The sequence below is a fragment of the Amycolatopsis japonica genome (assembly GCF_000732925.1).
Lineage (GTDB): Bacteria > Actinomycetota > Actinomycetes > Mycobacteriales > Pseudonocardiaceae > Amycolatopsis > Amycolatopsis japonica.
This window is the reverse complement of the sequence record NZ_CP008953.1, coordinates 5,573,135-6,473,092: the sequence shown is the minus strand read 5'-3', so window position 1 is coordinate 6,473,092 and position 899,958 is coordinate 5,573,135. Positions and strand designations below refer to the sequence as shown.

The following is an 899,958-nucleotide window of genomic DNA, read 5'->3' as shown; positions in this document are numbered from 1 at the left end:
GAAGAACTCCGCTCCCTGTATCCCGTGACGCTCGTCTTCACCGCCGGTCAGGCCGCGCAACTGGACCTCGGACGGCATTTCGTCGGCGCGCTCCCGCTGTCGGAGCACCCGGAACTGCTGGCGAAACCACCGTCCGCGCGCAAACCCGTCGACCCGGAACGCTTCGCCGGGCTGACCGCCCTCGACACCCGGGCCGTGGTCGCCGGGATGAGGCGGCGCGTGATCCTCACGCATTCGGAGACCCTGCACAACGCGCAGGCCCGCGCGTTCGGCGAGGAATTGGGCACCGCGACGCGCGAACTCGCCGGCCTCGACGCCGCGCTGGCCTCGGGCACGTACCGGGGCGACCGCGGCCAGGTGAACGCCGAAATCGCCCGGATCACCCGCGGCCGCCGCGTCGAACGGGTGCTCTCACCGGCACTGACCGGGACGAGGCCGGGGGAGATCCGGCTGACCTGGAAGGTCGACGACGCCGCGGTGTCGCGGTTGCACGACGAGTTCTTCGGCAAGCAGGTGCTGGTCACCGACCACGACTGGCCGGTGGCCGAGGTCGTCACCGCGTACCGCGCCCGCACCCACCTCGACTCGACGTTCCGCTGGCTGACCGGCCCCGCCGTCACCGGCCCGGCCCCGCGCTGGGAGTGGACGCCGCACCGGATCGCCGTGCACACGCTGGTCACGGTGCTCGCGTCCACGGTCACCCACCTCATGCGGCGCGAGGCCGACCGCGCGGGGATGAACCTGTCGGTCCGCGAACTGATGGACAGCCTCGCGGGGATAGGGGAGACGGTGCTGCGGTATCCGTCCACCGGCGGCCGACCGCGGACGCGGCGCCTGCTGACCGAGCGGAACCCGGAACAGCAGGCGCTCTTCGACCTCTTCGGTCTCAGCTCTCTCGGTGAATATGGAGCGCGGAGAAGCTCTGCACCACCGGCATCAACTCGATGACGTTGATGTTCACGTGCTCCGGCTGCGAAGCCGCCCAGAAGACGGACTCGGCCACGTCGGCGGCCGTCAGCGGCGTCGTGCCCTTGTAGACGTTGTCCGCCTTGCCCTGGTCGCCCTCGAACCGGACGACGGAGAACTCGGTGCCGCCGACCAGGCCCGGCTCGACGTTGGTCACCCGGACGCCGGTGCCCTGCAGGTCCGCGCGCAGGTTCAGGCTGAACTGGTGCACGAAAGCCTTGGTCGCGCCGTACGCGTTGCCGCCGGGGTACGGGTAACTGCCCGCGACCGAGCCGATGTTGATCACGTGCCCGCGGCCGCGCTCGACCATGCCGGGCAGCAGGGCGCGGGTGAGGTGCGCGAGCCCCTTGATGTTCGTGTCGATCATCTGGTCCCAGTCGTCGAGCTTCGCCCGGTGGGCGGGCTCGAGCCCCTTCGCGAGGCCGGCGTTGTTGACCAGCAGGTCGACTTCGGCGAACTCGGCGGGCAGCGTGCCGGGGAGGGCGGCCACCGCGTCGGCGTCCCGGACGTCGAGCTCGAAGGGGAGGACGTTCTCGCCCAGCTCGCCGGCCAGCTTGTCGAGCCGGTCCTTGCTGCGCGCGGCCGCGACGACCTTGGCGCTGTCGGCGGCGAACCGGCGGACGATCTCGACGCCGAACCCGGCGCTGGCACCGGTCACGAAAACGGTCTTCTGGGGCATCAGTCAATCTCTTTCAAGAATCGTGCGAACACGTCGTTGAACTCGGCCTCGCGCTCCAGGTTAGGCATGTGCGCGGCGCCCTCGATCACCGCCAGGGTGGAGCCGGGGATGAGGTCGTGCATGAGCTCGGCGTCCGCGACCGGCGTGAACTCGTCCTCGGTCCCGACCACGACCAGGGCCGGTACTTCCACGCGGGTGAGGCTCTCCCGGTAGTCCGGACGCTCGGCGCGGCCCCTGAGCGCGGCCGCCGCTCCTTCCTTGGGCGTCGTGCGCATCATCCCGAGGACGTGCGCCGCCACGTCCGGCATCGTGCGGACGTTCTCCGGGGAGACCATCTTCGTCAGCACTTCCTCCGCGTAGGGGTTCAGTCCTTCCGCGAGGACGCGGTCCGCCATCTCGTTGCGGACGCGCTTGCCCTCCTCTGTCTCTTGTTGGGGAGAGGTGTCGGCGAGCAGAAGGCCGGCGACGCGCTCGGGGTAGGTGCGGTGGAACTCCATGACGATCTGCCCGCCCATGGAGAGGCCGCCCAGTACGAAGCGCCCGAGACCGAGGCGATCCGCGAGACGGCAGATGTCCTTGGCGAAGACGTCGAGTCCGGTCTTCGTGCTCTCCGGCGGCATGGTCGTCTCGCCGTACCCGCGGAGGTCCGCGGTGATGACCCGGTAGCCCTCCCGGCTGAACCGTTCGGCCTGGGGCCGCCACATCGAACGATTGAAGGGGTGGCCGTGGACGAGGACGACGGGCAACCCGGTGCCGAGGTCGTCGTAAGCGACGGTGATGCCGTCGAGTTCCGCAGTACTCATGAGCCCGACGCTAATCGGAGCAATCGCCGGGATCAATACGGTGCAATGTACTCGGAGCAATGTTCTTGCCCGGGAGTTCACCTGCGGTCTCCTGGGGCGATCACCGCGTGATCGCCGGGTTCGGGCCCGTTTATGGCCTCTGACCTGCGCGAATGTCGTTAAGGTACCCCCCCTGTTTTCGGGGGTTTCCGGCCATGTAAAGTTCTCTTCGTCGCCAGGGAAACCGAGCGGCCGACCGGGACACGAACCAAGCTCTCGCTCAGTGCGATTGAGTGGGTGTCCCACCAAAAACTGCTAGGAATGACTGCTTCGGATAAGGCCGCTGTGATGGTGGTGCGATTCGGGGTGTGTTGCTTGAGAACTCAACAGTGTGCTAGTGAACTAAGCCAGTAGAGCTTATATTTGAACCTCGTTTGAGGTTCCTTTGAGAGCATTAAATTGCCTCGATCAAATTTGACATTGTTGGAGAGTTTGATCCTGGCTCAGGACGAACGCTGGCGGCGTGCTTAACACATGCAAGTCGAACGATGAAGCCTTTCGGGGTGGATTAGTGGCGAACGGGTGAGTAACACGTGGGCAATCTGCCCTGTACTTTGGGATAAGCCTGGGAAACTGGGTCTAATACCGGATACGACTTTTGCGGGCATCCGTGGAAGTGGAAAGCTCCGGCGGTACGGGATGAGCCCGCGGCCTATCAGCTTGTTGGTGGGGTAATGGCCTACCAAGGCGACGACGGGTAGCCGGCCTGAGAGGGTGACCGGCCACACTGGGACTGAGACACGGCCCAGACTCCTACGGGAGGCAGCAGTGGGGAATATTGCACAATGGGCGCAAGCCTGATGCAGCGACGCCGCGTGAGGGATGACGGCCTTCGGGTTGTAAACCTCTTTCGCCAGGGACGAAGCGCAAGTGACGGTACCTGGATAAGAAGCACCGGCTAACTACGTGCCAGCAGCCGCGGTAATACGTAGGGTGCGAGCGTTGTCCGGAATTATTGGGCGTAAAGAGCTCGTAGGCGGTTTGTCGCGTCGTTCGTGAAAACTCCACGCTTAACGTGGAGCGTGCGGGCGATACGGGCAGACTTGAGTTCGGTAGGGGAGACTGGAATTCCTGGTGTAGCGGTGAAATGCGCAGATATCAGGAGGAACACCGGTGGCGAAGGCGGGTCTCTGGGCCGATACTGACGCTGAGGAGCGAAAGCGTGGGGAGCGAACAGGATTAGATACCCTGGTAGTCCACGCTGTAAACGTTGGGCGCTAGGTGTGGGCGACATCCACGTTGTCCGTGCCGTAGCTAACGCATTAAGCGCCCCGCCTGGGGAGTACGGCCGCAAGGCTAAAACTCAAAGGAATTGACGGGGGCCCGCACAAGCGGCGGAGCATGTGGATTAATTCGATGCAACGCGAAGAACCTTACCTGGGCTTGACATGCGCCAGACATCCCTAGAGATAGGGCTTCCCTTGTGGTTGGTGTACAGGTGGTGCATGGCTGTCGTCAGCTCGTGTCGTGAGATGTTGGGTTAAGTCCCGCAACGAGCGCAACCCTTATCCTACGTTGCCAGCGCGTTATGGCGGGGACTCGTGGGAGACTGCCGGGGTCAACTCGGAGGAAGGTGGGGATGACGTCAAGTCATCATGCCCCTTATGTCCAGGGCTTCACACATGCTACAATGGCTGGTACAGAGGGCTGCGATACCGCGAGGTGGAGCGAATCCCTTAAAGCCGGTCTCAGTTCGGATCGCAGTCTGCAACTCGACTGCGTGAAGTCGGAGTCGCTAGTAATCGCAGATCAGCAACGCTGCGGTGAATACGTTCCCGGGCCTTGTACACACCGCCCGTCACGTCATGAAAGTCGGTAACACCCGAAGCCCATGGCCCAACCCGCAAGGGGGGGAGTGGTCGAAGGTGGGACTGGCGATTGGGACGAAGTCGTAACAAGGTAGCCGTACCGGAAGGTGCGGCTGGATCACCTCCTTTCTAAGGAGCAACACATCCACCCCGCCGGGATACCCGGACCAACGGTTGGTGGAGTGGCCGGCACTCAACACCCGAACGTGGTGTTGTGCTGGTTGCTCAAGGAATTGTGGAACTACTGGTTAGGGTTCGCGACCGGGTTGCCGGCGAGGGCGAGTACTGCTCCGCAAGGAGCGTGGAAAGTGTTCCGCCGGGTCTGGTCAAGAATTGTTCACTGGCACGCTGTTGGGTCCTGAGGCAACACGCCAAGGGGCTGGACACAGTCCCGGGGACGTTTGTTTCTGGTGTGGTGTTTGAGAACTGTAGAGTGGATGCGAGCATCTTTGTGGTCAAGTTGTTAAGGGCACATGGTGGATGTCTTGGCTTCAGGAGCCGATGAAGGACGTGGGAGGCTGCGATATGCCTCGGGGAGCTGTCAACCGAGCTGTGATCCGAGGATTTCCGAATGGGGAAACCCAGCACCAGTTATGTGGTGTTACCCGCATCTGAATATATAGGGTGTGTGGAGGGAACGCGGGGAAGTGAAACATCTCAGTACCCGTAGGAAGAGAAAACAACCGTGATTCCGTGAGTAGTGGCGAGCGAAAGCGGAAGAGGCTAAACCATGCACATGTCAAGCTGTCAGGCGTTGTGTGTGTGGTGTTGTGGGACCCAGCGTCGAGGATCTGACAGTCCTCGGAATGATCGCGCGTGTTAGTGGAACGCCTTGGGATGGGCGACCGGAGTGGGTGAGAGTCCCGTACGCGAAAACACGTTGTGGATTGTTTGTTTGGTGTTCCCGAGTAGCAGCGAGCTCGTGGAATTTGCTGTGAATCTGCCGGGACCACCCGGTAAGCCTAAATACTTCCTGAAGACCGATAGCGGACTAGTACCGTGAGGGAAAGATGAAAAGTACCCCGGGAGGGGAGTGAAAGAGTACCTGAAACCGTGTGCCTACAAGCCGTCAGAGCCCGAGCACATCCTTGTGATGTTGAGGTGATGGCGTGCCTTTTGAAGAATGAGCCTGCGAGTTAGTGCTGCGTGGCGAGGTTAACCCGTGTGGGGTAGCCGTAGCGAAAGCGAGTCTGAATAGGGCGATTGAGTCGCGTGGTCTAGACCCGAAGCGGAGTGATCTACCCATGGCCAGGCTGAAGCGTCGGTAAGACGACGTGGAGGGCCGAACCCACTTAGGTTGAAAACTGAGGGGATGAGCTGTGGGTAGGGGTGAAAGGCCAATCAAACTCCGTGATAGCTGGTTCTCCCCGAAATGCATTTAGGTGCAGCGTCACATGTTTCACCACGGGGGTAGAGCTACTGGATGGTCTAGGGGCCTTACCGGGTTACCGAAATCAACCAAACTCCGAATACCGTGGTGTGAGAGTGTGGCAGTGAGACGGCGGGGGATAAGCTTCGTCGTCGAGAGGGAAACAGCCCAGAACACCAGCTAAGGCCCCTAAGTGTGTGCTCAGTGGGAAAGGATGTGGGATTGCCCAGACAACCAGGAGGTTGGCTTAGAAGCAGCCACCCTTGAAAGAGTGCGTAATAGCTCACTGGTCAAGTGGTCCTGCGCCGACAATGTAGCGGGGCTTAAGCACACCGCCGAAGCTGTGTCATTGACACATATAGATCGGCGTTCTCCTTGCGGGGACGTCTAGTCGTGTTGATGGGTAGGGGAGCGTCCTGCATCCAGGGAAGCGGCGGCGGAAGCCAGTCGTGGAGGGTGTGGGAGTGAGAATGCAGGCATGAGTAGCGAATGCAGAGTGAGAAACTCTGCCGCCGGATGACCAAGGGTTCCTGGGCCAGGCTAATCCGCCCAGGGTAAGTCGGGACCTAAGGCGAGGCCGACAGGCGTAGTCGATGGATAACGGGTTGATATTCCCGTACCCGAGCACGTGCGCCCAGGATGAGGCGGTTGATACTAACCACCCAAAGCCAGTTACCGATGTCTTCGGACGGAGGTTTCTGTGTGGAGCGTGGGATCTGATTCCGTAGTAGTCGAGTGATGGGGTGACGCAGGAAGGTAGCTCCGCCAGTGAGTGGTAGTACTGGTGTAAGCGTGTAGACCGAATGGTAGGCAAATCCGCCATTCATATAGGTTGAGACGTGATGCGTAGCCGATTGAGGTGAAGTAGAGTGATCCTATGCTGCCGAGAAAAGCCTCTAGCGAGTGCGTGCACGGCCCGTACCCCAAACCAACACAGGTGGTCAGGTAGAGAATACTAAGGCGATCGGGTGAACTGTGGTTAAGGAACTCGGCAAAATGCCCCCGTAACTTCGGGAGAAGGGGGGCCAAACACTCTGAAGCCCTTCGCGGGCTAGGGGTGGGTGGCCGCAGAGACCAGCGGAAAGCGACTGTTTACTAAAAACACAGGTCCATGCGAAGTCGCAAGACGATGTATATGGACTGACGCCTGCCCGGTGCTGGAACGTTAAGAGGACCGGTTAACCCTTCGGGGTGAAGCTGAGAATTTAAGCGCCAGTAAACGGCGGTGGTAACTATAACCATCCTAAGGTAGCGAAATTCCTTGTCGGGTAAGTTCCGACCTGCACGAATGGCGTAACGACTTTCCGGCTGTCTCAACCACAGGCCCGGCGAAATTGCACTACGAGTAAAGATGCTCGTTACGCGCGGCAGGACGGAAAGACCCCGGGACCTTTACTATAGTTTGGTATTGGTTTTCGGTTCGGCTTGTGTAGGATAGGTGGGAGACTGTGAAGCTGGCACGCTAGTGTTGGTGGAGTCGTTGTTGAAATACCACTCTGGTCGGATTGGGAATCTGAACCTCGGACCATGATCTGGTTCAGGGACAGTGCCTGATGGGTAGTTTAACTGGGGCGGTTGCCTCCTAAAGAGTAACGGAGGCGCCCAAAGGTTCCCTCAGCCTGGTTGGCAATCAGGTGTTGAGTGCAAGTGCACAAGGGAGCTTGACTGTGAGACAGACATGTCGAGCAGGGACGAAAGTCGGGACTAGTGATCCGGCACCACCTGGTGGAAGGGGTGTCGCTCAACGGATAAAAGGTACCCCGGGGATAACAGGCTGATCTTGCCCAAGAGTCCATATCGACGGCATGGTTTGGCACCTCGATGTCGGCTCGTCGCATCCTGGGGCCGGAGTAGGTCCCAAGGGTTGGGCTGTTCGCCCATTAAAGCGGCACGCGAGCTGGGTTTAGAACGTCGTGAGACAGTTCGGTCCCTATCCGCCGCGCGCGTAGGATACTTGAGGAAGGCTGTCCCTAGTACGAGAGGACCGGGACGGACGAACCTCTGGTATGCCAGTTGTCACGCCAGTGGCATGGCTGGTTGGCCACGTTCGGAAGGGATAACCGCTGAAGGCATCTAAGCGGGAAGCCTGTTCCAAGATGAGGTATCCCACCCCTTGTGGGTTAAGGCCCCCAACAGACCATTGGGTTGATAGGCCAGAAATGGAAGCACAGTAATGTGTTGTCGAGTTGACTGGTACTAATAGGCCGAGGACTTGCCCACAAAGATGTTACGCATCCACTCTACAGCTCTGAAACACCACACAACCCCCTCTTCTGTGAGGTTGTGGGGGAGTGTTTCACAGTGTTTCGGTGGTTATAGCGTCAGGGAAACGCCCGGTCCCATTCCGAACCCGGAAGCTAAGCCTGACAGCGCCGATGGTACTGCAACCGAAGGGTTGTGGGAGAGTAGGACACCGCCGGACTAACATTAGAAAAGAAGGGCTTGGGCCCCGGTCGAGAACCACGAGTTCTCCCGGGGCCCAAGCCCTTTTTTCATACCCGAAACCCCGTCACACCCGTGATCAGACACCGATCACCCGTGATTGAAGGCGGAACACGCGAGATCCCTCCCCAAACACGCGAGATCCGCCTTCAAGCACGCGAGTCACGGCCTCGATCACGCGAATGACGGAATGAGGCACGTGGAGGTGGGGCGGAGCCCCCGCATTTAGAGGACTAAATGCGAGAAGGGGCCCGGCCCGTGGCGGCCGCATTTAGAGGACTAAATGCGGGAGGGGGCGGGGCGGCGCAGGTGGTAGATGTCCATGATCCAGCCCTTACGGGAGCGGGCGGAGGCGCGGACGGTGCGGATCTCCTCGGCGAGGGCCGCGGTCAGCGGGCCGGAGAGCAGGAGCTCGTCGGGCGTGCCGAGGTACGCGCCCCAGTAGATCTCCAGGCCGGTATCGACGAACTGCGAGAACGTGCACCCCGCGTCCAGCATGACGAAGACGTCGTCCACGTCCTCGGGCCAGCCGGCCTCGAGGCGGCGGCCGGTGGTGACCAGGACCGGGCGGCCGATCTGGTTCATCGTGGTCCGGTGCCGTGACGTCAGCGCGGCCACGCTGCTCACCCCGGGGATGACGTCGTACTCGAACTCGACGTTCCCGCGGTCGCGCACCGCGTCCAGCAGGGTCAGGGTCGAGTCGTAGAGCGCCGGGTCGCCCCAGACGAGGAACGCGCCCCGCTCGTCGGGACCCAGGGAAGCGATCATGGTCTCGTAGACGTCGGTGCGGAGCCGGTGCCAGTCGGCGACGGCCTTCCGGTAGTCATCAGGAGTACGGTCGCGTTCGGGGTCCGGTGCCCGAACGACGCGGTAGCCGGGCTGCTCGACGAAGCGGTCGAGGATCTCCTGGCGCAGAGCCACCAGGTCCTGCTTTTCCGAGCCCTTGTCGAGCACGAAGAACACATCGGTCTCGTTGAGCCGCCGGATGGCCTGGACGGTCAGGTGGTCCGGGTCGCCGGCGCCGATGCCGATGGCGGAGATCTTCCTCATTTCCGCAGTGTCCCCGCACCCTCTGTGCACACCCCTACCCCCACGGGGTATAAAGGAAGTGATCGCTCCACCTGTCCTGTAGAGGAGTTCGCACCGATGGCCGAAACCACCTACATCGTCAAGGGCATGTCCTGCGGGCACTGCGCCGCCTCCGTCACCGAGGAGGTCAGCGAGATCGCGGGCGTCAGCGCCGTGAACGTGGACGTCGCCAGCGGCAAGGTCACCGTCACCAGCGACGCGCCGCTGGACGTCCAAGCCGTCGACGCGGCCGTCAGCGAGGCCGGTTACCAGCTCGTCTCGTGAGCACCGCCGTCAAGGTGTCGGCGTTCGCCGCGGCTCTGGTCGCGGTGTTCGCCGTCGCCTGGGCGATCGGCTCCGCCGTCGGGCCGCTGGACGAGGAGCCGCCGCCCCCGCCGGCACCGACCAGCGAGCATCATGGGCACCACCCGGGAGGCGCGCCGTGACATCCCAGCGGGTCGAACTGGCCATCGGCGGGATGACCTGCGCGTCCTGTGCCGCGCGGGTCGAACGCAAACTGAACAAGGTCGACGGCGTCTCCGCCACGGTCAATTACGCCACTGAGAAGGCGCAGGTCGACTTCCCCGCCGCGGTCTCGGTCGAAGACCTCGTCGGCGTCGTCGAGTCCGCCGGCTACACCGCCCAGCCGCCCACCCCCGACGAGGACGAGGACCAGACCGGCTCCCTGCGAACCCGTCTCGTGGTCTCCGCCGTCCTCGCGGTGCCCGTGATCGTGCTGGCGATGGTCCCGGCCTGGCAGTTCACCTACTGGCAGTGGGTCTCGCTGGCCTTGGCCGCACCGGTCGTCACCTGGGGTGCGTGGCCGTTCCACCGCCCGGCCTGGACGAACCTCCGCCATGGCGCCGCCACCATGGACACCCTGATCTCACTAGGCGTCGTCGCCGCCACGCTCTGGTCGCTGTACGCGTTGCTGTTCGGCACCGCCGGGACACCCGGCATGCGGCACGGTTTCGAGCTGACCATGGAGCGCGGGCACGGCGCGGGCAACGTCTACCTCGAGGTCGCCGCCGGGGTGACCACCTTCCTCCTCGCGGGCCGCTACTTCGAGGCCCGGTCCAAGCGCCGCTCCGGCGCCGCGCTGCGGGCACTGCTCGAACTCGGCGCGAAGGACGTCGCGCTCCTGAAGGACGGCACCGAGAGCCGCGTCCCGATCGGCGAGCTGAAAACGGGCGACGAGTTCGTCGTGCGGCCGGGGGAGAAGATCGCCACCGACGGCGTGGTGACCGACGGTGGATCGGCCGTCGACCTGAGCATGCTGACGGGGGAAGCCGTCCCGGTCGAGGTGGTGGCCGGGGACGCCGTCGTCGGCGGGACGGTCAACGCGAGCGGCAGGCTCGTCGTCCGCGCCACCCGGATCGGTGCCGACACGCAGCTAGCGCAGATGGCGCGGCTGGTCGAGGACGCGCAGAACGGCAAGGCGCGGGTCCAGCGCCTCGCCGACCGGGTGTCGGCGGTGTTCGTCCCGGTGGTGATCGCCCTCGCGGTCGGCACACTCGGCTTCTGGCTCGGCGCGGGCAGCGGAGCCGACGCCGCCTTCACCGCCGCCGTCGCGGTCCTGATCATCGCCTGTCCGTGCGCGCTCGGCCTGGCCACGCCGACGGCGCTGCTGGTCGGCACCGGCCGCGGCGCGCAGCTGGGCATCCTCATCAAGGGCCCGGAGGTGCTCGAGTCCACTCGCGCCGTCGACACCGTCGTGCTGGACAAGACCGGCACGGTGACCGCCGGGAAGATGAGCCTCACCGACCTGTTCGGCGACGACGAGACCGAGGTCCTGCGCCTGGCCGGGGCGGTCGAACACGGCTCCGAGCATCCGATCGCCCGCGCGATCGTCACGGCCGCCGAGGAGCGGCTGGGTGAGCTGCCGCCGGTCCGCGGGTTCCGCAACGTCGAGGGCCTGGGTGTCGTCGGCGAGGTCGAAGGCAAGACCGTCCTGGCCGGGCGGCCTGCCCTCCTCGACCGGCACGGCATCGCCGTCGGCGACGAGTTCACCCAGGCCAAGAAGGTCGCCGAGGAACGCGGCGCGACCGCGGTCGTCGTCGCCTGGGACGGCGAGGCACGCGGTGTGGTCGTCGTCGCCGACACGGTCAAGCCGACTTCCGCCGAGGCCGTGGCCGGTTTGAAGGCGCTCGGCCTCCGGCCGGTGCTGCTGACCGGGGACAACGCCGGTTCCGCGGAGGCCGTCGCCGCCGAAGTCGGGATCGACGAGGTCGTCGCGGAGGTTCTGCCCGCGGAGAAGGTCGACGTCGTCAAGCGCCTTCAAGCGCGAGGCAACGTGGTCGCCATGGTCGGCGACGGCGTCAACGACGCGGCCGCGCTCGCGCAGGCCGACCTTGGCCTCTCGATGGGGACCGGGACCGACGCCGCGATCGAAGCGGGCGACCTCACCCTGGTGCGCGGCGACCTGCGCGCGGCCGTGGACGCCATCCGGCTCGCGCGCCGCACGCTCGGCACGATCAAGGGCAATCTGTTCTGGGCGTTCGCCTACAACGTCGCCGCCCTGCCGCTGGCCGCGCTCGGCCTGCTCAACCCCATGATCGCCGGGGCCGCGATGGCGTTCTCGTCGGTTTTCGTCGTCACCAACAGCCTGCGGTTGCGACGCTTCAGGACCGGACCAGCCGGGCGATGGCGTCGGACGCCTCCCGGACCTTGAGGTCGGCCTCTTCACCGCCCGCGGCGGCCGCGTGGACCACGCAGGTGGCGAGGTGCTCGTCCAGCAGTTCGAGGGAGAACGACTGCAGCGCCTTCGTGGCCGCGGACACCTGGGTCAGGATGTCGATGCAGTACTTGTCCTCTTCCACCATCCGCTGCAAACCGCGGATCTGCCCCTCGATCCGGCGCAGGCGCTTGAGGTAGGCCTCCCGCTCGGTGCCGTAGCCCGTCATTCCCGCACCCGTTCTCTCGTCGTTCCCTGTCGTCTTCCCACTATACCCTCCCCACGTATGCGGTCGGAGAGCGGAAAAAAGTGGGTGTCAGGATGTCGAGAACGATCCGGCCGTTCCGACTCCTGCGTGAGTGGCCGGGCACCGGCCGCACGACCAGGAGGAACACCGATGAAGTACATGATCATGATCACGATGAACCCCACCGCCTGGGACGCCCTCCCCGAAGAGGAGCGCAACGAGGTGGTCGCCCGCATCGACCCTTTCATGAAGAAGCTCACCGAGAGCGGCGAACTGCTCGGGACGCAGGCGCTGGCGGAGCCGAAGGACAGCACGGTGGTCCGGGTGCGTGACGGCGTCCCGGTGGTCACCGACGGCCCGTTCGCGGAGTCGAAGGAGTACCTGGCCGGCTTCTACCTGGTCGAATGCGACAGTAAGGAGCGGGCGATCGAGATCGCGGGCCAGATCCCGGACGCGCACATCAACGCGATGGAGATCCGGCCGGTGGTCTTCTCGTCCGGTGTGTGATTCGACCAGCCGGGCGCAGCCTGTCCGTTGAGGGTGGTGGTGGGGCGGGGTCCGGGTTAAGTGGCGGCCGCTTCGGTGCCGGTGCGGGCTTCGGGCCTGCTCCGGCGCTGAACGGGCACTTCCGGTTTCGGTGAGTCCGGTACGGCCAGCACCACGCCGGCTTCGGTGAGCAGCTCGCGGCAGCCGACCAGCTGTTTCAGCACGTCGTCGCGCAGGCGGAGGGCCACATCGACCTTCTGCCGCGCCTCGGCGACCAGGCGCTCGCCCTCTTCGGCGGCGTCGTCGAGCAGTTTCCGCGCCTTCGCCTGCGCGGCTTCGTCCCGTGCGGCGAGCGCGCGCATCGCCTCCGCGCGGCGCAGCGTCATGGCGCGCTCGAAGTCTTCGGCGATCCGCTTTCGTTCCGCCTCGGCCTTGGCGGCCTCTTCGGCGGCCCGCGCGGTGATGTCGTCGGCTTCCTCGCGCGTGAGTTCGAGCATCCGGCGCGAGCGTTCCTGCAACGCGTCCGGTGCGATCGGCACGCGGCTGATCCGGTCGACGCTGGCCTTCAGTTCGCGATTTTCCTCTTGTGTGGCGGCGAGCTCGCCGGCGAGAGCTTGCCCACGGCGGATCGCTTCGTCGCGTTCGGCTTCCACTCGTCGTAGTTCGGCTTCCACCTCGCGGACGAATTCCCGGACCTGGGCGCGATGGAAACCACGCCACGCCAGATCGAAGCCGGGCATCTCCATTGGTCACCTCCACAGTGGTCGATGTGTCACCGTTGGGCGCTTTTCTTTGCCACACGGGGCTTTCAACGACCAGTGTGCCTGAAGCCGCGACGACACGCGCCACGGGTGGGTGGTCTTTGCGGTGAACGGTCCGCCGCAAGCGGGAAGAAGGGTGAAGTCTCCCGGCGGTGGGAGAATGGACGGCCATCGCATATCCGACGGGAGGTGGCCGCGTGACGAGCAGCCGAATTCGGGTCCCTGGCTGGAATACGGCGACAGCGGCCGAAGGATATCGGCAGGTCAGGGAGAACATCGCGATCTTGGTCGCCGATCACGCGGGGGCGGGCGAGCGGGCCGTCCCGGCCTGTCCACAGTGGACCGTGCGCGACCTGATCGCGCATCTGACCGAGATCTGCGATCGGGTGATCACCCGGTTCGGTGGCGAGGCCTGCCCGATCCCGGAATCCGCGTCGGCCGTCGAATTGCTGAAACTCTGGCTCGAACGCGGTCCCGAGGCCGACACCCTCCTCGCCGCCGACGGTGGCGGGAAGAGCCGCGGCGACATCATGGTGATGGACGCCTTCACCCACGAACTCGACATTCGGTACGCGCTCGGCGCTCCGCCGCCCGAAGCGCACGCGGCCTGGCTGAGGGGATTCGAAGTGCTCGTCAGCGGGCTCGGCGCCTCGCTGGGCAGGCACGGGCTGCCGGGGATGCGGCTCGAGACCGAGGGCGCGACCTGGATCGCGGGCACCGAGCCGGTCGCGGCCGTGCTCTCGGGGGCGCCCGCGGACCTGTACCGGACGCTCGCCGGACGCCGGAGCCCGGCCCAGATCGCCGCCATGGACTGGCTGGGCGATCCCGAGCCGTGGCTCCGCGCCTTCACCTGGGGACCGTTCACCCCGCCGGAAGCGGAGATCGAGCGGTGATCAGCCGGTCGGGGACATCGACGACAACGCCGCGGCCAGCGCGAGCACCACGGCCACGATCAGCACCTCGACGCCGACGCTGACCCGCAGTTTCCGCAGGTCGGCGGTCACCACGCCGGTGCCGCCCCGGCCGGAGATCCCGCGGCGCACCGCCGTGCGGCTCAGGTTCGCCACCAGCAGCAGCGCGGCGAACCCGGTCAGCTTCAGCACGAAGACGATGCCGTAGGCCGACGTCCAGAGCGCCTCCACCGACGGGACGAGCCGGAAGCCCAGGTAGGCGCCGCTGACCACCATGATCACGATCGACCGGGTGGCGATCGGATGGAACCGCGCCAGGGCTGGCTCGGCCTCCGACGCCGAGTACTTGCCGCGCAGGAGCACGGCCAGCTGGATCAGCCCGCCCACCCAGACGGCCATCGCACCGAAATGCGCCAGGTCGGCGCTGACCGAGAGGAACATGATCTTGTCGGCCACCGCGTGCCCGGTCGCGGAGAAGCTCAGCATCACGATGAACCCGGCCGCGATGCCGAGGTTCTCGTGGCGCGACCGCAGCCGGTCCGGCAGGTCGCCCGCCAGCAGCCGCCGCACGATGACGGCGAGCGCGACGATCGCGGCCAGGCGCAGCAGCAGGAGCTTCCCGTACGCCACCCGCAAGGTCGCCTCGATCAGCGCCCCGTCGAAGATCGCGCCGACGCCGCGGCCCGCGACGTACGGGCCTTGCAGCAGGAACCCGGCCACGGCCGTGACACCCGAGAGCCACAGGCCCGCGGTGATCAGCTTCCGTGCCGCCGGGTCGGCCCGGCCGCCCGGACGGCAGACCAGCAGGAACACGAGCCCGCCGAGCAGCGCGACCCCGCCGAAGGACCCCCAGCGGAAAGTGGTGAAGAGCGCGTCGGTCACCGGGTCGGTCCCGGTGGAGGCGGACACCGCGCCCGCCGACGTGATCAGGGGACCGGTGCCGATCACGAAGGCGATCGTGCCGCGCACCGGATGCGAGTCGGTCGAGACGAAGGCGTACTCGACGAGATAGCTGCCGTCGGGAAGGTCGGGTTCGAGTGCGACGGCGACCTCTTCGGCGACTTCGCCGGGTTGGAACACCGGACCGGACACCACGTCGGTGCCCTGTTGGTCGACGACCTTGATCGAGTTCGGCTGGATGCCGATGTTCTCCGACAGGGTGACCGAGACCCGCGCCGGCGCCGAGGTGAGCCGGGCGCCGTCGGCGGGGTTCGAGGAGAGGAGTTCGACATGGGCCGAGGCCGGGGCCGCGGCGAGTACCGCGACCCCGAACCACGCCGCCACGAGGGCCAGGAGCGCGAAGAGTCTCCCGGTCACGATGCCGCGGTCGCCAGCTCACGCCGGCTGACGGGCGAGCACGTGCAGCCGGTCAGCTCCCGTTCGGCGGCGGGCGCCTTCCGGTGCACGAGCATCGCGATGATCATCGGGATGGTGACGACCGTGTTGTAGAACAGGTGCAGTTCCACGCGCGGGATGAACAGCTGGATGATGCTGCTCGGCGCGGTGCCGCCGCCGAGCCGCCAGCCGGTCTGCGCCTGGATCAGCAGGAGCAGATGCTCGATGTGGTGCCAGAACTGCAGGCCGAGCGCCAGGTTCCACCACTGCCGCGAGCGGCCGGCGAAACCCTTGCGCAGGGCGAACAGGAAGATCAGCATGACGATGGCGTAGCCGTAGTGCAGCCATTCGGAGCTGATCAGCTTGGGGAACGGGATCCCGAGCACGCCGCGGGCGTCCGGGGTCTTCCAGCCGAGCGCGTAGATCTGGAACGCCTGCACGAGGTGTTCCGCCCAGTGGGCCACGACGACCACCGCGAAGGTGAGGAGCGCCGCGCGGTGGTATTTCCCGTTGAGCGAGGCGAGCAGACCCGGGCGAGGCGAATCGAGTGCGGCCATGAAGGGGCTCCTTGTGGCGAAAGACCGACCGGTGACGGATGTCGACGATATCCCGCGCTTCGAGGATTTCCGTTACTCCGGATTGCCTGATCCGACCTGCGGTATTACGCCGGATGGCTCAGCGGACGACGATTCCGTCCGGCATTTTCGGAGCGGCGGGAATATGGAACAGGTCCGTGAACAGTTCCAGATATTCGAAGGCACCCTCGATGCGGATCTTCCCGGTCCGCGTCGCGTCGGCGGCGGTGAGATCCCCGCTCAGCAGATCCTTGATGAACGGGCCCAGCGGTTCGATGACCGCGTCGGCGCCGGGGTGTGCGCCCTCCGCGACCTTGAGCGCGCCGTCCTCGACGATCGCGTGCACGACCATGTCGCCCGGGTACCGCAGCTCGTAGGTGACCTGGACGCCCTTGGCCTTTTCACTCCGGAAGGTCGTGTACAGCGACAGGATCGCCGAATCCAGGGTGAAGACGTCCTCGGCCGCCGGCCGCCCGAGCGAACGCGCGCCCCAGAGCCCGAGGTCCAGCACGATCTGGTCGAGTTCGCTGCCGTACTCGGTGAGCTCGTAGACCACCGCGGCGTCGAGCTGGGGGAGCAGACGGCGGCGGAGCACACCGGACTGCTCGAGTTCGTTGAGCCGCGCGGACAGCGTGCTCGCCGGGATCTTGGGCAGACCCGCCTGCAGTTCGGTGAACCGCTTCGGGCCGAGGACGAGGTCACGGACGATCAGCAGCGACCAGCGTTCGCCGATGATCTCCAGCGCGCGGGCCAGACCGCAGAACTGTCCATAGGTACGACTGCTCATCCGTCGATCCTCACTTTCGTTTCCGTGGCGGGAGCGGGGTTCACGCGGGTTCACCTTCGGAAAGCAGGTCGTGGTGCAGGACCTGCAGTTCGTCACAGGGTTCCACGCCCAGTTCGTGGTTGAGCCTCGCCCGCACCTGACGGTACGTGGCGAGCGCGTCGGAGCGCCGCCCGCTGCGGCCGAGCACGCGGATCAGCTGCCCGTGCAGCGCCTCGTCGAGCGGGTTCGCGGTGACCAGGGAACGCAGTTCGCCGATCAGCTCGTGCCGCATCCCGGCCGCGATGTCCGCCTCGATCCGCAGGTGCAGCGTGCTGCGCCGCTGCTCGACGAGGTCGATCGCGTACGCCGACAACACCGGTCCACAGTGGACGTTCGCGAGCGGCGGCCCGGACCACAGGTCGAGTGCCGACCGGAAGGCCTTCGCCGCTTCGGTGTGCTCGCCGCGCAGATGGAGCTCGCGGCCTTTGTGCTGCAGCTCCTGGAACTCGAAGACGTCGACCTGCTCCGGCGCGATCCGGAACACGTATCCCGGCGGTTTCGTCGCCAGCATGGTCTCGCCGTACGGGGCCAGTTCGTTCTCGTCGATGCACTTGCGCAGCTGGTAGACGTAGGTGTGCATGGTGGTGCGGACGCTGCGCGGCGGGTCGTTGGCCCACAGTTCCTGCACGATCGTGTCGATGTGCACGATCTTCCCCGGGCTCATGACCAGCATGGCGAGCACCTGCAGCAGCTTCGGCGTCGTCGGCGCGTAGTCGATCCCGTCCCGCACGAGTTCGAGCGGGCCCAGGAGGCTGAAACGGACGGGGCTTGCGGGCGAGGCCGGAATCGGGTTGGGTGCCGAGCCGTGGTGCTTGTCCGCTACTCGTGATCCGGTGTACATCGCAAGCGCCCTCCAGCTCGATACGCGTCGTGCCTTCGACAGTGACAGAGCGGCCGGTCACCGGGCCAGTGAGCCGTCCACCAGGGCCCGCATGCGTGTCTCCCGGAAGGACATGGGTTTTTCACGTCCGACGCATGAATCGCACACTGGCCGCTACCCGGCCCCGCGCAGCAAGATTCGAGAATCGAACCGACCTACTGGGGGTCATCATGCGCGAGGCATCGTCCACGCCCACCTCGTTCGGCGGACTGGGATTCAAACGGCATCTGCGTGCGGAGATCAGTGAGGGCAACGGTGCCTACCTGTTCTCCGAACAGGGGGTGATCGCGATCCGCGGCGCGCAGGTCGCGTCGGTGGCCGCCCTGCTCGACGGCACCCGTGACCTCGACGGGCTCCTGTCCGCCTGCCCGGAGGGGATGAACCCCGAACAGGTCACCGGTGTGGTGGCCCGGCTGGTCGAGGCCGGACTGGTCACCGTCCACGTCCCGGACGAGTTCAGCGGGGACGAGCGCGCGCTCGCGTACTGGGACGCGTGCGGTCTCGACGCGTCCGCGGTGGCCTGCCGTCCGAAGCCGGCGACGGCGAGCCTGACCGCGATCGGCCGCGGCGTCGACACCTCGCAGGTGGCGAACGCGCTGGCCGCGAGCGGCATCGAAGTGGTCGAGACGGCTTCCGAGCTGGCCATCGTGCTGTGCGACGACTACCTCGACCCGAGGCTGGCCGAGATCGACGCCGAGCACCGGCGCACCGGACGGCCCTGGCTGCTGGCCCGGCCGTCGGGTTCGCAGGTGTGGATCGGCCCGGTCATGCAGCCCGGCCGGTCCGGTTGCTGGCACTGCCTGACGAACCGGTTGTGGGGGCACCGGCACGCCGAGGCCTGTGTGCAGGAGGTACTCGGGCACGACGGTCCCGCGTCGTTCCCGATGCCCGCCGTGCCGCCGCTGACCGCGGCCGCGTCGCAGCTGATCTCCCTCGAAGCGTCCAAATGGCTGGCGGGGCACCGCTATCCGGGGCAGCAGGCCGTGTGGATCCTCGACACCCTCGACCTGCAGGGGCGGCTGCACGAACTGCGGCGCCGCCCGCAATGCCCCGAATGCGGGGACGAAAGCATCGTCGCCACACGGACGGCCGAGCCGGTCGTGTTGCGGGAGGCCAAGAAGGCGACGTCGGGTGGTGGCGGGCACCGGACGCTCACCCCGGTCGAGGTGCTCGACCGCTACGGCCACCTGGTCAGTCCGGTCACCGGCATCGTCAAGGAGATCGCCCGCGACCCGAGGGCGCCCGCGTTCGTGAACGCGTACCGTTCCGGGCTGAACGTCGCGCGCCGGGTGCGCGGTGAGGCGGGGCTGCAGGCCGGGTTGCGCGGGGACAACGGCGGCAAGGGCGCGAGCCCGATCGACGCCGAGGTCGGCGCGCTGTGCGAGGCGATCGAACGGTTCTCGGCGAACTACCAGGGCGACGAACTGCGGATCCACGACACCTTCCGCGCGCTCGGTGACGACGCCGTCCACCCGAACTCGTGCATGCTCTTCGACGAACGCCAGTACGAAACGCGCGTCGAGTGGAACGCCAGGCACGCGAACTTCCAGCACGTCCCCGACCGGTTCGACACCGAGGCGGCCGTCGACTGGACACCGCTGTGGTCGCTCTCGCAGCAGCGGCGGAAGCTGATGCCGACGGCGTACCTCTACTACGGGGTGCCGCCGGAGTGCGGTCTCACCGGGATGCGCGCGGACTCCAACGGCTGCGCGGCCGGAAGCAGCGTCGAGGACGCGATCCTGCAGGGCCTGCTCGAACTCGTCGAACGCGACGCCGTCGCGATGTGGTGGTACAACCGGCTTCCCGTGCCCGGCGTCGACATCGCGTCGTTCGACGACCCGTGGGCCGAGGAGATGGTCGGCCAGTACGCGCGGGCGGGCCGGGAGCTGTGGGTGCTCGACCTGACCGCGGACCTCGGTGTGCCGGTGATGGTCGCGCTGTCCAGGAGTATCGCCGGGCCGCGCGAGAACGTCATGATGGGCTTCGGCGCCCACCTGGATCCCCGGACGGCGTTGCGGCGGGCGGTCAGCGAGCTCAACCAGATGATCCCCGCGGTGCTCGCGAACGACGTCGAACTCGACGATCCCGACGCGTCGGCGTGGCTCAAGTACGCGACCGTCGGGAACCAGCCGTATCTGCTGCCGGCACCGGGGCGGTCGGCGAAACGCGCCGCGGACTTCAAGTTCGTCCGGCGGCCCGATGTCCGTGACGACGTGGAGTGCTTGGTACGGAAGCTTTCCGCGCTGGGAATGGAGACGCTCGTGCTCGACCAGACCAGACCCGACATCGACCTCCCGGTGGTCCGGGTGGTCGTTCCGGGGCTGCGCCCGTTCTGGAGCCGCTTCGCCCCCGGGCGGCTGTTCGACGTGCCGGTGCGGCTGGGCAGGCTCGCCGAGCCGACCCCTTACGACCGGCTGAACCCCTTCCCCATGTTCTTGTAGATCAAGCTGGAGCGACCGTTGACGACAGATCCCCCCGGCGGCATGGCCGAAACGATCCCCTTGTGGTCGCTCACCGACGACAGCCTCGTCGAGATCGGTGAGGACGGCTCGCTGGTGGTCGTCACCCGCTGGGGGGAGTACGAGTTCGTCAACGCGGAACCGCTGGTGCTGGAATCGTTGCGGCGGATGGCCTTGGGGCCGGTCTCGCTGGCGAACGTGACGTCTTCGTGGGAGCCCGTCGAGCGCGAGCCCGATCTCGAAGGCGAGCTGAGCTGGACGGCCGAAGGCGCCGACGCGCTGCGGCAGGCGCTCAAGGAACTCGGCGGTTCCGTGGTGCGCTCGCTGGGGCTCGCCGACGGCAGGGGACCGCTGCTGTCGGTGATCCCGGTCGTGCTCGCCCCGGTGTTCGCGCCGGTGGAGATCCCGCCCACGCGCCCGATCCGGTTGTCCCGCTTCAGTTCCCTGCGGTCCGACGCCGACGGGATGGGGCTGGAGTCGCCGTCCGCGCGCTATCGCGTCGTGCTGTCCCAGCCGTGGGCGGTGCATGTCGCGGCGACACTGGCGACGGCGAAATCGGTCGGGGACATCGTGTCCACCACCGGGATCGACGCCTCGGTGGTCGGCGCGATCGTGTCGTATCTGGTCGCCGCGGGTGTCGTGCAGGTGGCCGGGGAACACGGCCGGTTCGCCGAGGACGACGACCCCGAACTGGGTCTGTGGTCCCCGGACGAACTTTCGTTCCACACCACCAGCCGCACTTGGCGGCCCGGCGGCCCGGCGGACCTGCCCGGCCTCGGGAAACCGCCGGTGGTCAAGGCTTCCGCCGGCGACGGGCCGGTCCATGCGCTGTACCGGCCCGATCTGGCCGACCGCGCGGAGACCGATCCGACGCTGACGGCGTTGCTGGAGCACGATCACACCTGCCCCGAATTCACCGAGGGCGTGCTGTCCGCCGAGCAGATCGGCGAATTCCTGTTCCGCGGCGCGAGGATCCGGTCGATCGGGCCCGCGCACCTGCCGAACGGGCCCGCCCACAGTGCTTCGCAGCGGCCGTATTTCAGCGTCGCCTGCCTGTACGAACTCGAGTTGTACGTCTCGGTCAACCGGTGCTCGGGGCTGGACCGCGGGATCTACCACTACGACCCGCTGGAGCACCGGCTCGGCCTCGTCAACGCCGACGAGGCCGACCTCGACGCGATGCTCGACATGGCGATGATCGGCGGCGGCAACCATCGACGGCCGTCGGCGTTGATCACCGTGACCGCACGGATGCCGCGGATGGCGTCCGTCCTCGGTGGCGGCGCGTACGCCACCACGCTGGCGCATGTCGGTGCGCTGCAACAGACGCTGTACCTCGTCGCCCGCGCCATGGGGCTGGCCGCGCACGCCGTCCCGGTGGACGCCGGCGACCGCGTCGACCGCGCGCTCAAGCTCGACTGGCCCGCCGAGGTCAGCGTCGGCGAGTGCGTCCTCGACCTCCTCGTCTGAGTGGCTTGCGTCTCGATCGCTCGTCGAGCACACCGAAATCGGCACCGCGTTTGCTGGCGTACAGAGGAAAAGCGACAGCGAATCCGAGGTTGGTCTGATGCAGCTACGAACAGTCGCCATGGCGGCGAACGAGAAAGGCGTCACCGAACCCGGTCGGCCCCCCGAGCCGGCGCCCCCCTTGCAACCTGCGGTGCTGCAGGCCATCTCATCGATGCACGCGAGGTACTTCGACCCGATCACCTTGGGCGACCTGGCATCGGAAGTCTTCGTCAGCCCGTTCCACTTCTCGCGGATCTTCACCAAGGCGACCGGGGTCACCCCCGGCCGGTACCTCACCGCGATCCGGCTCTTCGAAGCGAAACGACTGCTGCTGACGACATCGCTGACGGTGTCGGACATCGTGTGCAGCGTCGGCTACAGCAGTGTCGGCACGTTCACCAGCCGCTTCACCCGTGCGGTCGGGATGACCCCGACCCAGTACCGCGACCCCGAGGTCGGCGAACTGCTCGTCGCGCTGGCCCCGCATTTCCAGCGCCTCCCGACCCTGGAAGCGTTGCACAGCGCCGGAATGGGCAGCGCCACCATGCGCAGCGGCACCGGCACGCTCAGCGTGCGGGTCGAGACCCCGCGCGGGGCTGGCCCGGCGAGTGTCCTCATCGGACTGTTCGCCGAGTCGATCCCGCAGTGTGGTCCCGTGGCCTTCGGCGGCAGGGCGAACGTCCTGTCCGCGGACATCGAGATCCAGAACGTTCCTGAGGGGCGCTGGACCGTCATCGGGGTGGCCGAGCACGCCGCCGGGACCGCGGCCTCCACGTTCTCCATGGGCACGCTGCCGGGCCGCGTCGACATGACCCGGTACGGCAGGGTTCACCTGCGGATGCCCATGCGCGCCCCGCGCCCGACCGACGCGCCGATGGCGATCACCCTCGCCGGCGGTCCGAGCTCGGCCGGGAACCGGATGACCATGCCCGCTTCCGAGTACCTCCGCGCGGTGGCCTGAGGCGAGGTTATTCCCGCGGTCTCCCGATTTCGCAAACCGGGAGAACCGCGGGCGCAACCGTGGAGTGGTCGCGTCATCATCACGCATGTGAGCCTTGAGGAAATCCGGAATTCGAATCCACCCGTTAGGGGGAGAGTGCGTTGGGCAATGGTTGGCGCACGATCAGACGTCGCATGATCACGCCGGACGTCTCCGAGACGTCACTGGACAAGCGCGGTTTCCACAAGAAGAGCCCGGCCGCTCAGGAATTGCTGGAGACCGTCGGTGAGAAGTTCCTGCTCGGCTACGCGCACGCGGTCGAAGCACGGTCCGTTGATCAGGCGGAAGAATGGCTCGAACGCATTCCGGTGAAATACCGTGGCTTCGCCTACGAGGGCGCGGGAATGGGGTACGGAATGCTGGACGGGCTGCCGGGCGGCGGCCGCCGTCACATCGAGGAATTCCTCGACGGCCCCGGCGAGAAGCACGACTACATCATCTACGTCGGCGTCGGCTGGGCGATGGCGCGCCTGCCGCGCTTCCGCTGGCCGTCCGCCGAGGACTTCGACCCGTTGCTGCGCTGGCTGGTGCTCGACGGCTACGGCTTCCACCAGGCCTACTTCAAGACGGCGAAGTACGTCGACGGGCAGTTCCAGGACCCGGACTTCTCGTGGCCGCCCGGAAACGGCGGCTACGCGCTGCGGGCGATCGACCAGGGCATCGGGCGGGCGCTGTGGTTCATCTGCGGTACCGACGTCGATCTGGTCGCCGACACGGTCGCGCGATTCCCCGAGCATCGGCACGGAGACCTCTACGCCGGTATCGGGCTCGCCTCGACCTACGCGTGCGGTGTCACCGGTGACGAACTGCTGAAACTGGCCGAATTCGCCGGCGAGCACCGCGGGAACCTCGCCCAGGGCAGCGCTTTCGCCGCCGAAGCCCGCGTCCGCGCCGGGCTGCTGATCCCCGAGACCGAGGTCGCCACTCAGGCGATCTGCGGGCTGCCGGCCGAGCGGGCCGCGGCCATCACCCAGGAGGTGCGCCCGGCGACCGTGGTCGACGGCGAACTCCCGGCATTCGAAACCTGGCGACAGCGCATCGCCGCTGAGGTTCTCAACTCTGGAGGTGCAGGGAAATGACCGCGACCTTGGGCTGGCTCCGCAAGCAGCTTGCGGGCATCGTGGCGCTGGTGCTGATGGCGGGACTGTTCGTGGTGGCGCAGCTGCCCACCGTCTCGACCGCCGAGGCCGACACCATGGCTTCGAAGTACGCGTTCGAGCCGTTGACGATCGCCTTGCCGGAGGCGGCGAAGAGCCAGTCGATCCGGACGGTGAACAAGGAGTACGAGCACATCCGCGCCTGGATCTCCTCGGTCGGCGCGGCGATCGCGGTCAACGACCTCGACGGCGACAAGCTCGCGAACGACCTTTGCTTCGTGGACCCGCGCAGCGACCAGCTGGTGATCACCCCGACGCCGGGCAAGGGCGGGGACCGGTACGCGCCGTTCGCGCTCGACGCGGCGCCGCTGCCGATGGGCAAGTACATCGCGCCCATGGGCTGCGTTCCCGCGGACTACAACGAGGACGGCCGGGTCGACCTGCTGGCCTACTACTGGGGCCGCACGCCGATCCTGTTCCTCGCGAAGCCGGGTGCCACGAAGCTGGAGCCGAAGGCCTACGAGCCGGTGGAACTGGTGCCGGGCAACAACTCCAAGAACGGCGAGTACTCCGGTCCACTGTGGAACACGAACGCCGCTTCGGTCGGTGACTTCGACGGCGACGGCCACCAGGACATCTTCATCGGCAACTACTTCCCCGACAGCGCGGTGCTGGACGACCGCGTCTCCGGCGGGGTCGAGATGAACAAGTCGATGTCGCACGCCGACAACGCCGGCGGCAAGTACATCTTCCGGTTCACCGGCGCCACCCAGGGCGCCAAGCCGACGGCCACGTTCGTCTGCGACGACAAGGCGATCCCGGCCGACTCCCAGGGTGGCTGGTCGCTGGCGGCCAGCGCCACCGACGTCGACGGGGACAACCTGCCCGAGCTCTACATCGGCAACGACTTCGGCCACGACCGCCTGCTGTACAACAAGTCCCGCCCCGGTCACGTCGAATTCGCCGAGGTGAAGGGCATTCGCGGGCCCAACGAGCCGAAGTCCAAGGTGATCGGCAACGACTCCTTCAAGGGCATGGGCGTCGACTTCGCCGACCTCGACCATGACGGTCTCTACGACCTGTACGTCAGCAACATCACGACGTCCTGGGGTATCGAGGAAAGCCACTTCCAGTTCATGAACACCGCCAAGGACACCGCGGATCTGCGTGGCCGTCTGCAGGGCGGCGAGGCGCCGTGGGTGGACCGCAGCGCACAGGCGGGCACCGCCTGGTCCGGCTGGGGCTGGGACGTCAAGATCGCCGACTACAACAACAGCGGCGAATCGGTGATCACCCAGGCGACCGGCTTCGTCAAGGGCGACGTCAACCGCTGGCCGCAGCTGCAGGAGCTGGCGACGTCGAACGACGAACTGCTGAAGCACCCGTACTTCTGGCCGAACATGGTCGCCGGTGACGACGTCGGTGGCGATCACACCCTGCACTTCTGGGCCAAGAGCTCCGACGGCCGCTACACCGACCTGGCCCCGCGCCTCGGTCTCGCGGTCCCGGTGCCCACCCGCGGTATCGCCACCGGTGACGCCGACGGCGACGGCAAGCTCGACTTCGCCGTGGCCCGCCAGTGGGAGCAGCCGATCTTCTACCACAACGTCAGCCCCGACACCGGGTCGTACCTGAACCTGAAGCTGGTGCACGACAAGGCTTCGGCGGACAGCCCGCTCAAGGCGGCGGGGACCGCGGCGATCGGCGCGCAGGTCACCGTCGTCACCCCCGACGGCAAGAAGTACATGGACCGCGTCGACGGCGGCAGCGGCCACTCCGGCAAGCGCAGCCACGAGATCCAGATCGGGCTGGGCAAGGTGACCGGGCCGGTGAAGGTCCACCTGCAGTGGCGGGACCTGACCGGGCAGATCCGCACGCAGGAAGTCCAGCTGACCCCGGGCGACCACACGTTCCAGCTCGGCGCTCAGGCTAAGGAGAAATGACCGTCATGGCTGAGCAGACACTCACGGCACCGAAGAGCAACAAGACGATCACGGCCCTTCGCCGGTTCGCGATCTCGATCACCATCTTCAACATCATCGGCTACACCGTGCTCGGTTTCGAGCAGCCCTACACCTATCCGTTCATCGCGCTGGCCACGGCGTACACCACGGAAATCCTGCTGGAGATCATCGGGGCCCGCGTCCAGGGACGCGACGTCCGCTTCCGGGGCAACGGTTTCAAGGGACTGGTGGAATTCCTCTTCCCCGCGCATATCACCGGTCTCGCGCTGAACATGCTCACCTACGTCAACGACCAGGTACTGGTCATGATGTTCGGCGTCGTGGTCGCCGTCGGGGCCAAATGGGTCCTGCAGGCCCCGGTGCGCGGCAGGCTCCGCCACTACATGAACCCGTCGAACTTCGGCATCACGATCATCCTGCTGGTGTTCCCATGGGCGAGCATCGCGCCGCCGTATCACTTCACCGAGCAGGTCGACTCGTGGGTCGGCTGGCTGATCGTCGGCATCATCATGATCTCGGGCACCGTGCTCAACGCGCTGCTGACCCAGCGCATGTGGCTCATCGGCGCCTGGCTGATCACCTTCGCGCTGCAGGCGATCATCCGTGGTCTGGTGTTCGACACCGCGATCCCGGGCGCGCTCGGGATGATGACCGGGGTGGCGTTCGTGCTCTACACGAACTACATGGTCACCGACCCGGGGACGACCCCGTCCAAGCCCGCGTCGCAGATCCTGTTCGGTTCGGGTGTGGCGCTGGCGTACGGGTTCTTCATGGTCGTGCACGTGTCCTACGGCCTGTTCCTCGCCACCGCGCTGGTCTGCCTCGTCCGCGGGATGTTCCTCTGGGGCCTGCACTTCTCCAAGAAGGCCACCGAGAAGTGGGAGGCCGAGCAGGCGAAGGCGGCCGAGGTCACGTCCCTGCCCAAGCCGGCCGAGAAGCCGGAGACGGAAACCGGGGCCGTGGCGGCATGACCCCCGGTGCGGAAAGCAGCCGGGCGGCGCGTCTCGTGCCGCCCGGCCCGCCGCGCCGAGCGACCTTCGGTCTGCTGAAGAAGCTCTTCACCGACCGGCTGGCGCTCATGTCGGACTCGGCGGAGGCACACGGGGACGTCGTCCGGATCGCGATCGGTCCCAAGACGATGTACCTGGTGAACCACCCCGACCTGGCGAAACACGTGCTCGCGGACAACGCGGCCAACTATCACAAGGGAATCGGCCTCCAGGAGGCCAGGCGGGCGCTCGGCGACGGGTTGCTCACCAGCGACGGCGACGTCTGGAAGAAGCAGCGCCGGACCATCCAGCCGGTGTTCCAGCCCAAGCGGATCGCGCGGCAGGCCTCGGTCGTCGCTAACGAGGTCGAAGGACTCGTGAAACGCTTGCGGGACACCGAAGGACCGGTGGAGATCCTGCACGAGATGACCGGGCTGACCCTCGGGGTGCTCGGCAAGACCTTGCTCGACGCGGATCTCGGCGGGTTCACCTCGCTGGGGCACTCGTTCGAGGCCGTGCAGGACCAGGCGATGTTCGAAGCGGTGACACTGAGCATGGTCCCGCAATGGGCGCCGCTGAAGAAACAGCTGCGGTTCCGGGAATCGCGGGCCGACCTCCGCCGCATCGCCGAAGAGCTCGTCGAGCAGCGGCTGGCCAACCCGGTCGAGAACGGCGAGGACGTGCTTTCACGCCTCATCGCCACCGACGGGACCCGCGAGCAGATGCGGGACGAGCTGATCACGCTGCTGCTGGCCGGGCACGAGACGACGGCGAGCACGCTGGGCTGGGCGTTCCATCTGCTCGACGAGCATCCGGAGATCGCGGCGAAACTGCGTGCCGAGGCCGACGCGGTGCTGGGCGACCAATCGCCGACGCACGAGGACCTGCACCGGTTGCCGTACACGGCGAGGGTCGTCGAAGAGGTCATGCGCCTGTACCCGCCGGTGTGGCTGCTGCCGCGGGTGGCGCAGGCCGACGACGAGATCGGCGGCTATCACATCCCCGCCGGATCCGACGTCGTCGTCGTGCCCTTCACCCTGCACCGGCATCCGGCGTTCTGGCCGGAGCCGGAGAAGTTCGACCCGGACCGGTTCGATCCGGACCGGCCGAGCGGGCGGCCCCGCTACGCCTACATCCCGTTCGGCGCCGGGCCGCGGTTCTGCATCGGCAACAGCCTCGGCGTGATGGAGGCCGTTTTCGTGCTGACGATGGTCCTGCGCGATCTCGAACTCAGAAAGCTCCCGGGCTACGACGTGGTTCCCGAGGCGATGCTGTCGCTCCGGGTGCGCGGCGGGCTGCCGATGACCGTGCACACCAGGAACAGGAGGTAGGTTCCGTGGATTCGGACGAACAGGTCGAGGTGTCCACTTTGGAGGCCTACGCGGACACGATCGTGCCGGGGGAGAAGCGTTTTCCCGATGACCACGCCATCGCCGGCGCTTCGCCGGGGCCGGGCGCGGTCGTGGCGGGCGCGCTCGAACTGCTGCACACCGAGGCGACCGGGGTGACCGTCGGGCTGCCGTATCTGGCGCAGTCCCTCAACGAGCACGCGAAGGTCTACGCCAAGGAGAACGCCGTCACGCTGGACGAGTCGCTTCCGCCGTTCGTCGCACTGTCCTTCGCGGACAGGACGGCACTCGTGCGGTCGCTGACCGCGCCGGGACATCCGGAGAAGGACGGCTGGGTCAGTCTCGCCTTGTTCTGCAACATGTCCTTCGACAGCGCGGCGCACAAGCACACCGCCGAAGCCATCGCCGAGGGCCACCCCGGTCTGCTGGCGATGGGGTACACCGCGCCGGACGAAGACGGTCTGTGGCGGTTCCCGAAGTTCTCCTACCGCCGCGAGCTGGCCCGAGTCCACCCCGACACCACGCCTTCCGGGAGTCCCGCATGACCGCCTACGACAAGACCGACGTCGTCATCGTCGGCAGCGGGTTCGGTGGCTCCATCCCCGCCTACCACCTGGCCGCGGGCGGAGCGAAGGTCACCGTGCTGGAACGCGGGCCGTGGCTGGAGACGAAGGAGTTCGAGCACGACTATCTGCTCGGCTCGTCCTACACCCGGGCTTTCGATTTCGTCGTCGGCGACGGGATGAGCGTGCTCGGCGGGAACTGTGTCGGCGGCGGCAGCGTGGTGTACTTCGCCGCGATGCCCCGCGCGCCGAAGTTCGTGTTCGAGCGCCATGGCAGCATCGGCCGTCGCATGTGGCCGTCGGCGCTGACGCGCGACTCGCTGGAGCCTTGGTACGACAGGGTTTCGGAGTCGCTCCCGGTGTCCACACAGGACTGGAACGACGTCTCGTACGCGGGCGGGCTGTGGGCCGCGTTCTGCAACCACTCCGGCCGCACCGCCAACCCCGCGCCGGTCGCGGTGGACAACGACCGGTGTGTGAACTGCAACTTCATGATGGCGGGCTGCCGGTTCGACGCGAAACGCTCGCTGCTGACCAACTACCTGCCCGCGGCGCTCGCCCACGGCGCGAAGATTCGGCCGCTGCACGAGGTGCAGCGGATCGAGCGGATCGACGACGGCGACTATCGCGTGCATTTCACCATCGTGGACGACGAGGACTACCGGCTCCAGTCCGGCAGCGGGACGATCGACGCGAAGGTCGTCATCATCGCAGCGGGCGCCGGCGCGACGCCGGTGATCCTGCAGCGTTCGGAGGCGGCGCTGGGCACCATGCCGCACGCCGTCGGCCGGTATTTCTCGGGTAACGGGGAGCGGCTCAACACCGCGATCATCAACGAGGAGCGCGTCCGCGAGGTGCTCGGACTGTCCCGTGAGGATGGGAAGGTCTACGAGGCCAACCACATCGGCAAGGGCCCGACCGTCGCGAACTGGGACAAGCTCGACGGTTCGCTGCCGGAGTACGAGCGGTATTCGCTGGAGCAGCTGTACTTCCCGCCCGGGCTTGGCACGATCCTCGCCCAGGTGCCGGACGGTGACGAACCACGCTGGTTCGGCGTGCAGAAGAAGGAGATCCTCAAGAAGTGGGCCTCCTGGCTGACCATCTTCCTGATGACCGAGGACGACAACGAGGGCGTCTTCGGCGCGCCGCCGCCCACCGGCAACGCCTACCGCATCTCGCAGCAGATGCTCGGCCGCGGCCCGCTGAAGTACGACCCGACGCCGAACACCCGGCACGGCTGGGCGCTGGCCGACGCGGAGTGCAAGGAGATCCTCGAGAAGGACGGCCTGGCGAAGGTGGCGCCGTGGACCAACGACGTCGTCGGCGCGTACACCGTGCACCCGCTGGCTTCGTGCCGGATCGGTGACGACCCGGCGACCTCGGCGCTGCACCCGAACCACGAACTCCGCGACCACCCCGGGATCTTCGTGACCGACAGCGCCTCCGTGCCGGGCGCGCTGACGGTGAACCCGGCGATGACGATCGCGGCACTGGCCGAGCGTTCGGTGCCGGGGATCGTGCGGGCGTTGCAGGCACGCGGTGTCGACGTCACCTATGGCGCCCCCGCTCCGGACGGCTCCATCACCGGGCGGCGGGCGGTCGGCAAGCTGTCGCTGGTGGCCGGGAGCTGAGCATGGCACCCGTGCTGGTGAGGCTCGCGCTGCGGCGCGCGGTGCGTGACGCCCGGTACGTCCGGCCGGTTCCCTTCGGCCGGGCGACCGGGCTCGTGCGTGACGTCTACGTCCGGCTGGAACGCGACTTCGGTATGCTGGCCCCGCCGGTCGCGGTGCATTCGCCGTCACCGGCGGTGCTCGCGGCGACCTGGGTGATGCTGCGGGAATCCCTGGTGGCGGCGGGGGAGACGAGCCGGGCGGACCGGGAGATCGTCGCGACACTGGTGTCGCGAGGGAACTCGTGTCCGTACTGCGTCGAGGTCCACGGGATGGCGCTGGACTCGCTCGGGCGCTCCGCGGAGGCCGCGGCGATCGTCGAGGGCCGTCCCGTGGCGGATCCTCTCGCGGGGACTCTTTCGGCGGGGGCCCGCGCGGAGCTGACCGCGGTCGCGTTCGCGTTCCACTACCTGAACCGGGTGGTGAGCGTTTTCCTCGGGCCGTCACCGCTGCCGCCGACCGTGCCGGATTCGGCGCGCGCGAAGGCGAAGGCCGTCTTGGGGCGATTTCTTCGACCGGTGACAGGGGCTTCGCCGGGAGACTCGCTGGAGCTCTTGCCGGTGGGCTCCCGGGATTTCGCGTGGGCCGCGGGCAATCCTGTGGTCGAGGACGCGTTCTCGCGTGCTTCGTCGGTGTTCGCCGCGTTGCCGGTGCCTTCGTCCGTGCGGGATGTCGTGGAACGGGAGCTGTCCACTTGGGACGGTGCGCCGCCCGGGTTGAGCCGGTCCTGGGTGGACGCCTTCGACGATCCCGCGGTGCGCTTGGCCTTGGTGGTCGCGAAGGCGCCTTATCAGGTGGACGACGCTTTGGTGGCGGCCGCGGGGCTGGGGGATCGGGAGCTGGTCGAGTTGGTGGGGTGGGCGAGTTTCACGGCCGCGGCCCGTGCCGTTTCGGTCGCCCCGCTTCGTGGCTAGTGCGGCGTACTGCCGGTCTTGTGACGCGAAAGCCACTTTCGCAACGTTCAACGTTGCGAAAGTGGCTTTCGCGTCGTCGTAGGTCCGGGTCAGTCGGCCAGATGACCGATTCCGTTCAACAACATGAGAGAAGACTCCGAGTCCGCCTCCGGTTCATGCTTGACCGGACTGCGCGAACGGACGGCGGCCGCGTATCTGGGGACAGAGCCGGCGCTGGGACCGGATTCCGTGAACTTGAGTGGTTGAGAGCTAGGGGAGTGCGGTGGCATGAGCGTTGAGCGGATTTCGATTGTCGGTATCGGTCTCCGATACCCGGACGCCGGTTCCCCGGAAGAGCTGTGGGAGAACGTCCTCGCCGGCCGCCGGGCGTTCCGGAGCCTGCCCGACGAGCGGATGAACCGCGAGGACTACTACTCGCCCGACCCGAAGGCGCCGGACCGTTTCTACGCCAACAAGGCCGCGGTCCTCCGCGACTACGAGTTCGACCGGATCAAGTACAAGGTCGCGGGCAGCACGTTCCGCTCGACCGACACCACGCATTGGCTGGCCCTCGACGTCGCCGCGCAGGCGCTGGCGGACGCGGGCTTCCCCGAGGGCGACGGGCTGCCGAGGCCCGCCACCGGCGTGGTCATCGGCAACAGCCTCACCGGCGAGTTCTCGCGCGCCAACATCATGCGGCTGCGCTGGCCGTACGTGCGCCGCACGGTCGCGGCGGCACTGGCCGAGCGCGGCTGGGCCGACGGCGACACCGCCGAGTTCCTCCACGATCTCGAGGCGCAGTACAAGGCCCCCTTCCCGGAGATCGACGAGGACACGCTCGCGGGCGGGCTGGCGAACACGATCGCCGGCCGGGTCTGCAACTTCTTCGACTTCGGCGGCGGCGGGTTCACTGTGGACGGTGCCTGTTCGTCGTCGCTGCTTTCCGTGGTCACGGCGGCGAACGCGCTTTCGGAAGGCGACCTCGACGTCGCCATCGCGGGCGGTGTCGACTTGTCGATCGACCCGTTCGAGGTGATCGGTTTCGCCAAGACCGGCGCGCTCGCCAAACGCGAGATGAAGGTCTACGACGCCGATTCCAACGGGTTCTGGCCCGGCGAGGGTTCCGGAATGCTCGTGCTGATGCGCGAGGAGGACGCGATCGCGCAGGGCAAACGGATCTACGCCAACATCGGCGGCTGGGGTGTCTCGTCCGACGGCAAGGGCGGAATCACCCGCCCCGAGGCCTCGGGTCATCGACTCGCGCTCAAGCGGGCGTACGACAAGGCTGGTTACGGCGTCGAGACCGTTTCCTACTTCGAGGGCCACGGCACCGGGACCGCACTGGGCGACGCCACCGAGATCGAGGCGCTCTCCACCGCCCGCCGCGACGCCGACCCGCTCGCCGAGCGGGCCGCGCTGAGCACGATCAAGGCCAACATCGGCCACACCAAGGCCGCGGCCGGGGTCGCCGGGCTGATCAAGGCGACCTTGGCGGTCTACCACCAGGTCATCCCGCCCGCGACCGGCCACTACGAACCGCACGAGTCGCTGGTCGGCGACTCCGCGCGGATGTACGTGCCCGCCGAGGCCGGGCTGTGGCCCTCGGACCAGCCGGTCCGCGCCGGTGTCTCCGCGATGGGGTTCGGCGGCATCAACTCGCACGTCACCGTCACCGAAGCGCCTGGCGCGGCCCGGCGCAAGGAACTCGACGAGCGGACCAGGTCGCTCGTCGCCGGACGGCAGGACAGCGAACTGCTGCTCCTCGACGCCGACGACGCCGCGTCGCTGCGCGGCCGGGTGACCGGTCTGCTGGAGATCGTGCCGAAGCTGTCGTTCGCCGAGCTCGCGGACCTCGCGGGCACGCTTTCGGCGGAACTGTCCGGGAAACCGGTCCGTGCGGCGATCGTCGCGGCCGGCCCGGACGACGCCGAGCGCAAACTGGCCAAACTCCTCGACCTCCTCGGTGAAGGGGAGCCGGAAGTCTTCTCCGCCAACGAAGGCATCTTCGCCGGTTCCCGTTCCCAGTCCCCGAAGATCGGTTTCCTGTTCCCCGGCCAGGGTTCCGGGCAGGGCAGGGTCGGCGCGGTGCGCAAACGCTTCGCGCACGTCGACGACATCTACCGCGCCGCGAAGCTGTCCACCGGCGCCGACCAGGTCGCCACCGACGTCGCGCAGCCGCGCATCGTCACCGGTTCGCTGGCCGGGCTGCGGGTGCTGAAGAGCCTCGGCATCGAGGCGGGCACGGTCGCGGGCCACAGCCTCGGCGAGCTCACCGCCCTGCACTGGGGTGGCGCGCTCACCGAACGCGAAGTGCTCAAGCTGGCCAAGATCCGCGGCAGGGTGATGGCGACCGCCAGCGACGGAGACGGCGCCATGGCCGCGATCGCGGACACGCCGAGCGTCGCCGAGAGGCTCGCCGAGGGCGAAGAGGTCGTCATCGCGGGCTACAACGCGCCCGAGCAGACCGTCCTTTCCGGACCCGCGGAGGCGATCGACCGTGTGGTCGCCCGTGCTCGCGCGGAAGGGGTCAACGCCGCCCGCATCAACGTCTCGCACGCCTTCCACTCGCCCGCGGTCGTCCCGGCCGCCGAGGCGATGACCGAGGAACTCGCCGCGTTCGACTTCGCCCGGCTCGACCGGCCGGTCGTCTCCACGGTGACCGGTGACGTCCTGCACGCCGCCGAAGACCTGCGCGATCTGCTGCGCGACCAGGTGGTCCTGCCGGTCCGCTTCCGTGAGGCGGCCGCGAAGGTCGCCGAGCGCAGCGACCTGGTGATCGAGGTCGGCCCCGGCCGGGTGCTCACCGGACTGCTGGACACGATCGCGCCCGGCACCCCGGCGCTTTCGATCGACACCGACAGCCTGACGCTCGCTCCGGTGCTGAAGGTCGCCGGTGCCGCGTTCGCGTTCGGCGCGCCGCTGGAGACGTCCGCGCTGTTCGACGGCCGCGTCGTGCGGGCCCTGCCCTCGGACGGCGAGTTCTCGTTCCTCGCCAGCCCGTGTGAGGCCGCGCCGTCGATCGGCGCCGTCCTGACCCGCGACCGGGTCGCCGAGGCGGGCGAGGCGGCCGCCGGAACGGCATCGGAAAGCAGCGGCAGCAGCACTCTCGATCTGCTGCGCAAGCTCGCGTCCGAGCGGGTCGAGCTGCCGCTCGAAGCGGTCACCGCCGACACACATCCCCTCGACGACCTGCACCTTTCCTCGATCACGGTCGGCCAGCTGGTCAACGACGTGACCAGGGCGCTCGGCCGTCCGGCGCTGGAGGGCATGCCGAACTTCGCGACCGTCTGCCTCGGCGAACTCGCCGAGATGATCGACGAACTCGCGCAGACCGCCAAACCCGCCGACAGCAACCAGGCCGAGGTCGCCGGCGTCGGACCGTGGGTCCGGCCGTTCGCGGTGGAGTACGTCGTCGCGCCGAAGCCGTCGCCCGATCTCGCGACGGGCATCTCCACCGCCGAATGGACGGCGTTCGCCCCGGCCGGTCATCCGCTGGCGGAGCCGCTGCGCGCGGCGCTGGCCACGGCGGGCGTCGGCGACGGTGTCCTCCTCTGCCTGAACGCGGACAGTGGTTCCGGCGACGTCGGCCTGTTCCTGGACGCGGGCCGCGCGGTGCTGGCCGCGCCCAACGGCACGCGCTTCGTCGTGGTGCAGCACGGTCTCGGCGCCTCCGGTCTGGCGAAGACGCTCCGGCTGGAGGACCCCTCGGCCCGCACCACGATCGTCGACCTCGCCGATCTCGACCCCGTCGACCCCGAAGCCCTCCACGCCGCGGTGTCCACTGTGGTCACCGAGGTGGCGGCGACGACCGACTTCAGCGAAGTCCGCTACGACACCGCCGGAGTCCGCACGGTGCCGAAGCTCGCGGCGCTCACCCCGGCCGAGGCCGAAGGCACCCCGCTCGGCTCCGGCGACGTCCTGCTCGTCACGGGCGGCGGTAAGGGCATCACCGCCGAGAGCGCGTTGGCGCTGGCCAAGGATTCCGGCGCGAAACTGGCGCTGCTCGGCCGGAGTGATCCGGCCGACGACGCCGAACTGTCGGAGAACCTCGGCCGGATGGCGGCGGCGGGTATCACCTACCGCTACGAGCGTGCCGACGTCACCGACGGAAGGCAGGTCGCCGACGCGATCGGCCGGGTGCAGGCCGAATTCGGTCCTGTCACCGCGGTGCTGCACGGCGCGGGCCGCAACGAGCCCGCCGCGCTGTTCTCCTTGACCGAGGAGAGCTTCCGCAAGACGCTGGCCCCGAAGATCGGCGGTCTCAACGCCGTCCTCGACGCCGTCGACCAGGACAAGATCAAGCTGCTGGTGACCTTCGGCAGCATCATCGGCCGGGCCGGTCTGCGTGGTGAGGCGCACTACGCGACGGCCAACGACTGGATGACCGAACTGACCGTGCGCTTCGGCCGGGAACACCCGCGGGCCAAGGCGATCGCGCTCGAATGGTCGGTCTGGTCCGGGACGGGGATGGGTGAAAAGCTCGGTGTGGTCAGCGCTTTGATGCGCGACGGCATCACCCCCATCCCGACCGAGGAGGGCATCGAGATCCTCCGCCAGGTCGTCGGCGATCCGGCCGCCCCGTCGGTGCTGGTCGTCTGCGGCCGGACCGCCGGGCTGGCGACCCTGCCGGTGGAGAAGCGCGAACTGCCGCTGACCCGCTTCGTCGACCGCGCCGTCGTGCACTATCCGGGGGTCGAGCTGATCACCGAGGCCGACCTGTCCGCGGGCAGCGACCCGTATCTGGCCGACCACCTGCTCGACGGTCAGCTGCTGTTCCCGGCGGTGATCGGCATGGAGGCGATGACCCAGGTCGCCAAGGCCGCGCTGGGCGCGGAAACCCTGCCGGCGCCGGTGTTCTCCGACGTCGAGTTCCTGCGCCCGATCATCGTCTCGCCGGGCGGGGCGACCACGATCCGGCTCGCCGCGCTGGCCAGGGACGCCGAAACGGTGGACGTGGTGCTGCGCAGCGGGGAGACCGGCTTCAGCGCCGACCACTTCCGGGCCCGGCTGAGCTTCTCCCGGCCGGATCCGCTCGGTGACACCGTCGCCCGCGACGTCGCGCTGCCGCCGGTCCCGGTCGATCCGACGACCGAGCTCTACGGCACGGTCCTGTTCCAGGGCAAGCGATTCCAGCGGGTCACCGGATACCGGCGGGCCAGCGCGCGGCACGCGGTCGCGGAGATCGCGACCGGCGCCGAGGTCGACTGGTTCGCCCCGTTCCTCCCGCAGGAACGGCTTCTGGCCGACCCGGGCACCCGCGACGCGATGATGCACGCGATCCAGTGCTGTGTCCCGGACGCGACCCTGCTGCCGCAGGGGATCGAGCGGCTGTACCTCGCCGAACCCGGCGAGCAGCACCCGGAGTACGTGCTCCTCGACGCCCGCGAGCGGTCGCAGGACGGCGACAGCTACGTCTACGACCTCGACGTCCGCAACCCCGACGGGAAGCTGGTCGAGCGGTGGGAGGGGCTGAAGCTGCGCGCGGTGCGTAAGCGCGATGGTGAAGGACCCTGGGTCCCGTCGATGCTCGGGTCCTATTTGGAGCGTTCCGTCGAACGGCTGCTCGGCTCGTCCCGCGCGATCGTCGTCGAGCCGGATCCGGTGGGCGTTTCGGTGGAGACCACGCCGGAGCGGCGGGCGCAGACGGCGTTGGCCGCCGGCCGCGCCGTCGACGCGCCGCTGGAGATCCGCTACCGCCCGGACGGGAAACCGGAGGCCGACGGGGTCGAGGTGAGCGCGTCGCACAGCGCCGACCTCACCCTGGCGATCGCGGGCGGCGGCCGGATCGCGTGCGACGTCGAAACGGCGATCGAACGGACACCGGAGGACTGGGCAGGCCTGCTCGGCGAGGATCTGCTCGCGGTGGGCGAGCTGCTGGCCGCGGACGCCCGCGAGCCGCTTTCGGTGGCGCACACCAGGGTCTGGAGCGCGCTGGAATGCGTGCGCAAGACCGGCGACATGACACAGGCGCTCACCGTGCACCGGGTCGATCCGGACGGCTGGGCGGTGCTTTCCCACGGTGTCGCCCGCATCGCCACCTGGGTGACGACCGTCAACGACCGGACCGATCCCGTCGTCTTCGCGGTGCTCCAGGGAGAGGAGAGCTGACATGGCCGACTACTACGAGATCCTCCACACGGTCGGATTCGAAGAGACCAACCTGGTGGGCAACGTCTACTACGTGAACTACGTGCGCTGGCAGGGCCGGTGCCGCGAGATGTTCCTGAAGGAGAAGGCGCCCGCGGTGCTCGAAGAGGTCCGCCACGACCTCAAGCTGTTCACGCTCAAGGTGGACTGCGAGTTCTACGCGGAGATCACCGCGTTCGACGAGCTGTCCATCCGGCTGCGGCTGGAAGAGCTGACCCAGACCCAGATCCAGTTCACCTTCGACTACGTCCACCTCACCGGGGAAGGCGAGCGGCTGGTGGCCCGCGGACGGCAGCGGATCGCGTGCATGCGCGGCCCCAACACGGCCACGGTGCCCAGCCGCGTGCCCGAACAGCTGCGTGAGGCGCTGGCCCCGTACGCGGTCGACGGCAAGGGGGAATGACGTGGGCACGCTGGAGGAACCGTCGCGGCCGGTGCTGAAACGGCTGCCGACGCCCGTCGCCCGGCGCCGGTTGTCCGCGCAGGCGGGCCTGCGGGAGGTGATGGGCCAGTTCGCCACCGGCGTCACCGTGCTGACCGCCGGCGGCGAACGGGCACACGGGATGACGGCCAACGCCGTCACCTCCGTCTCGCTGGAGCCGCCGATGGTGCTGTGCTGCGTTTCCCGCGCGGCGCGGATGCACGAGGCGATCGTGACGGCGGGCTCGTACGCGGTCACGGTGCTGGCGTCGGACCAGAAGGAACTGGCGAAGTACTTCGCGGACTGGCGGCGCCCGGCCGGGCTCGCGCAGTTCGACACGGTGGACTGGACGGCAGGCCCGCAGACCGGCGCCCCGCTGCTCGACGGCGCGCTGGCGTGGCTGGAATGCGAGCTGGCGGAGGTCTACGAGGGCGGTGACCACTCGATCTTCCTCGGCAGGGTGGTCGCCTCCAGCCGCGGCACCGCGCAGGACTCGCTCGTCTTCTACAGCGGCGGCTACCACCAGGTCGACGGCCGGATACGGGCATCGGCCTGAGTGGTCACCAAGGGAGAGGAAATGTCATGACCGTCAACGAATCCACCACCCCCGCCCCGGCGCCCATCGCCGAACGGCCGCCCGTGGTGACCACGATGCCCCGGCTCGGGCGGGGGGTGTGCTGGCGCGACATCGTGCGCGAAATCGAACTCGACGAGCTCGACCGGGAGGCCCGCTTGAGGGAGGCGGCGTGACCCTGCAGGGCGATCCGGGCGCTCAGCGCGCGGAGGACTCCGAGGTGGTGCCGCTGCCGGAAGACCGGCTGCGGCGCCCTCGGGGCCCGGGTCCGACCGACGGGCAGGTGATCCCGCTCGCCCGCGGCGCCGAACCGGTGCACCCACCGGAACCGACGATGCCGTTGCTGCGCACCCAGCGCGACGAATTGCGCGAGCATATCGTCGACGGACGGCTCGACGGCGTCCGCCGGCAGCACTCGCTCGGCAAGCACACCGCGCGCGAACGGCTGGATCTGTTGCTGGACCCCGATTCCTTCACCGAGGTCGAGCTGTACCGGCGGCATCAGGCGAGCGGGCTCGGGCTGGCGGAGAACCGGCCGTACACCGACGGCGTCATCGCGGGCTCGGGCACCATCGACGGACGGCGCGTGTTCGTCTACGCCCAGGACTTCACCGTCTTCGGCGGTTCGCTCGGCGAAGCGCACGCGGCGAAGATCCAGAAGGTGATGGATCTGGCGATCGCCACCGGCTCGCCGCTGATCGGGCTCAACGACAGCGGGGGAGCGCGGATCCAGGAAGGCGTCATGGCGCTCGACGGCTACGGCGGCATCTTCCGCCGCCAGGTCGAGGCGTCCGGTGTCATCCCGCAGATCAGCGTGGTGCTGGGACCGTGCGCGGGCGGGGCGGCCTATTCGCCCGCGCTCGCGGATTTCGTCTTCATGGTGCGCGACACCGCCCGCATGTACTTGACCGGGCCGGATGTCGTCGAGACCGTGACCGGGGAACGGGTCAGTCACGACGAACTGGGCGGCGCGGACGTGCACGGCACGTCGTCCGGCGTGGCGACCGTGGTGCACGACGACGAGGAGAGCTGCCTCGCCGACGTCCGGTACCTGGTGTCGCTGCTGCCGTCGAACTACCTGGAGCCCGCGCCCCGTGAGCCGTCGCGGGACGCGGGCAAGGACCGGCGGCCGCGATTCGCCGAACTCGTCCCGGTGGAGCCGAACAGGCCCTACGACATGCGTGACGTGTTCTCGGAACTGGCCGACGACGGCGAGTTCTTCGAGCTGCATGAGTCGTGGGCGCGGAACGTGCTGTGCGCGCTCGCGCGGATAGACGGGCGAGTGGTCGGCCTGGTCGGCAACCAGCCGGTGGTGTTCGCCGGCGTGCTCGACGGGCCGGCATCGCAGAAGGCGGCGCGGTTCGTGCGGTTCTGCGACGCGTTCAGCATCCCGCTGGTGACGCTCGTGGACGTCCCCGGCTTCCTGCCGGGCGTCGAGCAGGAGCATTCCGGGATCATCCGGCACGGGGCGCAGCTGCTGCACGCCTACTGCGAGGCGACCGTGCCGCGTGTCCAGGTGATCCTGCGCAAGGCCTACGGCGGCGCGTACATCGTGATGGACTCGCGGTCCATCGGGACCGACCTCTCCCTGGCGTGGCCGACCAACCAGATCGCCGTGATGGGCGCCGAGGGCGCGGTGAACGTGTTGTTCCGCAAGGATCTCGCCGTCGCACCCGATCCGGACGCGTTGCGCGCCCGCCTGGTCGCCGAGTACACGGAGGAGTTCATGAACCCGCAGTACTCGGCCGAACGCGGCCTGGTCGACGACATCATCGACCCGGCGGACACCCGGTCCGCCATCGCCAGAGCGCTGGACATGCTGCAGGACAAGCGAAAGGCCGCGCCTCAGCGCAAGCACGGCAACCACCCCATCTGAACGGGGGAGCCCATGTCATCGTCCGGAATGGACACTGCGCCCGTCTTCCGGATCCTGCGGGGGAACCCGGAGGACGCCGAACTGGCGGCGCTCGTCGCCGTCCTCACCGCCGCGGCTTCGGCCGCGCCCCCGGCCGTGACGCCTGCCCGGCCGGCCTGGTCGCCGCTCGCCGCGCCGACCTGGCGTACGTCGACGCTGCGCTGAGCGCGCGCGAAAGCCACTTTCGAGACGCCTGACGTCCCGAAAGTGGCTTTCGCGACGCGTCCTCACGCGAGCCGTCGCGCTCATTCCCGGTCCCGCTGCCCTGGGACCTCGGGGTCGGGCCACGACAGGCCCAGCAAATCGACGTCGAGCTCGTCTTCGGCGTAGAGCTCATACGGGTCGAGACGTTCGGTCATGGCGCGCTCCTTGGGTTTCGGGGTACCACAAGGGCACTACCGGCACCCCGTCAGCGGCGACTTTTCCTTTGCTCATCGCGCGCGACGGCGTCCTCGATCGCGTCACGACCGGCCCCCGATCGGAGGGGTCCATCCTTGTTGTCAAGTGAGTCGTTCATCGAAGGTCAGGAGAACCCCATGGCGGCACAGGTGCGAATTTGGGTCCTGACCGATGATCTCGACCCGCGCGGGGCCGTCGAGGCCGGCACGACGGCGTTCGTCCCGGAGCCGAGGAAGGCCGCCGAAAACGATTTCCCGGCCGAGCACATCGTCCTCGGTTACAACTAGCTCACCCCCGTACGACAGCACGGACAAAGAAGACCACCCGGTATCGCGCGCGCGAGAATGGTGAAGATCGCCCGCGAACCCGGCCAGACCACGAGGAGGCCTCCGGATGGCTATGCGCCTCCAGCTCACGTCCGGTTTGCAGGTGTTGGAAGAATGGGCGATCAATGCTCCGCAGGCCGATCGCAATGTTATCTACGAAGCGCTCTTCGCGGTAGCCGACGGATCCGCCTTTCTCATCTACGACATTTTCGGAGATCGTCGTGATCCGCAGCAGTTCATCATTCTGGTGAAACACGATCTCGTCATTCGGATCGGGCTCAAGCGGACCGATTCCTCGTTCGAGATCGTCTACATCGGCGCGCTGGAGCACGGGACACCCGCCGCGGCATGGGCCGAAGACCTCGACGGCTCTTGATCCGGTACCGCTGAACGGCCCAGTCCGCGCAGCGGTACCGGCGGCCTTTCGTACCAGTGGATCATGCGTTCCTCATCTTGACATCGTCCAGTTCGGCGTGAAATTCTGCGAGTGTTTGCGGATGGGGAAATCTGCCGGTCTGGAATTGTGCTCGTCGAGATCTGGAGGCGTGAAAGATGTCATCTCCTGAATTCCCGGGATTGGATGTTTCCACACGGGTGCGCGCACGTGACATCCAGATGGCCGGGGTCGCCGACGTCCGCCGAAGGGTGCTGATGATCTCCGGGGCGATCGACACCACCGAGCACGACATCTCGGTCAGCGTCAACCTTCCCGAACCCGGCCGCTGGCAGGTGATCAAGTCCGAGACCAACCTGACCGACAAGACCTGGGTCGCGATGCAGGTCGTCACCGACGAGGACTCGACCTTCGTCAACGACGCCGACACCCTCGTGCTTTCCCGCCAGTTCTCGAAATCCTTCATGACGCCGGATCAGCGCCGCCTCACCTTCTACGACGGCGAGGTCCGGCCGGGCGAGGCCGTGCTGAAGGTGTACTCGCTGGACGCCGGCGGGCGGAAGCCGACCTATTCCTACTCCCGCTACAGCCCGATCGCCACCGACACCGCCGAGCAGTCACAGCAGACTCTGGACGACCTGATCGGCAACGGGATGAAGCAGCGCCCCGTGATCGAACTGATCGTCCCGGTGACCGTGATCGGCTGAGCACGCCGGTGATCACCTTCGTCCCCGAGCCCCATCTGCTCGCATCGCCGCGTGGGCGGGAGTGGCCGGTCGTCCCCGGCGTCCGCACGGCGGTCACCCCCGAACCGCCGTCCTCCGCCGACGTCGTCATCGTCGGGGCGGGTCCGGCCGGGCTCGCCGTCGCTTCGGCCCTGTGGCACCACGGCGTCCGCGACCTCGTCGTCGTCGACCGCGACGGCCGACCCTGCGGCCGGTTCTTCGACCGCGTCGACCTGCTCGGCCAACGCGTGCTGCGGTCGCCGTACGAACACCACCCCGGCGTCGAGGGCTACCGCGACTGCGAGCTGCTGGACTTCGCGCGGCTGCACTGGTCGGTGCTGACACCGGTGGAGCGCCGGGAGATCCGCATGGCGCAGGCCGGACATCGTTCGGTCGTCCCGGTCGACGTCTTCGAGGCCTATTGCCGTCATCTGGCCGCGAGCCACCACGTCACCGAACGGACCTGGCGCGGCTCGGTCCGCGAGGTGCTGCCGACTTCGGACGCGGTCACCGTACGCGCCGACCGGTTCTCCGTCACCGCGCGCCACGTCGTGCTCTGCCTCGGCGAGGAACGCCGGTCCGCCCCGGACACCTGGTGGGGCGGCGGCCATCCGCCGCGCGGCGTGACCTATTGGGACGAACCCGTTCCCGGTGCGGGGAAACGCCTCGCCGTCGTCGGCGCCGGCCTCACCGCCGCGCACCTGATCTCCAACGGGCTCGCCCAAGGGCGCGAGGTGCACTGGGTGGTGCGCGAAGCGGGCGAACGCTATCAGTGCGCCGACGTCAACTCGTCGTTCTTCCGTCCCGAAGGCCGTGCCCGCTTCGACGGGGTGAGCTGGTCCGAGCGGCTCGAACTGATGGGCCGGTTCCGGCGCGCGTCGATCATGTTCGAGTTCCGGCCGACGCTCGAGGCGGCCGAAGCCGAAGGGCGGCTGATCGTGCATCGGGGCAAGGCCATCACGAGAGTGACGCCGGGCGTGGGGCTCCACCTCGAAGACGGTTCGCGGATCGCCGTGGACCACGCCGTACTGGCACTCGGCACCACGCCGTCGATCGGTGACGGTCTGATGCCCGACGACGCCGTACTCGATCGCGGCGGCTGGCCGCGGCTGGACGAACGCACTTTCGCGTACGCCGGCGCGCCCCGCGTCTTCGCGGTCGGCGCGGCCGCGGGGATGGCGCTGGGCCCGGCCGCCCGCAACATCGACGGCCACCGGGTCGCCACCGCCCGGGTCGCGGCGGCCGTCGCCGGTAACCTGCGCCGGGACACCCCGCTGCGGACGGCCACGAAGGACGTCGCCCGTGTCTGAACCCTACGACTCCCGTTTCACCCTGCCGTCGATCGACGACGCGCCCTCGACCGAGTCGGGGGTGATCCTGCTGGGCCTGGACGCCGAACGCCTGCTCGCCGGGGTCGGGCTGGCCCGGCTCGCCGACGAACCCGCGCTGGTCGCGCTCGCCGTCGATCAGGCCCGGCACGAGGCGCTCGACCTCGGCCTCGACGCGCTCGTCGAGGCCGGGATCGTTCGCTGGCGCGCGGTCCGGCCGGTGATCGAAGCAGGTCCGGAGATGACGGCGGCGGGTTCCCTGCGCCGAGAATGGGAACACGCCACCGCGCGGGTCACCGCCACGGTGACCGGGCTGGGACCGGCATCGGTGGCGTGCCTCGCGGCCTGCTGGCTGCGTCGCGACGACGTCGAGGAGTTCGCCGCACGCCGGCGGACGCCGGAAAACGGGAGCGATACACAGGATGTCCTATCTCGGGTCTTTGCCGACTGACGCCACACTGCTGCAGGTCTTCCGGAAGTTCCCCGCGCCCGCGGCGAAACTGCTGGACCTCCACGAACTTCTCATGCGGGCGCCGTCGGCGTTCGGCGCCGGGGAGCGGGAGCTGATCGCGGCCTACGTCTCCGGTGTCAACGATTGCGGGTACTGCCACGGGGTCCACACCGTCACCGCGGAGGCTTTCGGTGTGCCGGAAGGACTTCTGACGGCCGCACTGGCCGATCTCGACTCCTCGCCCGTGGACGACCGGATGAAGCCCGTGCTGGCCTACGTGGGCAAGCTGACGCGTACTCCCGCCCGGATGACCGACGCGGACGCCGAAGCGGTGTACGCGGCGGGCTGGGACGAGGCCGCGCTGCACGACGCCGTCCTCGTCTGCGCCCTGTTCAACTTCATGAACCGGATGGTGGAAGGGCTCGGGATCCGCGCCGACGCCGCCTACGCGAAGGTCTCGGGTGTGCGGCTGAAGGAAGGCGGCTACGCCGGCCTCGCGACGCTGCTCGAAGAGGATTCCCCCTGACTGGTCCATCCGGGTGAGGGGTGACCACGAGCGGTCACCGTCTCGCGCTGCGTTCGGCCTGCCACTTTCCGTCGTCGAAACCGGTGCACATTACTCCGTCCGGTGCTCATGATCGCGGAAACGGAGCAGTCGGAGGGAACCTTCCGGCATAGGCGAAAAGCACATCCCCGCGATGATGCATGGCACTGGCCGCGTACCCGCCCTGAGCTGCACGATTTCCTCATCGAAGGAACACCACCGACCAGCCTGGGAGCCATCGATGAGGAACACGGCCACCGACAACGTCCGCTCGCTCTTCGCCGTCCGGGGGATCGACACCGGCTCCGCCGGGAACCAGGTCGAGCTCGTGATCGACCGGTTCGACCATTGGACCAATCAGCACCGCGGCGAGGCGTTCAACTGTTTCACCGGCGCCTGCTGCACCGCCCCGCCGCTGGCCGAAGCGAGCTGAGTGGCCCTCTCCGGCCGTCACTCGTACCCCGAAGACGAGTGGCGGCCGGTGTCGTGTGCGGAGGACGTCCCGCCGGAACGACGGAAAGTAGCCGACCTGCCGAGTAACCCGTCAACGGGTGACCTCTTCCGCCAGGGTGCCTGCGCCGACTCACCACCCGAACGGTGGAACGCGTTCCGTGCGGGCGTGTTTATGTTTGGGGCCATGGGGGTGTGCGTGAGGGGGCGGCGCCATGGTGATCAGAGTTCTCGTGGCCGAAGACATGCACATCGTCAGAGGGGCGCTCGTGGCGCTGCTGCGGCTGGAACCGGATATCGAAGTGGTGTCCGAAGTCGCGTCGGGTGACGAAATCCTCCCCGCCGCGCGGATCTCCGGCACCCAGGTCGCGATCATCGACATCGACCTCCCCGGCAAGGACGGCCTCACCGCGGCCACCGAACTCCACGAGCAGCTCCCGGAGGTCAGGACCCTGATCCTGACCAGCCTCGGCCGACCCGGCACGCTCCGGCGGGCCTTGGCGGCCAAAGTGAACGGCTTCCTGTTGAAGGACGCCCCCGCGGAGAAACTCGCCAACGCCGTACGCGGGGTGGCGGCCGGACGGCGGATGGTCGACGGCGACCTCGCCCTCGCCGCCTGGGACACCGTGGAATGCCCGCTGACGCCGCGGGAGATCGACGTCCTGCGGCTGACCGCCGAAGGCCGGGACACCCTGGAGGTCGCGGCGAAGGCCTTCCTCTCCACCGGAACCGTGCGCAACTACCTGACCACGATCGTGTCGAAGCTCAACGCGCGCAACCGGGTCGACGCGATCCGCATCGCCAAGGAATCCGGCTGGATCTAAACCGGCACCACGGCACGCAACCGGAACCGCCCGTCGGCCTCGACCCCGGCGGTCAGTTCCCCGCCCAGCCCGGCGACGCGATCGGACATGTTCGTGATGCCGCTGCCCGGGGCCTCCACCCGTACCGGCTGCTCCGGCTTCGGCGGCCGTCCGTTCACCACACCGTCGTTGACGATGTCGAGCGCGACGCCGTCGCCGATCCGCCGCACGGCGATCTCGCAGCGTTCGACCTTGCTGTGCCGCAACACGTTCGTCACGCCCTCGCGCAGCACCACGGCCAGTACGGTCCGCACCGTCGTCGGCAGGTCCTCGTGCTCGATCTCCAGCCGCACCTGGACGTCGGCGGCCACCAGAACCGCCTGCGCCGACCGCGACTCCTGATCCAGCGACAGTTCGCGGTAACCGCTCGCCACCGACCGGACGTCGCTCAGCGCCTGCCGTGTCAGCCCGAGGATCTCCAGCAGTTCGTCGGAGGCGCGATCGGTGTCGATGTCCATGATCCGGCTGGTCAGTTCGCTCTTCAGCGCGATCGCCGACAGGCTCATCCCCAGCAGGTCGTGCAGATCGCGGGCGAACCGCAGCCGCTCCTCCGCGACCGCAACCTCGGCGAGGCGTTTCCTGGTCTCGCCCAGTTCGGTCACCAGCCGGATCAGCCAGATGAGACCGAACACCATCAGCCCGGTGTTCAGGATGGACGCGAAGGTGTAGAAGCCGCCGAGGAAGTCGGTGCCGTAGCTGATCCGGATCATCAGCACACCGGCGGCGGTCACCGCGAACGCCGTCCATCCGGCCAGCGGCGGCAGCACCAGCAGCGCGGTGCCGGCGAACAGGCTCGGCAGGCTCACCCACGCGCTCCCGAGCGGGATCAACGGCAGGAAGATCAGGCAGGCCTGGACGAACAGCAGCGCGTAGCTCTGCCGCGAGCGCAGCCGGACGTTCGGGCGGGCGAAATAGGACAGCTGCAGCGTGGTCAGCGCGGTGAGGTAGCCGGCGATGAGCGCGAGCGACCAGCCGTCGTCGGTCAGCATGACCGCACGGGCCATCGCGGAGAGGCTGAAGACGATGAAGACCACCGTCATCGTCCACTGGACGTTCCTGGCGTCGATCCGGGACCAGCGCCCGGACCCCTCGGCCAGCGCCGTCTCGGTGGGCTCGGCCTGTTCGGGCACCGGGAGTTCGGCGTGCAGCCGCCACCGGCCCGCCGCGTCGGGACCCGCGCTCAGCTTCCCGCCGTGCCCGGCGACCTCCGCGGTCACCTCGCGCAGGCTCTCGGCCGTCTCCTCGGGGACGTCCTCGTGCGCCGTTCCGTCGTGGACGATCTCCAGCGCGACCCGGCCGCCGTTCTCGCGCACGGTGATCTCGCAGTGCTCGACGCCGGTGTAGCGGAGCACGTTCGTGACCCCTTCGCGGAGCACCTTCGCCAGCAGGGTGCGCAGCTTGACCGGGAGGTCGACCTGCTGGAGGTCGACCCGCACCGCGACGTTCGACGCCGAGAGCAGCGACACCGCGGTCCGCGATTCCTTGTCGAGCGACAGCTCCCGGTAACCCCTGGCCACCGACCGCACGTCCGACAGCGTCCGCTGGGCGATGCCGGTGATCTCGGCGAGCTCCTCACGGGCCCGGTCCAGTGACTTCCGCAGCAGGCGGTGCACCAGTTCGCCCTTGAGCGCGATCGCGGACAGGCTGAGGCCGAGCAGGTCGTGCAGGTCCCTCGCGAAGGCCAGCCGCTGTTCGGCCACGGCCCGCCTCGCCAGCTCGGTCCTGGCCTGGTGCAGTTCGGTCACCAGCCGCGCGAGCCAGGTCAGCAGGTACACGACCAGGGCGTAGAAGACCGCGGTGACACTGTCGAACACCGCGCCGAGCCAGCTTTCGTCGTTGGCCCACAGGATCCAGATCGTGCCGGCCAGGAACGCGATGCACACCGTCCAGCCCGTCCGCGGCCGGAACAGCAGCGGCGCGCTACCCGCCGCGAGGGTGATCAGTGAGCTCAGCGCCGCGTCGAAGTGCAGGGTCGACAGGAACGCCAGGCACGCCTGCACCGCCAGCATGGCCTTCGCGAGCCTGGTGTCGAGCCGGACCGCCGGACGGCTGAAGAAGAAGAGCTGGATCGCCAGCACGGGCCCGACGTACAGCACGGCCAGCAGGCCCTGCCAGAAGTCCACCCCGGGCTGGAGCAGGACGCCGAGGAGACCGAACAGGCAGGAGTTGACGAAGACGACGGTGATGATCAGCCCGGCGAGGAACAGCGCCCGCCGCGGGCGCCGGTCCACCCCGGCGGTACCCAGAGGTTCGGCGGTCACCGCGAGCTGTTCCGGCACAGGCACCCCAGTGGTAACAGAAGAAGTCTTGATCCTTGGTCGTGCAGCCCCCTTGCGACGGCCGAGGCCGTCGCACGACCCCCATCGCGGTGTGATTCGGATCCTAACCCATCTTCGTTACCCCGGTTCCCGTTTCCGACGACGGGAGGAGGATGATCAAGGAGTCGTTTTCCCGGCCCGGTACTGGGAAAATCCCCGCGGTCACCCGCGCGGGTGTGGGACGTTCGGACCACGCCGCCGATCGCGGAACACGCCACGATGGAAGACGTGGGTTCCATTTTGTACGCCGCCCGGGGTGCGCCACGCGGGGCGGGCGCTCGCGGCGGCGGGGCGCCCGTGGCCCTAAGCTCTGCGCATGGCCAGGTATTTCGACGTACATCCGGAGAATCCGCAACGACGCGCGATCGGACAGGTCGTCGACATCCTGCGCGAGGACGGGCTCATCGCGTACCCGACGGACTCCTGTTTCGCCCTCGGCTGTCAGCTCGGGAACAAACAGGGCATCGACCGCATCCGGAGCATCCGCAAGCTCGACGACCGCCACCACTTCACCCTGGTGTGCCAGGACTTCGCCCAGCTGGGCCAGTTCGTGCACGTGGACAACGCGGTCTTCCGCGCGGTCAAGGCGTCCACACCGGGCAGTTACACGTTCATCCTCCCGGCCACCAAGGAGGTTCCGCGCCGTCTGCTGCACGCCAAGAAGAAGACGGTCGGCGTGCGCATCCCGGACCACGTGGTCACCCAGGCCCTGCTCGGCGAACTCGGCGAGCCGCTCCTGTCGAGCACGCTGCTGCTGCCCGACCAGGAGGAGCCGATGACCCAGGGCTGGGACATCAAGGAGCATCTGGAGCACGTGGTGGACGCGGTGATCGACTCCGGCGACTGCGGGGTCGAACCCACCACGGTCATCGACTTCTCGTCGGGCGAGCCGGAGATCGTGCGCCGGGGCGCCGGCGACACCTCGCGCTTCGAGTGACCGTGGCGGGGACCGGTGTCCGGTCCCCGCCACCGGGCCTTCTTCAGTGGGTGACGAGCCCGTCGGCCTTCGACGGGGCCGACGGGATGTGGAAGAGCCTGGTGAACAGCTCCAGCATCGCCGGTTCGCCCTTGATGGCCACCGCGCCGCAGGTGAGCGCGCTGGCGGCGTCCATCTCGCCGTTCAGCAGCTTCAGCACGACCGGGCCACGCGGCTCGATGATGACGTCGGGGTTCGGGTGCGGGCCCTCCCCGGCCGTGATGGCGCCGTCCTCGATCACCGCGTGCACGATGATCTGATCGCCGTAGTGCAGCTCGAACGCGCATTCGATGCCGCGGGCCGCGTCGGGCTGGAACGTCGTGTACAGCGACAGGATGGCCGCGTCGAGGGTGAACAGGTCGTCGGCGGCCGGGTCGGTGAGCGAACGGGCGCCCCACAGGCCCAGCTGCAGCAGGATCTGGTCGAGGTCGTTGCCGTAGTCGGTCAGCTCGTAGACCACCCCGGCGTCGAGCTGCGAGAGCACCCGGCGCTGGACGACCCCGTGCCGTTCGAGTTCGTTGAGCCGGGTCGACAGGATGCTCGTCGGGATCTTCGGCAGGCCGTGCTGCAGTTCGTCGAACCGCTTCGGCCCGAGCACGAGATCGCGGATCACGAGCAGGGACCAGCGTTCCCCGATGATCTCGAGCGCGCGGGCGAGGCCGCAGAACTGGCCGTAGGTGCGAGCGGTCATGCTTGACTCCTCAGTTTTCTCGGTCTGGTGGCGGGCGGTGCTCGTTCAGCGGATCGGATGTCCCTCGGAGAGCAGTTCGCGGTGCAGCTCTCGCAGTTCGGCGCAGGGTGTCACCCCCAGTTCGTCCTCGAGCCTGGTGCGCAGCCACTCGTAGGACGCCAGCGCGTCGCTGCGCCGTCCGCTGAGCCCCAGCGCGCGGATCAGCTGGGCGTGCAGGGTCTCGTCGAACGGGTCGGCGGTGGTCAGCGACCGCAGCACGCCGAGCATCTCCCGGTGCCTGCCCGCGCGGATCTCGGCCTCGATCCACAGGTCGCGGGCGTTGCGCCGGTGCTCCAGCAGATAGACGGTGTAGGCGGCCAGGGTCGGTCCACAGTGGATGTTCGCCAGCGGGGGACCGGACCACAGGTCCAGTGCGGTACGGAACGCGTGTGCGGCCGCCGCGTTGTCGCCTTCGTCCAGCAGGTCGCGGCCGAGGCGGTGCAGCCGGTGGAACTCCGACACGTCGACCACGCCGGCGTCGATCTCGAGCCGGTACCCGGGCGGACTGGTGACCAGCACGCCGCCGTTGCCTTCGGGGTCGAGATGACGGCGGAGATGGTGGACGTAGGTGTGCAGGGTCCGGCGGGCACTGCGCGGCGGCGCGTCGTTCCACAGCTCGTGGACGAGGGAGTCGACATGGACCGTCTTGCCGGGACGGATGAGCAGCATCGCCAGCAGTTGCAGGAGTTTCGGCGTGCTCGGCGCGCGATCGGCCCCGCCGATGTGCAGCTCGAGTGGCCCCAGCACCCTGGCCGTGTCACCCGGTTCGATGGTCATCGCGTGCATCCCCTGCCCCTCCGGCGGACTCCCCCTCGATGACGGTGACAGAGGCGGAACCTTCGGAACAGTGCCGGAAACACCCGGTGGACCATGATTTTTTCGTTGTGCCGTATGCGATCGTCACGACTTGGAGCGATGAACCGGTTGTGGCAAAAGAGAAGACGCGGAAAACGTCAGAGCCAGTCCGACTCGGTGGCGATGCGAATGGCGTCCACCCTGTTGCGGGCGTTGAGTTTCGTGACCACGGTGGCCAGATAGTTCCGCACGGTCCCCGGCGACAGGAACAGCTCCGCCGCGATGTCGGCGACCGTGCGCCCGTTCGCGGCGAGGCGGAGGATCTCGGCTTCCCGCGGGGTCAGCGGGCTGTCTTCCGTTTCCCAGGCGGACAACGCGAGTTCGCTGTCGATGACCCGGCGGCCGATGGCGACCGAACGGACGGCGTTGGCGAGTTTGTCGGCGGGCGCGTCCTTGAGCAGGAAGCCGTTGACCTTCGCGTCGAGCGCGCGGCGCACGGTGCCCGGGCGGCCGAGCGAGGTGAGGATCAGCGTGCGGACACTCGGAAGTTGCTGGCAGAGCTCGGAAGCGGCCGCGAGCCCGTCCTTGGCAGGCAGATCGATGTCGATGATCGCGACGTCCGGGAGATACTCCGCGGCCATCGGGAGGATCTTGTCGCCCGAACAGACCTCGGCGACGACCTCGATGTCCTGCTCGAGGTTCAGCAGGGCGACCAACGCGCCACGGACCATGTGCATATCCTCGGCCAATAGGACTCGGATCACTCCGACCTCCTCTTCCCCAGAAACGCGCTAACTCTCAGTGTACATAGTGAACCCGGAAGAGTGAATCGAAATCGCACGATCCAAGGTTGCGCCTTTCCTTGTGGCCTGCGTTTGCTGATCAACGTGGCGGTGAGCTGCGACGATGGCGCGGCTTCGAGGGTACTGAAACTGCGAGCGATCGATTACTCGCTGTCAGGAAAGAAGAAGGTAAAATTGCTACCTCGAGTGGTTTTCATTCCCTGTCGAGTACGTTCCATTCCGGTGAATCAGTCCGGCGAACGGGTGAATTCCCTCCTTTCGGAGGCGGCGATGGACTGTTCGGCGGTACCGGCGCCAGGCTCGATCGGACGTCGATCGCGGCATGGTCTCCTCGGCATGAGCCGGTTCGCGCGAAGCCACCACTATCCACAAAGGACGTAAGATGAGCTCATTGCTGGGTGCCCTGCGCAAGGTCATGTTCGCGCCTTCGCTGGCTTCGGTCGGCTTCGAGGGGCGCGGGTTCGGAGTGCCGAGGACGCCGTCGACCGCGCGGCTGGAGTCGATCCCGCAGGCGGTCGTGTGCGGCTTCGAGTGGGGGATCGACGCGCCGGAGCTGTGGGAGGCCGAACGGCGGCTGGACATGGTCGAGCCGGAGATGCGCGGGTTCGCCTACGAGGGCGCGGCGATGGCGTTCACCATCCTCGACGTCATGCCCGGCGGCCGGAAGGACCGCACGGCCGAACTGATGAGCGGGCCAGGGCTCCCGCACGTGTTCCTGACCTACATCGGCATCGGGTTCGCGATGGCCCGCCTGCCCCGGCCGCTGTGGAAGAAGGTGCTGCCGGATCTGGACGGCGTGCCGTTCCATCCGACGATGAGCTGGCTGGCCGTCGACGGGTACGCCTTCGACCGCGCCTACTTCGACACAAGGCGGTGGGTCGACGAGCAGTTCGTCCCCAAGCCGTACCCGTGGGCGGGCGCCCCCGCGTACTTCCCGCGCGCCTGCGATCAGGGCATCGGGCGGGCACTGTGGTTCATCAACGGCGGCGATCCGGTGAAGGTCGCCGAGGCGGTGAACCGCTTCCCGGCAGGGCGCCGTCCGGACCTGTGGAGCGGGGTCGGGCTGGCCGCGACCTTCGCGGGCGGCTGCGACCGGTCAGGGCTGGTGAGGCTCCGCGAGGCGTCGGGGGAGCACCAGGACCACCTCGGGCTCGGCGTCGTGTTCGCGGTGAAGGCGAGGACGTTCTCGTCGTTCGTCCCGCCGCACACCCGCCGCGCCGCCCGTGCGCTGGCCGGGCTGAGCATCGAGGAGGCCGTCGAGCTGGCGGACTCGACCGAGGTCACCGAGGACGCCGCGGACGGGACGCCCGCCTACGAGCTGTGGCGGCGGAACATCCGGGACGGTCTGGCCCCTTCGGTGGGCAGGCTGTCCGCCTGAGGCGCCGTGGACGTCAGGAAAGGGTCGTTCAAGACGTTTTCCGTCTTGAACGACCCTTTCCTGACATCCGGGCGAAGCTCAGGCCGCGCGCTTGAACGGCTCCGGCCGGTGCCGCAGGTCGGGCAGCGCCAGCAGGACCGGCGGGTCGAACAGGCGCTTGGGGCGCACCCGCAGGTCCGCGAGCCGCGCGGTGACCCCCGGCTCGACGGTGATCGGGCCATGGTGCCCGGTGTACCCGGTGCCGCGGCGCGTGAGCGGGCCGGTCACGCAGTGCGCGACGAGGTGCCACTCGCCCTCCGGGACCTCGGTCAGCTGATAGGCGCCGGGGGCGTCGATGACCGTGTACCGCACGGGCGCGCCCTCGGGGATCCGCGTCGGGAAGAGACCGACGAAGACGAGGCCGGGCGAGATCTCCGGCGGCGCCGACACGAAACCGCGGACGGTCGCCCGCTTCGGGCCGGGACGGGGCTCGCCGGCCAGGCCGCGCTGGAAGCCGCCTTGCCGCCGGTACGCGGACGGGGACAGGCCGACGCGGCTGCTGAACCGCGTGCTGAAGGTGCCGACGCTGTTGTAGCCCACGCGGTGGCTGATGTCGGCGACCGTGATCGACGTGGTCAGCAGCAGGCGCTTGGCCTCGTCGAGCCGCAGCGCGGACAGGAACCGGCCGGGCGAGACCCCGGTGGCCTGCTGGAACACCCTGGTGAAATGGAATTTGCTGAAGGTCGCGGCGCGGGCGATGTCGTCGATAGTGAGCTCTTCGCCCAGTTTCTCGTTCATGGCCCCAATGGCTCGCTCCACGGCTCGCCGGACAGTCTCATCCATTGTGCCGTCCTTTCGCTCGAGGAATTCTGGCGTGCTTTGTGGTTTCCGACAGTAGTGTTCGTCACGGCTTCTCCTGAAGTGCTTGATTCATCGCCGGATATGGATTCATGTGTGCGCCGACGTGAAAATTTCACGCGGCGAGGAGCATGCGAAAACCATGGCGCGCCGGTGGTGCGCGCACTGGATCCCGGTGGCCGGTGGCCGGATAATTCCTGGTAGCGCATTCACGCCGGAACCTCCCCGGCCGTGTTGGCGCGGTCCGAAGAACGTATTCCCGCGGCAACACAGAACCGGCCCTTGACCGCGTCCCCCCACGGCGGTCAAGGGCCGGTTTCCATTTCGCGGAACGAGTGTGTGAGGATAGTATCGTCGGCTCGTGGGGCGAGACGCAGGCGAAAGGCAGATGGGGTCGATGATCAAGGTCCTGGTGGCCGAGGACATGCACATTGTCCGGGGGGCCCTGGTCGCGCTGCTCGGTTTGGAACCCGACATCGAAGTCGTCGCCGAATGCGCCAGTGGCGACGAGATCCTGCCGCTCGCCCAGTCCGCGCGCCCCGACATCGCGCTGATCGACATCGACCTGCCGGGCAAGGACGGGCTCACCGCCGCCGCCGAGCTGCACGAGCAGCTGCCCGGCGTACGCACGCTGATCCTCACCTCGCTCGGCAGCCCCGGCACCCTGCGGCGGGCGCTGGCCGCGAAGGTCAACGGTTTCCTGCGCAAGGACGCGCCCGCCGACCGGCTCGCCAACGCGGTCCGCGGGGTCGCCGCCGGACGGCGCGTCGTCGACGGCGACCTGGCACTCGCCGCCTGGGACAGCGAGGACTGCCCGCTCACCGCCCGCGAGATCGAGGTGCTCCGGCTGGCGTCGGTCGGCTCCGACCCGACCGAGATCGCCGCCGAACTGTTCCTGTCCGCCGGCACCGTGCGGAACTACCTGACGACGATCGTTTCGAAGCTCAGCGCCCGCAACCGGGTCGACGCCGTGCGGATCGCGCGCGAGTCCGGCTGGCTGTGACGCCGGCTCGCCTACCGGGCCGGGACGTTCATCGTCGCGTGGGCGAGATCCGCGGCGAACTCGCCGGGAGAAGCCGCCTCCGCGAGCAACCGGCGTTGCCGGGTCGCGCCGGTCCCGTGTTCGAACAGTGAGTCCAATCCCCGGTCGACGTCGTCCGCGTCGCCCGCGGCCGTGAGCGCCGGCCGGATGAAGTCGACGAGTTCGCCGAGCAGTTCGCGCTGATCGGTCTCCCGGCCGGTGAAGACGTCGATACCCGGCCCGTCGAGACCGCGGCGCGCGGCGGCCGTCAAGGCGGCGTCGATCCGGGCGCCGCGGACTCGCGGCGCACTCGCCGTCCCGGCGCAGGTCGCGACCAGCCCGCGTACCAGAGCCGCGAGGAGCACCGCGTCGTCGACGGCCAGGCAGACGTCGGCGATCCGTACCTCGACCGTGGGATGCCGCGGGGAAAGGCGCGCGTAGAAGTACACGCCCGCCGCGTCGAGGGCGGCGCCGCGGCGCAAGGCCTCCCCGATGCTCCGGTCGTACGCGGCCGCGCCGGACCATTCGTCGGGCGGTTTCGCCGTCGGCCAGCGGTCCCAGATCGGGAAGCGTCGGCTCGACCAGCCGGAATCGGCGCCGTTCTGCACCGGGGAGTTGGCGCTGAGGGCGAGTAAGGGGGCGAGCCACGGCCGTAGCCCGGCGAGGACGCGGGCGCCGAGATCCCGTGACGGCATGCCGACGTGCACATGACAGGCGCACGTCCCGGCTTCGCCGATCAGCTCCGGGAACGCCTGCGCCATCCGCCGGTACCGCGGCTCGGGCGTGAGCGTGTCTCCCCGCAGGCCGCCGGGCGGGATCCCCGCAGCCACCATCAGGCAGCCGTCGGCTTCCGCCGCCGTCGCGACGAGGTGCCGCAGCCGGGTCAGCTCCGAGCGCACCTCGTCCAGGCCGCGGCAGACCCCGGTCGCGGTCTCGATCTGGAACCGCATCAGCTCACCGGTGACGTCCGGTCCGGGGGCGAGGCTTTCGAGAAGCTCGGGCGCGCGCAACGCGACCGAGCCGTCCATCGGGTCGAGCAGGACGAACTCCTCTTCCACCCCGAGGGTGTAGTTCATGCCGTCGACGGCCATGGTTCCCCGTTCGTGGGTTTTCTCCGGTGAAGTTCTGAATCTGCCCCTTTCCGCGCGGCGAGGAAAGGGCCGGTGTGCTGAACTTCGTTGCGGCGAAAGTGTTTCGGGGCCTCACTGACGGTCTAGTCTCGGTTCATGATCGAGCTGTACCCGCCCGCCGAGCCGTACGACAAGGGACTGCTCGATGTAGGTGACGGCAACGTCCTCTATTGGGAGACCTGCGGGAATCCGGCAGGGAAGCCCGCGGTCATGCTGCACGGCGGCCCCGGGCAGGGCTGTACGCCGGGGATGCGGCGGATGTTCGACCCGGCCCGCTATCGCGCGGTGCTGTTCGATCAGCGCGGCTGCGGCCGCAGCACCCCGCACGCGAGCGATCCGGCGACCGACATGCGGCACAACACGACGGACCACCTCGTCGCCGACATGGAACGCCTGCGAGAACACCTGGGGATCGAACGCTGGCTCGTCACCGGAGGTTCATGGGGCACGACACTCGCGCTCGCCTACGCCGAACGATTCCCGGAGCGGGTCACCGAGATCGTCGTCAGCTCCATCAGCACGACACGGCCGTCCGAGATCGACTGGCTGTATCACGGCGCGGGCCGGTTCTTTCCCGAGGAATGGGCCCGCTTTCGCGGTGATATCCCGGGTGATCTGGTCGCCGCCTACGCACGGCTCATGGAGGATCCCGACCCGCGGGTCCGGATCGAGGCCGCCCGTTCCTGGTGCCGTTGGGAGGATACCGTGCTGTCACTGGAACCCGGCGCGACCGTCCACAATGGTCCGACCGGCGAGTGGGAACTCGCCTTCGCGCGCATCGTCACGCACTACTACTCCCACGCCGCCTGGCTGGAAGCCGGCGCGCTGATCCGCGACGCGGGCCTGTTGCGGGACATTCCCGGCGTGCTGATCCACGGACGCCGGGACCTGAGCTGCCCAGTGGACACGGCCTGGGAACTCGCCCGCGCCTGGCCCGGCGCGGAGTTGCTGATCGACGACGATTCGGGACACCATTCGAGTGACGTGAAACGGGCCTGGAAGCTCGCGGCGCTGGACCGGTTCGCTGGGTCTTAGGAGAGCAGACGATCCCTTACCTGGCTTAGCTGAGTCCTGGTGGCTCCTCCCTTCGTCAGGTAGTCATATGCGCCCCCGTGGCGGGTTTCCAGATGGGCCAAGGTGCGGAGAATCGTGTCGCCGCTGCATCCTTCCGTGCGCGCGTAGTCCTCGGCGATCGCCGAGGCCGGCACACCCGCGACGCTCAGCGCGAGCGCGACGAGCACTCCCGTCCGGTCGCGCCCGGCACTGCAGTGCACCGCGAGCGGTCCGGGCGGAGCGTCACTCAGCTGAACGAAGACGCCGGTGATCTGACGTCGATTGTCGTCGAGCATCGTGCGATACGCGTCCGGCATGGTCGTGCCCTGCTCGGCCAGCTCGGCGATCAAGGGCGCGTTGCGGTACACGGGATCGTCCGCGAACGGGCTCGGCTCCCGCGCGGTTTCCCGCGCCCACCGGAGGTCGAGTATCCGGCCGATCCCCGCCGCGCGCACCGCGGCTATTCCCTCGGCGGTCAGCCGATTGTGGCTGTCGGACCGGAGAAGCGCGCCGAACCGGATCCGCCGTCCATCGGCCGACAGTAATCCGCCTACGTCGCGGCTGTTGAGGCAGCCGGCCCAGTCGAGCTTCATCGAGCGACTCCTAGATGAGGTTGTCGGCGTGGTTCGAGCTTATCGAGGAGTAAGGCAAAGGCGACGCGTTTGTCAGTGGGCCGAAGGGAGCTTTCGCTGCGTCTGATGCGGCGATAGGCCCCTTCGCGCCTTGCTGGTTGCGGCCGGGTTCGCTTTACGCCCCCAGGTCGGCGAGTTGAGTGCGCCTAATGTGGCATGGGAGACGGTGAGCGTCCCCAATGCCACATTGGGCGCATCGGGGCGTCGGAGCGCAGCCACCTTCGCCGTACGGGTTGCTAGGCGGACGCGACATGAGCAGTCGCGGTCCGGCCTATGTCCTGAGGTGCATGGTGTTCCTCCTTGGTGTTCCGGTCGGGTCGAGGTAAGCGGGCGGGGTGAATTCGGGTAGGCCGTCTTGGGCGATCTGGACTTTCCATTCGCTGCGGTGGATGAGTCGGTGGTGTTTGGTGCAGAGGAGTACGAGGTTGTCGATTTTGGTTTCGCCGTGGTGTCGCCAGAAAACAATGTGGTGGGCGGTGCAGCGGGGGACGGGCATGTCGCAGCCGGGGAACGCGCAGCCTCCGTCCCGGAGGGTGAGCGCGTATTTCTGGGCCAGTGACACGGTGCGTTTGGAGCGGCCGATGTCGAGTGGTTCGCCTGCGGTGCCGAGGACGCCGGGTCTGACGCGGGCATCGCTGGCAAGGATCCGGGCGTCGGTCGCACTGATCGGGCCGACCAGATCCAGGTGGGCTTCACCGATGTCGCGGATCAGGTCGTCGTAGGACATGGTGATGAGGATGTGGGTGGCTTCCCCGGCCTGGCCGGGGAGGTTCCGGCTGGTGGTCTTCAGGCGGACGTAGTCGGTGAAGGCGTCCCCGTAACGTTCGTCCTGAGTCCGGGGATCCCGGACTCCGTCGATGGCCTTGTGCGGCTTGGCCATCGGATCCAGGTCAGACTTCAACCGGGCGTAGGTTTCCAGATCAAGCCGGGCCTTGAGGCCGAGAGTGCCGTCGCGGTGCTTGACGAACCGTAGCTCCGGCCGGGTCTCCTTCGGGTCGTCGTTGCGGGGTTCTTTGCCGTCGGGGTCGAGTTCGTCCAGGAGACGGCGTCCGGCGCGGGCGATCTGGCGTGGTCCCGCATGTCTGGCTAGCTCGACGAGGATCTTCTCCCCAGCCCGCACGTCCTCATCCGGAACACTCGACGGGACCCGGGCGAGGGTCTTGATGATCGCGTCGATCTGACTCCCACCGATCGCGCCCTCCGCAGCAGCCTCAGCCGTCAGTGGAGCCAGCGGCGGTTCAGGGTCGCCAACGATCGACAGACCGGGATGCAGGGCCAGTACCCGATCCGCGCGGGCGGCGGCTTCCTTCTCCGACACCAGGAAGTCTTCGAGTATCAGCCCGGCCAGCGTCGAATGACCGCTGCAGCCACGGATCCCGCGGGAGTTGATTTCGGCGAGGATGGCGTTCTGCTCGGCATCCAGTTGGCGTTTCAACACTTCGAGTTCTTGTTTACGCGCATGCAGCGTCGCCGTGTCGACGCGCCACCACTCGGCGGGCGTCGTCTCGGGTCTGCTGTCGTTGGACACAAGATCAACGCTACGCCGATTCGAACACCTGTGCTATAGCGTATTCAGACTATATCGAAAGGTATAGGGCGCCTAAAGGCAATGCGGAGGGCGTGAGTGGCCGCATTTAGTCGACTAACTGCGGCCACCCGCCCCACCCCGCCCGCCGGAATCACGCGGCGCGGTGAATGACGATGTCGTCCAGCCGCGTGCGGGCGTAGACCTTGACCCCGGCCTCGCTGTCGGTCGCGACGGAGTTGCGCACGGATCCCTTGGTGCTCTTGGCATCCACCGACGCGGTGTCCCCGTCGACGCCGACCTCGATACCGCCGGACGCGTTCACCAGTTCGGCCTCGCCGCGCGACAGCCGTCCGATGCGGATCGGGCAGTTGGCCGCCTTCGCGACGATGTCGCCGTCGGCGCGGTCGATGTCGAAACTTCCGCTGGCACCGGAAAGTTCGACGTCGGACCGGGCGTGCCCGATCCAGACCTTCCCGGTCGCGCCCGAGTACTTGACGGTGCCTTCGACCTCGCCGATCCGGACGCCGGCCGAGCCGCCGTCGAGGTCGACGGTCCCGGAGATGTGCCCGATCGCGACGTCGCCGGCCGCGAGGTTGCCCCGCACCGCCGCGACGCGCTCGATCCGGGCCTGTCCCGACGACATCTCCAGCACGCAATCGCCGAACCGGCCGTCGGCCTCGACGTCCGACCAGGCCGTGTTCAGGACCAGCTCGGAACCGGTGGGCACCTCGATCGTGATGGCGACCGAGCCGTTCTTGCCGCCGGCCTTCTTCGTCTCGATCGACAGCTTTCCGCCGTCGAAGCCGACCTTGGTGTTCTCGGCGACCTTCACGTCCGACTTGCTCGTGGCGTCGATCGGCTCGACCAGCACCACCGTGTCGGTGCGGTCGCTCGCGGTGAGGCGAACCCGGGCGCCGGCGACGGTCAGCGTGGCGGCGATCGGCTGCGGGGTGGGGAAGACGGACATCTCGAACTCCTTGGTGGTGGTGATCTCTCGTTGTTGAGGCAACGATCGCCGACCCGCCTGACACCGGACCGCCACGGCGCTGACACGCCGGAGACACCGGGCCCCTCGCGAGAACACGAGGGGCCCAGGGCTCACCGGAAGATCACTCCGCGTACGGCTGATCAGTGCCCTTCGCGCTGTAGCCGATGCTCCAGATGTAGCCGTCCAGGTCCGCGAAGGTGCCGCCGTACCCGCCCCACGGCAGAGCACCCGCGGGCTTCAGGATCGTGGCGCCCGCCTTCTCGGCCTCCGCGACGACCTCGTCGACGCGTGCCTCGCTGCGGACGACGTAGGTGAGGACGAGCCCGCTGAAGCCACTGCCTTCCGGGCTCGTGCCCACCTGGCCCGCGAGGCCTTCGCGGCCGTAGAAGCCGACCCGCGAGCCGCCGTCCGGTTCGAAGAACACCGAGACGCCGTAGTCGTCCTTGATCTTCCAGCCGAGCCCCTCGGTGTAGAACGCCCTGGACGTGGCCAGGTCCTTGACGCCGAGCAGGATCGAGCTGACGTGCGCTTTCATGATGGTCTCCTGGGGATTCGAAACGGGTGGTCGGACCGGCGATGTCACATCGGGACGGGTTCGCCGGTCATTCGATGTGACAGACCCGGACGGAGGAATGTGACAGATGGCCGAGCAGGATTGGGTGAGCGAGCGGTTCGCCGAGCATCAAGGTCGCTTGCGGGCGGTGGCCTACCGGATACTCGGTTCGCCAGGGGAGGCCGAGGACGCGGTGCAGGAGGCGTGGCTGCGGGTCAGCCGCGCGGACACCGACGACATCGAGAATCCGGCGGGCTGGCTGACCACGGTCGTCGCCAGGGTCTGCCTGAACATGCTGGAATCGCGCCGCGCCAGACGGGAGGAGTCCGCGGGGGCGATGCCGCCCGAGCCCGGCGTGCCGGATGTCGCCAAGGAAGACCCGGAGGACGAGGCGCTGCTGGCCGATTCGGTCGGGGTCGCGCTGATGGTGGTGCTGGACAAGCTGAACCCCGCCGAGCGGCTCGCGTTCGTCCTGCATGACGTGTTCGCCGTGTCGTTCGGCGAGATCGGCACCGTCCTCGGCCGTTCGCCGGCGGCCGCTCGGCAGCTCGCGAGCCGGGCCAGGCGCCGGGTGCAGACCGCTTCCGACGAGACGGACGCCGCGCGATCCCCGAAGCGGGAGGTCATCGCCGCCTTTCTGGCCGCAGCTCGAAACGGTGATTTCGAAGCCCTGCTCGAAGTGCTCGACCCGGACGCCGTGGTCGGCGAGGTCCGCGGCGGCCACGCGGTCGCGGCCTTCTTCTCCGGACGCGCGGAGGCGGCCCGGCTGGCCCTGGTCGGCGGGGATCCATCGGCCGTCTGGTCGCATCGCGGCGAGGCGAAGGCCGTCTTCACGTTCAGCGTTCACGACGGGAAGATCACCAGGATCGACATCGACACCGACCCGGAACGCCTCCGCGGTCTCGAAATCGCCTTCCTCAGCGCCAAATGATCCGGTTCTTCTCGTGCACGCTCGCCGTCCACGATCTCGGCAGCGCGCTCGGCTTCTATCGTGACGTGCTCGGTTTCACCGTGTGGGGTGACGGACCGGTGAGCGTCGGACCGCCTTCGCAGCCGGACGTGCGGATCGTCCTCGAACCACCCGACGCGGACCGCGGTGCCTCAACAGCCGACCGGTCCGCGATCGAGGATCTGATGTCCAAGGCCTTACTGAACCGGCTCGTCTTCGCGACCGACGACTGCGACGGCACCTTTGAGCGCATCGAGGCCGCGGGCGTCGAAGTGATGCAGGAACCGATCGACCGGCCAGGAGGTGTACGCGATTGCGCCTTCCTCGACCCCTCCGGCAATCTGCTGCGCTTCATCCAGAGGACGGAAGCTTGACGTCCTCAGGCGTCTTGTCCGCCCGCAAACCCCGCCACGTCGTATGCCGCAGACGGCCGTCCGGTGTCCAGTTCCGGTGCACGACCTCACCGACGAGTTCCGGCTTCACCCAGTGCACCCGCCGCGCCCGATCGCGCGGGACCTCCGAGGCGAAGGGCGGCTTCTTCCGCTCCAGCGGAGTGAGCCGGGCATGCAGGTCTTCGAGGACCTTGTCGCTGAACCCGGTCCCGACGTCGCCGATGTACCGCAGGTCGCCGGCGTCGTCATGGGCGCCGAGCAGCAGCGCGCCGAGCGTTCCCGAGCGCCGTCCGTCGCCGGGACGCCAGCCGCCGACCACGACCTCTTGGGTGTGCCACAGCGCCCGTTTGATCCATTGCCGTGTCCGCTTGCCGGGGTAGTAGCGGCTGTCGAGCTTCTTCGCGATCAAGCCTTCGAGCCCGTGCTGCCGGACGACGTCGAGCAGCTGATCGGGTGAGATGTCGTCGTCGGTGTACCCCGGTGGGATGGCGATGCGGCCGCCGGCACCCAAGGACGTCAGCACCTCGCGCCGGGCCTCGTACGGCTCGTCGAGCAGGACGTCGCCGTCGAGAAACAGCACGTCGAAGGCGAAGAAGTGCACCGGGCTGCGTTCCAGCAGCGACGCGTCCGGCGTGCGCAGGTGCCGGGTCTGCAGCAGCGGGAAGCTGGGCCTGCCCTGCTCGTCGAGCACGACGATCTCGCCGTCGAGGACGGCTTCGCGACCATCGAGCGCTTCGCCGGTGACGTCCGGGTACGTCGTCGTGATGTCGAGCCCGCGGCGGCTGGTCAGCCGCGTCTCGCCGTCGCGCGCGACACGCAGGCAGCAGCGGTAGCCGTCCCATTTGTATTCGTATCCCCACCCGCCGGTGGGCAGGTCGCCGTCGGTCGCCAGCATCGGGGCGATCGCGTCCGGCACGGTGCTCATGCCTCACGGTACCCCGGAAACCCCGTCGGTGATCTATCGTCGAAGGGTGCCTGAGGAGCGGATAACGGTCGAGGTCGAGGGTCGGCGGCTGGGGCTGTCCAATCTGGACAAGGTGCTCTATCCCGCGCACGGTTTCACCAAACGCGAGGTCCTCGACTACTACCGCCGGATAGCCCCGGTGATGCTCCCGCATCTGCGCGACCGCGCCGCCACCTTCCGCCGGTTCCCCGACGGTGTCGACGGCGAACCGTTCTACGAGAAGAACGTTTCCCGTCACGCGCCCGACTGGGTGCGCACCGCGCGGCTCACCAACCGCGGCCGCCGGGGCGGGGAGGAGACGCTCGACTACCCGGTCGTCGGCGACCTCCCGACGCTGATGTGGGCGGCCAATCTCGCCGCGCTGGAACTGCACATTCCACAGTGGACCGTCGGCCCGCGCGGCGCCCGGAAATCACCCGATCTGCTGGTGTTCGACCTCGATCCCGGGCCGCCCGCGGACGTCGTCGACTGCTGCCGGGTGGCCGAGACGCTCAGCGACCTGCTCATCGGAGACGGTCTCACGGTGTACGCGAAGACCAGCGGCAACAAGGGAATGCAGTTGTACTGCCCGGTGCGCACGCGCTCCGGCGAACGCACCTCCGAGTACGCCAAGGCCGTCGCGGAGGAGCTCGCGCGCCGGTCACCGGAGACCATCGTCGCCAAGATGACGAAGGCCATCCGCCCTGGCCGCGTGTTCATCGACTGGAGCCAGAACAACACCGCCAAGACCACCATCGCGCCGTACTCATTGCGCGGCCGCGCCGTCCCGACCGTCTCCACGCCGGTGACCTGGGAGGAGGTCGAAGCCTGCCGCAAGGCCGCCGACCTGCTGTTCACCGCCGAGCAGGTGCTCGAACGCGTCGAGGAGATGGGTGACCTGTTCGGCGACATCGCCGAGCATCGCGCGGCCGTGCCCCAACGGTGACCCGAGTCATGTTTGAACCGCGTCCGCCGGGAAAACCTCAGGTCAGAGGAGTGACCCCGAATGACCGAAAACACCAAAGACCCCGAAGGCTGGTCAGCGCGAGCCCTGGCCATGCTGCGAGCCGTGGCACAGGGCAGGGCCGAGATCACCGTCAGCCTGGAGCCCGATCTCTACGTCGACGGCCTGCCGTGCAGTGACCAGAGCACGGCCCACCGCCTCGCCCACGCCGGCCTGATCCGGCTGCCGGACGGTGGCGTTCCCGGCAGCCGGGTACCCGCGGAATTGTCCGAAACAGGACAGGTTCTGCTGGAGCCCTTGGCGTCCGCCGCTTAGCGAAGAGCAACCCGGAAAGACCACTGTGGACTCCCGCCCGTTCCGCATACGATCTGCGGAGCGGGTGCGCGGGGGTGCGCGCCCACCGGGCTGGTGCCTCCGGGGCCGGTGAGGATGTGGCTGTTGACCGGGTATCACACGCTGGCCGAGACCGAGAACGCCGTCCGGGCCAAACTGGGCGGTATCCCGCTGCTGTGGGAGCGGATGGAGGCGGTGGCCAATCTCCACCGCGCCGCGATCGCGGTCCGGCTGCATTTCGAGAACTCGGTACTGCGCACCGCGGGCCTCACCTGGACCGCGTTCGTGGTGCTCTGGGTGGTGTGGATCTTCGGCGAAAAGGAGACCAGGCACGTCGCCGCGGAATCCGGGATCACCAAGGGGACGCTGACCGGGGTCATGAAGACCCTGGAGGCGCACGGCCTGGTCACCCGGCGCAAACACCCCGTCGATGGGCGGCTGGTGCTGCTCGCGCTGACGCCGGAAGGGGAGCGGCTGATGCGGGAGCTCTTCCCGGAGTTCAACCAGGAGGAAGCGTTCGTCACCGAACGGCTCAGCTCCGAGAAGTGCACCGAGCTGGCCGCTTCGCTGCGGGAGATCGTCCGGCAACTGGAGGAGAAGGGCGAAGAGCGGCGGGCCCGGTAGAACCGGCCCCTACCGAAGACGGTTGCGCGGGACCTCCGGCGACTCCTACGTTTTTTGGAGCCGAACGAAGCGAAGGGCGCCCTTGATGGACTTCCGGTACTGGCTCGGTCAGGCGTTGACGTCGAACGAGGCGTGGGCGGAGACGTTCACCCCCGTCCGGCCGCATCCGTCGCTGGAGATCTCCGACGGGCGGTTCGAGACCGCGTTCGAGGAGCTCACCGAGCGCCTGAAGGACAACTACCCGTTCTTCCACCCGTCCTACGCCGGCCAGATGCTCAAACCGCCGCATCCGGCCGCCGTGGTCGGCTACCTGACCGCGATGCTGGTCAACCCCAACAACCACGCGCTCGACGGCGGTCCCGCGACGGCCGAGATGGAACGCGAGGTCGTCCATGCACTGGCCACGATGTTCGGCTACCGGGAGCATCTGGGGCATCTGACCACCAGCGGCACGATCGCGAACCTCGAGGCGCTGTTCGTCGCGCGGGAAACGCATCCGGGCAAGGGGATCGCGTACAGCGCCGAGGCGCACTACACGCACGGACGGATGTGCGGCGTCCTCGGTGTCGAGGGGCATACGGTTCCCGTCGACGCGCGCGGCGCGATGGACCTCGACGCGCTCGAAGATCTGCTGCGCACCGGGAAGGTCGGCACCGTCGTCCTCACCGCCGGGACGACCGCGCTGGGCACCGTGGAGCCGATCCACGAAGCGCTGGCGCTGCGCGAGCGCTACGGCGTCCGGGTGCACGTCGACGCAGCCTACGGGGGATTCTTCCGGCTTCTGTCCGGTTTGGACGGTCCCGAGGGGCTGCCCGAAGCCCCGTGGCTGGCCATCGCCGAGGCCGACTCGATCGTCATCGATCCGCACAAGCACGGCCTCCAGCCCTACGGTTGCGGCGCGGTGCTGTTCAAGGACCCCGGCGTGGGCCGGTTCTTCCTGCACGATTCGCCGTACACCTACTTCACCTCGGAAGACCTGCATCTCGGCGAGATCAGCCTCGAATGCTCCCGGGCGGGCGCGGCCGCCGCCGCGTTGTGGCTCACCTTCCGCGTCCTGCCACCCACCCCCGACGGGCTGGGCCGGGTGCTCGCGGCCGGGCGCCGCGCGGCGTTGCGGTGGGCGAAGCTGCTGGAGGACTCCGAGCGGTTCGACCTGTACCAGCCACCGGAACTCGACATCGTCACCTACTTCCCCCGGACGGATCCGCTTTCGCTGTCGAGGATCGACGAGGAGAGCGCGCGGATCCTGCGTACCGGCATGGCCGCGGCCAGGGAGCCGGTGTTCCTCAGCACGCTGCGGATCGGCGAGGCGCAGTTCGGTCTGCGTCACACCGGGGTCGACGCGGATGCGGACGGCGCGAGGATCCTGCGTAGCGTGCTGATGAAGCCCGAAAGCGAGGACCACGTCGACCGGCTGCACGAACGGCTGGAAGAGTTGTCCCGCGGTTGAGCTCGCCAGTACCGCAGACGAATGGATCCGCCATGCCCGCACCAGGTCCCGCCGAACCCGTGACCGCGATCGAGACGAAATCGCTCGGCACCGGGTTCCGGCGGCGGCACGTCACCATGCTGGCCATCAGTGGGGCGATCGGCGCCGGGCTGTTCGTCGGCACCGGCGCGGGGATCAAGACCGCGGGCCCCGGCATCCTGCTGTCCTATGTGGTCGCGGGCCTGCTCATGGTGCTCGTGATGCGCATGCTGGGCGAGATGGCCGCCGCCGAGCCGAGCAGTGGCTCGTTCTCGGTGTACGCGGAGAAGGCGCTCGGCCGCTGGGCCGGATTCACCGTCGGCTGGCTGTACTGGTCGCTGCTGGTGGTCGTGGTCGCCGCCGAGGCGACCGCGGCGGCCGGGATCGCGAACGGGTTGCTGCCCGAGGTTCCCCAATGGACCTGGGTGCTGCTGTTCATGGCGGTGCTGACCGTGGTGAACCTGTTCGCCGTGCGCTCGTTCGGGGAGTTCGAGTTCTGGTTCGGCGCGATCAAGGTGACCGCCGTGGTCGCCTTCCTCGTGCTCGGCACGCTGGCGGTGTTCGGGATCCTGCCGGGGACGACGCCGGTCGGGCTGAGCAATCTCACCGGGCACGGCGGTTTCCTGCCCAACGGCCTGCAAGGCGTGCTGACCGGTCTGCTCGCGGTCGCGTTCTCCTTCGGCGGCATGGAACTGGTGACCATCGCGGCCGCCGAGTCCGACGATCCGGCGGGTTCGATCCGCCGCACCACGCGCACGGTCATCGTGCGGCTGCTGCTGTTCTACATCGGTTCCGTGGCGCTGATGGTGCTGTTGCTGCCGTGGGAGTCCGCTTCGGCCAACACCAGCCCCTTCGTCACCATTCTGGAGAAGATCGGGGTGCCGTCGGCGGCGCTGCTGATGAGTTTCGTCGTGCTGACGTCGTTGCTCTCGGCGCTCAACGCGAACCTCTACGGCGCGTCGCGGATGGTGTTCTCCTTGGCCGAACGCGGTGAAGCGCCGCGCGCGATGCTGAAACTGTCCGGCGCGGGCGTCCCGCGGACGGCGGTCCTCGCGTCGGTGGCCTTCGGTTTCGTGGCCGTATTGCTGAACTTCCTCGCCCCCGAACACGTGCTTCCGTTCCTGCTCAACGCCATCGGGGCGAACATCCTGCTGGTCTGGATCTTCGTCGCCGTCTCCCAGCTGCGGCTGCGGAAGGCTGCGGAACGCGACGGCACGGCCGCCGACCTGCCGGTGCGGATGTGGGGTTTCCCGTGGCTCAGCTGGGTCGCGCTGCTCGCGATGGCGGGCGTCCTCGTTCTCATGTGGACGGACGCCGACGCGCGGACGCAGCTGTTCACCAGTGGTGCGGTGGCCGTGCTGATCGTGGCGATCAGCCTGCTCAGGCGACGTCCGCGACGCTGAACAGTTCGCGCTCCACCCGGCTCAGCGCCAGCCGGACCGCGCCGAGCGCGACCGCGTCTTCGCCGAGCGCCGACGTCTCGACGCGCACCGGGAACAGCGCCAGGCGGGCCAGTTCGGCGCGCAGCCTCGCCGTCAACTCCTCGTCCGAGCCGCCGATCACCACGAGCTCGGGGTCGACGGCGAGGACCGTGGCGGCTACGAGCTCGGCGAACCCGTCCGCCTGCCGCAGGGCGCCGATCTCGCCCGCCGCGCCGTGGTGGCCCGCGTGCGGTTTCCCGCCGAGCAGCAGGCCCAGCGAGACGGTGGCCCCGGCCCGCACGTAGACGACGTCGTCGAGGCCGTGCGCGGCGCCGCACCAGTGCTCGGCCAACGTCGCGAGGTCGGTGTCGTTCCCGGCCAGCACCGGGCAGCCGCCGCCGAACTCCGCGGGCAGGTCGACGCCGGTCCAGCCGGGAAGCCGGTAGTTGTGGACGACCTTGCCGCCGGACACCACACCGGCGGTGCCGATGCCGAGCATCCGCACGTTGGCGTGGCCTTCGACGGCCGTGCCGAGCACCCGGTGCGCGGCGCCGAGCCGGTCCGCGGCGGCCGTTTCCGGGGTGAGCGCGGCCCTCGCCCGTCCGACGACGTCGCCCCGCAGGTCGGCGACCAGGCACAACGCCTGATGCGGGCCGATCTCGAGGCCGGCGACGTGCCCGGACTCCTGGCGGAACCGGTACCGCTTGGCGGGTCTGCCCCGCGGCCGCGGCGCGCCGGGGGAGAGCGGGACCTCCTCGACCAGGCCCTCTTCGCCGAGGTCCGCGGCGATCTCCTCGACGGTCGGCCGGGAGACCTCGCTCGCCTTGACCAGTTCCGCGAGGGTGAGTTCCTCGGCCGCGTACAGCGCGCGCAGGACGGCGATGGCGTTGAGCCGCCGCAGCAGTGATGGATCCCCTCCGGACAGCCTGGCCATGCGACTCCTAGGCGGTGACGCGTTTGTCGTACTGGGCGCGCGCGAGGGCGATTTCGCTCTGGTGGTCCTCGGTCCAGGTGACCAGCGACTGGATGGTCTGGTGCAGCGTCATGCCCAGCGGCGTCAGCGCGTACTCGACCCGGGGCGGCACCACCGGATAGACGGTCCGGTTCACGAGCCCGTCGCGTTCCAGATGGCGCAGCGTGGTGGTGAGCATGCGCTGGCTGATGCCGTCGATCTTGTACTTGAGCTCGGTGAACCGCAGGGTGTTGCGGTCCAGCAGCGCGATCACCAGTAGCGACCACTTGTCCGCCACCCGGTCCAGGATCTGGCGGACCTCGCAGTCCTCGCGCGTGTCCCACTGGAAGGCCTCGTAGTCCTCCTCGGTGAGTTCACAACGACTAGGTGAGTTCAAAGTGCCTTCTTCCATGGTCATCGATGGTGACGGAAGATCCCCTTGGTTACAAGAGGGAACCGACCGGCCGATGAGTAACCGTCGGTTCCCGTTCACTGAGGGAGATCCGATCTTGAGCAACTCGCAAACGCTTCCGCGCGCCGACCGGATGGGCGGGCGGGCCTGGGGCGTGCTCCTGGTGCTGTGCGGCGCCATCTTCCTGGAGGGCATCGACGTCGCGATGCTGAACGTGGCGCTGCCGTCCATCCGGGCCGAACTCGGCCTGTCGACCGCGACGCTGAGCGGTGTGGTGAGCGCCTACGTGCTCGGCTACGGCGGATTCATGCTGCTGGGTGGGCGCGCCGCCGACCTGTACGGCCGTCGCCGCATGTTCGTCGGCTGGCTGGTGGTGTTCCTCGTCTTCTCCGGGCTGGGCGGTTTCGCCACGGAAGGCTGGATGCTGCTGCTCGCCCGGTTCGTCACCGGCGTCGCCGCGGCCTTCATGACCCCGGCGGGCCTGTCCATCATCACCACGAGCTTCGAAGAGGGCCCGAAACGCAACAAGGCCCTGTTGTTCTACGCCGGCACCGGGGCGGGCGGCTTCTCGCTCGGCCTCGTCATCGGCGGCCTGCTGGCCAGGATCGACTGGCGCTGGGTGTTCTTCACGCCGGTGATCCTGTCCGCGGTCATCCTGCTCGCCGCGCTCTGGCTGATCAAGGAACCCGCTCGTGACGAACGCGGCCCGCGTCGCCTGGACTTCGCCGGAGCGGTCACCGTCACGATGGCGATGCTGCTGATCGCCTACGCCGTGGTCCGGCTGGAACACCCAGGGCAGGGCTGGGGCTGGACCGTCGCCTCGTTCGCCGGGGGAGTGGCCGCGCTGATGGCCTTCGTGTCCGTCGAACGCCGCTCTCCCGCGCCGCTCGTGCGTCTGGGCATCCTGAAGTCGGGGCCGCTGGTGCGGGCGAACGTCAGCGCCCTGCTGTTCGCGGGCTCGTTCTTCGGGTTCCAGTTCCTGGTCACGCTGTACCTGCAGGAACTCCGGGGCTGGTCGACGCTGGAGACGAGCCTGGCGCTGCTCGCGGTCGGGATCGACGCGATCCTCGCGCCGACGCTCACCCCGCGGCTGGTGGCGAGGTTCGGCAACACGCGGCTGATCTTCGGCGGGTTCGTGCTCGCGGCCGTGTCGTACGCGCTCTTCCTGCCGCTGGGCATGGACTGGACGTACGCGGCGATGTTCCCGTCGATGATCATCCTGGGTCTGGGCTTCGCGCTCGCCTACGGTCCGCTGACGATCGTCGCCACCGACGGGATCGCCGAGGACGAACAGGGACTCGCGGGCGGTCTGCTGTACACGGCGTTCCAGTTCGGCGCGGCGCTCGGGCTGTCCGCGGTGACCGCCGTCAACGTCGCCGCCCTCGGCGCGGGCGGTTCGCCCGAGGCGGCCCTCGGCGGTTACCGGGCGGCGCTCGTCGTGCCGCTGGTGATGGCCGTGCTCGCCGCGATCATCATCGCGTCCGGTCGTCAGCGCGTCTCGGCGAAGGAAGCCAGATTGGCCAGCGAGGAGGCGATCCCGGCCTCGTGATCGGCCTGGCCGATGCCGGACGGCACGTCCGTCGCGGTGACGGTCACCTCGGTGCCGTCACCCGCGGCGGCCAGCTCCCAGGTCATCGTCATGGTGCCCGCGAACGCCGGGTCTTCGGATTCGAAGACGGCCTTCTGCACCACGCGTTCCGCGGGCACCAGATCGGCGAACCCGACCTCGACGACGTCCGTCGCGTCCGACGACTTGCCGGGCGCGGCGGACGCGTCGAGGTAGGTGAGGGTCATCCGGAAACCGCCGCCGGGCCGCGGATCCCAGTGCTCGATCCGGCCGCGCATACCTTCGGGCGGAAGCCAGGCTTCGAGGGACTCCCGGTCGAGGAGTGCCTGGTAGACGGTCTCGGGCGAGGCGGCGATCGTCCGGCTGCCGCTGTCGATCCTGTCCATGGGCCGAGTCTAGGGCCCATCACGCCTCGTCAGGGATGCCGAGGAGTGATGGTGTCGCGGGTGATCGACTCCACCTTCTCCTGCGCCTTCTTGGCGTCGGTGACCCAGAGCTTGTAGAAGTCGAACGGGCAGTCCGCCACCCCCTTGTCGCCTTCGTCCGCGTCCTGCACGCCGGTGTAACCGCGGTGCAGCAGCTTGAAGATGTGGTTCTGCGACTGGTCGTAGGTCCGCGCGTCACGGATCGCCGAAACCGAAAGCTGCGCGTACTGGATCCCGTATTCCTCCTCGCCGGTCTCGCCGAGCGTGCGCCCGTCGAAGCCGATGATCGCGGAATGGCCGAAGTACGAGTACACGCCGTCGAAACCGGCGGCGTTCGCCACGGCCACGTAACAGTTGTTGGCCCACGCCATCGCCTTGGCGATCAGGATCTGCTGTTCCTTGGCCGGGTACATGTAGCCCTGGCAGCGCACGATCAGTTCGGCGCCCTTCATCGCGCAGTCGCGCCAGATCTCCGGGTAGTTCCCGTCGTCGCAGATGATCAGCGAGATCTTCATGCCCTTGGGGCCGTCGCTGACGTAGGTGTCCTCGCCGGGATACCAGCCTTCGATCGGGCACCACGGCAGGATCTTCCGGTATTTCTGGACGATCTCGCCGCGGTCGTTGATGAGCACGAGCGTGTTGTACGGCGGTTTGTTCGGATGGTCCTCGTGCCGCTCTCCGGTGATCGAGAAGACGCCCCACGTCTGGGCCTCACGGCACGCGGCGGCGAAGATCTCGGTCTCCTCGCCGGGAATGCTCGCCGCGGTCTCGTACATTTCCTTCGGGTCGTACATGATGCCCTGCGTCGAGTACTCGGGGAACACCACGAGGTCCATGCCGGGAAGGCCGGATTTCATGCCCACCACCATTTCGGCGATCTTGCGGGCGTTGGCGAGGACTTCGGCCTTGGTGTGCAGCCGCGGCATCTTGTAGTTGACCACCGCGACGCCGACCGTGTCCGGGCTGGCGGAAATGTCACCGTGTCGCATGAAGACTCCTTTTCTCCGAACGGTTTTCAGGACGGGTAAACGCCGGTGAGGCCGAGGAAGGCGGGCACCGTGCACGTCGGCTGGCTGAGCAGCAGGGCGGTCCAGCCGGTGAACCGCGTCAGCTGTTCTTTTCCGAGGCCGAGAACCAGGAAGAACAAGGTCCACAACAGCGCCCAGGACAGCCAGATGACACCGAACACGGGGTCGTCGTCGTGCCAGAAGGCGATGCCCGCGTACACCACGGCCGCACCCGCCACGAAGAGCGAGAACCAGCCGATGCCTTCGGGCGCCAGGTCCGCGAGGTTCGCGATGCCGACGTACAGATAGGTGAAACCGAACAGGTACAGGCCGGACGCGGCGAGGATCGCGTCCTGGTCGCCGCCCGCCTGCACGATCAGCACGGTCGGGGTGACGCATTGGAGCGCGCCGACGAACAGGTTCAGCACCGCCGCCGACCGCGGCGGTATCCGGCCGAGCAGCATCAGGCCGTTGATCATCAGAGCGGCGCCGACGTAGAGCAGGCCCACGTTGCCCACGCTCACCTCCGCGTAATCGACGTCACATGGAATAATTTCAAATGAAAGTATGTGGTGTGCCGGGGCGAGTCAAGGGGGCGGATTTCAGAGCCTGGTGAGGACTTCGAAGTCGTACCCGTCGGCGACCGCGAGATGGACGTGCTGATCGGCCTGCTGTCCGCGGAATTCGATCGTGCCGCGAGGGCCGTGATAGGCGACGCCGTCGATCGCCGCGTTGAGCGCGGGAAGCTCCGACGTCCCCGCCCGGCGGACGAGTTCCGCGAGCGTGTGCAGCCCCTCGTAACAGGATTCGGCGGCGTTGTTCAATGCTGGGGCGCCGGGGCCGTTGCGGTCGACGTAGCGGCCGAGCAGGTCCATCGCGTCGGCGGTGACCATGGACCGGAAGTAGGCGGCGGAGACGTAGAGATTGCCGGTGGCGTTCGCGCCGCTCGCCAGGAGCATGTTCTCCTCCATCAACGGGCTGAACCGGACCAGTCGATCGCTGAGCCCGTGCGCGGCGAAGGCACGGTTGAAGCGCACCGCGTCCTGCCCGACCAGCAACATGAGCACACCGTCGCTTGTGGACTGTTCGATCTTGCGGACCACTGTGGACATATCGCCCGCACCGAGCCCGACGAACGCCTCACCGGTGATGCGCAGATCGAGATCTTTGGCGTACTGCCGGATCGCGCGGGTCGACCGGTGCGGCCAGACGTAGTCGTCGCCGACGACGAACCAGCGCCGGGCGCCGAGATGATCGCGCAGCCAGCGCAACGCCGGCTCGATCTGGCAGCGTGGAGTCTCGCCCGTGCAGAAGATGCCCGAGCGGCGCTCGCCGCCTTCGTAGAGCGACGTGTACACGTACGGGATCCGGTCGGCCACGACCGGCGCGAGTGCGTGCCGGATCGACGAGATGTGCCAGCCGCTCACCGCGTCGATTCGTCCTGTGTCGACCAGCCGCCGCAAGTCGCCGGCTACTTCAGCAGGGGTGCCACCGCCGTCGACCACTTCGGCTTCGACCTGTCTGCCGAGGATGCCGCCGGATTCGTTGAGCTCGTGGACGGCCAGTTCCGTGATCGCCTCGCACGACGGGCCGAACAGCCCGGCGGGCCCCTGCAACGGGACCACCATGGCCACACGCCAGGTGTCGTCGCGGGGCCGGGTGGCGAGGCGTAGGGGCATGGCGCTCCGTGCGGTGGCCCGGTAAGGTCAAAGTGCTTTCACCTGGAAGTATTGCGAGGGTGTCCGGTTTTGGCAAGGGGACGGGATATGGGGACACGCGGCGTCACGACCGCCGGAACGTCGCTCACCGGCTCGCTCACCCGCGCCGCCCGGGCCGTCGCCGCCAGGGTCGAGCAGGTGCTCGCCAAGGAAGGCCTCACCCTGGACCAGTGGCTGGTGCTGGACGCGCTGAGCGGCAAGGGCGGTCTCGCCATGGCCGACCTCGCCGACCGGACGCTCGCCACCGCCCCGACGCTGACCAGGGTGGTCGACAAGCTGGTCACCACCGCGCAGGCCTACCGCGAGGTCGACGCCGCCGACAGACGTCGCGTGCTCGTCCACCTCAGCGCCCGTGGCCGCGCGACGTACCGCCGCGTGGCCACGAAGGTGTCGGAAGTGGAAGCCGGTCTCGCCGTGCCGGACGACGTGCTAGTGGCGTTGCGGGGTCTCGGAGACTGAAGGTCCGGCGTACGGCAGCGGTTTCGGCTTGGCCAGCGCGACGATGCCGAGGATCCCGGCGACCACGAGCGCGACGAACACGAACAGCGCGGCCACGATGAAGACCACCCGGAACCCGGTGGCGTCCGACAGCAGACCACCGAGGACCGGCGCGATCACCAAGGCGAGCACACCGAGACCGGCCATCACCCCGGCCGCGACGCCGCGACCGGCCTGAAGCCGGCGGATCAGCGCGACCGTCACGCCGAGGACGGCGCCCGCACCGAGCCCGTTCAGCACCCGGCCGACCAGGAGCAGGCCGCTGCTGGGCATGAAGGCGACCAGCACCACGCCCAGCAGCATGAAGACGAGCGCGGGCACGGTCACCGACGTCGGGAAGCGCCCGCCGAGCAGCAGACCGGCCGGAAAGGCGAGCGCGGCCGCGACGACGTACGCGACGACACCGTTCAGCAGCAGGGACTGGCTGGATATGCCCAGGTCGATCTGCAGTGGCGACTCGCCGTCGAAGCGGTAGATCACGGTGAGCAGGAACAAACCGATGAGCGCGGCGAACCCGGGGCCGATGAGCAGCCACCAGGGCCCTGTGGTCGGCTGAGAGGCGCGCTGCGTCGGCGTCGGCACGTACATGCGCACAACCTATAGCGCCTGGCGCCGGGGTTGGGTCACTTCACGGGAAAGCCGTGGGCTCACCGCCCGCAGCCCCAGGCGTTCTTTTGGCTCGGACGTGATGTTTCCGACAGACGGAAACACCGGTGTGTCGGGGAAAGTTGACGAACTGCCCAGTCGAGCGGTGAACGAGCGGCGAACCGGACTCGATGGCATCCGGCCCGAGTTTCGAAGTCCTGCCGCGAAGCGCGTTCTGCGCCTCGCGGCAGGACCGTCTGCGACGTGCCCCCGGCAGGACTTGAACCTGCGACCTAGAGATTAGAAGGCTCTTGCTCTATCCAGCTGAGCTACGAGGGCCGACGTCGGCGACGTTGGGTGTCGCCCAGCATCGGCAGCTTAGCCGTCGCCAACCTGTCGATCGTTCGACACCGCCAGATCGTTTCAGGTCGAGCCCACCGTTTTTTGGAACACCCGTGAGCGCGTCACGACGCGGGGTGACGCGCTCACGGGCCGGGGCCGCTTCGGGGGAGCGGCCCCTGGGTTCGTGCAGGTCGCGAGTCGACTCTTCCGCGAGCGACCGGCACGAACCGCCGGGGTGGTCAGTCCCAGATCTTGAGGGCGCGGATCACGAACGGTCCCTGGGGTACGTAGGTGCCGCCACCCGGATAGGTGATGAAATCTCCCTCCGTCGTGCATTCCTCGCTCTGGTAAATCGTCACGTCACGGCTCAGCCGGTTGATGAACGAATGCCCGTCGAAGCCTTCGGGCAGGGGAATGCATTCCTCGGGATTGGAGGTGCGCAGGTCGAATTTGTGCACCGCGCCGCCGTACGATTCCGCGCCCCATACGCAGAACTCGCCCTTCTGGCAGTCGGGCTGGGGCGGCGCGGTGGCGGCACCGGCGACTCCGGCGCTGGTCAGCAAGCCCGCCAGGGCGAGCAGGAGCACGTGCGGGAGGCGGGCGCGCAGGTTCGTCAAACGTCGTTGCATGGCTGGGTTCTCCCCCGTGAATCGGCGGCTGGATCGCCGTCGGTGAATGTGTGATTCCACGATGGCGCGCGGGGAAGGCTTTGTCTGCCCGCATTTCTACTTCTGTGGATAAGTAGTTGTGCGCCGCTCGATCGGGGCGAGTTGTCCACATATCGCCGGGAGCGCCTTGTGTTCGCCGAAATCGGCTGCTACGCGGGCGCGGTGGAGTCCCTGACGACCAGTTCGGCGGGTATCTCGGCGGGGGCGGGGGCCTTCTCCCCGCGCAGCAGGCCGAGCACCAGTTCGCCGGCCGCCCGGCCCTTGGCGGCGAGATCCTGCCGGACGGTCGTCAGCGGTGGTTCGGACCACCGGGCGGGCGGGACGTCGTCGAAGCCCACGACCGAAAGATCACCCGGCACCGACAGGCCGAGATGCCTGGCCGCCGAGATCGCCGCCAGCGCCAGCAGATCCGACATGCACAGCAGCGCCGTCGGCCGCGGGTGCCGGTCGAGCAGGCCGAACGCACTCGGCAGCGCGCCCTCGACCGAGAGCCCGGACGCCTCCCAGATCGGCACGCCCGCCGCCGGGATTCCAGCCTCGGCCAGCGTCTCCAGGTAGCCGGCCATCCGCTCGCGGTTGTCGTGGAACCGGCTGTTCCCGGCCTCGGCCACGCTCAATTCCCCGCCACGGGGCGCCGAGAGGCACTGCGCCGAGAAGATCCCGATCCGCCGGTGCCCGAGTTCCACCAGATGCCGGGCCGCGGCGGCCGCGCCTGCCCGGTCCGCGACGCCGATCCTGGCCGAACCGCGGATATGCGGCTGGTCGATCACCACCAGCGGCATCCCCCGGTCGCGGACCGCGTTCAGCGCAGGCGCGCCGTCTGCCAGCGAATACGCCACCGCGATGTCGGCCTGCGCGGTCAGGATCCGCTCCGCACGCGGGCCGCCGCTCTCGCCGTCGCCGGGGAGCAGCAGGAGGGCGTGGCCCTCGGGGTCGACGACGGTCGAGAGCGCGTCGAGGGTGAGCGACAACGCGGGATCCGAGAACGCCGTCGAAAGGTTCGTGTCGAGCAGGACGGCGATCGCCCCGGTGCGGCTGGTCGCGAGACTGCGCGCGGTCGGGTTCGGCCCCGCGTACCCGATCTTCTTGGCCGCGCGAAGCACCTCTTCCCGCAGTTGGGCGGACAGCTGATCGGGCCGGTTGTAGGCGTTGGACACGGTCGCCCGCGACACCCCGACGGCGTCGGCGACATCGTCCAACGTCGGCCTTCGCCGTCGCGTGCTGGTCACCGGCGCAGTGTAGTCCCGGCCTTCGCCGGTGGACTTTCTGAAGCGCTTAAGTCATTCTGTGGGAAGAGGAATCGGAAGGAGACTGGGGTCTATGCGTGACCGTACGGCCGTTTTCGTCGTGTTCGCGCTCAACGGGGCCGCGCTCGGCTCCTGGGCGCCGCGGACTCCGGCGTTGTCGGAAAGGGTGAACGCCTCACCGGGCGTTTTCGGGCTGGCCCTGCTGGGCGCCAGCGTCGGCATGCTGATCGCGGCGTCGGTTTCGGGGCGGCTGATCGAACGCCACGGTGCCCGCGCGGTGGTCGCGGGCAGCACGATCATCGCCTGCGCCGCGTTGCCGATGATCGGCTTCTCGACGTCGGTCGCCCTGCTCGCCGGGGCGTTGTTCGTCCTCGGCGCGAGCGTCGGCGCGCTGGACGTGGCGATGAACGTCGCGGGAGTCGAGGTGGAACGCCGATCCGGGCGGGCCTTCATGCCGATCCTGCACGCCGGATTCAGCTTCGGCGCACTGGCGGGATCCGTCGCCGCCGGATTCGCCGCGTCGCATCAATGGTCGCCGGGACGGCATCTCACGGTCGCCGCGCTGTCCGCGCTGGTCGTGCTGGCCTTCGTCATCACGGCCGTGCCCGGCGCGCGGCCCGTGCACACCGAGCCCGTCGAGAAACCGCGCGTGCCACCGATCAAACGTCCCGTCCTCTGGCTGCTGGCCGCCATCGCGTTGTTCTCGGCCATCGCGGAGGGCGCGAGTTCGGACTGGTCCGCCCTGCTGATGACGTCCGTGCACGGGGTCGGCGACGGCGCCGCGGCCTTCGCCTACTCCGGGTTCGCCCTGGCCATGGCGCTCGCCCGGCTCGCGGGTGCCTGGCTGCAGAACCGTTTCGGCGCGACGCGGGCGCTGGCGGTCGGCGCCGGGATCGCGGCGGCGGGTCTGGTGCTCGCCGCGGTGGCGAGCCTGCCGGTGTTCGGGTTCATCGGCTTCGCCCTGGCGGGTGCCGGGCTGGCCGCCGCCTTCCCGATCGCCTTGAGCCTCGCGGGAGCGTCCGGGAAACGCGCCGACGGCACCGGAGGTGAGCGGGAGCTGGCGTTCGTCACGGCGATCGCCTACACCGGCTTCCTCGCTGGCCCGCCGCTGATCGGCGGGATCGCGCAGGTGACGTCACTTTCCGTGTCGTTCCTGTTCGTCGGCTTGACCGCCGCGCTGATCGTGCCGTCCGCGGTGGCCGCGGCGCGGGCGCGGAAACGGGAAGAGGCCGCCGAACCCGTCGCCCGTTGACATCCTCGCCGGGGCCCGGGCAAGCTGATTGCTCGGTAAACTGAAATGAATGCGACTTTGTCGTCATTTCAGGAAGGCTGATCCGGGGGAGGAGCGGCGTGAGGGTGCTGATGCTCGGAGGGGGCGCCGGGATTCCGGCGCGGCTGGTGCAGACCACGTTGCCCTGGCTCATCCTGGTCCCGGTGGCGTTCCGGCTGGTGATGCTGGCGCAGGCGCTGTGGACGGCGGGCACCGGTGGTTCGGTGCTGTGGATGTTCGTGCTGCTGCACCTGGTGCCGAACGTCGCCGAAGCCGTCTGGGTCTTCCGCCGTCCTCCGGCCGGGACGCGGCTGGTTCCCGTGGTGGACGCGGGCTTCGCCACGCTGTTCGTCCTGACAGCCGCGCCGTTCACGCAGGACGGCGCGATCACGTCGATCACCTGGACCCACCTGATGGGCACGGTGATGATCTGCGCCCTGCTGCGTGGCACGCTCGCGGGGGCGTCGGCCATCGGGGGAGCGGTGCTGCTGAACGTCGTGTTGCACCTCGGCTCGCCGCTCGGTCTCCTGCTCACCCTCGCGACCGCGCTGGCGGCGTCGCTCGCGATCGTCGGCGTGGTCGGCGCTTCGATGCGGTTCGCGCTCGGCTTCGGGGAGCAGCAGGGCCGGGCGGCGGAACGCGAACGGCATCGCCGCGACGTCCACGACACCGTCCTGCAGGTGATGGAGTCGTTCGCGATCCCCGCGCCCGCCGACGAACTCGACCCGGCGGCCAGTCTCGACCGCGTCCGCCGGATGGCTCGCGCCCAGGCGATGCGCATCCGGATCAGCCTCGAACACGAACCCGCCGAAGGGATCGGACTGCATCAGCGGCTGCGGCTGCTGGCCGCCGAAATGGCCGCGGAGGGGCTGCGCGCCGAGGTCGTCATCCAGGACGACTGCGCTCCGGAACTCGCGGAGGAAGCGGCCGTGGCACTGCACGATTCGGTCAGGGAGGCCTTGCGGAACACGTTGAAGCATTCCGGGACCAGGCGGGCCGTGGTCAGCGTGGAGGAGATCGGCGGCGGGGTTTCCCTGACCGTGCGTGATCACGGCGCCGGATTCGACGTCGGTGACCGGCGGCGTGGCTTCGGCCTCGAGAACTCGATCATCGCGCGGATGGCGGAGATCGGCGGTTTCGCGCGGATCGAATCCAGCCCGGGACTCGGAACGAGAGTGGTGCTCCTCGCTCCCTCAGTCCTGCGTCTCCCCGTCGGGTGAGTCCCGCCACTGACGGAACGGGCGGTCCAGCGTCCATTTGTCGCCCACTCGCTCCGCGACCCGGTACTCGCAGGTCGTCGGGTTGGACAGGGACTCGAACAGCTCGATGCTCCAGCCGAACAAACGGCGGCACAACAGCCGGATGGTCAGCCCGTGTGAGACGACCAGCACGGTTTCGGGGTGATCTTCGCCGCAGGCCGCCAGTTCGCTGAGGAACGCGGCGACCCGGTCGTCCACGTCCGCGCCGGACTCGCCGAACGGCAGCCGGTAGAAGAAGTGCCCGAACTCGTGGCGCCGTTGTTTCTGGACCTCCTGCTCACGCGGATCCTGGAGATTGCCCCAGTCCTGTTCCCGCAGTCTCGGCTCCGGCACGATCCGCTCGCAGGAGTCACGGATGTCCATCAGCCGCAACGTTTCCCGCGTCCGCAGGTACGGGCTGACGTAGACCGCCGGACGCTGCCCCTCGAGGAGATCCTCGATCTCCGGGCCCGCCAGCCTGGCCTGCTCGCGGCCGGCTTCGGTGAGCGGCAGGGCGTGGTCGGGGATCCGGGTGTAGGCGAGCTCGTCGACGTTGCCGAGCGACTCGGCGTGCCTCAGCAGGATGATCCGCACGCCGCCATCTTGCCGGTTGCGCGTCCGGCATACCCTCGTGACGTGCCTTCAGACCCCGAGACGAAACCGGCCCCATCCGCGCGGAAGGCCGGTGTCCTGCCGCTGGTGTCGATCGGGGCGCTCCTGGCCGCGGTGGTGGCCGTCGGCCTGGTCGCGCTGACCGGTGGCGCCGGTTACGTCATCGCCGGACTCCCGGACCCGGGCCTGGTGACGCGCTACGGCATCACCGTCGTGCGCGTGCTGGCCGAGGCGGCTTCGGTGCTGTGCGTGGGTTCGCTGCTGCTCGCCGCGTTCCTCGTCCCGCCGCAGAAATCCGGCACGCTCGCGGCCGACGGTTACGCGGCCATCCGCGTCGCGGGTGCCGCCGCGTGGGTCTGGTTCTTCGCGGCCGCCGCGTCGATCTTCTTCTCAGCGGCCGACGGCGCGGGGCGTCCCTTCACCGAGGTGCTGTCGCCGCAGGTGCTGATCGACCTCGTGGACGCCATCGAGCAGCCCAAGGCCTGGCTGTTCACCGCGTTGATCGCGCTGCTGGTCGCGCTCGGCTGCCGTCTCGCGCTCACCTGGGGCTGGACGACGGTCGTGTTCTTCCTGTCCGTCGGTGGTCTCGTGCCGGTCGCGGTCACGGGGCATTCCGCGAGCGGCGGCTCGCACGACATGGCGACCAACAGCCTGCTGTACCACCTGGTCGCCGCCGCGTTGTGGGTCGGCGGGCTCGTGGCGCTGCTCGCGCTCGGCTGGCGGCGCGGCGAGAACCTCAAGCTCGCCGCGACCCGGTTCTCCAAGCTGGCACTGGTCTGCTGGATCGTGATGGCGGTCTCCGGCATCGTCAACGCGCTGGTGCGGATCAGGATCGCCGACCTGTTCACCACGGACTACGGCCTGCTGGTGGTCGCGAAGATCGTCGCGTTGCTGCTGCTCGGTGTCTTCGGGCATCAGCAGCGGCAGAAGGGCGTCGCCGGGCTGGTGAACGGCGCCGGCGGCGGTCAGCTGCTGCGGCTCGCCGCGGTCGAGGTGCTGATCATGTTCATCACGATCGGCATCGCCACCGGGCTCGCGAAGACCCCTCCGCCGCAGGAATCGCTCACCCAGCCGTCGACCACGGAACTGTTGATCGGTTACGACCTCTACGGTCCGCCGACCGTGTTCCGGCTGCTCACGGATTGGCGATTCGACCTCGTCTACGGCACCCTCGCGATCGTTCTCGCCGGGCTGTACCTCGCCGGGGTCCGGCGGCTGCGTCGGCGCGGTGACACCTGGGCCACCGGCCGGATCGTCGCGTGGCTCGCGGGCTGTTTCGTGCTGCTGATCGCGACGTCGTCCGGCATCGGGCGGTACGCGCCCGCGATGTTCAGCGTGCACATGGGCAACCACATGTTGCTGTCCATGGTGGCGCCGGTGCTGTTCGTGCTCGGCGGACCCGTGACGCTCGCCCTGCGCGCGTTGCCCACGGCGGGCAAGGACGCCCCGCCCGGGCCGCGTGAATGGCTGCTCGCGTTCGTGCACTCGCCGCTTTCGCGGTTCCTGACGCATCCGATCGTCGCGCTGCTGCTGTTCGTCGGTTCCTTCTACGGTCTGTACTTCTCGGGCCTGTTCGACGCCGCGCTGAACTACCACTGGGCGCATCTGGCGATGAACGCGCACTTCCTGCTCGCCGGTTATGTCTTCTACTGGCCGGTGATCGGGGTCGACCCGGCACCGCGCCGGCTCCCGCATTTGGGGCGGCTGGGGATGATGTTCGCCGCCATGCCGTTCCACGCGTTCTTCGGGATCGCGCTGATGAGCATGCAGACCGTGCTCGGGCAGGACTTCTACCGCGGGCTGAAGCTGCCGTGGGTCACCGACCTGCTGACCGACCAGCGGCTCGGCGGCGGGATCGCGTGGGCGTCCGGTGAGTTGCCGGTGCTGCTGGTGCTCGTCGCACTGCTGGTGCAGTGGGCGCGTCAGGACGAGCGAGAGGCACGGCGCAGGGATCGCCGCGAGGAGGCCTCGGGCGACGCGGATCTGAACGCCTACAACGCGATGCTGAAGAAACTCGCCGATCAGGGGCGGGGGCCGGGGTCCGGCTCCTAGCACACCCCGCCCACAAAGCTCGGCGCTCCGCCCCGAGTTGTCCACAACGCCCGGAGTTGTCCACAGATCCGGTTCGCGTCCCTTTTCCACCCTTGATCCGCGGCAATCTGTGCTCAAGGGAAACGCCGGGAAGGTCCCGGGGCCGAGGAGAAGGGCGAGTGTGATGGCGATGGGCGAAACGTGGGTGACGATGATCGGCAACCTGACCAGCGAACCGGTCCACCATCCGGAGCGGGTGCACGGGCACGACGTCGTGTCGTTCGGGCTGCGGAGTGTCGAACGCCGGTACGACAAGGAAAGAGGCGAGTGGGGCGAGGGGCGGCAACTCGCGGTCAAGGTCACCTGCTGGCGCAAGCTGGCGATGGCGGCGTTCTCCTGCCTGAGCAAAGGCGACCCGGTGATCGTGGCGGGGCGGCTGCGCGGCGCCGAGACGGCGGAGGAGATCCCGGCACCTCTGGGTCTACCTGAGCTTGAGGCCTTCTCCATCGGCCCCAACCTCGCACGGTGTTCGGCCGAGATCCACCGGCTGGGACGGGATCGGCCCAGGGCGATCCCGTCGGCCCCGCCGCCCGCGGGGAATCCCATGGTCATCGCGCTGGAGGACGCACCTGTGGCGTGAGGTGCCGGTGCTCACTCAGTGATATCGGGCTGACTGTCGGTAGCTCGGTGGTGACCGCCGTCAAGGCCGCGATCGGCTCGCTCTACGATCGCTTGTATGGCCGAGTTCATCTACACCATGAAGAAGGTGCGCAAGACCGTCGGGGACAAGGTCATCCTCGACGACGTCAGCACCGCGTTCTACCCCGGCGCCAAGATCGGCGTGGTGGGGCCGAACGGCGCGGGTAAGTCCACCGTTCTGAAGATCATGGCGGGGATCGAGCAGGCCAGTAACGGCGAAGCCTTCCTCCAGCCTGGCGCCAGCGTCGGCATCCTCATGCAGGAGCCGGAGCTCAACGAGGAAAAGACCGTCCGCGAGAACGTCGAAGAGGGCCTTGGCGACATCAAGGTCAAGCTCAACCGCTTCAACGAGGTCGCCGAGCTCATGGCGACCGACTACAGCGACGAGCTGATGGAGGAGATGGGCAAGCTCCAGGAGGAGCTCGACCACGCCGACGCGTGGGAGATCGACTCCACGGTCGAGCAGGCGATGGACGCCCTGCGCTGCCCGCCGCCGGACGAGCCGGTCACCCACCTCTCCGGTGGTGAGCGCCGCCGGGTCGCGCTGTGCAAGCTGCTCCTGTCCGCGCCCGACCTGCTGCTCCTCGACGAGCCCACCAACCACCTGGACGCCGAAAGCGTGCTGTGGCTGGAACAGTTCCTGGCGAACTACGCCGGCGCCGTCCTCGCCGTCACGCACGACCGGTACTTCCTGGACAACGTCGCGCAGTGGATCATGGAGCTCGACCGCGGCCGCGTCGTCGGCTACGAGGGCAACTACTCGACGTACCTGGAGAAGAAGCGCGAGCGCCTCGAGGTCCAGGGCAAGAAGGACGCCAAGCTCGCGAAGCGCCTGAAGTCCGAGCTCGAATGGGTCCGGTCCAACGCCAAGGCGCGTCAGACCAAGTCGCGGTCCCGGCTCGACCGCTACGAGGAGATGGCCGCGGAGGCGGACAAGCACCGCAAGCTCGACTTCGAAGAGATCCAGATCCCGCCGGGGCCCCGGCTGGGCAGCGTGGTCGTCGAGGTCGAGAAGCTGCGCAAGGGTTTCGACGACCGCGTGCTGATCGACGGACTGTCGTTCGACCTGCCGCGCAACGGCATCGTCGGCGTGATCGGGCCGAACGGTGTCGGCAAGACGACCCTGTTCAAGACGATCGTCGGGCTCGAGGAGCCGGACGACGGCCGGGTCAAGATCGGCGAGACGGTCAAACTGTCCTATGTGGACCAGAACCGCGGCGGGATCGACCCGAAGAAGACGGTATGGGAGGTGGTTTCGGACAAGCTGGACTACATCCACGTCGGGCAGACCGAAATGCCCTCGCGTGCCTACGTCAGCGCGTTCGGTTTCAAGGGCCCGGACCAGCAGAAGCCGGCGGGCGTGCTCTCCGGTGGTGAGCGCAACCGGCTGAACCTGGCGCTGACCCTCAAGCAGGGCGGGAACCTGATCCTGCTCGACGAGCCGACGAACGACCTGGACGTCGAGACCCTGGGCTCGCTGGAGAACGCTCTCGAGCAGTTCCCCGGCTGCGCCGTGGTCATCTCGCACGACCGGTGGTTCCTCGACCGGGTCGCGACGCACATCCTCGCCTGGGAAGGCACGGACGAGAACCCCTCGCAATGGTTCTGGTTCGAAGGTAACTTCGAGGGCTACGAGAAGAACAAGGTCGAGCGTCTCGGTGCCGAGGCGGCTCGTCCGCACCGCGTCACCCATCGCAAGCTGACCCGCGACTGAGGGCCGGGGGTTCCCCGTGGAAGCCAGCAAGCGCCAACGGCCGGGCTCGCCCACCACCATGGTGGGTGGGCGGACGGCTGCCACCGGGGGAACCCTGTCCGCTGTCGGCAGGTTGATCGAACGCGCGGACGCCCTGCACCTGAGGGCGCCCGAGCTCGCCCTGGTCCTCGGGGAGCGCGCGGCCGCGCTCGCCGAGGCCGCCGGAGCCGACGAACAGTGGATCCGCGCGGAGAGCCTCGTGGTGAGCGCCCGGGTGCGGCTCGGTGGCCGTCCCCGGACGGTCGGCCGCGCCGTGGCCGCCCTGCGCGCCGCGGAACACGCGGGCTACGGCGACATCGCCGCCCGGCTGAGGATCGACCTGGCGGTCTGCGCGCGCAGCGTCGGCATCCCGTTGACGGGGCTGGCCGCGTTGCGTCCGTTGCTGGCGGATCCGGCGGTTTCGCCGTCGCACCGGGCCGAGGCGTTGTGCCACCTCGTCGGCTGCCTGGCGCAGTTCGGCCGGAAGGCGGAACTGGACCGGGTGCTCGCCGAAGCGGACAAGCTCGTGCTCGGCGACGGCTCGATGACGGCGGACTCGCAGTTGCTGATCCGCGCGATGCTGCGGGTCGGGGTGTCGGCGCACCGCCGTCGGCACGGAGACCTGACGGCGGCCGCCGATGCCGCGCGGACCGGGCTGGGCATGCTCGAAAAGCTCGGAAACCCGGACGACGACGGCGGTCTCGTCCGGATCAGGCTGATCCTGCAACTCGTCTGCACGTTGCTGGACCGGGGCGACACGGAGATGGCGCTGGAGGTCGCGCAGCCGATCCTCGACGCCCCCGTCCGGGCCGCGGGGATCGCGCCTGCCGCCTGGCTGCGGCTGGCGGTGGCCACCCGCGTCCTGCTGCCCGCGGGATCCGGCGAGGCCGCCGGAATGCTCGTCCGTGAGGCGGTCGCCGGGACCGGCGACCACAACCTGCACGCCGTCACGGCACGGCTGTGGCTGGAGCTCGCGCAGATCGAGGAACGGCTGGGCCGGGCCGAAGAGGCCATCGGTTGCCTGCACCGTTCGCGGGCCGCCGAGCATCTGCACGCCCGCGCGCGCAGGCAGGCGTGCAACGTCCTGGTCGGCGAGTTCGGCTCGGCCGAGAACGCCGCTGTCGACCTCGACGACGTCTTGCGGGCCGTCGCCGCGCGGTCGGCCGCGGCGGCGTCCACGCCGGCGGCCGTTCCGGCGCCGGAACCGGCCGAGGTGACCGCGGTGATCCCGCCGATCGACGTAGCACCGCCAAAGCGGGCTGCGGCCGAGCCGCCGGTTCGTCGTGAGCCGCAGCCCGTGCGGCAGAGCAGGCAGCCGGAGCCCGCGCCGGTGCGGCAGGCGCCGGTCGAGCCTGCGCGCGCGGCTGTGTCTTCGCGTCCCGCGGAGCCTGTGCGTCCCGCCGAGCCTGCGCCTCCTGCCGAGCCACCGCGTCCGGCGGAGCGGCCCGCGGCGCCGGTCGCCGAAAAGAGCGAAGCACCGGTGTTGAAGCCGCCGTCCCGTCCGGAGCCCACACGAGATGTGGCGGAGTCCGACAGCGACTGGCGTCGTCGGGTGCCGAAGAAGGCCAAGCCGTCGATCAGGTTCGAGCCCAAGGCCGAACCCGCCGCGCCGAAACTGATGCCGCCGCCGAAACCGGAACCCGCGCCGGTGTCGCGTCCCGAGCCGGAGCCTGGGCGCCGTCGTCGTCCGGAAACACCCGCGGCGCGTGAGACCGTTGCCGAACCCGTGGTCGCTCGACCCGAAACCCCGGCTCCGGCCGCACGGTGGCGGGCCGAAGCCGAAGCGCCCGCCCGGACCGAGGAGCCGGTGCCCGTGGTGGCCTCGGAACCCGTGGTCCCGGAACTGCTTCTCGCACCCGAGCCCGCCGCCGAGCCCCGGCCGCGGATGGCGGCGGAGGCCACGCCGCCGCGTCCGCCCGGCACCGCCGCCCCGTTGTGGGAGAGCGACGAATGGGCGGCCGAAGAGCGGGCCCGCCGGTCGTCGGCGCCCGTCTCGCGCAAGACCCGGCACGACGCCGAACACGGTTCCGTGGCGGCGAAATCGGTGCTGGACCGGCTCGGGATCTCGAGCGCCGGTGGACACGGCGGCGGACGTCGTCGTGCGGACGCCGCCGCGGATCCCGTGCACCCCGAACCCGTCGCCGAAGAACGCGCCGAGACCCGCCGGGAACAGCCTCCGGTCGAGTACCGCGAGCCCGCCGTCCCGCTCGCCCCGCCACCGCGGGAAGATCCCGCGCCTTCGCAGACTCAGGAAAGCGCTCGTCCGGCCGCCAAGGAAGAGGTCGCGGATCCGTGGCTGCCGCGGTTGCGGATGCCGCCCGCGCTGGACCCGCTGACCGACACCGGTTCCTGGCGGCCGATCACGCCGTTCCCGGAGAGCTACGCCCGCGCGATCGCGGAGGAGGAACCGCCGCCGGACGCCGGTCTCGCCGACCTGCTCGCCCGCGCGCTCGCCGAGCACCAGGCGGGCACCGCCAGCGCTGCCGCGCTCGTGAAGCAGCTCGGTTCCCAGGACTCGGGAAAGCGTCCGGTCAACGGTCACGACCGGCACCGCGCCAACGGGAGCGACTGACCCGCGGTAGCAAAGGTCCCTTGCTCCCTCGGTGGGAGCCGCGCTCGGCTTGAACGATTCAGCTGACCCGCTCAGGTCGCCCGTCGGGGCATCGCGCGGCAATGGGTGCTGGTCACCCCGGTGCGGCGAGGCGTGGGAGGGTCCGGACAGACCGCCGATGTGACCGGCGAGTAGCTGAACCGATCACGGCGATTCCGGTATCTGAGCAGGGAAATCTTCGACGGGCGCGAAGGACCCGGCCTTGTGGAGCCGACTGTCCGGAGCTGTAGGTTGGGTCTGGGCCTGTACAGAGTCGTGCCGGTCGCGGTGTCAATCTCGCTACAGTGGAGAGTTGCCTCAAATGAGCTCGACGGGAGTCTCGTCCCTGCCCGGAAAAGATGTCGGCACCGAGGATGGCGCCCGGCGCCGGTCGGCGAACCCGGAGCAGATCCGGGACGACCTGATCGACGCCGCCGCGGCGTACGCCCCGGAGATCGGCGACCTGATCCGCCTTTACTACCGGCACATCCCGGCCGAAGAGATTCTCGGTGACGACCCGGTCGACCTCGTCGGCGCCGTCCGCTCGCATCTGCAGCTCGCGAAGGACCGGATGCCCGGCCGTCCCGCGGTGCGGTTGCTGAACCCGACGGGCCCCGAAGACGGCTGGACGCGTGAGGCCACCGTTGTGCAGGTCGTCACGGACGACATGCCGTACCTGGTGGATTCCGTCGCGGCCGAGTTCGCGCGGGACGGGGTGCAGGTGCAGCGCATCGTGCACCCGATCGTCGTGGTGAGCCGGGATCTGACCGGCGAGCTGCTGGAGGTCCACCCGGACGCCGACCCGGCTGAGCCGCCGGCGAATTCGGCGGCCGAGTCGTGGATGTACATCGAGATCGACCTGGTCACGGACCCGAACCGGGCCCGCGAGCTGGACAACCGGCTGTCGTCGGTGCTGGGTGACGTCCGCGAGGTCGTCGAGGACACCGACAAGATGACGGAGACGGCGCGCCGTCTCGCCGACGAGCTGGACGGGAACCCGCCGCGGCTGCCCGGGCACGAGGTCGCGGAAGGCGCCCGGCTGCTGCGCTGGCTGGCCGAGGGCCACTTCACCTTCCTGGGCTACCGCCGTTACGAGCTGATCGACAACCCGCACCCGGACAGCGACGAGCCCGCCCTGCGCGCGGTCCTCGCCACCGGCCTGGGCGTGCTGCGCCAGGACAGCCTGGCCGCGCGCAGCCTCACCGCCGGGCCGGACACCGCGGCCTCCGCGCTCGCGCCGACGCTGCTGGTGCTGACCCAGGCGAGCGCGCCGTCCACCGTGCACCGCCCGGTGTATCCGTACTACGTCGGCGTGAAAACGTTCGACGACAACGGGAACGTCACCGGCGAGCACCGGTTCCTCGGCATGTTCACCACCACCGCGCTGCACGAGAACGTGCTCGACATCCCGGTGGTCTGCAACCGCGTCCGCGAGGTCATCCACCGCGCGGGCTTCCCGATGGAATCCTTTTCCGGCCAGCGGATGCTCGAAGTCCTGCAGAACTGGCCGCGCGCGGACCTGTTCTCGGCCGACACCGACTCGCTGTACTCGACGACGACGGGCGCGATCACGCTTTCGGATCGCAGACGGCTGCGCCTGTTCCTGCGCCGCGACCCGTACGGCCGTTTCTACTCGTGCCTCGTGTACCTCCCGCGCGACCGCTACACGACCCGTTCGCGGCTCGCGATGCAGGAGGTCCTGCTCGAAGAACTCGAAGGCACGCAACTGGAATACAGCGCGCGCATCGGCGAGACCGTGCTCGCGCAGGTGCACTTCATCGTGCACACCGATCCGTCGCAGCGCTCCGAGCCGGACACCCTGCGCATCCAGGAACGGCTCAACGAAGCCGTTCGCAGCTGGGACGACCGGATGGTCGAGGCGATCCTCGCCGAGCGCCGCGAGCGCGCCGGGGACAGTGGCGTCGCGATCGGCCTGCTGGTCGAGGAGTCCGCGGGCGAACAGGGGCAGCGGTTCGCCGCGGTGTTCCCCGAGGGCTACAAGGAGGACTTCACCGCGCTCGAAGCGCTGGCGGACCTCCGCGCCCTGGAGTCGCTGACCGACGAGGGCGACCTGTCGATGTCGTTCTACCTGCCGGCCGACGCCGAGGCGGGGGAGCGGCGCTTCAAGCTGTACCTGCGCGGAGAGGGCGTCACCCTGTCCCAGGTGCTCCCGGTCCTGCAGCGGATGGGTGTCGAGGTCGTCGACGAGCGGCCGTACGAACTGCGCCGCGAGGACGGCGGCCGGTCCTGGATCTACGACTTCGGCCTGCGGATCGACCCGCAGGTCCTCGACCACGCGGACAGCGATCTCCGCACCCGCTTCCAGGACGCCTTCCACGCCGCCTGGCGCGGCGACTGCGAGGTCGACGGCTTCAACGGTCTCGTCCTGCGCGCCGGGCTCACCTGGCGCCAGGCGGCCATCCTGCGGGCCTATTCGCGGTACCTGCGCCAGACGAAGATCCCGTTCTCGCAGGAGTACATCGAGAACACCGTCCTCGCGCACACCGACATCGCGACCGCGCTGGTGCGGCTGTTCGAGACCCGCTTCGACCTCGCGCTCGGCGACGAGGCCCGCGCGTCGCAGGCCGATCAGCTCACCACCGAGATCGGCAAACTGGTCGACGAGGTGACGAGCCTCGACGAGGACCGGATCCTGCGACGGCTGATGTCGGTCATCCTCGCCACGCTGCGGACGAACTACCACGTCACCGACGGGGACGGGAACTCCCGCCAGTACCTGGCGCTCAAGCTCGACCCGAGCGCGGTGCCCGAGCTGCCCGAGCCGCGGCCGAAATACGAGATCTTCGTGTATTCGCCCCGGATCGAGGGTGTGCACCTGCGCTTCGGCGACGTCGCGCGCGGTGGCCTGCGGTGGTCCGACCGCCGGGAGGACTTCCGCACGGAGATCCTCGGCCTGGTCAAGGCGCAGGCGGTCAAGAACGCGGTCATCGTGCCTGTCGGCGCGAAGGGCGGCTTCGTCGTGAAGCGTCCGCCGACGGCCACGGGCGACCCCGGCCTGGACCGCGACGCCCAGCTGAACGAGGGCATCGCCTGCTACCGGATGTTCATCTCCGGCCTGCTCGACGTGACCGACAACCGCGTCGAGGGCAAGACCGTCCCGGCGCCGCGCGTGGTCCGCCACGACGGCGACGACAGCTACCTCGTGGTCGCCGCGGACAAGGGCACCGCGAAATTCTCCGACATCGCGAACGAGGTCTCGGCGAACTACGGTTTCTGGCTCGGCGACGCCTTCGCGTCCGGTGGCTCGGTCGGCTACGACCACAAGGCCATGGGCATCACCGCGAAGGGCGCTTGGGAGAGCGTCAAACGCAACTTCCGCGAGCTGGGCAAGGACACCCAAACCGAGGACTTCACCGTCGTGGGCATCGGCGACATGATGGGTGACGTCTTCGGCAACGGGATGCTGCTCTCGAAGCACATCCGCCTCGTGGCCGCCTTCAACCACATGCACATCTTCCTCGACCCGAACCCGGATTCGGCGACGTCGTTCGCCGAACGGCGTCGGCTGTTCGATCTGCCGCGCTCGTCGTGGGAGGACTACGACCGCTCGCTGATCAGCGAGGGCGGCGGGATCTACTCGCGGTCGGCGAAGACGATCCCGGTCAGCCCGCAGGTCCGCGAGGCGCTCGGCCTCGGCGAGGACGTCACGAAGCTGGCGCCCAACGACCTGATGCAGGCGATCCTGCTGGCGCCGGTCGAGCTGCTGTGGAACGGCGGCATCGGCACCTACGTCAAGGCCGAGAACGAGACCCACGCGGACGCGGGCGACAAGGCCAACGACGCCCTGCGCGTCAACGGCAACCAGCTTCGCGTCAAGGTCGTCGGCGAGGGCGGGAACCTGGGCCTGACCCAGCTCGGCCGGATCGAGTTCGCCCGCACGGGCGGCAAGATCAACACCGACGCGCTCGACAACTCGGCGGGCGTGGACTGCTCCGACCACGAGGTCAACATCAAGATCCTGCTGGATCACCTGGTCTCGACCGGATCGCTGGACGCCGAGCAGCGCAACGAACTGCTGGAGCAGATGACCGACGAGGTCGGCGAGCTGGTGCTGGCCGACAACTATCGGCAGAACGCGGTGCTCGGGGTCAGCCGGGCACACGCCGGCCCGATGGTCTCGGTGCACCAGCGGCTCGTCGCGGCGCTGGTCGCGAAGGGCGCCTTCGACCGCAAGCTCGAAGCGCTGCCGAGTTCGGCGGAGTTCCGCGCGCTGGAGAAGGCGGGCGAGGGCCTCACCTCGCCGGAGCTGGCGACGCTGCTCGCGCACGTCAAGCTCGACCTCAAGGACGAACTGCTCGCCAGCGAACTGCCGGACTCCGAGGTGTTCTCGCGCCGCCTGCCCGAGTACTTCCCGAAGCCGCTTCGGGAGCGCTTCGGCGACGCGATCTTCCAGCACCCGCTGAAGCGCGAGATCATCACGACGATGGTGGCCAACGAGGTCGTCGACGGCGCCGGGATCTCGTACGTCTTCCGCCTGATGGAGGAGATGAACGCGACCGCGACCGACGCCGTCCGCGCGTACGCCGTGGTCACCCACGTGTACGACCTGCCCTCGCTGTGGGCGCAGATCGACGCGCTGGACAACGTCGTGCCGACCGAGGTCGCCGACGAGATGATGCTGGAGACCCGCAGGCTGCTCGACCGGGCCGCCCGCTGGTTCCTCACCAACCGGCCGCAGCCGCTGGCCCCGCTCGCCGAGATCAACCGGTTCGGCCGGGTCGTCGGCGAGCTGGCCCCGAGGGCACACGAGCTGCTTCGCGGTGTCGAGTGCGCTTCGGTGGACGCGAACACCGAGCGGCTGATCGGGAAGGGCGTCCCGGCGGAACTCGCCGGACGGGTGGCGCTGCTGCTGCACACCTACGGCCTGCTCGACGTCACCGACGTCGCGGAGCTGGCCGAGCAGCAGGCGGGGATCGACGCGGTGCACACCCCGACGGAGACGGCGGGCCTGTACTACGCGCTTTCCGACCACCTCGGCATCGACAAGATGCTGACGTCGATCAGCGGTCTCGAACGCGGCAACCGCTGGCACGCGCTCGCGCGGCTGGCGCTGCGGGACGACGTCTACGGTTCCCTGCGGACGATCACGCTGGACGCCTTGCGGCACAGCGATTCGGGCACCGACCCGGACGAGAAGATCGCCCACTGGGAGAAGACGAACGCCTCGAGGCTGCAGCGGGCCCGGGTCGCGCTGGACGAGATCAGCCAGTTCGGCAAGCTCGACCTGGCGACGCTGTCGGTGGCGGCGAGGCAGATCCGGAGCACGGTGAGGTAGTGAGCTACATTTCCCTGATCCGGCCGCGCTGGTCGGATATGGACGTCTACGGGCACGTCAACCACGCGAACATGGTGACCCTGCTCGAAGAGGCGCGGATCCCGCTGTTGTTCGGGGACGCAGTCCGCGCCGGGCTCACCGAACTGCCCAAGGGCATCGTGGTGGTGAAGCTGGCCGTCCATTACCGTTCGCCGATCGTGGTGTCCGATCAGGACATCCGGGTGGAGATCTCGTTGAAGGACTTGAAGCACGCCAGCTTCACCCTCGGCTACCGGGTGCATTCCGGGCCCGCCGAGGCCGACAAGGTCGCGGTCACCGCCGAGACGGTGCTCGCGCCGTTCGACACCGCGTCCGAGCGGCCCCGCCGGCTGACCGAGGACGAACGTGCCTTCCTGGAGAAGGGGTTCGCGGATGCCTGAGCTCGTCATCCCGGACGCGGGCGACCGCGAAACGCTCGGCGCGTTCGTGGCCAGGGCGGTCCGGCTCGACCAGAACACGCTGGTGCGGTTGCGGCAGCGCGGTGACGGTGTCGTCGAGGCGTGGTGCGCGACGCCGTTCGAGGTCCTGGCCACCAGGGCCGTCGCCGGTGACATCACGCCGTCGGACATCACCGTGTCCGGGAACGAGCTGCTCGCCGCGCTGACCGTCGCCGGTGGCGAGCGGATGGATCCGGGCCCCGCCCGCGACCTGATGTGGCATTCCGAGCTGCCCGCTCCGGGCCGCTGGCAGCTGGTGGACGAACTGCCGGCGACGGTGATCTCGGAGCTGGCCGATCGCGGGGTCACCCTCGCGCGCGACAACGTGGGCCCGCACGGCACGCCGCCGGCGTCGCTGATGGACCAGGCGGTGCTCACCGTTTCGGGCAACGAGCTGGAGATCAAGGTCCAGATGCGGTGCCTGTTCGCGTTGTCGGGGATGGGCTTCGTGGACTCGTCGATCGACGGCGACGTCGTCCGGGTGACCGCGACGGATTCGTGGATGCGCATCGACGCGCGGTACGGCGCCGTCCTCAAGCGCCGCCACGCGCTCCTGCCGCTGCTGTTCTGACGGGTTTCTTACCGCATGACGCCGCGGGTGGCTTCCGGCCGCCCGCGGCGTCATGCTGTCTCCATGAACGACAAGGACGGGGACGACCCCACCGCGGACTTCCTCGCCGAGGTCCGGCCGGAGGAGACGCCGTGGCGGACCGAGCGCCCGCCGGGTGAGGAGGCGCCCGAACGCGCCGAACGCCCGGAGAAGTGGGGCCGCGCCAAGAGCGCCGGGCGGGCCGCGGCGAAGGCGGCGCCCTACGTCCAGGCCGCCGCGCTGGCGACCTGGATCGTCTCGGGCACCCTCGATGACGACTCCGGCGACTCCGGTTTCGGCGACATGGGCTCGGGCGAGGCTTAGAGCTTTCCCCGCATCGCTTTCATGCGCTCGATCTCGGCGGTCTGGCCAGTGATGACCTCCTGCGCCATCTCCTGCGCCTTGATCTCCACGCCCTTGCCGAGCTGGGCTTCGGCCATGGTCAGCGCGCCCTGGTGGTGCGCGATCATCAGGTCGAGGAACAGCTTTTCGAACGCCGCCCCGTTCGCCGCGCGCAGATCCGCCAGCTGGGCCTCGGTCGCCATCCCTGGCATGAGCGCGTGATCGTGCCCGCCCCCGTGGCCCGCGTGCCCTTCGCCCGGCACCGGCTTGCCGCGATCGGCCAGCCAGGTCTTCATCATCGTGATCTCGCCGTCCTGCGCGACCGAGATCCGCCCGGCGATCGCCCGGATCTGCTCGTTGGCCGTCTTGCCCGGCACCAGGTCGGTCATCACCTTCGCCTGCTGGTGATGGGGGATCATCATCGTCATGTACTCGACGTCGGCCTCGTTGGGCTGATCGCGGTTCACCGGACCGCGGGAGCCGGTGCTCGCCTGTTCGCCGGGTTTGCCGGGGGCGATCACCGGCGCGCTCTGGGCCGGTGCGGCGGGCTCCGCGTCACCGGTGCAGCCCGAGACGAGGAAAGCGGCGGCGACCAGCGCCGATGTCAAACTTTTTCGCATCCCGGGAGTTCCTCCGTTGGTCGGTATCTGCTGAGCCTAAATAAGGAATAAGGTGCGCGTAAAGCTGGGTGGAAGGAGAGCCATATCGTGCTGCAGCCTGGGCTGAAACGTCGCTTGACCAGGGTCTTCGTGTCGGCGGCCGCGGTCGCCGCCCTCGGGGCCTCCAGCGCGCTCGCCGCGCCGGCCGTCGTCGCCGAACCGTCGGCGACCGCGATCCCGGGTGTGGACGAGATCGTCCACAGCCCGAATCTCCGGTCGATCGCGAACGTCCCGCAGCAGGGACCGTTCACCAAGGACTCGACCGGCACCGACATCGCGTTCACCAAGGGCCACGCGATCATCGGTACCTACGACGGGTTCAACGTCTTCGACGTCCGCAACCCGTACCGCCCGAAGATCGTCAGCCAGGTCCTGTGCCCCGGCGGGCAGAACGACGTGTCGATCTCCGGGGACCTGCTCTTCCTGTCGACCGACTCGTCGCGCAGCGACAACTCGTGCAACAGCGTCTCGAAGCCCGCGTCGGACAAGTCGGCGTGGGAGGGCATCAAGATCTTCGACATCTCGAATCTCGCGGCGCCAAAGTACGTCGCGGCGATCGAGACCGACTGCGGTTCGCACACCAACACCCTGGTGCCGGACAAGCGCGGCAAGGACGTCTACATCTACGTCTCGTCGTACGCGCCGGCGGCGAACCTGCCCGACTGCCAGCCGCCGCACGACAAGCTGTCCATCATCAAGGTCCCGGTGAAGGACCCGGCGAAGGCCTCGCTGGTCGCGACGCCGGTGCTGTTCCCGGACGGCGGCAACGAAGGCGGCGCCAACCCCGACGGCACCCGCCGTTCGGCGACCACCGGTTGCCACGACCTCACGGCGCTGCCGGAGAAGGACCTGATGGCCGGTGCCTGCATGGGTGACGGCGTCCTGCTCGACATCTCCGACCGGCTCAAGCCGCGGGTCATCAACCGGGTCCAGGACAACGTGAACTTCGCGTTCTGGCACAGCGCCACCTTCAACAACGACGCCACCAAGATCGTCTTCACCGACGAACTCGGCGGCGGCGGGATGGCGACCTGCCTGGAGAAGTTCGGCTCCACCCGCGGGGCCAACGGCATCTACCAGATCACCGGTCGCGGCGACGACCGCAAGCTGGAGTTCGTCAGCTACTACAAGATCCCGCGGCTGCAGTCCGAGACCGAGAACTGCGTGGCGCACAACGGTTCGCTGATCCCGGTGCCGGGCAAGGACATCATGGTCCAGTCCTGGTACCAGGGCGGTGTCTCGGTGTGGGACTTCACCGACGCGAAGAACCCGAAGGAGATCGCGTTCTGGGAGCGGGGCCCGCTCTCGAACGAGAAGCTCGTCGGCGGTGGGACGTGGTCGACGTACTGGTACAACGGCTACATCTTCTCGTCCGACATCGTGAAGGGCCTGGACGTCCTGGACCTCAACGACTGGCGGACCTTCCCGGCGAAGCTCGTCCGGCAGAACCAGTTCAACGCCCAGACGCAGTACAAGCTGCACCCGGGCTTCAACAACAACTGACCCGGTAACGCGCCATGAAAGGTCCTTTCCTTGCAAATTTTGCAAGGAAAGGACCTTTCATGGCGCGCGGGGAGGGGCTCAGACGAGCCAGGCGGCCGCGTCCGGCGGCAGTTTCCCGTTCACCAACGGCACACTGGACAGCAGCACCTCGCCCGGCGGCAACGCGATCGGGCTCGCCGACGTGTTCAGCGCGCAGACCAACCCGCCACCGCGCCGCCGGAACGCGAAACAGCCGGCCGGGGCGCCGTACCACTCCAGCTCGTCCCCGCGGAACGCCTGGTGCGACTTGCGGATCTCGATCGCCCGCCGGTACAGCGACAGCGTCGACGCCGGAGCCTCCAGCTGCGCTTCGACGGTCACCGACGCCCACGAGGCGGGCATCGGCAGCCACGTCCTCGGGTTGCGCGAGAAACCGAACGGCGGCAGGTCGCCTTCCCACGGCAGCGGCACGCGTGACGCGTCCCGGCCGAACTCGGCACCGGAGATCTTGGCGCGCGGATCCGCGACCGCGTCGGGCGGGATGTCGACGTTGCCGAGCCCCAGTTCCTCGCCGTTGTACAGATAAACCGCTCCGGGCAGCGCCAGTTCGACGAGCGCCATCGCCCTGGCGCGCCGGACGCCGCGTTCGCCGCCGCCGTACCGGCTGACCTGGCGCCAGACGTCGTGGTTGCTCAACGTCCAGGTGGCGGGGGCCCCGGCGGCCTTCGGCACCGCCAGGGACCGCTCGATGGCCGTCCGCAGCGCGTCCGCGTCGAAATGCGTGAGCACGAGCCGGAAGTTGAACGCCAGGTGCAGTTCGTCCGGCCGCAGATAGCGGGCGAGGCGTTCCTCGTCGGTCACCCAGATCTCGCCGACGGCCATGGTGCCCGGGTATTCGTCGAGCACCTTGCGGATCATCTGGTGGATCTCGTGGACGCGGTCGTTGTCGAAGCGCGGATCGTAGAACTCGCTCGGCCCCAGCGGGTTCACCCGCGGGTCCATGTCCGGCAGGCCCGGCGGTTTCGCCATACCGTGCGCGACGTCGACGCGGAAACCGTCCACACCGTGGTCCAGCCAGAACCGCAGGGTCCGCTCCAGATCGGCGGCGACCTCGTGGTTGGCCCAGTTCAGATCCGGCTGCTGCGGCGAGAACAGGTGCAGGTACCACTGGCCGTCCGGCACCCGCGTCCACGCCGGGCCGCCGAACGAGCTGACCCAGTTGTTCGGCGGCTGGTCGCCGCGCGGGCCGAGCCCGTCACGGAAGATGTAGCGATCCCGCTCCGGGCTGCCCGGCGGCGCCGCCATCGCCGATTTGAACCAGGCGTGGGTGTTGCTGGTGTGGTTGGGGACGACGTCGACGGTGACCTTGATGCCGCGTTTGTGCGCTTCGGTCAGGAGCACGTCGAAATCGCCGAGGGTGCCGAACATCGGGTCGACGTCGCGCGGGTCGGCGATGTCGTAGCCGTGGTCGGCCATGGGGGAGCGGTAGAACGGCGTCAGCCACAGCGCGTCGACCCCGAGCAGCTCCAGGTACCCGAGCTTGCCGCGGATGCCTTCGAGGTCACCGACGCCGTCCCCGTCCGAATCGGCGAACGAGCGCACGTAGACCTGGTAGAAGACCGCCTGGGCCCACCAAGCCACGTCGCGTTCCATCACACGAAACTGTTCATCATGCTGTTGGCGGCCATCTCCAGGTACGCCCACAGCTGCCCGCGGTAGGGCTCCTCGATGTTCTCCTCGTCGACCGCGATCTTGATGCAGCGCAACCAGGCGTCGCGTTCGATCGGGCCGATCTTGAACGGGGCGTGCCGCATCCTCAGCCGCGGGTGACCGCGCTGGTCGGAGTAGGTGTGCGGGCCGCCCCAGTACTGCATGAGGAACAGCCGGAAACGCTCCTCGGCCGGGCCGAGGTCCTCCTCCGGGTACAGCGGGCGAAGCACCTCGTCGACCGCCACTTCGGCGTAGAACCGCGCGACGATCCGGGTGAACACCGGTTCACCGCCGATGGCTTCGTACAAGGTGGTGGGATCAGGTTCGGTCACGGACACAGCTCCATTCTGCCCTTGTCCTACTGCGAGGCCGGGCCGGACGACATAAAGCGCCCCAGAGGTGGCTCGAAGCCTGCTTCGTCGAGCGCGGCGAGCAGGTGCGCCCGCAGCGCGCGCTGCACGGACCACTGCTTGCCCGGCCGGACCTTCACCGTCAGCCGGAGCTTGATGCCTTCGGGCGTGACGGTCTCCACACCGAGCATCTCCGGCGGTTCCAGCACGTTCGGCGAGAGGCTTTCGCTCTCCAGGAGCGTCTTCGCCTTCTCGGCCATCAGTTCGGTGGCCTTCTCGACGTCGGCGGAGTAGCTGAGCGGGACGTCGACGACGGCCACCGCGAAGCCCTGGCTCGAGTTGCCGACCCGCAGCACCTCGCCGTTGCGGACGTACCAGACGGTGCCGTTGATGTCACGCAGGGTGGTGATCCGGAGGCCGACGGCCTCGACGGTGCCGGACGCCTCACCGACGTCGACGACGTCACCGACGCCGTACTGGTCCTCGATCATCATGAACATGCCGGACAGGAAGTCCTTGACCAGGTTCTGCGCGCCGAACCCGAGCGCCACGCCGACGATGCCCGCCGAAGCGATGATCGGCGCGAGGTCGATGCCCAGTTCGCCCAGCACCAGGATGAACGCGAGGCCGTAGATCAGGAACGTGGCCATCGACTTGAGCACCGAGCCGATGGTGGCGGCGCGCTGACGGCGCCGTTCCATCACCGCCGACCCGAGCACCTCGGGAGCCCTCTCCCGCAGCGGTCTCAACAGCGCGGGCAGCTTCGAGGAGCCGCCGCCGGGCATCCGCGTCACGCGGTTGATCAGACGCCGCACCAGGTACCGCAGCAGGAACGCCACGGCGACGATCATCAGGATCCTGAGCGGCTTCGTCAGCAGCCAGCCTGCCGACGCGGAGAGCCATTCGTTCTTTGTGACCTGGAACACCTGGTAGCACAGGCTGCCGGCTTCGCGCGTGCAGGCCGGGGGTTCGGTGGGCAGCAGGTTCACGGAGAGGAAATGTCCTTTCGTACTCGGCGGGGATCGGTCACGCCACACGCCCCGGCGGATGCGAAACACCCAACTTCATGTGGCCGCCGGGTCGCGCGCATGTGACACGTCCAGTAACACACGTGCACTTTGGGGCTGATCTGTGGTCGACTATGCCTGCACCGGTGGAGGTGGTCGAGTGCCAGACCGACAACCCATCCCCCTCGGCGTCCCGAGCCAAGCCGTGGCCGGACAGGCGCCGGAGGTCGTGTTGCGCGCCCATCCGGGAGGTGCCCCCTCGCACGGGGCTCCACCGGGCGGGCCGGGAACGCGGCCAGGGGGTGTTGCCCGCCCGCCCGGACAGCGTAGAGGGCGGGATCCGTCGACTACGGCGGCACCCACTACGACGTCGTGGGGCCGCAGACGGGTATTGCTGTTGAACGCCACGTTCGAACCGCTCACGGCGCTGCCGTTGCGGCGCGCGGTGGTCCTCGTGATGTGCGGCAAGGCCGAGGTGGTGCACGGAGACCCGGCGGGGCTCGAACTGCACGCCGCCACGGTCTCGCTGCCCGTGCCTTCGGTGATCCGGCTGAGCACCTACGTGCGCGTGCCCTACCGCGCGCAGGTGCCGCTGACCCGGGCCGGGCTGATGCACCGCGACCGGTACCGCTGCGCCTACTGCGGAGGGCGGGCCGAGACCATCGACCATGTCGTCCCGCGCAGTCGCGGAGGTCCCCACAGCTGGACGAACTGCGTGGCGTGCTGCGCCAAGTGCAACCACCGGAAGGCGGACAAGCTGCTTTCCGAGATCGGCTGGCGCCTGCGCGTCGTGCCGAGGGCCCCGCACGGGCCGCACTGGCGGCTGCTCGCGCATTCGAAGGAGGCCGACCCGTTGTGGCGGCCGTACCTGGGAACCGCGGCCTGACCCGGTCCTGAACACGTCGGCGCCCCGGCTGCCTTTCGGCGGCCGGGGCGGGCCGATGACGCCGTGGTGAAGCTCGCTACGAGTACGCCGTCCCCTACGAACCGGTCGTGCTCGGACTCAGGCGGCGAGAGAGAAGTCGCTCTGGCAGGTGACGCGGGTGCCACGGGTGACCCGGGTGCCGCGAGTGACACGCGTGCCGCAGGTGACGCGGGTGCCGGCCGTCACGCGGGTGCCTCGGGTGACTCGCGTGCCACGGGTGACGCGGGTTCCGGCGGTGACGCGGGTGCCACGCGTGACGCGGGTTCCGCGGGTGACCCGGGTGCCGGCGGTGACCCGCGTACCGCGAGTGACACGAGTACCGCGCGTAACCCGTGTGCCCGCCGTCACACGCGTACCGGGGACGAATCCAATTTCGAAGAGTGACGAAATGTCGTCGATGATCGCCTGGCCGGGTGTCTGGGTGCTCTGCATGACATATCCTCCTGCGACCGGTGCGTTACCTGCTGGGGTGGGGGAGCTGGGCGCAAGGCCCGTACAGGTGAAAAAGCTACGAGGATTTCAAGGCCGCGACAAGACGACAGCGCCGGGTGCGGCCGCCCGTACGTTGAGTTGCAACCTTTCGGCCTTGAGGGCTTCGCCCCAACGTGGGAGCGCTTTCGCGGCAAGCGGCGGACGGCCCCCTCCGGACGACGAGCGGTAGGTACCGAGGCGCAAGGCCGTGCGAGCGGGTGCGGTCCCACGCCATCGGATACGCTCACGCGCGTGAACCTTGTCGAGACGATCCTGGTCTTCGCGGTGATCCCCTTGGCCATCTACGCGCTGTGCGGGGTGGCCACGCTGCGGTCGAAGGGCGCGGGCGTCGCCCGGTACCGGCCGGGGCAGCCGTGGGAGTACCCGGCCATGTGGTGGAGCGCCAACCCCGACGGTGTCGGCGCGAGGCATTCGCACGCGAACGAGGGCGGCGCGACCGCCGTCGTCGCCGCGGACGGAGCGACGGTGACGGGAGGCGCTCGTGGCAACTGGTGAACTGACCCATTCGTCCACCGCTGTTGACGAAGAGCCCGGTTACGGCGCCGCCGTTACCTCGAGCGGCCGGATTTCCGCCGCCAAGATGTACGAACCGGCTGGGCCGATCAGCCCATTCACGACCCAGCAGCTCGCCCGGCTGGACGAGGCGCTGACGCTCGCCAGCCGCGAGACCGGCCTGGACTTCAGTGTGTACCTGGGTGACCTCGGCGAGGACACCCGCGCCACCGCCGAAGGTCTGCTGGCCTCGACGGACAACGCGGCCGACGGTGTCGTCATCGCCGTGTCGCCCGGCCAGCGGGCGATCGAGGTCGTGACGGGCTCGCAGGCCCGGCACCGTCTGCCCGACCGCGGCGCGAAGCTCGCCGTGGCCAGCATGGTGGCCTCGTTCAAGGAAGGCGACCTCGTCGGTGGCCTCGTGAACGCCCTCCGCATGCTGAGCGACCAGGCGGGCGCTCCGCAGCACTGACGCTCTTCAACCCGCTTCAAGTGCAATGAAAGGTCCTTTCCTCGCAAAATTTGCGAGGAAAGGACCTTTCATTGCGTTACGGGACTAGTTGCCGGCCTGCGAGTCGAACTCACGGGCGGCCAGCGCCCGCACGATCCCGGCCCGGCCTTCCGACACGAGACGGCGCAGCGCCGCCGGGTGCTCCCCGGCCAGCCACTCGTCCGACGCCGTGACCGTCGCCGGCTCGACGGCCCACGACGGGTACAGCCCGACCACGGTCGGCTGCGCCCGCTCGCTGGAGCGCCGCTGCCACACCTCGTCGATGACCTCGAAGTAGCGCGTCACGTAGTCGCCTAGCAGGTGCTTCTGGCCCGGGTGGGAGAAGCCGGTGATGAGCGAGTCGCTGACCGCGTTGGGCAGCTCGTCGTCGTACACCGCCCGCTGCCACGCGTCGGCCTTCGCCTCGGCGGTCGGCCGCAGCGCCCGTGAGCGCTCCGCCTGGCGCCGTCCGGCGGCGGTGTCGTCCTTGCCGAGCTCGGCGTCGATCTCGGGGTTCTCGGCCTTGCCGTGCGCGACCAGCGCGTGCAGCAGCCGCCAGCGCAGGTCGGTGTCGACGGTCAGGCCCTCCAGCGGCGCCGTGCCGTCGAGCCAGCCCGCGATGATCGCCAGCGTCTTGTCGTCGAGCACGCAACCGGCGAGCGAGTTCACGAACGCGAGCTGGTGGTCCGAACCGGCCTCGGCGCCCTGCGCCAGCTCCAGCAGCCGCGCGGAGAACTCCGGCCAGCCCTTGTCCGCCGCCCATTCCGGCTTCGCGTACGAGTTCAGCGCCGTCTGCGCCTGCAGCAGCAGCCGCTGCACCACGCCGACCTCGGTCTCGGTGTGCACGCCACGCTGCACCAGCGTGACGAAGTCGCGGGCCTTGAGCTCGGCCTCGCGCGTCATCTCCCACGCCGCCGACCAGCACAGCGTGCGGGGCAGCGGTTCGGTGATGTCGGCGATGCGGTCGATCAGCGTGGTCAGCGACGCCGGGTCGAGCCGCATCGTGCAGTAGGTCAGGTCGTCGTCGTTGACCAGCACGAGCTTGCCCGCCGGGAGACCGACCAGCCCCGGCACCTCGGTGCGCTCGCCGTCCACGTCGAGCTCGACGCGGTGCTTGCGGACGATCTTGCCGTTCTCGTCCTCGTCGTAGACGCCGACCGCGACGCGGTGCGTGCGCAGCTCACCGGCACCCGGCTTGGCGCCGGTCTGGGTGACGGCGAACGCGGAGTACGTGCCGTCGGCGCCGATCTCGTAGCGCGGGCTCAGCGAGTTGAGACCGGTGGTCTCCAGCCACTGCGCGCTCCACCACGACAGGTCGCGGCCCGAGGCCTCTTCCAGCGCGCCCAGCAGGTCCGCCAGGGTCGCGTTGCCCCAGGCGTGCTTGCCGAAGTAGACCTTCAGGCCTTCGAGGAAGTGCTCCAGCCCGACATAGGCGACGAGCTGCTTGAGGACGCTCGCGCCCTTGGCGTAGGTGATGCCGTCGAAGTTCACCTCGACCGCGTGCAGGTCGACGATGTCCGCGGCGATCGGGTGCGTCGAGGGCAGCTGATCCTGCCGGTACGCCCACGACTTCTCGATGTTCGCGAAGCTGGTCCACGCGTTCTTGTACTCGGTGGCCTCGGCCTGGGCCAGCACGCTCGCGAAGGTCGCGAACGACTCGTTCAGCCACAGGTCGTCCCACCAGCGCATGGTGACCAGGTCGCCGAACCACATGTGCGCCATCTCGTGCAGCAGCGTCTCGGCGCGGCGCTCGTAGGCGTAGCGGGTGACGCGGCTGCGGAAGACGTAGTCCTCCAGGAAGGTGACCGCGCCGGCGTTCTCCATCGCGCCCGCGTTGAACTCCGGCACGAACAGCTGGTCGTACTTGGAGAACGGGTACGGGGTCGCGAACTTCTCGTGGTAGAAGGCGAAACCCTGCTTGGTCTCGGTGAACAGCTTGTCCGCGTCCATGTGCTCGGCGAGCGAGGCGCGGCAGTAGATGCCCAGCGGGATCGTGCGGTGGGAGTCGGAGAATTCGTCGCGCCACTCGCTGTACGGGCCCGCGATCAGCGCGACCAGGTAGGTCGAGATCCGCTCGGACACCTTGAACACGGTGCGGACGGCCCCTTCCGGGGTCTCCTCCGTGGATTCGATCAGCGCGTTCGAGATGACCTTCCAGTCCTTCGGCGCGATCACGGTGAGCCGGTAGACCGACTTGAGGTCGGGCTGGTCGAAGCAGGCGAACATGCGCTTCGCGTCCGCGGTCTCGAACTGCGTGTAGAGGTAGACGCCGTCGTCGACCGGGTCGACGAACCGGTGCAGGCCCTCGCCGGTGTTCATGTACCGGCAGACCGCGTCCACGACGAGCTCGTTCGACTCGGCGAGCCCGGGCAGCTCGACGCCCTTGTCCTCGACGTACCCGCTGACGTCGAGTTCCGTCCCGTTGAGGACGGCCGACTCGATCCCCTCGGCGACGATGTCGACCCACGACGCTTCGCCGCTTCTGGCGCTCGCGAACTTGATCGTCGTCTTCGACGTGAAGGTCTTCTCACCGGGACCGCCACGGCCGTCGGTCAGATCCAGCTCGATGTCGTAGGACTCGACGTCGAGCAGTTCCGCGCGCAGCTTGGCTTGGTCTCGGGTCAGGTTGGGGGCGGGCACTGGCACCTCTGGTCATCGGTATCGGTTTTGGTTTCCAACTACAGGCATCCAATCATGTCGGAGCCCGTGCTGACGACGGGAACAACGCCGACGGCGGCGATGTTGGCCGCTGTGTAGCACTGTGTGTGTACCGGACCACCCCAAGACGATGGCACTGGGAGAACCTGATGACCGCCCCGTCCGAGAAGACCAAGGTCGACTTCTACTTCGACCCGATCTGCCCCTTCGCCTGGATCAGCTCGCGTTGGATCCTCGAAGTGGAGAAGCACCGCGACCTCGACCTGAGGTTCCGGATCATGAGCCTGTCCGAGCTCAACAGCGGCCGTGAGGACCTGCCTGAGCAGTACAAGGAGCTGCTGGAGCGTGGCTGGGGCCCCGTCCGCGTCGCCACCGCGCTGGCGCAGAAGAACGGCGAAGAGGCTCTGCGCGACTTCTACACGGAGTTCGGCACGCGCCACCACAACCAGGGCGACAAGGACATCCCGAAGGTCATCAAGGAGACCCTCGAGGCCATCGGTGCCCCGGCCGAGCTGGCCGAGGCCGCCGAGTCGACCGAGTACGACGAAGCGCTCAAAAAGAGTCACTACGAAGGTATGAATCCGGTCGGAATGGACGTCGGCACCCCGACCATCCACATCGACGGTGTCGCGTTCTTCGGCCCGGTGCTCAGCTCGATCCCGCGGGGCGAGGACGCCGTCAAGGTGTTCGACGGCGCCCGCGCGCTGGCGAGCTACCCGGACTTCTTCGAGCTGAAGCGCACCCGGTCCGGTGAGCTGAACTTCGACTAAGGGGTTTCCAGGGCGCCCCTGGTGACATCTTCGGGGTAGGAGGACCTCGCGACGGCTTCGTCCGTCGTGAGGTCTCCCGCCGCGATCCCGCTCTTGAGCGCGACGAGTTCGCGCAGGCCGTCGCGGTGCTTCTCGATGAACGCGGTGTCGACGGGGTCTCCGTGCCCGGCGACGATGATCTTCGGCTCCAGTGCGAGGATCGCGTCCATCACGCCCGGCCATTCGGCCAGGAAGCTGCCGTCGTTGAAGGAGAACGCGCTGAAGCCGGCTTCGGCGTTCTCGACGGCGTCGCCCGCGTAGATCACGCCCGCGTCGGGCACGTGCACGAACAGGTCGTGATCCGTGTGGGCCCGGCCGAGGAAGCGCAGCACGACGGTACGGCCACCGAGGTCGATCTCGGCGGTGTCGACGACGGGTTTGTCCGGCAGGGTGATTTCGGTGCGCTCCAGCGCCTCCGCCATCTCCGGGCGCTTCTCGCCGAGGTAGTGCTGAATCCATTTGAGCCGTGCGCCGTCGCCGTAGGTGGTCAGCTCGGTCAGGCACCCTTCGTGCGCCCAGACGTCGCACGGCAGGAACGCCGTCGTGCCGAAGGCGTGATCGAAATGCGCGTGGGTGTAGACGACCGACCACGGCAGCGGCGTGATCTCCCGCACCGCCGCGGCCAGTTCGGCACCCTGGTCGACGTCACCGCGCACGTCGACGACCAGGCAGCGTTCACCGCCCACGACGAGGCCGACGGTCAGGTCCAGCTCCTCGTAACGGCGGGCGTACACGCCGTCCGCGAGTTCGAGCCAAGTCACGAATCCTCCAGAATTCCGTTGCGCAGCACGGGAACCGTGCCGCTCGTGTCGAGCTCGGCGGCGAGGGCCACGTCGTTCGCGTGCCCGGCCGCGGCGAGCTCGCGCCCTGAAGAACACTCTGTCAGTGCTTCGGCGATGTCGATCGCTTTTGCCGCGACGGCGGCGAGACGGGCTTCGGCGGACAGGCGGCCGTAGCCGTCCAGCGCCGCGACGATCGCGCCCGCGCCGAGCTGGTCCTCGACGCACGGCCTGAGCGGCCCGAAAGTCTTGGCCTCGGTGCGCAGGTCGATGCCCCAGCGTTCCCCGGCCGGGATGACACCGATCGGTCGTCCGTCCGCGAGGTGAGCCGCGCGAGCGGCGACGGCGGACGCGTTGCGCAGACAGCCCGCCAGAACTTGGGCACCGGTCGTGGCGGCGGCGTCGCAGAGCGTGGCGCCGTTGGGCGATGGCAGCGCCAGGAGCGTGCCGGAAGGGATTTCCGTCACAGACGAAGGTCGCAAAGTCCATTCGCTTTCACCCGCGAGGATGGCGCCCCGCGCTTTCGCGGCCTCCTCGCCGCGGTGATCGCGCCAGCGGACGGGCAGCACGCGGCCGCCGTTGCCCAGCACGAGATCCGTTGTGGTGCAGAAGGAAAGCACGTCGACCACGACGAGCACGGCGCAGTCCGCGCCCAAGGCGGCGACACCCTCGGGTCCCCATTCGAGCCTGATGTCCACCCCCACAGCATGCCCGCGCCGGAACGTGATGGCAGACTCCGCGCTGTGCGTGTTTACCTTGGCTCCGACCATGCCGGTTTCGAACTGAAGAACCACCTCGTGGCCCACCTCAAGGAGCAGGGCCACGACGTCGAGGACGTCGGCCCCTTCGTCTACGACGCGGCCGACGACTACCCGGCGTTCTGCATCGAGGCGGCCCGCCGCGTCGTCGCGGACGAGGGCAGCCTCGGCATCGTCGTCGGCGGCTCCGGCAACGGCGAGCAGATCGCGGCCAACAAGGTGAAGGGCGCTCGCGCCGGCCTCGCGTGGAGCGTCGAGACCGCGAAGCTCACCCGCGAGCACAACCACGCCCAGCTGATCGGCGTCGGCGCGCGGATGCACACCACCGAAGAGGCCACGGAGATCGTCGAGGCGTTCCTCGCGACCCCGCCGAGCCCGGACGAGCGCCACGGCCGCCGCGTCCAGCAGATCCTGGACTACGAGAACACCGGCTGGCCGCCGCCGCTTCCCGAGCACTGACATGCCCGAGGGGCATACGCTCCATCGCTTGGCACGTCTGCACAAACGCCGCTTCGCCGGTCACCCGGTCGAAGTGTCCAGCCCGCAGGGGCGGTTCGCCGCCGAAGCGTCCCGTTTGGACGGCCGGGTGCTGGTGAAGGCCGAGGCGTACGGAAAACACCTGTTCCACGACTACGGTCCACTCGGGACGGTGCACGTCCACCTCGGCCTCTACGGCGCGTTCTCCGACGAGCCGCTGCCCGCTCCCGAGCCCGTCGGGCAGGTGCGGATGCGGCTGGCCGGCCCGACGCATTTCGCCGACCTGCGCGGCCCGACCCGGTGTGAACTACTCGACACGCCGCAGGTCGACGCCATCAAAGCGCGGTTGGGCCCGGATCCGCTGCGGCGTGACGCCAAGCCGGACAAGGCGTGGGAGCGGATCTCGCGGTCGAAGACGTCGATCGCGGCCTTGCTGATGGACCAGTCGGTGCTCGCGGGCGTCGGCAACGTGTATCGCGCCGAAGTGCTGTTCCGGCACGGTGTCGCCCCGCTCGTGCCGGGCCGCGCGCTCGATCGCGGGCTGTGGGACGACCTGTGGGCGGATCTCGTGACGCTCATGCGGCACGGTGTCCGGGTGGGACGGATCGACACGGTCGCGCCGGAGCATCTGCCCGAGGTCACCGGCCGCGCGCCGCGGCAGGACCGGCACGGCGGCGAGGTCTACGTCTACCGCCGCGAGGGGATGCCGTGTCTCGTATGCGGGACGGCGGTGCTGCGGAGCGATCTCGCGGCGCGGAACCTCTTTTGGTGCCCGACCTGCCAGCCCGCCTGAGGGGCTTCCCGGATGCCATGAAAGGTCCTTTCCTTGCGAAATTTGCAAGGAAAGGACCTTTCATGGCGTTTGCGGGGCGGGGCGCGGGCTAGAAGTCGAAGCCTCCGCCGTCGAAACCGCCGCCGTCGAAACCGCCACCGTCGAACCCACCGGCGTCCCCGCCCATGTCGCCTCCGGCGTCGCCCGCGTCACCGCCGGCACCCGCGTCCTCCTGGCCCGCGTCGTAACCCGACTCCCAGGCCGACGCGCTCGCGATCCCCGCCATCCCGGAGAACATCGCGCTGAACAGCAGCATCGAGCCGAGACCCCAGGCACCGGCGACGAGCGCGGGCTTCCACCACGGCTCGCTGTACCAGCCCTGCGGCACCGGACGGCCCGCCACGCGGCCACCGGGGTAGTAGTGCGGCGTGCGCTGGCTCGGGTCCGGCGAAGCCTCGTAGTGCTCGCCCTCGACGTCCACCGAGCGGTACTCGGTGACCTTGCCCGCCCGATCGCGCTCTTCGCTGCCGGGCAGTTCCGGACCGGGGTCCATGCCCATCGCGAGCCGCGCCGCGCGGACGTAATAGAGCCCCTCGATGGCGGTCTCGCGCACCAGCCGGGCCTGCTCGACGGTCTGCGCCTGCTCCATCTGGGAGCCGGCGGCGGTGAAACGTTCGGACGCGTCCGCCATCGCCTGCTGGGAGGCGGTGTCCGTGCCGGTGAGGTTCATGACCTGACCGCCCAGTCGTTCGACGAGGCGCCGTGCGTCCGCCTTCGCGTCGTCCAGCTGGCGCTTCTTGGCCGCCGCCTGGGATTTCGCGAAGTAGATGCCGCCGCCGACCACGACGACGAGGAGCACGATCAGGAAGATCGCGGTGCCCATGGGTTCAACTCCAGGAATCGTTCGGCCTTTGACCGGATCAACGCGGCGGACCCGCCGGGGGTTCCCGCGCGCACTGGCGGGCGAAACTAGAACACGTTATAGTTCGGCTCCATGAAGTTCACCCTGTCGATCGCGATGAATCCGCTCGATCAGCTGGGCGAGCTCGCCCGGGCCGCCGAAGAGGCGGGTTTCTCCTCGATCGCGCTCCCGGATTCCCTGTTCTATTCCGAAACGGTCTCGGCCGACTATCCGTACACGCCCGACGGCAGCCGCTTCTGGACCGAGGAGACGCCCTGGGCCGATCCGCTGGTCGCGGCCGCCTCGATGGGCGCGGTCACCGAACGGCTCACCTTCTACACCTCCGTGCTCAAACTCGGCTCCCGCAACCCGGTCCTGCTCGCCCGCCAGGTCAACTCGGTCGCGGCGCTGACCGGCGGCCGTTTCGGGCTCGGGCTCGGCGTCGGCTGGTCGCCGGAGGAGTTCCGCTGGTGCGGCGCACCGTACGAGAAGCGTGGCAAGCGCGTCGACGAGGCCATCGAGGTGCTGCGCCTGATCCTCGACGGCGGGATGGTCGAGTTCCACGGCGAGTTCTTCGACTTCGACAAGCTCCGCATGAGCCCGACACCGCCGTCGCGGGTGCCGTTCTACATCGGCGGTCACACCGACGTCGCGCTGCGCCGGGCCGCCCGCGTCGCCGACGGCTGGTCTTCGGCGATGATGAAGTTCGACGACCTGGCCGACACGATCGCCAAGCTGCGCGGGCTGCTGGCCGACCAGGGCCGCGCCGAAGAACCCTTCGAGTACCAGGCCGTCTGCATCGACAAGTTCGGTCTCGACGGCTATCGCGAGCAGGGCGACATCGGCGTCACCGACATCATCACCATGCCGTGGGTGTTCGACGGCCTCGGTTTCGACGCCGAGGTTGGCCCGAAGCTCGATTCCATCAAGAAGTTCGGCGACGAGATCATCGCGAAGATCGGAGACTGAACCATGGGTGTCGACGTCTGCTGGGATCCGGCCACCGAGCAGCCGCCCGCGCGGCAGGCCGCGTTCCGCTCGATGACCGCCGCCACCGCCGGGGACAAGGCCGCCTGGCTCGCCTTGTTCGCCGGGGACGCCGTCGTCGAAGACCCCGTCGGCCCGTCGATGTTCGACGAGGAGGGCAAGGGACATCACGGCCAGGACGGGATCAGCGCCTTCTGGGACAAGACGATCGCCAACGTCGAACGCTTCCAGTTCACCATCCGCGATTCCCACGCGGCCGGGGACGAGGTCGCGAACGTCGGCACGATCACGACGTATCTGCCCGGCGGCTACCGCGTCGACACCGACGGCGTGTTCGTCTACCGGGTGCGCGAGGACGGGCTGATCGTGTCGATGCGCGCGTTCTGGGAGACCGAGCGTGCCATGGCCACGGCCCGCAAGGCCGAAGACTAGGAGAGCCGCTCCGCGCGCCGGGTCAGGTACTGCCGCTCGGGTTCGCTGGCCGTCTTCCCGGCGGCCCGGAGGTAGGCCTCGCGCGCGGCGCCGGTGTCCCCGGCCAGTTCCAGCAGGTGCCCGCGGACGGAATCGAGCCGGTGCGTCTGGCTCATCCGGCTGTCGTCGTCGAGCGTGGCCAACAGTTCCAGGCCCGCTTCGGGCCCGTTGACCTCGGCGACCGCGACGGCGCGGTTGAGCGTGACGACGGGCCCGGGCGAGACCTTTTCGAGGACGTCGTAGAGCGCGAGGATCTGGGGCCAGTCCGTGTCGGCCGCGGTGGCCGCCTCGGAATGGACGGCGGCGATCGCGGCCTGCACCTGGTACGGCCCGACCGGGCCCGCCTCCAGAGCCTCGCTCACCAGCGAAACCCCTTCCGCGATCGTTTCCGCGTTCCAGCGCGTGCGGTCCTGTTCGGCGAGCGGGACGAGCGAGCCGTCGTCGCCGGCGCGGGCGGCCCGGCGGGCGTCGGTCAGGAGCATGAGCGCGAGCAGCCCGGTGACCTCGTCCTCGTCGGGCATGAGCCGCCGGAGCAGCCGGGTCAGCCGGATCGCCTCCGCGGTCAGGTCGGCGCGGTGCAGGTCGGGGCCGCCGCTGGTCGTGTAGCCCTCGTTGAAGATCAGGTACAGCACCTGGAGGACGACGCGGAGCCGTTCGCCGAGTTCCGCGGACGGCGGCAGGACGAACTCGGCGCCCGCCTTCTTGATGGTCTGTTTCGCGCGGCTGATCCGCTGGGCGAGGGTCGATTCCGGGACCAGGAACGCGTTCGCGATCTCACCCGTGGTCAGCCCGCCGACGGCGCGCAGGGTGAGCGCGAGTTGCGACGGCGCGGACAAAGACGGGTGACAGCACAGGAAAAGGACGGTGAGCGTGTCGTCCGAATCGGACACAGTGGCCGGAGTCGGGTCCATCAGCGCGTCGTTCTCTTCGCGCCGCCTTCGTGCGCTTTCGCTGCGCCATTCGTCGACCAGCCGCCGTGACGCGACCGTCGCGAGCCAGGACTTCGGGCTGTCCGGGACGCCCTGCTCCGGCCATTGCTGCGCGGCCGAGAGCAGGGCTTCCTGGACGGCGTCCTCGCAGGCGTCGAACTGCCCGTGCTTGCGCACCAGCAGCCCGATGACCTGCGGGGCCAGCTCCCTCAGGAGCGCTTCCACCTGACGATCGGTCTTCACGACGCCAGTCTTACCGCATTCAGGGAGTCAGGCGACGGGGGAGTAGTGCGAAGCGTCGCCTTCGAGGGATTCGCTCGGCACCCCGTCGATGCCCACCGGAACGTCGCCCGCCACGGTGACGCGGTTCAGGCGGCGAGGCAGGTCGTCGTAGTTGTCGACGGCGTAGTGCTGGGTGATGCGGTTGTCGAACAGCACCAGCTGGTTCGGCTCCCAGCTCACCCGGACGACGTTCTCCGGCCGGGTCACGTAGGACTGCAGCAGCCGCAGGATGTCCCGCGACTCGCCCTTCGACAGCCCGATGATCCGCTGCGCGAACCCGCCGATGTACAGCCCGCGTTCCCCGGTGACCGGATGCACTCGCACCACCGGGTGAACCGTGCGGAACTTCTGCGAGACGAACACCTCGCGGCGTTCCCGCTCCGCGTCGTCGAGGGTCTCGGGCGCCTTCGCGTAGTCGTAGTCGTTGGTGTGCTCGGCGCGCAGCGTGTCGGCGAACGCCCGGAGCGGCTCCGGCAGATCCCGGTACGCGGCGGCCGAGTTGGCGATCAGCGTCTCGCCACCGTACGGAGGGACGACCAGGCTGCGCAGCGTGCTGGCCTTCGGCGGGTTGAGCACGAAGGTGACGTCGGTGTGCCACTGGTTCGCGCGGCCCTGTTCGCTGTCGACCGGCAGGATCGCGGGCTCGCCGTCGACCGACGGGACGGTCGGGTGCGCCTTGGTCAGTCCGCCGAAATGCCCGGCGAACCGCTGCTGGCCCGCGTCGTCGAGGTTGACATCGCGGAAGACGAGCGCCTTGTGCTCGTGGAGGGCCTCGGTGACGAACGCGACGGTCGCGGCGTCGAGTTCCTTGGCCGGGTCGACGCCGAGGACCTGCGCGCCGATCCTGCCGGTGATCTTGCGGACCTCGACCTGGGTGTTGAGGGCGGTCATGCGGCGTGCTCCTTCACTGGGGTGCGGTGGGCTGGGCGGGCGAGGCCGTAGTGGCCGCGCAAGGTCGTGGCGGTGTACTCGGTGCGGAACAGGCCGCGTCGCTGGAGTTCCGGGACGACGAGGTCGACGAAGTCCTCGAGGCCGCCCGGCAGCGTGGGCGGCATGACGTTGAAGCCGTCCGCGGCGCCTTCGGTGAACCAGTGCTCCAATTGGTCGGCTACTTGCGTGGCGGTTCCGGCGAAGACGCGGTGTCCCCGGCCGCCCGCCAGTCGCTCGATCAGCTGACGGATGGTGAGGTTCTCGCGCCGCGCCAGGCCCGTGACCAGCTCGAACCGGCTCTGGGCGCCCTCGGTGAACGTGCCGACGTCGGGCAGCGGACCGTCGAGCGGGTACGGCGTCAGGTCGTGGTCGAGCATGTTCGACAGCTGCCGCACGCCGTACGCGGGCGTGATGAGGGCGTTGAGTTCGGCCTCGCGTTCCTTCGCTTCGGCCTCGGTGCGCCCCAGGATCGGGCTGATCCCCGGCAGGATCTTGATCTCCTCCGGCGAGCGGCCGTACTTCGCGAGCCTTCCCTTGACGTCGTCGTAGAAAGCCTTGCCCTCGGCGAAGGTCTGCTGCGCGGTGAACACCGCCTCGGCGAACCGGGCCGCGTACTCCTTGCCCGTCTCCGACGAACCAGCCTGGACGAGCAACGGATGTCCCTGCACCGGACGCGGGATGTTGAGCGGGCCTCGGACCTGGAAATGCGGGCCGTTGTGGTCGATCGGGTGGATGCGGTCGGTGTCGGCGTAGACACCGCTCGCCTTGTCGATCACCGCCGCGTCGTCGTCCCAGCTGTCCCAGAGTTTCCTGGCCACTTCGACGAATTCGGTGGCGCGTTCGTAGCGCAACGCGTGCGCCGGCCGGGCGTCGCGATTGAAGTTGCGCGCCTCGTCCTCGCCCGCCGACGTCACGATGTTCCAGCCCGCGCGCCCGCCGCTGAGGTGATCGAGCGACGCGAACTTCCGCGCCAGGTGGTACGGCTCGTTGTAGGTCGTCGACGCGGTCGCGATCAGCCCGATGTGCTCGGTCGCCCCGGCCAGCGCGGAAAGCAACGTCAGCGGCTCGAACAGGGTGTGGGAGTTGTAGCGGACGTTGCCCCACAAGGCGACACCGTCGGCGAGGAACAGCGAATCCAGCTTGCCGCGCTCCGCCGTGCGGGCGATGTCGACGTAGTGCTTCAGCGTCGCGGCGCGGTGCGGATCCGTGCTCGGATGCCGCCACGCCGCCTCGTGATGGCCGTTCGGCATCACGAACGCGTTGAGGTGTAAGTGCTTCACGCCTTCTCCTTGACACGCCAGGTGGAGAACCGCCGCTCCAGTGCGACGAAGCCCGCGTTGATGGCCAGGCCCAGCACCGACACCGTGATGATCGCGGCGTACATCTGCTGGATCTGGAAGTTGACCTGCGAGTTGTTGATCAGATAGCCGAGCCCGGCTTTGGCGCCGACCATTTCGGCGGCGATGAGGATGAGGATCGAGTACGCCGCCGCCATCCGGATGCCGGTGAAGATGGTCGGCACCGCCGACGGCAGGATCACCTTCCGGAACAGGCTCGGGCTCGACAGCCCGAGCGAGCGCGCGGCCTTGACCAGCAACGGATCCACGGTGTTCACTCCGGCGATCGTGTTGAGCAGCACCGGCCAGACGCAGGCGTAGACGATCAGCGCGATCTTGGACACCTCGCCGATGCCGAGCAGGAGCGTGAACACCGGCAGCAGGGCCAGTGCGGCGGTGTTGCGGGCCAGTTCCAGCAACGGGTTCAGGAACTCGGCGAGCGGCCGGTACCAGGCGATCAGCAGGCCGAGCGGCACCGAGACGCCCACCGCGATGACGAATCCGGCGGCGGACCGGCCGAGGCTCGCCAGCAGATGGTCCGCCAGCTGCCCGTTGAGGATCAGCTCCCAGAGCGCGACGAGGTCTTCCGACAGCGGCGGGAGGAAGGTCCTCGTGCCTTCGTCGAGCAGGTACTGGGGAGCGAGCTCCCAGAGGGCGAGGAAGAGCAGGATCGCCGCCGAACTACGGAAAGCCTTGCGTAACGGGTTCTTCTTCCTGCGGGGTTTCTCGGCGGCCTTCAGTCCAGTGTGGACTTTCGGCGCTTCGAGGGTGGCGGTCATCAGGCGGCCCTCCGGATCTCGTCGTGCAGCAGTTCCCACAGCCGATGGCGATGGGCCACGAAGGCGGGCGCCGAGCGCAGGTCGTCGTTCGAGCGGTCACCGAGGTCGATGTCGACGACGTCCTTGAGCCTGCCCGGACGGGACGTGAGCACCGCGACCTTCTGTCCTAAATAGACGGCTTCCTCGATGCTGTGGGTGATGAAGACGATGGTCTTGCCGGTGCGTTTCCAGATCCGGCGCAGCTCCTCTTGCAGGAGTTCGCGGGTCTGGGAGTCCAGTGCGGCGTACGGCTCGTCCATCAGCAGCACGTCCGGGTCGTACGCGAGGCTCCTCGCGATCGCGACACGTTGTTTCATGCCACCGGAAAGCTGATGGGGGAGGTGGTCTTCGAAGCCGGAAAGCCCGACCAGGTCGAGGAATTCCCGCGCTCGCTCGGAACGCTGTCGTTTGTTCAGGGTGCCGCCTTCGAGGCCGAACTCGACGTTGGCCCGCGCGGTGCGCCACGGGAACAGCGCGTACTGCTGGAACACGACCCCGCGATCCAGCCCCGGCCCGGTGACGGGTTTCCCGTCGATCAGAACCTCGCCGGAGGTGGGTTTCGCGAGCCCGCCGAGCAGATCGAGCAGCGTGGACTTGCCGGAACCGCTCGGCCCGACGAGGGAGAGGAACGTGCCGTCCTCGATGTCGAGGGAGACGTCGTCGAGTGCGGTCAACGCGCCGAAGGTCTTGGTGACCGAGCGCAGGCTGATCTTGGCGGTCATGCGCCACCGCCTTCGCGGTACGGGTTGAACTCGTTGGTGTAGATCTTCTTGAGGTCGAGCTGGTCGTTCTTGATGAACCCGGACTGCTTGAGCCAGTCCGTCCAGAGCGTGTAGTCGTTGTCGGAGATCAGCCCGCCCTTGGTGACGCCGGTGCTCTTCCAGTACTTGAGCGTTTCGGTGTTCTCGTTGCGGCCGCGGTTCTGGATGATCTTGGTGAACCGGGCGATCACCTCCTCGCGCGGAGTGGTACGCGCCCACTCGATCGCCTTGGCCACACCGGTGACGAAGGTTTTCGTGGTCTCCGGGTACTTCTTGATGAAGTCGGTCCGCAGCACGTACGGCCCGCCGTTGTACGGTCCGAACGCCTCGACGTCCTTCACGATCGGCCGCACGCCGCCTCCCGCGAGAGCACGGTCCTGCAGGACGCCGTTGAGCGCGGCGACGTCGATCTGGCCGTTGCGCAGGGCCTGTTCCGTGTTGATCGGGGGCAGGACGACGAGCTGTACCTGGTCGATCTCGGCGTCGGTGAGGCCGTTGCGCTTGAGCCAGGTGTCGAGGGCGGCCTCCAGGTTCGCGCCGACGGTGTTGACGCCGACTTTCTTGCCGATGAGGTCACGCGCGGTGCGGATCGGGCTGTCCTCCTTGACGTAGAAGCCCAAGAAGGTCTTGTCGTCGGAGCCGTAGTAGTTGACGACGGCCTTGATCGGGGCGCCGGCGTCGACGAGTTTGGCGACCGCGCCGGTGAAGGCGCCGCCGAAGTCGGTCTGGTCGGTCGCGGCGGACTGGATGTCCTGTGGTCCGCTGATCGTGTTGCCGACCCATTTGAGTTTGACCGGGCCGAAGTAGCCGAGGTCTTCGGCGAGTTCGGGGAAGGTGACGTTGTTCGCCGACCCCTGGTAGCGGAGTTCGAGTTTCTCCGGCTGCCCGGCCACGCCCGCCGGGGTCGCGGAGGCGCCGCAGCCCGACAGCGCCAATCCGGCGAGGAGCGCGGCGATCAAGGGCACTGGTTTCTTCACGGTGGGCTCTTTCGTTCGGGTTCGCGTCGTTGAGAAGATTCTTCGCAGGCCCGGCGGAGAGCGTCAATTTTGCGATTTAGTGAAGTAACTCAGGATGCGTTGGCGAGGTTCGTGAAAAGCGGATCTTCGTAGAGGGCGTTCAGCATGACCGCCGCGCCGGCCGTCGCCAGTTCGGTGCCCGGAAAGCTCGACGCCACAACGTTTTTCTCCGCGTCCTGGCAGATCCAGGAGCGCTGGGCGACCTCGTCCCGGATCGTGGAAAGGCAGCCGTCGACGTCGCGTACACTCTGGTCGAGCACGATGAGGATTTCCGGATTGAGGACGTCGAACAGCAAGGCTGCGGCCTGTCCGATGATTCTCGCGCGTTCCCGGAAAAGGGCGATGGCGCCTTTGTTTCCCGATGCCGCCAAATGGAGCACATCGGTGAAATCCGGTTCTTCGATGATGTGCGCTTCGACGGCCTTACGGGCGATCGTGCGCTCGGACACCGTCGCTTCGAGACAGCCGGATCGCCCGCAACGGCAGGGTTCCTCGCTGTCGTCGACCCGCAAATGCGCGACGGCGCCCGCCGCCGACCTCGGTCCATGATGGACGGTGTCCCCGGTCGCGAAGGCGGCGTCGACCACGTTGCCGGTGAACAACTGCACGACACTGCTCCGCGCTCGCGGTTGCCCCAGCAGGCGTTCGGCGTGGATGAGCGCCCGCGAATGCCCGTCGACGCGGACGTCGAGACCGGTGACCTCCGTGAGCAGTTCGCGCAACGGGACCCCGCGCCAGCCGAGCAACCCGTGCTCCACCACCGTTCCCGAGGCCTCGTCGACCCACCCGCCGGTCGCCACCCCCAGCCCGAGCGGCGTCCGCTCCGGCGCGTGTCCGACGAGGAGGTCGTCGAGCAGCTCCGCGATCTGCGCGGCCTGCACCGCGGGCTCGGCGCCGTGATGCGGGGCTTCCAGCTGTGCCAACACTTTCCCGCGCAGATCGAGCAGCCCGACGGTGAGATGGTCGACCGCGACATGCGCTCCGCACACCACGAACCGCTCCGTGTCGAGCTCCAGCGGCACAAACGGCCTGCCGACCGCGCCCGCGACCTCGGGCAGCTCGATGAGGAACCCGCGGCGCATCAGCTCCGCGACATGCCCCGTGACGGCCGCGGCACTCAGCCCGGTGCGGCGCGCGATGGTGCTGCGCGCTATCGCCCCTTCGTCCAGCACCACGCGGAGCACCGCGCTGGCACTGGCGCTCCGCCTGCCGGTCACGGTGCCGATGTTCGCAAGCGGGTGGCGGTGGGCCTAGGGCTCTCAGCATCCGGGAGCTGGTCAGGCGGTCAGGTCGCGGAAGAACTTGGCGCTGCGTTCACAACGGTCCTCGTACCCCCGTGCCCGGTAGAAGGCGTGCGCGCCGGTCCTGCGGCGGGAACTGCTGACCTCCATCGCGCCGCAGCCCCACCGCAGCGCCTGCTCCTCGGCGGCGGTGATCAGTGCGCGTCCGACGCCGGTACCACGTCGGGTCTCGTCCACCACCAGGGCCACGATCCGTCCCACGGCGCCTTCCCGCTCGAGAAGCGGGATCGCGACCACCGCGATGACCCCGACCACGGTGCCGTCGGACTCGGCGACGAACGCGGCGCCTTCGGGATGGCGGGCCCAGCGTTCGAGCCGGCCGCGTACGTCGGTCTCGTTGTTGTCGGGGTAGCCGAGCTCGGCGAGGAGGGTGGTCACGGCGGGGGCGTCGGTGGCACGGGCGTGGCGGATCTCCATGATCGCCATTAAAGCGGAGGGTCACGGAGGGCCGGCCCGAGTGGATTCGGCGTGACTCGTGTGTCCAGGCCCGGTACACGCGTGATTGGAGGCGGAACACGCCGGAGCCGCGTCCGCGGCGTGTCTTCCGGCTTCGGACACGCGAGATCCGGCTGGAAACACGCGAGATCCGGGTGCCGGGCCCACACAAGTGAACTCGCAGGTCAAGGACCTTGAGTCGGGATGACAGGATTTGAACCTGCGACCCTCCGCTCCCAAAGCGGATGCGCTACCAAGCTGCGCCACATCCCGTGACTTCCCCGATCTCCCGGGGGGTGTGCGCACAGCCTAGCGGGTCACGCTAAGCTGTTTTCGCACCCGGTACTTCGGGGGCACGCGGGTGTAGCTCAATGGTAGAGCCCTAGTCTTCCAAACTAGCTACGCGGGTTCGATTCCCGTCACCCGCTCCACAGCTCCACATCCGAACCCGCAGGCGCCTTGCCTGCGGGTTCTTTCGTTTCCGCTTCGGTCAGGCGGGGTCGGCGGGCTTGTTCTGCAGGCGGGTCCAGAGGTCGTTGATCGGCTTGGTTCCGGCGCCTACGACCAGGCCGGTCACCAGGAGGTCGAGCCAGAAGGCGATCTGGGTCCCTTGCGGATCGATGATGGCGCGGAGCAGGGTGATGTTGGCCCCGGCGGCCAGCAGGCAGGCGAGCCCAGTGGCGAAGCCCCAGGTCACGATGGCTGTCCTGCTTCGCGCCTCGGCCAGCTTGGTCTCGGCCTTGGCGACGTCAATGCCGGTTCCCGTCGAACGAGCGTTCCTGAGCTCGTTCTTCGCGTCGGCGGTGTTGGGGCCGAGAATCGGGGAGAAGGGCTGTACCAGCCGCTCGATCGCCAGCGCCAGCACAAAGAGCAAGGCGAACGCGTTGAAGTCGGCCGTGATCTGCGGCGGTTCGGTATCGCCCCAGATCTGATGCACCTTGTCCAAGGCGACGTAGTAGCCGCCGAGCAAGAGTCCGAAACCGGTCAGGAGGGTCCGGGGATTCGGCATGGTCGACTCCTTTGTCGAAGTTGCGCAGGAGTCGCGTCGAAGAATCTAGATGTTACGGAGCGTGTAACTATCCGGGTCTTGCCGTTACATATGGCCACAATTGGCAGATTCGCGTGCACACTCGATGTCGCGAAAGCCACTTTCAGGACATCTGACGTCCTGAAAGTGGCTTTCGCGACCCGCGGCCCACCAGGGGCCCCCGACCAACGCCTCAGTCGGACTCGGCGGGTGTCACGGCCTGCGAGAGGCCGCTGGAGGCGGCATCCGCCTCCAAATGGGCCGCGATCAGATCCAGCAGCTTGTCGGTGTCCACAGGCTTGGTCACGTAGTCGTCGGCGCCCGAAGCGAGCGTCCGCGCCTTGTCCTCCGCGGTCGCCTTCGCGGTGACGGCGATCACGGGCAGGTCTTCGTGCGCTGCCTCGGCGCGGATCGCGGTGATCGTGGCGTTGCCGTCCAGTTCGGGCATCATCACGTCCATCAGGACGAGCGCGGTGTCCTCGTGCCGTTCCAGCGCCCGGATGCCCGCGACGCCGGTCTCGGCGTAGATGACCTCCAGGCCGTTGCGTTCCAGTACGGCGGCCAGCGCGAAGACGTTGCGCAGGTCGTCGTCGACGATCAGGATCTTCTCGCCGTGGAACCGCTGCGACGGCGTCACCGGGATCACCTGCGGCACGGCCATGATCAGCGGGACCCCGCTCGCCGCGGCGGAGGTCGGGACCACCAGGTTCGACGCGCTCACCGGCAAATACAGGGTGAACGTGCTGCCCTTGCCGGGATCGCTGCGGACCCGCAGTTCGCCGCCGAGCAGTTCCGTCAGCTGCTGGCTGATCGACAGGCCCAGCCCGGTGCCGCCGTACTTGCGGCTCGTGGTGCCGTCGGCCTGGCGGAACGCGTCGAAGATGATCGCGAGTTTGTCCGGCGCGATCCCGATCCCGGTGTCCTCCACGGCGAACGCGAGGACGCCGGGGGCGTTGCGCAGCGAGTCGGCTTCGACCTCGCCCGGGTCGGCCATCCGGATGTGCAGGCGCACGCCGCCCTCGTCGGTGAACTTCGCCGCGTTGGACAGCAGGTTCCGCAGCACCTGCTGCACGCGGTGTTCGTCGGTGTGGATCGACGACGGCACCGGCGGGTCGATGAGGACGGCGAACTCCAGGCCCTTGTCCGACGTGAGCGGACGGCAGATCGATTCGACGTACTCGACCAGTTCGGGCAGCGTGACGTCGGACATCTGCAGATCCAGGTGCCCGGCCTCGACCTTGGCCATGTCGAGGATGTCGTTGATCAGCTGCTGCAGGTCGCTGCCCGCGGAGTAGATCGTCCGCGCGAACTGGATCTGCTTCTCCGACAGGTTCCCGTCCGGGTTCTCCGAGAGCAGTTTCGCGAGGATCAGCGCGCTGTTGAGCGGCGTCCGCAGTTCGTGCGACATGTTCGCCATGAACTCGGATTTGTACTGCGACGCCATGGTCAGCTGCCCGGCACGCTCTTCGAGCTCCTGACGCGCCTGCTCGATCTCGCTGTTCTTGACCTCGATGTCGCGGTTCTGCTGCGCCAGCAGCGCCGCCTTCTCCGCCAGATCCGTGTTGGACCGCCGCAGTTCCCGTTGCTGCGCCTGCAACTGCTCGGACCGCGCGCGCAGTTCCTGTGCCAGGCGCTGGGATTCGGTCAGCAGGGCCTCGGTGCGCGAGTTGGACTGGATGGTGCTGACGTTGACCGCGATGGTCTCCTTCAGCTGTTCCAGCAGGTCGATGTGCACGGTGCTGAAGGCGTTGATGGTCGCCAGTTCCAGCACGCCCAGCACCTCGCCCTGGAACAGCACCGGCAGCACGATCACGTTGACCGGCGCGGCCGAACCCAGTCCCGACGAGATGAGCGCGTACTCCGGCGGCGCTTCGTGGACCAGTATCGTGCGCCGGTCGACGGCGGCCTGCCCGATGAGCGATTCGCCGGGGGAGAACCGCAGGCCGTTCTGGGATTTCGCCAGCCCGTAGGTGGCGATGCTCTCCAGGACCACTTCTTCCTGCTCGTCTTCGCGGGCCAGGAAGAACGCGCCCTGCTGCGCGGACACCAGCGGCGTCAGCTCGGACAGGATCAGCGTCGCCACCGACGCGAGATCGCGGTGCCCCTGCATGAGCGCGGACAGCCGCGCGAGGTTGGTCTTGAGCCAGTCCTGCTCGCGGTTCGCCCGGGTGGTCTCCTTCAGGTTCGCGATCATCTGGTTGATGTTGTCCTTGAGTTCGGCCACCTCCCCGGACGCGTCGACGGTGATGTGCCGGGTCAGATCGCCGGCGGTCACCGCGGTGGCCACCTGCGCGATCGCGCGCACCTGGGTGGTCAGGTTCCCGGCCAGCTGGTTCACGCTTTCGGTCAGCCGCGACCACGTGCCCGCGACGCCGGGCACCTCCGCCTGACCGCCGAGCGTGCCGTCCGTGCCGACTTCGCGGGCGACACGGGTGACTTCGGAGGCGAAGGCCGAGAGCTGGTCGACCATCGTGTTGATGGTCGTCTTGAGTTCGAGGATCTCACCGCGCGCGTCGATGTCGATCTTCTTCGACAGATCGCCCTGCGCCACCGCGGTGGTCACCGTCGCGATGCTGCGGACCTGGCCGGTCAGGTTGTCGGCCATGACGTTCACGTTGTCCGTCAACGCCTTCCACGTGCCCGCCACGTTCGGCACGCGGGCCTGGCCGCCGAGGATGCCTTCCGTACCCACCTCGCGGGCGACGCGGGTGACCTCGTCGGCGAACGCGCGCAGCGTCTCGACCATGCTGTTGATCGTCTCGGCGAGGACGGCGACCTCGCCCTGCGCGTCGATCGAGATCTTCTTCGACAGGTCGCCGTTCGCCACCGCGGTGGTCACCGTCGCGATGCTCCGCACCTGGTCGGTGAGGTTGGTGGCCATGACGTTGACGTTGTCGGTGAGGTCCTTCCAGGTCCCGGCGACGCCGCGCACCTGCGCCTGGCCGCCGAGCTTGCCTTCGGTACCGACCTCGCGCGATACCCGGGTGACTTCGTCGGCGAACGCCGAAAGCTGGTCGACCATGATGTTGACGGTGTTCTTGAGCTCCAGGATCTCGCCGCGCGCGTCGACGATGATCTTCTGCGTCAGGTCGCCCTTCGCGACGGCGGTGGTGACCTGGGCGATGTTCCGGACCTGGTCGGTCAGGTTGTTCGCCATGAAGTTGACGTTGTCGGTGAGGTCCTTCCACGTCCCGGCCACGCCGGGCACCTGCGCCTGACCGCCGAGCCTTCCGTCGCTGCCGACCTCGCGGGCGACGCGGGTGACCTCGTCGGCGAACGCCGACAGCTGATCCACCATCGTGTTCAGCGTGTTCTTCAGTTCGAGGATCTCGCCCTTGGCGTCGACGGCGATCTTCTGCGACAGGTCGCCCTTCGCCACCGCGGTCGCCACCTGGGCGATGTTGCGCACCTGCGCGGTGAGGTTGTTCGCCATGAAGTTGACCGACCCGGTGAGGTCGCGCCACGTCCCGGCGACCCCCGGCACCTGCGCCTGGCCGCCCAGCTGACCTTCCGTGCCGACCTCGCGGGCGACGCGGGTGACCTCGTCGGCGAACGACGAGAGCTGATCCACCATCGTGTTGACGGTCGTCTTCAGTTCGAGGATCTCGCCGCGCGCGTCGACCGTGATCTTCTGGGTCAGGTCGCCCTTCGCCACCGCCGTGGTGACCTGGGCGATGTTGCGGACCTGGTCGGTCAGGTTGTCGGCCATCTGGTTCACCGAATCGGTGAGCCCGCGCCACGTCCCGGCCACGCCCGGCACGGTCGCCTGGCCGCCGAGACGGCCTTCGCTGCCGACCTCGCGCGCCACCCGCGTGACCTCGTCGGCGAACGACGACAGCTGGTCGACCATCGTGTTCAGCGTGTTCTTGAGTTCGAGGATCTCGCCCTTGGCGTCGACGTTGATCTTCTGCGAGAGGTCGCCCTTCGCCACCGCCGTGGCCACCTGGGCGATGTTGCGGACCTGGTCGGTCAGGTTGTCCGCCATCAGGTTCACCGAGTCGGTGAGGTCGCGCCACGTGCCCGCCGCGCCGGGGACCTGCGCCTGACCGCCGAGACGGCCTTCGCTACCCACCTCGCGCGACACCCGGGTCACTTCGTCGGCGAACGACGAGAGCTGGTCGACCATGATGTTGACGGTGTTCTTGAGCTCCAGGATCTCGCCGCGCGCGTCGACGTTGATCTTCTGGGTCAGATCGCCCCGCGCCACCGCGGTGGTCACCTGGGCGATGTTGCGCACCTGGTCGGTCAGGTTGCTGGCCATCACGTTGACGTTGTCGGTGAGATCACGCCAGGTGCCCGCCACCCCCGGGACCTCGGCCTGACCGCCGAGCCGTCCTTCGGTGGCGATCTCGCGGGCGACTCTGGTGACCTCGGTCGCGAACCGCGAAAGCTGCTTGATCAGCCCGTTGACCGTCTTCGCGACTTCGGCGAACTGGCCCTGCAGCGGCCGGCCGCCGACTTCCAAGGGCATCGGCTCGGACAGATCGCCCTCGGCGACCGCGCCGAGGACGCGGTTGAGCTCGGCCGTGGGCCTGCTCACGTCTTCGATCAGCCCGTTGACGACGTCGACCGCGGTGGCCCAGCCGCCGGGACCGATCTCGGCCGCGACGCGCTCGGTCAGCCTGCCTTCCTTGCCGACCGCCTCGCGGACGCGCAGGAGTTCGGTCACCAGTCGCTGGTTCCGTTCGGCGATGTCGTTGAAGGCGCCCGCGAGCTGGGCCGCGAGCCCGTCGCCGTGCGCCACGAGCCGCCGCCGGAAGTTGCCGTCCCCGAGGTCACGAGCCGCCGCGAGCAGGCGTTCCAGGGTCGCTTCGTCCACCTGGCCGCCACCACCTTCCACGGGGATCCGGTCCCTTTGGGAGTGCTGTGTCATCTGTGTCGACCCTCTCCACCACGCATGCCAAGCCATGGTCGTCGCATCAGCGTGCCATGATTCGACCTACACTTCGAGCCAGTCCGCCCGCTCACACTGCGCTACCCGCCAGGCAGGAGGAGGTCCGGGAATGGTGTCACGGCCGGCCCCGGCCTCGACGTCGCTCCCCTCGGAGTCGTCGACGGCGACCAGCGAGGGCGCTCTGCCCGAATCCGGGCGGTTCTGGCGTGAGCTGCTGGAAGACGTCCGTGACGCGGTGCTCGTGCAGGACGTCGGCGGCGCGTTGCGCTGGTCGAATCCCGCCGCCCGCGAGCTGTTCGGCGGCGGCCGCCCGATACTGACCGCCGAAGGTCCCGACGTCGGGCATGTCGAGCACACCGGCCGCCGGTTCCCGGCCCGGATCCGGACGCTGCCCGGCGGCTGGCACGCGTGGACGGTGACCTCCGCGGTCGCGGCCGACGGTCCCCGCGTGGACGGTTTCCTCGCCGCTTCGGCACCCAGGCTCGCCTCCGCGCGAGGGCGGCACGGCACGGCGAAGGTGATCGCCGAGGTCGCCGCCGCCGAACTCGCCGACTGCGTGTTCGTGCTGCTGCCGACCACCCGTGGCCGGTGGGAATGGTGGAGCTGCGATCACCGCACCAATCACGGGCACGGCCGGATCCGCCGGGTGCCGGCCCAGCTCGCGCCGGTGCTCGCCGGCACCTTCGCCTCCACCGAGGAACTCGAAGCCAAAGCGGTGCCGGAGGAGGAGATCGCGACGCTGCCCGCGATCGTCGCGGAACGGCTCGCCGTCCATCCGTCCGTGACCGTGGTCTCACTGGGGTTCGACGGCGGCGCCGGGGTCACCGGGGCGGTGGTGCTCGGCAGGCGCGGCGCGCCCGCGTTCGGCGAGGACCACCCGCGCGCGGTGACCGAGTTCGCCCGCGCGGCAGGGACGGCGCTGGCGAACGCGCATCGCTACGCCCGCCAGGAAGAGGCCACCCGCGGCCTGGAGACCACGCTGCGCCCGACCCCGCCGCCGGACGTCCACGGCGTCAAGTTCGACGTCTGGTACGAGCCGTCGGGCGGTCTGCTCGACGTCGGCGGCGATTTCTACGACGTCCTGCCGCGCGAAGGCGGCGGTGCGATGTTCGTCCTCGGCGACGTCTGCGGGAAGGGCGCCGAGGCGGCCGCGCTCACCGGCCGGGTCCGGCAGACCCTCGCCGCGCTCGACCTCGTCGAGCACGACAACACCACGTTGCTGAGCCTGCTCAACTCCCTGCTCATCACCGGCGGCAGCGGCCGGTTCGCCACGCTGGTGCTCGGTTCGGTGCTGGCGAACGAAGACGGTCTCGGCGTCACCTTGGCCTCAGGGGGCCATCCCGCGCCGCTGGTGGTGCGCCGTCGTGGCGGCGTCGACGAGATCACCTTGCCCGGCACACTGGTCGGGATCTCGCCGCAGGCGCGGTTCGCCGAGACGGCCATCCGGCTGGGCGAGGGCGACGTCTGCCTGCTCTACACCGACGGCATCACCGAAGCGCGTCACCATGAGCGTCCGTCGGACCTGTTCGGCGACGAGCGGTTGCGGGAACTGCTGGTCGGCTGCCAGGGGATGTCCGGCCGCGAGGTGGTAGCCCGGGTCCGCTCCGCGGTGCGGGAATGGCTCGGCAGCGGGACGCACGACGACATCGCCGTCCTGGCCATCGAGGCCTCACGACCCGTTCAGTAGCCGCACCACCGCACGCTCCACGATGTCGCGGGCCTCGTCGGGATCGGAGATCTTCTCCGCCCGTCGCGTCGCACGCGCGATCGTCCGGTCCCGGCGGTAGGCGGTGATCACGCGAGGGTCCACATAGGACCGTCGCGCCACGGCCGGCGTGTTGCCCAGTCCTTCGGCGACTTCGGCCATCACGGCCTTCTCGACCCGCTTCAATCCTCTTTCACTGGAAGGCTTTTCGGTCTCCGCGAAGGCGGAAGCGGCGAGGACGGTGGCGTTCCAGGTGCGCAGGTCCTTGGCCGTGAAGTCGTCGCCCGTGAGTTCCTTGAACCGCTCGTTGAGGTCTTCGGCCCGGATCTCCTGCCACCCGCGACCGTTCCGGTAGGCGAGCAGGCGCACCTCGTCACCGCGGGCACGCCTGAGCGAGCGGATCAGCCGGACGAGGCCCTCGTCCCGCAGCCGGACCTTCCGCTGGATCCCGCCTTTCGCCGGATAGTCGCAAAGCAGGCAGCCTTCCCGGATCGAAACGTGCTCGCACAGCAGGGTCGCCACCCCGTGCGTGCCGTTCTCGTCGGCGTAGCTTTCGCCACCGGTCCTGAACACGCCGAGGTCGAGCATGCGGAGCGCGCCGGCCAGGACCCGTTCGCGGGTGAGGCCGCGGGAAGCGAGATCCTCCCGGATGGTCCGGCGCAGCCGGGGGAGGCGCCGCGCCAGCGTGAGGACGCGCTCGTGCTTCTCCTCGTCGCGGGCCCGTCGCCATTCTCCGTGGTACAGGTACTGCTTCCGGCCCGCGTCGTCGACTCCGACGGCCTGGATGTGGGCGTTCTCGTGCGGCGCGATCCATACGCGCCGCCACGCGGGCGGGATCGCCAGCGCCTCGATGCGCTCGATCGTCTCCTCGTCCTTCAGCGGTTCGCCGTCCGGCGTCAGGTAGCCGAAACCCCGGCCTCTTCGCCGCCTCCCGATACCGGTGGAGCCCAGATCCGCTCGCCGCAATCGCATGCGCGGCGAATACCCCCGGTGATCGCGGTTCATGCCCATGGTTCGGCGAGGCCGCCGCGGGGTAGCCGGGGGCGAACACGACTTCAGGAGGGAACCGATGACGACATCGCTCAACGGACGCCGCGTGGCCATCCTCGTCGCGGACGGCGTGGAACAGGTCGAACTGGTCGAACCCCGCAAGGCGGTCACGGACGCCGGGGCCACCGCCGAGATCGTCTCGCTGGAACCCGGCGAGATCCAGGCCATGAACGGCGACATCGACAAGGCGGACAAGTTCACCGTCGACCGGGTCGTCAAGGACGTCACGGTCGACGACTTCGACGCGCTCGTCCTGCCCGGCGGCACGATGAATCCGGACAATCTGCGCGTGGACGAGAACGCGGTCCGCTTCGTGCGCGACTTCGTGAACAGCGGAAAGCCCGTCGGGGTGATCTGTCACGGGCCGTGGACGCTGGTCGAGGCCGACGTGGTCCGCGGCCGCACGCTCACGTCGTACCCGAGTGTGCGCACCGACATCCGCAACGCCGGCGGCACCGTCGTCGACCAGGAGGTGGTCGACGACAACGGCCTGATCTCCAGCCGGAACCCCGGCGACCTGCCCGCGTTCTGCGCCGCGATCGTGGCCCGATTCGCCGGATAAACGAGTGGCGCACGTCACAATGATGGGGGATCGTGGTGGGCAGAGGAGGAGGTGCCGCGATGACCGTGCACGCCAGACGCTACGGCCGTTGGTGCCGTGAGCACTTCGAGACCGAACACGAGCCGGAGCAGCCGTCGGCCGAGACCGAGGCCGCCCCGGAGGTCACCGACGTCCAGGCCGAGCAGGCCCAGGCCGGTGACGCTCCGGAAGCGAGACCGGGTTCGCTCAACTGAGCGGTCGGCGGTACCAGACCCGCTTCGGGCCGGGCAGGCCGATCCGCGACACCAGATCGGTCACCACCCCGCCGATGATCAGCCACAGCAGGGCGGCGAGGCCGTCGTTGAACAGCGTCCGGGGTTTGAGCCCTTCCGGGGTGAACAGGTTCCGCAGCCCGAGCGAGACCGCTCGCGACCACTGGTCGATCAGCTGCGCGAACCCGTTCCCCGGATTGGCTTCGCCGAACACCAGCAGGATGTGCACGATCAGCACCAGCGCGAAGATCCAGCAGATCGCGTGGACGAGGGCGTTGACGATCCGCACGACACGGATCCTGGCGGGCGTCTGTTCGACGATCTCTTCCGGTGGCTCACGCGGGTCGTTGATGTAGGTCATCGCCGTCTCCCATCATCGTCCACTGTGGACACCCGGCCGGGCGGTCGCTCAGCCGGGAGGGCCTGGCTTGCTCTTCGTCGGCGGGCTCGGCCGGGTCTTGCTCGGCTTGCCCGAGGTGGTCTGCCGCTCGCTGGCGGCGGTCGTGTCCCTCGGGGTCGAGGTGGCGTCGATGCTTTCGGTGGCACCGGACGGATCCGAGGAGGCGGGCACGTCTTCGGTCACCACGACGGTGGCGTTGCTCGCCTTCGGGCCGCGGGTGGCCACCTCGGCCGCCTCCGACGACCGCGGCCCCTGGCCCGCCACCGGGGCGGACGAGCCGGTCGCCGCAGGGGGTATCAGGCCGCCAGGCTGAACCGGCTGATCCGCCGGGGCCTGGTTCATCGCGAGCAACACCCCGATGGTGATCGCGGCGGCGGGCGCGCTGATGGCGGCGACCACGGCCGCCCGTTTGCGGGTGGCGGGCGCGAGATGGGCGACCTTCGTACCGGTGGAATCCTCCAGCAGGATCCGGGAGATCGCCGCGGCCGTCGGGCGCTGCGACGGTTTCCGCGCCGTCATCCCGCGCAACAGCGTCGTCATGGTGGCCGACAGTCCGGAGGGGATCCGCGGCGGCCGGTGCAGCCGTCCGACCGCGGCCTCGACCGGGGTCCCGGTGTACTCCCGTTCCCCGGACAGGCATTCGAGCAGGACCAGGCCGAGCGAATAGACGTCGGCGGGCGGGCCGACGTTCTCGCCGCGGACCTGTTCGGGCGCCATGTACGCCGCCGTGCCGACGACACCGCCGGTCTCGGTCACCCTGGTCGCGTCGAAGGCGTGCGCCACCCCGAAGTCGCCGATCAGCGGGCCGTCGTCGGCGATCAGGATGTTCGCCGGTTTGAGGTCACGGTGGGTGATGCCGTGCGCGTGGACGTGCGCGAGCGCGTCGGCCAGCCGGGCGGTCAGCTCGACGACCTCGTCCTGGGGAAGCGGGCCGGAGCGCAGCCGCTGGGCCAGGTTCGGCCCGTCGACCAGGCGCATCGTGAGGTAGGTGTAGCCGTCGTCGGTGCCCGCGTCGTACAGCGGGACGAGTCCGGGGTGGCGGACCGCGCTGAGCGTCTGGATCTCCTGCTGGCGGCGGCGCTCGTCCCGGGTCATCGTGTCGGCGTGGAACAGCTTCAGTGCCACTTCACGCTGTTCGAGCAGGTCGCGGGCGCGGAAGACGCGTGCGGTCGCGCCGCGTCCGAGCAGCTCGCCGACCTCGTAGCGGCCGGCGAGTTTGCGCGGGAGATGGTCCGGGTCGTGGACGTTCAGGCTGAACCGGCGTTGAGTGGTCCCGGCATCGGGTTCCTCCTCCTCGTCACCGCCAGCACGCGAACCCGCGTCGTCCATCGGTGCTACCTCCGTCTCACCGGCCGAACGCCGTATACCCGGTCCGGCCCCGGGCGAAACAAGGGTGGGGAGCCTACCGGAGAAGATCCGCGGGTTCACCCCGAACGGCGGGCAACCCCGGCGCGGGCCGTACGTCTCGTGGTCATGAAGCCGAACCGGTGGGCCGCGCTCGCCGCCGCCGCACTGACCGCCCTCGCCGTCTTCACCCCGCCCGCCGTCGCCGATCCGCTGGTGCCCAAGGGTTTCGCCCCAGCGTCGACGAGCTGGACCGGGCCGTCGCGCGGATTCGTCCTCGGGTTCTCGCCGTGCGGGAAACCGGGATGGTGCGCGTCCCTGCTGTCGACGACCGACGGCGGGAAGCGGTGGCGGCGCGCGGGCGAACCGCCGATCTCGTTGCCGGACAACCACAATCAGGTCAAGCTCACGGTGATCGACGAGCGCGACGTCTTCCTTTCCGACGGCACCAGGCTGCTCGCCAGCCACGACGGTGGCGGCAACTGGTCCGAGGTCAGGCTCGCCGGGGTTCGGGAACCCTTCTATATTTCGAAGATCACCGAAGCGGGCCCTCGGGTGTTCGCGATGGTCACCGGTTTCGGCAGCCCGTCGACGACGACGTTGTACGCCGGGATCTCCGGCACGCGGCTTCTCCTGCCGGTCCCGGGATTCACCGTCACCGGCGCCACGACCTACGGCGACATCGCCACGAGCGGCGGGGTCCAGGTGTCCATGGGGGCGGATTACCGCGTCCAGAAGTACTGGACTTCTTCGGACGGCTTGACCTTCGCGACCGCGCCGCCGCCCTGCCCGGCGGACAGTTCGGCTTCGCTGAGCGGAGTACGGCGGGGACAGGTGCTCGCGCTGTGCAGCGGGGGACCGGGGACACCGCAGCCGGGCGCGACCGTCCGGCGGCTGTGGCGCGCGCCGAAGCTCGGCGGGCATTTCATCGGGACGGCGCAGGCGCCGACCCTCGGCATCAACCAGAGCTTCAGCGCCGCCTCACCCACGGCGGCGACCGTCGCGGCGGAAGGCGGCGGCACCGGCTTCCTGCACAGCACCGCCGACGGCGGCACGACCTGGACGACGACCGTGCTCAGCGGCCGCGGGGTCTGCCTCAACGATCTGGACTTCCCGGACGAACGGGTCGGCGTGGTCGTGGACGGTCTGCCGGACGCCGATGGCGGGTCCGCCGTGTACCGCACGACCGACGGTGGACGCACCTGGCGCGAACTCGGCTTCGGGTGATCGTCGCAGGTAGCCAAGGCCCTTGGGGAGGTTCACGGGGGTGCACGCCATGTCGTAATCTGTGTACGGTCCGTCGATGTCGAGGGAGCCGTGGGCACGTTCGCGTGGCCTGTGCGCGGCTGAAGGGTGGAACGTGTCCATGACTTCGGACGAGGTCCGGTCTGTGCCGAGGCGCCCGCTCCCCCTCGACTACAGCAAGCCCAATCTCGCCCGGATGAAGGACGTCCTGCTCGGCGGGCACGACCACTACGAGGTCGACAGGCAGGCCGTCGTGGACCTGCTCGCCCTCGCCCCCGACGCCGCCGCGATGGCCAAGGAGTTCCGCGCCTGGGCGAACCGGGTGGTCCGCTTCCTCGCCGACGCCCGCGGTATCGACCAGTTCCTCGATCTCGGCTCCGGGCTGCCCACCGCGGAGAACACCCATCAGGCGGCGCAGCGGTACAACCCGGACGCGCTGGTCGTGTACGTCGACCACGACCCGGTGGTCCAGGCGCACGGCCTGGCGCTGCTGGAGGACCACCTCGTCCACGTGAGCGGCGCGGATCTGACCGATCCCGCGCGGACCCTCGCCGATCCGGTGGTCGCCGAGCACATCGAACTCGACCGCCCGGTCGCGGTGATCCTGAACTCGGTGCTGCACCACATCGAAGACCTCGGCAAGGCGCGGGCCGTCGTGCGCGCCTATGTCGACGCGATCGCGCCGGGGTCCTATGTGCTGATCACGCACGACTTCACACCCGGCGAGGGCTCGCGTGGCGCACTCGCCCGGAAGCTCGACGATCTGATGGCCGGCACCGGGCACCGCACGGTCCATCGCGGGCGAGATGAGATCGAGTCGCTGTTCGACGGGCTGGAGATCCTCGAACCCGGCGTGGTGCACCTGCACGAGTGGTGGCCGGAGGGGCCGCGTCTCGCTCCGCTGACGGAGCTGAACCACCTGAGCCTCGGTGGTGTGGGGATCAAGCCTTAACGGGTCGCCCGACCGCCGGCGGCATGCCGCGAAAGCCACTTTCGGGACATCAGACGTCGCGAAAGTGGCTTTCGCGACGTCGGGAACGCGCGCGGCGTCAGGCTTTCAACGAGCCGAAGAACGCCGTCAGTTCGTCGTGAGCGGCGCCGAAATCCTCGGTGTTGCCGGTGATCGCCAGTTCCAGGGTCTCGCCGTCGGACAGTTCCAGTGTCAGGTACGTGGTCAGCTTCCGGCGCGGGAAACCGCCCGCGACGATGTCCGACAACGGGATCCGCCGGGCGCCCGGTTCGGCGCGCAGATCGTCGAGGCCGCGCTCCCGCAGCTTCCGGATCCGCTTGCGGTCGGACACCCCGCGCGCCCCGATCAGGCCGGCGAGGCCGCGGCGGATCAGCACCGAACGCGCCATCGGCAGCAGCACCACTTCGGTGTCGCAGACGATCAGGTCGTAGAGCTTCCGTTTGGCCTTCAACGCGGTGAACAGCCCGAGCATGCGGGCTTCGGCGGGATCCGGCTCCGGTTGGGGTTCCTGTTTGCAGAAGTAGGCGGCGGGCACGCTCAGCAGCTGCAGGTTGTGGACCAGTTCGTCGACCGCGCGCGGGCTGCGCACCGCCGCGCCGACCAGTTCGGCGACGTCGAACGGCTCGCCGTCGCCGAGGCACAGTTCCCAGCCGCCGCCCCAGTTCAGGCGGTGCGCGGCGACACCGTTGTCGATCATCGCGGCGGTGACGGTGTCGGCGAACAGTTCGGTCAGCAGTTCCAGGCCCTCTTCGCGCGACGGGGCCCGCAGGGGTTTCGCGAGCGCGTCGGCGTCGCCGTCACGCAGGACCCGCACGACCTCGCCGATCGTGCCGCGCGGCGCCAGCCTGCTCTCGATCCCGGCCGCGGTCAGCAGCCGCGCGCCCTCCGCCACCGACGCACGGCCCGCGCGTTTGACGACCTCGTCCCAGTCCGCGCGCGGCCCGACGTCGCGGATCAGCACGTCCAGCTCCGCCTCCGGCACGTCGACCTTCGGCGCGCCCAGCAGCGACCAGCCCGGTCGCGCGTCCGGCTTCACCGGGTTGTCCGGGACGCCCGCCAGAGCGGCGATACGCCGTTTCGTGGGCGGGTGGCTGTCGTACTTCGAGAGCTCTTCGCCGTCGATGACGTCTTCGGCGTACTCGGCCACCCAGTCCCGCTGGACGGGGTGGTTGAGGTACGAGCGGAACCCCAGCAGCACCGGGGGAGTACGCCGCGCCGCCGCGCCGAGCGAGAGATAGCGCTCGGCGTAGTCCTTCCACAGCGGGCTCAGCGTCGCGGCCTTCCGCAGTGCCGCTGCCGCCGTGCGGCTGCCCGCGGCGAGCACGGACGCCTCGTCGGCCTGCAGTTCCTGCCGCCGGTTCGCCGACCGCGCGACCAGCAGGTACAGCTTCGAGTAGGCGGAGAGCAAGGCCCTGGCAGGGCCGCCGTCCAGCCTGTCGACGGTGAAGGCGAGTGTCTGGGTGCCGCGGTAGGTCAGCGCGAGCAGGCGGGTGTGGCCGCCGCTGTAGTGGCCGAGTTCGTGCGCGAGGACCGACCGCAGCTCGCTGACGCTCATCGCCGCCAGCAGCGGCAGCCCGATCAGCATCGTGCGGCGGCCCGGCCGCAGACCGAGGAACCGGGCGTCCTCGCTGACCGCCGCGTTGATCTCGCCGATCAGCACGATCTCGTCCGGCGGCCGCGTCTTCACCTGCGCGGCGAGGTCGTCGATCATCTCCCACAACGCGGGATGGGCGTCGCGGTCCAGCCGCGGCCCCTCGATCGGGGGACGCCGCGCCCGCAACGCGCTCAGCAGCCCGAAGGCGAGCGCGACCATGATCGCCAGCCCGCCGAACATGACGTAGGTGCCGATCTTGCCCTGGATCCGCAGGCCCGCAAGCACACTGGCGACACCCACCGCGACGACCACCACCGGGAACGCCACGAGCAGAAGTGTCGCGAGGACGGCGCGTCCTCGGGCCTGCATCGTCGGTTACCTCTTTTCGCACAAGTGCCGTCTGTGCGGCCGAATAGTAACCGGCTACGCAGCGGGCTCGTGCGAGAACAAAGCGCTACGCCCGCTACCTGCGAAAGTCCGTGAAGGCCTCCTTGAGGGACCCTGGGTCCCTCAAGGAGGCCTTCACGGACTTGTGCCTACGCGACGTTGAAGGTGTCGGGATCCGGCCCGGTCCGCTCGCCCCGGTCCAGCACGGTCAGCGAAGCGATGTCCTCCTCCGACAGCGTGAACCCGAAGACGTCGAGGTTCTCCTTGATCCGCGACGGGGTCACGGACTTCGGGATCACGACGTTGCCCAGCTGCAGATGCCACCGCAGCACGATCTGCGCCGGCGTGCGGCCGTGCTTCGACGCCAGCGCCTTCACCGCGTCCTCGCCGAGCAGGTCGCCGCCCTTGGCCAGCGGGCTCCACGCCTCGGTAGCGATGCCGTGCTTCGCGTCGTATTCGCGCACCTCGGCCTGCTGCAGGTACGGGTGCACCTCGACCTGGTTGACCGCCGGGGTCACGGAACCGGCGTCGGCCAGCCGGTCGAGATGCGCGGGCTGGAAGTTGGACACGCCGATCGCGCGCACCCGGCCGTCGGCGTAGAGCTTCTCGAAGGCCTTCCACGTGTCGCGGTAGAGATCGCGCTCAGGCGTCGGCCAGTGGATGAGGTAGAGGTCCAGGTGCTCCAGGCCCAGTTTGGCCAGGCTGGCGTCGAACGCCTTCAGCGTGGCGTCGTAGCCCTGTTCGCTGTTCCACAGCTTGGTGGTGATGAACAGCTCGTCGCGGGCGATCCCGGACTCGGCGAGTGCCTTGCCGACGCCCGCTTCGTTGCCGTAGATGGCGGCGGTGTCGATGCTGCGGTAGCCCGCGTCCAGCGCGGCCTTGACCGCGGCGGTGGTCTCCTCGTCCGGCACCTGGAAGACGCCGAACCCGAGCTGCGGCATCTCCACCCCGTTGTTGAGCTTGACGGTGGGAATGTCGGTCACTTGCGTTCCTTTCATGGGTGTTTCCGGTTCAGGCGGCGGGGGCCAGTTCGGCGCGACGAGCCTTTCGCCGCCCGTGATCGAGCATGCCTGAGATGACCGCGACCAGCAGTCCGGCGAGCGCGAGCGCGGCGCCGATCCAGTTGGGCGCGGTGTAGCCGAGACCGGCGTCGATGGCCTTGCCGCCGAGCCACGCGCCCCCGGCGTTGCCGAGGTTGAACGCGGCGATGTTGGCCGCCGAAGCCAGCGCGGGCGCGCCTTCGGCCTTGTTCATGACGCGGGCCTGCAGCGGTGCGACGGTCGCGAAACCGGCGGCGCCGAAGACCGCGATGGTGATCGCGGCGGGGAGCTGGGCGTGCGCGGTGAAGACGAACACGACCAGGACGGCCGCGAGCACGGCGAGGATGACGTACAGGCTGGGCATCAGCGACCGGTCGGCCGCCTTGCCGCCGAGCAGGTTGCCGACGAACAGGCCGCCGCCGAACAGCACCAGCAGCCAGGTCACCGCGCCGGGGGAGAAGCCCGCGACCTCGGTCATCATCGGGGCGATGTAGGTGAAGGACGCGAACACCCCGGCGAAGCCGAGCGCGGTCATCGCCAACGCGAGCCATACCTGCGGGCGCCGGAACACGGCCAGTTCGCTGCGCAGCCCGGCGCTCTGCGTCGTCGCCTGCACGGGGACCAGCGCGAGGATCCCGATCAGGCCGATCACGCCGAGCGCGCTGACCGCCCAGAACGTCGAGCGCCAGCCCAGCGCCTGGCCGAGCGCGGTCCCGGCGGGCACGCCGAGCACGTTGGCGACGGTCAGGCCGGTGAACATCATCGCGATGGCGCCCGCCTGTTTGGTCGGCGCGACCAGGGAGGCGGCGACGACCGCGCCGACGCCGAAGAACGCGCCGTGCGACAGCGCGGCGACCACGCGGCCGGTCATCAGCAAGCCGTAGGTGGGGGCCAGCGCGGACACGACGTTGCCGGCGATGAACAGGACCATCAGGCCGACCAGGACCGTCTTGCGCGGCACCCGCGACGCGAGCGCGGTCAGCAGCGGCGCGCCGACCACGACGCCGAGCGCGTAGCCGGAGATCAGCAGCCCGGCGGAGGGGATCGAGACGCCGAAGTCGCCCGCGACCTCGGGCAGCAGCCCCATGATCACGAACTCGGTGGTGCCGATACCGAAGGCACTGATCGCCAGTGCGAGCAGAGCGGCAGGCATTGGAGGCTCACTTCTTCCCGTAGAGTGGTGTTGGCTGGCGTTGGCAACTACGGGCGTCTGAAATAGTTGCACGCGCCGTATATTGCACACGCTTGATGATGCATGACGCAACGAAGCTCGGGCAACCGGGGAAGAGGTGAACCGTGTCACTGGCCGACGACGCCGTGGAGGCACGCGCGCAGGGCTGGCGGACCCTCGCCGCGCTGCACGCGCGGATCGAGGACGCGCTCGAGCGCGCGCTGGCGCAGCAGCACTCGCTGTCCGTGAGCGAGTACACCGTGCTGGACGTGCTCGCCCGTCAGGACGGTTTCCACCTGCGGATGAACCAGCTGTCGAACGCCGTCGTGCTCAGCCAGTCGGCGACGACGAGGCTGGTCTCGCGGCTGGAGGACCGGGGGCTGCTGCAGCGGTACCTGTGCGCGGACGACCGGCGGGGGATCTACACGGAGGTCACGCCGTCGGGGCAGGAGCTGCTCGCGGCCGCGCGGCCGACGCACGACACCGTCCTCTCCGACGCGCTCGCCGCCGCCGAGGAACTCCCCGAACTCGCGCCTTTGGTCGCCGCGCTCGGAAAGCTCACCTTCGCCCGCTCCTGACCCCCCGCATTTCGTCCTCTGAATGCGATCGTTGCGCGCGCAAGGACCGCATTCAGAGGACTAAACGCGGGCGGGCTGGCAAGGTGAGGGCGTGGACGATCTTCTGTTGCGCCGGGTCCGGGTCGGCCTGGCGGGTTCCCTGTCGGACGTGCGGATCGAGGGCGGCCGGGTCGCGGCCATCGCGGGCCCGGGGCAGGCGGGTGAAGCGTCGGAGATCCTGGACGGGCACGGCGGCACCTTGCTGCCCGGTCTGGTCGACACGCATGTGCACACCGCTCAGTGGTCGGCCGCGCGCCGCCGGATCCCGTTGGGGGAGGCGACCTCCGCCGCGCACACGGTCGAGCTCGTGCTCGCCCATCTCCTGGCGAATCCGGCACCACCCGGCGAACTCGTGCTCGGCGCCGGGTTCCGCGACGGTCTCTGGCCCGACGCCCCGCACAAGGATCTGCTGCAGAAGGCGCTGCCAGGGCATCCGGTCGCGCTCTTCAGCGCCGACCTCCACACGCTGTGGCTCAGCCCCGCCGCGCTGAAGCTCATCGGCCGCGAGCATCCCACCGGGGTGCTGCTGGAAAACGACTGCATGAGCGCGACGGCCGAACTCCCGGTCGCCCCCGACGACGTCATCGACGGCTGGGTCGCCGACGCCCTCGACGCGGCGGCCGCCCGCGGTGTCACCAAGATCGTTGACTACGAGTACGCCGACACCGTCACCGACTGGCGGCGACGGCTGGCGCGGAAACCGCTGCCGGTCCGGGTTTCCTGCGTGATCGCGAAGTACCTGCTCGACACGGCCATCGAACGCGGCCACCGCTCCGGTGACGTCCTGGAGGGCAGCGGCGGGCTGCTCACCGTGGGCCCGTTCAAGCTGTTCGTCGACGGTTCGCTGAACACGCGCACCGCGTACTGCGTGGGCCACTACGCCGGAACCGAGTCCCACGGGCTGCTCGAACTGCCGCCCGAGGAACTGGAACCGTTGATGCGCAAGGCTTCCGAGCACGGTCTCTCACCCGCGGTGCACGCGATCGGCGACCACGCCAACAAGATCGCGCTCGACGCGTTCGCGAACGTCGGCTGCGCGGGCCGGATCGAGCACGCGCAACTGCTGCGTTCCGAGGACGTCGCCCGCTTCGCCGAGCTGGGGGTCGTGGCGAGTGTGCAGCCCGCCCATCAGCCGGACGACCGCGACGTCGCCGACCGGCACTGGCACGGCTGGACCGATCGGGCGTTCCCGTACGGCGCGCTGCACCGCTCCGGGGTACGCCTGGAGTTCGGCTCGGACGCGCCGGTCGCGCCGCTGGACCCGTGGGACGCGATCGCGTCGGCGGTCAGCCGCACCGACGACGACCGTCCGGCGTGGCATCCCGAGCAGGCCATGCCGCTGGAGGCCGCGCTCGCGGCGTCGTCCGGCGGCCGGACCGGGGTGGCCGTGGGCGACGTCGCGGATCTGGTCGTCACCGCGGTGGATCCGGTGCGCCTGTCCCCGGCCGGACTGCGGGACATCCCCGTCACCGCCACCGTCATGAACGGCCGGGTCACCTACGCGTCGTGACCCTTTCCTTGCCGGGGCGCAACGCCTTAATGGAAGGGCATGGATCACCGCCTTCTCGACCGGCTCCGGGATCTCCACGGCTCCCTGGGTACCGACATCACCTTCGTCACCCGGATGGTCGAGGACGACGCGCCGCGCGCCGACGTCCTTCGTGATCTCGGGGAGCGGCTGACCGACCTCGGCACGGCGCTGCTCGCCCGTTCGGACGACGTCGACGCGGACGTGCTCGCGAAGCTGCCCGACGACGGCTGGCTGCCGGAAGCGGGCGAGCGCCATCGCGCGCTGATCGTGGCCCATCACGTCGGCGAGCGGCCGCTGCGGTGCGGGCGGATCTATCTCGCCGTCTGCGGGGCGCCGTGCTTCCCGTTCTACGGCAGGGACCCGTCCGGCCGGACCGCCCGGCACGAACGGTGCCCGACCTGCCGGGACCGCCTGTTCCGGTGACGGTGGCTGCGGGCGGCGGCCCGGTGCGGCAGGGTGAAGTGACATGAGCACCGAGAAGCTGTTCCGGATCGCCATCGCCCTGAAGGGACTCGACGGCGCGTTGCAGCTGGTGGGCGGGCTGGTCCTGATGATCGTGCCGGCGACGGTCATCTCCGGTTTCGCGCACGCCGTGGTCACCCGTGACCTGCTCGGCGACCCCGAAGGGACGCTGGCCCGGCACCTCGAACTCGCCGCCGGCCACTTCGCCGAGGGCCGGACGTTCGCCGTCGTGTATCTCGTCGCGCACGGCCTCATCAAGCTCGGCCTGGTGTGGGCGCTCGCGAAGAAGGTGATGCGGGCCTACCCCGTTGCCGCCGTGGTGCTCTCGGCGTTCGTGGTCTACGAGATCTTCCGCGCGATCCACACGCACTCGCTCGCGCTGCCGTTCTTCGCCGCGCTCGACGTCCTGATCGTCGTGCTGGTGCTGCGTGAATACCGTCAGCTGAAGAGGGATCGCGTCGCGGCCTGACCGCCCGGTTCAGGCCGCGACGCGAAACTTTTCCGTGGTGACCTCCGCGCCGGGCGGATCCACCACGATCGCGGTGGCGTTGTCGGAGCCACCGAGCGAGATCGCCGTCCGCACCAGCTCCGCGGCCGCCCCGTCCGGCATCCCGAGGATGTCGAGCATGGCCGGACCGCTGAGCGTCTTGTGCACACCGTCGCTGGTGAGCAGAAGCCCGCCGGTCGTGACGGTGGCGGTGCCGATCTCGTGCGCACCGGCCGTGCGGACGCTGGTGGTGACGACGTGTTCCATCCGCGGTGTCACGGGTTGGTCGTGGTCGCGGAAGTACTGCGCGAGCGTATGGTCCTTCGTCACCTGCCGCACGGTGTAACCGTCCCAAGCGTACGCCCGCGCGTCCCCGACCCACGCGATGCCATACCCTTCGCCGGTCCGGACGGCCACGACGAGGACGCAGTCACCGGCCTCGCCGAGGGCGAGCACGGCCCGCTGAGCAGCGAGAACGGCCCCGACCGCCCCCTGATCGACCGGTGTCCTCGCCGCCGCCGATGCCGCCGTGCGCGCCGCGTGTGCGGCATTCGGGTGATCTCCGACTCCATCGGCCAGCGCGAACACGATCCCGCGGCCGCCCGCCGCCGCGTACGCCGCGACGGCGTCCGCGTTGTACTCGCGCGGTCCCCGCGCGCTCGCCGTGTGCCAGTGCGGAAGCTCCCTCATCGTCTACTCCTCACCCCTGGGTGATGCCCTGCTTCCAGGATCCGCCTGAATCCTGTGGGTGACCTGAGGGGTAGGTGAAAGGCAGCTGTCGGTCAGCGCAACCGCGTGATCGGAGACGCGACTCGCGTGATCACACCCGTAACTCGCGTGATTGGAGGCGGAACTCGCGAGTTACGCCTCCAGTCACGTGAGTTCCGCCTTCAATCACGCGAGATCGGTGCTTGATCACGCGAGTCGCGAGGCCGCGGTCAGCGCAGACGGGTGATCAGCGTCCGCAGCCAGCTCTCCGCCATCGCCGGTTCCTTCCGCAGATGCCGCACGAGCAGGCCCCGCCCCGCCTTCGAACGTCCTGCCTCGACGATCGCGACCGCCTCGGCGAGCCCCCGCAGCCGCTTCTCCGAATGCTCCGGCGCCCGGCCGTTCTCGTCCGACCAGCGCGGCCTCGGGAACGACGCCGTCAGCTTGGCCTGGGTGTTCCCGAAGTAGAGCCAGACCGGCTCGTCGAGCGAGATGTTCCGGACGCCGTTCGCGGGCAGGTCGGCGGGCCAGCCGAAATGCTGCTGCCAGCGGAACGCCGACGGCGTGGTGTCCTCGCGGATGGTGATCCCGAGGAACCGGAGCCGTCCGCGGATGATGCTCCACGCCTCGCGCTCGTCGTCGATCCACTGCCGCAGCAGCCCGTACAGGTCGGTGAACGTCTGTCCTGTGTAGACGAGGTCGACGAACACCTTCGGCCGTCCGCGCGCCAGGTCGTGCGGGCTCAGGCCCGCCGAGGCGAGGTAGCCGCGAAGAGTGTCCACATCGGACTCGGCCAGTCCGGACCGGGTCCCCGCGAACGACAGCGGCAACTGGTGGATCCGTTCCCGCCAAGGGGTTCCGCTCAGCAGATCGTGCACGCTGTCCGCGGAGCGGCCGACGAAGTAGAGGTCCGCGTCTCCCGCCCGGGCGATCACCTTCGCGGCGCATTCGATCAATTCGTCCAGGAACCACAACGACGGTTCTTCGGCGCGCTCCAGTAGCGTCCCGAGCTGGTCGGGGCGCACGAGATCCCAGCGGTACGGCCGATTCACGCCGTCCAGGATTCCCGTGCGCCCCAAGGTTTGTCGACGCAATTTCAGGAGAGCAGGTGGTACACCGTCTGTTCGCCGACCGTGGTGGCGGGGAAGTTCTCGGCGACCCATTCGGAGATCTCGTTCGAACCGCCGCCCGGCCCGCCGCCGCGGCCGCCTTCGACGTAATAGGTGATGTCGCCGTTCGCCACGTATTGCTGGAACTCGGCCAGGGTGGGTGCGGGGTCCCCGCCGCTCCAACCGCCGATGCCGATCACCGACTTCCCACTCGCGAGCTCCAGGTTCGCCGCCGACTGCGAACTCGACGTCGCGGCCGCCCACTTCGTCGTGGTCGCCGCGAGCACGGCCCCGATCTCCGCCGAGGACCCCTCTTCCATGCCCATGCCCATTCCGCGCTCGCCCCCGGTGGACGGGCCGGAGATCGGGATCGAGCCGGAGTGCGACTGCGAAGCGGTCTCGATGCCGTACGCGGTGGTCCCGAGGCCGATCGCCAGCACGGAGACCGTCGCGACGACGGCGACGAGTTTGCGCAGCGGCGGGACACCCACCAGCACGACGGTCGCGGTCAGCAGGCCGAGGCAGACGATGATCCAGCGCAACGCGGGCAGCCAGTCCGCGTCACGGTCCAAGAGGATGTACGCCCACACGGCGCTGGCCGCGATCATCAGCGACAGGAACATCCGGGGCGCGAAATGCGCCCGGCCGCGCCATAGCGAGGTCCCGGAGATCGCCACCACCGCGGCGATCGACGGCGCCAGCGCGACGGCGTAGTACGGGTGCACGATCCCGCTCATGAAGCTGAACACCAGCGAGGTGACCAGCATCCAGCCGCCCCACACGATCAACGCGGCCCTCGTCCGGTCGGTCCCGGCCGCCCGCCGGGTGAACCACAGCCCCGCGACCAGCCCGATCAGTGCGGCGGGCAGCAGCCACGACACCTCACTGCCGAAGCTGGCGCCGAACATCCGGGTCAGGCCGCTCTCGCCGCCGAAGCCGACGTTCCCGCCGCCGGAGCTGACGGAACCGCCGGGACCACCGACCATCACGCCGCCGCCCATGCCGAAGATCCGGCCGAGACCGTTGTAGCCCAAGGCCAGTTCGAGCAGGCTGTCCCCGTCCGAGCCGCCGATGTACGGCCGTGAATCGGTCGGCCACAGATCGACCAGCGCGATGAACCAGCCCGCCGAGACGACCACCGCGACCACTGCGCCGAACAGGTGCAGCAGGCGTTTGCCGAGTGACGTCGGCGCCGCGATCAGGTACGCGAGCCCGAACGCGGGCAGCACCAGGAACGCCTGCATCATTTTGGTCAGGAAGCCGAATCCGATGGCGACCCCGGCCAGCGCCAGCCAGCGCGGGCTCGCCTTTTCGATCGCGCGGATCGTGCAGTACCCACCGGCGATCAGCAGCAGCGTCAGCAACGCGTCCGGGTTGTTGAACTTGAACATCAGCGCGGCGACCGGCGTGACGGCGAGCGCCGCCCCGGCGAACAGGCCGGCGACCGGTCCGGAGGTCCGCTTGACCGTCAGGTACAGAAGGCCGACCGAAGCCACGCCCATCAGCGCTTGCGGTGCCAGCACGGTGAAACTGGAGAAACCGAAGATCCGGGCGAACGCCGTCGTCACCCAGAGTGCGGCCGGGGGTTTGTCGACCGTCAGGACGTTCCCCGCGTCGAGTGAGCCGAACAGCCACGCCTTCCAGTCCTGGGTGCCCGACTGCACGGCCGCCGCGTAGAACGAGTTGCCGTAGCCGGAGGCGGTCAGGTTCCAGAAGTACAGCAGCGCGGTGGCGGCGAGCAGCCCGAACACGGCGGGCCGGACCCATCGGCCGGGTGGTTTCGTGGCGGTTTCCCCGGCGTGGCCGGGTTCGGCCCGGGAAGCGAGTGCGGTGGTCATCGATCAGCTCTCCATCTCGGTGGCGGGGCGGCGGCGGAACACCCAGCCCCGCAGCAGCAGGAAACGCAGGACGGTGGCCGCGAGGTTCGCGAGCACGAGCGCGGTGATCTCCAGCGTCAGCCCCGGCGCGGTCATCGTGTGCAGCAGCGCCAGCGCGCCACTGGTGAGTGCGAGCCCGAGCCCGAACACGATGAGTCCCTGGAACTGGTGCAGCCCGGCGCCTTGCTTGCCGCGGATGCCGAAGGTCAGGCGCCGGTTGAGCGCGGTGTTGCCGATCGCCGTCACCAGCAGCGCGACGAGGTTCGCCGCCTGCGCGCCGGTGAACGTCCGCAACAACAGGAAAAGCACGAGGTAGGCGACGGTGCTGGCGACACCGACGGCGGCGAACCGCACCAGCTGCCGCACCAGGCTCGGCGCCACCCCCGGCGCCTGTACCTGGATCGGCGCGCGGCCGAGTTGCTCGCGCAGGCCGCTGATCGGGATCCGGCCGGTCATCGTGGCCTTGGTCAGCCGTGCGATGCCTTTGAGGTCGGCGGTGGCGGTGGCGATGATGTTCACCGACGAATCCGGGTCGTCCACCCAGTCGACCGGGACCTCGTGGATCCGCAGCCCGGCCTTCTGCGCCAGCACGAGCAGTTCGGTGTCGAAGAACCAGCCGGTGTCCTGGATGTGGGGGAGCAGCCGTTCGGCGACGTCGGCACGGATCGCCTTGAAACCGCATTGCGCGTCGCTGAACCTCGCCGCCAGCGTGCCGCGCAGGATCAGGTTGTAGCACCGGGAAATGAACTCCCGCTTCGGCCCGCGCACCACCCGCGCGCCACGGGCGAGCCTGCTGCCGATGGCGAGGTCGGAGTGGCCGGACAGCAGTGGCGCGATCAGCGGCCCGAGCGCGGCCAGATCGGTCGAGAGGTCGACGTCCATGTACGCGAGCACCGGAGCGTCCGAAGTGGACCAAACGGCACGCAACGCGCGGCCGCGGCCTTTTTCTTCGAGGTGCCGGACTTCGACGGACTCGAACTCGCGGCTCAGCCGTTCCGCGACGTGCAGTGTGCCGTCGGTGCTGGCGTTGTCGGCGACGGTGATCCGGAACGGGTACGGGAACTGCTCCACGAGGTGCGCGTGCAGCCTCCGGATGCACGGTTCGAGGTCGGTCTCCTCGTTGTAGACCGGGATGACGACGTCGAGCACGGGGGAGCCGTCCGGGGCGATGGCGGGGCGGCGGCCGGTTTCGGCGCCGGAGAGGATCGCGGTTGTCATGACGTCAATCTCGGCCATCGCGCTGAGGTCGCCTTGTGCCCGAGCTGTGCTGTCGCTGTGTCCTGTCACGGGATTCACCGGCTCAGGTCGTAGACGGTGACACCGTCCACAGTGGTCGGTTCGTAGGTGTCCGCGACCCAGGCGGCGATCCGCTCGGCGGCGTCGCTGCCGGTCTCCCCGCGCATCATCATGCCTTCGCCGAGGAAGTAGTGTATCCGTCCTTTTCGGACATGTTCCTGGAACTGTTCGAGTGTGGGGGCCGGATCCGTGCCGTTGAACCCGCCGACGGCCATCACCGGCGCGCCGCTGCCGAGCTGATAACCCGCGGCGTTGTTGGAGCCGACGGTCGCCGCCGCCCAGGTGTAGTTCGCGCTGTCCCGCCGGATCAGCGCGGCCAGTTCGTCGCCGGGCAGGCTCGTCCCGAGCAACCCGCCGCCGCCCATCCGCATGCCCCGGCCCGTATCCGGTCCGGCGGAGGGGAGCGCGCCGGAATGCGGGGTGGCCGCGGTCGCGACCGTGTACACGCCGGTGCCTGCGAGAACCGTGACCAGTGCGCCGAGGGCGACCAGACGCCTTGCCACGTCAGGCAAACGCGAGGCGAAGAACACCAGGAAGGCGCACAGGAGTCCGGCCACGAGGACCGCGATCGCGAACCCGGGAAGCCGGTCGGATTGCCGTGCCAGCAGGAGATACGCCGTCAGCGCGGTCAGCCCGATCCCCGCGCTCAACGTGCCCGCGGCGGCCGGATTCCCCCGTGCGCGCCACAATTGCGTGCCCGCGATCCCGACGAGCGCGGCCACCGCCGGGGCGAGCGCGATCGTGTAGTACGCGTGGATGATGCCGCCCATGTAGCTGAACACGACGGCGGTCACCACGAACCAGCCGCCCCAGAGGATCAGCGCAGCCCGGCCGCCGTCGGTGCGCGGGGCACGGCGCGTGAACCACAGCCCGGCGGCCAGCGCGACGGCGGCGGCGGGCAGGAGCCAGGCGATCCCGCCCGCCATCTCGTTCCCGAACAACCGGTCCCAGCCCGTGCCTCCCCAGCCGCCGTTGGGACTCCCGCCGACACTGCCGACCTCGTCGCCGGTGATGCGGCCGAGGCCGTTGTAGCCGAAAGCGAGCTCCCACAGGCTGTTCTCCTGCGAGCCGCCGATGTAGGGCCGGTCGGCGGCGGGCCACAGCGCGACGACGGCGAGATACCAGCCCGCGGAGATGAGGGTCGCGCCCAAAGCGCCGAGTAGGTGCAGCAGGCGTTTGCCCAGCGACGTCGGCGCGGCGATCAGATAGGCGATCCCGAACGCGGGCAGCACCAGGAACGCTTGCAGCATCTTCGCGAGGAAGCCGAAACCGACGGCGACCCCGGCCAGCGCCAGCCAGCGCGGGCTCGCTTTCTCCAGGGCGCGGACGACGCAGTACGCGCCCGCGGTCAGGAGCAGGACGAGCAACGCGTCGGGGTTGTTGAAGCGGAACATCAGCGCGGCGGCCGGGGTGAGCGCGAGGACGGTGCCCGCCAGCAGCCCCGCGGCCGGGCCGGACGTCCGGCGCACCGCGGCGTACAGCACCGCGACCGAGCCGACGCCCATCAACGCCTGCGGCACCAGGACACTCCAGGCGTTGACCCCGAACAGGCGCGCGGAAAGGCTCATCACCCACAACGCGGCCGGTGTCTTGTCGACCGTGATCGCGTTCGCGGCGTCGCTGGAACCGAAGAACAACGCCTTCCAGCTCAGCGATCCCGCCTGCGCGGCCGCCGAGTAGAAGGCGTTGGCCCAGCCGGATTCCCCGAGGTTCCACAGGTACAGGACGGCGGTCGCGAGCAGAAGCGCGGCCAGCGACGGCCGGACCCAGCGCGGATCGGCCGGCGTGCCTCGGGCGGGGGGAGCGGTTCGATCGGCTTCGTCGCGGGAGGCGAGGAGGGTCATGGCCTCAGCGTCGGGGGCCGACCTGGGGGGTGGTTGTGCCGAAGCTGTGCACCCGCTGTGAGGATCCGATCACCGGAAGATGGACGGCGAATTCGGTGCGGCCCGGACGGCTGTGCACCTCGATCGTGCCGTGATGGGCAACGACGATCGCCGACGCGATCGCCATCCCGAGCCCGGTACTGCCCGCGGCACGTGAGCGGGAGGAATCACCGCGGGCGAAGCGTTCGAACACGCTCGGCAGGAGTTCCGGGGCGATCCCGGGGCCGTCGTCGGTGACGGTGAGCACCGCGGCCCCGCCGTGCGAGCGGGTCAGCGCGGTGATCACCGTGGTGCCCGGCGGGGTGTGCGTGCGCGCGTTGGACAGCAGATTCGCCAGCACCTGGTGCAGGCGCTGGACGTCGCCGCGGACGAGGACGGGAACCGGCGGGAGCCGGAGTTCCCAGCGATGGTCCGGGCCCGCGACGTGCGCGTCGCCGACGGCGTCCGCGGCCAGCCGGGTGAGGTCGACCTCGCCCGCTTCGAGCGGGCGACCGGCGTCGAGTCTCGCGAGCAGGAGGAGATCCTCGACCAGTGTCGTCATCCGGGCCGCCTCGGACTGGATCCGCGACATCGAACGCGCGACCTCCGGCGGCGCCAGCGCGCTGCCGCGGCCGGCGAGTTCGGCGTACCCGCGGATCGCCGCGAGCGGAGTGCGGAGTTCGTGACTCGCGTCGGCGACGAACCGGCGGACCCGGGTCTCGCTGGCCTGCCGGGCTTCCAGCGCCCGCGCGATATGCCCGAGCATGAGGTTCAGCGCCGAACCGACCTGGCCGACCTCGGTCCGCGGATCGGTGTCGATCTCGGGCACCCGCACGGAAAGCGCGACCTGCCCGCGGTCGAGCCGCATCGCCGACACCCGGCCCGCGGTCGCCGCGACCCGGTCGAGCGGCCGCAACGTGCGCCGGACGGCGAACGCGCCGAGGAATCCGGCGCCGGTGACGCCCGCCGCCGCGACCCCGAACAGGATCCACCCGACGGTGGCCAGCGTGTCCTGCATCGGCCCGAGCGGGAGCCCGGTGACGACCACGCCACCGGGGATCGAGGCGGCCTGCACGCGATAGTCGCCCAGCCCGCCGATCGTCAGCGTCATCGGCGGCCGGTCCGCCGGGATCGAGAACAGCCCGGCCTCCTGCTCGGCCGACAATCCTTGCGGAAGCCCTTGCACGGTAAGGACTCCGGCGTAGAGCACGCGGTCTCCGGAGACCCGCACGCTGAGCGTCCCGGAGGCCTGGCCCGGCGCGTTGAGCGGATTGGGACCGAGCCCGTCCTCCGGCGGCCGGTTCGCGAAGTCGTGGGCGCGGGACGACGCGGCCGAGAGCTGGTCGTCGATCTGGCGGGTGAGGAACGACCGCAGCGCGATCTCGCTGGCGACGCCGATCACCAGGCAGACGAACGTGAGCAGCAGCACCATCGAGCCGGTCAGCTTGGCGCGCAGGGAAAGCCGCCCGGGCCGGGTCCACCGGCGCGGGCCGGCGGTCGGTCCGGATGCCATGACCCGAGCGTGCGCCGCCGTCGTATGCGCGCGTTGTGTCCCACCTGTGAGCCCGCTGTGTGCCGCGATGCCGCACTCGCGTTATCGGACGACACGGGTGATCAGACGGACGACACGCGTGATGCGATGGACGACACGCGTGTCCAGCCGGACGCCTCGCGGCAGGACCGGGTCGCGTCCGAGTGTCCTAATTCCTGCATCGTCGAGGGGTTGCTCGGGTCGAGGAGCTTGATCAACGGAAGATCGGGGACGTTGAATGTCCCGAATCCTCCGTTGATCAAGGTCATGCCGAGCGGGGAAGATTCCGGACACTGGACGTCCCCGATCCTCCCCACTCGCCGACATCGGCTCCGCCACGGCAGCAGGACGGCGTCAAGCCGAGTGGGTGATCAAATACAGGTTCACCAGAACACGAGTCGCCACTCACGACCCCATCGACCGTTGTGGCCGGGCCGGGGTCAGCGGTCGTAGTCGACGGCGAGTTCGGGCGACGTCGCCACCGCCCGGCAGGTCAGGATCCGGCCCGCGGCGACCTCGTCGTCCCCGAGCGCGTAATGGACGTCCATCCGCGCGCTGCCCCGCACCACGGTCGCCCGGCACGTGCCGCACGCGCCGCCGACGCACGCGTACGGCGCGTCGACGCCGTGCCGGAGCGCGGCGCTGAGCACGGTTTCGCCCACGGTCGCGGGGATTTCGACGGTCTTCCCGCCCGCGGTGACCGTCAGCGTCGGGCCGGGGCGCCGCGAGGGGCGGACCGGGAGCGCGCCCTGGAACAGTTCGAAGTGGACGTTCTCCTCCGGGACGTCCCGCTCGGCGAGCGTCCGGCGGGCCATGTCGACGAGGTCGCGCGGGCCGCACAGGAACCAGTCGTCCACCTTCGCCGGGTGCAGCCGTGCCTGCAGCAGCGCGCGGAGGCGGGTGCCGTCGAGACGGCCGCGCTGGTAGCGCTCGTGCGAGATGGCCAGCGCCTCGCCGACGATGTCGAACGGCTTCTCGACCCGTTGCGTGCGCAGGTCCGGGTCGCGTTCGTCGGTGCGGTAGTGCACGACGTGCAGCCGTCCGCCCAGCCGGGTGGCGAGCGCGCCGAGCTCGTCGGCGAACATCGTGCTGGCGCCGGAGGTGTTGATGTACAGCAAGGTCGCCTTGCTGTTCGGCTCGTTCCGCAGGGTCGCGGTCAGGATCGACAGGATCGGTGTGATCCCGCTGCCCGCGGCGAGCGCGACGTAACGACCGGCGCGACCGCGCTCCGGGGTCAGCGTGAACTCGCCGTCCGGCGGCAGGACGTCCAGGACGTCGCCCGCCGCGAGTTCCGTGGTGGCGAACGTCGAGAACGCGCCGCCGAGCTGGTGCTTGATCGCGATCCGCAGCTCACCGGAGTCCGGCGTCGAGCAGATCGAGTAGGCGCGCCGCACCTCTTCCCCGTCGACCTCCGCGCGGATGACGAGGTGCTGGCCGGGGGTGAACAGGAAGGTCTCGCGCAGCCGTTCCGGCACCTCGAACGTCACGGTGACGGCGCCCTCGCACAGCGGCCGGACCTCGGCGACCCGCAGCGAGTGGAACCGGCTCGGCCGCAGCGGCTGCGGCGCGGGCGGCTCCTCGTCGAACGAGCCGGTGAGCCGCCGCCATTCGCGGTACTCCGCCGCCGTCAGCTCGCGGCCCCACGGGGTCGCGATCGGGACGTCCCTGGCGAGGTAGGCGTCGCGGTTGTCCCGCCACGTGCGCAGATACCGGTAGAACGGGATCGCCGGGTGGAGATGGTGCACCAGGTGGTAGTTCTGGCACAGCATGATCGGCGTCATCAGCCATTCGAGCCCGACGCGGACGCGGGTGGCGCCGAACCGGTTCTGCCGCTGCGCGCCGAGGTCGTGATGCGGCAGCCAGTCGAACCACCAGGCCAGGACGGCCAGCCCGACGCGTTGCGGGATCAGGTAGACCATCAGCAGTTCCCAGCCGTGGCCGCTCACGGTCAGCCAGGCGAACGCGGCGAGGCTCAGCGCGACGACGGCCGCGGTCTCGATCCGCTCCGACGGCGGCCGCGTGCGCTGCCGGGCCACGTAGAAGCGGGCGTACCAGAAGTCGATGGTCAGCCAGCGCAGCGGCAACTGCCACCAGGGGCCGTGCGCGGTCCAGGCGTCGGGGTCGGTGTGGGCGTCCTCGTTGGTGTTGCGGTGGTGCTCCAGATGGATGTAGCGCACCAGGGGGAAGGAGCCGTAGGCCGCCACGAACGGCATCGCGAGCCTGCCGAGCAGTTCGTTGACCCAGGTGAGCCGCCCAGCCGCGTGATGCGTCGACTCGTGCAGCACGGTGAACATGGTGAAGGTGACGAGCGCGTGCAGGGGAATGGTCACCCAGAGCGGCGCGGCCTCGTTGACGACCAGCCAGGTGGCGCCCGTCCAGACCATGGCGCCGCCGGTGAACAGCAGCACGGTCGGCACCGAGACCAGCGGCAGCGGCAGCCGCGGATTGGGCACACCGCGTCTCGGTCTTCTCTCGGGTGATTCCCCCGTGTCCTCGGACCGGGTTACGGCGACGGTCATCGATCGTTCCCCTCGGTCGATGGCTACCGGGACAAGCTCGCATACCGTAGACAATTAGTACTGGTTTGTAAACTTCATCCGATCGCCGAAACGCCTCGTCACGGCGTCCGATGGTGAAGCGTGGCACGCATCCGTGTCCAGGAAAGGGCCGGTTCGTAACAGAGAAGAACCGAAAACTGGTCCGATCGGGTGGTCGGGGGCCTGATGGTCCGACGTGGTTCGAAACCTGTGACCGGCGGGCGAGGGCGGGCTGATGGCCCCGGGACCGGGCCGGGAAGGGACACGGCCTAGACTCGGACGGCCCGGTCTGCAAGGTGACCAGGGCACATCCGCCGTCGAAGACATGCGGATGCCCCAACACATCGTTTACCGCTCGAGGAGAATACGTTGAAGAGCACCGTCGAGCAGCTCAGCCCGACGCGAGTCAAGATCAATGTCGAGGTGCCGTTCGACGAGCTCAAGCCGAACTTCGACCGCGCCTACCGCAAGATCGCCCAGCAGGTGCGCATCCCCGGCTTCCGCCCGGGCAAGGCGCCGGCTCGCGTGCTGGAAAGCCGGATCGGGCGAGCCCCGGTGCTCGACGAGGTCGTCAACGAGGTCATTCCGGCCAAGTACATGGAAGCCGTGCGCGCGGGCGAGGTCCGCACGCTGGGCCAGCCCGAGTTCGAGGTGACCAAGCTGGAGGACCGCGAGGTCCTCGAGTTCACCGCCGAAGTCGACATCCGCCCGGAGATCTCGCTGCCCGACCTCGAGGGCTTCGCGGTCAGCGTCGACGACGTCGAACTGACCGACGCCGAGGTCGACGAGCAGCTCGACGAGCTGCGCGCCCGCTTCGGCACCCTGACCGGTGTCGACCGCCCGGCCGAGAACGGCGACTTCGTCTCGATCGACCTCGCGGCCACCGTCGACGGCCAGGAGGTCGAGGAGGCCTCGACCACCGGCCTGTCCTACGAGATCGGCTCCGGCCAGCTCGTCGACGGTATCGACGAGGCGATCATCGGCGCGAACGCCGGCGAGACCAAGACCTTCACCACGAAGCTGGTCGCCGGCGAGCACACCGGCAAGGACGCCGACGTCACCGTCACCGTGCAGACCATCAAGCAGCGCGAGCTGCCCGAGGCGGACGACGAGTTCGCCCAGATGGCGAGCGAGTTCGACACGATCGACGAGCTGAAGGGCGACCTTCGCGAGCGCCTCGGCCGCGTCAAGAAGATGCAGCAGGGCGTCCAGGCCCGCGACAAGGTCCTCGAGGAGCTCCTCGAGCGCACCGAGGTCGCGATCCCGGAGAAGGTCCTCGAGGCCGAGATCGAGAACCGCAAGCACGACGCGATCCACCCCTTCGACCACGACGAGGCGCAGTTCGCGAAGGCGCTGGAGGCCGAAGGCCGCACGATCGAAGAGTTCGACACCGAGGTCCGCGAGGAGTCGGAGAAGGCGGTCCGCACGCAGCTGCTGCTGGACAGCATCGCCGACGCCGAGCAGACGTCGGTCAACGACGGCGAGCTCACCGAGCGGATCATCTACCAGGCGCAGCGCTTCGGCGTCAGCCCGGACGAGTACGTCCAGCGGGCGCAGCAGTCCGGTCAGCTGACCGCGATCTACGCCGACGTGCGCCGCGGCAAGGCGCTGGCCTCGGTGGTCCGCAAGACCACCGTGACCGACGCCTCCGGCGCCACGGTCGACCTCGAAGAGCTCTTCGGCCCCGCAGCCGAGGAGACGCAGGTCACCGAGGAGACCGCGAAGACTGCGGCCGAGTAGGGAATATCCGGTCCGGTCGAAACGGACCGTAAAGCTGTAAGCGAACTTGGGCGGTGTCAGGCATTCTGCACCGCCCAAGTTCGTTAGGGTCGGTTGCAAGATCCTCAAGCATCTGGACATACGCGGCGGCGAACGTTCCACCCGCCGCCGTCGGCGAAAAGGCAGGCATGACGTGACGCAGCACACGCCCCAGGCGCGGACCGGTACCGCAGGGCTCAACCTCACCGACTCGGTCTTCGAGCGGTTGCTCCAGGAGCGCATCGTCGTCCTCGGCTCCGAGGTCAACGACGAGGTCGCGAACCGGATCACCGCCCAGTTGTTGCTGCTCGACGCAGACGACTCCGAGTCGGACATCCGCTTCTACATCAACTCGCCCGGTGGCTCGGTCACCGCGGGTTTCGCGATCTACGACACCATGCAGCTGATCCGCCCGGACGTCGCGACCTACGCGATGGGCCTGGCCGCGTCGATGGGGCAGTTCCTGCTCTCCTCCGGCACGCCCGGCAAGCGGTACGCGCTGCAGCACGCGCGCATCCTCATGCACCAGCCCTCGGCGGGTGTCGGCGGCACGGCCTCCGACATCGCCATCCAGGCCGAGGTGTTCGGCAAGTGGAAGCAGGAGCTGGCCCGGATCACCGCCGAGCAGACCGGCCAGACGGTCGAGCAGATCGTCAAGGACGGTGACCGCGACCGCTGGTTCACCGCGCAGGAGGCGAAGGACTACGGCTTCGTGGACCAGGTCCTCACTCGTGAGAACCCGCTTCCCAACAGCTGATCCGCGCCCGGCACACAGGAGAATTCAATGAGCAACTTCCAGCTTCCGATCGGGTCGCAGGCGCCCGGGATGCAGTCGCGGCTCCAGCTGCCGCAGTCGCGGTACGTCCTGCCCTCGTACGTCGAGCGCACGAGCTACGGCATCAAGGAATCGAACCCGTACAACAAGCTGTACGAAGAGCGTCAGATCATGCTCGGCGTGCAGATCGACGACGCGTCGGCCAACGACGTGATGGTCCAGCTGCTGCACCTCGAGCACGAGGACCCGGACCGCGACATCATGATCCTGATCAACTCGCCCGGTGGCTCGTTCACCGCGCTGATGGCGATCTACGACACCATGCAGTACGTCCGTCCGGACATCGTCACCATGTGCATCGGCCAGGCCGCCTCGGCCGCCGCGGTGCTGCTGGCCGCCGGTACCCCCGGCAAGCGGTTCACGCTGCCGAACTCGCGCGTGCTGATCCACCAGCCCGCCACCGAGGGCACGTACGGCCAGGTGTCGGACCTGGAGATCCAGGCCAACGAGATCCAGCGGGTGCGGCGCCAGATGGAGGTCATCCTGGCGAAGCACACGAACAAGGACGCCGACGAGGTCAAGAAGGACATCGAGCGCGACAAGATCCTGACGGCCGACGAGGCCAAGGCGTACGGGATCGTCGACGAGGTGCTCGAGTACCGCAAGGCTTCGAGCAGCTGATCGGGCGAGGGGACCGGTGCGTGTCGGGAGACGACACGCACCGGACCCCTGGTCTATGGTCAGCTTCTGGCGTGCTCAGATGTGACGTTGGTTCTCCCGTCGGCGGCATCGGACGGGTACCGTCAGTGGCAGTGTGTGAGGCTCCGAGAGGTCATCCGTGACCGGGGCGGTAAGACAGTCAGGCGCGTATCGCGCCGGAGGGGACGAGGTCAACGGCCATGGCACGGATCGGTGACGGCGGCGACCTGCTGAAATGTTCTTTCTGCGGCAAGAGCCAGAAGCAGGTGAAGAAGCTCATTGCCGGCCCCGGGGTCTACATCTGCGATGAGTGCATCGATCTCTGCAACGAGATCATCGAAGAGGAACTGGCCGAGGCCGGTGAGGTCAAGCTCGACGAGCTGCCCAAACCCGCCGAGATCCACGAGTTCCTCGAGCAGTACATCATCGGCCAGGACGACGCGAAGCGTTCGCTGGCCGTGGCGGTGTACAACCACTACAAGCGTGTGCAGTCCGACGACAAGGCCGGGCCGAAGGATTCCAAGGACGAGACCGTCGAGCTGGCGAAGTCCAACATCCTGATGCTGGGGCCGACGGGCTGCGGCAAGACCTATCTGGCCCAGACCCTGGCGAAGATGCTGAACGTCCCGTTCGCGATCGCGGACGCCACGGCGCTCACCGAAGCCGGGTACGTGGGCGAGGACGTCGAGAACATCCTGCTCAAGCTGATCCAGGCGGCGGATTACGACGTCAAGCGCGCCGAGACGGGCATCATCTACATCGACGAGGTCGACAAGATCGCCCGCAAGTCGGAGAACCCGTCGATCACCCGCGACGTGTCCGGCGAGGGCGTGCAGCAGGCGCTGCTGAAGATCCTCGAGGGCACCACCGCCTCGGTGCCGCCGCAGGGCGGTCGCAAGCACCCGCACCAGGAGTTCATCCAGATCGACACGACGAACGTGCTGTTCATCGTGGCCGGCGCGTTCGCCGGGCTGGAGAAGATCATCAACGAGCGGGTCGGCAAGCGCGGCCTCGGGTTCGGCGCGGAGATCCGCACCAAGGCCGAGATCGACGAGAGCGACATCTTCTCCGACACCATGCCGGAAGACCTGATCAAGTTCGGGCTCATCCCGGAGTTCATCGGGCGTCTCCCGGTCGTGGCGACGGTGACCCACCTCGACAAGGACTCGCTGGTCAGCATCCTGACCACGCCGCGCAACGCGCTGGTGAAGCAGTACAAGAAGCTCTTCGAGATGGACAACGTCGAGCTGGAGTTCACCAAGACCGCGCTCGAGGCCATCGCCGACCAGGCCGTGCTCCGCGGCACCGGCGCCCGTGGCCTGCGCGCGATCATGGAAGAGGTCCTGCAGCCGGTCATGTACGACATCCCCAGCCGCGACGACGTCGCGAAGGTCGTCATCACCGAGCAGACCGTCCGCGAGAACGTGAACCCGACGATCGTGGCGCGTCAGCCGTCACGCCGTCGCAGCAGCGAGCGCGGCGAGAAGTCCGCCTGACGGAGCTGTTTCGTCACCGATGCCCCGGCCGGATCCTTCCAGCCGGGGCATCGCTTTCTCCGGCCCGGTCCGGCCGGTGACCGGACCGGGATAGGATGCGAAGGTGCCGCTGACTCCCACGAAGGACGAGAACGAGGCTCCCGAGCTGGCAGCCGCGAGTCCACGCGAGGTCAGGGGACTCGTCGAACTCACCGAACGCATCGTCGTCGGGGCCTACCGCGGGCATCCGTGGATCCCGCGCGCGCTGACGATCGCACTGGGCGTGCTGGTGGCGACCTGCCTGGTGGCCGGGGTCGTCCGCTTGTCGCCGCTGCCGCTGATCCCGCTGCCGTTCTTCGCCGTTTCGGCGTACGCGCTCGTCCGGCTCAAGGCGGCGAAAAGCGCGGAGGCCAACCGATCGCTCGTCGCCTGGACCGGGCTGTTCACCGGTGCGACGCTCGCCGGATTCTGGTTGATCTCGATGGCGGGACGCTGGCTCGGCTGATCGGCCCGGCACCGTTTCCGGGATTTCCCTCCGTTAGCAGGGTTTCAGAATCGTCTCCACGGGGTAAGACGACACCGTGACAGTCACCGCGGGCCTCTTCTCCCATGTGGGCCTGCTCTACTCCGGTGACGCCGAGTACCTGAACGGTACGGTTCCGTACATCCGGGAGGGCCTGAAGCTCGGCGAGCCCGTCGCCGTGGCCGTCCCAGGCCGGAATCTGGCGCTGATCGAAGCCGCTTTGGGCGATTCCGCGGCCGAGATCGAGTTCATCGACATGACCGAGGCGGGCCGCAATCCCGGCCGCATCCTCCCTGGGGTGCTGCTCGCGTTCGCGGACAACCGCCCGGGTCCGGTGCGGATCATCGGCGAGCCGATCTGGGCGGGCCGGTCGGCCCTCGAGTACCCGGCGTGCGCGCAGCACGAGGCACTGATCAACTTCGCCTTCGGGGACCGCGAGCTGAGCATCCTTTGCCCGTACGACCGCAACCGGCTCGAAGACGACGTCCTCGCCGACGCCGAGCGGACCCATCCGACGCTGTCCGGCGCCGGGGGAGATCGCCCGAGCGCGGGATACGCGCCCGACGCGGTCGTCGAGAAGTACAACCTGCCGCTGCCCGAACCGCGGGCCGCCGACGCGTTCCGCTTCGACCTCGCCCGGCTCGGCGCGGTGCGGAGTTTCGCGCAGGACCGGGCCGAGGAGTACGGGCTCGCGTTGGAGCGGGTGGAAGATCTCGTGCTCGCCGTGGCCGAGCTGTCCGCCAACAGCGTGCTGCACGGTTCGGGTCACGGCGTCGTCCGCGTCTGGCGCGAAGAGGACTACGTGCTCTGCGAGGTCATCGACGAAGGCACGCTGAGCGATCCGCTGGCGGGCCGCCGTCCCGCGTCGCCGGGACAGATCGGCGGACGTGGCCTGGTGCTGGTGAACCAGGTCGCCGACCTGGTCCGGCAGTACCTGAGACCGGGGTCGACCGTGACCAGGATCTACTTCCGCGTCTGAGCGGCTCAGGCGTTCTTCGGGACGTGTTTGCCGAGGAACGCGATCAGGCTCGGTACGACCGTGCGATTGAAGGCGTCGCCGTGCTTGCCGCGTGCCGTGTGCGCGACCATGGGCCGCGCCTCGGAGATGAACTTCCGCACCCCGCCGATGAACGGGTCTTCGGTCCCGCACCAGATCCCGGTCGGCACCTTCTTGGTGACGTCGATGTGCCGCAGCGGGTCCAGCGAGCCCCAGTCGGCGGCGTCGCGGAACGCACGCCGTTTGCTCATCTCGGCCCACGACGTGATGAGCGCGGGCGCGAGGGCCGCGACCGCGGCGGGCGGGCGACGGCGTTCCAGACGGCGCCGGGTGTACAGCAGCGCGCCGAAGCCGCCCATCGAAAGCCCGGTGGCGGCGAACGGCTGCCCGTCGCGGCCGCCGAGGCCGCGGGCGGCGAGCCAGCGGGGGACCTCTTCGAGCAGCATCGCCATCGGGTTGTCGCCCGGCTTGTTCTCGTGCCAGTAGTGGTCTCCGCCGTCGACGGCGACGAATCCGAACGGGGGCACCGCCTTGCGGGCGACCTCGCTGCCGAGCTGTTTCAGCAGTCCTGTCGGGGCCGCGTGCCGCGCGGTGCCGTGGAGGCCGTGCAGCATCAGCGACATCGGCAGGCCCTTGGGCGGTGCCTTGGTCGGCAGCATGAGCACGAGATCGACCTCGCGGCCGCGGGCTTCGGAGTAGACGCGTTCGACACGCGGGCTGCCCAGCTGGGTGGCCGGGGTCGGCGACGCGACACCGAGCGCCCGCTGGAGCGCTTCGCTGAACGGCAGGGCTCCGGTGGCCGTCCCGGCGGCGAGACCGGCGACGCCGAGGCCGGAGGCGCCCGCGATCAGCACGGAACGACGGCTCAGCCACCGGCGGGCGCCGTCCACCCCCGGCAGCGTCGTGTGCCCCTGGTCGTCCTCGTTCACCGATCCCCGATCCCCCTGTTGAGCTTCCACCAGGTCAGACGCGCGTTTCCGCTCGAAGGTTGCACGATTCACCGACCTGTGACCGAGGTATCGCCGGATCAGGTGCCGATGTTTCCCTCTTTCGCGCGCCAGGCCTCGATCGAGAGGCGGGCGGACCGCGTCGCGGCCTCGTAAGTGTCGCCCAGGCCCACGCCGAGGGCGGTGGCCAGGGGAATCAGGATGTGGTCCACACCATTCTCGCCGTCGCCGAAATGACCGGCGACCTCCAGTGTGATGTAGCCGTGCACGGCGCTCCAGAGCTGCGCGGCGACCTCGAACTCCGGGGCGGGGCGGAACCGGCCGGCGTCGATCACCCGCTTCGCGGCGCGGACCAGGTAGCCGAAGGCCTCGATGCCCTCTTCGCTGGCGTTCCGGCGGGTCTCCTCGTTGGTCATGTCGCCGAGGGTCGCCTTCTGCCCGCTGGGCTGGCTTTGGCCGAAGGTCACCGCGTAGAGGTGCGGGTCGTCCACGACGGTCCGACGGTAGGCCAGCGCCAGGGTGAGGATGTCGGCCGCCGGGTCGTCGGTCTCCTCGACCCGGCCCAGATTCGCCGACAGGCGCCGGAATCCCTCGCGCGCGACCTCGTCCACGAGCGCGCCCATCCCGCCGAAGTGGGTGTACACGGCCATGGTGGACGCGCCGATCTCGGCCGCCAGCTTGCGCGCCTGGAGCGCCTCCGGGCCGCCGTGCGCGAGCAGCCGGATCGCCGCCTCGATCAGCTTGCCCTTGACCTCGGCGGCGGAGGGTTTCGGTGCCATGCTTGCCAGTGTCTCATAACCCTGTTATAAATGAGAACATAACATCGTTATTCCAGGGTAGGGGTCTGTGATGGGCAACAAGTTCCTCGAGGGCAACTTCGCCCCGGTCAACCGTGAGCACACGATCACCGGACTCAGCGTCACCGGGCACATCCCGGAGTACCTGGACGGGCGCTATCTGCGGAACGGGCCGAACCCGCTGTCCGAAGTGGACCCCGCGACCTACCACTGGTTCATGGGCGACGGCATGGTGCACGGCGTCCGGCTGCGGGACGGCCGCGCCGAGTGGTACCGCAACCGCTGGGTGCGCAATCCCCGGCTCGCGCGGGAGCTCGGTGAACGCTGGGAAGGCGGCGCGGCCGCCGGCCTGGGGGCCAACACGAACGTGATCGGCCACGCGGGCAAGACCCTCGCCCTGATCGAGGGCGGTGCCACGAGTTTCGAACTGACCGACGAACTCGACACCGTGGGTGCCTGCGATTTCGACGGCACCCTGCCCGGCGGCTACACCGCGCACCCCAAGCGGGACCCGGAGACCGGTGAGCTGCACGCCGTCTCGTACTTCTTCGGCTCGGGGAACAAGGTGCAGTACTCGGTGATCGACGCGCAGGGGCGCGCGCGGCGCACGGTCGACGTCGAGGTCACCGGCTCGCCGATGATGCACGACTTCTCCCTGACCGAGAAGCACGTCGTCTTCTACGACCTCCCCGTCGCCTTCGATTCGGAGCAGGCGGTCGCCGCGTCCGTCCCGACGGCGCTGCGCACCCCCGCGCGGCTCGTGATGTCCGCGCTGGTGGGCAAGGTGAAGGTGCCGGATCCCTTCGGGGCGAAGCTGCGTCAGCGGATCTCGGGCAACGCCGGCCTGCCGTACCGCTGGAACCCGAAGTATCCGGCGCGAATCGGCGTCATGCCGCGCGAGGGTGGCAACGGCGACGTCCGCTGGTTCGACGTCGAGCCGTGCTACGTGTTCCACCCGATGAACGCCTACGACGACGGCGACACCATCGTGCTGGACGTCGTCCGGCATCCGAAGATGTTCGACACCGAGCTGCTCGGACCGGCCGAGGGGCCGCCGACCCTGGACCGCTGGACCGTCGACCTGGCCGCGGGCAAGGTCGTCGAGGAACGTCTCGACGACCAGGGCCAGGAGTTCCCGCGCGTCGACGAGCGACTGGTCGGGCGGCCGCACCGGTTCGGCTACTCGGTGTCCACAAAGGATGGTTCGGCGTCGTCGGGCTCCCTGCTGAAGCACGATCTGTGGAACCGGTCGGTCCGGTCACGGGAATTCGGCGACGGCGCGCAGGTGGGGGAGTTCGTGTTCGTCCCGTCCTCGGTGGACGCGGGCGAGGACGAGGGTGTGCTGATGGGGTTCGTCTACGATCCCGCGACGCAGAAGAGCGATCTGACCATTTTGGACGCGGGGACGCTGGAGACCGTGGGCGCCGTGCACCTGCCGGACCGGGTGCCGAACGGTTTCCACGGCAACTGGGTGGGCAACCAGGGCTGACCCGGCTCAGCCGAGGCCGAGCACCCGCTGTTCGCCGCTGTAGAGGTTCATGCTGTCGCCGCGCAGGAAACCGATGAGGGTCATGCCGTTCTCCTCGGCCAGTTCCGCGGCCAGCGACGACGGCGCGGAGACGGCCGCCAGCAGCCCGATCCCGGCCATGGCGGCCTTCTGCACCAGTTCGAACGAGGCGCGGCCGGACACCAGCAACCCGGTGTCCGTCGCGGGGATCCGGCCCTCCTGCAGCGCCCAGCCCAGCACCTTGTCGACGGCGTTGTGCCTGCCGACGTCCTCGCGGACGACGGCGAGGTTCCCGTCGCCGTCGAACAGGGCGGCCGCGTGCAGGCCGCCGGTGCTGGAGAACACCTTCTGGTGGGCGCGGAGCGTGTCCGGGAGCTTCGCCAGCACGTCGGTGCTCACCGCGAATTCGGACTTCTCCGGGGAAAACCGGCTTTTCAGTTTCACCGCGTCGAGCGCGGCCTTGCCGCAGACCCCGCACGAGGACGTGGTGTAGAAGTTCCGCTCGACGCCGGTCTCCGGCGGGGCGACCCCTTCGGCCAGTGCGAGGTCCAGGACGTTGTAGGTGTTGCGGCCCTGGTCGTCGACGCCGTCGCAGTACCGCGCGACCGCGACGTCCTCACGCGAGGCGAGTACGCCTTCGGACAACAGGAACCCGTGCGCGAGTTCGACGTCGTTGCCGGGTGTCCGCATGGTGACCGCGAGTGCCTTGCCGCCGACGCGGATCTCCAGCGGTTCCTCGGCCGCGAGCGCGTCGGGCCGCCGCACGTCCTTGGTCGCGGAGATCTTCCGCACCGGACGTCGCACCGTCACCCTGCCCACGTGTGGTCCACCCTTCTGGCCGGTTTGTTCGACGCCGAAACATTCAACACCTGGATACTGCAACGTCGGGAATTAAGTAATACATTCCCAGTGCACATCCTCAGAGTACGGAGGCGCCGGATGGCTGTCGGCTTCCTGGACCGTTCCCGCATCGTCGCATCACCGGGCTGGAGCCGCTGGCTGGTGCCGCCCGCCGCGCTGGCCGTCCACCTGTCGATCGGGCAGGCGTACGCGTGGAGCGTCTTCAAACCGCCGTTGGAGAAGACCCTCGGCCTCACCGGGACCGAGAGCGCGCTGCCGTTCCAGCTCGGCATCGTGATGCTCGGGCTGTCGGCGGCCTTCGGCGGGACGCTGGTCGAACGCAACGGGCCGCGCTGGGCGATGTTCGTCTCGATGGTCTGCTTCAGCTCGGGCTTCCTGCTCTCCGCGCTCGGTGTGGCGACGTCGCAGTACTGGCTCGTCGTCCTCGGCTGGGGCGGGATCGGCGGCATCGGGCTCGGGATCGGCTACATCTCGCCGGTGTCGACGCTGATCAAATGGTTCCCGGACCGGCCGGGCATGGCCACCGGCATCGCGATCATGGGCTTCGGCGGCGGCGCGCTGATCGCCTCCCCGTGGTCTTCGCAGATGCTGGGAACGGCGCCGTGGTCCATCGGGACGGTCGCGACGGCCTTCCTCGTGCACGGCCTGGTCTACGCGGTCTTCATGACCCTCGGCATCCTGCTGGTGCGGGTGCCCGCCGACGACTGGAAGCCGAAGGGCTGGGAACCGAAGACCGACCACGGCAACGCGATGATCACCACCGCGAACGTGTCGGCGCGCAACGCCATCAGGACGCCGCAGTTCTGGCTCCTCTGGGTGGTCCTGTGCTTCAACGTGACCGCGGGGATCGGCATCCTGGAGAAGGCCTCGCCGATGATCGCGGACTTCTTCCGCGAGACCTCCACGCCGGTCGGCACCGCCGCCGCGGCCGGGTTCGTCGCGTTGCTTTCGCTGACCAACATGCTCGGCCGGTTCGTCTGGTCGTCCACTTCGGACCTGGTGGGGCGCAAGAACATCTACCGGCTCTACCTCGGCGTCGGCGCCCTGCTGTATCTGGTGATCGCGCTGACCACGAACGCCTCCAAGCTCGTGTTCGTCCTGTGCGCGATGCTGATCCTGTCCTTCTACGGCGGCGGGTTCGCGACCGTGCCGGCGTATCTGAAGGACCTCTTCGGCACCTACCAGGTGGGCGCGATTCACGGCAGGCTGCTGACCGCGTGGTCGATGGCCGGCGTGCTCGGGCCGCTGATCGTCAACGCCATCGCCGACAGCCAGAAGTCTGCGGGCAAGGTCGGCCCGGATCTGTACTCGACGTCACTGTTCATCATGATCGGCCTGCTGGTCGTCGGTTTCGTCGCGAACGAGCTGGTGCGCCCCGTCAACCCGAAGTACCACGAGCCGGCGTCGTCCGGTGAGCCCGCGAGGAGTGAGGCCCGATGACCGAACAGGCTCCCGAACGCCGCCGCACCGGGCTGATGGTCTTCGCGTGGCTGTGGGTCGCGCTCCCGTTCGCGTACGGCGTCTACGAACTGTTCCGCAAGGTGGTCCAGCTCTTCGGCGGCTGAAGTAGGGTCGGCTCCGTGGGAGTTCTGGTCACCGGGGCGTCGCGCGGCATCGGCCGCGCGATCGCCCGCGCCTTCGCGGAAAAGGGCGACCGTGTCGCCGTCCACTACGCCTCGAAGCGGGAGGAAGCCGAGCGGACGCTCGGCGAGCTGCCCGGTTCCGGGCACGGCCTGATCCAAGGTGACCTTTCGGAACCCGAAGTGGCACAACGGGTCGCCGACGAGGCAGAGGCACTGGTGGGCGGGGTGGACGTCCTCGTGAACAACGCCGCCTTCGCGCCCTCCGCGGGTGCGGCCCATCCCGTCGCCGAAGTGTCCTATGAGGACTGGCAGCGGGTCTGGCGGCGGATGCTCGACGTCAACGTGCTCGGCACCGCGAACGTGACCTACTGCGTGGCGCGGCACATGATCGACCGCGGCGCGCCCGGCCGCGTGGTCAACATCGGCTCGCGGGGAGCCTTCAAGGGTGAGCCCGAGTTCCCGGCGTATGGCGCGAGCAAGGCGGCGCTGCACTCGCTGGGGCAGTCGCTCGCCGTCGCCCTCGCCCCGCACGGGATCGCCGTGACCTCGGTCGCGCCCGGTTTCACCGCGACGGACCGGGTCGCGGCGAAGGTCGAAGGCGCGCGGGGCGAGAGTCCGTTCGGCCGGGTCGGCACGCCGGAGGAGGTCGCGGCCGCGGTGCTCTACCTGGCTTCCGGCGAGGCCGCGTGGGCGTCCGGGGCGATCCTCGACCTGAACGGCGCGTCGTATCTCAGGATGTGAACTGGATCACTGATGCAGCGCTGACGGCCTCCCGCGCGTCTATGGGACGTGCACAAGCTGGGGAAGGTCCTGGTCGCCGCGCTCGCGGTGGCGGTGTTCGGCGGGACCGCGTACGGATACACGACGCTGGAGTCGCTCGACGGCATCACCCGCGAGGACGTGATCGAGGCGCCGGATCCGGGGGAACAGCCCGCCGACGGTTCGCTGGACATCCTGCTGGTCGGGCGCGACGCGCGCACCGACAATCAGGACCGGCCGCTGCCGCCGGAGATCCTGCGGGAACTGCGGGCCGGGGCGAACGGCGACGACCTGACCGACACGCTCATCGTGCTCCGCATCCCCAACGGCCAGCAGACGGTGAAGGCGTTCTCGATCCCGCGTGACTCGTGGGTCGCGCAGCCGGGCACGAAGGACAAGAGCAAGATCAACGAGATCTTCGGCCGGACCAAGTTCGCCTCGGGGAACGAGCAGCGCGCGGCGGGCAAGACCGACAAGGCCGAGATCAACAAGCAGGCGATCACCGCGGCGCGGAAGGCGACCCTCAAGGCCGTCGAGGAGCTCAGTGGCGTCAAGATCGACCACTTCGCCGAGGTCAACCTGCTGAGCTTCTACGAGATCAGCAAGGCCGTCGGCGGCGTCGAGGTCTGTCTGAAGAAGGCCACCAAGGACCGTGATTCGGGCGCGGACTTCCCCGCCGGGCGGCAGACGATCGCGGGCGCCGACGCGCTCGCCTTCGTCCGGCAGCGCAAGAACCTGCCCCGCAGCGACCTCGACCGCGTCCGCCGCCAGCAGGTGTTCCTCGCGGGACTGGCGAAGCAGGTGCTCTCCGGCGGGACCCTCGCCAACCCTGCGCGCGTGTCCGACCTGATCGACGCGGTGAAGCGTTCGGTCGTGCTCGACGGTTCGTGGAACCTGCTCGACTTCGTGCGGCAGATGCGCGGGGTGTCCGGCGGCGGGATCGCGTTCGAGACCATCCCGGTGGTCAACCCCGACTACCGCTACGACCCCCGGCATCCGACCTGGACCGCCGTGCAGGTCGATCCCGCCCAGGTGCGCGCGTTCGCCGCCTCCCTGATCGGGGTCCAGCCCACCACCCCGCAGGCGCCCGCCGGACCCAAGGTCGACGTCGTCAACGCGAGCGGCAAGGACGGTCTCGCCGCCCGCGTCTCGGATCTCTTGGCGGAGAAGGGTTTCGGCAAGGGCGACACGAAGGCCGAGGCCGGACGGCGGACGTCGGTCGTCCGGTTCAGCGACGCGGCCGGGCCCGCCGCGGAGATCGCGAAACTGCTCGGCGGACTGGACGTCCAGAAAGCCGATTCGGTCGCGGCGGGCAAGATCGAGGTCGTCCTCGGCCAGGTCTACAAAGGACCGGGCGTCTCCGCGGGCGGGGGCGCGATCGGTGCGCTGGCGGAGCCGCCGATCACGGCCGATGGCGCCGACTGCATCGACTGAGCCGAGTCACTCCCTTGGCGGGATCTTCCCGTTCTTCGCCACCGGAAGGCCGAGCTGAACCGGCTCGGTGATGACGGCCGCTTCGCCGGGAAGGTGGGACAGCACCGGGTTCAGGTGGGTCAGCTTCAGCGTGAGCGGTCCGACGACGCTCGGCGCGGTGCTGACGTCCGCCTTCGCCAGATCCAGCCACTGGACGGTGCCGAGCACCTCCGGCGGGATCTCGTCAGCGCGTTTCGCCACCGGGACGCACAATTGCCGCGCGTTGCCGACCTTCACGTCCACCTTCGGCCGATCGGCCAGAACCGGGTTGAGATGGCCCAGCGTCAGCGGGAACGGGATGGTCGGAATGCCGAGGACACGCAGGGCATAGCACTCGAGATCGATGTGCCGCACGAACGACAGGATCTCCGGCGGCGGCAGTTTCCCGTTCTTCGCGACCGGGACGCACAACTGCTCCGGCGACAACAGGGTCACGTGCGAATCCTGGATGCCGAGTTTCTGCACGACGGGATTCAGATGGCTCAGCGTCAGCGGGAAGTCCACCGAGCGGCCTTCGATCCGGTAGCACGACAGATCCACCCAGCGGACGTAGTCGACGATCCCCGGCGGCGGGATCACGCCGTTCTTAGCGACCGGCACGCACAGCTGCAGGCGTTCACCGAGCTTGACCGTCTCCAGCGGCAGTTTCCCGAGTACCGGGTTGAGGTGCTTGAGGGTGAGCTCGGTCGGCGGTGGTTTGTAGCCTTCGGTCTTGTAGCAGGACAGGTCGAGCTGGGAGACGAACGGCAGCGGCGGCGGTGCGCCCGGAGCGGCGGTGGCCGCGCCGGGCAGCACCGCGACGAGCAGGAGCGAGGCCAGGGCGGCGAAGCAACGCGAGGTCGATCTTCGTGACATGGCAAGGCCTTTCCGCGAAAGGGTTTGGCCCTTCCACGGTGGACCCCGTCCGGCGCCGCGCGGCACCGCCAAGCGGGCAGCCTAAGGTGCGGCCACCGGCTCCAGCCGCACCACGACCGCCTTCGACACCGGGGTGTTCGACTTGTCCGCGACCGCGTCCAGCGGCACCAAGGCGTTCGCCTCGGGGAAGTACGCCGCCGCGCAGCCTTTCGCCGTCGGATAGGAGACCACCCGGAACCGCGGGGCCCGACGGTCGCAGTCCCGCCATTCCGAGACCAGGTCGACCATCGCGCCGTCGGCCAGCCCGAGCTCGGTCAGGTCGTCGGGGTTGACCAGCACCACGCGCCGCGCGTCCTCGATGCCGCGGTAACGGTCGGAAAGGCCGTAGATGGTGGTGTTGTACTGGTCGTGGCTGCGCATCGTCTGCAGCAGCAGCCTGCCTTCGGGCACCTGCGGATATTCGAGATCGGAGACGGTGAAGTTCGCCTTGCCGTTCGCGGTTCCGTTGAACTGCCGGGAATCGCGCGGCGCGTGCGGCAGGACGAACCCGTCGGGCTCGCGCACCCGGGCGTTGTAGTCGTGGCAGCCGGGGACGACGCGCGCGATCCGGTCGCGGATGAGGTCGTAGTCGGCGTGGAAGTCCCGCCACGGCACGGCGTGCCCGGCACCGAGCAGGGCTTCCGCGAGATGGCAGATGATCGCGACTTCGGACAGCAGATGCTCGCTGGCCGGGGCCAGCCTGCCGCGTGAGGTGTGCACCTGCGACATCGAGTCCTCGACGGTGACGAACTGCTCGCCGCCGGCCTGGAGGTCGCGTTCCGTCCGGCCCAGGGTGGGCAGGATCAGCGCCGTCTTACCGGGTACGACGTGCGAGCGGTTGAGCTTCGTCGACACGTGCGCGGTCAGGGAGCACGACTTGAGCGCCTTCTCCGTGAGCTCCGTGTCCGGTGTGGCGGAAGCGAAATTGCCGCCGACGGCGAAGAAGACCTTGCCGTGCCCGTCCCGCATCGCGCGGATCGCGGCGACGGTGTCGTGACCGTGGTCTCGCGGCACCTTGATGCCGAACTCCGCGTCGAGGCTGTCCATGAACGACTCCGGCATCTTCTCCCAGATGCCCATCGTCCGGTCGCCCTGGACGTTGGAGTGCCCGCGCACCGGGCACAGGCCCGCGCCCGGCTCGCCGATCATGCCGCGTACCAGCGCCAGGTTCGCGATCTCGGAGATGGTCTGCACCGCGTGCTTGTGCTGCGTCAGCCCCATCGCCCAGCAGTAGATGGTGCGCTTCGACGTCGCGATCATCCGCGCCAGCCGCTCGATCTGCTCACGAGGCAGGCCGGTCGCGACGCCGACCTCGTCCCAGTCGATCTCCCGCAGATGCTTCGCGTAGTCCTCGAACCCCTCGGAGGACGACTCGATGAACGCGTGGTCGACGATCGTGCCGGGGGTCTCCTGCTCCCACTGCAGCAGGAGATGACCGATCGCCTGGAACAGCGCGAGGTCGCCGCCGAGCCGGATCTGCGCGAACTCGTCGGCCAGCGGGGTGCCCTTGCCGACCACGCCGCGGACGTTCTGCGGGTTCTTGAACCGCATCAGACCGGCTTCGGGCAGCGGGTTGACCGCCATGATCTTCGCGCCGTTGCCCTTGGCCTCCTCCAGCGCCGACAGCATGCGCGGGTGGTTCGTGCCCGGGTTCTGGCCGACCACCACGATGAGGTCCGCCTTGTGGATGTCGGCGAGCGACACCGAGCCCTTGCCGATCCCGGTCGTGGCCGCGAGCGCCGCGCCGGAGGACTCGTGGCACATGTTGGAGCAGTCCGGCAGGTTGTTGGTGCCGTAGGAGCGCACGAGCAGCTGATAGAGGAACGCGGCCTCGTTGCTGGTGCGGCCGGAGGTGTAGAAGATCGCCTCGTTCGGGTCGCTCAGTGCCCGCAGTTCGTCGGCGACCAGCGTGAACGCGTCGTCCCAGGAGATCGGTTCGTAGTGCGAAGCCCCTTCGCGCAGCACGAACGGCTCCGTGATGCGGCCCTGCTGGCCGAGCCAGTAGTCCGTCTTGTCCGCCAGCTCGTGGATGGAGTGCTGGGCGAAGAACTCACGGCCGACCCGGCGTTTCGTCGCCTCCTCGGCGACGGCCTTCGCCCCGTTCTCACAGAACTCGGCGAGCTTGCGGTGCTCGCCGTCGACCTCGCGCGGCTCCGGCCAGGCGCAACCGGGACAGTCGAAACCGTCGCGCTGGTTCAGCAGGCGCAGCGTCTTCACGGTGCGTGCGGCGCCCATCTGCTCCATGCCGCGCATCAGGGAGACGGCGACACCGGGGATCCCGGCCGCCCAGCTCTTCGGTTTCCCGACCTCGAGCTGTGTCTCGTCAACGTCGTTCGCGGGTGCTTCGCGGGTCATGACCCCATCGTGCGCCTTGCCGTCTTCGCGCGCGACCGAGGGGTCAGGCGTTGGTGACGATCCGGCTGATCTGCGCCTCGTCGAGCGGGAACCAAGGTGTCTCGTTGACGCCGCGTTCCTGCACCGCGTTCACCGTCACCGCGGCCACGACCAGCACGATCAAGCCGACGAGCGCCGCGATGCCCGGCCACCGGCTCGTCCCTGGCGCGGAGTAGCCGCCCCCGGAGGCCGCGGCGGCCTTCTGCTGCTTACGACGCTTCTTCTTGAGTTCCTTCTTCGCACCCAGCCAGGCGTCGCGTTCGGCGTGTTTCTGCCAGTCCGGATTCATCAGATCCGGATGGGTCTCGATCCGCCGGTCCTCTTCGTCCATCTCGGTCCTCTTCCCCAGGATTTCGGCCGACTACCGGCAGGTGTCCCTCGACGGGAGGGGTTTCGTCGGGTCGTAGGTGCTGGTCTCGTCGACGGGAGGTGTGCCGGCGACGGTGCTGTCCTTGTCAGCGTACTGGGGCGCGAGGATGCCGGTCTTGATCGCGTCGCAGGCCATGCGGGAGCGGTAGCCCCTGCCTTCCCCGAAGGAGAGCCCGGCGTCGGCCTTCGCGAACGGCGGTGCCTTGCGGATCACGTAGTCCTGTTCTTCGCGGAGGAACGGGACGATGTCTTCCGGGGACCTGGCCTCGCCAGGACGTGCTTCGAAGGCGTACGCGGTCGTGTAGCTCGCGTGAATGGTCAGTTCGCCGTTCTCCCCGGCCTTGGTGGTGAGAGACCCGGTCATGCGCGGACTTACCGGAAGCAGCCGGTTCGTTCCGATGAGGATCAGGTACTGGCTCCTGTCGATGGTCGCTGCGCTCGTGAGCTTCGGTTCGAGCCGGGTGCGCTCGTTCGGGGCCAGCAGCGCGAGCAGCTCCGAACCGTCGTGGTCCCGCAGCGCCCGGGACCCGAGCCGCGCGGCCGCGATGGCCTCCGTCACCTTCCGGTACGCGGCGTCGACCTCCTGCGCGCTGAAGCCGCCGACGGCCTGCCCCGGCGGCACGGTGATCCCGGCCGTCCCTTCGCGCCAGTTCGCGGCGGGAGTGCAGTCGAAAGGCCGGTCGAGGTCGACGCCGGTGAGCACCGGGGCCGCCTTCGGAGGCTGCGGCCCCGGACCCGAGCTGCCCCGCATCTGGTGCATGACGACCGCCGCGGCCCCGAGCAATGCCACGGTCCCGATCACGAACAGGCCGACGACGACCCTGCGGGTCATCCGGAACCGGCGGCGCGGCCGCTGCTTCCGCCGCCGTTTCAGATCCTTCTTCGCGCCGTGCCGAGCCTCGCGTTCGGCTCGTTCGCGCCATTCCGGATCCATCAGATCCGGATGCGTCTCCAACCGCGCGTCCTCCACGAACCCGCCCCTCCCCAGTGCGTCACGACATCCCCTCATCGGCTGGGAACGGCGGGCGTTACGGCCGGTGAGGAAGTCGCTAGAGGGGGTTCGTAGACTTGTCAACTGTGACCGAGAACGCCCAGCCGCAGCAGACCGACCTTCCGGGTACCTGGAACCCGGCCGACGAAGAAGCCTCGCTCTACCAGCGTTGGGTAGACGCCGGCTACTTCACGGCCGACCCCACGTCGGACAAGCCGCCGTTCACGGTAGTCATCCCGCCCCCGAACGTGACCGGTTCGCTGCACATCGGGCACGCGTTCGAGCACACCCTGATCGACGCCATCACCCGCTACCACCGCATGCTCGGCGACGAGACGCTGTACCTGCCGGGGATGGACCACGCGAGCATCGCGGTCCACGCGCTGGTCGAGAAGCAGCTCCGCGCCGAAGGCACCAGCCGCCGCGAGCTCGGCCGCGAGGCCTTCGTGGAGCGCGTCTGGCAGTGGAAGAACGAGCACGGCGGCAAGATCCTCGCCCAGATGAAGCGCCTCGGCGAGGGCGTCGACTGGACCCGTGAGCGGTTCACCATGGACGACGGCCTGTCCAAGGCCGTCAACACGATCTTCAAGAAGCTCTTCGACGACGGCCTCATCTACCGCGCCGAGCGCCTGGTCAACTGGTCGCCGGAGCTGCGGTCGGTGCTGTCCGACGCCGAGGTGAAGCACGAAGAGGTCGAGGGCGAGCTCGTCTCGATGCGCTACGGCGACGGCGAGAACGCGATCGTCGTGGCCACCACCCGGATGGAGACGATGCTCGGCGACACCGCCGTCGCGGTCCACCCGGACGACGAGCGTTACACCCACCTCATCGGCACCGAGGTCGAGCTGCCGCTGACCGGGCGCAAGATCCCGATCGTCGCGGACAAGCACGTCGACCCGGAGTTCGGCACCGGCGCGGTCAAGGTGACCCCCGCGCACGACCCGAACGACTTCGAGATCGGCCAGCGGCACGACCTGCCGATGATCACGATCATGGACGAGCAGGGCCGCATCGACGGCACCGGCACCGAGTTCGACGGCATGGACCGCTTCGAGGCCCGCGTCGCGGTGCGGGAGAAGCTGCGCGAGCAGGGCCGCATCGTCGCTGAGAAGCGTCCGTACCTGCACAGCGTCGGGCACTCCGAGCGCTCGAAGGAGCCGATCGAGCCGCGGCTTTCGCTGCAGTGGTTCGTCAAGGTCGGCCCGCTCGCGAAGGCCGCCGGCGACGCGGTGCGCGACGGCCGGGTGAACGTCCACCCGCCGGAGATGGAGAAGCGCTACTTCGATTGGGTCGACAACCTGCACGACTGGTGCATCTCGCGTCAGCTGTGGTGGGGCCACCGCATCCCGGTCTGGTACGGCCCGAACGACGAGGTCGTCTGCGTCGGACCGGACGAGGAGCCGCCCTCGGGCGAGGGCTGGACCCAGGACCCGGACGTCCTCGACACCTGGTTCTCCTCGGGCCTGTGGCCGTTCTCCACCCTCGGCTGGCCGGAGAAGACCCCGGACCTGAACAAGTTCTATCCGACGTCGGTGCTGGTCACCGGCTACGACATCCTGTTCTTCTGGGTCGTGCGGATGATGATGTTCGGCCTCTACGCCACCGGCGAGGCGCCGTTCAAGACCATCGCGCTGCACGGCATGGTCCGCGACCAGTTCGGCAAGAAGATGTCGAAGACCGCGGGCAACGGCGTCGACCCCATCGAGTGGATGGACAAATACGGCACCGACGCGCTGCGCTTCACCCTCACGCGGGGCGCGAACCCGGGCACCGACGTGCCGATCGGCGAGGAGTGGGTCGCCGGCTCCCGGAACTTCACCACGAAGCTCTGGAACGCCACCAAGTTCGCGATGATGAACGGCGCGGACGCGAACGCCCCGCTGCCCCCGGCCGCCGAACTCACCGAGGCCGACCGCTGGATCCTCGGCAGGCTCGGCAACGTCGTCGAAGAGGTCACCGGATACCTCGCGGACTACCAGTTCGCGAAGGCCACCGACACGCTGTACCAGTTCACCTGGACCGAGCTGTGCGACTGGTACCTGGAGCTGTCGAAGGTCCAGGTCTTCCAGGGTGACGAGGCCCGCGTGACGGCGACGCGCGCGGTGCTGGGGCACGTGTTCGACACCGTGCTGAAGCTGCTGCACCCGTTCATCCCGTTCATCACCGAGAAGCTGTGGACGGCGCTGACCGGCCGCGAGTCGCTGGTGATCGCCCCGTGGCCGGTGGCCGACGCCTCGTACGCCGACGCCGTGGCGGACAAGCGGATCGCGGACGTGCAGAAGCTGGTCACCGAGGTGCGCCGGTTCCGCGCGGACCAGGGCCTCAAGCCCAGCCAGAAGGTGGCCGCGCGGCTGTCCGGCGATGGATTCGCCGAGCTCACCGGGCACGACGAGCCGATCCGCTCGCTGGTCCGGCTCACCCAGCCCGAAGAGGGCTTCGCGCCGAGCGCGTCGCTCGAGGTCGGGCTGTCGGCCGGTGTGGTGACCGTCGAGCTGGACCTGTCCGGCACGATCGACGTCGCCGCGGAGCGCAAGCGCCTGCAGAAGGACCTCGGCGCGGCGGAGAAGGAACTGGCGCAGGCCGAGGCCAAACTCGGCAACCAGGCCTTCATCGACAAGGCGCCGGAGCCGGTGATCGGCAAGATCCGGGCCCGCAAGGAGACCGCGGTCGCGGACATCGAGCGCATCAACGCCCGGTTGGCCGCCCTTCCCGCTTCCTGACGAACGCTAGGAACGGTCCTTTCCTCGCAAAATTTGCAAGGAAAGGACCGTTCCTTGCATTCAGCGAAGGTGACGGAGGATCACTCCGGTCACGCCCGCCATCCCCGTGCGATACGGGTGGTAAGCCGCCGCGGCGAGCAGCTTCGTGTGCTGCCCGTTGATCCACGCGGCCCCGTTCGGCGCGCAGGCGTCGTGCCCGGCGGACGGTCCGAAGGTGTCGATGAAGGTCGCCTTGCCGTCGGCCGCGACGGCCTTCTCGATCGCCGAGTTCAGCGCCTTCTCGACGTCGTTGAGCCAGGCGTAGTCGCCCTCGGCGAAGGGCAGGATCTTCGGGCAGTAGCCGCGTTCCGGCGCGATCCGCGGGTAGCCGATGACGAGCACCTCGGCCCGCGGAGAGCGGGTATGGACTCCGGCCAGCACCTTTTCGACGTTCTTGCCGGTGTCGGCGATCTTGGCCTTGATGGTGTCGACACCACCGACGGTGAACCGCTCCTGGCACGGGTTCCCGGTGGGATCGCTCGCGCGCAGGGACGGGCAGGTGCCGACGAGCGTGCCGAAGACGCCGTAGTCGTTGCCGCCGATACCGACTGTGACCAGGTCGGTGTTCGCGCGCAGGGCGCTGAACTGGGGCGGGTTGCTGCCGAGCGTCACGCTTTGGCGTTGCGTCATGTTCGTGGTGTCGGCGCCGCCGCAGCTGATGTCGGTGAAGGAGCGGACCCGCAGCGCCGCGGCGAGCATCGACGGGTAGTTCTGCGTCGACTTGCCGCAGAAGAGCGGGTCGAGGCGGGGGAGCGGGATGAGCGGTCCGGAGGTGTAGGAATCACCCAGCGCGACGTAGTTGCGGTAGGACCGCGTGGTGGCGGTGGCCGCCGTGGCGGAGGCGATCAGCAGGACGACGGTCGAGACGGCCGCGAACAGGACGCGTCTGTAGCGCATGAGGACCCCGATCTCCGGACTGGATGGCCTCTCAAAAATGAACCGGATCCGGCCCGGTCGGCGCCGCCGATCGGGTGGTCGAGCGCCGGTTTCACCCGCTTGGGGTGTCACATCGGGTGATCGTCTTCCGGTCGGCGGTAGACCAGCAGATAGCGGTAGAAGAGCAGGTTCCGGACTTTGCTCCCCGGCAGCAGGGCGGCCGCGTCGCGCCGGATCCGGCTCATCGGCGGGAAGGTCTCCACGATCGGCGCCGTCGGCAGCGGGTCGGCGCCGCCGTTCAGCCGCTCACCCGCATAGACGACCACTCTGGCCAGCGCGTTGACCGGTGAGGCCACGAGAGCGCGCGCGTAGTCGGCGACGGTGCTGGGCCTGCCGAGGCCGAGGACGGCGAGCACACCGCCGGGGACCAGCGCGTCACGCAGCCTGGTGACCGTGTCGAACGGCACGTGGTGGAGCATCGCGAGGCAGGAGATGAAGTCGTACGCCTCGTCCGGCAGTTTTTCGGCGACCACGTCGGCCTGCCGGTACGAGATCGTGCCGGGGCCCGGCGAGCCGGCGGCGCGGGCGAGGTCGATCATCGGACCGGACCGGTCGATCGCCTCGACGTGCATCCCGGTGGCCGCGAGCCGCCGCGCGAACCGCCCGCTGCCGCAGCCCACGTCCAGCGCCACGCCGGGGCCGGGAGGCAGCTGGTCGAGCAGCAGCGGGTGATAGTGGTCGTTGTGGTTGAACCCCATGCGTCGAGAGTGCCAGGAAAAGCCGCACGTAGACTCGGCGTGACAGGCAGCAAGGGTAAGAGGAGAGTTCGTGCCGCGAGGTGACGGCCGGGATTCCGAAGATTTCAGGGAATCCCCGGACCTGGCAGATCTGGACAGTTTCGCCGGTGTCGACGAATTGGGGGCCCGCGCCCACGATCCGTCCGACGACACCGACCCGGATCTGGACGCACCCGACGCCGCGTACCAGGCGGGCGGCGGTTCGCGGGGCGGTATCGGCGGGATCGGGCAGCTGGGGGACAACCTCGCGCTCGGCCCCGTGCCGGACCTCGTCGCCCCGGAGGACGTGGAGCTGCACGAACTGGACGACCAGGGTGACGAGTTCGCCCCGTCCGACCCCAACGGGCAGCAGGCGCGCCGCGAGCTGCTCGCCGTCGAGGCCGAGCTGAACCAGCGCTGGCCCGAGACGAAGATCGAGCCGTCCCTCGCCCGGATCGCGGCCCTGGTCAATCTCATGGGTGAACCGCACCGCGGTTACCCGGTGCTGCACGTCGCCGGGACCAACGGCAAGGGCTCGACCACCCGGATGATCGACGCGCTGCTGACCCGTATGGGCCTGCGCGTCGGCCGGTACACCAGCCCGCATCTGCAGCTGGTCACCGAGCGGATCGCGCTCGACGGCGCCCCCATCTCCGCCGCCGCGTACGTCGACCTGTACCGCGACGTCGCGCCGTACGTGACCATGGTGGACAACGCCGGTGGTCAGGACGCGGTGCCGATGAGCAAGTTCGAGGTGCTGACCGGGATGGCGTTCGCGGCCTTCGCCGACGCGCCCGTCGAAGCCGCGGTCATCGAGACCGGGCTCGGCGGCTCCTGGGACGCCACCAACGTCGTGGACGGCGACGTCGCCGTCATCACGCCGATCGGCGTCGACCACGTCGAGTACTTCGGCGGCTCTCCGGCCAAAGCCGCGGTGGAGAAGGCCGGGATCATCAAACCCGGCAGCGTCGTGGTCATCGCCGAGCAGGAGCCCGAAGTCCAGAAGATCCTGCTGGAACGCGCCATCGAGGTCGACGCGAGCGTCGCCCGCGCCGGCAGCGAGTTCGGTGTGCTGGAGCGCGAGGTCGCCGTCGGCGGGCAGATGCTGAAACTGCAGGGCCTCGGCGGTGTCTACGACGAGATCTTCCTGCCGCTGCACGGCGCGCACCAGGCCGCCAACGCCGCTCTGGCGCTGGCCGCCGTCGAAGCGTTCTTCGGCGCGGGCAAGGACAAGCAACTGGTCATCGAGGCCGTCCGCGAGGCCTTCGCCGAGGTCGAGACCCCCGGCAGGCTGGAGCGCGTCCGCGCCGCCCCGACCGTGCTGCTCGACGCCGCCCACAACCCGCACGGCGCCAAGGCGCTCGCGACCACCGTCGCCGAGGAGTTCGCCTTCCGCCGCCTCGCCGCCGTGGTGAGCGTGATGGCGGAGAAGGACGCCCGCGGCATCCTGGACGCGCTCGAACCGGTGGTGTCCGAGATCGTCGTCACCAAGAACTCGTCCCCGCGCGCGATGCCGCTCGACGAACTCAACGACGTCGCCATCTCGATCTTCGGCGAAGACCGCGTCGTGGCCGAGCCCAGCCTCGACGCCGCGATCGAGACCGCCATCGGCCTCGTCGAGCAGAGCGACGACCCCGAGGAACCGCTGGCGGGCGGCGGCGTGCTGGTCACCGGCTCCGTCGTCACCGCGGGCGAGGCCAGGACCCTGTTCGGTAAGGAGCCGGCGTGACCGACGAGACCCCGAAGCCGCCCGCCAAGGACCCGATGAAGTCCTTCCGCGGGGTGATGGCCGGTTCGCTGATCATGGAGGGCATCACCGTCGCGCTCGCGCTGCCGGTGGTGGCGAAACTCGGCGGCGGCGTCGGTTCGCTCACCGGCTGGTCGGTGATCGTGATCGCGGTCGCGCTGATCGTGCTGTGCGGTTTCCTGAAGAAGCCCTGGGCGGTGCCCGCGGTCCTCGTGCTGCAGGTCGCGCTGATCGCGTTCTTCGTCGCGCTGCCCGCCGTGGCGATCCTCGGGGTGATCTTCCTCGGGATCTGGCTGTGGCTGCTGTGGCTGCGGCGGGACGTGGCGCGGCGGATGGCGGCGGGGACGTTGCCGAGTCAGCAGCAGCAACCGCAGTAACGGCGTCGCCATCCAGGCCGACTCGGTGGATGTTCACCGGGACGGGAGCCATGGATGGCCAGGAAAGCGTTGATCGTCGGGAGTTCCCGCTTCACCGATCCCTCGTTCGAGGGGTTGGACGTCACGACCGAGGCCGCGGCAGTGGCCGCGGTGTTCGGGGACGAAGCCATCGGTGGCTTCGAGGTGGCATCGCTTTCCGATCAGTCGAACACCACGGTCTTCAGCGTGATCGACCGCTTCTTCGACGCGGCGGGGCCGGAAGACGTCTTGCTGCTGTATCTCATCGGCGGCGGGGTCCAGGGGCAGGGTGAGTGGTATTTCGCCTCGACCGACACCGATGCGCGGTACGCCGCGACCAGCGCGTTGTCATCGAGGGCGCTCCGCCACTACGTAGAGACCAGCGACTGCCGGAAGTTCGTGCTGATCTTCGACTTCCCTTTCTCCGGAGCCTTCGCCGAGTCGGTCATGTGGGTCGGAGAGGACTTTCCGGGAGAGCGGGCGATCGTGGCCGTGTCCGCCACGAATGCCTTGCGAGAGCATGAAAAGGGGCCTTCCTGGAGCGCCGGTGTCCTCGCTGACGCCCTCGTCGACGGCCTCCGTACCGGCCGGGCCGACGCCGATCGCGACGGTGTGGTGACGGCAGAGGAGTTCGGGGCGTTCCTGGGGCGAGAGGCGGTGACGCCGGTGCAGCAGACGATGTACCACGTGACGCCTGCGGCCGAGCACCTCCGAGTGGCCGGCAGTCCTGCGGTGCACGGCACGACTCCGGGTTCCGACGTCGAGTGGGCCGCCGACGCGACCGCGCGCGAGGACTTCCTGCATCGCGACGAACTCGCTGGAGTGCTCGCCTTCCGGCTGACCGACGCTCGGATGCGCCGACCGGACGTTTCCTTCCTGGTCCACGTCGACGGGGCATGGGGAACGGGAAAGACGACGCTGCTCGGTTTCCTGAGGCGGAGGCTGGGCGGCACTTTCCTGCTCGTCGAGTTCGACGCGTGGCGGCAGGCTCGCCTGGGGCGTCCGTGGTGGACGTTGCTGACCGCGGCCAGGGACGCGATCGCCGCGGATCGAGGTTGGTGGGGGAGGCGATGGCTCCGGTCGGCCGAAGTCTTCGCCAGAGCGCGCCGGACCGGTGCCCCTTATGCCTTCGCGGTCCTGGTCCTGGTACTGCTCGTCGGTGGTCTCGCATTCTGGCTGTGGCCACGACAGGGCACGGCCGGGGGCTGGAGCGAGGCGGCCAAGGTCGTCGGCACCGTGGTGGCCGCGATGATCCCGTTCTGGGCGGGCGCGCTCGTCGTGAGCCGCTTTCTGCTCTGGAACTCGGCTCGTGGCGCGAAACTCTTCGAAGAGTCGGGAACGAACCCGATGGCGGAGGTGTCCGCACACTTCTCCTGGCTGCTGGGCCGTACGCGGAAACCGTTGCTGTTCCTCATCGATGATCTGGACCGGTGTGGGTATGAGGAGGTCGTCGGCCTGCTCGACACCGTCCAGACCGTCTTCCGTAACGCGCCGGGCGCGGCGAGCGCGCCCTTGTTCGTCGTCGCCGCGGACGGAGCTTGGCTTCGCAAGAGCTATGAGTCGAAGTATCCGGTGTTCGAGCATTGTGTCGCCCGTCCCGGTAAGTCACTTGGCTACCTGTTTCTCGAGAAGCTCTTTCAGATAACGGTTCCCATGCCGTCGTTCACGACCGCGCTGCGGCGGCTCTACATCGATCGGCTTCTGCGGATCTCCGAAGGCGGGGACTCGGAAATCGCGAGCGAGGCGGCTTTGCTTCGTGGTCGTCTGCGCGGTGAAGCCGGCAGGGAAAGAGAGATCCTCGACATTCTCGACGAGGCGTCGGCAGCAGCGAAGGCGGAACTGGTCGGTGACGCCACCCGTGCGCTCGCGCAGCCCGTGGTGCGCGAACAAACCGAACACTGGCTGCGGAAGTTCGCGCCGTTGATCAGTGATACGCCACGCGGATTCAATCAGTTTGTCAACACCTACACCGCTCATCGGGCCATCAGGACCTTGGAAGGCAACACGGTCGGAACCGACACGCTGGCCTTGTGGTGTGTCGTCCGTGTCCGCTGGCCGGATCTTTTCGATCACTTGGAGGCGGAGCCGTCTTCGGTCGCCGGGATCCTGGATCCGGCCTTGGTGAGTGATCACTTCCCGGAGCGTCTGCGCGAAGTGGCCGCCTCGGCCTCTGTGCGTGAGGTCGTGGCCTCGACGTTGGGCGGGCCGTTGTATCAGGGCCGGATCGAACAGTGTTGCGGTGTCTTCGAGTCTTGATTTCCGCGCATGCCGAGGGGCCCGTCGCCTGGTGGTCGGCGGGCTTCCTCGGGTTCAGCGGTGGTTGTGGCGGGGTGTTTGGAGCGGGTCGAGGTATTGCGGTGGGATGAATTCGGGTCGTCCGTTGGTGATGTGGACTGTCCAGCCGGATTGGCCGTGGATGACCATGTGGTGGTAGCGGCACAGCAGGCAGAGGTTGTTGAGGTCGGTGTCGCCGAGCTGCCCCCACGGCAAAATGTGGTGGGCTTCGCAGTGCTTCGGCTTTCGCCGGCAGCCAGGAAATGCGCACCCGTGGTCGCGCAGGTTCAAGGCCCGTCGTTGAGCAGGGGTGACACTGCGGGCGGCACGTCCGATGTCGAGGGGTTCGCTTTCGCTGCCGAGGATGGCGGGGATGATTTTGGCGTCGCAGGCCAGCATCCGGGCGTGCCGGGCGGTGATCTGCGCGACCCCGTCCACGCAGGCCGCCCCCAGCCCCGAGGTCAGGGTGTCCAGGGGGATCGTGACCACGATGGTGGTGCGGTCTCCGGAGAGGGTGGGGGCTTTGTCGTTGGTCATCGCGTAGTGGATCGCGTCGAACAACGCGTCCCCATGGCGCTCGCCTGGGGTGCGGGGGTCGCGGTTGCCGTCTTCGTCGACGGGTCTTCGCTGTCCCCAGGTTTCGAACAGGGCGTTGGCGCGGGCCCCGAACTCGGGGTCGAGGAGGCCGTTGAGCCGCCACCACCCGTCGTCACGCTTGTGCAGGTGCACCTCGCGTGACGGGGGTTTCAGGTCCTCGTCCTTGGGCTCGTTCCCATCGGGGTCGAGATGGGCCAAGAGGTCGGCGCCGACGTTGGCGATCTCCTGTGGTCCGGCGTGGCGGGCCAAGGTGACCAGGATCTGTTCGGCGCCGGTCCGGTCGTCGGCCGAGGCGTCGGCCGGGATCTTCTTCAGCACCGCGAGGATCGGATCCAGCTGCTGATGCCCCAGGTCACCTTCCGCGGCGGCGGCTCCGGCGATCGGCGCGAACGCCGGAGCGGGCGTGCCATCCAGATTGCGGCTCTCGTTCACCGCCAACGCGCGAGTGACGGTGTCGCGGGCCTCGTTCGGACTGACCCGCGCCGTCTCAGCGAACCAACCCGCGGTCGAACCATGGCCGAACAGTTCCATCGGACCCCGGGACTCGATCTCGACCAGGAACTGCCCGACCTCCGCCAACGCCTGCCGTGCCACCGACAACCGCTCCACCACACCATGCGCCAGCTCCCGCGCACCAGCACGCCACAACTCCCGCGGCGGCTCGAGGATACGTTGTCCGGACACCCCACAAGAATACCAGGGAATCGAACAAAGATTCGAATCAAAAGTTAGCAAACACGCGAAAATTTGTTCATATTCCTCGGTGGGCTCTTTGTCGCGCGAAGCATTCTTTAACGCGCGAAGCACGCCAAGTCGAATAGAGTCGCGGAAACCGCCGGAACGGCTACCGTCCGTTCGTTCATCACCGCGCAAACCGCCGTTGGCCCACCGGCCGTGGCCGCGGGATAGAACCGCGCCATGACCGCAACCCACCACAACCGCCGCACGCTGCTCAAAGCCGGTCTCACCGGCGCCGGAGCGGTCGCGGGCGGCCTGCTCCTCCCGGGAACCGCGACCGCGAACCCGGTTCCGCTGCTCCATCGCGACCGCCCGGTGCTCACCCACGGTGTCCAGTCCGGCGACGTCACCACCGGTTCCGGCATCGTCTGGTCGCGCGCCGACCGGCCGTCGCGGCTGATCGTGGAGGTCTCCCGGGACCCGTCGTTCCGGCACGCGCGCCGCGTGCGCGGTCCGGTGATGAGCCCGGAGACCGGTGGTACGGGCAAGGTTCGCGTCGCGGGGCTCATGCCCGGGACCGAAGTCCACTACCGCGTGACCGCGGAAGACCTCGACGGCCGCACTCGCAGCGAGGCCCTCACCGGCCGCTTCACCACCGCCCCCGTCGGCCGCTCCGACGTCCGGCTGCTGTGGTCCGGTGACGTCGCCGGGCAGAACTGGGGCATCAACCCCGAACTCGGCGGCATGACGATCTACCGCGCGATGGCCGAGCGCCGTCCGGACCTGTTCCTCCACTGTGGAGACACGGTCTACGCCGACGCGCCGCTCACCGAGACCGTCGCGCTGCCCGGCGGGCGGGTGTGGCGCAACATCGTCACCCCGGAGAAGGCGAAGGTCGCCGAGACGCTCGACGAGTACCGCGGCCAGTTCGCCTACAACATGCTCGACGAGAACCTCAAGCGCTTCACGGCGAACGTGCCCGCCTACGTCCAGTGGGACGACCATGAAGTCGTGAACAATTGGTACCCGGGGGAGATCCTCAACGACCGCCCCGAATACACCGAGAAGCGCGTCGACGTGCTCGCCGCGCGAGCGTTCCAGGCGTTCCACGAATGGCACCCGATCGACCGCCGCCAGGCCGTCGACGGCCGTGTCCACCGCAACTTCCGGCACGGTTCCCGCGCCGAGGTCTTCGTGCTGGACATGCGGACCTACAAGGACGCCAACACCTCGGACCAGACCAAACCGGGCCGCATCCTCGGCGACCGCCAGGCCCGCTGGCTCGTCGACGCGCTCGACCGCAGCACCGCGACCTGGAAGATCATCCAGGCCGACCTGCCGATCGGCCTCACCGTTCCGGACGGCAAGGCCATCGAGGGTGTCGCCAACGGCCTGCCCGGCGCGCCCGGCGGCCGCGAGACCGAGCTCGCCCGGGTGCTGCGGGAGATCTCGCGGCGCCGGGTGCGCAACGTCGTCTGGCTGACCGCCGACGTGCACTACACCGCGGCGCACCACTACTCGCCGGATCGCGCTTCCTTCACCGAGTTCGACCCGTTCTGGGAGTTCGTCTCCGGCCCGCTCAACGCCGGCGCGTTCGGTCCGAACAAGCTCGACCCGACCTTCGGGCCGGAAGCGGTGTTCGTGCACGCCCCGCCCGCCGCGAACACCTCGCCCGTCGATGGTTTCCAGCACTTCGGCGAGGTGAACATCGACGGGCGGAGCGGCGCGCTCACGGTCGACCTGAGGGATGCTACGGGCGCGTCCCTGTGGTCGAAGACCCTGCAACCCCAACGCTGAGCAGTTCCGTCAGCACCGCGATGCTGAGATCGCCGTGCCCGGCCTCGGCGGCCTGCCGCACGAGGTCGTGCATCGGCCGCTGCCAGCCGACGTCGACGCCTTCCTCGGCCAGTCCGAGGTCGGCGGCGGCGCCGGCGTGGAAGATGTTCACCGAGGCCGCCGGATCCGAGTAGTCGCCGCTGTCGATTTCCTTGGCGTACATCGGAAGCACCGAGATGATCATCTCGAACCATTTGGTGGCGTACGGCAGGAGCGTCTCGGCTTCGAGCCCGCGCGACCGCAACGCGGCGGCACCCTGGAAGAACCCGACCAGCGCGGGCAACAGGGTGCCGCCGACGGCCGTTTCGTACAGCGCCGCCAGATCGGTTTCCTCACCGAGATGGACGGTGTCGCCGCCCAGCACCCGCAACGTTTCCCGGTGCTCGTCGAAGACGGTCTTGTCGCCGCCGTAGTACAACAGCGTGTCCGGCGCTCCCACGGCCGACGGCACGTTCTTGATCGCCCCGTCGAGGTAGCGCGCGCCGCGCCCCGTCGCCCATTCGGCCATCCGGCGTGCTTCCACCGGCGAGCCGCTGTTCAACGTGACCAAAGCACGTCCGGTCAGTGAGGCCGCTTCCAAAGCCGCGCGTGTGTCTTCGTATGTCGTCAGGCAGGCGATGGTCAACGGGCTCGCCCGCACCGCGTCGTCGGCCGTCGCGGCCAGACGCGCTCCGCGTGCGACGAGAGGATCGGCCTTCGAGGCCGTTCTGTTCCACAAGGTGGTCGGATGCCCGGCCGCGAGGAAGGCGCCCGCGAGGGCCGAGCCCATCGAGCCGAGGCCCACGACGGTCACCGGTGTCTTCCGCATTTTTCGCTCCAGTCAAAGGAAATCTTCGGGATGACTCCATGCTGGGCGGTCGCGTACATTCGATCAAGTACCTACTATTTTGCCGGGTACCGACAAAAAGGTAAGTGACACGATGACCAAGAACCGCACGTTCACCTGCGGCCTCGACGCCGCGATCGCCGTCATGGGCGGCAAATGGAAAGGGCTCATCCTGTTCGCGCTCCAAGACGGCCCGGTGCGCTTCGGGGAGCTGCGGCGCGCGGTGCCCGGCATCAGCGAACGGGTGCTGATCCTGCAGCTGCGCGAGATGGAGACCACCGGACTGCTGCATCGCGAGGTGTACCACCAGGTTCCGCCGAAGGTGGAGTATTCGCTGACGGAGTTCGGGGATTCCCTCAACACCGCGATGGCCGCGCTCGGGGAGTGGGGCGAGGAGCACCTCGAGCGCATCGAGGCCATTCCCTGGTCCGACGTGAAGTGAGCGGAGAAGCACCCAGTAGGCTCCGGGCGAATAGCACGAATCCCACCCAAGGAGAAATACCGCCGTGACTGAACGCACGCTGGTCCTCGTCAAGCCCGATGGCGTCGCGCGCGGCCTCGTCGGCGAGGTCATCGCTCGCATCGAGCGCAAGGGCCTGAAGCTCGCCGCCCTCGAACTGCGCACCGTCGAGCGCTCGGTCGCCGAGGAGCACTACGCCGAGCACAAGGAGCGCCCGTTCTTCGGCGACCTCCTCGAGTTCATCACCTCGGGCCCGCTGGTCGCGATCGCCGTCGAGGGCCCGCGCGCCATCGCCGCCTTCCGCCAGCTCGCCGGCGGCACCGACCCGGTCGAGAAGGCCACCCCCGGCACCCTGCGCGGTGACTTCGCGCTGGAGACCCAGTACAACCTGGTGCACGGTTCGGACTCCCCGGAGTCGGCCGAGCGCGAGCTCAAGCTCTGGTTCCCCGAGGTCTGACACACTCGTGGGTGGCGCGGGAAGACCGCGTCACCCACGGACCTGGGGGTTGTCGATGACACCGGACGAGTACCTGGCGCGACTGCGGGAACTCACCGCCGGTTTCGCGCGGGTGGCGCGCACCGGGGACCATGCCGCGCCCGTGCCGTGCTGCGGCGACTGGCGCCTGCGTGACCTGGTCGTCCACCTCGGCAACGTCCACCGCTGGGCGGCCGGGATCGTGCGCACCGGCGACCCCGCCCCGCAGATCTTCGAAGCCGATCCGGGCGCGGATCTCGCCGCCTGGTACCGCGAAAGCGCCGAAGAGCTCATCGAGGCACTGCGCGAGGCATCTCCCGGAGACGGCGCCTGGAACTTCACCGCCGCCGCCAAGACCAAAGCCTTCTGGTTCCGCCGCCAGGTCCACGAGACCGCGGTGCACCTGCTCGACGCCCACCGCGCGGCAGGGACCGAATACACCCTCGACCCGTCCATCGCCGCCGACGGCGCGGACGAGGTCCTCCTCGGCATGCTGCCGAAGGTGAAGCGCTGGCACACCCCGCCCGTGGTCACCGTTCCGTTGCTGCTGAAGACATCCGACACCGGACACGCCTGGTTGATCACACCGCCGGGTGAAACCGACGTCCCCGGCTCGCGGCAGGCGGATCCCGCCGAAGCGGCCGGTGCCGTCGTCGAAGGCACCGCGGAAGCGCTGGATCTGCTGCTGTGGCAACGGATCGAGCTCGACGGGGCGGGTATCGAAATCACCGGTGACGCCGCGGCGGCGAAGACCTTCCTCGCCGGGCCTTTCACGCCCTGACCTTCGCGCCCTACGCCGTTCGGTTCACGTTCACCTCGGGGTCTTCTCCTGGCGGTCCGCGTCCGCTGTGCTGAGCGATGCTGCCTATCACTCGATCGTGGGGTAATTCGTGAGAAATTCACGCCTGTTGCTGCTCGCTGCCCTGCTGCCCGGATCGTTCGTCGCCACACCGGCGTACGCCGATCCCTTGGCCGCTCCACTCGGTCCGGTGCCCGTCGAAGCCGCTCCGGCGGCCTCTTCGGCGAAGGAGGGCCCGTCCGCGTACGCCGTGGCCGCGCCCGACGACGGTCTCGTCACCACCAGCGCGACTTCGCGCGTGGCGCCGGGCCTGAGTCTCACCGAGTTCGACCGGTACGACCCGGCGGGCTGGATCCGCGGCGACACCCTCGCCGTCGATCTCACCAGCAAGACGCTCAAGCCGACGTACCTCAGCCCCGGCACGGTTTCCGCGCGGACGCCGCTCTCGCAGCAGGTCGCCAGGGCCGGCGCGGTCGCCGGGGTCAACGGGGACTTCTTCGACATCAACGCCAGCGGGGCGCCGATCGGCGTCGGCGTCGACGCCGGGAAACTCCAGACGGCGCCCGCGCGCGGCCACAACCTGACCGCGTCGATCACCGAAGAAGGCAAGGCGCGGCTCGCGGAGGTGTTCCTCGAAGCGTCCGTGACCCTGCCCGACGGCAAGGTCGTGCCCGCCTCGAACTTCAACAGCCCGGTGCTGAGCGGCGACGCGATCGGCGTCTACACGCCGTTGTGGGGCGCGTCCTCGCGGCGGACCTCGGTCGCGGGCGCCCGGAGCGTCGTCGAGGTCGAGGTCTCCGACGGCGTGGTCACCCAGGTGCGGCCGCAGCCCGCCGACGGTCCGATCGCCGCGGGGGCGACGATCCTGCTCGCCCGTGACGGCGGCGTCGACGCGTTGTCCGGCTTGAAGCCCGGCGACAAGGTGGGCGTCGCGTACGCGCCGAAGAGTGACGCGGGCAAGCTGTCGGTCTCGGTCGGCGGGAACAAGGTCCTGCTGCGTGACGGCGCGGTCCAGCCGGTCGACAACGTCGCCATGCACCCCCGGACCGCGGTCGGGTTCTCCGCCGACGGCATGAAGATGTGGCTGGCCACGGTCGACGGCCGTCAGGCGGACAGTCGCGGCATGACCGAACTCGAACTCGCCCGGCACATGAAATCGCTCGGCGCGGACGACGCCCTCAACCTCGACGGCGGCGGTTCTTCGACGATGCTCGCCCGCGAGGAGGGCGAGAAGTCGCCGCTGGTGCGCAATGCGCCGTCGGACGGCGGGGAACGCTTGGTGCCCAACGGGATCGGCGTCGCCACCGTGCCGGGAAGCGGGCGGCTGACCGGATTCGCGCCCGCTCCCGCGCAGGACACCACGGACGCGTCGCGTGTGCTTTCCGGGCTGACACGGAAGCTCGTCGCGGGGGGCCACGACGAGACCGGTGCCGCCGTCGACGCCCACGTCCAGTGGCTCAGTACCGATCCCTTCCGCGGCACCGTGACCGGTGGCGTGTTCACCGCGCACGCCGACCGGCTCCGGCCCGACGCGCCCGCGAACGTCGACGTCCTGGCGAAACGCGGCGGCGTCCTGGGCAAGACCACACTGAACGTCCTCGGCTCACCCGTCCGGCTGGGCACGAGCACCGAGCAGGTCGCGCTGTCCGGCGAAGGCGCGAAGAGCACGTTCAAGGTCTTCGGCTACGACGCCGACGGTTATGGCACGTGGATCGAGCCCGACGACGTCAAACTCGATTACGACCCCGCCGTGGTGAAGATCGAACCGTCCGGTGACGGGTTCGCGGTCACCGCGCTGAAGGCGTCCGGCGCTTCGGCGATCACCGCCACCGCCGGCGGGAAGGTGACGCATCTGGCGGCTTCGGTCGGCACGGAATCCCGGGTCGCGGCACCGTTGGACGGCCCCGCGGGCTGGAGCGCCAGCGTCTTCCCGGCCGTCGTCGGCGCCGCGCTTTCCGAGGCGCCGGGTCGTGACGGTGGTCGCGGTCTCGCGCTGGACTACCGGCTGAACGGGACCAACGCCACGCGAGCGGCCTACGTCAATTCGGCGTCGCCGCTTCCGCTGCCGCCCGGCACCCAGCGTGTCGGCCTGTGGGTCAACGGCGACGCGAAGGGCGCTTGGCTGCGCGCGGAACTCCGTGACGCCGCCAACGTCCCGTCCGTCGTGGACCTGTCGCTGAGCGTCGACTGGACGGGCTGGCGTTACGTCCGCGCGGCGATCCCGGCCGGGCTCCCCGACGGGCAGCGGCTGACGAAGTTCTACGCCGTCGAGAACGTTCCGGATCAGCAGTACGAAGGACGGCTGGTCTTCGACAACCTCACGTTCGAGGTCGCACCCGCGGCCGCCGTCCCCGCCGACCCGGCACCGCGTGACCCGGCGCTGATCACCGACGGCGTCGCGACCGGCGGTCTGCGGATCGCCGTGGTCAGTGACGCGCAGTTCACCGCCGACCAGCCGAACGGCCCGCTGGTGGCCCAGGCGCGCCGCGCGCTGCGCGAGGCGGTGGCGGCGAAACCCGATCTCGTGCTGATCAACGGCGATTTCGTCGACCGGGGCACGGCCGCCGATTTCGTGCTGGCCCGCTCGATCATCGATGAAGAGCTCGTCGGCAAGGCGCCCTGGTACTACGTTCCGGGCAACCACGAGGCCGACGGCGGGCATGGGCTCGCGGAGTTCCAGGCGGCGTTCGGGGAGACCCATCGCGTCGCCGATGTCGCCGGGATCCGGCTGGTGCTGATGGATTCCTCGCGCGGTTCGCTGCGCGCGGGCGGATTCGACCAGATCCGGATGCTGCGCGAGGCACTGGACGGGGCGAAGGCGGACCGGCGGATCCGCGGCGTGGTCGTCGCGATGCACCATCCGGTGAAGGATCCCAGCCCCGCCGGGAATTCGCAGCTGGCCGACCGCAAGGAAGCCGCCATGCTGACCGGCTGGCTGACCGCGTTCGAACGCGAGTCGGGCAAGCAGGCGGCCGCGATCGCCTCGCACGCGGGCGTTTTCAGCCTGTCGAGGGTCGACGGCGTGCCGTATCTGGTGAACGGCAACTCCGGGAAGTCGCCCGCGGCGGCGCCGGGTGACGGCGGGTTCGTCGGCTGGACGATGGTCCGCTTCGAGCCGGGGGACAAGGCGCAGCCGGTGCGGTTCGAGACGCGGCCGAACGTCGACGCGCTGACGCTGTCCGGGCCCTCGTCGCTGGCGCGCGGGGAGAAGGCGGACGTCCGGGCCGTGGTGACGCAGGGAACGCGTCAGGTTCCGGTCTCGTACCCGGTGAGCGCGGACTGGAAGGGCGGCTGGGGCACGCATGTCGCCGGCGGATTCCTGCCCGCGATGCCGTGGGACGTCGCGTCGTTCGATCCGGCGAGCGGGGTGCTGACCGCGTTGCGGCCGGGGACGGCGAATCTCTCGGTGACCGTCAACGGGGTCACGAAGAGCCTCTCGGTCACCGTCCGCTAGCGCTATGAAAGGTCCTTTCCTTGCAAAATTTGCAAGGAAAGGACCTTTCATAGCACGCGTCAGGCGGCTTCGTGCGCCTCTTCGACCGTACCCGGCAGCGCCGGACCCCGCGGCGGGATCGCGTCGGCGTCGGCCGGGTCCACCGTCCGCACCGAACCGTCGGCCGCGGCCCGCGCGATCGCGAGCATCGAGGCCCGCGCGTCCTGGATCTGCTGCTGTTCCCGCTCCGGGATGAGGCTCAGCTCGATCAGCACGCTGCCGTTGCCGAGCAGCCCGTAACCATTACGCGCGATGCCCTGATACGAGCCGCCGGGGTACTGCGAGACGTAGCCGCCGTTACCGTCGATCGACCGCTGCACCACCACCGCGATCTGCTTCGCGAAGTCCACATCGGACGGTTTCACGCCCGGATTCGTCGGCCACAGCGTGGAAGCCGTGATCTCCTTGCCGCTCGCGTCTTGGTAGCGGCCCTGCATGTGGTAGTCGACCATGATGTCCGGCTTGAACGCCGCGTTCCGCCGCTGGATCAAGCCCGCCTCGGTGGCCGGGTTGTCCTTCGGCGCGACGGCCGGGTCGTGGTAGCGGTTGATGTCGTAGCCCTTGCCCTTCTCGCCGTATTCGGGAGTGGCGTCCGGGTCGTAGTTGTAGCGCCAGTCGCGCTCGTGCCCGTCGGGGTTGGCGCGCACGACGATGTCGACGGTCACCTTCGCGAGCAGTTTCCGCGCCCACGCGCTGTTCCCGACGCCGACCTCGCGCAGGAACTCGAGCGCGGCGGGCGTGCCGAGCGGCTCGTCGCCGTGCTGCTGGGTGACGTACTGGATCCGGGTCTTGCCGTGGCCGACCCTGGCCGCCCACACCGGACGGCCCTCGTTGCTGCGGCCGATCTTGTCCACGCGGATCTTGCCGTGGCTGAGCGCCGCCAGCTTGTGCAGTTCGAAGGCCAGCTTCGCGGTGGACGGCCGCGGGTCCACAGTGGCCGCACGGGTCTCGGCCGCCTGCGCGGCGGGCGCCACCAGGAGCCCGGCGCTGACAAAAACGGACAACAGGGCGATTCTGGGCTTGAGACTCATGGTCGGTGAGTATCGACGAGCGGGCAACGGCCGACAAGGGCCCGGATAAACCGGTCGAATTTTGTCGGTGGCAGGTCCTAGGGTGCCTACCGTGGGTGACTCGGAGCACGAACCGGCGATGGTGCAGGCGAAGGCGTTGGTCAAGCGTTTCGGCGATTTCGAGGCCGTACGCGGGATCGACGTCGAGGTCCGCCCGGGGGAGGCCTTCGGCTTCCTCGGGCCCAACGGCGCGGGCAAGTCCTCCACCATGCGGATGATCGCGAGTGTCTCCCCGCGCACCGACGGTGACCTGCGGGTCCTCGGGATGGATCCGGACGTCGAGGGGCCGAAGATCCGCGCCCGGCTCGGCGTGGTGCCGCAGCAGGACAACCTCGACACCGAGCTCACCGTCCGGCAGAACCTGCAGATCTATGGCCGCTACTTCGGGCTTTCCCGCGCGCACGTGCGGAGCAAGGCCGAGGAGCTGATGGAGTTCGCCCAGCTCACCGACCGGGCGAACGCGGAGGTCGATTCGCTCTCCGGCGGGATGAAGCGGCGGCTGACCATCGCGCGGTCCCTGGTCAACGACCCGGAGCTGCTCCTGCTCGACGAGCCGACCACGGGTCTCGACCCGCAGGCCCGGCACCTGTTGTGGGACAGGCTGTTCCGGCTCAAGGCCGGCGGGACCACGCTGATCATCACCACGCACTACATGGACGAAGCGGAACAGCTCTGCGACAGGCTGGTCGTGATGGACAACGGCCGGATCGCCGCCGAGGGCTCGCCCGCGGACCTGATCAGCCGGTATTCCACCCGCGAGGTCGTGGAGCTGCGCTTCCCGAACGGCGAGCAGGAGGCGGCCGCGAAGCGGATCGAAGGCCTCGCCGAACGCGTCGAGGTGCTGCCGGACCGCGTCCTGCTCTACACGATGACCGGTGAGGCCACCCTCGAACAGGCGCACGCCCGCGGGCTGCGTCCGCTGTCGAGCCTGGTCCGCCGCAGTTCGCTGGAGGACGTCTTCCTCCGCCTCACCGGCCGGACGCTGGTGGACTGATGACCACAGCGCAGACGAAGGCGTCGACGGGCCGCGTGGTCTCGCGCTGGGCGGGAGCCTGGCTGCGGGTCGAGGGCCATTGGATGTGGTACCGCCGGTACTGGGTGTCCACTTTGTACTCGACGGGCCTGCAGCCGGTGCTGTTCCTGGCCGCGATGGGGCTCGGTTTCGGCTCGCAGGTGCAGGCGGGCGCCGCGACGGGCGGCTTCTCGTACCTGGAGTACGTCGCCCCGGCGCTGCTCGTGGCGGGTGCCGCGCAGCTGGCGGTGGGGGAGTCGAGCTATCCGGTGCTGTCGGGTTTCAAATGGCAGCAGGACTACATCGCCGTCACCGCCACCCCGATCACGCCGGGGCAGGTGCTCGGCAGCCAGATCATGTGGGTGAGCCTGCGGCTGACCCTGGCGGGCACGATCTACGCCGTCATCGCTGCGCTCTTCGGTTCGTGGACGAGTTTCGGCGTGCTCGCCGTCATCCTGATCGGCACGCTCACCGGTATCGCGTGCGGCACCCCGGTGATGGCGCTGGCCGCGACCACCTACGACGAGGGCACGCGGTTCGGCCTGGTGTTCCGGTTCATCCTGATCCCGATGACGTTGTTCTCCGGCACGTTCTTCCCCATCTCCGAACTGCCGGCCCCGCTGATGTGGATCGCGTGGATCTCCCCGCTGTGGCACGGCAACGAGGCCGCCAGGGCGGTCAGCCTCGGCACCGTCGGCCCGCTCGCCACGCTGGGCCACCTCGCCTTCCTGGTCGTCCTGGCCGGCGTGGGCTGGGCGCTGGCGCACAAGTACTTCTACCGACGGCTGGTGGTCTGAAATGGCGGTGCTCACCGAAGCCCCGCGTCGCGGGGTGCTGCTGCGGATCCTGCCGTCCGCGCTGTACAGCGGCCGGTCGACGGCGGTACTGGAGCGGACCTTCCTGACGTACTCGCACGCCTGGATGCTGTTCGTGTCCGGCGTCTTCGAGCCGCTGTTCTACCTGATGGCCTTCCAGCTCGGCTTCGGCAAGCTCGTCGGCGAGGTCGTCGGGCCCGGCGGCCAGGCGATGAGTTACGTCGCGTTCGTCGCGCCCGGCCTGCTCGCGGCGTCGGCGATGAACGGCGCGATCCTCGACTCGACGTACAACCTGTTCTTCAAGCTGAAGTACGCCAAGCTGTACGACGCCATGCTTGCCACCCCGATCGGGCCGCTGGACATCGCGCTCGGCGAAGTCGGCTGGTCGGTGCTGCGCGGCGGGATCTACTCGGCGACTTTCCTCGGCGTGATGACCGTGATGGGGCTGCCCGGGTCGTGGTGGGCCCTGCTGATGATCCCGGCGGCGCTGCTGATCGCGATGGCGTTCTCGGCCATCGGCATCGTGCTGGTGACCTTCCTGCGGTCGGTGTCGCAGTTCGACTACATCAACCTCGTGCTGATGCCGCTGTTCCTGTTCTCCACGACGTTCTACCCGCTTTCGGTGTACCCGGCGGGCATCCAGTGGATCGTGCAGATCTTCCCGCTGTACCACGGCATCGAGCTGATGCGCGGGCTCTCGGCAGGCGTCCTGTCGTGGGGCATGGTCGGGAACGTGGCGTACCTGGTGGCGCTGGCGGCGGTCGGGATCTACGCGTCCTCGAAGCGGTTCGGCAAGCTCCTGCTGCGCTGACCCGTCAGCGGGCCGGGTTCGAGCCCGTCCTCCGGGGCGCCACCGCGGCCAGCGCGTCGACCAGGCCGTGCCCGTAGAAGCCGTTGAACCCCGCGTACCCGGTGCAGTAGGCGTCCTGCGAGCCGTCGCCGGTCAGGTCGTAGTCGGCGGGACACGCGATGGGCGTGGCCTGGGCGTCCAGCGTCCGCCGCAGCTGGCGGGCGCTGTAGCCGGGATGCTTCGAAGCGAGCAACGCCGCGACACCGGCGACGTGCGGCGCCGCCATCGACGTCCCGCACAGCGGCGCGTACCCGCCGGGAACGGTCGAAAGCACGCACTGCCCGGCCTCGCCGCCCGGAGCGGTCACGTCGATCACGCCGAGTCCGTACGAGCTGTACCCGGCCTTGACCCGCTCTTCGCTCACGGACGACACCGCGACGACGTCACGCAGACCGGCGGGCAGCGCCTGACAGCCTTCGGCCTGGCGCCGGGCACCCGAACGCGGGGACGGCACCAGCTCGGCGGCTTCGTTGGTCGCCGCCGCGATGTTGAGGGTGCCTGCCGAGGTCGCGTACTCGACGGCGCGGGCCATGACCTCGTTCACGACGCCCCGTTTGTCGTCGTGGGCGCACGAGAGCGACCACGGATCGACGAAGTAGCTGCTGTTCGTCACCGCCATGCCCTGTGAAACGGCCCACATCAGCCCGCAGACGGCGGCTTCGGGGTCGGCGTAGCCACGGTCGTCGATCACCTTCACCGAGGCGATCCGCACGCCGGGCGCCACCCCGGTGACCCCTTTGCCGTCGTCGGCGGCGGCGATGACCCCCGCGACGTGGGTGCCGTGCACCGACGTCGTCGCGGCCCAGTTCCGGTCGGGCGCGCCGGTCAGGCAGCCCGTGGACTTGCCGGGGTCGAGGGCGTTCGCCAGGTCGGGGTGGGTGGGGTCGACGCCGGAGTCGAGGACGCCGACGACGACGTCCGGGCTGCCCGGTTCGATCGCGTGGGCCCGGTCGGCGCCGATCGCGCGCATGTCCCACTGCTCGCCGGTGCGGTCGGCGGAAGGCACCTTCGCCGGATCCGTCGGTTCGAGCTCGGCGCGGGCGGGCGCGGATCTGGCCGGTGACGTGCCGTTGGCCCGCTGCACGGCCAGCCGTTCGGCCTGCGCGCTGAACGCGGCGGCGGGCCGGACCAGCTCGGCGAAATCCCGGTCGGCCGAGGTCGCCACGGCCACGGCGATCTGCGGGTAGTAGACGGTCGTGCTGCCACAGCCCTCGGCGACGGCCGCCCTGGCCTCGGCTTCGGAGGTGCCCTTGTCGAAGGCGACGACGTAACGCAGGGCCCGTCCCTGGGGATGACACGAGGACTCGGCCTCGGCCGTCGCGACAGCGGCGACCGAACCGCAGAGCACCACCAAGGCGCACACGGCCGCTCGCAGGGACCGCCCCAGCAGGGACACCGGACCTCCCACCGGAGAACATCGGACGACGGGGGCACCGCTGCCTACGCGTCAGTACCCCCGAGCGGCACGCTAGCCACCCTCGGCCGGGTCGACAAGCTCTCCCGCGAAGTTCGCTCGGCCGGTGGCCGCGGCGCGCCCGGGAGCCAGCCCTGTGGCACCGAGTACACCGGAGTGGGGCCGGGGTGTGGGATACTCGCGGTGGCCGCTGGCCGACGGGCACACGTGAGAGGTGGCGCTCGCGGTCTCGTGGCCCGGTGGTGTGCTGCACATCCTCCACACGCGTCGCCGCTGTATGCGGCTCGACGACGTGGCGGGCGGCCCGATGTCGCGAACGTGGCCAGCGCTCCGCCGAGCAGACCTTCAGCCGTACGCGGCGCCCGGACAACCCCGGCGCCGTCGCGGTCCGGGCAAGGATTCCCGCTGCTGGTGACCACCACGGCGGAACGAACAGAAAGGGGCCCCTGCGCGGCCGCGTCGAGCCGGTGTGAGCCAGCCGACGCGCCCGGGGGCGGAGGAGATATATGTCGAACGCGGACACACCCGCCGTCACCGGCGGGAATACCGCCACACCCATCGCAGGTCAGCTGGCCGAACTGCCGCCCCGGATCCGGGTGCACGCCTTGGCGAAGCTGCTCGGATCGAACAGCCGTGAACTGATGGCCAAGCTCGGTGAGCTCGGCGAGACCGTCCGCAGCGCGCAGTCCAGCGTCACCCGCGAAGTGGCACTCAAGCTCGCCGAAGCCCTCACAGGTGGAGACGAGCCCGAAACCGCCGAAGAGCCTGTCGCCGAGACCCCCGCGGCTCCCGAGCCCGAGGTCGAAGCCAAGCCCGAGGTCAAGGCCGAGGTCAAGGCACAGCCGGAGCCCGTCGCTCCGCAGGTGGAGGCCCCTTCGCGGCGCGTTCCGCCCGCGCTGGCCGCCCCGGTGACCCCGGAGCCGCCGCAGCCGACCACCAGGCCCGCGAAGGCCGCCGTGCACGTCCCGGTGTTCGCCGCGCCGTCGCCGGTGTTCCTGCCGCCGGAGCCCGTCGCGGCGAAGCCCGCCCGCAAGCCGGAGCCCGCCTTCGCGCCGACCGAGGAACCCGCTTCCGACGAGGACGAGACGCAGGGCGAGCAGGCCGAAGGCCAGGGCGCCGACGAGGACGGTGACGACGCCAACGGCCGTCGCCGCCGTCGTCGCGGACGCCGCGGTCGTGGCCGGGGCAAGGGCGGCGACGAGGGCTCGGCCGAGTCCGAGAACGAGGACGAGCAGCCCGAAGAGGCGCGAGCCCCGCGCGGCCGTCAGCAGCGCGCGAAGGACAAGGACGCCGAAACCGACGAGGCCGGCGCCGAGAGCACCGAAGAAGCGTCCACCGACTCCGATTCGGACAACGACGGCGATTCGGACGGCGGCAGCAAGCGTCGCCGTCGTCGTCGCCGTCGCAAGGGCGGGGACGACGACAACGCCGAGGCCACCAGCGACGACCCGCCCAACACGGTCGTCCACGTGCGCCAGGCCAAGGCCGCCGAGACCGAGCGCCCCGCGCGGGACGAGGTCCGCAGCGTGCGCGGCTCGACCCGGCTCGAAGCCAAGCGCCAGCGTCGCCGGGACGGCCGCGAGGCGGGCCGTCGTCGTGCGCCGATCCTGTCCGAGGCCGAGTTCCTCGCCCGCCGCGAGTCGGTCGAGCGCACCATGGTCGTCGCCGAGAAGGGCGAGTCCACGCAGATCGGCGTGCTCGAGGACGGCGTCCTGTGCGAGCACTTCGTGACGTCGTCGGGCACCGGCTCGATCGTCGGCAACGTGTACCTCGGCCGCGTGCAGAACGTGCTGCCGTCGATGGAGGCCGCCTTCATCGACATCGGCCGCGGCCGCAACGCCGTGCTCTACGCCGGCGAGGTCGACTGGGACGCCGCCGGTCTCGAGGGCAAGGCCCGCAAGATCGAGCAGGCGCTCTCCACCGGCGATTCCGTGCTGGTCCAGGTCACCAAGGACCCGGTCGGGCACAAGGGCGCCCGGCTGACCACGCAGATCTCGCTGCCGGGCCGCTTCCTGGTCTACGTGCCCGCGGGCGGCGCCACCGGTATCTCCCGGAAGCTCCCGGAGAACGAGCGCCGCCGCCTGAAGGACATCCTCAAGCGCATCGTCCCCGAGGACGCCGGTGTGATCATCCGCACCGCGTCCGAGGGCATCAGCGAGGAGGAGCTGGACCGGGACGTCCGCCGCCTGAAGGCGCAGTGGGACGTCATCAAGGAGAAGGCCGAAGCCGGCAACGGCGGCAAGAAGAACAGCGCCCCGGTCATGCTCTACGAAGAGCCGGACCTGCTGGTCAAGGTCGTGCGCGACCTGTTCACCGAGGACTTCGCCAAGCTGGAGATCCAGGGCGACAAGGCCTGGGACACCATCTACAACTACGTGCAGCACGTGGCGCCGGACCTGGCGGATCGCGTCAAGCGGTACACGGGCACCGGTTCGGCCTTCGCCGACCACCGCATCGACGAGCAGATCACCAAGGCGCTGGACCGCAAGGTCTGGCTGCCCTCGGGTGGTTACCTGGTCATCGACCGCACCGAAGCGATGACGGTCATCGACGTCAACACCGGCAAGTTCACCGGATCGGGTGGCAACCTTGAGGAGACGGTGACCAGGAACAACCTGGAGTCGGCGGAGGAGATCGTCCGCCAGCTCCGGCTCCGGGACATCGGCGGCATCATCGTCATCGACTTCATCGACATGGTGCTCGAGTCCAACCGTGAGCTCGTGCTGCGACGGCTGACCGAATGCCTCGGCCGCGACCGCACGCGTCACCAGGTCGCCGAGGTCACCTCGCTCGGCCTGGTGCAGATGACCCGCAAGAAGATCGGCACCGGGCTGCTCGAGGCGTTCTCGACGCCGTGCGAGCACTGCAAGGGCCGCGGCGTGGTCGTCTCGACCGAGCCGCAGCGCACCGGTGGCGGCGGCAACGGTCACAACCACGGCAACGGCGGCGGTGGCGGCAAGGAGCAGGGCTCCCGCCGGTCCCGCGGCCGGGGCAAGGGTGACGACCAGGGACAGAGCCATAACGAGCCCGCCGCGGCCAAGGCCGAGACGCCTCCGCCCGCCCAGCGCGAGTCGGTGGTTTCGGCGGTCCAGGCCGTGGCCAACGCCACGAAGGCGGCCAAGGGTGAGCACCCGCACGAGGTCACCGAGAACGTCGAGGGTGCCGCGCTGAACGGGCACGTCCCGCAGGCTTCGGAGCCCGTTGCCGAAGCGACCGTCGAACAGGCGGCCGAGGCGGCCGCTGAGCCGGTCTCCGAGCCGGTCGCCGAGGCGCCCGCGACGGAACTCGCCGGTGAGCCGGTGACGACTCCGGACGACGAGGCTCCGGCCGTGCGCGAGGAGGAGATCGCCGTCGTCGCGGAATCGGGCCCGGAGCCCGAAGCGCCCGAGGTGCCGGTGACTCCTGAGGCTGTTGTGACAGAAGAGGTTTCCGAGCCCGAGACTCCTTCCGCTCAGGAGGAGACCGAGCCCGAGGTGGACGTTCCGGCCCCGGCCGTGCGCTCCACCACCCGCCGTCGTCCGCGACGGGCGGCCTCGCGGCCGGCCGGTCCGCCGGTCAAGGCGTCGGAAAAGAGCTAGTGAACACCTAGGGGCACCCCGGTGTGATCGCACCGGGGAGCCCCACGTAACCTGTAGAACGGCCCGCCACCTAGAGCGGGCACCTTGCGCAGCATCTGGACCACCGAGACTTTCCTGGTGGGCCGATCACGCAAGCCCCCACCCGTTGTCGAGTAAGCAGGAGACTTCCGTGTCGGCGTACGCGATCGTCAAGACTGGCGGCAAGCAGTACAAGGTGGCCGTCGGCGACGTCGTCGAGGTCGAGAAGCTCGAAGGCGAGCCGGGTACCGAGCACACCTTCCCCGCAGTCCTTTTCGTGGACGGTGGCGACGTCACCACGGACGCCGACGCGCTGGCGAAGGTCTCGGTCACCGGCAAGGTCGTCGAGCAGACCAAGGGTCCGAAGATCCGGATCCACAAGTTCAAGAACAAGACCGGCTACCACAAGCGCCAGGGTCACCGGCAGAAGCTGACCCGCGTCGAGGTCACCGGCATCTCCAAGTAGGACTTTCTCCGGATCTTCGTCAGAAAGAGGATTGAGCCATGGCTCACAAGAAGGGTGCGTCCAGCTCCCGCAACGGTCGCGATTCGAACGCGCAGCGACTGGGCGTCAAGCGCTACGGCGGCCAGGAAGTCAACGCGGGCGAGATCCTGATCCGCCAGCGTGGCACCAAGTTCCACCCCGGCGTGAACGTCGGCCGTGGTGGCGACGACACGCTGTTCGCGCTGGCCGCCGGTGCGGTCCAGTTCGGCGAGAAGCGTGGCCGCAAGACGGTCAACATCGTGCCGTCCGAAGCCTGAATTTCGGCTTCAAGCTAGACCTCTGACGAGGGGTGGGCCGGAATATCCGGGCCCACCCCTCGTTTGTTTTGTATATCCCCCTTTCTTCCGCGAGTGAATAGAGGCAAGTCATGGCGTCCCGGTTCGTGGACCGAGCGGTGATCCATCTGGCCGCCGGTGACGGTGGGAACGGCTGCGCCTCGGTGCACCGCGAGAAGTTCAAGCCCCTCGGCGGCCCGGACGGCGGCAACGGCGGCAACGGCGGCGACGTGCTGCTGATCGTCGATCCGAACGTCCACACGCTGCTCGACTTCCACTTCCGCCCGCACGCCCGCGCCGGCAACGGCAAACTGGGCCAGGGCGGCAACCGCGCCGGTGCGGCGGGGGAGACGCTGGAGATGCGCGTCCCGTCCGGCACCGTCGTGATGACCGAGGACGGCGAGATCCTGGCCGACCTCGTCGGGCCGGGAACCACCTTCGTCGCCGCCCAGGGTGGCCGTGGCGGCCTCGGCAACGCGGCGCTGGCCTCCAAGGCCCGCCGGGCGCCCGGGTTCGCGCTGCTGGGCGAGCCGGGGGAGACCCGCGACCTCGTCCTGGAGCTGCGTTCGGTCGCCGACGTCGGGCTGCTGGGCTTCCCGTCCGCGGGCAAGTCGTCGCTGATTTCGGTGCTGTCCGCGGCCAAGCCGAAGATCGCCGACTACCCGTTCACCACCCTGGTGCCGAACCTGGGCGTGATCACCGCCGGATCGACCGTGTTCACCATGGCCGACGTGCCGGGGCTGATCCCGGGTGCGAGCGAGGGCAAGGGCCTCGGCCTCGACTTCCTGCGTCACATCGAACGCTGCGCCGTACTGGTGCACGTCGTCGACTGCGCCACCTTCGAGCCCGGTCGTGACCCGCTGTCCGACATCGACGCCCTCGAAGAAGAGCTGGCCCGCTACACCCCGAGCCTCGGCGGCGACCTCGCCGACCGGCCGCGTGTGGTGGTGCTGAACAAGATCGACATCCCGGACGCCGCCGAACTCGCCGAGTTCGTGCGCCCGGAACTGGAAGCCCGCGGCCTCAGCGTGTTCGAGATCTCGACCGCGTCGCGGCAGGGGCTGAAGGAACTGACCTACGCGCTCGCCGCCGTCGTCGAGAAGTACCGCGCCGAACAGCCCGCCCCCGAGCCGGCGAAGGTCGTGCTCCGGCCGATGGCCGTCGACGACGCGGGCTTCACCGTCGAACTCGACCCGGAGGAGGAAGGCGCGTTCATCATCCGCGGCTCCCGTCCCGAGCGGTGGATCCGGCAGACCAACTTCGGCAACGACGAAGCCGTGGGTTACCTCGCGGACCGGCTCAACCGGCTGGGTGTCGAGGAAGTACTGGCACGCAAGGGCGCCGTACCCGGCAGCCCCGTCACCATCGGCGACGTCCAGTTCGAGTGGGAGCCTTCGACCCCGGCCGGGGTCGCGGTGCACCTGTCGGGCCGGGGCACGGACGTGCGGCTGGAGAACACCAGCCGGATCGGTGCCGCCGAGCGTAAGGAAGCCCGCCGGATCCGTCGTGACGGTCCGGACGGCGTCGAAGACGAAGACGAGATGGACGACGAGTGAGCTCAACCCGGGTGGCGATCGCCGACGCGAAGCGTGTGGTCGTCAAGGTCGGTTCCTCCGCACTGACCACCGCCGGCGACGGTCTCGACGTGGCCAGGCTGGACGCCTTGGTGGACGCGATCGCCGACCGGGTCTCCCGCGGCACGCAGATCGTGCTCGTGTCCTCTGGTGCGATCGGCGCGGGACTCGCGCCGCTCTCGCTCGGCAAACGACCGCGTGACCTCGCCACCCAGCAGGCCGCGGCCAGCGTCGGGCAGCTCGCGCTGGCCCACGCCTACGCCGAGTCGTTCGGTCGGTTTTCGTTGACGGTGGGCCAGGTTCTGCTGACGTCGGACGACGTCGTGCGCCGTGCGCACTACCGCAACGCGCAGAACACGTTCACCCGGCTGCTGGCCCTCGGCGCCGTGCCCGTGGTCAACGAGAACGACACCGTGGCCACCGAAGAGATCCGCTTCGGCGACAACGACCGGCTTGCCGCGCTGGTGGCCCACCTGATCGGTGCCGACGCGCTCATCCTTTTGTCCGATGTGGACGGTCTGTACGACGGGGACCCCCGTGACGGCGCGACCCGCAAGATCGCCGAAGTCGCCGGGGAGTCCGATGTGGACGGAATCACCGTCGGCATGTCGAGCTCCGGGCTCGGCACCGGCGGCATGGTGTCGAAGCTCGCCGCCGCCCGCACCGCCGCCGGCGCCGGGATCCCGGTCCTGCTCGCCGCCGCTTCCGAGGCCGCCCGCGCCCTGACCACCGCCGAGGTCGGCACGGCGTTCGCCGCCGCGGACTCCCGGCTGTCGGCCCGCAGGTTCTGGCTGGGTTACGCCGCGGGCGCGTCCGGGAAACTGCATCTCGACGACGGCGCGGTCGCGGCCGTCGTCCGCCGCCGTCGCTCCCTGCTGGCCGCCGGGATCACCGGCGTCGACGGCGACTTCCAGGCGGGCGACGTCGTCGATCTGGTCGATCTCCGGCAGCGGACCGTGGCGCGCGGCGTCGTGGCCTTCGACGCGGGCGAACTTCCCGACCTCATCGGCCGCTCCAGTCACGACCTGCCCGCGGAGCAGCGTCGTGAGGTCGTCCACGCGGACGATCTCGTTCCCCTGCGGCGCTAGGGGATCGGCCCGGCGTCAGGGCGAATCGGCGAGGTGGCCGACCAGGCGCGCCAGTTGTTCGCCGTAGGCCTCGGCGAACTCGGCCGACTGGGGGTCCTGGCCCGAGACGGCCCGGACGATCCGAGGCAGCGCCAGCGCGGCACTGGACGCGGCCATGAAGATCACCAGCAGGAACGCCGGGTCGAGGTCGGCGGGGAAATCTCCCGCGGCCTGACGCGCTCGCACGTACTCCACCTGCCGCTGGAGGAATTCGCGCTGCCCCTCGACGCCGATCGCGTCGGGGGCGCCGTCGGTCAGGTTCTCCCAGAGGAACAGCTTGGCGAGGTCGTGGTCCCGGACTCCCGACCTGGCGAAGAACCGGACGACCTCCGCGAACGGTTTCTCATGGTCGGCGACAGCGGCGTAGTCGCCGTACATCGTCGCGGTCAGCGCGTTGTACAGCCCTTCCTTGCCGCCGAAGTAGTACGAGATCAGCTGCTTGTTCACGCCCGCTTTCGCGGCGATCTCGCTGACGCGTGCCGCGGCATAGCCCTTCGCGCCGAACTCGGCCTTCGCCGCCTCCAGAAGCAGGACCTTCGTGCGCTCGGGATCGCGCTGGCGTTCGACGGGGGCGCGGCGAGGGCTGCGCGAGGCGGCTTCGGACATGCGGTTCAGCTTAGCCGCTGACTCCTTCAAACGTTCGGTTGACACTATCATCCGTATGGTTGATAGTTGTCGGCGGAGAGAGGAGAAACCCCATGACCACGAGAATCGCGATCATCGGCGGCGGAACGGGCGGTCTCTGCTTGGCGCAAGGGCTACGCAAGGCGGGAATCGACGTATCCGTTCACGAACGCAGCCGCACCCGGACCGAACGTCTGCAGGGCTATCGCGTGCACATCAACCCGCACGGCGCCGCGGCCCTGCACGAATGCCTGCCGCCCGAGCTCTGGCAGCGGTTCCTGGACACCACCGGCACCACGAGCGGTCCGTTCTCCTTCGTGACCGAGCGGCTGCGGGACCTGATGGTGATCGACGCCGAGCTCACGTCGAGTCCTGATCCCGCGTCGGACCATCATTCGGTCAGCCGGATCAGCCTGCACCAGGTGCTGTCCGACGGGCTCGAAGGAGTTCTGCACCACGGCAAGGAGTTCGTCGGCTACCGCCGCGAAGGCGAGGTGGTCGTCTGCGAGTTCGCCGACGGCAGCACCGTCGAAGCAGACTTGGTCATCGGCGCAGACGGGGCCAATTCCCGCGTGCGCGAACAGTTTCTTCCCGGCGCCGAGCGAGTGGACACGGGGATCATCGCGATCGCGGGCAAGCACCCGCTGACCGAAGAGACCCGCAAGCGTTTGCCCGCCCGGCTCACCGACGGTCCGAGCATGGTGATGCCGCGTACCGGGGCCGGCTTGTTCACCGCGCCGCACGAGCTGGCCGGAGCCTCGTCGGTGAATGACGAAACGGCGGCCCACGACCCAGTTCTGTTCGACAACACCTCGAGTTACGTCATGTGGGCGTACGCGGCGGACGACCGGCGTTACCCGAGCGACCTGTCCTCATTGGACGGTGCCGCGCTGCGCGCTCTGGTGCTGGACCTGATCGACGGCTGGGATCCCGCGTTCAAGGAATTGGTCGCCGGTTCGCCCGAGGAGGCGGTGTCCCGGCTGCCGATCTTCACCTCGAAGCCCGTCGAGCCATGGCCGACGAGCAACGTCACGTTGCTGGGCGACGCCATCCACAGCATGACCCCGTTTCGCGGGATCGGCGCGAACACCGCGCTCCGGGACGCGCAACTGTTGTGCCGCAACCTCGTCGAAGCCCGCAAGACCGGCGGGGTGCGCTCCGCGGTCGCCGACTACGAGCAGAGGATGCGTGACTACGGTTTCGCGGCGGTACGCGACTCGGAGCGCAGCGCCCGCCAGTTCGTGTCGGAGAACCGGGCGGGCCGCACGATGGCACGAGGGATGTTCCGTTTCTTCCAGGCGGTCCCTCCGCTGAAGCGCAAGGTCTTCAGCGACCACGGCGACTCATAGCCTGGCGGGAGTGGAGATGCCCAGCAGGGACAGGCCCAGCGTCAGCGTCTTCGACGTGAGTTCGGCCAGCAGCAGGCGTGAGTCGCGGACGCCGGGGCCTTCGGCGTCCAGCACCGGGCACTGTTCGTAGAACCGCGAGAAGACGACCGCGGTTTCGTACAGATACGTGCACAGTTTGTGGGGGAGATGTCCGGCGGTCGCCGCGCCGACCGCTTCGGGGAAGCGGGTCAGCGCGAGTGCCAAAGCACGCTCCGCGGAGTGGCCGAGCAGGACCCGCGCACCGGCGAGGTCTTGATCCGCTTTCGCCAGCACGGAACGGATCCGCGCGTTGGCGTACTGCAGATAGACCGAGGTGTTCCCGCTCTTGGCGAGCATCCGGTCCCAGGAGAAGACGTAGTCACGTTCGCGATCACCGGAAAGGTCGGCGTACTTGATCGCGCCGATCCCGATCGCCTCGGCGACCTCTTCCCTGATTTCGGGGGAGAGGTCGGCCCGGTCGTCGATGACTTCGGCGGCGTGGGAGATCGCTTCGGTGAGCAGATCGGAAAGCCGGACCGACTCGCCCGCCCGGGTCTTCATGGCGCGGCCGTCCTCGCCGAGTACCGAGCCGAACCCGATGTGCTCGGCTCGGTGCTCCTCGCGGAGCCAGCCGGCGGCCCGGCACACGGCGAACACCATCGCGAAATGCTGTGCTTGCGGCGTGCCGACGACGTAGAGCAGATCGGTGACTTCGCGTTGTTCCGTCCAGTACCGCAGGGTCGCGAGATCGGTGGCCGCGTAGCCGTAACCGCCGTCCCGCTTCCGCACGATGAGGGGCAGCGGATCGCCTTCCCGGTTGCGGAAACCGTCGGGAAAGACGCAGACCGCGCCGTCGCTGATCTCGGTCAGCCCGGCGGTGTCCAGGTCGTCCACGACCGCGGCGAGCAACGGGTTGTAGAAGCTCTCACCGTAGACGTCCTCACTCGTCAGGCCGATCCCGAGAAGGTCGTAGACCTGGGTGAAATGCCGTGTCGACTCGTCGACCAGACGTTGCCACAGCGACAGCGTCTCTTCGTCACCGCTTTGCAGGAGCACCACCCGCTCACGCGAGCGGGTCGCGAAGCCGTCGTCGGTGTCGAACTTCGCCCGGGCGGCTCGATAGAAGCCATTGAGGTCTCTGATCGCGTACGGGCCGGACGGGCGTTCGTCGAGCAGATGCTCGATCAGCATGCCGAACGGAGTGCCCCAATCGCCGAGATGGTTGTGCGGGACGACCTCATGTCCGGCGAAGCGTGACAGCCGGACGATCGCGTCGCCGATGACGGTCGACCGGAGATGCCCGACGTGCATTTCCTTCGCCACGTTCGGGCTGCTGTAGTCGACGGCGATCCGCCGGGGCCGCGGCGTCACCGGGACACCCAGCCGTGGGTCGCCGTTGAGCGCGGTCGTCCGTTCGGCCAGCCACGACGAGCGCAGGGTGAAGTTGAGGAAGCCCGGCCCCGCGACCTCCGGTGGTTCGGCGAGATCGGCGACGTCGAGCCGCGCCGCGATGTCGGCGGCGATCTCCCTCGGCGGCTTGCCGAGGCGTTTGCCCAAGCTCATCGCGAGATCGCATTGATAGTCGACGCCACTCTGCGCGGAGACCCGCACCAGGGCGGACGGCGGTTCGAAGTCGGTGACGTCGCGAAGGGCCTTCACCATGCGTCGCGCCAATTCCTCGCTTACATCGCCGAACAACACGGTGTCCCTCCTTCGCGCTCGTCGTAGGAGCGCGAGGGTAGCCACTACCCGCGTCGTCGGCGACGGAGTTTCAGCGCAGGTCGCTGCCCTTGGTCTCCGGCAGGGTCCGGATGACGAAGAACGCGATCACCGCTCCGGCGGCCACGTACCAGAAGAACAGCGTCGACAGCCCGGCGTCGGACAGCGCCGTGAGCACCAGGGGAGCGGTCCCGCCGAACAACGCGACGGTCAGGTTGTACCAGGCGCCGATGCCCAGGCCGCGCAGTTCGGTGGGGAACAGCTCGCTCATGATCGCGGGCGCGATCGACGTCATCGCCGTGTACAGGCAGAGCCCGACGCAGAACACGACCAGCAGACCCGGCAGGCCCGGCCGGACCAAAGTGGACAGCGGGACGATGAGGATCGCGGTCGCCGCCGCCCAGACGAGCAGCTGTGGCTTGCGGCCGAAGCGATCCGACAGGGCGCCCATCGGGTACTGGAGCGCGACGAACAGCGCCGTCGCGATCGACAACGCGAGGAACACGTCGACGTCGTCGGCCTTGCGGGTCTTGACCGCGAACGAGGTCAGCGCGCTGAAGAACGTGTAGTAGCAAAGGGTCGACAGCATCGAGAAACCCACGAGCTGCACGACGGCCCGCGGGTGCTCGCGGAGGGTGGTGCGCAGCGGTCGCTCGACCCGGCGCGCCGTCGACTTCTTCTCCTCGAAGATCTCGGTCTCGGCGAGACTGCGGCGCAGCCACAGGCCGATGATGCCGAGAACGCCGCCGAGCAGGAACGGGATCCGCCAGCCGTACGCCGTCAGATCCGCCTTCGACATCGTCCTTGCGAGCACGAAGCCGAGGATCGAGGCGATCAGGACGGCGGAACCGGTCGAGATGTAGAAGAAGGCGGAGTACCGCCCGCGGCGGGCGGGTGGCGCGATCTCGCCGAGGTACGCCGACGCGTTGGAGACCTCGCCGCCGAGCGACAGTCCTTGCGCCACTCTCGCGAGCAGCAACAGGATCGGGGCCAGCCAGCCGACCTGGTCGAACGTCGGCAGGAGACCGATGGCCACCGAACCACCCGCCATCAGCACGATGGTCAGGATCATCGCGGGCTTCCGGCCCTTGATGTCGGCGAAACGGCCGAGCAACATCCCGCCGAGCGGCCGAAAGAAGAACGCCAGCGCGTACGTGGCGAAGGTGTTGATCAACGCCAGCGCTTCATTGCCCTTCGGGAAGAACTCGCTGGCGAAGTAGATGCTGAAGGTCGCGTAGATGGTCCAGTCGAACCATTCCAGCGCGTTCCCGACACTGGCGGCGAACAACTTCTTCACCGGGAGCCGATGCCTCAGCCGCTCCGTCGTTGCGTCCGCCATCGGCACCTCCGTACTCGCGCGTGGACGGAACCTTGCCAGAAAGTTCCCGCGCGGGAAAGAACCTGTCGAATGTCGGGATCGGATCCCTGGTTACGAGGTGCTCGCGAGAGCGAACGGCAGAACGGCGCGAGCCCCGGCCTGCCGGAGCAAGCGTGCGGACAAAGTCATCGTCCATCCGGTGTCGATCAGGTCGTCGACCAGCAGGATCGGGCCCTCCGCCGAGGCGACTTCGGCGGCGAGCCCTTCGGAAAGGTCGAGGCGATTCCAGAGGTCGGCCAGTCGCTGCGCGCTGTTCGCCTGACGCGGGGGCGGCCCCGTCGAAGTCATGGCGCCCAGGTAGTTCAGCCGCCCGATGGACGCCAGTTTCGTCGCCAGACTGTGGACCAGCTGAGGCCGGGTGGCGGACGGCACCTCCACCACCGCGACCGGACGCTCGGACCACTGCCAGCCCTTGAGCACCTCGATGCAGGCCTGGAAGACCGGATCGGGGAGTTCGGTGTCCACTGCGGACGGTCCGACGAGCTCGCGCAGCCGCGTGCCCCAGCCGACGTCGGTCACCCGCCCGACGACCTGGCCGGTTTCGGCCTGCTCGCCCGCCGACAGCCGTCCGGAGAGCGGGACCTCCAGCCCCGCCATCCCGGTCGGCCACATCTTCCGCGGCGCCACCTCGACCCCCGGACGACGCAACCGCTGCCGGGTGGCGTCGACGACGTCGTCGGAAATCGTGGTGTCCCAATGCTTACCGGTGCAGTTGTCGCACCGTCCGCAGGGCGTCGCCTCCGGATCGTCCAACTGCTTCCGCAGGTACTCCATCCGGCAGCCGTCGGTTTCGAGGTAGGCCAGCATGGCGTTCTGCTCGTTGGTCCGCGCCGCGCTCACCCGCGCATAGCGTTCCTTGTCGTACCGCCACTCCTCGCCGGTGCCTTCCCAGCCGCCCTTCACCCGGCGGACGGCGCCGTCGACGTCCAGCACCTTGAGGACCATCTCCAGCCGGGACCGGGACAGCTCGACGAACGGTTCGAGCGCGGGTGTCGAGAGTGGACGGTCCGCGTACGCCAGGGCGTTGAGCACCTGGGTCACCCGCAGTTCGTCCGGGAAGGCGAGCGAGCCGAAGTACGCCCAGATGTCCTTGTCCTCGTGGCCCGGCAACAAGATCACTTCGGCGCGATCGACGCCACGTCCGGCGCGGCCGACCTGCTGGTAGTACGCGATGGGGGAGGACGGAGCCCCGAGGTGGACGACGAAGCCCAGATCCGGCTTGTCGAACCCCATGCCCAGCGCCGAAGTGGCCACCAGTGCCTTGACGTTGTTGTTCAACAGATCGTCTTCGGCCGCCTGCCGGTCCGCGGGGTCGGTCTTCCCGGTGTAGGCGGCGACCGGATAGCCGCGTTCGGTCAGCAGGCCCGCCACGTCGTGGGCGGCGGCGACGGTGAGCGTGTAGATGATGCCGGAGCCCGGCAGCTCCTCCAGATGCTCGGCCAGCCAAGCGAGCCGAGCCTGTGACGTGGGCAGCTTGGCCACCGACAGGTGCAGGCTTTCGCGGTCCAGGCTGCCCCGCAGGACGAGGGTGTCGCCCCCGTTGCCGATGCCGAGCTGCTCGGCGACGTCGGTCGCCACGCGGTCGTTCGCGGTCGCGGTGGTGGCGAGCACCGGGACGCCGTCGGGCAGATCCTTCAGCAGCGTCCGCAACCGCCGGTAGTCCGGCCGGAAGTCGTGCCCCCAGTCCGAGATGCAGTGCGCCTCGTCGACCACGAGCAGGCCGGCGCTCGCGGTCAGCTTCGGCAGGACGGTGTCCCGGAAGTCCGGGTTGTTGAGCCGCTCCGGGCTGACCAGCAGGACGTCGACCTCACCGGCCGCGATCGCGGCCTGGACCTGATCCCACTCCTGCGGGTTCGCGGAGTTCATCGTCGCCGCGTGGATGCCCGCCCTCGCCGCCGCGGAGATCTGGTTGCGCATCAGCGCGAGCAGCGGCGAGATGATCACGGTCGGGCCGTTGCCCCGCTCCCGCAGCAACGCGGTGGCCAGGAAGTACACCGCGGACTTGCCCCACCCGGTGCGCTGCACGACGAGCGCGCGACGGCGGTGCGCGACCAGCGCCTCGATGGCCGTCCACTGGTCGTCACGCAGCCGGGCGCCCTCGCCCGCCAACGACTGGAGGAGGGTCTCGGCACGATCCCGGAGAGTCGATGTGTCCACGTCCCCACCTCTACCCCATGCCACCGACGAAGTCGCGACCGGGAAGTCGTGAACGGACCGTTCATCCATGGAACCGACTGTAATGTGATCCAGATCACGCCTGTTCGGTGGGTCCGGCGACCCGAGCGTGGAGCCTCGCGCGCTGTATAGGCTCACGACCCATGTCACCACGCAGGATCGGGGTCATGGGCGGCACGTTCGACCCCATTCACCACGGGCACCTCGTCGCGGCCAGTGAGGTCCAATCGCGGTTCGCGCTCGACGAGGTCATCTTCGTGCCCACCGGTCAGCCGTGGCAGAAGTCCGACCGGGTGGTCACCCGCGCCGAGGACCGCTATCTGATGACGGTGATCGCGACGGCGTCCAACCCCGTCTTCTCGGTCAGCCGCGTCGACATCGACCGCGTCGGGCAGACCTACACCGTCGACACCCTGCGCGACCTGCGCGCGGAATACCCGGACGACCAGCTGTTCTTCATCACCGGCGCGGACGCGCTCGAACAGATCCTCACCTGGCGCAACGCCGACGAGCTGTTCGACCTCGCGCATTTCATCGGCGTCACCAGGCCGGGTTACCGCCTCAACTCGCAGCATCTGCCGAGCGGGAAGGTGAGCCTGGTCGAGGTGACCGCGATGGCGATCTCGTCCACCGCCTGCCGTGAACGAGTCGAAGGCGGGGAGCCCGTCTGGTACCTCGTCCCTGACGGCGTAGTGCGCTACATCGCCAAAAAGGACCTCTATCGCAAAGACCGGGGTTCCCCACCGGGTACCCTCGTCGGGCGCACCCGCGAGTAAAGCCATCTGTTTGAGGAGAACTGTGACAGCCACGTCCGAGGCACGAGAGCTGGCCGTAGCGGCCGCCCATGCGGCGGCGGACAAGAAGGCGAGCGACGTGGTCGTGCTGGACGTGTCCGACCAGCTTGTCATCACCGACGCCTTCGTCATCGCGTCCGCGCCCAACGAACGCCAGGTCGGCGCCATCGTCGACAACGTCGAGGAGCAGCTGCGGCTCGGCGGGCACAAGCCCGTCCGCCGTGAGGGCGCCCGCGAGGGTCGTTGGGTCCTGCTGGACTACGTCGACGTCGTCATCCACGTCCAGCACCAGGAGGAACGCTCCTTCTACGGTCTCGAGCGGCTCTGGAAGGACTGCCCGCGGATCGAGGTCGCCGGTCTGGAGACACCCGCCGAGGAGGACCCCGCCGACGCGCAAGGCGCCTCGTGAGCCCGCGGCGGCTGGTGCTCTGGCGCCACGGCGAGACCGATTACAACGCGGCGGGCCGGATGCAGGGGCATCTGGACTCCGCGCTGACCCAGGTCGGCTGGAACCAGGCCAGGTTCGCCGTTCCCGCGCTCGCCCGGTTCTCCCCGGATCTGGTGATCGCCTCGGATCTGCGCCGCGCGACCGACACGGCCACGGTGCTCACCGAGGCCATCGGCGTCCCATTGCGCATCGACAAACGCCTGCGGGAAACCCATCTGGGTGAATGGCAGGGCTTCACCGGCCAGCAGGTCGACGAGGCGTATCCCGGCGAACGTGCCCGTTGGCGCGTCGACGCGACCTGGGCGCCGCCCGGCGGCGAGTCACGGGTCGACGTCGCCGAACGCGCGCTCGAGGTCGTCGCGGACCTGGATCAGGCCAATTCCGACGCCGGCGACGCGGTACTGCTGGCCACGCACGGCGGCCTGATCATCGCGCTGACCGCGAAACTGCTCGGCCTGCCGGTCGAGTCGTGGCCGTCGCTGGGCGGGATCGCGAACTGCCACTGGGTCGAGCTGACCAGGCGCGACGGCAACTGGCGCCTGGCCGCCTACAACGCGGGAATCACCGGCTGATCCATGGCCCCGCGCCTGCTCGTGTTCGGCGATTCCCTCAGTTTCCACGGCCCGGACGGCCCGCACGCCGCCGACGACGCGCGCCTGTGGCCCAACGTCGCCGCCGAAGCACTCGGTGGTGGTGGCGTGGATCTCGTCGCCGGGTTCGGCTGGACCGCCCGTGACGCCTGGTGGTCGCTGATCGGCGACCCGCGCGTCTGGGCGGACCTCCATCACGTCGACGCCGTCGTCCTGGCCGTCGGGAGCATGGACACGCTGCCCTCGCCGCTGCCCACCTATCTGCGCACCGGACTGCGGTATCTGCGGCCCGACCCGCTGCGGCGAGTGGCGCGCAAGGCGTATCTCGCCGCCCAGCCGCGGCTCGCGATCGCATTTCGAGGACGTCCGGCGGTCCTGCCGTCGAAGCTCACGGTCCAGTACCTCGACACCGCCGTCGGGGCCTTACGGGCGCTGCGACCGGACCTGCCGATCTTCGGCATCCTGCCGTCCGTCCACCGGTCCGACGCCTACGGCCGCGTGCACACCGCCCGCGCCGGTGCCGCCGCCGCGATCGCCGCGTGGGGTCGTCGCGCGGACGTCCCGCTGCTGGATCTCGGAGCCGTCGTCGGCGACCACGTGCTGAGCGGACGGGGCAATCCGGACGGGATGCACTGGGGGTGGGAAGGACATGCCGCCGTCGGCGCGGAAATGGCCCGCCTGATGGCCCCGGTGCTCCGCCCCTCGGCAACGTAGGCTGGCTGCCGTGTCGGTCGCCGTAGTCACGGATTCCACCGCCCACCTGCCGGAAGGCTTCGCCGAACGGAACGGGATCCGGGTGGTCCCGTTGCATGTCCTCGTGGACGGCGTCGTCTTCCTCGACGGCGTCGAGATGGGGCCCGCGGCCCTGGCCGAGGCGCTCGGCAAACGCAGCCTGGTGACGACCTCCCGGCCGACACCCGCCGAGTTCGTCAAGGAGTTCCGGGCGGCGCTGGCCGAGGGCGCGGACGCCGTCGTGTCGGTCCACCTGTCCCGGGAGCTGTCGGGGACCTGGGAGGCGGCGGTACTCGCGGCCCAGGAGGTCGGACCGGACAAGGTGCGCGTGGTCGATTCGCGCAGCACCGCGATGGGGCTCGGGTTCGCCGCGTTGCGCGCGGCGGGCGCCGCCGCGGACGGAGCGGATCCGGCCGAGGTGGAGGCGGCCGCGGTCGACGCGGTGAGCCGCTCGGAGACCCTGTTCGCCGTCGAGACCCTGGAATACCTGCGCCGCGGCGGACGGATCGGCCCCGCGGCCGCCCTGCTCGGCACGGCGCTCGCGGTGAAACCGGTACTCCACATGTCCGAAGGCCGGATCCAGCCTCTGGAAAAGGTGCGGACGATGAATCGCGCGGTGGCGCGGCTGGTCGAACTCGCCGTCAAGGCGGCCGAAGGCGGGCTCGCCGACATCGCCGTCCACCACCTGGCTTCGCCCGAGCGCGCCGTCGAGCTGGCCAACCGGCTCGAGGAGTCGATCGACTGCCCGGAAGGGTGCGTGGTCTCGGAAATCGGCGCCGTCATCGGGGCCCACACCGGACCCGGTGTGCTCGGTGTGGTGATCCAGCGAGCGGGTTAGGGAAACCCGCCAGCGTCCCATACGGTCCCGACGGAAAACGGTGATCCGGCCTCGGCCGCGGCCGAGTTGTCCACAACACCCCACTTGTCCACAGCCTCGGGATTCTCCACTGCCGCCCGCCGTCCCCGCTCCGTAGCGTCGTTCACGTGTTCGACCAAACCGCCCGGTCACCGGGTCCCTCCGTCAACGCCAGGCTGGCGTGGCTGGCCGCGCAGCTGTCGTCGCCCACCCAGGGCCCGCCCGCGGGCAGGCTCGTACGCCGCTGGGTGCCAGCCCGGTTCACGGCGGACGGGATTCCGGTGAACCGGCGGTGGTTCGCCGTGGTGGCCGTGCTGATCGCGGTGGCCGTGATCGTGGCCGGAGCGATCGCCTTGTTCGGACACCGGCCAGGGGCGGAGACCGTGCCGCCCCTGCCGTCGGCGAAGGCCGCCGGAGACGTCCCCGCCGCGGCGGGCAAGGCGCCTCTGGTGGTCAGCGTCGTCGGCCGGGTACTCAGACCCGGCCTGGTCACGATCCCTCCGGGTGCACGGGTCGCCGATGCTCTCACGGCGGCCGGTGGGGCACAGCCCGGAACGGATCTGACCGGAGTGAATCTGGCCCGGCGGCTCACCGACGGTGAGCAGGTGGCCGTCGGTGTCGCCGTTCCGGCCGCGGCCGGAACGGCGGCACCGGCGGGGAAGCTCGACCTGAACACGGCCACGGCCGAGCAACTCGACACGCTGCCCGGGGTCGGCGAGGTGATGGCGAAACGCATCATCGACTGGCGGTCCGGGCACGGCGGGTTCACCACCGTCGAGCAACTCCGTGACGTAGAAGGGATCGGCGAAAGCAAGTATCGAAAATTCCGGGAATTGGTGTCCGTCGGATGAACCCGTCCGCCGATCCGTCCGAAGTGGACACCGCGTCGTGGCGAGGCCAGGACCTGCGGCTGTTACCGGCCGCGGCGACGGCCTGGCTCGGCACTCTTTCCGGACTTCTCGCCGGCTGGTGGATCACGATGCTCTGCGGTGCGGCCGCCGTGGTGCTCGCGATCGTCGCCGGTGTCCGTGCCCGCCGGACGGCGTCCCGGTGGGTGGCGGGCCTGGGTGCCCTGGCGGTCCTCGGCGTGCTCACCGCCGGCCCGGTGGCGCTGCGGATCCGGGCCGCCGAGCACGACGACCTCCGTGCCGCCGCCGCACGGGGGAGCGACGCCACCACGAGGGTGGTGGTCACCGAGCGGCCACGTCCGGTCCGCGGTGCCGGATACGCCGATCGCCGGGCGGGCACCCGCCTGGTGGTCGTCGCCGCGACGGTGGACGCCGCGGTGACGGGTGAGCGGGCGGTGGATTCGGCCGGCCGGATCCTCCTGCTCGCTCCCGCCGAGGGGTGGAAGGACCTGCTGCCCGGGCAGCAGGTCACCGCCTCCGGGCGGCTCGCGCCGGCGAAGGGGGCCGAATTGACTGTCGCGGTCCTCTCGGTGCGAGGCCCGCCGTCGGACGCCGGACCGGCGCCCTGGTGGCAGCGAGCCGCGGAATCGCTGCGCACCGGGCTCCGGGAGCTTTGCGCCGTCCTCCCGGAGGAAGAGGCCGGTCTCGTGCCCGGACTGGTCGTGGGGGACACGAGCACGCTCTCCCCGAGGGTGGAACACGAGTTCACCGACTCCGGCATGTCCCACCTGATGGCCGTGAGCGGTGGGAACGTGGCGATCGTCTGCGGCTCGATCCTCCTGCTGCTGAGAGTGCTCCGGGTCGGGCCGCGGACTTCCGCCACCGCGGCCGCCGTGGGGCTGGCCGGGTTCGTGGTCCTCGCCGGGCCCGCGCCCAGCGTGCTCCGCGCCGGGGTGATGGGGGCGGTCGGGCTGCTGGCGCTGGCACTGGGGCGCAGGGGTTCGGCGCTGCCCGCGCTGGCGTTCGCGGTGGCCGGGCTCGTGGTGGCGGATCCGGCGATGGCCGCCGACTTCGGGTTCGCGCTTTCGGTGCTCGCCACGGCCGGGCTCGTACTGCTGGCGCCGAAATGGGCGGAGTGGCTGGTCGGACGCGGTGTTCCGGCCGGCTACGCCGAGGGCCTGGCCATCCCGCTGGCCGCGTTCGTGATGACGGCGCCGGTCATCGCGGGCATGGCGGGATCGGTCAGTCTCGTCTCGGTGCTGACCAACGTGCTCGCCGCACCGGTGGTCGCCCCGGCCACCGTGTTCGGCGTGCTCGCCACCGCCGTCGGACCGTGGTGGCCGTCGGCGGGCCGGCTGCTGGTCCGGTTGACCGAACCCGAGGCGAGCTGGCTCATCACCGTGGCCCGCCACGGCGCCCGGGCCCCGGGAGCCGTCGTGGACTGGCCGGATGGCTGGTGGGGCGGGCTTTTGGCGGCCGGACTGCTCGCCGTGCTGCTCGTCGTCATCCGGTTGCGGCACGGCCGGATCCTGCTGGCGATCGCGTTGGCCACCGGGCTGGTCGTCTTCGTACCGGTGCGGGTGCTGGCACCGGCGTGGCCACCGCCGGCATGGAACGCCGTCGCCTGTGACGTCGGACAGGGCGATGCCGTCGTCCTCGCCACAGGTGAGCAGGGCAGGGCGGTCCTGGTCGACACCGGGCCGGAACCGGGACCGGTGGACGAATGCCTGAGCAGGCTCGGCGTGGACCGCGTGCCGCTGATCGTGCTGAGTCATCTGCACGCCGACCACATCGGCGGTCTCGGATCCGTCTTCGAGGGCCGGTCGATCGGAGCGGTCGCCGTCGGCCCGGGACGGGCCCCGGCCTGGGCGTGGCAGCAGGTCGCGGACGAGACGGCGCGGCGCGGAATTCCCTTGCTGGAGCTGGAGATCGGACAACGGCTGGAATGGCAGGCGTTGTCACTCGACGTGCTGGGGCCGCGCTATGTCACCCGGCGCTCGGTCCGTGAACAGGATGGCACGGTGATCAACAACGGTTCGGTCGTCCTGCGCGCCGGGACCCCGGCGGGCCGGTTGCTGCTGACAGGCGACATCGAGCTCGCCGCGCAGTCCGACCTGATGGCCGAGGGTGCCGATCTGCGTGCCGAGATCTTGAAGGTCCCGCATCACGGAAGTCGTTACACGGCACCGGATTTCCTCAACGCCGTCGCACCGCGGGCCGCATTGGTGAGCGTCGGTGCCGGAAACACCTACGGTCATCCGAACAAGTCCACTTTGGACAGTCTGGTGGCCGTCGGCGCGGCGGTCGCCAGGACGGACACGGACGGCGACACCGCGGTGGTCGCGGACGGGCGAGGCCTCGCCCTGGTACGCCGGGGTGAGCCCCGCGGCCCGCCTCGTTCCTGAGGCGGGCCGCGCGAAACTCAGATGCCCGAGCTTTTAGATACCCAGAGCTTCGCGGACCGCGTCGGCCGAGGCGCTGACGGTGGCCTTCGGGCCGATCTTGTCCTCGACGGCGTCGAGGGTCTTGAGGCCGTCGCCGGTGATCAGCAGGACGATCTCCTCGTCCGGGTTGAGCTTGCCGGTCTCGATGAGCTTCTTGGCCGTCGCGACGGTCACGCCGCCCGCGGTCTCGGTGAAGATGCCCTCGGTGCGGGCGAGCAGCCGAATGCCCTCGACGACCTCTTCGTCAGTGACGTCTTCGATCGCGCCACCGGTGCGGTTGACCACGTCGAGGACGTAGGGACCGTCTGCGGGGTTCCCGATCGCCAGCGACCGGGCGATCGTGTCCGGCTTGACCGGCTGGACGACGTCGTGCCCGGCGCGGAAGGCCGCCGAGACGGGGGAGCAGCCGGTGGCCTGCGCGCCGAACACCTTGTACGGCGTCTCGTCGACGAGGCCGAGCTGACCGAACTCGCGGAAACCCTTGTCCACCTTGGTGAGCTGGGAACCGGAGGCGATCGGCACCACGATCTGGGAGGGAAGCCGCCAGCCGAGCTGTTCGGCGACCTCGAAGGCCAGCGTCTTGGAACCTTCCGAGTAGTAGGGCCGGACGTTCACATTGACGAACGCCCAGCTCTCCTGCTCGGCGGCGAGCTGGGTGGCGAGCCGGTTCACGTCGTCGTAGTTGCCGTCGACCGCGATCAGGTCACCGTCGTACACGGCGGTGGTGAGGATCTTGGCGCGTTCGAGGGTCTTCGGGATCAGGACGACCGACCGCCAGCCCGCGCGGGCCGCCGCGGCGGCGACGGCGTTGGCCAGGTTGCCGGTCGACGGACAGGCCAGCACGTCGAACCCGAATTCGCGGGCGGCGGCCAGCGCGACGGCGACCACGCGGTCCTTGAACGAGTGGGTGGGGTTCCCGGTGTCGTCCTTGACCCAGACCTTCTTGACGCCCAAGGCTTTCGCGAGCCTGTCGGCCTGGATGAGCCGGGTGGCGCCGGGTTCGGTGTTGGGGATCTCTTCGACGTTCGACGGAACGGGAAGGAGCTTCTTGTAGCGCCAGATGTTCTTCGGCCCGGCTTCGATGTCCTCGCGGCGCACGCGGCCGAAGTCGTAGGCGACCTCGAGCGGCGAGAAGTCCTCGGCGGAAACGAATTCGGGGGCGAGCGGCTGCCGGTGTCCCTCTTCCTTCGACACCAGTTCGACGGCCGGTCCGAGATCCGGGGTCTTGGTGGTGGAGGTCGTGCCGAGGGTTGCGGTCATCGCGAGGTTCCTTTCCTCATCTGCCCCGCCGGTGGCGGGCCGGAATTGGCACCGTGTTCGTCAGCTATCCCGCGATCGCGGGATGACAGGCTGACGCCGGTTGCCGGGGCTTCATCGGGCCGTTCCCTCTGCCCCTCTGGATGAGCGGTATTCGATTGTCGGCACGCGTGTCATCGCGTCGCCTCGCCAACACCGTACGACATGAGCCTCAGGTGGGGCCACCGTGCCCGGAACACATCACCGGACAAAGCACACGAGAGGAGGAGTGGCAGGATCGTCACCGTGACGACGCAAGCTTCCGCCCCATCGCCGCTGGTCCTGGTTCTCGGTGAGGAAGAGCTGCTGATCGAACGTGCGGTCCGCAGTGCTTCGGACGCGGCCAAAGCGGCCGACCCGACGGCGGATCTCACCCGGATCCGGGTGTCGGACCTCACAGTCCCGGCGCTCGCGGAAATGGTCAGCCCCTCGCTGTTCGCCGAGGGCAGGGTGATCGTCCTCGAATCCGCGCACGACATCTCGCAGGAACTCGCCGACGGGGTGATGGCCTACGTCAAGGCGCCCGCCGACGGCATCGTGCTCGTCGTCGTGCACAGCGGAGGCGGCCGGAGCAAGGCCGCGAAAGGGCTTCCAGCCGCCTTGAAGAAGGCGGGCGCGGAGGTAGTCGAGTGCCCGAAGCTGACCAAGGCCGCCGAGCGGGAATCCTTTGTCCGCAACGAGGTCCGCCGGGTCGGCGGGAAGATCGACGGTGCGGCCGTGCTGGCGTTGATCGACGCCGTCGGCTCGGATCTGCGCGAGCTGTCGTCGGCGGCGACCCAGCTCGTCGCGGACGCCGGCGGGGCGGTCGACGAGCAGGCCGTCCGGCGCTACCACCGTGGCCGCGCGGACGTGAACGGTTTCGCCGTCGCCGAGAAGGCCGTCGCCGGTGACAAGGCGGCGGCGCTGGAGTCGCTGCGCTGGGCGATGCAGCTGGGCGTACCGCATGTGCTGGTCGCGGACGCGCTCGCCGACGCCGTCCGCACGATCGCGCGGGTGTCCGGCGCCGGTCGCGGGAACCCGAATCAGATGGCGGGCGAGCTGGGGATGCCGCCATGGAAGGTGCGCAAGGCGCAGGGGCAGGCCCGCGGCTGGGGGCAGGACGGTCTGGCCACCGCGATGAGGGTGGTCGCCAGGCTCAACGCCGAGGTCAAGGGGGTGGCGGCCAATCCGGAGTACGCCTTGGAGCGGGCTGTCCTGGAGGTCGTCGACGCCCACGGCACAAGCCGCTGAGAACGGCGAAGGGCCCCGGCGACGTGAGTCGGCCGGGGCCCTTCGAAAGCCGATCAGAGAGAGTTCGCGCGCTTCGCGAGCGCGGACTTCTTGTTGGCGGCCTGGTTGGCGTGGATGACGCCCTTGGTCACGGCCTTGTCCAGCTTCTTGGCCGCGTCCTTCTGCAGCTCCAGGGCCTTGGCCTTGTCACCGGCGTCGGCGGCCTCGCGGAACTTGCGGATCGCGGTCTTCACCGAGGACCGGATCGCCTGGTTGCGCTGACGCGCCTTCTCGTTGGTGGTGATGCGCTTGATCTGCGACTTGATGTTGGCCACGGGGGCGCTCCTCTTGAATCTCTCGGTGGTTTCACCGCCGCGCTGTGACCGGCCCTGCGTGCTCGTGAGAGCGGCGCGGGTTTCCTCCATGACGGAATGCCACACGACGGTGAAGCGCAAGCTTAACAGCCGTCCCGGCGCGGCTCGCGCCAGCCTCGGGCGGGCTGCTTGCGGTACGGTGAAGATCGTAGTGCCTAGGGTTCCGCCGCCTGCCCGTTCAGCGAAACACACAATCAGGGCAGACGGGACCGGTCCGAGCGGCACCATCGGCGGAGCCGGAAGCACCGCCGTTCATCTGACGGGACAAAAGCCTGGAGGACCGGGTTTTCCGCATGCGCGGAAAACGTGAAAGGTCCGCTGTGAACGCCACCGCTCTGTCCTTCGTCGTCATCGCCGCCGTCATCCACGCGGGCTGGAACCTCGCCGCCAAGCGGATCCGCCGCGGCGGAGCCAGGTTCGTCTGGGCGTACTACAGCCTTTCCGCGATCCTGCTCGTCCCCGTCATGGCGGTCTCGCTGGCCGTGGAACCACAACGTCCACAGTGGACCTGGCTGTTCGCCGCCGTGGTCACCGCGGTGTTCCACGTCACGTACGGCATCGTCCTCCAACGGGGATACGCCGTCGGCGATCTGTCCGTCGTCTATCCCGTCGCCCGCGGTACCGGGCCGCTGATCTCGGTACTCGCCGCCGTCCTGCTGCTCGGCGAGCGGCCCGGAATCCTCGGCCTGGTGGGCGCGTTCCTCGTGGTCGCCGGTGTGCTGGTGATCGGGACCGGGCGGGCGCCGGCCCACGCCGACGCCGCCGACCGTGTCGCTCGCCGCAAAGGCCTGTTCTACGGCCTGCTGACCGGTCTCACGATCGCCGCCTACACGCTGTGGGACGCGCATTCGGTCACCGGTCTCGGTGTCCCGCCGATCGTGTACTTCGGAACCGGCGCGATCGTGCAGAGCCTGCTGATGGCGCCGTACGCGCTGAAGGACCGCGAGGAGATCTCGTGGCTCTGGCGCGAGCACAAGCGTGAGGTCGTCATCGTCGGCGTGTTCTCACCCGTCGCCTACCTCCTGGTGCTCTACGCCCTCCAGGTCGCCCCAGTGAGCCTCGTCGCGCCCGCGAGGGAGCTGAGCATCGTCTTGGGCGGCGTCGCCGCCTGGCTGGTCCTGGGGGAGGCGAACGCCGTCCGCCGGCTGGCCGGGTCGGTGGTGGTGCTGGCGGGTATCGCCGCGATTGCGATGGCCTGAACCCATCCGGTAGGGATTGAGCCATGGACGTGCTGAGCAGCAGGGTGCTGATCCACCCGAAGGACCTCGACGTGTCGACGGCGTTCTATCGGGACACCCTGGGCCTGGCCATCGACAAGGAGTTCCCCGGCGGGACGGTGTTCTTCGCCGGGAACGGGTCGATCGAGATCGTCGGTACCGGAGAGACCGGCCCGACCCCTGACGTCGCCTTGTGGCTCCAGGTCCGGGACCTGGCCGCGGCGCTCCAGGAACTCGCGGAGAAGGGCTTGGAGCCGGTTCGCGGCGCGCGGCGCGAGCCCTGGGGGCTGGACGAGGCGTGGATCGCCGACCCGGACGGCACCAGGATCGTGCTGGTCGAAGTGCCGCGTGAGCACCCGCTGCGCACTGATCCGCGCTAGGCGAGGGGCTTGATCGCGCGCAGCTGAGCGGCGAGGGAGGCGCCGAAGCCCGGGGGGTCCCAGGTCCAGGTCTGCAGATCGACGAAGCCGGCGGCGGCCGCTTCGTCGGCCAGTTCGTGCCGGGACACCGGCAACCACTTCTCGTGCGACGAAAGCAGCAGCCTGCCGCCGGGGCGCAGCACCCGGAACAGTTCGGCGAACCCGGCCGCCCGGTCGTCCCACAGCTGCACGTTGTTGACGCTCAGGACCACGTCGACGCTGCCGTCGGGCTCACCGGTGGCGTCCGCGGTGCCCTGTCGCAGCTCCACCTTGTCGCCGCAGCGGCGGCGAGAGCGGGCGAGCATCTCCTGCGAGGGGTCGACGCCGATCGCCCGGCCCGCGCGTTCGGCCGTGGCCTGCAGGCCGATTCCCGGGCCGGGGCCCACGACCAGGGCGGTCTCGCCGGACTCGATCGACGCCAGCTCGACGACCCGAAGCTCGGTGGCGGCATTGCCGTGCGCCATCGCCCGCCCACCGAACCGGCCGAGCAGTCCGCGGGGATGGCCGAACGTTCGGTCGAGCATTTGGGACAGTGAAGTACTCATACTTCGAGGGCACCACAGCTCATCACGGGCCGCATCGGGGATGACCCCCACTCGCACCCGGAGCGGCATGGGACCATAGAGGTGGCACACCCCGACCTTCGCGAGGAAACCCGTTGACGACGTTCGCCGACACGACCTTCACGCCCCCGGAGCTCATCCGGAACTTCTGCATCATCGCGCACATCGACCACGGCAAGTCGACCCTGGCCGACCGCATGCTGCAGCTCACCGGCGTGGTCGAGGAGCGGGCCATGCGCGCTCAGTACCTCGACCGCATGGACATCGAACGGGAACGCGGGATCACCATCAAGGCGCAGAACGTGCGCCTGCCGTGGAAGGTCGACGGCCAGGACCACGTCCTGCACCTGATCGACACCCCCGGCCACGTGGACTTCACCTACGAGGTCTCCCGGGCCTTGGAGGCCTGTGAAGGGGCGATTCTGCTGGTCGACGCCGCGCAGGGGATCGAGGCGCAGACGCTGGCGAACCTCTACCTGGCGCTCGAGAAGAACCTGCACATCATCCCGGTGCTGAACAAGATCGACCTGCCGTCGGCCGATCCGGACAAGTACGCGGCCGAGCTGGCGCACATCATCGGCTGCGAGCCTTCGGACGTGCTCCGCGTGTCGGCGAAGACCGGCATGGGCGTGACCGAGCTGCTGGACGAATGCGTCAAACAGGTGCCACCGCCGGTCGGTGACGCGGACGCGCCCGCTCGCGCGATGATCTTCGACTCGGTCTACGACACCTACCGGGGCGTCGTGACCTACATCAGGGTCGTCGACGGCAAGATCACGCCGCGCGAGCGGATCAAGATGATGTCCACCGGCGCCACCCACGAACTCCTCGAGGTCGGGATCATCTCGCCGGAGCCCAAGGCGAGCAAGGGGCTCGGGGTCGGCGAGGTGGGATACCTCATCACCGGGGTGAAGGACGTCCGTCAGTCGAAGGTCGGCGACACCGTCACCTCCGAGCGCAAGGGCGCCGAGCAGCCGCTCGCGGGCTACCGCGAGCCGAAGCCCATGGTCTACTCCGGCCTCTACCCGGTCGACGGCTCGGACTACCCCGAACTGCGCGAGGCACTGGACAAGCTTCAGCTCAACGACGCCGCGCTCGCCTACGAGCCGGAGACCTCCGTGGCGCTCGGGTTCGGGTTCCGCTGCGGCTTCCTCGGCCTGCTGCACCTGGAGATCACGCGAGACCGGCTCGAGCGCGAATTCGGCCTCGACCTGATCTCGACCGCGCCGAACGTCATCTACAACGTCGTGCTCGAGGACAAGAGCGAGGTCGTGGTGACGAACCCCTCGGACTGGCCGTCCGGGATGAAGATCTCCGAGGTCCACGAGCCGGTTTCCAAGGTGAGCATCCTGGCGCCGTCGGAGTTCGTCGGCACGATCATGGAGCTGTGCCAGGCCAAACGCGGCACGCTGCTGGGGATGGACTACCTCTCCGAGGACCGCGTCGAGCTGCGGTACAACATCCCGCTCGCGGAGATCATCTTCGACTTCTTCGACACGCTGAAGTCGCGTACGCGCGGCTACGCGTCGCTCGACTACGAAGAGGGCGGCGACCAGGTCGCGGATCTGGTCAAGGTCGACATCCTGCTGCAGGGGGAGACCGTCGACGCCTTCTCGGCGATCGTGCACAAGGACGCCGCGTACGGCTACGGAAACCGGATGGCGACGCGGCTGCGCGAGCTGATCCCGCGGCAGCAGTTCGAAGTGCCGATCCAGGCGGCCGTCGGGTCGCGGATCATCGCCCGCGAGACCATCCGCGCGATCCGCAAGGACGTGCTCGCGAAGTGTTACGGCGGTGACATCTCGCGTAAGCGCAAGCTGCTGGAAAAGCAGAAGGAAGGCAAGAAGCGGATGAAGACCGTCGGCAGGGTCGAGGTCCCGCAGGAGGCCTTCGTCGCGGCTCTGTCCACCGAGGACGCCGGCAGCAAGAAGAAGTAACCGATACTCGCGAAAGGCCGCCCGGATCACCGTCCGGGCGGCTTTTTCGTATCAACGGTTTCCGGAGACCCGGTTCGCGGTGACGAAGACGGCGACACGGCGTTCGGCGGCCATCACACGGTCGTACTCGTCCCAATCGTCGTGGGTCCCCGTCGCCGCGATGAAAACCTCGCGCAGCAGCTTGGGGAGACCGGTGGGGTCGAAGTCCGGGTCCGGGTCGTCCGGGCCGATGAGATGAGTGCTTCCCTGGACCGCCGCCCACTCCCAGCCATGCCGGAAGGTGATCGTGGCGTGGCCCGCCCGGCGGAACAGGTCGAGTTTCTTCACCCCGCCCATCGCCACGAAGGCGACTCCCGGTGCCTTGGTGACCGGGTCTTCGAAGACCCCGGCGTTCACCACCGAGGAGTGGACGGTGCCGTCCGCCCGGACCGTTGAGACGGTAGCGAGTCCGTTTTCACGCAAGGAAAGAGTGCGGACGAGTTCGAGGTCTGCGGCCATGGGACCACCGTAGTCCCGCTCGGTCGGTGAAGGGGCCGAGCGGGACTACGGGGCGGGGTCAGCAGGTGCCGTTGTCGCGCCAGACACCCCATTGGCCGGTCGTTCCGGGTTCTTCGCCTTGCGTCCACCACTGGGCCGTCCACTTGTGGCCGTTGTGGGAGACGGTCGCTCCACCGGTGTAGACCGAAGCACGGTCCCACGCGGGCAGCGTGCAGGTGCCGGGGTTGCCGGATCCGGTTTCCCAAGGCACCTGGCTCGACTTGTAGTAGTCGAGGCCCTGCGCCTGCCAGCGTGGCGCCTGCGCGCCGAGGCGCACCCGGAAGGTGTTCCAGTCGTGCGTCGACCACGGCGACCAGCCGAGTTCGGCGTGCGCCGGGAGCCGGGGGAAGGCGAGGTAGTCGATGTTCGCCGGGGTCACCACGGTTTCGGTCCACAGCGGGGATTCGACGCCGCGGACGGCGGATTCGGGCACACCGGAGAGGTACGCGCCCGGGTTCCAGTTGTAGGCGTCCTGGACCTCGATGTAGCCCGCCCACGAGAGCCCGATCGGCGTGCTGGAGTTGTACTTCATGTCCAGGTACGCCTTGTTCGCCGGAGACAGGATCACCTTGCTGCCGCGGGCGACGGCGTTGGAGACCTCCGTGCTGGACGTCGTCGTGCCCCAGAACTGCGGGGTCGCGGTGGCCGGCAGGGTGGCTTTGCCGATCTCGTGCCAGCCGACGACCTGCTTGCCCGCGGTGGCCACCATCGGCAGCACCCGGTTCATGAACGTGCGGTAGTCCGCGTCGCTGGTGGCCTGGGCCTCGTCTCCGCCGAGGTGGAAGTACGGTCCGGGCGTCAGCGCGGCGACCTCACGGATGACGTCGTTGACGAAGGTGTACGTGATGTCCTTCGAGATGCAGAGCGAGCTGTAGCCGACGGCGGTGTCGGTGCGCAGGGGAGGGGCGGTGTTGTTGCAGTTCAGCTCGGCGTACGACGCCAAGGCGGCGTTGGTGTGGCCCGGCATGTCGATCTCCGGGATGACCGTGATGAACCGCGAGGCCGCGTAGTTCACGATCTCCGTGTACTGCGCCTTGGTGTAGTAGCCGCCGGCGCCGCCACCGACCTGGGTGCTGCCGCCGTAGGTGGTCAGCCGCGGCCAGCTGTCGATTTGGATGCGCCAGCCCTGGTCGTCGGCGAGGTGCAGGTGCAGGTTGTTGATCTTGTACTGGGCCAGCTGGTCGATGTACCGCTTGACCGTGGCGACCGGGTGGAAGTGCCGGGCGACGTCGAGCATCGCGCCCCGGTAGCCGAAGCGGGGGTAGTCCAGGATGTTCGCGCCCGGGATCGTCCAAGGACCTTGCTGCACCGTGGGGCTTTCGATCTTGCCGGGCAGCAGCTGGCGCAGCGTCTGGACGCCGCCGAAGAGGCCTTGTGCCGTCGTCGCGCGCAGGATGACCGACGCGGACGTGGAGTTCAGCTGGTAGCCCTGGTCGCCGACGCGAGTGTCCGCACCGGACAGGAGGAGCGAGATGCCGTCGGCCGGTGTGCCCGACGGAGCGTCGGCGATGGGCAGGGGGAAGCCGGTGGACGTGCGGAAGATCCCGGCGAGGTACTCGCCGACGGCCTTGGCCTGCGCCGACCCGGCCTGGGTGTAGATCTTGGTGTTCGCGGTCAAGGCGTGGTCGGCGCCGGTGACCGCTTGGGCCGAGACCGGGACCGGGACGATCGCCTGCAGCGGCGGGGTGGCCGCGTCGGCGACCGGGGCGGCAGCGGTGGTGGCGCCGGCGAGCAGCGCCACCCCCACGAAGGCGCGACCGAGCCGCGCTCTCAAGGTCTTCACCGGGGCCTCCAAGGGGGACGAGGGCGTGACGCGCGTCACGGCCGTCCGATCGTCGCATTTTCGCCGTTAAAGGTCTAGACCACCACGAGCGAACCTTGGAGTGACTTGAACGTCACAATGCGTGTCACCACGAGGGGACTATCGTCGGAAACGTGTTCGAAGACCTGCGTTTCCCCCTGATCGCGGCCCCGATGGCGGGCGGGCCGACCACTCCCGAGCTCGTGGCCGCGGTGACCGCGGCGGGTGGATTCGGCTTCCTGGCCGGGGGCTATCTGAGCGCCGACGCCCTCTCGGACCGGATCGCCAAGACGGCCGAGCTGACCGCTGAACCGTTCGGCGTGAACCTCTTCGTATCGGGTGGCTCCGCCGCCGACGTGGAACTCGGTGCGCACATCGAGCGCTGGCGCGCGGAGGCCGAGCGCCTCGGCGTCGAGCCCGGCGAGCCGCGCTGGGACGACGACGCCTATGCCGCGAAGCTCGAGGTCGTCTTGGCGCGGAAGGTGCCGGTCGTTTCCTTCACCTTCGGCACGCCTTCGGCCGAGGACGTCGAACGCTTGCACGCCAACGGGAGCAAGGTGGCCGTTACGGTCACCAGCCCGGCGGAGGCCGATCGGGCCGTGGCCGTCGGCGCGGACGCGCTCGTGGTCCAGGGATTCGAGGCCGGAGCGCATCGAGGGCTTTTCGCCGACGAGCCCGGAGCCGAAGGCGGGGGTGCGCAGTATGGGGTCCTGAGCCTGCTCAGGCTGGTCTCGGCGCGGACGGATCTGCCGCTCGTCGCGACCGGCGGGCTTGTGCACGGCGCCGACATCGCGGCGGTGCTGGCGGCGGGGGCCGTCGCGGCACAGCTGGGCACCGCGTTCCTGCGGGCGGACGAGGCCGGGACCCAGCCCGCGCATCGTCAGGCGCTGGCGGACGGGGGCAGGCCGACGGCGTTCACCCGGGCGTTCAGCGGACGTCCCGCCCGGTCACTGGTCAATCGCGCGGTCGCGGATTTCTCGGCCACCGCGCCGTCGGCGTATCCGGAGGTCAACAACCTGACCAAGCCGATCCGGGCGGCGGCGGGCAAGGCGGGCGACCCCGAGATCATGTCCCTCTACGCGGGGCAGACCTATGAACTCGCGGGCTCCGGCCCGGCGGCGTCGATAGTCGAACGCCTCCAGACCGAAGCCCGCGAAGCCGCTACGCGGTTGAGTCGTCTCCGCTGACCTGCTTCGCGTCGCCGTTGTTCGCGTTCATCACCGAGTGACGGCGGCTGTAGGCGAAGTAGATGATCAGGCCGATGCCGAACCAGACCGCGAACCGCAGCCAGGTCTCCGGGTTCAGGAACGTGATCAGCCAGATCGAGAAGACGACACCGATGATCGGCACGATCGGCATGCCCGGCGTCTTGAACGTGCGCGGCAGGTCCGGCTGCTTGTAGCGCAGCACGATCACCGCGATGCAGACGACGACGAACGCGAGCAGGATGCCGATGTTCGTCAGTTCCGCGGCCTCACCGATGGGCAGCAGACCGGCGATGACCGCCGACGCGATACCGAGCACCCAGGTCATCCGGCTCGGCACCTTGCGCACCGGGTGGGTCTTGCCGAACCACTTGGGCAGCAGGCCGTCGCGGCTCATCGAGTAGCCGACGCGGCTCGCGCCCATGAGGAAGGTGAACAGCACCGTGGTGATACCGATGATCGCGCCCACGGCGATGATCAGGCCGAGCCACTTCATCCCGAGGCCCGCGAAGGCGCTGGAGAAGGCGGCCTCGCTGTCGATGTCCTTGTAGTTGACCATGCCGGTCAGGACCAGGCAGGCCAGCACGTAGAGCACCATCGAGATGGCGAGCGAGTAGATGATCGCCTTCGGCATGTGCTTCTGGGAGTCGGTCGATTCCTCGGCCGCGGTGGACATGGCGTCGTATCCGAAGACCGCGAAGAACACCGTCGCCGCTCCGGTGAACGCGCCGCTGAGGCCGAACGGGAAGAAGTTCGAGTAGTTGTCGGTGTTGATGTGGAAGACACCGACGACGATCACCAGCAGGACCAGGCCGACCTTCAGGTAGACCAGCAGCGTTTCGAACCGGGCCGCGTTCTTCATGCCCTGGTTGAGGATGAAGGCGATCAGCAGGCACAGCAGCACGGCGAACAGGTTGATCTTGTAGGAGCCCGGTTCGACACCGGCTTTTTCGGTGCCCGGAGCACCCAGCATCCAGGTCGGCAGCTCGATGTTCAGGTAACCCAGTAGCTCGTTGAAGTAACCGGAGATGCCGATCGCGACCACCGCCACGATCGCGGTGTACTCCAGCAGGAGGTCCCAGCCGATGAACCAGCCGACGATCTCGCCCAGCACGGTGTAGCCGTAGGTGTAGGCCGACCCGGCGCGGGGGATCAGCCCGGCGAACTCGGCGTAGGAGAACGCGGCGGCGGCGCTGGCGATACCCGCGATGAGGAACGAGATGAGCACGGCCGGGCCCGCCGTCTTGTTCGCGACCGCGCCGGCCAGCGAGAAGATCCCCGCGCCGATGATGCCGCCGACGCCGATCGCGGTCAGCTGCCGCAGGCCCAGCGTGCGTTGGAGCCCTCCGCCTCCACTGAGTTCTTGGATCTGATCGATCGGTTTGCGGCGGAATATCCCGGATCCCGAGCCCAGGCTGCGCGGTGCGGACATCGTCGTCTCCCAACAGGTTGTGCCCTTCGGACTGGGTCACAGTCCGAAGGGCACCGTAGCGGGAGTCGGGACTTCGCACCTATCCGGCGACGGTGTCCTCGCTCACTTCGGCGGCCACGCGAGCGGCGATCTTCGACGGCCTGGAGGCGCCGGCGGAGAAGTAGGTGAGCAGCTCCGAGATCTCGACGGGGTCGTCCAGCTGCGGGCAATGGCCCCAGTCCTCGCGCACCATCAGCCTGCTGTGCGGGACCAGCGCGTGCAACTGCCGTCCGGAGGCGGCGCTGACCAGCTTGTCCTTGCCGCAGACGACCACCAGGAGCGGGACACGGATTTCTTCGAGGCGGTACGCGTTCGCCAGCTCTTCGACGAGCTGCCTCGCCTGTTCGAGCCTGGTGGTGGTGGAGCGGTAGTCCGGGAAAAGCGAGGTGAACCGGCGTACCTGGTCGGCGTCGGCGGCGGCCGAGTCGGCGTACAGGAGCCGGGGGACGACCTGCTCGGCGACGGCACGCACGAGGAAGCCGGGGATCGGCAGCGGCAGGGCCGAGTACATCCGCAGCGGCAGCGGGTACCGGGCCACGGTGCGGATGAGCCAGCTGTCCACGAAACCGGGCGCGGCGATCGACACCACGCCGGCGACCGGCAGCCGGTGGTTCTCCGCGGCACGCAGGCTCATCGTGCCGCCGAGCGAGTTGCCGGCGAGGACCACCGTGCCGAGTACGGCCTGCTCCTTGACCACGGCCGCGGTGAACGCGTCCAGCTGCGGCAGCATCGGGCCCGGCCGCAGTGGCTGAGCGTCACCGAATCCGGGCAGATCGACCGCGACCGCCGGAACACCGGCGGCCGCGAGCAGCTCCAGAACCGGGCGCCAGGTGTCGGCGCTGTCGCAGTAGCCGTGCAGCAGCACCAGCCTCGGCGCGGTCGGCTTGACCTGCCCGCGCGCCGTGGCCCGTTTGCCGAGCATCCGCCGAGGGGTGCGGTCGGTGGATTCCACCGGCTGCGGCCCGACTTCGAGCACTCTGGTGCGGACACCGGCGTAGCGCCGGAACGAGACGCGGATCGGGTCGGTGTCGGTGGTGGTCCGGCCCCCCGGGTCCGCCGGTTCGGGCCGCTGCGATGCGGTCATGGTTCCAGGCTAACCGCGAGAGGTCGGATTTTGGTCGAACTTTGGTCGTAAGAAGCTCGCCAAGTCATAACGTTCTTGACACTTGACAAGACCGCGAAATGGCTGTTTGACCTGCGCGGAACGCGCGGACGTGCGCTTGTGTGCGCGCTTGATCACGACGAGGGGGCGAACCCACCCCTCCGATCAATGCGTGAAGACCACCTTGCCGGAGGTTTCCCCGTCGAGCATGTTCTTAAACCCGGTTTCGGCTTCCGCGAACGGCAGTTCGGCACCGATCTGCGGGCGGACCCCGGTGAGCTCCAGGTAGGCGAGGAGATCGTTCAGTTCGTCCCTGGTCCCCATGGTCGAACCCGCGATGCGTAGTTGCAGAAAGAACACGCGCTGCAACTCCGCGTGAGCGTCGGGGCCGCTGGTCGAACCCGAGACGACGATGATGCCGCCCGGCTTCAGCGACTTCACCGAATGGGACCAGGTCGCCTTGCCGACGGTTTCGAAGACCGCGTCGACCCGCTCCGGCAGCCGCGCGCCGGACTCAAAGGTCTGATGTGCGCCCAGATTCTCGGCGAGCGCACGCTTCTCTTCGCTACGCCCGGTGACCCAGACCCGGAATCCGGCCGCACGCCCGAGCTGGATCAGCGCGGTCGAGACGCCGCCGGAGGCGCCCTGGACGAGCATCGTCTGTCCAGGCCGCAGCCCGGACTTCACGAACAGCATCCGGTACGCGGTCAGCCATGCCGTGCCCATCGTCGCGGCTTCCGCGAAGCTCAGGCTCGACGGCTTCGGAACGACATTGCGTGCGGGGACCACGACCTGCTCGGCGAAGGTGCCCTGGTGCTTCTCGGTGAGCAGGGTGCGCTTGGGGTCGAGGGTGTCGTCGCCCTGCCAGCCCGGGGCGTTGATCACCGAATGGACGACGACCTCGGTGCCGTCGTCGAGGGTGCCCGCGCCGTCACAGCCCAGGATCATCGGGAACTGCTCGGGTTTGATGCCGACGCCGCGCAACGTCCACAGGTCGTGCATGTTGAGGCTGGCGGCCTTGACGTTGACCCGCACCCAGCCTTCGGGGACCTCGGGTTCGGGCCGCTCGCCGATCACCAGCGAGTCCAGCGGCTTTTCGGCGTTGGGTTCGGAAGCGTAAACGGCGAACATGGCAGCAACTTACATGGCCTGACGGGTGACGGCACTGGATGCGAGCGTAGGCTCACACTGTGTTCAACGGGCTTGCGGACTGGTGGGACGGCGTCGAACTGTGGCTCGCGCAGGCCCCGTTCCCCGTGCAGTTCGTGCTGGTCATGGCGGTCGTGGTGCCGCTGTGCCTGGTCGCGGCCTGGGTGCTCGACACGGTCTTCGGAAAGGTCGCCCGGCGCTTCGGCACCGCCCGCGATGCGAACGACTCCGACCGGCCGTCCTAAGCTGGCACACCATGTTCAACCGTAGGCGGATCACCGCCGCCCTGATCGGCCTGATCGTGCTGGTGCTCGCAGGCTGGTTCGTCAAGGACGGCATCAGCGGTGACGACACGAAGAGCGCTCCGGCGAGTTCGTCCGCTTCGGCCGCGCCGTCGGGCGACGCCGCGGCGAAGGGCAAGGTCGCGGGTGAGGATTCGGGTCTCCCGGTCAAGCCGCTGACGAAGCTTCCTTCGCAGGCGTCCGACACCTGGAAGCTCATCCAAGCGGGCGGGCCGTACCCGTACCCGCGCAATGACGACGTCACTTTCCAGAACCGGGAGAAGGTCTTGCCCGCCAAGGGTTCCGGCTACTACCGGGAGTACACGGTGAAGACGCCGGGCAGCCAGGATCGCGGGGCGAGGCGGCTCGTGACCGGGAGCGGCAAGGAGCTGTACTACACCGAGGACCACTACAAGTCCTTCGTCGTAGTGGACCCCAGCCGATGAGCGCGGGCAAGGACGCGGCGGACAAGGCGTTCGCCCGCGGCGCGTATCCGCACCTGATCGACGGCGCGCGGACGGTCGACAAGGACTCGGCGCTCGACGCGATCGCGGAGGCGCTGTCGTTCCCGGACTACTTCGGGAAGAACCTCGACGCGCTCTACGACTGCCTCACCGACCTGTCCTGGCTCCCGCCCGGCGAGCACGTCCTGATCTGGGCCGGTTCCTCGGGGCTCCGGGAGCGTGATCCGAAGGCGTACCTGGCCGTCCGCAGCGTGCTTTCCGACGCGCAGCGGGCGCTGGGGCCGTCCGGCGATCGGACGGACTCCCGGCGCCTCACCGTCGTCCTGCCGGACTAGGACACGGCCTATGCCTCCGGCACCCAGTTCGGCTTGCGCTTCTGCGCGAAGGCCGTGATGCCCTCCTGGCCTTCTTCGCTCGCGAAGAACCCGGCGGACAGCTTGTTCATGGCTTCGAAGCCTTCGGCGGGTGTCGCCGGGCGCGGCTTGCTGAGCAGTTCCTTCGTCGCCGCGAGCGCCTTCGGGCCGCCGAGCGCGAGCGCCTTGACGTAGCGGGCGACCTCGTCGTCGAGTTCGTCGGCGGGGACGGCCGAGTTCAGCAGGCCGATCTCGACGGCGCGCTTCGCGTCGAAGGTGTCACCGGTCAGGAACAGCTCGTGCGCGGCGCGGGCGTTGAGCCGCGGCAGCACGGTGAGCGAGATGACGGCGGGGACGACGCCGATCCGCACCTCGGAGAAGGCGAAGGTCGCTTCGGGTACGGCGACGGCGATGTCGGTCGCTGCGACCATGCCGATCCCGCCGGCCCGTGCGGGGCCCGCGAGCCTCGCCACGACGGGCTTGGGACTGGTCCACAGCTGCTCGAGGATCTTCGGGAACTCGTTCACGCCCTGGGCGCCCGCACCGGCGCCGCGGGCCTCCTTGAGATCCATACCCGCGCAGAACACCGGACCGGTGTGGGTGAGCACGATGACCCGCACCGCGTCGTCCGCCTGTGCCTTGTCCAGCGATTCGCTCAGTTCACGCCGCAGCTGGGCGGAGAGCGCGTTGCGGTTGTGCGGGGAGTCCAAGGTGATCGTGGCGGTGCCGCCCACCACGTCGTAGTGCACCAGTTCGTCAGCCATGCCCCACCTTCGCACGGGCGAAGTCGGGCCGGGCAGTGGCCTGCGCCACCATCGTCACGACGGTGGCGCAGGCACGGGTCAGCCGATCGTCGTCGTGGTGAACGTCGGGCTCGGGTTCGGGAAACACGCCGTCGGGGCGGAGACGTCGAAACCGGCGCTGACCACGGCGGTGAACGTCAGACCCGGGTCGCTGTAGCTGGAACCGCCCAGTTTCGTCTCGATGGTGCCGGACGAGCCCGCGGTGAGATGCGCGGTCACGGTCGGCAGTTCGAACGTCGAGCCACCCGCGATCGGGCCGGGGAAGCTCAGCGTCGCGACGCTGCCGGACACGGTGATCTTCGGCGGGGTCGAGCCGATGCCGGAGCCGCCGGCGAGGTCGGCGCTCACCCAGGTCGAGTTCGCCGGGATCGGGATCTTCAGGGAGAAGTCCTTGATGTTCTTGACCTGGTAGCCGCTGACCTCGGCCGGGACGGTGTTGGGCGCCGGGTCGATGACGATGTCGAGCGCGGCACCGGGGGCGACCGTGGCCGGGGCGGTGACGTCCGCGTCCTGGTTCAGCTTGAGGTACTTGTTGCCGACGAGCGGCGGCTTCGCCTCGCAGTCGAAGACGACGGTGGTCGCCGCGGAAGCCGGCGCGGCCAGACCGGCGATCGGGACGAGTACGGCCGAAGCGCAGACGAGGGCACGGATGGCAGCCTTCATGTTCCACCTACCTGGGGGTTCGATGGGGAGAAAGGGAGCTGCGCAGCGTTTAGAGAGTTACCGGCAAGTTAAGTAACTCGTCAAGAAATCTCCGTTCCCATACGCGGGGCGTCACGGAACTGGGAACGGAACCCACCGAAAATCGGCATCAAGCGCCCGTACGGGACGGGTCGTGCTACTCAGGCGGCGAGCCGGGCGGCGGCGACGTCGTAGCGGTCCAGGACGAGCCCGGCGATCCGCGGATCCGGTCCCAGCGGCCCGGCGACGATCACCGACGGGTCGGCTTCGCGGGCCAGGCGCGCGATCCGGTCCGGCAGCAGCCCCGGCGCGAGGAACCAGCCCGCGACCGCGAGCCGCTGTGCGCCGTTGAGCCGCAACCGCGCGATGGCGGCCGGCACGTCCGGCTGCGCGGCACTGGCGAAGGCGGGTGTCGCGAGCAGTCCGCGCCGCAGATGCCAGCGGGTGGTGATCCCGGCGACGGCGTCGTTCGCCGCCACGTTCGACGAGCCGACACCGGCCAGCAGGACACCGAGGCCCGGGTCGTCCAGATCGGCGCCCGCGTCGGTGAGCCTATCCAGCGCGACCGTCTCGATGAGCGGGTCGATGCCCAGTACCCCGGAAACCCGCACGTCGAGGCCCGGGCAGTCCGCGGTCGCCTCGGCGACGAGCGCGGGCAGATCGACCCGGGCGTGGTAGGCCACGCCGAGCAGGAGGGGCACCACGACGACCTCGCGGTGCCCCTCGGCGTACAGGCCGCGAAGGGCATCGGTGAGCAGCGGCTCCGAAAGATCCAAAAAGGACTCGCGGATGTCGAGGCCCGGTGCCAGCCCGCGGGAGACGTCGAGCAGGGCGCGGATGGTCGCGGCGGACCGCGGATCGCGGCTGCCGTGGGCGACGGCGAGAAGGGGTGGCGTCATGCGAACCTTTCGCCGACGAGTCCGGCGGCGAGGGTGTCGCCGTCCTTCGGGTCGATGACCAGGAACGCGCCCGTCCGCGGGCTGACGCCGTAGTCGTCCACGCCGATCTCTTCGGCCAGGCGCAACGTCACCCGGCCGATGTCGTTGAGCTCCAAGGTCGCCGGATCGTCCACACTGGACAACGTCTGCTCGTCGAAACGGGCGTGGAGTTCGCCGACCAGGGCCTGCACCGTCCGCGTTCCGTGCTTCACCAGCACCCGTGCGCCCGGTTTGAGCGCCTTGGCCGAGAGCCAGCACAGGGTCGCGGTGATCTCGTCGGTCACCGTCGGCTGCCGGTCGGCGGCGGCGATCAGGTCACCGCGCGAGATGTCGACGTCGTCGGCGAGCAACAGGGTCACCGAGGTGCCCGCGCCGGCTTCGGCGAGCGGCCCGTCGGCGGTGTCGATGGCCTCGACCCGGCTGCGGATCCCTTGCGGGAGCACGACGATCTCGTCACCCGGCCGCACGGTGCCCGCCGCGATCTGCCCGGCGTACCCGCGGTAGTCGGGATGGTCCGCCGTGCGCGGCCGGATCACGTACTGCACCGGGAAGCGGAACGCCGAATCGTGCGGATCCGGCGCCACCGGAACGGTTTCCAGATGCTCCAGCAGGGTCGGGCCGGAGTACCACGGTGTCTTGTCCGACTTCTCGGCCACGTTGTCGCCCACCAGCGCCGAAACCGGCACCGCGAGCACGGAACCCCGTTCGTAGCCCAGGGACGCGGCGTGCTCGGCGAACTCTTCGGCGATCACGGTGAACGTCGCTTCGTCGTAGCCGACGAGGTCGATCTTGTTCACCGCCAGCACCAGGTTCGGCACGCCCAGCAGCGCGAGCACCGCGGCGTGGCGGCGGGTCTGCTCGATGACGCCCTTGCGCGCGTCGACCAGCAGTACGGCCAGCTGCGCGGTGGACGCCCCGGTCACCGTGTTCCGCGTGTACTGCACGTGGCCCGGCGTGTCCGCGAGCACGAAACTGCGCTTCGGCGTCGCGAAGTACCGGTACGCCACGTCGATCGTGATGCCCTGCTCGCGTTCCGAGCGCAGGCCGTCCACGAGCAGCGAGAGGTCCGGAGTGGACAGTCCTTTGTCGACACTGGCGCGGGTGACCGCGTCCAGCTGGTCGGCGAGGACGGATTTGGTGTCGTACAGGAGCCGCCCGACCAGGGTCGACTTCCCGTCGTCCACACTGCCCGCGGTCGCGAGCCTGAGGAGGCTGGACATCAGAAGTACCCTTCCCGCTTGCGGTCTTCCATCGCCGCCTCCGACATCCGGTCGTCGGCACGGGTGGCGCCGCGTTCGGTGAGCCGGGAGGCCGAGACCTCGGCGATGACCTCGTCCACCGTGGCGGCGGTCGATTCGATGGCGCCCGTGCACGAACCGTCGCCGACGGTCCGGTAGCGCACGGTCAGTTCCCGGACGACCTCGTCCGGCCGCGGCCCGCCCCACGGACCTTCGGCCAGCCACATGCCGTCGCGCTGGTAGACCTCGCGCCGGTGCGCGTAGTAGATCGACGGCATTTCGACCTTCTCCCGCGCGATGTAGTTCCAGACGTCCGCCTCGGTCCAGTTGGACAGCGGGAAGACGCGGACCTGCTCGCCAGGGCGGTGACGGCCGTTGTAGAGGTTCCACAGTTCCGGTCGCTGCCGACGTGGCTCCCACTGGCCGAAAGCGTTGCGCAGGCTGAAGATCCGCTCCTTGGCGCGGGCGCGTTCCTCGTCGCGGCGCCCGCCGCCGAAGACCGCGTCGAACTTGTTCTCGGCGATCGTGTCGAGCAGCGGCGTGGTCTGCAGCGGGTTGCGCATCCCGTCGGCGCGCTCTTCGAGCCTGCCGTCGTCGATCCAGTCCTGGACCTTCGCCACGACCAGCCGGAGCCCGTGCTGCTCGACCACGCGGTCGCGGAAGTCGATGACCTCGTCGAAGTTGTGCCCGGTGTCGACGTGCAGCAACGGGAACGGCACCGGGGCCGGCCAGAAGGCCTTGATCGCCAGGTGCAGCAGGAGCGTGGAGTCCTTGCCGCCGGAGAAGAGGATCACCGGCCGGTCGAACTCACCCGCCACCTCGCGGAAGATGTGGATGGCCTCGGATTCCAGCGCCGCCAGATTGTCCTGGGCGGCGTCAGCGGCCGGTTCGAGCGTGGTCATTTCGTCCCTTCTCACCCGTGCAGGCCGCATTCGGTCTTGCCCTGCCCGGCCCAGCGGCCGCTGCGCGGGTCCTGGCCCGGAGCGACCTTCGCGGTGCACGGCGCGCAGCCGATCGACAGATAACCGATGGACACCAACGGGTTCTCGAGGATCCCGTGTTCGCTGATGTAGCCGTTGAACTCGTCGTCGGACCACGGCGCGATCGGGTTGATCTTCACCAGCCCGTTGCGGTCGTCCCAGGTGACGATGGGGGTGTTCGCGCGGGTCGGCGCGTCGACGCGGCGGACGCCGGTCACCCACGCCGAGTACTTCGCGAGCGTGTTCCGCAGTGGCACGACCTTGCGGAGGTGGCAGCACTGGTTCGGGTCGCGTTCGTGCAGTTTCGGGCCGTAGTCCGCGTCCTGTTCGGCGACGCTCTGTTCGGCTTCGGCGTTGACGATCCGCACGCCCGGGTACACCGCCTGCACCGCGTCGCGGGTGCCGATGGTCTCCGGGAAGTGGTAGCCGGTCTGCAGGAACAGCACGTCGACGTCGGGTTTGACCTGGGTGGCCAGATCGATCAGGACGGCGTCCTGCATGTTCGACGCGACGATGAAGTCGTCGCCGAAGGTCTCCGCGGTCCAGCGCAGGGCCTCGGTCGCGGTCGCCTCCGCGAGCTCCTTCGAGGCTCGTTCGGCGAGTGTCTTGTAGTCGGCAGTGGCGGTCATCCTTGCGACACCTCCGGAAAGGACAGTCCGAGGAACTTCACGGTGAAGACCCGGCGGCAGCCCGAGCACAGCCATGAGCCGCCTTCCTCCGGCCGGAGGTCTTCATCGCCACAGAAAGGGCAGTAGTACGGGGTCGCGCGTTCGGTCATTGCAAGACGCCTTCGTCGGCCCGCAGGACCCACTGGGCGAACCGCTCGCCGGGTTCGCGGCCGGCGATGTACGCCCGCACGACCCGCTCGACGTACGCGGTCAGGTCCGAGGCGGTCACCTTGTGGCCGCGCAGTTTCCGGCCGAACCCGGCGTCCAGGCCGAGCCCGCCGCCGAGGTGCACCTGGAAGCCCTCGACCTGCTTGCCGTCCTCGTCGGTGACGATCTGGCCCTTGAGCCCGATGTCGGCGGTCTGGACCCGGGCGCAGGAGTTGGGGCAGCCATTGAGGTGCACGGTCACCGGGTTCTCGATCTCGGCCTGGATGTCGGCGAGACGTTTCTCCAGGTCGGTGACCAGTTCTATCGCGCGGGCCTTCGTCTCGACGATGGCGAGTTTGCAGAACTCCAGGCCGGTGCAGGCCATGATCCCGCGCCGCCACGGCGAAGGCTCGGTCTGCAGGCCGAGCTCGGCCAGTTCGGTTTTCAGCCCGTTCACCTCGGCCTCGGGGACGTCGAGGACCACGAGCTTCTGGTGCGGGGTGAGGCGGACGCGGTTCGACCCGGCCCGCTCGGCGGCCTTGGCGACCGCCAGCAGGGTGGCACCGGAGACGCGGCCCGCGACCGGCGCGGCGCCGACGTAGAACTTGCCGTCGATCTGCGGGTGCACGCCGACGTGGTCGATCTGGGTGGCGGGCACCTCGGGAGCCGGGCCGTCGGTCAGCTTGCGCTTGAGGTACTCGTCTTCCAGCACCTGACGGAACTTCGCGGCGCCCCAGTCCTTCACCAGGAACTTGATCCGCGCACGGGCGCGCAGCCGCCGGTAGCCGTAGTCGCGGAAGACGCTGATCACGCCTTCCCAGACGTCCGGGACCTCGTCGAGCGAGACCCACGCGCCGAGGCGCTGCCCGATCATCGGGTTGGTGGACAGGCCGCCGCCGACCCAGACGTCGAAGCCCGGGCCGTGTTCGGGGTGGTTCACGCCGACGAAGGCGACGTCGTTGATCTCGTGCGCGACGTCCTGCTGCCCGGAGACCGCGGTCTTGAACTTGCGCGGCAGGTTCGAGTAGCGGGGGTCGCCGATGTAGCGGCGTTTGATCTCGTCGATGGCGGGGGTGCCGTCGATGATCTCGTCGGCGGCGATACCGGCGACGGGGGAGCCCAGGATGACGCGCGGGCTGTCGCCGCACGCCTCCATCGTGGTCATCCCGGCGTTCTCGAGCTTCGACCAGATCGTGGGGACGTCCTCGATCTGGATCCAGTGGTACTGGATGTTCTGCCGGTCGGTGATGTCGGCGGTGTCGCGGGCGTGGGTCTGCGAGATCTCGGCGAGCACGGCCAGCTGCTCGGTGGTCAGCGCGCCGCCGTCGAGCCGCACCCGCAGCATGAAGTAGCGGTCGTCGAGCTCTTCGGGCTCCAGCGTCGCGGTACGGCCGCCGTCGATCCCCGGCTTGCGCTGGGTGTAGAGACCGAACCAGCGGAACCGGCCGCGGAGGTCACCCGGGTCGATCGAATCGAAACCGCCGCGGGCGTAGATGTTCTCGATCCGCGCCCGGACGTTGAGCGGGTTGTCGTCCTTCTTGGACCGCTCGTTGGGGTTCAACGGCTCGCGATACCCCAGTGCCCACTGTCCCTCACCCCGTTTCTGTTTGACCCGGGGCGTACGGGCAGGGGTCTCGCGCGTGGGCGACGACATGGGAATCCTCCGGCTGATCGTGGTGGTGGCGGGGAGTCAGCGGTTCGTCGCACAGAGCGCGCTCGCCACACGACGGAGGTCCACGTGGCGGCGTGCCACGAGGCTGATTCCGGCGCGGGTCATTCATTCAGCGTGCCACGCGCCCACTATGTGGTCTAGGCCGGTCCGAATACTGGGAACAGTGTCCGAAGGCGACTGTTTTCCCTGGTCAAGGGCATGCTTCGCGGGTCAATCCCGGGTTCGCGGCCCGGCATTGTGACGCAGAACGCGCGCGGCTCACGAGGGCAGTACGCGGTCCACGATGATCCGGATGACCTCCTCGTCGGTGACGTCCGCGAGCACCTCCGGAAGGGTGAGCCGTTCGACGGTGAGCCCGGTCAGCGCGAGGTACATCAGCAGCACTTCGGCCCGCCCGCCCGGCATTCCCGCCGCAACGTGCCAGTCGACGCTCATGTCGATGCCTTCACGGACGGTCTTGGTCAGTGCGGCCGAGAGATCCGGGCGCCGGGTGGCTTCGAGCCGGAGCTCGAGCAAGGCGAGGTAGGGCTCCCGATGGCCGGTCAGCCGTCCCATGAGCTCGCCGAGCAGGACCCCGACCCGGTCGTGGGACGGCGACTCGGCCTGCGGATTCGCCATCACCTCGGCCGGCGCCGACAGCCGCTCCTGTACCCGGACGCCGACCTCGCCGAGCAGCTGGTCCCGATTGCGGAAGTAGTTCGACGTCGTTCCCGGCGGCACGTCCGCCTCGACGTCCACGGCGCGGTAGGTGAGGCCGCGTGCGCCCTCGCGGGCGAGGACGGTGATGGCGGCGTCGGTGAGCGCGGTCCGGCGCTCCGGGTTCTGTCGCATCGGGACATTCTCCTTGCCTCAGTCAAACCACTATGTCTATAGTACTACGCATCAAGTGGTTCGAACTGGGAGGAACACCGGATGCAACTCAACGGTTTCGGCGCCTGTGTGGTCGTCGAGGACATCGCCGAGACCACCGCCTGGTGGAAGCGGCACCTGCAATTGACGGTGACGATCGAGCTGGACTGGTTCTCCAGCCTCAACGCCGGAGTGCCGGGTTACGAGATGAGCTTCGTGAAGCGCGGTCACAAGGCCACGCCGGCGCCGTGGCGGGCGCAGGAAGCCGCCGGATCGATGGTCGGGTTCATGGTCGAAGACGCCGCGGGCGAGTACGAGCGCCTGCGCGTGGAGGGGGTCAAGATCGTGACGGAACTCGTGGACGAGGAATTCGGCCAGCGGCACTTCTACGTCGAGGACCTGAACGGCTTCCTGATCGACATCATCGAGGCCATCCCGCCGTCCGCGGAGTGGCTGGCCGCTAACGGGCTGGCTTAATACCGCTTCGGGTGAGTGGGGCCGCGCGGGGCCGCCGTCGCCGCTAGCTTCGGTCTCCGATCCACAGAGGACGGAGGAGTTGCGCATGCGCCGATGGGTGGTCGCCGCGATGGTGCTGGCGTCCCTGCTGATCCCGGGTACCGCTTCCGGGGCTCAGCAGGGCTGCAGGCTGGTCTCGCCCGAGGAAGGGGCAGTGCTGCACAAGGGCGACTCGTACCGGTTCGAGGCGGTCGGCTGTTCGCCGGGCGCCCGGGGACACCTGTCCCATACGGTGCTGGTCGAGGTCGCCATGAGCCGCGACGCCGTCGCGGACGAGCACGGCGACTGGTCGGTCGACCACGTGGTCAACGACTACTCGCTGAACATGGAGACCCTCGTCTGGGTGCGGTTCGACGACGGCACCCGGTCGACCTCGGTCAAGGTGCGCATCGCCGACCGATGACGCGTTCCGTGAAGGCCTCTTTCCCCCGGGAAGGAGGCCTTCACGGCGTGGGGGACACTGGGGTGTGCCCGCGTTGCTGCCCGAAACCACCACGCCCGTCGAATCCGCGCTTCCCGAGAGCGCGCTGGAGGGGCTCGGCACGCGACCGTTCGGCGTCTACGTGCACGTCCCGTTCTGCGCGACCCGGTGCGGCTACTGCGACTTCAACACCTACACCGCCGGAGAGCTGGACAGCGATTCGTCGCCGCAGTCGTGGCTCGAAGGCCTCAAGCGCGAGTTCGACCTGGCCGCGCGTGTGCTGAAGGCGCCGCCCGCGGTCGACACCGTCTTCGTCGGCGGCGGCACTCCGTCTCTTCTCGGCGCAGACGGGCTCCGAAGCGTTCTCGACGCCGTTCGCGACACCTTCGGGCTCGCGCCGGACGCGGAGGTGACGACCGAGTCCAATCCGGAGTCCACCTCGCCCGAGTTCTTCGCGGGCATCCGTGACGCCGGATACAACCGGATCTCCCTCGGGATGCAGTCGGCCGCGCGGCATGTGCTGAAGATCCTCGACCGCGTGCACACCGCCGGCCGTCCGGTCGCGGCAGCCGAGGAGGCGCGCGCCGCCGGATTCGACCACGTCAACCTCGACGTCATCTACGGCACGCCGGGGGAGCGGACCGAAGATCTCCAGGCTTCACTGGACGCGGTGCTGGCCGCCGGTGTCGACCACGTCTCGGCGTACGCGCTGATCGTCGAAGAAGGCACCGCGCTCGCCCGCCGCATCCGCCGCGGCGAACTGCCCGCGCCGGACGACGACGTCCTGGCCGCCGATTACGAGATGATCGACCGCGTCCTCGCCTCGGCGGGGTTGCGCTGGTACGAGGTGTCCAACTGGTCGACTTCGGAGGAAGCCCGCTGCCGGCACAACATCGGGTACTGGCGCGGCGGCGACTGGTGGGGCGCCGGGCCGGGCGCGCACAGCCACGTCGGCGGCGTCCGCTGGTGGAACGTCAAGCATCCGGCCCGCTACGCCGCGTCCCTCGCGGCCGGTAAATCACCGGCCGCGGGCCGTGAATTGCTCACCGACGAAGACCGGCATCTGGAACGCGTGATGCTGGAACTCCGGTTGTCCGAAGGGCTCCCGCTCGACGCGCTCGACGACGACGGCCGGGCCGAAGCCCGTGCCGCCGCCGCCGAGGGATTGCTGGATCAGTCCGCTTTGGACGGTCAGGGCCGTGCGGTGCTGACCGACCGCGGGCGGTTGCTGGCCGACGGTCTGGTGCGCCGGCTCACCTGAGCCCCAGGGCTCGGTCGGCCTGGAGTGGGAGAGTGCGTTGCGAAAGCCACTTTCGCAACGTTGAAGGTTGCGAAAGTGGCTTTCGCGACACGTGCCGGCCGACTTAGGGGTCGTAACAGAATGATCTTGGGGTGTGGTTTGATGCCGTGTCTCGGTGATCGTCTGTGAGGGGTGGGCTGGTGGGACAGCGGCGTCCGTGGGAGGTCGATGACGGTCTGTGGGAACGGATCGAGCCGTTGTTGCCGAAGGTGGAGCGTCGGTTCAGGCATCCGGGGCGTAAGCGGTTGGACGACCGCAAGGCGTTGTGCGGGATCATGTTCGTGCTCTATACCGCGATCCCGTGGGAGTTCCTGCCCCAAGAGCTGGGTTATGGGTCGGGTATGACGTGCTGGCGTCGGTTGCGGGATTGGACCGAGGCCGGGGTGTGGCAGCGGTTGCACGAGCTGCTGCTGGCGGAGCTGCACGCGGCGGGCCAGCTGGACTGGTCACGGGCAGCCGTTGATGGATCGCATGTGCGGGCGTTAAAAGGGGGCCGAAAACCGGCCCCAGCCCGGTCGATCGAGCCCGTGTCGGGTCGAAACACCATGTGATCACCGACGGAACCGGTATTCCTTTGGCGGCCACCCTGACCGGCGGGAACCGGCACGACGTCACCCAGCTGATGCCGCTGATCCACGCGATCCCAGCCGTGCGGGGCCGCCGTGGACGGCCCCGCCGGCGGCCACAACGGCTCTACGCCGACCGCGCCTACGACCACGACAAGTACCGCAAGCTTGTCCGCGCCGCGGGAATCACACCTCTCATCGCCCGCCGAGGCCAGGAACACGGCTCCGGCCTCGGCGTCCACCGCTGGGTCGTCGAGGGCGCCTTCGCCCTGCTGCACTGGTTCCGGCGGCTACGCATCCGCTGGGAGATCCGCGACGACATCCACGAAGCCTTCCTCACCCTCGGCTGCGCCATCATCTGCTGGCGCAGACTCAAAGCCCACTCAATCTGTTAGGACCCCTTATGCCTCGCGCGAGGGGGAAGCGAGCCCCAGCGCCCGGTCGACCCATCGGCCCACCGGCAGCGCCACCACGACCGCCGCCAGCGCCAGATGCACCAGCATGAACAGCACCGCGACCGGGACACTCGGCGGCCCGCCGAGGAACACGATCATATGCGAGGCCCATTTGAGCTCGGTCGGTTTCGTCCCGGCGGACCAGACGTCGTTGAGCGCCCAGAACGTCAGGTCGTTCGCGCCCGAGATCACCACGAGGATCGACGCGACACCGGCCTTGAGCACGTTCGCCGTCCGCCCGCCGCCCAGCCGGTACGCCATCAGTCCGAACAGGACGATGAACGTCACGATGAACAGCTCGAACTGGTACACCGGCTGGAAGGCGTCCTCGTCGGTGGCTGCGTTCCTGGCGAACGCCTGGATCCGCATGATCAGCTCGGTGTCCAAATAGGACATGTAGACGAATACCGCGAGCACGATCAGCGCCGGACCCCCTTTGGTGCGGGGGAAGAGCGCCACCGTGACGACCGCGAAGACGAACGGGCACAGCTTGAACGCCCAGTCCGCGACGTTGTCCAGTGTCTGGTCCGGCGGCAGGATCACCATGATCAGCAGTGCGGTCACCACGGCCGGGACGGCGGCCACCAGCCACAGCCATTTGCGCCGCCGGTAGAGCGCGGGGATCCAGCCGTCGGTTTCGGGCAGGGTGGCGGTCACAGGTCGTCCTTCTCTGCCCAGAACGGCCCGAGGGCGAGGGCGTCGACGTCGGTCTTCAGGTAGCAGGCCACCGCGTCGGCCGGGCTGGCGACGATCGGTTCGTTGTTGTCGTTGAACGAGGTGTTGACCACCATCGGCACGCCGGTGAGCTTCTCGAACTCGCTGATCATCCGGTAGTACAACGGGTTGTCCGTTTCGGTCACCGTCTGCACGCGGGCCGTGCCGTCGACGTGCGTGATGGCCGGGACCTCGTCGCGTTTGTCCGGCAGGACGTCGAACACCAGCAGCATGACCGGCGACGGGTAGTCGCTGACGAACCAGTCGCCCGCGCGTTCCGCCAGGCACGACGGCGCGAACGGCCGGAAAGCCTCGCGGTGCTTGACCTTCTCGTTCATCCGCGTCTTCGAGTCGGGGTCGCGCGGGTCGGCCACCAGCGAACGGTTGCCGAGCGCGCGCGGCCCGCATTCCATCCGGCCCTGCACCCAGCCGATGATCTTGCCCTCGGAGATCTTCTTCGCCGTGTGCGCGGCGATGTCGTCGACCTTGGTGTAGCGGACCCCGGCGTCCTGCAGCGCGAGCTCCATCTCCGCCTCGGTGTAGTCGGGGCCGGTGTAGGTGTAGCCGTCGCGAGGACGGGGCTTGCCGTACTTGCCGACCGACACCTCCAGCGCCGAACCGAGCGCGCAGCCGTCGTCGGCCGCCGCGGGCTGGGCGAAGAAGTCCTCGAACGGGGTTTCCAGCAGGATCCGCCCGTTCATCACGCTGTTCAGCGCGACGCCGCCCGCGACGGACAGCCGCCGCGACCCGGTCTCCCGCTGCAGCCAGCGCGCGATGTGCAGCCCGGCCTCTTCCAGGGTGACCTGCAGCGCGTAGGCGATGTCGCAGTAGTGCTGCGGCACCGGGTTCTCCGCGGTGACCCGGGTCTTGGGCCGCGCCGGACCGAACAGGTCGGTGAACTTCTTCGCCATCACGTGCTTGCCGGTGCGGTGGTGCCCGAAGAAGCTCAGATCGAGCTCGTACCCGCCGTCGTCGTCGAGGTGGATCAGCTGCTTGAACGCGTCGACGTAGGTGTCGTTGCCGAGCGGGGCCAGCCCCATGATCTTGCCTTCGTCACGGGTGGGGTAGAAGCCCAGATAGCCGGTGACGCCCGCGTACATCGCGCCGAGCGAATGCGGGAACTTGATCCGCCGGATGTCGATGATCCGGTTTCCCTTGCCGTGCCCCAGATAGGTCGCGGTGCCGTCGCTGCCGATGCCGTCGAAGGTGAGCACCGCCGACTCTTCCCACGGCGAGATGAAGTAGCCGCTGGCGGCGTGCGCCTTGTGGTGGTCGACCAGATGCGTCTTGAACTTCGTCGGGCCGGTCCAGCCCACGGCCTCCTTCACGTCGCGTTCGAGGGTGAAGGACCGCTTGATGTGCGCGAGCACGGCGCCGCCGACGTGGTAGTCGTCGACCCCTTTGCCGCCACCGGTTTTGAACGTCTCCACCATGCCCGCCGACGAGCCGCCCTCGTCGCCGTTCTGGTTGCGGAACACCTCCAGCGTGGCCGGGAAGTACTTCGCGAACACCTTCGCCGCGTGGATGCCCTCACGCCAGCGCTGCCAGTAGTAGGCGACGTGGTCGACGTCGGCGAGGGTGATCCCGCCGCGCTCCAGGCAGAACTTGATCGCCTCCGCGGGGAAGTCCCCGTCGTGCTTCTTGCGGGTGAAGCGTTCCTCTTCGGCGAAAGCGATGATCTCGCCGTCGCGCACGAGCGCGGCCGCCGAGTCGTGGACCCTGCTGATTCCCAGTACGTACATGTTCCTTCTCCAGTGCGACGTTCAGAGTTCGGGGTGGTGGCGGCGCAGCAGCCGACGGAGGACGGTCGCCCGGACACCGATGGCGAAGACGAGGGCGGCGAATCCGCCGACCGGTCCCATCGCCGGGACGAGCGCGGCGGCGGCCAATGGGGTGGCGACCAGCCCGGCGATCGAGGCCGACGCTGTGAGCGTGAGGACCTTGCTGTTGGTGTTTTCGATCAGGAAGCCCGCGTAGAGCCGGACGGCGAACAGCACCGTTTCGACCAGGACGAAGACGCCGAGGACCACGTACGCGCCGACGGTGTCTTCGGCGGTCAGCACCGCGCGGGCCGCCGGGATCGCGAGGGCGATCCCCACCAGGACGAGGAACGCGAGCGCGCCCCGTTCGACCAGTTTCAGCAGTTCGACCGCACGGGACCGGCCCGCCGCCGCCCCGCCACCGCGCAGCCGCGCCGAAATCGCCGGCTGGTGCACGCGAAGCTGATAGAACAGCAGCGAGCAGAACGCGCTGCTGGCCAGCAAGGCGACGTAGAACGGTCCACTGTCGACGGTCCGCCCGGCCAGCGCCAGCACGCCGAACACCGTCGACGTCGCGAGGACGTCCAGCACCTCGGTCAGCCCGAGCAGCACGGTGGTCCGGCCGAAGGCGGGCAGGAGCCGGTGCCCGTCGACCCTCTCCACCCGCAGCCATTTCTTCGGCAGCAGCGCCGCGGAGACGCCGAGGATGAGCAGGATCCCGCCGAGCAACAGGCCGAGATGCGTCAACGGCGACCAGCGGACGAACCAGGTCCCCGTCGTCACCGCACCGACCACCAGCGCGCCCGCGGTGAACGCCAGAGCGTCCAAAGTGGACTTTCCAGTGAACCGATGCAGGCCCGACACGGTCATCAACAGGCCGCCGGAGATCGACCAGCCCGCGGCCGTCAGGTACAGCGCGGCGTCCGAATCCGGCGCGACGATCAGCGCGACCGCCATCGCCGCCAGTACCACCAGCACCGGGACGACGGCGACGCGGACGGCCAGCGCCGCGACCGCGTCCCGCGTCATCCGCAGGCGCGGCAGGCATTTCAACGCCGACTTCTCCGCCGCCGACGGCACGAAGTTGAGCCACGTCATCAGCCCGAGCGCGGTGGCGAACCGGCCGTAGTCGTGCGCGCCCCACGCGGTGACCAGCACCAGGCCCATCGCCTGGATCGCCAGCCGGAACACGCCCCGCCCGGCGAGCAGGCGAAGGACCATCGACGGCTTCGGCGCCGCGATGGACGCGGTGCCGGCGCCGGTGAGCGAAGTGCCGGTCAAGGGAGCGGTACCGCCGCACCCTGCTCGTCGAGCAGGAACTTCAGCGTGCCGCGCAGTTCGTCCTCCGCCGCGAGCACGTCGGGCACGGTCGGCGCCGAAAGCACGGCGTACCCCATCTTGTAGCCGGCCTGCTCGTACGGTTTGACGTAGGAGTCCTCCTCCGCGAACAGTTCCAGGTTGTGCACCGCGGGCATGGCGCGGACCTCGTCGACGCCCTCGATGCGCACGATCCGGCCGCCGCGGTCGGAGGCGAGGATGTGGATGAGCGTCGGCCGCGGGTCGCGCGGGGAGAGCACGACCTCGCCGCCGGTCGCGGCGGCGATCCCCGCGGCGATCAGGTCGACGCCGGTGCTGTGCTCGATCGCCTCGGCCAGGCCGTTCCCGCCCATCCGGGCGCCCATCTCGATGAGATAGAACTTCCCGTCCCGGCCCAGGACGGCGTCGAGGGTGAGCGGTCCGGTGCGGTAACCGAGTTCGGCGCACAACGCGGCCAGCATCACCGGCAACGCGCGGTCGAGGGCCGGCGGCAGTCCGGCGGGCAGCAGGTGCGACGCCGTCACGAAGAACGGCGGCGGTGTCAACGTGCGCCGGGTGACCGCGTGGAACACGATCCGGCCGTCGACCGCGAGTGCTTCGATCGTGTAGTGCGAGCCGTCGAGGTGTTCCTCGACGACCAGCTTGCCGGACGGTGAGAACGCGAGGGAGTCGGAGAACGCGGTGGTGAGGCCGCCGGGGCTCGCGCAGGAGACGACACCGCGGCTGCCGGAGGAGTCGACCGGTTTCACCAGCGTCGGGAACCGCAGTTGCTGCGCGGCGAGCGCGAGGTCCGGGCCGGGCTTCCCGCCGACGCTGCGGTAGGTCGGCAGACGCAGCCGGTCGCAGAGTTCGCGGAAGACGGACTTGTCGACGGACGCGGCGACGGCGGCTTCGGGCAACGGGTCGGGCAGGTTCCAGTGCCGGGTGAGCCAGGCGAGCGCGGGCAGCCCGACGTCGCTGGCCGGGCAGAGCACCCCGGCGATGTCGTCCCGTCCCTCGAGCGCCGCCGCGATCTGCTCCGGCGCGCGGACGCTGACCTGGACGAACTCGTCGGCCAGCGCCACCGCGGGCGCGCTCGCGCGGACGTCCACGCAGATGGTGCGGAAACCGAGCTCCCGCGCCCGGTGATACGTGCTGACCGAACCGTCGGCGCCGCCCAGGATCACCAGGCTCCGTACCGCCGCCGTGTCTTCGGTGTTCTTCACTCCCGCTTGCCTTTCCCCAGGATGGATCTCGGCCATGGCCGAGGCGTAGAGCCGGTCGTCCTCGTCGACCGGGAAATTGGCTTCCCTGATGTAGAACTGCCGTGGCCGCGCCTGCCCCGCGCCGACCACGACCAGGTAGCGGACGGACAACGCGAGCACGGTCAGCAGCACGGAGAACATGACGAACGTCAGCGTCGACGCGGCGGTGAGCCCGAGCAGCCCGGTGGCGGCCGCGATCCCGGCGAGCACCGAGAGCCCGGCGGTCAGCACCGCCGTGGTCGAGGCCATCGTCGTCAGCCGCCGGGTGAAGCCGACGAACAACTCGATGGCGTGCGAGGAAAGGAAGCCGAAGCCCACTTTGGACTCACCGCGTTCGCGGGCCCGGTGTGCCACCTGGACGGTGGTGTAGCGGCTGGTCAGCCTCGGCACGGTGGCGAGGAAGTACGGGGTGCCCAGCCGGAGATCGACGATCTTGCGCGCGAGCTCCGTGCGCACCAGGCGGAACGCCGTCGCGCCGGGCGGGATTTCGATGCGCAGGACGCGGCGGCCGACGAAATGGAACGCGGCGGTTCCCCACCGTCTTAGTAAGGGATCTTGCCTATTGGTGCGTACACCGAAAACAGCGTCGTTGCCCGCCTCGGCGGCCATGATCAATTTCTCGACCTCGGAGGCCGGGAACTGTTGATCGGCGTCCATGTGCAGGAGCCACGGTTTCCCGGCGTACCGATAACCGGCGGAAAAGGCCGCTTCGAACCCGAAGTTCCGGGTGAAGGACAGGTAGCGCACCCGGGGGTCGGTGTGCGCGAGCGCCCGGATGACGTCCAGGGTCCCGTCCGTGCTCCCATCGTCCACATAGAGCAGTTCGAGGGGGAGATTTCCCAACTCGGCGACGATCTCCCGGTAGGAGGGCTCGACGTTGTCGACTTCGTTGAAGCACGGGACGACTACGGTGAGTCCACTTTCCACCGGTCCGGGGGTCGACCGGTTCATCTGTCGAATCCCTGCGGTGAGTGCGCTATTGTGTTCGTAGCGTCACGCGTTGTGTTTTCACGGTTCATGAGTCCCCTTGGCCCCAGGCGTCCGGCAGGTCGTGCCGGCTCGAAAGTTCCCGTGTTATAGGCAGACTCGCTTTGCTGCCGCTAGCGGAATCCGCAAGTTCGTCCTTTCAGCTCAGTCGAAAAGGTGGGAAGTCGGGCGAAAACCGGATGAATCCGACGCGGGGTATTCCCAAACCGCCGGCGATGACGCAGGCTTGCGCGCCATGTGGACTGTGGGGGTGAATGCTGCCTGGCGGGCCGCCTATCGGCGGTCGGTGCGGTCGGCCTTCGCGACGGTGCCGTTCTACCGGGAACGCTGGGCTCTGGACGGCAGAACGGATCCCGTGCTGGTGCCCGGTCGCACCGGGACGGATTCGGGTGCGGCGCCACTGGCCGACGCGGTGCACAAGATCGTCGATCTGGTACCGCTCGCCGGTGGGGCGCAACGGATCGAGCCGAGCCGGGGCCTGGGCCCCGTGCTGCGTAAGGCACGTTCGGTGAGCGGGGACGCGCTGGTCGTCGTGCTCGGCGGGGACGGGACGCGGCCGCCGTCGGACCTGCCGCGCGGAGTTCGTTGCTGTGTGGTGGATCCCGACGTCCCGGCGCCGAGCGTGCTGGCGGAAGTGTCCTCCGCGCTTCGCCGCGGCCGTCGCGTGCTCGCGGTCGGCGACGACAAGCAGCTGGCCGTCTTCACTGCCGCCTTGCCTGAAGACCGTGCGTACCGGGTCGAATCCGTACCGCGACGGGAACTGGACACAATGGACACCGGCCCGTACGGGGTGCTCCACGATCCGGCGCTGGGGTATCTGGGCGCGATCGAGGAATGCGGCCGCTGGCACCTCGACTGGCAGCGTGTCTACGCGCGCCCGACGACCGGCGGACTCGCGTTCACGCTGCTGCGCCAGGATTCCCCGCGGTTCGTGGACGTGCTCCCGGCAGGCGGCGTCCGTGGTGAGATCGCGCCGTGCCCGCGACACGGGACGCCGGTCGTGCTCACGTGAAGACGGGTTTCCACGATCCCCGCACCGATCCCGTTCCCGTCGGCTGGCCGGAGTTCTTCCGCGCCGCCCGCCTGCATCCGGTGTGGGACTACGACCTGATGGGGCTCGACGCCTGGACCGCGCGGAACCCGCCGGTGCTCGCCACCGTCTCGGACGGTGCCAAGATCCTCGCGGCGTTTTCGGTGCTGGTGTGCCGTCCACGGCTGCGATACCGCTTCGCGCCGACACCGGGACACCGGTTGCTGCGCCCGTTCTGGGCCGAGGTGTGCCAGCCCTGGCTTAGCGGCTACCCGGGGCTCGCGTTCGCGCCGGAGGTCGCCGCCGCCGATCGTCGTCCGCTGATCCGGGACTTCGAACGGTCCCTGCGCCGGAGGTTCGGCCCCGGCCTGCTCGGAGTGCTGTACCGGGCGTTGGGGCAGGATTTCGCGCAGGACCTCCAGGGCCGTGGGCGGCTGGTGAAGGCCGTCGATTCCGTGGCGGTGCTGGAAAACCGTTTCGCTTCGGAAGACGAATGGATCGCCTCGCTGCCCAAGTCGCGGCGGGGCGGGCTGCGACGGCAGCGGCGCCGGATCGCCGACGATCCGGGTGTGGTAGTCGTCGGTGGTGCCGGCCGGGAGGACCTCGACAGCGCCGAGGTCGCGACCCTCATCCAGGGGCATCGCGACCGGCACGGCAAGCTCCCGCTCGACACCAGGACGCCGCCTTCCGCCGCGTTCCTGCACCGGTTCCTCCGGCGGCCGGACGTGCACACGCTGACCTACACCGGCGCGGACGGCAGGCTGCTCGCGGTGAACACGTTGCTCGATCATCCGGACAGCCCGGCGAAACAGCATTGGGGCACCCTGCCGGTGGACGAAGGCGGGCGGCAGGGACTGCTGTTCGACTCCTACATCCACGCCATGCGGTACGCGACGCGGCGCGGGGTCAAGGAGCTCACCGCCGGGCGCGGGCTGCCCGAACTCAAGGCCACGCTGGGTTTCCGGGCGCGCCCCGTGTACGCCGCGGCCGTGCCGAGACCGGTACTGGGATGGTGACGATGAAGGTGGCGGCGAGGAACACCGTGTTCGAGGCCGAGGTGCTCGATCCGAGGACCGCGGCCGAACCCGAGGGCTGGAGCGGCTTCCAGCGGCGGGCGAAGCTGTGGCCGGTCTGGGAGTACGACGTCCTGCGCCGGGAAGCCTGGATGGCGAAGAACCCCGCGGTGCTCGCGGTGCTGCGCCGGAACGGGACGATCGTCGGCGCGTTCACCGTGATGGTGTGCCGGAGCTGGCGCGCGGGCGACTTCGCACCGTTGTCCGTCCTCGGTGGACGGTTCCGCCCGCGCTGGGCCGAGGCCTACCTCTGGCAGCTCAGCGGCTATCCCGCCGGGGTGCTCGACGAGCGGCTCGACGAGGCCGAGCGGCGGGAGGTGGTGCGCCGGTTCGAACGGGCTTTATGCGCCCACCTCGGTCCGGGACTGCTGGGCTTGATCTATCGGGCGATGAACCCGGAGCTCCTCCCGGCGCTGGAAGGCCGGGGCCGGATGTCCCGGGAGATCGACCCGGCCGCCGTGCTGATCAACGAGTACTCCACTGTGGACGATTGGGAACGGGTGCTCGGCGACGAGCCCCGGAAGACACTGCACGAGCTGCGGGAAGACGGGGACCTGCGCACCGAGGCGGCCACCGCCCGCCGGGACCTGGACTGCCACGAACTCGCCGTCCTGCTCAACGCCCACCGGAGCAGGCAGGACGACCGGGCCTGGGCGGGCGGGCAGCGGTCGCGGTTCGGCGGGCTGCACATGGACACCCGGAGCCCGATCGCACCGTCCTATCTGGACGCGTTGATCCGTCGCCCGGACGTCGTCACCCGTACCTACCGTGACGGATCCGGACGGCTGCTGGGTTTCGGCACGCTGTTCGACGCCGACGACGGATGCGCGCTGCACCAGTGGGCCGCGCTGCCGAGCGCGGCAGGCGGACGGAAAGGGCTCTATGTCGACTTCTACGCCAGGGGAGTGGAACACATGATCACGCATCGGCGCCCCGAACTGACCGCAGGCCGGGCGATGCTGGAGAACAAGACCCCGCTCGGCTTCGGCACCAGGTCCCTGGTGTCGGTCGCCGTACCGAGACCGGTGCTGGGCCGATGACCTGGGACGTGCGGGTGCTCGACCCGCGGACCGATCCGGAACCCGAGGGCTGGTCCGGATTCCTCGACGCGCAGCAGGCCCCGGTCCCGTGGGACTACGGTTTGCTGCGGGTGGAATCCCGGTTTTCGCCCAGCCCCACCGCGCTCACCGTGATCAGCGACGGCGGCGAGATCGTCGCCGCGGTGCTGGCGATGCTGTGCGCCCCGATCTCCCCGTCAGGTCCCGGTGCCGTGCGCGGTATGGCGCGGCTGGGTCCGCGCTGGGTCGAGGTGCAGCACGCGTGGCTTTCCGGATACCCGCCGTGGTTGTTCGCCGACGGCCTCGACGCGGCCGACCGGCGGGAGATCATGCGCCGGTTCGAGCGGGCCGTCGGCCGCTTCACCGGGCCGGGCTGCCTCGGCGTCGTCTACCGCACCGTCCCGCCGGAGTCGCTCGACATGCTGGCCGGACGGGGCAGGCCCGTTCGCGACACGATGCCGACGTCGGTGCTGGAGAACCGGTTCGTCGACGTCGACGGCTGGCTGGCGTCCCTGCGCCGCAGCAGGCGGCTGAGCCTGCGCGGCCAGTCGAAGAAGATCGCCGCCGACCCGGATGTCGTGGTCCGCACCGAAGCCGGCCGCACCGACCTCGACGCGCTGGAACTGGCCACCATGCTGCGGGAGCACCGCGAGCGGATGGGGCCGGTGAAATTCGACCGGCGCGGTCCGGTCACCGCCGAATACCTCGGTGAACTCGTGCGCAGGCCGGATGTCATCACTTCGACCTACCACGACGGCGAAGGCAGGCTGCTCGCGTTCACCAACGTGCTCGACCACCCCGTCGCGCCGCTGCACCAGCATTGGGCCGCGCTCGCCCCGGAGGAGGGACGCCCGAAGCACCTCTACTTCGAGGCGGTCGTCCGTAACGTGCGCTACATGATCGAGGGCAACCGGAAATCCCTGTCGATGGGCCGGGGCCTGACCGACCTCAAGGCGACGCTCGGTTTCCAGCCGGTCCCGCTGCTCGGGGTCATCGTGCCGAGACCGGTGACGCGATGGTGATCGAGGTGCTGGACCCCCGCCGTGACCCGGAGCCCGTGTACTGGAAGTCGTTGCGGGGCAAGGCGGGACTGCGCGCGGACTGGAGCTGGGAGGTGCTCACCGCCCAGGCGTGGGCAGCGCGCACCGAACAGCCGGTCACGGTCCTGCTCGAAGACGGCGAACCGCGTGGCGTGGTCAGTTCCGCGTGGGTCACCGGGCTCACCCGGCGGCACCGGTTCGCCCGCACGGCGGGGCGGGGGCGGCTCGGCGGGCTCGACGTCCGCTCCCCGGGCTCGGGAGCGTTGCCGGGCTGGTGGTTCGACGGCGAGGACGACGACGGCGGCGTCGGCAGGCTGCTGGACACCTTCGTCCCCGCCATGCGCGAGGAACTCGGGTTCGGCCTGCGCGCGCTGCTGGTGCGCCAGGTCGGCGAGTCCGGAGTGGACAGTGTCCGCGGCGGGCCGAAGATGGTGCGCCGCACGGAGGACGTCGCCGTCCTCGACGTCACGCCGTTCTCGAGCCGGGACGACTGGATGCACTCGCTGGCCAGGAAACGCAAACAGAACCTGCGCAAGATCTTCCGCACCTTCGACGCCGATCCGTCGCTCGAGGTGCGCGTGCGCCCGGGCGCCGAGGCCGATTCCGTCGAGATCGCGGAACTGCTGCGGTACAACGAAACCAAACATCACGACGTGCCGATCGTGCCGCTGCCGGCGTTCGTGGGCTATCTCGGCAGGCTGCTGCGGCAACCGGACGTGCAGGTCATCGAGTACCGCGAGACCGCCACCGGCCGGGCGGTCGCTGTCGCGACCCTGCTCGACCACCCGACGCTGCCGGTCGCCCGGCACTGGGCGGCGCTGCCGCGGGAACTCGGCGGACGGCCCGATCTCTACTTCCACTTCTATGGCGAAGCCGTGCGCTGGGCGCTCGAAGCCGGGCGGCCGCAGGTGGTGTTCGGCAAGAAGATGTCCGAGATGAAGGCCTCGCTGGGGGCGCGTCTGGTGCCGCAGTACGCGGCCGCGGTCGCGCTGCTCTGAGCCTCACGCGGCGGCGGAGGCCAAGCCGCGCAGGAAGAGGTCGATCGCGAACTCGAACCGCTCCTGCGCGGTCTCCGCGGTGAAGTACTCGCCCGCGCCCAGCAGGTTCGGGAAGGCACCGGGCGGGAACGACGTCATGTACTCGACCATCCGCCTGCCGCGCTGTTCCTGCTCGGCGAGGTCGATGTCGCCGTGTTGCCAGCCGGCGCCTTCGTAGGCGAAAGCCTTGGCGTAGAGCCATAAAGCGTCGGCGGCGAACAGGGCCCGCTTGAGATCGAGGCCGCCCGCGCGCAGGACCGCGAGCATCGCTTCGGCCTGCTGCAGGGCGTTCGCGCCGACCGGGACGGGGATGGCCCAGGCGATCTTGGCGATCCCCGGGACCGACGTCAGCGCGCGCACGTTGTCGCGCAGCAGATCCTTCGCCTGTTCGACCCAGCGATCGGGGTCGGGCTCGGGGAACGGGCCGAAGGCGAGGACGTGGTCGACCATCAGCTCGTGGAGCTCCTCCTTGTTCGCCACATGGGCGTAGAGCGACGCCGGACCGGTCTCCAGCGCCTTGGCCACACACCGCATGCTCACCGCCTCCAGCCCTTCGCGGGCGAGGAGGTCCAGTGCCGTCTTCACCACGAGCTCCTGGGACAGCACGGGTTTCTCGGCGCGACGCCGGGGCCTGCTCACTTCGTTCGCCTCCTGATCCGGGGTTCGCCGGGAACTCTACTTGACGCGAACGCCGTTCGTCTGTAGAACAGTGTTCGTCAAACGAACGGTGTTCGTCTAACTGGAGGAAGCCATGACCGAACGACAGAACGAAGTACTGGCCGTGCTGGGCGAGCTCGCCGACGCGTGGAACGCGGGCGACGCGGCCGCGTACGCCTCGCACTTCACCGAAGACGCCGACTACGTGACCTTCTTCGGGATGAACATGCCGGGCCGCGCCATCATCGAAAGCGCGCACCGTGCCCTGTTCGAGGGACCGCTCCGAGGATCGAAACTGGTCTCGGGCGGCGGGGAGCCGAAGGTCCGGTTCGTCCGGCCGGACGTCGCGATCGTCGTGTCCGGCGGCGGATCGTCGCTCTCGGGCGGGGCACCCGAGCCGGGCCGGGAATCGACGCTGACGTACGTCCTCGTCGAGGAGCCCGGCGGCTGGCGGGTCGCGTCCTTCCAGAACACCCGGGTCAGCGATCCGGCCGCGGGCGCCCCGGCGGGCGGGGAGAGGCGTACGCTCGGTTAGGTTCACCTAAGTCACAAAAAGGGAGTGTGGATGGCCGAGGCGCGGAGAGCGGTGTCGACGACCCGGTTGCGGGTGCTGCGCACCGAGCGGATCACCCCGCACATGGTCAGGATCGTCGCCGGGGGCGAAGGGGTCGCGTCGTTCCAGCCCAACGACTTCACCGACGCCTACGTCAAGGTGCACTTCCGGGTGCCCGGCGTCACCTATCCCGAGCCGTTCGACCTGGCGCGGATCCGCGAAGAGCTGCCGCGTGAGCAGTGGCCGCGGATGCGCTCCTACACCGTCCGGGCGTTCGACCCGAATCTCGGCGAACTGGTGCTCGACTTCGTCCACCACGGTGACGAGGGTGTCGCCGGACCGTGGGCCGCCGCCGCGCAACCCGGCGACGAGCTGCTGATCTCCGGACCCGGCGGGGCGTACGCGCCGGGCGAGGAGGCGGACTGGCATCTGCTCGCCGGTGACGAGAGCGCCCTGCCGGCGATCGCCGCCTCCCTCGAGGCGATGCCGGCGGGTGTTCCCGTGCACGCGTTGATCCTCGTGGAGGACTCGGCCGAAGAGCAGTCGCTGACCACCAAGGGCGACGCGCGGATCACCTGGCTGCACCGGAGCCGGGGCGACGACCTCGCGGCCGCCGTCCGCGCGCTCGACTGGCGCGATGGTGTCGTGCAGGCGTTCGTCCACGGCGAGGCCGGGTTCGTCCGGGATCTGCGGCGCCATCTGCTGGACGACCGGGGGATGCGGCGCGACCTGCTGTCGATCTCCGGATACTGGCGGATCGGGAAGACCGACGAGGCGTGGCGGCTGGAGAAACAAGCCGAACGGAACGCGTAGCCTCGGTCGCATGATCGAGCTGAAGGTGGACGTCGACCCGGCCGAGGTGGGTTTCGACGCGGAGCGGCTGCGCCGGATCGACAAGCACTTCGACGGATACCTGGAGCGAAACCGGCTTCCCGGGTATCTGGCCGTGGTGACCAGGAACGGGAAGGTCGCGCATCTCGCGGCGAACGGGCAGCGCGACATCGAGGCCGGGCTGCCGGTCGAGACCGACACGATCTGGCGTATCTACTCGATGACCAAGCCGGTCACGTCGGTCGCCGCGATGATGCTCGTCGAAGCGGGACTGATCGACCTCAAGGATCCGATCTCCCGCTGGCTGCCGGAGTTCTCGGAGCCGCGCGTCTTCGCCGGAGGCTCGTCGGTGAAGCAGGCGACCGTGCCCGCCACCGAACCGATCCGCCTCTGGCATCTGCTCACCCACACCGCGGGGCTCACCTACGGGTTCCACCGCACGCATCCGGTCGACGCGGCCTACCGCGACGCCGGCTTCGACTTCGGCACCGCGCCAGGGCTCGACCTGGCCGGTGTCTCCGAGGCGATCGCGCGGCTGCCGCTGCTGTTCCAGCCGGGTTCGGAATGGAACTATTCGGTCGCGACGGACATCCTCGGCAGGCTGATCGAGGTCGTCTCCGGTCAGCCGCTCGACGTCTTCTTCGCCGAGCGGATCTTCACGCCGCTCGGCATGCACGAGACGGGGTTCCAGTCCGCCACCGGCGATCTCGACCGGCTGGCCGCGCTCTACGTGCCGCATCCGGTCACCAAGGAGCCGTTCCGTCACGACGAGATGGGCGCCCTCGGCCGAGTCGCGCCCACGTGTTTCTCAGGAGGCGGAGGGCTGGTCTCCACGGCGGGCGACTTCCACCGGTTCGCCCAGATGCTGGTGCGTGGCGGCGAACTCGACGGCGTCCGCCTGCTCGGCCCGCGCACGCTCCGGCTCATGGCGACCAACCATCTGCCCGGCGGCGTGGATCTGGAGACCTGCGGACGGACCGGGTTCTCCGAGGCGCCGTACGACGGTTTCGGCTTCGGGCTCGGTTTCTCCGTCCTCGACGACCCGGTGAAGGCCAAGACCCTCGCCAGTGCGGGCGAGTTCGCCTGGGGCGGCGCGGCGAGCACCGCGTTCTGGGTCGATCCGGACGAGGACATCACTGTCCTGTTCTTCACCCAATTGCTGCCGTCGTCGACCTACCCGATCCGCGTCGAATTGAGGAACCTGGTGTATCAGGCCTTGATCGACTGAGGGGAAGCCCGCCTACCTGGCGTCGAAAGGCGCGTGATCCGGGGCGCAGACGGTGCCGCGTGCCGGTAGGCGTCCGTGGGTCAGGTAGGCATCGACGGCCGCGTCGACACAGGCACTGCGGTTCAACGCGCCGTGTCCCCAGGCGTCCAGCGTCAGGAGCCGGGCGTTGCCGAGGATGCGTTCGGTGCGTTTCGCCCCGGCGTACGGCGTTTCCGGATCGCCTTTGCCGTTGGCCAGCAACAGGATCGGCGCGGTCGACCGGTTCCACGGACCCGTGTACCGCGCGTTGTCGGTAGCGGGCCAGAAGGCGCACGGCAGGGAGAGATACGTGTCGTACGAACCGAAACCGCGGCCTTCCCGGTCGGCCGCGCGGGCGGCACGGGGCCAGGCGGCCGGGTCACGCGGATTCGCGGTGTCCGCGCAGATCGTCCCGCCGCCACCCATCGCGGAATCGAACGGTGTCGGGACGGCCTTCGCCGCGACGGGTTTCGTCGCGGACTGGAGGAATGCCGCCAGCGCTGGGGAGTTGGCCTCGTCGGTCAGGGCGTTGTGGGTACGCCGGACGACCTCCTGGTAGCTGATCGGTCCCGGTGTGGCTTCGAGCCGGTCGAGGAGCGCGTCGTACTTGGCCCGCAGATCCGCCCCCGGTTCGCGGAACGCGCACCGGACGTCGGCCGCGCACGTGTCGAGGAAGGCCTGCAGAGCGCGGTCCGCGTCCCGGAAACCGCCGAGCCTGGTGCTGAACGGGACGTTCGCGTCCTCCGGGCGGTGCCCGGTGGACCAGGCGATCGGATCGTCGACGGCGTCCAGTGCCAACGCGCCGACCCGATGCGGGAACAGGTTGGCGTACACCTCGCCGACGTAGGTGCCGTAGGAAAGCCCGTAGTAACGCAGACGCGGCTCGCCGACGGCTTGGCGCATCCTGTCCAGGTCCCTGGCGACGTTCGCCGTCGACAGGTGGTTCAGCAGCGGCCCGGCGTTGCGGCCGCAGGAGGCGGTGACCTCGCGGGCGTCGGCGAAATGCCGGGTCTCCTGCTCGGCGGTGATCGGGAAGGTGCCCAGGATTCGTTTGAGGGGAGCGGTTTCCGCGTCGCTGGTGAAGCACCGGACCGGTGTGCTGGCGCCGACGCCGCGCGGGTCGAAGCCGACGATGTCGAATTGCCGGTGCAGGGACGGGGTCTGGAACTTGCTGAAGCGGCCGTGGTTCCCGGGGCCGCCGGGGTTGGTGAAGAGGGTGCCGCGTTTGTGCTTCCGGTCCGTCGCCGGGAGACGGCCGAGCGCGAGGGTGATCCGCGGTCCGTCAGGGTCCTGATAGGACAACGGGACCTCGATCTCGGCGCAGTCGTAGCCCGGTGGCGAGCCGGACGGACAGGCGCCCCAGGCGAGACCTCTCGGCGCGGCCGAAACCGCGGGCGTGATCGTGAGGGCGGCGAGTGCGGAAAGAGTGAGTGCGGCGGCGATGCGGATTCTCGTCACCGGGCCAGCGTCTCGCCTCGCGGGCGCGCGAACCCTGGTGCTCGTACCCGGAAAGATGGTGGGGTACGCCCCTCCATGTTCAACATATAGCGCACCGGGGGGCTTGCGGCAAGACCCCGGTGGTACCGCAGAATCCTCGGCCGTAGCCAGAACAGGCCGAACAGGAGTGAAGATTTGACGGACGTCGACGTGATCATCGTGGGTGCCGGCCCGACCGGTCTGATGCTGGCCGCCGAACTGCGGCTGGCCGGTGCGCGCCCGCTGGTCCTGGAACGGCGGCCGGAACAGGGGAAGACTCCGAAGGCCCACGGCCTCAGCGGGCAGATCCTGGACCTGCTGCACCATCGCGGCCTGCTGGAGCAGGTGCGGGGGCTCGTCACCGACCCCGTGCCGCCGCACCGCTTTCCCTTCGGCGGGGTCCACGTCGACCTCACCCGGTTCGACGAGCCGCCGCTGAAGGCGCTTTCGGTCCGGCAGCAGTCGCTGGAGCGGCTGCTGGAGGAGCACGCCACAGGACTCGGCGCGGAAGTGCGCCGCGGGCACGAGGTCGTCGGACTGCGTCAGGACGACGTGTCGGTGACCGCCGAGGTGCGCGGCCCGGACGGGACGTACGAGATCACCGCCCCGTATCTGGTGGGGTGCGACGGCGGGCGCAGTCCCGTCCGGTCGATGGCGGGGATCGGCTTCCCCGGCACCACCTATCCCGAGGTGAACCGGATCGGGCAGGTCAAGATCCCCGAGGGACTGACCGTGCACGACAACGGCGACATCGAGACGCCGGAGCTGGGCCGGATCAAGGCGGGCTTCACCCGCACCGACACCGGCGTGTTCGCGCTCGGATCGCTGACGCCGGGGATCGTGTTCATCCAGACCACGGAGGACGATCCCGGCGAGATCGACGACGACGTGCCGATGACCCTGGCCGAACTCGGGGACAGCATCCGCCGGGTGCTCGGCGGGGACGTCCCGCTGGGCGAGCCGGTCCGCCTCTCGCGCTACCAGTTCTCCGCCCGCCAGGCGGAGCGCTACCGCGAAGGCCGGATCCTGCTGGCGGGCGACGCGGCCCACCTGCTGCCCTCCACCGGCACGGCGATCAACGTCGGCATGTCCGACTCGGTCAACCTCGCCTGGAAGCTGGCCGCCGAGATCCAGGGCCGGGCACCGGAGGGGCTGCTGGACACCTATCACGCGGAACGGCACGCCGCCGGTGCGCGTGCGCTGCTGCAGTCCCGGGCGCAGGTGGGGTTGCGGCGTGGACACGACGAAGCCGCCGAAGCGCTCCGCGCGGTCTTCCAGGAACTGCTGGACGACGAGCAGGCCGCGCGACGGCTGGCCTCCCACGTCGCCGGGACCGACACGCGCTACCCGATGCCGGGTTCCCCGCACGCGCTCGCCGGCATGTTCGTCCCGGATCTCGCGCTGCAGACCGACGACGGCGCGACCAGCGTCGCCGAGCTGCTGCGTGGAGCGCGGCCGGTGCTGCTCGACCTCGCGGGCAGGCCCGATCTGCGTGAACTCGCGCAAGGCCGCGCCGACGTCCACACCGCGAAGGCCGAGGACAGGCCCGCCGACGTCCTCCTGATCCGCCCGGACGGCTACGTCGCCTGGGCGGGCGACGACGCCGAGGGCCTGCGTGAGTCCCTCGCCACCTGGTTCGGCGCCTGACCCCACGCATTTCGTCCTCTGAATGCGGAAGAACGCATTCAGAGGACGAAATGCGGGTGTCAGCGGTTGATGACCTCCGAGCCGTACCGCTTCAGGGTTTCCTCGCGCTGGTCGTGCATGAGGTACAGCGAGAACTGGTCGACACCGAGCGAAGCCAGCTCCTCCAGCCGTTCGACGTGCGCCGACGACGGCCCGAGCAGGCAGAACCGGTCCACGATCTCGTCCGGGACGAAGTCGGTCGACGGATTCCCCGCCCGCCCGTGGTGCGAGTAGTCGTAGCCCTGCCGCTCACGGATGTAGTCGGTGAGCTCGTGCGGAACCGGCCCGGAATCGCCGTACCGCGCCACGAGATCCGCGACGTGGTTGCCGACCATCCCGCCGAACCAGCGCAGCTGCTCGCGCTGATGCGCCAGATCGTCGCCGACATACGCCGGGGCCGCGAGGCAGATCGTGATCCCGGCCGGATCCCGTCCCGCCGCGCGTGCGGCCTCGCGGACGGAACCGATGGTCCACCGGGCGATCGCGGGATCGGCGCACTGCAGGATGAAGCCGTCAGCGTGTTCACCGACGGTCTTCAGCGCCTTCGGCCCGTATCCCGCCATCCACATCTCAAGCCTGCCGTTGCGGATCCACGGGATCTGCACCGGCTTGTCCCGCAGCAGGACCTCACGTCCTTCGGCCAGTTCCTTGACCACGTGCATGCACTCGCGCACGGTGGCCAAAGTGGACGGTGGCATGCCGACCACCCGGTGCGCCGAGTCGCCGCGGCCGATCCCGCACACCGTCCGGTTGCCGTACATGTCGTTGAGCGTGGCGAAGGTCGACGCCATCACCGACCAGTCCCGCGTGGCCGGGCTGGTCACCATCGGGCCCACGATCATCGACGACGTCGCCGCGAGGATCTGCGAGTAGATGACGAACGGTTCCTGCCACAGCACGCACGAGTCGAACGTCCAGCCGTAGCGGAAACCCTGGTCCTCTGCCGCCTTCATCAGCCGCACGAGGTCGCGCGCGGGCGGATCGGTCTGGAGAACTATCCCGAAGTCCATGGCCACCGCCTCAGTTCAGGTACTGGTTCAGGTCGCGCGAGAGGAATTTCCCGTGCGTCGTGCTGCCCGAGAAACCGGACGGCGACACCACCACGCGCCCTCGCGAGAGCACGGTGTCGACCTTACCGGTGATCTCCATGCCCTCGTAGGCCGAGTAGTCCACGTTCATGTGATGCGTCTCGACCGACAGGGTCTGCTTCGCCGCCGGGTCGTAGACGACGATGTCCGCGTCCGAACCCGCCGCGATCACCCCCTTGCGCGGGTACAGCCCGAACATGCGCGCCGGGGTGGTCGAACAGGTCTCGACCCAGCGTCCGAGCGTGAGCTCGCCCGCCACGACCCCTTGGTGCAGCAGGTCCATCCGGTGCTCGACGCCGGGGATCCCGTTGGGGATAGCGCGGAAGTCGCCGCGGCCGAGTTCCTTCTGGTCCTTGAAACAGAAGGGACAATGGTCCGTCGACACCACTGAAAGATCGTTGGTCCGCAGCCCTCGCCACAGATCCGCCTGATGCGACTTCTCGCGCAGCGGGGGAGAGGCGACGTACTTCGAGCCCTCGAAATCGGGTTTCGCCAAGTCCTCGATGGACAGATACAGATACTGAGGACACGTCTCCGCGAAGACGTTCTGCCCCTCGTTCCGTGCTTCCGCGACCGCCGCCAGCGCCTGCGACGCCGAGAGATGCACGATGTACAGCGGCGCCCCGGTCACCTTGGCCAGCTGGATCGCGCGCGAGGTCGCCTCGCCCTCCAGCTCCGGCGGCCGGGTGAGCCCGTGCTGCACCGGGTCGATCTTCCCGGCCGCGAACGCCTGCGCGGCCAGCTGGTCGATCGCGATGCCGTTCTCCGCGTGCATCATGATCGTCGCGCCGATCTCGCGCGCCTTCTGCATGGCCAGCAGGATCTCGCCGTCCGTGGAGTAGAACACCCCCGGATACGCCATGAACATCTTGAAGCTGCCGACCCCGCCATCGACGCAGGACTGCATCTCCTTCAACGACGAGTCGTTGACGTCGGAGACGATCATGTGGAAGCCGTAGTCGATGGCGCAGTTGCCGTCGGCCTTCTCGTGCCATTTGTCCATAGTGGACAGCAGTGAGGTGCCCTTGGCCTGGACGGCGAAGTCGATGATCGTGGTCGTCCCGCCCCACGCCGCCGCCGTCGTCCCGGTGCCGAAGGTGTCGACGGAATGCGTCCCGCCGAACGGCATCTCCATATGGGTGTGCGCGTCGATCCCGCCGGGCATGACGTACTTCCCGGTGGCGTCGATCACCGAGTCGGCGGGCCCGAGCGTGCCGGGGGCGCCGACGGCCGAGATCGTCTCGCCGTCGACGAGGACGTCCGCCGCCGAGGCGCCCGCCGTGGACAGCACCCGCCCGCCGCTGATGAGGGTGGTCATCACGCCTCCGCGAGGGGTCCGTAGCTGTCGGGACGCCGGTCCCGGTAGAAGGCCCACAGATCCCGTACTTCGGCGAGCTTGCCCATGTCGAGATCGCGGACGACGATCTCCTCCTCGGTATCGGACGCGGCTTCGCCGACGAGCTGGCCGCGCGGGTCGGCGAAATACGACTGGCCGTAGAAGTCGTTGTCGCCCAAGGGTTCCACCCCGACGCGGTTGATCGTGCCGACGTAGTACTCGTTCGCGACGGCGGCCGCGGGCTGCTCCAGCCGCCACAGGTACTCCGAAAGACCCCGGCTGGTCGCCGACGGGTTGAACACGATCTTCGCCCCGGCCAGGCCCAGCGCGCGCCAGCCCTCCGGGAAATGCCGCTCGTAACAGATGTAGACGCCGATGCGGCCGACGGCGGTGTCGAACACCGGGTAGCCCATGTTCCCGGGCCGGAAGTAGAACTTCTCCCAGAAGCCCTTCACCTGCGGGATGTGGTTCTTGCGGTGCTTGCCGAGGTAGGTGCCGTCGGCGTCGATCACCGCGGCGGTGTTGTAGTACACGCCGGGCTGCTCGACCTCGTACATCGGCACGACCAGCACGACACCGTGCCGTTCGGCGACCTCCTGCATGAGCTTCGTCGTCGGCCCGTCGGGGATGCCTTCGGTGTAGGAGTAGTAGTCGGTGTCCTGCACCTGGCAGAAGTACGGGCCGTAGAACAATTCCTGCAGGCAGACGACCTGCGCGCCCTGCGAAGCGGCCTTGCCGATGGCTTCGACCGCGTTCGCGATCATGGACTCCTTGTCACCCGTCCACCGCTGCTGGATCAATCCGGCTCGGACCACGTCGCTCACTTGCATCCTCCTCGATATCGGTGGTGCGCTTGCGTTCGGGCAGGGACAGCAGCAGGTAGACGACGAAGGCGCCCGCCAGGCCGACGACCCAGTTGTAGTCGTAGAGGGGTTTCAGGAACGGGATCAGCCCGTCGGCGGGGAACGGCCCGCCGTACGCGCCGCCGACCGCGAGCACGGCGCCGGCCAGCGTCGCGACGAGCGCGCGCCAGTTCCAGCCGCCGTTGAACCAGTAGATGCCGCGTTCGGTGTACAGATCCCGCAGGCGCAGCTTGGTGCGGTTGACCACCCAGTACCCGGCGACCAGCACCCCGGCGACGGCGCCGAGCAGGCCACCGTAGAAGCCGAGCCACGCGAAGATGTAGATGTTCGGGTCGGAGTAGAGCCGCCACGGCTGGATGACGATGCCGATGATGCCCGTGATCAGCCCGCCGACCGCGAAGGTGATCTTCTTCGGGAAGGCGTTGGAGAAGTCGTAGGACGGGCTGACCACGTTGGCCGCGAGGTTCGCCGACACGGTCGCCAGCACCAGCGCGACCAGCGCGACCACCACGACGACCGGGGAGTCGAACCGGTCGGCCAGTTTCGCCGGATCCCAGATCTGCTCGCCGTAGAGGACGCTGCCGCCCGAGGTGGTCAGGATGGCCACGATCGCGATGAACGTCATCGTGGTCGGCAGGCCGAGGATCTGGCCGCGGACCTGCTTGCCCTGGCTGCCGCCGAACCGGGTGAAGTCGGGCATGTTCAGCGAAAGCGTCGACCAGAACGCGATCATCGCCATCAGCGACGGGGCGAACACCTTCCAGAAGTCCGGCCCCCAGCCGAGTTTGCCGGGTTCGGACAGGATCGGGCCGAGCCCGCCCGCCTTGACCAGCACGTAGCCCAGCAGGATCAGGAAGCCGACCGACACCAGCGGAGCGGTCCAGTTCTCGAATCGGCGGACCGCCTCCATCCCGCGCCAGATGATGAGCATCTGGAACAGCCAGAAGAGGCCGAACGAAAGCCACAGTGTCCAGTGCTGGCCGAGGACGACGGCGGAGTCCTTCCAGCCGGAACCGGCCAGCCGCCCGACGATGATGTAGATCGCCTCGCCGCCGACCCAGGTCTGGATGCCGAACCAGCCGCACGCGATGAACGCCCGCAGCAACGCCGCAAGATTCGCGCCGCGCATCCCGAAGAAGGCGCGGGCGAACACCGGGAACGGGATGCCGTACTTCGTCCCGGCGTGGCTGTTGAGCAGCATCGGGATCAACACGATCAGGTTGCCGATGGTGATGGTGAGCAGCGCCTGCACCCAGTCCATGCCGAGCGCGATCAGCGAGGCCGCGAGCGCGTAGGACGGGATGTTGTGCGCCATGCCCATCCACAGCGCGAAGTAGGTGTACGTGGTCCAGGTCCGCTTTTCGACCGGGACCGGGGCGAGTTCTTCGTTGTAGAAGCGGCTGTCCTTCAAGGACTCGACCTCGCCGAGTTCCACCCGGCCATCAGGATGCACGTGCTGCGTACCGCGTGCCGTCGGCTCCATTGCGGAATCGTGCTCGCCCGCGCCGCGCGGGTGGGACTGGCAGACTGTTCACTGTTGAGGGTGTCGGAACGCAGACTGTCGATTGCGTTCGAAGGCCACTGGTGCATGACCTGCGTCACACACACGGACGTAGTGATCCGGCAAACCGGCCGAAACATCTCCACAGGATCTCCACAGCTCACCCGGATGGTCTCCACGGCCGATGCCTACAGTCATCCCCATGGAACTGGGAGGACGCCGGGTGCTGGTCGTCGAGGACGACGTGACCATCGCGGAGAGCATCGCCGCGCGTTTGCGGGCCGAGGGATTCTCGGTCGACCTGGCGCACGACGGCCCTTCCGGTGTCGAGGCGGACGCCGAGCGGGAGCCGGACCTGGTGGTGCTCGACGTGATGCTGCCGGGCTTCGACGGGCTGGAGGTCTGCCGCCGGATCCAGGCCCGCCGCCCGGTCCCGGTGCTCATGCTGACCGCCCGCTCGGACGAGACGGACATGCTGATCGGCCTCGGCGTCGGCGCGGACGACTACCTCACCAAACCGTTCTCGATGCGGGTGCTCTCGGCGCGGGTGCACGCGCTCCTGCGCCGCGTCGAACGGTCCGCACGGGCCGAAGGCGAGGACGCGGGCACGAAGATCGTGCTCGGCGACCTCGAAATCGACGTCGACCAGCGGCGGGTCACGCGGGCGGGCACCCAGGCCCAGCTGACGCCGATCGAGTTCGACCTCCTCGTCCACTTCGCGAAACGCCCGAGGGCGGTGCAGCCGAGGGAACGGCTGCTCAGCGAGGTCTGGGACTGGGACGTCGCGGGTACCGGTTCGGGCACCCGCGCCGTCGACAGCCACATCAAGGCGCTGCGCCGCAAACTGGGCGCCGACCTCATCCGCACCGTGCACGGCGTCGGGTACGCCCTGGAGGTGGGATCGTGAAGCTCCGCCCGCTGCTCGGCCGCGTGGTCGACGCGCTCCCGAGACCGCTCGACCCGGTCCGCTCCATCAAGCTCAAGCTCGCGATCCTGCTGGTGTCGTCGGGCGGGATCGCGTTCGCCTTCTTCAACTGGCAGATCGGCTGGCTGCCGCCGCGGACCACGATCGCCGCCATGGTGCTGGCCGTGGTCACCTCGCAGATCCTGGCGCACGGGATGACCAGGCCGCTGCGGGAGATGACCGCCGCGGCCCGCGCGATGGCCAAGGGCGACTACACCCGGCGGGTCCGCGCGACCGCCCGCGACGAGGTCGGCGAGCTGTCGCACGCCTTCAACCAGATGGCCGCCGATCTGGACGCCTCGGATCAGCGCCGCCGCGAGCTGATCGCGAACGTCTCCCACGAGCTCCGCACCCCGATCACCGCGCTGAACGGGGTACTGGAGAACCTGGTCGACGGGGTCGCCGAACCCGATCCGGCGACGCTGAAGACCGCGCTGCAGCAGACCGAACGGCTCGGCAGGCTGGTCTCGGAACTGCTGGACCTCTCCCGGATCGACGCGGGCGCCTTTCCGTTGCAGCTGGAGGAGTTCGATCTCGAACTGCTGCTGGAGGAGGTCGCCACCGAAGCCGGGGTCACCGGCCGCGGCGTGCGGTTCTCCGTCGACGTCCAGCCGCCCGGCGCGACCGCCGTCGCCGACCGCGGCCGGCTCTACCAAGTCGTGGTCAACCTGCTCGACAACGCCGTCCGGCACGGACCCGCCGGGGGAGAGGTCCGGGTGCGGGCGGAGGCCCGCGAGGCCGACGTCGTCATCGAGGTCGAGGACGAAGGCCCCGGGATCCCGCTTGGGGAACGGGACAGCGTGTTCGAGCGGTTCACCCGCGGTGAGCGGGCCGGTGGCGGGGGCACCGGCCTCGGGCTCGCGATCGCGCGGTGGGTGGTGGACCTGCACGACGGCAGCATCGCCGTCGTCACCCCCGAAGGACGGCCGGGCTGTGTCATCCGCGTCGTGATCCCCGTTCCCTAGTTCCCCGGTCGCTGCTTTCGGGCGGCCGCGCACGGCCAACGTGATGTGCTTTCGCAAACTGGAGGATTCGATGAGCGAAGAGCAAGAGGAGAAGCAGGCGCACGCGTCGCCGCCCTCGGCGACGACCACCCTGCCGCCCGCCCCGCCGGTGTCGCAGGTGCCGATACTGATGCGGCCGCGGGTACCGCCGAAGTCGGCGATCGTCCCGCTGCCCGCCTCCGTGCTGCCCGCGGCGGTCGCGGCCGGGCTGGTCGCCGCCTTCGTCATGCCGGACGACCCCGGCGCGGGCTGGTTCGTGGCGGGGCTCGCCTTCGCGGCCGCCGTCTACTTCGCCGACAAGCGCGCCCGCGGCGACGCCGAACCGCATTTCGGGCTGGTCAACGCGGTCTGGGCGGCGGCCGCCCTCGGACTGCTCGCGGTCGGCATGTTCCGCGCGTCGGTGTGGCTGAACGTGCTGTGCGTGCTGGCGGCCTTCGTCGCGGGATCCCTCGCGGTGGTCGGGAAACGCACCGTGAACACGATCGTCTACGACGTCTTCGCGGTCCCCATCGAAGCGCTGCTTTCGATCCCGTGGGTCGGGCGCGGGCTCACGAAGCTCGGCAAGAAACAGGAAGGCCGGACACGGCCGAGGTTCCTCGTGCCCGTGCTGGCGAGTGCCTTGCTGCTGCTGGTGTTCGTCCCGCTGTTGCGGGGCGCGGACGCCGCGTTCGCGGGCGTCGTCGACGCGGTGATCCCCGAACTGAACCCGGGAACGTTCGTGCGCTGGGGTTTCCTGTTCGTGGTGGCCGCGTTCGCCGTCACCGGGGCGTGTTACCTGCTGGCGGCGCCCCCGCTGCCCGCCGCCGACGACGCACCGCGCAAACGGCTCGCGCACCGGCTCGAATGGACGTTGCCGCTGGGTGTGCTGGTACTGCTGTTCACGAGTTTCGTCGTGGTCCGCCTGGTCGTGTTGTTCGGCGGCACCGAATACCTGCTGGCCACGAGCGGCCTGACGGCGGCCGAGTACGCCAGGAGCGGGTTCTGGCAGCTGTCCGCCATCACCGTGCTGACGCTGCTGCTGGTCGCCGCCGCGCTGCGCTGGGCGCCGAAGACCTCGGTGGCCGATCGCGCCTGGCAGCGCGGACTGCTCGGCGCGTTGAGCGTGCTCAGCCTGGTGCTGGTCGCGTCGGCGTTGAGTCGCATGTGGACATACCAGCAGGCGTACGGGTTCACCGTGCTGCGGCTGCTGGTCGAGGTCTGCGAGCTCTGGATCGGCCTGATCTTCGTGCTGGTGCTCGCGTCCCTGATCCCGCTGCGGTCGGCCTGGCTGCCGCGCGCGGCCATCGGAGCGGCCGTCGCGGCACTGCTGGGGTTGGCCGTGCTGGATCCGGAACGGTTCATCGCCGATCGCAACATCGACCGGCTCGCGCACGGCAAGACACTCGACACCACTTACCTGTCACGGTTTTCCGCCGACGTGGTGCCGTCGGCCGACCGGCTCCCCGAGCCGCTGCGGTCCTGTGTGCTCGGGCCGGTCGTGCGGGAAATCCCGGAAGATGATTGGCGCGAATGGAACCTGAGCCGGTCCCTCGCGCGTCAGACCCCCGTCACCGCGAAGGACGGGACCGGCTGCCGGTACGTGATCCGTCCTTGAGCCGTGACCCACGGCCTTGATCGCCCTCTTTGGGGGTGAGGGCGATCAAGGCGGCGGTGAACGGCGCCGCCGGGCCACCGAGGGGGAGGTCCGGCGGTCACCTCGACGGAAGTGCCTCGGTCAGAAGGTGAAGACGCCGGCCGACTCGGCGTCGGCGACGCACCGGTTGGCGTACGAGGTGCGGAAGGTGACCGGTTCGCCGCGCCACTTGCCGACCGCGGAGACGTCCACCGGCGAGTATTCGAGGGTGCAGGCCCGAGGTTCGGGGCGGAGCCTGTCGAACTTTCCGTCCACTTCGGACAGTTTGCCGCAGGCGTTCCCGCGCGAGGGGTGGGAACCCCCGGTGGGCCCGCAGGTGAGCGAGACGGTGCCGATCCGGCCCCTGGTGTCGTGGCTGGTCAGCTGAAACGTGGATTCGGCGGGTTGCGCCGGGGCCATACAGGCCAACGCGAGCACGCAGGCGCCGATCGGTTCGAAGAAAGCCATATCAACCCTATCGGCTGACGTGGCCCGATCACTGTGTTCCACGCTCGGGTGAGATTTACTCACCCGGACGTGTGGTCGTCCGCTTTTCGAATGTCGTGGGCGAGCAAAGCGACATAAAGCGAGAGCATCGACTCCGGATCTTCGAGCCGCACGCCCAGGACCTGCTCGATCCGGGCCAGCTGCTGGTAGTACGCGGTGCGGGAGGTGTGCGCGGCGGCGGCCGCCGCGGACTTGTTGCCGCCGTGCTCGCAGTAATGCCTCAACGCCTGAACGAGTCTGCTGCCCTGCGCGGCGTCCCGGCTCAGCAGCGGGCCGAGCTCCCGCGCGGCGAACGCGGTGATCCGTTCGTCGCCGGCCAGCAGATGCAGCAGTCCGCGCAACCGGACGTCGTCGAGCCGGTGGAGCACCCGTTCGACGTTCTCGGCGAGCGCCGCGGCGGCGACCTGCGCGGCTTCGACGAGCGTCCGCCGTGCTTCGGCGGGCCCGCTGCCCGTGGTCCCGACCGCGACCACGGCGGGCGCGCCGGCACGGGCCTCGTGGACGTCGGTGGCCAGCCGTCGCAGGACCGCGTCGACCCCCGCCTCCGGCGAGAGCGCGATCAGTGCGCGCACCTGCGTGTCGTCGGTGGCCACCAGCGCGGACACCTTGGCGTGCCGCGCGGCGAGCACCGTCGCCTCGGCGAGTTCCCGCAGCAGTACCGGAGTGGACTGCGCGGTCTTGGCGGTCACGGTGATCCGGGGCCGCACGGCGACCCCGACCAGCAGCCGCCCGGTGAGCGGGACACCCAGCGCGGAGGCCCGCGCGGTCAGTTCGGCGGGCGGCACCGGGTTCGCCAGCAGTTCGGTCAGGATCGCGCGGTGCGCCTGGCGTTCGAGGCTGTCGGTGTCCTTCGCGACCAGCCGGTGCACCGCGAGCGCGGACGCCGCCCGCTCGGCGACCACGACGTGCCGGTGCGGCGGCTGATCCCCGCAGACGACGACCAGCCGTCCCCAGTCGTGCCCGCGCGCGCCGACCACGGTGATCAGCCAGCCCGCGCCCTGGTGGTAGCCGGTCCGCTCGCCGACCTGCACCGGGCGCGACCGGGACGGCCAGCCGGGCAGCAGTTCGCCGGGATCGGTCCCCGCCGTGTCGTAGGCGAGGACCTCGTGCGACAGCGTCTCCAGCACGACGGGATGCTCGGTGAGCCTCGCGACCTCCCGCAGGATTTCGCCCGGTTCGGCGCCGGCGATCGTGAGCGCGGTGAAGGTCTCGTGGACCCGCTCGGCCGCGCGCAGTTCGTCGACCTGGGCGTCGACGATCAGCCCGTTCACCGCCTCGGTGACCGACACGAAACGCGTCTCGCGCGAAAGGGTGATCAGCGGGACACCGTGGCGGTCCGCGGCGTCGACCAGCGCGGGCGGCAGCTTCTCGCTCCAATGCCGGACCAGCTCCACGACGATCCCGGCGACCCCGATCCCCGCCAGATCACCGACGTACCTGGCCAGCGCGGCGCCGTCGTCGGGCAGCGCGACCCCGGTGGTGAGCACGAGCTCCCCGCCCCGCAGCAACGGGGCGATGTCCGCGACCTCGGCGACGTGCGCCCAGCGGACCGGCGCGTCCAGCCCCGCCGCCCCTGCCACCACATGGGGCCTGCCCTGACGCAGCACCGGCAGCGCGAGCACCTCGGCGACGGTCGGGTACATCGGCCTCCCACCCGGTTCGACAACGCTGGAGACAGACTGTACGGGCGGGACCGGGAGTCCGTACACGTTGACGATGGCGTCGGTGTGGCGCGCGCACCCAGACTCGACCGGGAGCAGGTATCAGGACCAGGAAGGCGGAACCCGTGACCGACCGCATCAACCACTGGATCGACGGCAAACCGTGCGAAGGCGTGAGCGAACGATCGGGTGACGTGTTCGATCCGGCCACTGGCCAGGTGCGGGCGAAGGTCGCCTTCGCGGCGCAGGACGACGTCGACGCCGCAGTCGCGGCCGCGTCCCGGGCGCTGCCGGGCTGGCGCGGCACGTCGCTGGCGGGGCGGACCCGGGTGCTGTTCGCCTTCCGTGAGCTGCTTTCGGCGCGGCGTCACGAACTGGCGAAGATCGTCACCAGCGAACACGGCAAGGTCGAATCCGACGCCGCCGGCGAAGTCGCCCGCGCGATCGAGAACGTCGAGTACGCCTGTGGCGCGGCGCAGATGCTCAAGGGCGGATTCAGCGAGAACGCCTCGACCGGTGTCGACGTGTACTCGATCTCGCAGCCGCTGGGCGTGGTCGGCGTGATCTCGCCGTTCAACTTCCCGGCGATGGTCCCGCTGTGGTTCGTGCCGAACGCGCTCGCGTGCGGCAACACCGTCGTGCTCAAGCCGAGTGAGAAGGACCCGTCCGCGGCCGTGTTCATCGCGGAACTGTTCGCCGAGGCGGGCCTGCCCGACGGCGTCCTCAATGTCTTGCACGGCGACAAGGTGGCCGTTGACGGCCTGCTGGAACACCGTGACGTCAAGGCGATCTCGTTCGTCGGGTCGACGCCGATCGCGAAGTACGTCTACGAAACCGGGACCAGGCAAGGGAAACGCGTGCAGGCGCTCGGCGGCGCGAAGAACCACATGGTCGTCCTCCCGGACGCGGACCTCGACCTCGCCGCCGACGCGGCCGTCTCGGCGGGCTTCGGCTCGGCGGGGGAGCGGTGCATGGCGGTGTCGGTCGTGGTCGCGGTCGACCCGGTCGGCGACGAACTGGTCGCGAAGATCGCCGACCGGATCAAGCGGCTGCGCGTCGGCGACGGGATGCGGCCCACCTCGGAGATGGGGCCGCTCGTCACCGCTGCCCACCACGAACGCGTCGAGTCCTATGTGGAGGCCGGGGTCGAAGCGGGCGCCCGGCTCGTCGTCGACGGCCGCGGCATCGAGGTCGACGGCGAGGACGGCGGGTTCTGGCTCGGCCCGACACTGTTCGACCAGGTCACCCCGGACATGTCCGTGTACACCGACGAGATCTTCGGTCCGGTGCTGGCGGTCGCGCGGGCCGAGGGCTACGACGCGGCGCTGGAGCTGATCAACGCCAACCCCTACGGCAACGGCACCGCGATCTTCACCAACGACGGGCGGGCCGCGCGGCGGTTCCAGAACGAGGTCGAGGTCGGGATGGTCGGCGTGAACGTGCCGATCCCGGTGCCGGTCGGCTACTACTCGTTCGGCGGGTGGAAGGACTCGCTGTTCGGGGACAGCCACGCCTACGGGCCGGAAGGGTTCCACTTCTTCACGCGGACGAAGGTCGTCACCTCGCGGTGGCCCGATCCTTCGCAGGGCGGGGTGAACCTCGGGTTCCCGCGCAACAGCTGACGCCGCCTCGCTCCCGAAGTACATGAAGGCCCCCTTCCTTGCGCCAGGCGCAAGGAAGGGGGCCTTCATGTACTTCGGCGCGGGTCAGAACCGGCCGCAGTTGCCGCTGCCCGCTTGGCCGTTGAACGCGCCCTTCAGCCACTCGGCGGCGTCGGTCGACGCGGTCGTCATGCCCAGCGCGTGGGAGAAGAACGGCGTGAACGTCGGCAGGTCCTTCCACTGGACGTTGGCGCCCTTGCCGCACCAGTCCTTCGCCATCTGCTTGCCGACGGCCGCCGGGATGACGTCGTCCATCGGGCTGTGTTCGACCAGCACCGGCATCGCGGGCTTGACGGTGCCGATCCGGTTCTCCGCCACGATCGTGTCGAACGGCGGCTGGGACAGGTAGGCGGACACCGGCTTGCCCTCCTTCGTCAGCGAGCTGGTCTGCTTGTACATGAACTGGAAGACCGCGTTCAGCGTGCAGGTCTGTCGGGCCTTCAGGAACAGATCGGCCCCGGCCGGGTTGGCCAGGTCCATCAACCTGGCCTCGGGATAGGCCTGGTTGATGCCGATCAGCGCGTAACCGAGGAACCCGGCGTACATCCCGCCGTCGAGCGACTTGGACAGCGCGGCCTTGTCCGCGGGCGCCGCGCCGGAGTAGACGCCCTTGACGTTCAGTTCGGGCGCGTAGGTGGCGGCGAGTTCGGCGGCGGCCGCGGCGGCACTGCCGCCCTCGGAGTAGCCGGCGATACCGACCGGGCCGTCGGCGGGCAGACCCGTTCCGGGCAGGCGCTGCGCGGCGCGGATGACGTCGAGCACGGTGTGCGCCTCGGACAGCCGGACGACGTACGGGTGGTCGCCGCTGCCTTCCACCCACGGTCCGATGTAGTCGGTCTGCGCCACGGCGAATCCGGCGCCCAGCAACGCGTTGACGAAACCGCCTTGGAAACCGGAGACCAGATCCGAGGAGCCCTCACCCGCGAGGGTTTTCGAGGGAGCGCAGTCCGGGCCCATGCCGAAGGTGAACGGCGCGTAGGCCACGATCGGCCGTTCACCGGGACCCTTCCACGGATTGTTCGGCACCAGGACGGTACCGCTCACGGCCACCTGCTTGTCCTTGTTGTCCCGGGAAAGATATTGGATCCGGGTCGATTTCGCCCCGTTGTAGGTCGAGGGCTGCGATTTGAGCACGTCACCGTTCTCGCCGGCGGGAAGCGGTGAAGAGGAAACGTATACCGAATCGGAGTCCGCGCTCGCGGCCGGCGCGCCCACCGCGACCAAAGTCACGGTCATGGCGGCGATCAGGACATGACGGAAGGAAGAAGTCATAGTGCGCTCCACGCTGAGTCGGAACTTCCGCAAGTGAGCTAGATGGAAGACCTTCCGGTACCGGTCGGTCAATGGCCGGTCGTCGAATTGTCATTCCCGTCAGGGTGGCGAAACCGATTTCACTCATGGCTTTCCGTGCGGCGGTCGTGCGCTTTCCGGAATTCGCCGATCACGGTTATCGTCGCCGTCATGTCAGAACCGAAGCGGTCGGCGATGCGGGTGGCCGATTCCGATCGTGAGAACGTCGCGCAGCTGCTGTACGAAGCCATGGGCGCGGGGCGGATCACCGCCGGTGAACTGGAAACGAGACTGGACGCGGTCTACGCGGCCAAGACCTTCGCGGAATTCGAACCCGTCGTCGCGGATCTGTCGCCCGGCGGGGCGCTCGCCCTGTCCCATACCGGCGATGAGGAGCAAGGCGGACGACGCTCGTTCGCCGTCATGTCCGGCACCACGCGACGGTTCGACGGACCGCTCCCGTCCCGTCACGTCAGCCGCGCGTTCTGGGGCAGTGTGCGCCTCGATCTGCGGCGGGCCCGGATCGCCGCCGGCTCCTGCACGATCAGGGCGGTGGCGGTGATGGGCGGTGTCAAGATCGTCGTGCCCGAGGACTTCGCCCTCGACGTCCGGGGACTCGGCCTGATGGGCGGATTCGGCACCGGCCGCGGGACCGGGCGACGGCGTCCGGAGCCGGGCGCGCCGGTGCTGCGCGTCACGGGTTTCGCCTGGTGGGGTTCGGTGAAGGTGATCCGGAGGCCCTTGGAGCCGCGGCGGCGCTCCTTCCGGGGGCGCGGCTGAGGGGCCCGAAGAAGTCCGGTGGCTCACCGGGCACTCCACCTTCCGTAAACTCGTTGTGAGGACGAGCGAGGGAGGTGCAGGTGGCCAACGCGGAAGAGCGCCGCTTCGAAGTGCTGCGCGCGATCGTCGCCGATTACGTGTCCAACCAGGAGCCCGTCGGCTCCAAGGCGATCGTCGACCGGCACAACCTCGGTGTGTCCAGCGCCACCGTGCGCAACGACATGGCGGCGCTGGAAGAAGACGGCTACATCACACAGCCCCACACCAGTGCGGGCCGGATCCCCACCGACAAGGGGTACCGGCTGTTCGTCGACCGGATCGCCGAGGTCAAACCGCTCAGCGCGGCCGAGCGCCGGGCCATCACCGCGTTCCTCGACAGCGGTACCGACGTCGACGACGTCCTGCGCCGGTCCGTCCGGCTGCTCGCGCAGCTGACCAGGCAGGTCGCGGTCATCCAGTACCCGATGATGACCAACTCGGCCGTCCGTCACCTGGAAGTGGTGCCGCTCACCCCGGCCCGGCTGATGCTCGTGCTGATCACCGATTCCGGCCGCGTCGACCAGCGCACCGTCGACCTCGGGGACGTCATCACCGAGGAGAACGTGAGCAGGCTGCGCACGGTGCTCAACGGGGCACTGGCCGGCCGTCGTCTCTCCGAGGCCGCGGCGGCGGTCGCCGAACTGCCCGAGAAGTCGCCGGGCGAACTGCGCGACAACCTCACCCGCGTGTGCACCGTGCTGGTGGAATCGCTGGTCGAGCACCCCGAGGAGCGGCTCGTGCTCGGCGGCACCGCCAACCTCACCCGCAACGTCTCGGACTTCCCCGGATCACTGCGGCAGGTGCTGGAAGCGCTCGAGGAGCAGGTCATCGTCCTCAAGCTGCTCGCGGCCGCCCGCAACCCCGGTGCGATCACGGTGCGCATCGGTGAGGAAAATGAGGACGAGCAGATGCGCAGCACCTCGGTGGTGTCCATCGGCTACGGAATGGACGACCTGCTGCTGGGCGGGATGGGCGTCGTCGGGCCGACCAGGATGGACTACCCGAACACCATCGCCGCGGTGCGCGCGGTGGCGAACTACGTGGGGCAGATCCTCTCCGGTCGCTGAACGCGACGGTGAGGTCGAAGTCAGAAGGAGAAGGCGAAGACGGTGGCGAGGGACTATTACGGCATTCTCGGGGTGGCGAAGAACGCGACGGATCAGGAGATCAAGCGCGCGTACCGCAAACTGGCCCGTGAACTGCACCCCGACGTCAACCCGTCGGAGGACGCCCAGCACCGTTTCGGCGAGGTGACCACCGCGTACGAGGTGCTGTCGGATCCGCAGAAGCGCAAGGTCGTCGACCTCGGCGGAGACCCGATGGACGGCGGCGCCCGCGGTGGCGGCGGAGACCCGTTCTCGGGCTTCGGCGGCCTCGGCGACATCATGGACGCGTTCTTCGGTGCCGCCGGTGGTGGCGGCGGCCGCGGTCGTGGCCCGCGCAGCCGCGTGCAGCCCGGTTCCGACGCGCTCATCCGCCTCGGCCTGACCCTCGAGGAGTGCGCCACCGGCGTCGACCGCGAGATCACCGTCGACACCGCCATCGTCTGCGACCTGTGCCGCGGCGCCGGCGCGGCCGAAGGCACCGGCACCAAGACCTGCGACACCTGCGGCGGCGCGGGCGAGGTCCAGTCCGTGCAGCGGTCGTTCCTCGGCCAGGTCGTCACCGCCCGCCCCTGCCCGGTCTGCCGCGGCTTCGGCGAGGTCATCCCGGACCCCTGCCGCCAGTGCGGCGGCGACGGCCGGGTCCGCGCCCGCCGCAACGTCACCGCCAAGATCCCGCCGGGCGTCGGCGACGGTATGCGCATCCGCCTCTCCGGCCAGGGCGAGGTCGGCCCCGGCGGCGGTCCCGCCGGCGACCTCTACGTCGAGATCGACGAGGCGCCGCACGAGGTGTTCGTCCGGCAGGGCAACGACCTGCACTGCAACTTCCGCATCCCGATGACCACCGCCGCGCTCGGCGCCACGGTGCCCATCGAGACCCTCGTCGACGGCGACTACGAACTCGACATCGAGCCGGGCACCCAGCCCGCCACGGAACTCGTGCTGACCGCCAAGGGCATGCCGCGGCTGCGGTCCTCCGGCCGCGTCGACGGCCGCGGCGACCTGCACGTCCACATCGACGTCGTCGTGCCGACCAAACTCGACGACGCGCAGCGCGACCTCCTCGTCGAACTCGCCCAGCAGCGCGGCGAAGACGTGCCTTCGCTGTCCTCGAACGGCTCCAAGCCCGGCGGGCTGTTCTCCAAGCTGCGCACCAAGAACCACCGGTAACCCGTGCCCGAGACGACACTGCCGGTCTTCCTCACCGCCGCGCTGCCCGGCTCCGGGCGCACCACCCTCGACGGCGAGGAAGCCCGGCACGCCGCCACCGTCCGCCGCCTGCGCGTCGGCGAACGTCTCGTGCTCTCCGACGGCGAAGGCGGCATGGCGCGCTGCGTCGTCGAAGCCGTCCAGGCGGGCAGGGACGCGGCGCTCACGTTGGCCATCGAGGAGCACTGGACTGAGGACCCGCCCGCGCTGCGCGTCATCGTCGCCCAGGCCCTCGCGAAAGGCGACCGCGGCGAACTCGCCGTCGAACTCGCCACCGAAGCCGGCGCCGACGCCATCGTCCCCTGGCGCGCCGCCCGCAGCGTCGCCCGCTGGGAAGAAGGCACCCGCGGCGACAAGGCCCTCACCCGCTGGCGCACCACCGCCCGCGCCGCCGCCAAACAAGCCCGCCGCGCCCACGTCCCCGAAGTCGCCGAACCCGCCACCACGAGCGAACTCGCCGAACTCGCGCAGACCGTTTCCCGCGCACTCGTCCTCGAATCCGGCATCACCACCCGCCTCACCGAGATCGAACTCCCGGCACAAGGCGACATCCTTCTCGTCGTCGGCCCCGAAGGCGGCATCACCGACGAAGAACTGAACACCCTCACCGACGCCGGCGCCACCGCCATCCGGTTGGGCCCCACCGTTTTGCGCACCTCCACCGCCGCCGCCGTGGCACTCGGCGCACTGGGGGTTCTCACCGACCGCTGGAAGTGAAAAAACACCCCACTAATTTGCGGCGAGTTATGGCGCGATCACGCAAACAGCCGTTACTCTCGTTAACTGACGCGCAACACACGGTTTCGGCGCGCCACTGGGGATGAAGCCCGGTCGCGCGCGTGAATCCCCGCCGGGCACCTCCCCCCTCGGTCCGGCGGAGCCGCGGCGGCGGTGGGCCGACCCCCAGGGCCCACCGCGCCGCGGCATCTTCATTTCCGGCCCTTCGCAAGACGCTTCGCTCCTTGCCGCGCCCCGAGATCCGCGCCGCCGCGTGTTGAATCGGGGCCGAGCCTCCACGGTGAGGTCGGCGGCGGGGGTGGTCGTGAGTGGCGTTTCGGGTTGGGGCGAAGGGTGCCTTCAGTACCTACTGGACTTTGGCTGCGGCTCATCGCGGGACCGGGGTCCGTGAAGGCCTCCTTGAGGGACTCTGGGTCCCTCAAGGAGGCCTTCACGGACTTGGGAACACAGGGCGCGGCGTGAGTGAAGGCGTGACTCGCGTGATCAGGGACGTGACTCGCGTGATTGGAGGCCGCACTCGGGGTGTTCCGCCGCGGATCACGCGAGTTCCGGCTTCGATCACGTGAGTGCGGGTGCCACTCACGACCACCCCGGCCACCCCGCCCGGGATGCGTGGACGCGAAGGGGACTTTCCTCGCATGCGACGCGGCGAAAGTTCCCTTCGCCCCGTCCGCGTGGGGCTCTCGTGGGCGATAGGGTGGGGGGATGAGTGACGCGGAGACGTTGTTCGAGCGGATCATCGCGGGGGAGATCCCGTCCGACAAGGTGTACGAGGACGCGACGACGTATGCGTTCCGGGACATAGCGCCGCAGGCTCGCGTGCATGTTCTCGTGGTGCCGAAGAAGCGGTACCGGAACGTCGGTGAAATGGCCGCCGCCGACCCGCAGTTGCTCGCGGACGTCGCGTCGACGGCTCGCAAGGTCGCGGAGATCGAGGGGATCGCGGAGTCCGGTTACCGGGTGGTCTTCAACACCGACGGTGACGCCGGGCAGACCGTCTTCCACGTGCACGCGCACGTGCTCGGCGGCGAGCAGCTGGGGCATTTCGGGCGCTGAGGCGCGCGGCCTGCGGAAACCGGACTGCGTGCCGCCACCCGCAACCAGTAACATCGAACTCGTCACTGTCGTTGAAAATCGCAGCGTAAGCGCAGGAAGTAGGCCCGAGGCCACGTGGCCGGAACCGTACCGGGTGAAGCCGCCCGACCCGACGTTCCCGCGGACGTCACCCCGACGAAGGCTGATGAAGCCGCCATCACCGAAGCGGCCCAGTCCCGATTCCCCATCCCCGACGCCGCCGCGCTCAGCCTGCTCGGCTCAAGGGACGAAAACCTCCGCGTCGCCGAAGAGCTCCTCGCCGCCGACGTCCACGTCCGGGGCAACGAGGTCACCCTGACCGGCGCCCCCGCCGACGTCGCCTTCGCCGAACGTGTCTTCGCCGAACTCGTGACCCTCGCCGGCCGCGGCCAGCAGGTCGACCCCGCCACCGTCCGCCGCACCGTCGGCATGCTCTCCACCGGTGACCACGAGTCACCGGCCGAAGTGCTGAGCATGAACATCATCTCCCGGCGCGGCAAGACGATCCGGCCCAAGACGCTCAACCAGAAGCGCTACGTCGACGCCATCGACAAGCACACGATCGTCTTCGGCATCGGCCCCGCCGGTACCGGCAAGACGTACCTCGCCATGGCCAAGGCCGTCCAGGCGCTGCAGGCGAAGCAGGTCACCCGCATCGTGCTGACCCGCCCCGCGGTCGAAGCCGGTGAGCGACTCGGCTACCTGCCGGGCACGCTCAACGAGAAGATCGACCCGTACCTGCGCCCGCTGTACGACGCGCTGCACGACATGGTCGAGCCCGAGTCGATCCCGCGGCTGATGCAGGCGGGCACCATCGAGATCGCGCCGCTGGCGTACATGCGCGGCCGCACCCTCAACGACGCCTTCATCATCCTCGACGAAGCGCAGAACACCACGCCGGAACAGATGAAGATGTTCCTCACCCGGCTCGGCTTCGGCGCCAAGATCGTCGTCACCGGCGACGTCACGCAGGTCGACCTCCCCAACGGCCAGAAGAGCGGCCTCCGGGTGGTCCGCGACATCCTCGAAGGTGTCGAGGATCTGCACTTCGCCCAGCTCACCAGCCAGGACGTGGTGCGGCACAAGCTCGTCGGCGACATCGTCGACGCGTACGAGAAGTGGCAGGCGCTGCAGGACAGCAAGGACCAGGGCAGCGGTTGGAAGGGTCAGCGCCGTTCATGAGCATCGAAATCGCCAATGAATCGGGCGTGAACGTCGACGAGACCTCGATCGTGTCGGCCGCCCGCTTCGCGCTCGACAAGATGGAGGTCAGCCCGCTCGCCGAGCTGTCCATCCTGCTCGTCACCCTCGAGGTGATGGAGGACCTGCACGAGCGGTGGATGGACCTGCCCGGTCCCACCGACGTGATGGCCTTCCCGATGGACGAGCTCGACTCGTCGCGCCGCCCCGACGCGCCCGACGCCTCGCCCGCGCTGCTCGGCGACATCGTGCTGTGCCCGGCGTTCGCGAAGGACCAGGCCAAGACGGCCGGGCACGCGCTGATGGACGAGCTGCACCTGCTCACCACGCACGGTGTGCTGCACCTGCTCGGCTACGACCACGCCGAACCCGCCGAGGAACGCGAGATGTTCGGTCTGCAGAAGCGGATCCTCGGCGAGTTCCAGGCCGCGGTGGCCGCGCACAACAAGCGCGACGCGCAGCGCTCCGCGGACGACAGGCTCCTCGGCACCGCCGGCCTCGACGCCGCCGCGCCCGCCGAAGAGCCCCCCGCCTAGGCGGTTCGCGGACATGGGTAGTCCCACGGCCCTGCTGGTCATCGCGATCGCGCTGATCCTGCTCGCCGGGGTGTTCGCGGCCGCCGACGCCGCCGTCAGCACGGTCTCCAAGGCCCGTGCCGACGGTCTCGTCCGGCTCGGCCGCCCCGGTGCGCGTCAGCTGTCGCTGGTCATCGCCGAACGCCGCCGCCACATCAACCTGATCCTGCTGCTGCGGATGACCTGCGAGCTGACCGCCACCGTGCTGGTCACCGTCGACGTCCTCGGCTGGATCCGGCCGCTGTGGCTCGCCATCGTGGTCGCGGCGGGGGTGATGGTCGTGGTGAGCTACGTGCTCATCGGTGTCGGCCCGCGCACCCTCGGCCGCCAGCATCCGTACCGGATCGGGCTCGTCGTCGCGGGTCCCGTCCGCGTGCTCGGGTCGATCCTCGGCCCGCTCAGCAGGCTGCTGATCGTCCTCGGTAACGCCATCACCCCGGGCCGCGGCTTCCGCGAAGGCCCGTTCACCTCCGAAGTCGAACTGCGTGAACTGGTCGACCTCGCCCAGGAGCGCGGCGTCGTCGAGGAATCCGAGCGCGAGATGATCCACTCGGTGTTCGAACTCGGCGACACCGTCGCGCGCGAGGTCATGGTGCCGCGCACGGAGATCGTCTGGATCGAGCACGACAAGACCGTGCGCCAGGCGCTCGCGCTGGCCCTGCGCACCGGGTTCACCCGGCTGCCGGTGATCGGCGACTCCGTCGACGACGTGGTGGGCGTGGTCAACATCAAGGACCTCATGCCCGCGTACATGGCCGAGGGCGGCTCGCAGCGGCAGGTCGAGGAGCTGATGAACCCGGCGAGTTTCGTGCCGGACTCCAAACGGCTCGACGATCTGCTCAAGGAGATGCAGGTCTCGCACAACCACATGGCGATCGCCGTCGACGAGTACGGCGGCACCGCCGGCCTGCTCACCATCGAGGACATCCTCGAGGAGATCGTCGGCGAGATCACCGACGAATCCGACGCCGACGAACGCCCCGAGGTCGAAGAACTCGAAAACGGCGCGGTCCGCGTCTCGTCCCGGCTCTCGATCGACGACCTGGGTGAACTGTTCGGGATCGACCTCGAAGACCACGACGTGGAGACCGTGGGCGGGCTGCTCGCCGAGCGACTGGGTAGGGTCCCGCTGCCGGGGGCCGAAGCCGAGGTCGCCGGACTTCGGCTGTTCGCCGAAGGCGGTAAGGACCGGCGCGGGCGGATGCGGATCACCACGGTGGTCGTCCACCCCGCCGACGCGGACGCGGTGACCGACGCAGCCCAGGGCAGGCGCCGGACCCGGGTCCCGCAGCCCGATGAAAGTGACAGGAGTGTCGAACATGCCTGAGCTGGACGCCGAGGACGAGAAGCTGGTGACCCTGGCCAGGTCCGCGCGAGCCCGCACCCAGGCCGCCGAAGGCGCCGCGCTCCGCGACACCGACGGCCGCACGTACGCGGCGAGCACGGTCGACCAGCCGTCGTTCAAGCTCACCGCGCTGCAGGCCGCCGTCGCCGCCGCCGTTTCGAGCGGAGCCGAAGGAATCGAGGCCGCCGTCGTGGTCACCGCCGAAGGTCTGCTCAAGGAAGCGTCCGTGCACGCGGTCCGTGACATCGCCGAAAAGGCCCCGATCTACCTGGCCGACCCCAGTGGCAAGGTGCTGAACTGATGGCCGAGCCGCATCGTTCCGGTTTCGCCTGCTTCGTCGGGCGGCCCAACGCGGGCAAGTCGACGCTGACCAACGCGCTCGTCGGCAGCAAGGTCGCGATCACCTCCAGCAAACCGCAGACCACCCGGCACGCCATCCGCGGCATCGTCCACCGCGACGACGCGCAGCTGGTGATCATCGACACACCGGGCCTGCACCGGCCGAGGACCCTGCTCGGCGAGCGGCTGAACGACATCGTCCACTCGACATGGTCCGAAGTGGACGTTGTCGGCTTGTGCGTGCCCGCCAACGAAAAGGTCGGCCCCGGCGACCGGTTCATCGCCGCCGAACTCAAGAAGATCGCCAAGCGCACCCCGGTGATCGGCGTCGTCACCAAGACGGATCTCGTGAAACCCGAGCAGGTCGCCGAGCAGCTGCTCGCCTTGCAGGAGGTCATGGAGTTCGCGGAGCTGATCCCGGTGTCCGCTGTGGACGGTTTCCAGGTCGGCGCGCTCTCGGATCTGTTGGTGCGGCACCTTCCCGAGGGGCCGCAGCTGTATCCGGGCGGCGAACTCACCGACGAGCCGGAGCAGACCCTGGTCGCCGAGCTGATCCGCGAGGCGGCGCTGGAGGGCGTCCGGGACGAACTCCCGCACTCGATCGCCGTCACCGTCGAAGAGATGCTGCCCCACGAGGGCAGGGACGACATGATCGACGTGCACGCGTTCCTTTATGTGGAACGTCCGAGCCAGAAGGGCATCATCCTCGGGCACAAGGGTGAGCGGCTCAAGGACGTCGGCGCGCGCGCCCGGCAGCAGATCGAAGGGCTCCTCGGTTCGAAGGTCTACCTCGATCTGCACATCAAGGTCGCCAAAGAGTGGCAGCGCGACCCCCGTCAGTTGCGACGGCTGGGCTTCTGACTGAACGGAATGTCTCGATTCGGTCGCGGAGACCGGTTGATGATGTGGAACCGGACGGGTGACCTTAGAGTCTCAACCCTTGACTCCGGGGATCGCTGATCGGGCGGCGCGCCCGGGTCGGAGTTCGACATCTCATTCGTGAAGGGAAAGCGGTAAATGACCGACAACCAGGGCCTGCCCAACTACTCCGGCGACCCTCAGGGCGGTGGCGGCTTCAACAACCCCGGCCCGCCGCCCAACAACAACCTGGTGTGGGCCATCCTCACCACCATCCTGTGCTGCCTGCCCTTCGGCATCGTCGCCATCGTCAAGGCGAACCAGGTGAACACCCTCTGGGCGCAGGGCCAGCCCGCCGCCGCGCAGGAAGCGGCCGACGCCGCCAAGAAGTGGTCGATCATCGCGGCGATCGTCGGTGGCGTCATCATCGTTCTGTACGTTGTCCTCGTCGTCGTCCTGGGCGTCTTCGCGGCCTCGGTGGACGTGAACAACTACCGCTGATCCCGGCGCTCGAGGGGGAGACCTCATGACCGACCAGTACCCGAACTACCCGCCTCCGGGCGGGCCACCGCCGCAGCAGCCGTATTACGGCGGCGTGCCGAACTACGGTCCCCCGCCGGACAACAACCTGGTGTGGGCCATTCTCTGCACGGTGTTGTGCTGCCTGCCGCTGGGTATCGTCGCGATCGTGAAGTCGAGCCAGGTGCAGACGTTGTGGGCGCAGGGTTTCCACGCCGAAGCCCAGAAGGCCGCCGACGACGCGAAGAAGTGGTCCATGTGGGGTGCGATCGCCACCGGCGGTCTTTTCCTGCTGTACATCATCTTCATCGTGGTGATGATCATCATCGGCGCGTCGGCGGGAAGCTTCACGCCGTGACGACGTCCGTCTACACGGGATTCCCGGCGCGCGGGTTCAAAGCCAAGGCCCGCGCGCTGGGGCCGCCCCTGGCCATCGCAGCCGGGGCCGGCCTCGGCTGTGTCGTCCTCTGGCTGGGTGATCCCACCACTCCGGGCGGGCCGCTTCCGGTCTGTCCCACCAAGGCCCTGCTGGGCATCGCCTGTCCCGGCTGCGGCGGTATGCGCATGGTCTACAGCGCGCTGCACGGGGACATCCCCGCCGCACTGCACTACAACGCGGTGTCCTTTGTGGTCGTTCTGCTGCTCATCTGGAGCACCGTCGCCTGGGCGGTCGGCAGGCTCCGCGGCCGCGCGGTGGACAGCTGGCTGCACTGGCGCTGGACGCCGCTCGCGTTCGGTGTCGTGTTCGTCGTCTGGTTCGTCATCCGTAACCTGCCCTTCGCCCCGTTCACCTCGCTTTACGTGTGAGTGCCGGGCCGAGGCCCGGATCGTCGGTGGTACCGAGTACGCTCCCGCGCACCGGTCTGCTCGGTGTGTACCCATGCCGTACATTCAGCCCGGGTCGCCGCAGAGGCCCGTGCGCCAGGGGCGAGGAACCAGCGAGGGGATTTCGATGACCACTCCCTACGGCCAGCAGCCGCCGGGACAGCAGCCGCCGCCCGGATCCGGGGATGGGCAGCAGCAGTCACCGCGGCCGCAGTCGCCGTTCGGGCAGCAGCCGTCGGGAGAACAGCCCTCGCCGTTCGGGCAGCAGCCGCAATCGCCTTTCGGCCAGCAGCCGTCGTCTCCGTTCGGCCAGCAGCAGCCGCAGTCTCCCTTCGGGCAGCAGGGTCAGGCCTCGCCGTTCGACCAGGCTTCCCAGTTCGGTCCGCGGACCGACTACGCCCACTGGGGCCTGCGCGCGGGCGCGACGCTCATCGACTTCGGCCCGATCGTCGTGCTGCCGATCATCGGCATGATCATCTCGGCGGTGGGGCCTGACACGGTCGGCCTGTTCATCGCCGGTCTCGGTTATCTGGCCGGGTTCGCCTGGACCGTCTACAACCGGTGGCTCAAGATGGGCACCACCGGCCAGTCGCTCGGCAAGAAGATCCTGAAGATCAAGCTCGTCCGCGAGAGCGACGGCCAGCCGATCGGCCCGCTGATGGCGTTCGTCCGGGACCTTTGCCACAACCTGGACGGCTGGGTCTGCGGTCTCGGCTACCTCTGGCCGCTGTGGGACGAGAAGAAGCAGACGTTCGCGGACAAGATCCTCAGCACCGTCGTCGTGCCGGGCGAAGCGGCCGCGTCGGCACCGTTCGGCCAGACCCCGGGATTCCCGGCGCCGCCGTCGTCTTCGCCGTCCTTCCCCGCGCCGCCCGCCCCGTTCGGCCAGCCGCAACAACAGCCGCAGCAGCCGTTCGGCGCGCCGCAGCAGCAGTCCCCGTTCGGTCAGCAGCCCCAGCAGCCGCAGCCGTTCGGGCAGCAGCCTTCCCAGCCCTTCGGGCAGCCGCCGCAGGGAACCGCGGCGCCGTCACCGGAGTCCCAGCCTGAGCCGGCTCTGGGCGAGGCCGAGCCGACCCAGGTCCTCCGCCCGGGGCAGCAGCCTCAGCAGGCACCGTCAGGGTTCGACGAAGCCGAGCCGACGCAGAAGATCACCCCGGAGCAGCTGAGGCAGCAGTTGCCCGGAGCGGATGGGCCGAACGGGCCCGGAACACCGCAACAGTAAGGAAAAACCGGCGGGATCCACCCGTCGGCAAATGCGACAAAAGTGGGGAACCCCGATGACGAACCCGTACGGCCAGCAGCCCGGCCCCGGCCAGCAGCAGCCCTATGGCCAGCAGCCTCAGCCCGGATACGGACCCCCGTCCGGCGCCACGCCCGCGCCGTACGGCCAGCCCTCCGGCCCGAACCCGATGCCGTACGGCCAGCCGGCGCCTTACGGCCAGCCCGCGCCGTACGGTCAGCCCGCGCCCTACGGCGCGCCGGGCGGCATGCCCGGTGGCGGCGGTGACATCAACTCGATCCCGGACTACAAGGGCTGGGCGATCGGCTGCATCTTCCTCTGCTGGATCATCGCGATCTTCGCGATCATGAAGTCCAACGAGGTCAACACGTACAAGATGCAGGGCAACTACGCCGCCGCCGCGGACGCGTCGAAGTCGACGAAGACCATGTGCATGATCGCCTCGATCATCGGCGGTGTCGGCTGCCTGTTCTCCATTCTCTGGATCATCCTGGTCGCCGCGAGCATCTAGCCCGACCCGTAGCCGAAAGAACAACGAGGACCACTTTCATGACCAACCCCTACGGCCAGCAGCAGCCCTACGGACAGCAGCCTGGCTACGGGCCGCCGTCCGGTGGCATGCCCGCCCCCTACGGCCAGCCTGCTCCGTACGGCCAGCCTTCCCCTTACGGCGCGCCGGGCGGCATGCCCGGCGGCGGTGGCGACATCAACGCCATCAAGGACTACAAGGGCTGGGCGATCGGCTGCATCTTCCTCTGCTGGATCATCGCGATCTTCGCGATCATGAAGTCCAACGAGGTCAACACGTACAAGATGCAGGGCAACTACGCCGCCGCCGCGGACGCGTCGAGGTCCACGCGGACCATGTGCATGATCGCGTCGATCATCGGTGGCCTCGGCTGCCTGTTCGCCATCGTGATGATCATCATCTCGATCGTCGCGGCCGCGTCGGTGCCGAGCTGCTACGGCCGCTACTGCTGATTCCGGGGCGCACCACCCCGATGTCGGTCCCAGGTGGGACGATGTCGGGGTGGTGAACCTCTATCGCGACACCGGAGTGGTGTTGCGGACGCACAAGCTGGGTGAGGCCGACCGGATCGTCACCCTGCTCACGCGGCGGCACGGCAAGGTCCGTGCGGTCGCGAAGGGCGTGCGTCGGACGTCATCGCGCTTCGGGGCGCGCCTGGAGCCGTTCGGGCACGTCGACGTCCAGTTCTACACCGGCCGCTCCCTCGACGTGATCACCCAGGTCGAGACGGTCGACGCCTTCGCGCTGCCGCTGGTCGCCGACTATCAGCGCTACACCGCCGCGAGCGCCATCGCCGAGACCGCGGACCGGCTGTCCGCCGAAGAAGGCGAGCCGGTGCTCAAGCTCTACATGCTCGTCGTCGGAGCGCTGCGGGCGCTGGCGGGCGGCGAACGGGACAGTTCCCTCATCCTCGACGCCTTCTTCCTGCGGGCCATGGCCTACGCCGGCTGGGCGCCCGCGATCACCGAATGCGCCCGCTGCGGCCTGCCCGGCCCGCACAAGGCGTTCAGCGTGTCCGCCGGGGGTTCGATGTGCCCGGATTGCCGGGTTCCGGGCTGTGTCCACCCCTCCCAGGAGGTACTGACGCTGCTCGCGGCGCTCCTGCACGGCGAGTGGCCGGTGGCCGAGGCGTCGCTGCCGGTGCCGCGGCGGGACGCGTCCGGCCTGGTCGCGGCGCATCTGCAGTGGCATCTGGAGCGCCAGTTGCGGTCGCTGCCGCTGGTGGAGAGGCGTGCGCGGGAGACCACGACTCCGGCGCAGTAGGGTCGCAGGCACAGGTTCACTCGTTCAGGAGGCTCGAAGGTGCTGCGCAGGGGACGCGAGAACAAGGCGTCACAATTCGAACTTCGCGCGCCGGAGCCGCATCCGTCCGGTGCCCGGCCGCCGGAGATCCCCAAGGAACTCCTCCCGAAGCATGTGGCGCTGGTGATGGACGGCAACGGCCGCTGGGCCAACCAGCGGGGCCTGCCGCGGATCGAGGGCCACAAACGCGGTGAAGCGGTGATGATCGACGTCGCCAGCGGCGCCGTGGAGCTCGGCGTCAAATGGCTTTCGGTGTACGCGTTCTCCACCGAGAACTGGAAGCGGAGCCCGGAGGAGGTCCGTTTCCTGATGGGCTTCAACCGCGACACCATCCGCCGCCAGGTCGACTACCTCGGTTCGATCGGCGTCCGCATCCGCTGGGCGGGCCGCCGCCCCAAGCTGTGGGCGAGCGTCATCAAGGAACTCCAGGTCGCCGAGGAGAAGACCAAGCACAACACGGCGCTGAACATGACGATGTGCGTCAACTACGGCGGCCGTGCGGAACTGGGTGACGCCATGCGCCGGATCGCGCAGGACGTCGCCGACGGGAAGCTGAACCCGGACAAGGTCACCGAGAAGACCATCGGCAAGTACCTGTACCAGCCCGACATGCCGGACGTGGACCTGTTCCTGCGGCCGTCGGGGGAGCAGCGGACGTCGAACTTCCTGCTCTGGCAGTCGGCCTACGCCGAGATGGTCTACCAGGACACGCTCTTCCCCGACTTCGACCGCACCCACCTGTGGCGGGCGTGCCTCGAATTCGCGAAACGGGACCGCCGCTTCGGCGGGGCCGTCGACAAGGCTTCGGAAGGAACTCCATGACCCCCGCCGACGTACTTTTTCCCGCGGAGGCGGCATGAATACCGAGGCGGCGGACACAGCGGCCCTGCTCACCTCCGCGCGGGAAGCGCTCGAACGCTATCTCGAAGTCCACGTCGACGACGACGGCGCGCTGACCTTCTCGCACGCAGACGTCCCGTGCGTCATCCAGGCGACCCGGCTGGCCGAAGGGCTGACCGTGCTGAGCCTGACCTGCGTGGTGGCCTGGGATCTGCCGGACGACCCGGCGATCGCGGCCTCGGCGGCGGAACGCGCCGGACAGGGCCTGTTCGGGACGCTCGGGGTCGTGCGTTCGGAGAAGGGCATCGACATCACGCTGAGGTACGCGTTCCCGGCCGAGGGCATGGATCCCTCGCCGCTCGGAACGCTGCTCATGCTGGTCGTCTCGACCGCGTCGCAGCTGCGTTCGGACCTGCTGGGCACCGCTGGAGGGGAGTGACCGCCGGAACGCACGGTCACCTGGCATCATCGCGCGCATGGAAACCATTTCCAGAAGCGCCCCGGAGAAGAAGCCGGCCCGGCGGTTCAAGATCACCTCGATCGAGGTGCTCTGCGCGATCCTGCTGATCGCGATCCTCGGGCAGAGCTGGCTCCAGCAGGTGTTCGACGTGCCCGCGCTGCGGACCGGCTCGACCGTGTTCGTCGCCGTCTGCGTGCAGGCGCTGCCGTTCCTGGTGCTCGGGGTGCTGATCAGCGGCGCGATCGCGGCGTTCGTGCCCGCGCGGGTGCTGGAGAAGGTGCTCCCTCGCCGGGCCGGTGCGGCCGTCGGCGTCGCGGGGCTGGCCGGGGTCGCCCTGCCGGGTGTGAATGCGCGTCGGTGCCGGTCGCGCGGCGCCTGATCGGCCAGGGCGTCGCGCCCGCGGCCGCGCTGACCTTCCTGCTCGCCGCGCCCGCGGTGAACCCGGTGGTGCTGGTCGCGACGGCGGTGGCGTTCCCCGGGAACCCGGAAATGGTGTTCGCCCGCTTCGCCGGTTCGCTCGCCACCGCGATGGTGATGGGCTGGCTGTGGGCGAAGTGGGGCAAGCTCGACTGGATCGCGGAGCGGGCTTTGCGGCGGCTTCCGGAGGTTCAGCACGGTTCGCGCTGGAAGACCTTCGCCGAGACCGCGCGGGCGGATCTGGTCGAGGCCGGCGGTTTCCTGGTGCTCGGCGCGATGATCGCCGCCGCGATGAACGTGCTGGTGCCCGCCAAGTGGTTCGGAGTGCTGGGGGAGCAGATCGTGCTCGGGGTGCTGGTGATGGCCGTGCTCGCCGTCGTGCTGGCCCTGTGCAGTGAGGCCGACGCCTTCGTCGCCGCGTCGCTGACCGCGATGCCGCTGCTGCCGAAACTGGTGTTCCTGGTGGTCGGGCCCGCGATCGACGTGAAGCTGTTCGCCCTGCAGACCGGCACCTTTGGCAAGTCCTTCGCGCTCCGGTTCGCGCCGGTGACGTTCGTGGTCGCGCTGTCGTGCGCCGTCGTGTCGGGTGTGTTGATCCTCGGAGGTGGCGCGTGAAACGCGAGACCCAGAACATCCTGCTGATCCTGCTCGGCGGCGCGCTGCTGAAGATCACGATCAACGGCGACTACCTGCGCTACGTCAAACCCGCCCAGCAGCCGTGGATCATCGCGGGCGGCGCGGTGATGGTGGCGCTGGGCGCGGTCGCGATCGTCCGCGACCTGCTGGCCGCGCGGGCCGCCGCCGTCGTGTCCGGCGATGTCCACGCGCACGACCACAACACCCGCTCGGCCTGGCTGCTGATGGTGCCCGTGCTGGCCGTGTTCCTGGTCGCGCCGCCCGCGCTGGGCGCCGATTCGGTGACCCGCACCGAGGCCAGGGCGCCACAGAGCGCTTCGGCGAGCAACGCGGCCGCCTTCCCGCCCTTGCCCGCCGGGGACGTGGTCCCGCTGGAGGTCAACGAGTTCGTCAGCCGCGCGGGATGGGATTCCAGTGGCTCGTTGAACGGGCGCACGGTGCGGCTGTCCGGCTTCGTCGTGCACAACGAGGGCAACACGATGCTGGCGCGGATGGTCATCGGCTGCTGCGCGGCCGACGCCTTCCCGATCACCGTGCGGATGGTGGGCGACGGCGTGTCGGGCTTCGGGAACGACACCTGGCTGGAGGTCACCGGGACGGTCGTGCCGGGGACCGCGGTACGGGAGAACAGCTACATGCCGGATTTGACGCTCACCTCGGTGCGGCAGGTGCCGGCGCCGAAGGACCCTTACGAGTACTGAGCCGATGCTATGAAAGGTCCTTTCCTTGCAAAATTTGCCAGGAAAGGACCTTTCATAGCGCTCGTCAGTGGTTCGAGCAGGTCCCGACGATCTCCACGGTGTGGCTGATGTCGGAGAAGCCGTGCTCCGAAGCGATCTTCTCGGCCCACCGCTCCACCGCGGGGCCCTCGACCTCGACCGTGCTGCCGCAGAGACGGCACACCAGGTGATGGTGGTGGTGCGACGAGCAACGCCGGTAGATGGCCTCGCCGGTGTCCGTGCGCAGGACGTCGATCTCGCCGGCCTCGGACAGCGACTGCAGCGTCCGGTACACCGTGGTGAGCCCGATGCCGTCGCCGCGTTTGCGCAGCTCGTCGTGCAGTTCCTGGGCAGAACGGAAGTCGTCGATCTCCTTGAGCAGCTCGACCACGGCGGCCCGCTGTTTCGTCGACCGGCGTCCCGGCACCGGCGCGGAACTGTTGGCCGTCGTCGGACTCATGCTCACTTCCCCTCCTGAACGTGGGCTACGGCGTCCACCACGATATGCGCAAGGTGATCGTCGACCAGCCGGTACACCACCTCACGGCCGCGTCGCTCACCCTGTACGACACCCGCCGTCTTCAGCACCCGCAGGTGCTGGCTGATCAGCGGCTGCGCGACATCGAGTGTGTCCACCAGTTCGTGCACGCACCTGTCCGCGTTACGCAACTGCAGGACGATGGCGATGCGCACGGGCGCGGCGAGCGCCCTGAGCAGGTCGCCGGCGTCCGCGAGGACGGCGGGCGAGGCCGACGTCGCGGGTTCGGCGGGGGGACGGGCCGACGAATGCGGCCCGGGGTCCTCCGAGAGCCCGGGGGCGGCAGAGTCCGGGGTCACCGTAGCCATCGCCGCCTCCATGTCCATCATGATTTCCGAAGTCATTGCCAGTAACAGTCCTGCCCATCCTAGTGTTCCCGCCCCCGGTGGTCTGTTCGCCGACCGGGCGACCACTTGGCGGCGATGTTACTGCTCCATTCGGGTGACTTAGCAAAGAAATGACCATTCCACTTCGCATGTGGTCGCCAACGGTGCAAGGTTGTCGCGGAGCGTTTCGTCGCTTCTCGTACGCTGACGACCGCGCTCTGAGGGCCCGGAGAGGCAGTGGGGAGACATGACTCGTTTCGTGACGAAGCTGGCCGCCGCGACGGCGGCCGTCGCTTTGGCGTCGGTTCCGGGGCTCGCCTCGGCGCAGACGACGCAGGCCGTCGATGAGAAGACCGGCCCCGTGTCGTTCGCGAATGTGGCGTCGGTGCGCATCGGGAACCCGGGATCGCTGATCACCGAGACCCAGCGCTCGCCGCTGACGCCAGGCCAGTCGAAACTCTCCCCGGACCGCACCGTCGTCCCGCGTGACGACGGCGAGAAGAACACCTTCGGCGACAAATGGGCTGTCAACCTGGGCCGCTTCGGCGCCCAGAGCCCGTTCCCGCCCGGTATCGCCAGCCGCGACCACAACGTGCTCGCCGCGCTGCAGCAGACCACGGTCCCGACGGCGGTCGCGGAGAGCAACTACGCCCTGCTCGACAACGGGCGCGGAGGCGCGAAGCCCGCCGACAACACCGTACTGGTGCTTGAAGGCGCCAAGAGCGCCGTCGACTGCTCGTCGCCCAGCAAGGCGACGTCGTCGACGAGCGTGGGCAAGATCTGGGTGCGGGACGAAACCGGCGCGCTCAAGCCGTCCGGCGCTTCGGGCGTCGACGTCAAGGGGCTCAAGCTCGGCCCGCCGTCGGTCATCAAGAACGAGAACATCGGCAAGGACGAGACCACCTCCGACCTGACCGTGTCCCGCGTGACCGCCTTCGACCAGCTGATCCGGCAGGACGGCTGGCGCAACGGCGACGTGACCGCGGTGGCGGGCTGGAAGGTGGACATCGTCACGCACGTGCGCGACGACGCGGGCAAGGATCTGCGCGAGGCCCGCACGACGCTCGTGCTCGGCGGCGTGAGCTGCTCGATCCCGAAGAACTTCGTCGCGAAACCCGCCGGCGGTACCGGCCCGGGTGCGGCGCCCGAACAGCCCGCGGTGCCGGGGACGGTGCCCGCGGGCGGTATCCCGCCGCAGGCCGCCGACTCGACGCGGACCGTGGTCGGGCTGGGGCTGCTGGGTGGCGGCATCGTGATCGGCGCTGCGGCCATGCTGCTCCTCCGCCGTCGCAAACCCGTTCCGGTGCGGGAGAAGTAGCGGCCCCGTGCGGCCATGGCTGGCGGCACTGTCCGCCGTCGTCTCGGCGCTCGCCATCTCCGCGGGCGTGATCGTGCTGACCTGGATCCCGCCGGAACAGACGGTGTCGTTCGCGGAACCCGCGGTCCTGCCCGGTGAGGACGGCGCCCCCTTGGCGCTGCCCGCCGACAGTTCGAAACGCGGGCAGCGGCCCGGCACCATCCGCCTGCCCGAAGGCGGATCGGCGAGGCTCGTGCGCTCCGAGGTCAACTCCACCGGCGTCCTCCCGATCCCGCGCGGGCTCGGCGACGCGGCCTGGTGGGGCGCGCGGCTCGGTGCCGAAGCGGGTACGGCACTGATCTCCGGGCACGTCAACTGGGGCGGTGTCAAAGGGCCGTTCGACGAGTTGTGGCGGATGCACGAGGACCAGGAGGTGGCCGTCAGCGACGCGGCGGGCGGCATCTGGGTCTATCGCGTGCGGGAGGTCGTCACGGTGCACAAGAACGACCTGCCCGCGCAGGCGGCGAAGCTGTTCGCGCAGAGCGGGCCGCATCGGCTGGTCCTGGTCACCTGCGGTGGCGACTACCTGGGCGGGACCGACGGCTACCGGGACAACCGGGTGATCGTCGCGACCCCCGTTTCCGGCCCGCCCGCCTGACCCCGCGGAAGTCGGTGCAACCTCTCTCCGTTCGCGTCGCGTGTCTAGCGACACCGGCCGCTCCGGCGGCCAGACGCGAGCAAGGAGTAATACCCGATGGTGGGACAGTTCGACGACGGTACGGCGAGCGAGGAGCAGCCGAAGAAGCGCTCCAGCCTGGGGTTGATCCTCATCGGTGCCGCGATCTTCGTGGTGGCGGCCGTGGTCGCGGTGCTGGTTTTCACTGGAAAGAGTGATCCTGTCGTCGCGGCCGCGCAGGACCAGACGGCCACCTCGGCGGAGCAGACACCCCGACCGCCCGCCGACACGGGCCAGGCGCCCGGCACGGTCAAACTCCCCGGCGGCGGCACGGCGAAACTGATCCGCAAGGAACTGACCGCGGACGGGACCCTCCCCATCCCCGAGGGACTCGACGAAGCCACCTGGTGGGGCGCGAAACTGGGCGCCGACCAGGGCGCTTCCCTGCTTTCCGGGCATGTGAACTGGAAGGGTAAGAAGGGCCCGTTCGACGAATTGTGGCGGCTCAAGACCGGCCAGGAGGTCAACGTCGTCGACACCGACGGCGGCAAGTGGGTGTACAAGATCGGCGAGGTCGTCACCGTGCACAAGACGAAGCTCGCCGAACAGTCGGAGAAGCTGTTCGGGCCGGACGGGCCGCACCGGCTGGTGCTGGTCACGTGCGGTGGCGAGTACGTCGGCGGGACCGACGGTTACGAGGACAACCGCATCGTCACCGCCTCGTTGGTCAGCAGGCCCTGAGCGGTCCGACCTCGCCGGAGGTCGCGCGGGGACGGGCGGTTAGTCTTGTCCTTCTAGCCCATACCCGTCCCCGCATGCTTCGGAGCGTGGAGTGCCCGCCAACACCATTGAGACCGTCGTCAGCCTGTGCAAGCGTCGAGGCTTCGTTTTCCCGTGTGGAGAGATCTACGGCGGTACCAAGTCGGCGTGGGACTACGGGCCCCTCGGTGTCGAACTCAAGGACAACATCAAGCGCCAGTGGTGGAAGACCGTCGTGCAGAGCCGCGACGACGTCGTCGGCCTCGACTCGTCGGTGATCCTGCCCCGCCAGGTGTGGGTCGCGTCGGGTCACCTGGACGTGTTCACCGACCCGCTGATCGAGTGTCTCTCGTGCCACAAGCGGTTCCGCGCCGACCAGCTGGCCGAGGACTTCTCCGCCCGTTCGGGCAAGGAGGTGTCCGAGGACGACCTGTCCGAGGTGCCGTGCCCGAACTGCGGTACCCGCGGGCAGTACACCGCGCCGCGTGACTTCAACATGATGCTCAAGACCTACCTCGGCCCGGTCGAGTCCGAGGAAGGCGTGCACTACCTCCGCCCGGAGACCGCGCAGGGCATCTTCATCAACTTCCTCAACGTGCAGACCGCGGCGCGCAAGAAGCCGCCGTTCGGCATCGGCCAGATCGGCAAGTCGTTCCGCAACGAGATCACGCCGGGCAACTTCATCTTCCGCACGCGCGAGTTCGAGCAGATGGAGATGGAGTTCTTCGTCGAGCCGGGCGAGGACGAGACCTGGCACCAGTACTGGATCGACGCGCGCACCGAGTGGTACAAGGACCTCGGCATCAAGGCGGACAACCTCCGCCTTTACGAGCACCCGAAGGAAAAGCTCTCCCACTACTCGAAGCGCACCGTCGACATCGAGTACCGCTTCGCGTTCAACGCGGGCCAGGAATGGGGCGAGCTCGAAGGCATCGCGAACCGCACCGACTTCGACCTCACGACGCACTCGAACCACTCCGGGGTGGACCTGTCGTTCTTCGACCAGGCCACGAAGCAGCGGTTCCGCCCGTTCGTCATCGAGCCCGCGGCCGGTGTCGGCCGGTCGATGATGGCGTTCCTCGTCGACGCGTACCACGAGGAAGAGGTGCCGAACGCCAAGGGCAGCACCGACACCCGCGCGGTGCTCAAGCTGGACTACCGGCTCGCGCCGTTCAAGGTCGCCGTCCTCCCGTTGTCCCGCAACGCCGATCTCACGCCGAAGGCGCGCGACGTCGCGGCGGCGCTGCGCAAGCACTGGAACGTCGACTTCGACGACGCCGGCGCGATCGGCCGCCGCTACCGGCGCCAGGACGAGATCGGGACGCCGTACTGCGTCACCGTCGACTTCGACTCGCTCAACGACCACGCGGTGACCGTGCGGGAGCGCGACACCATGGCGCAGGAGCGGGTCGCGATCGACAAGCTCGAGTCGTACCTGGCGGGCCGGCTGATCGGCGCCTGAGTTCCGCTTTCGGGAAGTACGTGAAGGCCCCCTTCATTGCGTCTAGCGCAGTGAAGGGGGCCTTCACGTACTCGCGCCGCCTGCCGGGCCAGTGTCATGAAAGGGTCGTTCAGGACGTTTCTTGTCCTGAACGACCCTTTCATGACACTGGAAGCGGGCGTGAGCGCGCGAGCTGGGCGAAGGGAGCTTTCCCCGCATCGGATGCGGTGACGGGCCCCTTCAGCCCGTGCGCACCGCCCTCGCCAACGCCATGAAAGGTCCTTTCCTTGCAAATTTTGCAAGGAAAGGACCTTTCATGGCATTCGGCAGCGGCTCACCCCTGACAACTGTCACCCTCAGGTCGTGACGCGCGGCCCACGTCCGCGGCCCCTTCTCGCGACAAGCTCTAAGCATGCGAGAACAAGACATCACCGCGGGGGCGGCGGTACGGCTTTCCGGGCTGCGTAAGCACTATGGCGACGTCCATGCCGTCGACGGCGTGGACCTGACGATCGCGCCGGGTGAGGTGGTCGCGCTCCTCGGCCCCAACGGCGCGGGCAAATCCACCACCGTCGACATGATCCTGGGCCTGAGCGTGCCCGACAGCGGCACCGTGACCGTGTTCGGCCGCGAGCCGGGGGACGCGGTCGGCGACGGGATGATCGGCGCGATGCTGCAGGGCGGCGCGCTCGTCGAAGATCTCACGGTCGCCGAGACCGTCGGCATGGTCGCGGCGTTGCACCGCAAGCCGATGCCGGTGCGGGACGCGCTGCGCCGCGCCGGGATCGAGGATCTCGCGAACCGGCGCTCCACCAGGCTTTCCGGCGGGCAGAAGCAGCGCGTGCGGTTCGCCGTCGCGCTCGTGAGCGATCCCGATCTGCTGATCCTCGACGAGCCGACCGCCGCGATGGACGTCGGCACGCGCCGCGAGTTCTGGAAGTCCATGTACGAGTACACGAACACCGGCCGCACGGTCCTGTTCGCCACCCACTATCTCGAAGAGGCCGAAGAATTCGCCGACCGTGTCGTGCTGATGCGGTCGGGGCGGATCGTCGCGGACGGTTCGGTCGCGCAGGTCCGTGCGCTGGCAGGGGGACGCACGATCCGCGCGGTGGTGCCCGCGGCGGCGGAGCCGGTGATCGCGGGGCTGCCCGCGGTCACCGGGCTCGAACTCCGCGGCGGCCGCGCCGCGATCTCCAGTTCCGATTCCGACGCCACGCTGCGCGCGTTGCTGGCCGAAATCCCCGAAGCGCACGACATCGAGATCGGCGCCGTCGGCCTCGAAGGCGCGTTCCTGTCCCTGACCACCGAAGCCACCGAGGAAACCGTCCGATGAACCCGACCTATCTCAAGACCGAGATCGTCCGCACCTTCCGTTCCACCCGGTTCGTGCTCTTCGCCGTCGCGTTCCCGGTGCTGATGTTCCTGTTGCAGGCCAACGTTTTCGCCTCAGGCCAAATGAACATCGCAGGCGTGATCATGGTGAACATGATGGCCTTCGGCACCTTCTCCGCCGCGATGACGAGCGGTGCGAAACTGGCCATCGAGCGGTCCACGGGCTGGCAGCGCCAGTTGCGGCTGACCCCGCTGACCGGCGCCGGTTATCTCGGCGGCAAGGCCCTCTCGGCGATGCTCGTCGCGCTTCCGTCGTTGCTCGTCGTCCCGCTGATCGGCGTCCTGTTCGAAGGAGTCCACCTCGACGCCGCCGGCTGGCTGCGGCTGGTGCTCGGCTGCTGGCTCGGCGCGATCCCGCTGGTGCTGCTCGGCCTGCTGCTGGGCCAGTTCGGCACGCCGGAGTCGATGCAGCCGCTGAACATGATCGTCATGATGGGCATGGGTTTCCTGGGCGGCCTGTGGATCCCGATCGACGGGATGCCGTCGTGGATGGCCGACGTCGCCCAGGTGACGCCGACGTACTGGCTGATCCAGCTGGTCCGTCCGGTGGTCACCGACCATCTCACGGTGAGTCTTCCGGTCGCGCTCGGCGTGCTGGCGGCGTGGACCGCGGTCCTCGGGGCGCTGGTGATCAGGCGTTACCGTAAGGACAGTGCGCGGGTCTGAGAGATGGGTGAACCGGTGAGCGACTACCCGGGCAAGGTCGAGACGGGCTTGAACAGCCGGGAGAACTGGTGGGCGGACATGCCGCCGCGAACCGGCCGGGGTCCCCGGCCGAGGCGGTGGGTGTTCTTCGGCCTCGCCTTCATCGTGCCCGGCTTCGTCCCCGCGGCGGTCGATCTGGCCACCGACGGGGCGACCGCGAAAGAGCTGGTGATCGCCGTTCTCCTGCTCTTCTACGGCTCCTGTTACGTGCTGTTCCCGCTCAGCCTGCGGCCCTCCCGGCGGAAGACGACCTACGTCTTCTCGGTGCTGATGCTGCTCATCGGTCTCGCGCTGGTGTTCCTGCACGACAACAACCCGTACATCCTGATCTACGCGACGGCGGTGCTGGCCTTCACGCTGCCGCCGGCGTGGTCGCTGATCCTCGACGGTGGCGCCCTGCTGGTGGTGCTGGCCGTCCATTTAGTGGTCGGGAAATACGACTTCGGCGATCTCATCGCGGTCATCTCGATCACGGCGGCGATGTTCTTCATGGCGAACCTGGTCCGCGCGGTGCGGAAACTGGAGGCGGCGAACCAGGAGATCGCCACGCTCGCGGTGGCGGGTGAACGCGAGCGCCTGGCGCGGGATCTGCACGACATCCTCGGCCACAGCCTCACCACCATCACGGTGAAGGCCGGGCTCGCCCGCCGGATCCTGGAGAGCGGCAAGGACGACTCCCGCGCCCTGCAGGAGATCCGCGAGGTCGAGAGCCTGACCCGCAGCGCGCTTTCGGACATCCGCGCCACGGTCTCCGAATATCGCGAGGTGTCGCTGTCGGCGGAGGTCGCCGGGGCGCGGGCGGCGTTGCGGGCGGCCGAGATCGACGCGGACCTGCCGCACGCGGTGGACAATGTAGCTCCCGCCTTGCAGCGCACTTTCGGTTACGTGCTGCGGGAAGCGGTCACCAACGTGCTCCGGCATTCCGGGGCGAAGCGGGTGAAGGTCCGTCTCGGCAAGACCTGGCTGGAAGTCGAGGACGACGGCGAAGGCGGCGAGGCGATGGCCGGCAACGGCCTGCGCGGCCTCACCGAACGGCTGGACGCGGTCGGCGGGACCTTGACCGCCACCACGCCACCTGGGGGAGGATGGCTCGTCCGGGCGGACGTACCCGAGTCCGCCCTGCGGAGCGACGTGGCTGCGCCGCTCTCCGAACCCACTGGAGGCTGCGCGTGATCCGGGTCCTGCTCGCCGACGACCAGGCGATGGTGCGCGGGGCGTTGGCCACCGTGCTCGGCCTCGAAGCCGACATCGAGGTGGTCGCCCAGGTCGGCTCGGGCGACGAAGTGCTTCAGCGGGCGAAGGAGACCGCCCCGGACGTCGCGCTGCTCGACGTCCAGATGCCGGGCAAGGACGGTCTCGAAGCCGCCGCCGAACTGCACGGCGCGCTCCCGTTGTGCCGGATCATCATCTGCACCACCTTCGGGCGGCCCGGCTACCTGTCGCGGGCGATGGCGGCGGGTGCCGCGGGATTCGTGGTCAAGGACGCTCCGCCGGAGCAGCTCGTCGACGCCGTCCGCAGGGTCCACGGCGGGCTCCGGGTGGTCGATCCCGCACTCGCCGCGGAATCGCTCGCCACCGGCGCGAGCCCGCTCACCGGACGCGAACACGACGTCCTCAAGGCAGCCAAGGACGGCAGCACGGTGGCCGACATCGCCCGCGCGCTGCACCTTTCCGAAGGCACCGTGCGCAACCATCTTTCGGCCGCGATGGGCAAGACCGGGGCGAGGACGAGGGCCGAGGCGGTGCGGCTCTCGGAAGAGCACGGCTGGCTCTGAGATCACCTCGCGGCTCTGCGAGAATCACCCCCGTGAGTACCGCCGAACGGACCAAGCCCACCCGCGCGAACTGGGTGCGCCGGACCTTGGCGGGGTTCCTGCTGATCGTCGTCGCGCTGATCGGCGGAACGGCGTTCCGGGTCTGGCAGGTGGCGCGGGAGGACGTGCGCGACCGCGCCGACGTCATCGTGGTGCTCGGCGCGGCCCAGTACAACGGCAGGCCGTCGGGGATCTTCGAGGCCCGGCTGGCCAAGGCGAAGACGCTGTACGACCAGGGCGTCGCCAAGGTCATCGTCACCGCGGGCGGCAAGAAGGCCGACGACAACTTCACCGAGGGGCAAGCGGGCGCGCAATGGCTGCGCAAACGGGGTGTGCCCGTGTCGGCGACGCTGCCGGTCGGCGAGGGCAGCGACACCCTGCGCAGCCTCCGCGCGGTCGCCGAACAGGTGCAGCAGCGGGGCTGGAAGACCGCCGTCCTGGTCAGCGACCCTTGGCACTCGTTCCGCGCGCGGGTGATGGCCGACGACCTCGGGCTCGACGCCTGGACGTCGCCCACGCACCGCGGCCCGATCGTGCAGACCCGCGAGACGCAGGCGCGCTACATCGTCCGCGAGACCGGCGCGCTGCTGTACTACCGCCTCACCAGGTTCCCTGCGGACGTCTGAACCCGATAAGTGTCGGTGATCGCGCATAAGCTTGGCTGGTGAGCGACACCTACACCGAGGCCGACAGGGCGCGTCTGCTGCCCGAGCGGCCCAAGGGCGCGGCGCTGGAGGGCGCGGAAGACGGGCGAAGCGCCTTCGCCCGTGATCGCGCACGCGTGCTGCACTCGGCGGCCCTGCGGCGGCTGGCAGGCAAGACCCAGGTGGTCGGCCCGGGTGAAGGTGCCGAGGTCAGCGGCGTACCGCGCACGCGGCTGACGCATTCGCTGGAGGTCGCCCAGATCGGCAGGGGCATCGCGGACGAGCTGGGCGCGGACCCGGATCTGGTGGACACCGCCGGCCTCGCGCACGACATCGGGCACCCGCCGTTCGGGCACAACGGCGAGCGCGCGCTGGACGAGGTCGCGCAGCCGTGCGGTGGTTTCGAGGGCAACGCGCAGACCTTGCGGATCCTGACCAGGCTGGAGCCCAAGGTCCTGCTCGAAGGCGGGGCCGCCGGCGGGCTGAACCTCACCCGCGCCTGTCTCGACGCCTCGACGAAGTACCCGTGGCTCCGTGAAGAAGGCAACCCGAAGTACGGCGTGTACGCCGACGACGCCGAGGTCTTCGCGTGGGTGCGGGCCGGTGCGCCGGAGCGCCGCACCAGTCTGGAAGCGCAGATCATGGACTGGTCCGACGACGTCGCATATTCCGTGCACGACGTCGAGGACGGGGTGCTCGCGGGCCGGATCTCGTTGCGGGTACTGGCCGACGCGGAGGAACGCGCGGCGGTGGCCGAGGCGGCGCGCAGGTTTTCGCATCAGTCCCAGTCCACTTTGGAAGGTGCGGCGAAGGAACTGCTCGACCTGCCCGTGGTCGCGGAACTCACCGAACCGGGGCTCGACGGCTCGCTCAAGGCGCAGGTCGCGTTGAAACGGCTGACGAGTGAGCTGGTCGGCCGGTTCGCGACGGCGGTGGTCGGCGCGACGAGGGAGGTGCACGGCGAAGGGCCGCTGAGCCGCTACGCCGCGCGCCTGGTCATCCCGGAGCAGGTCGCGGCCGAGGTCGCGTTGTTCAAGGCGCTCGCGCTGCGGTACGTGATGAGCGACAAACGGCGCCTCGCGATGCAGGACGGTCAGCGTCAGACGCTCGCCGAACTGGTCGGCGCGCTGTGCCGCCGCGCTCCGGACGCGCTCGACGGCGTGTTCCTGCCGGCCTGGGAGGCCGCCGCGGACGACGCGGCCCGCCTGCGCGTGGTCGTCGACCAGGTGGCGTCCCTCACGGACGCGCAGGCGTACGCGTGGCACGCCTGGCACACCGGCCGCCACGGCGGTGTCGCGTGACTGGATGGACGACACGCGTGATCAGCCGGACGCCACGCGTGATCAGCCGGACGGCTCGGGGATCGGCTCCGGCTATGCGTGTGTCGTCCGTCTGATCACACGCGCCGTCCCCTCACACACGCACGACCGCCGAACCGAAACGGCACCTACCTTCGGACAGGAGACGGACGGGCCCGTGCACGGTACGGTCTGCGGCATGGGAGCTGTCGAAAGCCACCTCCGGTTTGGTCTGGACCTCTATCGGGTGCTGGCGAGCCGCGTGGAGAACGCGTGCTTCTCGCCGTACTCGATCGCGAGCGCGCTCGGCCTGGTGACGCAGGCCGCCAAGGGGAAGACCAGAGAAGAACTGATCGCGCTGCTCGGCGACCCGGACGAGCTCGCCGACCTGCTGGGCAAGGCCTCGTCACTGCTCGAAGACGGTCCCGAACTCGCGGTCGCGAACACGCTCTGGGCCTGGGACGGGCTCCCGCTCGAAGACTCCTTCCGCGAGGAACTCGCCACCTGGCCGGGCGGGAAGGTCGAGAGCGCCCCGTTCGGCGACGATCCGGAGGCCGCGCGAGCGCTGATCAACGCCGACGTCGCGCGGGCCACCCGCGAGCTGATCCCCGAACTCCTGAAACCGGGGACCGTCGCACAGGACACCGTCGCCGCGATCGTCAACGCCCTGTATCTCAAAACCGCCTGGACCAATCCGTTCTCGCGTGACAACACCGCGCCCGCGGACTTCCACGCGCCGTCCGGCACCCGTACGGTGCCGACGATGTGGCTCGAAAAACAGCTCGACCACACCCACGAGGACGGCTGGCAGGTCGTCCGCCTCGGCGCCGAGGGCGGGGTGGAGGCGATCGTCCTGCTCCCCGACGGCGATCTCGACGACGCCGAACTCGACGCGGGGAAGCTGGCGCGGCTGCTGGAGAACACGCGGTCCAAGACGATCGCGCTGTCCCTGCCGAAACTCGACCTCGACGTCGACAGCCCGCTGACGGCGAAGCTCCAGGATCTCGGCGTGCGGACGATGTTCACCGCCGCCGCCGATCTCACCGGGCTCGCCGACGACGACCGGCTCGAAGTGTCCGAGGTGCTCCACCAGTCCGTGCTCCGCATCGACGAGCAGGGCCTCGAAGGCGCCGCCGCGACGGCGGTGCTGATGCGGCTGACGTCGCTCATCGTCGACGAACCCCTGGAAGTCGCCGTCGATCGGCCCTTCCTTCTGCTCGTGAGGCATGCCTCGACGGGTGTGATCTACTTTCTCGCCCGCGTAGTCGAGCCGTGAGGACGGTCAGTGAGCCTTTTCCAGGCTGAGGCGGCGAATGTGGATGCCGAGAAGGCTCCCACGAGACCCCGCCGGTTCGCCGCCGCCGACGCCGCCATCATGGGCGGCTTCCTGCTGTTCGCCTTCCTGCTCTACAACGGGCTCTGGCTCGACCTCAAGGAAGGCTATCTCTGGAACAGCGCGTCGGATCAGAACCTGTGGGAGTGGTTCTTCTCCGTCACCGCGGACAACGTGCTGCACCTGAGGAACCCGCTCAGTTCGCACTTCCAGAACCATCCGCTCGGCGTGAACCTGATGGCCAACACGGCCATGCTCGGCATCGGCATCCCGCTTTCACCGGTCACCCTCACCTTCGGACCGACGGTCACCTGGGCCATCGCGCTCACCGGCGGTCTCGCCGGCACGGCGGCCGCCTGGTACTGGGTCTTCTCGCGGCATCTGGTCACCCACCGGGTCGGCGCGGCCATCGGCGGCGCGTTCGTCGGCTTCGCCCCGCCGATGATCTCGCACGGCAACGCGCACCCGAACTTCGTCGCGTGGTTCGTCCTGCCGTTCATCGCGTTGAAGGTCTTCAAGATCGCGCGCGGCGAACGCCCGGTCCGCAACGGGATCTTCCTCGGTCTGCTGGCGGCGTACCAGATCTTCCTCGGCGAGGAACCGCTGCTGATCTTCGCGATGGCGTTCGCGATCTTCGCCATCGCCTACTTCGCGACGAACTACCGCGAGTTCCCGCCGATGGCGAAACCGCTGGGGATCGGTGTCGGTATCGGGGTGCTCGTGGCGCTCGTGCTGTGCGCTTTCCCCCTGTGGTGGCAGTTCTTCGGCCCGCAGAGCTATCAGGCGATCGAACACGGCCCGGTCGGGAACGACACGGCCGCGTTCACCCGGTTCGCGACGCAGTCCGTCGCCGGGCAGCCGCAGGCCGCCGCCGACGTGTCGATGAACCGCACCGAGGAGAACGCCTTCTTCGGCTGGCCGCTGATCGTGCTGATGGTGGTCATCACCGCGTGGCTGTGGCGAGAGGTGTTCGCGCGGGCGCTGGCGATCTCCATGTTCGTGATGGCCTGGCTTTCCCTTGGCGTGCAACTGATCGTGGTGCACGAGGAGACCGGGATCCCGGGGCCGTGGAAGCTGCTTTCGGAACTGCCGTTGTTCGAGTCGCTGCTGGAATCGCGGCTGGCGATGGGCTGCATCCCGCTCATCGGCGCCTTGCTCGCGCTGGCGACCGAACGCGTCTACACGGTCGCGTCGAAACTGCCCGAAGTGCCGGGGGAGCGGCGATTCCCGTTGCGGCTGGTGTGGATCGGCGTCGTCATCGCGGTCCTGCTGCCGATCGCGCCGACCCAGCTGATCGTCAAGGAACGGCCGCAGACACCCAGATTCCTCGCCGACGGCACCTGGCGGAGCTACGTCGCGCCCGGCGGGACCGTGGTGCCCGTGCCGTTGCCGAGTTCCGGCGAGTCCGAGCCGCTGCACTGGCAGATCGACGCGGGGCTCGGCTACTCGATGCCGGAGGGCTACTTCGTGGGCCCGAGCGGTCCCGACGACAAACGCGGCCGCTACGGCGCCATCCAGCGGCCGACGTCGATCATCTTCGACCAGATCAAGCAGACCGGCGTGCCCGCGACGATCACCGAGTCGCAGCGGGTGCAGGCGCTGGCGGATCTGCGGTACTGGAACGCCGACGTACTCGTGCTGATCCCACGCGAACACCAGGACGCTTTCCGGACCACAGTGGACCTTCTGCTGCGGAAGCCCGCCGAATTCGTCGACGGCGTCTGGGTGTGGGACGTCCGGACGATCACGCCCTGAGCCCGGCCCGGCTCGCGGACCACCGCGAGCCGGCGAACGGCTCGTCGGCGCGGTGTTCGTTGACCCGGACCGTGCCACAGACGAGCCGTGCCGCGACTTCGGCGGCGTGCTCCTCGTCCAAGCCCCACACCGATCCGCACAAGCCGGGCGCCGTGGCGTTCGCGAGCCCGACGGCTTCGTCCACTGTGGAGCATCGGACGACCGGAAGCACCGGCCCGAACTGCTCTTCGGTCACCACCCGCATCCCGTCGTGCGCCTCGGCGAGGATCGCCGGTGCGAAGAAGTACCCCGGCCCGTCGAGCGGTCCGCCGGTGACGATCCGCGCGCCACTCGCCCGCGCTTCGTCGGTGAGACCGGTGACGCGGTCGTGGCGCGGCCGGTTGTTCACCGGGCCGATCTGCGTTCCCGGCGTCCTTCCGTCGCCCACCACGACTTCCGTCGCCACGGCCGCCAGCGCCTCGACGACACCGTCGTAGACCGGCCCGACGGCGTAGATCCGTTCCACCGCCACGCCGATCTGCCCGCAGTTGGCGAAAGCGCTCCAGAAGAGCCGTTCCGCGATGGCGGCCGGATCGGTGCCGGGAAGGACGATCGCGGGATCGTTGCCGCCCAGTTCGAGCGCCAGCTGTCGCCATTCCGGCGTGGCCGCCATCCGCTTCCCGGTTTCGGCCGAGCCGGTGAAGGCGACCTGCCGGATCCCGGGATGGGCGATGAGGAGCTCGCCGAGGGGATCCTGGCCGGTGAGCACGGTCAGCACGCCCGGCGGCAGCACTTCCGCCAGCATCCGCCCTAGATGCAGTGTGGTGAGCGGTGTGCGCGGTGAAGGTTTGAGCACCACCGTGTTCCCCGCGGCGAACGCCGGTGCGAGCATCGCGACGGCCAGCTGCACGGGGAAGTTCCACGGCGTGAGAGCGGCGACCGGCCCGTCACCGGCGACCCGGGAGCCGGGCCGAACCCCGGCGAAGTACCGGAAGCGTGCCGCCGCCCCGGCGAACTCGGCCTCGGCTTCGCGAAGCGGTTTCCCTTGCTCCTCGGTGAGAACGGGGGCCAGCACGGGCGCGGCCTCCTCGACGACGACCGCGCACGACATCAAGGCCGCGCGCCGGTCCGTGGCGCGCCAGGCGGGGGAGGCGGCCGCCGCGGCGCGTACCGCTTTGTCGACCTCGGCGGGCCCGCAGTCGGGGACGTCCGTGATCCGTTGTCCGGTGGCGGGATCCTCGACGGCGAGCATGGTCCTCCTCGGTGGAAGGAAAGTGCCAGCTCACCAGCGTACCTTTGATGATCGACTGGCGGTTCCGGCGAAAAGGCTAAAAAGTGAGGGTGGCGCGCGTCACCGACGGTGCTGTCACGTCCGTGCGGGCCGCCTCGTCCAGTCGGTGAACGCACTCGCACGAGGAGGACACCATGCCGCGCATTCCCGCCGTGAAGACCGCCGAAGCCGGCTTCCTGCTGAAGCTGTTCTACAGGTTCGCCGGCAAGCGTTTCGGCGCCGTGCCCGAGCCGATGGCCGTCTACGCGCACCATCCCGCCCTGCTGCGGGCGAACGGCATGCACGAGATGATGGCCGAGAAGGCCAGCAAGACGCTGCCGTCGAACGTGCGCGAGCTGGCCGTGTACCGCGTCGCGACCCAGCTCGGCTGCTCGTGGTGCATCGACTTCGGGACCATGCTGCAACTGCACGAGGGGCTCGACATCGAACGGCTGAAGAACATCGACGACTACGCGAAGTCGCCCGCTTTCACCGACCAGGAACGGCTCGCGCTCGCGTACGCCGACGCGATGACCGCGAGCCCGGTGACCGCCACCGACGAGCAGGTCGCCGAACTGGAACGCGAATTCGGCCGCAAGGGCGTCATCGAGCTGACCTACCAGATCGGCCTCGAGAACATGCGCGCCCGGATGAACAGCGCGCTCGACATCACCGCGCAGGGCTTCACGTCGGGCGATGCCTGCAAGATCCCGCTCCCCTGAACCACCCGCGTTTAGTCCTCTGAATGCGCCCAGGCGCATTCAGAGGACTAAACGCGGTCAGAGGCCGACGCGGGTCCGCGCATCGGTGAGCTTGTCCGGGTTCGCCATGTCGTAGATCGCCACGATCTTCCCGTCGCGGATGGAGAACGCGTCGACGTGCTCGTCGAGCGCCCGGTACCGCTCGGAACCGGGCTGCGGCGGCAGGTAGACCCCGAGGTCGCCGTTGACCAGCGCGAACGTCGCCTGGTCCATCCCCGCCGGGTCGTACATCCGCATGAGACCCTGGAACAGCCGGGTGACCTTGTCGAACCCGGCGACCGTGTGCACCGCGGTGCGCGCCTTGCCGCCACCGTCGCCGACGAGGACGACGTCGGGATGCAGGACCTCCGCCACCGCCTGGATGTCCCCGGTCAGCATCGCCGCCATGAACTTCTCGATGATCTGCTGCTGCTCGGCGAGCGCCGTCCGCGGCGGCGGATCGGCGTCGGCGACCGCGCGGCGGCCGCGGGAACCGTGCTGGCGCGCGGCGTCCGTCGTGCAGCCCAGGATCTCGGCGATCTCGCCGAACGGCACCGAAAACGCGTCGTGCAGCACGAACGCGACACGCTGCTCCGGCGTCAGCCGGTCGAGGACCACCATCGCCGCCATGCGCATGCCGTCGTCGCGGACGGCGACGGCCAGCGGGTCCTCCGACGACGGGGTGCCCAGCGGGCCGAGGACCGGTTCGGGCAGCCATTCCCCGACGTACCGTTCACGGCGCACCACCGCGGACCGCAGCCGGTCGAGGCAGATCCGGCTGACGACGGTGGTCAGCCAGCCTTTGTGGTCTTCGATGGCCGCGCGGCGGCGTTCGTCCATGCCGCTCAGGCGCAGCCACGACTCCTGGACCGCGTCCTCGGCGTCGGACAGCGTGCCGGTGAGCCGGTAGGCGACCGACACCAGATGAGGCCGCAGCGCGGCGAAGTTCCCGGCGAGTTCGTCCAGGGCGGTGCTCATTCCCCGAGTGTGCCGCACACCGCTCCGGGAGCGGGAACTAGAGTGATGAGCGTGGCAGGACGGATTCGGGAGAGCGACATCGCGGAGGTGCGCGAGCGCAACCGGATCGACGAGGTCATCGGTGATTACGTGGCGCTGCGCAGCGCGGGCGGGGGCAGCCTGAAAGGGCTTTGCCCGTTCCACAACGAGAAGACCCCGTCGTTCAACGTGCGCCCCACCCACGGCACCTTCCACTGCTTCGGCTGTGGCGAAGGCGGTGACGTGATCAAGTTCATCCAGAAGATGGACCTGATCTCGTTCGTGGAGGCCGTCGAGCGGCTCGCGGATCGTGTGGGTTTCCGGCTGACCTACGAAGGCGGCGGCGGAAGCGTCCAGCGTGATCGCGGTACCCGCGCCCGGCTGATCGAGGCGCACCGCGCGGCCCAGGAGTTCTACGCCGAGCAGCTGCTCACCCCGGACGCGCGTGCGGCGCGGGACTTCCTGTCGGAACGGGGTTTCGACTCCGCCGCGGCGCAGACGTTCGGCTGCGGGTACGCGCCGGCGGGCTGGGACAAACTCACCAAACATCTGCTCAACCGCGGGTTCGAGGTCAAGGAACTGCTCACGGCCGGGCTGGCCAAGGAGGGGCAGCGCGGGCCGATGGACCGGTTCAACCGGCGGCTGCTGTGGCCCATCCGCGACGTCGGCAACGAGGTGGTCGGGTTCGGCGCGCGGCGCCTCTACGACGACGACCGTGTCTCGGCGAAGTACCTGAACACCGCGGAATCGCCGATCTACAAGAAGTCGCAGGTGATGTTCGGCCTCGACCTGGCGAAACGCGAGATCGCGAAGCGGCACCAGGTCGTCGTCGTCGAGGGCTACACCGACGTGATGGCGATGCACGCCGCCGGGGTCCCGACGGCCGTCGCGTCCTCGGGGACGGCGTTCGGCGAGGACCACATGAAGGTTCTTCGGCGGCTGATGATGGACGACGACGCCTTCCGCGGCGAAGTGATCTTCACCTTCGACGGTGACGAAGCCGGGCAGAAAGCGGCGTTGAAGGCCTTCGAGGGCGACCAGACCTTCGCCGGGCAGACCTACATCGCGGTCGCGCCCGACGGCATGGACCCGTGCGAACTGCGGCTCGCCAAGGGCGACACCGCGGTGCGGGACCTGGTCGCGCGGCGGATCCCGCTGTTCGAGTTCGCGATCAAGAGCATGCTCAAGGCCTTCGACCTCGACTCCGTCGACGGCCAGGTCGCGGCGCTGCAGAAGACCGTTCCGATGGTCGCGGGGATCAAGGACCGCGCCAGCCGCGACGGCTACGCGTCGAAACTCGCCTGGTGGGTCGGCTGGCAGGACGCGGCGCAGGTGGTGAACCGGGTGCGCGGCAGCGCCGGGGCGGCGGCGAAACGCTCCGCCACCGTCGAGGTCCGGCGCCCGGCCGCCGCGGCCACCGCGACCGCCACCGCCGAGGAGGACCTGCCCCGGCCCGCACCCGGCGATCCGCGGTTCATCGCGCAGCGCGAGGCGCTCAAGGCGGCACTGCAGCAGCCGATGATCGCCGGAGCCGAGTACGACGCGCTGCCCGAGGACGCGTTCACTCATCCGGTTTACGTCGCCATCCACAAGGCGCTGCTGTCCGCCGGGGGAGCGGGCTCCGGGCTGACCGGCCCCGCCCTGCTCGACGCGGCCGCGCCGCACTGCCCGCAGGGCACGGTGCGGCGCGTGCTCAGCGAGCTTTCGGTGGAACCGTTGCGCGCCAAGGGCGAGGTCGACTCGCGCTACATCTCCGCGCAGCTCGCGGCGGTGCAGGAAAGCCTGGTCGGCCGCCAGATCAACGAGATCAAGTCGAAACTCCAGCGGCTTTCCCCGGTCGAGGCGCCGGACGACTACCGCGCGCTGTTCGGCGACCTCGTCGCGCTCGAGCAGTACCGGAAGGCGCTGAAGGAACAGGCCATCGGCGGATTGGACTGAGCATGGGCTGGCTGCGTCACCTGCTGGGTGACCGTGTCCCGGCGGATTTCGACGGCACGCTGGCCGACGGCGAGCACGTCGTCGGGAGCGCGGCGGTCGAAGGCGGCGGATATCTGCTGGTCACGCCGTTGGGACTGTGGATCCCGGGGCCGCGCCGGGTCGGCTGGCATCTGGTCGGCAAGGCGGCGTGGTCCACCGGCGTGCTGACCCTGACCGAATCCGAAGAGACCGGCATGGCGGGGGACGCCGTGCTGCTGGCCGACAAGACGCCGGTCCGGTTCGAGCTCGCCCGGCCCGGCAAGGTCCCGATCCTCGTGCGACAGCGGGTGGACGGTTCGGTCCGAGGGCGGCACCGCAAGGACTTCGGGACCGGGGGAGCGTGGTTCGTCGAGCGCAAGGTCCCCGGCCAGGACGGCACGGTGCTGCAGGTACGGCCCGATCCGGGCACCGACGTCGACCTGGTCAAGGCGATCGCCGAGGAAGCGGCCAAGAAGCTGGCGAAGCCGAACGGCTAGCAGTACGCTCGTACTGTGTGGGATCCGGTCAAGTACCTCGACTACGCCGACCTGCGGGCACGGCCGTTCCATGACCTCGTCGGGCGGATACCGGCCGAGGCGCCCCGCCGCGTCGTCGACCTCGGCTGCGGGCCCGGAAACCTGACCGCCGGCCTGGCGGAACGCTGGCCGGACGCGATCATCGAAGCGAGCGACAGTTCACCCGAAATGGTCGAAGCCGCACGATCACGGGGTGTCGACGCGCGAGTGCTCGACGTCAACGACTGGGTGCCCGAACCGGACATCGACGTGGTCATCTCGAACGCCGTGCTCCAGTGGGTCCCGGAACATCGTGACCTGCTCCGCCGCTGGGTGGACCTCCTGCCGTCCGGGGCGACGCTCGCGTTCCAGGTCCCCGGCAACTTCGATGCCCCGTCGCACGCCCTGACCCGCGCCCTCGCGCGCACCGAAGAGTGGGCCACGCGCCTCGCCGACATCGGCCTGCGGGAGAACGATGCCGTCGAAAGCCCGCTCGGCTACGGGAACCTGCTCGCCGACGCTGGCTGCGCCGTCGATGCCTGGGAGACGACGTACCTGCAGCGGCTGGCCGGGGAAGACGCCGTACTCGAATGGATCACCGGCACCGCGCTGCTGCCGGTCAAGGAGGCCTTGCGCGGGGACGACTGGGACCGTTTCCGCGCGCAGCTCGCCCGCAAACTGGACGAGGCCTACCCGCCACGCCCCGACGGGACCACCTGGTTCGAGTTCCGGCGCGTCTTCGTGGTCGCCGTCGTGGGCTAAGGGCCCTTTCGCCACGTCAGACGCGGCGAAAGGCCCCTTCGGCCCAGGATCAGCGCTGAGGCCGCCCGAACCGCTCACCGACCTTGGCGCGAGCGACCCCGGCGGCGCCCTGCACCATGGGGTGGTCGGCGATCTTGCGGTAGGTCCGCACGATCTGCTCGTACCGCCCGCGGCCGGCCTTCGCGCCCAGCACGTAGCCCGCGGCCGCACCCAGCAGGAACATCTTCATCCGAGTCCACGCCTCCGTTCGATCTTGCTCCGGCTGTCATTGTCCCTCAAAACGCGAGCTTGACGAGGTGATGTCGAAAGTGGGGGGTGGGTGTGGGGCCGCCGGAGGGCATGGGCTAAAGTTCTCTCATCGGTCGGAGCGATCCGGCTGGTACGGAGCACAATCCCCTGTAGCTCAACTGGCAGAGCATTCGGCTGTTAACCGGAGGGTTCTTGGTTCGAGTCCAAGCGGGGGAGCACAAGGCCCAGGTCATCGACCTGGGCCTTCTTCGTGTCCGGGCTCTGGGGGCGATTTGGTGCGCTCTGGTCGGCGGTTCTCGGTAGATTCGGTGAATGTGGCTTCCGTTTGTGACTGCCGCGCTCGGCGCCTTCTTCGGTTCGGTCGGCGGTTTCACCTCGTCCCTCTATCTCGCGCGGCGGGCGGACCGGCAGAGCACCACGAACCACCTGATGACGGAGTTCCTGTCCGTCACGTTCCTGGCGCACCGGATCGCCCTCGAGCATCTCCGAGCTCGGATGTCGGACGGCGACGTCACCGCCGCACAGGTGGCAGGCGGTTTCTGGTACCCCGGCGACCGGGACTACTACCGCGGCGAGCTTGAAGGAGAACTCAACACCCATCAGCACCTGACCATGTACATCGGATTCCTCGTGCGCATGGCGGACGCGATCCAGCGGCGTCGTATCGACGTCGACGCGATTCGCGCCGGGATCGGCGCGCAGTTGCGCTGGTGTGACGCCCTCGTGCTGGAGGTGGCCACGCAAACCCTGCGGCAGGCGGCCGAGAACGACGCGCCCTTTCCGACGTGGGTGGCCGCCGCCAGGTTGGTACACGAAAAACTGGTCGAACAACTTCCAGACTGACGACGCTGACCGAGTGAACCACCGCTTCCCGTTTACCCTGTCGAAATTGTTGGTTCGCGACAAGCGAACAGTGACCTGCTCAGAGTGACGCACATGCGCGCCGTGCTGATGGCACTATCTGGCTATGGTTGCCATTCAGGTGGTGCGTGGCGATATCACCGAAGAGAATGTGGACGCTGTGGTGACCGCCGCCAACGAGTCGTTGCTCGGCGGCGGCGGAGTGGATGGGGCCGTCCATCGGGCGGCAGGACCTCGGCTGGCCGAGGCGGGTGCCGCCATCGGACCGTGCCCGCCCGGCGACGCGATGGCAACCCCGGCATTCGATCTCGACCCGCCTATTCGCCACGTCATCCATACCGTGGGCCGGTCTGGGAAGGCGGTGACCAAGGCGAGGCAGAGATCCTCGCCTCGTGCTACCGCCGGAGCGTCCAGGTCGCAGATGAGCTGGGTGCGCGCAGCATGGCCTTCCCCGCCATCGCCACCGGTGTTTACGGATATCCCGCCGACCAGGCGGCGCGCATCGCGGTCGCAACACTCAGATCCACGCGGACTCGCGTCGAGCGGATCCGGCTGGTCGCGTTCGACCAAGACAACAATGAGCACCTCGCTGCCGTATTGCGAGGACAATAGGCCACCGTTCTCGACATCCCTTTTGCGCTACAGGTCTAGCGACTTGAATCCAAGGATAATCCCTGTGGTCGCGTAATTATCGTCGATCTTGCGCTGTGCGGAATTGGTGAGAAAGATGCGGTGAATCCGCACTTTCCGCGCCACCTTGATCAAGTCTCATCATGAGGCGTCAGGCGGCGAAGACTGCCCGGACGACGGACTCGTCCCCGTCGATCTCGACCAGCCCGAGCGTGCGGGCGTTTTCGAGGGTGAGGGCGCCGGCGGCGAGCCCGAGGACGCAGGCGGGGACGGCGCGAACGGTGGCGTCGAGTTCGCGGCCGTCGTGCGGGTCGACCTCGAAGCCGGAGCGCGTCGCGCGGAGCTGGTAGGGCGGGCCGCCGATCTCGAGGCCGATCGTCACCGCGGCGCGGACCTTCACCCGGGCGGCGAGCAAGGCGGGAAGGGCGAGCGCGAGCCATTCCGGCCGGAACGAGTCGTCGCCGGGGCCGCGGGTCATCAACGGGGCGGACCAGCGGATCAGGCTCTCGATCGGCTCACGAAGTTCGGCGCCCCACGGCGTGAGGGCGTACTCGACCACGCTGCCCGTGCCGGCCAGCCGCCGCTCGACCACGCCCGAGGACTCCAGGTCGCGGAGCCGGTCGGCGAGGAGGTTGGTCGCGATGCCCGGCAGGCCGTCGAGCAGCTCGCGGTACCGGGCGGGGCCGATGAGGAGCTGCCGGACGATGAGCAGATTCCATCGATCGCCCACGACTTCGAGGGAACGGGCGAGCCCGCAGTACTGGCCGTAGCTCCGCATCGTGTCCCTCTGCTTGTTTTTCTCAAGTGTGCGTGACAAGCTCAAGTCTACCGGAGAGGGGTGGTCATGTCGGATGTCACCGCGAACGTGAGGCCCTCCTGGGTCGACGACGCCTTGTTCCCGTTCGAGAGCCGTTTCATCGACATCGACGGGAACACCGTCCATTACGTCGACGAGGGATCCGGCCCCACGCTTCTGTTCCTGCACGGCAACCCGACCTGGTCGTTCCTCTGGCGCGACGTGATTCGCGCGCTGCGTGAAGACTTCCGGTGCGTCGCCCTCGACTATCCGGGCTTCGGCCTGTCGACACCGAAGCCCGGATACCGTTACTGGCCCGAGGAGCACGCCGACGTGGTCACGGCGTTCGTCGACGCGCTCGGCCTCGAGGACGTCACTCTGGTCGGGCAGGACTGGGGCGGCCTGATCGGCCTGGCCACCGTGCAGCGGCGGACGGACGTGTTCACCCGGCTGGTGCTCGCCAACACCTGGGCCTGGCCGGTCAACGGCGTCTTCCACTTCGAGTACTTCGCCCGGATCTTCGGCGGCCCTCCTGGCCGTTTTCTGGCCAGGCGACTGAACTTCGTCGTCAACATGTTCGTCCCTTTGGGACATCGGCGACGCAAGCCGACCGCGCTCGAGATGGCGCATTACCGGCGGCCCATGGACATCCCTGAGCGACGCCGCGCCTCCGCCATGTTCCCCCATCGGGTCCTCGCCAGCCGGGCCTTCTTCGCCGAGATCGAGGCCGGGCTTCCGGGTATCGCCCACTTCCCGACGCTGATCGTGTGGGGCGACAAGGACATCGCATTCCGCCCCCAGGAACGCGAACGCCTCGAAGCCACCTTCATCGACCACACGACCGTGATCGTCGAAGGCGCCGGCACCTACGTTGAATCCGACGCGCCCGAGGAGTTCGTCAGCGCGTTCCGCGACTGGACGGTGGCTTCTTAGCCGCGGTCGTGGAGGGTGATCCGGTAGCCGTCGGGGTCGGCGAAGGTGAACGTCCGGCCGAAGGGGCCGTCGATCGGCGCGGAGACGATGGTGCGTCCGTCGGCGACGAGCGCGTCGTGAATCGCCTGGACGTCCGTGGCATGGAGCCAGATCGCGGCGCCGATGCCGGGCTGCGCGACGGATTCGAGGTCCGTGCCGGGAATGACCTCGCGGAGCGCGAAAGCGATCGGCTTCGTCTCGAAGACGACGGCGTGCGGAGGTCCGGCCGGTGAGCGGACCAGGCCGAGGTACTGCTCGTAGAAAGCCTGCGAAGCGTCGAGGTCACGCGCTTGCAGCGAGATGAAGTCCGGGCCGGTGGCGGGCATGGTCGTGCTCCTTTTCGTCGTGTCAGCATCCTGACATAGACGAGGGTATGTCAGGATGCTGACACGAGTCAAGGCGGGTTGACCTCTAGTCCGGTCGAGGTTCAAGGATGGGGACATGACTCTCGAAGCGGACGAAATGCTCCTGTTCCGGAACACCATGCGGATCACCGACGGCCACCTGGAGGAATTCACCGCCGCGGTCCGCGAAGCCATCGACTTCGTCGAGCGCAACGCGCCGCAGGTGATGGTGCAGACCTTCGTCGACGCCGATCGGATGCTGGCCTACAGCTACCAGATGTACGCGGACTCGGCCGCGGTTCTCGAGCACTGGCGGATTTCCGAGGACCAGATCAACGCCGTGTCGGCGCATTGCACCGTGGTGGACTTCCAGGTGCACGGCTCGCCGGACGAGCGGGTGCTCGCGGGAATGCGCGGCATGATCGACGACGGCACCGCCGTCGTCACGCCGCGCATCGCGGGTTTCGTGCGCGGCGCGGTCAGCCCTTGAAGTAGCCCTTGAACAGGATCTCGCTGATCTTGGTGGTGGTCTCCTGCCCGGTTTCGAAGCCGTTCTGGATGACCTTGGTGTTGTTCATCAACGCGAGGGTGTACCGCTCGTGCGGCCCGACGAAGCCGACCGAGTTCATGATCCAGGAGCCGTCGTCGTTGTCGTCGGACCAGCCGTCCTTGTTACCCGGGCGGGCGGCGGGCCCGGCGCCCCAGACACCCCACTGCTGGTTGACGTCGACGGTGCGCATCTCGTGGACGATGTAGTCGCGGTGATGGCGGGGGAGCTTCGTCAGGACGTGGTTGACCAGCCGGTCCAGGTCGTTCGCGGTGGTCAGGATCCAGCCCCAGTGATGCGGGTGCTGGTCGGTGAACCGCATGTCGGTCATCCCGTAGGACGGGAAGCGCTTGGCGAACTCGGCCTCTCCGCCGTAGCGGGTCCACAGGGTGTGAGCGGCGGCGTCGTCGCTGGAGTTGAGCATGCGGTGCATCAGGTCGCGGTCTTCCGCGGTCAGCTGGACGGCGCCGGAATCGTTGCGCAGCAACAGGTCGACGACCATCGCCAGCTTCGGCGTGGAGCAGGCCCAGATGAGGGTCCCGGCGTCCGCGCTGCGGTAGACGGCGCCGGTCCACCGGTCCCGCAGGACGATCCCGGTGTCGCCGGGCCTGCTGTCGGCGTAGGCCTGGGCGCGGATGATGCGGGCTTGGAGTTCCCGGTCGAAACGGGTCGTCGCGCCCGCGGGCGTGGCAGGTGTCAAGGCGAGTACCACCAGCATCGCGGTCAGGACGGCGGAAAGTCTCTTCATGCGTTCCCCAGGTTTTCGGTAGTGGTTCTTCCTGAGGGACAAGACGTTCGCGGGCGGCGGAGGTTGTCACGGCCAGGCGGATGGTCACAGCGGCGGGTCGAACTTGCCGCTGATCGTGTCCATCTTCGTGCCCACGGGCGGGAATTTCGTCAGGAAGTCGTCCTTCATCCGGAAATCGATGAACTTCTGCAGATCGGGTGTCAGGTTCTTGTACTCGGCGTTGAGCACGACATGGTCGCGGATGCCGCGCTCCTCCGGGTTGACGGCGTCCGGCCATTTGACCTTGTCGCTGGCGGTGACCGAGTAGTCCACCTCCAGGCCCTTGGCCTCTTGCCGGAACTGCGCCGGGGTCTTGTCGATGCCCAGCGCGTCCAGCTTTCGCTGCAGCTCCGGGTCCTTCATCCCGCCGACGGCTTCCTTCACCTGGCCGATCTTGATGTCGGCCTCCTTGAGCTTCCCCTCGAAGTTGCCCGACATCTGGGCGTTCGCCTTGCGGGACAGGGTGGTCATGTTGTCCGCGGTGCCGGAGCCGCCGAGCACCTGGTTCTGCAGGTGCCCCTTGATGAAGTAGCCGTTGGGGTGGTCGGGTTTGTAGCCGATCTTGTCGTTGGGATCGGACGAACGCAGCTTGTCGAGCTCGGCCCGCAGGCGCGGATCGTAGTTCGAGTGGCCCTTGCCGTTCAGGCCGTCGACGTCGGTGAGGTGGTTGCCCGCGGGGTCGGTTCCGCCGGGGTACTCGCCCTTTCCGGAGCCGTCGAGCGTTCCCTTGCCCTCCTTGCCGCCGCCTTCCATCACCGTGCGGTCGGACTTGCCGTGCGACTTGTTGGCGTCGCCGGTGATCGGGGGTTCGTGCCTGCCCGTCTTGGGCTTCTTGGCGAAACCGGCGCCGCTGCCCGCGTTACCCGCTCCCGGGTTCTGGTTCGCCGCGGGCCGCTTGGCCGTTCTGCACGGGGCCGGGGCGTTGAAGGTCGCGTCGTCGTCGAGGTAGGCGTACGGGTCGTCGGCGTAGTTGGTCTGCTTGCCGGAGTTCCTGGTCAGGCCGAGGGGGTCGGCTTCGAGGAACGGATCGTCGACGTAGGTCTCCGGATTCGGCCCGGGGGTCAGGCCGAGCGGGTCCGGCGAGATGTAGCGCGCGTTGACCGGGTCGTAGTAACGGAAGAGGTTGAAGTACAGCCCCGTTTCCGCGTCGTGGAACTGGCCGGGGAACCGGAGCGGCGTTTCCGGGCGGGTGCCGGGGGCGACGAGGCCCCAGACGCTCGTCCGGACCAGGCTGACCCGGCCGTCCACCGGGCCGACCAGCTCCGTCGGGGTGCCGATCTCGTCGGTGATCACCGCGGCGACCTCGGTCCGCCCGTCGGGCAGGGTGCGCGCCTGCGCCACCACCCGGTCCCCGTACGGATGACGGATCCAGGTCAGGGTCTCCACCGGGGCACCGCCGAAGGTGTGCCGGGCTTCGACGAGATCGTTGCCGTCCCAGGTGAAATCGACCCGTTCGGCGACCGCGCCCGCGAAGTCCAGCCGCTCCTTGGCCACACGCCGGTCCAGCGCGTCGTAGCGGTAGCGCCACCGGGCGCCGTCCGGCGTGTGCACGGTGACCAGGTGGTCGTGCGCGTCCCAGCCGAACACCCAGGTCAGCTCGGTCCCGTCCGGCGCGGGCAGGGTCCGCCGGATCAGCCTGCCCTGCCCGTCGTGGACGTAACGCGCCACGCCCGGGCCGAGCGACGACGAGAGCAGATTGCCGAGCACGTCGTAGGCGTAGTGCTCGGCCGCGCCGTGATGGTGCGCCGCGGTGACCCGGCCCGTGTGGTCGTACTCGTAGCGCACTCCGCCCGCCGGGTCCTCCCGCGCGGCGACACTGCCGTCCGGCCGCCGGTGGTAGCGCTTGGTACCGGCCGGGGTGTGCTGCGCGACGAGCTTGCCCGCCGGGTCGAATTCCTGCCGCAGCAACGGGTTCACCCCGGCGGAGACGGCGACCGTGCGACCGGCGGCGTCTTCGCGCAGGGTCAGTTCGGTACCCGCGATCCGCAGCAGCTCCGCCCCGTCCTCGGTCTGTCCCCAATGGACGTCCACTCCGGACGGAGTGCGCATGGTCTTGGTGTCGGTGGAATAACCGACGGCGGTGTCCCCGGCCGTGCTCGTCTGGCGGACGACGCGTCCGGCCTCGTCGTGTTCCAGCTCCACGACACCGTCCGGGCCGGTGGCGCGCACGAGGCGTCCCACCGGGTCGTAGCGGTAGGTCTCGGTGCCCGACGGGCTGATCCGCTCGATCGGGTTGCCGAGCAGGTCGTACCGCCACTCGACGGTCTCACCGGCGGCGTTGACCCGCCGCACCCGCTGCCCGGCGGCGTCGTAATCGCACCGGGTGATCCGGCCCGCGAAATCCTGCTGCGTGAGCAGCCGTCCTTCGGCGTCGTAGGTGAAGTGCCAGGTCTGCCCGGTGGGGTTGGTCACCGCGACGAGCCGCAATTCCGTGTCATAGCGCCAAAGGGTGCGCGCGCCGCCGGGATCGATCGTGGCGGTGATCGTGCCCATCGGGCCGTTCTCGGTACGGGACGTCCTGCCGAGTTCGTCGACGCGGGCGGTTTCCCGGCTCTCGCCGTCGAAGGCCCACTGGCGGCGGGTCCCGTTCGCGGCGACGACCTCCCGCAGGGAACCTTCCACCGTCCACGCGTACGTGGTCCGGCCGCCGGCCTCCTCGACCGCGCGCGGCCGCCCGAAGAGATCGACCTCGAGCCGGGGCACCTCTTCACCCGGGGTGGGATCGTCGACGTAGGAGTCCTCGAGGTGCTGGTCCTCGGTGACGCCGAGCGGGTCCGTGTACGGATCCGGCACGTTCGGGGCCGTGTACCGCCGCCGGAACACCCGGTCGCCGTCGGCCACCTCGATCGCGAGTTCGGTGTGAGTCCATTCCGTGAGCACCACGCGCGAGCCGTCGGCGCGGAGCACCGAGCGGAGCCGCCCGGCCGCGTCGTGCTCGAACTCCGTCCGCCTGCCGAGCTGGTCGGTGCGGTTGAGCAGCACGTCGCGCGGACCGTACTCGCTCCGGATCACGCCGCCGAGCCGGTCGGTCAGCCCCGCGGTGTTCCCGTCCTCGTCGAACTCGTACACCGTGCGAAGGCCGAAGGAGTCGGTGACGGTGGTGGTCCGCTCGCCGTAGCCGAGCGAGGTGTCGAGGTAGCCCTGATCCCCGACGCCCCGGACACAGCGGCCGTGCTCGTCGTAGACATAGCGGTACCAGGCGCCGCTGTGGTCGGTCCAGCCGGTGATCCGGCCCTCGGCGTCGTGGCTGTAGCGGGCCGGAAGGGGCGAGGAATTCGTGCGGGCACTGAGATGTCCGCGCGTGTCGTAGTCGTAGCGGGCGACGGGGACTTCGGTGGCATCGCCCAGCGCGCGGATGGCGCGGATCCGGCCTTCGGAGACGTCGAAGGCGATCCAGGCGCCGCCGAAGTGCCTGAGCCTGGCAGGGGCGCCGTCGTCATCGTGCTCCAGCTCGACGTAGGCGTGCTCTTCGGTGCGGATCTCCCTGAGCAGGAACAGATCCGGGTCGCCTTCGGCCGGGACGAACCGGCGTTCGGTGCCGCGTCCCGGATCCGTCAGGAAGTACTCGGCGCCCTCGCCGCGCAGCCGGCGCGGCGGGCCGTGCACGGCGGTGGCCTCCGTTCCCGGCGCGGGCACCGGGAACCGCAGGATCATCGCGTCGGCGGAGTAGTAGGTGACCGTCCCGTTCGCGACGGTCAGCCGCTCGTCCACCAGCGACGCCCACGACGGGCCGAACCAGCGACCGCCCCGGTAGGACGAGACGTGGTTGCGGACCACGAGCTGGCCCAGCGGTCCCGGCACGACCAAATCGCTTTCGGTGACCAGCACGTCCCCGCTCTGGACGTCGATCGGGTCACCGCTGCCTTCCTTGCAGCCCGGTTCGTTGGTCTCGGTCCGATCCCGTTTGCCTCCACCGCCTTTCGCGCCGGAGGCGGTGGTCGAGCCGTCGCCGTGCGAACCGTCGATGCCACGCGAGTTGTCCGGCGGATCGTTCTTCGGCGGCGGGTCGTTCTTGGGCGGCGGGTCGTTCTTCGGCGGATCGTTCTTCGGGGAGGAGTGGTCACCCGACGGCGTGGTGGAGTCGTCGCCGCCCTTGTCCTTGTCCTTGGGTGGTCCCTTGGGCTTCGTGTCCAGGTCCTTCGGCTTGCCCGAGGGAGTGACCTTGCCGCCCTTGAGGTTCTTCAACGCCTTCGCCGCGTCGTCGAACAGGTCGCCGGCCTTCTTCAGCAGCGGGACCAGCGCCTTGAGCGCCTTCACCAGTTTGGTCGTCAGGTCGGTGATCTTCGCCGCCGTCTTCGCCACGGCGGCCACCACCTGCGGCACCACCCAGGTCAGCCCGATGCCGAGGGTGAACACCACCTGCAGCGCCCACGAGATCAGATGCCCGATCAGCTCGGCGATGATGTCGCGCACCAGGGTCCGCACCGCGGCGACGACCTCGCCCGCGGTCTTCACCCCGGACGACGCGCCTTCGGATCCCTTCTGCGCGGATTGGATGACGGTGGCGGTGTCGGTCGCCTGTTTGCGGTAGGCGTCCGCCGCCTCGCCCTTCCACGACTCGAGGTCCTTCTTGACCAGGACGGTCAGCTCCTCGCTGACCTCGCCCAGTTCCTTGGCCACGTTCGCCCACGTCTGCGCCTGCGCCTGAACCTCGTCGGCGTTGCCCGCCAACGCGTCCAGCGCGTCCTTGAGCGGGCCGACGTGCTCCATCAGCCACGACACCCCGGCCGCCAGGATCGCCCCGAACGGGTCCAGCGCCATCGACAGCGCGTCCAGCGCGGTCCCGACCGCGCCCATCGCGACGCCCGCCCAGTCCCCGGATTCGATCGCCGTCTTCAGCCCGTCCGCGGTCTCCAGCAACGAGACACCGGTGAACCACTTCGTCGAATCCTGAGTGGGCGCGATCAACGGATTGGACACGCGACTTGCCTCGCTTCAAGGTGATCGGGACGCCGGGGTGACAACCTTGTCATTCAATCATCCCGAGCACGGCCGGATCCGGCGCCCTGTGCCGGGATCGCCGGTGGGGCGGGGCAAGTCTGCCCGAATGGGCAAGCGGCTCGAACGTCCGAAAACCGCGTTGTGCGCTCAAAGGGACATTGGCGACATGGTGTCGGCCTTGCGCACCAGCGCCGCGCCGAGCGTGCGGGCGGTGCGGGCGACGGTTTCGGACAGCGCGGCGAGCGGTTGCCGCGGCGCGAGTACGGCCGCGATCGAACCGACCGCGCGGCCGGTCGGCAACCTGATGGCCGCTTCGATGGCGACGAGTTCGTGTTCCGCCTGCCAGACGGGGCAGAACCGGCCGATGCGCTGCGGCACGGTCGATCCAGGGCGGAAAAGGAGGTGATCCTCCGGCCGGGCGAGGCTGGCGGCGGCGATCAGGATATGCCCGTCGCAGGGCACGGCGAGCACCGAACTGGCTCGCGTCGTCGCGGTCAGGCGCCGCAGCTCGCCGCGGGCCAGTTCCAGCAGGCGCGGATAGGGTTGCCACGATTGGCCGAGCCGGAATGCCTGCGCCCCGACGCGATAGCGGTTTTCGCTGCGCTGGACAACCTCCAGCGCGGTCAATTGCTCGAGTAATCGATGTGCCGTCGCTTTCGGTATCGAGCACGAATTCGCCAGCTGGGTCAATCCCGCTTCACCTTGATGTCGTACCAAGGCATCCAATAGGGTGAAAGCGCCTTCGAGGACGCTTCTCGGTCTTCTCTTGGTCTCCATTGAAATCCCCTCGCGCGGTCCACTGGACGGAAACCTTGCTGACAAGGCCGACACGTCGATGTCAGGGTGGAACGGTCCCGGTGCGTATCTTCGGTCAAAAAACGCGAACTGGGAAGAGTGCATCCACCGAACGGAAAGAGGTTCGAGCAAAATGCGAAGATCCATTCGGCTGGGGACGGCGCTGGCGGGTCTGGTCGCCGGTCTTCTCGCGGCACCCGCGGCGGGCGCGGACGAGGGCGACGTCCGGATCGCCGCCTCGCCACCGTCGCAGAAGACCGCGGCGGACTTCGACGGCGACGGGTTCGCCGACAAGGCGGTTTGGCGCCCTGGCAACGGTGTCTGGTATGTCATCCGCAGCAGCAACGGCAGCGTGGTGACGCAGCAGTGGGGTGTCTCGGGTGACGTGCCGGTCGCCGCCGACTACGACGGCGACCATCGGGCCGACTTCGCCGTGTGGCGACCGGGCAACGGTATTTGGTACATCATCCAGAGCAGCAACGGCGCGGTGGTGACCCAGCAGTGGGGCGTGGCGGGCGACGTTCCGTTGACCGGCGATTTCAATGCCGACGGCCGCTCCGATTTCGCCGTCTGGCGGCCGGGTAATGGGACCTGGTACGTGCTGGGTATCGCCACCGTGCAATGGGGCGTTGCCGGTGACGTTCCGGTCGCGGACGATTTCGACGCGGACGGCCGGACCGACTTCACCGTTTGGCGGCCGAGCGACGGCGTCTGGTACGTACGGGGAATCGCGACCCAGCAATGGGGCACCGTGGGCGACATTCCGGTGGCGGGCGATTTCAACGCGGACGGCCGGGCCGATTTCGCCGTTTGGCGGCCGGGTAACGGCGTCTGGTACGTGCTCGGTATCGCCACCCAGCAATGGGGTGTGGCGGGCGACGTGCCCATGGGCGGCGATTTCGGCGGCGACCCGCGGGCGGACTTCGTGGTGTGGCGTCCGTCGAACGGGACCTGGTACGGCCTGAACCTGTTCACCACCCAATGGGGGACAGCGGGCGACATCCCGGTCTGAGCGGTGTGAACGTCAAGAGGCGACCCCCGCGTCGAGCAGGTCGGGCATGCCCCTCAGTTGCCTGCGCGACGTGATACCGAGCTTGCGGAAGATGTTGCGCAGATGGGCGTCCACCGTGCGGGGGCTGAGGAACAGGCGCGTGGCCACCTCCTTCGAGGTCGCGCCCGCGGCGACCTGGCGCGCGATATGCGTCTCCTGCATGGTCAGGTGGTCGTAGGAATGCCCGGTGCGGCTGCGGGCGACCTCCCCGGTCGCCCGCAGTTCGTCGGCGGCCCGCCGGGTGAACGCCTCCAGCCCGATGTCCGACAGCCGTTCGTGCGCGGTGCGCAGGTGTTCGCGTGCCTCGCGACGGCGGCCCTCTCGGCGGAGCCACTCGCCGTACCGCAGGCGCGCCCGCGCGAGATGGACCGAGAGCGGGCCGTTCTCCAGCTGCCCCAACGCTTCCAGGTGATCGGCCTCCGCGTCGCTGACCAAGGCCCGCGCGGCCGCCGCGATCCCGAGGGCGAACGCGGTTCCGGCGGGTTCCGTGCGTTCGGTCAAGGAGTCCAGCGCCGATCGGGCGACGGCGTGCTCGCCGCACCGGACCGCGGCCTCCACGAGCTCGGGCAGCGCGATGCCGGCGAGGAAGAGATCACCGCTCGCCACGGCACGCGTCGCCGCGTCCAGCGCGGCCGGGTATTCGGCGAGACCGTTGTACAGCACGGCCGTGGCCCAGTGGGCGTTCGCGGTCAGCTGGCCGTTGCCCCGCGTCGTCGCCTCGGCGAACAGGTCGAGCACTTCCTCGCGACGGCCGCGCAGGGCCGCCAGATGCACTCGCGGGTAGAGCTGCGGCGCGTCGCCGACGGCGTCCGCGATCGCCTCCTCTTCCGCGATCGCGGCCATCGCCCGGCCGAAGTTCCCGGTGAGCACCGCGTGCAGCGCCACCTGGGACAGGCCGAGCCGGATGGTCATCGGCGATCCGGTGTCGCGACCGGTCCGCACCAGCCAGCCGACGATCGTCGCGTGCAGCTCGATGTCCCACAGCTCGCCCGCGAGCACGGTGGCCAAGGCAGGGGTCCTGGTCCAGCCGGCGTCGTCGCCGGTGAGAACCCGGCGAAGCGCGGGTACGCCTGCGTGGTGTCCCTCGGTGGTCAGCCGCGAGAGCGCGTCGAGGAGGTCCGGCGGCCCCGGAGGCGCCGAGCGCGCCGCGTCGAGGACGCGGTCCAGCACTCCCGCGGCCCTGCCGACGACGAGCCCCATTTCCAGTGCCGCGACGAAGAACTCGCGTGATCGTTCCGGATCGACGGCGGCGAGCCGTTGTGCCGCCCGCAAAATGAGCGCCGGACCTCGGACGGCGCCCTCGGCGCCCTGGACGAACGCGATCCGCCCGCGCAGCAGGTCGACGGACGCGTGCTGCGGCACGTCCAAGGTCTCCGTGTCGACGCTGGCCAGCAGATCCGCCGCCGCCTCCGTCCCACCCGCTTCGAGCGTCGTCCGCGCGGCCGCGAGGGTGCGCTCGGTCTGCTTGGCGGGATCGAGCGAAAGCGCCGCCGCCCGTTCGAGGAACGCGGCGGCGGCCGCCACACCACCGCGCGCCTGCGCCCGCGACGCCGACAGCTCCAGCTCCGCCGCGACCTCCTCGTCCGGTCCGGTGGTGGCCTGCGCACGATGCCAGGCCCGCCGGTCCCCGGCGGTTTCCGCGTCGGTGACCTCGGCCAGCGCCCGATGCGCGGCATGGCGCTGCTCCGGCTCGGCCGCCCGGTACGCGGCGGACCGCGCCAGCGGATGGCAGAAGCGCGCCCGTGTGTCGAACCGGATCAGCCCGGACGCCTCGGCGGCGGCGCTCGCGGCGGGCACTTCGATGTCCAGCCGCCGCGCGGCCGCCCACAGCAGACCGGGATCGCCGGTGGGATCGGCACTCGCGAGGATCAGCAGCCTTCGCGCGTCCACGGTCAGCTCCGCCATCCTGGCCAGGAAACTGCGTTCGATCCGGCTCGCGACCGGCGACGGCTCCGGCAGCGCGAAGCCACCCGCTTTCGGCAGTTCGATCAGGGCGAGCGGGTTGCCACGTGCCTCGGCGAGCAGCCGGTCGCGGACCCGCTCGTCCAGCGTCACGGTCTTCTCCCCGGCCAGCAAGGCGCGCGCGTGCGCGTCGGTCAGGCCGCCGACCGTCAGCCCGGGCAGTTCGTCCAGGCCGCGGATCGGATCCCGGTCGCGGGCGGCGAACACCATCGCGATCGGCTCGGCCGCGATCCGCCTCGCCAGGAACGTCAACGCCCTCGCCGACGCGGTGTCCAGCCAATGCGCGTCGTCGACCAGGCACAGCATCGGACGCGTCCCGGCGGCGGTCGACAGCAGTTCGAGCGCGGCGAGGCCGACCCGGAACGGATCCGGCGCGCCGTCGGCCAGCCCGAAGGCGACGAGGAGGGACTCGCGGTACGGCGCCGACAGCGTGTCGAGATGCGCCAACGCCGGAACGCACAGCTGATGCAGAGCCGCGAACGGCAGTTCGCCCTCGAACTCCGACCCGGACGCGCGGATGAGCTGGAATTCCCCGGCCGTCGCCTGCCCGAGGTGGTCGAGCAGCGCGCTCTTGCCGATGCCGGGCTCACCACGGAGGACGAGCACCCCGCCTTCGCCCCGGCCTGCCGCTCGGACCAGGGCGAGGAGGCGATCGATCTCGTCACGCCTGCCGACGAGCGGACGGGAGGACGTCGTAGGCATGCTCCGAACCCTAGCGATGCGAACTAGGTGATTGTCGCCGACGCGAGCGGAGGCGGGTCCGCGCGATCGTTGCGGCATGACAGTACGAGAGACGAAACGGATCTCGCGCGGGGTGGCGATGGCCGGCCTGGCGAGCGCCATGTTCCTGGTCATCCTCGATGCCGCGATGGTCAACCTGGCCGGATCCAGGATCCGGCAGGGCTTGGGGCTCAGCCCCGCCGAGCTCACCGTGGTCGTGGACAGCTACCTGGTGACCTTCGCCGGTCTGCTGCTGCTCGGCGGCCGTCTCGCCGACGTGCTCGGGGCCAGGAAGGTGTTCCTGGCCGGGATGGCGGGCTATCTCGCTGCGACGGCCTTCTGCGCGCTGGCCACCGGCGGCGGGATGCTGATCGCCGGGCGGATCGGGCAGGGGATCGGGGCCGCGGTCCTGATGCCCGCCGCGCTTTCGCTCGTGCTCGGCCTCTACCCGTCGCCCGCGGAACGCACCCGGGCGATGGGGATCTGGGGCGCGGTCGCGGGGGCGGGCAGCCTCGTCGGTGTCTTCCTCGGCGGCTCGCTGACCGAACTGCTCGGCTGGCAGGCGGTGTTCGTGACGCCGGTGCCGTTCGGTGTCCTCGGCGCGTTCGTCGTGTGGCGCGCGGTGGCGCCGGTGCCCGGCAGGCCGGGCCGGTTCGACGCGCTGGGCGCCGTCACGATCACCATCGGGATCTCCGGGCTCGCGCTGGGCATGGTCTCCGCCTCGGACGCCGGCTGGACCGCGCCCGGCACGGTCGTCGGGCTCGCCGCGGGTCTCGTTTCGCTGGCGGCGTTCGTGGTCGTCGAGCGGCGTTCCGCGCGGCCACTTGTCCCGCTGGGGGTGTTCCGCCGGAAGCCGGTGGTCACCGCGAATCTGGTGATGGTGCTGATCGGCGGCACTCTGACGAGCCTGTTCTTCTTCCTGCCCCAGTACCAGCAGGACGTGCTCGGGATGAGCCCGCTGGCGACCGGCATGACCCAGCTCCCGCTCGCCGTCATGATCATCGTCGGCAGTGTCCTCGCACCGATACTGGCGAAACGCGTCGGGCCCGGCCGCGCGCTGCCGACCGCCCTCACCGTCCTGCTCGCCGGTTTCCTGTGGCTGGCCTGGGATCCGACGACCAGTGGCTTCTCGGTCAGTCTGCTGGGCGCGTTCCTCCTGATCGGTACCGGACTCGGGCTGGGCGCCGTCAACGCCACCGCGATGGCGGTCCGCGACAGCGCGGACGGCGAGGCGGGGCTGCTCAGCGGCCTGGTCAACGCCGCGCAGCAACTGGGCGGCGCCGTCGGCCTCGCCGCGCTCGCCGGAATCGCCATCGGCGCCGCCGGAACACACGGCGACATCGCGTTCACGACCGCTTTCCTCGGCGAGGCAGCCTTCGTCGTCATCGCCCTCGCGGTGTCGCTCGCCTCCGCCGAACGTTGATCTCGACTAGAAAGGACACTCCACAATGGACACAGTGTTGGTGACCGGCGCGACCGGAACCATCGGATCCGCCTTGATCCCCGCCCTTCGAGCTCGCGGAGTCGCCGTCCGGGCCATGACCCGGGACCCGGGCCGCTCGATTCCCGGCGCCGAAACCGTCGTCGCCGATCTGGGTGATCCGGAATCCGTCGCCGCGGCACTGAAAGGCGTCGACGCGGCCTTCCTCAACAGCCCGTCCGCGGCCGACGCCGCCGCACACCAGATCCGGTTCGCCGACCTGGCCCGGGACGCCGGCGTGAACCGGCTCGTGCTGCTCTCGCAGTACGCGGCGAACGCCGACTCGCCGGTACGATTCCTGCGCTGGCACGCCGAAGTCGAGGAACACGTCCGAAACCTCGGGATCGCCCACACCGTCCTGCGCCCCAACCTGTACCTGCAGGCGCTGCTCGCCTTCTCCCGCACCATCGCGCAGGGCTTCATCGCCGCGCCCATCGGCGACGCCGCCGTCAGCGCGATCGACACCAGGGACATCGCGGACGCCGCGGCGGTCGTGCTGACCGATCCGGGACACACCGGCCGGACGTACACGCTGACCGGCCCGCGCGCCGTGACCCACACCGAGATCGCCCACGCACTTTCCGCGGTTCTGGGCCGGAGCGTCGTCTTCCACGACACGTCCGCCGATCAGTTCGCCGCCGCGCTGAGCGGCCTGCTCCCGCCGTGGCAGCTCGACGGCCTCATCGAGGACTACGCCCATTACGCCCGAGGCGAAGCCGCCGAAGTGCACACGTCCGTCGCCGACCTGACCGGACACCCCGCGCGTGACGTCACCGATTTCGCCCGCGACCACGCCGCCGCCTTCGAGGCCGCCCGATGATCTACCACTGCATCCGGTTCACGCTCAAGCCCGGAGTCTCCGAAGAGGAAAAAGCGGCGGGTCTCGCGCAAATGGGCGAACACATCAACGCGATTCCCGCGATCAAAGCACGCGTCGTCGGTCCCGATTTCGGCGGTGAATTCGACTACGGCGCCGTCACCGTGCTCGAAGACATCGAGGGGTACGAGCAGTACATGAATCACCCGGCGCATCTCGCGATGGACCGGGCGGGGTTGCCGCTGATCGACCGGTTCGTGTCTTACGACGTCACCGACGATCCGGATCCGGAGATCGGCGCGAAGATCGCCGACGTGCATCGGCGACGGTTCGAGGAAGTGCCGGATGTGGCGGAGTTGGTTGCGGGGCTTGGGGAGTACACCGGTAGTGCGGCGCCTGGGAGTTGAGGGGTTCTCGCGGCCTGGTGCAGGAGGCTTGCGTCGCCGAATATCGGCGACGCAAGGAAGCGGCCGTCGATGCGCGGGAGTCCTCTTCGCATTTAGTCGACTAAATGCGAGTCGCTCAGGGTAATGCGGCGTTGGCGACTGTTTCACTCTTCAGTGTTGTCGATGCGAGTTGGCTGGTTGCTTAAAATTACGAACACGTGTTCGATTTCTTCGGGTATTATGGAGGGGTGTCCGAGACCTTCTTCCCCGAGTTGCCGCAGGAGCTGTGGCGCGCTGGCAAGCTGGAGCTTGCCCATGGCGTGCAGCAGTCGCTGCAGGTGATCCGGATCGCGACCGCCTGTCTGGGCCGGTTTCTGGCGGAGATCGAGTCTCGGGGCGCCAAAGACTTGTATGGGCATGGGAGTACGGCGAGCTGGTTCGCGGAGATCGCGGGGTTGTCGCGGGGTGAGGCGGGTCCGATCGTGAAGCGTGCGATCGCCTTGAACCCCACTCGGGCCCTGGACGGCACCGAAGTTCCACCTCTCGCTCCCGCGACCGCTGCGGTCGCCGCTCAGGGACTGGTCGGGGATGAGCGGATTGACCAGATCCTGGAGATCCTGAGAAACCTTCCCTCCGACATTTCGGCTGAGGAGCGGGCGGGTGCGGAGCAGATCCTCGCCAATCTTGCCCCGAGCGCCGGTCCCCGGCAGCTCGCCAAGGCTGAAGCGAACCTGCAGGGCTTGCTCAACCCCGACGGCAAGGAACCCAAAGACCCCGAACCCAAGGAACCACGGCGGGAAATCACCCTAGAGCGGCGCAAAGACGGCTTTTGGAAGCTCACCGGCCTTCTCGATGACGAGACCGGGGCCCGGACCGCGGCCGCCCTGGAAGCACACGCCCAGCCGCGGCCGGTGGATGAGTTCGGGCAGGCGGATCTGCGGATGAAGTGCGAGCGCCTGGGAGATGCCTGGGCCGAGCTCCTCGATCTGGCCATCGCGTGCCCCGATCAGCCGGGGACCAGCGGTTACCGGACTTTGGTGCATGTCACCATCGGGCTGGAGGAACTCAAATCGGGTCTCGGCACCGCTTGCCTCGACTTCGTGGGGACGATGACGGCACGGGAAGCCCGGCTCGCCGCCTGCGATTGCCTGATGGTGCCGGTCGTGATGGGTGCCTCGGGCGAGCCGCTGGATATGGGGCGGCTGAGACGGTTCGTCACCCCAGGTCAGCGACGTGCGTTGAACATCCGAGACGGTGGCTGCGCCTTCCCGGGCTGTCATCGGAAACCGAAGAATTGCCACGCCCATCACATTGAGCACTGGGCAGACGGCGGGCCGACGGATCTCCGGAATCTGGTCCTATTGTGTGGTTTCCATCATCGGCTGATTCACCACGGTGACTGGGAGGTACGCATGGCGGCCGACGGGTTACCGGAGTTCATCCCACCCCAATACCGAGACCCGCTCCGACAACCCCGACGCAACACCCTTCATCACGTCTGAACCCCAGGAGCCCGCCAGCCATCCAGGCGACGGGCCCCTCGGCATGCCCGGCGCCGGTGACTGAGCCTTTTCAACCTCACTCTGAACAGGAGTGCTCATGGCGTTCCGGGACGATGCTCTGAGCGGAGCAGACCGTAGACGAGTACATCGACATACTCGCCGTGGTAGAAGGATCTGCCGTGCATGACCCCTTCCCGGCGGAACCCCAGGCGTTCGAGGGCTTTCTGCTCGCCGAGGTTACCGCCATTGGTGAGGGCTTCGATTCTGTTCGCAGTCGTGCGGCCGAACAGGTAGTCCACGAGCAGCCTCTGTGCCACCGTGCCCACCCCCTGTCCACGATGCTCGGGTAGCACCCCCACACCGATCTCGTAGGTGACGCCCGAAGGGAAGCCGCGGGGCTTCCAACTGACGATGCCGATGACCGTGTCGTCGGCCCGCGCGATCGCGACCGCCGCGGACTCGGCGGAGATGTACCCGTCGCTCTCCCAGCGCTTGCGGCGTGCTCTCGGATCACCGAATCCGGGCCACTCGAACTCGCCGAGCGCATCGGGATCCGTGCAGAGACGGTCGAGAAAGGCGAGGTCGGCCTCGGTGAACGCCCTCAAGTGGACTTTGTCCGGGCGGTTCGCTGGAGTCATGAAGGCCAGTATCGCGCTCGGAACATCATCTGTCAGGCAGTGAGAATCCGCGAAGCAGTCGACCTGACATCCGCTGCCGGGCTGACCCCGAAACCAGCAGAAATCCCCACCCGGTTCTGCCGGAAAACCTGCCTGGTCCCCGCCCCGCACACCGGCCTACGTTTATGCTGGCCGTTCAGCGGCGACGCGGACCCGATGGCCCCGGACACGGCCATCGGGCTCCGAGCCGGAACCAACGATCCGGCCACGGCGTGCCAAACCTCACGGGACCCCGCCGAGCCGATCACCGAGACCACGAGCACGTTCCCGGTCCGCGCGTGCCGACGCCGGATCGCCCCTCTCGTCGGCCAGAGCCGCTCGTTCGCCGAGTGTGTCGATCTGGGCCTGTGTCAGCCCGATGCGTTCGTAGAGTTCCTCGGCCTCGGACAGGCGGCGGTGCGCGTTCGCGTGGTCGCCCTGACGGCGCAGGAACCGTCCCGTCTCCTGCAGCGCGCGAGCCTGGCCCATGGCGGCTCCGTGCCGTCGGAACAGGGCGAGCGCCGTTTCGCCTTGGGTGAGCGCCCGATCGGGCGCGTCGAGCGCGGCCAGGTTCTGCGCCGAACGCAGCAGCACGTACGCGTAGTTGGTGTCGTCCACCGGGGTCCGCGTGCCGCCGTGCTCCTGCGCGAAGTAGCGGACGCAGGCGTCGAACTCCTGGGCGGCGTCGGCGAACCGGCCGTTCCGGTACCAGTACGAAGCCCGCATCGTCCGCGCCACGTGGACTCCGAGCGGGTAGCCGGCCTCCTCGAACAGACGCGCCGCCTCGTCGAAGAGCTTCGGTGACGTCGTGGCGTCGGCGTCGCGGGCATGGGCGCTCGTCAGGTATACCCGCGCCCAGCCCTGTTCGCGCCGGTCGCCCGCCTCCACTGCGGCGTCCCACGCCAGCCGGGCCATCCGGATCGACTCTTCCGCGCGGTCGTGCAGCGAAGCCTGCACCCAGGACAGATAGTTCCGGTGCACCGCCTCGTCCCGTTTACTGCCGAGCGCGATGGCCGAGTTCACCGCGAGCCCGAACACGTCGTACCAGACGCTCGCGGTCCCGCCGATCTCCGAATACCAGTGCATCGACTCGGCGAGGTCGAGGACCGGCCGATGGTCACCGCGTGCGGCGACGGTTTTGACCGCGGCGAGCCAGTTCTTCAGCTCGACTTCGAGCCATCTGCCCGCGCCGGTGTGGTCACCGAACGACGGCGTGGCGACCGGGAGCGGGCTGACCCCGTCGGTCGGGTGGAAGTAGCGGCCCGCCGCCGTCGCGGTGCGCACCAGCCAGTCGCTCAGCCGCTTTTCCGCCGAGGCGACGACTTCGGGGGATTCCTCCCGGGCGAGCCGTTCGGTCGCGAAGACCCGCAGGAGGTCGTGGAACTGGTATCGCCCGTTCTCCTGAGACGTCTGCAGCAGGCTCGCGTCGGCCAGTTCCTCCAGGAAGACGGCGGCGTCGTCCTCGTCGGAGGCTTCGACGAGCGTCATCGCGGCGCCCACCGGGAAATCCGCGGCCGGGACGAGCGACAGCCGCCGGAACATCATGGCGGCGTTCGGGCTGAGCTGGCGGTACGACAGTTCGAACACGCTGCGCACGCAGAGATCGCCCGCTGTCAGAGTGGTCAGCCGCCGGCCGCGCAGTTGGTCCACCAGACGCGACAGCGGCCACGTCGGACGGCTCGCCAGCCGGTTGCCCGCGATCCGCAGCGCCAGCGGCAGCCTGCCGCACAATTCGACCAGTTCGAGTGCCGCTTGCCGTTCACGCGCGACGCGGTCCGCCCCGATGACGGCCGACAGCAGGGCGACCGCGTCGTGCTCGCCGAAGACGTCGAGGGGGAGCCTGCTCGCGCATTCCAGCCCCACCAGCATCTGACGTCCGGTGACCAGGGTGAGACATCGCGGTCCGCCGACCAGCAGCGGGCGGACCTGGGCTTCGTCGGCCGCGTCGTCCAAGACGATCAGGACGGCCCGATCCCGCAGGAGCGACCGGCACAGGCCCGCGCGGTCTTCCGGATCGGCGGGGATGCGCACGGCGTCGACACCCAGCGAACGCAGGATCAGGTGCAGCACGTCCGCCGGGTTCGCCGGTTCGGCGGACATGCCGCGCAGCTTCAGGAAAAGCCTGCCGTCGGGGAACTCCTCGGCGAGGTTGTGCGCCACGCGGACCGCGAGGGTGGTCTTGCCGGTCCCGGGCGGTCCGCTCAGGATCGCGACCCGTCCCGCCCGGCGTCGTCCGTCGCACAGATCCGCGGAAAGGGCACGCAACGCGTCGAGATCGCTCTCGCGTCCGGTGAGGTCGTCGACGTCCGCCGGGAGGACGCCGATCAGGTGGGTCTTGGGGATGCCGGGGGAGGGGGCCCGGCCCCGCCTCGCGGCCTTCTGCAGGCCGGTCAGCTCTTCGTCGGTCAAGGACAGCGGCGCGGCGAGTGCTTCGATCGTCCGGCGTTGCGGGCTTTTCGCGATCCCCCGCTCCATGTCGCTGATGGCGCGGACGCTCACCCCGGATCCCTCGGCGAGCTCCTCCTGTGTGAGGTCGGCGCGGACGCGGTAACCCTTCAGCAGCACGCGGAAACTCGTGGCTGCCCGGCCCGGGGCGGCGTTCGTCATGATCGGATTATCCCGCCCCGACCTGCGGGCTCAACTTGACTTTTGTCTCACGGGTAGCGGGCCGTGATCGCCGCCGCCCTGTCCCGCAAGGAATCGCGTAACCAAGGCGGGGCAAGGGCTTCCGCGTCCGCGGCGAGGTTCCACAGCGCCCATTCGGCGTGCCGCGCGTCCTGGAACGTCACCTCCAGCCGCAGCCTGCCGTCCTCGTCGGTTTCCTCCGCGAGGACCGCCAGCGCGGTGCCCACCAGCTGGTCCCGCCGTGCCGGATCCACCCGCAGCTCGACCGCGACCTGGTCCCCGCCGGTCCGGAACCTCGTGCTGCGTTCCTGCCAGGTCCGGTCCAGATCGACGCGCTCCGGTCGCTCCGCGGGTTCGGGGAGTTCTTCGGCGGCCCGCAGCCGGGACAGCCGGTAAGTACGGTCCTCGCCTGCTCTCGTGGCCAGCAGATAACCCTGATCCCGGACGGTGACCAGGCCGATCGGATCCACCGTGCGCCAGCGAGCCGCCTGACCCGAGGCCGCGTAGTGGATGCGCAGCTTGTGCCCGGAGAACACCGCGCGCCGGACCTCGGCGACGATGGCGTCGGACACCTCCTCGCCGGCCACCCGGCGCGAGAGGAGATCGGTCTCCGGGTCGATGAGCAGGCGCCGGGCCGCGCCCGCCGCGGTGTCCCGCTGGCCCTCCGGCAGCGCGTCGATCACCTTGAGCATGGCCGACGCGAGCGCGGAACCGAGGCCGAACGCCTGCGCGCCACGCCGCGACCCGGCGATCAGCAGCGCGAGCGCCTCGTCGTGGTTCAGCCCGGTGAGTTCCGTCTGGAAACCGGGCAGCAGCGCGAAACCGCCGTGCCTGCCGCGTTCGGCGTACACCGGGACACCCGCCGCCGACAACGCCTCGATGTCGCGCAGCACGGTGCGGGTGGAGACCTCCAGCTCGCGGGCGAGCGTGGTCGCGGACAGCCTGCCCCGGTGCCGCAACAGCAACACCAGGGAGACCAGCCGGTCGGCGCGCATGCGAAAACCCTAGCGGAATACACGACACAGGATGTCGTGTATTCGCTGCGAAGCTCATCCCCATGACAAGCAGGACTGCGGCCACCGAGCCGAACGATCTGGGCAGATTCTTCATCGAACGAGGCAACGCGGGCGATGTCGACGGGCTGGTGGCGTTGTACGAACCGGACGCGGTGCTGGCGTTCCCGCCGGGCAACGTCGCGACCGGCCACGCGGAGATCCGCAAGGTGTACGAGGAGTTCGTCGCGGCCGCGCCGGAACTCCTGCCGGGCAGGCAGCACCCGGCGCTGGTGAGCGGGGACCTCGCGCTCACCGCGTCCACGCTGACCACCGGTGAGATGACCGTCGAGGTCGCCCGCCGTCAGCCGGACGGCTCCTGGCTGTGGGCGCTGGACCAGCCGGTGTTCGTGCCGTGACGCCGGCGGCTCGCCGGTGACGGGCCCCGTCACCGGCGAGCCGGGTGCGGCGTCAGACCGTGCAGTTCCTGGCCGTGCCGGTGTTCACCTTGGCGCCGGTGAACTCCTCGATGATCGCGATGTTCTCGGGGGCGTAGTTCTTGGCGACGATCTTGGCCACGTCCGCACTGCCGAGTCTGGCGGCATGGGGCGCGGATTGATCCAGCCAGTAGGCCGTCCGAAGGAACTCGATGAGCACGAATTCGCGTAATTCGGGCTGTGCCTTGATCTTGGCCCAGTAATCGGGATGCTTCGTCTTGGCGACGCGCAGGTACAGCTGGAGGTAGCGCATGTTCGTGGCCGCGATGTCGCGGGAATTGCTCGCGCCCACTCCTTGGATGTACTCGGCGACGACGGTCGCCGCGGGCAATCCCATGAGCCCGGCGTTGAGTTCCGCGATGACACCTTGGATCCGGTAGGACCCCTGCTGCTGGTCGCGCAGGTAGATGTCGTCCATCGACCGCGTGAGATCGTCCGTGATCAGCGGGAGTATTTCGCGGCGCGGGAATCCGCCGTGGATCGGGACCTTCATCGCCTTGCGGGAAGCGTCGATCCAGGCGGAGACATAGACGTCCCAAGAGGTTCTCGAAGGATCCAGATCCCACATGTGGGTCTCTTCGTGGATCGCCACCATCAGGGACTCGGCGAGCGCGTTGAAACTGGTCTTGTTCACGAACTGGCTGAAGTACTTGTCCTTGGCCTGGGCGATCGCGAGGCCTTCGCCGCTGGGCCAGCGCCGCTTGTACACGGCCTGGATCGTCTGAAGCCACTTCGTGGACTGGAAACCGGCCTTTATGTCACTTACATCGGCTTTCGGCTGGACGGGTTCTTCATAACAGAAGGGGGCCGCCGTCTCTTGCGCGGCGGCGGACACGGGGAATGGGGAGAGGGACAGGACGAGGCACGCGGTCAGCACGGTAATGCGATTTCGGCGCATGAATTCCTCGGTTCACGGTAGGGTTTTCCGTGGTCGGACGGAAGTGTCCCCTATCGATCACCGTAACTTCAATGATCCGGCCCGTACTGCGGCTGGACAGGCTAGGAATTATGGCGGCGAACGGGCTATTCCGCGGCCAGCCGGGATCGGCGCATGCTGTAACCGAAGTAGATCAGCAGGCCGAGCGCCATCCAACCGGCGAAGACGATCCAGGTGGCGCCGTCGAGGCTGAGCATCATGTAGCCGCAGCACAGCACCCCGAGGATCGGCGTGACGGGGGAGAACGGCACCCGGAACGAGCGCGGTGCCTCCGGCTGTCGCCGTCGCAGCAGCAGGACGGCGACGTTCACCAGCCCGAAGGCGAAGAGCGTGCCGATGCTGGTGGCGTCGGCCAGCTTCCCGAGCGGGATGAACGCGGCCAGCGCCGCGACGAAACCGGAGACCACGAGGGTGTTGATCCGGGGCGTGCCGCTTTTGGGATCCACTTTGGACAGCGCGGCGGGCACCAGGCCGTCACGCGACATGGAGAACAGGATGCGCGTCTGTCCGTAGAGGACGGTCAGCACCACACTGGAGATCGCCACGATCGCGCCGACCGCGAGCAGCCCGGCCCACAACGGGTTGTCCGCCACGACGCCGAGCACATGCGAGAGCGCGGCCTCCTGGCCGTCGAACTCCTGCCACGGCAACGCGCCGACCGCGGCCACGGCGACCAGGCAGTACAGCACGGTGACGATGGCGAGCGAGAGCAGGATCGCCCGAGGCAGGTCGCGCTGCGGGTTCTTCGCCTCCTCGCCCGCCGTGGACGCGGCGTCGAAACCGATGTAGGAGAAGAAGAGTTTCGCGGCGCCCGCGCTCAGCCCGGCCAGGCCGAGCGGCAGGAACGGGGTGAAGTTCGCCGCCCGCACCGCCGAGAACGCGATCGCGCAGAACAGCACCAGCGTGCCGACCTTGATCACGACCATGATCGCGTTGGCCCGCGCGCTCTCCTTCGCACCCGACAACAACAGGAACATGGCGAGCAGCACGACGACGATGGCCGGGACGTTGACGATCCCGCCCGACCCCGGCGGCTGGCTCAACGCGTCGGGGATGGCGAAACCGAACGTCAGGCGCAGCAGTTCGTTGAGGTACTGCCCCCAGCCGACGGCGACCGACGCCACCGAGACGCCGTACTCGAGCACCAGACACCAGCCGCAGACCCAAGCGACCAGTTCGCCGAGCGTGGCGTACGCGTAGGAGTAGGACGAACCGGACACCGGGATCATCCCGGCCAGCTCGGCGTAGGAGAGCGCCGAGAACAGCGCGGTGACACCGGCCAGCACGAACGACAGCACGACCGCGGGGCCCGCGACGGGAACCGCTTCACCGAGTACGACGAAGATCCCGCTGCCCAGCGTCGCGCCGATGCTGAGCATGGTCAGCTGCCCGAGGCCGAGGGAACGCTTCAGCGTGCCGTGATCACCCTCGGTGATCAGGTCGGCGACCGGTTTACGCCGCACCGCCGCGGCTCGCAAATTCATGACGACGACCGTATCTGCCGCCTCGGAAGCCCCCGGGCCCGGCTATCGCCCGTCGAGCTGCCGGTCGTGCACCCTGCGCCAGACCAGCAAGGACACCACCGCGCCGCACAGGCAGAGGAACATGTCCCACTGGGTGTCCCAGACATCCCCTTGGGTGCCCAGGAAGTCGTCCGCGCCCGAACCGGCGAGGAGTGCGCTGGACCACTCCACGAATTCGAAGCCGGCGGCGATCGACAGGCAGACACAGACGGTCAGGAACGCGACCCAGCCGCCGGGGCGCAGTGGCGTCCGTCGCAGCAGCACCTCGCGGACGGCGACCGCGGGGACGAAACCCTGGACGAAGTGGGCGAACCGGTCGTAGTTGTTCCGCTGAGTGCCCATCCAGGCCTGGAACCACTCTCCGGCCGGCGTCTCGGCGTAGGTGTACTGACCGCCGTAACACAGCACGAACGCGTGCAGCACCAGCAGCCAGCACAGCAAACGGGTCAAGGGAAAGCGTTTGCGCAGTGCCACCACCAGCGGCAACCCGATCAGCACCCAGACGACTTCCAACAGCCACGTGCCGGGGGATTTCGCCTGGACGCCGGTCGCCACGAGTGCCGCGAGCACCGCGCCTGCCAGCAGGGTCCCTTCCGTCCGGCCGACACCGCGCACCATGGAAGGGACCCTACTTCGACCGACTCCGGCCCGCTCAGTTCAGCTTGCGCATGTCGGCGGGCAGACCGCCGCCGGCGTAGACGTCCTCGGTGAGCTTCGCCAGCGCGGTGAGCGCGACGTTCTGGCTGAACGGCCCGTAGGACACGCGGGAGACGCCGAGCTTCTGCGCGGTGGCCAGCGGGATCGAACCCGGGACGCCGATCAGGTTCACCTTGCGCTCGCCCAGCGCCTCGACCAGCCTGCCGACCTGGCTCTCGTCGAGCTTGCCGGGCACGAAGACGTTCGACGCGCCCGCGTCCAGATACGCGCGGCCACGGGCGATCGCGTCGGCAAGCACCTCCTCGGGGTCACGGTCGCCCGCCCGGAGGAAGGCGTCGGTGCGGGCGTTGAGGACGAAGTCGACCCCGGCGGACTGGGCGGCGGCGACCGCGGCCTCGACGGCCTTGACGGACTCGGCCAGCGGTTTCATCTGGTCTTCGAGGTTGCAGCCGACCGCGCCGACCTCGATCGCGCGGGCGACCGTGCCGCCCGGGTCGCCGTAACCCGCTTCCAGGTCGGCGGTGACCGGCAGATCGCCCGCCACCCGGACGACCAGGGCGACCTCGGAGATCATCTCGTCGCGGGGGATCACCTCGCCGTCGGGATAGCCGCGGGCGGCGGCGATACCGTGGCTCGGCGTGGCGAGCGCCTGTGTACCGGGGGTTTCGGCGACGACCTTCGCGGTGATCGCGTCCCAGACGTTGACGACGAGCAGCAGTTCGGGGGCGGCGTGCAACTCCTGCAGCCGCGTGGCCTTCTCGGCGGTGGAAACCATGCCTCCAATCTAGAGGTTGCACCCGGATCACGACGAGGAGATGAGTGCGCCAAACCTGTTACGCCCTGGGCCGAGGTCGCGACTGGTAGGCGAAGCACGTTCGAGGGAGGCCCCGTGGAGCTGACGATCAACGCCGCCGGCGACGAACAAGCGCTGACCGAGTTCTACAGCTGGCTCCGCGACGACGTCGACGTGGCGCGGTCCGCGACGATCAACCTCGCGGGGTCGCGGGACACGGGGGAGATGGGGGTCTTCGAGGTCATCTGCATGTCCATCGGATCCCTGACCGGATTGGCGAACCTGGGCATCGCTTGGGGAAACTTTCTTCGCTCCCGCAAGGAAACACCGCCGTTCACCATCACGATCGAGGGTGAGTTGACCGCGGAACAGCGGGCCATGCTCCGGAACCTGGATCTGCCATTCAACCGGCCGGGAGATGGCGAGTGACGGTGCACCAGGCGCAGCTTCCCGATCCGCGAAAGTCGAGGGCCGTCCTGGTCGGTGTCTCGGAGTACACGACACTCGAAGGTCTGCCTGGCGTCGAGAACAACATCGCGACGTTGCACGAGGCTATGACCGACCCGGAATTGTGGGGACTGCCTGCGGAGCATTGTGTCGCCCTGCTCAATCCAGCGTCTCCCGACGAGGTGCTTGATGTCGTCCACCAGGCCGCTTCGGAAGCCACTGACGCGTTGCTGTTCTACTACGCGGGACACGGCTTGCTGGACAACAGGCTCGAGTTGTACCTGGCGTTGCCGGGAGCCGACAACGATCGGCTGTACCGGGCGGTGCGTTACGACGACATCCGCCGCGAAGTTGTCGGGACCGCGTTGTCCTGTTACGGCAAAGTCGTGCTGCTCGACTGCTGTTACAGCGGCCGAGCCCTTCAAGGAGGCATGGGCGGTTCGGTAGACGATCTGGCGGATCAGGCCAGAGTGGACGGCACCTACCTGATGACCGCAACAGCCGAGACACGCAAGGCACTGGCGCCGCCAGGTGAGCGTTACACCGCGTTCACCGGCGCGCTCGTCGACAAGCTGACGCGTGGGCTGCCCGACGGTCCCGCCCTTCTCGACATGGAAACACTCTTCCATCACATGAAGGCGGATCTGCAAGCCCGGCACTTCCCCGTGCCGCAGCAACGCAGCCGCAACGACGGCAGAGCGATCGCGCTCGTGCGTAATCGGTGGGGCATCGGCCAGCGCGCGCCGGTGGAACGGCCGCGGGTCGAGCAGCGGGTGCTTCCGCAGATGCCGAAGGGTTTCGAAGCCTCGTTGAGGCACCGCCCTGTCGACATGTACGCCGTGGTACAGGAATTGCGAGCGCGCCGGCAGGACGAACTCGCTCAGCAGGTCCTTGCCGCTTGCGCCGCGACGCGGCCGGATCAAGAGGTCGCGGCGATCGTCGGGTTGCTTCGTCGCTCAGGAGCGACCACTGATGTGGTGAACGTGCTCGCGACGGCCGGGCGGCGCGAGCCCGATGACGTTCTGCGGATCGTGAACGCCTTGCACGACACAGATCTACCGAGCGAGGCGAGCCTTCTGATCCGCGAGGCCGGACACGGTGCGGTCGGTGACGCGGCCGCTTTGGCGCATCTGCTGCAGGAACACGGTCGCGCGGGAGACCTCGTGGAGCTGCTTGACGCGGCACTCGACTCCGCACAGGCCTCTTCGTCTTTGATCGATCTGGTCAACGCACTTTGGGTCGCCGGACTTCGCGATGAGGTCGACAGCTTGATCGAACGCACCGTGACCAAGCTGCCCGCGTCGGCGGTACTCGCGCTGGCCGACGAGCTGCGGTCAGTGGGCCGGGAAGAGACGGCTTTCGGTTTGTACGCGGCTTCCGCGGAAGCGGTGGCGTCGCGGCCACCCGAGGTCGCGGCCCAACTCTGCCACGCGATGATCGAGGCGGGCCGGACGGCTGATGGTGACCGGCTGGCGCAAGCGATCATCGACAGGACAACGGTGAGCCGGGAGGTTCTCGAGGTCGCACTCGCCTTCTGGAGTGTCGGTCAGGAAGGCCTCGCTGAACGCGTCTTGAGCCGAGCGGCTGAAGTCTTGTCGAACGCCGATGTGATCACTCTCGTGGCCGAGTTGAGGGCACGTGAACTCGACGACGCGGCACACCGATTCTGCTTGCGGGGGATGGTGAGCAGGTCCGCTCGATCCATTCAGGAGATCATCGCGGCGCTTCGTGACGAGGGCTGGCCGGTCCTCGCGAAGGAATTGCTGGAAGGGACGGCGGCTCAGGCGCCGCCGCGTACGGTCGTCGACCTTCTCAGGCTGTGTTCAACGGGCGACCGGCAGCGAGTCCTGCGTGTGTCGAGCGAACGTGAGCAGCATGATGTGGCGCAGTTGATGAAGATACTGGCGGCTGTGCATCCGGCCATCGCGAGGGAGTTCGCAGACCGGGTCATGACGAAGTTCACGACGGGGAACGAGATGGTTCCGGTCATCTTCCAAGGTCTCGATGAACAGGCCAAGGAGCAGATGCTTGCGAGTATCGTCGAAACGGGCGACGGCCCGGGACTCGTGACCTTGCTGAACGGGCTGTCCGCGGCGGACGCGAAGCATCTGATGTTCTTGACCGTCCGATCCGGCCCCGCCAAATTCTTGTCAGTCGAGTGCGAAATGGCTGAAAACCCCTCCAGATCGCGAGAATCGACGCTCGGCCTTCTTTTGGGGCAGCCGGTGACCAGGCTGGCGGAACTCATCAAGGGACTCTTACCCGCCTCTAACGGAAAGTACTATGTCGACGCCCTTCTGTCGGAGGTCGCGGAACCCGGTCGTGGATTTCCGGCCATTGCGCAAGAGGTGACCTTCCTCTTCGACGAGGACGAAGAGATGGTTGGAAGGCTTTTGCTGCACAAGGCATTGGCCGGGCGATCCGCGAACGATCTCGCGAGCTTCGTCCACGCGCTCCGCATCGAGGGGCGTCCCGTGGTGCTTGCGGCTGTAGCGGCGTGGGTGAAGGAGACCTACGACAGGGTCGGGGCGACCGATGGAATTCTGCGGCAGATCGGGCTCGCCGAATATGCCAGCCGTCGTTCCCTCTTCGGAAAACGTGGTAAGGACTGACGGCTCAAGCCCCGCTTCCCAGCCACCGCAACGTTTCCAGCGCCACGGCGACGTCCACCGCGTTCTCCGCCAACGGCCGGGGGAGCAGTTCGTCGGCCCGCGCCAGCCGCCGGACGACGGTGTTGCGGTGCGTGTAGAGCCGTTCCGCGGTCCGCGTCGTGTTGCCCAATTCGTGCACGTAGGTCCGCACGGTCTCCCGGGTCTCGGCGTCGGCGTGCCGGAGTTCGCCGAGGGTGTCCGCGATGAACTCGCCCGCCTGCGCCGGATCACCGGTGAGCAGCACGAGCAGCTGGATGTCCTGGTACCGCGCGATCTGCTGCGGCGAGGTGAGCCGGGCGAGCATCCGCTGGGTGGCGGCGGCGTCCAGATGGCTGCGGCGGAAGCCGTCGATCCCGCTGCCCGGCCGCCCGAGGGCGACCCGGACGTCGGGATGCGGCGCGAGGTCCTCGGCGAGCCGGTCCGTGCGCGGCGGCGTCCGGCCGGGCAGCCAGACCCACAACGCGGCGGCGCTCGCGACGACGGTCAGCCGGTGTGAGGCGCCGCTGGCGCGCATGAGCGTTTCCGCGGCGGTTTCGAGCTGCTGCGACGACGGGGTGACCGAGCCGCTCCAGACGATCGCGGCCGTATGCGGACCGGCGAGCGGGTAGCCGAGCTGGGCTTCGGCGCGCGAGCGGCTGATGGGCGCGCCTTCCAGCAGCAGCGTGACCGTCGCCCGCCGTTCGGCGTGGGCGCCGCGGGTCAGTTCCGTGCGTTCGGCGGCCATGCGTTCCGACACCGCGGCGACGGTGTCCTCGATGAACGTGGTGATGGACAGCGACGAGACGTCGAGCAGTTCGCGGAGCAGGACCGGATCCGACGTGAGGTCGAAACAGATCTCGATCCACCGGCGCCAGGCCACTCCTTGCGCCCGCCGGTAGGCGTCGAGGCCGCCGGAGTCGAAGCCGCGGCGCACCATGTCGCGGGCGCCGTCGAGCACCTCCTGGTTCAGGTTGGCGGAGACGCGTTTGCCGGGATGCTGCACGTTGGCGGCCGCCCAGTGCAGCAGATTCGCCAGATTGGCGCGTTTGGTCCCCTCGGTGAGCACGGGGTCCTCGGCGACCGCGCGCATGCTGTCGCCGCCGAGGGAGGCTTCGTGCAGCTCCTCGATCCATTCGGCGCGCGGATGCAGCACGATTTCCGCGCCCTGCCGGAAGAGGTCACGGGCCTCGGGCGACAGGATCGGCCACGGCGATGCGGCACTTTGCACCATGAGTGCAGCATGATGGTGCAGATAGCGCTAGCGCAACTCCACGTCCGCCCCGCATCGTGGAGAGAACCGAGACGAGGCTGGAGTACCGCATGACGACGAGCACACCCGTCGAGCACCTCGACGTGGTCATCATCGGTGCCGGGATTTCCGGGATCGGGGCCGCGCGCTACCTGAAGACCGAGAACCCGGGCAAGACGTTCGCCATCCTGGAGGCCCGCGGCACGTCCGGCGGCACCTGGGACCTGTTCCGCTACCCGGGTATCCGCTCCGACTCCGACCTCCACACCTTCGGCTACGAGTTCAAGCCATGGCGGGACAAGCAGTCGATCGCCGACGCGCCCCGGATCCTGTCCTACCTGCGCGAGACGATCGCCGAGAACGGCATCGAGCCCAGCATCCGCTACCACCACAAGCTGCTCTCGGCCGCCTGGTCGAGTGACGAGGCGCGCTGGCTGCTGGAGATCGAGCGGACCGACACCGGCGAGCGCACCCGGCTCAGCGCGGGCTGGCTGTTCAACGCGGGCGGCTACTACCGCTACGACGAGGGCTTCACCCCGCGCTTCGAAGGCCGCGACCGCTTCGCCGGCACGATCGTGCACCCGCAGCACTGGCCGGAGGACCTCGACTACGCGGGCAAACGCGTCGTCGTGATCGGCAGCGGCGCCACCGCGGTCACCCTGATCCCGGCGATGGCGGGCACCGCGGCGCACGTGACGATGCTGCAGCGCACCCCGACGTACGTGATGCCGGTGCCGCGCGAGGACAAGATCGCGAACGGCCTGCGCAAGATCCTCGGCGACGAGCGGGCGTACGCGCTCACCCGCCGCAAGAACATCCGCAAGGGACTCGCGGTCTGGCAGTTCTGCCAGAAGTTCCCGAAGACCGCCCGCGGCCTCATCCGGTATGTCAACAAGAAGCAGCTTCCCAAGGACTATCCGGTCGACGAGCATTTCAACCCGCCGTACGACCCGTGGGACCAGCGGCTGTGCGCGGTGCCCGGCGGCGACCTGTTCGCCGCGATCCGCAAGGGGCAGGCCGACGTCGTCACCGACAAGATCAAGACGTTCACCGAGAAGGGCATCCTGCTCGAATCCGGGCGCGAGCTGGAGGCGGACATCATCGTCACCGCCACCGGCCTGAACCTCCAGGTGTTCGGCGGGGCGAAGCTCAGCGTCGACGGGAAACCGGTGATCCTGCCGGAAACCGTCGCGTACAAGGGAATGATGCTCTCCGACGTGCCGAACGCCGCCTTCGCGATCGGCTACACGAACTCGTCGTGGACGCTCAAGATCGGCCTGCTGTGCGAGCACTTCTGCCGCCTGCTGGCGCATATGGACACCCACGGCTACGACGTCTGCCGTCCCGTCCTCGCCGATCCGGACATGCCGACGAAGCCGTTCCTGGACTTCGCCGCGGGATACGTGCAGCGCGCTCTCGACCAGCTCCCGCGTCAGGGTGACCGCATGCCGTGGCTGACTTCGATGAGCTACCACTCGGACATCAAACTGCTGCGTGCGGACGACATCACCGATCCCGAGCTGCACTTCTCCCGTGCCAAGGTCCGTGAGGCGGTGGGCTCGTGACCGACAGCTTCGCCGACCTCCCCGGCGGCCCGCGGCTCTGCTACCGCGAGGACGGCCCGGCCGACGGGGTGCCGCTGGTGCTGATCGCCGGCCTCGGCCTGGACCTCACGTCGTGGCCGCGGGAAATGATCGACGGTTTCACCCGCCGCGGCTTCAGGGTCGTCCGGTTCGACAACCGGGACGCGGGCCGTTCGGATCGCATCAAGGCGCCGAATCCGGGCAAACTCCGGCAACTGCTGGCCAAACCGCTGCCCGGCGCGTACGACCTCGGCGACATGGCGGCGGACACCGTCGGCCTGCTGGACCACTTGGGCATCGAGAAGACGCATTTGGTCGGCATGTCGATGGGCGGCATGATCGCCCAGACCGTCGCCGCCCGGAACCCCGGCCGCGTCCTGTCGCTGACGTCGATCTTCTCCACCACCGGACATCGCCGCGTCGGGCAGCCCGCGAAGTCGACGTTGGTGCGCATGGCGAGGCGGCCCGCCCGGACGGTCGAAGAATCCGTGGTGGGGCACCTGTCGCTGATGGGGCACCTCGGTTCGGCCACGTTCCCGCTGGACAAGGACGTCGAAGCGGCCTGGGCCGAAGGACTGTGGGAGCGCGCCGGGGGACGGCGTGCTCGCAGCGGTATCGCCCGCCAGATCGGCGCGATCCAGGCCAGCGGCGACCGCGGCGCCGAACTCGCCCGCATCAGCTGCCCGACGGTCGTGATCCACGGCGACACCGACCGGATGGTCCACCACAGCGGCGGTCGCGCGACCGCCAAGGCCATCAACGGCTCCCGCTACGTCGAAATCCCGGGGATGGGGCATCACATCGCCCCGGGTCTCGTCGACCGGCTCGTCGAGCTCACCGCCGAAGTGGCCCTCGATCCGGCAGGAGAAACCCGATGAGCAGCGTTCGCGGCAAGGTCGCCGTCGTCACCGGCGCCGGTTCCGGCATCGGCCGTCAGCTGGCGCTCGAACTCGCCCGGCGCGGAGCGCGGCTCGCGGTGTCCGATGTGGACGAAAGCGGGCTGGCCGAGACCGTCGCCGAGGTCAAGGCCCTCGGCGCGGAAGTGCAGGGCGCCGCACTGGACGTCAGCGACCGGGCGGCCGTGCAGGAGTACGCGACCACCGTCGCCGGGCAATTCGGTGTGGTGCACCAGATCTACAACAACGCGGGGATCGCGGGTGGCGGGCAGACCGTGCTCGACGCCGAATGGGAACTGTACGACCGCACGCTCGCGGTCAACCTCTTCGGCGTCATCAACGGCACCAAGGCCTTCCTGCCGCATCTGATCGAATCCGGTGACGGCCAGGTCGTGAACATCTCCAGCCTCAACGGTTTCATGGCCCAGCCGACGCTCAGCGCCTACTGCGCCAGCAAGTTCGGCGTCCGCGGGTTCACCGAGGCGCTGCGCACCGAGATGATCGCGGGCAGGCATCCGGTCCGGGTCACGGTCGTCCACCCGGGCGGCGTCAAGACCGGCATCGCCTCGGCGGCACTGAAGGAAGCCGAGGCGCGCGGCATCGAGCCCACCGCCGAACAGCGGGAACGCGTCCGCGTGTACAACGAAAAGCTGCTGAAGATGCCTGCGGATCAGGCCGCCCGCATCATCGTCGACGGCGTCGAGGCGGGGAAACCGCGGGTGCTCGTCGGAAACGACGCGAAACTGGTCGACCGGCTCGTCCGGTTGCTCCCGCGGCGGTATCCGAAACTGATCGTCGACTTCGAACGGCGGCGCCTCGCCCGTTAGCCCTCGACGCTCCGGTGCCCGAACAGGCCGAGCAGCCAGGTGTAGCGGACGGCTTCGCGTGCCTGGCCGTAGGCGTCCGAAGTGCCGATCCAGATGGCCTGCGTGATCAGCTCGATGGTGGCGGCGACGACCGTCCGCGCGGTGAACGGCGGCGGTGACGGCAGCGTGGGATCGGTGGCGCGCAACCATTCCGCCGTCCGGTCGAAGACGGCCTCACCGGCACGCAAGGTCTTCTCGCGTGCTTCGAGCCCCGCGTCGCCGAGCGCGTAGATCTCCAGCAGCGCGGCGCGGACCGCGGTGGGACGCCGATGCACGTAGTCGACGAGGAAATCGCAGCAGACGGCGACGGCGTCCAGCGGAGTGGCTGCCTCGGCGCCCGCGGCGACGCCCTGCGTGATGAACTCGGTGGTGATCTCGCGATAGGCGGCGAGGAACGCGTCCTGTTTGCCGGTGAACTGCTCGTAGAACGAGGTCCGTGACACGCCCGCCGTGGCGGTGATGTGGCCGACGGTGGTGGCGACGTAGCCGCGTTTGCCGGTGTTCTCCAGAACCGCGTCGATCAGCCGGGCCCGCTGGGTTCCGGCGACCTCGTCGCGGCTGAGGTTGTGCGGCCCCTTCGGCAGCTTGCGGTGCTCGGTCACGTGCGGCACCGTACCGGTCCCCGAAATCCGTGAAGGCCTCCTTAAGGGACCCAGAGTCCCTCAAGGAGGCCTTCACGGACCGAGCGGTCAGCTGACCGGCACCTCCGGGGCGAGGGAATTGCCGGGCGCGATCTTCCCGCAGCTGGACGGCGCGGTCTTGCCCGCGAACCGGTCGTTGAGCCAGCCGATGGCCTGCGGCGCCCAGGCGACGGCCGCCCCGACGTGGCTCAGCAGGTCGTACTGGTCGTACTTGATCGACTTGTTGCCGGTGTCGCAGTACTGCCGGGCGAGCGAGCGCACGTCACCGGCGACCATCACGCCGTCACCGGTCCCGATCCCCGGCGGGTTGCCGAAAGTGCCTTCCACGACACCGTTGTTGCCCTGCGCGATGTAACCGGGCACGGTCGGTGTCGGCGCGGAACCGAGGTTGATCTTGTTCACGGCCTCGACGTACGGCAGCACCTTGTTCGGGTTCGTGTACTCGGGTTTGACGAATTTCTCCCACGTCAGCCCGGGATAACGGCCGAGCGCGTCGACGATCGACGCCTTCTCCATGTCCTTGAGCACCTGGAGCCCGTACGAATTCGCGTACGGCTTGAGATCGATGTCGAAAGACCGTGAGACGCCGATGAGCGCCATCGGGATGACACCGGTCCACGCGACACTGCCGTTGACGTATTTGAGATTGTGCGACGGTTTGACGAGCACTCCGCCTTCGGTGAAACCGACGAGGTTCTTGTTGACCTCGGGCGCGTAATCCGGTGCGAGCGCGGCCGCCCAGCCGGTCGCGATGGCGCCGCCCGAATAGCCGATGAGCCCGAACCGGGTCTTGTCGTTCATTCCCGTCCCCGGCGACCTCGTCGCGGCGCGGATGGAATCGAGCGTGTTCGTCCCGTATTCCGGCCCGGCGGCGAAGTTCGCCTTCTGGCCTTCGGTGTCGGGGATGACGACGTTGTAGCCCAGCAGCAGCGCGGGCGCGATGAACAGCGACTCCGCGTTGGCGATCAGGCCGCCGAGCGAGACGTCGCCGGCGATCGCCCTCGACGGGCCGTGCTCGGGATTCAGTGAATCGTAGAACGATTGGTACGAAACGGCTTTGGTGCTGTCGCCGGTGAGGCTGCGCAGCACCGAGGTGACGTTGGCGGACGGCTTCCCCTGCGCGTCGGTGGACCGGTAGAGCAACTGGGTCACCTTGAGCGGCGTGGAAATGCCGAGGACGTGGTAATTGAGCGTCCGGGTCTTCAGCACGGTCCCGGGGCTGTACGAAGACAACGGTTCGCTGCCGTCGTAACTGTAGAACGGATCGGTGGCGGGGGCGGCGGAGGCGGCGGGCGCGGCGGCGAAACCGACGATGAGGGCGATCGCGACGGCCAGCAGACGAGCGGGCTTTCGGGTCATGACTCCCCTTTGAATCATGAAGTGGATCACGTTTGGATTCCCGGAACCTACCAGCCGGTAACCGATGATGTACAGGGTCGTACACCATTTATTGTCGCGACATTGACCTTTCTCCCGCTCCTGTTTGGACGGAGCACGGCTCGGACAGGGTGCGGGTTGTGATCCAGCACAAAAGCGGCAACGCGATCAACGGAATCAAGGCCGTCTGCAGAGAAGTGTGGTCGGCGACCGTTCCGATGACGGGACTCGCGAGACCGCCGATGCTGACCGTCAGGCCGAGGGTGACGCCGCTGGCGGTGCCGACCCGCGTGGGGAGGTAGTCCTGGGAGAGGGTTATCTGCAACGAGAAGGGGATGTACAGGCTCACCGCGGCCAGCAGGACGAAGGCGAAGAAGGCCGGGCCCGGCACGAACACGACTCCCGCGACCGCGCCGACGGTGGCCAGGTACGACCAGCGGATCACGGCGACCCGGCCCCGGCGTCCGGCCAGCCTGCTTCCCAGGAGGGTGCCCACGGCGCCGCCGACATAGAGCACGAACAAGGCGGCGCTGCCCGTTGTCGTGCCGCCGCCGGTCCGCTGCTGGGCGTAGAGGGAGACGAACGTGCTCAGCCCGACGAACACGATCGAGCGGCAGACGACCGCCGCCGACAGTTTCGCGAACGACCTCCAGTCGTCGACGCCGACGGCGTCCGACCGCGAGTCGCCGCTGCCGGCCTTTCGCGTGAGGGCGCGCAGTACGGGCAGGCAGAGCACGGAGCCGGCCAGTGCGGGAACGACGAGCAGTGGCGACATCCGGAGCCCGCCCAGCGCCATGACCGCGGCGACGAGGACGGGCGCGGCGGCGAACCCGATGTTCCCGCCGAGGGAGAACCAGCCCATGGCGGTATGCCCGCCGCCGCCCGCGATCCTCGCGACCCGTGCGGCCTCCGGGTGGTAGGCGGCCACGCCGATTCCCGACAGGGCGACGAAAACGAGCGTCAGCGCGTACGAGTCGACCAGCCCGCCGAGTCCGATCCCGAGGCCGCCGAGGAGGGTGGCCGACGGCAGCAGCCACGGCATCGCCCAGCGATCGGTCAGCGCGCCGAACAACGGCTGCGCCACCGACGACAGCAGCGACGCGGCGAGCACGATGCCCGACACCGCCGCGTATCCGTAGGCACGTTCGGCCGCGAAGAACGGCACCAGCGCGGCGACCGAACCTTGATACACATCCACACACGCGTGCCCGGCCGAGAGCAGGGCGATCGCTTTGATCTTCGGCATCCCGTCATGCTCGTCGCGGGCGCCGGTGTCGCGCTTCCGATAAAATGACAAACGATGACGGAAATCCGCCACCTCCCCGCGGCGCCGACCCAGGTCCGGTCCCTGGCCTCCGGCACGATCGTCGACGCGCACCGCCACGACGAGCACCAAGTCGTCTACGCCGCCCGTGGCGTCCTGGCCATCACGACCGACAAGGGTTCCTGGGTCGCCCCGGCCACGAGGGCGATCTGGGTGCCCGCCGGGACCGTGCACGCCCATCAGGCACACGGCGACCTCGAACTCCGGCTGGTCGGTCTACCCGCCACGGTGAACCCGTTGCGGCTGAACGAACCGAGCGTGCTGGCCGTCGGCCCGCTCCTGCGTGAACTCATCCGCGCGTACACCGATCCGCCGCGCGACGACACCCCGGAACGCCGCCGTCTGCGCGCGGTCCTGCTCGATCAGCTGCGCGCTTCGCCGCAGCAACCCCTGCACCTGCCGACGCCCGACGACCCGCGGCTGCGCGCACTGTGCGAGATCCTCAGCGCCGATCCGGCCGACAACCGGACGCTGGCCGCCCTCGGCACCCGGGTCGGGGCCAGTGACCGCACGCTGGCCCGGCTCTTCAAAGCCGATCTCGGCATGACGTTCCCGCAGTGGCGCACGCAATTGAGGCTCTACCGTGCTTTGGTCCTCCTCGCCGAGGACACTTCGGTGACCGCGGTGGCGCATGCCTGCGGCTGGTCGTCCACCAGCGCGTTCATCGACGTCTTCCGCCGCGCCTTCGGGCACACGCCGGGCACGCACTACGACCGGTGAACGCGAAAGCGGGGCCGGTCCACAATGGACCGGCCCCGCTTCGTCGTTCGTTTCTTACGCCTCGCTACGGCGACGGCGCACCAGCAGCACCATCAGCACACCCGCGCCGAGGAGCGCGCCACCGATGACCAGCGGCATGGTCGCGGAGGCACCGGTGTTGGCCAGCTCGTTGCCGCCACCCGACTCGGCGCCACCGGGGGTGGTGGGCGCCGGGGTGTCGGTGGCGGGCGCGCCACCCTGCTTCCAGGCCGCGGTCGCGTTCGCGACGACCGAGGTCTTCTCGGACTCCGCCACGATCAGGGACTGGGCGGGCACCTTGGCGTAGTTCTCGCCCACGAACAGGCGACCGGTGTCGAGGTGGCCGCTGACCTTCAGCGAGAACGAGCCGTTGCCGTCCTTGGCGTCCTTGGGAACGTCGACGTAGACCTTGGTGCCGTCCTTGATGGCGGCGGCCTTGATCTCCTTGCCGTCGGCGTCGGTGACCTTGACGCCCTCGGGCAGCTTGCTCGTCAGCTCGGTGATGTCACCGTTGGTGGCGATGCTGAACGGACCGATCTTGGAGCCGGTCGCGCCGGAGGCCTTGGCCGGGCCGATGTCGAGGGTCGGCTTCGGCTGCGCCCCGATGCCGACGTTCTGCTTGCCGGTGAGGTAGTCGTAGACGGCCAGCACGTCGGCGGACTCTTCGGCGCTCTCGTAGGGCAGCGGCTTCTTGCGGTCGAGGTCCTTGCCGTCACTGAAGTGCCAGACGGCGGCCTGCGTCGCGGTGACCGCCTCCTCGACGGACAGGCCGTCGGTCAGCTTGACGTCCTTGCCGAGCGCGCCCTCGAGCGCCTTCACGGCGACGGCCGGGTAGCCGTGGTGCAGGACCCAGTTGATCTTCGAGTTGTTCTTGTTGAACGGCGAAGCGGCGTCCGGGTACTTGTTCCACGGACGTTCGATCATGTCCTGATCGGTGCGCATGCCGACCTCGACCTGCACGCAGTACATCTTGAGCTTGCTGCCGTCGGAGAGCTTCAGCCCGAACAGCTTCGTGACGTAGTGCTGCCCGCCCTCGAAGTTGACGCTGAAACCCTCGGTGCCGGAACCCTCGACGACCCGGCCCCGCGCCGCGCCGTCGTCGGCGAGGGCGGCCGGAGCGGCCATCGTCAGCGCGACGGCCGCGGTGGCGACCGCGATCCCGCCACGAACCAGAACTGACCTGCCGTGCATGTGTCTCCCATCCGAATACGGACCACGAATCCCAGTGCCGCATGCGACCACAGGCCCCGACCGCAACGGCTCGCCCGGATGGGGGATGACTAATCCCATCGAGCGAGAGCGGAGCATACAGAAGTCACACAAGTGGCTACTCGGGGGTATGGCTCATGTCCGAATTGCCCCGAAAGAAGAGTGAACCGCAGGAAAACGATCTTGGGCGAGTAGATGACCCAGGTCCGTGGTCGTCACGCTCCGTCGGATGAGCCCGCCGCGCGAACGTCCGGCGGGGGAATCGCGCGGAAACGGAACCGTCCCGGGTATTCCGGAGCGTTTCCGATAACGTTCTTTCTTGTCGACCGGTTTCGATTGTTCGCGGAAATGGAAGTGTCCGAGATCACTGTATGTGGTGATGTCGTCGATGCCTCCTGCATCGAGGCGTATGCGGGGCGCGGAGGCCGATGCCTTGGTTCTTTCGGGTAGATGTACCTCGTTCGCCGGGAGGGAACCCGCTCGGCGAGGTAGACAGGGAGGTTCGGGCATTGCCGGGAGTTCTCGGGTCCGGGAATTGCGCGGACAAAAGAAAACGGCCGTGTGGGGAGACACGAGCATGCGATCTTTGACGCGTGACCCACGATTCTGTTCGTCGTGGAAGTCCGTTCTCGAACGTGGAGAACCGCGGCCGCGCAATTCACGCTCGGATCGCCGCCCGCCAAGGTGTGGTCATGGGAGATGACCTCGGCTCGGCGACCGTCGAGCGATCACTCTCCGGTACCCCGGTTCCCCGTCAGTTGCCTCCGGTCCCCGCGCACTTCACGAGCAGGATCGCCGAACTCGAAGCGCTCGACTCGGCCGCCGCCGGTCAGGAGGACGATTCGCTCGACCGGTCGCCCGCGGTGACCGTGGTGGTCGGGCCCGGTGGAGTGGGCAAGACCGCGCTCGCGGTCACGTGGGCGGTGCGGAACGCCGGACGCTTCCCGTCGGGCCAGCTGTACGCGGATCTACGCGGGTTCTCACCGGAGACGGCCGTGCCGCCCGAGGACGCGCTCGGAGCGTTCCTGCGGGCATTGGGTGTTCCGCCGGAGCGGGTCCCGGTCGGGCTGGCCGAGCAGGCGGCGCTGTTCCGGACCACCACCGCGGGGATGCGGCTGCTGCTCGTGGCGGACAACGCGATCTCGGCCGCGCAGGTGCGGCCGTTGATCCCGGCCTCGTCGGGCTGCGTCGTGGTGGTCACCAGCAGGCTGAGGCTGGACGGCCTGCACGCGGAGGGCGCGCGGTTCGTCGACATGGCGCCGCTGCCGGAGGAGCACGCCGTCGAGCTGCTGACGCGTTCGGTGGGCGAATCGCGGGTGGCGGGGGAACTCCCGGAGGTGACCACGCTGGCGGCATTGTGCGGACGGCTGCCGATCGCGCTCCGGGTGGCGGGGGCGAGGTTGGCGTCGCGGCCGAAATGGCCGGTGGCGAGGATGGTGGCGGAGCTCCGTGACGAACGGGTGCGGTTGACGAAGCTGTCGCCGGTGGGGGAGGCGTCGTTGACGGCCACCTTCGACTCGTCCTATTCGGCCTTGTCGCCGCACGCGGCCAGGCTTTACCGGCTGGCGGGCGAGTATCCGGGGCTGACGATCGAAGTGGGGGCGGCGGCCGCCGCGGCGCGGGTCTCCGAAAACGAGGCCGCGGACGGGCTCCAAGAGCTGGCGGACGCCAGCCTCCTCGAGGAGGTCGGCGAGCGTGGCTACCGCTTCCACGATCTGGTGCGGTTGCACGCGCGGGCCCTGCCGGACGACGAACGGTTCGAAGTCGTCGCCCGTATCGCGGACTGGTACCTGCACCGGATGACGCGGGCGAACCTGGCGGTGATCCCGATGCGGTGGACGGTCGGTGCCGTGCGCGCCCGGTACGAGGCCGCGCCCGCGTTGTTCGCCACGGGTGCCGAAGCCCTTCACTGGCTGGACGAACGGCTGCCGGACATCATCGAGGTGCTCGAAGAGACGTCCGCGCTGGGGCAGGACGAACTCGCCTGGCAGCTGTGCGAAGCCCTCTGGGAACTGTTCCTCTACCGCAAGCACTATCAGCTTTGGCTCCGGACGCACGAGGTCGGCATCGCCGCGGCACACCGGTGCGGCCACACGATCGCCGAAGCACGATTGCGCTGTCAGCTGGCCCGTGCCCATCTGGACCTGGGACGGTTCGAAGCGGCCGAAACCGAATGTCTGAAGGCCGCGGACCTGGCGAGGGGAGCCGGGAGCCGCCACAACGAGTCCGTGGCCCTGGACCAGCTGGGCATGGCGGCACAAGGCCGTGGCGACTTCGAGCGGGCGGTCGGGTTCTTCGGCCAGAGCCTCGTGATCGAGAGGGAACTCGGGATCGAGCGTGGCGTCGCCCAGCGGCACCGCCGGATCGGCGAGGCGTTGCTGCAGGCGGGCCGGACCGCCGACGCCACCCGGCACCTGCGCCTCGCCCGAGAGCTGTTCACGGGAATCGGCGATGTGAAGGGCGAGGCCGAGGTCACCCTGTCGCTGGCGCGGATCGACGCGCGAGCGGGCGAGATCACCGCGGCGAAACGTGAACTGGCCCGCGCCGCCGCGGTGTTCGACGAGTCAGGTTCGGCCGCCTATCAGTCCGATGTACTGGTGGCGTTCGCCGAGGTCGCTGAGCTCGAGGGTGATTTCGGTGCCGCCCGTGCCCAGCTGATCGAAGCACTCGACCTGTGCGGCCCGACCGGCGGTCTGCGGGTACAGCGGGCCCGTGCCCGGCTGGATGCCTTGGCCGCGCGGCGCGACCATCCGCAACAGCCCGAGCCGACGGCCGGCGAGTAGCCACAGATAGGCTCCCGCGCCCGCCAGTTCGGCGGACACGCACGGGAGGACGATCACGTCTCCCGTGCGGTCGCCGACGAGACAGCGCCCGGGGGAGCACGCGACGGCGACGACCGTGAGGCCGGGCAACCGGTCGAAGTCGCTCGCGAGCACAGCGCGGGCGTCCGCGACCGGACACGGTCCCGAGTGGACGAGCACATCGGCGAGGGAGGCGTGGGTTCCGTCGTTCGCGTCGGCCAAGAGGAACGAACTGCCCGCTAGAGAGCCCGGCATGGCAGCACCTCCGCCATCGGCACGGGGGACACCGGGACCGCCCTGGTGGGTTCGGGCAAGCCGAGGAGGCGGTACATCTCGGCGCGCAGGATCTCGCCGGCGCGGCCCGGCCGGGACGAGAGCAGCTCGCGGACCCGCTCGGCCACACCGGAGGACTCCGCCTCGCACAGCAAGGGGAGGAGGGAACTGCCGGGCGCCCACCGGGGCGCGTGTTCGGCGATGACCGCACCGGGTGTGCCCGGCAGCAGCGGTTCGGTGCCGTCCACGGCCAGGAGCACCGGTTTGCCGATGCCCGCCGCGTAGCCGGTCACGGAGCCGTAGTCGCCGATGACGTGGTCCGCGGCGATCAAGGCGGCCCGCCAGCTCCCTTCGGGGCGCAGAAGCTCGAGCCCGGACCGCAGACTGTCGGCCAGCCAGGTGCGGATCTGCCAAAGGCTGTGGTGCGACCAGATCTGGGGGTGCAGGACACCGAGCACCCGGAAGTGCTCGGGCGGGAGTTCGCCGAGCACCCGCTCGAACAGGTCGTGGTGACGACCGAAGGCCGACCGGTCGGACCAGGTCGAGGTGACGACCACCAGGCGCCGGTCGTCGGTCACGCCGAGCCCTCGCCGGTAGTGATCGCGGAAGGGAAGGCTGGCGGTGAGCCGGTCCAGCGCGATGTCGCCCGCGACGACGGCGGCGGGCACCGCGCGAGGGCAGGTCTCGGCGAGGACGTCCATTTCGCGGTCGTGGACGAGCACGATCGAATCGGCGCGTACCCGCCCTTCCCGCATCAACTGGCCCGCGTCGAGCCCGATCTGGGGACTCCAGCCGGGCCCGGCGCCAGGAGGCCGCGACGGCCGGTACTGGCCGAATCCGCCGCCGTGCGGGACCAGCAGTACCGGCCCCGCGACCTCGTCGATGCCGCGCTGGCTGGCGGCGAGGACGAGGTCGTACTCGCCGCGCCGGGCCTGCGCCCAGGGGAGCACTATTCCGCCTTGTGCCTCCACGAAGTCGTGAGTGGCACGCCAGGATTCCCATTCCGGGACGGTGAAGGTCGCCTGGACGCGGTGGTCGGCCTCGAAGAGCGGAAGCAGATCGAGGAGCCGATTGCCGGCGACGATGTGCGGGATCATCACCAGTACGGATTTGACGCCCTTGCGTGTCGCCCAGTGCTGATCGGAACCGCCGACCGGACTGCGGACCCACGATGACTCGGTCATGAAATTCCCCTCGCTCGAACTCCGGTATCCGCAGTCAGCATGGGAGCGATCGTGGAGAAAACGGCTTCGGCCGGTTGTCAGTTCATTGACAGATGATCAACGATGATCGCCGAAGTTTGACAATTAAGCCGATGACCTGGCCTTATGCGCGGGCGGATGGAAAAATGATCCGGCGGGACAGGGGTGGCGAACCCGGGTTCGCCATGGGGAAGGGGCGCACTCGTGGAAATCGCTTTCGGAATTCTCGGGCAGACGGCCATGCTAATGCACGGGAATGTGGATGTGAACTGGGCGGGTCCTCGGCCGAGGCAGGTGCTGACCGCGTTGCTGACGGCCCCGAACCGCCGATTGCCGCTGGACGTCGTCGTCGACTGGGTGTGGGAAGAGCACGAGAAGGCGCCACAAGACGCCCACTCGACGCTTCACCAGAACGCGACCAAGCTCCGCCGGGCGTTCGACGAAAATTCCGTGCCCGCGAAGGTGAGTGTGGGCAAAGCCGGTTGCCTGCTGGAGATCGAGCCGGCACTGATCGATCACTTCGGCTTCCAGGTCATGATGGACAAGGCCGTCCGGTTCCGTGAACTCGGTCAGCACGACCGCGCGCTCGTCGAAGCGCTTTCGGCCCTCCGGCTGTGCCGGGACGAACCCATGGCCGATCTCCGGACCGAGCGTGCCGACGCATGGCGCGTCTTATGGGAGCGCAATACGTGGATACCCGCCAACGCGTTCGTCGTGGCGGAGCATTTGGCGACCGGAAAAGCCGACGCCGCGGTGCGAAAACTGGCGGAACTCGAACAGGCGCATCCGAGGGAACTGAGTTTCGAGAAATTGAAGATCCGGGCGCTGGCCGAAGCCGATCAGCCCGCCGAAGCCGCCGATTTCTTCCGGGCGACGTATGCCCGTTACCGGGAGGCGGGGGAGACAAGGGCCGCGGACGAACTGCGGGCGGTCAACGACAAGGTGCTGATCCGGCCGGAACGGGTCATCCCGCGGCGCAAACCGGCCCCGCTCGATTCCGCCGGCCAAAGCGACCACGTGATACGGCATTTACCGCCGGACGTCGACGATGTCGCGGGAAGAGTCGATCTGATAGCGCTGCTCGACGCTTACACGACCGATTCCGCGGGCGCGCCGAAACGGGCCGCGGTGGTGGTGACCGGAGGACCCGGGGTCGGGAAGACGACCTTGGCGGCCAAATGGGCCCACCGTGCGGAACGGCGGCACCGGCACGGCGCGGTCATGCTGGATCTTCGCGGGGACAGTCAGGCCGCGAAGGCCGACGCCGGCGAGATAGTCGACACCCTCTTGTCGTTGCTGGATTTTCCGGTCGACCAAGTGGTCAATCCGATCGCCCGCGCCGCGAAACTGTCGGCGCTGCTCGCCCGGCGCTCGATGCTCGTGATCCTCGACAACGTGCGCAGTTCCGATCAGGTCGCGCCGCTGCTGGGCGTCCTGTCGTCGTGCACGGTACTGATAGTTTCGCGGTGGCGCCTGAAATCCTTGTCGGCGAAGCTGACTCCGCCGGTGATCACGGTGTTCCCGCTCGCCGACCGGTATTCCTCCGCTCTGTTGACCCGCCGAATCGGTCACCGTGCGCGAGACGACGCGGAGGGAGTCGAAGAGCTGGTGCGGCTGTGCGACGGCAACCCGTTGGCGCTGACCTTGGTGGCCGAACGCGCCGTCTCCCGGGCGGGCACGCGGATGCGGACCTTGGCCAGCCAGTTGCGCGACGCCGACCTGTTTCTGGACCTCGGCGACGAGGGCGACTGGCCGGGGATGAGCCTGAGGTCCGCCTTCGCCCTTTCGTACCAGGACCTCGAACCCGCCGAGCGGCGCGTGTTCGCCCTGATCGGCCTGCACCCGAGCGCCGAGATGACCACCGAGGTGATCGCCGCCGCGGACGGGCGCCCGGTATCGGAGGTACGGCGCTCACTCGACATACTGGTCGCCGCGCACCTGATCGAACACCCCGCCGATCTCGACCGGTATCGCGTGCACGACCTTCTCCATCTGTATGCCGCGTCCCTGGCCACCCAGTTGTCCGATGTGGACCTCGCGCGAAGGAAGATGTTCGAGTTCTACCTGCGCGTGGTCATCGACGCGTATCGCCTGCAGTTCCCGCACAAAGAGCTGCTGAACCTGCCTCCGATGGTGCGGACGGCGCCAACGCCCGGGTTCCGGAACGTCGCCGAAGCGCGGCAATGGGTGTTGCGGGAACGAAAGTCTCTGATGGCCATCAGCGCGGCGTCGGAAGGAGTTCTGAACGGGATCTCGTATCTCCTGCCCGCGATGGCCTCCGAATTCTTCCTGTTGCAGGGGAGATACCCCGACGCGGTCGAAGGGCTCACCATCGCCGTCCGTGCCGCGACGGCGCAAGGCGACGAGGGCTCGCTGGCATCGTGCCTGAACGATCTCGGAGTCGTGCACATGCTCGCCGGCGCCGACGACGCGGCCGAGCGGTGTCTGCTGCGCGCGCTGGAACTGGCCGACGCGCACGGGATCGCGATCGGCGGTGTGACGACCAGGCTGAACCTGGCCCGAGTGCACTTCCATGCCGGTCGCGCGGCCGAAGCGGTCGAAAGGTACCGGAAGGTACTTCCGGCCGTTCGCGCGCTGGGCGAGCCGATGTTGTGCGCCAGCGCGGAGCACCGCTTCGCCGACGCGCTGCTCGAGGTGGGCGGTCACGACGAGGAAGCGCTCACTCTGTACCGGGAGGCCTTGAGGCATCGGCGTGCGGCCGGTGATGCCACGGAACTGATGCGGGCACACGCCGCCCTCGGCGCGTTGCTCGTTCGCCTCGGCAGGCTCGCCGAAGCGTCGGCGGAGTGCGCCGCCGGGCAAGCGTTGATCGAGGCGAGCCAAGATCTTCCGACGGTCATGAAGCTCAATACGGTGCTCGCTCAGCTTCGGCACGCGGAAGGCGACGCCCGAGCGGCGCTCCGGCACGCGCATCTGGCGGTCGCGTTGGCGAACCGGACCCGGCACGCGACAGGGCGGGCCCGGGCACTTTCCGCACTGGCGGCCGTCCTCTGTGAGCACGGCGATCCCGACGACGCGCGGGAACTGTGGCAGGAGGCCGCGGAGCTCTACCGCGGGCGGGCTCGTCTGGCGAAGGCGGACGCGATCGAGACGCTGCTGGCGGAACTGGACGCGCACGGGCCGCTCGTCCCGGCGGCTCGTAAAGGTGACGGAGACACCGTGGCGATGCCCCCGCCGCATCTCCGGATCGTCCGCGACCAGCGTTCCTGAAGACTCCGTGTCGTACCGGTGAGTAGTCACTGGAAAGAGTGATCGAGTTCTTCGTCCTCGCTACTCAGGGCTGATTTGAGGAAGGCGTGCAAACGCGATCGAGTTGAAGAATTTTCGCGAATTCGGCCGCACTTGAGCTACTTCTGAGTAGTTTCGCGCGATGGGGCGTCGCGGGCCGCGATACGGCTCGCTCGCGACTCCCTTCGGAGGCATTCGGCGCTTGTCGACTTGCGCGGTCGCAGAGAGAAACTGCAGTTCAGGCGTTCGTGTGCCGTGTCGCTACCGTCGTCGGTGTGAAAGTGTGATGGGGCGCTTTCAGGCCCATTCTCGGCATCTGTACTCTTCCCTCAGTCGCCCTCTGGGGGACTTCAGCCGGACCTCGCTCGGAACCCGAAAGAGCGCTTAGTGAACTTAAAGACGTGACCTCATCCGGCTCACCCTATACCCGTTTTTCAGATGAGAGGAACCGTACGACGGTGATTGAGCGTTACATTTGGATTGTGTACTTTGCGTGACGGTCGACGTCATGCGCTGTAAGTAGGCCCTGGTTCTCCGGGCGTGGCGACGCCCGCCTGGAGAGCCAGGCTTCGGTAGGCGTTCGGCACCTGTGGCTACTGCCGCCCTCGCGGGCGAAGGACGACACCTTCCGCGAGCAGGACCCGGCGGGTCTGGTCGTAGCTCATCCCGTGGATGGCCGCCAGTTGCCGGATGCTCCGCCCCGCCAGGTACGCGTTGACGAGCCCCGGCGGCGTGGGCGGGAGCGGAATTTTCGGGGGCCGGAGCGTGACGCCGGCGGCCAGCAGGACGGTTCGGACCTTGCGGTAGCTCAGCGCATAGTGCTTGGCCAGGTTTTCGATCGTCTCGCCGTCGTTGTAGTGACGGACGAGTTCGGCGTCCAGTGAACCGGCGTCGGTATGTTCCCCGGCGCCGTCGTCTTCCCCGGTCATCGGATCATCGCCGCCCCGCACAGCTCGATCGTCATCAGATGCGAGGACCGTGGTGGTCCAAGCTTCATTCCGACCTTCCAGCCAAGGGCACGAGCACCTGGTCTCACACCGCCGACCGAGTAGTTCCACCCGGACGTGGTGTGCCGCGTCGGCGTGTCGCTGACAAACTCGCGGGTGCATGATGTCCATTCCGGGCTTGCTTCGTGAGAATTCGAGCGCTTCGCGTAGTCGATTCGGGGGAAAGAAACCCACGAGAACCTCGCGTATGGAGGTACCGCCGCTCCGCCGACCGCTGTTGAATTGGACCAGACCATTCACTGGCGATTGGAGTCCTTCATGACGCGACGGCACCTCCGCCGGGGGTTGTCCCTGGTGGCCGGGCTCGCCTTGGCCGGGGCGCTGCTCCCGGCCGCGAGCAGCGCGGAGACCCAGGAAGCGCGGGGTGTTCCGCTCGGCGAGCTGACCGCCACGGCGACCAAGGTCGCGTCCGGGCTGGTGAACCCGACCGCGATCACGGCGCTCGACGACGGGAGCGGCCGGATCCTCATCGTGGAGAAACGAGGAGTCGTCCGGGCTTACCACCCCAGGACCGGACTCGCCGCCAAACCGGTCCTCGACATCAGTGACAAGGTGAACGGCGTGGACGTCGAACGCGGGCTGCTCGGGCTCGCGATCGCCAAGGACAGGCGTGCGTACGTCGCGTACACCCGCAAGTCCGACAGCGCGGTGACGTTGTCCCGCGTCCGGTTCGACACCGGTGAGCTCACCGAGCTGATCACCCAGCCGCACGCCGAGTTCCCCAACCACAACGGCGGCCAGCTGGCGTTCGGCCCGGACGGCTATCTGTACTGGGGGATCGGCGACGGCGGCGGAGGCGGCGATCCACTGGCCAGCGGGCAGCGGCTGGACACGCTGCTGGGCAAGATCCTGCGCGTCGACGTCAACCGCGCGTGCCGTCCGCTGAAGTACTGCGTCCCGGCAGGCAACCCGTTCGTCGGCGTCGCGGGCGCGCGGCCGGAGATCTGGTCGTACGGGCTGCGCAATCCCTGGCGGTTCTCCTTCGACCCGGCCGACGGTTCGCTGTGGATCGGCGACGTCGGCCAGGGCCGCTTCGAGGAGGTCGACCACCTCGCCAAGGGCAAGGGCGGCGCGAACTTCGGCTGGTCCTGCAAGGAGGGGCCGGTCGTGTTCGACGAGACGCGATGCGAGGACGGCGTGACCTACACCGAACCGGTCTTCCACTACATCTCCGGTGCGGAGGGCTGCGCGGTGATCGGCGGGCACGTCTACCGCGGCCGGAAGTACGCCTCGCTGGCGGGCGGGACGTATCTCGCCACCGACTTCTGCCAGGGAACGGCGTGGGCCGTCCGCAAGAAGGCCGACGGCACTTACGAAAGCGCCCGGATCGGCCAGTTCCCGCTCGACGCCACCACGTTCGGCACCGATCAGAACGGCGAGCTGTACCTGGCCGACGAGCAGCCCGGCGGATTGCACCGGATCTCGTTCGCGCGCAAGGGCTGAACCGGCTTCCCCTGCCGCGTCCGCCCGGCGCGGCAGGGGACCTGATCGCGTTTCATCAAGTTTTCATCCTCCCTCCATAGCTTGGGTTCGTTCGGTGAATTCAGTGATGGAGGGCGACGTGGAGCAATCATTCCCACCCGAGGGCGCGCAGTGGCCGCCGCCGCAGGGCTGGGTCCCGCAACCGGTACCGGCGCCGCCCGTCCGGAAACCCCGGTGGCCGCTGTTCGCGGGGATCGCCGGGCTGGTGGTGGTGCTCCTCGCGGGTCTGACGACCTGGTTGCTGTGGCCGTCGAAAGCCGGCCACGAACCCTTCGAGCAGGCACTGGCCGGGCTTTCCTCGGCGCCCGCCGTCCGGAACAGCACCTCCGCGGTCGGCGGGATGATCGAGACGGACGTCAAGACCACGGCGTACGGCGAGACGTCCGGCACGATGTCCTTCCAGGGCAAGAAGATCGAGATCCTCGTCGTCGGCGGCAAGGTCTTCTTCAAGGCGCCCGACGGGATGCTGCCCGGGGCGTCCGCGGAGTCGGCCGAGGAGCTCAAGGACCGGTGGATCACCGGTGAGGACGAGCTGTTCGGCCCGGTCCTGCAGCAGTTCGAGTCGCCGGAGAAACTCGCGACCCGGTTGCGCGAGGCGCTGGAGCGGGCGGACGAGATCACCGAGGGCCCGAACATCCGGGACGTCCCGGCGCTCAAGGCGAGCACGCCCGCCGGTGATCTGTACGTGTCGAAGGAAGCGCCGCACCGGCTTCTCCGGTATTCCGTGAAGATGCCCGGCGGTATGCCTTCCCTGCCCGGCGCGGGTTCGCGGCCGCAGCTGCCATCGGGCGCCGGTCTCGGTGACTCCGATGTGGACGCCTTGTCACCGCAGGAGACCGACGCCGTCTACGAAGAACTGACGTCGAACACCAAGAAGCTGACCGGCGCCGTCAATACCGGTGTGCGGTTCGACATGGACGGCGCGGCCACGGTCGCGTGCAGTGCCTCGGGCTGCACGGTGACCGCGAACGTCTCGAGTTCCGCCTCGGCGAGTGGCGGGAAGGTCACCGGCCAGGTCAACGCCACGATGACCGCGAACGTCACCATCGGCGGCCGCTCGGCGGGCAGTTGCCGGAACACGGCCACGCTGCCGCTGAACGGCTCCGGCTCGATCAGCTGCGTCAACGGCGGGGCCGGCGGCGTCTTCTCGGCCGTCGAGGCGGAGAAGAAGGCGGACGCGGAAGCGCGGTCGCGGGCGTCGGGCGGCGTTCCGATCCAGTACCAGATCGAGAGCATCGCCTCGGTTTCCGTGCTGGCCGAAGCGATCGGGCAGGTCGAGATCACCCGGCTCGTGGACGAGCTGGGACAGCGGCGGTCCCAGCTCGGCGGCAAGTAAAGAAACAGCGCCGGGCGAACGGCTTCGATGCCGCGCGCCCGGCGCTTTCGCGTCCCGTCTATTCGGGTCAGTCCGTACCGGATTCGATCGCGGCGTGGTCGAGCAGTTCGTCCTCGCCCGAGGCCTTGCCGCGCGAGGCGATCGCCTGCGCGCCGCCCGCGTCCATCGCCCCGATCAGGCCGGTCGACGCGGCCTGCGCGGCGCCGATCAGCGTCGGGTGCCCGCCGCCGACCATGCCGAGCCCGGCGTACTGCTCGAGCTTGGCGCGCGAGTCCGCGATGTCGAGGTTCCGCATGGTGAGCTGGCCGATCCGGTCCACCGGGCCGAACGCCGAGTCTTCGGTGCGCTCCATGGACAGCTTGTCCGGGTGGTAGCTGAAGAACGGGCCGGTGGTGTCGAGGATCGAGTAGTCCTCGCCGCGACGTAGCCGCAGGGTGACCTCGCCGGTGACGGCCGCGCCGACCCACCGCTGCAGCGACTCGCGCAGCATCATCGCCTGCGGGTCCAGCCAGCGGCCTTCGTACATCAGCCTGCCGAGGCGGCGGCCCTCGTTGTGGTAGCTGGCGAGGGTGTCCTCGTTGTGGATCGCGTTGACGAGCCGCTCGTACGCCGCGTGCAGCAGCGCCATGCCCGGCGCCTCGTAGATACCGCGGCTCTTGGCCTCGATGATCCGGTTCTCGATCTGGTCGGACATGCCGAGCCCGTGCCGTCCGCCGATGGCGTTGGCCTCCAGGACCAGGTCGACGGCGGTGGCGAACTCCTTGCCGTTGATCGTCACCGGGCGGCCCTGCTCGAAGCCGATCGTGACGTCCTCGGTCGCGATCTCGACCTCGGGGTCCCAGAACCGGACGCCCATGATCGGGTTCACGATCTCGATGCCGGTGTCGAGGTGCTCCAGCGACTTGGCCTCGTGCGTCGCGCCCCAGATGTTCGCGTCGGTGGAGTAGGCCTTCTCGGTGCTGTCCCGGTAGGGCAGGCCGTGGGCCTGCAGCCACTCGGACATCTCCTTGCGGCCGCCGAGCTCGCTGACGAACGCGGCGTCCAGCCACGGCTTGTAGATCCGCAGGGACGGGTTCGCGAGCAGGCCGTAGCGGTAGAACCGCTCGATGTCGTTGCCCTTGAAGGTGGAGCCGTCGCCCCAGATCTGGACGTCGTCCTCGAGCATCGCGCGCACCAGCAGGGTGCCGGTGACCGCGCGGCCGAGCGGGGTCGTGTTGAAGTAGGTGCGGCCGCCGTTGCGGATGTGGAAGGCGCCGCAGGACAGCGCCGCGAGACCTTCCTCGACCAGCGCGGCCTTGCAGTCGACGGCGCGCGCGATCTCGGCGCCGTAGGCCTTCGCCCGGCCAGGGACCGACGCGATGTCGGGTTCGTCGTATTGGCCGATGTCAGCGGTGTAGGTGCACGGCACTGCACCCTTCTCGCGCATCCACGCGACCGCTACCGAGGTGTCGAGGCCGCCGGAGAAGGCGATCCCGACGCGTTCGCCGACAGGCAGAGAGGTGAGTACCTTGGACATGATGGAAGTATATGCATAGGTGTGTATGACCATGCAAGCCGGGGTGAGCGGCGCAACTCGGGTGGGTGGTCGCGTGGGTCGTGAGTGGCGATTCGGGTTCTAACCCGAAACGCCACTCACGAGCCGGGTTGTACCGAGACGGTGGCTTCGCGTGATTGGGCGGACGGCACGTGTGATCCGACGGACGACACACGTGAGCAGATGGACGACACGCTCGCGGCGAAGCTTTCGCCGTGAGTCGTCCGTCCAGACACGCGTGTCGTCCGTCGGATCACGTGTGTCGTCCATCCAGTCACGCAAGACCGCCAGTAGGTACTCAGGACACGGTTGGTTCTAACCCGAATCGCCACTCGCGACCCACGCGACCTGTCCGCCGGCCCGGCCGCCTCGAATACCTGGCATGGAGACTTCGCGGGCCGCTCGGCAACCACGCCTTCCCTTCTTCGGGGCGGCGCTGATCGGGGTCGTGGCCCTCGCCGCGGCCTTGGCGGCCGGCCATCTGGTGGCCGGGTTCATCAGCGCCAACGCCTCGCCGTACCTCGCGGTCGGCAACGGGGCGATCGATCTGACGCCGGTCGGGCTGAAGGATTTCGCGGTCCGCACGTTCGGCGTCTACGACAAGCTCGTGCTGCTCGGTGGGATGGCCGTGGTGATGGTGCTCGCCGCCGCCGTGGCCGGGATCGCCTCGCGCCGGTCACCCGTTCCGGGCATCGTGCTGATCGCCGCCTTCGGCCTGCTGGGCGGGCTCGCGGTGGCGCTGCGGCCCGACCTCTCGGCGGTCGCGCTGCTCGCGCCGCTGGCCAGCCTGATCGCCGGGGTCGGCGTCTTCTTCTGGTTGCATCGCCTGGCCTCGGCCGGTCCTCGGGACGAAGTCGCGGGCGCGACACCCTCGCGCAGGTCGGTGTTGCTGGCCGGAGCCGGTGCCGTCGTGGCCGCAGGAGCGGCGGGAGCCGGAGGGCAGCTTCTCGCAGGTACGCGAGACGCGGAGTCCTCGCGGACGGCCGTCGGGCGGCTCGTTCCCGCCGAGCCGGCGCCGCCCATCCCGGCCGACGCGGACTTCGCGAAACTCGGCACACCGACGTTCCTCACCTCGAACCGCGACTTCTACCGCGTCGACACGGCACTGTCGGTGCCGCAGGTCCGGGCCGAGGACTGGAGCCTCCGGCTGCACGGCATGGTGCGTGAGGAAAAACGGTTCAGCTACGACGACATCCGCGACCGGCCGCTGATCGAACGCACGATCACCATGACCTGCGTGTCCAACGAGGTCGGCGGGACGTACGTGTCCACCGCGAACTTCATCGGCGTGGACCTCGGGGACTTGTTGCGGGAGGCCGGGATCCTGCCCGGTGCCGAGCAGATCTTCTCCACCAGTGTCGACGGCTGGACCGCGGGCAGCCCGGTGGTCGCCGCGCTCGATCCGGAGCGGGGCGCGATGCTCGCGATCGGGATGAACGGGGAACCGCTGCCGGTGGAACACGGTTTTCCCGCACGAATGGTCATCCCCGGTCTCTATGGCTATGTTTCGGCGACGAAATGGGTCAAGGACCTGGAGATCACCACGTGGAAAGCGCGCCGCGCGTACTGGCTCGATCGCGGCTGGGGTGAACAGGCCCCGATCAAAACGCAGTCCAGGATCGACAGTCCGAAAGGATTCGAAACGGTGCCCGCCGGCAAGGTCCGGGTCTCGGGTGTCGCATGGGCGCAGCACACCGGGATCGAGCGGGTCGAAGTCCGGCTCGGCGCGAACGGAAGCTGGCTGCCCGCAACGCTTTCCCGTGAGGTGGGGCTGAACACCTGGCGGATGTGGTGGACCGAACTCGACGTTCCGGCCGGCAGCCATCAGGTCACCGTCCGGGCCGTCGACAAATCCGGCTACACCCAGACCGACGCGCGCGCCGGAACCGTTCCGGACGGGGCGACCGGCTGGCACGTCATCAGTTTCACTGCGCGGTGATCGGCGTCACTCGAATGGGTGGCAATCCGATTTCGCCGTGGTTCCGAATACCCGGTAAGAGTCCGAAAAACAAATGGAGTGATTTTCCGTGAGCAAGCTTCGCGTCGCAGGAATCGGTTTCACCGCGGTCACCGCGCTGGCCCTGGCCGCCTGCAGCAGCAACGACAGCGCTTCGTCCGGCAGCTCCAGCAGCGCCCCCGCGCCCGCCCCGTCCTCGTCGATGTCGGCCCCGATGTCCAGTGCCGCTTCCGGTGACGGGGTCACCACCAACGCCGACGTGTTCGGCCCGGCCTGTTCGCAGCTGCCGCAGGGCAGTGCGCCGGGTTCGCTGGACTCGATGGGTCCGCAGCCGGTCGCCAGTGCCGCCTCGACCAATCCGCTGCTGACCAAGCTGGTCGCCGCGGTGAAGGCCACCAACCTGGTGGACACGCTCAACAGCCAGCAGGCCATCACCGTGTTCGCCCCGGCGGACCCGGCCTTCGAAGCCTTGGGTGAGGCCAAGTTCACCGAGCTGGCCGGCAAGCCGGACCAGCTGGCGCCGATCCTGCAGTACCACGTCGTCGGCAAGCGTTACGACGCCAAGGGCCTGGAGTCCGCCAAGTCCGTGGAGAGCCTGAACACTGCGGGCGGCCCGGTCAAGATCGAGGGCTCCGGCGAGAACATGACCGTCAACGGCGCGAAGATCCTGTGCGGCAACATCCCCACCAAGAACGCCACCGTCTTCGTCATCGACAAGGTGCTGACCCCGGGTACCAACAAGAACTAGGTCCCCGCCCCGGCGATCGCGGTGGCCACGCCTTCGGGCGCGGCCACCGCGATCTTCGTGTCAGGGAACGAGCGCGGCGGCGTCCACATCGGTCACCACGAGCCGCAGACTCGCGTTCTCCCAAGGGGTTCCGGTCAGCACGGCACGCAACGCGGCCCCGGCGACCTCCGTGAGCGGCGGAATCGGCACCTCCAGCGCGACCACGCGGATCTCGACGACGCCCTCGGAGATGTCGACGGCCATCACGTCGAGATCCCACGGCACCGCCGACGCGGCGGCCGTGGTCGACGGCGTGGCCGCGCGCAGTCCCGGTATGTCGCGGAGAGCGCTGAGCAGCGAAGCGGTCAGTTCGGAACGTGCGGTCACAACAGTCCTCCACGGATTTCGATGTCCAAAATGGACACCGAGACGGCGGACGGGGTGAGCCCGGTCGCCTCGGTGACCGCCTTGCCCACGGCCCGCTGCACCGCCTGTGCGGTCGCGGCGGCCTGGTCCAGGCCGGAGAGCGAAAGGTCGATCTCCACCCGCACGTCCGGCGGGTCGTGCTCGACGAACGCGCGGACCCCTTCCGTGGGCGCCGGTTCGAGGCCCTTGATCCGCTGCCGCGCGATCCTGGTCAGCGAACCGGCCAGCCCGCGCAGCCCGGGTTCCAGGCGTACCACGCCGGGGACCCGGGCCGCGGCGTGCGCGGCGACCGCCGCGATCACCGGCGGGGCGATCACCGTCTCGACCAGGTGCCGGGCCGGTGCCTGCTCACGCGTCATAGAGGTCCTCCACCACCAGATCGAGCCGGGCCAGGCGGACGCCGACCCTGGCACCCGCCGCCGCGGTGACCCGCTCGCGGACGACGTCCAGCGAGTCACCGTCGAAATCATGCGCGATCGCCAGGTTCAGCTCCACGTTCACGGCCAGCGGGTCGGTGATGTCGGGTGCGGGCAGGACCCGGCAGCGCCGCGCGCGGACGCCGTCGACGGAGTCCGCGGCGAACCGCAGCACGGCCGCGACCGCCTGATCGCTCACCTGGACCTCGCCCGGCTCCGGGCTCGCCAGCGGCACCAGATCGCGACGCCGCACCTCGGCGCGGATCGCGGACATGATGCGGCCGGTGAGGTCCGGCGACGGCTCGGTGTCGTCGTCGGCCAGTTCCCTGGTCAGCCCGCGCAGCACCAGAAGGCTTTCGCGGGTGGCCCGGCAGTGCGGGCAGTCGAGTTCGTGCGTGTCCGCCCGGCCGGCGCCGACCTCGTCGAGCCGTTCCCAGACCTGTTCCACATCACGGCCGCACGGCAGCAGGTAGTCGCGGGTCGCGTGGTTCATCGCCATGGCGCCATCACCTCCGCCAACTGTGCTCGTGCTCGCGCGATGCGTCCGCGCACCGCGGTGGTGGTCGCCCCGATCGCCTTCGCGATCTCCTCGTAGGAGCGACCGTGGACCTCGCGCAACAGCCAGCAGGCCCGTTGCTCGGCGGTCAGCTGGTCCAGCGCCCCGGTGAGCGCCGTCATCTGCGCGCTCGTCTCGGCCGCGCGGTCCGGACGGCCCGCCGAACCGGTGGACTCCTGCTGGTCCAGTTCGACGTCGGCCACCGGCTTCCTGGCGCGGATCACGTTCAGGCACCGGTTGGTCGTCATCCGGTAGAGCCAGCCGACGAACGCCGCGTCCTCCTGCAACTGGTCGAGCCGCCGCCAGGCGACGAGGAACACCTCCTGGACGACGTCTTCGGCGTCGCCCTTGTTCCCCAGCATCCGCAGCGCCAGCCGGTACATCGGCCCCTGGAACCGCAGGACGAGCTGCTCGTACGCGCGGATCTCACCGTCGCGGGCGCGCGCCACCAGCGTCGCGTCGTCCAGCACCGTTTCGCCGGCCGCGAGCGGCTCTGTTCTCGCTGAAGTCGTCATCGAGCGCACCTGTGCAGCGCCGTCATGCCGAAGCTCCCTTCACCCCACCCGGGCAGGTGGTCACCCTTAAGACACCGCTTCCCCGGAAACGTCACGCGGGAAACCCGATCCAGCCGACCACGGCTCGGCGGATCGCGCACGCCGAAGCCGGGTGGTCAGCCCTGCCGGGCGAGCGCGGGGTACTCGTCGAGGGTGATGTCGGTGGCGAACCTGTCGGTCACCCACAGCATCCCGCGCAGCAGGAACCGGCGCTTGAACATCTGGTCGCGCAGCTTGATCCGCAGGGTGGTCGGCGGTGCGAGGAACGGCCCGGCGTTGGCGTTGCGGGCGATCTTGGCGTAGCCGAGGAACTTCTCGTCGTACCGGCGGAAGGCGAGTTCGTGGTCGCCGTCCGCCGCGGCGAGTTCGCCCGCGATGACGTACGCGGCCACGACGGCGAGCCCCGTGCCGAAGCCGCCCAGCGTGTTGCCGTACGCCGCGTCGCCGAGCAGCGCGACGCGTCCGGTGGAGTAGCCGTCCATCGTCACCCGGGCGATCGAGTCCAGGTAGACGTCGTCCGAGCGCTGCACCATCTCCATCAGCTCGGGCAGCCGCCAGCCGCCACCCTCGAACGCGGCGGCCAGGATCTCCTTCTGCCGGCCGGTGTCGTAGCGGTCGTAGCCGATTTCCGGGGAGGCGAACACGAAGAACGCGGTCGCCTTGGGCCCGCCGGTGGCGGCCATGCGGCCGGGCTCGTTGTACATCACGGCCGGGCCGCCGTCGGTTTCGCCGGTCTCGACCAGGGCGTAGTAGTGGCCGAGGTGCTGCACGTAGCCGGCTTCCGGGCCGAACGCCAGCCGTCGCACGGTCGAGTGAATGCCGTCGGCACCGAAGACGAGGTCGAACCGCCTCGGGGCTTCGCGCTCGAAGGTGACGTCGACGCCGTCGGGGGTCTCGGTCAGCGAAGTGATCGAGTCGCCGAAGACGTACTCGCAGTCGGACGAGGTCCGGTCGTACAGGATCCGGGCCAGATCGCCGCGCCGGATCTCGACGTCGCCGCCGGTGAACTCACCGGGCAGGACGGCGAGCGGCCGCCCCTCGGCGTCGACGATGGTCTGGTCGAGCCCGCCGGTCTGCTGCCGCCGGATCTCGTCGAGGATGCCCATCCGCTCGAGTACGGCGCGGTGGGTGGCGCCCTTGAAATCGACCGCCTGACCGCCGCCGCGGAGTTCCGGCGACCGTTCGACGACGGTGACCGCGTAACCCTGGCGGGAGAGCCAGAAGGCGAGCGCGGGACCGGCGATGCTGGCGCCGGAGATGAGGACTGTCTTGTTCGTCATGGCAGGAGCTTCACGGCCGGCGTTGACGAAGCACTGACAGTCCGCTGACCGCTCCTCGTCAGCTCCAGCCGGGCAGGGGAAGGGTGAGTTGCCCAGGGGCGTCCGGCGGCGCCGTCTCGTAGCGCGGTGGTGTCGCCGACAGCCCGATCGGGTTGCGGGTCAGCCGCACGGAGGTGCCGTCGGGCCGCGGGAGATCGACCGTCGGGTTCAGGCCGAGCCGTTCGGCCAGCGCGAACGCGCCCGCGACGTCGTTGACTTCCCCGGCGGGAACGCCTGCCGCGCTCAGCTCCGCCGCCCACTCGGCCGCGGGACGCTTGCCGAAATGGTCTTCGAGCAGCGCGCGGAGCCCGGTCCGGTGCGCGACCCGTGCCGGATTGGTCACGAACCGGCTGTCTTCCGCGAGTTCCGGCAGGCCGATGACCTCGCACAGCGCCGCGAACTGCCGGTCGTTGCCGACGGCGAGCGCGAGTTCGTGATCGGCGCAGGGGACGAGTTCGTACGGGGCGATGCTGGGATGCCGGTTGCCCATCCGCGCCGGGACCGTCCCGCCGGAGGTGTAGGCGCTGCCCTGGTTGACCAGGGCGGCGAGCAGGCTGGACAGCAGGTCGATCTCGACGCGCTGTCCCTGCCCGGTGCGGTCGCGGTGGCGCAGGGCGGCGAGGATGCCGACGCTCGCGAACAGCCCGGCCAGCACGTCGACGAGCGCGACGCCGACCTTCTGCGGTTCACCCGCCGGGTCGCCGGTGATGCTCATCAGCCCGCCGACGGCCTGGATGAGCAGGTCGTAACCGGGCAGCGCGGCGCCACCGCCCGAGCCGAAACCCGTGACGGAGCAGAGGACGAGACCGGGGTTCGCCGCCAGCAGCACCTCCGGCCCGAGGCCGAGCCGCTGCATCACACCCGGCCGGAAGTTCTCGACCACGACGTCGGCCTCCAGCGCGAGCGCGCGGGCGTGGGCGAGGTCGTCCGGATTCGCGAGGTCCAGCGCCACACTCGTCTTGTTCCGGTTCACCGACTGGAAGTACGTCGCCTGCCCGGCCGCGTCGTAGGGCGGGCCCCAGCTGCGGGTGTCGTCACCGGTGCCCGGCCGCTCGACCTTGATCACCGTCGCGCCGAGGTCGGCCAGCAGCATGGTGGCGAACGGGCCGGCGAGCACCCGCGAGAAATCGAGGACGCGAAGCGGGCCGAGTGCGGTTTCGGACATGGCCACGACCCTAAGCGGTCACCGCCGGAAGTCCTCCGACGCCTCGACGGCCCAGCTTCCTGCTGGACGCACGGTCGAAAGGCCCGAGTACAACACCGGTACGAGGACCTTCCGACCGCACGCCCAGCAGAAAGCTGGATCCGCCGAATGCCCCGAAGGACTCCCGGCGGCAACCACTTAGCGGCCGCTGCCGTCCTCGAAGTTGTGATCGCGCTCACGAACCCAATACTTTCCTCTAGGTACCTACTATCTCCAGGAAGGTAGCTTCGGTCGCGTCAACGCAACGTGATTCGAGGAGAGACCATGATCGTGGTGACCGGAGCGACCGGGAACGTGGGACGGCTGCTGGTGGAAACCCTTGCCGCGGCGGGAGAAGAGGTGACGGCGGTGTCGCGCCGGATCTCGGCGGCGGACGTGCCCGACGGGGTGCGGACCGTGCAGGCCGACCTCGCCAGGTCCGACGGATTGAAGCAGGTCTTCGACGGCGCGGATCGGATTTTCCTTTTGACCTCAGGGGAATTCATGGCGGCGGGTGGTGACGTCGCGGAAATCGTCGCGGCGGCCGGGGGAGCGGGGATCGTGCTCCTGTCTTCCCAAGGTGTCGGGTCCGGGCGGCACGCACCCGCGTTCGAAGAGGCGGTCAAAGCGTCGAGTCCTGAATGGACGGTGCTGCGGCCCGGCGGTTTCGCGTCGAACGCCTTCCAATGGGCGCCGGCGATCCGGGCCGACCGAGTGGTCGCCGCTCCGTTCGGCGACATCGCCTTGCCCGTCATCGATCCGGCGGACATCGCCGACGTCGCGGCGGCCGTGCTGCGCGAACCCGGCCACCACGGCCGGACCTACGTGCTCACCGGACCCGAGCCGATCTCGCCCCGTCGGCAGGCGGCCGACCTCGGCGAGGCGCTGGGCGAGCCGCTGCGATTCACCGAGCTGAGCAAGGACGAGGCCCGCGCCGCGATGTCGGAGTTCATGCCGCCGGTGGTCGTGGAGGCCACGCTCTCGATCCTCGGCGCGCCCACGGAGGACGAACTGCGGGTCAGCCCCGACGTCGAAAAGGTCCTCGGCCGGCCGGGACGCACGTTCGCCGAATGGGCGGCGCGGAACGTGGCGGCGTTCAAATGACACTCGGCGCACCTAGACGGTGCTGTCGCCACCCCCTGTGCTTAGACTGAGGTCTAATTAAGGGGCCCCACGTGGACCAGCTCACTCTCGGCGTCATTTCCCGCTCGCGCAAAGAAAACGAGCGGCGGCTTCCGATCCATCCGCGCCACCTCGAACGGATCGAACCGGAGCTCCGGCGAAGCATCTACCTCGAAGAAGGCTACGGCGACCGCTTCGGCATCCCGGACGAGGAACTCGCGCCACTCGTCGCCGGCCTTCGCACCCGCGAGCGGCTCATCGCGGACTGTGACGTCATCCTCCTGGCCAAACCGCTGGCCGGTGACCTGGCCGACCTGCGGCCGGGGCAGATCCTGTGGGGCTGGCCGCACTGCGTCCAGGACGACAAGCTCACCCAGCTGGCCATCGACCGGAAGCTGACGCTCATCGCCTTCGAAGCGATGAACCACTGGCGCCGTGACGGTTCCTTCAATCTGCACGTGTTCCACAAGAACAACGAGCTGGCGGGCTATTGCTCGGTACTGCACGCGCTGCAGCTGATCGGTTCGACGGGCGACTACGGCCGCCGTCTCCGCGCGGTCGTGATCGGCTTCGGCGCGACGGCACGCGGTTCGGTGACGGCGTTGAACGCGCACGGGATCCACGACGTGAACGTCCTCACGCATCGCGGCGTCACCGCGGTGGGTTCGCCGATCCACTCGGCGAACATCGTGCATCTCGACCACGATCTGAAGGGTCCGGCGGACCTCCGCCGCAGTCACGCGATCACCGAGGACGGCCGCGTGCCGCTGGCGGATTTCCTCGCCGGGCACGACATCGTCGTCAACTGCGTACTGCAGGACACGAAGGCGCCGTTGACGTTCCTCGACGAGGAAGACCTCGCCGCGTTCCGGCACGGCAGCCTGATCGTCGACGTTTCGTGCGACGAGGCCATGGGGTTCAGCTGGGCCAAGCCGACGACGTTCACGGAACCGACCTTCCAGGTCGGCGGTCTCACCTACTACGCCGTCGACCACAGCCCGTCCTACCTCTGGGACTCGGCGACCTGGGAGATCAGCGGTGCCCTCCTGCCGCATCTGAAGCAGGTGCTGGCGGGGCGATCCGCGTGGGCCGCCGATCCGACGCTCGACCGGGCGATCGAGATCAGCGAGGGCACGATCCGGAATCCGGACATCCTGGCCTTCCAGCATCGGGCATCGGAGTATCCGCACACGCACGGATGAGAAAGTTCTCATCGAGCCCTCATCGGCGGCTCACCCGGTCCGGGCAACCTGGGGGTATGCGAGTCCGAATCATCGTCCTGGCCGGGGTCGCCGCCGTCGTGGTGGCGGCCACCGGCACGTTCGCCGTCATCGCGGCCACCGCGGTCTCGCCGCCCGATCTCGGTCCTGCCGTGGTGGCCCCTGCGGGCCGCGCGGTCTCCGGAGCGGGGGAATCGGGCGCCCCGCCCGCCGTCGTCCCGCCCCGGCTGGCCGGGCACGACGACGACGTCGATGATGGTGAAGACCATGACGGTGACGACCATTTCGACTTCGACCTCGACGACTGAGCGGGGCCGATGAGCGCCCGCGCCCGGATCCTCGCGTGGGTCCTGCTGGTCGTGCTGCTCGCGCTCGCCGGTTCGCTGCTGGCGACCCGGACCGTTCTGCACAACCAGCTGGACCAGCGCCTCGACAACGAGATCGCGCACGAGACCGGCAAACTCCGCGCCTTCCTGGCGTCGCCGGATGCCCGTCCGGCCGGGCAGCCCGCCACCGTCGAGGCGGTCCTCGGCCGCCACCTGGAACGGAACCTGCCCGAGAAGTACGAGACGTTCTTCTCGATCAGCGACGGTGCCGCGTCGAGGCGGAGCGCGATCGAGCCGCCGGTCCGCCTCGACACGGACCCGAAATTCGTCGCCGAACTCTCCAGGGCCACGAGCCCGGCGTACGGCACGGTCACCACCGCCGTCGGGTCCGCGCGCTACGGCGTCGTCCCGGTGACCATCGAAGGCTCGCCGGGCCGTGGCGCGCTGGTGATCGTCGAGTTCGTCGACCACGCCGCGGGTGAGATCAACGACGTCGTCGGCGTGATGGCCGCGATGTCGGGCGCCGCGCTGGTACTGGCCGGGCTGATCGGCTGGCTGGTCGCCGGCCGCATCCTTGCGCCGGTTCGCGAGGTGCGCCTGGCCGCCGAGCAGATCGGCGAAACCGACCTTTCCCGCCGGATCGAGGTCCGGGGCTCGGATGACGTCGCCGCGCTCGGCCGCACCTTCAACACGATGCTGGACCGGCTCGAAAGCGCCTTCGCCGGGCAGCGCGACTTCATCGACGACGCCGGGCACGAACTGCGCACACCGATCACGATCGTCCGCGGCCATATCGAGCTGATGGGCGAAGATCCCGAGGAGAACGCGGAGACGCGGCGGTTGGTCCTCGACGAACTCGGGCGGATGCAACGGATCGTGGACGATCTGCTGGTGCTCGCCAAATCCGGCAACCCCGGCTTCCTCGCACCCGGTGAGACCGACCTCGCCGATCTCACCGTCGAGACCCTGGCCAAATCCCGTCCGCTGGCCGACCGCGTCTGGCGGCTCGACGCGGTGGCCGAGGTGAAGGTCCGCGCGGACGGGCAACGGCTCGCGCAGGCCCTGCTGCAGCTGGTCTCGAACGCCGTCCGGCACACTTCGCCCGGCGAGGAGATCGCCCTCGGCTCCGAGGTGACGGCGACGACGGCGCGGCTCTGGGTCCGTGACACCGGCGAGGGTGTCCCGCCGGATTCGAGGAGCCGGATCTTCGACCGGTTCAAACGCGGCAGCAACTCCAGCGGTGACGACGGAGCCGGGCTCGGCCTGGCGATCGTCGCCGCGATCGCCGAAGCGCACGGCGGCCGGGTTCTGCTCGACACCGTGCCCGGCGAAGGAGCGACGTTCACCATGGAGATCCCCGTCGCGGAAGGTGCGGACCGGTGACCAGTGTGCTCGTGGTGGAGGATTCCGCCAGGATCGGTGCCTTCGTCGAGAAAGGCCTGCGGGCGCAGGGTTTCGCCACCCGCTGGGTCAAGACCGGCTCCGAAGGGCTGACCGAGGCGCTGACCGGCGCGCACGACCTCGTCGTCCTCGACCTCGGTCTCCCGGACCTCGACGGCTCGGATCTGCTGCGGGCCCTGCGCGCGGCGGGCCGGACGGTGCCGGTGATCATCCTGACCGCGCGGGACAGTGTCGTCGACCGGGTCGCCGGGCTGTCCGGCGGCGCCGACGACTACCTGGCGAAACCCTTCGCCTTCGAGGAATTACTGGCGCGGATCCGGTTGCGGCTAAGGGGAAATCCCGAAGCCGAGCCGGCGGTGCTGCGGGCCGGGGACCTCGCCCTCGACCTGCGCACACGGCGGGTTTCGGTGGCGGGGGAGGAGAAGGATCTCACCGCCCGCGAGTTCGCGCTTCTGGAGACGTTGCTGCGCAACCGCGGCCAGGTGCTGTCCCGCGAGCAACTGCTCGGCGGGGTCTGGGGTTTCGATTTCGATCCGGGCTCGAACGTGGTGGACGTCTACATCCGTTACCTGCGCGGGAAGATCGGCGCCGAGCGGATCGAAACCGTGCGGGGGATGGGCTACCGTCTCGGTGAGTCCTGATGAGACGGTTCTCATCGCGCTCTCACGACGGTCTTTTTCTCTGGCGGCACAGTGGTTTCCATGACCACGACACTGCTTCATCTCGCCGTCGACCTCGTCGCCGCCGTGATCCTCGCCTACGGTATCTACGCCCGTCGCCATCATCGTGGTGACCTCGCCTGCGCCTATCTCGCGCTGAACGTCGGCGTCTGCGTCTCGGTCGCCGTGCTGCTGTCCGTGTCGACCGCGAGCGCGCTCGGGCTCGGCCTTTTCGGGGTACTGTCGATCATCCGGCTGCGGTCCGATTCGATCAGCCAGCAGGAGGTCGCGTACTACTTCGTCGCGCTGGTACTCGGCCTGGTGAACGGGCTGCCGTCCGCGGACTGGCGGATCGTCGCCGTCTTCAACGTGCTGTTGCTGGCCGTCATGTACGTCGCCGACCACCCGTCGCGCACCCGCGGCCCGCAGCGGCGGACGGTCGTGCTCGACACCGTGTATCCCGACGAGCAGACGATGTTGATGGAGCTGCGGGCGCGGCTCGGCGGAACGGTCGTACGGCACAGTGTGTCCGAAGTGGACTATGTCCGCGAGGTCACCGTCGTCGACGTCCGGTTCCGGCCGGACACCGCAGCCGTCGTCCACGGCGCTCCGGCGGGGCACCGGTGAACGCGCGCGGGACGGCCACCGTCGCCGCGGTGGCAAAGAGGCTTCCTTCGCTGTCGCTGGCCGAAGTCGTCGCCACGAGCGGGCTGATGAGCCGGACGGACCGCAAGTACGTCCTGTCGCTCAACGACTTCCTGGCCGTCACCGACGTGCTGTCGCTCCGCTGCCTGGAAATCGGCGGGCAACGGGTGTTCGGCTACTCGTCGACCTATTTCGACACACCGGATCTGGCGATCTTCCGCGCGCACCGGCAGGATCGCCGTCGCCGGTTCAAGATCCGCACGCGGACCTACACCGACTCGGCCGACACCTACTGCGAGCTCAAGGTCAGCGGACGGCGCGACGAAACGGTCAAGGTCCGCCGTCCGCATCCGGCCGAGGCGGCGCATGGCCTGACCACGCCCGCGCTGACGTTCCTGGACGACGCCCTCACCGCCGCCTACGGCCGCCCCGCGCCCCGGCCGCTGCTCCCGGCGCTGGTCACCGACTACCGGCGGACCACCCTCGTCACCGCCGACACGCGGATCACCTGCGACACGTCGCTGGTCTGGCGCTCCGGCCCGCGGAGCCTGGCGGCGGGGGACGACCTGGTGCTGTTGGAGGTGAAGTCGGCTTCCGAGCGCAACAGCGTCACCGAAGCGCTGGCGAAACTGCGGATCCGCGAGCAGTCGGTCAGCAAGTACTGCGCGGGCCTCGTGGCGCTGGGGCTGGCGACCGGCGGGAACCGATGGCGACCGGCGCTGCGGCGGCTCGGGGTGGCGTAACGATCGCGACGCGGCCGCCGACCCTTGCCTTCGGGTTCCGAGTGAGGGAGGACGAACATGAGGACCAGGGAGAAGGCCGCGCTCGCCGTGGCGGGGCTGGCCGTCGCCGCGGCCGGGGGCACGGTGTTCGCCGGCACGTCCGGCGCCGTCGGCCCGTCGCCGGCGCCGAGCGTGCAGGCCGCGGAGACGTCGTGCGTGACCGACGGCGCCGGGATGTGCACCGTGCAGCACGCGCTGGGCGCGGTCCCGGCGGTGGTGGTCGTCTCGGCGAACACGCCGGGACAGTTCAACGCGTACACGCTGAACACGGTGCAGGGTTCGTACACGGCGACCACGTTCAAGGTGCGGGCGATGTTCGACCAGACCACGCCGAAGGTGGGCGGGGCGATCTGGTTCAGCTATGCGGCCTATGGCGCACCGATCGTTCAACCGACCAGTTCGCGGTTGTTCCCGTCGGCGACCACACCTACAACACCTGAGTCGCCAGGCCGTTGACCGTCCAAAATGGACCGGTAATCGACTACCGGGGCCGGTCGTCCAGCTCGTCGGACAGGATCGCGTCGATCCGGAGACCGGCTCGCCGCAGTACCCGGATGCTCGCCCTCAGTGACAACACGATGCCGATGACGACCACGACACCGAGCCCGATGGCGACCGGATTCGCCACGAGCGCCTCCCTGCCCGATGGGCCCGGACGGCGAGCCGCCCGGCGCTGGTCCCTGAAACCTAGACGAGCCGGCTTTGCCCGGCGCCGGAAACCAGCTGATCGGCCTAGGCGATCGGGGCAGGTGAACGCTGTGATAGCTTGGAGCGAACTGGGACTTCTGTGCGTTCGCAAACCCGCTGTTCGGGCGGGGACGGCTCCCGCGGAGGTGCCAGGGCACCGTTGGGGCCGGTAGCTCAGTTGGTTAGAGCAGGGGACTCATAATCCCTTGGCCGTCGGTTCGAGCCCGACCCGGCCCACAACATCAACATCGCTGCTGACCTGCAGGAATGTTGGCCCTTCGATGTCAATTTCGCCTCGGCGTAAATTTCGACTGGGCTCCGTTATGTCTCCGTTTGCTCCGGTGTGCCAATAGCAGGCGAAGTGCTCCGCGGAGCCGGTTGGTGGCGTAGCAACTTTTGCCTCCTCGCCACAGCCGTTGCGGTGGGGACTTCAGCAGGTCCGGAGTTCTTTGCTTCCACAGCTGGACAAGCTGGGTGTGGTCGCAGTCGGCTGGGTGTGATCCGTGTTCTCGAGCAGGAGGCCAGTGACGTACACGGTTTTAGTGGGGCGACACTGACCGCGCCGATCCTTTGGCAGTGTCTACCGACTATGTGCAACCAATAGTGATAGACGTCGATCAGTACTTTGTGCGTGCCGTCTTGGATGCTTTTAGCGCGATGTCAGCGACAGCACCTGACCTGCAAGAACAGCACTCGTGACCCCCTCACTGCCAGTCAGGTTCGATCAAGGCGCTGACCTGCGGTTATAGAGAACCCGCTGGTCGGCTGGCGTAGTTGTGCTCCGTTCAGCGCGGATCATCGTTGTTGGGCGCTGTTGCAGGCGGCGTTCTGCTCCAGATCTGCTCCAGAAAAATTGGTGTGAGAGCCGGTCTGTTGGTGGTAGCGGTGGCAGTCCATCCGGCCAGGGATCCACTGCACCACCACCGAAAGTGCGCCAGAGCCAAGCGTTTTACAGTCCCCCCGCATGCCTGCACATATCAGGTCCGAAGCGAGAGTGGTACCCACTGGACTTCCATGAGCGAAATGGTTGGGAGGCAGGCGGGTCAGCACGATTCACTGTGACAACCGAGATCCGGTGTAGAGGTGGCTAGGCGGCTGGTCTGGTCGCGGTCTTGCTGTTGTGCTCGGCTTCTTCGGTGGGCTTCATCAGCTGAACCGTCCGCGGGGCAGGCTCGCCAGGACCTGCTTCGCGGCCCGTTCACCCGATGCGGCGGCGTCGGCGAGTGAGGGCATGTCGAGCTGGTAGTCGCCGGCCAGGTGGACGGGGCCGAGATTGCGGCGCAGCGTCGGCAGCGAGGCACGTCCGCCGGGTGCCCAGAACGGCACGACCCGGTGGTGACGCCGGACGATTCCCTCGTCGAGTTTGCCTTCGAGCTCGGGGTAAAGCGAGAGAAGGTCCGCGGTGAACCGGCTGACGATCTCCTCGTCGGTGAGCTCGAACAGGCTGTCGGCCACGGCACCGCCCGCGAAGCAGGCCAGCGCGCCGCCCGGCTTCCGCGGGCCAGGACCGCGCAACGCCGCAGCGTGGTTGAACATCGCCTGGAACGAGAGCTGGGGCGTCGACACGGCGATGTAGTCGTCCCACCGCTGAGGGCCCTCTTCGCGGGTGAAGAAGCCCACCACCACGTACCGGCCGTAGCGAATGTCGTCGAACGCTGTGCGGTACCCGGCCGGGAGGCTCGGCAGGATCTTCACGGCCACGTCGCCGGGAACGGTGACGATCGCACGGCGGGCACGAATCCGCACCGGCCCGTTCTCGTCCTCGTAGTCCACGACGACGCCGTCCTCGGTCCGCTCGACCGACGTCACCGGCGAGTTCAGCCGCAGGCGATCGCCGAGGTCGGCCGCCAGGATGTCGGTGAGGGTCTGATTTCCCCCTTCCGGCAAGGAAAGGTTGGGAACCTTCGCCGGGTCGGTCAGGAGGATGCCCATCGACATGACGAACTGGGTCGCGGCGGTCTCCTCGGGTTCGCATCCCATCCATTGCCCGGACCAGGACCGGACCATGTCCCGCGCGACCTCGGAGCCGATTCCTCGCAGTACGTATGATGCGGAGAGCGTGTCGAGCTTCGCGCGGACCCGTTTCGCCAGGCGGTTCTCGGGGTTCATCTGAAGGAACGGTGTCGCCGCGAGGATGCGGGCGCCGACGGCTGCCAGCCCGATCCTGTCCATAAAGGTCATCCGGGAGCGGAACATCAAGCCGAACGGATTCGAGGTGTCGACCTGTTTTCCGTGGAGCGAGAGGGCGACCGTCTTGCCGGCCAACGTACCCATGCTGACCTGATGGCGTTCGAGGGCTTCGATCAGTGTTCCGGTGCCTTCGGTGAACTGGGTTCCGAGGTTGATCCAGTAGTCGCCGCGGCGAACTGACTCCACGCGGCCGCCGGCCCGGCCGGAGGCTTCGAGTACGACGACGTCTCGATCGGACAGGGTGGTCGCCGCCATCAATCCCGCCATTCCGGCGCCGACCACGACGACTTCCGTTGCGTGCTCGTGAAGGGACTCGGTCATGTGCTGCTCCATTCCGGTGTCGATGTCAGTGCCGTGGCGATGGCTCGCACCAGGCGTCTCGTGGCGGTCCTGCTGCTCCGGCTGACTGCCGTGAAGGAGATGTAGCCGTGCACGAGCTCGCGCTCGTGGATCACCTCGGTGGGAACGTCGCTCGCCGTCAGCGCGGCCGCGTAAGCGAGTCCGTCGTCGCGGAGCGGATCGAAACCGGCGACCGTCACGATGGCGCGGGGAAGCCCTGTCAGATCGCTTGCCAGTAGAGGGGAGACCCGCGGGTCGAGATGGTCGGTCCCATCGGGGAGGTAGTGCCCCATGAACCACGCGATCTGTTTGGCCGACAACGCGGGGGACCCGGCGAACTCGTGCTGAGAGGGACGCCGTTCCGAGATGTCGGTGACCGGCTGGATGAGCACCTGCATCATCGGCTGGACGGCTTCGCCACGAAGCCGCTGGCAGAGCACGGCGGCGATGTTCCCTCCGGCGCTTTCACCGGCGACGACGATCCGGTGCGGGTCGATACCCCAGTCGGCCGCGTGCTCGGTGGCGTACCGCCACGCGGCGAGCGCGTCGTCGTGCGCCGCCGGGAACGAGTGCTCGGGTGCGAGCCGGTACTCGACGGACAGGACGTCGGTGCCCGTTCCCCGTGCGAGCATCCGCGCCGGGGCGGCGTAACCGGCGCGGCTCCCCAGTGCGAAACCGCCGCCGTGGAAGAAAAGGATCAAACCCCGGGAAGGGGTGCAGGTGCTGTAGCGGGTCGCCTGCAACCCCTCGCCGAGATCGACCTCCTGCTCGACCGCGCAAGGGTCGATCCGGTCGGCGAACAAGGCGGCGTCGCGTTCGGTCACCTCCCGGGCGGCCGTCACCGGCAGGTCGCTGTAGTCGTCACCGGCTTCCGTGAGTCTCATCAGGAAGGCGACGTCGGCGGCCATCCGATCGCCTGCGCTGTTGACCGGCGGGCGGACCAGCGGCCTGAGGAGCGGGGCCGGGGTACGGCTCAGGGCGATGACGAAGGCTCGCTGAAGGCGCTGGCCCAGCGTAAGGTTCTCCGCGGTCATGAGTCAGCCGCCGCGCTCGTGAGGTCGGCGGCGGGTGTCCGGACGGAGAAACGGATGTTCCGGTCGACCAGCCGTCCCTTGAACAGCCGGTTGTCCTTCACGAACGTCGTGTGCATCCGCCACGGCAATTCGGTGCCCTGCCGGGGGAGTTCGGGCTTCGCCCGCTGCATGTAGCCCGCGGTGAGGTCGAGGAGATCCGTGGTGGCGAGTCCTTCCGGCACCACCGGGACCGCGATGTCGTAGCCGTTCGTGTCCATGCGGCGGAGCACGTCGCCGACCAGGCGGCACACGTTGCCCAGCCGAAGGGTCCACGACGCTTTCGTGTAGCCGAGCATCATGGCCCAGTTCGGCATCCCGGAGATGAGGGCGCCGCGATAGAGGACGGCGTCGGACATCTTCACCGGACGACCGTCCACTGTGGGCTGGATGCCGCCCAGCATCTGCATGACGAGGCCGGTCGCGGTGACGATGAGATCGGCCTTCAACGTCTTGCCCGACTGCAGGAGGATGCCGTCCTCGGTGAAGCGGTCGATCCGGTCGGTGACCACCTCGGCGTCGCCGTCGCGGAGTGCCTTGAAGAACTCGCCGTCCGGCGTGACACAGAGGCGCTCGTCCCACGGCGCGTACGGCGGATTGAAATGGGTGTCCACGTCGACGTCCGCCGGAAGCTCCTTGAGCGTCCACTTGCGCAGCGCCTTCCGCCCGAAGTCGGGGAACTTGCGCAGGGTGCTGACGAGCAGGAAGTCGATCCAGATGTTCTTGCGGCGCGTGGCCGCGTAGCCGAGCTTGGCCCCGAGCAGCTTGGTGAGCCTCAGGGCGATGCCGTCGACCCTCGGCTGGGAGGCGATGTAGCTGGGGGTGCGCTGGAGCATCGTCACGTGTGCCGCGGCGCCGTCCCCCATCAGCATGGCCGGGAGCATCGTCACCGCCGTCGCGCCGCTACCGATGATCACCACGCGTTTGCCGCTGTGGTCGTAGTCTTCGGGCCACTGCTGGGGATGCAGGATGTCTCCCCGGAAATCGTCGCGACCCTCGAAGTGGGGCGTGTACCCGGATTCGTAGCGGTAGTAACCGGTGGCGCTGAAGACGAAGCGGGCCTTGATGGTCTTCGTGTGTTCGGTGCCGGCCTCGTCGGTCACGGTCACCTGTAGCGTCCACCGCGCCTCGTCGGTGGACCAGTCGGCGGAGGTCACCCGGTGCCGGAGCCGGAGGACCTCGTCCAGGCCGAACTCGCTCACCGTCTCGCCGAGGTATTCGCGGATCAATGGCGCTTCGGCGATCGCGCTCCGGTGCCGCCACGGTTTGAACTCGTAGGCGTAGGTGTGCAGATCGGAATCGGACCGGACGCCCGGATAGCGGAACAGGTCCCAGGTGCCGCCGATCGAGTCGCGGGATTCCAGCAGGATGACCTTCTTGTCGGGGAAGTCGGCCATCAGATGCCGGGCCGCGCCGATCCCGGAGATGCCGGCGCCGATGACGACGATGTCGGCGGACTCCATTGCGCCTGTGTCCTTCATGCTGCACTTCCTTCTGGGTTTTGGTCCTGCGGGAGGGCAGGGACGACGCCGGTCCCGCGAGCCCGGGTGGCGATGATGGGCTCGGCGAGGACCTCCGCTCGGCCCGTGCGGTCGATGGCCCTGGCGATGACGCGCAGCTCGAAGTCGACCGTCCGGCTCCGGTTGCCTTTCGCCGCGAGCCGGGCCTCGACCTCGATGACGTCGCCGCCACGCACCGGCGCCAGGAATTCCACGGACGAGTAACCCGCGAAGAGGCTCTCGTGGCCGTCCGTGACGATCGCGAGATGCGTTCCGGCGTCGCCGAACAGCGCCAGGCCGAACGCCCCGTCGACGAGGTTGCCGGCGTAGTGGGCCTCGGAGTAGGCGACGTAGCGCCGATGGATGACTTTCATGAGAGCTCCTGACCGAGTAGGTCATCCGATTAAGTCAGTTGGCCGAGTGTGAGACAACTTTCATCTCTCGTCAAGGGGCGGTTCAGGTGCTCGCCCGAAAGGGGCTGTTGACAACGCGCGACCAGGCGCCCATTATCTTCGTCAATTGATCGAGTCATTTGACTAACTATGACGCGACACTCGCCAAGATCGAAAGGGCCCGCGATGGCCGAGATCATGACGTTCCCCGAGGCGCCCGTGAGGGAGGGCTCGACTTTCTCCATCACGATCGAAGACGACGCGAGTCCGGTCGTCCGGCTGATCGGACGCACCTTGCGTGACTCGGCGCGGATCGGTTACGCGCCGGAGGTCCTTGGCCGATCCGCCGGTACCGTGGCGATCCGCTCCCACGACACACCGCAGGCCGCGACGATTTCCTTCGGCCGCAAGACGATCACGGTGACCGGTGGAGTCGTGGCCGAGCCGGACGCGACGGTCGTGGTCGACCTGCGGGCGCGCTTCGCTTCCGCGCGGGAGCCCGCCGGTGATGTCGTCCTGGCCACCGGCATCTTGCGCGCGTTGACGCCGCCGCTACCGCACTGGCGCGAGGCCGCCCGGAATTTCTGGGCGGTGACAAGGGGAATACCGGGAATTCCCGAGGTTCTGATCGTCGATGCCGACGGTCCCGGCGGTCCGGAACGGCACCGCTTCGGCGACGGGGCGACCGAGTACCTGATGGCGGGACCGCCCGACGTTCTCGCCGGTGTCTTCAGCGGCGCGGACGATTTTGTCGCGTCCTTGGGAGCCGGTCTGCGGGTCAAGGGCACGTTGTCGCAGATGTCGGTCATGACGGCCGCTTCCTGGAGGGTTCGTTTCGATGTCTGATCCACGCGCTGTTCGCCTCGAGGCGACGAATCACGACGGAAGCTTTCTCGGCAAGAACGTGTCGATGACGAAGTTCGCCTCGGGCAAAGAATCCGGCTTCGCCTTCGCCGACATCCTGTTCGCGATCGATCTGGGCAACGAGATCGTCCTCGGTGACGCTTTTCCGGACTGGCGCGGCAATCTCTACGACATCCAGATGGTCCCCGACCTGTCGACCCTCGTCGCGTGGAAACCGGGGCTGGATGCGGTCATCGGCGACTACTGGCTGAAGGACGGCACACCTGTGCCGATCTGCCCGCGGAACCTCGTGCGGAAGCTGGTGGCCCGGCTGGCGGTTCTCGGGTACACCGCGACGATCGCCGTGGAGATCGAAGCGACGCTTTTCGAGGAGTCCGTTCAGGAGGCGCGAAAACGCGGGTACCGGGAGCTGACGCCGTTGGGCGGCGGCGCGGGAGCCACGTACCACTTGGCGAGGTCCAAGGACTGGGTCGACTACATGGAAGCGGTCGTCGATCGCCTCGATCGGGTCGGCATCGTCTGGGAGGCGTGGACCGACGAGGCCGCCGCCGGCCAGACGGAACTGAACCTGGCGCCCGCGGATCCGATCACGCTGGCCGATTCCTGGGCGCGTACGCGGCAGGTGATGCGCGAGGTTGCCTTCGACCAGGGCCACACGGTGACCTTCATGGCCAAGCCGACGGCGGGCTACGGACAGGGCGCCCACATCAACCTTTCGCTCCAGAGCGACGGAGTGAACCGGTTCTTCGCCGAAGACGGCCCGTCCCCGCTGATGCGGCACGCGGTCGGGGGACTGCTGGCCACGATGGAGGGCAACACCTCGCTCGCGTTGCCGCAGATCACCTCCTATCGGCGGCTGGTGGACTTCACCGGACCGCCCACCACCGTGAGCTGGGGCGTCAACAACAAGACGGCCGCGGTGCGCGCCATCACCGGCCACTCCAAGTACTCGCGCCTCGAGTACCGGCTTCCCGGTGCCGACGTCAACCCGTACCTCGCGTTGGCGGGGGTGCTTGCCGGAGTGCTGGCAGGCATCGAGCGGGAGATCGAGCCGCCGGAGCAGGTCACGGACATGGCCTGGTGCTTGCCCGAGGGCGTGCCCCGGATTCCCGACACGATGTCGAAGGCGGGTGCCGCCCTGGACGCCGATCCCCTGCTGCGCGAGTACCTCGGTGACGAGTTCGTGGACTTCTGGGTCGCGTCGCGACGATGGGAGTGGATGGAGTTCCACACCAAAGGCGGCGATCCGTTCGCCGAACTCTCCCAGTGGGAGTCCACCCGCTACTTCGAGTTCCCGTGAGCGCGCGTCCGCTGATCGGCATCACCGGCAGGCGGTTCCGGCTGGAGCTGATCAAGGGAGCCGACGAACGGTACGGCGACCGTTGTCTCGACAGCTACATGTCGGACTTCGCGAGCCGGATCGCGGAAGCCGGCGGGCTTCCGGTGCACCTGTCCTACGACACCGACGTGACGGCGATCTGTCAGCGGCTGTCCGGGGTCGTGATCACCGGCGGGCAGGACGTCCACCCGGCGTTCTGGGGTGGCGACCCGGGAGTGGTCCGTGACGTCGATCCGAGACTGGACCCGATGGCCCACGACGAGGTGCGTGACGAGTATGAGATCGAGCTCGCCCGGGCCGCTCTGGGGCGGGGGATTCCCGTGCTGGGCGTGTGCCGCGGCATGCAGGTGCTCAACGTCGCCCTCGGCGGGACACTCGTCCCCGATCTCCCACGGGGGCGGGTGAGTCATCTGTCGGCGGAGGCTGCGCCCACCGACGGCACCGCTGATCACCTTGTGTCCTTTGAAAAAGGCTCGATCGCCGCCGGCCTGTTCGGCGAGCACGCGATGACCAACTCCTGGCACCACCAGGCCGTCGACCGCTGCGGCACCGGGCTGGTCGTGACCGGGCGGACGAGTGACGGCGTGATCGAGTCGGTCGAGCTGCCCGGTGCCCCGGTGCTCGGAGTCCAGTGGCATCCGGAGTGGATGAAGAGTGAGGACCCGGCGATGACGTGGATCGTGCAGGCCGCGGCGAAGAGGCAGAGGAGCTTGCCATGACCGCGAAAGTGACGGCCGGACAGGCGGGCGACGATCCCGCCGTCCCGACGGTGACCGAGTTGCTGGCGCATCGGGCGCGGGACTCCCCGGAACGGGAGTTCCTGCGGTTCGGCGAGTGGTCCTGGAGCTTCGCCGAGATCGACGACTGGACCTCCAGGCTGGCGCACCGGCTGATCGAGGTCGACGGTGTCCAGCCGGGCGACCGGGTCGCGATCATGCTCCCGAACGTCGTGCACTGGCCCGTGGTGTGGCTCGCCGCGCTGAAGGCAGGCGCGATCGCAGTACCGATCAACAGTTCCTACCAGCGCGCCGACCTCGCCTTCGTGCTGCGGGACTCCGGTGCGCGTGTCGTGTTCACCGACGCCGACCGCTCGGATCTGATCGCGAGTGTCGTCGCCGGTGAGGACATCCGCGTCGTGGATGTCGCCGACGACGGGGCGGAGCCGTTTCCGGCGACACCTCCGGCGGTGCCGATCGACGGCGGGGCACTGGCGAACCTGCAGTACACGTCCGGCACGACCGGTTTCCCCAAGGCGTGCATGCTCACCCACGACTACTGGGTGCGGCTGGGCTGGATCTGCGCGTCGGCGACCGGGCTCGGACCCGAAGACGTTCTTCTTACAGCGCAACCGTTTTCCTACATGGATCCCCAGTGGAACACCGCGCTGGCCCTCACGGTCGGCGCCCCGCTGGTCGTACTGCCCCGGTTCTCCGCGTCGACCTTCATGGCGGACGTCCGGAGGCACCGCGCGACCTTCTTCTACGTCCTCGGGTCCATGCCGACGCTGCTGTTCAAACAGCCGCCCACCCCCGAAGACCGCGACAACGACCTCCGTCTCGTGTTCTGCTCGGGAATCCCGGTCGGACTTCACGCCCGGCTGGAGGAGCGCTGGGGAGCGCCGTGGCGCGAGATCTACGGGATGACCGAGTCCGGGATCGACCTGTTCAGCCCCTTCGCCGACGCCGGCGCGGTGGGAAGCGGGAGCCTGGGGCGTCCGGTGCCGACGAAACAGGTCCGCGTCGTCGATCCCGATGGCGCCGAGGTGCCTGACGGCGAGGCTGGGGAGCTGGTCATCGCGGGCACGCCGATGATGAACGGCTACTGGAATCGTCCGGAGGACACCGCCAGGGTGTTGCGGGACGGCTGGCTCCACACTGGCGACGTCGTCATCCGCCACTCGGACGACGGAATCCGGCTGGTCGGCCGGATCAAGGACATGGTCCGGCGCGGCGGCGAGAACGTCGCGAGCGTCGAGGTCGAAGCCGCCCTGGAGCGGGACGACCTGGTGGTCTCGGCCGCCGTCGTCGCCGAACCCGACGAGACCCTCGGTGAGGAGGTCAAGGCTTTTGTCCAGCTGGCGGCCGGAGTGCCTTCCTGTCGTGCGACGGCCGAGCGGATCGTCGAGCGGGCGGGCAAGGAACTCGCGCGTTTCAAGGTGCCGCGCTACATCGAGTTCGTCGCCGAATTCCCCCGCACTCCGTCCGAACGCGTTTCCAAACCGGCGCTGAAGGCCCGTGCCGCGGCCGATCCCGGCGTGACCTACGACCTCGGCACACGACGGGGATTCGTCAGCGTCGACCTCGTCCGGGACGTGGCGGTGCTGACACTCCGGCGCCCCGAGAAGCTCAACGCCCTGGATGTCGCCACCCGGCTGCGGCTGGCGGCCGTCATCCGCGAATTGGGCACCGGTGAGCGTGTGCGCGGGATCGTGCTCACCGGCGAGGGGCGAGCCTTCTCCGCGGGAATGGATCTCCAGAGCACGCCGTCCTCGGGCGCCGAGATGCGGGAAGCGTTCGCGAGTTTCCACGACATCACCCGCGCGATCCTGGAGACGCGGGTGCCCGTGGTCGCGGCCGTCAACGGGCTCGCGGTCGGGGGAGCCTCGGAGCTGACGTTGTGCTGCGACGCCCGCATCGGAACCCCGGCGACGGAGTACTTCCAACCGGAAAACGGCCGGGGCATCACGATTTCGAACGCGTCCAGTGTGCTGTTGAGGCGGCTCGTCGGGAACCACGCGATGCGCGTGGTGCTCGGATCCCCTCGTGTCCCGGCCGACGAAGCCTTACGGATCGGCCTTCTCGACGAGATCGTCGAGCCCGGCGCCCTGATCGGCCGCGCCGTCGACATCGTCATCGAGTGGACGCCAGAGGGGAACACGACGGCCCTTCATCTCGCGCTCCTGCGTCCGCGGGCAGAGGACGTCGAAGCGGCTTTCGCCCGGGAAGACCTCGCCGCGGCCCAGGCGTGGGAGAGCGGGCTTCTGACCGCGGGCATCGAGGGCTTTTTGTCCACTGACAGAGCATCCAAAGAGGAGGCGTCGACATGATCGACACCCAGGCCGCGGTGCTGACCGCCGTCGGCGAACCGCTCGAACTGACCGTCATCCGGGTGGACGACCCGGAGCCGCACGAGGTGCGGGTCGCGGTCACGAACGTGGGGCTGTGCCACAGCGATCTGCACTACATGACCGGAACGGTGCCGACCGGCCTGCCGGTCGTGGTCGGCCACGAGGTGGCGGGTGTGGTCGAGGCGGTCGGTGCGCAGGTGTCCGGGCTGCGTCCCGGGGACCGCGTGGTCGGCGCGCTGACGCCGTCCTGCGGCCGCTGCGCCAACTGTGAGGCGGGACGGTCGACCCAGTGTGGACGGGTGGAGGAGATCCGCCGTCGCCCCCGGCCCGCGTTCCAGACCACGGCGGGCGAGCCGATCGAGCGGCTGGGCGACATCGGGGCGTTCTCCCGGCACGTCCTCATGCGTGAGAACTCGCTGGTGAAGCTTCCTGACGACGTTCCGCTGCACGTCGGCTGTCTCCTGGCCTGCTGTGTCATCACCGGGGTCGGCGCCGTGTTCCGCGGCGCCAAGGTGCGCCCGGGCAGCACGGTCGCGGTCGTCGGCTGCGGCGGCGTCGGATCGGCCATCATCCAAGGCGCCCGGCTCGCCGGCGCCTCGGCCATCGTCGCGATCGACCTGGACGACGCGCGCCTCAAGGCCGCACGCGGCTACGGCGCCACCCATGTCGTCAACGGCGGGGACGGCGACCCGGTCGCGGAACTCCACCGCCTGCTCGGGGACGGAGTGGACTACGCCTTCGAGGCGGTCGGCTCGGCCCGCACCGCCGCGACGGCCCTGGCCCTCGTGCGCCCGACGGGGACCGCGTGCCTGGTCGGGATCGCGCCCGGAGGCACCGAGCTCTGCGTCCCGGCGTCGGACTTCTTCTTCGAGGAGAAGCGGCTCATCGGCTCCTACATGGGCTCAGGGCAGGCGCGGCAGGACATCCTGCAACTCGCCCGCCTGTACCAGCAGGGACGCCTGCTGCTCGACGAGATGGTCACGCGCGTCATCCCCTTCGGCGAGATCAACGAGGGCTTCGAGGCGATGAAATCCGGTGACGTGACCCGCATCGTCGTCGATCTCCAGTCCTGACCAGCGAAGGAAACGTGAAGATGAGCAACGAGATTCCCCGGCCGGTGAACTACATCGCCGACGACTGGAGCGAATGCCAGACCGTCCCCGACGCGTGGAACCTCGACCCCAATACGCGCGAGCCCATCCACCGCACTGTCACGACGGCACCCGACGACGTCGAGCGCGCGCTTCGGCACGCGGAGCGCGTGTACGACGTCGGTCGCTGGGACGAGGACGCCCGGCGTGAACGCGCTGACATGTTCGAGCGCGTCGCCAACATCGTCGAGAGCCGTGTCGAGGACATCGCGCGCACGGACTCACTGACCAGCGGTACGCCCATCGGCGTCACGCGCAAGGTCGCGGCCTTCCTGCCCGCGCGGATCCGGGCGGCGGCGGCGGACCTGGTGACCATCCCGCGCGTCACCGCGCTGGCGGCCGGTGGCAGGGACGTCCGCCTCTACAAAGTGCCATGGGGACCCGCCGCGATCCTCACCCCGTGGAACGGCCCGAGTTTCATCCCCGCGGCCAAGATCGCCAGCGCGATAGCCGCGGGCTGTCCCGTCATCCTCAAGCCCTCGGAACACGCGCCCGGCAGCGCGCAGATCATCGTCGAGTGCTTCCTCGAAGCGGGACTGCCCAGCGGCGCCCTGCAACTGGTGCACGGCGCGGGCGACGTCGGCGCCAGGCTGACCGCCGACCCGCGCGTCAAGATCGTCTCGTTCACCGGCGGACCCGCCGCCGGGCGCGCCATCGCGCGAGCGGGCGCGGAGGACTTCAAGGTCCTGCAACTGGAACTCGGCGGCAACAACCCGGTGCTCGTACTGGACGACGCCGACCTCGACGTCACCGCGGACGGCATCCTCGACGGCATGACCAAGCTCAACGGTCAGTGGTGTGAGGGGCCGGGCAAGATCCTCGCCCACCGAAGCCTGGTCGCACCTCTTCTCGACGCGTTGACCGAGCGGATCTCCAAGCTCGTCGTCGGCCACTCGCTCGACGAGGACGTCCGGATCGGCCCGATCTCCAACGCCCCGCACTTCCAGACGCTCCAAAACAGGATCGAGGGGCTGCGGAACCTCGGGGCGGCCATCCACCGGCCCGCTCGGCTGCCCGAGCTCGGCGGCTACTTCCTGTCACCGACCATCGCGGTCGGCGCGGACCCGGCTCAGGCGACGGCCGAGCTGTTCGGCCCGGTCGTCTCCCTGCACGCCGTGGACTCCGACGAACAGGCGCTACGGATCGCCAATGCCAGCCCCTCAGGACTCGACGCCTACGTGTTCGGCACCGACACCGATCGCGCCATAGACGTCGGCTCCCGCATCCTGTCCGGCGAGGTGCGTGTCAACGGCGCCAAGATCGCCGACCTCGGTGACGACTCGGCTCAGAGCTTCTGGGGCCCGGCCGGCATCGGCGGGCATGGGCCGGCGGAGTCGGTGCGCGTCTTCTGCGGCGACCGGGTCGTCGGTGTCGATTCGCCCGACTTACCGTTGTGAGGGTGCCACGGGCGTGGAGCCGAGCCGGGCAGCGAGCCAGCTGTCGAGAACTGACGTGGCGAGCTCCATCTGGCCCAGCGCGGCGGAGCGATCCCCGTAGGTCAACCAGTTCGCGGCGAAACCGTCGGCCAAGGCAGCGATGACGAAGGCGATCTCCTCGACGATCTCCGGTTCGATCGGTTGGTCCGAACCGGCATCGCGCAGCGCGGTGCGCACCGTCTCGAGGGCCTTGTCGTACACCTCGATACCGCGGTCTCCGTGCTGGCGCCGGGCCCAGCTGATGAGTTCCATCGCCGCCATAGTGAAACTGGCCGACTCGAGATAGCACTCCATGACTCCGCGCAGGAGCCGTCGAGCCGTCTCCGCCACGTCGCCGGGGGAGTCGTTGTTCTCGAGCGCGTCGCGGTATCTGCCCGCCACGAACTCGTAGACATCGGCGAAGAGATCCTCTTTGGAGTCGTAGCAGTAGTGCAGCATCGCCAGGTTCGCCTGAGCCTGCTCGGCGATCCGCCGGGTCGTCGCGCCCTCGATGCCGTAGGTCGCGATGACCTCCACAGCAGCCTTGATGAAGTCGCTGCGCCGTTGGGCGGCGGAGATCCGAGGCACGAAATCCTCCCGGTGCACGTAGTTGGACGCTTGATTAAGTCAACGCCAGCCTAGCAGTGGAAGTTCTTAGTCAAGCGACTTGATCGGATGGCTAAGTGGGGCGTACGCTATGGGCCGGATCACAAATCCGCGCAGCGTCTCCAGGGCTCCGGCCGCCGGCCCGAACACCGCCTTCAGCTCAGAGGTGAAGGCACGACTCGAAGGAAACAAGGACATGAAGGAAATGCTCTTCATGCTGGCCGATCTCTGGATGATCTTCGCCGGCTTCTTCTTCGGCTGGAAATTCATCCGGCGCTACGGCAACTACCTGCTCGGCCTGGAATGGATGATCGTCGCCACGTCGGGCTCGAACTTTCTCCTGTGGGCACTCCTTGGCGGGGACGAGGACAGCTTTCTCTACACCATCGCGTACTTCTTCGACGCTTTCTCGCGCTCCGTGGGCATCACCCTCATCCTCGTCCTGGGCCTGATGCGCGTGACGCACCGGTACAAGCCCTCCGTGGCGGTCGATATCGGCGTGTTCGCGCTCGCCGCCGCCGCCGGGCTGTACCTCCAGCAGTTCCGCGCCGACAAGCTGCACCTCGGTCCGGCGACGTTCTACGTCGTGGTCAACGTGCTCACGACGATCTTCCTCGCCTATTTCGTATGGCGGCTTTGGCGCATCGGCGCCCGAAAGCTGGCCCTCGCCACGGCGCTGGTCACCCTCGCGGGATCCGTCATCGCGATCACGTATGACTTCTTCCCGATCCCGGGCGACGACGCGCACCGGACGCTCTTCTACACCGCGGCGCTGGCGACCTGGGGATTCCAGATGTTCGTGTGCTTCTTCGCCTATCGCGCCCTGCACGACCACAACGTGGCGGCGGGTGTCGAGCCGGAGTCGAGCCGGCCGAGCGTGGCGAGGGCCTGAGCGATGAAGACCGACAACGTCGAGTACACCACCTTCAGTGGCTGGGTCGATCCGCCCGAGGACGTCCTGCCTCCCCTGGCCGAGGACCTCGTCTGCGATGTCGCGGTCGTCGGCGGCGGAATCGGCGGCATGTCGACGGCGCTGCGGCTGGCCGACCGCGGGCAGGACGTGGTGCTGCTGGAGGCCGAATTCTGCGGGCACGGAGCCAGCTCCCGTAACGCCGGGCAGCTGGCGGGTGCGCCGGGCGGGGATCTTCAGCTGCTGAATCTCCTCTACCGCAAGAAGATGCCCGGAATGATCCGCCTTGCCGAGCGTGCCGCACACCACGTCGAGAGCCTGATCGAGAAGCACGATATCGACTGCGACTACGAACGGACGGGCAATGTCTTCGCGGCGACGTCCCGTGGCCAGCTGGGCCGCGTGCGCCGGGTGACCAAGATCCTTCAGCGGGCCGGCGCCGACGTGGAACTGGGCACGAGCGAAGAACTCGGGATCCCTCGCGGATTCCTCGGCGGTATGCGCGAAAAGGTCGGTGGGATCATGAATCCCGGCCGATTCACCTTGGGGCTGCGACGTGTCCTGCTCCGCACGCCTGCGCGAGTCTTCGAGCGGACGAAGGTCACCGACGTCGCGCGCGACCGCGGCCAGGTGGTCATCACCACCCCTCGGGGTGAAGTGCGGGCGAACAAGGTGGTGCTGGCGACGAACGCGTACGCGGGGGAGTGGGACATCACGCCGCCGCGGCTCTCCGTGCCCATCTGGGTCATCGAGGTGGAGACCGAGCCCATCGACCCCGCCCGATTGACGGCGCTGGGGTGGACCAGCCGCTCCGGACTCGTGACCCAGCACAACATCATGGAGAACTACCACCTGACACCGCGTAACACCATCGTCTTCGGCGTCCGGCGGCTCGAGCGCGGCCGGACATACCCTCTCCCGCAGAAGGAACCGGACCCGGCGCTCGTCGAAGAACTCGCCGAAGCCTTCGCGACACGGTTTCCGGCTCTGTCCGATGTCGCGATCGATCGCGCGTGGGGAGGATGGATCGCGATCACGCCGTCCTGGCTGCCCGTCGCCGGACAGATCGACGACGCCGTCTATTACTCGATCGCCTGCAACGGCCACGGTCTGGCTCAGGCCCCTTATGTCGGCTCCCTCATCGCCGACCTGATCGTCGACGGCGAGCGACACGAAGACCTGGCGGGATTGTGGCAGAAGAAGCCCAAGTTCCCGCGCCCGCTGATGATGAGCCCGTTGGGGCTTCGCATTATCTGGACAGTCGACCGCTTCAACGATTTCGTCAACGGAAGCAGGCGTAACGCTCGACGAGGATCGGTGAGGACCTTGCGGAGAAACGCGTCATAAGGTCATCTCGGCAATCCCTTCCACACGGAGACGCGCACGCGGTCGCGCTAAAACCCTTCACGGCGTGTGACGCCTTCCAGAGACTGACCTCGACCGATCGGCCCGGGACATCTGGTCGTTCGGCAGAGGGGGCACGCCGCTAGGCCCGTACGGCCAGGTGTAGTCGGTCTTGCCGTTGGCGTGCCGCCTGACCTCGTCGACACATGAACAGCTTTGGGGCCTTGTAATCGGTGGGCTCGGCGCGTCCACAGCGGGCGTAACTCGTTGGCGGCGGCCGACGACCTCCTGGCCCCACCTCTCGCTCGGCCTGCCGACGACGACCGCGTCGGCGGCGCCCGGCAGGCCGCGGAGGACGGCCTCGACCTTGTCGGCTTACTGCTTCTCGCCGCCGGTGTTGATCGTGGTCGCGTCGCGGCCGCGCAGGCGGACGAGGTGCTCGGTGCCGCCTGCGCGCTGCGGGCGGGCCGGGACGCGGTTCAGGCTGGATCGGTGGTGTCCTGGCGGACAGCCCAGACCGCGACCTGGGAGCGCCTGCTCAGGCCGAGCTTGGCCAGGATGTGGGCGACGTGGGCTTCGGCGGTGCGTGTGGAGATGACCAGGTGCTCGGCGATCTCGCGGTTGGTCATACCCTGGCGGATCAGGCCGGTGATCTCCCACTCCCGGCTGGTGAGCCGGTCGGCGCCGGGTGGTGGGCGCAGGGCCTGCGGGGTGCCGAAGACGTAGCGGATGCTGTCCGCCTCGGACATGGCGGCTCCAGCGGTGAAGCAGGCCTCGAATTTGTCGTCGCCGAGGGCTTCGCGGGTTCGCTGGACGTGGCGGACGTGTCGTTCCTCGATCATGGCCGACTTGTGCAGGGCGTAGCCTGCTTTCCGGTTGGCGGCTTCGGTGATCCCGTACAGGGTGGCCGCGCGAGCGTGGTGACCCTGGCTGTCGGCGACCCAGCCGACGGTAGCCAGGGCTTCGCCGTCCAAAAGCTCGATTCCGGCGTCGCCTGCGGCCGTCAGCATGTCCCGCAGACAGTGGACGGCGGTGGCCGCGTCTCCGTATTCCGCCTCGATCATGGTCAGCGCCTCCAGCAGGAAACGCCGGGCATTCAGGTCGCCGTACTCGCGGCTGAGCGCCAAGCCGTCCCGCAGGATGACCCGGGCGCCGTCCGGGTCGCCGGAGAAGCCGGTGCACCAGCCGTGGTGGTAGTAGCTGACGAGCTCACGTGGCCGGTCACCCGTCGCGCGGAACTCTGTCACCAACTCCGCGAAGATGCCGGCGGCCCGGTCCGGCTCGCCCTGGTACTCGGCGAGTAGGCCGGCGGAGACTTTGGCCCTGGACAACAGGGATCCCTCGTTCGTGCGGGTGACGACGCCGTCGGCTTCGGCCAGCAACTCGGTGCACCGGGCCAGATCGCCTTCGAACAGCGAATAGTTGGCGTCGTGGATCAGGGCTAGGCCCGACAAGGGCGTATCGGGCGAGGCTTTCCGCAGCAAGCGGTCCAGCCAGGTGCGGGCCTCGGCGCGCAGGCGCCACAGCTGCCAGTACAGGTTCAGGTCGTTCACGATCGCGAGTCCGGCATCGGCCTCGCCTGGCGTGGTCAGGCAGTACTCGAGGGCGACCCGCAGGTTCGGGTGATCCGGCCGCATCCGGTGACACGATGGCACGGCGTCCGTTGTCCCGCGCGCCTCGCGCAGGCGAGCGGACCGGCTGGCATAGCAGTCCCGGTGTCGTCGGCCGAGTCGAAGTACTTCCCCGGCGGAGAGCTGTTCTCGGCCGTACTCGCGCAACACGCCGAGCATGCGATACCGGATGTCCCCGGCGTGCTGCCGCGGGATGAGGACGGACTTGTCGACCAAGCCGATGATCGCGTCCAGCAGCGCGTCCGGGGCGAGCCCGTCGCCGCCGCACACTTGCTCGGCCGCGGTCAGGTCGAACGATCCGGAGAACACCCCGGCCCGCGCCCACACCAGCCGCTCGTCCGGCGTGCACAGCGCGAAACTCCAGTCCAACGTGCCGTGCAGGCTCCGGTGCCGTGACGAAGCGGTCCGCGCCGCACCGGTCAGCAGCGGCAGTCGCCTGGTCAGCCGCTCGGCCAGCTGGCGAACGGACAACGACCGTAGTCGCACCGCCGCCAGCTCGATGGCCAGCGGTATGCCGTCCAGGCGGCGGATCACCCGTGCCACATCGTGGTAGTTGTCCTCGGTGATCTCGAACGAGGGCACCACCGAAGTCGCCCGATCGACGAACAGCGCCACCGCGTCGAACCCGCGGAGCCCGGCAGGGGATCGCAGGCTGTCCGGTTCCGGTACCGCGAGTGGCGGCAGCGGGTACAGATGCTCACCGACGACGCCGAGCGACTGGCGGCTGGTGGCCAGCACGATCACCCGCGGGCAGTCCCGCACCATCGCCGCGGCCAGGTCGGCGCACTCGTCGATCAGGTGCTCGCAGTTGTCCAGTACCAGCATGACTTGCCGGTCCCGCAGATAGTCGATCAACACCTGTTCCTCGGATCTGGCCTGTCCGGCCGGCCCGAGCGCCACCGTGATCGTGTTCGCCAGCAGTGCGGCGTCGCGCAACTCGGCCAACTCGACGAACACCACGCCGTCCGCCAGTTCCCCGGCCAGCTCGGTCGCGACCCGCGCGGCCAGCCGAGTCTTACCCACCCCGGGTGGCCCGACCACGTTCACCAGTCGCTTGGCCTTCGACAGCGCGCGTAGCTCGGCGACCTCACGATCACGACCCACATGGGCGGTCACGGCCACCGGCACACCACGCGCCCCGCCCGGCTGAACGACTGCCGACATGGACCACTCCCGAACCGTCTCCACGACGCTGTGTCGATCACCAGACCCTACAACGCACAGCCCCGAACTTCCGTGCACGCCATCGTGAAAGCCCAGCTCAGCGTGCACACGCCTGCGAACACCGACACCGGGCAGCAATTCGCCCGGCGTGCGCCGGCCGGACTCCAAGTCCGTCAGTCAGGGGATGGCTGGGCGCAACAGTGCCACGTTCGCCCTCGCCGAACAGCCACCGGCGTCCGTCCTGGAGAACCTGCTCGGCATCTGCCCGACGACGCAGCGAAATGGGCAAAGCCCGCAGTAGGACACAGCCACCGATACGCTGCGTTTTTGCCTTCCCGACGCAGCCAGCCGGGCGGCTGACCGCTATTCCACCAGATCCCAGGATTTCCTGAGCTTGCCAGGTACCTCAGACATTCGATGCCCTGCTTTGGGTTATCGGTCTGGCTTTGCCGAAATCGGCCGGCCGGTGTTCGAGGAACGCGGTGATCCCTTCCGATCCTTCCGCGGTATCGGCCAATGCGGCGATCTGACGGGCTTCGTTGTCGAGATGCGGCTCCAGTGTCGTAGTCGGAGCTTCGCGGACGAGGCGGGCGGACGCGGCCAGCGCCTGCCGTGGCCCACGGGCCAGCGAGTGGGCCAACTTGCAGGCGTCATCGAGGGGGTTGTCGGTCACGCGGCTGACCAGGCCGTAGCGCTCGGCCGTGCCGGCGTCGAGTTGGCGGTTGGTGAGGATGAGGTCGGCGGCTCGGGCGGGGCCGAGGGTTCTGGTCAGGATCCAGGAGACGCCGCCGTCGGGTGAGAGCCCTGCCGCGGTGTAGGCGGTGCGGAAGCGGGCGTCGCTTCCGGCGATGACGATGTCCGCGGCGAGCGCGATGCCGAGACCGCCGCCTGCACACGCTCCTTGGACGGCGCTGATGACCGGCATCTTCAGCGCACGAAGGCCGCGAATGGCGGCGTGGGCGGCGTGGGCGACTTTTCCGACGAGGGCTCCCGGGGTCGTGGTGTCCGCGAAGGTGCGGAGATCGCCGCCGACGCAGAATGAGTCACCTTCGGCGTAGAGCACGGTGGCGCCGAGATCGGGCATGGCGGCCACCGTGCTGACAGCTTCCGCCAGCGCCGTGGCGAGCTCGAGGTCGATCGCGTTCTTCCGTTCGGGGACGGCGAGTCCGATGCGGGCGACACCGTCCCCGCAGTCGAGGCGCACGGGTTCGCGGCTCATGGATGTACCTCAGGGGGTGTCGTAGCGGGTGTGTGGTGGCGTGACGGGTGGGCTGACACGGCGCTAGCGCGGGGCCATGCGGATGGCTCCGTCGAGCCGGATCGTTTCGCCGTTGAGCATGGGGTTGGCGATGATGTGCTCGACCAGCGCGGCGTACTCGTCGGGGTCGCCGAGCCGCGCGGGATGCGGCACCTGTGCGCCCAGTGAAGCTTTCGCCTCGTCGGGCAGGCCGGCCAGCAGGGGAGTGTCGAACAGCCCGGGTGCGACGGTCATGATCCGGACCTGTTTGGCGGCGAGGTCGCGGGCGATGGGCAGGGTCATACTCGCGATCCCGCCCTTGGACGCGGAGTACGCGGCCTGGCCGACCTGGCCGTCGAACGCGGCGACCGACGCGGTGCACACGATCACGCCGCGTTCCCCTCCCACCGCGTCGTGGGCGAGGATGCGCTCGGCGGCGAGCCGGGTGACGTTGAACGTGCCGATCAGGTTGACCTCGATGACCTTGCGGAACTGGGCCAGTGGGAACGGGCCGTCCTTGCCGACGGTCTTGTAGGCGTTGCCGATTCCGGCGCAGTTGACGGCCGCGCGTAGCGGGCCGAGCTGCTCGGCCACGTCCAGCGCGGCGGCGACCGCGGTCTCGTCGGTCACGTCGGCGGGGGCGAAACGTGCGGTGGCGCCCAAATCCCGCGCGGCCTGCTCACCGGAAGAAGAGGGCAGGTCGAGCAGGACGACGTTCCCGCCCGCCTGCACGATGCGGCGTGCGGTGGCCAGGCCCAGCCCGGAGGCGCCGCCGGTGACGACCGCGACGGTTCCTGTGATGTCCATAGTGGATGTCCTTTTAGGTCTTCAGGCGAGAGCGCCGACTGCGGTGGACAAGCGGACGGGGAGCTCGCTGATCCCGTTGATGAAGTTGGATCGCGCGCGCACCGGTTCGCCGATCACCTCGATGGTGGGGAACCGGTCGAACAGGATCGGCAGCAGCGCCCGTGCTTCGAGGCGTGCCACGGCGTTGCCGAGGCAGAAGTGCGGGCCGGCGCCGAAGGACACGTGCGGGTTCTCGGTACGGGTGATGTCGAACCGGTCGGGCTCGGTGAAGACGTCCTCGTCCCGGTTCGCCGAGGCGTAGCAGAGCACCACCTTGTCGCCCGCCCGGATCCGCTGCCCACCCAATTCGATGTCCTGCACCGCGGTCCGCCGGAACTGGGTGACCGGCGGGAAGTAGCGCAGGATCTCTTCGATCGCGGTCGGCAGCAGTCCGGGGTCGGCCCGCAGCCGCCGCCATTGGTCCGGGTGCTGTGACAGCGTCAGGATGGTGCCGTTGAACAGGTTCCGCGTGGTCTCGTTGCCGGCGATGACCAGCAGCTGGAAGAACCGGTCGAGGTCGTCGTCGGACAGCCGTTCGCCGTCGACCTCGGCGTTGACCGCCAGACTCCAGACATCGTCGGTCGGATGCGCCCGCTTCCGCTTGGTCAGCTCCGCGGCGTAGGCGAACAACTCGATGAACGCCGAGACATACGACTTGGGATCGCCGACCTGCGGGTCACCGAAGCCGACCATGCGGTTGGTCCAGTCGTAGAGCAGATGGCGGTCGCCGGGTGGGACACCGAGGATGTCCGCGAGCACGAGCAGTGGCATCTCGGCCGAAACGTGCTCGACGAAGTCCAGATCGCCGCCGTCGCCGAGCTTGTCCACCACATCGCGGGCATGGCGGGTGATCGATTCGCTCATCCCCGCCACGACGCGCGGGGTGAACGCCTTGCTGACGATCCGGCGCAGTTTCGAATGCTCCGGTGGGTCGGTGTTGAGCATCGCGCGGCGCATGTCGCGCAGCTCCCGGGGGCTGCTGTCGCGGATGAACGTGCCGCCCTCGTGGGAGCTGAACACCTCGGTGCGTTTGCCTGCCGCCACGACGTCGGCGTGACGGGTGACGGCCCAGAGGCCGGGGCCGCCGTCGAAGCCGTCGGTGGCCGGTTCAGGGCACCACACGACCGGGCTCTCGCGGCGCAAGCGGGCGAACAAGGCGTGCGGGAAGCCGTCCTGATACGTGTCGGGATCGCCCAGGTCGGGAAGTGTCACGCCGCCTCCTCAAGTCGTATGGACGTGCAGGGATGAGGTTATGACCGTACGGACGGTCAGTCAAGTGGTGCGAGTCTTCGCGAAGGCGAGGCCGTCGTCCCAGGAGGACTCTCCGGCGATGAGCCGGCGGTACTTCATGATGTCCCGCGGCCGGTTCAGGGTGAGTGCCCCGGCGAGCCGGTCGCCTTCGCGGTAGAGCGCGGTGAAGCCGGCACCGTCGGTGTCGCCGTCGACGACGCGTACTTCGTCGGTCGCCGGGATGCCGACGAACTGGAAGCGGCTGCCGTACCAGTCCGACCAGAAGTACGGCACGGTCGCGTACGGGCGGGCGTTGGCGGGATCCAGTGCGTTGCGCGCCGCCAGCGCACCCTGTTCGGCCGCACTGGTCCAATGCTCCAGCCGCATGTGCCGGGAGAACATCGGGTTGTGCCAGCGGGCGACGTCGCCCGCGGCGTAGACGCCGGGAGCTCCGGTGTGGAGCGTCTCGTCGCAGACCACGCCGTCTTCCAGTGTCAGGCCGGAACCGGCCAGCCACTGGGTGGCCGGGGACGCGCCCACTCCCACGACGACCATGTCCGCCTTGAGCACTGTGCCGTCGGAAAGCCGGACCCGTTCCACCGCGCCGTCGCCTTCGATCGCGGCCACACCGACGCCACAGCGCAACGTGGTGCCGTTGCGTGCGTGCAGCGACGAGCACGCCGCGCCCATGTGCGCGCCGACGGCCCGGACCAGGGGAGTGGGCTGGGCTTCCACGATGGTCACCGTGAGCCCGCGGTCCCGTGCGCTGGAGGCGACCTCGGAGCCGATGAAGCCGGCCCCGACCACGACCAGGTTCGTGCCGGGGGTGAGGGCCGTGCGCACGGCGATCGCGTCGTCGAGGGTGCGCAGGGTGTACACGCCGCGCAGCGTGTCCCAGCCGGGGACGGTGCGGGCGCGGGCACCGGTCGCGATCACCAGCGCGCCGTACCCGTACTCCTCGTCGCCGACGCGGACCGTCCTGCGACGGGTGTCCACACCGGACGCCGGCCGGCCGAGGGCCAGGTGCACGCCGAGTTCGTCGCGCAGTACCTGCTCGTCGCGGAACATCGGCGGCGCGGTGTCTTCCTTTGCCAGAAAGGCTTTCGACAGCGGGGGCCGGTCGTAGGGCAGGTGTTCTTCGGCGCCGATGAGGGTGATCGGCCCGTCGAAGCCGGTCTTGCGGGCGGCCTCGACCGCGCGCAGCCCGGCCAGTGACGCGCCGACCACGACAAGGCCGCCCACCTCAGTGCTCCAGCCGCAACGCCTCGGTGGGACAACCCGCCACGGCCGCTTCGACCTCCGCGAGCGCGTCCCCCTCGGCGACCTCGTCGAGCAGGACGAGATCGCCGTTGTCGTCGATCTCGAAATGGTCCGGCGCCAGCGATTCGCAGATTCCCAGGCCGGTGCAGCGGCCCCTGTCCAGCACGATCTTCATCGCGCGCTCCCTATGGTGTCGAGGTTCAGGTTCTTGGCGATGGTCTCGTTCATGACTTCGTTCGCGCCGCCGCCGATGCCGAGCAGGCGGGCGTCCCGCCCTTCCTCGTCTCCGCGGCGTCGCGGGCCCACGTGTAGTCGGCCTTGCCGTTGTCGTGCCGGTGGACTTTGTCGGTCCGGATGAATTCCTTCGGGACCTTGTAGCCCGCGAGCCGTTCTCGGCAGCCCGCGGCGAGCTCGTCCGCGGTCGGGGGGACCTCGGTGGCGGATTGGTAGAGCGCGACGACTTCCTGGCCCCAGCGTTCGCTGGCGCGTCCCACGACCAGGGCGTCCGCGACGCCCGGCAAGGCCCGGAGGACCTGTTCGACTTCCTCGGCGAAGACCTTCTCGCCCCCGGTGTTGATGGTGGTGGCCTCACGGCCGAAGAACTCGATGCCGCCGTCGGCGAGCAGTCGCGCCCGGTCACCCGGCACCGAGTACCGCGTCTCGTCCACGGTGACGAAGGTGGCGGCGGTCTTGTCCCGGTCGCCGAGGTAACCGCGAGGGATGTGGCCGCCCTGGGCCAGCCAGCCGATCTCGTCATCGCCGGGGGCGAGGATACGGGCGCGGTCGTCGGCGAGCACCACGGCGTTGCCCTTGCCCGCGAACCGGTTGCCGGAGCCCCGTTTGGCGTGCAGCCCCGTTTCGGAGGAGCCGAGCATGTCCGTGATCCGCAGCTGTGGCAGCAGTTCCTTCAGGCGGGTCTTGATTTCCTCGCGCAGGGCCGCTCCGCTGTTGACGATCAGCCGCAGGTCCGGCAACGGCCGCGGCCGCAGTTCGAGCTCGGCCACCAGGGGAGCACCGAACGCGTCGCCGACGATGGCCAGCGACGTGACGTGCCGGCGCTCGCAGGTCTCGAGCAGCGTGGCCGCGTCGAAGTGTTCGGGACGGGGCTGGATCACCACGGTGGCACCGCTGAGCCAGCCGCCGAGCGCGATACCGGTGCCGGCGCCGTGCATCAGCGGGGGAGCGGGCAGGACGCGGCCTCGGATCGCGAGGGCCCGGCGGACGGCCTGCTCGACGTCGGTGAGGGCGGAGCCGTCGCGGTCGCGCACCCCCATCGGCCCGGCGACCAGGTCACCGACCCGCCAGATGACGCCCTTGGGCATCCCGGTTGTACCGCCGGTGTAGAGCAGGTGAGCGTCGGCCGGGCTCGTTTCCGGCGCTCCGTCGGCCGGGTCGGCCCCGGCGAGCGCTGTCTCGTAGTCGAGCGCGCCCGGCAGCAGCGGTCCGGGTGTTCCATCGTCGACTTGCAGCAGGAGCGGCGAGTGGTCGAGCCGGGGAAGTACCTCCGCGAGCGCGGGGGCGAAGCGGGCCGCGTACAGCAGCGCGCTCGGGTGTGCGTCGCGCAGCAGATACGCGAGTTCCTCCTGGGTGTACCGGTAGTTGATGTTGAAGGGCGCCACGGACGCCTTGTGCGCGCCGAGCACCCCTTCGAGGTATTCGGATCCGTTGTGCAGCAACACCCCGAGATGGTCCTGCCCGGTCTCCCACGCCTCGACGTCCTCGGCGCGGCGGCCCAGGCCGTGATCCCTCAGGACCGCGGCGAGCCTGCGGGTGCGGTCGGTCATCTCGCGCCAGGACACCACGCGGTCGGCGATCACACAGGGTTCGTCGCCGAGTTCGGCGGCGATGGCTTCGTGCAGGGACGCCAAGTCCAGTTCGGGCATCGGAATCACACTCCCGCGGTGAAGATCGGATGGCTTTCGCTGCCGTCGGCGTGCACGAACCCGGCGCGCAGGGGCATCCCGGCCGACGGCGTGGCGGTGTCCACCCGTGTGTGGAGCCAGGGGCCTTCGGTGAGTTCGACGATCCCGACGGTGTAGGGAACGAGGTCGGTGTAGGCCCGGTTGGGTGCACGGTGCACGACGGTCCAGGACACCAACGTCGCCGTTCCCGCCGCGCGAACCCAGCTCAGTTCGATACCGCCACAGCCCGGGCACACGGCGGCATCCGGTGCCGCCGCCTGCGCGCAGCGGTCGCAGTGTTTGATCAGCAGTTCGTCCCGTGCCGCGGCGTCGAAGAACGGGCCGCTCTTCGCGTCACGGGTGATGGGAGGCCAGGCGTGCTCGGTCATCGGCCCGCTCCGCTCAGGATCAGGGTCGCGTGGTGTTCGAGGATGCCGCCGTTGCCGCTGACCATGATCACGTCCCGCCGGGCGGCTTGGCGTGCTCCGGCCTGTCCGCGCCCCTGGATCACGGCTTCGACGATGGGGGTGAACCCGGTCAGGTAGTAGGCCGACAGCTGGCCGCCGCCGGTGTTGCACGGCAGGGAACCGCCGGGGGCGAGCCGTCCGTCGGCGACGAACTTCCCGCCCTCGCCTTTCGGGCAGAAGCCGTAGTCCTCGAGCGTGACCAGGACGGTGTAGGTGTAGCAGTCGTACAGCTGCAGGAGGTCGACGTCGTCTACGGTGACCCCGGCCATGCGCAGCGCCCGCGGCCCGGACTCGGCGGCGCCCGTGCGCAGGCCGAAGCGTGAGTCGCGGTGCATCACCCGCCCCGGATGTGCCTGACCCCAGCCGAGGACGCCGACCGGGGGCTGGGCGAGGTCGCGGGCGCGGCCGGCGCTGGTGACGATGACCGCGGCGGCGCCGTTGGACACCAGGCAGCAGTCCAGCAGACGCAGCGGGTCGGCGATGAGCGGCGAGTTCTGGTGTTCGGCCAGTGTCAGCGGTGCGCGGTGCTGAGCGTCGGGGTTGTCCGCCGCCCACGCGCGCTGGGCCACGGCGATCGCGCCGAGCTGTTCGCTGGTCGTGCCGTAGGTCTCGAAGTGCCTGCGCGCGGCCAAGGCGTAGAACAGGTTAGGGGTCACCGCCCCGATTCCCGCGTGATACCCGGCGAAACCCTTCGGCAGTGAACGCCCGGACCCGCCGAACGCGTCCCGGCCGGAACCCTGCGGCTTGAGCGGCGTGTCGGCGAACACGCAGGCGACGGCGGTCGCCTCGCCACGCTCGATCGCCGCCGCGGCGTGGGCGATCATCACCGCCGGACCGGCGCCCAGCGCGCTGATCTCGGCGAGCAGGCACAGGTCGGTCAACCCGAGGACTTTCTGCAGCGACAACCGCGGCGCTCCTCGCACACCGGGGGTGACGAGCAGCCCGTCCACTTCGGACATCGCCAGTCCGGCGTCGACGGCGGCCAGACGTACGGCCTCGGCGGCCAGGTCGGTCGCGCTGCGGTCATAGATCTTGCCGACGTCGGTGAGACCGAGTCCGGCGATCGCCGTCCCACCCATGCGCGTCACCGGCCTTCCCAGCTGGGCTTACGTTTCTCCGCGAACGCGCGGGGCCCCTCCTTGGCGTCGGCGGTCTTCATGACCGTGACCGCCTCGGCGTCGGACAGCTCCCAAGCGGCAGGCTCCCAGTCCGAACCGAGCGCGAGCATCTGGTGAATGACACGTTTGCTGGCCTGCACCGCCAATGGCGCGTTCGCCGCGATCACGTTCGCCAGCGCCAGAGCCTCGTCGAGCACCTTCTCCTGAGGAACGACCCGGTTGACCAGACCCCAGTGCAACGCGGACTCGGCCGTGATCGGCGCGCCGGTGAGGGTGGCCTCCAGGGCGATCGCCAGCGGGACGCGCCGGGCCAGCCGCAACAGGCCCCCACCCGCGGCGATGATGCCGCGGGTGACCTCGGGCAGCCCGAGCTCGGCGCTGTCGCTCATCACCGCCAGGTCGCAGGCGAGCATGAGCTCCGTGCCACCGCCGAACGCGTAGCCGTTGACCGCGGCGATCACCGGTTTGTCCAGCCGGCGCTTGAGGAACCCGCCGAAGCCGCGTTCGCGCTGCTCCCGGGTGATGAGCGGACGGCCGGCCGCGACCTCCTTGAGGTCCGCTCCGGCGCTGAAGGCGCGGCCCGCGCCGGTCAGCACACCGACACGCAGCTCGGGGTCGGCGGCGAACTCGTCGACCGCGGCCTCCACCGCCACCGACATCGCGGCGTTGACGGCGTTCATCACCTGGGGCCGGTTCAAGGTGATGAGCGCGACGTGCCCGATCCGGCGCAAGGTCGCCGGGGGTTCGTCGGTGGGCAAGGTGTCTGCCATGTCTCCTCCGCAGCCTAGATACTATGATGACCGTACGGACGGTCAGTTAAAAAGGCAAGAGCGTGCCCCCGTCGTTTCGGGGTGGGTCAGCCGTCCGCGCGCCGGGTGTACAGCTCGGCGATCTCGGTCGCGTACTTCTGGGCGATGGGTTTGCGCCGGACCTTCATCGTCGGGGTGATCTCGTCGCCGCCGGGTTCCCAGAACGCCGGGACCAGGGTGAACTGCTTGACCTGCTCCACTCGCGAGAGCTTCGCGTTTCCGGTGTCGACCGCGTCCTGGACCGCGTGCCGGATGCGCTCGTCCTTGACCAGGACGGCGGGGTCGGGTTCGAGGTCGAGTTTCTCGCCGAAGGCCGCGGCGACGTCGGGGTCCAGGGTGATCAGTGCGACGTTGTAGGGCTTGTTGTCACCGACCACCATCATCGGGCCGATGAGCGGGGAGCCTGAGCTGATGGCGTTCTCGATGTTGGTGGGGGACATGTTCTTGCCGCTCGCGTTGATGATCAGCTCCTTCTTGCGGTCGACGATCGTGATGTGACCGTCGTCGGCGACGGTCACGATGTCGCCGGTGTGCAACCAGCCTTCCGGGTCGATCGTCTCGGCGGTCTTGGCCGGGTCGTTGCGGTACCCCTTCATCAGGAAGGGCCCGCGCACCAGGAGTTCGCCGTCCTCGGTCAGGCGGGTTTCGAGTCCGGGCAGGGGTGCACCGATCGTTCCCGCTCGAGCCTGTGCGGGCGGCGAGCCGATGCCGAGGCCGCACTCCGACATGCCCCATGCCTCGCTGACGGGAATTCCGAGAAGTTCGAGGAAGGCGTAGACGTCGGGCGGGATCGCGGCGGCGCCGGACAGGGCCCAGCGAAGCTTGTCCAAGCCGGACTGGGCGCGTACGGCGGCCAGTACCCGTGGTTCACCGGCCCGGAAGCCCGCGGCGAGTCCGGGATCGGCTTGCAGCCGCATCTCCAGTCCCAGCTTGATCTTCTCCCAGACCCGCGGTACCGCCGCGAACGTCGTCGGGTGCACGGCGGCCAACGCGGCGGGTAGTTGCCGCAGATCGGCGACCGGAGTGACTTCGACGCCGTAGCGCATGGCGAAGTAATGGCTGAGGAACCGGTCCGCGGCGTGGGCTGCGGGCAGATACGAGATCTCCGTGTCGTCGTCGCCCATCGGAAAAGACGAGGTGAAGCTCCTCGCCAGCGCGAGCGCGCCGCGGTGGGTGTGCTCGACGCCTTTCGGGGGCCCGGTCGTCCCCGACGTGTAGAGCAGGCAGAGCACGTCATCCGGCCGCACCGAACGCCAGGAAGCCTCGAAGTCGAAGCCGGGGGAGGGTGTCAGCCGGTCGAGGTCGCCGTCGTCGACGACCAGGAGATGCTCGACCGGGCCGCCCGCCGCGCTGATCCGGCCGGCGAACTGCCGTTCACAGATCACCACCCTCGTGCCGGCGTGGCCGAGCAGGTAGCCGATCTGCTCCGGGGAGCTGGTGTTGTAGATCGAGAACGTCGTCGCTCCGAGATGAGAGGCGGCGGTCTCGCTCAAATGGAACTCGGTGCGGTTGGTCAACATCGTCGCGACGGTCTGTCCACGGTGGACACCCAGCGCGGCGAGCCCGCCCGCGATGCGGCGTACCGCCTCTCCGTAGGCGCGCCAGGTGAGGTCCGGGCTGTCGTCCAAAGTGCGCAGCGAGACGGCGTCCGGCTTGACCGAGACGGTGTGCTGGAACGCCTCGGGAAAGGTCAGGGGCTCGGTCATGGCTCTCCTAGATCGGCGCGACGGCCGCCTTGTGTCGACGTTGACTTTGAGCAACTATGAGCCCGACCGCACGTACAGTCAATACATCGTCCGAGGTGTTCAGAAGGCTGCGACGTGCTCCGACCTCACCGCGCAACGAAGCGCGAGATGGGTGAGACACCATGGTTGCTCGCACGATCCCGGCGGTGTTCGCCGTCCTGGCCATGACCCTTTTCGGGGTGCCCGCGGCGGCGGCCGAAGACCCCGGCCCGCCGCTGGCGGCGCCGGAGGCCGCGATGGACGCGGCCGTCACGTGCACCCCTGACATCGAGGACGCCAAGGCCAACCCGGTGCTGCTGGTGCACGGCACCGGCTCGACGCCGAGGGAGTCCTGGAGCTGGAACTACGAACGCGCCCTGCCCGCGCTGGGGGTCCCGGTGTGCGCGGTGGCGCTGCCGGAACGAGCGCTGATCAGCGTTCCCGTCGCCAACGAGTACCTCGTTCACGCCATCCGCCACGTCCACGACCTGAGCGGCCGCAAGGTTTCCCTCCTGGGCCACAGCCAGGGCGGCACGCACATCCTGTGGTCCCTGCGGTTCTGGCCCGACCTGCCGGGCAAGGTCGACGACGTGGTCGCACTGTCCGGTGACTTCCACGGCACCGTGATCGGCAACCTCGTCTGCGCAGGCCCCTGCACGGCGATTTCCTGGCAGGCCCGGATCGGTTCGAACCTGCTGACCAGGATGACCCGTGACCCCCTCCCTCCAGGGCCGTCCTACACCACCGTCCAGACCGTGTTCGACGAGGTCGTCACCCCGGCGCCGCAAGCGGGACGGCTCGACGGCGCGGCGAACTTCACCGTCCAGGACTTCTGTCCCGGCCGCCTCGCCGACCACGTCACGATGCTCGCCGACGACGTCGCCTGGCAGATCGCCGCCGACGCCCTCACCCACGACGGCCCCGCTGTCGCGAGCCGCATCAAGGCCCGATGCTGGAAACCCTTCCTGCCCAACGTGAACCTGCTCGGTCTCGCCGATGCCATTCCCACGGTCGGCAGCGCTCTCGGCGGCATCCTGGGCCTGACTCAGCCGAAGCTGCCCGCCGAACCCGAGCTGCCCGACTACACCCGACCGTAGCGGAGAACTTGACTGACCGCACGTACGGTCTGTAGACAGTGAGGGGGAACACCTCCGCCGTTCACCGAGGAAGACGGGTATCCATGACCATCACGACCGGCACCGTGCGAGCGACCGCCGCCGTGCTCCGCACACCGGACGGGCCGTTCCGGCTCGAAGACGTCGTCCTGGACGCCCCCGGCCGCGGCGAGGTCGTCGTGCGGATCGCCGGGGTCGGGCTCTGCCACACCGACCTGCTGCCCCGCACGCCGGTCGTGAAGCCACCGGTGATCGCCGGCCACGAGGCCGCCGGAGTGGTGGAGGCCGTCGGTGACGGCGTCGCCGACCCGCTGGTCGGCGACCACGTCGTGCTCTCCTTCGACTCCTGCGGTGACTGCGCGAACTGCCTGGCCGCCCAGCCTGCGTACTGCGAGTCGTTCTGGCCCCGCAACATGTCGGGCAAGCGTGCCGACCGCTCGACGGGGGCCCGCGACGCCGAGGGCAACGCCGTCAAAGGCCGGTGGTTCGGCCAGTCCTCCTTCGCCACACACGCCGTCGTCGCGGCGCGCAACACCATCAAGGTCGACCCGGCGCTGCCGCTGGAACTGCTCGGCCCGCTGGCCTGCGGTGTCCTGACCGGCGCCGGGTCGGTCTTCAACTCCCTCGATCTCGGACCCGGAACCGGCCTGGCCGTGTTCGGCGCCGGAACCGTCGGGCTCTCCGCGATCATGGCCGCCCGCGTCGCCGGGGCGACGACCATCGTCGCGGTCGATCTCAATCCGGAACGGTTGCGGCTCGCCGAAGAACTGGGCGCCACCCACGTCGTCGACGCCACGACCCCGGACCTGACCCAGCACCTGAAGAAACTCACGGGCGGCGGTCTCGAGTACACCTTGGACACCACCGGTGTCCCCACGGTGATCACCACCGCGATCGACGTGCTCCGCCTGCGCGGAGTGTGCGGGCTGCTCGGAGTGCAGCGCGGGGCGCTCGCGATCAGGCCCGATCAGTTCGCGCTCGGCCGCACCGTCAAGGGAATCCTCGAAGGCGACGCCGTGCCCAAGCTGCTGATTCCGCGGCTCATCGCGCTGTGGCGGCAGGGCCGGTTCCCGTTCGACAAGCTCATCACCACCTTCCCCCTGGACGAGATCAACGACGCGGAGGCCGCGATGCATGCCGGTTCCGTCGTGAAACCCGTCCTGTTGCCCACCCCGACCAAGGAGCTGTGATGACAGTCCAAGCCGAGGCCCTGTTCATCGACGGTGGCTGGACGCGGCCGTCGACCTCCCAGCGGATCGCGGTCCATTCCGCGAGCACCGAGGAACTGCTCGGACACGTCGCCGCCGGGGTGGAAGCCGACATCGACGCCGCTGTCGCCGCGGCCCGCCGCGCCTTCGACGACCCTCGCGGCTGGTCATCCTGGGAAGCAGCGGCACGGGCCGAAGTCCTGGAACGGTTCGCCGCCGAACTGTCGGCCCGCAGCGGTGAGATCGTGCGGCACGTGAGCAGCCAGAACGGCATGCCCATTCGCATCGCACAGCAGACCGAAGGGCTCGTCCCGGCCAACCTCCTGCGGTACTACGCGGGCCTGATCCGCGAGCAGCCACCCGAAGAGCTCCGGACATCCCTGGTCAGCGGCACCACCGCCGTCCGCAAGGAACCGATCGGGGTGGTCGGGGCGATCGTGCCCTGGAACTTCCCCCAGTCCCTGACTTTCTTCAAACTCGCCCCCTCCCTCGCCGCGGGATGCACCGTGGTGCTCAAACCCTCCTCGGAGACGGTGCTCGACGCCCTCCTGATCGCCGACGCCGCAATCGCCGCCGGCCTCCCGCCCGGCGTACTCAACGTCGTGCCCGGCTCAGGCCGCGGAGCGGGAGCACACCTGGTACGCCACCCCGGCGTGGACAAGATCGCCTTCACCGGCTCCACCGAAGCGGGCAGGTCGATCGCGGAAACGTGTGGACGGCTGCTGCGTCCGGTGACCCTCGAGCTGGGAGGCAAGTCCGCCGGGATCATCCTCGACGACGCCGACCTCACAGTGAGCATGAAGGGGATGTTCAGTTCCTGCCTGCTCAACCAGGGACAGAGCTGCTTCATCAGCACCCGCATCCTCGCCCCGCGAAGCCGCTACGACGAAGTGGTCGACGCCTTCACCGCACTGGCCTCGTCCCTGCCGATCGGGGACCCGCTGGACAAGGCCACCGTGATCGGCCCGCTGGCCAGTCGGAAGCAACGCGACAGCGTCGAGGCCTACATCGCCACAGGCACGGCCGAAGGCGGCCGGATCACCACCGGAGGCCGCCGCCCCACGGGCTTCGACCGCGGCTGGTACCTCGAGCCGACGATCTTCGCCGACGTCGCCAACGACCACACCATCGCCAGGGACGAGATCTTCGGCCCGGTGCTGGCGATCATCCCCTTCACCGATGACGACGACGCCATCCGCATCGCCAACGACTCCGACTACGGCCTCGGCGGCACCGTCTGGACGGCCGACACCGACCGCGGACACGCCCTCGCCCGCAAGGTCGCCACCGGCACCATCGGCGTCAACGGCTTCACCATGGACCCCGGTGCGCCGTTCGGCGGCGTCAAAGCCAGCGGCCTCGGCCGCGAACTCGGCCCGGAAGGCCTGACCGCGTACCAGCGATACAAATCCATCTACCTGCCCTGAATCCTGGCCGGTCTTCTAGACTGGCCAGGATCGACCGTCCGTACGGTGACCAAGCGAGACACAGGGAGAACGCGGTGCCCCGACCAGTCGGCAGGCGAGCAGAGATCCTGGAGACGTTCGCTCGGCACGTCGCCGAACGCGGCTACGACCAGACCAACCTGGGCGACATCGCCGACGAACTCGGCATGTCCAAGGGCACCATCGTCCACCACTTCGGGACCAAGGCCCAGATGCTGCGCGAAGTGGAAGAGAACTACATGCGCCGCCAGCTTCACGCGGTCCACGGAATGTGGGAGCGCCTGGAGAAACCGCAAGAGCGCGTGGCCGCGATCATCTACGCCTCGGTTCTCCTGCACGTCGTCGATCGCCACGCCACCGTCGCGACCCAGCGCGAGGTCGTGCAGCTGTCGGATGACCCGGCGATGCAGGAAGTCCGCAAACTGCGCGGCGAGATGCAGCGCCTGACCGAAGCCGAACTGCAGCAGGGCGTCGACGCCGGACTCTTCCGGAAAATCGACGTCCGCGTCACCACCCTGCAGCTTTTCGGCTCTGTGCAATGGATGTGGGTCTGGTTCGACCCCAAGGGGCCCCAGACCCCCGAAGAGGTAGGGGCGTCGATGGTCGACGTCTTCCTCGGCGGCCTGCTGCTAGACCGGTACGGTTTACAGCAAGTGGCGGATCCGAAGGGAGCCGTGGTGACCGTGGTGCGGGAATGCCTCACAGCGGTGGGGGAGAGCCCGGAATAGGCTCTGCGGATCAGCCGCTCATCGGCCACGCCGGCGCGGTGGCCAGCCTGACCCTCGGCCGGGTGAACGGACGCAACCTCGCCTTGACTGGTCGTACCGCTGCGCTCGATCTCCGCTACCGACCGAGAAGCAATCGAAGCCGAAGCCCTGCGGCTACTGGAGTTCGCCGCTCCCGACGCCGTTCACGACGTCCGGTTCAGCGAATAGCCCACAGACGACCGAAGCCGTGTGGTGCGTCGCGCCCGAGCCGGGGGCTGATTGCGTCGCCGCTGACCATGGGTGACTGCACGCGGATCGTGGTGTTGGGGCCGTGGTGATACCCACGACGACGGCTTCGTACTGCGAAGCGACCCGACGAGTTTCGTCCGGCCGATTTCGATTGGGATGATCAGCCGATGGAGGGGTTGCGGGAGATGCGGGACCAGATCGTCTTGCCAGGCGTGGAGTCGTCACGATGGACGCCCCACGCGTCGCTGAGGTCGTTGATCAGGCGCATACCGTGCCCCCGGAGGTCTTGAGGAGCGGGGTTGTGGAGTGTCGGCAGCGCGGATGAAGTGTCGTCGACTTCGACCACCACCCGGCATGGCGTCGGTAGGTAGGTCAAACGCACTTCACGCGGACCGGGAGTGTGCTCATAGGCATTGGCGAGTAACTCGTCCGCGACGACGAGTACATCCTCAAGTACATCGTCGGCGCTCGGGGGAAGTGCGCGGCGGAGCCAGCGGCGCACCCGGGACATCGCGAACGGCCCGTTGCCGCTGACGTCGATCGTCCACGGGTGGGTGTTCGGGTCGGCTTCGTGACCAGCCATCTACCTCGGGTTCCCGTTGTCAGCGACGGTAAACCTGTGGATGAGCCAGGCGCGTGTGGCCCTCGGCCTTCGGTGTGGTCGGGTCCGATTCGCGTGGCGCTGCTAAGCGGTTTCCGCTTTGAGTACCGGAGTGACCGGGACGCGTGCGTCGAAGACGGCGGGGATGGTGGCGATCGCGGCGACGGAGAGCGTGAGGCCGGCCCCGGCCGCCGCCAGCCACCAAGCCGGCGGTGAAGTCAGAGTGGGACCGGCGGACACGGTTCGGTGCAGCAACAGCCCGAGCGGCAGGCCGAAGATGGCGCCGCCCAGCGCGGACGGGATCTGGGCGACCGCGAGCGCGGCGGTGACCTGCCCCGGCGTGGCTCCGAAGGCCCGGGCGACCGCCAAGGAGCGCCGCGCGTCCCGTGCCGTGGTCCAGGTGATGATGATCGTGTTGACGACGGCCAGGGCGAGCAGCGCCGCGGTGACGGCCAGGACGGCGCGCTCGGTCTGGTCGTCACGCAGGTTGACGAGCGTGATGCCGCCGAGGTCGTAGCCGTGCGGGGGCTGCGCCCGCAGGATCAGCGCGGCACCGACCGCGATGCCGACGGTGGCGATGCCGGTGGCGTTGAGCACGGCACGGGCCGGTCGCCGGGCGACCAGCCGGAACCCGAGCAACAGCGGCACGGGCAACCGTCCCGCGAGCGCTGTGAGCCAGGTCGAATGGTCGACGGGGCAGGCCGGTGCGGAGAGCGCGGGCACCGTGGCGGTGCGCGCCGAGCGGAGGGCCGCCCGGCGGTGCCGGCCAGCGCGATGAGCAAAGCCAGGACCAGAACCGGTAGTACCGTTCCGGTCGTGATCGGGAGGTCGGTGTCGAGCAGACCCGGGTTGGGGCCGGCCACCGCGGGAGTGACGAGTCTGCCGGTGGCGATGCCGAGCCCGGCCGCGGTCAGCCCGAGGAGCAGGTATTCGGCCAGCAAGACCGTGCTGACCACGCCGGGGGTGGCGCCGACCGCTTTGAGCAAGCCTGCCCGGCGGGTCTGCTCGGACGCCCGATGCGAGGCCAGGACCGCGGCCCCGGCTTCGGCGGACATCGCGAGCAGCCAGCCGCCCACGAAGAGCGTCGGTTCGGTGTCTCTGAACACTTTCGCGTCCTGGGCGGACAGGTCCTGCCAAGCGCGAAGGTGCAGGCGGACGTCGTCACCGTGCCGGAAGGAGCGCTTGAAAGCCGGTGCGCCTGCTGGATCGGCCAAGCGCAGGTGCATCGCGTACGCGGATTCGAGCCGCGGCGAGGACAGCGACCGTATATCCGTTTCCGTCAGCCAAACCAGACCGCTGTAATCGCTCGGTCCGCCGCCGGGGCCGGTGATCTCGCGTTTCACCGCATCCCAGTCCCGGCGGGAAACGAGCCGGAAGGTGTTGCGGATCAAGTGAACGATGCAGGTCTGAACAATGGTCTGCGTCCAGACGTTCGCCACGACGTCGGGCAGGCCTTTGAGTCCGTCGCAGACGAGGAAGAACTCGTCCCGCACGCCCCGTTTTTCAGGTCGATCAGCACACTCATCCAGAACTTCGCGCCCTCGCCGCCGACACCCATCCACAAGCCCAGGACGTCCTTGCGGCCCTCCACGGTCACGCCGATGGCCGCGTAGACAGGCCGGTTGGCGACCTGCCCGTCACGGACCTTGACATGGATCGCGTCGATGAACACAGCCACATACACCGCGTCCAGCGGACGGCTAGCCCAGTCGTTCATTTCAGCGACAACCTTGTCAGTGATCCGCGAGACCGTTTCCTTGCTGACCGAGGATCCGTAGATCTCAGCGAAATGCGCCGAGATCTCCCCTGTCGTCATTCCCTTTGCATACAACGACAACACGATCTCATCCACCTCGGTAAGCCGACGTTGCCGCTTCTTCACGATCTGTGGCTCGAACGTGCTCTCCCGATCCCGAGGAACGTTGATACCGACCTCGCCCGCCGCGTCCGAAACCACCGTTTCGGCCGAGTACCGTTCCGGACATTCGTCGAGCCACGGTCCGGCTCGGCCTGATCCTTCTCATGCCCGAGGTGCTCGGTCATCTCCTCGTTCAGTGCGGTTTCCAGCACGTTCTTGGTGAATAGCTTCAGCAAGCCATCCGGGCCGGTCAATGCCGGCCCCGCGCCTTCGCTTCGGCCACCATCGCCGCCGCGGCGGCCTGCTCCGGCGACAGCTCCCGCGCCGACCTGGACTCACGCTTATGTGGACTCACAAGCTCCGATGTCATCACTCACAGCGCCCATCCCGCCGGCCCTCAGCCCGGCGTGTCGGGCCGGAAACACCGATCTTGGAACAGTCCCAACCGGATAGGGCGTATGGAGGGATAACCCTGGCACGCCAAGGGTTTTGTCGGCTGCAAAGCTTAGAGCGTAGGTGCAGGCCGGCTTCCGGTGCCCATGTTGGCTATGTGCATCCGACATCGCAGCGACGCGTCTCGGCGTCCGGTGCGGGGGCGTGCGTTGCTCAGGGCGGGGTCGGCTGGGTGTGGGGGTAGGTGGGGAGGTCGATGGCGTCTGAGGGTGGGTTGGTGAATCGGGTGGCGAGGCGGCTGATTTTGGGGTTGGTGGCGAGGCTTGCGATGGTGTTGAGGAGCCGGATGCCGGTGCGGGTTTTCGGGGAGGCCAGCCGGGGTGCGATCCAGGGGACTTTCTGTGCTTGTGCGACGTAGGGCCGCAGGAGGGTTTCGTAGGCGTGGAAGGCGTTGCTGTGGTCGGTGTGCCGGCTGAGTTCGCCGGCGAGGACGTAGGCGCCGACGAGGGCGAGGCTGGTGCCCATGCCGCTGAGCGGGGAGGCACAGTAGGCGGCGTCGCCGACGGTGGCGATGCGGCCGCGTGACCACTTCTTGAGGTGCATCTGGCCGATGGATTCGAAGTAGAAGTCCGGGGAGTCGGCCATGGTGTCGAGCACGCGTGGGGTTTCCCAGCCGGCGTCGGCGTAGTGGCGGCGCAGGAAGTCCTGTTGTGCAGGGGCTTGCAGCCGTTCGAGCCCGGCTTGCGGGTACAGGAAGGACAGTGAGGCGCGGGTGGTGCCTTGGTTGTCGGGGCGCAGGAGGACGACGCGGCGGTCGGGGGCGTTGTACCAGCGGGCCCAGCGGCCGTCGGACGCGGCGCGGGGGATGGTGAAGTAGGCGGTGTAGAGGCCGAATGAGCGGGTGCGGGCGATGTCGGCGAAGACGAGGTCGCGGGTTCGGGATCGGAGGCCGTCGGCGAGGACGACGAGGTCGAATCGCCGGTCCGCGCCGGTTCGGAAGGTGACGTCCACGCCGTCGTCGGTGTCGGTCAGCCCGGTGATCTCGTCGCCGAAGACGTAGTCGACGTCGTCTCGGGTGCGCTGGTAGAGCAGGCCGGCGAGTTCGCCGCGCAGGAGTTCCAGTTCGGTGACGAACCCGTCGCCATCAAGGGAATCGGTGCCGAACGACGCGCGGATCCGGTTGCGGTCGTCGACGAAGTGCACTCCCTCCTCGTGGGTGACGCGGTCGCGGGCGGCCTGCTCGAGGCCCATCCGTTCGATGACGGTGCGACCGGCGCCGCGCAGGTCGACGGTCTGCCCGCCAGGACGTAGTTCCGGTGCGCGTTCGATCACGGTCGCGGTCATGCCGTGCTGGTGGAGCCAGTAGGCGAGTGCGGGTCCAGCGATGCTGGCGCCGGAGATCAGGACGGTGCGGGACATGGGTGTCCTCCTCGCGAAGGGGTGGCGGGGTCTGGTCATGGGCACGGGTGCGGTGACCGGTGCCCTTGATCAGCGGGAGCCTTCGGCGGTCCGGGACGCTGGCGCGGCGCTCGCCAGCGTGGTGTCCGCGTCCACGATGTCCGCCGGTGTCGTGGCGTCGGTACCGGCGGCGAGGTCCGCGTCGTCCGGGCGGGCGCGCCGGGGGAACAGCGGTGAGATGAGCAGGAACAGTCCGATGACGATCGCCTGGACCACGAGGGCGTCACGGAAGCTCTCGGTGACCGCGCCGCTGAGGGCGCCGGCGAAGAACACGGTGCTGAACACCGCGACACCGACCGAGCCGCCGATGGACTGGACCGCGGACAGGACGCCGGAGGCGGAGCCGACCTCGTCATCGTCGACGGCACCGAGCACGGTGTTGAACACCGCGGCGATCACGATTCCCGAGCCGATGCCGGCGACGGCGCTGCCGGGCACGATCCGCCAGATCGTGAAGTCGGTGGTGTCGGCAAGGGCGAGCCACAGCCAGGCGACACCGGCGAGCTGGACGATGGCTCCGGCCTGCAACACCCGGCGGCCGAGTTTGGCGGCGAGCAGGCCTCCGCTGATCGTGCCGCCGACGGCGGTTCCCAGTGCGACCGGGAGGTTGCCCAGCCCGGCCTGTCCGGCGGTGAACCCCTGGCCGATCTGCAGGAAGAACGTCAACACCAGCTGGGTGCCGATCATGCCGCCGAAGAACAACGCGACCGCGACCAGCCCGACGGTGAACGCGGGTTTGCCGAACAGGGCCGGGGTGACCAGCGGATCGCGGCCCAAGCGCACGACCCGGCGCTGCCACAGCGCGAATCCGACGTAGCCGAGCGCGGCGGCGGACAGCGAAAGCCACGTCCACAACGGCCATCCCGCGGCCTGTCCCTCGTTGAGCGGAAGGACCAGCAGCGCGGACGCGGCGGCGACGAACACGGCTCCGACGACGTCCACGCGCAGGGTCCTGGTCCCGACGCCGCGGGGCACCAGCCGCCAGGCGAACACCAACGCCGCGAGACCGACCGGGACGTTGACCAGGAACACCAGGCGCCAGCCGAGACCGAACAGGTCCCAGTCGACGAGCGCGCCACCCAGTACCGGGCCCAGGACACCGCCGAGCCCCAGCACCGGCCCGAAGATCGCCAGGGCCTTGGTGAGATCGCGGGGAGCCAGGTTGTCGCGCAGGATGCCGAGGCCCTGCGGCAGCATCATCGCCCCCGCCACGCCCTGGACCAGCCGGAAGGTGATCAGCGTTTCGATGCTCGGCGCGATCGCGCACAGCAACGACGCGAGAGTGAAGGCCACGAGCCCGAACAGGAACATCGGGCGGCGTCCGTAGCGGTCGCCGAGCCGCCCGCCCAGCACGAGGCCCGCGCCGAGAGTCAGGGCGTAGCCGCCGATCACCCACTGCAAGCCGACAGGGCTCGAACGCAGGGACTTTTCCAGCGACGGTCCTGCCACGTTGACGATCGTCGAGTCGAGCAGATCCATCAGCTCGACGACGAGCACGGTGGCCAGCAGCCACCACACCGCCCTCGGTGATGTCTTCTCTGATACAGCCATGATTTTCTCCGGATTCTGGTGATAGCGCCCGTTTTCAGGGCGTGTTCGTACGCCGGAGGACATCCGCGCGGAACGAACGCGCCCCCGCTGGGTAGGTGTGGCGGCTTGCCTGCCGCGGCGAGAGATCAGCCCTGGGGGAAGGAGTCCGCCGTGTCCGTGTAGACCTGCACGACTCCGGCCAGGAATGCCTCCACGACATCCCTGTCGCGGGGGGCCAGCGCTTCGACGAGGCCCTCCACACCACGCAGCAGCGGACGCAGGTGACCGAAGAGCCGGTCCATCGACTCCGCGACCGGCTCGACCATCACCTTGCGGCGATCGGTGGGGTGCGGGCGGCGGACGATATGCCCGGCCTTCTCGAGCCGGTCCACGATGTGCGTGCTCGCCGCGGTCGACACCCGCAGCCGGTCCGCGAGGTCCTTGGCGGTCAGCGGGCCGTCGGTAGTGAGATGCTCCATCGCCGCCAGGTCGGTGGCATTGATCCCCAGAGCACCACTCAGACCCTGCTCGACCACCCGCGTCAGCACCCCTACCTCTTGCAGACGCTCCATCACCGCGTTGCCCGCGCCAGGGGACTCGACCGGCCGCCGACCAGGCAGGCGGTCCCGCCCGGTGGTGGGCGACATGGCGGCGCGACGCGAGCCGCGAGCAGAGGAAGTCATGACAGTAGACTACTAGATAAGTCACTAACTAATTTAGTGAAATTGTGTGACGGCCGCCACTGGTCCGAGGTCATCCCCTGCGGGAGTCTCGCTTCTTATCGCCTGGTCCTCATGACGACCACGAACACGGTCGGCCCCAGATCTGGCCCGCCCGCGATGCCGTGACCTTCGCACTCTGATCCCCTGTTACGAAGCGGCATCCGGATTCCGGGTTGGGGTCCCGGGATGGCCCTCCGCTGCTACTGCTGTCCGGCGGGCCGCCAGGGCTACCACAAGCGACCAAGCCGCCATCCTTTCGTCGCATGATCTCGTTGCGGGCCGAGCGGGAGGGGCGTCGAACGGATCGGCCTCGCCGGCTGGTAGGTCAACCGGCGAGGCCTGGGCTGACGGTCGTCCGCGGCAGACCGGCAGCCTGAGTGTCGGGTTCCCGTGGGCCGGCGATTCATGCGTGTGGTTGATCGTTGATTGCGCTGGTATCTAACCGCCTGCGGCGAGAATCTTGACGGCTATCCGGGGTAATTGCAGAACCTCTCGAACGGGTGCCGGAGTGGCGTATCGAAGTCCGCCTGGGGTGAGGTCAGCTGAGTTGTGGTTGGACAGGTTCTCCGGATTGTTCGTCATTGACTCGGTCGAGATGGACCATCGCGGTGTGGTCCCGTGTTCCGGGGTCGGCGTAGTAGGTCACCAGCCGATGCCTGGGTGTGTCTTCGATCTGCATGGACTGGAAGCTGAGGGCGAGTGTCCCGGCCTCGGGGTGGTTGATCTTCTTGGCTGTCGGGGCGGGAGGCCGTACTTCGTAGAGTTCCCACAGGCGGGTGAGCTCTGGGCTCGTGGTGAGTAGCTCGTTGACGAGCTGGGTCAGGTCCGCGGCGTCGGGCTCGATGCCGGCGAGGGCGCGTAGGCGGGCTACGCACCCGCCTAGCACCTGGTCCCGTTCGGCGAACAGGTCGCGAGCGGCCGGGTGGCAGAATACGTAGCGGGAGATGTTGCGCTGCTCGGCCGGCCAGCATTCGATACCGGGCAGGGGTTTTGTCCGCGTGATGTGACCGCAGCCTCCGAGGTTGCAGGCCAGGACATCCATTGTGCGGCTGGGGGCCCGCGCGAGATAAGGGCGGAGTCTTGCGAGAAGCAAGTCCGTGCCGGGCGTGCGCTTGGTCTGAGCCGGCAATGTCTGCTGGTGCCTTCCGCTACCGGTACTCCTGCAGCTCGTGGTCGGCGCTCTGCTGCGCTGTGTCCTTGAGTATGTGCAGCGTCGCCTGGATGCGGTCGACGTCTCCGCGTTCGCCGGGTGGTAGCGGTGCGCCGGTGGATTCCCTCAGTCGTGTCGCCGCATGGAGCAGGTCATTCGCGCGCTGGGGTTGGCCCGTGAGCAGGTGGGCGCCGGCGAGTCCCTCCATGGCGAGAGCGACCGCTCGCGGGTCCCCGGTGCGCTGGGCTGCGGCGAGGCCCTGTGCGTGTAGGTCGAGCGCGGCTTCGGCGTCGCCGCGTTGTTCGGCGGCGAAGCCCAGCTCAGCGAGGATTAGGGCCGCACCGTTGTCCGCCTCGAACTGGCGGTTCCATGCCAGCCATGGCCGTAGCAGGGTTTCGGCCTCGGTGAACCGGCCGCGGCGGCGTGCGGACAGTGCGAGCCCGACTTCGGCGAATTCCTGGCCGGCTGTGTCGCCGTGCTCGGCGGCCAGCGCCCGTCCTCGTTCGTGCAGCTCGTCGGCGCGGATGTGGTCGCCCTCGAGCAGTGCGATGCGGCCGAGCTCGGACCAGCGCGTGGACACTTCTGGCCACAGCCCGAGTTCCTCGGCCAGCTCGGCTCCTTCGCGGTGCCAGGCCGTCGCAGCAGGGTAGTCGCCCGCGATCTCGGAGAGTCTGCCGAGCACCGCCCCGGCCTGGACCTGCCCCCATCGGTCCCCGGTCTCGTCGAACAGCGCGCGGCTCCGTCGAGCGTCCATAGTGGACTCATTCAGGTCGCCTCGGACGTGGCGTTGTACGGCGCGCACGCTGAGGGCGGCCGCGACGCCCCAGCGGTCGTCGAGGTCGGTGAACTCGGCGAGCGCCGTACCGATGAGCGTCTCGCCGACCGGCATCTCGCCGAACCTGGTCGCGGCGTAGCCGAGGAACCAGCCCGCCATCGCGTGCTCGCGGGGGTCAGTGACGGCGTCGCGTAGGTGCGGTGCGGCGTGGCTGTCCGTGGGCTCGCCGGTGAGTAGTCGGAACCCGGCGTGCCAGGCTGCGGTCACCGCCTCGCTCGCGGCTGCCGTCGCTCGCCGCGCCTCGGTGAGTCGTCCGCGCAGGAACCAGTACCAGGTCAGCGCACGCGTCAGGCGTGGCGCGAGGCGGTCATCGCCGAGAGCGTGGCGCAGGTTGCCGGTCTCGGTGTCGAGGCGGCGCAGCCAGCGCTGTTGGTCCGGGCCACACAGGTGTGAGGCAGCTTCCTCGGCAAGTGAGGTGTAGTACATGGCGTGTATGTGCCGTAGCTGGTCCCGCTCGCCCGGGTCGAGCTGCTGCTCGCAGTAGGCGGACACCGATTCCAGCAACCGATAACGAGGGCCGTCGGTGGTGTGTGCGACGACCACCAGCGAGCGGTCGACCAGGCGCGCCAGCAGGTCGAGCACCTGCGAGCCTTGTACGCCGTTGGCGGAGCACACGGTTTCGGCGGCGTCGAGCGTGCAGCCGTCGGCGACGATCGAGAGCCTGCGCAGCACCGTACGTTCAGCCGCGGTCAGCAGTTCCCAGCTCCAGTCGAGCACGGCGCGCAGCGTGCGCTGGCGCAGTGGCGCGTCCCGAGGTCCGCCGGTGAGCACCGCGAACCGGTCGCTGAGGCGGTCGGCCAGTTCGGCCGTGCCGAGGACGCGGACGCGAGCCGCCGCCAGCTCGATGGCGAGTGGTATTCCGTCGACACGGCGGCAGATCGTGGCGACGGTCTCGGCGTTGTCGGCCGACAGCCCGAATCCGGGGGAGGCCGCCGCTGCTCGCGCGGCGAAGAGCCGCACCGCCCCTGAGCGCAGCACGTCCGCCGGCGGTGTGCCCGGTGCCGGGACATCGAGCGTCGGCACTTCCCACAGGTGCTCGCCGGAGACGCCGAGCGGCTCCCGGCTTGTCGTGAGCACGCGCACGCCCGGTGCCCGCAGCAGGTGGGGCACGAGTGCGGCTACTGGCTCGACGACATGCTCGCAGTTGTCCATGACGAGCAGCAACCGCCTGTCGCGTAGCGCGTCGGCGAGCCGCTCGACGGGGGCACTCGGCCCGCCGCCGTCGCGGATATCCAGCGCGGCGGCGGCGACGTCCGCCAGCCCGTCCACTGTGGTCTCTCGGGGCAGGCCGGCGAGCTCGACGAGGCGCATCTCGTCGACGCCGCGCGCCACATCGAGTGCGAGCCTGGTCTTGCCCACTCCACCCGGCCCCGTCAGCGTCACCAGGCGGTGAGTGCCGAGCAGGGTGCGCACGTTGGCGACGGCGCCGTCCCGGCCGATGAGTTCGGTCGCCGGCGTGGGCAGCGGGATGGGTGGCCGCGGGGTCGGTGGCGCGGGCGCATCGCCACGCAACAGTTGCTGGTGCAGCGCCGTGAGTTCGGCGCCCGGTTCAAGTCCGAGCTCGTCGCGGAGCAGCACGCGCAGCCGGCGGTAGTCGTCGAGCGCCTCGGTGGTCCGACCCGCGTGGTGCAGTGCGCGCAGGCGTGCTGCGCGGAGGCGTTCGCGCAGAGGGTGCTGTTCGACGAGCTCGCGCAGCTCACCGGCGAGCGCCGCATGGTCCCCGAGCCGCAGCCGCGCCTCAGCGTAGTCCTCCCAGACCACGAGGCGCTGCTCGTCGAGGGTGGCGGACGCCGTGGCGGCGAAGGGCTCGTCAGCGAACCCGGCGAACGCCTCGCCTCGCCACAGCCCGAGTGCCTCGGCGAGCAGCGCCGCCTGCCTGCCCGGGTCGGTCGCGCGCCGCGCGTGGCCGGCGAGCTCGGTGAACCGGCCGCTGTCCACGGCGTCGAGCGACACGTCCAGCAGGTAACCCGGCCGGCGGTGCACGACGAGACCGGTGCCGACGGCGCGACGTAGGCGCGACACGACGGTCTGCAGAGTGTTCGTGGGGTTGGCCGGGAGTACCTCGCCCCACAAGTCGTCGATCAGCCGGTCGGTGGACACGACCCGCCCAGGGGCGACCAGCAGGCGCGCCAGCAACATGCGAACCCTCGCCTCGAGAACGGTGACGGGATCACCACCCGACGTCCACACCGCGAGCGGTCCCAACACCCCGAAACGCATGCGACCACGGTAGCCGCCAGCGAACCGACGGCAGACCGACAGCCCGCCAGAGCACAGTCACCTCGTCAGCGACGAAACGGAGTGAACGATGAAGAAGGCTGTAGTCACCGGTGGCACCCACGGCATGGGACTGGCGATCGTGCGGGAACTGCTCGCGCGCGGTGCCGAGGTGGTGCTGACGGGCCGCAACGAGCGGAACCTCGAGGAGGCACGCACGACGCTCAAGGGCGAGGCGGCGCACGTGGTGCGCTCCGACGCGGCCAGCATGGCCGACATCGCCGCGCTCGGCGAGCTCGTCACCGAGCGGCTCGGCAGCGTCGACTACCTCTTCGTCAACCACGGCATCGCGCAGTTCGCCGAACTGGCCGAGGTGACGGAGGAGGCGTGGGACAGGCACTTCGCGGTCAACACCAAGGGTGCGTTCTTCACTGTGCAGCGGCTCGCCCCACTGCTCGACGACGGCGGCGCGGTGGTGTTCACCACCGTCGCCAACGACGTCGTATTCCCGGGGCTCGCCGCATACTCGGCGTCGAAGGAGGCAATGCGCGCGTTCGCACACGTGCTCGCGGTGGAGCTGCTGCCCAGGAAGATCCGAGTGAACAGCGTGGCGCCTGGGTACATCAAGACCCCGTCGATGGGTGTGACCGACCTGACCGAGGAGCAGCGCAGGGAGTTCGAACGGCAGGGCGACGAGTCGACCCCGCTGCGCCGCATGGGCACCGTCGAGGAGGTCGCCGCGGCGGCGCTCTTCCTGGCCGAAACAGCGACGTTCACCACGAACGTCGAACTAGCCGTTGACGGCGGCCTCGCACAAGGGCTCGGACACTGAGATGGTCGAGGCGCTCGACAGCCCGGACCCGTCCGTCGCCGAACACGTGCGCAGGTATCTCGCGACGAACGGTGAGAGCGGCTACCGCGAGGGCGGAGTGACCAACCTCGTGCTCGCCCACCGCGGCCGCAGATCGGGAAAGCTGTACCGCACAGGTCTGTTCTACGGTGAGGACGATGGCCGGTACGTGCTGGTGGCGTCGGGCTCAGCGATCACGCACACCCATCCGCAGTGGTACCTGAACCTGGTTGCGACCCCCGAGGTCGGCGTCCAGATCCGCAGCGATCGTTTCGCCGCCCGGGCCCGCACCGCGGAGGGCACGGAGCGTGAGCGACTGTGGCGGCTGATGGTCGAACTTGCCCCGGTGTACCGGAACTACGAGGCATACAGCCGCCGAGTCATTCCAGTGGTGGTGTTGGAACTCGTCGCACGTGAGGCAGCGGCGTAACGGCAGGTGCTTCTCGGCGGCACGCGGACGGACCAGCCGCCGAGAAGCACTCCGGCAGTGCCGTCGACGAGGACGTGGCTCACAGGAACGTGGCAGATTCCAATGCGCGTCTCTGTGAAGCAGGATCAGCCTGCCCAGGGAGACGGGCCCGCGGCGGCTGAGTGCAGCCGACGATTGACACAACCCCGGCCGGAACGTCGAGGTCTGCTTCCACGACATGTTCGGCGTTGATGGTTAGTTTCGGCGGGCTTGTGTGGACTGACAAGACCAATTCCACGGTGAGCCACCGCGCAAGAGGGCTGCCTGAGGAAGTGACACGGCAACTGAGACTGATCATGTTGCCACTGTCGTGAGACAGCGAGATCGACGCGACGGTGGTCAACGGTGTGCTGCGAATGGACGATCTCCGCGCCGAAAGAAAATAGCGTTCCGTCCTCGTTGAGCACTCACGTGGAGCTGCGGTGTTGCCGGCGAGGGCTCTCGATGCCGCCGGCTCGTTCGCTCATTCGATGGCGAGCAGGTCCGGCAGCTTCAGGACGAAGGTGCTTCCTTCCGGCCCTGAATCGGCGAGGATGATGTCGCCGCCGTGTGCTCTCGCTATCTCGCGGGAGATGTGCAGGCCGATGCCGACCCCGCTGACGGTGCTTCCCAGCCGCTCGAACTTGCCGAAGAGCCGGTCGCGTTTGTCGGCGGGGATTCCGGTTCCCTTGTCGGTGACGGCTATCTCCACGCCGTCAAGGGCGGTGGCGACTCGGATGGTGATCGGTGATCCGGGTTCGCTGAATTTGACGGCATTGGAGAGAAGATTCGATATCACTTGGCGTATTCTGAACGGGTCGATTCCGGCGGATACCGCCGCGGCGAGGTCGACGTGCACCGGATGGTGCTTGGTCAGTTCGCTGTGTTCGCTGAGCACGGCGTAGACGAGGTCGCCGATATCGGTCGGCTCGAGCAGCAGCTCGAGGTTCCCGGCGCCCATGGTGCCGAGGTCGGTGAAGGTACGCAGAAGCCGGTCGATCTGGCGGAGGCTCCGGGTCATCGAGGTCAACAGTTCCCGCACTGTCGCTGATGGGAGCTGATCGTGTCGTTCCATCAACAGGTGGGTGATGCTGCCCAGCGCCGTGATGGGATTACGGAGCTCGTGCACGATGATCGCGATGAGTTCGGCCTGGTGGTCCCCGGCCCGGCCGATCGGCCTTGTCGCGTCTCCGACTTCGTCGTCATCCGTGAAGCCGCTGGAAGAGCTGACGACACCGGTGAGGAGGCTGGTGATGATCGATGCGAACGACTGGCTGGAGCCTCCCTTCTCGACGAACGCCGCGGCACCGAGGTTGAGAGCTTGTTTCGCGATGTGCTCTCGACCGTATCCGGTCATGACGATGATCTTGGTGGCCGGCGAGGCGGATCGGACGAGGGGGAGTGCTTCCAATCCGTCCATGACGGGCATGGCGAGGTCGAGCAGCATCGCGTCTGGTTGGGTGTTCTCCGCCAGCCGGACGGCTTCCGCGCCGTCAGCCGCCTCGCCCACGATCTCGACGCCTGACAAGGTCTCCAGGAGTGCGCGCAGAGCCAGCCGCACGTCGGGGCTGTCGTCCGCTATCGCGAGCCTCGCCCCGCCCCTTTTCCCGTCTGCCGTGGGTACGAGACTGTCACGGGGCTGTCTGATCGGCGGCAGCGATGCCGGCGCGGCGCGCACGAGGTCGCCGGGTTTGATTTCTCTGTTCTCGGTGAGCAGATCACGCATCATCTGTCGTGCGGTACCGAGAGTGCTGCGCAGCGTGCGGGCGGCCCGCGCGTGATCGTCGCAGTCGAGGGCGTAGATCGATGCTGTCAGGCCTTGGACGACGTTGTCGTTGATCTCCAGCGCCTGACGTCGTCGATCGCGTGCTTCTTGGAGTTCGCGGTTGGCGATCTCGGCCCGTCTGCGGTCGGTGATGTCGCGAATGGCGGCGACGATCAGGGTCTGTTCCTTGTTGTTGTGAGCGATCTTCAGCGGTCGTAACGCGACCTCGGCGGGAAATTCCGAGCCGTCTGCTCTGAGCCCGTGCAGTTCGAGACCCGCGCCCATGGTCCTGACTTCGGGGTTCTCCTGGTAGTCGCGTCGGTAGCGTTCGTGGTCGGCCCGGAAACGTTCGGGTATCAGAGTTTCGACTGGCCGGCCGAGAAGATCATGCTCGAGGTGGCCGAAGAGTTCCTGCGTGCGGTCGTTGACGAGCTGTATCCGCCCGGACAGGTCCACGCCGACGATGGCGTCGGTGACCGCGTCGAGAAGAATTCTCGTGCGTTGCTGGCTCCGGCTCAACGTCTCTTCGGCGATCTTGCCAGCGGTCACGTCTTGGGCGATGCCGACCATCTTCACGGCCTCGCCATGCTCGTCGAGCACGATCCGTCCCCGCCGATGCAGCCAGTGCACGGTCCCATCCGGCCAGATGATCCGGTGGTCCATTTCGACAGGCTGATGGTCGCGCAACGCTCGCTCATTCGACGCGGTGACCGCCGCCCGGTCGTCGGGATGTACATGGTCAAGGAACTTCGTGTAGGTGATAGTCGTCCCCGGTGGTAGCCCGTAGAGGCGGAACATCTCGTCGCTCCACACGATGACTCCGCTGGTCAGGTCACGTTCCCAGCTGCCGACGTGACCGACCCGCTGAGCCTCGCTGAGCAGCGACTCGCTGCGTTCGAGCCGGGTGACGGTGCTCGCGAGCGCGGCTGTGCGGTCACGCACTCGAAGCTCGAGCTCGGAGCGTGCCTGGGTGGCGGCGTCGAGTGCTTGCCGACGTTCGGCGGCCGCGACGGCCAACAGCAGGGCCGACAGCGCCATGGACCCGTTGATCACTTGAAGGACCAGCATCTGCGTGAACACCGTCAGGCCCGCGAAAGGGGGAAGCCCTGCCGCGGCGGCGGCCGTGGTGCCGATCGACACGATCAAAGTGCTGGGCGCGACGACGACGAGCCCGAACCGCCAGGCGCTCCAGATCAGGGTGGGGAAGAACACCAACGGCAGGGGAACGACGCCACGCGCCACTCCGAGCGACAAAACGACGGTGCCGACGATCAGCGCGGCGGCTTCGACCCGTTTGGCGGACGCGATCGTCAGGGCGGGGTGACGCCAGAACGCGCGGAACGCCAGGAAGACCGGTGTGACGACGAGCACTCCCATGGCATCGCCTGTCCACCACACCGACCAAGTGAGCCAGAACTCCGAGGACGACACCGCTCCCGTCATCAGCAGAAGCGCGCTACCGACCGTGGCGCTCACCAGCATGCCGCCGAACGCGCCCAGCAAGACCAGTGCGTTGACATCACGCAAACGCCGCAGAGCCGGGTCGAAGCCGCTCTTCGCCAGCACCGTGGCCGCGAGCAGCGGCGCCGCGGTCGCACCGATGGCGATACCGATCACCGCCGGCGTGGAGGGGCCGAGCAGGATGTTCACGGCGAAAGAACCGAGCAGGATCCCGGGCCACATCGACCTGCCGAAGATCAGCAGGCTTGCCAGCGCGATCCCGGTAGGCGGCCACAACGGCGTCACCTGGCCACGGACCAACGCGAGCCCCAGACCCAGCCGTGCGGTGAGGAAGTAGGCGCAGGCAACACCTGCGACCAGGGCGACCCAGCGTGCCGCGCCCTGTGCAGTCCGACGGCTCCCGATGGCGTTGTGGCCGCTAGTCCTCACACGGACCGCCGATGGAGCCCGCGACGCGGGACTTCAAGGCCTTACGCCGGGCCGACCGACGATGGGCGAAGACCGTCATCCGTTGGGAGACGTCACGCAGGTCATTGCACGGGGTACGGGATTGACGGCGAAGGACGTCGGTCCGCAGCGGTGCCAGGCGGTCGACGATCCGGCTCGAGTCGACTCCGTTCGCGAGCTCCATCGCCCTGTCCGCCTGCGCGACAGCGCCTCCTAAATCACCTTCGAGGAGCATGTTGTCCGCCAAGGCGATCAGGACGAAGACATTGCTGCGCGCCATATCCGCGCGATAGCCGCTGCACGCGTCCTCGAGGGCGGGGATCGCGAACGACGAAAATCGACGGTCGATATTTCGCGACAGCTCGGTATAGATGACACCGGTCATCGCGTTCAGATCATTCTCGCCGAAGAAACTCGCCCAGCCGGGGAGACTCTCATGATCGGTTCTGGCCCAATGGTCCTGGGCGGCCCCCAAGCAGGTCAGTGCCGGATCGACGGCCCGCATCGTCGCGTGTGCCCACGCGAGATTGGCGTACAGAATGCTCGCTGTCAGCGGAGAATGGCTGATATCGACGATCCCGAGCCCGCGGCCGAAAGCCTCCAAGGCCAACGTCGGTGCGCCGTGATGAAGGTGAAGTCTGCCGATGCGGTAGTGGATATTGGCTTCGAGATCGACATCGGAACCTTCGCGGGCAAGCTCTCCGGCGTGGACGAAGTGGTAGATCGCGGCGTTGACCTGACCGGTGTCGAACGCTGTCCAGCCAGCCAAATTGTGCAGATCACCGAGAACGGTGTACGCGGCGTTCTGCGACGACGGTATCCCCCCGGCGAGAAGCTGATCACCCCAAGCCAGGAGCGCGGCCAGCGTTTCCGGGTTGTGCCCGCCGCCGAAGCGATAGTCGAGATCACGCAGTTCGCGTACGGCGAGCTCGAGACGCGTAACAGCGATGAGTCCCGAACTCGTCACCGATGATCCGAGGCGCTCGTATGTCGGCCGTATGGAGTCGTCGTTGCCGGGCATATACGACCTCCTCGTGGAACCAGTGAGCCTCTTTAACGATAAAGATCGACTTTGACCACAAATAGAGGAGAAAGACCCACGGATTTGCGAGGCGGCTGGGATATGTCCGCCTCTGGTTCGAAACGGACCGGACGTGCCCGGTCCCGGTGGCCTGGCGCCGAGGCTGACCAACTCGCGGCCCGGTACCTCGCGGAACCATGGCGCGAGAAAGAGACCTGGTTCCGTCGGGGAGGTTGGTGGCCAATCAACTACGCGATCTGCTTGGCGGGCAACGCGGGGACCCGGCGAACTCGTGCTGGGACGGACGCCGCTCCGCTCGGCCTCGGCGCGATGACCGGCTGAACCCTCGGGTAAGGGAGGAGCCCGTTCCCCGTGCCGCGGCATCTACTACGAGAGCATGTTCGGATAGGGATGTCGGCGGAAATCCGTTGCTGTTGCGACAATTCTCAGAGCGAGCAGTCGCCCTAGAGGAGAGGATGATCGTGTCAGGCGGAAACGACGACCCCATTCTGGAACCATTGTCGGTGACGACAACCAACGCAGGTCCAGGAAACATGATGATCACCGTCTGCGGCGAGATCGATTTCATGACGAGCGAGTTCCTCGATACGGAATTTTGTCAGGCACTCGACCCGGCCCCGCGCAGCCTGGTGGTCGATCTGAACGGCGTGGACTTCTGCGATACCAGCGGTCTGTCGGTTCTCGTCGGTCTCACTACTCGCTGTGGCGCCGACCGAATAGCCGTTAGGTTTCTGCCCTCGACCACCATTCGTCGGCTGTTGCAGCGCACTGGACTATCGGGCCTGTTGCCCATCGCTGAGTCTTGACCCGCCCTCCGAGGGCCGGGCGGGTCTGGACAGTTCGCGTGCCCATACTTCCACGAACCTCGAGACTACGGAGACATTCCGCAGCCATCTCCCCGGCACTTCTGGCGCAGAGGGCTGGCGATCGATACCAGGGCGGAGTCGCCGGACGTGGCACGCGAGGTCGCTGCCGGGCCCGCCGGCATCGACGCGATCCTCGTCTACGCCTCACGGGCCACGTCCATGACGAAGGCTGCTACGGAAGGCGAGTCGGTGGCTGTCTTCGCGTACGTCATTGCCGGCGTGGTGACGTGCTGGGCGGGGTCCCGCCGTACGGGTTGCTGTCGGGGAGACGGGACGGCGAGTCGCCACAGGAGCGGAGGCAGGGCGATCTGTTCGCGGAAGGGCAGCTTCCAGATGTCCTCGCGGAGAGGGTGAACGCTGGTGCACCGTGCTCGGTAGGGTTCGAGCACGCGATCGCGCGTGGCGACCACGCGGTAGGTGATGACGGCGATATGGGGTGTGAGGGGCAGGAGTTTCGTCATCGAGAGCCGGAATGTGTTCCACGGCTGTGTTTCTGACCAGTGGACGAGCGCTTCCTCGCGGGTGAAGCACTCATCGGTGAGAAACACGACGGCCTCGGGGTGGGCATTACCTCTCGAGCTATTCGTCTGCACGCGGTGCAGGTACAGATGACTGGTGGTTCGGGTCGCTCAGGCGAGGATCGCGTCGAGGTCCGCTGTGCCGTCGGCGACGGAGCCCGCCAGGTCGGTCAGGAGACGGTTGTGGGATCGCGTGTAGCGACGCAGGCGCCGGAACGCTTCGTCCATGGAGAGGGACCCGTGGTGGGAGAGGACTCCCTTGGCCTGTTCGATCACGACGCGGCTGGTCAGGGCGGTCTGCAGTTGTTGGTTGAGCCGGTCGCCGGTTTCGATCGCGCGGTGTTGCAGGATGCCGATGGTGGCGATGTCGGCCAAGGCCTGCGCGAGGGCGAGATCATCGCTGTCCGCGCCGCCGGGTTCGCTGCTGAGCAGTATCAAGACGCCGATGGTCCGCTCACGCAGCCGCATGGGCAGGGCGTGGAGGGCTGTGAACCCGCATTTCCCGGCCGCGGTGGTGAACGACGGCCAGCGTGCCGGCTCGCTGTGGAGTTCGGCGCAGTGGACCGCCGTCCCGCTCTGGAGGATGTCGGCCCAGAATCCGCTGTCCGCTCCCGTACTGAACAGTGCCATCAGCTTCTCACGCTGCGCGGATGGCGCCGCGGCCGCCAGATTTCCGTGCGGGTCGAGCAGGAGAACCCCAGCAGCCGGCACGGCGAGGAGTTCGACGCACTGCTCGGCCAGGCCGTTGAGAGAGTCGGCGAGGTCGAAGGCCGAGACCTGGGTGTCGGCCAGCCTGATGAAGGTCCGGGATATTCGGCGCTCGCGTGGGCGGCGCGCGGTGTTTCCGTCGTCCGGAATGTCGGTCATGCGTGGCGCTCCCAAACGTTCGTGGGTTCGACCTCGACGAAGCGTTTGGCGCACAGCACTTCGCGGTGGCGCGGCGGACCTGCCAAGACCTCATCTTCCTCCCTGACCATGGGCCCGGCAGCCGCCGAACGGTCGTCGTGACAGGTCAGAGCGGTGCCCATGGCCAGGCCGACCGTACCGTCGTGCCGACCGGGCCTGTGGTGATGACGGTTCCGGGGGAAAGCGTGAACATCAGGCGCAGGCCATGTCCGTCACCGATCCGGCTGTCGTCGGCGAATCCCCGCCCTGTGTCGGCGACGACCACGGTGACGGTGTGTTCGTCGGCGGTCATGGTCAAGGACATCGTTCCGTCGATTCCGGCGGGATACGCGTGCTGGATCACGTTTTCCATCGCTTCGTTGGCGACGAGCCTGGCGTCCTCGGCCCGGTCGGTGCCGAAGCCGCGCACCGTGAGCCACGCCAGCACGAGCTCGCGGAGAACGCGGGCTTCGGCCGCCACGGCGAGGACTTCGCGTGAGAAGACGGAGGATCTCGCGGGCATGGCGGCTGTTCCTTGGTTGCTCGGTTCGCGGTGCCGGCGCGCTCTGGTGGCGGTCCGGCGGTGTACGGAGGTGATGGCGAAGTTTGCTTGGTGCTGGTCATGACCGTGTCGATTCGAGCTAGTGGCCGGGCCGGGGTCGTCTGGCTGGCGAGTCGTCGTCGGTCCCGGCCGATGTGGCGATGGCTGCCGAGCGTGAACCGTGGATGATCAGTTGTTCGTGCAGCCCGGTGATCTGCAGTGGCCGAAAGACGGTGCGCGTGGTGGCGACCAGCCGGAAATCGGTGTGCGGGGCGGCTTTCCGATGGGCGGCCAGGAGGACCTCCAACCCGGCGGAGTTCAGGAATTGGACGTGAGTCAAGTCCACGATCAGCCGTCGCGGCCGACGGCTCAACGCCGCCTCGATCGCCTGGCGTGCCGCGGGTGCGGTGTGCAGGTCCAGGTCGCCGTCCACGATGAGCACCAGTGTCCGGCCGAGTTGTTCCGCTGTCACGGACAGAGGAGGGGAACAAAGCGCGGGAGGCTGCTGTCCGCCGGCGGGGACCTCGATGACCGCGCGAACGAGTCCGAGGTCCGTCCTGTTCTGCGGAGTCGCGCCGAGCGCCGTGCGATCTGGTCGTGGACGACGCGACCGGCGAAGATCGAGCGTTATGAGTTTCACGATCCTGGCTCCAGACTGGCCGGCCGTCGCTGAAGCTCGCCGCACGGAAGTGACAGGCGCACGGGCTGAGGGACAGATACGACCGGTTGACGGGCGATCGTCGTGAGGGCGGTGTCTGGGCACTCCGGCGCTGTCCCCGACAGTCTACCGCGTACTGAGAATAAAAGAGGCCTCTCCAGATCGGCTGCTCTGCCGGAGGTACCGGTCTCGCATCGGTGGGCCCGGCACCGAGATCAGGGTCTACGCTGGTACGTGTCACCCGATCGGTCGTCCGGAACCGGGCGGAACGGATCGTGGTGTATCGGGTTTCGCCCCGGACCTTGGCGTCTCAGGCTCGAGCCGTTGTTTCGCCAAGGAGTCGTCATGGGCATTCTCGCCTGGATCGTGCTCGGCCTCGTAGCCGGCGTCATCGCCAGGTCGGTGTCGCGTCGTCGAACGAAGCAGGTCCTCGTCGTCTCGATTCTCGTCGGAGTCACCGGGGCCGTCCTCGGTGGCTGGATCGCCGCGGCCTACCTCGGGATCGATGCCGCACAGGGGTTCTTCGACCTCACAACCTGGGCCACCGCCATCGTGGGATCGGTGCTGCTCCTGATGATCCATCACGCGATCAGCGGAGGACTCCTCAGGCCCAAGCCTCGCTGGCGGGTGCGCCGATGACCGGCCCGGCGGCGGGATGGCGATGGCGCCAGGCGTCGCGTTCCGAGAGGCGGGGAACGAGGATCATGGCGGAGCTGGAGCCGTTCACCGACAGCGCGGAGCGCGATCGGCGGCGGTGGAGCCGCCGGAGGACGGTGTCGGTTGCCTGCACCCTCATCAGAGTCCTTTGTGGACTGTTCGCGGCGGCGCTCGTGGCGTGGATCGTGCTGGTTTTCGGTGAGGCCAACCCCGCGAACGGGGTGGCCGAGTTCGTCCGAGGGTTCGCCGCCGGTGTTTCGCTGGGGTTCGACGACATGTTCACCCCGGCCGATGCGAAGTTCCGAGTGCTGCTCAACAGCGGTCTCGCCGCGATCGTGTGGCTGGGCATCGGGTCACTGGCCACGATGCTGATCCGCCGGTTCGCCCTGCCCCGGCCAGGGGAGTCGTACTGACCCTGCGTTCCGGAGTAAAGGGGGCTAACGTCGATACAGCACATCGTTGCTTTCAGGAGCGGGACGGTCATCGCCCGATGTTCTGAAGGACCGCTCCGGACCCGGCGGCGCCCGTTCGGTGTCGTCACAGTGACGACCGAATGAGCCGACGAGCCGTCCGCAGCGCACGAGAGGCCTGCCCATGGCCGACTCCCGGCACGAGCCGAACGTTCCCGACGATGCCCGGCTGGTGGTCCCGCGCCTTTTGCGGGTGACTGCGGAGTCCGGGTGGTGGCTTGCTCGTCGTCGGCGCGACCCTGTACCTGCTCAGTCTGGTCGCCGGCTATCTGGCCGCGGTGGTCGTGCCGGTGGCGATCGCCTTGCTGCTGGCCGCGATGCTCACCACCGGCCCGCTCCATCTCAGCGCCGCACAACTCCGGGATTCGGTCAACGACCTGGTGACCACGCTGACGAATTCCCGGACCGGCTTGACCTCCGGGGCGCTGAGCACGGCGGCGACAGTCGGTGGAGTGCTGGCGCAGGCGCTGCTCGTGTTGTTCGTCTTGATCTTCCTTCTCGCGCACGGACCTGGAATCTGGGCGTTCCTGCTGCGTGCGGTACCCGGCCGGACGCGGACCAGGGCCGACGTCGCCTGGAGGCGGAGCCTGGCCGCGCTCGTCAACTATGTGCGCGCGACGATCGCGGTCGGCATCGGTATCGGCATGGCCGTACTGGGTGTTCCGTTGGCCGTGCCCTTGTCGGCGCTGGTGTTCCTCGGCGCGTTCGTGCCGATCATCGGCTCGGTGGTGGCGGGCACGGTCGCGGTCTTGATCGCGCTGGTGCCGGCCATCGCGACCGGGCTGCTCGTCGGTGGCATCGCCGGGGCGTTGCTGGCCGTGCCCCTGCTGGCGAGCAGACCCGCGGAGTCCGGCCCGCCTGAACCCGGTCTCGACCGGGAACCCGAACCACGGCAAGGAGACGCCCCATGACCACGACGACCCGCCGGCTCGACCAGAGCCAGATAGAGCTCATCGGCAAGGAGCTGGATTCGCTGCGACAGCGTGTGGTGGCGGATCTCGGCGCGGACGACGCCGATTACATTCGCCGGGTCGTCGCGGTGCAACGGCTCAGTGAGGTGTCGGGCCGGGTGCTGCTGTTCGCGGGCTGGTTCCCGCCGGCGTGGATCGCCGGTGTGGGCGCGCTGGCGTTGTCGAAGATCTTGGACAACATGGAGATCGGGCACAACGTCCTGCATGGTCAGTACGACTGGATGAAGGATCCGACGCTGAACTCGCGGACCTTCGAATGGGACATGGTCTGCCCGAGTGGCCAGTGGCGCCGTTCACACAATTTCATGCACCACACCTACACCAACATCCTCGACAAGGATCGCGACGTCGGTTACGGCATCATCCGGATCACCGAAGATCAGAAGTGGAATCCGTACTACCTCGGCAATCCGCTCTACGCGGCGGCGCAGGCGGTGTTCTTCGAGTACGGGATCATGCTGCACGACCTCGAAGCGGACCGGATCGTGCAAGGACGGCGGTCATGGGCGGAGATCCGCCCGTTGCTCGGCCCGATGCTGCGCAAAGTGGGCGGACAGGCGGGCAAGGACTATCTGATCTTCCCGGCGCTGACCGGTCCGCTGTTCCCGGTCACCCTGGCGGCGAACGTCTGCGCGAATCTGATCCGCAACCTGTGGGCGTTTTCGATCATCTTCTGTGGTCATTTCCCCGACGGAGCCGAGGTGTTCCCAGAAGAGGAGAGCGAAAACGAGAGCAAGGGGCAGTGGTATCTGCGTCAGATGCTCGGCTCCGCGAACATCACCGGAAGCCCGCTGTTTCACCTGCTGTCCGGCAACCTCAGCCACCAGATCGAGCACCACCTGTTCCCCGACATCCCCTCCCGCCGCTACCCGCGGATCGCGGCCGAGGTGCGGCAGATCTGCGAGAAGCACGGCCTGCCCTACAACACCGGCTCCCTGTCGAAACAACTCGGCTCGGTCATCCGCAAGATCTTCCGCCTAGCCTTGCCATGACCGACCGGCTTCTCGTCCTTCTCGGTGATGCCGCGCCGGCCAGCGCGGCTACCATCGATCGTCCCGGTACGCGCGCAACCATCGCGTCGTGATACGGCGCATGCACTACTCACCACGTCGGCGCGGCGGAGGCGGCGCAGGCGGCGGTGGATATTCGCTCGGTTTCTGCGACTACGCCAGCGCGGCACTCAGCGTCGGAGTCGGTCTCCTCGCGTCTCCCTTAGGCCTTTGGGGCAGTGGTGTGGCAGGTGGCGGAGTCGGCCTCGCCACAACCTATCGCTGCAACAATCCCAACGACTCGACCTATGATCCCTTCGACAAGTACAACTGGCCAACAGACTGAGCTGCCCGGGCCGCAGATTGGACGAAAATGTCAAAGAATAGCGCGGGCTACATCTTCTTGATACTGCTGTGCGGAACAGGAGTCGTCTTCTGGGTCAACCAGGCTCCTTCGATCGGGGTTCCCCTGATCGGTGCCGCGATCGGCGCCCTGCTGGGCGCGGCAATTCGCTCGCGCAAGTCTAAACGACGAGATTAGGGCTGGACAGCAAAGTTCTGCCGCCGCTGCTAGTTCTGGTGTCGGTGAAGCCAGGCCCTGGAAAGTCCAGCACGGACGGAACGTGGACCAGCGTGACGGAGATCGGTTCCACTGGCGGGCTTTACGTTCACTACGGAACATCGACGGCATTGCTGACCTCAACGATTCCGGTGGTCTGAGTCTCGCGATCATGCCGGCCCAGTGAACTTCGGTTCACCGGGCTGGCGTCGTATTCGGGGGAGCATCGGCTTGTCTGTCGCCGCGCATGACGTATAACTCCAGCAGCTCGGTACCGGCGCGCAGCGCGATGCATCGGGCCCCGCGGAGCAGGGGCTTGCTCTCGGCCCGCCGGTGATCGCGGGGAACACCTTTCCCGAGCTTCACAGGTACCGGTGATCGCTCGCTGCGATAGCGCTGCAACGTTACGTCTACCTGGGCGGCCACCCGCTGCCGAGCCAGCTCTCGTAAGGCCGTGAGATTGCCGACTCAGAAGTAGTTGGCGAGCGCGGCGTCGACCTTCTGAGCGGCGTAGATGTTGCCGTGGGCGAGCCGTCTGCGCAGCGCCTGCGGCGTAATGTCGGCGAGCACCACCTACGCCACGGCGCGGCCACCCTCATGATCGCCGCCGGAGCGGACCTCAAAGTCGTGCAAGAGTTGCTCGGCCACTCCTCCATCGCGGTCACCGCAGACACCTACGCCCACGTCCTGCCCGAACTCGCCCGCGACACCGCCGAAGCCGTCGCCGCCATCGTCCCGCGCGACCAACGACACAACCGCCACACCGCCTGATCCGGCTATAGGAACACTTGAAACAAGGACCAGTGCCGGAGTGGCCAATGACGTTCCGCGACATCCGCTCGCGCTTCTCGTCGAACACGGTTTCGCTGGGTTGCCCGTGGTCGACGCTGCGGGCCGGGTGGTCGGCACGTTCGCTGAGTTCGACGTGCTTCGCGGCACGACGGAGGGCGACATCGGGACCACGACCGGCGAGGTGGTGACCACGGGGACGGTCGAGGCCGGTGTCCCGGGGGCAGCGGTTGGTCAGTATGCGAGATCTGCTCCGCCCGCTTGTGTGACCCGATGATGCGATCGCGGCTCGGTGTGGGCCTGCTCACCGTCGCGCGGGGGATCGTCCAACGAGACTCGAGCTTCTGACGCACGCCTCAGTCAGTCAGGTCTAAGCAGGCGCTGGCCTGTGATGTTCGAGACTCTGCTGGTCGGCTGGAGCGAGCTGCGGTCTTGTTGATGCGGTCCGACATAGTGGAGCATTGGTACTACCGGATGTTGTGCTCCAGGGTTGTGGTTCGCGGGGCTCTTGGAAGGCGCCTACCTCCGGATTGTCGCATGTAAACCGAAGCAGATTGGTCTGAGGGCGCGCTATCATCCCAGGTCAGCAAGTGTGCTCCCCGCAGGCGCGGGGATGATCCGACACCGTTGTGCCGATCGCATCGGACAACGGAGTGCTCCCCGCAGGCGCGGGGATGATCCGCGCCCGGAAATCGACAGCGCAAGCGCATCGAAGGTGCTCCCCGCAGGTGCGGGGATGATCCGCCGTACAAGCAGACCCTGGCGGAACCTGGGAGTGCTCCCCGCATGCGCGGGGATGATCCGCTTGCCAAAGAGGCGATCGACCCGAAATCGGCGGCGGTGCCATGGTATTGAAGGCCATAATGGCGCGGAAGCGGTGGAGACGTTGCCAGCCATGAAGTCCTCCTTCATTTGGGCGGTGGAGGTCGCGGTGCAGGATGACGGGAGTGTCTTGATCATTTGGGGGTGGGTGGCGATTCCGGGAGTGCGGGAGGAGGCCGCGCCGGTGAACGGAGGGCATGGTGGTCCTGCTGGCAGCAAACGTGCTGCCGAATGGACGGGCACGTCGTCTCCGATTGGGCTCCGTTGCCCACGTAGAGCCCGATACAGGCCGACACGCAGTGGCACCTGGCCCGGGCTCAAACTGGCGTTGACCTGCGAAAAACGGCAATATTTAGCATCTGACGACACTGGCTGACATGTCGGATCTGCGGTCTCATAATCCCTTGGCCGTCGGTTCGAGCCCGACCCGGCCCACCACGTCGAAATCGTTGCCCACCTCCGGGGAGTTTAGTCCTTCGGCAGTAATTTCGCCTTGGCGTCAATCGCGATTGGGCTCCGTTTGCTCCGGTGTGCCGATAGCAGGAGAAATGCTCTGCGGAGCCGGTTGGTGGTGTAGCAGCCTTTCTGCTTCTTCGTCACAACCGCTGCGGTGGGGCTCGGCAGGTCCGGAGTTCTTTAGCTTCCACGGCTGGACAAGCTTCCGGTGTTCATGAAGAGCACGCTCACTCCCAGCTTGATTCTGGCGGTGTGTTTTAGGAGCACGGAACCGGCCGGCGGGGCGAAGACGGCACCGAGGCTTATCGTCCTCTTCGCGTGTCGCCGGCACGCTCCCAGTCTGTTCGCAACCGCAGTCCTGGTAGCCTCTGTTCACTTTGCCTGGGGGAGATGAGTGCAAGATGCCAAACGTGGAGCGCCTCGGCTATCTGAGAGCCGGTCGAATCGCGGTGTTTGTCGCCGCGTCGGCAATGCTGTGGCTAGTCGGGTGTTCGTCGGACAAGTCTGGTTCGGCGCCGCAAGGCAAGGTCGCCGAGGGCGTGGCCCCGTCGTCCGCTGACCCGGCTACCAAGACGCCCACTCCGGACGCTTTGTGTGAACTTCTCACATCGGCTGAGCTGTCGATGCTCACCGGAGAGGTGTCCGATCCGAAGTCTTTGGCTGTCGGCGGATTGCCCGCGTGTCACTGGGAGACGCCTGCCGGGGGTCGCGTCCAGGTGATCGGTACGTCAGCAGAAAAGTGGGCGACGCAATTGCCCGCAGCAATAGAGCAGGTGAAGAAGTCGGGACTGCTCGACGATCCGGAGACGGCTCGCAAACTGGAGGCGGCTCGCGACTTGATCGCGTCTGGCAAGGAGATCGCGCCGGATCGTGCCTGTGAGCTGTTCTCCACGCTGCTGGAGGTTCAAGGACTACCGGCAGGCAGCTCCCGCACCGTGAATCTGATTCCCACTCGGGCGAACCCCAAAGCCATCAACGGACAAACCTGCATTGGAGGGAGATTTACGTCCGTCCAGCTCGTCGCGCCGAACCTGACCGGCTCCGACGAAGAGGTCTCGAGAATGTCGAGCGTGCTGACCAGGGCACACGAACGCAACCGCGGCTAAGCATCATCCAGCCGCGGTTGGGTGCAACATGGCGGTGCTCTTCCGCCTTATCGAGAATTCCGACATCGAACTCCTCCACCTGCGGTCACCGAACGTGATGGCGAAGGAGGGTTCAGTGCGGGCTTTCAGTAGATCGTCCATCGGGCGCGGCCTGCTCGGTCGAAAAATCCCAGACGTTATGCCACAGCCGAATCATCGCCCGATATTTCGCCCCATTTCTCTTCGAGATGGGTTTGATATCCCGTTTCACTGCATCCCAATCCCGGCGAGAAGTCACCGGACTTGTCGGGGGCGCCTGCGAAGGTGGCGGCATGACGGAAGAATTCCCTGAGGTTGATTCGGATCGCCGGTTCCGGCTGGAGACGCTGTGCGATGTCGTCCAGGCCGAGCTGGCGGCCGCCGCATCTGGCACGTCTTCGACGCCGACACGCCGTGGTCGGCGTTGCTCCCGACCACAGACGGCTGGCCGCCCGCCCGTCGGCCGCGAAGTCACAGCGAGGCATTGATCGACATCGAGCTCGTCCGGCCTTGCTAGTCTCGCGTGCATGGCGCTGACTTCGCCGGACTCGTGGTCCGGCTCGCTGGAACGGCGGCTTCGAAGGATCGTCAAGCGGTGGGCGGTGTCCCGCAAGTCTTACGACGACATGGTTCTGCGTGCCTCGGAATGGGCAGAGCGGAACGCGGCGCTGGACGAGAGCCACCGCCTGCTCACGGTCGAGCACGAGAACCTGCGGTCCCGGCACGAAGACTTGCTGCGCGCGAAGCAGGCGTTCGAAGACCGGTATCGCACCTGGGTGCCGCCGGGACATTTCTACTCGCCCTTCCCCGCCAAGGAGGAGATCGATCGGCGTGCTGCCGCGCTCTTCGACGTCGATGCCCGTCCCGAGGCCGTCGACCTACGGGAAGCCGACCAGATAGCCCTGTTCGGCGAACTCGCCGACCTGGCGGCGGACCTGCCGTTCACCGCGGAACCGAACGAGCGCCACCGCTACTTCTTCGACAACCCGGAGTACTCGTGGGCGGACGCGATCACACTGCACACGATGCTGCGTCACCTCCGGCCCCGCCGGGTCATCGAGGTCGGCTCCGGCTACTCGACGGCGATGACGCTCGACACGATCGACGGCTGGCTCGATGACACCGAGCTGACCTGTGTCGAGCCGAACCCGCAGCTGCTGGAGAGCCTGTTGCGGCCCGGAGACGGCGAACGCGTCCGGATACTGGGCAAGCCCGTGCAGGACGTCCCGGTCGAGACGTTCCAGGCACTCGAGGCCGGGGACGTGCTGTTCATCGACTCGACCCACGTCGTCAAGGCAGGCTCGGACGTCAACTACCTGTTCTTCGAGGTGCTGCCGCGGCTGCCCGACGGCGTCTGGATCCATCTCCACGATGTGTTCTTCCCCTTCGAGTACCCGATGACCTGGCTGACCGAAGGGCGGGCGTGGCAGGAGGACTACCTGCTACGGGCGTTCCTGATGTACAACGACCGTTTCGAGATCTGCTGGTTCCAGCAGTACATGTGGATACACCACCGGCGACTGCTGGAGGAACGGATTCCGATGATGGCGAACAATCCCGGCGGAAACATCTGGCTGCGAAAAGTCGCCGGCCATCAGTGACGCGAAAGCCACTTTCGCGACGTCTGACGTCCCGAAAGTGGCTTTCGCGACGTGGCCGCGCGCCCCGACCTCGTCAGAACGGCCAGTCGGCGTTCCGTCCCGCTTCGAGGAGCGGGACCATCGTGAAAGCGGCGTCCGTGAGGCCGCCGAAGGTGTGCCGGTTTCCGCGCCCGGACGTCGAGTGGCCCCGCTCGTAACCCGCGAGGTTCCACGTGTACAACGCCGTGTCCTGCGGCACGGTCTGGTCGACGTTGCCGGACGAGTGCTGCTCGTCGGTCAGGATCACCACCCGGTCGTGGTGACCCGGACGCAGGTGACGTTGGATCGCGCCGACGGTGTCGGTGCCCGCGCCGATGAAGTAGCCGCCGTTCTTCCACCGGTCGAGCCCGCACAGCAGTGACTCGCCTCGGGGCACGTCGAAAGCCTTGGAACCGGTGCCGCCGTAGTAGCCGTTCGAGAACGACACGACGTCCGCCGTCTCGCAGCGGGCGCCGAGTGCGATCCCGAAGATCGCGGCCGCGTCCCAGCGCATCAGCGTGCCGTCCTTGCTGAAACCCGCGTTCATCGAACCCGACGTGTCGACGAGGATCAGTGTCCTCCCGGCGAGCCGCGGCACGTTCGCCAGCGACTCGGCGATCGCCTTTTCCAGCGTGTACGACCAGCGAAGCGACGGCGCCGCCCGATACGCGGAGAGGAACCTCATCGGGAACTGCCGCGAATTCGCGACCTGCTCCGGATCGGCCAGCCGTGCCGCGACGCCCTCGGCGACCTCGTCGGACACGCCTGCCTCGTCGAAGTTCCGGAGGTTCCGCAGCAGCGCCATGTAGCCCATGGAAGGGATCACGGCTTCCCAAGCGCGCGCGTCCATCGGGCCCTGGAGCCAGCCGGCCAGGGACTCCCACGTCATGCCCGCCCGCCGAAGGGCGGACCGTGCGGTGTCGGGCCGGCTGAAGAGATCGCGCCGCTTCTCCTTGTCCCACGCCATGAGGTCCGCGCGGGCGCCGAGGACTTCCAGTTCGGCGGGGATCTCGCGGCCGGGGTTGAACCGGACGTCGACGATGTGCTTGAACAGGGCGTCCTGCACCGGGTCCTTCGGGTCCGGGTGGGCCAGGCCGAGGACGTCGGCGAACCGGAAAGCGCGCGCGGCGGAGTCCCACTTGAGGAACGACTTCTCGGTGAAGAGCCGGACGGCCGCGTCGGCGATGCCACGCTTGACCGGCTTCGGGATCTTCTTGCCGTACAGGGAAGTCCAGTAGGCGAGCAGTTCACCGGGTTCGTCGGCGCGCTGGAGCACGGAGTCGACGACGGCACGGTTCGCGATGGGGGCGACAGGCGACGGGTCACCGGCGAGCCGCGCGTGGACGTATTCGGCGGCGCCGACGATCGCGGCGGTCCGCATGTTCGCCTCCGTGCGGAGCCAGCGGAGGAACCGCGCGGTCCACTCCGGGTCGGCGAGCGCAGTCTCCCGGACGAGGTCGGCGAACCGCGTGTCGCGCTTGTCGCCGGTCTCGTAGAAGGTGTTCTCGCCGACCATGTTGGTGACGGCGAGCAGGAACAGTTCGGACTTGGTGTCCCGCGCGTAGCCGTCTCCGCCTTCGTGGGTGACGCCGCCGGGGCTCCGCTCGCCGACGATCGGTGAGCTCGTCGCCGGCCGTGTACCAGTGGTGTTGAACTTCGACACCCTCGACCCTCGTCTCGTTCGAGGGGAGCTGCGATTCCGGATGAGGCCCGAGAAAAAGTCGGTGACGGTGGCTGTCCAATGCTCTACCGATTGAGCTACCGGCGGGATGACCGCCGGGCGGGGCTCGAACCCGCAACCCTTGGGTAATCGAAGTAACCGTCGCCTGCGCACCGGGCACATCCGAAATCATGGCTCCCGAGAAATTGTCGGTGACGGTGCCGTTCGGATGAGGAAGTAACCGTTACCTGCGCACCGGGAGTGCTCGCTCAAGCTAACAGAGTGCTCGTGCCCACGTCTCCGGAATTAGCCGGCCCGCCTCAGAAGCGGGGAAGCTCCAGCAGGTTGTTCTTCCAGATCCCGTCCGCGCGCGTGCGGAGGAATTTCGGGCCGAAGGTCGGCTTGATGATCTCCACGGCCACCCGGTGGATCCCCTCGTCCACGTAGGCCTTCCCGTCGTCGTCCTCGAGCCACGCCACGATCGCCGAAACGAAACTCTCGCCGGTCTCGCCGCTGCCGGGGTTGATCCAGCGCAGTTTCGTGATGCTTTCGTGGAACTTCCCACCTTCGAGCCGCGCTGCGATGATCTTGATGGCCATGGTGCTACCTCTTCGGCTGGATGCCCTCGAGCGAACAGGGGTAAAGCGGTACTCGCCACCTGCCCGCACCCCGTTACGCCGTCCGGTCGCCGTGCTTCGAACGTTACGAGTTCGAGCGCGGGGCGTCGTTCTGAGTCAGATGACGCAGACCGCGCGCGTTTCGCCATGTCACCGTCCTCACGCCGGCGGGAACACCGGACGGCGGAGAGGGGAAACGGACATGTGCGCTGCCCACAAGAGATCGGCCCTGGCGGGAATCGCCCTGGCCGTGGCGGTCTTGGCCGGCTGCGCGCCGGACCCGGCACCGGAGGCGGCCCCGCAGGCGGCGCCCTCGCCGTCGGCGGCGGATCCGGCCGCGGCGGTGGCCTGGATGAACGGCTTCTGCGGCGTGGTCAAGGACTTCATCGACGGCAACAACAAGATGCCGTCGGCGAGTGGTGAGACCGTGGAGGCCATCAAGAAGAGCACGAGCGACCAGCTCGGGCACTACGCGGCGATTCTGACCAAGACGGTCGACGGCCTCGGCGCGCTGCCCGCCGCTCCGGTTCCGGCCGGAGACGCGGCGAAGCAGGAGTTCCTCGCGAAGTACACCTCGGCGCGCGACAAGACCGTGAAAGCGAAGGAGGGTCTGGACGAGGCGGGGAAGAACGACACCGCCGCGCAGGGCCGCGCGGTCGACGGGCTCATCGCCGCCCAGAAGGACACGCACGGCGCGCTCGACCCGGTCGCGGCCGTCTTGGGCGCTCCGGAGCTGAAGACGGCCGCCGCGACCGCGGAACGCTGCCGCCCCTGACTCGTGAGTGGCAAGGACGGTTCTAACCGTCCTTGCCACTCACGAGCCCGGCACCCGCTGGCACGTTCATTCCTCGGCGAGGATCTTCCGCAAACGCGTCAAAGCGCGGTGCTGAGCCACCCGCACGGCGCCGGCCGTCGAACCGACCACACCGGCGGTCTCCTCCGCCGACAGGCCCACGACGATCCGCAGCACGACGATCTCCCGCTGCTTGTCCGGCAGGATCCGCAGCAGTTCGCCCATCCGGTCGCTCAATTCGTTGTGCAGCGCCCGTTGTTCCGGGCCCACGGACTCCGAGATCCCGTCGGGGACTTCGGCGACGGGCTCGGTGCGGTTGCGCGCGGCGGCCCGGCGGGCGTCGGCGACCTTGTGCTGGGCGATGCCGTAGACGAAGGCGAGGAACGGCCGTCCCCGTTCCCGATAGGTCGGCAGCGCGCGGAGGATCGCCACGCAGACCTCCTGCGCGACGTCGTCCGCCGACGCGTACGTCCGCTCCTGCCTGCCGATCCGCGACCGGCAGTACCGGATCACGAGCGGGCGCACGGTGGTCAGCAGATGGTTCAGCGCACGCTTGTCACCCTTCCCGGCGGCCGCGACGGGTTCGTCGAGGGTGTACCACTGCGACGGCGTCACCTGCTCGGGTTCCGAGTCCGCCGGGGTTCCGGGCGCCACCAGGGCGAGTTCCCTGACCATCGCGCGGTTCTTGATCCGGGCGAGGGTGTCTTCGGCGTCGAGTCCCATCCGCAGGGCGTCGAGGAAGGCGCAGTTGGCGCTGGCCAGCCGGTCGGCGAAGCCGGGATCGTGCTCCGCCAGCCGGCCACGCGCGTGGCGCAGCGTCGCCCCGACCGCCTCGTCCGCGATCCCCAGCACCCCGGCGATCTCCCGCGCCGAGTAGCCGTCCATCGTCCAGGCCATGGCGAGTTGCTGGCGTTTCGGCAGGCTCCCCAGCATGGTCAGGACGGCCGACGCCTCGTCGGCGAGCGCGGTGAGCTTGTCCTCCCGGCCGGCGTCGGCGGAGGCCCAATCGGCCCGGACCGCGGTCTGCTCCTTCGCCCGCCGATGCCCGACGCGGCGGACCCACGCCTTCGGATGCGTGATGCCCTGCCAGTCTTCGTAGGCGTTGAGCATCGCCTCCGCGGCCGCGTCGCGTGCCGGGTCCAGCGCGAAGCCCGCCTTGCACAGAAAGCCGGTGAGCAGCGGAAATTCGGCGTGGAAGAACTCGTCGAACCCGTCGTGGCCCATCACCCGCACTCACCGCTCTCAGCCGCCTGACGCGAATGCCCTCACAGGACAGGTGCAGTGAGCGGGCCGCTGAGTGTAACGATTCGGTCAAGGTGATGTTTGCGGTGCGTACCCGGCCGGATACCCGGAAGTCGTTTGACGGGGAAGGGAAAATCGGAAAAAAGGAGGTGATAGGAAAATGGAAATGAGGATGGCGGGAGACCTGAGTGAGGCCGCTTGCCGCGGTGAGGATCCCGAACTGTTCTTCCCGGTCACCGAAACCGGCCCCGGCGCACGTCAGGCGGCCAGGGCGAAGGCCGTCTGCGCGCGGTGCCCGGTCGTATCGGCCTGTCTGGCCTACGCCGTGGACAACGGATTGGCCCATGGCGTTTTCGGCGGGCTGACCGGTAGTGAACGGCGCCACCTGATTCGCGTCGGCAACGCCGCCTGAAACCACTCGATATCGCGTTCCTCGAATTTCCACCGTGTTCTTCGTGCGCGCGAAAAGAGGGGCCCGGTTCCGCGAACCGGGCCCCTCTGTCGTGGTGATCAGGCGGCGGCGGTCTCCTCGGCCAGCCGCTCGTTGCCCGACTGGGTCTTGAGCGGCTTGTGCTTGAGGAAGGCGACGGCGACGATCACCAGCAGCGCGATCGGCGCGCTGATGAGGAACAGCTCGCTGGTCGCCTCCCCGTAGGCCTCGCGGACGACGTTCGCGACCGGTTCGGGCAGCGTGGCGATGTTCGGCACCGCGCCGCTCTCGCCACCGCCGGGCAGCGGCCCGAGCTTCTCGCTCATCAGCGCGAGGACCCGGTTCGCGAGCACCGCGCCCAGGGCGCTCACGCCGATCGAGCCGCCGAGGCTGCGGAAGAACGACAGCGTCGAGGTCGCCGTGCCGAGGTCGTGCGCGTCGACGTCGTTCTGCGACACCAGCACGAGGTTCTGCATCAGCATGCCGACGCCGACGCCCAGCAGCACCATGTACGCGCCGAGGACGACGAGGTTCGTCTTCGCGTCGATCGTGCCCAGCAGCGCCAGGCCCGCCGTCATCAGCGTCGCGCCGAGCAGCAGATGGCTCTTCCACCGGCCGGTCCGGCTGATCAGCTGGCCCGAAACCGTGGACGACACGAGGATGCCGAAGATCATCGGCAGGCTCAGCAATCCGGCCACCGTCGGCGATTTGCCGAGCGACAGCTGGAAGTACTGCGACAGGAACACCGTCCCGCCGAACATCGCGACACCGACGAGGAAGCTCGCGAGGGTGGTCAGGGTGACCGTGTGGTTGCGGAACAGGGTCAGCGGCAGGATCGGCTCGGCCACCTTCGACTCGACGTAGACGGCGAGGGCGAGGATGACCACGCCCGCGGTCACCAGGCCGACCGTCCACCACGAGCCCCACGCGAACTGGTGCCCGGCCAGCGAAGACCAGACCAGCAGCGTCGAGACACCGGCCATGATCAGGAACGCGCCGAGGTAGTCGACCTTCACGTCACGCCGGATCGTCGGCAGGTTCAGGGTGCGCTGCAGCAGCAGGATCGCCGCGATCGCGAACGGGACCCCGAGGAAGAAGCACCAGCGCCAGCCGAGCCACGACGTGTCCACCATGACCCCGCCGATCAGCGGGCCCGCGATGGTCCCGACGGCGAACACGGCACCGAAGATCCCCGAGTACTTCCCGAGTTCACGCGGCGAGACGATGGCCGCCATGATCACCTGCGCGAGCGCGGTGAGCCCGCCCGCGCCGATGCCCTGCGCGACCCGGCTGCCGATCAGGAGCTCGATGTTGCCGGCGAACCCGGCGACCAGCGAACCGACCACGAACAACCCGAGCGAAAGCTGGATCAGCAGCTTCTTGTTGTACAGATCGGAAAGCTTGCCCCAGAGCGGCACCGTCGCGGTCATCGCGAGCAGTTCGGTGGTGACCACCCAGGTGTAGGACGCCTGCGAGCCGCCGAGCTCGGAGACGATCCGCGGCAACGCGTTCGCGACCACCGTCGAGGCGAGGATGGCGACGAACATGCCCATCATCAGCCCCGACATCGCTTCGAGGACCTGTTTGCGGCCCATCGAGCCCGCCGGGGCCTCCGGTTCTCGTGGTTCGGTCGTGGATACGGACATGGTGGTCCCCCTTCGTGTTCCTGTGGTGCCGGGCGCGTCAGCGCGCGCGGCCGCCGGGCTCCGGGAGCCCGGCGAGAAGCAGTTCGACGGCGTCGTCCAGCAGGTCGAGCGCGGACATCCGGCCGTCGTGCTGATACCAGAGCATCAGCACGGCGTTGACCGCGCCGCCGAGCGTGGACAGCACCAGCGCCGGGTACAGATCGGCCTTCGGATCCACGCCCGTGCGGCGGGCGATCGCCTCGATCATCGGCGCGATGGTGTCGTGGTTCATGGCCACCGCGCGCGAATGCAGGGTGGCGTTCTCCTGAATGGCCTTCATGCGGCCGAGCCACTCTTCGCGGTTCTCGTCTACTTGGGCGAAGTCTTCCTTCAGCGCGTCGACGAAAGCGCGCGGAGTGCTGACTTCCTTCGGCGTGGCAAGGAACTTCTCGATGGTGCGCTGGGTCCGCTCCGCGGTGTCGGCGTGCGCGATGACCACAGCGTCCTCTTTGGACGCGAAGTAGTTGAAGAACGTGCGCGGTGAAACCCCCGCGGCCGCGCTGATGTCCTCGACCGTCACCTGGTCCAGGCCGCGTTCGGCGACGAGCCGGACGGCGGTGGTCGCCAGCGCGCGGTGGGTTTCCAGCCGCTTGCGCTCGCGGAGACCTTTGACGGGTTCGGGCATGAGCACCACGATACGCGCAAAGATGCAGATACTGCAAAATTGCAGTTTGTGAACCGTGCCACTGCCGGTCGGCGCCGGGCCGCCTGGCAGACTGCGGCGGGTGAGCGGAACGGTGCTGGTACTGGGCGGACGCAGCGAGATCGGCCTCGCGGTCGCGGAACGGCTCGCCAAGGGCGGGGCGCGCCGGATCGTGCTGGCCGCGCGACGGAGCGCGGACCTCGGCGCGGAGTCGGAACGGCTGCTGGCCGCGGGGGCGGAGACCGTCGACGCCGTCGAGTTCGACGCCGACGACCTCGCCGCGCACGGGCCGTTCCTGGAGAAGGTCGTCGCGGAACACGGACCGCTCGACGTCGTCGTCACCGCCTTCGGGATCCTCGGCGACCAGACGCGTGCCGAAGCGGACGCCGGACACGCCGTCGCGATCGTGCACACCGACTATGTGGCTCATGTGAGTGTGCTGACGCATGTGGCCAATGTGCTTCGTGAGCAAGGAAACGGCAGCCTCGTGGTCTTCTCCTCGGTCGCCGGGGTGCGGGTCCGGCGGGCGAACTACGTCTACGGATCGGCGAAGGCGGGCCTCGACGGTTTCGCGAGCGGACTGGCCGACGCCCTGCACGGCACCGGTGTGCGGCTGCTGCTCGTCCGCCCGGGCTTCGTGATCGGCCGGATGACCGAGGGCATGTCGCCGGCGCCGTTCTCCAGCACTCCCGATCAGGTCGCCGACGCGACGGTCGCCGCGCTCCGGAAGCGCCGGGGAACGGTGTGGGTACCGGGACTCCTGAGGCCCATGTTCGCGGTGATGCGCGTGGTGCCACGGGCGATCTGGCGCCGCATGCCCCGCTAGGGAAGCGCTACGCGGTCGGTCCGGCACTCGGTGTCGCGATCGGCTGTCTGCTTGATCACTTCGAATGGTCCGAACGGGCTTTAAGACCCGCTTATGACACGTTTCTCAGGTAATTCCCAGCTAACGCGGTGATCCTCGAATGCGGGGGATCATTCACGGAAGCGGGGAGAAGGTCGTGCTGCTCACGTCGCGAGGACGGCGGATCGGCGGCCGTGTCGCACTGGGCCTGGTGTCGACGGCGGTCGTGGGGGTCACGGGTTTCGCGTGGACCCAGCTGAGCCGTTTGGACGAAGCGATCGTCACGGCCGACGTGATCGCCCCCTCCGCGCAGGTACCCGACGGCCCGGCGGGCGAACCGCTGAAGGTGGCGCAGAACATCCTGCTCGTCGGAATCGACTCCCGGACCGACACCAACGGGAACCCGTTGCCGCAGAACGTCCTCGACGCGTTGCACGCCGGAAGCGGCGACGACGGCGGCGACACCACCGACACCATGATCGTGGTCCACATCCCGGCGGGCGGGGCGGGCGCCACGGCCATCTCCATCCCGCGTGATTCCTATGTGGACATCGCGGGCGGATTCGGCAAGCACAAGATCAATTCGGCGTACAGCCGCGGCAAGAACGCCGCGATGAACACGCTGCGCGCGCAGGGCCTGTCCGGCCCGCAGCTCGAGGTCAAGGCCAACGAGGCGGGCGCCAAGCTCACGATCCAGACGATCGAGCAGTTCACCGGCCTGTCCATCAACCACTACGCCGCCGTCAACCTCGCCGGGTTCTCCGCGCTGAGCGAAGCCGTCGGCGGTGTCGAGGTCTGCCTCAACAACCCCGTGCAGGACAAGTTCTCCGGTGCGTCGTTCCCGGCGGGCAAGCAGTTGCTTTCGGGCCCGCAGGCGCTGGCCTTCGTGCGGCAGCGGCACGGCCTGCCCAGCGACCTGGACCGCATCGCGCGGCAGCAGGCGTTCCTGTCGAGCATGGCCAAGACCGTCCTCGACGCCGGGACCTTCACCGATCCCACCAGGCTGAGCTCCCTGATCGGCGCGATCCAGGGATCGGTCGTGCTCGACCGCGGCTGGGACGTGCTCGGCTTCGCGCAGCAGTTGCGGGGGATGAGCTCGGGGGCGCTGAAGTTCCAGACGATCCCCGTGCAGAGCCTTTCGCTGCCGACGCCGTCCGATGGTGACGCGGTGAAGGTCGATCCGGCCGAGGTGAAGGCGTTCGTGAAGTCCGCGCTGAACGCGACGAGTGTCGCCGCGGTGGGGGATTCGACCGGCGGGATCGGGATCAAGCCGGTCGCGGCCACTTCTTCGATCGCGGCTCCGCCTTCGTCGTCCGGTGCCTCCACGCCGCCCGCGATGGCCGGCTGCGTGAACTGAGGCTTAGACATCGAGCACGATCTTGCCGCCCCGGGCCCGTGAGACACACGGATAAATAACGTCGGTGCGGTCTCGTTCATGGGGTTGTAGTACATCGTCCCGGTGGTCGGGAACGCCGGCGAGCACCGGAGTGAGGCAGCTGCCGCAGACCCCGTCGACGCAGGACGCGGGCACGGCGGGGTCGACTTCGTGAATGGCGGCCAACAGGGTGCCGTCCGCGGGTACCGACACGGTCCGCCCGCTGCGTCGCAGCTCCGCCTCGAACGCGTGGTTTTCCCCGGCCCGAGCCGTGGAGGCGAACCTTTCGACATGCAGTGTCCCCTGTGGACAGCCGATCGGCATCGCCTCGGTCACCGCTTCGATCAATCTCGTGGGACCGCAGCAGTACACCGCGGAGCGGTCGGGCAGCGTTCGCATCAACGCTGTCAAATCCGGCCGAGGGCACGTGTCGGCGGGGTACAAAGAGACCTGATCCGGATAGGTCGCGGCGAGTGGACCTGCATAAGCCATTCGGGCGAGTGACCGCCCGCGGTACACCAGCCGCCAGGGAACACCGGCCACGGTGAGACGGGGGAGCATCGGCAGGAAGGGCGTGATCCCGATGCCGCCGGCGACGAACAGGTACGCCGGAGCCTCGGCGATCGGGAAGTTGTTGCGGGGCCGTCGGATCCTTACCTCGGCCCCTCGCGTCAGAGCGTGTGCTTCGACTGAACCGCCACGGCCCGAATCCTCGCGCAGCACGGCGAGCCGGTATTCGTGCGTGTCGGCGGGGTCCCCGCACAGCGAATATTGGCGGATCAAGCCCGACGGCATGATCAGATCGACGTGCGCACCAGGTGTCCACGGGGGCAGGCGATGCGCACCGACAGAGGCCAAAGTCAGCTCGACGGTGTCTTCGGCGACTCGTCGCCGATGGGTGACGATGACAGGGAGGGAAGGATCGGAGTCGTCCCGGCCCCAACGGGTTCTACCCCACGGTTTCGAGACGGACAGGATGGTGGCGGTCCACAGCGAGATCGCGAAACACCCGACGGTGACGACGAGTGCGACACCCAATGACCCCGCCGTGGCGGCCGGGTCTTCCGTGCGTGCGACCAGTTCGCTGACCCATCTGCTTTCCACGGCGGCCGCGGCCGGGATGCTCAGGGAGATCAGGAATTTAGTCAGCACCCACCGGTGCTTGACCAGCCCCCACGGCGTCCCCAGCGAAAGGACGAGACCGGTCACGATCGTCAACACCACACTGGGGATCACGATCACAAGGTCGAAGACGTGGAAGATCTCGTAGGCGCCGTGCCGCACGGCGTGGGTGTCGGCGAGGAGTCCGACAAGCGCGAGTGTGAGCATTCCCAGCGAAAGGCCCAGCCAGCCGACGCTGAAGCCGATGTGCAGGATGAGCCAGATCTTCCTGACCCGTAGTGAAAGCCGGGGGAACCGAGGCTGCAGACCGACCACGATCGCCACCGAAAGCGCGATTCCGAAGTTCGGCACCGGGTTCGGGAAGGCGAAGAGGAACTGCAGCGGCACGAATGCGAGGTGGAAGCCGATGGCAAGCCTTCTAGCGCCAGGCTTCGGCAAGCCGACGGCGCACCCGAGGGACAGGGCGGCCGCTACGGCGTAACCGATCACCCCCATCGTGCGGATCGTCGGCAGAAGAGTGTTCTCCCCGGGAAACAGGACCAAGATCGCGACGACGGAGAACGCCGCGAAGCCGAGTTGCCATCCTCGCGGGCGTGCCCGAGGGGACATTTTGCGCCAATCATGGAAAAGGGATTTCGTCATGTGCTGAAGTGTCGTATTCGGGCCGCACCAGTCGCATCGGCACGACGACGCGAAACGCACGCCGAGAGAGGGATACCCGTCACCCGCGACTACAACTTTCCACTGATGCCCTTCGGAGGTGATCGGATTACGTTGATCGGTATGCCCATCGAGGTCGCGCTTCCGTTCCCCGTGCCGACGCGGGTGGCCGACGGTGTGCTGGCGGTCTGCTGCGCGCTGACGACCACCCCGTTCGCGGTTTCGGGTCTCATCTACGGCTACTTCCGCTGGCAGCCTCCGCTGTGGTTCTGGCTCCCGGCCGCGATACTGGTGGGGGGCGCGGCCTGGTTCCGGCGGCGCCATCAGTGGTGGTTCGCGGTCATCGCGCTGACGGGCTGGGTGGCGCTGTCGGGGATCTTCGCGGTCGTGTTGGCGCAGTACACCGTGGCCGAACGCACCCGCTCGTGGCGGCTCACCGCCGTCGGCACGTTCGTCACGCTGGTCGTGGTCGGCGTACCGATCTGGCGGCTCGGCGGGTTCGACGCGAGTCTTCCGCAATGCGTCGCCGTCTGCGTGGCTCCCGCCCTGCTGGGCCTCTATGTCGGCACCCGGCGCGAGCTGATCGCCGAGATGCGTGAACGGGTCGAACAGGCCGAACAGGACCGGGACCTGAGGGTTCAGCAGGCACGCAGTGACGAACGTGCCCAGATCGCCCGCGACATGCACGACGTCGTCACCCACCGCGTTTCGCTCATAGTGCTGCACGCGACCGCGCTGGAAGCGACACGCGGCCGCGACGTCACCACGGTCGCCGCACGGATAGGGACGATCGGACGCGCGGCACTGGACGAACTGCGCTCCCTGGTGTCCGTCTTGCGAGCCGATAGTGCGGTTCCGCTTACGCCGCAACCAGGTTTGGCGGATCTCGCCGATCTGGTGGACCAGACCCGGGCGCTAGGTGTTCCTGTCGTCCTTGACGTGAACTCCGGCGTGCCCGCACCCGCGCTGGTCCAACAGGCGGTGTACCGGGTGGTCCAAGAAGCGCTCACCAACGTCCGGAAGTACGCCGGCGATGCCGTAACCCAAGTCCGCGTACGTCGTGAAACCGACCTGATTCGGCTCGTCGTGCTCAATGAGGCCGGCACCGAGATCGAACGACAGGGTGGTTTGCCCGGCGGCGGACACGGTTTGCTCGGTATCGCCGAGCGAATCCGGCTCCTCGGGGGCGAACTGACCGCGGGGCCCACCGCGGGCGGGGGTTTTCTCGTCGAAGCCGTGGTCCCCGTCACCGGGGAGTCCGAACGGTGATCCGTGTTCTCATCGTCGACGACGAGTGGATGGTGCGTTCGATGCTGCGCACGATCATGGAGTCCGCCGACGACGTCATCGTCGCAGGTGAGGCCGCTGACGGTGCAGAGGCGACGAGTCTGGCCAGGTCCACCCGGCCCGATGTGGTCCTGCTGGACATCCGGATGCCCCGTGTCGACGGTCTCGACGCCGCTCGCCGGCTACAGGGGTTGACGGACCCGCCGAAAGTCGTGGTCTTGACGACCTTCGATCTCGACGAATACGTCGACACCGCGCTGCATGCCGGAGCGGTCGGTTTCCTGCTCAAGGACGCCACGGCGAACGACATGCTCGCCGCGGTACGGTCCGCCGCCCGTGGAGACGCGATGCTCTCTCCCAAGGTCACCCGCCGTCTCCTTACCCGGTTCACCGCGGGCGATCCGGTCACCGGGCCGCGAGCCGACGCCGAACGGCGGCTCGAGGTATTGACCGCCAAAGAACGTGAAGTGCTCGTCGCGGTCGCTCGCGGTCTGTCCAACACCGGTATCGCCGCCGAGCTCTATCTCAGCGAAGCCACGGTGAAAACCCACGTCAGTCGTATCCTCGCCAAACTCGGGTGCGTCAATCGTGTGCAGGCCGCCCTGCTCGCCCATCGCGCTGCTCTGCTTGATTGATGTTCGCCGGTCTTGTCCGAGCTGTGGGCATGACGAGGGGCCCGTCGCCTGGTGGCTGGCGGGCTCCTCGGGGTTCAGACGTGGTGCAGCGTGTTGCGTCGGGGTTTTCGGAGTGGGTCCCGGTATTGGGGTGGGATGAACTCCGGTAACCCGTCGGCCGCCATGCGGACTTCCCAGTCGCCGTGGTGGATCAGCCGATGATGGAAGCCGCAGAGCAATACGAGGTTCCGGAGGTCGGTGGGTCCGCCGTCTGCCCAGTGCTCAATATGATGAGCGTGGCAATTCTTGGGTTTCCGATGACAGCCGGGGAACGCACAGCCCCCGTCGCGGATGTTCAGGGCGCGTCTTTGGCCGGGGGTGACGAACCGTCTCAGCCGCCCCATGTCCAGCGGCTCGCCCGAGGCACCCATCACGACCGGCACCATCAGGCAATCGCAGGCCGCGAGCCGGGCTTCCCGTGCCGTCATCGTCCCCACGAAGTCGAGACACGCGGTCCCGAGGCCGGATTTCAGTTCGTCGAGTCCGATGGTGACATGGACGAGCGTGCGGTAGCCGCTGGTGCCCGGTTGGTCCGGGCAGGCGATGGCCAGATCGAGCAGCTCGGCCCAAGCGTCTCCCATGCGTTCGCACTTCATCCGCAGATCCGCCTGGCCGAACTCGTCGACCGGTCGTGGCTGGGCGTGTGCTTCCAGTGCGGCCGCCGTGCGAGCCCCGGTCTCGTCATCGAGGAGGCCGGTGAGTTTCCAGAAGCCGTCTTTGCGGCGTTCCAGGGTGATCTCGCGGCGTGGTTCTTTGGGTTCGGGGTCTTTGGGTTCGTTGCCGTCCGGATTCAGTAAGTCTTGCAGGTTCGCCTCGGCCTTGGCGAGCTGCCGCGGACCGGCACTCGGGGCGAGGTTGGCGAGGATCTGCTCCGCACCGGCCCGATCCTCGGCCGAAATCTCGGTCGGGAGGTTTTTCAGGATCTCCAGGATCTGATCGATCCGCTCATCCCCGACCAATCCCTGAGCGGCGACCGCAGCGGTAGCGGGCGCGACCGGCGGAACCTCCGTGCCATCCAAGGCTCGGGTGGGGTTCAGCGCGATGGCGCGCTTCACGATCGCGCTGGCCTCACCGCGTGACAACCCGGCGATCTCGGCGAGCCAGCTCGCCGTACTGCCATGCCCGTACAAGTCTTTGGCGCCCCGAGACTCGATCTCCGCCAGGAACCGGCCTAGACAGGCGGTCGCGATCCGAATCAGCTGCAAAGACTGCTGCACGCCATGGGCAAGCTCCAGCTTGCCGGCGCGCCACAGCTCTTGCGGCAACTCGGGGAGGAAGGTCTCGGACACCCCTTCATAATACCTAAGAAATCGAACACGTGTTCGTAATTTTAAGCAACAATCGAAAACGCGCGAATAACACTGAAGGGTGATTCGGTCGCGGAACGGCGACTACCCGGAAGCAAGTCAAGATTTTTTTGAACCGCATCGCGCCGCCGTCCGTGTCCCTGGAGCCGGGGAAGTCACGGAGACGGGGATGGTGTGATGAAGCGCTGGACGGTTCTGCTGAGTCTTTCCCTCTGCCTCACCGGTTGTGCCGCGACGGTAGGGGGAGCGGCACAACCGGTGGACCCCACCCGCGTCGCGGGGCTCGAGATCACCGACGGCCCCAGCGGGTTCAAACCCGGCGTGCTCGACGCCGGTCTCCCGGTCGTCGGGGGTGACGGCGGCGAGATCGACCGGCTCGCGGCCAACGCCGTCGCCGATGTCCAGCGGTATTGGCGTGAGCATCTGCCCGCGACCTTCCGGCGCGAGTTCCGGCCGCTGACCACGCTCGTCTCCTACGACTCGGGTGGCCGCGGCCGCGAGGTCTGTGGCGCCTCGACCGCCGGGCTGGTGAACGCCTTCTATTGCGCGGGGGAAGACGTCGTCGCTTGGGATCGCGGGGAGTTGTTGCCGATGCTCAACGATTCCCTCGGCCCGGCGGCGGTGATGACCGTGCTCGCCCACGAGATCGGCCACGCCGTCCAGTTCCGGCTCGGTCTGCCGGGCGCGGCGCCGTCGATCGTCAAGGAACAGCAGGCCGATTGCTACACCGGTGCCTATCTCCGCTGGGTCGCCGAGGGCAGGTCGCCCATGTTCCAGGTCTCCACCGGCCGCGGGCTCAACGAGGTGCTCACCGCCCTGTTCCAGATCCGGGACTCCGCGGGTGTCGCCTTCGACGACGATGGCGCGCACGGCAACGCGTTCGACCGGGTTTCCGCGTTCCAGTTCGGGTTCACCGACGGGCCCGCGCGGTGCGCGAAGATCGACGTGCGGGAAATCGAAGGCCGGAGCACACAAGGCGGATTCGGTTCGGCCGCGGCGAACGTCCGCCTCGACGACCGGCAGGCACTGGCCGATCTCACCACCAGTCTGCGGCAGGCCTTCCGGCTCGCGGCCACCCCGCCGACGCTCACCACCGGAGCGGCCTGCGGCGTGACGGCGGAGGACGCGCTCGCGTCGTACTGCTCGGAGTCCAACCAGATCAACCTCGACCTCGACGGCCTCGTCCGCATCGGGACTCCGCCGCGCAGGGGGCGGCAGGGCGGAATCGGTGACTTCGCCGCGTTCGCCGAGGTCGCGTCGCGCTACACGCTCGCTGTCCAGCAGGAAGGCGGGTTCCGGCTCGACGGCCCGGTGGCCGCGCAGCGCACCGCGTGTCTCACCGGCTTCTGGGCTTCGACCCTCACGGACGGCGGCGCGCTCACGTTGTCGCCGGGTGACCTCGATGAGGCGATCGCCGAGATGCTGACGCGGAACAGCCTGATCGCGGCAGACGTCCGGGGCCGGACGCTTCCGGCGGGTTTCGCGAGAGTCGCCGCCTTCCGCGACGGTTTCTCGTCCGGCACCCAGGACACCTGCGGCACGAAGTACCGCTAGCCGCCAAGTCCGTGAAGGCCTCCTTGCCTACCTTGAGGGTAGGGAAGGAGGCCTTCACGGACTTGGCCTTCAGATCAGACGAAGGCGCTCTGGCCGGTGATCGCCTTCCCGACGATCAGCGTGTTCATCTCCCGCGTGCCTTCGAACGAGTAGATCGCCTCGGCGTCGGTGAAGAACCGCATGATGTCGTTGTCCAGCACGATCCCGTTGCCGCCGAAGATCTCACGGCCCCAGGCGACGACCTCCCGCATCCGCGAGGTCACGAACGCCTTCGCCAGCGACGAGTGCTCGTCCTTGAAGATCCCGGCGTCCTGCAACCTTGCCAATTGCACCAGCATGCCCCACGACGCGGTGATGTTGCCGAGGCTCTTCACCAACAGGTCCTGCACCAGCTGGAACCGCGCGATCGGACGGCCGAACTGCTTGCGCTCCTTGGCGTAGTCCAGCGCGAGTTCGTAGGCGCCGATCATCACGCCGAGCGCCTGCCAGGCCACGCCGCCCCGCGTCGCGCGCAGGATTTCGGCGACGTCGCGGAAGGAGTCGATGCCCTGCAGCCGGTTCGCCTCCGGCACCCGGACGTCGGTCAGCGTGATCTCCGCGTTCTCCACGATCCGGAAGGCGAATTTGTTCTCGATCTTGACCGGTACGAATCCGGGTGAGTCCTTCTCGACCACGAAACCCTTGACGTTGTTGTCCTCCTCGTCGCGGGCCCACACGATGACCAGGTCGGCGAAGGTCGCGTTGCCGATCCATTTCTTGGCGCCGTTGAGGATCCAGGCGTCGCCCTCACGCCTTGCCGTGGTGCGCATGCCGCCCGCGACGTCGGAACCGCCGAGCGGTTCGGTCATCGCGAAGGCGCCGATCTTGTCCATCGCCGCCATCGACGGGAGCCAGCGATCACGCTGTTCCTGGTCGCCGCCCGAGTAGATGCTGTACATCGCGAGTCCGTTGTGGACACCGAAGAACGTTGCCACGGACGGGTCCGTGCGGGTCATCTCCATCGCCATCATGCCGCTGAGCAGGTGGCTGGTGGCCGGGAGGTGTTCGCCGTAGCCCTCGTAGGGCAGCCCGGCGAGGCCGAGTTCGCGGAACTTGCCGACGAGTTCGTGCGGGAACTCGCCCTTGGCCCAGTACTCGTTCACCAGCGGCTTGACCTCGGTGCGCATGAAGTCGCGCGTCTTGAGCAGCAGCTTGCGCTCCTCCTCGGGCAGCAGGTCCTCGTAGGCGTAGAAGTCGGCGGTCATTTCAGTTCTCCTCCCTGGCGGCACCGTCCAAAGCGGACAGCACGGCGAGCTGCTTGCGGTCGCGCGTCTCGGCGAGTTCCGAGTACGTGGAGGAGCCGTAAGCGGATTCCACGGCTTCGATGAGCCGTTCCTGTTGTTCGGGGTCTTGCGAGGGCTGCCCGAGGCCCGCCCACATCTTCTTCATCGACTTGCCGATGTGCTCGGCCATGTGCCGGTAGCCGCCGGGGCCGCCGCCCAGATGCGAGCCGAGGAACGGCCCGACCGTCGACCAGCGGATACCGAGCGAGTTCGTCATCACCGTGTCCAGTTCGGACGGTGACACGACACCCTGTTCCACCAGGTAGATCGCCTCGCGGCTCAGCGCGTTCTGCAGCCGGTTGCCGACGAAGCCGGGGATCTCCTTGCGTTCCACCACCGGGGTGCGGCCGACGGACCGGTAGAACTCCACGGCCCGCTCGACCGACTCGGCACTCGTGCGCTCACCGGGTACGACCTCGACCAGCGGGATCAGATGCGGCGGGTTGAACGGGTGTCCGATGAGGACTCGCGACGCGTCGTCCAGCTCCGCCGCGAACGCCGTCGAAGGGATCGCGGACGACGAGCTGAGCAACAGCGCGTGAGACGGTGCTTCGCGGACCAGCGTCGCGAACAGGTCCTTTTTGAACTCGACGTTCTCGGGTCCGTTCTCCTGCACGACGTCCGCGTTCCGGACGGCCTCCGCGACGTCGGCGGCGAGGTGGACGCGGGGGGTGAGCTCCGCGGCGGTCCGGCCGAGATGCGGGGCGAACGTCTCCAGCGCGTCCGCGACGGCGTCGGCGAGATCCGGCCGCGGATCCGAGACCTGGACCTCCATGTCGTGCGCGGCGAACAACGCCGTCCACGACAGGCCGATCGTGCCGGCGCCGATCACCGCGGCGGTGCGAAAGGTCATGACCGTGCTCCCTTCAAGTAGTCGAAGACCGGCTTGACCGGGGCGAGCGTCAGGTCGGTGAGGATGTGGCTCGCGGAGACGACCTCCAGCACCGGGAGATCGGCGAGCGGGGCCAGGACGTGCTGGAACAGCTGCAGCCGCGCCGGCCCGGTCCAGGCCTCCTTGACCACCACGTCGGTGATCTCGGTGCGGACCAGCTCGAACACCCGGGGCGAACCGTCGTAGTCCGGGATGGTCTTCAGCATGAACGTCGGCACGGTGATCTGCGCTTCCGCCTCGGCCACGTCCAGCCGGTGGTGCTTGTAGCCCATGGTCGCGGTGGCGACGCGCTGGCTGCCGTAGTCCAGAGTCCCGACGAGCGCGCCGTTCTCGGCGAACAGCCTCGGCGAGCCGATGGTCTTCGGGTACGCGCTGATCTCGCGGCCAGACGCGGTGGCCGGGAAGTTGTCGAGGTACATCGCGTGCAGGTACTCGCCGCGTTCGCCCTCGAAGCTCACCGGGATCGCTTGGCCGGACTCGGTGTAGGGCCCGTAACCGCTGACGTCGCCCATCTTCATCACCTCGAACCGCACCAGCGGCTCGTCGATCTCCAGCGGCTCCGGCACGACGGCGCGCAGGGCGTCGGCGTCGGTGCGGTAGACGATGTTCAGGTACTCGCGGTTCGTGAACCGGGGCACCACCGGGGCGTACGCGGGGTTGCTGAGCGGCGTGGTCACATGCCGGAGAACGTCTTGCTGCTTCATCTCACTCTCCAGTCCACTGTGGAGCGCGGCGCTCGGCGAAGGCCTGCATGCCTTCGCGGACGTCGGCTGACCTCATCAGCGCCGGAAGCTCCGAACGCTGGGAGGCAAACGCTTGCGCGTCGGGGACGCCGTCCGCCGCGCGGACGATCTTCTTGACCAGTGCCAGCGCCAGGGGAGCGTTGGCGGCGATCCGCTCGGCCAGTTGCAGGGCGACCGCGGCGGCCTCGCCGTTCGGGACGACCCGGTTCACCAAGCCCAGGCTTCCGGCGCGTTCGGCGCCGATCGGCTCGCCGGTGAGCAGGAACTCCATCGCCAGGTGATGCGGAATCCGCTTCGGCAGCCGGATCACCCCGCCGCCGGCGGCGATCAACCCGCGTTTCACCTCGGGGAGCCCGAACTTCGCGTCCTCGGCGGCGACGATCAGGTCGCAGCCCAGCGCCAGTTCGAACCCGCCGCCCATCGCCCAGCCTTCGACGGCCGCGATCAGGGGCTTCGAGAGTTCGGCCTCGGTCAGCCCGCCGAACCCGCGGCCGGGGATCTCGGGCGATTCGCCCTTCAGCGCAGCCTTGAGGTCCATGCCGGCGCTGAACGAGCCGTCCGCGCCGGTGAGGACCCCGGCCCGCAACGTGGGATCGGATTCCAGCAGGTCCAGTGCTTCGGCAAGGCCTGCCGCGACGGCGGCGTTCACCGCGTTGCGCGCCTGGGGCCGGTCGATCGTGATCAGCAGTGTGCCGCCGACCCGTTCCGTGCGTACTTCGTTGGTGCTCATGGTTCTTCCTCAGCGAGTGGTGGTGAGTTCACGCAGGACGTCTTCGGTGTCCTGACCCGGCAGGGGAGCCAGACGCCGGACGGAACCGGGGGTCGCGGAGAACTTCACCGGGATGCCGATGGTGCGGATCGAGCCCTCGCTCGGGTGCTCGACGACGTCGAGCAGGTGGCCGTCGCGGACGTACTCGTCGTCCTGCGCGTGGTCGAGTTCGAGGACGGGCGCCATCGGGATGCTGTGCTTCGCGCAGACCTCGGTCCATTCCGCGGTGGTCAGCGCCGGGGCGCATTCGGCGATCATCGCGGCCAGCGCCTCGTGGTCGGCGCCGTCGATCGTGTCGCCGTTGACCCGCGGGTCCTCGGCCAGTTCCGGCCGCCCGGCGGCGTGGAAGAAGTCGCGGAAGTTCTGCGGGTTGTACGGGATCACGCAGGCCATGCCGTCCTTGGTGTGCACCGCCTGGTGGCCGGGGTTCATCGACGGGCCGAAGCCGGTCGGGCCCTCCGCGGGCTCGAAGACGTGCCCGGCGAGATGCTCGACGAGGTTGAACGCGATCAGCGTGTCGGTCATCGGGATCTCGACCCGCTGGCCCTCGCCCGTCCGGTCGCGGTGCACCAGCGCGGCGAGCACGGTGTAGGCGATGGTCAGGGAGGAGACCTTGTCGCCGATGATCGTCGGCAGGTAGACCGGCTTGCCCAGGGCGCGGTTCGCGACGTCGACCAGCCCGGACGACGCCTGCACCGTCTCGTCGTAGGCGGCGTGACCCGCGCGGTCGGAGTCGCCGCGGAAGCCCTGCGCGTGGGCGTAGACCAGGCCGGGGTTACGCGCGGCGAGGTCGGCGTAGTTCATGCCGAGCCTGCTCAGCGCGCCGGGGCGCATGTTGGTGATCAGCACGTCGGCGGTGTCGATCAGCTTGAGCGCCTGCTCGCGTTCCTCCTCGTCCTTGAGGTTGAGGGCGACGCTGCGCTTGTTGCGGTTCACGTTCAGGTTGAGCGCGGTCATCCCCGGCGTCGTCCGGAACCTGCCCACCCGCACGGTGTCGGCGGGGGACTCGATCTTGATCACGTCGGCGCCCAGGTCGCCGAGGATCTGCGCGGCGTACGGGCCCATGACGACCGTCGAGAGGTCGATCACGCGAACGCCGTCCAGTGGTCCGGTGGCGGTGTGAGTCATTTTGCTTCCCTTCGCCGTTGTTCGCTCTACAACCGAAGTTAGGCGCGAATTGCGGCGAAGGGAATGATCAAGAAAAGCGGAATGGTATGACCGCGGTGGTCATACCATTCTTCAGGTCGAAAGCGGTTCGGCGAAGATCTCGCGGACTCCGGACACGAGTTCGGCGAGGTCGCCCTCCTCGCCGCGGTCGCGGCGCCAGACCAGGGCGGTCTCCAGCTGGGGGCGGAAATCGGCGAACGGCAGGATGGTCGCGCCGTCGACCAGGAACAGATGCATCGGGCTGGCCGGATCGAGCATCGTGATCGAGAACGACGAACCGTTCGCCACTAATTCGGAAATGCCCGAATATTCGGTTCCGCCGACCTTGAGCCGTTTCTTGATACCCGCTTTCGACAGGGTGTGGTCCATATCGTCCGAATAGGCCGGAATGCTCTCCGACGCCGACGGGATGTAGGACAGATCACGCAGTTCGGCGAGGTCCACCGTTTCCCGTCCGGCGAACCGGGCGGCCGGGACGACCGCGCCGAGCCGCTCCACCTGAACCGGGACGATCTCCAGCGCGGGATCGGTCACCGGCATCCGGACCAGCGACAACGCCAGCTTGCCCTCGTGCACCGCGGCGACCAGATCGGGCGTCGTGCCCGGCCAGCGCTTGAGCTCGAAGCGGTCGTGACAGCGTTCTTCGAGGCGTTTGACCCGCTCGCGCAAAGCCGGGTGCACACCGGCGGGGATGCCGACGAACACGGTGCTCCGCCGGGGCTTCACCGCTTCCCGCAGCCGCCAGGGGATCGCGTTGACCTGTTCGAGGACGTCCCGCGCGATGGGCAGCAGCGCGGAACCCGCCGCGGTGAGCGTGACGTGGTGCGTGCTGCGGTCGAACAGCCGGTGGCCCAGTTCGTGTTCGAGATCCTTGATGCGCTGGCTCAGCGGGGAGGCGGCCATATGCAGTTTGCGGGCCGCCTGGGAGAAGTTCAGTTCTTCGGCGACGGCCACGAAATACCGCAGGTGCAACATCTCCACCCGGTCACCCTAACCGCAGAGCCACCGTGAACGCGGCTCCGCCTTCCGGCGCCGGGCCCGCCGTCAGCGTGCCGCCCATCCGGGTGACCAGGCCGTGGGCCAGCGCGAGCCCGATACCCGAACCGACCGGGCGGCTGTCGCGGTAGCGCCGGTTCAGCACCCCGCGCTCGAACGCGACCGGATAGTCCTCCGGCGCCAGGCCGGGCCCGCCGTCCCGCACCGCCAGCCGGGCTTGACCGTCGGCCGCGACCAGCGAGAACACGATCGGCGCGCCCGCCGGGGTCACGCGCAGGGCGTTCTCGGCCAGTCCGTCGACGACCTGGCGGAGCCGCCGCGGATCGGCGACGACCGGCACCTCTCCGGGCGGCCGCTCGACCACCAGCGTGACGTCCTGCCGCGCGCACCGCAGCCGCCAGACGTCCGCGCATTCGTCGACCAGCGTGGCGAGATCGAGCCGCGCCGGGTCGAGGCGGAACTCGTCCGCGCCCAGCCGCGCCAGCTCCAGCAGATCGCTGACCAGGCGTTCCAGTCGTTCCGCCTCGCGATGGATGGTCTGCCCGGCGCGGCGCGCGTCCTCGCCTTCGGCCACGCCGTCGCCGATCGCCTCGGCGAATCCGGTGACGGCGGTCAGCGGCGTCCGCAGTTCGTGCGACACCGAAAGCAGGAACTCGCGCTGCCGCGCCTCGCTGTACTGCAGCGCGTCGGCCAGTTCGTTGACCGATTTCGCCACGTCCGCGACCTCGGACGGGCCTTCCACCGGAACCCGCAGGTCACGACGCCCGGCGCGCATCCCGCTCGCCACCGACGCGACCCGGCGCAGCGGCCGTGACAGCATCCGGCTCAGCACCAGCCCGGCGATCGCGGCGACCGCCAGCCCGGCGCCGAGCGCGAGCACGGTGTTGCGCACCAGCGTCCGGCCGCGTGCCTCGCCGATCTCCGTCGCTTGGACGAGCGCGAACGCGGCCCCCTTGGCGCCCACGGTGCGGACTTCGACCAGGTACTGCCGTCCTTCGACGAGCACTGTGGCCGAGCCGGTGCGGGTCAGGCCCGCCTTGGTGGCGGCGATCGCCGCTTCCGTCCCGGCGCCGCCGAGTGTCCCGTTCGGACGGCGGACGACGACGTCGATCCCTTGCCCGCGCACGACTTCGGCGACCTTGCCGACGCTGAGCCGGTTGCCGATCCCGGTCTCGTCGAGCTGGCTCGCGACCACGTCGGCCTGTGCCGAGAGCGACTGCCGGAGCACGTCGGTGCCGGTGGTGCGGATGAGCCGGGCCGCGACCAGCCCGGCGACCACCACCGCGACCGCGGCGATCGCGAGGCACACCACGGTGATCCGCAGCGCGAGCGACGTCCGGTTCATCCGGCGTCCGCCGCGTAGCCGATCCCGCGGACCGTCCTGATCGGACTGTGCTCGCCCAGTTTCCCGCGCAGCTGGGCGATGTGGACGTCGACGGTCCGCGTGCCCGCCGACGCCGCGTACCCCCAGACGGAACTGAGCAGCTGCTCGCGGCTGAACACCTGGCCGGGCCGTCGCGCCAGATGGGTCAGCAGATCGAACTCGGTCGACGTCAGCGCGATCTCGGCGCCGCCCGCCCAGACACGACGCTGCGTGACGTCGACCCGGACGTCGCCCGCGGTGTAGGTCTCGGCGGGCGACGGCGCCCCGGCGGCCCGCCGCAGTACCGTCCGGACCCGCGCCGAGAGTTCACGCGGGCTGAACGGTTTCGTCAGGTAGTCGTCCGCGCCGATCTCCAAGCCCAGCAAGCGGTCCAGCTCGTCGTCGCGCGCGGTCACGAACAGCACGGGCGTCCAGTCGCCGTCCGCGCGCAGCGTCCGGCAGATCTCGATACCGTCCATTCCGGACAGTCCGATGTCGAGCACGATGGCGACCGGGCGCATCCGCCGGATCGTGGCCAGTGCCGCGCCACCGTCCGCCTCCACGTGCACGCCGAACCCGTCCCGCCGCAGGTACAGCGAGGCGAGTTCGGCGATCGCGGGGTCGTCCTCGACGACCAGCACCAGCCCGCGTCCCGGTTGTGTCGTCACCGGCCGATCCTGTCACGGGGCCGGGTCGCCGGCCATGTCCTGCTCGATCGAGTCGAGGGTGTGCTGGACGTCGCTCAGCTCGCCCGGCGCCGGGCTCGACGCTGGCGCGTCCTCGTCGCCACACGCGGCCGTGCCGAACAACGCGAGCGCGGTCAAGCCCGCGGCCAGCAGGCGTTTCACTTGCCCGCCTTGCAGTGCGCCCCGGCGAACGCGTCGAGCTTCTGCTTCGCCGCGGTGAGTTCGGGAAGCCGTCCGCTGCGCTTGTCGGCGCGCTTCTGGAGCCTGTCGGCGGTGTCGTTGTGGCCCTTCTTGCGCTGGCCCTCGGCCCTGGCCTTGAGGTTCGCGACCGAACCGCGGACCTCGGGGCCGCCGTTGATGCGTTCGGTGAGCTTCGCGGTGCGCTGGGTGAGCTTGGGCAGCCATTCGGCGCACAGCGTCTGGGACTCTTCGGGGCTCAGGGTGATCGGTGCCTGGGCCGAGGCGGCGGGGGCGAGCGCGACGAGGCCGGCGGCGGTGAGGCAGACGGCGATGGTGTGTTTCAGCATGCGAAGAGCGTGGCGCGGCCGGATACGAGGAATGTGGGGGAAATGTTCGGGTTTTGTAAGCGATACTCGGACGATGGGGCTCAAGACCTTGACCGCCACCGTCGTGGCGACACTACTGCTCACCGCCGCACCCGCGGTCGCTTCACCCGCGTTCGTCCTGCGTGACGGCGTCAGCGAGCCGGTGTTCTCCTACGAGAAGGCCATCCGGGAGACCGCCTGGGTGGAGACCGGACAGGACCTCGACCGCGACGGGCAGGTCGACCGCGTCGCCGCCGACATCATCCGCCCGGCGGAACCGGCCGCGCGAGGGCAGCGCGTCCCGGTGATCATGGACGTCAGCCCGTACTTCGAAAAGGTCGGGCGCGGCAACGAGCGCCAGCCGAAGACGTACCTCCCCGACGGCACGCCGTCGCAGTTCCCGCTCTTCTACGACAACTACTTCGTCCCGCGCGGATACGCGGTCGTGCTGGTCGACGTCGGCGGCACCAATCGCTCGTCCGGGTGCTTCGACGACGTCGCGTCCGGCAACGGCGTCGTGAACTGGCTCAACGGGCGCGCTCAGGCGTTCCGCACGCCGTTCGGGCCCGAGCGGGTCCGCGCGGGCTGGGCGAACGGGTCGGTCGGCGCGATCGGGAAATCGCAGGACGGCGCGACGGCGATCGGGATGGCGGCGTCCGGGATCGAGGGGTTGAAGACGATCGTGCCGATCGCGGGGGTCAGTTCGTACTACGAGGTCCACAACTCCCACGGCGCCTACTTCGGCTGGGCGGGCGGCGCCGGGTTCTACAACGAGCGTGCCGAGAAGCTGTGCCGTCCGTTCGAAGAGGACAACGCGCGGCGTGCGGGGACGGACGGGAACTTCAACGAGTACTGGCGCGGGCTCGACTACGTCGCGAAGACCGGCAAGGTGCGCGCGAGCGTTTTCGCGTCCATGGGCTTCCACGATCTCAACGTCAACCCGATCCAGTTCGGACCCTGGTGGGAGGCGCTGAACGCCCACGGTGTGCCGCGCAAGGCGTGGCTGCACCAGGCGGCGCACGTCGACCCGTTCGACCTCGACCGGTCGCTGTTCGTGCGGACGCTGCACCGCTGGTTCGACCGCTGGCTGCTCGGTGTCCGTAACGGCGTCGAGACCGAACCCGCGATCCGCGTCGAGCACACGCCGGACCGTTGGACCGACGAACGCCACTGGCCGCCTGTCACGGGGACGCGCGTGGTGTGGCCGTCCGTGTCGGGCGGGCTGGGGAATCGCCCGTCGCCGGGGACGGCTTCGGTGACCGACGATCCGGCGCGCGGGGCGTCGCGGTGGGTGGAGAACCCGTCTCAGCCCAGCCCGGATCGGGTCGTCTTCGCCGGTGAGCCGGTGCCGGTGGACACGCGTGTGGCCGGGACCGCCACGGTGACGGTGACCGCCCGTTCGGACAAGCCGAGCGCGCGGCTCGGCGCGGTGCTGGTCGATTACGGGCCCGCGACCGTGCGGAACACGACGTGGCCGGCGCTCGGCACGAAGGACCTGACGACCCGCTCCTGCTGGGGCGCCGGCACCGCCGCGGACACCGGCTGCTTCCTCGACACCGTCGCCGATCTGACCACTGTGGACAAACAGATCGTCGCGACCGGCTGGGCGGACCTCGGCCATCACCGGTCGCTGTGGCGGGGTGAGCCGCTCGTGCCGGGTAAGGCGTACACGATGACGTTCCGGCTGAGCAGCCTCGACCACGTCGTCGCGGTGGGGCACCGGCTGGCGCTCGTCCTGGGCGGGACCGATGGGGACATGTTCGACCCGGCGCTGCCCGCGCTCGGCTCCCGGGTGACCATCGAACTGGGCGGGACTTCGCTCTCGGTGCCCATCGCCCGCGTTTAGTCCTCTGAATGCGGTGGGCGGCCGGGCGCGGAAGGGGAGATCGCGCCCGCGTTCAGTCCTCTGAATGCGCGAGGGGAGGGGCGTCGTCTGGCTAAGGTCGGAACCATGAGCCTGCCCGACTTCTGGCTGCGCCGGCCCGCCGTCCCGGCGTCGGCCGCGCTGCGCGAGCGGTTCGACGCGCTGCTGGACGAAGCGCTCGCGGCCGGCCCCGACCGGCCCGTCGATTACCACGTCGACGCGCCGAAATGGCAGTTCCTGTGTCACGTCGCCGATCGCGCTGATTTCGTCCTGCACGGCTCGGGTGACCCGGGGATCCCCGAATTCGTCCCGCGCCGTCCGCCGGACATCACGGAGTTCGGCAGCAGGCACGCGGTGTTCGCGGCGGCCGACGGGATCTGGCCGATGTTCTACGCGATCCTCGATCGCGACAGCGCCCAGGTGTCGATGTGCAACGCGTGCGTGCGGGCCGGTGGCGAGGCCCGCTATCACTTCTCGATCAGCGCACCCGCCTTGGCGCGGCGGCCGTGGCGGACAGGGACCGTGTACCTGTTGCCGTCCGCGACCTTCGACCTGGAACCGGCGGACGGGGACATCCGGCCGACCCAGGCCGCCAGCCCGGTACCGGTCCGGCCGGTCGCCAAACTCACCGTCGGACCGGAGGACTTCCCCTTCCTCCACGACGTCCACGGTCACGACGACGCGGAACTGCTCGCCAGAGCGGCCGCCGCCCCGGATGGCTTTCCCTGGCACGAACCCCGGTGAAGGAGAACGCATGGCGAAGATCCAGCGCATTTCCGTCCACGGCCACACGAGCGCGAGCCCCGATACCGTCTACGCGCTCCTCGTGGACCGCGAGCATTGGCCCGATTGGTCGCCCATGGGCTCGTTCCGCCTGCTCGACAAGGGCGACGCCAACGGTCTCGGCGCCCTCGGCGTCTTCAGCACCAACGGCGTCAACAGCTGCGAAGAGGTCATCGCGCTCGAACCCGGCAAACGCTTCGGCTACTCGCTGAAGAAGGGGCTCCCGGTGCGGGACTACCGCGCCTACGTCGACCTCACCCCCGAGCGGGACGGCACCGCGATCCACTGGCATTCCACGTTCACCGCCAAGATCCCGGGCACCGGCTGGTTCCATCGCCGGTTCCTCGGCCACTTCATCGGGCGCATGGTCGAGAGCCTCGTGGCGCGCGCCTCGCGCGGCGCACCATAAAGTAGGCGCATGGCAGCCCCACGACGCACGCAGGAGGAACGCAGCGCCGCGATGCGCGTCAGGCTGCTCGACGCCACGATCGACTGTCTCGTCGAGTACGGCTACGCGGGCACGACGACCACCCGCGTCGCGGACCGCGCCGGGGTGACCCGCGGCGCGCAGGTGCACCACTTCCCGACCAAGACCGACCTCGTCACCTCGGCGATCCGGCATCTCGCGGCCAAACGCACCGAGGTCGCGATGGCGGAGATCGACCGGCTCAAGGCCTCGGCCGACCCGGTCGGGGACGCGTTGCAGCTGCTGTGGGAGATGCACCAGGGCCCGGTCTTCTCGGCGACCGTCGAGCTGTGGGTGGCGTCGCGGACCGACGCGGAACTGCGCGCCCAGATGGCGGTGGTCGAGCCGATCGCGACGAGCAGCCTGGTCGAGTTCGGCAAGGCCCTGCTGCCGGACCATTCGGCGCATCCGGAGTTCCTGCACGCGGTGTACACGGCGATGGACGTCGTCCGCGGCATCCTCATCGCCAGCTGGGCGACCCGCGACCAGACCGAACTGGAGGCGCGCTGGGAGCGCGGCCGCCGCCATCTGATCCTGCTGTTCGAGGCGTTGATGCAGCCCGCACCCTCTCGTTGAGCGTGTTACTCTCCCCAGGAGAGTGAGGAGGTCACGTGCTCGGAAACCCGTACGACCCCGACTGCCCGACCCGCGCGCTGCTCGACCGCATCGGCGACCAGTGGACCGTGCTGATCGTCGGCGTGCTCGGCGACGGCCCGCTCCGGTTCACCGAAATCGGCAAACGCGTACGCGGCATCTCGCAGAAGGTCCTCACCCAGACCCTGCGCAGCCTCGTCCGCGACGGGATCCTGACGCGCACCGCGTATCCGGAGATCCCTCCGCACGTGGAGTACGAGCTCACCGCCCTCGGCCGCAACCTCGCCGAACCGCTCGAGATGCTCGACAAGTGGGCCCGGGTCCACATGGGCGAGGTGCTCGACGCCCGCAAGAGCTACGACGGTCAGCTCACCGCTTGACCAGACCGGCCTCGTGCGCGAGCAGCCCCGCCTGGGTCCGGTTCGCACAGCCCAGCTTGACCAGCATCCGCGACACATAGCTCTTCACCGTCGCCTCCGCCAGGTGCAGCCGCGCCGCGATGTCCGCATTGGACAGTCCTTCGCCGAGACAGGCGAGGACGTCGATTTCGCGTTCGGTGAGCCCTTCGGTCTTCCGGCGCGCGTCGTCCCCGCGGCGCCGCCCGTCGGCCGACATCGCCACCAGACGGCGTGCCGCTTCGGGGGAGAGCACCGTATGCCCGTCGGCCGCGACCCGGACCAGCCCGATCAGCTCCTCCGGCGGGGTGGATTTCACCAGGAACCCGGCCGCGCCCGCCCGCAGCGCGCGGATGACGTAGGTATCCGCGTCGAACGTCGTCAGCGCGACGACCGCGGGCGGCTCCGGGAGTTTCGCGATCCGCTCGATGGCGGTCAGCCCGTCGACACCGGGCATCCGCAGATCCATCAGCACCACGCGCGGCTTGTGCCGGATCACGGCCTCCACCGCCTCGGCGCCGTCCTGCGCCTGCGCGACCACCTCGATGTCGTCCGCGGAGCCGAGGATCGTCCGCAGATGCGCGCAGACCATCGGCTCGTCGTCGACGACGACCACCCGGATCACCGATCCCCTTCCGCCGTCGGGACGTAGGCGGGCAGTATCGCATCGACGCGGAATCCGCCGCCCGGTCGAGGCCCCGCCGCGAACCGGCCGCCGATCAGCTCGACCCGTTGCCGCAATCCGGCCAGCCCGGCGCCCGAACCGCTGCCCGCCAGCGCCGGATCAGGTGGGGCGCCCGCACGCGTGTTCTCCACCGCGACGTCCACACCGTCCGCGTGGTGGCGGAGTTCGACGGTCGCGGACGAGCCCGGCGCGTGTTTGCGGACGTTCGTCAGCGCTTCCTGCACGACCCGGTACGCCGTCCGGGCGACGGTCGGGGAGATCCGGCCGGGGTCGCCACGCACGATCAGTTCGGTCGGGATGCCCACCGACGCCGATTCGGCGACCAGCGTCGCCGGATCGCCCGCCTGGCCCTCGGTCAGTGTGGGCGGCTCGGAGTTCGCGCCGTTGCGCAGCACTCCGACGAGATCACGCAGTTCGTCCAGCGCCAGCGCGCCTTCGCGACGGATGTCCTCGGCGGAGGTCCGCACCGCCTCGTCCGCCGAGACGACACCGAGCGCGCCGGCATGCAGCACCATCAGGCTCAACCGGTGCGTGACGACGTCGTGCATCTCCTCGGCCAGTTTCCGCCGCTCCTCGGCACGGGCGCGTTCGGCGAGCAGGTGCTGTTCGCGTTCGGCCCGTTCGGCCCGGTCCCGCAGCGAGCGCAGCAACTGGCGCCGGGCCTCGAAATACAGCGAAAGCGTGGTGGGCAGCGCCGTGCTCAGCAGCCCGAACGGGGTGGTGTTCCAGTGCGCGTCCCACGGCCGGGACGCGCAGATCGCGAGGATCGCGGTCAGCCACAGCAGGGTCCGCCGGTCGATCAGGCGGGCCAGCTGGCTCAGTACCACGGGGGTGATCGTCGGGACGGTCATCAGCGTCAGCTGCCGTTCCGGCACCAGCAGGCCGGGGGAGAGCAGGTCCGAGGCGAGCATCAGCAGCCCGCCCGCCATGATCAGGCCCGCGATCAGCCGGGGGAACCGGAACAGCAGGATCAGCGAGAGATCGAGCAGCACCTGCAGGGTGACGCCCGCGGCGGGTCCCGCCCAGCCGGACGTCGGTTCGCCGAACACGTACAGCGTGACGTCCAGGCCTGCGAACGCGAGCGCCGCCAGCGTGAGCCACCCGGTGTCGACCGGGCCCGGCCGGAACGACCTGCTTCTCTCCACCGGATCACGGTAACCACCCGGCGACCGCGACGGGATGATCCGCAACTTTCGTCTATCCCATGACCTTCCTTACCCGGTATCCGGCCAGGAGCGTCTCGGCTGGACTGGAGACCATGAGCATCGCGACCCAGACCGTCCGGACAGGACGGGAGCAGACCTTCGCCCGCCTCCCGGTGCTCGTCGTCGCCACCTTGGCCGGGGGCGCGCTGCTGGCCACGAGCGGCCGCTACGCGCACGGTTTCGACGAGCTGTACTTCCTGATGGCCGGCAAGGAACACCTCGCGTGGGGCTACTTCGACCAGCCGCCGCTGATCCCCGCCCTGGCCGGGGCGATGGACACCCTGTTCCCCGGTTCGCTGGTGATGCTGCGGCTGCCGATGACCCTGGCGGCCGCCGCCGGAGTGGTCGTCACCGCGCTGATCGCCAGGGAGCTGGGCGGCGGACGCGGCGCCCAGGTGCTCGCGGCCGGGCTCTACGCGACGTCCGGTGTGATCATCGTCAGCCACTGGATCGGCACCTACGTCTTCGATCCGTTCCTCTGGACGGTGATCGTCTGGCTGGTCGTCCGCTGGGTACGCGTCCGCCGGGACGGGCTGCTGCTCTGGGCGGGCGTCGTCACCGCCGTCTCCCTGCAGACGAAGTTCCTCATCCCGGCTTTCTGGGTGCTCACCCTGCTCTCCGCGCTGGTGCTCGGGCCGAGGGAACTCGTGCGGCGGCCGAAACTGTGGCTCGGTGCGGGAATCGCCGTCGTCGCGACGATCCCGACGTTGCTCTGGCAGGCGCGGAACGGCTGGCCGTACCTGATCATGAACGAGGTCGTCTCGGCGGAATTCCCCGGCACGTGGCCTTTTCTGCGCGACGGCTTCTTGACGGCGGGGGTCGGGGCGGGTGTGCTCGCGTTCGTCTACGGGCTAGTCCGGCTGAACTTCTCCCGCGAACTTCGCGGCTATCGCTTCCTGGGGGTGGCGATAGCCGCGCTGATCGTGGCGTTCCTGGTGCTGCACGGACGTTCCTACTATCTGATGGGCGTCTTCGCGCTGCCGTTCGCGGCCGCGGCGACGGGCTTCGCGAAGCACGTCCCCCGATGGCGGCCGGTGGCGTGGCCGGTGATGGTGCTTTCGGCGGTGATCACCCTCGCCGGCCTGCCGATCTATCCGGCGACCATGGCCAGGACGAGCTTCGGGCCGATCGCGCTCGGCAGTTCCTTCGCCGGTGGTGAACTGCCGCAACAGGAACTGGTCAAGGCGGTCGGCGAGGCGTACGCGGCCCTGCCGCCGGATCAGCGCGCACGCACAGCGGTCTACGCCGAGATCTATCCGTTCGCCGCCGCCACGGAGTTCTACGGCAGGCGGTACGGCATAGACCACGTCTACAGTGGACATCGCGGCTATTGGTATTTCAACCGGCCCCCGGATTCGGCGGACGGCGTGCTGTTCCTGGGATTCGATCCGAGGCTGCTCAAGCCTTACTTCGCCACGGTGACCCCGGTGGCGGAAGGACTGCTGTGGCGGTACGACGGTAGACGGGGTTCCTGGGACGAGATCTGGCCCAAGCTGGAAAGGCACTGACGATGACCGAACTTTCGCTGCCAGCCAAGACCTATCTGCTCGCGTGCGACGTCGGCGAGGCCAAGCTGCGCGACCGGGCTCGCGCGGGCCTGCTGATCCGCGGCGCCGCGCTCACCGATCTCGTGCTGCGCGGCCGCGTCACCGACGCGGACGGCCGGGTCGCGGTGTCGGGCGACGGGCCGACCGGGGACCTCGTCCTCGACGAGCTCCTGGCCGAGATCGGCCGGGAGAGCCCGCGCAAGTGGAAAGGGTGGGTGCGCAAGGACGCGCGTGGCACCTTGGAGGCACTGGAGTCCCAGCTGGACACGGCGGGCGTGATCGACTTGAAGACCGCCCGGATCCTGGGGTTGTTCCCGTCGCGCCGTCCGGTCGTGCGGGATCCGGCCGTCGTGGAAAGGTTGCGGGCCTCGGTCGATCAGGCGTTGCGCGGTCCGGCGCCGGCGTCCGATGTGGACACCGTGGACGCCGCGCTCACCGCGCTGGTGGCCGCGGTGGAGCTCCGCGGTGTCGTTTCGGGCCGGGACAGGCGTCGGTACCGGGACCGGATCGAAGAACTGGGCGAGCGTGGCGGGGACGCGGTCCCCGCGTTGCGGAAGCTGTTCCGGTAGCTACGGGCGGTGCGGGCGTCGGCAGCGTCCTCATCCGGCGGGGGCTGAACCGAACAGCCGGTCGAGGTAGTAGTCCACTGTGGACAGCGCCTCGTCCGGCGTGCGGTGCTTCATCACGATGTTGGTGCCCTGTGAATCGGCGAGGGCCCACAGGATCGCGGACTCGTGCATCGGATCGGCCGACTTGTCGACAGTGCCCGCGTCCTGGCCCTGGCGGATCAGGAGGGCGAGCAGTTCGAACAGCTGCGGGACGCCGTCGGTGAACGCGGCCGTGAAGGAGGGATCGGAGATCGCGCGGATGAAGAACGCGACCCCCATCAGCCAGTCGCCGCGGCGGCGCTCGTCGAGCGGCAGGATCTCGACCATGATCGCGCGGATGATGGCCTGGGGTGTCGACGGCAGTTCGCCGGCCTCCAGCTGGGCCTTGATGCGCTCTTCGTAGACCTGCGAGCGGCGTTCGACGGCGAACAGCAGCATCTCGTCCTTGGTCTTGAAGTAGTGCTGCACCAAACCCATCGACATGCCCGCTTCGGCGGCGACGTGCCGGAGGCTGACTCCTTCGAGGCCTCGCGTGGCCGTCAGCCGCGTCAGCGCCTCGGCGATCTCCGCGCGGCGCGCGGCGTGATCCACCTGTTTCGGCACCTTCACCATCCGTTCCGCCGTTTGCAATGCGATCGCATTGCCACTACTGTCCCAGGTTATTACGATGCGATCGCATTGTAAACGAGCTCGGGGGTGAACTCGGTGGAAGCCGAACGGGGGAAGGTGCGGCTGCGGCCGCCGCGGAACGTGCTGGATCAGCGGGTCGTGGGCTGGTGGCGGCTGCAGGGAACGCTTTTCTGGGGTGCGCCGGTACTGGTGCTGGTGGTGCTCGGGCTGCTCATCACGCCCGCGCGGTTCTGGCTGCTGACACCGGCGGTGGTGTTCGCGGTGGCGGGCCTGGCGTGGGTGATCGCGATGCCGCTGTGGTGGTTCAAGGTGCATCGCTGGGAGGTCACGGAGACGGCGGTGTACGCGCGCTCCGGGTTCTTCTGGCAGGAGTGGCGGGTCGCGCCGATGTCGCGGATCCAGACCGTGGACACCCTGCGCGGGCCGCTGCAGCAGCTGTTCAAGCTCGCGACCGTCACGGTCACCACGGCGTCGGCGCGGGGCGCGGTCAAGATCCGCGGCCTCGACCACGAACTGGCCGCGAGCCTGGCGGAGCAGCTCACCGAAACGACGCAGGCGACGCCAGGGGACGCGACATGACCTCGGGCGAATTCGAGGGCTGGAACACGCTCGACAAGCGGACACTCGCCGTCACCGCGGTGATGATGACCGGCGCGGCCGTCGGTGCCGCGATCCCGACCACGGCCGCGATCGTCGGCGGCGGCGCGAGCTTTTGGGTCGCGCTCGCCTGGGTCGTGGCGGGCGGGCTGGTCCTCGTCGCCGGCGGCGTGCTGGCGGATCTCTTCTACTGGAAGGGGGTTCGCTACCGGCTCACGCCGGAACGCCTGGAGACGGCGTTCACCCTGGTCTTCCGCTCGCGGAAATCCCTGCAGCGCGAGCGGATCCGCAACGTCGACCTGACGGCGAACCCGCTGCACCGGCTGTTCGGCGTGGCGGTGGTGACCATCGGCACCGGCTCGCACGAGTCGGGCGGGCAAGGCCGCATCAAGCTCAACCCCGTCTCGCGCGCCGAAGCCGAGCGGCTGCGCGCGGAACTGTTGCGCCGCACGGAAACCGTGGAGACCGACGAGGACGCGCCGCTGGCCGAACTCGACCGGAGCTGGATCCGCTACGCGCCGATGTCGTTCCTCACCCCGGCGCTGGGGCTCGCCGCGGGCGGCGGGCTCATGCAGGTCTCGGAATGGGCGGGTCTGCAGAAGGGCCTGATCGACTGGGTGATCGGCCTGTTCCGCGGTATCCCGCTGGTGGTGGCGATCCTGATCCTGCTGGCGATCGCGATGCTCGTCGGCCTGATCGGCGCGCTGGGCCTGTGGGTCGAGATGTGGTGGAACTACCGGCTCGACCGTGAGGCCGGCGGCACGCTGCGGGTGCGCCGGGGCCTGTTCACCACGCGCTCGATCTCGATCGAGGAACGCCGGATGCGCGGCATCGACCTCGTCGAGCCGCTCGGGAACCGGATCTCCGGCGCGGCGCGGGTCGACGCGATCGCCACCGGCATGCGCCAAAGCGACGACAAGGACAAGACCGACTACCACACGCTTCTGCCCGCCGCGCCGGTCGCGACGGCCAACCGGATCGCCGCGGCGGTGCTGCGCGAACCGGTGTCGCCGACCGAAGCCGTCCGGCTGACCGGGCATCCGCGTGCCGCGCGGGGACGGCTGCTGCGCTGGTGGATCGGCTCGGTGGTGGTCCTGCTGGCGATCTTCGCGATCCTCGGCTTCCTGCTGACCGACGTCCTGCTGGTGATCGGTGCCGCGCTCGGCGTGGTGCTGCTGCCCGCGTCGGTGCTGCTGGCGCTGGACGCCTATCGCAACCTGGGGCACGGGATCACCGGGCGGTACCTCGTCGGACGGCACGGCACCGTGCGGCGGAGCACGTTCGCGCTGGAGCGCGACGGCGTGATCGGCTGGACGGTGAAGCAGTCGATCTTCCAGCGGCGCAAGGGTTTGCTGACCGTCGTGGCGACCACGGCCGCCGGTGCCGGGGCGTACTCGGTGTACGACGCGGGGGAGGAGCAGGGGCTGCTGTTCGCGGAGGAGTCGGTGCCGGAGCTGCTGACGCCGTTTCTGGAACGGGCTTGAGACTTCGGTCCGGTGGGTCGCCGGTCCGTGAAGGACTCCTTGAGGGACTCGTTTTGCTTACCCACTGGTGTGGGTCGAGCCTGAGGAATTCGGGGCGCGGAACGTCTCGGCTCCTCCACGTTTGGATCCGTTGATGAAGGATTTGGGACAGTGAACGTCCCCAATCCTTCATAGACAACACTCGACCCGGTCTGGAACGGAGCGAATCCCGCTCACACACAGGGATGACAGGGGACTGTGTGGATTTCGGGTCATCCAACGTCCCAAAATCCACACAATCAGCGGCCTGAGCCGCCACGGCGGCCGGCGGTGCCGTGTCTGCGCACGACACCTTCGGCCTGCCCTCAAGAGAGCCGCCCTTGCCACTCACGACCACCGGGACCGACGCTTCGGCCGTCACCGAAGCGTCCGCTGGCTACCGTCGTGCCATGACCGCCTTCGCCGCACTCCACGTCCCCGGTTCCCCGCTGCTCCTGCCGAACGTCTGGGAGTTCGGCGCCGCCGCCTTCCTGGCCACGCAAGGCTTCCCGGCACTCGGCACGACCAGCCTCGGGGTCTCGGCCGCCGAGGGCGAGCCGGACGGTGCCCCGTCCTCGAAGGACGCCACCGTCCGGCTGGCGCGGCGGCTCGCCGGGCTCGACGCGCTGATCAGCGTCGACCTCGCCGACGGGTTCAGCGAAGACCCGGGCGAGGTCGGCGCGCTGGCGGCGGAGCTCGCCGAAGCCGGTGTCGCGGGCATCAACCTCGAAGACGCCCTGGGCGACCCGGTGCGGCACGCGGCCAAGATCGCGGCCGCGAAGGACCGCGCCCCCGGTCTGTTCGTCAACGCCCGCACGGACACGCATTGGCTGGGAGAGCCCGACATCGGCGCCGCGATCGACCGTTCTCTGTCCTATGTGGATGCAGGAGCGGACGGCGTGTTCGTGCCGGGGCTCGCCGAAGCCGAGGACGTCGAGCGGCTGGTGAAGGCCGTCGGGGTGCCGGTGAACCTGCTGTTCCTGCCCGGAAAGGTCACCGTCGCGGGGCTCGCCGGGCTCGGCGTCGCCCGGATCAGCCTCGGGTCGCTGCCGTACCGGATGGCGCTGGCCGCCACGCTGCGCACGGTGGAGGCCGTGCGCGACGGCGGCGAACTCCCGCCGGCCCCGCCCTCCTACGCCGACGTCGCGGCCCTGCTCCCGGATTCTCATTAACCTCGGGACCATGCAGACCTTCGGAGCCGAATTCGCCGTCCCGAATTGACGTTATCTCCAAAGCGTCTATGCTGGTCACATGGCGAAGAAGGTAGATCGCAGGCAGACGGGGCTCCGGGTGCTGGGGAGGGTGCGTCTCAGCCGGTTCACCGAGGAGTCGACGTCAGTCGAGCGACAGCGGGAGGCGATCGAATCCTGGGCCAAGATCCACGGGCACGTCATCGTCGGCTGGGCGGTAGACGTTGACTTCAGCCGGAGCATTCGCCCGTTCGATGCCCCCGAGCTGGGCCCTTGGCTAAACGAACCGGCGAAGGCGGCTCAATGGGACATTCTAGTCGCCAAGCGTCTCGACCGACTCGGGGCGGGGCTGAAGCTCGCACCGCTGTACTCATGGTGCCTGGAGAACGATAAGGACATCATCTGCACTACGCAGCCGTTCAACCTGAGGACGCCCGAGGGGCGGATCATCGCGAACGTCCTTGCGGAGATCGCACAGGGTGAGTGGGAGGCCACGCAGGAGCGGGTGCTCGACTCCAGGCAGAAGCTCCGCGAACTCGGAAGATGGCCCGGCGGGCAGCCGCCGTACGGGTATGTGCCGGTGAAGACTGAGGATGGGTGGCTGCTTGAGCAGGACCCTCACGCGGTTGAGGTAATCAGGGGCATGATCGCCCTCCTGTCCGCTGGCGCGTCGCTTGCGGGTATCACGGCCGGCCTAACGGAGCGGGGCGAGTTGGCCCCCAGGGAGTACTTCAGGTCGCTGAACGGCAAGCCAACTGAGGGGAAGGCGTGGGGAGCGGCGACAGTTCAGAACGTACTGACATCCAAGGCGCTGGTGGGGGAGGTGGAGCACCAGGGCGTGACGGTTCGCGGAGAGAACGCCCAGCCAGTCTCGCCGATCCGGAACCCCATCCTCACTCTCAGTGAGTATCAGGACGTGGTCTCGAAGGTAGAACTCCGGAAGTTCAAGCGCACACGGACGGCCAGGACGGCGCCCTTGTCGGGAGTCTCGAAGTGCGCGGAATGCGGTGGCAACCTGCACGGTGACCATCAGAACGTGAAGGGTAGGGAGTACCGCTACTACAGGTGTCGGAATCGCTGCGGCCAATCCATCCCCGCTGATCTGCTGGAGGAGATGGCGGAGAGGGAATTCCTGGAGCAGCTCGGGGCGGTCGAGGTACACGAGCCCGTCTTCGTGCCCGCCGAGGATCACACTGCGGAACTGGAAGCCGCCGAGAAGGCCGTGGACGAGTTGGTGAAGTTGATGGGCTCCGCTGAGTCAGACCGAGTACGCGCCCGCCTGTCTCGACAACTGAGCGCCCTGGATGACCAAATAGCTGAGTTGGAGAAGCTGCCACAGCGCCCGGCCTCGATCGAATACCGGCCTGTGGGGCGCACCTATGGAGCGATGTGGGAAGAGGCAGCGTCGTCTCCCGAGGATCGGCGCTCACTGTTGATCAACTCCGGTATTGAGATCGATGCGAAGATGCTCGGGCGATCGCGCAGCGGGAGCGGCGGGGTGTTCGAGTTCGCCATCCGGGTCCCTGAAGACATCCGCGAGCGGATGTCCAAAGCCTGAAACGAAAAAAGGCCCCCTCTCCAGTCCCATAACGGGGCCGGGGAGGGGGCTTTTCGTCGCTTCATTTACGTTTCTGGATCGCTGCGAATAGCGCTGCGAGGCCGATCAGGCCACCCGCAGCGGCGATCCAGAAGCCTGCGATGTACGTGACACCGATGACTCCGAGTACGAGGACCAGGAGTGCGAGAAGGAACCAGCCGGGGCCGACTTCCTTCGGGAGGCGGTCAATCAGCTTGTTCAGAGGACCGTCCGAGTTCGACGGATCGGGCTGCGAATGCGGTGTGGGAGCCGGGGTGTTCGGGGTGGTCATGGGACCGATGATGGGCGTTCCCGCGCAGCAACGGAAGTCCCCGACAGAGCGGTGACAGCAATAGCTATCACCTTCCTGTCTAAACCGCCTTGGGGCCATACGTACAACGACCCCCTTGGGCGGCTCTGAGCTGGCCGACCGTCCTGAACTGGGGAAACGTGGCTTATGCTGCCACGAAAATTGCCGATGTGACTATCGTCACCTGATCAACTTAGGCGTTCTTCTCGTACCAGGAGTCGAACAGTGCGGCCGAGGGGTCAAGCTCGCCGGCCGTCTTCGGGGTCTTCGGCTTGTTCGCCGGGCCCACGGCCACGCCGAGGGCGGCGACCAGGGGAGACAGGCCGACCAGGACAGCGGTCACGGTAGCTTCGTCCAGGCTGACCCCGAAGAGGGCCAGGACGCCGACTACGGCCGCCGGGCTGAGCCCGAAAACCAGAGCCAGGATCGCCTTCGCGTACTCGCCGAGCTTGTTCATGTGGTTCCTTTCCGGCCTATGGCCGTTGTAAGAAATCAGGTGGCCTTGACCCACACGAAGTGCGGAGTGGCGCAGGACCATCGGTAGTAGATCCGGGTCGTGCCCGCCGGGATGTGGTACTGGCCCGGCTGGTTGACTTCGACACGGCTCGGGTTCACGCCCGGAACGGTGGTGTCTCCGCCGCCGGTTCCGCCGCGAGGGCCCCAATTCAGGGGCTTACCGACGAACACGACCGTCCCCGTGCTGGCGACGTTCAGGACCGCAGCGCGGCCGTCCCACGGCAGGGTCACGCCCGACTCGTTCATCGAGACGGGCAGTTCCTTCGGGTAGTACGACACCTCGTCGTCCTCATCTTCCTGTGTGGTGGTGGGGGTGGACGGGGCGGAAGATCCGCCGGGGACGTAGTCCCTAATGACCTTGTTCAGGTCGCATTCCGTGCCGGAGATGTAGACCCGGCCGTTGTTCCACTGGTAGACGTTCGTGTGGGGGACGAGGTCGCTTTCGCGGCCGGCCTGCCAGAAGGCTGACGCGTGCCCTACGGCGGCGTTCAGTGCGTTGGCAAACCCATAAGCCCCAACACGTTCCCGGCCCAGGACGGAGGCAGCGCCGTCGAGATAGGCCCGCCAGGCGGCCGGGTCCGGGAGGGTCGTCCGGTCGTTGGTGAAGAAGATGACCCCGGTGTAGCCCAGGTGGTCGGCTCCCGCCTTCGCGCGGCGCGCGCGGCTCACACCGCCGTGGAAGCCGGAATCGGCGTCCTTTGTGTTGCCCTGGTGGACGAGGCGGACCTTGAGCCCGTGGGCGATCAGGTCGTCGTACTCGGACTTGTTCGTGTGCTTCGTGGAGAGGAGATGGGGGGCGTCGATGTACCGGATCGTTCCGGTGCACCGCTCTCCGTTAGGGCCGATCCGGGCAGCCGCCATCGCGGCGCCCGATATCTTGCGAGCGGAATAGTCCACCCAGTACTCGGAGTACGTGGGCACGTCTCTCCTTACTTGGTGATGAGGGGGAGGAGCCAATTCAGGAGGGCGGCGAGGATTGCTACGCCGATCGCGGCCCACTGCTTCCAGGCGCCGGACTTCGCGGTCTTCTGCTCCTCCTGCGTCTTTTCGACGGCAGAGAGCCGGATCTCATGGGAAACAAGCTTCTCGGACTGGCCGTCGAGCTTTCCGTCCAGGACGTTGAGCTTGTCGAGGATCATTCGTAGGAGGAAGCCCGGCTCATCGGTGGGGTTGGTCATAGCGAAATCACGTCTCCCTGACGAACCACGGTTCGTCGAAAAGGCTCGTCTCCTCGAAGCTCACGAGGATGCCGAAACGAATGGGTCCGCGTTCGATGCGGAAATATCCACCCGGGCGCATCTCCAGGTAGATCGAGGTGATATCCCCTGGCGTGTACCGACCACGGAGGATGAATTCCGGCCCGTCGGGGGATCGGTCGAGGGCCGTCAGGATCAAGCCCGGGGCATCGCCGACGAAGGTCACGAGATCGTCGAGCGTAGTTCCCTCGGTGATCTGAAACTCATCGAATACGTTGGGCTTGCGAACGAAGGTAGGCATACTTTCCCGTTCAGTTAGGACCCGCCGGGGCCGAGGTAGGTAATAGCGATGTGCGACCAGTCGCCCGCGCCGCTGTCGGCTTGCCGAGAACCTGCGGAGGAGTGGTAGAGGCGGGTCTTAATGACGTCGTTCACAGCGAGCTTGGCGTTGTAGCTCGCCACGCCCATGATCACGCCGCCCGACATGCCCGTCTTGAGCACGTCATTGATCAAGATCCCGGTCTCTACGCCAGCGGAGTTGTTGGTAAGGCGGTACGCCATCGAGATGGCGTAGGTCCCTGCCTTCTTCACGATGAAGGCGCTGTTATTGGTCCCGGAGGCCGTGATGATGGTCGAATCCGGCACCCGCACCGTTGGGAACTCAAGGATGTGGGCCACTCCGTTGTTCGGGATGGACTGCGCCGTGCCGCCGCCAGGCTGCACGTACACCACCTGGCGGCCGATGTCAGACAGTCGGCCTGAGAGCGCCACGTTCCCGCTCGTCGAGTTCAACGCGACGTTGCGGAGATTCTGGATCTCGGCGTACACGGTGTCCCGGGCTCCCCGGTCGCCCATGTTGGTCGTTAGGGGCGTGACGCGTGCGTCCAGATCCCGGATGTTCGCAGTGACCTTGTTGTATTCGACGGACGACGCCACCGCCTTCGGGGTGGCGTTCGCCATAGGCTGAATAGCCATTGTGTTAGCTCCAAAGGAAAGTCTCGTCCCAGCGCCCGTATTGCGGGCTGTCCCAAAGGCCAACGCCAGCGGGCTGGGCTGCTTCGACGGTGAGGGTGTCGGTGAGACCGGTGTCCACATCGAACACCCGGCGGATGCCGAAGATCTGCAAAACCAGGCGCTCTCCGAACCCGTCAGGGTCCGTGGCCTCTACGCAGTCTCCGAGCTGGAGACGCGGGTCGCCCGCAATCTCCACGGCGTCTGTGGCCGGAATCGGCTGCTTCGTGCGGCCCAGGAGCTTCGTAAGCATCCCGGCCGCGTTGTAGTAGTCCTGGTACCAGTCGCCGGTCAATTCCAGGTTCCGTGCACCGTACTGGAGCACCGAAGGTCGGTCCGTTGTCGTGAACGTCGCCGTCTCGATCTCGGTCAACTTGGTGCCAACGACCCGCAGGGCGGGAGCGCCGTCGTTGGTGCAGAAGCGAATCGGCGTGTCCCAGTTGTTGTAGATCGTGGCGGTGGCGTTGCCCTCGCCGTCGAGGTGGAACGAGACATCCGGCCCCCCTGTCAGGAAGGGCTCGGCCCAAGCGCCGTTCCGGTACTCCTGAAACACGTAGCCCTGCCTTGACGCGTCCGTCCACAGTGGCCACCACTGGGTCCAGTCGGACCTGCCCGTGAACCGAGTCAGCCGCCTCGGGTCGAACTGCTGGACGTCGTCGAGGAAGAACGTGAACGTCTTCATCTGCCCCTTGTCCAGGTAGAACTCGTCGGCTGTTCCGGCCGTGTAGGCAGTTCCCCTATCGACCGCGCGACGGCGTCGGATAACGGCCGAGTAGGTGTTCCGTACAGAGTCCAAGGAGTTGGTCATCTGGAGGTTCGTCAGGTGGTCCAGGGTGACCGTCCTAACCGGACTGTCCCTCTTCCCCAAGATCGTGTCCAGATTCCAGAACCGGAAGTTCCCGGCCTCGTCCCAGAAGACCGAACCAAACTCGGCCGCCGCAACCTCGGTGATGAGGTCCCACGCATCGCTCCCGTCCCGATTCGGCATGTACGAGAACCGGTTCAGTCCCGGGTCGAGCACCGCCGCGTACTTCGCCTGGCGATGAAGCCAGGGCTCGGAGAACTCGAACGGGTCGGCAGTGTTCCCACCGATGTGCCGGAACGAGTAGCCGATGTCGCTCATGGCCATCGCGTGCCGGACGATGACAACCCCAAGAAGTTGGTCGTCGGCGGTTATGGGGACCGTCGGTGCCACGTTGGTCCAGCCGATCTTCGAGTCCCCGACGCGGAAGGCCACCTTCGTTTGCGTCGTAAGCGAGGGCTCCCATACGGCGAAGACGTCGATGGTCTGCTGTCCAGCCGGAATCGTGATCTTGACCGAGTCGTAGTGCGTGCCGCTGCCGTCGCCCGGATCTCCATACGAGATCCGGGCCCAGAGCTGTCCGCTCCGCAGCACGATCTTGATGACGTTCAGGTGTCCGATCCGGCAGGACATCAACTCCGTCTGCGGCGCTGTGAGGTACCAGTTCGTGTTGGGGTCAGCCGGATCAAACGCGAGCGTGAAACCCATGTAGTGCGTGCCGTCGGTCGTCATTTGCGTGCGGTCGGAGACCCAGTAGACCTTCTTGTTCCCGATCGCGTCCCGCATCGCGGTCAGCGCCTGCGGCCGGATCGTCTGGTCCGGCGAGCCGGGGTGAGGCCGGCCAATCGTGCGGTACTCCGGAGTCCCGTCCACCTCGGTGGCCGGGAAGTCGTAGGTGACGGCGTTGGTGTTGTCCATCCAGCCGATCGTCGGCAGGTACGAACCGTTGCCCGTGACGAACACCCCGGGGCCATCGATAGATCCGTCAGGGACGTCCATGTCCTCGCGAAGCGTCGGCCGGTACGTGCTCGCCGCCGTGTCGCACATCCGGAGGCAGGAGTCGATCACGCCCGTCGAGGTAACGAGCTGTCCCACAGTTCGGCCGCGCGTGATCCAGTATTCCGAGATCGCCCACGGGGGCAGGTTGACCGGCCGGCGCAGCTTCTCGACACGGTCGAGCGCCGTGACCTCGACAGTGCCCGAGGCACGGTCCGGGGTGGTCGTTCGAATGTTCCCGACGAACTGGGGGTACCAGACCGTGCCGAGTACGGTATCTACGCCGAGGGCGTACTGAACCTCCTGGCCCACCAGCGATTTCAGGTAGAACGGCGAGTTTCCGTTGTACGGGCTGAAGACGGCAGTCATGGGCAGGCTCTCGTGCTGACCAGAGAATGTGAACGTCAGCTCAGCCGCTGCCGCACCCTCGATGAGCATCAGCTCCTCGGGGGCCGAGCCCTTTAGGCTCCGGTCCGTGACGGCGTTCGATACGAACGGCGAGAGGTCCGAGAGTGCATGGGCGTACTGGCCGTCGTTGTCCCAGTCGACGAGGACACGCGGACGAATCCGGCGCTCATTGCTCAGGATCGCGACCTCCGCCGCAGCGTCCCGCGTGGAGTCGCCAGTCTTCTGCATTACGCCTCCAAGAGGGTCAGTGAGCAGTCGGTCAGGGGGAAGATCGGGGAGGTGGAGGCGAGCTGGTCGATAAGCACGCGTGGTGCGGCACCCCCCGGCTCCCAGGAAGTCGGAGCAGGCCCCAGTTCGACTTGTGGGGCTGCCATGGACATGGCCGGGGCAGCGGCCCCGGTGAGTACTGCGAACCGGACACCGGCGACGCCAGCGGGGACGGTCTTCGTGATCGAGTAACGGGCCCAAGCGGAAGTCACCGCCTGTGCCTCCCACGGCGGACTCGTGACCTGGTTGCCGTCCCGGTCGGTGTAGTCGAGTGCAAGCAGTGCGCTCGGGTCGGCCGGCGCTTTCAGCCACACAGACGCCGTGATCTGCTCACCTACGCGCACAGCCGTGGGCCGGAAGCCGTCGAATCGCATATGGCCCACGCCTACGGAAGTCCACGAGTCCAGCCGCAACGCTCGGACGCCGGGACCGGCCAATTCGTCGGCCGGATACGAGTTGTCCCAGGAATATGTGTACCGCGTCAGGTCGAGACCCACACCGGTCACGCTCGTAGGGATCAACGAGGAGGCCGAAGCGGACAGCCGGTTCTTACGAAGCGGGTTTAGCAGTGCGAACGGGCCGGGAATGTGGCGGAGGTGCAGGGCCTCCAGCCACATCCACTCGGACCGCTCCAGGTACTTCCACTCGAACTCGTATTCGGCACGGTGTCCCGTCACGTCCATCGTCCGGGCGCCAGAGAGCGCTTGGTGGACGCCTCCGTACCGGACCACCGAGGTCTTCATGCCGCCCTCGGGAACCGTGAGCGGGCGAAGATCGCCCAGTGGTCCGAGGTACCAGGTTGCGTCTATCACCCTCGCCTCTTCTTCCTGTTGTTGGACTTGTTCACGAGACGGGCGATTCCGTCCCCGTCGATATCGACCGACCAGCCAGCAAGGGCTGCCGCGACTCGGTCTCCGATGGAGCCGAACCCGTCGGCTGACACGGCGCCTTGCCACTCCACGGATGCGGTCTTGTTGACCGCGCTCATGAGGTCTTCGACAGAGCTGATCGCCTCGGGGGTGCCGTCCCGGACGGACTGGGCCCACGCGGAGCCGACAGAGGAACCATCGAACGCATACGCGATTCGGTCGCCCATACCGGTGACGAGGGACCGGACCTTCTCGAAGTCCCGCGAGAGTCCTTCGTGGAGGCCGTTCATGATCGCCTTACCGGCGGGGACAAGGAGCCGACGGTCGTAGGAGATCGGGCCCTTGTTGTTCTTGATCCAGCTCGCGATGCCACCGACGAAATCCGTCACCGCGCCCCAGGCCGCCTTCAGGCCGCGCAGAAGGCCGTCGATGATCGCCTTACCTGCCTTCCACAGCAGATCTCCGAGGTTCCCAAGGGCACTGAGAATCCGGCCGGGCATGTCGCGGACGTAGTGGATTACCGTGTTGATCGCGGCGCTCACGGCGCCCTTGATCATTTGCCACGCCCCGGAAACGACGTCCTTGATCCCGTTCCAGGCGCCGGTCCAATCGCCCTTGAGCGCGGCCATGACCGACTTGATGATCCCGGAAATGATCTTCATGGCGCCCTGGATGATGTCCCGGATTCCGGGCCATACCTTCTGTACCAAGGCAAGTACGCCCTCGAACACGGGCATCAGTGCCGTGATGATCGTGCCGACGATTTCCGCGATGGGCGGGAGGATCTGGGCGATTGCCTGGGCGACCTGTACCAGGACCGGGACGGCCGACTGGAACAGTTCCACGAAGATCGGAAGCACCGTCTGCACGAGCTGGATCAGCAGCGGGATCAACGGAATCACGATCGCGAGGAACGCCTGAAGTCCCGCCTGGACGAGCTGGATGATCGCCGGAAGTAGCGGGGTCACCGCCATCAGGATGTCGGTGATCGCCTTCGCGATGATCGGGAGCAGCGGCGAAAGTGCTTGGAACGCCTGGAGAAGCGCGTCGCCGATGACCTTGCCGAGCTGGCCGAGGAACTGCACGAGCGGCGGGATCACCGGCTGAAGTGCTTGCAGGGCGGTCAGGATGACCGTGCCCAGGATCTCGGCCAGTGCCGTCAGGATCGGTGCCAGGCCGTCGATCGCGCCCACGAGGAGCGAGCCGAGCGTGTCGGCGAGCATCGTGAAGGCGGGGGTCAACTTCTCGATAACCGGTGCGATTGCCGAGAGCGCCTTGCCCAGGACGTTGAACAGCAGACCCGAAATCGACGTCAGCGCGGGCATCAGTGCCACGAGGGCATTGGCGAACCCGTCCACGAACGTCGAGAGCGGTCCGCCGAGCTGGCCCATGGCCACCACGCCCGCTTCGAACAGCCGGCCGAACATCGACAGGAGCGACCCGGTCACCTTGCCGAGGCCCTGGAGCGCGCTCGTCAGTGCGCCGGATGCGTTGAGGTTGTTGACGATCTGGTTGAACTGGGTGGCGAAGTCGACCAGCACACCGCTCAGCACACCGAAGGACTGGGAGCCCACGTCGGCGAGCGTGAGGAACGCTTGCATGAACTGAGTGACCATCGGCGCGAGCGCGGTAAAGAATTTCCCCGTGTTCGCAAGGATGTTGCTGATCTGCTGCATCCCTGCCGCCGACGTGACGACGTCCGTGAACGCCTTCGCCATCGGGATGAGGCCCTGCGCGACCTGGTTCAAGCCGGTCTGTAGGACGGGGAAGATCTGGCCGAGCTGCTGGAAGACCGGAGTCAGCCCCTTGGCGAACGTGTCGCTGAGCGACGCCTTCAGCTTGTCGACCTGCGGCCCCAACGAGCTGGCGGCCTTCTTGATGCCTTCGAACCCGAGCGCGACCGCCGCGATCGCCCCGCCGAAAGCGAATACCAGGGACGGCAGGCCCGCCAGCAGACCAGCTATGAGGCCGATCAGCGGCGCCAGGAGGACCACGACGCCAACCAGAATCCAGCCGGTACGGCCCAGTTCGCCGAGCTTTCCGGCGGCCGAGCCGACCGCGTCCCCCATCTGTTTGAAAATTGAGCTCGCGCCGTCGAACGCGGAACGGATTCCCCTGCCTACGCCCAGAATCGTCCGGTCGACGCTCTTGCCCATGTTCTTGTTGACCGAGCGTCCGAACATTGCGACGGAGCGCGTGGCGTTGCGGAGTCCGTTCGTGACGTCGTTCCAGGTGATGGACTTGATCCGCTTGCCAAGGTTGCTGACCGCGTCGGACGCCTTGATGGCGTAGACGCCGACGCCCGTCATGGCCGTTTTGAAGCCCTCGGTGTACGTCTTGGCGCTGGCGATCGACTTACCGAACGCCTGGACCTTGTCGACTGCGAGCATCCCGGCGATTCGTCCGGTAAGAGCGAGGTCACGAGCGAGGCCGGCGAGGCTGGGGATCTTCGACAGCGTGTCGCCCACCCGGAGCGCGGCGAGCTGGAGCCCCGTCCATGCCGTCTTCGCGTTGTTGATCGATACGACAGACCGGACGACCTGCCCCGCCCAGATCGCTGTCTGGGCCGCCATCGCGGCCATCTCCCGGCGCATCGTGACGATGGCCTGAGCCATACGTTCGGCGCTGGCACCCGCGCTGCTGAGGCTCTGCCCGAGGCGGGTGAAGAGGTTGCCGTCCTGGCCGATCGCCCTCAGGGAGCTGCTGAGACGGCGAATTCCGCTCTGGTCGACGTTGACCTTGGCGTTGATCTCTTGGGCCTCCAGGCGAGCCTTCAGGGCCTGGAACTGGGCAGCGGCTTCCTTGGTGTCGAGGTCGACCGGGATCTCTACCCGGGCGTTCTTCTCGATCTGTTCGAGCTTCGCCTTCAGCTCTTCGGCGAACTTGCTCGTGTCGGGGGTGACCTTGACGCCGACCTTGCCGACCGTGTTCTTAGTCCCCGGGCCCTTCGCCATCGTGGTCTACACCCTTCTTCCGTTTCGCCACAGCGGAAATCCGCCGCATGGCCATAGCTGCGAACGAGTTGCTGCCCCGCTTGCGCTTGGCGCGCGACTCCGGCCGGTCGAACGGCTGCGGTGGCTTCGGCTTCTTCTTCGAGTTGGCCGAGATGAATGCGTGCGTGTTGAACTGCACTGCGTCTACGAGGTCCGCCAACAGGTATTGCGTGATGCCCCAGCCCCGGAACTCGGGGCCGCCGCGAAGCTGGGCGACGGTTGCCGACTCGATCGGTAGCTGGCGGAGGAGGGCGAGAGCCCGGCGGGCGGACAAGCCACTGCCGGGCCTCAGCACGTCCGCGAGGTCGATTCGGTAGTACTGCTGGAAATCTGCGAGGATGTACTCGCCGTACCTGTCGATCAGGCGGGCGAGTTCTCCGCTTCCCCCGGCTGGGTCGCCTCCACCCAAAGCTCGACGATCCGCATGGACAGGGCGACATCGCCGTTCACGGCGTCAGCCAGCTTCTGGCCCTTTCCGTTGGCGGTCACGATCACCAGAATCGTCTCGATGTGCCGAGCCAGAACCGAAATGTCCTCGGGACTCGTGTTCTCCTCGTCGATGTTCAGCGCTTCGACCGCTTTCAGCGCGCCGAGGACGGCCTCCCTGTCCTTCTCGCCGACGCGCATCAGGTTGCGGAGGACCAGCTCCTCACCGGCGACCTCCAGCTTCAGCGGGGCGAATTCCTTATCCAGGTCAGCCTTCAGGCTGTCGAGGGAGTACGTGTTGGTCATGGCGGCGAACCTTTCTTAGAACGGCGGCGGACAGGTCGAGAGAGGACGGGGGCCCGGCGGTCCGCCAAGAGTCCGGGCCCCCGCTTGAACTCCGGAATGTGTCCGGTGTACAAAATGGATCAGGGGGTTACAGCGGGGTTGATCACGTCTTCGTCGATCCACGCGAACGGCTCCGCACCAGCGCCGGGCGACAGGATGGTCGCTCGCAGCGGAAGCGCGCCGAAGTTGTCGACTTCCAGCGAGATCGCATCCTCACGCCGAATGCTGACCTTCGGGGCGAAGAAGCCCACCTTGTGTCCGCCGTCCACGACGACGATCAAGAGGGAGCGCTCGTTCGGCTTCGTGTTCGGGCTGGCCCGGTAGACGCCGTTCCCCGTATCGGTGTTTGCCCGGCTGTAGTACAGCGACAGGCCCTCCTCATCGAACTGGAGGAGGTTGAAGGTCACGTACTCGACGGCCGGATCGGTGACAACCTCTTTCAGGGCCTCGTTCTGCCAGGTACCCCGGGTCTCCGTGTCGCCACCGTCGAAGCCGAATTCCGGAAGGTCCTCGCGGCTCGTGTGGCCGAGCAGCGTAAGTCCGGACGGGGGCGTGGTCTCCGAGAACGCCTTGATCTGAGCCGGGGTCGGCTCGGTGGCGTTAACGGCGCCCGTGAGGATGTACCCCTTCGACGCGGTAAGAACCGCTTCGTTGTTCAGTGCCATGTGGCCCTACTCCTAGGTTTGCGGGGGCCGGACACCGAGCTGAATCAGTCCCTGAATTCGCCACGTGTCGTCGAATTCGGAATCGAGCTGGATGGGCCCCATCGTTTCGAAATATGAGTGGAGGTAGCCGGCCTCTGTCACCGTCTGGCTCTCCACCATGTCCAAGATCGCTTCTCGGACGTCCAGGTACAGGTCCTCGGTCTCGACGAGACCTTCCCTCGTGTAGCAGGTCAGTTCGATAGTCGGCTTGTCGAGACGCCGTGGATCAACGGAGATCCCGCCGAGGCGACGAACTTTGACCATCGGGTACTGGCGCCGGGTGACGTTCGGCTCCCAGGACACGAAAGTGACTCCCGGGAACTTGGGGCGCAGTACGGGAAAGAGGACTTCCTGGACCCGGGGCATTGTGCGTGCCAACGGGTTCAGCTCCTTAGATCAGCCCGGCCGCGCCGGAGATGATGTACAGGCCCTCGACATACGTGGGCACGTTGGGCTTGTACGCCCCTTCCACCCAGTGGCCGAACTCGATGGACAGCGCGGCCTCGTCCACGAGGTAGACGTAAGAGTCGACGCGGCCCTGCTCGACCTCGATGCGGGCGCGTCCGGTTTCGCGGTGCCCGGCGAGTCGTGCTTCTGCGTCGGCCGCGATCTCCAGTGCCGCGTCGGCGACTGCCGCGCGGACACCCTCCAGGCGGGACACGATCCGGTTGACGGTCCTGTCCGAGTAGACGTAGGCCATCAGGACCGCCGGATGGTGTAGAGCTGGTGGCGGGTGCGCCGGCTGAATCTGTGCCGGATCGGGTAGCCGATGACGGCCCAGTAGGAGCCGTCCCAGTACACGTACGACTGGAGCCCGAGATCCCCGCCAGTCCACGAGCGGGGGAGCCGGAGCTTGTAGACCTCTTCGGACTCGAAGCCCTCGTTGTCCTGCTCGGACCTGCGGGAGCTGGTGCCGGACTGCGCGGCGGGGAAGATCCGGACGTCTTGGACGATGCCGGTCTTCGACGGCCGGGTCATCAGGTTCCCGTCGGAGTCGGTGTAGTGCTCCTCGGGGTAGATGCTGACGGTCTCGTTCGTGCGGTCGAGGAGGCTCACAGGTTCAGCTCCCACCAGTTGAGCGGGCGCGACTTCCAGGGAAGGTCAAACTCCGGTGCGATGACGTAGGTGCTGGACCGGACGCCGAGGAGGGCCCACTCGTCGCGCAGGACCTCCAGCCGGCCGGAGGCCACTTCAGCGGAGATCGTGTACGAGTAGTCCCCCTCGGTCTCGGACTTGTAGCCGTCGGGGTTGCGAATGAGCCGGAGGACCATGTCGGCCTCGATCATCACGACGTCGTCCTGGTCGATGGTGCCAGCGACGATCTGGTCATCAAGATCGGGAACGCGACGGCGGAGCATCCGCTCGGCGTCGTCGAGCCGGGTGGCTACGACGCGCTGTTCGTCGGTGTCGAGGGGGCGGATGAACCGGTCGCTCACGTCTTTCGTCGTGGCGTACGCCATGGCGCCTCCTAGGCGGTCTTGGGTGTCTGGGTCCGTCGGCCCCGGCTTCGCCGCGCTGGCGGCTTCTCAGCGGCCGTATCGGTGGGCTCTGCGGGGGACGGGGTGGCGGGTTCGGTGATGGGCTCAGGGAGGGGCCGGTAGCCGCACCGGAGGGCTTGCGCCACCGATACGGTCCCGACCGTCCCGCCCGGGAAGATCACCCGCTGGATCTCCCGGGCCTCGCCCTTGCGGGCAGTCACCTATCAGGCAGTCGTCTCGGTGTACCGGACGAACGCTTCCGGGTCGTTGACCAGGAAGCCGTACTCGGCCTCCGCACGGATGGCGACGAGGTTGTGCTCCCAGAGCGACACGAGCGTGCCGTTGATGGTCACGGTGGCCTGGGTCGAGACGTCGTAGCTGATGCCACCGACGGCGCCCCAGACGGCCTGGGACCAGTCACCGCCGAAGCCGAGGACGTACTTGGTGCCCGCGCCCGCCGGGGTGTCCTCGCCCACGCCCTCGGACATGAAGCTCGGACGGCCGATCAGGCGACCCGGCCGCACGGCGGCGGCCGTTTCGTCCAGCGGGGTGTCGACGTAGATCGGGCGGCCGGTCGAGTCCACGGCGGACAGGAGCGTCGGCTCCACCCGGTCGTCGAGGGCGAAACCGCGCAATTTCTTGCCGTCGTCCACGAGGGCCTTCAGGCCGGCCACGATGTCGGCGTGGATGCCGCCGTTCGCCTGGGTCGCGGTGCCCAGCTCGATCTGCTTCGTGGTCTGGTTGATGAAGGTGTCGAAGGGGCCGCCGCCTGCGGCGCCGTCCGGGCCCTTGTCGTACAGGGCAGCGGCATCGAACGCGAGGGCGAACGCCTCCGCGATCTGCGGGCGCAGCAGGCCCATGTAGTTGGCCGGGTTCGCACGCACGACCTCAGCGGAGACGACGGCGATGGCCGCGATCTTCTCCGGCTTGATGGTCTTCAGGCCGACGGACGCGTTGCTGGAGGGCTTCTGGCCGCCTTCCGAGACCCAACCCGCGCTCATCTTGCCGGTGACGACGGGGATGTTCTGGCCGTTGATGCCCAGCGGGACCTTGCGGGTCAGCCGCTGAACGACCGAGGACTTCGCGGCTTCGTCGAAGTACGGCGCGGCCTTCTCCGGGCTCAGGAAGCCGGAAAACTGGGAGTCGCTGGTCTTGGTGGGGGCGGTAATCGCCATGGAGGATGCTCCTTGCTTAACAACGGACACTGTCCGTCGTACAAATTGGGTCGTCGAAAGAGCGGCGTCAGATGCCGAGAGCGGACTTCAGGCTCTGGAGCAGCGGGTCACCGTTGAGCGCCAGCGCGGTGTCGCCGCCTTCCGGTGAGCGGTCGACCGCAGGCGCGCGGGTGGTGCTGGTGCCGAAGAGACCGGCCAGTTTCGCAGCGTGCTCGCCGATCTCGTCCACAGTGGACCCCTGGATCAGCCCGGCGAATTCCTCCGCTCGGCTCAGGGTTTCCTTGGCCTTGTCGGGGTCGCCGATGAGGGCGCCGAACGCGGCGCGCAGCTTGACGCCTTCGAGCTTCGCCGCTTCCCGCTCGGACACGAGGGCGTCCTGTGCCTTGGTGGCCTCGGCGAGCTTGTCGGCGAACTCGGCTTCTACCTCTGCGCGTACCGAGCTGGCCGCTTCCTTGGCCCTGGTGCGGTACTTGGCTGCCTCGGTGTTCGCCTTGGTCAGCTTGTCGCGGGCCCACTCCGGGAGCGTGTTGACGTCGTGGACCTCCTGGGTCCCTTCGGTCGTGCCCTCGGTGGTGTCGGTGGTGGCCTGTTCGGTCATGGTTTTGCCTCCTGGGCATGAAAAAAGCGCCCACCAGGGGCGCTTGGGGAGTTGCTTGTGTCAGGCCGCGATCGAGAAGTCGCGGACGTCTAGCTCGCCGCTCTCCACCGCGCGGCGGAAGGCGTTCAGCGCGTCTAGCCCGCCGTAGCCCTTCGTGTACTTCTTCCAGGCGTCTTCAGCGCGCTTCCACGCGTCTCGGCCCGGCCAGTCGCTGATCTTGAAAACCGGAACCACCTTGCAGTCGCAGCCCGGATGCCAGCGGGTCATCAGCTCGTCGATTACATCGCGGGATTCGAGGTCGCCGGACTCCGCCTTCTGCCACAGCTCGGCGGCAGACGTGTCGTTCAGGTCCAGGCCCGCCGCGTCGGCGGAGGTGTAGACCGGGCCCCGGGAGACGAGCATCATGCACCAGCCGCAGGTCTCACGGCCGGTGGCCACACGAGCCCAGCCCCGCACCACGGGGTCGGCGTCGACCGCGCGGAGGATTGCCCGCCGGCCGCCGTTCTCGACCTCCTTAGCAGCGCGTAGCGCTACCTGCGCGGCGGCTTCCTCGGGGGCTCCTGGCCTGCTGAGTGCCAACCGCGCGGGCTCCATCGCCTCTGCGAACCACTCCGGGTGGTACGCGGGGAGGAGCGTGTTGTGGCGGGGAAGGTCCGGGAGGTGCTGCTCCCGCTGGGAGTCGAAGAACTCCCGGCCCAGCTCGGCCGCCTGTCTCCGCGCGTCATCGACGTGCGGGTACAGCGCGGCGAGCAGGTTCCCCCAGTCCCGTCGGGAGAGCTTGGGGGCGCGGAATATGCCGACGAGCTGGAGTACGAGCGCGATCAGGGCGCGGGTGATCCCGGCCTGCCGGTCGGCGTACTCCTGGGCGTTCATGCGGCGTCAGCCTCCGGCTTCTGGTTCGGGTCGGGCTGCCCCGGCTCCTGGAACTTCGGGCGCACCAGTTCGGCGAGCTGGCTTGTGGCGCTCTGCTTGTCCCACTTCTCCATCTCCTCACGCTCCTCGACCGTGTAGTTCAGATCGATTCGTGCGCGCTCGACCGGGATCACCGGGCGGCCGTCAGGAGTGGATGCGGTGGCCAGCTTCACGACCGCGTCGGCCTTCGCTGCGAACGTCGGCGTTGCCGGGTCCCGCCAGAGGGTTTCCATGCGGTGTGCCTCGCGATCGAGCTTCCCGTCCATGAGCAGCAAGGCGATCCGCATCGCCTGTTCCCACGCGGAGCCGAAGATGCGCTGTTTGCGCTCGGCGAGCTTGACGAGCCGCGTCTCACTCGCGCGGATAGCGTCGGCGGAGGCCGGGTTGTCCGACGTGAACGACAAGTACTGAGGGGGGAGACCCGTCTCGGATGCGGCCTTCTTGGTGAGCTGGTCCAGCGTCTCCGTGAAGTTCCGCAGCTCGGCGGCGGAGAACTGCTGCGCCTTCCCGTCCGAATCCTCGAACGCAAGAATCCGGGCGATGTACGCCTGGAAGACCTTGTACGAGTTCGTTGGGTCGTCGGTCAGATCTTCGGGTTTGACGCCGAAGAGCAGCCTCTGGGGGACCGCCATCAGTTCGGCGGTCGTCTGAAGGTTCATCAGCGTCCGCGCCATGGCATCGGTGGTCGACCGGATGTCCTTGGTGATCTGGGAAGCCCCGTGGAGGTCGGACAGGAGAGACCGGTTGAGCAGGGGCACGACCGGAACGACGCCCAGGTTGTGCTCGACGTGGAAATCGATCGTCCAGCCCAGCCGGCCGGATTTGATGTAGCCCGTGGTGGTGGTCGGCGTGTACAGCGTGACGTAGTCCGGGTCCGGGTTATCCGCCGCGTACGTGACGTCGTCCCGCAGGACGCGGACCGCGTTCTTCACGCGGCCGTTCCGGCGGTTGATGTCTGCCCACACGCGCTGGGGCCCCTCGACCGTCAGCTTCGGGACCTCGGGGTCATCGAGTGGGTCTTCCGGGTCCGGTGCGGAACCGAGGATGTAGGCCCGCCCGTGCATGAGGGATTCGGTGTGACCGAAGCTCGACTGCTCGTCGAGGTTGTTGGCCTGCCACCACTCCCACAGCCGCTTGTCCGCGCGAGCCTTGCCCGAGATGCGGAAGCCCTCGACATCCAACCTTTCCTCAATCGCGTTGAGGTAGGTCCGGGATAGCCCGATGGACACGAGCAGGCTCCGCATGTTCGGCGGGGTCGCGAGTCCGATCTGGGTAGGCTGGGCGGAACCGTCGTAGTAGGACAGGTTGCTTTCGAGGCCATCCTGTCGCCCGTCGAAGTCGTGCACGAGCTTCGTCAGGAGGGCGATGTTGTCGCTGGCCATCAGTGCATCACCGTTACCCTTCCTGAACGCTGCTTCTTGGACATGAGGTATTCCTGCCTTGCGCCGAACGCGAGGACGGCACAGACAGCCGCGTCGATCTTTCGCGAGCTGTCCTTGCTGGCCTTCCCGATCGAGACGGCGTCGTAGTTGGTCGGTCGCCTGTGGGCGTTCGTGATGTGGCTCGTCAGCACCGGGTCGCCGTTGTGAAGGAGACCCAGCTCCAGGACTGCGTCGAGGAACCGCTCGCAGTCGAAGGCGAACTTCTTCTGCTGCCCTCTCATGTCGAACGCCACCGGGTTGCCGGGGGAGGCGTTGACCTTGATCTTGCGCTTGAAGTCCTTACCCCAAGAGTCCACATAGGACTCGAACTCGCGAACGTCCGCGCGCATCGCGACGACGTTGTACCGCTCGAACGCGGAGCGGACCGTCGCGTCTACCTGACCGCGCGGGACTTCCCCGCCGTAGTTCTCGGGGTTCCAGACCTTCAGCGGGAACAGTGCCCCGTCCTCGATCCTGCAAGCCACCAGTGCAGACCAGTCGTTCGACTTCGAACCGTCGAACCCGAGTGTGATCATGTCGCCCGGCTGGAGTGCCAAATCCGGAATCCGGATGGCCGGGTGGTTCCACTCGTTCGGCGCGATCCAAGAGTCCTCAGACGCATTGATCTGGTTCAAAAACTTCCGTCGCGATTCCGTGATCGCGTTGTTCGTGTCCAAAATGGACGCGATGATGACGTCGAGGTTCAACCAGACCGCGTCGCCTCGGGCGATCGCGAGTCCGGCACGAAGCCGGGCGATGCCGGCCTCGTAACCTTCGACGTCATCGTCCGGCGACGGGATCTCGGAGACCGGCGTGTCCGCCGGAGCTTCAAGCGCGTCGTACAGGATGCCGGTGTCGATGGCCTGACCGGACTGAACGGCCTGGAAGTTGTCCCACAGGCGTTCGCCGATGCTGTCCTGGCCCGGGACGTGCGCGTTGCAGATCGCGAGGTAGCGCGCTACACCGCCCGAGGACTTGGTGACGTTACCTTCGATCACCGAGTACATCGAGTGGCCGTCGTTGCTCTCGACCCACCATTGGACCTCGTTCAGCACCACGAACGTGGGTCGCTTACCTTCCAACGCCAGGGGGCTGGAGGTGACACCCTCGATCATGCCGCCGCCGTCGGCGTAGATGATCGTCTTGTTCAGTTCGACGCTGTACGTCTGCCGAAGCGCTTTCGTCGCCATAGCGGGGAAAAGTGTGAAGGTGTTCCGCGTCTGGTCCTGCGACACGGCGGCGATCTGGACCCAGGCGCTCGCGCGCCTTTTCCCAACCGGCTGACGATTCTCGTCAAAATGACTGAACGCAACCGGGCCGCACAACTCCGCAAGCGACATTGCGGCGACCAACGGGTCCTTGCCGTGGCCCTTCATCCGCCGGAAGATCCCTGCGCGGTAGGCGAAGATGCCGTTCTCGTCGACCGCGTACCACCAGAGCAGGAACCTCGCTTGCTCCGGTGTCGGCAGGAACGGCTTGTCCGGATCGCCGGGCATGGCCAAGAACATGGCCATCCAGTTGATGATCTCCCAGCCGAGCGAGCGCTCGGGCAGCCAGTAGCCGCCGGTCTTGAGCCGTCGCCACGTCGGCCCGATGACGTGGGCCGGGGCCGGGATGAGGTCCGGGAGGCGGACCGTGGTGCTCCGCACTCCCGTTCACCTCCTAGTCGGTCTCGTTGGGCGGGCTGAAGCCGTACGGCAGTTCGAGCCGGTCTTCGAAGGCCGGTTCGTCGTCAGCCAGCTCGGTGTACGCGCCGAGGCGAATGAGGTCGCCGGCCTCGTCGAACTCGGCCGTGTACTCGGGGCCGCCGGAAGTGGCTCCAAACAGCTCGATGGCGAAGACCTCTCGGCCGAAGAGGCTGAATCGGAACGTCATGGGCCTCCTGTCGGCGCGGATGGAAGACGAAGCCCCGGCCGGTGTGCCGTGGGCAGAGCCGGTTCCGGGGCGTTTGCGGGGACCCGAGGAATCGAACCTCGTTCGCCGGGTTTGGAAGCCGGATGCTCGACCAGTCGCCTGATCCCCTTGTGGCCGGACTGGCGGGAGTTGAACCCGCATCCCGTGGTGGTTTCCACCGGCCTGTCGCGCTCGCACGTAGCGAGCGGCCACCTGGCTCCCCGGGGAGGACTCGAACCTCCAACGCGCGGGTTAACGGCCCGCTGCTCTGCCAATTGAGCTACCGAGGAAAGACGGCCGACCGACCTGTACAAGGACGGTTCGTTTACGGCCGGTAGAATGGATTCATGGAAGAAATAGAATGCGACCATGAGCGCAGTAAGTTGTTCATCGTGAACCTTCGAGGCGACTGGCGGCTCGTATGTAATACGCACGGACCGGTCGGTTACTACGACTCCGAGGACGAGGCCGAACAGGCGTTGGCAACTCGGTAGTGTGGCCCAGCCCCAGCGGGGAGCGGCGTGGAGAGGAGGGGACACGCGCTCGACCCGCCGGGGCCGGAGGTCTATCGGGCGGCTGACCGCCGGTACCACTCGGAGGGGGCCGCGCCGATGGCGGCCATGACTTCGATCGTCGTCCGCTGGACGGCCTCCGGCCGGACTCCCTGGCCGGCTACCCACTGGGTCAGCTCGGCCACGTAGGTCGTGAGCGACCGGAGGGGGTCTTCGCCAAGGCAGGGGGTGAGGAACGGCTCGGGCAGCTCGGCGACGAGCTGGTCCACGGAGCCGATCGCCTTCCGGACCCGCCGAGAGCGGGCCATCAGGTACCCCAGCGGGCCTGGGCCGCCTTCTTGGCGGACTCCTGCCGGGTCATCGGCTTGGCCGGCGTATCGGAGACGGCCCCGGCTCCCTCGTCGACCTCCGCGAGCTTGAGCTGGCGAAGCAGGCTCGCCAAGGTCGTTCGGTGCTGGCGGACCTCGGACCAAAGCGGGTGGATTACCTCCTGGCCCATCGACCCCTGGGCGGTCAACGGGGCCGTTTCCAAGCCCTTTTCGAGGCGTTCGATGAGGTCAGCTTCCCGGCACGCGTCCCCGAGGACGCGTAGCTCGTCCGGGCGGAGATCCCACTCGGAGACGATGTCGGCCCACAGGCGCCGGCCTGCGGTTTTCAGCCCCCGAGGGGCCTTCGGCTTGGTGTCGGTCATGCCCCTCCTCCGGGCTCGTGGATGTGACAGGGCATACCCCCGGTGTCACACTGAAAACAGCGGGTGATGCGACGCATCTAGCCGGCCAACCGCTATACGCACCGATCTGCGAGGGCGCGGGGGAGGGCTATACCCCCTGGAGGTACCGGGTACTAGTGTCCAGAGTGGACAACCTCAAGGTTAAAAAGCCGTTGCGAGACAGGGGAAGCACGCGCAGCGTGCCCGAAAGGGAAGCAGGGACACCCCACTCTGCTAGCGCGCGGCAGTGCGCCTACCTGCACGTACTCTGCCCAGTAGCAGTCTGCCTATACCCCGGGTGCCTGCCTAGTGGACGTGCGCGCAGTGCCCGTAAGCGGGCCCGCGCTGCTACCCCCTCTGCACTGGACTTGCGCCCGTGACACGTGCTGCACACCGCACGGAGGTTCGCTAGGGAGTGGTCATCACCGGGGGTCACGTGGTCTACGTCAGTGGCATGGCGCGTGCACCCTTGACCCTTGATCTGGCAGACGTACCGGTCCCTCTCTAGGACTTTGGGACGTATTTCGGTCTCCCAGTTCCTTGGGAGGCGTTCCCTTCGGGCACTTCCTTGCCAAGACACCCTTGGGCACCCTTCCGCGCGCCTACGCGCGCCTACGCGCGCCTACGCGCGTCCTAGGAACCGCTTCGGCGGTTCCCTGTAGTGGGTCCGCCCGGAGGCGGCCCCTTCCGGGGACAAGGGCCCTCAAGGGCCCATCCGCCCGGACGTTGTCCGGGATGTTGGCGCCCCATCCCCCTGTATCCCCCTTCCCCAAGTCGGAACACTGCGACACCCGGCAGGACCGTCCGTCGTGTGATCGCGGTCACTTTCGGGGTCGAATTCTCGACAATGACGCCCTGGTGGCGTTGCTCCAATCGGGTGACATGCGTCGTTATTTACCAGGGGAAACGCATTTTCTTGGAAATTCTCCTTGTACGCCGGACACTGTCCGCCGTACAGTCGTTCTTGTCAGGCCGACCGGGACACCGGGAAGCCAGACAGCCCCCGGGGGTGAGAGTCCCGGAGGTGCGGACCTTGACAACTGAAGACCCGAGATCCTGTCTGCAAAGCGGCTCACCGCGACGACACCGGCCACGGCCGGTAGAGCGTGAGTGGTGCGGCCCGTAAGGGGCGCTGGTACCGGCAACCGCTACGGAGATTCAAGGATGGGCACCCCGAAGGGGGTGGGCACGCCACCCGGCTAGGCAGCCGGAAACCGAGGACGGGCGCGGAAGCGTCGCTAGTGACGCTCGGTTCCAACGGGGTTCGATTCCCCCGGGTGGCACGTGGCTCCCCCTGGCGGCTAACCGTCGTCAGGGGTAGAGCCTTCAAACCTGATCAGTCCTGAAAGGACATTTCTATGCCCATCGACGCACCCGTTCGCCTGAGCTGCGCCCGTTGCGGGTGTGTCTGGCCAGACGTCAAAGCGAGTCTTGGCCACGATTGCGCGGGGATGTTCGCCGGAACGCTTCACGTCGTCATCCGTGAGATGCGTTCTTGGCTTGAAGACTGCGACTACACGATCGAAGACGGTGTAAGTGACCGGGCGATTGCCCGCGAAGTCGAGCGCAAGTATCTCGGGGGTACGAACCGCTTCGCGGAGGACTTCGTGGGAGTCGAGATTTCGTACCCCAACCCGTTCCACGGGGCGGGGACCCTTGCCCAGCGCACGGGGTGCGGTTGCGCCCAGTGCCGCTACTGAAAAGGACATAGGCATGGCAGTCAGGAATGACCAGCGCGAGGGTTTCGCGAAGCTGGTAGAGGAATTCGGGCTTACTCGCGCTACCGAACTGGTGCGACTCATTACGTCCGAAGAGTTCGCGCAACAACTCGCGGACGATTGGGGCGACACCGGGTGGTGTGAGGCGTACCGCATTGCAGTCGAGTACATCGGCGGAGCCAGAGCGTTCGAGCGCCTGTCTCGCCACCTAGGTGTCGACCACGCGAAGCGTATCCGTACCCGATACGCGGAAGGGTGCTGATCATGGGCAAGCGCATCGGCGCTTTTGTGACCGCGTTCGTGTTGTTGCTCACGGCCGTAGCCGGGGCGCGGTTTGGCTCGTACGAGATCTACGGCAACGCGGCGGGGGAAACCTGGATCGAGTGGCAGTCGTGGGCCCAACTCCCGGGGGACGACAACGGAGACGGTTTCGTCGATGAAGACGAGACCGGGTGGAACTGCGCGACAATGGGCAACCGAATTTGTGGGAAGGCGTGGTGAAGATGGGGAAAAACGGAGCCGTAATCCACTGGTTCGACCGGGAGGAGACGAACCCAGGTTGTGACTGCGGGGCACACGACGCGGTGGTGAGGGTGCACGGAGGTGCGTTGTTGTGCGACACAGCAGCGCGGGAGGCCGGTCTGATCCGGCCGGTCGAGTCCAACGACGCGGAAGGCGAGTAGAGAGCGTGGCACGCATCAGGAACACCAACGCGCAGCGCGCTCGCTGGAACTCGAACGCGTCGGGCGCGTCCATCCGTCGCGCAGAGCAGGCCGCCCGCGACCGCATCGAGCGGTTCACCCGCGACGGACGTCCCGCTCTGGTGTGGACGTCTGAAACCAGTTCTCGATAGCCCATTTTGTACAACGGACACTTTGGAAGGGGCGCGTTCACAATGGATAAGCTTGGACTCGCGTTGCACTTGGCGGACACCCTGCTCACTGACGGGGGTTTCAGTTTCGATCAGTGGACGGAGGGCACACCGCGCACTGGATACGCGGTGAGCGTCAACCCGGAGTGCAACCGGCAGTATGTCGGACGCGTGAGCCCGTTGGATGTGTACGACTACATGCACACGTTCGATTCGATCCTTGGGGAGCCCGGGAAGGTGTTCGGCGCGTGGCGCGACTCCGAGACCGGCATCACTCACCTGGACGTGTCCACTGTGGTCGCCGACTCTGACAAGGCGTTGACTCTGGCACGGGAACACGGGGAAATCGCCGTGTGGGACTACGCCAACGGTGCGGAGATTAGGACGGATTCCGTTTCGGTCTGACTCAATTTGTACGCCGGACACCGGCCGGACGGTTTGACGTCGGGCGGGGGAGTCCCCCGCCCGGCTCTGATCGCCCGTCTTCTACCAATCAGGAGTCTTGATTTATGGAAAACGTCAACGTGTGGGCCGACGCGTTCGGCGTCTGGCACGCGTCAGTCCCGTTGTCCGGAAGTCGGCATCGTGACGCGATGCGGGCTCGAAAGCTAATCGTGGACGCGATCGCGGAGCGGTCGGGGCCGAGCTTCGATCCATCGCGAGTCCGCGTCACCCGGGAGTCGATCACGGGACACGGCACCGTGAAGTATCGGGAGGTCTAATCGTGGAACACGTCGATTACCCGCATCTCCCGGGCCGTCTCTACGACTGTGAGGCGTGCGAATACGGGCCCTGTGAATGCAACCCGCAAACCGATGCGCCTTGCTTGTCCATCCACTGTGTACAGGAGGATTGACCATGTCCGCGCACATCTATGCGTACCTGACTGCGACCCGTATCGAATTTTTCGGGGAGGGGTGCGACGATTACAACGAAGAGCATGGGTGGATTGACCGTGACCGGTCTCGTACGGAGCTTCACGACTTCCAAAGCGATGTCCGGCCGATAGTCGAATGGCCGGAGAATGACCCCACCGACGGCGGGGTGTACGAGGGCCTAGCGGACGCCGTGCGGACTGCCTTCGAAGCATTCGAAGGAAGGCCCTTCGATAACGGCAATGGGTCGTTCTACGACTCCGGCGAATACTCGCCCGTTGACGAGAGTTGGACGTACACGTACGCGGTCCACTTCCGTCGGAAGTTTCTGGGGCCCAACGGGTGGGCCGAGGAGAGATGGCACCCGACCCGAGACGGTGGGGTCGCCCTCTGATCGGAACTCCGGTTTCCCGCACGGGTTCGCCCCTGCGGGTTGCTGGAGTGCCGATCGGAAGGGGATAAGGGCATGGGTGACGTTTACGCCAGAACGAAGGAAATTGCCAAGGAATTGGGTAAGGGGTGGTCGGCCCGTGAGGGCGCATGGGGGAACGACCGGGATGCGTATCTAGACGGTCCGGGCGGTGAAGTGGTTCACGTCGCGGGAGGGGCCACCTATCAGAATCCGGGCCGTCTCGTGATCCGTGGAACCCTGGACCACAAGCACTCGCGCTACAACGAGCCGCGCCACGAGATCACCGTAAGCGCGGAGAAGACCGCCGCGAAGGTGGCGGGAGACATCACGCGGCGCTTGCTGCCCGGATATAGGGAAGGCTTGGAACTCTCTATCAAGCGCAAGGCGGATCATGAGGAGTGGGAGGCCGGGCGCGACAACCTGGTCAAGACGCTGCTGGGGTCACTGCCCGGTTCCTACACGCTGGGCCACGCTACGGACCAAGTTACGTTCGGCGGCGGGAAGTACGGGGAACGGGGGATCGGCGGAGAGGTCCGCGTCCTCTCCGGCTCCGAGGTGGAGTGGACTATCCGTACCAGCGAGGCGGGCAGCCTCGCGCTGGCCGAGCTGATCGCGAACATCCTCCGTGAATCGGGAAAGGCATGACGCACTCACTGGAGCGGCTGGAATCGGGGACCGTTCTCGTCTTCCATGATGAGGAACGTATCGGGCACTACTGGCCGGACCCGTTGTCAGGTGGGTTCGCTGCCTTCAAGTCGAGCGCACAGAGCCACAGGCCAATCGCGCGTCCGAAGTCGGAGCGCGCTTGCATTCTCAGTATCACGGACGGCGCGTGGGACGGGGAGGGGTGGATATAGGCATGGACGAATACGAAGAGGGCGACCGCGTAGTGGTTGTTCGAGTCATTCGGAGTCTCAACCGGACGGTCCGATGGGCTGGCACGGTTGTGAAGCCGGATCGTGTGATCGGCGACGGAAATGGAATCCTGGTCAGGGTCGACGATCCCTTCACGAGTCACCCCACATGGTTCGCGCTGGGTGAATTCCACGGAACTGTGACCACTGTGGAAAGAGAGGCTTGATGCGTATGGGCAGAGATGCCGCCGTGTCCGCGTTTCTAGCATGCTGCCTGGTCGCGCTGGTCTTCTGCACGCTCGGCTGGGCCAACGCGACCCCGGATGCCCCCGCGTATCACGTAGTGCCGACGGCGCCCCGGTGCGCGTCGCTTGATCTATCCACTGTGGACTAAGGAAGGCTTGGCGTGGCCGACACGAAAACTCAGACCACCCGTAAGCGCAAGCGGCGCCCCGTGTCCGTCTCCCTGGTCGTGTGGGGGAGCTTTCTCGTGGGCATCCTCGGTTCGCTCGGGTTCAACATCGCTAGCACTGTGATCACGAACGGTTGGGGGCCAGCCGTCGCAGTCGCCATGCTCTGGCCGTTGCTGAATCTCGGCGCCGTGGAGATGATGATCCGCGTCCCGTGGCCACGCGGGAACGGCTGGACTGCTCTCCGGTACGGGCCGACGGGCGCGGTCGCGCTGATCAGCTTCGGCATCTCGTACTCGCACATCCACCACGTCATGTCGACGATCGGAGAGGCATCGTTCTCCGCGATGGCCGCACCTTTGGCTATCGACTTCCTGATGCTTCTGTCTGGCGTCGCCCTGGTCGTCCTGCACTCGCCGAAACCGCCAGTACGTCGACGGAAGGCCGCGCCGCGTCGGCGGCCCGCGCTAGCCACGGCCTGACACCTAGTCCTGTAAGGAAAATCGGAAGGAAGGCTTGAGATCCATGACCCAGTTCGCCCCCACTACTTTCCCGGCTCCCACGCTTGACGCTCTGAACGACGACACTCCGTACCACGAGTTGGACATCGACACGTCCCTCTCCGTCGACTACCGGGACCCCGTGGCCGACAACGTCGCCCGTGCCGGATACGCATGGGTCGGAGTCAGTGAGTACGCCAACAACAAGGGGATGCACGAGGAGAGCGCGGCCACGGCCGTGAGTGACCTCCTCGCGGACGTTCGCCACCTCTGCGACCGTCTCGGCCTGTCGTTCGATGAGCTGAGTCAGCGCGGGGAGATGCACTACACCGAGGAGATCCACGGGGCATAGGAAGGCTTCAAAGAGGCATGAGCAAGGAGAAGATCCGCGCGGTGGAGGCGCGGTACCGCGCGGCAATGGCCGCACTCAACGTGGCAGAGGCTCGCATGAGGGAGCTGTACGAGGCGTCCGAGAAGACCGGTGACTACGCCTCGGCGGACGACTTCCGCTCGTACAACCTGCCCGATGCGAGAGAGCGCGCACTCGACGAAGCGATCGACCTGTTGGCACTGCTGGGATTCGTCCACACGAATGCGGAGGTATGAATGAGCACTCCAAAGCCCCACGCACTTGAGCACTTCCTGAAGACATTTGATCGCTCGGACGACGGTCTCGGGGAGCACCTGACCTGCACGGAGGCAAACGCGATCGCGGCGCTCTTCAACGAGAACGGGATGACGGAAGCTGCCCAAGGGTGGCTCAACGCGCACTACGAGGACTGCGACCTGGACGACCACCCGACCTACATCGAAGCGATGGAACGGCTCCCCGAGGGCTACGAACGGGAGCCCGAGACCGTGACGCCTGCCGCAGACAGCGAATAAGGAAGGCTTGACGTGAAGATCATCCCGGAGACGATCACGGTTCTCACGGCCCTGTCCGATGCCGTCATCGAGACAGGCGAGGAAGTGGAGGGAAACGACGGGCGGGCCTTCGTGCCGACCACGCTGCACGTGGAGTGGACCCGGCAACTCGACAGCCCGGAATGGGAACTGGCGGAGGTCGTCCTCCACGGTCCGGGCGGATGGCTCGAAATCGACGGCATGGACACCGACTACGAAAAGCCGGAGTGGCTGGAACGCGCTCTGTCCGTCCTGAAGAAGCGACTCCCGTCGATTCACGTTCGAGTGGAGCGAGAGGAATCGAAGTCCGCCATCTATGCCCGTGCAATGGGCGCCACGGGAGCGGTGTACACCGAGGAGCACATCCTGAACGGCGGGTCTCGCCTGACGATTCACGAGGACCGTGCTATGCACGCCTGAGGTGCGCGGCGGACTGCCAAGTACGGAGTAACCTCTGACCAGCCCCGTTCGACTAGGAAGGCATGAGCAGAACCATGACGATGCCCAAGATCACCCCGCAGGACACTGCGGACGTGTTCGCCGGCTCCGGCGCGCTCGACTACCCGGTGGGGGATGGTCGACCACCGGGGAGCCTTCGACCCTGAAGCGCCGGATGACTGGAGTCTGACTGTCCAGGATCTCGCGATCCCGGAGGAGGCCCGGGAGCCTGTCACGGTGGACATCCCGGACCCGGCCAAGTGGTCCCTTGCCTACGGGACCGAGGGAGTGCAGGAGATCCGCAAGGACGTCAAGGCATACGTTGGGAACCTCGTTCAGCAATCCGAGATGGCGGACGAGGTCGGCGCAACCGTGACGTGGAAGTAATATCACTCCGTACGGTCGTCGACAGCGATAAGAAGAGGCTTGACCCGATAGCCGAATATCCGTAGCGGCAAATTGCCGGACAGACATGCCCCATGTCTGTCCGGTTTTTTGTTGCCAGGGACGGGGAAAGAAAGGCTTGAAATGACTGCGTCGAAGACCCAGCGCGAAGAGTTCGTCACCGAGATGGTGAAGGATTGGATCACTAACGACAGGGTGATCCTGGAGCAGGCCAAAGAGCTGCTGATCGACCCGAGGGTACTCGTGTCCTGGGTGGAACTCCTCTTGAAGACCGCCAGCCGGCTGAAGGAGTCCACGTACGCGGCGTGGCAGGTCCGCCAGGAGCTGGCCCCGAACGACTTCCAGCGGATCGCCTGGAGTGAGGTCGTGGACGCGATCCGCGCCGTAGAGCTTTGAAAACAGGACCGAACGCGTGTGCGATTTCGCCCGCCCGGCGGGAGCGACGGGTACGAACGCACCACAGGCGACCAGGTACTTTGTCAACGGCAGATAACATATAAGACCAGAGGACATGCGGCCATACGGGTGAAGTCAAAAGTACCTACCTGTCGGTAGTTTTCCAGGCAAGATGCCCTGGTCCGACTGGTCGATCTTGATCATTTCGCAGGTGGGCGACAGGTTACTGACGAGTTGGCTAAGCGGTCTGACGGTGAATAACCGGACCAATCGCTCAACTTCTGGTGTCGTTACCGTGACCTGGGTCACGCCACGAACCCGTACAACTTTCACCTATCGTCGCGATCAGCTTGGTAGAGGGCTGGTCAGGCAGGGTCCACAGTGGAAAGGCATGGGGTTGTAGGGGCGTCATCTGGGGCAGTAGAACGAAGAGGGGGGAATGGCCGCGCGAATGTGGCGGACACCTCTTTGACGATGGACAGTGTACTGTGTATAGGTTCGGTAACCCTACTTAGGAGTAGAGAAATGCCGCCGAAGCCCAGGATCACGCACTCGCAAGTCAAGGAATTGGTTGAAGTTCACGGGCTCAGCCTGACCGCTGCGGCGGAGGCGCTGGGTGTGTCCAAGTCTCTCGCCAGCTACCACCTTCACAATTCGGGCGGCGGGTACGTGAACCCGTGGAAGGAAGCCCGCAAGTCCATGCCGTGGAAGGAGATCCAACCAGAACACCGAGATTCGGGGCAGGCTCGGCGGGCGGCGTGGCACGCTGAGTACATCGCCACGGGCGGCAAGCACATGTCGGAAAAGAAGCTTCGGTACCTGCGGCAGTGGTACCAACGATTAGCTAATGATGGTCTTGTCGTGGTGTACGACCCCACAATTCCTCCCCATAAGGGCGCGAAAACAGGGGGGTGGGACTACGTTCCGCGTGAGGAAAAGGATGGGGATCTACTTTTCCGCGAGAACGAATACACAGAAGTTACTGATGAAACGCGCGTGGACTGGCGGCTACCTGATAAGGAGTTTTGGCCGCAAGAGTGAAACCGGAGTGCACGATTGTCCGAGTTGAGGGAAGGGCTCGTCGCGTACAGCCCCACGAGGGTGTCGGCGGCGCTGCTGAAGGGCAAGGAGGGCTGGACGCTCAGCGTGAAGCGGAGCGTCCTTGTACGGGATGACGATGTGCTGTACGCGCCCGTTCTTGTGGTGCTGGACGAGCACTGCACGACAGAGGTTTCGTCGGACACAGAGGCCGACGAAGGGATGATGTTCGGGAGAGCCGTACGAACGAGGTGGAGAGTGTGGACGGAGTGTCCGGACGAACTGCACGACTGCGCAGCCCTCCCGATCCCAAGCGCCCGTGAGGGCACGGAGGAGGTTGTGGTTGACCGAACTGTCGTCAAGTAACACGAAGGATGGGCGGCGAGCGCGGTATCGCTCGGTGTCCCAGTACAACCAGTACGTGAAGTGTCCCTACTCGTACTGGCTTCAGCGGAAACAGCGGGCCTGGCAGCGTCCGGCAGCCTGGTTGCCCCAGGGGACGGCCGTTCACTACGCGGCGGAGGTTTGGGAGCTATCCGGCCGAGAGATGGCTCTGGAAGAAGCTCAGGCCGAATATCGGCGCAAGTACGCCGAGGAGGTTTCGGCGATGGCCTCCGAGACGCCGAACTTCTCGTACTGGTTCTCGTCGGGGCCCTATGACGGCGAGACGGATACGAACCGGCGGTACGAGATCGGCCTCGAACAGGTGGCCGCGTACGTCGAGTACTACACCAGCTCGGCGCCCGAGGAGGTCATCTGGATCGCCCCGGACGGTAGGCCGGCGATCGAGCTGGAGTTCGACATCGACCTGGACGGCGTCCGGCTGAAAGGCTTCATCGACCAAGTGACACTGGTCAAAGACAAGGTGCCCAAGCCGCTCACTCCGAGCGGAAAGCCTTCCAAGTCCAAGAAAGCCTTGGAAGAGTATGCGGCTGCGGTGGAGGCTTCCCCCCTCCGCCCCCGGCCTCGGGACGTCAAGACCGGCAATCAGCCGGGCGACGATTTCCAGCTCGGCGTCTATGACGTCGCCCTCGACGAGCTGTTCGGGATCAAGGCCGACATCGGGGACTACTGGATGGCCCGCAAGGGCGGGCCGACCGGCGGCTACGACCTGACGCAGTGGACACGTGAGCGCGTGACCGAGGAGTTTCACTGGCTCGACGCGAAGATTGAGGCGGAGGAGTTCCCGCCCCTTCCCGAGCCGGACAAGTGCCGGATGTGCTCGGTGGGGAACGCCTGTGACTTTTTCGCGGGCTGAATTTGTACACCGGACACTCTCCGGCGTGCAAGGACGGTGGTGTCATTGGACGAATATGCCGAGGAGGCAGAGGCATGGCTTGGGGCCAACGATCGGCACGACGTCTGGATGCAGGTTCCGGGCTCCAAGCAGGGCGGCTGGTCTCTGGTCGCCAGCGGCGTCACGCGAGCGGAAGCGCTCGTCTGGCAGTCGACGAGCCTCCACAAGACCCACGTAGAGGAGAGCAAGGCATGAGTGAATCCGCCGCTAGCCAGATTTTCGAGAACCTGCGCCGGAAGCGGGAAGGGCTGGAACCGTTGCCGTACACGGCAACGAACTACTTCGTGCAGGAAGCAAACGGCCCGACCGAAGCAGAGCTAGCCACGGCGGCGGCATGTGCATCGACGCGGCCGAAGCCGATGACGGAGGAGCAGCGGGAGCTGTACCGCAAGACGAAGACCATCACATGGGGCTACCTCATGGGCCAGGCGTCCAGTTCCACGGGACGGTTCGCCGTCCGTCAGTCGGACCCGCAGAAGCTCCGGGAAGCCTTGAGGCGGCTGGAGGAGACGCCGTCGGAGGGAGACGTCGTCGTCGGCAAGGGGCCGATGACGGGGCGGTGGTTCGTCGGGCGCTATGTGCGTCCGCATCCGGCCTGGCGCAACGAGTCGATAGTGGACGGCTACGGCAGGCTGCTCAATCTGCTGACAACCACGCTGATGGTGGTAGAGCGTGCTAAATAGAGCTAATCCCGGCCGGGAGTACCGCATCCTCGTGCGGTACGACCCGGACGACCCTCGGTGGCACAAGATCTACGAAGGGCCTTGGAACCGGGACGCGGTATTCCGATATCACCACAACGTGGCGGCCGAGAGCCGCATACAGGCCGTCCTCACGACGGCCGAGGTCGACGAAGTCTTCGTCGAGAACTATTCCCTGGCCCTGCTCGACGCATGGCTAAACGAAATGTACCCACTGGAGGTTTCATGAAGAAGACCAAGCGCACCTTCGCATTCGGCGGGCTCCTCCTCGGAGGGGCCCTTCTTCTTTCCGGGTGCTTCCCGCCCCCGGAGGGAACGGTGACGGGCAAGGAGTACGAGGCCGACGAGTCCTGCTGGGAGATCGAGCTGGACACGGGCTACGAGCTGTGCCTGTCCAAAGAGGAGTTCAAGACCTACGACATCGGGGACTACTACCCGAAGGGCGAGTGATGCTGCTCGCGTACCTGGTCCTGTTCGTCGTGCTGTTCGCAGCCTGGTGGGAGTTCAAGGGGGATGAGTGACTGAATTCGTCGCGTGGGTAGCCGGTTGGCCCGAGTGGGTCGGCGTGACCATCGGAGTGGTGATCGGCCCCTTGCTGTTCCTGGCACTCGTGAAGCTGCACGACTGGGTGTACGGGAGGGACTAGCACGCGCCCCGCGCTGCGTCTGAGAGGAGGAAAGCATTGCAGGCAGCGGATTACGCGGTGAACCTCACCCAGCGGGGGTACGCGTGCTATCCGGTGAACATCACACTCGACCAGAAGGGGGAGAAGGAATTCCACTTCCCGGGTAAGTGGCAGACCGGCGAGTATCCGACGGAGCCGGACGCGATCGCCGCCCACTGGGGCCGGTACAGCGGCCTCGTGGTCAACACCGAGCGGTCCGGCGTGGTCGTGGTCGACTTCGACCTGAGCAAGGGCAAGGACGGATTCACCGCGCTCACAGAGGCGGGCATCGAGCTTCCCGACACACCGGTCAAGGTGAAGACATGGTCTGGCGGGGAGCACTGGTACTACCGCGTCGGGAAGGTGCCAGTCGCCAGCTCGCAGAGCAAGCTAGCCGCTGGCGTCGATATCCGCGCGGCCGGCGGGATCGCGGTCGCCCCGCCCACGCCGGTCGGGGACGCCGGGAAGTATCGGTTCACGGGCAAGGTGGTGCCGGTCTCCGAGCTGCCGGAGTTCCCGCCCGAGCTGGCTGAACTGCTGAAGCCCCGGGAGTCCAAGGTGAAGACCACGGACTCCCGTCCGGCCTTGAGCTTCGAACAGAGGCAGCGGATGCAAGGGATGATGGACCGCATCCTCCGCGACCTCCGCACGATGGGCGACGGCACGCGCAACGCCACGATGAGGCTTCGCCTGATCCGGCTGTACGGCATCTCCATGACTCTCGGGGAGGACCTGTACGCGGTCGGGGAGCTGGTGCGCGAAGCGTATTTCGAGAGCGGGGGCACGGCCGAGCAGGAGCTGGAAGCCTTCATCACCTGGGCGGAGGAGCACGCCCGGTACGAGCTGCCAGACGATGAGACGGACGAGCACTTCGAGGCTGAAGTTGCCGCCATCATCCGGCGGGTCAAGGCCCAGGAGGAGGCAAAGGCCCGGCTGTCGCCGGTCAAGGTGACGCGGGTGTCCGACGAGGACATTCTGGAGTTCGACCCCGACGAGGCCGACGACGATTGGCTGATCCGGGGCCTGCTGCCCAAGGGCGAGACAGTGATCCTGTTCGGCACGCCGAACGCGGGGAAGTCCTTCGCGGCCGTCGACCTCTGTATGGGGCACGCAACCGGGATAGGCGCCTGGGGCGACGACGTCGAGCAGGGAACTGCGCTGTACTTGGCCGGCGAGGGCACGCGGCGCTTGTCGGTGCGACGTCGTGCCTGGGAGCTGTTCCACGAGAAGGAGCCGGGCGCGGACGTCCAGTTCCGGAAGATGCGGCTGATCCTGTCCAGCGACGAGTCGGTGGCCGAGCACCAGGCACTGGTGAAGAGGCTTCGCCCGAGCCTGATCATCGTCGACACGATGATGCGGGCCTCGGAAGGACTCGTCCTGGAGAACCCCGGAGAGGCTTCCCGAGCTATCGCCCAGCTCGACCGCGTCCGGGAGGCCAGTCCAGGGGCGACCTTGGTTGTGCTCCACCACCCGGCGAAGTCCAATCCGGACGAGCCCGCTGGCTCGTACCCGATCAAGGGCAACGTGGACACGGTGCTGAGTCTCGCGACGGAGGGCGGCATTCGAACGATCAGCGTCAACAAGAGCCGCGACGACGACAAGTCGTGGAAGAAATCGTTCGAGCTGAAGGACATTGCGATCACTGGCACCCGGCTCAGCTCAGCTGTGATGGTGCCGAGCATTACGTCCCCGAGGTGGCAGGCGTCGCCTTGGGACGAGTGATTTTGTACGCCGGACACATCTACGAGAGGAACCCTATGCCTGCACTGCTGTTCGTCATCGCGGTCGCGCTGAGCTTCACTCCGGTGAGCTTCTGGTGGCCCCTGGCGTTCTTGTTCCTGGCGCTCCTCGCCGCCGTCGAGGAGGCATGACGGCTTCCCGCGCGGCGGGCCCGGTCTGCGTCGACTGCACTGCGGCGGGGATCACCACCCGACGGCCCGTGGTAGACCGTGAAGGGAAGCCGTACGGCGGACCCCGAAGTCCTCGGTGTAAGACCCATTTCCTCGCACGCAAGCGGGCAGCCAGCAACGCCGCACACGCCAAGTACGTGCTCGCCACCTACGGAATCACCGGTGAGCAGTACTGGGCCCTCTACGAGGCTCAGGGCGGCCGGTGCTACATCTGCCAGCGCGCCACCGGCCGAGCTAAGCGGCTCGCCGTCGACCACGATCACGCGTGCTGCCCGGAGACGCCGGCCTGTGGCCGGTGCGTTCGCGGGCTCTGCTGCAAGAGCTGCAACCGGGACGTCTTAGGACACCTGCGGGACTCGATCGCCGCGTTCCTGCGCGGCGCGGAGTACCTGCGAAATCCGCCCGCATGGGCGGTGATCTACCCGGGTGGAGACCACTTCGTGAACCCCGAGAGAGGCGCGGAGTCTTGTCCGGCCTGAATTTGTACGACGGACACTGTCCTGGAGAAGGGAACATATGGCTAAGCGCATCGTGATTATCTCGGATACACAGATGCCCTTCGAGCACAAGAAGGCGCTGAAGGGTGTCCTACGGTTCATCGGCGAGTACCAGCCCGACGAGGTCGTCCACATCGGCGACATCATGGACTACCCCCAGCCGAGCCGGTGGAACAAAGACACCAAGGGAGAGTTCGAGGGCAGCATCTACGCGGACTCGGATTACGGGAAGCGGCACCTCCTGGAGCCGCTGCGTGCCGTGTACGACGGCCCGGCCAAGTTCCTCAAGGGCAACCACGACGAGCGGCCCGAGGACTACCTCAAGAAGTACGCCCCGGCGCTGGCGGGAACAGACGCGCTCAGTGTCGAGAGCCTGCTGGACTTCGATGGCTTCGGTATCGAGCTTCTGCCGACGTTCTACCGATTCGCTCCGGGCTGGGTGATGACCCACGGACACAAGGGACTGCTGTCCCTTAGCCGGATCGCGGGCAACACCGCGCTGAACGCGGCGAAGAAGTTCGGGGTCTCCGTGATCATGGGCCACACCCACCGACTCGGCGTCGGTTCGCACTCCACGGGCTACGAAGGCCAGGTCAACACCCTGACGGGATTCGAAGTCGGGCACCTGATGGACACGCGCCTCGCCAGCGCGCAATACCTCAAGGGCGGGACGGCGAACTGGCAGGCCGGCTTCGGCCTCGCCGAGGTAGATGGCTCGCACGTACACGTGCGGCCGGTCGCGATCGTTGGCCGCAAGTTCATCGTGGACGGCGTCACGTACCAGGTCTGATTTTGTACGACGGACACTAGTGGAAGGAGGCGCGTTGGGCGCGCTCGAAGAGATCCTGCCCGACATCCGGCGCGCTGCTAAACGCGTCGGCCGGGAGTGGTCGGCGGTCACGACGGCAGAAGACGTCGAGCAGGAGATCGTCCTGCATCTGCTGACCAAGGACACAGCCGAGAAGCTGGCCGACTTCGACGACGCGGCCAGAGGCGTGACGCTGTACCGGATCGGCACCCAGATCGCGGCACAGGAACGCATCGACTACGACCACTTCACCGGAAACTACCGGTACTCGACCAACGACGTCCGGAAGATCCTCGATCTGGACGCGCTCCTCAAGATTCGGGAGCGGACCAGCGCCGAGGAAGCCGATCTGGACGAGGGCATGGCGATGCTCCGCAAGCGACACGCGCGCTATGCCGAAGTGGTCGTACTCCGATACCGGTTCAAGGAAAACGTCGACCGTCGCGTGCTGCACCGTGCTGTAGATGCTCTCGCCGAGTGCATGAACAGCGTGCACATAGGACGGCGTATCGCGTACGTGGAGGGGCCGGGAAGTCGGACGGCGTTCACCAACGATCAAGCGCAGCGTGTCTCCCGGGGCGACTACTCAGGAAACGGGGGCGGCAGTAGGGCGCTGAATCCCGAGCACATGGACCGAAACGAGGAATAGCAGTGGGTGACCAGTTGGAGATCCCGTACGGCCTCACTCCGTGGGGCGACGAGGAACGAGTACGCGACGTCGAAGACCTCGACGACTACGAATACCAGCAGGCACTATTCGAGCGCTGACAAATCCGTTAGCTAGCAACAGAAAATCAACAGAGAGGCATCGCATTGTCCAACTACGTTGACCCCTTCGCCGACGACGAGACCCAGAACGCCCCGGCCCCGGAGACCACTGCTGGCCCGTGGGAAGAGTCGAAGGCCGAGAAGCCGGCCACCCCGCCGGTTGTGGTCGGCGGCGACGGCAAAGTCGTCGTGACCTTGAAGGGCGGCAAGGAGTACGACAAGCCGTGGGTTGTGATCCACGCGTCCGACATCGACGACGCGCTGGGACAGCTCCGGCACGAGAAAATCAAGGATCTGCTCAAGGTCACCCAGTCCGCCGCGAACTTCTTCACGGGCGGCTCCGGCGGTGCGGGCGCTTCGGGTGCGCCGCAGCAGCGCCAGCAGTCCCAGGGCGGCGGGCAGAGCCGCCAGGCCGGCAAGCCCGACGGCGCAGACGGCCCCCCGGCGGGCACCAAGCAGGAGTACTGCAAGCACGGCGAGATGGTCTTCCGCTCCGGCTTCTCCGAGGCGAAGCAGAAGACCTGGAAGGGCTTCTTCTGCCCGACCCCGAAGGGCACCCCGGATCAGTGCAAGGCCGTTTTCCTGCGCTGACTTTGTACGACGGACAGTCGGGTGGGGTCCTCCGGGGCCCCGCCTTCACCGTGAGAGGAGGACAGGTGGGGCGCAAGGTCCGAAACGGGGTCGTCTGTCCCGAAGCCGAAGCCGAGCTGGTCTACGACTGGGAGGGCTTCGACGCGGTCGCGATCCAAACCGGCTGGTCCGAAGGGAAACAGGCCAGCCACACCATTTCGCTGCTGACCCTGGATGCCGCGCGCACGCTACACGCGCAGCTCGAAGAGATCCTGGAGCCGCACATCTGATGACCAACATCGAAATCTTCTTCAAGAACGACACCAGTATCGAGCGCGAAGACGTGGTGCTCGAAGAGGGAATCACCGCGCTGACCGTCCACACAGGACCTGGTGAGAAGTCAGTGATCCCACTGGCCAGCATCCTCTACTACGACGTCGAGGACGCAGTGTGAGCGATGCCCTGGCCGACTTCCGAGCCGCGTACTTGCGGCTAGAGGAGGAGATCTCCCGTCTCCGCACGGAGAACGAGGAGCTGCGGGCGGGACTCCGCAACGACAAGAAGCTGTCGCCCCGGGAGGTGGCCCGTATCCGGGATCTCCGCGCGGATGGGTGGAAGCAGAGGGACATCGCAGACGCATTCGACATCAACCCAGCCACCGTGAGCCGGATCGTGCGCGGGGAGTACTGGCGCTAAGCGAAAGGAGACGCGGTGCGGGTACACCGCCACCAAGTCGCGGGCGAGCAGGTGACGATTCGATCCGTCGAGAACGAACTCGACCTGGACCAGTTCCGGGACTTCGTGCGGCGGAACCTGCGGGGGCTGGCGTTCGACACGGAAACGACTGGGCTCAACATCTACGGCCGGGACTTCGGCCTCCGGCTGGCTCAGTTCGGAACGCCAGTCGAGGCGTTCACGGTCCCGGTGGAGTTCGGCGGGCAGTTCAAGGAGGACGTCCGCCGGGCTCTGCTCGGCCTGGAGAAGCTGTACGTCCAGAACGGGGGCTTTGACCTACAGGTGTCCGAGCGGAAGCTCGGCATCCCGATGGAAGTCCTGTGGCGTAAGACGACAGACACCAAGATCCCGGCTCACCTGGTTGATCCCAGGGGTAGGGAAGAGGGTGGGATCGGGCACAAGCTCGAAGAGCTGACGGCTCACTACATCGACCGCGTGGTGGCCGACGAGGTCAAGGGGTCGATGGCTCGCCTCGCCAAGGAAATGAAGTGCAAGAAGGACGAGGTCTGGCGACGAGTCGACATCGACAATCCGACTTACCAGCTATACGGCGGCATGGACACGATCCTCGCCGCGCGGCTGGCTAAGAAGGTGCTCCCGCTCGTGCCCGTGTCTGCGCGGAACCTTCTCCCGTTTGAGCACGAGGTAGCGGAGATCTGCTCCTACATGGAGCGAACCGGCTTCCTGCTGGACGTGGAGTACACGAAGCGGCTGTCCGAGAGATTCCACGAGGAGGAGGAGAAGTACTCCCGCCGGGCCGCCAAGCTCGGGTGCGAGAACGTCAACTCGACTGAGCAGGTGGCCGACGTTCTGGAGTCCCGGGGCGTGAGGATCACCGGACGCACGCCGAAGGGTAAGCGGCAGGTCGACAAGAACCTGTTGAACAGGCTCGTCAAGGAAGGTGACGAGTTCGCGACTGCGGTAGTCGAGGCCAAAAAAGCGAGGAAATGGCGCACGACGTGGGTTGACACCTTCTTGTCCACAGTGGACGAGAATGACCGGTGCCACGCTTCAATCAACTCGCTCCGTGCCCGCACGGCACGAATGAGTATCACGGGCATCCCGGCCCAGACACTGCCGTCCAAGGACTGGATGATCCGGCGCTGCTTCGTTGCCGACCCCGGGCACCTCATCGGATCGATCGACTACAAGGCGCAGGAGCTACGCGTCCTAGCCGCGAGGTCCGGAGACCCGACGATGATCCGGGCCTTCAACTTGCCGGACGACGACGAGGGATCAGACCTCCACATCCTCACCGCCCGAGCTGCCTTCGGCGCCCACATCACCAAGGCGCACAAGGAGCGCGGCTACGCCAAGGTCGTGAACTTCGGCCGGGTCTACGGCGGCGGCGTAGACGTCGTCATGGACCAGACCGGACTCGACAGGGAAACCGCCACCCGAGTAGTCGAAGGATTCGACTCGGCCTATCCAAAAGTGAAGGTCTACTCGAAAGAACTGGCGCAGGAGGCCAGACGAAACGGGTACATCACGACGATGACCGGGCGTCGACTTCCTGTGGACGCTCATCGGGCTTACGCAGCCCTGAACTACGACATCCAGTCCTCCAGTCGGGACGTCACCTGTCGCGGCCTTGTGAAGCTCCACAGGGCCGGTTTCACCCCGTATCTGCGCCTACCCGTTCATGACGAGGTCGTGGGCTCGTTCCCGGCGAAGAAGGCGGAGTGGGGTGTGCGACGTGTCGGAGACCTGATGTCGGAACAGATGGGGCCCGTGTTCATCGGCACCGACCCAACGGTGACCGGAAAGAGCTGGGGCCACGAGTACATGAAGACCGACGACGCGAAGCCGGACTTGGAACTGATCGCCCGTGCCGACAAGGAAATCGCGGCGGCTGGGCTGTGGTGAGAGGAGAGGGAATGTCCGACGAACCGACTTACGACGAGCTGTACCGAGAACTGGAATCAGTAGAGGGCAGGTACGCGGCGTCCGTCGCCGCTGTCGCGGCAGTGTCGGCCCAGTCTGCGCAACAGGCGGCCACGATCGCCGACCTGGAGACGACCATCGACGGTTTGGCCGACCTGAACCGAGATCTGGAAAGGGATCTCGGCGTGGCCCGCGAGGAAATCGGCCGGCTCCAGAGTGCCGGACACCGAACCCTGGCGGCCCTGAGTGACGCAGCAAGCGTCCTTCGCCGTGCCGACAACGAACTTGTCGTGACGCTCCAGGGGGACGATTGAGGAACTTCACGGACGAGGCTGAGCCCCCGTTCGGAGAGCGAATCCAGATGCGAGCGGCCGATGGCTGGCCGCTGACGTGGACCGGCAAGCGGTGGCACATAGGGCTAGGGCTTGCCGACCCGAGCCTTCACGAGGCGTGGCCACCCTGCGTGCCAGGTCCGTACTTCGAGATCACCGAGGAGGAGTACGTGACAGCAAGTTCGTTCACCACCAAGGACTCCGGGGAGCGAAGCGAGTTCGAGGGCGGCGGGCAGCGGGACTCGGAGACTGGGAAGCCCCGCTTCGACCTCCTGCTCCCAGTGAGGGTCCCGTACGAGGATCAGCTACTCACCCGCGTGGCGGCCCTCATGGGCCGAGGAGCCGAGAAGTACGAGGACCGGAACTGGGAGAAGTTCTCCGACCAGGCCGCGCTCGACCGGGCGCGGTCGTCGGCTTTCCGGCACTTCATGCAGTGGTTCAACGGCGAGACCGACGAGGACCACGCTGCGGCCGTGGTGTTCAACCTGAAGGCCGCCGAGTACGTCAAGGGTCGCCTGGCGGGTCGCTGGTAGTAGCTACACCCCGCTGTACGGGGGGTCGTCCACATCGGACGGCCCCCCTTTTTTTGTGCCCGCACAACGAGAGGAGACCTTGTGCTGCACCTTTTCGACCTGGTTCCGGAGGACGAAGCCCTAGAGGCCGTGAGGGACCGCCTGGTAGTCCAGCGGGACCACCCGTCCCATCCGCTGTCGATCCTGAACTACACCGACAAGGCCCAGGTGAACAACATCTGGACCCGAGCGACGAAGACGTTCCGTGGTGTCATCTTCGACCGGGAGACCCTGGAAGTCGTCGCCCGTCCGTTCCCGAAGTTCTTCAACCACGGGCAGGAGCCCGCAAAACACCGCCGCTGGCGCGAGGACGAGATGGTCATCGTGACAGACAAGCTGGACGGCTCCCTCGGTATTCTCTACCCGCTCGGCAACGGGCGTCACGCGATCTCCACGCGAGGCTCCTTCGAGAGTGAGCAGGCGCTCCACGCTACAGCGGTGTTCGAACGGGACTACGCCTGGCGGTTCTCGCCAGAGCCGGGCAAGACCTACCTGTACGAGATCATCTACCCAGAGAACCGGATCGTCGTGGACTACGGCGGGATGGACGATCTCGTGCTGCTCGGCGTCGTCGACATCGAAACCGGGATCACGTATTCGGCCGGCGGCGGCCGTGACTACGGATGGCCGGGGCCTACGGTGACGCAGGCGCCGTACAAGCGGTTTAGGGACGCTCTCGCGGCCCCGCCGCGACCCGGGAAAGAGGGCATGGTCGTCCACTTCCTCGATAGTGATGCGCGAGTGAAGCTGAAGCAGGACGACTACATCGCACTCCACAAGATCGTTACCGGTCTGAGCAAGGTCGTGGTCTGGGAGCACATGTCGGAGTATGGCGACCCGGACATGCTCCTGGAGTCCCTGCCGGACGAGTTCCACCCGTGGGTGAAAGACGTTGCGGAGGAGCTGTTCTGGGCGTGGTTCGAACACGACCACGTGGTTGAGTCGGTCTACTCCGCGCTCGAAGAGGCGGGTCTTACAGGGAAGCGCAAGGAGTTTGCCCTGTCCATTAAGGACAAACCGGCGTGGCTCAAGGCCGCGCTGTTCGCATTCCTAGACCGCAACTACTCCCGCGCCCAGAAGGTCATCTGGCAGAACATCAAGCCCAAGGGGGGCAAGTGACCAAGCACTACCGTGCCATCGACGGCGGTACGGGCCACTGGGCCGTCCGCTCTGGCGAAGTGTTCTTCATCGACACCGCGACCGGGAAATGGAGCCGTTCCAGTCATTCGGCGGCCCAGCTCCAGGGTTGGGCGCGGCTGGGTCTCCTGGAGGAGACCGAACCCCCTCCCTTCCTTCTCTCTGCTACAGGAGGTAGCTGATGCCCGGAACTCTGCACATTCTTCGTGGCCTGCCGGGCGTCGGGAAGACGACCCGTGCCCGTCGCCTGCGGAAGCGCTACGGCGGCGTGCTCGCCGGCCGAGACCACTTCCGCGCGCTGTACGGCACCGAGGGACAACCCGGAGACAGGGTGATCGAGGACCAGATCACCCAGCTCCAGGTGCACCTCATCACCCACGCCCTGAGCGTGGGGGACCACGTGTACGTGGACGACATGAACCTCCGAGACCGGTACGTCCGGCGGCTGCTCCAGATCGCGCGCCAGCAGGGCGCCGAGGTGGCCGTCTACGACCTCACCGACCACTCCGTGGAACTGGCGATCGTCCAGGACGCGAACCCTGACCGAACGCACTCAGTGGGCGAGGATCGAATCCGGGATCTACACCGGAGGTTCATCAAGGGCAGGGGCTACCCGCTCCCGATGCCCGAGCTGCCGGACGAGGCGCCAACGGCGGATCGGTACGACGGGGACCCAACGCGCCCGTGGGCCGTCCTGGTCGACGTGGACGGCACGGTGGCGCAGATGCACGACCGGTCTCCGTACGACATGACCCGAGTTGGCGAAGACTCGCCCAAGTGGGCGGTGATCCACGTCGTCGAGAGTCTGGCGAAGGCCGGCTACCGGATCGTGTTCGTCTCGGCCCGGAACGAGGTCGCTCGTCCGGCGACCGAGGACTGGATCGACGAGCACATCGAGCTGCCCGAGGGCTTCGTACTGCACATGAGGGCCGACGGCGACGGCCGGGACGATCGAGTCGTGAAGCGGGAGATCTTCGACAAGGAGATCCGAGACAGGTACTTCGTCCGGGCCGTGCTCGACGACCGGGACAAGGTCGTCAGGATGTGGAGGGATCTCGGGCTGACCTGCCTCCAGGTCGCTGAGGGCGCCTTCTGATCGCGTAACGTGCATTGCCCGCCGGCCGATACCCCAAGGTTAAGCCGAGAGGGGTTCTCATGAGTCTGTTCGCGGCCCTCGTGAAGGGCCTCGTCATGTTCATGTTCTGGATGTGCGTCGCCGCCATCGCGGTGCCGGTGTTCGTCGTCTGGGCCGTATTCGCCATCCCCGTCTACGTCGTCAAGGCGATTCGAGGCGGCACCGCCTGATACACAAAAGAGCCCCCTCTCCTGGTCCTCGGACCGGGGGAGGGGGCCTTTTTTGCGTTCCAGGGCTGTCTCAGCCTGGCGTTACGAAGCCGTCCAACCAGCCTGTGCCATGGCAGTCCGGGCACTCGCTGGACTGGATCAGAACCACGCCCCGGGCCGGGAAGGGGAGTTCCCGGTACAGCCGACCGTCCCCTGTATCGGGGATCTGGTGGACCTGGATCACACCGTCTTCGTCCTCGGTACGGTGGTTGCTCATCGGCCTGCACCGATGGCACACGGTCCGCATCTTCGGAGCTGTCATAGAGGCCATGCTACCCCTCGATGCGGCCGGAAGCCCCGCAGTCTCCACACGGCTCATCGTTCTGCACGGTGGTGACCTTCCCCTTACTGTCGGTCTGGGCCCGGGGGACCTTGATGAATCCGTTGCCGTTACACCTCCGGCAGACAACCATTTCGCGGCCGGAGTCCTTGTTCTTTGCCATCACTGCTCTCCTCTCGATGGGGTTACCTGTTGCACTTGATGCACGGCCAGCCCACGCCCTTCGGGTCCGTCCACGTACCACTTCCGCCGCACCAATCGCAGTTCGGATCGATGGACAGAATGACGCGCCGAAGGATTTTGGACAGGGTGTTACGCAAAACGATCTCCTCGGATTGATTCCAATTTGACCGGTGGGGATGGAGAGGCAGCGCCTACCAAGAAGGAAGGGGCTCGATAGACGCTGCCCTAGCCCGGCCGCCGTGCCCACGAGGGGCTGGGCTCGCCGGCCGGGAGTCTTAGCGAATTGCCCAACTAGGCGACTGGACCAGGCCCGCTTGACGGACAGTAGCCCTCTGGCGTAGCTCGACGGGGACGCGGCACAGCGGATGGGCCGTTTCGAGGCCACTCGGGGCGCCGTGGTCCCCAGGGGCCGGAATCGTCAGGACGGCCCGAACAGTCCATTCTGGGCGCCCGTGGTACTGCCACAAGACCTGATTGGGTGCGAAGAGGTCTTCCCGAACCCCCACCCTGACCGATCGAAATGCGGTCGCTTGATTCTCGCTCCGCAAGATCAGGACATCCGAACAACGGTCCCCCCAGTGAATCGCTGCACAGACGAGTTCCGGGGCGTTCTCGGGGCCGAAGGTGTGCACCGTCCAGCGGCGGGCCCGCATCTCGTTCAAGAGGTCGTCGAGTGACGGCCTGTGTTGCTCAGCGATCATGGCTCATCCCCTCCCCCGCAGGAGGCGTGACGTCTGTTCGTCGGCTATCGACATACCCTTTCCCTCATCTCTGCCCACGGCTCCGTTCGCCGCTCCCTCGACTTGTCGTGTTTCCACTCGGCGAGCCTCTGGAGCGCCACGCCAACGACGAATGCCGACAGCACAAGCGCCACGACGAAGAGCACGGCCAAGACTGCTACCCAGATCAAGACGACACCTTCCCGATAGCGGGACCCTGCGATGCAGGGGATTGGGCGCCAATCTCAGGCAGTCGCTCCGCTACCCCTGCGAGGTCACGTACAGATCATCGTGACCGCATAAGCGCAGGTGAAGGGGTTGGCTGATTCAGAAGTGATTCACATCTATGAATCAGTTAAGGGCGTCCGCTTGGCGGAGACCTTCCCGGTACTCGATCGTCCACTCGGCGGCTTGCTGATCCTCGGGCAGGTTGTCCAGTCCGGTCCGGAGATGGTCAACGGCGACGGAGTGATCTCCAAGGGCGAGGTGGGCCAGCCCGGAATTGAGTCGGTGGAACGTTGGGCTCAGCCAGTAGGCGGTAGCCGGGGGCGCCACACGCCCCGAGTCGTCGATCAACCCGTCGGCGGTATCGAGCAGCCGCAGCGCGGCGTCCCGCTCGTTGATCCGTGCATAGCCCTGGGCGGCCTGGATCGCGTCCCCGATCTGCTGGGAGACGTGCGCGCCGGGGGTGTGGTAGGCCGCCAAGAACCCACGGACCATCGCCCGGGGGTTGTTTTGCTGACGGGCTATGTAGCCCTTGAAGTTGGCCGCTTGTGCGGCGAGCGTGCCGTCCGCAGCCTCGTCGGCGATGCTCTCCGCCTCGGTGAGCAACTGCATCGCCCTGCCATCGTGGCGGGCTTCCGCGAAAAGCCAGCCGGCGAATTGCACATGCTCGCTCGCGACCCCGGCCAGTGCGCGGCGGTGTGGGCCCTCGACCTGCTTCAGGACGGACTTGACCATGTCTGCCTGTGCCCGTGATGCGGCGAGCAGAGGGAGCGGCCCAAGGACGTCGTCGAGCCGCCGCTGTGCGGCCAAGCTGTCGGCGAAGGCGTCGATGGCCCGCTGGTCGATCTTGCCGGGATTGCGGATGCTGTACTCGACACGCGATCGCTGGTCGCCGTCGAGCGGGTGGAGATCAATCGGGGACCAGAGCGCTAAGAGCTCGCCGCCCGCGTCTAGCAGCTCGTCCAGACGGGCGGCAACGCGCTCTTCCGGCATCTTCAGACCGGCCTCCCAGCGGGAGAGCGTTGCTTGCGAGATGGGCACCCGCTTCGCGAACCGGCGCTGTGAGATCACTTTCTCGGTCCGAAGTCGCCGTAGTACGGCTCCGAACGTCTCCGCCATCAGCCCACCTCCACGCGCAAGGACACGGGCCCGGCTGTGCTCAGTCTCGCCCAGAGGGGCTTCACCGAGAGGCCCGTGTTGCGCTGGCGACAGTTTCCGTGGCCCGTGCGCCTCCAGGGTACCCGAGGCGACATGGCCGGGTTACCCTCGAACCTATGTTCGATCTCCACACCTCTGTCGGCCCGCCCAACGAGAAGATTTTCCGGGGCTTCCGGCCTCCTCGGCCGGTCTGGGTCGACCTCTCCCGCGCGTATCCGTTGGGGCCCCCACGGGCGTCCGTCCCGGACGGACTGGACCTCGGCGAGGTCGTGGAGGGTCGGCTTTCAATGTGGCAGATGACGACCACGGGCCACTGGGTCGGCTGGGTCGAGTTCATGATCAATAAGGGGCGCGGGGGCGCCAAGGCCGGTCAGTGGGTGTCGGGGGAAGCGCTCCGACCAAGGATGGGCGAAGTTCGATGAAAGCGCAGGTAGGGGCCATGGACTCTGTTATGGGAAGTGGCCAATTCGCCGTCCCGCCCGGTTATCTGAACACGCCCAGCATCGGTATCCCACCGTCGCACGTGGCCGACGCGGTGGCGGAGGCGGTCGAACGGTGGCGGCGCGGCGAGGCCCGCCCGACCGACTTCGACGAGCCCGTCGCGCGGACCAGGGCGGGCTTCGGCGCGCTGATCGGCGTCCCCGCGGAGCGGGTCGCGATCGGGGCGTCCGTCTCACAGCTGATCGCGAACGTGGCCGCCGGCCTGCCCGACGGCGCCAGCGTCCTGGTCGCCGAGAACGACTTCACGAGCGTCACCTTCCCCTTCGCAGCTCAAGCGCACCGCGGGGTGAAGGTCACCGAAGTCCCGCTGGCCGAGTTGACCGAGCGCGTCGAAGGGCACGACCTCGTCGCGGTCAGCGTCGTCCAGTCGGCGGACGGCGCCCAGGTCGACCTAGCCGCGCTCCGGGCCGCGGCCGAGGCGGCGGGTGCGGCGGTCCTGCTCGACGCCACCCAGGCCGCCGGATGGCGGCCGCTGGACCTCGGCTGGGCCGACTGGGTGGTCGCCGCGGGCTACAAATGGCTGCTCGCGCCGCGCGGGGCGGCCTGGCTGGCCGTGCATCCGCGGGTGCTGGAGCGGGCCGTGCCGGTCGCCGCGAACTGGTACGCGGGCGAAGACCGCTGGCAGACCGTCTACGGGCTCCCGCTGCGCCTGGCGGAGGGCGCCCGGTCGCTCGACCTGTCCCCGGCCTGGCTCGCGTTCGTCGGCGCCGCCGCCTCTCTCGACTACCTCGCGTCCTTGGATCTCGAAGCCGTCCGCGCGCACTGCGTGGGCCTCGCCGACTCACTCCTCGAAGCGATCGGCTCACCCGGTCAGGGGAGTGCGATCGTCTCGCTCGACGCCGACGCCCGCCGGGTGGCGGAAGCGGGCATCGTGGCCGGTACCCGGGCCGGAAGGCAGCGATTCGGCTTCCATCTCTACAACACGGCTGACGACGTGGAACGGGTGATAAGCACGTTCAGGTGAACCGCCGGGAGCGCGTGAACTACCGTATGTTCCCGTGGTTGGTGCGCAATTTACCCCGGGACCGACGGAAACGGCCCGGCTTCAGCCGGTGCGACCGGCAGGGCCGGGCGGGCCGCCGTCGGCGCCGAAGCCGCCGAGGGACACCAAGGCCCTGGCGCTCAAGGGCGGCGGGCTGGTCGCCATCGCGGTCGTCTCGGCCCTGCTCTGGTGGCTGATCCGCCACGAGCCGGAGCCGACGCCGGTCGCGGACCCGCCGTCGAAGACCGGCCAGTTCCAGTACACGCTGGTCGAAGGCCCGCAGGTCACCACCGACTGCGCGAGCAAGGCCTACGGCGACACCAAGAAGTTCTTCACCGACACGCCGTGCACGCGCCTGTCGCGGGCGCTGTACACGACCGAGACCGGCGGGAAGAAGGCGCTGGTGTCGGTCGTCCTGGTCACCATGCCCGGCGAGGTCACCGCGACCCAGCTCAAGGCGCTGACCGACAAGGACGGCACGGGCAACGTGTCCGACCTGGTGCGCGACGGGACCTTCAAGGCGCAGGGCGCCCCGAAGATCTCGGGCCAGGACGCGGCCTACGACTCCCACGTCACCGGGCCCGAGGTGGCCATCGTGCTGGCCGGCTTCTACGACAAGCAGAAGGACAAGCCGGTGCTGGAGCGGATCGCGACCGACGCCCTGCGGCTCTCGGGCGACCTGCGCCGCTGACCGGGATCCCCGCCTCTGGATGCTAGGAAAGGACCGTTCCTTGCAAATTTTGCAAGGAACGGTCCTTTCCTAGCGTTTGAAGGGACGCGAAGAGCCTCAGGCCGACTGGCCCGGCATCGCGATCGCCACCGGTTTCGCGCCGAACTCGGCCCGCCAGGCGGTACCCCGCCGCGCAGACCCGATCAGCGCGTTCAGCGCGGTCGTCCGCAAGGCGGCGTCATCGGTGCGGTCGAGCACGCCGAGCCAGGCCGCGGACGCGTCCGATTCGGCGGTCGCCACCAGCTCCATCGCCGAGTTCGCCTCGGTCACCGGCCTCGGCGGCACGTACGCGGCCTCCGGCCCGGTGGGCGTCTGTCCCGCCGCGGAAAGCATGCGTTCGCAGACGTCGCGGCGTTTGACGTGCTCGGCCGTACCCCGCGACACCGCGCCGCTGAACGCCGCGGGCAGGTACGCGCTGACCAGCCCGTACACCCAGATCGCCGCGTGTTCGGCGGCCAACGCCTGCTGGACGGCCTCCGCCGCCTCACCGCCGAGCTGGACCCCGGCGGGCACCTCGACGGCTCCGGCGTCGTCGCCGCGGCCGAGCTTCTCCGAACTCTGTTGCAGCGCCGCGCAGCCCGCCGCGATCGAGGCGACCATCCCGGCGCGGTAGCGAGGCAGCGTGGGCACGAGACCTTCGGCCTGTTTACGGGCCACGGCGAGCCGTTCCTTGAGGCCGTCCAGCGACGACGGCGGCGGTGTCGCCGCCGGACCCGGCTGGTCCGGCTTCGGGCGGTTGAGCCGGTCCACCTCGGTCTTGAGCGCCGCCGCGTGCGCGGCCCGCGCGGTGGCGACCGCTTCGCCCTCGGCGCCCAGCGCCTTCGCACCGGCCGCGTCGGTCTCCGCCGCGCGCAGCAGCGGGCCCAGCGGGTCGGGGGTTTCGTCGAAGCCGGGGGAGCAGGCGGACGCCAGCGGCACGGCCAGCGCGGCCAGCGCCCCCATCCGCAGGAAAGTGCGACGGCTCGGCTCTGTCGATCTTCCGGTCACGCCGCCCCATCCTGCCAGTACCCCGCGCGGGGCCGCCGCTCGCGCGTCACGCGGGGGTGACCGGATAAGCTGGTCCACTACCGAACCCGGATCCACGCCGCCGGGTCGCCCACAGCCGAACAGGAGCGCTCCACCGTGCCCAACGACCTCGCCAGCAGGCTGGAGCCCATCGTGGCCGAAGCCGTCAAGGCCGCGGGTTTCGACCTCGATTCCTTCGAGGTCCAGCAGGCAGGCCGCCGTCAGCTGGTCAAGGTCGTCGTCGACGGGGACGACGGCGTCGGGCTGGACGAAGTGGCGGGCGTCAGCCGCGCGGTCTCCGCCGCGCTCGACGAGAACGAGCACGTGATCGCGAGCGCGTACACGCTCGAAGTCACTTCGCCGGGCCTGGACCGGCCGCTGACCGTGCAGCGGCACTGGCGGCGCGCGAAGTTCCGTCTCGTCAAGGTCACCCCGGCCGAAGGCGCGGCGTTCATCGGCCGGGTCGGGCACGCGGGGGAGAAATCCGCGCGCGTGCTCGTGGACGGCGAGATCCGGGACGTCTCTTACGCCTCGGTGACCAAGGCGGTCATCGAGATCGAGTTCAAGCAACCACCTGCCGAGGACCTGAAACTGTTGGAAACCGATGCGTCGGCCCTGAACGCCGCCACCACGGAGCCGAAGGAGGAGCCGAAGTGAACGTCGACATCGCCGCGCTGCGCGCGATCGAACGGGACAAGGACATCCCCTTCGAGACGGTGATCGAAGCGATCGAAACCGCGCTGCTCACCGCGTACAAGCACACCGAGGGCCACCAGCCGCACGCCAGGATCGACATCGATCGCAAGAGCGGGCTGGTGCGCGTCCTCGCGCACACCCTCACCCCGGACGGCCAGACCGACGAGGAATGGGACGACACCCCCGAAGGCTTCGGGCGGATCGCCGCGACCACCGCGCGGCAGGTCATCCTGCAGCGTCTTCGCGACGCCGAGCACGAGAAGACCTTCGGCGAGTTCTCCGCCAAGGAGAACGAGCTCGTCGCAGGCGTGGTGCAGCGCGACGCCCGCGCCAACGCCCGCGGCATGGTCGTCATCCAGGTCGGCGACATCGAAGGCGTGCTGCCCGCGATCGAGCAGGTGCCCGGCGAGACCTACGAGCACGGCGACCGGATCAAGGCCTACGTCGTCACCGTCTCGCGCGGCAACCGCGGCCCGCAGATCACGCTGTCGCGTTCGCACCCGAAGCTGGTGCACAAGCTGTTCGCCCTCGAGGTCCCCGAGATCGCCGACGGCACGGTCGAGATCGCCGCCGTCGCGCGGGAACCGGGACACCGGACCAAGATCGCGGTCCGCTCGACGGTGCCCGGCGTCAACGCCAAGGGTGCCTGCATCGGCCCGGTCGGCGCGCGTGTGCGCAACGTGATGAGCGAACTGGCGGGCGAGAAGATCGACATCATCGACTTCTCCGAAGACCCGGCGAAGTTCGTCGGGAATGCGCTGTCGCCCGCGAAGGTTGTGTCGGTGAAGGTCGTCGACGAGCGGGCCAAGACCGCTCGCGTCGTCGTGCCGGACTTCCAGCTTTCGCTCGCGATCGGCAAGGAGGGGCAGAACGCCCGCCTCGCCGCCCGGCTCACCGGCTGGCGGATCGACATCCGCAGCGACGCCGCCCCTGAGCAGGGTGACGAAGCACACGCCGGGCAGCCGCGGCCCGCCGCGGCAACCGGTTCGGCTGAGTGAAGGTCGAAGCGCTAGACTTACGAGTGGTTCAGAGCCCGCGGCCGGGAACCGACCTCCAGCATGACCGGGAAGCCCCGGTTCGCACCTGTGTGGGTTGCCGTAAGCGGGCCTTGATCGGCGAGTTGCTGCGAGTGGTCGCGGCGGACGGTCGGTTGGTCGTCGACGAACGTCGGCGGCTGCCGGGCCGGGGTGCCTGGTTGCACCCCGTGCCGGACTGTCTGGCCAAGGCCGAGCGGCGCAGGGCGTTCCCCCGAGCACTTCGTGTTCCGGGGTCGCTCGACGCCCAGGGTGTCCACGAACGCCTGGAGCGGCACGCCGAAGGCTAAAGGGCGCCGGGACATCCCCGGTGCCGGATGGAATCAGGAAGCAGGTCGACCCGTCATGAGTCAGCCGTGAAGCTGAATCAATGAACGCGCGACAATAGGACGAGGTCTGCGGGTCTGCCGCCGGCCTCCCCAGATGAGGAGAGCTGTGCCAGGCAAGGCCCGAGTACATGAGCTCGCGAAAGAGCTCGGCATCACCAGCAAGGAAGTTCTCGCCAAGTTGAAGGACCAGGGCGAGTTCGTGAAGTCCGCGTCGTCGACCGTCGAGGCACCCGTGGCCCGGCGTCTTCGTGACGCTTATTCGTCCAAGGACGGCCAGAGCAAGAAGCCCGTCCCGACTCCCGGCCCGCGCCCGCCGGCGAAGCCCGCTGCCCCGGCTCCGGCCGCGAAGCCCGCTCAGCCCGCGCCCGCGGCGAAGACCGAGGCTCCGGCCGCCCCCGCGGCGTCCGCCCAGGCCCCGTCGGCTCCGGCTCCGGCCCAGCAGCCGTCCCGGCCTTCCACCCCGGGAGCCCGCCCGGGCCCGCGCCCCGGCCCCCGGCCGCCGGCGCCGAAGGAAGAGGTCGCTCCGGCGGCGAAGGCCGCTCCGGCCGAGCCGAAGAAGGAGACCCCGGCGGCACCGGCCACCCCGCCCGCGTCCCAGACGCCGTCGCAGGGTTCGGTCGTGCCGCCCAAGCCGCAGGGCCCCAAGCCCGGCGGTCCGAAGCCCGGCCCGCGCACCCCGCGCGTCGGCAACAACCCGTTCGGTGTGGGTTCCGGTTCCCCGGCCCCGCGTCCGTCCGGCCCCCGTCCCGGTGGCGGCCAGCAGGGCGGCGACAACCGTCCGCCGCGTCCCGGTGGTGGCCAGGGCGGCGACCGTCCGGCTCCCCGTCCCGGTGGCGGCGCGCCCGGCGGTAACCGGCCGAGCCCGGGCAACATGCCCCCGCGCCCGAACCCCGGCATGATGCCGGGCCGCCCGGCCCGTCCGGCCGGTGGTCCCGGTGGCGGCCGTGGTGGCCCCGGTGGCGGAGCCCGTGGTGGCCCCGGCGGCGGCGCTCGTGGCGGTCCCGGTGGCGGCGGCGGAGGCTTCCGCGGCGGTCCCGGTGGTGGCGGCGGCGGTGGCGGTTTCCGTCCCGGCGGCGGTGGCGGCGGTTTCCGTCCCGGTGGCGGTGGCCCCGGTGGCGGCGGCGGTGCCCCGGCCGGTGGCGGCGGTTTCCGTGGCGGCGGCGGTCGTGGCGGCCCCGGTGGCCGTGGTGGTACCGCGGGTGCCTTCGGGCGTCCCGGTGGTCCCTCGCGCAAGGGCCGCAAGTCGAAGCGGCAGAAGCGCCAGGAGTACATGGACAACATGCAGGCGCCCAGCGTCGGTGGTGTCCGTCTGCCCAAGGGGCAGGGCGAGACGATCCGCCTGCCGCGTGGTGCCTCGCTGACCGACTTCGCCGAGAAGATCGACGCCAACCCGGCTTCGCTGGTGCAGGTGCTCTTCCACCTCGGCGAGATGGTCACCGCGACGCAGTCGGTGTCCGACGACATCCTGGAACTGCTCGGCGGCGAAATGAACTACAACGTTCAGGTCGTCAGTCCCGAGGAAGAGGACCGGGAGCTGCTGGAGACCTTCGACATCACCTACGGCGAAGACGCGGGTGAGGAAGAGGATCTGCAGGTCCGTCCGCCGGTCGTGACCATCATGGGTCACGTCGACCACGGTAAGACCCGCCTGCTCGACACGATCCGCAAGACGAAGGTGCGCGAAGGTGAAGCCGGTGGCATCACCCAGCACATCGGCGCCTACCAGATCGAGACCGAGCTCGAAGGCAACCCGCGTCTGATCACCTTCATCGACACCCCGGGTCACGAGGCGTTCACCGCCATGCGTGCCCGTGGTGCCAACTCGACCGACATCGCGGTGATCGTGGTGGCGGCCGACGACGGTGTGATGCCGCAGACGGTCGAGGCGATCAACCACGCGCAGGCCGCCAAGGCGCCGATCGTGGTCGCGATCAACAAGATCGACAAGGAAGGCGCGAACCCGGACAAGATCCGGCAGCAGCTGACCGAGTACGGCCTGGTCGCCGAGGAGTACGGCGGCGACACGATGTTCGTCGAGATCTCCGCGCGGCAGAACATCAACATCGACGGCCTGCTCGAGGCGATCCTGCTGACCGCCGACGCCGCGCTGGACCTCCGGGCCAACCCGGACATGGAGGCCCAGGGTGTCGCGATCGAGGCCCACCTCGACCGCGGCCGCGGCCCGGTGGCCACGGTGCTGGTCCAGCGAGGCACGCTGCGCGTCGGTGACTCGGTCGTGGCGGGTGACGCCTACGGCCGCGTCCGCCGGATGGTCGACGAGCACAACGTCGACGTCACCGAGGCGTACCCGTCGCGTCCCGTCCAGGTCATCGGGTTCACCTCGGTGCCGGGTGCGGGCGACACCTTCCTGGTGGTCGACGAGGACCGCGTCGCCCGGCAGATCGCCGAGCGCCGCTCCGCCCGGACGCGCAACGCCCTCAACGCGTCGCGTCGCAAGCGGGTCAGCCTCGAGGACCTCGACTCCGCCTTGAAGGAGACGAACAGCCTCAACCTGATCATCAAGGGTGACAACTCCGGTACCGTCGAGGCGCTCGAAGCCTCGCTGGTGCAGCTCGAGGTCGGCGACGACGTCGAACTCAACGTCGTGCACCGCGGTGTCGGTGGCGTCACCGAGTCCGACATCGACCTGGCGACCGCGTCCGACGCGATCGTCCTGGGCTTCAACGTCCGTGCGCAGGGCAAGGCGACCGAGCGGGCCACCCGCGAAGGCGTCGACGTCCGGTACTACACGGTCATCTACCAGGCGATCGAGGAGATCGAGCAGGCTCTGAAGGGCATGCTCAAGCCGGAGTACGAAGAGGTCGAGCTCGGCAAGGCGGAGATCCGCGACGTCTTCAAGTCGTCGAAGATCGGCACCATCGCCGGTTGTCTCGTCGTCTCGGGCGAGATCCGCCGCAACGCGCGGGCCCGTCTGCTCCGCGACGCGACCGTCATCGCCGAGAACCTGCCGATCAGCTCGCTGCGGCGGTTCAAGGACGACGTGGTCGAGGTTCGCGACGGGTACGAGTGTGGTCTGACGCTGGGGTCGTACAGCGACCTCAAGGTCGGCGACATCATCGAGACCTACGAGCAGCGCGAAAAGCCGCGTGCGTAAGTGACACGGGCGGCGCTCCTCCGCATCTGGGCGGGGGAGCGCCGCTTCACTTCGAAACAACCCAGAACCCCACATGTTCGTAGGAGCTCTTGAGCTCGACATCCTGCTGGGCGACGTCCATTCGCTCAAGCAGAAGCGATCCGTGATCAAACCGGTGCTGGCCGAGGTGCGCAGGCGTTTCGACGTCTCCGTCGCCGAAGCGGGCCATCAAGACCTGCACCGGCGCGCGCTGATCGGTGTGGCCGTGGTCGCGGCGAGTGGCGAGCACGTTCGTGACGTGCTCGACTCGTGTGAGCGCCTCGTGGCCGGGAGGCCGGAGTTCGAACTGCTCTCCAGCCATCGCCGGCTGCTCGGCCCGGATGACTAAAGAAGATCTTTCGAGGAGACGAAATCCCATGGCCGACCCCGCTCGGGCTCGTAAGCTCGCCAAGCGGATCTCACAGATCGTCGCGCACGCGATCGAGCACGACATCAAGGATCCGCGGCTCAACCACGTGACGATCACCGACACGAAGATCACGGCGGATCTGCACGACGCCACGGTCTACTACACGGTGCTCGGCGAAAACCTGGAGTCCACGCCCGACCACGCCGGTGCCGCCGCGGCGCTCGAATCCGCCCGTGGCGTCCTGCGCACGAAGGTCGGTCAGGGCACCGGAGTCCGCTACACTCCGACGCTGGCCTTCGTGGCCGACAGTATTCCTGAGGACGCCAAGCGCATCGAAGACCTTCTCGCGAAGGCGCGGGAAGCGGATGCCGAGGTCGCCCGGCGGGCCACTGGTGCGCAGCACGCCGGCGAAGCCGACCCGTACAAGCCGCCGCGGGAAGAGGCCGAAGACGATGAGTTCGCCGACGAGGAGACCCGTCGCTGAGGGACCGGACCACGCCGTGAGCCGGCGTGGTCTCCTGCTGGGAGCCGCGGCTCTCGGCGGCTCGGCGCTGATTTCCGCTTGCGGCGCCGAGAAACCACCCCTGGTGGGGCCGCCGCCGGTGGCCCCACCGACCACGCCGACGCCGCTCACCGAAGCGGTCACGGTGCAGAAGATGCGGTCGGCGGCGCGGAACCGCGACGTCAACCTCGTCATCATCGCGCCGGACGGCGTGTCCCGGGTCGGGATGCCGGTCTGCGTCGCCCTGCACGGGCGCGGCGCGGACGCCCGGACGTTCCTGAACCTGGGCGTGCAGGACGCGCTGAACCGGGCCGTCGCGTCCGGGCTGCCCGGTTTCGCGGTGGCCGCCGTCGACGGGGACAACTACTGGGTGGACGTCGGCAAGGACGACGACCCGCAGCGGATGCTGTCCGACGAGCTGCCCGGCTGGCTCGCCCAGCGCCAGCTGCGGCCGCCGTCGGCGATGTTCGGGATCTCGATGGGCGGATTCGGCGCACTGCGCTACGCCCGCGACCACAAGAACCTCAAGGCCGTCGCCGTCGCCAGCGCGGCGCTGTTCGTGAGCTGGCCCGATGCCAAGTCCCGCAAGGTCTTCGAGGATCGCGCGCAGTGGGAATCGCATGAGCCGCTGCTGCACACCGGCGACCTTTCCGCCGAAGTGACCGGCGTGTGGTGCGGGAATTCGGATCCCTTCGCCCGCGCCGACCGCAAACTCATCAAGGCACTGGACCCCGCCGTCGCGAAGATGACCCCAGGCGCGCACAACGACGACTATTGGCGCGAGATCATGCCCGACGTGCTGAAGTTCGTGGGGGACCGCATCGCCTGACCCCGCGTTTAGTCCTCTGAATGCGGTAGTGCGCGATGCCAACCACCGCATTCAGAGGACGAAATGCGGGCGGGGCAGGCGACACCTCGTGCCATGAAAGGTCCTTTCCTTGCAAAATTTGCCAGGAAAGGACCTTTCATGGCGTTGGTGAGCGCGACCTTTCGCGACAGGCCACGGAGGTAGTGCGCGATGCCGACCACCGCATTCAGAGGACGAAACGCGGGAGGGGGCTAGAGGGGTTTCGCGGCGACGATCAGGTCTCGCACGATCGCCTGGTCCACCCGATGGGCGAAGCCGGCGTACGGGCCGTCCTCGCGGACCTCCAGGCCCGCCTTGTCCAGGATCGCGGCGAGTTCCTCGCGCGGCGCGACGTTGGTGTTCCACGAGATGCCGAGCGCGCCGCCCGGGCGCAGCACCCGCGTCCACACCGGGACCGCGGCCGCGAGCAGATCGCGTGGGCTGCGCGCGAGCGACGCGTCCTGGGTGCGGTGGCTGCCGTGCTGCACGCCGTACGGGGCGTCGGTGACGATGAGGTCCACCGAGTTCGGCCGCAGCAGTTCGTCGGTGGTGAGCGTGTCGCAGTTGAGGTAGGTCAGCCGGCGCACTTCGCCCGCCTTGTACCGCTCCTTGGTGATCCCGAAGCCGATGTCGAGCCGCCTGCCCAGCCGGACCTTGTTGCGGCGCACCTGACCGGATTCGGCGCTGTGCTTGATCCGCTTCTGCTTCAGCCAGGTCTTGACGAACATCTCGTAGGCGTCGAAATCCTTGCCGTCGACGTCGAGCCCGGTGGCGTCGAAGCCGTACATCATCGCCTGGTTCAGCGTGGTGCCGCGGCCGCAGAGCGGGTCGAGCAGGTGCAGCGGCTCGTCCAGCATCGCGGCCGGCTCCGCCCTCGACAGCAGCGTGACGTTGACGAGGAGTTTGGTGAACAGCTCGTTCGTCTTGCCCGGGTACTTCTGGATGGTCAGCAGATCCGAGTCGAAGTTCGCGAGCGGGCTGATCGTCACCGGCTTCAGGACGCCGTCGCCGAGTTCGAACAGCGCGTACAGCGCCGAAAGGTTCGACAGGAGCGCGAGATCGCGTTCGCTCAGCGGGGCGGGCGTGGTGAAGGTGAGGTAGCCGACGCCGCCGAGTTCCGTCTCGCCGATCTCGGAGATCTCGGTCTCCAAAGCGGACAGGCCGAACACCGCCAGCTCCGCGCGCAGGAGGGCCGGGGTGGAGTCGGTGTAGACCCGGTTGGCGGACGGGTAGACCAGGATCGCGTACTCGGACATCCGGTAGAGCGTAGCTTGACTGATTGTGACAGCCACTCCAGTGCCGAACCTGAAGGAAGCCGCCGCCCTCCTGGCGCGCGCCACCGACGTGACCCTGCTCGGCCACGTCCGCCCGGACGCCGACGCGCTCGGCAGCGCGCTGGCGCTGGGCCGGGCGCTTCAGCTGCGCGGCGTCAAGGTCCGCGTCTCCGTCGGCGAGCCCGAGGAGATGCCCGAAACCCTGCGGAGCCTGGACGTCGGCGGGCTCTACGTCCCGGCGAGCGAGCTACCGGAGAGCGAACGGCTGCTGGTCGCGCTCGACACGCCCACGCCGGGCAGGCTCGGGAAACTCGCGCCGCGGGTGGACACGGTCCGCGCGGCGGGTGGCGACGTCCTGGTGATCGACCACCACGCGTCCAACGTCTTCTACGGCACGCACCACGTCGTCGACGACACCGCCGAAGCCACCGCGGTCCTCGTCTTCGCGTTGCTGGAGGAGCTCGGCACCGCGATCGACGAGCCGATCGCGCGCTGCCTGTACGCGGGGCTGGTCACGGACACGAGCGGGTTCCGCCGGGCCCGGCCCTCCACCCATCTGATGGCCGCGAAGCTGCTCGAAGCCGGTGTCGACCCGGACAAGGTGGTCCGCGAGATCGTCGACGACCACCCGTTCGCGTGGCTGCCGATGCTTTCGGAGGTCCTCGCGGGCGCCCGGCTCGAACCGGACGAGGCTCGCGGCTTCGGCCTCGCGCACGCGGTCGTGACGCTCGACGTCGCGCGGTCCGTCCGTGCCGAAGAGGTCGAAGCCGTCGTCGACGTCGTCCGGTCCACTCGCGAGGCCGGCGTCGCGGTGGTGCTCAAGGAGGCCGAGCCGATCGGGCCACAGCGGCGGTGGACGGTCTCGCTCCGTTCGGCGGGTGGCGTCGACGTGTCGGCCGCGGCCGGGGAACTGGGCGGCGGAGGACATCGCCAGGCGGCCGGGTGCACCGCGGAGGGCACGCCCGACGAGGTGCTCGGCAAGCTCAGGGAGGCCCTGTCGAGGGCGCCGCTGCTCTGACGAACGGTGTCATCGTAATTTCATCGGTGGTTCCTAACGTGAGCCACGATGAACGACAGAACCTCCCTCCGCCACCGGATCCTGGTCACGCTGGGCGTGATCGTGGTGTTCCGGCTGGGCCAGAGCCTGCCAACGCCCCAGCCGGCCCGTCTGCCGCTGAGCGATCAGTCGTGGCGTTGGATCCTCGACCTTGTCACCGGCGGTCGCCTTGCCACGGTGTTCGGGTTCGGTGTCCTTCCCTGCCTGGTCGCCCCGTTCGTCCTGCGAGCACTGATCGTCCTGATCCCGCGGCTGGCGGCGCTCCGGGCGGAAGGTGAAGCAGGCGCCCGGGTGCTGACGCGGTACCGGCGACGGCTCGTCGTCGTGCTCGGCCTGCTGGGTGCCGTCGGCTTGGTCGTGTCCGGCGCCCAGGACGTTCTGGGCGGAGCCGTGACGGTGGCGTGCCTGACCGCGGGTACCGCGGTGGTCCTTCGGCTGACCGAGCTGATCACCGACCAGGGTTTCGGTGACGGCGTCCGGATCCTGCTGCTCGCGCAGGTCCTGGCGGTGCTGCCGTCGGAGTTCCTGCGCCTGTACGAAAAGACGGCCTGGGCCGCCGTCGTGGTCATGGCCGTGGTGACGCTGTCGGTCACCGTGATCACGATCGTCGTCGCGCAGGGGCAGCGCCGCGTTCCGGTGCAGTACGCGAAGCGGATGATCGGCAGGCGCGCGTTCGGCGGGACGCCGTCCTACATTCCCCTTCGCTTCCCCCAAGCGAACAGCCCGGCCGTGCTCGCCGCGGTCCTGCTGTGGGTCCTTCCCTTCGGTCTGGGAGGTCCTTGGTGGATCGCGGTCTACTTCGTCCTCGTCTGTCTCTTCGCCTTCGTCAGGGCGGCCGTGGCACAGGACATGGACAAGGTGGCGGGCGAGCTGGTGCGGGTAGGCGGTTTCGTCCCCGGGATCCGGCCGGGGAACTGGACCGCCGAGTACCTCGATCACGTGAACCGCCGGATCATCGCCTTCGGGGCGTTCAGCCTGGGAGTGGTCGCGCTGCTCCCGGTCGCCGGTCTGGCACTGCTGGGCGTCACCCCGGCGACGCTGTTCGTCGCCGGGGTGACCCTGCAGGTGGTGCTCGTCTTCCTGGTCGGTGTCTCGCTCGACACCACGCGGCAGATCGAATCGCTGCGCCAGCAGCGGCGGTACCAACCGTTCCTCCGCTGACCGTTTCAGAAGTGCGGGAGCCACCCGCCGCCGAGAGCGTCGGCAGGACCGAACTTGTTGCCGCCCTTGCCGTTCCACAGATACAGCGTGCCGCTGGTCTTGTTGATGGCGCCGATGTCGCTGTGGCCGTCCTTGTTGACGTCGCCGAGGGACATGAGGGTGGCGTGGTAGTCACCCCAGCCGCTTCCGACGGCGTCGGCGGCGCCGAACTTGTTGCTTCCCTTCCCGTTCCAGATGTAGAGCGTGTTGCCGTCCCGCACCGCCGCCAGATCGGTTTTGCCGTCGTCGTTGAAGTCGCCCGCGATGGGTGCGGTGAAGGGTTCCCAGCCGCCGCCGATGGTGTCGGCGGGGGTGAAGTGGTTGTTGCCCTTGCCGTTCCAGATGTAGAGCGTGCCGTCCTTGACCGCGGAGAGGTCGCTGATGCCGTCGTTGTTGAAGTCTCCGGCGACGGGTGCGGTGAAGGGTTCCCAGCCGCTTCCGACGGCGTCGGCGGCGCCGAATTTGTTGCCGCCCTTGCCGTTCCAGACGTAGAGCGTGCCGTTCTTCACCGCGGCGAGGTCGGTTTTGCCGTCCTTGTTGAAATCACCGGCGGCGGGCCGGGTGAAGCCTTCCCAGCCGCCACCCACGGGGTCTGCGGTGCCGAAGTTGTTGCTGCCTTTGCCGTTCCAGATGGTCAGGGTGCCGGTTCCGGTGGCGTAGATGTCGCCGACGCCGTTGCCGTCGAAGTCACCGCCGTCCGTGGTCGAGCGCTGCCACAGCGCGCTGACGATCTTCTGCGCGTCACCGGCTTCGGTCTGGTAGCGGTCCGGGTAGGCCGAGACCTGCACCGCCTGGCACACCTCGCCGATCGGCGCCGAGCTCCAGGACCCGTTCGGGTACACCCGCACCATCTTGTCGAGGAAGGCGTTGGTGGCCCAGACGGGGTTGAGCCGGTTCGTCGCGCTGCCCCAGGACGCGCGTTGCTGGAACAGGCCGAGGCTGTCGTGATCGACCTCCTCGCTGATGTTCTGGAGACTCGTCTCGACGATCACCGTGGCGATGGCGATGGCCGCGGCTCTCTGGCTCAGCCCGCGATCGCGGACGGCGTCGACGACCATGCGGGCGCACGACATCCGGTACGCGGTCAGGTATCCCCGCATCTTCGCGGTCAGGGTGCCGTTCAGCTGCGTGGCCAGGGCGGCGTCGCCGCTGGTCGTGCCCGAGCGGTCGCACGGGGCCGTCGCGTAGGCGGCGGTCACCAAGCCGGCCGGTTCCTCTTCGGCCTGCGCGACGGGGGACAGGGCGGTGATCGCGAAGACGGTCAGGGCTGCCGTGGTCACACGGCGGGTGAAGTTCTTCGACACTGGTCGACCCTCCTAGGTCGTGGGGTGGGGACGGAACCGGTCAGAAGTGGGGGAGCCAGCCGCCACCCAGGGCGTCGGCCGGGCCGAATTTGTTGCCGCCCTTGCCGTTCCACAGGTAGAGGGTGCCGCTGGTCTTGTTGATGGCGCCGAGGTCGGAGTGGCCGTCCTTGTCGACGTCGCCGAGGGACATCAGGGTCGCTTGGTAGTCGCCCCAGCCACCGCCGAGAGCGTCGACGGCACCGAACTTGTTGCCGCCCTTGCCGTTCCAGATATGGAGGGTGCCGTCCTTGACGGCGGCGAGGTCGGTTTTGCCGTCGTTGTCGAAGTCGCCCGCGATGGGTGCGGTGAAGGGTTCCCAGCCGCCGCCGATGGTGTCGGCGGGGGTGAAGTGGTTGTTGCCTTTGCCGTTCCAGATGTAGAGCGTCCCCTCTTTGACCGCGGAGAGGTCGCTGATGCCGTCGTTGTTGAAGTCTCCGGCGACGGGTGCGGTGAAGGGTTCCCAGCCGCTTCCGACGGCGTCGGCGGCGCCGAATTTGTTGCCGCCCTTGCCGTTCCAGACGTAGAGCGTGCCGTTCTTCACCGCGGCGAGGTCGGTTTTGCCGTCCTTGTTGAAATCACCGGCGGCGGGCCGGGTGAAGCCTTCCCAGCCGCCACCCACGGGGTCTGCGGTGCCGAAGTTGTTGCTGCCTTTGCCGTTCCAAATGGTCAACGTGCCGGTTCCGGTGGCGTAGATGTCGCCGACGCCGTTGCCGTCGAAGTCCCCGCCGTCGAGGGACTTTTCGATGACCTTGTCGTAGCGGATGCCGCGGTAGGTGGTCATCTCCGACCAGGAGTTGGTGTTGTGGTTGGTCTTCTGGCCGTAGTCGTTCTCGGAGTAGACCCAGGCACCCGCCGAGTGGTTCTTGGGGTCGACCCACTTCTCGAACAGTTCGATGTGACCGTTCTTGAGCAGTGCGTCACCGGGCAGCAGATCGTGCAGGCTCGGCAGCCAGGACTTGTGCGAGTAGGACTCGAAGTCGCCGGTGTTGAGGTCCCAGCCGTCGGACTTCTTGGGCAGATGCCAGGCCATCGCGACGAGGCCGGAGCAGTCGGGCCGGTACTTGCCGCCGGTGCCGTCGGAGATCGCGTCCGCCTGGTTCTGGCTGTACCAGGTGTCGCCCCGGTCGTACCAGTACTTGGCACGGGCGATGATCTCGGCGCGCGTGATCACGCCGCCCACTGTGGACGCCGCACTCGCCTCGTTCCGCGTGCCGAACGTGAGCAAGCCTGCGACGAGGGTCACGAGGACCATGACCGCGGAGGCGAACCGTACCGCTCTGGGAGAACCGGAGCTGTTCATGACGACCTTTCCTGAGCATGATGTGGAGTGGACGACACAGAGGCTCCGGGAGGCCGCTGTAGCCACGCTTCAACGCGGGCTACAGCGAGAGGGGCGCGCTGTAGCTGGATCCGCTCTGGGGGAGGGACGGATGAGGTTTTCTCTGCTCGGGCCGATGGAGGTGGCGGGCCCGTCGGGGCCGATCGCGCTCCCGGGGGTCAAACCGCGCACGCTGCTCGCCGCGCTGCTGCTGGGCTCCGGCCGGACGGTGCCCGCCGAACGGCTGATCGGCGTGATCTGGGGCGAGGAGCCGCCCACGACCGCCCGCGCGGTGGTGCAGACGTATGTCGCGACGCTGCGCCGGACGTTCGACACGGCGGGCTTGCCGCAGGTCATCGTGTCCGATCGCAACGGCTACCGCGCCGACGTCGCCGAGGACACCCTCGACGTGCGGATGTTCGAGCGGCTGGTGGAACGGGGACGGCAGGCCGCGCAGAGCGGCGACCACACCGAGGCGGCGGATCTCTTCCGCACCGGCCTCGCCCTGTGGCGGGGCCCCGCGCTCGGCGGGATCGGGGAGTCGTTCCTGCGCGCCGAAGCGACCAGGCTGGACGAGCTGCGGCTGACCGTCACCGAGGAACGGGTCGACGCGGACCTGGCGGCGGGACAGGGGCCGCGGCTGCTCGCGGAACTCACCGAACTGGTCGCCCTGCATCCCACGCGGGAGCGGCTGCGCGGCGGGCTCATGGTCGCGTTGTACCGGTCCGGACGGCAGGCCGAAGCGCTGGAAACCTACGAACGCGGCCGGAAGGTGCTGGCCGACGAGCTGGGCATCGATCCCGGCCCGGAGCTGCGCCGGGTGCACGAGTCGATCCTGCGGTCCGACACCGCCCTGCTCCCGGCCGTCGCTTCCCGCACGCCGCGGCAGCTGCCGTCGCCGCCGCCCGACTTCACCGGGCGGGCGCCCGAACTCGCGGCGCTGCGCGCGACCTTGGTGCGGCCGGGCGGGATGCCGGTCGCCGTCGTCTCCGGCGCGGGCGGTGTGGGCAAGTCCACTTTGGCGCACCGGGTCGCGCACGAGATCGCCGAGCACTTCCCCGACGGGCAACTGCACCTCGAACTCCACGGCTCCACCGACAGCCCCGCGACCGCCGAAGAGGTACTCGGCCGTGTCCTGCGCGACTTCGATCCCGCGACCACGCCGCCCGGCTCCCTCGACGAGCGCGTCGCCCGCTACCGGACGGTGCTCGCCGGTACCCGCACGCTCGTCGTGCTCGACGACGCCGCGAACGAGGCCCAGGTCCGGCCGCTGCTGCCCGGCGGCCCGGGATGCGCGGTGGTCGTCACGTCGCGCAACCGGCTTCCCGCGCTGGCGGGCGCGACGTTCTGCGAACTGGGGGTGCTGCCCGCGGACGCCGCGCTCGACCTGCTCACCCGCATCGTCGGGGCCGAGCGCGCGAGCATCGAGCCAGCCTCGGCCGCCGAGATCACCGAGCTGTGCGGGCAGTTGCCGCTCGCGATCCGCGTCGCCGGCGCACGGCTGGTGTCCCGGCGGCAATGGTCGTTGTCCCGGCTGGCGAACCGGCTGGCCCAGGAACAGCGCCGCCTCGACGAACTGGTGGTCGGCGACCAGGAGGTGCGGGCCAGTATCAACCTGAGCTACACACTCCTGCCCAAGGCGGCGCGGACCGCGTTGCGACGGCTGGGTTTGCTCGGTCTCGCGCATTTCCCCGCGTGGGTCGCCGCGGCGGCGATGGAGGCCGACCCGGACGACGCGGAGCAGGTGCTCGAAGACCTCGTCGACGTGTCGCTGCTCGAAGTCGACGGCGTGGATCCCTTGGGACTCATGCGTTACCGGCTGCACGACCTCGTCCGGCTGTTCGCGCTGGAACGCGCCGTCGAGGAGGAGCCCGCCGCGGACCGGGCGGCCACCGTCGAGCGGGTGCTGGGTGCCTGGATCTGGCTGGTCGACCGGATCAACGAGACCCTGCCGCCGGTCGTGCCGTCGATCCAGGGCACCTCCCGGCTGGGCCGTCCCGTCGCCGAGGAGATCGCGCGGCGGGTCGTGGCCAGGCCGTACGAATGGTTCCGCGCCGAGGAGGAGGCGATGACCACCGCCGTCGAACTGGCGGCGGCGCTGGACCTGGTCGACATCGCGGTCGGGCTCTCGTCGGCCTTGTGCGGCACCGCGTTCGGCGGGCACAACCGGGTGCTCGACGATTCGCTCGGCTCCTGGCGCCGCACCCACGACGCGGCGCTCACCGCCGCCCGCCGCACCGAAAACGCCTTGGGTGAGGCGACTTTGCTGGCGGGGCTCGGGCAGCTGTACTACGAACACGACGACTTCCCCCGGTCCCGCGCGCATCTGAGCCAGGCGCTGTCGATGTTCCGCGCCGCGGGCGACGTCCGCGGCGAGGCCGCCACCCTCGCCGCGCTCGGCGCCGCCTGCCGAGAGCAGGGCTACCTGCCCGAGGCGGTGCACTTCCTCGATCGAGCCGGGCGGATGTGGTCCGAACTGGACGATCCGGGGGCGATGGGCCACGTCCACCGGCTGGCCGGCACGGTGCGGCTGGAGCTCGGCGAATACCCGGGAGCGCTGACCGCGCTGACCGAGGCGCGCGCGTCGTTCGCGGCGGCGGGCTCGCGGCGCGGCGAGGGACTGACCTTGCGCAGCCTGTCGCTGTATCACCGGGCCCGTGGCGAGTGGGCCGAAGCCGAGGGGTTCGCGCGTGCCGCGCTCGCGGTGTTCGAGGGCACCGAAGACCGGATGCTGGCCGCGTATTCCGAACGCGCGCTGGCCAAGGCGTTGCTGCGGCGCGGGGATTCGGTCGCGGCGCGGCGGCTGGCGGACAACGCGCTGGAGGTCTGCCGTGAACTCGGCGATGCCTTCGGCCACGCGTGCACGCTCCGCGTCGTCGGGGAGGTGCATCTCGCGGAAGGCCGGTTGTACCAAGCGAAAGACTGCCTGGAGGACTCGCTCCGGCGGTGGACCGACCTGCGCGCCGAACTGTTCCGGGCACGGACCCTGCGCACGCTCGCGGAGGTCCACGACGCGCTCGGCGACGTGCCTGCCGGGGAGCGGATGACTGCGGAGGCGTGCGAGATCTTCCGGACCTACGGTGCTCGGGAGTATCAGGAACTCTCCGCTGTAACCGGGGTGTCTTGTCGGGTGGCAAGTCCGTGAAGGCCTCCTTGAGGGACCCAGAGTCCCTCAAGGAGGCCTTCACGGACCGGCTCTCGGTGGCGATCAGCAGGGTGAAGGGGACTTTCCCCTCATTGCATGAGCGGAAAGTCCCCTTCACCCCGGTCTTGCGGTCCTTGTGGGTGGCGGAGTCCCGGGAAGTGTTGCGAAAGTGGCTTTCACAACATCCGGAGCCGGCACGCCGAGTGGCGGCGCTCCAACCCTTTGCCCTACCTCCGCTGTAACCGGGTTACAGCGTTCCTGAAGGACGCTCGTGGACAGTGGGGTCCATGTCTTCGTTCGTGTCGTTGTCGGATCCTCACATCGCCGCCGTGCCCGTCCGGGAATGCGGGGAACCCCTGGTGGACCTGCGGGAAACCGGCGCCATCCGGATCGACCCCCGGCTCGCCGACGAACGGGGCGCCTTCGCGCACGTGCGGCTCAGCGTCGCGGACCGGCTCGTCGCGGCGCAATGCCAGCTCCCGCGCGGGCTGCGGCTGCTCGTCGTCGAGGGATTCCGGCCGAGGGAGGTGCAGGAGCGGTACTTCGCGGACAGCATGGCCAGGATCGCGCGCGCCACCCCGGAGTGGTCGTCCGGGCGGGTGGCCGCCGAAGCCGCCACCTACGTCTCACCGCCCGAAGTCGCGCCGCACGTCGCCGGGGGAGCGGTGGATCTCACGCTGTGCACCGTCGACGGCGTCGAACTGCCGATGGGGACCGACGTGAACGCGACACCGCCGGAGTACGGAACGGAATGCTTCACCGAGTCCGCGCTGATCGACGCCGAAGCACGCGCGAACCGGGAAACGCTCATCGACGCGATGACCACGACCGGATTCGTCAACTATCCGAGCGAATGGTGGCACTGGTCCTACGGGGACCGGTACTGGGCGTTCACCACCGGGGTGAAGCACGCCCGCTTCGGTCCAGCGGATGGGACTGTCGTACCAGACCTTTAGTCTCCAGGGGTGCCTGAAGCTTCCGAACCCGACGAACGCGTCCCGCCGAAACGCGTCCTCGGCCTCGCCGTGCCCGCGCTCGGCGTCCTCGCCGCCGAACCGCTGTACGTCCTGGTGGACACGGCCGTCGTCGGGCATCTCGGCGCGCTGCCGCTGGCGGGTCTCGCCGTCGGCGGTGTCGTGCTGTCGCAGGTTTCGAGCCAGCTGACGTTCCTGTCGTACGGCACCACCTCACGGACGGCGCGGCTGCACGGCGCCGGCCGTCGTGGTGACGCCGTGCGCGAAGGCGTCCAGGCGACCTGGCTGGCGGTGATCGTCGGGCTGGTGGTGATCGTCGCCGGGCAGCTGCTGGCCGCGCCGATCGCCCGCGTCCTGTCCGGAGACGCCGCGATCACCGACGCCGCCGTCTCCTGGCTGCGGATCGCGCTGTTCGGCACGCCGTTCATCCTGATCACGATGGCGGGCAACGGCTGGATGCGCGGCGTGCAGGACTCCGCGAAACCGTTGCGCTATGTCCTGGCGGGCAACGGGATCTCGGCCGTGCTGTGCCCGGTGCTGGTGTACGGCGCGGACTGGGGGCTGGAAGGTTCGGCGATCGCGAACGTCGTCGCGCAGGTGATCTCGGCGTCGCTGTTCATCGCGGCCCTGGTGCGGGAGCGGGTCCCGCTGCGCCCGGAGCCGAAGGTGATGCGCGCCCAGCTCGGCCTCGGCCGGGATCTGGTGCTGCGCAGCCTCGCGTTCCAGGCGTGCTTCGTCTCGGCCGCCGCGGTCGCCGCGCGGACGTCCACCGAGGCCGTCGGCGCGCATCAGGTCGTGCTGCAGCTCTGGACGTTCCTCGCGCTGGTGCTGGACTCGCTCGCGATCGCCGCGCAGTCGCTCGTGGGCGCCGCGCTCGGCGCCGGGGCGAGCAAACGGGCGCGCGGCGTGTCGAACCAGATCACCGTCTACGGCCTGGTGTTCGGCTGCTTCCTCGGTGTCGTGTTCGCGTCCGTGGCCGGGGTGCTGCCGCGAGTGTTCACCTCGGACGCGGCCGTACTCGGCCAGATCCCGCACGCCTGGTGGTTCTTCGTCGCGCTGCAACCGATCGCCGGGGTGGTGTTCGCGCTCGACGGCGTCCTGCTCGGCGCGGGCGACGCCGCCTTCCTGCGCAACGCGACCCTGCTGAGCGCGGCGGTCGGGTTCCTGCCGCTGATCTGGTTGTCGCTCGCCTTCGGCTGGGGGCTGGCCGGGATCTGGACCGGGCTCTCGCTGTTCATGCTGCTGCGGCTGGCGACCCTGCTGGTGCGGTGGCGCTCGGGCCGGTGGGCCGTGGAAGGCGCCGTCCGCGTTTAGTCCTCTGGATGCGGTCCTTGCGCGCGCAACCACCGCATCCAGAGGACGAAACGCGGTGGGGTGGTCTCGTGCTGTGGCGAAAACCACCCGGGTAACGGGTATGTTTCGCCGTTGCTTAGGAGCTACAACTATATGAGGCGGCAGTGCGGGCGTCTCACCGCCCGAAACCGCGCCCAAGGAGGACCACTGTGACAGGCCGAGCCACCCGCCGGTCCTGGTTCATCTGGTTGGCCGCCGTCACCGTCTACCTCCTCGCCGTCTTCCACCGCACCTCGTTCGGCGTCGCCGGGCTCCAGGCCGCGGACCGGTTCGGGGTCGGCGCCGCCGCGCTCGGCACGTTCACCGTCCTGCAGGTCGGCGTCTACGCCGCGATGCAGATCCCCACCGGCGTCCTCGTCGACCGCTACGGCCCGCGACGGGTGCTCACCGGTGCCGTGTTCTTCCTCGGTCTCGGCCAGATCCTGCTCGCGGTCGCCGATTCCTACCCGCTCGGCCTGCTCGCCCGCGCCGTCGTCGGCTTCGGCGACGCCCTGACCTTCGTGAGCATCCTGCGGCTGATCGCCGCGCATTTCCCCGGCCGCCAGTACGCCCTGCTCGCCGCGCTGACCGGGGCCATCGGGTACGTCGGCAACCTCGCCGCGACCCTCCCGCTCGGCCTGCTGCTCGACGGTCCCGGCTGGACCCCGACGTTCCTCGCCGTCGGCCTGGTGACGGCGCTCTACACCGCCGTCGTCGCCCTCCGCGTCGAAGACATCCCGCGCGGCCTGCCGGAGCCCGTGCGCGAAAAGGTCCATCCGAAGGTGCTGGGCCGCCAGGTCGCCGACGCGTGGCGCACGCCGGGGACCCGGCTGGGGTTCTGGGTCCACTTCAGCACGATGTTCGCGCCCAACGTGCTGACCATGCTTTGGGGTGTCCCGTTCCTGGTGCAGGGGCAGGGATATCCGAAGGCCACCGCGAGTTCGCTGCTGATCGTCTTCGTGTTCGGTTCGATGATCGGCGGCCCGGTGATCGGCGGCCTGATCGGACGGCGCCCGTCGCTGCGGATGCCGCTCGTCGGCTGGTACATCGGCGGCGCCGCGGTGATGTGGGCGGTCCTGCTCGGCTGGAGCGGCACGATGCCGGTCGCCGTCCTGGTGCCGGTGTTCGCGTTCCTTTCCCTCGGCGGACCGGTGTCGATGATCGGTTTCGCGCTGGCACGGGACTACAACCCGCTCGCGCGCGTCGGCACCGCGACCGGGGTGGTGAACGTCGGCGGCTTCGTGGCCACGACGATCTCGGCGCTCGCGGTCGGTGTCCTGCTGGAGTGGACGGGCGGCACGTTCCGCCTGGCGCTGCTGTCGGTCATCGCGGTGCTCGCGTTCGGCACCTTCCGGATGCTCGTGTGGTGGCGGCGTACCCGCGCCGTGCTGTTCGAGGCGGAGGCCCGCGGCGAGGCGATCCCGGTGCAGATCCGGCGCCGTCGCTGGGACGCCGAAGCGCCGCTGCCCGTCTCGTCCTAGGCAGAGAGCCGAAAGATAGGGTTCGGCCCGTGTCGCGCCCCAATCAGGCTCAAGCCAGCAAACGTCCCGCCCCGCCGCCCGGTCTCGTCATCGTCGACAAACCGTCCGGGATGACCTCCCACGACGTCGTCGCCAGGGCGCGGCGCTTCATGGGCACCCGCAAGGTCGGGCACGCCGGCACCCTCGACCCGATGGCCACCGGTGTCCTCGTGCTCGGCATCGAACGCGCGACGAAACTCCTCGGCCACTTGGCGCTGGACCGCAAGACCTATCTCGCGACCCTCTCCTTGGGACTGTCCACCACGACCGACGACGCCGAGGGCGAGCCGATCGCCGAAGCCGCTCCGGACGTCGTCGAGAAGATCACCGACGAGGCGATCGCCGCCGGGATCGCCGCGCTGACCGGCGACATCCAGCAGGTGCCGAGCGCGGTCAGCGCGGTGAAGATCGACGGCAAGCGCGCGTACGCCCGCGTCCGGGCGGGTGAAGAGGTCGTGATCCCGCCGCGGCCGGTCACCGTGCACCGGTTCGATCTGCTCGCCACGCGCCGCGAGGCCGGCCGGATCGAACTCGACGCGATCGTCGAGTGTTCGTCGGGGACCTACGTCCGGGCACTGGCCCGCGATCTCGGCGCCGGACTGGGCGCAGGCGGACATCTGCTCGCGTTGCGGCGCACCACGGTCGGGCCGTTCACCCTCGCCAAAGCCCGCACTCTCGATCAGCTCGAGGACAAGCCGGAGCTTTCGCTGGACCTCGACGCCGCCGTCGCCGCGGCGTTCCCGCGCCGCGATCTGGACGCCCGCACGGCGCAGGCGGTCCGATATGGACAGAGGGTGCCCGCGGCCGGGATCACGGGCACGTACGGGATGTTCGGACCGGACGGCCGGGTGCTCGCGCTCGCCGCGGACGAAGGCGAACTGGCCCGGTCGGTGGTCGTGTTGCTGCCCGCCTAGGGTGGTGCACGGAGCTGGCCTGGAGGAGACGGGGCACAAGTGCAGCGTTGGCGTGGTTTGGGTGACCTCCCCGGGAGCTGGGGACGGTGCGTGGTGACGATCGGCGTCTTCGACGGCGTGCACCGCGGTCATCAGGAGCTGATTTCGAGGACGGTCCGCGCCGCCGCCGAACGCGGCGTGCCGAGCGTGGTGCTCACCTTCGACCCGCATCCGTCGGAGGTGATCCGGCCGGGCAGCCATCCCGCGCAGCTGACCACGTTGCGCCGCAAGGCGGAACTGGTCGAGGGCCTGGGGGCGGACGTCTTCTGCGTGCTGCCGTTCACCCTGGAGCTGTCGCGGCTGACGGCGCACGAGTTCGTCCACGAGGTGCTGGTGGACAAACTGCACGCGGCCGCGGTGATCGTGGGGGAGAACTTCACCTTCGGCGCCAAGGCGGCCGGTGACGTCGCCCTGCTCCGCACGCTGGGGAAGCGGTTCGGTTTCGTGGCGCAGGGCGCGGAACTGCAGGGTCTGCTCGCGCAGGAGCAGGCGGACAACGACATCACGTTCTCCTCGACCTACGTCCGCTCGTGCATCGACGCGGGGGACGTCGTGGCGGCGTCCGAGGCGCTCGGGAGGCCGCATCGGCTGGAGGGCATCGTCGTCCGGGGCGACGGCCGGGGGCACGACCTCGGTTACCCGACGGCGAACCTGTCGACGCCGCGTTTCGCGGCGGTGCCCGCCGACGGTGTCTACAGCGCTTGGTTCACCCGTTCGTCGGATTCCGGCCGCCGGCTGCGCGCCGCCGTGTCCGTCGGGACCAATCCGACCTTTTCCGGGCGGGAGCGCACCGTCGAGGCCTTCGTCCTCGACATCGACGAGGATTTCTACGGACAGCACGTTTCGCTCGATTTCGTCGCCAAGCTGCGGGATCAGGTCCGGTTCACGACGTCGGAAGGTCTGGTGAAGCAGATCGACGAGGACGTCGCGCGGACCAGGGAACTGCTCGGCGAGCAGGACTGACCGGACGCGGCCACGGCCGGACGAGAATCGACAAACACGCCCGCCTGGGTGCGTTCCGGTGGCAAGATGTCACGGACCGCGCGCATGGCGTTCGATGGGGTTAGGGGAGCGGACCAGGTGGAGGACCACAAGATCGTCCAGCGGAACATAGCGCTGCAGAAGGAGTGGTACGGGGAACCGCTCGGCGATCGCGTGCGGAGACTGGTCGTCGCCTTCGACATCTCCCAGGCCTTCCTCGCCGAGGTCCTCGGCATCAGCGCCCCCATGCTCAGCCAGGTGATGAGCGGCCGTCGCGCGAAGATCGGGAACCCGGTCGTCCTCGCCAAGATGATCATGCTGGAGCGCAAGGTGCTCGTCCCCGCGGTCGCCGCGGGCGACCGCAAAGCCATGCAGGAAGCGCTGGAAGACGTCCGCGACTCGCGGCCGACGGTGGGCCGGGACAGCATCCCGGTCGGTGCCGTCGCCGACGACCAGGGCGTGCTCGTCGCGCTGCGGGACATCGGCGAGGACGAAGACCTCACCGAGGCCGCGAAGCTGCTCGACGAAGACTTCCCGTCGCTGGCGGACCTGCTGCGCCGGGCGGCCAAGAACGGCTCGTGACCCTCTTCAGCGCGCTGATCCCGCCGGACGGCGTCCTCGACCAGGTCGCCGCCGCGGTGGGCACTCCCGGAGGCGACGGTTTCCGCTGGTCGCCGCGGGAGGACTGGCACGTCACCCTCGGTTTCTACGGCGCGGACGACCCGGCGGAACGAGGCGACTGGCTCGCCGGACGGCTGGCGGACGCGGGCCCGCTCGACCTCCGGCTGGAAAAGGCCGCGACATTCCCCGGGGTCCTGTGGTTGAGTGTGTCCGGAACCGGGCTCCACGAGCTGGCCATCAAGGCCGGCGCGGAGAGTGAGGGCAGGCCGTACGTGGCCCACCTGACACTGGCCCGCTTCCCCCGCGACCGGCCGGACGCCGCGAGCGCGTGGGAGGAGCGGCTGGCCGGGTTCACCAGTGAGACTTGGACGGCTACCGAGGCCGTTCTGATGAGCAGTGACCGTGAGCAGGGCGTCTCGCGCTACCGGGTGATCCGGTCGTACGCGTTGAACCACGCCCGCGACTGAAGCCGCTGATCACGAGGCTGGTAACCTCGATGATTGGGTCCGGCTGCAGTCCGTGGCGGCCGTGACCGTCTCACCCGGCGTGAAGCATCGTCCGGGCCGCACGGCACAGAGTATCTAGGAGCACCACTGTGGCTTTGTCCACCGAAGAGAAGAAGTCGATCCTTGCCGAGTACGGCGTGCACGACTCGGACACCGGATCCCCGGAGGCCCAGGTCGCGCTGCTGACCAAGCGCATCGTCGGCCTCACCGAGCACCTCAAGGCTCACAAGCACGACCACCACTCCCGTCGCGGGCTTCTGCTGCTGGTCGGCCGCCGCCGCCGGCTGCTGAACTACGTGATGAAGGTGGACATCGAGCGTTACCGTGCGCTGATCCAGCGCCTCGGCCTGCGCCGATAGCTTGAACCCGAGGGGGAGTGACCACATCGGTCGCTCCCCCTCGGTCCAAGTACAAGGAAACACGCGGCGCGAGCGCGCACGAGGAACCGTCCGCCGGTCCTCGGTAGTGGTTCCCGGGCAACGGCCCGGGGGCTTCGATCGAAGACCGGCCTCACTCCTCGAGCGTCCGCAGGCGAAACAGGTCCCAGGGTGGGAGACTCGCGCCGTTACAGAGGATCAAAAGAGGAGATACACCCTATGACCGACTCCACCGGAGTCACCGTGCACGAAACCGAAGCCGTGATCGACAACGGCCGTTTCGGCACCCGCACCGTTCGCTTCGAGACCGGCCGCCTGGCCCGTCAAGCCGCCGGCGCCGTCGTCGCGTACCTCGACGAAGAGACCATGCTGCTCTCGGCGACCACCGCGTCGAAGCACCCGAAGGACCACTTCGACTTCTTCCCGCTGACCGTGGACGTCGAGGAGCGGATGTACGCCGCCGGACGCATCCCCGGCGCGTTCTTCCGTCGCGAAGGTCGCCCGTCGACCGACGCGATCCTGACCTGCCGCCTGATCGACCGGCCGCTGCGCCCGTCGTTCGCCGACGGTCTCCGCAACGAGATCCAGGTCGTCATCACCGTCCAGAGCCTCAACCCGGACGACCCGTACGACGTGCTCGCGATCAACGCGGCCTCGGCCTCGACGCAGATCGCCGGACTGCCGTTCTCGGGCCCGGTCGGCGGCGTCCGCGTCGCGCTGATCGAGGGCCAGTGGGTCGCGTTCCCGACCTGGAAGCAGCTCGAAGAGGCCACCTTCAACATGGTGGTCGCCGGCCGTATCGTCGGTGACGACGTCGCCATCATGATGGTCGAGGCCGAGGGCACCGAGCAGACGCTCGACCTGATCGCCGCGGGCGGCAAGGCGCCGGACGAGATCGCCGTCGCCGAGGGCCTCGAGGCCTCGAAGCCGTTCATCAAGGTGCTGTGCGAGGCCCAGCAGCAGCTGGCCGAGCTGGCCGCCAAGCCGACCGGCGAGTTCCCGGTCTTCCTGGCCTACGAGCAGGACGCCTTCGACGCCGTCGCCGCCATCGCGACCGACGACCTCGCGAACGCCCTGACCATCGCGGGCAAGCAGGACCGCGACAACGCGACCGACCAGGTCAAGGCCGCGGTGCTGGAGAAGATCGGCCTGGGCGAGGGCGAAGCCTTCCAGGGCCGCGAGAAGGAGATCGGCGCGGCGTTCAAGGCCCTGTCGAAGAAGATCATGCGCAAGCGCGTCCTCACGGACAAGATCCGCATGGACGGCCGCGGCCTGACCGACATCCGGTCGCTCGCCGCCGAGGTCGCCGTGATCCCGCGGGCGCACGGTTCCGCACTCTTCGAGCGTGGAGAAACGCAGATCCTGGGCGTCACCACGCTGAACATGCTCCGCATGGAGCAGCAGATCGACTCGCTCTCCCCGGAGACCACGAAGCGGTACCTGCACCACTACAACTTCCCGCCGTTCTCCACCGGCGAGACCGGCCGCGTCGGTTCGCCGAAGCGGCGCGAGATCGGCCACGGCATGCTCGCCGAGCGCGCCCTCGTGCCGGTCCTGCCGAAGCGGGACGAGTTCCCGTACGCGATCCGCCAGGTCTCCGAGGCGCTGGGCTCCAACGGCTCCACCTCGATGGGCTCGGTCTGCGCCTCGACCATGGGTCTGCTGAACGCGGGTGTCCCGCTGAAGGCGCCGGTCGCCGGCATCGCCATGGGCCTCATCTCCGACGAGGTCGACGGCGAGACCCGCTACGTCGCGCTGACCGACATCCTCGGCGCCGAAGACGCCATGGGCGACATGGACTTCAAGGTCGCCGGCACCAAGGACATCATCACCGCGCTGCAGCTCGACACGAAGCTCGACGGCATCCCGTCGGAGGTCCTCGCGGCCGCGCTGAAGCAGGCGAAGGACGCTCGCCTCACCATCCTGGAGGTCATCGCCGAGGCGATCGACGGCCCGGACGAGATGAGCCCGTACGCGCCGCGCGTCACCAGCGTGAAGATCCCGGTGGACAAGATCGGCGAGGTCATCGGCCCGAAGGGCAAGATGATCAACTCGATCACCGAGGAGACCGGCGCCGACATCTCCATCGAGGACGACGGCACGATCTACGTGGGCGCGGCCGACGGCCCGTCGGCGGAGGCGGCGATCGACAAGATCAACGCCATCGCCAACCCGCAGCTGCCCAAGGTCGGCGAGCGCTTCCTCGGCACCGTGGTGAAGACGGCCGCGTTCGGCGCGTTCGTCTCGCTGCTGCCGGGCAAGGACGGCCTGGTGCACATCTCGAAGCTGGGCAACGGCAAGCGGATCGCCAAGGTCGAGGACGTGGTCAACGTGGGCGACAAGCTCCGCGTCGAGATCGCCGACATCGACAACCGCGGCAAGATCAGCCTGATCGTGGTCAAGGAAGACGAAGCCGCCGAGAAGCCCGCCGAGGGTGACAAGGCCGAGGCCCCGAAGGCCGACGCGTAGCAGTCCTGGCTAGACCGATGTGAAACGTCAGGAAAGGGTCGTTCAGGACATTTATCGTCCTGAACGACCCTTTCCTGACATGTGAGTAAGGAATCCGTTGGCTCGTCAGGTTCCCGGGCACGAACAGCCCGTCGGCAGCACCCGCACGCTGGAGTCCACTTCGGACGGCGCGGTGGTCAAGCGCAGTGTGCTGGCCGGTGGCCTCCGGGTCATCACCGAACACGTCCCCGCGTCCCGTTCGGTGACGGTCGGGCTGTGGGTCGGCGTCGGATCGCGCGACGAGCCGTCGTCGGTCGAGGGCGCGGCGCACTACCTCGAACACCTGCTGTTCAAGGGCACCACGAACCGGGACGCCACCCAGATCGCCGAAGAGATCGACGCGGTCGGCGGGGAGTTCAACGCGTTCACCGCGAAGGAGCACACCTGCTACTACGCGCAGGTGCTCGACGAGGATCTGCCGCTGGCGATGGACCTCGTCACCGACGTCGTGTTCGAGGCGCTGTGCACGGACAAGGACGTCGAGACCGAGCGCAGTGTCGTGCTCGAAGAGATCTCGATGCGCGACGACGACCCCGAAGACCTGCTGCACGAGACGTTCGTCGGCGCGATCCTGGGCAACCACGCGCTCGGCCGTCCGGTGCTCGGCAGCGAGAAGTCCATCGTCGAGATGTCCGCTTCGGCACTGCGCGGGTTCTACCGGCGCCGCTACACGCTGCCGCGGATGGTGCTCGCGGTCGCCGGGAACATCGAGCACGGCCAGGTGCTTCGCTTGGTGCGCAAGGCTTTGCGGAACCGGTTGACCGGAACGGCGACACCCGTCCCGCCGCGGGGCGGGCGGGCACGGATAGCGATGGCGCCGAAACTCGCGCTGCACACCGACGACACCGAGCAGGCGCACGTGATGCTCGGCCTGCGTTCGCTGTCGCGGCACGACGACCGGCGGTTCGCGCAGTCGGTGCTCAACGCCGCGCTCGGCGGCGGGATGAGCTCGCGCCTGTTCCAGGAGGTCCGCGAGAAGCGCGGCCTGGCGTATCAGGTGTATTCGTCCGTCGCGAGCTACGCCGACGCCGGGCACATGGCCGTGTACGCGGGTTGCCAGCCGGAGAAGCTCGGCGAGGTCGCCGGCGTGATCCGCGAGGTGCTCGAACTCGTCGGCAAGGACGGGCTGAGCGAAGCCGAGGTCGCGCGGGCGAAGGGGCAGTTGCGGGGCGGGCTCGTGCTCGGCCTCGAAGACACCTCGTCGCGGATGTCGCGGATCGGCAAGAACGAACTGAACTACGGCCGCTATCTCGGCGTCGACGACACGGTGGCGCGGATCGACGCCGTCACCACCGAAGAGGTCTGTGCGCTCGCTCGCACTCTGCTCGCCCGCCCTGGTGGCGTGTCGGCGGCGGCGGTGGTCGGGCCGTACGCTCACGCCGACGACCTTCCGGACGATCTGCACGAGGTGATCGCATCATGACCGCTGGGATTCGCGTCGGCGTGCTGGGCGCACGCGGCCGGATGGGCCAGGAAGTGGTGAACGCCGTCAACGGCGCCGACGACATGGACCTCGTCGCCGCGCTCGACGCCGGTGACGACTTCGCGGCACTCAAGCAGGCGCAGGTCGTCGTCGACTTCACCCATCCCGAAGCGGTGATGGGCAACCTCGAGTTCCTGACCGGCAACGGGATCCACGCCGTGGTCGGCACCACTGGGTTCAGCGAGGAGCGGCTGGAGAAGCTGCGCTCGTGGCTCGCGGCCGACCCGTCGCTCGGCGTGCTCATCGCGCCGAACTTCGCGCTCGGCGCGGTGCTGGCGATGCGGTTCGCCCAGCAGGCGGCGCGGTTCTACAACTCGGCCGAGGTCATCGAACTGCACCACAACCGCAAGGCCGACGCGCCTTCCGGCACCGCCGCGCACACCGCGCGGCTGATCGGCGAGGCCCGCGCGGAAGCCGGTCTCGCTCCCGGTGAAGACGCGACGACGTCCGAAGTGGACGGTGCCCGCGGCGCACTCGTCGACGACGTCCGCGTGCACTCGGTCCGGCTCCCCGGGCTGGTGGCGCACGAGGAGATCCTGTTCGGCGGCGAGGGGGAGACCCTGACCATCCGGCACGACTCGCTGCACCGCACGTCGTTCATGCCGGGTGTGCTGCTCGGCGTGCGCTCGGTGCTCACGCGGCCCGGCCTGACGGTCGGTCTCGAGAACATCCTCGACCTGTGAGGGCCCGCAACTTCGCGCTGGTGATGACGGCGGCGCTCGCCGTCTACGTCGTCCTGCTGGCGGGCCGGGCCATCGCGTTGCTGCGCACCGGCGAGACGGTGCCGGTGATCTTCGGCATCGGCGTCCTGCTGCTGCCGGTGCTCGGGATCTGGATCATCGTCACCACCTGGCGTTCCGGCGTCCAGATTCAGCGGCTCTCGCGGCGGCTGGACGAGGAAGGCGGCCTTCCCGACGTCTCCAATCTGCCGCGGCGGCCCTCGGGCCGGGTGGACCGCGACGCCGCGGACGCCTGGTTCGACGAACGCCGCGCCGAGGTCGAGGCGGATCAGGAGAACTGGCGCGTCTGGTACCGGCTGGCGTACGCGTACGAGATCGCCGGGGACCGGAAACGGGCCCGCGCGACCATGCGGCGCGCCGTGGAACTCGAAGCCGCCTCCCGCACTTAGAGGACTAAATTCGGGGGCGCTGGACGTGAGTAGAGGGCTCATCGCGGACGACGTCAGCCAAGATTTCGGCGGTTCGGCCGGGGGTTCACCCGGATGCGGACGGTAATAGGCGCCCTTTGCGACCGAAGTGGCATACGGGACTCCTGCGTTCAATTCAGTTGCAGACGGTAGTTCGTCGACAACCAGCGCGGCGGTATGTCGCGCACCTTTCGGCTCGGAAGATCTAGCCCGGGTGGGTTGTCGAACGAGGGGCCGTCGATGGTGTCAACCGGTAAGCATCCGCAAAGCTGCTCGAACGCTACGGGGCACGTCTGCAAATGTGGCAACTGCGGCGGGTCCCAACACGGTTGGGAAGGTTGGGTCACACTCGCTCGGGAACCGGATCAAACGCGGGTGGCCAAGCGTGACTCGATCCTCAAGAAGCTGGCCAAGTGGTGTTCCCCCGAGCGCAAGAAGACGCAGAACCAGCCTGCTCGGGAAGCGAGCATGGATCTGATGCGCCTTGACGCCGCCGAATGGCTGGCGCGTAATGCCGCCGGAGCGGCGCACACGCCGCCTCCACCTCAGCGGAAGGGGCCTGAACGCACCGCGGGGGACAGCCCTGAAGGCCGGCGGCCTGACGCTGAGACAAGTGACAACGCCGAACGGATCGGCGCGATGAACGTATCCGATTTCGAAGCTCATGCCGGATCGGCTGCTGTCATGGACATCCGCACCCCGCCGGATGTCGTGGATCAGGTGAACGTCATCGCAAAGGCGATGACTGAAGACATCTGGCAGGAGATTGTCGAGAGTCTTCCTGGAAGTCCCGACGAAGTCAGGGCGATCCGTTTGCAGCTGGCTGATCACGGCTGGTGTGACCTTCTCGTCGGGTTCGTGCTGGTCTTGGAGAAGTTCGGCAAGGCTGTCGACACGGTCCCTGAAAAGGCCAAGAAGCTCATAGTCGAGGCGATTCGCAGGTCCAGCAAACAGGAGAAGCGGACACAGCTCACCGAAGTCGTCGTGGGGATGATCGTGGACAAAGCGTGGGGAGCCTTCAAGGCCGTAGCGATTGCACAATCGCCGGTACTCGGCGTACTCGCCAATGACGAACTACTGCGGAACCTCCGCATGCTCGCGGTATTCATCTGTCCAGCACCGGAAAAGCACGAGGAAGTGCGGAACCACGCCGTGGACCCCTTGGTCAAGGACGCATGCGGCTACGTGTCGGCCGAGGCCAAGGAATGGCTGGGGAAGCAGTTCGACCAGTGGATCGAGCGCGTTGAAGGGCAGGGCGAACGCGGCGGCGCGAGTGAGCCCGGCCATACTGCCGAACCGCAGGTCGCTCGTACCTCACTCAAGTGATGCCCACGGCACAGTCGACATCGAAGCCAGGCTCAGTAGTGGAACCAGCCCGCGAACAGGGCGGGGGAGGCGGCCAGCAGGCTGAACCGCAGCCAGCGGCCCACGAAACCGGTGGCCAGGAAGGTCGCCAGCGGCATCCGCACCAGGCCCGCGAGCACACTCGTGGCCATGTACGGCGGCAGGCCGACGACCGAACTCACCCCGTACGTGCCCGCCATCCAATGCGGATGCCGATGGCACCGCTCGCGCAAGGCGTCGAGCCGGGCGCGCATCTTCTTGGTGCGTGCCCGCCACCGTTCCCGGCGTGGGGTGGGCGGCCGCTCGCGGTGCAGGCGGTCGTGCAGTGGTTTCGGCAGCTTGATCGTGCCCTTCGCGGCGAGGTAGTAGAGCGTCTTCCCGCCCACCTGACCGGCCGCGACGATGGCGCCGAGCAGCAGCCACGGCAGCGTCGGCTGGCTCGCGCACAGGCCGATGAGGAACATCTCGATGCTGACCACGGGGAGGATCGCGGAGCCGAAGGCGACGCCGAACGACAGGAGCAACCAGCCCACCATCGTTGCCTCCCCGTTATCTTCGTTCTCTCCAAGTTATCAGCTGAAAACCTGGACGCACTGGGGCCAGCCCCCGTTCCCGGCCTCGGGGCCGCACCAGAAGATCACCTGTTCGTCGGCTCGCGGCCACTTGCCGCTGCCATGCTGGAGCCGTGGCCGACGTGCACGACGCGGTCCGCGGCAAGGGTTTCGCGGATCGCTTCGCCGACTTCTGCGCGGCCGTGGTGCGGCGCCTCCCCTTCGGGCTTTCCCGGCTGGTGGCGCCGAGTTTCCTCGGTTTCGCGCTCATCAACGGGTTCACCTTCGGGGTCGACCTGATCCTGCTGACCCTGCTCCGCGGCTGGCTCGGCCTGCCGGTGTGGCTGGCGATCACACTCGCCTACGCGACGGCGTTCGGGCTGAGCTTCGTCTTGAACCGCAGCATGAACTTCCGCTCGCACGCGCCCGTCGGCAGGCAGGCGGTGCTGTACGTCATCGCGATCGTCATCAACTATGTGGCGTTCCTGCTCGGCGTCGGCGCGGGATTGGCCGCGCTCGGCGTCGACTACCGCCTGTCCCGGCTCATCGCCGGGGCGTGCGAAGGCGTGTTCATGTACTCGGTGATGCGCTGGGTCGTGTTCGCGAAGTCAGGGAGTGAGCTCGAGGTCGAGCCCGCCGGTGAGCCGGACTTCGCGCACGTTCGTGCTTCCGGTGTCGAGGATGCGGACGGTCCCGTCGGGCGACCAGCCCGCGCGGCGGAAGAAACCCAGTGACGCGTGATCGGTCTGGGCGACCCAGCTGATCCCGCGGGTGGCGCCGTCCTCGCGCAGCCAGGCGGACGCGTTCGCCAGCAACCGTCCCGCGTGCCCGCGCCGTCCCCAGCGAGGCTCGACCAGCAGCGAGGCGATGAGCGCCGTCGTCGAAGCGTCGTCGGGCAGCGAACCGTCGGCCGTGGCGACCTCGCTCACCGGGGCGCGGCCGACGACGCAGAAGCCGACGGTGAACTCGCCTTCGGTGGCGAGGAAGACACGCGTGCCCGGGTACTCGATCGTCTCGATCCAGGTCTTTTCGAGCTCCTCGATGTCGAGCCCGGCGACAGCCGCTTCGCCGAGCAGCTCCGTGTAGGCGCTTCGCCAGGTATCGCGCTGGATGCGGGCGATCTCGGGGGCGTCGGACACGACTGCTGGGCGGACTTCGGCGGCGGCCATACTGCGCAGATTATCGGTGTCGCCGAAAACTGTCGGTGGTGGATGGCAGCATGCGCACGATGAGCACTACGACCATCAGCGGTCCGGTCGCGCGCCGGATCGCCCTGGCCGCACAAGGGTTCGCCGACGCGCGTCCCGGTGGAGCGGTGACGAGGAGGCATCTGCAGCGCGTGCTGTCGCGGATCCAGTTGCTGCAACTGGATTCGGTGAACGTCGCGGTCCGCGCGCACTACATGCCGTTGTTCTCCCGGCTCGGCGCGTACGAGCCCACGCTGGTGGACGACGCGGCCTGGTCCCATTCGGCGCGCAAACCCCGGATGCTGGTCGAATCCTGGGCGCACGAGGCGAGCCTGCTGCCGGTGGCGGACTGGCCGCTGTTGCGGTCCGGGGCGAAGCGCATGGGCTGGTGGACGAACTACGCGCGCGTGCTGGACCAGACGCCGCAGCTGGTGGACGACATCCTGACCGTGATCAAGGAACAGGGACCGATCGGCGCGGGTGGCATCGAGCGCGCGCTGGAGGGCAAGTCGGGTGGTTCGAGGCCCGGTTCGTGGTGGGAGCGGTCCGAGGTCAAGAAGGCCTGCGAGTGGCTTTTCGGCATGGGGCAGCTGACCACCGGCACGCGCCGGTCGTTCGAGCGGCTGTACGACCTGACCGAACGCGTCGTCCCGCCGGAGATCCTGTCGCGGACCGTGAGCCCGGAGGAAGGCGCCCGCGAACTGATCACCCGCGCGGCCGTCGCGCTGGGCATCGGCACCGAACCGGATCTGCGGGACTACTACCGGCTGGGCCCCGACGTCAGCAAGCGGGCGGTGGCGGAACTGGTCGAGGAGGGTGTGCTGGAACCGGTGACCGTGGACGGCTGGCCCGCCCCGGCATACCGGCACGTCGCGGCGAAGGCGCCGAGGTCGGTCACCGGCCGGGCCCTGCTGTCGCCCTTCGACCCGCTGATCTGGGAACGCGCCCGCACCGAGCGCATCTTCGACTTCTTCTACCGCATCGAGATCTACGTGCCCGAGCCGAAGCGGATCTACGGGTACTACGTGTTCCCGTTCCTGCTCGACGGCGAACTCGTCGGCCGGGTCGACCTCAAATGCGATCGCGCCGCCGGGGTGCTTCGCGTCCAGGGCGCCTTCGCCGAGCCTGGGGTGGATGTCGCGCGGGTCGCCGGTGAGCTGGCGGGCGAGCTGCGGCTGATGGCGGAATGGCAGGGGCTGGACGGGGTCGCGGTGGGGGAGCGGGGCGATCTCGCTCCGGTGCTCTCACGCCTCGTGCGCTGAGCTTCGCGAACGCTATGAAAGGTCCTTTCCTTGCAAAATTTGCAAGGAAAGGACCTTTCATAGCGTCGGCGCCTCTCGCGGGGAGGTCGTTGATGAAGGATTCGGGACACTCAACGTCCCGAATCCTTCATCAACGGCCGATTCGTGAGTGGAGGGCAGCGCGCCCTCAGGCATCATGGCCCGATGCGGCCGGTCTTGTTCCTCGACGTCGACGGCCCGCTGAACCCGTTCGCCGCCAAGCCCAAACCGCCGGGATTCGTCGAGCACAAGTTCCGGATCCGGGGCTGGAGCCGGCGGCATCCACTGCGGATGTGGCTCAACCCGGGCCACGGGACGGCGCTGCTCGACGCGGCCGGGAACGCGGAGCTGGTCTGGGCGACCACCTGGGGGCACCAGGCGAACACCATGGTGGGCCCGGCCATCGGCCTGCCCACGCTTCCCGCCGTGGACTGCGCGAACGTCGACAGCGGCTGGAAGTTCGACGCCGTCGCCCGCTACGCCGGGCCGCGCCCTCTCGTCTGGCTGGATGACGATTTCGACCTGTATCCCGCCGCCAGGGACGCGTTCCTGGCCCGGCGGGACGGGATGGTCACGCACCTGGTGCGGGTCGATCCGCGCACGGGTATCACCGATGTCCATCTGGCGGCCGTTCGCGAGCACCTGAAATGAGCAAGGGACCTTTGCTCCCACCCCCGTGGAAAAGTGCGAGCAAAGGTCCCTCGATCCCCCTGCAGACCGCGGCTCAGCCGGCCGCGCTGGTCACCACCGCGTCACCCGTGCCGGTACGCGCCCGCACCTTCAGCGAGACCTCCGAAGGCGCGCTCTCCGCGACCTCCAGTTCGCTCGACACCGATCCGGTCGTCGACGAGAGGTCGATCTCCGCCTGGACACCGCCGCGGATCCCGACGCGGACCTCACCCGATCCGGTGGTCAGTTCCAGCGTCCCGGAAGCGGCGTCCGCCACTGAGAGGGAGCCACTGCCGGTGCGCGCCAGGACCTCGCCCGCGACCTCGCCGAGCCAGACGTCACCCGTGCCGGTCGCGACCGTGGCCGAACCGCTCACCGACGCCGCCTCGACGGAGCCGCTGCCGGTGCGCAGCTGGAGACCGGACAGGGTCGGCCCGAGCTTGATGTCGCCGGTGCCGGTGCGGACGATCGCCGAACCGTTGGCTCGTTCGAGCGCGATCTTGCCCGCGCCGGTCATGAGGTCGGCCCGTCCGGCGGAGCCGGTGACCGTCACGTCGGCCGCCCCGGCCCGCACCTCCAGATGCGAACCGGCGGGCGCCCGGACGGTCACGGCGAGCGGGACGTTCTTCAGCTGCCAGGCCTTCGGCGCCTGGACGACCAGCCGGTTGCCGACCTTCTCGATCCGCGTCTGCGCCACGGCGTCACTCACGGAGCCCGCCGACCCCACCGGTGAACCGCCGAGCTGGTCGCCGAAACGTTCCCCGACCCAGCTGAGCAGGCTCGTCATGCCGTCCACCCACGGCTGCTGTTCGCCGCCGTCCCGGCGGACCTCGGTGTGGACCCCGTTCCCGTCGGTCAGTTCGATGGTCACCCGGCCGATGGCCACGCTCACGTCGACCTCGATCGGGCCTTCGGCCTCGAAGTCCTCGACGCGCACGGTCTCTTCACCGGCGGGAATGCTTTCCTCGGTCATGTCCGTCCCCCTCAGCCCTGGACCCAGCCGTGCAGGTGCGAACCGGCACCGCCGCCAGGCTTCTGCTTGTGCTGCCAGTGCTCGCTCCCGCTCTTGCCCAGCGCGCCCTGGACGGCCTGCGAGACGAACGTGTTCAGCGAAACGCCCTGCGAGGCGGCCGCGGCTTCGGCCTGGCCCTTGACCTGCTCGAACAGGCGCAACGTGATGCGGGTGATGTCGCCCGTGTCCACCTTGGGCGCGCGCGGGGTCTCCCGCGGCGCCTCGGAGCGGGGCGCGGACTGCTCGGCGCCCTCACCCGCACCGGTGACGACGACGCGCACGTCGCGGCCGTCGAGCCGGACGTCGACGACGTGCCCCGGCAGCGCCGAAGTCACTTCGGCGGCGAGGTCGGCGAGAGCGTTCATGATGGTCAGTCGGGCGGCGGGCTCCAGCGCCGACGACAGCAGCGCGGCAGCGCGCCGCGTCTGCTCGTCGCCGGCCGAAGCCGTGTTCGCGAGGTCCTCGCGAAGGCTCGTGATGTACGGCGTCAGATCCATGACACCACTATGACGTCATGCGTGATGTCACGTCAAGGAGACCTGACGTCACCGTGATGTCGCCCCGGCGTCAAAGACGCTTGCGGTTACGCTGCCCGGAGTCGTGGAGCAGGGGTCGAAAAGGAGTGCGAACGTGGCCGAGACCGTGTCACCCAAGGTTCAACTGATCGCGAAGACGGAGTTCTTCCCGCCGTCCGACGTACCGTGGTCGACCGATGCCGACGGTGGTGAGGCGCTGGCCGAATTCGCGGGCCGGGCCTGCTACCAGTCCTGGAAGAAGCCGAACCCGAAGACGGCCACCAACGCCGGCTACCTCGAGCACATCATCGACGTCGGCCACCTGTCGGTGCTGGAGCACGGCTCCGTCAGCTTCTACATCACCGGCATCTCCCGGTCGCTGACGCACGAGCTGATCCGCCACCGTCACTTCTCCTACTCGCAGCTCTCGCAGCGCTACGTGCCGGAGCGCGACGCCGCGTTCGTCGAGCCCGACGTCATCGCGCAGGACCCGGAGCTGCACGCGAAGTTCCTCGCCGCCTCGCAGGCCGCCGTCGATGCCTACACCGAACTGCTCGCCGGGCTGGAGGAGAAGTTCGCCGACGTGCCGAGCGCCACCCTGCGCCGCAAGCAGGCCCGCCAGGCCGCCCGCGCCGTGCTGCCGAACGCGACCGAGACCCGCATCGTGGTCACCGGCAACTACCGCGCCTGGCGGCACTTCATCGCGATGCGCGCCACCGAGCACGCCGACGTCGAAATCCGCGCCCTGGCCATCGACTGCCTGCGCGAGCTGCAGAAGGCCTCCGGCAACGTCTTCGCGGACTTCACCATCTCCGCGCTGCCCGACGGCACCGAGGTCGCGTCCAGCCCGAAGGTTCTCGAGGGCTGATGCGACGCCTCGCGATAGACGTCCGGCCCGGCGAGTACGCGGTCGCCCGCCTCGCCCCGGACGCGCCGGTTCCGGCGAACCTGCTCGACCCCGGCGAGCCCGTGCTGATCTCCCTCACGCGGACGCCGGAAGAGCTGTCGGTGATCTGCCCGGCCGGTCTCGCGCCGGCCGGGGCCACCGTCGAGGACGGCTGGCGGCTGCTGTCGGTCCGCGGACCGCTCGCGTTCACGCTGACCGGCATCATCGCGGCGTTGTCGAGCGAGCTCGCCGCCGCCGGCGTGGCACTGTTCTCGATGTCCACATTCGACACCGACCACGTGCTGGTCCGGGCCGCCGAACTGGAGCGCGCGGTGAAGGCGCTCCGGGAGGCCGGGCACGAGGTCACGGTCTGATCCATCAGCCGGGCGAAGGAACCTTTCGGGACGCGAACGGGTCCGAGTTAGCATCCTGCGCGAACCGAAGGAGCACCGAACCTTGACCGACGAACAGACCCGTCCGTACGGGCCGCCCCAGCAGACGCAGCAGGCCACCGGCGCGCGGATCGTCGCCGGCCGATACGCCCTGCTGGGCGAGCTCGGCCGCGGCGGGATGGGCATCGTCTGGCGTGCGCAGGACCAGGTGATCGGCCGTCAGGTGGCGATCAAGGAACTGAAGTTCCCGAACGCCCCCGAGGACGCCTCGGTGCTGTCGGAGCGGATGCTGCGCGAGGTCCGCTCCGGCGGCCGCCTCAACGATCCGGCCGTCGTCACCGTGTACGACGTCGTCACCGAGAACGGCGCCACCTACATCGTGATGGAGCTGGTCGAGGCGCCGACGCTGGCCGACCTGGTGCGCGACCGCGGTCCGCTGCCCGCCCAGCAGATCGCGCTGGTGGGGGAACGGGTGCTGTCCGCACTGCGGGCCGCGCACGCCGCCGGGATCGTGCACCGCGACGTCAAACCCGCGAACATCATGGTCGCGCCGGACGGCCGGGTGAAGCTCACCGACTTCGGTATCGCGCACGCCGCCGACGACCCGCGCCTGACCACCAGCGGCATGATCGTCGGCTCGCCCGCGTTCATGGCGCCGGAACGGGTCGAGGGCCGCGACGCGATGCCGGAATCCGACCTCTGGTCGCTGGGCACGACGCTGTTCTTCGCCGCGGAAGGCATCGTCGCGTTCGAACGGTCGACCACCGCGGCGACGCTGCACGCGATCATGACCGAGGCGCCGTACCTGACCCGGGTCCAGGGCCCGCTGGCCGCCGCGATCCTCGGCCTGCTGGTCACCAAACCCGAGGCGCGGATGTCCTACGACCAGGTGCGCAGCCTGCTCGCGGCCGCGCAGGGCGTGCAGGCCCAGCCCACGCCGCCTTCGGGCGGAACGGCGATGATGCCGCAGTCCGGCCAGCCGATGACCCGGCTCGCCCCGGCGCCCGAGGCGAAGCGCAACCTGCGCCCGTTGTGGCTCAGCCTCGCCGCGGTGGCCGTGATCGGCGCGCTGGTCGGCGGGATCTTCCTCGGCCGCTGGATGGCCGCGCCCGAGGGGAGTTCACAGGCGCAGCCGACGCTGACCTACGGCATCAACGGCCAGGTCAAGCTCGGTTCGTCCGGGGACTGCTACAACGTGCCGCTCAGAGAGGGCATCAACCTGAACGACGGGGTCAGCTGCGACAAGGACCACCTGCTGGAGATCTTCTCCAAACGGGCCCTGCTCGAAGTCGAGTCCCCCAGCGACGACGACGCGAAGATCGCCGAATACCCGGGCGCGGAAACGGTCAACCGGATCGCCGAGGCGACCTGCTCGGCGACCTTCAATTCGAACGTCGTGCCCGCGGCGCAGCGGGCGACGCTGACCTGGCGGGCGGTCGTCCCGACCGAAGCCGAGTGGAAGCGGCCGCCCGGCGAAGAGGACCACACCTACTCGCGGGGCTACTACTGCCTGCTCGCCAAGACCGACGGGAGCCAGATCCCCTCGCAGATCACGACCAAGGTCAAATAGCTCACAGAGAGTTTGCGCCGAGTTCGCCTTCGTCGCGGAAAATCTCCCGCATTCGACGGGAACGACCACGTCGGCAAGGGTTCGGCGCTCGCAGGAGGTACCTTCACAGCATGTCCACTCCACCTACCGCAGCGCCGGGAAGACCGTTCGGGCGCGTGCTCACCGCGATGGCCACCCCCTTCGACGCCGACGGGGCGCTGGACCTGAAGCGGGCGCAGGAGCTGGCCGAACACCTCGTGGAACTGGGCAACGACGGTCTCGTCGTGAACGGCACGACGGGGGAGAGCCCCACCACCACCGACACCGAGAAGGCCGAGCTGGTCCGCGCCGTCGTCGAAGCCGTCGGTGACCGCGCGACGATCGTCGCCGGGGCGGGCACGAACAACACCGCGCACAGCATCGAGCAGGCGAAGCAGGCCGAAGCGGCGGGCGCCCACGGCATCCTCGTCGTCACGCCGTACTACTCGCGGCCCAGCCAGGCCGGGCTCTACGCGCACTTCACCACGGTCGCCGACGCCTCCGGCCTGCCGGTGATGCTCTACGACATCCCGCCGCGCTCGATCGTGCCCATCGAGGTCGACACGCTGCTGCGGCTCGCCGAGCATCCGCGCATCCTCGCGGTCAAGGACGCCAAGGGCGACCTGATCGCCGGCTCCGAGGTCATCGCGAACTCGCAGCTCGCCTACTACTCCGGCGACGACGGCCTCAACCTGCCGTGGGTCTCGGTCGGCGGCGCGGGCGTGGTCAGCGTGATCGGGCACGTCGTGGCGGGCCGCATCCGCGGCATGATGGACGCCTACGAGTCCGGCGACACCTCCACCGCGCGCACCAACCACCGCGGCATGCTGCCGGTCCTGCGGGCGATGTCCCGCGTCGGCGGGGTCGCCTTCTCGAAGGCGGCCCTGAAGCTGCGCGGATTCGACATCGGCGACCCGCGGCTGCCCATCGTGGCCGCGAGCGACGAGCAGCTCCAGGCGATTTCCGCCGATCTCGCCCAGGGGGGCGTGCCGCTCGGGGAAAGCGCCGCCAGTGACTGGCATGGTGCACGAGTGGCACAAGCAGATTCAGCGGCGGCCTACACGGCGCCGACCTCACATACCAGCGTAGGGACCATGCCTCGGTGAGTTCATTGCCAACCGGACCCGGACCGACCACCCCACCGCCCGCGCTGCCCGAAGGCGCCTTGCGCGTGGTCGCGCTCGGCGGGATCGGCGAAGTCGGCCGCAACATGACCGTCTTCGAATTCGACGGCCGTCTGCTGATCGTCGACTGCGGGGTCCTCTTCCCCGAGGACGACCAGCCCGGCGTCGACCTGATCCTGCCCGACTTCCGCGCGATCGAAGACCGCCTCGAGGACATCGACGGTCTCGTCCTCACCCACGGGCACGAGGACCACATCGGCGCCGTCCCGTTCCTGCTGCGGCTCGTGCCGGACCTGAAGATCTACGGCTCCCGGTTCACGAACGCGCTGCTCGCGGCCAAGGCCAAGGAACACCGCCAGCGGCCGAACCTGATCGAGGTCCGCGAGGGCGAGCGACGCAAGGTCGGCCGGTTCGACCTCGAGTTCTTCGCGGTCAACCACTCGATCCCGGACGCGCTCGCGGTGGCCATCCGCACGCCGGCGGGGGTCGTGCTGCACACCGGCGACATCAAGCTCGACCAGCTCCCGCTCGACGGCAGGCTGACCGACCTCGCCGGGTTCTCCCGGCTCGGCGACGAGGGCGTGGACCTGTTCTGCGTCGACTCGACCAACGCCGAGGTGCCCGGTTTCGTCATGCCGGAACGCGACATCGGCCCGGTGCTCGACGACGTCGTCCGCAAGGTCGGCCAGCGGGTCATCGTGGCCTGTTTCGCGAGCCACGTGCACCGGGTCCAGCAGGTGCTCGACGCGGCCGTGCGGCACGGGCGCCGGGTCGCGTTCGTCGGCCGGTCGATGGTCCGGAACATGGGTATCGCGGCCGATCTCGGCCTGCTGAACGTGCCCGACGGTCTGCTGGTCAACCTCGACCAGGCCAGTGACCTGCCCGAGGGCAAGGTGCTGTTCGTGTCGACCGGTTCGCAGGGCGAGCCGCTGTCGGCGCTGTCGCGGATGGCGCGCGGCGAACACCGGCAGATCTCGATCCGCGCCGGCGACACCGTCGTCCTGGCCAGCTCGATGATCCCGGGCAACGAGACCGCGGTCTTCGGGGTCGTCAACGGCCTCACCCGGCTCGGCGCGAACGTCGTGCACCAGGGCAACGCCAAGGTGCACGTGTCCGGGCACGCGTCGGCGGGCGAGCTGCTGTACCTGTACAACGCGGTGCGCCCCAGCAACGTCATGCCGGTGCACGGCGAGTGGAAGCACCTGCGCGCCAACGGGGAGCTGGCCGTGCGCACCGGTGTCGCGCCGGAGAACGTGGTGATCGCCGAGGACGGTGTCGTGGTCGACCTCGTCGACGGCAAGGCCACGCGGACCGGCCGGGTCGAGGTCGGGCACGTGTACGTCGACGGCCTCTCGGTCGGCGACGTCGGCGAGTCGACCCTGTCCGACCGGCTCGTGCTCGGCGAGGGCGGGTTCATCGCCATCACCGTCGCCGTGGACACCAGCACCGGCCGCGCGGTGACGCGGCCGACGGTGTCCGGACGCGGGTTCTCCGACGACCCGAAGGCGCTCGACGCCGTGGTCCCGATGGTGGAGATGGAACTCGCCAGGACCGAGGCCGAGGGCATCACCGACACGCACCGCATCGCGCAGGCCGTGCGCCGCGTCGTCGGCCGCTGGGTCGCCGACACCTACCGGCGCCGCCCGATGATCGTGCCGACGGTCATCCCCGTCTAGTCCCGAACTGCGCGTGAAGGCCCCCTTTCCTCGACTGAGCCGAGGAAAGGGGGCCTTCACGCGCGAGTGGCGGCCGCGAGCAGCAGCGCGAAGGCGACCGTGATCGCCTGGCCGAAGAGGGCGTTGCGCGCTTTGCGCTGTTCCGCACGGGTGGGCCGGTTCATCACGAATTCCCCCGGTTTCGAGTGTTTTCCTTACCGGGCAAGTGTTTCGCGAGCCGCGTCGGGGCACCTCCCGCCTCGGTAGGGTTTCTCTACGCCGAAAGTCGTAGCCTTCCCCTAGGGGTGCGCTCGGCGTACCCTCGGACGCTCCTCGAGCCCCATGCCGGGAGAGCCGATGGGACGCCACGCCACCAGCAGGACCCGAAGACGGATACTGCTCCCGCTGCTGGCGCTCGCGCTGGTGGCCGTGCTCGGCGCGGCCACCTGGGTCGCCGTGGCCATGGCGCGGTCCGAACCCGACTGCGAGACCACGCGGGTGGTCGTCGCCGCGTCACCCGACATCGCCCCCGCCGTCGCGGAGGCGGCGGACGCCCTCGATCTCGCGTGTGTCGCGTTCGACATCCAGCCCCGGGAATCCCTTCAGATGGCGAAGGAACTCTCCGGAACCGCGCCCAAGCCTCAGGCCTGGATCCCGTCGTCGACGCTGTTCCTGAGGCGGGCCACCGGTGTTCCGCCGTCGGGGCCGTCGATCGCCAGTTCCCCGGTGGTGCTCGCGGTCGCGGAACCGGTCGCGCGGGCGCTCGGCTGGCCCCGCGAGCCGCTGACGTGGCCGGAAGTGCTGGGCCACGCCGGGATCGTCGCCGGAATGCCGGATCCGGCACGCGATCCCGTCGGAGTCTCGGCGCTGCTGGCACTCCGCGAGGTCACGGAGGATGACTCGGACCCGGCCGCCGCGTACGTCGCCTTGCTCCGGAAGTTCTCCGCCACCACTTCGGGTGCGACGGTGTTCCCCGCGGCGGAGAACGCGGTGCTGCGGCACAATTCCGGGCTCTCCGAAGGCGAGACCGCGCTGGTGGCCGTGTACTCGCCCGCGGCCATGGCGCTCGACTATCCGTTCGTCGAGATCGCGGGGGCGACCCCGCGGCAGGCCGAGGCCGTCGCGGAGCTCAAACGCGCCCTGCTCTACGGCGCCGCGACCGGCACGCGGTCCGAACTGCGTGCCCCGGGCGGGCAAGCGTTGCGGCTGACCGAAACCGATCGACGCGTCGAGGCACATGGACAGCGAAGTAGCGAGATCCCGGCCGCCGCCGAGGTCGACAAGGCGCTCAGCCACTGGGCCGGGGTGAACGCGAGCGCCCGGGTCCAGGTGCTGATCGACGTCTCCGGCTCGATGAGCGCGCCGGTCCCGGGAACCGGGAAATCCCGCCTGGCGATCACGCTGGAGGCGGCGGAGAACGCCCTGCACTTGTTCAAATCCACGTCACAGGTCCGTTTTCTGGCCTTCGCGACCAAAGTGGACGGTGAGCGGGACTACCGGGAGATCCTGCCGATGGCCCCGGTCGGGCAGCAGCTGGCGGCGGTCGATCGGTTGCGTGCCGTCCGCGCCGTACCGGACGGGCAGACCGGGCTCTACGACAGCGTCCTCGACGTCTACCGGCTGGCGCACAAGGAATTCGAGCGGGGAAAGCTGAACCTCGTCATCGTGATGACCGACGGCCGCAACACCGATCCCGGCGGCATCAGCCGCGAGAACCTGGTGGCCGAGCTGGGAAAGCTGCGCGACCGGGAGCCTCCGGTGCCGGTGATCGCCATCGGGATCGGCCCGGACGCCGACGAGACCGAACTCGGGCAGCTCGTCGCGCCCGCCGGTGGACAGGCCTTCCTCAGCCGTGATCCCGCGAAGATCGAAGAGGTGTTCTACGGGGCTCTCGGCCGGATCGCCGGCGCTGGATGAAGTACACGCCGAGGATCACCGCCAGGCTGATCAGGCTCAGGTAGAGCTGGGCCCGCGTGTCGTCGTCCACGAACAACATCGACGCGACCACGGCCAGCGTCCCGGCGAGGGTGAGCCAGCTCAGCCATGGGTAACCCCACATGCGCAGTTTCAGCCGTTCCGGCGCCTCGGCCTCCAGACGTCGCCGCATCCGCAGCTGCGAACCCGCGATGATCGCGTAGACGAACAACGCGACCGCGCCGGCGGAGTTGATGATGAAGTAGAAGATCTTGTCCGGGGACACGAAGTTCATCACCACGGCCACGTAACCGACCGAAGTGGACACCAGGATCGCCTTCCACGGGACGCCGCGCCGGTTCGTGTCCGCGATCCATTTCGGCGCCCAGCCGTTGCCGCGCAACGCGAACAACATGCGGGAAGCGGTGTACAGCCCCGAATTCAGCACCGACAGCACGGCCGTCAGCACCACCGCGCTGACCACGGTCTCGGCGGCCGGGATGCCGAACCGGCCGAACGCGGCGGCGAACGGGCTGGTCGTGGTCGGGATGTCACGCCAGCCGGTGATCATCACCAGCAGGGTCACGGAGCCGACGTAGAACACGATGACGCGCCACACGATCGACGAGGTCGCCTTGCGCACGGCGGTCTCGGGTTCCCGTGATTCGGCGGCGGCGATGGTGACGATCTCCGCGCCGAAGTAGGAGAAGATCACGATCACCACCCCGTGCACCACCGAGAACGGGCCGTTGGCGAGGAAACCGTCCTGCGCGATGTTGCCGACCGAGAACGAACCGCCGGGCCAGGCGCCGAGCACGAACAGGATGCCCACCACGAGGAACACCACGATCGTGGCGATCTTGACCGACGCGAGCCAGAACTCCGTCTCGCCGAACGAACGGGCGGAGGCGAGGTTCGTCGCGGTCAGCAGCAGCATCAGCACCAGCGAGAAGATCCATTGCGGCACAACGGGAATCCAGGTCTGGAGGATTTTCGCCCCGGCGACGGCCTCGAACGCGACCACGCCGACCCAGAAGTACCAGTACAGCCAGCCGACGGTGAAGCCCGCCCAGCCGCCGAGCGACGTCCGCGCGTACTCCATGAAGGACCCTTGAGACGGCGAGGCGGTCGCCATCTCGCCGAGCATCCGCATCACCAGCACGACGATCAGGCCGCCGATGGCGTAGGAGAGGACGGCCGCCGGGCCGACGGTGTGGATGACCGCGCCGCTGCCGATGAACAGGCTCGCGCCGATGATGCCGCCGAGGGCGATCATCCGCACGTGCCGTTGCCGCAGGTCCGGGCGCAGTCCCGGCCGTTCGCGCGTGGTTCCGGAGTCCATGTCGCGGTTACCTCCTGTCGGAGCGGCGGCGGATCGCGGGATTGTCGCACCGCGAGGCCGGGAGGAAAAGTGTTTGCGCAACCCCAGGTGAACAGGCCGATGTGGACTCTGCCAACCTAGGCACTCCACCGCGCGTTCCGAGGAGCTCTTCGATGCCGCACGCCGTCCTCCGGTTCCTGCCCGCCGTCGCCCTGGCCGCCGTCGCGCTCGCGGGCTGCTCGGACGAGGCGCCCCAGTCGCAGACGGCGCCGCCCGGGTCGTCGCCGGTGGCGCAGCAGGCCGCCGTCCCGTTCAACGACGCCGATGTCGCCTTCGCGCGGCAGGCCCTCGCACACCACCAGCAGGGCATGGATCTGGCTTCCCTGGCGGAAACCCGCGCGGCGAACGATCAGCTGAAGGTGCTCGCGAAGCGGATCATCGACACGCACGAACCGGAGATCGCGCGGCTCTCCGGGCTCATCGAGGCGTGGGGGCAGCCCGCGCCCGACGACCCGAACCTCGAACACGTCCAGCGCGACGGGTACGTCAGTCCCGGCGACATGGCGGAACTGGCCGGACTGTCCGGAAAGGACTTCGACCGCCAGTTCGTCACGCGGTTGCTGCGTCAGCGCGAGGCCGGCGTCCGCATCGCCGACGCCGAGACCCAGCACGGCCGCAACCCCGACGCCCGAGACCTCGCCGCGACGACTTCGCGTTCGCAGCAGCAGGAGATCGGCGACCTACGGGGCTTCCAGCAGGGTTGAGTCCGTCTGGACCACGTTCGAATTCAACTGGACGATGTAGGCGCCGGTCAGCAGCACCACCGCGCCGGCGGCCTGGATCCAGCTGAGCGCCTCGCCCAGCAGCAGCCAGGCCGCGGCGGCGGCGATCAGCGGCTCGACCAGCCCGACGACGCTCGCCACCGACGCCGGGAGATGACGGAGCGCCGCCATACCCGTCGCGTAGGCGAGAACGGTCGCGATCAGCACCAGCGCGATCAGTAGCGACCACACCGGCGGCTCCCACGGCCCGAACGTCGTCGGCGCGTCGAGGACACCCCACGGGATCGTCCACGGCGGGGCGACCGCGCACACCAGCACCGCGCCGATCGTCATCCCCCAGGTGACCATGCCGAGCGGATCCCGGTCCGCGACGCCCCGCTCGCCGAGGAGGAAGTAGCCCGCCGAACAGACGGCGGCGCCGAGCCCGGCGAGCAACCCGAGGACGTCCAGGCTGAGCCCCTCCCAGACCTGCGCGACCAGCACGAGCCCCGTCATCGCCAGCGCTATCCCCGCCCACATCGCCCGCGGCAGCCGCACGCGGCGCACGAACCGCACCCACAGCGCGATCAGCACCGGCGAGGTGAACTCGAGCAGGATCGCGATCCCGACCGGGATCCGGCCCGCCGAGAGGAAGTACATGAGCTGGACGCCCGCGACACCGAGCGAGCCGTACGCGAGCAGCAGCGGCCACTCGTTCTTCGTGACTTTGAGGAGTTTCGGCCGGAAGACTGCGACCAGCGCGAGCAACACGATCGCCGACAGCCCGATGCGGATCGCCGCGACCTGCTCCGGCGACAACCCGGCCTGCATCGCCGGTTTGCCCAGCACACCCGACGTGCCGAAGAAGAGCGCGGCGAGCAGGATCAGCGTGATGCCCCGGCCGCGATGCGCGACGTGCTGGCTGGGGGCGGCGGCGAGTTCGGCGGTCACGGCCGGAGGGTAGAGGCCGGGTGACTGTGGGGCGACCCGTTTTCCCACCGGCTGGTCTTCGGACTTACGGCGAGCGGTCAGAAGGAGGCGCCGCCGTCGGTCCAGTTCGTCTGGGCGAAGTCCTCGTCGTCGACGGGGGCGCGACGCGGTTTGCGCGACGGCTCCGGCTCCGGGGGAGCGGCGACCGGCTGCTCGGGCTCGGTGGCTTCGAGGGCCTGGGGTTCGGGGGTGCCGTTCGGCCAGACGCAGGGGGAGGTGGCGCCGACGTAGAACTTGCCGAGGTCGTTCGCCTTGATCGACATGTCGAAGGCATCGCCGGTGTTGCGGGCGAAGACGTACTGATCCGTCGGCCGGGAGTCGGTCAGGATCTTGAATGCGTGCGACTCCCACCACTGGGTGATCGCCGTGAAATGCTCGGCGAACCGCGCGGAGTCCAGTCCGATGATCTCGTAGGTCGCGGAGATCTCGAAGCGGCCCAGCGGGCCTTTGTCGGTCGGGTCCGTGCATTCGGAGCGGTTCCGCGTGAACGGCTTCAACTCGGCACCGGCGGGCAACGCCGACAGCGCGCCTTGGATGTACTGCTCGACCTTGTCGCGAGCCTGCTGTTCGGTGATCGTCGATTCCATGTCGTCCCCACCTCCAGGGGAACAGGCCGCCGAGAACATCAGCGAGGCGAGGATGAATGTGAGGGCCCGGTTCACGTCGTCGGTTTCCCGGCGATGATCTGGCCGAGATTGTTCAACGACGGGTTGTTGTCTTCCCAGTATTCGCTGTGCGCTTCCTTGCTGTACCCGCCCCATCCGTCCGTCCCCGGCGCCGACGTGAAGACCTGCCCGCCGAAGTCCGCGTCGGCCGGGTCCTGGCCGAGGATCGGGTCGTACCCGGCGATCTCGAGGTTCGCCAGGTTGATCATGTCGTGCTCGGCCACGGTCGCGTGCACATGCTTGCCGATCTCGTCCTGATTCACCCCGTCGAGATGCAGTTCGCTCACGTCGTGCGCGCCGACGCCGGGGCTCGCCACGAAGACGAGTTCATCCGCGGCGAGGCCGCCGTCGACGGCCGCGTGCCCGACGACGGTGGTGCCGTAGCTGTGCCCCATCACCGTGTTGTGCGAGGGTGCGCCTTGATGCGTTTCCCTTAGCCCGTCTTGGAATTGCGCGAGCGCCGCCTTGCCGCCATCGGCGTACTCGGCGCTCGCGGCGTCGGTGATCTCGTTCGGCGCGTCGTAGCCGAGCCAGGTGACCACGGCGGTCGACGGGGAGCCCGACGTGGTCGCCGCGGCCCACATCTTGTCGGACCGGTTGAGGTCGCCGCCGATCTTCGACAGCTCCGAGCCGGTCCCCGGCACGTACGTCGCCACGTTCACCGCGGTGTCGGGATTCCCCGCGGAAACGATCGCCTTCCCGTCGCCGCCGGTGTCCAGCCCCAGCAGGAACGCCTGCGGGTCCGACCGGTCCAGCCGCTGTTGGATGGCTTCGAGGCCTCTGAGTTTGGGATCGCCTTGGAGCCGCGCGATCTCGCGGGCGAGGACGGCGCGGTTGGCGGCGTCGCGGTCGGTCGCCGGGATGCCGTCGAGATTCCCGACGAGTCCCGGATTTCCTTGCAGCAGGGCGACTTTCGCCGTGTCCGACAGACTCGCCCACCACGCCTTGTTGTCACCGGGCGTGCCGTTCTCCGGCGGGCCGATGATCGACAGGCCGCTTTGCGCGGCTCCGGCGTCGGCCGCTTGGGCGAGCGTGCCGCCACCCTGTTCGGTGATCTCGCCCCGCAGCGCGCGGCGCAGGATCTCGGCGAAATCGGCGTCGACGTCGGTCGCGCGGCGCAGGCCCTGTTCGACCCTGTCCGCCAGTTCCGCCATCACACGCGGCTGGTCGGGCGACGGAACACCCGCGGGCGTGATCTCGCCGCCGGGACCGATGGCCAGCCCGTTCCGTCGCGCCAGTTCGTCGGTCTCCCGTACGAACGCGACGATCCGGTCCAGCGCGATCTGCACCTCGTGCGCGCCCCGCCGCACCGCGGACGCCTGGGCGACGAGCCGCTCCAGGGTGGAGGTCAGCGATTCACCCCGCGTCGTCGCGGCGATGGCCGCGTCGCCGGTCCAGTTCGTGAAGCGCGCCATGGCTTCGACGTCGTCGTTGGCGGCGATGATCCGGGTGCAACCGCCGTTGAGCGCGTCGGCGACCTCGCCGATCGCGGCCGGATCCCACCGGCGTACGTCTCCCCAGGTGAGCATCAGACGGGGAGTTCCCGTGACGCCGCCAGCTCGTTGGCGCGGTAGCGGACGGCCGCCTCGTCGAGCCGTTCGGCGTAGTCGGCGGTGTTCTGCGCCCAGTCAGGCACCGCGCGGCTCCAGGCGTCCGCCAGCAGCCGGGCCGCTTCACCGGAAACGCCACCCGGCAAGCCGGTCGCGACGCCGGCGAGGGTGGCCGCGAGGTCCACCTTCCCGACGTCGGCCGAAGCCCGTTTCGCCGCGCCTGACGCCGCGCCGATCGACGCCAAGGCCACCTCGTACCCGCCGGTCATCCCGCTTCCTCCCCGTAGCGTGACGCTGTGTGACCACCCTACGACGCGGGAGACGGACGCGCGGTTCCCTTCACCCGTCCTTGAAAAGCCCGTCGGCGATGTAGCGCGAGACGGTGGCGAGCCGCCGCCCCTGCAGACGAAGGGCGTCGAGGGCGAGGTCGTCGGGTTCGGCGGACTTGCGCGAGACGAACGAGCCGCCGTACGGATTGCCCGATTCGAGCAGGTGGGGGTCGGTGTAGCCGAGCGGCAGGACGATGGCGCCCCAGTGGTAGAAGATGTTGTTCGTCGCCAGCACGGTCGATTCGAGCCCGCCGTGCGCGGTGGACGCGGTGGTGAACGAGGTCGCGACCTTGTTCACGAGCTTTCCCTTGGCCCACAGGCCACCCGTACTGTCCAAAAAGGACTTCAGTTGCGCGGCGGGGCCGCCGAACCGGGTCGGGCTGCCCGCCGCGAAACCGTCGGCCCATTCCAGGTCTTCCAGCGTCGCCGTCTCGTGGTGCGGCCCCGCGTCCACCCACGCCTGCCAGCGCGGATTGCTCGCCACCGCGCCGGGTGGGGCGGTCTCGGGAACCGTGCGGACGCGGACGTCGGCTTCGGCCTCGCGGGCGCCGTCGGCCAGTGCCGACGCCAGTTTCGCGGTGTTGCCGGTCGCGCTGTAGTAGACGATGAGGATGCGGGTGCTCACGTCCGCCGACCCTAGGCGAGCGTGAGCCCCCGTCTCAGAATCCGGAACTCAGTGCTTCTTCCAGGGGCTGACGGTGTCCGTCGGCCGCGTCGGGTCGTGGAACCGGGGCTTGTCCAGTTCGTCGCGGCGCAGCGGGACCAGGCCGTCGGTGATCGCCTGCATGATCTTGGCGTGCGCGCGGACCCCGGCGCCCGGGCGCTCCGGCTCGACCTCCGACAGGTCCACCGGCTCGCCGAAGTGCACCTTGAACCGCGGCCGCCGCATGGGCGCGCTCAGCCCGGACTTGGCGAGCGGCACCAGGTCGGCGGGGCCGTTGACGGTCTCCGTCCCCCAATAGACGGCTTCGTGCGCGCCCCATTGGCTGATCGGGATCACCGGCACCCCGGCGGCCAGCGCGAGCCGCGCCGCGCCGGTCTTGCCGCGCTCCGGCCACAGGCCCGGATCGTGGCTGATCCGGCCCTCCGGATAGACGATCAGCGGGTCGCGAGTGGTCCGCAGCGCCTCGGCGGCCTCGGCGAACTGGCCGATGGCCGTCGACGCCTCTTTGCGGTCGACCCGCAGGTGGCCGCTGACCCGCAGCGCCGGGCCGATGACCGGCGCGTCGAGGATGCCGCCCGCCAGCATGAACCGCGGGTTGATGCCGATCCGTTTGCAGGCCGCCATCAGCACGAACGCGTCGAACACGCCGATGTGGTTGGCCGTCATGAGCAGGGGCCGCCGACGCAGTTCCGCCGAAACACCGCCGGTCACGGTGAGTTTGCCGACGAAGTTGACCAGCCCCCGGTCGATGTTCAGCATCGTGCGCCAAATGGCCGGGGCGCGGCGAGCCGAATTCTCATCCTGATGCAGCGCGAACATGCGCAGAGCATTTCATGAACGGCTTTTCACCCGGATGGCCGCTCAAGCTGTGACCTGAGACGAATGTTCCGGATGTGCTCCGAGTGGCGGCCGGGGCTGGAGGGTCGAGGCGGTTACCGTGGAGACATGGCTAGCGGGTCGACGACCAGGAAGCGGAGTACGGCGCGAAGCGGCGGCAGCAAGGGGCCGGCGCGAAAGCCGCGTACCCCGGCGAAGCCCAGGTCAACGGCTGCGAGGAAGCCCGCACCACGGCGTCCGGCGCCGCGGAAACGCTCGTCCGGCACGTTCGCCAAAGGCGTGCGCGGCACCTGGAATCTGCTCGCGAAGGGCCTCGGCACCCTCGCACGAACGGTCGGCCGCGGCCGCGAACTGGAACCCGAGCACCGACGCGACGGTCTCGCCCTCGGTCTCATCGCGCTGGCGCTGGTGATCGCGTTCGGCGTCTGGTGGCGGGCCGCCGGCCCGATCGGCGGCTGGGTGGAGGTCGGCGCCCGTTCGCTGCTCGGCGCCGGAGCGGTGACGCTCCCGCTGGTGCTCACCGTGGTGGCCGTCGCGCTGATGCGGTCGGAACCGGTGCCCGAAGCCCGGCCGCGGATGGTCATCGGCACCCTGCTGGTGGTCCTGGCGGTACTCGGCCTGCTGCACATCTTCACCGCGCTGCCCGAGACCAACGACGGCCGGATGTACGCCGGTGGCGTGATCGGCGCGTTCTCCGGCGGCCTGCTGACCATGGGGGTCACCACCTGGGTCGCCGTGCCGCTGCTGGTGCTGGCGCTGCTGTTCGGCACGCTCGTGTTCACCGGGACCCCGGTGAGGGAGATCCCGCACCGCCTGCGCAACTGGGGCCTCGACCCCGAGGAGATCGAGGAAGCCGAAGCCGAGCGCAAGGCCATCCACGAGGAACGCGACGCCGTCACCGAAGCCGACCCGAAATCGGTCCGCCTGCGGAAGCCGTCGCGCCGCCGCCAGGCCACGGGTGACCAGGAGGGCGAGCAACTCGACATCGAAGCCGCGCTGGCCGAGGCGCCGACGCCGCTGCGCGCGCCGAAGCCCGCACCCAAGCCTGTCGAGGAGAAGAAGCCGAAGAAGGCCGAGGCTCCGCTGTCGGTCACCAGGACCGTCGAGGGCGACTACAAACTCCCGCCGCCGGACCTGCTGAAGCTCGGCGACGCGCCGAAGTCCCGCAGCAAGGCCAACGACGCCATGATCGAGGCGATCACCGGCGTGCTGGAGCAGTTCAACGTCGACGCGCAGGTCACCGGCTTCACGCGGGGACCGACGGTCACCCGGTACGAGGTCGAACTCGGCCCCGGCGTGAAGGTCGAGAAGATCACCGCGCTCACCAAGAACATCGCCTACGCGGTGGCGACCGACAACGTCCGGCTGCTGGCGCCGATCCCCGGCAAATCCGCGGTCGGCATCGAGGTGCCGAACTCCGACCGCGAGATGGTGCGCCTCGGCGACGTGCTGCGCGCGCCGTCGACGGTCAAGGACAACCACCCGATGGTCATCGGGCTCGGCAAGGACATCGAAGGCCATTTCGTCACCGCGAACCTGACGAAGATGCCGCACCTGCTGGTGGCGGGGTCCACCGGTTCCGGTAAGTCGAGCTTCGTCAACTCGATGCTGGTGTCGCTGCTCGCGCGGTCGACGCCGGACGAGTGCCGGATGATCCTGATCGACCCGAAGATGGTCGAGCTGACCCCGTACGAAGGCATCCCGCACCTGATCACGCCCATCATCACCCAGCCGAAGAAGGCCGCCGCCGCGCTGGCCTGGCTGGTGGAGGAGATGGAGCAGCGGTATCAGGACATGCAGGTCAACAAGGTCCGGCACATCGACGACTACAACAAGAAGGTGCGCTCGGGCGAGATCACCGCGCCGCCGGGCAGCGAGCGCGTGTACGCGCCGTACCCGTACATCATGGCGATCGTCGACGAGCTCGCCGACCTGATGATGACCGCCCCGCGCGACGTCGAGGACGCGATCGTCCGGATCACCCAGAAGGCGCGTGCCGCCGGTATCCACCTGGTGCTGGCGACCCAGCGCCCGTCGGTCGACGTCGTGACCGGCCTGATCAAGACCAACGTGCCGTCGCGGCTGGCGTTCGCGACGTCGTCGCTCACCGACTCGCGGGTCATCCTCGACCAGCCGGGCGCGGAGAAGCTCATCGGTATGGGTGACGCGCTGTACCTGCCGATGGGCGCCGGGAAACCGGTGCGCATCCAGGGCGCGTTCGTCGGCGACGAAGAGATCGCCGCGGTGGTGAACTTCGCCAAGGAGCAGGCGCAGCCGGACTACACCGACGGCGTCACCGCGGCGAAGGCGGGCGAGAAGAAGGAAATCGACTCCGACATCGGCGACGACCTCGACGTGCTGCTGCAGGCCGCCGAGCTGATCGTCACCTCGCAGTTCGGTTCGACGTCGATGCTGCAGCGGAAGCTGCGGGTCGGCTTCGCCAAGGCCGGGCGCCTGATGGACCTGCTGGAAAGCCGGGGGGTCGTCGGTCCTTCGGAGGGCTCGAAGGCGCGAGACGTGCTGATCAAGCCGGAGGAGCTGGAGTCGGTGCTGTTCATGATCCGCGGCGGCGGGGACGCGAACGGCGGCGACGTCTCCGACGACTGAACCAGACCCTGGATGATGCTTCAGGCCGTTCTGTGCGGTTTACTGTCACAGAACGGCCTGAAACTTTGCCAGGGAGGTGATCAGGGTGCTTCGAAGCTTCCGGTTGGGCAACCATCGCTCTTTTCGCGACGAGCAGGAGTTGCTCCTGATGCCCGCGATGCCGGGGGACGAGCGCGCGGCGGTTCCCGTGGCGGCCATCTACGGGGCGAACGCCTCCGGAAAGTCGAATCTGCTCGACGGTCTCTTCACCATGAGGTTCCTGGTGGAGGGTTACTGGAGCCTTCTCGATCAGAGTCACTTCCGGCTCGGCTCGGGGGACAGCAGGCGCCCGTCGACTTATGTCGTGGAACTGATGCTCGACGACGTCCGTTACACCTATGGGTTCCGGATCGACGGTGAGACCACGGCCGACCGGGTGGTGGAGGAATGGCTCTACACCTATCCGGAGAAGCGTCGGCGAGTCATCTTCGAACGGCAGGGTGGCAGCGTCCGATTCGGGAGCACGACCGCGGACCTCAAGAGCAAATTCGCCGTGCTGGAGGAGTTGATCCAGCCGAACGCGCTCTTGCTCAGTGTCTGTGACCGGCTGCAGCTGGGTCCCCTGGTCCCGGTCTATCGCTGGTTCAAACAAGAACTGCGGGTGTGGCTCAGGAATCAGCAGTGGGAGCCGCTCGAAGTGCAGCGAAGGGTCACCGATTTCATCGACGTGGACCCGGACAACCGGGCGCGATTGATCGCCTTGCTGCGAGCCGCCGACACCGGGATCACCGACATGGTCGTCTGGCAGGACAAGGGCAGCGACCATCGTTCGGTACGACTCCACCATGGTCAGGGGTCCGAGCCCTTCAGCCTGTTCGACGAATCGGCCGGGACGAACAATTGGCTCGGGCTCTTGCCGACCGTGCTGACCGTGCTGGACAACGGGTGGGCCTTCGTCGTGGACGAGATCGACACCAGCCTCCATCCCAAACTCGTGGCGGAGCTGATCGGTTTGTTCCGTGATCAGGACATCAATCGACGAGGTGCCCAACTCGTCTTCACCACCCATGACACGACTCTCCTGGGCACCATGCTCGGCGAGAGCGTGCTGGAACGAGACCAGATCTGGTTCGTCGACAAGAACGCTCAAGGAGTAAGCGAGCTTTACCCGCTCACGGACTTCAAGCCGCGCAAAGACCAGAACACCGAACGGCGCTATCTCGCCGGTAGCTATGGGGCCGTTCCGGTGCTGGGTGACTTCGCCGAGGCAGTGCTGGGCAGATGACTCGCCGGGAGAACAGTGGCCGGAGGCGGTCGGCGTTCAGGGAGGAGCGAACGTCGGTCCTCGTCGTCTGCGGTGCCGAGGCCACGGAGCCCGCGTATTTCGAGGGGCTCAAACGGGCACGGCGTAACCCGGCCGTCACCATCAAGATCAAGGCGAAGCGCGGCGACCCGGACACAGTGGTCAAGTACGCGGCGGGAATGCGCGATCGTGCGGAGGGAACGCACGACGAGGTGTGGTGCGTGGTCGACGTCGACGAGTTCGACCTCGACAAGGCCGCGGCGACGGCCGGCAGGCTCCGGATCAATCTGGCGATCTCGAATCCGTGCTTCGAGTTCTGGTTGCTGCTTCATTTCGAGGCTTGTTCGGCGCCGTTGACCTGCTACGGGGACGTGGCGAAACGCCTGGTCAAGCACGTGCCGGGCTTCAGCAAGTCGGCGTTGCGGTTCGCGGACTACGAGAGCGGGATCGAGGCTGCTGTCCAGCGCGCGAAGAAGCACAACGTCGAGTTGGGCTTCGAGCACGGTCGGAACCCGTCCACCGGCGTCTGGGCCTTGGTCGAAAAGATCAACTGAAGACCGGTGCAACGGACCGGAGCCTCCGCTACGTCCTTGACCCGTGGACCTCAAGAAGCTGCTCGTCGTCCTCTGCGCACTGGTCGGCCTCGCCTGCGGGGCCGGCAGCTCCGCCGCGCGCGAGCAACCGGCGCAGGCCCAGCCCGCGCCGGTCCAGCGGCCTCAGCCAGCCCGCGACGCCCAGAACAGCGTCGAGCTGGGGGAGACCGTCGTCCTCAAGACCGGTGACACGACCGAGGTCGCGTCGAAGGACGTCAGCATCCGCTTCGCTCGTCTGGTGTCCGATTCCCGCTGCGCCGCGGGAATGGTCTGCGTCTGGGAAGGGGAGGCCGTGGTCGAGCTGACCTTGGCCGAACCGGGACGCGGCGAGCGGACGACGGCGGCCCTCGCTTCCACCGGACGGGGTGGCAGGCAGGCCGTCGAGTTCGCCGCCTGCCGGGTGGACCTGGTCGCCGTGAGTTCGGGGGGCGACCAGGTCACCCTGCGGGTGTCCAAGGCCTAAAGGGGATTGCCCCAGCCGTCGAGATACGCGACTTCGGACAGCGGCACCCGCGCCGCGGGTTTGAAATCCGGCGTCGTCGTGTAGGCGACCGGCAGCAACCCGACCTGCGTGACGTCGGCGGGGATGCCGAGGATTCCGGCCGCCTCCGCCTCGTGGGTCAGGTGGTACGTCGTGAGCGTCGAGCCGAGGCCGCGTGACCGCAGCGCCAGCTGGAAGTTCCATACCGCGGGGAAGATCCCGCCGTAGAACGCGGCGTCGGTCGCGTTGTCGCCGCTCGGCCTGCCGGTCAGGCACGGGATGACGAATACGGGCACCCGGTCGATCACGTCGATCAGGTGCTGTCCCGACGCGAACGCCCGCGCCACGGAAGGCTCGGTGATCGCCTCGCCCAGTGCCGCCGCGTTCGTCTCCAGGTACGCCTTCCCGACCCGCCGGAACAGCTCGGACAGCCGGTCCTTCACGCTCTGCTCCCGCACGACGAGCCACCGCCACGCCTGCTGGTTGCCCGGTGTGGGTGCCTGCAGCGCGAGCCGCAGGCACTCGTCGAGCACCTCGGGTTCCACCGGCCGGTCCAGGTCGAGCTTGCGGCGGACCGCCCGCGTCGTGCTCAGCAGGTGGTCGGTGACCGAGGTGTCCATGTGCCGCCCTTCTACAGATTCTTCGCCAGGAAGCGGTCGATCAGGTCGCTGATCGGTTCGAGGTCCTCCTCCAGCGCGAAATGCCCGGTGTCGAAGAGGTGGACCTCCGCCGAGGGAACATCTTTCCGGAAAGCCTCGGCTCCCGCCGGGACGAAGAACGGGTCGTTGCGACCCCACACCGCGAGCACGGGCGGCTGGGCTTCGCGCAGCCACGCCTGGAACTTCGGGTACGCGGGCGGGTTGTTCCGGTAGTCCCAGAACAGGTCCAACATCGCCTCCGCCCGGCCGGGCAGGCCGAGAAAGTACTCGTCCAGCAGGTAGTTCGAGGGATCGATGGCCTCCGGGTCGCGGGCGCCGGTGTACTGGTAGCGGATCTGTTCCGGTTCGAGGATCGCTTCGAAGCCGCGCCGCGCCTCGGTTTCGTCGGTCAGGGAAGGGAAGTCCGGCATCGCCGGGCCGAGCCCCTCGACGTAGGCGTTGCCGTTCTGCGTGATCAGCGCCGTGATCTGGGAGGGCCGCGACACCGCCAGCCGCAGGCCCGTCGGAGCGCCGAAATCGAAGACGTAGAGCGCGTATCGCCGCAGCTCCAGCGCGTCCACGAACTCGCCGACGACCTCCGCGAGCCGGTCGAAGGTGAACGTGAAGCCCTCGGGCGTGACGGTCTGGCCGAAGCCCGGCAGGTCCGGGGCGACGAGCCGCCACCGGCCGGCGAGACGCCGCATCAGCCGCACGAACTGGTGCGAAGACGTCGGGTAGCCGTGCAGCAGGAGCAACACGGGCGCTTCGGGGTCGCCGGCTTCGCGATAGAAGACCTCGACGTCGCCGAGCTTGACGGAACGGTGCCGGATGGTCGCCATGAACACTCCCTAATGGTTAAAACTGTCTAGAACCATTAGTACCTGATAGTGTCAAGGCATGCTCGATCTCGACTCGCTTCCCGGTGACGATCTCGCGGTGAACCTCGCCGACACGGTCATGCTGGCCGTCTCGCCGTCGATCGACCTGCTCGACGACGGCCATGCGAAGTTCTGGTCGGCACAGGCTCTGCCGGAAGGCGCCAGCGCGCCTTCACCCGAGCAGACGAGACGGCTGCGTTCGGCGGTGCGCGAACTGCTGGAGGCGGTCGTGGCGGCGCGGGAGCCCGAGGCGTGGGCGGTGGAGCGGGTGAACGCGGCCGCGGCCGCCGTCCCGACCAGTCCGCGGCTGATCGACGGGGGAGCGGAGACGTGCTGGCACGGCGAGGACGGCGGGGAGATCGCCCTCGCCGCCGTCGCGGTCGCGGCGATCGCCCTCGTGTCCGGACCGCGCGCGGCTCAGCTGCGGCGATGCGGCGCGCACGACTGCTCGATGCTGTTCGTGGCGGCCAACAGCCGGCGGGTGTGGTGCACGCCGTCGCTGTGCGGCAACCGGGTGCGGGTCGCGCGCCACGCCGCGAAGAGCTAGAGCTCCAGCAGCATCCGGCTGTTGCCCAAGGTGTTCGGCTTCACGTACGGCAGGTCGAGGAACTCCGCCACACCCGGATCCGCCGAGCGCCGCATCTCCTCGTAGACCTCCTGGGTCACCGGCGTCCCGTCGATCTCGACGAAGCCGTGCCCGGCGAAGAAATGGGTCTCGAAGGTCAGCACGAACAGCCGTTTCAGCCCGATCTCGCGCGCGAAGTCGATCAGCTGCCCGACCAGCGCGTGCCCGATGCCGCGCCCCCGGGAGTCCTTGTCGACCGCGATGGTGCGCAGCTCCGCGATGTCCTCCCACAGCACGTGGAGCGCGCCGCAGCCGAGCACGTCGTCGCCGTCCTCGACCACCCAGAACTCCTGGACGCTCTCGTAGAGGGTGACGAGTTCCTTCTCCAGCAGCACCGTCCCGGCGTCGGAGTCGACCAGCGCCTTGATCTTGCGGACGTCCGCGATCCGCGCCCGGCGGACGGTGGGGCGGCGGTGCGGGAGAGGGTCTGAGGGCACGTCCACCATTAAGCCATCCCCGGCGCCCGGCCCGGTCGAGGGCTCGCCCGAGCGAGCGATCGCCGACCCCGCGAACAGGCCAGCTACCCTAAGGCACGTGCCTTCTCCCACCACTGATCCTGTCGCCACCCGTCGCGTTTCCTTGTTGACCCTCGGTTGCGCCCGCAACGAGGTCGATTCCGAGGAGCTCGCCGGACGGCTGGCGGCGGGCGGCTGGGAGCTCGCCGCCGAGCCCGAGGACTCCGACGTCGTGGTCGTCAACACCTGCGGCTTCGTCGAATCCGCGAAGAAGGACTCCGTCGACACGCTGCTCGCGGCGTCCGACACCGGCAAGAAGGTCGTCGCCGTCGGCTGCATGGCCGAGCGCTACGGCAACGAGCTGGCCGAGAGCCTGCCCGAGGCCGACGCGGTCCTGGGCTTCGATCACTACGCCGACCTCGCCGAGCGTCTCGACGACGTCGTGGCCGGCCGCAAGGTCGAGTCGCACACGCCGTCCGACCGCCGCAAGCTGCTGCCGATCAGCCCGGTCCAGCGCCCGACCGCCGCCGAGTCGGTCGAGGTGCCCGGCCACGCGCAGCACGGCTGGGGCCCGCGCGTGCTGCGGACCAGGCTCGACACCTCCCCGGTGGCCGCGCTGAAGATCGCTTCCGGCTGCGACCGCCGCTGCTCGTTCTGCGCGATCCCGTCCTTCCGCGGCTCCTTCGTGTCGCGGCAGCCGGACGAGATCGTCGCCGAGGCGATGTGGCTCGCGGAGAACGGCGTCAAGGAGGTCTTCCTCGTCTCGGAGAACTCCACCTCCTACGGCAAGGACTTCGGCCGCGACGGCGCCCGCGCGCTGGAGCTGCTGGTGCCGCGCCTGGCCGCGGTGCCCGGTATCGAACGCGTCCGCGTTTCGTACCTGCAGCCCGCCGAGACACGCCCCGGCCTGGTCAAGGCCATCGCGACCACCCCGGGTGTGGCCGACTACTTCGATCTGTCCTTCCAGCACTCCAGCGAGACCGTGCTGCGCCGCATGCGCCGCTTCGGCTCCACGGACTCGTTCCTCGCGCTGTGCGACCAGATCCGGGAGCACTCGCCGAACGCCGGCATCCGCACCAACGTCATCGTCGGGTTCCCCGGCGAGACCGAAGAGGACGTCGCCGAGCTGGAGCGCTTCCTCAACGGCGCGCGGCTCGACGCGGTGGGCGTGTTCGGTTACTCCGACGAGGACGGCACCGAGGCCGAGACCTTCGACGGCAAACTCGACGAGTCCGTGGTGGCCGAGCGGGTCGCGCGGATCTCCGCGCTGGTCGAGGAGCTGACCTCGCAGCGCGCCGAGGACCGCATCGGGGATTTCGTCGACGTCCTGATCGAGCAGGCGGAGGACGGCGAGGACCCGATCGGCCGCGCCGCGCACCAGGCCCCCGAGGTCGACGGCGAATGCGTCCTCGTCGAGACCGAAGACCTGCCCCAGCTCGCGGTGGGCGACTTCGTCCGCTGTGAGGTCGTCGACTCCGAGGGTGTCGACCTGATCGTGCGGCCCGCGCCGCCCGAGGCCGACCGGTGAATGCCGCCCCGAGCGACGCCGGGGCCGGTGAGGGGACGGGCGGTGAGCACGCCCGGGTACCCGAGGCCACCCCGGTCCCGACCCTGAACCTGGCGAACCTGCTCACGATGTCGCGGCTGGTGCTGGTGCCGCTGTTCGTGATGGCGCTGTTCGCCGGCGACGGGGAGGACACGTTCTGGCGCGCGATCGCCACCGCGCTGTTCGCGATCGCGTCGTTCACCGACCAGGTCGACGGCTGGGTCGCACGCAAATACGGGCTGATCACCGACTTCGGCAAGATCGCCGACCCGATCGCCGACAAGGCGCTGATCGGCGCCGCGCTGATCGGCTTGAGCGTGCTCGGTGAACTGGGCTGGTGGGTCACCATCGTCATCGCGGTCCGCGAGATCGGCGTGACCCTGCTGCGGTTCTGGGTGATCCGGCACGGCGTCATCCCGGCCAGCCGGGGCGGCAAGGCCAAGACGCTCGCGCAGATCGCGGCCATCACCGCGTACCTGCTGCCCCTGCCCGCGTCGGCCGAGCCGGTGCGCTGGGTGCTGATGGGGCTCGCGCTGGTGCTGACCGTCGTGACCGGTCTCGACTACGTCGTACGCGCGGTCCGGCTGCGCGCGGCGGGACGGCGTGCCGCGGGCGCATGAATGCTGAGACGTTGATCACTCACCTGATCGGGCGTGGGGAGACGGTGGCGACGGCCGAGTCGCTGACCGCCGGTCTGGTCTGCGCGACGCTGACCGAGGTCCCCGGATCGAGTGCCGTCGTACGCGGCGGGCTGGTGGTCTACGCCACCGACCTCAAGGCGAAGCTGGCCGGGGTCGACGAAGACCTCCTCGCCGCGCAGGGCGCCGTGCATCCCGAGGTCGCGGCGCAGTTGGCCGCCGGCGCGAGGGACCGGTGCGGCGCCACGTGGGGTCTCGGCCTGACCGGCGTCGCGGGTCCGGACGGCCAGGACGGCGTCGCTCCCGGCACCGTCCATGTCGGTCTCGCCGGGCCGGACGTCCTCACCGTCCGTACGCTGGACTTGAGCGGTGATCGAGCCTCGGTCAGGGCCGGTGCCGTCTCCGGCGCGTTCGCCCTGCTGGGGGAACATCTCGCATGATCGCCGCGTTCGCCCTTGGCGTATTGCCGTGTCAACACCTGCGCCCAGGGCACCGCTCTGGGTAACGTAGGGGGTAGTCAGTCCTGGAAGGGAGGCGCGTGATGACCGTGCTGTTGCGCGAGGCGATCGGCGACCGGCTCCGACACGCCCGCACGAACCAGCGTCGAACGCTGCGGGACATCTCCCGCGCCGCCAGGGTGAGCCTCGGTTACCTGTCCGAGGTCGAGCGCGGGCAGAAGGAGGCGTCCAGCGAGCTGCTGGCGTCCATTTGCGAGGCCCTGGACCTTCCGCTGGGCGAACTCCTGCACAAGGTCGCGGCGGACGTCTCGGCGATGGACAACGTCGAGGTCGCCCCGGTGGCCGAGAAGGTCGAAGCGGGCAAGAGGCGCGCTCCGGAGCGGGAAAGCGCCGAAGCGGGCGAGCTCGAAGGCGGCAGGCTGGTGTCCGAGCTGATCGGCAACGACCTGGCCGACCTGCGGATCTCGCCGCCGCCGCGGATGAGCCCCGCGCTGCGGACGACGATCTCCGCACCGAAGATGGTCGCCGCTTAGCGAAGGTCGTGAACGGGAGAGGCCCCAGGCAGTCCGCCTGGGGCCTCTTCGGCGTCAGTTCGCGTCGAACGTGCCCGCCTGGTAGGAGCCACCTTTGGTGTGCGTGATCACGAGCAGCCGGTTGGCGGCGTTGATCATCGCGACCAGGTAGACCAGCGCGGCGACCTGATCGTCGTCGTAGTGCTTCCGCACCAGGGCCCAGGTCTCGTCGGAGACGCCCTGGTGCGCGTCGACGATCCGGCTGCCCTCCTCCGCGAGCGCCAGCGCGGCCTGCTCGGCCTCGGTGAACACCGTCGATTCGCGCCAGGCGGCGACCAGGTTGACGCGGACCGCGGGTTCCCCGGCGGCCGCCAGATCCTTGGCGTGGGCGTCGACGCAGAACCCGCAGCCGTTGAGCTGGCTGGCCCGCAGCGACACCAGTTCCTGGGTGACCTTGGGCAGGGATGAACCCTTGATGCCGACACTGACGTTCGCGAAGCGCTTGCCGAGCTTGGCGCCGAGCTCGGTGCCGTTCAGGTCGAAACGGGAATCCATGATCTCGTCCTCTTTCGTGGTCGTGTGCCGAACTTGACGACCACCAGACGCCGACGGCCCGGCCGCGCTGACAGGCTCGGGGCGTGACGAGCGCCACGGCTCCGGCGTGTCAGAAATCGGGGGGACGCGGCGTCTGGTGGGGGCCACGCGTCACCGAGAACAGGAGCGAGTCCATGTCCGACACCGCCACGGAGGCGTTCGTCGCCCACCGGAACCTGCTGTTCACCGTCGCCTACGAGATGCTCGGTTCGGCCGCCGACGCGGAGGACGTCCTGCAGGAGACCTGGCTGCGCTGGTCGGGCGTCGACCTCGGCGCCGTGGAGAACCCGCGCGCCTACCTGGTCCGCATCACCACCCGGCAGGCGCTCGGCAGGCTGCGGACGCTCGGCCGCCGCAAGGAGTCCTACGTCGGTCCTTGGCTGCCCGAACCGCTGCTCACCAGCCCCGACGTGGCCGACGACGTCGAGCTGGCCGACAGCGTCTCGATGGCGATGCTGCTGGTGCTGGAGACGCTCACGCCGACCGAGCGCGCGGTGTTCGTGCTGCGCGAGGTGTTCGACGTGCCCTACGGCGAGATCGCCGAAGCCGTCGGCAAGACCCAGGCCGCGGTCCACCAGATCGCCCACCGGGCGCGGGCGCACGTCGCCGCCCGGCGGCCGCGCGGTGCCGCGTCCCCCGGCGAGACCAAGGACGTGCTCGACGCGTTCCACCGCGCGGTCAGGACCGGTGACCTGCAGGGACTGCTCGACGTGCTGTCACCGGACGTCGTCTTCCTCGGTGACGGCGGCGGAGTGGTGCAGGCCGTGCTGGAGCCCGTGGTCGGCGCCGCGCTGGTCGCGCCGCTGCTGGCGGCGAGCCGTCCGGTCCGCGACGAGGCGGCGACGATGGCCACGGCGCAGGTCAACGGCCATCCCGCGCTGATCCTCCGGCTCGGCGGGGAGGTCGACACGGTCGTCGCGCTGCGTGTCGAGGACGGTCTCGTCACCGGCCTCTACGCGGTGCGCAACCCCGAGAAGTTGTCACGCATGGACCAGGAGACCGTCCTGGGGCGCTGACTCCGGCCGTTTTCACCCACCGTCACCGGCAGGTGAACCCGAAAGGTCGCGGACGTCACAGTCAGGGGGATCCCTGAATTCCGTCGGGGTCGCCTGGAACGCGGGACGCCGACCTGACACGATGGAACTCAACGCCGGGGTCGGGACGTTGCAACATCACAGAGGGGACGCCCCACCTCGAGGTAACAGCCCGTGGGATGCGAGAAGGCAGGCGGAGGAGATGGCCAACCCGTTCGTGAAGTTCTGGAAGTACATGATGGCGGCGTTCTCGTCGAAGATCGACGAGCACGCCGACCCGAAGGTACAGATCCAGCAGGCCATCGAGGAGGCGCAGCGCAACCACCAGGCGCTGACCCAGCAGGCCGCCTCGGTGATCGGTAACCAGCGTCAGCTGGAGATGAAGCTGAACCGCCAGCTCGGCGACGTGGAGAAGCTGCAGGCTTCGACCCGCCAGGCGCTGGTGCTCGCCGACGAGGCGCGTGCCAAGGGCGACGAGCAGAAGGCGACCGAGTTCGAGAACGCGGCGGAGAGCTTCGCCGCGCAGCTCGTCACCGCCGAGCAGAGCATCGAAGACCTCAAGACCCTGCACGACCAGTCGCTTCAGGCTGCGGAGCAGGCGAAGAAGGCCGTCGAGCGCAACGCGACCATGCTGCAGCAGAAGCTGGCCGAGCGCACCAAGCTGCTCTCGCAGCTGGAGCAGGCGAAGATGCAGGAGCAGGTCTCCGCTTCGCTGAACCAGATGAGCCAGCTGGCCGCGCCGGGCAACACCCCGTCGCTGGAAGACGTTCGCGACAAGATCGAGAAGCGCTACACCACCGCGCTCGGCTCGGCCGAACTCGCACAGAACTCCGTCCAGGGCCGGATGATGGAGGTCCAGGCCTCCACGACGCAGCTCGCGGGGCACTCGCGGCTGGAGCAGATCCGCGCGTCCATGAAGGGTGACTCCGTCGCTCAGGTGACCGACGGCAAGACCGCCGCCGCGCCGAAGGCGTCGAGCTCCGCGGACATCCAGCGTGAGATTCAGGCACGGGTTCAGGCCGAACAGGGCAAGAACCCCGCCTGACACACCAACTGGAGCCGGTCCCGCACCCCGCGCGGGTGCGGGACCGGTCTCACCAGAAGACAGGGGAGAGGGCATGGGGCAGGGCAGGCGCAAGGACTTCGGGGAGTTCACCGCCAAGCTTGAGAAGCACATCGAAAAGCTGCCCGACTACGCCCAGCGCGCGCAGGAGAAGCTGCAGCGCTACATCCCGCCCTCCGAGCAGGGTTCTTCCCCGCGCCCCGCTCCGCCTTCACGGCCGCGTCCCCAGATGCCGCAGATGCCGGCCATGCCGAAGATCTCGCAGCAGCTGACGTCGATGGCCGCCGGGCAGATCCCGGTCGTGGCCGACGCGAAGGCCAAATGGGCGCGCTGGAACGAACCCGCCGCCAAACTGGAGCGACGCAAACGCCGTGCCTCGCGGGCGCTGACGTTCTGGATCCTCCTCACCTTCCTTTGTGGACTGTTCGCCGTCGTCGCGGGCACCGGCTTGTTGAAGGACGGTCAGGCCGACGTCCTCCAGGCCATCGCGGGCGGCGCCTTCGCCGTCATCTTCGGGACTTTCGGGGTGAAGTCGGGGCTGCGGCTGCGGACGCTCAACCGCACCGTGCTGCCCGCCGCCCCCGCCACTCCGCCGCCGCTGCCCCCGGCGCGGTCGGTCGCGCGTGAGCCGATGGAGCGCCTCGCCGAGAGCGAGGCTTCGCTGGCGGAGCTGCTTCGCCAGCTTTCGCAGCCGACGTCGCTCGGCACCATGCCGGTCTCGGAGATCGCCGTCGCGGACGCTCGCACCACCGCCGCCGAGGCGGCACAGGCCCTGCGCGGGCTCGCCGGCCGGATCCAGGCCATCGAACGCGGCCGCGACGCCGCGCCCGAGCGGGAACGCGGCGCCCTCGACGCCGCCATCAAGCAACTGCGCGAGCAGCTCGACGACGGTCTCGACGGCTACGGCGGTCTCGTCGCGGCCGCCGGGCACACCGTCGCCGCGAGCTCGGATGGCATGACGTCGTCCAAGGAATCCCTCTCCGACGCGACCGACAAGCTCGCCGGCCTCGCCATGGCCCTGCGCGAACTCTCCTGATCTCGATGATGTCCGTCTGATCACGCGAGTTCCGCCTTCGATCACGCGAGATCGCTGTTCAAACACGCGAGGTCCGGAAACGGGTAGGGTCTGAGCAGGCGCTTTCCTGGACCATCGTCTCATTCGTCGTCGCTAATACTCCATTGCGTAACGACCTGCTCACTGTGCGGTACCGAAACGCTCGCGTGACCCGAATCCGCTGGTGACGGCAACCCGCGATGCCTAACGTTTCCTACATGCACGCAGTGCTCATCCCAGCCCGGGCCTGAACCCAGCCCGCGTGAGCGGGCGTCCCAGGGTGGCGGACCGGACACAGTGGATCTCGCGCAGTGGTCTTTCTCGTCCCCACCGAGGAAAGGACGCCCAGTGACGACGCTCCCCCCGGAACCAGAGCCGACCCCCGTCCCGCCTCCCAGCTCGTACCAGCGCGTCATAGCCGCCTACGACCGGATAGCCGAAGTCGACCGCCCCGACGTCTGGATCACCCTCCGCCCTGTGGAAGACGCCCTCGTGGACGCGAAAGCCGTCGATGAACGGCTTCGCGCGGGGGCGGACCTGCCGCTCGCGGGCACCTTGGTGGCGGTCGCGGACGTGGTCGACGTCGCCGGTCTTCCCACGGCGGGCGAGGACGTCTGCTGTACCGGCGCCACCTCGGTGTCCCGGCTGACCGCGGCCGGGGCGGTCGTGATCGGCAAGACCAACTGCGACCGGTTCGGCAGCGACCTCGAGCACACGCGCAGCCCCTACGGCGCCGTGAGCGCGGCGCTGAACACCGCCCGGGTCTCCGGGAGCGCGAGCAGCGGCGCGGCCGTCGCCGTCGCGCTCGGCCTCGTCGATCTCGCGGTCGGCACGGACACGGCGGGCGCGGGCCGCGTTCCCGCTTCGCTCAACGGGATCGTCGGCCTGAAGCCGACACTGGGTCTCGTGCCGAAGACCGGCGCCGCGCCGTGCGGCGGGATCGCCCTGTTCGCCCGCAGCCTCACCTTGGGGCAGCGCGCGCTGGGACTGATGACCGGTCCCGACGGGATCGACCCGCTCGCCCGCGACTGGCCGCCGGACGTCCGGCTGTCGGCGGGCGACCGGCCGCGGGTGGCGATCCCGGGCTCCGACACGCTCACCGGTCTTTCGCTGCAGTCCCGATCCGCCTTCCTCGGCGCGGTTTCGGCGCTGAGGGCGTCCGGCGCCCTCGTGGAGACCGTGGAGGTCTCGGCACTGCTGAAAGTCGGCGAGCTGATCCACGACGACGGCTTCACCGCCGACAGGCACCGTGTCGCCGAGGCCGGGATGCTCGCGCTCCGGATGCTGTCCGAGTACGACGCCCTCGTGCTCCCGACCGTCGCGGACCATCCCGAGGTCTCCGAGGCGTTGTCCGATCCGGACGGTGTCTCGAAGCGGCTGGAGCGTTTCACGGCGTTCGTCAACCTGCTCGACCTCGCCGCCGTCACGGTTCCGGCGTCGCCGTCGGATCTCGGGCCGTACGGGGTTTCGGTGGTGGTGCGGCCGTTCGACGACCAGGTCGCCATCGACCTGGCCGCCGTGCTCACCGACGAACAGGCCGATTTCCCTTATCCCGCACCGGGTGCGGATCTCGTGGTGTTCGGCGCGCATCTGCGCGGGCAGCCCTTGAACGGAAGCCTGGTCCGCGCCGGGGCGCGGTTCACCGGGCTGGTCCAGACCGGCGAGGGCTACCGGATGTTGTTGCTGCCCACCGATCCGCCCCAGCCAGGGGTGGTTCCGGTGAGCGCCACGGGCGAGCACACGATGCTTTCGGGTGAACGCTGGCGGCTCTCGCCCGCCGCCCTCGGTGCCTTCGCCGCCACGCTGCCCGCGCCGTTCGTCCTGGGCCGGATCCGGCTGGAGAACGGGGAAACGCCGCTGGCCGTCCTGTGCGACCAGGCCGCCACCGCGACGGCGACGGAGCTGACGCGGTACCAGTGCTGGCGTGCCTATCTCAGGTTCGTCAGTACGGCCGGGCCGCGAGACCTCGGGCGACCCGCTTGACCAGACCGGGGCCGTGCAGGGCGAAACCGGTGTAGAGCTGGACGAGACCGGCGCCGGCGTCGAGCATCCGTGCCGCGGCGCCGGCGTCGAAGATCCCGCCGACGCCGATGATCGGCAGCTTGCCGCCGGTCTCGTCGTGCACGAACCGCACCACCTCGACCGAGCGCGCGGTGAGCGGACGGCCGGACAATCCGCCCGCCTGCTCGCCGACGGCGGCTTCGGGCGGGGCGATCCCTTCGCGTGACAGCGTCGTGTTGGTCGCGATCAGCCCGGCGACCCCGTGGTCGAGGCAAACCTCCAGCAGTTCCGCGAGCGCTTCGTCGGTGAGGTCGGGGGCGACCTTCACCAGCACCGGCGTCGGCTTCGCGTCGCCGGCGAGCTCGGCCGAGGTCTCGCGCAGCTCGGCGAGCAGTTCGGCGAGCGCGGACTTGTCCTGCAGCGCGCGCAGCCCCGGGGTGTTCGGGGAACTGACGTTGATCGCGAAGTAGTCGGCGTACGGGTACAAGGCCCGCAGCGAGAACCGGTAGTCCTCGACGGCTTCGTCGAGCGGGGTCACCTTGGACTTGCCGATGCTGACGCCGAGCGGCACCGGCGGCTTCCCGGTCGCGGCGAGGCGGGCGGCGAGCGCTTCGGCGCCTTCGTTGTTGAAGCCCATCCTGTTGATCACCGCGTCGGTCTGGGCGAGGGTGAACAGCCGCGGTTTGTCGTTGCCCGGCTGCGGATGCCGGGTGACCGTGCCGACCTCGACGAAGCCGAAACCGAGCGCGGGCCACGCGTGCAGCGCGCGGCCGTTCTTGTCCATCCCGGCGGCGAGCCCGACCCGGTTCGGGAAGCGCAGGCCGAGGAAGGTGACCGGATCGTCCGTCCGGTAGACGCGGCCGAGCGCGGCGAGCGCGGGGGAGACCCGGCTCAGCCTGGCGAGCGAGCCGATGGTGCGTTCGTGCACGGTTTCGGGGTCGCTGCCGGAGACCCGGTAGAGAGCGGGGCGGACGATCTTGTCGAAGAGCACGGCCCCATCATGCCTGGTGAGCTTTAGTGCTTCGCCTTCCACTCGTCTTCGAGCATCGCGAAGACGAGTTCGTCGGTCCATTCACCCTTGACGACCTCGTTCTCGCGCAGATGGGCCTCCTTGCGCATGCCGAGGCGTTCCATCAGCGCGGCCGACGCGGTGTTGCGTCCGTCACAGCGGCCGATGATCCGGTGCAGGCCCAGCTCTTCGAAGCCGAGGCGCAGCAGTTCGGTGGCGGCCTCCGCGGCGAACCCCTTGCCGTGGTGATCGGGATGGAAGACGAACCCGATCTCGCCCTGACGGTGCTCGCTGCTGAGGTACTCGAGGTTCAGGTCGCCGATCAGCTGCCCGGTCTCGGTCAGCTCGACGGCCACCGCGAGGAGCTGGCCTTCCTTCGACAGGCTGCTGCTGTGCACCCGTTTCGCGAGCGCGGCGGCGGATTCGGCCCGGCTGCGCGGGCCCCAGTAGAGGTAGCGGGCGACGTCGGCGCGGGACTGGAAGGAGTTGAGTTCGTCGAGATCCGCGGACGTGAAGGCGCGGAGGGTCAGTCGCTGGGTGATGATCGGGAAATCGGGCCTCAGCATGGCGTCAGGCTATCCAGTCGGCGGGGTTCCTGGGGGCGGAACTGCGGCGGACGGTCCTTCGGGGCGGCGGATGGTCCTCCCACCCCGGAAATAAGGGGTACCCCCGAGGCGGCTCCCGGACGCCGGGAATCGGCGTCCGGGCCCGAGCCGGACCGGTGCTCGGGAACCTCGGGGGCCCGGTGACTGCCTGGTATTCGCTATCAGGCATCACGCGAAGCAGAGACGACGAGCCGAAGGTGGCTCCAACTTGCGTTGTATCGCTGCTCTGAAGTCCTACGCGTGGGGTCCGCTAGCGGACAGCCACCTCACGAGTCCTGTTGGAATACAACTTTGGACCACCTCCTCTCTCGTGTACCGCCACGCTATGCGAGGAGTTCGGGGTCCTGCAACAAGATTTCGTCGATCTCCCGCAGCAGGGCGGTCTTGTCCGCCGAGGGCAGAAAAGAGGCTTCCACGGCGTTCTTCGCGAACAGGGCGATTTCGGCCGCCGTCAGTCCGAGGGTTTCGGCCACCGCCACGTACTCGCCGTCGAGGGTGGCACCGAACATCGGCGGGTCGTCGGTGTTGAGCGTGACCGCTGGTTTGTCGCGCGCTGACGGAAACATTCCGCGGGGCGCGCCGGCCCCTGACACGTCGGGTCTGCGCGGAAGGCGCCCCGCAAAACGTTTCCGTGGGCCTTCGGCCCGAAAGAGGGCGCGCGACGGTGAAGTCTCCGTCGGGCGCGGGGCGACCTTGGGGAGACCGCGTGGTCGCGGTCGTCCGGTCCCGTTCGAGCAACCGCCGAGCCCGAAGGACACCAGCCCTTCGGGGCGTTCGCGGAGCGCGAACACGACCGTCTCGCGGCCGCGACGACCCCTTTCTCACCGGGAATGTCGAAGCACCAGGCCAGTTCCACCCCGTGGTCGGCCCGCGCCGCGGCCCGCCCGGTGGCGAGCCCTGTGAGGAGATCGTCGGTCGACATGCCATCAGTGTTCGTCTGTCGCGCGCTGACGGAAACCTTCCGCAGGGCGCCAGCTCACGACGCGTGTCGCGGTTGCACGGAGGGCGCCCCGCAAAACGTTTCCGTGGGCCTTCGGCCCGAAAGAGGGCGCGCGACGGTGAAGTCTCCGTCGGGCGTGGAGCGCCCTTGGGGAGACCGCGTAGTTCTGGCAGCGCCTCGCCCGTGAGGATTCCGGGCATGACAAAGCTCCCTGGGAGAAGTGAAAGGTGACGTGCGGAGGGAGCGGGCGGCTCAGGGAGCGAGGTCGCCGCGTTCGGTGTCGGCCCCGTAGAGCGGGAGCTTGAACGGCGTCACGGGTCCAGCTTAGCCGCCGGGAGCGGGCCCGGACTGGCATTTCGGGCAGAACCAGGTCGGCCTCGCCTGGTACCCGTCGCCCTGGGGCGCGACCTTCAGCCGTCCTCCGCAACGGAAGCAGCCTTGTTTGGTCCGTTCGTAGACCCAGTGCTCGCGGCCGCGCCGCAGGTCGCCGGTGGTGGTCTGCGACGTGCGCCAGGCGTTGCTCTTCAGCAGTTTGCGGCCGAGCGCCACCGCTTTCGCCGTGTCCACTTCGGACACCGGTGTCCACGGGGTGACCCCGAGCAGGAAACACATCTCGACCTTGTACATGTTCCCGATCCCGGCCATGATCCGCTGATCCAGCAGGGCGTCGCCCAGTTCGCGGTCCGGGTCCGCGGCGAGCGCGGCCGCCGCCCGCTCCGCCAGCTCGTCCGTCCATTGTGGATCGAGCAGATCCGGGCCGAGGTGGCCGACCAGACGGTCTTCCTCGTCCGTGGGCACGAGTTCGAGGTCGTGCACGCGGAAGCCGATCGCCTGCAGCTCTTCGGTGGCCAGGATGACCCGCGCCTGATGCGCCGGATGCCGCCAGCGGGCGCCCGCCCGGTAGACGTCCCACTTGCCGTCCATCCGCAGATGGCTGTGCAGGGTGAGATCGCCGGAGAGGCGGGTCAGCAGATGTTTGCCGACGGTGCCGACGCCGAGCACGTCCCGTCCGGCGAGATCCGTCGTGGCCAGCTGGGGGACCCTGAACTCGCCGCGCAGCAAGGTCTTGCCCGCCAACGCCTTGTCGAGGACCTTGCCGGCGAGGAAGACGGTGTCGCCTTCGGGCATCGGCGGCTATCCCGTGCCGGTGTCGCTCAGCTTGGCGGGTGCCTCTGTGGTCTCGGGCTCTTCCTCGCCGCGGACGCGATGCCGCCCGGCCCGGCTCGACCGCAGGACCTTCGCCAGCACCATGTTGAAGGTGAGCGCGATCTCCTGCGCGCCGGGGGAGTGCCACTCGTGGATCGGGCTGCACGCGCCCTGCGCCTGCTGCACGGCGAGCCGGTCCGGGATGGCCGTCGGCATCACCAGCGGGCCGAAGTTCTCCCGCAGCTCGGCCACGCGGAACTGGTGCTCGTAGGAGCGCACCCGGAGTTTGTTCACCACGACGCCGATCGGCCGCAGCCCCGGGTTCTGCTCCTCGCGGATCTTCTCGATCGCGTCGAGGGCCCGGCGGGCGCCGGAGACGGCGTACATCGTCGGCTCGGTGACGATCAAGGCGCTGTCCGCGGCCACCAGCGCGGAGCGGGTCAGCCTGCCCAGCGACGGCGGGCAGTCGAGGATCACCAGTTCGTAGGGTTCCTCGCGCAGCGGGTTCGTGTGCAGCTCGTCGAGCGCGCGCGAGAGGTTCTCCAGACGGCGGCTGTCGGCGTCGGGCTCGTTGAGCATCTCCAGCTCTTCTGCGCCGACGAGGACGTCGATCTGGTCGCTCCACACGCTGGGCGCGATCGCGCGTTCGAGCACCGAGCGCACCGGCGTCTCGAGGACGTCGGCCAGCGTGCGATCGGTGAAGGGCGGGTCCAGCGAGGTGGTGGCGTTGCCTTGCGGGTCGAGGTCGGCCACGAGGGTCCGGGCGCCCCTACGCAGCGCGGCGGACGCGACACCGAGGGCGACCGTCGTTTTACCGACGCCACCCTTCAGGCTGAGAACAGCGACCGTGTGCACTCGATACAGCCTACGGGCAGTCCGCGGGGTGGCCCCTTGGCAAGGTGTCGAACACCGCATCGGACTACACCCGACGGGCCGGCGAAGGCGGGCATTACCCTGTGCGTTTATGAAGACGGACACCGTGGCCACGCGGGGATCGGGGGCGGTTCGCCGGGTTCTCGAAGCAGAACTCCGGGCCGCACGGGCGCGAGGCGCACAACAGCCGCACGTCGTCGACGTCGGCGGCGGCAGCGGCGGCTGGGCGGTGCCGCTGGCGTCGGCGGGCTGCCTGGTGACCGTGGTCGAACCGAACCCCAACGCGCTGGCGACCCTGCGCCGCCGCGCGGAAGAAGAGGGCGTCTCCGGAAGCATCACGGTGATCGCCGACGACTCCGACGCGCTCGGAGCCCACGTCGCCGCCGGATCGGCCGACCTCGTCCTCGCGCACGGCCTGCTGGAGGTCGTCGACGACCCTGCGCTCGTGCTCGCCGCGCTGGCCGCCGCGGTCAAACCCGGCGGCGCGGTCTCGGTGCTGGTGGCGAACCGGCACGCCGCGATCCTGCAGCGCGCGCTGGCCGGACGCCTCGGCGAGGCGCGGGAACTGCTCGCGGCCGAAAGCGGCGTGCTCGGCGGCGGCCGCGAGACCGTGCTGCGGCGGTTCGACGCCGAGGCCCTGCGCGCCCAGCTGATCGAGGTGGGCCTCGAGGTGACCTCGCTGCAGGGCGACGGCGTCGTGGCGGACTTCGTGCCCGGCGGGGTGCGGGAAGAGGACCTGGCCGAATTCGAGCTGGCGGCGGCGTCGGTTGCGCCGTTGCGGGACATCGCCAGCCGGCTGCACCTGCTGGCCCGCCGTCCGGCCTGATCGTCGCGGAGCCCTTCCGGATGTCATGAAAGGGTCGTTCAGGACGAAAAATGTCCTGAACGACCCTTTCATGACACTCGCAGCGGGGAACTGTCGGTGGTCCGGGCTAACGTCTGCCCGTGGGACGAAACGCCGAACTGCCCGGAGGGATGGCCCGCTACCGCGTGACGACCGGGGCCACCACCTGGCCCGACGACACCGGCTGCGGCCTGCTGCACGTCGACATGGACGCCTTCTTCGTGTCCTGTGAGCTGCGCACCCGCCCGGAGCTGACGGGTAAGCCGGTGGTCGTCTCCGGTGGCGGCCCGAGGTCGGTCGTCGCGGCCGCGAGCTACGCGGCGCGCGAATTCGGCGTCCGGTCGGCCATGCCGTTCTCGACGGCCAAACGGCTCTGCCCCCAGCTGATCTGCATCACCCCGACACCCGGGCTCTACGGCGAGGTGTCCCAGGGCGTCATGGGGATCTTCCGCGAGCTGACGCCACTGGTGGAGCCGCTGAGCCTGGACGAGGCCTTCCTGGACGTCAGCGGAGCGCTCAAACGGCTGGACTCCTCGCCCGCGCGGCTCGGGGCCTGGATCCGCGAGCGGGTGGCCGCCGATTTCGGGATCAGCTGCTCGGTCGGCGTCGCGAAGGTCAAGTTCGTCGCGAAGCTGGCGTCCGGGATGGCGAAACCGGACGGCATGGTCGTCGTCCCGGCGGCCGAGACGCTCGCGTTCTTGCACCCGCTGCCCGTGTCGGCGCTGTGGGGCGTCGGCAAGCGCACCGAGGAGCATCTGCGGCAGCAGGGGCTCGACACCGTCGCCGACGTCGCCGCCGCCCCGTTGTCCAGGCTGAGGCGGTCGCTCGGGCGGGCGCTGGGGGAGCATCTGTACGCCCTCGCGAACGGGCACGACGACCGCAAGGTCGTCCCGGAGTCGCCGGACAAGTCGATCGGCGCCGAAGTGACCTTCGACGTCGACCTCCACGACCGCTCGGCGCTCGGGCTGGAACTGCTCCGGCTGTCGGAACGCGTCGCCGCCACCTTGCGCCGCCGAGGCCTTCGCGGGCGGACGGTGTCGATCAAGGTCCGGTTCGCGGATTTCAAGACCATCACCCGCGCCAGGACAACCGCCGTCCCGGTGGATGTGGCCCGCGACATCCACCGCACGGCCGTCGAGCTTCTCGCCGAGCACGCGCCGACGGGTGCAGTCCGCCTGATCGGCGTAAGGGTCGAGGGCTTGAACACGGAGAGTAGTGGAGAACAGCTGCTTTTCGCATCATCCGAACCCCGTTGGCGGGATGCGGAAGTCGCGGCCGACGTCGCGAGGTCGAAGTTCGGTGCCGCCGCGGTGCGGCCCGCGTCACTGCTGACCCCCCGTGACCAGTGACATCGCCTGCTCGGTCGCCTTCGGGAGAGCCGAGTCGGGTGGTTTCGCCCAATTCGATCCCTTCTGGATACGGGATCGGGTAGTCGGACGAGCGCGGGGCTCGTATCCTGGACAGAGACACCCCGCCTGGGGTTGTCTGTTGGGTCCATGACGTTGCGCGGCCCGGCGCCCGCGACAGCTGTGCCGGAGGAGGAAAGATGCCACTCTCCGAGCATGAGCAGCGGCTGCTCGATCAGATCGAGCGCGAGCTCTATGCCGAGGACCCCAAGTTCGCATCCACGGTGCGAGGCACCCGGTTGCGCCGCCCCGCCCGCCGACGGCGTTTGCAGGGCATCGCCCTGTTCGTAGTGGGCGTCGCACTGTTGGTGCTCGGCGTGGTGGTCAACATCCGGGTGGCCGAGATCCCAGTGATCAGCGTGCTCGGGTTCCTCGTGATGTTCTTCGGAGTCATGATGGCCGTCACATCGATTCGGCAAGGAGCCGAAGCGGAGGGCGGTAAGGACAGCGGTGGCCCGGGTGGCGGCGGAGGTGGCGGCGGCAAGTCGTCCACGCGCCGGAGCTCGTTCACCCAGCGCATGGAAGAGCGCTTCCGCCAGCGCTTCGAGGAGCAATAGCTCTCACACACGCGAACATGCCGGCAGGGCGACGCCTTGTCGGCATGTTCGCGTTGTCATGCCCCGGCAGGCGGGGGCTGAAGGATGCCTTCCCCGCATGAGACGCGGCGAAGGGCGCTTTCCCTGCATGAGATGCGGGGAAAGCGCCCTTCAGCCCCAGTCGGCTACTTGTCCCGCCGCCGCAGTGAACGCGGGAACAGGCGGCCCTTCCACGACATCGGCGCGTTCCGCTTGAGGCTCTTGCGCACCTCGTCGAAGGCCGGGCCCAGCGTCTGGTCGTCGGCCGGCTTGTCCGAGTACCACGATCGCTCCACGACGCCGATGACCGTCCGCAGCCCGGAGCGGCCCTCCTCGTCCAGCCGGTGCTTCTCGACGACCTTCCGGCCCGCCACGCGCACCGTGTCGCCGCCGGACAGCGGCAGGCCGCGGTCGGCGCATTCGTCCATCAGCTCGCGCCACGCCGCGTCGGCCGCGGCGGGGGAGCGGGACGCGATCTTCTGCAGCCGCAGCCGTCGCTTGATCTCCCGGATCGCCGTCGGCGTCCCGAGTCCGCCGAGGACGACCACCAGCGCCAGCGCGAACCACCACGACACCCACGCCGCCAGGAACGCGAACGCCGCCACCCACAGCGCGATCGCGATCAGCGGCAGCCAGTTCGTCACGTTCTGGTTGTCGAGGAACCCGTGTTCCGGTTCCGGCGAGTCCGGGGAGGACGACGGCCGCATCAGCGCCCGGTATCTCAACCGCGACCGCACGATCGCGACCACCGTCAGCGCGGCCGCCAGCCCGCCGAGGATCCCGGCGAGGATCGCGGGCCACAGCGGCTCTTCCTCCTGCTGGCCCGCGCCGCCGTCGGCGCCGAGGTCGTCGCCCTGGTCGCGGGGGGTGCCGGTGGCAGGGGCGCTCGACGCGGGCGCGCTCGGCACTTCCTGGGTGTCGTTGGTCGTGGAGCTGCCGGCGTCGTTCTGCAGGTACGGCGGGACGACCGCGCGGCCGTCGAGCAGCGGGGTCGGGTCGAAGCTGACCCAGCCCTTGGTCTGGAAGTAGACCTCGACCCACGCGTGCGCGTCTTCGGAGCTGATCGAGACGTGATCGCCCTTCGGCGTCCCGGAGGTGAAGCCGATGGCGACCCGCGACGGGATGCCGACCGCCCGCAGCATCACGGCCATCGCGGACGCGTACTGCTCGCAGAACCCGCGTTTGCCGTTGAGGATGAAGTCGGCGAGCGCGTCGGAGTCGGTGGCGTCGGCGGTCTTGGTGTCGTACACGAAACCGTTCTGCGCGGTGAAGAACGACCAGAGCGCCTGCGCCTTGTCGAAGTTGTTCGACTCGTTTTCCGTCAGCTGCTTGGCCTTCGCGACCACGCGGGGATCGACGCGGTCGACCTGGGTGAACTGCGGCGGCACCTCGGCCAGGCGGGCGTCGTCGAGCCGGAGTTCGTCCTTCGACGGTTCCTTGATGGACGCGGTCTCGGTGTAGGCGGGCGCGTTCTGCTTGGTCGTGGTGAACACGGCGCCGCCGACCGGGTCGTACAGCCAGTTGTCGGCCAGCCCGTTGAGCGCCCTCGGCGCGCCGTAGATCGGCAGCCAGTTGTCGACCCAGTTCGTCGGCTCGATCCGGATCTCGCGTCCGGGCCCGGCGCCGTCGTCACCCGGAGCGGGCGGAAGCCCCTTGTTGGCCTGCACGCCCTGCTGGGCACGGCCGTTCTGCGCCAGCCCCCAGCCCTTGTTCGGGGTGTAGGTGTCCAACGTGAACGCGCGCAGCAGCCGCTTGTCCGCGCCCAGCCCGTAGACCTTGAAGAGCTCCACGTTCTCGCCCTGGTCGAGCAGGCCACGCAGCTGGGTGAACGGCTCGACGCCGAAGCCGCCCGCGCCACCGCGGCCCGAACCCTGGCCGCCGGGAAGGCTGCCGACGGTGCCGACCCCGGTGACGGCGGTGCCGATCACCAGGCCCATCGCGATCGCGGCGGCCACCACGCCGACGGGCGCCGACAACGTGCTCGCCGAATTGCCCAGCCCGGGCGCGTCCCGGTTGCGCCAGCGGCGATGCCGGTGGTTGCCGTCGACGGCGAGCAGGCCGGCGAACGCGGCCGCGCCGAGCAGGAACGTCCACCACGGCAGCATGTCCTCGGCCAGCGCGGCCGGGACGGCGTACACGCACAGCAGGACCAGTCCGGTCGCGGCGGGCGCGGCGGCGGCCACGGCCAGCGTGTCGACCAGGACCGCGACCAGGCCGATCGCGATGGTGATCAGGCAGAGGATCGGCGGGGTGCCCTCGACCGGGGGCAGGCCGACGCGGATCTGCTCGGCCGCGGCGGCGAGGACACCGCGCAGTTCTTCGAGGGCGTCCGGGCCGGGGAAGATCTTCAAGATCCCGCTGGTGGTGAACGCCCCGGTGATCAGGAGCAGCAGCACCAGCAGCTGCGCCAGGCCGACGACGATGGTCGGCGCGCGCAGCGAGCGCAGGGCGAGGCCGGTCGAGGCGATCAGCACGACGGCGACCAGCAGGTAGCCGAACCACGCCCAGCCGGAGACCACGCCGGTGAGCGAGGTCGAGGCGAACAACGTGGCGAGCCCGGCGGCGACCGGCGCGAGCACGCTGCTCGTCCAGACGGGCGGCGGAGCGGAGGGCCGCGGTTTGGGGGTGTGCTGCAGGGGCGGCGCGGTCGCGGTCACAGGCCGCCTCCGATCAGCGTGCCCCGGCGGGTGGCCGTCTGGCAGAGCTCGGCCCAGACCTGCGGCATGGGCGATCCGGGACCGGCGACGACGACGCCCCAGCCCGCGGCTCGCAGCAGCGCCACCGATTCCTCGGTGGCGGCGGCACGGTTTTCGGGCCGGTTGACGCCGGACGACCAGCCAGGGGTGTCGAGCAGCACGGCGAGGCTCCGGATCCCGCGCGGGCGGTACCGGGACAGCTCGTGCACGGATTCGTTGCTGACGGTGCCGAGCACCGCGATGAGTTCCTGTCCCTCGGCCGGGTCGTGGCCGAGGGTGATGTCGCGCTGGTGCGCGGGCTGGAGCGCGGCGAGCACGTCGAGCACGACGTTGTCGTAGTGCTCGCCACCCTCGCCGGGGGTGTCGGCCAGGGTCAGGCCGTGTTCGGTGATCAGGCGGACCCGGTGCCCGGAACGCCGCAGGTGCAGCGCCACGGAAGCGGCGAACGAGACGGCCCATTCGAGGCTCGCCGCGGGGCCGGTGCCGTGGTGCGCGGCCGCGCGGTGGTCCAGCAGCACCGTGGTGCCGCCGCGCCACGGCCGTTCCTCGACGCGGACCATGATCTCGTCGCGGCGGGCGGTCGAGCGCCAGTGGACCTTCCGCAGGTCGTCGCCTTGGCGGTACTGCCGGACGATCACGTCCGACTCGCCCTGCCCGGCGTGCAGGCGGATGCTGCCGTCGTCGCCCGCGCCGATCCCGGCGCCGCTGGGCAGACCCCACAGGCCGACCACCTTCGGCACGACGACCAGCCGGGAATGCGCGATCAGCTCACGTTCGAACTCGCACAGCCCGAACGGGTCGGTGATCGTCGCCCGCAGCGGGCCGACCTGCTGGATCCCGCGCAGCACCGGCTGCAGCGGATACCGCAGCGCGACCCGGCGGTCGTGGGGGAGGCGTTCGACGACGAACCGTGGCCGCGAACCGAGCGCGTAGGGCACGCCGTCTTCGAGCAGCACCTCACCGGCCGGGAGCCTGCCGTTCCGCCAGAGTTCGAGCTGGACCTCGCCCGGCGAGCCGACCGAGACCCGCTCCGGGCGCAGCGAGCGGGCCGCGCCCAGCCGCAGCCGGGTCGCCGAGATGAAGAAGGCGACCAGCAGCGGCAGGGCGATCACGAACACCGCGACCCGCAGCAGATCCCGTTCGTTGAGCACGAACGAGCACGCCGCCGCGGCGACGCCGGCGGCGAGGAGGCAGCGGCCGCGTGTGGTCAGGCCGGACAGAGCACGCAGCATGGCCCCGTATTCCTTTACTCAGCGGTGGTTCGAGCCCTGCGGAACGGGAACGCGGTGCAGGATCGCGCGGACCACGTCGGTGGCCGACCGGCGGGCGGCGTGCGCCTCGGTGGTGAGCACCATGCGGTGGGCCAGCACCGGGACCGCGACCGTGTGCAGGTCGTCCGGGACGACGAACTCGCGGCCGGAGAGCGCGGCCTGCGCGCGGGCGGCGCGGACCAGCTGCAGGGTCGCCCGCGGCGAGGCACCGAGGCGGATCTCCGGCACCTGACGGGTCGCGGCCACCAGGTCGACGGCGTACCGGCGGATCTCCGGCGACATGTGCACCGAGCGCACCGTCTCGATCAGCCGCTGCACCGACTCGCGGTCGGAGACCGGCTCGAGGTCGGCCAGCGGGTTGTGCCCGGCGTGCTCGTCGACCATGGCCAGCTCGGCCTGCTGGTCGGGGTAGCCGATGGACACCCGCGCGGTGAACCGGTCCCGCTGGGCCTCGGGCAGCGCGTAGGTGCCCTCCATCTCGATGGGGTTCTGGGTGGCGATCACCATGAACGGCTCTTCGAGGTGGTAGGTCGAGGTGTCGACGGTGACCTGGTGCTCTTCCATGCATTCGAGCAGGGCCGACTGCGTCTTCGGCGAGGCGCGGTTGATCTCGTCGCCGACCACGATGTTCGCGAACACCGGACCGGGACGGAACTCGAACTCGCCGCTCTGCCGGTTGTAGATGGACACCCCGGTGACGTCGCTGGGCAACAGGTCGGGGGTGAACTGGATCCGGCTGACGGTGCAGTCGATCGAGCGGGCCAGCGCCTTCGCCAGCGAGGTCTTGCCGACCCCGGGGACGTCTTCGACGAGGAGGTGGCCTTCGGCGAGCAGGGTCACGAGCGCGATGCGGATGACGTCGGGTTTGCCGACCAGTACCCGCTCCACGTTGGCGGCGATCCGCCGCGCGGTCTCGTGCAGTTCGTCCAGCGACGCTCTGGCCTCCCGGCCGTTCTGCCGACCGCTGACCGAGCCGGCGCCCGTGGGGTACGGCGCTTGCCCGGTTGCCTGCTCGCCCTGGTGTTCGCCGGGCGTCGCAGACTGGATTCTCGACGTCACTCGACCTCCTGATGCCGCGTGGCTGGATGTCCGCTGGATCCTGCTGAAGGTCAGCTTTCAAGGCCCGAGCAGTCCCCCGGGTAGCGGTCAGCCTCCCACGAAGTGTGTCAAACTCGGGCGAACTCGTGGGGGGAACCCCGCCAACCCCAGTCGATGACTCTGTGCAACCAGAGACCTTACCTCGATCGGGTGAGGTGAGCGCGTTTTCGGGTGCTCCCGCTGACGCCTTGTTTTGTCGTATGCTCCGGTGCGAGGTCGCTCGACTACGGAGAGGCGTAATCGCTTATGAGCGAGGTGAGTACCGCCAAGCCACGGTTCGATCTGAGCGGGTTCGCGGTCGCGCCGGAGCTGGCCGCCGACGCCCACGTGAAGATCTCCGCCCTGCAAGACGTGGTCGGCCAGATGGTCCGCGAGGCGAAGGTGCTCGGCCGCACGGTTCCCCTCGGCGGGGGATACGCGGACGAGGTCGGCAAGTTCATGGCGCAGTACGGGATCGGCACCGAAGGCTCCGCGGTCGAGGCGCTCACCGCGTTCGGCAAGGAACTCGAGGCGCTCAAGAACCGGATCGAGAAGGCGCTGGCGAAGTACACCCGACAGGATGAACAAGCGGCGGCGGATGTGGATTGTGTCGGCGGCTGACCCCATGAAGTCCGGCCTTTCCGCGCTCGGCGTCCTGGTCGTCCTCACAGTGTCCGCCTGCGGGCAGGGGGCCGCAGGCCAGGCGCCGGTTCCGGCCGCCGACGGTGCCCCGGCTCCCGCGCCTTCGTCCTCGGCGCCCGCGCCGGATCGCGGCGTGGATCCGTGCACGCTGCTCGACCCGAAGGACAGGTCGACCGCCGGGATCAACGTGCTCGGCGTCGCGAAGGAGATCAACGGCGCCCGCGCCTGCGACTGGACGGTGCCCGCCACGTTCGGCGTCACCATCACCGTGGACGAGAAGAACGGCCTGGCGGATCTCGAGGTCGCGCGCAAGACCGCCACCAAGACCAAGGTCGGCGGCCGGAACGCGCTGAAGGTCGCTGACAAGAAGGCCGCCGACGGGACCTGCGCGGTCCTGCTCGGCATGGGGGAGAAGGCGAGTGTCCAGATCGACGTGAGCAACACGAACTTCACCGACACCCCGCTCGCCTGCGAGCGCGCGGTGACGGTGGCGGGATTGGCCGAACCCAAACTGCCTTAGGAGAAGGTGCCGTGCCTGAAGGAGAGACGCCGGGACGAGAGGTCCCGGTCGCGGCCACGCGATACGAGGCGTACAGCCACGAAGCGCTGGCCGCCGAAGTCGAAGCGGGCAACGACCCCGAGGCCGCGGGCGGTATCGGAGCCGGCTGGGACGCGCTCGCGCGGCGCATGCAGGACGCGACGTCGGAACTGGCCGGGCTGGTCGGCAGCAGTGAGGAGAACTGGCGCGGGGAAGCGGGCGACGCGCTCCGCGGGGTGCTGGCGACGGCGTCCGGCTGGCTGGCCTGGTCCGCGGACCTCTCGTCCTCGCTCGGGAAGGCGGTGTCCGGACAGGCCGAGGTCGCGGCGCGGGCCCGCGCCGACATGCCGCCGCCGGTGGACTACGACCCCGGCGCGATGATCCGCGGGGCCGCGGCGGGCGGGAACCTCGCGCTCCTGGCCGCGCTCGCCGACGAGATGGAGGCCAAGCACGCGGAAGCCGAAGAGGCCCGCCGCAAGGCCGTCGACGTCATGAACACCCGCGATGCCTCGTTGCGTTCGCTGACCCCGCGGGTCTCCTTCGGGAAGCCGCCCGAGCTGGGGCGGTCTTGATCCGCGTTTCCGCGTCGGCGTTCGACGTCCTCTGGACCGATCTGGGACACGCGGCCCCGCCCTGGCCGCTGTCCGTGCGCAGCGTCGGCGCCACGGAAGCGGAACGCGCCGAGATCCGCGGCGCGGTCTACGACAACCTCGCCGAACGAGGCCTCTATGACGGGGACCGGCTCGACGCCGCCCTGGAAGCGCGGCTGGACCTGCTCGCGCGCGCCGAGGTCTACGTCGAATGCGAGGCGCTGGCCGATATGACGGCTCCGGCACCTTTCCGCGCGGTCGCGGCCGCGCGAGGGCGGCACGGCGTGCTGGCCACGCAACCCGAGCAGACCATCGCGCTCTCCGGGATCGGCGACGGCGAGGTGTTCGGGGCGATCGTCGACGTCCTGCCCGAACTGCGGCCCGGCCCCGGTTACGGCATCAGCCTGCCCGCGGCGCGCTTCGGCGACGCCCTGGAGGATCCGGTGTTCGGCGAGGGCGGGCGATCGTCGGCTTCGGACGGTCAGCTGCGCGAGGTGCTCGCGATCCAGGCGCGGCCCGTCTACAGCGCGGGCCAGTTCACCGTCCGGACCCGCGACCGCGACGGCCGGGCGCACCGGGCGGGCGGGCTGACCTGGTTCGACACCGACGTCGGCGCGTACTGCGCGGCGCGCACCGAGGGCCGCGGCGGGCAGGCGTGGGTGAACGTGTCCCCTGTGGATGGTCCCCGGCTGGCCGCGCGACTGGCCTCGCTGCTGGACCCGGACCGCTAGGTTGTGACGAGTCGAAAGCCTGAGGGGGCCTTCGGGAAGTGGGGGTTTCGGAATGACCGTGCCGTTCGGTGGCCACGTGCGGGATCCGCAGGAGTGGATGCGGGAACAGGAGCGGCGCAGCGCCGCTCTGCTCGCCAAGGCGGAACAGGCGAAGGCCGATCTGGAGAACAACGTCGTCACGCTGAGCAGCCCGGACCGGCTGGTCACCGTGACGGTCAACCCCGGTGGGGGACTGACGTCGCTCTCGCTGTCCCCGCAGGCGCAGGAGCGGCCGCCCGCCCAGCTCGCGTCGCTGATCATGAGTACCTACCGCAAGGCGACGACGCGGGCCGCGGACCGGACGCTGGAGATCATGGCCGGGCTGACCGGCGAAGACTCCGACGCGGTGGACTTCATCAAAAGCACCCTGCCGCCGAGGGAAGAAACGCAGCCCGCTCCGGAACCGGACGACTCCGCACGCTTCGGCGTCCCGGCCGAACCGCCGCCCGCTAAACCCCGGCCGCCCCGTCCTGTGTCCGATGAGGACGACGGCGAGGACTTCCAGCACGTCGACTGGACCGGCCGCTCGTGAGCGGGCCGGGATACGGCGTCTCGCCGGAACGCCTCAAAGCACACGCGGACCAGGTCACCGACCTCGCCGACCGCATTCGCGGCGCGGCCTCGGCGGCGAACCAGGTCGGGATGGGCGGCTTCCAGGGCTATGGCCTGCTGTGCGCGGTGCCCGTCGGCGGTGTCCTTCAGCTGGCCCAGGGTGACGCGGACGAGCTGATGACCAGCGCGGCGAATCTCGGCGACGCGTTGTCCGATGCGCTGAGGAAGGCGGCCACGGACTACACGAAGATCGACGACGACGCGGCGCAGCTCGGCCGGGACCTGGGGAAGAAGCTGTGAGCGAAGAGCTGATCGCGAAGAAGGAAGACGACGAGAAGTACTTCAAGGGCTCCGGTCTCGGCGACAGCATCGAAGGCTTGGTGGGCACTCTCAACCCGAAGCCCGACGAAGACATCGACGCGTTCGCGCTCGCGATGGACGGGGTCTCCGTCGGGCTGGACGCCCTGTCGATGGTCTTGAATCCGCTCGGAGAACTGGTCAAGGCCGGTGTCGGCTGGCTGATGGAGAACCTCGACTTCATCCGCGAACCACTGGAGATCCTCACCGGCGACCCCGACCTGGTCCAGCGAGCGGCGCAGACCTGGAACAACATCGCCATCGAACTCGAAGCCGTCGCGGGTGACTACGAAGGTTCACTGAGCACGACATCCGGATGGGACGGTGACGCGGCCATCGCCTACCGCCGCGTCGCGCTGCAGTACACCCAGTCGCTCCGCGATGTCGCCGCGGAAGCGAAGGAATCGGCGCGGTGGATCACCACCGGAGGGATGGTGGTGGCGACCGCGCGGGCGCTGATCTTCGACATCATCGCCACCTTCATCAGTGATGTGATAACCCGGGCGCTGCTCGCGCTCGCGTCGTCGTGGTTCACCTTGGGCGGCTCGGTCGCCGCTTTCACCGCGAGTGTCTTCGCCGATGCGGTCACGGTCATGGCGAAGATCCAGAAGAAGCTGGGCAAGCTGCTGAGCGCCATCCAGAAGTTCGTGAAGAGGTTCGAAGGATCGAGCGACCGGGCCAGAGAAGCGGCGCGGGCGCTCGGGCGGAAGTCGTCAGAACTGGGGCGTGAAGCGAACAGGGCGATCAAGGCGAGCGACGAGACCCTGGACGGACTCAAGGGTGACAACCTCAAGTACCTCCGTACCGCGAAGGAACGTATGGAGACCACCGTCAGGGGAAAGATCGCCGACAACACGGGTTTGAAGATCGGCAAGGAAGCGGGCAAGGCGGCTGCCGAGAACCGGGAGCAATACGACGGTGGGTCGGCCAAATCCGGCCGGATCAGCGGATCGCTCGACGACGATGGCTGAGCGGGCCGAAGTCGGCGAGCCGCCGACCAGGAAGCGTCGAAGCCGGTCCGGCTTGAAGATGGTCACAGGTGTCGTCTTCGCGGTGCTGGGTGTGTGGTTCATGGCTTCGCTGGGTTCCGCGTTGGAAATCAGCCAGGTGCACGACGTCGACAGGTTCGGCACGGCGCAGGTCAAGGGGTGTCATCGCACCCCGATGGCGCTCTGGATGACCTATGTCTGCGAGGCGGAGGTCAAATGGGATCGAGAGCTGCTGGGCAAACCGCGGGTCTCTTCCACGACGATCGGATCGTCCACTGATCTCTCGGGTGTCGTGGAGGTCGTGTCCTATAGGTGGGCGGGCCGGCACGGGGCACCTCATTACGGCACGGTCCCCGTGGATCGGCCGCGGGCGCCGTTTTCCTATGGGTGGTGGATGTTCTTCACCTTCGTGAGCCTGATCCCCGGGTATGTAACCGGCTGGTTCGCGGGCAAGGGCATCGACCGGCTCCTGCCGGAACCGAAGGAGAAGCCCAAGGACTGGCGCGGCGTCAGTCGTCGCGCCACACCCGGGATGAACGGACGCCGTCGCAAGCGCAACCGCGGCTGACCTCGGGATGCCCGCCTTGACTGGGGTTGCGAAAGCCACTTTCGCAACGTTGAAGGTTGCGAAAGTGGCTTTCGCAACGTCGGCCGTTGCCGTGCCCGTACCACCCTGGCGATCACGTCGCGAAAGCCACTTTCGCGACGTCTGATGTCCCGAAAGTGGCTTTCGCGACACGCCTCCCGAACCCTCACGAGGGCGGGACGGAGTCCTTTGTCGACCGGGGTTCATCGGATGACCCGACGCCACCCTCCACTGTGTCCTCGGCCGTCCCCACCGGCCCCCACCGGATTCCCCACTTTCACCCCCACTTCGCGCCACAGCAGGGTTCCGGCGGCCGATATCCGGACGTGTCAGGCATGGATGAGGTTGCTTCGATACCCGCCCAGGGGGATCTTGGCCACCGTCCCCCACCGAGCCCCCACCAGGCCCCACCTGGCTGACCAGCGAAAACGTCTGACACGACGGAGTGGTCGCGGCTTTTGCCGCGTTGACTGTGGTGAAAAGTGGGGTACGGTGGTGCGCAGTGGGGCAGAAGGGAGCCCCGTGGCCGGGCTTGGTTGTTCGCAGCCGAGATCGGTAGGGAGGTGGAGCCGGTGTTCCTCGGCACCCACACCCCGAAACTGGATGACAAGGGGCGGCTCACGCTGCCCGCGAAGTTCCGCGACGCGCTCGCCGGTGGGCTGATGGTCACCAAGGGACAGGATCACTGTCTCTTCGTCTTTCCCCGGGCCGAGTTCGAGCAGATGGCGAGGAAGGTCGCCGACGCCCCGTTCACGAACGAGGCGGTCCGGGCCTATCAGCGTTATCTCTTCGCCGGGACGGACGAACAACGCCCGGACGGGCAAGGACGTATCGCGATCGCGTCCGAGCTCCGACGCTATGCCGGGCTGAACAAGGAGTGCGTGGTGATCGGGGCGATCACCAGGCTGGAGATCTGGGACGCCCAAGCGTGGCAGGGCTACCTGGACGAACACGAGGACAGCTACGCGAAGGCTCGAGAGGAAGTTCTGCCGGGCGTCTTCTAGACGTGACCGAGGAAGCACCCACGCCGTCGGGGGGCGCGGGTTCACGCTTCGGACACGCCGGGAACCGTCCACACGGATGCCGTGAGGCCTCTGTCCGCTCAGTGGCCCTGGTACACCTTCCCCGGTACCAGGTCAGCAGGCGGGCGGACAGGGACCTGACGGCATCCGGCATCTTCCCCGGCACTACAGGAAAGGGGGGAAGACATGGCAGACGAACACGAGCACGTCCCGGTGCTGCTCGACCGCATCGTCGAACTGTTCGCGCCGGTCTTCTCCGACCGCGAGGCCGTGCTGGTCGACGCGACCGTCGGGCTCGGCGGTCATTCCGACGCGCTGCTCACCGCGTTCCCCCGGTTGCGCCTGGTCGCCCTCGACCGTGACCCCAACGCGCTGGAGCTTTCCGCGAAACGGCTTGCGCGGCACGGTGATCGTGTCGACTTCGTGCACGCGGTCTACGACGAGATGCCGTCCGCGCTGCAGGGTCTCGGACTGTCCAGAGTGGACGGGATCCTGTTCGACCTCGGGGTCTCCTCGATGCAGCTCGACCGGGCCGAGCGTGGTTTCGCCTATTCCAAGGATTCCCCGCTCGACATGCGCATGGACCCGACCACCGGGTTCACCGCGGCCGACGTGCTCAACACCTACGCCCCCGGCGAGCTGATCCGGATCCTGCGCGACTACGGCGAGGAACGGTTCGCCCAGCGGATCGTCAAAGCCGTTGTGGCGGAACGGGAGAAGGAACCCTTCACGCGCAGCGGACGGCTGGTGGAACTGCTGTACGACGCGGTCCCCGCGGCGAGCAGGCGCACCGGCGGGCATCCGGCGAAGCGCACCTTCCAGGCGCTGCGGATCGAGGTCAACGGCGAACTGGAAGTGCTGCGGCGGGCGATGCCGAGGGCGCTGTCCTGCCTGGCCGTCGGCGGCCGCATCGTCGTGGAGTCCTATCAGTCCCTCGAAGACAGGCTGGTCAAGCAGGCCTTCGCGGAACTGGCGAAATCCCGGACGCCGGAAGGGCTTCCGGTGGAACTGCCGGGCCACGGCCCGGAACTGAAACTGCTCACCAGAGGGGCCGAGAAGGCCGGCGAGGCGGAGACCGAACAGAACACGCGGGCCGCCTCCGTGCGGCTACGGGCCGCCGAACGGATCGGAGACCGAGCACGATGACCGCTCCCGCGAAGTCCCGCGGCCGCCGGACACCGCCGCCCGGACGGCGTGCCCGCGCGACCGCCACCACCGACCAGGCGACCGACACCACCGAGACCACGACGTCCCGCGCCTCCCGTGGCCGGACGTCGGCGGCCGAGCGTGCCTACGCCCGCCGTGCCCAGCGCGCCGACCTGCTGCAGCGAGACCAGCAGCGCAACCGTCCCGACGCGGAAGGCGGCGCGGGCAAGGAAGAGCCAAAGAAGAAGCTCAAGCTGCGCTGGCCGCGTTCGCGCGCGTCGTTCGTGCTGATGATGATGGGCATGCTGGCCGTCGGTGTGGCATGCACGCTGTGGCTGACCACGCAGGCCATCGCCGATTCGTACCGGCTCGAACAGCTCCGCACGACCAACGCCGGGCTCGCCGAGGCGAAGGAACGGCTGCAGCGCGAGGTCGCGAAGGCCGAGTCGCCCGCGTCGCTGGCGCCCAAGGCCAGGGAACTGGGCATGGTGCCCGGCGGCGACCCCGCGCATATCGTGGTCGGCCCGGATGGACAGTCCACTGTGGTCGGTGAGCCGAAGAAGGCCGAAGGGGAGGCGCCCGCCGCCTCGGCCGAATCGACGGCGCCCCCGCCCGCCGAGGGAACGCAGCAGGGCACCCCGTACGAGGGCGACCAGCCCGCGGTGCCGCAGGAGAACGCGGCGACCCCGGCGCAGGGAGGTCAGTGATGTCGCCCGGCCGCCCGGCTCAGGCCAGGGCCCGGTCGGCGGGGAGCGCGCGGCGGACCTACGCCGCCGGGACCCGTCGTGCCACCGCCCGCCGGGGCAACGGCGGGAACCGGAGCCGGTTCACCGGTGTCCGGATCCTGCTGATCGTCGTGATGGTGCTCGCCGGCCTCAAACTGGTGCAGGTGCAGTGGTTCGAGGCCGGAGCACTGTCCGAGGCGGCGGAACGGCAGCGGACGTCGGTGATCGAAAGTCCCGCGCAGCGCGGCTCCATTCTGGACCGCAACGGGACGAAGATCGCGTTCAGCGTCGAAGTGCGGACGCTCGCGGTGAGCCTGAACTGGCTCCACAAGACGATGGACGACTTCGCCGCGAAGAACCCGACCAAGGGCAAGAACTTCGAGTCCGAGGTGGCGGGCGCGGCGAAGCTGATCGCGGCCAAGCTGCCCGGGGTGATCACCGAGCAGGAACTGCTGGACAAGTTCCACAAGCCGGACGGCTTCACCTACCTGGTCCACGACATCGAACCGTCGGTCGCCGAGGCGATCGTCAAGGAATACCCTTGGATCAGCGTCGAGAAGCGTTCGAAGCGGGAGTATCCCGGTGACTCGGTCGGCGCGAACATCGTCGGCTACGCGAACTGGCGCACCGACGACAAGGACGTCTCCAAGCACAACCTGCACGGTGGTTACGGTCTCGAAGCCTCGCGGGACAACGATCTCGCCGGAACACCGGGCCGCAAGATCGTCAACACCCGGAACGGCAACGACAATCTCGTCATCCCGGGCACCGAACGGGACATCCAGAACGCCGTCCCCGGTTCGGACCTGCAGCTCACGATCGACACCGACCTGCAGTACGAACTGCAGCGGCAGCTGAGCGATTACGTCGCGAAGTCGAAGGCCAAGGGCGGCCAGGCGGTCATCCTGGACTCGAAGACCGGCGAGGTCTACGCGCTGGCCAACGACAAGACCGTCAACCTCAACGACCCCGCTTCGCGCAGCGAGACGGAGAACCTGAACAACCGCGCGGTGACCACGCCGTTCGAACCCGGTTCGGTGAACAAGATCGTCACCGCCGCGGGCGCGATCGACGCGGGGATCACCACGCCGGAGGCGTCCCTGCCGGTGCCGGGTTCGTTGCAGGTCGCGGACAAGATCGTCAAGGACGCCTGGCACCACGGCACCCAGCAGTTCACCACCACCGGCATCTTCGCGAAGTCGTCGAACGTCGGCACCCTGTTGCTGGCGCAGAAACTCGGCGAGGACCGGTACGCGGATCTGCTGAAGAAGTTCGGCCTCGGCCAGCGCACCGGGCTCGGCCTCCCGGGTGAGAGCCCCGGTGTCGTGCCGCCGCGCAACCAGTGGTCGGCCACGACCTTCGGAAACCTGCCGATCGGGCAGGGACTTTCGATGACCGTCGTGCAGATGGCCGGGATGTACCAGGCCATCGCGAACGACGGCCTGCGGGTGGAACCCCGGGTGGTCAAGGCGAAGGTCAACCCGGACGGGACCCTCGTCCCGGAGCCGGCGCCGAAGACCGTCCAGGTCATCAGCCCGCAGGCGGCGAAGACCGTACGCGAGATGATGCGCGCGGTGACGCAGAAGGGCCGCGGGCAGCAGAGCGGCACCGGGCCGAAGGCGGCGCTGGAGGGCTACCAGATCTCGGGCAAGACGGGCACCGGCCAGCAGGTCGACCCGCAGACGAAGACGTACAGCAACCATCTGTACAACATCACCTTCGCCGGGATCCTGCCCGCCGACAACCCGCGTTTCGTGGTCGGCATCCGGCTCGACGCGCCGGACGCCACCCTGCAGCAAGGACTCTCGGCCGCGCCGCTGTTCCACTCGGTGGCCGCGTACCTGGCGCAGCGGTTCCAGATCCCGCTCTCGGACGGTCCGTCGCCTCAGGTGCCGCTGGTGCTTTCCTGACGTGACACGCGTGTTTGGGGCCGGAACTCGCGTGCTTGAAGGCGGAACTCGATCATCCGTCCCGAGACACGCGAGATCCGGCTTCAGACACAGGAGATCCGGCTCCGGGCACGTGAGTTCCGGCTCTGGGAACGTCGGCTGAGCGGCCTCAGTACCCGCGTTGCGAAAGGCACTTTCGCAACCTTGAACGTTGCGAAAGTGGCTTTCGCGTCATCGGGCACCGCGTCGGAACGTGATCGTCGCTGTGTGTGAACGGGCCTCCGCGCCGGGCGCCGTCCGGAATCACCGGTCCCGGCGCGCCCGAAGTCCTCAAGCGACAGTCGGAAGCCCTTGCGTGCCAAGGAGAGCCCGCGAAACCCATTACCACGAGCATGATCGCCGCGCTCACACCCCGCACCGCTTCAGTCACCCGAATGCCGCGCCGGTAACCTCCTTGGCTGTGTCGGTGCCTACTTCAGATCCCCGCAGCGGTCCCGCCGTCGAAAGCGGGTCCGGCGCGACGGCTGCCCAGGTCCCGGACAGCCCGGTCAAGGCCGTCGCCGCACCCCCTCGTCCGGCCAGGATCGAGCCGATGCCCCTGGGCACGCTGCTCGCCAGGGCGGGCGCCCGGCTCGTGGTGGGTGGCGACGACTACCCGGCCGCGGCCGAGCTGACGGTCACGGGCAGCACGCTCCGCGCCCAGCACGTCCTCCCGGGTGACCTCTTCGCCGCCCTTCCCGGTGCTCGCGCCCACGGCGCGGACTTCAGCGACCAGGCCATCGCGGCCGGCGCGGCCGCGGTGCTCACCGACGAGGCCGGTGCCGAGCGTCCGGTGCTCCGCGACGCCGGCGTGCCGATCCTGGTGCACCCGGACCCGCGGGCCGCCCTCGGCGAGATCGCCGCCTGGATCTACGGGGAGCCGTCGCTGGAGCTGTCCGTCCTCGGCATCACCGGGACGTCCGGCAAGACCACGACGTCGTACCTGGTCGACGCCGGGCTCAAGGCGGCCGGGCTCACCACCGGGCTGATCGGCACGGTCGAGACCCGGATCGCGGGGGAGCGCCTCGCCAGCGGCTTCACCACCCCCGAGGCGCCGGATCTGCAGGCGCTCCTGGCGGTGATGGTGGAACGCGGCGTCACGCACGTCCCGATGGAGGTCTCCAGCCACGCGCTGTCGCTGGGCCGGGTCAACGGCACCCGCTTCGCGGTCGGGGCCTTCACCAACCTCTCCCAGGACCACCTGGACTTCCACAAGGACATGGAGGAGTACTTCGCCGCCAAGTCGCTGCTGTTCGACGGCCGGTCCACCGCCGAAGTGGTCGTCGTCGACAGCGCCTGGGGCCAGGCGCTCCTCACCCCGCACACGGTGACCGTGTCCACCGAGCCGGGAACGGAGGCGCTCTGGCGCGCCACCGACCTCAACCCCACCCCGGCGGGGGAGCAGACCTTCACCCTCCACGGCCCCGAGGGCCTCACCGCCGCGGCCAAGATCCCGCTGCCGGGTGAGTTCAACGTGGCGAACGCCGTGCTCGCGGCCGCGATCCTCAACACCGCCGGTGTCCCGCTCGACGCCATCGTCGCCGGGCTCGCCTCGGTCGAGGTGCCGGGCCGGATGGAGCGGGTCTATCTCGGCCAGCCGTTCACCGCGGTGGTCGACTACGCGCACAAGCCCGCCGCCGTGGCGCAGGGGCTCGACGCGCTGCGTGCCCGCACCGAGGGCCGGATCATCACCGTCCTCGGCTGCGGCGGGGACCGCGACACCGCCAAGCGCCCGGTCATGGGCGAGGCGGCGGTCCGCCGCAGCGAGGTGCTGATCGTGACCGACGACAACCCGCGGTCGGAGGATCCGGCCGCGATCCGGGCGGCGATGCTGGCCGGTGCCCGCAACGCCGGACCGGCCTTGGGCGGCGAGATCCTCGAGATCGCCGACCGCCGGGAGGCCATCGTCCACGCGGTCGAGCTGGCCCGGCCCGGCGACATCGTGCTCATCGCGGGCAAGGGCCACGAGACCGGCCAGGAGGTCCAGGGTGTCGTGCACCCGTTCTCCGACCGGGAAGAGCTGGCCGCCGCCATCCGCAGACGTCTGGAGACAGTGTGATCGTGCTCAGCCTGGCCGAGATCGCCGCCATCGTCGGCGGGCGGCTGCATCGGACCGACGGGACCGCCGAGGTCACCGGAAGCGTCGAATTCGACACCCGTGAGGTCACCCCCGGAGGTCTGTTCATCGCGCTGCCCGGCGCGAAGGTCGACGGCCACGACTTCGCCGCGCGGGCGGTCGAGTCGGGCGCCGTCGCGGTGCTCGCGGCCCGCGAGGTCGACGCACCGGCCGTGATCGTGCCGCCGCTGGCGGCCGGCGAGGGGCACGAGCGGGCGTTCGCGCTGGTCTCGGACAAGGACGGGGCGGGTGCCGCGGTGCTGGCCGCGCTCGCCAAGCTCGCCCGGCACGTCATCCGGAAACTCGCGGGTGACCACTTGACCGTCGTCGGGGTCACCGGTTCGGCGGGCAAGACCTCCACCAAGGACATCATCGCCCAGCTGCTGGAGCCGCTCGGCCCGACGGTGGCGCCGCCGGGCTCGTTCAACAACGAGCTGGGCCACCCCTGGACGGCGCTGCGGGCCGACGACTCGACGCGGCAGCTAGTGCTGGAGCTCTCCGCCCGCGGGCCCGGCCACATCGCCGAACTGGCGGCCATCGCGCCGCCGCGGATCGGGGTCGTGCTCAACGTCGGCACCGCGCACGTCGGCGAGTTCGGCTCGCGCGAGGGCATCGCCAAGGGCAAGGGCGAGCTCGTGGAGGCACTGCCGAGCGCCGAGGACGGCGGTGTCGCGGTCCTGAACCTCGACGACCCGTACGTCGCGGCCATGGCGAGCCGGACGAAGGCCCGGGTCGTGTTCGTCGGCGAGAGCGAGTCCGCGCAGGTCCGCGCCGTCGACATCACCCTCGACGACGAGGCGCGCGCGTCGTTCCGCCTGGTCACCCCGGACGGCGAGGCGCCGGTGAAGCTGCCGCTCTACGGCGAGCACCAGGTCGGCAACGCGCTCAGCGCGGCCGCTGTGGCCCTGGAGATGGGCTCGACGGTCGAGGAGGTCGCGGCCCGCCTGTCGAGCCTGGAGCGGCGCTCCGAGCGCCGTATGGAGGTCACCACCCGCGCCGACGGTGTCACGGTCCTCAACGACTCCTTCAACGCCAGCCCCGAGTCGATGCGGGCCGCGCTCAAGGCGCTCGCGTCGATGAGCGCGAACCGCCGTTCCTGGGCCGTGCTCGGCGTGATGGGCGACCTCGGCGAGAACTCGGTCGCCGCGCACGACGGCATCGGCAGGCTCGTCGTCCGGCTCAACATCGACAAGCTCGTGGTCATCGGCCAGGCCGCCGCGGCCACGCATCAGGGCGCCCAGCACGAGGGTTCCTGGGGCGAGGAGTCGGTACTGGTACCCGACGTCGACGCCGCCATCGCCCTGCTGCATGATCAGCTCCGCGCGGGAGACGTGGTGCTGGTGAAGGCGTCCAAGGCCGCCGCCCTGTGGCGGGTGGCCGACGCCGTGCTCGCCGCTCCCGCAACCGAATCCCCTGTAGTAGCCCCTTCCCCCTCTCACGAACGCTCGAACGGTGGTGACGCGTGATCAGCATCCTGATCGCGGCCGCGGCGGGCCTGCTGGTCTCCATCCTCCTCACTCCCTATCTGATCCGGGTGTTCTCCCGGCAGGGCTTCGGCCAGGAGATCCGGGAGGAAGGACCGCAGGGACACAAATCCAAACGCGGTACCCCGACGATGGGTGGTGTCGCGATCATCGTCGCGATGGTCGTCGGGTATTTCGTGGCGCATCTGATCAGCGCGCTCAGCGGCGGCAACGGCACCGGCGGCCCGTCCGCCTCGGGGCTGCTGGTCCTCCTGCTGGCCGTCGGCCTCGGGCTCGTCGGGTTCCTCGACGACTTCATCAAGATCCGCAAACAGCGCAACCTCGGGCTGAACAAGACCGCGAAACTGGTCGGCCAGCTCGTGGTCACGATCGCCTTCGCGATCCTGGCGCTGCAGTTCGCCGACGAACGCGGGCTCACCCCGGCGTCGGAAAGCCTGTCCTACGTGCGGGACCTCGCGCTGATCACCTTCCCGTCGGTGTTCTTCGTGATCTTCTGCTACATCGTCATCTCGGGCTGGTCGAACGCGGTGAACTTCACCGACGGCCTCGACGGTCTCGCCGGCGGCACCGCGGCGATGGTGCTGGCGACCTACGTCGTCATCGCCTTCTGGCAGACCCGCCTCTCGTGCGCGGTCACCCCGCAGGCCGCCTGCTACGACGTCCGTGACCCGCTGGACCTGGCGGTGGTCGCCGCCGCGGCGACCGGCGCCTGTGTCGGCTTCCTGTGGTGGAACGCCGCACCGGCGAAGATCTTCATGGGTGACACCGGTTCGCTGGCCCTCGGTGGCCTCGTCGCCGGACTGTCGATGACCACCCGCACCGAACTGCTCGCCATCGTCATCGGCGGTCTGTTCATGGTCGAGATGATCTCGGTGGTCGCGCAGATCGCCGTGTTCCGCACGACCAGGCGACGGCTGTTCCGGATGGCCCCGTTCCATCACCACTTCGAGCTCGCGGGCTGGGCCGAAACCACCGTCATCATCCGGTTCTGGCTGCTTTCGGCCATCTGCTGCATGTTCGGTCTCGGCCTGTTCTACAGCGAACAGCTCGGTCTCGGGGGTTAAGCGGTGGAGCTGGCCGGGCGTCACGTCCTCGTCGCCGGAGCCGGGGTCACCGGCAAGTCGATCGTCCCCGTCCTGGCGGAGCTGGGTGCGCGGATCACCGTCACCGACGGCAACGCCGAACGGCTGGCGGAGCTCGAAGGGCTCGGCGCCGAGCTGGTGCCGGGCCTGACCGAGCCGCCCGGAGACGTCGAGCTGGTCGTCACCAGCCCCGGCTGGAAGCCGACGTCGCCGCTGCTGGTGGCGGCGGCCGAAGCCGGTGTCGAGGTGATCGGCGACGTCGAGCTGGCGTGGCGCGTCGGGCAGTTGCGCGACAAGCCGCCGGTGTGGCTCGCGATCACCGGCACCAACGGCAAGACCACCACGGTCGGGATGCTGGAGTCGATCCTGCGTACCGCCGGGGTCGACGCCGTGGCCTGCGGGAACGTCGGTTTCGCGGTGCTCGACGCGGTGCGTGCGGGACACGAGGTGCTGGCCGTGGAGCTGTCGAGCTTCCAGCTGCACTGGTCGTCGACGCTGGCCCCGCTCGCGTCGGTGGTGCTGAACCTGGCCGAAGACCACCTCGACTGGCACGGCTCGATGGAGGAGTACGCGGCCGCGAAGGGCCGGGTCCACACCCACTCCCGGAACGTCGTGCACAACCTCCACGAGGAGTGGTCCGCCCGGCTCGCCGACGAACACGCGCCCGCCGACGCCCGCCGCGTCGCGTTCGGCATGGACACCCCGCGCCCCGGCGAACTCGGGATCGTGGAAGACCTGCTGGTCGACCGCGCCTTCGTGGCCGACCCGGCGACCAGCGCCGACGAACTCGGCACGCTGGCAGACGTGCGTCCCGCCGGTCCGCACAACGTCTCCAACGCGCTCGCCGCGGCGGCGCTGGCCCGCGCGTACGGCGTCACCGGCGAGGACGTCGCCAAGGGGCTGCGCGAGTACCGGCCCGCCCCGCACCGGGCCGAGGAGATCGGCGAGATCGACGGCGTCCGCTACATCAACGACTCCAAGGCGACCAACCCGCACGCGGCGAGCGGTTCGCTGCGCGCGCATCTGAACGTCGTCTGGATCGCCGGTGGCCAGCTCAAGGGCGCTTCCGTGGACGAACTCGTCGGCTCGATCGCCGGAAGGCTGCGCGGAGTCGTGCTGTTCGGCGTGGATTCACCCGTGATCGCCGCCGCTGTCGCGCGACACGCGCCGGATGTCCCGGTGAACAGCCTCCCTTCGGGTGACGATGACACCATGACTGCGGCGGTGAAGGCGGCCCGCGCCCTGGCGCGCCCTGGAGATGTGGTGCTGCTGGCCCCCGCCGCGGCGTCGTTGGACATGTACTCGAGCTACGGCGCACGCGGCGACGCGTTCGCGAGCGCGGTCCGTGTCCTGCGCGACGGTGCGGGGGAGACCAGTGACGGCGGTTGAGGAAAGAAAGCGCGAGCCCGCGCAGCGCAAGCGCCGTGAACGCAAGGAAAGCCCGTTCGTCGCCTTCCGCACCGCGCTGACGGCCTGGCTTTCGCGGCCGCTCGCTTCGTTCCACCTGGTCCTGGCGCTCACCGGCGTGCTGACCGTGATCGGCATCGTGATGGTGCTGTCCGCGTCTTCGGTCGCCTCGTACAACCCCAAGACCGGCACCGGCGTGTACGCCCAGTTCAGCAAGCACCTCATGTTCGTCGCGATCGGCGCCGTCGTGTTCTGGATCGGGCTGCGGGTACCGCTGGAACGCGTCCGGCGGCTGTCGGCGACGGCGACGGTGGTGTGCCTCGGGCTGCTCGTGCTGGTGCTGACCCCGCTCGGGTCCACGGTCAACGGCTCACAGGGCTGGTTCCGGCTCGGGGGGTTCGCCTTCCAGCCGGTCGAGGCGGCGAAGGTCGCGCTGGCCTTCTGGGGCGCGCACATCCTGGTGATCAAGTACAACATCATCAACCAGTGGCGGCATCTGCTCGTCCCGGTCGTCCCGATCGCGCTGCTGATGTTCGCGCTGGTCATGATGCAGCCCGACCTCGGCGGCACGATCACCCTCGCGGTGGTGCTGATGGCCCTGCTGTGGTTCGCGGGCGCGCCGAAACGGCTGTTCGGGGTCATCCTCGCGGGTGGCCTGGCCGGGATCCTGGTCCTGGCGATCATCGCCCCGTACCGGCTGGCGCGGGTCATGTCGTTCGTCTCCGGCGACCCGGACACCAGCGCGGACGGCTTCCAGGCCAACCAGGCGAAACTCGCGCTCGCCGACGGCGGGTTCCTCGGCAAGGGCCTTGGCCAGGGCCAGTCCAACTGGGGCTACCTGCCCAACGTGCAGAACGACTTCATCTTCGCCCTGATCGGCGAGGAACTCGGCTTCATCGGCTGTGCGGTGGTGCTCGGGCTGTTCGCCGGGGTCGCCGTCGTCGGTCTGCGGATCGCCACCCGCAACCTCGACCCGTGGATCCGCATCGTGTCCGGCACGCTGACCGTCTTCCTGGTCGCGCAGGCCGGCATCAACATCGGCTACGTCGTCGGCCTGCTGCCGGTCACCGGGGTCACGCTGCCGTTGATCTCCTACGGCGGGACGTCGCTGGTGATCACCATGCTCATCATGGGGATCCTGGCCAACGCCGCCCGGCACGAACCGGAGGCGGTGGCCGCACTGCGCTCGCAGGGGCCAGGTAAATTCGGACGCCTGCTGAGGCTTCCCGCGCCAGAGCCGTACCGCCCGCCAGCCAAGCGCAAGGGCGGCGCGGCCAGGGGAGGCGCCGCCAAGGCGGCGAGACCCGCGCCGAGGACGGCGAGGCCTTCGCCCGCACAGGAGCGGCGCCGTTCGGTACGGGAGCCCGGCAGGAGGACGGCCGCGCGAACGGCGGTGAACCGCGGTACCGCGAAACGGGGTACCGCAAACCGGAGAGGTCATAGGTGAACAACCCCGTCAGAGGTGGCGTTTCAGGCGAGGTCGCCGGCAAAGCGCCGGTGGTCGTGGTCGCCGGCGGTGGTACCGCCGGGCATATCGAACCGGCACTCGCCCTCGCCGACGCGGTGATGCGCCTGCGTCCCGACGCGAAGGTGATCGCGCTGGGGACCCAGCGCGGACTGGAGAACAAGCTCGTCCCGGCGCGCGGGTACCCGCTGGAGCTGATCCCGCCGGTGCCGATGCCGCGCAAGCCGACGCCCGAGCTGCTGAAGATGCCGCTGAAGGTCCGCGATTCGGTCAAGCGCACCCGCGAGATCCTGGACCGGGTCGGCGCGGACGTCGTCGTCGGCTTCGGCGGCTATGTCGCGCTTCCGGCGTACCTCGCCGCGCGCGGCCGCACGCCGATCGTGGTGCACGAGGCCAACGAGAAGCCGGGCCTGGCGAACAGGGTCGGCGCGCGGTTCGCCGTCCGCGTCGCCGTCGCCGTCCCCGGGACGCCGCTGGCGAAGGCCGAGGTCATCGGCATCCCGCTTCGCCGCTCCATCACGTCGCTCGACAGGGCCGCGCTGCGCGCCGAAGCCCGCGAATTCTTCGGGCTCGACCCCGACGCCCCGACCCTGCTGGTCTTCGGCGGTTCGCAGGGCGCGGTGTCGATCAACGGCGCCGTCTCCGGCGCGGCCAAGGAGTTCGCGGACGCCGGTGTCGGCGTCCTGCACGCCCACGGGCCGAAGAACACGCTGGTCGTCCAGGAGTTCCCCGGACGGCCCGCGTACGTCCCGGTGCCGTACCTGGAGCGTATGGACCTCGCGTACGCCGCCGCCGACGCGGTGCTGTGCCGCTCCGGCGCGATGACCGTCGCCGAGGTGTCCGCGGTCGGCCTGCCCGCGGTGTTCGTCCCGCTGCCCTATGGCAACGGCGAACAGGCGGTCAACGCCCGGCCCGCGGTCGACGCCGGCGCCGGGCTGATGGTCGACGACGCCGACCTCACCCCTGCCAAGGTCGCGGAGCTGGTGATCCCGCTGGTGTCCGACGCCGACCGGGTCGCGAAGATGAGCGCGGCCGCGGTCGGCCTCGGTCACCGTGAGGCCGACGAGACCCTTGCCAAGATCGTGCTGGAGGCCGCAGGTGCCTGATCAACTCCCCGACACGCTCACGCGTGCCCACCTGATCGGGATCGGCGGCGCCGGGATGAGCGGCATCGCCCGTATCCTGCTCGCCCGCGGTGCCCAGGTGTCCGGTTCCGACGCCAAGGAGTCGCGCGCGTTCCTTTCGCTGCGTGCCCAGGGCGCCGAGATCGCCGTCGGCCAGCGCGCCGAGAACCTCGACGCGTTCCCCGAAGGCCCGTCCTCGGTGATCGTGTCGACCGCGATCAAGGACGACAACCCGGAACTGATGGCCGCGCGCGAACGCGGGATCACCGTGCTGCACCGCGCGCAGGCGCTGGCCGGGCTGATGGAGGGACACCGCGTCGCCTGCATCGCCGGGACGCACGGCAAGACGTCGACGACGTCGATGCTGACCGTCGCGCTGCAGCAGTGCCGTCTCGACCCGTCGTTCGCCATCGGCGGCGACCTCAACGAGTCGGGCGCGAACGCGCATCACGGCGAGGGCGGGGTCTTCGTCGCCGAGGCCGACGAGAGCGACGGATCGTTCCTGGCGTACTCGCCGTCGGTCGCCGTGGTGACCAACGTCGAGCCGGACCACCTGGACCACCACGGCACGGCCGAGGCGTACGTCTCGGTGTTCGCCGACTTCCTCGGCCGGATCGTGCCGGGCGGGCTGCTCATCGTCTGCGGTGACGACGAGGGTGCCGAGAAGCTGGGCGCGCTGGCCGCGGAGCGGGGCATCCGCGTCCGCCGCTACGGGCGTTCGGTCACCGGCGCCGACGACGCGAAGGTGCTCGACTACGCCCCCGCGCCGGACGGCGGCGTCGTCCGGATCTCGTTGCGGGGCGAGGAGATCGTCCTCCGGGTCGCGGTGCCGGGTGAGCACATGGCGCTGAACGCGATCGCCGCGCTGCTGGCCGGGATCGAGCTCGGCGCGCCGACCGAAGGACTGGCCGAAGGGCTCGCCGCGTTCGGCGGCGTGCGGCGGCGGTTCGAGTTCAAGGGCCGCGCGGGCGACGTCCGCGTGTACGACGACTACGCGCACCACCCGACCGAGGTCGACGCGCAGCTGCGCGCGGTGCGGACGGCCGCGGGCCAGGGCCGGGTCGTCGTGGTCTTCCAGCCGCATCTGTACTCGCGCACGAAGGCGTTCTCGAAGGAGTTCGCGGCCGCGTTGTCGCTGGCCGACGAGGTCGTCGTGCTGGACGTCTTCGGGGCGCGCGAGAAGCCGGAGCCCGGGGTGAGCGGCGCGCTCATCGCCGACCAGATCTCCGGTGTTCCCGTGCACTACCAGCCCGCGTTCGACGTCGCGGCGAAGCTCGCGGCGGATCTGGTCGAACCCGGCGACCTGCTGGTGACCATGGGCGCCGGCGACGTCACGCAGCTCGGCCCGGAGATCCTGGCCGAACTGGACCGGCGGGCGGGTTAGCCATGACAACGGCCGGCGGTCAGCCATGACACAGACCGGGGAACGCCGCCGCCCGGCCGAACCCGGTCGGCGTCCGCGCTCCGAACGGGTCAAGCGGACCCCACGGGCCGAACGGACTCAGCGGCTGAAGCAGCGGCGCGGCAGGCGGTCGGCGGACGACCGCCGCCGTTCCGCCCGGCCGACCCGGCACAAGGAGCTGCGGCGGCGCTGGGTCGCGCTGCTTTCGGTGCTGACCGCCGTCGCCCTCGTCTACCTGCTGTGGTTCAGCTCGATGCTGGGGGTGCAGCAGGTCGACGTCGTCGGGGCGAGCTCCGTGCCCGCGGACCAGATCCGCGCCGCGGCGGCGGTGCCGGACCAGAAGCCGATGCTGCGCCTGGACACCGACGAGATCCGCGACAAGGTGGCGCAGATGCCCGGTATCGCGACCGTCGACGTCTCCCGCTCGTGGCCGGGCACCCTCGAGATCACCGTGACCGAACGGACCGCGATCGCGTTCTTCGACAGCGGGCCCGGCGGCGACGGCGTGCACCTCGTCGACGGCGGGGGAGTGGTGTTCAAGACCGTCAAGGAACGGCCCGCCGGGCTGCCCGAGCTCAAACTTCCGCTGGTCTCGGCCGACGACCCGGTGACCCGCGCGGTGACCGGTGTCCTCGGCGTGATCCCGCAGCAGTTGCTCAAGCAGGTCACCACCGCGACGGCGAAGACCCCCGGCAGCGTCGAGTTCGCGCTGGCCGACGGGAAGACCGTGAGGTGGGGGACCTCGGCCGACACCGAACGCAAGGCGAAGGTCCTGGCCGCGCTGCTCACCCGCGAGGGCAAGGTCTTCGACGTCTCGGCCCCCGACCTGCCCACCGTCTCCTGACGCGTTTCGTCCTCTGGATGCGGTAGTGCTCAGCGGGTGACGAGGGCTTCGATACCGTCCAGCATGCGTTCCAGGCCGAACGCGAAGGTCTCGTCGGCGGCTTCGCAGGTGTCCGCGTCGTAGCCGCCGCTCTCCCAGATCCGCGTCATCGCCGGATGCCGCGTCACGTCGAAGTACTTCTCCCAGAACACCGACCGCTGCCCCCACCAGGCGTCCGTCGACTCCCCGGTCTCCTGCTCGACCTGCGCCGTCTCGGCGAAAAGCGTCGCGTTGGCCTGCACGTAGATCTCGATGCTGTTCGCGGCCGCGGCCGCCTTGCGCGGTTCCAGCCCGATGTCCGACACCGCCGCGATCACGTACTCCTGGCCCGCCATCAGCCCGGGCCCGAGCACCGGCCGCACCATGGACGTCGAACGCAGCCACGGGTGTGCCCGGAACACGGCCAGCGTGCGCTCGGCGTAGAGCCGCACCTGCTCGCGCCAGCCGTCCGGCCGCGGATCGCCGGGGCCGGGGAGGTTCCGTTCGGCGAGCACGGAGTCGACCATGAGATCGAGCAGTTCCGTCTTGCCGGGGACGTAGGTGTAGAGCGTCATCGTGCCGGCGCCGAGTTCCTTGGCGATCTGGCTCATCGACACGGTCGCCTCGCCCGCGCGGTCGGCGAGCGCGACGGCGGTGGCGATCACCTGGTCGAGGGTCAGTTTGGGTTTTCGTCCCCTGGTCGGCTGCCGGGCTTCGCCGCGGTCACGCCACAACAGATCGAGGCTGCGCTCGAAGTCCATCCACACTCCACTCGGCCGTGAAGCTGGATTCTACATTCTCGTATGAGGTACGGTTAATCTGATCCCGTAGGGCGTACGAAAAGGAGTGGGGAATCGTGACGATCCTGGTGACCGGTGCGACCGGAAGCGTCGGCAGGCTGCTCGTCGACGAACTGGTGGAGGCCGGGGCGCCGGTGCGGGCGCTGACCGTCAACCCGGCGAAGGCGGCGCTGCCCGAGCAGGTGGAGGTCGCCAAGGGCTACCTGGGCAAACCGGAGACGCTGCCGGAAGCCCTCGAAGGTATCGAGACCGTGTACCTGGCGCCGCTCGCGGCGAAGGTGGACGACTTCGTGAAGCTGGCGAAGGAGGCCGGAGTGCGCCGCGTGGTGGCGTTGTCGGGCAGCAACGCCGACGACCCGGCGGAGAACTCGAGCGGCGTGGACTACGCGATCATCGAGAAGGCGGTCCGGGAGGCGGAGTTCGACTGGACGTTCCTGCGGCCGGGCGCGTTCATGAACAACACCCTCGGCTGGGCGGAGACGATCAAGGCCGAGCGGGTGGTCAGCGAGGCCTACCCCGAGTCACGGATGACGCCGATCGACCTCGCGGACATCGCCGCCGTCGCGGCCCACGTCATCCTGACCGAGGGGCACGTCGGCAAGAAGCACACGCTGAGCGGGCCGACGGCGATCAGCCAGCGCGAACAGGTCGCCGCCATCTCGGCCGCGCTCGGCGAAGAGGTGGTCTTCCAGGAACTCACCAGGGAAGAAGCGAACAAGCAGTGGGCCGCCGCCGGGGTCCCGGCCGAGATCGCCGAGTGGCTGCTCGACGGCTTCGCGTACTTCACCGAGAACCCCGACAAGCCGACCGGCGTCGTCCAGGAACTCACCGGGCGGCCCGGCGTCACCTACGCGGAGTGGGCGGTGGCGAACGTCGAAGCGTTCCGCTGAGCCGTCACTCGCGTGATTGAAGCCGTATCTCGCGTGATTGGAGACGTTCCGGCTTCGATCACGCGAGATACGGCCAGGAACACGCGAGATACGGGTTGCCGGCCCCTCAGCGGGCCCGGCGGGGGAGGCGGGTCGGCAGTGGGGCGCCCCGCGGCTGGTCCGAAGCGGGGGGCGGGGACGATGGCTGGGGCAGCGGGGGCGGGGCCTGCGATTCGCGGGGCCAGGCCGGGGTGATCATCGCCTGGGCCCCGACCCGGCGGACGGGCAGCCCGTGCGACTTCCGGGCGGGCAGGCCGGGCCAGATCTCGCCCGCCTCCTTGGCGGCGTCGCGGATGGCGGTGCCGTCGAGCGAGGTGCGCGACTCCTCGATGTCGCGGTCGAGCCACTGGACGATGAACTCCAGCGGCCCGTCGGGCGGCAGCGGCCAGAGGAAGATCTCGTGGTCGACGTGGAACGCCGAACCGCCCAGCCCCTGCGCGCGCAGCACCGGCTGATCCGGTTTGGTGGCCGACGGCACGGAGATGGTCTCCGAACTGGCCCGCCTGCCGTCGGGGAACAGCACCCCGACCAGCAGCGCGTTGTAGTCCGGGACCCGGCGGTGGTCGATCAGGCCTTCGCCGGGTTCGTCGAGCAGGAGATCCCGCGAGTACACCGACAGCTGGAAGGACACCGACTCCGGCCAGACCTCGATGCCACGCAGCGCCACGATGGTCCGTTCGGCGCGGCCCAGCGGCATCGACCAGGGCAGGATCGCCGGGACGATGTACTCGTGCGGCGTCTCCACCCAGGGGCGGCCGTTGTAGCCGAACAGTTCCTGTTCCGGCACCGGGAACAGGGGGCGGCTGCGCGGACCGTCCGTGAAGAAGCTCATCGTGGCGCGGCGGAACGCGGGGTGAAGCTGTCCGACCTGCCGTTCACGCCGTCGACTACCACCATGCGCTCACGGTAGCCGATGACCATGCCGGTACTGAACGGTTTCAAAGCACCTTTCGCGTCACCCGAAGCCCTTGATCTTCACCTTCGTGCCCTTCGGCACCTTGGTGCCCGGCTGCGGATCCTGCTCCAGGACGAAGTCGAAACCACCGTTTCCGCCGCCGTGACCGTTCCCGTTTCCGCGACCCTGACGGTCCGGCTCCAGACCCGCCTGTTTCAGGATCTGGATCGCCTCCTCCATCCGCTTGAAGGTCACGTTCGGTACTTCGACGGCGTTCGAAACGAACACGCCGATCCGGCGGTTGCTCGCCTTGCCGCCGCCCTTCGGGTCGGTGCGGATCACCTGACCGGCGGCGAACTGGTCGGAGAACTCCTCGCCGGCCTGGAACGGCTGGAAGCCCGCCTGCTGCAGGATCTGGAACGCGGCGTCCTTGCTCTGGCCCGTGACGTCCGGGACCGGCGGCAGAGGCTCGGGGCCCTTGGACAGGATGATCGTGACCTGCCCGCCGATGTTCAGCTGCGAGCCGGGGCCAGGGTCGACGCGGACCACCTTGTTCTTGGCGACGTCGCTGTACTCCTGCTCGCCCTGGACCGGGGTCAGCTGCGCGGCCTTGATCGCCGTCTCCGCGTCCTGCTGGCTCGTCCCGGCCTGGATGTCCGGCACGATCGGACGGCCCTTCGACAGCACGACGTTGACCGTGGCGCCCGGCGCGAGCGACGTGCCCTCCGCGGGGTCGGAGCGGATCACCGTGTGCTGGGCGGCGGTGTCGCTGTACTCCTCGGTGTAGGCCGGGGTCAGCTTCGCCGACCGGAGCGCGTCACCGGCGGCGGCCTGGTTCATCCCGGTCAGCTTCGGCACCGACGACGAGGTCGGGCCGGAGTCGTTGAGGATGAAGGCGAACGCGCCGATCAGGCCGCCGAGGACCAGTACCGCGGCCGCGATCATCAGGTAGAGCCGCTTGCGCGACCCCGGCTGTTCGTCGTCCGCGGCCGGCTTGGGCCGCGGGGGAGGCGTGCGGGGCGGCTGCGCGGCCGGGATCTGCGGCTCGCGATGCAGCGCCTGCGTTCCGCGCGGCCCGGTGACCGGAAGGGTCGCCTCGGCGACCGGGGGCAGCACGGTCGTCGCGGCCGCGGCCGGAGCCACCGCCGGGACGGCGGGGATACCGGGGGTGGTGCGCTCGGCGTCGGTCTCGCGGTCGGCGTCGGCGGGCAGCGGGACCGGCACCGGGACCGCCGGGACGCCGAGGACGGTGCGCAGATGGTTCAGCTCGGCGAGGAACGCCGCGGCGTCGGCGGGCCGCTGCTCGGGGTCGCGGCGAGTGGCGCGCAGGATCAGCTCGTCCAGCTGCGGCGGGATACCCGGCCGCAGCTCGCTCGGGCGCGGGACGTCGTCGTTGACGTGCCGGTACGCCACCGAGAGCGCGGTGTCGCCGGTGTACGGCGGGCGTCCGGTGAGCATTTCGTAGAGCAGGATCCCGGCCGAGTAGACGTCGCCGCGCGAGGTGGTCGCGCCGGTCGCGACCTGCTCGGGCGAGACGTAGGCGACGGTGCCGAGGATGACGCTCGAACTCGTGGTGCCCGCGCTCGCGACCGCGCGGACCAGCCCGAAGTCGCCCACCTTGACCACGCCGCCCGACAGCGCGGTCCCCCCGCGGCCGATGAGGACGTTCTCCGGTTTGACGTCGCGATGCACCAGACCGGCGGCGTGTGCCGCGGCCAGCGCGGAGAGGACCGGTTCGGTGATGCTCAGCGCGAGCGCGACGTCCAGCGGACCGCGTTCGGCGAGCAGTTCGCGCAGGGTGCCGCCGTCGACGAGCTCCATGACCAGGAACGCGCGGCCGGACTCCTCGCCGCCGGGGGTGTCGAAGCCCTGGTCGTGCACCGCCACCACGTGCGGGTGGTGCAGCCGGGCCGCCGAACGGGCTTCCCGTTCGAAGCGTTCGACGAAGGACCTGTCGTCGGCGAACCGCGGGTCCATGATCTTGATGGCGACCTGGCGGTCCAGGCGGGTGTCGACGCCGCGGTACACCGACGACATCCCACCGCGTGCGAGCAGCTTGTCCACCCGGTAGCGGCCCTCGAGCAGAGTGCCCACCAGCGTGGGGTCCGTGCGTGTCACGGCTATGGATCGTACGGAAGTACCCATGTTCTGGTGTACGGGACCTGGGTCGCCGGGGATCACGATTCTCGACATTTCGTCGAATCGGCGGTATCCGTGACCATGCGGGCACTGTCCGTCACGGCTCGCGGCCGTCACCCATGCGCACTAACGGAGGGGGAGACGGAATGTGGCACAGTGTCACCTGTGAGTGGTATTCCCGTCGCCGACGACGTTCTCGATGCCGATGTGGCCGTTCTCCCGCTTCCGGAGGTCGCGACCGCGTTGGGCGTTTCGGCCAACAAGGTCCGCCAGATGCTGCGCGACGGCCACCTGATCGCCGTCCGGCGCAAGGGTGAGCTGTACGTCCCGGTCGCGTTCCTGGTGAAGGACGGCGTGGTCAAGGGGCTGGCGGGCACCATCACCGTGCTCGCGGACTCCGGGTTCAGCCGGACGGAGATGCTGCGCTGGCTCTTCGCCGAGGACGAGACCCTGCCCGGAACCACCCCGGTCAACGCGCTCCGCACCAGCCACGGCACCGAGGTCAAGCGGCGCGCGCAGGCGATGGCGTTCTAGTCCGCCCGGACGTTCCGACCAGTACATACGTCGCAGCCGCGAGAAGCTGGAATCCCGCCGCGGCACCCAGCGCGGCGGTTACGGAGAGTGCGCTCAACGGTCCTGCGACCGCGGCTCCGACCGCGAGTCCGGTGATCTTCACGCTCGCCGCCGTCGTGAAAACCTGAGCCCGCACCGCCGCGGGCGCCTCACGATGCCGGATGGCGAACAACGCCGAAAGCTGGGGTCCTTCCGCGAATCCGGCGAGTACGGCGGCGGCCAGCAGGAGCACCACGCCGTGACCTGCCGCCGCGAGCAGGAAACTCGCGCCCAGCAGGACGGTGCTGGCGAACACGGTGCGATCCGGCGGCGGTGGCTTGCGGGCCAGCACGGCGTTCGCGACCAGGGACGCGGCGGCCAGCACGGTGAGCAGGAGCGCGCCGAACCCCGGATTCCCCAGTCGCTGGGCGCCGAGCAGCGGATAGCAGACCACGGCGATCCCGATGCCGACGAAGGACACGGTGGACGTCGCGGTGGCCCGCAGCAGGGCGCGGTTGCGGAAGAGGACCGCGAACCCGTCGGCGAGCTGACGGCGGATCGGTCTCGTGGGCTTCGCCTCGGTGGCGGGCAGCGACCATGCGGCGGGGAAGGCGGCCGCGACCAGCGTGATCGCGAGCGCCACCGCGGCCGGGGCGCCGGCGTACGCGGCCACGAGCCCGGCGAGTCCCGGCCCGGCGAGGCTCGCGGCGGTGAACGTCATCGCGTCCAGCGTGCTCGCCCGCTCCAGCGGTGTCCCGCCGCGGACCTGCGGCAGCTGCGCCGTCCAGCCGCCCGCCAACGCGGGGTTGAGCAGCCCCGCCGCGACGGCCACCACGATCGCCGCGGGGAGCTCGACCAGCGCGAGCACCGCGCCGAGCCCGCCCGCGTACGCGAGCAGCGCCCACGCCAGCAGCCGTCCCGGCCGGGGACTGCGGTCGAGCAGGGCGCCGAGCAGCGGCCCGCCCGCCGCCGCGGAGATCGTCAGGCCCGCGAGCAGCGCGGACCCGGTGGCGGCCGAGCCGTCGACGCTGAGTCCCAGCAGGAGCAACGCAGGCCCGGACAGTTCGTCGCCGGTCCTGGCGACCGTCGCGCCGGTCAGGTAGACGGCGAGCCTGTAACGGCTTCTCATGACTGAGACGTTACAGTGGGATATGACTTCAGCGCAGCGGGATTTCCTGCCCGGTCGTTCGGCGCGGGCGGCGGCGCAGCGGGCGGTGGATCTGATGGTCGTGCTGCTGGCGCCGGATCCGTCGGCTTCCGCGGTTCGTTCCGTCTTGGAAGCGCACGGCGAAACGTCGGTCGAGTTGGCGCCGTCGGACGTCGCGTCGTTGCGTGAGGCGGCCGCGGAACTACGGGAGGTGTTCGCGGCGCGGGATGCCGCGGAGGCGGCCGGCGTGCTCAACCGGCTGCTGGCCCGCTACGCGCATCCGCCGCGGCTGACCGATCACGCGGACGGATTCGGCTGGCATCTCCACGTGGACGCCGACGACGACGGGCCGTGGGGCGCGTGGCTGGTGACGTCGTCCGCGCTGGCGCTGGCCGTGCTGCTGTCGGACCGTCAGGCGCCGCCGGGCGGGCTGTGTGCCGCTTCGGGGTGCGGGAAGCCGTTCGCGCACTTGGGCGGTGGGAGCCCGCGGCGGTACTGCTCGACGCGGTGCGCCACCCGGGAGCGGGTGGCGGCTCACCGGCGCGATCGGTCCCGGACGCCATGAAAGGTCCTTTCCTTGCAAAATTTGCAAGGAAAGGACCTTTCATGGCGCGTGAAGGAGCGGGTCAGGACTGCTGCTTGTCCCGCCACTCGATCCAGGACCGCAGCTTGTCGAGGTTGTAGTCGGGTCCGCCGGTCGCCACGGTGAACAGCGAGACACCCAGGTCCAGCAGCTTGGGGCCGAGTTCCTCGGGCTCACCGTCGACGGCGACCGAACGCTCGATCTCCTTCGGGTCGCGCCCGACGTCGGCGCAGTGCTGGTCGAGGATCTTGACCTTGCGCTCCACCACCTCCGGGTCGCCGAAGCCGTGCCAGATGTCGGCGTGCTTCGCGACCAGGCGCAGCGTCTTCTTCTCGCCGCCACCGCCGATCAGCACCGGGATCTTGCGGGTCGGCGCCGGGTTCAGCTTGCCGAACCGGCTCTCGATGCGCGGGAGCGCCTCGGCCAGGTCGTCGAGCCGCCCGCCCGCGGTGCCGAACTCGTAGCCGTACTCGTCGTAGTCCTTCTCGAACCAGCCGGAGCCGATGCCGAGGATCAGCCGTCCGTCGGAGATGTGGTCGACGGTGCGGGCCATGTCGGCGAGCAGTTCGGGGTTGCGGTAGCTGTTGCACGTCACCAGCGCGCCGATCTCGACCCGCGACGTCGACTCCGCCCAAGCGCCCAGCATCGTCCAGCACTCGTAGTGCAGCCCTTCGGGCTCGCCGTAGAGCGGGTAGAAGTGGTCCCAGTTGAAGACGATGTCCACACCGAGGTCTTCGGCCTCCGAAGCCGCCCGGCGGATCGCCTTGTACTCGGCGTGCTGGGGCTGAAGCTGGACGCCGATCCGGATCTTCCTGTTCGAAGCAGAGGTCATGATCGCAGCCTAAGCCTGGAGTTGCTCCACGTGCTCGCCAGCAGTCTCGGCAGCGCGACACCCAGACGGCGGCGACGGGGCACGACCGCGCGCGTGTTCAACACGTCGTACCCGAGGGCCACGATCTCGTCGAGGATGCCTTCGTAGAGCACGAGCGCGGTCCGCACGCAGTCACGGGATTCCTCGCGCAGCAACGGGATGCCCGCTTCGGCGCGGCGGTACACGGCCCGGTTGCGTGCCACCGCGACGGCGAGCGCGCGCCGCACCCGCCGGTCGGGCAGCCCGCGAGCGCGGGAGAATTCGAGCAACTCGCGGTCGACGCCGAACGCGGCCAGTTCCTCGGTCGGCAGGTACAGCCGCCCCCGGTCCAGGTCCTCGCCGACGTCGCGCAGGAAGTTGGTCAGCTGGAACGCCTCGCCCAGCGCGGCGGCCCCGGGCACGGCTTCCTCGACCGGGACGACGGTGCCGAAGATCGGCAGCATCTGCAGGCCGATCACCTCGGCCGAACCGTGGATGTACTCCCGGAGGTCGGCGTAGGTCGCGTATTCGGTGATCTTGAGGTCCATCGCCATGGACCGCAGGAACGCGTCGAACAGGTCGCGGTCGAGGCCGTGGCGCCGCACCGTGTCGGCGAGCGCCGTCAGCACCGGATCGGCGGGTGTGTCACCGTCGAAGACCCGCGCGACCAGGGTGGCGACCTCGTCCAGCGCGACCGCCGGATCGGTGCCGGGCGCGGGATTGTCGACCACCTCGTCCGCCATGCGTGCGAAGCCGTACAGCGCGTGCGCGAACGGCCGCGTCCGCGGCGGCAGCAGCCGGGTCGCGAGGAAGAAGGTGCGGCCGTAGTGCGCGTTGATGCGGCGGCATGCGTTGTACGCGGCCCGCAACGCCGGTTCGGTGATGCCCGCGGCGTCGAGTTCGCTCATCGGCCGGTGACCCTTCCCGCCGCGAGCCTGCCGGAGATCACCACCGGCGGGATGCCGACGCCCGGCGTGGTCCCGCAGCCGGCCAGCACGACGTTGTCCACCGCCCGCATCAGGTTCCCCGGCCGGAACGGGCCGGTCTGGGCGAACGTGTGCGCGAGCGAGAACGGCGTGCCCGCGGTGAGCCCGCGTTCCGCCCAGCCCGCCGGGGTGATCATCTCGTCGACGGAGAAGTCGTCCGAGAAGCCGGTGAGGCCGCGTTTTTCCAGCGTGCGCAGGAGTTCCGCGCGATACGCGGGCCCGACCCGGCCCCAGTCGATCTTGCCGCGGACGAGGTTCGGCGCCGGGGCCAGTACCGAGATCACCTGGTCGCCGCCGGGCGCGAGGGCCGGCTCGGTCGCCGTCGGCCTGGTCACCAGCAGCGAAGGATCGCTCATCAGCTTGCCTTCGCGGATGATCTCCGAGAACGTCTTCTCCCAGGCGTGGCCGAAGAAAATGGTGTGGTGGCCCAGATCCGGCCACGTTTTCGGCGCGTGCCCGTGCAGCACGACGGCCGACGGCGAGTACCGCAGCGGCAGCGGACGCCGGGGGCGGGCACCGAGCAGCCGGTACGCGGTGCCGAGTTCGGTCGCGAGAACCACCGTGTCGCAAGGGATCCGCTCACCCGTGCGGGTCCGTACCGCGCGCACCCGCGAGGAAACCCTTTCCAGCCAAGCGGCTTCGGTGCCGAAACGCAGCTCCGCGCCGGCGCGTTCGGCCGCGTTCGCCATCGCCCGCGCGATCTCGCCCATCCCGCCCGACGGGTAGTAGACCCCGCCGACGGTGTCCATGTAGGAGATGACGCCGTACGCTCCGATCGCGCGCGCCGGATCGAGCCCCGCGTAGAGCGCCTGGAAGGAGAACAGCCGGCGCACCCGGTCATCGCGCAAGAACCCGCCGATCTTCGGGCCGAGCCGTCCGAAACCGCCCAGCGCGGCCAGTTTCGCCAGCTCCGGGCGCACGAGATCGAACGGCGAATCGAAGTTCGCGCCGATGAAGTGATTCTTCTGCACCGCGTACAGCTCGGTCAGCCAGCGGCGCAGCCGCCGGTAGCCCTCGGCCTCGGCGGGACCGGCGGCCTCGCGGATCTCGGCCTCCATCGCCGCCGCCTCGGTGTGCACGGCGATCGTGCTCCCGTCGGCGAACCGCGCGCGATACGCGGGGTCGAGCCGGGTCAGCGTGAGGTTGTCCGCCAGGGATTCGCCGACGGCGGAGAAGGCCTCGTCGAGCAGTTCCGGCATGGTCAGCACGCTGGCGCCGGTGTCGACGGTGTTGCCGCCGAAATCCGCCTGCCCGGCCCTGCCGCCGGGAGTCTTGTCCTGCTCCAGCAGGGTCACCCGGCGTCCGGCGCCGAGCAGGTGCAGCGTCGCCGACAGCCCGGCGAGCCCGCCACCGATCACCACCACGTGGTCACTCGGACCGGTGACCGTGCGCATCAGTAGGTCCGCTGGGTCGCCTTGACGACCAGCCCGGTCAGCGCGGCGGGAGCGGGTTCGGCCAGGTGGGCGCGGTCCAGCGCGGCCATCGCGGAGTCGGTGAGCTCGTCGATACGGCGTTCCACCGCGTCGACGGCGCCGACGTCCTGCAACGCCTCGCGCACGGTCTCGACGGCGTCTTCGGACAGGTGTGCGTCGCCGATGGCGTCGGAGATGACCTTCGCCGCCGCGTCCTTGCCCTGTTCGGCCGCCCGCTGGAGACCCAGCGCGACCAGCAGCGTCCGCTTGCCCTCACGCAGGTCGTCGCCCGCGGGCTTGCCGGTGACCGACGGGTCGCCGAACACGCCGAGCAGGTCGTCCCGCAGCTGGAACGCCACGCCGACCTCGTCGCCGAACTCGCGCAGGGTCTCGATCAGGTCGTCGTCGGCGCCGCCGAGCGCGGCACCGAGGTGCAGCGGGCGCTGGACGGTGTACGCGGCCGTCTTGAGCTTGCAGATGTGCAGCGCCGCCTCGGGGGAGGCGTCGCCGGTGGCCTGGGTGCGGACGTCGAGGTACTGCCCGGCGAGCACCTCGGTGCGCATCGCGCGCCACGCCGGCCGCGCCGCCGCGAGGGCCGCGGGCGGGAGCGGGGCCTCGCCGAACATGTCGTCGGCCCAGGCCAGCGCGAGGTCGCCGACCAGGACGGCGGTCGCGAGCCCGAACGTGCTCGGCGAACCCAGCCAGCCGCTGTCGGCGTGCAGTTTGGCGCCCGCGATGTGCACCGTCGGCGAACCGCGGCGCGAATCGGAGGAGTCGATGAGGTCGTCGTGGATCAGCGCGCACGCCTGGATCAGCTCCAGGCTCGCCACCGCCTGCAGGACACCTTCGACGTCCGGCCCGTCCGGGTCGCCGCCCGCGCCGCGCCAGCCCCACCAGGCGAACGTCGGGCGCAGGCGTTTGCCGCCGCCCAGCACGAATCCGGCCAGCGCGTCGATCCCGGCCCCGACCGTCGGCTCGGTGCGGCGGATTTCGGCACCGGCGCGCTCGAGGAATCCGGCCAGCGCCCGCTCGACGTGGGCGGGCAGATCGGCGTCGTAGGCGGACGTGTCCATGAGCACATCCTCCGGGAAGGACGTCGTCGTGACCCAGTCGGGTGCCTTCGAATGTGGCGGAACTCGCCGCATTCCGTCCTCTGAATGCGGTAGTTGCCCGCGCAAGGACCGCATTCAGAGGACTAAACGCGGGTCTTGTCGTAGTGCCGCTTCGCTCGCGCCCGGTTCCCGCAGTCCGACGAACTGCACCAGCGCCGCGACCGGTTGCGCGTGTGGTCGGTGAAGATCCAGCCGCAGCCGGGACCCTCGCACTCCCGGATCCGTTCCAGCTCCCCGGACCGGAGCAGGTCTTCGGCCGCCAGCGCGAGGAAGTGCGGCAACGCGGTGTCGTCCACCAACGGCACCTGCCACCGCAGCGGCAGGGACGGCGTGAGTTCGGCGTGCCGGTACGCCGCCAGCAGCGGCCTGCGCAACGCCGTGACGTCCGGCGGATCCGACGTCAGCACGCGATACAGCGTCTCGCGGAAGTCCTTCACCGCCTCCAGGACGGCTTCGGAGATCTCCAGCCGTCCAGTGCCCGCGCCGACCAGGACGATCCACTCGGACAGCCGTTCCGGAGCCGAAAGCCGGTCTTCCCGCCGGGCCGGATCGCGCCGCCAGGAAACGGTGTTGACCAGGTCCAACGGCACGCTCCCGCCGATGCTGTCGTACCCGTCCCAATGGCCGTCCACGAATCCTCCTAATGGTCAAAACAAGTTTAGCTTGTTAGGGTCGAACCATGACAACGCTCCGGCGGAACTACCTGGCCGGCGCCCGTGTCGGGCTCGGACTGGGTGTCGCGACCTTCGTCCTCGGTGTCACCTTCGGCGCGTACAGCCAGACCCTCGGCTGGGGGATCGCCGCCCCCATCGTCGCCTCGATCGTGGTGTTCTCCGGCTCGGCCCAGTTCGCGATGGCCACCGCGCTCGCGGGCGGCGGCAACCTCGCGGTCGCGGTCGGCGCGGCCGCCCTGATCAACGCCCGGTTCCTGCCGATGGGCGCCGCCGTCGCCGCCGATCTGCGTGGCGGACGCCTGCGCCGCGCGTGGGAAGGCCAAGCCGTCGTCGACGGTTCATGGGTCGCCGCCCACCTCGGCGAAGGACGCTTCGACCGCGAGAAACTCATCGGCTGCACGCTCGTCCAGCTGCCCGCGTGGGTGCTGGGGACGGTGCTCGGGGTGCTGGCCGCGCCGCCGCCGGACGTCGTCTCCCGGTTCGGGCTCGACGTCGTGTTCCCCGGCTTCTTCCTGGTCCTGCTCATCGACGAACTGCGCCGGTCACGGCAGGCGGTGCTGACCGCGGCGCTCGCCGCCTGCCTTGCCGGGATCCTGGTGCTGTTCGTCCCGGTCGGGCTCGCGCTGATCGGCGCTTCGGCCGCCGCGCTGGTCGGGCTGGGGGTGCGGCGATGACGCTCTGGCTCACGATCGTCCTGGTGGCGCTGGTCAGCATCGGGTTCAAGGCGGCGGGACCGGTCCTGCTCGGCGACCGGACGCTGCCGCCGCGGCTCGCGGGGGTGATCGCGTTGCTCGCGCCCGCGCTGCTGGCCGGGCTCGTGCTCACGGACGTGACCGGCCCGGCCTGGTCCGGGCTCGACTGGACGCTTTGCGCCGGTCTGGCCGCGATCGCGGTGACGTACGTGCTGCGCGTGCCGGTGCTCGCCGCGATCCTCTGCGGCGTGGTCGTCACGGCGGTGCTGCGGTTCCTCGTCTAGTGCCAGAACGGTCCGCTCAGCCCGGCCTGCTCGAAGTAGGCGGCCGCCGCGGCCGGGTCACGGCGGGTGTAGCCGTGGTCGAGCCTGCCGTCGTACCAGCCGGCCGCGAGCCGCCACAGCGTCGCCAGATCCATGACGTAACCCTTGTCCTGCCCCGTTTCCGCCAGCCATTCGTCCACACAGGACTCACCGCAGAACAGGCTCTGGTTGGCGCAGGTGTGCACGACGTCGTCCCACATCCGCGCCACCGGGACCAGGAAATGCGCGACCAGACCACCCTTCGGCGGAGTCCGGTCGTTCACCATCAGCGCCTGGGGTTCGCCGCAGCCGCGGCAACGGGTGGATACCAGCACCTCGGGCTCGCCCTTGACCAGATGCGGGATCGCGAACGCGTCCCACGCGCAGCCGCCCCACCACAACGTGCGCTCGCCCATCACGGAGAACCCGAGCGGGATCGCCGCGAACGGATGCGCCAGCACGACGTGCTCGCATTCGTCGAGGACGAGATGCCGCCGCTCCGCGAGCCGGTGCAGTGCCTGTTTCGCCACCGCGAGCGATCCGTGGGCGGCGTCGGCCAGTTCCGGGGCCGTCGGCGGCCTCCCGTGCTCGGCGAACGCGCGGTAGACCGCCACGCGGACGTCCTCGTCCCAGCTGGTGTCGGTTTCGGCGCTCATGGCGGCTCCCTGTGCTCGTCTCCGAGTCTCCCCAGGTCGGCCCCCGTCGGCAACCGCTCGTACGTGGCCGAAGTCGCCCGTCCATAGCCTGAGAGGGGGCTCCCAGCCAGCGGACATTCCCCCTTAACATGGGCCGTATGACGTCGGTGGTCGAGCGGTTGCAGGGTGATGGACCCGTGTTCTCCATCGAGTTCTTCCCGCCCCGGGACGCGGCCGACGAGGCCGTTCTATGGAAGTCGATCCGGGAACTCGAGCCGCTGGACCCGGCATACATGTCGATCACCTACGGCGCGGGCGGCTCCAGCCGGGACGGCACGATCCGCAGCATCGCCCGCGTCGCGACCGAAACCACGCTGGTGCCGATGGCGCACCTCACCGCCGTGAACCACTCGGTCGCGGAACTGCGCAACGTCATCGGCTGGTACGCCGCCGTCGGCGTGCGGAACATCCTCGCGCTGCGGGGCGACCCGCCGGGCGATGTCTACGGCGACTGGGTCCCGCATCCGGACGGGCTGAACTACGCCGAGGAACTCGTCGAACTGGTGCGTTCTCTCGGCGACTTCTGCGTCGGAGTCTCGGCCTTCCCGTATGGCCACCCTCGCTCGGCCGACCTCGAAGCCGACACCGAATACCTCGTGCGCAAGCTGCGCGCGGGCGCGGATTTCGCGATCGCGCAGCTGTTCTTCGAACCGGAGGACTTCCTCCGCCTGCGTGACCGGGTGGCGGCCACCGGCTGCGAGGCACTGGTCATCCCCGGCATCATGCCGCTGACCACGCCGCGGACGCTGCACACGTCCATCAAGCTGTCCGGCGCGCCCGCGCCGCGGCGGCTGCTGGACCGGCTGGAGCCGCTGGCCGACGACCCGAAGGCCTTCCGCGCCGCGGGTATCGACGCGGTGACCGAGCTGGGCGAGCGGCTCATCGCCGAAGGCGTCCCCGACCTGCACTTCTATACGTTCAACCGGTCCAAGGCCACGCGTGAGGTGGTCAGCAGGCTCGGGTTGGTCCCCGCGCGGGCGTAACTCCGTACCGAAGTCGCCCGCGATCCCGGTAGCGTGCCGGTCATGGCTTCAACCGCGCGAAGTGTGCACGAGATCTGTGACCGGTACGTCGACGAGTACGCCGCGGCCGACCCGGTCGCCGCGACGACGTTCGGAATCTCCGGATACGACGACCAGCTGACCGACTATTCGCCCGCCGGGCACGCGGCCAGGGCCGCGATCGCCGCGCGCGCACTGGCCGACATCGCCGCGGCCGAACCGGTCGACGACGGTGAACGCGCGGCCAAGGCCGTGTTCAGCGAGCGGATCGCGCTGAACCTCGAGATCCACGAAGCCGGTCTCGACATCGCGGCGCTGAACGTGATCGAAAGCCCGGTGCAGGAACTGCGCATGGTCTTCGACTTCATGCCCACCGAGACCGCGCAGGACTGGGCGACGATCGCCGCCCGGATGGCGAGGGTGCCCGAAGCGCTCGACGGTCTCCGTACGTCGCTGCTCGCGTCCGCCGACGCGGGCCGGGTGGCGGCGTTGCGGCAGGTCGGCAAGGTCGCCGAACAGGCCGAAACCTGGGCCGGGCTGAAGGACGAGACCGGTTTCTTCGAGACCCTCGCCTCCGGCGCGAAAGACGTCGACGAGAAGCTCCGCGCCGAACTCGGCCAGGCCGCTCACGCCGCCCAGGAGGCGTACGCGGAGTTCGCCGGTTTCCTCCGCGCCGAGCTCGCCCCGCTGGCGCCGGTCAAGGACGCCGTCGGCGCCGAGGTCTACCAGCTGTGGTCCCGGGTGTTCACCGGCGCCACCCTCGACCTGGACGAGGCCTACGCCTGGGGCTGGGCCGAGTTCACCCGCCTCGAAACCGAGATGCGCGAGGTCGCCGGCCGGATCAAGCCCGGCGCCACCCTCGCCGAGGCGGCCGCCGCCCTCGACGCCGACCCCAAGTACACCGTGCGTGGCCGGGCGGAATTCCAGGCCTGGATGCAGAACCTGTCCGACAACGCGTTGAAGTCGTTGCGCGGCAAGCACTTCGACATCTCCGACCGGGTGATGGCGCTGGAGTGCAAGATCGCCCCGCCGGGCGGCACCGTCGGCGCGTACTACACCGGCCCGAGCGAGGACTTCTCCCGCCCCGGCCGCATGTGGTGGTCGCTGCCGCAGGGCCGGGACGAGTTCACCACCTGGCGCGAGGTCAGCACCGTCTACCACGAGGGCGCGCCGGGTCACCACCTGCAGATCGCGACCGCGGTCGACCAGTCGGAGTCGCTGAACAAGTACCAGCGGCTGCTCGCGTTCACCTCCGGGCACGCCGAGGGCTGGGCGCTGTACTCCGAGCGGCTCATGGAGGACCTCGGGTTCCTCGCCGACGACGGCGAACTGTTCGGCATGCTGTCCGAGCAGCTGTTCCGCGCCGCGCGGGTGATCGTCGACATCGGCATGCACCTGGAACTGGAGATCCCGGCGGGCACCGGTTTCCACGAGGGCGAGCGGTGGACGCCCGAGCTGGGCCTGGAGTTCATGCTCACCCGGACCGTCACCGACCCGGCCCACGTGCACGACGAGATCGACCGCTACCTGGGCTGGCCGGGGCAGGCGCCGTCGTACAAGCTCGGCGAACGGCTCTGGCTCACCGCCCGCGAGGAGGCCCGCGCGCGGCAGGGCGACGCGTTCGACATCAAGCAGTTCCACACGCGGGCGCTGGCGCTCGGCGGGATGGGGCTCGACACGCTGCGGGAGATGCTGGCCGCTCTCGACTGACCCGCCGCTCTCGCCCGCCCGTGCCAGGAACGGTCCTTTCCTTGCAAATTTCGCAAGGAAAGGACCGTTCCTTGCATCCGGAGGGGGCCTCCGCGTGCCGCAATTCACGTGCCCCCGATACCGCGGCCTTGATACGTTCCCTCTCGTGCACCGGATCTTTCTCGTCACCCCACCCCCCGCTTCCTGAGCGGGGTGTCTCCGGCCGCGCGGCGTTCCCGCCGCCCGGCCGATCCGTGCTGCACTGAAGCACCCCGCGTCGTCGACGTCCTTTCCGACAGACACAGACGCAGGAGCGTTTCCCCATGTCCGTTGCCGTACCCACGCGTGCCCGATCGTCGGCCGCGCTCGTCCTCGCCGGGGTCCTCTGGGGGACCGGCGGCCTCGCCGGATCCCTGCTCGCCTCCCGGGCGGGGCTCCATCCGCTGAGCGTCGCCGCGTACCGGCTGCTCATCGGCGGTGTGATCGCCACCGGCTACCTCTGGCTCACCGGAGGCCTTCGCGGCCTTCCCCGCACGCCACAGGCCCGTCGCCGCCTCCTGGCGGTCGGCGGGTTGTTCGCGCTCTTCCAGACCAGCTACTTCGCCTCGGTCTCGCTGAGTTCCGTGAGCGTCGCGACGATGACCACCATCGGCAGCGCGCCGGTGCTGCTCGCCGTCGCGACGGTCGTCAAAACCCGCCGCCTGCCCGGAGCGTGGACGGCCGTGTCCCTGGCCGGGTCGCTCGCCGGGCTCGCGCTGCTGCAATGGACGCCAGGGCAGGAAGCCGACGTCGCCGGTGTCTTGTTCGCCCTGCTCGCCGCGGCCGGGTTCGCCGCGCTGACACTCGTGACCGCGACCCGGGTCGAGGGGCTGGATCCCTTGCCCACCACGGCTTTCGGCTGCCTGATCGGCGGCGCCGCGCTCACTCCCGCCGCGTTGTGGTTCGGGATGGCCGTGCCGTTTCAGGCCGACGTGCTCGCGCTCGTCGTCTACTTCGGCGTCGTGCCCACGGCGCTGGCGTACGCCGCGTACTTCCGCGGCCTCGAAAGCGCGCATCCGGTCCTGGCCGCGTTGTCCGCGCTGCTCGAACCGCTGACCGCCGCGCTGCTGTCCATGGCCGTGCTCGGGGAACGGCTCGGCGCCGTGGGCTGGTGCGGCGCGGTGGTACTCATCGCCGCGCTCGCGGTCGCCTACACGAAACCCTAGAGCGGCAGCGTCCGGCCGAGGATCGCGAAGGGCCGCGGATCCCCGGCGAAGTGGTAGTCCCGCAGCACATCGACGAATCCGACGCGCCGGTACAGGTTCCAGGCCCGGCTGGTGCCTTCCGGCGTGGAAAGGAGGACGTGGGCGCTGGGCACGCCGTCGAGCAGCCGTCGCAGGAGGTCTTCGCCGATCCGTTTCCCCTGGCTTTCGGGGCTGACGTGGATCTCGGTGAGCTCGAAGTAGTCGGACATCCAGTGCTCGGCGGCGGCCTGGCCCTCGCGACGGGTCAGGCCGTGGCGGACCTGTTCGTGCCACCACTGGCCGCCGCGGCCCTTGTAGCCGTAGGCGAGCCCGAGCAGGACGCCGTCCGCGTCGAGCGCGGCCATGCAGCGCCAGCCTTCGCGCAGCGCGTGCGTGAGCCACATCGGCGCGCGTTGCTCCGCCGTGCCTTCGGGGTAGCGCATGGCGTTGACGTAGATGGTCAGCGCCTCGGGGAGCCGGGCGCGGAACTCGTCCGCGGACAGCTGGACGTAGCGGGTGCATTCCGAGGACATCGCGGTCACGGGCGCCCATCCTGCCTGTCGCCCGCGACGTCCGCGGGAGTGCCCCCGGTCAGCGCGACGAGGCCGGCGAACGTCGTGGGGTACACCGACTTCGGATGCCCGGCGGCCGCCCAGACGACTTCGTGGGCGCGTAACGCGGTGTCGACGAGGGTGGTCAACGCCTTCGGGTGACCGACCGGGGCGACGCCGCCGATCGGCTGCCCGGTGTGCGCGCGGACGAAATCCGCGTCCGCCTTGCCGATCTCGTCGGCGCCGGTCAGCGAAGCGAGGAGACCGGTGTCGGCGCGGTGCGCGCCGGAGGTCAGGGCGAGCAGGGCCGTTTCGGTGTCGCCGGTGCGGCTGCGGAAGACGAGGCTGTTCGCGATCGCGCCGACCTCGACACCGAGTGCTTCGGCGGCCTGGGCGGCCGTGCGGACTTCGGCGGGGAGGATCCGGATCCCGTCCGCGGCGGCCTGCTGGCCCGCCTCGGCGAGCGCGGCCGCGACCTTGGCCACCGAGGGATGGTCGATGGTGCTCATACGCCTATGAGATCACGTGGCCGATGCCGTGTCCCGCACCACATGCGGCGATCACCCCGCTACGGGGTTGAAGAAATGAGCACTTCAGGGTTACATTGGAGTTGTTCGAACAGACGTTCGACATTCGGTGAGCGCGCACCGGTAGGTGCCCGGCGCGGGGGCGGGGGAAGCGCCTCGGCGCCGGGCACCGGCCGGCGCTCACGTACAGGAGGAGGGTCGTCATGTCCGTTTCGGTCGTGTCCCCCGACGAAGCCGAGAGGCCGGGGGGCACCGCGCAGCCCGCCCTGCCCATGTCGTTGCGCCCGCCGGCACCACCCGCGGCGGTCTCCTTGTACGCACAGGCGAGGCGGGGGCTCGCCGAAGCAGAGCGGGAAAACGATCCCGCGGAGCGGTTCATCGGTGCCTATCTCGCCGCGCTGCGGGGCGCCGCGGCGGTACTGGAGGCCCGCGGCCGTCCGCACCGGGGCCGTGCCCGCCCGGCGAGCGGCTGGGTGCTGCTCGACTCCGTCGCGCCCGAGCTGAAGGAATGGGCGGCGTTCTTCGCGGCCAACTCGGCGACGCGGGCCGCCGCGCAGGCGGGTATCACCGGCAAGGTCACCGTCGAACTGGCGGACGAGCTGACGCGGGCCGCCACGGTGTTCCTGGAACTGGTGCGACGGGTGGTGCACGGGCTGCCGATGGGTGATTCGGCGCATGTCGCCTGAATCACCGGGGAGAGGGGGTGCCCGATGGCCGGGCAGGCCATGATCGACCAGGGCAGGTTCCTGGAGGTGATCGGCGCCGAAACCGAGCTGATGGCTCAGGTGGCGCACACCGCGTCCGCCGACGCGCCGGTCCCGACCTGCCCCGGCTGGACACTCGGCGAGGTCCTCCGGCACGTGGGCAGCGTGTACCGGGTCACCCGCCGCTGGATCACCGACGGGCGGCGTCCCGAGCACTGGCAGCGCAAACCAGGGCCGGGGCAGACCCTGGATGAGTACTTCCGCGAGGGCCGGGACGAGCTCGTCGCCGAGCTGTCCGCGCACGATCCGGACGAACTGGCACCGACCTGGTGGCCGGCGGACCGCAGTTACGGGTTCTGGCGGCGCCGGATGGCGCACGAGACGACGATCCACCGGATCGACGCGGAGAGCGCGGCCGGCCGGGACGTGTCGGAGATCCCCGAAGACGTGGCGGTCGACGGGATCGACGAGGCGCTGGTGCTCTGGTTCGGGCAGCGGCTGCCGTTGCTCGGGCTGTCCGGCACCAAGACCGGATCCGTCGGTGTCCGCACCGCGGGCCACACCTGGATCGCCAGGGCCGGCCCCACGGAGACGGTCGCCTGGCGGTGCTCGGCCGACGAAGCCCAGCGCGCGGACGATCTGATCACCGGGAAGCCGGACAAGATCTACCGCTGGCTCTGGGGCCGGGCGGGTCCGACGGCGGTGACGGTCAGCGGAGACCAGGACATGGCGGGACAACTCTGGGCCCTTCTGCGGCTCGCGACCCGATGACCGGTCGGTGGGGAAGCCAAACCGGTCAAGAGCGGGTCGACGGAGCTGAAGATGTGCCTGTAGAGCGACCGAACACGTGAACCTACTCGGCCGCCGTTGGTCGCGGGTTCACCTACGACAAGGAAAGTGTCGGTGGTGCCGTCTAGGTTCACGGTGTGGTGGCACATCTGGTGAACCTGGTCTTCGATTCGGCCCTTCCCAGGGATCTGGCGGGTTTCTGGGAAGGGCTGTTCAGCTGGGACGCGCCGTTCGAGCCGGCGTTTCGTTCCGAAACGCGGCCCAAAGGGCGCAAGAACCGGCTGCATCTGGATCTGGCGAGCCGTTCGCCCGGGCACCAGGCCGAGCTGGTGGACCGTGCGCTGTCCCTCGGCGCACGGCACATCGACATCGGCCAGGGCCCGCCGGAGGAGAAACGGGTGCCGTGGGTGGTGCTAGCGGATCCGGAGGGCAACGAGTTCTGTGTCCTCGAGCATCGAGAGCAGTACGAGGGCACCGGCGCGCTCGCGGCGGTCGTCGTCGACGCCCTCGATCCGGAGCGGCTCGCGCGGTTCTGGGCGGCCGCGCTGGGCTGGGAGATCGGCGTCCGGGAAGAGACGATCGTGGGCCTGCGGCCGCCGGACGGTCGCGGCCCCTGGGTCGAGTTCCTCGCCACGAAAGAGGACAAGGTGGAGCGGAACCGGCTGCGCTTCGAGATCGCGCCGGGGCCGGGCGGGAGCCGGGCGGCCGAAGTCCGGCGCCTGCTGGGGCTGGGCGCGCTAGGGCGCGGTACGGCGAGCCGAGGCGCCGTGTCCCTGGTGGATCCGGAGGGCAACGAGTTCAGCGTGCTCACGCCCCGCTGAGTGTTTCGCCCCGGTTGCGCGGCGGCGTCGAACGCTGACCTGAGCGAAACACCCGCGCCGTGGGCAGGCAACAACCGGCCGGGACCGTTGAGGTCATGGAGACCTATCGAGCCCGGCCCGCCCTGGTCCATCCCGGCGAAGAGACGGTGGCCGCTTCGGCCTGGCGTGTCCGGATCCGCGTGGACGACCGGCCCGGCACGCTGGCCAGGATCGCGATCCGGCTGGCCGACCTCGAGTGCAACATCCTCGGGCTGTCGGTGCTGCCGGTGCCCGGCGGCGTGCTCGACGAAATCGTCCTGCGGCCGGCCACCGGGTTGCCGCGGCAGCTGCTCATCGACGCGATCCGCGACGAAGGCTGCGAATGCTCCGCCGTCGTCGACGCGGATCTGGCGGAACTGGTCGATCCAGCCACCGCGACCCTCACCGCGGCCAAACGTGCCGTCGAGGAGCCCAACGGACTCGCGGAGGTGCTCCGCGGCGTCCTGGCGGCCGACGTCGTCACGAAGGTTCCGTCGATCGAGTCGAACCCGGCCCGCACGGAAGGCGGGCACCGGGCGGTGTTCCCCGCGGGGGACGGCGCCGCGTTCGTCGCCCGCCGCCGGTGGTCGCCGTTCGTCGAACTGGAATTGAGCCGCGCCGTCGCGCTGACCGGCCTGGTCGTCGCCGTCCGCGACAACGTGACCGGCCCGATCGTGCTCGACCGGCCCGACGGCGCCGCGGTCGTGCTGCGCAAGGGTGTCCCCGGTGACGCGGAAGCGGTGTCCGCGCTGCATCAGAGATGCTCGATGACGACGCTCTTCCACCGCTATCACACCGGAATGCGTGCCGTACCGCGTCGCTGGCTGCACCGGCTCCTGATGCCGCCGCGCGGGATCAGCCTGCTCGCGGTCTGCGGCCGCGACGTGATCGGCCTCGGTCAGCTGATCCCGTCGGCCGACGGCGGCGCGGCCGAAATCTCGCTCCTGGTCGAGGATTCCTGGCAGCGCCAAGGCATCGGCACGGCTTTGCTGTCCCGGCTCGCCACGCTCGCCCTGGCCAAGGGGGAGCGCGAGCTCACCGCCGTCTGCCTGCCCGGCGACGATTCCCTGTACCGCACCGCCGTCCGCGTGGGGCTCCGCCCCGAACGCGTCACCGGAGACTCCGGCACCCTGAGCTTCACGCTCCCCGACCCCCGCGTTTAGTCCTCTGGATGCGGTCGTTCGCTTTACCAACCACCGCATCCAGAGGACGAAATGCGGGAGGAGGTCAGCGGTTCCAGAACCAGTCTTTGCCCCGGGCCTCGCCGAGTGCGCGCTTCTTGCGCTCGGGAGTGAGCCGCTCCAGGTACAGCTTGCCGTCGAGGTGATCGGTCTCGTGCTGCAGGCACTGGGCGAGCACGTCGACCCCTTCGACCTCGACGGGCTCGTTGCGCAGGTCGACACCGCGCACAACGGCGTGCTTCGCGCGCACCACCGGGAACCACAGCTCCGGCACCGACAGGCAGCCCTCGCCGATCTCGTGTGTCTCTTCGGACAGCTCGACGATCTCAGGGTTGATCACGTATCCGCTCAGCCCGCCGACGTCGTAGCTGAACACCCGCAGCCCGACCCCGATCTGCGGCGCCGCCAGCCCCGCGCGCCCGGCCGGTTTCACCCCGTCCATCAGATCGGTCACCAGCGACTCGATCTTCTTGTCGAATGTCGTGACCGGGTCGCATACGGTCTTGAGCACGGGATCCCCGAAATAGCGCAGGTCGCGCATCACCATGTTCGAACGTCCTTCTCCGCAGGTCTGACTGCCTGTTGGTGAACCCGCGTCCGCGATCGCGTCGGCAGGGCGCAATCTGGTCTTCCAGGTCGCGGCGGGTGCTGATGGCGTACGGTCACCTTCCGGACAAAAATCTCAGCTCCGCCAACAGGCTCTGAGCGGTGATTCTAGGCCCGCAGGCGCAGTCCCTTCGGAGTCGCCCGGAAACCCGCCTCCTGGAGGACGGCCGAAAGCTCCGACGTGAGCGCCACCTCGCCGTCGGCCTTCTGCACCGCGAGCTGGCCGAGCCAGCCCTCCCGCACAGCCGTGGACAGCGCCCGCGCGGCCGACCGCAACGTCTCCTGATCCTCGGTGAAGCTCAGCAGCGACCGGCCGCCTCGCTCCACGTACATCGCCGGGATACCGTCCACGAGCACCGCCAGCGCGCCCGCTTTCCTTGCCGGGCGGTGCTTCGTGTCGCCCGTCGCGGCGGGCCACGGCAACGCGGCACCGTAGGGCTGGGCCGGATCGGCGGCGGCGAGCACGACGGCGCCTTCGGTGGTCGTACGCTGGTTCCCGGATTGCGCGCGCAGCCTGTCGACGGCGCCCTTCGCCGCGAACTGCGCCGCGCCGAGCCCTTCGACCACGTATCCCCGGACGACCTGGCCCGAATCCTCCATCCCGCGCAAAACCTTGTAGATCCCGGAAAAACCGCCCGTGACGCGTTCGGTGTCGAGAGCTCCGCGGGTGAGGACGCCGTGCCGCTCCAGGAATGCCTCGGTCCGCGCGTGCGCGCGCCTGGTCGGATCCGGTTCGCGATCAGGGGTCAGGGCCCAGCGTCCCGCGACCGTCGGCGGTCCGGTGCGCGAAGGCATCGCCGGACGACCGGCCCGAAGCCGCGCGTACCGGCCGCGAGGAGCCTGCCGCCGTGGTTTGTGCGCCGCGCCGGAGCCGGAGACCTGTGCCCGCAACGGGCCCAGTGTGTCGCCGGTGACCAGCCCGGCCCACACGAGATCCCACAGTGCCGCCACGACTTCGCCGTCGTTGGGCGGGGTCTCGACCAACGGCGACGCGCGATCCACCAGCTGCCGGAAGAACTGCGCCCCGCCCTCCAAAGTGGACAGAATGGCTTCGTGGAGCGGACCGGAGGGCAGATCGTCGTCGAGATCCGGCAACAGCAGATCGGCGACGTCCGTGGGCGCGAGCGCCAGCCAGCCGTCCCCGCCGGACAGGGAACCGCAACCACACCAGGTGACCTCACCCGCCGTGGTGAGCTCGTCCAGTAGCGAAGGGGTGTAGCCGGGCAGCCTGCTCGGCAGGATCAGGGACTCGACCGCGCTCGCGGGGAGCGGGGCTCCGGCCAGTTGCTCGACCACGGACAGCACGTCATCCGCCGTCGGCGCCGACCGCACTCGCGCGCCGATACCGTGCCACGACGGCAGGAACCGGCCCAGTGCCGCCGGTTCGACCGGCTCGACCTCGGCCCGCAGCCGGGCCAGCGACGCCCGCCGGAGCCTGCGCAGCACCGACGCGTCGCAGAACTCGATGCCGACGCCGTGGGTCTCGGGATGCCCGACGGGGCTCAGCTCACCCCGGACCAGCCTGCCCTGTGTGGTCAGCCTGTCCAGCACGCCGGTGACCACGGCCGTCCCGAGCCCGAACCGCTCGGCGGCCTGGCGGGCGCTGAACGGGCCACGGCTTCGCGAATAGCGGGAAAGCAGGTCTCCGACCGGATCCTCGACCGGTTCGGTGAACGCCTCCGGCACACCGACCGGCAGCGCGGTGCCCAGCGCGTCCCGCACCCGGCCCGCGTCCTCGATGGCGATGAAACGCTCGCCGCCACCGATACGCACCCGGATCACCCGTCGTGCGGCTTCCAGCTCCTCCAGCCATTCCCGCTGGATCCCGCGCGCGGCGGCCTCCTCGATCGAGAGATCGCCGAGGAACCGCAACAGATCCGCGGCTTCCTCGGCGTTGCGGGCGTGCCTGTCCGGGTCGAGCCGCTGCAGGGAGCGCTCGACCTCGGCGACGACCTCGGCGTCCAGCAGTTCCCGGATCGCCTCGGTGCCGAGCAGCTCGGCCAGCAGCGTCGAATCCAGCGCCAGCGCCGCCGCGCGCCGTTCCGCGAGCGGAGCGTCCGTCTCGTACAGGAACATCCCGACGTAGCCGAAGAGCAGGCTGCGCGCGAACGGGGACGCGGACGGCGTCTCGACCTCGACCAGCTTGACCTTCCGGGACCGGACGTCGGTCATCAGTTCGCGCAGCCCGCCGACGTCGTACACGTCCTGCAGGACCTCCCGCATCGCTTCGAGTACGACGGGGAACCGCTCGTACTTGGCCGCGACCGAAAGCAGCTGGGACGCGCGCTGCCGTTGCTGCCACAGCGGGGTGCGGCGGCGCGGATCCCGGCGGGGAAGCAGCAGCGACCGTGCCGCGCATTCCCGGAACCGTGCGGCGAACAGCGCGGAGCCGCCGACCTCGGCGACGATCAGCTGCTCGACCTCCTCCGGATCGAGCAAGACGTCTTCGACCCCGATGGTGACCTCGGCGCCGTCCATGTCCAGCGCCTCGGGCAGCCGCAGCACGATGCCGTCGTCGGAATGCGCCACCTGGGCGTCGACCCCGCGGTTCTCCCGCAGCCGGGCCGCGATCGCGAGCGCCCACGGCGCGTTGACCTGCGCGCCGAACGGCGAGTGCAGGATGACGCGCCAGTCGCCCAGCTCGTCGCGGAACCGTTCCAGGAGCACGGTTTTGTCGTTCGGCACATGCCGGGTGGCCGACTTCTGCTCTTCCAGGTACGCCAGCAGGTTGTCGCAGGCGTACTCGTCCAGCCCGGCGACGGCGGCCCGTTCCCTGGCCGCCGAGGGCTCCGAAGTGGACAGTTCGCGGACGAACGCGCCCAGCGCCCGCCCCAGCTCCAGCGGACGGCCCGGGGCGTCGCCCTTCCAGAACGGCATCCGGGCGGGCTCACCCGGCGCGGGGACCACGATCACCCGGTCGTGGGTGATGTCGGTGACCCGCCAGGAGGAGGTGCCGAGCAGGATCGTGTCGCCGACGCGGGACTCGTAGACCATCTCCTCGTCGAGCTCGCCCACCCGCGACCCGGGTTTGTCGTCGCCGCCCGGCGTCATCACGGTGAACAGGCCGCGATCGGGGATCGTGCCGCCCGACGTCACCGCCAGCCGCTGCGAACCCGGACGACCGTGCAGCTCGCCGCTGACCCTGTCCCAGGTGATCCGGGCGCGCAGCTCACCGAACTCCTCGCTGGGGTACCGGCCGGCGAGCATGTCGAGCACGGCCAGCAACGCGTCGTCCGGCAGGGACGCGAACGGTGCCGCGCGGCGGGCCAGCGCGGCGAGTTCGTCGACCGTCCAGGATTCGAGCGCCACCATCGCCACGACCTGCTGCGCCAGCACGTCCAGCGGATTCCGCGGATATCGCACCGCCTCGATCGCCCCGGACGCCATCCGCTCCGCCACCACCGCGCAGGAGACGAGGTCGCCGCGGAACTTCGGGAACATCACCCCGCTCGACACCGCGCCGACCTGGTGCCCGGCCCGGCCGACCCGCTGCAGGCCCGAAGCGACCGTCGGCGGCGCCTCGATCTGCACGACGAGATCGACCGCGCCCATGTCGATGCCCAGTTCCAAAGAGGACGTCGCCACGACACACGCCAGCCGCCCGGACTTGAGCTCCTCTTCCACATGCGTGCGCTGCTCACGCGACATCGAGCCGTGGTGCGCCCGCGCGATCACCGGGGCCGCGCCGGTGGTGAGCCCGGACTGGCCGATCGCCTCGGCCGGATACCGCTGATCCGGCTCCAGCTCGCTCTGTTCCGCCACGAGTTCGTTGAGCCGGGCCGTCATCCGCTCGGTGAGCCGCCGCGAGTTGGCGAACACGATGGTCGACCGGTGCGCCTGGATGAGTTCGAGGACCCGCTCCTCCACCGCGGGCCAGATCGACGGCCGTCGCGGCGCGCCGTCGATGTCCTCCAGCGAGCCGGGCAACCGCGCGAGGCCCGCGTCGAGGTCTTCGTTCTGCTTGGGCCCCTGAGGACCGTCGAGATTGGACATGTCCTCGACGGGGACCTCGACACGGACCTCGATCGTCTTCGCGAGCTTCGGCTGGACGATGGTGACCGGCCTGCCACCGGCCAGGAACGAGGCGACCTCGTCGATCGGCCGGACCGTCGCCGACAGCCCGATCCGCTGGGCGGGCTTTTCGAGAAGGGCGTCGAGCCGCTCCAGGGACAAGGCCAGATGCGCGCCGCGTTTGCCGCCCGCGACCGCGTGGACCTCGTCGATGATCACCGTCTCCACGCCGCGCAGCGAATCGCGGGCGGAGGAGGTGAGGATGAGGAACAGCGACTCCGGTGTGGTGACCAGCACGTCCGGCGGGGTCTTGCCGAACGAGCACCGCTCGGCGGCCGTGGTGTCACCCGTGCGCATGCCGACGCCGATGTCCGGCACCGGCAGCCCCAGCCGCCGCGACGCCTGCGAGATGCCCGCCAGCGGTGCCCGCAGGTTGCGCTGGACGTCGACCGCCAGCGCCTTCAGCGGCGAGACGTAGAGGACACGGCAGCGTTTCCGCGGCTCGGACGGCGGCGGCTCGACCGACAGCCTGTCCAGTGCCCAGAGGAAGGCCGACAGCGTTTTACCGGAGCCTGTCGGGGCCACGACCAGCGCGTGTTCCTTCGCATGCGCGGCACGCCACGCCCCCTCCTGCGCGCGGGTGGGCGCGGCGAAGGCCCCGGTGAACCAGTCCCTGGTCGCGGGGGAGAAGAGGTCGAGTACGTCTGCCACGCCCTCCATAGTGCGCCGGACCACCGACAGTTTCGCTCCGAGGGCTGTGACGAGGCACCCGGTCGGGACGAGATCGGCGGGTTCCGCACGTGCGGTGACCTCGCTCATGGGAGCATCACGGCCAGCGCGGCCGGATCGGTACTTGGGGCGGCCGCCGTTCGTCTGTTGAAGGGGTATGAGCTGTGCGGATCCTGTCGGTGGACCTCGGGACGTCCAACACCGTGGCCGTCCTATCGGCGCACGGGAGGCCGCCGCGGGTGGTCGAGGTCGACGGTTCGGCCAACATGCCGTCCGCGGTGTTCGCCACCGAGGACGGCACGATCATGGTCGGCCGCGACGCCGAACGCCGGGCCCGGCTCGACCCAACCCGCTTCGAGCCCAACCCCAAACGCCGGATCGACGAGCAGACGCTGCTGCTGGGCACGGACGTCATCCCGGTCACCGAGGTGCTGGCCGCGATCCTGCGCCGCGTCCTCGACGAGACCACCCGCCAGCTCGGCGGCGAACTGCCCGACGAGGTCCGGCTCACCCACCCCGCGCAGTGGGGGCAGACCCGCCGCAACGTGCTGCTGTCCGCCGCCCGGCTCGCCGGGATGGGCGGCAACCTCGTGCTCGTCCCCGAGCCGGTCGCCGCGGCCGCGCATTTCGCGTCGTTCCCCGGCAAGACGCTCGCGCCGGGGCAGGCGCTCGCCGTGTACGACCTCGGTGCCGGCACTTTCGACGTCGCGATCGTCGGCGCGACCCCGAACGGCGGCTTCACCGTCGTCGCCGAAGACGGCCTTCCCGACCTCGGTGGTCTCGACGTCGACCAGGCGCTGCTGGTGCACGTCGGTCGCGAGGTCTCGCACCGGGATCCCCAGCGCTGGCAGCGGGTTTTGCGGCCCGAGTCCACTCCGGACCGTCGTACGCGGCGCGCGCTGCAGGAGGACGTGAAGGCGGCGAAGGAAGCCCTTTCGCGGCACCCGCAGACCGAGGTTCCGATGCCGGAGCCGTTCGAGGACGTCCTTGTCACGCGAGGCGAACTCGAAGCGCTGGTGCGGCCGTCGATGCTGCGCAGTGTCGAGCTGATGTCGCGGGTGGTCCGCTCGGCGGGTATGACCCCCGACCGGCTCGCCGGTATCTACCTCGTCGGCGGTTCGAGCCGTCTCCCGCTGGTCGGCAGCCTGATCGCGGAGAAGCTCGGCGTCGTCCCCGGCAGCCTCGACCAGCCCGAGACCGCGGTGGCGCTCGGCGCCCAGCACGTCGCTTCCGACGGCATCAGCTCGCGTACGCAGGGCGTCGAAGGGCAGGTCGCGGCGGGAACCGGGGCGCATCAGGTCGGCCCCGGCGCGTCGGGACCGTACGCGCCGCCGCAGCAGGTCGCGTCGATCCCCGGCTACTCGGGCGGGGGGCCCGGACAGTCCGGGGGCTTCCCCCAGTCAGGTTATCCGAACAGCGGTCCGCAGCAGGCGCAGCAGCCCGCGCCGACGAATTTCCCGACGTACTCCCTCGCCGGGCAGACCGCCGCCGAGAAGGCGCCCGCGAGCAAGAAGAAGCCGCTCGTCATCGGAGCCATCGTGGCCGTGGTCGTGCTGCTCGCCGCCGGGCTCACGTTCTTCCTGACGTCCTCTTCGTCGACGACCTACACGGCTGACGAGTGCAAGGTGCCCGGCGCGGCCGACGACAAGGGCCTCACCGGATGCCTTCGCCAGCTCGCGGGGAAGATCGCCGACACCGGGGACTGCAAACCCGGCATGGGCAACGGGCCGGCGAAACCGGCGGAAGACCTCGGCGTGACGTCGACCTGCTCGGCCCCGGGCCGCGCCGGGACCCAGGTGACCTATCTGCAGAGCGACTCGGCGGACAAGCTCAAGGCCTACACCGACGGACTGCTCAAAGCGGCCGGCGGGGACCGCACCGAGGCCAAATGGGTCGGCAACGCGCTGGAAGGCCAGTACTCCTCGGCCGCCGGGCGGAACGCCGCCGTGCTGGTGTTCACCGTGACCGACCGGCCGCTGGTCGGCTTCATCTACCAGGTGCCCGCCGAAGGACAGACCCCGACGCCGGGTGAGCTGGCCGATTACTTCGAGAAGAGCGTCCAGCCGGGCGAATAGCCCCCTTTTCGCGATCCTCAAGTCCGTGAAGGCCTCCTTGAGGGACCCAGAGTCCCTCAAGGAGGCCTTCACGGACCGGGCTAGACTCCGCCCGATGCGTATCACGGTCTTCCGGCGGCTGATGGCCGACGAATTCGGTCCAGGACGTGCGGAAACCCTCTCCAGGGATCACGTCTTCGGCGAACTCGGGGGCCGGACCGTCGAACAGGCCCTCGACGCGGGAACCTCGGCCAAGGACGTCTGGCGGGCGGTCTGCGACGCCTTCGAGGTCCCACCCGAGCGGCGCTGACCTCGAAGAACGGGCAAGAACCCTAACGCAACGGCGTGTCGGAGACGGCCTCGAACACACGTTCGTCTATGGTGTTGTCCACAACGGGGTCAGCGATCCACAGCTTGGGCGCGAGGCCTGGAATTGTCGGTGGTCGCCCGTAGCGTCGGACCCGACAGCTCAGAACTGAATCAAGCCCTACCCGGCTCAACCAACGAGGTGGACTCCATGGCACCAGCAGCACCCGACAAGGACAAGGCGCTCGAACTGGCCCTCGCCCAGATCGACAAGCAGTACGGCAAGGGCTCGGTCATGCGCCTCGGCGAAGAGGGCCGCGCGCCGATCGAGGTCATCCCCACCGGTGCCATCGCACTCGACGTCGCGCTCGGGATCGGCGGCCTGCCCCGCGGCCGGGTCATCGAGATCTACGGTCCGGAGTCCTCCGGTAAGACCACCGTCGCCCTGCACGCGGTCGCCAACGCGCAGAAGAACGGCGGCATCGCCGCGTTCATCGACGCGGAGCACGCGCTGGACCCGGAGTACGCCAAGAAGCTCGGCGTCGACACCGACGCGCTGCTGGTCTCCCAGCCGGACACCGGTGAGCAGGCGCTCGAGATCGCGGACATGCTGATCCGTTCCGGCGCGCTCGACATCCTGGTCATCGACTCGGTCGCCGCGCTCGTGCCGCGCGCCGAGATCGAGGGCGAGATGGGTGACAACCACGTCGGCCTGCAGGCCCGGCTGATGAGCCAGGCGCTGCGGAAGATGACCGGTGCGATGAACAACTCCGGCACCACCGCGATCTTCATCAACCAGCTGCGCGAGAAGATCGGCGTCATGTTCGGCTCTCCGGAGACCACGACCGGTGGTAAGGCGCTGAAGTTCTACGCGTCGGTCCGCCTGGACGTCCGCCGGATCGAGACGCTGAAGGACGGCGGCGAGCCCGTCGGCAACCGCACCCGCGTCAAGGTCGTGAAGAACAAGGTCGCGCCGCCCTTCAAGCAGGCCGAGTTCGACATCCTCTACGGCAAGGGTGTCTCCCGCGAGGGTTCGTTGATCGACATGGGTGTCGACCAGGGCATCCTGCGCAAGTCCGGCGCCTGGTACACCTACGAGGGCGACCAGCTGGGCCAGGGCAAGGAGAACGCCCGCAAGTTCCTGCTGGACAACCCGGACATCGCCAACGAGATCGAGAAGCGCATCAAGGAGAAGCTCGGCATCGGTGCCGCCGTCGACGCCGAAGCCGCCCCCGCGCCGGTCGACTTCTGAGTTCCGGAGCCCCGTCGACGGGGTGAAGTCGCCGATCGACCGTTTCGACTGGAGTGAGAGCTGAATGCGTGCGCCCAAAGTGGATCCGGCGGAGCTGCCGCCGGACGAGCGGAGGAAGAAGGCCAAGGAGATCTGCTTCGATCTCCTGGCCGCGCGCCCGCGTTCCACGGAGGAACTGCGTCAGGCCCTCAAACGCAAGGGCTTCGACGAGGAGACGACGGAGACCCTGCTCGGTAAGCTGGACCAGGCAGGGCTCATCAACGACGCCGAGTTCGCCGAGATGTGGGTGCGTTCCCGCCATGCCAACATGGGCCTGGCACGGACCGCCCTCGTAGCCGAACTCAAACGCAAAGGAATCGATGGGGATATCGCCGTCCAGGCCGCCGAAGAGGTGGACCGAGAGGCAGAGGAGCAGCGCGCCCGAGAGCTGGTACGGAAGCGCATGCGCTCCTTGGGCAACGTCGACGAGCAGACGGCGATCCGCCGCCTGCTGGGCTTCCTCGCCCGCAAGGGCTATCCCCAAGGGCTGGCCTACACCGTGATCCGCGACGAACTCCGCGAGTTCGGCGCCGAGTCGGCACTGCTGGACGACGCCACCCTCGACTGAGCTTCCGCACCACAGCCACTCACCGGCCGTACGGGCACTTGCCCGCGCGGCCGGTGTTTTGCGTTCCCGGCGGTTTCGCGTGACCAGACGGACGACACACGTGTCCAGACGGACGGCTCGGGACAGATCCCGGCTACGCGCGTGTCGTCCGTCCAATCACGTGTGTCGTCCGTCTGATCACACGCGCCGTCCGCTCAGTCACGCGAAAGTGCCGCCTGGGCGCACCCCGGTGACCACGAGCTTGCCGTCACGCGAACCCGCACGGCCCAGATCGCCCTCCGCCAAGCCTCTGAACAGCGCCGATACGACCGATCAGGAATCGAGAAGCGCCGGAAGCCCGCCGCGAAATAGCGTTACCGGCATGAACTTCATCGACGCCATCACCCTCGAAGTGGCCGACACCGAGGCCGCCGAACGCTTCTACACCACCGCCTTCAGGCTCGGCCCCGAGCTTCGCTTCCGGGCGTCGCAGGAGCCCTCCACCGGCTTCCGCGGCTACACCCTTTCCCTCACGGTTTCCCAGCCCGCCAACGCGGACGCGCTCATCGACGCCGCCGTCGCCGCCGGGGCGACCGTGATCAAGCCCGCCGCGAAGTCGATGTGGGGTTACGGCGGAACCGTCCAGGCACCGGACGGCGCGATCTGGAAGATCGCCACCTCGGCGAAGAAGAACACCGCGCCGGCCACCCGCGAGATCGACGCCATCGTGCTCCTGCTGGGCGTCGCCGATGTGGCCGCGAGCAAGAAGTTCTACGTCGAGCACGGCCTCACCGTCGGGAAGAGCTTCGGCCGCGTGTACGTCGAGTTCGAAGCCGGGTCGAGCCCCGTGAAGCTGGCGCTGTACAAGCGCAAGGCGCTGGCCAAGGACGCCGGCGTGTCCCCCGAGGGCACCGGCTCGCACCGCATCGCGATCTGCGGTGCCGCCCCGTTCACCGACCCGGACGGATTCGCCTGGGAGACCTCGGCGCTCGCCGCCCAGTCCTGATGTGCCACTTCCGGATGCCCCCGCTCGCCGCCTACCAAGGAGAAAACGCCATGACCACGACCTACGAAGGATTCTCGGCCGAAGAGAAGGCCGCGATGAAGGAACACGCCCAGGACATGAAGAAGGCGGCGCGTCGCAGCTCGGCGGCCGACAAAGCGGCGGCCGCGGAACAGGACGTGATCGCGAAGATCGCCGAGATGTCCGATGAGGACCGGGCGCTGGCGGAGCTGGTCCACACCGTCGTGAAGGCCAACGCCCCGATGCTCGCGCCGAAACTCTGGTACGGCCAGCCCGCCTACGCGCTGGACGGCAAGCTCGTCTGCTTCTTCCAGCCCGCGGCCAAGTTCAAGACGCGGTACGCGACGCTCGGCTTCAACGACGCGGCTCAGCTGGACGACGGCGCGATGTGGGCGACCGCCTTCGCACTGACAGGCGTCACGCCCGATGTGGAGCAGCGCATCGCCGCCCTGGTGAAGCAAGCCGTCAGCTGACGGGAGTGGCAGCCCGCTTTACCGCGTGAGTGGCCACACGCGGGACGGCGGGGAAACCCTAGGCTCGGGTGATCACTGGGAGGACGCACATGATCACCATCGAGCCCTTGAAGCCTGAAGACCGCGAAGCCTGGGAAGGCCTGTTCCGCGCGTACATCGCCTTCTACGAACGTGTTGCGCCGCAAGAGGTCTACGACCGGGCTTGGCGCGAGTTCCAAACGGGGGAGCGGATGCACGCGCTCGGTGCCCACGTGGGCGGCGAGCTCGCCGGGATCGTGCATTTCCTGGTGCACCCCAGCACTTCCGCGCTCACCGACGTCTGTTACCTGCAGGATCTGTTCACCGCGCCGGAAGCCCGCGGCAAGGGGGTCGCGCGGGCGCTGATCGAGGCCGTCGCGGACTGGGCGCGCACCCGCGAGTGCGGCAGGGTCTACTGGCACACCAAGGAATCCAACGCGACGGCGCGCCGCCTGTACGACCGGGTCGCGGTCAACCGGGGCTTCATCCAGTACCAGTTGCCACTGTGAAAGCAGTGAGGGCCACCCGTCACCCGAGTGGCCCTCACCGAGTCGGATCAGAGCTTCGAGGCCTCCGCCGCGAACGCCTCGATCTTCCCGAAGTCCTTGGCGGCCAAGGCATCCTTCGGCGTCAGCCAGGAACCGCCGATACAGCCCACATTGGACAGCGCGAGATAGTCCGGTGCGGTCTTCACGGTGATCCCGCCGGTCGGGCAGAACTTCAGCCCGGGCAGCGGCCCGCCGATCGACTTCAGGTACGCCACGCCGCCACTGGCCTCGGCGGGGAAGAACTTCAGCGCGGTCAGCCCGCGTTCGGCGAGCCGCATCGCCTCCGAAACCGTGCTCGCGCCCGGCAGGAACGGCAGGCCGGTGTCGAACGCGGCGTCCAGCACGGCGTCCGTGCAGCCGGGGGTCACCAGGAACTTCGCGCCTGCGTCGGCCGCCTGCTTGGCGTGTTCGGGCGCCGTGACGGTCCCGGCGCCGATGACGATCTCCGGGACCTCCGCGGCGATCCGCTCGATCGAGGCGAGTGCCGCCGGGGTGCGCAGGGTCAGCTCGATCACGCCGATCCCGCCCGCGAGCAGGGCCCGCGCGGTGGGCACGGCGTCGGCGGCGTCGTCGAGCACGACGACGGGCATCACGGGGGACAGACCGAGCAGGTCGGCGCCGGTGGTCACTGGGTTACCTCCACAGGGGTCAACGTGTGCGCCGGAGCGCCGAAGTGTTCCGGCGTGAGCGGTCCGAACACGCTCGCGCCCTGATCGGCGGGGCCGACCGCGCGGCGCAGCGCCGCGAACAGCTCCCGGCCGGTGCCGGTCCAGGATGCCTCCGAAGGCGGGGAGTCCACCAGTTCACGGCGGGCGAGTTCTTCGTCACCCACGAGGACGTCGAGCGTCCCGGCCTTGGCGTCGAGGCGGACGACGTCGCCGTCGGCGATCCGCGCGATCGGGCCGCCCGCGGCGGCTTCCGGGGTCACCTGGATCGCCGCGGGGATCTTGCCGGACGCGCCCGACATCCGGCCGTCGGTGAGCAACGCCACCTGGTGCCCGCGGTCCATCAGCACCCCCAGCGCCGGGGTGAGCCCGTGCAGTTCCGGCATGCCGTTGGCCTGGGGACCCTGCTGCCGGATGACCACGACGACGTCGCGGTCCAGCTCGCCGGCCTCGAAAGCGTCCTTGAAGGACTTCTGGTCGGTGAAGACCCGCGCCGGGGCCTGCACGATCCGGTGTTCCGGTGCCACCGCGGACACCTTGATCACCGCGCGGCCGAGGTTGCCCGCGACCATCCGCAGCCCGCCGTCGGCGGCGAACGGCCGCCACGCGGGGCGCAGGACGTCCTCGTCGAGGCTGCGCGTCGGGACGTCGCGCCAGACCAGTTCACCCTCGGAAAGGATCGGCTCCTGCCGGTAGCGGTGCAGGCCCGGACCGGCGACGGTCTGGACGTCCTCGTGCAGCAGACCCGCGTCGAGCAACGTGCCGACCAGGAACTGGATGCCCCCGGCGGCGTGGAAGTGGTTGATGTCCGCGCTGCCGTTCGGGTACACGCGGGCCAGCAGCGGGATCACCGACGACAGATCGGAGAAGTCGTCCCAGGTCAGCTGGATGCCCGCGGCGGCGGCGATCGCGACGAGGTGCATCGTGTGATTGGTCGAACCGCCCGTGGCGAGCAGCGCGATGACGCCGTTGACGACGGCCTTCTCGTCGATCACGCGCGAGACCGGCGTGTACTCCTCGCCGCGCGAGAGTTTCACGACGCGACGCCCGGCCTCTTCGGTGAGCACCCGCCGCAGCGGCGAGTTCGGCTGCACGAAGCTGGCGCCCGGCAGGTGCAGGCCCATCACCTCGACGACCATCTGGTTCGAGTTGGCCGTGCCGTAGAAGGTGCACGTCCCCGCCGAGTGGTACGAAGCCGCTTCGGCGTCCAGCAGGTCTTCGCGGGTCGCCTTGCCCTCGGCGTAGAGCTGGCGCACGCGCGCCTTCTCCTTGTTCGGCAGGCCGGAGTTCATCGGCCCGGCGGGCACGAGGATCGTCGGGAGGTGCCCGAAGGACAGCGCCCCGATCAGCAGGCCGGGCACGATCTTGTCGCAGACGCCGAGCAGCAGCGCCGCGTCGAACATGTCGTGGGACAGCGCGATCGCGGTCGACATCGCGATCACCTCGCGGCTGAACAGCGACAGCTCCATCCCCGGGCGGCCCTGGGTGACGCCGTCGCACATCGCGGGCACGCCGCCGGCGAACTGGGCGACGCCGCCCGCCTGGCGGACCGAGCCCTTCAGCAGCGCGGGGTACTCCTGCATCGGCTGGTGCGCCGAAAGCATGTCGTTGTAGGACGAGACGATCGCGACGCCCGGCGCCCGCGAGGCGCGCAGTGCCGCTTTGTCGACACCTTCCATCGCGGCGAAGCCGTGGGCGAGGTTGCTGCAGTCGAGGCCCCGCCGCACCGGCCCTTCCTCGTGGGCGGCGGCGACGCGCTCGAGATACGCGGCGCGGGTTTCGGCGCTGCGGGCGGCGACGCGTTCGGTGACTTCGGCGATGATGGGGTGGACGTTCGGGGCGGTGCTCATTGTCCGGCTCCGGATCACTGGTCGTGGTGGTCCGCGGGACGGCAACGCTGACGTCGCTGGGTCGTGACAGTGGCCACAGTAACCCAGGGGAAAGCCCGAATCAAAATCGATACAGAAGATCGACTCGCGTGACCTCCGTCACGTCACTAGGTTCCACTGTGCTACTTGTCACATTGCACAACGCGCGGCAGAGTCGAGACGGCGAGGAATCGCTTGCCTTCGAAGGCTCAAGCGGCCAACCGAACCGACCATCGGGAGGTACCGATGTCCACCACAGAGATCGCCGAGCTTCGGCGAGCCATCGGTCAGCTGAGGCAGTGCGTCGGCGCGCTGCGGTCCCGATACGGCGACGCCTCGGCGGTACGGCGCCTGGCGAACGACGTCGAGCGGCTCGACATCGACGCGACGGACCTCGACACGACCCCGAACGCGGTGCCCGCGCAGGCGAAGGCCGCCGATCGGGTCCAAGTTCCCGATACGCCCTACGACCCGGCGCTGTGGCAAGGCGCCGATGACGAAGGCGTCGGCGGCTACAAGCGCGACCAGCGGTGAGCGCCCCCGCCGGCAATGAGGCCGGACGGGGTACGGGGGTCCGCGCGCCGTCGCGGGCCCGGATCGCCGAAAGAACGCTGCGCACCGACCGATGGTGGCTGTCCCCGCTGCTGACCGTCCTCGGCCTCTCCGCCTTCATCATCTACGCGACGATCAGGTCCTTCGTGCGCACCGCGTACTGGGTGCCCGAGTACCACTACCTGACGCCGTTCTATTCGCCCTGTGTCTCGGAATCCTGCGTCGAAGGCTCCCGGCATTTCGGGGCCTGGATCGGCGAACTGCCGGGCTTCATCCCGCTCGGCTTCCTGGTCCTGCCGTTCCTGCTGGGCTTCCGGCTGACCTGCTACTACTACCGCAAGGCCTACTACCGGGCCGTCTGGTTCTCGCCGCCCGCCTGCGCGGTCGCCGAACCGCACGCGAAGTACACCGGGGAGACCCGGCTGCCGCTGATCATCCAGAACGCCCACCGCTACTTCTTCTACGTGGCCGTGGTCGTCTCGCTGATCAACACCTACGACGCGATCACCGCCTTCCACGGCAAGACCGGCGGATTCGGTTTCGGGCTCGGCAACATCGTGCTGCTCGGCAACGTGATCCTGTTGTGGGCGTACACGTTGTCGTGCCATTCGTGCCGTCACGTGACCGGCGGCAGGCTCAAGCACTTCTCCAAACATCCGGTCCGCTACTGGATCTGGACCCAGGTGACGAAACTCAACACCCGCCACATGGCGCTGGCGTGGACGACGCTCGGCACGCTCGTGCTGACCGACCTCTACGTGATGCTCGTGGCGAGCGGTGCGATTTCGGATCTGCGGTTCATCAACTAGCGGCGCGGGAATCTCCCGTCCCCGGCGACAAGCTTCGAGGTGGCTCTTTTCATGACCGAGGTCGAACGGCTCAGCTACGACGTGGTGGTGATCGGTGCCGGCGGTGCCGGCCTCCGCGCGGTCATCGAAGCCCGCGAACGCGGCTTCAGCGTCGCGGTGGTGTGCAAATCGCTCTTCGGCAAGGCACATACCGTGATGGCCGAAGGCGGCTGCGCGGCGTCGATGGGCAACGCGAATTCGAACGACAACTGGCAGGTGCACTTCCGCGACACCATGCGCGGCGGGAAGTTCCTCAACAACTGGCGGATGGCCGAACTCCACGCCAGGGAGGCGCCGGACCGGGTCTGGGAACTGGAGACCTACGGCGCGCTGTTCGACCGCACCGCCGACGGCCGGATCAGCCAGCGCAACTTCGGCGGGCACACGTACCCGCGGCTGGCGCACGTCGGCGACCGCACCGGGCTCGAACTGATCCGCACGATGCAGCAGAAAATCGTTTCGCTGCAACAAGAGGACTTCAAGGAGACCGGTGACTACGAGGCGAGGATCAAGGTCTTCGCCGAATGCACGATCACCGAGCTCCTGACCGAAGACGGCCGGATCTCCGGCGCCTTCGGGTACTGGCGCGAGAGCGGCCGGTTCATCCTGTTCGAGGCGCCGGCGGTGGTGCTGGCGACCGGCGGCATCGGGAAATCCTTCAAGGTCACCTCGAACTCGTGGGAGTACACCGGCGACGGGCACGCGCTGGCGCTGCGGGCCGGGGCGACGCTCATCAACATGGAGTTCGTCCAGTTCCACCCGACGGGCATGGTCTGGCCGCCGAGTGTGAAGGGGATCCTGGTCACCGAAGGCGTCCGAGGTGACGGCGGGGTCCTCAAGAACACCGAGGACAAGCGGTTCATGTTCGAGTACGTCCCCGACGTGTTCAAGGGGCAGTACGCGGACAGCGAAGAGGAAGCCGACCGCTGGTACACCGACCAGGAGAAGAACCGCCGCACGCCGGATCTGCTGCCGCGTGACGAGGTGGCGCGCGCGATCAACTCGGAGGTCAAGGCGGGCCGGGGATCGCCGCACGGCGGGGTCTTCCTCGACATCGCCAGCAGGCTGCCCGCGGAGGAGATCCGCAAACGGCTGCCGTCGATGTACCACCAGTTCAAGGAACTCGCCGACGTCGACATCACGAAGGAACCGATGGAGGTCGGCCCCACCTGTCACTACGTGATGGGCGGGATCGAGGTCGACCCGGACACCGCGTCGTCGAGCGTGCCGGGGCTGTTCGCCGCCGGTGAGTGCTCGGGCGGGATGCACGGGTCGAACCGGCTCGGCGGCAACTCCCTTTCGGATCTGCTCGTCTTCGGCCGTCGTGCGGGCCTCGGCGCCGCGTCCTATGTCGCGGAGCTGAAGGATCGCCCGAAGGTCAGTCAGTCCGATGTGGACGCCGCCGCGGCGATGGCGCTCGCGCCGTTCGACCCGCCGGGTGACGGCGTCGAGGAGAACCCGTACAGCCTGCACACCGAACTGCAGCAGTCGATGAACGACCTGGTCGGCATCATCCGCAAGGCGGAGGAGATCGAGCGGGCGCTGGAGAAGCTCGGCGAGCTGCGCGAGCGGATCAAGCGGGTCACCGTCGAAGGGCACCGGCAGTTCAACCCCGGCTGGCATCTCGCCGTCGACCTGCGGAACATGCTGATGGTCAGCGAATGCGTCGCCAGGGCCGCGCTCACCAGGACCGAGAGCCGGGGCGGGCACACGCGCGACGACCATCCGGGCATGGACGCCCAGTGGCGCAACAAACTCCTGGTCTGCTCGGCCACCGCGGGCGACAACCCGGTGGTGCCGGACATCGGCGTCGAGGTCAAGGCGCAGACGCCGTTGCGGCAGGACCTGCTGGAGCTGTTCGAACTGTCCGAGCTGGGGAAGTACTACACCGACGAAGAACTGACTTCGCACCCCGGGAGTCCGGCATGAGTTACAAGGCGAGTTTCCGGGTCTGGCGCGGCGACGCCGATTCGGGTGAGCTGCAGGACTACAGCGTCGAGGTCAACGAGGGCGAGGTCGTCCTCGACATCATCCACCGGTTGCAGGCCACCCAGGCCTCGGATCTGGCGGTGCGGTGGAACTGCAAGGCGGGCAAATGTGGTTCGTGCTCGGCGGAGATCAACGGCAAGCCGCGGTTGCTGTGCATGACGCGGATGTCGACCTTCACCGAGGACGAGGTCATCACCGTGACGCCGATGCGGACGTTCCCGGTGATCCGCGACCTGGTGACCGACGTGTCGTTCAACTACACCAAGGCCCGCGAGATCCCGTCGTTCACGCCGCCCCCGGAGCTGAAGCCGGGGGAGTACCGGATGCAGCAGGTCGACGTCGAGCGCTCGCAGGAGTTCCGCAAGTGCATCGAATGCTTCCTGTGTCAGAACACCTGCCACGTGGTGCGTGACCACGAGGAGAACAAGGAAGCCTTCGCCGGGCCCCGGTACCTGATGCGGATCGCCGAACTCGAAATGCACCCCCTCGACGTCGCCGACCGGCGTGACGAGGCGCAGGAGGAGCACGGGCTCGGGTACTGCAACATCACCAAGTGCTGCTCGGACGTGTGCCCGGAGGGCATCCACATCACCGACAACGCGCTGATCCCGATGAAGGAACGCGTCGCGGACCGGAAGTACGACCCCATCGTGTGGCTGGGGAACAAACTGTTCCGGCGGGACAAGTAGCCATTCCTGGTGAGTGGCGAGGGCGGTCTGACCGTCCTCGCCACTCTCTTTAATCGGTTGCCGCCGCTCCCTTGCCTGTCGCACACTTACCGCACACACCGACCGAGGAGGACGCATGACGCGACGTTGTTACGCCATGGTCCTTGGTATGGAAGAGAAACACGGCTCCACGCCGCCGTCCTAGCCGGACGTCGCGTACGCGGAGCCGCCCTTCGGGAAACCGAACCGGGCGGCTTTTTCTTTGCGGTGACCCTGATTTCTGGAACGAAGCAGTCCGGTGCGCGATGCGTGCCGGACTGTGTTCCAGGCCAAGGCGCGTTGGTCCAGCGGAATGGATACCGGGTTTTCACCCCGGTGACGTGGGTTCGACTCCCACACGCGCTACGCCCCGGCACGGCGGGGAAACCTGTTCCGTCGTACCGGTGCGGCGGTGTGGGGTCCGTGTGTCCCATACCGCCAGACGCGCACGGTCCGGCGACCGGCCGGGATTCATAGCCCCGGCCAGCCTGGCTCGACACCAGGGTGCGCGACTCAGCCCGTCTTGCGGGCGCTGTGCACGTCGCCGCTCTCGTGACGGCGCAGGACGAGATCCTGGAAACCGTTGTCCCGCAGGCCTTCTTCCAGGTTGAGCCCGTTCGTGGCGACGACCACCAGCAGCCCGCCCGTCACCAGGCTCGCGGCGACGCGACCGAGATGGGCCGGTGACTCCAGGAAGGCGACGACGACGTCGAAGGCGCCCATCACCGGCAGCCGGGCGATCTGGTGGACCTCGTACGAGATCCCGACGGGATCGCGTTCCTCTTCGCGTTGCGCGACCGCGATCGAGGCCTGATCCGCGTCGACGCCGACCACGCGGCGCGCGCCCTCTCGCCGGAACAGGCGCGGATAGCGGCCATCGCCGCACCCGACGACCAGGACCGCCCTGCCCGCCAGGTCCGGCAGCGCTTCGAGCAGCGTCGCGGCCTGGTCCGCCATACGGCCGACGCTAGCCGAGCGGCTGCTGTCCCGACAGGACCAAGAGGCCTATCTCGCGTCGAGGTCCTGCCGGGCGGGATCGGGCGGGCCGGTGCTGCGGTCTACTTGAACTTGTACTGGGGCTCGGGAGTGGCTTGGACCACCGAGGTGCCAACCGGACAAACCGCATTGGAGTAGTAGCTGGAGGAGTATGTCTCGTAGTTCCCGAAAACTACCGCCCCGTTGCTGCACTTCGCTTGGGTTATGTAACCGGCGCTGTCGCTCGGCCCGGAGTCGCATTTGAAGCTGGCGACCCGCGGATAACTGTGGTCGTGGCAAACCTGGCCCTTGTATACGAATTCCACGGTTGCGGGGCTAGGATTTTCCGAGGCCAAGGCGGACCCGGTGGCGACCGTTGCGCTTGTTACGAGGGCAAGCATTGTCGCGGCTACGAGAATCCTGCGTGTCGAGGTCATGGTCTCCCCTTATGGCACCTAGATGGCACGACGCGAGTGCGCATGTATATGTGATGCGTGACAATCGCATGAATGGTCGAGCGACCCCTTTGTGCGGTTTCGTATTTCGCTCGATGGATCAACGCTAGCTCTAACTTGTTGTGCTGCCAAGATGATCGTCGTGGTTCACGCGTGTGGAGTAAGCGGGTGGATCTGGTGGCTTTCCTTGCAGGTGGAGGCGTTGACCGAGTGATCATCCGGATGGAGGTATGGGTGGATCCGTGGGGTGCGGTATTAGTTGAACTGCTTTCGTAATTCGGGCACTGAGGGGAGAGTCTTGTGATGTCTAAATCGTTCGGCACTGCATTGGCGACAATGGCGATGATCGCGGCGAGTGTTATTTCGGCGCCGACGGCAGATGCTTCTGCGGAAACGTTGCTCTGGTCCTGTGGTTCATCGTGGAATCCGTATGACCCGGAGCAAGGTAGTGGCGCGGCTTGGTCGTCGTGTTCGTCGGATGCGCCCGCGTCGCTGAGGCATCGCGTAGGTATCTGGTGCAACGGTAGCGGTCCCTGGTGGGGCGGATGGACCACAAAGGATCGCCTTTCGACGACTTATTGTTCCGGCGGAGAGCGTGCGACGAATTCCGCGGTGGATTTCTACTACTGATCCGAATTCGGTGATGCGGTACTGCCGCATCTTCGGCAAAGCGCGAGCACAGCAAGAGGCCCCGTCGCGCGCTGCGCGGCGGGGCCTCTTCCGGATTTCTGGACGGATCAGGCGGAGGCGGCGGCTCCCAGTCCGGTCTCCTCGGCCTTCTTCTCGTCCAGGTCGATGTGCTTCTTGCTGCGCCGGTTGCGCTTCTCCAGATACGTCGCCAGCGCCGTCAACAGCAGGCACAGGCAGATGTAGATACCGGTCGCGACCAGCGTCGACGGCACGATCGGCCGGCCGAACTCGCCCTGCGTGCCGATGTAGCGGGCGTAGTACAGCAGTTCCTGGAAGGTGATGATGAAGCCGAGCGCGGTGTCCTTCAGGAGCACCACCATCTGGCTGATGATCGTCGGCAGCATCGCCCGGATCGCCTGCGGCAGCAGGACGGTGAACATCACCTGGGTCTTGCGCATGCCGAGTGCGTACGCGGCTTCGGCCTGGCCCTTCGGCAGGGCCTGGATGCCGGCGCGGAAGACTTCCGCGAGCACTGAGCCGTTGTACAGCGTGAGGCCGAAGACCACACCGAGGAACGGCGTCATCGGGACGCCGACGGCCGGGAGGCCGAAGTAGAACAGGAACATCAGGATCAGCGCGGGGATGGCGCGGAAGAACTCCACGATCGCGCCGGAGATGCGCCGGATCCAGGCGTGGTCGGAGAGCCGTCCGGCCGCGAAGACCGCACCGAAGATCAGCGCGAGGACCGCTGCCGCCGCGAACGCGCGGAGCGTTTCCAGCACCGCGTTCAGCAGGTCGATCTGGACCTGCTGGTACTGGAGCCATTCCCATTTGCGCGCGGTGAACTGGCCGGTGTCGTAGAACCGGTAGACGACGAAGGCGATGAACGCGGCGATGGCGAGGACGCCGATGACCGCGTAGATGCGGTGGCGCATCCGCGCCTTGGGGCCGGGGACGTCGAACAGGACACTGCTCATCGGGCCACGCTCCAGCGCTTCTCCAGGCTCCGCTGGATGAGAGAAAGGACGGCGACGAGGATGATGAAGCCCAGGGCGACCCACAGCAGGCCGATCAACTGGTTGTCACCTCGCTCCGAGAGGTACGACCGGATCGCCCCGGCCTCGGCGACCGAGAAGCCCGCGGCGATCGTGGTGTTCTTCAGCAACGCGATCAGGGTGCTGATCAGCGGCGGCGCCACGGAGCGCAGCGCCTGCGGCAGGACGATCTGGCCGAGGATCTGACCGAACGTCAGTCCCAGCGCGCGCCCGGCCTCGGCCTGGCCGACCGGGACCGTGTTGATACCGGACCGGACGACCTCGCAGATGAACGCCGAGGTGTACACGATCAGCGCGACGACCGCGGCGGTGAAGAAGCTGAGCTTGACGATTTCGAGCAGGGGGTACGCGAACACGAAGAACGCGAACACCAGCGTCAGCGGGGTGTTGCGGATGAGGGTCACATAGGTCGTTCCCGCCGCGCGGAACGCCAGGACCGGACTCACCCGCAGCATCGCCAGGATCGTGCCGAGGATCAGGCTGCCGACCGCCGACCAGAGGAACAGTTCGATCGTGGTGAGGAAGAACGGACCGTAGAGATCCAGGTTGTCGAGCAGGACGTTCATGGAGCCTTTCCCCGCTGCCGTCGACTGGAGGTGGGTGTGGAGCGGCCGGTGAACCCGTCACGGGTCCACCGGCCGCTGGTTACATCAGTACTTCTGCAGGGTGGGCTTCTGCGCCGCCGAACCCGACTTGCCGAGGGTGGCGTCGTAGATCTTCTGCCAGGTGCCGTCGTCCAGCGCCTTCTGCAGGGTGTCGTTGATCTTGTCGCGAAGGACCTTGTCGTCCTTCTTCAGACCGATGCCGTACGGCTCCTTCGAGAAGGTCTTGCCGACGACCTTGAAGCTGTCGGAGTCCTCCGAAGCGAAGCCCTTCAGGATCGCGTCGTCGGTGGTGACCGCGTCGACCTCCTTGGTGCTGAGCTTCTCGACGCACTGCGAGTACTTCTGGAACTCGACGATGTTGCCGGGCTCGGTCAGGTTCTGCTCGCGGACGCGCTGGATCGGGGTCGAGCCGGTGACCGAGCAGACCTTCTTGCCCTTCAAGGTCTCCGGGCCGGTGATCGTCGTCTCGTCCTTGCGCACCAGCAGGTCCTGGCCGGCCTCGAAGTACGGGCCGGCGAAGGAGATCTGCGCCTTGCGCTTGTCGTTGATCGTGTAGGTGCCGACGTAGTAGTCGACGTCGCCGTTCACGATGGCCTGCTCACGGGCACCCGAGTCGACCGTCTTGAAGGTGATCTTGTCTTCGCCGAAGCCGAGGCTCGCGGCGACGAGCTTCGCGATTTCGATGTCGAAACCGGCGAACTTGCCGCTCGTCGGGTCCTTCTTGCCCAGACCAGGCTGGTCGTCCTTGGCGCCAAGGGTCAGCTTGCCCGCGGCCTTGATCTTCGCGAAGACCGGGGAGCCCGCGAGGTCGACGTTCGACGCCACCGTGTACTGGGGCAGCTGGGCACCGGCGTTCGCGCCTTCGGAGCTGCCGCCCGGCGAGCTGGGCGTGCCTTCCTTGCCACAAGCGGTCAGTGCGAGACTGCCGACGAGCAGACCCACCGCAAGGGTGCGGATCCTCATGTGAACCTCTCCTGTTTCTTCCGTGATGCGGCACGAGCCCGCGCCGCGGAAACGCTTAGTGGGTCAGGATCTTGCCGAGGAAGTCCTTGGCGCGATCCGTCTTCGGCTTGGTGAAGAAGTCGTCCGGGGTGGAGTCCTCGACGATCTCGCCGTCGGACATGAACACCACCCGGTTCGCCGCGCGCCGCGCGAAGCCCATCTCGTGGGTGACGACGAGCATCGTCATCCCGTCCTTGGCGAGCGTGGTCATCACGTCGAGGACCTCCTGGACCATCTCCGGGTCCAGCGCCGAGGTCGGCTCGTCGAACAGCATCACCTTGGGGCGCATGGCCAGCGCGCGGGCGATCGCCACACGCTGCTGCTGCCCGCCGGAAAGCTGGGCGGGGTACTTGTCGGCCTGGTTGGCGATGCCGACACGTTCGAGCAGGTCCATCGCGGTCTTGCGGGCCTCGGCCGAGTTGACCTTGCGGACCTTCATCGGCGCGAGCATGACGTTCTCGACGATCGTCTTGTGCGCGAACAGGTTGAACGACTGGAACACCATGCCGACGTCGGCGCGCAGCGCGGCCAGCGCCTTCCCTTCGGCGGGCAGCGGAACACCGTCCACCGCGATCTCGCCGGAGTTGATGGGTTCCAGCCGGTTGATCGCCCGGCACAGCGTCGACTTGCCAGACCCGGACGGCCCGAGCACGACCACGACCTGCCCACGCGGCACCTCGAGGTTGATCTCCTTGAGCACGTGCAGGTCGCCGAAGTACTTGTTCACGGCGGCCGCCTTGATCATCGGCGCCGCCACCTCCGCGGTCATCTGGCCTCCAGGAGCGTTCGTTTGCAGGGGACTGCGGGGTCAGGCACCACGCGATGGCGGAAACCTACTCCCGTCGGACCGCTTGTAAAGACGGCTTGACCAATACTTAGGGTTTCAAGTCCGTATCGTTCTCAAGCCACCGGACGGCCCGATCCGCCGCCGTCCGGCGCTGATCAGCCTAGACAAGCCGGGGGTATCCCGTAACCGGGGTCACACAAGATCTGTGACGCATCGTGACCATTACCGCGTGCAGCGGGTCCCTCACAGGGCCATCCGGCCCAGCGGTACGGGCAGCGCGAGTGGTGACTCACCCCATAGAGTCGTTCCTCAAGTCGTCGCGGTGCGGGGACGGCGTGAAAGGGAAACACGGGTGCGGGTACTGCTGGTGGAGGACGACGACCGGGTCGCGGGTGCCTTGACGCCCGCGCTGACCCGGCGCGGCCTGACGATCAAACGCCTGGCCTCCGGCGCTGGGGTGCTCGATCTGGTGCACGAGGTCGACGTCGTGCTGCTCGACCTGGGGCTCCCCGATATCGACGGGATCGTGCTGTGCCGCCGGATCCGCGCGGTCAGCGACGTCGCGGTGATCGTCGTTTCGGCGCGGGGCGAGGTCGACGACCGGATCCAGGGTTTGCGGTCCGGCGCCGACGACTATCTGGTGAAGCCCTACGACGTCGACGAGCTGGTCGCCCGCGTCGAGGCCGTGCGCCGTCGCCGCGGGGAGCGGCCCGCCGCGCCCGAACCGGCGGGCGTCATCCGGGCGGGTGATGTCTCCGTCGATATCGGGCGCCATGAGGTGCAGGTCGACGGACAGCCGGTTTCGTTGTCCCGTAAGGAATTCCAGGTGCTCGCGCTGGTGGTCACGGCCCGTGGCGCGGTCTGCGCCCGTGACCACGTGCTGAACGAGGTCTGGGGCCATCGTGGTCCCGCGGAGAGCCGGTCGCTCGACGTCCACGTCGCCACCCTGCGGACCAAACTCGGCAGGCCCGCGCTGATCGAGACCGTCCGCGGCGTCGGGTACCGCCTCGGCGGCGCCTACGGCCCTGCCGAGGAGGGCTGAGCCGGTGCGCGTCCGGCTCCAGGCGATCGTGCTGACGCTGGTCGCGGCGCTCGTGTTCGGCCTCGGCATCCCGCTCTCGCTCAGCGTGGCGGCCAGTGCGCAGCTCGACCTCTTCCTCGACCGGCTCACCGACACCTCCCGGTTCGCGTCGCTGGCCCAGCGCCCGCTGGTGGAGAACCGGCCGGACCTGATCGAGGACGAACTCCGCCGCTACACCGAGGTCTACGGGGTGCCGGTGGCGATCGTCGACCAGGACGGCGAATCCGTCGCCGGAGGGCCGGGCGAGACGGCCGGGATCGACCTCAAGGACCCCGTCATCGCCTCGCATCTGCAGCAGGCGCTGGCCGGGCGGCGTTCGGAACCCGGTCCGCTGCTGCTGCCGTGGTCCACCGAGCCGCTGGTGCTGGCCGAGCCGATCCTGATCGACGGCGAGGTGCGGGGCGCGGTGATCACCGTCTCCTCGACGGACAAGGCCCGCACCGCGCTGCTGTGGTGGTGGCTGCTCATCGCGGCGGGCGCGGTGCTGGCGTTCGGGCTCGCGTTGCTGGTCGCGGTGCCGGTGGTGCGCTGGATCCTGCGCCCGGTCCGCCGGCTGGACGACGCCACCGGCGAACTGGTCGCCTCCGTGGTCAGCGGCCGCGAGGTCAAACGGGTGGGGGAGACGGGCGGTCCGCCGGAACTGCGGCAGCTCGAACGCTCCTTCGACCGGATGGCCGCCAGCGTCGACGAGGCTCTCTCCGCGCAGCGCGCGTTCGTCGCCGACGCCTCCCACCAGCTGCGGAACCCACTGACCGCGTTGAAGATCCGGCTCGGCAACCTCGACGGGCACGTCGACGACGACCTGGCCGCGGCCGATCTCGAAGCCGCCCTCGTCGACGCGCGACGGCTCAACCAGATCCTCGACGAGCTCCTTTCACTGGCCAGGGCCGAATCCTCGGGCGGCGAACTGGTGCCGGTCGGCCTCGACGAGATGGTGGGCGCCCGGGTCGCCGACTGGACCGTCGTCGGCGCGGCACGCGACATCACCCTGGTCGCGTCCGGGCTGGGCGGCGGGCTGAGGGTGCTCACGCCCGCGCGCGGCCTCGAAGTGGTCCTCGACGCGCTGCTGGACAACGCGCTCAAGTTCACCGAGCCGGGGACCGAGGTGCGGGTCGACGTCACCACCGCGGACGGGAAGGTGGACATCGCCGTCCGCGACCACGGCCCCGGCCTGCGCGACGACGAACTGGACCGCGCGGCGGACCGGTTCTGGCGCAGTACCGCGCATCAGAACGTGCCCGGCTCCGGCCTCGGCCTGGCGATCGTCACCGAGATCCTGGCCAGATCGGACGGTTCGCTGCGGCTCGGTTCACCCGAAGGCGGCGGTCTGCAGGTGACGGTGACCCTGCCCTTGAACGGTGCTAGTCCTTGAGTGACCGGAAGTAGCGCAGCGCCCCCGGATGCAGCGGCAGGGGAGCGGTCTCGATGGCGGGGTGGACGTCGATCGACAACGCCGCGCCCGCCGCCTTGACCAGCTGGTCCCGCGCGTCGAACAGCCCGCGTACCAGCGCCTCGGCGACGTCGTCCCGCATCGACGTGGGCACCACCAGGAAGTTCGGCAGCACGAGCGTGGTCACCGGCGACGGCAGGTTGTAGGCGGTCACCGGGATGGTCGCGGTCCGGTACACCGGGCTGGTGGCGCGCAGCGCGTCCGCGAGGTCGGTGATGTCGAGCAGCCGCAGGCCGACCGTGTGCACCTTCTCGGTGATCGACGGCGTTGGAAGGCCACCCGACCAGATGACGGCGTCGATCTGCCGGTTCTCCAGCGCGGGCAGCGCCTCGGGAAGGCCGAGGTTGCGCCGGTCGATCGCGCCGGTCAGCCCGGACGCCTTCAGCAACTGCTTCGACAGGAACTCGACCCCCGAGTCCGGCGAGCCGATCGCGACCTTGCGGCCGCGCAACTGCGCGAACGACTTGATCGACGAGTCGGCCCGCACGATGACGTGCAGGTAGTCGTCGTGCACGCGGGCCAGCGCGGCCAGGCCGGCGCTCTTGTCGGCGGCGGCGACGTCGGCGGCCACGAACGCGACGTCGGCCTTCCCCGCGCGCACCCGGTCGACGTTGTCCGGGGAGCCGTGCGTCTCCTGGATCTCGGGCCGCTCGGTGTCCAGCTGAGCGGCCCACGCGTCGGCCAGCGCCTCGGCCAGTTTGTCGTAGACGCCGCCGTTGAGCCCCGCCGCGATCCGCACCTTCGTCCCGGACAGATCGGGTCCGCACCCGGTGACCAGGGCACAGACCACGGCGATCACCGCCGCCAGCACCCCTGGTCTCCTCATGAGGGTCGATCGTGCCATGGAACCCCGCCCGCGTACCCTCGAAGGCGAGATGAGCGCGCGCACTTACCAGATCCGCACCTTCGGCTGCCAGATGAACGTGCATGACTCCGAACGTCTTGCCGGGCAGCTCGAGGACGCCGGCTACGTTCCGGGTGACGGCGAGGCCACACCCGACCTGATCGTGTTCAACACCTGCGCGGTGCGGGAGAACGCGGACAACAAGCTGTACGGCACCCTCGGTCATCTGCGCCCGCAGAAGACCGCGAAGCCGGACATGCAGATCGCCGTCGGGGGCTGCCTCGCGCAGAAGGACCGCGGCGAGATCGTCAAGCGCGCGCCCTGGGTGGACGTCGTCTTCGGCACGCACAACATCGGCTCGCTGCCGACGCTGCTGGAGCGCGCGCGGCACAACGCCGAGGCCGAGGTCGAGATCCTCGAATCGCTCGAGACCTTCCCTTCGACGCTCCCGGCGAAGCGCGACTCGGCGTACGCGGGCTGGGTGTCGATTTCGGTGGGCTGCAACAACACCTGCACGTTCTGCATCGTCCCGGCGCTGCGCGGCAAGGAACGCGACCGCCGTCCCGGCGAGATCCTGGCCGAGGTCGAGGCGCTCGTCGCCGAAGGCGTGCTGGAAGTGACCCTGCTCGGCCAGAACGTGAACTCCTACGGCGTCGAATTCGGCGACCGGCTCGCGTTCGGGAAGCTGCTGCGCGCCTGCGGTTCGGTGGACGGGCTGGAGCGGGTCCGGTTCACCTCGCCGCATCCGGCGGCGTTCACCGAGGACGTCATCGACGCGATGGCCGAGACGCCGAACGTGTGCCACCAGCTGCACATGCCGCTGCAGTCCGGTTCGGACCGGGTCCTGCGCGAGATGAAGCGGTCCTACCGTTCGGCGCGGTACCTCAAGCTCCTCGATCGCGTGCGCGAGTCCATGCCCGACGCCGCGATCACCACCGACATCATCGTCGGCTTCCCCGGCGAGACCGAGGAAGACTTCCAGGCGACGCTCGACGTCGTCGCGCAGGCGCGGTTCTCCAGCGCGTTCACCTTCCAGTACTCGATCCGGCCGGGCACGCCCGCCGCCGAGATGGACGGGCAGCTGCCGAAGGAGGTCGTGCAAGAGCGCTACGAGCGGCTCGTGAAACTGCAGAACGACATCTCCTGGGACGAGAACAAGAAGATCATCGGACGGAGGGTCGAGCTGCTGGTGGCCTCCGGTGAGGGCCGCAAGGACACCGAGACGCAGCGTATGAGCGGCCGCGCCCGTGACGGCAGGCTCGTCCACTTCACGCCGACGGGGCCGCTCGTGGACCGCCTGGTGCGGCCGGGCGACGTCGTCGAGACCGTGGTGACCTACGGCGCGCCGCACCACCTCGTCGCCGACGGCGACCTGCTGTCGCACCGCCGCACCAAGGCGGGGGACAACTCCGAGGCCGGGCTGCGGCCGAAGACCAACGGCGTGACGCTGGGCCTGCCGGGCTTCGGCGCCCCGGCCGTCACGCCGGAACCGGTGAGCGGGTGTGCACTGTGACCGAACCGAAGATCGACGAACTCGCCGCCGAGATCGACGAGGTCGGTGAGCGCGCGGCCAAGACGATCGAGCTGGGCAGGCGCGGGTTCTCCATCGCCGTGCTGGTGTTCGTGCTGCTGATCGCTCAGCTGCTGCCCTGGGTCGGCGAGCACGCCGGCTGGGAGGTGCTGCTCGGCAGGGGCGGCGGGATCCCGCAGCTGTTCGCCGCGACCTCCACCGGGATCGGGGTCTTCGTCGGCGCCGTCGCACTGGTGACCCGGCGCTGGTGGCTGGCCTGGGTCTGCGCCGCGGGCGGCTGGTTCGCCTCCGTCGACGGGATGCTCGCGATCTGGTCCCAGCAGTCCTCGCACGCGACCGGCGCGGCCGGTGGCGGTCCGGGCTTCGGGCTGATCGTCGCCTGGATCGCCACCGTCGCGCTGGCCATCTACTGGATGCGTGCGGCCTTCTCCCGCAGCTAGCCGACCCGCAGGGTGAGGTTGCTGGACGTGTACGCGCTCGCGTAGAGCGTCGTTTCGGGGTGGTAGGCCCGGAGCGTGATCACCGCGCTGAAGGAGAAGCTCAGCTTCAGCGAGAACGTCGAGTTGGGCCGGCAGGTCGTGTCGGCGATGTTCACCCACACGCTGCCCTGAAGCTGCTGCACGATGATCGCTTCGAGGCTGTCGGCCGCATCGCCGCCTTCTTGAGCCTGCAGAGTCCCCTTGAGGGTGACCTTTTCGTTGACCTTCGCCTGCTTCTTGCTGAGCGAGGCGTCGAGTTTGACCTTCTTCTTGCCCGCTTCGGCGGAGACCGGGGCCGGTGCCGGGGCGGCCGTCGCCGACGCGGCCGGGGCGAGCCCGGCCACCAGAGCACAACTGATCGCCAGGGCGGCGAACGCCCGGCGTACTGGGGGAATCAGTGTCTGGTTCATGATCGAAGTCGACCACGGTTGAGCGCGGAGAGCGCCCGAATACGCACGAAGGTGCTAGGCGTCCCTCCACAGTGGAGTGACGCGCGCGCCCGCCCCCGAACGCCATGAAAGGTCCTTTCCTTGCGAAATTTGCAAGGAAAGGACCTTTCATGGCACTACAGGACGCCGAAGACCTACCGGTCCGCGATGGCCGCTTCCGCCGCCTCGAGCCACTCACGCCACTGCGCGGCCTGCTCGTCCGCCTTCTTCGCGCGCCGCTCGTCGCCCGCCGCACGGGCCTTCGCCGCCTGCGACTCGAACTGCTCGACCCGCTCGCGGAACTGCGCCGCCCTGGCCTGCGCCTCCGGGTCGGTCCGCCGCCACTTGCTGTCCTCGGCCGACTTGATCGCGTCCTGCACGGCCTTCAGGCGCCCGTCCAGCTCACGGATGCGCTCGCGCGGGACCTTGCCGATCTCGTCCCACTGGTCCTGGATGCGGCGCATGTGCTGCTTCGCCGCCTCCAGGTTCGCGGCGGGGTCGATCTTCTCGGCCTCGACGAGGAGCTCTTCCTTCTGCTGCGCGTTGGTCGCGAACTCGGCGTCCCGCTCGGAGAACACCGCGGACCGCCGGGCGAAGAACTTGTCCTGCGCGGCGCGGAACCGCTGCCAGAGCGCCTCGTCGCTGTCCTTGGGGGCGCGGCCGGCGGCCTTCCACTCGGTCATCAGGTCCTTGTAGCGACCCGCCGTCTCGCCCCAGTCCGACGACTCCGAGAGCGATTCGGCCTCGGCGATCAGCTCTTCCTTGCGGTGCTTGGCTCCCGCGCGCTGCTTGTCGAGCTCGGCGAAATGCGAGCCACGGCGGCGGTTGAACGCCTCACGGGCCTTGGAGAACCGCTTCCACAGCTCGTCGTCGGTCTTGCGGTCGACGCCCTTGACGGTCTTCCACTCGTCCAGGATCGCGCGCAGCCGGTCGCCCGCGGCCTTCCACTGCGTCGACTCGGCGGCGAGCTTCTCGGCCTCGTCGGCGAGGGCCTGCTTGCGGACGACGGCGGCCGCGCGGGCCTCCTCGCGCTCCTGCTTGGCGGAGGCCAGCGCCTTCTCGGCGTGGGCGATGACCTGCTCGATGCGGCCGTTCAGCGCGGCGATGTCGCCGACGACGGCGGCTTCGGCGAGGCCGTCACGCAGCTGTGTCGCCGTCGCCAGCGCGTGCTTGGGGTCGCCGGCGCCGGACTCCAGCCGGGTCTCCAGCAGCTCGACCTCGGTGCGCAGGTCGTCGAAGCGGCGCGCGTAGTGGAGCAGACCCTCGTCCGGGCTCCCGGCCTGCCAGACACCGACCGCGCGCTCGCCGTCGGCCGTGGTGACGTAGACCGTTCCTTCTTCGTCGACCCTGCCCCAAGCGGACGGGCTGGGCTCGGCGGGCGGCACGGGGGGTGCGGGATGCCCGCCACCGAGCGCGTGCGGTACCGGGTGCGGTGCCGGGGTACCGGTGGACGTGTTCTCCTGGGCCATCGCAGGCTCCTTATCGCCTGTACGCCCGCTGGCGCGGGCGCCCCGCCTAGCGGCGGGGCCGGGTAATGCGTTGCCGTCTTGCTTCGGGGGCATCAACCCCTTGCGGCATTCAAGCAGCTCAGCGTCCACCGTGGAACCGGAAGAACCACCAGAGGGCAGTGATCCTACTTCCGGAGGACCCTCCGTGTCGGTCGGTTGCGGGTGGTAGGTGGCGGGGAAGGTAACGTCGGCGGCCGTGATCCGCCGTGTCGCCGTGCTCCCGCAACCCCCGCTGCTCATCCCCGAACTGGCCGCCGGAGCGGCGGACGAGTGCGCCGAGCTGCGCGAAGCCTGCCTCGCCGCGGCGAGGCGCCTGACCAGTGCTTCGCCGGACTGGGTCGTCATCGGCGCGGCCACCGGCGCCCCCGAGGTGCCGGAACACGCGAGCGGGTCGTTCCGCGGTTTCGGCGTCGACCTCGGAGTCTCACTCAGCCGGGTGACGGCCCCCGAAACCGAGCTGCCGTTGCCCGCGCTCGTCGCCGGCTGGCTTCGCGAGCAGGGCGGCGCGTCATCGGTCCGCGTCCATCTCGTGGATCCCGCCACCCCCTTCGACCAGTGCGAACAGTTCGCCCGCGCGGTGGGCGACCACCCCGCCGTGCTCGTGCTCGGCGACGGTTCGAGCAGGCACGGCCCCCGTTCCCCCGGAGGTGAGGACGCGCGCGCCGAGGGTTTCGACGCCGGGGTCCGCGACGCCCTGGCCAAGGCCGACACGGGAGCACTGGCCGCGCTCGACCCCGCCTTGGCCGCCGAACTCGGGGCCGGTGGCCGCGCGCCCTGGCAGGTCCTCGCCGGTCTGGCGGACGGGGACTGGACCGCCGAGGTCCTCTACTCGGCCGCGCCGTTCGGCGTCGGCTATCACGTCGCGGTCTGGGAGCACGCGTGATCCGGCCGGTCGCGGTCGTCGGGCCCACGGCGACCGGGAAGACCGCGCTGGCGGTCGAACTCGCCCTCACCCTCGGGGGTGAGGTGGTCAACGCGGACGCGTTGCAGCTCTATCGAGGGATGGACATCGGGACGGCCAAGGCGACCGTCGAGGAGCGGCGAGGCGTGCCGCATCACCTGCTCGACGTCCTCGACGTCACCGAGACCGCCTCCGTCGCCGCGTACCAGCGCGATGCGCGTCAGCGCGTCGAGGAACTCCTCGACGCCGGTCGCGTGCCGATCCTCACCGGCGGGTCCGGTCTGTACGTCCAAGCCGTGCTCGACGACCTCAAGTTCCCTGGCACCGATCCGGACGTGCGCGCCCGGCTGACCGCCGAGACCGACGAAATCGGCGTCGCCGCGATGCACGCCCGGCTCACGGAACTGGACCCCGTCGCCGCCACGGCCATCCTGCCGACCAACGGCCGCCGGATCGTGCGCGCGCTGGAGGTCATCGAGATCACCGGAGAACCTTTCTCGGCGAACCTGCCGAAACCGGGGCCCGCGCGCTACGACACCGTCCTGATCGGCATCGACCGTGAACCAGCGGAACTCGACACCCGCGTCGACCGCCGCGTGGAGCTCATGTTCGAAGGCGGACTCGTCGACGAGGTCCGGACGTTGCTGGGCCAAGGACTCCGTGACGGGCTCACCGCATCGAGGGCGCTGGGCTACCAACAGGTGATCGCCGCGCTCGACGGCGACGGCGACTTCCCGGCGGCCTCGGCGGCCACCGCACAGGCCACCCGGAGGTTCGTGCGGAGACAACGTTCCTGGTTCCGGCGGGACAAGCGCATCCGGTGGTTCGACGGCGGTTCGGAGCGGCTGGCCGAGCGCGTCCTCGAAGCGGTGGCCCAGTAATCTTGGGGCCATGGGCGGCATCGAATTCCTCAAGGGACACGGCACACAGAACGATTTCGTGCTGCTTCCCGACCCCGACGGCCGCCTCGAGCTGACCGAAGCGCGGGTGGCCGCGTTGTGCGACCGTCAGCGTGGTCTCGGTGCCGACGGCGTGCTGCGTATCGTGCGCTCGGCGGCGCTGGGCGTGGAGGCTGAAGGTTCGGCGGGCGAATGGTTCATGGACTACCGCAACGCCGACGGATCCATCGCGGAGATGTGCGGGAACGGCGTCCGGGTCTTCGTCCGTCACCTCGTCGATTCCGGGCTCGTTTCCGAACGCGAGTTCGTCATCGGCACCCGCGCCGGCGACCGGCCGGTGCGGATGCACGCCGACGGCTCGGTGACCGTGCAGATGGGACCGGCGGCGATCACCGGCACCTCGGTCACCGTGGTCGCGGGCAAGCCGTTCTCCGGGGTGGCGGTGAACGTCGGCAACCCGCACCTGGTGTCGGTCGTCGACGACGACGTCGACGTGCTCGATCTGCGCGACCAGCCCGATTTCGACTCCGACGTGTTCCCCGACGGCGTGAACCTCGAGTTCATCAACCTGCTGGGCGACGACGCGCTGAAGATGCGCGTCCACGAACGAGGCGTCGGCGAGACGCGGTCCTGCGGCACCGGCACGGTCGCCGCGGTCGCCGCCGCCCTGCACCTCGCGGGCACCGACGCCGGTGAGGCGACCGTCGACATCCCCGGCGGCCGCGTGGTGGTCGAGATCCGCCGCGGCGGGTCCACGCTGACCGGCCCGGCGGAGATCGTCGCCCGCGGGGAACTCGACGAAGCCTGGTGGGCGGGGCTCGGTTAGCCGACCGTGATCGGCTCCTTGGGAAGGTCGCGAAGCTTCCGGATCGGGGAGAAGACCACCCACAGCACCGCGGCCGACTCGCCGATTATCGCGAACCACACTGTGGCGCGGATCCCGATCGTCTCACCGAGTGCGCCGCCGAGCAGGCCGCCCAGCGGCAGCATGCCCCAAACGATGAACCGCACGCTCGCGTTCATGCGGCCGAGCAGCCTGTCCGGACAGACGGCCTGCCGGTAGGACACCTGCGCGACGTTGTAGATGATGATCCCGAAGCCCGTGAAGAGCAGCGCGCCGGGGATCAGCGCGACCATCCAACCGGGCTCCGCCAGCGGGATGAGCAGTTGCAGCGGCCAGGTCAGCAGCGGTACCAGCCAAATCGATCGCGCCTGCCCGAGCCGCGCCGTGATCCTGCCCGCGAAGACAGCGCCGACGATCCCACCCACACCACCGATCGCGAGAACGATGCCGACCGCCGCCGGCGGCAGCCCCAGCGTCCGGTTCAAGAACAGGATCTGCACAGCGGTGAAGGCGCCGTTGAACAGGTTGCACGTCCCGGTACAGGCGACGATCGAACGTAGTGCGGGGTCTTTGAATACAAATCGCAGTCCCTCAGCGATCTGGGGGAGCAGCCTCGCACCCTCGTTTCGCTCGGGCACCTCTTCGACGGTGCGGATCCGCAGCAGGCACAGCGCCGAGGTCAGGAAACCCACACCGGTCATCAGCACGGCGTTGGCCGCGCCCGCCAGCTGCACGAGCCCACCGCCGATGCCCGGGCCGGTCAGGAACGCGACCGACTGGCTCGCCTGGAGTTTCGCGTTGCCCTCGAGGAGATGCTCGCGGCCGACCAGCGACGGCAGATACGACTGGTAGGCGACGTCGAAGAACACCGTCGCGACCCCGACGAGCGTGGCGACCACGATGAGCTGTGTCAGCGACAGGACTCCCGCCCACCAGGCGAGCGGAACGGTGAACAGCAGCGCCGCGCGGACGAAGTCGGCTCGCAGCATCAAGACCCGGCGGCGCATCCGGTCGACCCACACCCCGGCCGGCAGCCCGATGATCAGGAACGCGATGGTCTCGGCCGCGGTCAGCAGTCCCATCTGGAACGGTGTCGCGGCCAGCACGGTGGCCGCGAGCAGGGGAATCACGGTGTGACCGGCGAAAGCACCCACCTGGCTGGCCGTGTCACCCGCCCAGAGCCGCCGGAAGTCCGCGTGGAAGAAGAGGGAGTCTCTGCGCACGACGCCACCTTGGCGCGAGTGATTGGAAACTGTCAATCACTAATCGCTCTAGGCTGTCCCGGTGCCCACTCCACGACGCGCCGCCACCGAGGCAGAGATCGCCGCGATGGCCTCCGGAATAAGGCTGCGCATCATCCGGTTGACCTACTCCGAGGCGCTGACCAACAAGGAGCTCGCCGAACGGCTCGATCGCGATCCGGCGACGACGCTGCACCACGTGCGCAAGCTCGTCGACACCGGCTTCCTCGAAGCGCTTCCGCCACGACGCGGCACGCGCGGTGCGAAAGAAATTCCGTATCGCTCGACCGGGTTGTCATGGCATCTTGATTCCCGCGACAGGGGGATCGATCAGGCGATCTTCGAGGCTTATCTGGCCGAGATCGCCGACGTGGGATTCGACGAGGTGCAGCAGACGCGCCTGGTCGTCCAGGTGCCGGACGAGCAGATCACCGAGTTCGAAACACGGCTGATGGAACTCGTCGACGACTTCATGTCCCGGCCGGTCGACCCGGAAGCGAAACGCACGGCCATCTACCTGTCGAAGTATCCCAGCAGGTAATGAATTCGGTCCCGCCGCCGAAACGTGGGACCATGGAGGCACGATGACGGAACTGACACACAACGATCTGAACGACATGGACCCTTCGACCGGCGAACTGGAGCTCGAGGACCGCGCCTCGCTCCGCCGGGTAGCGGGCCTGTCCACCGAACTCGCGGATGTCACCGAGGTCGAATACCGGCAGTTGCGCCTGGAGCGCGTCGTTCTGGTCGGTGTGTGGACCGAGGGCAGCGCCCTCCAGTCCGAGGCCTCGCTCGCCGAACTCGCGCGGCTCGCCGAAACGGCGGGCTCCGAGGTGCTGGAAGGCCTGGTGCAGCGGCGGATCCGCCCGGATCCCGCCACCTACATCGGCTCGGGCAAGGTCAAGGAACTGCGGGACATCGTGATGGCCACCGGTGCCGACACGGTGATCTGCGACGGTGAGCTCTCGCCCGGCCAGCTGCGTCAGCTGGAGGAGAAGGTCAAGGTGAAGGTCATCGACCGCACCGCCCTGATCCTCGACATCTTCGCGCAGCACGCCCGCTCCAAGGAGGGCAAGGCGCAGGTCGAGCTGGCCCAGCTGCAGTACCTGATCCCGCGGCTTCGCGGGTGGGGTGCGGCGCTGTCCCGGCAGGCCGGTGGCCGCGCGGGTGGCGCCAACGGTGGTGTGGGTCTGCGTGGTCCCGGTGAGACGAAGCTCGAAACCGACCGCCGCCGGATCAACAAGCGCGTGGCCAAGCTGCGTCGCGAGATCGCCGCGATGGACACCATCCGCGAGACCAAACGCGGTCGCCGGGTGGCCAACGAGGTGCCGAGCGTCGCGATCGTTGGCTACACCAACGCCGGCAAGTCGAGCCTGCTCAACGCGCTGACCGGCGCCGGGGTGCTCGTCGAGGACGCGCTGTTCGCCACGCTGGATCCGACGACCCGGCGGGCGCAGACCCCCGACGGCCGCACCTACACGCTGACCGACACCGTCGGTTTCGTCCGGCACCTGCCGCACCAGCTGGTGGACGCGTTCCGGTCGACGCTGGAGGAGGCGGCGAGCGCCGACCTGCTCGTGCACGTCGTCGACGGCGCCGACCCGACGCCGGAGGAGCAGGTCAACGCGGTGCGCGAAGTGCTCGCCGAGATCACGAAGCGCCGTTCCGAGCCGCTCCCGCCGGAGCTGCTGGTGATCAACAAGGCCGACGCCGCCGACGAGGTGTCGCTGGCCCGGTTGCGGCACCAGCTGGCCGGTTCGGTGCAGGTGTCGGCGCGGACCGGCACCGGGATCACGGAGCTGGCCGAGGTGATCGCGGAGCGGCTGCCGAGGCCGGAGGTCGTGGTCGAGGTGCTGATCCCGTACTCGCGGGGCGAGCTCGTCTCCCGTGCCCACGCCGACGGCGAGGTGCTGGAGGAAGAGCACGTCGAGACCGGTACCCGGCTGGTCGTCCGCGGCAGGCCCGAGCTGGCCGCGGCGCTGAGCGACTTCCAGACGAACGGCTCGGCTCTGTAGAGACACAAGTACGTGAAGGCCCCCTTCCTTGCGCTAGACGCAGTGAAGGGGGCCTTCACGTCCCCAGGCGTTGGGGCACCGTGGCCGGTCGCTGAAAGTGGCCTTCGCGACATTCCGCCCCATCTCGGCGTCCGCACCGAACTGCGCGCCGTCCCGGACGTCTCCGTAGTGTGGGGCTTCAGGGGTTCCACGGTACGGAGGTGGATGTGCGGGGGATTGTCGCGGCGACGGTCGTGCTGGCGGCGTTCATCGGCGGGACGGCTCCCGCCCTGGCGCAGGAGGTGCCGGCGCCGCAGCCGGTGTGCAAGAACAGCGACTCCCGGCTCAGCGAGCTTTCCGGGCTGGTTTCCGACGGCGAGCACCTGTACGCCCTCAACGACGGCGGGACCAAGACGCAGGTCTTCGTCCTCGGCCGCGACTGCAAGGTCCAGAAGGTCATTTCGGCGCCCACGGACCCGTACGACCCCGAAGACCTCGCCCGTACCGCGGACGGCACCTTCTGGCTTTCCGATACCGGTGACAACCGCAAGCGGCGGGACACGGTCGCGCTGATCTCGCTGACGCCGCAAGGCAAAGCGACGCTGCACCGGCTCACGTACCCCGACGGGCAGCACGACGTCGAGGCGCTGATCATGGACCGCTCCGGCACGCCGTACCTGATCACCAAAGACGTCTTCGGCGACGCGAAGGTGTACCGGCCGACGGGGCCGCTCGCCAGCCCCGGGCCAACCCCGCTGGAGAGCGTGGGGTCACTGCAGATCAAGGAGACCTCGACACCCGGCGGACCCGTCGGGTCGATCGGTTCGATGACCGTCACCGGCGCGGCGTCGATGGCCGACGGCTCGGTGGTCGCGTTGCGCACCTACACCGACGCCTATCTCTACGCCGTCACCGACGGAGACCTCAAGAGCGCGCTGCAGCGCGAGCCCGTGCGGGTACCCCTGCCGAACGAGAAGCAGGGGGAGGCGATCGCCTTCGATCCGGACGGGACGCTGCTGTCCGGCGGGGAGGGCGTCGGCGAGCAGATCCGGGCGGTGAAGGGCGCGGCGGCACTCGCCGTGGACGCGGCGAAATCCGAGGGCAGCACGTCGGGCGGGACCTCCGCGGCCGGTGGCACGGGCCAGGGGTCCGACTTCCCGTACGTGCAGGTCGGTATCGCCGCGGTCGTCGTGATCGGCGGCCTTCTCCTGGTCGGCAGGCTGCGCAAGCGGCGTGCTTGACCGAGAAGCGGAAGGGCTGCCGAAGCTGCCGAGCCTGACCCGGGTCGGCTGACCCGGGATCCCGGCGTGCTCCGGCTTGGGGCTACAGCCTGCGAAGAACGGCGACGACCTTGCCGAGGATCGTGGCGTCGTCACCCGGGATGGGCTCGTACGCCTCGTTGTGCGGCATCAGCCAGATGTGGCCGTCCTTGCGCTTGAACGTCTTGACCGTCGCTTCGCCGTCGATCATCGCCGCCACGATCTCGCCCGGGTCCGCCGTGGGCTGCTGGCGCACGACGACCCAGTCGCCATCGGTGATGGCGGCGTCGACCATCGAGTCGCCGGTGACGCTGAGCAGGAACAGCTCGCCCTCGCCGACGATCTCCCTCGGCAACGGGAAGACGTCTTCGATCGCCTGCTCCGCCAGCACCGGACCACCGGCCGCGATCCGGCCGACGAGCGGCACGTACGCGGCCTTCGCGGCCGACTGCGGCTGCTCGACGTCGATGCCCATCGGGTTGTCGTCCGTCGTGGCGAGTACACCCACCGCACGCGGGCGGTTCGGGTCGCGTCGCAGATAACCCTTGCGCTGCAGGGCCTGCAACTGGTGCGACACCGACGAGGTGGAGGTCAGCCCGACCGCCTCGCCGATCTCACGCACACTCGGCGGGTAGCCGAACCGGCTCACCCACAGTTTGATCACGTCGAGCACCTGCTGCTGCCGCACGGTCAGGGTCTCGTCCACCTCGTAGACCTCGGGCAAGGCGCGCACCTTGCCCGAGCCCCTAGGCGCGTTCCCCGCCTTGCTCTCCTTAGCCACCGTCTCGCTCCTTCATCTCCTGCGTCGCCTCCCAGTACGTCCGGTCGCCCGGACCGACTTCGCGTGTCTTCGCCGGTGGCGGACGATCTTCCCCGCCCACGGCACCGGCGGCGTCCGCGCAGCAGACGCCCTGGTCAACGACGTTAGCCCGCCGGGACGACGATTTCAAACATCTGTTCGATGGACACGCCGTGTCGCTCGATTTTTGTCGGTGGGAGGTGGTACACATTCGCACGGGCGTTCGATAGAACGCGTGTTCGATCTTGATGCCGGGTCCCGGCCCGGCGGCGAGTGCAGCAGGACTGCGAGGAGGTTCCGATGTCGATTCTGGCCGATCGAGGACTGGTGCGGCCCAGTTCCCCCGGGCCCGTTCCGGCAGGGGCGACCCGGCCCGTGCGGGTGGGGCGGGGCAGGCGTGCCGAGCCCTTGCGTCCGCCGACCAGGGCGCGGGTCGTGGCGGGCCGCCGCCCCGGCGTCGCCACCGTCGCCCCGGCGTGCCCGGCGCCGCGGCGGCTCCCGCTCAGGTGGCCGTCGCTCGTCGGGATGGCCTTGCTCGTCGCCGGGATCATCACCGGATCGGGTCTGTTCTTGGCCGGTGTTCCCGGCGCCGCGGTGCCCGAACAGACCACCACGGTGTCCGTTTCCGCGGGCGAGACGCTGACGGAGATCGCGGCGCGATTCGCGCCAGGCAGTGACACCGGCGCGGTCGTCGCCAAGATCAAGGAGCTCAACTCCCTGGAAAACGCCGTCCTCGTGCCCGGGCTGCCGCTCACGGTCCCCGTCGCGGCCGAGGTCGCGGAAGGCGGGAGGTGATCCCGAAGGACGCTCTCACCCGTCGTGGGTGAGCTCCTCATTCGTGTCTGATCGACCCGGCCGTTGCGCTTGCGTGCGTCCGACCAGCGATCTAGTCTCCACCGCTATATGTAGTAGTTACATGGCTGTAGTTGGTCCATAGCTTGGGGTAGACTCGGTACCAGTTGTCCACAGCTGGCCGGTGTTCACCCACCGGATGTCCACAGATCGATCCACATGTCGATCTTTTCCGTCGTTGCGTGGCGACGGGGGCGGGCGTCCACTCGGGACCGGCCGGCGCGGAGGGGAAGGTGATCGGCGGATGAGGTGCCCGTTCTGCCGGCATGCGGACTCTCGGGTCGTCGACTCCCGAGAGGTGGATGAGGGTCAGGCGATCCGGCGGAGGCGCTCCTGCGCCGCTTGCGGCCGGCGCTTCACCACTTCGGAGACGATGGTGCTCGCCGTCGTCAAACGATCCGGGGTCACCGAGCAGTTCAGCCGGGACAAGGTGGTCCGGGGGGTGCGCCGCGCCTGCCAGGGCAGGCCGGTCGACGACGACGCGTTGCAGCAGCTCGCGCAGCGGGTCGAGGAGTCGATCCGGTCGGCGGGGCTGGCGGAGATCCCGAGTCACGAGGTCGGCCTGGCGATCCTGGGCCCCCTGCGCGAACTCGACGGCGTCGCCTATCTCCGGTTCGCCAGTGTCTACCGCTCCTTCTCCTCGGTCGAGGACTTCGAGAAGGAGATCTCGGACCTCCGCGAGGCCATGGCTGCCACACCGGACGAGAGCGATCAAGACGCGAAAGACGGCTGATGCCGCCTCCCGCGTGGGAGTGAGGGAAAGACCCATGACCGAGACCGTGGGAACAGGCAACCCGGCCACAGCGCGGACGAACGGGAAGAAGAAGCAGGCGGGCGGGCTCACCGTGCGCCGCGTCTTCACCACCGAAGGCGTCCACCCGTACGACCAGGTCACCTGGGAGCACCGGGACGTCGTGATGACGAACTGGCGCGACGGCACGGTCAACTTCGAGCAGCGCGGTGTCGAGTTCCCCGGCTTCTGGTCGGTCAACGCGACGAACATCGTCACGAGCAAGTACTTCCGCGGTGCCGTGGGGACGCCTCAGCGCGAGCAGAGCCTCAAGCAGCTGATCGACCGCGTCGTCCACTCCTACGTCAACGCCGGCCGCGAACACGGCTACTTCGCGAGCCCCGCCGACGCCGAGGTCTTCGAGCACGAGCTGACCTGGATGTTGCTGCACCAGGTGTTCAGCTTCAACTCGCCGGTGTGGTTCAACGTCGGCACGACGTCGAAGCAGCAGGTCAGCGCGTGCTTCATCCTCGCGGTCGACGACACCATGGAGTCGATCCTCAACTGGTACCGCGAAGAGGGCCTGATCTTCAAGGGCGGCTCCGGCGCCGGCCTGAATCTCTCCCGCATCCGGTCCTCGCGCGAGCTGCTGTCCTCCGGTGGCACCGCGTCCGGTCCGGTCTCCTTCATGCGCGGCGCCGACGCCTCCGCGGGCACCATCAAATCCGGCGGCGCCACCCGGCGCGCGGCGAAGATGGTCGTGCTCGACGTCGACCACCCGGACGTCGAGGAGTTCGTGCAGACCAAGGCCCGCGAAGAGGAGAAGATCAAGGTCCTCCGCGACGCCGGGTTCGACATGGACCTGTCCGGCTCGGACATCGCCTCCGTCCAGTACCAGAACGCGAACAACTCGGTCCGCGTCTCCGACGAGTTCATGCAGGCCGTCGAGACCGAGGGCGACTTCGGCCTGCGGTCCCGGACGACCGGCGAGGTCATCGACCGGGTCGACGCGAAGAAGCTGTTCCGCACCATCGCGCAGGCCGCCTGGGAATGCGCCGACCCGGGGCTGCAGTACGACGGCACGATCAACGATTGGCACACCTGCCCCGAATCGGGCCGGATCACCGCGTCCAACCCGTGTTCGGAGTACATGCACCTGGACAACTCCAGCTGCAACCTCGCCTCGCTGAACCTGCTCAAGTTCGCCACCGAGGACGGCGGTTTCGACGCGCCGCTGTTCGCGAAGGCCGTCGAGCTGGTCATCACCGCGATGGACATCTCGATCTGCTTCGCCGACTTCCCGACCGAGGCGATCGGCGACACCACTCGCAAGTTCCGCCAGCTGGGCATCGGCTACGCGAACCTCGGCGCGCTGCTGATGGCGCTCGGCCACGCGTACGACTCCGACGGCGGCCGCGCGCTCGCCGCCGCGATCACGTCGCTGATGACCGGTGTCTCGTACCGGCGTTCCGCGGAACTCGCCGCGGTCGTCGGGCCGTACGAGGGCTACGCGCGCAACGCCGAGGCGCACCAGCGGGTCATGCGCAAGCACGCCGCCGCCAACGAACTCGTGCGGACCTACCACTCGAACGACGCCGCGGTCCGCGCGCTCGCGACCCAGGAATGGAAGCGCGGCATCGAACTGGGCGAGAAGAGCGGCTGGCGCAACGCGCAGGCCTCCGTGCTCGCGCCCACCGGCACCATCGGCTTCATGATGGACTGCGACACGACCGGCATCGAGCCGGACTTCTCGCTGGTCAAGTTCAAGAAGCTGGTCGGCGGCGGCTCGATGCAGATCGTCAACCAGACCATCCCGCGCGCGCTGGCCGCGCTCGGTTACCAGGGCGAGCAGATCGAAGCGATCGTCGAGTACATCGCTCAGCACGGTCACGTCGTCGACGCCCCGGGCCTGCGCCAGGAGCACTACGAAGTGTTCGACTGCGCGGTGGGGGAGCGGTCCATCGCGCCGATGGGACACGTCCGGATGATGGCCGCGGTGCAGCCGTTCCTGTCGGGCGCGATCTCCAAGACGGTCAACATGCCGGAGTCGGCGACCGTCGAAGAGGTCGAGGAGATCTACTTCCAGGGCTGGAAGTACGGCCTCAAGGCGCTCGCGATCTACCGCGACAACTGCAAGGTCGGCCAGCCGCTCTCCAGCGGCAAGAAGGAGAAGGCCGAGCCCGAGGCCGAAAAGGTCGTCGAGTACCGGCCGGTCCGCAAGCGCCTGCCGAAGAAGCGCCCGAGCCAGACGGTGTCGTTCACCGTCGGCGGCGCCGAGGGCTACCTGCACGCCGGTTCGTACCCGGACGACGGCCTCGGCGAGATCTTCGTGAAGCTCGGCAAGCAGGGGTCGACCCTCTCAGGCGTGATGGACGCGTTCTCGATGTCGATCTCCGTCGGCCTGCAGCACGGGATCCCGCTGGAGTTCTACGTTTCGAAGTTCTCCAACCTGCGTTTCGAGCCCGCCGGCATGACCGACGACCCGGACATCCGGATCGCCACCAGCGTCATGGACTACCTGTTCCGCAGGCTGGCGCTGGACTACCTGCCATACGAGAAGCGTTCGCAGCTCGGCATCTTCACCGCCGACGAACGTTCGGCGCAGGTCGAGGCGAGCTACGGCACCGCTCCCGTCGCGGAACCGGAGAACGTCGACATCGACGCCCTCCGCTCCACTGTGGACTCCTCGTCGGCGGAGCCCGCCAAGGTCGCGCACTCGACGGCGGAACTGGTGGAGTTGAACCTGGGCACCGCTTCCGACGCGCCGCTCTGCATGACCTGCGGCACCAAGATGCGGCCCGCCGGTTCGTGCTACGCCTGTGAAGGGTGCGGAGCGACCTCCGGCTGCAGCTAGGTCAGAGCGAATGTCATGAAAGGGCCGTTCAGGACGATATATGTCCTGAACGGCCCTTTCATGACACCGGAGGCGCGTGCGTGACCATCGTTGATCCTTTCGGCACACTCAAGCAGGCGCTCTGGATCTGCGGCGGCCAATGGGCGGGGAAGTCCACCGTCTCCCGCCTGCTCGCCCACCGCCATGGAATCACCGTCTACCACTACGACTTCCACGACGCCCGTGCCCATCAAGATCGCCGCATCGCCCATCGCGTCCGGAACGGTTCGCCTGTCGAGGATCCCGACTCCGAGACCGTCTGGGTGGAGACGACACCCGAACGGATGGCCGCCGACACGATCGCCGGTTTCCCGACCCGGTTCGCCTGGGCGCTGGACGATCTGCGCGCGCTGGTGTCCGGGCGCCCGATCCTCGCCGAGGGCTGGGGGCTGCGCCCGGAACTGGTCGCGCCACTCCTGGAATCACCCCGGCGGATGATCGTGCTGGTGCCCACGGACGAGTTCCGCGAGCACCAGCTTCGTGTCCTTCCCCGTGCCGGGGCGGTGACACAGCGGGTCAGTGACCCCGAACGGGCGCAGCGCAACCGGATCGCGCGAGACCGGCTTGTCGCCGAGGACGCCGTGCGGAGCGCGACCGGGCTCGGTATCCGGGTGCTGCGGGTCGACGGCTCGAAAGACGCCGAAGCGATCGCGGACGTCGTCGCCGAGCACTTCGGTCCCTACCTGGCCTGAGCGAGATCCAGGACCAGGACGACCGCGGCCAGCGCGAGCAGGCTGCCGGGGGCGGCGATGTTGCCGAAGACGCGGTGGCGCAGGTGGACGAAGACAGCGCCGATGTAGAACAGCACGAGCCCGGCGGCCGCCGCGGCCCCGAGGTACTGCACGCCGAACAGGCCGAGGACCAGCCCCGCCGCGCCCGCGGCTTTCACCAGGCCCAGGGGCACGATCCAGGAACGGGGTACGTCGACGGCGGCGGAATTCTCGAGAACGAACGGGGCATAGACGAAATCGGCGATCGCCGCCCCGGCGTTGAGGACGATCGTCACGATGGCCACGATGAGGTATGCGGTGAACATGCCCCGTGGACGAGGCCCGCGCCCGGAACGTGACAGCGGTCAGGAACGCCAGCGGTCGAGCACCGCGTCGATGGCGGGCCGGATGCGGTCGCGGGCGGCCTGGCGTTCCACGCCTGCCATGAGGAGGTCGTCGTATTCGGTGTCGAGATGCCGGATCGAGGCGACGACGGCGAGGAAGACCGCTCGTTCGGCCAGTTCCCGTCCGGCGGCGGACCGGCCCACCCGGCCGCTGCCGCGCAGGCCCGCGTGTTCGGCGATGGCGCGTGCTCGGTCCGGCGGGCAGGCGGGGAACATCTCGGTGATCGCGGTGTGGAACCGGGCGGTGAACTCGACGTCTTCGTGGGCGCGGCGTTCCCGATCGCGGCCGCGGCGCCGTTCCCGGATGTCCTCGTCGGCGAGGCATTGCTCCTCGGCGGCGCGCAGTGCCGCTTCTTCGACCAGGATCCCTTGCCGCTCATGGCGTTTCCGCGACCGGTTGAACTTGGTGACGACGGCGGAAAGCCGGCTCGCCTTCTTCGCGCGGCGGGTCAGGGTGGCGTCGCCGGAGGGCAGGAAGACCAGGTGGCCGAGGTCGGCACAGTCGAGGCAATGCGGCTTTTCGTTCTCCGCGAACCACAGGTCGCCGGTGCCGCCGCAGTCGGCGCACGCCCAATCCCGGAGTGCTACCGACACCATGAGGTCGGGTGCTTTCCGTTGCCTGGCTTCGACTTGCGCGCGTTTCGCTTCGGACAGTCCCGGCATGATCCAGTGCGTCCGGAACAGCGGTTCGAGACCGGAGAGCTCGCCGGAGGTCACCCGGAGGGCGGCCCGGTCCCGGGTCGCGCCGACGTGCTCGATCTCCGAGCCTTCGAGGCCGTTCGCCGCGGCCCAGCGTTGCAGGGCACCGAGAGCGAAGGTCAACTTCTCCGGTGCCACCGACAGCGCCCCCGTCAGCACGGGGATCCGGCCGCGCTGCCAGGCATCGACGACGTTCTCCGAGAGCCAGCCGATGCCGGTGAGGATGCCGAGCGCGGTCACCGACTTCTTTTTGGCCAGCAGCTTTTCCGCCGTCTCGACGACGCGTTGTTCCAGTTTCGCTTCACCCTGCATCGCCGGGAATCCTAGCGATCACGCGGTTTCGGTGCGGGCCCGGTACGCCCGGATCTTGGCGCGGTTGCCGCAGCGCTCCATCGAGCACCAGCGACGGTTGCCCGAACGCGAGGTGTCGAAGAACAGCAGATAGCAGTCGCTCGCGGAACATTCGCGGACGCGGCCGGAGCGTTCGCCCGCGACCAGGCCGATGGCGTCGCGGGCGACGGCGCCGAGAAGTTGCTTCCCGGTGACGGGCGGCGCCCAGGCGAGCCGCCGGGTCTCCGGGTCCACGAGCGGCCTCGGGGTGGCTTCGGTCGCGCTGTTCAGCACGGCGAGGTCGTCGGTCGACGGCGCTTCGCCCCGGGCGAGGGCGGGCGCGACGCGGTAGAGCGTGTCCCGCAGTTCCTTCAGCGCGGTGAGTTCGGCGGGCCGGATCCGGACGTCTGTCAGGGGAGCGGTCAGCGCCAGCCGGGAGCCGGTGAACCAGTCGGCGAGGGCGGACGGCGTATGCGCGATCTCGTAGCGCTGGTACGGGCCGGGACCGCCGGTCAGCATGAGTTCGAGGCTGAGGCTGCCCGGGTCGAACCGGTACCGCTCACCCTGGGCGTTGACGAGCACTCTTGTTCCCGGAGTCATGTAACCACTATAGTCGGTTTCAGAAACCAGGTAAGACGGTTACAGCGGAGGCGTGATGATCGGCAAGACGAAGGACGCGGGCTGGGAGATCGGCGTGTCCAAGACGGTGGCGTATCCGCTGGTCGAGGTTTGGGAGTATCTCTCGGGTCCGGGCTTGGCGGCCTGGCTGGGCGAAGTGTCGCTGGAGCCGGAGAAGGGCGCGCCGTACGAGACGGCCGAGGGCACCGTCGGCGAGGTCCGCGGTTACCGCGAGCGCGAGAAGATCCGTCTCACCTGGCGGCCGAAGGACTGGGATCACGAGAGCACGGTCCAGGTCGGGCTCCGTCCGGCCGGGCCGGGCAAGACGACCGTGGTCTTCCATCAGGAGCGGCTGGCCGGTCCGGAAGAGCGTGCCGCGCAGCGCGAGCACTGGCAGGCCGTGATGAAGCTGGTCGTCGACGGTCTCGCCGGCTGATCAGGAGAGCGTTCGCCGGGCGAGCTCGGCCAGGGTGTCGGTGATCCGTTCGACACTCAGGCCGAGCTCGCCTGTTTGATGCAGGAACACTTCGACGGCGAGCGGTGCCAGCAGGACGTCGGCGAGCACGTCCGGATCCGGGGCGCTCGCCTGCTCCGCGAGATGGCGGACATGGGTGCGCCACAGCCGGTACGGCCCGGTGGTGAACCGCGAGTGCCCGACCTCGGTGCCGAGGACGAGATGCGCGTGCCGGGCGAGCAACCCGATCATCGCCGCGTAGAACGCGGCCAGCCGCTCGGCGGGCGGCGCGCCGGGCCCCAGCGGGGGAGGGCCGGTGAGCAGCCGCTCCTGGAGCTCCCGCTCGTGTTCGTCCAGCAGGGCCACGGCGATCGCCGAGCGGTCCGGGTAGCGGCGGTACAGCGTCGCGCGGCCGACTCCGGCCGCTTTGGCGATGTCCTCCATGGTGATGTCGGCCGCCGGACGTGCGGCGAAGAGCCCTTCGGCGGCCTCCAGGATCTTCGCGCGGTTACGGGCGGCGTCCGAACGTTCCCGTCCCGGACCGTTCGCGAGCAGATCTTCCGGCATGTTCCGCAGCCTAGGGAATATCCGGACGCGGCGTCCACTTGTACCCGGTGAAGCAAGTGGACGCCGTGTCCACTTCCTGGTCCCGGAGGCCCCGATGAGCCACCTTCTCCACCTCGACTCCAGTGCCCGCAGCGCGTCGTTCTCCCGCGAGCTGAGCGCCCGGTTCGCCGGCGCCTGGCGTGCCGCGAACCCGGGCTCGGCCTACACCTATCGCGACCTGGCCGCCGACCCGGTGCCGCCGATCGGCCAGGCCTGGACCGAGATCTGCGACGCCCTCCTCCAGGCGGGGATCACGGATCCGGAGGGGTACGCCTCCGTGGTGAAGACGCCGGAGCAGCGCGAAGCCTGGGCGGTCATCGAGCCGCTGCTGGCCGAACTGCTCGCCGCCGACGTCGTGCTGATCGGGGCGCCGATGTACAACTTCTCGATCCCCGCGACGCTCAAGCTGTGGATCGACCAGGTGACGTTCCCGAAGATGTCCTTGGCGGGCAAGGCTTTCGTGGTCGCGGGAGCGCGTGGCGGCACCTACCTGCCGGGCACGCCGCGCGAGCCGGTCGACCACCACGAGCGCTACCTGCGCGATTTCTTCGCCGGGCACTACGACGTCCGGGACGTCACCTTCCTGCATTCCGAACTGACGAACGCCCTGGTCGACCCGCGGCTGAGCCCGCGTGACCCCGACCGGATCGCGTCGCGGGAGCAGGCGCTCCTCGGCGCCGAAAAGGCTGGGAGGGAAGTCTGATGGGCTGGGGAATCCTGCTCCTGGCGGGAGCCGTCGAGGTCGCCTGGTCGCAGAGCATCAAGCCGACGGAGAACTTCACCCGGTTCTGGCCGACCGTGCTGTGCTTCGTGCTCGGCGTCGCGGCGGTGTACCTGCTGTCGAAGGCGATGGACTCGATCCCGGTGGGGACCGCGTACGCCGTCTTCACCGGGATCGGCGCGGTGGGCGCGATCGTGTTCGGCATCGTGATCCACAAGGACCCGGTCAGCTTCGGCCGGTTCGCCGCGATGGCGCTGATCGTCGGAGGGGTGGTGCTCGCGAAGGTGACCGAGTGAGCTCCGAGTGTCATGAAAGGGTCGTTCAGGACGCAAGATGTCCTGAACGACCCTTTCATGACACGTCAGGCGAGCTTCTCCCACAGGAATTCGAACATCAGCGCCCATTTGAACGCCAGCTGTTCGTTGTCGGCCGCCGCGCCGTGCCCGCCCTCGATGTTCTCGTGGTACCGCACGTCGTGGCCCTGCTCCGCCATCCGCGCGACCATCTTGCGCGCGTGCGCGGGATGCACCCGGTCGTCGCGGGTGGAGGTGACGAACAGGACCGGCGGGTAAGCACGGTCCGCGTGGACGTTCTGGTACGGCGAGTACTTCCCGATGAAGTCCCATTCCGCCGGATCGTCGGGGTCGCCGTACTCGGCCATCCACGACGCGCCCGCGAGGAGCTTGTGATACCGCTTCATGTCCAGCAGCGGGACCTGGCTCACGATCGCGCCGAACAGGTGCGGGTAGCGCGTCAGCATGACACCCATCAGCAGCCCGCCGTTGCTGCCGCCCTGGATCCCGAGCCGGGACGGCTCGCTGATCCCGCGCTCGACGAGATCGGCGGCGACGGCCGAGAAGTCCTCGTAGACCTTGTACCGCTTGGCTTTGGTCACCGAGGTGTGCCAGTCCGGCCCGTATTCGCCGCCACCGCGGATGTTCGCGACGACGTACGTGCCGCCTCGCGCGAGCCAGCCGCGGCCGATGATGCCGCTGTAGCCGGGGGTCAGTGAGACCTCGAAGCCGCCGTAGCCGGTCAGGAGCGTCGGGCCGCCTTCAGCCCCGGAGGGGCGTACGACGAAGTACGGGATCTTCGTGCCGTCTTCGGACGTCGCGAAGTACTGCGAGACCGTCATGCCTTCGCTGTCGAAGAACGACGGAGCGCGCTTGAGGATCTCGACGTCACCGCCGACGTGCCCGTAGCTCAGCGTCGACGGCTGGGTGTAACCGCTGGAGTCGAGCAGGTATTCGTCGCTGACGTCGGGGTCGGTGCCGGTGATCTGCGCGGTGCCCAGTTCCGGGGCGCCGGCGAGCGGCCTGGAGGTCCAGCCTTCGGACGGCGTGAGCACGTGCAGTTCCGTCCGGACGTCGGACAGCGTCGAGAGCAGCAGATGGTTGTGCGTCCACGCCCAGTACTCCAGCGACGTGTGCGCGTCCGGCGTGAACAACGTCGTGAAGGAGCGCTCGCCCGCCATGAACGCGTCGAAGCCGGAGGCGAGCAGGGTGCCGGAGGGGTATGTCGTGCCTTCGACGGTCCAGTCCGAGCGAAGCCGGATCAGCAGCCACTCACGGTGCGAGGACGTCTGGGCGTCTTCGGGAACCTCGATGCGGTCGAGACCGGTGGCCGTCCGGACATACCTTTCCGTGCGGTAGAAGTCGACCGACCGGTAGACGAAGTCGCGCTCCCAGCCCTCGGTCGGGTCGTGGTGCGCGGATACCGAGACGTCGTCCGGTTTGCCCTCGAAGACCACCGTCGCCTCTTCGAGTGGCGTGCCGCGGCGCCATTCCTTCGCCAACCTCGGATAGCCCGAACTGGTCAGCGTCCCCGGACCGAAGTCGGTGCCGACGTAGACGCGGTCCTGGTCGATCCAGCCGATCCTGGTCTTGGCTTCGGGGACGAAGAACCCGTCGTCGACGAAACGGCGCTCGTCGAGGTCGTACTCGCGGACCACGGTCGCGTCGGCGCCTCCGCGCGACAGTTCGACCAACGCGCGGTGATACCCCGGACGGAGGACGGCCGCGCCCTGCCACACCCAGTTCTCGCCGTCGGCCTCGGCCAGGGCGTCGACGTCGAGCAGGAGCTCCCACTCCGGGTCGTCGAGCCGGTACTGCTCCAGGGTGGTACGGCGCCACAGGCCGCGGGGGTTGGCCGAGTCCTGCCAGAAGTTGTACAGATACTCGCCGCGGCGCCGGATGTACGGGATCCGGTCGTCGGCGTCGAGGACCTCGCGGACCTCGTCACGGATCCCGGCGAACCGCTCGCCGGTGGACAGTTCCGCCAGCGCCTCGGCGTTGCGGGCTCGCACCCAGTCCAGCGCTTCTTCGCCGGTCACGTCTTCCAGCCACAGGTACGGGTCCTCGTCACTCATGCACACAGTCTCGCCGGGTGCTCCGTCCCGGCGCCACCAGGTGTGGCATTCCGTATGCTGTGGGCTCGCACGTTTGGGGGACATCATGACCGGCACCGACGAGGTACCCAGACCGTTCGCGCCCGCGCCGCCTCGTCCCGAAAGCCCCCGCAACACCGGGACCGCCGTGGTCGGCCTGCTCATCGTCGCCGCGCTGACCACCACCGGGATGGCGATGGCGGGCGGACCGCGGAAGATCGACGGTCAAGCCCTCCCGGCGTCCGGTGTGTACACCTCCGAAGGGGCCAAGGCGCCCGCCGGGAACGCGAAACCCGCGCCGAAGGAGGTGCGGGAACTGGAGACGAACCCGCTGCTGGCGGAGGGGATCGCGCTCGGCGCCGTCACCTGCCGCCTGCCCGCGATCAGCCGCGAGCCCGCGAAACTGGAGACGTACTACAAGACCTTCGTGTCCTGTCTCGCCGAATCCTGGAAACCCGCCTTGGACCAGGCGAACGAACCCGCGCTGACGGCGACCGTTCAAGTGACGCTGCCCGAGACCAGCGCGTGCGGGAAGGCACCGAGCGAGAACGAGGCCGTCGCCTACTACTGCGGCGGTGACACCACGATCTACGCGCCGACCCAGTGGATGCTGGGCGACGCGGGTCTCGAACGGTCCCGTCACCTCGCGACGATGGCCCACGAGTACGGACACCACATCCAGCGGTCCAGCGGGATCCTGTCGGCGGCCGCGGAGAAGATGTCGTCGCCGGGCGAGGACAGCCCGGCCGACAAGGAACTGGTCCGCCGCATCGAACTGCAGGCGAACTGTTTCGGCGCGCTCGCCCTCGCGGCCGCCGCCGGTCGCGGCTCGATCAGCAAGTCGCTGGCCAACGCGGCACTCGACGACTACGGCCGCGCCGACGACAGCGACACCCACGGCAGCCGTCGTAACCAGCTGAAATGGGCGAAGGCCGGGTTCTCCGGGAAGACGACGTCGGCGTGCAACACCTGGGCGGCGCCCGCTTCGGACGTCAAATGACCGACGAGGTGATGGCCGAGATCAACACCGGCCTCCAGGCGCACATCTCCGGTGACCGCGCCGGCGCGCGCGAGAGGTTCACGGCGTTGTGGGAACGGATCGGCGAGGACGGCGACCCGCTGCACCGGTGCGCGCTCGCGCATTACATGGCCGACGTGTGCGACGACCCGGCCGACGAACTCGCCTGGGATCTCCGCGCGCTCGCGGCGGCCGACTCCCTCACCGACGAACGCGCCAAGGAGTACCACGCGACGCTCGCCGTACGCGGGTTCTACCCCTCGCTGCACCTGAACCTCGCCGAGGATTACCGCAAACTCGGTGATCACGAGTCCGCGAAGAAGCACTGGGAGCTCGGGCGGGGGACTCTCGGCGCGCTCGGCGACGACCCTTACGGCCTGGGGATCATCGAAGCGTACGACGCGCTCGCCACCCGGCTCGGTCTCGAACCGGACTCTCCGGACTTTCGCGCACGGCGGTGAGGCCATAACCTGGGGTGACTCAGGTCACCCATCCGGGAGGAGCGCGTATGCGGATTTCCGATCTGTTGCGGAACAAGGGGGCGGCCGTCGCGACCGTCTCGCCGGAGACGAACGTAACCGAACTGCTCGAGAGACTGGCGGAGCACAACGTCGGCGCCTTGGTGGTCGTCGACCCCGAGGGCGGGATCGTCGGGATCGTCTCCGAACGGGACGTGGTGCGGCGGCTCAACGAGCGCGGACCCCAGCTGCTCGACGGATCGGTGTCCGCGATCATGACGAAGATGGTCGCGAGCTGCACCCCCGAGGATTCGGTGGACCAGCTGTCGGTCCTGATGACCGAACGCCGGATCCGGCACGTCCCGGTCGTGGTGGACGGCAGGCTCGCGGGGATCGTGAGCATCGGCGACGTCGTGAAGACCCGGATGGAACAGCTGGAGCAGAGCCAGGAGCAGCTGGAGGCGTACATCTCGCAGGGCTGATCCCGGCCCGGCCCGTGCAATGAAAGGTCCTTTCCTTGCAAATTTCGCAAGGAAAGGACCTTTCATTGCATCCGGGGGCGGCTACTCGCGCCACCCAGACAGCTCGACACCCTTCGCGACGTCCACCCGGTACCCGAGCGTCACGACGCCCTTCGCGCCCGAAGCGAGCGTCAGCCGCCACGTGAACTCGCCCAGCTCGGTCCGCTCCACCGGCTCCGGTGTGGTGCGCACGTCCCGGACGGTGATCGCGTCGTCCCGGGAGACCGGTGCCTGGTCCAGCACGGTCACGACGGCCTCGCGCGGGCTGTGGTTGACGATCGTCGTGGTGTACGCGGCTTCCCGTTTGCGGACGCCGGACAGCGTCGCCTTGCTCGCCGTGCGGTGCGTGAGTTCGCGCTCGATCCGGATCCGGTCGTCCACGCCGAGAGCGAGTTCGAGCTCCTCGCCCGGCGCCCAGACGTCCAGCCGCGTGGTACCGACGAACTCCGTCTCGTGGAACACCGACGCCTTCCCCGGCCGCAGCGTGTGCTCCGAAGTGTTGACCACGGTCGCTCGGAGGAACGCCTCCGGGGATACCGCCGGAGCGGAGATGTAGCCCAGTTTCGCCGTCAGCTCCAGTTGGGCGAGCGTCGTGCGGTGGCCCTGTGCCCCCGACGGCACCGCCACCGGGCGGCCCGGCCGGTAGGTGACCGCGGTGGTGCCCTGTTCGACGGACGCCGTCCGCGCGGCCATCGGCGGGCCGGCGGGCGCCGGCATGCCCACCGACTCCGGTATCCCGCCGCCCGCGGGCGACGCGCTGCCGTACGCCGCGCGGGCCATCAACGGCTGGACCGGACGCACGCGGTCGAGGAACCAGGGTTCGAGTTCCGGTACTTCGACGGTGTTCGCCGGCCGCGCGGTCGACAGGGCCAGTTCGCATTCCGGCCAGTCCTCGCCGGTGTGCTGGGTGATCCGCCCGTACCAGGTCAGCGAGACGTCCTCACCGCGGACGCGCACGTCGTAGCCGGGTTCCCAGCCGGCGTTCGCGACCACATAGGACAGTTCGAGGCCGATCTCCGCGCCGTCCTCCCCGGGCTCCAACTCGACCGTGACCGTCGCGCTGTCCACTTCGGACATCCCCTGTTTCGCCTCGATCTCGCGGTCCAGCGCCTTGAGGTCGTCCCGGAGCCGGGCGAGGCGGATGCCGAGTTCGCGGCGCTTGCCCAGCGCCTCGGCCAGCTGGGTGCCCAGCGCGTCGGTGACTTCGGCGACCCGGGGCGGCTCCGCCGTGCCCGCCGCGAGCGCCTTCGCGAAACTTTTGCCGCTGCGCGTCGCCAGGCCGGTCAGCAGGTCGACCTTCGCCGTCTCGGCGGAGACCGCGTCCGCGACCTCGTCGACCACCGCTTGATCGGCCTTGCGCTGTTCGGTCAGCGCGCGCAGTGACGCGTCCGCGGGCGCGGGATGGCGCTCGACGGCGACGTCGACCCCGGCGATGACCGCCGGACCGGAACCGGTGACGCGGACCGAATCCGTGTCCAGGTTCCATGGCAGGCCCGCGAAGGCGAAACGCGTTTCCCCGTCGAGGGCCGCCGAAGCCCGCCTCGTGATCCGGGCGTGGTGCGGATAGACGGTGACGGCGACGATCGGTGCGTCCAGGGTGCTCGGCATGCCTCCGACGTTAGTCTCTTGACACCCGATCGGGTGGCCGGAAGCCTCAGCTTCGTCTTGCCCACCAGCCTTTTGGGGGTCTTGTGAGAGTCGCCAGGCTCGCCGCCCTGTTCACCGCCGTCCTGGTCCTTCCGGCGACGGCGTTGCCCGCCCAAGCCGACGCGCCGCCAACGCCGGTCTTCAAGGACGGCCAAGCCCAGCCGGTGTTCGACCCGGCGGACGTCATCCGGGAGAACGTCTGGGTCACCGCGCCGGTCGACAGCGACCACGACGGCAAGGACGACCTCGTGCACGCGGAGGTCGTGCGTCCTCGCGCGACACAGCAGGGCATGAAGGTCCCGGTCGTCTACCAGGCCAGCCCGTACTACGCGGGCGGCAACGACGTCGCGAACCACAACGTCGACGTGGAGCTGTACGTGCCCGGCGCGAAGCGCGCCCCGGCGGGCCCGCGGATCGCGACGAAGACCGTCGGTCCCAACGCGGCACCGATCAGCTGGCGCTACCAGGACTACTTCACCGCCCGCGGGTTCGCCGTGGTGTACGGGGAATCGCTCGGCAGCGGTCAGTCCACCGGCTGCCCGAGCACCGGCGACGTCAACGAGACCATCGGCGCGAAGTCCATTGTGGACTGGCTGAACGGCCGTGCGACGGCGCGCGACGCGGCGGGCAAGGCCGCGGTCGCGGACTGGAGCACCGGCAAGACCGGCATGACGGGCGTCTCCTACAACGGGACGCTGCCCAACGCGGTGGCCAGCACCGGCGTCGAAGGGCTGGAGACGATCGTCCCGATCGCGGCGATCTCCAGCTGGTACGACTACTACCGCAACGACGGCGCCGTCGTCGCGGCCGGCGGTTTCCAGGGCGAGGACGCGGACGTGCTCGCGGATTACGTCTACACGCGCCAGGATCGCGCCGTCTGCCGTCCGCTGATCGACCGGATCGGGGTGGACCAGGACCGGGTGACCGGCGACTACAGCCGCTTCTGGGACGTGCGGAACTACCGCAACGACGTGAACAAGGTGCGCGCCTCGGTGCTCGTGGTGCACGGCCTCGGCGACTGGAACGTCAAGACCGACCAGGGCACCCGCTGGTACGAAATGCTCAAGGCGCGCGGTGTCGAGCACAAGATCTGGCTGCACCAGGCCGGGCACGCCGACCCGTACAGCCTCCGCCGCGACGTCTGGCTCGCCACGCTGAACAAGTGGATGTCGCACTACCTCTACGGCATCGACAACGGCATCGAGCGCGAGCCGAAGGCCACCATCCAGCGTGAGGACAAGTCGTGGGTGGACGAGCCGGAGTGGCCGCTGCCCGGCACCCAGGACGTCAAGCTCTACCCGTGGCCCGGCGGTTCTTCGAAGGGCAAGCTCGACACGCGCAACCCCGTCCCGGGCAAGGCCGCCGTCGAGACGCTGGCTGACGACGCCAGCAAGACGATCGAACAGCTGGCGGCCGCCGCGTCGTCGGGCAACCGCCTGCTGTACTCGACCACTGCGGCGAAGCAGCCCGTACGGCTTTCCGGAACCGTGAAGACCGATCTGTCGCTGTCCTTCGACAAGCCGGCCGCGAACGTGACCGCGGTGCTCCTCGACCGCGCCCCGGACGGGACGGCGAAGGTGATCACCCGGGGGTGGACCGACCCGCAGAACCGGCGCGACCCCGCCCGCACCGACCCGATCACCCCTGGTGAGAACTACAAGGTCGAGGTGGAACTGGTCGCGAAGGACTACCTGCTGGCGGCCGGGCACAAGATCGAGTTCCTGGTGGCCTCCAGCGACCACGACTACACGCTCCGGCCGAAGCCGGGCGCCGGTGTCTCGGTCGAGCTGAACCGCACCTCGCTGGTGCTGCCGGTGGCGGGCGGCAAACCCGCGCTGCGTGCCGCCTTCGGCTGATCAGGGCCGCGTTTTCCGGATGCCACGTCCCCCTCGGGACGTGGCATCCGGCGTTTCGGATGGAAAACGCCGACCCGACCTCGGGCTTGTACGGAAAATGTATTTCCCCCGGCTTTGCTCCGTCCTGTCCGGCTTCCCCACCTGATGGAGGTCTCCATGTCCAGGTTGCGCCGTTTCGCAGTGCTCGCCGCGGCCGCCGTTCTCCCCGCGCTCGGCCTGACCCTCGCCGGCACGACGCAGGCGTCGGCCGCCCCGAACTTCCAGGTCCCCTTCAAATGCGGCGTCACGGTCACGGCGGCGACGTTCAGCGGGCACAGCCCGGCGAACTCGGTCGACTTCCAGAAGTCGGGCATCACCGGGATGCCGGTGCTGGCCTCGGCTGGCGGCACCGTCACCCGGGTCGCCAACGAAGGCAGCACCAGCTATGGGCGCTGGGTCGAGATCGACCACGGTGGCGGCTGGCGTACCCGCTACGCCCACCTTTCGACCCAGTCCGTCTCGGTCGGCCAGGCCGTCAGCCTCGGCAAGCAGATCGGCACGGCCGGCGCGACCGGCGGGGTGACCGGTCCGCACCTGCACTTCGAAGAGCGGCTCAACGGGGTGGCGCAGAAGGCGGTGCTGAACGGGGTCGCGGTGCCGTACTACGGCCACACGAACTTCACCAGCAAGAACTCGTGCGGCGGCAACCCGTACGAGGCCACCGAGGTGTGCGGCAGCGGCTTCTCGGTCGTCGACTCGCAGGGGCTCGCGAACGGTTCGGGAACCGCGTACCTGCTGTACAACGCCTCGACCAAGGCCAACTGCGTCACCACGCTGAAGGCCGTTTCGCTCGGCACCGCTTCGCCGGTTTCGGCGTTCCTCGAGGTGCAGGGTTCGGCTCGCGTGACCGACTCCGGCAGCTTCACCTACTACGCCGGACCGGTGAAGAAGACGGCCGCCTCGACCTGCGTCAAGTGGGGCGGTTCGGTCGGATCGAACGCTTACGAGAGCCCGTTCGAACACTGCGACTGATCCCGCGGGGCCGGGCACTGTAGATCACCTCACCGACAGGATCGGCGTCCCACGACCGGTCCCGCGGCGGTTGTCCACAACGGTCCCGGCTGTCCACAGATATGTCATGCCCCCACCCGCGGCCCCATTCCCGCCGCAGGGTGGGGGCATGACCACTTCCACCCCGACCGGCAGGACCAAGGTCGATCTGACGGATCCGGCGGACCTGCTCGCCGCGATCCCGTACCTCCTCGGATTCCACCCCGAGGACTCCGTCGTCGTCTTCGGCCTGCGCGGCCCTGGACGAATGAAACAAGGCCTCGTCATGCGCGTGGACCTGCCGCCGCCCGGCCTGGAACAAGACCAGGCGCGTGACCTGGCGATCAGGCTCGCCGTGTCCGGCCACACCGGTGCCACCCTCGCGGTGGTCGGCGGTGGCACCGCGAACAAGGCGGGGCGGCCACCGCGGCGCCGGTTCATCCGGCGTCTGGAAGCCTCGCTGGCCGAGTACGAGATCTCGGTGACGCATTCGGTGTGGGCGCCCAGGATCGCCGCCGACGTGCGGTGGGGCTGCTACCGGGAACGGACCTGTGGCGGGATCCTGCCGGATCCGCGGGACTCGGTGGCCGCCGCGATCGTCACCGGTGCCGGGCACGTCACCCACGCCAGCCGGGACGAGGTCGAGCGGCTCTTCGACCCCGTCGCGCCGGAAACGCTCGCCAGACGTGCCGATCTGCTCACCAGAATGGCCGATCCGCCGTGGCGAGGGGAGGATCCCGTCCCGGCCGGAGTCGCCGAGGTGAACGCCGCCCTCACCCGAGTCGACGGCGGAGACCGGGCGATCAGCGACGACCAGGCCGTCCGGCTGGCCTGGGCGCTTTCCCTGGTCGAGGTTCGCGGCGCCTGTCTGCTCACGGCCGTCCCCGCGGACTCGTCGCTCGCCCGCGTGGCGGAGGACCTCTGGCTCATCCTGGCCCGGGAGCTCCCGGCACCCGAAGCGGCCGAGGCGCTCGCTCTGAAGGCGCACGCCGCCTATGTCCGAGGTGACCTGGCGGCCGCCGGGATGGCCTTGGCCAGGGCCGCCGAGGCCGACCCCGGGCACGGGCTGGCGAAGCTGCTGAGCACGGCCCTCAACGCGATGGTGCCACCGGCCGACCTGATCGGGGTGGTCCTGCGGCAGCAGGCCGAAGGACCACCGGAGATCGCACTCAGACGTTCTGGCGGGACTGGGTGAACGTCCAGGCGTCGGCCACGATGCCGTCGAGGTCGGTGCGCTCGGGCTTCCACCCGAGCTCGTCACCGGCCCGCTCGCTGGAGGCCACGAGCACCGACGGGTCGCCCGCGCGGCGCGGCGCGACCGCGGCGGGGATCTCGTGACCGGTGGTGCGGCGGCACGCCTCGATCACCTCGAGCACCGAGAAACCGGTGCCGCTGCCGAGGTTGTAGATGCGGTGTTCGCCGTCGGCCGCGTGCCGCAGGGCCAGCAGGTGCGCGTCGGCGAGGTCGACCACGTGGATGTAGTCGCGGATGGCGGTGCCGTCCGAAGTCGGGTAGTCGTCACCGAAGATCTGGATCCGCTCGCGGTCCCCGGTGGCGACCTGGAGCACGAGGGGGATCAGGTGGGTTTCGGTGGTGTGCCGCTCGCCGAAGGAACCGTAGGCGCCGGCGACGTTGAAGTAACGCAGGCTGACCGCGGCGATGCCGTGGGCGCGCGAGAACGACGTGATCGCGTGGTCGATGGCCAGCTTCGTCGCGCCGTAGGTGTTGGTCGGCTGCGTCGGCGCCGTCTCCGGGATGGGGGAGGACTCGGGTTCGCCGTAGGTGGCCGCGGTGGAGGAGAACACCAGCCGCTTCGTGCCGTGGTCGCGCATCGCCTCGAGCAGGCGGAGCGAAGTGAGGACGTTGCCTTCCCAGTACTTCGCCGGATCCGTCATCGATTCGCCGACCAGCGACTTGGCGGCGAAGTGGAGGACACCGTCGAAGCCGTCGCCGAGCAGGCGCCCGGCGACCTCGGCGGCGTCGCCCTCGACGAAGGTCGCGTCCGGGTGCACCGCGTCGGCGTGCCCGGTGGAGAGGTCGTCGACCACGGTGACGTCGTGCCCGGCCTCGATGAGGCGGGCCGCGCAGACGCTGCCCACATAACCGGCTCCGCCCGTCACCATCAGCTTCAGGGTCTTGGTCGGTTCGTCGGTCACGTTCGCGCCTTTCTGCTGCGGATGCGGTCGCGGCCCAGTGTCCTCGCCCCCGGGCACGGTGCGCGCCCGGGGGTGGTGCGGCGGCTAGAGCTCGTCGCGGCCCGCGCCACGCGACGGCACGGCGGTGAACAGCCTGGGGTGGCGCAGCTCCGCCGCTTCGTACGCGGCCTTCACCGCCCGGCCCACGGTGTCCACATCGGACTCGCGGACCAGCGCGATCGCCGACCCGCCGAAGCCGCCGCCGGTCATCCGCGCGCCGAGCGCCCCGGCTTCGCGGGCCGAATCGACGGCGAGATCGAGTTCACGGGTGGAGATCCGGTAGTCGTCGCGCATGCTCACGTGCGAGGCGTCGAGCTGAGGGCCGATCTCGGTGATCCGGCCCGCCCGCAACAGGTCCACGGTGTCGAGGACGCGCTGGTTCTCCGTGACGACATGGCGCACCAGCGGCACGAGCTCGTCCGGCAGCTTGGCGAGCGCGGTGTCCAGCCCGTCGACGCCGATGTCCCGCAGCGCCTTCACTTCGAGCAGCTCCGCGGCGCGCTCACAGCCCCGGCGGCGTTCCCCGTAGCCGCCCTCGGCGTGCGAATGCTTCGTGCGGCTGTCCATGATCAGGATCCGGACGCCGGATTCCTCGAGCGGGAACGGCACCTGCTCCATCTCGCCGGAACGGACGTCGAGGAACAGCACGTTCGATTCCGTGCAGCACAGGGAGGCGGTCTGGTCGAGCAGGCCGGTCGGCGCCCCGACGAAGTCGTTCTCCGAACGCTGCACCCAGCGGGCCACCTCGTGCAGGGTCGGCGAACCCGCGCCGGTCCCCGGGGTGATCCCCGCCAGCCCCAGGAGGGCGAGCGCGACGGCGCATTCGAGCGCGTGGGAGGAGGAAAGCCCCGCCCCCGAAGGCACGTTCCCCGCGATCGCCACGTCCGCGCCGCCGTCGAGACCCTGGTCCCGCAGGACCCACGCGACCCCGGCCGGGTACGCGGCCCACCCCTCGACCGAGCCGGGCCGCAGATCGGCGATGGTGAGCGGGCCGGATTCCTGCACCCGGCCGTCCGAGCCGAGGGTGGACACGGTCAGCACACCGTCCTCGCGCGGCGACGCCGCGGCGGCGAGCCGGTGCGGGAGGGCGAACGGCAGCACGAAACCGTCGTTGTAGTCGGTGTGCTCACCGATCAGGTTCACCCGGCCCGGTGCGGACCAGACGCCGGCCGGAGCCCGGCCGTGGAGGGCCTGGAAGGTCTCCGCGGCGTCGGACGCGGCGCTCACCTGGCTTGCGCCAGCACGGCGTGCAACGCCGAGACGGGCACCTGCGCGGTGCTGCTCCCGCCGGTGACCTCGATGGTGCCGCCGGGCGCCGTCTTGCCGACCTTGACCCGGCTGCCGGGCACGATGCCGACCGACTTGAGCTCCGTCATCAGCGTCTCGTCCAGCTGCACGTGCTCGGCGATGCGGCGGATCTCGACCTCGCCGCCGCCCATGCGGGCGAACTCGTCGAGCCGCACGAGGTCGGCTTCGGCGGGCGGGGCGGGATCACCGTCGCCGAGCTTGTCCAGCCCCGGGATCGGGTTGCCGTAGGGCGACGTGGTCGGGTGGTCGAGCAGCTTGACCAGCTTGCGCTCGACGGCCTCGCTCATCACGTGTTCCCAGCGGCAGGCCTCGTTGTGGACGTGCTCCCATTCCAGGCCGATGACATCGACCAGGAGGCGCTCGGCCAGCCGGTGCTTGCGCATGACCGCGATGGCGAGCTCGCGACCGTGCTCGGTCAGCTGCAGGTGCCTGTCGTCCGCGACCACGACCAGTCCGTCGCGTTCCATCCTGGCGACGGTCTGGCTCACGGTCGGGCCGCTCTGCTGCAGCCGCTCCGCGATCCGGGCCCGCAGCGGGACGACACCTTCTTCTTCGAGCTCGTAGATGGTACGCAAGTACATCTCTGTGGTGTCGATGAGATCGTTCACGCTGTCCCCTTCGTCCGCGTTGCTCATCGTAGTCGCTGGCACCGACAGCGACGCAGGCGTGGGGAGAACAAGCACCGAGGCGGGAAAAGTCCCCCAAGCTGGGCATGGAGACGTGAGGCACGGGAAGATGGGCCCATGCGCCCCATGATCACCACCAGCGAACTCGCCGAGCAGCTCTCCGGGCCGGAATCCGCACGCTCCGTAGTCCTCGACGTCCGCTGGCGGCTCGCCGGGCCGCCCGGCGCCGATTCCTACCGTGAGGCGCATCTCCCGGGCGCGGTGTACGTCGACCTCGACACGGCGCTCGCCGGGGAGCCGGGGGAGGGCGGGCGTCATCCACTGCCCGAGCCGGAGACGTTGCAGCGGCACCTGCGGGCGGCCGGGGTCCGCGCCGGTCACCCGGTGGTGGTCTACGACGACTCCGACGGTTCGGTCGCGGCCCGGGCGTGGTGGCTGCTGCGCTGGGCCGGGCACGCCGAGGTCGCCGTGCTGGACGGCGGGTTCGCCGCGTGGGCGGAGGAAGAGCGCCCGCTCACCGACGAGATCCCGTCACCGGCGGAGGGCGACATCGTCGTCGAGCCGGGCGGCATGCCGGTGCTCGACGCGGCCGACGCCGCCACTCTCGCGAGGGACGGGCTGCTCTTCGACGCACGGGCGCGGCCGAGGTACGCGGGCGAGACCGAGCCGATCGATCCGCGCGCCGGGCACATCCCCGGCGCGGTCAACGCGCCCTTCTCCGGGCACGTCGGGGAGGACGGCCGCTGGCGTGACGCCTCGGAGCTGGCCGAGCGGTTCGAAGGGCTCGGCGTGGCCCCGGAGACACCGGTCGGTGTCTACTGTGGATCGGGCGTCACCGCCTCGTCCGTCGTGCTCGCGCTCGAGGTCGCCGGTCACCCGGAGCCCGCGGCGTTGTACGCGGGTTCGTGGTCGCACTGGTCCCGCGACCCGGAGCGCCCGCTGGCCACGGGCGATCTGCCCGGCTGACCCGCGGAACGGCGCACGAGCCGCGTCCGGGCACTAGAGTTCCGACCATGCGAGCACCGGCCGTCGTATGGGACTCCTCGCTGCTGGGTTACGACCTCGGCGGCGAGCATCCGTTCAATCCGGTGCGGCTCGAACTGACCATCCGGCTCGCCACCGAACTCGGCGTGCTCGACGGGGTCGAACTGCTGATCCCCGGTCCGGCGGGCGAGGACGAGCTGCGCCGCGTGCACCTCGGCGAGTACATCGAGGCCGTCCGGCAGGCGCCGATGACCGGGGCCGATTTCGCGCACGGGCTCGGCACCGAGGACAACCCGGTGTTCACCGGGATGCACGAGGCTTCCGCGCTGGTCGTCGGCTCGACCCTGCTGGCCGCGCGGAAGATCGCCGAGGGCGAGGCGACCAGGGCGGTCAACATCGCCGGCGGGCTGCACCACGCGATGCCGGGCAAGGCGTCGGGCTTCTGCGTCTACAACGACTGCTCGGTCGCGATCTCGTGGTTGCTGGACCACGGCTTCGAGCGCGTCGCGTACGTCGACACCGACGTCCACCACGGCGACGGCGTGCAGACGGCGTTCTACGACGACCCGCGGGTGCTGACCGTTTCCCTGCACCAGCACCCGTTCACGTTGTGGCCGGGCACGGGTTACTCGGCGGAGATCGGCAAGGGCGGGGCCGAGGGCACCTCGGTCAACCTGCCGCTGCCGCCCGGCACCCGTGACGGCGGCTGGCTGCGGGCGTTCGAGGCGGTGGTGCCGTCGCTGCTGGAGCAGTTCCGGCCGCAGATCCTCGTCACCCAATGCGGCGTCGACTCGCACGAGGAAGACCCGCTGGCGGACCTTTCGCTCTCCGTGGACGGCCATCGCGCCATCTACCGCAGGCTGCGCGAACTGGCCGAGACGCACACCGCCGGCCGCTGGCTGGCCGTCGGCGGCGGTGGTTACCAGCTGATCCGGGTGGTGCCGCGGTCCTGGACCCATTTGCTCGCCACCGTGCTCGACCGCGACGTCGACCCGGCGACGTCGCTGCCGCCGAACTGGGTCGCGTCGATCACCAGGGCGGCGCCGAAGGCCGAGATCCCGCCCGGCATGTCCGACGACCGCGACACCGCCTTCGTCCCCTGGGGAGACGGCGAGGACGAACCGGTCGACATCGCCATCCGCGACACCCGCCGCGCGATCTTCCCCCTGCACGGCCTCGATCCGGACGATCCGAGGGACTGAACATGGGCCGGTTCTCTCAGAGCGCGCTTTCGGATTTCCACAGCCGGGCCGCGGTAGCGGCTGTCCACTCACCCGGCCCGCCTGCGGAAAACCGAGGCCTTCGGCCGAAGAGAAACGCGCGCGCGTGTCCGAACCCAACCCATCACCTTCAGTCCGGGAGACACGCTCATGGTCAGTGAGGACACCAAACGCGACCCCTACGACTACCCGCGCGAGTGGGAGGCCGACGTCCTGCTCTCCGACGGCGGCACGGTGCACCTGCGCCCGGTGATCCCGAGTGACGCCGACGGCCTCGTCGCCTTCCACGGCCGGCTGTCCGAACGCACCCGGTACTTCCGGTACTTCGGCGCCTACCCGCGCATCCCGCAGCGCGACCTCGAACGGTTCTCCGTCGTCGACCACCACGACCGGGTCGCGTTCGTCGCGCTGCTGGGCGACGACATCGTCGCGGTCGGCCGGTACGAACGGCTGGAACACGGGCCGTCGGCCGAGGTCGCGTTCGTCGTCGACGACGCGCATCAGGGCCGCGGGCTCGGTTCGATCCTGCTGGAGCATCTCGCCGCGGCCGCCTCGGAATCCGGGCTGCGCCGCTTCGTCGCCGAGGTGCTCGCCGAGAACGCGGGCATGGTCCGGGTGTTCCGTGACGCGGGCTACCAGGTCAGCCGTGAGATCGAAGAAGGCGTGCTGCACCTGGAGTTCGACATCGACCCGACCGAGGAGTCGCTCGCGGTCGCCCGCTCCCGGGAGCAGGCCGCGGAGGCCCGCAGCGTGCACAACCTGCTGCATCCGAAGTCGGTCGCGGTGATCGGCGCGTCCACCGATCCGACGAAGATCGGCTACGTCGCCCTCACCAACCTGCTCAGCGCCGATTTCGCCGGCACGGTCTACCCGGTCAACCCGGAGCACAAGTCCGTCCGCGGCGTCCGTGCCTATCCGTCCGTCGTGGACATCCCCGAGGACGTCGACCTCGCGCTGGTCGCGGTGCCCGCCGAGGCCGTCGAGTCCGTTTTGGACGGTGCGCTGGCCAAGGGGGTCAAGACCCTCCTGATCGTCTCCGGCGGGTTCGCCGAGGCCGGGCCGCACGGGCTGCACGCCGAACTGAGGCTGGTCGGGGAGGCCAGGGCGCACGGTATGCGCGTCGTCGGCCCGAACGCGCTGGGCGTGCTCAACACCGACGCCTCGGTCCGGCTCAACGCCACCCTCGCGCCCCGCCTGCCCGCGCGCGGCCGCACCGGGTTCTTCTGCCAGTCCGGCGCGCTGGGCACCGCGATCCTGGCCGACGCCGAAGCACGCGGCCTCGGGCTTTCCACCTTCGTCTCGGCGGGGAACCGGGCCGACGTTTCCGGCAACGACCTGCTCCAGTACTGGGAGACCGATCCGGCGACCGACCTCGTCCTGCTGTACCTGGAATCGTTCGGCAACCCGCGCAAGTTCGCGCGGCTCGCGCGGCGGCTGGCGCGGACGAAGCCGGTGGTGGCGGTGAAATCCGGCAGGCACGCCGTCCGCCCGCAGCTCGCCGCGACCTCGGCGGAGGTCGACGAATCCAGTGTCCAGGCCCTGTTCGAGCAGGCGGGCGTCGTCCGCGTCGACACCCTCGCGCAGCTCTTCGACACCGCGCTGGTCTTCGCCCATCAGCCGCTGCCCGCCGGGCCCCGGATCGCCATCGTGGGCAACTCCAGCGCCATCGGGTTGCTCGCCGCCGACACGGCGCGGGCGCACGGCCTCCGGCTGACCGCCGACCCGGTCGACGTCGGGCCGCAGGCGAGCCCGGAGGAATTCGCCGCCGCCGTGCGCGAGGCGCTCAACTCCCCGGACACCGACGCGCTCGTCGTGGTCTTCGTGCCGCCGCTCGCGATCCCGGGGACCGCGTACGCCCGCGCGTTGCGGGAGGCCGTCGTCGAGATGGACAAGAACAAGCCGATCGTGTCGACCTTCCTCGCCGTCGAAGGTGTGCCGGACGAGCTGGCCGTGCTGTCCGAGGACGGCGTGCCGACGCGGGGTTCGGTCCCGTCGTACCCGAGCCCGGAACGCGCGGTGAACGCGCTCGCGCGGGTCGTGCGGTACGCCGCCTGGCGGCAGCGGCCGCAGGGCAACCTCGTGCGTCCCGCGGGTCTGCACGCCGAGCAGGCGCAGGTGATCGTCGCCGAACTGCTGGCGGCCGAGGGCGGCAAGACGACGCTGCTCTCCGACGACGACGTGGTCCGGCTCCTGGGCTGCTACGGCATCGACGTCGTCCCGTTCCGGGTCGTGACCTCCGCGGACGAAGCGGTGAAAGCGGCCGAGGAGCTGGGTTTCCCGGTCACCCTCAAAGCCGTCGACGAACGGCTGCGCGGCAGGCCGGATCTCGCCGGGGTGCGGCTCGATCTGTCCTCTGTGGACGGAGTGCGCCGGGCGTACCTCGATCTGCGGGAGATCTCCGGTGACGACGAGGTCTACGTCCAGCGGATGGCGCCCAAGGGGCTGTCCTGCGTGATCGGGCTGCAGGACGACCCGTCGTTCGGCACACTCGTGTCGTTCGGGCTCTCCGGCCTGGTCAGCACGCTCCTGGGGGACCGGGCCTACCGCGCCGTGCCGCTGACCGACGTCGACGCCGCCACCCTGCTGCGCGAACCGCGGACGTCGCCGCTGCTCACCGGCTACCGCGGCGACGAACCGGCGGATCTGGCCGCGCTCCAGGACATCGTGCTGCGCGTCGCGGCGCTCGCCGAGGACAACCCCGAGGTCCGGTCGATGACGCTCGACCCGATCCTCGCCTCGCCGGACGGCGCTTTCGTGGCCAACGCCCGGATCGTGCTGGGCCCGCCACCGTCCCGCCCCGACACCGGGCCGCGACGGCTGCGGCCGATCAACGCCCCTGCTTGAGCCCGGTCAGGAATCCCACTCCTGGGGCGAGCGGGCCGCGAGGTCCCCGTCGTGCCGGGCGAACGTCGCGATATCGCCCCGGATGGTGTTGTGGAACGAGACGATCAGCCCGTCGTGGACGAGTTTCGTCTGCACCGCCTGTGCCTCCCCGGCCATGGGCCCGGCGGGGATGGACAGGACGGTCGCGGTGTGCACGAGGTCGAACCCGCCGCCGAGCGGACGGCTCGACACCTGGCGGATCCGCAGCGTGCTTCCCCGGTAGATGGTGTCGAAGATGTTCTGGCTTTCGCGCGCGATCGTCGCGCGGCCGCGCTGGATCCGGCCGACGACGTCGACGAAGTCCGCGTCCTCGGCGAAGTTCGCCGCCCACGCCTCGCCGTCGCCCGCGTTCCAGGCACGCTCCAGCGCGGTGATGATCTCCTCGGTGGTCATCGCTATCCTCCTGTAACAACGATCCATTAGTTAGAACAACGTTCCAACTTTCGAGGAGCATACATGTCGGCGGACCTTCCCGGCATCGTCCGGTTGCGCGATCGCCGTGAGGCGCTGACGCTGCGCACGATCCTGACGGCGGCCCGCGGCCTGTTCGCCGAGCGTGGGTACGCGCGGACGCCGATCCGCCTCATCGCCCAGGAAGCGGGGGTCTCCCCGCAGACCATCTACGCGCACTTCGGTTCGAAGGCCGGTGTCCTCGGCGGTCTCGTCGACCTCCTCGACGACGAGGCCGGGATCCCCGACCTCGTCGCCGAAGCGCAGCGCACCGAGGATCCGGTCGCGCTGCTCGGCCTGCTGGCCACGGTCGCCCGCCAGGTCCGGGAACGCTGCGGGGACATCGTCACGATGCTGGGCTCCGGTGCCGCCGTCGATCCGGACATCGCCGCGACCCAGGCGGAGGGCGCGCGGCGCAACCGGCTCGGCGTCGAGATGGTCATGGACCGCGTCCGGAAGTGCGGCCGCACCGTGGTGCCCAGGGCCACGGACATCGCCGTGGCGCTGATGAGCGCCGACGTCCACACCAGCCTCGTCACCGAGGCCGGGTGGAGTCACGACGACTACGAAGCCTGGCTCAAGGACACCTTGGTCACGTCGCTGCTTCGGTGACGCAGGTGCTCGGCGAAGAACGCCGAGAGCCGGGCACGCTGGACGGCGACGCTTCGCTCCGGATCGATGGTGCCGACGAACGCGGCCGGGGAGTTCCCCAGCTGCGGCAGCAGGGTCTGATAGTCGGTGAAGCTGAAGTGCTCACCGTCCGGCAGACGTGTTTCCCCGGTCCAGCCGCGCTGATTGCGCTGGAACTCCTGCCAGGACGCGTCCGACGCCGCACTGTGGTCGCCCGCGCTCATCAGCAGGAACGGCCGGTCCAGTCCTTCGTCGGCGACGCGGCCGAAGATCCGCTGAGACTGCGAGTGGGCCATGCTGCCGTCCAGATTCGCCCCGGCGACGACGCGCCGGTCGCTCACCATCGTCTCGCCCGCGGTGAACCCGCCGGCGGAGTGGCCGAACATGCCGACCCGGGTCAGGCCGAGCGAGTCGAGGACGAAACGCGTGTCCCGCACGCGGGTCTCGATCACGCGTTTCGACACCTCGATGCTCGACGGCGGCAAGGCCTTCTTCTCGACGCGGCCGCCGGGGAACTCCACCGCTTCCGCTTCGTGGGTGTGGTCGATGGCCACCACGACGTAGCCCTCGCTCGCGAGCTGTTCCTGCTGCGTGGTGCCGTGCGAACGCGACAACGTGCCCCCGGGCGAATACAGCACGACCGGCCGTCCGCCGCCGATCGCGGGCGCGCCGATCCGGGAGTGGGTGGGGAAGCGATAGTCGAGCCGGTCCGACGGCATGCCGAGCTTGGCGGCGTCGCCTTCGGCCACCACCTTCGCGACACCCGGCGCCATGTACGGCGCTTTCGGCTTCCCGCTCGGCAGCGCCGGGTACCGGACGGTGACCATCAGTTCCCTTGTGGTGCCGGGAACCCACGGGTCCTGGCGGGAGCGGTCGATCAGGTGGAGGTCGGTGCTGCCGACCGCGAACGGTCCGGTCGGCGCGGGCAGGCTCAAGCGGACAGGCGCCGCCGACGCTGACGGTGCGAGGAGGACGGCGGGAAGGGTGAGTGCGGTGGCGAGTACGCCGATCCGGCGCGTTGTTCGTTTCATGGCACTGAACGTAGGGAGCGCGTCCGGCCGCGGACATCGGGAAGATCACCGGTCCCTACCCTGGGATCTACCCGCGCATTCAGAGGACTAAGGGGTCGTAACAGAATGATCTTGGGGTGTGGTTTGATGCCGTGTCTCGGTGATCGTCTGTGAGGGGTGGGCTGGTGGGACAGCGGCGTCCGTGGGAGGTCGATGACGGTCTGTGGGAACGGATCGAGCCGTTGTTGCCGAAGGTGGAGCGTCGGTTCAGGCATCCGGGGCGTAAGCGGTTGGACGACCGCAAGGCGTTGTGCGGGATCATGTTCGTGCTCTATACCGCGATCCCGTGGGAGTTCCTGCCCCAAGAGCTGGGTTATGGGTCGGGTATGACGTGCTGGCGTCGGTTGCGGGATTGGACCGAGGCCGGGGTGTGGCAGCGGTTGCACGAGCTGCTGCTGGCGGAGCTGCACGCGGCGGGCCAGCTGGACTGGTCACGGGCAGCCGTTGATGGATCGCATGTGCGGGCGTTAAAAGGGGGCCGAAAACCGGCCCCAGCCCGGTCGATCGAGCCCGTGTCGGGTCGAAACACCATGTGATCACCGACGGAACCGGTATTCCTTTGGCGGCCACCCTGACCGGCGGGAACCGGCACGACGTCACCCAGCTGATGCCGCTGATCCACGCGATCCCAGCCGTGCGGGGCCGCCGTGGACGGCCCCGCCGGCGGCCACAACGGCTCTACGCCGACCGCGCCTACGACCACGACAAGTACCGCAAGCTTGTCCGCGCCGCGGGAATCACACCTCTCATCGCCCGCCGAGGCCAGGAACACGGCTCCGGCCTCGGCGTCCACCGCTGGGTCGTCGAGGGCGCCTTCGCCCTGCTGCACTGGTTCCGGCGGCTACGCATCCGCTGGGAGATCCGCGACGACATCCACGAAGCCTTCCTCACCCTCGGCTGCGCCATCATCTGCTGGCGCAGACTCAAAGCCCACTCAATCTGTTAGGACCCCTAAATGCGGGGGTAGCGGAGCTCCAGGGCGTCGTGTGTCCCGTCCGCGGCCAGTTCCCGTTTGAGCACCTTGTGCGTGGCCGTCCGGGGCAGCGTGTCGAGCACCCGGACGAACCGGGGCCACTGTTTCGGCCCGAGATCACCTTGTGCGGCAACGAAAGCGGCGAACTCGTGCGGGTCGATCGGCGTCCGGCAGACCAGGGCGGCCAGCACCTGGTCGCCGACACGCGGATCCGGGACGCCGAACACGGCCGCCTCGCTGACGGCGGGATGCCGCAGAAGCGCGCGTTCGATCGGGGCGGTGCCGAGGTTCTCACCGTCGACGCGCAGCCAATCGCCGAGCCGTCCCGCGAAATAGCAGTAACCGTCCGCGTCGAGGTACGCCAGGTCGCCGGTGTGGTACATCCCGTCGCGCATCCGCTCGGCCTCGGCCTCGGGATCGCCGTAGTACCCGGCGAAGAAGCCGGGACCACCGGTGTTGACCAGTTCCCCGACCGCTTCGGCGGCGTTGAGCAGCTTCCCGCCTTCGCCGAATTCCACCGGGGGACAGGGTTTCCCGGTCTCCGGATGGAGGACTGCGACGCCGTCGAGCAGTCGGCCGAGCGAACCGGGCGGGGTGGTGGCGTCCCTGCCGAAGTTCACGCCGCCTTCGGTCGAACCGAACGCGTCGACCACGTGGCACCCGAATCGTGTACCGAAGGCGGCGAGGTCGGCCTCCGCGCCTTCGTTTCCATAGACCAGTTTCAGCGGATTGTCGGCGTCGTCGTCCCGGGTGGGAGTGGTGAGCACATAGGACAGTGGCTTGCCGACGTAGTTGGCGTAAGTCGCCCCGAACCTCCGGACGTCCGGCAGGAAACCGGAGGCCGAGAACCGCCGCCGCAGCGCGATCCCCGCGCCCGCTGCGAGCCCGACCGACCAGCCCGCCATGATGGCGTTGGAGTGGAACATCGGCATCGACACGTAGACGGTGTCCTCTGTGGACAGACCGAACCGCGTCGCCAGCATCTCGCCGGGGTAGGCGATCTTGCCGTGTGTGCACCGGACGGCCTTCGGGTCTCCGCTGGTGCCGGAGGTGAAGATCAGCATCAGCAGGTCTTCGGGCTTCGCGGCCACGGGAACGACGGCCTCCCGGGCCGGTTCGAGCTCGCTCAGCGGCAGCACCGGCACGCCGGCCTCGGACAGCAGCGGAAGGTACTTCTCTTCGGCGAACACCAGCTCGCAGTCGGCCAGCGCGATGTCCCGGGCGAGCGCCGCGCCCCGCCGCGTCGGGTTCAGGCCGACCAGCACGTGCCCCGAGAGCGCCGCCCCGCCGAGCAGGAACGAGAACTCGGGGACGTTGTCCGCCAGCAAGCCGAAATGCCCGCCGGGGCGCAGGGTCCCGGTGAGCGTGGCCGCGTACCCGGCGCAGGCCCGGACATGTTCGGCCCAGGTCCAGCGCCGGTCCTCGAACAGCAACCCGGTCGAGCGGTCCTCCGCCCGCGCGAGCAGGAGTTCCGTGACCGTGGGGGTCATGCCGGAGCCGCGGCCAGGAGGTCGCCGAGCCCGCCCAGCTGCGCGGTCGCCCCGCCGAAGGTGAACTCGAGCCGCTTCGCCGCGACGAAGTAGCGATGCAGGGTGTGGTCGACGTCGATGCCGACCCCGCCGTGGATGTGCACGGCGGTATGCGCGACACGGTGCCCGGCCTCGGCCGCCCAGAACTTCGCCGTCGCGACCTCTTCGGCCGCCGGAAGCCCTTCGCTCAGCCTCCAGGCGGCCTGCCACAACGTCAGCCGGACGGCTTCGACGTCGACGTAGGCGTCGGCGAGCCGCTGCCGCACCGCCTGGAAACTCCCGATCAGGTGCCCGAACTGCTTGCGCTCCCGCGCGTACGCCGCGGTCAGCTCCAGCGCGCGTTCCACAACGCCGAGCTGCTGCGCGCAGACACCGATCGTGCCTCGCAGCCGCAGCCATTCGCCGACGTCGCCCAGCGAGACCGTGGCCTTCGCCCCGGACAGCTCGACCAGCGCCGCGTCCGCGTGGTCGACGGTCCGCTGCGGCGAGACCGTCACCGCGTCCCGGTCGAGCAGGAACACCTGACGACCGCCGTCGATGGCGGCTTCGATGAGGAACCCGTGCGCGAACGCGCCCGACGGCACCGCGGTCTGCGCGCCGGTCAGCCGCCAGCCGTCGCCGTCGGCCTCGGCCGTGAACCCGCACGGCACGCCGTAATCCGGCAACGCCACCGCGAGGACGTGGTCACCGCGCAGGACCGGGACGATCCAGCGTTCGGCGAGCATCCCGTCCCCGAAGAAGGCCACCGCCGCCGCGCCCATGACCACCGAGGTCAGATAGGGCACGGGCGCGACCGCGCGGCCGATCTCGGCGAGTACCGAGCACTGCTCTAGCAGCCCGAACCCGCCACCGCCGACCGACTGCGGCAGGGCCGCGTCGAGCACGCCGGCCTGGGCGAGTGAAGTCCACAGTGGAGCGTCGAAGCCGCCGGAACCGTGCGGCCCCAGTACCTCGGGGGTGACCTTGTCCGTCAGGATCCGGCGCGTGAGCGACGCGAGGTCTCGCTGCGCTTCGGTGAGCGTGAAGTCCATCGATATCTCCTAGCGCGTGACGGGCAGGCCGAGGGCGGTCGCGGCGATCATGTCCCGCTGGATCTCGTTGGTGCCGCCGCCGAAGGTGAGGATGAGCGACGAGCGGTGCAGCCGTTCGATCCGGCCGCGCAGGTGGGCGCCGGGGGAGCCCTCGCGGACCACCGCGCCCGCGCCGAGGATCTCCATCATCAGCCGGTAGGCCTCGGTCGCGAACTCCGTGCCGAACACCTTGGTCGCCGAGGCCTCCTCGCGGCCGAGCTCGCTGCTCGCGGCGGCCCAGGCGATCCGCCAGTTCCGCAGTTTCAGGTACTCGGCATGGGTGTGGATCCGCGCCAGGTGCAGCCGCACCCACGGCTGGTCGGCGACGCGGGTGCCGTCGGGCAGCTTCGTGGTCTGCGCCCAGGCGCGCACTTCGCGCAGCGACGTCTGGATCGGCGCGGCCGAGGTCAGCGCCACCCGCTCGTGGTTGAGCTGGTTCGTGATGAGCGGCCAGCCCTCGTTCTCCCCGGCGACCCGGGAGGTCACCGGGACGCGGACGTCGTCGTAGTAGGTCGCGCTCGTGCCCGGCCCGGCGACCGTGTGCACCTTCGTCCAGGAGAAACCGGGGGCCGACGTCGGCACGATCAGCATGCTCAGACCCTTGTGCCGATGCGCCTCGGGATCGGTGCGGGCGGCCAGCCAGATGTAGTCGGCGTACTCGATCAGGCTCGTCCACATCTTCTGGCCGTTGATGACGTAGTCGTCGCCGTCGCGGATCGCGCGCGTGCGCAGCGCCGCCAGGTCGGTGCCCGCGCCCGGCTCGGAGTAGCCGATCGCGAAGTGGAGCTCGCCCGCGGCGATCTTCGGCAGGTAGAACGCCTTCTGTTCTTCGGTGCCGTAGCGCATGATGGTCGGCCCGACGGTGTTCACCGTGAGGAACGGGACGGGCACCCCGGCCGCGGCCGCCTCGTCGGTGAAGATGAGCTGGTCGAGCATCGGCCGGTCCTGCCCGCCGTACTCGCGGGGCCAGCCGATCGCGAGCCAGCCCGCACTGCCGAGTTCGCGAACGATTTCCTTGTACACCAGGCCGTTGCCGTACTCGCCGCCGTCGCCGGCCAGGGCGTCGCGGCGCTCCGGGGTCATCAGCCCGGCGAAGTACTCCCGGAGTTCGCCCGCCAGTGCCCGCTGCTCCGGCGTGTAGTCGATCCGCATCCGTCACCTCTGCCGTCGGTGCTCGTTACTGGTGCCATGGCCGCTCGCGGCGGTAGGGTAGAACCTGTTCTAGTTGTACCAGGTGTGACGGCGAGGAGGGAATATGGAGATCGACGTCGATCGCTCGCTCTGCGAGGCGAACGCGATCTGTGTCGGCTTCGCGCCGGAGGTCTTCGATCTCGATGACGACGAGGAGCTTGTCCTCGCGTCGGACGAAGTTCCGCAGAATCAGGTAGAACGTGTTACTCAAGCTGTGGCGAGCTGTCCGAAAAATGCCCTGCTCATACGTGGTTAGCACCGTTTATTTGATGCTTGCATCGAGCAAGAACAGATTCTAGTGTGTGCGGAGAGGCAAGGAGGCCCGGAGTGAGTTTGGACGGCAAGACGGCCATCGTGACCGGCGCCGGCGCGGGACTCGGCCGGGCCGAGGCGCTGGCGCTGGCCGCCGCGGGAGCGTCGGTGGTGGTCAACGACGTGTCCACCGCCGCGCAGGCGGTGGCCGACGAGATCGAGGCCGAGGGCGGCAAGGCCATCGCGGTCACCGGCGACGTGTCGGAATCCGCGACCGCGGACGCGCTGCTCACCGCCGCCGTCGACCACTTCGGCGGGTTGCACGTCCTGGTCAACAACGCGGGCGTGCTGCGCGACCGGATGCTCTTCTCGATGACCGACGACGAATGGGACACGGTGCTCCGCGTCCACCTGCGCGGGCACTTCCTGCTTTCGCGCAACGCCGGGGCGTACTGGCGCGACAAGTCCAAAGTGGACGGCGCGCCGGTGTACGGCCGGGTGGTCAACACCGCGTCGGAGTCGTTCCTGCTCGGCGCCCCCGGCCAGCCGAACTACGGAGCGGCCAAGGCGGGTATCGCCGCGCTGACCGTCTCCACCGCGCGCGGTCTTTCCCGCTACGGCGTCCGCGCCAACGCGATCTGCCCGCGCGCCCGCACAGCGATGACCGAAGCCGTCTTCGGCGCCGACGCGCCGGAGGGGATCGACCCGCTTTCGGTCGACCACGTCGCGCCGTTCGTGTCGTTCCTCTGCTCGCCGGACGCGGATCGCGTCAACGGCCAGGTGTTCCTCGTCTACGGCGGGATGGTCGCGCTGATGCGGCCGCCGTCGGTGGAACAGCGGTTCGACACCGCCAACGGCACCTGGACCCCCGAAGAACTCGCCACCAGCGTGGGCGGCTACTTCGCCGACCGCGACCCGGAGCGGATGTTCTCCGCGTCCGAGATCATGTCGCTGCCGTGAATCGGAGGAGATGACGATGGGCAGGCTCGACGGCAAGGTAGCGCTGATCACCGGTGGTGCCCGCGGGCAGGGCGAGGCGGCCGCGCGGCTGTTCGTCGCCGAGGGCGCGCGCGTGGTGATCGCCGACATCAACGACCTCGACGGCAAGAAACTCGCCGCCGATCTCGGCGAAGCGGCCGTCTACCAGCACCTCGACGTCGGCGACGAAGCCGAATGGGACGCGGCGATCGAGCGCACCCAGGCGGAGTTCGGCCCGCCGACGGTGCTGGTCAACAACGCGGGCATCCTGCACTTCTCGGAACTGGGCAAGACCACGCTCGCCGACTACGAACGCGTCGTCCGGGTCAACCAGATCGGGGCGTTTCTCGGGATGCGCTCGGTCGTTGAACCGATGACCGGGGCCGGAGGCGGCTCCATCGTCAACGTGTCCTCAGTGGAGGGGCTCGCCGGGATGCCGTTCCTCGTCGCCTACACCGCGAGCAAGTTCGCGATCCGCGGGATGACCAAGGTCGCCGCGCTCGAACTCGGCGCGAAGAACATCCGGGTCAATTCGGTCCACCCCGGCGCGATCGACACCCCGATGGTCGCCGCCGCCGCGGGCGGGCAGAAAGTCGACATGTCGTGGGTGGGCAAGAAGGTCGCCCTCGGCCGCGTCGGACAGCCGGAGGACATCGCGAAACTCGTGTTGTTCCTGGCCAGTGACGAAAGTTCGTACAGCACGGGCGCGGAGTTCGTCGCCGACGGCGGCGCGACCGCGACGCACGCTCTCAAGTTCTAGCGCGGAGGTGCCGAGAGCAAAGTGAACACCGCTAACGCAATGGGGCGTTGACAGGTGGAGTAAGACTCGGGGCAGGCGACTGGGAGGTTCTGTGGGAGCGACGGTGTCCGTCCCCGGTACGGGTGCGCTCACACAGGTCGGCAGGCTCGCGACGCTGTCGTGGGAAGTCCTGCGCGCGATCTTCAAACGACCGTTCCAGTTCCGCGAATGGATCCAGCAGTGCTGGTTCTTCGCCAGTGTCACCATCCTGCCCACGGCGCTCGTGGCGATCCCGTTCGGCGCGGTCATCGCGCTGCAGCTGGGATCGCTGACGCAGCAGATCGGCGCGCAGTCGTTCACCGGCGCGGCGAGCGCGCTCGCGATCGTGCAGCAGGCGAGCCCGCTGATCACCGCGCTGCTGGTGGCGGGCGCGGGCGGCAGCGCGGTCTGCGCCGACATCGGTGCCCGCAAGATCCGCGAAGAGATCGACGCGATGGAGGTGCTCGGGGTCAACCCGATCCAGCGCCTGATCGTGCCCCGCGTCCTCGCCGCGATCGTGGTTTCGGTGCTGCTGAACGGTTTGGTCAGCGTCGTCGGCGTGCTCGGCGGCTACTTCTTCAACGTCGTCATGCAGGGCGGCACGCCGGGCGCGTACCTCGCCAGCTTCAACGCCCTCGCGCAGGTGCCGGACCTCTGGATCAGCGAGATCAAGGCGCTCCTCTACGGTTTCGTCGCCGGGGTGGTCGCGGCGTTCCGCGGGCTGAACCCGGCGGGCGGGCCGAAGGGCGTCGGTGACGCGGTGAACCAGGCCGTGGTCATCACGTTCCTGCTGCTGTTCCTGATCAATGTCGTGCTGACCGCGATCTACCTGCGGATCGTGCCGCCGAAGGCGATGTGACATGGCAGGCGAACCCGCTGTTTCCGACCGGACGCTCGAGATCATCGCGCGTCCCGGCGCGATGCTGGAAGGCTTCGGCGGCCAGCTTTCGTTCTACTTCCGCGCGCTGGCCTGGACCCCGCGCACGATCCGGCGCTACGGCCGCGAGATCTTCCGCCTGCTGACCGAAGTCAGCTTCGGCACGGGCGCGCTCGCGGTGATCGGCGGGACGCTAGGCGTGATGATCGGGATGACGCTGTTCACCGGTCTCATCGTCGGCCTGCAGGGTTATTCGGCGCTGAACCAGCTCGGCACGGCCGCGCTGACCGGGTTCATCTCGGCCTACTTCAACACCCGCGAGGTCGCGCCGCTTTCGGCCGGGCTCGCGCTTTCGGCCACCGTCGGCTGTGGGTTCACCGCGCAACTGGGCGCGATGAAGATCTCCGAGGAGATCGACGCGCTCGAAGTGATGGGCGTGCCGAGCATGCCGTACCTGGTGACGACGCGGGTGATCGCCGGCGTCGCCGCGGTGATCCCGCTGTACGCCGTCGGGCTGCTTTCGTCCTATCTCGCCTCGCGGCAGATCACCATCTGGCTCTACGGCCAGTCCGCGGGCACCTACGACCATTACTTCACGCTGTTCCTGCCGCCCGAGGACGTGCTCTGGTCGTTCCTCAAGGTGATCATCTTCAGCGTGCTCGTCATCCTGTCCCATTGCTACTACGGCTATACCGCCAGCGGTGGGCCCGCCGGGGTCGGCGTCGCGGTCGGCCGCGCGGTGCGGACGTCGATCGTGCTGATCTCGGTGCTCGACTTCTTCCTGAGCCTGGCGATCTGGGGCGCCACCACGACAGTGAGGATTTCCGGGTGAACAGGAGGATGCTGCTGCAGCGGCTCCGGCACCAGGTGCTGGGGCTGATCTTCCTCGTGGTGGTCGTGCTGTTCTTCGTCACCACCATCGCCTTCTACCAGAAGGCCTTCACTTCGGTGACCCTGGTGAAACTGGAGACCGACCGCATCGGCAACCAGATGCGCGAGGGCGCGGACGTCAAGGTGCGGGGAATGGTCGTCGGCGAGGTCCGCGCGATCCAGGCCCACGGCGATCGCGCGACGATGGATCTGGCGCTGCAGCCGGACAAGACGCCGGTCATCCCGTCCAACGTGTCCGCGCGGCTGCTGCCGAAGACGTTGTTCGGCGAGCGGTATGTCGCCTTGCAGGTACCCGAGAAGCCGGATCGGCACATCGCCGAGGGCGACGTCATCCCGCAGGACCGCAGCAGCAGCGCGATCGAGCTGGAAACCGTGCTCGGCAACGTGATGCCGTTGCTGCAGGCCGTCCAGCCGGAGAAGATGGCCAGCACGCTCAACGCCGTCGCGTCCGCTTTGGACGGTCAGGGCAAGCAGCTCGGCGCGACGATGGCGGGACTTTCGGAATATCTGGGCAAAGTGAATCCGTCTTTGCCGGATCTCAAGGCCGACATCACCGGAGTCGCCGACGCCGCCGCGATCTACGACAAGGCCGCGCCGGATCTGCTGGCCGCGTTGTCGGATCTGACCACCACGAGCAAGACCCTGGTCGAGAGCCAGCGCGGGCTCGCCGACGTCTACTCGACGGTGACCGCGGCCTCGATCGATCTGACGAGTTTCCTGAAAGTCAATCAGGACAACCTGATCCGCCTCACCACCAACCTGCAGCCCACTTTGGACGTCCTCGCGAAATACTCGCCGGAGTACCCGTGCCTGCTCAAACAGCTCGCCGGATCGGTGCCGCGCGCGGAACTCGCGTTCGGCAAGGGCACCGCGCATCCCGAGGTCAGCCGGGTGACGATCGAGTTCACGCCGAGCCGGGGCAAGTACCTGCCGGGCGTCGACGAGCCGAAGTACAACGACAAACGCGGCCCCCGGTGCTATCCGGAGCTCCCGCCGCCGGGCCGCTGGCCGCAGTACCCGCCGGACGGCGCCATCGACGACGGATCGTCGAAACCCGCGCCGCCGCGCGATCCCGACGGCACCCTGCCCTCGAACGGGACCATTCCCGCGGGCGGGAACGCGGGTGGTTCGGTGGTGAACTCGCCGGACGAGCAGCGGCTGATCGATCTGCTCGTGTCGCCGGCGATGGGCACGACGCCGGACCAGGTGCCGAACTGGGGCAGCCTGCTGGTGGGGCCGCTGTACCGCGGGGCGGAGGTGGAACTGCGATGAGGACCGTGCCGAACGTGGGGTCCGGGTCCGTGAAGGCCTCCTTCCCTACCTTGAGCGTAGGGAAGGAGACCTTCACGGACCGCCGCGTCGGGTGCTGGAGCCGTTCGACCCCCCGCGGCAAGGCTGGGCTGAAGGGGCCCTTCGCCCACCAGACGTTGCGAAAGCCACTTTCGCAACCTTCAACGTTGCGAAAGTGGCTTTCGCAACGCGCTTGCCCAGCCTCGGACGGGAGGGGCACCCGATGAGGTCCTTCGTCCCGGATCTGATCAAGATCCTCGTCTTCGCGGTGGTGACCGTGCTGCTCACCGCGATCCTCGGCGCCACCATCGCGAACACCAACTTCGGCGAGACCTCGGGCTACACGGCCAAGTTCACCGACGCGTCCGGTCTCAAGGAAGGCGACGACGTCCGCATCGTCGGCGTGAAGGTCGGCCAGGTCGGCAAGATCGAGGTCGAGGAGGGCGAACGGAACTTCGCCCAGGTCCACTTCGACGTCCAGACCTCGCACCGGCTGCCCGCCTCGGTGACCGCGACCATCAAGTACCGCAACCTCGTCGGGCAGCGGTATCTCTCGCTCGGCACGGACATCGGGGACGAGAAGTCGTTGCCGCGCGGCGGGGTCATCCCGTCCGAGCGCACGAAACCGGCCCTGAACCTGACCGTCCTCTTCAACGGGTTCAAACCGCTCTTCCGCGCGCTCAACCCCGAGGACGTCAACAAACTGTCCTACGAGATCATCCAGGTCTTCCAAGGCGAGGGCGGCACGATCACCAGCCTGCTCGCGCACACCGCGTCGGTCACGTCCGCGATCGCGGGCAAGGACAAGATCATCGGCGAGGTCATCGCGAACCTCAACACCGTGCTCGGCACGGTCGAGAAGCGCTCGCCACAGCTGGGCGAGCTGATCGATCAGACCCAGCGGCTGGTCACGGGGCTTTCCGAGCAGCGCCGGCCGATCGGGGAAGCGGTCAAGGCGCTGGGCGACCTCACCGTCGCCACGACCGGCCTGCTCGCCGACGCGCGGCCGGCGATCAAAGACGACGTCGCCCAGCTCGGCGCGCTGTCGCAGAACCTCGGCGATTCCGAACAGCTGCTCGACCATCTCCTGCAGGTGCTGCCGGGCAACCTGCAGAAGTTCACCAGGACGCTGAGCTACGGCAGCTGGTTCAACTACTACCTGTGCGGGATCTCCGGCAGCATCGGCATCAAATCGCTCAACATCGAACTGCCGATCACGCCGCTGCCCGGCACGCAGCGACCGGAGAGGTGCGGGCCGTGAAGCCGCTCAAGGAACGCAACCAGGCCGTGGTCGGCGGCGTGACGCTGATCCTGATCGTGCTGATCACGGCGACGACGTACTTCTCCGATCGGATCCCGTTGTTCGGCAGCGGGACGACGTACTCCGCGTACTTCGGCGAGTCGGCAGGGCTGGCGCCGGACAACGAAGTCCAGGTCGCCGGGGTCAAGGTCGGGCAGGTCAGCTCGGTGGAGCTGGCGGGCAAGAAGGTGCTGGTGAAGTTCCGCGTCAAGGACGTGCGGGTCGGCGACGCGACCGCGGCGTCGATCGAGATCAAGACGCTGCTGGGCGAGAAGTTCCTCGCGCTCACGCCGAAGGGCAAGGCGAACCAGGACCCGAACACCACCATCGGGCTCGACCGCACGCGGACGCCGTTCGAACTGCAGGACGCGTTCCAGGAGCTGTCGGGCACGGTCGGCGAGATCGACACCGCGCAGCTGGCGACGAGTTTTACCGTCCTGTCCGACGCGCTCAAGGACAGCCCGCAGTACCTCAAGGACGCCCTCGGCGGCCTCTCCTCGTTGTCCAAGACGGTGTCCTCACGCGACAGTGACCTGAAGGCGTTGCTGGCCAACACGAGCAAGGTGTCCAAGACGCTGTCCGATCGCAACGCGCAGCTGAAACGGATCCTCGACGACGGCAATCTCCTGCTCGCCGAACTGCAGAACCGGAAGGACGCGATCAGCACCTTGCTCAAGGGCACGCAACAGGTTTCCGCGCAGCTGTCCGGTCTCGTCGCCGACAACCGGCAACAGCTGAAGCCGACGCTGGAGAAACTCGGCAAGGTCACCGACATCCTGCAGCGCAACCAGGACAATCTCAGCCGCAGTCTCGCGCTGATGGCGCCGTTCGCCCGCGTCGGCGCCAACGCGACCGGCAACGGACGCTGGTTCGAGGGTTACCTGTGCGGTCTGCTGCCGCCGACGATCATCGCGGGCGCGTTCCAGGTGAACCCGGAGGGCTGCACCCCGCCGATCGCGGCGCCGAACCAGGGAGTGGGTGGACGATGAGCACCCGGACTCGCACGCTTTACAACTGGGTCGCGTTCGCCTGCGTCCTCGTGCTGCTCCTGACCGCCGGGCTGTGGCTGGTGTTCAAGGAACCGGGCGGGACCCGGATCAGCGCCTATTTCGGCAAGACCGTCGGGCTCTACGCGGGTTCGTCGGTCCGGGTGCTCGGCGTGAAGGTCGGGGAGATCACCGGCGTGACCCCGCAGGGCGAGGCGGTCCGGGTCGACATGCGGATCGACGGCGACACGCCGATCCCGGCCGACGCGGGCGCCGTCGTCGTCGCGCCGAGCCTGGTCAGCGACCGCTACGTGCAGCTGACCCCGGCCTACGAGAGCGGCCCCGAAATGGCGACGGACACGGTGATCGCCAAGGAGAAGACGGCGACGCCCGCCGAGCTCGACGACCTCTACACGAGTCTCGACAAGCTCTCGACCAGCCTCGGACCCAACGGTGCCAACAAGAACGGCGCGCTGTCCGACGTGCTCGACACCGCGGCGGCGAACCTCGCCGGCAACGGGAAGAACCTCAACACCACGGTGACGCGGCTGTCCGAACTGGCCAAGACCTTGGACAGCTCCAAGGGCGACCTGTTCACCACCGTGCAGAACCTGAACTCCTTCACCGGCGCGCTGGCCGAAAGCGACAAGCAGCTCAACGAGTTCTATCGCCGGGCGGCGGACGTGAGCGGGTTCCTGGCCGCGGACTCCGCCGACGTCGGCTCCGCGTTGAGCTCCCTGGCGACGGCGATGGGCGACGTCGAGAAGTTCGTCGCGGAGAACAAGGATCTGCTCTCGTCCAATGTGGACAAACTGGCCGGGCTGACGAAGGTGCTCGTGGACCAGCGTGCCTCGCTCGCCGAGGTGATCGACATCGCGCCGACCGGGGCGACCAACTTCATCAACTCCTACGACGCCGCGTCCGGCACGATCGCGGTGCGCGACAACCTCAACGAACTGACCCACCCGCCGATCCTGACCGTGTGCCGGCTGATCAGCGCGAGCACGCCGAAACCGATCCCTGACGCGCTGGGCACCATCTGCAAACAGCTCGCGCCCGTCCTCGACGGCACGCTGAAACTCCCGTCGGTCCCGCAGGTGCTGGCCTCGCTGCAGAGCGGCGAACTGCCGCCGTTGCCTCTCCCGCTGGTGGACGTCATGACCAAAGGACTCCCGAAATGAGGCGGCAGCGGCAGAAGATCGCCGGGGTGATGGCGGGCGTCCTCGTGCTCGCCGGATGCAGTGACGGCGGGTTTTCGGGGCTGTACAACACACCGTTGCCGGGCGGCGCGGATCTCGGCGACCATCCGTACCGGCTCACCGCGCAGTTCTCCGACGTCCTGGACCTCGTGCCGCAGGCGAGTGTGAAGGTCAACGACGTCCCGGTCGGCCGCGTCGAGAAGATCGACCTCGCGCCGGACACGCGTTCGGCGTGGGTGAGCATGGTGGTCAACGGCGACATCGCGCTGCCCGCGAACGCACGCGCCGAGCTGCGGCAGTCGAGCCTGCTGGGGGAGAAGTTCGTCGATCTGCACGCCCCCGAAAAGCCCGAAGGAACGCTCGCCGAGGGCGCGAAGATCCCGCTGGACCGCACGAACCGCAACCCCGAGGTCGAAGAGGTCCTCGGCGCGCTTTCCCTGCTGCTCAACGGCGGCGGGGTCGAGCAGATCCAGAAGATCAGCCACGAACTCAACGAGGCGCTCACCGGCAACGAGGCCGAGGTCCGCTCCCTGCTGTCCCGGGTGGACAAGCTGGCCACCGAACTCGACGGGCACAAGGGTGAGATCCTGCGCGCCATCGACGGTCTCGACCGGCTGTCCAAGACCCTGGTCGGCCAGACGCAGAACCTCACCAACGCACTCGACAACCTCTCGCCGGGGCTCAAGGTCGTGACCGAGCAACGGGATCAGCTCGTCGGCATGCTGCAGTCGCTGAACACCCTTTCCGGGGTCGCCACCGAGACGATCAAGGCGAGCAAGGACACGCTGGTCGCGAACCTGCGCGCGTTGCAGCCCACGCTGAAGAAGCTGACCGAGGCGGGCCAGGATCTGCCGACGGCGCTGCGGATCCTGCTCACGTATCCGTTCCCGGACTACGCGGGCAACGTGATCAAGGGCGACTACGCGAACGTCGAGGCCAAGATCGACCTGAACCTGGACACCTTCCTGGAGAACATGAACAACTCGTCGCAGCCGATCATCCAGCTGCCGGGCACCCAGGGCACCGGCACACCCGGCGCGATCCCGTTCAACAACGGTGCCGCCCCGCCGGTGCTGCCGTTGCCCGGTGATCTCCCGCAAGCTCCTCCGGCCGCTCAAGGGAACGCGCTGGGCGGCGTGCTCGGCGGAATCCTCGGGCCCCTGCTGGGAGGTGGCCGGTGATCACGCGCAAGATCAGGATCCAGCTGGCGGTGTTCGTCGTCATCGCGGTGGTTTCGGTCGTCTACGCGGGCGGCAACTACGCCGGGCTGGACCGGCTCTTCGGCACCCGCGGCTACCTCGTCACCGCGCAGCTCGTGGACTCCGGCGGGATCTTCGTCAACGCCGAGGTCTCCTACCGTGGCGTCGCGGTCGGCAAGGTCGCGTCGATGACGCTCACCGAACACGGCATCGACCTCGGCCTCGACATCGATTCGGGCGCGCCGAAGATCCCCGCGGACACCAAGGCCGCGGTCGCGAACCGGTCGGCGGTGGGGGAGCAGTACGTCGATCTGCTGCCCATGCACGAAAACGGGCCGTACCTCACCGAGGGTTCGGTCATCAAACGCGACAAGACCTCGATCCCGCTCGCGCCGGACACCGTGCTGTCCAATTTGGACAAACTGGTGTCGAGTGTGAAGCCGGAATCGTTGCGGACCGTCGTCGACGAGACCTACGAGGCGTTCGCGAACGCCGGCCCGGATCTGCGGCAGCTGCTGAACAGCACCGGCTCGCTCACCGCGACCGCGACGCAGTACCTGCCCGACACCCAAGGCCTGCTCGCCAACTCGCGGACCGTGCTGGACACCCAGCGGCGGCAGGCGGACAACATCACGCAGTTCTCCAGCGGGCTCAAGACGATCGCCGCGCAGCTGAAGACGTCCGACCCGGACCTGCGGCGCGTGATCGACGAGGCACCGAAGCTGAGCCGCCAGATCAGCGACGTGCTCGCGGTGTCCGGGACCGACCTCGGAGTGCTGTTCGCGAACACGCTCACGACCGCCCAGATCACCTCCACCCGTACCGACGCCATCGAGGAACTCCTGGTCGCGTACCCGATCATCTCGGCGTTCTCGCGCTCGACGTCGCCGGACGGCACCGGCCACCTCGGCGTCGTGTTCAACTTCTTCGACCCGGTCTCGTGCACGAAGGGCTACGAGGGCACGAAACAGCGTCCCGCGAACGACACCACCGAAGCGCCGGTGAACACCCAGGCGTACTGCGCCGAGCCGCCAGGAAGCCCCACAGGCGTGCGAGGCTCGCAGAACGCCCCGTACGCCGGGAAGCCGCCGGCGGTCCCGGAGCGGCCGAAGCAGACCCCGCAGGCGGCGGAATCCGCCCAGCTGCCGGGGGTGCTGAGCCTGCTCACCGGATCCGCGCCCGGCGGGCTCGGCGCGTTGCTGGGCGGGAAGTGATGCTCACCCGCGCCCTCACCGTCGTGGCCGCGCTGGCGGTCCTCGCGGCCGCCTGGTTCGGCTGGTCGTGGTGGAGCGCCGCGGGCGACGACGGCCTGGCCAGGGGCCGCGAGCGCGAGGCCGTCCTCGCCGCCGCGTCCGGCCAGCTGGAAGTGCTCAACACGATCGACTACCGCAGTGGCGCGAAGGACGTCGACCGCTGGCTCGGCGTCACCACCGGACGGCTCGGCAAGGACCTCACCGGCGACCGCCAGATCCAGATCGACCGGGCGACCGCGAGCAAGACCGTCGCCACCGCCAAGCTCAAGCAGGCCGCGGTCACCGAACTCGACGCCGCCGCCGGGACGGCGCGCCTGATGGCCGTGCTGGACGTGCGGGTCAGCACCGGCGGCGGGTCGGCCGCGCCGAAGGTGAGCAGGCTGACCGTGGACTACCAGCGCGTCGAGGACGGCTGGAAGGTCAGCGCGGTCCAGGCGGCGGGCTCATGACCGGGCGTGTCCCGCGGTTCCTGATCGCGGTCATCGTCCTGGCCGGCGGCTGCGCGGTGTGGTTCGGCCTCCAGGCGTCCTCGCTGGGCTCGGACGGCAACGCGGCGCTGGTGGACCAGGCCGCCACAGCCGAGGTCGCGGACCAGGTCGGTGCCGGGGTGAAGGCCGTGTTCTCCTACGACTACAGCAACCTCGCGCGCACCGAGCGGGCCGCCGCCGACGTGCTGACCGGGGAGGCGACCGGCCAGTACCGGGACCAGTTCGCCTCGGCCCGGAAGCGGGCCGAGGAAGGGAAGCTGGTGCGCACGACGACGGTACGGTCGCTCGGCGTCCGGTCCCTGCGCGGCGACCAGGCCGAGGTGCTGCTGTTCCTCGACCAGCAGACGATGACCGCCGGTGGCGGGGCCCCGCAGTCGACGGTTTCCCAGCTTTCGGTCACCGCGCAGCGCGTCGACGGCCGATGGAAGATCTCTCAGCTCATCCCGCTGTGATCAGGAGAGGCGTTTCATGTTCGCGGCGGTGATCATGCCGCCGGAAACGGTGTAGGAACCGGAAAAAGTGCGGAGCGAACCATCGGTCTGCCGGGCCGAAAGGTCGACGTACACGGTGTTCCCGCTTACGCTCCGCACGGTGACCGCGGCCCACGAAGTCGTCGTGTACCCACTGGACCAGGAAGCGAAAGTTCCGCCTTTCGCCAGCCGTTGCCCACCGAGATTCCACGCGGTGAGGAAATCACGCCGGTTGATCGCGTCGTAGAACGCGATCACCGTTTGGGCCACGGGAACCGACGGCGCGGGATAGACGGTCTGCGTCGCGGGTGGTGCGACGTAAACCGTTTGCGGTGGGGCCGCGACGGCGGGTGGCTGGATCACGATCGTGTTCGGCGGAGCGGCCACCGCGACCGCGGGCATCGCCGTTCCCTGATTCGGCACCGCGCACGCGGCCAGCGTTCCCGCCGCCGCCAACGTCACCATCGCCCACTTCTTCGCACCCATTTTCTCCCCTTTTCCTCGTGCTACCGAGAATGCGGGAACGGCGGCGGCAACAATAGGGGATTTGGCCTCGTTACGATTGCTGAAAAACGCGCCGGAACCGTTATCGGATCTTGTGCGCACGGGCCTAGGGCCACCCTCGTCTCACGCCGGACCGCCGCCGGGTTTAGCGTTAGGCATGACCACTGCACCTGTCGATGTCGAGAGCGCCCGCCGCGACTACGCGGCCCTCGTCGACCGTGGCCTCTCCCTGGACATCACCCGCGGCAAGCCGTCCCCTCGCCAGCTGGACCTCGCCGACGGGCTGCTCGCCCTCCCCGGAGACGTGCGCAAGGCCGAGGACGGCACGGACGTCCGCAACTACGGCGGCCTCAAGGGCCTGCCCGAACTCCGCCGCATCTTCGCCGGGCCGCTGCAGGTCCCGGCCGACCAGCTGCTGGCCGCGGGCAACTCCAGCCTGGAGCTCATGCACGACTCGATCGTGCAGGCCTTCCTCAGCAAGCTGCCGGGCGCCGAGCGCCGCTGGGCCGACGAGCCGAGCGTCAAGTTCCTCTGCCCCGTGCCGGGCTACGACCGCCACTTCGCGCTGGCCGAGCGTTTCGGGATCGAGCTGATCCAGGTGCCGCTCACCGAGACCGGCCCGGACATGGCGGTCGTCGAGCGTCTCGTCGCCGAGGACGCCGCGGTCAAGGGCATCTGGTGCGTGCCGAAGTACAGCAACCCGACCGGTGTCACCTACAGCGACGACACCGTGCGCCGCCTGGCGACGATGACCACGGCCGCCCCGGACTTCCGGATCTTCTGGGACAACGCCTACGCCGTGCACCACCTCACCGAGGACGAGGCGCAGCTGGCCGACCTGCTCGCGCTGGCCACCGAGGCGGGCAACGCCGACCGCGTGTTCGTCTTCGGCTCCACCTCGAAGGTCACCTACGCGGGTGGCGGCGTCGGCTTCTTCGGTGCGTCCGAGGCGAACCTGGCCTGGTGGACCGGCCTCATCGGCAAGCGGACCATCGGCCCGGACAAGGTCAACCAGCTCCGTCACGCGCAGTTCCTGCGCGACGAGGACGGCGTCCGCGAGCACATGCGCAAGCACGCCGAGCTCATCGGGCCGAAGTTCGCGGCCGTCGACGAGATCCTCACCAAGGAACTCGGCGAATCGGGCCTCGCGTCCTGGACCAAGCCGACCGGCGGGTACTTCATCTCGCTGACCGTGCCGTCGGGGACCGCCAAGGAGGTCGTGCGGCTGGCCAAGGAGGCGGGTATCGCCCTGACCCCGGCCGGCGCGACCCACCCGTACGGCGACGACCCCGAGGACGCCGTCATCCGCATCGCGCCGACGTACCCCGAGCTGGCCGAGGTGGAAGAGGCCATCCGCGGTCTCGCGGTCTGCGTCCGCCTTGCCGCGGCGACGAAGAACTAAGGAGCCGTAAGGCAACCTGGTCGGAAGTCCGTGAAGGCCTCCTTGAGGGACTCTGGGTCCCTCAAGGAGGCCTTCACGGACTAGGCGCACAGACGCGGCGCCTTGCCGCGGCGACGAAGAAACAATTTCGAGATCTTCTCCAATCCGGGTCACGGGTGGTTCCGAACGTCCGAGTGGGTGGGTGTGCACCGCAAAGACGAGAGGAACCACTCGTGTTCGGAAAGCCCTTCGTTCGTACCCTGATCTCCCGCAGCGCGGAGAACCGCACGGATCGCCGCCGGTTCCTGAAGGCCGCGGGCGCGGCGGGGCTCGGTGTCGTCGGCGCGACCTACCTCGGGGTCCAGGCCACTTCGTCGGCTTCGGCCACGGGTGACGCCGCTGCCGCCGAGGGTGCTCCCAGTGACGCCGCCGTTCTCAATTTCGCGCTCAACCTGGAGTACCTCGAAGCCGAGTTCTACTCCTTCGCCGTCCACGGCCGCGGGCTGCCGGACGACCTCACCGGTGGCGTCGGCACTCAGGGCGGCGTCTCCGGTGGCAAGAAAGTGATGTTCCACGACAAGGCGCTGCACCAGTTCGCGAAGGAGATCGCGGGCGACGAGGTCGCGCACGTCAAATTCCTGCGCGGCGCGCTGGGCGAGGCCGCGGTGTCGCGGCCCGAGATCGACCTCAAGGACAGCTTCACCGCCGCGGCCAAGGCGGCCGGGCTGATCAGCGGGTACCAGCAGTTCGACCCGTTCGCCAACGAGAAGAACTTCCTGCTCGCGGCGTTCCTGTTCGAGGACGTCGGCGTGACGGCCTACAAGGGTGCCGCGCCGCTGATCACCAACAAGACGTTCCTCGACGCGGCCGCCGGCATCCTGGCCGCCGAGGCCTACCACGCCGCCACCATCCGGACCGCGCTGTTCGACCGGGAACTCGGCGACGCGGCCGCCAAGATCTCCAACGCGCGCGACGCCCTCGACGGTCCCGGCGACGACGACCAGGGTGTCCTGCTCGGCAACCAGGCCAACATCGTGCCGACCGACCACAACGGCATCTGCTTCGGCCGCGGCGCCGACCGGGTGCTGAACGTCGTCTACCTGAACCCGGGTGCGGTGAAGGAGGGCGGGTTCTTCCCCAAGGGCGTCAACGGCGACATCGTCGCCAGCGGCGGCGCGTGATCCCTCTCTGTCGTGTCGCCGTTTCCCGGTACCGTCGGGGGTCGGCGACACGAGGAGGGGGTTCGCGGTGAAAGCAGTGATCATCGGCGGCGGCGTCTCCGGCACGGTGACCGCGATGGCGTTGCGCCGGGCCGGGATCGAGGCGAGCGTCCACGAGGCGCATCCGTCCGGCGGCGAGGACGCGGGCGCGTTCCTGACGATCATGCACAACGGCATGGACGCCCTGCGCGCGATCGGCGCCGAGGCACCGGTGATCGACATTTCGTTCGGCGCGGTGGGTTTGGAACTCGTGACGCCCGACGGGCAGACCGTCGAACGACGTTCCTTCGATATCGAAGGCCTCGCCGGTCCGCGCACGATGACGCGGGCGTCGCTTTACCGTGCGCTGCAGGACGAGGCGATCTCGCGCGGGATCACCTTCGAGCGCGGGAAACGGCTGGTTTCCGCCTCGCCGGGGATCGCGCGGTTCGAGGACGGTTCCGCGGCCGAAGGCGACATCCTGATCGGCGCCGACGGCCTGCGTTCGGTCGTCCGGACGATCATCGACCCGGACTGCCCGCCGCCGCGTTCGACGGGCCTCGACGTCGTCTACGGCTACACGACCGACACGAACATCCCGCAGGCGCCTTCCCTCTATCGGATGATTCAGAGCCTGCACGCCTACTTCGGTTACACGAGCACTCCCGACGGCTCGACGTACTGGTTCGCGCGGCTTCCCACGGCCGAGGGAGTGCGCTCCGGCCTGACACCGGCCGAATGGCGCGCGGCCGCTTTCGCCGCCTTCGACGGGGAACCGTTGCCCGCCGCGGAAATCATCCGGTCGACGGGCGACGACGTGTTCGGCGGTCACTCCTACGACGTGCCGTCGACACCGGTGTGGTTCAACTCGACGATGGTGCTCGTCGGCGACGCGGCGCACGCGGCCTCGCCCGCCGCCGGGCAGGGCGCGTCGATGGCGCTGGAGGACAGTGTCGTACTGGCCCAGTGTTTGCGGGATCTTCCCGATGCGCCAACGGCTTTCGCGGCCTATGAGCGGCTGCGGCGGGCGCGGGTGGAGGAGCTGGTGGCGGGCAGCGCTGCGGTGTCCTCGGGAACGACTTCCGACCGGGACCGGAATTGGCTTTACCGGCACCACATCGACTGGGACGAGAAGATCGGCTGAAGGACGCTTTCGCCGCATGTCACGCGGTGAAAGCGTCCTTCAGCCCCTTGTCATGCCCAGGGCGGGTCCGAAGTCCGTGAAGGCCTCCTTCACTACCTTGAGGGTAGGGAAGGAGGCCTTCACGACACCCGCTGTCCAAGATGGACGCTCACCGGCCCGGCAGGGCGTTGCGAAAGCCACTTTCGCAACCTTCAACGTCGCGAAAGCCACTTTCGCAACACCCGCCCTCCTGCCAAGCGCGTGAAGGCCTCCTTCCCCCGGCTCAGCGTAGGGAAGGAGGCCTTCACGCGCGAAAGGCTACTTCTTGTACAGGGCCTCGATGTCGGTCGCGTAGTTCTTGTTCACGATGTTGCGCTTCAGCTTCAGGCTCGGCGTGATCTCCCCGCCCGCCTCGGTGAAGTCCTTCGAGAGGATCGTGAACTTCTTGATCGCCTCGGCCTGCGAAACCGCGCTGTTGGCCTGATCGACGGCCGTCTGGATCTCGGCGCGCAGTTCGGCGTCGTCGGCCAGGTCGGACACCGACGCGTCGGAAGGCTTGCCGTGCTGCGACTTCCACGACGGGAAGTACTCCTCGTCGATGGTGATCAGCGCGCCGATGAACGGCCGCTGGTCGCCGACGACCATCGCCTGGCTGACCAGCGGGCTGGCCTTGATGGTGTCCTCGAGCCCGGACGGGGCGACGTTCTTGCCGCCCGCCGTGACGATGATCTCCTTCTTGCGCCCGGTGATCTTCAGGAAGCCGTCGTTGTCCAGTTCGCCGAGGTCGCCGGTGTGGAACCAGCCGTCTTCCAGCGCTTCGGCGGTCGCCTCGGGGTTGTTGAAGTAGCCGCCGAACACGACGTCGCCCTTCAGCAGGATCTCGCCGTCGTCGGCGATCCGGACCGAGGTGCCGGCGACCGGGCGGCCCACGGTGCCGACGCGGAACCCGTCCTGCGTGCCGACGCAGGCCGCCGCGGAGGTCTCGGTCAGGCCGTAGCCCTCGAACACCGGGACGCCGATGCCGCGGAAGAAATGCGCCAGCCGCACGCCGAGCGGGGCACCGCCGGACACCGCGGCGACGCACCGGCCGCCGAGGGCCGCGCGGAGCTTGCTGAACACCAGCTTGTCGAACAGCGCGTGCTTGACCTTGAGACCCAGTCCGGCACCGCCGGTGTCCTGAGCCTGGCTGTACGCGACCGCGGTGGCTTCGGCGGCGTCGAAGATCTTGCCCTTGCCGTCGCCGTGCGCCTTCTGCTTCGCGCTGTTGTAGACCTTCTCGAACACGCGCGGCACGGCGACGACGAACGTCGGCCGGAAGGTGCCGAGGTCGGCGACGAGGTTCTTGACGTCCGAGGTGTGCCCGAGGGTCACTCGCGCGCTCAGCGCGGTCACCGCGATGGCGCGGGCGAGGACGTGCGCGAGCGGCAGGAACACCAGCAGCGAGTTGCCCTGCTCCATCAGCTGCGGGAACGCGGCGATGTCGGCGCGGATCTCGGCGAGGAGGTTCCGGTGGGTCAGCTCGACGCCCTTGGGGCGGCCGGTCGTGCCCGAGGTGTACACGATCGTGGCCAGGTCGCCGGCCTTCACCGTGCGGCGGCGCTCGTGCAGGTCGTCGTCGCTCAGCTCGGCGCCCTGCTCGGTGAGGTGGTCGACGGCGGCGGCGTCGATCTGCCAGGTGTGCTCGAGCCCGTCGAGGCGGCCCTTCACGGACTCCAGCGTCGCGAGGTGCTCGTCGGTCTCGACGAACACGCCCTTCGCGGCCGAGTCCGAGAGGATCCAGTGCACCTGCTCGGCCGACGAGGTGTCGTAGATCGGGACGGTGACCGCGCCGGCGGCCCAGATCGCGAAGTCGATCAGGGTCCATTCGTAGCGGGTCTTGGACATGAGCCCGATCCGGTCGCCCGGTGCGATGCCCGCCTGGGCCATTCCCTTGGCCACGGCCAGAACCTGGGCGGCGAAGTCTTTGGCGGTGACGTCCAACCAGGTACCGTCGACCTGGCGGCGGAAACTCACGACATCGGAGAACCGCTCCGCGTTCGCCCAGACGACGTCGGCGAGATTCTCGTCGTCTGTCACCGGATTGGCGGCGGGGGCGCTGTATTCGCGCACGAGGAACCTCCGTGTTCGCGTGCAAGTGGTGTGACCGGTGTTACCCGCCAGTCAACTTAGCGTGCCGTGCACCTTAAGACCATGCTGACGAATCGGCCATACCCAGGGCATGACATTCTGCCGCTGTGAACCAGGCGCCGCCAGCTCTCGACATCGTCGACGAGACCTTCCTCGTGGTCCCGCCCTCCACCGTGGCCGCCGCTTTCGCCGATCCGCGATCTTGGTCACGTTACTGGCCGGACCTCGTCCTGGAGGTCTACACCGACCGTGGGGACCAGGGATTGCGCTGGACCGTGCGCGGTGCCTTGATCGGTACCATGGAGGTCTGGCTCGAGCCGGTGCTCGACGGAACCTTGCTGCACTACTTCCTGCGCGCCACCCCCGCCGGTCCCGACGGGGAGCCGATCGGCCTGGCACCGCGGGAACTGCGCCGCGAGTTCGATCGCCGTGCCCGTGCCGCCAAGGCGATCGCGCTCGGGCTCAAGGAGGTCCTGGAGGACGGGCGCGAGCCCGGGGTCGGTCCCCGGGCTCAGTAGGCACGGGGAGCACAGGGGAGAGCATGCGGGTTCACGTGGTGTCGGACGTGCACGGCAACGCCGACGCGCTCAAACGCGCGGGCGACGGCGCCGACGCGCTGATCGTTCTCGGCGACCTGCTGGACTTCGTCGACTACCGCGAGCACGACAAGGGCATCATGGGCGCGCTGTTCGGCGCCGAGAAGGTCGGCGAGTTCGCGCGCCTGCGGCGCGAGGGCACTCGTGATGAGACCGTTGCCTTCTCGCGATCGTTGTGGGCCACTTTGGCCGATCCCGCGGCCGCCGTCGGCGAGGCGATCCACGACCAGTACGGCGTCCTGTTCGGCGCGCTGACCGCGCCGACGTTCGCGACCCCCGGCAACGTCGACGACCCCTCGCTGTGGCCCGAATTCGCCGGCGACGGCATCACCGTCCTCGACGGAGAGGTCGCCGAGTTCGGCGGCCTGCGCTTCGGGTTCATCGGCGGCGCGCTGCTCCCGCCGAACGTGGTCCCGCGCCGCAACGGCTTCTGGCGGCCGTACCTGCGCACCCGCGAGGAGTACGACGTCGCGGTCGCCGGGCTGGAGAACGTCGACGTCCTGTGCACCCACATTCCGCCGGCCGTCCCGGAACTGACCTACGACGTGATCGCGCGGCGGTCCGAGATCGGCTCGGCGGCGCTGGTGGACCTCATCCGCGAGCAGCGGCCGCGCTGGTCGGTCTTCGGGCACGTCCACCAGCCGCTGACCCCGCGGACGCGGCTCGGCAGGACCGAATGCCGTAACGTCGGTCACTTCAAAGAGACGGCACAGCCGTACGTGCTTCGCTGGTGACCCTGGGCTGCGGCTAGGCTGCGTTCATGGCCGAGCAGTCCACGCAATCCATCGAGGTCGACGCCGAGCCCGAGCGGGTCATGGCCGTCATCGCCGACTTTCCCGCGTACCCGGAATGGGCCAAGGCCGTCCGGGAGACCGAGGTGCTCGGCGAGGACGCCGACGGCCGCGCCAAGCAGGTGAAACTCACCCTCGACGCCGGCCCCATCAAGGACGTGTACACCCTCGAGTACGACTGGGACGCCGACGGCAACGGAGTCAGCTGGCACCTGGTCAAGGGGCAGATGCAGAAGGCCCAGAACGGCCGCTACGCCCTCGAAGCGCTGGGCGCCGGACGCACCAAGGTGACGTATACGCTGTCCGTCGAGCTGGCGCTGCCGATGATCGGGCTGCTGCGCCGCAAGGCCGAGAAGATGGTCATGGACACCGCGCTCAAGGAGCTCAAGAAGCGCGCTGAAGCATCCTGAGTCGAAGGGTAGGCATGCGGATCCTGCTGTTCACCGGCAAGGGGGGTGTCGGCAAGACCACGCTGGCCGCGGCGACGGCGGCGGCACTGGCCGGGCGGGGCAGGAAGACGCTCGTGGTCTCGACCGACCCGGCGCATTCCCTCGGTGACGCCTTCGGCCGCCCGCTCGGCGGCGAACCGTCCGAAGTGGACACGCTGCTCCACGCCGCCCAGATCGACACCCGCGGCCTCGTCGACAGCACCTGGCGCGAACTCCGGCGGGAACTGCAGACCGCGCTCGCGGGAGTGGGTCTCGACTCGCTCGACGCCGAAGAGCTCACCGTGGTGCCCGGCGTCGACGAGCTCCTCGCCCTCACCGAGGTCCAGCGCCTCGCCGAGCACGGTCCCTGGGAGACGGTCGTCGTCGACTGCGGGCCGACCGCGGAAACCCTGCGGCTGCTGGCTTTGCCCGAAGCGGTCTCCGGCTATCTGTCGCGGATGTTCAAACCGGGCGCGCGGCGCACGGCGGCCGCGGTGCGGCGGCTCGGCGCGCATCTGGAGTCGCTGCGCACGCTGCTGACCGATCCGGCCACCACCACCGTGCGGCTCGTGCTGACACCGGAGCGCGTCGTCGTCGCCGAAGCCCGCCGCACCCTCAGTTCCCTTGCCCTGCGCGGGATCCTGGTCGACGGCCTGATCGTCAACCGGCTCATGCCCGCGCCCGGGTTCTGGCGCGGCGCCGCGGCCACCTGGATGCGGACCCGCCGCACGCAGCAGAACGCCGTCCTCGCCGAACTCGCCGACGCGGGTTTCGGGCCGACGCAGGTGAAGCCCGTCGAGCATCGCGCCGTCGAGCCGGTGGGGCTCGAGGCGTTGCAGGAAATCGCGTACGAGCTCTATCAGGGGCTGGACCCCTTGGCGGGGAACGAAAAAGGTGTGACCCCGCTGCTGCAGGTGTCCGAATCGGACGACGGCTACGAGCTGCGGATCGCGGTGCCCTTGCACCTCGATTCCGAAGTGGACCTGGCCAGAGTGGACGATGATCTCGCCGTCACCGTGGACGGTTTCCGGCGGCTGATCGCGCTGCCGGAGATGTTGCGCCCGTGCCGGATCACCGGTGCGGAATCCGACGCGCACGGCCTGGTCGTGAGCCTGGCCGGGAACCGGGGACCCGGGTGAGCGAGAACAACGAGTACACCGGATCGAAGCCGCTCGAACTGGCCGAAGAGATCCGGCTCCTGGTCGAACTGGTCGTCGAGCACGCCGCGCCGTGGCTGGAGGGCCTGATCTCCGCCGGGCACGGCTGCACCGACCACGACGCCGACGGATGGTGCCCGCTCTGCGCCGTCGTCGGGGTCTTCCGAGGGGAACGGCCCGAGTTCGTGGCCCGCCTGATGGAGCAGGCCGCGCAGCTCGTCGCGTTGCTGCGGGCGGTGCTCGCCGACCGGTGGGAACCCGAGGCAGGCGTGCACATGCCGGGGTTCCAGCCTGCGCGGAAGGAGCCCGCGGCCGAAGATGTGCCGATGGGAGCTTCGCGGGTCCAGCACATCACGGTGACCAGGCGCGACGCTTGGCAGCCGGACCGGGAGAACTGAGTTGCTGACGGTAGGGGTGGACGTCGGGGGCACGAGTGTGCGCGCCGGCGTGGTGGACGAGCACGGCTCGCTGATGGACACCGCCAGGGTCGGGACGCCCAGCGGGGAGGACGCGCTCGAAGACGCCATCGCCGGCGTCGTCGAAGACCTCCGTAACCGGCACGACGTGTCCGGGGTCGGGCTCGCGGTCGCCGGGTTCGTCGCGAAGGACCGGCGCACGGTGATGTTCGCGCCGCATCTGTCCTGGCGTGCCGCGCCGGTCGCCGAGCGCATCGAGAAGCGGGTCGGCCTGCCGGTGACCCTGGAGCACGACGTGAACGCCGCCGCGGTCGGCGAATACCGCTTCGGGGCCGCCCGCGGCGCTCATGTCGCCGCGCTGATCGCCCTCGGTACCGGGATCGGCGCGGGACTGCTGCTCGACGGCAAGATCTACCGGGGCGCGTACGGCGTCGCGCCGGAACTCGGGCACCTGACCGTCGTCCCCGGCGGCAGGCCCTGCCCGTGCGGGAAATACGGCTGCTGGGAACGCTACTGCAGCGGGACGGCGCTCGCGGCGACGGCGGTGGAGCTGCTCGCGCGGCATCCCGGCCGTTCGACCGTGCTGGCGCGCGAGACCAGGGGAGACCCCGGTTCGGTCACCGGCCGCCGCGTCGCCGGGGCCGCCCGCGACGGCGACCCGATCGCCCAGCGCGCGATGACCGAGCTGGCGAAATGGCTGGCCGAGGGGCTGGCGCTGGTCGCCGACGTCTTCGATCCCGAGCTCATCGTGATCGGTGGCGGCGTGTCCGAATCGGCTCCGCTGTTCCTCGACGAGGCCCGCGAGCACTACGCGGACAAGATCACCGGCGCCGGTCACCGGCCGCTGGCGCGGATCCGGGCCGCGCACCACGGTGACGATTCGGCGATCGTCGGTGCCGCCGCACTCGCCGTCGACGCGGCGAAGGCTCCCGGCGCCGAGATCGGTGTGACACGCTGAAGCGGTGACCCGGCAGGACGGCAACGGCTTCGTGAAGTGCGACTTCGGGCATCTTCACTGGGGTTTGAACGGCGCGGCCGGGTTGCTGCTGTCCGATCCCGCGCGCGGTGTCCTGCTGCAGCGGCGGGCCTGGTGGGTCCACCATGGACGGACCTGGGCACTGCCCGGTGGCGCCGTCGAGGCGGGGGAGAGCCCGCGTGAGGCCGCCACGCGTGAGGCGCACGAGGAGGCCGACATCCCGCCCGCGCGGGTCCGTCCGCTGGCCGCGTCGCACGTCGACCACGGGAACTGGCGCTACACCACGGTCCTCGCCGCGCCGATCGGTCCGCTTTCGGCCAGGGTGAAGAGCGCGGAGAGCGCGGAACTGCGATGGGTCCACGCGGGCGAGGTCGCCGATTTCCGGCTGCATCGCGACTTCGCGGCGGCGTGGCCGGGATTGAGGGAACACTTGGATCGCGGGCTGGTACTGGTGGTCGACGGCGCGAACGTCGTCGGATCGCGGCCGGACGGCTGGTGGCGGGACCGGCGCGGCGCCGCGGAACGGTTGCGGGACAAGCTCGCGACCCTGTCCGAGACCGGGCTCACCGATGCGGCGTTGCCCGGGGGCGGCGGATGGTCGTGGTGGCCGAAGGTCGTGCTGGTCGTCGAGGGCAAGGCGCGGGGAGTCGCGACGGTGCCTGGGGTCGAGGTCGTCGAGGCCGACGGCGAAGGCGACGACACGATCGTCGCCGTCGCGCGTGAAGCCCGTGCCGCGGGCCCGGACGACCACGTCGTCGTGGTCACCGCCGACCGGGAGCTGCGTTCCCGCGTCGAGGCACTGGGCGCTTCGACCTTCGGCCCCGGCACCCTCCTGGGGCACCTCGACTCCCGCGTTTAGTCCTCTGAACGCGGTCCTGGTCAGGGGCGCGCGATCTTCCCGTCCCGCATCTCCGCGATGAGCGAAGCGACGACGGCGCGCAGGCTGCCGTTGTACTGCTTCGCGACCGCGCGCTGACGCAGGTAGCTGGGCCCGTGGGTCAGGATGGTCTCCACCGACCGGAGTTCGTCGGCGCAGTCCAGGCGCCGGGCCACCGGTTCGAGCCGGTCCAGCAGGTCGTAGGTGTCGTCGGTGACGAGCCGCTCGTTGCCCGCCGCGTCGAGGATGACGATCGCGTCGACGCCGTACCGCGCCGCGCGCCACTTGTTCTCCTGGACGTGCCACGGCGGCAGCGTCGGCAGGATCTCGCCGTCGTCGAGACGCGCGCTGAAGTCGTCGACCAGGCATTGGGTCAGCGCGGAGATCGCGCCGACCTCCTCCAGCGTCGGCAGCCCGTCGCACACCCGCATCTCGATCGTCCCGAAATGCGGGGCGGGCCGGATGTCCCAGCGGATCTCGGAGAAATGGTCGATCACGCCCGTGGTGAACATGTCGTCCACATAGCTCTCCAGCTCGGTCCACTTCCGGAACTGGAACGGCAGCCCGGCCGTCGGCAGCTGCTGGAACATCAGCGCGCGGTTCGACGCGTACCCGGTGTCCTCCGCGCCCCAGTACGGCGAAGACGCCGAAAGCGCTTGCAGATGCGGCGCGTACTTGAGCAGGGCGTCGAGGATCGGCAGGGCCTTGTCCCGGTGGTCGACACCGACGTGCACGTGGACGCCGTAGATCAGCATCTGCCGCCCCCACCACTGGGTCCGGTCGATGAGCTTGGCGTAGCGCTCCTTGTCCGTGACCTTCTGCTGGTACCAGGTCGAGAACGGATGCGACCCGGCGGAGAACAGCTCGACGCCCAGCGGGTCCAGCACCGAGTGCACGACGTCCAGTGAGTCGTTCAGATCGGCCTTGACCTCGGCGATCGTGTCGCAGATCCCGCTGATCACCTCGATGGTGTTGAGCAGCAGTTCCTGCTTGATCTTCGGATGCTCCTCCTCGCCGTCGGGCCGGACGGCGTCGAGCACCTGTTCCGCGACCGACGAGAGCTCACCGGTCCGCCGGTCGACGAGGGCGAGTTCCCATTCCGCGCCGACCGTCGACCGGCGCGAGGGAGTGAAGTCGATCTTCATCTTCCGAATTGTCCGGCAGATCAGACCTGGGCGCCGTTGTTCGGATCCGCGCCGGGCGGCGGCCCCTGACGCACCCGCAGCAGGAGCAGGGCGATCGCGGTCGCGAGGGCGAGGATCCCGAGCGGGGTGCCGAGCCGGGTGCCCATGCCGATCAGGGTGGGCGCGATCAGCAGCAGCAGGCCGAGCAGGAAGAACAGCAGGACGATGAACGCGCCCTTGCGCGGACGCGGCAGGGGAGGCGGCTCGGGCGGCACGAAGTGGCCCTCGTCGTCGCTCGACCCGGCCGGGTCATCCTCGAACAGGGTCTTGTCCCAGCTGGTGCCGCCGCCGCGCCAGCCCGGTTCGGGTTCGGCGTCCGAAGGTTCCGGCCGGGGCGTCTTCTCGGCGGGCTTCTCCGCCGTCTTCCCGGCCGGTTTCTCCAGGTCGTCTTCCGGGAAGAGGCCGACGCCCTCCGCACGGAGGTCGGCCACGATCTCGGCGAACGTCGCGTCGACGTCCTCCGGCCCGTCCTTGCCTCTGCTCATCCGGCGTCCACCTGTCCCGCCCGGCGCACGGACCGGGCGAAGTCCACCGTACGCGTGAAGATCAGGCCTGCGTCGTGGTCTTGGGTGGCGACGTGGAAGCTGTTCTCCAGCACCACCTCGGTCACGTCGTCGCTGCCGATCCCGTCGAGGATCACCCGCGAGTTGACCGGCTCGACGATGTGGTCGACGGCCGAGTGGAGCAGGAGCACCGGCTGGGTCACCTTGCCCAGATCCGCGCGGGTGAGTTTCCACAGCTTCGCCAGGCTCGCCGCGGCACGCACGGGCGTCCGCGAGTAGGCCAGCTCGGTCACGCCCGGCTTCGCGATGTCGTTGGCCACGCCCGGAACCGAGGGCAGGATCCGCGACAGGACGGGCAGCAGCTTGGCGTCCCAGCGCAGCGTCATGACCGACGGGTTCACCAGCACGATGCCGGCGATCCGGCCGCCGAACTCCTCGGCCAGCCGCAGCGTGAGCGTCCCGCCCATCGACATCCCGGCGACGAACACCGTCTCGCAGGTCGAGAAGAGCGCCAGCAGCTCCTCGCGGACCGCGCCGTACCAGTCCTCCCAGCCTGTCCGGTTCATGTCCTGCCACCGGGTCCCGTGCCCGGGGAGCAGCGGGCAGCGCACCGTGTAACCGGCCTCGGCCAGATGGTCGCCCCACGGCCGCATGCTCGCGGGAGTGCCGGTGAATCCGTGGCACAGCAGGAACCCTGCTTCGGTCGAACCGGTGTGAGCGAACGGTTCCGCGCCGGCGAGGACGGCCATGCGATCGCCTTCCGTGAGAGCTGGGTAGGTCTACCATGTTCGCACGACCGGAGCGGCTTGTGGGGCCCCGGCCACCGCCGGAATCGGGCCGGATCCGGTGTGAGATCCGTCGCTGGGTGCGGGTAACCGGGTGGACTTCGTTGTGCCGGGGGTGCGCGATTCGTAGTCTTGACCATCGGGCACAGGGGTTGAGCTGCTAGGAGGAGTTTTCGCAGTGCTGTACTGGCTCATGAAACACGTGTTTATCGGGCCACTGCTCAAGGCGCTGTGGCCCACCAAAGTCGTCGGCGCGGAGAACATCCCCGACGACGGTGGCGCGATCCTGGCGGGCAACCACCTCGCGGTGGCCGACTCCTTCTTCATGCCGCTGCGCGTCAAGCGCAAGGTGACCTTCCCGGCCAAATCGGAGTATTTCACCGAAAAGGGCTTCAAGGGTCTGCTGAAGAAGTGGTTCTTCACCGGCGTCGGCCAGTTCCCGATCGACCGCTCCGGCGGCAACGCCGCGCAGGCCGCGCTCGACACCGCGACCCGGCTGGTCCGCGAAGGACACCTCCTCGGCATCTACCCCGAAGGCACCCGTTCCCCGGACGGCCGCCTGTACAAGGGCAAGACCGGCGTCGCGCGGATCGCGCTCGAATCCGGCGGCGTCGTGGTCCCGGTCGCCATGATCGGCACCGACAAGGTCAACCCGATCGGCTCGAAGATGTGGTGGCCGCGCCGCCTCGAGATCCGCTTCGGCAAGCCGCTCGACTTCTCGCGCTACGAGGGCCTCGCCGGCGACCGGTTCATCGAGCGGTCCATCACCGACGAGATCATGTACGCGCTCATGGAGCTCTCCGGCCAGGAGTACGTGGACATCTACGCCGCCAAGGCGAAGGAACTGCTCGCCGCCGAGGAGGCGGGAGTCCGCCCCAAGGTGCCCGCGCAGCCCTCCGCCCAGGACGTCGCCCGTATCCCGGACACCAAGGTCGGCTGAGGCCCCACTAGGGTTCTCCGGTGCGCTTTTTCTACGACACCGAATTCATTGAGGACGGCGTGACCATCGATCTGGTGTCGATCGGTGTCGTGGACGAAAGAGGCCGCGAGTTCTACGCGGTCTCGACCGATTTCGACCCCGGCAAGGCCGGCCCCTGGGTCCGCGACAACGTGCTCCCGAAACTCCCGTCGCCCGCCGACCCGGCGTGGCGCAGCCGCGAGAAGATCCGGACGGATCTGCTCGAGTTCTTCGGCAAACCGCCCGGCGGGATCGAACTGTGGGCCTGGTTCGCCGCCTACGACCACGTCGCGCTGGCACAGCTGTGGGGGCCGATGCCCGCGCTGCCGCGTCAGCTGCCGCGGTTCACGCGCGACCTGCGGCAACGCTGGGAGGACGCGGGCAAGCCGAAGCTGCCGTCGGCCCCGGACGACCAGCACGACGCGCTGGCGGACGCGAGGCACAACTTCCAGCGGTGGCAGATCATCGAGTCCTACTGGCACCGGTAGGCCGTCCGGTCCGGATGTCAGGAAAGGGTCGTTCAGGACGTTTCGTGTCCTGAACGACCCTTTCATGACACTCGCGCTGTGCCGGGCCTTCAGGGAGGCGGCCGGCCCCCTGGAGCGCGTGAAGGCCTCCTTCCCTCGGCTCAGCCGAGGGAAGGAGGCCTTCACGCGCGGTCGTTGTGGCTGTTGGGACTGCTGAGGCTGGAGTTGCCGGTTCCGGACGGGTGAGGGGAACTTCGAGGGACTCTGGGTCCCTCAAGGAGTCCTTCACGGCCACCGCTTTCCTACGCTCCAGGCGCCAGCCGAGCCGGGTTCGCGCTGCTCAGAGTTCGGTGTCCCCAATGTGGCATTGGAGACACTCAGCGTCTCCAATGCCACATTGGGGACACAAGGACCGAGCCCCGTCCCCGCGCAAGGTGGGAATGAGTCCTTCGCCAGGACGTCGGCCTGACGTCCCGAGGTGAAGGGCGCCATCCCCGCGTGCCATGCGGCGAAAGCTCCCTTCGCCACACGAGACGCGAGCCGCTCCACCCCTCGCAGGCCCGAGTGCCGTGCAATGAACGGTCCTTTCCTTGCGAAATTTGCGAGGAAAGGACCGTTCCTAGCGTTCGCTAGGGGGGGCTCAACGACGTGAGTCTACGGCCTCGGCGAGGGTGTCCAGCAGCTCGGCCGTCGTCTCCCACCCGAGGCAGGCGTCCGTGATCGACTGCCCGTACGTCAGCGAAGCGGCCGACCCCAGCGTCAGGTCCTGGCGCCCCTCCACCAGGAAGCTCTCCAGCATCAGCCCCGCGATACCCCGCTCACCGGCCCCGATCCGCCCGGCGAGTTCACGGACGACCGCGGCCTGCCGCACGTGGTCCTTCGCGCTGTTGCCGTGGCTCGCGTCGATGATCACGCGTTCCGGCAGCCCCGACTTCGCCAGCCGCGCCAGCGTGTCGGCCACCGTCGCGGGGTCGTAGTTCGGACCGGCGGAGCTGCCGCGCAGGATGACGTGGCAGTCCTCGTTGCCCGCGGTGGTGATGAGCGCGGCGAGCCCGTCGGGGTTGATCCCGGCGAAGACGTGGCTCGCGCCGGCCGCGCGGGTGGCGTCGACGGCGACCTGGACGTCGCCCTCGGTCGAGTTCTTGATCCCGACCGGCATCGACAGCGCGCTGCACAGCTGCCGGTGCACCTGGCTCGCCGCGGTCCGCGCGCCGATGGAACCCCAGGTCACGGTGTCGGAGATGAACTGCGGGGTGATCGGGTCGAGGAATTCGCAGCCCACCGGCAGGCCCAGCGCGGAGATGTCGAGCAGCAGTTTGCGCGCCATCCGGAGACCGTGGTTGACCTCGTAGGTGCCGTCGAGACCGGGGTCGTTGATCAGGCCCTTCCAGCCGAGCGTGGTCCGCGGCTTCTCGAAGTAGACGCGCATGACGATGTGCAGGTCGCGGCGGTGTTCTTCGGCCTTGGCGGCGAGACGGCGGGCGTAGTCGAGCGCGGCGTCCGCGTCGTGCACCGAGCAGGGCCCGACGACGACGAGGAGCCGGTCGTCCCGGCCGTCGAGGATGTCGACGGCCGAGGCCCGCCCGGCTAGGACGGTATCGGCGATTTCCGCCGTCATCGGATGTTCGTGCCGCAGCATCGCGGGCGACAGGAGCGGGCTGACGGCCGCCGTGCGGTGCCCGTCGAGGGCGATCAGGGTGTCAGCGGAGGGAGACATCGCGGGTCTGGTTCCTTTCGAAAGGGATACCGACCCGCGGGAACTCGCCGAGCCGGTGGGAAATCCGGCTCGGGGTGGAGGTCAGCGCAGGTTCACGCCGCCGTGCCCACCCGGGGCCGGCTTCGTAAACCAGAAATAGCGCTGCACGGGGCCAAGCTAGCACATCCGCGGCGCGTACCGATTCCCGAGGTGGTCCGCCCTGCACCGATCCAGAGAACTGCCGCTACGCTGGCGTCGGGACATGTGACTGTCATCTCTACGGAACACAAGACGGAGGCTTCTGATGCGTGTCGGTGTGCTGACCGGCGGTGGGGACTGCCCGGGGCTCAACGCGGTGATCCGCGGTGTGGTGCGCAAGGGCATCGAGGTGCACGGCTGGGACATCGTCGGGTTCCGCAACGGCTGGAACGGTCCCCTCACCGGGGACAGCCGTCCGCTCGGCCTGAACGACGTCGAGGACATCCTCACCCGCGGCGGCACGATCCTGCGCTCGTCGCGCACCAACCCGTACAAGGTCGAGGGCGGGGTCGACAAGATCAAGGCCGTGCTCGCCGAGCAGCAGGTCGACGCGCTGATCGCGATCGGCGGCGAGGACACCCTCGGCGTCGCGAAGCGGCTCACGGACGACGGCGTCGGCGTCGTCGGGGTGCCCAAGACGATCGACAACGACCTCGGCGCCACCGACTACACCTTCGGCTTCGACACGGCCGTCTCGATCGCCACCGAGGCCATCGACCGGTTGCACACCACGGCCGAGTCGCACCACCGCGCGCTGGTCGTCGAGGTCATGGGGCGGCACGCGGGCTGGATCGCGCTGCACTCGGGCCTCGCCGGCGGCGCGAGCGTGATCCTGGTGCCGGAACGGCACTTCAACGTCGACCAGGTCGTCTCGTGGGTCGAGCGCCGCTTCGAGAAGGAGTTCGCGCCGATCATCGTCGTCGCCGAGGGCGCGCTGCCCGAGGGCGGCGAGGAGAAGCTGCTGACCGGGGAGAAGGACGCCTTCGGGCACGTCCGGCTCGGTGGCATCGGCACCTGGCTGGCCGACGAGATCGCCGCCCGCACCGGCAAGGAGTCCCGCGCGGTCGTGCTCGGGCACGTCCAGCGCGGCGGCACCCCGACGGCGTACGACCGCGTGCTCGCCACCCGGTTCGGTCTCAACGCCGTCGACGCCGTGGCCGACGGCGACTTCGGCGTGATGGTGGCGTTGCGCGGCACGGACATCGTCCGCGTCAAGCTCGCCGAGGCGACCGCCGAACTGAAGACCGTCCCGGTCGAACGGTACGAAGAGGCCGAGGTCTTCTTCGGCTGAGCCCTGTTTCAGGAGAAGGCCCCTTACATCGTGCTGACCTCGGGTAAGGGGCCTTCGCTTTTCTTGCGGGCCCGCCGTCGCGGCTAGTTGAATCGGCCACCTGGGGGGTCCGGGCGGAAGGGCGGCGGTTCTCATGGGATCCAACAGGCGCGAGTTCCTCAGGTGGCTGGCCGCCGGCGGGACCGGGGTGGCGCTCGCCGGGCTGCTTCCCGGTACGGCCGCCGCCGAAACGGGCACGATCGTCGTCCTCGCCCAGGTCACGCTGATCGACGGCACGGGTTCGGCGCCCCGGCGTGACGTCTCGGTCGTGCTCGCCGGCGACCGGATCGCCTGGGTCGGCTCCGGCCCGGTCCCGGAGATCGACGGCGCGCGGGTCATCGACGGCCGCGGCAAGTACCTCATCCCGGGGCTGTGGGACATGCACGCCCACGGTGCGGACCTCGAGGACATCGTCCCGCCGTTGCATCTGGCGCACGGTGTCACGGGCGTCCGCGAGATGTGGGGGTACGCGGAAAACCGTGCCACGAAAGGCAAGATCGAACGCGGCGAGCTGCTCGGCCCGCGTGTCGTGCTGGCGAGCGGGATCGTCGACGGGCCGGTCACGCTCCTGGCTCCGCCGGTGCTCCAGGTGTCGACGGAGGCCGAAGCGCGGGCCGTCGTCCGCGCCGAGAAGGCCGCGGGCGCCGAGCTCGTCAAGACCTACTCCTACCTCGCACCCGACGTCGTGCGCGCGGTCGCGGACGAAGCCCGCGCCCAGGGTCTGCGGTTCTCCGGGCACTGGCCGTACAAGCTGTCCCACCTCGAGGTGAGCGATCTGGGCCAGCACAGCCTCGAGCATTTCTTCGGGGTGTCGATCCACTGCTCGTCCCGGCGCGACGAGATCCTGGCCAGGCTGAAGTCGACGCCCTACGACCCCGCGGCGCCGCGGGACTTCTTCAACCTGGCTCGGCGGCTGGAGTTCGAGTCGGTCACCACGTACGACCGCCGTGTGGCGCGGGCCTATTTCGAGCGGCTGCGGTGCAACGGCACCTGGCACTCGCCGACGCTGACGATCAACCGGGTCGTCACGCAGCCCGCCGGGACCCACCAGCGGGACCCGCGGCTCAAGTACGTACCGGCGGACGTGCGCGAGAGCTGGGCCAAGGGCATCGAACGCTTCGCGCCGAAGACCCCGGAGGACGTCGCCCTGCAGGAGCGGTACTACCAGGAGACGCTGCGGCTGGTCGGCGTCGCGCACGAAGCGGGTGTCGGCCTCATCGGCGGCACCGACTGCCTCAATCCGTACACCTTCCCCGGCAGCGGGCTGCACGAAGAGCTCGCGTTCCTGGTCGAGGCCGGGCTCTCGCCGGTGCGGGCGCTGAAGACCGTCACCGGGGACGCGGCGAGGTTCCTCGGCAGGGAAGGGACGTCGGGCACGGTCGCGGTGGGGAAGGAGGCGGACCTCGTGCTGCTGGACGCGGATCCGGCGGCGGACATCCGCAACGTCGCGAAGATCGACACGGTGATCACGCGCGGCCGGGTGCTCGGCAAGGCGGAGCGGCGGCGGATGCTCGACGCCGTCGAGGACGCCGCGAACCGGCCCACGACGACGAACGCCCGGCTCCACTCCCTCGCGCGCCGGGGTTGCTGCTGTTGACCTCCCGCATTTCGTCCTCTGAATGCGTTCGTTGGTGATGCCAACTATCGCATTCAGAGGACGAAACGCGCGGGGTCAGATGCGGGCGAAGGTGTCCAAAAGGGACACGGCGCGGGCGATGTCGTCGGTGAGCGGCCGGTCCTCGACGCTCGGGTCGAGCACGGCCGCGGCGGTCTCGTAGGCGTCGCGCGCGGGCAGGGAGACGAGGTCTGCCTTGCGCATCCGCAACGCCCGGACGGCCGCGACCAGTTCACACGCCAGCACCTGCTGATACGCCGACCCGGCCGCGGTCGCCGCCCGCGCGGCCTGGGTCGAGAAGCTCGCGTGGTCCTCGATCCCGCGTGAGACGACGGCCGTGCCCAGCGTCGCCGGCAGCGCGGCCTGCCGCAGTTCGGTGAGCGCGTCGTGCGCGACGTACTCCAGGATCATCACGCCCGAACTGCCCGACGGCCCGGCCGCCAGGAACGGCCGCAACCCGGTGAACTCCGGTTCCACCAGGTCACCGAGCCGGGCCACCGACAGCTCGGCGACCTGGTGGACGGTCGCGCGCACCTGGTCGAGCGCGGTCGAGACGTACGCGGTGTGGAAATGCGCGTGGTGATAGGCGTCCTGGTGCACCGTCGAGATCATCGGGTTCTCGGTGCTGGCGTTGATCTCCACCGCGAGGACGTCGCGCAGGTAGTGGATCGCGTCCAGCGCGGGCCCCTGCACCTGCGGGAACGCGCGGAGCCCGAACGGGTCCTGGATCCGCCTGCCCGGTTTGGGCGTGCCCTCCATCCCGAGCAGCCGCCGCATCTCCGCGGCGCACGCGACCTGCCCGGCGTGCGGACGCGCCTCGTGCACGGGGGTCGCGTACGCCTCCGGATTCCCGTCGAGCGCGATGTAGGTCAGCGCCGCGACGACGTGACTCGCCCGCGTCAGCGTGTCGAGCCGCATCGCCGCGAGGGTCGCCTCGGCCAGCGTCGCGGCGTTGCTGCTCATGAACGCGAGCGCGTCACCCGCCTGGACCGGCACCGGGGGCACCCCGCCGGTCAGCCACGGCCGTTCGCCGGTGAGGGCGAGCGCGGTCTCCGCGAGCGGCGCGAGGTCGCCGGTGCCGATCGCGCCGAGCCGGTGCACGAGCGGCAGCGCCCCGGTCCGCACCGCGTCGGCGAGCGCCCCGATCAGCACGGGGCTGAGCCCGGCGCGCCCGGCCAGCAGCTGGTTGAGCCGGATGAGCATCATCGCCCTGGTCTGGCCGGGGGACATGACGTCGCCGCTGCCACCGGCGTGACTGCGCAGCAGCCGCAGCCCGTGATCCGGCGACTCGCCCTCGCCGACCGGATCCTCCTTGTTGGCGCCGACGCCGGTGGTGCGGCCGTAGACGATCCTGCGGGTGCTCAGTTCTTCGGCGAGCTTCCACGCGCTTTCCGCGCCGCGCAGCGCGGCGATCGAAACGTCGATGCCCAGTGGGCCCTCGGTGCTCGCGGCGGTCACGACGTCCGCGCAGCGCAGGGTCCGGCCGTCCACCCGGATCACGGCGGCCTCCTTTCACGACCGCCCCACTATGAACGCCTTCAGTCCGACGGCGGCTGCCAGGGCGGCCGGTTGCCCCAGTCCCACTTCGGCATCGGCTCGGGAACGGTGACCTCGCGCCCCGGTTGCGAGAACATCACCGCGAGCCTGCTGCCCCATTCGACATACGCGGCGAAGGCGGAGCGGAATTCGGGATCGGCCGGGAGCCCGGCCTCGTCGGCGGCGTCGAAGAGCAGGTTCACCCAGCGACGGCGCTGCTCCTCGGTGATGGCCCGGCCCAGATGCCGTCCGACCATGTGCCGGTGCCCGCCGTGTTCGCCGCTGTAGGTCTCCGGCCCGCCGAACACCTCGGCCAGCCAGACCGCCACGTGCTCGGGATGGCCGGGATCCATGTGACGGAAGACCGGCTCCAGCAACGGGTCCTTCAGCACGTGGCCGTAGAAGACGGTGGTCAGCCTGCGCAGGGCGTCCAGCCCGCCGGCCCATTCGTACAACGTCGGCGTCTCGGTCACGTAAGGTCCTCCCAGCGGCGATGATCTTCCGGTCCGGCAAGGCAACCACCCCGGATCGCCGGGGACAACCGCTTACTTTCCGGTGCGTGCCAAGGGGAGCGGCGATGAAGCGGTACCACTGCGCGGTCGAGCTCGCGGTCGACGTCATCGGCGGCAAGTGGAAGCCGGTGATCCTGGCGCATCTGAAGGAGGGCGTGCACCGGTACGGCGAACTCCGGCGCCGGATGCCGGGCGTCAGCGAGAAGATGCTGACCCAGCATTTGCGCGAGCTGGAGGCGGACGGCCTCGTGCTCCGGGAGAGCCGCGAGGGCCGGGTGCCGCATGTCGAGTACCGGCTGAGCGAGGAAGGGGAGCGGTTACGCCCCGCACTCCAGGCGCTCTACGACTGGGGGACGCGGCGCGCGGCCGATCGCGACATCACGTTCGAGCCGTTACCTATTCACTGATTGTCGTCGTCGAGGTGCCGTTCGAGCGCGTCGATACGTCCTTCCCAGAACCGGCGGTACGGCGCGAGCCAGGCGTCGACCTCCGCGAGCGGTTCCGGGCGGAGCCGGTAGCACCGGCGCTGAGCGGCGACGCGGACGGAGACCAGACCGGCCTCGCGTAGGACACGCAGGTGCTTCGATACGGCCGGTTGGCTCAGTTCGAGGACCTCGACCAGCTCGTTGACCGATTTCTCGCCGCCACGCAAGAGGTCGAGGATGGTCCTGCGCCGCGGTTCGGCGAGGATCTCGAAAGTCTGCATCATCCGGGAAATGTGCCCCGTGCGGCATATTTCCGTCAAGGAATGTTCGAAAATGTCCATCCGAAAGTCTTGGTCTGAACCATTGACGGAGTGGTCTAGTCCACTTAGCTTGTGCGTGTCCCGCCGCAGTCCTCTCGTCACCGCCGGTGACCGTGAAGGGAGAACGCATGTCCCGTTCGTTCAGGCTCACCGCGATCGTGGGTGCCGCGGCCGTCGCGCTCGGCGCGCTGGCCGTCGCCGCTCCGGCGCAGCAGGCGTCAGCCGCACCGGAAGCCGCTGAGGCCTCGGAGGCGTCGGTCGGCAAGGTACTCGGGTATTTCGCCGAATGGGGCGTCTACCAGCGGAACTACCATGTGAAGAACATCGACACGTCGGGTTCGGCGAGCAAGCTGACGCATATCAACTACTCGTTCGGCAACGTGACCAACGGTGGCTGCGCGCTCGGTGACGCCGAGGCGGCGACCAGCAAGTTCTACGACGCGGCCGGCAGTGTGGACGGGGTCGCGGACAGCTGGGACACCGGCGCGCTGCGCGGGAACTTCAACCAGCTGAAGAAGCTCAAGGCCAAGTATCCGAACCTCAAGGTGCTGTGGTCGTTCGGCGGCTGGACCTGGTCCGGTGGGTTCGGCGAGGCCGCCAAGAACCCCGCCAAGTTCGCGGAGTCCTGCTACAACCTCGTCAACGACCCGCGCTGGGCCGGTGTCTTCGACGGCATCGACATCGACTGGGAGTACCCGAACGCCTGCGGTCTCTCCTGTGACACCAGTGGCGCGGCCGCGATCAAGAACCTCGCGCAGGCCCTGCGGGAGAAGTTCGGCTCGAAGCTGGTCACCGCCGCGATCACCGCGGACGGCACCGACGGCGGCAAGATCGACGCCGCGGACTACGGCGGCGCGGCGCAGTACTTCGACTGGTACAACGTCATGACCTACGACTACTTCGGCGCCTGGGCCGCGCAGGGCCCGACGGCCCCGCACTCGCCGCTGACCGACTACGCGGGTATCCCGACCGCCGGGTTCCACTCCGACGCCGCGATCCAGAAGCTCAAGGCCAAGGGTGTCCCGGCGAACAAGCTGCTGCTGGGCATCGGCTTCTACGGCCGCGGCTGGACCGGCGTCACCCAGGAGGCCCCGGGTGGCACCGCGACCGGCCCGGCGGCGGGCACCGAGCCGGGCATCCAGGACTACAAGGTCCTGAAGACCACCTGCCCGCCCACCGGCACCGTCGCGGGCACCGCGTACGCCAAATGCGGCAGCGACTGGTGGAGCTACGACACCCCGGCGACCATCGGCGGCAAGGTCACCTACGCCAAGGACCAGGGTCTCGGCGGCGCCTTCTTCTGGGAGCTGTCGGGTGACACCACCGACGGCGAACTGATCACCGCTCTGGCCAAGTAAGGCTCTCTCCGACGGAAGCGCGTGAAGGCCCCCTTCACGCGCTTCCGTCGGTGGTGAGGATTACGGTCACCCCATGGGTTTCGAGGGTTTCGGCGAGTACGCCATCGACTTCTACGACGGTCTCGAGGCGGACAACTCCAAGTCCTATTGGGACGCGAACCTCGCCACCTACAAGGCCGACGTCCGCGCGCCGATGGAGGCGCTGCTCGCCGAACTCGTCCCGGAGTTCGGCGACGGCTTCGGCGAGGGCAAGGTCTTCCGCCCGTATCGCGATGTCCGGTTCGCCAAGGACAAGACGCCGTACAAGACCCACTGCGGCGCGGTGATCGAGCAGGGCCGCGGCGGCGGCGCGTACTACGTCGAGGTCGGCCCGGCCGGGCTGCGCGTCGGCGGCGGCTGCTTCCACTTCGAGTCCGATCAGCTCGCCCGTTTCCGCAAGGCCGTCGACACGGAACTGCGGGGCGCCGAGCTCGCCAAGATCCTCGCGAAGCTGGAGAAGGCGGGCTGGGAGGTCAAGGGGGACAGGCTCAAGTCGAAGCCGCGTGGCTTCGCCGAGGACCATCCCCGCATCGAACTGCTGAAGTACCGCTCCGTATACGCGGTCCGCGGCTGGGAGCCGGACGACGTCCTGCACGAACGCGGCGCCCTCGACCGGGTGCGGAAAGCGTGGCGGCAGGTCCGCGCGTTCAACGAATGGGCGCGGGACCGCGTCGGGCCGAGCGAGAAGCCGCGCCGATAACCGGCGAACCGGGTTCGGTGGTTTCCTTGTCGCCCAGGTCAACTGACACTTTTCTTGAACTTTCGGTATCGGTACAGACGTAGCCACGATGAGGGACTACGCTGTGCGAACGTGAGCCGACGCGCGAAGATCGTTTGTACCCTGGGCCCCGCGACCGCTACGCCGGAGAAGATGCGGCAACTCGTCGACGCCGGGATGGACGTCGCGAGGATGAACTTCAGCCACGGGACGCACAGCGACCACAAGCAGGTCTACGACCTCATCCGCACCGCCGCCGCCGAATCGGGCCGCGCGGTGGGCATCCTCGCCGACCTCCAGGGGCCGAAGATCCGTCTCGGCACCTTCGCGGGCGGGCCGGTCGAGTGGCACAACGGCGACATCGTGCGCATCACCGTCGAGGACGTCGCGGGCACGCACGACCGCGTCTCGACCACCTACAAGGGACTCGCCGACGACGCGAAGCCCGGCGACCGTCTCCTCGTGGACGACGGCAAGGTCGGCCTCGTGGTCAAGCAGGTCGAGGGCCCGGACGTCGTCTGCGAGGTCACCGAAGGCGGCCCCGTCAGCAACAACAAGGGCGTTTCCCTGCCGGGCATGGACGTCTCCGTGCCGGCGCTGTCCGAAAAGGACATCGAAGACCTCGAGTTCGCGCTGGAACTCGGCGTGGACTTCATCGCGCTGTCGTTCGTCCGCTCGCCCGCCGACATCGACCTGGTCCACCAGGTGATGGACCGCGTCGGCAAGGGCCGCCTCCCGGTGGTCGCGAAGATCGAGAAGCCCGAAGCGGTCTACAACCTCGAAGCCATCGTGCTCGCCTTCGACGCGGTGATGATCGCCCGCGGCGACCTCGGCGTCGAACTCCCGCTGGAGCAGGTCCCGCTGGTGCAGAAGCGCACCATCCAGATCGCCCGCGAGAACGCGAAGCCGGTCATCGTCGCGACGCAGATGCTCGAATCGATGATCAACAGCTCTCGCCCGACCCGCGCCGAGGCCTCGGACGTCGCGAACGCGGTGCTCGACGGCGCGGACGCGCTCATGCTCTCGGGTGAGACCAGCGTCGGCCGCTACGCCATCGACGTGGTCAAGACCATGGGCCGGATCATCGAAGCCGTCGAGACGGACTCGCCGGTCGTGCCGCCGCTGTCGCACGTCCCGCGCACCAAGCGCGGCGTCATCTCCTACGCGGCCCGTGACATCGGGGAGCGGCTGAACGCCAAGGCCCTGGTCGCCTTCACCCAGTCCGGTGACACCGTCCGGCGGCTCGCGCGGCTGCACACGCGGCTGCCGCTGCTGGCGTTCACGCCGGAGGAGAGCGTCCGCAGCCAGCTCGCGATGACCTGGGGAACCACGACGCGGATCGTGCCGAAGGTGGGCTCGACCGACCAGATGATCCAGCAGGTCGACCACGCGATGCTCGAAATGGGCAAGTACGCCAAGGGTGACCTGGTGGTCATCGTGGCCGGTTCGCCGCCCGGGACCGTCGGGTCGACCAACCTCATCCGGGTGCACCGCCTGGGCGAGGACGACCACGCCTGACCGCGCCGCTCCTACCAACGCTATGAAGGACCCTTTCCTTGCAAATTTTGCAAGGAAAGGGTCCTTCATAGCATTCGAGGTGTCCCGTTCGTGTGGTGAAGGGCCCCTTCGCCACATGCCATGCGGTGAAGGGCCCCTTCAGCCCGTCGGCGCACGCTAGGAACGGTCCTTTCCTGGCAAATTTCGCAAGGAAAGGACCGTTCCTAGCGTCCCAGGTGTCCCGAAGGTGGCCTTCGCGACAAACGTCCCGCCTCACAGAGGCTCCAAGCACCCTTACGGCCTAAAGTTCAGGGCATGACTGAGATGGCCAGGGAAGCCGCGGCCGGTTTCGACAACGCCGGCGGGGTGGGCGGACAGCCCGTGCTCGATCGGCTGGTCGCGTTGCTGGACTTGGAGAAGATCGAAGAGAACATCTTCCGCGGCGTCTCGCCCGCCCACTCGCCGGTGCGGGTGTTCGGCGGGCAGGTCGCGGGGCAGGCGCTGGTCGCCGCCGGCCGCACGGTCCCCGAGGAGCGGAAGGTCCACTCGCTGCACGCGTACTTCATCCGCGGCGGCGACCCGAGTGTCCCGATCGTCTACGAGGTCGACCGCATCCGCGACGGCCGCTCGTTCACCACCCGCCGCGTCGTGGGCATCCAGCACGGCAAGGCGATCTTCTCCCTGTCGGCCTCGTTCCAGAAGGACGAGGGCGGCATCGAACACTCCGAGGCCATGCCCGACGTCCCGGCGCCCGATTCGCTCCCGACGCTGCAGGAACGGGCCGAGGGGTACTTCATGGGCCATCTCGACCGGCCGCGTCCGATCGACCTGCGGTACGTCAACGATCCGCCGTGGGTGACCAGGAAGTCGGGCGACCGGCCCGCCAGGAACCAGGTCTGGATGCGGGCCGACGGCAAACTCCCGGACGAGCAGCTGCTGCACGTCTGCGTCCTGACCTACGCCTCCGACATGACGCTCTTGGACTCGGTCCTCGCGCGCCACGGCGTCTACTGGGATCTCGACAAGGTGCTCGGCGCGAGCCTCGACCACGCGCTCTGGTTCCACCGCCCGTTCCGGGCCGACGAGTGGTTCCTCTACGACAGCGCGTCGCCGACGGCGTCGGGTGCCCGGGGCTTGGCGACCGGCCGGTTCTTCGCCGAGGACGGAACGCATATCGCGACCGTCGTGCAGGAAGGTCTTCTCCGAGTCGTGTGAACGGTGACGTTCCGCATCGAAGAGCCGCCTTGTCCACCCTTTAGAGGGAATGGCGAAACGCATTAACATCTGGAGCCAGAGTATTACGAATTAAAGGGAGGGCCGGAACCGATCGGGGGACGGCTCCGGCCCTGCACCGGGGGTGAATCCGGCTTCGACGGGTATCCTTCCGAAAGCCCATCGGTGCAGCTCGCGGCCCCGCGCCCGTGCCGCGAGCGGATCCGCTGCCGCCGGCGAGGGCGGGCGTACCGCGTTGCACAATGCTCAACCTACAACGGCAATCTGCAATTTGCAGGATGAAAATCGACGCGTGGGTGAAAATGGTCGTGTGACCATCTCACCGAATGTGTCTCGGGCTGGTTAGATGTCCTTCGTGCGGGGTTGCTGAACACTGTTCTCCTCGCCGTGTCGCGATCGGTGTTGCTCGGACAGCTTGTGGAGGTGCCGTGATGACGAGGGGTCAGGGACCCACCGTGCGCCGCCGGAGACTGGCGAGCGAACTGAGGCGGTTGCGCGAGGCGGCCGACCTCACCATCGACGAGGTGAGCGAGAAGCTCGAATGCTCGGCGTCGAAGGTCAGCCGTATCGAGACGGGGCACGTCGGCGTCACCCCGCGCGACGCGCGCGACATGCTCGAGCTGTACGGCATCGCCGGTGACGAGCAGGAGGCGCTCGTCCAGCTGGCCAGGGAAGCCCGCAAACGCGGCTGGTGGCATGCGTATAACGAGGTGTTCACCGGCACCTTCGTCGGCCTGGAGGCGGACGCGAGTTCGCTGCGCGCGTTCCAGGCGTTGCTGGTGCCGGGCCTGCTGCAGACCGAGCGCTACGCCAAGGCCGTGATCAGGGCGATGCGGCCCGACGCCGAGGACGCCGAGATCAGGCGCCGGGTCGCGGCGAGAATGGCGCGGCAGGAGCTGCTGACCGATCCCTCGCCCCCGGAGTACTGGGCCGTCATGGACGAAGCGGTCCTGCACCGCGTGGTCGACGGGCCCGAGGTGATGGCGGAACAGCTGTACCGGATGGTGACGATGGCCGCGCAGCCGAACGTCACCGTCCAGATCGTGCCGTTCGGCGCGGGTGCCCATCCCGGGATGGAGGGTCCGTTCCTCATCATGGGCTTCCCCGAACTGGCCGACACCGACGTGGTCTACGTCGACAGCACCTCCAGCGGGCTCTACCTGGAGGAACCCCCGGACGTCCGGCGATACGCGTTGATGTTCGACCATCTCCGCGCCGCCGCGTTGAAGCCGGACGACTCGGTCGAGGTGATCGCCGAGGCCGCCGGGAGGTTCGCCGAACAGGCGGCCCTTCCGGAGAAGTCCCTGGAAACAAGTAAGGAGTGGGGAGCATGACGCCCAACGATGACCTTTCCCAGGCCCGGTGGTTCAAGAGCAGCCACAGCGGTGGCGGCAACGACTGCGTCGAGGTCGCCTTCACCGGTGACGGTGCCGCGCTGAGGGACTCCAAGGACCCTGAGGGAGGTGCCTTCCGCCTCTCGCCGCAGGCTTGGCGCGGGCTGCTCGGCGCGGTGCGCACGAGTGGCCCGGATCACGGCTAGACACCCTCGAACTCGACCCCTTACGCCCCCCGAGCAGGGGATGGGCCGGCGTAAGGGGTCGAATCACGTCCGGGTGTAGGTGATCACCCGATGCCTCAGGGCACCCCTCAGGACGAATCTCGTCACTACCAACAAGGCAGTGAGTTCCTAAGGGGAAAAGATGAACACGAACGACGCCCTCCTCACCGGCGTACTGGCCGAGGTCGAGTACCGGAGGGAGGAGCTGCAGCGAGCGGGCCGCAGCATGTGGGTCGAGCGGGCCCGCCGCGCGAGCAAGCGGATCCGCGCGCATCGCGCCGAAGTCCAGGTACCCGCCCAGGAGCGCCGCGAGGCCCGGCAGATGCCCGCCCGCAGCGGCGACATCACCCGGTAGAGGTCGAGTGCGATGAAGCTCTCGGCGAAAACACAGGCGAAGTTGTCGGCCCGGTAGGCAAGAATGCACCTCGTGCCCCGTCTTGGCTCCGGAATCCCGATCGTCGCCCGCACACAGGAGATGCGGCAGCTCCGCGCCGCCTTCGCCCGTGCAGAACGGGCCGAGGCCGGCGCGGTGCTGCTCTCCGGTGACGCCGGCGTCGGCAAGACCCGCCTGCTGACCGCGCTCGGCGAGTACGCCGCGGGCGCGGGCGCCCTGGTGCTCACCGGGCGCTGTATCGACGTCCATGAGGGCGGTCTTCCTTATCTTCCGTTCGCCGAGGCGCTGGCGCCGCTGGCGACGACCTCCGATCCCGCGGTCACCGCCGCGGTCCGGGCCCGGCCGGCGCTGGGCAGGCTGCTCCCGCAGATGCAGCAGGCGGAGGATTACCCCGCCATCGAAGACGGTCAGCTCACCGCGAGCGAACGGGTGTCGACGCAACGGCTCGGTCCCGAGCAGGACCTCGGCCAGCTCCAGCTGTTCGACGCGGTACTGGGGGTGCTGACCGTCATCGCTCAGCGCCGGCCCGTGGTGATCCTCCTGGAGGACCTTCACTGGGCCGACGGCTCCACCCGGAACTTGCTGTCCTTCCTCTTGACGAGGCTGCGCACCCAGCGGCTGCTGGTGGTCGCGAGCTATCGCGAGGAGGACGTCCACCGGCGGCATCCGCTCCGGGCGCTGCTGTCCGAAGTGGTGCGGCTGGGCGCGGTCGAACGCGTCGAGGTCAAGCCGTTCGGCGCCGAGGACGCGCGCGCCTTCGTCGAGGCCTTGGCCGACGAGCCGATCGGCCAGGACATGATCGCCGACATCGTCTCCCGGTCCGAGGGCAATCCGTTCTTCGTCGAGGAGCTGCTGGCGTCCGCGAAGGACTGCCGCGAACTCCCCGCCGGGCTGGCCGAAGTGCTCCTCGCCAGGGTGGAGCAGCTTTCCCAGATCACGCGCCGGGTGCTGCGCGTGGTCTCGGTCGCGAAGGACGCGGTGGCGCACGCCGCGCTCACCGAGATCTCCGGGCTGGACGAGCTCGAACTCGACGAGGCGTTGCGCGAGGCCGTGCAGCATCACGTTTTGGTGATCGAGAACGGTTTCTACACCTTCCGCCACGCGCTTCTGCAGGAAGCGGTCTACGGCGACCTGCTGCCGGGCGAGCGGGTGCGGATGCACGCGGCGTACGCGGCCCGCATCCGGAACCGGACCCAGGGCCGGGGCCAGGACGCGCGGCTCGCGCACCACAGCCTGGAGAGCAAGGACTTCGTCACCGCGCTGGCCGCGTTGCTGCGCGCGATGGACGAGGCGGAGAAGCTGGGCGCGCCCGGTTCCGCGCTGCGGCACGTCGAGCAGGCACTGTCCATTTGGGACGCCGTGCCCGCGGCGGACCGGCCGTCGGACGTCGACGAGCTCCGCCTCCTGCACGAGGCGTCGTATTTCGCGAGCACGTCGGGCGAGCCGGAGCGCGCGGTCGCCTATTCGCGGTCCGCGACCGAGGCGCTCGGCCCGGACACCGGCAACGAGCGGGCCGCCAAGGTCTGGCGACGGCACGCGGAGGCGCTGCTGTCGGTCGACGGCACGCTCGACGAGGTCCTCGAGGCGATCGACAAGGCCTGGGAGCTGGTCGAACACACCGAGGCGAGTGCCGCGCGGGCCTGGGTGCTCGCCACCCGCGCCGGGATCCTGCGGCTGATCGACAGGCACGACGAGGCGCTGCAGTGCGCGCTGGCCGCGGTCGCCGACGCCAGGGCCGTCGGCGCGGGCGGCGCGGAGGCGGCGGCGCTGGTCTCGCTCGGGACACTGGCCGATTCGGCGGGCGAGGTCGAGCAGGCGCGGGAGCGGCTGCGCGAGGCCGAGCGGAAGGCCAGGGATTCCGGCGCGCTGAACGGCGAGCTGCGGGCGCTGCATTTCCTCGGGCTGAGCTACGACGACCGGGCCGAGATCCGATCCGCGCTGAAGTACTACGCCAAGGGCATCCAACGGGCCAAGGAGACCGGGCTGACCTGGAGCTCGTTCGGCATCGAGCTGCGGACCAAACACCTCACGCTGCGGTACGTCAGCGGGGATTGGCCGGAAGACGACGACGCGGGCCGCGCGGGCCGCGGTGTGTCGAGCGTCGTCGCCGGACGGTTCCTGGGGATCTGGGCGCAGTTCGTCGTCGGCCGGGGCCGGTTCGCGGACGCGGACAAGATCCTGCCGAGCCTCCGTCAGCATTGGAGCGCGGATTACTCGATCGCGCTCGCGTCGGCCGACGCCGCCATCCAGCTCGCGTCCTGGCGGGGAGACCACGCGGGTGCGGTGCGGCAGGCGCGGGAACTGATCGACTGGCTCGAAGAGGTCGAACCCGCGGTGCTCGGCGGGATCCGGATCAGCGTGCACGGCCTCACGGCTGCCGTAGCCCAGGCCGCCGAAGCCCGGGTGCGCGGCGATCTGGCGACGGTCGAGGCCGCGGTGGAAGCGGGCGAGAAGTTGCTCGCCCACGGCCGCCACTGCGCCGAACACGGCATCCCGCGTTCGGTGTCGCTGGGCCCGGAGGCGCTGGCGTGGCTCGCCCGGCTGGAGGCGCTCGGCGCCTGCCTGCGCGGCGCGGGGGATCCGGCGTTGTGGGCGAAAGCGGTCGAGGCGTTCGGGTACGGCGCGGTGTACGAGCAGGCCATGTGCCGCCTGCAGCACGCGAAATCCCTGCTGGCCTCGGACGGCGACACCGCGCTCGCCGCCTCGGAGCTGCTGGCCGCGCACGCGGTGGCCGACCGGCTGGGCGCCTGCCCGTTGCGTGAAGCCGTCCGGGAGCTCAGCCACCGGGCACGCGTCGAGCTTCCCGGCGAGGCCGTGGCGCCGCGTCGTGACGTCGTCGACCCGCTGACCGATCGGGAACGGGACGTGCTGGAGCGCGTCGCGCTCGGCCGGACCAACCGGCAGGTCGGCGAAGAGCTGTACATCAGCGAGAAGACGGTGAGCGTCCACCTCTCGCGCGTGATGGCGAAACTCGGCGCGAGCCGGCGGGCCGAGGCCGTCGCGATCGCCTACGACCGAGGCCTCCTGGCCGCCCCCACCTCTTCCTCCTAGCCGCGTTTCGTCCTCTGAACGCGATCCTTGCGCGTGGCAAGTACCGCATTCAGAGGACGAAATGCAGGGAGGGGGATCAGCGGCGGGGGAGGCGGCGGAGGGCCTTCAGGCTCGTGCTGAGGGTCCGCACCCAGAGCTTCGGCGGGATTCCCTTGCCGGGGCGCAGCGGCATCCCGCGCTGCACCGCGATGGCCTGGGCCTCGGTGTACTTGAGCAGCCCTTCGGCGCCGTTGCGCCGTCCGACACCGGACTCCTTCATCCCGCCCATCGGCAGGCCCACGGTCCCGAAGGTCGCCGCGAAGCCTTCGTTGACGTTGACGGTCCCGGCCTTCAGCCGCGCCGCGACCTCCCAGCCCGCCCGGCCGTTGCGCGACCAGACGCTCGCGTTCAGCCCGAACTTCGTGTCGTTGGCGCGTTCGATCGCGTCGGTGACGTCGGTGTAGCCGTAGATCGACACGACCGGTCCGAAGGTCTCCTCGGCGAACAGCTTGACGTCCTCGGTGACGTCGGTGAGCACGGTCGGCTCGTAGAACAGCGGGCCCAGGTCGGGCCGGGCCTTGCCGCCGGTGAGCACTTTCGCACCCTTGGACCGGGCGTCCTCGACGTGCGCCGACACCGTCGCGAGCTGGGCCTCGGAGGTCAGGGATCCCATCTGCGCCTGGTAATCCAGCTTGCCGCCGAGCCGCAGCGCCGCGGTCTTGGCGACGAAGGCGCGGGTGAACTCCTCGCGGATCGACTCGTGGACGTAGATGCGCTCGACCGAGACGCAGAGCTGCCCCGCGGAGGAGAAGCACGCGGTCACCGCGCCCGTGGCGGTCTTGGCGATGTCCGCGTCGGGCAGCACGATCATCGGGTTCTTGCCGCCGAGCTCCAGCGAGTAGCTCGTCAGCCGCTCCGCCACCTTCGCGGCGAGCCCCTTGCCCGTGGGCGTGGACCCGGTGAAGCACAGGTAGTCCGATTCCTCGACGAGGGCGTCGCCGATCTGCGAGCCCCGGCCGAGCACGATCTGCCAGACACCGGCGGGCAGCCCGGCCTCCTCGGCGACCTCCTGCAGCCACAGCGCCGAAAGCGCGGTCTGGTTGTCCGGCTTCTGCACGACGGCGTTGCCCGCCGCGAGCGCGGGCAGGACGTCCATCGCGGTCAGCGCGAGCGGGTAGTTCCACGGCGAGATGATCCCGACGACACCCTTGGGGTGCCGGATCTCGCCGACCTTCGTCAGTACCGGGATCAGCCCGGCGGCGCGGCGCGGCGAAAGGAACTTCGCGCTGTGCTTGCCGTAGTAGGCGGCCACGAGGGCGGTGGCGCTGACCTCGTCGAAGGCGTCCATCCGGGCTTTGCCCGCCTCGATCTGCACGAGGTCGAGCGCCTCTTCCTGGCGCTTCAGGACCAGGTCGTGCAGGCGGATCAGGATGCGCTGGCGGTCTTCGACCGGCCGCTCGGCCCACGAGCGCTGAGCCTCCCGCGCCTGGTCGAACACGGCGCGGACGTCGGCGTCGGTGGCCTGGGGCAGCGTCGCGATCGGCTGCCCGGTGAAGGGTGCGCGCATCTGGACCGGCGCGGAATCCGCACCGCCCACGACCCGGCGCACGAGCCGTTCCGCCCTCGCCATCGCGGGGGCGCCGGGGACGTCTCCGATGGTGGCCGGTCCTTCGGTGTGGTGGCCCGCGCTCGCCGGTGTCGTGCTCGTCATGCCGTCTCCGTTCCATGCCGCGCGGAGCCGGGGGAGGCGCCACGCAGAGCCCAGGTGTTACCGACGAGTACAGCATACTGCCGGTATGGAGACTGTCCACCGCTGATATGAATAAGTTTCACATATTGTCGGGTCGCGGCGGGTTGTCCGGGGACGGGCGAAGGATGTCCTGCTGCTGCAACGCGGACCCCGCGGGTGGGGTCGGAGGAGACGGCGGCTCATCGGGCTGAGGCTGCTGTTGCTGCGGATACTGCTGCTGGGGAACGCCGGGCGCGTAAGGCGGGTACGCAACCGGGTAAGGGGCCTGGCGGGGCGGTGCCGGTTCACGCCGGTTGGCCACGATCGCCAGCCCGATGGTGAGCAACGCCACGAGCCCGCCCGCGAGCAGGATCCAGAAACCGCTGCCGGTCCCATAACGCGAGACGAAGCGGCCGGTGTCCTGTCCGAAGCTCAGGCTCGCCGAGATGTCCATGCCGAGCATCCAGACACCGATCGCGGTCCCCGCCCCGCCGGCGACCAGCAGCGTCCTCGACGTCGTCGCGGCGATGGAGGTCGAACTCCGCCGGTACGCGGCGAAACCCACCGCGGCTCCCGCGAACAGCGTCAGCGCGGCGGCCGACAGCGGGATGCCGTAGCGGGCGACATGCGTCTTGTCGTAGAACTCCTTCTCCTCGGTCGAAGGTTCGATGTCGAAGGTCCGCGTCCAGCCGGTTTCGGCGAGCTTCGTCACCGGCTTGCCCTCGGAAAGCTGTTCGTACGTCGACTGCGGGAGAAAAGTCGCGAGAAGGACCAGCAGACCGGCGAAAACCCCCATCATCGCGGCGAAAAGGCGGGGGAGCCGGGCGTCGGACGGCGGGCGCGGCGCGGCGACGGGCGGGATTGCGCTGAACGGGCCAGTCGGTTGGTACGGCTGCTGCTGCGGCGCGCTCATGGTCGGCTCCTCCGCCAATTTTTGGTGGCCAGCAAGGAATTCCACCACGAATCGGCCGAGGAGATAAGTGCCACCTGTGCTCTGGTCAACGGCTTTCGCGCGTGCTACGACGGGAGTTTCGGCCAGGCCGTGGCCGCCAGCGCCCTGGCGACGCCGCACGCGTCCGGCGCCCGCACGGCGAGAACGGCGTGCTCGACCTGATCCCGGCTCGCGTCCGGGCCGCCGATGTGGCCGGTCAGAATCGTGCAGCCGTCGCCGGCCTCCTGCACCAAAGACCTGTGCCCGCCCACCGTTTCCTCGCGGACGCCCGCCGCGGCCTTCGGGCGCGGGCCGAGGCCGAACTCCAGTCGCACGAGCCGTTCCGCCTCCTCCTCGCCCCAGCGGCAGGAATGCCGGGACAGGTCGCCTTTCCCGGTGACGGCGGCGCCCAGCCGGGCGGAGATCTCGGCATCGGACCACATGGCGGTGCAGGCGGTCAGCCGTGCCAGGGAATCGCCGCGGTAGTCGAGATGTTTCGCCCGCTTGCCGGCGGCGAGGGCCCTGGCGGCGGTTTCGGCGGTTTTCGTCGCCACGGCGAGCGCGTCGGGTCCGGCGCCTTCGCGGGACTCGAAGAACGTGCCGATGCGCAAGGAGGTGTCGTCGGCGAAGAGCAAGTGGAGGACGGGCTGCCCTTGGAGGTCCGTGCGGACCACACGCAGGCCACGGGGGAGCGAGGGCTCGCCGACCGGGGCGGCGCCGGTGAGACGTTCGTTCGCCCGGTCGTCCGGGAAACCGAAGCTGACCAGGGTCCTCCCGGTCTGGAACGAGCAGGCGCCCATGCTGGGCATCGGGACCGACACCAGCCGTTGGGTCTTCTCGATCTCGGCGAAGTCCAGCAGGCCGCAGAAGTCCACGGTCGTGGGATCGCCGAGCGCTTCATGGAGTGTCAAGGGACTCGAAGGCAAAGGTTCCGGTGCGGCCGCGCATCCGGCGAGCATCAGGACGGCGGCGGACAGCGCGGCGAACACCCTCGGTCTCCCCATGGGCGAAGCCTACGGTGAAGTGTCCTCGTACAACATGACCGCGACGCGCTTCCACTCGTCGAGCAATTGCCGCCGCCGCTGGGGATCGCCGCCGAGTTCGGCGTCCAGCGCCAGCCCTCGGGTGAGGTTCACGGTCAGCCAGAAGAGGATCTCCGCGCGCTCCTTCGGGAGATCGCCGGCGACGGCGGTGACGTGCTCCAGCGTCGAGCGGCCCAGTGCCCGGTCGACCGGGCGGATCGCCTCGCGGAGTTCGGGGTCGGTGCGCGCCGCGACCCACAGTTCCGTGGCGGCCGTGGACAGCGTGCCCGAGTAGCCCTCCCAGAGCAGGTCGATCGCCGCCGCGACGCCCGAGGCGCCGCCGGGGAGCGCCGAAATCGAGGTCGCGAGGCGTCCGCGCAGTTTCTCCGTCAGATGCTCGACGGCCGCGGCCATGAGCTCGGCCTTCGCGGAGAAGTGATGCTGCACGGCGCCCTTCGAGACGCCTGCGCGAGCACAGATCTCCTGTACCGAGGTACGCGCGTAGCCGAGGTCGACGAGGCAGTCGATGGTCGCGTCGAGCAGCGCGGTGCGGGTCTGCTCCCGACGCTCGGCCTGGGTGCGGTGGGTCCTGCCGAGCACGCTCACCGGATCCGACCCCCTTTACGTGCAGCTCGGTACGGATGTACATTCCGAATGGAACTTACATCCTAAGCGTCATGTTTTCCAGGTCCGATCAGGAGGCGTTGGCCGTGCCCTTGCAGATCCAGAAGAGTTCGTGGAGCACGACGGAGCTCGAAGACCTCCGGGACCTCGCCCGGACCTTCTGCCAGAAGGAACTCGCGCCGAACCAGGAGCGCTGGGCGGCCGAGAAGAAGGTCGACCGCGAGCTGTGGACGAAGGCGGGCGAGGTCGGCCTGCTGGCACTGTCCATCCCGGAGGAATACGGCGGTGGCGGCGGCACGTTCGCCCACGAGGCCGTGCTCTACGAGGAGCAGGCGCGGTCCGGTGACAGCGCCTGGGGGGTGACCGTCCACAATGGAATCGTCGCGCACTACATCCTGGAGTACGCGAACGAAGAGCAGAAGAAGGCGTGGCTGCCGAAGTTCGCTTCCGGCGAGATGGTCGGCGCGGTCGCGATGACCGAACCCGGCACGGGTTCGGACCTGCAGGGCATCAAGGCCCGCGCGGTGCGCGACGGCGACCACTACGTGATCAACGGCGCGAAGACGTTCATCACCAACGGTTTCCACGCCGACCTCGTCGTCGTCGCGGTGAAGACCGACCCGGACGCGGGCGCGCAGGGTGTCTCGCTGATCGCCGTCGAGACCGACACGCCGGGCTTCAGCCGCGGCCGCGTCCTCGACAAGATCGGCCTGAAGGGCCAGGACACCGCGGAGCTGAACTTCGACGACGTCCGCGTCCCCGCCGCCAACCTCCTCGGCGCGCAGGAAGGTCTCGGCTTCATCCAGCTCATGCAGCAGCTGCCGCAGGAACGGCTGATCATCGCGGTCACCGCGGTCGCCGGGATGGAGGCCGCGATCGACCAGACCATCGCCTACACCAAGGACCGCCAGGCCTTCGGCCGCCCGGTCTACAACTTCCAGAACACCAAGTTCAAACTCGCCGAGGCCGCGACCGAGGCCGCGGTGTCCCGCGCCTTCCTCGACCAGTGCATCGAACGGCATCTGCGCAAGGAACTCGACGTGCAGGGCGCGGCGATGGCGAAGCTGTGGACCACCGAACGGGTCAACAAGGTCGTCGACGACTGCCTGCAGCTCTTCGGCGGCTACGGCTACATGACCGAGTACCCGATCGCGCGCGCGTGGGCCGACATCCGGATCTCCCGGATCTTCGGCGGCACCAGCGAGATCATGAAGGAAATCATCTCCCGCACGCTCTGAACGGAACCGTTGGCGTAGGAAGGAAGAACGTGGCGAAGAAGGCCGGCCCGCTGAGCGGGCTCAAGGTCGTCGAACTGGCCGGGCTCGCCCCGGCGCCGTTCGCCTGCACGATCCTCGCCGATCTCGGCGCGGAGGTCGTCCGGATCGACCGGGCGACACCGGGCAACGACGTCATCGGGTTCCCGAACGATCCGCTCGCGCGTGGCAGGCGGTCGATCGGGATCAACACCAAGACCCCGGAGGGGGTCGAACTGGTGCTGAAACTCGCCGACGACGCCGACGTGCTCATCGAGGGTTTCCGTCCCGGCGTCGCCGAGCGGATGGGCATCGGACCGGAACAGGTCCACGCCCGCAACCCGCGGCTGGTCTACGGCCGGATGACCGGCTACGGCCAGGACGGCCCGCTGGCGACCGTCGCCGGGCACGACATCAACTACATCGGCATCTCCGGCGCGCTCGAACCCATCGGGCACGCCGGGCAGCGGCCGGTGGTGCCGCTCAACCTCGTCGGTGACTTCGGCGGCGGTGGCCTGCTGCTCGCGATGGGCGTGCTGGCGGCGCTGTTCGAACGCCAGACGTCGGGCAAGGGACAGGTGGTCGACGCGTCCATGGTGGACGGTGCGGCGCTGCTGACCACCAGCCTGCACGGCCTGCTGGATTCCGGGCTGTGGTCCGGCGGGCGCGGCGAGAACATGCTCGACGGCGGCGCGCCGTTCTACGACACCTACGAGACCGCCGACGGCAAGTACGTCGCCATCGGCGCGATCGAGATGCGGTTCTGGGGCGATCTGGTGAAGGTGCTCGGGCTCGACCCCGAGGAGACCCCCGTCCACGTCGACAAGAACGAGTGGCCGAAGCTGCGCAAGATCGTCGCCGAGGCCGTCGCGAAGCACACTCGCGACGAGCTCGTGGCGAAGGCCGAGGGCACTGACGCGTGCCTGACGGCGGTGCTCTCCCCGAAGGAGGCGCCGTCGCATCCGCACAACGTCGCGCGCAAGACGTTCGTCGACGTTGGCGGCATGCTGCAGCCGGCGCCCGCGCCGAGGTTCGACCGCACCCCGGCCGAGACGCCGGAACCGCCGCGGCCCAAGGGCGGCGACACCGCCGAGGTCCTCGCCGAACTCGGCGTGGACGCCGACGGGATCGAACGGCTCAGGGCCGCGGGCACCATCGCGTGAGCTGAAGGGGACTTTCCCCGCATGAGACGCGACGAAAGCGCCCTTCACCGCGTCTCATGCGGTGAAGGACGCTTTCAGCCCACGTCGAGGTCCGAGCGCAGTACCGAATAGAGGACGTGGTCGCGCCAGGCCCCGTCCCGGAACCCGTAGCCGCGCAGCACACCCTCCCTGGTGAAGCCCGCCTTCACCAGGGAGCGCTGCTCGGCGACGTTGTCGACCTCCGTCGACGCTTCGACCCGGTTCATCTGCGTGTGCGCGAAGAGGTAGCGGACCAGCAGGCGCTGCGCCTCGGTGCCGTAGCCGTGGCCGCGTGCCTCGGGGATGAGCACGAGCCCGGCGTTCCAGCAGTACGACGTCGAGCCGGTCCTGGTCTTGTGCCACGACACGAAACCGAGCCGCTGCCCGTCGAGGTCGATCATCAGCATCCCGTTGTCCGCCGCGAGCATGCCGGTCTCCGACCAGCGGCGGCGCAGGAAATGCGGGTCGTGCCAGCCGTGCCACTCGAACGGGCCCGCGGCCCGTGGGTCGTTCGTGAGCGCTTCGAGCATCGGCAGGTCTTCTTCGGACACCGGTCTGAGCGCGACTCCGGTTTCTGTCATCCGACAGACATTAGGGCCGAGGGGCGTCGAAACTGCCGTGACGCCCCGCGCCGTCACTGAACCGGCTGGCACCCGCGACAGCCTCTTCGGCAAGTCCTCCGCCGATCAGCGCGTTCGAGAACTCGGCCCGCATCGCCTCGTCTTCGGTGAGCCCGTACTGGCCGTACGCGGACTTGCGATCCGCGCGCAGACACGCCTGGGGGAACGCGGCCAGTTCGCGTGCGAGCGCTTGCGCGGCCGCCAAGGCCTCGCCGTCCGGCACGACCCGGTTCGCAAGTCCGATGGCGAGCGCCTCGTCGGAGTCGACCGGCCTGCCGGTGAGGATCAGGTCCATCGCCCGCGAGTGGCCGATCAGGCGGGGGAGGCGGACCGTGCCGCCGTCGATGAGCGGCACGCCCCAGCGGCGGCAGAAGACGCCGAAGACGGCCGTGGTGTCGGCGACTCGCAGGTCGCACCACAGCGCCAGCTCCAGCCCGCCCGCGACGGCGTGCCCCCGGACCGCGGCGATCACCGGCTTCGACAGGGTCATGCGCGTCGGGCCCATCGGCCCGTCACCCGCCGGGCTGAGGGAGTTGGTGCGGCCGGTGCCGACGGCCTTCAGATCGGCTCCGGCGCAGAAGGCGTCACCCGACCCGGTGAGGACGGCGACCGCGGCTTCCTCGTCCGTGTCGAACGCGCGGAACGCGTCCGCCAGCGCGGCCGCGGTCGGCCCGTCCACCGCGTTGCGCGACGCGGGGCGGTTCAGCGTGATCGTCGTCACCGGCCCTTCCCGGTGGACGAGAACGTTTTCGCTCATCGATCGCTCCCTCAGGCGAATACGGGTGGGCAACGGGGCCCGATTCTCCTTAAAGTGGTGACAAAGTCCGCAGTGCGCGCGGAGTCATCGTCTGGACACTACGGTGTGATGGGATGGAGCCATGTCGCCCGGCTTGAAGAAATTCGTTGTGATCGCCGTCGTCGCGCTCGTGCTCTTCTTTCTGATCAGCAGGCCGACGCAATCCGCCGATGCCGTCCACACCGCGCTCGGCTGGCTCCGGTCCGGTGCCGAAGCCATCGTGACCTTCGTCCGGAGCCTCTTCTCCTGACCCTCGTCCCGTGATCACCGGTGTCCTCGGCGACGCCGGTGATCACCGTGCGCAGCCACCTGCGGTTATCACTCAGCGTCACCCGTCTCGGATTTCGGTCGGACGACTCGACCATCCGGGTGGATTGCCCCCGAAAACCCGCTGGTCGACGAATTCGTGCCCTGGAAGCTCTGGCGGAAAAGACCTCCGCGCCCCTACGGTGCTCACATTGCGTGATCGGTTGGTCCTCCAGGCGCCGGAGCCGGCCTCCTGGGCGAGGAGTTTCCGCAGGTGCAAGCCCCAGGGCAGCGGGAACTTCCAGCCGGGCAAGTAAGTCAGGACTTGTCAGTCGGGGAATCATGAGGAGGCAGGGATGACCGGAGATCCCGGAGTCGATGCGTTGATCCGGCAGTGGGCGGCCGAGCGTGAGCAGACCCCCGAGGAGCAGGAGGCCGACCGCATCGCGTCGGCGTGGCTGGCCGACGTGCCCAGGCAGGCTCCCGGAATCCCCGGCCAGCGTCAGCAGTCCGGCCAGGCGCGCTGGGCGCCGGTCGAGGCCGCCGACCCCGGCTACCTCGACGCCATGAGCCGTCGTCTCCCGGAGGTCCCGCAGGACCTGCTCGTCGCGGCCGCCGGCTGGTGGCAGATGGTGGGCGGCGTCGCCGAGGCCGAAGCCTGGTGGGACGCCGGGATCAGCCCGCTCGACCAGCGCGCGCTCGACTACCGCGCGGCCGGGCTCGCCCCGTCCGACCTGAGCCGCCGTCTCGGCCCGATGACCGTTTTGCAGCACCTTCGCCGCGGCAGCGCCCCGGCCTGGTGCGTCGCGCGGCTGGCGAGGCAGCAGAAGTCCGCCTGATGAGAACTTCTCGCACGCGCGGGTGAACCGGCGTGGCAAGGGCGATCTCGGCTACCGCGTAACGCTAACCTGCGCGGGCTCGTTGTTCGAGCATCGGTCGTGATCGCCGCCCACGCTGGAGGACTCGCTTCGTGCGCACCACCCCGGAAAACGACGAGCTCGTCGACGACCCGGCCACGCCCGCTCCGCCACGCCGCGGGGTGGGCGCCGCCGTGTTCGGCAGGCTGGTGATCGTGCTGGCCGTGCTCGGCCTCGCCGGGGGCGGGATCTGGCTGGTGACCAAGGCGTCCGCCCCGGTCGCGAGCCCCACGACGATGGAGATCCCCGCGCTGCAGGTCAAGGCGGCGGACGTCAAACCCGGTTCGGTCGCCCCGGTCAACGCCACCCTCGCGGGTGGTGCCGCCCAGCAGACCTCGCCCCAGCAGGCGCAGCCGAAACCGGGCAAGGACCCGCTGACCGCCTGGACCGAGCGGGCGGCCCAGGCCACCGGTATCCCGGCCAGGGCGCTGCTCGCCTACGGCAACGCCGAACTGGCGATGCGTCAGATGCAGCCCAACTGCAAGATCTCGTGGGCGACCCTGGCGGGCATCGGCCGGATCGAGTCGAACCACGGCCAGTACGGCGGCGCCGTCCTCGGCCAGGACGGACGGCCGTCGAAGCCCATCATCGGCGTCCCGCTCGACGGGTCGCCCGGGGTGAAGGCGATCGGCGACACCGACGGCGGCCAGTTCGACGGCGACGCGGCCGTCGACCGCGCGGTCGGCCCCATGCAGTTCATCCCCAGCACCTGGCGCCGGTACGCCGCCGACGGCAACCGCGACGGCGTCGGCGACCCGCAGCAGATCGACGACGCGACGCTGGCGGCGGCGCGCTACCTGTGCGTGAACAACCGCGACATGTCGGCCGCTTCGGGGTGGTGGCAGGGGATCCTGTCGTACAACAACTCGACCGAGTACGCGCAGAAGGTCTTCGGGCTGGCGGACGGCTACGCGAAGTCCGTGGCCGCCGCGAACTGACCCTGCCGCGGGACCGAGAGGAGCAGCCGGGACCAAGGTCCCGAGCGCCCAGGTCGGCGACGATTCGCCGCGCACCCAGTGCTAGCGTCGATGTGTGTCCGCTTCGCCCGTCCTCCTGCGCCGCCTCGGCATCGCCGTCGTCTGCCTGGTGAGCCTGGCGCTGTGCTGCGGGCTCGCCTGGTGGCAGTGGGAGCGGTTCTCCTCGGCCAGCGGGACGTTCCAGAACCTCGGCTACGTCCTGCAGTGGCCGCTGTTCGGACTGTTCCCCGCGTTCATGTTCTGGCGGATCCGCAAGCTCCGCCGCCGTGCCGCCGAGGCCGACGCCCAGGAGACGGTGGCCGAGACCGCCGTGCCCGAGGTGCCCGCGCCCCGGCAGCGGCGTGCCCCGGTGCCGCCGCCCCCCGAGGACGACGAGCTCGCCGCGTACAACAGGTACCTGCGCGAACTCAACGCCCGCGACAAGTAGTCCCCAGAGAGGTTCGAGACCCTATGACCACCCGAACTGACGACGCCGCCCCGGCCCGCCCGGTCTCGCTGGGCGGACCGCTGATCCGGTTCCGCGTCGCGGCGTACGCCACCGGTGTGGCCCTCCTCGGGCTGGTCGTCGAGATGCTGCTGCAGTACGTCTTCCGCGTGGAACTTCCCCAGTTCGTGAAGATGATCCCCATGGTCCACGGCGGGCTCTACCTGATCTACCTGCTGCTCGCGGTCGACCTCGCGATCAAGGCCCGCTGGTCGATGAAGGGCACCCTGCTCGTGCTGATCGCCGGCTGCATCCCGTTCTTCTCGTTCGTGATGGAACGCAAGGTCACGCACAAGGTCCAGGCGGGCGCGAAGCTCTAAGCGCGGCGCCGGAAGGTCAGCGCAACCAGGAAGGACAACGCCGTCACCACGGCGGCGACGGTGAAGGCCGCGGTCATCCCGTCGACGGTGGTCTCGGCCGGGCTTCCGGACGGGGTCCGGGTCACCGCGCCGAACACGGTGATCAGGATCGCCAGTCCCAAGGTCGCCCCGACCTGCTGCAACGTCTGCAACGCGCCGCCCGCGGCACCCGCGTCGTCGGTGGGCACGGTCGCCATGATGATCACGCTGAGCGGGGAGAACGCCAGCCCCGCGCCCACGCCCATCAGCAGCATCGGCCCCAGCAGATGCGAGAAGTAGCCGCTGTCCGTCGTGAGCGTGGTCAGCCAGACGACCCCGCCGGTCATCAGCGCGGTCCCGGTGAGCGCGAGCGGTTTCGGCCCGAACCGGGGGAGCAGCTTCGGGATCAGCCTGCTCAGCAGGAACATGCAGACCGCCATCGGCAGGAACGCGAAGCCGGTCTCCAACGCGGCGAAACCCGCGATGTCCTGCAGGAACTGGGTCAGGAAGAAGAACATCGACATCATCGCCATCGGCCCGAGGAAGAAGTTGACGTAGGCCGCGGCACGGTCGCGTTCGGCGAACAGGCGCAACGGGATCAACGGCTCGCTCACCCTGGTCTCGATGGTGACGAAGGCGGCCAGCAAGGCCAGCCCGGCGGCGAGGCTGCCGAGGGTGATCGTGTCGCCCCAGCCGTGCGAAGCGGCGTGGGTGAAGGCGAAGACGAGCGAGCCGACACCGAGGGTGCCGGTGAACGCGCCGGGAAGGTCCAGCCGGGCGCGCCGTCGCGGCGGATCGGCCACGTACCGCGAGGTGAGCAGGACGATCGCGAGCCCGAACGGGACGTTGATGTACAGCGCCGCCCGCCACGAGATCCATTCGGTCAGCAGCCCGCCGAGCAGCAGGCCGATCGCGAAACCGCTGCTGGACATCGCCGAGAACAACGCCAGCGCGCGCACCCGTGCCTTGGCTTCGGTGAACGTGCTGGTGATCAGCGCCAGCGTGCTCGGCCCGGCGAGCGCGGCGCCGACGCCCTGCGCGACCCGGGCGGCGATCAGCAGTTCCGCCGAACCGGCGAGGCCGCCGAGCAGGGAGGCGGCGGTGAACACGGCCGCGCCGGCGACGAAGGTCCGGCGACGCCCGAACAGGTCGCCCGCCCGGCCGCCGAGCAGCAGCAGGCCGCCGAAGACCAGGCTGTACGCCGTCATCACCCAGGACAGGCCGGTGTCGGTGAAGCCCAGTTCGGACTGGATGCGGGGGAGCGCGACGTTCATCACCGTCGCGTCGAGGATGAGCATGAGCTGGCAGGTCAGGATGATCGGGAGGACCAGCCGGTGTGGAGTCGGTGGGGCCCCGGCCGTCTCCGGCCTAGGCTCGGCACGCAGGGTTCGTTCGGTCAAGGAATACTCCAAAGACGTAACGAGATGAAGCGGAGAGACTCTCCACTTGAGGTCGTGAGCGATGATATGGAGAGTCTCTCCGCTTACGCAAGTGAATTCGGAGAGCGTCTCCGTTTTCGTCGCCCGAGGAGGTGCAGATGGTCACGGCCGATCCGGCCCGCCCCATGCGTGCGGACGCGCGGCGCAACTACGAGCGCATCGTGGCCGTGGCGAAGGAGGCGTTCACCGCCGACGGCGTGGACGTGCCCGCCGACGACATCGCCAAACGCGCCGGGGTCGGCGCGGGCACGTTGTACCGGCACTTCCCGACGCGCGACAAGCTGATCGAGGCCGTCTACCGCGACGAGATCGACGGGCTGGCGCAGCAGGCGTACGACCTGCTCGACGAGTTGCCGCCGGGGAAGGCACTCGAGACGTGGCTGGCCACGCACGTCGTCTACGTGGTCGAAAAGCACGGCCTCGCGATGACGCTCAAGGCGTCGGTCGACGCCGGCTCCGAGGTCTTCGGCTGGTGTCAGGCACGGTTGCGGGCCGCGGCCGACACGATCGTGAAGGCCGCGCAGGACGAGGGAGTGCTCCGGGCGGACGTCGCCGGTGTCGACATCCTGCGGCTCGGGCACGGGCTGGGCTCGGCGGCGAGCAAGGCTTCGGAGGAGGACACGAAGCGGCTTCTCACGATCGTGCTGGATGGCCTGCGGACGCCATGAAAGGTCCTTTCCTTGCAAATTTCGCAAGGAAAGGACCTTTCATGGCGCGTGTGTCAGGAGCCGATCCCGGTGAGGGACCGCACCTCCATCTCCGCGTGCTTGACCGGATCGGCCTTCGACCGGCCGACGAAGGTGCCCACGAACCCGCACAGGAACGAGAACGGGATCGACACCAGACCCGGGTTCTTCAACGGGAACCAGTGGAAGTCGACACTGGAGATGATCGAGTCCGCGGCCCCGGACATCACCGGCGAGAAGAACACGAGCACCAGGCTGGCGATCAGCCCGCCGTAGATGCCCCACAGGGTTCCGGTGGTGTTGAAGCGTTTCCAGAACAGCGAGTACAGCAGCGTCGAGAGGTTCGCCGACGCCGCGACGGCGAACGCCAGCGCCACCAGGAACGCGATGTTCTGCCCGTTCGCCAGGATGCCGCCGATGATCGCGAACGCCCCGACGGCGACGGCGGTCAGCCGCGCGACGCGGACCTCCGCGGCCGGTTCCGCCTTGCCGCGTTTGAAGATGTTGGCGTACACGTCGTGCGCGAAGGACGCCGAAGCGGTGATCGTCAGCCCGGCGACGACGGCGAGGATGGTCGCGAAGGCCACCGCCGAGACGATGCCGAGCAGGAGGGTGCCGCCGATGTTCAGCGCGAGCAGCGGCGCCGCCGAGTTCTCCCCGCCGGGCGCGTTCTTGATCGTCTCCGGGCCGACCAGCGCGGCCGCGCCGAAGCCGATGACCAGCGTGCAGAGGTAGAAGATCGTCATGCACGCGGTCGCCCACACCACCGAGCGGCGCGCCTCGCGCGAGTTCGGCACCGTGTAGAAGCGCATCAGCACGTGCGGGAGCGCGGCGGCGCCCAGGACCAGTGCCAGCGCCAGCGAGACGAAGTCGAGCTTCGTGACCTCGCTCTTGCCGTAGGAACCGCCGGGCTCCAGCAGTTCGTCGCCGAGCGGGCTGTTGTCGGCGGCGGCCGAGAGCAGGTTCGAGAAGCTGAAACCGAACTTGCCGAACAGGAACACGGTGATCAGCGCACCGGTCAGCAGCAGGATGGTCGCCTTGATGATCTGCACCCACGTGGTGCCCTTCATCCCGCCGACCAGCACGTACAGCACCATGATCACCCCGACGACGCCGATCACGAGCGCCTGGCCGATACCGCCGTGGATGTCCAGCAGCAGCGCCACCAGGCCACCGGCGCCCGCCATCTGCGCGAGCATGTAGAAGAAGGAGATCACGAGGGTCGACGTCGCGGCCGCGGCGCGGACCGGGCGCTGCTTCATCCGGAAGCTCAGCACGTCGCCCATGGTGAAGCGGCCGGTGTTGCGCAGCAGCTCCGCGATCAGCAGCAGGTCGACCATCCACGCGACGAGGAACCCGATCGAGTACAGGAAGCCGTCGTAGCCGTGGATCGCGATCGCGCCGGCGATCCCGAGGAACGACGCCGCCGAGAGGAAGTCACCCGACAGGGCGATGCCGTTCTGGCGTCCGGTGAAGGCGCTGCCCGCCGCGTAGTAGTCCGAAGTGGAGGAGTTGCGGGTGCTGACGCGGTACACCACGTACAGGGTGATCGCGACGAACAGCGCGAAGACCGCGATGTTCAGCACCGGGTTGTTGTCGGGGATGCTCATCGCTCACCCGCTCCGACGGAGGCCCGCAGCGCCTCGACCTTGGGGTCGAGCCGCTTGTTCGCGAACTTCAGGTAGGCGATCGTGATCAGGATCGTGCTGGCGAACTGGCCGAGCCCGAGCAGGATGCCGACGTTGACCTCGCCCCACACCTTCCGGCTCATGAAGTCGTGGGCGTAGGCCGCCAGCAGCACGAACGTCATGTACCAGGTGAAGAACAGCACGCTCATCGGGAACACGAACCGCCGGAAGGTCTTGCGCAGCGCGACGAACTCCTTGCCGTGCTGGATCCGGTCGAAGTCCGGGCCCGCCGGGCGCGGCGGCGGGGGAGTGGACTGGCGCTGGCGCTCGCGGACGAACAGCGCGGGCATCTGCCCGGTGTCCTCCAGGGCGTTGCTCGCCGCGTAGGGACGCGCGACGTCGGGCATGGGTTCCTCCGGGGCTTGCATCCGTGGCGCGGTACGGGGAGCGCACATACTAACTACGGCTTCACCCGCTCTGAATAGGCGACCCCGGTTCCGCGAAGGCGTGAGCCGGTATTCGGTTTTACCTCGTATTAGTGTTTCGGAAAATCGTTTCGGCCGGAATGAACCGGCTTTATCACTCGTCATAGTGAGCGGAGTTGTCACGCGCGGTCGTCGCCCGAACGGCCCACTGCGGCAAACGACGGACGACGACCACGCTCTGTCCCTCAATTTGGTGACAGATCGTAGTTTCGCTACCCGGGGCCGCCGGGTTTCGATACCGTGCCCGCCATCCCGGACCGGGGAAGATCCCCCGCTTCACCGGGTGTCTCGAAAGAAATCACCATGTCGGGCGACATCGAACCGGCTTGGGCGGCAAGGCCACAACATCGGGCACATATTTGGGCTTGACCCACCCGTTGGGGGCACGGAAAGTAGTTCGACCGGGCGACGTGGCTACCGTACGTAGGCTGATCGGGTGATTAGGGCACCCTGTGCATCCGCGCAACCCGTAACCGGAATTCCCTCGTTTGTGACGCACGGGCGGTTTTCGGGGCTCGCAGATCGTTCGGAAGCACACTTTTCGCTGGTCAGCACCCGTGTACTGAACGGAATTGACGGCACCCGGATTGGTGTACGATTCTTTGGCCCGGCCGACCCGCAGTGATCGATTGGCAAAGAAAAGTTGATCTCGACGACCATGCACTTCGCAGGTTGCGACCTGCACGTGCAGGTGCAAGACCTCCCGGCACGGACCGGTGTTCCTGGGGACACTGGGAGCGCCAGGATCACCGCACGAGGTCCTTCACGTCGCGATCGATCACGTGGTCAGGCCGGGGTCGAGTTCCCCGCAGGCAGGTACCTCGCGGGAACGGACGCCTCAGACCGTGCCAGGACGCCGGACAGGGAGTCACCTACGTGACCGTTGCAGGAGAAGGCCAAGTGCCGGTCGGGGAGCTGCTGGGACGCACTCCCCGGCCATCTCGGTGGGCCACCGGCTGGCGCACGCTCGTGCGCTGGCGGGACTGGAGCCTGCCGGTGAAGCTGTCGGCCGTGACGCTGGTGCCGATCCTCATCGCGCTGGCACTGGGCATCGCCACCATCGCCGGCCAGGTCGGCCGTTCCGACGGCTACCAGCGGCTCGACCGCCTCGTCGCGCTGAGCGGGCACATCCGCACCCTCGCCGACGGCCTCGGCCGCGAACGCACCCAGTCCGCCGCCGGGCTGACCGCCGGCACCGTCGGCGGGACCCTGGAGCTCGGCTCGGCCCGCGCCGACGTCGACACCGCCATCCCGCTCTACGGTGCCGCCGCGTCCCGGGCGGTGGAGAACGAGCCGTCGCTCCGTCAAGCGCGTGAAGCCGCGGCCGCCCAGCTCGACCGGCTGCCCGACATCCGGCAGCGGGCGTCCTCCGGCCAGCTCGACCCCGTCCAGGCGATCGGCGAGTACACCGAGGTGACCACCGCGCTGCTCGCCCTCGACACCGCGCTGGCGGCAGGCGCCAGCCAGGACGACCTCGGCGGCACCCCGACGGCGCTGCACGACCTCGCCGTGATGAAGGAACAACTGTCGCTGAGCCAGGCCCTGGTCTCCTTCGGCATCGCGCGGTCGAGCCTCGCGCCGAGCGAGCTCGACCAGCTGCGCACCGCCGAACTCCGGCTGACCGACCGGCTCACCGACTTCCGCGCCGCCGCGTCGGAACAGCAGCGCCAGGAGTTCGGCGCCGCCGTCACCGACCAGGCGATGGAAAACCGTGACAGGCTGGCGAAAACCGCGCTCGGTGAGCAGGGAACCCCGTCGGCGCAAGCGTTCCGCACGTTGTCCGCGCAGGGCTGGACCGACGCGTCGACCGCGGTGATCGGCAAGGTCGGCGAGGTCGCGAACAAATTCGGCGCCGAGACGAGCGCGGTGTCGGCCGAACTGGTCGACGACGCCAGCAGCGGCGCGGGTCTGCTCGCGGTCCTGCTGTTCGGCGCGATGGTGCTCGCCGTCGCCGTCGTCTTCCTCATCACCCGCCAGCTGCTGCGTTCGCTGAAGGTATTGCGCGCCAGCGCACTCGACGTCGCGGAGAAGCAGCTGCCCGACGCGGTCCGCAACATCCAGGAGGGCCGCTCGCAGGGCACCGACGTGCGGCCGGTCCCGGTCGGCAGCGACGACGAGATCGGCGAGGTCGCCAGGGCCTTCGACAAGGTGCACCACCAGGCGCTGCGCCTGGCCACCGAGCAGGCCTCGATGCGCACCGGCTACAGCAACGTGTTCGTCAACCTCTCTCGCCGCAGCCAGAGCCTCGTGCAGCGGCAGCTGCAGCTGATCGAGCGGCTGGAGCGCGACGAAGAGGACGCCGACCAGCTGGCCACGCTGTTCCAGCTGGACCACCTCGCCACCCGGATGCGCCGCAACAACGAGAACCTGATGGTCCTCTCCGGCGCCGAGCCGGGCAGGCGGTCCGGCCAGCCCGTCTCCGCGACCGACGTCGTGCGCGCGGCGGTGTCCGAGATCGAGCAGTACCAACGGGTCACCGTGCAGAACCCGCCGCCGGTGCGGCTGGTCGGGTACGCGGCCAACGACCTGATGCGCCTGATCGCCGAACTGCTGGACAACGCCACGGCGTTCTCCGCGCCGGAGACCCAGGTGACCGTCGCGACCAGGCTCGTCGAAGACGGCTCGTTCGGCATCGACATCCTCGACAAGGGCATCGGCATGAACGAGGCCGAGGTCGCCGAGGCCAACGCCCGGCTCACCGAAGCCCCCAACGTCGACCTCACCACTTCGCGCCGGATGGGCCTGTTCGTCGTCGGACGGCTCGCCAGCAGGCACCGCATCGGGGTCTCGCTGCACGGCGGCAAGGACATCGTCGGCGTGCGCGCCACCGTCTCGGTCCCGGCGGATCTGGTGATGGCCCCGCCCGGGGGAGACCCCGGCCCCGCGACCGGCCCGATCACCCAGCGTCTCGCGCCGTTGCCGCCGCAGCAGCCGGGCGGCCTTCCCCGCCGCCAGCGGCCCACGAACGGTTCGCGCCCGGCGATGCCGAGCGTCCCGTCGCAGGGTGGCGAGCGGTGGCCGTCGGCAGGCGATCTGGCCGGGCACACCAAATCCGGGGTGAACGGGCACAGCCACCCCCAGGAGGCACGGCCGCCGTCCGATCTGGAGATCTCGGGAACGGCGCTGTTCAGCCCGATCCCCAGGGACGAGACGACACCGCCCGCGCCGGAGCCCCGCCGTCCCGAACCGGAACCCGCCGCCGAGCCCGAGTCCGAACCGGTGGCCAAGGAGGCGGACAAGCCCGCCCCGGCGGACGGCGATCTGCCCAGCGGCAAGGAACTGTTCGAGGCCAAGAACAACACGACGCTGAGCGAGTGGTGGAACCAGGCGGCCACCCCGGCGCCCGCCGCACCGGCGGCGCCGACCGCGGCGCCCAAATCGGAGACGACGCCGATCTTCGACGAGATGCTCTCGGCGTGGTTCCGTTCGCCCGCGCCCGCTCCGGAAAAGCCCGCGGCGGAACCCGCGGCCAAGAAGGAGAAGCCGGGGACGAAGGAGCCCGAAGCGGAGAAGGTGGCCGAGGCCGCTCCCACCGCCGAGCAGGAAGCCCGCAACTGGGACTTCGCCAGCGACAAGGCCTTCCGCACGGTGCAGGAGGTCTCCCAGAATGCCCCGTCGACGTTCACCCAGGCCGGGCTGCCGCGTCGCCGCAAGGGCGAGCAGCTTCTGCCGGGCAGCGCGGCGTCGTCGGTCCCGGCCGCCGAACCCGCCGCCAAAGCGGAACTGCCGGTCCGCGACCCGGCGGACGTGCGCGGCCGCCTGAGCAGTTTCCAGCAGGGCGTCAAACGAGGCCGCAAGGAAGCGGCGGACAAGGCCACGCCGGCCGCCGCCGAGACGGCGACCGCCCAGCCGGACACGAAGCCCGAGCCCGCGAAGGCACCCGAGCCGTCGAAGGCACCTGAAGCGTCGAAGGCACCCGAGCCCGTGAAGGCGCCGGAGACGGCCGAGCGTCCGGCGGCCCCGCCCGCCGCGTTGCCGAGCAGGAAACCGCAGGCAGCGACCCCGGAACCGGAGCCGGTCGCCGCCACCGAGCGGACGGACGCCTGGAACTTCGGCTCCGACGAGGGCTGGAAAGCCGCCCAAGCGGTGTCCCAGTCCGTGCCCTCGCGGATGACTTCGGCAGGATTACCCAGGCGCCGTCGCGGGGAGCAGTTGCTCCCGGGCAGCGCGGGACCGCCCGCCGGGGCGGTCACCCCCCGACCACAGCGAGACGCGCACGACGTGCGCGGTCGCCTGAGCAGTTTCCAGCAGGGCATCCAGCGCGGACGGCACCACACAGCCCAGGCGACCGAAGGCAACCACGAAACCCTGGAGGGTGAATGACCTCGCCGAACCCGGCCCAGCCCCAGCAGAACCAGTTCGGGTGGCTGGTGAACGACTTCGCCGAGCGGGTACCCGGAGTGGCGCACGCCGTGGTCGTGTCGGCGGACGGCCTCCTGCTCACCGCGTCCAGCAGGCTTCCGCTGGACCGCGCCGATCAGCTGGCCGCCGTCGCGTCCGGCCTGGTGAGCCTGACCCAGGGCGCCGCGCGCTGCTTCGAAGCGGGCGCGGTCAACGAGACCGTCGTCGAGATGGAACTCGGCATCATGGTGCTGATGTCCATCAGTGACGGCTCCTGCCTGGCCATCCTCGCCGCCCCCAACTGCGACATCGGACAGGTCGCCTACGAGATGACGATGCTCGTCGATCGCGTCGGCCAGATCCTCACCCCGGAACTCCGCGCACAATTGCAGGGCGCCGGTGGGTCGCTGATCGGCGAACCGGTGGGATGATGTCCCGATGAGCACCGGATCCGGATCCTTCGGCGAGCCGCCGGGGACGGGTGAACACCAGCCTCCGCACGCGGGGGCTGTCAATGCCGCCGGTTCACGGGACGACGGCACGTTCGCCGACGTCCTCAACGGCTTCACCTTGGATTCGGGTCGTGGTCGTCGGAAGCGCAAGAAGAGCAAGCAGTCAGAGGATTCCCAGGTGGGCGGGGCACACGCCACCGGGGAACCGGCAGTCCCGCAGCCGACCGATCAAGGAGACCGCGTGACCTCACTTGCCTCTCCACCCGACAGCGGCGCAGGTGCCGTCGGGCCGAGACCAGGTGGTCTTTTCGACCCGGGCCCACCCAGCGGCGAGTTCATCATGCCCGCCGTCTTCGAGCAGGCGCCGTCGCCGCTCGAAGAGACGGCGATCGTCCGTCCCTATGCCCTCACCGGGGGCCGGACCAAGGCGAACTACGCTCTCGAGCTGGAGACCCTCATCTCCACCAAGGACCATGTCGCGGCGGGTAGCCTCCCCGCGGTGGCCGCGGACCAGATCGAGTGCGTTTCGATCATCGAGGAGTGCCGCACCCCGCGTTCGGTCGCCGAGATCGCGGCTACCCTGCGCGTACCACTGGGTGTGGCACGCGTGCTGATCAGCGACGCGGCGGACGCGGGGCTGGTCAGCGTGCACAAGACGATTTCGGGCAATGACGGCGCCGAGGCACATCTGGTGTTGATGGAAAGGGTTTTGAGTGGACTCCGTCGGCTTTAAGGCACCGCGGGAAACCGCGCCCCCGACCATGACATCCGCGAAGATCGTCGTGGCGGGTGGCTTCGGTGCGGGCAAGACGACCTTCGTCGGTTCGGTGTCGGAGATCGTCCCGCTCACCACCGAGGCGATGATGACGGACGCCAGTCGGGGGATCGACAACCTCGACCAGACGCCCAACAAATCGACCACCACGGTCGCGATGGACTTCGGCCGGGTCTCCCTGGACGCGGACCTGATCCTCTACCTGTTCGGCACGCCCGGGCAGCAGCGGTTCTGGTTCATGTGGGACGACCTCGTCCGCGGCGCGATCGGCGCTGTGGTGCTGGCCGACACGCGACGGCTGGCCGATTCGTTCGCGCCGATCGACTTCTTCGAGGACCGGGGCCTGCCCTATATCGTCGGGGTGAACACCTTCGACGGCATCCTCGAGCACGACATCAACGACGTGCGTGAAGCGCTGTCGATCGACCCCAACATCCCGATCGTCCGGTGTGACGCGCGGGAGCGGGAGTCGACGAAGCAGACGCTGATCACGCTCGTCGAGTACGCGATGCGGCAGTGGATCGCGTTGCGGGCGAGCAACGCGAGGTGATCCTGACGGCGGCAGCGTAGGGGCTGCCGCCCAGGTTTCACGCCTTTTCGTAGGTCAGCAGGACCGCGCGCCCGTCCATCGTCCGGGTGCCGGTGAGCCGCAGGTTCGTGCGCACGCCGCCTCCGAACAGCTGCTTGCCGCCGCCGAGCACCACCGGGTGCACGACGACGTGGGCCTCGTCGATCAGGCCGCGGTCCGACAGCGCGGTGGCGAGTTCGGCCCCGCCCATCAGCAGCAGATCCTTACCAGGCCTGCTTTTGAGTTCGGTGACCCGTTCGGTGAGGTCACCGCCGATCACCTCGGTGTTCCAGCCGGCCTTGTCGAGGGTCCGGGAGAACACGATCTTCGGCGTCTCGCGCCAGATCGGGGCGTACTCCAGATCGTGCGGGTGGTCCGAGATCGTCTCGGCCTCCGGCCAGTACGACGACATCATCTCCCAGACGCGCCGCCCGTAGACGAGGGTGTCGGCGCGGCCGGTGAGTTCCTTGGAGTGGCCGGACAGGTCGGAGCCCATCTCGGCCCAGTCGAACTCGCCCTTCGGCCCTTCGATGTGGCCGTCGAGCGAGGTGTGGACGGCGTAGACGAGCTTGCGCATGGCTTGATCCCTTCGGTGTGGCGCCCGCCTTCCGGGCGCCGGACACCAAGGGGTCGGAGCGGCCGCCGGGTTCTCGACACACCTTCCCGCATTTAGTCCTCTGAATGCGCCTGGGCGCATTCAGAGGACTAAATGCGGGCGGCTCAGTACTCGTCGTGGCGCTTCCACCAGTGCCCGGGGCCGTCGGTCCCGCGGCCGGCCTCCTCCCAGGCCTCCTGCCGCCCGAGCGGCGTCAGGTCCAGGTAGCGCAGCGTCCCCACCAGCTGGTCCGCGCCGCGGCCGGTGGTGAAGTACGTGCGGAACACGTCGTCGCCGTCGCGCAGGAAGACGCTGACGCCGAAGCCGCCGTCGATACCGGAGTCCGGGTTGAAGGAGTCGACGGTCGAGACCCAGGGCATGGTCCAGCCCATGCGCTCCTTGTACCGCTCGATCTCGGGCAGCGACGCCGGCGCGACCACGTACAGCGTGGTGTCGCGGGCGTGCAGGTGGGCGAGGTGGCCGATGTTGTCCACGAGCATCGAGCAGCCGGGGCAGCCCGCCTTCTGCCCGGGGCCGAGCATGAAGTGGTAGACGATCAGCTGACGTCGTCCCTCGAAGAGGTCCAGCAGGGTCATCTTGCCCTGGGGGCCTTCGAATTCGTATCCGCCGTCGAAGCGGACCATCGGCAGGCGTCGCCGTTCGGCGGCGACCGCGTCCGCGGCACGGGTGAGTTCTTTTTCCTTCGCCAGCAACGCGTCTCGGGCGATCCGCCATTCGTCGGCCGAGACGATCGACGGCAGGGTGGCGGTCTCAGGCATCGTGTTCGCCTTTCTGAAGTTCGGCCAGGTGTTCTTCCATGCGGTCGAAACCGCCTTCCCAGAAGCGCCGGTAGCGCTCGACCCACGCGGAGACGTCGCCGAGCGGGGCGGCCTCCAGCCGGCAGGGCCGCCATTGCGCGGTCCGGCTCCGGCTGATCAAGCCCGCGCGCTCGAGGACCTTGAGGTGTTTCGAGACGGCTTGGAGGCTGACCGGAAAGGGTTCGGCCAGCTCGTTGACACTGGCCTCGCCGGTGGCGAGCCGGGCGAGGATCGCCCGCCGGGTGGGGTCCGCCAGTGCGGCGAACGTGGCGCTGAGCTGATCAGTGGTCATCGCTGCTCAATCAATCGGTTGTTTAACCTTCAGGTTGAATATACTGGTGCGCGTCGATCTGTCAAGGACGAGTGAGAGCGCCATCACGGGAGTGGATGGGTTTAAAACAGTAGGAAGTCCTAGTATTTTGGAGGGATGAGCAGCGATCTGCACCGGCCCGTGAACCCCGTTCGCTTCGTGACGGCGTCGAGCCTCTTCGACGGACACGACGCGTCCATCAACATCATGCGGCGGATCCTGCAGTCGCAGGGCGCGGAGGTCGTGCACCTCGGGCACAACCGGTCGGTCGACGAGGTCGCGACCGCGGCCATCGCCGAGGACGTCCAAGGTGTGGCCATCAGCGCCTACCAGGGCGGGCACGTCGAGTACTTCTCGTACCTGGTCGAGCTGCTCAACGAGCGCGGCGCTGGGCATATCAAGGTGTTCGGCGGCGGTGGCGGCGTCATCGTCCGCGAGGAGATCGACCTGCTGCACTCGCGGGGTGTCGCGCGGATCTTCTCGCCGGAAGACGGCTACGAGATGGGCCTCCCGGGCATGATCAACCTGATGATCAAGGCCTGCGACACCGATCTCGCGGCACAATCGCCCGGCTCGCTCGACAAACTGCTTTCGGGTGACATCCCGGCGTTGTCCCGGGTCATCACGCAGCTCCAGCGCGAATCGCTGCCGCAGGAGCTGCTCGGCAAGATCACGGAGACCGCCAAGTCGCGGACCGTGCCGGTCCTCGGCATCACCGGGACGGGTGGTTCGGGCAAGTCGTCGCTCACCGACGAGCTGATCCGCCGGTTCCGGCTGGATCAGGAGGACAAGCTCCGCATCGCCGTGCTGGCCGTCGACCCGTCGCGCCGCAAGGGTGGGGGAGCGCTGCTCGGCGACCGTATCCGGATGAACTGCCTCGACGGCAGCCCGGTCTACTTCCGGTCCCTCGCCACGCGGACCACCAGCGGCGAGATCCCCACCGGGCTTTCCGAGTCCATCCTCGCCTGCAAGGCGGCGGGCTTCGATCTCGTGATCGTCGAGACGCCCGGTATCGGCCAGGGCGACGCTGGCATCGTCGACTACGTGGACCAGTCGCTGTACGTCATGACGCCGGAGTTCGGCGCGGCGTCGCAGCTGGAGAAGATCGACATGCTCGACTTCGCCGACGCGGTGGCGATCAACAAGTTCGAGCGCCGCGGCGCCGAAGACGCCCGTCGCGACGTCGCGCGCCAGCTCGTGCGCAACCGCGAGGCGTTCAGCTCCTCGCCCGAGGACATGCCGGTCTACGGCACCAGCGCCGCGAAGTTCAACGACGACGGCGTCACCGCGCTCTACCAGCACCTACGCGACACCCTCGCCGAACGCGGGCTGACCGTATCGCCCGGCGTGCTCCCGAAGGTCGAGGGCAAGGTCTCCACCGACGCCAGCACGATCATCCCGGCGAACCGGACGCGCTATCTCGCGGAGATCTCCGAGACCGTCCGCGGTTACCACACCAAGACCGAGCAGCAGGTCGCCGCGCTGCGCAAACGCGAGCATCTCGCCGCCGCCAAGGAGGCGCTGGCCGCCGTCGACGCGAGCACCGACGCGCTCGACGGCCTGCTCGCCGCCGCTGAGTCCGATGTGGACGGTGAGTCGACGAATCTCCTGGCGCGCTTCCAGGAGCTGGCCGAGTCCTACCGCGCCGACGAGCTGGTCGTGAAGATCCGCGACAAGGAGCTGCACACCCAGCTCTGGCGCGACACGCTGTCCGGCAACCGGATCCCGCGCGTGGCGCTGCCGCGCTACACCGAATCCGGCGAGCTGCTGTCGTTCCTGCGCCGCGAGCACCTGCCCGGATACTTCCCTTACACCGCGGGTGTCTTCCCGTTCAAGCGCGAGGGTGAGGACCCGGCGCGCATGTTCGCCGGCGAGGGCGACCCGTTCCGGACCAACAAGCGGTTCAAGCTCCTCTCGGCCGATTCCGACGCGAAGCGCCTTTCGACCGCCTTCGACTCGGTGACGCTGTACGGGCACGACCCGCACACCCGCCCCGACATCTACGGCAAGGTCGGCACCTCGGGCGTGTCCATCGCGACGCTGGAGGACATGGAGGTGCTCTACGACGGCTTCGACCTGACGTCGCCGAGCACGTCGGTGTCGATGACGATCAACGGGCCGGCGCCGACGATCCTCGCGTTCTTCCTCAACACCGCGATCGACCAGCGCGTCGAGGCGTTCAAGGCCGAGCACGGCCGCGAGCCGTCCGAAACCGAGGCCGCCGAACTGCGCGAATGGGCGCTGCGCAACGTCCGCGGCACTGTACAGGCGGACATCCTCAAGGAGGACCAGGGGCAGAACACCTGCATCTTCTCCACCGAGTTCAGCCTGCGCATGATGGCCGACATCCAGGAATGGTTCATCGAGCACGGCGTCCGGAACTTCTACTCGGTGTCGATCTCCGGCTATCACATCGCGGAGGCCGGGGCGAACCCGATCTCGCAGCTGGCGTTCACCCTGTCGAACGGTTTCACCTACGTCGAAAGCTATCTCGCGCGCGGGATGGACATCGACGACTTCGCGCCGAACCTGTCGTTCTTCTTCTCCAACGGCATGGACGCCGAGTACTCGGTGCTGGGCCGGGTCGCGCGCCGGATCTGGGCGGTCGCGATGCGGGAGCGCTACGGCGCCAACGAGCGCTCGCAGAAGCTCAAGTACCACGTGCAGACCTCCGGCCGGTCGCTGCACGCGCAGGAGATGAGCTTCAACGACATCCGCACCACGCTGCAGGCGCTGTGCGCGCTCTACGACAACGCGAACTCCTTGCACACCAACGCTTTCGACGAGGCGATCACCACGCCGTCGGAGAGCTCGGTGCGGCGCGCGATGGCCATCCAGATGATCATCAACAAGGAATGGGGCCTGTCGAAGAACGAGAACCCGCTGCAGGGCTCGTTCATCATCGACGAACTGACCGACCTGGTCGAAGAGGCCGTGCTGCTGGAGTTCGACCGGATCTCCGAGCGCGGCGGGGTGCTGGGCGCGATGGAGACCGGCTACCAGCGCGGCAAGATCCAGGACGAGTCGATCCTCTACGAACGCCAGAAGCACGACGGCACGCTGCCGATCGTCGGCGTCAACACCTTCCGCAACCCGAACGGCGGCGAGAACGACGTCGAGGTGGAACTCGCGCGGGCGACCGAGGACGAGAAGCGTTCGCAGCTGGAGCGGCTCGAGGATTTCCAGACCCGTCACCACGCCGAGGCGCAGGTCGCGCTCAAGACGCTGCGCGAGGCCGCGACCCGCGGCGGCAACCTGTTCGGTGTCCTGATGGACGCGGCGCGGGTGTGCTCGCTGGGCCAGATCACCGAGGCGTTCTTCGAAGTGGGCGGGCAGTACCGGCGCAACGTCTAGCGGCACGGGAATATCGCGGCGCGTGTCCGGGTAGTTGCTGGACATGGAGATCGGAATCGCCACCTTCATCACCGATGAAGGCATCAGGCCGGACGTCCTCGCCGCAGCAGCCGAAGAGCGCGGGTTCAGCTCGCTCCACCTCGCGGAGCATTCCCACATCCCGGTCAGCCGGGAAACGCCGTATCCGGGCGGTGGCGAACTGCCGCGCGTGTACTACCGGACCCTGGACCCGTTCGTCGCGCTGACGGCGGCGGCCGGGGCCACGTCGACCCTGAAGCTGGGGACGGGCGTCGCGTTGCTGCAGCAGCGCGACGTCATCCACACGGCGAAGGAGGTCGCTTCGCTGGACCTGGTTTCGCGAGGCCGGTTCGTCTTCGGCGTCGGCGTCGGATGGAACCGGGAGGAAATGCGCAATCACGGCACGGATCCGCGCACCCGCGGCGCGCTCGTCGACGAGCAGCTCGCCGCGCTGAAGGAGATCTGGACGAAGGACGAGGCCGAATTCCACGGCGAGCACGTCGACTTCGACCCGATCTTCGCGTGGCCGAAGCCGGTGCAGAAACCGCATCCGCCCATCTACATCGGCGGCGCGGGGGAGAAGGCGATGCGGCGGATCGCCAAGTACGGCGACGGCTGGCTGCCGCACGCGTACACCCCGCCGGAGGAGCTTCGCCGGGCACGTCAGTGGCTGGCCGACCAGGGGCGTGAGGACATCAAGTTCTCGGCCTTCGGTGCCATGCCGGAAGAGGACGCGCTGGCCAGGCTCGCCGAGGGCGGCGTCGACGAGGCGACGCTCTTCCTGCCGACCGAGCCCGAAGCGGCGACACTGGACCGACTCGACCAGTTCGCGAAGGTCGCCGAGAGCTTTCGAAAGGGGCAGCAGGCGTGACTGAGGTTCAAATCGGCTTGGCCGCGGCGTTGGAGCAGTTCTCTCCGCGCGAGTCGATCCGGCTGGCCGCGCTGGCCGAACAGCACGGGTTCTCCGGCCAGATGGCGGCCGACCACTTCCAGCCGTGGGTCCCTCAACAGGGTGAAGCGTCGTTCGTGTGGAGCGTGCTCGCGTCGTTGGCGGAGAACACCACGGGCGACCTCGGGCCGGGCGTGACGTGCCCGTCGTTCCGGCTGCACCCGTCGATGGTCGCGCAGGCCGCGGCGACGCTGGAGGCGACCTATCCGGGCCGGACCTGGCTCGGTATCGGGTCCGGTGAAGCGCTCAACGAGCACATCATCGGCGGCTACTGGCCCGAAGCGCCCGAGCGGGTCCGGCGGATGTTCGAGGCGCTCGAAGTCATCCGGAAGCTGTTCACCGGCAAGGACGTCAAGCACAGCGGCGAGTTCTTCAAGCTGCACACCACCCGGCTGTGGACGCTGCCGGACGAGCCGCCGCCGATCTACATCGCGTCGGCCGGGCCGTACACCTCGCGCAAGACCGGTGAGCTCGCGGACGGGCTGATCACGCCGGGCGCGTCGATCGAGAAGCTGGCGGGGATCCTCGACAACTTCGGCACCGGCGCGCGCAAGGCGGGCAAGGACCCGGACTCGATGCCGAAGCTGTTGCAGGTGCACCTGTCGTGGGCCGGGGATGACGAGACGGCGTGGGCCAACGCGCTCGACCAGTGGCCCAACGGCGGCATGAAGTTCCCGAAGGCCGACATCCGCTCGCCGTTCGACTTCGCGCAGATGGCGAAACTGGTGCGGCGTGAGGACTTCGAGGGGCGCATGGTCGTGTCGTCCGATCCGGACGTGCACCGCGCGGCGCTGCAGAAGTACGTCGACGCCGGCTTCAACCGGATCTACATCCACAACGTGGGGCGGAACCAGGACGCGTTCATCGAGACCTTCGGGCGGGACGTGCTGCCCAAGCTGACCGCCTGACGCGCGCTATGAAAGGTCCTTTCCTGGCAAATTTTGCGAGGAAAGGACCTTTCATGGCGTTCAGACGTTCTTGTCCAGCAGCAGGTGTACCGACAGCTCCAGCCGGTTCGCGACGTCGGCCGCCGACGCGCGCCGGGTCACCCAGGCGACCAGGTTCGCCATCCAGACGTCGGCGATGACGTGGAAGATGTCGCGATCGGCCTCGGTCGGGTCCTCGATGCCCATGGCCTTGGCGAACATGTTCTCCATCAGCCGCCCGACCTGTTCGACCTCGGCGGCCGCGGTCGTGTCGGCGAACATGAACGCGCGGACCATCGCCTCGGTCAGGTGCGGATCCCGCTGCATCAGCCGGGTGTTGCGGCCGAGGACGAACATCAGCCGCTCGCTCGGGGTGTCGCCGGGGATGGCGGCGCGGTCGAGTTTCTCCTGCGCGCGCTCGAATTCCCTGGCCAGCCCGGAAACCAGCAGGTGGATCTTGGAGGGGAAGTAGCGGTACAGGGTGCCGAGCGCGACGTCCGCCTTCTCGGCGACCGCCCGCATCTGAACGGCGTCGTACCCGCCCTTCGCGGCGAGCGTCAGGGTCGCGTCGATGATGCGGCGCCGCCGGTCACGTTGGGCCGCGGAGCCGAGTTCCTCGCCGCCCAGCGCGGAGAGACCGTTGCCGCTTCGCGCCTTCGCGCTCGTGGGTGCCTTGGCCTTCCCTGGCATCGCCACGTCCCCCTTCGTCGGAACTTGTTCCACTTTCCTCACGTAGCGTACCTAAGCGGACGAACTGTTCAAGACGTGACCCACTGGGCAAGAAACTGTAACACGTTCTACACTCGCGGGTAGGTCCGGCGAGGAGGTCTCACCCGTGTCGATCGCGCTCACCGAAGAACAGGCGGCCCTGGCCGCGTCGATCCGCGCCTGGGCGGCGTCCGCTCGTCCCGTCGACGCCGTCCGAAGTGGCCGGATCGCCGAGCCGCCGCCAGGGCTGGCGGAACTCGGACTGTTCGGCGTGGCGATTCCCGAAGACGTCGGCGGCGCCGGTGGCACGCTCGCCGATCTGGCCGCCGGGCTCGCCGAAGCAGCCGAAGCACTCGTACCCGGGCCGGTCCTCGGGACGGCGCTGGGTGGGGCGTTGCTCGCGACGGTTCCCCAGACCGCCAAGGAGATCCTGCCCGGTCTCGCCGACGGGACCGAACGGCTGGCGGTGGTGCTGGGCGGCGGTTTCCGTATCGCGGATGAGGTGGTCGACGGCGAATCGGGACCGGCTCTCGATGTTCACCCGTCGGCGTGGACGCTGGTCTCCGACGGCACCGTGTCCGCGCTCATCCCGCCCGGAGCGTCCGGAATGGACATTCGGCAAGGCGAGCCGTTCGACCTCTCGCGGCCGGTCGGCCGGGTCCGGTGCGAAAAGGTACGGCCCGAAGCGGTATTCGAGGCGTTACCGGTGGATGCCTACGCCGCCACACTCGGTGCCGTCGAAGCCGCGGGGATCGCTCGATGGTGTCTTCGGACGGCTGTCGAGTACGCGAAGGTGCGGGAGCAGTTCGGCCGCCCCATCGGGTCGTTCCAGGCGATCAAACATCTGTGCGCGGAAATGCTGTGCCGGGCGGAAGCCACCGACGCGCTCGCGTGGGACGCGGCGCGGGCGGCCGAAGATCCCGCGCAGCATTCCCTCGCGGCCGCGACGGCTGCTGCCTACGCGCTCGACGCGGCCGTGGCCAACGCGAAGGACTGCATCCAGGTCCTCGGCGGCATCGGCTTCACCTGGGAGCATGACGCGCACTTCTACCTGCGCCGCGCCGTCGCCCTGCGGCAGTGGCTCGGCGGTTCCGCCCGCTGGCGCCGCCGCGCGGCCGAACTCGCGCTGCGCGGTGACCGCCGGACCTTGAGCGTCGACGTCGGTGAAGACGCCGAACTCCGTGACGTGGTAAGCGAAATCGCCGGTCTGCCCGAACCGGAACGGCGGGGCGCGCTGGCCGATTCGGGTCTGCTGGCCCCGCATTGGCCCGCGCCGTACGGCAGGGGCGCCACGGCCGCCGAACAACTGCGGATCGACGCCGCGCTCGACGCCGCGGGGGTCCGCCGTCCGGATCTGGTCATCGGCGGCTGGGCCGTGCCGACGTTGCTGGAACACGGCTCCCCGGCGCAGCGAGAACGTTTCGCCGCACCGACTTTGCGCGGCGAGATCATTTGGTGCCAGCTGTTCAGCGAGCCGGGGGCGGGTTCGGATCTCGCGTCGCTGCGCACGACGGCCCGGCGTGCCGACGGCGGATGGCTGCTCAACGGCCAGAAAGTGTGGACCTCGCTCGCGCGCGAAGCCGACTGGGCGATCTGCCTGGCGCGCACCGACCCGGACGCGCCGAAACACAAGGGGATCACCTACTTCCTGGTCGACATGACCGCCGACGGGATCAGTACGCGACCCCTGCGCGAGATCACCGGCGACGCCGTCTTCAACGAGGTGTTCCTCGACGACGTGTTCGTCCCGGACGAGATGGTGGTCGGGGAGATCGACGGCGGCTGGCGGCTCGCGCGGACGACGCTGGCGAACGAACGGGTCGCCCTCGGGAGCGGATCGGCGGTGGGGGAGGGCGTCGAAAACCTGCTCGCGACCCTGGCCGATGGTGCCGACCTGGAGGAACTCGGCGCGCTGATCGCCGACGGGAGCGCGTGTTCGGTGCTGGACCTGCGGGCGACGCTACGGCGGCTCGACGGGCAAGACCCCGGCGCCGAGTCGAGTGTGCGCAAACTGCTGGGCGTGCGGCATCGGCAGGCGGTGGCGGAGTTCGCGCTGGAGTTGCTCGGCGAGCGCGCCCTCGTGGACGGCGACCCGGCGCAGCACGAGTTCTTGCTGACCCGGTGCCTCAGCATCGCGGGCGGGACGACCCAGGTGCTGCTGTCGCTGACGGCCGAGCGGTTGCTGGGGCTGCCCCGGTCCTGAAAGTCCCTGTCACGCCCCTTTAGCGTGCTATGAAAGGTCCTTTCCTCGCAAAATTTGCAAGGAAAGGACCTTTCATGGCACCGCCGCCCGAGGGATGTCGGTCCGGTGCTCTAGCGTGCGGGGCGTGGAGTTCGGCACAGGAACCCAGGCCACCTTCGTCCCCTCAGATCCCCCGCGGGACGGAGTGCTGGCGCTCTGGGGAGACGGCGTAGCGGGTGACACCGCGATCGAACTCGTGCTGCCGGTGGGGAAGGTCTTCCGGCGCACGAAGGTCGACGCGGCACTCGTCCCGTTGTCACGCGCGATTCCGCGGCTGCTCACCGCGGAGGGCGAGCTGAGCCCGGCCATCGCCGCGTGGTCGGCCGTCGCCGAGGCCGGGGTGAACCTCATCGCCCGCGGCAGGTTGCTGCCCGCGGCCTCACCCGGCGGGGTGGATTCGTGGCGGGTCGGCCCGCTCGACGTCGCCGACGAGGAGATGCTGCGCGGGCTCGCCGCCGCGTTGCCTCCCGAGGCGCACGCGTTGCCGTTGTCCGGGCTGAAACGGATCCGGCTGCATTCGCCGGAGTCGTTGATCCGCGCGCTCTGGGACGCGACGGCGGACGTGCTGGTCCGCACGCCCGCCGCGAGCGTGGCGGCGGGCGGCCCGGCGTTCGCGGCCACCGAGCCGACGCTGGTCGGGCCGGACGGCGCCGCATGGCTGGCGGAACTCAGCGCACGGCAGGCCCAGGGCGCTCATCTCGTCCTGCGCATGGAGGTGCACGAGCCCGAAGATCCCGAAGACGAGCCCACGTTCGAGGCCGTCCTCGCCGTGCGGAGCGCCGCCGACCCGAGCCTGATCGTCGAGGCGGCGACACTGTGGGACGCGCCGGAGGCGGTGCTGGAACGTATGGGCGAGCAGGTCGAGACGCAGCTGCTGCTCGGCCTGCGCCGGGGCGCCAGGGCGTGGGCGCCGCTCGGCCGCATGCTCCAGTCCGCCGCGCCCACCGGGCTGGCGCTGGACTACGACGAGGTCGTCGACCTGCTCACCCACGGGGACGCGGCGCTGGGCGGTGCCGGCATCGAGGTGCAGTGGCCGAAAGACCTCTTCGCGGGCGAGCTCAAGGCGAAGGCGAGCGCGACGCAGGCTCCGGGCAGCGTCACCGGGCCCGAGTTCACGCTCAAGAGCCTGCTGCGGTTCCACTGGCGGATGAGCCTCGGCGACGAGGACCTCACCGATGCCGAGGTCACCGCGCTCGCGGAGGCGAAGCGGCCGCTGGTGCGGCTGCGGGGCAAATGGGTCAAGGTCGACGCGCGTCTGATCGCCAAGGTGCGCGCCCACCGGGCGAAGAAGCTGTCCGGGGCCGAGGCGCTGGCCGCGGCGCTCACCGGCGAACTGGAGCTGGACGGCGAAAAGGTCGAGTTCACCGCCCCGTCGGTGCTGACCGGGCTGCTCCAGCGGATCCGTGACAGCGCGGCGGAACCGATCGAGCAGCCCGCCGAACTGAAAGCCACCCTGCGGCCGTACCAGAAGGCCGGGCTCGCCTGGCTGGCAACGATGACCGGGCTCGGTCTCGGTGCCTGCCTCGCCGACGACATGGGGCTCGGCAAGACGATCCAGCTCATCTCCCTGCACCTGCACCGCCGCCCGCGCGGCGAGGGTCCGACGCTCGTCCTGTGCCCGACGTCGCTGCTGGGCAACTGGGAACGGGAGTTCGCCCGGTTCGCGCCGGACATCCCGGTGCGCCGGTTCCACGGAGGCGGGCGGCATCTCGACGAGGTCGCGCCGGACGAGGTCGTGCTCGCCACGTACGGTGTGCTCCGCCGCGATCGCGAAGCACTGTCCGAAGTGGACTGGGGGATGATCGCCGCCGACGAGGCGCAGCACGTGAAGAACCCGCTTTCGGTCACCGCCAAGGAATTGCGGAAGATCCCGGCCGCCGCGAAGGTCGCGCTGACCGGGACGCCGATGGAGAACCGGCTCACCGAACTCTGGTCCATCGTCGACTGGACGACGCCGGGTCTGCTCGGTTCGCTCGACGGGTTCCGCCGCAAGGTCGCGCGTCCGATCGAGCGGGACCGGGACACCGCGGCGACCGAACGGCTCGCCGCGACCGTGCGGCCTTTCCTGTTGCGCCGCAAGAAGACCGACCCGGACATCGCGCCCGAGCTCCCGCGCAAGACCGAGACCGACCGGTTCGTCCCGCTCACCGCCGAGCAGACGACGCTGTACGAGGCCGTGGTCCGGGAGAATCTCGCGATGATCCGCGAGCTGGACGGGGTGGCCCGGCGTGGGCAGGTGCTCAAACTGCTCACCGAGCTCAAACAGATCTGCAACCACCCGGCGCAGTACCTCAAGGAACCCGGCGTGCTGCACGGCCGGTCCGGCAAGCTCGCCGCGTTCGAAGAGCTGCTCGACGTCATCCTCGACGAGGGCGACAGCGTGCTCGTGTTCAGCCAGTACGTCCAGCTGTGCCGTCTGCTGGAGAAACGCCTGGCCGAACGCGGCCTGCCGACGATGCTGCTGTCCGGGTCGAGCACGCCCAAGGTCCGGGAGGACATGGTCGCCCGGTTCCAGGCCGGCGAGGTCCCGGTGTTCCTGCTCTCGCTCAAGGCGGGCGGGGTCGGGCTCAACCTGACCAAGGCCACGCACGTGATCCACTACGACCGCTGGTGGAACCCGGCGGTCGAGGATCAGGCCACCGACCGCGCGTACCGGATCGGGCAGGACCGGCCGGTCCAGGTGCACCGGCTGATCGCCGAAGGCACGCTCGAGGAGCGCATCGCCAAGGTCCTGGAGACCAAACGCGGCCTGGCCGACGCGGTCATCGGCGCGGGCGAGGACTGGATCACCGAGCTGTCCGACGACGAACTGGCCGATCTGGTCCGGCTCGGGGAACCGTGATGCCCGGCGTGACCGGCCGGAAACGGCGCACCTTCGGCAACACGTGGTGGGGCAAGGCGTGGGTCGAGGCGCTGGAGGAGCGCGCCAAACTCGACCCGAACCGGCTGCCGCGAGGCCGGACGTACGCGCGCAAAGGCACCGTCAGCAAGCTCGCGGTCGGCGCGGGCGAGGTGACGGCCTGGGTGCAGGGCAGCCGGGCGGTGCCGTACCGGGTGACCATCCACATGCGGGCGTTCACCGAGCCACAGTGGGAGAGCCTGCTCGGCATGGTCGGCTCACGGCTCGGGCACGTCGCCGCCCTCCTCGACGGCGAACTGCCCGGCGAGCTGGCCGAGGACGCGCGGACCGCCGGCGCGGATCTGCTGCCCGGCCCCGGCGATCTGCGCCCGAAGTGCTCTTGCCCGGACAGCGCGAACCCGTGCAAACACGTCGCTGCGGTGTACTACCTGGTCGCGGACGAGGTCGACGCCGACCCGTTCGTGCTGTTCCTGTTGCGCGGCAGGCCGAGGGAGGCCGTGCTCGCGGAACTGCGGTCCCGCCGCGCGCCCGCGGGTGCGCCGGGCAAGCGGGTGCGCGCCCCCGCCGCGCCCGGGTGGACCCGAAGCGGGCCTACACCCGGCGGATCGCCGCGCTGCCGCCGCGACTGGCCGTCCCGGGTACCGTCGGGCCGCCCGCGGTCCTCGACGTCGACCCGCCACACCGGACGGGCTGGAGCAGCGACACGTTCGCGGAACTGGCGGCCGATGCCGCCGCGAGGGCCTGGGAACTGCTGGTCATGGGGCCCGAGCGTGAAGCGGAGCTGTCGTTCGAGGAAGACCTCGCGCGCCGCGCGGCGGCGAGCGAGCCGCACCTGATCGCCGAACTCGCCGAAGCGGCCGGAGTGGCGTCGCGGGATCTGGCCCTGTGGGCGCAGGCCTGGCGTGAGGCGGGCCGGGGCGGGATGGCGGTGGTCCGGGAGGCGTGGCGTCCCGCGCAGGCGCCGCTCGCCCAGGCCAAGGCGGACCTCGCCGAGTCGGGGTTGCCGGGAGAGCCCAAGACCTGGCGGAACCGGATCACCCAGGGCGACCTGCAACTGCGCTACGGCCGAGACGAACGGTGGTACCGCTTCGTGCGCGACGGCGAAGGCTGGCGGGTCGACGGCCCGTCCTCCGCCCGGCCGGCCGATGTGATCTACCCGCCCTGACCTCATCTCGTGAGTGCCGGTGGCTTCGCGTGATTGAACGGACGGCACGTGTGATCCGACGGACGACACATGTGACCAGATGGACGACACGCCTGCGGCGATGCCTAGCCGCGAGTCGTCCGTCCAGACACGCGTGTCGTCCGTCTGATCACGCGAGTCGTCCAGCCGGTCACGCAAGTCCGCCAGTAGGTGTCCAGGACACGGTTGGCTCTCACGGTCCTTGCGGCTCACGAGACGCGCCCCACCACGCCGCTGGCCCGCTCGCTCGCCCCCGAAGTACATGAAGGCCCCCTTCCTTGCGCTAGACGCAAGGAAGGGGCCTTCATGTACTTGAGGAAGGTGCGGAGGGGGCTTCACGCGCGCCCGCTGTTACTGCTGGTGCCACTGAGGCTGCAGTGGCGATCGCGTAGTCCGTGAAGGCCTCCTTGAGGGACCCAGAGTCCCTCAAGGAGGCCTTCACGGACCCCAGGTCGGGAACCAGCTCACGAGGAGCCGGAGCGGCGCCGCCAGGTGCGATAGCTCCACTCCAGGAACCGTTCCACCCCGCGCACCACGTGGGCGCTGCGGATCGAGGGGAAGACGTCGAAGGCGTGCTGCGCGCCGGAGATCTCCGCGTACGCGACCTCACGCTGGGACTTGTCCCGCAGGCGCCGCACGAATTCGCGTGCCTCGCCCACCGGCACCAGCGAATCGTGGACGCCGTGGATGACGAAGAACGGCGGCGCGTCCTCGGTGATGCGGTCGAGCGGGGACGCCGCGATGTAGTCGTCGAGGAAGTTCACCGGATCCCGGTCCGCCTCGAAGACGTGCCGGGCGATGAGCGTCTTCAGCCGCGTCTGGCTGGAGCGCCGTCCGCTGGTCGCGGCGAAGTCGTACACGCCGTAGTGCGGGGCGCACGCCTGGATGCTCGTGTCGGCTTCGGTGAAGCCGGGCTGCAGCGCGGGGTCGTTGGCGGTCAGTGCCAGCAGCGCGGCGAGATGCCCGCCCGCGGATCCGCCGGTGACGGCGACGAAGGACGGGTCGCCGCCGTAGGTCTCGGCGTTGTCCCGGATCCAGGCCAGCGCGCGTTTCGCGGCGACGATATGCGCGGGCCAGCGGGCGGCGGGGGAGAGCGGGTAGTTGATCGCGACGCAGATCCAGCCGCGTTTGGCCATGTGCAGCATCAGCGGCAGGCCCTGCTGGTCCTTGTTGCCGATCACCCAGGCGCCGCCGTGCACCTGCAGCAGGATCGGCGCGCCGGTGACCGGTTCACGCGGGGCGTAGATGTCGAGCAGGAACCGTTTCCCGCCGGGCGCGTAGGCGACGTTGCGCGTCCGCCGGACCTCCGGGTCGCGCATGCGGAACGGCATGGCCAGCTGGCCCCACGGCGTCGCGAGGTCGGTCGGGCTCGGCGGGTGCTCGAGTTCGTCGGCGTACGCGTCGCCGATGCCTTCGGTCAGCGCGGTCTCGATCTCGTCGCGGGCGCGCTGCGACTGCGCGATCAGCGTGCCGAGACCGGCCGCCGACGCCGCCGCGAGGGCGAGCCCCGCCTTGCTCGACGCGCCGCGGTGCCGGGCGACGTGCGCCGCCGCGTCGGCCGCGGTGAGCGCGAGCAGATGCGGGGCGAGCTCCCCGGTGAGCCAGCCCGCGAAGAACGCCGGGACCGCCGTCCGGGCGCCTCTCGGCGGCTTCAGCGCGTTCGCGGTGAGCGCGAGCTGGAGTGCCTGTCGGACGACGAAACTCGGCTGCATGGCCACCGATCCTACCGCCGGGTGACCGCCTAGAACGGGTTGCAAAGTTCACTTAAGGTGATTCTTATGCAGAGATTGAGTGGTCTGGACGCGAGTTTTCTGTACCTGGAGACACCGGCCCAGGTACTGCACGTGTGCGGGCTGCTCACCTTGGACGGTTCGACCATGCCCGGCGGCTACGATTTCGAGCGCTTCAAGGAGAAACTGGCCGAACGGGTCGAGCTGATCCCGGCGTTCCGGCGCAAGCTGCACAATCCACTCTGGAATCTCGCGCATCCGGTCTGGGTGGAGGACGAGGACTTCGACCTCGAAGCCCACGTTCACCGCATCGGCGTACCGGCGCCCGGCGACCGGCGGGAACTGGCCGAACTCTGCGCCCACATCGCGGGACAACGCCTGGACCGCGCGCAGCCGCTGTGGCAGTTGCACGTCATCGAAGGCCTCGCCGACGGCGGGATCGCGGTCCTGCTGAAGATGCACCACGCCAGCGTCGACGGGGTCGGCGGCGCCAGCCTGATCGCCTCCCTCGCCGGGCTCGAACCGGACGCCCCGCCGCCGGAGATCACCCAGGACGAACGCCGCAACGCGGACGTTCCCGGCAGGCGAGCGCTGTTCGGTGCGGGGCTGACGTCGTTCGCGAAACGTCCGGTCGAGGTGGCGAAACTGCTCCCCGGTCTGCTCGAACTCGTGCCGAGATGGCTGGGCAAAGCGTTGCAGGGCAAGGGAATGCCGGTTCCGTTCACGGCGCCGCGGACCTCGTTCAACGGGACGATCACCGCGCACCGCAGCGTCGCCTACGCCTCTCTCGACCTCGACGACGTCAAGCGGGTCAAGAACGCCTTCGGGGTGACCGTCAACGACGTCGTCCTCGCCGTGGTCGCCGGCGCCCTGCGGCAGTTCCTGCGGGATCGGGGCGAACTGCCGGAGGATCCGCTGGTGGCGACCGTTCCGGTGTCGGTGCACGGACGCACCGAGCGCGAGCACGGGATCAACAAGGTCTCGGCGTTCTTCGCGTCGCTGCCCACCCATCTGGAGGATCCCGCCGCGCGCGTGTTCATGCTCGCGGAATCGAACCGGCTGTCCAAGGACCATCACCACGACATCGACGCGGACATGCTCCAGGACTGGGCGCAGTTCTCGGCGGCGACCATGTTCGGGCTCGCGGTCCGTGCGTATTCCGCGCTGCGCCTGGCCGAACGGCATCCGGTGGTGCACAACCTGGTGGTCTCCAACGTGCCCGGCCCGCCGATGCCGTTGTACCTGCTGGGCTGCCGGATCACCGGGCTTTATCCCCTCGGCCCGGTGTTCCACGGCGCCGGGCTCAACATCACCGTGCTGTCCAACGCGGGCAGGGTGGACGTCGGCCTGCTCGGCGCCCGTGAACTCACCGGTGACCTGTGGCCGCTCGCCGACCATTTCGCCGACGCGCTCGCGGAACTGATCGAGGCCACCTCCTAGATCCTCCCCCTTGCCGTCGCGGCTCCTTCCGGATAAGACTAGAACAGGTTTCAATATTGTGCCCGTTCGCCCCGGTGAGGAGCCAGTGTGGACTTCCAGTTCGACGAGACGCAGACCGAGGTCACCGCGCTGGCCGCGCGTGTGCTCGGCAAGGAGCGTGAGCCCGCGGACACGTGGCGTGCGCTGGCCGACGCCGGTTTGCTCGCCTTGGCGCTGCCCGCCGAACTCGGCGGCGACGGCCTCGGCGTCGCCGAAGTCGCCTTGGTGCTGACCGAACTCGGCCGCGTCGCCTCGCCGTCGCCCGCGCTGGCGTCGCTGGCCTTCGGTGTCCTGCCGGTCACCGCGCTCGGTGGGCCGGATCAGCGCTCGGCGCTGCTCCCGCCGGTCGCCGCGGGTGACTCCGTGCTGACCGCCGCGCTGAACGAACCTTCCGCGCCGTTCACCACCAGGCCCGCGACCGTCGCGGAATCGGCGGGGGACTGGCGGCTGAGCGGGGTCAAGGTCGGCGTGCCGTTCGCGGCGGAGGCGACCCGGATCCTGACGCCCGCCTCGCTGCCCGGCGGCACCGGCGTCTTCCTCGTCGACCCGCGCGCGGACGGCGTGACCCTGACGCCGACGAGAACCTCTTCCGGCACACCGGATTACACGATGACGCTGGACTCGGTGACCGTCACCGACGCCGATCTTCTCAACGGGCACGGCCCCGGCGAGTCGATCGCGACGCTGCACCGGTTCGCGCTCGCGGGCGCCGTGGCGTTCGGCGACGGGCTGCTCGCCGGCGCGCTCGCGCTGACCACGGAACACGTCGGCGAACGGGAGCAGTTCGGGCGCCCGCTGGCGGCGTTCCAGGCAGTGGCGCAACAGATCGCGGACGTCTACGTCGCTTCGAGGACGGTCCAGCTGGCCGCGCGGTCGGCGGTCTGGCGGCTCGCGGCGGGGCTCGACGCCGACGCGGAACTCGACATCGCGGCCTACTGGCTGGCGGAGGAGGCGCCCGCGGCGCTGGCCGTCTGCCATCACCTGCACGGCGGGATCGGCGTGGACGAAACGTATCCACTGCACCGGTTCTCGTCGGCGGTCAAGGATCTGGGACGAACGCTCGGCGGCGCCTCGTATCGGCTGGCCGGTCTGGGCGAACTGGTGGCGGGGTGAACCGATGCTGATCGAATTGACCGCGGCGCAACACGAATTGCGCTCCGAACTGCGCGAGTACTTCGCCGGGCTGGTGAGCCCGGACGAGCGGCGCGCGATGCTGCGGGAGCGGCACGGGCCGGTGTACCGCGAGATCGTGCGCCGGATGGGCCGCGACGGATGGCTCGGCGTCGGCTGGCCGGAACAGTACGGCGGCCGGGGTTTCGGCGAGATCGAGCAGCACATCTTCGTCGACGAGGCCGCCCGTGCCGATGTCCAGCTGCCGTCGGTGACCCTGCAGACCGTCGGCCCCACGTTGCAGGCGTTCGGCACTGAAGAGCAGAAAGCCCTGTTCCTGCCCAAGATCCTCGCGGGCGAGGTGCATTTCGCCATCGGTTACACCGAACCCGAGGCGGGGACGGACCTGGCGGCACTGCGCACGACGGCGGTGCGCGAGGGGGACGAGTACGTCGTCAACGGTCAGAAGATCTTCACCACCGGCGGGCACGACGCCGACTACATCTGGCTGGCCGTGCGCACCGATCCCGGCGCGCCCAGGCACAAGGGGATCTCGATCCTCATCATGGACACCCGCGATCCGGGCTACTCGTGGACGCCGATCATCACCTGCGACGGCGCCCACCACGTGAACGCCACCTACTACTCGGACGTCCGGGTGCCCGCGAACATGCTGGTGGGCAAGGAGAACGAGGGCTGGCGGCTGATCACCACGCAGCTGAACCACGAACGCGTCATGCTCGGCCCCGCCGGCCGGATCGGCGGTCTCCACGACCGTGTCCGCGTGTGGGCGGCGTCGAGGAAGACCCCGGACGGGACTCCTCTGCTCCAGCTTCCCGACGTCCGGGCCGTACTCGCGGAAACCCTGGCGACCGCGCGGATCAACGAACTGCTGAACTGGCAGGTCGCGGCGTCGTCGGCGACCGGACCGGTGGCGGTGGCCGACGCGTCGGCCACGAAGATCGTCGGCTCCGAGCGCATCCAGGGGCTGACCAGGAAACTGGAGGAGATCGTGGCGCGACACGGCGATCAGGCCGACGCCGAAACCACTGACCTGGCGCAGTGGCTGGACGTGGTGGCCAAACGCAATCTGGTGCTGACCTTCGGCGGCGGCGTCAGCGAGATCCAGCGCGAGCTGATCGCCACCGCCGGGCTCGGCCTGCCGAGGGTGCCGCGATGAGCATCCAGGAAGCGGCCGAACGCATCGCCGCGCGCGGGGAATCCGCGCCGAGGGCCGCGCGCGACGCGGTCAACCAGGCGATGGTGAACAACTGGGTCGAAGCCATCGGCGATCGTAATCCCGTGTACGTCGATGAGGAGTTCGCCGCCGCGAGTGTCCACAAGGGACTCGTCGCGCCGCCCGCGATGGCGCAGGTGTGGACGATGGGCGGGCTGCACTGGACGAGGGCGTCGGACGATCCCCTCGGCGCGATGATGGAGGTGCTCGACGAGGCCGGGTTCACCTCGGTCGTCGCGACGAACTCCGAGCAGAACTACTTCCGGTATCTGCGGCACGGCGAACGGGTCGCCGCGACCGCGAAACTCGAAAGCGTCGTCGGGCCCAAACGCACCGCGCTGGGCGAAGGCTGGTTCGTGACGACGAAGACCACCTGGTACGTCGGCGACGAGGCCGTCGCGGACATGGTGTTCCGGGTGCTGAAGTTCCGTCCGCCGTCCGCCGGGCCCGCCAAGACGGCCGCGCCCGTGCTGCGGCCGGTGATCAGCAAGGACACCGAGTTCTTCTGGACCGGTCTGCGGGAAGGGGAACTGCGGATCCAACGCTGGGGCGAGACCTTGCGGCATCCGCCCGGCCCCATGCCGCCGGACGGAGACTTCGACGCCAAGCCGGACTACGTCTTCGCGTGCGGACGCGGAACGGTCTACAGCTACGTGGTGCACCACCATCCGAAGGTCCCCGGCAAGGATCTGCCGTTCGTGGTCGCGCTCGTCGAACTGGAGGAGGGTGTCCGGGTGATGGGCGAGCTGCTCGACACCGATCCCGAAACCGTCCGCATCGGACTCCCGGTGGAAGTGGCCTTCGTGAAGATCGACGAGGAACTGACGTTGCCCGCTTGGAGGGTCGCGCGATGAAGGACTGTTCGGTCGGCACCGAGCTGCCGCCGCTGACGATCGAGGCCACCCCGACCTTCGTGGTGAGCACCGCGCTGGCGACGCGGGACTTTCAGGACGTCCACCACGATCGCGACGCCGCCGTCCAGCGCGGCTCGAAGGACATCTTCCTCAACATCCTCACCGACACCGGCCTGGTGCAACGGTTCGTGACCGACTGGGCGGGCCCGGAGGCGTTCGTGCGCTCGATCAAGATCCGGCTCGGGGTACCTTGCTACGCCTACGACACGCTGACCTTCACCGGCCGGGTCACGGAACGGGACGGCGACGACGTCGTGGTCTCGGTGTCCGGTGTGGACAGTCTCGGTGAACATGTGGTGGGCACCGTGGCGATCACGTTGGGAGGCGAGTGATGACCCTCTCCGGACGGGCGGCCATCGCCGGGATCGGTGCGACGGAGTTCTCGAAGGATTCCGGGCGCAGTGAGCTGCGGCTGGCGGCGGAAGCGGTTTCGAGCGCGCTGAAGGACGCCGGGCTCACTCCGTCCGATGTGGACGGATTGGTGTCGTTCACCATGGACGGCAACAGCGAGATCGCCGTCGCGCGGGAGCTCGGCATCCCGGAGCTCAAGTTCTTCAGCCGGATCCACTACGGCGGCGGGGCGGCGGCCGCGACCGTGCAACAGGCCGCGATGGCCGTCGCGACCGGGGTCGCGGACGTCGTCGTCGCGTACCGGGCGTTCAACGAACGGTCCGGGATGCGGTTCGGGCAGGTGTCCTCGGCCGCGGCGGGGCAGGTGAACTCGTCCGGCGTCGACAACGCCTTCCACTACCCGATGGGCATCGCGACGCCGGCCGCGACCGTCGCCATGCTCGCCCGGCGCTACATGCACGAGTACGGCGCGACCAGCGAGGATTTCGGCCGGGTGGCCGTCGTCGACCGAGCCCGCGCGGCGACCAACCCCCGGGCGTGGTTCTACGGCAAGCCGATCACACTGGAAGAGCATCAGGCCTCCCGCTGGGTCGCCGAACCGTTGCATCTGCTGGACTGCTGCCAGGAGAGCGACGGAGGGGTCGCCCTGGTGATCGTCAGCGCCGAGCGGGCGCGCGACCTGCCGCACCGGCCCGCCGTGATCGCGGCGGCGGCGCAGGGGAGCGGGCCGGACCAGTACGTGATGACCAGCTACTACCGCGACGATCTCCCGGCGCTGCCCGAAATGGGTGTCGTGGGACGGCAGTTGTGGGAGCAGTCCGGGCTGGGTCCGGGCGACATGGACCTCGCGGTGCTGTACGACCACTTCACCCCTTATGTCCTGATGCAGCTGGAAGAACTCGGCTTCTGCGGGAAGGGCGAGGCCAAGGACTTCATCGGCGGCGGCACCCTGGAACTCGACGGGAAGCTCCCGCTCAACCCGCACGGCGGGCAGCTGGGGGAGGCTTACATCCACGGGATGAACGGGATCGCCGAAGGGGTCCGGCAGCTGCGGGGCGACGCCGTCAACCAGGTCGATGGGGCCGCGCGTGTGCTGGTGACCGCCGGCACCGGCGTACCCACGAGCGGACTGGTCCTGACCGCGGGCTGAGTGCCTGTTGGTGAACCCGCCGGTGATTCGGCACAGCGGGTTCACGCGTGCGGTCGCCTTCCGGATCAAATCTCAGCTCCGCCAACAGGCTCTGAGATCACCTCAATGCCCGATGGTGTACTAGAGCGCCACCTGCCACGGTGAAGGGGTTACCGGCCGGGAGGTGCCATGTCTGGACCAATCGTCGTCGCGTGGGCCCTGACCGCGGTGTTCGCCGCGCTCGTCCTGCCCTGCGTGCTGAGACTCGTCCGGCTGGACTACGGCAGGCAGGGCGCGGCGGTCCGCAACGGCGACCTGGCCGAACTGCTGCTCGTCGTCGCCATGGTCGCGATGCTGTCGCCGGTGGGCGGCCCGATCCCGGCGGCGGGCTGGCAGGCGGTGCTGGCGCTGACCGCGGGATGGTTCGCCGTCTCGTGGTGGAAGGGCAGGCGCTCCGGGCACACGTCGTGCGGGCATCACGCCGTGTCCGCCGTCGCGATGCTGTTCATGGTGACGTTCATGCCGCACAGCGAGGTGACCCGCGGGCCGTGGCTGGTGATGTCCGGCCCCGGCGGCACTTCCGCGCTGTGGCTTTCGCTGCTGTTCGGCGCCGTGGCCGCGTATTTCGCGGCGGACGCCGTACGCGCCGGGGTGCTGGCGTCGCGGGGCGCCACGGCCTCCGGTCAGACGTCGCGGCGGGTGTGCCGGGTGATCATGGGGCTCGGCATGGGGTACATGCTGCTGGGCGCGGCGGTCTAGGGGCGGGAGCCGTCGCGCGTGTCGCGAAAGCCACTTTCGCAACACTCAACGTTGCGAAAGTGGCTTTCGCAACTTCTTGGGAAGCCGGGCTGGAAGACGTGTCGCGAAAGCCACTTTCGAGACATCCAAGGTCGCGAAAGTGGCTTTCGCGACCTCGCCAGACGGCGGTCGTGGGCGATCGGACTGCTTGAAGCAGAGGTCCTGCGGCGGTCTAGGAACCGAGCGGCACGCGCCGCACGACACCGGCCTCCGCGGCACCCGCGTCCGGCAAACCGTCGGCCGGGTTCTCCGCGGCCCACTTGCGGGCGTCGGCGATGTCCTTGTTGAGCGCGACGATCAGCGCCTCCGACGACGGGTACGCCTCCTGCTCGCGCAGGTGGTGGCCCAGCCAGACGGTCAGCACCTCGCCGTAGAGGTCGCCGCTGAAGTCCAGCAGATGCGCCTCGACGAGCCGATAACCGTCCGCGCCGTAGTAGGTCGGCCGCCTGCCGACCGAGACCGCGGCCGCGATCCGGGTGCCGTCGGCACGTTCGGTCCAGCCCGCCCACACTCCGTCGCCGACCTGGCCGTCCTGGTCGCGCAGCGCGATGTTGGCGGTCGGGAAACCCAGTTCCCTGCCCCGCTGATCGCCCTTCTCCACCTGGCCACGGACCACGAAGTACTCCGTCGTCATGCCGCTCCCGTCCCTGCCGTCACGAGAGCCATGAATACCATGCCTCGCGGCCGGGGTCGACCGCCGTTCACGTCGCGGGAGTGTCCACTGTGTACTCGGTCACGTGGTGACGACGCGATACCCGAGGTCGAGTTCCGTCCGGCCGAGCAGCCCGACGTGGTGCCGGTGCCAGTGCCCGTCCGCGAGATCGGCGCGCAGCCGCTCGACCGCCGTCGCGACGACGTTCTGGTCCAGCAAGGCCACCCCCGACATCCCCGCGCGCACGCGCTCGGACAGGTACGCCTCCGGCCTGCGCCAATACGCGCCGAGGAACCCGTCGACGCAGTCCGACGGCACCGGCAGCGGAGCCACCGCGGGCACCTGGCCCGCCTCGGTCAGTTCTTCGACGACCCGGTCGAGACAGGCCAGCCTGCTCTCGTGTTCGGCGATCTCCGGCAGGTAGTCGCGCACGAGCCAGAACCGCGCGAACACCGCCTGGTCCCAGGTCACGATCACCTGGCGGCGGGAGACGCGCCGCAACTCGGCCAGCCCGGCGGTCACGTCCGTCCAGTGGTGCACGGTGAGCACCGCCAGGGCGACGTCGAAGGCGCCGTCGGCGAAGGGCAGGCCTTCCGCGCACGCCTGGACGGCGGGCGCCGCCGTGGCGGGACGCTGCGCGATCATCCGCCGTGACGGCTCGACGGCCACCACGTCGCGGTCTTCCGGCTCGTAGGAACCGGCTCCCGCCCCGACGTTGACCACCGAGCGCGCGTCGCCGAGGGCCGCGGTGATGGCGGCGGCGACGCGGGGATCCGGCCGTCTCGATCGCGCGTAGTCCCGGCCGAGTTCGGCATACGGGTCCGAGATCAAGGGGCGCACCCGGCCGAGTCTAGCCAGGTGCGCTACCTGCGGGAACGATGATTCAGTCTGTCGTGGTCAAGAAAGTGTCGGAAAGGACGGGCGCGTCGTCCCGGTCCGGCGCCGTGGTCGCGATCAGCAGCCCGGCGGGCTCGCGCCAGACGCGGGTCCGCAGCGGTTCGCCGGGGAAGACGACGCCGGCGAACTTGGCCGAGAACGACGCGACGCGGGTGGTGTCGCCGTCGAGGCACGCGTCGGTGACCGCCTTCGCGACGACGCCGTAGGTGCACAGGCCGTGCAGGATCGGCCTGTCGAACCCGGCCGCCGCGGCGAACGCGGGATCGGCGTGCAGGGGGTTGCGGTCCCCGCAGAGCCGGTAGAGCAGCGCCTGTTGCGGCAGCGTCGGGGTGTCGATGACGGCGTCCGGCTCCCGCGACGGGGGTTCGGCCCGGTCGGACGGACCGCGTTCGCCGCCGAAACCTCCTTCACCGCGGGCGAAGATGCTCGATCGCAGTGTCCACAGTGGAGTGCCGTCCGAGTCGGTGGCGACCGTCTCGTTCACGATCACGGCCGCCTTGCCCTTGTCGAAGACGTCGACGATCCGCGTCCGCGCCACGGCCTTCCCCGAGACCGGGATGGGCCGGTGCGCGATGACCTCCTGCTTGCCGTGCAGCACTTTCCCGAGGTCGACCTCGACGCCGGGGAACGAGACCGCGGGCGGCTCGAACACGCGCAGGTTCGCCGCCACGGTGGCGAACGTCGGCAGCACCTGGAGGCCCTCTTCGTAGGTGTAGCGCAGTTCGCGCGGGCTCATCGGGTCCGCGCCGGCGCCCAGCGCCAGGTGGTAGAGCTGCACGTCCGACGCGGTCCAGGCGAAACTCACCTCGCCGAGGTCGGCGCCGATCGCGACCGAAGGATCGATGGGCACGGGGGAACTCCTACTCGTAGGTGACGGTGACCTCGTCGGTCAGCGGCAGGGACTGGCACGCCAGCACGATGCCTTCGGCGATGTCGTCGCCGTCGAGGACCTCGTTGTTCAGCATCTTCACCTCGCCGGAGACGATCCGGCAGGCGCACGCGCTGCACTGGCCCTCGCGGCACGAGTACGGCGCGTCGAAACCCTTTTCCAGCAACAGGTCCAGCAGTTTCGTCCGGCGAGGCCACGCGAGGTTCTTGGTCTCGCCGTCGAGGGTGACCTCGACCGACGCCGGGGTCTCGGCCTCTTCGACGGCGACGGGCTCGGCCACCTCGAACGGGTTCCCGCCCAGCGACAGGAACCGCTCCAGGTGGATCCGCTTGCGCGGCAGCCCGAGGTCCTTGAGCACCGTGCGTGCCGCGTCCATGAACGGCCCCGGGCCGCAGAGGAACGCCTCGTGCGCGGTGTACGGCGCCACCAGCGTGCGCAGGTGAGCTTCCGTCGGCAGCCCCTGCAGGCTCTCCAGCCAGTGCACGACGACCAGCCGGTCGGAGTACCGAGCGGCGAGGTCCGCCAGTTCTCGCGCGAAGATCACCGAGCTCTCGTCGCGGTTCGCGTACAGGAGCACCACCTTGCCGGTGCCGTGCTCCAGCGCGGATTTGAGGATCGACATCACCGGCGTGATCCCGCTGCCGCCCGCGAGCAGCAGGAAGTCCTCGTCGAGCGACGCGGGACTGAACACCCCGGCGGGCGGGAGGACCTGGACCTCTTGCCCCGCCCGGAGGTTGTCGCACAGCCAGTTCGACCCGTAGCCGTCGGCGGTGCGTTTGACGGTGACCTGCACCCGGCCCTCGTGCGGCGCGCTGGAGAGCGAGTAACAGCGGGCCACCGAACCGGTCCGGTCGCTCGGCACCCGGACGGTGAGGAACTGCCCTGGGACGTAAGCGAAAGCGGAGACGTGCTCGGCCGGGATGTCGAACACGATCGACCGCGCGTCGGCCGTCTCGGTGATCACCTCGGCCACGGTCACGGTGACGGGACCGCTCATTCGGGCACCTCCAGCAGGCCGTCTTTCAAGGCGATCTCGATGCTCTCGGTGAGATTGCCGCAGGTGTCGAGCAACGCCGTCTGCGCCCCGGACGCCTTCTGTTCGGCGAACACCGGGCAGCTCCGGGACGCGTCACTCGTCCACTGGATGCTGGTGTGCTGCATGCTGTTCTTCTTGACCAGCACGCACGTCCCGCACGAGCGGCAGGTCAGCGGCCGCAGCCCGGCGGTGAGGAATTCGACGGTCTCGGGCTTCACACCCCGGCCTCTTCCGCCTGCTGCCGTGCCAGGTTCTCGGCCACCTCCGCCGCCCAGACCTCGTTGGCGCGGCTGGTGTCCACTTCGAACTCGAACCGCTGTGTCATGTCCTCGGTGACGTCGGCCGCGTCCACATAGAACTGGTCGTACCAGCGGCGCAGCTGGTACACCGGCCCGTCTTCCTCGCACAGCAACGGATTGTCGATACGGGTCTTGTTGCGCCAGATCTCGACGTCCTGCAGGAAGCCGACGCCGATACCCTTGGCGAACTTCCCGGCGATCTTGTCCGCGTGCTCGTCCGAGACACCCTCGAACTTCTTCACGCTCACGCCCCACTGCAGCACGAACGAGTTCTCGGTGACCGGGTAGTGGCAGTTGATCAGCACGTTCTCGATCTCGAAACCCTGGTACGTGTTGAGCAGCTTGTTGATCATGTACGACGGACCGAAGTACGACGCCTCGGACCGCAGCAGGTTCTCCTCGCCGCCGTAGTTCGACGCCATGCCCTTGTCCGGGCGGCCCTTCGTGTTCAGGTACTGCGTGGCGATGTGGCCCTCGAACACGTTCTTGAAGTAGGTCGGGAAGGCGTAGTGGATGTAGAAGAAATGCGCCATGTCGACCATGTTGTCGATGATCTCGCGGCAGTTGGAGCCCTCGATGAGCACCGAGTCCCAGGTCCAGTTGCTCCACTCGCCGGTGAAGATGCCTTCGATCCGGGGGATGACGACGTCGTCCGGCGGCGGGTTGCCCTCCGGGTCGTGCCAGACGAACAGCTGCTTGTTCTCCTCCAGCACCTGCCACGATTTCGTGCGCGCCCGCAGCGGAACCCGTTTGGCGTAGGGGATCGACACGCATTTGCCGTTGCCGTTCCAGCGCCAGTCGTGGAACGGGCAGGCGATCTCGTCGCCCTTGACCTCGCCCTGGGTGAGGTCGCCGCCCATGTGGCGGCAGTACCCGTCGAGCACGTTCAGCTTGCCGGACGAATCGGCGAAGACCACCAGTTTCGTCCCGAACGCGGTGATGGCGTGCGGTTTCCCGTCGCGGAACGTCTCGGCGAGGCCGAGGCAGTGCCACCCGCGCGCGAACCGTGCGGGGGGTGCGCCCGCGTCGATCTGTCGTACGGATTCCGTCGTCATCGGCTGCCTCCCGGTTGACCGTGATCTTGCTGCGCGAGGTGCTCGGCCGCAAGGTAGCCGAACACCATCGCCGGGCCGATCGTCGCGCCGGGGCCGGCGTAGGTGCGGCCCATCACCGCCGCGCTCGTGTTGCCCGCCGCGTAAAGCCCGTCGATGACCGACCCGTCCTCGCGCAGGACGCGCGCGTGCGGGTCGATCCTCAATCCGCCCTTGGTGCCCAGGTCGCCGGGCACGATCTTCACCGCGTAGTACGGCGCGACGTCCAGCGGACCCAGGCTCGGGTTGGGTTTGTTCCGCGGGTCGCCGTAGTAGTGGTCGTACGCGCTGCGCCCGCGATGGAAGTCCTCGTCCACGCCGCTTTTCGCGAAGCCGTTGAACCGGCGCACGGTGTCCTCCAGCGCGTCGGCCGGGACTTCGATCCGCTCGGCGAGTTTCGCGATGGTGCTCGCTTTGACCGCGATGCCCGCTTTGAACCAGCGGCCTGGCAGCGGCTGGCGGGGCCCCAGACCGGTGAACATGTACCGGTTGCGGTTGCGCTGGTCGAACACCAGCCAGGTCGGGAAGTTCTCGCCGGGTCCGTCCCCGTCGCCGTACATCGCGTGCACGGCCTCGACATAGGGCGCCGACTCGTTGACGAAACGCTCACCCCGCCCGTTGACCATCAGGCAGCCCGGCCGCGACCGCTCGGCGAGCGCGAACCACGGGCCACCGGTGAGCGGGATGGACGGACCCCACCAGGCGTCGTCCATCAGGTCGACGGCCGCGCCGAGTTTGAGCCCGGCGTCGATGGCGTCGCCGGTGTTGGCCTCCGCGCCGACGGTCCACTCCGTACCGATGGGCGCGCGCTGATACTTGACCCGCATCTCCTCGTTGCGCTCGAACCCGCCCGCGCCGAGGACGACGCCGAGCCGCGCGCGGATCGTCTTGTCCTCACCCTCGTGGCGCACGACGACGCCGGTCACCCGGTCGCCTTCGATCTCCAGATCCACCAGGGGAGTGTTCAGCCACACGGGAACCTCAGCCCGTCGCAGTCCCTCACGCAGCCCGGCCGCAAGCGCTTGCCCCATGGACAGCAGCCGCTGACGGCGGATCCTGCCCGCGAGCCAGCGGCCGCCGAGGCTCAGCACGCGGAGGACGCCGCGCGGGTGCCGGGCGAGCAGGCTCAGCCACCGGTAGTCCGCTTGGGTGATCGGCGCGCCCAGCGGGGGAGCGCTGTACGGCGGCTCCAGATTCGCCAGTTCCGGGCCGAGCAGGTTGCCGTCGAGCGCGACCGGTTCGACCGAGCGTCCGCCGGCGCGCCCACCGGGGGCCTCCGGGTGATAGTCCGAGTAACCGCGGACCCAGCGGAAGCGCAACGGCGTGTGGTCGCAGACGAAGGACAGCACCTCGGGGCCGCGGTCGAGGAAGGCCGACCGCAGTTCGGCGGGGACGACGTCACCGACGATCGCTTCGAGGTATTCGCGCGCCCGCTCCGGGGGTTCGGAGATCCCGGCCGCCCGCAGCGCGTGGTTGCCGGGGATCCAGACGCCGCCGCCGGAGCGCGCGGTGGAGCCGCCGAAGTGGGCGGCCTTCTCCACGACCAGGACCTCGAGTCCTCGGTGGGCTGCGGACAGTGCGGCGGTCATCCCGGCGGCACCGGTGCCCGCCACGATCACGTCGAACTCCATACGCCCCTCACCTGAAACACGTTGTAGGAAGTATCGAGCAGCATCCGCGCTGCTCCAGTCACCATAGACGAGAACGTGTTCTAGTTCTAGGGTAGGGCCATGGACTCCCTCGTCGCGGATGTGGTGATCGTGGGTTTCGGTGCGGCGGGCGCCTGCGCGGCGATCGAAGCGGCCGACGCCGGTGCCCGGGTGCTCGTACTGGACCGGTTCTCCGGCGGTGGCGCGAGCGCGGTCAGCGGCGGTGTCGTCTACGCCGGTGGCGGGACGGCGCAGCAGCGGGACGCGGGCGTCGACGACAGCGTCGACGCGATGTACGACTACCTGCGGCTCGAGGTCGGCGACGTCGTCTCCGAGGAGACCCTGCGGCGGTTCTGCGCGGGCAGTACGGAGATGATCTCCTGGCTGGAAGGCAACGGCGTCCCCTTCGAGGGAAGTCTGTGCCCGTACAAGACGTCTTATCCGAGCGACAAGCACTATCTGTACTACTCGGGCAGCGAGGCGGCAGGCGGTTTCCGCGAGGCGGCCAAGCCGGCGCCGCGCGGACATCGCGTCAAGGGTCCCGGCACTTCCGGGAAACTGCTGATGAAACGCCTGGCCGAGGCGGTCCGGAGCCGCGGGATCCAGGTACTGCCGCAGACGGTGGCGCGGAACCTGATCGTGGACGACGACGGCACCGTCACCGGCGTCGTGGTGTCCACCCTGCGGGACGCTCCCGCTCACGTGCGGGCCGCGCATCGGAAGCTGTCCGCGTATGCCGCGAAACCGGGGATCTACGTGCCGTCGCTGCGGAAGTCGTTGCACCGGCGGGCGGAGCGGATCGAACGCCGATACGGCCGTGAACTGCGGATTTCCGCCACGCGCGGGGTCGTTCTCGCGGCGGGCGGGTTCATCGCGAACCGCGAGATGGTGCGCGAACACGCGCCCGCGTACCGGGGCGGGCTGGCGCTCGGGACCTCGGCCGACGACGGATCCGGTATCCGGATGGGCGTCGAGGCGGGCGGCGCCACCGCCGAACTCGGGCGGATCTCCGCCTGGCGGTTCATCACCCCGCCGTCGGCGTTCCTCGGCGGTCTGCTCGTGGACGAGTCGGGCGGCCGGATCATCGACGAATCCCGCTACGGCGCCGCAGTCGGCGAACGCATGATCACCGAGCACGGCGGCCGCGGCTGGCTGCTGGTCGACGACGCCATCGTCGGGGAGGTCAAACGGGACGCGCGCGGGCAAAGCCAATGGTTCCAAGGACTTCAGGTGCGCTATCTCCTGCGGCAACGGGTCGTCGCCGGGTCGCTGGACGAGGTCGCGCGCAAGGCGGGCGTCGATCCGGGCGGGCTTGCCGCCACGGTCGAGGCCGCGCGTTCCGGCGCGGATCCGGTGGGTAAGCCCTGGGAATTCGCGCGGCCGCTGGACCGGGCGCCGTATTCGCTGATCGACGTCTCGATCAAGCCGAACCTCGGCTATCCGTGCCCGATGCTGACCCTGGGTGGCCTGGTCGTCGACGAGGAGACCGGTGCCGTGCGGTCCGGGGCCGGGGTCCCCATCCGCGGTCTGTACGCGGCGGGCCGGACCGCGGTGGGAATCTGTTCTAGGTCCTATGTGAGCGGTCTGTCGCTGGCCGACTGCGTGTTTTCCGGTCGGCGTGCCGGACTGCACAGTGCGCTCGACCGGGGATCGGTCGACAAAAACGAGAACGTGTTCTAGTCTTGGATCCGGTTCACGGAGTATGGCGAGAGAGGGAACGCATATGAGCGAGCACGCCGCGCAGGACGTGATCGCGGGGATCCGGGAGCTGCTGCCGGTCCTGCGGGAGCGGGCGCAGGAGGCGGAGGACGCCAGGCGCGTTCCCGAGGAGTCCGTCAAATCCCTGCAGGAGACCGGGTTCTTCAAGATGCTGCAGCCGAAGACCTTCGGTGGCATCGAAGCCGACCCGGTGAGCTTCTACACCGCGGTCAAACTCGTCGCGAGCGCGTGCGGGTCCACCGGCTGGGTCGCCTCCATCCTCGGCGTCCACCCGTGGCACCTCGGCCTGTTCGAGGCGCAGGCGCAGCAGGACGTCTGGGGTGACGACACCGACGTCCGGATCTCGTCGTCGTACGCGCCGATGGGCAAGGCGGACGTCGTCGAGGGCGGCTACCGGCTCAGCGGGCGCTGGAGTTTCTCCTCGGGCTGCGACCACGCGACCTGGGTGCTGCTGGGCGGGCCGACGTTCAAGGACGGCAAACCCGTCGACTTCTGCACCTACCTGGTGCCGATCTCCGACTACACGATCGAAGACGTCTGGGACACCGTGGGCCTGCGCGGCACCGGGTCCAACGACATCATCGTGAACGACGTGTTCGTCCCGAAACACCGCGCGCTGAGCTTCATCGCGACGTCGAGGTGCAAGACGCCGGGCCAGGAGATCAACCCCGGGCCGCTGTACAAACTGCCGTACGGTTCGGTGCATCCGAGCACGATCACCGCGCCGATCATCGGGATGGCGCAGGGCGCCTACGACGCGCACGTCGAGCACCAGGGCAAGCGGGTCCGCGCGGCGTACGCGGGCGAACAGTCCAAAGAGGACCCGTTCGCGAAGGTGCGCATCGCCGAGGCGGCCAGCGAGATCGACGCGGCCTGGCTCCAGCTGACGCACAACATCGACGAGCTGTACCAGCTGGCGTGCCAGGGGGAGAAGCTCCCGTTCCCCACCCGGCTGCGGGTCCGCCGCGACCAGGTCCGCGGTACGGAACGCGCGATCTTCGCCATCGACCGGCTTTTCGAGAACTCCGGCGGCCGCGCGCTGCAGGCCGGAACCCCGATCCAGCGGTTCTGGCGCGACGCCCACGCCGGCCGGGTGCACGCGGCGAACGACGCCGAGCGCGCCTACGTCATGTTCGGAACCGGCGCCTTCGGGCTGCCCGTCGAGAATGCGATGGTCTGATGACCGAAGGCAAGTACGTCACCGTCCAAGATGGACTCAAGCTGCACTACCACGAGGCGGGTGCGGAACACGCGGAGACGGTGATCCTGCTGCACGGCGGTGGGCCCGGCGCGTCGGCGTGGAGCAACTTCGGCCGCAACCTCCCGGTGTTCGGTAAGAACTACCGGACGTTGGCCGTCGACCAGCCCGGGTTCGGCCGGTCGGACAAACCGACCGAGCATCCGCAGTACTTCCGGCACAGCGCGGACGCCGTGGTCGGGCTGATGGACGAACTCGGGATCGAGCGGGCGCATTTCGTCGGGAACTCGCTCGGCGGCGGGGCTTCCGTGCGGCTCGCGCTCAACCATCCGAAGCGGGCCGGGCGGCTCGTCCTGATGGGACCGGGCGGCCTGAGCGTGAACCTGTTCGCCCCCGATCCCACGGAAGGCATCAAGAACCTCGGCCGGTTCAGTGCCCCGCCGGGGCCGAGCCGCGAGAAGCTCGAAGCCTTCCTGCGGATCATGGTGCACGACCAGTCACTGATCACCGACGAACTGATCGACGAGCGGTTCGCCGCCGCGAGCGCGCCGGAGTCGCTGGCCGCGATGAAGGCGATGGGGAAGTCTTTCGCCCAGCCGGACTCCTACGAAGAGGGCATGCTGTGGCGTGAGGCGCATCGCCTGCGCCAGCGCGTGCTCCTCATCTGGGGGCGCGAAGACCGGGTGAACCCGCTCGACGGCGCGCTGCTCGCGCTCAAGACGATCCCGCGTGCGCAGCTGCACGTGTTCGGCGGCTGCGGGCACTGGGCGCAGCTGGAGAAGTTCGACGAGTTCAACCGGCTGGCACTCGACTTCCTGGGAGCCTCCTGATGGGTATCCGTTCGCTCGCCTACCTGCGTATCGAAGCCACCGACATGGCCGCGTGGCGCGAATACGGGCTGAAGGTCCTCGGCATGGTCGAGGGTTCCGGCACGAATCCCGAGGCGCTTTACCTGCGCATGGACGATTTCCCGGCGCGGCTCGTGGTGTTCCCCGGCGAGCGCGACAGGCTCGCCGTCGCGGGCTGGGAGGTCGCCAACGCCGGCGAACTCGACGAGATCCGGGCGTCGCTCGACGCGCACTCGGTGCCGTACAAGGAAGGCACGCCGGATCAGCTGGCCGATCGCCGGGTCGACGGCCTTGTGTCCTTTGAGGACCCCTCGGGCAACACGCTCGAAGTGTTCCACGGGGTCGCGCTGCAACATCGGCGCGTGGTGAGCCCGTACGGGCACAAGTTCGTGACCGGTGAGCAGGGGCTCGGGCACGTCGTCCTGTCCACACACGACGATGAGGCGTCCCTGCGCTTCTACCGCGACGTGCTCGGTTTCCGGCTGCGGGACTCGATGAAACTGCCGCCGCAGATGGTCGGCAGGCCCGCCGACGGTGCCCCGGCGTGGCTACGGTTCTTCGGCTGCAACCCGCGTCACCACAGTCTCGCGTTCCTCCCGATGCCGACTCCCAGCGGCATCGTGCATCTCATGGTCGAAGTGGAGAACACCGACGATGTCGGTCTCTGTCTCGACCGGGCCATCCGCCGGAAGGTGCCGATGTCGGCGACCCTCGGGCGGCACGTCAACGATCTGATGCTCTCGTTCTACATGAAGACCCCCGGTGGCTTCGATGTCGAATACGGCTGCGAGGGACGTCAAGTGGACGACGAAAGCTGGATCGCCCGAGAGAGTACGGCGGTTTCCTTGTGGGGACACGACTTTTCAGTCGGCGCGCGTCCGCCGGGTCAGTCGTGACCCCGGTGACGGACCTCGGCGCGGACATCGATCCGGCACGGTTCCGCACGGTGCTCGGGCATTTCTGCACGGGCGTGGCGGTCGTGACCGGACACGACGGCGAGGCTCCGGTGGGCTTCGCGTGCCAGTCTTTCGCGGCGCTTTCACTGGATCCGCCGCTGGTGCTTTTCTGCCCTGCCAAGACTTCCCGGACGTGGGCGGTACTCGCCGAGTCCGGCCGGTTCGCCGTCAACGTGCTCGCCGAAGATCAGCAAGACGTCAGCGCGGTGTTCGGCGCGCGGGGCGCGGACAAGTTCGCGTCGGTCGACTGGACCCCCGCCCCGTCCGGATCTCCTTTGCTGACCGGGGCATTGACGTGGATCGACTGCACGCTCGAAGCGGTGCACGAGGCGGGGGACCATTACGTCGTCGTCGGCCGGGTCACCGCGCTCGGGGAACCGTCCGACGATCGGCCGCTGCTGTTCCACCGCGGGCGGTACACGGTGACCGAACCGGTGACGGACGCGCTCGCCGCGCTCATGCCGTGGCCGCGTCCCGACGACTGGCTTTAATCCGTATAAACGAAAAAATGTAAAGCTGTCCTTTCCGGTGGCTTCCGCTTAGCGTTTTCGGCGGAAGCTCACCAAGGAATGGGGACAGCAACGTGAATTCTCGCAGACTGGCCGGAATCGGGTTGGCCGCCGCCGTCGTCACGGTCTTGGCAGGCGTGACGCCGGCGCAGGCGGCCGAGGGCGCGATCGTCGGCGCCGGTGCGGAAGGCGCCGTCGCCGACAGCTACATCGTCGTGCTCAAGGACGGCTCGACCGCCGACAAGCCTTCGCTGGCAAGCAAGTTCGGTGGTGCCATCGGGCGGCAGTACACGCAGGGGATCAGCGGTTTTTCGGTGGCCCTGAAGGAGCGGCAGGCCAAACGGCTCGCGGCCGACCCGGCGGTCGCCTTCGTGGAACAGAACAAGGTGCTGCGCGCCGAGGCGACGCAGACGAATCCGCCGTCGTGGGGGCTCGACCGCATCGATCAGCGCGATCTTCCGCTCGACGGAAAGTACACTTATTCGACGACCGCTTCGAATGTGAACGTCTACGTTCTCGACACCGGGATCCGTGCCACGCACACCGATTTCGGCGGCCGGGTGAAGCAGGGTTACGACTTCGTCGACAATGACACCAACGCGGACGACGGTTACGGTCACGGCACCCATGTCGCGGCGACGATCGCCGGTGCGAAATACGGTGTCGCCAAGGGTGCTTCGCTGTACCCGGTGCGCGTTCTCGGCTCCGACGGAAGCGGCACGACCGCGGGGGTGATCTCGGGCGTCGACTGGATCACCAAGAACGCCAAGAAGCCCGCCGTGGCCAACGCCAGCCTTGGTGGTGGCGCGTCGACCGCGCTGGACACCGCGGTGCGGAACTCCATCAAGTCGGGGGTCACCTGGACGATCGCCGCCGGCAATTCCAACGTGAACGCCGCGAACACCTCGCCCGCGCGGGTCACCGAGGCGCTCACGGTCGCCGCGGCGGACCGCACCGACCGCCGCGCTTCGTTCTCCAACTACGGTTCCGTGGTCGACCTGTTCGCGCCGGGTGTCTCGATCACGTCGGCCTGGAAGGACAACGACACCGCGACCTACACCGGTAACGGCACCTCGTTCGCCGCGCCGCACGTGGCGGGTGCCGCGGCGCTGTACCTGTCGTCGCACACCGGCGCCACCGCGGCGCAGGTCGCTCAGGCGCTGATCAGCGCTTCGACTCCGGGGAAGGTCACCAACCCCGGTAGCGGCAGCCCGAACCGCACGCTCTACGTCGGATAGGTTCCCTCGGGGGTGGCTCGGTCCCGGCGCTGTGCCGGGACCGAGCTCTTTCGTCCGCGGGGCCGGGGCGGGCCGAGCAAGGAACGCAAGGCCAACGGCGGCAACGACAACAGTTGTTCGAGTTCGGCGAGCGCCCGGAGCGATTCCGGGCGTTCCGGTCTCCGTCTGCCGGACTGCCAATGGCTCAGCGTCGGCACACTGATGGAGACGCCGCGGAGTTCGAGGCGATGGCGGATCCGGTCGAGCGGGAGCCCGCTGGCCGTGATCGCCGCGCGCAGGGCCCGCGGGAACGGTTCTGGATGCAGGGTGGCGCCGGGGAAGATCTTCGGGGGCGACATGCACTGAAAGTAAGAAGCCGTATCTGGAGTGTCAACGGCGTCCGGCGGGCGTCTCAGCCGGTGAACCCGACGAAAGTCGGATCGGCTCACCCGCTTCGTGCAGGCTCCGCAACGCGAGCGAGTACGACTCGAGGAGCCCCGTCTCGTGATACGGGACGCCGATTTCCGCGCAGTATTCTTGGACGATGGGCCGGGCGCGGCGAAGATGCGGCGACGGCATACTCGGGAACAAGTGGTGCTCGATCTGGTAGTTGAGCCCGCCGAGCGCGACATCGACGACGCGGCCACCGCGGACGTTGCGTGAGGTGAGCACCTGCTTGCGCAGGAAGTCGAGTTCGGTGTCGCCGGACAGGATCGGCATCCCCTTGTGGTTCGGCGCGAAGATCGATCCCATGTAGACACCCCACAGTGCTTTGTGGACGATGAAGAAGACGAGTGCCTTGCCGGGCGAGAGGACCACGAGCAGCGCGCTGAAGTAGAGCGCGAAATGCGTCAGCAGCAAGGCCGCTTCGAGCCCGCGCCTTCGCAGACCCGGCTTCCAGACCGCGCGGATACCGGAGAAGTGCAGGTTCAGGCCTTCGAGGGTGAGCAACGGGAAGAACAGGAACGCCTGGTAGCGGCCGATGAACCGCGGAAGTCCCTTGCTGGCCCGCGCCTGCTCCTTCGACCACACGAGGATGTCCGGATCGACGTCGGGGTCGAGGTCCTCGTGGTTCGGGTTCGCGTGGTGGCGGGTGTGCTTGTCCATCCACCAGCCGTAACTCATGCCGACACCGAGATTGCCCGCGATCCGGCCGGCGATCTCGCTCGGGCGACGGGTCCGGAACACCTGGCGGTGCGCGAGATCGTGCGACAGCAAGGCGATCTGGCCGAACATCACCGCCTGGAACACGGCGATCCCCAGCTGCCACCAGGAATCCCCGATCGCGAAGAAGGCGATCCAGCCGCCGACGAAGAGGGTGGCGACCAGGCCGATGCGGAAGACGTAGTAGCCGGGACGGCGGTCGAGGAGGCCCGCTTCGCTGACGCGGCGGGACAGACGGGCGAAATCGCTGCCTGTGCGGAGGTTTGCGGTCACCGTTGTGAGTCTGGTTCGGGGCGGGGGCGGGGTGAATGCGGTGCGCCGGTGGGTTGGTGCGGGGGTTGGCCCTACCCTGAGGGGTGAGCGGCCCGTTCATGAAGGATTTGGGACATTCAATGTCCCAAATCCTTCATGAACGAGATCTTTTCGGCGTGACCGGACCTTTCGTGCGGGACGGAAGCCGATCTTGTCGGTGGCCTGTCGCATGGTGGCGGGGTGCGAAGAGGAACTTGGGCGTCTCACCCCCTGCTCACCGCTCCGGGCCACCCGGAGGTGGTCCGCGCGGCCGACCTCGAAGAGATCGGTGTTCCGCGACGGACCATCTCCCGGCGATGCGCCGCGGGCGGGCCATGGCAGTCGCTGCTGCCCGGAATCGTGCTGACCAACAATGGAGAGCCCTCCGACGAACATCGTGGTCGCGCTGCCCTGCTCCACGGCCGTGCGGGCGCGGTGCTCACCGGAACGTACGCGCTCCGTTGCCATGGTCTGGAGCGGCTTCCGGGGAAGGACGTCGTGCACGTCCTCATTCCCGCGAGCCGTGACGTGGCCGACGTGGGCTTCGTCCGGGTGGAGCGCACCAATCGCCTGCCACGACCTCATCTGAAAGCAGGTCTGCCGATGGCCCCCGTTCCCCGTGCCGTCGTCGACACCGTGCGACGGCTCACCAACGTGGACGAGGCCCAGGCGGTGATGGCCGAAGCCGTCCAGCGCCGCTTCTGCACCCCGGAGATGCTCGCCGACGAGCTCGGCCGAGGCCGCACCGCGGGAACCGCGATGCCGAGACGAGCACTGGCCCCACTGTTGGCGGGGGCGAGATCGGTGGCGGAAGCCGACGCGTGGCGTGTCTGGCGAAGATCCGGTCTCCCGGCGGGCCGGTGGAACGTGCCGATCCACGACGCCCAGGGTGGCTACATCGCCACCCCGGATTTCTGGTGCGACGAAATCGCCTTGGCCTGGGAGATCGACTCGTTCCTGCACCACACGAGCCTCGACGACCACCGTGCCACCGTCGCCCGCAACGCCCGATACGTCGCCGCGGGAATCGTCGTGCTTCAAACGCTGCCGTCCCGGCTGCGCACCGAACCCGACAAGGTGGTCGCCGAGCTGCGGGCGGCGTTCCGCACCGCGCAAGCCCGCCCTCGTCCGCATGTCCTGGCCGCTTAGCCGCTAACCCCCGCAGCAGCCGCCCTAGCCGCATCGAAAGGAGCCCGGTCGAAAACGATCCGCAACTCCACGATCCGTCCCTCCCGCACCGTCAGCAACTCAGCCCCCGGCGCGCTCGCCACCGGCAGGGTCGCGGTGTCGTACATCAGCAACGCCGTCGTCTCGTCCCCGAACGCCGAAAGCAGGGTCGACCCGGTCAGGATCTCGGTGAACGGGCCCATGAACCCGCGAAACGCCTCCGCGCCGGAGAGCGGCCCGCCGGGTGTGTGGCAGACGATGTCGTCGGCGACGTAGGTCATCGCCTTCTCGAAGTCCTTGCCGGTCCACGCGCGGTGGTAGGAGAGTGCGACATCCAAGGCGGGACTGGTCATGATGGTTCCTTTCGTCGGTCTTCATCCAGTCAGACACCACCCCCGCCGCGAAAGGAACGGTCTGTGAGCACGAGGGCAACGGACGAGCAGTCGTTTCGCGAGCTCGCCGAGACGTATCGGCACGAGCTCCATCTGCACTGTTACCGGATCCTCGGCTCCCTCACCGACGCCGAGGACGCCGTCCAGGAGACGCTCCTGGCCGCATGGCGGGGCCTCGACGGCTTTGAGGGGCGCTCGTCGCTCCGCACCTGGCTGTACCGCATCGCCACCAACCGCTGCCTCAACGCGCTGCGGGACGCGGGCCGCCGTCGCCCACCGGAGCCGGTGCCGCCGTTCGACCCGCCGGAACCGAGTCGTCGCGGCGAGATGACCTGGTTGCAGCCGTACCCGGACGAGCTCCTCGAGCGCGTCGCCGACAGCGACCCTGGTCCCGAAGCGCGCTACGGGACCAGGGAGGCGATCGAGCTCGCCTTCATCACTGGCCTCCAGCTCCTCCCGCCGAGACAAGCCGCCACGCTCGTCCTGCGCGACGTACTGTGCTTCCCCGCCGGTGAGGTCGCGAGCATGCTCGGCACCACCGAGACGGCGGTCAAAGGCATCCTTCAGCGCGCCCGCGCCTCGCTCGACAAGCATCGCGAGAGCGCCGGGCACCGGCCGTCGCCTCAGGAACGCGAGCTGACCAGGCGATTCGCCGACGCCTTCACTGCGGGCGACCTCGACGGCGTCCTCGGCCTGCTCACCGACGACGCCTGGCTCGCAATGCCGCCGGCGCCGCACGAGTACCACGGCCTCGAAGCGATCGCCGGTTTCCTCCGCGTCACCATGGCCGTTCCGGTGGAGGGTTTCGCCATGACGCCGGCGCGGGCGAACAACCAGCCCGCCTTCCGCTGCCGCCATGGCGAGTCACCCGCCGGGCTGATGGTCCTCACCCTCGACGGGGATCGGATCCGCGCGATCACCCGGTTCCTGGATCAGAAGTAGTCAGCCAGGCGACGGCAGAGCGCGCCGATGTCCACGGCGGGCGCACCTGTCCACGAGGGACCGTCCATCCACCCGATCTCTCCGGGCGTTCCTCGATAGCGCACGAAAACGTGCTGATGGAAGTGCACGACGCTCCGCCCGGCGATGGCGGAGAACACGTGCTCCGGAGCCAGCTCCGCCCACAGGCCGCGAGCCGCACACCAGGCGGCAAGCGACACCGCCGACACTTCCTCCGCGGTCAGTTCGTCCAACGCCGCCACGTGCCGCCGGGTCTCCACGAACAGATACCCGGGGAACTCGCCGGGACGGTGCGACACCACGACCACGTCATCAGCCCACACGAGCGGACCGACCAAAGCCCCCTCACCCCGGTGCTTGGCACAAATCGCGCACTCCACCGAATCACGCTAACGAAGGCCGCACCCGCGCGAGATGCTCCCCAGGCGAGCCGAACAACCGCGCCGCGCCATGCGCCCGCTTGAAGTACCGATGCGCCGGATGCTCCCAGGTGATCGCGATACCGCCGTGCAGCTGGATCATTTCGCCCGCCACCGTCGCCAGCGCCTCCGAACAATGCACTTTCGCCACCGCAGCCAGCCTGCTCGACTCCGGAGCCGCGTAAGCCGCCGAGCGCGCGGTCTCCACCAGCACGTGGAGATCCGCCATCCGGTGCTTCAACGCCTGGAAACCGCCGATCGGCCTGCCGAACTGGTGCCGCTGCTTGCTGTACTCCACCGTCAGCTCGAAAGCCCGCGCCGCCGCACCGGCCTGTTCGGCGGCCAGGACGGCACACGCGACGTCCCGCAGCGCGCCGAGGTCGACGGGACCGAGCAGCCGGGCAGGAGCACTCTCGAAACGCACGCGGGCCAGCCGACGCGTTTCGTCCATCGCCGGAGTCCGCACACGCCGGGCATCGGAGACCTCGTACAGCGAACCATCGGCCACGACCAGGAGGATCTCGGCTTCGTCACCGTGGAGGACATAGTGCGCCTCACCCTCCACCGAGGAGTCGACGACACGGCAGGCAGGCGTGTCCCAACGGCCATCGGCGTCGGTCCAGGCCACCGCGCCGACGGTGCCTTCGGCGAGGCGGGGGAGCAGGCGCTCGCAAGCCTCGTCGTTGCCGGTGGCCAGGAGGGCGTGCACGGCGAGCACGGCCGAGCCGAGGAACGGGACGTCCGCGAGCACTCGGCCCAGTTCTTCGGCGACCAACTGTAGTTCCGTCATCCCGGCGCCGAGTCCGCCGAACCGCTCGGGCACGGCCAGCGCCGCCACGCCGATCTGTTCGCACAGCTCCGGCCAGGGATCCGCTTCCCGGTCCAGCAGTTTGCGGACACTGTCCCGCAGCGCGTCCTGCTCGGCGGTGAACGTCATGACAGCACCCGCTCCCGGTGGAATCGCGGCGTACCCCAGGCGCCGACCAGCGCGCGGACCCTGGTCAGGCGCAGGCCGAGCGCGTGCTCCGCGGTGTAGCCGATCGCGCCGTGCACCTGCAGCCCCGTCCGGGCGGCGAGATGCGCGGCATCGCCGCACGCCACCTTGGCCGCGGAGACGTCGCGACGGTCCAGGGTGACGGCCGCGCCGAACAGCAGCGGCTCCGCCAGCGTGAGCGCGGTCGCCACATCGGCCAGCAGATGCTTGACCGCTTGATACCCGCCGATCTCGCGCCCGTATTGCTTGCGTTGCGCCGCATAGGCGACCGACGTGTCGAGCAGCCACCGTCCCGCGCCGAGGAGTTGCGCCGCCGTGGCGAGACAGCCCAGTTCGAACGCGCGGTCCGCGTCGAGCGCCGTGCCGAGATCGTCGCCGGCCACCGGCGGGAACAGCCGCCGAGAACCGTCCACAGAGGACAGAAGCGCGCCGGGCGTGAACGCGCGCAACCTGCCGTTCTCGACCGCCAGACGAGCGTCCGCGACGTCGGAATCCAAGGCGTACGGCACGTGTGGTGCGTACGCGACCGAAGCCAGCGTCTCACCGGACGCGACCGACGTCAGCAGCTCGTCGTCCAGCAAGGACGGCAGGGCGGCCACGGTGTCTGTCCACGGACCGGGAGCGCAGTGGTAACCGAGCCGTTCGAAGCCGACGGCCAGATCGACCGGTGTGGCGCCGAGCCCGTCGTACTTCTCGGGGACCGCCAGCGCGGTCACGCCGAGTTCCGCCAGACGCCGCCAGATCTTGAGCCCGGGGCCCGGATCGCCCTCCGCCCAGGCGCGGTTGGCCGAGTCGGTGTCCACATCGGACAGAAGATCGTTCAGGCTGTGGGAGAACTGCTCCTGCTCGCCGGAGAGTGCGAACCTCATCGAGCCCCCTTCGGCAGGCCGAGCAACCGTTCGGCGACGATGGACCGCTGGATCTGGTCGGTCCCGCCGTAGATCGGTCCCGCCAGGGAGAACAGCCAGCCGTCGCTCCAGGCGCCCCGCAGTTCGGCGTCCGGACCGAGGATGTCGAGCGCCGTTTCGTGGAGCGCGACGTCGAGATGCGACCAGAACAGCTTGTTGACACTCGACTCCGGCCCGAGCTCGGCGCCACCGGCGAGGCGGGTGACCGTGCCCAGGGTGTACAGCTGGTAGGCCCGCGCGCCGATCCACGCGTCGGCGACCCGGTCCGCGGTATGCGCGGGGCGCCCCGCCTCCTGCCAGAGCGAGACCAGCCGGTCGGCCGCGGCGAGGAACCGGCCGGGGCTGCGCAACGACAGGCCGCGTTCGTTGTTCGCCGTGGTCATCGCGACCCGCCAGCCCTCGCCCGGCGTGCCGATCACGTCCTCGTCGGGGACGAAGACGTCGTCGAAGAAGATCTCGGCGAACCCCGGTTCGCCGTCCAGCTGGGGGATCGGCCGCACGGTGACCCCTGCGGCCCGCAGATCCACCATCAGATAGGTGAGTCCCTTGTGCCGCAACGACTCCGGGTCGCTGCGGAACAGGCCGAACGCGCGATCGGCGAACGTCGCCCGCGAGCTCCACGTCTTCTGCCCGCTGACCCGCCAGCCGCCGTCGCAGCGGGTCGCGGTGCTCCGGAGGGCGGCGATGTCGCTGCCCGCCTCGGGTTCCGACCACGCCTGCGCCCAGACCTCCGCCGAACGCGCCATCTTCGGCAGGATCCTGGCCTGCTGTTCTTCCGTGCCATGGGAGAACAGCGTGGGCGCGAGCATGAAGATGCCGTTCTGGTTGACCCGCAACGGCGCTCCCGCCGCGTAGTACTCCTCCTCGAACAGCACCCACTCCAGGAGGCTCGCGTCCCGGCCGCCGAACTCACGTGGCCACGAGACGACCGACCAGCGGGCGTCGGCCAGCCGGGACTCCCACTCGCGGTGCTGAGCGAATCCTTCGGCGGTGTCGAACGACTTCAGCGGCTCGGCGGGGACGTTCGCGGCGAGCCAGGAACGGGCTTCGTCGCGGAAGGCGAGTGTCCGCTCGTCCAGGTCGAGGTTCATCACGAACTCGCGTCCCGCATCGAGCGCGCGTCCTGCCCGCCCAGCGAGTCGCCGCCGGAGACCTCGGCGTTGTGCGCGTGCGCGAAATGATGCAGCCCGAACACGGAGTCCATTCCGGACCGGAGACCCATCAGATCCTCGGCCTGGTTGACGGCCTTCTTGGCGAGCGCGAGCCCCATCCGCGGCATCACCGCGATCTTCTCCGCCAGCGCCATCGTCTCGGTTTCGAGGTCGGCGCGGGGGACGACGCGGTTCAGCATGCCCCATTCCTTGGCCTGTTGCGCTGTGAAGCGCTCTCCGGTGAACAGCACCTCCTTGGCCGCGCGCGGGCCGAGGACCCAGGGATGCGCGAAGTACTCGACGCCGGGAATTCCCATCCGCACCACGGGATCGGCGAAGAACGCGTCGTCGGAGGCGACGATCATGTCGCATACCCACGCCAGCATCAAAGCGCCCGCGATGCACGCGCCCTGCACACTCGCGATGGTCGGCTTCGGGATCTCGCGCCACCGGCGGCACATGCCGAGGTAGACCTCGGACTCGCGGGCGAACCGCTGATCACCGCCCTCGGCGCCGACGTGGTCCCACCACAGCACCGCCTTGCGTTCGAACGAGACGTCCACGTCGCGTTCCGGTGTCCCGATGTCGTGCCCGGCGGAGAAATGCTTGCCCGCGCCGGCCAGCACGATCACCTTGACCTCGGGATCGTCGACGGCGCGGGTGAACGCGGCGTCGAGCGCGTAGGTCATCGCCGAGTTCTGCGCGTTCCGGTACTCCGGCCGGTTCATCGTGACGACGGCCACCGGCCCGCGCCGCTCGTACTCGACGGTCATCCGTTCTCCTCCCGCAACACGCGTTTCAGTACCTTCCCCGACAGGTTTCGCGGAAGCTCCGCCACGAAGTCGACAAATCGAGGAGTCTTGTAGTTGGCCAACCGGCCTTCGCAATGGGCAAGTACGTCCTCTGTGGACAGTGAGGCCTCAGGGGTGAGCCGGATGAACGCCTTGCCGACCTCGCCGAGCCGTTCGTCCGGCACGCCGACGACGGCGGCTTCGGCGACCCCGGCCAGGCGGCTCAGCACTTGCTCGACCTCGGCCGGGTAGACGTTGAACCCGCCGCAGACGTACATGTCCTTGATCCGGTCGACGATCTTCAGGTACCCGCGTTCGTTCAGCACGCCGACATCACCGGTGTGCAGCCAGCCGTCGGCGTCGACGGCCTTCGCGGTGGCGTCAGGATCGTCGAGATAGCCGAGCATCACGTTGGGCCCGCGCAGCAGGACTTCGTCGTGCTCGCCGAGTTTCACTTCGAAGCCGGCCGTCGCGCGGCCGGAGAAGTTCGCCACCAGTTCGATGTCGTCCTCGGGGCGGGACATCGTGGCCACCACCGCTTCGGTGAGGCCGTACGCGGTGAGCACCGTGTCGATGTCCAGGTCCGTCCGCATCCGCTCGACGAGTGTCACCGGCACGGTGGCGGCACCGGTGACCGCGAGCCGGAGGCTGGAGAGGTCGTGGTTCCCGCGTTCGGGCGCCTCCAGGAGTACCTGGTAGATCGTGGGCGCGCCGGGCAGCACGGTGATCCGCTCGGATTCGATGAGCCGCAGGGTCTCCCGGACGTCGAAGGTGCGTTGGGGCACCAGGGTCGCGCCCCGCAGCACGACGGCGAGGATGCCCGCCTTGTAGCCGAAGCTGTGGAAGAACGGGTTGATCACGAGGTACCGGTCTTCTTCGGACAACCCGCCGCACTCGGCCCAGGCTTCGGCGACGCTCAGTGCCTGCCGATGGCTGCTCATCGCGCCTTTGCTGCGGCCGGTGGTCCCGGAGGTGAACAGGATGTCGCTGACGTCGCCGGGTTGTGCGGGACTCACGAAATCGCTGTCGAGACCGGAGAGTGCCTCCCATTCCGTGACGCCGTCGACGGGCTCCTCGGGGCCTTCGACGGGGATGCGCACCACGGTGCCCGGGCGAGCGGAACCGAGGTCCGCCAGCCGGTCCGTGCCGAGGAACGTGCCGGTGATCGCCAGCGCGGAAACCTTCGCGCGTTCGAGGATATCGACGGTTTCGCGCGCGGTGAAGCGGGTGTTGACCGGGATCAGCGTCGCGCCGGCGTACAGCGCGCCGAGCCCGGCGACGACCCAATGCCAGGTGTTGGGGGAACAGATCGCGACCCGTTCGTGGCCCTCGAAGAACCGCGCGGTCTGCCGCACCCGGCGGGCGAGTTCGGCATAGGTGAGCCGGACTTCGCCGTCGACCAGCGCTTCCCGGCCGGCGAAGCGCTCCGCGGCCCTGTCGAGCGCCGCCGGGATGGTTCCTTCAATCATCGAAGTCTCCCTAGCAAGTGCTTGGTAGGGTAGCCTACGCAGCAGGCTCTGGTTTGGCTAGAGGAGGCAGGCGTGGCTCAGGACGGTTTCCGTGACCGTGTGCGCACCTGGCTGGCGGAGAACCTGCCGCCGGAACTGCGCGGTTCGGGTGGTCCGGGGCGGGAGCACGAGGCCTTCGACGAACGCGTGGCGTGGGAGCGGCGGCTCGCGGCGGCGGGCTGGACCTGCGTCGGCTGGCCGGTCGAGCACGGCGGACAGGGCGCGACGCTCGACCAGCAGGTCGTCTTCCACGAGGAGTACGCGCGAGCGAACGCCCCGGCGCGAGTGAGCCATCTCGCGCAAGAACTCCTCGGCCCCACGCTCATCGCGTTCGGCACGCCGGAACAACGGAAGCGGTTCCTTCCGCCGATCGTGGCCGTCGAAGAACTGTGGTGCCAAGGCTATTCCGAACCCGGCGCCGGTTCCGATCTCGCCGCCGTGGCGACCACGGCGACCCTCGAAGGCGACGAGTGGGTGCTGAACGGCCAGAAGGTGTGGACGTCCCTCGCGCACGTCGCCGACTGGTGTTTCGTCCTCGCCCGCACCGAGCCCGGCTCGAAACGCCACAAAGGACTGTCCTATTTGCTCGTCCCGATGAACCAGCCCGGTGTCGAGGTCCGGCCGATCCAACAGCTCACTGGGACTTCCGAGTTCAACGAGGTCTTCTTCGACGGCGCCCGCACGGCGAAAGACCTCGTGGTCGGCGAACCCGGCGACGGCTGGCGCGTGGCGATGGGCACCCTCGCCTTCGAACGTGGGGTCGCGACGCTCGGGCAGCAGGTCGGCTTCCGCCGGGAACTCGAAGAACTCACCAGGATCGCGCCGGACGACCCGGTGATCGCCGAACGGATCGACCGCGCCTGGGTGGGCCTGGAGGTCATGCGGGCGCAGGCGATCCGCACTCTCGGCGACTCGTCGCCGGGCGTGGCCGAGGTGTCCAAACTGGTCTGGGCGAACTGGCATCGCGACCTCGGGGAGCTCGCGATGCTCGTCCGCGGCGCGCGGGGAATGGTCGCGGAAGACGGGCTCGACGCCTGGCAACGGCTCTTCCTCTTCACCCGCGCCGACACGATCTACGGCGGATCCAACGAGATCCAGCGCAACGTCATCGCCGAGCGGGTGCTCGGCCTGCCAAGGGAGGTACGTCCGTGATCCCGGTGCCGAAGTACCCCGAGGGGGCGAATCTCCTGCGGGACAAGGTGGTCGTGGTGACGGCGGCGGCCGGCACCGGGATCGGTTCCGCGGTGGCGAAACGCGCGATGGAAGAGGGCGCCCGCGTCGTGATCAGCGACTGGCACGAGCGGCGGCTGGGCGAGAAGGCCGCCGAGCTCGTTGACGTGCACGCGATTCCCTGCGACGTCACGCAAGAAGATCAGGTACAGGCGCTCATCGACGGCGCCGCCGCGCGCTACGGCCGGATCGATGTACTCATCAACAACGCCGGTCTCGGCGGTACGAAGTCCATTGTGGACATGACTGACGACGAATGGGCGCGGGTCATCGACGTGACCCTCAACGGCACGTTCCGCGCGACGAGGGCCGCGGTGAACCGGTTCATCGCCCAAGGCGACGGAGGGGTGATCGTCAACAACGCGTCGGTGATCGGCTGGCGCGCGCAGGCCGGGCAGGCCCATTACGCGGCCGCGAAGGCGGGTGTCATGGCGCTCACCCGGTGTTCCGCCGTCGACGTCGCCGAACACGGCATCCGGGTCAACGCGGTCGCGCCGAGCCTGGCGATGCATCCGTTCCTGGCCAAGGTGACCAGCGACGAACTGCTCACCGAACTCACCGCGCGCGAGGTCTCGGGGAGGGCGGCGGAACCGTGGGAAGTGGCGAATGTGATGGTGTTCCTCGCCAGTGAGTACTCCTCGTACCTCACCGGCGAGGTCGTGTCCGTGAGTTCCCAGCATGCGTGAGGTAGCGATGAAAGCCAGCCCAGGGTCCCGCCGCGCCGAACTGCTCGCCCTGGCGGCGAAGCTGTTCGCCGAGCGCGGGTACGTCTCCACCACCGTGCGGGACATCGCGGACGCGGCGGGCATCCTTTCGGGCAGCCTCTACCACCATTTCGACTCGAAGGAGTCGATGGCCGACGAGATCCTCACCGGATTCCTCGACGAACTCTTCGGCGCCTACGCCGAGATCGTCGCGGAAGGGAAAGGCCCGCGGGAAACGCTCGAAGCCGTCGTCGTGGCGTCGTTCGAATCCATTCACCGGCGGCCCGCCGAGGTGGCGATCTACCAATCCGAGGCGAAGCATCTCATGCAGTTGCCGCGGTTCGGCTACCTCAACGACCGCAACACCGAATTCCGCAAACTGTGGAACGGGATCCTCACCGACGGCATCGCGGCCGGCGTGTTCCGCGAGGACCTCGACGTCGAACTGACCTACCGGTTCATCCGCGACACCGTCTGGGTGGCGGTGCGCTGGTACAACCCCGGCGGCACGCTGAGCGCGGACGACGTCGCGCAGCAGTACCTCGGGATCCTGCTGGACGGCATCGCGACGAAGAGGAGGCGGCGTGGCTGAAGCTTATGTCCTGGACGCGGTCCGGACCCCGGTCGGCAAACGCGGGGGAGCGCTCAGCGGTGTCCATTCCGCCGACCTCGGCGCCCACGTCATCCAGGCCGTCGTCGAGCGAACGGGGGTCGAGGCCGACCTGGTCGACGACGTCATCCTCGGCTGTTGCGACACGCTCGGACCGCAGTCCGGGAACATCGCGCGCACGGCCTGGCTCGCCGCGGGTTTCGGGCACCACGTGCCGGGTGTGACGATCGACCGGCAGTGCGGTTCGAGCCAGCAGGCCGTGCACTTCGCCGCGCAGGCCGTGCTGTCCGGGACGATGGACCTCGTCCTCGCCGGCGGCGTGCAGAACATGAGCGCCATCCCGATCAGCGCGGCGATGCTGGCCGGGCGCGAGTACGGCTTCGAAGACCCGTTCTCCGGCTCGAAGGGCTGGCAGGAGCGGTACGGCAGCGTCGAGGTCTCGCAGTTCCGCAGTGCCGACATGATCGCCGAGCACTGGGATCTGACCCGTGAGGCGATGGAGGAGTTCGCCTTCCGCAGCCATCGGCGCGCGATCGCCGCCATCGACGAAGGCCGCTTCGCCGCCGAGATCGCTCCGTTCGCCGGTGCCGCCCTGGACGAGGGGCCCAGGCGCGACACCAGCTTGGAGCGGATGGCCGGCCTCAAACCGCTGAGCGAGGGTTCGCGCATCACCGCGGCCGTGGCCAGCCAGATCTCGGACGGCGCCAGCGCGGCCCTCATCGCGTCGGAGAAGTTCGTCGAGGAGCACGGGCTCACCCCGCGCGCCAGGATCCACCACCTTTCCGTGCGGGCGGCCGATCCGGTGTGGATGCTGACCGGGCCCATCCCGGCGACCGCGCACGCGCTGCGGAAGACCGGGCTGAGCATCGACGACATCGACCTGTTCGAGGTCAACGAGGCGTTCGCGAGTGTCGTCCTGGCGTGGATCGAGGAAACCGGCGCCGATCCGGACCGCGTCAACGTCAACGGCGGCGGGATCGCGCTCGGCCATCCCATCGGGGCGACCGGGACGAAACTGTTCGCGACTCTGCTGCACGAACTCGAACGGCGGGGCGGCCGCTACGGGTTGCAGACGATGTGCGAGGGCGGCGGCACGGCGAACGTCACCATCATCGAGCGGCTTTGACACCCCACACGGCTAGTGCCGACGCGCTGAACAGCGCGCCGAGCAGACAGACGCCCGTCCAGCCGGCGACGGCGTAGACGGCGGTCGAGCCGATGGCGCCCAGGCCGCTGCCGACGGAGTAGAAGATCATGTACCCGCCGATCAACCTGCTTCCGGCGTCCGGCCGGAGCGGGTAGATCAGGGTCTGGCTCGTGACGTGCACGGCCTGGACGGCGAGGTCGAGCAGGATCGCGCCGACCACCAGCGCCCACAGCGACGTGCGGGTGAAACCCAGCGGTAGCCAGGAAAGCAGGAGCAGGCCGAGCGCGAGCCCGGTCGTCCACCGCGCCCGGCCGCGATCGGCGAGCCGTCCCGCGGGGGCCGCCGCCAGCGCGCCCGCGGCCCCGGCCAGCCCGAACGCGCCGATGGCGGTGTGCGACAGGCCGTCCTCGCTGAGCGGCAAGGCGACCGAGCTCCACAACGTGCCGAACGCGGCGAAGATCAGCAACGCCAGCGTTCCGCGTGTCCGGAAGACCGGCTCCTCGGCGAAGAGGGACAACGTGGACCGCAGCAACCGCCCGTAGCCCATGGTCTTGCCCGGCGCCGTGGCGGGAAGGATGCGATACAGCACGATCGCGATCACCACCGTCACTCCGGCGGACACGACGTACACCGCGCGCCAGCCGGCGAGGTCGGCCAGTGTGCCGGACACCGTGCGCGCGAGCAGGATCCCGAGGACGACGCCGGTCGTCACGAGACCGACCACGCGTCCGCGTTCGGCGGGCGCGGCCAGCGACGCCGCGAACGCGACCAGGAGCTGCGTGACCACCGCGAGCACGCCGATCGCCGCCATCCCGGCGAACAGCGTCAAGCCGTTCACGGCGGTCGCGGTGATCAGTTCGGCGATCGCCAGCAGCGTCAGCAGACCGGCGACGAGCCGCCGCCGGTCGAGCAGGTCGCCGAGCGGGACCAGGAGAAACAGGCCGAGGCCGTAGCCGAGCTGGGTGAGCGTGACGATGCCGCCGACGGTCGAGGAGGCGATACCGAGCTCGGTGCCCATGGTGACGAGCAACGGCTGGGCGAAGTAGATCGTGGCGACGGCCGTCCCGGCGGCCACGGCGAACAACAGGACGACACCGCGATGCACAGACCCTCCAGATGGTTTCAACTTGCTACCACCTGACGGTAGGGCACTGCGGTTGTAAGATGCAACCATGGTCAAGCGGACGACGTTCGACGAAGCCTCCTGCCCGGTGGCGCGCTCGGTCGACACGATCGGCGACTGGTGGTCGCTCCTGATCGTGCGTGACGCCTTCGACGGTGTGCGCCGCTTCGGGGAGTTCCAGCGCAGCCTGGGCGTCGCGAAGAACATCCTGTCCGCGCGGCTACGGGCGCTCGTCGGGCACGGGGTGCTCGAAGTGGTCCCGGCTTCGGACGGGAGCACGTACAGCGAGTACGTCCTGACGCCGAAGGGACGGGACCTGTTCCCGGTGATCGTCGCGCTGCGGCAATGGGGCGAGGCGCATTTCTTCGCCGATGGGGAGGCGCGGTCGGAACTGGTGGATCGCGAGGGCGGGCTTCCGTTGCAGGGCCTGGAGATCCGGGCCGCGGACGGGCGCCTGGTCGGCCCGGACGACACGGTGGTGGTGAAGCCGCCGTCCTCGTAGATCGGGGCCCTCCCAGGTGAGTCAAGCCTGGAAGGGCCCCGACCGGATACGGGGAGCCCGGAGGGCGGTACCCGACGGAGCCCGAATCACCGTCGGTCCGGTACCTCCCGGCGTCCCCAGGGGGTGGCGGTGGGTGCGGAGGCCCAGCTGCCCACCGCCACCTGAGGGGACCGCGGCCGCCGCGCGCGGCCCCGGTCCGTTCGCGCTCCCGGGTCACCCGGCGGGAACGCGAGCCCAGGGCATCCTTTCCGGCGCCGGAACGGCCTCGGTCGGGGTCTCGGACAGGAAGTCCCGCTCGAACGGGGCGAGGATGTCCTCCCCGATCGGCGTGTCCGCCGGCGAAGGAGCGGGCGCGGGGAACACCGGCTCGGGCACCGGCAGCCGCCGGTCGAGTTCGGCGGTCCAGTGGATCATCGCCTTCGGCCGGTCCCAGCCCGCCGCGCCGATCAGCCTGCCGTCGCGGACGAAACCGGTGACGCCGTCGGAAAGTTCGATCGTGTCCTTGCCCAGCGACGGCATCCCGACGGTCTGCAACCGCGCGTCGTAGAGGGACGACCAGGCGCGGGGGAGCGGCGTGTACGGCCGCGCGTTGCCGCGGCCCAGCATCAGGCTTTCCGCCGCCGCGCGCCCGGATTCGACGCCGTTCATCCAATGCTCGACCCGTCGGGGGGTCTCGTCGATCCGCAGGTTCGGCCATTTCGCGACGTCACCGGCGACCACGACGTCCTCCGCCCCGGTGGCGAACAGGGTCGCTTCGCAGAGCACGCCGTCGTCGATGGTCAGCTCCGAGCCGCGCAGCCAGTCGACGGCCGGCACGCTGCCGATCGAAAGCACCACGCAGCTGGCGACCAGGAACTGGTTGTTGGTCAGGTGCAGGCCGACCGTCTCCTTGGTGCTGATCCAGTTCCGCACCTCGGTGTTCATCGCCAGCTTCGCGCGATGGTGCTGATGCTCCTTGGTGAGCGCCGACGCGATCCGCTCCCCGAAGCGGTGCAAAGGCGCCTTCGCGTGGCCGATGAGCGTGACGTCCCGGCCCATGTACCGCATCGACGCGGCGAACTCGTTCCCGATCAGGCCGCTGCCGATCACCACGACGGATTTGTTGCTGTTGCCCAAAGCCCGCCGGACGGCCAGTGAATCCTCCACGGTGCGCAGCACCCGGACCCGGGGGTCGTGGCGCGGGGAGCCGGGGAGATGCCGGGGATAGACGCCGGTCGCGATGATCAACCCGTCGTACCACAGGGATTCCCCGCCCGGCAGGTGCACCGTGCGCTCCTTGCTGTCCAGCCAGGTCGCGCGGGTGCCGAGCCGCCAGTGGACGTCCAGGTCCAGGTACGGCTCCAGGCTCGCGGCCACCGGTTTCACCCCGCCGGTGACGAGCTCCTTCGACACCATCGGCCGGTGGTACGGCTTCCGCGGCTCGTCGCCGACCAGCACGATCTCGCCGTCGAAACCGAGCTCCCGCAACCGTTCCGCGGAGCGGAGCCCGGCGACGCCCGCGCCGACGATGACGATCCGATCTCCGTCACTCATCGTCGTACGCTCCTTCTCCCTTGACTCTGATGGCCTGTTTCGGGCAGAGCCGCGCGGCGGAGATGGCCTGGTCCAGCCCGTCCCGGTCGACCATCCGGCGGATGCGGAGCTTGCCGTCCGGCCCGATCTTGAAGGTGGACGGCGCCTCCATCTCGCAGAAGCCGAAGATCTCGCACCGCTCGTTGTCGACGCTGACGCGGGTGCCACGCCGTATGCTTCCGAAGATCATCTTTCGTCTCTCCAAGTCTTCAGACCAGCTCTTCGACCAGGCCAAGGCGTTCCAGGTACCGGGTCGGCGTGAACCGCAGCGCGGTCAGCAGCACCACGGGGACCAGCAGGGTGATCCCGCCGAACCACAGCAGGCCGAGATGTCCGTTGGCCATGGCGCCGAAGAACGAATGCAGCGCGGTGATCCCGACCGCCGGATAGGCGAGGCGGTGGATCCACAGGAAACGCCGATAGGAACTGAACCGGCTGATCCCGCCGGTCAGCGCGACGGCGATCATGACCTCGAGCCCGACGACGCCGAGTTCGTGCCGCGCCAAGGTGCCGGGCAGGAGCGGGATCGAGATCTGCGCCAGGGTGAAACCGTCGGGCAGGAACAGGAACGACATCGCGTGCACGACGCCGAACGACAGCGTCAGGATGCCGAGCACCATATGCGAGTTGCGCAACGCCTTCCGCCCGGTCAGCGACTTGATCCAGCCGGTCGCGGTGAACACGCCCCAGCACAGGGTGAGGCACATGAAGCCGTACGAGATCCGGGCGGAGGTCTGCGCCATGCCCTTGATGCCGGGGTCGGTGTCCGATTTCTGGGTCAGCACGATCACCACCTCGGACCACTGGTCATACATTGATCTCTCCTGGGGCACTGGGAACCGGATCCGGTTCGGGGACGGCCGCGCGGTTGCGGGTCCGGGTGTTCTTGCTGCGCAGGGCCCGCACGGCGAGGAACAGTCCACCGCCGATGGCCACCGCGAGCAGGAGGCCGAGCGCGAAGTCGCCGAAACCGACGTCCATCGCGGCGTTGGCCGAATTCGACTGCGGCACCGGGGCCTCCGGCATCAGCGACTGGTCGACGACACCGGTGCTCTCCAGCAGCGTCATATGCCGCAGCACCGCCTGATTGGCCGTGGTGGCGTAATCACGGACGACGTCGTTGCGGGTACCGGCCCTGACCTGCGCGATGATGGGGAACAGCACCCCGTGCGCGTACCGGAGCCGGTTGGCGAAGATCCGGTCGAACTCGGTGTCGTCGCGGGCGGCCTTCATCTCGCCGAGCCACGCGGACTGCTGATCCGACGGCTCGGCCGGCAGGGCGATGCCGAACCGGTCGGCGATGGCGTGCGTCGCGGTGTCGAGCCTGCCGTGGTCGATCATCAACGTCCGGCCGACTTCGCGGGTGCGCTTGCTCTTCCCGCGTTCCTGCGCCCACATCCCGGCGGGCATTTCCCACAGCCCGGCCAGTTTGACGTTGACGATCAGGTTCTTGTCCGCCGCGGAGAGTTCTTGGGCGTGCGCGTCGCCGACGGGTCCGAAAAGGCTCACCGCGGCCGCGATCAGCAGGACGAGCAGCGGGCGGACGGGTCTGGGGAGATCAGATGCCGAGGTCATCGGCCTGCCAGGTCTCGGCGGTGAGCAGCACCTTCGTCCCGTCCGGCTTGGCGGGGAACCACGCGTCGTCGACGCCCTGCCCGCCGGTGTTGCCGGGCATCGCGTCCTTGGCGTTGCGGTAGAGCGGCCAGCCCGCGAGCGTGACCTGCTCGGTGCCGTCGTCCCTGGTCACGGTGCCGACCAGGGCGCGATCGATCCCGGTCACCACGAGGTCGGGGCCGGCCTTGGCGGGAATCCAGGTCCGCGCACAGGTTTCGGCGCAATTCGATTTGGGCGGATTCACCGTGTCCTTGTCGTAGCGGTACAGCGTGAAGCCGCTGGTGTCGGTGACGATCGGCCCGAGGTCGAACAGGATCGCCGCCGTGACACCGGGGGCGGGTTCGGCCGCGGGGTCGGGCATTCCCGGGATCTGCGCTGTGCCCGCGGTCGAGGCCGCGCCGGGAGAGCCGTTCGGTCCCGCGGTACCGGTGGTGCAGGCGGCGGTCAGCGCGACCGCGGCCAGGACGAGGGGCAGAGGTATGACCGAGCGTGACACGGGGTTCACGGAAATCCTCCTGTCGGGGCAGAGGAGAACGCCATCACCGCGGGGAGATGGTGTGCAGGCAGGTTTAATTCCACTGTGGACATTCAAGAGGGACATCCATGATCCACAGTGGATTCGGCGGTGCGGGGGACAACGCCGGGTCGGGGGTCTTCGGTAGGGGATACGGTCACGGGGAGGGAACGGTTCAAAAAACTTTCCCTCGTGCGATGAACCGGGCCGGAACGGTTTTGGTACTGGACTTATCGCCCCTGATCCCACAAAGATGTGCCGCGTGGGACGCCACTCTCGGATACTGCAGCCAATTGTCGATCATGAACCCGCGTCGAACGGGCATGACGACCTCATCAGGGCGTTGTACCAGGAGTTCGGATCGAGCCTGATGGCGTTCGTGCTGAAGCTGACCGGTCACGATCGCCAGTGGGCCGAGGACGTGGTCCAGGAGACGCTCATCAAGGCGTGGCGCAACGCCGGCAAACTCGACCGGCAGCCGGAAATGCTGCGTGCGTGGCTGTTCACCGTGGCCAGGCGCATCGTCATCGACGGCTGGCGGAGCCGGAGTGCCCGCCCTCAAGAGGTGGAGGAACTGGAGTCGGATTCGATCGGAGTGCCGGACGAATCGGAGAAGACGCTCGCGGCCATGATCGTTTACGAGGCCCTGCGCAATCTTTCCCCGGAACAACGTGAAGCCGTCCAGCAGACCTACCTGCGTGACCGCACCGTGAACGAGGTCGCGGCGACGCTGGGGGTTCCGCCGGGTACGGTGAAATCGCGGATCCACCACGCTGTGCGCGCGCTGCGCAGGGCGCTGCAGGAGCGGGGGTGAGCGAGGTGTCCGGAGCCGTCCACACGGATATCGCCGCCTACGTGCTGGGCGTCCTCGGCGAGGAGGATCACGCCAGGTTCGAGGCGCATCTGCTGGAGTGCCCCGAATGTCAGGTCGAGCTGGTGGAGATGTACCACCTGCCCGACATCCTGGACATGGTCAAGAAGAGCTGGCCGGATCCGCCCGTGAAGGGCCCTGGCCCCCGGGTGCTGCGGATGCTGCTCGCGGACGCCGCCAAGGCGGGCCGCCGGCGCAAGGTCGTCCGGCTGGCGACGGCGGCCGCCGTGCTCGTGCTCGTCGTCGGCGGACCGCTCACGGTTCTTTCGCTCACCGATCGTGAGCCGGTCGTCACGCAGGCCGCGCCTTCCGTCGTGACCTCGGTGGTGCCGTCCCCGTTGTCGTCACGGGAACGCGAGGCGGGCCCGGACGGCGGCGCCGCCCCGTTCGGCTGGTCCGAGGCGGGCAACGCCGTCGCCGCCGAGGTCACGGTGCAGGAGAAGGAGTGGGGCAGTGCGGTCGAGCTCGAACTGCGCGGCCTCATCGGGCCGATGACCTGCCAGCTTTTCGCCTACTCCCACGGCGGAGAGGCGTACGTCGTCAACAACTGGAGCGTGCCGTCCAAGGGGTACGGCGTGCCGGGTTCCCCGGATCCCCTCGTCATCACCGGTTCGACGGCGTTGCAGAAGGCCGACATCGAACGGTTCGAGGTGCACAAGCGGGACGGCACCGTGCTGGCCGTCGTGCGCCGGTAAGCCACGAGCCGTCCGCCTGGACACGCGTGTCGTCCGTCTGATCACGTGTGTCGTCCCTGCAGTCACGCGAAACCGCCCGGCCCCCGGCATCACCGACACGACGCGAAGGGGCCCATCGCCGCATCAGACGCAGCGAGAGTCCCCTTCAGTCCAGCTGACGACCACGAGACCTTTGCCCGGTTCTCAATATAACGGAAAGATAACGGCCGGATCGCGTTTTGAACCGGATCCACAGGGGAGCCGTATCTCCAGATAGCCGGATCTGAATCGGCGGGCGAACAGAAGGGTTCGCCGCGAATGCGGCTATTTCCCGTATTCGACGAATGCGTGGCTCATGCCCGGGCGCGAGTGATCGGCGTGCCCGGAAACGAATGAGGTGAGCAGCCAATGGCACGAAATCAAGGGCGCCATCGTATCGCCCGCAGGACCAAGATCGCGACCGCGTTGCTGGGCCTGTCGATCGCGGTCGGCGGGCTGGTGGTGTCCACCACGACCGGCGACCCCGAGCGCGCTTCCGCGGACGAGGTGGACAAGTCGCAGTTCGTGGACATCACGAAGGTGCGGCCGAACGTCGAGGAGCCGCGGCCGGGCCGGAACGCGTCCACGGGTTCGTTCACCGTCGACTGCGGCAGGAACGAGAACGGGCATTTCAATCCCGACAACTTCATCGCGCAGCCGGGAATCCGCAACGGTGCCCAGCATCTGCACGATTACGTCGGAAACCTGTCCACGAACGCGGATTCGGACAACGACAGTCTGCTGGGCGCCGGTACCACCTGCGCGAACGGCGACGAATCCGCGTACTTCTGGCCGGTGGTGCGGATCGACACCGAGGAAGAAGCCGGACAGCGGCAGAACCGCGACGGCGACCGGAATCGACGGCGGGACCAGGACAACCAGAACCAGGACAACCAGAATCAGAACAACCAGAATCAGAACAACCAGAACCAGGACAACGAGCAGGAGCAGGCTCAGCTCGAAGAACCGAACGCGGACAACGAACTCGCCGGCAACGACGGTGACATCCAGCGTCCCGCGGTCGTCGACATCACCTTCAAGGGCAACGCCCGCGAGAAGGTGAAGGAGATGCCGAAGTTCCTCCGGATCCTTTACGGTGACGCGAAAGTCACCACGAACGGCCCCGCCAACGCGCGGGAGAGCTGGACGTGCACCGGCTTCGAGAACAGGCTCATCAAGCAGTACCCGATCTGTCCCGAGGGCAGCGACGTCAAACGGGTGCACACGTTCCCGAGCTGTCTGGACGGGAACAACATCGACAGCGAAAACCACCGGGACCACATCAAGTACCCGGACGAGAACGGCGAATGCGCCAACGGCCTCACCGCCGTCCCGGAGCTCACCATCTCGCTGACCTACGAGATCCCGCGACAAGTCCAAGTCAACGGACAGTACAAAGTGGACTCGTTCCCCGAGGAGGACCACAACCCCTTCTCCGACCACGACGATTTCGCGAACGTGATGCCGGGCCGGGTCATGGACCGACTCGTCGACTGCGTCAACGAAGGCCGCAAGTGCCGCGAATGACGCCCTGAAGCGGAAGCAGGATCCTGCGAAGAGAAAGGAAGAAACTCCGGCCCGGCGGGTCCCCCCTACACCTCACCCACCCGCCGGGCCGGCCCTACCCGGAAACCGATCGACACAACTGAAGAACGCTCCGCAAGCATTCACCCAGCCCTGCCGGCGGCTTCCCGAGGGAAGTCGCCGGCAGGGTCTTTTCGGTAGGTTGGCCGCATGGGTGAACAGAAGGACCGCATGCTGCGCGGCGAGCTGTACCGGGACAACGACCCCGAACTGGTCGCGGATCGCAGGCGCGCGCAGGCACTCGTCGACCGGTTCAACGGCACCGGCGCCGAGGAGACCGGTGAGCGGGACACGATTCTGCGTGAACTGCTGGGAAAGCTCGGCGAGGGTTCCTGGATCATGCCGCGGTTCCAAAGCGACTACGGCTACCTGATCGAGATCGGCGCCAACAGTTTCCTCAACTACGACGCCATCCTGCTCGACTGCGCGCCGATCAAGATCGGCTCGGACTGCTCGATCGGCCCGCGCTGCCAGCTGCTGACCGCGCTGCACCCCATGGAGGACCACGAACTGCGGCGGCAGCGCTGGGAATCGGCCGCGCCGATCACCATCGGGAACAACGCCTGGTTCGGCGGCGGGGTCATCGTGTGCGCCGGGGTCACCATCGGGGACGACGTGGTGGTGGGCGCGGGCAGTGTCGTCACGCGTGACCTGCCGTCGAAGGTGTTCGCCGCGGGCAATCCGGCCCGCGTCATCCGGGAGCTCTAGCGGTCGACCGGCGTGATCTTGGTGCGCCTGCTGTGCTCGAACACCATCGAGGTGCGCACGTCGGCCACTTCGGGGCGTTCGGTCAGTTTGTCGATCACGAAGGCGTAGAGGGCGTCGTTGTCGGGCACCGCGACATGCAGGATGAAGTCCTCGGTCCCGGTGGTGACGTAGAGCCCGACGAGGTCGGGCAGCGCGTTGACCCAGTTCCGGAAGCCCTCGATGTTCCGCCGCGAGGGCGGGCGCACCCGCACCGCGATGAGCGCCTGCACCCCGCGGCCGATCGAAGGCAGGTCCACGTCCAGCAGCGCGCCGCGGATCACGCCGCGTTCTCGCAGCCCGCGCGTGCGGTCCAGCGCCGTCGTCGGTGAAACGCCCACCGCGGCGGCGACCTCACGGTTGGTCTTCCGTGCGTCCGACTGCAGTTGTGCCAGGATCGCCTTATCAAGTTCGTCCAACTGCGCCATCGCGGCCCTCTCGCCGTATTAAGTACGAACACGGTGGACTGTACTCGTACGTCCTCCTAGCTTGGCCTTGTTCATCCGTTGAAGTGAGCAGGAGATCAGCTGAATGTCCGAGCACGGTACGGCCATCGGATTCGCCCCCGAGGAGATCGACTTCACCGCGTCCACCCGGTCGGCCCGGCTGAAGTGGGTGATCGTGGTCAACAGCGAGCTGCCGCCCGGCCGCGCGGTCAACGCGGCGGTCTGCACCGCCGTCGCCACCGCGCGGGGCGTCACCGGGCTCCTCGGCGACGAAGCGGTCGACGCCGGCGGCGAGCACTACACGGGGTTGCCCTGGATCGGCTGCTCGATCCTGTCGGCCGACGCCGGGAAGCTGCGGGCCATTCGCGCCAAGGCCGCGGCCTCGCCGGGCTGCCACGTCGCCGACATGCCCGCCGTCGCCCAGCAAATCCGGGTCTACACCGACTTCCTCGCGACGATGAAGGAGATCCCGACCGAGGAGATGGACTACTGCGCGATCGGCATCGTCGGCCCGCGCAACCGGATCGACAAGCTGGTCGGGAAGCTGCCGCTGATGCCGTGACTCAGCCTTCGAGCAGACCCCGCAACGCTTCGGTGAACTGGGCGGGGTTCCGCTGCGGCGCCAGATGCGCGCCGGGTACCTCCGTGAACGGCAACCCCAGCTCCAGCGCGAGAACCTTCGCGGGCTGGTAGTGGTAGTGCCCGCGGCTGCCGACCCCAGCGACGGGGACGATCTCGGTCCTGCTCCGGCGCAGGGCCCGCAGATCGGGAAGATAGTCGAGGATCTCGGCCAGCTCGCGGCCGAACAGCCGCTTCCAGTCCTCCTCGTTCGGCAGCCGGATCGCGCGCAGTTCGGGCAGCGCGGCACCGGCGATCCCGTCGGTGAACCGCTTGAACGCCCCCATCAGGTCACCGGCTTGGGCGAGCCGGACCTGCGCGTTGGCCTCGTCCAGCCAGCCGAGCGCGTCGGGCAGCAGCTGGATGGCGGGCGGTTCGTGCGCGATCAGCATCGTCGCGGCGTCCGGGTAGCGGGCGACGAGGTCGAGGCCGATCATGGCGCCCGCGCTGGTCCCGAACACGCTCGCGGAGCCGCCGCCGACGTGCTGGAGCACCGCGTGGGCGTCGTCTGCCTGCTTCGGCACGCTGACCGGGCCGGTGCTGGTGTCCGTGCTGCGGAAGTGGCCGCGCCGGTCGTAGGTGACGACGGTGTAGTCGTCCGCGAGCAGTTTCGTCATCGCCCGGAAGGTGTCCGCCGAGCCCAGCCCGCCCGCGATCAGGAGCAGAAGCGGCCCTTCGCCGGTGCTGCGGACGTACAGCTCACCGTCCTCGACCGGACAACGACTCTCCGAGATCATGGCCGAAGTCAAGCACAGCGCGCCCGGCCGCTCACTCCGAGGCCAGCCGCCGCAGGATGCCGGTCGCGTCGGCGACGATCTTCTCGATCAGGTCGCCGACCGCGGGCAGATCGCCGAGCAGGCCGACGACCTGCCCGGACGCCAGCACACCGGCGCTCCGGTCGCCCTCGACCAGGCCGGCGCGCAGCAACATCGGCGTGTTGGCGGCCATCAGGACCTGGGACCACGTCCGGTCGCCGCCGCGTTTCATCCGCAGCCCTTCGGTGGCCAGCGAACGCCACGACAGCCCGGTCAGCCTCCGGAACTTCGCGGCGTTGCGGGCGGCACGGGCGAGCCCGCTCACCGGTCCGGCGGATTCGAGCGCGTCGACCAGTTCCGTTCGGAGCACGCGATGCGGCATGCCGTCCACCTTGCGGGTGACGACCGTGCCGTTGAGGTCACGGGCGAGGTACGCCTGTTTGATCTCGTCGGGGACGGTGCTTTCCCTCGTCAGGAGGAACCGGGTGCCCATGGCGACCCCAGCCGCCCCGTAGGCGAGCGCGGCGGCCAGCCCCCGCCCGTCGAAGAAGCCACCCGCCGCGACCACCGGGATGTCGACCGCGTCCAGTACCGAGGGCAGCAGCAGTGTCGTCGCGACCCCGCCGGTGTGCCCGCCGCCCTCGCCGCCCTGCACGATGACGGCGTCGGCACCCCAGCCCGCGACCTTCTCCGCGTGCCTGGCCGCGCCGACCGAAGGGACGACGAGGACGCCGTTGTCCTTGAGCCGCGCGATCATGTCCTTCTTCGGTGCGAGCGCGAAGGACGCGACGCGGACTTCCTCGGTGATGAGCAGCTCGACCCGGCGCGCGGCGTCGTCGGCGTCCGCGCGGAGGTTGACCCCGAACGGCTCCGACGTGCGGCTCTTGACCTCCTTGATCGCGGCCGCCAGCTCGTCGTAGGTCATGGTGGCGGACGCGAGGATGCCGAGGCCGCCCGCTTCCGCCGTCGCGGACACCAGCCGCGGCCCGGCGACCCAGCCCATCCCGGTCTGCACGATCGGGTGCTTGATGCCCGCCAGCTCGGTCAGCGCCGTTTTCATGACGGAACTTCCTTGTCCCGCAAGGACTTCGGGTCCAGGCTGGTCCGGATCAGGAGCAGTTCCGACTCGGTCGGCAGCCGGGTCTCGGTGACGCCGCCGGTGCTCAGCGGGAACGACGTCGCCTCGACGACCTCGTCCACGGAAACCCCTGGGTGTACGGAAAGCAGCCGTGGCGCGTGGTCTTCGCCGCCGAAGTCCAGGACTCCGAGGTTGGTGACGACCCGATGGACGTCGTGATGCCGCAAACCGGCTTCGCGCGCCCTGGCGTAACCGACGCCGGACACGACGTCGACCTGATCGACGAAAACCCGCTTGCCGTGCCTGGGAACCCAGTAGCTCGTGCGGTGGTTGGCCGTGTTGCCCGGCCCGCCGCGTACGCCGAGAAGTTGTTTCTTGGGTTGGGAATGGTCGCCGATCGCCGAGATGTTCTGGTTGCCCTCGCCGTCGATCTGGTTGGCGCCCATCACCACGTGCCGCTTTCCGCGCGGCACCACGGTGTCGAGGACCTTGCGGAACGGCTGCCAGCCTTCGACGACGGCGTCCGGCGTCATCAGGTACGCCTCGCCGTCGGACAGCAGGAGGTCTGGCTCGAACGTCAGCCTGGCCAGCCGCGCGCCCAGCGACGGGATGAACCCCATGGGGCTCACCACGATTTCGCCGTCTCCGCGGAATAATTCGGCACAGGCCACGACGGCCACTTCGGCACGGCTGATGTCACTCACGCGGACTCCCCGAACTCGGCGACGGCCTTCTGATAGTGCGCTTCGTCCCCGGACAGGAACCTGTCGACGAATTCCGGCCACGCGTCGAGGTCCTTGGCCGATGCGGCGTAGTGGCGCTGAAAACGTTCGTCGCGGCCGTAGTCCGGGACGGCGGTGGTGAAATGCGCGCCGTTCGGCGTTTCGGCCACCCCGGTGACGAGCATCCGGCTCAGCAGCAGGCTCTGCACCGGGCCCGCTTCGGTGAGCTCGGCCGTCTCGACGATCTTTTCCGTGGACACGTAACACTTGTCGGCGGCGAGGGCGAACAGTTCGTCGAAGTACGGATCCGGACCGAGGTACTGCGCGTTGCCCCGGGCGTCGGCGCGGTTGAGGTGGACGAACGCCGCGTCGAGCTTGAGCGCGGGCACGGCCAGCAGCTCTTCGGCGTCGTCGTACGGCGAACGGACGGTGCGCAGCGACGGGTTCAGGTCCATGACGCCGGAGCCGAGGCCCGCCCGCGTCGGCAGGAACGGAAGTCGTTGCGCGGCAGCGGAAAGACCGGTTCCGAAGACGCCTTCGTCGTATTCCGTGACGGTGATCGATCCGGATTCCCGCGCCCGCGAGAACCACGGGTCGTAGGGGATCGTGTCGAGCGTGACGAAGCCGAAGACGAGATGCTTGAGCTTGCCCGCCGACGCCAGCAACCCGACGTCCGGACCGCCGTAGGAGACCACGGTGAGATCCTTGACCGGCGAGCGCAGGATCGCGCGCACCAGCGCCATCGGCTTGCGCCGCGAGCCCCAGCCGCCGATCCCGATCGTCATGCCGTCCTCGAGTTCGGCGACGATCTCGTCCGGCGTCATCCGCTTGTCGGCCATCACTTCCCCTTACCGTCCAAGAATTCCTGGCGCGCGCCGTCCGAAACGCCCGCCAGGTTGAGTTCGAAGGTGAATCCCTGCTCGAAGCGGTAGCTGCGGTGCACGGGCTGGACGTCGATGCCGTTGATGGCCTGTTTCGCGGCGCGGATCACGCGAGTGTCCTTCGCCGCGATCTGCCGTGCGACGACGAGCGCGGTTTCGTCGAGTTCCTCCCGCGGGACGACGGCGTACACCGAACCGTGGTGGTGCAACTGGGCCGCGGTGATCGTGGAAGCCGTGTAGTACAGGGCCCGCATCAGATGCTGGGGGACCAGCCGCGCGAGATGGGTCGCCGCGCCCAGCGCGCCGCGATCGACCTCGGGCAACCCGAAAGTGGCGTCGTCACTGGCGACCACGACGTCCGCGTTGCCGACCAGGCCGACCCCGCCGCCGAGGCAGAAACCCTGTACCGCGGCGATCACCGGGACCGCGCAGTCGTACACCGCGGAGAACGCCGCCGCGCAGCCCTCGTTGGCGCCGATCAGCGCGCGGTAGCCCGGATCGCGCTGGATCTCCTTGATGTCGACCCCCGCGTTGAACCCGCGGCCTTCCGCGCGCAGCACCACCACGTGGGTCGCGGGGTCGCGCCCGGCGTCGGTGACGGCGGAGGCGAGGGCGAACCATCCCTTCACGCTCAGCGCGTTCACCGGGGGCGCGTCGACCGTGACCACGGCGATGCCGGGCTCCGGTGAGTGGGTGGAAACGGTCATCGGGCACCCTTCTCCGCTACCAAACCTAGCACTTGCTTGGTACGTTAGCAGGACGTCCGGCCCGGGTACAGCGACCGTGAAGGAGGCCCGGCATGGCACTCGAACTCCGGCTCGATGGCGCCGTGGTGCTGGTGACCGGTGGGGTCCGCGGCGTCGGCGCCGGTGTCACCAGGACTTTCCTGCGCGCCGGCGCCGAAGTCGTCACCTGCGCCCGCACCGAACCCGAGCGGCCGGTGTGCGCCGGGGAGAAGGCGTCGACCTTCATCTCCTGCGACGTCCGGGACGCGGGCGAGGTCGACGCGCTCATCGAGGAGATCGTCCGGCGCCACGGCAGGATCGACGTGGTGGTCAACAACGCGGGCGGCGCGCCGTACGCCGAGGCGGCGCACGCGTCGCCGCGGTTCCACGAGAAGATCGTCGCGCTGAACCTGCTGGCGCCGCTGGCCGTCGCGCGTGCGGCGAACGCCGTCATGCAGGAGCAGGAAAGCGGCGGCGTCATCGTGAACATCAGCAGCGTCAGCGCGACGAGACCGTCGCCGGGGACGGCGTCCTACGGCGCGGCGAAAGCGGGCTTGGACAACCTGACCGCGTCGCTCGCCGTCGAGTGGGCGCCGAAGGTGCGGGTCAACGGGCTCGACGTCGGCATGGTGCGGACGGAGCACTCGCATCTGCACTACGGCGACGAGGCGGGCATCGAGGCCGTGGGCGCGACCGTCCCGTTAGGACGGTTGGCGGATCCGGACGAGATCGGTTCCTGTGCGGTCTTCCTGGCGTCCCCGCTGGCCTCCTATGTCAGCGGAGCCTGCCTCACCGTCCATGGCGGGGGAGAGGTGCCTGCCTTCCTCGCCGCTTCCAATTCCCTGGTGAAAGAACGAAAGGAGCCGGTGTGAGCGGGATCGCCGACGGCCGGATCGTGGTGGTGACCGGAGCCGGTCGCGGTATCGGACGGGCGCACGCGCTCGCGTTCGCCGCCGAGGGCGCGCGGGTGGTGGTGAACGACCTCGGCGCCGGGATCGACGGAAGCGGCGGATCGGCCGGGCCCGCGCAGGACGTCGTCGACGAGATCGAGGCGCTCGGCGGCAAAGCGGTGGCGAACACCGACGACATCGCTTCCTGGGACGGCGCCGCGGCGCTGGTGCGGACGGCCGTCGAGACCTTCGGCGGGCTGGACGTCCTGGTCAACAACGCGGGTTTCCTGCGCGACCGGATGCTGGTCAACCTCGGCGAGGACGAATGGGACGCCGTCATCCGCGTCCACCTGAAGGGGCATTTCGCGCCGACGCGGCACGCCGCCGAATATTGGCGAGCCGAGGCGAAAGCGGGCCGGACCCGGGTGGCGCGGGTGATCAACACCAGCTCCGGGGCCGGCCTGCTCGGCAGCGTCGGACAGGGGAACTACGCGGCCGCGAAGTCCGGCATCCTGGGTCTCACGCTGGTCGCGGCGACCGAATTCGCGCGCTACGGCGTCACCGTGAACGCGATCGCGCCGGCCGCCCGCACCCGGATGACCGAAGTCGCCTTCGCCGACGACATGGCCGCCCCGGACGACGGTTTCGACGCCATGGCACCGGAAAACGTGTCGCCGCTGGTGGTGTGGCTCGGCAGCGAGGAGTCGTCCGCGGTCACCGGCCGGGTGTTCGAGGTCGACGGCGGACGCGTCTCGATCGCGCAGGGCTGGCGGCACGGCGCGGTGCGGGACAAGGGTTCCCGGTGGTCGCCGGGTGAACTCGGTCCCGTCGTGGCGGAACTTCTGGCGGACGCTCCCGTGCCTGAACCCGTTTACGGCACCGCACTCACGTGATCGAAGCCGGAACTCGCGTGATCAGCGGCGGAACACTCGAGTTCGGCTTCCCATCACGCGAGTCACGTCTCTGATCACGCGAGTCACGCCTTCGCTCACGAGGCGTTTCGCGTCAGGTCCCGGGTCTCGGGCCACGGCCGGAACCCGCCCGATTTGTAGGTCGTCACGGCGCCGACGTTGGAACTGGGCGTGTTCACGGCCGCGCTCGACGAGCCGAGCTCCTGGAGCGCGGCGGCCGCGGCGACGGTGATCGCCCGGCCGTATCCGTGACCGCGCTGGTCGCGGTGCACGCCCATCGGTTCGAGCAAGCCTGGCCTGCCGGGACCGGCCGACCACACGGCCACCGCCGCGACGGCGTCACCTCGGTCGTCGAAGCCGAGCAGGCACCGGGCATCGGCGTACGGCGCCGCGGCCGCCATCGTCCGCCACGTTTCGGCGGTGAACGTCGATCCGCCGAACGCCGCCCCGATCACGTCGGCCCACGCGGCCGCCAGGTCGGGTCCGACCGTCTCGATCCGCAGGTCGGGGGCCTTCACCGGCTCAGTGAGGTCGAGGCTCAGCGGCGTCCATGGCTCTTCCTCGTCGACGTGCCAGCCGTGTCCGGGCAGCACGTCCTGGAGCAACGCGTCCATCGGCGCCTCGACGGAGACCTGCCCGGCCGGCAGGACACCACGCTCGGGCGCCGCCACATCCTCGGCCACACGCTGCGCCAGTTCCTCGTCCCGGCGGACGTCCGGCGCGGTCGTGAGCCGCAGGAGGTCGGCCCCGTCGAGAAACCCGACAGCGAGGATCCGGCCGTCCCGGCGCCAGATCCGGACCGCCTCGGCCGCCGCGGCCGCGCCTTTACGCCAGTACCAGCCGAGGTCACCGGGATGCAATTGCCAAGCCACGCCTTCGGATTGCCACTCGCGCAGCGCCTCGACGGCCTCGTTCAGTCCGTCGGGTCCCGGCTTCTCCAAGCTGATCACCATCTCGTGATCACACACCATGTCGCGAAGCGCCGCATCCGGTTTTCGGCCAGGCAAGATGGGGGGAGTGAAGTCACTTCAGCGCCGTCTCTGGGAAGCGGTCGAGCCGCTGCACGCCGTCGTCTACTTCGCCCCGGAGACCGCGGCCGCGGCCAAGGCGGCGGGACTGCCGGGCTGGTGGATGGGCTACTTCGCCGGCCGGGTCGCCCCGCTCGGGCCGCTGCCGGAACCACCCGCGACCGCGATGCTCTTCGGGTTCGCGCCGAGGATGGTGGCGCGATCCCTGCCCGACGCGTGGAAATACGCCGAACCGGAGGTCGTCCTCCAGAGCCGGTTGGAGGCCGTCGAGGAAGCCTTGAACCGGATCCTTCCCGCCGACGCGCCTCTCGGGGAACTCGCCGATCTGCTCGAACAGGCCGTCACCGGCTGCGATTACGCGGCCAGGCCGCTCGCCGCCGCCTGGTCCTCGGTCGCCAGGCCCGCGACGACGACGGGCCGGGTCTGGCTCGCGGCGACGGTGCTGCGCGAGCATCGCGGGGACGGTCACGTGCTCTCCGCCGTCACCGCCGGGCTGCGCGGGCTCGACACGACACTGACCCACATCGGCAGCGGGGCGGTGACCCGCGAGGTCATCCAGATCAACCGCGGCTGGTCCGACGAGGAGTGGGACGCGAGTGTCGCGCGGCTGTCCGAACGGGGAATCCTCGACGGCGATCTCCAGCTCACCGGCCCGGGAATCGAGCTGCGCCAACGGATCGAGGACGTGACCGATCGACTCGCCGCCGGCCCGCTCGACGCCTTGGGGGAGGACGGGGTGGCCGAGCTGGTGCGGATCGCCGTCCCGCTGAGCCGCCGGATCTTCGACACCGGCGCGATCCCGCTGCCGAACCCGATGGGGGCGCCGCGGCCCTGACCGCTCGAAACTGTCGGACCCCGGTGGGACGCTGGTGCGCATGGCGACGTGGCAGCAGTTCAGTGAAGAGGCACCCGCGCTGGCGGAGAAGATCAAGGAACGGTTCACCGCGGTGAAGTCGCATGTGCTGGCGACGGTCCGGCGGGACGGTTCGCCCCGGGTCAGTGGCAGTGAGGTCGATTTCCGTGAGCAGGACCTGCTGATCGGTTCGATGATCGGCGCGATGAAGGCGAAGGATCTGCAGCACGACGGCAGGTTCGCGATCCACGCCGCCTCGGCGATCGACGAGGGCGGCGCGGACGCGAAGGTGTCGGGAAAGGCCGTCGAGATCACCGATCCGGCGGAGGTCGCCCGCCTGCAGGGTGACGACGGAGAGGCGCACGTCTTCCGGCTCGACCTCACCGAGGCGGTGCTGACCTGGGTCGAGGGCAACACCATCTATTTCGACTTCTGGAAGGAGGGTCAGGGGCTCAAAAGGCTCGCGAGGCCGGACAACGGTCCGGTGGTCGAGGTCGCCTCGAACTAGATCCGTTCGATGATCGTGCCGGTGGAAAGCGCGCCGCCGGCGCACATCGTCACCAGCGCGGTGCTCGCGTCGCGGCGTTCCAGTTCGTGCAACGCCGTGGTCAGCAGGCGGGCGCCGGTGCTGCCGACGGGATGCCCGAGCGCGATCGCGCCACCGTTCACGTTGACCTTGGCCTCGTCGGGCCGGTGTACCCGCTGCCACGACAACACGACCGAAGCGAACGCCTCGTTGACTTCGAAGAGGTCGAGGTCGCCGATCGTCATCCCCGCCTTGGCGAGGACGCGTTCGGTCGCCTGCACGGGGCCGTCGAGGTGGTAGTACGGCTCCGCGCCGACCAAAGCCTGCGAGACGATCCGCGCTCGCGGCTTGAGGCCCAGTGCCTTGGCCCGGTCCGAGTCCATCAGGAGGAGCGCGGCCGCGCCGTCGGAGATCTGCGACGACGTCCCGGCCGTGTGCACGCCGCCTTCGAGGACGGGCTTGAGCTTGGAGAGGCCTTCGACGGTCGTGTCGCGAAGCCCTTGGTCGCGCGACACCAGCCGGGTCTCGCCGGTCGGCGTGCCGTCCTCGCCGAGCACGGGTGCCTTCACCGCGACGACCTCGCGGTCGAAACGCCCCGCGGCCCACGCGGCGGCGGCCTTGGCCTGCGACTCGGTCCCGAACCGGTCGACGTCGAGACGGGTGATCCCGCGGCGTTCCGCGATCCGCTCGGCCGCGCCGTACTGGTTCGGCATGTCGATCGACCACGACTGGGGCCGCGGCGTGCCGATGCCCTCGCCGCGGTTCGCGCCCAGCGGGACCCGGCTCATCGCCTCGACACCGCACGAGACGCCGGCGTCGATCGCGCCCACCGCGATGAGCCCGGCGATCAGATGCGTCGCCTGCTGCGCCGAGCCGCACTGGGCGTCGATGGTCGTCGCGCCCGTGGTCTCCGGGAGCCCGGCGTGCAGCCACGCCGTGCGCGTGACGTTGCCCGCCTGCTCGCCCGCCTGGGTCACGGCACCGCCGATCGCCTGCTCGACCAGCGCTGGATCCACGCCCGCGCGTTCGAGCAGGGCGCGCTGCGCCGCGCCGAGGATCTCGGCGGCGTGCAGCCCCGCCAGGTGCCCCCTGCGCTTGCCGATAGGGGTGCGGACCGCCTCGACGATCACCGGACTACCCACGTTCGCCTCCTGGGAAACACTGTTCACTACCGAGAAAAGTAGAACACGTTCTTGATTTGGGCAAGCGATCCCAGGGTCGGCCGGATTTTGATCACTGGTCGCCGTTCCCGCTTCTTGTAGGGATCGCAAGATCCGCGCAGGTCGAGTAAACGGGTTTCACTGAAACTCTTCACTTGGTAAACGCCGTATGCTTCAATCGGGTCTAGAACGTGTTTCATTGGCGAACCGCGTAGGAGGTAGCCCGTGGCCGCTCCCCTGATCCCCGCCGGTTTCGATTTCACCGATCCGGATCTGTACGCCACCAGACTGCCTCTGGAGGAGTTCGCCGAACTCCGCCGCACGGCACCGGTCTGGTGGAACCCTCAGCCGCACAACACCGCGGGCTTCCGCGATGACGGCTACTGGGTGGTCAGCCGGCTCGATGACGTCAAGGCGGTGTCGAGGGACAGCGAGCTGTTCTCCTCGCGGGAGAAGACCGCGATCATCCGGTTCGACGAGAACATGACCGACGACAGCCTCGAAGCCAACCGCCTGGTCCTGCTCAACATGGACGCCCCGCAGCACACGAAGCTGCGACGGATCGTGTCGAAGGGCTTCACGCCGAGGTCGATCGCGAAGCTCGAGGACACCCTGCGCGATCGCGCGGAGCGGATCGTCAGCGAGGCCAAGAAGAAGGGCTCCGGCGATTTCGTCGTCGACGTCGCGTGCGAACTTCCCTTGCAGGCCATCGCCGAACTGATCGGCATCCCGCAGGAAGACCGCCTGAAGATCTTCGACTGGTCGAACCAGATGGTCTCCTATGACGACCCCGAGTACGAGGTAGAACCGCTCGCCGCGTCGGCGGAGATCGTCGGCTACGCCTGGAACATGGCCGAAGAACGCCGAAAATGCCCGATGGACGACATCGTCACGAAGCTGGTGCAGGCCGACGTCGACGGCGAATCGCTGGCGTCGGACGAGTTCGGCTTCTTCGTCATCCTCCTCGCCGTCGCCGGCAACGAGACCACGCGTAACGCGATCACGCACGGGATGAAGGCGTTCCTCGATCACCCCGATCAGTGGGAGCTGTACAAGAAGGAGCGCCCGAAGACCGCGCCGGACGAGATCGTCCGCTGGGCCACCCCGGTGGTCGCCTTCCAGCGCACCGCGACCCGGGACACCGAACTCGGCGGGCAGCACATCCGCAAGGGTGACCGGGTCGGGATGTTCTACAGCTCCGCGAACTTCGACCCGGACCACTTCGAGCAGCCGGACAAGTTCGACATCCTCCGCGAGGACAACCCGCACGTCGGTTTCGGCGGCACGGGTTCGCACTACTGCATCGGCGCCAACCTCGCGCGGCTGGAGATCGACCTGATCTTCAACGCCATCGCCGACGTCATGCCGGACATCGCCGAGCTCGCCCCGCCCGACCGCCTCCGGTCGAGCTGGCTCAACGGGATCAAGCACTACCAGGTCCGCTACGCCTGACCGGCCGCGACCGCGCTCGTGGGGCACCATGGGGCCATGGGTCCCCACGTACAGGTCGACGTCGAAATGTCCTTCCGGGTCACGAAACCCGGCCCCGCCGCGTTCGTGATCGCGCTCGCCGGTGGGGCCGGGCAAGAGGAGTTCGCCTATCCCGCGCCGCCGCGCCAGGTGGCGTTCGAACACGGGACCCGGGCTCAGGTCGTCGATCTGCCGCCCGGTGACCACGTCGTGCGGTACCGGGCCGAACGCACGCTCGACCCGCCCGACGCCGAGCCCGTCGGCCTGGACGACGTCATCCGCTACACCAGGCCCAGCCGGTACTGCCCCTCGGACCGGATGGGCGGGCTCGCGCTGTCCCGCTTCGGCGGCCTGCCCGACGCGCGCGCCCAGGTGGAGGCGATCGTCCGGCACGTGGGCGAGCACCTGTCCTATGTGGTCGGTTCCGGTTCGCCGACCGATGACGCCGTCGACACCTACCTCGCCGGGGAAGGGGTCTGCCGCGATTACGCGCACGTCTGCATCTCGCTGTGCCGCGTGCTCGACATCCCCGCCCGGTTCGCCGCCGTCTACGCGCCCGGACTGTCCCCAATGGACTTCCACGCCGTGTTCGAAGCCGCGATCGACGGCCGCTGGTACGTGTTCGACGCCACCGGCCTCGCGCCGAGGCAGAGCCTCTGCCGGATCGCCACCGGACGGGACGCCGCCGACACCGCGTTCCTCTCCACCCTCGGCTGTGAGCTGGACTTTCTCGGCAACACCGTGCTGGCGACCGCGGGCCCGTCGCTGCCGGAGGACGACGGCTCGCGGCTGATCGCGCTCGCTTGATCGCGTGTTGCCCACGAGCCGTGACCTGCCTGAGTGTCTGTCGGTGAACCCGCATCCGCGATCGACGTCGGCAGGGCACGGCCGGGTGGTCATGTCACGATGGGTGAACGGGTGCCCTGCCACCGCGATAGCGGGGCCTTCGGCCGGGGCGGGTTCACGCGTTTGGCCGCTTTGAGGGTGAGTCTCCAGCTCCGCCAACTGGCTCTGAGGTAGACATTGGCGTGTGAGGGAGAAGAAGGCATCGACGAAATGGCAGCGGCTGCGCGCCCGCTACCGCTGGCTGGACCACGTGGCGCGGGCGGTGAACCGCTACATCGAGTACGGCGGTTACCACTACGTCGCGTCGATCACCTATTTCAGCCTGTTCTCGCTGGTGCCCATCCTCATGGTCGCGGTTTCGGTGGCGGGTTTCGTGCTGGCGAGCCAGCCACAGCTGATCGAGTCGATGCTGAACGCGATCACCGGCACCTTGCCCGGCGGCCTCGGTGACAAGGCGGGGGAGCTGCTCACCGGATTCGTCGAGCAGCGCACCAGCGTCGGGATCATCGGTCTGATCATCGGTTTGTACTCCGGCTGGAACTGGATGAACTCGCTGCGGGACGCGCTCACCGCGCTGTGGGGCCAGAACCGGTCGGATCTCCCGCTGCTGCGCACGATCGCCGCGGACCTGCTCGCGCTGCTCGGCCTCGCGAGCGCGCTGCTGCTCTCGTTCGCCATCACCATCTCCGGGTCCGCGCTCGGCCGGTATCTGCTGGGGCTGGCCGGGGTCGACGACACCGCCTGGGGCCACAACGTGCTGTCGGCGATCTCGATCCCGTTGGCGCTGCTGGCGAACTGGCTCGTGTTCCTCTGGGTGCTCACCCGGTTGCCGCGGAAACCGGTCGGGGTCCGCAGCGCGATGCGCGGCGCGGTCGCGCTGGCGCTGGGCTTCGAACTGCTGAAGCAGGCCGGTGGGATCTACCTGCGCCTGATCGGGAACTCGCCGACCGGGGTCGCGTTCGGTTCCATCATCGGTCTGATCTTCTTCATCTCGCTGGTGGCGCGGATGCTGGTGTTCGTCACGGCCTGGACGGCGACCGCGCGCGACGCCCCGCCGGACCCGGTGAAGCCCCCGCCTCCCGTGGTGGTCCGGCCGGTGGTCGCGGCACCCGACCGGCACGGGCTCAAGCCGGCGCTGGTCGGCGCGGTGACCGGGGTGGTGGCGACCTTGGCCGCGCAACGCCTCCGGCCCCGGCGTCGCTCTTAGCTCGGCTTCGCCGACCCCACCACCCACATCGAGAAGAACTGCGAACCGCCGCCGTACGCGTGCCCGAGCGCGATCCGTGCGCCGTCGACCTGGTAGTCCCCGGCCCGGCCCATCACCTGCTTGGCCGCTTCGGAGAACCGGAGCATCCCGGACGCGCCGATCGGGTTCGACGAGAGCACCCCGCCCGACGGGTTGATCGGCAGCCGTCCGCCGAGTGCGGTCTCGCCCGCCTCGGTGAGCTTCCAGCCCTGACCCTCGTCGGTGAACCCCAGGTTCTCCAGCCACATCGGCTCGAACCACGAGAACGGCACGTAGATCTCGGCGGCGTCCACTTCGGACAGTGGATCGGTGATCCCGGCGTCGCGCCACAGCGCGGCCGCGGCGTCCCGGCCCGCCTGGGGGTTGACCTGGTCGCGTCCGGCGAACGTGGTCGGCTCGGTGCGCATCGCGGTCGCGTGGATCCACGCGGCGCCACCGGGTACGGCGTCGCCCGACGCCTCGTCCCCGATCACCATCGCGCACGCGCCGTCGGAAGACGGGCACGTTTCGTCGTAGCGGATCGGATCCCACAGCATCTGCGACGCCTGCACCGACTCCACCGTGATGTCGGCCTGCCGCAGATGCGCGTACGGATTCAGCGCGCCGTTGCGGCGGTCCTTGGCCGCTACGATCGCGCCGACATGGTCGGGCGCGCCGGATCGCCGGATGTAGGACCGCACGTGCGGCGCGAAGTACCCGCCCGCCCCGGCGCCCACCGGCATCTGGAACGGCGGCAGGATCGACAGGCCCCACATCGCGTTCGACTCGGACTGTTTCTCGAAGGCCACGGTCAGCACGCGTTCGTGCACGCCCGCCTGCACCAGCGACGCCGCCACGAGCGCGGTCGATCCGCCGACCGAACCCGCGGTGTGCACGCGCAGCAACGGTTTCCCGGTCGCGCCGAGCGAGTCGGCGAGGAACAGTTCGGGCATCATCACGCCCTCGAACAGATCCGGCGCCTTGCCGAGGACGACCGCGTCGATGTCGTCCCAGCCGGTCCCCGCGTCGAGCATCGCCCGGTCGATGGCCTCCCGGAGCAGGCCGGGCATGGACACGTCGGTGCGTTTGGCCTTGTGATGCGTCTGGCCGGTTCCCAGTACGGCCGCGAGGTGCTTCACGAGAGGACCTCCAAGGTCGCGACCAGGTTCTGCTGGAGGACGGGGCCGCTGGTCGCGTGGGCGAGGGTCTTGCGCGCGGTGCCGTCGAGGACGCGGTTCGCCGCCTCGCCGATCCGCGCCAGTCCCGCCGAGAACATCGGATTGCCGGTCAGGACGCCGCCGGAGGGGTTGATCCGCACCTGGTCGCCGAGGCCGAGTGCCTCACGCAGGATCAATTCCTGATGCGTGAAGGGCGCGTGCAGTTCGGCCACTTCGACGCCGTCGAGGTCGAGCGCCCGCCCGGCGGCCGCGGTCGATGGCGACTTGGTGAGGTCCCGGACGCCGAGCGCGGGGGAGTCGACGCGGTGCTCGATCCCGGTGATGACCGCGGGGCTGTCGACGAGGTCCGCCGCCCGTTCGGCCGAGGCGAGCACGAGGACGGCGGCGCCGTCGGTGATAGGGGCGATGTCGTGGGCTCGCAACGGATCCGCGAAGTACGGGGCGTCGAGAAGCTCCGCGACCTCGACCGTTCCGGAGAGCTGCGCGGCGGGATTGCCCGCGGCGTCGGCGCGGCTGCGCGCGGCGACCTCGGCGAGATCCTTTTCCGACCACAGCCCGGATTCGAGGCCCAGCCGCGCCTGGATCCCGGCGATGCTCACCGAATCCGGCCACAACGGCGCGACGACGTAGGGATCCATCTGCAGGGTGAGCACCCGCCGCAACTGCCCGGCGGACGACTTGCCGAAGCCGTAGACCAGCGCGGTGTCGACCTCGCCCATCCGGATCTTCAGCCACGCCTCGTACAACGCCCAGGCGGCGTCCATCTCGACATGCGACTCGTGGATCGGCGGGAAGGCGCCGATCGCGTCGACCGCGGCGATGAACGAGAACGCGCGGCCGGCGAGGTAGTCCGAGGAACCCGAGCACCAGAACCCGATGTCCTCTTTGGACAGACCGGTGCGCTCGAAGACCTCGGCGAAGATCGGCACCAGCATTTCCACGCCGTTGGTGGTGCCCGGGGTGCTGCGGACGTTGGGGGCCTGCGCGAAGCCCACGACTGCTACATCTGGCACGGTGGTCCTCACAGATGGTGGGCGAAGGATTCGTACGGCGCGTCGGGTTCGCCGGTCGGTTCGAAATGGCCGATGTTCTCCAGCGACGTCCACCATTCGTCCCGCGGTTTCCAGGAGGCGCGCACCCGCATGCCCATCCGGACGTCGGCGGCGTCGCAGCCGAGGACGAGGTGCAGGAACGCGATGTCCGCGCCGTCGAGCAGGATGTACGCGGCCACGTACGGCGGTTTGATCTTCTGGCCGAGGAACGGCACGTTCACGATGCAGAACGTGGTGACGATGCCGGTGTCGGGCAGTTCGACCTCGTCGGTGGTCGGCACGCCGTCGGTCGGGCACGCGCCGCGCGGCGGGATGTAGACCTTCTCGCACGACGGGCAGCGCTGGCCGATCAGCTTCCCCTCCGCGAGCCCGCGCAGGTACCGGCTTTCCTCGGGCGACGCGGAATGCTCGTAGCGCAGGTGGATCGGCGTGATCACCACGCTGACCGGCGCGCCCTCCTCGCGTTTCGCGACCGGGGGAGGCGCCTCGGTGGGTTCGGTGTCGGGCCCGTCGGCGGGGACGAAGTAGGCGATGTCCCGGATGTGGCCGACGGTCTCTTCCGCCCAGCGGATCCGCACGCGTTGTCCGGTGTGGACATTCGACGGCGTGCCCGCGTCGACGGCGTGCAGGATCGAGGTGTCGGCGCCGTCGAGCCGGATCAGCGCCCACGCGAACGGCCGCGACAACGGCTGGCCGTCCACGGGCTCGGCGATCCAGGACCAGGAGACGATCTCGCCCTCGGAGGCCACCGGGACGAACTCGGACAGGGCTTCGGCGGTCACGGGGTCGTACTCCAAGGGGGGCACGTGGACGCGGCCGTCGCTGCCCCGGACGCCTTCGACGCGGCGCTCGCGCAGGGCGTCGACGAACCGGCCGAGTACCGGGCCGACCGAACGCGTGTAGTCGAAGCCCACGTTGAGCGGGGCCGACAGCGGGAGTTCAGGTGCGCTCACATCCTGAGTGAAACATGTTCTCGATTTTCCGGCAAGATCGGCCATGTGGGCTTGGCTGGCGGTTGCCCTTGACTGGAACGCGTTCTAGATTTGCGGTATGTCGACTGCTACCGGGACCCTTGGGGTCTGGAATATCGCCGCGCAGGAGCCCGAGCGGGTCGCGCTCGTCGATCCGGACGGCCGCTCGATCGGCTACGGGGACCTCGCCGCGAAAGCGAACGCGTACGCCCGGGGCCTGCAGGCGCTCGGGCTGGAGGCCGGGGACGTGGTCGTCGTCCTGCAACCCAACGGCGACGAACTCGTGGCGGCCTACTTCGCCGCCATCCAATCCGGTCTGTACATCGTGGTGGTCAACTGGCATCTCGTCGCGCCGGAGGTCGCCTACATCCTGTCCGACAGCGGCGCCAAGGCCTTCCTCGCGCACGAACGGTTCGCCGACGTCGCGATCGCCGCCGCCGACGAGGCCGGGATCCCGGAACGCGGCCGGTTCGCCGTCGGTGACGTCGACGGCTTCCGCCGGATCGAGGAACTCGGCTCCGGCGAGGGCGACGGCCGTCCGGAGCGGCGCACGGCGGGCTCGCCGATGCTCTACACGTCGGGGACCACGGGGCGGCCCAAGGGTGTCCGGCGGCCGCTGACCGGCGCCGATCCCGACTCCGTACCGGCCGCGTCGACGTGGTTCTTCGGGATCTTCGGGCTGGCGCCGCACGACGCCCATGTGCATCTGTGCGGATCGCCGCTCTACCACACGGCCGTGCTCAACTTCGTCGCGATCTCCCTGCAGCTGGGCCATACCGCGGTGCTGATGGACCGCTGGGACGCGGAGGACATGCTGCGGCTGATCGACCGGCACCGCGTCACGCACAGCCACATGGTCCCGACGCAGTTCCGCCGCCTGCTCGCCCTGCCGGACGACGTCCGCGCGGCCTACGACCTGAGTTCGCTGCGCGTGATGATCCACGGCGCGGCGCCGTGCCCGCTGGAGGTCAAACGGCGAATGCTCGACTGGTGGGGCCCGGTCGTCACCGAGTACTACGCGGCCACCGAAGGCGGCGGGACGGCGATCTCGGGTGAGGAATGGCTGAAGAAACCGGGGTCGGTCGGGCTGCCGTGGCCGGGTTCGACGATCAAGATCCTCGACGACGAGGGCACGGAACTGCCCGCCGGCGAGACCGGCACGGTGTACATGAAGATGGGCGACTCGAAGTTCGAGTACCACAAGGACCGGGCCAAGACGGACAAGGCGCGGGTCGGGGACCTGTTCACCCTCGGCGACGTCGGGCACCTCGACGAGGACGGCTACCTCTTCCTGCACGACCGCAAGGCGGATCTGATCATCTCGGGCGGGGTCAACATCTACCCGGCGGAGATCGAGGGCGAACTGGTGATGCATCCGAAGATCGCCGACGTCGCGGTGTTCGGCGTCCCGCACGAGGACTGGGGCGAGGCGATCAAGGCCGTCGTAGAGCCCGCGGACGGGGTCGAACCGTCCGAGGAGCTGACCGCGGAGATCCTCGAGTACGCGGCGTCGCGGCTGGCGAAGTTCAAGCTCCCGCGTTCCGTCGACTACTTGCCCGAACTCCCGCGCGACCCGAACGGGAAGCTCTACAAGCGCAAGCTCCGCGACCCGTACTGGGAAGGTCACCGCGCCCCCTGACGCATTTCGTCCTCTGGATGCGGTAGTTCGCCGGCGAACTACCGCATCCAGAGGACGAAACGCAGGGAGTCAGCGGCCTCGGAAGACGGGCTTGCGCTTCTCGGCGAAGGCGCGGGGGCCTTCCTTCGCGTCTTCGCTCGCGAAGACCTCGATGCCGTACTGGGCGTCGAGTTTGAAGGCTTCCTCCTCGTGCATGCCCTCGGTGTCGCGCATCGTCTTGAGGATCGCGCGGATCGCCAGGGGGCCGTTCGCGGAGATGAGGCTGGCGAGTTCGAGCGCCTTGTCCAATGCCTTGCCGTCCGGAACGACGTGGCCGATCAGGCCGATCTCCAGCGCCTCGGCCGCGGTGATGTGGCGTCCGGTCAGCAGCAGGTCGGCGGCGACGGTGTACGGGATCTGCCGGGGGAGCCGCACGGCCGAACCGCCCATCGGGAACAGGCTCCACCGCGCCTCGGACACGCCGAACTTCGCGCTCTCGCCCGCGACACGGATGTCGGTGCCTTGAAGGATCTCCGTCCCGCCCGCGATCGCCGGGCCTTCGACGGCCGCGATCAACGGCTTCGTCAGCCGCCGCCCCTTCAGCAGCCCCTCGATCTTGCTGGGGTCGAAAGTGCCCTTCTCGAACGAATCGGACGGCGAGTTCTTCGACATCGACTTCAGGTCCGCGCCCGCGCAGAACGCGCCACCCGCTCCGGTGAGCACGCAGCACCGGACGTCGTCGTCCTCGTCGACCCGGTTCCACGCCTCGACCATGATCCCGAGCATCTCGCCGCTGAGCGCGTTGCGGGCCTCGGGCCGGTTCATCGTGACCACGAGGGTGTGTCCGATCTTTTCCGCCAGCGCGTGAGGTTCGTTCACCACGTTTTCCAAAGTTTCAGCCTCCCAAAGAGCGGCCATTGCCCAGAACGATAACATGTTCTACTTTGAGGACGTGGCACTCAACATCGCGGATCTACTCGAGCACGCCGTCGACGCCGTGCCGGAGCGCATCGCGGTCGTCTGCGGCGATCGGCGGGTCACCTTCGCCGAATTGGAAGAGCGCGCCAACCGGCTGGCGCACCACCTCGCCGCACACGGCGTGGGACCCGGATCCCACATCGGTGTCTATTCCCGGAACTCGATCGAGGCCCTGGAATCGATGATCGCCGCGTACAAGTTGCGCGCGATCGCGGTCAACGTCAACTACCGCTACGTCCACGGCGAACTGCGGTACCTGTTCGACAACGCCGACCTCGTGGCGCTGGTCCACGAACGCGGGTATTCGGACAAGGTGGCCGCCGTCCTGCCGGAAACCCCGAAACTGAAACACGTTGTCGTCGTCGACGACGGAAGCGACGGCGACTACTCGTCCTACGGCGGCGTGGACTACGAAGCCGCGCTCGCCGAAGGCTCGCCCGAGCGGGACTTCGCCGAGCGCAGCGCCGACGACATCTACATCCTCTACACCGGCGGCACCACCGGCTATCCCAAGGGCGTCCTGTGGCGCCACGAGGACATCTGGCGGGCGCTCGGCGGCGGCATCAACTTCGTCACCGGCGAGTACGTCCCGGACGAGTGGACGCTCGCCGAACAGGGCAAGTCGGGCAGCCTGGTCCGGCTCCCGGCCGCGCCGCTGATCCACGGCGCCGCGCAGTGGGCCGCGTTCGGCGCGCTGTTCACCGGCAGCCCGGTCGTGTTCGTCCCGCGGTTCGACGCGCACGAGGTCTGGAAAGCCGTGCAGGACAACAAGGTCCAGGTGCTCACCATCGTCGGCGACGCGATGGCGCGGCCGCTGATCGACGCCTATCGCGAGGGTGACTACGACGCGTCGTCGATCGTGGCGGTGTCGAGTCACGCGGCCCTGTTCTCCCAGTCGGTGAAGCAGGAATTCCTGTCGCTGCTCCCGCATGTGGTGATCACCGACGCGATCGGCTCGTCCGAAAGCGGGTTCACCGGTATCGGCATGGTCAGCAAGGACAGCGATCATTCCGCCGGTCCGCGGGTCAACTTCGGCAAGGACGCGATCCTCGTGGACGACGACGGCGCGCTCGTCGAGCCGAAACCGGGCGCGATCGGCCTGATCGCCCGGCGCGGGCACGTCCCGCTGGGGTACTACAAGGATCCCGCGAAGACCGAGAAGATCTTCGTCGAGATCGACGGCAAACGGTACGTCGTCCCGGGTGACTACGCGCGCTACGAGGAAGACCTCACGGTGACCCTGCTCGGCCGGGGGTCGCAATGCGTGAACACCGGCGGCGAGAAGGTGTACCCGGAAGAGGTCGAGGGCGCGCTCAAATCGCATCCGGACGTCTTCGACGCGCTCGTCATCGGCATCCCCGACGACCGGCTCGGCCAGCGGGTGGCCGCGGTGATCCAGCCGCGCTCCGGCAAGGAACTCGACGTCGCCGCGCTCGAAGCCCACGTGCGGACCGAGATCGCCGGGTACAAGGTGCCGCGCAGTCTCTGGCTCGCGGAGGAGATCGGGCGATCGCCCAGCGGGAAGCCGGACTACCCCTGGGCCCAGCGCTACGCCGCCGAGCACGAACCCATCACCATCCAACCGGCGTAAGGAGTTACATGCGGACGTCTCTGTGCGACCGGCTCGGGATCGACCTGCCGATCGTCGGGTTCACCCCGTCCGAGCACGTGGCCGCGGCGATCAGCCGGGCGGGCGGGCTCGGCGTGCTGGGCTGCGTGCGGTTCAACGACGCGGCCGAACTCGACGCCGTCCTGTCCTGGATGGACGAGAACACCGGCGGGAAGCCGTACGGCGTCGACATCGTGATGCCGGCGAAGATCCCGGCCGAAGGGACGTCGATTGATCTCGCGAAGCACATCCCGCAGGAGCACCGCGACTTCGTGGAGCGGACGCTGCGCGACCTCGCGGTGCCGCCGCTGCCGGACGACACCGACGAACGCGCCGGTGTGCTGGGCTGGCTGCATTCGGTCGCCCGGTCCCATGTCGAGGTCGCGCTGAAACACCCGATCCGGTTGATCGCCAACGCGTTGGGGTCACCGCCGGTGGACGTCATCGAGCAATGTCACGCGAAGGGCGTGCCGGTCGCGGCGTTGGCCGGCAAGGCCGAGCACGCCGTCCGGCACGTCGACAACGGCGTCGACATCGTTGTGGCACAAGGCTATGAGGCGGGCGGACACACCGGCGAGATCGCGTCGATGGTCCTGCTGCCCGAGGTGGTGGACGCCGTCGGCGACCGGGTCCCGGTGCTCGCCGCGGGCGGGATCGGCTCGGGCAGGCAGGTCGCGGCCGCGCTCGCGCTGGGCGCGTCCGGGGTCTGGATGGGCTCCTTCTGGCTCGCCACCGAGGAATACCTCCAGACCATGGGGGAGTCCGAGGCGATGCAGCGGGCTTTGGTCGCGGCGAGGTCGTCCGACACCGTCCGCACGCGGATCTACACCGGCAAACCGGCGCGGCTGCTCAAGACGCGGTGGACCGAGGCGTGGGCCGCGCCCGACGCGCCCGAGCCGTTGCCGATGCCGTTGCAGAACCTTCTGGTCTCCCACGCGCACAACCGGATCCACCACGCGGCGGATCCGAGCGTGGTCTCGATGCCGGTGGGGCAGATCGTCGGGCGGATGGACCGGGTGCGTCCGGTCGCGGACGTGATCGCGGAACTCGTTTCGGGGTACGAAGAGACACTGTCGCGTTTGGACAAGACCCGCTGACGCGTGTCAGGTGAGCTGAAGGGGACTTTGCCCGCGTGCGATGCGGGGAAAGTCCCCTGCACCCGCCCAGGCTCTCTGAAGAAGAAAGCCCCCTCCACCACGCCGTTGTGGTGAAGGGGGCTTTCATGGCATGCCGTGCGGTGGAACTACAACCCGGCGGCCGCGTTCTTGATCGCGGTCGCGAAGGTGCTCACCTCGGTGTAGACGCCGGGAGCGTGCGCCCGCGCGCAGCCTTCGCCCCAGCTGACGATGCCGACCTGGATCCAGGCCCCGGCGCTGTCGCGGCGGAACATCGGGCCGCCCGAGTCACCCTGGCAGGTGTCGACGCCGCCCGAGTTGATGTTGCCCGCGCAGATCTCGGCGCTGTCGATCAGGTCGGCGTAGCTGCCGCCCTGCGCCTTGCAGGTCGAGTCGGAGACGAACGGGACGGTGGCCTTGAGCAGGTACCGCTGCTGCGCGCCACCCTCGGTCGCGGCACCCCAGCCGGCGACGGTGAAGGTGCCGCTGTTGTAGGCGGTCGAAGTGGCGATCGGCAGCGTCGGGATACCGCTGACCGGGCTGGCGAGCTTGATCAGCGCCCAGTCACCACCGGTGGAGGTGGGGTAGGTCGGCGACCGGTACACGTAGGTCGACTTGACCTTCTTGGCCGCCGTGCTCTGCAGGTCCACCACGCCGAGGGTGGCGGTGATACCCGTGTTGGCCCCGGTCCGCGACACACAGTGCGCGGCCGTCAGCACGATCTGCGGGGTGTAGAGCGCACCGCCGCAACCCATGGAAAGCCTGACCATCCAAGGGAATTCGCCCTGAGCGGCCCGGGTGCCACCGACCACGTCGGTGGACGGCGGCTGCGCGGCGGCGGCTTGCGGAGCCGTGGCGAGGCCCGCCAGGGTTCCGGCCGCCGCGACGGCGATCAGGGTCTTTTTGAGCAGGCTGAACCGACGCTTGATGTTCAAGGGTTCATTCCTTCCGGCTGTCCACAGTGGAGGCAGGGAGACTGACTGCGGCCAACTGACTACAGCAGGTGGGCACACACGGGGACAACCAACTTTCTTCGGATCTTTCGGCTGATGGTGGTGATTAACGGACGTCCGGTCCTGGTCGCCGACGAATGGCGTAGGCCGGAGCGCCCAACGCCTCTACTCCCAGGCCGTGATCGCCGGAACCGCCGGAAGGCTGAACGACCGCCGAGGGGTGCCCTTTCGGCCACGAGTGTGAGCGTGGCATGAACACTTCGTTCGGGTCAGTACAGGCATGGGGAATCAGGCCTAGGATCTGGATCGTGAAAGCGCGTTCGCCTAGACTGCATCCCCCCGCCGACGGCCCGGTTCGGGACGGAATTCCCGAGCACGGCCGCATTCCCCGCTATTACGCGGTCAAAGTCGATCTGCTCGACGTGATCTCCGAATTAGGCCAAGGGGCGGTACTTCCCACCGAAAGGGAACTGTCCGAAAGGTTCGAGGTTTCCCGTGCGACGGTCCGTCAGGCCGTCGGCGAACTCGTGCTGGAAGGGCGGCTGAGCAGGCGGCAGGGGAGCGGCACGTACGTCGCGGGCCCCAAGCTCGTCCAGCCGCTCGCCTTGGTGAGTTATACGGAAGGACTCAGGAGGCAGGGCATTCAGCCGGGCCGGAATTTGATCTCTTTGGAACGCCGTGAGGCGGGTCCGTCGCTGGCTTCGGAACTGGAAATCGATCCCGAAGACGACGTCATCCACATCGAACGGGTACTGCTCGCCGACGACGAGCGGGTCGGGTTGGAATCGACCTATCTCACCGCCGCGCGATTCCCGACGCTGATGGATGTGTTCGATCCCACACAGTCGCTCTACGCCTGTTTGCGGGAAAGGCTGGGGGTGGTCTTCGACGGCGCCGAGGAGCGGGTCGAGACCGTGCTCGCCACCCCGCGGGAGGCGCTGCTGATCGGGACGAACCCGGCACTGCCGATGCTGTTGATGCACCGGACCTCGTGGGGGACCGACGGGGTCCCGTTCGAACGTGTCCGTTCGCTGTTCCGCGGCGACCGGCTCTCCTTCGAGACCCGACTGGGCCGCGTGGAGTAGCCACCCACGCATTCAGTCCTCTGAACGCGATATTTGCGGATTCAACGACCGCATCCAGAGGACGAAACGCGGGGTAAAGTAACGCGAAGATAACAGGTCTGGTCCACATTTCGGAGGCACTTCACCTGGGGTTAGGGCGGGGGTCATGGAGCGTTGGTGCGCGCAGGCGAGCGTCTGCGGTGTGCGAATCCTCATCATCGGCGGCGGAGTGCTCGGCACCCAGCACGCCTGGCAGGCCGTCGAACGCGGTCACGACGTCGTCCAGATCGAACGGGAACCCGAGGCCAGGGGCGCGTCCGTGCGCAACTTCGGCCTGGTCTGGGTCGGTGGCCGCGCCAGCGGTCCCGAACTGGAGACGGCCGCCCGGGCGCGGGTGCTGTGGGAGCGCATCGGGGAACGCGTCGAAGGGATCGGCTTCCGGCCGAACGGCTCGCTCACCGTCGTCCGCACCGAGGCCGAACTCGCCGTCGCGCGGGCGGCCGCCGACACAGGCGAAGACCGCGGCTTCAAACTGCTCGACGCCGCCGAGACCCGCGCGCTGAACCCGGCCCTGCGCGGCGAATTCCTCGGCGCGCTCTGGTGCGACCGCGACGCCGCCGTCGAACCGCGCGTCGCCCAGCCCGCCCTCCGCGCCGAACTCGCGAAGAGCGGCCGCTACACCTGGGTGCCCGGCCGCGAGATCCGCGACCTGACCGACCGCGGCGTCGTCGACGACACGGGCGAGACCCACGAGGGCGACGTCGTGGTGCTGTGCACCGGAGCCTGGACCGGCGGCCTGGTCAAGGAGCTCGCCGGGACGACGCCGGTCCGCCGTGTGCGGCTGCAGATGGCCCAGACCGAGCCGCTCGGGGAAACCCTCACCACCACGGTCGCCGACGCGGACAGCTTCCGGTACTACCCGGCGTACCGCGGCGAGGCGCTCGACGGCCTCAACGCGGGCCAGCCGCAGGGCGAGGTCGCCGCGGCCGCCAAGATGCAGCTGCTCATGGTCCAGCGCCTCGACGGCTCGCTGACCATCGGCGACACCCACGAGTACGACGAGCCGTTCTCGTTCGACACCACCGAAGCGCCGTACGACCACCTCGCCGAGGTCGCCGGGGCGCTGCTCGGCCGGCCGCTGCCGCGGATCACCCGCCGCTGGGCGGGGGTCTACGCCCAGACCACCGACACCTCCCGGATCGTGCACCGCGCCCGCGTCGCGGACAACGCCTGGCTCGTCACCGGGCCGGGCGGCCGCGGCATGACCTGTTCCCCCGCCATCGCCGAAGACACCGCCGAGGAGCTGTCCTGGTGAACACCGAACTCGTCGTCCTGGACATGGCAGGCACCACCGTCGCCGACGACGGCCTGGTGATCCGCGCCTTCACCGCCGCGATCGCCGCCGCCGGAGTGTCCGAAAAGGACAGCCGCTTCCCCGGCATGCTCGACTACGTCGTCGAAACGATGGGGCAGTCCAAGATCGTCGTCTTCCGCGCCCTGCTCGACGGCGACGAGGAGCTCGCCCAGCGCGCGAACACCGCCTTCCAGGACGCCTACGGGAAACTCGTCGCCGACGGCCACTGCGAGCCGATCCCCGGCGCCGAGCAGACGATCCAGGAACTGCGCGCCCACGGCGTGAAGGTCGCGCTCACCACCGGCTTCGCGCCGGACACGCAGAACGCGATCCTCGACGCGCTGGGCTGGCACGGCCTCGCCGACGCCGTGCTGGCGCCGGGCGACGGGGTGCGCGGCCGCCCGTTCCCCGACCTCGTCCTCGCCGCCGTGCTGCGGCTCGAAGTCACCGATGTCCGCCGCGTCGCCGTCGCCGGTGACACCCCTTCGGACGTCCAGACCGGGCTGCGGTCCGGTGCCTCGCTCGTCGCCGGCGTGCTCACCGGATCGGCGAAGAAGCCGGAACTCGAAGCCGCCGGCGCCACCCACGTCCTCGAATCCGTCCGCGACCTCCCTGCCCTGCTGTCCTAAAAGGAGCTTTGACGACATGAAGAAACTCGCGGCCACCGCCCTCGCCGGTCTGCTCGCCCTCACCCTGGGCGCCTGCGGCGGGACCGCCGGTGGCGCGTCCGGCGACCAGACCGTCACGCTGTACACAGTGGACGGTCTGGAGGACTGGTACGCCCAGCGCATCGAGGAGTTCAAGGCCAAGACCGGGATCACCGTCCAGGCGGTCACCGCCGGATCCGGCGAGGTCGCCTCGCGGGTGGAGAAGGAGAAGGCCAACACCCAGGCGGACATCCTGGTCACGCTGCCGCCGTTCATCCAGCGGGCCGCGTCGCAGGGCCTGCTCGCCGCCACGGCGCCCGCCGGGATCGACCAGGTGCCCGCCGGGCAGAAGGACGGCCAGGGCCGCTACTTCGCCCTCATGAACAACTACCTCAGCTTCATCCGCAACCCGCAGGCCTCGCCCAAGACCTGGGACGACCTCCTGTCCCCGTCGCTCAAGGGCAAGCTCCAGTACTCGACGCCCGGCGAAGCGGGCGATGGCACCGCGGTCCTGCTGCAGCTGCAGCACGTCCTCGGTGATCAGGGCGCGCTCGACTACCTCGCCAAGCTCGAAGCCAACAACGTCGGCCCGTCGTCCTCCACCGGCAAGCTCCAGCCGAAGGTGGCCAAGGCCGAGATCCTGGTGGCCAACGGCGACGTCCAGATGAACCTCGCCGAGATCGAGAAGAGCGGCGGTTTCGAGGTCTTCTTCCCGGCCGACGCGCAGGGCAAGCGTTCCACCTTCGCCCTCCCGTACTACGCCGGTCTGGTGAACAACGCGCCGCACGCCGAGAACGCCAAGAAGTTCCTGGACTTCCTGCTCTCGCCCGAGGTGCAGGGCAAGGCCGTCGACGCCTTCGGTGCCCCGTCGCGGACCGACGTCACGCCGTCCGGCCCGCGCGCGGACAAGGTGAAGGCGGCCCTCGCCGGAGTCGAGATCTGGCAGCCGGATTGGGACGCCGTCCTCGCGAAGCTCGACGCCGACCTCGCCGCGTACAAGAAGGCCGTGGGCCGATGACCCCGGCGGTCGAATTCCGCGGCGTGTCGGTCCGCTTCGGCCGGACGACCGCCCTCTCGCCACTGGACCTCACCGTGGCGAGAGGGGAGACGCTGGCGATGCTCGGGCCATCCGGTTCCGGCAAGTCGACGGCCCTGAAGGCACTCGCGGGCTTCGTCGTGCCGAGCACCGGCCGGGTCCTGCTCGACGGCGAGGACGTCACCGCGCTGCCGCCACACCGGCGCGGTCTCGGCGTGGTCGTGCAGAGTTACGCGCTGTTCCCGCATATGCGGGTCGAGGCCAACGTCGCTTTCGGCCTCAAGGCACGGAAAACGCCCCGTGCCGAGACGGCGGGCCGGGTCGCCGAGGCATTGGAACTGGTCGGGATGGGCAAGTACGCCCGCCGTTACCCCCGTGAGCTTTCGGGCGGCCAGCAGCAGCGCGTCGCGCTGGCGCGGGCGTTGGCGATCCGGCCGCGGGTGCTGCTGCTCGACGAACCACTGTCCGCTTTGGACGCCGCCCTGCGCGAGGACATGGTCGCGGAACTGCTGCGGCTGCGGGCCGAACTGCCCGACACCACGCTGATCTACGTCACCCACGACCAGGGCGAGGCGCTGGCGCTGGCCGACCGGATCGCCGTCATGCGCGACTCGAAGCTCGTCGAACTCGGCCCGAGCCGTGAGCTGTACCAGCGGCCATCGACGGAGTTCACCGCGAGCTTCCTCGGCGCGTCCAACCTCATCCCGGTCGAGCTGATCCAGGCCGACGGCACCAGGGTCCGCCTCGGCGACCGCGAACTGGCGGCCGATCCGTCCGGGACCTTCCGGGCGGGCCAGCCGGTCGCGCTCGGCGTCCGGCCGCACCGGGTCGGGATCACCGCGGCGGACGCCCCCGGCGCGCTGCCCGCGGTCCTGCGCGGTGTCCAGTGGCGTGGCACGGGTTTCCGGCTGGACCTCGAATTCGCACACGACGGGAACGAGGTCCGCGCCGAGGTGCCGGACATCGACGGCCTTCCGAACGTGGGGCAGCGCGTCGGAGTGTCCATTCCGGACGGTTGCCCGCTGGTGGGCGTCGGATGACCGGCCTCGCGCTCGCCACCACGGCGGCGGCACCGGCGCGGCGACAGGAGAAACGACCCGGTCGCGGTTGGCTCCTGCTGCCGCCGGTGCTCGTCCTGCTCGGCTTCTTCGGCTACCCGCTGGTGCTGGTCGTCCTGCAGTCGCTGGAATCGAAGACGGGCGAGTTCGGGCTTTCGGTGTGGCTGGACGTCCTGGGCTCGGCGGAATTCCGGGACGCCGCCTGGAAGACCGTCGCGCTCGCGCTCGGTGCCACCGCGGGCTGTGTGGTGCTGGGAACGTTCCTCGCGCTGGTGATCGCGTTCGTGCCGTTCCCCGGCGCGCGGACGCTCTCGCGGCTGGTGGACACCGTGCTCGCGTTCCCGTCCTTCCTCATCGCGCTCGCGTTCACCTTCATCTACGGCAGCGCCGGCATCCTGGGCGCGGGCGGGTTCCTGTACTCGCCGTTCGGGATCCTGCTGGCGGAGATCACCTTCTACACGCCGTTCGTGATGCGGCCTGCGCTCGCCGCGTTCGGCCAGGTGTCGTCGGCGCAGATGGAGGTCGCGGCCAGCCTCGGCGCGAAACCCGGCCGCGTGCTGCGCCAGGTGATCCTGCCGGAGGCCTTGCCGTCACTGGCTTCGGGAGCCTGCCTGACCATGCTGCTGGCGATGAACGAGTTCGGCATCGTGCTGTTCCTCGGCGCCAAGGACGTCACGACGCTGCCGATGCTGGTCTACGGCAAGGGGATCGTCACGTTCGACTTCCCGCAGGCCTGTGTCATCGCGGTGGTCAACGTCGTGTTCTCCCTGGCCCTGTACGGAACCTACCGGCGACTGACGAAGGGAGGCGGCCGTGCTGCTGTGGACCAGGCGTAGCCGAGTCCTGCTGTGGGTGGTGTTCGCGGTGCTGTTCACCGCGATCGTGCTGGCACCGCTGCTGATGATCGTGCTGGCGTCGGTCGCCGGCAACTGGACGGGACTTCTGCCGGGCGCGCTCACCGGCTCGCATTTCGCGCGGGCGCTGTCGGGGGAGACGTTCGCGAGTCTCGCGGTGAGCATCCAGACGGGTGTCATCGCGTCGCTGGTGTCGGTACTGCTCGGCACGTGGGCCGCGCTCGCGTCGCGGTCGGCGCCGCCGAAGCTGCGCAAGGCCGTCGACACCCTGTTCCACCTGCCGATCGCGGTGCCGTCGGTGGTACTGGGGCTGGCGCTGCTCGTCGCGTTCAGCCGTCCGCCGCTCGCCTTCAACGGCACGCGCTGGATCGTGCTGCTGGGGCACGCGATGATCCTGCTCCCGTTCTCCTACAGCACGGTCTCGGCCGCGATCGCGCGGATGGATCCGCTGCTGGCACAGGCGGCGGCGAGCCTCGGCGCGTCCCCGGTCCGGGTGCTGCTGCGGGTGCGGCTGCCGGTGCTGCTGCCGTCGATCTCGGCGTCGGCGAGCCTCGCGCTGGCGATGTCGATGGGCGAACTGGGCGCGACGATGATGCTGTACCCACCGGACTGGCGGACGCTGCCCGCGAGCATCTTCGCGCTCACCGACCGGGGCCAGGTCTTCCTCGCGTCGGCGAGCACCGTGCTGCTGCTGGCCGTCACGCTGGCCGGGGTGGTGGTCCTCGGGCTGGCGCGCGGCCGCGCGGCACAGCGGTGATGCAACCATTCGTCCGCTTCGTTCCGTCTCGACACCATGATGAACGCAGCGAAGACGCTGGGTGCGGTGATCGTGCTCGCCGCGACGACGGCGGCCTGCGGCGCGGGCGGCCCCGGAGCTCCGGCGAACACGAGCACCCCTCCGGTCGTCACCACACCTTCGGATCTGCCCACCTCGCTCCCGGCGAGCCCGCCGGTCGCGAAACCGCCGATGTCCCGGCCGACCGTCGGCCCGCCGCCCTCGGACAAGATGCTGCCGCCGTCCCAGGTCGAGACCCAACTGCCCGTACAGGTCAGCGCCGAGAACGACGGCCTGGCCGTGCACATCGAACTGAGCGGCTGCGACGAGGCGAGGGCGAACCTCGCCGAGGAGAACGCGCAAAGGGTCGTGGTCACCGTGACCATCGACCACGCGAAGCCGGGGCAGATGTGCCCGCAGGTGATCCGCTACGCCGTCCTGCCGGTGAAACTCGCTCAGCCGCTCGGCACCCGGAAGGTCATCGTTTGACCGGGTTCGGGATGCAACCCGATGGCGGCTTCGTTCCGTCCCAGTCACATGAGGTACTTAACGAATGCCATCGGCCTTGGCCTGATCGTCGTTGCGGTATCCGCCTGCGGGGCGCAGAACCAGGCGGCGGAACCCGCGGCCGGACCCGGGAGCGGCACCCTGAGTACCGTGCCGCCGTCCCCGACCGCGCCGCCTTCGTCGTCGGTTCCCGCGCCGACCAGCAAGCCGGGAAGCCAGCCGGGTGTGCCCGGCGCGCCGCGCCAGGAGGTGCCCGAAGGCAGCACCAAGCTGCCGGACAAGCAGCTCGACGCGTCGGCCCTGCCCGCGGACTATCCGCGTGAGGTGTACACCAGCAACGGCGGGACGATCCTGAACATCCGCGGCCAGGAAGGCGGCTGCGGGCACGCGACGGCGGAGGCCGCGCAGCAGGACGGGACCAGGGTCACCGTCAACCTGACCGAACTCAAGGGCCAGACCGGCCAGATGTGCACGATGGACATCCGGCATCCGGTGATCTCGGTGGCGCTTTCGGCGCCGCTGGGGGAACGGACCGTGGTCCTGAAGCAGATGCGCTGACCCCCAACGCGCGCTATGAAAGGTCCTTTCCTTGCAAATTTTGCAAGGAAAGGACCTTTCATAGCGTCCTGCACCTGACGAACGTACATGAAGGCCCCCTTCACTGCGTCTAGCGCAAGGAAGGGGGCCTTCATGTACTGCGACATGGTGCGAAGGTCGAGTTCCCTCGGCTCAGCCGAGGGAAGGAGGCCTTCACGGACAGGATCGTGGACTACCGGAAGCTGATCTGCAGCACCGGTTCCGACGTGGCCTCGAAGAAGTCGTTGCCCTTGTCGTCGATGACGATGAACGCGGGGAAGTCCTCGACCTCGATCTTCCAGACCGCTTCCATCCCCAGCTCGGCGTACTCGAGCACGTCGACCTTCTTGATGCAGTCCTGCGCGAGCCGCGCGGCCGGGCCGCCGATCGAGCCGAGGTAGAACCCGCCGTGTTCGTTGCACGCGGCGGTCACCTTCTTGGACCGGTTGCCCTTCGCCAGCATCACCAGCGAACCGCCCGCGGCCTGGAACTGCTCGACGTAGGAGTCCATGCGGCCCGCGGTGGTCGGCCCGAAGGAACCCGACGCGTAGCCCTCGGGCGTCTTCGCCGGGCCCGCGTAGTACACGGGGTGGTCGCGAAGGTACTGAGGCATCTCTTCACCCGCGTCGAGCCGCTCGGCGATCTTCGCGTGCGCGATGTCGCGGGCGACGACGAGCGGACCGGTCAGCGACAGGCGGGTCTTCACCGGCAGCTGCGAGAGCTGGGCGCGGATCTCGGCCATCGGCCGGTTCAGGTCGACGGTCACCACCTCGTCGGACAGGTCGTCCTCGGTGACGTCCGGCAGGAACTGCGCCGGGTCGCGCTCCAGCTGCTCCAGGAACACGCCGTCGGCGGTGATCTTCGCCTTCGCCTGGCGGTCGGCCGAGCACGACACGGCGACGCCGACCGGGCAGGACGCGCCGTGGCGCGGCAGGCGGATCACGCGGACGTCGTGGCAGAAGTATTTGCCGCCGAACTGCGCGCCGATGCCGAACTGCCGCGTCATCTCCAGCACCTGCTGTTCGAGGTCGACGTCGCGGAAGCCGTGACCCAGCTCGGAACCCTCGGTGGGCAGGTCGTCGAGATAACGGGCGGAGGCCAGCTTCGCGACCTTCAGGTTGAACTCCGCCGACGTGCCGCCGACGACGATCGCGAGGTGGTACGGCGGGCAGGCCGCGGTGCCGAGGCTGCGCAGCTTCTCGTCGAGGAACTTCGCGAGGCGCTTCGGGTTCAGGACGGCTTTCGTTTCCTGATAGAGGAACGTCTTGTTCGCGCTGCCGCCGCCCTTGGCCATGAACAGGAATTCATAGCTCGGGTCGCCTTGACCGTCTTTGTGATAGAGCTCGATCTGCGCGGGCAAGTTGGTGCCCGTATTGCGCTCATCCCAGAAATTCACCGGCGCCATCTGCGAATAGCGCAGATTCAACTCCTGATAGGCGTCGAAAATACCGCGCGAGAGCGCGCGCTCGTCGTCGGCGCCGGTGAGCACGCCTTCGCCGCGTTTGCCGATCACGATCGCGGTGCCGGTGTCCTGGCACATCGGCAGGACGCCGCCGGCGGAGATCGCCGCGTTGCGCAGCAGGTCCATCGCGACGAACCGGTCGTTGCCGCTGGCCTCGGGATCGTCGACGATCGCCCGCAGCTGCGCCAGGTGTGACGAGCGCAACAGGTGCTGGATATCGGTGATCGCGGTCTTGGCGAGCTTGGTCAGCGCCTCGGGCTCGACCTTGAGGAACTTCCGGCCCGCGGCTTCGACGACCTCGACACCTTCGGTGCCGATCAGCCGGTACTCGGTGCGGGTGTCCTTGGCGAGCGGAAGGACTTCGGTGTGCTGGAACGTGGTGGGCGCCACTGCGCGGGCTCCTTTGCCGGCATCGGGAACCCGCTCACGGTACTAGGCGGGCCCCACGTGACCGGCGGCACGTCCGATGCGAAGGCGCGAGAATGCAATTCCCGCCCTGCATTTTGTCGCCGCGCCCCACAAATAGTTCGGGAGGCCGGGCCCACCCCGACGGACCCGACCTCCCGGGGAAAGCGATCCGGGCGCGAACACCCGACCGCGAAGACTTTTTACCTGCTCGACGGTCTCGTGACGCAGGTCATAAGTCAACGCTGCCGAACGGGTGTTGCTTTTTCCGCGCCGAAAGGCTCTGTGCCACTACGAAGCGTAGGCGCGCAGGCGGTCCGCCCGCTCACCCTGACGCAGCTTCGACATGACCTCTCGCTCGATCTGCCGAACGCGCTCACGGGAAAGCCCGAAGTGCTTGCCGATCTGGTCGAGCGTGCGCGGCTGGCCGTCGTCGAGGCCGTAGCGCAGGCGGATCACCTGGGACTCGCGGTCGTCCAGCGTCGCGAGCACGCGGCGCAGGTCGTCCTGGAGCAGACCGGAGATCACGGCGCTCTCGGCGTCGGTCGCCTCGGAGTCCTCGATGAAGTCACCGAGCGGGGCGTCCTCCTCGGTGCCGACCGGCATGTCGAGGCTCACCGGGTCACGCGAGTGGTCGAGCAGGTCGGAGATCTTGTGCGCCGGGATACCCGATTCGGCGGCCAGCTCCTCGTGGGTGGCGTCCCGGCCGAGCTGCTGGTGCAGGTCGCGCTTGATGCGGGCCAGCTTGTTCACCTGTTCCACCAGGTGGACCGGCAGCCGGATGGTGCGTCCCTGGTCGGCCATCCCCCTGGTGATGGCCTGGCGGATCCACCAGGTGGCGTACGTCGAGAACTTGAACCCCTTGGAGTAGTCGAACTTCTCCACCGCGCGGATCAGACCCAGGTTCCCCTCCTGGATCAGGTCGAGCAGTGGCATCCCCCGGCCGGTGTAGCGCTTCGCGAGCGAGACCACGAGACGGAGGTTGGCCTCCAGCAGGTGGTTCTTCGCGCTGTGGCCGTCACGCACGAGGGCGGACATCTCCGAACGCCGCTTCGGCGTGAGCCCCTCGGCGGTGTCCAGCATGTGCTGGGCGAACACGCCGGCTTCGATGCGCTTGGCCAGCTCGACCTCGTCGGCGGCGGACAGCAGCGCCGTCTTGCCGATTCCGTTGAGGTACACGCGAACGAGGTCCGCGGCCGGGCTCTGGGCGTCGAGGTCGGCGTCGGTGAGCGCCCCCGTGCTCACCGGCTCCTGGGTGGATTGCGCCGGGATACGGCGCTCGCGAATCCCGCGCGCTTCGCGTTCGAGAGTCTGGACTGACATTCTGCCTCCCCGGTCACGGGCTGAACGTGCTGCGATGTGTCCGCCGGATCCGCCTCGGCGTAACAGGCCCTGTGGAAAACCCGCTACTCCTCGTCGGCCCAGCTTGGCTGGACACTTGGCTCAACGCCGGGAGGTCCGAAAACGTTCCCGGCCGCTACAGAGGAGACGGGCGGCTGACCTGGGGCGTTGCTCGACCAACCCTGAGCTTTTCCTGAGAATGCCCGTGCCAGGGAGAGAGAAACGTGGTCTAGACCTCTATGAGGAGGGTGAACGGACCGTCGTTCACGCTCCGGACCGCCATCATGGCCCCGAACCGGCCGGTTTCGACCCGGGCCCCGCGTTCGCGCAACGCGTCGACGACGGCCGTCACGAGCGGTTCGGCGGCCTCGGGCCGGGCGGCCGCGGTCCAGGAGGGACGGCGGCCTTTGCGGGTGTCGCCGTAAAGGGTGAACTGGCTTACGACGAGGAGGGGTGCGCCGGTGGTGGCGCACGACTCCTCGTCGCGAAGTATGCGAGCTTCGTGCAGTTTGCGGGCCATCGTCGGCACCTTGGACACGTCGTCGTCGACGTGGATCCCCAGCAGCACCAGCAAACCCGGCTCGTCGATGGCGCCGGTCACCTCGTCTCCGACGGTCACGCTCGCTTCCGTGACCCTCGCCACCACCGCCCGCATCAGACGGCGGGCAGCAGCATGCCGTGCCGGACCAGTTCCCGGACGACGGGGAGCGCGGCCTCGGCCAGTTCCTCCGGTTCCAGGCCCTGAGCGGCCGCCAGGAGCACGATCAGATCCTCCAGCGGCAAAGCGCCCTGGCAGCCGGCAAGCAGCCGTGTCGCGAGCTCGTCCACTTCGTGCGACCAACCGGGACCATCGGTGCGATGCAGCCGCTGGACGGTCGTGGCCCAGCCCTCTTCACCCGGCTCGGCGACGCTCTCCAGAAGAACGGTCTCCGGGACCCGGAACCGGACATCGAGGAGCGAATCCCCGTTGGTGCGAAGCCATTCCACCCGGTCCAGCCAGTTCGCGGCCTCGGCGCCCAGCGGGTCGTCGTAGGCCTGGCGCAGGTCCTCGCACACGATCGTCGGGGTCGCGCCGTCCGCCCGGCGGAGGGTGACGAAGCCGAAACCGATGCCCTGGACGTCGTTCTCGGCGAACCAGTCGAGCCACGCGCTCGATTTCGCGCGGCCTTCGGGGGAGCGGGGGTCGATGCCCGCGTCACGCAGCCACGTGCCGACGTAGAGGCCCGGATCGGCGATGTCCCGCTGGACGAACCACGCGTCGGTCTCGGCGGGCAGCCAGCGGGTCACCCGATCGCCCCAGTCCTCGCCCTTCACGTGCAGCCAGGACGCCAGGAGCTGGCCGGTGCCGCCGTCGTTGAGGAACCCGGGCAGCTGCCGCACCACGAGCGCGCTGGCGTCGTCACCGGCGAGACCGGAGTCGCGGTAGGTGTAGTCGACGCGCGGCGGGCCCACCACGAACGGGGGATTGCAGACGATCTGGTCGAACCGGCGCCGCGCGACCGGCGCGAACCATTCGCCCCGGACGAGTTCGACGTCCAGTTCGTTGAGCCGGAACGTGGCCGCGGCGAGCGCCAGCGCACGGGCCGAGACGTCGGTCGCGGTGACCTTCTTCGCGTGCCGGGTGGCGTGCAGCGCCTGGACGCCGTTGCCCGTGCCGACGTCGAGCAGGCTGCCGACCTCGCGGCGGCTCGTGGCCCGGATCAGGCTGAGGGAGGCGTGCCCGACGCCGAGCACGTGGTCTTCGGGCACGGTGCGGCCCAGGATGTCGGCGTCGAGGTCGGCGACGACCCACCACGAGCCTTCGTCGTCGCCGTGCGGGCGGACGTCGAGACCGGCGCGGTAGCCGTCGGCCACGGGCACGAGCAGAGTGGCGGCGACCGCGTCATCGAGGGAAAGCGGCGCGAACGCGGCCTCGACGTCCTTCTCCGGTTCGGTCGAGCCGAGGAGGAACAGCCGGATCAGCGTGCCGAGTTCACCCGCGTCGCGCGTCGCGCGGTAGGCGAGTTCGGGTTCGCCGCGTCCGAGGGCGCCGTGCGCGGAGCCGAGGGCTTCGACCACGCCGTCGGTGTCGTAACCCGTCCGGCGGAAGGCGTCGCGGAGCCTCGCGCAAACGTCGTCGGACAGGTCGGGGAGGGCCGCTCGTGTGCTCACGGTGGGTAATACTGCCAGGATGAGGTCGTGAGCCTCGAAAGTGTCCTGGCACCGCTGCAGGCGGCGCTGCCCGGACTGGAAGACCTGTACATCGACCTCCACCGGCATCCGGAGCTGTCGTTCGCCGAAACCCGCACCGCCGCCGAACTGGCGCGGCGCCTGGAGGCCGACGGTTACGAGGTGCACACCGGTATCGGGCGCACCGGCGTCCTGGGCGTGCTGCGCAACGGCCCCGGCCCCAAGGTGATGTTGCGCGCCGACATCGACGCGTTGCCGGTCGAGGAGAAGACCGGCCTGCCGTACGCGAGCACCGCGCGCGGGGTCGACGCCGACGGCCGCGACGTGCCGGTGATGCACGCCTGCGGTCACGACATGCACGCCACTTGGCTCTCCGGCGCCGCGTCGCTGCTCGCGGCCGGACGCGAGCACTGGTCCGGCACGCTGATGGTCGTCTTCCAGCCGGGGGAGGAGGCCGGGGACGGCGCCGCCGGCATGGTCCGCGACGGCGTCTTCGCCCCCGCCGGCAAGCCCGACGTGGTGCTCGGCCAGCATGTCGTCCCCGGCCCGGCGGGCTGGGTGCTGACCAGGCCGGGCGTGATCATGGCGGCCACCGACGCGCTCCGCATCACCCTGCACGGCCGGGGCGGGCACGGCTCGCGCCCCGAGACCACGGTGGATCCCGCCGTGCTCGCCGCGTCCGTGGTGCTCAAACTGCAGACCATCGTGTCGCGGGAGATCTCGGCGACCGAATCGGCGGTGGTGACCGTGGGGTCGCTGCACGTCGGCACCGCGCACAACATCATCGCCGACCACGCCGTCCTCGAGGTCAACATCCGGTCGTTCGACCAGGCGGTGCGGGAGAAGGTCGTCGCGGCGGTCGAACGGATCGTCCAGGGCGAGGCGGCCACCGCGGGCGCGCCGAAACCGCCGGAGATCGAGCGGATCGGCGCGTTCCCGGTCACCGAGAACGACGACGCGGCCACCGAGGGCCTCACCGCCGCCTTCCGCGACCACTTCGGCGAAGGCCGGGTGATGCCCGCGCCGCTGGTCACCGGCAGCGAGGACTTCAGCGAATTCGGCCGCGCCGCCGGGGTGCCGTCGGTGTTCTGGCTGGTCGGCGGCCTGGACGAGGGCAAGGTGATCGCCGCGATGACCGCCGGGCGCTTCGAACAGGACATCCCGTCGAACCACTCGCCGCTCTTCGCGCCGATCCCGCATCCGACGCTTTCGGCCGGCGTCGAGACGCTCGTGGTCGCGGCTTTGCACCGGCTCACCCACCCGGGTGTCGGATGAGCCCGGCGAGTGGGAGCATGGAAGCCGGAGGTGGTGCTGTGAACGCGCCCGCCCACGGTCCCGAACCGAGGGAACCCGCTCCGGTGCTGATCACCGAAGCCGCCCCGTCCTACGAAGACCAGCTGGCCAAGCGGAAGCGGAAGTACATCATCATGATGTCGTTCCGCATCCCGTGCCTGATCCTCGCCGGGATCTTCTACCAGACCTGGTGGCTCGCGCTGGCGCTGATCGCGATCTCGATCCCGCTGCCGTGGATCGCCGTCCTGGTGGCCAACGACCGTCCGCCGCGCAAGAGCGAGAAGGTCAACCGGTACCAGTCGGAGCCGACGCGGATCGAAAGCTCCGGTCACCGCGTCATCGACGGCGGCTGACTCGTTTCGCGCGTGCTATGAAAGGTCCTTTCCTGGCAAAATTTGCCAGGAAAGGACCTTTCATAGCGCTCGATGAGGGGCTACGGCTGCGGCCCGACCTTCGCGACCGCCTGGGCCCCCAGCCGCGTCCCGGCCCGAAGCACCTCCACCGTGGACTCGCCGCGCAGCCACGCCGCCAGCACACCGGCGTCGAAGGCGTCCCCGGCGCCGGTCGAGTCGACGCACTCCGCCGGCTGCGCGGGTACCGAGGTGATGGTGCCGCTCGCGTCCACCCAGCTGGCGCCGTCGAGCCCGGCGGTGACCACGACCTCGCCGACGTAGTCCAGCAGTTCCTTCGCCGCCTCGGGGTCACTCGACCCGGTCAGCGCGACCAGCTCGCTGGTGTTCGGCATCAGCAGGTCCACGCCGCGCACGTCGTCGAGGAAGGCCGCGGGATCGGTGATCAGCGTCGCCGCCTGCGGGTCGACCGACGTCGTCAGCCCGGCCTTCTTCGCCGCCGCCAGCGAGGCGAGCGCCGCGGGCCGTGACGACGGGTACAGCAGGACGTAGCCCGAGAGGTGCAGGTGACTCGCCCCGGCCAGGGCCGCCTCGGTGACGTCCTCCGGGCTGAACTTCGCGTTGGCCGCGCGGTCGGCGAGCATGCTCCGCTCACCCGCGCCGTCGACGAGCACGACGACGCAGAACGTCGGTTCCTCGGGGTCCACCGCGAACTCGCAGCGGACGCCCGCCGCCTCCAGTTCGCTCTTCACCATGCGGCCGCCGGAGTCGTCCCCGATCCGGGCGACCAGCGTGGTCTCCGTGTCCTCCGCCCGCAGCCACAGCGCGGTGTTCGCCCCCGCGCCGCCGCTGGTGAAGTGGACCTTCGCGCGGATGTCGCCACCGTGCGGGATGGGGCCTTCGTGCCGCGCGACGACGTCGAGACCGACGTCGCCGACGACGACGATGCCGCTCATGCCGCGGTCCCGGCGAGCGCGACGGCGACCTCGGTGGCCAGCTCCGCGTTGGACAGCACCAGGGCCTCGTTCGCGTCGAGGCTCACGCCCTCGCTGGCGGTGTGGAAATGCTCCAGCAGCACCGGCGTGACGTCCTTCCCGTGCACGCCACGGGTCTTGAGGAGTTCCAGCCCTTCGGCGAGCAGCCGGTCGTGCAGTTCACGGTCCATTTCGGACGCTTCCGGGATCGGATTCGCCAGCAGCACACCGGAAGACGCGTGCGCCCGGTGCGCGGCGATGACCGCGGCGGCCTGCGCGGCGTCGTCGACCCGCCACGGCACCTCGAAACCGGACGAGCGGAGGTAGAACGCCGGGAACTCGCCGGTGCGGTAGCCCAGCACGGGTACCGAGTTGGTCTCCAGCACTTCGAGGGTCGCGGCGATGTCGAGTACCGACTTGACGCCCGAGCAGACGACCGTGGTGGGCACCTTCGCGAGCACGCCCAGATCCGCCGACACGTCCCAGCTCTGCGCCGCGCCCTGGTGCACGCCGCCGAGCCCGCCGGTGGCGAACATGCCGATCCCGGCCGCGGCGGCCAGCGCCGCGGTGCTCGCGACCGTGGTCGCGCCGGAGCGGCCGAGGCCGACGGCCGGGCCGATGTCGCGCAGGGAGAGCTTGTCCAGGTCCGCGCCGGGCGCGCACACACGTTCCAGCTGCTCGCCGGTGAGGCCGATCAGGGGGACGCCGTCGAGGACGGCGATGGTCGCGGGGACGGCGCCGCCGTCGCGCACGACCTTCTCCAGCCGCCGGGCGACGTCGAGGTTGCGGCCGGGCGGGAGACCGTGGGAGAGGATGGTGCTCTCCAGCGCGACGACGGGGTCACCGGCGGCGAGGGCGGAGGCGACCTCTTCGTGAAGGGACAGTTGCGGAGTCACGAACGAACATCATCGGTGATGTGGGTCCGCGTCACGCCATCGGGTCAGTTCGTTCGAGAGGTTCTCGCGTGCCTTGCCCTCCCAGCGTGCCCGCGCGATGTCGCTGCGGTAGAGCCGCGGCCTGGCCAGCAGGTTTTCGAGCACGGCCGTGCGGCCCGCCCGCCAGTCCTCGTCGGAGTAGATCGAGTACTCCTCCCGGACACCGTTCGCGTACTGCTCGTAGTCCTCCGGAGGGGCGCCGAGGATCGCCAGGTCGGCGTCCAGCAGCGCCGTGGCGAGGAGGTCTTCGTCGGGGGCGGTGTGGTGGATCGTGCTGAGGACCAGCCCGCTGGCACGTTCGACGTCGGCCGCGGGGACGCCGGCGTTGGTGAGTTCGTCGCGGGTCCAGGCGGCGCTGGCCTGCTCGTCCTCGCCGGGGCGGGCGTCGTAGACGACGTCGTGCGTCCACGCCGCGATGGCGACGAGGGCCCGTTCGCGGGCGCCGAGACCGAAGGCGACGGCAAGGGCTCCGCTGTCGCGGGCGACGGCCGTGACGTGCCCGAGATCGTGGTAGCGCCGGTGCGGTTCGGCGTAGCGGGCCTGGAGGTCGTTCCACGCGACGGCGGCGATCTGGTGATCGCCACCGAGCCGGGTGATCGCGGTCGGCCAGTCCATCAGTCGAAGATCCCGCGTGCCTTGGCCACCTCGTGCAGCCAGCCTTCGAGCTGCGGCTCCCACTTGACCCGTTCCAGCGCGGCGTGGTCGACCTTGAACAGGCCGAGGAACTCCTGGCCGCGTCCGCCGAAGCCGCCGCTCTTGGACACCCGGACCCGTTTGGTCACCTCCAGCACGACCTGCGTCTCCGACGGCGAGGACAGGAAGGTCACCGCCACCGAGGTGAAGACGGGCGCGAACCTCGGTGAGGGGGTGAAGCGGATCTCCTGGAAGAACGGGAGCTGCTGGACCGCGCCGTCGACCCGGCCGCGTTCCAGCACGGCCTCGCGGAAGACGAAGCCGATCCGGCTGAAGGCGTCCAGTATCCGTTTCTGCGCGGGCAGCGGCTCGATCGCGGCGGCGTCGACGTCGACCGGGTCGGTGACGGAGTTCGCGATGTCGAGGCTGGTCTGCAGGCCGACGGCCATCCCGTTCAGCGGTTTGCCGAAGACGCTGGAGATCGGCGTCTCCCACGGCAGGGCCACCTCGAACGGGATCCGGACCTGCTGGCCGGGCCCGATGCGCTCGTTGCCCGCGAGCTGCTGGGTGCCGAACTCGAGGTCCTCGACGCCGGGGCGGCGCTCGTCCGGGAGCGTGACCCTGGCGAGCAGTTTGACCGAGAGACCGTTGATCTCTTGATCGACTTCGCCGCCGAGCAGCAGGACCTCACCGCGCAACGGGCGGCCGGGGGAGACCGTGCGGTCGAGCAGCCGGGCGTCGATCTTCGCCCCGCCCGAGCCGAACGTCGCGAGCACCTTCTGGAACATGGGCGAGATCCTGCCAGGTCGTCGGTGTGCGCAGGAGGATTTGGGGCATTATGGAGGGGTGAGTACACAGACCCTTCCGAAGCCGGATACCCGTCCCGAGGGCACCGACGGCACCGACGACGATTCGCCGAAGATGTTCCACTACGTGCGCAAGAACAAGATCGCCGAAAGCGCGGTCATGGGCACGCACGTGGTGGCGCTGTGCGGCGAGGTCTTCCCGGTGACGAAGTCGGCGAAGCCCGGTTCGCCGGTCTGCCCGGACTGCAAGAAGATCTACGACGGTCTCAAGCCGGGCGACTGAGTGTCCGTCCGGTGTCCGATACCGGACAAAATCTGAAAATCCTTCACATGGCGGCTGCCCGTCCCGGTCTTCGCTGGTAATCAGTACCCGCCAGCGAAACCCAGCCGGGACGGAGCCTTCATGCGTAGAACCGGGATCGTGCTCGCCATCGCCGCGTTGGTCGCGGTGTTCTCACCCGCCGCCGCCCAAGCCGTCACCGGCTGGACCACGGTCGGTTCGGACAACGCCCGCCCGCTCGACGAGGGCCAGGGCCTGGCCACCATCGAACGGCCGTCCGGGACGATCTACCGCTACACCGGGATCGCGACCGTCCCGATGAGCCTCTCGACCCAGGGCTGGAACCACGTCGGCGACCCGGGCTCCGCGCAAGGCTGGTACGTCGAGCCGTACCAGCGCGACGACCGGGGAGCGAAGCTCTTCCGCGTCGAGTCGCCCGACGGGAAGTGGGCGAACTACACGCACACGCTGGAATCGTGGGAGGCGAACAACAACTCGTTCGCCGCCGTGACCCCGGACGCGCGCTGGATGGTGGCGGGCGAGTGGGGCACGATGGACCGCCTCCTCGTGCACCCGATGCCCGGCGTCGCGCACACGAACCCCTCGGCGAACCTGCCGTACTCGTCCGCGATCCGGCTCGACAAGCCGGTGCGGGACATCCAGGGCTGCGACTTCGTCACCGCGACCCGGCTGCTGTGCTCGTCCGACGACCCCGAAGGCTCGCTGTTCGGGACCACGAAGCCGCTGCTGCAGGTGGATCTTTCCGGCGCGCTCTCGGGTTCGGACGTGACCGGGCGGGTGACGTCGCTGGGGCAACTGCCCCTGAAGAGCACCTGCGGCGGGAACTTCGAGACCGAGGGCATCGACGTCGCCGCCGACGGGACCCTGCGGGTCGTCGTGCTCTCGCCTTCGTGGTGCGTGGCCTTCGACAGCAAGACGTGGCGGTTCCGTAAGGCGTGACTCGCGTGATCAGACGCGTGACTCGCGTGATTGGAGGCGTACCTGCTCCAATCACGCGAGTCACGGCTTCGATCACGCGAGTTCCGGGTTACCGGGCGGGTTCCGGGGTGAGGTCCTCCGAATGCGGAGCCGCAGGGGATCGGCGCGACGCCTTCTTCGCGCGGCGCTTCTCCTTCCGCGTCTCGACCATCGTGTACAGCGTCGGCACCAGGATCAGCGTCAGCAGGGTCGAGCTGACCAGCCCGCCGATCACCACGATCGCCAGCGGCTGCCCGATGAACCCGCCCTGCCCGGTCAGCCCGAGCGCCATCGGGACCAGTGCGAAGATGGTCGCCGCCGCGGTCATCAGGATCGGCCGCAGCCGTCGCCTGCCGCCTTCGACGACGGCGTCGGCGACGCTCATCCCCGAAGCCCGGTACTGGTTGATCAGGTCGATCAGCACGATCGCGTTGGTCACCACGATGCCGACGAGCATCAGCATCCCGATCAGCGCGGGCAGGCCCAGCGCGGTCCCGGTGGCCAGCAGCAGCCCGATCGCGCCGGTCGCCGCGAACGGGATCGACACCAGCAGGATCAGCGGCTGGATCAGGCTGCGGAACGTCGCCACCATGATCAGGTACACGATCGCGACCGCGGCCAGCAGCGCGAGGAACAGGTTCCCGAACGCCTCCTGCTGATCCTCGCTGACCCCGCCGAGCTTGTACGCCGCGCCGCCGGTGAAGGTCAGTCCGTCCAGTTTGGACTGGATGGCCTTCGTGGTGGCCGCCAGGTCGGCGCCGGTGTTCTTGGCGGTGACCGTGGTGCTCAGCTCGCCCGAGGTGCGGTGCACCGCGGCCGGGCCGTCCACTGTGGACACGGTGGCGACCGAGTCCAGCCGGACCACGCCGGTCGCGCTCGGGATGGGCAGCGCCTTGACCGCGTCGACCGACACCGGGGCCGTGCCCGCGCGCAGCACGATGTCCGTGCGCTGACCGTCGACCGGCAGCTGGGTCACCGTGCGGCCGGCGATGGCCTGGTTCGCGATCTGGCCGATCGTGGTCGCTGAAAGCCCGCTCGCGGCGGCCTTGGCGGCGTCGACCTCGACCTGCACGCGCGGCGAGCCCTGCGCGAGGTCACTGGTCACTTCGGTGAGGTCCGGGACGCCGGACAGCGCCTGGCGGACCTGCTCGGCGGCGGGCTTCAGCGCCGCTTCGTCCGGTGCGGTGACGGTGATCGAAATCTGGTCGGAGTTGAACCCGCCGGCTTCCGCGCCGATCTTGACCTCGCCGAGTTCCGGCTTGTCCAGCTTGCCCCGCAAGCGATCCGACAGCGCGTCGAGATCGGTGTCCTTGGCGACGGTGACCTGGATGCTGGTCGCCGTCCCGCCACCGCCGAAGAAGTTCCCTCCGCCGATACTGACCTGATACGTCTCGACGGCCGGTTCGGCGGCGAGCGCCTGCTCCACCGCGCCCGCGGCCTTCTCCTTGGCCTCGGGGCTGGTGCCGGGCGGAAGCTTCTGCGAAAGACTCAGCGTCGTCGAGCCGGACTGGTCGAGGAAGTTCGTGTTCAGCTGCGAGGCCAGCCCGACGGTGCCGCCGAAGATGATCAGCGCCAGCAGCACGACGGTGACGCGGCGCCGGGTCGCGAACCGGATCACCGGCACGTACCCGCGCTGCAGCAGCCCGCGGCGTTCCTTGTCCTCGGCGGCCTGGCGCGTGAGCTCGGCCTCGCGTTCGTCGGCCGGGGCCTTGGGCGGCTTGAGGAACCAGTACGCCAGCACCGGGACGATCGTCAGCGAGACCAGCAGCGACGCCAGCAGCGCCACGGTGACCGTGATCGCGAACGGCGAGAACAGCTCGCCGACGAACCCGCCCACGAAGGCGATCGGCAGGAACACCGCGACCGTGGTGAGGGTGGACGACGTCACGGCACCCGCGACCTCGCGCACGCCGTCGAGCACCGCGCGCTGCTTCTCCTCGCCGTAGGCCAGATGTCGTTTGATGTTCTCCAGCACCACGATCGAGTCGTCGACCACCCGCCCGATGGCGATGGTGAGCGCGCCGAGGGTGAGCAGGTTGAGCGAAAGGTCGCCGGTCCACAACGCCAGCAGCGCCACGACCACCGAAAGCGGGATCGACACCGCCGTCACCAGCGTCGAGCGCACCGACATCAGGAACAGCAGGATCACCACGACCGCGAACGCCAGCCCCAGCAGGCCTTCGGTGGTCAGGCCGCTGATCGCGTCCTTGACCGGGGTGCCCTGGTCGAACACGACGCTCATCTCGGCGCCGATCTTCTTCGACAGCTCGGGCAGCTTGTCCCGCACCGCTTCCGAGATCGCGACCGCGTTCCCGTTCTCCACCATGGTGATCGAGAGCCCGAGGCTCGGTTTGCCGTTGGTGCGCGTGATCGACGTCGGCGGCGCGAAGCCGGCCTGGACGTCCGCGACATCACCGAGCTTCACCGGCTTGGCAGCCTGCGCCCCGGGACGGGAAGGCTGCGAAGGTGTGAGGTACAGGTTCTTGATCGTGTCCACTGTGGTCGGTCCGCCGCCGACCTGGACGGTGAGCGTCTTGTCGCCTTCGGTGAGCGTCCCGGCCGGGACGGCGGCACCGGCGGTCTGCAGCGTGGTGGCGATCGACGACGGGTCGACCCCCGCGGCCGCCAGCTTCGCGTAGTCCAGCGCGATGGTGACCCGCGGCTGCCGCACACCGGTCACGTCGACCTCGCGGACGCCGTCGATCTTGCGCAGTTCCGGCGCGACCTCCCCGGTCAGCGCGGGCGCGAGCGCCTGCGGGTCACCGGTGGTCCCGGCGGCGAGCAGGACGACCGGGAGATCGTCGGTGGACCCCGCCGAAACCGTCGGCTCGCTGTTCTGCGGCAGCCGGGCCTTGAGCCCGTCGATGACGCGCTGGATCTGCCCGACGGCCGCGTCGATGTCCGTGCCGAACTCGAACTGCGCGGTGATCCGCGACAGCCCCTCCGACGACGTCGAGCTCAGTTCTTCGAGCCCCTTCAAACCCTGCAAACCGCCTTCGAGCGGCTCGGTGACCTGACGGTCGACCGCGTCCGGCGACGCGCCCGCGTACGGCGTGATGACCTGCGCCTGCGGGAACTGCAGTGACGGGAACAGTTGCTGCTTCAGCTGCGGCAGGGCGAAGGCGCCGAAGCCGATCACCACCAGGGCGAGCAGCCCGATGAGACTTCGGTTGCGCAGGCTCAGTCTGGCCAGCGTGGACATGGCGGTATCCCCCAGGAATAGCTCGGGACGGGCGGTTACCGCGAGCTTTTCATGGCGGCGGGTGGACTGGATTCACACCACGGGTGGAATCGGAGTACGACTTCGGGATGAGGTGCCCCTCAGCTTTGCCGTTCGGACACCTGATCGGCTTCGCTCTGCGTTTCCTCGTTCACCGATTGTTCCGGTTCGGCTTCACCGTTCTGGCGGGGACGGCGGAGCGGGACGGTCGTGCGTTCCCACAGTTTGCGCCCCTCTTCGGCACGGATCCGTTCGCTGGCGCGTTCCATTTCCAGCCGCCGCCATTTCCGGCGCTGGCGTTTCGTCGCCTTGGCGGGCCACAGTTCCTGGATCGCGCTGTTGAAGTACGCGCCGCCGACCACCGCGAGCCCGATGAAGAACATCAGCAACAGGAACGCGATCGGCGCGGCGAGCGCGCCGTAGGTGTAGCCGGTCTTGGTGATCCAGTTCAGGTAGATCCGCAGCCCGATACTGGAGAGCAGGAACACGACCATGGCGAGCATCGCGCCCGGCAGCCCGCGGTGCCACGGCAGCCTGCGCGGCAGGGCCAGCTTGTACAGCGTCGTCAGCGCCAGCACGATCATCACGGCCAGCACCGGGTAGTACAGCGTGCCGACCCAGTACGACACCGTGCCGCGCCAGTCGGTGGGGAAGAACTGGGGGAGCAGGTCCGGCCCGATCGCCAGCAGCGGCAGCCCGACCACCAGGATGACCAGCCCGGCCAGGTACAGCAGCAGCGCGAAGATCCGCTGCCAGACGTCGTTGCGGACGCCGTACTGGTCGTGCGCGACGGTGATCGCGTCGACGAACGACGACATCGCCGACGAACCGGCCCACAGGGAGATCAGGAAGCCGACGGAGACGATCTCGCCCTTGCCGACGAACAGGATGCTGTTGACCGTGGGCTCGATGATGTCGTGGACGGCGTTGTCGCTGAAGATCGTCTTGCTGAAGGTGATGATCCGGTCGTGGACCGCGGTCACGACCTCCTGGCCGAACCAGTCGCCGACGAAACCGAGGCAACCGAGGAGACCGAGCAGCAGCGGCGGCAGCGACAACGTCTGCCAGAACGCGGCTTCGGCGGCCTCGGAGAAGATGTTGCCGTCCCACGCCTTGCTGAGCGTGCGGCTGAGCAGGCGCAACGGCCCCCTGCGGCCCTTCGCGACCTCGGCGGCCGTGTCGGGACGGCCGTTCTCCTCGCTCATGCAGCTCCTCCGCCGGCGCCGAGCGCCCTTGACGGTGTCCAGCATGGTCCATGCCGCGCCATTCGGCTCGCCACCCCTGGGTTTTCGGGTGAGTAAACCGACAACGGGGGTGGCGCTTCCCGCGTTCCACGGGGCTCCGAGGTAGGCTCTTCGGAGTGCCCTCACCTCAGGCGCCGGCGTCGCGGCCGGATACCCAAGTGGGGGTTTTCGCTTGTGTCAGGGTGGATGACCAGGCGTTTCGAGTGAGGGAGGAGGGGGACCTGCATGTCGGAAACCGTTGAACGCGATCGAGGCGAGCTGGGCGCGCCTCCCGCCGCGAAGGACAGCACGGCCCGCCCGCTGCGTGCCTGGCAGCGGCGAGCGCTGACGAAGTACCTCACGAAGAAACCGCAGGACTTCCTGGCCGTGGCGACGCCGGGCGCGGGCAAGACGGTGTTCGGTCTCCGGATCGCCGCCGAGCTGCTGAGCGACCGGACCGTCGAGCGGATCACCATCGTCGCGCCGACCGAGCACCTGAAGCACCAGTGGGCGGCCTCGGCCGCGGCCGCCGGTATCGCGATCGACTCGAACTTCCGCAACGGCACCGGTGTCACCTCGCGTGACTACCAAGGTGTCGCGGTCACCTACGCGCAGGTCGCCGCGCATCCGACGCTGCACCGCGTGCGCACCGAGAACCGCAAGACCCTGGTCATCCTGGACGAGATCCACCACGGCGGTGACGCGAAATCGTGGGGCGACGCGATCCGCGAGGCGTTCACGCCCGCCGTCCGCCGTCTCGCGCTCACCGGGACGCCGTTCCGCAGCGACGACTCGCCGATCCCGTTCGTCAGCTACGAGGCCGACGGCTCGGGTTTCCAGCGCAGCAAGGCCGACCATGCCTACGGCTACGCCGACGCGCTCGCCGACGGCGTGGTCCGGCCGGTCGTCTTCCTCGCCTACTCGGGTGAGGCCTCCTGGCGCACCAGCGCGGGGGAGGAGTTCACCGCGCGGCTCGGCGAGCCGCTGACCGCCGAGCAGAACGCGCGCGCCTGGCGCACGGCGCTCGACCCGGCCGGTGAGTGGATCCCGTCGGTGCTGCAGGCCGCGGACACGCGTCTCGCGCAGCTGCGGGCCAACGGCATCCCGGACGCGGGCGGTCTGGTGATCGCCACCGACCAGGACTCGGCGCGCGCCTACGCCAAGATCCTGCAGCGCATCTCCGGCCAGAACCCGACGGTCGTCCTCTCCGACGACCCCAAGGCGTCCGGGCGGATCAAGGAGTTCTCCGACTCGACCGACCGCTGGCTCGTCGCGGTCCGGATGGTGTCCGAAGGCGTCGACGTCCCGCGTCTCGCCGTCGGTGTCTACGCCACGAGCGCGTCGACCCCGCTGTTCTTCGCGCAGGCCATCGGCCGGTACGTGCGTTCGCGCAAACCCGGCGAGACGGCTTCGGTCTTCCTGCCGAGCGTGCCGGTGCTGCTGGAACTGGCCAGCGAGCTGGAGGCGCAGCGAGACCACGTCCTCGGCAAGCCCCACCGCGAGAAGGAGGGCTGGGACGACGAACTCCTGGCCCAGGCCAACCGCACCGAGGACGAACCGGGCGAGGAGGAGAAGGCGTTCACCTCGCTGGGCGCCTCCGCCGAGCTCGACCAGGTCATCTACGACGGCAACTCGTTCGGCACCGCGGTGTTCTCCGGTTCCGACGAGGAGCAGGAGTACCTCGGCCTGCCGGGGCTGCTGGAGCCGGACCAGGTCCGCGCCCTGCTGCGGAAGCGGCAGGAGGAGCAGCTCTCCGACGAGAAGCGGCGCAAGCCCAAGGCCGAGGAGGCGGCGCCGGTCGCGCGGCCGCAGTCGGTCAGCGAACGGCTCGGCGCGCTGCGCAAGGAGCTGAACGCGCTGGTGGGCGTGCACCACCACCGGACGCGGAAACCGCACGGCGCGATCCACAACGAACTGCGCCGGGTCTGCGGCGGGCCGCCGACCGCGATGGCTTCGGTGGAGCAGCTGGAAGAGCGGATCGTCACGCTGCGTTCTTGGTGACCGCTCCCTGGCAAGCGCTATGAAAGGTCCTTTCCTTGCAAAATTTGCAAGGAAAGGACCTTTCATAGCGTTCGGGGGCGGAGAACCGGACTGCACTGATCACGCTCAGTGAGTGGTGGCGGTCACACCGTCAGCGCACCTAGACTTCGTACGTCTTGCTACGGCCACGTTGCCAAACCGTGTCCATTTGATGAGGCTTAATCGATTCAGCCGTCTTCCGCGAAACCCGTTCGGCGGCATATGTTGTCGCCCACAACATATGCGCGATGGTGCGACCGGTCCTCGAGGATCGCCGCCCGCGAGCAAGATCGGAGAAGGAACGAGGATGCGCAGCAGAACCCTTACCCTCCTCGCCGCGACGGTGGGCGCCGGCCTGGTGCTTTCCGCCTGTGGCGCCAACACCGCCGACTCGGGCAGTGGCAACTCCTCGCAGTCCGCGCCCGCCCCCGGCGGTGCCGCCGCCGGTGGCAAGGTCGGCGTCATCCTGCCGGAGACCGCCACCTCCGCGCGCTGGGAGGCCTTCGACAAGCCCTTCCTGACCAAGGCGCTCAAGGACGCGGGCTTCGACGCCGACGTCCAGAACGCCCAGGGCGACGTCCAGAAGTTCACCACCCTGGCCGACGGCATGATCGCGCAGAACGTCAAGGTCCTGATCATCGCCGCCATCAACGGCGAGGTCGGCGCGGCGGTCGCCCGCAAGGCGCAGGCCGCGGGCATCCCGACGATCGACTACGACCGCCTCAACCTCGGCGGCAGCTCCGACTACTACGTCTCGTTCGACAACGAGAAGGTCGGCCAGCTCCAGGGCCAGGGTCTCGCCGACGCGCTGAAGGACAAGAAGGGCGCCGAGGTCGTCATGATCGAGGGTGCCCCGACCGACAACAACGCGACGCTGTTCGCCAACGGCCAGAAGTCCGTCCTGCAGCCGAAGTTCGCCAGCGGCGACCTGAAGCTCGTGCGCGAGCAGGCCATCGACAACTGGGACAACCAGAAGGGCGGCCAGACCTTCGAGCAGATCCTGACCGACAACAAGGGCAAGGTCGACGGCGTCGTCGCCGCGAACGACGGTCTCGCCGGCGCGGTCATCACCGTGCTGAAGAAGAACGGCCTCAATGGCAAGGTCCCGGTCACCGGCCAGGACGCCACCGCGGACGGCCTCATGGCCATCCTGCGCGGCGACCAGTACATGACCGTCTTCAAGCCCATCAAGGAAGAGGCCGAGGCCGCGGCGAAGCTCGCCGTCCTGCTGGCCAAGGGCGACAAGGCGGGCGCCGACGCGCTGGCCACCGGCAAGGCGAAGGACCCGAAGGGCAACCGCGAGGTCAAGTCCGTGCTCCTCGAGCCGAAGCTGACCACCAAGGAAGGCGTCAAGGAGGTCGTGACGCAGGGCTACGTCAAGGCGGCCGAGATCTGCGGCGGCGACCTGGCCGCGGCGTGCACGCAGCTCGGTATCTCCTGACCCGTTAAATCCAGACGACCGGGCCGGTGCGTTCCCCCGACGGAGCGCACCGGCCCGGTACCCAGCCGGGAGAACCCCCATGAGTGAACCCATCCTCGAACTGAAGCAGCTGAACAAGAGCTTCGGGCCGGTCCACGTGCTCCACGACGTGGACTTCAACGTGCGCGCCGGCGAGGTCACCGCGCTGGTCGGCGACAACGGTGCCGGTAAGTCCACTTTGGTCAAGTCGATCGCCGGGATCCACGGCTACGACTCGGGAACGGTGACGTTCCAGGGCAAGCAGGTGAACATCCACGGCCCGCGCGACGCCGCCGATCTGGGCATCGAGGTCGTCTACCAGGACCTCGCGCTCGCCGAGAACCTCGACATCGTGCAGAACATGTTCCTCGGCCGGGAACGCGGTAGCAAATGGCTGCTCGACGAGGCCAGCATGGAGAAGGCCGCCCGCGAGACGCTCGCCTCGCTTTCGGTCCGCACCGTGAAGTCCGTCCGCACGCCCGTTTCGGCCCTCTCGGGCGGGCAGCGGCAGACCGTCGCGATCGCGAAATCCGTGCTGTGGGACTCGAAGGTCGTCCTGCTCGACGAGCCCACCGCCGCGCTCGGTGTCGCGCAGACCCGTCAGGTGCTCGACCTCGTCCGCCGTCTCGCCGAACAGGGCCTCGGTGTGGTGCTGATCAGCCACAACATGGCCGACGTCTTCGAGGTCGCCGACCGGATCGCGGTGCTCTACCTCGGCCGTCTCGTCGCCGAGGTGCACACCAAGGACGTCACCCACGGCCAGGTCGTGGAACTGATCACCGCCGGTCGCTCCGGCGACCTCGGCCTTGCCCGCCCCGAAGCCGCCGTCCTCTGAGCAGAGGCGAGAAAGAACCGGAAATGACTGAGACACCTGCAAAGCCCGCCTCGCCGGAGGGGGGCAAGTCGGCGGCCGCCGCGCTCAACCCGTCGGCGGCCATCACGGACTTCGGCATCGACACGACATCGATGTCGACGCGCGAAGCCGTCGGCGACTACTTCTCCCGGCTCAAGGCCGGACAGCTGGGTTCGCTCCCGGCGCTGCTCGGCCTGCTCGTGCTGGTGATCGTGTTCGCCTCGCTGTCGGACACCTTCCTGACGATGAACAACATCGCGAACCTGATGGCGCAAGGCGCCGGCAAGGCGATCATCGCGATGGGCATCGTGTTCGTGCTGCTGCTCGGCGAGATCGACCTGTCCGCGGGCACCGCGTCCGGCGTCACCGCCGCGGTGCTGGCGATGCACTACGTGCGCAACGGAAACCTGTTGGGCGGCATGGGGAACGGCGTGTTCATCGCGTTCCTCGTCGTCCTCGCCATCGCCGCCCTGCTCGGCGTGATCCTGCGGATCTGGGCGGGTGTCGGATTCGCCGTGCTCGCCATCGCGCTCGTGCTTTCGGGAACCGCGGCCAACGCGTGGATCGAGATGCTGCTCGCGATCAGCGTCGGCGGCGCGATCGGTGTCCTCACCGGCTTCCTCGTCTCGAAGATCGGCATGCCCTCGTTCGTCGTGACATTGGCGCTCTTCCTCGCCTGGCAGGGTGTCATCCTCCAGTTCATCGGTGAGGGCGGCACGCTCGGCATCAGCACCTCCGACGTGCTGTTCAAGGTCGCCAACGGCAATCTGTCCACTGTGGGCAGCTGGGTCCTGTTCCTGATCGCCGCCGGTGGTTTCGCCGCGGTGACCTTGGGCCAGCACTTCTCGCGGCTCAAGCGCGGCCTGGTCACCCAGCCGACGCCGATGGTGCTGTTCAAGGTCGGCGCGATCGGCGTGGTCGCCGCGATCGCGACCTATCTGCTCACGCTGAACCGCGCGCCGAACCCGAACATCGTCATCTCCGGCGTCCCGTACGTCGTGCCGATCGTGCTCGGCCTGCTGGTGCTCGGCACCTACGTGCTCAACCGCACGCAGTACGGCCGCCACATCTACGCCGTCGGCGGCAACCGCGAGGCGGCCCGCCGCGCCGGTATCAACGTCGAGAAGATCCGCGCCTCGGTGTTCGTCATCTGCTCGGCGGTGGCGGCGGTCGGCGCGATCGTCTACTCGTCGAAGGTCGGTTCGGTCGACCCGCAGGCCGGTGGCCTCAACACGCTGCTGTTCGCGGTCGGTGCCGCCGTCATCGGTGGTACGTCGCTGTTCGGCGGCAAGGGCCGGGTCGTCGACGCGGTGATCGGTGGTCTCGTGCTGGCGGTCGTCGAGAACGCGCTGGGCCTGCTGAAGCAGTCGGCGGCGGTGGTCAACATCGTCACCGGTCTGGTGCTGCTTCTCGCGGCCACGGTGGACGCGCTGTCCCGGCGCCGCGCGGCTGCGTCGCCGCGCTGAGTCCGCATGGAATGATGAAGCCCGTGACCAGCACACCCGTTGCACGACCAGACGAGGTGCGCAGGCACAACCGCACGACCTTGCTCCGGTTGCTGCACGTCAGCGGCCCGAGCACCAGGGCGACCCTCGCCACCGAGCTGGGGCTCAACCGCAGCACCATCAAGACCCTCGTCGACGGCCTCGCGGAAGCGGGGGTCGTCGAGGAGCGGGTCCCGAGGCCGGGACGAGGGGCGGGCCGCCCTTCGCTCCTGGTCCTGCCGCAGCCGCACGCGGCGGTGGTGCTCGCGGTCGATCTCCAGGTCGAACACGTGGCGATCGCGCTGGTCGGGTTCGGCGGCCAGATCCTCGGGCGCAACAGCTGGAACCTCCACGGCCGGACGCGCGAGGCCGACGAAGTGATCACGCACGTGATCGAGTCGACCACCGTGCTGGCCGGCGACCTCGGCGTACAGCCGATCGCCGCGGGCGTGTCCGTGCCCGGCGTCGTCCGCCGGGCCGACGGGCACGTCCACGAGGCTCCCAACCTGCGCTGGACCGACGTGGCGCTCGGGGAACGGCTCGGCGGTGTGCTGCGCATCCCCGTCCTGGTCGGCAACGACGCCGAACTAGGCGCCATCGCCGAACACCTGCGCGGCGCCGCGCGGGGCTCGTCGGACGCCGTGTACGTCTCCGCCGACGTCGGTGTCGGGGGCGGGATCATCGCGGACGGCTCGTCGCTGCGCGGCGGCGCGGGCTACGTCGGCGAGATCGGGCACATGGCGATCCGGCCGGGCGGCCGTCCCTGCTACTGCGGGTCCAGCGGCTGCTGGGAGACCGAGGTCGGCGAGGCGGCGCTGTGCCGCGCCCTCGACCTGCCCGAGGACACCCCGCGCGGGGCGATCCTGTTCGAACTGCGCGAGCTGGGCCGGGATCCGCACGCGGCCGAGGAACGGCTGTCGGAGTTCGCGGAATGGCTGACGCTGGGCCTGGTGAACGTGGTCAACCTGCTCGGCCCGCAGCTGGTGGTGCTGGGCGACCTGCTCACCGTGCTGCCCGATTCGGTCGTGAAGTCGGTGGCGGCCGAGGTCCGGCGGCGGAGCCTGGTCAGCCGGGCCGTCGGCGGGACGCAGATCGTGAGTTCGGCGCTCGGGGCGGACGTGAAGCTGCTGGGTGCGGCCGAGGCGGCGTTCGAAATGATCCTGGACACCGTGTAGTTCGCATTTAGTCCTCTGGATGCGGTAGTTGCACACGCAAGGACCGCATCCAGAGGACTAAATGCGTTCTGTCACGAGGCCGGACAGCAGGGCCACCAGGGCGGCCAGGGCTTTCTCCTTCGCGGCTTCGCGGTCTTCGGCGTGCGCGATCATCAGCGCGGCCTCCGCGCAGGCGCTCAGCACCAGTTGCGCCAGCTCCGGGACAGGCGCGTCGATCAGCAGCCCGTCCGCCGCGGCGGACTCCAGGATCTCCGTGATCAGGCCCAGCCCGTACCGGTTCTCCAGTTCGCGCCATTCCTGCCAGCCCAGGACGGAGACGGCGTCGGTGAGCGCGATCCGCACCACCTCGGGCCGCAGACACAGGTCCAGGAACCGGCTCAGCACCCCGAGCGCCCCCGTCCACGGGTCGCCCGCGGCGCCCAGGACGGTCTTCAGATCCTCGGTGATCTCCGTTTCGATCTGCTCGATCACGGCCCGGAACAGCCCCTGTTTGTCCCCGAAGTGGTGATACAGCGCGCCGCGGGTGACACCCGCCGCCCGGACGATCTCGTCGGCGGGCACGGCGGCGTATCCCTGTTCGGCGAACAGCGTCCGCGCCGCCGTGATCAACGCGGCCTGCGTCGATTGCGAGCGTTCGGTCTGGCTACGTCGTGGCGTGGGCACGCAGGAATTCCACCATCATGCCGCTCAGCCGCTCCGGCTGGTCCTCCGGCACGAAGGCGTAGGAGTCCTCGATCGTCTTCAGTTCGGCGTTCGGCAGGACCCCGGCGAGCTTGCGGCCCAGCCACAACGGGAAGTGCCGGTCTTCGGGCGCCCAGGCCAGCAGTACGGGCTTGGTGAAGGCGGGCAGCCGCTCGGCGGCGGTCAGGGTGTAGCGGTTGTCGACGCTCGCCATGAACCGGCGCAGATCGTCGCGGATCTCCGCGCTCCGGCGGCTGGGCAGCAGATAGGCGTCGAGGATGTGGCCCGGGACCGGGTGTTTGGCCAGCCAGAGGAAGTCGGTCGTCTTCAGCAGCCACCGCCAGCGCAGCGCCGCGGTCACCAGCCCGACACCGCCGGGGATCCGGGCGAGCGGGCTCAGACCCGCGAACAACGGCGGCAGGAAGCGCTCGAAGGAGTCCGACGGCGTCAGCACGACCCGGCCCACCCGTTCCGGGTTCGTGGTCATGAGCAGTTGCGTCAGCGCGCCGCCGGTGTCGTTGGCGACCACGGTGACGTCGGTCAGGTCGAGCGCTTCGAGGAACCGCGCGATGAGCGCCGCGACGCCGGGCGGGCTCAGGTCGGCGCGGGGGACCGGGATCTCGTGCGAACCCAGTGGCCAGTCCGGGGTCAGGCAGCGGAAGCCCACGTCGGCGACGGCGGGGGCCACCTTGCGCCAGAGCAGGCCGTTGGTGAGGAGTCCGTGCACGAAGACCACGGGAGGGCCTTCGCCGCGGTCGCGGTAGCGGATGCGGGCGTCGCCGAGATCCACGTCGCGTGTCTCGCCCAAGAGGTCGTAGGTCGTCATGGCAACCAACATACATTCTGTCTGTATGTTTTTGGAAGACGTCGAAGACTGGCGCTCAGGTGAGTTTCTTGGTCCGGATGTCCCCAATGTCGCATTGGAGACGCTCAGCGACACCAATGCGACATTGGGGACACCGAGCGAGGCGGCAGCAGGCGGAAACCAGGGCGGCCGCAGGCAAAAACAGGGCGGCCGGCTCTCTCCCTGGGGAGTAGCCGGCCGCCGGTGGTCGTGGACTGGTGGGTTACCGCTGAATGTCCGCGGACATTTCCTTGAGCTTCGTCTCGTGTGCGCGGGCGTGGTGACCACAGAAGAGCAACTCGCCACCGGTGCTGAGAATGGCTCGAACCTGGGCTGCAGCTCCACACCGGTCGCATCGGTCGGCAGCGGTCAGTTCGGGGCGGGTGAGCGTCGGTGAAGTCATTGGAGTCTCCCTCCGTCCCGGCACCGGTGGCCCGGTGCCATCGATCCAGCTACGACCACTTCGGCACTGATGCCGGCAACGTTCGTTCCCGGCCCCGCCGTGTTCGTGCTTCCACTCTTCCAGACGTTTGGCGACCCGCAAGTGTTCCCGTGCGGGTGTCTCATTTGTCACTGGTAATTACCTCGGATGCCGTAGCGTAATCACGCAACGTGGGAGAAGACTCCCCGCCGCAGGGCCTTTTCCCACGTCAGGCACCATGCTGGGGTGGGAATCGCAGTCGTCCGGAACCGTCTTCCGAGCGTGCCGTCGCCGATCTTGTTCGTTCTCAGCGGAATTTCGATGTACGCCGGTGCGGCCGTCGCCGTAGGTCTCTTTTCGGTCGCCTCCCCCGCGGGGGTGGCCTGGCTTCGCTGTCTCGGGGCGGCAGTGGTCCTTCTCGCGTGGCGCAGGCCACCTCGCTCGGCGTGGACCGGCCGCACGTTCCTGCTCGCGGGCGCCTTCGGCGTCGTCACCGCCGGGATGAACGTGCTCTTCTACGAGGCGATCGCGCGGCTGCCACTGGGCACCGCGGTCGCCCTCGAGTTCACCGGGCCCGTGGTGGTGGCCGCGTTCGGCTCGCGGACCCGCCGCGACGTCTTCGCGCTGCTGCTGGTGGTGGCCGGCGTGGTCGCCATCGCGGACGTCCGGCTCGAAGGCAGCCTGCTCGGCGTGCTGTTCGCCCTCGGCGCGGCGGCCGCCTGGGCGGGCTACATCCTGCTCGGGAAGCGGGTCGCGGTCGGCGGGAACGGGATCGACGGGCTGGCCGTCGGGTTC

At 68.9% G+C, this 899,958-nt stretch carries 857 protein-coding genes, 8 tRNA genes, 3 rRNA genes, 7 pseudogenes and 1 riboswitch (2 of these 876 only partly in view); of the genes and pseudogenes, 512 read left to right on the top strand and 363 right to left on the bottom strand.

The genetic code is table 11. The features are described from left to right. On the top strand, nucleotides 1–948 hold the 3' portion of the coding sequence (locus tag AJAP_RS29970) for an IS1634 family transposase (protein ID WP_038517519.1). 651 nt of this gene lie to the left of the window's left edge; the window shows 948 of its 1,599 coding nt (coding positions 652–1,599); the start codon falls outside the window, past its left edge; it ends in the stop codon at nucleotides 946–948. Here AJAP_RS29970 and AJAP_RS29965 read toward each other — a convergent pair. Both AJAP_RS29965 and AJAP_RS29960 read right to left on the bottom strand, forming a co-directional pair. Continuing rightward, on the bottom strand, nucleotides 887–1,645 hold the full coding sequence (locus AJAP_RS29965; RefSeq protein ID WP_038517517.1) for an SDR family oxidoreductase: 759 nt from the start codon (nucleotides 1,643–1,645) through the stop codon (nucleotides 887–889). The two genes, AJAP_RS29970 and AJAP_RS29965, sit on opposite strands and share 62 nt — an antisense overlap. Beyond that, a complete protein-coding gene (locus AJAP_RS29960) occupies nucleotides 1,645–2,448 on the bottom strand; it encodes an alpha/beta fold hydrolase (protein ID WP_038517514.1) in 804 nt (267 codons plus the stop codon). Before AJAP_RS29960 ends, AJAP_RS29965 begins: the two co-directional genes overlap by 1 nt. 459 nt (nucleotides 2,449–2,907) lie before the next feature. On the opposite strand from AJAP_RS29960, the gene AJAP_RS29955 reads away from it, so the two are divergent. The 3 genes from AJAP_RS29955 to rrf all read left to right on the top strand — a co-directional run bounded on the left by AJAP_RS29955 (nucleotide 2,908) and on the right by rrf (nucleotide 8,086). Further along, nucleotides 2,908–4,424: ribosomal RNA gene (locus AJAP_RS29955) — 16S ribosomal RNA — on the top strand. Nucleotides 4,425–4,748: 324 nt separating this feature from the next. Continuing rightward, nucleotides 4,749–7,884 (top strand): 23S ribosomal RNA (locus AJAP_RS29950). An 85-nt stretch (nucleotides 7,885–7,969) separates the two neighbouring features. Beyond that, nucleotides 7,970–8,086, top strand: a 5S ribosomal RNA gene (rrf, locus tag AJAP_RS29945). The 16S, 23S and 5S rRNA genes sit together here, the layout of an rRNA operon. Nucleotides 8,087–8,385: 299 nt before the next feature. Here the strand turns inward: rrf and cobF are convergent. Continuing rightward, nucleotides 8,386–9,156, bottom strand: coding sequence for a precorrin-6A synthase (deacetylating) (gene cobF, locus AJAP_RS29940; protein ID WP_038517511.1), 771 nt, complete (start codon nucleotides 9,154–9,156; stop codon nucleotides 8,386–8,388). Between the two features lie 96 nt (nucleotides 9,157–9,252). Here cobF and AJAP_RS29935 point away from each other — a divergent pair, with 96 nt between their 5' ends. The 3 genes from AJAP_RS29935 to AJAP_RS29930 are packed head-to-tail and all read left to right on the top strand — an operon-like array spanning nucleotide 9,253 to nucleotide 11,845. Then, nucleotides 9,253–9,459 carry a heavy-metal-associated domain-containing protein gene (locus AJAP_RS29935; protein ID WP_038517508.1) on the top strand — a complete coding sequence of 69 codons (207 nt, stop codon included), beginning with the start codon at nucleotides 9,253–9,255 and terminating at the stop codon, nucleotides 9,457–9,459. Then, nucleotides 9,456–9,620, top strand: coding sequence for a hypothetical protein (locus tag AJAP_RS44430; RefSeq protein WP_167551723.1), 165 nt, complete (start codon nucleotides 9,456–9,458; stop codon nucleotides 9,618–9,620). Before AJAP_RS29935 ends, AJAP_RS44430 begins: the two co-directional genes overlap by 4 nt. Further along, a complete protein-coding gene (locus AJAP_RS29930) occupies nucleotides 9,617–11,845 on the top strand; it encodes a heavy metal translocating P-type ATPase (RefSeq protein ID WP_038517505.1) in 2,229 nt (742 codons plus the stop codon). Before AJAP_RS44430 ends, AJAP_RS29930 begins: the two co-directional genes overlap by 4 nt. On the opposite strand, the gene AJAP_RS29925 is transcribed toward AJAP_RS29930, so the two are convergent. Continuing rightward, complete coding sequence (locus AJAP_RS29925) at nucleotides 11,796–12,077, bottom strand: metal-sensitive transcriptional regulator (protein WP_007034631.1); 282 nt, start codon at nucleotides 12,075–12,077, stop codon at nucleotides 11,796–11,798. The two genes, AJAP_RS29930 and AJAP_RS29925, sit on opposite strands and share 50 nt — an antisense overlap. A 168-nt stretch (nucleotides 12,078–12,245) precedes the next feature. Here AJAP_RS29925 and AJAP_RS29920 point away from each other — a divergent pair, with 168 nt between their 5' ends. After that, nucleotides 12,246–12,602, top strand: coding sequence for a YciI family protein (locus AJAP_RS29920; protein WP_038517502.1), 357 nt, complete (start codon nucleotides 12,246–12,248; stop codon nucleotides 12,600–12,602). Nucleotides 12,603–12,658: 56 nt separating this feature from the next. Here the strand turns inward: AJAP_RS29920 and AJAP_RS29915 are convergent, their stop codons facing one another. Continuing rightward, entirely contained in the window at nucleotides 12,659–13,327 is a 669-nt protein-coding gene (locus AJAP_RS29915; RefSeq protein ID WP_038517500.1) for a hypothetical protein, read from the bottom strand. Between the two features lie 212 nt (nucleotides 13,328–13,539). On the opposite strand from AJAP_RS29915, the gene AJAP_RS29910 reads away from it, so the two are divergent. Next, nucleotides 13,540–14,235, top strand: a complete 696-nt coding sequence (locus tag AJAP_RS29910) for a maleylpyruvate isomerase family mycothiol-dependent enzyme (RefSeq protein WP_051972639.1) — start codon at nucleotides 13,540–13,542, stop codon at nucleotides 14,233–14,235. Here the strand turns inward: AJAP_RS29910 and AJAP_RS29905 are convergent, their stop codons facing one another. The 4 genes from AJAP_RS29905 to AJAP_RS29890 form a co-directional block, all read right to left on the bottom strand. Next, nucleotides 14,236–15,570 (bottom strand): copper resistance CopC/CopD family protein, encoded by a 1,335-nt coding sequence (locus tag AJAP_RS29905; RefSeq protein WP_038517497.1) that lies wholly within the window; start codon nucleotides 15,568–15,570, stop codon nucleotides 14,236–14,238. It abuts the gene before it with no gap. Further along, complete coding sequence (locus tag AJAP_RS29900) at nucleotides 15,567–16,145, bottom strand: hypothetical protein (protein WP_038517494.1); 579 nt, start codon at nucleotides 16,143–16,145, stop codon at nucleotides 15,567–15,569. The genes AJAP_RS29905 and AJAP_RS29900 overlap by 4 nt, the downstream gene beginning before the upstream one ends. 118 nt (nucleotides 16,146–16,263) lie before the next feature. Continuing rightward, the gene (locus AJAP_RS29895; protein ID WP_038517493.1) at nucleotides 16,264–16,950 is read right to left on the bottom strand and encodes a winged helix-turn-helix transcriptional regulator; all 687 of its coding nucleotides are present in this window, start codon (nucleotides 16,948–16,950) and stop codon (nucleotides 16,264–16,266) included. Nucleotides 16,951–16,990: 40 nt separating this feature from the next. Further along, on the bottom strand, nucleotides 16,991–17,830 hold the full coding sequence (locus tag AJAP_RS29890) for an AfsR/SARP family transcriptional regulator (RefSeq protein WP_174492052.1): 840 nt from the start codon (nucleotides 17,828–17,830) through the stop codon (nucleotides 16,991–16,993). Nucleotides 17,831–18,039: 209 nt separating this feature from the next. Between AJAP_RS29890 and AJAP_RS29885 the strand changes: the two genes are divergently transcribed. The 24 genes from AJAP_RS29885 (at nucleotide 18,040) to AJAP_RS29780 (ending at nucleotide 45,860) form a co-directional block, all read left to right on the top strand. Continuing rightward, nucleotides 18,040–20,310 (top strand): TOMM precursor leader peptide-binding protein, encoded by a 2,271-nt coding sequence (locus AJAP_RS29885; protein ID WP_038517490.1) that lies wholly within the window; start codon nucleotides 18,040–18,042, stop codon nucleotides 20,308–20,310. A 42-nt stretch (nucleotides 20,311–20,352) separates the two neighbouring features. Next, complete coding sequence (locus tag AJAP_RS29880; RefSeq protein WP_038517488.1) at nucleotides 20,353–21,798, top strand: SagB family peptide dehydrogenase; 1,446 nt, start codon at nucleotides 20,353–20,355, stop codon at nucleotides 21,796–21,798. Nucleotides 21,799–21,916: 118 nt separating this feature from the next. Further along, nucleotides 21,917–22,798: a helix-turn-helix transcriptional regulator gene (locus tag AJAP_RS29875; RefSeq protein WP_038517485.1), complete on the top strand. Its 882-nt coding sequence runs from the start codon at nucleotides 21,917–21,919 to the stop codon at nucleotides 22,796–22,798. A gap of 161 nt (nucleotides 22,799–22,959) precedes the next feature. Next, on the top strand, nucleotides 22,960–23,916 hold the full coding sequence (locus tag AJAP_RS29870) for a DUF1702 family protein (protein WP_267284163.1): 957 nt from the start codon (nucleotides 22,960–22,962) through the stop codon (nucleotides 23,914–23,916). Further along, complete coding sequence (locus tag AJAP_RS29865; protein ID WP_038517480.1) at nucleotides 23,913–25,877, top strand: CRTAC1 family protein; 1,965 nt, start codon at nucleotides 23,913–23,915, stop codon at nucleotides 25,875–25,877. The genes AJAP_RS29870 and AJAP_RS29865 overlap by 4 nt, the downstream gene beginning before the upstream one ends. Continuing rightward, nucleotides 25,874–26,869, top strand: a complete 996-nt coding sequence (locus AJAP_RS29860) for an enediyne biosynthesis protein (RefSeq protein WP_174492051.1) — start codon at nucleotides 25,874–25,876, stop codon at nucleotides 26,867–26,869. Before AJAP_RS29865 ends, AJAP_RS29860 begins: the two co-directional genes overlap by 4 nt. After that, on the top strand, nucleotides 26,866–28,218 hold the full coding sequence (locus tag AJAP_RS29855) for a cytochrome P450 (RefSeq protein WP_038517477.1): 1,353 nt from the start codon (nucleotides 26,866–26,868) through the stop codon (nucleotides 28,216–28,218). Before AJAP_RS29860 ends, AJAP_RS29855 begins: the two co-directional genes overlap by 4 nt. Before the next feature lie 5 nt (nucleotides 28,219–28,223). Continuing rightward, nucleotides 28,224–28,781 carry a DUF5987 family protein gene (locus AJAP_RS29850; RefSeq protein WP_038517475.1) on the top strand — a complete coding sequence of 186 codons (558 nt, stop codon included), beginning with the start codon at nucleotides 28,224–28,226 and terminating at the stop codon, nucleotides 28,779–28,781. Beyond that, nucleotides 28,778–30,430, top strand: a complete 1,653-nt coding sequence (locus tag AJAP_RS29845) for a GMC family oxidoreductase N-terminal domain-containing protein (RefSeq protein WP_038517472.1) — start codon at nucleotides 28,778–28,780, stop codon at nucleotides 30,428–30,430. The genes AJAP_RS29850 and AJAP_RS29845 overlap by 4 nt, the downstream gene beginning before the upstream one ends. 2 nt (nucleotides 30,431–30,432) lie before the next feature. After that, nucleotides 30,433–31,383 carry a carboxymuconolactone decarboxylase family protein gene (locus AJAP_RS29840; protein WP_038517470.1) on the top strand — a complete coding sequence of 317 codons (951 nt, stop codon included), beginning with the start codon at nucleotides 30,433–30,435 and terminating at the stop codon, nucleotides 31,381–31,383. A gap of 267 nt (nucleotides 31,384–31,650) precedes the next feature. Continuing rightward, on the top strand, nucleotides 31,651–37,470 hold the full coding sequence (locus tag AJAP_RS29835; RefSeq protein ID WP_038517467.1) for a type I polyketide synthase: 5,820 nt from the start codon (nucleotides 31,651–31,653) through the stop codon (nucleotides 37,468–37,470). Between the two features lies 1 nt (nucleotide 37,471). Continuing rightward, a complete protein-coding gene (locus AJAP_RS29830) occupies nucleotides 37,472–37,912 on the top strand; it encodes an acyl-CoA thioesterase (protein ID WP_038517464.1) in 441 nt (146 codons plus the stop codon). Nucleotide 37,913: 1 nt separating this feature from the next. Next, nucleotides 37,914–38,486 carry a flavin reductase family protein gene (locus AJAP_RS29825; protein ID WP_038517462.1) on the top strand — a complete coding sequence of 191 codons (573 nt, stop codon included), beginning with the start codon at nucleotides 37,914–37,916 and terminating at the stop codon, nucleotides 38,484–38,486. Between the two features lie 26 nt (nucleotides 38,487–38,512). Then, on the top strand, nucleotides 38,513–38,680 hold the full coding sequence (locus tag AJAP_RS44425; RefSeq protein WP_167551722.1) for a DUF6222 family protein: 168 nt from the start codon (nucleotides 38,513–38,515) through the stop codon (nucleotides 38,678–38,680). A 158-nt stretch (nucleotides 38,681–38,838) separates the two neighbouring features. Then, entirely contained in the window at nucleotides 38,839–40,380 is a 1,542-nt protein-coding gene (locus tag AJAP_RS29820; protein ID WP_407639409.1) for an acyl-CoA carboxylase subunit beta, read from the top strand. A gap of 27 nt (nucleotides 40,381–40,407) precedes the next feature. Next, nucleotides 40,408–40,584 carry an acyl-CoA carboxylase epsilon subunit gene (locus tag AJAP_RS29815; protein ID WP_321167106.1) on the top strand — a complete coding sequence of 59 codons (177 nt, stop codon included), beginning with the start codon at nucleotides 40,408–40,410 and terminating at the stop codon, nucleotides 40,582–40,584. A gap of 371 nt (nucleotides 40,585–40,955) precedes the next feature. Further along, entirely contained in the window at nucleotides 40,956–41,105 is a 150-nt protein-coding gene (locus AJAP_RS44420; RefSeq protein ID WP_167551721.1) for a hypothetical protein, read from the top strand. Nucleotides 41,106–41,211: 106 nt separating this feature from the next. Then, the gene (locus AJAP_RS29810) at nucleotides 41,212–41,520 is read left to right on the top strand and encodes a DUF6235 family protein (RefSeq protein ID WP_038517455.1); all 309 of its coding nucleotides are present in this window, start codon (nucleotides 41,212–41,214) and stop codon (nucleotides 41,518–41,520) included. A gap of 239 nt (nucleotides 41,521–41,759) precedes the next feature. Then, nucleotides 41,760–42,245, top strand: coding sequence for a DUF6423 family protein (locus AJAP_RS29805; RefSeq protein ID WP_038524120.1), 486 nt, complete (start codon nucleotides 41,760–41,762; stop codon nucleotides 42,243–42,245). Between the two features lie 8 nt (nucleotides 42,246–42,253). After that, nucleotides 42,254–43,573, top strand: a complete 1,320-nt coding sequence (locus tag AJAP_RS29800; RefSeq protein ID WP_038517452.1) for an FAD-dependent oxidoreductase — start codon at nucleotides 42,254–42,256, stop codon at nucleotides 43,571–43,573. Further along, nucleotides 43,566–44,042 (top strand): DUF6187 family protein, encoded by a 477-nt coding sequence (locus tag AJAP_RS29795; RefSeq protein WP_038517449.1) that lies wholly within the window; start codon nucleotides 43,566–43,568, stop codon nucleotides 44,040–44,042. The genes AJAP_RS29800 and AJAP_RS29795 overlap by 8 nt, the downstream gene beginning before the upstream one ends. Then, nucleotides 44,014–44,568, top strand: coding sequence for a carboxymuconolactone decarboxylase family protein (locus AJAP_RS29790; RefSeq protein WP_038517447.1), 555 nt, complete (start codon nucleotides 44,014–44,016; stop codon nucleotides 44,566–44,568). The genes AJAP_RS29795 and AJAP_RS29790 overlap by 29 nt, the downstream gene beginning before the upstream one ends. Before the next feature lie 259 nt (nucleotides 44,569–44,827). Continuing rightward, nucleotides 44,828–45,019, top strand: coding sequence for a hypothetical protein (locus AJAP_RS29785; protein ID WP_038517444.1), 192 nt, complete (start codon nucleotides 44,828–44,830; stop codon nucleotides 45,017–45,019). A 232-nt stretch (nucleotides 45,020–45,251) separates the two neighbouring features. After that, nucleotides 45,252–45,860, top strand: a complete 609-nt coding sequence (locus tag AJAP_RS29780; protein ID WP_084098382.1) for a response regulator transcription factor — start codon at nucleotides 45,252–45,254, stop codon at nucleotides 45,858–45,860. Here the strand turns inward: AJAP_RS29780 and AJAP_RS29775 are convergent. Next, entirely contained in the window at nucleotides 45,857–48,178 is a 2,322-nt protein-coding gene (locus AJAP_RS29775; protein WP_083649926.1) for a sensor histidine kinase, read from the bottom strand. The two genes, AJAP_RS29780 and AJAP_RS29775, sit on opposite strands and share 4 nt — an antisense overlap. A gap of 355 nt (nucleotides 48,179–48,533) precedes the next feature. On the opposite strand from AJAP_RS29775, the gene AJAP_RS29770 reads away from it, so the two are divergent. Then, nucleotides 48,534–49,154: an L-threonylcarbamoyladenylate synthase gene (locus AJAP_RS29770; protein WP_005154159.1), complete on the top strand. Its 621-nt coding sequence runs from the start codon at nucleotides 48,534–48,536 to the stop codon at nucleotides 49,152–49,154. Nucleotides 49,155–49,197: 43 nt separating this feature from the next. Here AJAP_RS29770 and AJAP_RS29765 read toward each other — a convergent pair whose 3' ends face one another. The 3 genes from AJAP_RS29765 to AJAP_RS29755 form a co-directional block, all read right to left on the bottom strand. Further along, on the bottom strand, nucleotides 49,198–49,884 hold the full coding sequence (locus AJAP_RS29765) for a winged helix-turn-helix transcriptional regulator (RefSeq protein WP_038517440.1): 687 nt from the start codon (nucleotides 49,882–49,884) through the stop codon (nucleotides 49,198–49,200). 45 nt (nucleotides 49,885–49,929) lie between these two features. Next, a complete protein-coding gene (locus AJAP_RS29760) occupies nucleotides 49,930–50,709 on the bottom strand; it encodes an AfsR/SARP family transcriptional regulator (RefSeq protein ID WP_038517439.1) in 780 nt (259 codons plus the stop codon). A 167-nt stretch (nucleotides 50,710–50,876) separates the two neighbouring features. Continuing rightward, entirely contained in the window at nucleotides 50,877–51,482 is a 606-nt protein-coding gene (locus AJAP_RS29755; protein WP_038517437.1) for a response regulator transcription factor, read from the bottom strand. A 421-nt stretch (nucleotides 51,483–51,903) separates the two neighbouring features. On the opposite strand from AJAP_RS29755, the gene AJAP_RS29750 reads away from it, so the two are divergent. Then, complete coding sequence (locus AJAP_RS29750; protein WP_038517435.1) at nucleotides 51,904–52,899, top strand: DUF1702 family protein; 996 nt, start codon at nucleotides 51,904–51,906, stop codon at nucleotides 52,897–52,899. A gap of 78 nt (nucleotides 52,900–52,977) precedes the next feature. On the opposite strand, the gene AJAP_RS29745 is transcribed toward AJAP_RS29750, so the two are convergent. Beyond that, nucleotides 52,978–53,676, bottom strand: coding sequence for an AraC family transcriptional regulator (locus AJAP_RS29745; RefSeq protein WP_083649927.1), 699 nt, complete (start codon nucleotides 53,674–53,676; stop codon nucleotides 52,978–52,980). A gap of 457 nt (nucleotides 53,677–54,133) precedes the next feature. Here AJAP_RS29745 and AJAP_RS29740 point away from each other — a divergent pair, with 457 nt between their 5' ends. Further along, the gene (locus AJAP_RS29740; RefSeq protein ID WP_038524115.1) at nucleotides 54,134–54,739 is read left to right on the top strand and encodes a response regulator transcription factor; all 606 of its coding nucleotides are present in this window, start codon (nucleotides 54,134–54,136) and stop codon (nucleotides 54,737–54,739) included. An 11-nt stretch (nucleotides 54,740–54,750) separates the two neighbouring features. Here AJAP_RS29740 and AJAP_RS29735 read toward each other — a convergent pair whose 3' ends face one another. Beyond that, nucleotides 54,751–55,848, bottom strand: coding sequence for a carboxylate-amine ligase (locus tag AJAP_RS29735; protein WP_038517433.1), 1,098 nt, complete (start codon nucleotides 55,846–55,848; stop codon nucleotides 54,751–54,753). 135 nt (nucleotides 55,849–55,983) lie between these two features. On the opposite strand from AJAP_RS29735, the gene pip reads away from it, so the two are divergent. Then, a complete protein-coding gene (pip, locus tag AJAP_RS29730) occupies nucleotides 55,984–56,922 on the top strand; it encodes a prolyl aminopeptidase (protein WP_038517431.1) in 939 nt (312 codons plus the stop codon). Here the strand turns inward: pip and AJAP_RS29725 are convergent. From AJAP_RS29725 to AJAP_RS29710, 4 genes are all read right to left on the bottom strand, one after another. Beyond that, on the bottom strand, nucleotides 56,919–57,533 hold the full coding sequence (locus tag AJAP_RS29725; RefSeq protein WP_038517428.1) for a tyrosine-protein phosphatase: 615 nt from the start codon (nucleotides 57,531–57,533) through the stop codon (nucleotides 56,919–56,921). The genes pip and AJAP_RS29725 overlap by 4 nt on opposite strands. Nucleotides 57,534–57,843: 310 nt before the next feature. Continuing rightward, nucleotides 57,844–59,100, bottom strand: coding sequence for an HNH endonuclease signature motif containing protein (locus tag AJAP_RS29720; protein ID WP_038517427.1), 1,257 nt, complete (start codon nucleotides 59,098–59,100; stop codon nucleotides 57,844–57,846). A gap of 151 nt (nucleotides 59,101–59,251) precedes the next feature. Beyond that, the gene (locus AJAP_RS29715; protein ID WP_038517426.1) at nucleotides 59,252–60,067 is read right to left on the bottom strand and encodes a DUF4097 family beta strand repeat-containing protein; all 816 of its coding nucleotides are present in this window, start codon (nucleotides 60,065–60,067) and stop codon (nucleotides 59,252–59,254) included. A 142-nt stretch (nucleotides 60,068–60,209) separates the two neighbouring features. Next, a complete protein-coding gene (locus AJAP_RS29710) occupies nucleotides 60,210–60,623 on the bottom strand; it encodes a VOC family protein (protein ID WP_038517424.1) in 414 nt (137 codons plus the stop codon). A 106-nt stretch (nucleotides 60,624–60,729) separates the two neighbouring features. Here AJAP_RS29710 and AJAP_RS29705 point away from each other — a divergent pair, with 106 nt between their 5' ends. Together AJAP_RS29705 and AJAP_RS29700 are read left to right on the top strand one after the other, a co-directional pair. Beyond that, complete coding sequence (locus AJAP_RS29705; protein WP_038517423.1) at nucleotides 60,730–61,572, top strand: sigma-70 family RNA polymerase sigma factor; 843 nt, start codon at nucleotides 60,730–60,732, stop codon at nucleotides 61,570–61,572. Then, nucleotides 61,569–61,964 carry a VOC family protein gene (locus tag AJAP_RS29700; RefSeq protein ID WP_038517421.1) on the top strand — a complete coding sequence of 132 codons (396 nt, stop codon included), beginning with the start codon at nucleotides 61,569–61,571 and terminating at the stop codon, nucleotides 61,962–61,964. The genes AJAP_RS29705 and AJAP_RS29700 overlap by 4 nt, the downstream gene beginning before the upstream one ends. On the opposite strand, the gene ligD (AJAP_RS29695) is transcribed toward AJAP_RS29700, so the two are convergent. Then, nucleotides 61,942–62,907: a non-homologous end-joining DNA ligase gene (ligD, locus tag AJAP_RS29695; RefSeq protein ID WP_038517419.1), complete on the bottom strand. Its 966-nt coding sequence runs from the start codon at nucleotides 62,905–62,907 to the stop codon at nucleotides 61,942–61,944. The two genes, AJAP_RS29700 and ligD (AJAP_RS29695), sit on opposite strands and share 23 nt — an antisense overlap. A gap of 46 nt (nucleotides 62,908–62,953) precedes the next feature. Here ligD (AJAP_RS29695) and ligD (AJAP_RS29690) point away from each other — a divergent pair, with 46 nt between their 5' ends. The 5 genes from ligD (AJAP_RS29690) to AJAP_RS29670 all read left to right on the top strand — a co-directional run bounded on the left by ligD (AJAP_RS29690) (nucleotide 62,954) and on the right by AJAP_RS29670 (nucleotide 67,717). After that, complete coding sequence (gene ligD / locus AJAP_RS29690) at nucleotides 62,954–63,871, top strand: non-homologous end-joining DNA ligase (RefSeq protein ID WP_038517417.1); 918 nt, start codon at nucleotides 62,954–62,956, stop codon at nucleotides 63,869–63,871. A gap of 60 nt (nucleotides 63,872–63,931) precedes the next feature. Next, the gene (locus AJAP_RS29685; protein WP_038517416.1) at nucleotides 63,932–64,204 is read left to right on the top strand and encodes a hypothetical protein; all 273 of its coding nucleotides are present in this window, start codon (nucleotides 63,932–63,934) and stop codon (nucleotides 64,202–64,204) included. Nucleotides 64,205–64,318: 114 nt separating this feature from the next. Continuing rightward, nucleotides 64,319–64,846 (top strand): MarR family winged helix-turn-helix transcriptional regulator, encoded by a 528-nt coding sequence (locus AJAP_RS29680; protein ID WP_143202581.1) that lies wholly within the window; start codon nucleotides 64,319–64,321, stop codon nucleotides 64,844–64,846. Nucleotides 64,847–64,931: 85 nt separating this feature from the next. Beyond that, nucleotides 64,932–66,296, top strand: coding sequence for a pyridoxal phosphate-dependent decarboxylase family protein (locus AJAP_RS29675; RefSeq protein ID WP_038517413.1), 1,365 nt, complete (start codon nucleotides 64,932–64,934; stop codon nucleotides 66,294–66,296). A gap of 32 nt (nucleotides 66,297–66,328) precedes the next feature. Then, nucleotides 66,329–67,717, top strand: coding sequence for an amino acid permease (locus AJAP_RS29670; protein ID WP_038517411.1), 1,389 nt, complete (start codon nucleotides 66,329–66,331; stop codon nucleotides 67,715–67,717). On the opposite strand, the gene AJAP_RS29665 is transcribed toward AJAP_RS29670, so the two are convergent. Both AJAP_RS29665 and AJAP_RS29660 read right to left on the bottom strand, forming a co-directional pair. After that, nucleotides 67,695–68,669 (bottom strand): ROK family transcriptional regulator, encoded by a 975-nt coding sequence (locus AJAP_RS29665; RefSeq protein WP_038517408.1) that lies wholly within the window; start codon nucleotides 68,667–68,669, stop codon nucleotides 67,695–67,697. The two genes, AJAP_RS29670 and AJAP_RS29665, sit on opposite strands and share 23 nt — an antisense overlap. 7 nt (nucleotides 68,670–68,676) lie before the next feature. Then, on the bottom strand, nucleotides 68,677–69,105 hold the full coding sequence (locus AJAP_RS29660; RefSeq protein ID WP_083649928.1) for a winged helix-turn-helix transcriptional regulator: 429 nt from the start codon (nucleotides 69,103–69,105) through the stop codon (nucleotides 68,677–68,679). A 127-nt stretch (nucleotides 69,106–69,232) separates the two neighbouring features. Here AJAP_RS29660 and AJAP_RS29655 point away from each other — a divergent pair, with 127 nt between their 5' ends. Next, nucleotides 69,233–70,648, top strand: a complete 1,416-nt coding sequence (locus AJAP_RS29655; protein ID WP_038524110.1) for an MFS transporter — start codon at nucleotides 69,233–69,235, stop codon at nucleotides 70,646–70,648. Here AJAP_RS29655 and AJAP_RS29650 read toward each other — a convergent pair. The 4 genes from AJAP_RS29650 to AJAP_RS29635 all read right to left on the bottom strand — a co-directional run bounded on the left by AJAP_RS29650 (nucleotide 70,588) and on the right by AJAP_RS29635 (nucleotide 73,777). Beyond that, complete coding sequence (locus AJAP_RS29650; RefSeq protein ID WP_038517403.1) at nucleotides 70,588–71,052, bottom strand: SRPBCC family protein; 465 nt, start codon at nucleotides 71,050–71,052, stop codon at nucleotides 70,588–70,590. The two genes, AJAP_RS29655 and AJAP_RS29650, sit on opposite strands and share 61 nt — an antisense overlap. Before the next feature lie 29 nt (nucleotides 71,053–71,081). Continuing rightward, nucleotides 71,082–72,080, bottom strand: coding sequence for an aliphatic amidase (locus AJAP_RS29645; RefSeq protein WP_038517401.1), 999 nt, complete (start codon nucleotides 72,078–72,080; stop codon nucleotides 71,082–71,084). A gap of 26 nt (nucleotides 72,081–72,106) precedes the next feature. Further along, a complete protein-coding gene (locus AJAP_RS29640) occupies nucleotides 72,107–72,616 on the bottom strand; it encodes an AmiS/UreI family transporter (protein ID WP_038517400.1) in 510 nt (169 codons plus the stop codon). A gap of 84 nt (nucleotides 72,617–72,700) precedes the next feature. Further along, on the bottom strand, nucleotides 72,701–73,777 hold the full coding sequence (locus AJAP_RS29635; RefSeq protein WP_267284100.1) for a substrate-binding domain-containing protein: 1,077 nt from the start codon (nucleotides 73,775–73,777) through the stop codon (nucleotides 72,701–72,703). A gap of 87 nt (nucleotides 73,778–73,864) precedes the next feature. On the opposite strand from AJAP_RS29635, the gene AJAP_RS29630 reads away from it, so the two are divergent. Next, complete coding sequence (locus AJAP_RS29630; protein WP_038517397.1) at nucleotides 73,865–74,275, top strand: MarR family transcriptional regulator; 411 nt, start codon at nucleotides 73,865–73,867, stop codon at nucleotides 74,273–74,275. Here the strand turns inward: AJAP_RS29630 and AJAP_RS29625 are convergent. From AJAP_RS29625 to AJAP_RS29610, 4 genes are all read right to left on the bottom strand, one after another. Next, nucleotides 74,246–74,902, bottom strand: a complete 657-nt coding sequence (locus AJAP_RS29625; protein WP_051972638.1) for an MFS transporter — start codon at nucleotides 74,900–74,902, stop codon at nucleotides 74,246–74,248. The genes AJAP_RS29630 and AJAP_RS29625 overlap by 30 nt on opposite strands. A 262-nt stretch (nucleotides 74,903–75,164) precedes the next feature. Beyond that, a tRNA-Arg gene (locus AJAP_RS29620) sits at nucleotides 75,165–75,238 on the bottom strand. Nucleotides 75,239–75,480: 242 nt separating this feature from the next. Next, nucleotides 75,481–75,870, bottom strand: a complete 390-nt coding sequence (locus AJAP_RS29615) for a peptidase inhibitor family I36 protein (protein ID WP_038517395.1) — start codon at nucleotides 75,868–75,870, stop codon at nucleotides 75,481–75,483. 188 nt (nucleotides 75,871–76,058) lie between these two features. Continuing rightward, nucleotides 76,059–77,108, bottom strand: coding sequence for a LacI family DNA-binding transcriptional regulator (locus AJAP_RS29610; RefSeq protein WP_038517393.1), 1,050 nt, complete (start codon nucleotides 77,106–77,108; stop codon nucleotides 76,059–76,061). 121 nt (nucleotides 77,109–77,229) lie between these two features. On the opposite strand from AJAP_RS29610, the gene AJAP_RS29605 reads away from it, so the two are divergent. Further along, nucleotides 77,230–78,408 carry an MFS transporter gene (locus AJAP_RS29605; protein WP_038517391.1) on the top strand — a complete coding sequence of 393 codons (1,179 nt, stop codon included), beginning with the start codon at nucleotides 77,230–77,232 and terminating at the stop codon, nucleotides 78,406–78,408. A gap of 110 nt (nucleotides 78,409–78,518) precedes the next feature. After that, nucleotides 78,519–79,646, top strand: coding sequence for a sensor histidine kinase (locus AJAP_RS29600; RefSeq protein ID WP_407639408.1), 1,128 nt, complete (start codon nucleotides 78,519–78,521; stop codon nucleotides 79,644–79,646). On the opposite strand, the gene AJAP_RS29595 is transcribed toward AJAP_RS29600, so the two are convergent. Next, nucleotides 79,620–80,258, bottom strand: coding sequence for a histidine phosphatase family protein (locus AJAP_RS29595; protein ID WP_038517386.1), 639 nt, complete (start codon nucleotides 80,256–80,258; stop codon nucleotides 79,620–79,622). The genes AJAP_RS29600 and AJAP_RS29595 overlap by 27 nt on opposite strands. 42 nt (nucleotides 80,259–80,300) lie before the next feature. On the opposite strand from AJAP_RS29595, the gene AJAP_RS29590 reads away from it, so the two are divergent. From AJAP_RS29590 to AJAP_RS29555, 8 genes are all read left to right on the top strand, one after another. Then, on the top strand, nucleotides 80,301–82,328 hold the full coding sequence (locus AJAP_RS29590) for a cytochrome c oxidase assembly protein (RefSeq protein WP_038517383.1): 2,028 nt from the start codon (nucleotides 80,301–80,303) through the stop codon (nucleotides 82,326–82,328). A 169-nt stretch (nucleotides 82,329–82,497) separates the two neighbouring features. Beyond that, nucleotides 82,498–82,947, top strand: coding sequence for a single-stranded DNA-binding protein (locus AJAP_RS29585; protein ID WP_228694624.1), 450 nt, complete (start codon nucleotides 82,498–82,500; stop codon nucleotides 82,945–82,947). Between the two features lie 96 nt (nucleotides 82,948–83,043). Beyond that, a complete protein-coding gene (gene ettA, locus AJAP_RS29580; protein ID WP_007034699.1) occupies nucleotides 83,044–84,720 on the top strand; it encodes an energy-dependent translational throttle protein EttA in 1,677 nt (558 codons plus the stop codon). A gap of 16 nt (nucleotides 84,721–84,736) precedes the next feature. Continuing rightward, entirely contained in the window at nucleotides 84,737–87,310 is a 2,574-nt protein-coding gene (locus tag AJAP_RS29575; protein WP_038517380.1) for a tetratricopeptide repeat protein, read from the top strand. A 340-nt stretch (nucleotides 87,311–87,650) separates the two neighbouring features. Further along, nucleotides 87,651–92,624: an NAD-glutamate dehydrogenase gene (locus AJAP_RS29570; RefSeq protein ID WP_038517377.1), complete on the top strand. Its 4,974-nt coding sequence runs from the start codon at nucleotides 87,651–87,653 to the stop codon at nucleotides 92,622–92,624. Continuing rightward, on the top strand, nucleotides 92,624–93,043 hold the full coding sequence (locus AJAP_RS29565) for an acyl-CoA thioesterase (protein WP_038517375.1): 420 nt from the start codon (nucleotides 92,624–92,626) through the stop codon (nucleotides 93,041–93,043). Before AJAP_RS29570 ends, AJAP_RS29565 begins: the two co-directional genes overlap by 1 nt. After that, on the top strand, nucleotides 93,036–93,671 hold the full coding sequence (locus AJAP_RS29560) for a hypothetical protein (RefSeq protein ID WP_037347649.1): 636 nt from the start codon (nucleotides 93,036–93,038) through the stop codon (nucleotides 93,669–93,671). The genes AJAP_RS29565 and AJAP_RS29560 overlap by 8 nt, the downstream gene beginning before the upstream one ends. A gap of 63 nt (nucleotides 93,672–93,734) precedes the next feature. Continuing rightward, the gene (locus AJAP_RS29555; protein WP_016332302.1) at nucleotides 93,735–94,013 is read left to right on the top strand and encodes a hypothetical protein; all 279 of its coding nucleotides are present in this window, start codon (nucleotides 93,735–93,737) and stop codon (nucleotides 94,011–94,013) included. Here AJAP_RS29555 and AJAP_RS29550 read toward each other — a convergent pair. Further along, nucleotides 94,010–94,651, bottom strand: a complete 642-nt coding sequence (locus tag AJAP_RS29550; RefSeq protein WP_038517373.1) for a DUF305 domain-containing protein — start codon at nucleotides 94,649–94,651, stop codon at nucleotides 94,010–94,012. The genes AJAP_RS29555 and AJAP_RS29550 overlap by 4 nt on opposite strands. Nucleotides 94,652–94,738: 87 nt before the next feature. Between AJAP_RS29550 and AJAP_RS29545 the strand changes: the two genes are divergently transcribed. Next, nucleotides 94,739–96,193, top strand: a complete 1,455-nt coding sequence (locus AJAP_RS29545) for an LVIVD repeat-containing protein (protein WP_038517371.1) — start codon at nucleotides 94,739–94,741, stop codon at nucleotides 96,191–96,193. Nucleotides 96,194–96,271: 78 nt separating this feature from the next. Here AJAP_RS29545 and AJAP_RS29540 read toward each other — a convergent pair whose 3' ends face one another. From AJAP_RS29540 to AJAP_RS29530, 3 genes are read right to left on the bottom strand one after another with little or no spacing between them, the layout of a single operon-like run. After that, nucleotides 96,272–97,825 (bottom strand): glycoside hydrolase family 13 protein, encoded by a 1,554-nt coding sequence (locus AJAP_RS29540; RefSeq protein ID WP_038517369.1) that lies wholly within the window; start codon nucleotides 97,823–97,825, stop codon nucleotides 96,272–96,274. Next, a complete protein-coding gene (locus AJAP_RS29535) occupies nucleotides 97,825–98,220 on the bottom strand; it encodes a globin (RefSeq protein ID WP_038517366.1) in 396 nt (131 codons plus the stop codon). The genes AJAP_RS29540 and AJAP_RS29535 overlap by 1 nt, the downstream gene beginning before the upstream one ends. 20 nt (nucleotides 98,221–98,240) lie before the next feature. Continuing rightward, nucleotides 98,241–99,221: a mechanosensitive ion channel family protein gene (locus AJAP_RS29530; RefSeq protein WP_038517363.1), complete on the bottom strand. Its 981-nt coding sequence runs from the start codon at nucleotides 99,219–99,221 to the stop codon at nucleotides 98,241–98,243. 409 nt (nucleotides 99,222–99,630) lie between these two features. Here AJAP_RS29530 and AJAP_RS29525 point away from each other — a divergent pair, with 409 nt between their 5' ends. The 3 genes from AJAP_RS29525 to AJAP_RS29510 all read left to right on the top strand — a co-directional run bounded on the left by AJAP_RS29525 (nucleotide 99,631) and on the right by AJAP_RS29510 (nucleotide 101,620). Next, entirely contained in the window at nucleotides 99,631–100,125 is a 495-nt protein-coding gene (locus AJAP_RS29525) for an HNH endonuclease (RefSeq protein ID WP_007034711.1), read from the top strand. Nucleotides 100,126–100,887: 762 nt separating this feature from the next. Beyond that, nucleotides 100,888–101,151 carry an aa3-type cytochrome oxidase subunit CtaJ gene (ctaJ, locus tag AJAP_RS29515; protein ID WP_037347636.1) on the top strand — a complete coding sequence of 88 codons (264 nt, stop codon included), beginning with the start codon at nucleotides 100,888–100,890 and terminating at the stop codon, nucleotides 101,149–101,151. After that, the gene (locus AJAP_RS29510) at nucleotides 101,138–101,620 is read left to right on the top strand and encodes a DUF5130 family protein (RefSeq protein ID WP_038517360.1); all 483 of its coding nucleotides are present in this window, start codon (nucleotides 101,138–101,140) and stop codon (nucleotides 101,618–101,620) included. Before ctaJ ends, AJAP_RS29510 begins: the two co-directional genes overlap by 14 nt. Before the next feature lie 84 nt (nucleotides 101,621–101,704). Here the strand turns inward: AJAP_RS29510 and pepN are convergent, their stop codons facing one another. Next, nucleotides 101,705–104,278 (bottom strand): aminopeptidase N, encoded by a 2,574-nt coding sequence (gene pepN, locus AJAP_RS29505; protein ID WP_038517357.1) that lies wholly within the window; start codon nucleotides 104,276–104,278, stop codon nucleotides 101,705–101,707. Nucleotides 104,279–104,445: 167 nt separating this feature from the next. On the opposite strand from pepN, the gene AJAP_RS29500 reads away from it, so the two are divergent. After that, nucleotides 104,446–105,066 carry a mycothiol-dependent nitroreductase Rv2466c family protein gene (locus AJAP_RS29500; RefSeq protein WP_037347628.1) on the top strand — a complete coding sequence of 207 codons (621 nt, stop codon included), beginning with the start codon at nucleotides 104,446–104,448 and terminating at the stop codon, nucleotides 105,064–105,066. Here AJAP_RS29500 and AJAP_RS29495 read toward each other — a convergent pair. Together AJAP_RS29495 and AJAP_RS29490 are read right to left on the bottom strand one after the other, a co-directional pair. After that, nucleotides 105,063–105,866, bottom strand: coding sequence for an MBL fold metallo-hydrolase (locus AJAP_RS29495; RefSeq protein ID WP_038517354.1), 804 nt, complete (start codon nucleotides 105,864–105,866; stop codon nucleotides 105,063–105,065). The two genes, AJAP_RS29500 and AJAP_RS29495, sit on opposite strands and share 4 nt — an antisense overlap. Continuing rightward, on the bottom strand, nucleotides 105,863–106,582 hold the full coding sequence (locus tag AJAP_RS29490) for a 2-phosphosulfolactate phosphatase (RefSeq protein WP_228694619.1): 720 nt from the start codon (nucleotides 106,580–106,582) through the stop codon (nucleotides 105,863–105,865). Before AJAP_RS29490 ends, AJAP_RS29495 begins: the two co-directional genes overlap by 4 nt. A gap of 45 nt (nucleotides 106,583–106,627) precedes the next feature. Between AJAP_RS29490 and AJAP_RS29485 the strand changes: the two genes are divergently transcribed. Continuing rightward, nucleotides 106,628–107,101, top strand: a complete 474-nt coding sequence (locus tag AJAP_RS29485; protein WP_007034718.1) for a ribose-5-phosphate isomerase — start codon at nucleotides 106,628–106,630, stop codon at nucleotides 107,099–107,101. A gap of 1 nt (nucleotide 107,102) precedes the next feature. After that, a complete protein-coding gene (locus AJAP_RS29480; protein WP_038517351.1) occupies nucleotides 107,103–107,912 on the top strand; it encodes an Fpg/Nei family DNA glycosylase in 810 nt (269 codons plus the stop codon). An 88-nt stretch (nucleotides 107,913–108,000) separates the two neighbouring features. Here the strand turns inward: AJAP_RS29480 and AJAP_RS29475 are convergent, their stop codons facing one another. Beyond that, a complete protein-coding gene (locus AJAP_RS29475; protein ID WP_037347625.1) occupies nucleotides 108,001–108,774 on the bottom strand; it encodes a hypothetical protein in 774 nt (257 codons plus the stop codon). Nucleotides 108,775–108,885: 111 nt separating this feature from the next. Here AJAP_RS29475 and AJAP_RS29470 point away from each other — a divergent pair, with 111 nt between their 5' ends. Both AJAP_RS29470 and AJAP_RS29465 read left to right on the top strand, forming a co-directional pair. Beyond that, complete coding sequence (locus AJAP_RS29470) at nucleotides 108,886–109,761, top strand: TIGR03619 family F420-dependent LLM class oxidoreductase (RefSeq protein ID WP_038517348.1); 876 nt, start codon at nucleotides 108,886–108,888, stop codon at nucleotides 109,759–109,761. Nucleotides 109,762–109,764: 3 nt separating this feature from the next. Next, a complete protein-coding gene (locus AJAP_RS29465; protein ID WP_038517344.1) occupies nucleotides 109,765–110,211 on the top strand; it encodes a nuclear transport factor 2 family protein in 447 nt (148 codons plus the stop codon). On the opposite strand, the gene AJAP_RS29460 is transcribed toward AJAP_RS29465, so the two are convergent. The 9 genes from AJAP_RS29460 to AJAP_RS29420 form a co-directional block, all read right to left on the bottom strand. Then, on the bottom strand, nucleotides 110,208–111,422 hold the full coding sequence (locus AJAP_RS29460) for an RNA polymerase sigma factor (protein ID WP_038517342.1): 1,215 nt from the start codon (nucleotides 111,420–111,422) through the stop codon (nucleotides 110,208–110,210). The two genes, AJAP_RS29465 and AJAP_RS29460, sit on opposite strands and share 4 nt — an antisense overlap. Before the next feature lie 27 nt (nucleotides 111,423–111,449). Beyond that, nucleotides 111,450–112,352 carry a TauD/TfdA dioxygenase family protein gene (locus tag AJAP_RS29455; RefSeq protein WP_038517339.1) on the bottom strand — a complete coding sequence of 301 codons (903 nt, stop codon included), beginning with the start codon at nucleotides 112,350–112,352 and terminating at the stop codon, nucleotides 111,450–111,452. Then, nucleotides 112,349–113,671, bottom strand: a complete 1,323-nt coding sequence (locus AJAP_RS29450; RefSeq protein WP_267284098.1) for an LLM class flavin-dependent oxidoreductase — start codon at nucleotides 113,669–113,671, stop codon at nucleotides 112,349–112,351. Before AJAP_RS29450 ends, AJAP_RS29455 begins: the two co-directional genes overlap by 4 nt. Next, nucleotides 113,668–114,507, bottom strand: coding sequence for an ABC transporter permease (locus AJAP_RS29445; protein WP_038517336.1), 840 nt, complete (start codon nucleotides 114,505–114,507; stop codon nucleotides 113,668–113,670). The genes AJAP_RS29450 and AJAP_RS29445 overlap by 4 nt, the downstream gene beginning before the upstream one ends. Next, nucleotides 114,507–115,268 (bottom strand): ABC transporter ATP-binding protein, encoded by a 762-nt coding sequence (locus tag AJAP_RS29440; RefSeq protein ID WP_038517334.1) that lies wholly within the window; start codon nucleotides 115,266–115,268, stop codon nucleotides 114,507–114,509. Before AJAP_RS29440 ends, AJAP_RS29445 begins: the two co-directional genes overlap by 1 nt. Next, nucleotides 115,265–116,284, bottom strand: a complete 1,020-nt coding sequence (locus AJAP_RS29435) for an ABC transporter substrate-binding protein (protein ID WP_038517331.1) — start codon at nucleotides 116,282–116,284, stop codon at nucleotides 115,265–115,267. Before AJAP_RS29435 ends, AJAP_RS29440 begins: the two co-directional genes overlap by 4 nt. Before the next feature lie 89 nt (nucleotides 116,285–116,373). After that, nucleotides 116,374–117,540, bottom strand: a complete 1,167-nt coding sequence (locus tag AJAP_RS29430) for an ROK family transcriptional regulator (RefSeq protein ID WP_051972636.1) — start codon at nucleotides 117,538–117,540, stop codon at nucleotides 116,374–116,376. Between the two features lie 60 nt (nucleotides 117,541–117,600). Next, on the bottom strand, nucleotides 117,601–118,041 hold the full coding sequence (locus AJAP_RS29425; protein WP_038524097.1) for a GNAT family N-acetyltransferase: 441 nt from the start codon (nucleotides 118,039–118,041) through the stop codon (nucleotides 117,601–117,603). A gap of 217 nt (nucleotides 118,042–118,258) precedes the next feature. Further along, a tRNA-Pro gene (locus AJAP_RS29420) sits at nucleotides 118,259–118,332 on the bottom strand. Between the two features lie 84 nt (nucleotides 118,333–118,416). On the opposite strand from AJAP_RS29420, the gene AJAP_RS29415 reads away from it, so the two are divergent. Beyond that, nucleotides 118,417–118,490 (top strand) — tRNA-Gly (locus tag AJAP_RS29415). A 59-nt stretch (nucleotides 118,491–118,549) separates the two neighbouring features. Here AJAP_RS29415 and AJAP_RS29410 read toward each other — a convergent pair. Both AJAP_RS29410 and AJAP_RS29405 read right to left on the bottom strand, forming a co-directional pair. Then, nucleotides 118,550–119,068, bottom strand: coding sequence for a hypothetical protein (locus AJAP_RS29410; RefSeq protein WP_038517325.1), 519 nt, complete (start codon nucleotides 119,066–119,068; stop codon nucleotides 118,550–118,552). A 211-nt stretch (nucleotides 119,069–119,279) separates the two neighbouring features. Beyond that, nucleotides 119,280–123,905: a HAMP domain-containing protein gene (locus AJAP_RS29405; protein WP_038524094.1), complete on the bottom strand. Its 4,626-nt coding sequence runs from the start codon at nucleotides 123,903–123,905 to the stop codon at nucleotides 119,280–119,282. Nucleotides 123,906–124,089: 184 nt separating this feature from the next. On the opposite strand from AJAP_RS29405, the gene AJAP_RS29400 reads away from it, so the two are divergent. Beyond that, nucleotides 124,090–125,667, top strand: a complete 1,578-nt coding sequence (locus tag AJAP_RS29400) for a SpoIIE family protein phosphatase (RefSeq protein WP_038517323.1) — start codon at nucleotides 124,090–124,092, stop codon at nucleotides 125,665–125,667. Here the strand turns inward: AJAP_RS29400 and AJAP_RS29395 are convergent. Further along, nucleotides 125,650–126,657, bottom strand: coding sequence for a DNA topoisomerase IB (locus AJAP_RS29395; RefSeq protein ID WP_038524091.1), 1,008 nt, complete (start codon nucleotides 126,655–126,657; stop codon nucleotides 125,650–125,652). The two genes, AJAP_RS29400 and AJAP_RS29395, sit on opposite strands and share 18 nt — an antisense overlap. 97 nt (nucleotides 126,658–126,754) lie before the next feature. Here AJAP_RS29395 and AJAP_RS29390 point away from each other — a divergent pair, with 97 nt between their 5' ends. Both AJAP_RS29390 and AJAP_RS44415 read left to right on the top strand, forming a co-directional pair. Then, on the top strand, nucleotides 126,755–127,297 hold the full coding sequence (locus AJAP_RS29390; protein WP_038517320.1) for a type 1 glutamine amidotransferase domain-containing protein: 543 nt from the start codon (nucleotides 126,755–126,757) through the stop codon (nucleotides 127,295–127,297). Between the two features lie 59 nt (nucleotides 127,298–127,356). Then, nucleotides 127,357–127,530, top strand: coding sequence for a hypothetical protein (locus AJAP_RS44415; protein WP_167551720.1), 174 nt, complete (start codon nucleotides 127,357–127,359; stop codon nucleotides 127,528–127,530). Here AJAP_RS44415 and AJAP_RS29385 read toward each other — a convergent pair. Together AJAP_RS29385 and AJAP_RS29380 are read right to left on the bottom strand one after the other, a co-directional pair. Beyond that, the gene (locus AJAP_RS29385; protein ID WP_038517317.1) at nucleotides 127,523–127,909 is read right to left on the bottom strand and encodes a hypothetical protein; all 387 of its coding nucleotides are present in this window, start codon (nucleotides 127,907–127,909) and stop codon (nucleotides 127,523–127,525) included. The genes AJAP_RS44415 and AJAP_RS29385 overlap by 8 nt on opposite strands. A 48-nt stretch (nucleotides 127,910–127,957) precedes the next feature. Continuing rightward, on the bottom strand, nucleotides 127,958–129,277 hold the full coding sequence (locus AJAP_RS29380) for a serine/threonine-protein kinase (protein WP_051972634.1): 1,320 nt from the start codon (nucleotides 129,275–129,277) through the stop codon (nucleotides 127,958–127,960). A 144-nt stretch (nucleotides 129,278–129,421) separates the two neighbouring features. Between AJAP_RS29380 and AJAP_RS29375 the strand changes: the two genes are divergently transcribed. After that, complete coding sequence (locus AJAP_RS29375; protein WP_084098727.1) at nucleotides 129,422–130,519, top strand: sialidase family protein; 1,098 nt, start codon at nucleotides 129,422–129,424, stop codon at nucleotides 130,517–130,519. Between the two features lie 139 nt (nucleotides 130,520–130,658). Further along, the gene (locus tag AJAP_RS29370; RefSeq protein ID WP_038517312.1) at nucleotides 130,659–131,489 is read left to right on the top strand and encodes an SAM-dependent methyltransferase; all 831 of its coding nucleotides are present in this window, start codon (nucleotides 130,659–130,661) and stop codon (nucleotides 131,487–131,489) included. A 97-nt stretch (nucleotides 131,490–131,586) separates the two neighbouring features. On the opposite strand, the gene AJAP_RS29365 is transcribed toward AJAP_RS29370, so the two are convergent. From AJAP_RS29365 to AJAP_RS29355, 3 genes are all read right to left on the bottom strand, one after another. Then, a complete protein-coding gene (locus tag AJAP_RS29365; protein ID WP_038517310.1) occupies nucleotides 131,587–133,470 on the bottom strand; it encodes a M48 family metalloprotease in 1,884 nt (627 codons plus the stop codon). A gap of 167 nt (nucleotides 133,471–133,637) precedes the next feature. Then, a complete protein-coding gene (locus AJAP_RS29360) occupies nucleotides 133,638–134,471 on the bottom strand; it encodes an aldo/keto reductase (protein ID WP_038517307.1) in 834 nt (277 codons plus the stop codon). 28 nt (nucleotides 134,472–134,499) lie between these two features. Further along, on the bottom strand, nucleotides 134,500–135,681 hold the full coding sequence (locus AJAP_RS29355; RefSeq protein ID WP_037347598.1) for an MFS transporter: 1,182 nt from the start codon (nucleotides 135,679–135,681) through the stop codon (nucleotides 134,500–134,502). A 143-nt stretch (nucleotides 135,682–135,824) separates the two neighbouring features. Between AJAP_RS29355 and AJAP_RS29350 the strand changes: the two genes are divergently transcribed. The 4 genes from AJAP_RS29350 (at nucleotide 135,825) to AJAP_RS29335 (ending at nucleotide 138,778) form a co-directional block, all read left to right on the top strand. Continuing rightward, on the top strand, nucleotides 135,825–136,277 hold the full coding sequence (locus AJAP_RS29350) for a MarR family winged helix-turn-helix transcriptional regulator (RefSeq protein WP_038517304.1): 453 nt from the start codon (nucleotides 135,825–135,827) through the stop codon (nucleotides 136,275–136,277). A gap of 91 nt (nucleotides 136,278–136,368) precedes the next feature. Beyond that, nucleotides 136,369–137,826 carry an amidohydrolase gene (locus tag AJAP_RS29345; protein WP_038517301.1) on the top strand — a complete coding sequence of 486 codons (1,458 nt, stop codon included), beginning with the start codon at nucleotides 136,369–136,371 and terminating at the stop codon, nucleotides 137,824–137,826. Between the two features lie 39 nt (nucleotides 137,827–137,865). Continuing rightward, on the top strand, nucleotides 137,866–138,270 hold the full coding sequence (locus AJAP_RS29340) for a hypothetical protein (protein WP_038517297.1): 405 nt from the start codon (nucleotides 137,866–137,868) through the stop codon (nucleotides 138,268–138,270). A gap of 43 nt (nucleotides 138,271–138,313) precedes the next feature. Further along, nucleotides 138,314–138,778, top strand: a complete 465-nt coding sequence (locus AJAP_RS29335) for a DUF2127 domain-containing protein (RefSeq protein ID WP_038517294.1) — start codon at nucleotides 138,314–138,316, stop codon at nucleotides 138,776–138,778. Nucleotides 138,779–138,787: 9 nt separating this feature from the next. Here AJAP_RS29335 and AJAP_RS29330 read toward each other — a convergent pair whose 3' ends face one another. From AJAP_RS29330 to AJAP_RS29295, 7 genes are all read right to left on the bottom strand, one after another. Then, nucleotides 138,788–139,486: a PP2C family protein-serine/threonine phosphatase gene (locus tag AJAP_RS29330; RefSeq protein ID WP_038517292.1), complete on the bottom strand. Its 699-nt coding sequence runs from the start codon at nucleotides 139,484–139,486 to the stop codon at nucleotides 138,788–138,790. Nucleotides 139,487–139,734: 248 nt separating this feature from the next. Beyond that, on the bottom strand, nucleotides 139,735–140,556 hold the full coding sequence (locus AJAP_RS43190; protein WP_228694617.1) for a hypothetical protein: 822 nt from the start codon (nucleotides 140,554–140,556) through the stop codon (nucleotides 139,735–139,737). A gap of 44 nt (nucleotides 140,557–140,600) precedes the next feature. Further along, nucleotides 140,601–142,451 carry a glycosyltransferase family 39 protein gene (locus AJAP_RS29320; protein ID WP_038517289.1) on the bottom strand — a complete coding sequence of 617 codons (1,851 nt, stop codon included), beginning with the start codon at nucleotides 142,449–142,451 and terminating at the stop codon, nucleotides 140,601–140,603. Between the two features lie 3 nt (nucleotides 142,452–142,454). Further along, nucleotides 142,455–143,708, bottom strand: coding sequence for a bifunctional glycosyltransferase family 2/GtrA family protein (locus AJAP_RS29315; protein WP_228694615.1), 1,254 nt, complete (start codon nucleotides 143,706–143,708; stop codon nucleotides 142,455–142,457). A gap of 74 nt (nucleotides 143,709–143,782) precedes the next feature. After that, nucleotides 143,783–145,630, bottom strand: a complete 1,848-nt coding sequence (locus AJAP_RS29310) for an ArnT family glycosyltransferase (RefSeq protein ID WP_038517282.1) — start codon at nucleotides 145,628–145,630, stop codon at nucleotides 143,783–143,785. Nucleotides 145,631–145,634: 4 nt separating this feature from the next. Then, nucleotides 145,635–147,161 carry a sensor histidine kinase gene (locus AJAP_RS29305; protein ID WP_038517280.1) on the bottom strand — a complete coding sequence of 509 codons (1,527 nt, stop codon included), beginning with the start codon at nucleotides 147,159–147,161 and terminating at the stop codon, nucleotides 145,635–145,637. 458 nt (nucleotides 147,162–147,619) lie between these two features. Beyond that, on the bottom strand, nucleotides 147,620–149,632 hold the full coding sequence (locus AJAP_RS29295) for a fatty acid desaturase (RefSeq protein ID WP_038517276.1): 2,013 nt from the start codon (nucleotides 149,630–149,632) through the stop codon (nucleotides 147,620–147,622). Between the two features lie 453 nt (nucleotides 149,633–150,085). On the opposite strand from AJAP_RS29295, the gene tig reads away from it, so the two are divergent. The 6 genes from tig (at nucleotide 150,086) to AJAP_RS29265 (ending at nucleotide 155,925) form a co-directional block, all read left to right on the top strand. After that, nucleotides 150,086–151,456 carry a trigger factor gene (gene tig / locus AJAP_RS29290; protein ID WP_038517274.1) on the top strand — a complete coding sequence of 457 codons (1,371 nt, stop codon included), beginning with the start codon at nucleotides 150,086–150,088 and terminating at the stop codon, nucleotides 151,454–151,456. Nucleotides 151,457–151,628: 172 nt separating this feature from the next. Beyond that, the gene (locus AJAP_RS29285; RefSeq protein ID WP_016332353.1) at nucleotides 151,629–152,231 is read left to right on the top strand and encodes a ClpP family protease; all 603 of its coding nucleotides are present in this window, start codon (nucleotides 151,629–151,631) and stop codon (nucleotides 152,229–152,231) included. A gap of 27 nt (nucleotides 152,232–152,258) precedes the next feature. Further along, nucleotides 152,259–152,930 carry an ATP-dependent Clp protease proteolytic subunit gene (locus AJAP_RS29280; protein WP_016332354.1) on the top strand — a complete coding sequence of 224 codons (672 nt, stop codon included), beginning with the start codon at nucleotides 152,259–152,261 and terminating at the stop codon, nucleotides 152,928–152,930. A gap of 218 nt (nucleotides 152,931–153,148) precedes the next feature. Continuing rightward, nucleotides 153,149–154,444, top strand: a complete 1,296-nt coding sequence (gene clpX, locus AJAP_RS29275; RefSeq protein WP_016332355.1) for an ATP-dependent Clp protease ATP-binding subunit ClpX — start codon at nucleotides 153,149–153,151, stop codon at nucleotides 154,442–154,444. A 103-nt stretch (nucleotides 154,445–154,547) separates the two neighbouring features. Further along, nucleotides 154,548–154,928 (top strand): hypothetical protein, encoded by a 381-nt coding sequence (locus tag AJAP_RS29270; RefSeq protein WP_038517271.1) that lies wholly within the window; start codon nucleotides 154,548–154,550, stop codon nucleotides 154,926–154,928. A 76-nt stretch (nucleotides 154,929–155,004) separates the two neighbouring features. Beyond that, nucleotides 155,005–155,925, top strand: coding sequence for a sensor histidine kinase (locus AJAP_RS29265; protein ID WP_267284097.1), 921 nt, complete (start codon nucleotides 155,005–155,007; stop codon nucleotides 155,923–155,925). A 5-nt stretch (nucleotides 155,926–155,930) separates the two neighbouring features. Here the strand turns inward: AJAP_RS29265 and AJAP_RS29260 are convergent, their stop codons facing one another. Continuing rightward, the gene (locus AJAP_RS29260) at nucleotides 155,931–156,872 is read right to left on the bottom strand and encodes an alpha/beta hydrolase (RefSeq protein WP_038517265.1); all 942 of its coding nucleotides are present in this window, start codon (nucleotides 156,870–156,872) and stop codon (nucleotides 155,931–155,933) included. Between the two features lie 98 nt (nucleotides 156,873–156,970). After that, nucleotides 156,971–157,669, bottom strand: a complete 699-nt coding sequence (locus AJAP_RS29255) for a TetR/AcrR family transcriptional regulator (RefSeq protein WP_038517264.1) — start codon at nucleotides 157,667–157,669, stop codon at nucleotides 156,971–156,973. Between the two features lie 70 nt (nucleotides 157,670–157,739). Here AJAP_RS29255 and AJAP_RS29250 point away from each other — a divergent pair, with 70 nt between their 5' ends. Then, a complete protein-coding gene (locus AJAP_RS29250) occupies nucleotides 157,740–159,176 on the top strand; it encodes a carotenoid oxygenase family protein (protein ID WP_038524082.1) in 1,437 nt (478 codons plus the stop codon). A 6-nt stretch (nucleotides 159,177–159,182) separates the two neighbouring features. Here AJAP_RS29250 and fdhD read toward each other — a convergent pair whose 3' ends face one another. After that, complete coding sequence (gene fdhD / locus AJAP_RS29245; RefSeq protein WP_038517261.1) at nucleotides 159,183–160,013, bottom strand: formate dehydrogenase accessory sulfurtransferase FdhD; 831 nt, start codon at nucleotides 160,011–160,013, stop codon at nucleotides 159,183–159,185. Between the two features lie 120 nt (nucleotides 160,014–160,133). Here fdhD and AJAP_RS29240 point away from each other — a divergent pair, with 120 nt between their 5' ends. From AJAP_RS29240 to AJAP_RS29230, 4 genes are read left to right on the top strand one after another with little or no spacing between them, the layout of a single operon-like run. Continuing rightward, complete coding sequence (locus tag AJAP_RS29240; protein WP_038517259.1) at nucleotides 160,134–161,495, top strand: L-lactate MFS transporter; 1,362 nt, start codon at nucleotides 160,134–160,136, stop codon at nucleotides 161,493–161,495. Further along, nucleotides 161,492–161,620: an MFS transporter small subunit gene (locus AJAP_RS45130; RefSeq protein ID WP_255355414.1), complete on the top strand. Its 129-nt coding sequence runs from the start codon at nucleotides 161,492–161,494 to the stop codon at nucleotides 161,618–161,620. Before AJAP_RS29240 ends, AJAP_RS45130 begins: the two co-directional genes overlap by 4 nt. A gap of 15 nt (nucleotides 161,621–161,635) precedes the next feature. Beyond that, nucleotides 161,636–162,379, top strand: coding sequence for an SDR family NAD(P)-dependent oxidoreductase (locus AJAP_RS29235; RefSeq protein WP_038517256.1), 744 nt, complete (start codon nucleotides 161,636–161,638; stop codon nucleotides 162,377–162,379). 48 nt (nucleotides 162,380–162,427) lie between these two features. Next, complete coding sequence (locus AJAP_RS29230; RefSeq protein ID WP_038517255.1) at nucleotides 162,428–163,831, top strand: LCP family protein; 1,404 nt, start codon at nucleotides 162,428–162,430, stop codon at nucleotides 163,829–163,831. A 6-nt stretch (nucleotides 163,832–163,837) separates the two neighbouring features. Here the strand turns inward: AJAP_RS29230 and AJAP_RS29225 are convergent, their stop codons facing one another. The 4 genes from AJAP_RS29225 to AJAP_RS29210 all read right to left on the bottom strand — a co-directional run bounded on the left by AJAP_RS29225 (nucleotide 163,838) and on the right by AJAP_RS29210 (nucleotide 168,497). Further along, a complete protein-coding gene (locus AJAP_RS29225; RefSeq protein ID WP_038517252.1) occupies nucleotides 163,838–164,725 on the bottom strand; it encodes a hypothetical protein in 888 nt (295 codons plus the stop codon). 81 nt (nucleotides 164,726–164,806) lie between these two features. After that, complete coding sequence (locus AJAP_RS29220; RefSeq protein ID WP_038517250.1) at nucleotides 164,807–167,119, bottom strand: FdhF/YdeP family oxidoreductase; 2,313 nt, start codon at nucleotides 167,117–167,119, stop codon at nucleotides 164,807–164,809. Between the two features lie 43 nt (nucleotides 167,120–167,162). Then, the gene (locus tag AJAP_RS29215) at nucleotides 167,163–167,489 is read right to left on the bottom strand and encodes a hypothetical protein (RefSeq protein WP_038517248.1); all 327 of its coding nucleotides are present in this window, start codon (nucleotides 167,487–167,489) and stop codon (nucleotides 167,163–167,165) included. 30 nt (nucleotides 167,490–167,519) lie between these two features. Next, on the bottom strand, nucleotides 167,520–168,497 hold the full coding sequence (locus tag AJAP_RS29210; RefSeq protein ID WP_084098376.1) for a hypothetical protein: 978 nt from the start codon (nucleotides 168,495–168,497) through the stop codon (nucleotides 167,520–167,522). Between the two features lie 107 nt (nucleotides 168,498–168,604). On the opposite strand from AJAP_RS29210, the gene AJAP_RS29205 reads away from it, so the two are divergent. Further along, nucleotides 168,605–171,238 (top strand): valine--tRNA ligase, encoded by a 2,634-nt coding sequence (locus AJAP_RS29205; RefSeq protein WP_038517245.1) that lies wholly within the window; start codon nucleotides 168,605–168,607, stop codon nucleotides 171,236–171,238. Between the two features lie 60 nt (nucleotides 171,239–171,298). On the opposite strand, the gene AJAP_RS29200 is transcribed toward AJAP_RS29205, so the two are convergent. Further along, the gene (locus tag AJAP_RS29200) at nucleotides 171,299–172,174 is read right to left on the bottom strand and encodes an SGNH/GDSL hydrolase family protein (protein WP_038517243.1); all 876 of its coding nucleotides are present in this window, start codon (nucleotides 172,172–172,174) and stop codon (nucleotides 171,299–171,301) included. 107 nt (nucleotides 172,175–172,281) lie between these two features. After that, nucleotides 172,282–172,911: a class I SAM-dependent methyltransferase gene (locus tag AJAP_RS29195; protein WP_038517241.1), complete on the bottom strand. Its 630-nt coding sequence runs from the start codon at nucleotides 172,909–172,911 to the stop codon at nucleotides 172,282–172,284. 70 nt (nucleotides 172,912–172,981) lie between these two features. Here AJAP_RS29195 and folC point away from each other — a divergent pair, with 70 nt between their 5' ends. The 3 genes from folC to AJAP_RS29180 are packed head-to-tail and all read left to right on the top strand — an operon-like array spanning nucleotide 172,982 to nucleotide 177,327. Then, entirely contained in the window at nucleotides 172,982–174,658 is a 1,677-nt protein-coding gene (gene folC / locus AJAP_RS29190) for a bifunctional tetrahydrofolate synthase/dihydrofolate synthase (RefSeq protein WP_051972632.1), read from the top strand. Beyond that, nucleotides 174,655–175,053, top strand: coding sequence for a DUF4233 domain-containing protein (locus AJAP_RS29185; protein ID WP_034316250.1), 399 nt, complete (start codon nucleotides 174,655–174,657; stop codon nucleotides 175,051–175,053). The genes folC and AJAP_RS29185 overlap by 4 nt, the downstream gene beginning before the upstream one ends. A gap of 54 nt (nucleotides 175,054–175,107) precedes the next feature. After that, nucleotides 175,108–177,327 (top strand): P-loop NTPase fold protein, encoded by a 2,220-nt coding sequence (locus AJAP_RS29180; protein WP_051972631.1) that lies wholly within the window; start codon nucleotides 175,108–175,110, stop codon nucleotides 177,325–177,327. Between the two features lie 54 nt (nucleotides 177,328–177,381). On the opposite strand, the gene AJAP_RS29175 is transcribed toward AJAP_RS29180, so the two are convergent. Further along, nucleotides 177,382–178,626, bottom strand: coding sequence for an HNH endonuclease signature motif containing protein (locus AJAP_RS29175; RefSeq protein WP_038517238.1), 1,245 nt, complete (start codon nucleotides 178,624–178,626; stop codon nucleotides 177,382–177,384). Between the two features lie 234 nt (nucleotides 178,627–178,860). Here AJAP_RS29175 and AJAP_RS29170 point away from each other — a divergent pair, with 234 nt between their 5' ends. Further along, nucleotides 178,861–180,417: an alkaline phosphatase D family protein gene (locus AJAP_RS29170; protein ID WP_038517235.1), complete on the top strand. Its 1,557-nt coding sequence runs from the start codon at nucleotides 178,861–178,863 to the stop codon at nucleotides 180,415–180,417. On the opposite strand, the gene AJAP_RS29165 is transcribed toward AJAP_RS29170, so the two are convergent. Beyond that, entirely contained in the window at nucleotides 180,371–181,264 is an 894-nt protein-coding gene (locus tag AJAP_RS29165; protein ID WP_038517232.1) for an NAD(P)-dependent oxidoreductase, read from the bottom strand. The two genes, AJAP_RS29170 and AJAP_RS29165, sit on opposite strands and share 47 nt — an antisense overlap. 112 nt (nucleotides 181,265–181,376) lie before the next feature. Between AJAP_RS29165 and AJAP_RS29160 the strand changes: the two genes are divergently transcribed. The 4 genes from AJAP_RS29160 (at nucleotide 181,377) to AJAP_RS29145 (ending at nucleotide 186,470) form a co-directional block, all read left to right on the top strand. Then, entirely contained in the window at nucleotides 181,377–181,724 is a 348-nt protein-coding gene (locus tag AJAP_RS29160; RefSeq protein WP_038517231.1) for a winged helix-turn-helix transcriptional regulator, read from the top strand. A gap of 64 nt (nucleotides 181,725–181,788) precedes the next feature. Beyond that, nucleotides 181,789–182,199 carry a nucleoside-diphosphate kinase gene (gene ndk / locus AJAP_RS29155; protein ID WP_005158515.1) on the top strand — a complete coding sequence of 137 codons (411 nt, stop codon included), beginning with the start codon at nucleotides 181,789–181,791 and terminating at the stop codon, nucleotides 182,197–182,199. Nucleotides 182,200–182,254: 55 nt separating this feature from the next. Then, a complete protein-coding gene (locus tag AJAP_RS29150) occupies nucleotides 182,255–182,998 on the top strand; it encodes a maleylpyruvate isomerase family mycothiol-dependent enzyme (protein WP_038517228.1) in 744 nt (247 codons plus the stop codon). 127 nt (nucleotides 182,999–183,125) lie between these two features. After that, complete coding sequence (locus tag AJAP_RS29145) at nucleotides 183,126–186,470, top strand: phosphodiester glycosidase family protein (RefSeq protein WP_038517227.1); 3,345 nt, start codon at nucleotides 183,126–183,128, stop codon at nucleotides 186,468–186,470. A 59-nt stretch (nucleotides 186,471–186,529) separates the two neighbouring features. On the opposite strand, the gene AJAP_RS29140 is transcribed toward AJAP_RS29145, so the two are convergent. Then, on the bottom strand, nucleotides 186,530–187,540 hold the full coding sequence (locus AJAP_RS29140; RefSeq protein ID WP_038517224.1) for a M14 family zinc carboxypeptidase: 1,011 nt from the start codon (nucleotides 187,538–187,540) through the stop codon (nucleotides 186,530–186,532). Nucleotides 187,541–187,658: 118 nt separating this feature from the next. On the opposite strand from AJAP_RS29140, the gene AJAP_RS29135 reads away from it, so the two are divergent. The 3 genes from AJAP_RS29135 to AJAP_RS29125 are packed head-to-tail and all read left to right on the top strand — an operon-like array spanning nucleotide 187,659 to nucleotide 190,217. After that, nucleotides 187,659–188,573: an ABC transporter ATP-binding protein gene (locus tag AJAP_RS29135; RefSeq protein ID WP_051972852.1), complete on the top strand. Its 915-nt coding sequence runs from the start codon at nucleotides 187,659–187,661 to the stop codon at nucleotides 188,571–188,573. Further along, the gene (locus tag AJAP_RS29130; RefSeq protein ID WP_016332383.1) at nucleotides 188,573–189,388 is read left to right on the top strand and encodes an ABC transporter permease; all 816 of its coding nucleotides are present in this window, start codon (nucleotides 188,573–188,575) and stop codon (nucleotides 189,386–189,388) included. The genes AJAP_RS29135 and AJAP_RS29130 overlap by 1 nt, the downstream gene beginning before the upstream one ends. A gap of 1 nt (nucleotide 189,389) precedes the next feature. Continuing rightward, the gene (locus AJAP_RS29125; protein WP_037342719.1) at nucleotides 189,390–190,217 is read left to right on the top strand and encodes an ABC transporter permease; all 828 of its coding nucleotides are present in this window, start codon (nucleotides 189,390–189,392) and stop codon (nucleotides 190,215–190,217) included. 4 nt (nucleotides 190,218–190,221) lie between these two features. Here the strand turns inward: AJAP_RS29125 and AJAP_RS29120 are convergent, their stop codons facing one another. After that, nucleotides 190,222–191,652 carry a S8 family peptidase gene (locus AJAP_RS29120; RefSeq protein ID WP_038517222.1) on the bottom strand — a complete coding sequence of 477 codons (1,431 nt, stop codon included), beginning with the start codon at nucleotides 191,650–191,652 and terminating at the stop codon, nucleotides 190,222–190,224. A 524-nt stretch (nucleotides 191,653–192,176) separates the two neighbouring features. Between AJAP_RS29120 and AJAP_RS29115 the strand changes: the two genes are divergently transcribed. The 5 genes from AJAP_RS29115 (at nucleotide 192,177) to proB (ending at nucleotide 198,708) form a co-directional block, all read left to right on the top strand. Then, entirely contained in the window at nucleotides 192,177–195,248 is a 3,072-nt protein-coding gene (locus AJAP_RS29115; protein ID WP_038517219.1) for a translation initiation factor IF-2 N-terminal domain-containing protein, read from the top strand. Between the two features lie 169 nt (nucleotides 195,249–195,417). Further along, the gene (gene rplU, locus AJAP_RS29110; RefSeq protein ID WP_005158538.1) at nucleotides 195,418–195,732 is read left to right on the top strand and encodes a 50S ribosomal protein L21; all 315 of its coding nucleotides are present in this window, start codon (nucleotides 195,418–195,420) and stop codon (nucleotides 195,730–195,732) included. 38 nt (nucleotides 195,733–195,770) lie between these two features. Further along, a complete protein-coding gene (rpmA, locus tag AJAP_RS29105; protein WP_003067129.1) occupies nucleotides 195,771–196,028 on the top strand; it encodes a 50S ribosomal protein L27 in 258 nt (85 codons plus the stop codon). Nucleotides 196,029–196,138: 110 nt separating this feature from the next. Continuing rightward, nucleotides 196,139–197,602, top strand: a complete 1,464-nt coding sequence (gene obgE, locus AJAP_RS29100; protein WP_038517209.1) for a GTPase ObgE — start codon at nucleotides 196,139–196,141, stop codon at nucleotides 197,600–197,602. Beyond that, the gene (gene proB / locus AJAP_RS29095; protein WP_038517208.1) at nucleotides 197,599–198,708 is read left to right on the top strand and encodes a glutamate 5-kinase; all 1,110 of its coding nucleotides are present in this window, start codon (nucleotides 197,599–197,601) and stop codon (nucleotides 198,706–198,708) included. The genes obgE and proB overlap by 4 nt, the downstream gene beginning before the upstream one ends. 15 nt (nucleotides 198,709–198,723) lie before the next feature. Here the strand turns inward: proB and AJAP_RS29090 are convergent, their stop codons facing one another. Beyond that, the gene (locus tag AJAP_RS29090) at nucleotides 198,724–199,353 is read right to left on the bottom strand and encodes a TetR/AcrR family transcriptional regulator (protein ID WP_038517207.1); all 630 of its coding nucleotides are present in this window, start codon (nucleotides 199,351–199,353) and stop codon (nucleotides 198,724–198,726) included. A gap of 92 nt (nucleotides 199,354–199,445) precedes the next feature. Here AJAP_RS29090 and AJAP_RS29085 point away from each other — a divergent pair, with 92 nt between their 5' ends. Further along, nucleotides 199,446–200,720 (top strand): FAD-dependent oxidoreductase, encoded by a 1,275-nt coding sequence (locus AJAP_RS29085; protein ID WP_038517204.1) that lies wholly within the window; start codon nucleotides 199,446–199,448, stop codon nucleotides 200,718–200,720. Here the strand turns inward: AJAP_RS29085 and argS are convergent. The 3 genes from argS to AJAP_RS29070 form a co-directional block, all read right to left on the bottom strand. Beyond that, entirely contained in the window at nucleotides 200,715–202,400 is a 1,686-nt protein-coding gene (gene argS / locus AJAP_RS29080; protein ID WP_051972630.1) for an arginine--tRNA ligase, read from the bottom strand. The two genes, AJAP_RS29085 and argS, sit on opposite strands and share 6 nt — an antisense overlap. Before the next feature lie 109 nt (nucleotides 202,401–202,509). Next, entirely contained in the window at nucleotides 202,510–203,796 is a 1,287-nt protein-coding gene (locus AJAP_RS29075; protein WP_038517199.1) for an MFS transporter, read from the bottom strand. Between the two features lie 90 nt (nucleotides 203,797–203,886). Further along, entirely contained in the window at nucleotides 203,887–205,992 is a 2,106-nt protein-coding gene (locus tag AJAP_RS29070; protein WP_038517196.1) for a RecQ family ATP-dependent DNA helicase, read from the bottom strand. A 161-nt stretch (nucleotides 205,993–206,153) separates the two neighbouring features. Here AJAP_RS29070 and nadD point away from each other — a divergent pair, with 161 nt between their 5' ends. From nadD to AJAP_RS29035, 7 genes are all read left to right on the top strand, one after another. After that, nucleotides 206,154–206,786 carry a nicotinate-nucleotide adenylyltransferase gene (gene nadD, locus AJAP_RS29065; protein ID WP_073846459.1) on the top strand — a complete coding sequence of 211 codons (633 nt, stop codon included), beginning with the start codon at nucleotides 206,154–206,156 and terminating at the stop codon, nucleotides 206,784–206,786. Between the two features lie 22 nt (nucleotides 206,787–206,808). Then, nucleotides 206,809–207,213, top strand: a complete 405-nt coding sequence (rsfS, locus tag AJAP_RS29060) for a ribosome silencing factor (protein WP_016332398.1) — start codon at nucleotides 206,809–206,811, stop codon at nucleotides 207,211–207,213. Next, entirely contained in the window at nucleotides 207,210–207,824 is a 615-nt protein-coding gene (locus AJAP_RS29055; protein WP_037342734.1) for a histidine phosphatase family protein, read from the top strand. Before rsfS ends, AJAP_RS29055 begins: the two co-directional genes overlap by 4 nt. 3 nt (nucleotides 207,825–207,827) lie before the next feature. After that, on the top strand, nucleotides 207,828–208,556 hold the full coding sequence (octT, locus tag AJAP_RS29050) for a diglucosylglycerate octanoyltransferase (RefSeq protein ID WP_038517192.1): 729 nt from the start codon (nucleotides 207,828–207,830) through the stop codon (nucleotides 208,554–208,556). 10 nt (nucleotides 208,557–208,566) lie between these two features. Further along, entirely contained in the window at nucleotides 208,567–209,412 is an 846-nt protein-coding gene (locus AJAP_RS29045) for a DegV family protein (RefSeq protein ID WP_037342736.1), read from the top strand. 146 nt (nucleotides 209,413–209,558) lie between these two features. Beyond that, the gene (locus tag AJAP_RS29040; RefSeq protein ID WP_038517189.1) at nucleotides 209,559–210,281 is read left to right on the top strand and encodes a ComEA family DNA-binding protein; all 723 of its coding nucleotides are present in this window, start codon (nucleotides 209,559–209,561) and stop codon (nucleotides 210,279–210,281) included. After that, the gene (locus AJAP_RS29035) at nucleotides 210,278–212,683 is read left to right on the top strand and encodes a ComEC/Rec2 family competence protein (RefSeq protein WP_038517188.1); all 2,406 of its coding nucleotides are present in this window, start codon (nucleotides 210,278–210,280) and stop codon (nucleotides 212,681–212,683) included. Before AJAP_RS29040 ends, AJAP_RS29035 begins: the two co-directional genes overlap by 4 nt. Nucleotides 212,684–212,716: 33 nt before the next feature. Here AJAP_RS29035 and thrC read toward each other — a convergent pair whose 3' ends face one another. Continuing rightward, nucleotides 212,717–213,982 carry a threonine synthase gene (thrC, locus tag AJAP_RS29030; protein WP_005158594.1) on the bottom strand — a complete coding sequence of 422 codons (1,266 nt, stop codon included), beginning with the start codon at nucleotides 213,980–213,982 and terminating at the stop codon, nucleotides 212,717–212,719. 13 nt (nucleotides 213,983–213,995) lie between these two features. After that, a riboswitch (SAM riboswitch) is annotated at nucleotides 213,996–214,129 on the bottom strand. Between the two features lie 135 nt (nucleotides 214,130–214,264). Here thrC and holA point away from each other — a divergent pair. Next, entirely contained in the window at nucleotides 214,265–215,248 is a 984-nt protein-coding gene (gene holA / locus AJAP_RS29025; protein ID WP_016332404.1) for a DNA polymerase III subunit delta, read from the top strand. 53 nt (nucleotides 215,249–215,301) lie between these two features. Here holA and rpsT read toward each other — a convergent pair whose 3' ends face one another. Then, nucleotides 215,302–215,562: a 30S ribosomal protein S20 gene (gene rpsT, locus AJAP_RS29020; RefSeq protein WP_005158599.1), complete on the bottom strand. Its 261-nt coding sequence runs from the start codon at nucleotides 215,560–215,562 to the stop codon at nucleotides 215,302–215,304. Nucleotides 215,563–215,894: 332 nt separating this feature from the next. Here rpsT and AJAP_RS29015 point away from each other — a divergent pair, with 332 nt between their 5' ends. Then, nucleotides 215,895–216,800 (top strand): EamA family transporter, encoded by a 906-nt coding sequence (locus AJAP_RS29015; protein ID WP_038517185.1) that lies wholly within the window; start codon nucleotides 215,895–215,897, stop codon nucleotides 216,798–216,800. Nucleotides 216,801–216,823: 23 nt separating this feature from the next. After that, nucleotides 216,824–217,198, top strand: a complete 375-nt coding sequence (locus AJAP_RS29010; protein ID WP_038517183.1) for a VOC family protein — start codon at nucleotides 216,824–216,826, stop codon at nucleotides 217,196–217,198. Here the strand turns inward: AJAP_RS29010 and AJAP_RS29005 are convergent. After that, the gene (locus tag AJAP_RS29005) at nucleotides 217,195–217,782 is read right to left on the bottom strand and encodes a class I SAM-dependent methyltransferase (RefSeq protein WP_051972629.1); all 588 of its coding nucleotides are present in this window, start codon (nucleotides 217,780–217,782) and stop codon (nucleotides 217,195–217,197) included. The genes AJAP_RS29010 and AJAP_RS29005 overlap by 4 nt on opposite strands. Nucleotides 217,783–217,895: 113 nt before the next feature. Between AJAP_RS29005 and lepA the strand changes: the two genes are divergently transcribed. Further along, complete coding sequence (gene lepA / locus AJAP_RS29000; RefSeq protein WP_038517181.1) at nucleotides 217,896–219,737, top strand: translation elongation factor 4; 1,842 nt, start codon at nucleotides 217,896–217,898, stop codon at nucleotides 219,735–219,737. A gap of 51 nt (nucleotides 219,738–219,788) precedes the next feature. Here lepA and AJAP_RS28995 read toward each other — a convergent pair whose 3' ends face one another. Both AJAP_RS28995 and AJAP_RS28990 read right to left on the bottom strand, forming a co-directional pair. Continuing rightward, nucleotides 219,789–220,235 (bottom strand): pyridoxamine 5'-phosphate oxidase family protein, encoded by a 447-nt coding sequence (locus tag AJAP_RS28995; RefSeq protein WP_038517179.1) that lies wholly within the window; start codon nucleotides 220,233–220,235, stop codon nucleotides 219,789–219,791. A gap of 58 nt (nucleotides 220,236–220,293) precedes the next feature. Further along, the gene (locus AJAP_RS28990) at nucleotides 220,294–222,057 is read right to left on the bottom strand and encodes a family 20 glycosylhydrolase (RefSeq protein ID WP_038517177.1); all 1,764 of its coding nucleotides are present in this window, start codon (nucleotides 222,055–222,057) and stop codon (nucleotides 220,294–220,296) included. Between the two features lie 152 nt (nucleotides 222,058–222,209). Here AJAP_RS28990 and AJAP_RS28985 point away from each other — a divergent pair, with 152 nt between their 5' ends. After that, the gene (locus tag AJAP_RS28985; protein ID WP_038517175.1) at nucleotides 222,210–223,262 is read left to right on the top strand and encodes an NAD(P)H-dependent flavin oxidoreductase; all 1,053 of its coding nucleotides are present in this window, start codon (nucleotides 222,210–222,212) and stop codon (nucleotides 223,260–223,262) included. Here AJAP_RS28985 and AJAP_RS28980 read toward each other — a convergent pair. The 3 genes from AJAP_RS28980 to AJAP_RS28970 form a co-directional block, all read right to left on the bottom strand. After that, nucleotides 223,237–224,712, bottom strand: a complete 1,476-nt coding sequence (locus AJAP_RS28980; RefSeq protein ID WP_038517173.1) for an amino acid permease — start codon at nucleotides 224,710–224,712, stop codon at nucleotides 223,237–223,239. The genes AJAP_RS28985 and AJAP_RS28980 overlap by 26 nt on opposite strands. 79 nt (nucleotides 224,713–224,791) lie before the next feature. Then, nucleotides 224,792–225,835 carry an alpha/beta hydrolase gene (locus AJAP_RS28975; RefSeq protein WP_038517170.1) on the bottom strand — a complete coding sequence of 348 codons (1,044 nt, stop codon included), beginning with the start codon at nucleotides 225,833–225,835 and terminating at the stop codon, nucleotides 224,792–224,794. Between the two features lie 183 nt (nucleotides 225,836–226,018). Continuing rightward, nucleotides 226,019–226,984, bottom strand: a complete 966-nt coding sequence (locus AJAP_RS28970) for a zinc-binding dehydrogenase (RefSeq protein ID WP_038517167.1) — start codon at nucleotides 226,982–226,984, stop codon at nucleotides 226,019–226,021. Nucleotides 226,985–227,043: 59 nt separating this feature from the next. On the opposite strand from AJAP_RS28970, the gene AJAP_RS28965 reads away from it, so the two are divergent. From AJAP_RS28965 to AJAP_RS28955, 3 genes are read left to right on the top strand one after another with little or no spacing between them, the layout of a single operon-like run. Next, on the top strand, nucleotides 227,044–227,247 hold the full coding sequence (locus AJAP_RS28965; RefSeq protein ID WP_038517165.1) for a CDP-alcohol phosphatidyltransferase family protein: 204 nt from the start codon (nucleotides 227,044–227,046) through the stop codon (nucleotides 227,245–227,247). Between the two features lie 11 nt (nucleotides 227,248–227,258). Beyond that, the gene (locus AJAP_RS28960; protein WP_038517162.1) at nucleotides 227,259–227,729 is read left to right on the top strand and encodes a ribonuclease domain-containing protein; all 471 of its coding nucleotides are present in this window, start codon (nucleotides 227,259–227,261) and stop codon (nucleotides 227,727–227,729) included. Then, entirely contained in the window at nucleotides 227,726–228,082 is a 357-nt protein-coding gene (locus tag AJAP_RS28955; protein WP_038517158.1) for a barstar family protein, read from the top strand. The genes AJAP_RS28960 and AJAP_RS28955 overlap by 4 nt, the downstream gene beginning before the upstream one ends. An 8-nt stretch (nucleotides 228,083–228,090) precedes the next feature. Here the strand turns inward: AJAP_RS28955 and AJAP_RS28950 are convergent, their stop codons facing one another. From AJAP_RS28950 to AJAP_RS28910, 10 genes are all read right to left on the bottom strand, one after another. Further along, nucleotides 228,091–228,864: an enoyl-CoA hydratase family protein gene (locus AJAP_RS28950; protein ID WP_016332418.1), complete on the bottom strand. Its 774-nt coding sequence runs from the start codon at nucleotides 228,862–228,864 to the stop codon at nucleotides 228,091–228,093. 78 nt (nucleotides 228,865–228,942) lie between these two features. Beyond that, nucleotides 228,943–229,566: a hypothetical protein gene (locus AJAP_RS28945; protein WP_038517155.1), complete on the bottom strand. Its 624-nt coding sequence runs from the start codon at nucleotides 229,564–229,566 to the stop codon at nucleotides 228,943–228,945. Between the two features lie 179 nt (nucleotides 229,567–229,745). Continuing rightward, nucleotides 229,746–230,483 carry a sirohydrochlorin chelatase gene (locus tag AJAP_RS28940; RefSeq protein ID WP_038517153.1) on the bottom strand — a complete coding sequence of 246 codons (738 nt, stop codon included), beginning with the start codon at nucleotides 230,481–230,483 and terminating at the stop codon, nucleotides 229,746–229,748. Next, complete coding sequence (locus AJAP_RS28935; RefSeq protein WP_038517152.1) at nucleotides 230,480–231,742, bottom strand: sulfate adenylyltransferase subunit 1; 1,263 nt, start codon at nucleotides 231,740–231,742, stop codon at nucleotides 230,480–230,482. Before AJAP_RS28935 ends, AJAP_RS28940 begins: the two co-directional genes overlap by 4 nt. Next, complete coding sequence (cysD, locus tag AJAP_RS28930; RefSeq protein WP_038517149.1) at nucleotides 231,742–232,662, bottom strand: sulfate adenylyltransferase subunit CysD; 921 nt, start codon at nucleotides 232,660–232,662, stop codon at nucleotides 231,742–231,744. Before cysD ends, AJAP_RS28935 begins: the two co-directional genes overlap by 1 nt. A gap of 11 nt (nucleotides 232,663–232,673) precedes the next feature. Then, nucleotides 232,674–233,369 carry a phosphoadenylyl-sulfate reductase gene (locus AJAP_RS28925; protein WP_038517146.1) on the bottom strand — a complete coding sequence of 232 codons (696 nt, stop codon included), beginning with the start codon at nucleotides 233,367–233,369 and terminating at the stop codon, nucleotides 232,674–232,676. Continuing rightward, the gene (locus AJAP_RS28920; RefSeq protein ID WP_034316341.1) at nucleotides 233,366–233,518 is read right to left on the bottom strand and encodes an eL43 family ribosomal protein; all 153 of its coding nucleotides are present in this window, start codon (nucleotides 233,516–233,518) and stop codon (nucleotides 233,366–233,368) included. Before AJAP_RS28920 ends, AJAP_RS28925 begins: the two co-directional genes overlap by 4 nt. Beyond that, nucleotides 233,515–235,209, bottom strand: a complete 1,695-nt coding sequence (locus AJAP_RS28915) for a nitrite/sulfite reductase (protein ID WP_038517142.1) — start codon at nucleotides 235,207–235,209, stop codon at nucleotides 233,515–233,517. Before AJAP_RS28915 ends, AJAP_RS28920 begins: the two co-directional genes overlap by 4 nt. 36 nt (nucleotides 235,210–235,245) lie before the next feature. Beyond that, on the bottom strand, nucleotides 235,246–235,332 hold the full coding sequence (locus AJAP_RS45380; RefSeq protein WP_350573702.1) for a putative leader peptide: 87 nt from the start codon (nucleotides 235,330–235,332) through the stop codon (nucleotides 235,246–235,248). 153 nt (nucleotides 235,333–235,485) lie between these two features. Next, nucleotides 235,486–236,058, bottom strand: coding sequence for a TetR/AcrR family transcriptional regulator (locus AJAP_RS28910; protein ID WP_038517139.1), 573 nt, complete (start codon nucleotides 236,056–236,058; stop codon nucleotides 235,486–235,488). A gap of 81 nt (nucleotides 236,059–236,139) precedes the next feature. Here AJAP_RS28910 and AJAP_RS28905 point away from each other — a divergent pair, with 81 nt between their 5' ends. The 4 genes from AJAP_RS28905 to AJAP_RS43185 all read left to right on the top strand — a co-directional run bounded on the left by AJAP_RS28905 (nucleotide 236,140) and on the right by AJAP_RS43185 (nucleotide 239,274). Further along, the gene (locus tag AJAP_RS28905; protein WP_038517136.1) at nucleotides 236,140–236,553 is read left to right on the top strand and encodes a VOC family protein; all 414 of its coding nucleotides are present in this window, start codon (nucleotides 236,140–236,142) and stop codon (nucleotides 236,551–236,553) included. A gap of 85 nt (nucleotides 236,554–236,638) precedes the next feature. Next, nucleotides 236,639–236,995 carry a hypothetical protein gene (locus AJAP_RS28900; protein ID WP_038517134.1) on the top strand — a complete coding sequence of 119 codons (357 nt, stop codon included), beginning with the start codon at nucleotides 236,639–236,641 and terminating at the stop codon, nucleotides 236,993–236,995. A gap of 64 nt (nucleotides 236,996–237,059) precedes the next feature. Then, the gene (hemW, locus tag AJAP_RS28895; protein WP_038517132.1) at nucleotides 237,060–238,274 is read left to right on the top strand and encodes a radical SAM family heme chaperone HemW; all 1,215 of its coding nucleotides are present in this window, start codon (nucleotides 237,060–237,062) and stop codon (nucleotides 238,272–238,274) included. 179 nt (nucleotides 238,275–238,453) lie between these two features. Beyond that, nucleotides 238,454–239,274 (top strand): IS5 family transposase gene (locus AJAP_RS43185; protein WP_407639383.1). Its coding sequence is split into 2 segments (ribosomal slippage): nucleotides 238,454–238,808 and nucleotides 238,808–239,274, totalling 822 coding nucleotides; the frame shifts between segments, so codons are not numbered across the junction. A gap of 6 nt (nucleotides 239,275–239,280) precedes the next feature. On the opposite strand, the gene AJAP_RS28880 is transcribed toward AJAP_RS43185, so the two are convergent. From AJAP_RS28880 to AJAP_RS45260, 4 genes are read right to left on the bottom strand one after another with little or no spacing between them, the layout of a single operon-like run. After that, nucleotides 239,281–239,991 (bottom strand): hypothetical protein, encoded by a 711-nt coding sequence (locus AJAP_RS28880; RefSeq protein WP_038517129.1) that lies wholly within the window; start codon nucleotides 239,989–239,991, stop codon nucleotides 239,281–239,283. Further along, the gene (locus AJAP_RS28875; protein ID WP_038517127.1) at nucleotides 239,988–241,790 is read right to left on the bottom strand and encodes a carbamoyltransferase family protein; all 1,803 of its coding nucleotides are present in this window, start codon (nucleotides 241,788–241,790) and stop codon (nucleotides 239,988–239,990) included. Before AJAP_RS28875 ends, AJAP_RS28880 begins: the two co-directional genes overlap by 4 nt. 21 nt (nucleotides 241,791–241,811) lie before the next feature. After that, on the bottom strand, nucleotides 241,812–243,089 hold the full coding sequence (locus tag AJAP_RS28870; protein ID WP_038517124.1) for a hypothetical protein: 1,278 nt from the start codon (nucleotides 243,087–243,089) through the stop codon (nucleotides 241,812–241,814). Next, entirely contained in the window at nucleotides 243,086–245,320 is a 2,235-nt protein-coding gene (locus AJAP_RS45260) for a glycosyltransferase (protein ID WP_038517121.1), read from the bottom strand. The genes AJAP_RS28870 and AJAP_RS45260 overlap by 4 nt, the downstream gene beginning before the upstream one ends. A gap of 322 nt (nucleotides 245,321–245,642) precedes the next feature. Between AJAP_RS45260 and AJAP_RS28860 the strand changes: the two genes are divergently transcribed. Genes AJAP_RS28860 through AJAP_RS28840 form a run of 5 tightly spaced genes read left to right on the top strand, consistent with a single transcriptional unit; the run spans nucleotide 245,643 to nucleotide 250,555 of the window. Beyond that, nucleotides 245,643–246,368, top strand: coding sequence for a hypothetical protein (locus AJAP_RS28860; protein WP_038517118.1), 726 nt, complete (start codon nucleotides 245,643–245,645; stop codon nucleotides 246,366–246,368). Then, nucleotides 246,365–247,402, top strand: coding sequence for a GNAT family N-acetyltransferase (locus AJAP_RS28855; protein WP_038517115.1), 1,038 nt, complete (start codon nucleotides 246,365–246,367; stop codon nucleotides 247,400–247,402). Before AJAP_RS28860 ends, AJAP_RS28855 begins: the two co-directional genes overlap by 4 nt. Further along, a complete protein-coding gene (locus AJAP_RS28850; RefSeq protein ID WP_038517113.1) occupies nucleotides 247,396–248,499 on the top strand; it encodes a hypothetical protein in 1,104 nt (367 codons plus the stop codon). The genes AJAP_RS28855 and AJAP_RS28850 overlap by 7 nt, the downstream gene beginning before the upstream one ends. Beyond that, nucleotides 248,496–249,539, top strand: coding sequence for a hypothetical protein (locus tag AJAP_RS28845; RefSeq protein ID WP_038517110.1), 1,044 nt, complete (start codon nucleotides 248,496–248,498; stop codon nucleotides 249,537–249,539). Before AJAP_RS28850 ends, AJAP_RS28845 begins: the two co-directional genes overlap by 4 nt. Beyond that, nucleotides 249,533–250,555 carry a GNAT family N-acetyltransferase gene (locus AJAP_RS28840; protein ID WP_148311590.1) on the top strand — a complete coding sequence of 341 codons (1,023 nt, stop codon included), beginning with the start codon at nucleotides 249,533–249,535 and terminating at the stop codon, nucleotides 250,553–250,555. The genes AJAP_RS28845 and AJAP_RS28840 overlap by 7 nt, the downstream gene beginning before the upstream one ends. 3 nt (nucleotides 250,556–250,558) lie before the next feature. Here AJAP_RS28840 and AJAP_RS28835 read toward each other — a convergent pair whose 3' ends face one another. After that, nucleotides 250,559–251,233, bottom strand: a complete 675-nt coding sequence (locus AJAP_RS28835) for a TetR/AcrR family transcriptional regulator (protein WP_148311589.1) — start codon at nucleotides 251,231–251,233, stop codon at nucleotides 250,559–250,561. Between the two features lie 112 nt (nucleotides 251,234–251,345). Between AJAP_RS28835 and AJAP_RS28830 the strand changes: the two genes are divergently transcribed. The 3 genes from AJAP_RS28830 to AJAP_RS28820 are packed head-to-tail and all read left to right on the top strand — an operon-like array spanning nucleotide 251,346 to nucleotide 253,863. Continuing rightward, complete coding sequence (locus AJAP_RS28830; RefSeq protein ID WP_038517107.1) at nucleotides 251,346–251,786, top strand: SgcJ/EcaC family oxidoreductase; 441 nt, start codon at nucleotides 251,346–251,348, stop codon at nucleotides 251,784–251,786. Between the two features lie 30 nt (nucleotides 251,787–251,816). Then, nucleotides 251,817–252,617, top strand: coding sequence for a siderophore-interacting protein (locus AJAP_RS28825; protein ID WP_038517104.1), 801 nt, complete (start codon nucleotides 251,817–251,819; stop codon nucleotides 252,615–252,617). A gap of 10 nt (nucleotides 252,618–252,627) precedes the next feature. Further along, nucleotides 252,628–253,863 carry a serine hydrolase domain-containing protein gene (locus AJAP_RS28820; RefSeq protein WP_038517103.1) on the top strand — a complete coding sequence of 412 codons (1,236 nt, stop codon included), beginning with the start codon at nucleotides 252,628–252,630 and terminating at the stop codon, nucleotides 253,861–253,863. A gap of 12 nt (nucleotides 253,864–253,875) precedes the next feature. Here the strand turns inward: AJAP_RS28820 and AJAP_RS28815 are convergent, their stop codons facing one another. Further along, nucleotides 253,876–255,339, bottom strand: a complete 1,464-nt coding sequence (locus AJAP_RS28815; RefSeq protein WP_038517100.1) for an alpha/beta hydrolase — start codon at nucleotides 255,337–255,339, stop codon at nucleotides 253,876–253,878. A gap of 174 nt (nucleotides 255,340–255,513) precedes the next feature. Between AJAP_RS28815 and AJAP_RS28810 the strand changes: the two genes are divergently transcribed. Next, nucleotides 255,514–257,004, top strand: coding sequence for an FAD-dependent monooxygenase (locus AJAP_RS28810; RefSeq protein WP_038517098.1), 1,491 nt, complete (start codon nucleotides 255,514–255,516; stop codon nucleotides 257,002–257,004). Nucleotides 257,005–257,063: 59 nt separating this feature from the next. On the opposite strand, the gene AJAP_RS28805 is transcribed toward AJAP_RS28810, so the two are convergent. The 4 genes from AJAP_RS28805 to AJAP_RS28790 are packed head-to-tail and all read right to left on the bottom strand — an operon-like array spanning nucleotide 257,064 to nucleotide 261,813. Next, nucleotides 257,064–258,053, bottom strand: a complete 990-nt coding sequence (locus AJAP_RS28805; protein WP_038517097.1) for a TIGR03842 family LLM class F420-dependent oxidoreductase — start codon at nucleotides 258,051–258,053, stop codon at nucleotides 257,064–257,066. Nucleotides 258,054–258,063: 10 nt separating this feature from the next. Next, on the bottom strand, nucleotides 258,064–259,449 hold the full coding sequence (gene hydA / locus AJAP_RS28800; protein ID WP_038517094.1) for a dihydropyrimidinase: 1,386 nt from the start codon (nucleotides 259,447–259,449) through the stop codon (nucleotides 258,064–258,066). Further along, complete coding sequence (locus AJAP_RS28795) at nucleotides 259,449–260,291, bottom strand: nitrilase-related carbon-nitrogen hydrolase (RefSeq protein WP_038517092.1); 843 nt, start codon at nucleotides 260,289–260,291, stop codon at nucleotides 259,449–259,451. The genes hydA and AJAP_RS28795 overlap by 1 nt, the downstream gene beginning before the upstream one ends. Next, nucleotides 260,242–261,813 (bottom strand): NCS1 family nucleobase:cation symporter-1, encoded by a 1,572-nt coding sequence (locus AJAP_RS28790; RefSeq protein ID WP_038517089.1) that lies wholly within the window; start codon nucleotides 261,811–261,813, stop codon nucleotides 260,242–260,244. Before AJAP_RS28790 ends, AJAP_RS28795 begins: the two co-directional genes overlap by 50 nt. 241 nt (nucleotides 261,814–262,054) lie before the next feature. On the opposite strand from AJAP_RS28790, the gene AJAP_RS28785 reads away from it, so the two are divergent. From AJAP_RS28785 to AJAP_RS28775, 3 genes are all read left to right on the top strand, one after another. Then, on the top strand, nucleotides 262,055–262,738 hold the full coding sequence (locus AJAP_RS28785; protein WP_038524060.1) for a response regulator transcription factor: 684 nt from the start codon (nucleotides 262,055–262,057) through the stop codon (nucleotides 262,736–262,738). Continuing rightward, nucleotides 262,735–263,760, top strand: coding sequence for a HAMP domain-containing sensor histidine kinase (locus AJAP_RS28780; RefSeq protein ID WP_037342812.1), 1,026 nt, complete (start codon nucleotides 262,735–262,737; stop codon nucleotides 263,758–263,760). Before AJAP_RS28785 ends, AJAP_RS28780 begins: the two co-directional genes overlap by 4 nt. Before the next feature lie 70 nt (nucleotides 263,761–263,830). Beyond that, nucleotides 263,831–265,393, top strand: a complete 1,563-nt coding sequence (locus AJAP_RS28775) for a DUF4153 domain-containing protein (RefSeq protein ID WP_038517086.1) — start codon at nucleotides 263,831–263,833, stop codon at nucleotides 265,391–265,393. Between the two features lie 120 nt (nucleotides 265,394–265,513). Here the strand turns inward: AJAP_RS28775 and AJAP_RS28770 are convergent, their stop codons facing one another. Both AJAP_RS28770 and AJAP_RS28765 read right to left on the bottom strand, forming a co-directional pair. Then, a complete protein-coding gene (locus AJAP_RS28770) occupies nucleotides 265,514–265,879 on the bottom strand; it encodes an SSI family serine proteinase inhibitor (protein ID WP_038517083.1) in 366 nt (121 codons plus the stop codon). A 59-nt stretch (nucleotides 265,880–265,938) separates the two neighbouring features. Continuing rightward, nucleotides 265,939–267,561: a PucR family transcriptional regulator gene (locus AJAP_RS28765; RefSeq protein WP_038517080.1), complete on the bottom strand. Its 1,623-nt coding sequence runs from the start codon at nucleotides 267,559–267,561 to the stop codon at nucleotides 265,939–265,941. 143 nt (nucleotides 267,562–267,704) lie between these two features. On the opposite strand from AJAP_RS28765, the gene AJAP_RS28760 reads away from it, so the two are divergent. Then, nucleotides 267,705–269,201, top strand: coding sequence for a CoA-acylating methylmalonate-semialdehyde dehydrogenase (locus AJAP_RS28760; RefSeq protein ID WP_038517078.1), 1,497 nt, complete (start codon nucleotides 267,705–267,707; stop codon nucleotides 269,199–269,201). An 84-nt stretch (nucleotides 269,202–269,285) separates the two neighbouring features. Here the strand turns inward: AJAP_RS28760 and AJAP_RS28755 are convergent, their stop codons facing one another. Next, a complete protein-coding gene (locus AJAP_RS28755; protein ID WP_038517076.1) occupies nucleotides 269,286–270,512 on the bottom strand; it encodes a lipase family protein in 1,227 nt (408 codons plus the stop codon). 189 nt (nucleotides 270,513–270,701) lie between these two features. On the opposite strand from AJAP_RS28755, the gene AJAP_RS28750 reads away from it, so the two are divergent. The 21 genes and pseudogenes from AJAP_RS28750 to AJAP_RS28650 all read left to right on the top strand — a co-directional run bounded on the left by AJAP_RS28750 (nucleotide 270,702) and on the right by AJAP_RS28650 (nucleotide 287,259). Continuing rightward, nucleotides 270,702–271,310, top strand: a complete 609-nt coding sequence (locus tag AJAP_RS28750) for a DUF1707 SHOCT-like domain-containing protein (protein WP_038524056.1) — start codon at nucleotides 270,702–270,704, stop codon at nucleotides 271,308–271,310. A gap of 80 nt (nucleotides 271,311–271,390) precedes the next feature. Then, on the top strand, nucleotides 271,391–272,416 hold the full coding sequence (hrcA, locus tag AJAP_RS28745; protein WP_038524053.1) for a heat-inducible transcriptional repressor HrcA: 1,026 nt from the start codon (nucleotides 271,391–271,393) through the stop codon (nucleotides 272,414–272,416). Between the two features lie 42 nt (nucleotides 272,417–272,458). After that, nucleotides 272,459–273,622 (top strand): molecular chaperone DnaJ, encoded by a 1,164-nt coding sequence (dnaJ, locus tag AJAP_RS28740; protein ID WP_037342822.1) that lies wholly within the window; start codon nucleotides 272,459–272,461, stop codon nucleotides 273,620–273,622. A 3-nt stretch (nucleotides 273,623–273,625) separates the two neighbouring features. After that, nucleotides 273,626–274,378, top strand: coding sequence for a 16S rRNA (uracil(1498)-N(3))-methyltransferase (locus AJAP_RS28735; protein ID WP_038517073.1), 753 nt, complete (start codon nucleotides 273,626–273,628; stop codon nucleotides 274,376–274,378). Between the two features lie 726 nt (nucleotides 274,379–275,104). Continuing rightward, entirely contained in the window at nucleotides 275,105–275,455 is a 351-nt protein-coding gene (locus AJAP_RS28730; RefSeq protein WP_038517071.1) for a histidine triad nucleotide-binding protein, read from the top strand. A 114-nt stretch (nucleotides 275,456–275,569) separates the two neighbouring features. Continuing rightward, on the top strand, nucleotides 275,570–276,655 hold the full coding sequence (locus tag AJAP_RS28725; RefSeq protein WP_037342828.1) for a PhoH family protein: 1,086 nt from the start codon (nucleotides 275,570–275,572) through the stop codon (nucleotides 276,653–276,655). Further along, a complete protein-coding gene (gene ybeY / locus AJAP_RS28720) occupies nucleotides 276,652–277,209 on the top strand; it encodes an rRNA maturation RNase YbeY (protein ID WP_038517068.1) in 558 nt (185 codons plus the stop codon). Before AJAP_RS28725 ends, ybeY begins: the two co-directional genes overlap by 4 nt. A 13-nt stretch (nucleotides 277,210–277,222) precedes the next feature. Next, a complete protein-coding gene (locus AJAP_RS28715; RefSeq protein WP_038517065.1) occupies nucleotides 277,223–278,575 on the top strand; it encodes a hemolysin family protein in 1,353 nt (450 codons plus the stop codon). Next, nucleotides 278,568–278,894, top strand: a complete 327-nt coding sequence (locus tag AJAP_RS28710) for a cytidine deaminase (protein ID WP_038517063.1) — start codon at nucleotides 278,568–278,570, stop codon at nucleotides 278,892–278,894. The genes AJAP_RS28715 and AJAP_RS28710 overlap by 8 nt, the downstream gene beginning before the upstream one ends. Beyond that, a complete protein-coding gene (gene era / locus AJAP_RS28705) occupies nucleotides 278,894–279,793 on the top strand; it encodes a GTPase Era (RefSeq protein WP_016332464.1) in 900 nt (299 codons plus the stop codon). Before AJAP_RS28710 ends, era begins: the two co-directional genes overlap by 1 nt. 156 nt (nucleotides 279,794–279,949) lie before the next feature. Beyond that, nucleotides 279,950–280,291 carry a CD225/dispanin family protein gene (locus tag AJAP_RS28700; RefSeq protein WP_038517060.1) on the top strand — a complete coding sequence of 114 codons (342 nt, stop codon included), beginning with the start codon at nucleotides 279,950–279,952 and terminating at the stop codon, nucleotides 280,289–280,291. A 25-nt stretch (nucleotides 280,292–280,316) separates the two neighbouring features. Continuing rightward, nucleotides 280,317–280,667: a CD225/dispanin family protein gene (locus AJAP_RS28695; protein ID WP_020629387.1), complete on the top strand. Its 351-nt coding sequence runs from the start codon at nucleotides 280,317–280,319 to the stop codon at nucleotides 280,665–280,667. Further along, nucleotides 280,664–281,116, top strand: coding sequence for a DUF2752 domain-containing protein (locus AJAP_RS28690; protein WP_038517058.1), 453 nt, complete (start codon nucleotides 280,664–280,666; stop codon nucleotides 281,114–281,116). Before AJAP_RS28695 ends, AJAP_RS28690 begins: the two co-directional genes overlap by 4 nt. 145 nt (nucleotides 281,117–281,261) lie before the next feature. Next, a complete protein-coding gene (locus tag AJAP_RS28685; protein WP_038517056.1) occupies nucleotides 281,262–282,356 on the top strand; it encodes an RDD family protein in 1,095 nt (364 codons plus the stop codon). A gap of 55 nt (nucleotides 282,357–282,411) precedes the next feature. Next, entirely contained in the window at nucleotides 282,412–282,885 is a 474-nt protein-coding gene (locus AJAP_RS28680; protein ID WP_038517054.1) for a CD225/dispanin family protein, read from the top strand. Nucleotides 282,886–282,923: 38 nt separating this feature from the next. Next, nucleotides 282,924–283,355 (top strand): CD225/dispanin family protein, encoded by a 432-nt coding sequence (locus AJAP_RS28675; RefSeq protein WP_038517052.1) that lies wholly within the window; start codon nucleotides 282,924–282,926, stop codon nucleotides 283,353–283,355. A gap of 49 nt (nucleotides 283,356–283,404) precedes the next feature. Continuing rightward, entirely contained in the window at nucleotides 283,405–284,166 is a 762-nt protein-coding gene (recO, locus tag AJAP_RS28670) for a DNA repair protein RecO (RefSeq protein WP_038517050.1), read from the top strand. Between the two features lie 39 nt (nucleotides 284,167–284,205). Beyond that, nucleotides 284,206–285,027 (top strand): isoprenyl transferase, encoded by an 822-nt coding sequence (locus AJAP_RS28665; protein WP_038517047.1) that lies wholly within the window; start codon nucleotides 284,206–284,208, stop codon nucleotides 285,025–285,027. A 34-nt stretch (nucleotides 285,028–285,061) separates the two neighbouring features. Further along, the gene (locus tag AJAP_RS28660; RefSeq protein WP_038517045.1) at nucleotides 285,062–285,484 is read left to right on the top strand and encodes a hypothetical protein; all 423 of its coding nucleotides are present in this window, start codon (nucleotides 285,062–285,064) and stop codon (nucleotides 285,482–285,484) included. Between the two features lie 37 nt (nucleotides 285,485–285,521). Continuing rightward, nucleotides 285,522–286,537, top strand: a pseudogene (locus AJAP_RS28655) (permease). Further along, on the top strand, nucleotides 286,534–287,259 hold the full coding sequence (locus tag AJAP_RS28650; RefSeq protein WP_038517042.1) for a TIGR03943 family putative permease subunit: 726 nt from the start codon (nucleotides 286,534–286,536) through the stop codon (nucleotides 287,257–287,259). The pseudogene AJAP_RS28655 and the gene AJAP_RS28650 overlap by 4 nt, the downstream one beginning before the upstream one ends. Nucleotides 287,260–287,323: 64 nt before the next feature. On the opposite strand, the gene AJAP_RS28645 is transcribed toward AJAP_RS28650, so the two are convergent. Both AJAP_RS28645 and AJAP_RS28640 read right to left on the bottom strand, forming a co-directional pair. Continuing rightward, on the bottom strand, nucleotides 287,324–287,737 hold the full coding sequence (locus AJAP_RS28645; protein ID WP_020629376.1) for a Fur family transcriptional regulator: 414 nt from the start codon (nucleotides 287,735–287,737) through the stop codon (nucleotides 287,324–287,326). Nucleotides 287,738–287,739: 2 nt separating this feature from the next. Next, nucleotides 287,740–288,123 carry an ArsR/SmtB family transcription factor gene (locus tag AJAP_RS28640; protein ID WP_038524048.1) on the bottom strand — a complete coding sequence of 128 codons (384 nt, stop codon included), beginning with the start codon at nucleotides 288,121–288,123 and terminating at the stop codon, nucleotides 287,740–287,742. Nucleotides 288,124–288,388: 265 nt separating this feature from the next. On the opposite strand from AJAP_RS28640, the gene AJAP_RS28635 reads away from it, so the two are divergent. From AJAP_RS28635 to AJAP_RS28580, 12 genes are all read left to right on the top strand, one after another. Then, on the top strand, nucleotides 288,389–289,459 hold the full coding sequence (locus tag AJAP_RS28635; protein WP_038517036.1) for a hypothetical protein: 1,071 nt from the start codon (nucleotides 288,389–288,391) through the stop codon (nucleotides 289,457–289,459). A gap of 7 nt (nucleotides 289,460–289,466) precedes the next feature. Continuing rightward, complete coding sequence (locus tag AJAP_RS28630) at nucleotides 289,467–290,096, top strand: class F sortase (protein WP_038517035.1); 630 nt, start codon at nucleotides 289,467–289,469, stop codon at nucleotides 290,094–290,096. A 96-nt stretch (nucleotides 290,097–290,192) separates the two neighbouring features. Next, entirely contained in the window at nucleotides 290,193–290,855 is a 663-nt protein-coding gene (locus tag AJAP_RS28625; RefSeq protein WP_038517032.1) for a class F sortase, read from the top strand. Nucleotides 290,856–290,946: 91 nt separating this feature from the next. Beyond that, nucleotides 290,947–292,335, top strand: a complete 1,389-nt coding sequence (locus AJAP_RS28620) for a glycine--tRNA ligase (protein WP_034316415.1) — start codon at nucleotides 290,947–290,949, stop codon at nucleotides 292,333–292,335. Nucleotides 292,336–292,726: 391 nt separating this feature from the next. Beyond that, nucleotides 292,727–293,650 (top strand): ABC transporter ATP-binding protein, encoded by a 924-nt coding sequence (locus tag AJAP_RS28615; protein ID WP_038517028.1) that lies wholly within the window; start codon nucleotides 292,727–292,729, stop codon nucleotides 293,648–293,650. Beyond that, a complete protein-coding gene (locus AJAP_RS28610; RefSeq protein WP_038517026.1) occupies nucleotides 293,647–294,375 on the top strand; it encodes an ABC transporter permease in 729 nt (242 codons plus the stop codon). The genes AJAP_RS28615 and AJAP_RS28610 overlap by 4 nt, the downstream gene beginning before the upstream one ends. A gap of 15 nt (nucleotides 294,376–294,390) precedes the next feature. Continuing rightward, nucleotides 294,391–295,587, top strand: a complete 1,197-nt coding sequence (locus tag AJAP_RS28605) for a sensor histidine kinase (protein ID WP_038524045.1) — start codon at nucleotides 294,391–294,393, stop codon at nucleotides 295,585–295,587. Continuing rightward, entirely contained in the window at nucleotides 295,584–296,189 is a 606-nt protein-coding gene (locus AJAP_RS28600; RefSeq protein ID WP_038517024.1) for a response regulator transcription factor, read from the top strand. Before AJAP_RS28605 ends, AJAP_RS28600 begins: the two co-directional genes overlap by 4 nt. Before the next feature lie 32 nt (nucleotides 296,190–296,221). Beyond that, complete coding sequence (locus tag AJAP_RS28595) at nucleotides 296,222–296,854, top strand: YdcF family protein (protein ID WP_038517022.1); 633 nt, start codon at nucleotides 296,222–296,224, stop codon at nucleotides 296,852–296,854. A gap of 38 nt (nucleotides 296,855–296,892) precedes the next feature. Next, nucleotides 296,893–298,173 carry a deoxyguanosinetriphosphate triphosphohydrolase gene (locus AJAP_RS28590; protein WP_038517019.1) on the top strand — a complete coding sequence of 427 codons (1,281 nt, stop codon included), beginning with the start codon at nucleotides 296,893–296,895 and terminating at the stop codon, nucleotides 298,171–298,173. A 196-nt stretch (nucleotides 298,174–298,369) separates the two neighbouring features. After that, nucleotides 298,370–299,446: a serpin family protein gene (locus AJAP_RS28585; protein ID WP_038524042.1), complete on the top strand. Its 1,077-nt coding sequence runs from the start codon at nucleotides 298,370–298,372 to the stop codon at nucleotides 299,444–299,446. Nucleotides 299,447–299,455: 9 nt separating this feature from the next. Further along, on the top strand, nucleotides 299,456–301,258 hold the full coding sequence (locus tag AJAP_RS28580; protein ID WP_038517017.1) for a hypothetical protein: 1,803 nt from the start codon (nucleotides 299,456–299,458) through the stop codon (nucleotides 301,256–301,258). Here AJAP_RS28580 and AJAP_RS28575 read toward each other — a convergent pair. Then, the gene (locus AJAP_RS28575; protein ID WP_038517014.1) at nucleotides 301,248–302,489 is read right to left on the bottom strand and encodes an aldehyde dehydrogenase family protein; all 1,242 of its coding nucleotides are present in this window, start codon (nucleotides 302,487–302,489) and stop codon (nucleotides 301,248–301,250) included. The two genes, AJAP_RS28580 and AJAP_RS28575, sit on opposite strands and share 11 nt — an antisense overlap. 173 nt (nucleotides 302,490–302,662) lie before the next feature. On the opposite strand from AJAP_RS28575, the gene AJAP_RS28570 reads away from it, so the two are divergent. Continuing rightward, nucleotides 302,663–303,229 (top strand): carboxymuconolactone decarboxylase family protein, encoded by a 567-nt coding sequence (locus AJAP_RS28570; protein ID WP_038517012.1) that lies wholly within the window; start codon nucleotides 302,663–302,665, stop codon nucleotides 303,227–303,229. Nucleotides 303,230–303,286: 57 nt separating this feature from the next. Here AJAP_RS28570 and AJAP_RS28565 read toward each other — a convergent pair whose 3' ends face one another. Then, nucleotides 303,287–304,225, bottom strand: coding sequence for a sigma-70 family RNA polymerase sigma factor (locus AJAP_RS28565; protein ID WP_038517009.1), 939 nt, complete (start codon nucleotides 304,223–304,225; stop codon nucleotides 303,287–303,289). Between the two features lie 45 nt (nucleotides 304,226–304,270). Between AJAP_RS28565 and dnaG the strand changes: the two genes are divergently transcribed. Genes dnaG through AJAP_RS28550 form a run of 3 tightly spaced genes read left to right on the top strand, consistent with a single transcriptional unit; the run spans nucleotide 304,271 to nucleotide 307,476 of the window. Continuing rightward, the gene (gene dnaG / locus AJAP_RS28560; protein ID WP_038517006.1) at nucleotides 304,271–306,181 is read left to right on the top strand and encodes a DNA primase; all 1,911 of its coding nucleotides are present in this window, start codon (nucleotides 304,271–304,273) and stop codon (nucleotides 306,179–306,181) included. Nucleotides 306,182–306,183: 2 nt separating this feature from the next. After that, nucleotides 306,184–306,696, top strand: a complete 513-nt coding sequence (locus AJAP_RS28555; protein ID WP_038517004.1) for a hypothetical protein — start codon at nucleotides 306,184–306,186, stop codon at nucleotides 306,694–306,696. 15 nt (nucleotides 306,697–306,711) lie between these two features. Next, nucleotides 306,712–307,476, top strand: a complete 765-nt coding sequence (locus AJAP_RS28550; RefSeq protein WP_038517002.1) for a trans-aconitate 2-methyltransferase — start codon at nucleotides 306,712–306,714, stop codon at nucleotides 307,474–307,476. A 49-nt stretch (nucleotides 307,477–307,525) separates the two neighbouring features. Here the strand turns inward: AJAP_RS28550 and AJAP_RS28545 are convergent, their stop codons facing one another. Continuing rightward, a complete protein-coding gene (locus tag AJAP_RS28545; RefSeq protein ID WP_007031230.1) occupies nucleotides 307,526–307,705 on the bottom strand; it encodes a hypothetical protein in 180 nt (59 codons plus the stop codon). A gap of 163 nt (nucleotides 307,706–307,868) precedes the next feature. Between AJAP_RS28545 and AJAP_RS28540 the strand changes: the two genes are divergently transcribed. The 3 genes and pseudogenes from AJAP_RS28540 (at nucleotide 307,869) to AJAP_RS28530 (ending at nucleotide 309,198) form a co-directional block, all read left to right on the top strand. Beyond that, a tRNA-Asn gene (locus tag AJAP_RS28540) sits at nucleotides 307,869–307,941 on the top strand. Nucleotides 307,942–308,037: 96 nt separating this feature from the next. Continuing rightward, the gene (locus AJAP_RS28535) at nucleotides 308,038–308,568 is read left to right on the top strand and encodes a hypothetical protein (protein WP_148311587.1); all 531 of its coding nucleotides are present in this window, start codon (nucleotides 308,038–308,040) and stop codon (nucleotides 308,566–308,568) included. Nucleotides 308,569–308,692: 124 nt separating this feature from the next. After that, nucleotides 308,693–309,198, top strand: a pseudogene (locus AJAP_RS28530) (O-acetyl-ADP-ribose deacetylase). Nucleotides 309,199–309,367: 169 nt separating this feature from the next. On the opposite strand, the gene AJAP_RS28525 reads toward AJAP_RS28530, so the two are convergent. Next, nucleotides 309,368–309,994, bottom strand: a complete 627-nt coding sequence (locus AJAP_RS28525) for a winged helix-turn-helix transcriptional regulator (RefSeq protein ID WP_038516997.1) — start codon at nucleotides 309,992–309,994, stop codon at nucleotides 309,368–309,370. A 66-nt stretch (nucleotides 309,995–310,060) separates the two neighbouring features. Here AJAP_RS28525 and AJAP_RS28520 point away from each other — a divergent pair, with 66 nt between their 5' ends. Further along, a complete protein-coding gene (locus AJAP_RS28520; protein WP_038516995.1) occupies nucleotides 310,061–310,945 on the top strand; it encodes an alpha/beta fold hydrolase in 885 nt (294 codons plus the stop codon). Here the strand turns inward: AJAP_RS28520 and AJAP_RS28515 are convergent. Next, nucleotides 310,942–311,310, bottom strand: a complete 369-nt coding sequence (locus AJAP_RS28515) for a VOC family protein (protein WP_038516992.1) — start codon at nucleotides 311,308–311,310, stop codon at nucleotides 310,942–310,944. The two genes, AJAP_RS28520 and AJAP_RS28515, sit on opposite strands and share 4 nt — an antisense overlap. A gap of 115 nt (nucleotides 311,311–311,425) precedes the next feature. Here AJAP_RS28515 and AJAP_RS28510 point away from each other — a divergent pair, with 115 nt between their 5' ends. After that, the gene (locus AJAP_RS28510; protein WP_038516990.1) at nucleotides 311,426–311,818 is read left to right on the top strand and encodes a hypothetical protein; all 393 of its coding nucleotides are present in this window, start codon (nucleotides 311,426–311,428) and stop codon (nucleotides 311,816–311,818) included. Here the strand turns inward: AJAP_RS28510 and AJAP_RS28505 are convergent. From AJAP_RS28505 to AJAP_RS44585, 3 genes are all read right to left on the bottom strand, one after another. Then, nucleotides 311,808–312,623: a serine hydrolase gene (locus AJAP_RS28505; protein ID WP_038516987.1), complete on the bottom strand. Its 816-nt coding sequence runs from the start codon at nucleotides 312,621–312,623 to the stop codon at nucleotides 311,808–311,810. The two genes, AJAP_RS28510 and AJAP_RS28505, sit on opposite strands and share 11 nt — an antisense overlap. Before the next feature lie 84 nt (nucleotides 312,624–312,707). Further along, on the bottom strand, nucleotides 312,708–317,582 hold the full coding sequence (locus AJAP_RS28500) for an RHS repeat-associated core domain-containing protein (RefSeq protein WP_038516984.1): 4,875 nt from the start codon (nucleotides 317,580–317,582) through the stop codon (nucleotides 312,708–312,710). A 168-nt stretch (nucleotides 317,583–317,750) separates the two neighbouring features. After that, nucleotides 317,751–318,380: a helix-turn-helix domain-containing protein gene (locus AJAP_RS44585; protein WP_038516983.1), complete on the bottom strand. Its 630-nt coding sequence runs from the start codon at nucleotides 318,378–318,380 to the stop codon at nucleotides 317,751–317,753. A gap of 151 nt (nucleotides 318,381–318,531) precedes the next feature. Here AJAP_RS44585 and AJAP_RS28490 point away from each other — a divergent pair, with 151 nt between their 5' ends. Next, nucleotides 318,532–319,410, top strand: coding sequence for an FG-GAP repeat domain-containing protein (locus AJAP_RS28490; RefSeq protein WP_038516981.1), 879 nt, complete (start codon nucleotides 318,532–318,534; stop codon nucleotides 319,408–319,410). Between the two features lie 12 nt (nucleotides 319,411–319,422). Here AJAP_RS28490 and AJAP_RS28485 read toward each other — a convergent pair whose 3' ends face one another. Further along, nucleotides 319,423–322,113, bottom strand: coding sequence for an ATP-binding protein (locus AJAP_RS28485; RefSeq protein WP_038516979.1), 2,691 nt, complete (start codon nucleotides 322,111–322,113; stop codon nucleotides 319,423–319,425). 76 nt (nucleotides 322,114–322,189) lie between these two features. Between AJAP_RS28485 and AJAP_RS28480 the strand changes: the two genes are divergently transcribed. The 4 genes from AJAP_RS28480 (at nucleotide 322,190) to AJAP_RS28465 (ending at nucleotide 326,316) form a co-directional block, all read left to right on the top strand. Next, nucleotides 322,190–323,554: an MFS transporter gene (locus tag AJAP_RS28480; RefSeq protein WP_038516978.1), complete on the top strand. Its 1,365-nt coding sequence runs from the start codon at nucleotides 322,190–322,192 to the stop codon at nucleotides 323,552–323,554. A gap of 25 nt (nucleotides 323,555–323,579) precedes the next feature. Further along, on the top strand, nucleotides 323,580–324,431 hold the full coding sequence (locus AJAP_RS28475; RefSeq protein WP_038516976.1) for an SDR family oxidoreductase: 852 nt from the start codon (nucleotides 323,580–323,582) through the stop codon (nucleotides 324,429–324,431). Then, nucleotides 324,428–324,835, top strand: a complete 408-nt coding sequence (locus tag AJAP_RS28470; RefSeq protein WP_038516973.1) for a Dabb family protein — start codon at nucleotides 324,428–324,430, stop codon at nucleotides 324,833–324,835. The genes AJAP_RS28475 and AJAP_RS28470 overlap by 4 nt, the downstream gene beginning before the upstream one ends. Nucleotides 324,836–325,062: 227 nt before the next feature. Further along, the gene (locus AJAP_RS28465) at nucleotides 325,063–326,316 is read left to right on the top strand and encodes an HNH endonuclease signature motif containing protein (RefSeq protein ID WP_038524039.1); all 1,254 of its coding nucleotides are present in this window, start codon (nucleotides 325,063–325,065) and stop codon (nucleotides 326,314–326,316) included. A gap of 95 nt (nucleotides 326,317–326,411) precedes the next feature. Here AJAP_RS28465 and AJAP_RS28460 read toward each other — a convergent pair whose 3' ends face one another. From AJAP_RS28460 to AJAP_RS28450, 3 genes are all read right to left on the bottom strand, one after another. After that, nucleotides 326,412–326,954, bottom strand: coding sequence for a GNAT family N-acetyltransferase (locus AJAP_RS28460; RefSeq protein WP_038516970.1), 543 nt, complete (start codon nucleotides 326,952–326,954; stop codon nucleotides 326,412–326,414). Between the two features lie 261 nt (nucleotides 326,955–327,215). Next, nucleotides 327,216–329,579, bottom strand: a complete 2,364-nt coding sequence (locus AJAP_RS28455; RefSeq protein WP_038516968.1) for an ATP-binding protein — start codon at nucleotides 329,577–329,579, stop codon at nucleotides 327,216–327,218. Between the two features lie 47 nt (nucleotides 329,580–329,626). Continuing rightward, nucleotides 329,627–330,592 carry a helix-turn-helix transcriptional regulator gene (locus AJAP_RS28450; protein WP_038516966.1) on the bottom strand — a complete coding sequence of 322 codons (966 nt, stop codon included), beginning with the start codon at nucleotides 330,590–330,592 and terminating at the stop codon, nucleotides 329,627–329,629. 62 nt (nucleotides 330,593–330,654) lie between these two features. Between AJAP_RS28450 and AJAP_RS28445 the strand changes: the two genes are divergently transcribed. Next, complete coding sequence (locus AJAP_RS28445; RefSeq protein ID WP_038516963.1) at nucleotides 330,655–331,008, top strand: YybH family protein; 354 nt, start codon at nucleotides 330,655–330,657, stop codon at nucleotides 331,006–331,008. A 52-nt stretch (nucleotides 331,009–331,060) separates the two neighbouring features. Here AJAP_RS28445 and AJAP_RS28440 read toward each other — a convergent pair whose 3' ends face one another. The 4 genes from AJAP_RS28440 to AJAP_RS28425 all read right to left on the bottom strand — a co-directional run bounded on the left by AJAP_RS28440 (nucleotide 331,061) and on the right by AJAP_RS28425 (nucleotide 334,978). Next, complete coding sequence (locus AJAP_RS28440) at nucleotides 331,061–331,795, bottom strand: hypothetical protein (RefSeq protein ID WP_038516961.1); 735 nt, start codon at nucleotides 331,793–331,795, stop codon at nucleotides 331,061–331,063. Nucleotides 331,796–332,109: 314 nt separating this feature from the next. Beyond that, entirely contained in the window at nucleotides 332,110–333,507 is a 1,398-nt protein-coding gene (locus tag AJAP_RS28435) for an amino acid permease (protein ID WP_038516959.1), read from the bottom strand. Nucleotides 333,508–333,549: 42 nt separating this feature from the next. Further along, the gene (locus tag AJAP_RS28430) at nucleotides 333,550–334,164 is read right to left on the bottom strand and encodes a DUF2238 domain-containing protein (protein WP_038516957.1); all 615 of its coding nucleotides are present in this window, start codon (nucleotides 334,162–334,164) and stop codon (nucleotides 333,550–333,552) included. Nucleotides 334,165–334,198: 34 nt separating this feature from the next. Next, nucleotides 334,199–334,978: an isocitrate lyase/PEP mutase family protein gene (locus AJAP_RS28425; RefSeq protein ID WP_038516954.1), complete on the bottom strand. Its 780-nt coding sequence runs from the start codon at nucleotides 334,976–334,978 to the stop codon at nucleotides 334,199–334,201. Between the two features lie 114 nt (nucleotides 334,979–335,092). Between AJAP_RS28425 and AJAP_RS28420 the strand changes: the two genes are divergently transcribed. Further along, nucleotides 335,093–335,425 (top strand): effector-associated constant component EACC1, encoded by a 333-nt coding sequence (locus AJAP_RS28420; protein WP_038516952.1) that lies wholly within the window; start codon nucleotides 335,093–335,095, stop codon nucleotides 335,423–335,425. Then, nucleotides 335,422–338,055: a caspase family protein gene (locus tag AJAP_RS28415; protein ID WP_228694613.1), complete on the top strand. Its 2,634-nt coding sequence runs from the start codon at nucleotides 335,422–335,424 to the stop codon at nucleotides 338,053–338,055. Before AJAP_RS28420 ends, AJAP_RS28415 begins: the two co-directional genes overlap by 4 nt. Nucleotides 338,056–338,059: 4 nt before the next feature. Here the strand turns inward: AJAP_RS28415 and AJAP_RS28410 are convergent, their stop codons facing one another. Next, nucleotides 338,060–339,304 (bottom strand): PucR family transcriptional regulator, encoded by a 1,245-nt coding sequence (locus tag AJAP_RS28410; RefSeq protein ID WP_038516950.1) that lies wholly within the window; start codon nucleotides 339,302–339,304, stop codon nucleotides 338,060–338,062. 89 nt (nucleotides 339,305–339,393) lie between these two features. Between AJAP_RS28410 and AJAP_RS28405 the strand changes: the two genes are divergently transcribed. The 3 genes from AJAP_RS28405 to AJAP_RS28395 are packed head-to-tail and all read left to right on the top strand — an operon-like array spanning nucleotide 339,394 to nucleotide 342,628. Beyond that, nucleotides 339,394–340,887, top strand: coding sequence for a flavin-containing monooxygenase (locus AJAP_RS28405; RefSeq protein ID WP_038516948.1), 1,494 nt, complete (start codon nucleotides 339,394–339,396; stop codon nucleotides 340,885–340,887). Continuing rightward, the gene (locus tag AJAP_RS28400) at nucleotides 340,884–341,783 is read left to right on the top strand and encodes an alpha/beta fold hydrolase (RefSeq protein WP_038516946.1); all 900 of its coding nucleotides are present in this window, start codon (nucleotides 340,884–340,886) and stop codon (nucleotides 341,781–341,783) included. The genes AJAP_RS28405 and AJAP_RS28400 overlap by 4 nt, the downstream gene beginning before the upstream one ends. Continuing rightward, on the top strand, nucleotides 341,780–342,628 hold the full coding sequence (locus tag AJAP_RS28395; protein WP_038516943.1) for an SDR family NAD(P)-dependent oxidoreductase: 849 nt from the start codon (nucleotides 341,780–341,782) through the stop codon (nucleotides 342,626–342,628). Before AJAP_RS28400 ends, AJAP_RS28395 begins: the two co-directional genes overlap by 4 nt. Here the strand turns inward: AJAP_RS28395 and AJAP_RS28390 are convergent. From AJAP_RS28390 to AJAP_RS28380, 3 genes are all read right to left on the bottom strand, one after another. After that, nucleotides 342,625–343,269: a TetR/AcrR family transcriptional regulator gene (locus AJAP_RS28390; RefSeq protein WP_228694611.1), complete on the bottom strand. Its 645-nt coding sequence runs from the start codon at nucleotides 343,267–343,269 to the stop codon at nucleotides 342,625–342,627. The genes AJAP_RS28395 and AJAP_RS28390 overlap by 4 nt on opposite strands. Nucleotides 343,270–343,356: 87 nt before the next feature. Continuing rightward, nucleotides 343,357–344,667 carry a lipase family protein gene (locus tag AJAP_RS28385; RefSeq protein ID WP_038516938.1) on the bottom strand — a complete coding sequence of 437 codons (1,311 nt, stop codon included), beginning with the start codon at nucleotides 344,665–344,667 and terminating at the stop codon, nucleotides 343,357–343,359. 88 nt (nucleotides 344,668–344,755) lie between these two features. Further along, nucleotides 344,756–345,931 carry an MFS transporter gene (locus AJAP_RS28380; protein ID WP_038516936.1) on the bottom strand — a complete coding sequence of 392 codons (1,176 nt, stop codon included), beginning with the start codon at nucleotides 345,929–345,931 and terminating at the stop codon, nucleotides 344,756–344,758. A 54-nt stretch (nucleotides 345,932–345,985) separates the two neighbouring features. Here AJAP_RS28380 and AJAP_RS28375 point away from each other — a divergent pair, with 54 nt between their 5' ends. After that, on the top strand, nucleotides 345,986–346,729 hold the full coding sequence (locus tag AJAP_RS28375; protein ID WP_038516934.1) for an AraC family transcriptional regulator: 744 nt from the start codon (nucleotides 345,986–345,988) through the stop codon (nucleotides 346,727–346,729). A 54-nt stretch (nucleotides 346,730–346,783) separates the two neighbouring features. On the opposite strand, the gene AJAP_RS28370 is transcribed toward AJAP_RS28375, so the two are convergent. Continuing rightward, nucleotides 346,784–347,938 (bottom strand): thioester domain-containing protein, encoded by a 1,155-nt coding sequence (locus tag AJAP_RS28370; RefSeq protein WP_038516932.1) that lies wholly within the window; start codon nucleotides 347,936–347,938, stop codon nucleotides 346,784–346,786. Nucleotides 347,939–348,648: 710 nt separating this feature from the next. Between AJAP_RS28370 and AJAP_RS28365 the strand changes: the two genes are divergently transcribed. Continuing rightward, nucleotides 348,649–350,739, top strand: coding sequence for a tetratricopeptide repeat protein (locus tag AJAP_RS28365; protein ID WP_051972626.1), 2,091 nt, complete (start codon nucleotides 348,649–348,651; stop codon nucleotides 350,737–350,739). Nucleotides 350,740–350,996: 257 nt separating this feature from the next. On the opposite strand, the gene AJAP_RS28360 is transcribed toward AJAP_RS28365, so the two are convergent. Then, entirely contained in the window at nucleotides 350,997–352,214 is a 1,218-nt protein-coding gene (locus AJAP_RS28360) for a hypothetical protein (RefSeq protein WP_038516930.1), read from the bottom strand. A gap of 282 nt (nucleotides 352,215–352,496) precedes the next feature. On the opposite strand from AJAP_RS28360, the gene AJAP_RS28355 reads away from it, so the two are divergent. Further along, nucleotides 352,497–355,463 carry a tetratricopeptide repeat protein gene (locus tag AJAP_RS28355; protein WP_158509808.1) on the top strand — a complete coding sequence of 989 codons (2,967 nt, stop codon included), beginning with the start codon at nucleotides 352,497–352,499 and terminating at the stop codon, nucleotides 355,461–355,463. A 611-nt stretch (nucleotides 355,464–356,074) separates the two neighbouring features. Here the strand turns inward: AJAP_RS28355 and AJAP_RS28350 are convergent. Beyond that, entirely contained in the window at nucleotides 356,075–356,410 is a 336-nt protein-coding gene (locus AJAP_RS28350) for a helix-turn-helix domain-containing protein (RefSeq protein ID WP_038524029.1), read from the bottom strand. Between the two features lie 336 nt (nucleotides 356,411–356,746). Here AJAP_RS28350 and AJAP_RS28345 point away from each other — a divergent pair, with 336 nt between their 5' ends. Next, nucleotides 356,747–357,931, top strand: a complete 1,185-nt coding sequence (locus AJAP_RS28345) for a PQQ-dependent sugar dehydrogenase (protein WP_038516927.1) — start codon at nucleotides 356,747–356,749, stop codon at nucleotides 357,929–357,931. A gap of 118 nt (nucleotides 357,932–358,049) precedes the next feature. Beyond that, a complete protein-coding gene (locus AJAP_RS28340; RefSeq protein WP_228694609.1) occupies nucleotides 358,050–359,306 on the top strand; it encodes an SON protein in 1,257 nt (418 codons plus the stop codon). Between the two features lie 67 nt (nucleotides 359,307–359,373). Here AJAP_RS28340 and argG read toward each other — a convergent pair whose 3' ends face one another. Beyond that, nucleotides 359,374–360,822 carry an argininosuccinate synthase gene (gene argG, locus AJAP_RS28335; protein WP_038516923.1) on the bottom strand — a complete coding sequence of 483 codons (1,449 nt, stop codon included), beginning with the start codon at nucleotides 360,820–360,822 and terminating at the stop codon, nucleotides 359,374–359,376. 400 nt (nucleotides 360,823–361,222) lie between these two features. Here argG and AJAP_RS28330 point away from each other — a divergent pair, with 400 nt between their 5' ends. Further along, complete coding sequence (locus AJAP_RS28330) at nucleotides 361,223–362,779, top strand: molybdopterin-dependent oxidoreductase (protein WP_038516921.1); 1,557 nt, start codon at nucleotides 361,223–361,225, stop codon at nucleotides 362,777–362,779. Nucleotides 362,780–362,867: 88 nt separating this feature from the next. Beyond that, complete coding sequence (locus tag AJAP_RS28325; RefSeq protein ID WP_037342949.1) at nucleotides 362,868–363,545, top strand: fasciclin domain-containing protein; 678 nt, start codon at nucleotides 362,868–362,870, stop codon at nucleotides 363,543–363,545. A 60-nt stretch (nucleotides 363,546–363,605) separates the two neighbouring features. On the opposite strand, the gene AJAP_RS28320 is transcribed toward AJAP_RS28325, so the two are convergent. From AJAP_RS28320 to AJAP_RS28295, 6 genes are all read right to left on the bottom strand, one after another. Further along, on the bottom strand, nucleotides 363,606–363,911 hold the full coding sequence (locus tag AJAP_RS28320; RefSeq protein ID WP_038516919.1) for a hypothetical protein: 306 nt from the start codon (nucleotides 363,909–363,911) through the stop codon (nucleotides 363,606–363,608). Further along, entirely contained in the window at nucleotides 363,908–364,309 is a 402-nt protein-coding gene (locus tag AJAP_RS28315) for an Asp23/Gls24 family envelope stress response protein (RefSeq protein WP_038516917.1), read from the bottom strand. The genes AJAP_RS28320 and AJAP_RS28315 overlap by 4 nt, the downstream gene beginning before the upstream one ends. Beyond that, a complete protein-coding gene (locus tag AJAP_RS28310; protein WP_038516915.1) occupies nucleotides 364,299–364,865 on the bottom strand; it encodes a hypothetical protein in 567 nt (188 codons plus the stop codon). The genes AJAP_RS28315 and AJAP_RS28310 overlap by 11 nt, the downstream gene beginning before the upstream one ends. After that, nucleotides 364,856–365,437, bottom strand: coding sequence for an RNA polymerase sigma factor (locus AJAP_RS28305; protein WP_038524026.1), 582 nt, complete (start codon nucleotides 365,435–365,437; stop codon nucleotides 364,856–364,858). The genes AJAP_RS28310 and AJAP_RS28305 overlap by 10 nt, the downstream gene beginning before the upstream one ends. 155 nt (nucleotides 365,438–365,592) lie before the next feature. Further along, nucleotides 365,593–366,756: an FAD-dependent monooxygenase gene (locus tag AJAP_RS28300; protein ID WP_038516914.1), complete on the bottom strand. Its 1,164-nt coding sequence runs from the start codon at nucleotides 366,754–366,756 to the stop codon at nucleotides 365,593–365,595. A 58-nt stretch (nucleotides 366,757–366,814) separates the two neighbouring features. Then, on the bottom strand, nucleotides 366,815–367,960 hold the full coding sequence (locus AJAP_RS28295) for a CaiB/BaiF CoA transferase family protein (protein ID WP_038516912.1): 1,146 nt from the start codon (nucleotides 367,958–367,960) through the stop codon (nucleotides 366,815–366,817). A gap of 303 nt (nucleotides 367,961–368,263) precedes the next feature. Here AJAP_RS28295 and AJAP_RS28290 point away from each other — a divergent pair, with 303 nt between their 5' ends. From AJAP_RS28290 to AJAP_RS28255, 8 genes are all read left to right on the top strand, one after another. Then, nucleotides 368,264–369,082: an NAD(P)H-binding protein gene (locus AJAP_RS28290; RefSeq protein ID WP_038516910.1), complete on the top strand. Its 819-nt coding sequence runs from the start codon at nucleotides 368,264–368,266 to the stop codon at nucleotides 369,080–369,082. Nucleotides 369,083–369,153: 71 nt separating this feature from the next. Beyond that, complete coding sequence (locus AJAP_RS28285; RefSeq protein WP_038516908.1) at nucleotides 369,154–370,302, top strand: N(5)-(carboxyethyl)ornithine synthase; 1,149 nt, start codon at nucleotides 369,154–369,156, stop codon at nucleotides 370,300–370,302. 56 nt (nucleotides 370,303–370,358) lie between these two features. Continuing rightward, nucleotides 370,359–370,628: a hypothetical protein gene (locus tag AJAP_RS28280; protein ID WP_038516907.1), complete on the top strand. Its 270-nt coding sequence runs from the start codon at nucleotides 370,359–370,361 to the stop codon at nucleotides 370,626–370,628. A gap of 9 nt (nucleotides 370,629–370,637) precedes the next feature. After that, a complete protein-coding gene (locus AJAP_RS28275) occupies nucleotides 370,638–372,029 on the top strand; it encodes a sensor histidine kinase (RefSeq protein ID WP_038516905.1) in 1,392 nt (463 codons plus the stop codon). Then, nucleotides 372,026–372,688: a response regulator transcription factor gene (locus AJAP_RS28270; RefSeq protein WP_037342964.1), complete on the top strand. Its 663-nt coding sequence runs from the start codon at nucleotides 372,026–372,028 to the stop codon at nucleotides 372,686–372,688. Before AJAP_RS28275 ends, AJAP_RS28270 begins: the two co-directional genes overlap by 4 nt. A gap of 60 nt (nucleotides 372,689–372,748) precedes the next feature. Next, the gene (locus AJAP_RS28265) at nucleotides 372,749–373,333 is read left to right on the top strand and encodes a DUF4956 domain-containing protein (RefSeq protein WP_038516902.1); all 585 of its coding nucleotides are present in this window, start codon (nucleotides 372,749–372,751) and stop codon (nucleotides 373,331–373,333) included. A gap of 29 nt (nucleotides 373,334–373,362) precedes the next feature. Beyond that, nucleotides 373,363–374,094, top strand: coding sequence for a polyphosphate polymerase domain-containing protein (locus tag AJAP_RS28260; RefSeq protein WP_038524023.1), 732 nt, complete (start codon nucleotides 373,363–373,365; stop codon nucleotides 374,092–374,094). 57 nt (nucleotides 374,095–374,151) lie between these two features. Continuing rightward, complete coding sequence (locus AJAP_RS28255; protein WP_038516901.1) at nucleotides 374,152–374,589, top strand: hypothetical protein; 438 nt, start codon at nucleotides 374,152–374,154, stop codon at nucleotides 374,587–374,589. Between the two features lie 25 nt (nucleotides 374,590–374,614). Here the strand turns inward: AJAP_RS28255 and AJAP_RS44410 are convergent, their stop codons facing one another. Beyond that, entirely contained in the window at nucleotides 374,615–374,761 is a 147-nt protein-coding gene (locus AJAP_RS44410) for a hypothetical protein (RefSeq protein ID WP_167551719.1), read from the bottom strand. A 222-nt stretch (nucleotides 374,762–374,983) separates the two neighbouring features. Between AJAP_RS44410 and AJAP_RS28250 the strand changes: the two genes are divergently transcribed. Then, a tRNA-Ile gene (locus tag AJAP_RS28250) sits at nucleotides 374,984–375,057 on the top strand. A gap of 909 nt (nucleotides 375,058–375,966) precedes the next feature. On the opposite strand, the gene AJAP_RS28245 is transcribed toward AJAP_RS28250, so the two are convergent. The 4 genes from AJAP_RS28245 to AJAP_RS28230 are packed head-to-tail and all read right to left on the bottom strand — an operon-like array spanning nucleotide 375,967 to nucleotide 380,292. Continuing rightward, on the bottom strand, nucleotides 375,967–377,331 hold the full coding sequence (locus AJAP_RS28245; RefSeq protein WP_038516899.1) for a flavin monoamine oxidase family protein: 1,365 nt from the start codon (nucleotides 377,329–377,331) through the stop codon (nucleotides 375,967–375,969). Further along, the gene (locus AJAP_RS28240; protein ID WP_038516897.1) at nucleotides 377,328–378,383 is read right to left on the bottom strand and encodes an alpha/beta hydrolase; all 1,056 of its coding nucleotides are present in this window, start codon (nucleotides 378,381–378,383) and stop codon (nucleotides 377,328–377,330) included. Before AJAP_RS28240 ends, AJAP_RS28245 begins: the two co-directional genes overlap by 4 nt. Beyond that, the gene (locus tag AJAP_RS28235; RefSeq protein WP_038516896.1) at nucleotides 378,380–379,900 is read right to left on the bottom strand and encodes a flavin-containing monooxygenase; all 1,521 of its coding nucleotides are present in this window, start codon (nucleotides 379,898–379,900) and stop codon (nucleotides 378,380–378,382) included. The genes AJAP_RS28240 and AJAP_RS28235 overlap by 4 nt, the downstream gene beginning before the upstream one ends. Beyond that, nucleotides 379,897–380,292, bottom strand: coding sequence for a hotdog fold domain-containing protein (locus AJAP_RS28230; protein ID WP_038516894.1), 396 nt, complete (start codon nucleotides 380,290–380,292; stop codon nucleotides 379,897–379,899). The genes AJAP_RS28235 and AJAP_RS28230 overlap by 4 nt, the downstream gene beginning before the upstream one ends. A gap of 204 nt (nucleotides 380,293–380,496) precedes the next feature. On the opposite strand from AJAP_RS28230, the gene AJAP_RS28225 reads away from it, so the two are divergent. The 6 genes from AJAP_RS28225 (at nucleotide 380,497) to AJAP_RS28200 (ending at nucleotide 388,128) form a co-directional block, all read left to right on the top strand. Continuing rightward, nucleotides 380,497–381,156, top strand: a complete 660-nt coding sequence (locus AJAP_RS28225; protein ID WP_038516893.1) for a hypothetical protein — start codon at nucleotides 380,497–380,499, stop codon at nucleotides 381,154–381,156. 64 nt (nucleotides 381,157–381,220) lie between these two features. Further along, nucleotides 381,221–382,474: a glutamine synthetase family protein gene (locus AJAP_RS28220; RefSeq protein WP_228694607.1), complete on the top strand. Its 1,254-nt coding sequence runs from the start codon at nucleotides 381,221–381,223 to the stop codon at nucleotides 382,472–382,474. Next, a complete protein-coding gene (locus AJAP_RS28215) occupies nucleotides 382,471–383,232 on the top strand; it encodes a gamma-glutamyl-gamma-aminobutyrate hydrolase family protein (protein WP_038516889.1) in 762 nt (253 codons plus the stop codon). The genes AJAP_RS28220 and AJAP_RS28215 overlap by 4 nt, the downstream gene beginning before the upstream one ends. Then, nucleotides 383,229–385,559 (top strand): AMP-binding protein, encoded by a 2,331-nt coding sequence (locus AJAP_RS28210; RefSeq protein ID WP_038516887.1) that lies wholly within the window; start codon nucleotides 383,229–383,231, stop codon nucleotides 385,557–385,559. The genes AJAP_RS28215 and AJAP_RS28210 overlap by 4 nt, the downstream gene beginning before the upstream one ends. Next, nucleotides 385,556–386,653, top strand: coding sequence for a Zn-dependent alcohol dehydrogenase (locus AJAP_RS28205; protein ID WP_038516885.1), 1,098 nt, complete (start codon nucleotides 385,556–385,558; stop codon nucleotides 386,651–386,653). Before AJAP_RS28210 ends, AJAP_RS28205 begins: the two co-directional genes overlap by 4 nt. Before the next feature lie 20 nt (nucleotides 386,654–386,673). Further along, nucleotides 386,674–388,128: an aldehyde dehydrogenase family protein gene (locus AJAP_RS28200; RefSeq protein WP_038524020.1), complete on the top strand. Its 1,455-nt coding sequence runs from the start codon at nucleotides 386,674–386,676 to the stop codon at nucleotides 388,126–388,128. Here AJAP_RS28200 and AJAP_RS28195 read toward each other — a convergent pair. Next, on the bottom strand, nucleotides 388,117–388,734 hold the full coding sequence (locus tag AJAP_RS28195; RefSeq protein ID WP_038516884.1) for a TetR/AcrR family transcriptional regulator: 618 nt from the start codon (nucleotides 388,732–388,734) through the stop codon (nucleotides 388,117–388,119). The two genes, AJAP_RS28200 and AJAP_RS28195, sit on opposite strands and share 12 nt — an antisense overlap. Before the next feature lie 214 nt (nucleotides 388,735–388,948). Between AJAP_RS28195 and AJAP_RS28190 the strand changes: the two genes are divergently transcribed. Beyond that, nucleotides 388,949–389,644 (top strand): hypothetical protein, encoded by a 696-nt coding sequence (locus AJAP_RS28190; protein WP_038516881.1) that lies wholly within the window; start codon nucleotides 388,949–388,951, stop codon nucleotides 389,642–389,644. A 3-nt stretch (nucleotides 389,645–389,647) separates the two neighbouring features. Then, nucleotides 389,648–391,009, top strand: a complete 1,362-nt coding sequence (locus AJAP_RS28185) for an NAD(P)/FAD-dependent oxidoreductase (protein ID WP_038516879.1) — start codon at nucleotides 389,648–389,650, stop codon at nucleotides 391,007–391,009. Nucleotides 391,010–391,066: 57 nt separating this feature from the next. Here AJAP_RS28185 and AJAP_RS43180 read toward each other — a convergent pair. From AJAP_RS43180 to AJAP_RS28130, 12 genes and pseudogenes are all read right to left on the bottom strand, one after another. Further along, nucleotides 391,067–391,363: pseudogene (locus AJAP_RS43180) on the bottom strand (hypothetical protein); the annotation flags it as partial. Nucleotides 391,364–391,485: 122 nt separating this feature from the next. Beyond that, nucleotides 391,486–393,801 carry an ATP-binding protein gene (locus AJAP_RS28180; protein ID WP_038516877.1) on the bottom strand — a complete coding sequence of 772 codons (2,316 nt, stop codon included), beginning with the start codon at nucleotides 393,799–393,801 and terminating at the stop codon, nucleotides 391,486–391,488. Between the two features lie 406 nt (nucleotides 393,802–394,207). Beyond that, the gene (locus AJAP_RS28175) at nucleotides 394,208–395,020 is read right to left on the bottom strand and encodes an enoyl-CoA hydratase/isomerase family protein (RefSeq protein ID WP_038516875.1); all 813 of its coding nucleotides are present in this window, start codon (nucleotides 395,018–395,020) and stop codon (nucleotides 394,208–394,210) included. A gap of 63 nt (nucleotides 395,021–395,083) precedes the next feature. After that, nucleotides 395,084–395,845 carry a 3-hydroxyacyl-CoA dehydrogenase gene (locus AJAP_RS28170; RefSeq protein ID WP_038516872.1) on the bottom strand — a complete coding sequence of 254 codons (762 nt, stop codon included), beginning with the start codon at nucleotides 395,843–395,845 and terminating at the stop codon, nucleotides 395,084–395,086. 21 nt (nucleotides 395,846–395,866) lie between these two features. Further along, nucleotides 395,867–397,096 (bottom strand): cytochrome P450, encoded by a 1,230-nt coding sequence (locus AJAP_RS28165; RefSeq protein ID WP_038516870.1) that lies wholly within the window; start codon nucleotides 397,094–397,096, stop codon nucleotides 395,867–395,869. Nucleotides 397,097–397,156: 60 nt separating this feature from the next. Beyond that, nucleotides 397,157–398,356 carry an NAD(P)/FAD-dependent oxidoreductase gene (locus AJAP_RS28160; RefSeq protein ID WP_038516868.1) on the bottom strand — a complete coding sequence of 400 codons (1,200 nt, stop codon included), beginning with the start codon at nucleotides 398,354–398,356 and terminating at the stop codon, nucleotides 397,157–397,159. A gap of 1 nt (nucleotide 398,357) precedes the next feature. After that, nucleotides 398,358–398,549, bottom strand: a complete 192-nt coding sequence (locus AJAP_RS28155) for a ferredoxin (RefSeq protein ID WP_038516866.1) — start codon at nucleotides 398,547–398,549, stop codon at nucleotides 398,358–398,360. Nucleotides 398,550–398,598: 49 nt separating this feature from the next. Continuing rightward, nucleotides 398,599–400,257, bottom strand: coding sequence for an AMP-binding protein (locus tag AJAP_RS28150; protein ID WP_038524017.1), 1,659 nt, complete (start codon nucleotides 400,255–400,257; stop codon nucleotides 398,599–398,601). A gap of 5 nt (nucleotides 400,258–400,262) precedes the next feature. After that, on the bottom strand, nucleotides 400,263–400,664 hold the full coding sequence (locus tag AJAP_RS28145) for a Zn-ribbon domain-containing OB-fold protein (protein ID WP_038516864.1): 402 nt from the start codon (nucleotides 400,662–400,664) through the stop codon (nucleotides 400,263–400,265). Continuing rightward, complete coding sequence (locus tag AJAP_RS28140) at nucleotides 400,661–401,821, bottom strand: thiolase family protein (protein ID WP_038516862.1); 1,161 nt, start codon at nucleotides 401,819–401,821, stop codon at nucleotides 400,661–400,663. Before AJAP_RS28140 ends, AJAP_RS28145 begins: the two co-directional genes overlap by 4 nt. A 5-nt stretch (nucleotides 401,822–401,826) precedes the next feature. After that, nucleotides 401,827–402,630, bottom strand: a complete 804-nt coding sequence (locus tag AJAP_RS28135) for a crotonase/enoyl-CoA hydratase family protein (RefSeq protein WP_038516860.1) — start codon at nucleotides 402,628–402,630, stop codon at nucleotides 401,827–401,829. 86 nt (nucleotides 402,631–402,716) lie between these two features. Further along, nucleotides 402,717–404,375, bottom strand: coding sequence for an AMP-binding protein (locus tag AJAP_RS28130; RefSeq protein ID WP_038516858.1), 1,659 nt, complete (start codon nucleotides 404,373–404,375; stop codon nucleotides 402,717–402,719). Between the two features lie 161 nt (nucleotides 404,376–404,536). On the opposite strand from AJAP_RS28130, the gene AJAP_RS28125 reads away from it, so the two are divergent. The 4 genes from AJAP_RS28125 (at nucleotide 404,537) to AJAP_RS28110 (ending at nucleotide 408,889) form a co-directional block, all read left to right on the top strand. Further along, nucleotides 404,537–405,490, top strand: coding sequence for an esterase/lipase family protein (locus AJAP_RS28125; RefSeq protein ID WP_038516856.1), 954 nt, complete (start codon nucleotides 404,537–404,539; stop codon nucleotides 405,488–405,490). Nucleotides 405,491–405,573: 83 nt separating this feature from the next. Then, entirely contained in the window at nucleotides 405,574–406,698 is a 1,125-nt protein-coding gene (locus tag AJAP_RS28120; protein ID WP_083649936.1) for an NAD(P)-dependent alcohol dehydrogenase, read from the top strand. Further along, on the top strand, nucleotides 406,698–408,143 hold the full coding sequence (locus AJAP_RS28115) for an aldehyde dehydrogenase (protein ID WP_038516854.1): 1,446 nt from the start codon (nucleotides 406,698–406,700) through the stop codon (nucleotides 408,141–408,143). Before AJAP_RS28120 ends, AJAP_RS28115 begins: the two co-directional genes overlap by 1 nt. A gap of 74 nt (nucleotides 408,144–408,217) precedes the next feature. Beyond that, a complete protein-coding gene (locus AJAP_RS28110; RefSeq protein WP_038516852.1) occupies nucleotides 408,218–408,889 on the top strand; it encodes a TetR/AcrR family transcriptional regulator in 672 nt (223 codons plus the stop codon). 388 nt (nucleotides 408,890–409,277) lie between these two features. Here AJAP_RS28110 and AJAP_RS28105 read toward each other — a convergent pair whose 3' ends face one another. The 9 genes and pseudogenes from AJAP_RS28105 to AJAP_RS28070 form a co-directional block, all read right to left on the bottom strand. Then, nucleotides 409,278–409,700, bottom strand: coding sequence for an ATP-binding protein (locus AJAP_RS28105; RefSeq protein ID WP_038516850.1), 423 nt, complete (start codon nucleotides 409,698–409,700; stop codon nucleotides 409,278–409,280). Between the two features lie 102 nt (nucleotides 409,701–409,802). After that, nucleotides 409,803–410,315, bottom strand: coding sequence for an FtsX-like permease family protein (locus tag AJAP_RS42600; RefSeq protein WP_321167133.1), 513 nt, complete (start codon nucleotides 410,313–410,315; stop codon nucleotides 409,803–409,805). Then, nucleotides 410,261–410,773, bottom strand: coding sequence for an FtsX-like permease family protein (locus tag AJAP_RS45250; RefSeq protein WP_073846570.1), 513 nt, complete (start codon nucleotides 410,771–410,773; stop codon nucleotides 410,261–410,263). Before AJAP_RS45250 ends, AJAP_RS42600 begins: the two co-directional genes overlap by 55 nt. Nucleotides 410,774–411,046: 273 nt before the next feature. Continuing rightward, nucleotides 411,047–411,946: pseudogene (locus tag AJAP_RS28095) on the bottom strand (IS256 family transposase); the annotation flags it as partial. 236 nt (nucleotides 411,947–412,182) lie between these two features. Beyond that, entirely contained in the window at nucleotides 412,183–413,388 is a 1,206-nt protein-coding gene (locus AJAP_RS28090; RefSeq protein WP_038516849.1) for an FAD-dependent monooxygenase, read from the bottom strand. Between the two features lie 69 nt (nucleotides 413,389–413,457). Further along, complete coding sequence (locus AJAP_RS28085) at nucleotides 413,458–414,978, bottom strand: MFS transporter (protein WP_084098371.1); 1,521 nt, start codon at nucleotides 414,976–414,978, stop codon at nucleotides 413,458–413,460. 125 nt (nucleotides 414,979–415,103) lie between these two features. After that, nucleotides 415,104–415,640 carry a MarR family winged helix-turn-helix transcriptional regulator gene (locus AJAP_RS28080; protein WP_228694603.1) on the bottom strand — a complete coding sequence of 179 codons (537 nt, stop codon included), beginning with the start codon at nucleotides 415,638–415,640 and terminating at the stop codon, nucleotides 415,104–415,106. A gap of 577 nt (nucleotides 415,641–416,217) precedes the next feature. Then, a complete protein-coding gene (locus AJAP_RS28075; RefSeq protein ID WP_228695019.1) occupies nucleotides 416,218–416,772 on the bottom strand; it encodes an MmyB family transcriptional regulator in 555 nt (184 codons plus the stop codon). Nucleotides 416,773–416,827: 55 nt separating this feature from the next. Beyond that, nucleotides 416,828–419,884 carry a BTAD domain-containing putative transcriptional regulator gene (locus tag AJAP_RS28070; RefSeq protein ID WP_038516847.1) on the bottom strand — a complete coding sequence of 1,019 codons (3,057 nt, stop codon included), beginning with the start codon at nucleotides 419,882–419,884 and terminating at the stop codon, nucleotides 416,828–416,830. Between the two features lie 88 nt (nucleotides 419,885–419,972). Between AJAP_RS28070 and AJAP_RS28065 the strand changes: the two genes are divergently transcribed. Both AJAP_RS28065 and AJAP_RS28060 read left to right on the top strand, forming a co-directional pair. Further along, nucleotides 419,973–420,713 carry an SDR family oxidoreductase gene (locus AJAP_RS28065; RefSeq protein ID WP_038516846.1) on the top strand — a complete coding sequence of 247 codons (741 nt, stop codon included), beginning with the start codon at nucleotides 419,973–419,975 and terminating at the stop codon, nucleotides 420,711–420,713. 1 nt (nucleotide 420,714) lies between these two features. Next, a complete protein-coding gene (locus tag AJAP_RS28060; RefSeq protein ID WP_038516844.1) occupies nucleotides 420,715–421,161 on the top strand; it encodes a nitroreductase/quinone reductase family protein in 447 nt (148 codons plus the stop codon). A 502-nt stretch (nucleotides 421,162–421,663) separates the two neighbouring features. Here the strand turns inward: AJAP_RS28060 and AJAP_RS42595 are convergent. Continuing rightward, nucleotides 421,664–424,834, bottom strand: coding sequence for an MASE1 domain-containing protein (locus tag AJAP_RS42595; protein ID WP_084098369.1), 3,171 nt, complete (start codon nucleotides 424,832–424,834; stop codon nucleotides 421,664–421,666). Next, nucleotides 424,824–425,873: a hypothetical protein gene (locus AJAP_RS28050; RefSeq protein ID WP_051972619.1), complete on the bottom strand. Its 1,050-nt coding sequence runs from the start codon at nucleotides 425,871–425,873 to the stop codon at nucleotides 424,824–424,826. The genes AJAP_RS42595 and AJAP_RS28050 overlap by 11 nt, the downstream gene beginning before the upstream one ends. A 476-nt stretch (nucleotides 425,874–426,349) precedes the next feature. Between AJAP_RS28050 and AJAP_RS44155 the strand changes: the two genes are divergently transcribed. After that, nucleotides 426,350–426,700, top strand: a complete 351-nt coding sequence (locus AJAP_RS44155) for an STAS domain-containing protein (RefSeq protein ID WP_038516842.1) — start codon at nucleotides 426,350–426,352, stop codon at nucleotides 426,698–426,700. Between the two features lie 197 nt (nucleotides 426,701–426,897). Here AJAP_RS44155 and AJAP_RS28040 read toward each other — a convergent pair whose 3' ends face one another. The 4 genes from AJAP_RS28040 to AJAP_RS28025 all read right to left on the bottom strand — a co-directional run bounded on the left by AJAP_RS28040 (nucleotide 426,898) and on the right by AJAP_RS28025 (nucleotide 429,176). Continuing rightward, entirely contained in the window at nucleotides 426,898–427,353 is a 456-nt protein-coding gene (locus tag AJAP_RS28040; protein WP_148311585.1) for a hypothetical protein, read from the bottom strand. 36 nt (nucleotides 427,354–427,389) lie between these two features. Continuing rightward, nucleotides 427,390–428,145: a GAF and ANTAR domain-containing protein gene (locus tag AJAP_RS28035; protein WP_051972617.1), complete on the bottom strand. Its 756-nt coding sequence runs from the start codon at nucleotides 428,143–428,145 to the stop codon at nucleotides 427,390–427,392. A gap of 145 nt (nucleotides 428,146–428,290) precedes the next feature. Further along, the gene (locus AJAP_RS28030) at nucleotides 428,291–428,686 is read right to left on the bottom strand and encodes an ATP-binding protein (protein WP_038516839.1); all 396 of its coding nucleotides are present in this window, start codon (nucleotides 428,684–428,686) and stop codon (nucleotides 428,291–428,293) included. 118 nt (nucleotides 428,687–428,804) lie between these two features. Beyond that, nucleotides 428,805–429,176: an STAS domain-containing protein gene (locus tag AJAP_RS28025; protein WP_038516837.1), complete on the bottom strand. Its 372-nt coding sequence runs from the start codon at nucleotides 429,174–429,176 to the stop codon at nucleotides 428,805–428,807. 531 nt (nucleotides 429,177–429,707) lie between these two features. Here AJAP_RS28025 and AJAP_RS28020 point away from each other — a divergent pair. The 4 genes from AJAP_RS28020 (at nucleotide 429,708) to AJAP_RS28005 (ending at nucleotide 432,452) form a co-directional block, all read left to right on the top strand. After that, a complete protein-coding gene (locus AJAP_RS28020) occupies nucleotides 429,708–430,001 on the top strand; it encodes a GlsB/YeaQ/YmgE family stress response membrane protein (protein ID WP_051972616.1) in 294 nt (97 codons plus the stop codon). 65 nt (nucleotides 430,002–430,066) lie between these two features. Further along, complete coding sequence (locus AJAP_RS28015; RefSeq protein ID WP_038516835.1) at nucleotides 430,067–430,432, top strand: hypothetical protein; 366 nt, start codon at nucleotides 430,067–430,069, stop codon at nucleotides 430,430–430,432. Nucleotides 430,433–430,707: 275 nt separating this feature from the next. Next, nucleotides 430,708–431,400: an AI-2E family transporter gene (locus tag AJAP_RS28010; protein WP_038516833.1), complete on the top strand. Its 693-nt coding sequence runs from the start codon at nucleotides 430,708–430,710 to the stop codon at nucleotides 431,398–431,400. After that, nucleotides 431,397–432,452, top strand: a complete 1,056-nt coding sequence (locus AJAP_RS28005; RefSeq protein ID WP_038516831.1) for a fatty acid desaturase family protein — start codon at nucleotides 431,397–431,399, stop codon at nucleotides 432,450–432,452. The genes AJAP_RS28010 and AJAP_RS28005 overlap by 4 nt, the downstream gene beginning before the upstream one ends. Before the next feature lie 772 nt (nucleotides 432,453–433,224). On the opposite strand, the pseudogene AJAP_RS43165 reads toward AJAP_RS28005, so the two are convergent. After that, nucleotides 433,225–433,581: pseudogene (locus tag AJAP_RS43165) on the bottom strand (sensor histidine kinase); the annotation flags it as partial. 24 nt (nucleotides 433,582–433,605) lie between these two features. On the opposite strand from AJAP_RS43165, the gene AJAP_RS43160 reads away from it, so the two are divergent. The 3 genes from AJAP_RS43160 to AJAP_RS27985 all read left to right on the top strand — a co-directional run bounded on the left by AJAP_RS43160 (nucleotide 433,606) and on the right by AJAP_RS27985 (nucleotide 437,800). Beyond that, nucleotides 433,606–433,779, top strand: a complete 174-nt coding sequence (locus AJAP_RS43160) for a tyrosine-type recombinase/integrase (RefSeq protein WP_084098365.1) — start codon at nucleotides 433,606–433,608, stop codon at nucleotides 433,777–433,779. Between the two features lie 1,706 nt (nucleotides 433,780–435,485). Then, nucleotides 435,486–436,181, top strand: coding sequence for a DUF3558 domain-containing protein (locus AJAP_RS44880; RefSeq protein WP_228694601.1), 696 nt, complete (start codon nucleotides 435,486–435,488; stop codon nucleotides 436,179–436,181). A gap of 545 nt (nucleotides 436,182–436,726) precedes the next feature. Continuing rightward, a complete protein-coding gene (locus tag AJAP_RS27985; RefSeq protein WP_202965550.1) occupies nucleotides 436,727–437,800 on the top strand; it encodes a class I SAM-dependent methyltransferase in 1,074 nt (357 codons plus the stop codon). Nucleotides 437,801–437,873: 73 nt separating this feature from the next. On the opposite strand, the gene AJAP_RS27980 is transcribed toward AJAP_RS27985, so the two are convergent. Both AJAP_RS27980 and AJAP_RS27975 read right to left on the bottom strand, forming a co-directional pair. Continuing rightward, nucleotides 437,874–439,481 (bottom strand): TROVE domain-containing protein, encoded by a 1,608-nt coding sequence (locus AJAP_RS27980; protein ID WP_038516828.1) that lies wholly within the window; start codon nucleotides 439,479–439,481, stop codon nucleotides 437,874–437,876. A 317-nt stretch (nucleotides 439,482–439,798) separates the two neighbouring features. Beyond that, entirely contained in the window at nucleotides 439,799–440,077 is a 279-nt protein-coding gene (locus tag AJAP_RS27975; protein ID WP_038516826.1) for a DUF3892 domain-containing protein, read from the bottom strand. Between the two features lie 220 nt (nucleotides 440,078–440,297). Between AJAP_RS27975 and AJAP_RS27970 the strand changes: the two genes are divergently transcribed. Beyond that, on the top strand, nucleotides 440,298–440,870 hold the full coding sequence (locus AJAP_RS27970) for a hypothetical protein (protein WP_051972614.1): 573 nt from the start codon (nucleotides 440,298–440,300) through the stop codon (nucleotides 440,868–440,870). A 66-nt stretch (nucleotides 440,871–440,936) separates the two neighbouring features. Here AJAP_RS27970 and shbA read toward each other — a convergent pair whose 3' ends face one another. Next, nucleotides 440,937–442,112: an RNA polymerase sigma factor ShbA gene (shbA, locus tag AJAP_RS45245; protein WP_084098363.1), complete on the bottom strand. Its 1,176-nt coding sequence runs from the start codon at nucleotides 442,110–442,112 to the stop codon at nucleotides 440,937–440,939. Nucleotides 442,113–442,290: 178 nt separating this feature from the next. Here shbA and AJAP_RS27960 point away from each other — a divergent pair, with 178 nt between their 5' ends. After that, nucleotides 442,291–442,542, top strand: a complete 252-nt coding sequence (locus AJAP_RS27960) for a WhiB family transcriptional regulator (RefSeq protein ID WP_016332571.1) — start codon at nucleotides 442,291–442,293, stop codon at nucleotides 442,540–442,542. Nucleotides 442,543–442,640: 98 nt separating this feature from the next. On the opposite strand, the gene AJAP_RS27955 is transcribed toward AJAP_RS27960, so the two are convergent. Continuing rightward, nucleotides 442,641–444,206 carry an MDR family MFS transporter gene (locus AJAP_RS27955; RefSeq protein WP_038516824.1) on the bottom strand — a complete coding sequence of 522 codons (1,566 nt, stop codon included), beginning with the start codon at nucleotides 444,204–444,206 and terminating at the stop codon, nucleotides 442,641–442,643. A 37-nt stretch (nucleotides 444,207–444,243) separates the two neighbouring features. Beyond that, the gene (locus tag AJAP_RS27950) at nucleotides 444,244–444,870 is read right to left on the bottom strand and encodes a TetR/AcrR family transcriptional regulator (protein ID WP_038516823.1); all 627 of its coding nucleotides are present in this window, start codon (nucleotides 444,868–444,870) and stop codon (nucleotides 444,244–444,246) included. A gap of 100 nt (nucleotides 444,871–444,970) precedes the next feature. On the opposite strand from AJAP_RS27950, the gene AJAP_RS27945 reads away from it, so the two are divergent. Further along, entirely contained in the window at nucleotides 444,971–445,714 is a 744-nt protein-coding gene (locus tag AJAP_RS27945) for an SDR family NAD(P)-dependent oxidoreductase (protein ID WP_038516821.1), read from the top strand. Between the two features lie 175 nt (nucleotides 445,715–445,889). Beyond that, nucleotides 445,890–447,089, top strand: coding sequence for an LCP family protein (locus AJAP_RS27940; RefSeq protein WP_038523976.1), 1,200 nt, complete (start codon nucleotides 445,890–445,892; stop codon nucleotides 447,087–447,089). Between the two features lie 3 nt (nucleotides 447,090–447,092). Here the strand turns inward: AJAP_RS27940 and AJAP_RS27935 are convergent, their stop codons facing one another. Beyond that, complete coding sequence (locus tag AJAP_RS27935; RefSeq protein WP_084098361.1) at nucleotides 447,093–448,871, bottom strand: PDR/VanB family oxidoreductase; 1,779 nt, start codon at nucleotides 448,869–448,871, stop codon at nucleotides 447,093–447,095. 141 nt (nucleotides 448,872–449,012) lie between these two features. Between AJAP_RS27935 and AJAP_RS27930 the strand changes: the two genes are divergently transcribed. Then, on the top strand, nucleotides 449,013–450,158 hold the full coding sequence (locus AJAP_RS27930; RefSeq protein ID WP_228694599.1) for a sensor histidine kinase: 1,146 nt from the start codon (nucleotides 449,013–449,015) through the stop codon (nucleotides 450,156–450,158). Further along, complete coding sequence (locus AJAP_RS27925) at nucleotides 450,155–450,811, top strand: response regulator (protein ID WP_038516819.1); 657 nt, start codon at nucleotides 450,155–450,157, stop codon at nucleotides 450,809–450,811. The genes AJAP_RS27930 and AJAP_RS27925 overlap by 4 nt, the downstream gene beginning before the upstream one ends. 74 nt (nucleotides 450,812–450,885) lie before the next feature. Here the strand turns inward: AJAP_RS27925 and AJAP_RS27920 are convergent, their stop codons facing one another. Further along, nucleotides 450,886–452,139 (bottom strand): HNH endonuclease signature motif containing protein, encoded by a 1,254-nt coding sequence (locus AJAP_RS27920; RefSeq protein WP_038516817.1) that lies wholly within the window; start codon nucleotides 452,137–452,139, stop codon nucleotides 450,886–450,888. A 195-nt stretch (nucleotides 452,140–452,334) separates the two neighbouring features. On the opposite strand from AJAP_RS27920, the gene AJAP_RS27915 reads away from it, so the two are divergent. Beyond that, entirely contained in the window at nucleotides 452,335–453,711 is a 1,377-nt protein-coding gene (locus AJAP_RS27915) for a neutral zinc metallopeptidase (RefSeq protein WP_038516815.1), read from the top strand. 74 nt (nucleotides 453,712–453,785) lie between these two features. Here the strand turns inward: AJAP_RS27915 and AJAP_RS27910 are convergent, their stop codons facing one another. The 10 genes from AJAP_RS27910 to AJAP_RS27870 form a co-directional block, all read right to left on the bottom strand. Next, nucleotides 453,786–454,955: an acyl-CoA dehydrogenase family protein gene (locus AJAP_RS27910; protein ID WP_038516814.1), complete on the bottom strand. Its 1,170-nt coding sequence runs from the start codon at nucleotides 454,953–454,955 to the stop codon at nucleotides 453,786–453,788. A 1-nt stretch (nucleotide 454,956) separates the two neighbouring features. Beyond that, nucleotides 454,957–455,886, bottom strand: coding sequence for a 3-hydroxyacyl-CoA dehydrogenase NAD-binding domain-containing protein (locus AJAP_RS27905; RefSeq protein ID WP_038516812.1), 930 nt, complete (start codon nucleotides 455,884–455,886; stop codon nucleotides 454,957–454,959). Further along, nucleotides 455,883–456,629 (bottom strand): acetoacetate decarboxylase, encoded by a 747-nt coding sequence (locus tag AJAP_RS27900; RefSeq protein ID WP_038516811.1) that lies wholly within the window; start codon nucleotides 456,627–456,629, stop codon nucleotides 455,883–455,885. The genes AJAP_RS27905 and AJAP_RS27900 overlap by 4 nt, the downstream gene beginning before the upstream one ends. 1 nt (nucleotide 456,630) lies before the next feature. Beyond that, nucleotides 456,631–457,398, bottom strand: a complete 768-nt coding sequence (locus AJAP_RS27895; protein ID WP_038516809.1) for a crotonase/enoyl-CoA hydratase family protein — start codon at nucleotides 457,396–457,398, stop codon at nucleotides 456,631–456,633. 9 nt (nucleotides 457,399–457,407) lie between these two features. Beyond that, nucleotides 457,408–458,565: a CaiB/BaiF CoA transferase family protein gene (locus tag AJAP_RS27890; RefSeq protein WP_038516807.1), complete on the bottom strand. Its 1,158-nt coding sequence runs from the start codon at nucleotides 458,563–458,565 to the stop codon at nucleotides 457,408–457,410. A gap of 111 nt (nucleotides 458,566–458,676) precedes the next feature. After that, the gene (locus AJAP_RS27885; RefSeq protein WP_038516805.1) at nucleotides 458,677–459,585 is read right to left on the bottom strand and encodes a LysR family transcriptional regulator; all 909 of its coding nucleotides are present in this window, start codon (nucleotides 459,583–459,585) and stop codon (nucleotides 458,677–458,679) included. A gap of 4 nt (nucleotides 459,586–459,589) precedes the next feature. Next, entirely contained in the window at nucleotides 459,590–460,945 is a 1,356-nt protein-coding gene (locus AJAP_RS27880; protein WP_038516802.1) for a HAMP domain-containing sensor histidine kinase, read from the bottom strand. Next, entirely contained in the window at nucleotides 460,942–461,631 is a 690-nt protein-coding gene (locus tag AJAP_RS27875) for a response regulator transcription factor (RefSeq protein WP_038516800.1), read from the bottom strand. Before AJAP_RS27875 ends, AJAP_RS27880 begins: the two co-directional genes overlap by 4 nt. A gap of 12 nt (nucleotides 461,632–461,643) precedes the next feature. Next, the gene (locus AJAP_RS44405) at nucleotides 461,644–461,811 is read right to left on the bottom strand and encodes a hypothetical protein (RefSeq protein ID WP_167551718.1); all 168 of its coding nucleotides are present in this window, start codon (nucleotides 461,809–461,811) and stop codon (nucleotides 461,644–461,646) included. Then, nucleotides 461,808–462,176, bottom strand: coding sequence for a hypothetical protein (locus AJAP_RS27870; RefSeq protein ID WP_038516798.1), 369 nt, complete (start codon nucleotides 462,174–462,176; stop codon nucleotides 461,808–461,810). Before AJAP_RS27870 ends, AJAP_RS44405 begins: the two co-directional genes overlap by 4 nt. A 73-nt stretch (nucleotides 462,177–462,249) precedes the next feature. Between AJAP_RS27870 and AJAP_RS27865 the strand changes: the two genes are divergently transcribed. The 5 genes from AJAP_RS27865 (at nucleotide 462,250) to AJAP_RS27845 (ending at nucleotide 466,281) form a co-directional block, all read left to right on the top strand. Then, the gene (locus tag AJAP_RS27865; RefSeq protein ID WP_038516795.1) at nucleotides 462,250–464,040 is read left to right on the top strand and encodes a CocE/NonD family hydrolase; all 1,791 of its coding nucleotides are present in this window, start codon (nucleotides 462,250–462,252) and stop codon (nucleotides 464,038–464,040) included. Nucleotides 464,041–464,145: 105 nt separating this feature from the next. After that, entirely contained in the window at nucleotides 464,146–464,802 is a 657-nt protein-coding gene (locus AJAP_RS27860) for a hypothetical protein (RefSeq protein ID WP_038516792.1), read from the top strand. A 10-nt stretch (nucleotides 464,803–464,812) separates the two neighbouring features. Beyond that, nucleotides 464,813–465,250 (top strand): SRPBCC family protein, encoded by a 438-nt coding sequence (locus AJAP_RS27855; protein WP_038516788.1) that lies wholly within the window; start codon nucleotides 464,813–464,815, stop codon nucleotides 465,248–465,250. Between the two features lie 51 nt (nucleotides 465,251–465,301). Beyond that, complete coding sequence (locus tag AJAP_RS27850) at nucleotides 465,302–465,883, top strand: TetR/AcrR family transcriptional regulator (protein WP_016332589.1); 582 nt, start codon at nucleotides 465,302–465,304, stop codon at nucleotides 465,881–465,883. 35 nt (nucleotides 465,884–465,918) lie between these two features. Further along, the gene (locus AJAP_RS27845; RefSeq protein WP_037343032.1) at nucleotides 465,919–466,281 is read left to right on the top strand and encodes a winged helix-turn-helix transcriptional regulator; all 363 of its coding nucleotides are present in this window, start codon (nucleotides 465,919–465,921) and stop codon (nucleotides 466,279–466,281) included. Here the strand turns inward: AJAP_RS27845 and AJAP_RS27840 are convergent. Then, on the bottom strand, nucleotides 466,271–466,921 hold the full coding sequence (locus AJAP_RS27840; RefSeq protein ID WP_038516785.1) for a response regulator transcription factor: 651 nt from the start codon (nucleotides 466,919–466,921) through the stop codon (nucleotides 466,271–466,273). The two genes, AJAP_RS27845 and AJAP_RS27840, sit on opposite strands and share 11 nt — an antisense overlap. Further along, the gene (locus tag AJAP_RS27835; protein WP_038523968.1) at nucleotides 466,918–468,126 is read right to left on the bottom strand and encodes a sensor histidine kinase; all 1,209 of its coding nucleotides are present in this window, start codon (nucleotides 468,124–468,126) and stop codon (nucleotides 466,918–466,920) included. Before AJAP_RS27835 ends, AJAP_RS27840 begins: the two co-directional genes overlap by 4 nt. Before the next feature lie 113 nt (nucleotides 468,127–468,239). On the opposite strand from AJAP_RS27835, the gene AJAP_RS27830 reads away from it, so the two are divergent. Continuing rightward, nucleotides 468,240–469,694, top strand: a complete 1,455-nt coding sequence (locus AJAP_RS27830; protein ID WP_038516783.1) for an ArnT family glycosyltransferase — start codon at nucleotides 468,240–468,242, stop codon at nucleotides 469,692–469,694. 2 nt (nucleotides 469,695–469,696) lie between these two features. Then, the gene (locus AJAP_RS27825; RefSeq protein WP_051972612.1) at nucleotides 469,697–470,302 is read left to right on the top strand and encodes a GOLPH3/VPS74 family protein; all 606 of its coding nucleotides are present in this window, start codon (nucleotides 469,697–469,699) and stop codon (nucleotides 470,300–470,302) included. A 30-nt stretch (nucleotides 470,303–470,332) separates the two neighbouring features. On the opposite strand, the gene AJAP_RS27820 is transcribed toward AJAP_RS27825, so the two are convergent. Then, nucleotides 470,333–470,953: a TetR/AcrR family transcriptional regulator gene (locus AJAP_RS27820; protein ID WP_038516780.1), complete on the bottom strand. Its 621-nt coding sequence runs from the start codon at nucleotides 470,951–470,953 to the stop codon at nucleotides 470,333–470,335. A gap of 84 nt (nucleotides 470,954–471,037) precedes the next feature. Between AJAP_RS27820 and AJAP_RS27815 the strand changes: the two genes are divergently transcribed. From AJAP_RS27815 to AJAP_RS27800, 4 genes are all read left to right on the top strand, one after another. Next, nucleotides 471,038–471,550 carry a PH domain-containing protein gene (locus AJAP_RS27815; protein WP_051972611.1) on the top strand — a complete coding sequence of 171 codons (513 nt, stop codon included), beginning with the start codon at nucleotides 471,038–471,040 and terminating at the stop codon, nucleotides 471,548–471,550. Continuing rightward, complete coding sequence (locus tag AJAP_RS27810) at nucleotides 471,547–473,052, top strand: PH domain-containing protein (RefSeq protein WP_038516777.1); 1,506 nt, start codon at nucleotides 471,547–471,549, stop codon at nucleotides 473,050–473,052. The genes AJAP_RS27815 and AJAP_RS27810 overlap by 4 nt, the downstream gene beginning before the upstream one ends. A 428-nt stretch (nucleotides 473,053–473,480) precedes the next feature. After that, nucleotides 473,481–474,242, top strand: coding sequence for an isocitrate lyase/PEP mutase family protein (locus tag AJAP_RS27805; protein WP_038523962.1), 762 nt, complete (start codon nucleotides 473,481–473,483; stop codon nucleotides 474,240–474,242). A gap of 79 nt (nucleotides 474,243–474,321) precedes the next feature. Then, nucleotides 474,322–475,818, top strand: coding sequence for a recombinase family protein (locus tag AJAP_RS27800; protein WP_038516774.1), 1,497 nt, complete (start codon nucleotides 474,322–474,324; stop codon nucleotides 475,816–475,818). A gap of 61 nt (nucleotides 475,819–475,879) precedes the next feature. Here the strand turns inward: AJAP_RS27800 and AJAP_RS27795 are convergent, their stop codons facing one another. The 27 genes from AJAP_RS27795 to AJAP_RS45375 all read right to left on the bottom strand — a co-directional run bounded on the left by AJAP_RS27795 (nucleotide 475,880) and on the right by AJAP_RS45375 (nucleotide 495,957). Further along, a complete protein-coding gene (locus tag AJAP_RS27795) occupies nucleotides 475,880–476,128 on the bottom strand; it encodes a hypothetical protein (RefSeq protein ID WP_038516771.1) in 249 nt (82 codons plus the stop codon). Between the two features lie 211 nt (nucleotides 476,129–476,339). Then, entirely contained in the window at nucleotides 476,340–476,603 is a 264-nt protein-coding gene (locus AJAP_RS27790) for a hypothetical protein (RefSeq protein WP_038516768.1), read from the bottom strand. Between the two features lie 35 nt (nucleotides 476,604–476,638). Beyond that, the gene (locus AJAP_RS27785; RefSeq protein WP_038516765.1) at nucleotides 476,639–477,583 is read right to left on the bottom strand and encodes a glycoside hydrolase domain-containing protein; all 945 of its coding nucleotides are present in this window, start codon (nucleotides 477,581–477,583) and stop codon (nucleotides 476,639–476,641) included. Nucleotides 477,584–477,591: 8 nt separating this feature from the next. Beyond that, nucleotides 477,592–477,840: a hypothetical protein gene (locus tag AJAP_RS27780; RefSeq protein ID WP_038516762.1), complete on the bottom strand. Its 249-nt coding sequence runs from the start codon at nucleotides 477,838–477,840 to the stop codon at nucleotides 477,592–477,594. A 7-nt stretch (nucleotides 477,841–477,847) separates the two neighbouring features. Beyond that, a complete protein-coding gene (locus AJAP_RS27775) occupies nucleotides 477,848–478,159 on the bottom strand; it encodes a hypothetical protein (protein ID WP_038516759.1) in 312 nt (103 codons plus the stop codon). 14 nt (nucleotides 478,160–478,173) lie between these two features. Next, entirely contained in the window at nucleotides 478,174–478,818 is a 645-nt protein-coding gene (locus AJAP_RS27770; RefSeq protein WP_148311584.1) for a hypothetical protein, read from the bottom strand. Nucleotides 478,819–478,837: 19 nt separating this feature from the next. Beyond that, complete coding sequence (locus AJAP_RS27765; RefSeq protein WP_038516754.1) at nucleotides 478,838–481,303, bottom strand: hypothetical protein; 2,466 nt, start codon at nucleotides 481,301–481,303, stop codon at nucleotides 478,838–478,840. Beyond that, complete coding sequence (locus AJAP_RS27760; RefSeq protein WP_148311583.1) at nucleotides 481,303–482,085, bottom strand: phage head spike fiber domain-containing protein; 783 nt, start codon at nucleotides 482,083–482,085, stop codon at nucleotides 481,303–481,305. The genes AJAP_RS27765 and AJAP_RS27760 overlap by 1 nt, the downstream gene beginning before the upstream one ends. Before the next feature lie 65 nt (nucleotides 482,086–482,150). Continuing rightward, nucleotides 482,151–485,165: a phage tail protein gene (locus AJAP_RS42590; protein WP_051972610.1), complete on the bottom strand. Its 3,015-nt coding sequence runs from the start codon at nucleotides 485,163–485,165 to the stop codon at nucleotides 482,151–482,153. Then, on the bottom strand, nucleotides 485,143–485,613 hold the full coding sequence (locus tag AJAP_RS27750) for a hypothetical protein (protein ID WP_051972609.1): 471 nt from the start codon (nucleotides 485,611–485,613) through the stop codon (nucleotides 485,143–485,145). The genes AJAP_RS42590 and AJAP_RS27750 overlap by 23 nt, the downstream gene beginning before the upstream one ends. Further along, the gene (locus AJAP_RS27745) at nucleotides 485,565–485,936 is read right to left on the bottom strand and encodes a phage tail assembly protein (protein ID WP_038516749.1); all 372 of its coding nucleotides are present in this window, start codon (nucleotides 485,934–485,936) and stop codon (nucleotides 485,565–485,567) included. Before AJAP_RS27745 ends, AJAP_RS27750 begins: the two co-directional genes overlap by 49 nt. A 119-nt stretch (nucleotides 485,937–486,055) precedes the next feature. Next, a complete protein-coding gene (locus tag AJAP_RS27740) occupies nucleotides 486,056–486,640 on the bottom strand; it encodes a phage tail tube protein (RefSeq protein ID WP_038516747.1) in 585 nt (194 codons plus the stop codon). 12 nt (nucleotides 486,641–486,652) lie between these two features. After that, a complete protein-coding gene (locus tag AJAP_RS27735; RefSeq protein WP_202965548.1) occupies nucleotides 486,653–486,982 on the bottom strand; it encodes a hypothetical protein in 330 nt (109 codons plus the stop codon). Nucleotides 486,983–487,070: 88 nt separating this feature from the next. Beyond that, nucleotides 487,071–487,379: a DUF5403 family protein gene (locus tag AJAP_RS27730; RefSeq protein ID WP_038516740.1), complete on the bottom strand. Its 309-nt coding sequence runs from the start codon at nucleotides 487,377–487,379 to the stop codon at nucleotides 487,071–487,073. Continuing rightward, nucleotides 487,379–487,735, bottom strand: a complete 357-nt coding sequence (locus AJAP_RS27725; RefSeq protein WP_038516737.1) for a hypothetical protein — start codon at nucleotides 487,733–487,735, stop codon at nucleotides 487,379–487,381. The genes AJAP_RS27730 and AJAP_RS27725 overlap by 1 nt, the downstream gene beginning before the upstream one ends. Next, complete coding sequence (locus AJAP_RS27720) at nucleotides 487,732–488,139, bottom strand: Gp19/Gp15/Gp42 family protein (RefSeq protein ID WP_038516734.1); 408 nt, start codon at nucleotides 488,137–488,139, stop codon at nucleotides 487,732–487,734. The genes AJAP_RS27725 and AJAP_RS27720 overlap by 4 nt, the downstream gene beginning before the upstream one ends. 242 nt (nucleotides 488,140–488,381) lie before the next feature. After that, nucleotides 488,382–489,362, bottom strand: coding sequence for a phage major capsid protein (locus AJAP_RS27715; protein ID WP_228694597.1), 981 nt, complete (start codon nucleotides 489,360–489,362; stop codon nucleotides 488,382–488,384). 37 nt (nucleotides 489,363–489,399) lie between these two features. Beyond that, nucleotides 489,400–489,930, bottom strand: a complete 531-nt coding sequence (locus AJAP_RS27710) for a hypothetical protein (protein ID WP_038516727.1) — start codon at nucleotides 489,928–489,930, stop codon at nucleotides 489,400–489,402. A gap of 60 nt (nucleotides 489,931–489,990) precedes the next feature. Next, nucleotides 489,991–490,803, bottom strand: coding sequence for a VG15 protein (locus tag AJAP_RS27705; RefSeq protein ID WP_038516725.1), 813 nt, complete (start codon nucleotides 490,801–490,803; stop codon nucleotides 489,991–489,993). Continuing rightward, entirely contained in the window at nucleotides 490,800–492,224 is a 1,425-nt protein-coding gene (locus AJAP_RS27700) for a phage portal protein (protein WP_051972607.1), read from the bottom strand. Before AJAP_RS27700 ends, AJAP_RS27705 begins: the two co-directional genes overlap by 4 nt. After that, nucleotides 492,224–493,777 carry a hypothetical protein gene (locus AJAP_RS27695; RefSeq protein WP_202965547.1) on the bottom strand — a complete coding sequence of 518 codons (1,554 nt, stop codon included), beginning with the start codon at nucleotides 493,775–493,777 and terminating at the stop codon, nucleotides 492,224–492,226. The genes AJAP_RS27700 and AJAP_RS27695 overlap by 1 nt, the downstream gene beginning before the upstream one ends. A gap of 148 nt (nucleotides 493,778–493,925) precedes the next feature. Next, nucleotides 493,926–494,138, bottom strand: coding sequence for a hypothetical protein (locus AJAP_RS27690; RefSeq protein WP_038516720.1), 213 nt, complete (start codon nucleotides 494,136–494,138; stop codon nucleotides 493,926–493,928). A gap of 76 nt (nucleotides 494,139–494,214) precedes the next feature. After that, a tRNA-Trp gene (locus tag AJAP_RS43800) sits at nucleotides 494,215–494,285 on the bottom strand. Between the two features lie 85 nt (nucleotides 494,286–494,370). Beyond that, nucleotides 494,371–494,446, bottom strand: a tRNA-Asn gene (locus AJAP_RS27685). 275 nt (nucleotides 494,447–494,721) lie between these two features. Further along, a complete protein-coding gene (locus AJAP_RS27680) occupies nucleotides 494,722–494,976 on the bottom strand; it encodes a hypothetical protein (RefSeq protein ID WP_038516717.1) in 255 nt (84 codons plus the stop codon). Continuing rightward, nucleotides 494,976–495,359, bottom strand: a complete 384-nt coding sequence (locus tag AJAP_RS27675) for a hypothetical protein (protein WP_038516714.1) — start codon at nucleotides 495,357–495,359, stop codon at nucleotides 494,976–494,978. Before AJAP_RS27675 ends, AJAP_RS27680 begins: the two co-directional genes overlap by 1 nt. A 271-nt stretch (nucleotides 495,360–495,630) precedes the next feature. Beyond that, nucleotides 495,631–495,957, bottom strand: coding sequence for an HNH endonuclease (locus AJAP_RS45375; protein ID WP_038516710.1), 327 nt, complete (start codon nucleotides 495,955–495,957; stop codon nucleotides 495,631–495,633). Between the two features lie 778 nt (nucleotides 495,958–496,735). Here AJAP_RS45375 and AJAP_RS27665 point away from each other — a divergent pair. The 35 genes from AJAP_RS27665 (at nucleotide 496,736) to AJAP_RS44140 (ending at nucleotide 517,377) form a co-directional block, all read left to right on the top strand. Beyond that, nucleotides 496,736–497,077: a hypothetical protein gene (locus tag AJAP_RS27665; RefSeq protein ID WP_148311582.1), complete on the top strand. Its 342-nt coding sequence runs from the start codon at nucleotides 496,736–496,738 to the stop codon at nucleotides 497,075–497,077. Nucleotides 497,078–497,359: 282 nt separating this feature from the next. Then, nucleotides 497,360–497,596: a hypothetical protein gene (locus tag AJAP_RS27655; protein ID WP_148311581.1), complete on the top strand. Its 237-nt coding sequence runs from the start codon at nucleotides 497,360–497,362 to the stop codon at nucleotides 497,594–497,596. Between the two features lie 541 nt (nucleotides 497,597–498,137). Further along, on the top strand, nucleotides 498,138–498,371 hold the full coding sequence (locus AJAP_RS43795) for a hypothetical protein (protein ID WP_148311580.1): 234 nt from the start codon (nucleotides 498,138–498,140) through the stop codon (nucleotides 498,369–498,371). Between the two features lie 453 nt (nucleotides 498,372–498,824). Then, nucleotides 498,825–499,235, top strand: coding sequence for a hypothetical protein (locus AJAP_RS27640; RefSeq protein ID WP_038516695.1), 411 nt, complete (start codon nucleotides 498,825–498,827; stop codon nucleotides 499,233–499,235). A 72-nt stretch (nucleotides 499,236–499,307) separates the two neighbouring features. After that, the gene (locus AJAP_RS27635; RefSeq protein ID WP_148311579.1) at nucleotides 499,308–499,898 is read left to right on the top strand and encodes a hypothetical protein; all 591 of its coding nucleotides are present in this window, start codon (nucleotides 499,308–499,310) and stop codon (nucleotides 499,896–499,898) included. 214 nt (nucleotides 499,899–500,112) lie between these two features. Further along, nucleotides 500,113–500,334 (top strand): hypothetical protein, encoded by a 222-nt coding sequence (locus tag AJAP_RS43790; RefSeq protein ID WP_148311578.1) that lies wholly within the window; start codon nucleotides 500,113–500,115, stop codon nucleotides 500,332–500,334. Between the two features lie 179 nt (nucleotides 500,335–500,513). After that, complete coding sequence (locus AJAP_RS27625; protein WP_038516686.1) at nucleotides 500,514–500,999, top strand: hypothetical protein; 486 nt, start codon at nucleotides 500,514–500,516, stop codon at nucleotides 500,997–500,999. Nucleotides 501,000–501,042: 43 nt separating this feature from the next. After that, complete coding sequence (locus AJAP_RS27620) at nucleotides 501,043–501,369, top strand: hypothetical protein (protein WP_038516683.1); 327 nt, start codon at nucleotides 501,043–501,045, stop codon at nucleotides 501,367–501,369. 17 nt (nucleotides 501,370–501,386) lie between these two features. After that, nucleotides 501,387–501,623 carry a hypothetical protein gene (locus AJAP_RS27615; protein WP_038516681.1) on the top strand — a complete coding sequence of 79 codons (237 nt, stop codon included), beginning with the start codon at nucleotides 501,387–501,389 and terminating at the stop codon, nucleotides 501,621–501,623. Beyond that, entirely contained in the window at nucleotides 501,624–501,902 is a 279-nt protein-coding gene (locus AJAP_RS27610; protein WP_038516677.1) for a hypothetical protein, read from the top strand. Between the two features lie 12 nt (nucleotides 501,903–501,914). Beyond that, nucleotides 501,915–502,340, top strand: a complete 426-nt coding sequence (locus AJAP_RS27605) for a hypothetical protein (protein ID WP_038516675.1) — start codon at nucleotides 501,915–501,917, stop codon at nucleotides 502,338–502,340. 153 nt (nucleotides 502,341–502,493) lie between these two features. Continuing rightward, nucleotides 502,494–502,745 (top strand): hypothetical protein, encoded by a 252-nt coding sequence (locus AJAP_RS27600; RefSeq protein ID WP_038516672.1) that lies wholly within the window; start codon nucleotides 502,494–502,496, stop codon nucleotides 502,743–502,745. A 141-nt stretch (nucleotides 502,746–502,886) separates the two neighbouring features. Continuing rightward, entirely contained in the window at nucleotides 502,887–503,159 is a 273-nt protein-coding gene (locus AJAP_RS27595; protein ID WP_038516669.1) for a hypothetical protein, read from the top strand. A 525-nt stretch (nucleotides 503,160–503,684) separates the two neighbouring features. Further along, on the top strand, nucleotides 503,685–504,200 hold the full coding sequence (locus AJAP_RS42585; protein ID WP_051972605.1) for a hypothetical protein: 516 nt from the start codon (nucleotides 503,685–503,687) through the stop codon (nucleotides 504,198–504,200). A gap of 15 nt (nucleotides 504,201–504,215) precedes the next feature. After that, complete coding sequence (locus tag AJAP_RS27585; RefSeq protein WP_038516666.1) at nucleotides 504,216–504,563, top strand: hypothetical protein; 348 nt, start codon at nucleotides 504,216–504,218, stop codon at nucleotides 504,561–504,563. Beyond that, nucleotides 504,517–505,455 (top strand): RecB family exonuclease, encoded by a 939-nt coding sequence (locus AJAP_RS27580; RefSeq protein ID WP_228694595.1) that lies wholly within the window; start codon nucleotides 504,517–504,519, stop codon nucleotides 505,453–505,455. Before AJAP_RS27585 ends, AJAP_RS27580 begins: the two co-directional genes overlap by 47 nt. A 45-nt stretch (nucleotides 505,456–505,500) precedes the next feature. Next, on the top strand, nucleotides 505,501–505,689 hold the full coding sequence (locus AJAP_RS27575) for a hypothetical protein (RefSeq protein WP_148311577.1): 189 nt from the start codon (nucleotides 505,501–505,503) through the stop codon (nucleotides 505,687–505,689). Further along, on the top strand, nucleotides 505,686–506,177 hold the full coding sequence (locus tag AJAP_RS27570) for a hypothetical protein (protein ID WP_038516657.1): 492 nt from the start codon (nucleotides 505,686–505,688) through the stop codon (nucleotides 506,175–506,177). Before AJAP_RS27575 ends, AJAP_RS27570 begins: the two co-directional genes overlap by 4 nt. A gap of 118 nt (nucleotides 506,178–506,295) precedes the next feature. After that, nucleotides 506,296–506,424, top strand: a complete 129-nt coding sequence (locus AJAP_RS45125; protein ID WP_267284094.1) for a hypothetical protein — start codon at nucleotides 506,296–506,298, stop codon at nucleotides 506,422–506,424. 89 nt (nucleotides 506,425–506,513) lie between these two features. Further along, the gene (locus tag AJAP_RS45120) at nucleotides 506,514–506,645 is read left to right on the top strand and encodes a hypothetical protein (RefSeq protein WP_267284093.1); all 132 of its coding nucleotides are present in this window, start codon (nucleotides 506,514–506,516) and stop codon (nucleotides 506,643–506,645) included. Between the two features lie 67 nt (nucleotides 506,646–506,712). After that, entirely contained in the window at nucleotides 506,713–506,841 is a 129-nt protein-coding gene (locus AJAP_RS45115; protein ID WP_267284092.1) for a hypothetical protein, read from the top strand. Between the two features lie 57 nt (nucleotides 506,842–506,898). Beyond that, nucleotides 506,899–508,581, top strand: coding sequence for an AAA family ATPase (locus AJAP_RS27555; protein ID WP_158509807.1), 1,683 nt, complete (start codon nucleotides 506,899–506,901; stop codon nucleotides 508,579–508,581). 145 nt (nucleotides 508,582–508,726) lie between these two features. Further along, the gene (locus tag AJAP_RS43145; protein WP_038516646.1) at nucleotides 508,727–509,248 is read left to right on the top strand and encodes an endonuclease VII domain-containing protein; all 522 of its coding nucleotides are present in this window, start codon (nucleotides 508,727–508,729) and stop codon (nucleotides 509,246–509,248) included. A gap of 37 nt (nucleotides 509,249–509,285) precedes the next feature. Further along, entirely contained in the window at nucleotides 509,286–510,056 is a 771-nt protein-coding gene (locus AJAP_RS27545; protein WP_038516644.1) for a metallophosphoesterase family protein, read from the top strand. 34 nt (nucleotides 510,057–510,090) lie between these two features. After that, nucleotides 510,091–510,723: a hypothetical protein gene (locus tag AJAP_RS27540; RefSeq protein ID WP_038516641.1), complete on the top strand. Its 633-nt coding sequence runs from the start codon at nucleotides 510,091–510,093 to the stop codon at nucleotides 510,721–510,723. Between the two features lie 164 nt (nucleotides 510,724–510,887). Continuing rightward, a complete protein-coding gene (locus tag AJAP_RS27535) occupies nucleotides 510,888–511,433 on the top strand; it encodes a hypothetical protein (RefSeq protein WP_051972604.1) in 546 nt (181 codons plus the stop codon). Between the two features lie 65 nt (nucleotides 511,434–511,498). Continuing rightward, complete coding sequence (locus AJAP_RS27530) at nucleotides 511,499–511,702, top strand: hypothetical protein (RefSeq protein WP_038516638.1); 204 nt, start codon at nucleotides 511,499–511,501, stop codon at nucleotides 511,700–511,702. Continuing rightward, nucleotides 511,702–511,866: a hypothetical protein gene (locus AJAP_RS44145; protein ID WP_158509806.1), complete on the top strand. Its 165-nt coding sequence runs from the start codon at nucleotides 511,702–511,704 to the stop codon at nucleotides 511,864–511,866. The genes AJAP_RS27530 and AJAP_RS44145 overlap by 1 nt, the downstream gene beginning before the upstream one ends. Further along, nucleotides 511,863–512,108, top strand: coding sequence for a helix-turn-helix domain-containing protein (locus AJAP_RS27525; protein ID WP_038516635.1), 246 nt, complete (start codon nucleotides 511,863–511,865; stop codon nucleotides 512,106–512,108). The genes AJAP_RS44145 and AJAP_RS27525 overlap by 4 nt, the downstream gene beginning before the upstream one ends. Nucleotides 512,109–512,123: 15 nt before the next feature. Beyond that, nucleotides 512,124–514,013: a DNA polymerase gene (locus tag AJAP_RS27520; protein ID WP_063777817.1), complete on the top strand. Its 1,890-nt coding sequence runs from the start codon at nucleotides 512,124–512,126 to the stop codon at nucleotides 514,011–514,013. Nucleotides 514,014–514,024: 11 nt separating this feature from the next. Further along, the gene (locus tag AJAP_RS27515) at nucleotides 514,025–514,345 is read left to right on the top strand and encodes a hypothetical protein (protein ID WP_038516632.1); all 321 of its coding nucleotides are present in this window, start codon (nucleotides 514,025–514,027) and stop codon (nucleotides 514,343–514,345) included. Beyond that, nucleotides 514,342–514,896 carry a dATP/dGTP diphosphohydrolase domain-containing protein gene (locus AJAP_RS27510; RefSeq protein WP_051972603.1) on the top strand — a complete coding sequence of 185 codons (555 nt, stop codon included), beginning with the start codon at nucleotides 514,342–514,344 and terminating at the stop codon, nucleotides 514,894–514,896. The genes AJAP_RS27515 and AJAP_RS27510 overlap by 4 nt, the downstream gene beginning before the upstream one ends. A gap of 81 nt (nucleotides 514,897–514,977) precedes the next feature. Further along, the gene (locus tag AJAP_RS27505; RefSeq protein ID WP_051972602.1) at nucleotides 514,978–516,054 is read left to right on the top strand and encodes an RNA ligase; all 1,077 of its coding nucleotides are present in this window, start codon (nucleotides 514,978–514,980) and stop codon (nucleotides 516,052–516,054) included. A gap of 199 nt (nucleotides 516,055–516,253) precedes the next feature. Next, nucleotides 516,254–517,168 carry a phosphatase domain-containing protein gene (locus AJAP_RS27500; RefSeq protein WP_038516629.1) on the top strand — a complete coding sequence of 305 codons (915 nt, stop codon included), beginning with the start codon at nucleotides 516,254–516,256 and terminating at the stop codon, nucleotides 517,166–517,168. Nucleotides 517,169–517,227: 59 nt separating this feature from the next. After that, a complete protein-coding gene (locus tag AJAP_RS44140; RefSeq protein ID WP_158509805.1) occupies nucleotides 517,228–517,377 on the top strand; it encodes a hypothetical protein in 150 nt (49 codons plus the stop codon). A 1,572-nt stretch (nucleotides 517,378–518,949) separates the two neighbouring features. On the opposite strand, the gene AJAP_RS27485 is transcribed toward AJAP_RS44140, so the two are convergent. Next, nucleotides 518,950–519,942 (bottom strand): helix-turn-helix domain-containing protein, encoded by a 993-nt coding sequence (locus tag AJAP_RS27485; RefSeq protein WP_051972601.1) that lies wholly within the window; start codon nucleotides 519,940–519,942, stop codon nucleotides 518,950–518,952. Nucleotides 519,943–520,432: 490 nt separating this feature from the next. On the opposite strand from AJAP_RS27485, the gene AJAP_RS27475 reads away from it, so the two are divergent. After that, a complete protein-coding gene (locus AJAP_RS27475) occupies nucleotides 520,433–521,446 on the top strand; it encodes an aminotransferase class V-fold PLP-dependent enzyme (RefSeq protein ID WP_148311576.1) in 1,014 nt (337 codons plus the stop codon). Nucleotides 521,447–521,534: 88 nt separating this feature from the next. Next, the gene (locus AJAP_RS27470) at nucleotides 521,535–522,155 is read left to right on the top strand and encodes a hypothetical protein (RefSeq protein ID WP_038516614.1); all 621 of its coding nucleotides are present in this window, start codon (nucleotides 521,535–521,537) and stop codon (nucleotides 522,153–522,155) included. Between the two features lie 96 nt (nucleotides 522,156–522,251). On the opposite strand, the gene AJAP_RS27465 is transcribed toward AJAP_RS27470, so the two are convergent. Continuing rightward, on the bottom strand, nucleotides 522,252–523,181 hold the full coding sequence (locus AJAP_RS27465) for a ferritin-like domain-containing protein (protein ID WP_038516611.1): 930 nt from the start codon (nucleotides 523,179–523,181) through the stop codon (nucleotides 522,252–522,254). A gap of 135 nt (nucleotides 523,182–523,316) precedes the next feature. On the opposite strand from AJAP_RS27465, the gene rimP reads away from it, so the two are divergent. The 7 genes from rimP to AJAP_RS27430 all read left to right on the top strand — a co-directional run bounded on the left by rimP (nucleotide 523,317) and on the right by AJAP_RS27430 (nucleotide 530,092). Further along, the gene (gene rimP / locus AJAP_RS27460) at nucleotides 523,317–523,856 is read left to right on the top strand and encodes a ribosome maturation factor RimP (protein WP_037343048.1); all 540 of its coding nucleotides are present in this window, start codon (nucleotides 523,317–523,319) and stop codon (nucleotides 523,854–523,856) included. Next, nucleotides 523,853–524,893 carry a transcription termination factor NusA gene (gene nusA, locus AJAP_RS27455; RefSeq protein ID WP_038516608.1) on the top strand — a complete coding sequence of 347 codons (1,041 nt, stop codon included), beginning with the start codon at nucleotides 523,853–523,855 and terminating at the stop codon, nucleotides 524,891–524,893. The genes rimP and nusA overlap by 4 nt, the downstream gene beginning before the upstream one ends. 23 nt (nucleotides 524,894–524,916) lie before the next feature. Then, nucleotides 524,917–525,219, top strand: a complete 303-nt coding sequence (locus AJAP_RS27450; protein WP_051972600.1) for a YlxR family protein — start codon at nucleotides 524,917–524,919, stop codon at nucleotides 525,217–525,219. Nucleotides 525,220–525,364: 145 nt separating this feature from the next. After that, nucleotides 525,365–528,373: a translation initiation factor IF-2 gene (infB, locus tag AJAP_RS27445; RefSeq protein ID WP_038516604.1), complete on the top strand. Its 3,009-nt coding sequence runs from the start codon at nucleotides 525,365–525,367 to the stop codon at nucleotides 528,371–528,373. A 73-nt stretch (nucleotides 528,374–528,446) separates the two neighbouring features. Beyond that, nucleotides 528,447–528,740 carry a DUF503 domain-containing protein gene (locus tag AJAP_RS27440; protein ID WP_016332602.1) on the top strand — a complete coding sequence of 98 codons (294 nt, stop codon included), beginning with the start codon at nucleotides 528,447–528,449 and terminating at the stop codon, nucleotides 528,738–528,740. Between the two features lie 28 nt (nucleotides 528,741–528,768). Next, a complete protein-coding gene (gene rbfA, locus AJAP_RS27435; RefSeq protein WP_007029396.1) occupies nucleotides 528,769–529,245 on the top strand; it encodes a 30S ribosome-binding factor RbfA in 477 nt (158 codons plus the stop codon). A 16-nt stretch (nucleotides 529,246–529,261) separates the two neighbouring features. Beyond that, on the top strand, nucleotides 529,262–530,092 hold the full coding sequence (locus AJAP_RS27430; RefSeq protein ID WP_038516602.1) for an alpha/beta hydrolase: 831 nt from the start codon (nucleotides 529,262–529,264) through the stop codon (nucleotides 530,090–530,092). 230 nt (nucleotides 530,093–530,322) lie between these two features. On the opposite strand, the gene AJAP_RS27425 is transcribed toward AJAP_RS27430, so the two are convergent. Continuing rightward, entirely contained in the window at nucleotides 530,323–531,366 is a 1,044-nt protein-coding gene (locus AJAP_RS27425; RefSeq protein ID WP_038516598.1) for a TRM11 family SAM-dependent methyltransferase, read from the bottom strand. Between the two features lie 40 nt (nucleotides 531,367–531,406). Here AJAP_RS27425 and AJAP_RS27420 point away from each other — a divergent pair, with 40 nt between their 5' ends. After that, the gene (locus AJAP_RS27420) at nucleotides 531,407–532,402 is read left to right on the top strand and encodes a DHH family phosphoesterase (protein ID WP_084098357.1); all 996 of its coding nucleotides are present in this window, start codon (nucleotides 531,407–531,409) and stop codon (nucleotides 532,400–532,402) included. Between the two features lie 48 nt (nucleotides 532,403–532,450). After that, the gene (locus tag AJAP_RS27415) at nucleotides 532,451–533,602 is read left to right on the top strand and encodes a preprotein translocase subunit SecY (protein ID WP_038516592.1); all 1,152 of its coding nucleotides are present in this window, start codon (nucleotides 532,451–532,453) and stop codon (nucleotides 533,600–533,602) included. Between the two features lie 5 nt (nucleotides 533,603–533,607). On the opposite strand, the gene AJAP_RS44135 is transcribed toward AJAP_RS27415, so the two are convergent. Further along, on the bottom strand, nucleotides 533,608–534,921 hold the full coding sequence (locus AJAP_RS44135; protein ID WP_228694593.1) for an FG-GAP repeat domain-containing protein: 1,314 nt from the start codon (nucleotides 534,919–534,921) through the stop codon (nucleotides 533,608–533,610). A 64-nt stretch (nucleotides 534,922–534,985) separates the two neighbouring features. Further along, complete coding sequence (locus AJAP_RS42575; protein ID WP_158509804.1) at nucleotides 534,986–536,236, bottom strand: FG-GAP repeat domain-containing protein; 1,251 nt, start codon at nucleotides 536,234–536,236, stop codon at nucleotides 534,986–534,988. A 178-nt stretch (nucleotides 536,237–536,414) separates the two neighbouring features. Here AJAP_RS42575 and AJAP_RS27400 point away from each other — a divergent pair, with 178 nt between their 5' ends. From AJAP_RS27400 to AJAP_RS27335, 14 genes are all read left to right on the top strand, one after another. Continuing rightward, the gene (locus tag AJAP_RS27400; RefSeq protein ID WP_038516589.1) at nucleotides 536,415–539,447 is read left to right on the top strand and encodes an AfsR/SARP family transcriptional regulator; all 3,033 of its coding nucleotides are present in this window, start codon (nucleotides 536,415–536,417) and stop codon (nucleotides 539,445–539,447) included. A gap of 287 nt (nucleotides 539,448–539,734) precedes the next feature. Further along, nucleotides 539,735–540,403 carry a M15 family metallopeptidase gene (locus tag AJAP_RS27395; RefSeq protein ID WP_038516586.1) on the top strand — a complete coding sequence of 223 codons (669 nt, stop codon included), beginning with the start codon at nucleotides 539,735–539,737 and terminating at the stop codon, nucleotides 540,401–540,403. Nucleotides 540,404–540,412: 9 nt separating this feature from the next. After that, a complete protein-coding gene (locus AJAP_RS27390) occupies nucleotides 540,413–541,735 on the top strand; it encodes an MATE family efflux transporter (protein WP_038516584.1) in 1,323 nt (440 codons plus the stop codon). A gap of 188 nt (nucleotides 541,736–541,923) precedes the next feature. After that, nucleotides 541,924–543,234, top strand: a complete 1,311-nt coding sequence (locus AJAP_RS27385; RefSeq protein WP_038516581.1) for an MFS transporter — start codon at nucleotides 541,924–541,926, stop codon at nucleotides 543,232–543,234. Between the two features lie 29 nt (nucleotides 543,235–543,263). After that, nucleotides 543,264–544,187, top strand: coding sequence for a tRNA pseudouridine(55) synthase TruB (truB, locus tag AJAP_RS27380; RefSeq protein ID WP_073846702.1), 924 nt, complete (start codon nucleotides 543,264–543,266; stop codon nucleotides 544,185–544,187). Nucleotides 544,188–544,226: 39 nt separating this feature from the next. After that, nucleotides 544,227–545,189: a bifunctional riboflavin kinase/FAD synthetase gene (locus AJAP_RS27375; protein WP_073846703.1), complete on the top strand. Its 963-nt coding sequence runs from the start codon at nucleotides 544,227–544,229 to the stop codon at nucleotides 545,187–545,189. Nucleotides 545,190–545,306: 117 nt separating this feature from the next. After that, a complete protein-coding gene (locus tag AJAP_RS27370; protein ID WP_038516575.1) occupies nucleotides 545,307–545,789 on the top strand; it encodes a helix-turn-helix domain-containing protein in 483 nt (160 codons plus the stop codon). Next, the gene (thpR, locus tag AJAP_RS27365; RefSeq protein ID WP_038516573.1) at nucleotides 545,786–546,295 is read left to right on the top strand and encodes an RNA 2',3'-cyclic phosphodiesterase; all 510 of its coding nucleotides are present in this window, start codon (nucleotides 545,786–545,788) and stop codon (nucleotides 546,293–546,295) included. The genes AJAP_RS27370 and thpR overlap by 4 nt, the downstream gene beginning before the upstream one ends. A gap of 128 nt (nucleotides 546,296–546,423) precedes the next feature. Then, nucleotides 546,424–546,693, top strand: a complete 270-nt coding sequence (gene rpsO / locus AJAP_RS27360; RefSeq protein WP_003084034.1) for a 30S ribosomal protein S15 — start codon at nucleotides 546,424–546,426, stop codon at nucleotides 546,691–546,693. Nucleotides 546,694–546,930: 237 nt separating this feature from the next. Beyond that, on the top strand, nucleotides 546,931–549,180 hold the full coding sequence (locus AJAP_RS27355; RefSeq protein ID WP_038516569.1) for a polyribonucleotide nucleotidyltransferase: 2,250 nt from the start codon (nucleotides 546,931–546,933) through the stop codon (nucleotides 549,178–549,180). A 97-nt stretch (nucleotides 549,181–549,277) separates the two neighbouring features. Beyond that, nucleotides 549,278–550,642, top strand: a complete 1,365-nt coding sequence (locus AJAP_RS27350) for a M16 family metallopeptidase (RefSeq protein WP_016332618.1) — start codon at nucleotides 549,278–549,280, stop codon at nucleotides 550,640–550,642. Next, entirely contained in the window at nucleotides 550,639–551,385 is a 747-nt protein-coding gene (gene dapB, locus AJAP_RS27345) for a 4-hydroxy-tetrahydrodipicolinate reductase (RefSeq protein WP_038516564.1), read from the top strand. The genes AJAP_RS27350 and dapB overlap by 4 nt, the downstream gene beginning before the upstream one ends. Continuing rightward, nucleotides 551,382–551,831 carry a tetratricopeptide repeat protein gene (locus tag AJAP_RS27340; RefSeq protein WP_038516561.1) on the top strand — a complete coding sequence of 150 codons (450 nt, stop codon included), beginning with the start codon at nucleotides 551,382–551,384 and terminating at the stop codon, nucleotides 551,829–551,831. The genes dapB and AJAP_RS27340 overlap by 4 nt, the downstream gene beginning before the upstream one ends. Before the next feature lie 393 nt (nucleotides 551,832–552,224). Continuing rightward, complete coding sequence (locus AJAP_RS27335; RefSeq protein WP_148311575.1) at nucleotides 552,225–553,175, top strand: hypothetical protein; 951 nt, start codon at nucleotides 552,225–552,227, stop codon at nucleotides 553,173–553,175. Nucleotides 553,176–553,207: 32 nt separating this feature from the next. Here the strand turns inward: AJAP_RS27335 and AJAP_RS27330 are convergent, their stop codons facing one another. Next, entirely contained in the window at nucleotides 553,208–553,729 is a 522-nt protein-coding gene (locus AJAP_RS27330) for a YqaA family protein (RefSeq protein WP_037343090.1), read from the bottom strand. Nucleotides 553,730–553,878: 149 nt separating this feature from the next. Between AJAP_RS27330 and AJAP_RS44865 the strand changes: the two are divergent. Beyond that, nucleotides 553,879–554,334 (top strand): annotated as a pseudogene (locus AJAP_RS44865) (GtrA family protein); the annotation flags it as partial. 18 nt (nucleotides 554,335–554,352) lie between these two features. Here AJAP_RS44865 and AJAP_RS43135 read toward each other — a convergent pair. Beyond that, entirely contained in the window at nucleotides 554,353–554,913 is a 561-nt protein-coding gene (locus AJAP_RS43135; protein WP_084098354.1) for a GNAT family N-acetyltransferase, read from the bottom strand. 59 nt (nucleotides 554,914–554,972) lie between these two features. On the opposite strand from AJAP_RS43135, the gene AJAP_RS27320 reads away from it, so the two are divergent. Together AJAP_RS27320 and AJAP_RS27315 are read left to right on the top strand one after the other, a co-directional pair. After that, a complete protein-coding gene (locus AJAP_RS27320; protein WP_038523922.1) occupies nucleotides 554,973–556,193 on the top strand; it encodes a winged helix-turn-helix domain-containing protein in 1,221 nt (406 codons plus the stop codon). Nucleotides 556,194–556,376: 183 nt separating this feature from the next. Then, on the top strand, nucleotides 556,377–556,862 hold the full coding sequence (locus AJAP_RS27315; protein WP_038516553.1) for an HAD domain-containing protein: 486 nt from the start codon (nucleotides 556,377–556,379) through the stop codon (nucleotides 556,860–556,862). A 73-nt stretch (nucleotides 556,863–556,935) separates the two neighbouring features. Here AJAP_RS27315 and AJAP_RS27310 read toward each other — a convergent pair whose 3' ends face one another. Then, nucleotides 556,936–557,853, bottom strand: coding sequence for a DUF4097 family beta strand repeat-containing protein (locus tag AJAP_RS27310; RefSeq protein WP_038516550.1), 918 nt, complete (start codon nucleotides 557,851–557,853; stop codon nucleotides 556,936–556,938). An 11-nt stretch (nucleotides 557,854–557,864) separates the two neighbouring features. Then, on the bottom strand, nucleotides 557,865–558,389 hold the full coding sequence (locus tag AJAP_RS27305; protein ID WP_038516547.1) for a toxin-antitoxin system HicB family antitoxin: 525 nt from the start codon (nucleotides 558,387–558,389) through the stop codon (nucleotides 557,865–557,867). 133 nt (nucleotides 558,390–558,522) lie between these two features. On the opposite strand from AJAP_RS27305, the gene thyX reads away from it, so the two are divergent. The 6 genes from thyX (at nucleotide 558,523) to AJAP_RS27275 (ending at nucleotide 565,969) form a co-directional block, all read left to right on the top strand. Further along, nucleotides 558,523–559,275, top strand: coding sequence for an FAD-dependent thymidylate synthase (gene thyX, locus AJAP_RS27300; RefSeq protein WP_005156312.1), 753 nt, complete (start codon nucleotides 558,523–558,525; stop codon nucleotides 559,273–559,275). Next, complete coding sequence (locus AJAP_RS27295; protein ID WP_016332627.1) at nucleotides 559,275–559,667, top strand: ACT domain-containing protein; 393 nt, start codon at nucleotides 559,275–559,277, stop codon at nucleotides 559,665–559,667. The genes thyX and AJAP_RS27295 overlap by 1 nt, the downstream gene beginning before the upstream one ends. 82 nt (nucleotides 559,668–559,749) lie before the next feature. Next, nucleotides 559,750–561,255: a serine/threonine-protein kinase gene (locus tag AJAP_RS27290; protein ID WP_038516544.1), complete on the top strand. Its 1,506-nt coding sequence runs from the start codon at nucleotides 559,750–559,752 to the stop codon at nucleotides 561,253–561,255. A 110-nt stretch (nucleotides 561,256–561,365) separates the two neighbouring features. Continuing rightward, complete coding sequence (dapA, locus tag AJAP_RS27285) at nucleotides 561,366–562,379, top strand: 4-hydroxy-tetrahydrodipicolinate synthase (protein ID WP_038516541.1); 1,014 nt, start codon at nucleotides 561,366–561,368, stop codon at nucleotides 562,377–562,379. Further along, the gene (locus AJAP_RS27280) at nucleotides 562,376–564,073 is read left to right on the top strand and encodes a ribonuclease J (RefSeq protein ID WP_037343103.1); all 1,698 of its coding nucleotides are present in this window, start codon (nucleotides 562,376–562,378) and stop codon (nucleotides 564,071–564,073) included. The genes dapA and AJAP_RS27280 overlap by 4 nt, the downstream gene beginning before the upstream one ends. Nucleotides 564,074–564,409: 336 nt before the next feature. Beyond that, entirely contained in the window at nucleotides 564,410–565,969 is a 1,560-nt protein-coding gene (locus AJAP_RS27275; RefSeq protein ID WP_038516539.1) for a VWA domain-containing protein, read from the top strand. Here AJAP_RS27275 and AJAP_RS27270 read toward each other — a convergent pair. Next, nucleotides 565,899–567,308: an amino acid permease gene (locus tag AJAP_RS27270; RefSeq protein WP_038516536.1), complete on the bottom strand. Its 1,410-nt coding sequence runs from the start codon at nucleotides 567,306–567,308 to the stop codon at nucleotides 565,899–565,901. The genes AJAP_RS27275 and AJAP_RS27270 overlap by 71 nt on opposite strands. A 152-nt stretch (nucleotides 567,309–567,460) precedes the next feature. Here AJAP_RS27270 and AJAP_RS27265 point away from each other — a divergent pair, with 152 nt between their 5' ends. Then, a complete protein-coding gene (locus AJAP_RS27265; protein WP_038516533.1) occupies nucleotides 567,461–568,051 on the top strand; it encodes a DUF305 domain-containing protein in 591 nt (196 codons plus the stop codon). Here the strand turns inward: AJAP_RS27265 and AJAP_RS27260 are convergent. From AJAP_RS27260 to AJAP_RS27235, 6 genes are all read right to left on the bottom strand, one after another. Then, nucleotides 568,028–568,999 carry an EamA family transporter gene (locus AJAP_RS27260; protein WP_038523919.1) on the bottom strand — a complete coding sequence of 324 codons (972 nt, stop codon included), beginning with the start codon at nucleotides 568,997–568,999 and terminating at the stop codon, nucleotides 568,028–568,030. The genes AJAP_RS27265 and AJAP_RS27260 overlap by 24 nt on opposite strands. A 77-nt stretch (nucleotides 569,000–569,076) precedes the next feature. After that, nucleotides 569,077–569,625 carry a hypothetical protein gene (locus AJAP_RS27255; RefSeq protein WP_038516530.1) on the bottom strand — a complete coding sequence of 183 codons (549 nt, stop codon included), beginning with the start codon at nucleotides 569,623–569,625 and terminating at the stop codon, nucleotides 569,077–569,079. A 71-nt stretch (nucleotides 569,626–569,696) separates the two neighbouring features. Further along, the gene (locus tag AJAP_RS27250; protein WP_038516527.1) at nucleotides 569,697–571,232 is read right to left on the bottom strand and encodes an alpha/beta hydrolase; all 1,536 of its coding nucleotides are present in this window, start codon (nucleotides 571,230–571,232) and stop codon (nucleotides 569,697–569,699) included. Then, nucleotides 571,232–571,522 (bottom strand): hypothetical protein, encoded by a 291-nt coding sequence (locus tag AJAP_RS27245; protein WP_038516524.1) that lies wholly within the window; start codon nucleotides 571,520–571,522, stop codon nucleotides 571,232–571,234. The genes AJAP_RS27250 and AJAP_RS27245 overlap by 1 nt, the downstream gene beginning before the upstream one ends. Nucleotides 571,523–571,592: 70 nt before the next feature. Further along, the gene (gene wrbA, locus AJAP_RS27240) at nucleotides 571,593–572,207 is read right to left on the bottom strand and encodes an NAD(P)H:quinone oxidoreductase (protein WP_038516521.1); all 615 of its coding nucleotides are present in this window, start codon (nucleotides 572,205–572,207) and stop codon (nucleotides 571,593–571,595) included. A gap of 48 nt (nucleotides 572,208–572,255) precedes the next feature. Continuing rightward, nucleotides 572,256–573,065: a lysophospholipid acyltransferase family protein gene (locus tag AJAP_RS27235; RefSeq protein WP_038516517.1), complete on the bottom strand. Its 810-nt coding sequence runs from the start codon at nucleotides 573,063–573,065 to the stop codon at nucleotides 572,256–572,258. A gap of 297 nt (nucleotides 573,066–573,362) precedes the next feature. On the opposite strand from AJAP_RS27235, the gene AJAP_RS27230 reads away from it, so the two are divergent. The 4 genes from AJAP_RS27230 (at nucleotide 573,363) to AJAP_RS27215 (ending at nucleotide 578,028) form a co-directional block, all read left to right on the top strand. Continuing rightward, nucleotides 573,363–575,690, top strand: coding sequence for a DNA translocase FtsK (locus AJAP_RS27230; protein ID WP_038516516.1), 2,328 nt, complete (start codon nucleotides 573,363–573,365; stop codon nucleotides 575,688–575,690). An 85-nt stretch (nucleotides 575,691–575,775) separates the two neighbouring features. Further along, nucleotides 575,776–576,954 carry an AAA family ATPase gene (locus AJAP_RS27225; RefSeq protein ID WP_038516513.1) on the top strand — a complete coding sequence of 393 codons (1,179 nt, stop codon included), beginning with the start codon at nucleotides 575,776–575,778 and terminating at the stop codon, nucleotides 576,952–576,954. Then, nucleotides 576,951–577,526: an RloB family protein gene (locus tag AJAP_RS27220; RefSeq protein ID WP_037343132.1), complete on the top strand. Its 576-nt coding sequence runs from the start codon at nucleotides 576,951–576,953 to the stop codon at nucleotides 577,524–577,526. The genes AJAP_RS27225 and AJAP_RS27220 overlap by 4 nt, the downstream gene beginning before the upstream one ends. A 43-nt stretch (nucleotides 577,527–577,569) precedes the next feature. Then, nucleotides 577,570–578,028, top strand: coding sequence for a hypothetical protein (locus AJAP_RS27215; protein WP_038516510.1), 459 nt, complete (start codon nucleotides 577,570–577,572; stop codon nucleotides 578,026–578,028). Here AJAP_RS27215 and AJAP_RS27210 read toward each other — a convergent pair. Together AJAP_RS27210 and AJAP_RS27205 are read right to left on the bottom strand one after the other, a co-directional pair. Further along, nucleotides 578,025–578,666 (bottom strand): nitroreductase family protein, encoded by a 642-nt coding sequence (locus AJAP_RS27210; protein WP_038516508.1) that lies wholly within the window; start codon nucleotides 578,664–578,666, stop codon nucleotides 578,025–578,027. The genes AJAP_RS27215 and AJAP_RS27210 overlap by 4 nt on opposite strands. 11 nt (nucleotides 578,667–578,677) lie before the next feature. Further along, nucleotides 578,678–579,523 (bottom strand): alpha/beta fold hydrolase, encoded by an 846-nt coding sequence (locus AJAP_RS27205; RefSeq protein ID WP_038516505.1) that lies wholly within the window; start codon nucleotides 579,521–579,523, stop codon nucleotides 578,678–578,680. Nucleotides 579,524–579,581: 58 nt separating this feature from the next. Here AJAP_RS27205 and AJAP_RS27200 point away from each other — a divergent pair, with 58 nt between their 5' ends. After that, on the top strand, nucleotides 579,582–580,109 hold the full coding sequence (locus AJAP_RS27200) for a CGNR zinc finger domain-containing protein (protein WP_038516502.1): 528 nt from the start codon (nucleotides 579,582–579,584) through the stop codon (nucleotides 580,107–580,109). Here the strand turns inward: AJAP_RS27200 and AJAP_RS27195 are convergent. Further along, nucleotides 580,106–580,633 (bottom strand): amino-acid N-acetyltransferase, encoded by a 528-nt coding sequence (locus AJAP_RS27195; protein ID WP_016332644.1) that lies wholly within the window; start codon nucleotides 580,631–580,633, stop codon nucleotides 580,106–580,108. The genes AJAP_RS27200 and AJAP_RS27195 overlap by 4 nt on opposite strands. 88 nt (nucleotides 580,634–580,721) lie before the next feature. Here AJAP_RS27195 and rimO point away from each other — a divergent pair, with 88 nt between their 5' ends. The 4 genes from rimO (at nucleotide 580,722) to AJAP_RS27175 (ending at nucleotide 583,817) form a co-directional block, all read left to right on the top strand. Further along, on the top strand, nucleotides 580,722–582,170 hold the full coding sequence (rimO, locus tag AJAP_RS27190) for a 30S ribosomal protein S12 methylthiotransferase RimO (RefSeq protein ID WP_038516497.1): 1,449 nt from the start codon (nucleotides 580,722–580,724) through the stop codon (nucleotides 582,168–582,170). Beyond that, complete coding sequence (pgsA, locus tag AJAP_RS27185; protein WP_037343142.1) at nucleotides 582,167–582,808, top strand: CDP-diacylglycerol--glycerol-3-phosphate 3-phosphatidyltransferase; 642 nt, start codon at nucleotides 582,167–582,169, stop codon at nucleotides 582,806–582,808. The genes rimO and pgsA overlap by 4 nt, the downstream gene beginning before the upstream one ends. Next, entirely contained in the window at nucleotides 582,805–583,266 is a 462-nt protein-coding gene (locus AJAP_RS27180; protein WP_038516494.1) for a CinA family protein, read from the top strand. The genes pgsA and AJAP_RS27180 overlap by 4 nt, the downstream gene beginning before the upstream one ends. A gap of 101 nt (nucleotides 583,267–583,367) precedes the next feature. Continuing rightward, nucleotides 583,368–583,817: a helix-turn-helix domain-containing protein gene (locus AJAP_RS27175; RefSeq protein ID WP_038516491.1), complete on the top strand. Its 450-nt coding sequence runs from the start codon at nucleotides 583,368–583,370 to the stop codon at nucleotides 583,815–583,817. A 54-nt stretch (nucleotides 583,818–583,871) separates the two neighbouring features. On the opposite strand, the gene AJAP_RS27170 is transcribed toward AJAP_RS27175, so the two are convergent. Beyond that, nucleotides 583,872–584,351, bottom strand: coding sequence for a carboxymuconolactone decarboxylase family protein (locus tag AJAP_RS27170; RefSeq protein ID WP_038516488.1), 480 nt, complete (start codon nucleotides 584,349–584,351; stop codon nucleotides 583,872–583,874). A 173-nt stretch (nucleotides 584,352–584,524) separates the two neighbouring features. Between AJAP_RS27170 and AJAP_RS27165 the strand changes: the two genes are divergently transcribed. The 4 genes from AJAP_RS27165 to AJAP_RS27150 all read left to right on the top strand — a co-directional run bounded on the left by AJAP_RS27165 (nucleotide 584,525) and on the right by AJAP_RS27150 (nucleotide 589,524). Beyond that, the gene (locus tag AJAP_RS27165; RefSeq protein ID WP_038516485.1) at nucleotides 584,525–585,406 is read left to right on the top strand and encodes an RNA polymerase sigma-70 factor; all 882 of its coding nucleotides are present in this window, start codon (nucleotides 584,525–584,527) and stop codon (nucleotides 585,404–585,406) included. A gap of 220 nt (nucleotides 585,407–585,626) precedes the next feature. Further along, nucleotides 585,627–586,469, top strand: a complete 843-nt coding sequence (locus AJAP_RS27160) for a PspA/IM30 family protein (protein ID WP_007029352.1) — start codon at nucleotides 585,627–585,629, stop codon at nucleotides 586,467–586,469. A gap of 73 nt (nucleotides 586,470–586,542) precedes the next feature. Next, nucleotides 586,543–587,523, top strand: coding sequence for a phage shock envelope stress response protein PspM (gene pspM, locus AJAP_RS27155; RefSeq protein WP_038516483.1), 981 nt, complete (start codon nucleotides 586,543–586,545; stop codon nucleotides 587,521–587,523). A gap of 366 nt (nucleotides 587,524–587,889) precedes the next feature. Then, on the top strand, nucleotides 587,890–589,524 hold the full coding sequence (locus AJAP_RS27150; RefSeq protein ID WP_038516480.1) for an amidase family protein: 1,635 nt from the start codon (nucleotides 587,890–587,892) through the stop codon (nucleotides 589,522–589,524). Here the strand turns inward: AJAP_RS27150 and AJAP_RS27145 are convergent. The 5 genes and pseudogenes from AJAP_RS27145 to AJAP_RS27125 all read right to left on the bottom strand — a co-directional run bounded on the left by AJAP_RS27145 (nucleotide 589,484) and on the right by AJAP_RS27125 (nucleotide 594,097). After that, nucleotides 589,484–590,533 carry a quinone-dependent dihydroorotate dehydrogenase gene (locus AJAP_RS27145; RefSeq protein WP_038516478.1) on the bottom strand — a complete coding sequence of 350 codons (1,050 nt, stop codon included), beginning with the start codon at nucleotides 590,531–590,533 and terminating at the stop codon, nucleotides 589,484–589,486. The genes AJAP_RS27150 and AJAP_RS27145 overlap by 41 nt on opposite strands. Before the next feature lie 23 nt (nucleotides 590,534–590,556). Further along, nucleotides 590,557–591,117 (bottom strand): GNAT family N-acetyltransferase, encoded by a 561-nt coding sequence (locus AJAP_RS27140; RefSeq protein WP_038516475.1) that lies wholly within the window; start codon nucleotides 591,115–591,117, stop codon nucleotides 590,557–590,559. Nucleotides 591,118–591,479: 362 nt separating this feature from the next. Beyond that, a pseudogene (locus AJAP_RS45370) lies at nucleotides 591,480–592,087 on the bottom strand (adenosine deaminase); the annotation flags it as partial. 333 nt (nucleotides 592,088–592,420) lie between these two features. Further along, on the bottom strand, nucleotides 592,421–593,224 hold the full coding sequence (locus AJAP_RS27130; protein ID WP_038516473.1) for a DNA-formamidopyrimidine glycosylase family protein: 804 nt from the start codon (nucleotides 593,222–593,224) through the stop codon (nucleotides 592,421–592,423). Between the two features lie 6 nt (nucleotides 593,225–593,230). After that, nucleotides 593,231–594,097, bottom strand: coding sequence for a ParA family protein (locus tag AJAP_RS27125; protein WP_007029346.1), 867 nt, complete (start codon nucleotides 594,095–594,097; stop codon nucleotides 593,231–593,233). Between the two features lie 109 nt (nucleotides 594,098–594,206). Between AJAP_RS27125 and AJAP_RS27120 the strand changes: the two genes are divergently transcribed. The 3 genes from AJAP_RS27120 (at nucleotide 594,207) to AJAP_RS27110 (ending at nucleotide 596,922) form a co-directional block, all read left to right on the top strand. Further along, nucleotides 594,207–594,941 carry a methyltransferase domain-containing protein gene (locus tag AJAP_RS27120; protein ID WP_037343156.1) on the top strand — a complete coding sequence of 245 codons (735 nt, stop codon included), beginning with the start codon at nucleotides 594,207–594,209 and terminating at the stop codon, nucleotides 594,939–594,941. A 149-nt stretch (nucleotides 594,942–595,090) separates the two neighbouring features. Then, nucleotides 595,091–596,308 (top strand): DNA polymerase IV, encoded by a 1,218-nt coding sequence (gene dinB / locus AJAP_RS27115; protein ID WP_038516470.1) that lies wholly within the window; start codon nucleotides 595,091–595,093, stop codon nucleotides 596,306–596,308. Nucleotides 596,309–596,505: 197 nt separating this feature from the next. Beyond that, nucleotides 596,506–596,922, top strand: coding sequence for a DUF3040 domain-containing protein (locus AJAP_RS27110; RefSeq protein ID WP_037343159.1), 417 nt, complete (start codon nucleotides 596,506–596,508; stop codon nucleotides 596,920–596,922). 164 nt (nucleotides 596,923–597,086) lie between these two features. Here the strand turns inward: AJAP_RS27110 and AJAP_RS27105 are convergent, their stop codons facing one another. From AJAP_RS27105 to AJAP_RS27095, 3 genes are read right to left on the bottom strand one after another with little or no spacing between them, the layout of a single operon-like run. Then, a complete protein-coding gene (locus AJAP_RS27105) occupies nucleotides 597,087–599,597 on the bottom strand; it encodes a transglutaminase family protein (protein WP_038516467.1) in 2,511 nt (836 codons plus the stop codon). Continuing rightward, a complete protein-coding gene (locus AJAP_RS27100) occupies nucleotides 599,594–600,868 on the bottom strand; it encodes a DUF58 domain-containing protein (protein WP_037343164.1) in 1,275 nt (424 codons plus the stop codon). Before AJAP_RS27100 ends, AJAP_RS27105 begins: the two co-directional genes overlap by 4 nt. An 18-nt stretch (nucleotides 600,869–600,886) precedes the next feature. Further along, nucleotides 600,887–601,966 carry an AAA family ATPase gene (locus AJAP_RS27095; protein ID WP_038516464.1) on the bottom strand — a complete coding sequence of 360 codons (1,080 nt, stop codon included), beginning with the start codon at nucleotides 601,964–601,966 and terminating at the stop codon, nucleotides 600,887–600,889. A gap of 285 nt (nucleotides 601,967–602,251) precedes the next feature. On the opposite strand from AJAP_RS27095, the gene AJAP_RS27090 reads away from it, so the two are divergent. From AJAP_RS27090 to AJAP_RS26995, 20 genes are all read left to right on the top strand, one after another. Next, complete coding sequence (locus tag AJAP_RS27090) at nucleotides 602,252–602,605, top strand: hypothetical protein (RefSeq protein WP_038516462.1); 354 nt, start codon at nucleotides 602,252–602,254, stop codon at nucleotides 602,603–602,605. A gap of 4 nt (nucleotides 602,606–602,609) precedes the next feature. Continuing rightward, complete coding sequence (locus AJAP_RS27085; RefSeq protein WP_084098351.1) at nucleotides 602,610–603,146, top strand: DUF3558 family protein; 537 nt, start codon at nucleotides 602,610–602,612, stop codon at nucleotides 603,144–603,146. A gap of 11 nt (nucleotides 603,147–603,157) precedes the next feature. After that, on the top strand, nucleotides 603,158–603,736 hold the full coding sequence (locus AJAP_RS27080) for a PPE domain-containing protein (protein WP_038516459.1): 579 nt from the start codon (nucleotides 603,158–603,160) through the stop codon (nucleotides 603,734–603,736). Then, the gene (locus tag AJAP_RS27075) at nucleotides 603,733–604,485 is read left to right on the top strand and encodes an ESX secretion-associated protein EspG (RefSeq protein ID WP_038516457.1); all 753 of its coding nucleotides are present in this window, start codon (nucleotides 603,733–603,735) and stop codon (nucleotides 604,483–604,485) included. The genes AJAP_RS27080 and AJAP_RS27075 overlap by 4 nt, the downstream gene beginning before the upstream one ends. Before the next feature lie 52 nt (nucleotides 604,486–604,537). Beyond that, a complete protein-coding gene (locus AJAP_RS27070) occupies nucleotides 604,538–605,056 on the top strand; it encodes a YbaB/EbfC family nucleoid-associated protein (protein WP_038516455.1) in 519 nt (172 codons plus the stop codon). Next, the gene (locus tag AJAP_RS27065; protein WP_038516452.1) at nucleotides 605,053–605,376 is read left to right on the top strand and encodes a type VII secretion target; all 324 of its coding nucleotides are present in this window, start codon (nucleotides 605,053–605,055) and stop codon (nucleotides 605,374–605,376) included. Before AJAP_RS27070 ends, AJAP_RS27065 begins: the two co-directional genes overlap by 4 nt. Further along, on the top strand, nucleotides 605,373–606,404 hold the full coding sequence (locus tag AJAP_RS27060) for a WXG100 family type VII secretion target (protein ID WP_038516449.1): 1,032 nt from the start codon (nucleotides 605,373–605,375) through the stop codon (nucleotides 606,402–606,404). The genes AJAP_RS27065 and AJAP_RS27060 overlap by 4 nt, the downstream gene beginning before the upstream one ends. After that, the gene (locus AJAP_RS27055) at nucleotides 606,397–606,990 is read left to right on the top strand and encodes a hypothetical protein (RefSeq protein ID WP_228694591.1); all 594 of its coding nucleotides are present in this window, start codon (nucleotides 606,397–606,399) and stop codon (nucleotides 606,988–606,990) included. The genes AJAP_RS27060 and AJAP_RS27055 overlap by 8 nt, the downstream gene beginning before the upstream one ends. Nucleotides 606,991–607,580: 590 nt before the next feature. Then, the gene (mraZ, locus tag AJAP_RS27050) at nucleotides 607,581–608,012 is read left to right on the top strand and encodes a division/cell wall cluster transcriptional repressor MraZ (protein ID WP_005156436.1); all 432 of its coding nucleotides are present in this window, start codon (nucleotides 607,581–607,583) and stop codon (nucleotides 608,010–608,012) included. A 204-nt stretch (nucleotides 608,013–608,216) separates the two neighbouring features. Continuing rightward, nucleotides 608,217–609,176, top strand: coding sequence for a 16S rRNA (cytosine(1402)-N(4))-methyltransferase RsmH (rsmH, locus tag AJAP_RS27045; protein WP_038516446.1), 960 nt, complete (start codon nucleotides 608,217–608,219; stop codon nucleotides 609,174–609,176). Next, on the top strand, nucleotides 609,173–609,883 hold the full coding sequence (locus AJAP_RS27040) for a hypothetical protein (protein ID WP_038516444.1): 711 nt from the start codon (nucleotides 609,173–609,175) through the stop codon (nucleotides 609,881–609,883). Before rsmH ends, AJAP_RS27040 begins: the two co-directional genes overlap by 4 nt. Further along, nucleotides 609,883–611,811 carry a peptidoglycan D,D-transpeptidase FtsI family protein gene (locus AJAP_RS27035; protein WP_037343188.1) on the top strand — a complete coding sequence of 643 codons (1,929 nt, stop codon included), beginning with the start codon at nucleotides 609,883–609,885 and terminating at the stop codon, nucleotides 611,809–611,811. The genes AJAP_RS27040 and AJAP_RS27035 overlap by 1 nt, the downstream gene beginning before the upstream one ends. A gap of 571 nt (nucleotides 611,812–612,382) precedes the next feature. Next, complete coding sequence (locus AJAP_RS27030; protein ID WP_038516441.1) at nucleotides 612,383–613,888, top strand: UDP-N-acetylmuramoyl-L-alanyl-D-glutamate--2,6-diaminopimelate ligase; 1,506 nt, start codon at nucleotides 612,383–612,385, stop codon at nucleotides 613,886–613,888. Then, nucleotides 613,885–615,411: a UDP-N-acetylmuramoyl-tripeptide--D-alanyl-D-alanine ligase gene (locus AJAP_RS27025; protein WP_038516438.1), complete on the top strand. Its 1,527-nt coding sequence runs from the start codon at nucleotides 613,885–613,887 to the stop codon at nucleotides 615,409–615,411. The genes AJAP_RS27030 and AJAP_RS27025 overlap by 4 nt, the downstream gene beginning before the upstream one ends. After that, nucleotides 615,408–616,493 carry a phospho-N-acetylmuramoyl-pentapeptide-transferase gene (gene mraY / locus AJAP_RS27020; RefSeq protein WP_016332673.1) on the top strand — a complete coding sequence of 362 codons (1,086 nt, stop codon included), beginning with the start codon at nucleotides 615,408–615,410 and terminating at the stop codon, nucleotides 616,491–616,493. Before AJAP_RS27025 ends, mraY begins: the two co-directional genes overlap by 4 nt. 3 nt (nucleotides 616,494–616,496) lie before the next feature. After that, the gene (murD, locus tag AJAP_RS27015; protein ID WP_038516436.1) at nucleotides 616,497–617,900 is read left to right on the top strand and encodes a UDP-N-acetylmuramoyl-L-alanine--D-glutamate ligase; all 1,404 of its coding nucleotides are present in this window, start codon (nucleotides 616,497–616,499) and stop codon (nucleotides 617,898–617,900) included. After that, nucleotides 617,887–619,365: a putative lipid II flippase FtsW gene (gene ftsW / locus AJAP_RS27010; RefSeq protein ID WP_037343198.1), complete on the top strand. Its 1,479-nt coding sequence runs from the start codon at nucleotides 617,887–617,889 to the stop codon at nucleotides 619,363–619,365. The genes murD and ftsW overlap by 14 nt, the downstream gene beginning before the upstream one ends. After that, on the top strand, nucleotides 619,362–620,489 hold the full coding sequence (gene murG, locus AJAP_RS27005) for an undecaprenyldiphospho-muramoylpentapeptide beta-N-acetylglucosaminyltransferase (RefSeq protein WP_038516432.1): 1,128 nt from the start codon (nucleotides 619,362–619,364) through the stop codon (nucleotides 620,487–620,489). Before ftsW ends, murG begins: the two co-directional genes overlap by 4 nt. Continuing rightward, the gene (gene murC, locus AJAP_RS27000) at nucleotides 620,482–621,891 is read left to right on the top strand and encodes a UDP-N-acetylmuramate--L-alanine ligase (RefSeq protein WP_038516429.1); all 1,410 of its coding nucleotides are present in this window, start codon (nucleotides 620,482–620,484) and stop codon (nucleotides 621,889–621,891) included. The genes murG and murC overlap by 8 nt, the downstream gene beginning before the upstream one ends. 25 nt (nucleotides 621,892–621,916) lie before the next feature. Then, nucleotides 621,917–622,753 carry a cell division protein FtsQ/DivIB gene (locus AJAP_RS26995; RefSeq protein WP_038516427.1) on the top strand — a complete coding sequence of 279 codons (837 nt, stop codon included), beginning with the start codon at nucleotides 621,917–621,919 and terminating at the stop codon, nucleotides 622,751–622,753. A gap of 29 nt (nucleotides 622,754–622,782) precedes the next feature. Here the strand turns inward: AJAP_RS26995 and AJAP_RS26990 are convergent, their stop codons facing one another. Then, nucleotides 622,783–623,532 (bottom strand): TetR/AcrR family transcriptional regulator, encoded by a 750-nt coding sequence (locus AJAP_RS26990; RefSeq protein ID WP_038516423.1) that lies wholly within the window; start codon nucleotides 623,530–623,532, stop codon nucleotides 622,783–622,785. A 95-nt stretch (nucleotides 623,533–623,627) separates the two neighbouring features. On the opposite strand from AJAP_RS26990, the gene AJAP_RS26985 reads away from it, so the two are divergent. Then, on the top strand, nucleotides 623,628–624,461 hold the full coding sequence (locus AJAP_RS26985) for an NAD(P)H-binding protein (RefSeq protein ID WP_038516421.1): 834 nt from the start codon (nucleotides 623,628–623,630) through the stop codon (nucleotides 624,459–624,461). A gap of 106 nt (nucleotides 624,462–624,567) precedes the next feature. On the opposite strand, the gene AJAP_RS26980 is transcribed toward AJAP_RS26985, so the two are convergent. Next, entirely contained in the window at nucleotides 624,568–625,332 is a 765-nt protein-coding gene (locus AJAP_RS26980; RefSeq protein WP_016332681.1) for a hypothetical protein, read from the bottom strand. A gap of 123 nt (nucleotides 625,333–625,455) precedes the next feature. Beyond that, nucleotides 625,456–627,513, bottom strand: a complete 2,058-nt coding sequence (locus AJAP_RS26975; RefSeq protein WP_038516418.1) for a PASTA domain-containing protein — start codon at nucleotides 627,511–627,513, stop codon at nucleotides 625,456–625,458. A 186-nt stretch (nucleotides 627,514–627,699) separates the two neighbouring features. Between AJAP_RS26975 and AJAP_RS26970 the strand changes: the two genes are divergently transcribed. Beyond that, nucleotides 627,700–628,068, top strand: coding sequence for an Rv2175c family DNA-binding protein (locus AJAP_RS26970; protein ID WP_038516415.1), 369 nt, complete (start codon nucleotides 627,700–627,702; stop codon nucleotides 628,066–628,068). Here the strand turns inward: AJAP_RS26970 and AJAP_RS26965 are convergent. Beyond that, nucleotides 628,037–629,215: an MFS transporter gene (locus AJAP_RS26965; RefSeq protein WP_038516412.1), complete on the bottom strand. Its 1,179-nt coding sequence runs from the start codon at nucleotides 629,213–629,215 to the stop codon at nucleotides 628,037–628,039. The genes AJAP_RS26970 and AJAP_RS26965 overlap by 32 nt on opposite strands. A gap of 22 nt (nucleotides 629,216–629,237) precedes the next feature. Between AJAP_RS26965 and AJAP_RS26960 the strand changes: the two genes are divergently transcribed. Then, on the top strand, nucleotides 629,238–629,798 hold the full coding sequence (locus AJAP_RS26960) for a CGNR zinc finger domain-containing protein (RefSeq protein ID WP_051972595.1): 561 nt from the start codon (nucleotides 629,238–629,240) through the stop codon (nucleotides 629,796–629,798). Between the two features lie 61 nt (nucleotides 629,799–629,859). Here the strand turns inward: AJAP_RS26960 and AJAP_RS26955 are convergent, their stop codons facing one another. The 5 genes from AJAP_RS26955 to AJAP_RS26935 form a co-directional block, all read right to left on the bottom strand. After that, on the bottom strand, nucleotides 629,860–630,648 hold the full coding sequence (locus tag AJAP_RS26955; protein ID WP_038516409.1) for an LLM class F420-dependent oxidoreductase: 789 nt from the start codon (nucleotides 630,646–630,648) through the stop codon (nucleotides 629,860–629,862). After that, nucleotides 630,645–631,574 (bottom strand): phytoene/squalene synthase family protein, encoded by a 930-nt coding sequence (locus AJAP_RS26950; RefSeq protein WP_038516406.1) that lies wholly within the window; start codon nucleotides 631,572–631,574, stop codon nucleotides 630,645–630,647. Before AJAP_RS26950 ends, AJAP_RS26955 begins: the two co-directional genes overlap by 4 nt. Further along, the gene (gene crtI / locus AJAP_RS26945) at nucleotides 631,571–633,046 is read right to left on the bottom strand and encodes a phytoene desaturase family protein (RefSeq protein WP_038516402.1); all 1,476 of its coding nucleotides are present in this window, start codon (nucleotides 633,044–633,046) and stop codon (nucleotides 631,571–631,573) included. The genes AJAP_RS26950 and crtI overlap by 4 nt, the downstream gene beginning before the upstream one ends. Continuing rightward, nucleotides 633,046–634,137 (bottom strand): polyprenyl synthetase family protein, encoded by a 1,092-nt coding sequence (locus tag AJAP_RS26940; protein ID WP_038516399.1) that lies wholly within the window; start codon nucleotides 634,135–634,137, stop codon nucleotides 633,046–633,048. The genes crtI and AJAP_RS26940 overlap by 1 nt, the downstream gene beginning before the upstream one ends. A 122-nt stretch (nucleotides 634,138–634,259) precedes the next feature. After that, a complete protein-coding gene (locus AJAP_RS26935; protein ID WP_038516397.1) occupies nucleotides 634,260–634,808 on the bottom strand; it encodes a CGNR zinc finger domain-containing protein in 549 nt (182 codons plus the stop codon). Nucleotides 634,809–634,855: 47 nt separating this feature from the next. Between AJAP_RS26935 and AJAP_RS26930 the strand changes: the two genes are divergently transcribed. Further along, on the top strand, nucleotides 634,856–635,524 hold the full coding sequence (locus tag AJAP_RS26930; RefSeq protein ID WP_038516394.1) for an AzlC family ABC transporter permease: 669 nt from the start codon (nucleotides 634,856–634,858) through the stop codon (nucleotides 635,522–635,524). After that, nucleotides 635,521–635,826, top strand: a complete 306-nt coding sequence (locus AJAP_RS26925; protein ID WP_038516391.1) for an AzlD domain-containing protein — start codon at nucleotides 635,521–635,523, stop codon at nucleotides 635,824–635,826. The genes AJAP_RS26930 and AJAP_RS26925 overlap by 4 nt, the downstream gene beginning before the upstream one ends. Here the strand turns inward: AJAP_RS26925 and merB are convergent. Then, nucleotides 635,823–636,500, bottom strand: a complete 678-nt coding sequence (merB, locus tag AJAP_RS26920) for an organomercurial lyase (RefSeq protein ID WP_038516388.1) — start codon at nucleotides 636,498–636,500, stop codon at nucleotides 635,823–635,825. The genes AJAP_RS26925 and merB overlap by 4 nt on opposite strands. Nucleotides 636,501–636,637: 137 nt before the next feature. Here merB and AJAP_RS26915 point away from each other — a divergent pair, with 137 nt between their 5' ends. From AJAP_RS26915 to AJAP_RS26905, 3 genes are all read left to right on the top strand, one after another. Continuing rightward, entirely contained in the window at nucleotides 636,638–637,522 is an 885-nt protein-coding gene (locus tag AJAP_RS26915) for a methylenetetrahydrofolate reductase (RefSeq protein WP_038516386.1), read from the top strand. 42 nt (nucleotides 637,523–637,564) lie between these two features. Next, a complete protein-coding gene (locus AJAP_RS26910; protein WP_038516384.1) occupies nucleotides 637,565–639,250 on the top strand; it encodes a DUF885 domain-containing protein in 1,686 nt (561 codons plus the stop codon). A 302-nt stretch (nucleotides 639,251–639,552) separates the two neighbouring features. Beyond that, a complete protein-coding gene (locus tag AJAP_RS26905; RefSeq protein ID WP_038516381.1) occupies nucleotides 639,553–640,434 on the top strand; it encodes a DMT family transporter in 882 nt (293 codons plus the stop codon). Here the strand turns inward: AJAP_RS26905 and AJAP_RS26900 are convergent. Both AJAP_RS26900 and AJAP_RS26895 read right to left on the bottom strand, forming a co-directional pair. After that, nucleotides 640,431–640,994 carry a GNAT family N-acetyltransferase gene (locus tag AJAP_RS26900; RefSeq protein WP_016332697.1) on the bottom strand — a complete coding sequence of 188 codons (564 nt, stop codon included), beginning with the start codon at nucleotides 640,992–640,994 and terminating at the stop codon, nucleotides 640,431–640,433. The genes AJAP_RS26905 and AJAP_RS26900 overlap by 4 nt on opposite strands. Then, nucleotides 640,991–641,512 carry a YbaK/EbsC family protein gene (locus AJAP_RS26895; protein ID WP_038516377.1) on the bottom strand — a complete coding sequence of 174 codons (522 nt, stop codon included), beginning with the start codon at nucleotides 641,510–641,512 and terminating at the stop codon, nucleotides 640,991–640,993. Before AJAP_RS26895 ends, AJAP_RS26900 begins: the two co-directional genes overlap by 4 nt. Before the next feature lie 221 nt (nucleotides 641,513–641,733). Here AJAP_RS26895 and AJAP_RS26890 point away from each other — a divergent pair, with 221 nt between their 5' ends. The 4 genes from AJAP_RS26890 to AJAP_RS26875 all read left to right on the top strand — a co-directional run bounded on the left by AJAP_RS26890 (nucleotide 641,734) and on the right by AJAP_RS26875 (nucleotide 645,025). Next, entirely contained in the window at nucleotides 641,734–642,216 is a 483-nt protein-coding gene (locus tag AJAP_RS26890; protein ID WP_007029300.1) for an SAV_6107 family HEPN domain-containing protein, read from the top strand. 24 nt (nucleotides 642,217–642,240) lie between these two features. Further along, entirely contained in the window at nucleotides 642,241–643,005 is a 765-nt protein-coding gene (locus tag AJAP_RS26885) for a maleylpyruvate isomerase family mycothiol-dependent enzyme (RefSeq protein ID WP_038516374.1), read from the top strand. A 155-nt stretch (nucleotides 643,006–643,160) separates the two neighbouring features. Next, nucleotides 643,161–643,844, top strand: a complete 684-nt coding sequence (locus AJAP_RS26880; RefSeq protein WP_038516371.1) for a VOC family protein — start codon at nucleotides 643,161–643,163, stop codon at nucleotides 643,842–643,844. A gap of 95 nt (nucleotides 643,845–643,939) precedes the next feature. After that, the gene (locus AJAP_RS26875) at nucleotides 643,940–645,025 is read left to right on the top strand and encodes a GNAT family N-acetyltransferase (protein ID WP_038516368.1); all 1,086 of its coding nucleotides are present in this window, start codon (nucleotides 643,940–643,942) and stop codon (nucleotides 645,023–645,025) included. Nucleotides 645,026–645,089: 64 nt separating this feature from the next. Here AJAP_RS26875 and def read toward each other — a convergent pair whose 3' ends face one another. Continuing rightward, the gene (gene def, locus AJAP_RS26870; protein WP_037343240.1) at nucleotides 645,090–645,590 is read right to left on the bottom strand and encodes a peptide deformylase; all 501 of its coding nucleotides are present in this window, start codon (nucleotides 645,588–645,590) and stop codon (nucleotides 645,090–645,092) included. A gap of 167 nt (nucleotides 645,591–645,757) precedes the next feature. Next, the gene (locus tag AJAP_RS26865) at nucleotides 645,758–650,380 is read right to left on the bottom strand and encodes an ATP-dependent helicase (protein WP_174492107.1); all 4,623 of its coding nucleotides are present in this window, start codon (nucleotides 650,378–650,380) and stop codon (nucleotides 645,758–645,760) included. Between the two features lie 173 nt (nucleotides 650,381–650,553). Between AJAP_RS26865 and AJAP_RS26860 the strand changes: the two genes are divergently transcribed. The 7 genes from AJAP_RS26860 (at nucleotide 650,554) to AJAP_RS26830 (ending at nucleotide 656,611) form a co-directional block, all read left to right on the top strand. Then, the gene (locus AJAP_RS26860; RefSeq protein ID WP_038516365.1) at nucleotides 650,554–652,464 is read left to right on the top strand and encodes an Hsp70 family protein; all 1,911 of its coding nucleotides are present in this window, start codon (nucleotides 650,554–650,556) and stop codon (nucleotides 652,462–652,464) included. A 94-nt stretch (nucleotides 652,465–652,558) separates the two neighbouring features. Further along, complete coding sequence (locus AJAP_RS26855) at nucleotides 652,559–652,753, top strand: DUF3046 domain-containing protein (RefSeq protein ID WP_038516362.1); 195 nt, start codon at nucleotides 652,559–652,561, stop codon at nucleotides 652,751–652,753. Between the two features lie 207 nt (nucleotides 652,754–652,960). Next, nucleotides 652,961–654,001, top strand: coding sequence for a recombinase RecA (gene recA, locus AJAP_RS26850; RefSeq protein WP_005164741.1), 1,041 nt, complete (start codon nucleotides 652,961–652,963; stop codon nucleotides 653,999–654,001). 79 nt (nucleotides 654,002–654,080) lie between these two features. Further along, entirely contained in the window at nucleotides 654,081–654,608 is a 528-nt protein-coding gene (locus AJAP_RS26845) for a regulatory protein RecX (RefSeq protein ID WP_125737904.1), read from the top strand. A gap of 361 nt (nucleotides 654,609–654,969) precedes the next feature. After that, on the top strand, nucleotides 654,970–655,593 hold the full coding sequence (locus tag AJAP_RS26840; protein WP_038516359.1) for a VOC family protein: 624 nt from the start codon (nucleotides 654,970–654,972) through the stop codon (nucleotides 655,591–655,593). A gap of 50 nt (nucleotides 655,594–655,643) precedes the next feature. Then, on the top strand, nucleotides 655,644–656,084 hold the full coding sequence (locus AJAP_RS26835) for an iron chaperone (protein ID WP_037343247.1): 441 nt from the start codon (nucleotides 655,644–655,646) through the stop codon (nucleotides 656,082–656,084). A gap of 89 nt (nucleotides 656,085–656,173) precedes the next feature. After that, nucleotides 656,174–656,611 carry a GNAT family N-acetyltransferase gene (locus AJAP_RS26830; RefSeq protein WP_038516356.1) on the top strand — a complete coding sequence of 146 codons (438 nt, stop codon included), beginning with the start codon at nucleotides 656,174–656,176 and terminating at the stop codon, nucleotides 656,609–656,611. Between the two features lie 47 nt (nucleotides 656,612–656,658). On the opposite strand, the gene eda is transcribed toward AJAP_RS26830, so the two are convergent. Continuing rightward, nucleotides 656,659–657,279, bottom strand: a complete 621-nt coding sequence (gene eda / locus AJAP_RS26825) for a bifunctional 4-hydroxy-2-oxoglutarate aldolase/2-dehydro-3-deoxy-phosphogluconate aldolase (RefSeq protein WP_016332712.1) — start codon at nucleotides 657,277–657,279, stop codon at nucleotides 656,659–656,661. Further along, the gene (edd, locus tag AJAP_RS26820; protein ID WP_038516354.1) at nucleotides 657,276–659,165 is read right to left on the bottom strand and encodes a phosphogluconate dehydratase; all 1,890 of its coding nucleotides are present in this window, start codon (nucleotides 659,163–659,165) and stop codon (nucleotides 657,276–657,278) included. Before edd ends, eda begins: the two co-directional genes overlap by 4 nt. Before the next feature lie 264 nt (nucleotides 659,166–659,429). On the opposite strand from edd, the gene AJAP_RS26815 reads away from it, so the two are divergent. The 5 genes from AJAP_RS26815 (at nucleotide 659,430) to AJAP_RS26795 (ending at nucleotide 663,645) form a co-directional block, all read left to right on the top strand. Beyond that, nucleotides 659,430–659,717, top strand: a complete 288-nt coding sequence (locus AJAP_RS26815; RefSeq protein WP_016332714.1) for a hypothetical protein — start codon at nucleotides 659,430–659,432, stop codon at nucleotides 659,715–659,717. Further along, entirely contained in the window at nucleotides 659,714–660,544 is an 831-nt protein-coding gene (locus tag AJAP_RS26810) for a hypothetical protein (protein ID WP_038516349.1), read from the top strand. The genes AJAP_RS26815 and AJAP_RS26810 overlap by 4 nt, the downstream gene beginning before the upstream one ends. 51 nt (nucleotides 660,545–660,595) lie before the next feature. After that, nucleotides 660,596–662,512 carry a fumarate reductase/succinate dehydrogenase flavoprotein subunit gene (locus tag AJAP_RS26805; RefSeq protein ID WP_038516346.1) on the top strand — a complete coding sequence of 639 codons (1,917 nt, stop codon included), beginning with the start codon at nucleotides 660,596–660,598 and terminating at the stop codon, nucleotides 662,510–662,512. Then, nucleotides 662,509–663,261 carry a succinate dehydrogenase/fumarate reductase iron-sulfur subunit gene (locus AJAP_RS26800; protein ID WP_005164720.1) on the top strand — a complete coding sequence of 251 codons (753 nt, stop codon included), beginning with the start codon at nucleotides 662,509–662,511 and terminating at the stop codon, nucleotides 663,259–663,261. The genes AJAP_RS26805 and AJAP_RS26800 overlap by 4 nt, the downstream gene beginning before the upstream one ends. 312 nt (nucleotides 663,262–663,573) lie before the next feature. Next, nucleotides 663,574–663,645 (top strand) — tRNA-Glu (locus tag AJAP_RS26795). 147 nt (nucleotides 663,646–663,792) lie between these two features. Here AJAP_RS26795 and AJAP_RS26790 read toward each other — a convergent pair. The 5 genes from AJAP_RS26790 to AJAP_RS26770 all read right to left on the bottom strand — a co-directional run bounded on the left by AJAP_RS26790 (nucleotide 663,793) and on the right by AJAP_RS26770 (nucleotide 668,746). Beyond that, nucleotides 663,793–664,236: a class I SAM-dependent methyltransferase gene (locus tag AJAP_RS26790; RefSeq protein WP_038516343.1), complete on the bottom strand. Its 444-nt coding sequence runs from the start codon at nucleotides 664,234–664,236 to the stop codon at nucleotides 663,793–663,795. A gap of 1,210 nt (nucleotides 664,237–665,446) precedes the next feature. Continuing rightward, a complete protein-coding gene (locus tag AJAP_RS26785) occupies nucleotides 665,447–666,316 on the bottom strand; it encodes an amino acid ABC transporter permease (RefSeq protein WP_038516341.1) in 870 nt (289 codons plus the stop codon). Continuing rightward, nucleotides 666,313–666,960 (bottom strand): amino acid ABC transporter permease, encoded by a 648-nt coding sequence (locus AJAP_RS26780; RefSeq protein WP_038516338.1) that lies wholly within the window; start codon nucleotides 666,958–666,960, stop codon nucleotides 666,313–666,315. Before AJAP_RS26780 ends, AJAP_RS26785 begins: the two co-directional genes overlap by 4 nt. An 84-nt stretch (nucleotides 666,961–667,044) precedes the next feature. Next, nucleotides 667,045–667,962, bottom strand: a complete 918-nt coding sequence (locus AJAP_RS26775) for a glutamate ABC transporter substrate-binding protein (protein ID WP_037343263.1) — start codon at nucleotides 667,960–667,962, stop codon at nucleotides 667,045–667,047. Between the two features lie 55 nt (nucleotides 667,963–668,017). Continuing rightward, nucleotides 668,018–668,746 (bottom strand): amino acid ABC transporter ATP-binding protein, encoded by a 729-nt coding sequence (locus tag AJAP_RS26770; RefSeq protein ID WP_007029281.1) that lies wholly within the window; start codon nucleotides 668,744–668,746, stop codon nucleotides 668,018–668,020. 394 nt (nucleotides 668,747–669,140) lie between these two features. Between AJAP_RS26770 and AJAP_RS26765 the strand changes: the two genes are divergently transcribed. Both AJAP_RS26765 and AJAP_RS26760 read left to right on the top strand, forming a co-directional pair. After that, entirely contained in the window at nucleotides 669,141–669,830 is a 690-nt protein-coding gene (locus tag AJAP_RS26765) for a response regulator transcription factor (protein ID WP_038516335.1), read from the top strand. Nucleotides 669,831–669,834: 4 nt separating this feature from the next. Then, nucleotides 669,835–671,241 carry a sensor histidine kinase gene (locus tag AJAP_RS26760; protein WP_038516332.1) on the top strand — a complete coding sequence of 469 codons (1,407 nt, stop codon included), beginning with the start codon at nucleotides 669,835–669,837 and terminating at the stop codon, nucleotides 671,239–671,241. On the opposite strand, the gene AJAP_RS26755 is transcribed toward AJAP_RS26760, so the two are convergent. Beyond that, nucleotides 671,231–672,145: a TAXI family TRAP transporter solute-binding subunit gene (locus tag AJAP_RS26755; RefSeq protein WP_038516329.1), complete on the bottom strand. Its 915-nt coding sequence runs from the start codon at nucleotides 672,143–672,145 to the stop codon at nucleotides 671,231–671,233. The two genes, AJAP_RS26760 and AJAP_RS26755, sit on opposite strands and share 11 nt — an antisense overlap. Nucleotides 672,146–672,161: 16 nt before the next feature. Here AJAP_RS26755 and miaB point away from each other — a divergent pair, with 16 nt between their 5' ends. Then, the gene (miaB, locus tag AJAP_RS26750; protein WP_174492106.1) at nucleotides 672,162–673,676 is read left to right on the top strand and encodes a tRNA (N6-isopentenyl adenosine(37)-C2)-methylthiotransferase MiaB; all 1,515 of its coding nucleotides are present in this window, start codon (nucleotides 672,162–672,164) and stop codon (nucleotides 673,674–673,676) included. Beyond that, complete coding sequence (locus tag AJAP_RS26745) at nucleotides 673,673–674,134, top strand: Rv2732c family membrane protein (RefSeq protein ID WP_038516326.1); 462 nt, start codon at nucleotides 673,673–673,675, stop codon at nucleotides 674,132–674,134. Before miaB ends, AJAP_RS26745 begins: the two co-directional genes overlap by 4 nt. On the opposite strand, the gene AJAP_RS26740 is transcribed toward AJAP_RS26745, so the two are convergent. Next, complete coding sequence (locus tag AJAP_RS26740) at nucleotides 674,131–674,583, bottom strand: hypothetical protein (protein WP_038516323.1); 453 nt, start codon at nucleotides 674,581–674,583, stop codon at nucleotides 674,131–674,133. The two genes, AJAP_RS26745 and AJAP_RS26740, sit on opposite strands and share 4 nt — an antisense overlap. A gap of 173 nt (nucleotides 674,584–674,756) precedes the next feature. Further along, nucleotides 674,757–676,070 carry a DUF349 domain-containing protein gene (locus AJAP_RS26735; RefSeq protein ID WP_037343278.1) on the bottom strand — a complete coding sequence of 438 codons (1,314 nt, stop codon included), beginning with the start codon at nucleotides 676,068–676,070 and terminating at the stop codon, nucleotides 674,757–674,759. A gap of 235 nt (nucleotides 676,071–676,305) precedes the next feature. On the opposite strand from AJAP_RS26735, the gene AJAP_RS26730 reads away from it, so the two are divergent. Genes AJAP_RS26730 through dapF form a run of 3 tightly spaced genes read left to right on the top strand, consistent with a single transcriptional unit; the run spans nucleotide 676,306 to nucleotide 678,735 of the window. After that, nucleotides 676,306–676,992, top strand: coding sequence for a class III extradiol dioxygenase subunit B-like domain-containing protein (locus tag AJAP_RS26730; protein WP_038516321.1), 687 nt, complete (start codon nucleotides 676,306–676,308; stop codon nucleotides 676,990–676,992). Beyond that, complete coding sequence (gene miaA, locus AJAP_RS26725) at nucleotides 676,989–677,891, top strand: tRNA (adenosine(37)-N6)-dimethylallyltransferase MiaA (protein ID WP_174492049.1); 903 nt, start codon at nucleotides 676,989–676,991, stop codon at nucleotides 677,889–677,891. Before AJAP_RS26730 ends, miaA begins: the two co-directional genes overlap by 4 nt. Before the next feature lie 10 nt (nucleotides 677,892–677,901). Further along, a complete protein-coding gene (gene dapF / locus AJAP_RS26720; protein ID WP_084098349.1) occupies nucleotides 677,902–678,735 on the top strand; it encodes a diaminopimelate epimerase in 834 nt (277 codons plus the stop codon). On the opposite strand, the gene AJAP_RS26715 is transcribed toward dapF, so the two are convergent. Further along, entirely contained in the window at nucleotides 678,732–679,976 is a 1,245-nt protein-coding gene (locus AJAP_RS26715; protein ID WP_038516318.1) for an MFS transporter, read from the bottom strand. The genes dapF and AJAP_RS26715 overlap by 4 nt on opposite strands. Nucleotides 679,977–680,037: 61 nt before the next feature. Here AJAP_RS26715 and AJAP_RS26710 point away from each other — a divergent pair, with 61 nt between their 5' ends. The 3 genes from AJAP_RS26710 to AJAP_RS26700 all read left to right on the top strand — a co-directional run bounded on the left by AJAP_RS26710 (nucleotide 680,038) and on the right by AJAP_RS26700 (nucleotide 683,232). Continuing rightward, on the top strand, nucleotides 680,038–680,535 hold the full coding sequence (locus tag AJAP_RS26710) for an ArsR/SmtB family transcription factor (RefSeq protein WP_038516315.1): 498 nt from the start codon (nucleotides 680,038–680,040) through the stop codon (nucleotides 680,533–680,535). A gap of 43 nt (nucleotides 680,536–680,578) precedes the next feature. Continuing rightward, nucleotides 680,579–682,012 carry a GTPase HflX gene (gene hflX, locus AJAP_RS26705; protein WP_037343286.1) on the top strand — a complete coding sequence of 478 codons (1,434 nt, stop codon included), beginning with the start codon at nucleotides 680,579–680,581 and terminating at the stop codon, nucleotides 682,010–682,012. A 206-nt stretch (nucleotides 682,013–682,218) separates the two neighbouring features. Beyond that, nucleotides 682,219–683,232, top strand: coding sequence for an SdiA-regulated/phytase-like domain-containing protein (locus AJAP_RS26700; RefSeq protein WP_037343287.1), 1,014 nt, complete (start codon nucleotides 682,219–682,221; stop codon nucleotides 683,230–683,232). Nucleotides 683,233–683,314: 82 nt separating this feature from the next. Here the strand turns inward: AJAP_RS26700 and lexA are convergent, their stop codons facing one another. Further along, the gene (lexA, locus tag AJAP_RS26695) at nucleotides 683,315–684,031 is read right to left on the bottom strand and encodes a transcriptional repressor LexA (RefSeq protein ID WP_037343289.1); all 717 of its coding nucleotides are present in this window, start codon (nucleotides 684,029–684,031) and stop codon (nucleotides 683,315–683,317) included. 318 nt (nucleotides 684,032–684,349) lie between these two features. Here lexA and AJAP_RS44860 point away from each other — a divergent pair, with 318 nt between their 5' ends. The 4 genes from AJAP_RS44860 to AJAP_RS26675 all read left to right on the top strand — a co-directional run bounded on the left by AJAP_RS44860 (nucleotide 684,350) and on the right by AJAP_RS26675 (nucleotide 689,216). Then, nucleotides 684,350–684,844, top strand: a complete 495-nt coding sequence (locus AJAP_RS44860; RefSeq protein ID WP_038516311.1) for a LysM peptidoglycan-binding domain-containing protein — start codon at nucleotides 684,350–684,352, stop codon at nucleotides 684,842–684,844. 301 nt (nucleotides 684,845–685,145) lie between these two features. Continuing rightward, on the top strand, nucleotides 685,146–685,634 hold the full coding sequence (gene nrdR, locus AJAP_RS26685; protein ID WP_034311932.1) for a transcriptional regulator NrdR: 489 nt from the start codon (nucleotides 685,146–685,148) through the stop codon (nucleotides 685,632–685,634). A gap of 34 nt (nucleotides 685,635–685,668) precedes the next feature. Then, complete coding sequence (locus AJAP_RS26680; protein ID WP_038516307.1) at nucleotides 685,669–688,485, top strand: vitamin B12-dependent ribonucleotide reductase; 2,817 nt, start codon at nucleotides 685,669–685,671, stop codon at nucleotides 688,483–688,485. Nucleotides 688,486–688,565: 80 nt separating this feature from the next. Next, nucleotides 688,566–689,216 carry a hypothetical protein gene (locus AJAP_RS26675; RefSeq protein WP_038516304.1) on the top strand — a complete coding sequence of 217 codons (651 nt, stop codon included), beginning with the start codon at nucleotides 688,566–688,568 and terminating at the stop codon, nucleotides 689,214–689,216. Here AJAP_RS26675 and AJAP_RS26670 read toward each other — a convergent pair. From AJAP_RS26670 to AJAP_RS26660, 3 genes are all read right to left on the bottom strand, one after another. Beyond that, nucleotides 689,204–689,530: a DoxX family protein gene (locus AJAP_RS26670; protein WP_407639384.1), complete on the bottom strand. Its 327-nt coding sequence runs from the start codon at nucleotides 689,528–689,530 to the stop codon at nucleotides 689,204–689,206. The genes AJAP_RS26675 and AJAP_RS26670 overlap by 13 nt on opposite strands. Before the next feature lie 69 nt (nucleotides 689,531–689,599). Then, nucleotides 689,600–690,649 carry a DUF2293 domain-containing protein gene (locus AJAP_RS26665; RefSeq protein ID WP_038516298.1) on the bottom strand — a complete coding sequence of 350 codons (1,050 nt, stop codon included), beginning with the start codon at nucleotides 690,647–690,649 and terminating at the stop codon, nucleotides 689,600–689,602. Nucleotides 690,650–690,667: 18 nt separating this feature from the next. Continuing rightward, complete coding sequence (locus tag AJAP_RS26660; protein WP_038516296.1) at nucleotides 690,668–691,267, bottom strand: CGNR zinc finger domain-containing protein; 600 nt, start codon at nucleotides 691,265–691,267, stop codon at nucleotides 690,668–690,670. A gap of 55 nt (nucleotides 691,268–691,322) precedes the next feature. Here AJAP_RS26660 and AJAP_RS26655 point away from each other — a divergent pair, with 55 nt between their 5' ends. Further along, nucleotides 691,323–691,721, top strand: a complete 399-nt coding sequence (locus AJAP_RS26655) for an SRPBCC domain-containing protein (RefSeq protein ID WP_038516293.1) — start codon at nucleotides 691,323–691,325, stop codon at nucleotides 691,719–691,721. Here AJAP_RS26655 and AJAP_RS26650 read toward each other — a convergent pair whose 3' ends face one another. After that, nucleotides 691,722–692,306, bottom strand: coding sequence for a TetR/AcrR family transcriptional regulator (locus AJAP_RS26650; protein WP_038516291.1), 585 nt, complete (start codon nucleotides 692,304–692,306; stop codon nucleotides 691,722–691,724). 94 nt (nucleotides 692,307–692,400) lie between these two features. Here AJAP_RS26650 and AJAP_RS26645 point away from each other — a divergent pair, with 94 nt between their 5' ends. Next, nucleotides 692,401–693,048, top strand: a complete 648-nt coding sequence (locus AJAP_RS26645) for an FMN-dependent NADH-azoreductase (RefSeq protein ID WP_038516288.1) — start codon at nucleotides 692,401–692,403, stop codon at nucleotides 693,046–693,048. Further along, entirely contained in the window at nucleotides 693,048–693,362 is a 315-nt protein-coding gene (locus AJAP_RS26640; RefSeq protein ID WP_037343307.1) for a DMT family transporter, read from the top strand. The genes AJAP_RS26645 and AJAP_RS26640 overlap by 1 nt, the downstream gene beginning before the upstream one ends. Nucleotides 693,363–693,427: 65 nt before the next feature. Here the strand turns inward: AJAP_RS26640 and AJAP_RS26635 are convergent, their stop codons facing one another. Continuing rightward, the gene (locus AJAP_RS26635) at nucleotides 693,428–695,434 is read right to left on the bottom strand and encodes a prolyl oligopeptidase family serine peptidase (protein WP_038516285.1); all 2,007 of its coding nucleotides are present in this window, start codon (nucleotides 695,432–695,434) and stop codon (nucleotides 693,428–693,430) included. A gap of 85 nt (nucleotides 695,435–695,519) precedes the next feature. Between AJAP_RS26635 and AJAP_RS26630 the strand changes: the two genes are divergently transcribed. From AJAP_RS26630 to AJAP_RS26620, 3 genes are read left to right on the top strand one after another with little or no spacing between them, the layout of a single operon-like run. Next, nucleotides 695,520–696,452, top strand: coding sequence for a neutral zinc metallopeptidase (locus AJAP_RS26630; RefSeq protein ID WP_038516282.1), 933 nt, complete (start codon nucleotides 695,520–695,522; stop codon nucleotides 696,450–696,452). Then, nucleotides 696,449–696,931, top strand: coding sequence for a hypothetical protein (locus tag AJAP_RS26625; protein ID WP_038516280.1), 483 nt, complete (start codon nucleotides 696,449–696,451; stop codon nucleotides 696,929–696,931). The genes AJAP_RS26630 and AJAP_RS26625 overlap by 4 nt, the downstream gene beginning before the upstream one ends. Nucleotides 696,932–696,978: 47 nt before the next feature. Continuing rightward, on the top strand, nucleotides 696,979–697,410 hold the full coding sequence (locus AJAP_RS26620; protein ID WP_037343317.1) for a CBS domain-containing protein: 432 nt from the start codon (nucleotides 696,979–696,981) through the stop codon (nucleotides 697,408–697,410). An 81-nt stretch (nucleotides 697,411–697,491) separates the two neighbouring features. On the opposite strand, the gene AJAP_RS26615 is transcribed toward AJAP_RS26620, so the two are convergent. After that, nucleotides 697,492–699,057 carry a DUF4139 domain-containing protein gene (locus AJAP_RS26615; RefSeq protein ID WP_038516277.1) on the bottom strand — a complete coding sequence of 522 codons (1,566 nt, stop codon included), beginning with the start codon at nucleotides 699,055–699,057 and terminating at the stop codon, nucleotides 697,492–697,494. Nucleotides 699,058–699,140: 83 nt separating this feature from the next. Between AJAP_RS26615 and AJAP_RS26610 the strand changes: the two genes are divergently transcribed. The 3 genes from AJAP_RS26610 to AJAP_RS26600 all read left to right on the top strand — a co-directional run bounded on the left by AJAP_RS26610 (nucleotide 699,141) and on the right by AJAP_RS26600 (nucleotide 703,176). Further along, entirely contained in the window at nucleotides 699,141–700,952 is a 1,812-nt protein-coding gene (locus tag AJAP_RS26610) for a Xaa-Pro dipeptidyl-peptidase (RefSeq protein ID WP_038516274.1), read from the top strand. 156 nt (nucleotides 700,953–701,108) lie between these two features. Further along, on the top strand, nucleotides 701,109–701,963 hold the full coding sequence (locus tag AJAP_RS26605; protein ID WP_038516271.1) for a M23 family metallopeptidase: 855 nt from the start codon (nucleotides 701,109–701,111) through the stop codon (nucleotides 701,961–701,963). Between the two features lie 148 nt (nucleotides 701,964–702,111). Further along, a complete protein-coding gene (locus AJAP_RS26600; RefSeq protein WP_038516268.1) occupies nucleotides 702,112–703,176 on the top strand; it encodes a DUF4192 domain-containing protein in 1,065 nt (354 codons plus the stop codon). Here AJAP_RS26600 and galE read toward each other — a convergent pair. From galE to AJAP_RS26585, 3 genes are all read right to left on the bottom strand, one after another. After that, the gene (gene galE, locus AJAP_RS26595) at nucleotides 703,151–704,104 is read right to left on the bottom strand and encodes a UDP-glucose 4-epimerase GalE (protein WP_148311719.1); all 954 of its coding nucleotides are present in this window, start codon (nucleotides 704,102–704,104) and stop codon (nucleotides 703,151–703,153) included. The genes AJAP_RS26600 and galE overlap by 26 nt on opposite strands. Nucleotides 704,105–704,221: 117 nt before the next feature. Continuing rightward, a complete protein-coding gene (gene galK / locus AJAP_RS26590) occupies nucleotides 704,222–705,403 on the bottom strand; it encodes a galactokinase (protein WP_038516266.1) in 1,182 nt (393 codons plus the stop codon). After that, nucleotides 705,400–706,119 carry a metal-dependent transcriptional regulator gene (locus tag AJAP_RS26585; protein WP_016332755.1) on the bottom strand — a complete coding sequence of 240 codons (720 nt, stop codon included), beginning with the start codon at nucleotides 706,117–706,119 and terminating at the stop codon, nucleotides 705,400–705,402. Before AJAP_RS26585 ends, galK begins: the two co-directional genes overlap by 4 nt. A gap of 108 nt (nucleotides 706,120–706,227) precedes the next feature. Here AJAP_RS26585 and AJAP_RS26580 point away from each other — a divergent pair, with 108 nt between their 5' ends. From AJAP_RS26580 to AJAP_RS26570, 3 genes are all read left to right on the top strand, one after another. Then, nucleotides 706,228–707,076, top strand: coding sequence for a sulfurtransferase (locus AJAP_RS26580; protein ID WP_038516263.1), 849 nt, complete (start codon nucleotides 706,228–706,230; stop codon nucleotides 707,074–707,076). 47 nt (nucleotides 707,077–707,123) lie between these two features. Next, nucleotides 707,124–708,296 carry an acetoin utilization protein AcuC gene (locus AJAP_RS26575; RefSeq protein ID WP_038516260.1) on the top strand — a complete coding sequence of 391 codons (1,173 nt, stop codon included), beginning with the start codon at nucleotides 707,124–707,126 and terminating at the stop codon, nucleotides 708,294–708,296. A gap of 168 nt (nucleotides 708,297–708,464) precedes the next feature. Further along, nucleotides 708,465–711,158, top strand: coding sequence for a bifunctional acetate--CoA ligase family protein/GNAT family N-acetyltransferase (locus tag AJAP_RS26570; RefSeq protein ID WP_038516257.1), 2,694 nt, complete (start codon nucleotides 708,465–708,467; stop codon nucleotides 711,156–711,158). Between the two features lie 6 nt (nucleotides 711,159–711,164). Here AJAP_RS26570 and AJAP_RS26565 read toward each other — a convergent pair whose 3' ends face one another. Beyond that, nucleotides 711,165–711,590: an SgcJ/EcaC family oxidoreductase gene (locus tag AJAP_RS26565; protein WP_038516255.1), complete on the bottom strand. Its 426-nt coding sequence runs from the start codon at nucleotides 711,588–711,590 to the stop codon at nucleotides 711,165–711,167. A gap of 63 nt (nucleotides 711,591–711,653) precedes the next feature. Here AJAP_RS26565 and AJAP_RS26560 point away from each other — a divergent pair, with 63 nt between their 5' ends. Continuing rightward, the gene (locus AJAP_RS26560; RefSeq protein WP_038516252.1) at nucleotides 711,654–712,259 is read left to right on the top strand and encodes a TetR/AcrR family transcriptional regulator; all 606 of its coding nucleotides are present in this window, start codon (nucleotides 711,654–711,656) and stop codon (nucleotides 712,257–712,259) included. On the opposite strand, the gene AJAP_RS26555 is transcribed toward AJAP_RS26560, so the two are convergent. Then, nucleotides 712,211–713,308 carry an alpha/beta hydrolase family protein gene (locus AJAP_RS26555; RefSeq protein WP_038516249.1) on the bottom strand — a complete coding sequence of 366 codons (1,098 nt, stop codon included), beginning with the start codon at nucleotides 713,306–713,308 and terminating at the stop codon, nucleotides 712,211–712,213. The two genes, AJAP_RS26560 and AJAP_RS26555, sit on opposite strands and share 49 nt — an antisense overlap. A 164-nt stretch (nucleotides 713,309–713,472) precedes the next feature. Here AJAP_RS26555 and AJAP_RS43120 point away from each other — a divergent pair. Beyond that, nucleotides 713,473–714,293, top strand: a protein-coding gene (locus tag AJAP_RS43120; protein WP_407639383.1) for an IS5 family transposase whose coding sequence is annotated in 2 segments (ribosomal slippage) — nucleotides 713,473–713,827 and nucleotides 713,827–714,293 — 822 coding nt in all. Because the reading frame shifts where the segments join, the coding sequence is not laid out codon by codon here. A 5-nt stretch (nucleotides 714,294–714,298) separates the two neighbouring features. On the opposite strand, the gene AJAP_RS26540 is transcribed toward AJAP_RS43120, so the two are convergent. From AJAP_RS26540 to AJAP_RS26530, 3 genes are read right to left on the bottom strand one after another with little or no spacing between them, the layout of a single operon-like run. Continuing rightward, nucleotides 714,299–715,810, bottom strand: coding sequence for a long-chain-fatty-acid--CoA ligase (locus tag AJAP_RS26540; protein WP_038516243.1), 1,512 nt, complete (start codon nucleotides 715,808–715,810; stop codon nucleotides 714,299–714,301). Beyond that, nucleotides 715,807–716,880, bottom strand: a complete 1,074-nt coding sequence (locus AJAP_RS26535; protein ID WP_038516240.1) for an acyl-CoA dehydrogenase family protein — start codon at nucleotides 716,878–716,880, stop codon at nucleotides 715,807–715,809. Before AJAP_RS26535 ends, AJAP_RS26540 begins: the two co-directional genes overlap by 4 nt. Nucleotides 716,881–716,889: 9 nt before the next feature. Continuing rightward, entirely contained in the window at nucleotides 716,890–718,071 is a 1,182-nt protein-coding gene (locus tag AJAP_RS26530; RefSeq protein WP_038516238.1) for an acyl-CoA dehydrogenase family protein, read from the bottom strand. Nucleotides 718,072–718,174: 103 nt separating this feature from the next. Here AJAP_RS26530 and AJAP_RS26525 point away from each other — a divergent pair, with 103 nt between their 5' ends. The 13 genes from AJAP_RS26525 to AJAP_RS26465 all read left to right on the top strand — a co-directional run bounded on the left by AJAP_RS26525 (nucleotide 718,175) and on the right by AJAP_RS26465 (nucleotide 730,053). Continuing rightward, a complete protein-coding gene (locus AJAP_RS26525) occupies nucleotides 718,175–718,366 on the top strand; it encodes a ferredoxin (RefSeq protein WP_038516236.1) in 192 nt (63 codons plus the stop codon). Nucleotides 718,367–718,437: 71 nt separating this feature from the next. Continuing rightward, on the top strand, nucleotides 718,438–719,322 hold the full coding sequence (locus AJAP_RS26520) for a 3-oxoacyl-ACP reductase (protein ID WP_038516233.1): 885 nt from the start codon (nucleotides 718,438–718,440) through the stop codon (nucleotides 719,320–719,322). 16 nt (nucleotides 719,323–719,338) lie between these two features. Continuing rightward, nucleotides 719,339–720,100 carry a glucose 1-dehydrogenase gene (locus AJAP_RS26515; RefSeq protein ID WP_038516230.1) on the top strand — a complete coding sequence of 254 codons (762 nt, stop codon included), beginning with the start codon at nucleotides 719,339–719,341 and terminating at the stop codon, nucleotides 720,098–720,100. Nucleotides 720,101–720,191: 91 nt separating this feature from the next. Continuing rightward, the gene (locus AJAP_RS26510; RefSeq protein WP_125675589.1) at nucleotides 720,192–720,977 is read left to right on the top strand and encodes an MlaE family ABC transporter permease; all 786 of its coding nucleotides are present in this window, start codon (nucleotides 720,192–720,194) and stop codon (nucleotides 720,975–720,977) included. A gap of 1 nt (nucleotide 720,978) precedes the next feature. Beyond that, nucleotides 720,979–721,827 (top strand): MlaE family ABC transporter permease, encoded by an 849-nt coding sequence (locus tag AJAP_RS26505; protein WP_038516225.1) that lies wholly within the window; start codon nucleotides 720,979–720,981, stop codon nucleotides 721,825–721,827. Nucleotides 721,828–721,835: 8 nt separating this feature from the next. Then, nucleotides 721,836–723,158 (top strand): MCE family protein, encoded by a 1,323-nt coding sequence (locus AJAP_RS26500; protein WP_038523890.1) that lies wholly within the window; start codon nucleotides 721,836–721,838, stop codon nucleotides 723,156–723,158. Between the two features lie 241 nt (nucleotides 723,159–723,399). Beyond that, nucleotides 723,400–724,437 carry an MCE family protein gene (locus tag AJAP_RS26495; protein WP_038516222.1) on the top strand — a complete coding sequence of 346 codons (1,038 nt, stop codon included), beginning with the start codon at nucleotides 723,400–723,402 and terminating at the stop codon, nucleotides 724,435–724,437. Next, the gene (locus tag AJAP_RS26490) at nucleotides 724,434–725,465 is read left to right on the top strand and encodes an MCE family protein (protein ID WP_037343494.1); all 1,032 of its coding nucleotides are present in this window, start codon (nucleotides 724,434–724,436) and stop codon (nucleotides 725,463–725,465) included. Before AJAP_RS26495 ends, AJAP_RS26490 begins: the two co-directional genes overlap by 4 nt. Further along, on the top strand, nucleotides 725,462–726,643 hold the full coding sequence (locus AJAP_RS26485) for an MCE family protein (RefSeq protein WP_038516220.1): 1,182 nt from the start codon (nucleotides 725,462–725,464) through the stop codon (nucleotides 726,641–726,643). Before AJAP_RS26490 ends, AJAP_RS26485 begins: the two co-directional genes overlap by 4 nt. Further along, complete coding sequence (locus tag AJAP_RS26480; protein ID WP_038516217.1) at nucleotides 726,640–727,842, top strand: MCE family protein; 1,203 nt, start codon at nucleotides 726,640–726,642, stop codon at nucleotides 727,840–727,842. The genes AJAP_RS26485 and AJAP_RS26480 overlap by 4 nt, the downstream gene beginning before the upstream one ends. Beyond that, a complete protein-coding gene (locus AJAP_RS26475) occupies nucleotides 727,839–729,074 on the top strand; it encodes an MCE family protein (protein ID WP_038516214.1) in 1,236 nt (411 codons plus the stop codon). The genes AJAP_RS26480 and AJAP_RS26475 overlap by 4 nt, the downstream gene beginning before the upstream one ends. Beyond that, a complete protein-coding gene (locus tag AJAP_RS26470) occupies nucleotides 729,074–729,562 on the top strand; it encodes a hypothetical protein (protein ID WP_038516211.1) in 489 nt (162 codons plus the stop codon). The genes AJAP_RS26475 and AJAP_RS26470 overlap by 1 nt, the downstream gene beginning before the upstream one ends. Further along, nucleotides 729,559–730,053 carry a hypothetical protein gene (locus AJAP_RS26465; protein ID WP_038516207.1) on the top strand — a complete coding sequence of 165 codons (495 nt, stop codon included), beginning with the start codon at nucleotides 729,559–729,561 and terminating at the stop codon, nucleotides 730,051–730,053. Before AJAP_RS26470 ends, AJAP_RS26465 begins: the two co-directional genes overlap by 4 nt. Here the strand turns inward: AJAP_RS26465 and AJAP_RS26460 are convergent, their stop codons facing one another. After that, nucleotides 730,054–730,557 carry a hypothetical protein gene (locus AJAP_RS26460; protein ID WP_038516204.1) on the bottom strand — a complete coding sequence of 168 codons (504 nt, stop codon included), beginning with the start codon at nucleotides 730,555–730,557 and terminating at the stop codon, nucleotides 730,054–730,056. A gap of 175 nt (nucleotides 730,558–730,732) precedes the next feature. Between AJAP_RS26460 and AJAP_RS26455 the strand changes: the two genes are divergently transcribed. The 3 genes from AJAP_RS26455 (at nucleotide 730,733) to AJAP_RS26445 (ending at nucleotide 734,299) form a co-directional block, all read left to right on the top strand. Then, nucleotides 730,733–731,977: an aminotransferase class I/II-fold pyridoxal phosphate-dependent enzyme gene (locus tag AJAP_RS26455; RefSeq protein ID WP_038516201.1), complete on the top strand. Its 1,245-nt coding sequence runs from the start codon at nucleotides 730,733–730,735 to the stop codon at nucleotides 731,975–731,977. A 212-nt stretch (nucleotides 731,978–732,189) separates the two neighbouring features. Then, nucleotides 732,190–733,137, top strand: coding sequence for a ferritin-like domain-containing protein (locus AJAP_RS26450; RefSeq protein WP_038516198.1), 948 nt, complete (start codon nucleotides 732,190–732,192; stop codon nucleotides 733,135–733,137). Nucleotides 733,138–733,204: 67 nt separating this feature from the next. Next, nucleotides 733,205–734,299 (top strand): FAD-dependent oxidoreductase, encoded by a 1,095-nt coding sequence (locus AJAP_RS26445; RefSeq protein ID WP_038516195.1) that lies wholly within the window; start codon nucleotides 733,205–733,207, stop codon nucleotides 734,297–734,299. 297 nt (nucleotides 734,300–734,596) lie between these two features. On the opposite strand, the gene AJAP_RS26440 is transcribed toward AJAP_RS26445, so the two are convergent. Continuing rightward, the gene (locus tag AJAP_RS26440) at nucleotides 734,597–736,387 is read right to left on the bottom strand and encodes an AMP-dependent synthetase/ligase (protein ID WP_038516192.1); all 1,791 of its coding nucleotides are present in this window, start codon (nucleotides 736,385–736,387) and stop codon (nucleotides 734,597–734,599) included. A 125-nt stretch (nucleotides 736,388–736,512) separates the two neighbouring features. Here AJAP_RS26440 and AJAP_RS26435 point away from each other — a divergent pair, with 125 nt between their 5' ends. The 7 genes from AJAP_RS26435 to AJAP_RS26405 are packed head-to-tail and all read left to right on the top strand — an operon-like array spanning nucleotide 736,513 to nucleotide 741,628. After that, a complete protein-coding gene (locus tag AJAP_RS26435) occupies nucleotides 736,513–736,923 on the top strand; it encodes a hypothetical protein (RefSeq protein ID WP_038516189.1) in 411 nt (136 codons plus the stop codon). Between the two features lie 23 nt (nucleotides 736,924–736,946). After that, entirely contained in the window at nucleotides 736,947–737,735 is a 789-nt protein-coding gene (locus tag AJAP_RS26430; protein WP_038516186.1) for a metallophosphoesterase family protein, read from the top strand. Between the two features lie 26 nt (nucleotides 737,736–737,761). Next, nucleotides 737,762–738,202 (top strand): SRPBCC family protein, encoded by a 441-nt coding sequence (locus tag AJAP_RS26425; protein WP_037343373.1) that lies wholly within the window; start codon nucleotides 737,762–737,764, stop codon nucleotides 738,200–738,202. 14 nt (nucleotides 738,203–738,216) lie between these two features. Continuing rightward, the gene (locus AJAP_RS26420; protein ID WP_038516184.1) at nucleotides 738,217–739,359 is read left to right on the top strand and encodes an ArsA family ATPase; all 1,143 of its coding nucleotides are present in this window, start codon (nucleotides 738,217–738,219) and stop codon (nucleotides 739,357–739,359) included. After that, nucleotides 739,356–739,775 carry a hypothetical protein gene (locus tag AJAP_RS26415; RefSeq protein WP_038516181.1) on the top strand — a complete coding sequence of 140 codons (420 nt, stop codon included), beginning with the start codon at nucleotides 739,356–739,358 and terminating at the stop codon, nucleotides 739,773–739,775. Before AJAP_RS26420 ends, AJAP_RS26415 begins: the two co-directional genes overlap by 4 nt. Before the next feature lie 16 nt (nucleotides 739,776–739,791). After that, on the top strand, nucleotides 739,792–740,751 hold the full coding sequence (locus AJAP_RS26410) for an ROK family protein (protein WP_038516178.1): 960 nt from the start codon (nucleotides 739,792–739,794) through the stop codon (nucleotides 740,749–740,751). Nucleotides 740,752–740,755: 4 nt separating this feature from the next. Further along, entirely contained in the window at nucleotides 740,756–741,628 is an 873-nt protein-coding gene (locus AJAP_RS26405; protein ID WP_038516175.1) for an NUDIX domain-containing protein, read from the top strand. Nucleotides 741,629–741,648: 20 nt separating this feature from the next. Here AJAP_RS26405 and AJAP_RS26400 read toward each other — a convergent pair whose 3' ends face one another. From AJAP_RS26400 to AJAP_RS26390, 3 genes are read right to left on the bottom strand one after another with little or no spacing between them, the layout of a single operon-like run. Continuing rightward, nucleotides 741,649–742,791: a glutamate--cysteine ligase gene (locus AJAP_RS26400; protein ID WP_038516172.1), complete on the bottom strand. Its 1,143-nt coding sequence runs from the start codon at nucleotides 742,789–742,791 to the stop codon at nucleotides 741,649–741,651. Between the two features lie 20 nt (nucleotides 742,792–742,811). Further along, on the bottom strand, nucleotides 742,812–743,315 hold the full coding sequence (locus AJAP_RS26395; protein ID WP_038516169.1) for a hypothetical protein: 504 nt from the start codon (nucleotides 743,313–743,315) through the stop codon (nucleotides 742,812–742,814). Next, nucleotides 743,312–744,082, bottom strand: a complete 771-nt coding sequence (locus AJAP_RS26390; RefSeq protein ID WP_038516166.1) for an alpha/beta hydrolase — start codon at nucleotides 744,080–744,082, stop codon at nucleotides 743,312–743,314. The genes AJAP_RS26395 and AJAP_RS26390 overlap by 4 nt, the downstream gene beginning before the upstream one ends. Nucleotides 744,083–744,296: 214 nt before the next feature. On the opposite strand from AJAP_RS26390, the gene AJAP_RS26385 reads away from it, so the two are divergent. Together AJAP_RS26385 and AJAP_RS26380 are read left to right on the top strand one after the other, a co-directional pair. After that, nucleotides 744,297–745,058 carry a lysophospholipid acyltransferase family protein gene (locus AJAP_RS26385; protein WP_016332794.1) on the top strand — a complete coding sequence of 254 codons (762 nt, stop codon included), beginning with the start codon at nucleotides 744,297–744,299 and terminating at the stop codon, nucleotides 745,056–745,058. A gap of 20 nt (nucleotides 745,059–745,078) precedes the next feature. Further along, entirely contained in the window at nucleotides 745,079–745,564 is a 486-nt protein-coding gene (locus AJAP_RS26380) for a polyadenylate-specific 3'-exoribonuclease AS (RefSeq protein WP_038516163.1), read from the top strand. Nucleotides 745,565–746,183: 619 nt separating this feature from the next. Here AJAP_RS26380 and AJAP_RS26375 read toward each other — a convergent pair. Further along, nucleotides 746,184–747,260 carry a 3-deoxy-7-phosphoheptulonate synthase gene (locus AJAP_RS26375; RefSeq protein WP_038516160.1) on the bottom strand — a complete coding sequence of 359 codons (1,077 nt, stop codon included), beginning with the start codon at nucleotides 747,258–747,260 and terminating at the stop codon, nucleotides 746,184–746,186. Nucleotides 747,261–747,543: 283 nt separating this feature from the next. Here AJAP_RS26375 and AJAP_RS26370 point away from each other — a divergent pair, with 283 nt between their 5' ends. Together AJAP_RS26370 and AJAP_RS26365 are read left to right on the top strand one after the other, a co-directional pair. Then, complete coding sequence (locus tag AJAP_RS26370; RefSeq protein WP_038516157.1) at nucleotides 747,544–748,569, top strand: 6-phosphofructokinase; 1,026 nt, start codon at nucleotides 747,544–747,546, stop codon at nucleotides 748,567–748,569. Nucleotides 748,570–748,702: 133 nt separating this feature from the next. Then, nucleotides 748,703–750,205: an amidohydrolase family protein gene (locus AJAP_RS26365; protein WP_038516154.1), complete on the top strand. Its 1,503-nt coding sequence runs from the start codon at nucleotides 748,703–748,705 to the stop codon at nucleotides 750,203–750,205. A 75-nt stretch (nucleotides 750,206–750,280) separates the two neighbouring features. On the opposite strand, the gene AJAP_RS26360 is transcribed toward AJAP_RS26365, so the two are convergent. Continuing rightward, on the bottom strand, nucleotides 750,281–751,723 hold the full coding sequence (locus AJAP_RS26360; protein ID WP_038516151.1) for an aromatic amino acid ammonia-lyase: 1,443 nt from the start codon (nucleotides 751,721–751,723) through the stop codon (nucleotides 750,281–750,283). A 38-nt stretch (nucleotides 751,724–751,761) separates the two neighbouring features. After that, nucleotides 751,762–752,232 carry a group II truncated hemoglobin gene (locus AJAP_RS26355; RefSeq protein ID WP_051972594.1) on the bottom strand — a complete coding sequence of 157 codons (471 nt, stop codon included), beginning with the start codon at nucleotides 752,230–752,232 and terminating at the stop codon, nucleotides 751,762–751,764. Between the two features lie 104 nt (nucleotides 752,233–752,336). Between AJAP_RS26355 and AJAP_RS26350 the strand changes: the two genes are divergently transcribed. After that, nucleotides 752,337–752,678, top strand: a complete 342-nt coding sequence (locus AJAP_RS26350) for a winged helix-turn-helix transcriptional regulator (RefSeq protein WP_038516147.1) — start codon at nucleotides 752,337–752,339, stop codon at nucleotides 752,676–752,678. Here the strand turns inward: AJAP_RS26350 and AJAP_RS26345 are convergent. After that, a complete protein-coding gene (locus AJAP_RS26345) occupies nucleotides 752,672–752,980 on the bottom strand; it encodes an ArsR/SmtB family transcription factor (protein WP_038516144.1) in 309 nt (102 codons plus the stop codon). The two genes, AJAP_RS26350 and AJAP_RS26345, sit on opposite strands and share 7 nt — an antisense overlap. Before the next feature lie 164 nt (nucleotides 752,981–753,144). Between AJAP_RS26345 and AJAP_RS26340 the strand changes: the two genes are divergently transcribed. From AJAP_RS26340 to AJAP_RS26305, 8 genes are all read left to right on the top strand, one after another. After that, nucleotides 753,145–754,374 carry a glycoside hydrolase family 18 protein gene (locus AJAP_RS26340; protein WP_038516141.1) on the top strand — a complete coding sequence of 410 codons (1,230 nt, stop codon included), beginning with the start codon at nucleotides 753,145–753,147 and terminating at the stop codon, nucleotides 754,372–754,374. A 73-nt stretch (nucleotides 754,375–754,447) separates the two neighbouring features. After that, nucleotides 754,448–755,113: a DUF2461 domain-containing protein gene (locus AJAP_RS26335; RefSeq protein WP_038516139.1), complete on the top strand. Its 666-nt coding sequence runs from the start codon at nucleotides 754,448–754,450 to the stop codon at nucleotides 755,111–755,113. A 111-nt stretch (nucleotides 755,114–755,224) separates the two neighbouring features. Further along, on the top strand, nucleotides 755,225–756,649 hold the full coding sequence (pyk, locus tag AJAP_RS26330; protein ID WP_007033718.1) for a pyruvate kinase: 1,425 nt from the start codon (nucleotides 755,225–755,227) through the stop codon (nucleotides 756,647–756,649). Between the two features lie 294 nt (nucleotides 756,650–756,943). Further along, the gene (gene tesB, locus AJAP_RS26325) at nucleotides 756,944–757,843 is read left to right on the top strand and encodes an acyl-CoA thioesterase II (RefSeq protein WP_038516136.1); all 900 of its coding nucleotides are present in this window, start codon (nucleotides 756,944–756,946) and stop codon (nucleotides 757,841–757,843) included. Between the two features lie 449 nt (nucleotides 757,844–758,292). Then, complete coding sequence (locus AJAP_RS26320) at nucleotides 758,293–759,195, top strand: helix-turn-helix domain-containing protein (protein WP_038516134.1); 903 nt, start codon at nucleotides 758,293–758,295, stop codon at nucleotides 759,193–759,195. After that, the gene (locus AJAP_RS26315; RefSeq protein WP_037343401.1) at nucleotides 759,192–759,401 is read left to right on the top strand and encodes a DUF397 domain-containing protein; all 210 of its coding nucleotides are present in this window, start codon (nucleotides 759,192–759,194) and stop codon (nucleotides 759,399–759,401) included. Before AJAP_RS26320 ends, AJAP_RS26315 begins: the two co-directional genes overlap by 4 nt. A gap of 160 nt (nucleotides 759,402–759,561) precedes the next feature. After that, complete coding sequence (locus tag AJAP_RS26310) at nucleotides 759,562–759,774, top strand: hypothetical protein (protein WP_038516130.1); 213 nt, start codon at nucleotides 759,562–759,564, stop codon at nucleotides 759,772–759,774. A gap of 63 nt (nucleotides 759,775–759,837) precedes the next feature. Then, complete coding sequence (locus tag AJAP_RS26305; RefSeq protein ID WP_038516127.1) at nucleotides 759,838–762,864, top strand: helix-turn-helix transcriptional regulator; 3,027 nt, start codon at nucleotides 759,838–759,840, stop codon at nucleotides 762,862–762,864. A 76-nt stretch (nucleotides 762,865–762,940) separates the two neighbouring features. On the opposite strand, the gene AJAP_RS26300 is transcribed toward AJAP_RS26305, so the two are convergent. The 4 genes from AJAP_RS26300 to AJAP_RS26285 all read right to left on the bottom strand — a co-directional run bounded on the left by AJAP_RS26300 (nucleotide 762,941) and on the right by AJAP_RS26285 (nucleotide 767,131). Then, a complete protein-coding gene (locus AJAP_RS26300; RefSeq protein ID WP_038516124.1) occupies nucleotides 762,941–764,554 on the bottom strand; it encodes a succinic semialdehyde dehydrogenase in 1,614 nt (537 codons plus the stop codon). Between the two features lie 118 nt (nucleotides 764,555–764,672). Then, nucleotides 764,673–765,485: a hypothetical protein gene (locus AJAP_RS26295; protein ID WP_038516121.1), complete on the bottom strand. Its 813-nt coding sequence runs from the start codon at nucleotides 765,483–765,485 to the stop codon at nucleotides 764,673–764,675. Nucleotides 765,486–765,589: 104 nt separating this feature from the next. Beyond that, nucleotides 765,590–766,507 carry a hypothetical protein gene (locus AJAP_RS26290; protein ID WP_038516119.1) on the bottom strand — a complete coding sequence of 306 codons (918 nt, stop codon included), beginning with the start codon at nucleotides 766,505–766,507 and terminating at the stop codon, nucleotides 765,590–765,592. A gap of 9 nt (nucleotides 766,508–766,516) precedes the next feature. After that, nucleotides 766,517–767,131 carry a TetR/AcrR family transcriptional regulator gene (locus AJAP_RS26285; protein WP_037343410.1) on the bottom strand — a complete coding sequence of 205 codons (615 nt, stop codon included), beginning with the start codon at nucleotides 767,129–767,131 and terminating at the stop codon, nucleotides 766,517–766,519. 104 nt (nucleotides 767,132–767,235) lie between these two features. On the opposite strand from AJAP_RS26285, the gene AJAP_RS26280 reads away from it, so the two are divergent. Then, complete coding sequence (locus AJAP_RS26280) at nucleotides 767,236–768,387, top strand: acyl-CoA dehydrogenase family protein (RefSeq protein ID WP_038523885.1); 1,152 nt, start codon at nucleotides 767,236–767,238, stop codon at nucleotides 768,385–768,387. A gap of 29 nt (nucleotides 768,388–768,416) precedes the next feature. Then, on the top strand, nucleotides 768,417–769,565 hold the full coding sequence (locus AJAP_RS26275; protein WP_037343411.1) for a CaiB/BaiF CoA transferase family protein: 1,149 nt from the start codon (nucleotides 768,417–768,419) through the stop codon (nucleotides 769,563–769,565). A 74-nt stretch (nucleotides 769,566–769,639) separates the two neighbouring features. Here AJAP_RS26275 and AJAP_RS26270 read toward each other — a convergent pair whose 3' ends face one another. Together AJAP_RS26270 and AJAP_RS26265 are read right to left on the bottom strand one after the other, a co-directional pair. Beyond that, a complete protein-coding gene (locus tag AJAP_RS26270; protein WP_038516115.1) occupies nucleotides 769,640–770,164 on the bottom strand; it encodes a GNAT family N-acetyltransferase in 525 nt (174 codons plus the stop codon). Between the two features lie 10 nt (nucleotides 770,165–770,174). After that, nucleotides 770,175–770,960, bottom strand: a complete 786-nt coding sequence (locus AJAP_RS26265) for a crotonase/enoyl-CoA hydratase family protein (RefSeq protein WP_038516111.1) — start codon at nucleotides 770,958–770,960, stop codon at nucleotides 770,175–770,177. 133 nt (nucleotides 770,961–771,093) lie between these two features. Here AJAP_RS26265 and AJAP_RS44290 point away from each other — a divergent pair, with 133 nt between their 5' ends. From AJAP_RS44290 to AJAP_RS26245, 5 genes are all read left to right on the top strand, one after another. After that, nucleotides 771,094–771,249 (top strand): hypothetical protein, encoded by a 156-nt coding sequence (locus tag AJAP_RS44290; RefSeq protein ID WP_162182762.1) that lies wholly within the window; start codon nucleotides 771,094–771,096, stop codon nucleotides 771,247–771,249. Nucleotides 771,250–771,601: 352 nt separating this feature from the next. After that, a complete protein-coding gene (locus AJAP_RS26260) occupies nucleotides 771,602–772,084 on the top strand; it encodes a hypothetical protein (protein WP_037343415.1) in 483 nt (160 codons plus the stop codon). A 131-nt stretch (nucleotides 772,085–772,215) separates the two neighbouring features. Continuing rightward, nucleotides 772,216–773,100, top strand: a complete 885-nt coding sequence (locus AJAP_RS26255) for a lytic transglycosylase domain-containing protein (protein ID WP_038516109.1) — start codon at nucleotides 772,216–772,218, stop codon at nucleotides 773,098–773,100. A gap of 94 nt (nucleotides 773,101–773,194) precedes the next feature. Then, nucleotides 773,195–773,566: a hypothetical protein gene (locus AJAP_RS26250; protein WP_037343419.1), complete on the top strand. Its 372-nt coding sequence runs from the start codon at nucleotides 773,195–773,197 to the stop codon at nucleotides 773,564–773,566. A gap of 23 nt (nucleotides 773,567–773,589) precedes the next feature. Next, entirely contained in the window at nucleotides 773,590–773,943 is a 354-nt protein-coding gene (locus AJAP_RS26245) for a DUF3817 domain-containing protein (protein WP_005166062.1), read from the top strand. Here the strand turns inward: AJAP_RS26245 and AJAP_RS26240 are convergent. Beyond that, complete coding sequence (locus AJAP_RS26240; RefSeq protein WP_038523883.1) at nucleotides 773,940–775,361, bottom strand: MFS transporter; 1,422 nt, start codon at nucleotides 775,359–775,361, stop codon at nucleotides 773,940–773,942. The two genes, AJAP_RS26245 and AJAP_RS26240, sit on opposite strands and share 4 nt — an antisense overlap. 137 nt (nucleotides 775,362–775,498) lie before the next feature. On the opposite strand from AJAP_RS26240, the gene AJAP_RS26235 reads away from it, so the two are divergent. Further along, nucleotides 775,499–776,068 carry a TetR/AcrR family transcriptional regulator gene (locus AJAP_RS26235; RefSeq protein ID WP_038516104.1) on the top strand — a complete coding sequence of 190 codons (570 nt, stop codon included), beginning with the start codon at nucleotides 775,499–775,501 and terminating at the stop codon, nucleotides 776,066–776,068. Between the two features lie 53 nt (nucleotides 776,069–776,121). Here the strand turns inward: AJAP_RS26235 and AJAP_RS26230 are convergent, their stop codons facing one another. After that, a complete protein-coding gene (locus tag AJAP_RS26230) occupies nucleotides 776,122–777,696 on the bottom strand; it encodes a solute symporter family protein (protein WP_038516102.1) in 1,575 nt (524 codons plus the stop codon). Further along, a complete protein-coding gene (locus AJAP_RS26225; protein WP_038516100.1) occupies nucleotides 777,693–778,121 on the bottom strand; it encodes a DUF485 domain-containing protein in 429 nt (142 codons plus the stop codon). Before AJAP_RS26225 ends, AJAP_RS26230 begins: the two co-directional genes overlap by 4 nt. A gap of 978 nt (nucleotides 778,122–779,099) precedes the next feature. Between AJAP_RS26225 and AJAP_RS26220 the strand changes: the two genes are divergently transcribed. From AJAP_RS26220 to AJAP_RS26205, 4 genes are read left to right on the top strand one after another with little or no spacing between them, the layout of a single operon-like run. Beyond that, nucleotides 779,100–782,522, top strand: coding sequence for a nitrate- and nitrite sensing domain-containing protein (locus tag AJAP_RS26220; protein WP_038516097.1), 3,423 nt, complete (start codon nucleotides 779,100–779,102; stop codon nucleotides 782,520–782,522). Further along, complete coding sequence (locus tag AJAP_RS26215; protein ID WP_005166055.1) at nucleotides 782,519–782,971, top strand: roadblock/LC7 domain-containing protein; 453 nt, start codon at nucleotides 782,519–782,521, stop codon at nucleotides 782,969–782,971. The genes AJAP_RS26220 and AJAP_RS26215 overlap by 4 nt, the downstream gene beginning before the upstream one ends. A 7-nt stretch (nucleotides 782,972–782,978) precedes the next feature. Then, nucleotides 782,979–783,725, top strand: coding sequence for a DUF742 domain-containing protein (locus AJAP_RS44545; protein ID WP_174492048.1), 747 nt, complete (start codon nucleotides 782,979–782,981; stop codon nucleotides 783,723–783,725). A 28-nt stretch (nucleotides 783,726–783,753) separates the two neighbouring features. Continuing rightward, nucleotides 783,754–784,317 carry a GTP-binding protein gene (locus AJAP_RS26205; protein WP_007033694.1) on the top strand — a complete coding sequence of 188 codons (564 nt, stop codon included), beginning with the start codon at nucleotides 783,754–783,756 and terminating at the stop codon, nucleotides 784,315–784,317. A gap of 37 nt (nucleotides 784,318–784,354) precedes the next feature. On the opposite strand, the gene AJAP_RS26200 is transcribed toward AJAP_RS26205, so the two are convergent. The 3 genes from AJAP_RS26200 to AJAP_RS26190 all read right to left on the bottom strand — a co-directional run bounded on the left by AJAP_RS26200 (nucleotide 784,355) and on the right by AJAP_RS26190 (nucleotide 786,040). Beyond that, complete coding sequence (locus AJAP_RS26200) at nucleotides 784,355–784,912, bottom strand: dihydrofolate reductase family protein (protein ID WP_038516092.1); 558 nt, start codon at nucleotides 784,910–784,912, stop codon at nucleotides 784,355–784,357. 143 nt (nucleotides 784,913–785,055) lie between these two features. Further along, entirely contained in the window at nucleotides 785,056–785,709 is a 654-nt protein-coding gene (locus AJAP_RS26195; protein WP_038516090.1) for a DUF899 domain-containing protein, read from the bottom strand. After that, entirely contained in the window at nucleotides 785,702–786,040 is a 339-nt protein-coding gene (locus AJAP_RS26190) for an ArsR/SmtB family transcription factor (protein WP_038516088.1), read from the bottom strand. The genes AJAP_RS26195 and AJAP_RS26190 overlap by 8 nt, the downstream gene beginning before the upstream one ends. 135 nt (nucleotides 786,041–786,175) lie before the next feature. On the opposite strand from AJAP_RS26190, the gene icmF reads away from it, so the two are divergent. From icmF to AJAP_RS26175, 3 genes are read left to right on the top strand one after another with little or no spacing between them, the layout of a single operon-like run. Further along, nucleotides 786,176–789,412 (top strand): fused isobutyryl-CoA mutase/GTPase IcmF, encoded by a 3,237-nt coding sequence (gene icmF / locus AJAP_RS26185; protein WP_038516084.1) that lies wholly within the window; start codon nucleotides 786,176–786,178, stop codon nucleotides 789,410–789,412. 43 nt (nucleotides 789,413–789,455) lie between these two features. Beyond that, the gene (locus AJAP_RS26180) at nucleotides 789,456–790,301 is read left to right on the top strand and encodes an LLM class F420-dependent oxidoreductase (protein WP_038516081.1); all 846 of its coding nucleotides are present in this window, start codon (nucleotides 789,456–789,458) and stop codon (nucleotides 790,299–790,301) included. Beyond that, complete coding sequence (locus AJAP_RS26175; protein ID WP_038516078.1) at nucleotides 790,298–791,287, top strand: TIGR03557 family F420-dependent LLM class oxidoreductase; 990 nt, start codon at nucleotides 790,298–790,300, stop codon at nucleotides 791,285–791,287. Before AJAP_RS26180 ends, AJAP_RS26175 begins: the two co-directional genes overlap by 4 nt. A 60-nt stretch (nucleotides 791,288–791,347) precedes the next feature. Here the strand turns inward: AJAP_RS26175 and kstR are convergent, their stop codons facing one another. After that, the gene (gene kstR / locus AJAP_RS26170; protein WP_038523880.1) at nucleotides 791,348–791,995 is read right to left on the bottom strand and encodes a cholesterol catabolism transcriptional regulator KstR; all 648 of its coding nucleotides are present in this window, start codon (nucleotides 791,993–791,995) and stop codon (nucleotides 791,348–791,350) included. Nucleotides 791,996–792,140: 145 nt separating this feature from the next. Here kstR and AJAP_RS26165 point away from each other — a divergent pair, with 145 nt between their 5' ends. The 4 genes from AJAP_RS26165 to AJAP_RS44855 all read left to right on the top strand — a co-directional run bounded on the left by AJAP_RS26165 (nucleotide 792,141) and on the right by AJAP_RS44855 (nucleotide 798,280). After that, on the top strand, nucleotides 792,141–794,216 hold the full coding sequence (locus AJAP_RS26165; protein WP_038516076.1) for an acyl-CoA dehydrogenase: 2,076 nt from the start codon (nucleotides 792,141–792,143) through the stop codon (nucleotides 794,214–794,216). A gap of 94 nt (nucleotides 794,217–794,310) precedes the next feature. Beyond that, nucleotides 794,311–797,097, top strand: a complete 2,787-nt coding sequence (locus tag AJAP_RS26160; protein WP_407639382.1) for a DEAD/DEAH box helicase — start codon at nucleotides 794,311–794,313, stop codon at nucleotides 797,095–797,097. Beyond that, the gene (locus AJAP_RS26155; RefSeq protein WP_228694587.1) at nucleotides 797,097–797,951 is read left to right on the top strand and encodes an SWIM zinc finger family protein; all 855 of its coding nucleotides are present in this window, start codon (nucleotides 797,097–797,099) and stop codon (nucleotides 797,949–797,951) included. The genes AJAP_RS26160 and AJAP_RS26155 overlap by 1 nt, the downstream gene beginning before the upstream one ends. After that, nucleotides 797,873–798,280, top strand: a complete 408-nt coding sequence (locus AJAP_RS44855; RefSeq protein ID WP_228694585.1) for a hypothetical protein — start codon at nucleotides 797,873–797,875, stop codon at nucleotides 798,278–798,280. Before AJAP_RS26155 ends, AJAP_RS44855 begins: the two co-directional genes overlap by 79 nt. A gap of 482 nt (nucleotides 798,281–798,762) precedes the next feature. Here the strand turns inward: AJAP_RS44855 and AJAP_RS26150 are convergent, their stop codons facing one another. Further along, the gene (locus tag AJAP_RS26150; protein WP_038516070.1) at nucleotides 798,763–800,010 is read right to left on the bottom strand and encodes an alpha/beta hydrolase; all 1,248 of its coding nucleotides are present in this window, start codon (nucleotides 800,008–800,010) and stop codon (nucleotides 798,763–798,765) included. 66 nt (nucleotides 800,011–800,076) lie between these two features. On the opposite strand from AJAP_RS26150, the gene AJAP_RS26145 reads away from it, so the two are divergent. The 7 genes from AJAP_RS26145 to AJAP_RS26115 all read left to right on the top strand — a co-directional run bounded on the left by AJAP_RS26145 (nucleotide 800,077) and on the right by AJAP_RS26115 (nucleotide 807,007). Continuing rightward, the gene (locus AJAP_RS26145) at nucleotides 800,077–801,468 is read left to right on the top strand and encodes a WS/DGAT/MGAT family O-acyltransferase (protein ID WP_038516067.1); all 1,392 of its coding nucleotides are present in this window, start codon (nucleotides 800,077–800,079) and stop codon (nucleotides 801,466–801,468) included. 87 nt (nucleotides 801,469–801,555) lie between these two features. Beyond that, complete coding sequence (locus tag AJAP_RS26140) at nucleotides 801,556–802,620, top strand: acyl-CoA dehydrogenase family protein (protein WP_038516065.1); 1,065 nt, start codon at nucleotides 801,556–801,558, stop codon at nucleotides 802,618–802,620. 4 nt (nucleotides 802,621–802,624) lie between these two features. Beyond that, complete coding sequence (locus AJAP_RS26135; protein ID WP_038516062.1) at nucleotides 802,625–803,797, top strand: acyl-CoA dehydrogenase family protein; 1,173 nt, start codon at nucleotides 802,625–802,627, stop codon at nucleotides 803,795–803,797. Next, nucleotides 803,794–804,708: a bifunctional MaoC family dehydratase N-terminal/OB-fold nucleic acid binding domain-containing protein gene (locus AJAP_RS26130; protein ID WP_038516059.1), complete on the top strand. Its 915-nt coding sequence runs from the start codon at nucleotides 803,794–803,796 to the stop codon at nucleotides 804,706–804,708. The genes AJAP_RS26135 and AJAP_RS26130 overlap by 4 nt, the downstream gene beginning before the upstream one ends. Next, a complete protein-coding gene (locus AJAP_RS26125) occupies nucleotides 804,705–805,100 on the top strand; it encodes a MaoC family dehydratase (protein ID WP_038516056.1) in 396 nt (131 codons plus the stop codon). Before AJAP_RS26130 ends, AJAP_RS26125 begins: the two co-directional genes overlap by 4 nt. Then, nucleotides 805,100–806,269 carry a lipid-transfer protein gene (locus tag AJAP_RS26120; protein ID WP_037343549.1) on the top strand — a complete coding sequence of 390 codons (1,170 nt, stop codon included), beginning with the start codon at nucleotides 805,100–805,102 and terminating at the stop codon, nucleotides 806,267–806,269. Before AJAP_RS26125 ends, AJAP_RS26120 begins: the two co-directional genes overlap by 1 nt. Before the next feature lie 168 nt (nucleotides 806,270–806,437). Further along, a complete protein-coding gene (locus tag AJAP_RS26115; protein WP_038516053.1) occupies nucleotides 806,438–807,007 on the top strand; it encodes a DUF5134 domain-containing protein in 570 nt (189 codons plus the stop codon). Nucleotides 807,008–807,218: 211 nt separating this feature from the next. Here the strand turns inward: AJAP_RS26115 and AJAP_RS26110 are convergent, their stop codons facing one another. The 7 genes from AJAP_RS26110 to kstD all read right to left on the bottom strand — a co-directional run bounded on the left by AJAP_RS26110 (nucleotide 807,219) and on the right by kstD (nucleotide 813,541). Further along, entirely contained in the window at nucleotides 807,219–807,680 is a 462-nt protein-coding gene (locus AJAP_RS26110; RefSeq protein WP_038516050.1) for a riboflavin kinase, read from the bottom strand. Between the two features lie 99 nt (nucleotides 807,681–807,779). After that, nucleotides 807,780–808,529, bottom strand: coding sequence for a class I SAM-dependent methyltransferase (locus tag AJAP_RS26105; protein WP_038516049.1), 750 nt, complete (start codon nucleotides 808,527–808,529; stop codon nucleotides 807,780–807,782). Between the two features lie 52 nt (nucleotides 808,530–808,581). Further along, complete coding sequence (locus AJAP_RS26100; RefSeq protein ID WP_038516046.1) at nucleotides 808,582–809,445, bottom strand: MaoC/PaaZ C-terminal domain-containing protein; 864 nt, start codon at nucleotides 809,443–809,445, stop codon at nucleotides 808,582–808,584. A gap of 10 nt (nucleotides 809,446–809,455) precedes the next feature. Then, nucleotides 809,456–810,481, bottom strand: a complete 1,026-nt coding sequence (locus AJAP_RS26095; protein ID WP_038516043.1) for a ferredoxin--NADP reductase — start codon at nucleotides 810,479–810,481, stop codon at nucleotides 809,456–809,458. Further along, the gene (locus AJAP_RS26090) at nucleotides 810,478–810,738 is read right to left on the bottom strand and encodes a hypothetical protein (protein ID WP_037343565.1); all 261 of its coding nucleotides are present in this window, start codon (nucleotides 810,736–810,738) and stop codon (nucleotides 810,478–810,480) included. The genes AJAP_RS26095 and AJAP_RS26090 overlap by 4 nt, the downstream gene beginning before the upstream one ends. Beyond that, the gene (locus AJAP_RS26085; RefSeq protein ID WP_016332852.1) at nucleotides 810,735–811,874 is read right to left on the bottom strand and encodes a Rieske 2Fe-2S domain-containing protein; all 1,140 of its coding nucleotides are present in this window, start codon (nucleotides 811,872–811,874) and stop codon (nucleotides 810,735–810,737) included. Before AJAP_RS26085 ends, AJAP_RS26090 begins: the two co-directional genes overlap by 4 nt. Continuing rightward, entirely contained in the window at nucleotides 811,871–813,541 is a 1,671-nt protein-coding gene (gene kstD, locus AJAP_RS26080; RefSeq protein WP_038516039.1) for a 3-oxosteroid 1-dehydrogenase, read from the bottom strand. Before kstD ends, AJAP_RS26085 begins: the two co-directional genes overlap by 4 nt. A 99-nt stretch (nucleotides 813,542–813,640) precedes the next feature. On the opposite strand from kstD, the gene AJAP_RS26075 reads away from it, so the two are divergent. From AJAP_RS26075 to AJAP_RS26050, 6 genes are all read left to right on the top strand, one after another. Next, nucleotides 813,641–815,239, top strand: coding sequence for an FAD-binding protein (locus AJAP_RS26075; protein ID WP_038516036.1), 1,599 nt, complete (start codon nucleotides 813,641–813,643; stop codon nucleotides 815,237–815,239). A 43-nt stretch (nucleotides 815,240–815,282) separates the two neighbouring features. Continuing rightward, nucleotides 815,283–816,458: a 3-hydroxy-9,10-secoandrosta-1,3,5(10)-triene-9,17-dione monooxygenase oxygenase subunit gene (gene hsaA / locus AJAP_RS26070; protein WP_038516033.1), complete on the top strand. Its 1,176-nt coding sequence runs from the start codon at nucleotides 815,283–815,285 to the stop codon at nucleotides 816,456–816,458. Continuing rightward, nucleotides 816,458–817,306, top strand: a complete 849-nt coding sequence (gene hsaD / locus AJAP_RS26065; RefSeq protein WP_038516031.1) for a 4,5:9,10-diseco-3-hydroxy-5,9,17-trioxoandrosta-1(10),2-diene-4-oate hydrolase — start codon at nucleotides 816,458–816,460, stop codon at nucleotides 817,304–817,306. The genes hsaA and hsaD overlap by 1 nt, the downstream gene beginning before the upstream one ends. After that, nucleotides 817,306–818,220, top strand: a complete 915-nt coding sequence (gene hsaC, locus AJAP_RS26060) for an iron-dependent extradiol dioxygenase HsaC (RefSeq protein ID WP_038516029.1) — start codon at nucleotides 817,306–817,308, stop codon at nucleotides 818,218–818,220. The genes hsaD and hsaC overlap by 1 nt, the downstream gene beginning before the upstream one ends. After that, nucleotides 818,217–818,771 carry a 3-hydroxy-9,10-secoandrosta-1,3,5(10)-triene-9,17-dione monooxygenase reductase subunit gene (gene hsaB, locus AJAP_RS26055; protein ID WP_038516026.1) on the top strand — a complete coding sequence of 185 codons (555 nt, stop codon included), beginning with the start codon at nucleotides 818,217–818,219 and terminating at the stop codon, nucleotides 818,769–818,771. Before hsaC ends, hsaB begins: the two co-directional genes overlap by 4 nt. 92 nt (nucleotides 818,772–818,863) lie before the next feature. Next, entirely contained in the window at nucleotides 818,864–820,027 is a 1,164-nt protein-coding gene (locus AJAP_RS26050) for a S8 family peptidase (protein WP_407639381.1), read from the top strand. Here AJAP_RS26050 and AJAP_RS26045 read toward each other — a convergent pair. Next, nucleotides 820,015–820,365, bottom strand: a complete 351-nt coding sequence (locus AJAP_RS26045; RefSeq protein ID WP_016332860.1) for a hypothetical protein — start codon at nucleotides 820,363–820,365, stop codon at nucleotides 820,015–820,017. The genes AJAP_RS26050 and AJAP_RS26045 overlap by 13 nt on opposite strands. A gap of 31 nt (nucleotides 820,366–820,396) precedes the next feature. After that, nucleotides 820,397–821,443, bottom strand: coding sequence for a fatty acid desaturase family protein (locus AJAP_RS26040; protein WP_038516019.1), 1,047 nt, complete (start codon nucleotides 821,441–821,443; stop codon nucleotides 820,397–820,399). Between the two features lie 219 nt (nucleotides 821,444–821,662). On the opposite strand from AJAP_RS26040, the gene AJAP_RS26035 reads away from it, so the two are divergent. Then, nucleotides 821,663–822,610: a hypothetical protein gene (locus AJAP_RS26035; RefSeq protein WP_228694584.1), complete on the top strand. Its 948-nt coding sequence runs from the start codon at nucleotides 821,663–821,665 to the stop codon at nucleotides 822,608–822,610. On the opposite strand, the gene AJAP_RS26030 is transcribed toward AJAP_RS26035, so the two are convergent. Continuing rightward, nucleotides 822,607–822,981 carry a nuclear transport factor 2 family protein gene (locus tag AJAP_RS26030; RefSeq protein ID WP_038516014.1) on the bottom strand — a complete coding sequence of 125 codons (375 nt, stop codon included), beginning with the start codon at nucleotides 822,979–822,981 and terminating at the stop codon, nucleotides 822,607–822,609. The two genes, AJAP_RS26035 and AJAP_RS26030, sit on opposite strands and share 4 nt — an antisense overlap. 63 nt (nucleotides 822,982–823,044) lie before the next feature. Between AJAP_RS26030 and AJAP_RS26025 the strand changes: the two genes are divergently transcribed. Next, nucleotides 823,045–823,962, top strand: coding sequence for an RNA polymerase subunit sigma-70 (locus tag AJAP_RS26025; protein WP_038516011.1), 918 nt, complete (start codon nucleotides 823,045–823,047; stop codon nucleotides 823,960–823,962). Here the strand turns inward: AJAP_RS26025 and AJAP_RS26020 are convergent. The 6 genes from AJAP_RS26020 to AJAP_RS25995 form a co-directional block, all read right to left on the bottom strand. Beyond that, nucleotides 823,953–824,303, bottom strand: a complete 351-nt coding sequence (locus tag AJAP_RS26020) for an HIT family protein (RefSeq protein ID WP_228694583.1) — start codon at nucleotides 824,301–824,303, stop codon at nucleotides 823,953–823,955. The genes AJAP_RS26025 and AJAP_RS26020 overlap by 10 nt on opposite strands. A gap of 61 nt (nucleotides 824,304–824,364) precedes the next feature. Next, nucleotides 824,365–825,336, bottom strand: coding sequence for an acyl-CoA dehydrogenase family protein (locus tag AJAP_RS26015; protein WP_038516006.1), 972 nt, complete (start codon nucleotides 825,334–825,336; stop codon nucleotides 824,365–824,367). Next, the gene (locus tag AJAP_RS26010; RefSeq protein ID WP_038516003.1) at nucleotides 825,333–826,262 is read right to left on the bottom strand and encodes an acyl-CoA dehydrogenase family protein; all 930 of its coding nucleotides are present in this window, start codon (nucleotides 826,260–826,262) and stop codon (nucleotides 825,333–825,335) included. The genes AJAP_RS26015 and AJAP_RS26010 overlap by 4 nt, the downstream gene beginning before the upstream one ends. After that, nucleotides 826,259–827,392: an acyl-CoA dehydrogenase family protein gene (locus tag AJAP_RS26005; protein ID WP_038516001.1), complete on the bottom strand. Its 1,134-nt coding sequence runs from the start codon at nucleotides 827,390–827,392 to the stop codon at nucleotides 826,259–826,261. The genes AJAP_RS26010 and AJAP_RS26005 overlap by 4 nt, the downstream gene beginning before the upstream one ends. Continuing rightward, a complete protein-coding gene (locus AJAP_RS26000) occupies nucleotides 827,392–828,225 on the bottom strand; it encodes an enoyl-CoA hydratase (RefSeq protein ID WP_034317229.1) in 834 nt (277 codons plus the stop codon). The genes AJAP_RS26005 and AJAP_RS26000 overlap by 1 nt, the downstream gene beginning before the upstream one ends. Further along, nucleotides 828,222–829,712, bottom strand: a complete 1,491-nt coding sequence (locus tag AJAP_RS25995) for a FadD3 family acyl-CoA ligase (RefSeq protein WP_038515998.1) — start codon at nucleotides 829,710–829,712, stop codon at nucleotides 828,222–828,224. Before AJAP_RS25995 ends, AJAP_RS26000 begins: the two co-directional genes overlap by 4 nt. A 72-nt stretch (nucleotides 829,713–829,784) precedes the next feature. On the opposite strand from AJAP_RS25995, the gene AJAP_RS25990 reads away from it, so the two are divergent. The 4 genes from AJAP_RS25990 to AJAP_RS25975 are packed head-to-tail and all read left to right on the top strand — an operon-like array spanning nucleotide 829,785 to nucleotide 833,421. Continuing rightward, nucleotides 829,785–830,903: an acyl-CoA dehydrogenase family protein gene (locus AJAP_RS25990; protein ID WP_038515995.1), complete on the top strand. Its 1,119-nt coding sequence runs from the start codon at nucleotides 829,785–829,787 to the stop codon at nucleotides 830,901–830,903. Continuing rightward, nucleotides 830,900–831,667, top strand: a complete 768-nt coding sequence (locus AJAP_RS25985; protein ID WP_038515992.1) for an SDR family oxidoreductase — start codon at nucleotides 830,900–830,902, stop codon at nucleotides 831,665–831,667. The genes AJAP_RS25990 and AJAP_RS25985 overlap by 4 nt, the downstream gene beginning before the upstream one ends. A gap of 7 nt (nucleotides 831,668–831,674) precedes the next feature. Next, nucleotides 831,675–832,277, top strand: a complete 603-nt coding sequence (locus tag AJAP_RS25980; RefSeq protein ID WP_016332873.1) for a TetR/AcrR family transcriptional regulator — start codon at nucleotides 831,675–831,677, stop codon at nucleotides 832,275–832,277. Beyond that, the gene (locus AJAP_RS25975; protein ID WP_038515988.1) at nucleotides 832,270–833,421 is read left to right on the top strand and encodes an acetyl-CoA C-acetyltransferase; all 1,152 of its coding nucleotides are present in this window, start codon (nucleotides 832,270–832,272) and stop codon (nucleotides 833,419–833,421) included. The genes AJAP_RS25980 and AJAP_RS25975 overlap by 8 nt, the downstream gene beginning before the upstream one ends. On the opposite strand, the gene AJAP_RS25970 is transcribed toward AJAP_RS25975, so the two are convergent. Further along, a complete protein-coding gene (locus AJAP_RS25970; protein WP_038515986.1) occupies nucleotides 833,405–834,547 on the bottom strand; it encodes an MFS transporter in 1,143 nt (380 codons plus the stop codon). The two genes, AJAP_RS25975 and AJAP_RS25970, sit on opposite strands and share 17 nt — an antisense overlap. Nucleotides 834,548–834,614: 67 nt before the next feature. On the opposite strand from AJAP_RS25970, the gene AJAP_RS25965 reads away from it, so the two are divergent. Next, nucleotides 834,615–835,067: a winged helix-turn-helix transcriptional regulator gene (locus AJAP_RS25965; protein WP_038515983.1), complete on the top strand. Its 453-nt coding sequence runs from the start codon at nucleotides 834,615–834,617 to the stop codon at nucleotides 835,065–835,067. Nucleotides 835,068–835,280: 213 nt separating this feature from the next. Here the strand turns inward: AJAP_RS25965 and AJAP_RS25960 are convergent, their stop codons facing one another. Genes AJAP_RS25960 through AJAP_RS25940 form a run of 5 tightly spaced genes read right to left on the bottom strand, consistent with a single transcriptional unit; the run spans nucleotide 835,281 to nucleotide 838,758 of the window. Beyond that, entirely contained in the window at nucleotides 835,281–836,600 is a 1,320-nt protein-coding gene (locus AJAP_RS25960) for an NAD(P)/FAD-dependent oxidoreductase (RefSeq protein WP_038515980.1), read from the bottom strand. Beyond that, nucleotides 836,593–836,829 (bottom strand): ferredoxin, encoded by a 237-nt coding sequence (locus AJAP_RS25955; protein WP_007033644.1) that lies wholly within the window; start codon nucleotides 836,827–836,829, stop codon nucleotides 836,593–836,595. Before AJAP_RS25955 ends, AJAP_RS25960 begins: the two co-directional genes overlap by 8 nt. Before the next feature lie 19 nt (nucleotides 836,830–836,848). After that, nucleotides 836,849–837,454: a ferric reductase-like transmembrane domain-containing protein gene (locus AJAP_RS25950; RefSeq protein ID WP_037343607.1), complete on the bottom strand. Its 606-nt coding sequence runs from the start codon at nucleotides 837,452–837,454 to the stop codon at nucleotides 836,849–836,851. Next, the gene (locus tag AJAP_RS25945; protein WP_038515977.1) at nucleotides 837,447–838,214 is read right to left on the bottom strand and encodes a DUF4142 domain-containing protein; all 768 of its coding nucleotides are present in this window, start codon (nucleotides 838,212–838,214) and stop codon (nucleotides 837,447–837,449) included. The genes AJAP_RS25950 and AJAP_RS25945 overlap by 8 nt, the downstream gene beginning before the upstream one ends. Beyond that, nucleotides 838,198–838,758, bottom strand: coding sequence for a hypothetical protein (locus tag AJAP_RS25940; RefSeq protein WP_038515974.1), 561 nt, complete (start codon nucleotides 838,756–838,758; stop codon nucleotides 838,198–838,200). Before AJAP_RS25940 ends, AJAP_RS25945 begins: the two co-directional genes overlap by 17 nt. Before the next feature lie 271 nt (nucleotides 838,759–839,029). Between AJAP_RS25940 and AJAP_RS25935 the strand changes: the two genes are divergently transcribed. The 4 genes from AJAP_RS25935 to AJAP_RS25920 all read left to right on the top strand — a co-directional run bounded on the left by AJAP_RS25935 (nucleotide 839,030) and on the right by AJAP_RS25920 (nucleotide 842,643). Beyond that, a complete protein-coding gene (locus tag AJAP_RS25935; protein ID WP_034317190.1) occupies nucleotides 839,030–839,581 on the top strand; it encodes a sigma-70 family RNA polymerase sigma factor in 552 nt (183 codons plus the stop codon). Then, nucleotides 839,578–840,333, top strand: a complete 756-nt coding sequence (locus tag AJAP_RS25930; RefSeq protein ID WP_038515970.1) for an anti-sigma factor family protein — start codon at nucleotides 839,578–839,580, stop codon at nucleotides 840,331–840,333. Before AJAP_RS25935 ends, AJAP_RS25930 begins: the two co-directional genes overlap by 4 nt. Nucleotides 840,334–840,720: 387 nt before the next feature. Further along, nucleotides 840,721–841,878, top strand: a complete 1,158-nt coding sequence (locus AJAP_RS25925) for a DUF1996 domain-containing protein (protein ID WP_038515967.1) — start codon at nucleotides 840,721–840,723, stop codon at nucleotides 841,876–841,878. A 207-nt stretch (nucleotides 841,879–842,085) separates the two neighbouring features. After that, the gene (locus tag AJAP_RS25920; RefSeq protein ID WP_038515964.1) at nucleotides 842,086–842,643 is read left to right on the top strand and encodes a sugar O-acetyltransferase; all 558 of its coding nucleotides are present in this window, start codon (nucleotides 842,086–842,088) and stop codon (nucleotides 842,641–842,643) included. Here AJAP_RS25920 and AJAP_RS25915 read toward each other — a convergent pair. Then, nucleotides 842,640–843,107 carry an Lrp/AsnC family transcriptional regulator gene (locus AJAP_RS25915; RefSeq protein WP_037343615.1) on the bottom strand — a complete coding sequence of 156 codons (468 nt, stop codon included), beginning with the start codon at nucleotides 843,105–843,107 and terminating at the stop codon, nucleotides 842,640–842,642. The two genes, AJAP_RS25920 and AJAP_RS25915, sit on opposite strands and share 4 nt — an antisense overlap. Nucleotides 843,108–843,210: 103 nt before the next feature. Between AJAP_RS25915 and AJAP_RS25910 the strand changes: the two genes are divergently transcribed. Further along, nucleotides 843,211–843,687, top strand: a complete 477-nt coding sequence (locus tag AJAP_RS25910) for a DUF2000 domain-containing protein (protein ID WP_038515961.1) — start codon at nucleotides 843,211–843,213, stop codon at nucleotides 843,685–843,687. A 1-nt stretch (nucleotide 843,688) separates the two neighbouring features. On the opposite strand, the gene AJAP_RS25905 is transcribed toward AJAP_RS25910, so the two are convergent. The 5 genes from AJAP_RS25905 to AJAP_RS25885 are packed head-to-tail and all read right to left on the bottom strand — an operon-like array spanning nucleotide 843,689 to nucleotide 847,886. After that, nucleotides 843,689–844,480, bottom strand: coding sequence for an alpha/beta fold hydrolase (locus AJAP_RS25905; protein WP_038515959.1), 792 nt, complete (start codon nucleotides 844,478–844,480; stop codon nucleotides 843,689–843,691). Between the two features lie 31 nt (nucleotides 844,481–844,511). Then, entirely contained in the window at nucleotides 844,512–845,558 is a 1,047-nt protein-coding gene (locus AJAP_RS25900; RefSeq protein WP_038515957.1) for an NAD(P)H-dependent flavin oxidoreductase, read from the bottom strand. Beyond that, nucleotides 845,555–846,280: a CoA-transferase subunit beta gene (locus AJAP_RS25895; RefSeq protein ID WP_038515954.1), complete on the bottom strand. Its 726-nt coding sequence runs from the start codon at nucleotides 846,278–846,280 to the stop codon at nucleotides 845,555–845,557. The genes AJAP_RS25900 and AJAP_RS25895 overlap by 4 nt, the downstream gene beginning before the upstream one ends. After that, nucleotides 846,277–847,137, bottom strand: coding sequence for a CoA transferase subunit A (locus AJAP_RS25890; RefSeq protein WP_037343623.1), 861 nt, complete (start codon nucleotides 847,135–847,137; stop codon nucleotides 846,277–846,279). Before AJAP_RS25890 ends, AJAP_RS25895 begins: the two co-directional genes overlap by 4 nt. Then, nucleotides 847,137–847,886, bottom strand: coding sequence for an enoyl-CoA hydratase family protein (locus AJAP_RS25885; RefSeq protein WP_038515951.1), 750 nt, complete (start codon nucleotides 847,884–847,886; stop codon nucleotides 847,137–847,139). The genes AJAP_RS25890 and AJAP_RS25885 overlap by 1 nt, the downstream gene beginning before the upstream one ends. A gap of 92 nt (nucleotides 847,887–847,978) precedes the next feature. Between AJAP_RS25885 and AJAP_RS25880 the strand changes: the two genes are divergently transcribed. Next, nucleotides 847,979–848,776 carry an SDR family oxidoreductase gene (locus AJAP_RS25880; protein WP_038515948.1) on the top strand — a complete coding sequence of 266 codons (798 nt, stop codon included), beginning with the start codon at nucleotides 847,979–847,981 and terminating at the stop codon, nucleotides 848,774–848,776. Continuing rightward, a complete protein-coding gene (locus tag AJAP_RS25875; RefSeq protein ID WP_038515946.1) occupies nucleotides 848,773–849,687 on the top strand; it encodes an SDR family oxidoreductase in 915 nt (304 codons plus the stop codon). The genes AJAP_RS25880 and AJAP_RS25875 overlap by 4 nt, the downstream gene beginning before the upstream one ends. Nucleotides 849,688–849,782: 95 nt before the next feature. On the opposite strand, the gene AJAP_RS25870 is transcribed toward AJAP_RS25875, so the two are convergent. Beyond that, nucleotides 849,783–850,658 (bottom strand): GNAT family N-acetyltransferase, encoded by an 876-nt coding sequence (locus AJAP_RS25870; RefSeq protein WP_148311571.1) that lies wholly within the window; start codon nucleotides 850,656–850,658, stop codon nucleotides 849,783–849,785. A 55-nt stretch (nucleotides 850,659–850,713) separates the two neighbouring features. Here AJAP_RS25870 and AJAP_RS25865 point away from each other — a divergent pair, with 55 nt between their 5' ends. Both AJAP_RS25865 and AJAP_RS25860 read left to right on the top strand, forming a co-directional pair. Further along, entirely contained in the window at nucleotides 850,714–851,568 is an 855-nt protein-coding gene (locus AJAP_RS25865; protein ID WP_407639380.1) for an SCO6745 family protein, read from the top strand. Between the two features lie 40 nt (nucleotides 851,569–851,608). Continuing rightward, entirely contained in the window at nucleotides 851,609–852,094 is a 486-nt protein-coding gene (locus AJAP_RS25860; protein WP_038515937.1) for a pyridoxamine 5'-phosphate oxidase family protein, read from the top strand. Here the strand turns inward: AJAP_RS25860 and AJAP_RS25855 are convergent. Continuing rightward, on the bottom strand, nucleotides 852,091–853,254 hold the full coding sequence (locus AJAP_RS25855) for a steroid 3-ketoacyl-CoA thiolase (protein WP_038515935.1): 1,164 nt from the start codon (nucleotides 853,252–853,254) through the stop codon (nucleotides 852,091–852,093). The two genes, AJAP_RS25860 and AJAP_RS25855, sit on opposite strands and share 4 nt — an antisense overlap. A 243-nt stretch (nucleotides 853,255–853,497) precedes the next feature. Between AJAP_RS25855 and AJAP_RS25850 the strand changes: the two genes are divergently transcribed. The 3 genes from AJAP_RS25850 to AJAP_RS25840 all read left to right on the top strand — a co-directional run bounded on the left by AJAP_RS25850 (nucleotide 853,498) and on the right by AJAP_RS25840 (nucleotide 856,795). Next, nucleotides 853,498–854,724: a cytochrome P450 gene (locus AJAP_RS25850; RefSeq protein WP_038515933.1), complete on the top strand. Its 1,227-nt coding sequence runs from the start codon at nucleotides 853,498–853,500 to the stop codon at nucleotides 854,722–854,724. A 36-nt stretch (nucleotides 854,725–854,760) separates the two neighbouring features. Next, a complete protein-coding gene (locus AJAP_RS25845) occupies nucleotides 854,761–855,549 on the top strand; it encodes a transglutaminase-like domain-containing protein (RefSeq protein ID WP_038515929.1) in 789 nt (262 codons plus the stop codon). 223 nt (nucleotides 855,550–855,772) lie between these two features. Continuing rightward, entirely contained in the window at nucleotides 855,773–856,795 is a 1,023-nt protein-coding gene (locus AJAP_RS25840; RefSeq protein ID WP_038515926.1) for a YhjD/YihY/BrkB family envelope integrity protein, read from the top strand. Here AJAP_RS25840 and AJAP_RS25835 read toward each other — a convergent pair. The 3 genes from AJAP_RS25835 to AJAP_RS25825 are packed head-to-tail and all read right to left on the bottom strand — an operon-like array spanning nucleotide 856,792 to nucleotide 860,041. After that, complete coding sequence (locus AJAP_RS25835) at nucleotides 856,792–857,952, bottom strand: thiolase domain-containing protein (RefSeq protein WP_038515922.1); 1,161 nt, start codon at nucleotides 857,950–857,952, stop codon at nucleotides 856,792–856,794. The genes AJAP_RS25840 and AJAP_RS25835 overlap by 4 nt on opposite strands. Continuing rightward, complete coding sequence (locus AJAP_RS25830; protein WP_038523877.1) at nucleotides 857,949–859,004, bottom strand: thiolase domain-containing protein; 1,056 nt, start codon at nucleotides 859,002–859,004, stop codon at nucleotides 857,949–857,951. The genes AJAP_RS25835 and AJAP_RS25830 overlap by 4 nt, the downstream gene beginning before the upstream one ends. An 8-nt stretch (nucleotides 859,005–859,012) precedes the next feature. Continuing rightward, nucleotides 859,013–860,041: a Zn-ribbon domain-containing OB-fold protein gene (locus AJAP_RS25825; protein WP_051972593.1), complete on the bottom strand. Its 1,029-nt coding sequence runs from the start codon at nucleotides 860,039–860,041 to the stop codon at nucleotides 859,013–859,015. A 52-nt stretch (nucleotides 860,042–860,093) separates the two neighbouring features. Here AJAP_RS25825 and AJAP_RS25820 point away from each other — a divergent pair, with 52 nt between their 5' ends. Next, complete coding sequence (locus AJAP_RS25820) at nucleotides 860,094–861,653, top strand: acyl-CoA synthetase (RefSeq protein ID WP_038515917.1); 1,560 nt, start codon at nucleotides 860,094–860,096, stop codon at nucleotides 861,651–861,653. A gap of 69 nt (nucleotides 861,654–861,722) precedes the next feature. Here the strand turns inward: AJAP_RS25820 and AJAP_RS25815 are convergent, their stop codons facing one another. Next, entirely contained in the window at nucleotides 861,723–862,511 is a 789-nt protein-coding gene (locus AJAP_RS25815) for a crotonase/enoyl-CoA hydratase family protein (protein ID WP_038515914.1), read from the bottom strand. Between the two features lie 73 nt (nucleotides 862,512–862,584). On the opposite strand from AJAP_RS25815, the gene AJAP_RS25810 reads away from it, so the two are divergent. Together AJAP_RS25810 and AJAP_RS25805 are read left to right on the top strand one after the other, a co-directional pair. Next, entirely contained in the window at nucleotides 862,585–864,201 is a 1,617-nt protein-coding gene (locus tag AJAP_RS25810) for an acyl-CoA synthetase (protein ID WP_179948471.1), read from the top strand. Nucleotides 864,202–864,209: 8 nt separating this feature from the next. Continuing rightward, on the top strand, nucleotides 864,210–865,316 hold the full coding sequence (locus AJAP_RS25805) for an NAD(P)H-dependent flavin oxidoreductase (RefSeq protein ID WP_038515908.1): 1,107 nt from the start codon (nucleotides 864,210–864,212) through the stop codon (nucleotides 865,314–865,316). Between the two features lie 146 nt (nucleotides 865,317–865,462). On the opposite strand, the gene AJAP_RS25800 is transcribed toward AJAP_RS25805, so the two are convergent. Further along, the gene (locus AJAP_RS25800) at nucleotides 865,463–866,269 is read right to left on the bottom strand and encodes a S1 family peptidase (protein ID WP_038515905.1); all 807 of its coding nucleotides are present in this window, start codon (nucleotides 866,267–866,269) and stop codon (nucleotides 865,463–865,465) included. A gap of 326 nt (nucleotides 866,270–866,595) precedes the next feature. On the opposite strand from AJAP_RS25800, the gene AJAP_RS25795 reads away from it, so the two are divergent. The 9 genes from AJAP_RS25795 (at nucleotide 866,596) to AJAP_RS25755 (ending at nucleotide 874,140) form a co-directional block, all read left to right on the top strand. Continuing rightward, on the top strand, nucleotides 866,596–867,372 hold the full coding sequence (locus AJAP_RS25795) for a GntR family transcriptional regulator (RefSeq protein ID WP_016332909.1): 777 nt from the start codon (nucleotides 866,596–866,598) through the stop codon (nucleotides 867,370–867,372). A gap of 181 nt (nucleotides 867,373–867,553) precedes the next feature. Then, nucleotides 867,554–868,666, top strand: coding sequence for a TIGR03364 family FAD-dependent oxidoreductase (locus tag AJAP_RS25790; protein WP_038515902.1), 1,113 nt, complete (start codon nucleotides 867,554–867,556; stop codon nucleotides 868,664–868,666). Beyond that, the gene (locus tag AJAP_RS25785) at nucleotides 868,660–869,334 is read left to right on the top strand and encodes a phosphonatase-like hydrolase (protein ID WP_038523874.1); all 675 of its coding nucleotides are present in this window, start codon (nucleotides 868,660–868,662) and stop codon (nucleotides 869,332–869,334) included. The genes AJAP_RS25790 and AJAP_RS25785 overlap by 7 nt, the downstream gene beginning before the upstream one ends. A 16-nt stretch (nucleotides 869,335–869,350) precedes the next feature. Next, the gene (locus AJAP_RS25780) at nucleotides 869,351–870,370 is read left to right on the top strand and encodes a 2-aminoethylphosphonate ABC transporter substrate-binding protein (RefSeq protein ID WP_037343652.1); all 1,020 of its coding nucleotides are present in this window, start codon (nucleotides 869,351–869,353) and stop codon (nucleotides 870,368–870,370) included. Next, nucleotides 870,367–871,428: an ABC transporter ATP-binding protein gene (locus AJAP_RS25775; RefSeq protein WP_038515898.1), complete on the top strand. Its 1,062-nt coding sequence runs from the start codon at nucleotides 870,367–870,369 to the stop codon at nucleotides 871,426–871,428. The genes AJAP_RS25780 and AJAP_RS25775 overlap by 4 nt, the downstream gene beginning before the upstream one ends. After that, a complete protein-coding gene (locus AJAP_RS25770) occupies nucleotides 871,425–872,282 on the top strand; it encodes a 2-aminoethylphosphonate ABC transporter permease subunit (RefSeq protein WP_038515896.1) in 858 nt (285 codons plus the stop codon). Before AJAP_RS25775 ends, AJAP_RS25770 begins: the two co-directional genes overlap by 4 nt. After that, nucleotides 872,260–873,057 carry an ABC transporter permease gene (locus tag AJAP_RS25765; RefSeq protein WP_038515893.1) on the top strand — a complete coding sequence of 266 codons (798 nt, stop codon included), beginning with the start codon at nucleotides 872,260–872,262 and terminating at the stop codon, nucleotides 873,055–873,057. The genes AJAP_RS25770 and AJAP_RS25765 overlap by 23 nt, the downstream gene beginning before the upstream one ends. 36 nt (nucleotides 873,058–873,093) lie before the next feature. Beyond that, complete coding sequence (locus AJAP_RS25760) at nucleotides 873,094–873,564, top strand: hypothetical protein (protein ID WP_038515889.1); 471 nt, start codon at nucleotides 873,094–873,096, stop codon at nucleotides 873,562–873,564. Nucleotides 873,565–873,732: 168 nt separating this feature from the next. Continuing rightward, nucleotides 873,733–874,140 (top strand): hypothetical protein, encoded by a 408-nt coding sequence (locus AJAP_RS25755; protein WP_038515886.1) that lies wholly within the window; start codon nucleotides 873,733–873,735, stop codon nucleotides 874,138–874,140. A gap of 211 nt (nucleotides 874,141–874,351) precedes the next feature. Here AJAP_RS25755 and AJAP_RS25750 read toward each other — a convergent pair whose 3' ends face one another. The 4 genes from AJAP_RS25750 to AJAP_RS25735 all read right to left on the bottom strand — a co-directional run bounded on the left by AJAP_RS25750 (nucleotide 874,352) and on the right by AJAP_RS25735 (nucleotide 879,517). Further along, a complete protein-coding gene (locus tag AJAP_RS25750) occupies nucleotides 874,352–876,010 on the bottom strand; it encodes a fumarate hydratase (RefSeq protein WP_038515883.1) in 1,659 nt (552 codons plus the stop codon). A 306-nt stretch (nucleotides 876,011–876,316) separates the two neighbouring features. Beyond that, on the bottom strand, nucleotides 876,317–877,348 hold the full coding sequence (locus AJAP_RS25745; protein WP_016332919.1) for a sigma-70 family RNA polymerase sigma factor: 1,032 nt from the start codon (nucleotides 877,346–877,348) through the stop codon (nucleotides 876,317–876,319). Between the two features lie 247 nt (nucleotides 877,349–877,595). After that, nucleotides 877,596–878,021 (bottom strand): D-aminoacyl-tRNA deacylase, encoded by a 426-nt coding sequence (dtd, locus tag AJAP_RS25740; protein WP_038515880.1) that lies wholly within the window; start codon nucleotides 878,019–878,021, stop codon nucleotides 877,596–877,598. Next, nucleotides 878,021–879,517: a DUF7782 domain-containing protein gene (locus tag AJAP_RS25735; RefSeq protein ID WP_038515877.1), complete on the bottom strand. Its 1,497-nt coding sequence runs from the start codon at nucleotides 879,515–879,517 to the stop codon at nucleotides 878,021–878,023. The genes dtd and AJAP_RS25735 overlap by 1 nt, the downstream gene beginning before the upstream one ends. A gap of 27 nt (nucleotides 879,518–879,544) precedes the next feature. Between AJAP_RS25735 and AJAP_RS25730 the strand changes: the two genes are divergently transcribed. After that, entirely contained in the window at nucleotides 879,545–880,810 is a 1,266-nt protein-coding gene (locus tag AJAP_RS25730; RefSeq protein ID WP_038515875.1) for an amidohydrolase, read from the top strand. Nucleotides 880,811–880,827: 17 nt separating this feature from the next. Continuing rightward, the gene (locus tag AJAP_RS25725) at nucleotides 880,828–881,181 is read left to right on the top strand and encodes a DUF3099 domain-containing protein (RefSeq protein WP_038515872.1); all 354 of its coding nucleotides are present in this window, start codon (nucleotides 880,828–880,830) and stop codon (nucleotides 881,179–881,181) included. 80 nt (nucleotides 881,182–881,261) lie between these two features. On the opposite strand, the gene AJAP_RS25720 is transcribed toward AJAP_RS25725, so the two are convergent. Genes AJAP_RS25720 through AJAP_RS25705 form a run of 4 tightly spaced genes read right to left on the bottom strand, consistent with a single transcriptional unit; the run spans nucleotide 881,262 to nucleotide 884,508 of the window. Further along, nucleotides 881,262–882,134, bottom strand: a complete 873-nt coding sequence (locus tag AJAP_RS25720) for a carbohydrate kinase family protein (protein WP_038515869.1) — start codon at nucleotides 882,132–882,134, stop codon at nucleotides 881,262–881,264. Continuing rightward, nucleotides 882,131–883,048 carry a pseudouridine-5'-phosphate glycosidase gene (locus tag AJAP_RS25715; RefSeq protein WP_038515867.1) on the bottom strand — a complete coding sequence of 306 codons (918 nt, stop codon included), beginning with the start codon at nucleotides 883,046–883,048 and terminating at the stop codon, nucleotides 882,131–882,133. The genes AJAP_RS25720 and AJAP_RS25715 overlap by 4 nt, the downstream gene beginning before the upstream one ends. Nucleotides 883,049–883,057: 9 nt before the next feature. Further along, a complete protein-coding gene (locus AJAP_RS25710) occupies nucleotides 883,058–883,702 on the bottom strand; it encodes an HD domain-containing protein (RefSeq protein WP_038515865.1) in 645 nt (214 codons plus the stop codon). Further along, nucleotides 883,702–884,508, bottom strand: a complete 807-nt coding sequence (locus tag AJAP_RS25705; protein WP_038515861.1) for a sporulation protein — start codon at nucleotides 884,506–884,508, stop codon at nucleotides 883,702–883,704. The genes AJAP_RS25710 and AJAP_RS25705 overlap by 1 nt, the downstream gene beginning before the upstream one ends. 58 nt (nucleotides 884,509–884,566) lie before the next feature. Between AJAP_RS25705 and AJAP_RS25700 the strand changes: the two genes are divergently transcribed. Next, nucleotides 884,567–884,809: a DUF3039 domain-containing protein gene (locus AJAP_RS25700; protein ID WP_007033595.1), complete on the top strand. Its 243-nt coding sequence runs from the start codon at nucleotides 884,567–884,569 to the stop codon at nucleotides 884,807–884,809. Between the two features lie 120 nt (nucleotides 884,810–884,929). Continuing rightward, on the top strand, nucleotides 884,930–885,766 hold the full coding sequence (locus AJAP_RS25695) for a hypothetical protein (protein ID WP_038515858.1): 837 nt from the start codon (nucleotides 884,930–884,932) through the stop codon (nucleotides 885,764–885,766). Nucleotides 885,767–885,854: 88 nt separating this feature from the next. Here the strand turns inward: AJAP_RS25695 and AJAP_RS25690 are convergent, their stop codons facing one another. Continuing rightward, nucleotides 885,855–888,986, bottom strand: coding sequence for an efflux RND transporter permease subunit (locus AJAP_RS25690; RefSeq protein WP_038515855.1), 3,132 nt, complete (start codon nucleotides 888,984–888,986; stop codon nucleotides 885,855–885,857). 119 nt (nucleotides 888,987–889,105) lie between these two features. Further along, nucleotides 889,106–890,209, bottom strand: coding sequence for a YihY/virulence factor BrkB family protein (locus tag AJAP_RS25685; RefSeq protein ID WP_038515853.1), 1,104 nt, complete (start codon nucleotides 890,207–890,209; stop codon nucleotides 889,106–889,108). Between the two features lie 264 nt (nucleotides 890,210–890,473). Between AJAP_RS25685 and AJAP_RS25680 the strand changes: the two genes are divergently transcribed. The 5 genes from AJAP_RS25680 to AJAP_RS25660 all read left to right on the top strand — a co-directional run bounded on the left by AJAP_RS25680 (nucleotide 890,474) and on the right by AJAP_RS25660 (nucleotide 897,217). Next, entirely contained in the window at nucleotides 890,474–892,228 is a 1,755-nt protein-coding gene (locus tag AJAP_RS25680) for a DEAD/DEAH box helicase (RefSeq protein ID WP_038515850.1), read from the top strand. A gap of 325 nt (nucleotides 892,229–892,553) precedes the next feature. Next, nucleotides 892,554–893,687 (top strand): sugar ABC transporter substrate-binding protein, encoded by a 1,134-nt coding sequence (locus tag AJAP_RS25675; protein ID WP_038515848.1) that lies wholly within the window; start codon nucleotides 892,554–892,556, stop codon nucleotides 893,685–893,687. Nucleotides 893,688–893,766: 79 nt separating this feature from the next. Beyond that, the gene (locus AJAP_RS25670) at nucleotides 893,767–894,540 is read left to right on the top strand and encodes an ATP-binding cassette domain-containing protein (protein WP_005164482.1); all 774 of its coding nucleotides are present in this window, start codon (nucleotides 893,767–893,769) and stop codon (nucleotides 894,538–894,540) included. A gap of 23 nt (nucleotides 894,541–894,563) precedes the next feature. Further along, the gene (locus tag AJAP_RS25665) at nucleotides 894,564–896,024 is read left to right on the top strand and encodes a sugar ABC transporter permease (RefSeq protein ID WP_038515845.1); all 1,461 of its coding nucleotides are present in this window, start codon (nucleotides 894,564–894,566) and stop codon (nucleotides 896,022–896,024) included. Nucleotides 896,025–896,035: 11 nt separating this feature from the next. Continuing rightward, nucleotides 896,036–897,217 carry an ROK family transcriptional regulator gene (locus AJAP_RS25660; RefSeq protein WP_051972592.1) on the top strand — a complete coding sequence of 394 codons (1,182 nt, stop codon included), beginning with the start codon at nucleotides 896,036–896,038 and terminating at the stop codon, nucleotides 897,215–897,217. A 57-nt stretch (nucleotides 897,218–897,274) separates the two neighbouring features. Here AJAP_RS25660 and AJAP_RS25655 read toward each other — a convergent pair whose 3' ends face one another. From AJAP_RS25655 to AJAP_RS44850, 3 genes are all read right to left on the bottom strand, one after another. Next, nucleotides 897,275–897,880 carry a TetR/AcrR family transcriptional regulator gene (locus AJAP_RS25655; RefSeq protein ID WP_038515843.1) on the bottom strand — a complete coding sequence of 202 codons (606 nt, stop codon included), beginning with the start codon at nucleotides 897,878–897,880 and terminating at the stop codon, nucleotides 897,275–897,277. Next, complete coding sequence (locus AJAP_RS25650) at nucleotides 897,861–898,724, bottom strand: alpha/beta fold hydrolase (protein ID WP_038515841.1); 864 nt, start codon at nucleotides 898,722–898,724, stop codon at nucleotides 897,861–897,863. Before AJAP_RS25650 ends, AJAP_RS25655 begins: the two co-directional genes overlap by 20 nt. A gap of 241 nt (nucleotides 898,725–898,965) precedes the next feature. After that, nucleotides 898,966–899,145 (bottom strand): DUF7455 domain-containing protein, encoded by a 180-nt coding sequence (locus AJAP_RS44850; protein WP_016332937.1) that lies wholly within the window; start codon nucleotides 899,143–899,145, stop codon nucleotides 898,966–898,968. A 339-nt stretch (nucleotides 899,146–899,484) separates the two neighbouring features. Between AJAP_RS44850 and AJAP_RS25640 the strand changes: the two genes are divergently transcribed. Continuing rightward, nucleotides 899,485–899,958: the 5' portion of an EamA family transporter gene (locus AJAP_RS25640; RefSeq protein WP_037344482.1), read on the top strand. It continues 321 nt past the right edge of the window; the window shows 474 of its 795 coding nt (coding positions 1–474); it begins with the start codon at nucleotides 899,485–899,487; its stop codon lies off the right edge, out of view.

What these genes read in the sequence shown, in the direction of transcription:
- AJAP_RS28240 (WP_038516897.1), bottom strand. Translation starts at nt 378,383, where the DNA reads ATGACCGCGGAGAACCTTACGCTGGGCCAGCGCCTTCAGCGAGCCTTC.
- AJAP_RS26395 (WP_038516169.1), bottom strand. Translation starts at nt 743,315, where the DNA reads ATGAGCAGAGGCAAGGACGGGCCGGAGGACGTCGACGCGACGTTCGCC.
- shbA (WP_084098363.1), bottom strand. Translation starts at nt 442,112, where the DNA reads ATGGGCCACGACGGGTTCGACGAGTTCTTCCACGCCGAATTTCCGCTG.
- AJAP_RS28235 (WP_038516896.1), bottom strand. Translation starts at nt 379,900, where the DNA reads ATGAAGGACACAGGCGCAATGGAGTCCGCCGACATCGTCGTCATCGGC.
- AJAP_RS26835 (WP_037343247.1), top strand. Translation starts at nt 655,644, where the DNA reads ATGACCACGACCTACGAAGGATTCTCGGCCGAAGAGAAGGCCGCGATG.
- AJAP_RS25685 (WP_038515853.1), bottom strand. Translation starts at nt 890,209, where the DNA reads ATGAGCGAGGAGAACGGCCGTCCCGACACGGCCGCCGAGGTCGCGAAG.
- AJAP_RS28920 (WP_034316341.1), bottom strand. Translation starts at nt 233,518, where the DNA reads ATGACCGAACGCGCGACCCCGTACTACTGCCCTTTCTGTGGCGATGAA.
- AJAP_RS27110 (WP_037343159.1), top strand. Translation starts at nt 596,506, where the DNA reads ATGCCACTCTCCGAGCATGAGCAGCGGCTGCTCGATCAGATCGAGCGC.
- AJAP_RS27315 (WP_038516553.1), top strand. Translation starts at nt 556,377, where the DNA reads ATGCGGCCGGTCTTGTTCCTCGACGTCGACGGCCCGCTGAACCCGTTC.
- AJAP_RS27595 (WP_038516669.1), top strand. Translation starts at nt 502,887, where the DNA reads ATGACTGCGTCGAAGACCCAGCGCGAAGAGTTCGTCACCGAGATGGTG.
- AJAP_RS25780 (WP_037343652.1), top strand. Translation starts at nt 869,351, where the DNA reads ATGAAGAAACTCGCGGCCACCGCCCTCGCCGGTCTGCTCGCCCTCACC.
- AJAP_RS26655 (WP_038516293.1), top strand. Translation starts at nt 691,323, where the DNA reads ATGATCGGCAAGACGAAGGACGCGGGCTGGGAGATCGGCGTGTCCAAG.
- AJAP_RS26145 (WP_038516067.1), top strand. Translation starts at nt 800,077, where the DNA reads ATGCAGAGATTGAGTGGTCTGGACGCGAGTTTTCTGTACCTGGAGACA.
- AJAP_RS28305 (WP_038524026.1), bottom strand. Translation starts at nt 365,437, where the DNA reads ATGACGACTTCAGCGAGAACAGAGCCGCTCGCGGCCGGCGAAACGGTG.
- AJAP_RS27475 (WP_148311576.1), top strand. Translation starts at nt 520,433, where the DNA reads ATGGGAAGTGGCCAATTCGCCGTCCCGCCCGGTTATCTGAACACGCCC.
- AJAP_RS28960 (WP_038517162.1), top strand. Translation starts at nt 227,259, where the DNA reads ATGTTCAACCGTAGGCGGATCACCGCCGCCCTGATCGGCCTGATCGTG.
- AJAP_RS28130 (WP_038516858.1), bottom strand. Translation starts at nt 404,375, where the DNA reads ATGACCGAGCCCCTGACCTTTCCCGAGGCGTTCCAGCACACCGTCTCG.
- AJAP_RS28575 (WP_038517014.1), bottom strand. Translation starts at nt 302,489, where the DNA reads ATGCTCGCCGTCGAGGATCCCGCCACCGGACAACGGATCACGGACGTC.
- AJAP_RS29170 (WP_038517235.1), top strand. Translation starts at nt 178,861, where the DNA reads ATGACCGCAACCCACCACAACCGCCGCACGCTGCTCAAAGCCGGTCTC.
- AJAP_RS29135 (WP_051972852.1), top strand. Translation starts at nt 187,659, where the DNA reads ATGGTGCAGGCGAAGGCGTTGGTCAAGCGTTTCGGCGATTTCGAGGCC.
- AJAP_RS26875 (WP_038516368.1), top strand. Translation starts at nt 643,940, where the DNA reads ATGGAGACCTATCGAGCCCGGCCCGCCCTGGTCCATCCCGGCGAAGAG.
- AJAP_RS28410 (WP_038516950.1), bottom strand. Translation starts at nt 339,304, where the DNA reads ATGGTGCAAAGTGCCGCATCGCCGTGGCCGATCCTGTCGCCCGAGGCC.
- AJAP_RS29740 (WP_038524115.1), top strand. Translation starts at nt 54,134, where the DNA reads ATGATCAAGGTCCTGGTGGCCGAGGACATGCACATTGTCCGGGGGGCC.
- AJAP_RS42590 (WP_051972610.1), bottom strand. Translation starts at nt 485,165, where the DNA reads ATGGCGAAGGGCCCGGGGACTAAGAACACGGTCGGCAAGGTCGGCGTC.
- AJAP_RS27790 (WP_038516768.1), bottom strand. Translation starts at nt 476,603, where the DNA reads ATGAACAAGCTCGGCGAGTACGCGAAGGCGATCCTGGCTCTGGTTTTC.
- AJAP_RS28275 (WP_038516905.1), top strand. Translation starts at nt 370,638, where the DNA reads ATGAGCGCCCGCGCCCGGATCCTCGCGTGGGTCCTGCTGGTCGTGCTG.
- AJAP_RS26085 (WP_016332852.1), bottom strand. Translation starts at nt 811,874, where the DNA reads ATGACGACGGAATCCGTACGACAGATCGACGCGGGCGCACCCCCCGCA.
- argS (WP_051972630.1), bottom strand. Translation starts at nt 202,400, where the DNA reads ATGGTGAAGGCCCTTCGCGACGTCACCGACTTCGAACCGCCGTCCGCC.
- AJAP_RS28565 (WP_038517009.1), bottom strand. Translation starts at nt 304,225, where the DNA reads ATGAGCACCGCCCTGGACGAACTCGCCGGGAACTTCGCCGCGCTGCGG.
- AJAP_RS28120 (WP_083649936.1), top strand. Translation starts at nt 405,574, where the DNA reads ATGACCATCACGACCGGCACCGTGCGAGCGACCGCCGCCGTGCTCCGC.
- AJAP_RS25705 (WP_038515861.1), bottom strand. Translation starts at nt 884,508, where the DNA reads ATGTTCCAGAAGGTGCTCGCGACGTTCGGCTCGGGCGGGGCGAAGATC.
- AJAP_RS29860 (WP_174492051.1), top strand. Translation starts at nt 25,874, where the DNA reads ATGACCGTCATGGCTGAGCAGACACTCACGGCACCGAAGAGCAACAAG.
- AJAP_RS44545 (WP_174492048.1), top strand. Translation starts at nt 782,979, where the DNA reads ATGAGCACCGGATCCGGATCCTTCGGCGAGCCGCCGGGGACGGGTGAA.
- dnaG (WP_038517006.1), top strand. Translation starts at nt 304,271, where the DNA reads ATGAGCGTGGCAGGACGGATTCGGGAGAGCGACATCGCGGAGGTGCGC.
- AJAP_RS28445 (WP_038516963.1), top strand. Translation starts at nt 330,655, where the DNA reads ATGACAAGCAGGACTGCGGCCACCGAGCCGAACGATCTGGGCAGATTC.
- AJAP_RS25865 (WP_407639380.1), top strand. Translation starts at nt 850,714, where the DNA reads ATGGGGGGAGTGAAGTCACTTCAGCGCCGTCTCTGGGAAGCGGTCGAG.
- AJAP_RS27700 (WP_051972607.1), bottom strand. Translation starts at nt 492,224, where the DNA reads ATGGCCAGCGACAACATCGCCCTCCTGACGAAGCTCGTGCACGACTTC.
- AJAP_RS27640 (WP_038516695.1), top strand. Translation starts at nt 498,825, where the DNA reads ATGTCCGCGCACATCTATGCGTACCTGACTGCGACCCGTATCGAATTT.
- AJAP_RS28825 (WP_038517104.1), top strand. Translation starts at nt 251,817, where the DNA reads ATGGCCGAGGCGCGGAGAGCGGTGTCGACGACCCGGTTGCGGGTGCTG.
- AJAP_RS25670 (WP_005164482.1), top strand. Translation starts at nt 893,767, where the DNA reads ATGAGTGAACCCATCCTCGAACTGAAGCAGCTGAACAAGAGCTTCGGG.
- AJAP_RS28845 (WP_038517110.1), top strand. Translation starts at nt 248,496, where the DNA reads ATGACCTGGGACGTGCGGGTGCTCGACCCGCGGACCGATCCGGAACCC.
- AJAP_RS28375 (WP_038516934.1), top strand. Translation starts at nt 345,986, where the DNA reads ATGACGGAAATCCGCCACCTCCCCGCGGCGCCGACCCAGGTCCGGTCC.
- AJAP_RS27195 (WP_016332644.1), bottom strand. Translation starts at nt 580,633, where the DNA reads ATGGTGGACGTGCCCTCAGACCCTCTCCCGCACCGCCGCCCCACCGTC.
- AJAP_RS25770 (WP_038515896.1), top strand. Translation starts at nt 871,425, where the DNA reads ATGACCGGCCTCGCGCTCGCCACCACGGCGGCGGCACCGGCGCGGCGA.
- AJAP_RS26260 (WP_037343415.1), top strand. Translation starts at nt 771,602, where the DNA reads ATGACCGGAGATCCCGGAGTCGATGCGTTGATCCGGCAGTGGGCGGCC.
- AJAP_RS28145 (WP_038516864.1), bottom strand. Translation starts at nt 400,664, where the DNA reads ATGACCGAGCACGCCTGGCCTCCCATCACCCGTGACGCGAAGAGCGGC.
- AJAP_RS28280 (WP_038516907.1), top strand. Translation starts at nt 370,359, where the DNA reads ATGCGAGTCCGAATCATCGTCCTGGCCGGGGTCGCCGCCGTCGTGGTG.
- AJAP_RS26270 (WP_038516115.1), bottom strand. Translation starts at nt 770,164, where the DNA reads ATGACAGAAACCGGAGTCGCGCTCAGACCGGTGTCCGAAGAAGACCTG.
- AJAP_RS26570 (WP_038516257.1), top strand. Translation starts at nt 708,465, where the DNA reads ATGGTCAGTGAGGACACCAAACGCGACCCCTACGACTACCCGCGCGAG.
- AJAP_RS29335 (WP_038517294.1), top strand. Translation starts at nt 138,314, where the DNA reads ATGAGCACCGAGAAGCTGTTCCGGATCGCCATCGCCCTGAAGGGACTC.
- AJAP_RS26340 (WP_038516141.1), top strand. Translation starts at nt 753,145, where the DNA reads ATGTCCCGTTCGTTCAGGCTCACCGCGATCGTGGGTGCCGCGGCCGTC.
- AJAP_RS27865 (WP_038516795.1), top strand. Translation starts at nt 462,250, where the DNA reads ATGGGGCTCAAGACCTTGACCGCCACCGTCGTGGCGACACTACTGCTC.
- AJAP_RS29560 (WP_037347649.1), top strand. Translation starts at nt 93,036, where the DNA reads ATGCCTGAGCTCGTCATCCCGGACGCGGGCGACCGCGAAACGCTCGGC.
- AJAP_RS28080 (WP_228694603.1), bottom strand. Translation starts at nt 415,640, where the DNA reads ATGACTTCCTCTGCTCGCGGCTCGCGTCGCGCCGCCATGTCGCCCACC.
- AJAP_RS29820 (WP_407639409.1), top strand. Translation starts at nt 38,839, where the DNA reads ATGCCGTTGCTGCGCACCCAGCGCGACGAATTGCGCGAGCATATCGTC.
- AJAP_RS26115 (WP_038516053.1), top strand. Translation starts at nt 806,438, where the DNA reads ATGTCTGGACCAATCGTCGTCGCGTGGGCCCTGACCGCGGTGTTCGCC.
- AJAP_RS29655 (WP_038524110.1), top strand. Translation starts at nt 69,233, where the DNA reads ATGGGCGGGCGGGCCTGGGGCGTGCTCCTGGTGCTGTGCGGCGCCATC.
- AJAP_RS27695 (WP_202965547.1), bottom strand. Translation starts at nt 493,777, where the DNA reads ATGGCCATGTTCTTGGCCATGCCCGGCGATCCGGACAAGCCGTTCCTG.
- AJAP_RS28300 (WP_038516914.1), bottom strand. Translation starts at nt 366,756, where the DNA reads ATGACGAACAAGACAGTCCTCATCTCCGGCGCCAGCATCGCCGGTCCC.
- AJAP_RS28940 (WP_038517153.1), bottom strand. Translation starts at nt 230,483, where the DNA reads ATGACGCCACCCCTTCTCGCCGTCGCCCACGGCAGCCGCGATCCGCGG.
- AJAP_RS25945 (WP_038515977.1), bottom strand. Translation starts at nt 838,214, where the DNA reads ATGACCTCGGCATCTGATCTCCCCAGACCCGTCCGCCCGCTGCTCGTC.
- AJAP_RS25960 (WP_038515980.1), bottom strand. Translation starts at nt 836,600, where the DNA reads ATGAGTGACGGAGATCGGATCGTCATCGTCGGCGCGGGCGTCGCCGGG.
- AJAP_RS29780 (WP_084098382.1), top strand. Translation starts at nt 45,252, where the DNA reads ATGGTGATCAGAGTTCTCGTGGCCGAAGACATGCACATCGTCAGAGGG.
- AJAP_RS27950 (WP_038516823.1), bottom strand. Translation starts at nt 444,870, where the DNA reads ATGCCCGAACCCGTCAAAGGTCTCCGCGAGCGCAAGCGGCTGGAAACC.
- AJAP_RS28030 (WP_038516839.1), bottom strand. Translation starts at nt 428,686, where the DNA reads ATGCCCGCGAGATCCTCCGTCTTCTCACGCGAAGTCCTCGCCGTGGCG.
- AJAP_RS29915 (WP_038517500.1), bottom strand. Translation starts at nt 13,327, where the DNA reads ATGGAGATGCCCGGCTTCGATCTGGCGTGGCGTGGTTTCCATCGCGCC.
- galE (WP_148311719.1), bottom strand. Translation starts at nt 704,104, where the DNA reads ATGGTGACGGGCGGAGCCGGTTATGTGGGCAGCGTCTGCGCGGCCCGC.
- AJAP_RS27870 (WP_038516798.1), bottom strand. Translation starts at nt 462,176, where the DNA reads ATGCTGAAACACACCATCGCCGTCTGCCTCACCGCCGCCGGCCTCGTC.
- AJAP_RS26005 (WP_038516001.1), bottom strand. Translation starts at nt 827,392, where the DNA reads ATGAACCTCGACCTGGACGAGCGGACACTCGCCTTCCGCGACGAAGCC.
- AJAP_RS29835 (WP_038517467.1), top strand. Translation starts at nt 31,651, where the DNA reads ATGAGCGTTGAGCGGATTTCGATTGTCGGTATCGGTCTCCGATACCCG.
- thrC (WP_005158594.1), bottom strand. Translation starts at nt 213,982, where the DNA reads ATGACCGCAACCCTCGGCACGACCTCCACCACCAAGACCCCGGATCTC.
- AJAP_RS28265 (WP_038516902.1), top strand. Translation starts at nt 372,749, where the DNA reads ATGACCACGACACTGCTTCATCTCGCCGTCGACCTCGTCGCCGCCGTG.
- AJAP_RS25885 (WP_038515951.1), bottom strand. Translation starts at nt 847,886, where the DNA reads ATGACCGTTTCCACCCACTCACCGGAGCCCGGCATCGCCGTGGTCACG.
- AJAP_RS27810 (WP_038516777.1), top strand. Translation starts at nt 471,547, where the DNA reads ATGACCTCGGGCGAATTCGAGGGCTGGAACACGCTCGACAAGCGGACA.
- AJAP_RS29660 (WP_083649928.1), bottom strand. Translation starts at nt 69,105, where the DNA reads ATGACCATGGAAGAAGGCACTTTGAACTCACCTAGTCGTTGTGAACTC.
- AJAP_RS43145 (WP_038516646.1), top strand. Translation starts at nt 508,727, where the DNA reads ATGACGGCTTCCCGCGCGGCGGGCCCGGTCTGCGTCGACTGCACTGCG.
- AJAP_RS45130 (WP_255355414.1), top strand. Translation starts at nt 161,492, where the DNA reads ATGACCGAACAGGCTCCCGAACGCCGCCGCACCGGGCTGATGGTCTTC.
- AJAP_RS26555 (WP_038516249.1), bottom strand. Translation starts at nt 713,308, where the DNA reads ATGAAACGAACAACGCGCCGGATCGGCGTACTCGCCACCGCACTCACC.
- AJAP_RS43790 (WP_148311578.1), top strand. Translation starts at nt 500,113, where the DNA reads ATGGACGAATACGAAGAGGGCGACCGCGTAGTGGTTGTTCGAGTCATT.
- AJAP_RS29200 (WP_038517243.1), bottom strand. Translation starts at nt 172,174, where the DNA reads ATGCGCTACAGACGCGTCCTGTTCGCGGCCGTCTCGACCGTCGTCCTG.
- AJAP_RS29885 (WP_038517490.1), top strand. Translation starts at nt 18,040, where the DNA reads ATGCGCGAGGCATCGTCCACGCCCACCTCGTTCGGCGGACTGGGATTC.
- AJAP_RS29075 (WP_038517199.1), bottom strand. Translation starts at nt 203,796, where the DNA reads ATGGCGGACGCAACGACGGAGCGGCTGAGGCATCGGCTCCCGGTGAAG.
- pspM (WP_038516483.1), top strand. Translation starts at nt 586,543, where the DNA reads ATGGGGCAGGGCAGGCGCAAGGACTTCGGGGAGTTCACCGCCAAGCTT.
- AJAP_RS26160 (WP_407639382.1), top strand. Translation starts at nt 794,311, where the DNA reads ATGTCGGTCCGGTGCTCTAGCGTGCGGGGCGTGGAGTTCGGCACAGGA.
- AJAP_RS29195 (WP_038517241.1), bottom strand. Translation starts at nt 172,911, where the DNA reads ATGGGGTTCAACCACAACGACCACTATCACCCGCTGCTGCTCGACCAG.
- AJAP_RS25910 (WP_038515961.1), top strand. Translation starts at nt 843,211, where the DNA reads ATGTCCGAGCACGGTACGGCCATCGGATTCGCCCCCGAGGAGATCGAC.
- AJAP_RS26800 (WP_005164720.1), top strand. Translation starts at nt 662,509, where the DNA reads ATGAGTTACAAGGCGAGTTTCCGGGTCTGGCGCGGCGACGCCGATTCG.
- AJAP_RS29180 (WP_051972631.1), top strand. Translation starts at nt 175,108, where the DNA reads ATGGCCAGGAAAGCGTTGATCGTCGGGAGTTCCCGCTTCACCGATCCC.
- AJAP_RS27090 (WP_038516462.1), top strand. Translation starts at nt 602,252, where the DNA reads ATGAGCGAGGTGAGTACCGCCAAGCCACGGTTCGATCTGAGCGGGTTC.
- AJAP_RS28170 (WP_038516872.1), bottom strand. Translation starts at nt 395,845, where the DNA reads ATGGACATCACAGGAACCGTCGCGGTCGTCACCGGCGGCGCCTCCGGG.
- AJAP_RS26095 (WP_038516043.1), bottom strand. Translation starts at nt 810,481, where the DNA reads ATGAGCGGTCCCGTCACCGTGACCGTGGCCGAGGTGATCACCGAGACG.
- AJAP_RS28805 (WP_038517097.1), bottom strand. Translation starts at nt 258,053, where the DNA reads ATGGACTTCGGGATAGTTCTCCAGACCGATCCGCCCGCGCGCGACCTC.
- AJAP_RS28395 (WP_038516943.1), top strand. Translation starts at nt 341,780, where the DNA reads ATGAGCAGCGTTCGCGGCAAGGTCGCCGTCGTCACCGGCGCCGGTTCC.
- AJAP_RS27295 (WP_016332627.1), top strand. Translation starts at nt 559,275, where the DNA reads ATGCGACGCCTCGCGATAGACGTCCGGCCCGGCGAGTACGCGGTCGCC.
- AJAP_RS44860 (WP_038516311.1), top strand. Translation starts at nt 684,350, where the DNA reads ATGTCGATTCTGGCCGATCGAGGACTGGTGCGGCCCAGTTCCCCCGGG.
- AJAP_RS25925 (WP_038515967.1), top strand. Translation starts at nt 840,721, where the DNA reads ATGGCACGAAATCAAGGGCGCCATCGTATCGCCCGCAGGACCAAGATC.
- AJAP_RS27140 (WP_038516475.1), bottom strand. Translation starts at nt 591,117, where the DNA reads ATGCTGAGGCCCGATTTCCCGATCATCACCCAGCGACTGACCCTCCGC.
- AJAP_RS29810 (WP_038517455.1), top strand. Translation starts at nt 41,212, where the DNA reads ATGGCTATGCGCCTCCAGCTCACGTCCGGTTTGCAGGTGTTGGAAGAA.
- AJAP_RS29830 (WP_038517464.1), top strand. Translation starts at nt 37,472, where the DNA reads ATGGCCGACTACTACGAGATCCTCCACACGGTCGGATTCGAAGAGACC.
- AJAP_RS25710 (WP_038515865.1), bottom strand. Translation starts at nt 883,702, where the DNA reads ATGGACTGGCCGACCGCGATCACCCGGCTCGGTGGCGATCACCAGATC.
- AJAP_RS27250 (WP_038516527.1), bottom strand. Translation starts at nt 571,232, where the DNA reads ATGCTCACCTGGGGAGACGTACGCCGGTGGGATCCGGCCGCGATCGGC.
- AJAP_RS28905 (WP_038517136.1), top strand. Translation starts at nt 236,140, where the DNA reads ATGCAACTCAACGGTTTCGGCGCCTGTGTGGTCGTCGAGGACATCGCC.
- AJAP_RS27720 (WP_038516734.1), bottom strand. Translation starts at nt 488,139, where the DNA reads ATGGCGTACGCCACGACGAAAGACGTGAGCGACCGGTTCATCCGCCCC.
- AJAP_RS28140 (WP_038516862.1), bottom strand. Translation starts at nt 401,821, where the DNA reads ATGGGTGGGACGGCGATCGCCGGACTCGGTCTCACCGACGTCGGCAAG.
- AJAP_RS29540 (WP_038517369.1), bottom strand. Translation starts at nt 97,825, where the DNA reads ATGGAACGCGACGTGGCTTGGTGGGCCCAGGCGGTCTTCTACCAGGTC.
- AJAP_RS28830 (WP_038517107.1), top strand. Translation starts at nt 251,346, where the DNA reads ATGACCGAACGACAGAACGAAGTACTGGCCGTGCTGGGCGAGCTCGCC.
- AJAP_RS29380 (WP_051972634.1), bottom strand. Translation starts at nt 129,277, where the DNA reads ATGGACGACGCGGGTTCGCGTGCTGGCGGTGACGAGGAGGAGGAACCC.
- AJAP_RS28405 (WP_038516948.1), top strand. Translation starts at nt 339,394, where the DNA reads ATGACGACGAGCACACCCGTCGAGCACCTCGACGTGGTCATCATCGGT.
- AJAP_RS26885 (WP_038516374.1), top strand. Translation starts at nt 642,241, where the DNA reads ATGGCCGGGCAGGCCATGATCGACCAGGGCAGGTTCCTGGAGGTGATC.
- dapF (WP_084098349.1), top strand. Translation starts at nt 677,902, where the DNA reads ATGGGCGGCATCGAATTCCTCAAGGGACACGGCACACAGAACGATTTC.
- AJAP_RS27355 (WP_038516569.1), top strand. Translation starts at nt 546,931, where the DNA reads ATGACCGACTCCACCGGAGTCACCGTGCACGAAACCGAAGCCGTGATC.
- AJAP_RS27220 (WP_037343132.1), top strand. Translation starts at nt 576,951, where the DNA reads ATGACTCGCCGGGAGAACAGTGGCCGGAGGCGGTCGGCGTTCAGGGAG.
- rpmA (WP_003067129.1), top strand. Translation starts at nt 195,771, where the DNA reads ATGGCTCACAAGAAGGGTGCGTCCAGCTCCCGCAACGGTCGCGATTCG.
- AJAP_RS29745 (WP_083649927.1), bottom strand. Translation starts at nt 53,676, where the DNA reads ATGAACGAGAAACTGGGCGAAGAGCTCACTATCGACGACATCGCCCGC.
- AJAP_RS28700 (WP_038517060.1), top strand. Translation starts at nt 279,950, where the DNA reads ATGACCGACAACCAGGGCCTGCCCAACTACTCCGGCGACCCTCAGGGC.
- argG (WP_038516923.1), bottom strand. Translation starts at nt 360,822, where the DNA reads ATGTCCAAGGTACTCACCTCTCTGCCTGTCGGCGAACGCGTCGGGATC.
- AJAP_RS27120 (WP_037343156.1), top strand. Translation starts at nt 594,207, where the DNA reads ATGAAGACGGACACCGTGGCCACGCGGGGATCGGGGGCGGTTCGCCGG.
- AJAP_RS26430 (WP_038516186.1), top strand. Translation starts at nt 736,947, where the DNA reads ATGCGGGTTCACGTGGTGTCGGACGTGCACGGCAACGCCGACGCGCTC.
- AJAP_RS26245 (WP_005166062.1), top strand. Translation starts at nt 773,590, where the DNA reads ATGACCACCCGAACTGACGACGCCGCCCCGGCCCGCCCGGTCTCGCTG.
- AJAP_RS29140 (WP_038517224.1), bottom strand. Translation starts at nt 187,540, where the DNA reads ATGAGTCTCAAGCCCAGAATCGCCCTGTTGTCCGTTTTTGTCAGCGCC.
- AJAP_RS28910 (WP_038517139.1), bottom strand. Translation starts at nt 236,058, where the DNA reads ATGCGACAGAACCCGGAGCGCCGGACCGCGCTCACCGACGCCGCCATC.
- AJAP_RS27275 (WP_038516539.1), top strand. Translation starts at nt 564,410, where the DNA reads ATGGGACGCCACGCCACCAGCAGGACCCGAAGACGGATACTGCTCCCG.
- AJAP_RS26485 (WP_038516220.1), top strand. Translation starts at nt 725,462, where the DNA reads ATGAGCACCCGGACTCGCACGCTTTACAACTGGGTCGCGTTCGCCTGC.
- AJAP_RS27710 (WP_038516727.1), bottom strand. Translation starts at nt 489,930, where the DNA reads ATGACCGAACAGGCCACCACCGACACCACCGAGGGCACGACCGAAGGG.
- AJAP_RS27515 (WP_038516632.1), top strand. Translation starts at nt 514,025, where the DNA reads ATGTCCGACGAACCGACTTACGACGAGCTGTACCGAGAACTGGAATCA.
- AJAP_RS27690 (WP_038516720.1), bottom strand. Translation starts at nt 494,138, where the DNA reads ATGACGTTCCGATTCAGCCTCTTCGGCCGAGAGGTCTTCGCCATCGAG.
- AJAP_RS27205 (WP_038516505.1), bottom strand. Translation starts at nt 579,523, where the DNA reads ATGGCGACCATCCGGCACCGTTCCGTCAAGCTCGGCGACGTCGAGGTC.
- AJAP_RS28290 (WP_038516910.1), top strand. Translation starts at nt 368,264, where the DNA reads ATGATCGTGGTGACCGGAGCGACCGGGAACGTGGGACGGCTGCTGGTG.
- AJAP_RS27770 (WP_148311584.1), bottom strand. Translation starts at nt 478,818, where the DNA reads ATGGCGAACGCCACCCCGAAGGCGGTGGCGTCGTCCGTCGAATACAAC.
- AJAP_RS28020 (WP_051972616.1), top strand. Translation starts at nt 429,708, where the DNA reads ATGGGCATTCTCGCCTGGATCGTGCTCGGCCTCGTAGCCGGCGTCATC.
- AJAP_RS26540 (WP_038516243.1), bottom strand. Translation starts at nt 715,810, where the DNA reads ATGACCCCCACGGTCACGGAACTCCTGCTCGCGCGGGCGGAGGACCGC.
- AJAP_RS26150 (WP_038516070.1), bottom strand. Translation starts at nt 800,010, where the DNA reads ATGCAGCCGAGTTTCGTCGTCCGACAGGCACTCCAGCTCGCGCTCACC.
- AJAP_RS27245 (WP_038516524.1), bottom strand. Translation starts at nt 571,522, where the DNA reads ATGACCGGCGGGTACGAGGTGGCCTTGGCGTCGATCGGCGCGGCGTCA.
- AJAP_RS26345 (WP_038516144.1), bottom strand. Translation starts at nt 752,980, where the DNA reads ATGATGCAGACTTTCGAGATCCTCGCCGAACCGCGGCGCAGGACCATC.
- AJAP_RS27440 (WP_016332602.1), top strand. Translation starts at nt 528,447, where the DNA reads ATGTTCGTAGGAGCTCTTGAGCTCGACATCCTGCTGGGCGACGTCCAT.
- AJAP_RS28310 (WP_038516915.1), bottom strand. Translation starts at nt 364,865, where the DNA reads ATGGCGATGAACCACGCGACCCGCGACTACCTGCTGCCGTGCGGCCGT.
- AJAP_RS27485 (WP_051972601.1), bottom strand. Translation starts at nt 519,942, where the DNA reads ATGGCGGAGACGTTCGGAGCCGTACTACGGCGACTTCGGACCGAGAAA.
- AJAP_RS27910 (WP_038516814.1), bottom strand. Translation starts at nt 454,955, where the DNA reads ATGACCGCCGACTTCTACGCCTACGAGGACCTGCTGCCCGAGGAGGAG.
- AJAP_RS27400 (WP_038516589.1), top strand. Translation starts at nt 536,415, where the DNA reads ATGAGGTTTTCTCTGCTCGGGCCGATGGAGGTGGCGGGCCCGTCGGGG.
- AJAP_RS28295 (WP_038516912.1), bottom strand. Translation starts at nt 367,960, where the DNA reads ATGTCCGAAACCGCACTCGGCCCGCTTCGCGTCCTCGATTTCTCGCGG.
- AJAP_RS28150 (WP_038524017.1), bottom strand. Translation starts at nt 400,257, where the DNA reads ATGCCCGAACTGGACTTGGCGTCCCTGCACGAAGCCATCGCCGCCGAA.
- AJAP_RS29010 (WP_038517183.1), top strand. Translation starts at nt 216,824, where the DNA reads ATGGACGTGCTGAGCAGCAGGGTGCTGATCCACCCGAAGGACCTCGAC.
- AJAP_RS27915 (WP_038516815.1), top strand. Translation starts at nt 452,335, where the DNA reads ATGAAGCGCTGGACGGTTCTGCTGAGTCTTTCCCTCTGCCTCACCGGT.
- AJAP_RS25760 (WP_038515889.1), top strand. Translation starts at nt 873,094, where the DNA reads ATGATGAACGCAGCGAAGACGCTGGGTGCGGTGATCGTGCTCGCCGCG.
- AJAP_RS29550 (WP_038517373.1), bottom strand. Translation starts at nt 94,651, where the DNA reads ATGCGAAAAAGTTTGACATCGGCGCTGGTCGCCGCCGCTTTCCTCGTC.
- AJAP_RS25825 (WP_051972593.1), bottom strand. Translation starts at nt 860,041, where the DNA reads ATGGCCGATCTTGCCGGAAAATCGAGAACATGTTTCACTCAGGATGTG.
- AJAP_RS27895 (WP_038516809.1), bottom strand. Translation starts at nt 457,398, where the DNA reads ATGAGCACCAACGAAGTACGCACGGAACGGGTCGGCGGCACACTGCTG.
- AJAP_RS29370 (WP_038517312.1), top strand. Translation starts at nt 130,659, where the DNA reads ATGACTTCGGACGAGGTCCGGTCTGTGCCGAGGCGCCCGCTCCCCCTC.
- AJAP_RS25915 (WP_037343615.1), bottom strand. Translation starts at nt 843,107, where the DNA reads ATGGCGCAGTTGGACGAACTTGATAAGGCGATCCTGGCACAACTGCAG.
- AJAP_RS28230 (WP_038516894.1), bottom strand. Translation starts at nt 380,292, where the DNA reads ATGAAAGTCATCCATCGGCGCTACGTCGCCTACTCCGAGGCCCACTAC.
- AJAP_RS44155 (WP_038516842.1), top strand. Translation starts at nt 426,350, where the DNA reads ATGATCGTGTCAGGCGGAAACGACGACCCCATTCTGGAACCATTGTCG.
- AJAP_RS26480 (WP_038516217.1), top strand. Translation starts at nt 726,640, where the DNA reads ATGAGGCGGCAGCGGCAGAAGATCGCCGGGGTGATGGCGGGCGTCCTC.
- AJAP_RS28710 (WP_038517063.1), top strand. Translation starts at nt 278,568, where the DNA reads ATGCCTGAGCTGGACGCCGAGGACGAGAAGCTGGTGACCCTGGCCAGG.
- AJAP_RS29160 (WP_038517231.1), top strand. Translation starts at nt 181,377, where the DNA reads ATGACCAAGAACCGCACGTTCACCTGCGGCCTCGACGCCGCGATCGCC.
- AJAP_RS26000 (WP_034317229.1), bottom strand. Translation starts at nt 828,225, where the DNA reads ATGACCGTCGAGTACGAGCGGCGCGGGCCGGTGGCCGTCGTCACGATG.
- AJAP_RS44585 (WP_038516983.1), bottom strand. Translation starts at nt 318,380, where the DNA reads ATGGAGACCAAGAGAAGACCGAGAAGCGTCCTCGAAGGCGCTTTCACC.
- obgE (WP_038517209.1), top strand. Translation starts at nt 196,139, where the DNA reads ATGGCGTCCCGGTTCGTGGACCGAGCGGTGATCCATCTGGCCGCCGGT.
- AJAP_RS27415 (WP_038516592.1), top strand. Translation starts at nt 532,451, where the DNA reads ATGAACGACAGAACCTCCCTCCGCCACCGGATCCTGGTCACGCTGGGC.
- AJAP_RS26365 (WP_038516154.1), top strand. Translation starts at nt 748,703, where the DNA reads ATGGGATCCAACAGGCGCGAGTTCCTCAGGTGGCTGGCCGCCGGCGGG.
- AJAP_RS28005 (WP_038516831.1), top strand. Translation starts at nt 431,397, where the DNA reads ATGACCACGACGACCCGCCGGCTCGACCAGAGCCAGATAGAGCTCATC.
- AJAP_RS29680 (WP_143202581.1), top strand. Translation starts at nt 64,319, where the DNA reads ATGTGGCTGTTGACCGGGTATCACACGCTGGCCGAGACCGAGAACGCC.
- AJAP_RS28190 (WP_038516881.1), top strand. Translation starts at nt 388,949, where the DNA reads ATGAAGGAAATGCTCTTCATGCTGGCCGATCTCTGGATGATCTTCGCC.
- AJAP_RS29315 (WP_228694615.1), bottom strand. Translation starts at nt 143,708, where the DNA reads ATGACAACCGCGATCCTCTCCGGCGCCGAAACCGGCCGCCGCCCCGCC.
- AJAP_RS28115 (WP_038516854.1), top strand. Translation starts at nt 406,698, where the DNA reads ATGACAGTCCAAGCCGAGGCCCTGTTCATCGACGGTGGCTGGACGCGG.
- AJAP_RS28645 (WP_020629376.1), bottom strand. Translation starts at nt 287,737, where the DNA reads ATGAGTCCGACGACGGCCAACAGTTCCGCGCCGGTGCCGGGACGCCGG.
- AJAP_RS26335 (WP_038516139.1), top strand. Translation starts at nt 754,448, where the DNA reads ATGGGTTTCGAGGGTTTCGGCGAGTACGCCATCGACTTCTACGACGGT.
- AJAP_RS29815 (WP_321167106.1), top strand. Translation starts at nt 40,408, where the DNA reads ATGGACACTGCGCCCGTCTTCCGGATCCTGCGGGGGAACCCGGAGGAC.
- AJAP_RS25650 (WP_038515841.1), bottom strand. Translation starts at nt 898,724, where the DNA reads ATGACGACCTACGACCTCTTGGGCGAGACACGCGACGTGGATCTCGGC.
- AJAP_RS29280 (WP_016332354.1), top strand. Translation starts at nt 152,259, where the DNA reads ATGAGCAACTTCCAGCTTCCGATCGGGTCGCAGGCGCCCGGGATGCAG.
- AJAP_RS27905 (WP_038516812.1), bottom strand. Translation starts at nt 455,886, where the DNA reads ATGACCTTTCGCACCGCCGCGGTGATCGGCGCCGGCACGATCGGCCTG.
- AJAP_RS27330 (WP_037343090.1), bottom strand. Translation starts at nt 553,729, where the DNA reads ATGGTGGGCTGGTTGCTCCTGTCGTTCGGCGTCGCCTTCGGCTCCGCG.
- AJAP_RS26425 (WP_037343373.1), top strand. Translation starts at nt 737,762, where the DNA reads ATGGCCGAGCAGTCCACGCAATCCATCGAGGTCGACGCCGAGCCCGAG.
- AJAP_RS26995 (WP_038516427.1), top strand. Translation starts at nt 621,917, where the DNA reads ATGACACAGACCGGGGAACGCCGCCGCCCGGCCGAACCCGGTCGGCGT.
- AJAP_RS25665 (WP_038515845.1), top strand. Translation starts at nt 894,564, where the DNA reads ATGACTGAGACACCTGCAAAGCCCGCCTCGCCGGAGGGGGGCAAGTCG.
- merB (WP_038516388.1), bottom strand. Translation starts at nt 636,500, where the DNA reads ATGAGCGCCGAAACCGACACCAGCTGGGACGAGGACGTCCGCGTGGCG.
- AJAP_RS28850 (WP_038517113.1), top strand. Translation starts at nt 247,396, where the DNA reads ATGGTGACGATGAAGGTGGCGGCGAGGAACACCGTGTTCGAGGCCGAG.
- AJAP_RS26300 (WP_038516124.1), bottom strand. Translation starts at nt 764,554, where the DNA reads ATGACGAGCACGACACCGGCGAGCGCGGGCCACCACACCGAAGGACCG.
- AJAP_RS28790 (WP_038517089.1), bottom strand. Translation starts at nt 261,813, where the DNA reads ATGGAGCCGACGGCACGCGGTACGCAGCACGTGCATCCTGATGGCCGG.
- AJAP_RS29090 (WP_038517207.1), bottom strand. Translation starts at nt 199,353, where the DNA reads ATGTCCGAAGCCGCCTCGCGCAGCCCTCGCCGCGCCCCCGTCGAACGC.
- AJAP_RS26320 (WP_038516134.1), top strand. Translation starts at nt 758,293, where the DNA reads ATGACGAGGGGTCAGGGACCCACCGTGCGCCGCCGGAGACTGGCGAGC.
- AJAP_RS29340 (WP_038517297.1), top strand. Translation starts at nt 137,866, where the DNA reads ATGGATCACCGCCTTCTCGACCGGCTCCGGGATCTCCACGGCTCCCTG.
- AJAP_RS28380 (WP_038516936.1), bottom strand. Translation starts at nt 345,931, where the DNA reads ATGCCGAAGATCAAAGCGATCGCCCTGCTCTCGGCCGGGCACGCGTGT.
- AJAP_RS28945 (WP_038517155.1), bottom strand. Translation starts at nt 229,566, where the DNA reads ATGAAGGCTGCCATCCGTGCCCTCGTCTGCGCTTCGGCCGTACTCGTC.
- AJAP_RS26785 (WP_038516341.1), bottom strand. Translation starts at nt 666,316, where the DNA reads ATGAGCAGTGTCCTGTTCGACGTCCCCGGCCCCAAGGCGCGGATGCGC.
- AJAP_RS29165 (WP_038517232.1), bottom strand. Translation starts at nt 181,264, where the DNA reads ATGCGGAAGACACCGGTGACCGTCGTGGGCCTCGGCTCGATGGGCTCG.
- AJAP_RS28350 (WP_038524029.1), bottom strand. Translation starts at nt 356,410, where the DNA reads ATGACCGGGGAAGACGACGGCGCCGGGGAACATACCGACGCCGGTTCA.
- AJAP_RS26770 (WP_007029281.1), bottom strand. Translation starts at nt 668,746, where the DNA reads ATGATCAAGGCGGCCGCCGTGAACAAGTACTTCGGCGACCTGCACGTG.
- nrdR (WP_034311932.1), top strand. Translation starts at nt 685,146, where the DNA reads ATGAGGTGCCCGTTCTGCCGGCATGCGGACTCTCGGGTCGTCGACTCC.
- AJAP_RS25845 (WP_038515929.1), top strand. Translation starts at nt 854,761, where the DNA reads ATGGGTCCCCACGTACAGGTCGACGTCGAAATGTCCTTCCGGGTCACG.
- AJAP_RS28975 (WP_038517170.1), bottom strand. Translation starts at nt 225,835, where the DNA reads ATGACCGCATCGCAGCGGCCCGAACCGGCGGACCCGGGGGGCCGGACC.
- AJAP_RS44855 (WP_228694585.1), top strand. Translation starts at nt 797,873, where the DNA reads ATGGGGCCCGAGCGTGAAGCGGAGCTGTCGTTCGAGGAAGACCTCGCG.
- AJAP_RS27175 (WP_038516491.1), top strand. Translation starts at nt 583,368, where the DNA reads ATGACCGTGCTGTTGCGCGAGGCGATCGGCGACCGGCTCCGACACGCC.
- AJAP_RS28255 (WP_038516901.1), top strand. Translation starts at nt 374,152, where the DNA reads ATGAGGACCAGGGAGAAGGCCGCGCTCGCCGTGGCGGGGCTGGCCGTC.
- AJAP_RS26195 (WP_038516090.1), bottom strand. Translation starts at nt 785,709, where the DNA reads ATGCCTGAGACCGCCACCCTGCCGTCGATCGTCTCGGCCGACGAATGG.
- AJAP_RS28175 (WP_038516875.1), bottom strand. Translation starts at nt 395,020, where the DNA reads ATGAGCCGCGAACCCGTGCGCCTCGACTGCGGGGACGGTGTCGCCCGC.
- AJAP_RS27820 (WP_038516780.1), bottom strand. Translation starts at nt 470,953, where the DNA reads ATGGTGAAGGTGCCGAAACAGGTGGATCACGCCGCGCGCCGCGCGGAG.
- AJAP_RS29320 (WP_038517289.1), bottom strand. Translation starts at nt 142,451, where the DNA reads ATGACCACCGCACTCGCTTCCCGGGCCGAACCCGGCCACGCCGGGGAA.
- AJAP_RS29470 (WP_038517348.1), top strand. Translation starts at nt 108,886, where the DNA reads ATGAAGTTCACCCTGTCGATCGCGATGAATCCGCTCGATCAGCTGGGC.
- AJAP_RS26505 (WP_038516225.1), top strand. Translation starts at nt 720,979, where the DNA reads ATGGCAGGCGAACCCGCTGTTTCCGACCGGACGCTCGAGATCATCGCG.
- AJAP_RS29585 (WP_228694624.1), top strand. Translation starts at nt 82,498, where the DNA reads ATGGGCGAAACGTGGGTGACGATGATCGGCAACCTGACCAGCGAACCG.
- AJAP_RS29630 (WP_038517397.1), top strand. Translation starts at nt 73,865, where the DNA reads ATGGGGACACGCGGCGTCACGACCGCCGGAACGTCGCTCACCGGCTCG.
- AJAP_RS26910 (WP_038516384.1), top strand. Translation starts at nt 637,565, where the DNA reads ATGGCTTCAACCGCGCGAAGTGTGCACGAGATCTGTGACCGGTACGTC.
- AJAP_RS27055 (WP_228694591.1), top strand. Translation starts at nt 606,397, where the DNA reads ATGGCTGAGCGGGCCGAAGTCGGCGAGCCGCCGACCAGGAAGCGTCGA.
- AJAP_RS27655 (WP_148311581.1), top strand. Translation starts at nt 497,360, where the DNA reads ATGGGCAAGCGCATCGGCGCTTTTGTGACCGCGTTCGTGTTGTTGCTC.
- AJAP_RS25805 (WP_038515908.1), top strand. Translation starts at nt 864,210, where the DNA reads ATGCGGACGTCTCTGTGCGACCGGCTCGGGATCGACCTGCCGATCGTC.
- AJAP_RS26305 (WP_038516127.1), top strand. Translation starts at nt 759,838, where the DNA reads ATGCACCTCGTGCCCCGTCTTGGCTCCGGAATCCCGATCGTCGCCCGC.
- ettA (WP_007034699.1), top strand. Translation starts at nt 83,044, where the DNA reads ATGGCCGAGTTCATCTACACCATGAAGAAGGTGCGCAAGACCGTCGGG.
- AJAP_RS28675 (WP_038517052.1), top strand. Translation starts at nt 282,924, where the DNA reads ATGACCAACCCCTACGGCCAGCAGCAGCCCTACGGACAGCAGCCTGGC.
- AJAP_RS28950 (WP_016332418.1), bottom strand. Translation starts at nt 228,864, where the DNA reads ATGGCTGACGAACTGGTGCACTACGACGTGGTGGGCGGCACCGCCACG.
- AJAP_RS45260 (WP_038517121.1), bottom strand. Translation starts at nt 245,320, where the DNA reads ATGAACCGGTCGACCCCCGGACCGGTGGAAAGTGGACTCACCGTAGTC.
- AJAP_RS27960 (WP_016332571.1), top strand. Translation starts at nt 442,291, where the DNA reads ATGGAAATGAGGATGGCGGGAGACCTGAGTGAGGCCGCTTGCCGCGGT.
- AJAP_RS28225 (WP_038516893.1), top strand. Translation starts at nt 380,497, where the DNA reads ATGGCCGAGATCATGACGTTCCCCGAGGCGCCCGTGAGGGAGGGCTCG.
- AJAP_RS28625 (WP_038517032.1), top strand. Translation starts at nt 290,193, where the DNA reads ATGGTGGGACAGTTCGACGACGGTACGGCGAGCGAGGAGCAGCCGAAG.
- AJAP_RS29150 (WP_038517228.1), top strand. Translation starts at nt 182,255, where the DNA reads ATGACACCGGACGAGTACCTGGCGCGACTGCGGGAACTCACCGCCGGT.
- AJAP_RS26960 (WP_051972595.1), top strand. Translation starts at nt 629,238, where the DNA reads ATGACTTCAGCGCAGCGGGATTTCCTGCCCGGTCGTTCGGCGCGGGCG.
- AJAP_RS29705 (WP_038517423.1), top strand. Translation starts at nt 60,730, where the DNA reads ATGGCCGAGCAGGATTGGGTGAGCGAGCGGTTCGCCGAGCATCAAGGT.
- AJAP_RS29715 (WP_038517426.1), bottom strand. Translation starts at nt 60,067, where the DNA reads ATGTCCGTCTTCCCCACCCCGCAGCCGATCGCCGCCACGCTGACCGTC.
- AJAP_RS27235 (WP_038516517.1), bottom strand. Translation starts at nt 573,065, where the DNA reads ATGTTCGCGCTGCATCAGGATGAGAATTCGGCTCGCCGCGCCCCGGCC.
- AJAP_RS27775 (WP_038516759.1), bottom strand. Translation starts at nt 478,159, where the DNA reads ATGCCTACCTTCGTTCGCAAGCCCAACGTATTCGATGAGTTTCAGATC.
- pip (WP_038517431.1), top strand. Translation starts at nt 55,984, where the DNA reads ATGATCGAGCTGTACCCGCCCGCCGAGCCGTACGACAAGGGACTGCTC.
- AJAP_RS26955 (WP_038516409.1), bottom strand. Translation starts at nt 630,648, where the DNA reads ATGACCTCTGCTTCGAACAGGAAGATCCGGATCGGCGTCCAGCTTCAG.
- AJAP_RS26265 (WP_038516111.1), bottom strand. Translation starts at nt 770,960, where the DNA reads ATGAGCGAAAACGTTCTCGTCCACCGGGAAGGGCCGGTGACGACGATC.
- AJAP_RS27070 (WP_038516455.1), top strand. Translation starts at nt 604,538, where the DNA reads ATGACCGTGCCGTTCGGTGGCCACGTGCGGGATCCGCAGGAGTGGATG.
- AJAP_RS28070 (WP_038516847.1), bottom strand. Translation starts at nt 419,884, where the DNA reads ATGCGTTTCGGGGTGTTGGGACCGCTCGCGGTGTGGACGTCGGGTGGT.
- AJAP_RS25820 (WP_038515917.1), top strand. Translation starts at nt 860,094, where the DNA reads ATGTCGACTGCTACCGGGACCCTTGGGGTCTGGAATATCGCCGCGCAG.
- AJAP_RS27545 (WP_038516644.1), top strand. Translation starts at nt 509,286, where the DNA reads ATGGCTAAGCGCATCGTGATTATCTCGGATACACAGATGCCCTTCGAG.
- AJAP_RS26560 (WP_038516252.1), top strand. Translation starts at nt 711,654, where the DNA reads ATGTCGGCGGACCTTCCCGGCATCGTCCGGTTGCGCGATCGCCGTGAG.
- AJAP_RS27760 (WP_148311583.1), bottom strand. Translation starts at nt 482,085, where the DNA reads ATGAAGACCTCGGTGGTCCGGTACGGAGGCGTCCACCAAGCGCTCTCT.
- icmF (WP_038516084.1), top strand. Translation starts at nt 786,176, where the DNA reads ATGAGCAGCGATCTGCACCGGCCCGTGAACCCCGTTCGCTTCGTGACG.
- AJAP_RS29770 (WP_005154159.1), top strand. Translation starts at nt 48,534, where the DNA reads ATGGCCAGGTATTTCGACGTACATCCGGAGAATCCGCAACGACGCGCG.
- AJAP_RS29880 (WP_038517488.1), top strand. Translation starts at nt 20,353, where the DNA reads ATGGCCGAAACGATCCCCTTGTGGTCGCTCACCGACGACAGCCTCGTC.
- AJAP_RS42575 (WP_158509804.1), bottom strand. Translation starts at nt 536,236, where the DNA reads ATGGTCCTCGTGACCCTCGTCGCAGGCTTGCTCACGTTCGGCACGCGG.
- AJAP_RS29240 (WP_038517259.1), top strand. Translation starts at nt 160,134, where the DNA reads ATGGCTGTCGGCTTCCTGGACCGTTCCCGCATCGTCGCATCACCGGGC.
- AJAP_RS27615 (WP_038516681.1), top strand. Translation starts at nt 501,387, where the DNA reads ATGAGCAAGGAGAAGATCCGCGCGGTGGAGGCGCGGTACCGCGCGGCA.
- AJAP_RS28135 (WP_038516860.1), bottom strand. Translation starts at nt 402,630, where the DNA reads ATGGCAGACACCTTGCCCACCGACGAACCCCCGGCGACCTTGCGCCGG.
- AJAP_RS26230 (WP_038516102.1), bottom strand. Translation starts at nt 777,696, where the DNA reads ATGAGCATCCCCGACAACAACCCGGTGCTGAACATCGCGGTCTTCGCG.
- AJAP_RS26310 (WP_038516130.1), top strand. Translation starts at nt 759,562, where the DNA reads ATGAACACGAACGACGCCCTCCTCACCGGCGTACTGGCCGAGGTCGAG.
- AJAP_RS28180 (WP_038516877.1), bottom strand. Translation starts at nt 393,801, where the DNA reads ATGTCGGCAGTCGTTCAGCCGGGCGGGGCGCGTGGTGTGCCGGTGGCC.
- AJAP_RS26045 (WP_016332860.1), bottom strand. Translation starts at nt 820,365, where the DNA reads ATGTCGCCCCCGAAGATCTTCCCCGGCGCCACCCTGCATCCAGAACCG.
- AJAP_RS28220 (WP_228694607.1), top strand. Translation starts at nt 381,221, where the DNA reads ATGACGAAGTTCGCCTCGGGCAAAGAATCCGGCTTCGCCTTCGCCGAC.
- AJAP_RS26575 (WP_038516260.1), top strand. Translation starts at nt 707,124, where the DNA reads ATGCGAGCACCGGCCGTCGTATGGGACTCCTCGCTGCTGGGTTACGAC.
- AJAP_RS28555 (WP_038517004.1), top strand. Translation starts at nt 306,184, where the DNA reads ATGGGCTGGCTGCGTCACCTGCTGGGTGACCGTGTCCCGGCGGATTTC.
- AJAP_RS26890 (WP_007029300.1), top strand. Translation starts at nt 641,734, where the DNA reads ATGTCCGTTTCGGTCGTGTCCCCCGACGAAGCCGAGAGGCCGGGGGGC.
- AJAP_RS27930 (WP_228694599.1), top strand. Translation starts at nt 449,013, where the DNA reads ATGCCCATCGAGGTCGCGCTTCCGTTCCCCGTGCCGACGCGGGTGGCC.
- AJAP_RS28615 (WP_038517028.1), top strand. Translation starts at nt 292,727, where the DNA reads ATGCGAGAACAAGACATCACCGCGGGGGCGGCGGTACGGCTTTCCGGG.
- AJAP_RS26815 (WP_016332714.1), top strand. Translation starts at nt 659,430, where the DNA reads ATGTCCACCACAGAGATCGCCGAGCTTCGGCGAGCCATCGGTCAGCTG.
- AJAP_RS29500 (WP_037347628.1), top strand. Translation starts at nt 104,446, where the DNA reads ATGACCGCCCCGTCCGAGAAGACCAAGGTCGACTTCTACTTCGACCCG.
- AJAP_RS29600 (WP_407639408.1), top strand. Translation starts at nt 78,519, where the DNA reads ATGCTCGGAGGGGGCGCCGGGATTCCGGCGCGGCTGGTGCAGACCACG.
- AJAP_RS26605 (WP_038516271.1), top strand. Translation starts at nt 701,109, where the DNA reads ATGTCCAGGTTGCGCCGTTTCGCAGTGCTCGCCGCGGCCGCCGTTCTC.
- AJAP_RS27855 (WP_038516788.1), top strand. Translation starts at nt 464,813, where the DNA reads ATGGCGAAGATCCAGCGCATTTCCGTCCACGGCCACACGAGCGCGAGC.
- AJAP_RS26950 (WP_038516406.1), bottom strand. Translation starts at nt 631,574, where the DNA reads ATGAGCGAACTCGACGCCGCGGGCATCACCGAACCGGCGTTGCGGGCC.
- AJAP_RS29255 (WP_038517264.1), bottom strand. Translation starts at nt 157,669, where the DNA reads ATGGCACCGAAACCCTCCGCCGCCGAGGTCAAGGGCAAGCTGATCGAG.
- AJAP_RS26515 (WP_038516230.1), top strand. Translation starts at nt 719,339, where the DNA reads ATGGGCAGGCTCGACGGCAAGGTAGCGCTGATCACCGGTGGTGCCCGC.
- AJAP_RS28210 (WP_038516887.1), top strand. Translation starts at nt 383,229, where the DNA reads ATGACCGCGAAAGTGACGGCCGGACAGGCGGGCGACGATCCCGCCGTC.
- AJAP_RS29710 (WP_038517424.1), bottom strand. Translation starts at nt 60,623, where the DNA reads ATGAAAGCGCACGTCAGCTCGATCCTGCTCGGCGTCAAGGACCTGGCC.
- AJAP_RS28915 (WP_038517142.1), bottom strand. Translation starts at nt 235,209, where the DNA reads ATGTCGTCGCCCACGCGCGAGACCCCTGCCCGTACGCCCCGGGTCAAA.
- AJAP_RS29215 (WP_038517248.1), bottom strand. Translation starts at nt 167,489, where the DNA reads ATGGACGAAGAGGACCGGCGGATCGAGACCCATCCGGATCTGATGAAT.
- AJAP_RS28695 (WP_020629387.1), top strand. Translation starts at nt 280,317, where the DNA reads ATGACCGACCAGTACCCGAACTACCCGCCTCCGGGCGGGCCACCGCCG.
- AJAP_RS26315 (WP_037343401.1), top strand. Translation starts at nt 759,192, where the DNA reads ATGACGCCCAACGATGACCTTTCCCAGGCCCGGTGGTTCAAGAGCAGC.
- dtd (WP_038515880.1), bottom strand. Translation starts at nt 878,021, where the DNA reads ATGCGGGCGGTGGTGGCGAGGGTCACGGAAGCGAGCGTGACCGTCGGA.
- edd (WP_038516354.1), bottom strand. Translation starts at nt 659,165, where the DNA reads ATGAGCACCGCCCCGAACGTCCACCCCATCATCGCCGAAGTCACCGAA.
- AJAP_RS26840 (WP_038516359.1), top strand. Translation starts at nt 654,970, where the DNA reads ATGAACTTCATCGACGCCATCACCCTCGAAGTGGCCGACACCGAGGCC.
- AJAP_RS29115 (WP_038517219.1), top strand. Translation starts at nt 192,177, where the DNA reads ATGTCGAACGCGGACACACCCGCCGTCACCGGCGGGAATACCGCCACA.
- AJAP_RS26215 (WP_005166055.1), top strand. Translation starts at nt 782,519, where the DNA reads ATGACCTCGCCGAACCCGGCCCAGCCCCAGCAGAACCAGTTCGGGTGG.
- AJAP_RS27620 (WP_038516683.1), top strand. Translation starts at nt 501,043, where the DNA reads ATGACCCAGTTCGCCCCCACTACTTTCCCGGCTCCCACGCTTGACGCT.
- kstR (WP_038523880.1), bottom strand. Translation starts at nt 791,995, where the DNA reads ATGCCAGGGAAGGCCAAGGCACCCACGAGCGCGAAGGCGCGAAGCGGC.
- AJAP_RS28090 (WP_038516849.1), bottom strand. Translation starts at nt 413,388, where the DNA reads ATGTCCCGCACCGTCCTGATCTCCGGCGCCAGCATCGCTGGACCCGCA.
- era (WP_016332464.1), top strand. Translation starts at nt 278,894, where the DNA reads ATGGCCGAGCCGCATCGTTCCGGTTTCGCCTGCTTCGTCGGGCGGCCC.
- AJAP_RS28475 (WP_038516976.1), top strand. Translation starts at nt 323,580, where the DNA reads ATGGACACAGTGTTGGTGACCGGCGCGACCGGAACCATCGGATCCGCC.
- AJAP_RS26455 (WP_038516201.1), top strand. Translation starts at nt 730,733, where the DNA reads ATGACCACTGCACCTGTCGATGTCGAGAGCGCCCGCCGCGACTACGCG.
- AJAP_RS28640 (WP_038524048.1), bottom strand. Translation starts at nt 288,123, where the DNA reads ATGGCTACGGTGACCCCGGACTCTGCCGCCCCCGGGCTCTCGGAGGAC.
- AJAP_RS29855 (WP_038517477.1), top strand. Translation starts at nt 26,866, where the DNA reads ATGACCCCCGGTGCGGAAAGCAGCCGGGCGGCGCGTCTCGTGCCGCCC.
- AJAP_RS28365 (WP_051972626.1), top strand. Translation starts at nt 348,649, where the DNA reads ATGGGAGATGACCTCGGCTCGGCGACCGTCGAGCGATCACTCTCCGGT.
- kstD (WP_038516039.1), bottom strand. Translation starts at nt 813,541, where the DNA reads ATGGAGTTCGACGTGATCGTGGCGGGCACCGGTGCCGCCGGGATGACC.
- AJAP_RS28995 (WP_038517179.1), bottom strand. Translation starts at nt 220,235, where the DNA reads ATGGCCGCAGACCTCGAACTCGTCCGCACTCTTTCCTTGCGTGAAAAC.
- AJAP_RS27165 (WP_038516485.1), top strand. Translation starts at nt 584,525, where the DNA reads ATGTCCGACACCGCCACGGAGGCGTTCGTCGCCCACCGGAACCTGCTG.
- AJAP_RS26530 (WP_038516238.1), bottom strand. Translation starts at nt 718,071, where the DNA reads ATGCGGATCGACTACACGCCGGAGCAGCGGGCACTGGCGGGCGAACTC.
- AJAP_RS29130 (WP_016332383.1), top strand. Translation starts at nt 188,573, where the DNA reads ATGACCACAGCGCAGACGAAGGCGTCGACGGGCCGCGTGGTCTCGCGC.
- AJAP_RS29385 (WP_038517317.1), bottom strand. Translation starts at nt 127,909, where the DNA reads ATGACCTACATCAACGACCCGCGTGAGCCACCGGAAGAGATCGTCGAA.
- AJAP_RS26350 (WP_038516147.1), top strand. Translation starts at nt 752,337, where the DNA reads ATGAAGCGGTACCACTGCGCGGTCGAGCTCGCGGTCGACGTCATCGGC.
- AJAP_RS28015 (WP_038516835.1), top strand. Translation starts at nt 430,067, where the DNA reads ATGGCGGAGCTGGAGCCGTTCACCGACAGCGCGGAGCGCGATCGGCGG.
- AJAP_RS29960 (WP_038517514.1), bottom strand. Translation starts at nt 2,448, where the DNA reads ATGAGTACTGCGGAACTCGACGGCATCACCGTCGCTTACGACGACCTC.
- dinB (WP_038516470.1), top strand. Translation starts at nt 595,091, where the DNA reads ATGGCCCGCTACCGCGTGACGACCGGGGCCACCACCTGGCCCGACGAC.
- AJAP_RS26400 (WP_038516172.1), bottom strand. Translation starts at nt 742,791, where the DNA reads ATGAAGATCGACTTCACTCCCTCGCGCCGGTCGACGGTCGGCGCGGAA.
- AJAP_RS28635 (WP_038517036.1), top strand. Translation starts at nt 288,389, where the DNA reads ATGACTCGTTTCGTGACGAAGCTGGCCGCCGCGACGGCGGCCGTCGCT.
- rsmH (WP_038516446.1), top strand. Translation starts at nt 608,217, where the DNA reads ATGGCAGACGAACACGAGCACGTCCCGGTGCTGCTCGACCGCATCGTC.
- AJAP_RS29920 (WP_038517502.1), top strand. Translation starts at nt 12,246, where the DNA reads ATGAAGTACATGATCATGATCACGATGAACCCCACCGCCTGGGACGCC.
- AJAP_RS28425 (WP_038516954.1), bottom strand. Translation starts at nt 334,978, where the DNA reads ATGGTTTCCACCGCCGAGAAGGCCACGCGGCTGCAGGAGTTGCACGCC.
- AJAP_RS27635 (WP_148311579.1), top strand. Translation starts at nt 499,308, where the DNA reads ATGGGTGACGTTTACGCCAGAACGAAGGAAATTGCCAAGGAATTGGGT.
- AJAP_RS28485 (WP_038516979.1), bottom strand. Translation starts at nt 322,113, where the DNA reads ATGCCTACGACGTCCTCCCGTCCGCTCGTCGGCAGGCGTGACGAGATC.
- AJAP_RS28245 (WP_038516899.1), bottom strand. Translation starts at nt 377,331, where the DNA reads ATGACCGAGTCCCTTCACGAGCACGCAACGGAAGTCGTCGTGGTCGGC.
- AJAP_RS27805 (WP_038523962.1), top strand. Translation starts at nt 473,481, where the DNA reads ATGACCGCCTTCGCCGCACTCCACGTCCCCGGTTCCCCGCTGCTCCTG.
- AJAP_RS27935 (WP_084098361.1), bottom strand. Translation starts at nt 448,871, where the DNA reads ATGACGAAATCCCTTTTCCATGATTGGCGCAAAATGTCCCCTCGGGCA.
- AJAP_RS27740 (WP_038516747.1), bottom strand. Translation starts at nt 486,640, where the DNA reads ATGGCACTGAACAACGAAGCGGTTCTTACCGCGTCGAAGGGGTACATC.
- AJAP_RS28900 (WP_038517134.1), top strand. Translation starts at nt 236,639, where the DNA reads ATGCGCCGATGGGTGGTCGCCGCGATGGTGCTGGCGTCCCTGCTGATC.
- AJAP_RS28470 (WP_038516973.1), top strand. Translation starts at nt 324,428, where the DNA reads ATGATCTACCACTGCATCCGGTTCACGCTCAAGCCCGGAGTCTCCGAA.
- AJAP_RS26990 (WP_038516423.1), bottom strand. Translation starts at nt 623,532, where the DNA reads ATGGACTTCGAGCGCAGCCTCGATCTGTTGTGGCGTGACCGCGGCGAA.
- AJAP_RS25950 (WP_037343607.1), bottom strand. Translation starts at nt 837,454, where the DNA reads ATGTATGACCAGTGGTCCGAGGTGGTGATCGTGCTGACCCAGAAATCG.
- AJAP_RS28490 (WP_038516981.1), top strand. Translation starts at nt 318,532, where the DNA reads ATGCGAAGATCCATTCGGCTGGGGACGGCGCTGGCGGGTCTGGTCGCC.
- AJAP_RS26030 (WP_038516014.1), bottom strand. Translation starts at nt 822,981, where the DNA reads ATGACCAGTCCCGCCTTGGATGTCGCACTCTCCTACCACCGCGCGTGG.
- AJAP_RS28185 (WP_038516879.1), top strand. Translation starts at nt 389,648, where the DNA reads ATGAAGACCGACAACGTCGAGTACACCACCTTCAGTGGCTGGGTCGAT.
- AJAP_RS29925 (WP_007034631.1), bottom strand. Translation starts at nt 12,077, where the DNA reads ATGACGGGCTACGGCACCGAGCGGGAGGCCTACCTCAAGCGCCTGCGC.
- AJAP_RS26235 (WP_038516104.1), top strand. Translation starts at nt 775,499, where the DNA reads ATGGTCACGGCCGATCCGGCCCGCCCCATGCGTGCGGACGCGCGGCGC.
- AJAP_RS29605 (WP_038517391.1), top strand. Translation starts at nt 77,230, where the DNA reads ATGCGTGACCGTACGGCCGTTTTCGTCGTGTTCGCGCTCAACGGGGCC.
- AJAP_RS26460 (WP_038516204.1), bottom strand. Translation starts at nt 730,557, where the DNA reads ATGGGTGCGAAGAAGTGGGCGATGGTGACGTTGGCGGCGGCGGGAACG.
- AJAP_RS28765 (WP_038517080.1), bottom strand. Translation starts at nt 267,561, where the DNA reads ATGTACCCGACCGTCGCCGAGGTGCTCGCGCTGCCGGTGCTGCGTCAG.
- AJAP_RS29035 (WP_038517188.1), top strand. Translation starts at nt 210,278, where the DNA reads ATGAACCCGTCCGCCGATCCGTCCGAAGTGGACACCGCGTCGTGGCGA.
- AJAP_RS42585 (WP_051972605.1), top strand. Translation starts at nt 503,685, where the DNA reads ATGCCGCCGAAGCCCAGGATCACGCACTCGCAAGTCAAGGAATTGGTT.
- AJAP_RS27570 (WP_038516657.1), top strand. Translation starts at nt 505,686, where the DNA reads ATGAGTGAATCCGCCGCTAGCCAGATTTTCGAGAACCTGCGCCGGAAG.
- AJAP_RS26855 (WP_038516362.1), top strand. Translation starts at nt 652,559, where the DNA reads ATGCGTATCACGGTCTTCCGGCGGCTGATGGCCGACGAATTCGGTCCA.
- AJAP_RS29805 (WP_038524120.1), top strand. Translation starts at nt 41,760, where the DNA reads ATGGCCGGGGTCGCCGACGTCCGCCGAAGGGTGCTGATGATCTCCGGG.
- AJAP_RS29625 (WP_051972638.1), bottom strand. Translation starts at nt 74,902, where the DNA reads ATGTACGTGCCGACGCCGACGCAGCGCGCCTCTCAGCCGACCACAGGG.
- AJAP_RS25920 (WP_038515964.1), top strand. Translation starts at nt 842,086, where the DNA reads ATGGGTGAACAGAAGGACCGCATGCTGCGCGGCGAGCTGTACCGGGAC.
- recA (WP_005164741.1), top strand. Translation starts at nt 652,961, where the DNA reads ATGGCACCAGCAGCACCCGACAAGGACAAGGCGCTCGAACTGGCCCTC.
- AJAP_RS27030 (WP_038516441.1), top strand. Translation starts at nt 612,383, where the DNA reads ATGCCCCTGGGCACGCTGCTCGCCAGGGCGGGCGCCCGGCTCGTGGTG.
- crtI (WP_038516402.1), bottom strand. Translation starts at nt 633,046, where the DNA reads ATGCGCACGGTCACCGGTCCGAGTGACCACGTGGTGGTGATCGGTGGC.
- AJAP_RS28505 (WP_038516987.1), bottom strand. Translation starts at nt 312,623, where the DNA reads ATGAAGAGACTTTCCGCCGTCCTGACCGCGATGCTGGTGGTACTCGCC.
- AJAP_RS26775 (WP_037343263.1), bottom strand. Translation starts at nt 667,962, where the DNA reads ATGAGGATCCGCACCCTTGCGGTGGGTCTGCTCGTCGGCAGTCTCGCA.
- AJAP_RS26680 (WP_038516307.1), top strand. Translation starts at nt 685,669, where the DNA reads ATGACCGAGACCGTGGGAACAGGCAACCCGGCCACAGCGCGGACGAAC.
- AJAP_RS29355 (WP_037347598.1), bottom strand. Translation starts at nt 135,681, where the DNA reads ATGCCTGCCGCTCTGCTCGCACTGGCGATCAGTGCCTTCGGTATCGGC.
- AJAP_RS26010 (WP_038516003.1), bottom strand. Translation starts at nt 826,262, where the DNA reads ATGAGGTTCGCACTCTCCGGCGAGCAGGAGCAGTTCTCCCACAGCCTG.
- AJAP_RS25995 (WP_038515998.1), bottom strand. Translation starts at nt 829,712, where the DNA reads ATGATTGAAGGAACCATCCCGGCGGCGCTCGACAGGGCCGCGGAGCGC.
- AJAP_RS26630 (WP_038516282.1), top strand. Translation starts at nt 695,520, where the DNA reads ATGACCGGCACCGACGAGGTACCCAGACCGTTCGCGCCCGCGCCGCCT.
- AJAP_RS25870 (WP_148311571.1), bottom strand. Translation starts at nt 850,658, where the DNA reads ATGGTGATCAGCTTGGAGAAGCCGGGACCCGACGGACTGAACGAGGCC.
- AJAP_RS28200 (WP_038524020.1), top strand. Translation starts at nt 386,674, where the DNA reads ATGAGCAACGAGATTCCCCGGCCGGTGAACTACATCGCCGACGACTGG.
- AJAP_RS27955 (WP_038516824.1), bottom strand. Translation starts at nt 444,206, where the DNA reads ATGTCCGTATCCACGACCGAACCACGAGAACCGGAGGCCCCGGCGGGC.
- AJAP_RS28520 (WP_038516995.1), top strand. Translation starts at nt 310,061, where the DNA reads ATGTCGGATGTCACCGCGAACGTGAGGCCCTCCTGGGTCGACGACGCC.
- AJAP_RS29330 (WP_038517292.1), bottom strand. Translation starts at nt 139,486, where the DNA reads ATGAGGGAGCTTCCGCACTGGCACACGGCGAGCGCGCGGGGACCGCGC.
- AJAP_RS26470 (WP_038516211.1), top strand. Translation starts at nt 729,074, where the DNA reads ATGCTCACCCGCGCCCTCACCGTCGTGGCCGCGCTGGCGGTCCTCGCG.
- AJAP_RS28840 (WP_148311590.1), top strand. Translation starts at nt 249,533, where the DNA reads ATGGTGATCGAGGTGCTGGACCCCCGCCGTGACCCGGAGCCCGTGTAC.
- AJAP_RS29645 (WP_038517401.1), bottom strand. Translation starts at nt 72,080, where the DNA reads ATGCGACACGGTGACATTTCCGCCAGCCCGGACACGGTCGGCGTCGCG.
- AJAP_RS29410 (WP_038517325.1), bottom strand. Translation starts at nt 119,068, where the DNA reads ATGCCGAATCCCCGGACCCTCCTGACCGGTTTCGGACTCTTGCTCGGC.
- AJAP_RS29445 (WP_038517336.1), bottom strand. Translation starts at nt 114,507, where the DNA reads ATGACCGCCACCCTCGAAGCGCCGAAAGTCCACACTGGACTGAAGGCC.
- AJAP_RS26075 (WP_038516036.1), top strand. Translation starts at nt 813,641, where the DNA reads ATGGACTCCCTCGTCGCGGATGTGGTGATCGTGGGTTTCGGTGCGGCG.
- AJAP_RS28330 (WP_038516921.1), top strand. Translation starts at nt 361,223, where the DNA reads ATGGAGACTTCGCGGGCCGCTCGGCAACCACGCCTTCCCTTCTTCGGG.
- AJAP_RS25965 (WP_038515983.1), top strand. Translation starts at nt 834,615, where the DNA reads ATGGTCAAGCGGACGACGTTCGACGAAGCCTCCTGCCCGGTGGCGCGC.
- AJAP_RS44425 (WP_167551722.1), top strand. Translation starts at nt 38,513, where the DNA reads ATGACCGTCAACGAATCCACCACCCCCGCCCCGGCGCCCATCGCCGAA.
- AJAP_RS44415 (WP_167551720.1), top strand. Translation starts at nt 127,357, where the DNA reads ATGACCGTGCACGCCAGACGCTACGGCCGTTGGTGCCGTGAGCACTTC.
- AJAP_RS26535 (WP_038516240.1), bottom strand. Translation starts at nt 716,880, where the DNA reads ATGGACTTCACGCTCACCGAAGCGCAGCGAGACCTCGCGTCGCTCACG.
- AJAP_RS26585 (WP_016332755.1), bottom strand. Translation starts at nt 706,119, where the DNA reads ATGAGCAACGCGGACGAAGGGGACAGCGTGAACGATCTCATCGACACC.
- AJAP_RS29220 (WP_038517250.1), bottom strand. Translation starts at nt 167,119, where the DNA reads ATGACCCGCGAAGCACCCGCGAACGACGTTGACGAGACACAGCTCGAG.
- AJAP_RS43160 (WP_084098365.1), top strand. Translation starts at nt 433,606, where the DNA reads ATGATCGCCGCCGGAGCGGACCTCAAAGTCGTGCAAGAGTTGCTCGGC.
- AJAP_RS28085 (WP_084098371.1), bottom strand. Translation starts at nt 414,978, where the DNA reads ATGGCTGTATCAGAGAAGACATCACCGAGGGCGGTGTGGTGGCTGCTG.
- tesB (WP_038516136.1), top strand. Translation starts at nt 756,944, where the DNA reads ATGACTGAGATGGCCAGGGAAGCCGCGGCCGGTTTCGACAACGCCGGC.
- AJAP_RS25745 (WP_016332919.1), bottom strand. Translation starts at nt 877,348, where the DNA reads ATGTCAGTCCAGACTCTCGAACGCGAAGCGCGCGGGATTCGCGAGCGC.
- AJAP_RS29840 (WP_038517470.1), top strand. Translation starts at nt 30,433, where the DNA reads ATGGCACCCGTGCTGGTGAGGCTCGCGCTGCGGCGCGCGGTGCGTGAC.
- AJAP_RS29670 (WP_038517411.1), top strand. Translation starts at nt 66,329, where the DNA reads ATGCCCGCACCAGGTCCCGCCGAACCCGTGACCGCGATCGAGACGAAA.
- AJAP_RS29480 (WP_038517351.1), top strand. Translation starts at nt 107,103, where the DNA reads ATGCCCGAGGGGCATACGCTCCATCGCTTGGCACGTCTGCACAAACGC.
- AJAP_RS26200 (WP_038516092.1), bottom strand. Translation starts at nt 784,912, where the DNA reads ATGCGCAAGCTCGTCTACGCCGTCCACACCTCGCTCGACGGCCACATC.
- AJAP_RS27255 (WP_038516530.1), bottom strand. Translation starts at nt 569,625, where the DNA reads ATGGAATCGACGATCACCGAACAGCAGGCTCGCGACAAGGTCGAGCAG.
- AJAP_RS27040 (WP_038516444.1), top strand. Translation starts at nt 609,173, where the DNA reads ATGACCGCTCCCGCGAAGTCCCGCGGCCGCCGGACACCGCCGCCCGGA.
- AJAP_RS27880 (WP_038516802.1), bottom strand. Translation starts at nt 460,945, where the DNA reads ATGAACCGGACGTCGCTCGCGCTGCGGATCACCGTGGTGTGCCTCGCG.
- AJAP_RS25775 (WP_038515898.1), top strand. Translation starts at nt 870,367, where the DNA reads ATGACCCCGGCGGTCGAATTCCGCGGCGTGTCGGTCCGCTTCGGCCGG.
- AJAP_RS29725 (WP_038517428.1), bottom strand. Translation starts at nt 57,533, where the DNA reads ATGAAGCTCGACTGGGCCGGCTGCCTCAACAGCCGCGACGTAGGCGGA.
- AJAP_RS26120 (WP_037343549.1), top strand. Translation starts at nt 805,100, where the DNA reads ATGACCCTCTCCGGACGGGCGGCCATCGCCGGGATCGGTGCGACGGAG.
- AJAP_RS29400 (WP_038517323.1), top strand. Translation starts at nt 124,090, where the DNA reads ATGGTGTCACGGCCGGCCCCGGCCTCGACGTCGCTCCCCTCGGAGTCG.
- AJAP_RS26155 (WP_228694587.1), top strand. Translation starts at nt 797,097, where the DNA reads ATGCCCGGCGTGACCGGCCGGAAACGGCGCACCTTCGGCAACACGTGG.
- AJAP_RS27705 (WP_038516725.1), bottom strand. Translation starts at nt 490,803, where the DNA reads ATGAACGCCCAGGAGTACGCCGACCGGCAGGCCGGGATCACCCGCGCC.
- AJAP_RS28750 (WP_038524056.1), top strand. Translation starts at nt 270,702, where the DNA reads ATGTCAGAACCGAAGCGGTCGGCGATGCGGGTGGCCGATTCCGATCGT.
- AJAP_RS28370 (WP_038516932.1), bottom strand. Translation starts at nt 347,938, where the DNA reads ATGCACGGCAGGTCAGTTCTGGTTCGTGGCGGGATCGCGGTCGCCACC.
- AJAP_RS26965 (WP_038516412.1), bottom strand. Translation starts at nt 629,215, where the DNA reads ATGAGAAGCCGTTACAGGCTCGCCGTCTACCTGACCGGCGCGACGGTC.
- AJAP_RS29890 (WP_174492052.1), bottom strand. Translation starts at nt 17,830, where the DNA reads ATGTACACCGGATCACGAGTAGCGGACAAGCACCACGGCTCGGCACCC.
- AJAP_RS29375 (WP_084098727.1), top strand. Translation starts at nt 129,422, where the DNA reads ATGAAGCCGAACCGGTGGGCCGCGCTCGCCGCCGCCGCACTGACCGCC.
- AJAP_RS26665 (WP_038516298.1), bottom strand. Translation starts at nt 690,649, where the DNA reads ATGCAGGGTGAAGCGAAACTGGAACAACGCGTCGTCGAGACGGCGGAA.
- AJAP_RS29790 (WP_038517447.1), top strand. Translation starts at nt 44,014, where the DNA reads ATGTCCTATCTCGGGTCTTTGCCGACTGACGCCACACTGCTGCAGGTC.
- rbfA (WP_007029396.1), top strand. Translation starts at nt 528,769, where the DNA reads ATGGCCGACCCCGCTCGGGCTCGTAAGCTCGCCAAGCGGATCTCACAG.
- AJAP_RS29735 (WP_038517433.1), bottom strand. Translation starts at nt 55,848, where the DNA reads ATGGCCGTCGACGGCATGAACTACACCCTCGGGGTGGAAGAGGAGTTC.
- AJAP_RS29250 (WP_038524082.1), top strand. Translation starts at nt 157,740, where the DNA reads ATGGGCAACAAGTTCCTCGAGGGCAACTTCGCCCCGGTCAACCGTGAG.
- AJAP_RS29685 (WP_038517416.1), top strand. Translation starts at nt 63,932, where the DNA reads ATGACCGAAAACACCAAAGACCCCGAAGGCTGGTCAGCGCGAGCCCTG.
- AJAP_RS27395 (WP_038516586.1), top strand. Translation starts at nt 539,735, where the DNA reads ATGTCTTCGTTCGTGTCGTTGTCGGATCCTCACATCGCCGCCGTGCCC.
- nadD (WP_073846459.1), top strand. Translation starts at nt 206,154, where the DNA reads ATGTCACCACGCAGGATCGGGGTCATGGGCGGCACGTTCGACCCCATT.
- AJAP_RS25660 (WP_051972592.1), top strand. Translation starts at nt 896,036, where the DNA reads ATGATGAAGCCCGTGACCAGCACACCCGTTGCACGACCAGACGAGGTG.
- AJAP_RS27825 (WP_051972612.1), top strand. Translation starts at nt 469,697, where the DNA reads ATGACCGAACTTTCGCTGCCAGCCAAGACCTATCTGCTCGCGTGCGAC.
- AJAP_RS29895 (WP_038517493.1), bottom strand. Translation starts at nt 16,950, where the DNA reads ATGAGCAGTCGTACCTATGGACAGTTCTGCGGTCTGGCCCGCGCGCTG.
- AJAP_RS28060 (WP_038516844.1), top strand. Translation starts at nt 420,715, where the DNA reads ATGGTCGAGGCGCTCGACAGCCCGGACCCGTCCGTCGCCGAACACGTG.
- AJAP_RS28935 (WP_038517152.1), bottom strand. Translation starts at nt 231,742, where the DNA reads ATGTCCAGCCTCCTCAGGCTCGCGACCGCGGGCAGTGTGGACGACGGG.
- AJAP_RS25860 (WP_038515937.1), top strand. Translation starts at nt 851,609, where the DNA reads ATGGCGACGTGGCAGCAGTTCAGTGAAGAGGCACCCGCGCTGGCGGAG.
- AJAP_RS28345 (WP_038516927.1), top strand. Translation starts at nt 356,747, where the DNA reads ATGACGCGACGGCACCTCCGCCGGGGGTTGTCCCTGGTGGCCGGGCTC.
- hydA (WP_038517094.1), bottom strand. Translation starts at nt 259,449, where the DNA reads ATGACCACCCTCATCAGCGGCGGGCGGGTGCTGTCCACGGCGGGCGCC.
- AJAP_RS29765 (WP_038517440.1), bottom strand. Translation starts at nt 49,884, where the DNA reads ATGACCGCTCGCACCTACGGCCAGTTCTGCGGCCTCGCCCGCGCGCTC.
- AJAP_RS26780 (WP_038516338.1), bottom strand. Translation starts at nt 666,960, where the DNA reads ATGAACGTCCTGCTCGACAACCTGGATCTCTACGGTCCGTTCTTCCTC.
- AJAP_RS28315 (WP_038516917.1), bottom strand. Translation starts at nt 364,309, where the DNA reads ATGACGCGTGAGCAGGCACCGGCCCGGCACCTGGTCGAGACGGTGATC.
- AJAP_RS28035 (WP_051972617.1), bottom strand. Translation starts at nt 428,145, where the DNA reads ATGACCGACATTCCGGACGACGGAAACACCGCGCGCCGCCCACGCGAG.
- AJAP_RS26930 (WP_038516394.1), top strand. Translation starts at nt 634,856, where the DNA reads ATGACAACGCTCCGGCGGAACTACCTGGCCGGCGCCCGTGTCGGGCTC.
- AJAP_RS28510 (WP_038516990.1), top strand. Translation starts at nt 311,426, where the DNA reads ATGACTCTCGAAGCGGACGAAATGCTCCTGTTCCGGAACACCATGCGG.
- AJAP_RS29125 (WP_037342719.1), top strand. Translation starts at nt 189,390, where the DNA reads ATGGCGGTGCTCACCGAAGCCCCGCGTCGCGGGGTGCTGCTGCGGATC.
- AJAP_RS26525 (WP_038516236.1), top strand. Translation starts at nt 718,175, where the DNA reads ATGGAGATCGACGTCGATCGCTCGCTCTGCGAGGCGAACGCGATCTGT.
- AJAP_RS26865 (WP_174492107.1), bottom strand. Translation starts at nt 650,380, where the DNA reads ATGGAGGGCGTGGCAGACGTACTCGACCTCTTCTCCCCCGCGACCAGG.
- AJAP_RS28820 (WP_038517103.1), top strand. Translation starts at nt 252,628, where the DNA reads ATGATCGAGCTGAAGGTGGACGTCGACCCGGCCGAGGTGGGTTTCGAC.
- AJAP_RS26915 (WP_038516386.1), top strand. Translation starts at nt 636,638, where the DNA reads ATGACGTCGGTGGTCGAGCGGTTGCAGGGTGATGGACCCGTGTTCTCC.
- AJAP_RS28155 (WP_038516866.1), bottom strand. Translation starts at nt 398,549, where the DNA reads ATGAAGATCGTGCTGGACAGGGGCCGCTGCACCGGCCTGGGAATCTGC.
- AJAP_RS26640 (WP_037343307.1), top strand. Translation starts at nt 693,048, where the DNA reads ATGGGCTGGGGAATCCTGCTCCTGGCGGGAGCCGTCGAGGTCGCCTGG.
- AJAP_RS27170 (WP_038516488.1), bottom strand. Translation starts at nt 584,351, where the DNA reads ATGGATTCCCGTTTCGACCTGAACGGCACCGAGCTCGGCGCCAAGCTC.
- AJAP_RS28430 (WP_038516957.1), bottom strand. Translation starts at nt 334,164, where the DNA reads ATGGTGCGCGGTGTCGGCCGGACGGAAGGGACCCTGCTGGCAGGCGCG.
- AJAP_RS29845 (WP_038517472.1), top strand. Translation starts at nt 28,778, where the DNA reads ATGACCGCCTACGACAAGACCGACGTCGTCATCGTCGGCAGCGGGTTC.
- AJAP_RS28730 (WP_038517071.1), top strand. Translation starts at nt 275,105, where the DNA reads ATGAGTGACGCGGAGACGTTGTTCGAGCGGATCATCGCGGGGGAGATC.
- AJAP_RS28480 (WP_038516978.1), top strand. Translation starts at nt 322,190, where the DNA reads ATGACAGTACGAGAGACGAAACGGATCTCGCGCGGGGTGGCGATGGCC.
- AJAP_RS26130 (WP_038516059.1), top strand. Translation starts at nt 803,794, where the DNA reads ATGAGCATCCAGGAAGCGGCCGAACGCATCGCCGCGCGCGGGGAATCC.
- AJAP_RS29750 (WP_038517435.1), top strand. Translation starts at nt 51,904, where the DNA reads ATGAGCTCATTGCTGGGTGCCCTGCGCAAGGTCATGTTCGCGCCTTCG.
- AJAP_RS27975 (WP_038516826.1), bottom strand. Translation starts at nt 440,077, where the DNA reads ATGGCCATCAAGATCATCGCAGCGCGGCTCGAAGGTGGGAAGTTCCAC.
- clpX (WP_016332355.1), top strand. Translation starts at nt 153,149, where the DNA reads ATGGCACGGATCGGTGACGGCGGCGACCTGCTGAAATGTTCTTTCTGC.
- AJAP_RS26500 (WP_038523890.1), top strand. Translation starts at nt 721,836, where the DNA reads ATGCTGCTGCAGCGGCTCCGGCACCAGGTGCTGGGGCTGATCTTCCTC.
- AJAP_RS28050 (WP_051972619.1), bottom strand. Translation starts at nt 425,873, where the DNA reads ATGCCCGGCAACGACGACTCCATACGGCCGACATACGAGCGCCTCGGA.
- AJAP_RS29650 (WP_038517403.1), bottom strand. Translation starts at nt 71,052, where the DNA reads ATGGACAGGATCGACAGCGGCAGCCGGACGATCGCCGCCTCGCCCGAG.
- AJAP_RS26830 (WP_038516356.1), top strand. Translation starts at nt 656,174, where the DNA reads ATGATCACCATCGAGCCCTTGAAGCCTGAAGACCGCGAAGCCTGGGAA.
- AJAP_RS45250 (WP_073846570.1), bottom strand. Translation starts at nt 410,773, where the DNA reads ATGTCCGCCGAAGCCGGGGCCGCGGTCCTGGCCTCGCATCGGGCGTCC.
- AJAP_RS29465 (WP_038517344.1), top strand. Translation starts at nt 109,765, where the DNA reads ATGGGTGTCGACGTCTGCTGGGATCCGGCCACCGAGCAGCCGCCCGCG.
- AJAP_RS26580 (WP_038516263.1), top strand. Translation starts at nt 706,228, where the DNA reads ATGCGCCCCATGATCACCACCAGCGAACTCGCCGAGCAGCTCTCCGGG.
- AJAP_RS28660 (WP_038517045.1), top strand. Translation starts at nt 285,062, where the DNA reads ATGAATACCGAGGCGGCGGACACAGCGGCCCTGCTCACCTCCGCGCGG.
- AJAP_RS27160 (WP_007029352.1), top strand. Translation starts at nt 585,627, where the DNA reads ATGGCCAACCCGTTCGTGAAGTTCTGGAAGTACATGATGGCGGCGTTC.
- ligD (WP_038517419.1), bottom strand. Translation starts at nt 62,907, where the DNA reads ATGAGCACCGTGCCGGACGCGATCGCCCCGATGCTGGCGACCGACGGC.
- AJAP_RS26790 (WP_038516343.1), bottom strand. Translation starts at nt 664,236, where the DNA reads ATGGCGGACCAGGCCGCGACGCTGCTCGAAGCGCTGCCGGACCTGGCG.
- AJAP_RS28065 (WP_038516846.1), top strand. Translation starts at nt 419,973, where the DNA reads ATGAAGAAGGCTGTAGTCACCGGTGGCACCCACGGCATGGGACTGGCG.
- AJAP_RS26420 (WP_038516184.1), top strand. Translation starts at nt 738,217, where the DNA reads ATGCGGATCCTGCTGTTCACCGGCAAGGGGGGTGTCGGCAAGACCACG.
- AJAP_RS29865 (WP_038517480.1), top strand. Translation starts at nt 23,913, where the DNA reads ATGACCGCGACCTTGGGCTGGCTCCGCAAGCAGCTTGCGGGCATCGTG.
- hsaC (WP_038516029.1), top strand. Translation starts at nt 817,306, where the DNA reads ATGGGTATCCGTTCGCTCGCCTACCTGCGTATCGAAGCCACCGACATG.
- AJAP_RS28925 (WP_038517146.1), bottom strand. Translation starts at nt 233,369, where the DNA reads ATGACCGCCACTGCCGACTACAAGACACTCGCCGAACGAGCCTCGAAG.
- AJAP_RS27200 (WP_038516502.1), top strand. Translation starts at nt 579,582, where the DNA reads ATGCTCGATCTCGACTCGCTTCCCGGTGACGATCTCGCGGTGAACCTC.
- AJAP_RS25880 (WP_038515948.1), top strand. Translation starts at nt 847,979, where the DNA reads ATGGCACTCGAACTCCGGCTCGATGGCGCCGTGGTGCTGGTGACCGGT.
- AJAP_RS28585 (WP_038524042.1), top strand. Translation starts at nt 298,370, where the DNA reads ATGGGAGCTGTCGAAAGCCACCTCCGGTTTGGTCTGGACCTCTATCGG.
- AJAP_RS27210 (WP_038516508.1), bottom strand. Translation starts at nt 578,666, where the DNA reads ATGGACACCTCGGTCACCGACCACCTGCTGAGCACGACGCGGGCGGTC.
- AJAP_RS28545 (WP_007031230.1), bottom strand. Translation starts at nt 307,705, where the DNA reads ATGAAGATGTTCCTGCTGGGTGCGGCCGCGGGCTACGTGCTGGGCGCG.
- AJAP_RS29455 (WP_038517339.1), bottom strand. Translation starts at nt 112,352, where the DNA reads ATGACCGCCCTCAACACCCAGGTCGAGGTCCGCAAGATCACCGGCAGG.
- AJAP_RS28435 (WP_038516959.1), bottom strand. Translation starts at nt 333,507, where the DNA reads ATGAATTTGCGAGCCGCGGCGGTGCGGCGTAAACCGGTCGCCGACCTG.
- dapA (WP_038516541.1), top strand. Translation starts at nt 561,366, where the DNA reads ATGTCCACTCCACCTACCGCAGCGCCGGGAAGACCGTTCGGGCGCGTG.
- AJAP_RS27270 (WP_038516536.1), bottom strand. Translation starts at nt 567,308, where the DNA reads ATGGACTCCGGAACCACGCGCGAACGGCCGGGACTGCGCCCGGACCTG.
- AJAP_RS26625 (WP_038516280.1), top strand. Translation starts at nt 696,449, where the DNA reads ATGACCGACGAGGTGATGGCCGAGATCAACACCGGCCTCCAGGCGCAC.
- AJAP_RS27765 (WP_038516754.1), bottom strand. Translation starts at nt 481,303, where the DNA reads ATGCAGAAGACTGGCGACTCCACGCGGGACGCTGCGGCGGAGGTCGCG.
- AJAP_RS29615 (WP_038517395.1), bottom strand. Translation starts at nt 75,870, where the DNA reads ATGCAACGACGTTTGACGAACCTGCGCGCCCGCCTCCCGCACGTGCTC.
- AJAP_RS26660 (WP_038516296.1), bottom strand. Translation starts at nt 691,267, where the DNA reads ATGACTCCGGGAACAAGAGTGCTCGTCAACGCCCAGGGTGAGCGGTAC.
- AJAP_RS25690 (WP_038515855.1), bottom strand. Translation starts at nt 888,986, where the DNA reads ATGTCCACGCTGGCCAGACTGAGCCTGCGCAACCGAAGTCTCATCGGG.
- AJAP_RS27265 (WP_038516533.1), top strand. Translation starts at nt 567,461, where the DNA reads ATGCCGCACGCCGTCCTCCGGTTCCTGCCCGCCGTCGCCCTGGCCGCC.
- AJAP_RS27860 (WP_038516792.1), top strand. Translation starts at nt 464,146, where the DNA reads ATGAGCCTGCCCGACTTCTGGCTGCGCCGGCCCGCCGTCCCGGCGTCG.
- AJAP_RS29475 (WP_037347625.1), bottom strand. Translation starts at nt 108,774, where the DNA reads ATGGGCACCGCGATCTTCCTGATCGTGCTCCTCGTCGTCGTGGTCGGC.
- AJAP_RS29005 (WP_051972629.1), bottom strand. Translation starts at nt 217,782, where the DNA reads ATGAGTACTTCACTGTCCCAAATGCTCGACCGAACGTTCGGCCATCCC.
- AJAP_RS29700 (WP_038517421.1), top strand. Translation starts at nt 61,569, where the DNA reads ATGATCCGGTTCTTCTCGTGCACGCTCGCCGTCCACGATCTCGGCAGC.
- AJAP_RS28515 (WP_038516992.1), bottom strand. Translation starts at nt 311,310, where the DNA reads ATGCCCGCCACCGGCCCGGACTTCATCTCGCTGCAAGCGCGTGACCTC.
- AJAP_RS29015 (WP_038517185.1), top strand. Translation starts at nt 215,895, where the DNA reads ATGCGCGGAAAACGTGAAAGGTCCGCTGTGAACGCCACCGCTCTGTCC.
- AJAP_RS27665 (WP_148311582.1), top strand. Translation starts at nt 496,736, where the DNA reads ATGCCCATCGACGCACCCGTTCGCCTGAGCTGCGCCCGTTGCGGGTGT.
- AJAP_RS27675 (WP_038516714.1), bottom strand. Translation starts at nt 495,359, where the DNA reads ATGACCGACACCAAGCCGAAGGCCCCTCGGGGGCTGAAAACCGCAGGC.
- AJAP_RS29425 (WP_038524097.1), bottom strand. Translation starts at nt 118,041, where the DNA reads ATGGAGATCCGCCACGCCCGTGCCACCGACGCCCCCGCCGTGACCACC.
- AJAP_RS29390 (WP_038517320.1), top strand. Translation starts at nt 126,755, where the DNA reads ATGACGACATCGCTCAACGGACGCCGCGTGGCCATCCTCGTCGCGGAC.
- AJAP_RS27600 (WP_038516672.1), top strand. Translation starts at nt 502,494, where the DNA reads ATGGTCGACCACCGGGGAGCCTTCGACCCTGAAGCGCCGGATGACTGG.
- AJAP_RS25680 (WP_038515850.1), top strand. Translation starts at nt 890,474, where the DNA reads ATGTCGGAAACCGTTGAACGCGATCGAGGCGAGCTGGGCGCGCCTCCC.
- AJAP_RS27780 (WP_038516762.1), bottom strand. Translation starts at nt 477,840, where the DNA reads ATGACCAACCCCACCGATGAGCCGGGCTTCCTCCTACGAATGATCCTC.
- AJAP_RS29965 (WP_038517517.1), bottom strand. Translation starts at nt 1,645, where the DNA reads ATGCCCCAGAAGACCGTTTTCGTGACCGGTGCCAGCGCCGGGTTCGGC.
- AJAP_RS28455 (WP_038516968.1), bottom strand. Translation starts at nt 329,579, where the DNA reads ATGACGAACGCCGCCCCGGGCCGGGCAGCCACGAGTTTCCGCGTGCTG.
- AJAP_RS26895 (WP_038516377.1), bottom strand. Translation starts at nt 641,512, where the DNA reads ATGAGCACCATCGACCATCCCTCGGTGGCCAAGGTCGCGGCCGCGCTC.
- AJAP_RS26135 (WP_038516062.1), top strand. Translation starts at nt 802,625, where the DNA reads ATGCTGATCGAATTGACCGCGGCGCAACACGAATTGCGCTCCGAACTG.
- AJAP_RS25900 (WP_038515957.1), bottom strand. Translation starts at nt 845,558, where the DNA reads ATGAAAACGGCGCTGACCGAGCTGGCGGGCATCAAGCACCCGATCGTG.
- AJAP_RS27180 (WP_038516494.1), top strand. Translation starts at nt 582,805, where the DNA reads ATGAATGCTGAGACGTTGATCACTCACCTGATCGGGCGTGGGGAGACG.
- AJAP_RS27085 (WP_084098351.1), top strand. Translation starts at nt 602,610, where the DNA reads ATGAAGTCCGGCCTTTCCGCGCTCGGCGTCCTGGTCGTCCTCACAGTG.
- AJAP_RS26190 (WP_038516088.1), bottom strand. Translation starts at nt 786,040, where the DNA reads ATGACCACTGATCAGCTCAGCGCCACGTTCGCCGCACTGGCGGACCCC.
- AJAP_RS28775 (WP_038517086.1), top strand. Translation starts at nt 263,831, where the DNA reads ATGAGCGAAGAGCAAGAGGAGAAGCAGGCGCACGCGTCGCCGCCCTCG.
- AJAP_RS27680 (WP_038516717.1), bottom strand. Translation starts at nt 494,976, where the DNA reads ATGGCCCGCTCTCGGCGGGTCCGGAAGGCGATCGGCTCCGTGGACCAG.
- AJAP_RS28385 (WP_038516938.1), bottom strand. Translation starts at nt 344,667, where the DNA reads ATGACCCGAAAGCCCGCTCGTCTGCTGGCCGTCGCGATCGCCCTCATC.
- AJAP_RS25695 (WP_038515858.1), top strand. Translation starts at nt 884,930, where the DNA reads ATGCGTAGAACCGGGATCGTGCTCGCCATCGCCGCGTTGGTCGCGGTG.
- AJAP_RS45380 (WP_350573702.1), bottom strand. Translation starts at nt 235,332, where the DNA reads ATGACCCGCGCCGGAATCAGCCTCGTGGCACGCCGCCACGTGGACCTC.
- AJAP_RS26925 (WP_038516391.1), top strand. Translation starts at nt 635,521, where the DNA reads ATGACGCTCTGGCTCACGATCGTCCTGGTGGCGCTGGTCAGCATCGGG.
- AJAP_RS29570 (WP_038517377.1), top strand. Translation starts at nt 87,651, where the DNA reads ATGAGCTCGACGGGAGTCTCGTCCCTGCCCGGAAAAGATGTCGGCACC.
- AJAP_RS26940 (WP_038516399.1), bottom strand. Translation starts at nt 634,137, where the DNA reads ATGGACACGTCCGCCTACGACGCCGATCTGCCCGCCCACGTCGAGCGG.
- AJAP_RS27100 (WP_037343164.1), bottom strand. Translation starts at nt 600,868, where the DNA reads ATGCTGCGTGCTCTGTCCGGCCTGACCACACGCGGCCGCTGCCTCCTC.
- AJAP_RS25980 (WP_016332873.1), top strand. Translation starts at nt 831,675, where the DNA reads ATGAAAGCCAGCCCAGGGTCCCGCCGCGCCGAACTGCTCGCCCTGGCG.
- AJAP_RS29555 (WP_016332302.1), top strand. Translation starts at nt 93,735, where the DNA reads ATGAACGACAAGGACGGGGACGACCCCACCGCGGACTTCCTCGCCGAG.
- AJAP_RS26650 (WP_038516291.1), bottom strand. Translation starts at nt 692,306, where the DNA reads ATGCCGGAAGATCTGCTCGCGAACGGTCCGGGACGGGAACGTTCGGAC.
- miaB (WP_174492106.1), top strand. Translation starts at nt 672,162, where the DNA reads ATGGAACCCCGCCCGCGTACCCTCGAAGGCGAGATGAGCGCGCGCACT.
- AJAP_RS29900 (WP_038517494.1), bottom strand. Translation starts at nt 16,145, where the DNA reads ATGGCCGCACTCGATTCGCCTCGCCCGGGTCTGCTCGCCTCGCTCAAC.
- AJAP_RS25905 (WP_038515959.1), bottom strand. Translation starts at nt 844,480, where the DNA reads ATGATCTCGGAGAGTCGTTGTCCGGTCGAGGACGGTGAGCTGTACGTC.
- AJAP_RS29440 (WP_038517334.1), bottom strand. Translation starts at nt 115,268, where the DNA reads ATGACCGCCAAGATCAGCCTGCGCTCGGTCACCAAGACCTTCGGCGCG.
- AJAP_RS26125 (WP_038516056.1), top strand. Translation starts at nt 804,705, where the DNA reads ATGAAGGACTGTTCGGTCGGCACCGAGCTGCCGCCGCTGACGATCGAG.
- AJAP_RS43135 (WP_084098354.1), bottom strand. Translation starts at nt 554,913, where the DNA reads ATGGCCGCCGCCGAAGTCCGCCCAGCAGTCGTGTCCGACGCCCCCGAG.
- AJAP_RS26370 (WP_038516157.1), top strand. Translation starts at nt 747,544, where the DNA reads ATGCGTGTCGGTGTGCTGACCGGCGGTGGGGACTGCCCGGGGCTCAAC.
- AJAP_RS29760 (WP_038517439.1), bottom strand. Translation starts at nt 50,709, where the DNA reads ATGCACGCGATGACCATCGAACCGGGTGACACGGCCAGGGTGCTGGGG.
- AJAP_RS26905 (WP_038516381.1), top strand. Translation starts at nt 639,553, where the DNA reads ATGTCCGTTGCCGTACCCACGCGTGCCCGATCGTCGGCCGCGCTCGTC.
- AJAP_RS26390 (WP_038516166.1), bottom strand. Translation starts at nt 744,082, where the DNA reads ATGGCCGTCCTCGCCGGCGCGGAACCGTTCGCTCACACCGGTTCGACC.
- AJAP_RS28755 (WP_038517076.1), bottom strand. Translation starts at nt 270,512, where the DNA reads ATGACTTCTTCCTTCCGTCATGTCCTGATCGCCGCCATGACCGTGACT.
- AJAP_RS26615 (WP_038516277.1), bottom strand. Translation starts at nt 699,057, where the DNA reads ATGCCGAGCACCCTGGACGCACCGATCGTCGCCGTCACCGTCTATCCG.
- AJAP_RS28770 (WP_038517083.1), bottom strand. Translation starts at nt 265,879, where the DNA reads ATGGCTTTCTTCGAACCGATCGGCGCCTGCGTGCTCGCGTTGGCCTGT.
- AJAP_RS44850 (WP_016332937.1), bottom strand. Translation starts at nt 899,145, where the DNA reads ATGACTTCACCGACGCTCACCCGCCCCGAACTGACCGCTGCCGACCGA.
- AJAP_RS27310 (WP_038516550.1), bottom strand. Translation starts at nt 557,853, where the DNA reads ATGACCGAGGAAAGCATTCCCGCCGGTGAAGAGACCGTGCGCGTCGAG.
- AJAP_RS27830 (WP_038516783.1), top strand. Translation starts at nt 468,240, where the DNA reads ATGAGCATCGCGACCCAGACCGTCCGGACAGGACGGGAGCAGACCTTC.
- AJAP_RS29310 (WP_038517282.1), bottom strand. Translation starts at nt 145,630, where the DNA reads ATGACCCTCCTCGCCTCCCGCGACGAAGCCGATCGAACCGCTCCCCCC.
- AJAP_RS26375 (WP_038516160.1), bottom strand. Translation starts at nt 747,260, where the DNA reads ATGTCTCCCTCCGCTGACACCCTGATCGCCCTCGACGGGCACCGCACG.
- AJAP_RS28970 (WP_038517167.1), bottom strand. Translation starts at nt 226,984, where the DNA reads ATGTTCGCCGTTTACGCTTCCGAACCCAACGCCGAAAAGCCGCTGGAC.
- AJAP_RS26735 (WP_037343278.1), bottom strand. Translation starts at nt 676,070, where the DNA reads ATGGCCCAGGAGAACACGTCCACCGGTACCCCGGCACCGCACCCGGTA.
- AJAP_RS28610 (WP_038517026.1), top strand. Translation starts at nt 293,647, where the DNA reads ATGAACCCGACCTATCTCAAGACCGAGATCGTCCGCACCTTCCGTTCC.
- AJAP_RS27800 (WP_038516774.1), top strand. Translation starts at nt 474,322, where the DNA reads ATGGCGAAGAAGGTAGATCGCAGGCAGACGGGGCTCCGGGTGCTGGGG.
- AJAP_RS26015 (WP_038516006.1), bottom strand. Translation starts at nt 825,336, where the DNA reads ATGACGTTCACCGCCGAGCAGGACGCGCTGCGGGACAGTGTCCGCAAA.
- octT (WP_038517192.1), top strand. Translation starts at nt 207,828, where the DNA reads ATGGCCCCGCGCCTGCTCGTGTTCGGCGATTCCCTCAGTTTCCACGGC.
- AJAP_RS26225 (WP_038516100.1), bottom strand. Translation starts at nt 778,121, where the DNA reads ATGCCCGACGTCGCGCGTCCCTACGCGGCGAGCAACGCCCTGGAGGAC.
- hsaA (WP_038516033.1), top strand. Translation starts at nt 815,283, where the DNA reads ATGAGCGAGCACGCCGCGCAGGACGTGATCGCGGGGATCCGGGAGCTG.
- AJAP_RS27500 (WP_038516629.1), top strand. Translation starts at nt 516,254, where the DNA reads ATGCCCGGAACTCTGCACATTCTTCGTGGCCTGCCGGGCGTCGGGAAG.
- AJAP_RS28685 (WP_038517056.1), top strand. Translation starts at nt 281,262, where the DNA reads ATGACCACTCCCTACGGCCAGCAGCCGCCGGGACAGCAGCCGCCGCCC.
- AJAP_RS44145 (WP_158509806.1), top strand. Translation starts at nt 511,702, where the DNA reads ATGACCAACATCGAAATCTTCTTCAAGAACGACACCAGTATCGAGCGC.
- AJAP_RS27890 (WP_038516807.1), bottom strand. Translation starts at nt 458,565, where the DNA reads ATGACTCACACCGCCACCGGACCACTGGACGGCGTTCGCGTGATCGAC.
- AJAP_RS29395 (WP_038524091.1), bottom strand. Translation starts at nt 126,657, where the DNA reads ATGCGATTGCGGCGAGCGGATCTGGGCTCCACCGGTATCGGGAGGCGG.
- AJAP_RS26465 (WP_038516207.1), top strand. Translation starts at nt 729,559, where the DNA reads ATGACCGGGCGTGTCCCGCGGTTCCTGATCGCGGTCATCGTCCTGGCC.
- AJAP_RS26205 (WP_007033694.1), top strand. Translation starts at nt 783,754, where the DNA reads ATGACATCCGCGAAGATCGTCGTGGCGGGTGGCTTCGGTGCGGGCAAG.
- AJAP_RS25675 (WP_038515848.1), top strand. Translation starts at nt 892,554, where the DNA reads ATGCGCAGCAGAACCCTTACCCTCCTCGCCGCGACGGTGGGCGCCGGC.
- AJAP_RS29635 (WP_267284100.1), bottom strand. Translation starts at nt 73,777, where the DNA reads ATGCCCCTACGCCTCGCCACCCGGCCCCGCGACGACACCTGGCGTGTG.
- AJAP_RS27985 (WP_202965550.1), top strand. Translation starts at nt 436,727, where the DNA reads ATGGCGCTGACTTCGCCGGACTCGTGGTCCGGCTCGCTGGAACGGCGG.
- AJAP_RS26980 (WP_016332681.1), bottom strand. Translation starts at nt 625,332, where the DNA reads ATGAGCTTCTTCACGGACGGTCCGCGCAGCCGCCCCCTGTTCCCGGTG.
- AJAP_RS26755 (WP_038516329.1), bottom strand. Translation starts at nt 672,145, where the DNA reads ATGAGGAGACCAGGGGTGCTGGCGGCGGTGATCGCCGTGGTCTGTGCC.
- AJAP_RS27745 (WP_038516749.1), bottom strand. Translation starts at nt 485,936, where the DNA reads ATGACCAACACGTACTCCCTCGACAGCCTGAAGGCTGACCTGGATAAG.
- AJAP_RS25955 (WP_007033644.1), bottom strand. Translation starts at nt 836,829, where the DNA reads ATGATCTTCGGAAGCATACGGCGTGGCACCCGCGTCAGCGTCGACAAC.
- dapB (WP_038516564.1), top strand. Translation starts at nt 550,639, where the DNA reads ATGACCGCTGGGATTCGCGTCGGCGTGCTGGGCGCACGCGGCCGGATG.
- AJAP_RS29305 (WP_038517280.1), bottom strand. Translation starts at nt 147,161, where the DNA reads ATGGCATCCGGACCGACCGCCGGCCCGCGCCGGTGGACCCGGCCCGGG.
- AJAP_RS28460 (WP_038516970.1), bottom strand. Translation starts at nt 326,954, where the DNA reads ATGACTCCAGCGAACCGCCCGGACAAAGTCCACTTGAGGGCGTTCACC.
- hsaD (WP_038516031.1), top strand. Translation starts at nt 816,458, where the DNA reads ATGACCGAAGGCAAGTACGTCACCGTCCAAGATGGACTCAAGCTGCAC.
- AJAP_RS29665 (WP_038517408.1), bottom strand. Translation starts at nt 68,669, where the DNA reads ATGGCCAGGCTGTCCGGAGGGGATCCATCACTGCTGCGGCGGCTCAAC.
- AJAP_RS26565 (WP_038516255.1), bottom strand. Translation starts at nt 711,590, where the DNA reads ATGACCACCGAGGAGATCATCACCGCGCTGGAGCGTGCCTGGAACGCG.
- AJAP_RS27305 (WP_038516547.1), bottom strand. Translation starts at nt 558,389, where the DNA reads ATGGATCTGACGCCGTACATCACGAGCCTTCGCGAGGACCTCGCGAAC.
- cobF (WP_038517511.1), bottom strand. Translation starts at nt 9,156, where the DNA reads ATGAGGAAGATCTCCGCCATCGGCATCGGCGCCGGCGACCCGGACCAC.
- AJAP_RS26180 (WP_038516081.1), top strand. Translation starts at nt 789,456, where the DNA reads ATGGAGATCGGAATCGCCACCTTCATCACCGATGAAGGCATCAGGCCG.
- AJAP_RS28955 (WP_038517158.1), top strand. Translation starts at nt 227,726, where the DNA reads ATGAGCGCGGGCAAGGACGCGGCGGACAAGGCGTTCGCCCGCGGCGCG.
- AJAP_RS26290 (WP_038516119.1), bottom strand. Translation starts at nt 766,507, where the DNA reads ATGGGGAGACCGAGGGTGTTCGCCGCGCTGTCCGCCGCCGTCCTGATG.
- AJAP_RS26110 (WP_038516050.1), bottom strand. Translation starts at nt 807,680, where the DNA reads ATGACGACGGAGTACTTCGTGGTCCGTGGCCAGGTGGAGAAGGGCGAT.
- AJAP_RS25725 (WP_038515872.1), top strand. Translation starts at nt 880,828, where the DNA reads ATGGAAGCCGGAGGTGGTGCTGTGAACGCGCCCGCCCACGGTCCCGAA.
- AJAP_RS29225 (WP_038517252.1), bottom strand. Translation starts at nt 164,725, where the DNA reads ATGTCACGAAGATCGACCTCGCGTTGCTTCGCCGCCCTGGCCTCGCTC.
- AJAP_RS28205 (WP_038516885.1), top strand. Translation starts at nt 385,556, where the DNA reads ATGATCGACACCCAGGCCGCGGTGCTGACCGCCGTCGGCGAACCGCTC.
- AJAP_RS27900 (WP_038516811.1), bottom strand. Translation starts at nt 456,629, where the DNA reads ATGAAGCAGCAAGACGTTCTCCGGCATGTGACCACGCCGCTCAGCAAC.
- AJAP_RS27610 (WP_038516677.1), top strand. Translation starts at nt 501,624, where the DNA reads ATGAGCACTCCAAAGCCCCACGCACTTGAGCACTTCCTGAAGACATTT.
- AJAP_RS29675 (WP_038517413.1), top strand. Translation starts at nt 64,932, where the DNA reads ATGGACTTCCGGTACTGGCTCGGTCAGGCGTTGACGTCGAACGAGGCG.
- AJAP_RS29785 (WP_038517444.1), top strand. Translation starts at nt 44,828, where the DNA reads ATGAGGAACACGGCCACCGACAACGTCCGCTCGCTCTTCGCCGTCCGG.
- AJAP_RS28680 (WP_038517054.1), top strand. Translation starts at nt 282,412, where the DNA reads ATGACGAACCCGTACGGCCAGCAGCCCGGCCCCGGCCAGCAGCAGCCC.
- AJAP_RS29085 (WP_038517204.1), top strand. Translation starts at nt 199,446, where the DNA reads ATGACCACGAGAATCGCGATCATCGGCGGCGGAACGGGCGGTCTCTGC.
- AJAP_RS26600 (WP_038516268.1), top strand. Translation starts at nt 702,112, where the DNA reads ATGACCACTTCCACCCCGACCGGCAGGACCAAGGTCGATCTGACGGAT.
- AJAP_RS26805 (WP_038516346.1), top strand. Translation starts at nt 660,596, where the DNA reads ATGACCGAGGTCGAACGGCTCAGCTACGACGTGGTGGTGATCGGTGCC.
- AJAP_RS27320 (WP_038523922.1), top strand. Translation starts at nt 554,973, where the DNA reads ATGAGCACTACGACCATCAGCGGTCCGGTCGCGCGCCGGATCGCCCTG.
- AJAP_RS27130 (WP_038516473.1), bottom strand. Translation starts at nt 593,224, where the DNA reads ATGCCCGAAGGCGACACCGTCTTCCTCGCCGGCAAGGTCCTCGACAAG.
- AJAP_RS29365 (WP_038517310.1), bottom strand. Translation starts at nt 133,470, where the DNA reads ATGCAGGCCCGAGGACGCGCCGTCCTCGCGACACTTCTGCTCGTGGCG.
- AJAP_RS26620 (WP_037343317.1), top strand. Translation starts at nt 696,979, where the DNA reads ATGCGGATTTCCGATCTGTTGCGGAACAAGGGGGCGGCCGTCGCGACC.
- AJAP_RS28450 (WP_038516966.1), bottom strand. Translation starts at nt 330,592, where the DNA reads ATGCGCGCCGACCGGCTGGTCTCCCTGGTGTTGCTGTTGCGGCACCGG.
- AJAP_RS28535 (WP_148311587.1), top strand. Translation starts at nt 308,038, where the DNA reads ATGTGGCTTCCGTTTGTGACTGCCGCGCTCGGCGCCTTCTTCGGTTCG.
- AJAP_RS27850 (WP_016332589.1), top strand. Translation starts at nt 465,302, where the DNA reads ATGCGCGTCAGGCTGCTCGACGCCACGATCGACTGTCTCGTCGAGTAC.
- AJAP_RS25890 (WP_037343623.1), bottom strand. Translation starts at nt 847,137, where the DNA reads ATGGCCGACAAGCGGATGACGCCGGACGAGATCGTCGCCGAACTCGAG.
- AJAP_RS26740 (WP_038516323.1), bottom strand. Translation starts at nt 674,583, where the DNA reads ATGAACCAGACACTGATTCCCCCAGTACGCCGGGCGTTCGCCGCCCTG.
- AJAP_RS26635 (WP_038516285.1), bottom strand. Translation starts at nt 695,434, where the DNA reads ATGAGTGACGAGGACCCGTACCTGTGGCTGGAAGACGTGACCGGCGAA.
- AJAP_RS26295 (WP_038516121.1), bottom strand. Translation starts at nt 765,485, where the DNA reads ATGAGCGCGCCGCAGCAGCAGCCGTACCAACCGACTGGCCCGTTCAGC.
- AJAP_RS26495 (WP_038516222.1), top strand. Translation starts at nt 723,400, where the DNA reads ATGAGGTCCTTCGTCCCGGATCTGATCAAGATCCTCGTCTTCGCGGTG.
- cysD (WP_038517149.1), bottom strand. Translation starts at nt 232,662, where the DNA reads ATGACCACGCTCGAACCGGCCGCTGACGCCGCCCAGGACAATCTGGCG.
- def (WP_037343240.1), bottom strand. Translation starts at nt 645,590, where the DNA reads ATGGTGATGCGCGACCTGCGCTATTTCGGGGATCCCGTGCTCAAGACC.
- AJAP_RS28525 (WP_038516997.1), bottom strand. Translation starts at nt 309,994, where the DNA reads ATGCGGAGCTACGGCCAGTACTGCGGGCTCGCCCGTTCCCTCGAAGTC.
- AJAP_RS27035 (WP_037343188.1), top strand. Translation starts at nt 609,883, where the DNA reads ATGTCGCCCGGCCGCCCGGCTCAGGCCAGGGCCCGGTCGGCGGGGAGC.
- AJAP_RS44140 (WP_158509805.1), top strand. Translation starts at nt 517,228, where the DNA reads ATGAGTCTGTTCGCGGCCCTCGTGAAGGGCCTCGTCATGTTCATGTTC.
- AJAP_RS29935 (WP_038517508.1), top strand. Translation starts at nt 9,253, where the DNA reads ATGGCCGAAACCACCTACATCGTCAAGGGCATGTCCTGCGGGCACTGC.
- AJAP_RS27425 (WP_038516598.1), bottom strand. Translation starts at nt 531,366, where the DNA reads ATGTCCGAGTACGCGATCCTGGTCTACCCGTCCGCCAACCGGGTCTAC.
- AJAP_RS28980 (WP_038517173.1), bottom strand. Translation starts at nt 224,712, where the DNA reads ATGTCCGCACCGCGCAGCCTGGGCTCGGGATCCGGGATATTCCGCCGC.
- AJAP_RS28125 (WP_038516856.1), top strand. Translation starts at nt 404,537, where the DNA reads ATGGTTGCTCGCACGATCCCGGCGGTGTTCGCCGTCCTGGCCATGACC.
- AJAP_RS28715 (WP_038517065.1), top strand. Translation starts at nt 277,223, where the DNA reads ATGGGTAGTCCCACGGCCCTGCTGGTCATCGCGATCGCGCTGATCCTG.
- AJAP_RS27970 (WP_051972614.1), top strand. Translation starts at nt 440,298, where the DNA reads ATGTGCGCTGCCCACAAGAGATCGGCCCTGGCGGGAATCGCCCTGGCC.
- AJAP_RS27730 (WP_038516740.1), bottom strand. Translation starts at nt 487,379, where the DNA reads ATGGCCTACGTCTACTCGGACAGGACCGTCAACCGGATCGTGTCCCGC.
- AJAP_RS28570 (WP_038517012.1), top strand. Translation starts at nt 302,663, where the DNA reads ATGCCGCGCATTCCCGCCGTGAAGACCGCCGAAGCCGGCTTCCTGCTG.
- AJAP_RS44420 (WP_167551721.1), top strand. Translation starts at nt 40,956, where the DNA reads ATGGCGGCACAGGTGCGAATTTGGGTCCTGACCGATGATCTCGACCCG.
- AJAP_RS28105 (WP_038516850.1), bottom strand. Translation starts at nt 409,700, where the DNA reads ATGGCTGGTCACGAAGCCGACCCGAACACCCACCCGTGGACGATCGAC.
- ybeY (WP_038517068.1), top strand. Translation starts at nt 276,652, where the DNA reads ATGAGCATCGAAATCGCCAATGAATCGGGCGTGAACGTCGACGAGACC.
- AJAP_RS28875 (WP_038517127.1), bottom strand. Translation starts at nt 241,790, where the DNA reads ATGTACGTACTGGGAATCAGCAGGGTCCACGACTCGGCGGCCGCGCTC.
- AJAP_RS27795 (WP_038516771.1), bottom strand. Translation starts at nt 476,128, where the DNA reads ATGACCACCCCGAACACCCCGGCTCCCACACCGCATTCGCAGCCCGAT.
- hflX (WP_037343286.1), top strand. Translation starts at nt 680,579, where the DNA reads ATGACGGAACTGACACACAACGATCTGAACGACATGGACCCTTCGACC.
- AJAP_RS29875 (WP_038517485.1), top strand. Translation starts at nt 21,917, where the DNA reads ATGGCGGCGAACGAGAAAGGCGTCACCGAACCCGGTCGGCCCCCCGAG.
- AJAP_RS26645 (WP_038516288.1), top strand. Translation starts at nt 692,401, where the DNA reads ATGAGCCACCTTCTCCACCTCGACTCCAGTGCCCGCAGCGCGTCGTTC.
- AJAP_RS28360 (WP_038516930.1), bottom strand. Translation starts at nt 352,214, where the DNA reads ATGACCGAGTCATCGTGGGTCCGCAGTCCGGTCGGCGGTTCCGATCAG.
- AJAP_RS25720 (WP_038515869.1), bottom strand. Translation starts at nt 882,134, where the DNA reads ATGAGCGGCATCGTCGTCGTCGGCGACGTCGGTCTCGACGTCGTCGCG.